We start from the raw sequence: 922,746 nt of genomic DNA on the forward strand, positions 1-922,746 counted from the left end.
ACAACTAGCAGAGTGGATGGCGCAAGCAGGTCTAACGACTTGGGAAGACAGTGTTGGTAATCAATGGGGACGCAAAGTATCCCCTAACCCAACAATGCCAACTCTATTAATCGGTTCACACAGTGATACAGTAGCCAATGCTGGTAAATATGACGGTAACCTAGGTGTATTACTGGCACTTGAGGCAATGTATCAGCTACAAGGTGAAACATTACCCTTCCATGTTGATATTGTTGCCTTTGCCGATGAGGAAGGTACTCGCTTTAATACCACCTTAATTGGCTCAAGTGCTGTCGCTGGATGTTTTCAACCTGATTGGTTGGCGATTGAGGATGCACAAGGCATTAGCATGGCACAAGCGATGCGCGATTTTGGTTTAGATCCAACCCTAGCAGGTAAAGATCAAAAAAATACAGAAGATACATTAGCGTATCTAGAAGTGCATATTGAACAAGGTCCTGTATTAGAAGATCAAGACTTACCTGTAGGTGTTGTGACCGGCATTGCTGGTGCCAAGCGTTACCAATTTAAGCTGAAAGGAATGGCAGGACACGCAGGTACAGTTCCTCTGGCACTACGTAAAGATGCAATGTCTGGTGCTGCTCAAATGATCTGTCATATTGAACAATTTGCCTTTGAAAACCAAATTGTAGCGACCGTGGGTCGCTGTGAAGTATTTCCTGCAGCAGTGAACGTTATTGCTGGCGAAGTGCACTTCACAGTGGATATTCGTAGTCAATCTCAAGCTACCTTAGAGCGTTGTTGTGAGCAACTATTAAAAGACCTAGCCCATATATCTGAACAGCGTCAATTACAGTTAAGCCATGAAAAACTCTACGAAGCGGAAGCAGTGTTATGTGATGACTTATTGCAAAAGCAATGGGGAGAAATAGTGAAGCTTCGCACGCAAAAAGCACCGTGTTTTCTTGCTAGTGGTGCAGGTCATGATGCGATGGTAATGACTAATATTACCAACATTGCTATGTTATTTGTGCGCTGTGAAAAAGGTATTAGCCATAATCCAAGAGAGCAAGTGATTGAATCCGATGTTGCAGTCGCTTTGGACTGTTTAACAGATATGATCAAAAAACTTGCGGGATAACAAGCAGAGCCCATTATAAAAAAGGCGCTTAAATATTTTATTTAAGCGCCTTTTATTTAGTATAAAAATGAACATAGCTTATTCAGGGCAAGGATGATTTTCAATCCAGTGTTGTGCTATTTCATCACGGCGTGCAATCCACACATCATCATGGGATTGAACATAATCTAAGAATTTTTTCAGTGCCAGAAAACGACCCGGTTTGCCAATTACTCGGCAATGTAAACCTATCGACATCATTTTTGGTTTCTCATTACCTTCTGCGTATAAACAGTCAAAGCTATCTTTCAAATATTGAAAGAACTCCTCCCCATGGCTAAAGCCGTAAGGTGATGAGAAACGCATATCATTATTATCAAGTGTATATGGGATCACTAAATGAGGGCGTGTTGTTTTCGCACCTTCAGAGCTAGGTACCTGCATCCAAAATGGTAAATCATCACCGTAATAATCAGAGTCGTAAAGCAGCCCTTGTTGCTCTGCTACTAACCCACGAGTGTTTGGTGAGTCACGTCCTGTATACCAACCTAATGGACGCTGACCGGTCAAATTTTCAATAATATCTAAGGCTTGTGTCATATGCTCACGCTCTTCTTCGATAGGCATATGTTGGTAATGAATCCATTTCAAACCATGACAGGCAATCTCATGGCCATCTTCCATAATTGCTTGGGTTACATCAGGATTACGTTGTAATGCAGTAGCAATACCAAAGATAGTTAACGGTAAGTCACGTGCTTTAAATTCATTTAAAATTCGCCATACGCCTGCTCTTGAACCATATTCATATAAAGACTCCATGCTCATATGGCGTTCAGGATAAGCTTCTGCACCGGCGATTTCAGATAGAAACGTTTCCGAATGAGTATCACCATGTAACACGCAGTTTTCGCCACCCTCTTCAAAATTTAAAACAAACTGCACTGCAATTTTTGCTTTATTTGGCCAATTTGCATCGGGCACATCATGTCTACCGTAGCCTCTATAATCGCGAGGATTATCTTTACTCATCTTAACGCTCCTTTGTTTTTATTTTATTACTATTCCAATGTTCATAACGACCACCAAAAGTCTTCTTTAAAGGTGAACCATACTGCCCTATCTTGCAGGTTTTTAAACCTAGTTGATGTAATGACTCCGCCAATTTAACTGCAGCGCAAACACCATCAATAATCGGGACCTTAAGATCTGCCGATAATTTATCGGTTAAATCAGACATGCCAGCACACCCTAAAACTAATGCTTCAGCGCCGTCTTCCAATAATGCTTTTTCACATTCAGCTTTTAACTCACGATAAACATCATCTCCAATATTTTCAAGGTCTAATACTGCAATATCTGTGGCTCTAACACCACTACAAAGATGTTGATAACCATAACGATTAAGCAAGTGTTCACTAGCAGGTAAAGTTCTCGTCATAGTCGTCACGACACCAAACCGATAAGCGACTAAACTAGCGAGTTGAAAAGCAGCTCCCGCTATACCAATCACAGGTACAGAGGCAACTTCTCTGGCAGCATCTAATGCAGGATCGCCAAAACAGGCAATAATGTGAGCATCAACTTTATTATCCTCCCCCTGTTTAATCACATCTAACAAAGCGGCTGAAGCAATCACTTCATCAAAAGCACTTTCAATGCTTTCAGGGCCATGCTTAGGCATAGATGCAATAATTTCAGTACTTGAAAGGGCAGCTCCACGTGCAGAAGCAGCTATTTTTTCAGTCATACCGGAACAGGTATTTGGGTTAATTAAGTTGATTCGCATTGATCACTCCGTATTAGCAAACAGTTGTTGAAAATTAATTTTTTGGCCATCGCTAACACCCAATTTCAAAGAAGACTTAATATGGATTAAATGATGTTTCATCCAATCTTGAGCCTTTTCATCTTGTTTGTTATCCATTAAATCAATTAGCTCTAAATGATCGCCACAATCACAACTTACACTATGACGAGAACCAAAAACTGCAATGATTAATGATGAGCGATAACAAAGCTGCTGGATAAAATCAGCCATGACAGAGTTATCTGATAATGCAGCTAACTCATAATGAAATTGTGCAGTTAATTGAATTAAAGCGGCTTGATCTTCATTTGCTTCAGCTTGCCTCTCTTCTTTGAGCATCGCGCGAAAATATTTGGAATTAGCTTTAGACCAATATTTCATTATTTCAGGGATTAATAACGGTTCTAGCATGATGCGACTATCTAAGATCTCTTGCGCTTCTTGTTCACTAGGACGATTTACATGTGCTCCTTTATTAGGCTCAATGGTGACAATCCGTTCTAAGGCCAAACGTTGCAGTACTTTTCGAATACTAGTGCGGCTTCGACCAAAGGCTTCTGATAACTTATCTTCAGGTAATCTTGCCCCAGGTGGAAGTTGGTGCTCAACAATCGACTTCAATATTTTTTTATAGATGGCTTCATCATTCAACATATTATTCACTACTAATCCCTCTTATTTATTGTATACAACAAAACATAAGTAAATGTATACAACTTTATTTATTTCCTTACTTAATCTTATCCTTCAAAGAGAGGATTTCAAGTGAGATAACGCACCAAAATGATCACAATTGTTTAAAAACAGTGCATAAAAGGCACTATCTCACTGAGTTAAAATCGATGAAAGTGCTTAAGAGACTGTATTCTCTGAATATTTCAATATTGGATCAGTAATTGCTAATCAACATTGTATACAATTAATAAAACATTGGAGGTTAGCATGTCAGATAAATTAGAAACTAGTCCACGCCTTAGCAATGAGGACCTATTACCAGAGAAACAACAAAAGTGGGGCTGGTATAGTATCTTTGCTTTTTGGATGTCAGATGTACATAGTGTCGGAGGGTATGTATTCGCAGCGAGTTTATTCGCGCTGGGATTAAATGGTATCCAAGTATTTATCAGCTTATTGGTAGGTATTTCTATCGTTTTATTATTTGCCAACTTGATGGGCAAACCAGGGCAAAAATGTGGAGCGCCTTTCCCTGTGGTGGCACGTATGTCATTTGGTGTGTTTGGTGCGAATATTCCAGCGGTTATTCGTGGTTTGATTGCGGTGGTTTGGTACGGCATTCAAACTTACTTAGCTTCTAGTGCATTTATTATTTTGATTCTGTACTTTTTCCCTAGTGCAGAAAGCTTAGCGAACAGTGAATTTTTAGGGTTATCTTACTTAGGTTGGGTTGGCTTTAGCTCAATGTGGATCTTACAAGCAATTATCTTTATGTTCGGTATGGATATGATACGTAAGGTGATTGATTGGTCTGGACCAGCTATCTATATCGCTATGTTTGCATTATGTATTTACTTAGTTAACTTAGCCGGTTGGGACAATATTAGCTTTAACCTAAGCTCACAAGAATTAGTTGGCTGGGATGCTATTATTCAAATGTTTATTGCGGCCTGTTTGGTAGCTGGTTACTTTGCAGGACCAACATTAAACTTTAGTGACTTCTCTCGTTACTGCACCAGCTATAAGCAATTAAAACTCGGCAACATCTTAGGTTTACCGGTTAACTTTATTATCTTCTCTCTATTTAGTGTATTGATTGTATCTGCCTCTATCCCAGTGTTTGGCGAAATGATCACTGACCCAGTTGAAACAGTAAAACGATTAGACTCAGGCATGATTACAATACTTGGCGCATTAACGTTTATTTTTGCGACTGTGGGAATCAACATTGTGGCTAACTTTGTTGCCCCTGCTTTTGACTTTTCTAATGTGGCACCGCAAAAAATTAGCTTTAAAGCAGGTGGTTTTATTGCCGCCTTTGGTTCAGTACTGTTAACACCTTGGAACCTGTTTAATAACCCTGAAGTTATTCATTATACCGTTGATGTATTAGCCGCGATGATCGGGCCATTATACGGCATCATTATTGTTGATTATTACTTTATTAAAAAAGGTCATATTCATATTGATTCGTTATACACAGAATCACCAAAAGGCATTTACTGGTATCAAAACGGCATTAATATGAAAAGTGTTTACGCGTTAATCATCGCAGGTTTACTAGCTATCTATGCGACCTTCTTCATCGATGGTTTAGCTAACTATGCAATCTTTATTGGTGGATTCACTGCTGCCATTACATACCGAGTATTGATGGCTAAAGAGCGAGAAAAAATGGTTGATGTACAAGCTAATTTAGCCGAACAATCATAATCAAGCTTTACACGATGTTATTAGGGCAGTTGAACTTTACCGTTTAAATTTTGTTCACTACAGGGCGTTTTGACCGAGGTGGACAAAGTTTAGCCTAGTAATCTCAGCAAATGTTATCCAACAAAGAGCATAACCTCTTGTGGCGAACCCGAAGGGCAACATTTGCTGACTATTTCTGCTGCACTTTCGCTTATTTATGTGGAACAACCACAGCTCACAAACCCAGCCTTGTAGAAAAACCAGCAACTCGTTGCAAAAAATAAACTTGAAAGATCAATAGCCCCTTGATAACAAGCAGTGTTTGCCACGACTTTAAAAGTGACAAACACTGCTTATATCACTTACTCATCCGTTATAATAGTCGGCACAACGGACATACCAACACGTAATTGATTCTCTTGTTTTTGTGCATTATCAATTTCAATTCTAACCGCAATTCTCTGTACAATTTTAGTAAAATTGCCAGTGGCGTTATGCGCAGAAACAGATGAATAGCTCACACCACTTGCAGGAGCAATGCTCGCTACATGACCAGTAAACGCTTTACCCGGTAATGCATCAACGGCTAACTCAACTGATTGCCCTACTTTCACCTTAGCAAGCTGTGTTTCACGGTAATTTGCATGTACGTAAACTTTGTCCAGTGGTACCACAACCAACAGTGGGTTACCTGGATTTACATAATTACCGACACGTGCTGATTTTTTTCCAACAACACCATCAATAGGCGCTTTTATTTCGGTGTAAGATAATTTCAAATTAGCTGCATCTAGCATAGATTCAGCCTGCAATAGCGTTGCTTTTGCACGTTCAATTTGTGCTTTTAAAATCGCAATTTTCTGCTTGCTAGCAATCAATGCAGCTTGATTTTTACCTAAGCTAGCTTTTTGTATATAAAATTGTGATTCAGCTTGTTGTAAATCTTGTACCGTTCCAGAGCCATCTGATGCGAGATTACGGTAACGTTTAAAATTCCTTTCTGCTAATACCAATTGTGCTTTGTTAGCATCTACTTCTGCTTCAGCTTCGGCTACTAAAGAAGCTTGTTGGATAAGTGTTGCTTGCAATATTTCAATGCTGGCTTGAGCGCTCGCCACTTGTGCTTTGGCGCTATTCACCGCAACAATAAAGTCACCTTTATCCATGCTGATTAATAGGTCGCCCTTTTTAACGGTTTGATGTTCTTCTACCATCACTTTTTCAACGGTTGCAGCAACTTGTGGTGCAACCACAGTAAAGTCAGCTTGGACATAGGCATCATCTGTTGATTGATTCGCCGCGGCAGATTCTGGTTGGTTTAAGTGTATAACAGTGGTCACAATCACGATCACCACAATAACAATAGAGAGCGCTTTGATTAATTTAGCTAGTTTCATAGTTGATTACTCAATAAAATAAATAGTTAAGGTTGATTAGTATTAGGTGCTGGTACATAAACCATCATTAAGGCCAATGGAATAAGCAACAATGCCAAGATACCAAGTACTAAATAGGCATCTGCAATGGATAAAATAAGTGATTGTTTTGCAACCACGCTAGGTAATAAAGCGCTTGGTAACGCATTAGGTAGAGAATGTTCAACTAGCGCTGCATGCTCCAATAACATTTCACTGTGGAAGCGACTACGTAGCGTTAATAGTTGCCCTACTGATGCACTACCGATCAATGAACCAAACACTCTGAATGTATTGATTACACCTGAGAAATAAGGCCCTTCACTTGGGTCTAACACACTGGTCATCAAAAATAAAATAGACACAACCGCCATAGGTTGACCAATCGCTTGTAGCATTTGCGCGACAATAAACTGATCACCATTCCATATTTCATTGATTGAAATAGCAGAAAAACAGGCCAGTGCAATAAACAACAAGCCCACAGACAGCACTTTTCTCGCATCAATCCACTTTTGATAAAGTAATAACGCGACCAAAGAGCCTAATATTAATTGCGGTAACGCAATCATTAATCCAATAGGTGCTATTTGCATCGTTCGATAGCCTTGTATTGCACCTAAATAGCTTGCAGGTAACATTGATCCCGACATCAATACCACCAATAAAAAAGTTAAAATAAGCGAACCGATACTTAAGTTACGACGCGCTAATAGTTGCGGCTGAATAAACGGCGTTTTATGTGTAAACTCAGTAAAAAGATACAGCGCCATAAACACCACACCGAGCAATAATGCACTAGTAATAAGTGGCGAGTTAAACCAATCCAGACGCCCACCCTGTTCCAGTGCAAGTGAAATTGATAACAAGGCACTCACGCCTAAGATCATGCCTAACCAATTACCTTGTTTAAAACGAGCGAACTTTATCTCTTCCTTTGGTAATCCCCAGCCCACTAAAGACCCAGCAATAATGCACAAAGGAATAACTTGCCAATAAACCCAACGCCAGTCGGATAAACCATCGGTCCAATAACCGGTTATCCAGATAGCCAAATTAGGAGCAAAGGTAGCGGTCATTGCATATAGCGCTAACCCATGTAAACGAATACTCAGCGGTAAAAACTTAAGTGCAGCCATCATCAAAATCGGAATCAATGCACCACTGCTCACGCCTTGGATAAAACGCAAACCAATTAATAGGTCAAGGTTTTGAATAAAAGGTAAAATTACAGCAATCACTGCGCACAGTGACACCATTGATAGATGAAAGCGTCGCACCGAAAAAGTGATTGCAAACCATGCTGCAAATGGCATCGCTATTAATTCACCCATGGTATAAGCGGTTGAAATCCAAGAAGCATCATCAACACTTGCTCCCATCACGCCACGGAGATCAACTAATGCTAATGACCCTACGCGGTTATTTAATCCAGACATCATGGCTGCAATAAAAATACCGCTTAATCCAGCGAGGGCTTGTTTTGATAACAAGCTTTGTTTTTTAGGAGCAACTGAAATAGTGTCGGCGATCACTGCACTGCTCATTGCGCCTCCTCATGCGATGCTAACGTGTTAATTTTGTTCACACTATTATCCCAGCCACCGCCAAGTGATTTATATAAATTCACTATCGCTAGCGCACCATTTGTTGTGCTGTTATTTAAACGATTTTGACTATCCAACACTTTTGCTTGTTCACTAAATACACTCAAGCTATCTGCTGTACCTTGTTGGTAGTTACGATTAACGACATATAGAGCTTGTTTCGTAAAGTCATCAGCAATTGATAGTTTATGATGATGGCTTTGTTGCGCTAACCAAGCATCAATGGCGTTATCCACTTCATGCCAAGCTGTTAATACCACTTTACGATAAAGTAACGCTGCATTTTTTTGCTTTTCCTTGGTTAACTCCAATTGCAAGGTAAGTCGACCCCCTTGAAATAAAGGTAAATACACTTTAGGCCCAATAGAAAAAGCACGAGAATCCCAACTTCCAAGGTCATCCCCATCAAAAGCTTCTACACCTAAGCTACCAGTTAGCGAAATACTTGGATAAAAATTTGCTTTAGCAGCACCAATCGATGCGACGGCGCTATGCAGATTTGCCTCTGCTTGTAAAATATCAGGTCGCTGCTGTGCGATATCTGAAGGGATACTCGTGAACATCCCCTTAGGAAGATGCATCGTTTGCTTGGGGGTTTTTAACAGTGACTCTAAAGCTCTAGGCTGTTTACCCAACAATAAAGCCAAGGCATTCATTTGTGCATGAATACGTTTCTGTATATCAGGCACTGCCGCTTTACTATGCTCTAATTGAGCTAAAGCATAAATCGTCTCAATATGCGTGCCTACGCCATTTTTTTCACGACTACTTAATAATTCCACTACGTGGTCAGCGAGCGCTTGTTTTTTCAATGCAATATCTAATGTAGCTTGCATATTACGTAATAAAAAATAAGTACGAGCAACTTCTGCCGTTAAACTCACTCGAGCCGCTTCACGCTGGTAAATAGTCGCTTCTAACTGTGCCATAGCTCGCTCACTTAAACGTTGATTTTTCCCCCATAAATCAAGCTCCCAACTTGCATCAAAACCTGCCATAAAGAAATTATCAGCCTCTGTTGGAGCACCTAGAGCTGCCCATTTACCATTCGCACTATTCCCCTCATGGGCATAACTTGCATTGGCAGAGAGAACTGGTAGTTTATCGGCATCTGTAATACCTAACTTAGCTCGACTCTGAGCGATCCTGTTACTCGCTATTTGTAAATCTAAATTACCAACTTGTGCTTGCTCTTCTAGCTGCATCAAGATCGGGTCATTAAACAATTCCCACCATTTTGATGAAAAAACCTTCAAGTCACTGGCATTTTGGGGTTTATCCACTTCGTAACTGTCTCTAGCCGTTATTTCATCAAAACCTTGAGTTGGCTTTTCAAAATTAGGGCCAACAGTACATGCTGACAGGAGCGTAATGGCGAAACTAACGCTGACCGTATTGAGTAAATAATTAAAATATTTACGTTTAATTATCATTTTAACTTTCCTATCTAATAACCAATGCACTTGCTTAGTGGTGTTTTATGACTTCAATATTGTTATCACTGACGACAGCTATTAAAATCAAACTGTACCGCTCGGTGCAATCGATAAATATAAAAAAGCGAAACATATTCAATCAGAGCTTTTCTTCTTGATACTCAAGATATACAAATAGATAACATGTATAATTTGAGAAATATCAATATAGCCAAATTGAACTGTACCGCTCGGTATGATATATTGTCATATAGCACTTACTATTGTCAAGAGAGTAACTCAATGAAAGATCTTATTTTAAACAACGATCATCTTCCTAGACTCGATCTAAACCTCACTCCAAAGGCACAAACCGTCCTAGATGCTGCGACTAAAATATTTTTAACCCATGGTTTTAATGGTGCAACGACAGATATGATTCAGCGCGCTGCAAATGTATCTAAATCGACGGTATACGCACATTTTTCTAATAAAGAACGATTATTTTTAGCAGTCGTCCAAAGTGAATGTGCTTCTTTTACACAATCAATGCACAGCATTAAATTTACCCCAGGCAATCTAGTTGAAAGTTTACGAGAGTTAGGTCATGCCTACTTAAACGTTGCTTTATCAGACTCTGCACTGGCACTTTATAGAGTGGTGATTGCCGAAGCCCCACGTTTTCCTGCATTGGGTCATATGTTCTATAATTCAGGCCCGCATGTTGTTAAAAGTAACGTGATTAAATGCTTTCAAATTGCCCTTGATGCACAAGAAATCGATTTACAAGGTGATGATATTAATGAAGTCGCAGAAGTATTTGTGGCAATGTTACGCAGTGAATTACATTTACAGTGTTTAACTCATCCAGATCAGCCGCTACAAAGTAAAACAGTGGACCATTGGGTTAACATCGCAATCAACACTTTTATCCGTAGTTATGGAGCTAAATAATAAATTTATTCTCTGCCCTGTTTGTTAGAATAAGTAGGCTGTTTTACATGGCAACTTATTCTAATGATCAATCAACTTGTATGCAGAGCCTCGCAAATGTCCCCTCCCCCACATGATCATTTAAAGTGCAACAATTGCACCAATACAGAATAAAGATTCTCGAACTACTCCTTTAAAAAATTCTATAAATAAAATAAACAACTGTTTTAAATATGTTTTTTTAATTTTATTTGAAATGGCACGATCGTTGCAAAAATACTATGAATAGTCACAATCGTTGCAAACATTCAATAAGGAAGTCCCATGAGTGAAGAGTCTGAGTTAATTTATAAACTCGATGATAACCCTTCAAATAAGGAATCATTTTTTGCCGCTATACAACATGTATTAGCTAGTTTTATCGGTATTATTACTCCAACTTTAATTATTGGTGGTGTGCTAGGATTAGGTGATGAAATCCCTTACCTTATTTCGATGGCATTGATGGTGTCTGGTGTTGGTACGATTATTCAAGCTAAGCGACCGATGGGTATCGGTGCAGGAATGATTTGTGTTCAAGGGACTAGCTTCGCATTTTTAAGTTCAGTATTAGCTGCAGGCTTTATTGCTAAAGCTAATGGTGGTGGTCCTGATCAAATTCTTTCTCTGATTTTTGGCGTATGTGTTTTAGGTGCCTTTGTAGAAATTGCCGTTAGTCAATTTTTAGATAAACTAAAGCGAGTAATCACTCCGGTTGTGACAGGTACAGTTATTACCGTTATTGGTATAAGTTTAATTAAAGTAGGCTTCACTGACTTAGCCGGCGGTCAGTGGTTACTAACCAATAAACCAGAGTTATTTGCTAGTTTTGATAACCTATTTTTAGGTGGTCTAGTAATGGCATCAATCATTATCGCTCATAAATACGGTAATCAATGGGTACGATTATCATCGATTATTATAGGTATGATCATCGGCATGATTGCTGCAATATTAATGGGTAAAGTGAATTTCAGCGCCATTAATCAAGTCGAATCCATCATCAGCTTACCTGTTCCGTTCAAGTATGGCTTCTCTTTTGATATTGCTGCATTTATCCCAATTGCGCTAATCTATTTAATTACAGCCATTGAAACATCAGGTGATATCACTGCAAACTGCATGGTGTCAAAACAGCCAATTGCTGGTAAGTCATACATAAAACGTATTCAACAAGGTATTTTAGGCGATGGTGTTAATTCACTGATAGCTGGGTTATTTAATACCTTCCCAAATACCACTTTCAGTCAAAATAATGGGGTAATTCAGTTAACAGGCATCGCAAGTCGATACATAGGCGTATGGATTGGTGGTATCTTAATCGTAATGGGATTATTCCCACACATTGGTGCTCTATTCCGCGCAGTACCAAATTCAGTATTAGGTGGCGCGACAATTATTATGTTTGCAACTGTTGCTACAGCAGGTGTAAAAATCTTAACTCATGTTGAATTAAACAGAAAAAATATGCTCACATTAGCCGTTTCATTTGGTATGGGTTTAGGGGTGTTATTAGTACCAGAGGTAGTGAACACAGTATCTGCAAATATTGGCGGTGATTTAGGTGCTATCGTTAAAAGCATATTTGGCTCACCAATCACTGCAAGTGGTTTAAGTGTGATTGTATTAACCCTATTTTTAGGAGAATACCCTGAAGAATACAACCCAATTATTCAAGATTTCCCTCTTGATGATGAGCATTCAGGTAAAGCTAAGAGCTAGCATTTTATCATCAAGTGTTTTATAGCTTTAATTCACTTGATGCTAAAAACAGTGTTAAGTAATGAAACTGACATGGCGCTTTCCTAAATATGAAAACCTAGGAAAGCGCCTCATCTATTTAGGTAATCACAATAAGTTCAGTGAATTACATAAATAACTGTAATGTTATCGATACTTTATATATCACTAAGAATATTTAAGTAGATAACAGTTTTCAGACAAAAATAACTATATATTTTACAACCAATCAAAATTAAGGACAATTTATGAAGAAGATATTAACAACCACAGCTGCTGCAGTATCAATTGCACTATGTTCATTTGTAGCACAAGCTGCTGATTTCAAACCGGCTGTTGCTTATGATTCAACAGGTAAGTTTGATAAATCTTTCGGACAAGCAGTTGCGGAAAACGGTGTAATTAAATTCATGGAGCAATCGGATACTAAAGTTCGTGAATTAGTACCTTCAAGTGATGCACAGCGTGAACAAGGTCTTGAGCGTCTTGCACGTAAAGGTTTTAGCCCTATTCTTGTTGTTGGTTTCTTATATGCAACACCACTACAAAAAATTGCAGCAAAATACCCTGATAGCCAATTTGTGATCATCGATGCAGTGGTTGACTTACCAAATGTAAAATCAATCTTATTTAAAGAGCATGAAGGTTCTTTCCTTGTCGGTGCAATGGCCGCAATGAAGTCTGAAACCAATAAAGTAGGTTTCGTTGGCGGTATGGATATTTCATTGATCCGTAAATTTGCTTGTGGTTATGAGCAAGGTGCTAAATACGTTAACAAAGACGCAGAAGTTTTCCAAAATATGACGGGTTCAACTAACGCAGCATGGTCAGATCCTGCTCGTGGTGCTGAACTAGCTAAAAGCCAATTCAGTAAAGGTGCTGATGTAGTATTTGCTGCGGCAGGTGGTACAGGAGTAGGTGTTTACCAAGCTGCAGCTGACGAAGGTAAATATGCAATTGGCGTAGATTCAAATCAAAACTACATTCACCCAGGTGTGATGTTAACGTCTATGGTTAAACGTGTTGGTGTTGCAACAGTAGATGCGTTCAAAGCTGCTGAAGCAGGTACATTTACAGCCGGCATCCAAAGCCTTGGCTTAAAAGAGAATGGTGTAGATTGGGCATTAGACGAATATAACCGTGATTTAGTGACACCTGAAATGGAAGGTAAAATTGCTGGAATTAAAGCTAAGATTATTTCTGGTGAAATCAAAGTACACGATTACATGATTGATAATACTTGTAACTACTAATATCTCCCCTGAGAAAATTAATGCTCCCTTGTTGTAACAAGTAAGGGAGTATTTTTACCGATCTTTATCAATGGACAGAATAGAGAAACTTAATTTATGTCTCAACCCCACAATCAAGAGCACATTGCTTTAGAGCTTTGTGGCATCGATAAAAAATTCGGTGCAGTACACGCTAATTGCAATATCGATCTAAAAGTACCTGCAGGGACTATCCATGGCATAATTGGAGAGAATGGCGCAGGTAAATCAACCCTAATGAACATCATTTATGGGTTTTATGTTGCAGACGCTGGCGATATTAAAATATCAGGCACAGTGCGTAAATTAACCAGCTCTAAAGAAGCAATTAGTTACGGCATTGGCATGGTTCATCAACACTTCATGTTAGTTGATAATTTTAGTGTATTAGAAAATGTTATTTTAGGCGCAGAAGAAGGCGGCCTGTTAGAACCTAGCTTACGAAAAGCTCGAAAAGAATTAGAGCGTTTAGCTAAAGAGTATCAGCTAAATGTCCCACTCGATGCATTAATTGAAGACCTTCCAGTTGGTTTACAGCAACGAGTTGAAATTTTAAAAGCGCTTTACCGCGGTGCAAAAATTCTTATATTAGATGAACCTACTGGTGTGTTAACACCACAAGAAACAGATCATCTGTTTAAAATCTTTGATGCATTACGCAATCAAGGTGTAACGATCCTATTAATCACTCATAAGTTACGTGAAATTCTAGCGGCAACCGATAATGTATCTGTAATGCGTCAAGGTGAAATGGTTGCTCACCGTAAAACAGCCGACACAGATAAAGAAGAGTTAGCTGAATTAATGGTCGGTCGCAAGGTTCGTCTAAAAGTAGAAAAAACTGAGGCAGACTCACAACAAGAACTACTCTCTACCTCCAACCTAACTTACACCGATGAACTAGGTGTTGACCGTTTAAAAAATGTGTCTATCTCTATTAAAGCAGGTGAAGTAGTTGGTATTGCTGGTGTTTCTGGCAATGGCCAATCGGAATTAATGAGTGCTCTTGCCGGTTTAATCAAACCTAATTCAGGGCAGATTAATATTGGTGATACCTGTATTGATGCGCGACACCCAAGCTCAGCAGCACAGGTGCGAGATCTAGGCGTTGGACATATCCCAGAAGACCGTTTAGTGATGGGACTGATCAAATCTTTTAGTGCAGAAGAATCAGCTATTTTAGGCTATCAAAACTCTGCAACTTATAATGGGGTATTGCTAAACAAACCTAAAGTGATCAACCAAGAGTGTGCTCGTTTAATGGAAGAATGGGATGTACGTCCACGTGATCCAAAATTACGTAGCTCTTTATTCTCTGGCGGTAATCAACAAAAATTAATCATCGCCCGTGAAGTAGATAAAGACCCTAATATTTTATTAATTGGTCAACCTACACGTGGTGTTGATATCGGTGCCATTGAGTTAATTCATAAACGTATTATTGAATTACGCGATCAGGGTAAAGGGATCTTATTAGTTTCCGTTGAACTCGATGAAATCATGGCCTTATCGGACCGCATTATTGTAATGTTTGATGGCAACATCGTGGGAGAAGTCAGCGCACAACAAGCCAATGAAAAAATCCTCGGTATGATGATGGCAAATATCATGCCTGACGAACTGCAATCAAATACAGTAACAACTTCTGGAGAGCAATTATGAATGACTCAAAGATTCCAGCATGGGTAAGCATTATTGTTCTTCCATTAATCAATATTCTGTTTGCCTTTGCTTTTTCTGCCATTATATTTTTGGCCGTTGATGTAAACCCCATTGAAGCCGCACAAACCATGATCAATGGAGCCTTCGGTTATCAAGAAGGGATTGGTTATACCTTTTATTACGCTACCAACTTTATTTTCACCGGTTTAGCAGTGGCTGTTGCCTTCTCTGCAGGCCTATTTAATATTGGCGGTGAAGGACAAGCTTATATTGGCGGGCTCGGGGTAGGCTTAGTTTGCTTAGGTTTAGATCATACTTTACCGTTTTGGGCGCTATTACCGATCACCATGTTTGCCAGTATGGCCTTTGGTGCATTATGGGCGTTAATCCCAGCTTACCTTCAAGCCTACCGTGGCAGTCATATTGTAATCACGACCATTATGTTTAACTTTATTGCTTCATCATTGATGGTGTACTTAATGGTAAACGTGTTGAATCAAAAAGGGCAAATGGCACCTGTATCACGTGTATTTGAAGACTCTGCTGGTTTACCGGGTTTTCACACCATTGCCGGATGGTTTGGTTATGGTTTTGCTGAATCCCCAATGAACTTAAGCTTTTTAATTGCCCTACTTTGCTGTGTTTTAGTGTGGCTATTACTTTGGAGAACACGTTGGGGTTATGCCATTCGCGCAATGGGTTCAAGCCCTTCTGCTGCTGAATACGGCGGTATTAACCGTAAGCGTTTGATCATTATTGTCATGCTTATTTCTGGTGCTTTATCAGGCTTATTAAGCTTAAATGAAGTACAAGGTTACGCACAACAACTCAAATTAGGCTTTGTAGCAGGTTATGGTTTCACTGGTATCGCAGTGTGTTTGATTGGCCGAAATCATCCTTTTGGTATTGTGTTAGCGAGTATTTTATTCGGGATTTTATACCAAGGTGGCGCAGAACTATCTTTTGACTTCCCAAATATTGACCGAGAGATGATCCAAGTAGTACAGGCATTAGTTGTACTCTTTAGTGGCGCGCTGTCATTAATGTTAGTTAAACCAACTGAGCGATTATTTGTTTATTTAGATGAAAAGAAAAAGTCTAACAACACTAGCGCTGCGGAGGCTTAAATTATGTATGAAAATATTATTTTAATACTCGATGCGACATTAAGGGTATCAGCTCCACTCATTTTAGCCGCATTAGCCGGTTTATTTTCAGAACGTTCTGGTATTGTGAATATCGCACTAGAAGGTAAGATCTTATCATCTGCTTTTGCTGCGGCAGCCACTACCTCAGTCACTGGCTCTATTATGCTGGGGTTATTAGCTGCGATGTTTACGTCTACTTTACTCTCATTGTTACATGGTTTTGCATGTATCACACATAGAGGAGATCAGATTGTATCGGGTGTGGCGATTAATATGCTAGCGGCAGGTTTAACTGTCACTTTAGGTCGTTACTGGTTTGGTTTAGGCGGACAAACCCCACCTTTATCAAATGATGAACGCTTTACGTCAATCACTTTACCTGGTGCTGACGCCGTGGCTGACATTCCTGTCATTGGCTTACTGTACAGTGAGTTAATTTCTGGTCATAACATTCTGGTTTACTTGGCATTATTATTAGTGCCTGTGTGTTGGTGGATTATCTTTAAAACACGCTTTGGGTTACGTTTACGTGCCGCGGGAGAGAATCCACATGCCGTTGATACGGCGGGTATTTCAGTTGCTTGGTTACGTTATCGTGCATTAATTTGTGCAGGTATTTTAACGGGGATAGCAGGAGCCTACCTATCGACTGCACATAGTGCTGGTTTTGTACCAAACATGAGTGCGGGTAAAGGTTATATCGCATTAGCAGCACTTATTTTTGGTAAGTGGAAACCTGTTCCTGTCTTGTTTGGTTGTTTACTGTTTGGTTTCTTAGATGCAATGGCTATTCGCCTGCAAGGTGCTGAACTACCATTTATTGGTGAAGTACCTGTGCAAGCAATTGAAATACTGCCTTATGTATTAACTGTATTATTACTTGCAGGATTTATTGGTCGCGCCGTTGGTCCGAAATCAATCGGTGTGCCTTACGTTAAATCACGCTAAGTATTAGCCTGTAACGTAACGCGAAAAGAAAAAGGCCTGAGACGAAGTTAATTCATCTCAGGCCTTTTTACGTTAAAGCTGTTAATTAATTTGTTAAGCTAACTTGCCACTCAGCTAACGCTTTAATATGGTCAGGACCAATACCACAACAACCACCAATGATATTTGCACCTAGTGCATACCACTGTTTTGCATAAGCTAAGTAATCAAGGGGAGATAAGTCACGATAAGCTTGTACCGCTTCGTTGGCTTTATGATCTTTAGGAATAGGCGTGAAGCTATTAGCAAATACACCAATATCTAAATCTGTTTTACCTGTAGCTTGTAAAGCTTGCTGAGTATCTTTAAGCGCTTGCTCAATTACCTCTGGAATAGAACAGTTAAAGAAAATACCAGTAATATCTTCTGCTAGTAATACTTCAATAGCTTCAGTGACTAATTCACCAGATCTTAGTTTCGCCTCACCAGTTAAATCATCACTTAATGTAAAAGAAAAATGGCAAGGTTTAGTCGTACTAGCCAATACCTTTAACATTACTTTCGCTTCAGCAATACTAGAGATAGTTTCACCTAACCATGCGTCTACATGTTGGTCTTGGGCGATAAACAAGGTATTTAAAATATCAAAGGCATTATCTGCATCAAATAAATCTGGGCGATATGAGCCAAAAGCAGGCGGTAATGAACCTACCACTTGTACATTATGTTGAGCTGTAGTGGCTACTTCTTTAGCTATGATAGCGGCTTGTGCTGCTAATTTAGCCCCCTGTTCTGCAAACAAATCGTCACCTAAATGAAATGGTACACAAGCATAGCTGTTAACTGTAATTAACTCTGCACCAGCATCAACAAAGCTTTGATGTGTTTGAGTGACATAATGTGGTGCTTCAATTAAAGCCTGTGCACTCCACAAAGGTTGTGAAAACGGAGCACCAATACGCTTAAGTTCACGCCCCATACCACCATCTAAAATCGTTAATTCTTTCATTATGGACTTCTATACGTCTAAATAAGATATGCGTATTTAACCATAGTTTTCAAAAATTCATAATGAAACTTGATCAGGATAAGTATGAATAAAATTCAACTTAATATTTAAATTGTTGAGAGGATTAATATTAGGGCTAATATTAGGATTGAAACAAAATTAAAGCAGGGAAAGAAGCCACTTTATGCGAATAAAATGGCTTGAATGGCGATTAACTACCGCGGTACGTTGAATAACTATAAGGCGACAATAATAAAGGGATATGATGGTGACGCTCATCCTGTAATCTAAAGCAAATTTCAGCACTAGGATAAAAGGCAGAGAGTGATTGTTGCTCCCAATAGCTTTCTAACTCAAAACAGATTTTATAGGTCGCAAATAACGATTCAATCTCTTTATCTTCATACCACTCTGTTTGTTCCCACCCATCGATTCTACCATCGCTATTGGTCACTGCAGAGGATAATAACTGCCAGTTATCACCATCTAAAACTAATAGTTTAATCGTCACGCCAACAGCAGGTTTACCCAATGATGAATCTAAAATATGCGTAGTTATTGGATTATGGTTCATAATAATTTCTCCAAGCGGATAGCTGTGATTTTAGCTTGCTCTCGACCGGCGATTTGCACTTCGGTTTCACGGGTATTATCTATTCTGGCTTTGATTAGAGCTAACATTTCAACAGCACTTTTACCCGATGCACACACAATAAAGATGAAGCCAAATTTATCTAGATAGGCTTTATTTAATGCCACCATCTCCTCTAATACTGCACTTTCTGCTACCGACATCCCAGCTTGCTCATTGCTTGCAGTGCCTGATGTATTAGCATATTTCTTGTGGAGTGTATTCAGATCTCCAATTTGTGGATGACCTTGAAATGCAATTAAATAATCCTGCTCGTTTAATTCAGTAAATGCTTTTTCTGAGGCTGCAAGTAACGCAGCTTTATCTGCAAATGGTGTTGCTTGGATCATCTTCTTAATCCAATTTGGCGCACAGCAACAACTTTCAAAGATATCGAAGCCTTTATCCGCACTGGCATTATTGATTTTGTCTAAACTCATTATTTTTCCTTTTTTACGATTTACTTTTATCATCGCAACAGTAAATCGATCTGATAAAGCACCTTGGTAGTGCAATAAATGGGACAATACGTGATTATCAATAAGTTAATTATTCATCTTATTCTATAGGTGAATATTAAAGTATTCATAAACTACTGTTTATTAATACTTTAATCACCCAATATGCATTACTACTTGCTTGATAAGTTTTCTATATTTCACTACTGAGTGGTTATCAAGCTAATATCATACCAAAACTGACCATTTGGATTGTTTTTATTGGCAGCGGTTATCCAGTTTTCGTTTTTTTATTCTGTAATGCACTGAGATGAACTAGATTGTCTTGTAACTCTTTCCACTGTTTGCCTTTTTGTTTAGGTTTATCACCTTGTAAGCTTTGGTATAAAGCAACTAATTGCCCAGCGATAGACACTGCAACTTCCATAGGTAACTTCCCGCTCACTTCACTTAAGCCAACCGGACAAGTCATGCTGTCAATTTGTTGATCAGAGAACCCTCTTTGCATTAAACGATATTGGAATTTTTTGGCTTTAGTCTCTGAGCCTATCACCCCCAACCACAATGATTGATTTCGTTTCAAAACAGCTTGGCAGAGTTCAAAATCTAATTGATGGTTATGGGTCAAAATTAAGGTTGCAGTATTCTTCGCTGCGCTTGTTACCTGTGCAACGGGTTCATCATCAACCACTTTCTGTACACTGCTTGGGATATGTTCAGGAAACAATTCAGCTCGGCTATCTATCCAACGGATCTGTATTGGCAGCTGTGCTAAAATAGGCATTAAGGCATGGGCAACATGACCTGCTCCGTACACGTCTAGATGTAGTTTATCACTGGCAAAAACCTCAAATAAAACCAAAACTTGACCACCACAACATTGACCTAAACTTGCACCAAGTTGAAAATTCTCCACTTCCTGGCAGCTTTCGCCACGTGCAATTAACGTACGAGCATGCTCAATGGCTTTAAATTCAAGATGTCCACCACCAATGGTTGCGTAGATATTGTTGTCGCTAATCACCATTTTAGTACCACTCGCTCGTGGTGTTGATCCAGCTGCACTTAATAATGTAACAATCACATAAGTTGCTGAGCTTGCTTCCAATTCAGTGGCTGCTTGCAACCAACTGTGAGCATGTAGCCCTTGTGTAGACTGATTAAGCATGGCTTATCTCTGTAGTTTTCGTTTGTGCTGCCGTTTTATTCCATTGCTGCGCTGCTTGAACAGCATTCAACACCGCCTCTGGTGTTGCAGGTGGATTTAAACTAGGCGCAAATTGATAATCAGTAATGCTAGCTAGTGCGTTACGAATTGCACTCCATACACTAATGCCTAACATAAATGGCGGTTCACCGACGGCTTTAGATTTAAACACTGTCGTAGCAGGATTCTGAGAATTATATAACTTCACATTAAACTCTGCTGGCGTATCACCTATCGCCGGAATTTTATAGGTTGCAGGCGCGTTACTAGCTAATGCTCCTTGATCATTCCAGCTTAGATCTTCAGTGGTTAACCACCCCATTCCTTGAATAAAGGCCCCTTCGATTTGGCCAATATCCAGAGCTGGATTAATAGAACTACCCACATCATGTAAAATATCAGTGCGTGTCACTGTATTTTCACCAGTTAAAATATCAATTTCCACTTCGCTTAACGCTAAACCATAGGCGTAATAAAAGAAAGGGTGTCCTTCTGCTTTTTCACGATCATAATAAATTTCAGGCGTTGCGTAATAACCCGTAGTGGAAAGCGAAATACGATTCAGATAAGCTAAATTAATCAATTCAGAAAAGCTAATTCGCCCCTTTTCATGCACTAATTGATTATCTATCAACTGCATTTGTTCAAGGCTCACATCAAAATGCTGACTAGCAAACTCAAATAAACGTTGTTTGATGGTATTCGCTGCATTCAGAGCAGCCATACCGTTTAAGTCGGTACCACTTGATGCGGCGGTTGGTGAGGTATTTGGTACTTTATCGGTACGCGTTGCATTCACTAAAATATGTTGCATATCAATGGAGAAAGCTTGTGCGACGATTTGTGCAATTTTAGTATTAAGCCCTTGGCCCATCTCTGTACCACCATGGTTAACATGCACAGAGCCATCGGAATAGATCACTAACAATGCCCCCGCTTGATTCAAGTGCTGCACGGTGAAAGAGATACCAAATTTAACCGGTGTTAATGACAATCCCTTTTTGATGATTGGAGAAGTTTTATTGAAAGTAGTAATCGCTTCTTTACGCGCCCAGTAATCCCCCTCTTCCTCCATTTTCGCAATCATATCCTTTAGAATAAATTGATCTACTTTTTGTTTATAAGGGGTTAAATCACGACCTGGTTTATATAAATTAAGTTTACGGATCTCTAGGGGATCTTTTTTCAAATAGTAAGCAATATCGTCCACCAGCTGTTCAGCCATAATCATTCCCTGCGGGCCACCAAAGCCTCGGAATGCAGTATGACTAACGGTATTGGTTTTACAACGATTACCATTGATATGTGCATTAGGATAATAATAAGCGTTATCTGCATGGAATAAGGCTCGGTCAACGATGGCATCGGACAAATCAGGAGAGTATCCACAATAACCATTAATATTAATATCTACGCCTTCAATTAAGCCCTGTTGATCAAAACCAACTTGATAGGTGTTATAGAATGGATGACGTTTACCTGTACTTTTAAAATCATCACTTCGTGCTAAACGAATTTTAACTGTTTTTCCAGTATGGTAAGCCGCTAAAGCAGCCAAACATGTCCAGGGTGCAGCCTGTGTTTCTTTACCACCAAATCCGCCGCCCATACGACGCATCTCTACCGTCACATAGTTGAATGGTTGTTTGAGTACTTTTGCAACTAAATGCTGTACTTCACTAGGGTGCTGGCTTGAACATTGAATAAACATACCGCCTTCTTCAGTGGGTGTCGCAATACTCACCTGCCCTTCCAAATAGAAATGTTCTTGGCCACCAATATCTAAATCACCAGAAATTTTATGTTCTGCATTATCAATAGCTTGCTTAGCATCACCTCGGTTTAAAGCATGGGGTGGACGCACCCAATGTTGCTCTTTTATCGCTTGTTTAATATCTAGCATAGGTACACTAGTTTGATATTCAATCACCACTTTACGTGCGGCGATTCTTGCAGCTTTATAACTTGTCGCGACAACTAATAAAATAGGCTGACCATGATATTCAATCACCTCATCGGTTAATAAAATATCACCCGAAAAAACCGGGCCAATATCATTTGTACCTGGAATATCTTTGCTGCTAAAGATATCAACAACACCTTGCACTGCAAAAGCTGGCGCAGTATCAATAGACATAATGTTTCCATGTGCAATAGTCGATACAACAGGGTAAGCATGTAAAGTATTTACTTCTTCGGCTTTATCATCAACATACACCGCTTTACCAATCACTTGTTTGATCGCACTTTCATGAATAAAAGATTGGCCGATGGCATTACCTTTCAGCCCTGTTGGTTTGTCTGTTTTAAAGTGACGCATGGTTAATCCTTGTCTTAATAGCGGGTACTGTCGCGTTCAGGTCGACACTGTTTGGGCTTAATATCATGTTGCTAGCACTTTGATACCAAATCCGGTCAAACAAGTTCTTACTGACTTGTAATCGGTAAGCTGATGTTGCTCTTACATCTGATAAAGGCTGAAAGTCCTCTTCCATTTTTTGTGCCGCTGCTTGCAAGTTTTCTAAACTAAAAGCTTTACCATTTAATGCGCCTGCAATATTAGGAGCTAAAGCTGGTGTAGAAGCCATACCGCCCATTGCACACTTCACCGCATGCATAGTGTGATCTGTTAATTGATAACTTAATACTAAACATACCGCTGAAATATCATCTTCAATACGTTTAGATATTTTATGACAGCTGAGTTGTTGGTTAGGTAGGCGCTGAGGTACATGAATCGCCACAATTACTTCATCATCAGCTAATTGTGTCTGACGATAATCAACGAAGAACTCAGCCAAAGGGATAACACGAGTACCGCTGATGCTTTGTAACTCGATACTTGCATCCAGCGCAATCAATAAAGGAGCAGGATCACCAATCGGTGACGCGTTGGCAATACTGCCACCTAATGAGCCCGCATTTCTAATTTGCAATGAGCCGATACGTTCAAATAGTTCATGTGCTTCTGGGTAGACTTTGCAAAAGCTATCTACAAATTCGCTATAAGGTAAAGCTGCACCAATGTGTATGCCTGTTTCATCTTGAGTAAATTGCATTAATTCAGGGCAATAACGTACTGATATCAGTTGTTCGCTGTAAGCTAAATGTTGACTAAATTCGACGGATAAATCCGTTGCACCTGCCACAAACTTAGCTTCAGGATGCGCTGCTTTTAATTCGCAGAGTTGAGTTAAGTTTTGTGGTAAATAAAAGTATTGCTGGCCATGTTCAATCGCCGGGATAGCATTTAATGCCAGATCTTTTTCTAAAGAGAGAGTCAATGCACTGACTTGTTGACTAAAACGATGATCTTTATCACTGATGTTTTGCGTGGATTCCGCTGTATAACTAAAACACTTTTCAGCAGCAGCTAAAATAGGTTGATACCCTGTACAACGGCATAGATTCCCACCCAAGGCTTGAATCACGGCTGCTTTGCCTGGGTAGCTTGAATAGTTCATATACAGGGCAAACAAACTCATAATAAAGCCTGGTGTACAAAAACCACATTGTGAACCATGACACTCTACCATTGCTCTTTGTACTGGATGCAACTCTTCCAAACTTGGGTTTGCTTTAGCGGTCAATGCTTCCACTGTAATTAAATGCTTACCGTGTAAATTTCCAACTAACATTAAACAAGCATTAATGCTTTTATAGTGCCATTGGCCATCAATCAGATCCCCAATCACTACAGTACAAGCACCGCAATCACCAGAGGCACAGCCTTCTTTACTGCCTACTTTCCCCATATTGGTGCGTAACCAGTCCAAAATGCTCAAATTTGGCGCAAACTGTGTCAATTGAACCATTTCATTGTTAACTAAAAACTGAATCACGTAAACCTCTCTTAATGTTGCAATCCTTTGTATATCAAGACTTAAAAAGTTAATAATATGTTATCAACTATTATTCAATCCTGTTTTGACCATATGGTCAAGTCACACTATTGCATACTGTGTACCAAGATTACCTTTCAATATAAAAATAATAATTACACGGGTTTATTAAAATACAATGACCTCTTTTAATATAGCCTTTTATAACGATTCTATTAAATTTATAGCGGTGAAGGTGCCAAGGTAAGCTGAAGTTGAATAGTAAGTTAAGCTTATAGCCAAGACTTTATTATGGCTCCCTTGCAAACATTCTCAAGAACAGGGCGCAGAATGTCATACACATCAACAATGAGATCAAATACACCAGCATAATTATCTGTTAACCTATAGATAATAGACACTAAGCTTTACTATATAATTATCAAGAAATTAGACAAATTTAGTCCACTTTCTTATTCGTATAAATTGCTAAAAGAGTATGCTTCATTTATGAAAAAAGTAATGAAAAAAAGCCAGTCACCTCGTGGTTCATTAGCCGACATACGTCAAGATAATGAACAACAAATTTTAGATGCCGCAGAGCATGTATTTGCGGAACGTGGTTATCGCGGGACGACAGTAGCGGGCATTGCAGAAGCAGTTAATTTGCCCAAAGCCAACGTACTTTATTACTTTAAAACCAAAGAAGGTTTATACAAAGAGGTCATTAACCGCCTATTAGTATTATGGATGAAACACATGAATGAAATGAGTGCAGATCAACATCCAGGTGAAGCGCTTCCTAAATACATAGTGAATAAAATAACCCAGTCTCGACAACATCCCAACGCTTCACGTATCTTTGCCGCAGAAGTACTGCATGGAGCACACTACCTACGTGAACCATTACAAAACGAATTAAGGGATCAGTTTGAACAAACCTGTGATGTATTTCGAGCATGGCAAGAAAAAGGCTGGCTAGATCCGATAGATCCTGAGCATATGTTATTTATGTTGTGGTCAAGCACTCAGGCCTATGCCGATCACGGTTTGCAAATCAGCATTTTGATGAAAAAAGAGCAACTATCAGACGAAGATTTTGCGAAAGGCATTGAGCTAGTGACTCATATCATTCTAAAAGGGTGTGGAGTGAAGCTTTAACGCTTTCAATGAAGCACAATGCCAGTAATCTTATTCATTACAGGCATTGTGCTTTACTCACTCCATCATAAAACAGCTTCAATTATTTGAGTGTTAACTCCTTCATCATCAACCACTAACTGCTGTCCATCTAATCCAATAACTAACTCTCCGGACTCATTAACTTTTATAGGCACCGTAGATTTCAAACAGCTTACCGCGACATTATGCTCACTCGCGGGAGGGAACTCCCACTGCATATGATAAATATCAGTAGTCGCATCTGACTCTATTCCCCCAGAAACAGGGATATCTTCTTCGTAACCAAAGTCCAAGGTGGCAGCAACATTAATATTACTTTGCACTTTACAATGATAAGGTTGAGGCAATTCAGGGGAACATAATTCAACCGCACCTTCTGTTAATGATGCATTTAAATGGCTATGTAAACGCCACTGCAATGGTTTTGCATCAAATAACTGAATAACATCCCACACAATGATTCCTTTACCTTTGATTAAAATAAAGGTGCGTATAAAAGACTTTGCATCAAGATATGTACAACTAAGGTCTGCTTTATAACAAACCCAAGCATCACCTTCTTGCTGATAAGTTACTCTCGCTGCTGCACTCTCATCATCAATGATTTGTCCTACACCATCAATTAATGGCAAATTATGGGCGCGAGTTGTTTGTGTCCATTCACTATGATGGCTGCTTCCAAAACAATAACCATAGCTTCCCGTAGGAGTTAATACGCCTAAACGATTATCCATCAGAGCAAGGTTTCCCTGGTCTGCGTGACGATGAGAGCTATTTCCAAAAGGACTGGCTCTAAACAATAAATCAACCTGTTCATAACTAGCAATACCAAAGCCTGCATGCTGATAAAAATGACTGGCGGTGGTTCGAGCAGGCTTTGCTTTAACCTGAGATTGACGCTCATATTCGAGCTGCTTCACTGTGCTCACTACATCCAATAAGTGCAAACTATAACAATTGATTTTTGATTCTAAATATTCACTCGTTTGAATCGCTTTTTGATCACCAAAACGATGTGCATAAATACGTAAAGGGTTCTGAGCAAAAAAACCAGGCCACTCAACACTATTTCGTTTACACCAAAAACCATCACCAAAAGGATGAATCGATTGTTCCGTTGCCACAAAGTCCATTGCAAAGTCGCAATAGTTTTTATAGAAAGGATGCTCGTAAAATGAAAAGTCACTCAACCGTTCAACCGATAAAAAGAAAGCATGGTGCCATTTACTGTAAGAAGATGAATAAAATGGTCCTTCTGCCCAACTGCCATCCTGACCACCATAGAAAGGAAAAATTCCGCGATAAATCATTAAAGAGTAATTTAACCACCGCTCGCAAACATCTCGGTCAAACTCTTTATGCAATACCAGCGCAGCCACACCTAAATACCCCGGTAAACGAGACGTATGAGAGTGGCCTGGAAATTGATGGAATTGATCAGCACTTAAACGCTCTTCCATTTGATAAGCAATACGAATCAGCATAGGTCGAACAAATGACTTTTCAGGCTCAGTCATTAATGGTGACAACCAGTGATAAGCTAAAAATAGATTACGCGATAAAGATAATCCTACTTCATCGCCCCACGTTAAGGGTCTAACTAAAGAAGCAGGACCTTCTGGGCTCCATTGCGCGAAGCTCAATAACAATTCAACTGCGTGTTGACCACTCTCTTCTTCTTGCCATATTTTATAAAGCAAAGTGAGTGCGATTAAGTCTCTATCAATCCATTCACGAACGTTAGCAATGGCAGTCCTTTTACCTGCTTCCTTACCACGCTTATAATGATCAGGGTAACTTATATCATCAGCATGAGCAGCTAATTTAGCCGTTGCCTGGAGTTTAGGATAAGCCTGTTGCGCGGCTGTTTTTACGCTATCAATATCTTCATCAAAATACATCATAAATTGGTTTTTATCAGCACATAATGCAAATAATTGCTCAGCCGTAGGCGCGATATAATCAGCAGTCTGTTCTTCAATATCAAAATGAAACCACTGTGACTTAAACCCTATGGCATCAGTTAAACGCCAACGATACTTACCAACCTCCAAAGCAAAAGATAACTGTAATGGCGATTGGATCGCTTGCCACTGCCAAGCTTGATCAGTCGTACAGCAAATCAGTTCTAGGTCATAGTGCTGTTGAATATCTGCTTGCGGCCAGTTAAAACTAGGTGGATTAGTTAACGCAGGTTGTTGATCTTCAGGTGAGAAAAATAGCTGAAAGTCATGATGTCGTTTTAGCTCTAACATGTTACTTCTCCTGTTTAAACCAAGTGTATTGACCCGTTTCTTTATCTATTTTTCCTAACTGTACCGCCGGTGTTCCACCTACAATGGCGTAATCTTCAACATCGTTTGTCACCACGGAATTTGCACATACCAGACTACAACGCCCAATGGTTACGCCAGGTGTAATAACCACTCCCGAAGTCAACCAGACGCCATCTTTAATAATCACTTTACCTTCGCTTAAATCACTACGCCCGCTAAAAAAATCATCCTCGACAGAATAAACATGATTAGAAGCAACAATGCTGGCATGTGGGCCTATCAACACATTTTCCCCGATACTCACATCACCATTAACGTAACTATATAAACCAACATAAGAGCGAGCACCGATTTGATTATCACCAATTCTCACCACAGCTCCCGGTGCAATTCGTACTCGTTCGTTAACAAAGCCTAGAATTTTCGCTCTGCTATTATCATCTTCAAAATTATTACTTTGCGTTGTATATAGAGTAAATTTACGAAACTCTTCCTCGCTTAATTCACCACCAAATTTTTCTTGTACAGACATATTTCTAACCTTAGGAAGTGAATCGATAAATTCACTTCCATAATGACAATTTAAAGAAAATTAATTAACAGCTGCTTTTGAATTAACTGAATCAACTGGCACATCGCGCACTGATTTAACTAATAACAAACCAATTATTCCAACAATCGCAGCAACCGCGACGAACAATAAACGTCCCCATAAAGGATTTGGCACTAGCGTTAATAATAAAAGTGGTACACAAGCAGTTAATAATAAACGACCTAACATTGAATGTTGTTTGTTATCCATCGTGATACTTAATGCTGTATCTTCAACAACCACTTCTCTATCAACGTTTGAGAAAAACTGCTCGACTTCAGCCGTACGCTCTGCTGATAACCCTTTATAGAAGAACTGCGACAATACAAAGAAAGGTAAAGTAATTAGCATATGACCCGATACACCTAAGGTTACCGATTTCATTTCAGCAAACTCACGAGTAGATAGTGGTGTCTCTAACCCTAAAACAGATTCCACAAGCTCAGGTGTAATACCGAAGGCAATAATGCCAGAGACACACATACCTACTAAGATAGTTCCCCAACCTGCCCAGTCTGGCGTTTTACGAATAAAGAAACACATAATAGAAGGGATCAACACAGGGAAGCCAACTAATGTGCCCACCAGCATCATCAAATCAAATAACCCAAATTCACGTAACGACGTTAAGAATAAACCAGTGAGAATAACAATTATGCCAAACATAGCTGTAAAGAACTGACTCGCACGCATCAAGGTTTTTTCATTTGGGTTTTTACAGAAGTACGGTTCGTATACACTTTTCACCAAGATTCCTGCATTGCGATTTAACGCCGAATCCATCGATGACATCGTTGCCGCAAACATCGCCGCTAACATTAACCCCACCATACCAACTGGCATTTCACGTTTTACAAAAATATAATAGGTCGCGTCAGATACATTTTTACCTAGTTCATCGAGTCCCCACGTTGTAACATCAGGGTAATTGCCCGCAACAAACCATGCAGGTAAGAACCATACCAATGGCCCAAAGATCATCAGACCACAAGCAAGTAAAGCGGCTTTTCGTGCATTTTTAGTGTCTTTTGCACTGATATAGCGGTAAGAGTCAACCATATTGTTAGTACTAAAAAACTGCTTAACAAAAATACAGACAAACCAACCAACGAATAAATAAGTGTAGCTATAACCATCTCCCATTAATGCTTGCTCTGGTAAACCTACTTCTAATAAATTCCCTACACCACCAGACTTCCAAACGGCCACTGCAGCTGCAATAAACGACATCACAGTGATAATCACCATTTGTAAAAAATCAGAAGCAATGACCGCCCAACTACCGCCGACCAGAGACATAAATAACACCACTAACCCAGCACCAATAATAGTTTGCTCTAATGGCACACCTAACACTGCGCTAGTAAATACCGCCAAACCATTCAACCAAATAGCCGCCTGTAATACACTTAGCGGGATATTTGCCCAGGTAAAGACTTGTTCATTGAATTTGCCCAAACGCATTCTTGCCCCCTGTAAAGGACTGATCACACGCATTTGTCGTGCTTTAGCGGCAAAGAATAAATAATTACAAAAGTAACCTAACGCATTAGCAAAAAATACAATCGCCACCGACATACCACTGTTTAAAGCTTTTCCCATTAATCCAGTAAAGGTCATTGCACTTAGTGCCATCATGAATGCAGTTGCCCCGACCATCCACCAAAGCATACGACCACCACCTCGAAAGTACTCAGAAGTATTATCGGCAGCAGATCGGAACATCCAACCAATACCAAGTAAAAAGACGAAATAAACCAACACAACAATGACATCGATATCCATTTTAAAAATCCTATTCGGTGGAGGGAAAGCTTCCCTATTAAAGCGATGAACAATTCAATTTAATGGCACTTTGATAAACGCCACACAAATAAATATACGTGCCGTTGGTAGGGGTGAGAAATACTGATAATGTATAGCATTAATACAAATTTGTAATAAAAGGAAAGGGTTAGTGGAAATTAAAGCATTAAAAACCTTCATCGCCGTTGCCGCTTTAAAAAACTTTTCAGCAGCCGCAAAGCAGCTCTATACGGTACAACCTAACATTAGCCGACAAATATCAGATCTAGAAAAAGAGCTAGGTGTTAAGCTTTTTACGCGTAGTACACGCGAAGTAAATTTAACTGAAACAGGAAAAATCCTGTTGCCAGAAGCCATTGAAATTGTTGCAAACAATACACGCGTCACAGAATTGGTCAGAGCAGCACAAGATAAACAACAAAGTTTACGTATTGGTTACCTTGCTTCTGCTTGCTCTACTTTTTTCCCACAACTTGTCAGTCAATTTTCAAAGTTATATCCACACATTAAAATATCAATTCAAGAAATGACATCTAAGGAGCAATTAAACGCTTTATTAGAAAACAAGATTGATGTTAGCTTTTCAAGACCTCAACCTTTGTTAGATAAAGAACGCTTTTATTGTGCAGAAATTTATACAGATCCTTTGGTTGCTGCGATTCCTGATGGACATCCACTACTAAAAACAGATGAAATCACCTTTCAAGACTTAAAAAACGAAAACTTCATATTATTCAAACCTGAAGAAGCCATGGATTTACACCATCACATTGTCTCAAATTGTGAGAAAAATGGCTTTTACCCTAATATAACCTCTCATCATGGCAATATACGTAGCTTAATGACAGTAGTCTCAGCTGGACTGGGGATTTCATTTGTACCAACATGCGTTAAACACTTAGGGTTAAATGATTGTCAGTTTATTACCATGCAAGAATTGGATATGACATTAACACTAAACTTGTATCATCCTGCAGCTAATTGCCCAGCACATGTCAGTCAATTTGTTGATTTTTGTGCTTCTAAAAACATCTCTCTCGGGCATCACATTAATTAGCAGACAATTGTTTTATATTATATTTTATATGTTATTTTTTCATTTATTATTAGGTAGTTAGGGTTTGATCACCTATTTTTTTAAATACTGGAAACCACTCTTTCAAGTAACCGATCTCACATAAATAAAAATAGAATGCGCTATTTCCGCGCACTACTTTCAAAATGTTTAGGTAGTCACATAAAATAATACAATAGCACTATAGAGTACCTACACCATTAATAAATATAGGTTTAGGGGTAAGATATGAAAAAGATATACTTAGGATTAACTATCGCGGCACTATTAACGGGTTGTGCAAATACAGCACAAACAACGTCAGCCGCATCAACTAAGGCCGATGCAGTAGTGGCAGTTACATCTGGAGAAAACCTGATTATCGACCCACAATTAACTGAATTTAGAAGCAACAGTGGTAAAAGTGATGTGTGGAAAAAAGAGGCGGATAAAAACGCGGGTTTAGGCGATGCAGGTAGCTCCAAAGATACCGCATTTGATGAAGAAGGTTCATCTCGTCTTCGCTTTGTTTCTGCAACAGATGACTTTACAGCACAACCAGGCTTAACTCAGCAAGTTAACGGTTTACAGCCTAATACAGATTATCAGCTATCACTGTATTACAATGATAAAAAAGGCGATGACTCTATCAGTGAATTAGTCTTTGGCGTTAATGGAATGACAGGCAAATCGCTCGCAAGTAAAACAACCCATGTTTCAGAACTTGCTAATGCCCCGCAAGGCGCAGTAAAAAAACGCTTCAAACAAACAGTACTTAACTTTAATTCCGGCGCAAATGTCTCAGTGACAATCTATGCAAAACTGCATATTACTGATCCATCACAAATCGATCCATCGGGTGATATTGGTAAACAGACAGAAGTCCGTATTGATGAGTTTAAACTGATTAAACGTTAATTTAGATTTCTATACTAGAAATTGAAGGTAATGAGTAAACTATTCGGGGATATACACCCGAATAGTTTTTTATTATCAACCATTATTCGCGACAGCAATTGAGTGTTTATTTTTCTACAAACAAACTTTCGTGATCCCCTTCTGCCAATAAAATGCCAGCTCTGAGACCTACTTTAACGGAAGGGTTTGGAAATAGTATCCATCCAAACTCATGAGTAACTTGATACTTAATCTCACCATCATCTGCAATAATTGTCCCTTCTGTATAACGAGTGAAGTTATTGACATTGTCATCTACTGTAATAAATTTAAACTGATCACTTAATTTAGTCAGCTCTTGGTCAACAATATAAATAACAGGCTCACCGAGACTAGAGTTATCTATCTTTTTTCCACTGATCAGTTTAATTAAGACTTCATTTATCTGGTAAAAATTAGTTAGGTCATTACTTCCAAATGGAGTCGCTTTCCCCAACTCCAACGTGCAGCTAAGAGCTTGGCAACAATGACTAGTAAAAGAGCTAAAAGTACCACTAGGGGTAGGATTAACAACAATAGCCTCTAATCCCATTCCTACTAACCAATCAAAGTATTCACTATTTTTTTTAGTAAGTCGTTGGGGTAACAAACCAAATTTTTCATGAACAGATCCTCTAATTGCAGTGTGGAGATCAAAATGAAAATGTTGCTTTGCTTTAGTTTGCGGGGCAAAAAAATGCAATACGTGCTGCTCCAAGTTAGCCGCACGAAGACTCTCATCGGTATCAGCATAAGCTGTATAGCGCCCATTAAACATCCGATTAAGGTCAGCATCTACATAACGTTTACCTTCTTCAATCGCTTTAATATTGCCAAATACCACTAGAAGCTCCACAGCTAAGGGGCGTGCCCCATTGAGCAATGCACATACGATTTGCGCAACAATTTCAATGGGAGCAGTCTCATTACCATGGATACCTGTAGAAATAAGCACTTGCTTATCTACGCTAGAGTCAGTGTCAAGAGGAGTGATATGTAACACCCCTTCATCCAACCAGTGCCAACTTAAACGTTGATTACTGCCCTTTAAAGCTAACGGATAGTCAGAACAACCACTTAAAGCTAATACTTGATTCATGATAACCTCTATAATTGAAAAGGATAAATACTACCAAGATCAAGTATTTGAGTTAGTTCATCTAATGCTCTTCGGTTCTCTATCAGTAAGTTAGGATCAGCAAGATCCTCTTCACTTAAACGATCTCTATAATGCTTTTCAATCCAACGGGTTAATCTTGAATATAGGTTATCATCCATTAAAGCACCTTGATTACACGCCTTGAGCTCATTATTTTTAAGCGCAACACGTAATCGTAAACAAGCAGGTCCACCGCCATTACGCATGCTTTCTCTTAAATCAAATACTTTAACTTCATTAATTGGACAACCACTTGTAATTAGTTCATTTAGATAAGCCCAAACTCTTGGATTATTTTGTACTTCTTGTGGAACAATAATCACCATGCTTCCATCGGATTTAGTGAGTAATTGGCTATTAAATAAATAAGTGCTCACTGCATCAGCAACAGATACCTTCGCAGCAGGTACACAAATAGGAACAAACTGCGTACCACTGAGTGCTAGTTTTTCTCTCAACTCTGTGAATGCAACTTGCTGGTTTATAAAAGCTAACTCATGATAAAACAGCACAGGTCCATTACTTACAGAAATGACATCATTATGAAATACCCCTTGGTCAATTACATCGGGATTCTGCTGAATAAAAACATAGTTTGACGGATCAAGTTGATGTAATCGCGTAATCGCATCGCTCGCTTCAAAAGTCTGTCTAGCAGGGAATTTATGTGGCTCTATTTCACCACCGAATGCTTTGCGACCATATACAAAAAGCTCAACACCAGCACGACCATACTCACTACAAAGGCGATTATGGTTAGCCGCACCTTCATCCCCTAGAATAGCTTGTTGAGGAAGTGCGGCATGATGACTAAAGTGCGTATCGCTATTAAAAATAGCTTTTAATGCACGACCTGTGGTATCAGCTTCAATACTGCGGTGAAACTTATTATTTAAGTTTGCGACAGTAAAATGTACCTTTCCATCTTGGGTATCTGCAGAAGGTGAAACAGTCGCAGCATTAGCTACCCACATTGAAGAAGCAGAGCTGACAGCTGACAATACTCTAGGTGCTCGCTTTGCAGCTTGTGTAATAATCTGAGTATCATCACCAGTAAAACCCAAAGCACGTAAAGTAGGAATACAAGGTCTTTCCTGTGGAGGTAAAACGCCTTGCTTAAATCCCATATCAGCTAGCGTTTTCATCTTTAATAGGCCTTGCAAAGCCGCTGATTTAGGGTTGGCTAATTGTTTTTTATTATTGGTAGAGGCAACATTACCAAAAGACAATCCCGCATAGTGGTGTGTTAACCCAACCAAACCATCAAAATTTACTTCATATGAAGACATGAGCTTTCCTTAAAATTGTAAACCAGGAGATAGCGATTTAGGCATCTCAATCGATTCAGATTCCACTGAGGCCATTGGCCAAGAACAATAATCAGCTGCGTAATAAGCACTTGGTCTATGATTTCCAGAAGCCCCGATTCCACCAAATGGCGCATTACTTGAAGCGCCAGTTAAAGGTTTATTCCAATTCACAATACCAGCACGCCCTTCAAGTAAAACCTGCTCATAATCATCACGACTGCTAGAAACTAACCCTAGAGATAATCCATAGCGCGTCTTATTTGCTATCGCAATCGCATCACTTAATTCACGATAACGAGACACAATTAACAATGGGCCAAAATACTCTTCATCAGGTAATGCTGTTAGGTCTTCAACTTCAATAATCGCAGGAGAAAGCAGCGCAATATCAGGTTGCAAACGTGTCATTTCTAACAGCACTTTCGCACCATTGTGGCTAAGCTCTTGTTGTGCATTTAGCAATATTTCTGCTGCTTGATTAGAAATAACAGAGCCCATAAAAGGAGCTGGCTCTTGATTATATTGACCAACTTTTATTTGTTTACTGACTGCAACTAAGCGCTCAATAAATTTATCCCCAAGCTCCCCTGACTTAACAAGAAGACGTCGAGCACACGTACAACGCTGACCGGCAGTAATAAATGCAGATTGAATCGTCAAGTTCACAGCAGCATCAAGATCATCCATAGACTCAATGATCAAAGCGTTATTCCCCCCCATCTCTAAAGCCAGTATTTTTTCTGGCTGTCCAGCTAATTGACGGTGTAGGTGGTAACCAGTGTTTGCACTTCCGGTGAAAAGTAAACCATCAATATCAGGATGTGCTGACAACGCAATACCCGTCGATTTTCCACCTTGTATAAGGTTTAAAACACCAGCGGGTAAACCCGCTTTATCCCATATTTCTAACGTTTTTTGAGCAGTAAAAGGAGTTAATTCACTTGGTTTGAAAACAACACAGTTACCGGCCAATAAAGCAGGGATAATATGCCCGTTAGGAAGGTGCCCAGGAAAATTATAAGGGCCATAAACAGCCAATACACCGTGTGGACGGTGGCGCAAGACTGCCTGTCCATCAGGCAACTCTGTCGTTTTTTCACCGGTACGTTCATGAAACGCAGTAATAGATATCTGCATTTTATTAATCATGGCTTGCACTTCTGTTAACGCTTCCCACAAAGGCTTGCCCGTTTCTTGAGCGATAATATCAGCCAACTCCTGTTTCGCTTCCGTTAGTTGAGTACAAAAAGTATTGAGTGTACTAATACGCGTTACTAAGGGAGTTTGAGACCATGATTTAAAAGCCTTCCGCGCAGCATTTACTGCTTGTTCAACGTCTTCAGGTGTGGCTTCATGAGCAGACCAAATTAACTCATTTGTTGCTGGGTTTGTTTTATTAAATAACGAGCCAGAACCAGTCATCCATTGGCCATTGATATATAAACTAGGCTGCAACATTTTGCGCCTCCTTCAAATTTTTATTTACTGCAGGGAATAAAGGAGCAGCGGATACACTGTCACCAGACGATAAATGCAAAGCCTTCGCTTGCACTTCTGTGATAATAAGATGAGAATCTGAAAAAATAGGGGTAATGAGCATCGCACGGAATTCACTAAAGCGTTGATTAGAGACCATATAAGGAACACTGACCTCACAAGTACTTTGATCAGCAGACGCTTCAGATACGATCTTAATCGGCCAAACACCAAGCGTCTTAACAATACGCAAATCATTTACATAGGTTTCTAAGGTTGGGCCAGCATCAAATATGTCGACGTACCCACCATAACGCATCCCTTCACTTTCTAATATTTTCCGAGCAGGGATAGTATTTTTATGTGTTTTTCCAATAACCTCCTGTGCCTCTGGTGTTAAGAAGTTAACGTATAAAGGGTGTGTAGGCATAAGCTCTGCAATAAATGACTTTTTCCCAATGCCAGTTAAATAATCAGCATAAGAAAAATCAATCGTGAAAAAATGACGTCCTAAACTTTCCCAAAATGGTGATACACCTTTCTCATCAGAGACTCCTCTCATCTCTGCGATGAGTTTCTCCGAAAAGTGCTCTTTAAACTGCGCAATAAATAATAAACGCGCCTTAGATAGTAAATGCCCGTTTTTACTATGGCGATACTCAGGATCTAAAAACAGAGTACATAACTCACTGTAACCAGTGTGATTATTACTGAGTGTAAGCGTCTCCATCTGGTTATAAATACCTAGTTCTTTCGATGCATTGGTTAACGTACCAACATGGTAATTATACCAAGGTTCAATAAGGCCAAGTGCCGTTTCTATGCCGCTTACCCCTACCACTTTATTAAGCTCAGTATCTTCTAAAACAAATAAGTAACCTTGCTCTGCTTTTGTTGCACCACCCTCTCGGGTTTTTAACATTCTTTCTATACGTTGTTCAATTAACTGATTATTTTCAGGCAAAGAAGTAAAGCCAATACCCGTTTTCCCGGCTAACTCATAAATAGCAGTTTGATCTTCTCGCGTGACCGGCCGAATTATCATCATGTTACGCATCCTTATCTACTTTTATACTAAAAATCCATATCAAATAGCTTAACCACTATGGTTAAGCTTCTAGATAACGTTTAATGGCAACTTCTAAACGTGCAAGCCCTCGTTGCATTTCTTCATCGGAAATATTAAGAGCAGGTGCAAAACGCAATACATTTGGTCCAGCAATAAGTACAAGTACCCCCTCTTCTGCTGCAATATTGGTAATAGCTTTCGCTTTTCCTTGGTGTGCTTCTGTTAATTCACAACCAATTAATAGCCCAGCACTACGTAATGACTTAAAAACAGAAAAACGTGCATTTATTGCTTCTAATTGTTGAATAAAAAAGTCATGCTTACGACCAACCTCAGCTAGGAATTTAGGCTCAGCAATGATTGAGAGTACTTTGCCTGCCACAGCGCTTGCTAAAGGATTGCCTCCGTAAGTTGTTCCATGAGAGCCAGGCGAAAATGCCCCTGCAAATTTATCTGTAGTTAAAATAGCACCAATAGGAAAACCACCTCCTAACGCTTTTGCGGTAGACAGTAGGTCCGGCGTAACACCATATTGCATGTAAGAGTAAAGTGCCCCCGTACGACCTACACCTGTTTGGATTTCATCAAAGATAAGCATTGCATTATGTTTATCGCACAGCACTCTCAACCCTTTTAAAAACTCAGTAGTTGCAGGTATAACACCACCTTCACCTTGGATAGGCTCTACGATAACAGCACAAGTATTCTCATTAATTAACTCAGCAACCGCTTCAAGATCATTAAATGGAGCATGCTTAATGCCCTTTGGTAGAGGAGCAAAGTCTTCCGAATATTTAGGTTGGCCGCCTGCAGAAACAGTAAATAAGGTACGGCCGTGAAATGACTTTTCAAAAGAGATAACTTCATTTTTTTGCTTACCAAAATTATCATTAGCGAACTTTCTTGCTAGTTTTAATGCCGCTTCATTTGCTTCAGCACCAGAGTTACAAAAGAAAACTTTATCTGCAAAAGTATGCTTAACTAACTGCTTAGCTAGAGCAAGCACAGGCTCATTAGTGTAGCCATTCCCCATATGACATAGTTTTTCTGCTTGGCTAACCAAAGCTTCTTTAACAGCTGGGTGGCTGTGACCAAGGGCATTAACTGCAATTCCACCAACAAAATCGATATAGTCTTTATCTTGCTGATCAAACACAGTTGAACCTTTCCCTCTTACCGGAATAAATGGAGCGGGTGCATAAGTTGGAATTAAATATTTGTCAAAGTCACTTCTGGATTCACTAATGCTATTCATAATTTCCTCGTTAAATTTACTTTTGATTAAGTTTATTTACTCACATTTAATCAGATGAAATGGGCTAAAATATCTTGCTATTAACAGTTTTTTAACTGCCGGTTAATAACAAATATTTAGCAATAGAGGTGCCAATACCTTTAACAAAATAGATAAAAAAACTTTATTAGCTATAAACATGAATTGAGAAATATTATTAACAACAACATCAAATAACCAAATATAATTCGGCATTAAATTTAGAGTAAAATAAAATAAAGACTTAACTGAGAGCGAAAACAAAAAAACGCACCAAAACAACTCAATAAGCACCAAATTGGCTCGTGTCGTTTAGTTGAATTAAAGATGAGTAACAAAAAACAATTTGTTAAGAAGTGATATTGAATATGGGTCACTATTACCATGACCTTAATTAAATGGAGGAAATTAGGTAGATAAGCTGCTATTAACCCTATTCATTAATTGACTTATTTAAGCGCAGGGAGAATCAACAAAGCCTGCTATTAACCATGGTCATTACTTATTATTGCTATATTAATAATGGGTATCTTCGTTGCCTATTACGATACAACAACTAAAACCAAACATGCTGTCAGCTTAATGTATCAAGGTTAACTTTAGTAAAGGCTTTATCTTCATTAAGTACTACATGCGTATTAATCGTTGCAACATAATCAGGACTGCTAATTAACTTATCATTAATCTCTAAATAAGATCGCATATCACGACAAATAACTTTTAAAATAAAGTCACATTGACCACTAACTGTATAATATTCAACGATTTCAGGTATTGATTTAACCACTTCAACAAAAGCAAGCATCTCTTGATAAGAATGATTTTTTAAATCAACATTAGCAATGCAAGTCACAAAGCGACATATAGAGTATAGGTTTACTCGAGCATGGAACCCCTCTATTACCCCGTCTTCTTCTAAACGACGAACACGCTGCAAACAAGAACTTGGCGCTAATGCTATCCGGCTTGCTAACTCTTGATTAGTGATACGGGCATGACTCTGTAAGACATCAAGTATTTTATAATCAATTCGATCTAAGTTTTTCATTATTAACGACCTTTATTAAAATGGGTAAAAGTAAAATATCAATTATTGATGCCTTACCATGATATATCCCACCTCTTAATTAGCGTTTTTATACGATGTAACAAAGGTAGATACGAGCAAAGAAGGAATTTAATTCCAAAGCTTTAACACAAGTTCCACTGCTTACTGACTTCAATATTGCACATACATTAGAGGCCGTAGTCTGCATAAAATAGGACTGACGATAAAGGTACTATTAAAGCAGCAATCAATATGCCAAAAAAATCAATCGCAATGAAAAGAATACTTAATTTGCCTTAATAAACAAAAAACAGAATTTAAATTAATACGACAAAAACAAACCGAATATAATTTCAACAAGAGTAATAATAATAAATTTAAAACCTTAAAGAGAGTAATAAAACCTATTAAAATCAACATAAATCACCATTTTGGTGCTGAAAATTAATTCACAAAGAATTTTATTTGGTTTTTCATGCCAATAATATTAAATAAATGATCTAAATTTCTCGGGGGAAAATAGGTTAGTTGAAGCTGTAAATAGAGGCAAATGAACGCGCCCTTTACACAACTTATAAGTTACCTTAACAAGCATAAATAGAGCAATGAATTATCAGGCAGGGATCACGATAGCTTAAATTTAAATTCAACGTTTAAGATTAATGATGGAATAAATAGAAGTGATTAATTTTAAGATGGACTTAGAAACGAAAAAGCCCCGGCAATTGTCGAGGCTTTATCTAAATGTGGCAGGGGTGGAGAGATTCGAACTCCCAACATACGGATTTGGAATCCTTCAACCTGACATGTATTAAAAGTAACTTAGTAAGATCTAAATTAATTTCAACATAGATTTTTATGCATTAAATAAGATCTGTTAAACAGGAAAATTACACATAAGTACCACATAAAATAAATTCAAATGCTTTTTTAAACTAATATATGATTTTAAATCGTCACTATTAACCTAATCGCCCCGCTTTCAATAGAGGGTTTAACCTCAGTTCAAAATATATTTCTAGAGCTGCAACCCAATGTTTATCGTTATTGTTGATCACATTAAATAGATACACACGCGTTCCATTATCGGCCCCATAAGCTCGCATTTTTTCACCTGTATTTTGAACAATATGCTCTAATGCTCGTTTACGAGAGTTATCTAAATGTCTCCCAATACGTAAAACACCATCTTTATCATGAACCCATACATATACACCCGGATGCCATACACAATCATCTTTACAATGCCTAGCTTCTTCAGCAGTCAAATCAAATATTTTAAACTTATCAGATATATCAACGAACTCATCTTTAAACATTTTTATTATATTGTCTCGATTCATTTCAGCTCCATTCATTCTGATAAATGAGTAATACATATATTTATCATAAAGTTTTAAAAATTATATATATTAGAAAAAATTCATGAACCAATTAGACCAAATAACCATTAAGAAGTACATTGGGAAATAATCGTAAATATAAAGATAATTATATCTATTCGTTAATTTGATTACATATATCACTTTCCACCATTAGAAATTTATTTTTTTCTTCGCTAAGACAAATAAGGAGTAGGACATGAGTACATGGAAGCTATCTATAAAACCAGATAATGAACCAGGGTATGATCCATTCAACTTGTGCAAAGACAAATCTTTGTTGGGTGTTGGTTGGTCTGAAGCATATGAAGAAATACAAGCTTCTAACTTAATAGAAATGAAAGAACTTGTCATGAGACGATATAGTCAGTGGCCATATCCAATCAGAAAGTTATTAGAAGAAGTAAAAAAAGGAGATCACGTCTGGCTACATCAAAAAGGAGATTATTATCTATGTAGAGCTGAAGATGAAATTATTTCAGGTTTAAATATAGATATCGATTTTATAAAGTATGATTTAGGGCATGCGAGAAGAGCTGATTGGGTAAAAGTGCCTGAAGTATTTGTTTCAGGAGCAATTCAACGAGGAACAATCGCTCGGAGGATGATTCAGAAAATTAATATTAAACCCGATGAAAAAAAATGTAATGATCTTATATTTGATCAACTAAAAAACAATAAAGATTGGGTTCCGAATATTGATGAATCTTTGCTTGTTATTAAAATGCGCCAACTAAATATGGATGCAATATTCTCAATAATGACTCCCGATGAAGTTGAAGATATGGTTTCAGCGTTCCTACAAAATGAGGGTTGGACATTAGTTAAATCAACATGCTTTAGAAGCAAACCAGTGTTTGAATTTTCCATGGTAAACAAAAGCTCTGAAACATGTTATGTGCAGGTAAAATCAGGTCTTTATCCTGATTCACTACCACCAGAAAGATATATTAAATATGCATCTAAAACTAAAAAAATAGTTTTATTCTCAACAAATAAAAATGCATATCCGGGTAAAACATATGACACCATTACATGCTTAGATCGAAAAGAAATGTTTGATTGGTTGATCAAAAATTCATGGTCAATGACAGAGTCACTAAAAATACGATTATGGATATATCTATGCACTTAGTAGCTATTACAACCAATTTATTGTCATTCAAAAGAAGGAAGTGATGGAAAATAAAATAATAACGAAGGGTAACTTAAAACCATGATTGTAAAATTATCACGCTTTGAAAGAAAAGCACCAAACCACCTATCTTTCCTTGAATTGAGGCAATTAGTAATTGAGTCTAAAAAGTATGACCCAGACTCATTAGCGTTGCTAGAAGCAGCAGTAGCAACAGAGAGCGGTGATCCACAAAAAGCAATAGATCTACTTAGCGAAGCTCATGAAAATTTCCTCCTAACACCATCTTTCCACTTTTACTTTGCTGATTTATATAAATCCATAGGAGATGAGGAGGGGTATATTTCATCAACAGGTCTAGGTCTAGCTTGTTTAGATGGCATCCTATCTACAGGTGATGGAACAGAGGAAAAGCCTTACTTAGTACTAAGGATATCTTGAAGGCGTTAGGGCATAAACCAATAACTCAAAGTATTATAAGAAAAGCCGATAAACACTTTGACGTATTTGAATGCGAAAATGGTCTCAAGTATTGGTTTGATATTTCAGATTTTTTCGGTAAGGAATAAAATAGCACCTTAGAAAGTCGCTAAGATGCATGAATAACTTTATATGAAGAGGGAGTCCAACTTCATGGATTATGCAAGTTCCGGTTGCTTTGACAAAATAGAAGTGACACAGATTTGTTAATACGAAACTAAAAAACAGGAAGAACACAGGAGCAAGTTTAACTCTAACTGCATTAAAAGCAGTCTCCTGTCGGATTCCTTACCTACCAACAAGCAATAATCCGCAGCTAACCTTTGACACCACTAACTCAAAGGATACTGCACCCGTCAACAAAACTACGTAAAACAATAAGGAAAAGTATGCCTAATACAACCAATAAAGAAATCGTCATTATAGAGCGTGGCAACAATCCAACTAATAAAGGCGTTAATGGCAACTCAAATAATGCATTTAAAGGAGCTACTACGGGCGCATTAATAGGTTGTCGCTTCGGACCTGTTGGATTAATTGTAGGAACTGCTATTGGTGGCACGATAGGCTTTTTAATTGATGATTAAGCCACAGTAGCCCATTTAAAGATAACGTACTAAGTTATCTTTTTTCTAATCATGCTGAAAACCACCTCTCAAAAGCGGGCTTTTTGTTGTACATAAGACAAGAGAAGGATAAGAAAAAGAAAAGCTAAGCAATTGACTATGATGGACAAAAAGTTGTGGCGGTTAGGAGAAGCTAGGATCTAAAAAGATTAATGACACCACACAATTTACACCCGAAGAACCGGATTTATACAGGAATATCTATAGGAAAAAGGTCAAAACAAGCAGGATAAAATTTAATATGCAGTAATAAAGCTACCTAACGTTTTGATAACCCTAGAAACAACAAAGCCCCGACAATGTCGAGGCTTCATATAAAATGTGGCAGGGGTGGAGAAATTCGAACTCCCAACATACGGATTTGGAAAACGATGACTATAATTATAGGAAACACACATACAGAAAAAATAAGCTATTTTAAATCAACCACATAAATGACAATTAGTTATTTAATTAATGTAATAAAACAATTGTAACTTAGTCCAAAACTACCCCACACTCTGCACACACAGGCCTATATTCTCGATTAAAAAACCTGCTATCCTAGAGCTTCATTTATTTCATCTAATGTTTTAACATAATAACCACAAGGATCTTTGGGTAACGAACAACGAATTAAAGTATTTTTATTCAATTTATGCCAATTTCGGTATTCATCTAAACTAGCAATTCTACGATAACTATTATCCTTTAGCTGAGAGCAAAACCGACTAAATGAGCAATATATCTGTTCAACACAAGGATCAATTACTTCATTTATTTCTTCCAGCGATTTACCATAAAAAGAACAAGGGTTTATAGGTAACGAATACAAATGAAAAGACTCTTTATTTGATGTATGCCAATCCTGATACTCTACCAAGCTATCAATCCTTTGATAATAATCATCTTTCAAGTAAGAGATAAATTCGCTGAATGAGCAAAATCTGTTATCAACACCGACACCGAGAACTTTATTTATTTCTTCTAGTGTTTTACCATAAAAAGAACAAGGATCTTTTGGTAATGAACAAAGAAATAAAGTATCTATATTTGATTTATGCCACTCCTGATATTCATCTAAACTATAAATATGTCGATATGCATATTCCTTTAAACAAGTAACGAATTTTCCAAAAGCACAATATTGGTCGTCAACACCAGTATCGATATAAAGTCGATATAATTGATTAATTATCAACTCCCATTTAGTATTTAATGCTTCTTCAGGGTCTATCGGTAAATCGAGTAAAGCACACCTAGAATCATTCTTTCTCCCCCATTCATAATACCCCTCCAATGTAAGCAACTCCGTATTCGTTGGACACTCTAAATATAAAAACTCGATGAACTCATTTATTGAGCAACACACCTCCACTTCTGTATTCTCTTCAGTTTCATCCATTGTATCTATAGGCGTATCTTCCTCATCATCTACCAATGGAAAATATAAATAACAATGAATAACATCAGACAATACACGGTTAGATTTCGTTTTTAAGCTCAATATTGGAGAATCTATTTCATCGATAGATTTGATACCAAACCCTAATCCTCTTAATAATTCGTGATATTTCACTTTAGCATTATCGATATAGGCCTTTAAAAATCCTTCAGCCTCTGTACTTTCACGGAAAATATTGTCATTAAGTAATATATTTTTATATCGTCGTAAATAAGCAGCCTTCAACCAAAAATGTCGTTCAAGGTAATCAATATGGGGGACATCAGAAGCTAACCCATTACACTCAGAACAAGATCTAACAAGTGTTTTTCTCAAATGGTCTACATCTGCCGGTAACTTAACATTTAAAGCTGGCACATGATCCCATTCCAACTGCATGTCAATCCCTGCTTTTCTTCCGCAATAATGACAAAATGTAAAATCTTCACCAAAAGACATTGGATAAATTTTATAGTAACCAACATTGTTAACAATCCGATGAGACATTTATAACCTCTAATTTTGTGGTCACAGGGTCTACCCAATAACATAAATAACATTATACGCAGACCTGCGAACGAATATAAGTATGGCAGCATCTCTTATCCCCTATTGGGAACTGTCATATTTAGCTTTATTCCTTATAAAATCCCACATAATGGCATTAAGTAATTACGATATCACTCACTTTTTTTTAAATAAACGAGGTAAATATATATATTGAACTTTAATACTGAGTTTGGTAATTTTGAATCTAGCTTTATCACAGGCACTCAAGTCTGATAATAGTATTTATGCATAAGTCCCATACGGGAAAGTGCAAGGCTGGCAGCCTTTCTATTAGATACAAACCTCAAGGTTGTATGGTGATATTAAATTGGCGGAAGATCAAAATGATCCCCGGGTTCGCATACAGAAAGCCATATCTGGCGTGCAGCATCAATTTTATATTGGATACTATTACGCCCGTAAGAAACTCAACACCTCAAAATGAATCCCTAAAACACTACAAAAGTATTTCCTATGAAACATTAGCAGCTAGTTGGCTACTTAATGATGGATGGGATGTTTTCATGCCTATGACTGACCATGGTCTAAAGACCGACTTTGTAATCTCTGACAACCATTCAAAACAAGCAAGACTACTCGGTCTCCTAGGCACTGCACTTAATATTACTTTCCGCCCCTTATTCTGGTTTATCGTATTCAGTTATCTTTTTTTTTCTAATGAGGCTAAAAAATATCGCTTATAAAACGGCCCGTTGCGCTACAAAAGACCAGAGGAGGACAAGAAAAAGAGTTTCTAAGTAATTGGTTATGTTGGATAAAAAATAGTGTCGGCTAGGACAAGCCAGGATCTAGAAGGGTTAATGACACCACATAATTTACACACGAAGAACCGGATATAAACAGGAATATTTATTGGACTAAAGTCAAAAACGAGGAGTTTACTTAAAGATAAGCGTCGCTAAGCTTTTGATAACCCTAGAAACAACAAAGCCCCGACAATTGTCGAGGCTTTATCTAAATGTGGCAGGGGTGGAGAGATTCGAACTCCCAACATACGGATTTGGAATCCGTCGTTCTGCCGTTGGAACTACACCCCTGCAGACGTTGCGGATAATACCGAAGCTAGCGTTAATGTAAAGTAACTTTTGCTAAAAAGTGATTGATTGTTTACAAAACAGACAAAAATAAATGATTTTAATAAAATAGGCCGTTATCAGACTCAATTTTAATATTCAAAGCGAAAGATCTTACTTTTATGCTGATCAGAATATTGTAATGAATAAGAGACGGATTTGTTTGATAACCAATCGCCTCTGGTGTATTTTCGATACCATTATATCTCTTCATTTGTTTATAAAAGGATCGAACAATGACGCCCGCCATACCTGCAGTTAAACCAACTATCCCAAACTTCTCTTCAGGGCCGTGTGCAAAACGCCCAGGCTATGATTTAGCAAGCTTAAACCAAACAACGTTAGGCCGATCTCATCGTTCTGAAGTAGGGAAGAATGCCTTACAAAAAGTGATTAATGACACTGCAGATATCTTGCAATTACCTGAAGGTTATCGGGTGGGTATTGTGCCGGCTTCAGATACGGGTGCGATGGAAATGATCATGTGGTCAATGCTAGGCCCTCGTGCTGTAGATATTTGTTATTGGGAGTCATTCGGTCAAGGTTGGTTTGCTGATATCACCAAGCAGTTAAAACTAGAAAATGTAAATGAAATTAAAGCGGGCTACGGTCAACTACCTGACATGAGCTTAGTTAAACCAGAAAATGACTGTATCTTTACCTGGAACGGCACAACCTCTGGTGTAAAGGTAGAAAATGCAGACTTTATTAGCGATAACCGTGAAGGTTTAACTATTTGTGATGCAACATCAGCTGTTTTTGCGATGCCTATGCCTTGGGAAAAGTTAGATGTTACTACTTTTAGTTGGCAGAAAGTGTTAGGTGGTGAAGGTGGCCATGGTGTGATTATCTTAAGCCCTCGCGCAGTAGCGCGTTTAGAAAGTTATACACCTTCATGGCCTTTACCAAAAATCTTCCGTTTAACGGCAGGTGGTAAGTTAATAGAAGGTATTTTCTCTGGTGCGACTATTAATACACCGTCAATGTTATGTGTGGCGGATTATCAAGATGCATTAGATTGGGTTCGATTGATTGGTGGTGTTGAAGCTTGTATTAATAAGTCACAACAGAACTTAGCCGTATTAACTGAATTTGTTGGGAACAATGAATGGATTAATTTTTTAGCAGAAAAAGAGAGTATTCGTTCAAATACTAGTGTTTGTTTATCTGTTGATTTATCTACTGAACAACTTAAGCAATTTATCACACTATTATCGTCAGAAAATGTAGCCTTGGATATTGGTGCGTACAAAGATGCGCCTAGTGGCTTACGTATCTGGTGTGGTAGCACAGTAGAGCAAAGTGATTTAGAAGCCTTAATGCCATGGTTAACTTGGGCTTATAAAACAGTGACACAATAGATTTTAATTAAATACAATTTAAAAGCAGCTATCAATCTGACTGGTTGGTAGCTGTTATTACTTGCTTCCTTTATTCCCTCACTCTTATATTATCTACATTATTGATAATGAATATATTTTTGATAACACTCCTGGTTTCAATACATTAAAAATTTATCATCTCCGAGGCAGAACGATCCTATTCTTATCTTGATAGCGTAAGATAGTAAATGAATTGATGTGATAACTATATTTACCCACAACAATCAAAAAACTCCATGCAAACTCTATAGTTTGTACAAGCAATGCTGTAACTTAACGGCTAAGAAAAACAAATTAATACCAATTATATTAAATAACAGATCTAAATTTTGCGCAGAGAAATGGCTTAGTTTAAGGCGTAATGAGACTCAAATAGTTGCTCTATTTGCGAAAATTACAATCAAGAAATAAGTTATTTTAAAAGCAAAGTAGAACAGCTAATTAGTGTAATTGATGTAATAACTGTTTAATTTTCCAGAATAAAAATGAGGTCTCCATGAGCGACAAACAATTTGATTTTGATTACATCTGTATCGGTGGTGGGAGCGGCGGTATCGCTTCTGCAAATCGCGCTTCTATGTACGGTGCAAAAGTGGCGATTATTGAAGCTAAAGATTTAGGCGGTACTTGTGTCAATGTAGGCTGTGTACCTAAAAAAGTGATGTGGCATGGCGCTCAAGTTGCGGAGGCGATTAACCTTTATTCTGAAGATTACGGCTTTGATTTAGACGTGAAAAGCTTTAATTGGGCAAAAATGGTTGAAAACCGCCAAGCTTATATCGGCCGCATTCATGAGTCTTACGATCGTGTGTTAGGTAACAATAAAGTTGAAGTGATCAAAGGTTTTGCAACGTTTGTAGATAAAAACACCGTTGAAGTAGATGGAAAGCACTACACAGCAAAACATATCACTATTGCAACAGGTGGCCGCCCTACTATTCCTAATGTACCAGGTGCAGAATTAGGGATCGATTCAAATGGCTTCTTTGATATTGTTGAACAGCCTAAGCGGGTCGCTATTGTTGGTGCTGGTTATATCGCCGTGGAAATCGCAGGTGTTTTGAGTGCATTGGGCACAGAAACACACTTATTTGTACGTAAAGAATCACCGTTGCGCAGCTTTGATCCATTAATTGTTGAAACATTAGTAGAAGTGATGGCGGAAGAAGGCCCAACTCTTCACACTCATTCAACACCAAAAGAAGTGACCAAAGAAAGTGATGGCAGTATTACTTTGCACCTAGAAAATGGCCAAAGCCACAATGTTGATACTTTAATTTGGGCAATTGGCCGTCACCCAACGACTGACCAAATCAACTTAACAGTAACTGGTGTAGAAACTAACGACGCAGGTTATATCAAGGTAGATGAATACCAAGAAACCAATATTCCGGGCATATACTGTGTTGGCGATATTATGGAAAATGGCGTAGAGCTAACGCCTGTAGCCGTTAAAGCCGGCCGCCAGTTATCAGAACGCTTATTTAACAACAAACCTGAAGCTAAAATGGATTACGATTTGATCCCTACAGTGGTATTCAGCCACCCACCGATTGGCACGATTGGTTTAACTGAGCCAGAAGCGATTGCACAATATGGTGAGAAAAACGTTAAGGTTTATCAATCAGGTTTTACAGCTATGTATACCGCGATTACTCAGCATCGCCAACCATGTAAAATGAAGTTAATTTGCGCAGGTGATAATGAAGTTGTTGTAGGTCTACACGGCATCGGCTTTGCTGTTGATGAAATGATTCAAGGCTTTAGTGTTGCAATGAAAATGGGCGCAACTAAAGCTGACTTTGATAATGTGGTAGCAATTCACCCAACGGGCTCTGAAGAGTTTGTTACTATGCGCTAGGCGTTAGGCGCTATTTCAGTCATTATGAGCGTAGTCATCATACATTTGATATACGCTCTTTTCATTTCTATTTATTTCACCTTTTTTCCAAGTTATTCCTCTCTAGGTAAGGCCAATCACACTAACTTAATTCATCTATTTTTATAGTTAATAATTTATTTCTTCATTACAAGTTCTGTACAGAAAACAATATTTCAAATATTTAATTTATGCACTAGCTGTCAAAGTTGTTACTTTTAATCTATTTAACTTTATAAAAATAATAAGCTAATTCACGTCGTTTATTCAAAATTGAAGCTAATCAAAGCAATCTTTCTATCATTTTAAATAAGCCCTTATCTACTAGTCGTTTATATCCTTAAAAACTTTATCCACCTCACAATTACTCATACAAAACTATAAATATATCGATATTAAACCTTAATTTTAATAAAACGATTAAAATTAAGTGAGCAAGCAGAAAAAAGCTAAGTAAACACATGAATTTAAACACATTTAAATTAAACTAAGTGATTTATATGATATCTATATTTTTTGTCAAAAGAAAATTACCGCTATTTATTTTGCTTTTAAATCGTACTAAAAGTTAAAAAAACACACCATTAAACATACAAATAAACACAAAATCTACTATTTAAAATGATGTACAGATCTACTTTATGAACCTAAATACCCCTCTAATGAGAGCAAGATCATTTTATTTGCATGGAAAAATTGCCCCTTTTAGCAGATTCCAGAACAATAAAAAGGTAAACAAAATCAACTCCAATTATTTTTAGCTTTAAAGGGAAAAGAAAATGAAAAACGGACAAAAAATGAAACTCACTAAAATTGCAGCCGTCACTTTAAGCGCAGCATTAATTTTTGGTTGTGATGATCTTGAATTCAAAGAAAGCACTAGCTCTACAGGTGATACTGATTCTGGTAGTGAAACAGATACAGGTTCAGAAACAACTGATGCAGGACAATATTCAATATTAACGAATGTTGAAGCTGGCTCAAGTGGTCAAATGCGCTACGACGTTGCTGCCGTTGAAGGCGCTGAACTAACTGAAGGGCAAGTTGACGTCAACGTGTTCTATTCGTCATCTGAAACAGAAACTGCTTATATATCATTATTCAATGCAGATACAAATACAGCCGGCCTAGTAGGTGAAGTACAACTAGATGATGGCAACATTAAGATTAGATCTGGAGACTCTACTACTGTAGGAACTTTCACTACAGGTACATGGGTTAACGTTAACGTCACTTGGAGTGTAACAGCGGGTACCTATACAGTTACTGTTGATGGTACAGAAATTGGTACTTATGACTTCCATAATTCAACAGCAACGGGTGTTGATACTGTTGGCTTTAAAATAGGTAATAATGCATTAACTGATTCTGAAGAGTTCTTGGTCGATGACTTCACTATTTACTCAGACGAAGCCGGTACAACAGAAGTCTTCTTTGATGATTATGAAGATTATGTTGTTGATGAATTATTAGATGGCGCAGGTGACCCATACAACGATGAAACGCAACCAGCCATTGTTGGTGGAGAAGCGTCAGATGATACGGATGATAGCGATTCTACAGAAACTGACTCAACTCAAGTTGCAGCTATTGCAGATACTGATACAAGTGATACTGGGGAACTAAGATATAAACTCAGTGATACACTTGCAACAGGACAAGTAAATGTATCAATCTTATATGATGCAGAAGAAGATTTATCTGCGTACGTAACAGTATTCTCTGATGGTGGTACTTCAACTTCAAATCAAATTGCCGACCTAAAATTAGATGATGGAAATATTTCATTAAGAAATATTGAAGGAACATTAACAACATTCACGCCAGGTGAATGGGTAGATGTTCAAATCAATTGGGTAACGGATGGAACTGGAGAAGCTGATGTTACTTTTTCTATTGACGACACTCAAATAGGCGACACATATTCAATCACTTATGATACTGATGAAGAAGCGACTTTTGTTGGTACAGGTGCAGAAGTTGTCTCAGTAAGATATGTAGATAATAGTGGAACGACTGTGTATACACTATATGCAGATGACCTATCTATTACAGATGGAACAAGTGAAGTATTTTCTGATGATTTCGAAGGCTTTGATATAGACGAAGTACTTGATGGTACTGATGATGATTACAACAACAACAGTTCTGAAGCTACTGTAGCTGCACAACCAGAGTAATCAATAACAACATTTCACTTCTGTTATTAGGCCGAACATTTAATTGTTCGGCTTTTTTTATAAAACAACTTCCCCATCAAAAATACCTCCTCAAACTTACCTCCGATAACAATCATTATTACATCAAGTTTCAGTGTCTAGTTATCAGTTTTGGAAGCTGCCTTTAGGAAGAAATTTCATTTGTATTATAATTAGATTTTATTGTTAAACCGAGTCAATACAAAGCGAATTAATAACAGAAAATCTCTATTAACTCTTATGAAAATGGACATCATACAGTGAAATATAAATTAATAAGTAGTGCCATATTATCAGTATTCCTTAGTGCATGTGGTGGTAGCGGCAGTAGTTCTAGTAGCAGTGAAGGTACGGATACAGATTCATCTAGCTCAGATAATTCAAGCTCAACAGGATCATACTCTGGCGTACCTTACGATTATGTACAATATATCCATGCACTTAATAATGCGAAATTGCAGCAAAACAACCCACCAACAAGCAGTTCAACCTCTGAAGTGGTTGATGCAGGTGAATATAATGGTTTTGATAATGATTACTTTTATTTAGACTCAACCACTGGCTGGTTAACCTTTGAAATGACAGGAGATAGCAAACGTTCTGAATTGCGCTTTGTTGAAAATTTTAGAACCAATACTTCTGAAATATCCACATTAAGTGCAGAAATATTGCCTATTTCACCTGAAGAATCTGTTGCATCTAGTGGTGATGGGCAAGAGATGACATTAATGCAGGTGCATAATAAAGGTGAAAATGGTGAAACCGATGACACCGTATTATCTCACCCGCTACTACGTATTGTTTGGGATGGAGAAAGCCGTACAGATGATGATACTGGTGACTCCTACAGCAATGCTTATTGGGCGATCATTAAAACGAATGCTTATGAGTGTAAAGATGACAGCAACCCTAACTATAATGACAACTGTCCTGATTCTTATGACTTTTATTATTTAGCTGATTACGACCAAGATAATGCAACAAAATTTGACATTGAAGCAGGTGACAGCACTTTAATTATCAATGTTGATGGTGATGAAAAAGTTAATATAGATATTACCTACTGGGATGACCTATACAGTTACTTTAAAGCCGGTGTTTATAATCAATATGAAGATGGAACCAGCACGGTTCAATTTAAAAGCCTAACTTATAATGGAACAACACTACCAAGCGCTGATCTAGATTCCTCTTCAGCACCTTCAGATAACTTTGAACTCAATGATTGGAATTTGAGTATCCCAACCGATGATGATAATAGCGGAACGGCAGATACCATTGATGAAGATGATTTAAGCGATGGCTATGAAGATTTTGAGTACTTTTATACTAATACCGACGATGGCGGCATGGTATTTTATGTTGAAGTAGACGGCTATAAAACGTCAACAAACACCTCTTACACACGTACCGAGTTACGCGAAATGTTACGCGAAGGTGATACGAGTATTTCAACAAAAGGGGTTAATGAAAATAACTGGGTATTCTCATCAGCGCCCACCAGCGAACAAGAAAAAGCAGGTGGCGTAGATGGTATTTTGGATGCGACGGTTGCGGTTAACCAGGTATCGACTACCGGTGAAAGCTATCAAATAGGTCGCGTTATTATTGGTCAAATACATGCTAATGATGATGAACCGGTTCGCCTTTATTACCGTAAGTTACCGGACAACGACAAAGGGTCTATTTACTTTGCTCACGAGCCACGTACTGGTGATGAAGTATGGGTTGATATGATTGGTAGTCGTGATAATAACGCCAGTAATCCAAATGATGGCATTGCCTTAGATGAGCCTTTTTTCTATCAAATAAAAGTGGTCGGTAACACATTAACAGTTACCATCATGCGCGATGGCAAAGATGATGTGATTGAAACTTGGGATATGACTGATAGCGGCTACGACGAAACAGGCCAATACATGTATTTCAAAGCGGGTGCCTATAACCAAAATAATTCAGGAGAAGATGACGAAGCTGCACAAGCTACCTTTTACTACCTAAATAACCGTCATTAATTAATAATATCCCCTGATTAACAAGCTATAGTGTTATTTGTCAGGGGTTATTTTTTCCTGAGTACTAAGCATCTCCTCTATAACTCCCCTACCGCATTACAATTTCTACTTTATTGTATGACAACTGATCAATTAACTTTAAACAACAAAACCTAACTGGTCTGTTTAATGCTTTGAATATTGAGCACCACTCAAAAAGCATGCACAGCTAAAAGCATTACTAACAAGGATAAATATAAGCGATTTACATCTCGAAAAATCAGGAATAAATAGATTAACGGATATCGCTCTTCATAAAAAGTAGCCAACAGAAGTGAGCAAAGCGACGATGTTTAGGCGCGGCCTGACCTAAGGGACGAAGGATGAATTAAGCGCCCCTTAATCACATAATAGGCTGAACTATGCCTCCCCCTTTTTAAGAGCCTTTCAGTATGCCAGTTATCGCACACGAGCATCCACTTAGTTGATCAGTACTAAGCAAAACTAGCGTATATGAATAAACGAACAAACCAAAACAAGTAGGCTGAAGCAAGGGCAGCACTCGATCGCTGTCGTACGACCACCAGACACGCAGAGCTCAACCCGATCATAAAATGATACAGCTATACCATACGCCCTCTCTACTACATAAAAGAGTGACCACTGCACGCGGCTTTATTCACCTCATGCTCAGTCGATATCAAAAACAAAATAGTTAAAATAATTCGCCAAAGTCATAACAGAACATAAATTTTACGCAAAAAAAACGGTTAGATAATCTAACCGCTTTTACTATTTGCATTTAATAAACGCTAACCTGATTAATCCATTTCTGGTAATCGGTCTTTATCTGAATCATCATCATCTTCATTTACTTGGCTAACTGCTTTAACAAGTAGTAAACCAACAGCGAATACGATACCACCACATAATACGAAGATTAAACTTTGCATAAATGGGTTTGGTAAGAAGAACATTGCCATAATACCAACACCCGCTGTACCAATTAACATACCTAACATGCGACGTTGCTTGTTATCAAGGTGTGCTTGAGCAGCAGACTTATTATGAAGAGGCGTAGCTAAATTCGTGAAGAATGTATCAACGTCTTTCTCACGCTCTGCCGATAATGGTTTGTAGAAGAACATAGTTGCACAGAAGAAACCACCTGTAATAACAATGTGACCTAATAAACCTAGACCTACTTTCAAGTCTTTCCATTCACGACCAGTTAACGCAGTATCTAAGTTAAACCAGTTTTGGATATCAGTTGCTGAGATAACAAGACCTACATAATAAGACACACATGCACCAACAATTAATGTTGCCCATGCTGCCCAGTCTGGTGTTCTACGGATAAAGAATCCACAGAATGCTGGTACTGTCATAGGGAAGCTGATTAACGCACCTACATACATCATAGTATCAAATAAGCTCAACCCTTTTAGTGAGTTAATGAATAACGCTACTAGGATAATGATTAAACCAAACACTGTTGATGTGATTTTAGAACAAGTTACTAACTCTTTCTCTGTTGCTTTTGGACGTAAAACGACTTGGTAGAAGTTTTTAACAAAAATACCAGAGTTACGGTTTAGACCTGAATCCATTGAAGACATGGTAGCCGCAAACATCGCAGAGATAAGTAAACCAACCATACCAACAGGCATATATTCATCAACAAAGTAAAGGTAAGCATAATCTGCTGCTTTTTTACCTGCATCTGGATACATAGCTGTTAAATCAACACCTGTAGACGCTAAGAACCAACTTGGTAGGAACCAGATTAATGGGCCCATTGTCATAAGAACACAAGCTAATAGCGCAGCTTTACGTGCATTTTTAGAATCTTTTGCCGCCAGGTAACGGTAAGAGTTAAGCATGTTATTGGTAATACTGAACTGCTTAACAAAGATAAAGAATGACCATAATGCAAAAATACTAAAGTAGTTAATTTCAGTACCAACTAGGAAAGTTACTTCACGAGTTTGCTCAAAACCTTCAATGATATTAGAAATACCACCACCTTGATTAAGCGCTACAATCGCACAAGTAATCGTTACCGCCATGATGATAACCATCTGCATAAAGTCAGATGCGATTACCGCCCATGAACCACCCGTTACAGACATTACTAACACAACTATACCAGTTGCCCAGATAGTTGTTTCAATATCGACACCGAAAATACCAGAAGCGATAATAGCAAGACCGTTTAGCCAGATACCTGCGTTAATAACGCTGTTTGGCATACCAGTCCAAGTAAATACTTGTTCATTTTTGCTACCAAAACGTTGGCGAACAGCTTGAATAACTGTTACTACACGTAATTGGCGGAACTTAGGAGCGAAGTAAGCGAAGTTCATGAAGTAACCAAATGCATTGGCCATGAAGATAATCGCAACAGTAAAACCATCGTTATAAGCTTTACCTGCGGCACCAGTAAATGTCCAAGCACTAAATTGGGTCATGAAGGCAGTTGAACCTACCATCCACCAGAGCATGTTACCGCCCCCACGAAAGTAATCACTTGTATTGGTAGTGAATGTTCTAAACATCCACCCAATTGCAATAAGGAATAAGAAATAAACCCCTACTACTAATATATTAAAATCCATATCGAGACCCTTTAGTTATTTATAATTAGCAAAACCATATCCCAGAGAGAAGATTAATTGTATTACAATAATAAAAGTATGTGATTAAAATCATATTAAATAGGTAGGTATCGCAAAGAATATAATCTAGATCAGGTTTCAGTTAAGAAAATGCCGTCATATAATGGCTAAATTAGTTTACTTACTAACCTGAATATTTAGTCACGCCAATAACCCTTATAATAAGTTAACTATTCAAAACTGACACCAATGGGGCCAATCAAAACCTTACTATTACTAGCCTTACTCAATAACGCCAAAATAACAGAGCCAAAATGCCTTAACGTTAAAAAATCAAAAATAATTTCAATTGTTGCTGTGATCCAGCGCAACAAAAAACAGATCTTAACCTTAATTCATCATATTAATTGGTCACAAAAGTGTTACACAGCTCTCTATCCTAACTAAAACCCATACTTGTAAAAAAAACAAAAATAACATTAAACCACTGATAAATATCACATTTATTTTAAATCACTAAAGTAAAGAATTTTAGTACAAAAAAAGTTAGAGCGAACTCACAGAACAATTAGTCAAAAATTATGTATTCTATTTGTATTATGAAATGCCAATTAAAAGACGGTATTTAATAAATATTTTAAGTTTTAATATTTACGGAATCACATGTTTTTTGTTGTTCGTAAAATACATTTTGCACTGTTAATACCTGCAACAATAAAACTAAAAATATAAAAATTTTTATATTCATCAAACTGGAAGATAATCATGAAACTACAAAATAAATTAATTTTTGCTGTTGCAACTACAATGCTCTCTGGCGCAGCATCTGCTGCGACTATCGATTTCCGCACAGAATACAAAGCAGATAACGAAGAACAAGCGAGCCGAGTTAAATTAGGTAACAACTTCAGACCTGTAGAGGATATGAAAGACCTAAAAATGAACCTCAGTATAGAAATGAAGTTTGCTAGTTTCGATAAAACAGACACATTTGATGATACTTACCTAACTGAAACAGAATTAGATATGGGCTTAACTTACCGTATGGGTAAATGGCAAATCAAACCTGGCATGCCAATATCACTAACGGATCGTAAAAGAACCCTTAAACCACAAATACGTGTTGTTTATAAGTCAGACTTTGGTCTGCAGACTGCACTACGTTACCGTCATGAATTCGCTAACTACTCAGATCCAACTGATGGTGATACTAACGTAGAAACAGGTAATAAAGTTAACCGCCCTACTAAATCTAAAGTAACACTTACCGGTTCATACAAAGTGGAATCAATGCCAGATCTTAAGCTTAGTTATGAAGCAAACTACGTGAAATCATGGGATAAAGTAAAACAATTTGATAATAAAGATTGGGAATATGATGCAGGTATAATTGTTGGTTACCAATTTGGTGATTGGCGCCCGTTTGCTGAAATCTGGACTGTAGATGAAGGATCTAGCTCTAGTAAACGCCAAGCTCGTTACCGTGCGGGTATTAAATACAGCTTCTAGTAGCAATAGTCCATTGATACTAAGTTTAAAATGATTAATTGAGTCTGATCATTTAGAGCCACTTACTTGTTAAGTGGCTTTTTCATTTTTAAAATAAAAGACTAATTAGAAAACGATCAAGTACAAAACACTCTATTATCCACTATAAAATAGCCATCACTGATTTAATTTTTACCGTTTTACTTTCCATTAAAGATTATAATGGACGCGTGTAATCAAATTTCATATGTCGAACCGAAGAATCAGCTCCCTCGAAGTGTTGCTTAAGTAGTGCTAAGTACAACTCACCAGTAGCTAATGAATCAACTAGCGCACCATGTGCAGAATACTCAGGTAAATGATGGCGTTCACGTACACTACCAAGACGAAAATCATCAGTGCCATTATTATCTTTGTAAATATGTAGAGACTTTTCCATCTGTAAGGTATCTACCCACAATAACGGTAAAGGCGGTAATTTATAACGCTTCGCCATATAATGATTTAAAAAACGCTTTTCTACTATGCTGCCATGAACGATTAATACTTTGCCAACAGCTTCGGTTAACATTGCATCCAGCACCACATTCCATGCTTCGCCTTTTTCTAGCATTTCAGGAACAATATGATTGATCACTGCAGTTTCAGCTTTGACATTTTTAGCCGTATGAATCAATGTCTCTACTGCTTCAGATAACAACAACTGCTGATTAATTAAAGGCAAGTATCCCACACTTAATAATGAATCCGTTTTAGGGTTAAATCCTGATGTTTCAAAATCTAGTGACAAGTAATCCAATGAATAAATATCATCATCTAGGTCTGGTAATGGCGCTTCTAATAAGACACGTATGTTGTCAGGGACTTGGTGTGTTGACAAATATCGCTCTCGTTCACGTTGTAACTTATTAAGTGGATGAAAATGATTAAAAATACGACGCATAGTTTTTCTCTCTGACCTAAATATCACTGACGATTAAACTTCAATTTCGTATATTCTTGCAGATCTGCAATGATCCTAAAGGCATCTTTTAAATGCTTTCTTTCGAAGCTACCAAAAGCATTAGGATCGATGTGATTATCTGCTACTCGTCCTTCTTTTAACGCTGTAAATTGATGTGATAAACGTACTTGGGTAATAAATTGGAATGCCCCTTGTACATTTTTCAGCATATCTTCGCTTAATAAATTATTTTCATGTGCATGTTCAAAACGCGCCATGGTTTCGGCTTTTTCAGAACCTGACGACAACCCATAAATTCGAGCAAGATCGACCAACAAACTTAAAGCAAACTTTTTAATATTTAAGGTCTTAGAGTTTTCACCACTTTTTTCTAATACTAATGAATTAAAAATACCTAGTGGCGGACTTACTGAGACGGAATCTCGCACCATGGAAGATAAAAATACATGTGAAGATTTAATACTGCTGAAAAGGTGGTCTTGTAACTCTTTATTAAAGCTCTCATTACCATATAACCAGCGAGTTTCTAAAAATACCGTGGCATTTAACAAGCTATCATATTCTGGATTAGCAACCCATTTACTGTACGAGGCTTTCCACACTTTCAGTGGCATACACCACTTAGGATTAACCGCCATAAATTTACCGCTACACAAAGGGTATGCACAGGCGTCAAGGGCATTACATACCCACATTGCTAATCCCTGGAAATAGATGCGATCTGCAGCCGTTGCGTTATCCGCTAAAATAATCGCATTATCTTGGTCTGAGAGCATATGTACTTCATTACGCGCATGCGAACCCGCAACGATCCAAGCAAATTCACAGGGCGGCTTACCAAAATGTTCTTCTGCGATTTGTAATAGACGACGATTATAGGCATCCATAATCAAGGTCATTACATGGCCAATAATATCGCCACTCACTTTACCTTCTACTAACGCCTCAAAGATCGCTTGGCGTTCAGGAGTTAATTTAGATAAGTCAGCAACCGTCTTAGCATATTTTATTTTTTCAATCAGAAAAACTGCTTGAATCCTATTATTTCGGACCAAATGTGTTGTCGTTAATACCCCTAGTACATTATTACCCTCGACCACTGGTAAGCTTCGCACGTTGTTTTGCATCATAATTGATGAGGCTTTTAACACCAGGTCGTTAGGGGCTACAGTTAATGGGTTAGGCGTCATGATCTCTTTAACTGGTCGACAGTAATCTAATCCAGCCACAATAACGCGTTTTGTCATATCGCGGTCGGTAACTAGGCCAACTATTTGGCCGTTTTCAGTAATTACCGCTGTTGGTGAACAAACCGCCATAATTTGCTCCGCGACTTGCCTAATCGGCGTACTAGAGTCAGCAACCACAATTTTATCACTAGCCACTTCGGATACTTTTTTAACAAAGATACCTTTTTCACTATCTGACCACACCACGTCTAACGCAGAGTGTAAACGTACCTGTACATTACTGGCAAAATGCTCGGCAAAATCAGGGTACTCTTCTAAAAGATTTAATAGGTCAGAATGAGGAACCAAGTATAAAAGCGTATTTTCTAATGCGACTGCAGTGTAATCTTCCTGTGACTCTTTTTGTTCTGAAAGAAAGGTAAAGCCAAATAGATCTTCCGAACCTAATTTTGCCCGTAACATACCATTATGCTTGCGTTGCTCCATAGATCCGGTTCTGACGACATATAAATAGCGTAGCTCATGCTCTCCACCAAACTGAATCTGCTCCCCCTTCGCGAGGTAAGTTATTTTTATACAACAAGCAATTTTACGTTGTAATTCTTTAGGTAATTTATCGAAGGGATCAATCGTTGCTAGGAAGTCATGAATGTTCGGTATTAATGTTTGAGGCATAAGTTATCCTTTAAAAAACACTGTCATTTTAAGGCAAAAAGCCACCCTCCTAATAACGGAGAATGGCTATAAAATCATATTAGTTTTGCTAAATACTCGAACACTAAGCATCAAAGTAATTTACACCTATTAATTAAATATAGTTGGAATAAATAACAAAGCTCTCATGAAGAGATCTTAATCATTACTTGGTAAACGGCGTTTACTTTTACTTAATAGTTCAATATTAGCTTGTCTAGCTTTGTCTGCATCACCTGCCATGATCGCCGAATAAATAGCGCGATGTTCATTAATACAAGTGCTGCCTCTGATAGATGAATGTGTAATGAAACTCTTAAACATAGTGCAAAGTACATTCGCAAAAGGCAGATAAAAGCTGTTACCTGTTGAGAGAAAAATCAGACGATGGAACTCCATATCTGCATCTGTCCAGCTCTCTAATTCAAAGTCTTTGGAGATATCATCCATCTGTTGAAAAGTGGCAGACAATAAAATACGTTGTTGTGCAGTCGCATTTTCAGCTGCGAGTGCAGCAGCTTCAGGCTCTAGAGCGTTACGTAATGATAAGAAATCACGATAAACTGCATCGTTATCACCCAAACCAGTCAACCAATCTAATAATTGTGAGTCTAAGAAGTTCCAATTTTCACGGCTAGTTACTCGGGTGCCGACTTTTGGCTTGGATTCTAGCAAGCCCTTGGATGTTAACAATTTAATCGCTTCCCTTAAGGAGGTTCGACTTACTCTAAATTGTTCACATAAAGCCATTTCACCGGGAATAATCTCATTCTGAGCAACTTCCCCAGACAATATTTTGCGAGCAATTTCGCGCGCTACTTGCACATGTAAGCTGCGTTTTACTCCTGCTATTTCGACAAATGCATTCTGCATAAGATTCCTTCCTATAATAAAGTCACTTAATAGTAATACAAATAAACACTGTTTGGTATCAGTGTCATCTATCCTATTTGTCTTCTGTGATTTATATAGGGTAAAAAATTGCTTATTTTGTATTATATGTGAACTAATACTTTTAGTTTTTAAAAGGTTAACTTAGTTAAAATTATTTTCTAATAAATAAAATACAGGTGTTTTTGTTCACAAAATAACCATCTATGGTATAACCTATTAGGATTAGTTTATTATCATGAAGATAATGTAAAAGTAAGGGACAACGATGAAAACAATGACCTGTAGACAACTTGGAGGCGCTTGTGAGCAATCCTTTCAAGGAGATACATTACAAGACCTATTAGAGCAAAATAAGCTTCATATGGTAGAAATGATGATGCAACAAGATGAGCTACATATTGAAGCCAGTCGTAAGGTCAAAGTATTAACCCAGGATGTGGAAGCGAGTAAAGTTTGGTATGCAAATAAACAAAAACTATTTGATGAGTTACCAGAAGATTAACATTCAATCTAAATACTAAAAAGAGAAGCCTAATAAATAATATTAAATGAACATTGCTTATTATTAGGCTTTTTTACATCAATCACTCTCATTAAACAGAGAAAGGGTATTTAATCGCTTCGTGACACTGATACCCAACCACTTCAAAATCATCCATGGTTACCCAAGTTTCTAAGTCTTCTAATGAAGTAATTTTAGGATTAATTTTCAGTTGTGGTGATGGAAAAGGCTCTCTTTTTAATTGTACATCTTGCATCAACGCTAACTGATCTTCATAAATGTGTGCATTAACAATTTTATGGTACGCCTTACCTGCTTTCTTACCGGTTATTTGTGCCATCAATGCTAGAAACGCAAAGACTTGTACTTGGTTAAAATTTAGACCAATTAGCTTTAAACCCCCTAAAAAATGCATATTACGCCTAAGTGAGTGAGTGAAAGCAAAAAAATTGCTATGTGCATTTTTAACTTAGCACATAGCATATTATGATCAATGTAAAATAGCACCACGAAAAACACAAGTTTATGTGCTTAGAAAAACTTGGATCTATATCAGTATAAATTCCCTTCGTGACCGCGTCACAAACTGTTATGGTCTCTTATATTTTTTATTTGGAGAATGACTTAGCTATTTGTTAGAACTTAGTATTATTGAAAAGTAGTTGATATTATATACATGTGCATTTCAAAAGTGAGGTAACTAATGGCTAACGGACAACAAAAAGCAACCGAAAACCTAAGTTCATTTATCATCTGGCAAGCGACTATGACTGATGATGGGTTTAGACAAATTGTTTTCCGTGGCGGTCTTAATCGTGGTGAAATTGCGAAGGCGTGTGGCTTTGGTAAGTCAGCTCTTAATCAAAATCCGCAAATAAAATCAGCCCTTAAAACACTTGAGGATGATTTGCGAGCACGGAATGTATTACCTCAACTTAGTGAAAAAGCGAAAATTACTAAAGCAGAGCCTAAGCAATACGATAAAACAGCTTCTCAACGTATCAGGGAAGCCAAAAGAGTGGCAGAGTTGGAGCAGAAGGTCTTAGAGCTAGCAGCCCGTTTGAAACGCTTTGAAGAGCTTTCAGAAGTGCTTTTAGAAATGGGAATCGATGTATGATAACTAAAATGGATTTCCGTGTTACCAGTGTGTATCAATATGATAAAAAATGGGTTTGTTTTAGTGGTGTTCCACTACAGGCTGGTAGCTTCAAAGCTAAAACTGCAAAATGTATTGTGGTTGTTAAAACCAAGCCTGATATTTTGCCTATGGAACCTGTCACTGGTCAGCATTGGCGTATTACGGGTGTTATGGAATCCCGTAACGCGACACACGGCGATTTTATTATCACTGAGCTACATTTTATCGAACCAGAAAAACTTGAAGTAACCTTGCCACATGATGGTGAAAGTTTTATCCGTTTTATTGCCAAAGAAGCTGCTTTCAAAGGAATTGGAGAGGTCAAGGCGAGAGAACTTTGGTCTACTTTTGGCTCAGGCATATTTCCTGTTTTGGGCGCGAGAAATACTAGTAAACTTAGTGGAATACTTACTGACAAAGCCATTAATAGCTTGTTTGATGGTTATGAAAAGTACGCTAATTTAAGGTATGCCACTTGGTTTGCTGACCGAAAAATATCACCGCAAATTCAGCACAGGTTATTTAAGTTCCATCAAGGAAGTTCCATTGATGCGATTAAAGCGAATCCTTATCTATTGATCACGTTTGGTATGAGTTTTGAACAAGTAGATTGCATTGCACAGGCGAGCTTTGACGTTACACTTGAGGATGAAAGACGCTTAGTAGCTGCCGTCGAGTTTGCTCTTAAAAAATACGCGAGTAAAGGCGGTCATACCGTTGCATATCAAAACAATATTAAACCCGTTGTACAAGGCTTATTGAAAGATACCAAATTGACCAATAAAGCATTGGTTTGTGGTCATTCAAAGCATACTTACATTCTCAATCCCGAAACCGGTAGTTATCATCATACCTCTTTGTTGATCATGGAAAAAGTTGTAGCTAAGCGGTTACTTAAACTGGCTCAACAACCTTCTTATGCTACAAACCAAGCCCTTTTGACGGCTTACGATATAGCAACTCAAGAGTTACCCTTTCCTTTAGCTGAAAAACAAGTAGATGCCGTCCGCTTTTCATTAGATAGGCGAGTGTCATGCATTACAGGTGGCGCAGGTACAGGAAAAACAACTGTATTACGTACTGTATTGAGGGGATATCACGCTCTTGAATATGATATAAAGGCGATTGCACTATCAGGCAGGGCTGCCATGCGTTTACATCAAAGTATCGGTTTTGAAACGTCAACAATAGCCCGATTCTTAAGAGATGATCCTATTGAGGATGATGTTAAGTGTATTGTGGTTATTGATGAAGCAAGTATGGTTGATTTGGGTACGATGTACCGCATAGTGCTTCACACTAATCCAAGCGTAAGGTTTTTGTTTGTCGGTGATCCGAATCAGTTACCACCAATAGGCGCAGGCTTGATCCTTGCTGATATCGTGAAATCAGGTGTGATCACGACTACCGAACTGGATATTGTGCAGCGACAAGATGCGACAACGGGCATTCCAGAGTATTCGCGTCTAGTGTGTCAGGGACAAGTACCTTCTGAGCTATCCATTGGTAATATCCATTTCCATGAAGTTGCGCTTGATTGTGTTACTGAAACCTGTGTCGAATTATATCGCCAAAATCCGAGCGAAAGTAGAGTTATCGCGGCGACCAAGAAAACCACCCTTGAAGTCAATACACAGTGCCAAACACAACTGAATGCAACGAACCCTATTCTTAAATTTATGGAGTATGGCGATCAATTCACAACAGATCTGCGATTAAATGATCCCGTGTTGTTTACTCAAAATAACTATGAAGCAGGTGTGCAGAACGGTAGCCTTGGCAAACTAATATCCATTAAGCAAACAGATAATAGCCTTGGTATTGTGCGGCTTGATGATAATGGTGCAGATATACCATTAACTAAATCGCTTTTAGACTCTCTAGATGCAGGTTATTGCATTACCTTGCATAAGGCGCAAGGATCGCAGTTCAAACGGGTGATTGTTGCCCTTGGGAAAACTAAGATGCAGGACAGAGCATGGATATATACAGCGATCACGCGTTCAGAACTTGAACTTCACATTGTTGGCACAAGAACGCGCTTTGAACAGGCTGTACGTAGTCTTAGCGCCCATCATATCCGTAAGACCTATTTAGCTACGCTTTTAAAAGAGACTCAACTTTCTTATTAAATGCAATATGCTGCTCATGATTATCCGTTACATTACAAACAGTAAGGTTTGTAATTTTTACCACTACCATAAAGTCGTGGATCATTGCACCCAATTTTTTATAAGCGATTGAAATATCATTAACATTACAATGAATTGTTAGCCTTGATTTTCCTTCCGTAACTCCAAATGTAACCATTTATCAATTCAATCTCCATTCTAAATTCTCCAGCTACTTGAAAAGCTTGCACTTTTAGATGTTGGTTCATTATCTGGTTTTTTCATTTTTACTGTCATCGGGAATGGAAAGTCGACACCTAGAAGTAGTGCCTCACCTTGCCCTAACACAGGCAAAAAAGAAGCTGAACGTTGGTCTATTGCCCCAACAGCTTTTTTAACAATGTCTTGATCCAACTGGTTCGTTAACCTATGAACGATCAGCGTACCAATTTGGCTCAGTACATCTTCTGGTATGTCGCGTGGCCTTTGAGTGGCAATTACAGTATTCAAGCCGTATTTACGCCCCTCTTTAGCAATATTACCAAAAGCATCAAGTTCAAATCGATTTGTATCTTCACCAACTTTTTTATTAAGAAATTGATGTGCTTCATCGATAAATACTAATAAAGGTTGCTCATGGTTAATTAAACCTTTTCTTGCGGCTGACAAGAGTTTTCGACCAATAGCATTAACCAATATTTCACGCGAGTTTGCTTCAAAAGGAACCTCAGATAAATCTAAGCGAATTACCTTTTTATTACTTTGAGGAGAACAAAAATTATCAATTAAATTTGGAATTGTTGTAAGCGCCGGAGCAACATCTATCATCCATTTCAAATTAGGATTACTCGCATAAGCTTTAATTCTAGAAATAAGATTAAGACAATGCCCAACATCATTATCAGCACGATTTCCCCAAATAGTTTGATCTGGATTATTTGCATATCCACCATTAGGCCATACACACTCATTTACTATTTGATCTGCAATATTTTTGAAGTTCCAAGGAGTCTTGTGCATTAAGCCATTCATAGCCAATAGCGAATTTTCAAATGGTAATTTAGGTTGACCAGATTTAACTAAAAGCCAATTAGGCGTCATAGTTAATCCATGGTTTGGTTGTTGATAATATTGAGTAACTACTTTCTGACTTTCAATTGCTGCATCTAATTTTGGAGCTTGGCTTTGTGCCGATGGTCTTAAGAAAGCTCGAATATCTGAATCAGTAAATTGCCAATGTGGGAAAGTGACTTTATTTTCTGCGGTTGCACTTGGGTGATCGCCAACATAATAACTCGAGCAAGGTAATGAGCTATATTCACCAGTTGGATCTATTATAATCGCTTTACCACCTGCTTTTTGCACTTGCTCTATAATGTTTGTCATTGAAAAGCTTTTCCCGCCCCCTGTCGCACCTAAAATCGCACAGTGCCGTGAAAAAAGTTTTTCCGGTGTAACATGAATAGTGACCGAGTCATCATGGGGCAAATTAGCTAAAGGAAGATGAATCTGATTAATCAAATCATCCTGTTTACCTTCTGCAAGTAATGATACTAAATATGGGTGTGCAGAATAAATCTGACTGCCTAAGCGAGGGTGTTGTTTTATACCTTTGTAATTCAGGCCATTTGAAGGGTTTAGACTAACTAATATTTGAACTAATCCAATGGGATGATTTTCAGTAGGTTTGTCTGCCAACCCATCCACACTGAGGCGTTCACCACCTTCAATCCAGACTTTAACTAAACGTCCCAATATTGCTGTCTCACCGACATCTATAAAAACAAACTCATTTACTTCTCCGGCGGCAATTCTATTACCAAATGACCAACTAGGCTCACCAGAACCCGCTTTTGACAAGTTAACAATTATTTCAGTCGCAGAGACATTGATGACACTACCGATTCTTCTTGTAGAGTCGTAAGGTGAAAACCATTCTTGTGAGTCCATTTATATCATCACCTTATTTCATTTTTGCAGCTAGATTTTCAAATAACTTGAATAGATCGTCTTCAGGGCTTTTTGATCTTCGTTCTGGTAATAAAGTTGAAAACTGTTCAAAGGTTGAATCTAAAATCGCTATCCTACCATCACCATGATCTATTGCCGACTTCAGCAACTGTCTAATCTCACTATTAAAAGAACCATTTTCATTAAAAGGATCTTTAGTCGCTACCATCAACATAAACTCAGGGTTAGTTCGTAAAGCCATCGTTAAAGCATTATTGATATGTTTATCATTAAAACCAAAACCTAAACAAAGCACACCTGTTCTAGGCTTTTTAACTGCATCTAAAAATGATGTCATCATGTCTAAATATGGTGAGTCATATGAGGTCTGGTACTTGCTGCTGCTGGGATAAATAAAAACAGGAGAGCCAGTTGTACTATCCGCAGATATTTTCCTGATCCTACCATTCACTTTTCGCCAATCAACAGAACCGTGCATTTTGTATAACTGAAAAACATTAGGAAGGTATGCACCTTCACTACTTAATGATTGCGCTCTGTTCACTATGTCATAGTTAAACCACATCGGATTAAAATAGGAAGGATTTGAATATTCAAAACCATCTATGACAACAAACCCTGTATTTGATGCAGCATGTTCAAATGCTAAGTCATAATTAGTCGTGAAGAGTTTTAACCTCTGTTGCTGAGCTCCTCTTCGTCCAACGGCACGAATAAATTTATCATGGCTTATCCATTCGGCGGGTAGGGGGATTAAATCAGTAAAATTAGTTTTATCGAGTATTATTTGCTTGGCTTGCTCTAAGAATTTTGTTACTTGATTTGTTCTCGCATTTGACAAATTCCCAACAGCTAGAGATGAATCACATAGAGATAACAAAAGCTCAATATCAGCCTTAGCACTGCCATTATCTTCTTTAAGTGGTTGCAAATCATCGTACTTTGTCGCCTTAAGTACGAGCTTAAATAACTGCTCATCTGCTAAACGACAATATTCCCACAAGTGCCACATACTAGGTGCTATTGGTGGTTCTACGTTTGGCTTATTAAATGTCAAAGATGTACCCGAACCAGCTAATATTACTAAGTTATCGATATCGAGAATTTTATTAATAAAACGAAAGAATAGTTTTAATTCATCGTTTTCATCTTCATTATTTAAATCAATTTCAAAAGGTTCTCTGCGACCTGAAACATTATCTTTTTTTACGTCTGAAGAAAGAAATTTCACTTTTGATTGAATGTTCATTCTTATCCTTAAGTCTATTCTCACGTTATTAGCTAAAAAATTGAATTACATTTGTGCATAACAAGGACTGAAATTACATACATAATTCACCAATAATAACCCTAAATTTTTAAGATGAAATATGCTTCTAAATCGTCATTAGAAGTTGTTCTTAAGCGGCCTCAACATTTTCATCCTCAGCAATAATTGACTTGATTAATTCAAACATAGGTTTGAAAATTTCAAAGGCATGCTCTTCCAATTGAGGAACATAATCTTGGGCAAATTGGACTTTATTGCTATTAAATACGATTCGCTCCCCGCCACAAGATGTTTGTTCTTTCTTAAAATATATATCTAATAAATCTTCTTTATAGAAAAGTAGCTCCACAGCCATATGAGAGTCAGAACCTTTACCCCAAGGAGTATTATCCTCCTGTAAAACCTGTTTTTTCACAGCGGCAATGTTTGGCACTGGTAATAACATAGCGAACTGGTTAGTCATTACGTTTTTAAACTTCAATTGCCTAGTCAGCCCCTTAAAAGGATCAACCTCGATATCTTTCCCTTTCTTGGATATTCCATTCCAATCATCAAATGCCTCATCAAAATCAAAAAGAGCAAAAAACTTTCTTTCCGGATGATTTTGTCTAAGCTCTTCACGAGACATCAAATTTCTTAGAAACTGTCGGTCAAATGCATTGTGAATACAAAATGGCCTTGGTTCATCTTGATAGAGTTTTTTCCAAGCAATATCTAATATGTACTCATCTGAAATTCCTTCAGTAAACAATACTGGTTGGTCTGAATTCTTAAGGTATGTCGAGATACTCATTATCGTTTCATTTTCATCTAATAATATTTTATCTCCAGACAGAGCTTTAATTGCATCCCCTTTACATATTGTAACAATTTCAGAATCACCATTTTCTGCTTTTTGAATACTATTAAGTGTAGGTTTCGACGACGCCATTAGAGTTGCGGCACTATGACTAGTCATAAGCACTTGATTGGTTGATGCAGCCGGATCAGAAATACTCTCCATTTGTGAAAGAAAATCAAATTGCCATTCTGGGTGTAAAAATGAATCAGGCTCATCTAACAATGTAATACTGTTTTTTGACTTAAAGATCTCTGTTAACGAATAAATATAAACTGACTGGAATTGACCATCACTAAAGAAATCCAAATCAATTTCCGTACCGTCTGTAAGCATCAAATCTGCTTGAATATCATCTAACATTTCGAGTGTCTTCAAGTTATCAAACATACCAAATAAACTTGCTGAATCTAAGCCTGAGAATTCCTCTTGGAACAACGTAATATCAATCTTAAGTTCATAATGCCGCTCTACACCGTTATAGATATCTCTATGTTGAAACTCTCCCCTGATACATTTCTGTAGGCGATCTACGAACTCTTTTGGCAAGGCTTTAAGCCCCCAATAATGGGTTCTCGTATCAAACTCTTCTATTGTTACATCTTTTGCATAAGTTTTTCGTGGCCGTTTAAGCTTAAGAGTAATGGACGTTTGCTCTTCGCGTAATCCAAGCTTCTCGAAAACAAATTTTCTTGCTTGATTATCTGATGGCAAACAAATAATTAAGGATAATAAAAGTTGCTTATACTCTGTTCCAATACCAATGAATATTCGGCTATCGTCAATTTCTACCTTATCAATATTTCTACGATAATTACGTTCATATTTATCTAATAATCCCGAAATATTTGAGTTTTGTCCTGAATAATAAACCAACACATTGTCAGGGAAGTAGTTAATATCACCCCCATCTATATTAGAAGATAATTTTTGTTGGTCGTACTCCCAATAAACATATTGCTCATTAATACTGTAACCTAATTTATACGCAAAACTGGGAGCAAAAGGTTCTGTTCTATTTTTTATTTTGACTTCATATATATGTCGGAATATATCTAATAAAGCCTCAAAAAAGTTAGATTTCCCAGAACCATTTTTACCAACAAAAAGTTCTAAAAATGACGCTGATTCAAAATCTAGATTTAGATTTTTTAAGTTTTTGTATTCACTTATAAAAATAGAATTTAAACGCATTATTAAACAGCCTTTTCAACAATTACATCAGCAAGGTGAAGCCGGGTTTGTTGAGCTTCGCTTATTCGTGATTTTAGTTGTTCACAAATATCCATTAAATCTTTAACCTTGCTTACAATTCGTTTTTGCTCCGAAGTTGGGGAAAGAGGGAAAGCAAAACTTCTAACTTTTTTGCCATTCAATGCAGGTTGTGCTCCTCCATGTCCCCCTCTTCGATGGGATTCATATTTACTCTGCGCCCACAACAACACGTACTCTGGAATCACATATTTTTCATTGAAAACAAATGCAGCAATATTTTGGTTTGTACAAGCATCAATACCAAGTAAAGCTGTTTGTCCTCTAGTTTTACCTTGACCTATGATTGCCATTAGTACACTACGGGAAGGAATAATTGTTGTACTTGAATTATTAAAACCATCCTCAGTAATTTTTTCTGCTGTGTCAGTTATTATATTATTTGCAACTTCACCAGATGATACCCACGGTATATTACCTTTCCAGTACTTTGCTTCATGCCTACTAGGGGTACTACCTAGCCTAATATCGGCAAAATCTTGAACAACAATACTTTGCCATGATAATGGGATATTTTTCAATTCTCCTATGGGAGTTACAGGTGGATGTTTTTTGATTTTCTTGTCTTTAATTAACTGCGTTTTTTCGGCGGCGATGCGTTCCAGTAGTTTTGAAGCTGGCTCATCCTTTGAATCTTGCGGGACAAGTTTGCCCATCACGGCGAGTTGCAGGATGGTTTGTTTCAGCTGGTCGATGCTGTTCTCTGTGGTAAACAGGGTATCGAAGAACTCACTGACACGCGCCCAGTTTTGATTTAGATCGTTAGCATTTTTGCTGTCGGTTAAGGTGGCCAGTAACACCTCCACTAAGGTTTTATGGGCATCAATGCTTGATTCTGTTTGCTGTTCAAGCTGATCACAAAGCACCATCAGTTCATCAACTTTAGCAACGATACGGTGTTGTTCAGCTAGTGGGGGAATGGAGATCACTAGGGGATTAAGTTTTTCCAGTGAAATATTAGCGATATTTGTTGTTTGACTGGCACTTCCTATGAGCGTTTCACGAATATTCGGTGTTCTTAATAAGGTCATTAAAAATGAAGAGTCTATTTCAAAAGGCCTTATGACACTAAGGAAACCCCCAAAGGTGGCCTTAATAGTTGGAATCGAATGTGTATACGAGACTTTGCCAACTAACTCCCTACTATTTGCCATGGACATAACTATGTCACCAAATTCTAGGTTCTGTTCCTCTTGCTTTATGAATGATTTTTTGACATATATCAAATCATCCCAATCAATATTTTTTTGTACATTTGCAGTACGTAAACAAGCAATATTATCACCTGAAGGTGTAAACTCTTTAGCACTTGCAGGAAAAGTAATACCTCGAATTATTTCAACGACTTCGCCTAATCGGCACCACTTCCAACCAATAGGTAAGTTAAATTTGCATTCGTCTTCTGTTATTACTGGTAATTTTTTGGGTTTCTTTATTCTTTTATTTTTAACCAATAGTACTTTTTCGACAGCTATTCGCTCAAGCAAAACTGATGCAGGCTCATCATTAGGATCTTGCGGCACTAACTTACCTCGCACGGCTAATTCTAAAATGAGCTCACGCAGTTTTTTAATGCCATATAGCTCTATTTTTTTGCTTGAGCCACGCCCAGTTGCTGATTTTGTATTGATCGCCGCAGTCCAGGTATTGATATTGTCAGTAATAAGGTTTTCAATCGCCATTATTTAGCCTCATTACTTTCTATTGAACTGTTCGATGATGAAAGCGCATCACTAAGGATATCTTTAAGCTGATTGCGCAGTTCACTGATCTCCGCTTGCTGCTGTTTGTAGTTGGCTAATAACTCCTGCGGATCATGGTTGATCACTTCACCTTGATAAGGGTTTTTAATATCGAGGTTAAAGTTACGCTTAATGATTTCATCAATTGAGACCTTCCACGCCTGATTGTTTTCAACTCGGCTTGCAAAACCATCTTGTTCATTACCCCACCAATCAAGCTCGGTGCTGAACTCTTCAAACTTCATCGGTTTGGTTTTATTATAGTTTTTCACGCCTTCTGGATACGGGTGCTCATAGAACCAAACGTCTTTCGTCGGTGTGCCTTTGGTGAAAAACAGGATATTGGTTTTGATGCCTGTGTAAGGATTAAATACACCGTTTGGTAAACGCACGATAGTATGTAAGTTACACTCTTCGGTCAGCATTTTTTTGATCTTGGTTTTAACACCTTCACCAAATAGCGTGCCATCGGGTAGAACCACGGCTGCACGACCACCGTCTTTGAGTACTTCAATAATTAGCTGTAAGAATAGATCTGCCGTTTCACGGGTTTGCATCTCGCTTGGAAAGTTTTTCTCGATACCATCTTCTTCGGTGCCACCAAAGGGTGGATTAGTAACGATCACATCAAATTCTTGCTCCCAACTGGACAGCGGTTTATTTAATGTATTGCCGTGTTTAACTTGTACGGGAACCTCAATACCATGAAGCATCATATTGGTGGTACATAACAAGTGTGGCAGCTGTTTTTTCTCTACGCCGTGGATTTGCTTCTGTAGTGTTTGGTGATCTTCGGTGGTTTTTACGTAGTTTTCTTTTACATGATCAAAACTACAAGCCAAAAAGCCACCCGTACCACAGGCGGGATCTATAATTGTCTCTCCTAATTTTGGATCGGTGACTTCAACAATAAATTTCGTGATCGCGCGGGGGGTATAAAATTCGCCCGAATTTCCTGCGCTTTGTAAGTCTTTTAATATTTGCTCATAGATATCACCAAACAGATGCCGTTCATTAGAATCTGTAAAGTCTATTTCGTTGAGTTTATTGATCACCTGACGCAATAGCGTACCGTTTTTCATATAGTTAAAGGCATCACTAAATGCAGCCTTGACTACATGACCACGCGGATTAAGCGCAATTGGTGCCGTTATATTTTTCAGACTTGGGAAAAGATCATCATTAACAAAGTCTAATAACTCTTCACCAGTAATACCCTCTGCATCTTGTGCCCAGCTACGCCATAGATATTGCTCTGGGATCGGTGCTTTATAGTTATCTAATTCCAGTTCTAATTCTTCCTCTTGGGCATCAAATACTTTGAGAAATAATAACCAGGACATTTGCCCTAAACGCTGTGCATCACCGTCGACTCCGGCATCTTTACGCATGATATCTTGAATGGATTTGATTGCTGAACTGACTGACATAAACTTCTCTTTAATTATTGTATGATCGTCGAGTATGTTGCTAGTTAACAACACACTAGACGTTTATTTTGTATGTTAAATTACGCGGTTTGCTGTGTCGGCTGGTAAATTTCCGCTTCTAATTCACTGATTGCCTGCTCGTATTGTGATTTACCACCGAAGCCTTTTTTGATAATTTCACTGAGACTGCCAATTTGATTAAAAGGCTGAACTTTAAGCACTTGCATACTTTCAATCTCTTGCACACCAACATCAGCATATTTATTAAGAAGATTATCTAACACGGTTTGTGCTGTGTCAGAATATTTGGTGAAATAATTACGCTTTTTAACGTTGTTTGCTCGTTCCTTGCGAGTTAATGCAGGTTGATCATAGACAACATGACAGATCATATCAAAGGGGTCGAGCTCCATTCCTACTTCTTGGGTCAATGCTTCCCAAATAATCCCTACCTCCTCTAACTCATCGATCACGGTTTGTTTGCGATCTGCCGTATTCCAACGTTTAACAAATTCGTCTAGCGAACTAAACTGACTGCCCATTGTTTTGCGGGTGTAATCTTTAAATGATTCTGTCACTAATTTACCATCGGTGTCGTAATACTGCACACGCTCGGCCATCTTTTTAACGGTCACACCAGAGACATGAAACTTAATAAAACGTTTTTCTTCATCATCATCGGTTATTTCACCCCAATCATCGTTGTTGATTGGTAATTGATCATCCGTTGTCCCATCCGTTTGTGCGTCATAATCTGAGGGAGGATTTTCTGTTATCGTGTTTTCGTCATCGGGATGTTCTGGCGGAGTCTCAATATCACCATCACCCTCGATAATCTCTTTAGGCGCTCGTACCATTATTTGTACAGGCTCGCCATCAAAGGTTTCATCGGCAAACAGTTCAGTTGCTTTTTTAAAATCTAAAATAGTGAACCAGAGTTTATTGTATTTATCATTAATGCGCGTACCTCGACCGATAACCTGTTTAAACTTAGTCATCGATTGAATATTTTGATCAAGCACGATCAGTTTACAGGTTTGAGCATCAACCCCCGTGGTCATTAATTCAGAGGTTGTGGCTATCACCGGATAAGCTTTTTTAGGATTAATAAAGTTATCAAGCTGCGCTTTACCGATTTCATCATCACCCGTGATCTTCATGACGTACTTTTCGTTTTTAGCGATCTGCTCTGGATTTAAATTCACTAAAGCACGGCGCATACGCTCGGCATGATTAATATCGTTACAAAAGATAATCGTTTTTGCCATGGGGTCGGTACGTTTTAGATAACTGGTTACGGTCTCAGCCACTAACTGAGTACGCTCATCAATCACTAAGGTGCGATCAAAATCTTTTTGGTTATAGATGCGATCTTCAATCAGTTCACCATTTTTATCTGTCTGACCTTTTGTTGGTCGCCACCCTTGTAGATCGACATCGATATCAACGCGCACCACTTTATAGGGAGCAAGGAAACCATCTTCAATTCCTTCTTTTAATGAGTAGGTATATACAGGCTCACCAAAGTAATCGATATTAGACACTTCTTCTGTTTCTTTAGGCGTTGCCGTTAAACCAACCTGCGTTGCTGCGCTGAAGTATTCTAAAATTTCGCGCCATGCACTGTCATCAGCCGCACTACCACGGTGGCACTCGTCAATAATGATCAGATCAAAGAAGTCAGGATCGACTTGCTTAAATGCCTTTTGCTCTTCTTCTGGTCCTGTTAGTGCTTGATACAGTGCAAGGTGAATTTCATAGGCGGGATCAACGGTGCGCTTGGTGACTTTGGTTAACGCTTCTCCAAAGGGTTGGAAATCATTAGTTTTGGTTTGATCAACCAGAATGTTGCGGTCAGCTAAAAATAGAATGCGTTTTTTTTGCCGCGATTTCCATAGACGCCAGATAATTTGAAAAGCGGTATAGGTTTTACCTGTCCCCGTTGCCATCACTAATAACATACGTTTCTGACCACGAGATACTGCTTCTATGGTTTTATTAATCGCTTGAAGCTGATAATAACGTGGTGATTTGCCACTGCCATCATCATGATAATCTTGGGTAATGAGTGGTAGCTGCTCCTCCCTAAAACCTCGAAAGACACAATACTTATTCCATAAGTCAGTGGGCGTTGGGAATTGTTCTAAACTAATTTCAGTTTCTAACTGCGCAGGGTTGGTTTTATCATGAAAAATATAACCGTCACCATTGGAAGCAAAGATAAATGGCACCTCAAGCAGACGCGCATAATCTAGCCCTTGTTGCATCCCTTTACCAACATCATGCTTATTGGCTTTGGCTTCAATGACAGCCAGTGGCATATTAGGTTTGTGGTAGAGTACGATATCAGCCGATTTTACGGTTTTTCGCATACCGATTTGACCACGCACAATCACTTGACCATCACGCAGTTTCACCTCTTGGCGGATTTGCGTCATATCATCCCAACCTGCATTTTTTATGCTTGGGAGAATGAATTTTGTAATGATATCTGTTTCAGTGAGGTTTGATTTTTTAATTGTCTTTGTCTGCATGAAATAAAACCACCAAATCGCTTAAGCTTCAATGAGTTGTATTATGCATGATTTTAGATGTCTTTTACATGAAATTGAGCACGCTTTATGATGGGATGTAGGAGGAAGATAGTACTAACTCTGTATTTTCCGCTCAATAAAATCAAAGAGGAGATTCAAACGTTGCAATAATTTGTTCTCTGAACATGCCGAGCATTTCAATCGAATGTTGAAATACGTTTGAGTTTTGATCTGCGAAGGACTTTTCGGAATTATTTAAATCAGTTGATTCATTATTTGCCGGTTCATCCCATTCAAATGGTTGTTCTCTTAATTGCTCTGTTTTTTTACGAGTGGTACCTGACTTGTCAAATTCTTCAATGGAAAAATCTTCATTAATAACAACATTGTAATCAGGTAAATCATCTTTGATACGATTAGCGAATTCAGAAAGTTTTTTTTCGGCAAAGGTGTATAACCATGCTTCTTGATTTTGTGCTTCATTAATTCGTAAGATGCGACCTAATACTTGCCTAAAATACAATTCTGTTTTTATTCGACTCAAATGACAGCAAACCTGTAAACGGGGAATGTCCGTGCCTTCAGATACCATTCCAACACTTACAATCCATTGAGTATTGGAATACCTAAATTGATCAATAATTTCAGATGGTTTAACCTGCTTATAGGTCACCAAAACAGCTGTCTGGTTAAATGTTTCTCGAAGTAGTTTAATAATTTGAACTGCGTGCTCTACGGATGATGCTACGGCTAGCGCTCCTGCATTGGGGTTACAGCTGCGTATTAGCTTTAACTTATCACACCCTCGCTTGAGGATATCTTTCATTACATAATCATTAGTAATAACTGACTGATACGAAACGATTGATTGATTTAATAACTCTTGAAGACCTGTAAATACCTTCTTTTGGTTATCTTCATCTGTAACAGATATTTTTTCGTTATCGATTAATACTAAGGTAGGTATCCGGCAAACACGATCTTGCACCGCATCTTTTAGACCATAGATATAATCACACTGAATTAACCCATCAGGATCGCTGTAGTTCGATAAAACTATTGGTGCATTATCAGATCGCCATGGTGTGCCTGTTAACGCAAGGGTAAACGTTGCTTGCTGTTGAATGTTTTGAATTATTTCTTCACCCCATGCATTTGCATTTTCCAGTGAAGATCCTGAACAATGATGGATTTCATCAAACACGACCAATACGCGATTATTTTTAAGCAATTGCCAAAAATCTTCTTTAAAAAACATTATATTTTGGTAAGTATAAGAGCAACCAATAGCACCTATCACACCATCAAATCGAGCGCCAAACCTTTTAGTAAAAGTGTAAGTGATACTTTGAGATACTGTACTTGAAGGAGAAAAACAAAGAACAAAATCAATTTTATCTTGTTCGTATAGTTTTGCAGCCACTTCAGCCGCCATTACGGTTTTTCCTGCTCCTGGTGTGGCTAAGCATAAAAAATGCTTACTGATTTCTTGATAATGATCCAGTGCTAACTTAATGCTCTCGGCTTGCCATTTTCTTAATTGCATTGTGCTTCCGATTGAATCGCTATGATTGTTTGGATAGCTTTTATTTTTCCTAAAAGTTTTGAGCTTTTATCACGAGCTAGGTGGTACTTCTCACTAAGTTGCTCTTTCATTTCAGGAACAGAGTCTAATAAACGGATGTATTCTTCCGATTCGCCAATAGCGGACATCATGTCAACTTTGTATTCATTTAAGGTTTCTTTCAATTTTTCTATTGCAGAATTTTCTAGAATTTTTTCACTGGGTATTAGTAAAGGTTTTTTATAGGAATCTTTCTTTGGAGGGGAAGATTCCCCAGAAATAAAATTTACTTCATTAAATAAATCAGTTTTTTTGTACATTATTTTGTGTGAGTTTTTTTTACCACTTTTACTTAACACACCACATTTAACCAATCTCAGAATATGTTTATAAACATATTTACGAGCTTCAATCGAGCACAGAGATACCTGTGAATGTTGCAGGTACTTATCTCTAAGATTAATTACTGTAAATTTATCAAATGTTTCATCTTCTAAAATCTTAGTAAGAAGAACATTCATTTTTATATTTTTCATAAGTTTTATCATACCAAATTCAACACGCTCCGATAGCGGAGCAATTCTAGGATTTTTCTCTGTGACAATCAAGTTCTGATAACGGAGCAAAAAATCGATGAATATTGTTGGTAAGAATGTTAGAAAAATCCGAGAAAAAAATGACTGGACTCAAGAACAATTAGCAGCGAGATGTAATTTGTTAGAGTGGAATATAAGCCGAGGAACTTTGGCAAAAATTGAGGCTAAAGTGAGGCGTGTTACTGATGTTGAAGTGGAGTTATTGGCTGAAGCTTTGGGAGCGAATATAGAAGCGTTATTTTATTGCTAATTAAGATAGCGTACTTCGTTTGGTTATTCGTTTAAAAGCGTCGCCAAATAAATATTGCAAAAATATAATAAACGCTAAGTTCAATAGTATTTAAACAGTTTTTGTAACCATTCCATCTAACTCATAGTTAGTCCAACCTTTTTGGTAAATGATTGCGATAAAACAACTCTGCTCTTGGCAAGACCTTTATCAATTTTTTCCTTAAACTATCGACTATTCGCAACGTCATTTCGCCATACCAAAAATTCGCCCCTAATTTAGAGTCGCTTTATTTGAGTTTGCTACAAAAACAATGCTGGTAGCTTTACTAGTACCTCCCCCTGGACATAAATGGCTTAGAGTTAAAACTTAAAAGGATATAGTTCGCATTACAAAAGTATGGCTAAAATGAGATTACCACCACACTAAGTCACTCTTAAAAACTTGCTATCACAAAAAATCACGATTGATAAGGTACTATTATGGTTGATTTAACCATTACTATTTCAGGTTTTTGATCCCCTTCATTACTAAATGAACACATTCATCCACAAACGGCGTCACCATTAGCTGGCGATAATCACTCTCGCTAAGACCTGCATTAGCGAACAATGAGGCAATATCTAAAGCTAGCAGTATATCTTCAACTTTTTGGGAGTCGTAATGCTCGTTGTTTGCTTTAGCTAAGGACTGTAACTCCGAATAACCGTTCTGATTATCTTGAATCCATATTTGAGGGAAGATCAGTAACATCACCCTATATTTTATGTTACTGTGCCTCAAATTATCACTTCCTAACCTTTTATTGACGCATAGTAGAATAAGTTCTAAATGTGATAATATGATTATGAACAGAAAAGACACTTGGTAAATATAATGAATAGTAAACACAGCCAGTACGAAGACTTGTGTAAGCGAGTTATCAATGAAGGAATTTGGATTAAGAACGAAAGAACAGGAAAACGCTGTTTAACTGTTATTAATGCGGATTTAGAATACGATATGGCCGCTAATGAATTTCCTCTAGTAACAACACGAAAAACTTTTTGGAAAAGCGCTATTGCAGAAATGCTTGGCTACTTACGTGGGTATGACAACGCTGCTGACTTCCGAAAAGTAGGAACCAAGACTTGGGACGCTAACGCCAACCTCAATGAAGCCTGGCTTAATAACCCGCACCGTAAAGGTGAAGATGATATGGGCCGTGTATACGGCGTTCAGGGACGTAAATGGTCAAAACCTGATGGTGGTTTTGTCGATCAATATAAAAAGATCATCGAGCATCTAAGTAAAGGCATTGATGACCGAGGTGAAATCCTTAACTTTTACAACCCAGGCGAATTCCACATCGGATGTTTGCGTCCCTGCATGTATAGCCACCACTTTTCACTACTCGGTGATATCCTATATTTAAACAGCACTCAACGCAGTTGTGACGTCCCTCTTGGCTTAGTATTCAACCAAATTCAAGTGGCTTGGCTGCTTCAGATCACAGCTCAGATCACAGGGGTAAAGGCTGGCAAGGCGTTCCATAAGATCGTCAATACTCATATCTATGAAGACCAACTAGAGCTAATGAAAGAGCAGATTAAGAGAGAGCCTTACGCACCACCTAAGCTCATTATCAACCCTAATATCAAGTCACTAGAGGACTTGGAAACGTGGGTGACAATCGATGATTTCGAAGTGGTTGACTACCGACATCACGAACCAATCAAATACCCATTTTCGGTTTAGTTTAGTCACAGTTATGGGGCGTTAAGCTCCATTCTTCACTGATTCCTCATTTAATAAGCTCTCCAATAGTTCAATCCTCTCCTCAAGCAATTTTTTGGCTTTCCGCTCTTTTTCGATAGCTGCTTTATGCCATTCGAGACTTTCATAATCACGTTTAGAGCGTGTTCTTAATTTATTTAACTCTCTTTCTGACTCTGAGTATTTAGTGAACCAATGTAAAATTTCTAGCTTTGACTGATCAAGTAACTCCTGCAAGTTCTTTTCTTGTTGTTTTTTAGTTATTTGGGTGCGCTTTGATTCTTCTTGTCGTTGCTGTTTAATTAGATCAAGCTCAGAACTAACCCAAGCCCTTGAGCTTTCACCACCAAAATTATTACGATGAAGTCCAGTTAACGTAGCCACTTGAGCTTTAGTTGCCTTTAGCTTCTTATCTTGCCTTATAGCATCCAATGCAGACCAGATTTTATCGGTATTTTCATCGTAAACTTCTTGATTTTTTTTATCATATTCAGCCATCAGATCAGTTCCTCGCCCAAATATTCTAAAACCCTTTTCGATTCGTCTATAGCTTCACCAATCTGATCTTGTCTATCTTCGTATCCCTCAGCACCGACCAATTTTAAATTAGAAAGGTATATTTCTCGCCATTTAGGCGCATTTGCTTTGGTTACTATGGCATTGCGACAACGGTTAGGGTTACACCTTAAACTACCAATACATGGCAAGGTCTCATCGAAGTCTTCGACTCCGCCGAAGCAATAACCACTACCCACATTGATGATTGCCAAACCTTGTTCAACCATTGCTTCATATATTTCTTCTTCTGTATAGCCCGCTTCCATGCAACCATTGAAGAATTTTTTGATCTTAGAAAGGTGTTCCTCGGCTTTTCCACCCATGTATTTACCGTGAGGATCAAAGTTGGCTTTAACCGCTTCTAATTCAGCAATATGCCTTAAATTTAACGACTTGCTATCAACAGTTGTTAATTGATTAGCTATCCCCCCATACCCGAGTGTTGTTTGACTAACTTTACCTTTACGTGCGAGCGCATCTGTTATCGATACTACATGTTTGAGTTGGTAAGAAATGACTGGTAAACCGACATCTGCTCGATACATTTGGTGCGCTAAACTGTGCCTGAATACATACCCATTGAGTTTGCTGTTAATATCATCTGGAGATCGTCCCGTGAAAGCCTGAAAACCATTTTTAATAGCCTGAGAAAGGGCTGTCATAGGTGTGTTTATTTCATCTGGCTTTAATGTAAAAATATTTCCAAACACATATGTGTTCTGAAAAACCTTACCACCTATCAACTCAACTACTTTTATTGCATCGATCATGATTGGTATCGCTACCCAACGATCATTAAACAAATTCCAACGATTATCTCGCCCTTTGTGCTCTTCAGAGACTATAGTGTTGTCTTTCAAATCCAGACAGTCATCAATCTTCAAAGCCGAATACACATTTGGTCTTGCTCCCATGAGGGAGCCGATAACCCATAGCGCCGAATAAAACGCTTTATTAATTGCAATTTTGAGAGGTCCGATATAGTTAAATTTTTTCCGATATTTTGTCTCTACCATTGCATTAGTTGGTTCTATACTGGAATCAAATTTTGCTACTTGGTTATCAGGGAAAATAGTGTTGATATCTGCCAGTGAGTATCCTTTACGATGTAAACGATAAGCGCCATAGTCCTCGAATTCTTGTTTTGAGTATGAGAACTCTTCATACTTTGTGGCTAGCGTCTGGTAATGTTTAGCCATAACAGGATCATTCTCTTCTTCACCAACAGCTTTTAAGAAGCTCACTACATTAAATGAAGCTTTCTTGAGAGCTAAATCGAACTCTTTTGTTTCAAGATAGGGGAGCTTCTTTTTTTTCTTATAATTACTCTTCTTAGAATTTTCCTCATACGCTTTTTTTATTGCACCATAATCGGCGTTACATTCGATACCGATTTCATCTTTTGCTTTATGAGTATTTAAGTAGTCAAAAAAAGTTTTATAGCTACTTTGTGTTCTTTTCTCGCTTGATATTTTCAACGTGGTCTTTTTTGCTGCCTCTTCAAAATCCAGCAAGGTGATTCCAGAGAGTTTACTGCACTGCTCTTGCACATACTCTTTGCCAAGTAGTCTCTCCATTTCAGAAAAAACAAAATTCAAAAATACCAGTCCAAGTTGGAATACGGCAATCAAAGTATGAGGCTTTATTTCGTTTTTTCTATGACCAAAATCTTTTGGGGATGCTTTAACTGCTAAAAATAGGCACTTAATTTCGGTTATCACACCGAGCGGTATGTGCTGATATTTGACAAAATCAAGCTGAACGCGTGTTAATGTAACTGAGGCAGCTCGATTTCGAGTATCCCAATCGTAATCCCACAGCATATCGCTAAAAATGCTCTTCTTGGATACTGGCAAAAGAGCAAGTTGCGCGATATATGGTATAACCTCACCACTAACTTTATCATTATTAATATTGTTCAAAATTAACAGATTGGAAAAAACCTCTTGCCAATATTGATTTATTTTCTCCAAGTGATCTATATTTTGTTGTTCCATTGTTAACGCCCCTAGTTATCCAATATAGTAGTTTCAATAAATAACGAGTCTTCTTTCGCTTGTATCAAAATATCTTCTTCAAACTCCGAAGTTTCGGGATTCAAAATATCGTCAAGCAGTGAGATATTTTCTAGCACAACGATATGGTAGGGCGTATTGATAACGGTACTACTTTCTAGTGATGCCAAATAGTCTCTTTGCATCGCAAATAGTTCAGGAAGATGCTTCTCTGTCAGCATCACATTGTCACAAGATATGCACTTATTGTATTGAGAACAGGGTTTTCCCTTAACGTACAAAGATGATTTCTTAATAAAGTCGGGTGGATCAAATATGTTTTTGCAGCCCCCTAAAGGGGTTTTCATGATAATCTGATTTTCATCAAATCTACGCGGTTGTTTCTTACTAGAATCCTGTTCTCTTGCGTGAACAGTGTTACTATAAATGTCTTCTATTGCCTTTCTTGCTTTACCTCTTATGACCCTATCAAGTTCTAATTTATCAATGTAACCTATTGTTGTAAAAATGGAAGAGTGTCCTAACATATATTGAATTTCTCTTATTGATACGCCAGCTTCGATTAACTCACTCACGAGGGTGGGTCTGAATCTGGTTGTAGTGAGCGTCAACGGTTCACCATTATCATCTTTTAGCTGATATTCATCGATCAGTTCAGAGTATAATTGAGGCATAGTGTTTTCGGTTATCGTAGTAACTTTCTTGTGAAATGTTATAAAAAGCCTGTTTGATATTTCATCTGGCGCATATTTTCTTGTCTCCAAAGTCAATTGAGTAACTTCATCAAACACCTTTTCAACAAAGTGCTTCTGGCTTATTGTTAGCCATTGCAGATCAGCATGAAATAAGTCTAGATGTAACATTTTTTCCCCTGTTGAACGCTCTTTCCAGTAGGTTAAGCAGGGCTTGTTAGTAAGTGAATGGTGTTCTTGGTAATCATCCAATTCTAGGTCAAGAATGGAATTTAAATTCATACCCAGAACTTGCGCCATTTTTAATATATACACGCCGATATCACGACTTATCACTTTCCGAGTTAACACCCCCCATTCTTTGTAAAGTTCAACTAGAGAAATCCTTCTTGCAGAAACAAAATTTATAAGTTTATTATGTCCTTTTATACGATCTTTTGCTGCCCTTCCCCTAGAGCCATTGTAGGTGATTATACAGTTACAATCATCTTCAAAAATGACCCTTGCTTGGATCTTTGGATCATCAAGATCGGCATTCTTTCTATCTAATTTTTGGTATGGGGCTAGTTTCTTTTTAGCTAACACCATTTCCTGCTCTAGCATTTCGTGTATTTGCTTTCGTTCATTAGGTGAGTATGGCTTATATATTATAGATTCTCTGACGATTTCAAATCCGTCGGCAGGGTAATAACTGAATTCGAAATTTCGAATTTTTTTCAATTTGTTCAACGTCATTCGCAGCGCCGATAATATTGTGGTTGCAGATGATGTCGATAGCGCAGTTTCAGCAATTTTATCGCCTAAATACTCTTTAAAATCTTTCAGAGACCATGAGTTAAAGCTAGCTCTATAACTGCTATCAGGCGAGCCCCCTTTACTTTCTAAGAAGTCACAATAATGCTTGTATCCGATATAGTAATTCATGATTCCTGATTTTGATGTAGCCTTTAAAGATCCAACTGCAAATGCATGCTGCACATCCTTGCAGCCCCCCTTTTTAGAGCTAAAGTCATCAATGGAAACCAGTTTTTTATACCGCAATTTGATAAATGCCAAAAACTTGCTTTCTTCTTTGTTTAAAGCATTTTCTTTACGTATTGCTTCACGTTCTTTAACTGTTTTGTAACAGGTGCTGATGCCTTTGAGTTCAGCAACCTCCCTTGAGAAACGTTGATATTCAGTTTTTAGTAATGGACGTTTCGTTGCTCCATGTTCGGTTGGAATTACGTTACTGAATGCTTCTTGCTTAATTGTATTTCCAAGCATTGGAAGTGCCTGTTTTTCTTCATACGTTAAGCTATTTTTCCATTGAAGGAACATTCTTCGATTATTAAGATCATGACCGACAGCATGACTACTATCTTTGATTTGACGGTATGGAAGTGATACTTCATAATTCAACAGCAGTTGGTTAAGCTGTTTTCTAAGATCAAGCAAAGCAGGCTTATCAAGACTTTTGGATGAGCACGAAAACTTGTTCATCAAGTATGCTTTAGAAACAAGTCCAAATTCCTCAAAGTACCTGTCAGGATCTCCAGCTACCACCTTTGAGTGTAAGACCATATGAGATGTTAGCTCAATATCCCATAACAAGTCTGGATTAGCTTTACATTCAGAGATAAAGCCACACATCAATGTAGCAACCACCTCTTCATCAACATTGAGTAAAACACCTAATGTTTTTAGCTCTGCAACTATCTTCTCGATATCTTCTTTTAAGTGTTTGCGTACTTCGGGATAGTTTATCGGTGCTTCACTAAATAGAAAACGCAAGTCAATTGTGTTTTTTTGGGTTGGGACAGCCTTCTTTTGTTCATCCGTTAAAGACTGCCAGTAATTGAGGAGAAGCTCTCTGTATGCTTCACAATCAAATAAAATATTTAATGATTTAAGCTCTGTATCTATCTTCTTTACATCTTTTTTTAAGTTTTTGCGTATTGTGTAATAGCTTGTCGGTGCATCACTAAATAGATCTCTAAAATCAATTGTGTTGTTTATAGTTGGGACCACCCTCTTTTGAGCATCCGTCAACGACTGCCACCAATTAATCAGACGTTCTCTGTATGCTTCAACATCGGATAAAATACCTAATGCCTTAAGCTCTGCGTCTATCTTCTTGATGTCTTCTTGTAGGTATTGACGTATCGAAGCATATTTTAAAGGTACTCCATCAAATAGATCACGCAAGTCGATAGTGTTGCTTGCGGTTGGGAGCGTCTTTTTTTGTTCATCCGTCAACGCCCCCCACCAATTAATCAAACGTTCTCTGTATGCTTCAACATCGAATAAAACACCTAATGCCTTAAGCTCTGCATCTATCTTCTTGACATATTCTTTTAGGTTTTTACGTATTGTGTAATAGCTTATCGGAGCATCACTAAAAAAATCACGCAAATCAATGGTGTTATTTACGGTTGGAAGCGTCTTTTTTTGTTCATCCGTCAACGCCCCCCACCAATTGAGCAGGCGCTTTCTACATATTTCAACATTGAAGAAAGCACCTAACGCCTTAAGTTCAGCGTCTATCTTATCAATCTCTTCTTTCAGGTATTGACGTATCGCACCATGCCCTATCGGTGCACCATCAAATAGATCACGTAAGTTGATAGTGTTTTTTACGGTTGGAAGCGCCTTTTTTTGTTCATCCGTCAACGCCCCCCACCAATTGAGCAGGCGATCTTTGTATGCTTTAACATCGAATAAAACATCTAATGCCTTAAGCTCTGCGTCTATCTTATTGATATCTTCTTGCAGGTATTGACGTATCGAACCATAGCTTAAAGGTACTCCACCAAATAGATCACGCAAGTCGATGGTGTTATTTACGGTTGGGAGTCCCTTTTTTTGATCATCTGACAACAACTGCCACCAATTAAGCAAACGTTCTCTGTATGCATCAACATCGAACAAAACACCTAACACCTTAAGCTCTGCTTCTATCTTCTTAACATCTTCTTTTAGGTTTCTGCGTATTGTGTAATAGCTTATCGGCGCATCACTAAAGAGATCACGCAGGTCGATGGTGTTGTTTGCGGTTGGGAGCACCATTTTTTGCTCATCCGTCAATGACTGCCACCAATTCAGTAGACGCCTTCTGTATTCCTCATATTTCATTTCACCATTCCTTTCTTAACTCTGGTTCTATCCGTTAGTTTTCTCATCAACAGATATCTTTTGAGTTCCACACCATTGCGATCTACAAATTTTTCCCACACCCCGACTGGTATTTTTGTATACTTTTGTGTTGTGTCTAAAGATTCATGCCCAAGGCACTGTTGCAACAGTAAAAGCCTGTCCAACTTTGTCTTACCTAGATCCTCAGAATTTAGAATCATAGCGCCAAAACCATGTCGAATTTTGTGTGGTGATAGTAGGGCTTTGATTAACCCAAGTTTTAACGCTCTTTTAGATAGCTTTGTTATTAGTTTACTAACAGCCCTTGCAGTATAAGGATTACCTTCTTCATTTAAGAAGGCAGGAACAGGATTGCTTCCCCACTTTCGCTTGTGTTTTTTATATTCGATGCTTGAGTGATATCTTTGAACTCTATTGATAGTCTCTTTTGAAACAACTGTATTTCGGAATTTAGCTTCCCTTCCTCGCCCTTTGTTGCCCTTAATTTCCATTGCGACATATTCGCTAGGTATTTTGAACGTGTATTCATCTTCGATTATACTTTTCCGAGCTACACTCGATAATTGTGAAATTGTTTCTTGGCATATATCTTCTACTTCTTGTCTACGAACACCTGAGTCGAACATGAATTGAATGAGGCTTTTCTCTCTTTCATGATTAGCAACTCGAATCAAGGCTTCAATATCTGTAAAAAGTGCAGGCTTAATTAGCGACTCTTTAGCCCCAACTGTTAGGCTACCATTCTCATAAGGATTTTCTTGTCTAATGAGTTTATAGCCAGAGGGAGGATTACATAGAAAATCAGAGAAGAATCTGCCAAAAGTAGCGTCTCTGTTTGATATTGTTTTTCCACTTATCGGCTGTTTCTTTGTACCATCCTTGTTGTTATCACTTTTACAATAATTAAAATATTTCTGAATTTCAGTTACATGTACAGTCAACAAACAATCGTCTCGTTTCGAACCAATGTGATACTCATCATACGTAGTCAGATATTTAACTAAATAACGTAAGTTGTTTGCGTAGGTTTTTACGGAGTAATCACTATGATCACTTCTGTAGTGGGTAAGAAAGTCGGAGATGAGTGGCAGCAATTCCATTTTATCATTAAAAACCGCCACACCTTCAGCAACAAGTAGAAGTGCGTTTGGATACTCATCAGAATTTTCATGAGCGACAGAGTTTGATGTATCAATATTCTCACCAGAAGATATTACGACTGATTTATCCATCCCCCCCCCGAACTATGCATTAAATTTACTAAAAGACTTATTTAGCTTCATACTGTGCAAGTTTAACATAGCACAATAAAGTCAAGAAAAAGAAGGGGAAAAGGATAGATTCAATTACGAAGTGTGCATTTTGTGACCAGGGTTATAAAAGCGGCACATCACATGAGCGCTGGTAACTGGTTAAATGCAATGTATCACCCAGTAGTGAGAAAGTATGAGTATGCATACATGGGCGTAAACATCCCATATCAAATTCACCTGGGTTATAAAACGTTAGAATTTCAGCACGATCATCGATACCGTTTTTAAGGTTATCTACAATTTTTTTCAACTGATCTAATGTGGTTCCATCAGGCTTTGCCCAAGCACGACCTTGCACACCATAAACACGCCCCATGTCATCGTCACCTTTACGGTGTGGATTGTTCAACCAAGCATCATTTAAGTTAGCATTCGCATCCCACGTTTTAGTGCCTAATGCACGAAAATCAGCAGCATTATCATAACCACGAATATAACCAAGAAACTCAGCTATCGCAGATTTATAAAAGCTCTTACGCGTGGTGATCATTGGGAATTGATTATTACCAACATCATACTCTAAATCAGCGTTTATTACGGTTAAACAACGTTTCCCAGTTCGCTCATTTTCAATCCAAGTCCCTTGGTCTATGATGCGTTGGCATAACGCTAAATACTGTTTCATTATTTTTTATCCTTTGCTTTTTTAGTGCTGTCATTGACTTCTGGAACAGGATTATTTTTGTATGCATAAACCATTAAAATAGTACCGATAATAATCATAGGCAGTGATAAAATTTGTCCCATGCTCATATTAAAAGTTAATAGGCCTAACTGTGCATCCGGCTCACGGGCAAATTCAATAATAAAGCGGAAAGTACCGTAACCTAATAAGAATAAACCAGCTACTGAACCGGCAGGTTTGGGCTTACGAATAAATAAGAATAAGATAATAAACAGCGCAACGCCTTCTAGTGCAAACTCATATAATTGCGAAGGATGACGCGGTAATGGTCCTGCGTTATAGAACACGACGCCAAATGGAGAATCTGTTACACGTCCCCAAAGCTCTGAATTAATGAAGTTACCAATACGCCCTGCGCCTAAGCCAACTGGCAATAATGGCACGATAAAATCACCTACCGATAAAATTGAACGTTGATGACGTTTAGCATAAATAATAATGGCTGTAACCACCCCTAATACGCCGCCATGGAATGACATACCGCCTTCCCAAATTCTAAATAAATACATCGGATTGTCGATAAAAGTTGGGAACTGATAAAACAATACATAACCAATTCGACCACCTAAGATAACGCCCATAAAACCTGCAAATAACAGATCACTGGCTTGTTCGCGTGTCCATACGCCATTAGATTTATCACATACACGGTTTGCCATCCAAAACGCAAAGGCGAAACCAACAAGATACATTAATCCATACCAACGAATATCAAGTGGCCCAAGACTAATAGCGATCGGATCGATCTGAGGTAATACATAGTGAGATGAGGACATAATTTGCTCTAATTGATAAATTTAGTGGCCGTATCATAGCGTAATTTCAGTGGAAAAATAATCATAGTTTTCTTTCTCAAAAGAAAAACTAGTAGACCTAGATAAATAGTCATCTTGTCAGCTGTTTTTTACTAAATGATAAAAAATAGCAATTACCGAATTAATTTCCCGCTATTTATGCTATTTTCTGCGCCAAATTATGATCTGTATTAATTTCAATAACAGATTACTCACTACAATCCCCTGTAGTTTTGCAGTAACAGCGTTTTCCGAAATAAAGCGTTAAATGATTAATCATGGCATCGATAAGTACATTTATTAATGCATAAAAATAATAAAGTAGGAATATTCAATGAGTTCAAACCCCACTCTTATTCAACGTATGATGAGCGGTAGCTTAGTATTACAAATTGTTGTCGGTATCATTGCAGGTGTTTGCCTTGCGAGCTTTTCACCAAGCACTGCAACATCAGTTTCTTTTCTAGGTGGTTTTTTCGTTAGCGCGTTAAAAGCCGTTGCGCCAATTCTTGTGTTTATCTTAGTTGCTTCGTCTATTGCTAACCAAGCAAAAGGCAGCCACACTAATCTTAAACCAGTTATCCACCTATATTTAATTGGCACTTTGTTAGCCTCTATTACTGCTGTTTTATTTAGTTATGTTTTTCCTACTGAATTAGTACTAATCACCAGTAATGTAACCACCACTCCACCTGAAGGCATTTTGGAAGTTTTGAATACCTTGTTATTTAAAATCGTTGATAATCCAGTTAATGCACTGTTAACAGGTAACTTTATCGGTATTTTAGCTTGGGCTGTTGGTTTAGGCTTGGCATTACAACACGCTAATGAATCGACTAAAAAATTACTGCAAGATCTAGCGCATGGTGTTTCGAAGATTGTACAACTGGTTATTCGTCTCGCGCCTATTGGTATTTTTGGCTTAGTAGCAACAACCTTTGCAGAAACAGGTTTTGATTCACTGATTGGTTACTCTCACCTATTAGCAGTATTAGTGGGTTCAATGTTATTCATTGCCTTAATTGTTAACCCAATTATTGTTTACATCAAATTAGGTTCAAACCCTTATCCACTGATTCTACAATGTCTACGTGAATCTGGTGTAACAGCCTTCTTCACACGTAGTTCTGCGGCTAATATCCCAGTTAATATGGCATTATGTGAGAAATTAAACCTACATAAAGATACTTACTCTGTTTCTATTCCGTTAGGAGCGACCATTAACATGGCAGGTGCAGCGATTACTATTACGGTATTAACACTAGCTGCTGTTCATACGTTAGGAATTGAATTTGATATCTTTACTGCCATCTTATTAAGCGTGGTAGCAGCTGTGTCAGCATGTGGTGCTTCAGGGGTCGCAGGCGGTTCATTATTACTTATCCCACTTGCTTGTAGCTTATTTGGTGTACCGAATGAAGTGGCGATGCAAGTTGTTGCTATCGGCTTTATCATTGGTGTTGTTCAAGACTCTGCAGAAACAGCTTTAAACAGCTCTACTGACGTTATCTTCACGACAGCAGCTTGTCGTGCTGAAGAAGCAAAAGAGTTAGCAGCTAAAAGCTAAAACTAATTCTGAAAATACAACAATAAAAAACCGATCATGTGATCGGTTTTTTCGTTTTTGAATAGTATTAAAAATGACCAACTATTTCTTACCTGCTCGAACAAAACCGCCTAACCCTTTCTCATCCAAGTAGTTAATAAAAGTTTGTTTAATAAAAGCGCCATCATGCCCTTTTAACGCGACTTCCGTACAAACCTCAAGCTCTGAAATGGTAATTTTATTAAGAAGATACTTCACCTTATTAATATTAAAGGCATTCATACTTAGTTTCCGATATCCCAAGCCTAACAGCATTAACAAGCCAATTGGATCACCTGCTAATTCACCACAGATACTGACTTCTATGTTGTTCTTTTTACTTTGCTCTAAAATCAACCGCATCGCTTGTAATACCGCAGGGTGATAACTATCAAATAGATCAGCTACGCGACTATTGTTACGATCCACAGCCAGTAAATATTGAGTTAAATCATTGGTTCCAATTGACAAAAAGTCCACCAGCGGCGCAAGTTGATCAATAATAAAAATAGCCGATGGCACCTCGATCATCACACCGATATCAGGCAACGGAAACTGCTCATGTGATAAAGCTTGTTCCCAACACACCTCTTGCCATGCTTGCTCTATCAAGCGCTTAGATTCTTCAACCTCACCGACCGAGCCAACCATTGGTAACATGATACGTAAATTTTGGGTTTCGATACTCGCACGTAACATGGCACGTATTTGAATCAAAAATATTTCAGGATGATCTAAGGTTAAACGAATACCACGCCAGCCCAAGAAGGGGTTTTCTTCATTAATTGGGAAATAACTTAATTGTTTATCACCACCAATATCTAAGGTACGCATGGTAACAGGCAAGTTTTGGTACTGATCAAATAATGATTTATAGGTGCTAACTTGCTCCTGCTCTGTCGGGAAGGCATTACTCAGCATAAAAGGTAATTCACTACGATATAAACCGATGCCAGAGAAGTTATGTTCAGAGAACACGTCTGGTGTTGAGTTCAAACCAGTGTTTAATAACAGCTCAACTTCGCAACCATCTTTAGTCACTGCTGCTTGATTAGCTTCCAATTCCACTAACGCTTTCATCTCATTCTCTTCATCTAAGAGAATTTGATACTCAGCAACTAATGATGCTTCAGGCTCAATAATAATGGTGCCGGCATAGCCATTGATGATCATGTTTTTCTGACCAATGTTCTTCAAACGCAGTGGTACACCTAATACCGCAGGAATACCTAAAGTGCGCGATAGGATTGCGATATGAGAACTTAAACCACCACGTACAGAAACAATCCCTTTCAGCTTATCAGGCGGTACCATGGCCAACATTGAGATGGTCACCTCTTCGGCAACTAAAATAATTTCGTCCGGAAAGTCGAGCTGCTCGTCATCGCGATTAGAGAGGTGGTATAACAAACGCTGGCCTACATCTCTAATTTCAACAGCCCTTTCTCTTAAGTAAGGATCACTCATGCTCTCAAACTGTTCTATATAAGTCTCAGAAACACGTTTAACAGCACTTTTAGCGGTTAGCTTCTCTTGCCTAATCTGAACTTCTACCGCACTCAGTAACGCTTTATCCTGTAAAAGGTGTCCGTATACATCAAACAGCATAAAAGCATCTTTCGATACTTGCTCCTTTAAGGTGATAGATACCTTGGAAAATTCATCTGCACAGGCTTGCACAGCGTTAGTAAAGGAGATCATTTCGTGTTCAGGATCTTCACTCTGCTCTATGCCCACATCGGTTAACAATAGGTGAGCCTGTAATACATGTGCTTTATTAATAGAAATACCAGAACTCGCAGGACTGCCTTGTAGATGCAAGGATCGGCTTTTAGATTCAGTTTCTTCAGGTAAATCTAGTAAGGTGCCACCTAATACACTGCCAAGGTGCACAGCTAAGGTAACTAAGAAAGATTCTTCAAGTTCATTATATAAACGAGGGGTACGTTGCTGTGCCACCAAAACACCTAACACTTGGCGTTTATGAATAATAGGCACACCTAAAAACGAATTAAACTGCTCTTCATTACTGGAAGGGAGATATTTAAACTGAGGGTGTTCTGAAACGTTCACTAAATTAATTGGCTCACCTTTTTGGTAAACCAAACCAACAATACCTTCATCTAAATTAAAATGCGTTGCGCCCACTACTTGACTATCTAACCCTTCACTGGCCATTAGCGTTAGCTTTTTAGTTTCTTGATTAGTCACAAAAATAGAACAACAATCTAGGATCATCGTACTTTTAGTTTGCTGTACTAATAAGTTCATAGCATCAGAAAGTGTACTGGCCTCACCGAATTGCTCTACAATTTGACGAAGTTGGCTGAACATAAAACGCTCCTATTAGTAAGGTAAGAAGGTATTTATTATTTGTAAGAGCCTCGACGAGGTCGTTTGTTTCGTTTTTTATCTGTTCTATGCATCAGAGAAAATGCAGCATGGGCAAACTCAGTCAATGCTCTTCTATACACATCACGTTTAAATGATACTACTTGACGCACTGGATACCAGTAAGTAACCCATCGCCAATCATCAAATTCAGGGTGTCCGCAAGTATCAAATCCAATTTGCTCTTCTTTTGCAATCAATTGTAATAAAAACCAGCGTTGTTTTTGACCAATACAAATAGGTGCGGGTGATTCCCAGCGTACTAAACGCTTAGGAAGTTTATAACGCAGCCACTGACGACTGCTCGCCACTACTTTGACATGCTCAGGTTTTAAGCCAACTTCTTCATATAACTCTCGATACATCGCTTTTTCAGGGGTTTCGCCCTCTTTTATTCCACCTTGTGGAAATTGCCATGAATGTTGACCGAAGCGTTTAGCCCATAAAACTTGACCATTTTTATTACAAATGATGATACCTACATTAGAACGGTAGCCGTCAGCATCAATCATTAAAAAACTTTCTCAGGTTAAGATCTATTCTTATTTATACACAAGTAAATCAACGACAAAACAAAATAGATGAAATTATAATTATAATTGCATTCTTTCACAGAAACCCCTATCCATCAAACTCATAAACTATAAAAAGGTTAAACGATAGTACCTAGCTCACGTTTACTGAAAATGAATAATATTAATGTATCCACTAAATCTGTGCATAACTATGTGTACAATTAAACACAAATAAAAGAATCAAGAAACACAACAAACCGCAAGATCTTTATATATTTATTTAAAAACCTATTATTACATTTAAAAACAGTATGTTAAATAAAAATCATAAACAATAAAAAGGTATCACTGTAATTAGATCCAGTAAGTTTCATTCACAATCGAATGTGAATATCTTGGTCGTATAAAAAACATACAACCCTTATTAAACAGCACTTTTTTGCTCAAAAAATAAACATAAAAAATAGATTTTTAGAAAATTAAAGCGAAATGTGTTGAATCAAAGTAAAGATCTTATGATCTATTCAGTTATCCACTAAAAATGTGCATAACTCTGTGTAAGTTCATTTTAAAACTATGAATAACCCAACAATAAAAAAACACGTACAATTAATCTGTTTATCTCTTTTAACCTTTCAAGCGAGTTATTATGCAGCCTACACCGACGTCTGAATCTCAATTATTAAATTATTGCGAAGCTATAGCCGGCTTTTCTTTATCTGAATTAGCAGACATAGCAGGGATCATTACCCCAGAAAACCTACGTAAAAACAAAGGCTGGGTAGGACAACTGATAGAGTGGCATTTAGGTGCGTCGGCAGGCAGCAAACCTGAGCAAGATTTCAAACACCTCGGCATTGAACTAAAAACTATCCCTATTGATAGTAATGGCAAAGTACTAGAAACCACCTTTGTATGTAGCACTCCCATTTTAAATACCACTCACCTTACTTGGGAAAACAGCAACATTCGCAATAAACTCAGTAAAGTATTGTGGTTGCCGGTGCAAGGTGAGCGGAAAATTCCATTAGCAGAGCGTTTAGTTGGAAACGGATTTTTATGGACAGCGTCCGCACAGCAAGAACAGTTAATGCGTCAAGACTGGAATGAGCTCATGGAGAAGATAGCACTCGGCAAGATCGAGCAGATCAGTGCAAGAGACGGGCAAGTATTGCAACTACGTCCGAAAGCCGCCAATGGGCAAGTGGTGACAGATGCGTATGGTGAAGAAGGTGAATTAATTAAAGTCAGGCCACGTGGTTTTTATCTTAAAAAGGCATTCACTCAAGATATTATCAATCAACAATTTAATTTAAATGTTTAACCAGAACAAAATTGACTAGAATTTGTACAAATTTTGCAGTAAATTAAATCTCAAAGAGATATAGTTTTAAGGAGTGGATATGAGCATTAAAAAGCAATTCTTAAAAAATAAACCCATTGTTAAAGTGACATTCGAAATCAGTAAAGAGATGGCGAATAATGCAAGCACCATTAACCTATTATCAGAGCATAACGAATGGCAACCTATTGAATTTAAAAAATTCAAAAACGGTAAATTTAAAATAGCTGAGAATATCTCAATGGAAGATCGTGAAGGTTTTCAATTTATCTATCAAGCTACCTCAGAAACAGGTGAACCCTTCACACTATTACCTGATGATGCTTACAGTTATGTGGATAATGGCATGAATGACGGTGGTAAAAATGCAGTAGTCGTTTTTGCGGACTAATGATCTTTTAAAATCATTAATACGTAACTCATTATTATTGTGAATCAGTATGTTTAAGAGCACTGCTTTTGCAGAACAGTGTTGAAGTTCGGCTAGCTTAAATTAAAGCAAACCTCCTCTTTATAAACCTATTTACATAACACTTCGTTATATAACTGTGTACTTCCTTGAACCGTTTTCATGCAATTGCTTATTATCAGGCAAACAGAAAGATCCAGTTTGCAAAGCCTTGTTATGACAATCATAATCAAGTGTAAAAAATAAACGTTAAGCAGCCTATCTCAAATCAAAAGAGATCGATAAAAGTACATTCCGCCACACTACCACTGTAATAATTTACAGTGTAACATAATGGTTATATAACGCTTTCAGATATCAAATACACCAATTCAATGTATTAATGAGTGAGAAATAATGAACAATATTGAAATTCGCGGTGCAAAAACGCATAACTTAAAAAATATTAGCTTATCAATCCCACGTGATAAATTGGTGGTGATCACCGGTCTATCAGGTTCGGGAAAATCCTCATTAGCATTTGATACTTTATATGCAGAAGGTCAGCGTCGTTATGTTGAGTCTCTATCTGCCTATGCACGCCAATTTTTATCATTAATGGAAAAACCGGATGTTGAGCATATTGAAGGTTTATCTCCAGCTATCTCTATCGAACAAAAATCTACCTCGCATAATCCACGTTCGACAGTAGGAACCATCACTGAAATTTACGATTACCTTCGATTACTCTTTGCTCGCATCGGCGATCCTCGTTGTCCAACACACGGCGTAACCTTACACGCACAAACCGTAAGCCAAATGGTCGATACTATTTTAGAGCAACCAGAAGGCACTAAAATGATGCTATTAGCGCCAATTGTAAAAGGGCGTAAAGGAGAACATGTTAAAACCTTTGAAAGCCTAGCTGCACAAGGTTTTTTACGTGCACGAATTGACGGTGATGTTTGTGACCTAAGTGATCCACCTAAACTAGCGTTACATAAAAAACACACTATCGAAGTGGTGGTTGACCGCTTTAAAGTACGTGATGACTTAAAGCAGCGTTTAGCAGAGTCCGTTGAAACTACGTTAGAGCTAAGTAACGGCTCAGCTATTTTGGCACACATGGATGATAGTCAGCCTGAACAACTTTTCTCTGCTAATTTCTCTTGTCCGCATTGTGGTTACAGCATTGCAGAATTAGAGCCGCGTATCTTCTCTTTTAATAGTCCAGCCGGTGCCTGTGAAACTTGTGATGGTTTAGGGGTTGAACAATATTTTGATGAAGCACTAGTGGTCACTGACCCAACACTGAGTTTAGCCGATGGTGCAATCGAAGGATGGAGTAGCAAATCTAACTACTACTACCAGATTCTGCGTGCGGTTGCAGAGCATTATGGATTCTCGCTCACCGCTCCTTTTAAATCATTAAGTAAAAAACACCAGCAATATGTGCTGCAAGGCACTGGAGCAGAAAAAATAGCCTTTACTTACAGTAATGATAAAGGTGACTTAGTATCTCGTTTACATGCTTTTGAAGGAGTTATTCCCAATCGCTCACGTCGCTATAAAGAGACAGAATCCCCAGCGATGCGCGAATATTTAAGCAAATATATGAACCGTCAATCTTGCTCTAGCTGTGGCGGTTCACGTTTAAAAGAGTCATCTCGTCATGTCTTTATTAATGATGTAAATCTCTCTCATGTATCAGCACTTTCTATTGCCGATGCAGAGCAGTTCTTCGAAAATATTAAACTGGTTGGACAAAAAGCCAAAATAGCAGAAAAGATCTTAAAAGAGATTCTAGAGCGACTGAGTTTCTTAGTGAATGTTGGACTTAATTACTTAAGTTTAGAGCGTAGTGCAGAAACATTATCCGGTGGTGAAGCACAGCGTATTCGTTTAGCTAGCCAAATTGGAGCGGGTTTAATGGGGGTAATGTATGTACTAGATGAACCCTCGATTGGTTTACATCAACGCGATAACGAACGTTTATTAAAAACGCTAACGCATTTACGTGACCTAGGTAATACAGTGATCGTTGTAGAACATGACGAAGATGCTATTCGCCAAGCCGATCATATTATCGATATCGGTCCAGGTGCAGGGATTCACGGTGGTGAGATTATTGCTGAAGGCAGTTACAAAAAAATATTAAAGTCGAAAGACTCACTAACCGCAGATTATTTAAGTGGCCGTAAAGAAATTGTCGTGCCAGCGCAACGCACTCCCCTAACCGACAAATGGGTGAAACTAAAAGAAGCCAGTGCAAACAACTTAAAATCAGTCAATTTAGACTTACCATTAGGCGTATTAACCTGTATTACAGGTGTATCGGGTTCAGGTAAATCAACGCTGATCAACGATACCCTCTTTCCGTTAGCACAAACTAAACTGAACAAAGCCACAACCATTCAAGCTGCAGCGCATAAGAGCATTACTGGTTTATCACAACTGGATAAAGTGGTGGATATCAACCAAAGTCCAATTGGTCGAACGCCACGCTCGAATCCAGCAACTTACACGGGTATTTTTACTCCTATCCGTGAGCTGTTTGCCGCTACGCCAGAATCTCGCTCTCGTGGTTACAAGCCAGGCCGTTTTAGTTTTAATGTAAAAGGTGGCCGTTGTGAAGCCTGCCAAGGTGATGGCATGATCAAAGTAGAGATGCACTTCCTACCAGATGTTTACGTACCTTGTGATTCATGTAAAGGACAACGCTATAATCGTGAAACCTTGTCTGTAAAATACAAAGGCAAGAATATTCATGAAACATTGGATATGACAGTAGAAGATGCCTTTAAATTCTTTGAAGCAGTACCGGTTATTGCACGAAAATTACAGACATTAATGGATGTTGGTTTATCCTACATTCGCCTAGGTCAAGCAGCGACGACTTTATCTGGCGGTGAAGCACAACGCGTTAAATTGGCTAAAGAGTTATCCAAGCGTGATACGGGTAAAACCCTATATATCCTAGATGAGCCAACAACCGGATTACACTTCCACGATATCGCCCAATTACTAAAAGTTATCCATACTCTTCGTGATAAAGGCAATACCCTAGTGATTATAGAACATAACCTAGACGTCATTAAAACAGCCGATTGGATCATCGACTTAGGCCCTGAAGGTGGTAATGGAGGTGGTGAAATTATTGCCACAGGCACACCAGAAGATGTAGTAAAAGTAAAAGGCAGTTATACTGGACAGTTCTTAAAACCTATTTTAGAAAAAAGTACCTCTGCATAAGCAGAAATATTGCCTTGTTTTAAAATAATAATAATAAATACGAGAGATAAATGGACTTACAACAAAAGCTAACACGTGCCTTCTTTATCAGTTTTACATTGTTAATGGGGCTAGGCGCGCACTACTTTCAACATAACCAAGGTGGTAGTGGGTTACAATTAGCTGTAAACAACGTTGTTTGGATATTTTTCTCTCTTTTAATTGGCTTAGGCCTTTGGCAGATCACCGCCCAACAAAAAATTATCTACTCCAAGTACACTGCCATTGTATTTATTGCTTTAGGTTTGTTTTTTCTACCCTTAGCGTACCCCAATAATGCCTTAGCAGATCAAAGCTATACCCGGCTATTAGGATTATTCGCAGGTGTGCTGCTATTTCTTAGCCTACAACAATTTAGTTTTACGCGAGAACAAATTATTAAGCTATTACTACTCATTGTATTAGCAGGCTTTATTCAAGCTTGTTATAGCTTGATGCAAGATTACTTGTTACCAGCCCGTAATTACTTTGGTTATAGCGTCGGTTATGGTCGTCCTTATGGCATCTTCCAACAACCTAACGTGCTTGCCAGCTTTATGGCGACTACGCTTATTTTAAGTGGCTACTTGTTACAACAGGTACAGGATAAAAGACTACAAGCATTTTTACTGTTAACTGCATTATTAAATATGTGGGTGATCAGCATTGCCATGTCTCGTACTGGTTATTTAGGCACTCTCATCGGGTTATTGCTACTTTTACCTTGGGCATGGCAAAGTAATAAGAAACGCGTCAGTTTATTTGTACTCGCTGTCATATTAGGGATAGGTTTTGCTTCTTTAAAAGGTGATGCATTAGGTGCGCGTAATGTAGAAGCAATGAAAGAAGGTGGCGCTCGTATTGAAATGTATCAACACGGTTGGCACATGATCAAAGAAAGGCCTTTATTAGGATATGGTTACGGCAGTTTTGAAAAAGAATACCTCTTAAGTCATGCTGAACGTGTTAAAAATGGCGAACTTAACAAGTTTTCTCAAGTATTGACCCATCCTCATAACGATCTTATATTTTGGGCGATTGAAGGAGGGATAGCACCTATTTTAGGTATGTTGCTATTAGTGCTTACCTTCTTTTATCGACTATGCTCATTTAACCTTAGCAAAGCACTCGCGTTACTTGCCTTAGTGGTACCCATTGGCTTACATACACAAACTGAATATCCTTTATACCATTCCGCATTGCATTGGCTGGTATTAATGGTCTTAGTCTTTTATGTGGATTCAGAGTCACAAAAAAATAATGAAAAAAACTTTTCGCCCACCTTCTTTTTACGCGTTGCAGGTACATTAATTCCATTATTTACTGCTATTTTCATGATCACTAATCTATTTGCGATTCATGCAGTTACGCATTTTGAACGTAGCCAAACACGTGACCTTCGAGAGATCATCAATATTGTCAATCCTTTGGTATTTGAAGATAACTTATCTTTTCATCTTTACAACTTCCGTTTAACCAATGCGATTAACACAGGTAATCAAGCTGAAATGGAGAAAGTGATATTAGGTTTAGAAAAAACCATTTACAGCACACCTAAACCGTTTTTCTATCATTTGCTTTATATTGCCTATCAACATCATAACCAACCAGAAAGAGCAGCCGAAGTACTAGCTTATGCACGTTATTTATATCCGGGAGATAGCGGTTTAAAGAATGCAGATAAAGTGAAAGAGAGCGCATCAGAAAGGACCTCTGTCGCAGTAACTACAAGCCAAGCAACCTCTTCTGCTAATATCAGTAGCGAGGCTCAGCCATAATATGAAAGTATTCCGCTCACTATTTGGCTTTATCGCTTTATTACTAAGCGGACTATTCAGCACCAGTCACGCTGACATTTATATGTATACCGATAAAAATGGTAATAAATACTTTTCTGAGCGCAAAGAAAATGAAAACTACACGCTTCTATTACGCAGTGACACGAATAAAAAGCCCACTAGCTTTAGAAACTGGAAAGCGAAAAGCTATACCAACATATCAATTCCACGTGATAAAACCTTACAAAGAAAGTATCACCCCATCATTTTAAAAGCAGCAGAGAAAAACCAATTAGATCCAGCATTCTTACATGCGGTGATCACTGCAGAATCTGCGTATCAACGTAATGCAGTATCTTCCGCTGGGGCACAGGGGCTAATGCAACTAATGCCTGAAACAGCCAAGCGTTTTTCCGTCACCGATGCTTTTGACCCAACACAGAATATCTATGCCGGGGCATTATATTTAAAAATATTATTAAAAGAATTTAAAACAAGAGAGCTTGCTGCCGCAGCTTATAATGCAGGAGAAGGAGCAGTCAGGCGCTATAAACGCCAAATTCCTCCATACCCAGAAACACAGAAATATGTATCTAAGGTATTAACCTTCTACCAATATTATCAACATAATTTATAACTTTAGCTAAAAGGAATATAGTTAATCTTCCTGAAATAGAAAACTTAACCCCTTAATTTATCTTTGTATGAGTAGTTATTAGTAATGTATAAAACCCAACAATTTTTTTCCAATAAATACGTTACTTATGCGATTGGTTTAATCTTAATTTATGCCATCATAGACTTATTTATGCCACTCTCATATACAACGGTTTACAACAGTTTGCTAATTACAGTAGCCGTTTATTCTAGCTGCGTAATTACCCTACCTAGAGTCACTAAGTTTTTATTAGTCGACAAAAGTTTATATGTATTGCCTGTGATGCTATCACTTTACAGTATCGCGATTATTGCTATCGTTTTATTACGTATCGAATACTCTCGCCCTACTCTCATTTATGGATTTGCCGTAGTTCTATTCTGGCTACTGATAAGTGCACGATTTAACCACCAAAGCTCTATTTTAAAACTACAAGCTATCGATAATTTCACTCTTTCATCATTTAATAGCAACCAACATATCGAAATTGAAACTATCAATTCACCTTATAATCTGAAACAAATTAAAGATGGTCTAGTAGTAAATTTACATAAATCACTAACTGCAGAGCAAGAGAAGTTTATTGCTGACTGCAGCATCAATAACAAGGTTGTTTACCACTCAGAAACGATTAAAGAGATGATTGAAGGCAAAGTGCAAACCACTCATCTATCAGAAAATGCGCTCAATGCTTTAAACACTAACCCTAGCTATCGCTTAATCAAACGTTTCATAGAAACAGGGCTAATACTATTAAGCCTCCCAGTATTTTTACCATTAATGTTAATCATCAGCATCGCAATCAAACTAGAGAGTAAAGGTCCGGTTTTCTATACACAAAAGCGAATAGGACAAGGTGGAAAAATATTCAAGATTTACAAACTAAGAAGTATGGAAGTTGGTTGCCCAAAGGCAGACTCTAAATTCGCCACAGAAGAACATGCAAGAGTCACCAATATTGGCCGATTTATCCGTAAAACCCGTATAGATGAAGTACCGCAGTTTTTTAATGTAATAAAAGGTGAGATGGCCTTAATCGGTCCAAGACCAGAGCAAGAAAGCTTTGTAAAAGCCTTTGAAGCAGATATCCCATTTTATGGTTACCGCCACATGGTAAAACCCGGCATTACAGGTTGGGCACAAACAGTGCAAGGTTATACTGCAGACACAGATTCTACCCGAGAGAAGCTCGCACACGATCTCTACTACATCAAACACCTATCATTCTGGCTCGATGTAAACATCTTCTTTAAAACGCTTAAAACCATGCTAACGGGGTTTGGGGCGAAGTGAGTTGTTTAAGACTTTGTTTTTCTATCAACAGTTTAACCTTTGCTAACATATCAGCATCATAGTTAAACAAATTACCATTTACTTGATATTCTTGCTTTAAATAGTAAATAAATTTATCAATTAATTGACGATCTATTTCAACTTGGTTGTTTAAACAAGTTTTTAAATCTTTTCGAAAACTATCAATAGATGAAGCGATACATAATTTAGAAATTTTATAAAAAGCCTCACCTAACACAATAACTTGCTTGTATTGTTGAATAGCTTCAAACCCCACCGTAGAGTTTATAGTAATGATAAACTCACTATCTTTTATTAACTGTGTCGTTGAATTATTTGAAATAATACTCCTAGCATCAAACTTATATTTTTGCCCTTTATCCATAGGATGTTGTTTGAAGACTAATGATAAGTCACTCTGCTCAGCATAAAATGTATGTTCAATATGGTAAATAAAAGCTTGTATACTTTCATACTGACTATGTACCAAAATTTGCGTATCAGTATTCACCTGTAGAGGAATAAAAATATACTTTTTAGGTAATGCAGGAATTAATTTAGCCTTTAACTTCTTTCTTTGTTTTAAAAATAGAAAGGCATAACTAAGTAAGCTATAACCTTGGTTCGCTAGATGGGAATTTAATTTGAAAAGATCACCAAAATAATTAAAACATAAAAAAAGAGCGAATTTCAAATTAACTTTAAAGCTCTTATATCGACCAATTGAATAATCTTTAAAAGGAAGGTTCTTTACAGTAACCTCCTCATAAAAATGAATATTTTTCGAGATACTGCTATAAGCGTTAACACCTTGAAAATCAATGGTTGTAGTATGAGGCCGAAACAAACCACGTTCAGTAATTAAGTAACGTATATCTAATTCATTACAAACCTGAATTGCCAGAGCATGCTGCCAACGTAAGTCGTTATGCATGAGAACAAAATCTATTTTTTTTTCATTAATAAAATAACGTAAAAAGGCAATATATTTAGCCATATAAATAAAATCAGTTTCACTAGGCTCTATTTTTTCGTGCTTTCTAGTTTTTTCCGTAAATAAACTCTTTGTATTTTTAGCAATGTAAAGATCATCTGACGAATATGGGTGATGCTTAATTTTCTCATCAACAATAAATTTATGGGATCCTTTTAAATAGATTAAATTCCCTAAATTAAAAACAAAACTATAAACATCAGATGATAGGCAATGCGCAAGATCGCAATGAAAATTACTGTAAGAAGGTTCGAGGATTAAGATTTTATTCATTGCATTCGCCACTTATATTCCTAAAAACACAAGAAAATTTTGTAAAACGAGTTAATTATTTAAATTTTATATGAAAAATAATCTTCATATAAAAAAGCTTTAACCTCATATAAAACTTATATCCGTAGCTAATGCTTTTACTAGACGTCAAGCTAACTATTAATTTTTTATAGTTATTGATACTGTTTATGTACTGTTCTTTTGTCCTCATATCTGTAATTTGATTTTTTTCATGGACATCATTCCAATACGCGACAGGCGTAAAAATATATTTACACTTAAATTTTGTTATCAATTCGATATGTAGTTGTGTATCTTGAAATTTATCCAAGCTTTCGTCGAATATTATTATATTAAACACATTTCTTTTTATTAAAGAAGAATTAGTATGTAAATACTTAACCGCTTTTAATGTTTTAATGTAACGGTCACTTAAATATTTATGTTTTATTTTTTGATATGGTTGGCTTTTTTTAATGATTTTTCCAAAAACCACATGTAAAGAATCATCTTTTTTAAACTCGTTTAATAGCAATTCAATTTTTTCAGGGAAGTATTCATCATCATCATCGAGGAAACAAATAAAGTCCCCCCTTGCTAATCCTACTCCAATATTTCTAGATTTAGCACCACCTAAATTAAGTTTATTTCTATGATAGTGGATTGGGATATTAGTATTCAATTCGCTTAGATCAGGAGGAGTAGATGAAAAGTCATCAACAATAATGATTTCTATATTGGGATAAGTTTGCACTAGAATACTGTTGATAGCATTCATAAATAACTCACCACGATCTCGAGTTGGTAAAATAACAGAAACTGAATTAAGACCCATTTGTAGCATATTAGTCGTCACTTTTAGAATATAAGGAAAACCTTATTTATTATTTTTATAATGCCTTCCTGAAAAAAATGCCTTACATAAACTTCTCGCATTGATAGTTTGTCTTTGCTTTAAAATAACACGAAAAAAAATAGTAATTAAGTCCTTGGATAAAGTTAAAATACACTTCGAATTTGAATAATAATATCTAAATATTAACCCCCTCTCATAGCTTCTTTCTAAACATCTAAAGCTTTTAACTTCATTACTTTCTTTTTCCAAGCGAGATAGCGAATGAATAAATCCAGGAATAATATTTATCCGACTTGTTAATTTACTATAAAAAATTCGAAGAAAAAACGTAGTATCTACACCATAAAAATAAAACCTTTCATCAAAAACATTCCCATAGTTTTTTTTCATAAAAACCGCAAAGTCTCTGCCAATAACTAAACCACTACCTATTGATATCACTTTACTTTTGCCAGTTATATTTATACCAAAATAGTATGGTTTATTCTGAATTTTAGGGTACACCACCTGATTTTTAAAACTTATAATTGGTAGAGAAATGCAAGTTACTTCAGACTTACACGATGCCAAAATATATGGAGCAGTTAAGTTTGAGTCATCGTCTAAAAAAATATACCTTTTTGCATCATAACAAGATAAAAATCTATTATAAATAACTGCCAAGGATTCATTATGTAATGTTTCTTCAAAAAAAACTTCGTACCCTAAGTTACGATAAAGAGCAACTTCAGTTTTTTTAAAACTTTTAGGACCATTATTCCAGATCACTAATTTCGCATTCAAATAATGAACAACAGAACTAAGTAAAGAATTAAGAGTTTTACTTTCATTTGGTTGATTGTTGTAAAGTAAAACTAAAATAGCAGTTTCAGTCATTTATTGTTACCTATGTTATATTTTAAAGCATAACCAAGTTGTTAAATTAGTTATTCTCCATACATGTATTACCATTAAAAGGTTATTAATAAAAAGGCTTAAAGAGATTGAAATTGCTGCCCCAAAGCTACCGTAATAAGGGATCAATATAGTAAGTAAAAATACATTTATACTTACCGTTATAATAACCGTTCTTAATGCTAAATTTTCATTACCAGTCATATTTAAAACTAAACCACTAGACCCCATTAAAAGTTTCATCGCTTGTCCGATACAAAGAATAATTAAAATAGGATAAGCAGCAAGATATTCATCGCCGAATAATAAACTAATAAAGAAGTCACCGAAAAAAACTAATGCTAAAATAATAGGCAGTGAAACAAGACAACTTAAACGTACACTTTTAGTTAATAACATTTGTGTCGCTTTTAAATTTCCCTCTTTATATAAACGCGCCACATTCGGCATAATAACCATGTTTATCGCAGATAACCCTAAAGATACTAATGTGACACCTTGCATTGCAACTTTAAAATAAGCCACTGATTCAATGTCTCCCCAAAACCCTAAAAAAACACTTGCTAATTCAGTATTGAGCGTTCCGATAAAAGCAATCAACGTAAACGGTAATAAAGCTTTATGCCATGTTTTAATGACATAGTTAGTAGTCGCATTATGTAATGTTACTAACAGTTTCTTTCTAATCAAAAAAGCACTAATGATAAATGCAGAAAAAGCAGATAAAAGAGAAAGGTAAAGCAAGCTGTAGGCAGTAAGTTCACCATAAAAAGAAACACTGCAAGACAAAATAACGAGTGTCATTAATGGAGCAAAAATTTGGGTAGGTAATTGCGCGAAGATAGGTTTTCTAAATCCATTAAACACTGCGCCTTGTTGTGCTAATAGGCCTTTAATTGGAATTAAGAAAATGGCTATCCAAAGCAAGTCAGATAGAGAAGACTCAAAGAAATTAAAATATAAAGCACCACTCATTATTAGCATCACTGTCAAAGAAATACTTAATACATAAATACGAGACCAATTAATAACGCCTTTTAATAATCCCCACTTTTCCTCTAAATGAAAATTCGCAATTTCTCTAACCAATAAGTTGGGTAAGCCTGCAACAGCAGGTAAAGTAGCCATAGCAACAATAGACAAAACAAAGCTATATAAACCAAACTGCTCAGGACCAAGATAACGCGCGTAAATAATGCCTAAGACCATCGCCAAGCAACGACTAATAATCATGACCCCTGCTGTACCAGTAAACTTTCTATAGAGAGAAGTTGGCTCGCTCATTTTTATACATCCGTGCTGACAAAGCGTTTATTACATAAAAAGAAAAATTCCGCTTTAAAGGAGTAAATACGCTTTTAAAAACTAATCGGCTTACGTGGTTTCTTCGCCTTAGGCGCGTTGTTACTTTCCACGGGCTCAAATGAGGCTTGATAGTCTGATTGGGATTCGGCTTGCTGCTCTGTTGCAACAGACTCCTCTACAAACTCATAATCTTGGGTTTCACCGGTTAAGGCGATTTGCAGGTATTGTTCGTTGAAGTAGATTAAATCACCGGCGTAGATTTTTTTTCGCTTTTGCGTTTCTACTTCACCGTTTAATGAGACATATCCTTCTGCGATAGCTTGTTTAGCTTCGCCGCCACCAGAGACTAGGTTAGCGATTTTTAATATTTTATACAGAGCAGTTGGCTCTTCGCGAATTTCGATTAAGGTAGCGTAGATTTCTTGTTCATCGGACATGTTTTATTCTCATTTATAATACCAAGCATACTTATTTCATATCCTTGGTATAATTTATTGGTTGTTATACCTATCGCGCTCATTCACTGATTTATGTCTCTGTGAGCATAACTATTACTTTCCTGTCAGGCTATGGTCCCAATCTTTCCAGACCACTTCATAACCTTGTGCTTTTACTAGATTTGCCATGGTTGCTGGTGAGCGCTCATCGCTTATTTCAAATTGCTCTAGGGCTTTGTCTGCTTGTTCAGCATAACCACCGGGTTGTGTACTTGAACCTGCACTTAGTGATGTAATGCCTAACGGTAACACATGGTTTCTGAAATGTTCAGATTCACGAGTGGATAACGATAACTCAACCTCAGGATTAAACAAACGATAAGCACAAATTAATTGCACGAGTTGCCTATCATCCATCACGGATTTTATTTCCATGCCGCCTTCACAAGGACGCAAACGAGGGAAAGAGATAGTATAACGTGTTTGCCAGTATTTTTTCTCTAGGTAGTTTAAGTGTGCTGCCACATAAAAACAATCTGTTCGCCACTCTTCCAAGCCAATTAAACTGCCTAATCCCATTTTATGGATGCCAGCCTTACCGAGTCTGTCATGCGTGTTGAGACGATAAATGAAATCTGATTTTTTTCCTTTTAGGTGATGCTCCGCATAAGTGATCGGATTATAGGTTTCTTGGTAGACCAATACTGCATTCACGCCATATTCAATCAGTTCACTATATTCATCTTGATCAAGGGGCTGTACTTCTATGGTTATGTTGGCAAAGTACTTTTTAATAATAGGTAAAGCTTGTTTGAAATAATCGATACCTACTTTACGCTCAGATTCTCCGGTCACAATTAAGATATGATCAAAGCCCATTTTTTTAATAGCGATACATTCATTCTCAATCTCTTGCATGTCGAGTGTTTTACGACGCAATGCGTTATGCATAGAGAAGCCACAGTAAGTACAAATATTGCTGCACATATTCGACAAATACAGTGGGATATAAAACTGCTGTGTTTTGCCAAACCGCTGTAAAGTTAACTGTTGAGATTTTTGTGCCATTTGCTCTAAGAAAGGCGCAGCTGCGGGGCTGATTAACGCTTTAAAATCTTCTAAGTCTAAACGTGACTTAGATAATGCGCGCTGTACATCTGATGCTGTTTTAGCATAAATCGACAAACGTACATCATCCCATTGATACTCTTTTATTTTATCGCTGAAATTCACAGGCTCGCCTCTAAGAATGCGGTTAATGGGCTCGATGCAACGGCTTCTGTACTTTGCCCGCCTAACCCTGCTAGATAAGCTTGGCGGCCTGCTTGCACTGCGTTAGCGAAAGCTTGACTCATGGCGATCGGGTTTCCTGCAACCGCAATGGCGGTATTTACTAGTACAGCATCAGCGCCCATCTCCATGGCTAAAGCCGCATGGGAAGGACTACCTAACCCTGCATCAACAATCACAGGTACATTAGCTTGCTCAATAATAATTTCAAGAAATTCAGCTGTTTTGATGCCTTTATTAGAGCCAATAGGCGCGCCTAATGGCATGACTGCAGCACAGCCAGCGGTTTCTAAGTGTTTACATAATACTGGATCTGCATGTACATAAGGCAAGACGATAAAGCCCTTATTTGCCAATGCTTCGGCTGCTTTTAAGGTTTCGATAGGATCTGGTAAGAGATATTTAGGATCTGGATGAATTTCTAATTTCACCCAATTAGTTTGTAAAGCTTCACGAGCTAACTCTGCAGCAAATACCGCTTCTTTGGCATTACGAGCACCAGAGGTATTGGGTAATAAATTCATGCCATTTTTAATTAAAGGTGCAAGAATATCATCATCTTTATGCTGCATATCAACACGTTTTAGTGCCATGGTCACCAGTTCTGATTTTGATGCTTTTAACGCAGCGACCATAGTTTGTTGGTCATTAAATTTACCCGTACCGGTAAACAAACGAGAGTGAAAATGTTTATCACCGATAATCAGTTGATCTTGTTGTTTCATTTCTTCAAATAACATAGTTACCCACCTGCAATGGCTTGAAACAGAGAGATATTATCTCCCTCATTGATATTATATTGCGTCCATTCTGAACGGCTAATCACCTGCATATTGACAGCGACTGCGCTGCCTATTAATGGTTTTTCTAAATGCACTAATAATTGCTCAAGATTCATTGAATTTGGCAATATTAATGCTTGTTCATTCACTTGTATTTTCATTTAGGCTTGTCCGCATACAGGGCATTGAGGGTCTTTATTAATGGCGAAGGTTTGCCAATCTAAGGATTTTCCATCAAACAGTTTTAATTTATTTTTAATGCCGGAAGGTAAACCAACAAAGTATTTAATAGCTTCTAAAGCTTGCAAAGTACCGATAGTGCCAACTACGGGTCCGATAATGCCAGAATTACTGCAATTCAACGTTTGCTCTTCAGAGCTCGGAAATAAACAGTGATAACAAGGAGACTCGGCTTGGCTATGGTCAAAGAACATCAGCTGCCCTTCTAAACGAATAGCTGCCCCTACAATAAGTGGGACTTTAGCCTCAACACAGGCTTTGTTGATCATCTGTCTCGTTGCAATATTATCAGTACAATCTAAAACGAGATCGGCCATGGTTAGTTCCATACTTAACTGCTGTTCAGGCATCTGCTTATTAATGCTACGCACTTTAATATCGGAATTGAGCTGTTGGAGGCGTTGTTTCGTGACTTCTACTTTTGGCTCACCAATATCACTGCTTTGATAGGTTATTTGACGCTGTAAATTACTTACTTCAATCTCGTCAAAGTCATTCAATACTAAATGGCCAATACCCGCTGCGGCTAAATATAGAGCAGCCGGTGAGCCTAATCCACCCATTCCGATAATCAATACTTTTGCTTGTTTTAGTTTATGTTGCCCTGATTCCCCCACTTCCTCCAAAAGTAGATGGCGGCTATAACGAAGTAATTCATTATCACTTAACATTGACACTTCCTTGGCTCATGACTTGATTAAATTGATTAATTACTTGTTGTGGATCGTCGGCTTTGGTTATCGCTGTAACAACTGCAATACTACCCACACCACACTGCCATACTGCCGGTGCTCGCTCTAAATTAATGCCGCCAATAGCCACTGTAGGTGTGTTAGATAATAGCGCTGCATATTTTGCTAAGCGTTCTAAACCTTGTGGATCCGATGGCATATCTTTAGTTTGTGTTGGGAAAATATGGCCTAACGCAATGTAACTTGGTTTAAGCTGCTGTGCGCGTAATAGCTCATAATAACCGTGAGTACTCAGTCCAAGGCGTAAACCTGCATCCGCAATTAGGGGTAAATCCGCAACATCCATATCTTCTTGCCCAAGATGGACACCATAAGCTTGATGTTTGATCGCTAATTGCCAATAGTCATTAATAAATAACCTCGCTTGGTAAGCCTTACCTAAGGCAATCGCATCAATAATCTGTTGTTCGACTTGATCGTCATGTTTATCTTTTATACGTAGCTGTAAAGTTTTTACGCCCATTTTTAATAATCGCTCAATCCATTCTACCGAGTCAACGACAGGGTAAAGACCTAGTTGATTGGTATCGCAAGATGTAAAGCCCGGGCCTGCTTCTAAACGCCCAGGTAAATCTAATTCATAACCGATACTAGACTCTGGTAGCACAATCTCAGGAAAATCTTGATGGTTTGTTGGCCAACCACAATGTGCTACAGCCCCTTCACCAGCACCAAGTGCTTTAGAAGCTTTCAAACCTTGGTTAAGGTAAGCTTTTGCAATCACTAATGCGTCTTCAATAAAGTAATTTAATGCCATCGCGCCTGCTATCGCACTGGCTAACGTGCAACCTGTACCATGGGTATGAACATCCGTTAAACGCGGGCTGGTTAGGGCAATTTCTCTTGTGCCATCGCTCCAATAATCTAAGGCAACGTTATCCACCAGCTCAAAATGACCACCTTTGATTAACACACTGCCACAACCCATATCAATTAGCTTATCTACAGCGGGTTTAAAGGATTCGCCAGAAATTAAAGCATGACCAGATAAAGTTAAGACTTCATTCGCATTAGGCGTTAAAAGATCTATTTGAGGCAATAATTGTGTTTTGATGACCTCATTAATCCCCTCTTCTGCCATTTCATCACCTGTCGACGCAACTGCAACAGGGTCATAAATAACAAACGGCTTACGTGTCCAAGTTTGTTTATATAAAGCTAGCTGTTGAGCAAGAATGTTGACATGCTCAACACTTGCTAATAGGCCAATTTTAATCACTTTAGCGGGCATATCTTCCGCTAAACTAGCTAATTGTTGTGTGAACATTTTTTCAGAAACACTTTCAACAAGCTGCACTGCTTGTGAGTTTTGCGCAGTGACCGCTGATATCACAGAGCAACCATCGGCACCCAGATCATGAAACGTACAAAGATCTGCTTGAATACCAGCTCCAGCGCTAGAGTCCGATCCGGCGATTGTCCACACTATATTATTCATATTTAACCTTTAACTTATCCTAGTTATTCGTGACTAGCCGAAACTAACCATTTATATTTATTGAATATTGTACGAAAATTAGCACGAAGAGGTTTAGTTTAATTCAGTAGAAAGTGCATAACTATTAAGCATCAATTAGCACTTTCTAGGAGAGTTAAGTTAAACCTCTCAGCAACTAAGCTTTATCGAGAACAGGTGGCTGATATATCTCAGCACCACTGTCAGTAAACTCTTTCGCTTTAATTGCCATTCCTTCTTCTGCGGACATGGTAATTGTTTCATCTAATATTTTTATTGAGATTTCACCTGAATCTAACTTAGCTGTAAAATCTCGAACATCTTGGGTGATTTTCATTGAACAGAATTTAGGACCACACATTGAACAAAAATGTGCAACTTTACCTGACTCCTGCGGTAACGTTTCATCATGATATTCACGTGATGTAACAGGGTCTAAACCTAAATTAAATTGATCTTCCCAGCGGAATTCAAAACGCGCTTTAGATAAGGCATTATCACGGATTTGTGCGCCGGGATGACCTTTCGCTAAATCAGCGGCATGCGCTGCAATTTTATAAGTGATCAACCCTACTTTTACATCGTCTTTATTGGGTAAACCTAAATGCTCTTTAGGTGTCACATAACAAAGCATTGCACAGCCATACCAGCCAATTTGGGCGGCACCAATACCAGAAGTAATATGATCGTAACCCGGTGCAATATCTGTAGTGAGCGGGCCTAATGTATAAAAAGGAGCTTCGAAACATTCAGTTAACTGTTTATCCATATTTTCTTTGATCATTTGCATTGGAATATGCCCCGGACCTTCGATGATCACTTGCACATCGTATTCCCATGCTACTTTAGTTAATTCGCCTAGCACTTCTAATTCTGAGAACTGTGCTTCATCATTAGCATCAGCAACAGACCCTGGACGTAAACCATCACCTAGTGATAATGACACATCGTATTGCTGACAAATTTCACAAATTTCACGGAAGTATTCGTAAGCAAAGTTTTCTTTATGGTAAGTCAAACACCACTTAGCCATGATTGAACCTCCGCGTGAAACGATGCCTGTGACGCGCTTAGCCGTCATCGGCACAAAACGTAACAACACGCCAGCATGAATGGTAAAGTAATCCACACCTTGCTCTGCTTGCTCAATTAACGTGTCACGGAAAACTTCCCATGATAAATCTTCAACCACGCCATTTACTTTTTCTAAAGCTTGATAAATCGGCACCGTACCTATTGGCACAGGGGAATTACGTAAAATCCATTCGCGAGTTTCATGAATATTACGCCCTGTTGATAAATCCATTACCGTATCACCGCCCCAAAGCGTCGACCAAACTAACTTCTCCACTTCTTCCTCAATGGATGAAGTTACTGAAGAGTTTCCAATATTAGAGTTTACTTTTACTAAGAAATTACGACCAATAATCATCGGCTCTAATTCTGGATGGTTAATGTTTGATGGAATAATCGCACGCCCTCTCGCCACTTCAGAACGCACAAACTCAGGCGTGATTGATTCTTGTAAGTTAGCACCGTAACTTTGGCCTGCATGTTGTGACAGTAACGCATCGCATTTAATACGCTCACGACCTTGATTTTCACGAATGGCAATGTATTCCATTTCTGGCGTGATAATACCCTGACGAGCATAATGTAATTGCGTCACACATTGACCTTTTTTAGCGCGTAAAGGTTTAGGTAAATGTGTAAAACGTAATTCATTTAATGACTCATCCGCTAAACGCTCTAGCGCAAAGTTAGAAGTCACACTCTCTAATGTTTCCACATCATCACGTGCACTAATCCAAGCTTCACGTAAACGTGGTAGCCCCTTATGCACATCTATTTTAATATTAGGGTCAGTATATGGACCTGACGTATCGTATACAGGAATAGGTTCATTCTTTTCAAAAATTGGGTTTTCTTCAGAGCCGCCTACAAAGGTATCAGTTTGGTGGATTTGACGCATCGCAACTTTAATCGGATGAATTTCACCATCAATAAAGATTTTTTCTGAATTAGGATAAGACTGATTATTCAAACTTTGAATATAGTCCTGCGCAGCTTCACGTGATTCACGACGGGAAAGACCTTTACGATCTGTGGTTTTTAATGTTGAATTTACTTCTTGAGACATAGCATTCTTTACCTAGTTTAATATAAACGGTTTATAAAAGATTGCTTGTCGAATAGATGTGGAAGTTAAAAAATATCCAAGAATGGAAAATATACAGATATCTTCTACTTGTTCCCTTCGTAGGTATTAGCCCAATCAGGTTCCACGGATCCCACGCAACTGCTTTTTAAACACAGTTACTTATGTGGTCTCAGCCTTTGGGAAATTCCCATTAGCACTCCGACAAGATGCATCGAGTATAGAAGAAAAAGCTGTGGAATTAAACAGAAGAAATAATTTATTGAGATGAGATAACTTTATCAACAGCCACAAAAAAGCCCTAATGACTTTCATCATTAGGGCTCGAACTTTCAAAGATTGCTAAGAAATATTATTTCTTAGCAACTTCTTTTTCAGCTTTTACTTTTTCGACTTACTTTGTGTATTGGGCATCAGCTACTGCTGAAGGACAAGGCATGACCTTTTTGAACTCCATAGAGAACTGACCACGGCCTGAAGTCATGTACGTAGTTGAACTGAAGATGATGTGCCCAAACGCTTTTGTTAACTTCTTAAGGCCACAAAAAAGCCCTAATGACTTTCATCATTAGGGCTCGAACTTTCAAAGATTGTTAAGAAATATTATTTCTTAGCAGCTTCTTTTTCAGCTTTTACTTTTTCGACTTACTTTGGGTATTGGGCATCAGCTACTGCTGAAGGACAAGGCATGACCTTTTTGAACTCGATAGAGAACTGACCACGACCTGAAGTCATTGTACGTAGTGAACTGAAGATGATGTGCCCAAACGCTTTTGCTAACTTAACTTTTGCTAACTTCTTAAGGCCACAAAAAAGCCCTAATGACTTTCATCATTAGGGCTCGAACTTTCAAAGATTGTTAAGAAATATTATTTCTTAGCAGCTTCTTTTTCAGCTTTTACTTTTTCGATTACTGCATCAGCTACTGCTGAAGGACAAGGCATGTAGTTTTTGAACTCCATAGAGAACTGACCACGGCCTGAAGTCATTGTACGTAGTGAACCAATGTAACCAAACATTTCTGAAAGAGGTACGTCAGCTTTAATACGAACACCAGAAGCACCAGCTTCTTGACCAGCAATCATACCACGACGACGGCTAAGGTCACCGATAACGTCACCAACGTGATCGTCTGGCGTGAATACGTCAACAGACATAACAGGCTCTAGAAGTTGAGCACCCGCTTTAGGGATAGATTGACGGAATGCACCACGTGCTGCTAATTCAAATGCTACTGCAGATGAATCCACGGCGTGGAAACCACCATCGAATAATTCAACTTCAACATCTAATACAGGGAAACCAGCAAGTACACCGTTATCCATCATGCCTTCGAAACCTTTCTCGATTGCAGGGAAGAATTCTTTAGGTACGTTACCACCAACAACTGTAGATGTGAACGTAAAGCCAGTACCAGCTTCACCAGGCTTGATACGGTAATCAATTTTACCGAACTGACCAGAACCACCAGATTGTTTCTTGTGAGTGTAAGAATCTTCAACTGCTTGTGTGATTGTTTCACGGTAAGCAACTTGAGGTTCACCTACAACTAACTCAACACCGTAAGTACGTTTTAGGATATCTACTTTGATATCTAAGTGAAGTTCACCCATACCAGATAGGATAGTTTCACCTGAATCTTGGTCTGTTTCAACACGGAATGTTGGATCTTCTGCAACCATTTTACCGATAGCGATACCCATTTTCTCAGTAGAACCTTTATCTTTTGGTGTTACAGAGATAGAGATTACTGGTTCTGGGAATACCATTGCTTCAAGAATGATTGGATTTTTTGGATCACATAATGTGTGACCAGTTTGAACGTTAGACTTCATACCAACGATAGCGATGATATCACCCGCTTGTGCTGAAGTAAGTTCGTTACGGTCATCAGCTTGCATTTCACACATACGACCAACACGCTCAGTTTTACCTGTTGCAGCGTTAAGGATTGTGTCACCTTTCTTAAGAGTACCTGAGTAGATACGTACGAAAGTAAGAGAACCAAAACGGTCATCAGTGATTTTGAATGCTAATGCTTTAAATGTTTCGTCAGCAGAAACAGTTGCTACTTCGCCAGTTGGTTCACCTTCTTCATCTGTAAGAGGTTGTGGATCAACATCTGTAGGACAAGGTAAGTAATCAACAACAGCATCAAGGATAAGTTGAACACCTTTGTTTTTAAATGCAGAACCACAGTAAGTAGGGAAGAAGTCCATTGTACGAGTACCAGCACGGATACAACGCTTAACGTCTTCAATAGAAGGTTCAGTACCTTCTTCTAAGTATTCCATTAGTAGGTCTTCGTCTTGCTCTAGCGCAGTTTCGATTAACTTTTCACGGTACTCTTCTACTTTATCAACCATGTCCGCAGGAACATCTTGGATTTCATAGTTTTCTGGAAGACCAGAATCATCCCAAACGTATGCTTTACGGCTTAATAGATCAACAACACCAGAGAAGTCATCTTCAATACCGATCGGTAATACCATAACTAGTGGGTTAGCACCTAATACGTCTTCAGTTTGCTTAACAACACGGTAGAAATCAGCACCCATACGGTCTAATTTGTTTACGAAGATGATACGAGCAACTTTAGAGTCATTCGCGTAGCGCCAGTTAGTTTCTGACTGAGGCTCAACACCACCAGAACCACAGAATACACCGATACCACCATCAAGTACTTTAAGAGAACGATATACTTCAACTGTAAAGTCAACGTGTCCAGGAGTATCGATAACGTTAAAACGGTGATCGTCCCAGAAACAAGTTACAGCAGCAGATTGGATAGTAATACCGCGCTCAGCTTCCTGTTCCATGAAGTCAGTTGTAGATTCGCCGTCATGTACTTCACCAGTTTTGTGGATCTGGCCAGTAAGTTTCAAGATACGTTCTGTAGTTGTGGTTTTACCCGCATCAACGTGCGCGAAAATACCAATGTTTCTGTATTTACTTAAATCTGTCATTTTTTATACTCTGTATGTAAAAAATTGGAGGCTATATTCCCGCGGCATTATACAATCTTTGTAGTTAAACAGAACACAGTATTTAGAAAAAAGCGGAAATATGTTGTTTTTTTCTACTTTATTTTGTCATATTTTCTGAAAAACGCGAAAAAAAACCTAAACACTGTTATTTAAAACAGTATTTAGTCGCAAAATTAAGCAGTTCATGTGATCAGTGCAATAGAAAACAACAACGAAAAAACAAAAGTACTGATTGCCATATTTTTTAACTGTTCATTAAAAATTACACTCTCATTTTCAGAGCCATTCAAAGCAATGGAAATTTGCGTACAACTTTTAATTAATGGGCTAACAATTAATAAAAATAGGAATTGCCAAAATTGACTACTTGGTAAAGTATAAATATACACAGCGCTGCACATCATCGCAGCAATTAGAATTGATAGATGATAAACAAATGCTTTTTTGCGTCCAAATAAAACCACTAAAGTAATTTTATTGGCCGCTTTATCGTTTACTAGATCACGCATATTATTAATATTTAATACTGCCACGCTTAACAGGCCAATACTAACAGCGGGCAGTAGGATAGCGTGCGGTAATGTTAAGGCTTGTAAATAAAAGCTACCTAACACACCTAATAAACCAAAAAATAGAAATACAGCAATATCACCCATGGCACGATATCCATAGGGGATCTTACCCATGGTATAAGTAATTGCCGCGATAATGGCCGCGATACCTAAGCCGATAAAAACCAACCAATGTGAAAGGTCATCACCAAAAGATCGCACCAATAAAAATAAACCAGAAAGAAGACAAGCAAAGGTGACAAATATAAGTGCTTTTTGCATTGCGGTTCTGCTAATAAGTCCGCTTTGCATCATTCTTTGAGGCCCTACTCTTTGTTCATCAGCACCAGTCAATGCATCACCATAATCATTCGCTAGATTGGATAAGACCTGTAATAACAAAGCCGTTAATAAAGATAATAGAAAAATCCCCATATCAAAAACCTGATAGTGCTTAGCAAGTCCACCAGCAACAATAATAGAAGAGGCAGCCAAAGGCAGAGTACGTAAACGGCAGGCTTGAACCCAAACTTGGAATTTGTTCACTAAATAATCCTATATGAATAAAACGCTAAACGATGATATTTATCAATAACAATACAGCGGTGATGGTTAAGATAGTGTTATATAAATGTTGATTAACCAACAATAGTTGTAACGCACTAATGCCTAAATTTAAGCAATTTCAACAACAATTAATACAGGAACTACAATCATTTCGTTTTGATCATGGACAATACCCATTGCAAAACTTAATCATTGTCATTGAGCCCATTCCACTATTAGCGTTACTTAATGGCCAACAAGACACCATACACAATAACGAAGGCTTATACCCTCATATCTATTGGCAAAATAAAGAACACACGCATACGCTGGCTAGCTTTGGTAGTATTGAAACGCTAAATCATATCCCCGATACACTTAACCAACAACTTTATTTAGGTGGGCTAGCCTTCCAACAACAAGGCGAACAATGGAAAGGCTTTCCTGCAACATACTTTATTCGTCCATTAATGGTTTTTCAAATAATAGAGAATCAGTATCAAGTGGTGTTTCATTTCAATGGTAAGAATAGCGTTGATAATAGTATTAAGACAGTCAAAAAACTACAGTTACCGCAACCAACTTCACTCCTTTCACTTACACTGATAAACAGGAAAGATGCGCCCAATCAACAACAATGGTCTGAATTGGTTGGGTTAGCAATAGAATACAAAGCACTGCTTCCTAAAGTGGTGTTATCCAGAGAAACTGAGTTATGTTTTGATTGCAAAATCAACGTTTGGGATATTATGGCCTTATGGCAAGAAGCGAACATTAATAGTTTTCATTATGTATTTAAGCTCTCAGATCAACGCAGCTTTATTAGTTGTTCACCAGAACGCTTATACTCACGAAACCATCAATCTATTTCTACCGAAGCGTTAGCTGGCACAGCCCCCAGGGGGCGCAGCAATGATGAAGATCAACTTTTATTGCAAGGGTTATTACATGACAAAAAAATAGATCGAGAGAATCATATCGTACAAGAGTTTATTGTTGCGAGTTTAAAACAATTAAAAGCACAGGTAGTCAGTTCCCCTGTCCATGTGATGCAATTACAGAATGTGCAACATTTATGTGTTCCGATCAAAGCAAGCCTTCCCAAACAAGTACAAGATAGTCAACTACTACATAAATTACACCCAACACCAGCGGTCGGGGGCATTCCCAAATCATCCGCACTGCAATTTATCAATGATAATGAGCCTTATGTGAGGGGTTGGTATGCTGGAGCAGTTGGCTATATTAGCCGACATAAAAGTGATTTCAGTGTTGCAATCAGAAGTGCTTTGATTGAAAAAAATTGCATTAAGCTATTTGCTGGAGCTGGCATTGTCACAGGATCAATTGCCAGTGACGAGTGGCGAGAACTCGATAATAAAATAGAGACGATTTTAACTATTCTAAATAGTCGATAAGGAATAGATACAGGAGATTTACAGATGGATGCAGACAACTATAATTCGTTTTCATATTATCATGCAAATATTAACTTGTTATGGGCAAGCTTGTTAATAGAAGAACTGACTCGTCACGGCATTAAAGATTTTTGTATTGCACCAGGCTCTAGATCGACCCCTTTAACATTAGCAGTAGCAAATCACGCAAAAACGATACCTCATGTTCATTTTGATGAAAGAGGGTTAGGCTTCTTTGCGCTTGGTCTATGTAAAGCATCCGCTAAACCTGTTGTAATAATTACTACCTCAGGTACCGCAGTTGCAAACTTATACCCAGCAATAATAGAAGCAAGACAAAGCCACTTACCATTAATTGTTCTTTCAGCCGACAGACCACCGGAACTAATTGACTGCGCGGCTAATCAAGCGATAGAACAACAGCATATTTTTGCTCATTACCCAGTTTTTTTTAAACAGATACCTAGTCCGACCACCGAAATTCAACCTAATTATTTATTATCGTCACTAAATCAAGGGGTTGCTTTGCAAGAGATGAATCAAGGTCCTATTCATTTTAATATCAGCTTTACAGAGCCACTTTACCCTAAGCAAGAGTTGATCAATTTTAAGGATTATTTAAGTAGTTTAAAGTATTGGACTGAACAAGTTGATCCATTCATTTATTATTACCAAACAGAATCTATTACTTTATCCAGCCCTATTAATTTACCGAGCCCAAAAACATTAGTTATAGCGGGAAGACTACAGAACAAACAACAAGCTCTAGCCATTGAGCAATTTTGTATTCAACATCAACTGCCACTTTTCGCTGATGTACAGTCTCAACTGCAAAATTCAGAACAGAATATCCTTCACTATGATCTATTATTAATGAATCAAACATTTTCTGATTTGATACAAGAATCTGCGCTGATCATACAATTTTCTGACCAGCTAATTAGCAAACGACTTACTCAATTAATTGATAACAGTACGGCATCGCTTTGGGTCGTATCAGAGCACCAGCAAAGAATTGATCCTACTCACAGTGCTACTCAGCGTTTTATTACTTCGGCCAGTACTTTCGTTTGTTCCGTGGAGCAACAAAGTCACCCAGATCAAGACTGGTTAAGTAAAATAGTTAATATACAGAAAAAGCTCAACACAACATTAACAACCTATACTCATTCGCCAAATCTTAATGAAATTAACAGTATCACTTATCTGCTCAATGATTCATCCAAGCAAATTATGCTTGGTAACAGCCTTGTTATCCGTATTGCAGATATGTTCGCTTGCACAGCTGCACAAATTTATAGTAATCGAGGAGCAAGCGGCATTGATGGTTTAATAGCGACAGCGGTAGGTATTGCTAAACAAAAAAATACAGTAAGTAGCTTAGTCATTGGTGATACTTCATTCCTATATGACTTAAACTCTCTAGCCCTGTTCAAGCAACTAAATAACCCTTTTATCATATTATTATTGAATAATGATGGAGGTGGGATCTTTAATCTATTACCAGTGCCAGCAGCACAGCAACAGCAGTTTTATCAAAATCCGCATGGTCTGACCTTTGCTCAAACTTGCGCACAATTTTCCATCAATTATACAAAACCTAGAACATTTTCTGAATTTAAAGCACACTATCAAACAGCATTAATGAATAACACGCAAAATTGCACTACCCTGATCGAGGTTTGTACCGATAACACACTAACAGCACGACAATTAGACACTATCAAGGAGCAGATAAAAAATGCCATTATATAGTGAACAGCAAGGTTCAACGTCTCACCCTACGTTAGTTTTTTTACATGGATTTTTAGGCAACCGTAACGATTGGCAAAGCACCATCGAAGCACTCAAAGATGATTATCATTGTGTCACTATAGATTTACCAGGCCATGGCCGATCCGCAGGCTGTGTGATTTCACTAGAAAACGGCTTCGAAAACTGCCACCAATTAATACAATTCACCCTCGCAACATTAAATATCCACTCTTTTATATTAATTGGTTACTCCCTAGGCGGACGCATCGCCTTAGATTATGCACGCACGCAGGCAGACCAACGTTTACAGCACCTGGTATTAGAGTCTTGTCATCTAGGCTTAGACAACGAGCAAGAAAAACAACAACGACGACAATTTGATCTAGAGTGGGCATCACACTTTGCAACCAATGCCATCGATGAAAGCTTAATGCAATGGTACTCACAGCCTATTTTTAATGACCTTAATGACATTCAAAAACAATTCATTATTGAGAAACGCAGTCATAACTACGGTGTATTTCTAGCTAATATGTTGTTATCAACCAGTTTAGCGAATCAACAATGTGCCAGTCACTTTTTAAAAAAAACCGATTTACCCATTACTTATTTATATGGTGAAAAAGACACTAAATTTGCGCGGGTCGCCGCATTATTTCCAACACTTAAAAATATTAAAATCCGCTGTTTTACTGGTCTAGGTCATAATACACACCAACAAGACCCCTTAAACTATGCCAATACGATTAAGCAACTCGCTAACTAACCGCTTAATTTCGATAATGACATAAATAATGGGAGCACTATGACTGAATCAGCGCTGTATTCGACAATACAATGGCAAGTAAGCCCTTTAACTTTTGAAGATATCTATTATCACAAAGCAGAAGGCATCGCTAAAATCACCATCAACCGCCCACAAGTACGGAATGCATTTAGACCACAAACCGTCAACGAAATGATGCAAGCATTACAAGATGCACGTTATGACTCGGACATTGGTGTGGTCATTCTTACTGGCCAAGGTGACCTCGCATTCTGCTCTGGTGGAGACCAAAGTGTACGCGGTGATTCAGGTTACAAAGATCAACAAGGAGGCCATCACCTCAATGTATTAGACTTCCAACGCCAAATCCGTACCTGCCCTAAACCTATTATTGCTATGGTGGCAGGTTATGCTGTTGGTGGTGGACACGTATTACATATGATGTGTGACTTAACCATTGCTGCGGATAATGCTCAATTTGGTCAAACGGGTCCGAAAGTCGGTTCCTTTGACGGTGGCTGGGGTGCAAGTTATATGGCTCGCATTGTAGGGCAGAAAAAAGCACGAGAAATTTGGTTTCTTTGTCGTATGTATGATGCACAAGAAGCCGTTGATATGGGATTAGTAAATACCGTCGTACCGCTCATTGAATTAGAAAAAGAAACGGTTAAATGGTGTCGTGAGATATTACAAAATAGTCCAATGGCATTACGCTGTCTAAAAGCAGCCTTGAATGCAGACTGTGACGGGCAAGCAGGCTTACAAGAGTTAGCAGGTAATGCGACAATGCTTTTTTATATGAGTGAAGAAGGACAAGAAGGCAGAAACGCCTTTAATGAAAAACGTAAGCCTGATTTTAGTCAATATTCAAGAAATCCATAACCAAAAGCATGACTTCAAACGACAGTCTAAGCACACAATCTAAAATCACCAAACATCCATTAATATTGACTGCTACAATAAATTAATAATAGCAGTCACATTAATTAAGTGTTCTCTATAAAAGCATTTCATAAAGTCTTAATTTATCGCATCATAGTCGGCTACATAAAACATAAGCATTGATTCAATGTATGGCTTTGATTGAAATAAAGGAAAATCACATGGTACTAGTAGGCAAGCAAGCCCCTGATTTTACAGCGGCTGCAGTATTAGGTAATGGCGACATTGTAGATAAATTTAATCTGAAAGATTTTGCTAACGGTAAAAAAGTAGTGCTTTTCTTCTACCCATTAGACTTCACCTTTGTATGCCCTTCTGAATTGATCGCATTTGATAAACGTTTTGGAGATTTCCAAGCACGTGGTGTTGAAGTAATTGGTGTATCTATCGATTCACAATTTTCTCATCATGCATGGCGTAACACACCTATCAATAATGGCGGAATCGGAGCAGTTCAATATCCGCTTGTAGCAGATATTAAACATGAAATTTGTAAAGCATATGATGTAGAACTAGAAGAAGAAGGTGTCGCATTACGTGGTTCATTCTTAATCGATAATCAAGGCAAAGTGCGCCATCAAGTAGTAAACGACCTACCTTTAGGCCGTAACATAGATGAAATGCTACGCATGGTAGATGCATTGCAATTCCATGAAGAACACGGAGAAGTTTGCCCCGCACAATGGGCGAAAGATAAAGCCGCTATGGAAGCGTCACCTGAGGGTGTTGCTAAATACCTTGCTAGTCATTCTGACGATTTATAACCATCAACAGTAAGTCGATATAACATGGCCTGTGAAAGGCCATTTAACATATAACTACCATTAATATTTATTTTAATGATGAGTAATATGCCGCTAAGTCTTCAATATCTTGATCACTCAATGACGTAGCTTGTGGTACCATCACTGCCGATAAACCACCTTGACGCTGCCCCGCCTTATAAGCGTTCAAGGCAGATACAAGATACCCCTCATGTTGCCCTTGCAAATTAGGGTAAACAGGGACATTAGAAATACCATTAGCCCCATGGCAAGCGGCACAAGTTGCAGACTTTGCTTTCCCCGCTTCAATGTCACCTGCGAAGGTTGATAAAGGAAATGCCATTAATACTAAACCTAGTATTTTGATATTCATATAAGCTCCATTGAGAAATAATCACCGTATAATTCAAAATCCTATGATACCAAGCAAATAGGCAATATGATCTGCATTTTCCCATAAATTATGATTTAACAGCTAAGTCATTCAACACAGAGATTTTATGGGAAACGATATATTCAGAATCATATAATTAGCTATCGACTAATTTAATTCATTTTAATAATATTATTAAAGCGATAATGTAATCTAAAAGTCGATACATCGTTTAATAAAAACAATGAGTAAAGTAATGCGTATACCCTATCAACAACTTGATGAAACCACGTTAAGTAATTTAATTGAACAGTATATTTTGCGAGAAGGGACTGATTATGGCGAAGTAGAGTTTTCATTACAGGAAAAAACACTACAGATTTTAAAGCAAGTCAAGAATGAGGACATTTATATTATGTACTCAGAGTTACATGAAAGTGTTACCTTAGTGAGCAAAGAGGCATTTTCACAGGCCCAAACTGATTAATAATAAAACAGATCAATTGCTAATTTTGTATCGACTAGTCCATAATCTGAATATTAGTTAAAAAAATGCGCTTATTTATGACAAAGATCTAATTAATTACACAACTAATACTCATAAATATTACAGAGTATGAAAAAAAAACGATACAATTCATACATAACTAAAATGAATTAGTGAATAAATAACAAGAAGTAGCGGTTAAGCTATTACTACAGACAAAGGGAAATTTATGATCATTACCAAACCTCAGACCGATCCAACGTTAGAATGGTTTTTATCACACTGCCATACGCATAAATACCCAGCTAAAAGTATGTTAATTCACGCAGGTGAAAAAGCTGATACTTTATATTTTATTGTTAAAGGTTCTGTTGCAGTTGTTATTAAAGACGAAGACGGAAAAGAGATGATTCTATCTTACTTAAACCAAGGTGACTTTATCGGTGAGCTAGGTTTATTTGATAAAGAAGAGAATCCAATTCGTAGTGCTTCAGTTAAAGCTAAATCAGCTTGTGAAGTAGCAGAGATCTCATACAAAAAATTCACACAGCTAATTACAGTAAACCCTGAAATTCTGATGCGTCTTTCTCGTCAAATGGCGAACAGACTGCAAGTGACTAGCCAAAAAGTGGGTAACTTAGCATTCTTAGACGTAACAGGTCGTATCGCAAATACATTACTAGACTTAGCAAAACAACCAGATGCAATGACTCACCCAGACGGCATGCAGATTAAAATCACTCGTCAAGAGATTGGTCAAATAGTAGGTTGTTCACGTGAAACTGTTGGCCGTATTTTAAAAATGCTAGAAGAGCAAGGCTTAATCTCTGCACACGGTAAAACAATCGTAGTATTTGGTACTCGTTAATCAGCTCTACATAATCGATTCTAAATAATATAAAAATAAAAACCGCTTAATTGCGGTTTTTTTATATCTAAAAAACCTCCTAGTTATCCATTACAACAGACAGCAACTAGACTAAATGCCTTATAACACAGCAAAGGTAACAAATATATTCGTTAGAAAGCATCAGAAGACTCTATAGCATTAATAAGAGCCATCAATATGACATACAACTCCTAATGCTAATAATAGGTGTAATTTGATATTACGGAAGCAGAGAGAATTAGACGGCAGCATGATGTTTTAAGCTGAGACCCTGCCTCTCTTTTTCTAAATGTTTGTTTTAAGGGCTACACATTTGATATTGATTAGTTTTGCTCATTGGAGTTAAGACAAACAACACAATTAGCGAGAGCAATTAAGCACAACTTAATAACTGGGGGGAGGCTTTAGCCTGCAGTTTTTATGTTGATTAAACCGGAAAAGTAGTTGTAATCATCGAGTAAAGTTTGATGTAAATAAGCTTAGTAATAAGTGAGCTTTCTGGTTACATGAGCAAAAGAGGTCTGCAGTTTCTTTTTTCAACCTACTTGTTTGAGGCTTCGGCTTTTGATCTACTCAATGCCATGTTGGATCGTTTATTCCTAGCGGCTAATCGTCGAATACAATGATTAACTGCGATTAACCAATCAATACTCGATAAATCCCTAAAAACCAACACAAACAACTGCAGGCTGAAGCCAGCGCCCCTTAAAAGATGTGTCGCAATTGATATATAAATAACGATAAACTCAGATATAGTCGAATTTTAAACATAAAAAAACCCTGTCGATGTTAATCAACAGGGTTCGTTTAATGAGGCGCTTGGCGATGAAAAGTCGTCGCGGATCCACCAGAGCACGCCGAGCTTAGCCCGCTCATAAACCGATACTGGCGTATCATTTGCCCCTAGCTATCACACATAAGGCCAGCCACTCCGTGGCACTTTATTTACCCCATGCTCAAGTCGCTATAAAACCAACAGCCAATAACGAAAAAATCCCTGCTGACATAGTCAACAGGGATTGTTCGAATTAGGCGCTTGGCGATGACCTACTTTCACATGGGGAGACCCCACACTATCATCGGCGCAGCTGCGTTTCACTTCTGAGTTCGGCAAGGGATCAGGTGGTACCACAGCGCTGTGGCCGCCAAGCATAAAATTTAATTAGGAAAGTGATAATCTAATGTTCTTTAGTCGTTCTGTATAATCGTAGCAGTTATGTAAATACGCTATCACAAGCGTTATATTTTAATGTCTTCTTTGACACTCTTGGTTAACAGCAACACTACTTAGGTGTTGTATGGTTAAGCCTCACGGGTAATTAGTACAAGTTAGCTCAATACGTTACCGCACTTACACACCTTGCCTATCAACGTTGTAGTCTCCAACGGCCCTTCAGGGAACTTAAAGTTCCAGTGAGAACTCATCTTGAGGCTCGCTTCCCGCTTAGATGCTTTCAGCGGTTATCGATTCCGAACGTAGCTACCGGGCAATGCTATTGGCATAACAACCCGAACACCAGCGGTTCGTCCACTCCGGTCCTCTCGTACTAGGAGCAGCTCCTCTCAATTCTCAAACGCCCACGGCAGATAGGGACCGAACTGTCTCACGACGTTCTAAACCCAGCTCGCGTACCACTTTAAATGGCGAACAGCCATACCCTTGGGACCGACTTCAGCCCCAGGATGTGATGAGCCGACATCGAGGTGCCAAACACCGCCGTCGATATGAACTCTTGGGCGGTATCAGCCTGTTATCCCCGGAGTACCTTTTATCCGTTGAGCGATGGCCCTTCCATTCAGAACCACCGGATCACTATGACCTACTTTCGTACCTGCTCGACGTGTCTGTCTCGCAGTTAAGCTGGCTTATACCATTGTACTAACCTCACGATGTCCGACCGTGATTAGCCAACCTTCGTACTCCTCCGTTACTCTTTGGGAGGAGACCGCCCCAGTCAAACTACCCACCAAACAGTGTCCCAAACCCCGATTCAGGGGCCATGGTTAGAACTCAAAACATACAAGGGTGGTATTTCAAGGTTGGCTCCACCGCATCTGGCGACGCGGTTTCAAAGCCTCCCACCTATCCTACACATGTAGGCTCTAAGTTCACTGCTAAGCTATAGTAAAGGTTCACGGGGTCTTTCCGTCTAGCCGCGGGTACACAGCATCTTCACTGCGATTTCAACTTCACTGAGTCTCGGGTGGAGACAGCATGGCCATCATTACGCCATTCGTGCAGGTCGGAACTTACCCGACAAGGAATTTCGCTACCTTAGGACCGTTATAGTTACGGCCGCCGTTTACCGGGGCTTCGATCAATAGCTTCGACCTAAGTCTAACCACATCAATTAACCTTCCGGCACCGGGCAGGCGTCACACCCTATACGTCATCTTACGATTTAGCAGAGTGCTGTGTTTTTAATAAACAGTTGCAGCCATCTGGTATCTTCGGCCCCCAACAGCTTAGAGAGCAAGTCTCATCACCGTCAAGGGCGTACCTTCTCCCGAAGTTACGGTACCATTTTGCCTAGTTCCTTCACCCGAGTTCTCTCAAGCGCCTTGGTATTCTCTACCTGACCACCTGTGTCGGTTTGGGGTACGATCCTTATATTTCTGAAGCTTAGAGACTTTTCCTGGAAGTATGGCATCAATGACTTCACTACCTTAGTAGCTCGACATCGAGTCTCAGCGTTAATAGAAATCCGGATTTACCTAAATCTCCCGCCTACACTCTTGAACCTGGACAACCATCGCCAGGCCCACCTAGCCTTCTCCGTCCTCCCATCGCAAAATATAAGGGTACGGGAATATTAACCCGTTTCCCATCGACTACGCCTTTCGGCCTCGCCTTAGGGGTCGACTCACCCTGCCCCGATTAACGTTGGACAGGAACCCTTGGTCTTCCGGCGGGGAGGTTTTTCACCCCCCTTATCGTTACTCATGTCAACATTCGCACTTCTGATACCTCCAGGATGGTTTACACCTTTCCCTTCGACGGCTTACAGAACGCTCCTCTACCACGCGTATAAATACGCGTCCGCAGCTTCGGTGATATGTTTAGCCCCGTTAAATCTTCCGCGCAGGCCGACTCGACTAGTGAGCTATTACGCTTTCTTTAAAAGATGGCTGCTTCTAAGCCAACTTCCTAGCTGTCTAAGCCTTCCCACATCGTTTCCCACTTAACATATACTTTGGGACCTTAGCTGGCGGTCTGGGTTGTTTCCCTTTCCACGACGGACGTTAGCACCCGCCGTGTGTCTCCCATGATTGCACTTGTTGGTATTCGGAGTTTGCAAAGGGTTGGTAAGTCGGGATGACCCCCTAGCCTTAACAGTGCTCTACCCCCAACAGTGATACATGAGGCGCTACCTAAATAGCTTTCGAGGAGAACCAGCTATCTCTTGGTTTGATTGGCCTTTCACCCCCAGCCACAAGTCATCCCCTAATTTTTCAACATTAGTGGGTTCGGTCCTCCAATTGATGTTACTCAATCTTCAACCTGCTCATGGCTAGATCACCAAGTTTCGGGTCTAATCCCAGCAACTATTCGCCCAGTTAAGACTCGGTTTCCCTACGGCTCCCCTAAATGGTTAACCTTGCTACTGAAATTAAGTCGTTGACCCATTATACAAAAGGTACGCAGTCACGGAATAAATCCGCTCCTACTGCTTGTACGTACACGGTTTCAGGTTCTATTTCACTCCCCTCACAGGGGTTCTTTTCGCCTTTCCCTCACGGTACTGGTTCACTATCGGTCAATTAGGAGTATTTAGCCTTGGAGGATGGTCCCCCCATATTCAATCAGGATTTCTCGTGTCCCGACTTACTCGTTTTCACTGTAAAGAAGTTTTTGTGTACGGGACTATCACCCTGTACCGTGGCACTTTCCAGAGCCTTCCACTAACTTTTAAACAGCTTAAGGGCTGTTCCGATTTCGCTCGCCGCTACTTTCGGAATCTCGGTTGATTTCTTTTCCTAAGGGTACTTAGATGTTTCAGTTCCCCTCGTTTGCTTCGCTATGCTATGTATTCACATAACGATGACACTAAGTGCCGGGTTGCCCCATTCGGAAATTCCAGGATATAACGCTTGTTATCAACTCCCCTGGACTTATCGCAGATTACCACGTCCTTCATCGCCTCTAATTGCCTAGGCATCCACCGTGCACGCTTATTCACTTAACCATACAACACCTAAGAAGTGTCATTAAGCAATTTATATGATGTTAAAAACATCCTAAATTGCATAAATACGCAACTGGGTTGCTGTATGTTGTTTCCAAGACGCTTGCGACTCTCATATTTACATATGAAAAACGTTTACGTTTTTCGTGCACCTAACACTCAAAAGAGTGTGTAGATACGTACTCATTACATTTGCATGTAATGTGCATTTTATTTTTGCTTGATTACAATACTAAAACCGAAGTTTTAATATTGAGAACTCGTTTAATTCATCGTAATGAATTAAACATTTCGTTTTATTTATCACACCAATCAACACTAAGTGTCATTGTTTTTGTGCGATAAATAAGAACATTTATCAGCTTTCCTAATTGTTAAAGAGCAGTGTTAAAAAACACTTTATAAATTTTTCTATTTATAGAGTATCTTTCGCTAGATAGTGTTGGTATCCCCAAGGGGATTTGAACCCCTGTTACCGCCGTGAAAGGGCGGTGTCCTAGGCCTCTAGACGATGGGGACCCGGAACTATTTTTGCGCTTTATCATTCTAATCAAACAATCTGTGTGGGCACTCATTATTACTTGCGCCAATGTACCTAAGTACAAAGGATGTGTTTCTTTACGTAAGGAGGTGATCCAGCCCCAGGTTCCCCTAGGGCTACCTTGTTACGACTTCACCCCAGTCATGAACCACACCGTGGTCATCGCCATCCCGAAGGTTAAGCTAATGACTTCTGGTGCAGCCCACTCCCATGGTGTGACGGGCGGTGTGTACAAGGCCCGGGAACGTATTCACCGTGGCATTCTGATCCACGATTACTAGCGATTCCAACTTCACGGAGTCGAGTTGCAGACTCCGATCCGGACTACGACAAACTTTAGGAGATTCGCATACCATCGCTGGTTAGCAGCCCTTTGTATTTGCCATTGTAGCACGTGTGTAGCCCATCCCGTAAGGGCCATGATGACTTGACGTCGTCCCCACCTTCCTCCGGTTTATCACCGGCAGTGTCCCTAGAGTTCCCGGCATAACCCGCTGGCAAATAAGGATAAGGGTTGCGCTCGTTGCGGGACTTAACCCAACATTTCACAACACGAGCTGACGACAGCCATGCAGCACCTGTCTCAGAGTTCCCGAAGGCACTCATCTATCTCTAGGTGATTCTCTGGATGTCAAGGGATGGTAAGGTTCTTCGCGTTGCATCGAATTAAACCACATGCTCCACCGCTTGTGCGGGCCCCCGTCAATTCATTTGAGTTTTAACCTTGCGGCCGTACTCCCCAGGCGGTCTATTTAATGCGTTAGCTTTGAATCCCACGGCATATAGCCACAAAATTCTAATAGACATCGTTTACTGCGTGGACTACCGGGGTATCTAATCCCGTTTGCTCCCCACGCCTTCGCGCCTCAGCGTCAGTCTTTGTCCAGGTGGCCGCCTTCGCCACTGGTATTCCTTCAGATCTCTACGCATTTCACCGCTACACCTGAAATTCTACCACCCTCTACAAAACTCTAGTTAACCAGTTTCAAATGCAGTTCCAAGGTTGAGCCCTGGGATTTCACATCTGACTTAATTAACCGCCTACGCGCGCTTTACGCCCAGTAATTCCGATTAACGCTCGCACCCTCCGTATTACCGCGGCTGCTGGCACGGAGTTAGCCGGTGCTTCTTCTGCGAGTAACGTCACAGCTGCACTCTATTAAAGTACAACCTTTCCTCCTCGCTGAAAGTGCTTTACAACCCGAAAGCCTTCTTCACACACGCGGCATGGCTGCATCAGGCTTGCGCCCATTGTGCAATATTCCCCACTGCTGCCTCCCGTAGGAGTCTGGACCGTGTCTCAGTTCCAGTGTGGCTGGTCATCCTCTAAGACCAACTAGGGATCGTCGCCTTGGTAAGCCATTACCTTACCAACTAGCTAATCCCACTTGGGCTACTCTTATGGCGTGAGGCCCGAAGGTCCCCCACTTTGATCCGGAGATGTTATGCGGTATTAGCAGTCGTTTCCAACTGTTGTCCCCCACCATAAGGCATATTCCCAAGCATTACTCACCCGTCCGCCACTCGTCAGCAAAGTAGCAAGCTACTTTCTGTTACCGTTCGACTTGCATGTGTTAAGCCTGCCGCCAGCGTTCAATCTGAGCCATGATCAAACTCTTCAATTTAAAGTTTAATTTGCAACCTAAGTTGCGACTCAATATTACTGACTAAAACTATGTACCGAAGTACAATGTTATTCTGAATTAATGAATTAATTCGTGTGTCACTTCTATTGATGTTGCCTAACAAGTAGGACTTTGATTTTTTTTGAAATCACATCAACAATAAGTGCTCACACAGATTGTTTGATTAAATTGTTAAAGAGCGTGCCTTTCGGCTAGGCGGCGTATATTACGCGCCTTTCGAACAATGTCAACGTTAATTTTCAACTTTATTTCGAAGCGAACTTCGAAGCGTTTACTGCGTTTATTTTGTTCTCAAACTCGCTGGGTAACTTGCGTTCCGTCCCGTGTCTGTGGGTGCGCATTATAGGGATTAAGATCTCATTGGCAAGCGTTTTATTGCGATTATTTTCAATTAATTTTTATACCTACTTTGACCACAAGTTATCCACAAATTTGCTTTTGTTATCCACACTTTTGTATCGTATAGTGAGGTTTTACTCTTTATATCAAAAGGTATTTTATGTTTCCTACACTTCGCCCATATAGAAATATTCACCCTACTATTGGAAATAATGTTTATATTGATCCATTTTCTTCGATTATTGGTGATGTAATGTTAGCTGATGATGTCAGTATTTGGCCTATGTGTGTTTTACGTGGCGATGTAAATAACATTTCTGTTGGTGCTCGTACTAATATTCAGGATGGATCTGTGCTCCATGTTGCTAGAAAAGGTGAAGCATCTGTAGATGGATACTCTTTAACTATTGGTGAAGACGTTACTGTTGGCCATAAAGCAATGTTGCATGCTTGTACTATTGGCAACCGTGTTTTAATCGGTATGGGTGCGATTATTTTAGATAATGCCAATATTGAAGATGATGTGATCATTGGTGCTGGGGCATTAGTGCCACCTAATAAGTTATTACAATCTGGTTTTCTTTATATAGGCTCACCAGCTAAAGCTGCTCGACAACTTACTGAAGCAGAAATGGCTTTTTTGAAACGTTCAGCAAGCCATTATGTTAATTTAAAAAATGAGTATCTTGAAGGAAGCCTTTAACTCACTTCTTATCTTGTCTATAGATACTCGCTTAACTAGTTTTTATAGGTAATAGTATTTAATCAATGTGTATTTGTACTATTACCCTCCAGCTAAGTACTCCTGTATTGCTCTTATTCTATTTACTTGTTGCACATCTACCTATTAAACAAATGACATGCCTTATTATTTAAAAGCATAAGCCTCTCTTTTTAAATGATTATTATTTCTATAATCACTCCTCTTACCATTCTTTTTATGACCATTTTATGTAATAAAAACTCGCCTCGTTGATTTTTACTCAATCCAACGTTGCTACTGAGAATAAGCAATTCCGCTTATTCGTACATAAAATGGAATCAAACATGATAAATACACACTTAGAGCACATTAGCTCGTTAGTTAAATCACCGTCTACCCCTTATACGCCTTATTGGGGGTTTCAAACCGAGCAAGATCTTTCTCAAGGAGATTGGAGTCAAACTGATATTAGCCAGCACATTAACTTACCTGAATGGCAAACTTACCTACATGATCTACCGAGAGACACTTATGTAGATGCACGTTGGAAAAGAATGTCATGGTTATACTTGGATGAAACCGGAGAAGTGAATACTTTGGATAATTGTCCAATGGCGCAGGGAGGGCAATATAATGATGCAGATACAATGGCTAACAAGTTACGATATTATCCTGCTTTAAAAACAGATTTTTTACAACGTGAAGATGTACAAGATTTTATCAAAGCTTGGGCTGATTTATGGGGTATTAATCCGAAAGAGCCTATCTTAATGCAAATTAACGGAGTCAAAGGCGATCAAGCTTTAGATCCACTTCAGGGACAAGGTATACATCAAGATGGTAGCCAGTTTTTGAGTATATTGGTATTAAGTAGAGAGAATGTAACCGGAGGGTTTAATACTTTATATCATGACAAAGCAGGACAAAAACAGATCACTCACACAACATTAAAGCCAGGTGAGGTTATGCATATACGCGATAACCAAATATTCCACAGTGTTTCATCAGTACAACCACTTAATAATAGCCAACCTTTTGAGCGTTTTATTATTATCATTAACTGTCGTTTTAACGACCCGTTCCAAAATAAAATATTACGTCAGCACTTTCCTGATGTGGTATTAAACCAAGGGTAGAAACCAGTATAAAAAAAGAGTGCAGTCATTAATGGCTGCACTCTTTAGTTTTCTTAAGATTAAACTGACTATTGCTTATATAAAGTAGAGTTCTTAGCTTTTGCTCATCTCTTTTTGTAGCAACATGCTTGTTTTGTAGTTTAACTCTAATGCTTTTTCATCATTAGCATGCTCACTCACAAACATTGCACAATCTTTTAATACTTTTTCAGGCATTGTTTTTTTACTTGCCGGACTAAATCCTTGTTTCATGTAGAAATCAGGCATACGAGTCAGTGCAAATAGGCGTTTAATTTCTAGTTTTTCAGAACGTTTCACTAGTAGATTAACAATAGCACTACCTTGACCACGACCTTCGTAACCAGGTTCGATACCTAATGAACGAATTTCAGCTAATCCGGTGTCATATACATGTACTGAACCACAACCAGTAACTTTCCCGTCCAATTCTGTAACAACAAATTCATCTACTGAATGGGTAAGGTCTGCATTATCTCTTGGTAGATTCTCACCTTTTTCAGCCCAATGATTAACCATTTGCTCGATACGCTCAACATCATCGATACAAGCAGGTCTAATCACTACACTTGAACTATCACGTTCCGCTAAACGTTTCTCAGCTTCAGTTAATGCATGTTCAATTTGTGTAGGCGATACACCGCCTAATGCTACACGTGCCGCTAATGTTGCTTCTAATGTTAATGTTGGATACACATCTTCTTCAATTACATCAGAGAATTGTTTAAATTCAGCCACAGTAAGATCTTCTAACGGGACACCTTTTTCAATGGCAGCAACAACTGCTACACCTACAATATGGTGTGCTTCACGGAAAGGAATACCTTTTGCAACTAGATAATCAGCAAGCTCGGTGGCATTAGAGTAACCGCCCTGTGCTGCTTCTTTGGTACGTTCTTCATTTACTTTAAGGTCTGTTAAGGCCATTGATGCCATTTCTAAACAGTCGCCCCATGTATCGAGCGCATCAAATAAGCCTTCTTTATCTTCTTGCATGTCTTTGTTGTAAGCCAAAGGCAGTGCTTTTAATGTCATTAACATACCAGCTAATGAACCAAATACACGACCTGATTTACCACGGATTAACTCCATTGCATCTGGGTTTTTCTTCTGAGGCATTAATGATGAGCCAGAAGTGACTAAGTCAGACATTTCAATAAAGGCAGACTCACCACTGTTATAGAAGATTAAATCTTCAGCCATACGTGATAAATGCACCATAGATAATGTTGCACAACTCATTAGTTCAACAACATGGTCACGATCTGACACTGAATCTAAACTATTACGCGTTGCTCTTTCAAAGCCTAGTGAGTGAGCTAGTGCAGTACGATCCATCGCATAAGCAGTACCCGCTAGAGCACCACTACCTAATGGACAAGTATCCATACGCTCAACACAACCTTCTAAACGGCTATGATCACGCTCTAACATTTCAAGGTAAGCTAAACACCAGTGAGAAAATGTAACAGGTTGTGCACGTTGAAGATGGGTATAACCCGGTAATATAACACCTTGATGAATACGCGCTAATTCGATTAGTTTTGCTTCAAGTTGTTCTAAGTGAGCAATTAACTCTTTAGCCGTTTTTTTACACCAAAGTTTTAAATCGGTTGCAACTTGGTCATTACGGCTACGGCCTGTATGTAGCTTTTTACCTAAGTCGCCTACTTTATTGATTAATTGACCTTCTACCCAAGAGTGGATGTCTTCTGCATCTGACTGTAATACCTGTTCAGGATTAGTTTGTACTGACTCCAACAGTTCGTTCAAACTAACTTCAATACTTTTTTGCTCTTCAACAGTTAATACATCAACTGATAACAAGGCATTAGACCAGGCAATAGAACCTATAATATCTTGTTCAGCAAGACGGTAATCGAATTTTAATGAATCATTAAATAATTTAAACTTTGTGTCTGCCGCTTGACTGAAACGTCCGCCCCATAGTGCCATTTGTTACTCCATTCTGACTTGGTAGTGAACCAAATCCATTAATTAAGGGATTGGTAATATTACAATGCTATTTATAAAGGCTCTTTTTAAAAGCGCTTATAAATAGAAATTCCTGCCCCGAAAATCGAGGCAGGAATTTTATAACATATTTTGTTTATTTGTTACTGTTTAGCTTACGAATACGGCTAGACAGTGAATATAAACGGATGAAACCTTCAGCATGTTTTTGGTCATAAACATTATCGTCACCAAACGTAGCAAACTCTTCAGAGTATAAGCTGTTTGGTGATTTCTTCTTAACCGCAACTGCTTGCCCTTTGTATAAACGAACAACCACTTCACCATTAGCATCTTTTGCTAATGATTCAGACGCTGCTAATAAAGAGCCACATAATGGAGTGAACCAACGACCGTCATATACTAAGTGAGCAAACTCTTGGCCCACTTGGTCACGCCAGCGACGAGATGGTTTATCATGTACTAATTCATCGATACCACGAAGTGCAGTTACCATAACAGTACCTCCCGGTGTTTCATAACAACCACGAGACTTCATACCGACAGTACGGTTTTCTGTAATATCAATACGACCAACACCGTGTGCTGCTGCTTTTTCGTTTAATAACATTAGTGCGTCATATGGAGATAGCTCAACACCATCAACAGCAGTTACACGTGCATTTTCAACTTTTAATGTTACGTATTCTGGCTCATTTGGCGCATCAAGTGGATCCACTGTTAATGTCCAAACACCTTTACTTGGCTCGTTGTATGGGTCTTCTAACTCTCCACCTTCATGAGAGATGTGCCATGCGTTTGCATCACGGCTATAGATTTTAGTCGCAGAAGCAGTTGTTTTAATATCACGCTCTGCAAGATAATCCAGTAGGTCTTCACGAGATACCATATCCCACTCACGCCATGGTGCAATTACTTTTAGCTCTGGTGCTAAAGCAGCGAAACAGCTTTCGAAACGGATTTGGTCATTGCCTTTACCAGTACAACCATGACAAACTGCGTCAGCACCTACTTTTAATGCAACTTCAACTTGTGCTTTAGCAATGATTGGACGCGCCATTGATGTACCTAGTAAATAAGTACCTTCGTATACTGCGCCAGATGCGATCGTTGGGTAGATATAGTCTTTAACAAACTCTTCCTTTAGATCAACGATATGACATTCAGATGCACCTGAAGCGATTGCTTTCTCATGCAAACCTACTAACTCTTCTTCACCTTGGCCAACATCGGCACAAAACGCAACAATTTCACAATCATCATACGTTTCTTTTAACCATGGAATGATCGCTGATGTATCTAAGCCGCCTGAATAAGCGAGAACTACTTTTTTAACCTGGCTCATTAATTGTTTTCCTTTCTCAATTATTTCTGTTTATTAATTAGGGTAAGCATAATTGCGTTTTGAATATGCATTCTATTTTCAGCTTGATCAAAAATCAATGAAGCTGGGCCGTCCATTACATCTGAAGTGATATCTAAACCACGATGTGCAGGTTGACAGTGTAAAACATGCTTAATACCAGTGTGGTCAAGCAAAGCTTGATTGATCTGATAAGGCATAAATTTAGCTTTAATTTGTTCTAATGGTGTGTCATCACCCATTGATAGCCAAGTATCACCGTAAACCACATCGTAACCTTGAATATCATCGATATTATTAGTCACAGAAATAGTCGCACCAGTTTGTTTAGCAATCTCTTCTGCTTTTTTCATAATTTGTGCATCAGGACTATGACCAAGAGGGCAAACCGCAGTCACGGTTGCACCTAAAATGGCACCTGCAATGAATAAAGAATGAGTAACATTGTTACCATCGCCAATATACGCTAATTTAACCTGACTTAAATCATCATAGTTTTGCGAAATAGTTAAAAAGTCTGCCATCCCTTGACATGGGTGGTATAAATCACAAAGTGAATTAATCACAGGTACTGATGCAAACTCTTCCATTTCTAGCAATGTATTATGGTCAAATACTCGTGCCACAATACAATCAGCCCAACGAGAGATATTTGCAGCAAAGTCTTTAACGTCTTCACGGCTCCCCATTGCACCATTAGTTTGATCTAAATAAACAGCATGGCCGCCTAGTTTATTAACACCGATATCAAACGTAACACGTGTACGTAGTGATTGTTTTTCAAATAAAGTTACAACACTCTTACCTGCAAGAGATTGTGCATATTTACTTGGGTTTGCTTTTAAATCTTTACCCAATGCAATCAGATCCAACGCCTGTTGCTGAGTCATTTCCATTCCGGTTAATAAATTATCCATGATTAATCTCTACTTTATTTAATTACTTTTGTACCCACTGCTTTACCTGCTAGCAATGAGACTAAATTTTCTGGGTTCTTCCAACTTGCTAGCATCACATAACCTAGCTCATCGGCAGCTTGTAATGCAGCTTTGACTTTCACCGCCATGCCATCTTGAATCACATCTTCAGCAATTAATTTATCTGCCAGTTGAGTATTTAATTCAGAGATCACTTGTTTATTAGCATCCCATACGCCATCTACGTCTGATAAAAAGACTAATTCAGCCCCCACCAGCTCACAAATAGCAATAGCAGCTTGGTCTGCATTTACATTGTATAAATTACCATCTTCACCAATTGCAATTGACGAAATAACAGGTAAAAAATCACCTGCTAATAGGCTATTAATTAACGCTGGGTTATTTGGGCTACAAACCCCCACAGCCCCTAAGTCTGGATCCATCTGTTTCACTGAACAGCTAAAACCATCAGCTAATGATAAACCAACCGCAGACAAACCTGCTTGTAATGCTTTTGCCATTAATAGTTTATTTGATGTACCCGCTAATGCACCTGCAACATAAGGAATTTGATCGAATGGTGTAATACGCAAACCATTCTTCTTTTCACTTTTGATGTTCATTTTATTAAGTACATCTTCAACAATAATACCGCCGCCATGCACCAATAATAATGGACGTTGTTGTATTGCTAAATAAGCAGTTAACGCAGAAAAAAGATTCGTTAATGCTTGGTTGTTTTCTAATACTGCTCCGCCTAGCTTAATAAGTAACGGTTTTTGTTGTTGTGTCATCACTAACCGCCTTATAAAATTGAAGTCGTAATATTAAAGCCAAAACGCAGGTTAATACATTGCATCGCTTGCGAAGAAGCACCTTTTAATAAGTTGTCAATTGCACTAAATACTACTAAGTCTTCGCCATCAACCGCCCAACCTAAATCACAGAATGGTGTCCCTACTACGTTTTTAAGTGCAGGTAATGTCCCTTCCATTAAGCGTACAATTGGCTTATCTGCATAGGCACTTTGGTAAGCTTGACTCACTTGCTCTACAGTAACACCTTCATTTAACACAACATTGATACTCGCTAAAATACCACGTTTAAAACTACCAAGGTGCGGCGTAAAGACGACACTAGTCCCTAAATGTTGATCAATTTCAGGTTTATGGCGATGTGTAAACACGCCGTATGGTTGCAAACTAACTTCACAGAAACTACTTACTACACTCGCTTTACGTCCAGCACCACTTACACCACTGGTTGCATTAATAGTTGGCTTGATACCTTGTTTAATTAAGCCAGCTTCAAATAAAGGCTTAAGCGCCGTTAACGAAGCTGTCGTGTAACAGCCTGGTACAGCGATTAAGTCAGTTGTTTTAACTTGCTCGGCATTCCATTCAGCTAAACCATAAACCGCTTTTTCTAATAATTCAGGATATTGGTGTGTGAAACCATAGTATTTTTCGTAAAAGCCTGTTGATTGCACTCGAAAAGCACCAGATAGATCAAATACAACGGTATTTTCAGCTAAAAAAAGAGGCGCTAAGTCGTGGCTGACTTCATGCGCAGTAGCCAGTATAACAATATCAATATTTTCGCAAGCCGCTTTAATGCCACTTACACCCAGTGGTTGTAATGGTAAATCAACACAACCACGTAAATTGCCATATAACTCAGAGATCTTTTTGTCTTTATCCAAGCTACCTTCTGAAACATATAGTCCTGATAACTCAATACTTGGATGACGAGTTAAAAACTGCGCTAATTCAGCACCAGTATAACCACTTGCTCCAACCACGATTGCTTTTAACATAAAGAAAATTCCTGTTTCATTACTGACTTAAGAGATAATAAATAAATGCAAAAGGCACAAAAGTAATCACTACCTTTGGCCGAAAGCGATATTTTAAATCAAAGTGACTATTTATTCAATAAACATGAATAAATATACTATAAATGATAAGTTATTCATGTTTGGTTAAAAAAAACCAGATATTAAAGAACTAAAAAAAACGGAAAAAAATCAATAAGCAACTGATTAAAAACAACTTAATATTAAAAAAATAAATAATTAAGTACTTAAATTGTAAGCAATAAAAGAGTCAATTAAGTCATTTTGATGAGCATTTAAGTAGTTAGTAGCGATTTAAATTGCAAAAAATATTCAAAAAATCGCTCTTTTTTTAAATAACTAAATAATTTATTTATTAGACAGTATAAAAAGAGCTTTAATTTATCAGTGAATCGAGCATAGAATGAATTCAAGCGAGATCGCCATGAAGCGATTTTTGAGCCTTAATTTATTCAGATAATAAACATGCAATGACATGCTTATGAGCAGTCTATTTGATGAGCGAGGCAGTATTTTAATGCGTGTTTAAATGCTTCTCCATTATTGCTAAGTACCAGTGTTTTACAGTTTAACTTCAAGGAATAGTATGTCATTACCCGCATTTACGGACCTATATAAAGGCCTTATAAAACTACCTTCTATTAGCTCAAGCGATAGTTCTTGGGATCAAAGTAACCTTGCCGTGATTAACCAATTAGCAGAATGGTTAGGAGATCTTGGTTTCGCTATTGATATTACAGAAGTCGCTGCAGCGCCAGGTAAATTCAACCTTGTTGCCACCCTAGGCAAAGGGGATGGCGGTTTATTATTAGCAGGACATACTGATACCGTGCCTTATGATGAAGGTAAATGGCAAACCGACCCATTTACCGTCACCGAAAAAGACAATCGTTTTTACGGTTTAGGTACCATTGATATGAAAGGTTTTTTTGCTTTTGTAATTGAAGCATTAAAAACTATGGAGCGTGAAAAATTTACTAAGCCTCTACGTATTCTTGCGACTGCCGACGAAGAAACAACTATGTCCGGTGCACAACAAATATCAGAGCAAAAGCACTTTAAACCTGATTATGCAGTAATTGGTGAGCCAACAGGAATGGTACCCGTCACCATGCATAAAGGGCATATGTCCGAAGGTATTCGCATTACCGGTAGAAGTGGGCATAGTTCAGATCCTGATAAAGGATTAAATGCCATCGATGTCATGCACCTGGTTTTATCAGAACTTAAAAAGGTACAACAGACCTTTAAAGACAAGTATCACAATCCACATTTTGAAGTACCGTATCCAACACTTAACTTTGGAGCGATCACTGGAGGCGATAGCCCCAACCGTATTTGTGGTTGTTGTGAATTACATATCGATATGCGCCCTATTCCAGGTGTTACTACTACAGAATTATTTATCACTGTAAAACAGGCTTTATCTGAAATTGAGAAACGTTACCCCAATAGCGTAGAAGTGTTTCATTTACATGAACCAATTCCTTCTTATGAGTGCCCGATTCACTCAGATCTTATTGATAATGCAGAGATTTATACAGGTAATAAAGCAACCAGCGCGAATTACTGTACCGAAGCGCCATTTATTCAAGCATTAGGTTGTGACACCATAGTATTAGGCCCTGGACATATTGCTCAGGCGCATCAACCTAACGAATATTTAGACCTTTCTTTTGTAAAACCGACCCAAGCGGTCATAGAAAAGCTCATTCAACGCTATTGTGTGTAATGGGTTGTTAATAGGCATTCTGTAATTTAGTTACAGGCATGCCTATTTAATAAATCGAAATAGTACAATGAAAAAGCACCTTGATTGACTAGGCGCTTCATTATGGTATTTTATTTAGTTCCACTACAAAAAATGTAATTTTATTACAATAATAAGGAAGTACGATGACAGAAACATATGCAAACTTACGAGGTAACGTGGGTTTATTAGGACAATTATTAGGTAAGAGTATCAGTGACCATCTTGGTGAACCCTTTCTTGAGAAAATTGAAACTATACGCCAACTGTCTAAATCATCTCGCGCTGGTAATGGGAAAGATGGTGAGCGCTTAATTGAAGTACTGTCTAATTTAAGCGATAACGAATTACTACCTGTCGCACGTGCATTTACTCATTTCTTAAATCTTGCAAATATTGCAGAGCAATTCCATGGCATTTCTCGCCACTGTGATTCAGAAGTTTGTGCACCCGATCCATTACAAACTTTAATTGCTAAACTAAAAAACAGTGACGTTTCAGAAGAGCAAATTGTTAAGTCTGTTTCTGAATTAAAAATGGATATGGTATTAACCGCACATCCAACAGAGATTACACGTCGTACTCTGATCAATAAACATACTGCGATCAACCAATGTTTAAGCCTATTAGAACTTACTGATATTTCAGATAAAGAGCGTGACCAACTATTAGTTCGTCTTGAGCAATTAATTACTCAAGCATGGCACACCAACGATATTCGTAAAAACCGTCCTACTCCGGTTGATGAAGCTAAATGGGGTTTTGCTGTTATTGAAAACAGCTTGTGGGAAGCCGTTCCACAATATGTCCGTGAATTAGATAAAACATTACAAGATGGTTTAGGCATTTCATTGCCACTTGATGCTTCTCCAATCAAATTTACTTCATGGATGGGTGGAGACCGTGACGGTAACCCATTTGTAACCGCGAAAGTAACAAAAGAAGTATTAATCACTAGCCGTTGGGTAGCAGTTAGCTTGTATCTTGAAGATATTCAGCAGTTAACGAAAGAGTTATCGATGGATAACTGTGACCCAGTATTACGTGCCATTGTTGGTGAAGAGGCTGATGAGCCGTACCGCGTTATTTTACGCAAGCTACGTAATGAATTAAAAGAAACTTTAACCGCGCTAAGTGCCACATTACAAGGTCACGATAGTACAGCTAAAGATATCATTGTCAGCACTAAACAACTAAAAGAGCCATTACAACAATGTTATGACTCACTTGTTAATATGGGCATGAAGTCTATTGCTAACGGTTTATTATTAGACATTCTACGTCGCGTAAACTGTTTCGGTGTTAACTTAGTTAAACTAGATATCCGCCAAGATGGTGAACGTCACGGCGATACTTTATCTGAGCTAACACGCTACTTAGGCATTGGTGATTACAATGCTTGGAGCGAAGAAGATAAGCAAGCCTTCTTACTACAAGAATTGAACAGTAAACGTCCACTGATCCCTACAGCTTGGGAGCCTTCAGCAGACGTACAAGAAGTACTAGATACTTGTAAAGTAGTTGCACAAACAGATCCTGAAGCATTAGGTATTTACATTATATCTATGGCACGTGAAGCATCTGACGTACTAGCAGTTCAACTATTATTAAAAGAAGTGGGCTGTCCATTCCGTATTCCGGTTGCTCCATTATTTGAAACACTAGATGATTTAAATAACGCAGCAGATGTAATGAAACGCCTGTATGCAGTTGACTGGTACCGTGGTTACATTGGCGGAGAGCAACATGTGATGATTGGTTACTCTGACTCAGCAAAAGACGCCGGTGTAATGGCAGCTAACTGGGCGCAGTACACATCACAAGAAGCATTGATCAAAATCAGTGAAGATAACGACATTCAACTAGTTCTATTCCACGGACGTGGCGGCACAATCGGTCGAGGTGGTGCTCCAGCACAACAAGCCTTATTATCGCAACCTCCTGGTTCATTGAAAGGTGGTTTACGTGTAACTGAACAGGGCGAGATGATCCGCTTCAAATTCGGTTTACCAAAAGTAGCGATCAACAGTTTAGATATTTACACTGCAGCTATTTTAGAAGCAAACTTACTGCCGCCACCAGCACCAAAACAAGAATGGCGCGATGTTATGCAGCAATTTGCTGAACAATCATGCGAGGAGTATCGTTACTTTGTTCGTGAAGAACCTGACTTTGTACCTTACTTCCGTAGCGTAACGCCTGAGCTAGAGCTAGGTAAATTAGCACTAGGTAGTCGCCCTGCGAAACGTAAAGCGAATGGTGGTGTTGAAAGCCTACGTGCAATCCCATGGATCTTTGCATGGAGTCAAAACCGCTTAATGCTACCAGCTTGGTTAGGCGCAGGGACTTCATTAAAAACGTTACTAGATGAAGGTAAAAAAGAGGTGTTACGTGAAATGTACGTAAACTGGCCTTTCTTCCATACACGTTTAGAAATGTTTGAAATGGTATTCATGAAAGCAGATGAAGAATTAACAAAATTCTACGAAGAGCGTTTAGTTCCAAAAGAGCTATGGCCTTTAGGTGAACGTCTGCGTGAAAATCTTAAACTAACACGTGAAACAGTATTAGAAACAATTCCTGATCATAAGTTAATGCAAGAACAACCATGGATTAAAGAGTCAATTAAATTACGTAATCCGTATGTTGACCCACTAAACATGTTACAAGCTGAGTTATTATCTCGTTCACGTTCATGCGAACAAAACGAAACAATTAACCCAGATATTGACCAAGCATTAATGGTAACCATCGCCGGTATTGCTGCTGGTCTTCGTAATACAGGTTAATCTCTACAAGATTTTTACTATTCCCAGCCCACTTTTGTCGATAGATAAAAGTGGGCTTTTTCTTTTTGGCTACCTTTCTATCAAACACTCCTCAACTGTTTTAGCAAAACTCCATATTTGACACATATTATTGGCCTTCAAGCATGCTAATCTGTTGTTATAGCAATTTCATTAAATACACGACCTAGTGTTGCACCAAAGAAAAATAGAGTCGATCGTTAATGAAATTAATCTCACGAAGCACAAGAGGCATTACTATGATGAAAGTTTACTTACCGTCTACATTAATTGGTTTGACCCTATTTTTGCAGGGCTGTGATAACAGTGAAGCGCATACAACTAATACAATAAGTGCTGCCGAATATAAAGGTTCAGGCTCAGTAACCTTCGGCATAGCGGAAACCACTACACCCAATCTATTTCCTAAAGGTGGTCGAGTGGCAGAAATAGGAACAATCAAAAGCATCAATGACAATACAACTTGGACAGTACCTGCGGCCGTCAACTTTACTAATGATAAAATTCCATTTGCTCCAGATTTATACAACGATTATGGTCAACGATATAACGACGCTAAAGCAGCCTTAGCAGCACTAGATACAAAAGATATAATTGAAATTGATGCTGATGGAGAAATAGTCACTGTTTATATATTTGCTGATAACTATTTTGAAATGTATATCAATGGCGTTGCTGTTGGTAAAGACCCGGTTCCTTTCACTCAATTCAATGCCAATATCATTCAATTTAAAGTGAAAAAGCCTTTTGATGTCGCAGTATTAGCGGTTGATTGGGAAGAAAACTTAGGCACAGGTACGGAGTCTAATCGTGGTGTTTCAGCACACCCTGGTGATGGAGGTTTTGTTGCCGTGTTTAAAAATGCAGATGATCAAACTATCGCCATCACAGATAGTACTTGGAAAGCACAAAACTATTATACCTCTCCAATCACAGACTTGAGCTGCTTAACTGAATCTGGCACTTCTCGTTTATCAACGCAATGTACTATAGAAGGAACTAATGATGCTTCTGTTTTATATGGAGTACATTGGGCAATACCAAAAGGTTGGGAGAAGCAAGGTTACGATGATAGTCAATGGCCTGCTGCAACAACCTTTAGTAATGACACTGTCGGTGTTGATAACAAAAAATCATATACCAACTTTACCGACATTTTTGACAATACAGAGCAAGATGCACAATTTATTTGGTCTACTAATTTAAACTTAGATAATAAAATTTTGTTAAGAAAAACAGTCGCGAAATAAAGCATGTTATTCACCTAAAAAAGATTATAACCGAGGATGCTGACTTCCTTGGTTATAATAATGTTTGCGCCGAGATTGGATATGTTAATATTAGCTTTTTAAGCTAGATTCGGTAATAACATGACAAACGAAATAACAATTAAACAACTTGATGCATTAGGTTTACGCTGCCCAGAGCCAGTAATGGTCATTCGAAAAACGGTACGTAAACTCGCAACAGGCGATATGTTAGAAATCATTGCTGACGATCCAGCAACCACTCGAGATATACCCAGTTTTTGTCGTTTTATGGAACATCAGTTAGTTGAGGCGCAAACCGACACTATCCCCTACCGTTATATCATCAAGAAAGGCTTAAAATAATATTTTTGAAAGAGATACTACTTATTAAATAATTTATAAGTTTTTCTAAGCTTTACCAACCTTACCTAGATACTAGCCAATAAAGATTATTGATCATATAATGATGTTAATTTGAGACGTAAAAACGCCCCCCATATATACAGGTATTAAACATTTTATTGTCTCACCTTAAACAAATGGATTTTGTTTATTGATCATTTAAGTACTCCTTAGGAATAAAGAAGTGGATTTATAACAGGTTAATCGAACCTTAAATAAACGCTCAATATTAAGGTAAGAATATATGGATCTGTTTTGTACTAAGTACTTACGTTTAATGTGGCTTGAGTTCCCACAGTTGATATCGGGCCTTCTTAAATTAACTTATTTATTCTCATACTGCTTATTATTTTTAACCTCTACTCTTTTTTATAATACAAGCTATGCCGCAACCAATAAGCCGCCACCAGTAGAGCACAGTGATTTATCACCAACACAATTATTAAAACAAGCAGAAACTTTCCGGTTTATTGACCAACAGAAAGGTATTAAACTTGCCAACAAAGCATTACAACAAGCCGATATCAATGGTGAGGCATTACTATGTGCTAATGCTCATAATCTACTAGGTGATTTAAACAGAAGAATCAGCGACACCAATCAATCCAAATATCATTTTTTACAAGCAGCAGATATTTATCAAAGTATAGATGCCGAGGAACAACACATTCTTGCATCGGTTGACTATCTTCATACCCTATCCACTGAAGGCCTTCATTATCAAGTTGAAGATAAAATAAATGACACAATCAGCCTTGCTAAAGAGTATGGTCATCCTTATCCCATTGCAATGGCATTGATTGTAAAAGGAAGAAGCCAATATAAGTTAAAACAATATGACGCTTCAATTGAACAATATTCAGAGGCACTAAATTATTTAACTGAATCTGACTATAAAGTACAAAAAGAACGGGCTGAAACCTTTACCAAAATCGCTGAATCTTATAAAAGGTTAAAAGATCGAACCCTCATCGGAACAGCATACAAAAGTGCATTAGATATTTATACAAAGATACAAGATCACAAGTCAATGGCTCGCACATTGAATGCACTATCAGAGGTGGAACGAAATTTAAAAAATTATAAAGTTGCTCTTGATTACTCGTTAAAAAGCATTGACATACAGCGGTCGATCAATGACCAGATTGGCTTAGCAAAAGCCCTTTCCGGTGCAGGTATCATCTATCGATTTATTGGTTTATATGAAAAGTCACTGTCTTTTATGTACCAATCTCACTTAATTTATAAACAACTCAACCATACTAAAGGGTTGGCCAAAACATCCAACCAAATGGGATTAATTTATACTCGTTTGCATGAGTACGAGCAAGCCAAGTCTTTTTACAATTTAACCATTAACCTCCCTGAACACCAAGTTGAAACAAAAACATTAGCCTCGGCTTTGCGGGAATTGGCAGTGATCGACATTGAGTCAGAAGATTACGAAGATGCAAAACAAAAAATTCTACGTGCGCATAAGATTTACCAGGGACAGGGTGATCACTTATATGAATCAATAACGGCGCGTATTATCGCCAACATATATCATGCTCAGAATGATGATGAAGCAGCTATTATTTTTTATAAGCGCTCTTTATCCTTAGCAATGGAGGCTAAAGATACGCTGTATCAGTTAAAAGCACAGATTCCGTTAGCTGAAGTATTAATTGACAGGGACATACAACAAGCTATTGAGTTACTAAAATCTTCCTTAGTACTTGCCACCACAATTAATTCAACAACCCACATGTTACATGTTTATCAAAAATTAAAAAAAGCTGAAAAGGCACAGCATAATTATAAAGCGGCTTTGTCCTATGCAGAGAAAGAACTCGCTTTATCAAAGGTGATTGAAAAACAAAAAAATGATGAAAGTCTAACGTTAGTTAAAGCTAAATTGTATTCACATAAGAAAGAGAGAGAACTCGCCTTATTAAAGGAAAAAACACAACGAGATGCTTTAGAATTAGCCAAAAAAACCAGTGAAGTTGCTCTTTCAGAACAAGCTCAAAAAATAGCCGAATTAGAGCTATCAAAAAACAAGTATGCGAATACCACACTCACTGCGTTATTAATTATCTGTTTACTCACCGTTTTATTTATCTATCGACGTTTTAATTACTCACGTCAACTCAACAAAAAACTAGATCAGTTAGCAACAAGAGACCCTCTGACTAACTGTTATAACCGCCGAGCATTATTTAACCTCATGAATGAAGTCTTTGAAGGATTAACTCCTAACGATGAATATTGTATTGTGCTTGTTGATATTGACCATTTTAAAAAGGTTAACGATATACATGGCCATAACATAGGAGATAAGGTGTTGTGTGATATCGCTGAAGTATTGAAAAATGGTATTCGTAAAGATGATATTACAGTGCGTTATGGTGGCGAGGAATTCTGCCTTACTTTAGCAGGTACACAACCAGAACAAGCAATGAAAATCGTAGAAAAAATACGTGAAAAAATTGAGTTAACAGCATTCAACGATATATATGTCACCTGTAGTTTTGGTGTTGCTTCTGTTCAATTTAATGCAACTACGCCTTCTGAGTTAATCCATCAAGCAGATGTGGCTCTTTATAAGTCAAAATCCTTAGGCCGTAATAAAGTAACCTTATGGAGTTCAAAAATGGCAACTCAATCTTCACCGGATTAACTTTCTCTAGGAAATACTCATTTCATTACAATTTTTGGTTGTATAAAAAAGTGCATATAACTCAATAACAAACCAATTTGGTGCTAAAAAGAAAATTGCTTTATTTGATACTCCTCAAGCTTTTGATTTTGTTAAATTATATTTTATTGAATACTTGGCACAAGTTTTTCATGAGTTATGTGATGGAGTAATCTATAAAAAATAGATAACGCGCCTTTATGCCATTATAAAAATACTCATATTAGCTGTACCTAACCAAAGAACAGCAAGTTAAGTTGTAACTGTAATTGCATCGAAGGCAGAAAAACAACAGCAAATGATACTCGCTAACTATAAATAAGGTTGCCTCTCTCGCTTATTGGAGTCTTATGATAAATGCACTAATACCAGTCACCTCTTTGCTTATGTCCAGTGCATTGTTACTACTTGGGCATGGTTTATTACTTACTCTACTGCCTATTGCCGCTAACTCATTCGGCTTTTCCGATACACAAGTTGCTTTAACAGGATCTGCTTACTTCTTAGGCTTTGTTTCAGGCTGCTTAACCACTCCTTTTATGTTAAAACGCGTGGGTCATATTCGTAGTTTTGCCGTACTAGCCACTTCTTATACTGTGGTCATTTTAATCTTTCCTTTATTACCTGAATTTTATGCTTGGATGATATTGCGATTCTTAATCGGTTTAGTTATTTCAGGTCTATACATGATTATCGAAAGCTGGCTTAACGGTAATGCAACACCGCAAAATAGAGGTTCTATCCTATCTATTTATACCACGCTAAATTTAATCATGGTGATGTGCGGACAGCAGTTATTCAACTTAGGTAACGTACAAGATACGATGTTATTTAGCTTAGCAGCTATATTGATTTCGATTGCTATTATCCCGATTTCATTAACTCGCCACGCTGCACCAACTATGGTTCAGCAGGTTAAACTGAATATGTATAAAGTATGGGAGCACTCTCACATTGCGTTAATTGGCGCAGTTGTCGCAGGGTTAGTCACCGGTGCCTTTTGGTCTTTAGCCCCTATTTATGCGAAAGCTAATAATTTCAATAATATTCAAGTAGGGTTATTTCTATCAGCTACTGTATTGGGAGGAGCATGCTTTCAGCTTCCTTTAGGTAAAATATCCGATAAAATGGACCGTCGAAGTGTACTAATGTACTCCGCATTAATAGGCTCTATCGTCTCCTTGACCTTTTTTTATTTACCGCAACTTGTCCCCTCTTTTGCTGGATGGCCAGCTTTTGTGTCAGCCTTTTTTTGGGGAGGAACTTGCATGACGTTATATGCAATCTGTTTAGCTCACGCTAACGATAATGCAACTTCAGAAGATTTTGTAGAAATCAGTAGTGCAATGTTAATTACTTTAGGGTTATCTTCTGCTATCGGTGCACCATTAGCTTCTCTCAGTATGAGTCAATTGGGAGCAAATGGCCTATATGCTTTTACAGGGTCCTGTCTCATATTATTCTTTATTATTGTTCTATTTAGACGCCGCAGTCATATTTCACCTTCTATCTTAGAAGAAAAAGAAGAGTTTCGTACGGTAACCGATATGGCAGGCCCTACTGCCTATGAAATGGATCCAAGGACAGAGACAGAAGTAGAAACGCTAATAAAAGAAGAAACCATCACTGCATCGGAAAACAATGCTATGAAATAATATAATTTGTGTACTTAACTCGAAAGATTAACCTGAACCCCATGACAAATTAGTTAACTTTGCGTATTAATTAATATTAATAGACAAAGGAAACATAGATGTTAAATGAACCGCAAAAAAACCACTTCAATAAGCTATATCATGGGGAAATGGGGCTAGCTAAAACAATTTGGTTATACGCTGCCATAATCAACTGTTGCTTAATCGGCTTTTTTCTTATTCCCTTCAATGATGTTATTGAAGTGGCTCTTTTGTTCTTTATCTTGGCTTATAACCTAATAGTAATGTCTGGTATTTGGGCTGCCTCAGAAAAATATAAAGGTAAATATCTTTGGATAGCCTTGAGCAAATGCCTATTAATATTAAGTTACTTTGTATGGGCTATTGGCGCCTTTACAGCGATTAACTGGTTTCTGATCCTATAAACTATCTCTGATCATCAATATCAATTCCCCTCTTATAGATAACAATAAATTATTATAATGATAAAATATAATAATTTTAAGTTATTCAAAAGCAAGCGTACTATCTCCTCATCGAAACAAAACATGTAATAAGCAATGCATGTAATAAATGAAATAAAAGTAGGAGAACGTTATGAAAATGAATCACGTTGGTTTAATGGTTGGCGATATGGACAAAGCTGTTGAGTTTTATACTAAAGCGCTAGGTCTTCGCATCGTTATGAATAACACTAAAGTACAAGAAGAACGCGAAACAGCTATTGGCAGAATGTGTGTTGCGGTATTTGGTGAAGGCTTCAAAGGCTTTAATATTGCACACTTAGTAACAACTGATGGTATCGGTGTTGAATTATTTGAGATGAAAGATCGTCAAGAACGCCATGAAGTTGATTTCTCTCGCCTTGGTATTTTCCACTTCTGTCTACAAACAGATGATTTTGAAGGTGCTATTGCACGTACTGAACAATACGGCGGTAAAGTGCGTATGGATATCATGCGTTACCATCCAGAAGATGATAGCAAACCAGCTAAAATGGTTTACTTAGAAGACCCGTTTGGTAACTTATTTGAGTTCTATTCACACACTTACGAAGAAACTTACGCAACTGACTATTCGTAATAAATATCGACCAACAAAGGCTGCTTAATAAAGTGGCCTTTTTACTATTAACCAGCAACCACTATGTAAGTAATACTTAAATTAAAACAATACTGTATTATAAATTCCCGTTAACTTGAATTTATAATAAAAAGATAGAATCTGCCCCTTTTACAGGCTTCTTTTAACATAAAGTCATATTAATCAGCCCCAAAAGTAATCATTTAATTAATCCCCTAAAAATTAATTTTAACAATTATTCAGAAGTCTAATAAGCAATTTTATCAATATGTTTAAACGACAATATAATCAAACTAAAGCACACTAAGTACCTAACGATTCTGAGTGTGCTTAGATTATGGTCGCTAATTTATATTGTTTCTTCCATCTCATCTGTAGATGAAGTTGCTGCATACATATCTGTATCGTCAGAGACAATCAGAGCTCCATCCTCAATTAACCCATTAATGATAGTCACATCTTCACTTCCGTACTCAGTCACAACATCAACATCCTCTAAAACGATATATTGTGTTACTTCATCATTAACCACTTCAATAGTGGTATTCGCAATACCTTCACTATCTGTATCAACAGAGAAGTTTAAGTAGGAATCTAATGTATTACTGGTTGCATCAACGAGTAGATCGCTTAAATCGAGTACGTCTTCTCCATCGATATCAAAATCAGTAATGGTATCGATATTATTATTAGCACTACTATCGAATTCCCAAATATAAGTATCAGATCCTTCACCACCAGTTAATATGTCATTACCTAAACCACCGGTTAACATATCATCGCCATCTCCACCAACTAACGTGTCATCTGCATCTGTTCCAACAAGAATACTATCAACACCATTCACGGTAACAGTGGCAGCGGCAACATCCGTTTTAACACCATCACTTACAGTGTATTCGATATCAAAGGTTTGTGAGTCGCCTTCATTTAGGGTTGCTCCTAATGTTTCACTTGGGGTAAAGACTATCTCTCCATTCACAAGTTCACCTGTACCAACAATGACACCACCTGCAGTCACATCGACTGCATCACCGCCTTCACTCACACTTTGCCCTTGGATCTCAGTAATAGTAATGTCATCATTGTCGCTGTCACTATCATTAGATAGTACATCGATAGCTATTGAGTTATTCTCATCAGTAAAAATACTCCCTTCTGTTAAAGAGGTATCTACTGAAGGTAAATCATCAGTAACATCTACAACTGTATCTGCATCATCGTAATTGATATCAAGAGTAAGTACTTCTGTTGTTTCACTACCATCTGCTTGTGTTCTGGTAAAAGTAATTTCATCTGAAATTGTTCTTGAAAGTGTCATATTTTGTACTACATAGGTACCATTAGATCCTGACGTTGTTAATTCAAAATAATCAACGGGTGTATCAGTCGTAAACGAATAAACATCTGAGTAAGTACCACTTTCTCTGTAAGCAGATTGTGTTTCTGTCGTCCCATCTTCGAAGTAAGCAGTTATGCTTACCTGAGTAGCACTGTTACTAGACTCATCAAAGAAACCACCTAACCCATCAAGCGTAAAACTCACCTCATTGATATTTTCACCTACAACGTCTATAACCAGTGTTTCTCCCCTGCTTAGTCCTGTTCCATCAGCGTTACCAATACCATTGCCTATATGAGTATTACCATTCCAAGCAGTTAATACTTTTGAATCGTTTTCACTTGTTGTTGTTATAGAAGTTGTAATTGTTGCATTGTTAATAACAGCTACTGCTTCTGTCCCTTCCTCATTAACTGTTCCCCAATCACTAACACTAGCCACAAAGCTTTCACTACCGTCATCACCAAATGATCCCACTTGAATATCAACAGAGTTAAGCTTAACTTCCTCTTCATCAGGGATGAATCGAACCTCAGAATCTGAGTCATATTCGTCCCCAATAACCATATCAACCCAAACACCATCTACTGATACTTGCACTGTTCCATATTCTGGCTCTTCATCGAGACGGATTGTTGTTGCATAAGTCATTTCAGTATCATTAACGGCAGTAGGTGCATAATCAACTCCATTAATAGTTATCTCTATATCCTGAGTATTACCATCTGTTGTATTGACGGTAATAATATCAGTTAAGGTCTCACCATTATCAAGAGCTTGTATTTCAGCTTGTGTGTTGTCAGCTTCATACGTCCAATTGCCATCAGAATCGATAGTAACAGTGCCATAGGCACCGATTACTGATTCAGCTTCAAAGGTAGTTGTATCTGCGGTATCCAAGTCCGTTAGAGATAATGTACCATTGGTAGTTAATATACTTTCATCATCATCTTCAGTAACTTCGCCCGTTGCTTGACCAGTCACAACTGATAGATCATCAGTACCATTTATAGTTATTGTAATATCTTGTTCAGCCCCATTTAAGGACACAGTATAAACTTCAGTTAAAGTCTCGCCATCAGCTAAATACTGCACATCGTTATTATCGACTTCATATGACCAATTACCATCTGAATCAATAGTTAACTCTCCGAGTGCACTACTCCCTGCTGTTGAAGTAGCAAAGGTTACTGTTGGTGAAAAACTACTTCTATCTGAATCGTCGACATCAATAAAAGTGATTTTTCCTGAATCTGTTAATACCATATCAGTGCTATCTTCAATCACTTCGCCTTCTGCACTATCACCAACACTACTATCTACTATGATTTCAGTAGGATCTTCCGCACCAATAATGTCAATGGTGATAGTTTCTTGGGTACCATTTAAAGTAACTGTGTATATCTCAGTGATTTTTTCACCTTCATCTAGGTACTGAACCAATGAGTTATCTACGCTATAACTCCAATTACCATCATTTTCTACAGTAACAGAGCCCAATTGACCTAAACTTGAAGTCGAACTTGTAAAGTTGACTTCTGGCTCAAAAGAGGCGCTATCAGAAGAGTCCGCATCACCAAATTCAAAAGTATCACTTGTTGTTAAAAACCCTGGGGTGTCTGTATCATCATCCTCAAAAAGCCTAGCAAACGCATCACTAGAGCCTACTGGTTCAATAGTAGTCGGATCATCAGCTCCATTAATAGTAACTGTAATATCATGTGTAGTACCGTTTAGCGTCACTGTGTAGACTTCTACCAATGACTCACCCTCACCTAAATATTGAACAGCGCTGTTCTCAACCTCATAAGTCCAGTTACCATTTGCATCAATAGAGATTTCACCTAAAGCGGTATCCCCTTCATTCTCAGGAGAGAACTCAACAGTAGGCGCAAAATTTTCACTGTCTTCAGTATCTACATCAGAGAATGTTAATGTACCTGAGTCCGTTAAGGTTTGAGTTGCACTTACTTCTTGATCCTCGGTCACTTCACCATTATCACTATCTGAAGCTCCCACTAAAATTTCAGTCGGATCATCCACTGGGTTAATAGTGACACTAACCGTTTCTTCAGTACCTTCTTCATTGGTATAAGTGAAAGTATCTGTTCCATTGAAGTTAGTATTTGGCGTATAAGTAACAGTGCCATCATTATTCAATACAACCGTACCATTCACGCCATCAGTTACTGAAGTGACAGCAGATACCTCACTATCTTCATCTGTGTCATTCGCTAAGACGTCAATTATGACGGGTGTATCTTCATCAGTAATAGTTGAGTCAGAGTTGGTAATAGTTGGGTCATCAACAATAGTCACACTTGGTTCAACGCTTACTGCATCGCCATCAACCGTGCCGTCGTTTGGCGTTAAGGTAAACGCTGGTAATTCTTCGCCACTATTGACTAAGTCAGCACCGGCTTGGGTTAATACCACCGCGCCATCAATCAGTGCATAATTCACCGTGTCACTTAAGGTCACAGTGACCTCGTCGCCATCTTCATCGAAGGTCTCAAAGGTCGCCACTTCTGCGCCAGCAACGGCGCTGCCGTCGTCTTCGGTGAAGTCATTGCTGGTTAAGATAGTGATTTCTGGTGCATCGTTTACGGTGGTCACACTTGGATCAACGCTTACTGCGTCGCCATCTGTTGTATCATCGTTTGGCGTTAAGGTGAAAGCAGGTAATTCTTGACCACTATTCACTAATGCTGCGCCCGCTTCTGTCAGTACCACTGAGCCGTCTACTAAGGCATAGTTCACCGTGTCGCTTAGCGTAACCGTCACCTCATCGCCATCTTCATCGAAGGTCTCAAAGGTCGCCACTTCTGCGCCAGCAACCGCAATACCATCATCTTCAGTAAAGTCATTGCTGGTTAAGATAGTAATTTCTGGAGCATCATTCACGGTCTCAACACTTGGATCAACGCTTACTGCATCGCCATCAACCGTGCCGTCGTTTGGCGTTAAGGTGAAGGCCGGTAATTCTTGACCACTGTTGACTAAGTCAGCACCGGCTTGGGTTAATACCACTGAGCCGTCTACTAAGGCATAATTCACCGTGTCACTTAAGGTCACAGTGACCTCGTCGCCATCTTCATCGAAGGTCTCAAAGGTCGCCACTTCTGCGCCAGCAACGGCGCTGCCGTCGTCTTCGGTGAAGTCATTGCTGGTTAAGATAGTGATTTCTGGTGCATCGTTTACGGTGGTCACACTTGGATCAACGCTTACTGCGTCGCCATCTGTTGTATCATCGTTTGGCGTTAAGGTGAAAGCAGGTAATTCTTGACCACTATTCACTAATGCTGCGCCCGCTTCTGTCAGTACCACTGAGCCGTCTACTAAGGCATAGTTCACCGTGTCGCTTAGCGTAACCGTCACCTCATCGCCATCTTCATCGAAGGTCTCAAAGGTCGCCACTTCTGCGCCAGCAACCGCAATACCATCATCTTCAGTAAAGTCATTGCTGGTTAAGATAGTAATTTCTGGAGCATCATTCACGGTCTCAACACTTGGATCAACGCTTACTGCATCGCCATCAACCGTGCCGTCGTTTGGCGTTAAGGTGAACGCTGGTAATTCTTCGCCACTATTGACTAAGTCCGCACCGGCTTGGGTTAATACCACCGCGCCATCAATCAGTGCATAATTAACTGTGTCGCTTAGCGTAACCGTCACTTCGTCACCATCTTCATCGAAGGTCTCAAAGGTCGCCACTTCTGCGCCAGCAACCGCGCTGCCGTCGTCTTCGGTAAAGTCATTGCTAGTTAGAATGGTGATTTCTGGTGCATCATTTACGGTGGTCACACCTGGATCAACGCTTACTGCGTCGCCATCAACCGTGCCGTCGTTTGACGTTAAGGTGAACGCTGGTAATTCTTCGCCACTATTGACTAGCGCAGCGCCGGCTTCAGTTAGCACAACCGTACCATCTACTAAGGCATAGTTCACGGTATCGCTTAGCGTAACCGTCACTTCGTCGCCATCTTCATCGAAGGTCTCGAAAGTCGCCACTTCTGCCCCAGCAACCGCGCTACCATCATCTTCGGTAAAGTCATTGCTAGTTAGAATAGTAATTTCAGGTGCATCATTCACGGTGGTCACACTTGGATCAACGCTTACTGCGTCGCCATCAACCGTGCCGTCGTTTGGCGTTAAGGTGAACGCTGGTAATTCTTCGCCACTGTTGACTAGCGCAGCGCCAACTTCAGTGAGCACAACCGTACCATCTACTAAGGCATAGTTCACGGTATCGCTTAGCGTAACCGTCACCTCGTCACCATCTTCATCGAAGGCCTCAAAAGTCGCCACTTCTGCGCCAGCAACCGCACTACCATCATCTTCGGTAAAGTCATTGCTGGTTAAGATAGTAATTTCTGGGGCATCATTTACGGTGGTCACACCTGGATCAACGCTTACTGCGTCGCCATCAACCGTGCCGTCGTTTGGCGTTAAGGTGAACGCTGGTAATTCTTCGCCACTGTTGACTAGCGCAGCGCCGGCTTCAGTTAGGACAACCGTACCATCTACGATTTCGTAGTTCACGGTATCGCTTAGCGTAACCGTCACTTCGTCGCCATCTTCATCGAAGGTCTCGAAAGTCGCCACTTCTGCCCCAGCAACCGCGCTACCATCATCTTCAGTAAAGTCATTGCTAGTTAAGATAGTGATTTCTGGTGCATCATTCACGGTCGCAACACTTGGATCAACGCTTACTGCGTCGCCATCTGTTGTACCGTCGTTTGGAATTAAGGTAAATGCGGGTAACTCTTCGCCGCTGTTGACCAGTGCTGCACCGGCTTCAGTGAGCACAACCGTACCATCTACGATTTCGTAGTTAACGGTATCGCTTAAGGTGACTGTCACCTCATCGCCATCTTCATCGAAGGTCTCAAAGGTCGCCACTTCTACGCCAGCAACCGCGCTACCATCATCTTCAGTAAAGTCATTGCTAGTTAGAATGGTGATTTCTGGTGCATCATTTACGGTGGTCACACCTGGATCAACGCTTACTGCGTCGCCATCAACCGTGCCGTCGTTTGGCGTTAAGGTGAACGCTGGTAATTCTTCGCCACTATTGACTAAGTCCGCACCGGCTTGGGTTAATACCACCGCGCCATCAATCAGTGCATAATTAACTGTGTCGCTTAGCGTAACCGTCACTTCGTCACCATCTTCATCGAAGGTCTCAAAGGTCGCCACTTCTGCGCCAGCAACCGCACTACCATCATCTTCAGTAAAGTCATTGCTGGTTAAGATGGTAATTTCTGGTGCATCATTCACGGTGGTCACACTTGGATCAACGCTTACTGCGTCGCCATCAACCGTGCCGTCGTTTGGCGTTAAGGTAAACGCTGGTAATTCTTCGCCACTATTGACTAAGTCAGCACCGGCTTGGGTTAATACCACCGCGCCATCAATCAGTGCATAATTCACCGTGTCACTTAAGGTCACAGTGACCTCGTCGCCATCTTCATCGAAGGTCTCAAAGGTCGCCACTTCTGCGCCAGCAACCGCACTACCATCATCTTCGGTAAAGTCATTGCTGGTTAAGATAGTAATTTCTGGTGCATCATTCACGGTGGTCACACTTGGATCAACGCTTACTGCGTCGCCATCAACCGTGCCGTCGTTTGGCGTTAAGGTAAACGCTGGTAATTCTTCGCCACTATTGACTAAGTCAGCACCGGCTTGGGTTAATACCACCGCGCCATCAATCAGTGCATAATTCACCGTGTCACTTAAGGTCACAGTGACCTCGTCGCCATCTTCATCGAAGGTCTCAAAGGTCGCCACTTCTGCGCCAGCAACGGCACTACCATCATCTTCAGTAAAGTCATTGCTGGTTAAGATAGTAATTTCTGGTGCATCATTCACGGTGGTCACACCTGGATCAATGCTTACTGCATCACCATCAACCGTGCCGTCGTTTGGCGTTAAGGTGAAGGCCGGTAACTCTTGACCACTGTTGACTAAGTCAGCACCGGCTTGGGTTAATACCACTGAGCCGTCTACTAAGGCATAGTTTACTGTGTCGCTTAGCGTAACCGTGACCTCATCGCCATCTTCATCGAAGGTCTCAAAGGTCGCCACTTCTGCGCCAGCAACCGCACTACCATCATCTTCGGTAAAGTCATTGCTGGTTAAGATGGTAATTTCTGGAGCATCATTCACGGTCTCAACACTTGGATCAACACTTACTGCGTCGCCATCAACCGTGCCGTCGTTTGGCGTTAAGGTGAACGCCGGTAATTCTTCGCCACTGTTGACTAATGCTGCGCCGACTTCAGTCAGTACCACTGAGCCTTCTAGTAAGGCATAGTTTACTGTGTCGCTTAGCGAAACCGTGACCTCATCGCCATCTTCATCGAAGGTCTCAAAGGTCGCCACTTCTGCGCCAGCAACGGCGCTGCCGTCGTCTTCGGTGAAGTCATTGCTAGTTAAGATAGTGATTTCTGGTGCATCATTCACTATCGAAACACCTGGATCAACGCTTACTGCATCGCCATCAACCGTGCCATCGTTTGGCGTTAAGGTGAAGGCCGGTAACTCCTCGCCACTGTTGACTAAGTCAGCGCCGGCTTCAGTGAGCACAACCGTACCATCTACGATTTCGTAGTTCACGGTATCGCTTAAGATGACTGTCACTTCATCGCCATCTTCATCGAAGGTCTCGAAAGTCGCGACTTCTGCCCCAGCAACCGCGCTGCCGTCGTCTTCGGTGAAGTCATTGCTGGTTAGAATGGTAATTTCTGGTGCATCATTCACTGTCGCAACACTTGGATCAACACTTACTGCATCGCCATCTGTTGTACCGTCGTTTGGCGTTAAGGTGAACGCTGGTAATTCTTGACCACTATTCACTAATGCTGCACCGGCTTCAGTGAGGACAACCGTACCATCTACCATTTCGTAGTTAACGGTATCGCTTAAGGTGACTGTCACTTCATCGCCATCTTCATCGAAGATCTCAAAGGTCGCCACTTCTGCGCCAGCAACCGCACTACCATCATCTTCAGTAAAGTCGTTGCTGGTTAGAATGGTAATTTCTGGTGCATCATTCACGGTCGCAACACTTGGATCAACGCTTACTGCGTCGCCATCTGTTGTGCCGTCGTTTGGCGTTAAGGTGAACGCTGGTAACTCTTGACCACTGTTGACTAAGTCAGCACCGGCTTGGGTTAATACCACTGAGCCGTCTACTAAGGCATAGTTTACTGTGTCGCTTAGCGTAACCGTGACCTCATCGCCATCTTCATCGAAGGTCTCGAAAGTCGCCACTTCTGCCCCAGCAACGGCACTACCATCATCTTCGGTAAAGTCATTGCTGGTTAAGATAGTGATTTCTGGTGCATCATTCACGGTGGTCACACCTGGATCAACGCTTACTGCATCACCATCAACCGTGCCGTCGTTTGGCGTTAAGGTGAAGGCCGGTAATTCTTCGCCACTGTTGACTAAGTCAGCGCCGGCTTCAGTGAGGACAACCGTACCATCTACGATTTCGTAGTTCACGATATCGCTTAAGGTGACCGTCACTTCGTCGCCATCTTCATCAAAAGTCTCGAAAGTCGCCACTTCTGCGCCAGCAACCGCGCTACCGTCATCTTCAGTAAAGTCATTGCTGGTTAAGATAGTAATTTCTGGAGCATCATTCACGGTGGCCACACCTGGATCAACACTTACTCCATCGCCATCTGTTGTGCCGTCGTTTGGCGTTAAGGTGAAAGCAGGTAACTCTTGACCACTGTTGACTAAGTCAGCACCGGCTTGGGTTAATACCACTGAGCCGTCTACTAAGGCATAGTTTACTGTGTCGCTTAGCGTAACCGTGACCTCATCGCCATCTTCATCGAAGGTCTCGAAAGTCGCCACTTCTGCCCCAGCAACGGCACTACCATCATCTTCGGTAAAGTCATTGCTGGTTAAGATAGTGATTTCTGGTGCATCATTCACGGTGGTCACACCTGGATCAACGCTTACTGCATCACCATCAACCGTGCCGTCGTTTGGCGTTAAGGTGAAAGCCGGTAATTCTTGACCACTATTGACTAGCGCAGCGCCGGCTTCAGTGAGCACAACCGTACCATCTACGATTTCGTAGTTCACGATATCGCTCAAGGTGACCGTCACTTCATCGCCATCTTCATCGAAGGTCTCGAAAGTCGCCACTTCTGCGCCAGCAACCGCGCTGCCGTCATCTTCGGTAAAGTCATTGCTGGTTAGAATGGTAATTTCCGGTGCATCGTTTACGGTGGTCACACCTGGATCAACGCTTACTGCATCGCCATCTGTTGTGCCATCGTTTGGCGTTAAGGTGAACGCCGGTAATTCTTCGCCACTATTGACTAAGTTAGCACCCGCTTGGGTTAATACCACTGAGCCGTCTACTAAGGCATAGTTTACTGTGTCGCTTAGCGTAACCGTGACTTCATCGCCATCTTCATCGAAGGTCTCAAAGGTCGCCACTTCTGCGCCTGCAACGGCGCTGCCGTCGTCTTCGGTGAAGTCATTGTTAGTTAAGATAGTTATTTCTGGAGCATCATTCACGGTGGTTACACCTGGATCAACACTTACTACGTCGCCATCAACCGTGCCGTCGTTTGGCGTTAAGGTGAACGCCGGTAATTCTTGACCACTGTTGACTAAGTCTGCGCCGGCTTCAGTGAGCACAACCGTACCATCTACTAAAGCATAGTTAATGGTATCGCTTAAGGTGACCGTCACCTCATCGCCATCTTCATCGAAGGTCTCAAAGGTCGCCACTTCTGCGCCAGCAACCGCGCTGCCGTCGTCTTCGGTAAAGTCATTGCTAGTTAGAATGGTGATTTCTGGTGCATCACTTACGGTGGTCACACCTGGATCAACGCTTACTGCATCACCATCAACCGTGCCATCGTTTGGCGTTAAGGTGAAGGCCGGTAATTCTTGACCACTGTTGACTAAGTCAGCGCCCGCTTGGGTTAATACCACCGCGCCATCAATCAGTGCATAATTTACTGTGTCGCTGAGCGTAACCGTGACCTCATCGCCATCTTCATCGAAGGTCTCAAAGGTCGCCACTTCTGCGCCAGCAACCGCACTACCATCATCTTCCGTAAAGTCATTGCTGGTTAAGATAGTGATTTCTGGAGCATCATTCACGGTCGCAACACTTGGATCAACGCTTACTGCGTCGCCATCTGTTGTGCCATCGTTTGGCGTTAAGGTAAATGCGGGTAACTCTTCACCACTGTTGACTAAGTCAGCACCGGCTTCAGTGAGCACAACCGTACCATCTACGATTTCGTAGTTAACGGTATCGCTTAAGGTGACCGTCACTTCGTCGCCATCTTCATCGAAGGTCTCAAAGGTCACGACTTCTGCGCCAGCAACCGCACTACCATCATCTTCGGTAAAGTCATTGCTGGTTAAGATAGTGATTTCTGGTGCATCGTTTACGGTGGTCACACCTGGATCAACGCTTACTGCGTCGCCATCAACCGTGCCGTCGTTTGGCGTTAAGGTGAACGCTGGTAATTCTTCGCCACTGTTGACTAGCGCAGCGCCGGCTTCAGTTAGGACAACCGTACCATCTACGATTTCGTAGTTCACGGTGTCGCTTAGCGTAACCGTCACTTCGTCGCCATCTTCATCAAAAGTCTCGAAAGTCGCCACTTCTGCCCCAGCAACGGCACTGCCATCATCTTCGGTAAAGTCATTGCTGGTTAGAATGGTAATTTCAGGTGCATCATTCACGGTCGTAACACTTGGATCAACGCTTACTGCGTCACCATCAACCGTGCCGTCGTTTGGCGTTAAGGTGAAGGCCGGTAATTCTTCGCCACTGTTCACTAAGTCTGCACCGGCTTCAGTGAGCACAACCGTACCATCTACGATTTCGTAGTTAACGGTATCGCTTAAGGTGACAGTGACCTCGTCGCCATCTTCATCGAAGGTCTCAAAGGTCGCCACTTCTGCACCGGCAACGGCACTACCATCATCTTCAGTAAAGTCATTGCTGGTTAAGATAGTAATTTCTGGTGCATCATTCACGGTGGTCACACCTGGATCAATGCTTACTGCATCACCATCAACCGTGCCGTCGTTTGGCGTTAAGGTGAAAGCAAGTAATTCTTGACCACTATTAACTAATGCTGCGCCGGCTTCAGTGAGCACAACCGTACCATCTACTAAGGCATAGTTTACTGTGTCGCTTAGCGTAACCGTGACCTCATCGCCATCTTCATCGAAGGTCTCAAAGGTCGCCACTTCTGCACCGGCAACGGCACTACCATCATCTTCAGTAAAGTCATTGCTGCTTAAGATAGTAATTTCTGGTGCATCATTCACGGTGGTCACACTTGGATCAATGCTTACTGCATCACCATCAACCGTGCCGTCGTTTGGCGTTAAGGTAAATGCAGGTAACTCTTGACCACTGTTGACTAAGTCAGCACCGGCTTGGGTTAATACCACTGAGCCGTCTACTAAGGCATAGTTTACTGTGTCGCTTAGCGTAACCGTGACCTCATCGCCATCTTCATCGAAGGTCTCAAAGGTCGCCACTTCTGCGCCAGCAACCGCGCTACCATCATCTTCAGTAAAGTCATTGCTGGTTAAGATAGTAATTTCTGGAGCATCATTCACGGTGGTCACACTTGGATCAACGCTTACTGCGTCGCCATCAACCGTGCCGTCGTTTGGAATTAAGGTAAATGCGGGTAACTCTTGACCACTGTTGACTAAGTCAGCACCGGCTTGGGTTAATACCACTGAGCCGTCTACTAAGGCATAGTTTACTGTGCCGCTTAGCGTAACCGTGACCTCATCGCCATCTTCATCGAAGGTCTCAAAGGTCGCCACTTCTGCGCCAGCAACCGCGCTGCCGTCGTCTTCGGTAAAGTCATTGCTAGTTAGAATGGTAATTTCTGGTGCATCATTTACGGTGGTCACACCTGGATCAACGCTTACTGCGTCGCCATCAACCGTGCCGTCGTTTGGCGTTAAGGTGAACGCTGGTAATTCTTCGCCACTGTTGACTAGCGCAGCGCCGGCTTGGGTTAATACCACCGCGCCATCAATCAGTGCATAATTAACTGTGTCGCTTAGCGTAACCGTGACCTCATCGCCATCTTCATCGAAGGTCTCAAAGGTCGCCACTTCTGCGCCAGCAACCGCGCTGCCGTCGTCTTCGGTGAAGTCATTGCTGGTTAGAATGGTGATTTCTGGTGCATCATTTACGGTGGTCACACCTGGATCAACGCTTACTGCGTCGCCATCTGTTGTGCCGTCGTTTGGCGTTAAGGTAAATGCGGGTAATTCTTCGCCACTATTGACTAATGCTGCGCCGGCTTCAGTGAGCACAACCGTACCATCTACGATTTCGTAGTTAACGGTATCGCTCAAGGTGACCGTCACCTCGTCGCCATCTTCATCGAAGGTCTCGAAAGTCGCCACTTCTGCGCCAGCAACCGCACTACCATCATCTTCGGTAAAGTCATTATTGGTTAAGATAGTAATTTCTGGTGCATCATTTACGGTGGCTACACCTGGATCAACGCTTACTGCATCGCCATCAACCGTGCCGTCGTTTGGCGTTAAGGTGAAAGCCGGTAATTCTTGACCACTATTCACTAATGCTGCACCGGCTTCAGTGAGGACAACCGTACCATCTACGATTTCGTAGTTAACGGTATCGCTTAAGGTGACCGTCACTTCATCGCCATCTTCATCGAAGGTCTCAAAGGTCGCGACTTCTGCGCCAGCAACCGTACTACCATCATCTTCGGTAAAGTCATTGCTAGTTAGAATGGTAATTTCTGGTGCATCATTTACGGTGGTCACACCTGGATCAACGCTTACTGCGTCGCCATCAACCGTGCCGTCGTTTGGCGTTAAGGTGAAAGCCGGTAATTCTTCGCCACTGTTGACTAGCGCAGCGCCGGCTTCAGTGAGCACAACCGTACCATCTACGATTGCGTAGTTCACGGTATCGCTTAGCGTAACCGTCACTTCGTCGCCATCTTCATCGAAGGTCTCGAAAGTCGCCACTTCTGCGCCAGCAACTGCGCTACCATCATCTTCGGTAAAGTCATTGCTAGTTAGAATAGTAATTTCAGGTGCATCATTCACGGTGGTCACACTTGGATCAACGCTTACTGCGTCGCCATCTGTTGTACCGTCGTTTGGAATTAAGGTAAATGCGGGTAATTCTTCGCCACTGTTGACTAGCGCAGCGCCGGCTTCAGTTAGGACAACCGTACCATCTACGATTTCGTAGTTAACGGTATCGCTTAAGGTTACCGTAACCTCATCGCCTTCTTCATCACTGGTTTCAAAAGTTGAAACCACAGCGCCTTCTACAGCACTACCGTCATCTTCAGTAAAATCATTTAAATTGGTAATTATTAAGCTAGGGGCATCGTTGACAGTGATTACGTTTGGAGCAACAGATACTGGATCACCATCGGTTAAACCATCACTTGGCGTTAAAGTGTAAGCAGGCAACTCTTCACCGCTGTTGACCATTGCTGCACCAGCTTCAGTTAAAACAACGGTATTATCAACAATCTCATAATTAACCGTATCGCTTAATATAATTGTAACTTCGTCGCCATCATCATCTGCTGTATCAAAAGTTGAAACAACAGCACCTTCTACAGCACTACCGTCATCTTCAGTAAAATCATTAGTATTAGTTATTGTTAAAGTAGGAGGTGTATTGATCGTCTCTGCATTGGAGTTTTCATCGGTATAAATTGTTGATTCTATATCATCATCAAAGCCTGCAGTTTCAAAATCAGTTGTTGCAATAGTTTCTTCACCGTCTCGATCAAAATCCACCAATGTAAAACCACCATCAGACTCTTCACCAGCTGCCGTTTCAATATCTAAATCTAAGACTTCTTCACCAAGTGCAAGTATCGCCTCAAGGTCATTGATGTCAATTTCAGTTTGCTGATTAGACTCAAGCGTATTAGTATTTTCTACTTCAGCTTGTAATATCTCATTGCCGTCTAACTCAGGTAGTAACAGTTCAGATACATCTAATGGCTCCCCAGTCGAATTTAACTGCTCTTCAGTTTGAACTAGCTTCTCCTCAGTTAACTCAACTTCAGAGGCATTATTTATATTTTCTGGACTGTTTTGTTCGGCCATGATGATTTTCCCACTTTAAATTTAATAATTATGTACGGCATGCTGGGCAATAGGATCAATAATAAAACTAAAAATTTACACCTCAAAAGTAATAACAATAGTTAAATATTGGGAAATAGTAAATTTGATTATTAGTTAATCTTTAACTCGAACACAAAAATAGCGTCATTTAGGGTTCTGAGTTTGCTATAGCTATAAGTAGAGCTAATTGGCCTTTGTAAAGAAGCAAAGTAGATTGATATAAATTAGATGAATTACACAACAGTAAATAAGTAATACTTTTTACTGTTGTGTAAACTATTTTTGATTTGTAAGAAAATTTTAAGCCTAAGGCCTTAATTTAATAAAAAGCGATTGAAAAGAAGTTTATTAATATCAAATCACATACTTTTAAGCAATATTAGGACCTAACCAACGCTCTGCAGTTTGCATATCCCAGCCTTTACGTTGAGCATAATCTTCTACTTGATCTGCTTGAATACCCGCAATGGCAAAGTAACGACTTTCAGGGTGAGAGAAAATCCAACCCGATACAGCAGCACCTGGATACATGGCATAGCTTGATGTTAATTGCATGCCAATCTCTTGTTCTACATTCATCAAGTCCCAAATAACGGCTTTTTCACTATGTTCAGGACAAGCTGGATAGCCAGGAGCTGGACGAATTCCTTGATATTTCTCACGAATTAAATCGTCATTATCTAAGGTTTCATCTGCTGCAAAGCCCCAGTACTCTTTACGTGTTTTTTGATGTAAATACTCGGCAAAGGCTTCCGCTAAACGATCACATACTGCTTGTACTAAAATCGCATTATAATCATCATTCTCTGCTTTGTAACGATCCGCAACTTCTCGCTCACCAATTCCTCCCGTTACAGCAAAAGCAGCAATATAATCAGCTACCCCCGTTGATTTAGGTGCAACGTAATCTGCTAATGAATGGTTAACAAAAGGTGCTTTTTTCTCTGTTTGTTGGCGTAATTGATTACTAACTTGCAACACCTTTGAACGTGTTTCATCACTGTAGATTTCAATATCATCACCAACACTGTTAGCCGGAAAAATCCCTACTATGCCTGATGCACTGATCTCGCCAGCCGCTTCTACTGTATCTAACATTTTCAATGCATCAGCAAATAAACGGGTTGCCTCTTCACCAACAACTTCATCCTTAAGGATACGAGGATATTTACCTGCTAATCCCCAAGTCATAAAAAATGGTGTCCAATCTATATATTCACGTAACACATTAATCGACATATTTTTTATAACTTGTACACCTAACTGATTAGGTACTTTTGGTTGGTAATTATCCCAATCTAATTTCGCCGCATTAGCACGTGCTTGTGCCAATCCGATAGGCGCACTGCGCGGACGTTTATTAGCATGTTGCTCACGTACACGTTGATAGTCTTGATTCAATTTCTCAACGAACTCTGGTTTATGTTTTGGGTTTAATAATTTCTGGCAAACTCCCACTGCACGGGAAGCATTAGACACATAAACAACAGGCTCATCGTAGTTTTGTTCTATTTTTACAGCAGTGTGTGCTTTAGAAGTTGTTGCACCACCAATCAATAATGGTAATTTCAGGCCTTGACGTTGCATCTCTTTAGCAACATACACCATCTCATCTAATGAGGGAGTGATAAGGCCTGACAAACCAATTAGATCAGCCTTTTCAGCAATGGCGGTTTTAATGATTTTTTCTGTAGGCACCATTACACCGAGGTCAATGATTTCATAGTTATTACATTGTAAAATAACCCCTACAATATTTTTACCAATATCGTGAACATCGCCTTTTACCGTCGCCATCACCACCTTACCATTGGTCGCTCCAACAGCTTTAGTGGCTTCAATAAATGGATTCAAATAAGCAACAGCTTGTTTCATTACCCGTGCTGATTTAACCACTTGTGGTAAGAACATTTTACCTTCACCGAATAAATCACCTACGATATTCATGCCGTCCATTAACGGCCCTTCAATCACTTCAATTGGCATATCAAAGCCTTGACGAGCTAATTCGGTGTCTTCTTCAATAAATTCAGTAATACCTTTAACAAGAGCATGAGCAATACGTTCATTCACAGGTAGGTTACGCCACTCAAGAGCTTTACTATCATCAACTTTTGCTGCGCCATCACCACGGTATTTTTCAGCAATATCGAGTAGTGCATCAGTGGCATTAGGATTACGATTTAATACGACGTCCTCTACTGCATCTTTTAATTCTTTTGGAATATCATCATAAATTGCTAGTTGAGCTGCGTTAACAATCCCCATGTCCATACCATTTTGGAAACAGTAATATAAGAACACGGCATGAATCGCTTCACGTACTGGATTATTACCGCGGAACGAGAAAGATACATTAGAAACACCACCAGAAATCATCGCATGAGGCAGATTATCTTTAATGTCTTTTACCGCATCGATAAAATCAACTGCGTAATTGTTATGCTCTTCAATACCTGTTGCAACCGCAAAAATATTAGGGTCAAAGATGATATCTTCAGGTGGGAAGCCCACTTGATTAACAAGGATATCGTATGAACGTTTACATATTTCATACTTACGTTCACGCGTATCTGCTTGACCAACTTCGTCAAAAGCCATAACAATCACAGCAAAGCCGTAACGACGGATTAGTTTTGCTTGATGAATAAAGTTATCAACCCCTTCTTTCATACTGATAGAGTTAACAATACCTTTACCTTGTACACACTTAAGCCCCTCTTCTAAAATTTCCCATTTAGAAGAATCGACCATGATTGGTACACGTGAAATATCTGGTTCAGAGGCACATAAATTCAAGAAGCGTTTCATAGCAAATAGGGAATCAAGCATCGCTTCATCCATATTGATATCGATAATATCAGCACCGGCTTCAACCTGATGCAATGCTACCTCAAGGGCCTCATCGTATAATTCATCTTTAATTAAACGCTTAAAACGTGCCGAACCAGTAACGTTGGTTCGTTCACCAACATTTTGGAAAAGAGAATCAGCACGAATCGTTAAGGCTTCTAAACCGCTTAAACGACAAGCGACTTCTATCTCAGGTAACTCGCGTGGTTTAACACCGGCAACAGCATCAGCCATCGCTTTGATATGTGCAGGAGTAGTACCACAACAACCACCTACTAAATTAAGGAACCCACTTTCAGCCCACTCTTTTATGTGAGTAGCCATTTCATCCGCTTCTAAATCATATTCACCAAAAGCATTAGGTAAACCGGCATTAGGGTGGGCAGATACATACGTTTCTGATATGCGTGACATCTCTTGTACATATTGACGAAGTTCATCAGGACCTAATGCACAGTTCAAACCAAAAGTCAGTGGCTCTGCATGGCGTAATGAGTTGTAAAAAGCTTCTGTTGTCTGCCCTGATAAGGTACGACCCGATGCATCGGTAATTGTCCCTGAAATCATAACAGGGAGTTTATACCCCAATTCTTCAAATACCGTCTCCACCGCAAAAACCGCTGCTTTAGCATTTAACGTATCAAAGATAGTTTCAATCAAAATTAAGTCACTTCCACCCTTAATCAATGCTTTTGTTGACTCAATATAAGCAATGACTAACTCATCAAAGGTAACATTACGAAAAGCAGGATCATTTACATCAGGAGAGATAGAACAAGTACGATTAGTTGGGCCTAAAACACCTGCAACAAAACGAGGGCGATCAGGAGTCTCATCGGTTTTCTCATCGGCAACGCGACGAGCAATACGGGCAGCTTCATAGTTGATTTCAGCAGAGATAGATTCCATTTCATAATCGGCCATGGCGATGGTCGTTGCATTAAAGGTATTGGTTTCAAGAATATCCGCACCAGCATCTAAATATTCACGATGAATATTAGCAATCACTTCAGGCTGAGTAAGCACTAATAAATCATTATTACCTTTTAAATCGCAACTCCATTGTTTAAAGCGTTCGCCACGAAAATCAGACTCTTCAAATTTCTGATCCTGGATCATGGTGCCCATACCACCATCTATCAGAAGAATATGCTTTTCTAATTGCGCTTTTATTATCGCACTACGATCACTTACCGACATAGAGTTCCCTGCTGCTTAACTTAGAATAAAAAATGAGAGCAAATAATAGCATAAAAGTTAAGCTCATAATCTTTCAAAGACATTTCTATCTTGAAATATTCTGTTATAAATTATGAATTTTTTGATAGTTGTTGACTGAAAAAAACAAAGAAAATCAATATTAATGAATATTTTTCATGTTGTGGCAGGTATTAATCGATAAATCATAACGAGTAATAAGTAAGGCACATTAATATCCCCCTCACTAATTAACTGAGCAATTTTACTTATCAAAATAACTTATTTAATACGATTGATATAGCTCAGCATCAAAGCAAGGCGGTAAACTTTCTGGAGAAAAATGAAATATAAAATGAATAAAAAAGCGAGCCATTAAGTAGCTCGCTTTTGTGTAATAAAGAACGGTTTAATTGTGACTGTTTAACAATTATGTAGTTAATTGTATTTAAACTAAAGCTCACAATCTATATGTTAAAAGCAAATATTAGTAACGCCCGTTGGCAATGCGCTTAAAAGTTAATGAAGCGCCTAACACTGATACCCGCTTTTAAGTAAACTATAAAAACTAATAATAACCAAACCTCCAGTGTTAATGAGTACAACCGGCATCAATCAAGTCAAATCCAACTTAGTAGCTCTGCGAGCATGTGAGTATTTATATTAATAACTCAATAATAGTTGTCTGTTCATGCACCGGTACGAGTAATAAGAATAAATAGCTGTACCTCCATAATATCTTGATTAATTTATAAAACTTATTTACTAAAAACATTTAGAAAGCCCGTTGTAATAAACAAACCTTCTATATAAAACTATTTTTGCGAACTAATTTTGTAACAACCATTGTTGCTACAGAGTAATTTATCCCTTAATTACCTTACTCATAAATAAGTATAGGAAAGGTTTTCAATTTCGCTAGTTTTTAATAAAAAAATTTAAAAAATTCTCTTTGATGTTAATTTTATAGCACTATCACTAGGTTAAATCAGTAAGATCATAAGGTGTTACCTGATAAACACAATAATTTAACCAATTGCTATATAACAAGTTACCATGACTGCGCCAAATAGCACGAGGAGCTAAACTCGCATCATCCTTAGGATAGTAATTAATTGGTAATTCAGGCTCTAAATCTTCTTCTAAGTCTCTCAAGTACTCGTTATGTAAAGTCGTCGCATCATATTCAGGGTGGCCTGTGATATAGACTTGACGGCAATCCGGACTAGCAGCTAAATACATCCCAGCTTCTTTTTCATCTGCAAATACGGTGAGATCGGTTTTCTCTTGAATTTCGACACTATCAAACTCAGCATAACGTGATAAAGGAGCCCAAAACTCATCATCAAAGCCGCGTACTAAAGGGTGTTGATGGTGATGTGTTTTATGCGGATAAATGCCTGATAACTTATCATCACGTGTTACTTTATCTAGACCATAAAATATTTTTAAAGCTGCTTGTGCTGCCCAACATAAAAACAATGTTGAAGTAACATGATGACGAGACCACTCGACGATTTCAGTGAATTTTTCCCAATAGTAAACATTTTCAAAAGGAATTGTGCCTAGCGGTGCACCAGTGATAATAAAGCCATCCCACTTTTGTTCTTTAATACGTTCAAAGTCACCATAGAACTTATCTAAATGTTTTTGTGGCGTATTACGGCTTGCTCGTGCATCCACACGTAATAACTCAATATCAACTTGCAAAGGAGTATTCGACAGTAAGCGCATCAACTGTGTTTCTGTTTCAATTTTTTTCGGCATTAAATTTAAAATTAATACACGTAGTGGACGGATATTTTGATGACTTGCGCGTGTCTCAGACATCGTAAAGATGTTCTCAGATTTTAAAATGCTCGATGCGGGCAAATCATCTGGAATACGAATTGGCATAATAGCTTCCTCTACAAATAAACGTTTAGATGTCTAGAAGTCTAACACTATAATAAAATTTAGACACCATTAATTCTAATTTCTACTAATCACGTAGAAAGTCTTTCTCTCTTTGGTCATAGAAAACAATAGGTTTAAATAAAAACCAATACCATGCTAAGCAAATCCAGTGAATCAACTCCCTTTATTGAGCGACTATTCTAGTATCTACTTAATGCTTTCGTTAGACTGCTCACATCAATCAATAATATGAAAGGAATGACTATGCTAGAAACTAAAACGCTTATTGCAGATTTAAACAACCCTCAACATGCTAAAGCATACCTTAGTTTGATGTCTCACTATGCTAGCGATCCTATGGGTGGTGGTAAAGATATTAGTGACTATGCTAAACAAAATTTAGTACCTAGCTTAATGAAGCGAACGGATGTGTATATTGTATTGATTTTTGATGGGGATACACCTGCTGCTTTATTAACAGCCATTGAAGGTTTTTCTACTTTTGCTTGTAAACCGTTGTTTAACATACATGATGTAGTAGTTCATTCTGACTACAGAGGCAATGGATTAACTAAGCACTTATTTGAAAGAATTGAAGAGTTAGCTAAATTTCGAGAGTGTTGTAAAATAACGCTAGAGGTATTGAGTGGCAATGAAGTCGCTTGTAAAGCCTATGAAGCATTAGGATTTTCGGATTATCAATTAGACCCAGAATTTGGCAGTGCTTTATTTTGGACAAAGACACTATAAATTTCGATCAGTAACCATTAGTGAATGTTAATGGTTACTGGCTATATAGCAGTTATTTAATCGTTTGATCTTGCTTATAGCTAGCTTGAATGTTTTTAATATCTTCAACCATTAAATCCATATTAACGTGATTAATACCTTGTTCATTACGGGATGCTTTGAAGGTTGCATGAAATTTACCATCTGGATTAATCAGTACTATAGAAGCACTGTGATCTACCAAGTAATATTCTTCTTTTTCACTCTTTTCAACAATACTATAAATCAACCCTAACTGCGTAACAAAAGGCCACAATTGCTTATGTGTACTGGTAACACCAATAAAGTTAGGATTAAAATAACTAACGTAATCAGCTAGTTGCTCTGCTTTATCACGATTAGGATCGACAGATACAAATACAACTTGAGTACGCGTATTTTGATCATTTTGTAAGTTTGGATACACACGATCTAAATCAGCTAAGGTCGAAGGGCAAACATCTGGGCAAAAGGTATAGCCCACAAAAAATAAAGTCCATTTCCCCTTTAAGGATGCATTAGTAAACGCGACTTTACCTGCTTTTTCAAAAGAGAAGTCTGGCAATGCACGGCTAGGTTGATGTATGACTAAAGCTTTATTATGAGTAATAAAAGGTAAACGACTACTGAAGTTTAATGCATTTGCTTGTAGGACACCAAACAACAAACAAAACCCCATCATGATGCACGTTAATACAATAATTAAAGGTTTCATTTATCTCTCTCTATGACTAGATTATATGGTCATTTTTAGTAAAAATGACTGTCCTAATTACATCCAATCTGCAGTTCTAATAACCCCTACAGCGATACCTTCGATATCAAATGATTGATACTCTAAGTCCACTTTAATCGGATCAAACAAGTTATTTTCTGCTTTTAAAGTCACTTGTTTTCCATCACGATAAAAACGTTTTACGGTGACATCTTCTTCAACACGAGCAACAACCACTTGGCCATTATTAATATTTTGCGTTTTATGCACCGCTAATAAATCGCCATCCATAATACCAATATCTTTCATGCTTTCGCCTTGCACGCGCAATAAAAAATCGGCGGCGGGGTGAAACAAAGTAGGGTCAACGTCGTAATGCGTTTCAACATGCTCTTGCGCCAAAATAGGCTCACCAGCTGCTACTTTACCAATTAATGGTAAACCTTCTACTGCGACTTCGTTATCTTTGTGTTCCGTCACAACTCGAATACCACGCGAAGTGCCTGATAGAATTTCTATTGCACCTTTACGTGCCAATGCTTTTAAATGCTCTTCAGCTGCATTCGCACTTTTAAAACCAAGAATCTTTGCCAGTTCCACGCGCGTTGGTGGCATACCTGTCTTCGCTATTTGATCTTTAATTACATCTAAAACTTCGCCTTGGCGTTTAGTTAGCTCTTTCATTAGGATCTCCACGCATTAATAAACTGTAAACATACACAGTGTATATTCATACATGGTTAAATACCAGTTAAGACGTTATTTTTATTCAATAACCTGTGTTAAGGCTTTATAGCTGACCACTGAAAGTCACTGTGGTTGCTCCGCTGGTATTTTTAGGCCCTATCCAATTTAATGATTTAGCCACTGAAGGTGCTAACTTATCAGTACCTTCAATCTCACCGTTTAGTTTATACACCCCGCCCTCACTTAAAGTGATATCTAGCGCGGTTGTTAACTCATCTGATTTTTGACTGACAAAGGCAGTAATGTCGCCATCATCACAACCCAATTCAACAGTTGGAGAGTCAAGATTTACTCTGCCTAACTGGCTATTCACAACAGCATTTTGCCACAAGACATTTCCTTGCAATTGCTGACAATAAGGCTGACCTTGCACAAATTCTTTGATCACGGCGGAAAATTGACCTTCAATTTTAACCGGTAGACGCATTGGAATAAACGTAAGTAATTCTCTAGAGCTTAAATCTAAAATAACATTTGTCGCTTTAATTCCTGCTGAACCATAACTGACAAAACCTTTACCAGACATCGCGTCAGATCCATTATAAAACGAGACATCGCCAGCTAGATTTAACGTGAATAAGTCCATTAAGCTAACGTCCCATTTTACGTTCTCAAAACTCAATTTGCGATTCACTTCTATTTGTTTTGCTTGCCCTTGCCAAATAGTTCCGCTGGCATTTTGGATTTTAATACCATTTAACGGTAACCAATCCACCACCACTGCCGCGGGTAATTTGACTATTAGGGTCATGAGATAAACCAAGACGACCAAGATTGCAATTTTAACTTTCATTGAATGCCTTTAATATATTAATAACTTAATGTTAAACGATTAACTTTCACCAAACCTTGCACTTTATCTTGGCTTAAATCTGCACTGTTAATTTTAACTTGGTGTTGATTTTGTAAGCTGGTTATCCAATCGATGAACTGGTTAAATTCAATTTGATTTATCCATACATCTACTGTGTCATTACGACTTTGAATACGCGTTATATTGATTTGATTACGCTTAGCACTACTATTAACAAGTTGTGACAGTGTTTGTCTTTTAGCAGCATCTTTATTTACAACACCCGCACTAATGACTTTATTCGCATTCACTTTTACCCATTCCAGGCTTTGTTGTGCGTTCTTAAGTTGCGTTTCACTGGCCGCTAAATTATTAGCTAAGGGTTGCCATACAATGAAGTAGATAAAAGCAATAAATAAAATAACCATAGAAACAAAGGTAAGTTGCTGTTCTCTTTGGCTAATGCTTTCCCACCAACCTTTAATTTGTTCCAACATTATTTAACCCTCACAGTCACGGTACCCGCAATACGATCGGCATTATTGCCTAATGTGCCCTGTTCAAAAGCGTAACGTGTTGGTACTTTTGCAGCGAATTGTTCAAAAGCTTCGAAACTGTCGGCACTGATAGTTAAACTCAGCTCTTGATTTCGACTCACGTATTTTAGATTGGAGATTTCAATACTAGGCACCGCTTTTAATGCAGGTAATAATTCATTTAAAATAATCAGTAGTCCAGTCTCTTCTTTATCTACATCCGTGCTAGCCAATAACGTTTTTAAACGTTTTTTAATACGACTATATCGAAGGCGACCTTGATCTGGAAAAGCCTCTTGATAGACATCTTCTACTTGTGATTTTACGATTGAAATCTGTTTTTCAGTCTGCTCTATTTTCACAAATAAATTAATCACTAACACTGCAAACAAGATACCAGCAGCCATTGCCACACCTTTCCATTTATGTAGTTGTAAATGGCTTTCTTTTTGTATCGCAAACTCACCTGTTAATAAGTTGAGGCTATTATGGATAGAGCCTTCAGTTAATAACTGCATTGGTAAAACAGGTGTTGCAGCTATCCACTGTCCAACAGGAATATCAGGTAAGGGACTGTAGCTTTGAATCACTTGCTGAGTATTTTGCTGTAACCGTAACGCTAATACATCACCCAGCATTTCATCTTCACAACTCCAAGCTTGGAAATCGCCTTCACGAATCAACCATTGCTTACCCTGTTGCAAAGCTTGCCATTGTGTTTCGTCAGCTGTTGGTAAGGCTAATGCCTCAGGAATCATACGCTGACAAAATATTTCAGCTGCTTCTAACCAATCCAACCAAAGTTGTAATTTTGTTTTAAAACAGATTGCGACTTCTATTTGATCAACTTTTTTAGATAGCACAGAAAAATGCAATTTATCCACATCACTAGCCAGTTCGTCTTCCAGCATATAAGGTAAAGCTTGCTGCATTTGTCGTGTAAAGCCACCTTTAATGGTTACAGACTTTAAGGTAATGTCCACACTAGGTGCTAAACAGATAACTTTACGTGTTTGTGCTTTTTCAGTTAATAGCGTTAAGGCTTCTGCATTATCTAATTCACCAGAAGCAATAATCTCTTGTTCTTTCTCAGACCATATTAACCAATGAATTGTCTGATTTGCTTCACTTGCTAGGCGAATAATTAATTGTTCACTCACTGAGCCTCTCCAGTACCTACCAGCTCATCCACTCCCGCATATTGGAAGCGAACTTCGGTGGCTTCTTCACTCTCTACATTAAATAATAGCTTCAATACTATTACACGTTGATCAAATTCAGCTGCACCATAAAATTGAAAATAATCACTTGTTACACTTAATTGTGCTTCTTCTTCATCAGAAATAGATTGCCCATCCAATAGGTCTTCCGATAAAAATTCTTCTACCGACTCCCATCCGCTAGTGGGTCTATCATCAATCAACTCTTCAAAATCTTCGACAGTAAAATCTAGGTCTTCTGAAAACAATGAATATAATAAAGCAGCTTTATCCATCCTAACTGTATTTACATTAATCAACTGTTCAGAAGTAGGTAAAGCACACAGATAATCTTTAATATTATCGTAAATCTCAGCCGTTACTCCTTGTACCGAACGCAACTCTGAAATATCCACCATGAGGTTGTTGGCTGTTAAATGAGGCACTTGTAAAGATTCATAATAACGATCTTCAGCCCCTTCAGATTCATCGGCAGTATCATCACTATCAACCCAATCTCGCGCTGACTCAACAATCGTATCAGCGGTGCCTTCTTCGACATCTAACTCTTCTAATAAGCGTTTTAATTGGCTAACCGCTAATGGTTCGTCGTCTTCATCATCGTCTTCTTGAGTCGCCAATGCATTGATATTAAAACAACTTCTAAAATCAACCATATTGCCAGTGATTTGCCCCTCGTCGACCGGAAACACTAAATCCGGTGTAGCCCATGTTTGATCTAAACTAACTATTTCACTGTCTTCAAAATCATCTTCTAAAATCATTCGGCTGAATTCAACCGTTGCTTGCCCGTACCAATAGATTTTTTCTGAGTAGTTAACTCCCTCAGTACGCAATAAGCTTGAGGTCATTCTTCCTGTCATTGTTGAGGCTACCGTGACCATAATAGCTAAAATCATCAAGACGGTAATTAATGCAATGCCCCGCTGCTTATGTGGCTTTAACATCAATCTCCTACCTCACTAGCCGCTAACACAAACACACGTCTTAATTCACCGTAGTGCTTGCTGTTAATAGTAATTTCAATACCGGTTGGTAATGCCGAAGTCGATGACCAAGAGGTAACCCAAGTGTCATCCCAAAATCTGAAGGATAACCCTTCTATATCGTGCAAAATTACTTGCTGTTCAGGCTCTGCTCCAGAAATAGTATCTGGATGTAAATAATATAAGCGCTGTAACTGACCATCTTGTACACGATAACCGACACGCAATACATTAGAGCGTGGTAATAGGTTAAGTGGATTAAACCAGCCTAAGCGATTAAATTCGATCCCTTCATATTCTGAATCTAAAACGTCATCACCAGCGTACAGCACTTGTAAGTCTTCATCATCAGTGCCTTCGATACGCGAGGTTCTTGCAACCATTTGTACAAAATCCCGCTCTATCAGTAACATACCTCGCTGGATCTCTTTTAAATTTTGATCATGCTCTCGACTAATTTCACCGCTGCGTAATACACCTTGTAAAATCTGATAAGCAGCAAAACTGAGCATGGCAAAAATGGCAATGGCGACTAGAATTTCAACTAATGTAAAACCTTGGCTCTTTGCGATACCGCGACCTTGTTTATTGCGCAACATAAGTCCTTATATATCCAAGAGCTTGACCATCTTTTGTATCACTAACTTCTACATCCAATGCTCTAAAACTGTTATTACTCGTTTTCACGCCTTTGTAACGTAAATACCATGTGACACCTGCAAATTCGATCTCTTCTTCTTCCCAGTTCAAACCTGGCCATTCTTCTTCTATTTTTAATTCAGCAAGGCGATTGCTGGCAACCCAAGTCGCAAAGGTCTTTTGTTGTAAATAATCTTGATTGCGCAATGACTCGGATGCTGCTTGCATGACCGCTAACCCTGCAGTAGCTAGAATAACTAACGCTAACATCACTTCCAGCAGTGTCATTCCAGCTTGACCTTGATTAGTTTTTTTAAGGTTAGACTTGATCACTGCCATTACTCTTTTATCACTTCAATAACGCCAGTCATGGACACTTTAACGGTAACATCATGACTATTATCACCAGTATTGAAGAAGATATAACTAAAAGGCGTCACTTCTCCACTTGCCATGATGTAAATCACAGGTTGAAGTACACTTTGCTCTTCTTCGCCAATATTTACTCGATCTGAGTCACTTAAAAATGAATCATCGGTTGCACTATTTTGTACCGCTTCCAATTCCCCCCAAACACTACCTGATAGATCATATTCAGCGAGCATATCATCAGGAAAAGTCACATCACCATGAATACGATCATCAACAATCGGTATCCATTGTTTATTCATGGCATCATAAGAAGTAAAGGTATAACCCTGTTCATTAAACTGAATCCCAAACTCTGTATTTAGAATTAATGCTTGATCTTGAGCGAGCTGCAATAATGTACTAAACCGCTGAGCATGCCACTCAGTACCTTCTGTAGTAGTTCCGCTACTTGGTAACGTCATGACCACGCCAACAGAAATCATGCCTAATAATAACAATACCAGCATGACCTCTAATAGCGTGAAGCCTCTATTAATATGTCGCAGCATGCGCATTTAACAGCTGATACTATTTATCAAGTAAATTCCAGTTACCGATATCATCATCAGTGCCTTCTTCGCCATCTAAACCAACAGATAAAATATCGATTTTACCGTTTTCACCAGGACTGTTTAGCACATAATCATTGCCCCAAGGGTCTTGAGGGAGACGCTTAATATAGCCATCTTCACGATAATTACGTGGCGTTGGTGAAATACTTGGCTCAGAAACTAATGCTTCTAAACCTTGGTCAGTTGTTGGGTAAACACTATTATCTAACTTATACATATCTAAAGCGTTTTCCAAAGCAACAATATCCGATTTCACTTTTTGTATATCTGCTTTATCTTTATTGCCGATTAAATTTGGTACGACCATTGCTGCAAGTACACCTAAGATCACGATAACCACCATGATCTCTAATAGAGTAAAACCTTTTTGTTGCATAGTTGATTTTTTCACTTTTTCGTCCTTTTAATTTTCTAAGAAATGGCTCAGCTAACCTGATACCAAATTATTAAGTGCTAATATAGGCTGTAAAATTGCAGCAACAATAAAGAGCACTACACCCGCCATAGAAATAACCAGTGCAGGTTCAAACAAACCTAATGCTAATGCCACTTGTGCCGAGAATTGTTTATCTTGATTATCTGCTGAACGTTCTAACATATTACCTAACTCACCACTGCGCTCACCACTGGCAATCATATGTAACATCATAGGAGGAAAGAGTTTAGTACTCGCTAATGCACGCCCCAAACTTGTCCCTTCTCTTACTCGTTCAGCTGCCTCCCCTACTTTTAAACGAATATATTGATTAGTTAATACATTACCAGCAATGCTCATCGCTTCAAGTAATGGCACCGCACTACTATTTAAGATGCTTAATGTTCTGGCAAAACGTGCGGTATTAAGTTCATTTACCACTTTACCAACCACAGGGAAATTAAGTAAAGCGTGATCAAATCGTAATTGATTTTTAGCTTTGCGTAAGTATTGTTTAAACAATAAGAAAACAATAATGCACGCTCCAACAAAATATAAGCCATAAGCACTTAACGCATCACTGGTAGCAATTAAAAATTTAGTCGAAGCCGGTAGGTCTGCCCCCATGTGCTGGAATTGCCCAACAACTTGTGGCACAACAGAGGTTAATAGGATAGCCACTACAGAAATAGCAACAAGCGTTAATACAATTGGATAAATCAACGCCTGCATCATTTTGCTTTTCATCTCTTGGCGTTGTTCCTCGTAGTCAGCTAATCTATCTAATACTTTTTCTAAGTGCCCAGATTTCTCACCTGCCGCAACCATTGCACAAAATAAGTTATCAAAGATCATTGGGTAATTACGCATGCTATCAGCTAAGCTATAACCTTCAATAACCCCACCTCGAACTGCCGAAATCATATCTTTAATTTTTGGTTTATCACACTGATCTGCTACTGCTTGTAGTGATTCTTCGATTGGGATAGAGGAAGCAACTAAAGTAGAAAGCTGTCGTGTAATCAATGCGAGGTCAGTGGTGTTTATTTTAGTTTGAATAAAACTTTTACCGGCTTTTTTACGCTTTGCTGCCACGGCTTCTACTTCAAGCGGCATCATGCCTGCATTGCGTAATTGCTGACGTAAAATACGTGCAGAATCAGCTTCTTGCGTGCCTTTTTTCTGTTTACCTTTTGCGTCTATCGCTTTATAAGAAAAAGTAGCCACACTAGTCCTCTCTTGTTACACGTAAAATCTCTTCTAACGTGGTCAATCCAGCTAAAACTTTCTGGATACCATCATCACGAATACTGTCAGATGTTTTACGAATTTCACGTTCGATAGCTTGCTCTCCAGCTCCCGTATGGACTAATTCACGAACAACTTCATTAACTACTAATAATTCATGAATACCAGTACGTCCACGATATCCTGTGTGGTTACATTGCACACAACCGTCTGGGCGGTAAATAATTGCTTGTTCATCTTCAGCTTTACCTAAAATGACTTTTTCAGAGGCTGTCGCTGGATGAGCTATTTTACAATGAGGACATAAACGACGTACTAAACGCTGCGCAAGCACACCTAAAATACTTGATGATAAAAGGAAAGGTTCAACACCCATATCATGTAAACGTGTCACTGCACCTACCGCCGTATTAGTATGTAAAGTAGACAATACTAAGTGACCGGTTAAACTGGCTTGAACGGCTATTTCAGCGGTTTCTAAATCACGAATTTCACCAATCATCACCACATCAGGATCTTGACGTAAAATTGCACGTAAACCACGAGCAAAGGTCATATCTACTTTAGTGTTAACTTGAGTTTGGCCAATGCCGTCGATAGCATATTCGATAGGATCTTCTACCGTTAAGATATTTCTATCTCTCGAATTAATCTCCAACAACCCAGCATAAAGCGTAGTACTTTTACCAGAACCAGTCGGTCCTGTTACCAAAATAATACCATGTGGCTTGTGGATTAAGGCTTGTAATAATTTATGATTGGTAGGGGTCATCCCTAAGGTAGACAAATCCAGTTTCACTGCATTTTTATCTAATAAACGTAATACCACACGTTCACCATGACTGGCTGGCATGGTCGATACACGTACATCGACAGCACGACCACCGATACGCAATGAAATACGGCCATCTTGTGGAATTCGTTTTTCTGCAATATCCAATTTAGCCATCACTTTAATACGTGATACTAATAACGCCGCTAACTTGCGTTGTGGTTTAAGTATTTCACGTAAAACACCATCTATACGGAAACGGATAACCAATGTTTGCTCAAAAGTTTCAATATGAATATCCGATGCTTCTTCTTTAATCGCTTCACCTAACATGGCGTTAATCAACTTAATGATCGGCGCATCATCTTCGGCTTCTAATAAATCATCATCGGCAGGTAATTCTTCAGCGAGTGTGAAGAAATCGTCAGCACCGAGATCTTCCATCAATTGTTGCGCTTCCAATGAAGAAGATTGGTAAGCACGTGCAACTAACCTATCAAAGGTTTCATTATCCACTTGCAGCGTATTAAACGGATGTCCAATAACTCGTCTTGCTTCCACTAATAACTCAACTGAGGGCACCTGTTTAAAGCACAAGGTACTCTTTGGGCCATCATGAGACATAACTAGTTCATGCTTCTTAGAGAAAGTAAACGGCAGCTGTCCCGAAGGGGTAAACTCTACAACCTCCGGTTCCAGTAAATTATCAACGTCACTTACATTGCTCATATTGCTTTGTCCGCTTTTTCTGAATCAATTTCGTAATTACTTTCACGATCTGACTTTAAAAAAGTTCTTGGATCAATTTCAACGGACTCACCCCAATGCGGTAATAGCGGCACATCAGTTTCAGGCATTAACGCAACGCCATCAACACCTTGACTCAACTGTATTTGACGCATTAGACCATATTTACGTTGGCTTAACTGCATCATGGTCTCATCGTCACGAATAATCGTTGCACGTAAGAACACCATTAGGTTACGTTTTTCAGTACTACTTTGGGTAGAACGGAACAACACACCTAGGTATGGAATATCACCTAACCACGGCACTTTATCGACAGTTTCATTAACTTCTTCATCGATTAAACCACCAATAACAATAGTTTCACCTGATTTAGCTAAAACCGTCGTTTTCACTGAACGCGTCGCAAAGACCACATCCACCGATGTTTGACCTTGAATACTTGAAACTTCTTGCTCAATCACCATTTGTACAGAGTCACCTTCATTAATTTGAGGCGTCACTTTCAACTTAATGCCAACCTCTTTACGCTCAATGGTTTGGAATGGATTGTCGTTATCACTACTTGATGTTGAGCCAGTTAATACCGGTACTTCGTCACCAACGATAAAGCTTGCTTCTTGATTATCAAGCGTTGTAATGCTCGGTGTTGCTAAAATATTAGAGGTACTTGTTGAACTTAATGCCTGAATAATTACAGCCCAATCACTATTAACATAACCGGCTACACCACCTGAAATTGAAGATAATGCAGAAGCTAAGTCTTCATAATCATCTTCATCATTATCGATAGCATAAACACCCGTAGCTAAGTCCGTTAATGATGCGCCATTATCGTTAAACTGCGTACCTAAACCGTTGGTGGTTCCCCACTGAACGTTTAAACGAACACCATCACCTTCAGATACTTCGACAATAATTGCCTCAACTAATACTTGCGCACGACGAATATCAAGTTGGTGAATGATGCTACTCAATGAGGACATCAAGGCAGGTTGTGCAGAGATGATGATCGAATTGGTTGGCTCATGAGCTTGAATATTTAAGTTAGAATCGTTATTACCACTACTAGATTTTTTACCAGACGTATCTTCAAGGCCTTTACTAACGCCCGTTAGAACTTGTGCGACCTCTTTTGCATCTGCGTATTTAAGGTAAAAAACACGTGTATTGCCGTTATTTTTAAGTTCGCTATCTAATGATTTAATCAGCTTAATCACACGGCTACGCGTACTTGGTTCACCACTGACAATCACTGAGTTAGTTCTTTCATCAGCGACTAAACGCGGTTTAAGTACACTGGTTGAACTACTTTTAGAGCTCGTTGATGTTTCTTGAATAGAGTTGATCATATTCACCATATCTAAAGCACTGGCAAATTGTAATTTAACAATATCAACTTCTTGGTCGCCGGCTTTATCAACACGATGAATAATTTTCACCAAACGATTTACGACAGCCGCACGGCCTGTAATCATAATGACATTTGATGGGTCATAATGCACAACGTTACCGCCACCAGCACTATCATTTAGCTGACGTAATAAAGGAGCAAGTTCTCTAACAGATACGTTAATCACAGGTACAACACGTGTCACCATCTCATCGCCTTTGTATTCCGTATCATCGTCGATAACAGGAATAGCAGCGACCTTTGCATCTTTAGATTTGATGACTTTAATGATGCCATTGTCCATTTCAACAATCGCAAATCCATACACTTCTAGTACATTTAAGAAGAACTGGTAATATTGACTTTCATTAAGTAGGTCGTAACTACGTACATTAATTTTTCCACGTACTGATGGGTCTAATATGATGGTTTTTTGTAAGTTTTTACCAACAATATTAATAAACTCATTCAAATCAGCGTTTTTAAAACTAGCAGAATACTCAGCGGCTTCTACTACAGCAGACTGTGAAAACAAAACAAAAACACTAGCCCCCAAAAAGCTAACCAGTCTTTTCTTTATTCCTAACATCATTACAACCTCATTGCTTGCTACTTCTGCTTATAATCTAACTATTAATATATTATGACAATTAATAGTTTAGCGACTAAAACTTTTATTTATTATTATGGGATACTAAAATACAATTCATTTAATTCACCATCACGGTCAATTGTTAAACTCATCTCAGTCATAGTTGGAAATTCTTTCATTAAACTCACTGCTTGAGTGATGTCGGTTAAATCGACTCCGTTTAACTCCACCGCTAAATCACCAGCTTTTAATCCTGCTTCTTCAAATAACTCTGGGTTTTTACCCGGGTTGACTCGATACCCTTTAATTTGGTCACCTTCTCGTACTGGAGAGATACGCACGTAATCTAGCAACTTACCAGGATCTTCCACAAGTTCATCTCTATCCAGTGGGATCTCTTTTCTTTTTGAAGAACGGCTACTACGCTTACTGGTATTAGTCGATTTTTTTTCTTTAACTTCTTCCCCTTTCTCCAATTTAGCTAAGCGCTCCTCTTCCTCTTCTAAACCATCTAGGATTAAAGTTTGCTCTTCGCCATTAACACTAATAATAATACGATCATGGTAAATTTCAGTGACAATTGCATCTGTTCCTGGGATTTCAGACTCTATAAAATAACTATCTTGGGAACGTTTATATTCGATGATAACACTGGAAAGTCTAGGGTCAGTGGCGGCAACTATGCCAACGAGGGTGAGTTTTAAACGGGTTTTAGGCGCATCAATTTGTTCTTGTTGATAAGCGATTCTTTCGCCTTGATAACGACCAAATATTGCTTGATCTTGTAATTTTTGAGTGCTTAATCTATTTGTTTCATTAATCTTTCTTTCAGCTGTAGGAGTCCAATTGTGGCTACTTTCAGGCTCTGGATAAACAGCTAGAGTCAATAAGGCAGATTGGTAAGCGATTGAACCACAGATCACTGCCAACAATATTTGGGGTAGTATGGAAATCATAGCCTATCTTCTCATCCTATTACTGAATCATTGAATATCAAAAAACATTGATATCATATTAATGCTAACGAAGCGCTTTATAAAATAACAATTAGCAGAAAATTTCAATATTCATGAGACTTAGGCTGTAAGTTTAAAGCTTAGCTGTCGATAAGATAACACTTTTATGACAATTTTTATGTCACAAGTTTATAACAAATATTATGTCATAGGTTGACCTTGACTTATCAAGTTTTGCCCCCACTTGTTAAGTGATATTAGTCACATTAATTAAGTGTTCTCTTTTAATGATTAAAATAACATCTTGGTTCGATGCAACTTATGCAAATAGAACAGCTATTTAGCATAAAAAATATAAAATATGAGATGATTTTAAAACAGAATACAAACCAGTTACTTAATATAATGAGTATAACAGTGCATTATTAGATAATGATTTAGCATAACATCGACTTTTACTATACTAAAATACGCTTTTTGAGTTAAAAATTTATGACAACATTAACGGTTAGACTAGATAAGTGGTTATGGGCGGCACGTTTTTATAAAACCCGCAGCTTAGCGCGAGATATGGTGCAAGGTGGCAAGGTTCACTATAATGGACAACGATGCAAGGCCAGTAAAACGGTCGAGGTCGGGGCTACATTATCTATTCGCCAAGGCGAACAATTATTCGAAGTGACTGTGGAAGCATTATCCGAACACCGTCAAGGTGCTCCGATAGCACAAACGCTTTATCAAGAAACAGAAAAAAGTGTTGCCAAACGAGAGCAACACCAGATGTTGCGCAAGTTAAGTTTACAAAATGCGCCGCACCCTGATCGAAAACCAAATAAAAAAGAACGCCGTGAATTAATACACGCAAAAACACAACGTAATACAGCTAATTTCGATTAATAGCTGAACAAATACATATTGAGAGAATTTATGACAGACCAACTACAACGCTTCCTATTTGATGACTTCGAAATTCGTGGTGAAATCGCACAGGCACATACCGCTTTTGAAGAATGCGTAAGTAATCACGATTACCCAGTAGAAGTAGCGAATACAATCGGAGAGTTGTTAATAGCAACTAGTCTGCTTACTGCAACATTAAAGTTTAAAGGTAAAATTGCAGTTCAAATTCAGGGCGATGGTCCATTAAGCATGGCAGTTATTAATGCTAACCAAAATTTAGAAGTGCGTGGTACAGCACGTTATCAAGGTGATACTACTGGTTTATCTTTTTCTGAATTAATTGGTAAAGGCAACCTAATGATAACTATCACTCCTGATAATGGCGAACGTTACCAAGGCATTGTGGCTTTAGAAAAAGGGTCATTAGCAGCTTGTTTAGAAGACTACTTTGTCCAGTCTGAACAATTAGCAACTAAAATCAGCCTTTTTGCTGATAGCACTAGTACACCTGTACAAGCGGCCGGTTTATTAATTCAAACTTTACCCGCACACAGTGAAAGCCATGAAGAAGATTTTGCTCACGTATGTGCATTAGCAAACACGATTAAAGCTGAAGAGATCTACACACTACAAAATGATGACCTGTTATTCCGCTTATATCATCAGGAAAAAGTCCGCCTATTTGAAGTACAGCCAATTAGCTTTGTATGTGGTTGTTCAGAAGAGCGTTGTTTATCTTCGTTAGCATCGTTAGATGAAGAAGAGATCAAAGATATTTTAGAAGAACAAGAGAGTATTGATATGCGTTGTGAGTATTGTGCAACAACTTATTCATTCAAAGAGAAAGATTTACAAATTCTTTTCACTTCTACAAATCAAAAGCACTGATTTATCATACAAAAGTGCGAGCTCACAAAGTTGCCATGGAGATTTTTCTGTGGCATTTTTTTGCCTAATAATTAGACGCTGATCCCACTTATCTCTCAATAATTCCCTTACTCTCCAAATGGCTACATTACATTTTTTTAACAAAATTAATACTGGCTATAAAGGGGAAAAAACCATGGCCCAAGCACCACTATCGACTGCAAAACTGAAAGAATACGGCATCACAAATATCTCGGAAATATTTTACAATCCAAGTTATGAAACACTGTTTACGGAAGAAACTGCGGAGTCTTTAAGTGGCTATGAAAAAGGCATTATTACAAGCAATGGAACTGTGGCTGTTGATACGGGCATATTTACCGGACGTTCACCTAAAGACAAGTACATTGTCAAAGACGATACCACTCGTGACACAGTTTGGTGGAGTGACCAGGGGAAGAACGATAATAAAGCTATTGATCAAAGTACTTGGAATGCACTCAAGCAAGTTGTAACAGAGCAACTCTCTAATAAAAAGCTATTTGTGGTAGATGCTTACTGCGGCGCGAATGCTAATTCTCGTTTAAAAGTTCGCTTTATTATGGAAGTAGCGTGGCAAGCGCACTTTGTAAAAAACATGTTTATTCGCCCTACAGAGGAGGAGTTAGTGGATTTTGAACCTGACTTTGTAGTGATGAATGGATCTAAAACTAATAACCCAAATTGGCAACAACAAGGGCTTAACTCTGAAAATTTTGTTGCCTTTAATCTATCTGAGAAAGTGCAAATTATCGGTGGCACTTGGTACGGCGGTGAAATGAAAAAAGGGTTATTCTCAGTAATGAACTACCTTTTACCATTAAACGGTATGGCATCAATGCATTGCTCTGCCAATATTGGAAAAGCAGGAGATACCGCTATTTTCTTCGGCTTATCTGGTACTGGTAAAACGACATTATCAACAGACCCTAAACGCGCCTTAATTGGCGATGATGAACATGGATGGGACGATCAAGGTGTATTTAACTTTGAAGGTGGTTGCTACGCTAAAACGATTCGTTTGAGCGAAGAAGCTGAACCAGATATTTTTGGTGCGATTAAACGCAACGCCTTGTTAGAAAACGTCATGATCGATGCACAGGGTAAAGTGGATTATGATGATGCGAGTAAAACAGAGAATGGACGAGTCTCTTACCCTATTGATCATATAGAAAATATTGTAAAACCGGTTTCTAAAGGTGGTCATGCCCAGAAAGTAATCTTTCTAACCGCTGATGCCTTTGGTGTATTACCGCCAGTTTCTAAATTAACAAAAGCACAAACGCAATACCACTTTCTCTCAGGGTTTACTGCTAAGCTAGCAGGAACAGAGCGTGGTATTACTGAACCAACGCCTACATTCTCAGCTTGCTTTGGTGCGGCTTTTTTAAGTTTACATCCAACGCAATATGCGCAGCAGTTAGTGAAAAGAATGGAAGCTTGCGGCGCTGAGGCTTACTTAGTGAATACTGGGTGGAATGGCTCAGGAAAACGTATATCAATTCAAGATACACGTGGCATTATTGATGCTATTTTAGATGGATCCATTGAAAAAGCAGAAGTTAAAACGATTCCTTTATTTAACTTACAGGTACCTACTAACTTACCTAATGTAGACAGTAGTATCTTAGATCCACGAGATACTTATGCTGATACTGCACAATGGAACGATAAAGCTGAAAAACTAGCTCACCTATTTATCGATAACTTCGCACGTTACACGGATAAAGAGGAAGGTAAAATATTACTGTCAGCAGGGCCTAGATTTACCAACTAATCCACCTTAACTAATAACACACTTATAGTGCTTATTATGAGTGTGTTAACTAGCAGGTAATGCAATACTTCTCCTTTTGATTTGAATATCTCGGAACTATCAACCCACAGTTGCGGTCTACAGCTGCGTGATAAACAATTATATGAAAAGGGAAATTATCATGAAATTTTGGTTAGTATTGTTATGCGGTAGCTTATCGCTCACAGCGTGCGGCAGTAGTAGTAACTCTTCGTCAACAAATACAAATGTGGCCGATACCAGTATTGAGTCCGACTCAAGCACCAGTGATGAGCAAATAAGTTCGTCTGAAGTATCAGAAACAACAGACAGTACAGATTACAGTGCAATGAGCTGTGAAGATGATTTAATTGAAGCATTAACCCTCATTAATCAGCTTCGTGCGGAATCACAAACCTGTGGTTCAACTACCTATCCAGCCGTTGATGCCGTTACTTGGAGTTCAACATTAACTTTAGCTGCAGAAGCACATTCTTCAAACATGGCCAACTATAACTTTTTTAGCCATACCGGTTTAGATGACAGCACTGTAGGAAACCGTGTATCAGCGCAAGGATACGAGTGGAGTTATGTGTCAGAAAATATCGCTGCTGGACAAACCTCAGTACAAGCTGCTGTTGATGGCTGGATGGAAAGTGAAGGGCATTGTATTAATATTATGAGTGAAAATGCACAGGAAATGGGCTTAGCCTGCGCTGTAAACAACGATGCTGATTACCGGTACTATTGGACACAGGTATTAGCTAAACCATTACAATAAAATATGGAAAAGTAAGAAGGTAATTTTAATTGCTACCTCCTTACTTAACCTCAGTTATGGTTAGAAGTTAGTTAGCTTAATAACATTCTTGCCCACATTCCAAATGGGCTAGTGAACCCAGTGGTAACCGCGGTAATTTCACCTTTATCTACCACAATTAAAGTAGGTGTTAAGCTAATCCCCCAAGCTCTACTGATATGACCTTGAGGATCATTTAATACCGTGAAATCATATTCTTTTGCATTGAGGTATTGTTGAACACGCTTTTCACCTCCTGAACTCAAAGCAATACTCACCACTTGCATACCATCACTCACAAAATTAACTGAGGGTGATACAGTAGAGCAAACACTACACCAAGTCGCCCAGAAATAAACAAGTACAGGCTTTTCATGACTCATCGCAATCAAATCAATATTTTCGCCCTCTACACTGGTTGCAACTAATGCGGGCGCTTTGCCTGAGGCTATCGATTGAGCACGCCATAAATCAACACCCCAACCTAATGCTAAAGCTAACAACAGATAAATAGCTCCGGACTTAAGACGACTGCTCCAACCTTTTTTAACTTTTTTTTCAGTCATGTTATTGGCCTTTTGCTTGTTCAATCGCATTCATCACATCATCACTATTTAGAATAGTTGATAACTCGATACCGTTTGGCGCTGCTGGCCCATAAACAATATTAAATGGTACACCGTAACGACCAAAAGATTGTAGATAAGCTGTGACATCATCAGAGCGTACCGTCCAATCACCACTCATGGCTATCACATCCTGTTTTTGTAATTCGCTAGAAACAGGATCTTGTAGTAACACCCCTATTTTATTCGCCTTACAAGTGACACACCATTTGGCTGTTACATCAACAAACACTACATGCCCTTTGGCTACTTCTTGTTTAATCAATTGTGTATCCAAAGGAACCCACTGTGTTTCATCATGAAGCGGGTCAACCCAATGTTTAGTGGTTAAATGGTTTGTTACAAAAGCTAACGAAACCACAGCTAACAAACTTAATACGCTAATAAGAAAAACACGTTTCCCGTGCTTTTTCCAAATTAAAACAGCAAAGATAACTACCATCAATAAAGCAATAACCGCGGTATAAATTACTCCGATAAAGCTACTTAATAGGCTAATTAACCACAAACAGGTGAGTAAAATAAGCAGTGCAAATATCAATTTGACTGTGCCCATCCATTTACCTGGTTTAGGCATTAATGTAGCAATACTTGGGAATACAGCAATCAATAACCAAGGTAAAGCCATGCCTATACCTAAAGCTGTGAATACCGCAAATAACTGCCAAGCTGAAGCACCTAAAGCAAAAGCGACAGCGGTGCCTAAGAATGGTGCGCTACAGGGGGTTGCCAATAAGGTAGCAAACATTCCTTGTAGATAATGTCCTAGATAGCTATGTCCACCTTTCGTTGCTAACCAAGTTTGCATGGACGATGGTAATTGAATTTCAAATAAGCCCAACATATTAGCAGTGAACAAAGCAGTCACAATCACCATAAATCCGATAAAATAAGGGTTTTGGAACTGAATTCCCCACCCTAGTGCTTCGCCAGAAAACTTTAATATTAAAAGGAATAAAGCCAGCAACCAAAATGAACTGATAATACCAATACTAGAAGCGATAAATTGCTTACGTACCTGAGCTCGTTGCGTACCATCAACGCCTAAGACAGAGCTCAACTTCATGCCTAAAACAGGTAAAACACAAGGCATGATATTTAGAATTAAACCACCTAGTAATGCAATAAAGAAGATTGACAGGAGAGACTCTCCTGCACTTGCAATAGGCTGATTACCTAATGTCGTTGCGATCTCCACCGCTACATCAGTATCAACGGCAGTGACATTTACTTGAGCATCACTTAAATCAACCTCGCCTCCCCAGCTAGTAGCTTCAAAAGTCGCTGTTAACTGTTTACCTGCCACTTCAATAACAGGTTTGGAGAAGAAGACATTTTCCAACGTCGCCTCACTACTATCGATAAATAAATCAGGCTGCTGCCAATCTAATTGATGTGATAATTTTACTACCACTTGTTGATTTTTCTGATCCCATGCACTTTTTATCTCAGTAATATTAGCGTTATTTTTTTGTGCTTCAATCGCCGACTGGTCAACTAAAATAGGTACGCTACTCACTGCCTGAGCGTAAGCAAAAGCGACATCATCATTAATTGAGAGTTGTTGTGGGTCGAAGGTTAAATTAATGTCGTAATCGGTTAATACGCAGATAGTCGTACAAGAAGCTAAGGTTAACGTACCTTTTAAACGACTGATTTGGGTAGGATCATCCACAGAAATCTGCATCGGAAAATGAATTTGATCTTTATAGCCAACGGTTTCAACACCTAATACAGGATAACGTTTAGGCGTTGGCCATGACCAATCAACATCTGAAATATTAGATGATTGAACAGACCAATCAAAAGTCGGAGCAACGCCGCCTTCACCAGGCGAGCGCCAATATGTTTTCCAACCAGATGCTAAACTCACATTCAAAATAGCATTCACTGTATTTTGTTCAGCTTGACCTGTTAATTGTAGATTCACTTTAACAGGTAAATGATTAAAGTTGGTGATCCACCCTGTTTCAGGAGCTTGTGCAAATGCACTATTGATCAACCCAAAGAGCAATAAAAATGATAAACCGAACTGTCTTAACGTGGACATGATGACTCCGAAAACAATACAAAATAAAGTGATGAATATGATAAACACAACACCGCAAGCATAGCTGTGACTCAATAAGATTCAAAAGGTTCTAATTACACTGAGTACTTGACCGTCAATCACCTTAATTTATTGCAGCTTATTTAAGTCATTATGAAACAAATTTATCCTGTAACAAAGTCATCCTTATAGTTAAGTTATAACGTATAAAGTGTACAATCGAGATAGAGTAAAAAAGCCAATTAACATTTTTGCCAAATCAACGATCAAATTACAGTATTTTTATCTTAAAACATGGAGTTACCTTTTATGAAAGTCTCTATGTTCAGTTCTCGTAGTTATGATATTCAACATTTTGAACCATTAATTTCAGCGCCCATGAGTATTAATTTTTTTGATACTCAACTTAATGTACAAACTGCTGCGTTAGCCTCTGGTTATGATGCAGTTTGCGCTTTCGTAAATGATGATTTAAGCGAACAAGTATTAATACAGCTGCATGAATTAGGGATCAAGTATATAGCGATGCGTTGTGCTGGTTTTAATAATATCGATCTCCCTTGTGCTAAAAAGCTAGGTTTGACCATCGTCCGAGTTCCCGCTTATTCACCTGAAGCTGTCGCAGAGCACACGATTGCGTTATTGATGACATTAAACCGTCGTACTCATAAAGCCTACCAACGTACGCGTGATGCTAACTTTTCATTAGAAGGTCTAGTAGGATTTAATCTGCACGGTAAAACCGTTGGGATTATTGGTACAGGTAAGATTGGTATTGCGACCATGGCTATCTTTAAAGGCTTTGGTTGTAACATTCTAGCCGCAGACCCATACCCTTCACCTCATGCGAAAGCATTAGGCGCAGAATATGTTGATTTCCCTACCCTATTCCAAAACAGTGATGTGATCAGTTTACATTGCCCATTAACTAGCGATAACAAACACCTATTAAATAAAAACACCTTCGACTTAATGAAAAAAGGTGTGGTTATTGTGAACACTAGTCGAGGTGGTTTATTAAATGCACATGATGCTATTGAAGCACTAAAATCAGGGCGAATTGGTGGATTAGGTCTAGATGTTTATGAAGAAGAAGAGCATCTGTTCTTTAATGATCATTCTAGTGAAATTATTACTGATGATACCTTCCGACGTTTATCAGCTTGTCACAACGTTATCTTTACTGGTCATCAAGCTTTCTTGACTAAAGAAGCATTAACCAGCATTGCTCAAACAACGCTAGATAATTTAAAACAGCTGAAAGATGGCAAGCAGTGTGATAACCAAGTTAGTGAATAATTATCTCACAAGAAAATAACACTCTACTAGAAGCGCTTGAAAAGATATTAAGCGTTTCTAATGTATTGATTTATAACCACATCCTGACCTGTTTACTATAGGTAACAAATTGTTCGCCAAAGATTGTCTTCAAAGCTTTTTCTTCAGGCTTAATAAAGCGCATATTAATAGTGTAAATATAAAAAGGTATTACTATCAAACATAACGGATTCCCTAGCAAACTCGCTTCAGCAAGCAAAAAACCAAATAACCCCACATACATAGGGTTTCGTGAATATTGATAAATTCCCGTTGTCACTAGCTCAGTGGTTTTATATGGAGTAGTTGGATCGACGGTTGTTTTAGCTTTTTTAAACGCCCAACCGGCAGATAAAATGACCAGGATAGAGAGAATAAAAATAAGCACAGCAAGCCAATTGAAAATAGGTAGTTGAATACGAAGCATATTAAATACACAACTAATTAACAGCATCATCAACATAAATAACAGAGTAACAACCGGTGGATATCGTAAAATTCGTAACATAACTTGCCTCTTATCAAAGAATAGAACCAAAATATCTGTAGATTTAGATCTGCCTATTAGCCCAATATGATGGGGATCTCTTAAGGAGATCTTAAAATTATATAATTTACGCGATAAAAGACTTTTTTATATGTTTTTTAGCATACAAATTGTGCAGAACTATCTTTTTTAGTTTAAACTGCGCGACTAAATTAATTCCAGAGGAAAATGATATGTCTGATAAAGTCTTTATCACTGCACAACAATTACTTGAAGACTCATTTCGTCTTGCATCACAAGTTTACGATAGTGGCTTCCGCCCACAATTTATAGTTGGCATTTGGCGTGGCGGTGCACCAATCGGTATTGCAGTTCAAGAATTCTTTGACTACAAAAAAGTAGAAACAGATCATATCGCAGTACGTACATCTTCTTACTATGGTATTGGTAAGCAAAGTAAAACCATCAAAGTACATGGTTTACATTACATCATCGAAAATGCAAATGCAGACGATGGTTTACTGATTGTTGATGATGTATTTGACTCAGGCCGAAGTGTTGTTGCGTTAACTGAAAAGCTAACAGAAGTAATGCGTTTAAATATGCCACGTGACGTGCGTATTGCGACACCTTACTACAAGCCAAAAAACAAAGCAGTAGATATGGTACCTGATTACTACATCCATGAATCAGATGAGTGGTTAGTATTCCCACATGAGGCATCAGGTTTATCAGTAGAAGAGATTACTGAAGGAAAAAGTGACTTTAAAAACATCGCTCACTTATTCACTAAAGAAGACTAATTTCAATACTAAGTATTGTCATCAAAGGAGACCATTGTGTCTCCTTTTTGCTTTTTATTTAGCGCTAAACTGTTTACTAGCCACTAATACATCCGTATAGAGATCCGTAAAGATATTAGCAAACACTTGATAGTGCTCAATCAATACTTTTCCTGTATCAGCAAGCGGTGCCATTCTTAAACTACGTGATGACATCCTTTGTAATGCGTATTCAATATTACTGATTTTTTGATAAGACTCGATCCATTTATCGCGCCATACTAAACCATTAATACGCTCAAACCTTTCTGGTAAAAGTACACTATCTATTGCTGTTTCCTGAGCAATTTTTTGTTCAGCAAGATAACAAAAATCAACCAAACTTAAACGATGAAATTCAGACCAATTTGCGGCGAGACAATGATCCCAAAACATATCCAAAGCAATCGGTGCATAACGACGCAGGTGTATTGGGAAAAGCTGTTTGGCTGTTAATACTTGAGGATGTTTATCAGTAAAACTATCAACAAAGCGATGTAGACGGATCCCTTGTACTATTTGTTTTGGGAATTGAGTATCAGGATTACCTTTCACAAAATCCCCTAAAAAGTTGCCGCTGAAGCTTGTATTGGTAGTGTCTGCAATATGTAAATGAGCAAGATAATTCATAATACTTAATTAACCTCAACGTCGAATAAGGGGCATTTTATGCTACTAGGCTATCAACTTATGATGCGCTATCAAGCTCGATTTAAATCAGCTTCAACAACACTTTGCTCATGACGCTTACTGACCATGATCCCGATAAACACGACAAAAATACTCAGCCATTGCCAATATGTTAATACTTCATTGAGCAATATTGCCGATAATAATAGAGCAAAAACAGGCACTAAATTAGAATAAGCTGCAGCAGTTAATACCGATGAACGCTGTAATCCATAGTTATACATGCCATAGGCCCCTAGTGTCACCGCAGAGCCCAAGTAAACAATATTCATCAGCGCATAAAAATCATGTTGCTGTGGCCATTCCATAAATATAAGAAATGGGGCAAAAAATAATGTGCCAGATAACCCCTGTAAGGCGATTAATGATAAAGCAGAATAACGATTTAACAGATGCTTCATTGCCACTACATAAATAGCAGCACAAACCATTGCTAACGCCTCTAAACTATTCCCTAATAGAGGGTTTGGAGCATGGTCAGTATGAGGCGAAACAACACTCAATAAAATGCCGCCCGTAATACATAAAGAAAAGCCTATAACGATGTTTTTACTGAGCTTCTCTTGTAGTAAAAAGTATGCAAAGAATGCCACTAAAAGTGGTAAACAAGAGACAATCACACCAGCCTGAGAGGCCGATGTATATTGCATAGCATGCCCTTCAAAAAGGTAATATAGACAAGGCTCAGCGAAGGACATAATCAATAACCATTTCCAATCGCCCTGCTGATATTTAAAACGCTTCACCCATCGCCATAAACATAAGCAAATCAACAAAGTAATAAGCATGCGTAGGAAAATCACCAAATTAGGAGGATAAAAATCGATAGCAACTTTTAAGGTAATGAAAGAGCTTCCCCATAAAAAAGTAGCGATTAAAAAACACAATACTGCTGGCATATTTTTTACTCTAAAAATGTGAGTATCCTACCACCAGATTAAGTCTATTGTTATAATAAGTTGCTTAATAGATGAGACTTTTTATTTCTCTATTTCTTGATGATACAAGGTAAAACCGCGTGCTTGATAGTTCGCTAAAGCACTCGGATGGTCTAAGCTGCAAGTATGCACCCAAAGACGTTTAGCTTGACAAGTTTGCCAAGCTTGTTGAATTGCATAACTTAATAAGTAACCACCCAAACCTTTACCAATAAAGGCAGGACTTAAACCAAAGTACTTAATCTCTACTTCTTGTTGTTGGTCAACCTCTAATTCAAAATAACCAGCAATTGCACCTTCATAATAAGCCACCCAAGTTCTCAAATTATCGCGTTCGCTATACGCTTTCCAACTTTCATCTGTCTCTTTTAATTTATCACACCACTGCCATTGCTCTCCCACTAAGGAGTAAAGAAAACGGTTAAATCGATACTCTTTAATTTTAGCTTCGGTAATAGTTAACCCCGCTACGCTCGGTTTCGCATTTAATTCACTTTCTGCTAGCATCTGTAGATAATAAATGGTGGTATCAGTCATTGCTTTATTTATATTCCTTACCTGTTTTTAATTACCCGTGGCTTTTTCATATAATGTTTTAAAGTGTTTAGTACTAAACATAAAACCATCACCACCAGAGTAAGCTTTCACTTTCACTAATGAATGGTCTAAAAACTGCGTTAGTACAAAATCATTGCCAGACTCGGTATCGGCATAAAAAACCATTAATTCACCTTTGCACATCACTGAAAAGCGGACCAACTCTTGATTGACATACATAGGGGTGGATTCTGGTTGCTCACTTTGTCCTGCTGCACAGCCTTGTGGTTGCTTAGCTTGAAAGAAGATGCTTAACTTTTCATAACTGCCTCTGCCTAACAAGGCAACAATAGGTTTTTTATCCACCTCCTTAGTGATAATCACTTTCTGTGGATCATTTACATACCACCCAGGATGACTTTCTATTTTATCTTGTAAAGTCGTTTCATCTAAATACTTAGGCACATTATCAACATAAATATCTACCGAACGAGCAATATTTTTCCAGCGCCCATTAATCGGTAAATAATAATACGCAAGATCAATGGCTTCCCCATTAACCACCACTTCCCATAAGCCTTTATAGTGACTGTCCTGAATTTTACTTGTTTCAATCACTATATTTTCAGGTGTAGTAATACCGCAAGCTTCACAATATTTTTTAAGCACTTGGATATTTTCACTTTCTAATAACTGTAACGCTAATGTCGCTTCTTTTTTGCTCACTCGTTGCGCTTGATCCGCGACAGAAGATAAAGAATAAAACAGTAAACTAGCGATCAATAGTGAAAGTAATTTTCTGATGTTCATTATTTTTCCCTGTGAATAAACAAACTATTTAACTTAAATTCTAAATAATAAAAGCGTCTTTATATTAAAAATCATAAAGTTAAATTATTTATATTATACCGTACGTATCTTTTTGCTTATCAAAAACTGAAGTTATTTAATACTAAGGGTAATGGATAATATTGAAGAAGCGTAATACCCCATTACCTACATTACGATATCCATGTGCTTGATCTGCATTAAATTTAGCACTTTCACCAGTCGCTAGTCTATGCCACTGCGATCCAGAAAAATATTCCATTTCACCACTCTTTACTACAATATGTTCAATAACACCTGTTTGATGGGCCTCTGAGAGCTGTTCATGACCAATAGAAAAACATAACTCAAACATTTCAATTCCAGTCTTTTTATCAAACTCAAAAACAGTATTAATGCTAATCTTTTTATTTTTAGAAAGATCATCGGCCTGGAAGGTTTCTTCATTTTTAGCCCCTAAAAAAGCGGATAAAGGTAAATTAAACCCCGTCGCTATTTTCCATAGTTTGGCGATAGTCGGGCTAGACTCACCACGTTCAATCTGTCCTAACATTGCTTTTGACACCCCACAATACTGGCTCGCGGTATCTAAACTCCAACCTTTTTCTGTGCGAATTTTTTTAAGTTGAATCGCTACTGTTTCATTGATTAAATCTGACATATTTACCTTGTGCGTTATAACAGTCAATGTTAGTTTATGTGCATTGTACGTTAAAACGCACGGAAGGTATTATGAAATCTGTTTGGCATCGGGTCAACTTTATTATTGCAGCAATGAGTGCTGGCTTAGTCGCTGTTATCGTTGGCTTTTCTAGCTCAGTCGCCCTAATCTATCAATTAGTGATTAATCTCGGTGGCGATAGTCAAATGGTGGCTAGTTGGTTTTTAGCACTTGGCATCAGCATGGGACTTTTAAGTATCCTACTATCATATTGTTACCGTATTCCTATTTTAATTGCTTGGTCAACACCGGGCGCAGCCTTAATGGTAGCTAATGTACAAGGTTTTACCCTTAACCAAGCTGCAGGTGGCTTTATTATTGCCGCATTTTTATTATTTATTTTCCCTCTCTTAATGCCCTTAGATAAACTGTTTAAATGGTTGCCCCAACAGTTAGCATCTGCAATGTTAGCAGGCATATTACTAAACTTTGGTTTCTCTGTTTTCACTCAAATGGATCTACAGCCAATTTTAATTATTAGTATGTTTATCAGTTACTTAATAGCTAAACGTTTCGCACCACAGTGGGCTCTATTAATTGTCATCATTGTCTCTGTTATGCTGGCTTGGCATTTACAGCTGATTGAAAGTAAACATATTGATTGGCAATGGAGCGAACTCCATTTCATTCAACCAGATTTTTCATGGTCAGTTATTCTAGGGATCAGCTTACCACTATTTATCGTTACTACAGCGGCACAAAATATCCCAGGAATTGCCATGCTACACAGCTTTGGCTATCAAATACCTATTAAAAAAGTCTTATCTATTACAGGGTTTACTAATTTATTTACCGCAGCATTTGGTGGTTATGCACTAAACCTTGCAGCAATTAGTGCCTCTATTTGTATGTCTGAAGATGTACACGAAAATCCGAAAAAGCGTTATTGGGCCAGTATTTGGGCTGGTATTTTCTACTTAATATTAGGGGTGTTGGCTGCTTATATCATGGCTTGGTTTGCACTTTTACCCTCCTCATTGATCTTAGCACTTGCAGGCATTGCACTATTTGGCACCATTACCCACAGCTTGCAGCAGAGTGTTAATAGTGAATCAAAACATATCAATGAAGCTGCAGTGATCACTTTATTGATCACCGCTTCACCTATTACATTATGGGGTCTCAGCTCAGTAATCTGGGGTGTCATTGGCGGTTTATTAGTTTTATTTATCAGCCAACTTAAAATAAAAGCAAAAGATTAACGACTTGCTTGAATCAACAGGTTACGTGGTGTGACCTGTGCTTGGCAAAAGGTCGAAACCTGCACTTGATAGCCCAGTTCCTGTAAACGCAATGCCCTGTCATAAACTAGCCATAATTCTAATGGCCGACGGAAATATTGCGAGACTAACTCACCACGACGTAACTTTTCAAAACGCTCTCTTCCTTGTATTAAAAACCCAGAAAGGTCTTCAGGCAAATGAAAAGATAAGTTTTTGCATAGCATCACCCATTTAACAAACTCAGCAAAATTTTGCGAAAGCAAAGTTTTAGGAAAGCTAGGTACATTCATATATTGTTGAGTATTACCCATAGTTTTTTGTAAACAGTCGAAACTTAATCGCCACCAAACCTCTTGGTCATTTAATTGTGTTTGTCGAGATCCGGACGTACTTTGTTGAGAAACGGCCAGTTTTAAGTCTTGCTTAGATAACTTAACCTCAGATAATAAGTGACTAGTGTGTAAAGCATGATGAGAATGAGCTTGATAATACTGATCTTCCATTAAATGATAACAGCAAGGACTAATAGTTAGCTTTGCTGTTCCGCATTGCCCTGCAACGTTAATTAAATGGCTATGTAAATCTCCACAGGCATGAAGTGCAACAACATGTTGAGCAGGTTTAAGCAACGAATCAGCTTCACCCAATAATACATTTGCATGATGGAATGTTTGTGGGATGGCATACTGTTTCGCAATATCTCTCCCCTGTATACAAAGGTCAATATTCCATTCCACGGCACTAATAGAGCTATGCTGTTTATAATGAATCAAACGCCCTAAATGCCCTTTACCTGCGCACCACTCCAATACTGGTAATTGATCATCTATGTGTTCAGAAAATTGATCTATTTGTGTCCATTTCCTACCTTTTATTCCCTTTTGAAACCAAAATGGAATATTACTGCTAAGCAATTTAGTCGTAATATCCTCAACTTGGAATAAAGGATCATTGATATCCAATAAGTCAGGAATAAACGCCTTTAAAAAAGGGTGTAATAAACCCGGATTGTTTTGGTATAGCAATAATTCTTCTTGGTTAATCGACTCCAAAAAATCAATGAGCTCGTTATTATCATTAAACGCAGGGTAGCCATCTAATGAGAAAGCACTGTAATGCCAGTAGCCCTTTAATTGTGCTAAATACTTATCTATTTTATCAAACCGATCGCTGAGCATTGCCTATTCCAGTATTTCTCTTTATTTATACCTGCGCATTTTATACTAATTACCGTCCGGTTTGATTAAATTGAGGCTATCACTACGAATAGCCAATCGATGCCATAGTAATAGTAACTTGTTCGATATATCTATAATGGGATATCGATAAAATTTACAATATATCTATATGGAAACAATTACTTACAAATTAGTAAGTAATTATAAAAGCCATACTTAGTTAAGAACGGTTCATGTAATAAAAACAATCACTTAAAAATAAAAAAGAAAACTATTTACATATAACAAAATTAAGTAACTTGGCACCTCAAATACTATTCGAAATACAAAATGTTGAAATACCTTACAAAACAAAAAATATAAATAAAATAAAGATCATTTAAATAATGTAAATAATTGATTTTAAATTGAATTTAATTTATGGAATAAAATATGCTCTATCTTTATTCGTGGGATTATCCATCAATAAAAAGGAGAATAAAATGAATAAAATGAATAAATTTTTAGCATTACTCACTAGCGCAATACTGCTTATGTTAAGTATTGGCTCAGCAAATGCAACAACCATTGAAGGTACCATCAGCTTTGAAGGTAATGCAGCAGTAGATGGTTCATACCCTCTTATTACTGGCATCGTATTTTCGGGTGTAGAAGTAAGTGGACTTGATGAATTAGTGACAGGCAGTTTTGATGGTTTAGAAGATGCTGCAGCAACATTCTATGATTACTCAGCAACCAATAACACACTACCTTATACTTTATGGACCGCAGGAAGCTTTACATTCACAGTAACGGACTTTACGATTGACCTTTTACTAGATGTTAATAATATGTTGATAGGCGCAATTTCAGGAACAGGTTACATTGAAAGCAGTGACCCATCATTAGACCTAACTGCTGGCGCATGGAGTATTACAGGACAGTACATTAACGGTGGAGTTTCTTTCTCTTCAACAGCGGTACCAGCACCAGCTGGAGCAGCATTACTAGGTTTATGCTTATTAGGTTTTGGTTTCGCTCGTCGTAACAAAAAAACTAACTAGTATTTTTAAAAACTAGAATAATTAAAGCCTAATAATCATGCGATTATTAGGCTTTTTAATATTATTGCTCATCCATTTAAATAGTTTTATAGCGTTAATTATTATCTTGCTTGGCTTTATTAGTATCCGTAGAGCAAGACTTAAATTGTTTAGACTCATCATCGCTTGGCAACGGGTCACTACAGCAACTGCCAAAATGTACCGAATCTAACCATGCTTGCTTTTCTTCTTCAGTATTCTTTTTATCAGATTCTGATTTATCTTTTATTTCAGTCATTTACTTCCCTTAATTTCTAAAAACAAGCTTAACCTAATTATTAGATTACATAACAGAACTAAATGTTACGCAAAAAATAGATCTGTTACTTAACATGATGAATATTACAGCCCAATGCTATCTAGAATCTCTAAAAATACCTCTTCTCGGCTACTTGCTGTTAAGTTTGGATATAAACGACATAAACGTATCGCCTGACTAAATTTATTTTTCCCTAACACACTCAATACGCGGGTAAATAGTGCTTCATCTAAGAAAAAGGTTTTCACTACATGTGAGACAGCATCATCTAATGATACATAAATAACACCATCGAATTCAAAACTATCATTTTCACTATCTATAACCAACAATTCATTATTTATAACTAACGGCCAACCTTGATAGTTTATTCTGCCTTGCATCAATTCAAACATGGGCCAAGCACTGCGCTTAAAACCTTCAAAAGCACTGCCCTCTAATTCAGACTCTTCTAACTCTTTCTTGGTCCAATTAGAGCCAATACTTAAAACTTTTTGATGTTTTTTAGTTAATGCTTTTTTAATCGCATCTCGATAATGGTAAATAGAGGTAAAAGCGGATCGCTTAACAATACTTGAGCATTCTTTACAGCTAGGTAAAGTTAAAGGTAAATGATCTAAAATATTAGTTTCATATTCATAGGCTGGAAATTTTACTTTTTTATCACTAGGCTCACCACAAAACCAGCAAGTATGACGATAATTAAAAGGGATCTCGACAGCATAGAAAGTAGCCATAATACGCACCTATAAAAAATAATTCAGGGTACGTTTTGATAAGGTAATAATCAATGGCAGAGTTAGCAATTAAATAGCTTAATTAAAATGCTAGGAATTTAGCAAAATATTTTAGGTTCAGAAATAGGAAAGGGCAGCCGAAGCTGCCCTAATTTAGTCTCACTATCTAGTCCGTGATAGAAGTTGCTCCATGCAAAACATCCTTTTGACTATTGCCATACTAGGCATCCCCTTCCCAAATCCTTTGGGCGCCTTCCTTGTATTACATCCTTATACGATAAACATCCTGCTTATCAATCCAACATCCTGCTGGTTTCTTCCGTGACACATCCTTATTTAATAAACATCCTGCTTATTAACTGCTCCCTATCCTTGGAAGGTGTCCTTGTACATCCTGTAATTCGTCCTTGCTTTTCCTTAACGATAAACTTCCTGCTTATCTAACTTCAATCCTGAAGTGTCCTTTTGTCATCCTGACTAGATAAATATTCCTTATTTACCTAATAACAACATCCTGTTGTTTCCTGCTTTCCGTTTGCTGATTAACATCCTATTAATCGTCTACGTCCTTGTTTGCGGGAGAAATAGTACGACGCATCGAGCTAATAAGACCACTTAGAAAAAAAATAAATTACGAAAGCAATGAACAAAAAACAGGACAAACATTAAATATCAACAACTTAACTAAAAACAATATTGAAATAACACCTAAAAATCTTTATTTAAAGTAAGGATCTAGCACATAAGCAATGGTCGATCTCTCACAAGTATAAAACAGTGAATACAGTGAGGTAGATAAAAGTTCACTAATTTTAGTGATCACAATCACAATTAATAAGTACAAAAAAAGATTAATGAGATCTCTGTCAGCAACATTTATCGTCCATTTTGTATAAAAAACAATCAAACAATCGCTGTAATAATCAACAAGCCATAGTATTTACTACTAATTAGCATTATATTTACATTTCCTTTACACCTCAGGTTATCACTATGTCCGTTTACGCCACTTTATGCTTCCTCGCTGCAGCAGCAATGCTGATCACTCTAATTAATAGTAAATTAGGAAAATGGCAAAGTACCATCGCCATAACAGCAGGATCCCTATTATTATCTCTTACTATTATCATCGCCGGTAAAAATGGCTTTACTCAATTAAGAGAAGTCGCTGTTACTCAATTAACCGAGATAGATTTCGAACACTTCCTATTAGATGGATTATTAGGCTTTCTCTTATTTGCAGGCGGCTTAGGTATTAAGTTAGAAAGTTTAAAAGATCAAAAGTGGGAAATTACAGTACTTGCATTAGGCGCGACTCTCTTTTCCACCTTCTTTGTAGGTTTTGTCCTGTATTACATTTGTCAGTTAATTGGTCTCCCGCTTGACCTTATATACTGTTTATTATTTGGTGCGCTTATTTCTCCGACGGATCCAATCGCGGTTCTTGCCATTGTTAAAAAGTTAAATGCTCCAAAACGTATTTCTACTCAAATAGAAGGCGAGTCACTCTTTAATGATGGTTTTGGTTTAGTTATTTTTGTCACTATCTTCAATATCGCTTTCTCTGGAGAGCCTTTAACGGTAAGCAATGTCTCTATGTTGTTCTTACATGAAGCGATTGGAGGTATTGTGTACGGCTTTGCATTAGGTTTATTGTTCCACTACTTAATTAGTGCAACCAATGACCATGCAATGGAACTGTTATTTACCATTGGTGTACCTACAGCTGGTTATGTATTCGGCGAATTAATTGGTGTTTCAGCACCTTTAGCAATGGTTGTTGCAGGTATCATGATTGGTAACTGGACAAGAAAAACTGGATTTTCAGAAGAGAGTAAAGCGCAACTAGACCATTTCTGGGAATTAGTTGATGAATTCTTAAATGGTCTATTATTCCTGTTGATCGGTTTAAGTATGTTGCAATTTAGCTTCTACCAGGAAGACTGGATTATTATGCTAATTGCTATCCCAGTGGTATTAGTGGCCCGCTACTTAAGCATTCGCCTATCCTATGTTGGCTTTAAACGTTTCCGCAACTATAACCCTTACTCTGTTCGCATTTTAACTTGGGGTGGATTACGAGGTGGTCTAGCACTTGCGATGGCAATGGCTGTTCCAGCAGGTATTTGGGTTGTTCCTGAAAAAAATATTGATGTACGCGAAATCATACTGGTAATGACTTATGGTGTTGTATTGTTCTCAATCTTAATACAAGGTTCTAGTATTGTGCCGCTCATTAATAAAGCAAAAGACTGGCAAAACAAGCATCAATAAACACCTAGACTATCAGCACTATTACTTATTTGAGATAGCTAATAGTGCTTGATTTGACCTTCTATTTTTTTACTTCTTTAACCTTTTAGCTTCCCTTACCTTCAGCGTTTCCCGATAGCAAAAATTAATAAAATCAATGCGAACAAAAACAGATATTACTGGTCTGATAAAAGATTAAGCAAATAACCCGTCAAACCCGAGACACTCTATTAGTGTTATCGGTTTAACCGTTTTAAAATCAGGAAAAGTCATGTCTAAATCTGCTGAAAAAGCAACCTTGTCCATTGGTGTTCGATTGTTTAGTGCATTTCTATTTACCAGCTTATTAATTAGTACCATAGCGGCGTCTTTACATTATTATCATAGCCAAAAGCAGGCTAAAGATGCAGTACTACAAATTTATCAAACAGCTGCAGATCAAATTCGCTATCGCACAGAACAAAATAAACAACAAATATCGGATCAATTAACTGCCTTAACTAGCTCACAAGATCTTACTCGTCATAATAAGCTAACCACCTATAGTATTAATCGATTTGCGCAGATACTCAATCAGCATGAAAGTTACCAATCTATTTCAGTGGGCTTTAAAAACGGCAATTTACAAAAACTAGTTGCATTGAATAAGCCTGAAAGTGCTCAATATATCCAGCAAATAAAAGGAGCAAAATGGTTACTTGTTTCAATTCAAAAAAACAACACAGATACAATTAGAGAAGAGTTTTATTTTGATGCTAATTTTCACTTTTTAAATAAATTTAAAGAAACAACCACTGGAGATATCACTACCAGTGCTTGGTATAAAGCGGCACTATCTGAAATAACAGCCATCACTTCACAAACAGAGAAAACTATCATTTATTCTAGGAAGCTCAATACAGACAGAGCGGTTATCGCGATCGAGAGTAGATTAAATGACTATACTGATATACTAAGTCATATCAACACCCCTTCCCTATTGAGGGAGATGTACCTCTTTACTAATAAAGGGCATTTATTAGCGACCTCTGATACAGATAAATGGAAGAGCCCTGAACGTTCTCCCTACCCTTTATTAATGGAACTCGTTGACTCACAAGTTACTAACGAATTACGCGAAATTGAAGCTGATACACAAACTTATTATGTTTATTTAACAAGCATGATAGGTGCAACAGGTGCCCCTAGCTATTTAGCCCTGTTAGCTCCTAAGCAATCAGTCTTATTGCCAAGTATCAAAACATCCATCGAAATATCATTAATCTGCTTAGTGTTATCAATTCTATTATCATGGAGATTCTCTTCACCTATCGGTAAAGCGTTGAGCAGGTTAATTAATGCTCTAGCAATTGCAAAATCCGAAGAATATAAAAGATTCCAAACTCAACCAACACGATTTTCTGAGTTAAACCATATCAATGCTGCTTTGACAGATATGACAGATCTCATTGCGCAACAAAATATTAAGCATACGGAGCGAGCAGCATTGTTTGCATCACTTAATGCCCAAATAATCGATAATAAAGCGCTCTATAACAACAACCAAATCAGCCGCTCTCCAACATTAACGGAGATGTTAGGTATTGCTGCCAGCGATTCCAATTTACCAGAGTTTTCCTGTTTAACACTTTCAGACCAAACAAAACTTAACTTACTTAAAACAAAAGCTTGGAAAAATTTATATCACGGTTTAACCACAGAAGAGATAGTCAATAAAGGCAGTAAGTTGGCGATACCTTACAATCGAATACACGAAATAAGAATGCGCTTTGAAGTATTGTGGCGAGATGCTGAAATTAACTATTACCAACAGAGTCGCGCTAACCCTGAGCTCAATAAGCCATTAAAAGAAAAGTTAATTAAAGAGCAGTTACAATTAATGCGAGATTTTGAGTTTATAGCGAAAGTGAATCAAGGTCACCATAAGTTAACTTCTCAAGACCAGCTTCGCTTACAACAATTAAGTGAAAAAACATGGTTACGTTATTTTGATAAGAGTATGGGATTATCGGCTATTGAAATGCTGCACATTTCCCCGAAAAAACAAAGATTACCTGCAACTGAAGTGTTATTAAGCCAAGTAACAACAGACTTGGTGGGGGATATGGATATAGAAGGTACTCTAGCAAACGCAGATACAAATATAGCTGAATTGTATAACCTATCGATTGAACAAGGCACTGCAACTGAAGAACAACAGCAACAAGCACAACAACAACTAAACTCCATCAAAACCATGTTAAGTGAACTATCAAATAAAAAATATAGCCACAATGTGATCGACTTGTCCATGTACCACAGCAGCTTACATGCGGTGCCTTATCCGAACGACGCCACACACACGGACTTATCAATCACTGAACATATTATGTTACTCAGCGATATATTTGTTGCTTTAACATCAATTAACAGCTCAATTAAATCTACATTATCCTTGAGTGAGGCGATTGATGTCTTGTATCAAATCACCATAGATAAACATCTAGAACCAGCAACTTTTAAGTTGTTTTTAACCAGTGGGATCTACCAACAATATGCTCAACAATATTTGCATCCCTCGCAAATTGATACAGTAAATATTAATCAATATCTAGACTATTCATACTAGCGTTATTTCAATTATGTTTATTACCGACTTAAATTATGTGGCTAATTACGACTGGAAAATAAAATAATTAACCACCATTTAGTCATCAGGCTAGGTATAATCCAAGTATCGTAAACCTAGCTTATGTTGTAACCCAATAAAATGAATAAAATACAGCTGCATCAGCAACTAATGACACACTTACAAAAGCAATTAAACAACGCACAAGTCGCAGCTAAAAGTGCTCATGAAACAGCAACTAATGAAGAAAATATTGCCGAAAACAAATACGATACGCTGGCATTAGAAGCAGCCTACCTCGCCCATGGGCAGTCACAACGTGCTTTAAAATGCCAAGCAGATATCGATGCTTGTGTTAGTTTACCATTAAGAAGTTCACTGGAAGGTGCAATAGGTTCGTTAGTCGTATTAGTTGACCAACATGAGCAAGCTAAGTATTTATTTATTTGTCCCGTTGCTGGCGGAGTAAAATTACAATGGCAACAACATACTGTATTAGTAGTGACGCCAGAGTCGCCGATTGGCGCAATGTTACTAGGTCAAAAAATTGATGCAGAGGTCAGTATGACGATTAATAATAAAATTCATCACTACGATATTTTACAAATCCTGTAAATAGAATGTGCTTATTCCAACAGCACATCAAGTCACTTGTTACATGACAAAAGCAGACATACGCGGAGAACCGAAATTAACTATATATATTTCAGTGTTTTATAGTTAAATATTATAAAATCCCATCGCTTTTCATATTAATTCCTCTATGCTTATATTTTCATCTAACTGAAGGGATTTAACATGATTGAAGATAAAAGTACCTCACAAGACCGACGACATTTCTTAAAAGTTACATCTGGTTTAGCGGCAGCAGGAATAAGCGCTAGCTTGCTGCCCACCACTGCAAATGCCAAAAACACCCACCAATATCGCTCTTCTCGCAACAATAAATCCATTTGGAGTAAAGTTAAAAAGGAATTTATATTAGATAAAAACACTACTTATATGAATGTTGGAACAACCGGTTCGATGCCAAGCAGTGTTTTAAAAAATTACTATGCAAATAACCTGAGCGTTGCCGAAAACCCATGGGATATGCAGGAAAAGTTTGGCGAATGGCCTTATACCACTGAAATGAGTACAAGCATTGCTGCCGGCATGGGAGCAAACGCAGACGAGATAATTCTTAGCCGAAATACAACTGACGGCATGTGCTCGATTTTAAATGGTCTGCAATTTGAATCAGGCGATGTAATATTAACAACCCACCATGAACACGTTGCAGCAGAGTCTCCATTACATGTTGTTTCAGAGCGTTATGGAGTAGAAGTGATCTACTTAGATATTCCGGTAGATACTGGAGATGAAAGCATCACTGAGCAACAGTTTGTTGACCTCTTTAGCAACGCTGTAAATGAATATTCAGGCCGAGTACGTTTAATTACTTTTTCGCACATCACTTACAAAACCGGTACTCGCCTGCCTGCGAAGCGTATCTGTCAAGAAGTGGCAATACCGAATGAAATTCCAACGTTAATTGATGGTGCTCATGCCATTGGTATGCTGGACCTTGATTTTCATGATATTGGTTGTGACTTTTATGCTGGCTCAGGACATAAATGGCAATGTGGAGCAGGTGCAACGGGTATATTATTTGTTTTAAATAGCGCGGAACGTCTAGATCAGTATTGGTCAGATAGAGATACCTCATTATGGTTTATCAATTCATCATTAGGCCACGCAGATTACCTTGGTACACAATTGCAACTACAATACATTGGTAATGATAACTACCCAGCTAAACAAGCACTGGCAGATGCCTGCGCAATGTGGGATGAAATAGGTAGAGATGTGATTGAAGAGCGCGTTTTAACACTTAGCAAACGTTGTAAACAACAACTTAAATTGGCATTCCCTGATGCAGCTATCTACTCTCCAGATATCGATGAGTTAGCAAGTGCCATTACCACTTTCAACCCTTTTACAGACGTTAGTGATTCAGATACCTTAACTGAATTCAGAGATACATTACGAGAACAAACAGGATTCATTATTCGCACCACTGATTTTAAAATTACACAAAATGATACGACGAATACTTACGCATTAAGAATATCGACCCATCTATTCCACGATGAAGATGACGTAGATAACTTAATAAAAGCGATGAAAAAAGTATTTAACGATATGCTTTAAAAAATTAAGCCACTTAATCGTGGCTTTTAGTACCTATACTTTAGAGGTATAATAAATAAACAGTATATATAATTATTTTACCTCTAAAGGTCTTTTTTATGGCGAACATCAAGTTAAGGTACCTTATCGTATCTCTTCTGCTACTATGCTTTTACAGTAGTTGGAGTTCTGCTCGTGATTTAGCTGAAATCAAAGCGGATGGTGTGTTACGCCATATCGGTATTCCCTATGCTAATTTCATTAATATTTATAAAGAGGGCGAGCATACCCTAGCTAGTGGGTTAGACGTTGAATTAATGCAGGGGTTTGCCAAGCACTTAGGTTTAAAGTATCAATTTATTGAAGCAACCTGGCATAACTCAATGACCTTGCTCACCGGTCGCAATGCAAACTATGTTAATGGTGTAGTGGTAAAAGGCCATATTCAGCATGAAATACAGGGAGATATTCTCGCCACTGGTGCGACTATCTTACCTTGGAGACAAGAAGTCGTTGATTTTTCTATACCTTATTTCCCTTCCGCTGTTTGGTTAATGGCGAGATCTGACTCAGCACTTTCACCAATAACCCCATCCGGCTCAGTCACTGAAGATATTAAAACAGTAAAGTCCTTATTCAAAGGCCATGAAGTATTAGCAATGAAACAGACCTGTTTAGATCCCGAACTTTATGACTTATACAATACAGAGGCTAAAATTATACTACCTGTCACAGAAAGAAAGCTAAATGAGATGATTCCCGCTATATTAAATAACGATGCTGAGCTAACATTACTAGACGTACCAGATATATTAATCGCATTAGAAAAATGGCCAGGTAAGACTAAAGTTATTGGACCAATCTCTGAGAATCAAAAGATGGGTGTGGTTTTCCGAAAAGACTCACCAAATCTCCGAAAAGCATTTAATCTGTACTTTAAAGAGATACAAGACAGTGGCGAATATAATGTATTAGTTAAAAAATATTACCCTTCTGTTTTTCATTTTTACCCTGATTTTTTTAACGTTAAATCACAATAGGGACTTTTATGCCTCGTTGGTTTACTCAAAAAAATACCCTCTTTATTGCAAGTGCTATGCTTGCAGGATACCTTTTACTTATTTTAACAGTGACCAACCTAGGCCAAAATAAACTTGAAGAATCAAGAGATAATGAGTTGCACTTAAGAATCAGTCATTATGGGGAGTTATTGAGTAATTATTTTAAACTAGCCAAACATAATTCAATCCTTGCGGCTGAAGATAAAGTTCTCATGACATTCTTTGCTAATAAAAGCGCAGGTATGTCGATGACTTATGGATTAGGTGCAAGCCTTTTTAATCTTCGAGAGTTAATCGAAAAACAATTGATTTCCCCACAGGACAAACTAACTCCTATATTTTCTCGTGTTACCCTAATTGAGTTAAATAAAGATATTATTGCTGATAGTAATAGTACGACTGCATTTAACTATCAAGGGCTCAATATTTCCGAATTAAAAAAATCCAAACAATCGTTATTTGTGAATGAAATAAACGGTAATTTAGTCATACGCTTATCCACAACCGTTTATTTCCATAATAGTCCTATTGCTTTACTCATTGCTGAATTCAACAGAGAACAAGTCATTTCTTTACTCACTGCTTTAGAATATGAAGGCAGTGGAAGCCATATCACACTTCGTAGTACCCAAGGCAACCTATTTATATGGGACTCCTTAAAAGCAGCTTCTCATGCAGAGATAACACACTCTCATCAACATGAAAATTTAATGCATAGTTTCCATTTAAAAAAAGAAATAATAGGCGCACCTTTTGTTATTGAAGCTTGGTATGAAAATATTAATAACAATGATTTATTTACTTCTAAATGGTTTGTTGTGGTTATCTCTTTATTAGCCATTCCTGTCTTTTTAACGTTGTATTACTTGTTCTATATTGAGCACAAAAACGCTCAACTCCATCATCAAATTAATGATTCACAAAAACGCCGAAAAGAGCTCTCACAATACAATTTAGAACTAGAAAACGAGATAAAAAAACGCCAAGTATCAGAACAAAAACTCGCTTATCAAGCAACCCATGACTCATTAACGGGGCTCCCGAATAGAAGTTATAGTTTAGAAAAACTCAACCATGCGATTGATTATTCACAACGAACACATAAAAAAGTACTACTGATGTACATAGACCTCGATAATTTTAAGCAAATTAATGATACTTTAGGTCATGCTGCAGGTGATAAAATACTGATCGAAACAAGTCAACGCCTACGTTCGGCTTTGCGTAAAACAGACACAGTCGCACGATTAAGCGGTGATGAATTTATGCTGGTGATTAATGACTTAGAGGATCTTGAACAAGCCACTGAGATTGCATTTAAAATTCATCACCTATTTGAACAGCCCTTCCAAATCGATAAACACCTATTTCATACTTCAAGCAGTATCGGACTAGCCATATACCCAGACGATGCTGATGATGCAGAAACACTTTTGAAATGTGCCGATATGGCTCTTTATAAAGTAAAAGGAAATGGTCGTAAAAACTTTAGTTTCTTTGAGTCTAAGATGAATGATGAAGTGAACCGCAAAGTAGCTGTCAACTTACGATTACATGTGGCTATTAAAGAAAATAACTTAGAGATGTACTACCAGCCATTAATTAATCTGAAAACCCAAAAAATAGTCGGTGCAGAAGCATTAATGCGTTGGACTGATAGCGAATTAGGGTTTGTACCACCGGATGAATTTATCGCTATCGCTGAAAAAAATAACTTAATAGAGCAACTTGGCAGTTTTGCTTTAAATACAGCAGTACATCAAGCTGCAAAATGGCAAAGCATCGCGCCGATGCAAATTGCAGTCAACTTTTCCAGTGTACAATTTAGAAACTGTACAAAGTTATTTAATGAGATAAAAGATGTACTAGTTACTTCTCAACTGCCTCCAGAACGCTTAGATGTAGAAGTAACAGAAAGCCTCATTATTAATCAAGAAGGTGAGTTATTTGATATGTTACAAGCTCTGCGTGGCATGGGTGTTGAGCTAAGCATTGATGATTTTGGCACTGGCTATTCAGCCTTAAGTTACCTACAAAAATTTGCCTTTACCAAACTAAAAATAGATCGCGGGTTCATCATGAACCTATCAGAAAACGACTCTGATAAATCACTTGTGATGGCGATTGTTGCAATGGCTAAAGCGTTAAACTTAAAAGTCGTAGGCGAAGGGATCGAAACTGAACAACAAATGCAGTTTCTCAATAAAATAGATTGTGAGTTTGGCCAAGGTTACCTATTTAGCAAACCACTACCAGCCGAGCAGTTCGAAGCACTGCTAAAAGACCCAAGAGCAATACAAAAATTACTTAATGGATAACGATAGGCTACAAGCCGTTATTTTTGCCTACAGCCTATTTTATCTAAAATTAGCCTTCAGCTAGCAACTCTGTTATGACCTGTTTATATGCTTCTACAGGTTGCGCACCAGATAACGCACTTTGACGGTTAAATACAACGGTTGGTACAGCTGAAATACCTAAGCCTTGCCAATACCTCTCATGATCAACCACTTGATCTACGTAACCTTGTGTTGTTAAACGAGCAGATGCTTCCCCGCTATCTAAGCCTATTTTAGCTATTTCAGCTAATAATATTTCACGATTAGAGATATCTTTTTGATCGGTAAATGCAGCACTAAACAGCGCCAATTTAAGCTCTGTTTGCTTACCTTTTTCATAGGCATATTCCAATAAAATATGTGCATCACGTGTATTAACAATTTTCATATCTTCAAAAAAGTTAAAGGTAAAACCAACCTCTGCACCACGTTGAGCGATATTAATACGAGCTTGATTGCTTTCTTCTAATGACGAACCGTATTTTTCAGCAACGTGCTCACGTAAATTTTGTCCTTCTGCAGGCATGTTAGGATTTAGCTCAAAAGGTTGCCATTGCAACTCAATTTGCTTTTCAACACCTAATTCTTCAATGGCTTTTTGTAAATTTTTGTAGCCAATAATACACCACGGACAAACAACATCTGATACGACATCTAATTGAATCTTCTTACTCATCATTACCCCTTTTGCAGTCAATAAACTCAACATACAAGTACTTTACATTCTTTATATTACCACACTATAACCATATAAGAACGATCGTTCAAATTAATCTAAAAATAAATATTTAATCTCCACTCGGGATAGTGAAAGCGTGATCCAATGTTAAATCTATCACTTATTTTTATCTCATTATATGGTGCAGGTCGTTTTTCGTAGTTCAGCAACTCATAACAATAGTTAGTTATTGGTAGGTGATTTTACGCAGAAATCTGAAGAAATAGCGGTATTATTTCCTTTTGATCATTTAAGCTGAAGTTACTTAATAAGCTATAGCTTCACAATGTCAAAACAATCAAATTGAACAACTCGCATATAAAATAGTACAATACTACTTAACAAGCATAAGTTTTGATTGTCTCACTTTCTTTATCAACATAAAATCACCTTTGTAATAATCGAAATATATGCCATCAACCATCTATTTTCATCGATTACATTAGCTCATTATGACAACATAAGAGTTAAGTTAAGGTTTAAAAGTGTCTTCCCAATCCTATGTAAAAAAGAATTTTTCACTTGCTTGGCCTCTCGCCCTAAACGGCCTATTAATGCAATCCATGTTAATGATAGATACCTTATTAGTATCCCCTCTAGGTGAGATCCCATTAGCAGCGATCGGTATTGCAACTACCATTGTAGCCGCAGTATTAGGTATTCAAATGGCATTAGCTAACGGTACACAATTGGTATTAAGTCGAGCGGTGGGAGCAAAAAACCAAAATTCACTCAGTAAAGCTTTCTGGTCAGGTTTTTTCATCAATGCCGCTGTAGCAGTGTTATTTTGGATAATATTAACTATCTTTGATCGCCCTTTAATTGCGCTATTAACTGATAAAATTAATTTGCATCAAGAGATTGCAGATTACCTGAACATATCAAAATATATTATCCTATTTACCGCTGTCACTCAGGTAATGATTGCACTATTTAACGGCCTTGGTAAAACTAAAATCCCCTTTAAAGGCTACCTCATTGAACTCCCAGTGAATGCCATTTTATCTTATCTACTGATTCATGGTTACCATATTTCAGAAGGCCTAAGTTACCATGGTTTAGGGGTTCAGGGCGCGGCTATCGGCAGTGTAATTGCCATTACCATACGTATGGTATACCTAGGTTTATACATGCATCTTGAACCTGATTTTATTTTCTCTCCACCGAAGACCGGCAGTAATATGTTGGTTAATATGCGTGCACATTTTATCGAGATATTCCCTATTGCAGCCAATGTAACTATCTTACTAATTGGCGCAACTATTTATCAATTACTCTACTCACAATTAGCGATTAATGCCTATGTAGCAATTACTTTAGTGATGCCATGGATCCGTGCGGGAACACAATTTATAGCCGCTTGGTCTCATTCATCTGCCATCACCGTGAGCCAAGCTATAGGCTCGAAAAAGATGGATGATTTAGTAAAAAATGTTGATACCAGCATTGATATTGCAGTGATCATATCTATCTTGTGTGCCGCTTTATTTGGTGTAATGAGCCTGTTTATGAGTCAGATCTACCCAAACCTAGATGAAACGACCTATCAAGCTTTGGCAATTATCGCACCGCTTTATATCTTTTTGCCAATAGTACGTGGGTACAACACTGTACACGGCAACATTCTGCGTTCAGTAGGACAAACCACAGCAGTTTTTAAAATTAACTTTACAGGTCAATGGCTTATATCTATTCCTTTGTGTGCTTTTCTTATTTTAGGATTAGATGCTTCTATATTTTGGGCCTTTGCAATACAACCTTTTGAAGAGGTCGTAAAAGCATTACCCTTTAGACAACTAGCGAGAAAATCCCTGAAAGAATTTAATGCAGAAAAAGCACAAAAATTAATGTATGACTAATACCAATTATATTAAATAAGTGCTCTAAATTTTGCGTAGGAAAAATGATTGAGTTCAAAGTGTAATTTAAACCTTTCGACGATTAACTTCGTTAATAGTCTATTGGAGAATTAGCGAAGTTAATTCTTTAATAGTTATTCTATTTGTGAAAATTACAACGAAGAAATAAGTTATCTCAACAAGTAAAATAGATCAGTTAATTAGCATGATTGGTATAAGATTAGAGTGAGATCAAACTCTCAAAATATTAACGGCCTGAGTTAAAATATTTGATCTCATCATAAGATCTGCTTATTGCTATGTGATCAACTAGGCACATCCAAGCAATTGAGCTTTTGTTCATTTTTTAGCTCACTATTATGTGTGACAATATTACATAATGAGGTGATAAAAAATGAAAAACAAACTAATGATTGCTGGATCTATCTTACTGACTCTACCTACTATCGCGTTAGCTGATGTGGCAGGTAATGGTGTATCCTACCCGGTTCCAGCTGATAAATTTGATATGACTAACTGGAAAATAACAATTCCTGCAGATATCAATAAAGATGGTAAAGTTGATGAAATCGAAGGTGTAGCAATGATGAGCTACTCCCATGAAGATTTTTTCTTCTTAGATAAAGATGGCAACATGGTGTTTGAAGTACAAAATAAAGCCGTCACTACTAAAAACTCTAAAAATGCCCGTTCTGAATTACGCCAAATGCCACGTGGTGCAAAATTCGATATTGATACCGCCGCACCATTAAATAATTTTGCTCTTGAAAGTAATACTCACGCTGCAGATTACAGTAAAGTGGGTGGCATATTAGAAGCAACATTGAAAGTAAACCATGTATCAGAGCATGCTAAGTTCCCTGAAAGACCAGCAGCACATTCAGTGGTAGTTGGGCAAATCCATGCTAAAAAATATGATGATCAAATTAAAGCTAAAACAGGCTTTGGTCATGGTAATGAGCCCCTAAAAATCTTCTTCAAAAAATTTCCAGATCATGAATATGGTTCAGTATTTTGGAATTATGAACGTAACCTAGCGAAGAAAGATCCAAACCGTGCAGATATTGCTTACCCAGTATGGGGCAACACTTGGGAAAACCTAGAAGAGCCTGGTGAGTCGGGTATTAAAATGGGTGAAGAGTTTAGTTATGTAGTTGATGTTAAAGGCAACATAATGCATCTGACCTTTACAACAGCTCGTCATAAAGACGTCACTTACAGTATTGACCTAAGTAAGGGTGTAGATGAAAAAGATTCTCCAACAGGCTATGCACAAGATGCTTTCTACTTTAAAGCAGGTGCGTACGGTCAATGTAGTGTTAATGACACGCACCCAATTTGGGGGCCAGGATGTGCTGGTACAGGCGACTTTGCTGTTGATAAAAAGAATGGTGATTACAACAGTGTAACCTTCTCTGCACTTAAACTTAACGGTAAATAAATAAAAGTTAGTACTTACTATCTATTAACTAATCTTTATTATTCGATTGAAGCCAACTTAATATAAGTTGGCTTTTCTTTATTATTTAAGAATGGATCTATTTATCGTTGATAGGCTCTATTGTTTGCACTTGTACCGCATCCAATAACTGCTCTTCAATGGTGTTTTCTTCTGGTTTATCATCAATAGAAGCGGTTAACTCACCTTCATCTAACGAATCTGCCTCTTGTAATATTTCTACCATATCTGATGCAACATCAGGTACTGAATCGATAATTGTACTTGCTACATCTACCGCATACTCTGGTATGTTATCTACCACGTGAGATAAGTAATCACTTACTGCTTCTTCAATGTTATCCGTTGTTTCTGCATCGGACTCTTGCTCATTGTCGTTGTCCACAAGATTGCTGACATATGCCTCAGCAACCGCATTTGATGACTCAGGTAATGCTTCCGATACGGTTAAAGCAATTTCAGCAGAATGCTCAGGAGAAATATCACTTAAACGAGTGTATAAATCTGCAGCTGTTTGTTCCGATGCAGCCGCACTCCTATCCACAGGACGCATCTCATCCAATGAATCAGAAAATTCTGTCATATATTGCTCTGTCATTTCTAATAACACACTTGGATCTTCATCAAACATGTTTTCTGCGGCATGCTCCATGACGCTCAAACCGTTATCAGGCATCGCGTTAGCAATGGCAACAATGATGTCAGCTAACTGGTCAGGGTGATCATTAGTGATCCAATCCACCAGCTCATCGGCTTGTTCAGGTGAAGCCGTGGTCAATGCTTCAGCAATATGAATAGACATCTCGGGGGCAGCGTTGGTTATCGCAGCGTATAATTTAGCAATATTGATCTCTTCGATAGTACTTAATGCAGCAGCTAAATGAGTGGCGTTTTCTGGATCTTTAGCTGCAATAGCAATGGCCATATTAACCGCAATACCAGGATTTTTAGTCGCTAAACTCACTGCAACATCAACTTCAGCACTTTGCTCAAAGGCAGGCTCAACATAATCAGTTCGAGGATCAAGCTCAGACACTACACCAGAAGGCGTTTGCATAACAAAGTTTTCTTGTTCTTCTTGCGGCAACGCGGCACGTTGTTTCATGCGCAATAAAATAAAAGCTAACAAACTAGTTGCCATCACAATGATAAACATAAACAGTGCATCATTACCGAACCACTTCATCGCTTTAGCTGCCAAATAAGGCCCTGTAATACTGCCCAAAGCATAAATGAATAATAGTGATGCCATCGCAGCTAAAATTTGCTCTTTAACCACTTTATCAAAAGTTTCAGACATACTCATAGGATATAAACAAGCTACCACCCCAGTGATCACGGCAATCGCTAATAAACTAAAATAGAAGAGATTCAATGAAATTAAGAGAGGTATTAATATCGCAGCGGCAATAATCGTTAAGATCATACCTAACATAATTTTACGTCGGTCAAAGTTGTCAGAAAGATAAGCGACAGGGAACTGTAATAAAATGGCACCAATAATTGCTGAACCCATAAAAATAGATAAACTAAAACCTTTAATTCCATTAGCATTTGCCACAATAGGCAACATATTTAACAGCGCTGAATAAAACACCCCGCAATAAAAACAACTCACAACACCTAATGGGGACAATTTAATAATGGTCATTAATGACATCGACTCACTATCTTCGATCACTGGCCCTTGTTGTTTGCTAATTACAATTGGCGTGATTGCTAAACTTAATAAAATGCCGGAAATAACAAACAATGTCATGGTATCAATTGGTGCAACATTTAATAAAAATTGTCCTAAAAACTGTGCACTCATAATCACCATTTGATTGATAGAAAGAATACGTCCTCTATTTTTCTCCGTTGCACTAAAGCTTAACCAACTATCTAACGTGGCATTAGTACAAGCCATACAAAATCCGGTGACGACACGCATTACAGCGAGCATAATTGGATCAGGAAATAATCCAGATAACAAAATAGCAACGGAAGTTAGACTACCGCACATAGCGAAAATACGAATATGTCCAACGCGCTGCAGTAGTTTACGGCTGTAATAAGAGCCGATCAAAAACCCCACTGATAACATCGACAATACCAAACCAATATTATCAATACTGATGCCATCATTTTGCATACGTACAGGCAGTAAAATATTGCTTAGCCCATAACCTGTCATTAACAAAAAACAGCTCATTAGCAGTAAAAATAGGGGTTTAATCGTTGTTATCACTGAGTAACTCTCTATTGGTAGTAGTGTTAGATTTACCTAATAAGAATCGAGTCCAACTCATTTAGGGTAAGCAAAAGTCCACCAATTTTGTATTTCATTAGTGAAATAGTGAATATAAAGGAAAAATAATAAACATCAAATCATATTCAGCCTCACCAGAATCAGCATTAATGTAGATCGCCCTAACCACTCTAGTTTACTACTTCCAGCTAAAGTGAAGAACAGCGATAAAAATTATCACTTGAAAAAAACGACATTGAAGAGGATGATCATAAAATAGACAACTATATTAAAACGTTTTATCTATACCATCATCAATGTAATGGCATGTTCATTAATCTTTAATCGTTTCACCAAAATTAAACGACGACATCAAACAATCAATACACGGAGCAGTAGCAAACAATAACCATTGAAGGTCATATATCAACTTACTAGTAAGGAGAACCTTAATATGAGCCAAAGTATCGCAAGTTTTATCACTCAAACCCTAGACCAAGCAGGTGTACAACGAATATGGGGAGTAACTGGCGATTCACTCAATGGAATTAGTGACAGTTTACGAAAAATGGGCAATATCGAATGGCTGGGTACACGTCATGAAGAAGCTGCCGCTTTTGCCGCTGGAGCTGAAGCACATATCTCAGGAAAACTAGCGGTTTGCGCAGGGTCCTGTGGTCCGGGTAATCTACACTTAATTAACGGCTTATTTGATTGCCATCGTAATAAAGTGCCTGTGTTAGCGATTGCGGCACACATTCCTTCATCAGAAATTGGTAGTCAATACTTTCAAGAAACCCACCCGCAAGAGCTATTTAAAGAGTGCAGCGTATTCTGTGAAATGGTATCTAACCCAGAACAGATGCCTTACCTATTAGAAACAGCCATGCGCCAAGCTATTTTACATAATGATGTCAGCGTATTAGTGTTACCTGGTGATGTAGCATTAAAAGCAATGCCTGAAGGTACTTCTGCAAAATGGAATCATCCAAAACCAGCCACTTATATGCCAGATACATCAGATATTAATATCATGGCAGATCAACTCAACAACAGTAAAAATATAACATTATTATGTGGTGCAGGTTGTAAAGATGCACACGACGAAGTAGTTGCCCTAGCTGAAAAACTACAAGCCCCAATAGTACATGCTATGCGCGGTAAAGAGTTCCTTGAATATAATAACCCTTATGATGTTGGCATGACTGGTTTAATTGGTTTCTCATCGGGTTATCATGCGATGGGTGAAGCAGATACATTATTAATGATTGGTACTAGTTTCCCCTATAAAGCTTTTTATCCTAACAACAGCACCATCTTACAAATTGATAATCAGCCCGCTTCATTGGGTCGACATGTACAGGTTGATCACAGCGTATTAGGTGATGCCAAAACTACCGTCAGTGTGTTACTCACAAAGTTGAAAGGTGCTCGAAACAGCCAGCATCTTGAAAAATGCCTCAAACACTACAAATCGTCACGTGCCGATTTAGACTTACTAGCCAATGGTAAAACCTCCCATGGCTTGATTCATCCACAATATTTAACCCGTTTACTCGATGAACAAGCCAATGAAGATGCTATTTTTACCTGTGATGTGGGCACACCAACAGTATGGGCTGCGCGTTACCTCACCATGAACGGCAAACGCCGCATTATAGGATCATTCAATCATGGTTCGATGGCTAACGCATTGTCGCAAGCAATGGGCGCACAGTCACTAGACCGAAACCGTCAAATTATTGCAATGTGCGGAGATGGTGGTTTTTCCATGTTGATGGGTGACTTACTATCACTTAAACAACTGAATCTACCCATTAAAATCATCGTTTATAATAACCGCTCACTAGGCTTTGTGGCGATGGAGATGAAAGCCAGTGGCTACCTCTCTGATGATACTGACTTAGATAATCCAAGTTTTGCCAATATAGCCGAAGCTTGTGGTATCAAAGGTATTCATGTGGATACCCCTGAAAAACTACCACAAGCAATGTCCGATATGATTGCACATAAAGGCCCCGTGGTATTAGAAGTAGAAACCGCCAAGCAAGAACTTGCGATGCCGCCACAAATTAAATTAGAGCAAGCCAAAGGCTTTAGTTTATACATGATGAAAGCCTTAATTAATGGCAAAGGCAATGAAATCATAGAGCTTAGTAAAACCAACTGGACTCGTTAACCTTTGCTATTTCTACTCTAGATAACTAAAACACAAAACTTCTAATAAATAAGTCACCCAACTCATTTATTAGAAGTACTCACCTTATCGAGTTTGCTAATAAGAAAAATGACTTAGTTTAAGCCGTTACCTGGTGCCTTTCGAAGATTAACTTCGTTAATAATCTATCCATGAAACTTACAACGAAGAAATAAATTATTTTAATAAGTAAAATAGATCTGTTAATTAGTATGATTGGTATAAAGCTCCTAACTTGCATTAACGACTTATTATTTAATTACCAATTTTTAATCAGGTATGATGGGTAAAATTAATTTTATTTCGTGTAGCCATGGTGTAATCAAAGAGGTTTTATATTTATATGGAAAGTAAAAAGTCACCACTGTTTATTGTTGGCATTACTCGTTCAGGAACAACTATCTCACATGATATGGTGATGCAAGCTTGTCCTGATGCCGTGGATTTAACATCTGATGATGATTTTGAGTGCCGTAATTTTTGGCAAGCATTTGGATTAACCATAGGTTCTCGAAGAACAGGGACACTTTGTGAATGCGCCACTGAAGACGATATCGACTCGGTTTCAAAAGAAGCAATTCAACACTATGTTTCTTCACGTCATGCACAAGGTGGGATTATTACAAAAAACCCTCATCTACTAAATAAAATTAGTTATGTAGCTAACGTTTTACCAGATGCAAAATTTATTTTAATCGTCCGTGATATTATGGGTGTCGTAGCCAGTGAAAAAGTAGGGTTTAATGATGCCTACCAAGGTGATGAAGACACCCCTCCTTATGTGCATTATTGGCCAGATACCAAGTTACCCTGTTGGAGTTATGTAAAATGTGATGACAAACAGCATCAACTTACTAAACCTAACTTTTTACTTACCGTCAAAGCAATGATTAAAAGAGTGATTGTTAATTTAAAAAACAAATCATTAAATGAGCCTGGAAAGGTGTTACCACACCAAAAATTAAGTGAATTCTTCCAATCTCATCCAGATAAAACACGTTATTACCCTGGTGATGGTTTCCATAGAATTCCAGAGTCTTGGATAACATTGAACCTTAATGCAATAAACCAACTTAAAGCATTAGATAACTCTCGCTGGATGACTATTGTCTATAATGACTTAGTCGATGATACCAAAGGAGTAGTGAGCAAAATGCTCACCTTTGCAGGATACGATGCCCCAGAGTTATGCTCTTTACCAACTCAACTTAATAAATCTTCAGCAGATAAGTGGCGTAAAAACTTATCAATCGAAGAGCAAAATACAGTAAGAGAAACTATCAAAAATAACCACGAAGATTTTGCAAAAATTTGCAACACTGTTGGTGCAAATATGCTTGCAGATTAACTTTATACTAGGTGGCTTCAATCCCCTATTTCTTCTTTTCACACTTTCAATAATGCACAATAAAATTGCATTAAGCGCTTGCTTGGTGCAATTTCATTTAGTGCCCCTCTTGAGTAACAAGATCACAGATACCAAAAAAGTGCACTTGGTACAAAACAAAGGTTAATTTGTACACTTCATGCACAGTTAATTTATCCCCTCAATTCCTTTTTTAGATTGGCATAAATGTTGTAAACATCTCAAAGCATCAACCTCAACAAAAGGAAAAAGACTATGGATAGTAAAAATGATTTCCCACTAAGTGCTGTGCCAGCTGACCAACGTAAAGGGCTATGGTCAATGATGTCAGTATTACTTGGTTTCACCTTTTTTACCGCTACGATGTGGGCGGGAGGTAGCTTAGGAACAGCATTTAATTTTAGTGAAATTTTAGGGATTGTTTTCATCGGCAACCTTTTATTGGGCAGTTACGCAGCAGGCCTGGCATATGTTGCCTTTAAAACCGGTTTAAATACGGTTTTACTGGGACGATATAGCTTTGGACTTCAGGGCAGCAAATTATCTGATTTTGTGCTCGGCTTTACACAAATTGGTTGGTATGCATGGGGCACAGCAACCATTGCTATTATTTTAGTTAAACTACTGGATTTACCTAGTGCATGGTCGACGCCTTTAATGATCCTATTTGGATTTGGTTTCTGTATTAGCGCCTCAATTGGCTATAAAGCGCTGGAAATATTATCTAAAGTATCTGTTCCTCTCATGTTGTTCCTTATCGGACTATGCTTTTATAAAGGTTTAATTGATGTTGGAGGCATTGGTGAATTAATCGCTAAACAGCCCACCGAAAGTATGACAATAGGTGCAGCAATTACAGTAGTATTTGGTACTTTTGTTAGTGGCGGTACACAAGCAACAAACTGGAGTCGCTTTGCAAAATCAGGAAAAATAGCCGTTTTAGCAACTTTAGCAGCTTTCTTTATCGGTAATGGTTTAATGGTTTTTGTGGGTGCATTTGGCGCGCTAGTTTACCAACAATCAGATATCGTTGACGTACTAGTATCACAAGGCTTTATGATAGCGGCAGTTATCATGTTATTTACTAATATTTGGACGACTCAAGATAACACTATCTACAATTTTGCAGCGGCTGGTTGTAACTTACTACGTACAGAAAAACGTAAACTCATTACCATTATCGGTGCTGCAATAGGTACAGTGATGGCGATTATGGGAATGTATAACATGCTGATCCCATTTCTTATCTTACTAGGCACTTTTATCCCACCTATCGGCGCTATCATCATGACCGATTTTTGGGTTCGCTTTCGTGGAAATATGCCAGGGCTCTCAGAAATCAATCTACCACAATATAATATGCAGGGTATATTTGCCTATATTATCGGTTCGGCAGCAGCTTATTTTTCACCATGGGTTGCACCATTAGTAGGTATCGTCGTTGCCTCATTGGCCTACTGTCTTTTATTGTATATAAATTCAACAAAATCAAAAACAGTACAAGGCGCCCACTAGATGATCAAAGCTCAGTCACTTTCACTTATACCAGGACTTGAAGAAATAACGTTACGAGCAGGCGAGCAAGGGGGGGAGAACGTAATTCGTTGGCCCTACGTTGCAGAAAATAACGATATTGGAGACTGGATAAGTGGCGGTGAACTGATTTTTGTTACTGGCTTAAATTGGCAATGGCAAACAGAAGATTTTATTCAGCTAATTAATCTCGGGAAACAAAAACAAGCTAGTGGATTAGTTATTTTAACCAATTCACCTTATATAAAAAGCATACCCGAACAAGTCCTGACATTAGCCAATCAACTCAGCTTCCCTGTCTTTGAACAACCTTACTCGTTACCCATGGTCAAAGTGACTGAACTACTCTCTAATTCCATTATTAAGTCAGACCTTGCACACCAGTCAACACGGGCCTTAATGGAACATTTATTAACAAGCTCTAGCCCAGCTGAAATGACACTTATAAAAGCTGTAGAGTTTGGTATCAATACTACTGGAGCTTTCTCTATTGCAATGGTCGTTCCTAAGCGCCTTGAAAAAGGCGACCTCAGCCACTGTCAATTTTTGTTAAATAAATTTTTATCCGATCATCAAAGTGAATTTCCATTATTAGAATATCATCAAGGTTGGTTATTATCACTTCCGTCACAGCTAGAACAGCAAGAACAAAGCCTCACGAAATGGAAGGCACTATACAAAATACTTAATCAACAAGGGGTTAGTTGTAACATTGGTGTTAGCGAGGGTCAGGGATTACAGCAATTACGCAGAGCAGCACTACAAGCAATACAGACAGCAGACTTTGCACTCTACCAGGAAACTAATCATGTATTCCATTACCAAGATCTAGGTATTCTTCAATTATTTTCTGGGATAGAAGACTATGCGCAATTAAACCTTTTTTGCCAAAACAACTTAGGGGATCTCTATAACCGTTTTGATAAACAATCAGACCTCTTAAAAAATACACTAAGCTGTTATTTTAAAAACCTTGGATCAGCAAGACAAACCGCGGCCGCCCTCAAAATTCATCGCAACACATTAACTCACCGTTTAAAACGCATTGAAATACTGACAGGCAACAACCTTAGTGATGTACAACAACGCCTATGCTTACAAAACGCATTAGCAATGGAAAGGTTAATTTTAACCAAGCCTATTTAAGTAGAATTAAAAATAGTAATTAGGAAAATATATGAAAATAGTTAATGCTCGCTTACGTGGAAAATCAGAACTGTTCACCCTTAGCTGCGAAAAAGGTAAATTCAAAAAAATTGTCCAACAAGCAGACACGGTAACAGATACACAAGCAGATATTGACGCTAAAGGTAACTTGTTATGTGCCCCCTTTGTTGAACCTCATATCCACTTAGATGCAGTATTAACTGCAGGCCAGCCGAATTGGAATATGAGTGGTACGTTATTTGAAGGAATTGAACGTTGGAGTGAACGTAAATCGATGTTGAGTCACGAAGATGTTCAAAAGCGCGTATTAAAATCCGTAGAATTATTACTCGCTAATGGCGTGCAATATATCCGAACTCATGTCGATGTCACAGATCCAGATTTAGTGGCTTTGAAAGCGATTCATGATTTACGAGAAAAATTATCACCTTACCTTGAACTACAAATTGTTGCTTTTCCACAAGAAGGCATAATGTCTTTCCCAAATGGCAAAGTATTAATGGAAAAGTCTTTGCAATACGTTGATGTTATTGGTGGTATTCCTCATTTTGAATACACAAGAGAATACGGTGTAGAGTCTATGAAATGGGTTATCGAACTGGCACAAAAACACAACAAACTAGTCGATGTCCACTGCGATGAAATTGATGATGGTGCATCACGATTTTTAGAAGTATTAGCTACAGAAGCTTTAGAGAAAGGCATTGGTTCAAGAGTTACTGCAAGCCATACTACAGCAATGCACTCTTATAATAATGCTTACTGTAGCAAGCTATTCCGTTTACTTAAAAAATCTAAAATCAACTTTGTATCTTGCCCTACGGAAAGCCTGCACCTTAATGGTAGATTTGACTCTTATCCGAAAATTCGAGGTATTACACGTGTAAAAGAAATTCGTGATGCTGGTATGAATATTTGTTTCGCCGAAGATTCTATACAAGATCCTTGGTACACATTAGGTAACGGTAAACTTTTACGGGTATTAGACTCAGGTATTCATGCGTGCCATATGATGGGTTACGAAGACTTATCAACAGCCTTAGACCTTATTACCGATAATGGAGCTAAAACACTTAATGTCACCGATCGCTATGGTATTGAAATAGATAAGCCAGCTAACTTTATCATTCTTGAAGGTTACGATGACGCTAATGTAATACAACGCCAAGGTGAGGTGTTATGGTCGATTCGAGAAGGTAAGGTATTAACTTGCCGCCAACCAAGTGTCCTTACCCAACAAGTAAAATTAGGCCTTTAAGTTTATTTCTGGAGTATGCATTAATCAACATGCTCCAATACCCTATCCTTGTTATATTCGATAAAACATAATTTCAAGCACTTAAGTAACCGGTTACATTGAAAATACTTATACTGTATTATTTCCTTTCCGGCATAAATAATGCCTATTTTTATTTGATGAAGTAGGACGGTAAATGAGTACGATTCTAGATGTATGTAAGCTCGCAGGTGTATCAAAAGCAACTGTTTCTCGCGTTGTAAATGGCACAGGACAAGTTAAAGAATCAACTCGAGAAAAAGTGTTTTCAGCAATGCAATCTTTAGGTTATAGACCAAACCGATTAGCACAAGCTCTAGCAACCAATAAAACCCATACCATTGGCTTAGTGGTCTCTGATTTTGATGGCATTCATTTCGGGTCATTACTCAAACAAGCCGCAGCCAGTGCTGAATTTGCTAAAAAGCAATTGATTGTTACCGATGGCCATAACGATCCTAATTATGAATATGAGATGATCATGCAATTAGAAGCGCAGTGCGATGCAGTAATACTTTATAGTCGCACCTTAACAGATGATCATATTCAGCGTTTACATCAACAATTAACCATTCCTATTGTTGTTATTAATCGAGACTTACCTGAGCAACTTTTCCATTCTGTTTCCTTTCAACAGGAAGATGCAGTTAAATTAATGATGGGGCATCTATTGGATAATGGACATCGTCAAATAGCTTGTATTACAGGTCATATGATGAACCCAACCGGCGTAGCTCGGCTTAATGGGTACAAACACTCTTTAGCAGAACTCGGTGTCGAGTTTAATGAAAAATTAGTAAGAAATGGTGATTACCATATGAAAAGTGGTTATCAAGCCTGTAAAGAGCTCATTCATGATGGTATTTCGTTTACGGCAATCATTGCTTTTAATGACTGTATGGCACTAGGTGCATTAAGAGCTCTGACTGAAGTAGGCATAAAAGTGCCAGAGCAAATATCTATTATTGGTATAGACGATGATCCTGTATCAGAGTTTTTCACCCCAAGATTGACTACAGTAAAATTACCTATCGCAGATATGACCAAACAAGCCGTAGAGTTAGCCATTACCCTGTGTGATGAAACTAAAGCAACGCATTCTTACCAATATAAGGGGCAGCTCATTGAAAGAGAATCGGTCATGCCTGTTAAGTAGATTTCAATAAATAAAAAAGCCTACTATCTTCACTGATAATAGGCTTAAGAACATAAAAATCGCTGTTTAAATATCTTCTCCACGATGAGCAATCACACTTTTATACCAATAAAATGACGCTTTTTTCTCGCGTTTTAAATCGTTTTTATGATCCACATAAATAAAGCCATATTGTTTTTTATAGCCGTTTAACCAACTTAATAAATCAATAGCAGACCACGCATAATAACCTTTAATGTGTATGCCACGGCTTATTGCCGTTTTCACTGCGCTTAAGTGCTCTTCAATGTAACGGATACGTGGAATATCGCAGACTGCGCCTTCAATAATTGGATCTTCATCACCCAAACCATTTTCAGTAATGTACAATTTTATATCACCATACAGTGTTTTAATCATTGCTAAACCATCGATAAAACCTTCAGATGAGATTTCCCAATTCCATTTTGTATATTTTTTATCAGCCATTTTTACAGAGCGATAAACACCATCATAACTAGGGTTGCCCGGTGATCCTGTTGAGTTTTCACGTGTCATAACATGGTCTTTAACTTCACCTTGAATCTTTTCAATGCGCATTGGCTGATAGTAATTTAGGCCCATAAAGTCATTAAGAGGTGCTGCTTCGGCTATCACTGCTAATTCGACTTCCGTCCAATCAGGTAGGTTACCTTCTGTGGTTAATTGGTTCACAACATATTCAGGATACTTACCTAGTAAAATCGGATCATAGAACCAGTTTAAATTAAATTGGTTAGCATGCTCAGTAGCAGCGATATTTTCCTCACTGTCGTCCACACTAAAAGCAGGGCTGAACACATGGCTTAAACCAATCTCTCCATGCTGATTTAGCTTTTTATATTCAATCACGGTTTTTGCGTGGGTATAAAAGACGTTATGAATGGCTTGAAAGTACTTTTTAGGATCATTGTGAATACCCGGAGGATGCGCTCCCGCTAAATACCCTAAATTACAAAATACAAAGGTTTCATTAAAAGTGATAAAGTTTTTAACACGGTCACCAAACGCTTCGAAACAAATTTGAGCAAATTTAAGATAAGCTTCGCCAGTTTCTCTGTTTAACCATGCGCCTTTTTTCTCTAAAGGTAAGGGTAAATCCCAGTGGTAAAGCGTCACAAAAGGCACAATGCCATATTTTAAACATTCATCAATAATATTATTATAAAAATCAATTCCTTTTTGATTAACTTCACCAGTACCTGTTGGTAAAATTCGCGCCCAAGAGATAGAAAAACGGTACGACTCTAACCCCATTTCAGCCATTAAAGCGATATCTTCTTGGTAGCGGTTATAATGGTCAATAGCTACGTCACCATTCGTGCCTTCAAAGGTTTTCCCTGGTATTTTGGTAAATTCATCCCAATTAGTTGGACCTTTACCATCTTGATCCCATGCCCCTTCAATTTGATAAGAAGCAGTGGCAGCGCCAAATAAAAAATCATGTGCAAACTTCATAATAGATTCCTAGTGATACCAATCACAACCAGCTATTACACTACTTTATTGCTTAAAAACTTACTTAACATAAAGTAGATGTAACAAACTGACTGCTATTGGTATTAAATATTCAGTAAACAGTGAGAAACAATGCAGTTATAAACGCTCACCGTGTCGATTAATCTGCATGACTTACTTATAAGCCATTCTTTTCAATCAATGATTGATACCAATAAAAGCTTTTTTTCTTGCTACGCTTTAAGGCTTTAAGATCAAACTCTTCGCGGTCAACATGAATAAAACCGTAACGTTTTGAACAACCTTGATGCGTACTGATTAAATCAATTGCTGACCAAGGGCTATAACCAAAGACTTCAACACCATCACTAATCGCTAACTGCACTTGCTCAATATGTTGCTGTAAATAGGTAATACGATAATCGTCATTGATCTCACCGTTTGCTTCTACTTTATCGAAAGCCCCTAAACCATTTTCAGTAATGATTAATGGCAATGCGTAACGTTCATAAATTTCACGCATGGTGGTACGAAAGCCCACTGGATCAATTTCCCATCCAAATTCATTTTTCGCTAGATGTTTATTTTCAACGCCTTTATATGCTCCAATCTCTCCAATAGTGATTTGTTGATCACCCGTAGAATTGATATCACTTTCATCACCTGCGCTTTGTGCAACGGTTTGCGAGTTGTAATAATTAAAAGCAATAAAGTCAGGTTTTGCCTTAGCCAGTACTTCCATATCACCAGATGCAATAGTTGGTGTCGCACCTCGATCTTCTAGAAAGCGCCATGCCGTTGAGTTATAACGACCATAAACAGCCATATCCAAATACAACCAATTACGTAAAGCAGAAAAAGTATTCGCTGCTAATATATCTTCAGGCTTACATGAAGCAGGATAGATAACTGAGATATTAGGCGCTGGACCAATTTTAGCTTGTGGCAATAATTGATGACAAAGCGACATAGCTTTTGCCTGAGCCACCAGCATGTGATGGTTTTGTTGATACAGGTCTTTCATCGGATTACTCGCATCAACATGCTTAGTACCTAATGCATCGCCATGCAAAATCATCATGTTTTGTTCGTTAATTGTTAGCCAGTATTTAACACGGTCTCCAAAGGCTTCAAACAAAGTTCTACTGTAAGTTGCAAACGCTTCCACTGTCGCTCGATTCGACCATCCCCCTTTTTCTTGCAGTGCATAAGGCAAATCAAAATGATACATAGTGGCAATAGGCTCAATGCCATTCGCAATTAATTCATCAATTAAATTATTATAAAAATCAATACCTTTTGAGTTTACTTCACCTTCGCCGCTCGGAAATATTCTTGTCCAAGCGATAGAAAACCGATACGCTTTCAAGCCCAACTCTGCGAATAAAGCGATATCTTCTTTATAACGATGGTAATGATCACTGGCGACTTTGAAATCTGTCGTGCCCTCCACAACTCTACCCATATCGATCACAGATGGACCTTTGCCATCTTCGTCCCATGCGCCTTCAACCTGATATGCTGAAGTAGAACCACCCCAGAAAAAATCATTTGGAAAACCGTTAAGATGTTTACTTTGCATGTTCACTCCTCATCATTTAATACTTAACTCTTAATAAATAACTATGCTGTAACCAACGACGTAGACAATCATGTTAGTTTGCGATGAATATCTATAATTTCTTCAATTAATTCACGCGCTAACATCGCCGTCATAATATGGTCCTGTGCATGCACCATGATCAAATTCATTGGTACTTTGCCTTCGCCTTCATCTAAACCGATTAACTCTGTTTGCACTTTATGTGCACGCTTTGATGCCTCTGTAGACTGCGAAAGTAAACTATCAACTTCGTGCCATTCGCCCTTCTTTGCTGACACTAAAGCCTGCATTGCTAAACTTTTTGACTCACCAGCATTGATGATTAACTCCATTACCGTCATTTCTAAATCCATCATAAAACCCCGCGACTTACTAGGGAGCTACAGCAAGTAGCTCCTGACCAATGTAAAATTGAAAATATACGATTAACGCTTATGCGTTTGTTTGACTTTCTGTTGTTTCTTCAGCAATAAGCTGTTTCTCGTAAATTTTGAAGAATGGGTAGTAAAGCACCATATTGATACCGATAAGAATGAACACTAAGATGGCATTATTGATCTGCCAACCTGCTCCCCATGCAGCACCAATTGGCGCAGGTGCAGTCCAAGGTACTAATGAAATAGTTTTACCAATTAAATCCCAACTTGCCGCGCAATAAGCGATAGTCGCATTCACCATAGGGATACAAACAAAGGGAATAAACATAGTTGGATTCATAACAAATGGCGTACCAAATATAATCGGTTCATTAATGTTAAATATGGAAGGTACTAAGCTTAATTTACCAATCGCTTTTAGGTGAGCTGATTTACTACGTAAATACATCAAGACCAAAGCAAATGTTGCACCAGAGCCACCTAAGGTCACAAAGAAAGACCAGAATGATTCAATAAAAATATGTGGTAACTCCATACCAGCCGCTAATGCTTCTTGATTTGCACCTAAGTTAGAAAGGAAGAACGGAGCCATAATACCACCAACAATCGCTGCACCATGAATACCAGCGAACCAAAGAACATGTGCGACTAATACCGCTAATAAAATAGCTGGAAGCGTGTCAGATGCTGATATTAAAGGTTGGAACACAGCCATGATTGCGCCAGGGATAATTAAATTAAATTCATGCTGTACTAATAAGTTAATTGGATAAATGGTCAAAATAATAATTAACGCAGGAATTAATAAATTAAATGATTCACGAATCTTATCTGGCACTTGCTCTGGCATTTTAAAGCCAATGTTTTTTCGGTTAAGAAAATAAGCTAACTCTGTGACTAAAATAGAGATGATAATCGCTGTAAATATCCCAGTACCTCCCAAATATGAGGCTGGCAGTACCCCCTCTTCCATTGGTGCAGAAATTAATAAAAACGTCATTAACGCTAACATACTTATAGATAAACCATCGAGTTTATAAGTTTTTGCTAAGTTGTAAGCGATACAAGTACAGATATAACAGGACATAATGCCCATCGTCATATGGAAAGGTGTCATGATCTCACCAAAGTACTGCTTAGATAACCCTAGCCACCATTGACCAAAACCAAAAGTGGTTTCAGGTGAAAATGGTGGGAAAGCAAATACGAGGAGAAATGAACCTACAATCATAAAAGGCATTGCGCCAATAAATCCATCACGAATAGCACAAATATGCCTTTGCGCAGCGAACTTACCTGCAATCGGCGTCAACGTATTTTCTAAAAACTCAAAAAATTTACTAGACATACTGCGACCCTCTTTAATTAATCAGCGCCAACGCATCAGCTAATATTTTCTCGCCTTTCATCATTCCGTAATCCATTTGATTAATGACCGTAATAGGCTTGCCTACTTGATCAGCCTTAACCTTAAAATCATTCAATTTATATTTGATTTGAGGGCCCAATAAAAAACAGTCATATTCTGCTAAATGTGAATCAAACTCTTCTAAACCAACAGCATCAATTTGTACCTCAATACCTTTATTAGAAGCAGATTCACGCATTTTTTTAACCACCATACTGGTCGACATACCAGCGGCACAGCAAAGTAGAATCTTAGTCATAATATTTCCCTTTTATTGCATTGATAATTTAAAATCCAACAGATCTTGTATTCGAATTTAATGTAACGCATAAATGTAACCGGTTACAGAAAGCGGTTACATTTATGTGATTTAACTCATTTTCCTATCAATAATTAGGCTATTTATTTTTATTTATAATTTTTTTGAAGATGGATCACAGATAAAAAATGAAAACAGAATTGAAAATAAAATGACTATATGAGGATACTGATCTTGGTATTTCTGCAGGTGATCATATTAATACTAACGTTAATAATCAGTTATCTGATGCTCTAGATTTTAGTTGGGCTAGTAACTTTGTAACAACACACTTAACTAAAACGAATGACGATCTCTTAGACAAGCTTGGTTATGGTGTTCACGATCTTTACCTTCAATACTTGCCACTAAATGATGATGCGTTAAAACTCACCCTCTCTGTTAGTAACTTATTTGATAAAGAACACCGAGTTCAATCTACCTTTGGTGAAACCATATACGGTGATGCGGGCAATATGTCACCAGGTCGTGACTTTAGAATTATTCTAGTTTGGGTACTATAAGTTAAAATGACAAAGCCTCATAATATGAGACTTTGTTCAATGTTTGCATACAAGTATTACCCATTAATAGCAGATGAATAACGCCCGTGATTGTAAAATTAAGCAGTTAACAAATTCATTTCATTAACTGTAAAGCTATCAATTTTACCTTCAGCAGCTTGCACATAAGCAGTAAAATGATCAGCAGTACCATGTTTTTTCCATAACGCACGGTTTTGCCATTTTTCAAACATGATAAAATGGTTAGGGTTTTCTTTATCTTGATGAAGATCGTAATTAATACACCCCGTTTCCGTTTTTGTTATTTCAACTAATGTTAATAGTTCAGATCTAACAAATTCTAGGTGCTCAGGCTTTACAACGATATTGGCAATAATAGTTAATGCAGGCATGTTATGTTCCTAATAAAAGATGAATAAGTCATTTAATCAGGTCATAGTAATAGTCAACAAATGAAAGATAAACACGCTCTTCAATGAAATACTATCAAGAAAAAATAGATAATAATCCCACTGAAATATACTTATAATGCCGCAAAATACAGTCGCTCTTTAAGAGATAACATCACTGTAAAAATACCAATCTAAGCCAATAAATTGGTATTTTTCTATGAACAACTTATTAAAGGCTTCTTAACTTCCCAACATTTAAAAGATTTAATGGATCGTTCTTGCGCTTACTGTCTAAAATAGAATGACTGAAACAACCTTTATGCTTACCGTCTTCAAGTGTGTAAACATGTGGATCATTAATGCTCACTCCAAACTGTGTATGTATATCAACGATGTTTTGTAGTTGCTCTGCACTCTGAAAATGAATCAGTGGTAATCCCACAATCGCTAATTCACTATCAGCCATTCTAATCACCTCAAGATGCACTTGAGCTTGAGAGTTACTTGCCTCATCAATTTGAGTTAATTGTTCAACAACATTATCGACATCATAATTAGTTTGAAGATAAGTAAGCGCTTTATTATTTTTTAATGCGAGCAAAGTTGAATGATTCCAGCAGCATTCCATCAATGTAGACTTACTTTGTAACGCTTCTTGAAAGGTTTGGCTCCATTCAATCTTACCCTGCGCATTTTCCATTAATTTCAGCATAGGCCGTTTTGCATTAGATGCAATCACCGCTATTACAACATAATCCGATGCAGCTAACTCTTTTGGTGTTTGCTCAAAATGGCTAGCACTGTAAGCATCAAAAACCGCGATATTGCGTTTATCTATACCAGTACTGTTAGCAACTTGTTTAGAGAATTGAATGGCATCATCAAGCTGTTTAAAGGAAAGTAAATACTCATCCCATACTCTAGCGGGTGCTAATGCTAATTCAATATCTAAAATGATACCATTCGTCCCATAGGTATGATGGAAACTCGTTAACTCATCACCACCCACCTCAAAAATGTCAGGTGTTTCAGAAATGGTCATCACTCTGACAGATAAAATAGTTCCTTCAGCAGCCACCGGCCCATAGTTTATTGAACCAACGCCTCCAAAGCCGCCAGAGAATAACCCACCTATCGACGCCATTTTATAGGTAGAAGGCATACAACGAAGTTCCCAGCCTTGATCTCTTGCAGCGTCTTCGAGAGCCCCTAACTTAATACCAGATTGCACAGAGACAATACCATCATCCGGAGATAACCAATTTATCTGGTTATAATGAGAAGTATCAATTGTCACTCCACCCTGTAAAGGTACTGACTGACCATAATTACCTGTTCCACCGCCTCTTACCGTCATGGGTAATTTCAGTGCAGCACATTGAGCAACAACCTCTTTTAATTCCTTCTCATTTTTAGGACGAACCACTATATCGGCTTTTTTGGTGTTTAATTGCGCAAATAAAATAGGGCTAAACCAATGAAAATCCTTTGATAGTCGCTTTACTTGAATGGGTGACGTTACCCAATCCAATGAAGGCAACCTTGTTTGTAATGTCTGTATTGCTTCACTAACTGCCATAACTTGTTCCTTACTACTGATTAAATTTTCGCTACACTTCGCTTTCATGCCAATGCCCTATCACTAGCTTAGATATCATGGACATTGCAGCAAACAACACCACTCCCGTTAGAGATATCAAGGTAAGAGCAGCAAACATACGAGGAATGTTCAACTGATAACCTGACTGCAGAATTTGATACGCCAAGCCAGTATTTGCACCACCAGTACCTGCCACAAATTCTGCGACAACCGCACCAACTAATGACAAACCACTGGCAATTTGCAGTGCCGCAAAGAAATAGGGCATTGCAGAAGGTACGCGTAAGCGAAATAGAATTTGTAAACGGCTGGCACGACGTAGTTTAAAATAAGCTAATAAATTAGGAGAAACACTGCGTAAACCAAGCGTGGTATTGGAGATAATCGGAAATATTGCCACTAATGTAGAACACACGACTAAGGCTAACGTAGTATTTTGAATCCAAATAATAATCAAAGGTGCAATGGCGACAATAGGCGTCACTTGTAATAGTACGGCGTATGGAAATAGAGCCGTTTCAATGGCTCTATTTTGTACAAACACAAAGGCAACACTCACTCCTACAACAATCGCTAATAAAAAAGATAATAAAGTTACTTTTAACGTATAAAGTAGCGCAGGTCCTAATAACCCCCAATCAGCATATAGCGTCTTAGCCGTCACAAAAGGAGACGGAAAGATATACTCAGGTATGTCTGCGGTCACCACGATAAATTGCCAAGTAAAAATAATCAGCATCGCAATCAAACTAGGAATAATGATCTTTTTGTACCTTGGATTAGCTAGCAAAGGCTGTTTTTCTGTTTTAGCATTCATGAGGTTGCCTCTTCAATGGATGCATTCTCTAAATACTGATGTAATTCCATCGCATATTGAGAAAACTTAGGCTGTAAACGGAACTGTTGAGTACGAGGAAAAGGTTCATCAATTTCAATATTTGCAATCACCCTGCCAGGGCGGGCAGCCATGACTATTACTCTTTGAGATAGGAACACTGCTTCATGAATTGAATGCGTTACAAAAATCACGGTTAGACCATTTTCCTGCCAAAGCCTTAATAGATCACTATCTAACTTAAAGCGAGTTATCTCATCTAGTGCCCCAAAGGGTTCATCCATCAGTAACAAGTCAGGTTTAATCACTAACCCTCGCGCAATGGAAACGCGCATTTGCATACCACCTGATAATTCTTTAGGTAATGAGTCGGCAAACTTTTCAAGCCCTACTAGCTTTAACGCTTGGTCTACTCGTTGCTCTGCTTCTTGCCCTTTAACTCCTTCTAACTCCAAGGCTAAGCTGATGTTTTTACGCACTGAGTGCCATACCATTAAAGAAGCTTCTTGAAACACGAAGGATAAAGTTCGGTCACTTTCATGCAATTTATCGATAGGTTTACGCCATAACAGTAAGCGCCCATCAGAAGGAGACTCCAATCCAGCGACCATTTTTAACAATGTACTTTTACCGCAGCCAGATGGGCCAAGTAAGGTGACAAATTCACCCTGCTTAATTTTCAAATCAACAGGCAACAAAGCTTGTGTACCGTTCGGATAGGTTTTCTCTGTTGAGAGTAACTCCACTGCAGCGGGTAAATTAGAAGATGATATTGGTTCACTATCATCACTCTTTATATTGATTTGACTCATAACACCACCTTCACAGCGTCGATAAACTGCGTCGTAAAGATACTCTCTAAACTAACTTCCGATGCTTTAAATAAACCATTATCAACACCCATTTGCCATGTTTTACGCATTCTATCTTCAGTAATAATACCAATACCCTTAGCCTTAGCATCACCGCCGGTAACGATTTCAGAGCGGTTTAACTCCTTCAACGAGTAACTAAGTTGCTCAGCACTCATATTAGGATTATTTTTAACAATTAATTTGTTACCTTCAGTTGGATCCGTTAGATATTGTTTCCAGCCTTCCATAGTTGCTGATAAGAATGCAGTAATTTGCTCACCATTGTTGGTAATGGCATCTGTACGACAAGCAATCGAGTTACCATAAGGAGGAAAGCCATCTTTACCAATCATAAACACTTTATGATCAGCGCCCGCCTGTTTCATTGCAAAGGGTTCAGAGGTTAAAAATCCTTGCTGTGCAATCTTATTATCCAGTACAAAAGGTTGAATGTTGAAGGTGTAAGGACGTGTCATGGCATCAGTAAAACCATATTGTTTTTTTGCCCAAGGCCACCAGCTTGAATAAGCACTACTCGATATCAATATAGTATTGTCTTTTAAATCAGATAATTTATTAATATTGCTATGGGTAATGATCACAGTAGGATCAAATTGGAAGCTAGTCGCTACTATTTTAATCGGTACACCTTTTTTCACTGCGTTGATCGCCCCGATATCATCCACTAAGGCACACTGAGCTCGCCCTGCGGCCAATAACTGCACGGTATTAACCTGTGGTCCGCCCATTTTGATGCTGACATCTAATCCATTATCTTTATATAAATCAGCTCCTAATGCTTGATAGAAACCGCCATGTTCGGCCTGTGCGTACCAATTGGTGACAAAGTTAAATGGAGTTTGCTCGGCCATTGCACTGGTTGATAAAGCCATTGACGCCGCTAATGCAGTTAGTCCAATAACACGAGTACGTACTGACTGTTGTTTACTTTGGTTCATATCGTTCCCTCTTTATTAACTAAAATAGTGTTTAAGTAATTTTTGAATAGCCGGTTCTCAATGAAAGCTATTTTTGACTATGGACGTAACCATTAAATTGGCTTTTACCCCAAGATTGATACTCTCGTTTTACCCATTGTGCATGATGAATTTCGCTTATAGCTGTAGCCCACTGAGTAGCAAGATCACTTAATAGCTGTTCTCCTTGCTCTAAAGTTGCAGCACTAGGGTCACCAATAACACCAGATGGCCCAAAGTCGATACTTGCCCAAGCAGCCGCAGGGCGACCATTCGTTAATGTTGGGCAAGGAAAAGGCTCTGGGTAATGTGCTTCACTGCGTTCCATATGCACTGAATCAGGTAACAAGGCCATCATGATCGCTGTTTCACCATGTCCAGCATGCATTGATAATTGCTTTTCTTTCTCAGATATAAAGTCATCGTTATGCGGTAAGCTCCAAACATCACGAGCAATCACCATAAAGTCACCATGGCGTAGACGTAATTCACGTGCAGCCATCTCTAATGGTTGCGGTTGACCACCATGTGCATTCACCATCAACAATTTTCTAAACCCTGAACGATAAAGTGATTCACCGAGCTCTTGAACCGTATGTAATAACAACTCTCCAGTAAGCGTTAAGGTGCCAGGGAAGTGCAAATGTTCATCGGACTTGCCGTAAGTGATCGTGGGGATGCCATAAGCAGGAATATCTTGCGGTAATAACGCTAAAGCATGACCAACAACACCCGCTGAGACCGTTGCATCAACAGAGCAAGGAAGGTGAGGACCATGTTGTTCTATTGCCCCAACTGGCAATACGATAACGACATTTTCTTTATCTTCCATCTGATCAATTTCAGGCCAAGTCAAATAAGGAAGAAAACGTTCTGGTGGCGTATAAGCATGTAACATAATAATCTCTCTATAATGATGTTAAAGGTAAGTAAGCAGTTGCTTCCACTTCAATTAAAATATCTTCACTAGGCAGCATCGCACTAACTTCAACGATCGTTGAAATAGGTGGTTCGTCCGGGAAAAATTGATCTCTCACTTGACTAAAAAGTGGGAAATGATCTAAGTTTTTAAAGTATTGAACGAGCTTAAATACATCACTCATTTGTCCACCTTGTTGCTCAATATGCTGCCGAATGCTATTCAGCACATACCAACTCTGAGACAAAATAGCTTGTTGCTTAAAGTCAGCAGAAAACTGGCCAGTACGACCGATCGCATCAGCAACCTCAGCGGGAATATCATCAAAACCTTGTACAATGATTTTTTTCTTAGGGTTTACAGCGATCACACCAGAGAAGAAAATAAAATCCCCCACTCGCTTCGTCGCAGCGTAACGCGCTAATGGTGCACCTTGACCTGCATTTTTTTGATTTGTATTTGGTTTCATGAGATCCCCTTTTGATCGTTAAACAGAGAAGTAGTCGCTTGCTTACTCGCTTTAATAATGCCGCCATCTCGAATAAGTAAACGCATTTCACCACTTGGCCAACTCCAAACATCTTTGCTATCAAACACAATGAAGTCAGCTCTTTTACCTATTAAATTAAAGGTTGGGAGATCGCTGGATAAGTAGTTGGCATCACAAATAGATTGCGACCATCTATCAAAAACATGACTTAATTGCGCCCCATATGTTGCTAACCGTAACGCTTCAACTGGGTCATACTCGCCAAAGCTACAAAAGGCATCTTGCACATTGTCCGTTGCAATCATGGTTGGAATACCGCGGGTTTTCGCTTCCTTAAGAAGCGTTAAACCAAGTAATTTAGGCGTACGTTCAACCTCGGCATCTTGTAATAATAAATTGGTCGTTGGTAAGGAGATTAAGGTAATAGGTTGTTTGCTAAGACGATCCAATAATGAAGTTGCTAATGCCTCTTCACATGAGCTTAATGCGCAGACATGTCCGCACACAATACGCCCACTAAAAGGAACTGTTTCTAAACAATCTAACAAACACATAAGCCCTTGAGGCTGTTCGGCAAGCTCTTCATCAATGTGTAAGTCTAGATCTATGTTTAACTGCGCAGCTCGTTTAATTAAATATTCAAACGCATCGGCATTGAAGTTAACACTGTGTATAAAGCATCCCATTATCCCAAGATCTGTGGATATCACTTTTTGAAGTATGCTGTCAGTAGATGTTTTATCAGCAAGAAGTGTTAAAGGGACAAGTGCTACCTGTTCAAGATGAATTTTATGCTGCCAACTTTTAGCCAACGCTTGTAACACATTCCAAGCCGCTGGCGTTTGCTCGCTATCCCAATCAATATGTGTACGTATATGTGCGACACCATTTGAATAAGCTTGCTGTAAAGCCTTTTCTGCACGCAGCCAAAGGTCATTATGACTCCACTTAGATTTATCTTGGTGCATTGCTTCAATAGCACCTAACAATCCAGGCGTAACATTACCAATACGCTCACGTGTAAATGTTTTATCAAGATGTGCATGAGCTTCAACTAAACTCGGCAAGCATAAAGCTCCATCGATATCGATAAAATCAATCACATCACTCGGTAGTATTGGCGTTAATTTAGAAACAACTCCTGCACTCACTTCAACATGAGCTAGCTGCGGTAATCCATTTGACAATGGCCAATCTGTTGGTAATAGCCATTCAGGTAAACGTAAATTAGTTAACCATTGAGACACAGGTGTTGGTATAGAAGGACGCATAATTATAGCTCCAAGGTTAGGCTTTGAGAGTTGCAACCACCACAGCATAAGGCGATATACTCATCTCGTTCGGTATCTTCTAAGCATTGATCTCGATGAATAGGCTCCCCATCACTCCACGCTACTAAGCAACTTCCACAAATACCCTGCTCACATACGGTATCTACTTTTATTCCAGCTTTATGCAATGCTTCAACCATGCTTTCTCCCGTAGCAACAGGAATACGCTGTTCACTTTGACGTAGATATAATTCAAAACTATCGCTATTCGCAGACACACCTGTAGCTGTAAATCGTTCTTCATGCCATTGTTCGGCTGGTAGTGGTTCACTAGTTGAAGCAAGGCATTGTTCTTTTACGAGCTCCAGAAAACCATTTGGACCACAACAATACACATGAACCTGTTTTGGTAAATTAACTAGCAAGTCAGCAAAATGAAAACTAGCCCGGCCAGCTAACCAGAGTTGTGTAGACCAGGATTGAGATGATAACTGTGAAGAAAAAGGCAACCCTGCTAACCCACTAGCACAGGCGATAAATGTAAAATCTTTATGTTCAGCGGTTAATGTATGCGCCATCGCGATCATCGGTGTTAAACCGATACCCGCGCCAATCAATAGGTGATGTTCCGCTGTATCTGATAGAGAAAAGTAATTCTTCGGTGTACTAATGGAGAATACACCACCAACCTTAGCTACTTGATGAAATGCTTTTGAACCTCCACGTCCCAGCTCTTCTCTTTTAACAGCAATATCGTAATAGGTATGCGCATCGCTAGGGTCGCTACATAAGGAATAAGCTCGAGTGAAGTCATCATTAATATCAACTTCGATATGAGCACCTGCAGAGAAAGCAGGTAAAGACTCTTTATTCAGAGACTCAAAACGATAGCGACATATTGTTTCTGTTAACACTTCAATTTCTGAAATGCGAACTTGTATCTTTTTATCTTCAATCATACACCAACCAATTAATTTGTCCGATTGGACAAATTAATTGCATGTTTGATGCCAACAATTGAATAACACTGTATTAACAATAAAAAGACGAAAAGATAAACAGACAAACATAGGTAAGACTTGGCTTAACAAACAAGCCAATTAAGTAGGGATTTTAATTTATGAAAATAATGTTATTGAGGTGTTAAACCACAACCTAATAAAATAAGATCATTGAGCTCTTGTCGTACTTTTTCCTGCAAGGTAGGATCGTCTAAAGATCCTTCTAAAATGACTTCAGCTTGTAGCGCATAATCAGCGTAGTACTGGGTTAAAGCCCATATATTCATCATTAATAAACGACCATCTAAAGAACGAATTTTTCCTTCTTCTATCCACTCATTAATGACTTCTATATTACTCGACATACGGAGCATTGCATCAGGCCAAAATGTCGATAAGCTTTTACCGCCACTAATGACTTCCACGGTAAAAATACGAGATAATTCTTTATGCTCAAGTGCAAAACTGAGTTTCAAATCTATGTAATGAGAGATGATTTCAGCAGGTGTTGAAGTTTTTTGGGTATCAAACTCAAATAGATCTCCCCATGCTTCAAATAAAGTTCCTAGCACTCGTTGATAAAGCGCTTCTTTACTGCCTATATAATAATGTAATTGTGACTTGGCAAGTCCCGCACGGCGGGCAATAGCTTGAGTTGATGCTCCAATATACCCATGTTGACTAAACTCAGTTATCGCCGCATTAAGGATATTTTTATTTATCTCAATGCGGTTGATTTTGCTCTGCATAATGACTCTCTCAATAAAAAAACATGCACTTAATAAGTGCGTGACAAATAAATTTTGCACCATAACGAAACAATAATAATATCGTTATTTATATATACCCATACTACCTCAAGATGCTTTGTCAGGCGCAAGCTCGGACATCAGAGCAAGACGCATCATGAGGTAATGGTTATTTCCTTTTCGATTGATGCAACACAGCGCTGATTTCCGAGCTTACGCCTCGAAGGGCAAGACAACTTGCGACAATCTGCTTTGTTATAAAATTTCACTGTAGAACAGTAGACTTCAATTTTATGAAGCGCATCTTGAAGTACCATGGGTATAAGTTAATATATAAACATTAAACTAGGTATAAAAACAACAAAGCCTCGAAATGCGAGGCTTTGTTTACTATTTTAAAGACAAAACATTGATATTACTCAATATTTTGTACCTGCTCACGCATTTGTTCTATTAACACTTTACATTCAACGGCTGCAGCGGTGATGTCAGTATTAATTGCTTTAGAGCCTAATGTATTTGCCTCACGGTTGAACTCTTGCATCATAAAGTCTAAACGACGACCTATAGCGCCACCTTTTTTTAGTACGTTACGTGCTTCAGACACATGTGAGTCTAAACGGTCTAATTCTTCGGCAACGTCGGATTTTTGCGCTAAAAGTACTAATTCTTGCTCTACTCGTGTGCCATCTAAATCAACTTTAGCATCTTCAAATTTCTTCAAAATACGTGCTTTCTGCCAAGCATGTACGGCTGGCATAAAGTCACGAACTTTCGCTGCTTGTTCGCTGATATTAGTTAAGCGTTGTTCGATAAATACACCTAGATTTGCACCTTCAGCTGCACGAGAGTCGATGAAGTCATTTAGCGTACTTTCAAAACCAGCCATAAGCTCTGCGCTGACCACATCAATATCCTGCTCTGGCGCTTGCATTACGCCTGGCCATTTTAAGATATCAACAGGATTGATTTGGCCTGTCCCCATTTGTTCAGCAACCCATTGTGCATTATGTATTAGTTGAGTTGCTAATTCTTGGTTCATATTCAGACATGTGCTGCTTGTTGAGTTAGCTTCAAAACGTAAACTACATTCAACTTTACCGCGCTCCAAGCGCTTACGAAATGTATCTTTTAATTTTGTTTCTAAACCACGAAATTGCTCAGGCAAACGAAAATATGTTTCAAGATAACGTTGGTTCACAGAGCGGATCTCCCAAACTGCTGTCCCCCAATCACCTTTTAATTGCTTGCGTGCAAATGCCGTCATACTGTAAATCATACTTTCCCCTCTCAATTTGAATCACGAGTATAACTGACTATTCCCCAAACATGCTACGCCGAGCTGCAATTTGCGATTGATTTTATATAACAAAATCATAATGCGTCATTTAATGTCATATTTTTTAATAGGGACTTAACTTCAATTAAGAAAATAGCAAATTAATCATACCGATTACATTAAATACGCTGTCTAAATTTTGCGCTGAAAAAACAGTTCCATTCAGACGTAAATAACTGTTCCCTTTACGAAATTTACAACAAAGAAATGGGCTGTTTTAACAAGTAAAATTGATAAGCAATTTATTGTGATTGCTATTAAAAGGTTGTTTAGGAATAAAGGTTACAGTGAATGAACTCATTCAAGTTCAGTAGATTAGAAGGTATTTTTATGTTGCTGGTAAAAAGGAGGTATTAATAATGGCTAGGTAATAAACCTAACCATAAATTTCAAATATATAAAAACTAAGGAAGATTATATATTTTCTCTTAACTTTTAATATCGCGAGCTAATGTTTGGCCTTCTTCAATCATCTTAGTAAAGGTGTCTAACAGCCCTTCTGTTTTTAAATTGATTGCTTGAGTCAACGGCTCAGGGAAACGTTTAATAATAATTTCAGGCGGCAGGTTAAGTGACCAAGCAAAACGAGTAAAAACGGAAAGGCGGATCAATACCGCTGCTTGTGATGTGTTTTCATACTCTAACGGATCTAATTGCTGTTCAATGGCATCGACAAATACTGAAGAAAAGCTCCAATGCTTAGCTAAAGCAGCGCCAACTTGTGTGTTATCAAACCCCAGCACTTCTCGTTCAGCATATAAGCGAGGTTGTCCAGCATCAATGGCAATTTTAATCAAACCACACTCAGCAGGTTTAATGGTTTGCAATAAAAGCTCACCAATATTATGCATCATGGCACAAGTAAAAGCAGTATCACTGTTTATACTTGTATGTTTTGCTAAATGCTTAGCAATACTCGCTGTAATAAAGGTCTCTTCCCAAAATTTGTCTTTATCGAAACTAGGTGTATCAGGAAATACATTTGATAAGGTAGCCGCTACGACAATACTTCTGACTTGATTAAAGCCTAGTCGAATAACAGCTTCTTCAATGGACTCGACCTCTTTGCCTCTTCGGTAAACTGCAGAGTTAGCCATACGGATCACCTTCGCGCTAATCGACTGATCTTTTGCTACTTTTGCTGCAATATCTTCCACACGGGTATCTTCGTCAGAAAAAGAATCCATCAATTCCAAAAGAATTAGCGGTAAAACGGGTAGCTTTTTAACATCTTTAAAAAGATCAGCAGTGATTTCCATCAGTGTATTTTGCCTATTGAATAATTAATTCAACAAAATAGTAGTTAATCTAAATAAAATCAAACAAAAAACACCTAATTAGAGATATTTTTATAAAGAGTTATGATAAATCAAAACATAAATTAATCATCATAACTCTGGAGGCAATAATCTAACGATTAATAAGGCGATTATAATCAAATAAACCATACTCAATAGGGTCTTGTTGTAAATAGAGGTCATGTAAATGGTCACTCACCTCCCAAAATTTAGGATTACTTCTACGTATGCCGTAGGTTTCCATCAGAGTTGCGAATTTTTCTTTATTATTCGCCTGTGAAAATAAACGAACAAAATCCTCTTCATCTGTGGCATTCACTTTAAAGATTAATCCAGGATAAGTACCTAAAAAACCTTTAAATATTTCTGAGTTGTCTTTAGCGGTCAGGCGATTAGCGGCTTCATTTAATAAGCTTGAAACATTCTCATGTTCATTATGACGCAATATTGTATAACCGCGATCTTCTCCATTATTATCTTCCACGACTACGAATGAGACTTGCGGTAATGACAGCACCACTGAGTTATCTAAATTATTCAAACGTTTCAATATTATATCTTCCTGTGGTACCCGATACTGCTCGCTTTTAGCGCGTAACATTTCAGGATCGTAGACATAATGTTTAAGTTTGTTTAATAACTCTACTTTAGGAAAATCTGTCTTGAATTGAATACCAGAAGGGCGAGCATTCATTAGGTTTTTATCATTGAGATATTCACTTAACTCTTTTGTTGCATCAATATACCAACTTGTTAATACAGGTTTTCTATATTCGTTAGGAATGAAAGAAATAAAGTTTGCTTCTGATTCAATACGTAAAAAGTCCATGTATAAGCGCGTGGTGAGCTGATGTCCAACATTGCCATATACATCAAAGCCAGCCACCAATAAATAATGAATTCGCTCCAGTATAGGATAATCAATTAACCAAGCTGTTTTTGGTTGTTTGCCTAACGCTCCTTTTACCACAGTGGCACTGTCAATATGACGAAAAACGGTTAAAGCAGCGTTATCGTTACCAGACCATATGTTATCTAGAGTTAAGCCCTCAATATTATCCATTTCACGTTTAATAAAGTCACTCTTTGCTTTAACGTATTGCCTGTTACCTTTGGCGTAAGACAACCATTCTGTTAACGATAAATTATCACTACTCGACTCTGCAGGTAATCTCAAATTATTTGCTTGCTGATAAACAAACTGGTCAACGTCTTTATTACCGCTAGACTCTGGGTCAACAAAGAATACCCAGAATTTATCGTTGATTACATTCACCGCCACTTGGCCTCGACAAACAGGACCTTTGATAAACCCACCAATAGTGAAATATGCTTCCTGTAACATAAACTGATAACGCGAATAGGTAGGGATATCTTTAAATACCAAGAACGGATTAAAGTCACTGTAATCCGGTAATGAGTTAACCTTGAAATCGGCATCATAAAAAAGCTCATCCCAAAGCTTTTCACGTTGCTCGTTGAATACGTAAGGTAAATTAGTTTTGGCTAACGTAATCGCTCTGTCTAAGACTAAGCGATAATAAACACGCTCTACTTTAGGGTCATCATAAGGGCGACGTGTAGCAATCACTTTCACTGGTTGACCGGGCGGAGTAGACGATCGTATCAAGTGGAAAAAACGCGGAGGTGCCTCTGTGCTAATAGGTAGAGCATCAAAGTAAATATGGCCGATAAATAAATGTTCATAAATATAACGCGCAACTAACTGCTCTTTACGCGAGTCGCCGTTGAGCTTTTGCTCCCAATGATCAACCAGTTTTACTGTTTCATCGGATAACGCTAAAGGTTCGGACATAGGCGCACCACGGGAAATCCATTGCTCTAACGTTTTAAACTCATCATGACTTAAGTTAGGTAAGCCGTAGGGCATGCCAGACAAAGGAAAATCTTCTTCATACTCCCCTAGTTCATTAATATCTGGGCATTGGTCTTCTCTGTTTAAGGAATAATTAAACTGTTCTGGTAATACACCTTGCGGTTGAGGGTGACGCTCTTTTTGCAGTAATAGTTTATACATCACACTGCCTTGTAAGTTAGCCAGCATGGTTTGATCACGTTCATTAATAACAGATTTAAAACCTTTATGGCGCCACTCTTCAGTGCTGTCCGCATCAATAAATAAACGTGAAGGTGCTGCACCTAGAATACGTTGGCCATTGTAAACAAGCTCTTTACTTGCACCGCGGTCAATCCCTTCAGGAGAGGATAGTTTTAACTGACAAGGCGCATCATAACAGCCATGACAAACCACACAGCGCTTTTCTAATAACGGCATGACTTGGTCACGAAATTCTTCGGCTAATGTGTCATCAGTGCTTAATTGTCTTGGTCTTGGTTGCTCTTTGCCATAATCTTTATTGAGTTGATCTTCAACATCGGAACAAGCGGTAAGTAGTAAACTGCACAGTAATACAATTAAAACTTTAAAAGTCATGAATAGGCTCTCTAAAATTGCTAGAATATGGGATTAATTTATTAAAATGCATGTTAACTATATATCGAATTTGCTATACAACGGACTGTATAGGAATAGAAAGTAGATCATGATTATTTTTATAATCTATTTAAACACGAGTTAAACAAGACCGCCACCCAATGCGCAGTCTTATGATCAAAAATACAAGGTACATTAGATGAAATTTAGTCCGTGCACAGGTGATTGTACAAGTAACAAAAAAAGTTGCGGTGGATGCGGTAGAAGCCGAGACGAAATCACTGAAACGCAAGTCATTACTAAATTATTAGTAGAGCATTTGGTTAAATATAATTACGACGATCCAGAAAATTTTCTAGAGAATATTACCAAGAAGGCGACTAAGCGTTCTAAGAATGCACAAAAAAAGTAACTAACGCTTTACTCGGAGAGGATACCAAGAAAAGCGGTAAGCAAAAGTCCAAAAAGAAAACACTCAAGCAATTAAAAAAGTTGCAGAAGAAACAAAAAAAGAAACATAAAAAAGATAAAAAGTAACATAAAGAAGAGCATCAATGGCTAAATATACTAAACCAGCAATATCACAAGAAACACAAGATGAAGCACTGGCAATGGCTAAGAAAGTGCAAAAGCCAGGGCAAACTAAGGAGCAAACCAAACTGGTTGCCCAAGGTATTCAAAAAGGCATTGCTGAATATAAAAAATTAGCTAAAAGCAAACAGCGCGAAGCCAACAAGGCAAAAAAGAAAAAAGTGCCCATTGAAGATGCTCAATCCAATACAAATATCCCTCATAAACCTAGCACCTCTATTCTGCCTTGGGTCTTATTGGCCATAAGCTGGATTGGATTTGTCAGTTACCACTTTTTAAATCAATAGGAACAACCATGGTTAAAGTAATTGTAAACGGCGCAAAAGGCCGTATGGGCAGTGAAGCCGTAAAAGCAGTGAATAATGATAGTGAATTAGAACTCGTTGCAGAATGTGACTTTGGCGATGATCTAGCAGCATTAATCAAATCTACCGGGGCACAGGTCGTTGTTGATTTAACTGCGGCGTCTGCAGGTTTTAATAATACACAAACTATTCTTAATGCTGGTGCTTGCCCTGTGATCGGCACCAGTGGTTTCCTTGAGCAACAAGTAGCAGAGTTACAAGCGCTAGCGCAAGAAAAGAAACTAGGAGGCTTGATCGCACCTAACTTCTCTATTGGCGCAGTATTAATGATGAAATTTGCAGTTCAAGCTGCAAAATACTTGCCTGATGTTGAAGTCATTGAAGCGCATAGTCCACAAAAAGAAGAAAGCCCATCGGGTACGGGTATCCGCACAGCCGAGTTAATCTCAGCAGCGCGTACTAAAGCGGCGACACCTTGCAGCGATAAAGAGTTAATCGAAGGTGCACGTGGTGCAGAATTAAATAATGTGAAATTACACTCTATTCGTTTACCGGGCGTTGTAGCACAACAAACCGTGTTTTTTGGAGGGTTGAGTGAGACCTTAAAAATCGAGCATAACTCTCAGCATCGTGAATCATTCATGCCAGGCATTTGTCTAGCATGTAAAGAAGTGGTTAAACGCACTGAACTAGTTTATGGCTTAGAGTATTTGATGGACTAAGGCTTTTTCTATCAATCAAAACAAAACGCCAGCATCTCGCTGGCGTTTTAGGTTATACCGCTGCTGGTTTGCTATGTTGCCCATATACAAAATAAACTAAAACTAATGGCGTACACAGGTAATAAATCACCTGTAACTGATGAAGCGCAGTATCAGTGGCCATGGTAAATACCGCTATAATGCTAAAAAAGACCACTAACATAAACTGAGAATAATAACTTTTACAGATAATGTAACGTGTTGGTTTGTCTTGACGAGCAATATCATAGAATCGTTTATTAAATGCCAGACGGAAAAAGTTACTTAAGAAGGCAGCAAGTAATAAGCCGCTATAAATCAAGATGCTATCCATTTCAATATCCAGCACTCCGCGAATGACCCACGAGGAAGCATAACCTAGTACTGCAATTCGATAGACTTTTTGAGTATCAACTCTATCAATATATTTTTTAATAACAAAAAAAATCAAAGCTAATAAAATACTTAAAGCAATTAAGATAAGCCCTAATTGCATCACGTTCTCTTGGGTTAACATGTAGATAGTTAACATCCAAAAATAACTTTCTAAGAATAAAAATAATCCATCAACCACAAAAATTAAGGATGAACGATGTTGATCCTGAAATTTAACCACTTGCTTTAGGGTAAAGGCAGGTACTTGTTTTAGTTTTTCAAGCTGTGTATTACTATTTAAGCTTTTGTGTACCAATAAAAACCCCAATATCGACAGCACAAAAGAGAGTAATAACAAGCCACTAAAGTATTCCATCCCCAACAGGTAACTACCAATTAACACACCGATTTTTAATGCAAACACCACTAGTATTTGGAAATTACCAAAGGTATTACCGGTGTTTTTATCTTCAGTGATTGCTTGAAATAACAGACGTTGAGTTGACCAATAGAAACACCCTGCCGCACCGTTTATTAAAGCGCCAGCAGTAGCTATCAGCTGCTCATTGCCGCAAATTAATAACATTACAAACAGACTTTGTAAGATAAAAGATAAACTTATTAACTTACCCCAATCATGCTGAGCACGCAGACGATCCCAACAATACAAAGCGACGACAAAGCCAACGGCCGTTAAGGCTATAAACGAGGAAATATCACTGATGGTAAGGCCTTTATCCCACAGAATGACTGCAATAAATAAAGGCATTAACCCTAACAGGAAGGAGTGAAATCCTGTAAAAAGGTAAAAAGTGCGTGTTAAAGCTGACACTTAGAAGGTGTCAGACTGTTTAACTTCTAATGCATCTAACTCGTCAAAGTACTCACTGAGGTCTTCAGCTTCACCGTAACGAGGGTAAGCATGCATTTTCAAGTAGGGGCGTGAGTTTACTTCCAAGAAGATACATTTTTGTTCACGATAATCAAACTCAATCCCTTTTTCTAAGATCACATCAATACCTAAAATATTGGCATCAAACAAATTTAAAACATTTTTAAACAAAGTTTGATTTGCTTCTGGTAATAACTGCTTATCAATTACTTCTACCACGCCACCAGGCGCTAAAGAGATACGATAAAACAGCGTTGCTCGTTGTTCTGCTGGTAAAACAGAGTCAAAGTCTAACCCTTGCTTTGCTAAAAATGCACGTGATTGAGCCGTTTCTTTCAACGCTGAAATAACAGGGTACAGCTTCATTTTTTCGCGGATTGCATTTTCTTTACGCATTAACTCACGAATTGTAGCGACACCATCGCCTTTTACTGAAGGAGCATAACGTTGTAATACAGAAACAATTTTGCCATTAGCAACTACAACTCGATAGTTTTTACCTTCTAAAAACTGCTCAACAACCGTAAATGGCCACCATAGTTTCGCTAAGAAGATAGCTTTCCATAATTCTTTATAGTCTCGAATAGGGAAATGACTGCCGCGTGAAAAACCACTTACGTTAGGTTTAATCACTAAGGGAAAGCCATGTTGCTTAGCAAAACGAATTGCCACAAATGGATTAAAAAAGATCAATCCTTGTGCATGTGGAATATTACCTTGCTTAAATCTATCTCTAGCTTGCTCTTTACTTCTGCAACTACGACGTACTTCTAAGCTATTGTAGTTGCTACAACCGCCCATGAATTTTTTACTGATCCAAGCATAAATTATTTTTTTTATATTCATTAGGAAAGCTCATTTTTTAATTTCGATTTTAATAATCGAGCAGATTGTAGTTTTTGAAAGAAAATTGACTTCACCGGTTGCGAAGCGGGAATATCTTTAGTTACTAAAGCTAATTGTTTCATACTCGCAAAGATAAACTTTAATTTAGACGTTAAAGTCATCTCTTGAATCAATAAGATTAATGGCATAGGCACATACACATTAATTTCAACGATAGAAAACTGCTCATTGAGCAAAGCTTCTAAAGAGTCTGCACGCGCACAGAAGCGGGCAATACGAAACGATCCAATTTGAGAGAATAACATTTCTATTTTTTGTATTTGTTGTGTATTTAGTTCAGGCATACAAGATTTATAATAAGTATCTTTATTATAAATACCGTTTACTGGCATCTCATCATCACTGTGATTACAGGTTTCTGTCACCGATATAATAGCCGATGACTGATCTGACGTTGCGCCCGGAATAAAGAATATTTCAAACTCTCTTTTTCCCTTTGCAGCGGCTTGAATCAAATAACGAGGACCATGAGCAGGGCGATTAGCTCGATGCTGCTGTAACGCTTCAGGCGAGTCTATACGACATACACCTTGCGAGTTTTGTCCCCACTCAGGCTTCAAAAAAACTGGATAGGTTTCCGGATTTTTCGCTGTTTGATCATCACCTTTATCTACAAACTGTAATAAACGCCATTGCTCAGGTATCAACAAATCCATATCTAACTTAGAAAATATATGTAAATCTTGATTAAAATAATTGGCGTTTAGTTGGAAGTACTTCCATGGTGCTACCAAAAATCGGCAACACCAGAGAATATAAGAAAGTACTAACGAAATACGAATTAACAAAAACGTTCCTTACTGGCTTACTTTACTTTTATAGTCACGATAATTAGCAACAAATAAGATTAAACCTAAAATGAGAATAGACACCGCAGCATAGAACAGACTTCCGCCATCACTTTTACCTTCATGTATCACTTCGATACCTAATGGCGTGAATAAATGGAAGAATGTAGCCCCAGCCATCACACCAGAAGCCATTAACCCACCAATGGCGTGTATCAACGAATGACTTGGCGCACACGATAATACACCGACTTTTTTAAGTATCCAAAATACAATAGGTGATAATAACACCAGCGATGTAATTAACTCTACGCTACCAACAGCATATGAACCGTAGTTAGCAAATAGGGAACCAATAGTGTCGCCTAAAAAACCTTGCATCCACGCGCCGATCGTACCGAAAATATGCTGTGTATCTGGGTGTAACGTAAACTTGTAAGGTAGCGATAGTAAAAATACCTTAGCGATCCACACTACAACTGCCCAACTAAAAATAGGTAATATTTTCATGTTATTCCTTGTTTAATTTATTCCAATTAAGATCAGCTTGTTCAATAAACTTATCTTTATCATTAACCCATGTTGCTTGAACAGATTCATCATAGTTCAAGTAAAGTTTGCCTTTATAAACACTCCAGAAAGCAGGCTTTCCAGGTGCTGTATTATCACTTGCCATTGCCCATGCACAGTAGCCGCCGTATTGAGGAGCATATTTCTCAGGATCACCTTTAAATAACGCTAAGTTATCTGCGCTTGAGAAGTACCAATCAGCACCTTGGTATTCTAAGGTATATTTACTGTCGCCTTCGACTGGTTTGTTTTCAGTGAAGTAAGCAACCACATCGTAACCACCAGCCGCTTTATTACTGAAATAGCTGGTGTAAATTGCGTCAGCTGCATTTGCACTTTGTAATAATGCAAATCCCATTAATAACGTCATTTGTAACATTGAAAATAGCTTTTTCATATTCGCCCTGCCCTTATATAAATAAATGTAAACAACTAGACCTTAGTGGTGCTATTTTTATTGCTTTTATTTATTAATATTTTAATAAAATCGCTATATTTCCAATATTGACCACCTAAAATAATACCCATTAAGAGCTACAAGCTTATGATAAGTAAAGACTAAAAATACAAATAGTCAAACGCCAGAAACAAAAAAACCTCATTTAATTACTTAAATGAGGCTTAAATGAGAGATAAAAGTTCAGTTATAAAACAGAGAGTTTATCTTTCATCTCTTGATGTTTGGCTAACATAGTTTCACTTGGTTCATTGCTTAATAAGCTAGTAACAACAATCGCTACGGTTGCAAATACGATACCAGGGACAATTTCATATACGTCAAACCACCCGCCAGTTAACTGTTTCCATACCACTATTGTCACACCACCCACTAGGATACCTGCTAGTGCGCCAGCTCGGTTCATACGAGACCAAAATAGACTCAAAACAATAACTGGACCAAATGCAGCGCCAAACCCAGCCCATGCGTATGATACTAAGCCTAATACTGAGCTATCCGGGCTGAAGGCTAAGAATAAAGCGATTAATGACAAAGCAACAACACCTAAGCGACCCGCAAGCACCACTTTTTCTGAACTAGCTTCTGGATTGATATGTTGCTTATAAAAATCTTCTGCTAATGCTGAAGAAGAAACTAACAACTGTGAATCAGCAGTACTCATAATCGCCGCTAAAATAGCCGCTAATAAAATACCTGCAACCACTGGGTGGAATACACTATTAACCAATAACATAAAGATAGTTTCACTGTCTTCTAACACTCCGCCTAAGTTGTTATCGACAAAGCCAATGCCGACTAAACCAACTAAAATAGCGCCTGCAATAGATAAAGCGGTCCAAACCACTGAAATACGACGAGCTGTCGTTAGGTCTTTATTGCTACTTGCAGCTTGGAAACGCGCTAAAATATGCGGTTGGCCAAAGTAACCTAATCCCCATGCCGCTAAAGAGATAATCCCAATGGCAGTCATCGGTGTACCATCAGTATTACTGAAAGCAGATAACAGCTCTGGATTTTTTAATGCTAAAGAAGATGTTAAATCGCCTAATGAACCATCCATAGCAATTAATGGCACAGCAATCAGTGCAGCAGACATCAACAAACCTTGTACTAAGTCCGTCCAAGATACCGCTAAGAATCCACCAAATAAAGTGTATGAAACTACACAGACAGTACCGATGATCACGGCAATCTTATAATCAAGGTCAAATACTGTTTGGAATAATTTACCGCCAGCCACTAAACCAGCACTGGTATAAAAAAGGAAGAATAGTAAAATGAAGAAAGCAGAAATAGTTTGTAGTAACTTGCTTTTATCTTCAAAACGACGTGCAAAATAGTCAGGTAATGTTAATGAATCATTAGTCACTATAGTGTAAGTACGTAAACGCTTTGAACATATAAGCCAATTTAACCAGCTACCAATAAGCAAACCACCAGCAAGCCAAAATGAACCGTAGCCTGCGACCAGTGCATAACCTGGTAAACCTAATAATAACCAACCACTCATATCCGAAGCACCGGCAGAAATAGCTGTTGGCCATGGACCTAATTGACGTCCTCCTAAAAAGTAATCAGATGAATTGACGGTTTTGCGATAAGCCCAGTATCCAATACCCATCATCATCGCTAAATAAAAAAGAAAAGTTGCGATCACTGCAACATTTTGATCCAACATAAGAAATAACCCTCCTAAACACTACCCTGTGATAAATTAGTATTAACGAGAACAACAATCATTCCTTAATTAGAGTTCTTAACAATACCCTAACAAAATAGTCATTAAATAGTCTGATTTATGGTTTTTTCGCTTATTATTAAAACAATTTGATTGATTTCAAGCCAATTAATGAGATCTAAGTCACACTTAGGAGAAGTGGCTTTTAAAGAAAACTGGATGAAATATAAGCACATTTCATCTATCTAAAATTGGTAAGCCATTCCTGTTGAGACAATAAAGCGATTACTATCATAAAACTCAATATTGGCATCTTCTCTGCTATATCCGAGCATCATAGTCCAATCCCAGCCCTTCCAATTAAAGGGACGTTGATAGCTATATAAAGAAAAAATACTGAAAGTATTAACCTGTTGTGTTGTATCAAAAATAGGATTTTCTTGTTGATGGAAACGCTTACCTGCGCTTAAGGTAGTAATTAATGTGTGTCTATCACTAAATAACATCAGCGCCACTTGAGCAACATATTGATCAAAGCTATTTGCATCACCTTCTGCATTACGATGAGTGTATTGCAAAGTTGGTTTCAGCAATAATCCACGATCAATAGGAAACAAAGTTTCTACTTCGAATTTTTGATATAAACTATCGCGTTGTAATGCCGCTATTTCCTGTGCATCCATTAACTGACTTTGTCCACTCTGTTCATCATCAATGCTACTGCTGGCCACCGCATATTTAAGTGTAAATGGAGAACCAAAGATTCGTTCCACTGCAACCCTTGCCCCACCAACACTAATATCCGTGGTATCGCGGTCACTATTTTCAACAAATGGATCGGACCATGTTTCATTTAAAAAGGACAATTTAGGAAAGAATGCAAAAGTGAACTTAGTATCATCAGAAAACTGATGTAGTACCCCGAGCTCATATTGAAATTTTGCTGTGGAGACTTGATCACGACTATTGCCTAAAAAAAACTGGGTATGACGGCTATTTAAAGTGTACTGTATTCGACCTAATGGATAAGTCAGACTCGATCCTGAGAATTGACCACTATTACTTAAATTGTCAGTGACTTGGTTATCATCGTCAGTATCAAATTGTGATGTACCACCGCTGTATCCTACATTCACACTCAATGTAATATCCCAACCAGCTTCCTTACTTAGCGGCTCAGCAATCACAGCATGATTAGCCAATAAAACCGGTATAGGTAACCACTTGATAATTTGCAACATACTCACTCCTTTGATACACATTACCCCATACTACTTAATTAATGGGACAAGCATTTTTTCTAAACCATTCAATTTTATTTCATAAATTAGTGCAAGTTGCTCACCTAACTTACCTTCAGGGAAACCTTTGCTATTAAACCAGACTAAGTAAGGCTCAGGTAAATGAATTAATTTACTTCCCGCGTACTTACCAAATGGCATAATTTGATTAATTGCATCACTTAATGCCTGTGGGTTATCTAACATATTCATTCCTTTAAGCAGATTTTAATCAATTTCATTAAACAGGATAATTGCAAAGCTACCTGCGTAGCTGTCATATTAAAACCGATATTTAACCGAAAGCAATGTGAATACAACCCTAGCGTACTAAACTCATCACCAATGCGAATATCGATTTTATTTTGTCTCGCTAATGGTTTTAATTGGTTAGTATTAAGCTTAGCAACCTCAATCCATAATACAAAACCGCCTGCAGGGTGACTTATTTTACTACCTTCGGGTAAATTTCCCTGTAGATAAGTCATATACAACAAAGTTTGTTGCTGTAAATGTAAACGCACCTTTTTGAGGTGGTTGATATAATCACCACGGCCTATGAAATCAGAAATAGCAAGTTGTAAAGGTGATGTAACCCCCTGATTCGCAAATAAACGTTGTCGTAAATAAGCATCTAAATACCGTCCAGGTAAACACCAGCCTAGTCGATAACCTGCGGCGATGGTTTTAGATATCGAACCACACCACAGTACATAGCCTTCCCTATCCCAATGTTTTGCAGGTAAAGGGATGACTTGTTGAAAACCCAACTCAAGATAGACATCATCCTCGATAATCGGCACTTTATAACGCGTCGCTAATTCAACTAATTTTTGTTTTTGCAGAGCATTCATAGATGTGCCTTGCGGGTTCATATGAGAAGTACAAAATAAACCAGCTTTTATAGTACCTAATTGCATCTGTTTTTGCAGTTGCTCAAGATCTATCCCTTCTTTAACAGATGGAATTTCAACAACTCGTCGCCCCATTACACCTAATAGTTCCAATAAACCAGAAAAACAGGGAGAACTAATGGCAATGGCATCACCAATACCCGTGGTGATTTCAATAGCAGTGCGTATCGCATCTAAGCAACCATGGGTCACAACACAATCTTTTGCTGAAAAATGAAAGTCGACACTCTTGAAATGCATGCTTAGGTTTTCTCTAAAACTTATCTCTCCTTGGGGGTGAGGGTAATGACTTAACAAATCCCCCTGTAGCTTCATCGCTCTTTTGAAGCTTTGCTGTAATTTAATCACAGGCATTAAGCTAGGGTCATAACGAGCAATCCCTAATGGACATGGATCTACAAATGGATTATTTAGCTTTGGTAATGATGGTTGAGTTGTTGCACTTTGAAAGGAGATTATCGTCGGAGCCTTTGGTTTCTTGTCTATCACTGATTGTTTAGCAACATAATAACCTGATTGTGGTTTTGCTAATAACCAGCCTAGTGACTCTAAATGCTGATAACAATTTAATGCGGTTGTCATACTGACATTATGTAACAATTTAAAGTTACGTAAAGAAGGCATCTTAGTATTAACTGCCAATTGCCCAGATTCAATTTGTTGTATACATTGTGCTGCTAATTCCTTATACCTCATATTCGCTTCCTTAATAAATTGTACCGCTTTAATTTACAATTATTGTATCTGTTCTCTTTTTTAGTTTGTTTGATAATAGACACAAGAGCAAGTAAATCAATAGAGAGCAAATAATGAAAAGAAACGATTTAATATTAGGTGTATTAGTGATGGTAGTCTGGGGGCTAAACTTCTCTGTTATTAAACTAGGTGTTAACGAGATTGATCCCTTATTACTAACTGCATTACGCTTCAGCTTAGCGACTTTACCCGCTATCTTCTTTGTTAAAAAACCAAATGTGTCATGGTTATATTTAATCGTTTATGGATGGTTATTTGCTATTGGTATTTGGGGAATGGCAACCTGGTCAATTCAAGCAGGGTTAAGTGCGGGTATGGCATCGGTTTTATTACAAATGAACGTCGTATTTGGTTTATTCTTAGGCTATTTCCTATTAAAAGAGACACTCTCTATCAATAAAATAATAGGAAGTGCTCTGGCCATAATAGGTTTATTACTCTGCTTAACGGTTACCAATGGTTCGGTTACTCAATCAGGATTAATATTGATCTTATGTGCCGCACTTGCTTGGAGTTTGGCGAGTATCACCGTAAAGAAAGCGGCACCCAAACAGGTATTTGCTTTCAGTTTATGGGCCATGGCATGCGCACCTATTCCATTATTTTTAATGGTTTACTGGCAGTCAGGTAGTTTAGCTTTCAACACCTTATCAACTCAGCTTAATGGACGTGTTATTTTTTCGGTTTTATTTCAAGCCTATCCAGTCACCTTGTTAGGATACTGGATTTGGAATCGTTTATTGATCTCTTACCCATTAACTATGGTGGCGCCTTTAACCCTATTGGTGCCTATCTTTGGTTTACTAGGAGGCGCACTGTTTTATCAAGAACAAATTAGTGCAGTCACACTCGTTGCCAGCCTTTGTGTCATTAGCGGTGTGTTTGTTGGATTTATCTCCTTTAAACCTTTTAAAAAATGGGTATAGGATTTTTCACTACTTTATAGATTGTAAAAAGCAGGTACACTAGCCAACAATTATTGATGGATTGAGTGTGTTATGACTTACCAAGCTGCTATTTTTGATATGGATGGTTTGCTACTGGATACTGAACGTGTCTGTATGCAAGCCTTTGAACAAGCCTGTCAGCAACTATCTTTACCTTTTGTTAAAAGTGCTTACCTCAAAATTATAGGTCGCAATGCAAAAGGCATTGAAGAAGCGATAATGAATCATTACGCACAATATACCGAATATGCTCCATTGCGCAAAGCCTGGATGGATGGTTATTGGCCAATTGTTGAAACACAAGCGATTCCAGTAAAAGAGGGAGTTATTGCTTTATTAGAATGGTTTAAATCTCAGTCTATTCCAGTAGCAGTGGCAACCTCTACACATCAGAAACTCGCCGCAACAAAACTTCGATTAGCCGGTATTGAGCATTATTTTGAACATATTAGTAGTGGGTGCGAAGTCACCAATGGTAAACCACATCCTGAGATATTTCTGTTAGCTGCGCAGCGATTAAAAGTAGCGCCACAAGCTTGCTTAGCTTTTGAAGACTCAAGTAACGGGGTTATTTCTGCTTTAGCCGCAGAGATGAAAGTCTATCAGGTACCAGATTTAGTAGTACCTGATGCCGACATCATTGCATTGGGACATAATATCAAGACATCGCTTAATGATGTACTAGATGATCTCCAAAAAGTCAGTTAAAAGCATTATGAAGCTGGCAGTTGATTAACGAAAATAAGCTGCTCAGTTTCGAAGCCGTATTCTTTAGCTGTCTTAATAAAGTCTTGTTTTACCGCTTCACTTACCTCTGGTGTACGCGATAAAAGCCACAAATATTCATGGTTATAACTACTTATAAAAGCATATTGATAATCAACCTGATCCATTTTAAATACAATATATGAGCCATAAAATGGTCCAAAAAAAGAGACCTTCAAATGTCCAATATTCTCATCGTTTACAAAATAGGCTTTACCAACCGCCTCTTTCCATTGTTGATTATCAGTTGAATAACCTCTATTAACCACTTTTATACCACCATCATCACGCATTGAATAGGTGGCTGTAACTTGTTCTAATCCCTCTTCAAAAGAGTGATTTAAACGTGCGATTTCATACCATGTACCTAAGTATCGTTCACTATCAAAATTTTTAACGGCTTTCATGCCTTCGGGTATACCTGTGCAACTGGTTTGTAATAAAACGGCAACCATCAACAATAAAAATCTCATTTATCTTCCCCTAATCGTCATGATGTAACTTAATACGTATGCTTAAATACATAAGACCACCATTAACTATGGTTGATACTTATTTTTTGATGCTCATGTATTAACGGTTTCTGAATCAATTGCTTAAGTTGATAATAAACTCACCAAAATCCATTCTTATTCAATAACTGTTGATCGCGTAAACGCATATACTCTCTAGGTGTAATGCCACTCCAACGTTTAAAAGCGCGTACAAAATTATTCACATGGGTATAAGATAATTTTTCTGCCAATTCTTGATAATCATAAATATCTTGATTAATAAGGTCACACGCTTGTTGAAATCTCACTTCATCGAAAACTTTACGAAGAGATGTGCCTTGTTCATGAAGCTTCCTTTTTAATGTACGAACACTGGTTCCTAATGAACTCGCAATATTTTCAGCTAGCCAACCTTGACCAAAATAATTCTGCTTTAACAACAGCTTAAAGCTTTGTAAAAAACAATCTGGAATACAATCCAACTTAGATGAATTAGAAAACGTTTTAGATAGATGACGATCTTCTAATAGGTCATGCTCAATAGCAATTGCAGAATAACGCTGTCCTAGCTCTACTTCAGCATCATTAAAGAAGCGAGACTGATCAAGGCCCAACCCTACAGTATCTTGTAATTTTATCTTTTTAGGTTGCCAACCATCACCTGCATAATTTTCGATGACTTTACACAGCAAACTCAACACATGCTGCTCGGCTTGCCACAGTTTATCTTTAACATAAGGATATTGTGGTCGACAAATCCAAACGCATTGCTCACTTTCTTTAAGCCAAAACAGGCTATTATTATTATGCAAACCAATTTTATGAATTAAAAAATGCAAAGCTTGGTACAAGTTATCAGCCTCTAATAATTGCTTAGTAAACTCACCATACTCCGATAAATGACTGTCTTCTGCTAACAAACCACCTAGATGTGACATTCCCTTCATTTCCGCAGCAAGCTCTAAAAAGCGCCAAACTTTAGTTTCTAAAATCAACTGATTTGAATTATCCAATTCTATATGATCTAAGTCCGCTTGCTCTAGTAAGGCTTCCACAGGCAAAGATAATGTACGTACATACTGAACAATAACGCTCAAATGACTTGCTCTAATTAAATGTAAACGTATCGGCATACATATACCTCGCTCTAAACTTTTGTTTTTAATATAAATTGATTAGTTTCAGTATAGACATTAAACACTAACTAACCAGATTTTCTACCCACAAAAGAACATTAATTCATTTTTATTTGATCTTGGAGGAATATTATCAATCTATTTTTAACTTTTATGGATAAGATAAAAGCTTGGTTAGCGAGTTTTGAGAAACTTGTTAAGTTTCAATTATTAATATTTTCTTTAGTTAATTAGATTAAAATAGAGGCAATATAAAAATTGCTTATGCCATTTCTATTCGTATAATGCGTGGCTAATTTACGTTTCGGTCCGTAGAACGAGGGAAAATACATGTCAAATACAGTTGTTTGTGCTTTATATAGGTTTGTTGAACTAGCAAATTACGAAGAGATTCAAACCCCATTACTCAATATATTGAATGCAAACCAAGTTAAAGGCACTTTATTGTTAGCTAGCGAAGGTATCAACGGTACTATTGCAGGAGAACAAGAAGGTATTGATAACGTCCTAAATTGGTTAAAAGCGGATCCGCGTTTAGCTTCATTGACTGTTAAGTTTTCATTTGACGATGAAAACCCATTTTACCGTACCAAGGTGAAACTGAAAAAAGAGATCGTAACCATGGGTGTAGAAGGGATAGACCCAAACCGCACTGTGGGCACCTATGTAAAGCCGAAAGATTGGAACGCATTAATCAGCGATCCTGAAGTATTATTGGTTGATACACGAAACGATTACGAAATTAGCATCGGTACCTTCGAGAATGCAGTGGATCCAAAAACCACTAACTTCCGTGAATTTCCAGAGTATGTTAAGGAAAACCTAGATCCAGAAAAACATAAAAAAGTCGCTATGTTTTGTACTGGTGGTATCCGTTGTGAAAAATCAACAGCTTACTTAAAAGAGCAAGGTTTTGATGAAGTCTATCACTTAGAAGGTGGTGTACTGAAATACCTGGAAGAAGTGCCAGAAGAAGAAACAATGTGGAAAGGTGAATGCTTTGTCTTTGACAATCGCGTATCAGTTAACCACCAGCTAGAAAAAGGTCAGTACGACCAATGTCATGGCTGTCGTTTGCCTATCACTGAAGAAGATAAGAAATCAGAGAAATACATGCAAGGCGTGAGCTGTCACCAATGTCACGACTCCCTTTCTGAAGAGCAAAAGCAACGTTTCCTTGAGCGTGAGAAACAAATTCGTTTATCTAAACAGCGTGGTCAAAACCATATCGGTTCAGAAGCGGTATCTCAACTAGAAGAAAACAGAGCAATCAAACAAGCTCAAAAAATGAAACAACGTGAAAAAGCTTAACTTGGCATACCCGATATCAACAACACAAACGTGTTGTTGATAGATAAACGATACTAACCATAGCCTAAGGCTTAATATCTCATTTATCCGTGCACCATCCCGAGAATCACTAAAAACAGCTATATTTACCCTTTCCTCCTAAAAAAAGTATAAATATCGAACAATTTTGTTGAAGTAAGATAATTTAGCCACTACAGTCTAAGTTCAATTGCGCAGTAACAGCATAATTTTAAATAAATAATGAAAAAAAACTTCATTTTTTTATAAATCTGCCGATAACTATCAAGTATGCCTAGTAAGGCTTAATAACAATAATAACAATTGAGCAGAACAATTTATCTCATAGGATGAGGCTAGCAATAAGGAACTAAGGTCGAAAAGCACTAGTATTTTTTCACTTCCCTTCTTAAGCAATGTGATTTATTCCTCATACAACATGATTGTTCAATTAAAAAGAATCAATTTACTTTGATGCTGTAACAGCATATTTTTTATTTAAAATCGGTGCTAATAATATGCCAGAACAGATTACAAACATTTTTCAATATAGTGAATACAACCTATTTGCGCTTTCAACTTATAATCCCTGGTTGATTATTATCTCATTGTGTATTGCGATATTGTCTTCTTACATGGGTTTTCAAATCGCCCATCAAGCATATAATGCAACGCCAGCACGCAAACGAATTTCCATATTAATCGGTAGTATCGCATTAGGAGGTGGCGTTTGGTCAATGCACTTCATCGGCATGATTGCCTTAGAGTTATGCACTGATATTTCATACAATTTAAATATAACTCTATTGTCATTTATCCCATCATTAGCGGCCTCTTGGGTTGCGTTAACCCTGATCACCAATGACCAGATAAGACTAAAGCAATTAATTATTGGTGGTATATTAGTTGGATCTGGCATTGGGGCAATGCATTATATCGGCATGGCAGCGATGGAAATGGCACCACTACTGAGATATAACTTAGGTATTTTTGTGCTATCTATTGTGGTCGCAGTATTACTCGCAATTATCGCTTTATGGGTGAGTTTTGGCTTAGAAAAAAGTAAAAAGTTGCAATATAACAGAAATACTAAAATGGCTATTTCTAGTGTTGTTATGGGGTTTGCTATTGCAGGAATGCATTATACGGGGATGGCCGCAGCACGATTTGTTCTTCCTCCAGGCATCGAACTATCAGGGCAAAGTAGCGATATATCCCTAATACTCGCATTCGGTATTACCACTGTCACTGTAGTGCTCATAATAATTGTATTAGGTACAAACTTACTGTTTCGTTATAAAGATATCTCCACCAGCGCCACTAATAACGAACGCCGCTTGCTAGCAACCATGAATACCGCATTAGATGGCATTATCACCATCGATGCAAAAGGCACCATCATTAGCATCAATAAAGCCGTATCAAGTTTATTATGTTGGTCTGAAGATGAATTAATTGGTCAAAATGTAAAGATGGTAGTACCAGGTTCAGATCAACAACACCATGACCAATATATTTCAAATTACCTCACCTCTCGACAAGCTAAAATCATTGGAAAAGGACGAGAGGTTTCAGTACTCACCAAGCATGGCGAAAAAATTCCTGTCCATTTAGGTATTGGTCATATTGAATTAGATGACCAGAGCATGTTTGTTGCCTTTATTTCTGACTTACGCCAACGTAAAGCGTTAGAGATGACGCTACGAGAAAAAGAAACCAAAATCCGCTCGTTAATCTCTAATATTCCGGGTATTGCTTACCGTTGTTACGACCAAGCACCTTGGTCAAATTTATTTATCAGTGATGAAGTAGTTAATATGTTAGGGCACCCTGCTGAAGACTTTTTAGGTGATGCTCCTAAATATCATCTCAGTGAATTTATACACCCAGAAGATAAAGAACGAGTTATCAACACTGACCTTCATAATCCAGATGGATATCTATTAGAATTTAGAATGATAGATAAGCACAATAAAGTGAAATGGGTACTTTCCCATGGCCGAGCGCTAAAAATAGAACACAGTGATGGATATTATCTCGATGGCTTTATTATGGATATCAGCGATCGAAAAGTAATGGAATCAGCTTTAATAACAGCAAAAGAGACAGCTGAGCAAGCTGCGGCTACCAGAGCAGCATTTTTAGCTAATATGAGTCATGAAATACGCACTCCAATGAATGCAATTATTGGTTTTAGTGATATTTTACTCGATGAAGCATTAAGCAGTCATCAAAGAAAACAAATCTCAACAATCAACCAATCCGCCCGTTCATTATTACATATTTTAAATGATGTACTTGATAGTGCTAAACTAGATAAAGGTAAGTTCCAATTAGAATATCGTGATTTCTATTTAGTAGAAGAGGTCGATTCAGTTGTTTCTACACTTTGGTTACAAGCGCAACGTAAAGGGTTACTCCTAGAATTACAAATTGATGAGCAAGTACAACAATACTTCCACGGCGTACCTGACCGTATAAGACAAGTGCTCACCAACATTATCGGTAATGCGATCAAGTTTACCGAGCAAGGTGGAGTAACTATCAAAATCAATAGTCCACAACCAGATACCTTACACTTCGCTGTCATAGATACCGGTATGGGTATGACAGACACTCAGTTACAAGCAGTCTTTGAAGCCTTCTCTCAAGCAGACGCATCGATGAGTCGCCGCTTTGGTGGAACAGGGTTAGGTACGACTATTAGTAAGCAATTAGTAGAATTAATGGGTGGAACGATCACAGCAAAAAGTGAGCTTAATAAAGGTTCTACTTTTGAATTTACAGTGCCCATTAAAAAAGCTAAGCAATCCAATGCGAGCAAAAAACAAGAACTACACATCGACCTACCGCAATTAAGTGTATTGATTGTCGATGATATAGAGCAGAATATTGATCTATTAAAACTAGTATTAAAACGTAATAAACACGTTGTATCAGTCGCTATCAATGGTGAACAAGCGCTATTGAAGATGAAGAGTGAGCAATTTGATCTGGTACTAATGGATGTGCAAATGCCCGTAATGGATGGATTAACGGCTGCTAAACTGAGACGTCAATACGAGCAAGAGAATGGTCTACCACGATTACCTATTATTGCCCTTACTGCTGGAGTATTACCGCAAGATAAGAGATCAGCATTAGATTCAGGCATGGATGGCTTTACCAATAAACCAATTAATGTGCCGCAATTGTTGAAAGAGATCACACGAGTATTAACCGGTGGAAAAACTCAACTTGTTGAAAGCACACCAATATCCGAAAAACATTTACGCGTAGACCTAGATAAAGGAGTTCAACTATGGGAGTCAAAAACATCCTTATTTAATGAAGTTACGCGATTTTTAGAACAATCTAAAGAGACTATCGATACCCTCCCTGAGTTAGTCAAATCACATCAATGGACTGCATTAGAAGAAGCTGCTCATAAATATAAAGGTGTAACAGGTAACCTAGCATTGAATAGGTTAATGGAAGCGTTCAAAGGCTTGGAAGAAGTAAGTCATAAACAAGTAGAAGAAAAAGCCCTACACTTTTTAGATCAAATAATAGAAGAATTAGAGGCTATCACTGTATGTGCTGATAGAATGTCTTCAGTAACTCATAAAGCGATTGAAATAAGCCCCAAAACCCCCTCTTACGCTGCATTAATAGACCTATTATTAAAGCTTAAAATCAGTGTGGAAAATAATGAGTTTGATGACCAACTACTTGATTCATTAGAAGAATTACAATCAAATCGGGAAAATGAGATCAATGCTATTATAACAGCCTGTAATGACTTCGAGTTTGAAGTCGCATTAAATCATATAGAAGATTTAATTAAATCAATACAGTCACTTAACTAACTTGTTTGACAGAGTAAAATTAAATGCCAAATAGTAAACCTAAATTATTAGTCGTAGATGATGAGCCTATCAACTTAAAGGTATTAAACAACATACTTAAAGACTTATATAAGCTGATTTTTGCAAAAAGTGGGGCAGAAGCACTACGTTTAATTGAAAAAGAAACACCAGACTTAATTCTACTTGACGTCATGATGCCAGAAATGACTGGGTATGATGTTTGTGAACACTTAAAAAAGCAACCCGCTTATAAGTCTATCCCTATTATTTTTGTCACCGCTTTAAACGATGCGATCGATGAAGCCAAGGGGTTAAACTTAGGTGCGGTGGATTACATATTCAAACCAGTCACTCCCGCTGTTGTTAAAGCCAGAGTGAAAACGCATTTATCATTAGTAGACGTCGAAGAACTGAAGAGAACACGCTTACAAGTTATCCAACGTTTAGGCAAAGCGTCAGAATATAAAGATAATGAAACTGGCATGCATATTCTACGAATGAGCCATTACTCAAAAGTGATTTCACTCGCTTATGGACATTCGATGAAAGAAGCTGATGACCTACTGCATGCAGCACCGATGCATGATATCGGTAAAATAGGCATCCCTGATAGGATTATGTTAAAACCAGGCAAACTAACCGATGAAGAGTTTGAAGAGATGAAAAAGCACCCTGAAATTGGTGCAGAAATTCTTGGGGAATCAGATTCAGATTTAATTGATCTAGCCAAAGTGGTTGCCATGACTCACCATGAAAAATGGGATGGCAGTGGTTACCCCAAACAACTCAAGGGAGAGGAAATTCCTATTGTAGGTCGTATTGTGGCACTCGCAGATGTATTTGATGCGTTAACCAGCAAGCGTCCTTACAAGCATGCCTGGCCTGTGGAAGAGGCTGTTGATTTTATAAAATCGCAAAAAGGTATACATTTTGATCCAGACCTTGTTGATCTTTTTGTACAGGAGCTAGATAAAATACTGGAAATCAAAAATAACTGGCAAGATTAAAGGTTTCCAGTTCCTAAAGCACGAGATAAATAGTCATAAAAAGTTTACCAATATAAAAGACATTGACCATAAAATAAGCCATAATTCGCCCCCACTAATCGGGTCGTTCAAAAAACAACCAACACAGCATTCAATTTAAAAATAGCTTCAGGAAATTAATTATGTCCCATGTCGGCACTCTTTATATCGTCTCAGCGCCAAGCGGAGCAGGAAAGTCTAGTTTAATTCAGGCGTTATTAAGCGATCCATCAAACCAACCTTCTCAGGTGTCGATTTCCCATACTACACGCTCACCTCGTCCAGGTGAGGTCAATGGCGAACATTATCATTTCGTTAGTGAAATAGAATTTAAACAGTTAATCGAAGAAAATGCGTTCTTTGAATGGGCAGAAGTATTTGGTAATTACTACGGTACATCACGTGTTGCTATTGAAGAGTCATTAGCTCAAGGTATCGATGTCATGTTAGATATTGACTGGCAAGGTGCTCGACAAGTGCGAGAAGTAATGCCAAATGCAAAAGGTATTTTCATCTTACCACCCAGTCGTGAAGAGCTAGAATTACGTCTTAATAAACGTGGACAGGATAGCCAAGAAATCATCGCTAAACGTATGCAAGAAGCACAATCTGAAATGTCTCACTATAATGAATATGATTATTTAATCGTCAATGACGATTTTGATACCGCGATACAAGAGTTTTCTGCTATTGTACGGGCATTGCGCAGTGAGCAAGAAAAACAAGCAATAAAGCACGTTAAAACAATCAACGCGTTATTAGAAGTATAATCTCTATACTAAGATGCTGGATCAATTGTTATTTAGCACATATAATAACCGCCCCTTTTTTATGTAATTAACTTTTGGAGTTAACCAATGGCACGAGTAACCGTTGAAGATGCAGTAAATGTAGTAGGCAACCGTTTTGATCTAATCTTAATGGCTTCTCGCCGAGCTCGCCAGCTTGCGACACAAGGTAAAACACCTTTAGTTGAACCAGAGAATGATAAGCCAACAGTAATTGCATTACGTGAAATTGAAGAAAACTTAATCACTAATGAATTAATGGATATTCAAGATCGCCAAGAAAAGCATGAGAAGCAAGCTGCTGAATTAGCTGCTGTTGCTGCAATTGCGGAAGGCCGTGGCTAAACCCCACTTGCCTAATGAATATGGAAGAACGCTGAGCATGAGAATGCTCGGCGTTTTTTTTGTACTGCATTAGTTAATCTGTCATGTGATAATAATCCCCCGTTATAATCACTGATTTACGCTTTACCTTATCAGGCCACCGCGTAGATAATCTTGTTATGATCAGATATACACCGTTCACCTTAAACAATTGAATGGTATTAGGATAACTTAACTTCTCAGGAGAATGTTTTGATCACTTTATTAGCGCCAACGGTCGCAATTCTTGTTGGTTTCGTACTGCTTATTTGGAGTGCCGATAAATTTGTATTAGGCGCCTCTAATACAGCCCGTAGTTTTTCGATATCGCCTTTAATTGTGGGCATAGTCATTGTTGGTTTAGGCACGTCAGCACCAGAAATGTTAGTATCATCGATGGCCGCATTTGAAGGCAATACTGGTTTATCAATTGGTAATGCAATTGGCTCTAACATTACTAATATCGGTTTAATGTTGGGGATTACAGCCCTCTTCTATCCGCTACATATCCACTCTAAACTACTAAAACGTGAAATGCCTGTCCTACTAGCAATCATGCTACTCAGTTATTATCTGCTATTTGATCAACAACTAAGTTTTATTGACGGTGTGATATTGCTAGGCTTAATGATTGCAATGCTAGGTTTTACTATATGGGAAGCAAAAAGTAATGGTAAAGACAGCCTACCTCAAGAAATTTTAGATGAGTTACCAGAAGAAATCAGCAAGACTGAAGCTTTAAAATGGTTGGTTTTTGGTATTATTGTATTAATTGCATCGTCTCGTCTCCTTGTTTGGGGCTCAATCGAAGTAGCAGAGTACTTCCAAGTCAGCGATTTAATCATTGGTTTAACCATTGTTGCAATTGGTACTAGCTTGCCTGAGTTAGCAACCACTATTGCTGCGGCACGTAAGAAAGAATTTGACCTAGCTGTTGGCAATATCATTGGCTCTAATATGTTTAATATTTTAGGTGTAATGGCATTACCAGGTTTAATTAGACCTGGTGGTTTTGACTCTGTTGTTATCAGTCGAGATTACCCTGTTATGTTAGGCTTGACGATCGCACTATTGATATTTTCTATTGCATGGCATAAAGGTAAGCAAAGTATTTTAGGGCGTGTAGAAGGCGGTTTATTATTATTAGGTTACATCGCATATATGGTTTGGTTATATATGGATTTAGCTGGATAAATAATAAATGAGGGTAATTAATTCTCTATTAACTACCCTCAATATTATCGCTTAAGCTTGTTTTGCCGGTAATGTTTTAGCATGCGTTACGTACAATGCCATCCCAGTAAAGATTAAACCACCAACAATATTACCTAATGTAACTGGTAATTGATTCCACGTTAACCAATCCATAATAGTAAATTCAGCGCCTAGCATCATACCTAATGGGAATAAGTACATATTCACCACTGCATGCTCAAACACTAAAGCAAAGAAGATAAAGATAGGGAACCACATCGCTAAGGTTTTACCACCTACAGACTTAGGTGTCATTGAACCAACCACACCTAAACACACCATCCAATTACATAAAATGCCTTTCACAAACACAGTGATCCAACCATCGACGCCATGCTCTGCAAAACCTAATGAGCGAGCAGTAGACGCTTTAATAAATGCCTGACCAACGGCGCCAGGTTCAACACTAAAGTTCATGGTAAAAGTTAATGCCACTAAATAAGCAACGGCGACCGCACCAATCAAATTACCTAAAGCAACTAATAACCAGTTACGTAAAATAGCGCTTTTAGTAATGTTTGCACGCTTATCAAATAACACTAACGGAGCCAATGCAAACATAGCTATTACAATTTTCAGTGCGGCCATTAGCATCACCAATACTGCCCACATCAACACCTAACAATTTTAATTTGGCACTCATATCAGCACCGGTAAATGCATTGTCAGTGCCGAGCAATGTATCTACTGCGACTTTTGCCATGCTATAACCTGGTGCAACTAAACCAAAGAACTGACTATTCCAAGAAGCACATTCACCAATGGCAAAGATATTTGGATCAGAGGTAACGCACTGGTCATTAATACTAATACCACCGCGAGGCTCTGTTTCTAAGTCAGTTTGCTTGGCGAGTTTATCCTGTGGTCTGACACCAGTAGAAAAGACAATAAAGTCCACTTCTAACTCAGTGCCATCAGCAAATTTCATGGTATTACGTGCATTTGTACCACTAGCAACAATTCCTTGGGTATTCTTAACGGTATGAACATTTACACCAATACTTTCGATTTTACTACGCAAAATTTGTCCACCTTGCGCATCTAATTGCTCGGCCATTAAGACGGGAGCAAACTCAATAACATGTGTTTCTACACCTAATGCTTTTAGAGCGCCAGCAGCTTCCAAACCTAATAAACCACCGCCAACTACCGCTCCTTTCTTGCTGTTGCGTGCTACTTTTTCAATGGCGTTTAAATCTTCAATGGTACGGTAAACAAAACAATCTTTACTTTCATTGCCTTTAATAGGTGGTGGCCATGACTAGCTTGTCGTAAAAGACTGCACGACCAGTTTGAGAGTGAATAACTTTTTCATCTCTATTAATCGTTAATGCACGTTCACCAACCAACATTTCAATATTATTTTTTTCATAATATCCTGTTTTAACCAGTGATAACTCGTCGGCAGTATGATGAGAGAAATATGAAGAAAGATGTACTCGATCGTATGCAACTCGAGGTTCTTCACAGAAAGCAACAATATCAAAGTTAGCTAACCCTCCCTTATCGATAAGCTCTTCGATAAAACGGTGGCCAACCTACCATTGCCAATGGTGACTAATTTTTGTTTGCTCATAATGTTTCTCTCACCTAATTAATTTAGGTGAAAGATAAGGTAATAGTGACTTTTAAAATTGACGAATATCAAGGTAGGTTTAAATAACCGGTATAACGCTTACATTTAATTTAAAAACGCGATTAACTACAATTTAATTATGGTTAACTTATGATAAGGAGAATCATTACATAGACAAAAAATCTTTTAATATTAATAAATTAGCAAGAAACATCTAAAATATTAGGATAAATGAATTGATAGCCTAATGTGCGTTTAACTTTTTCATTACTAATTACTTTAGTCGCACTATTTTCAGCAATGATATAGTCAGGTTTAGGCAACCCAAGCGACAAGGCCATCTCAGTATAATAGTCTTTCTTTGTTGGGTGATTGTCTGCACAGCCGTTAAAGATCTCTCCCCAAGCCTGTTGCGTTAGTATCGTTTCAATCAATTTAATACAATCCGCTTGATGAATAAGGTTTACTTTTCCGAAGCCATCTTTAATACTTTTCCCAGAAGCAAAGAATCGACCTGGATGGCGTTTTCGGCCAATCAGACCTGCTAAACGAAGTACTGTACACTCAAAGCCAATGTTATCAGTGAAGCATTTTTCTATCTTTCGTAGGTTTGTTTCAGAGGTTAGTTGATCGCTTTCGCTGCATAAACCAGCATCATTGGGGTAAACAGAAGTAGAGCTAATAAATAACACCTGCTGAATTGGGCTTTTTGCAATCTCTTCAGCAAGTTTTTCAAAGGCAGGTAAAGCTTTACAGGTGATATTAATAATTAGTGTTTGAGCTTGTAGAAAGTCTTTTACATTGCCTTGTAGCGCTTCAATATCAATGATATGAGGCGTAACTCTCGTTTTTTTTAATGTACTAACTTTTGTAGGAGTACGTGTTGATAAACCCACCTCATAACCAGCTTGAGCAAGATGATTTGCCAATGGTTCACCTAACCAACCACTGCCTAAAATACTAACTGTTTTATTATTTATCATGTTTTTTACCTTAGCCATTAGCGATTTCTCTAGCGTTTACTCTTGATGGCTGCTTTGCTGGCGACGCGAGCTAATATTGTTAATGATAATCTGTTTTTCACTATCTGATGCCTGTGACCACTCAGTGATCTCAGTTAGACTACGATAACAAGCGGTGCAAATATCTTGGTTATTTAAACAACAACGTCCAACGCAAGGTGAAGCAAGAGCATTCATCTAATATATTTCCTTTATTATAATCATAAGACCTCTGTAAAATGCTTTATAAGCGTTTAATACACATTAAACAGCAAAGTATACTAATGCAATGGTGCCTACCTCTTTGAACGCTTTTATGCCATCCACAGATCAGTTACAATTTTACCTTGTTCATTAACATAAAGAGATAAAAATGAAAATTATTCGTTGGATATTAGGCCGTATCATTTTACTGCTGAACTTTATATTTTCGCCTAAAAAACTGCAAAGAGATGCAGCATCACAACAGAAAGTGGATCAACAAACTAAAAGCTTACAACTATATCAATTCGCTGCTTGCCCTTTCTGTGTCAAAGTCAGAAGAGTAATGCGTAAAAATGCATTAAACATCGAATTAGTGGATGCACAACAACCAGCCAATAGAGCCCTACTGATTGAACAAGGTGGCAAAGGCACAGTACCTTGTTTACGTATTGAAGAAGATAATAAGATCACTTGGATGTATGAGTCGTCAGATATCGTCGCTTACTTAGAAAAAAGGTTTGCTTAATCCCAGTCGACCTATTGTTATATTTAACGATTATAAAGAGTGGAGATTGATATAAGAACAAGTACATTCAAACAACTGCTTTCTTGAGCGCTATTTGAATGTACTTAAATCAAGCTAAACGTTATGTATTAGCTGAAGTTGAAGCAAAAGCCAAACCTTCACGGTAATACTGATTAGCTTGCTCTTGCATCTCTTGCTCTTCCATTAAAGAAGCAATCAACTGATAATCCGTCACATTAGGTAATGTTTTCAAACTTTCACTAAGATGATCTATCGCCGCTTTAGGGTGACTCTCTTTAAGTTTTAAGTGCGCCAATGCTTGATGAACATAATCCGCATGTGCAGATTTCTTTAACTGCTTTTCAAGAAAAGTAATGATTGGATAATGATCCGTTACTTTTATCTTCTGTAAGTAAGGTAATAATGGCAAAGAAAACTGACGTTGTAGTTTATCTAATAGAAACTCTTGCGCCAATTTACCATGGTCATTATCAATAAAAGCTTCTAATACTGCTTTTTGATAAGACAACTCTTTACGCATCCAACGCGCCACATCTTTATGCCAATAATCATTAAGTAATTGACCACTTTCCGCCGCAAGCTGTTGAAACAATTGTTGATGAGCATGTAGCTCTAACTCTGCCACTTGTTCTGCATTCAACGTCAATAATTTACGTTGGCTATTTAACAGGGTAATTAACTTCTGCCATTCATTCATTGCAGGGTACAAGGTAATGTAATGTTCCAGGATTTGCTTATTCTTAGGAAACTGTTGATTTAAGTTAGTTAGAGTCACTAATGCATTTTCGTATTGCTGCGCATCTAGTTGTAATTCGGCCCAAACTAAACCAACAGCAAGTTTAGATTTAGGGTATTCGCTCGCTAACTGTAAATAATCATCACGTTGGTTAAACTCGCCATTTTTATGTGACGCACGTGCAGCCGCAATATAGGTAAGCGCAGGAGACTCACTTCGAACAGCAGATTTGGAAAGCAGCTTTTGCGCATGCTTAGTATTACCTTCTAATAGTGCCAGCATACCTAACAAACTATTTTTTTGTGCTTTACGTGTTTTACGCTGCCCAAACCAACCACGTGTCACACTGCTCATTGAGAGAATTTTTCTTAATAGCCACTCTAGCGCCAATAGTAAGAAGTAAAAAATAATGGCAATAAAAACAGCATTAATAATAGTCGTTTCATAGGTTGTATAACTATCAAATGAAACTAATATATAGCCTTTATGAGCACTCAATTCAGGTGCAAAGATTAATCCTGTGAGTAAGATAATGACAATTGCTATTAATCCAATCATATCAGCTACTCCGCACTTTCAATGGTAAATGATTTGCTAATACGCTGCTTTAAAATATGTGAAAGTAAAGGTGCGCTCTTGAATTGATCAGGATAATCAATGGAGATAGTTTCTTTGCTGAGTTTTTGAATTGCATTGTAAAATTGCTGCGTGCTTTTATCACCCATATCGTAATAAACGGACACCAATTTTAATGCGCCTTGTAACGCTATGTCGTAAATTTCTTGCTGCTCTCGATACACCGCAAATTCAGCTTTCGATAAGTGATTTCTTAAATTCTCACTTAAATACCAAGCTTGTTCTGGCGATAACAAAGCTTCAACAGGCTTGTCACGGTGAGAAATAACGATAAAGCTTTCAATGAAAGAGTCCCAAGAACGATCTAAATTCGCTTCCCAGTCAGAAATATCGGTAGATACTTCTTGTGTATCGGTTTCTTCTGCTTCAGACATGGTCAGGCCAGCAATCATCAGTGTATCGATACGACGCTCTAAGCTTGATAAAGATAAGATAATGCCATCCACATCACGTGAAGGTAATGCTTCTAACATATTAATATCTTCTAATAATGCACGGCGCAACGGATTAAGACTAGGATCACCCATTTCAACAATACGTTGATCTGCAGTGCTTAATAACGCAATAGTGGCATTTAAATCATGCTCTAACCACAACTTACGGCCTGATAAGTTAATTAGATATTCCACTTCTGCTAAAATCCAATCACTTGGATGACGGATATTCGTTTCAGCTACCGCACGGCGTAAAGATTGAATGTCATCATGATATAGTTTACTTTTATTTTGGCTATCTAAAAGCTGAATATTAAGCTGTTCTACTTGAGTCTTAACACTATCGTTCGATGATTTGGTTTGCTGAAGCTGACTATTTAATCGCGCAGTTTGAGAGTCTAATTTATTACTTAATACTTCAATCTGTTCTTGATAAGCAGTGTTTGCGCCTACATTATTTTTATAAAAGTAGTAACCAAACCCTAAAACAAAAAACAATATAATGAACAGAATGAGAATAACAGCTACTAATAGCTTAGAAGATTTTTTGCGCTTTTTTTTCTCAACTTGCACTTCTGGCTCAGTTGGAATTTCTGGAGTTTCAGTATTAGTATCAGTCATAATTTTCCTATTTTAAAACTAATGGGCTATACAGAGGAGATCAGTTATCATGAAAAAAATCTACTATCTGGTTTGTATGTAAACTTGGTAATAATATAATATTTTCCACGCCTAACAATCTAGCTTGATCAGCAACACGTTGACTTGGAACATAAAAAGTTAACTTACATAACCAACTTGTATATTCCTTTGGCACAAGTACAAATAATTGATTTAAAATTTCCACACTGCTGATAATAGCACCATTTATAGATGCTTGTTGCCAATAATTAACTAAATCTATGCCATCTAGATCGAGTTTTACACGTTTATATGTCTGAAAGAAATCGACCTTAGCACCTCGTTTAATTAAAGTGTTTTCGAGTAAATCTCTTCCGCCTTCACCACGAAGGATTAAAATTCGCTTCCCATCTACATTTTGTAATGTATCTAGCGCTAATAAACCTTCACTGTCAAACCGAGATGAAGGGCAAATAACCTGTTGTTTACAGGCCATTTTCAATCTATTTTTCGTTGATTTACCTACTGCAAAATATTGAGTTTTAGGCCAATCACGGTGAATGCTCTGTTCAGCATATTTAACTGCGTTACCACTTACCGCAATCACTGCATCATATTGTGCAGATAAAAAGGCATCTAATCTATGTGGATCATCTAAACCGACTACAGTCAATAACGGTTGGGCAATAGAGAAACAACCAATCTCAGCTAAAGCATCAACAAGTTGTTGAGCATGAGGAGCAAAACGCGTTATCAGCAATCGGTCAGAACAAATCACTTATATACTTCACTTAAAATTTCTTTAGCACCTGCATCTAATAATTGTTGAGCAAGTGCTTCACCTAATTCATGTGCTTTATCTGCATGACCTGTTATCTCTTTACGTATGATGTTTTTACCATCAATACTACCTACTAAACCACGCAAAAATACTTGCTCACCATCTAATAGAGCGAAGCTACCAATTGGCACTTGGCAGCCACCTTCCAATGCTAAATTCATAGCACGTTCAGCAGTTACTCTGATACGAGTCTGTTGATGATTTAATGGTGCTAATAATGCGATTGTTTCTTGGTCATCTAAGCGGCACTCAATACCAACAGCACCTTGACCAACTGCAGGAAGGCTAATCTCAGGCTCAATAAAGCTGGCGATACGATCGTGCATTTCTAAACGCATTAAACCTGAAGCCGCAAGAATAATTGCATCGTATTCACCATCATCTAATTTGCGTAAACGCGTATTCACATTACCACGTAAGTCTTTAATCACTAAATCAGGGCGTAATGATTTAATTTGGCATTGACGACGTAAACTACATGTCCCGACTACAGCACCTTGAGGTAAGTCAGCAATCTTTTTAAACTGATTAGAAACAAGTGCATCGCGAGGATCTTCGCGTTCACAAATAACACTTAACCCTAAACCTTCAGGAAAATCTACAGGCACATCTTTCATAGAGTGCACTGCAATGTCAGCTCTGTTTTCTAACATAGCTACTTCCAATTCTTTAACAAATAGACCCTTACCACCCACTTTCGCTAAAGGTGTGTCAAGAATGATGTCACCTTTAGTTTTCATCGGTAACAATTCAACGGTTAAATCAGCATGATGTTTAAGTAATTCAGCTTTAACAAAGTTAGCTTGCCACATAGCTAAAGGGCTATGACGTGTTGCAATACGAATAATTTTTTTAGACATAAGCGTCTCTCTAATAACAGGATAATTTATGCTATCAAATACAAACTAATGATCCATATAAATATGACTGAAAAGGGAAAAGAGAAGAAAATATTGATAAAGACACAGCATCGATAAGGTCATGCATAATAATTTAGCGGACTAATATCACAAGTAGACAGCTATTTGTAAGTAGAAATAATCATTTAGATAATAAATGCAAATAGTAGCAACATTAATTAAACAAAGCTTAATATCAGGGCGAAGGGATAATTAACTGACAGGTTAGTGTTACGAGCGAAAAAACTCTGATATTCCTTTTTTAGCCTGCTTGTTTTAGGTTTTGATATTGATGCATTCAATGTCATATAGATTCGCTTTGTTCATAGCTGTTAATCGATGTCTGCGATAACTGTCAGCCTAAAAAAAGGAGTGCAGAGCTTACCCGCTCGTGAGCCCTGCCTATCGGTAAACTCACCCTACTTTCAGCGTAGCTCATCATAAATCAACAGACATGAAAAAAACCCTGTCGATGTTAATCGACAGGGTTCGTTTAATGAGGCGCTTGACGATGAAAAGTCGTCGCAGCGCTTCTCCGCTAGTGGACCATCGCTGTCGCGGATCCACCAGGGCACGCCGAGCTTAGCCCGCTCATAAACCGATACTGGCGTATCATTCGCCCCTAGCTATCACACATAAGGCCAGCCACTCCGTGGCACTTTATTTACCCCATGCTCAAGTCGCTATAAAACCAACAGCCAATAACGAAAAAATCCCTGCTGACATAGTCAACAGGGATTGTTCGAATTAGGCGCTTGGCGATGACCTACTTTCACATGGGGAGACCCCACACTATCATCGGCGCAGCTGCGTTTCACTTCTGAGTTCGGCAAGGGATCAGGTGGTACCACAGCGCTATGGCCGCCAAGCATAAAATTTAATTAGGAAAGTGATAATCTAATGTTCTTTAGTCGTTCTGTATAATCGTAGCAGTTATGTAAATACGCTATCACAAGCGTTATATTTTAATGTCTTCTTTGACTCTCTTGGTTAACAGCAACACTACTTAGGTGTTGTATGGTTAAGCCTCACGGGTAATTAGTACAAGTTAGCTCAATACGTTACCGCACTTACACACCTTGCCTATCAACGTTGTAGTCTCCAACGGCCCTTTAGGGAACTTAAAGTTCCAGTGAGAACTCATCTTGAGGCTCGCTTCCCGCTTAGATGCTTTCAGCGGTTATCGATTCCGAACGTAGCTACCGGGCAATGCTATTGGCATAACAACCCGAACACCAGCGGTTCGTCCACTCCGGTCCTCTCGTACTAGGAGCAGCTCCTCTCAATTCTCAAACGCCCACGGCAGATAGGGACCGAACTGTCTCACGACGTTCTAAACCCAGCTCGCGTACCACTTTAAATGGCGAACAGCCATACCCTTGGGACCGACTTCAGCCCCAGGATGTGATGAGCCGACATCGAGGTGCCAAACACCGCCGTCGATATGAACTCTTGGGCGGTATCAGCCTGTTATCCCCGGAGTACCTTTTATCCGTTGAGCGATGGCCCTTCCATTCAGAACCACCGGATCACTATGACCTACTTTCGTACCTGCTCGACGTGTCTGTCTCGCAGTTAAGCTGGCTTATACCATTGTACTAACCTCACGATGTCCGACCGTGATTAGCCAACCTTCGTACTCCTCCGTTACTCTTTGGGAGGAGACCGCCCCAGTCAAACTACCCACCAAACAGTGTCCCAAACCCCGATTCAGGGGCCATGGTTAGAACTCAAAACATACAAGGGTGGTATTTCAAGGTTGGCTCCACCGCATCTGGCGACGCGGTTTCAAAGCCTCCCACCTATCCTACACATGTAGGCTCTAAGTTCACTGCTAAGCTATAGTAAAGGTTCACGGGGTCTTTCCGTCTAGCCGCGGGTACACAGCATCTTCACTGCGATTTCAACTTCACTGAGTCTCGGGTGGAGACAGCATGGCCATCATTACGCCATTCGTGCAGGTCGGAACTTACCCGACAAGGAATTTCGCTACCTTAGGACCGTTATAGTTACGGCCGCCGTTTACCGGGGCTTCGATCAATAGCTTCGACCTAAGTCTAACCACATCAATTAACCTTCCGGCACCGGGCAGGCGTCACACCCTATACGTCATCTTACGATTTAGCAGAGTGCTGTGTTTTTAATAAACAGTTGCAGCCATCTGGTATCTTCGGCCCCCAACAGCTTAGAGAGCAAGTCTCATCACCGTCAAGGGCGTACCTTCTCCCGAAGTTACGGTACCATTTTGCCTAGTTCCTTCACCCGAGTTCTCTCAAGCGCCTTGGTATTCTCTACCTGACCACCTGTGTCGGTTTGGGGTACGATCCTTATATTTCTGAAGCTTAGAGACTTTTCCTGGAAGTATGGCATCAATGACTTCACTACCTTAGTAGCTCGACATCGAGTCTCAGCGTTAATAGAAATCCGGATTTACCTAAATCTCCCGCCTACACTCTTGAACCTGGACAACCATCGCCAGGCCCACCTAGCCTTCTCCGTCCTCCCATCGCAAAATATAAGGGTACGGGAATATTAACCCGTTTCCCATCGACTACGCCTTTCGGCCTCGCCTTAGGGGTCGACTCACCCTGCCCCGATTAACGTTGGACAGGAACCCTTGGTCTTCCGGCGGGGAGGTTTTTCACCCCCCTTATCGTTACTCATGTCAACATTCGCACTTCTGATACCTCCAGGATGGTTTACACCTTTCCCTTCGACGGCTTACAGAACGCTCCTCTACCACGCGTATAAATACGCGTCCGCAGCTTCGGTGATATGTTTAGCCCCGTTAAATCTTCCGCGCAGGCCGACTCGACTAGTGAGCTATTACGCTTTCTTTAAAAGATGGCTGCTTCTAAGCCAACTTCCTAGCTGTCTAAGCCTTCCCACATCGTTTCCCACTTAACATATACTTTGGGACCTTAGCTGGCGGTCTGGGTTGTTTCCCTTTCCACGACGGACGTTAGCACCCGCCGTGTGTCTCCCATGATTGCACTTGTTGGTATTCGGAGTTTGCAAAGGGTTGGTAAGTCGGGATGACCCCCTAGCCTTAACAGTGCTCTACCCCCAACAGTGATACATGAGGCGCTACCTAAATAGCTTTCGAGGAGAACCAGCTATCTCTTGGTTTGATTGGCCTTTCACCCCCAGCCACAAGTCATCCCCTAATTTTTCAACATTAGTGGGTTCGGTCCTCCAATTGATGTTACTCAATCTTCAACCTGCTCATGGCTAGATCACCAAGTTTCGGGTCTAATCCCAGCAACTATTCGCCCAGTTAAGACTCGGTTTCCCTACGGCTCCCCTAAATGGTTAACCTTGCTACTGAAATTAAGTCGTTGACCCATTATACAAAAGGTACGCAGTCACGGAATAAATCCGCTCCTACTGCTTGTACGTACACGGTTTCAGGTTCTATTTCACTCCCCTCACAGGGGTTCTTTTCGCCTTTCCCTCACGGTACTGGTTCACTATCGGTCAATTAGGAGTATTTAGCCTTGGAGGATGGTCCCCCCATATTCAATCAGGATTTCTCGTGTCCCGACTTACTCGTTTTCACTGTAAAGAAGTTTTTGTGTACGGGACTATCACCCTGTACCGTGGCACTTTCCAGAGCCTTCCACTAACTTTTAAACAGCTTAAGGGCTGTTCCGATTTCGCTCGCCGCTACTTTCGGAATCTCGGTTGATTTCTTTTCCTAAGGGTACTTAGATGTTTCAGTTCCCCTCGTTTGCTTCGCTATGCTATGTATTCACATAACGATGACACTAAGTGCCGGGTTGCCCCATTCGGAAATTCCAGGATATAACGCTTGTTATCAACTCCCCTGGACTTATCGCAGATTACCACGTCCTTCATCGCCTCTAATTGCCTAGGCATCCACCGTGCACGCTTATTCACTTAACCATACAACACCTAAGAAGTGTCATTAAGCAATTTATATGATGTTAAAAACATCCTAAATTGCATAAATACGCAACTGGGTTGCTGTATGTTGTTTCCAAGACGCTTGCGACTCTCATATTTACATATGAAAAACGTTTACGTTTTTCGTGCACCTAACACTCAAAGAGTGTGTAGATACGTACTCATTACATTTGCATGTAATGTGCATTTTATTTTTGCTTGATTACAATACTAAAACCGAGGTTTTAATATTGAGAACTCGTTTAATTCATCGTAATGAATTAAACATTTCGTTTTATTTATCACACCAATCAACACTAAGTGTCATTGTTTTTGTGCGATAAATAAGAACATTTATCAGCTTTCCTAATTGTTAAAGAGCAGTGTTAAAAAACACTTTATAAATTTTTCTATTTATAGAGTATCTTTCGCTAGATAGTGTTGGTATCCCCAAGGGGATTTGAACCCCTGTTACCGCCGTGAAAGGGCGGTGTCCTAGGCCTCTAGACGATGGGGACCCGGAACTATTTTTGCGCTTTATCATTCTAATCAAACAATCTGTGTGGGCACTCATTATTACTTGCGCCAATGTACCTAAGTACAAAGGATGTGTTTCTTTACGTAAGGAGGTGATCCAGCCCCAGGTTCCCCTAGGGCTACCTTGTTACGACTTCACCCCAGTCATGAACCACACCGTGGTCATCGCCATCCCGAAGGTTAAGCTAATGACTTCTGGTGCAGCCCACTCCCATGGTGTGACGGGCGGTGTGTACAAGGCCCGGGAACGTATTCACCGTGGCATTCTGATCCACGATTACTAGCGATTCCAACTTCACGGAGTCGAGTTGCAGACTCCGATCCGGACTACGACAAACTTTAGGAGATTCGCATACCATCGCTGGTTAGCAGCCCTTTGTATTTGCCATTGTAGCACGTGTGTAGCCCATCCCGTAAGGGCCATGATGACTTGACGTCGTCCCCACCTTCCTCCGGTTTATCACCGGCAGTGTCCCTAGAGTTCCCGGCATAACCCGCTGGCAAATAAGGATAAGGGTTGCGCTCGTTGCGGGACTTAACCCAACATTTCACAACACGAGCTGACGACAGCCATGCAGCACCTGTCTCAGAGTTCCCGAAGGCACTCATCTATCTCTAGGTGATTCTCTGGATGTCAAGGGATGGTAAGGTTCTTCGCGTTGCATCGAATTAAACCACATGCTCCACCGCTTGTGCGGGCCCCCGTCAATTCATTTGAGTTTTAACCTTGCGGCCGTACTCCCCAGGCGGTCTATTTAATGCGTTAGCTTTGAATCCCACGGCATATAGCCACAAAATTCTAATAGACATCGTTTACTGCGTGGACTACCGGGGTATCTAATCCCGTTTGCTCCCCACGCCTTCGCGCCTCAGCGTCAGTCTTTGTCCAGGTGGCCGCCTTCGCCACTGGTATTCCTTCAGATCTCTACGCATTTCACCGCTACACCTGAAATTCTACCACCCTCTACAAAACTCTAGTTAACCAGTTTCAAATGCAGTTCCAAGGTTGAGCCCTGGGATTTCACATCTGACTTAATTAACCGCCTACGCGCGCTTTACGCCCAGTAATTCCGATTAACGCTCGCACCCTCCGTATTACCGCGGCTGCTGGCACGGAGTTAGCCGGTGCTTCTTCTGCGAGTAACGTCACAGCTGCACTCTATTAAAGTACAACCTTTCCTCCTCGCTGAAAGTGCTTTACAACCCGAAAGCCTTCTTCACACACGCGGCATGGCTGCATCAGGCTTGCGCCCATTGTGCAATATTCCCCACTGCTGCCTCCCGTAGGAGTCTGGACCGTGTCTCAGTTCCAGTGTGGCTGGTCATCCTCTAAGACCAACTAGGGATCGTCGCCTTGGTAAGCCATTACCTTACCAACTAGCTAATCCCACTTGGGCTACTCTTATGGCGTGAGGCCCGAAGGTCCCCCACTTTGATCCGGAGATGTTATGCGGTATTAGCAGTCGTTTCCAACTGTTGTCCCCCACCATAAGGCATATTCCCAAGCATTACTCACCCGTCCGCCACTCGTCAGCAAAGTAGCAAGCTACTTTCTGTTACCGTTCGACTTGCATGTGTTAAGCCTGCCGCCAGCGTTCAATCTGAGCCATGATCAAACTCTTCAATTTAAAGTTTAATTTGCAACCTAAGTTGCGACTCAATATTACTGACTAAAACTATGTACCGAAGTACAATGTTATTCTGAATTAATGAATTAATTCGTGTGTCACTTCTATTGATGTTGCCTAACAAGTAGGACTTTGATTTTTTTTGAAATCACATCAACAATAAGTGCTCACACAGATTGTTTGATTAAATTGTTAAAGAGCGTGCCTTTCGGCTAGGCGGCGTATATTACGCGCCTTTCGAACAATGTCAACGTTAATTTTCAACTTTATTTCGAAGCGAACTTCGAAGCGTTTACTGCGTTTATTTTGTTCTCAAACTCGCTGGGTAACTTGCGTTCCGTCCCGTGTCTGTGGGTGCGCATTATAGGGATTAAGATCTCATTGGCAAGCGTTTTATTGTGTTTATTTGCAAAAAAGTGTCTGAGTGTTCAATTAAACAACAAAACGAGTGTATTTCATGCAAAAAACTATAATTTATGCTTCATAAGGCGAGATTAATTGAATATTTCTGATCTTAAGATTTTAACTAATTAGTTAATAGAGACTAATAACGCTTGATATATTCATAAATAAGCATGATAAATAATATCTAAACCTATAAAAATATGCCTTTCATACAAATGAAAGGCATTAATAGTTATAAGCCTTAGTTTACTAACCTATTTTATTGGTCCAAAGTTAACTCATAAAAACTAACCTTCGCATAGTCACCGGCATCAATACCATTATTTGTACATTCAGAAGATCCAACATTACATTGGTTATAGTTACCTGCTTTAAAGTACATCCAATCATTTGCATAACCTTCGTCATACTCATTACCTCGATAATGTGGTTTTGATAGATCTATTTGCGCTGTTTTAACTTGTTCATTTGCTTCGCCGATGTTTTTGACAAATGTTAAATGCATAATGTTATTTTCTACATTCACATTATATGAAAAGACTTCACCTAGTTTGATTCCATCTGTTGGATCTGCTGATCCATTACGTAAGTCATAAGCTCCAAATACATTGTGATAGATATCTTTGCGTTTAGAGTAGTTATCTCCCGTTGCATTTATTTCATAACGCCAATACAGAGAACCGTATTGATGATTTGGTAGTTTACGATACACAATTTTTAATGGTTCGTTTTTTGAACCATGAATTTGACCTATTACCGTAGAGAAAGCCCCATTCTTTTCGGCATTACCACTGGTACTCACCCAATCTACTGATAAAGTTGCAGATAACTCACCGCCAATTGAGCCATAAGACGCGGCCTCTGGGTTAACAGCTATTGCAAAATTGTTTTTTGGATCTTTATATGATTTGGCTAACATCGCACGTAATTCACTTCGAGCATTTTTACTGTTAGGTGTTGTCATCGCTTTATTAGGAGTAGCAAAAACCATGGCACCTGTTGTTGCGTCTGTATAAAACCAATCTGGATGTATATATGGATTAGTGGTACTGCCCAATACTTGTGCAGAAATTTCCATTACTTTACCTGCACGGTTAGGCTTATCATCTTCCATTGGAATATTAATTTTCCATTTAGTCAGATCAAAGTTTTGAGATGGTGCTTTGTTAGGATCTAATTGAGCGATTAATGTCGCTGTATGTGCTGTCGCTGGTAAAGGTGTCGTTGCATTCGCAACTTTTCCTGTTTCATAAGTCACTTGGTTATTTGACGTTGGTTCTGTATTTGTACAGCCCACCAGCAAAGCGGCAATAATCGCACTTAAATATACTTTTTTCATTAGAGTACCTGCTTATCTATATTGATAATATTCATGGATAATATCAATCATAATAAGTCTCTGATTACAGGCTTAATATGATTGGTAAATAATTAACAGGGCCAATTTATAATAATATTGTATTATTAATTGTGATCTTCTTGGAAGATATGCGAGACAAGTTGCTAAGCATATAAGTATGAAGTGATTTTTGTTAACTAAGTAGCATTTGCGTCAAACAGGGAAAAACTATCTATTAGTTTAATATTTTTAACAGGCATTAAAAAAGGAGCCTAAGCTCCCTAATGTATTATTGCTCGTTTACCTTAGTAAACTTTATGCCTTGTATAAACAAAGGTAAGCAGTTTGTACAACGACTTTAACGTCAAAGCTTGAATTTGCTTCTACTTCAAATGTTTCACCAGCTTTATAAGTTTTCCATTCAGTTGTATCGACAAGGCGGACTGTGAGGCTACCACTAACTACTGTCATGTATTCATAAGCACTAGTACCGAATGTGTACTCACCAACTTCCATTACACCTACTGTTGCAGGTAATGTTTCACTTTGGAATGCGATTGATTTAACGTTACCATCGAAATATTCATTTGCTTCAAAACTCATTTTAATCCCTTCTTATTTCATTTATTGGTGAATCATTGCGCACAGAGTATGGCGAAGCTACACCTAAAACTCAACCCTCGAATTCAGATTGCAGGGTTTCAATCTGCTCCTGCGCATCCATCCAGAGCATTTCATTTTCTTCTAAAAGGTCTTTTACTTCGCCTTGTTCTTTTAATAAGTCAGTCAGCTTTTTTTTGTTTTCTTGCTCATATAGCTCACTTTCACTCAGCAGTTGTTCAATCTCAGTTAAACGTGCTGAAGCACTGTCCATGGCTTTTTCTGCTGTGTTTAATTGTTTTTTGAAAGGCGTTAGTTTTTTACGAAATTCAGCTTCTAATCTTTTTTGATCTTTTCGGTTAGCACTCACTGACACTGCTTTGTAAGCACTTTGCTCTGCTTGCTTTTCTATGCGTTGCTGGTCAGATAACCATTGATGATAATCATCTAGGTCACCAGAAAACGGTTGCACTTTTTTGTCATGTACTAAGTAAAGGTCATCAATAGTAGTACGTAACAAATGGCGATCATGCGATACAACAACCATTGCTCCTTCAAATGCTTGTAATGCAACGGTTAAAGCGTGGCGCATTTCTAAATCTAAGTGGTTAGTTGGCTCATCGAGTAAAAGTAAGTTAGGTTTTTGCCATACTAACAATGCTAAGACTAAACGTGCTTTTTCCCCACCAGAAAATGGGGCAACAAGATCAAAAGCTTTATCGCCTTGAAAACCAAAGCTACCTAAAAAGTTACGCAGAGGTAACTCTTTTTCATCAGGCGCTAAACGTGCTAAATGTTGCATTGGACTTTCATCTAGATGTAAAAACTCTAATTGATGCTGAGCAAAGTAACCAACCTTTGCATTAGTGTTGATCTCTAATTTCCCTGATTTAGGCTTCATTTGATTAGAAAGCAATTTAATCAAAGTCGATTTACCAGCCCCATTACGTCCAAGTAAACCAATACGGCTACCAGGTACCAAGTTGAGCTCGATTTTATCTAAGATCAACAAATCATCATAACCAGCACTAACTTGGTCTAGCGTTAATAAGGGCATAGGTAATGCTTCAGGTTCCCTAAATGAAAAGCTAAATTGGTTATCTACATGTGCAGGTAAGATCTGCTCCATCTTTTCAAGTGCTTTAATACGACTTTGCGCTTGTTTTGCTTTATTAGCTTTATAACGGAACCGATCAATATAGCTCTGCATATGATCCATTTGCGCCTGTTGCTTTTCATAGGAAGATTGTTGCTGTACTAGTTTTTCAGCACGTTGGCGTTCAAAGCTAGTGTAGTTACCTGTGTATTCGAATAATTTATTTTGTTCAATATGGATAATCTTATCAACAATGCTATCGATAAAGTCCCGATCATGGGAGATTAAGATCAAAGTGCCTTGATATTGATGTAACCATTTTTCTAACCAAATGACCGCATCTAAGTCTAAATGGTTGGTAGGTTCATCGAGTAATAATAGGTCTGAAGGGCAAAGTAGTGCTTGTGCTAAGTTAAGACGCATACGCCATCCGCCCGAAAAGTCGCTAACAGGGCGGCCTTGAGCTTGCTCGCTAAATCCTAGACCAGCTAATAATTCTGCAGCGCGAGATTCAATAGTATAACCACCCGCATTATCTAATAGAATATGCATTTCTGCTATTTTTGTACCGTCATCAACTTCTTCAGCTTGCTTTAATTTAGCCTGTAACGCACGAAACTCATGGTCTCCGTCAATGACATATTGCAATGCATTCATATCTAACGCAGGTGTTTCCTGTGCAACACTTGCTAAACGCCAATGATGTGGAATCGTCAGCTCGCCTGCATCAACTTGATGCTGTTGCTTAAGTAATGTAAAAAAACTAGATTTCCCACAACCGTTGGCCCCTACTAAACCGACTTTCTGTTTTGGGTTAATTGTTGCACTGGCATTTTCCAGTAGAGGTTTTCCGCCGCGGATAAATTCGATATTAGATGCAACAATCATAAATTCAGAGTCTCAATGTCAATCAGATAAAGTTAGAGCAAGATGATAACGAAATTTGTAATGTTCAGCCATAACTACTAGCCTTTACTTGATAATGTGTTGCTTCAAGTTATTTTAGCAAGCTTTGCATCTGCAACTATCATCAGTATATGATGTCGTACTTTTTGTTAATTGTGATTGAACTATGTCAGTATCTAAAAATAGAAAACGCTTCATCGCCGGAGCGGAATGCCCACAATGTAAGACGATTGATAGTATTGCGTTGACATTAGAAAACGCAGTTGAGACATTAACGTGTGTTAGCTGTGGATACACACAAACGCAAACGCCTAACCAGGCTAAATCAGCAACACGTCAATTTGAACAAATAATTGGTGTTTTTGATCCATCTGAACCCGATAAAGAATAAAGAGAGAAAATAATGAAGATTGAAAAGAACTCAGTAGTTGCCATCCACTTTGGAGTAGCTGAAGTTGACGGTAATGCACTAGATAGCACTGAAAACGGAAGTCCTCTTGAGTTTATTCAAGGTGCACAATACTTAGTACCAGGCTTAGAAAAAGAGCTAGAAGGCAAAGAAGCCGGCTATAAGTTTGACGTAAAACTTGAAGCAGAAGATGCTTACGGTCCTTTCCAAGAAGCATTAGTACAAGAAGTACCCCGCTCTTTATTTGAAGGTGTTGATGAAATTGAAGTAGGCATGTCATTCCAAGCTGAAACAGATCAAGGCCCACGTACAGTTGAAGTAACAGCAGTTACTGAAGAAAATGTAAGCATTGATGCAAACCACCCTCTAGCCGGTATGGCACTGCAATTTGTAGGTGAAGTAGTATCAGTTCGTGCAGCAACAGCTGAAGAATTATCTCACGGACATGTTCACAGCCCTAAACCAGAAAGTGATTGTTGTAGCAGCGGTAGTTGTCAAACTCACTAAGCAAATAACACTTATCTGAGTTTATTGAGCGCTATAGTAATATAATTACTATGGCGCTTTTTTATAGAGTGCTATATCTCTTCTAATAACAACTAAACGTTGTAACTCACTGATGGTTGTGGGTAAGGCGACACAGCATTTTTATATTTAGCCTGTATAACCGAAATAACCTCATTAAAGTCAGAAATTCCTTTTAATTCAATATCTAATGCTTCAAGCTCATGAGGAGAAAGCTTTAATTTTGCGGCAAAGAAAAAGTTACGTCGTTGTTGGGAGTGTGTTGATTGCTCTTGCTGCCGAGAACTACCCTGCTTATTATCCTGAATAATCTCTCGAGATTGGTACGCTGTTTCTTCCCGCTCTTGTTCTCCACGTATTTTTGCATAAGCGTGAGCTTGTTCTGTTTTAGGAATTGCTGTTTGTAGAAGATTTTCGCGATGCAGACCTTCTGCAGCCTGAGGAAAAGGAGTTGCTATAACAGGAGGAAGCTGAACATTTACATTAACCATAATGGTTAGCGTTAAACAGACACATCAATGAGTGAGCCAACCATGTCGTCTGCCGTAGTGATCACTTTAGCAGCTGATTGAGCTTGGATTTCCGCTAGCTTCATATTCACTAATTCAGTAGTTACCGGACCCGAAACATAACTATGCGCACTTGCCCCTTCTGGGTTTTGCGAAGTACTTTGATGGCTTGTTGTTTGCTTAGCAATACGATCACTGGATTCAGTTATTTGCAGCGACGCTTTATTTAAGCTATTCACACCTGAAGAAAATGCTGAATTTATTTCCATAAAGACCTCCCACTAAAATATACAATTACCAACCATTATGGTTAATTTTTAAGCAAAAATAAAGTTTATTCACTGTTTTTGAGAGCCAATGAACGATATTAAGACCTGATGAAATAAGATAGGTTCACTAATGAATGGCGCATGTGAAGATTGTTGAAAAATAACCTGTTGATTAATCGACGATAACTCGGCTAATTTTTCTTTATTAACCACAGACACTAAATTATCTTGCTCACCTAAAATGGTTAACGAAGGCATAGTCAATTGACTGAACTCCTGTCTCAGGTCCACTTCATCGAGCAGCACTAATCCACCTAATAAAGCAGATGGCTTAGCTCCTATTTGCTCTGACATTAACTGTTTTATCGTTGCGATATCAGTTTTCACAGTATTACTGCCCATAGCGAGCGTAGACAAAAATCGATTTACTGTTTTTTGCGGCTGCTTCGTCACTCCAAGTTTAAAAGCACTAAACACCGACTTTTCAACCCCTTGCCATTGCCCTTCTTCAACAAACTTAAGTGCAGAACAAACCTGAATTAACTTTTCAACGCGCGCTGGATAATGATATGCGATATGAGTAGCAATTAATCCACCTAAAGACCAACCGCACCAAACAGCTTTTTCTGGTAAGTAAGCCAACAAGGTTTCGGCGATATTCTCTAAGGTATAAGCCTCTAACTCTGGTTCGCCAGCAAATCCTGGCAGGTTAACTAAATGCACACAATAATGATCACTTAATTGCTTAACAACAGGCTCCCAAATAGTACTGTTCACACCCCATCCATGAATCAATACTAAATCTTTACCTGTGCCAAAAGTTTGATAAGCAAAGGGGCCATTCTGTTTCATCTTCTGTTCTATACTCACTCTTACCTCGTTAATTTATAGGTACTTACTATGCTATATTTCCTAACTCGACTTATCAGCGAAAGCCAAGCTTTATTCTCCGCTTGTTTACCCAGTCATTGCCTTATGTGTGGTTTACACAGTGCAGACCAGTTGATTTGTCAGCATTGTAATCAAGCAATATTAACAGAGAGACCTTGTTGTTTACATTGTGGTTATGGTTTGGCACAAACACAAAATGTTTGCGGGGAATGTTTGAAGCACCCCTTTAAATTTAACCGGTTAGTTGCCGTTTCAGGTTATCAAGCGCCTTTTCCAGCGTTAATAAAGAAGCTCAAATACCAGCATCAACTAATATATGGAGATTTATTAGGACTACTATTGGCCAATATAGTTAAACAGAGTTACAGCGAAGACCAACAAAAACAGATTGATTATATACTGCCCGTACCGCTGCATCCTAAAAAGCATCGAATTCGTGGTTTTAACCAAGCTCATTTAATCGCAGATGCACTTTTAAAGCAGCTTCCCCTGCGCGCTAAATTAGTAACTCCCATTGACCGTAATAAAGCAACTACAGCGCAAGAGGGCTTAACCCGTAAACAACGTAACCTAAATCTAAGCAACGCCTTTTCAATGGCTGTTCCTACACTTAATTTACAGGGAAAACATGTTGTTTTGATTGATGATGTAGTAACTACTGGGGCAACTATTAATAGTATTTGTGAGTGTTTACTTAGCGCAGGTGTCAAAAAAGTAGACGTGTGGTGTATTAGTAGAACTGAATTGGGTGATCAAGCTAACTAGCTATATGAATAGATTATCTTTGATAAAATAAGCATCATCGGTTCTATCATATACTTATTATTTTTAGCAATTTTACTGTTTTCATTATTATTATAAGGAATTGTCGTTATAATGCCCAAGTAAATTACTCAAGCATAAAGGTTTAACATGATCGAAATTACTCCAGTTGCACAAGCACACTTTGCAAAATTACTAGCGCCGCAAAAAGAAGGCACTAACATCCGAGTGTTTGTTATCAACCCGGGCACACCAAAAGCAGAGTGTGGTGTATCTTACTGCCCACCAGAAGCAGTTGAAGAGAGCGATACACGTTTAAGCTTTGAAGGTTTTGATGCTTTAGTAGATGAAGTAAGCCTACCTTTCTTAGAAGATGCATTTGTTGATCTAGTAGAAGAAGATACTGGTACACAGTTAACGCTAAAAGCGCCAAATGCTAAAATGCGTAAAGTGAAAGACGATGCACCACTTATTGAACGTGTTGAATACGTTATTCAAGTGCAGATCAACCCACAACTTGCTAGTCACGGCGGTTTTATCAAGTTAATCGAAGTGACTGAAGATCAAGTAGCTATCATCGAATTTGGTGGTGGTTGTAATGGTTGCTCACAAGTAGATTTAACATTAAAAGAAGGCATCGAGAAAGAGCTATTAGAAGAGTTCTCTGGCGAGCTAAATGCAGTGCGTGATGTCACAGAACATGCTCAAGGCGATCACTCTTTCTACAAGTAACCCTGATTAGCTAGCATTAATACGGTTATCTGAAGAATAGATAACCGTATAATAAACGCTTAAGGCAGCTACTAAGCACAACGCAAATAACATCTCCTTCCCCAAAGCAATAAACAATATTAAGCACGTCACACTTGCGATCATAGCTAAATACCTTGCTTTACCTGTTAATAACTTCACGCCAGCAATACCTGCAGCTAAATAAATTAAGATAAATAAACCATTAGCATAAGCAATCAAGTTATCCACCGCTAACTGCATTGAATCTGCAACTAGCAACATACTTAAACAAAGAGCGACTGCAAAGCTTAATCCCCAATAAGCAACCTTATGTGAATTAATGCGTTGAAATGAACTGTGGATCTGTTGTTGTATAGCCATGCTCTGCAATAACCGAGAAAAACCTACAAAATATAAACTAATAGAAATAAAGCAGGTGCAAAAGCCCACTAAATTAACTAATAAATAACCTTTGCTCCCTAAGCTTGCCTCAACAAGATGCACCACAGAGTTTAAGTTCTTCTCTTGATCACCATAAAACCCCATTTTTAAAAGGCTAATACTAATCAAGGCATACACCACTAGAGCAATAGTAATACCGATAAAAATAGTTAATGGGAAATCACGTTCAGGATGCCTAAAATCATCGGCAATATGCGTAATAGCTTCTATTCCTAAAAAGCACCACAAAATAAAAGTTGCCGTTAGTGCGACTTTACTAACACTAAATTCAGCAGTGGGTAAGGGTAAATTTTGTTGTAACTGCACATCTAAAGAGGCGAATAATAACGTACTGACAATTAGTACACTTAATACCGATTGAATAATAGCAGCAGTCTTTAAGCCTAATAAGTTAATTACAAATACTAAACATAAAATACCAATGGCAATCATTAAGCGGTAATCAACTGCATCGCTCAGTAAATGCATTTCAACTAAGGCATTTTGTAAGAAATTTGCCGCTGTAATGGTGATTACTGGCGTGCCTAAAGCAACTACCCAAATAAATAACCAACTCACTAACCGTCCACTTCTTTCTCCAAACGCTTGCTGCACATAATATGCAGTGCCTCCGGCATGGGGATAAAACTTACCAAGCTGCGCAAAGGTAAAGACGATTGGAGCAATTAACACTCCCATAATCGCCCATGCTAATAATGACCAACTACCTGATACTTGTGAGGCAATAGCAGGAATAATAAAAACACCAGACCCCAGTAAAGCTGACACCAACATAGCAACACCTTGCATTACTGATAATTTTTCTGTTTTTGCCATTATTAACTCATCCTAGTTACACATTACATTTTGCGCACCGTTATAACCTAAGTAATAAGAAAGTTAAATAAAATAAAAATCAAAAGATAAAGCACTTAACATTTAAGATCACAAGATAACCTTCGACATTTCTTATGCTTAGCACAATAATTTTGTAAAAAACGTGCTGTTTGTCAAAATAAAGCGAGCATTTAATACACAAATGCAGTAGAATGCGCCTCCCTCGCAAAATGATCCATCTAAAGCGAAGCAAAATATTCAGAGTAACACCTACTCCGCGATTGATTTCGCGAAAAGTTAATGGACCACGTTTAACAATATTAAGTTGTTAGGCTGATGTAGGTATAGGCTGAATTTAACGCACATTCGAGCAATGTGCAGCATTTTATAAACTCAAGAGGCCACTTATGTCAGAGTCAGAAAACCAAGTAGCAGGACCATCTTTCCAAGATTTAAACTTACCAGAGTCAATCGTAAAAGTTGTTACTGAAATGGGTTACGAATCACCATCTCCAATTCAAGCACAAACTATCCCGCACCTATTAAACGGTGAAGACGTATTAGGTCTTGCACAAACGGGTACAGGTAAAACGGCTGCATTCGCATTACCATTATTAGCTAATATTGATGTGTCTAAAAACCATCCACAAGTATTGGTTTTAGCACCAACACGTGAATTAGCAATCCAAGTAGCAGAAGCATTCCAATCGTACTCACGTCATTTACGTGGCTTCCACGTAATGCCTATCTACGGTGGTCAAAGCTACAATATTCAATTCAAACAATTAGCACGTGGACCACAAGTTGTTGTTGGTACACCTGGTCGTATCATGGACCACCTGAAACGTAAGACGCTAGACCTTTCAAACTTGCAAGCATTAGTATTAGATGAAGCAGATGAAATGTTACGTATGGGTTTCATTGATGACGTAGAAACGATCATGAAAGAGATGCCAGAAAAGCGCCAAACTGCTCTTTTCTCAGCAACGATGCCAGATCAAATTAAACGCATTACTAAGCGTTACATGAATAACCCAACAGAAGTTAAGATTAAAGCTAAAACATCAACGGTTTCAAACATTGAACAAAAATGTTGGATCGTACGTGGTGTAAACAAGCTAGATGCATTAACACGTATGTTAGAAACTGAAGAGTTTGATGGTGTAATCATCTTTGCTCGTACTAAAACAGCAACAGTTGAATTGGCAGAACGTTTAGAAGCTCGCGGTTACCGCAGTGCTGCACTAAACGGTGATATGAACCAACAAACACGTGAACGTGCAATTGCCCGCCTTAAATCAGGTAGCCTAGACATTCTAGTAGCGACTGATGTTGCGGCTCGTGGTCTTGATGTTGAGCGTATCAGCCTAGTAGTAAACTACGATATCCCGACTGATACTGAATCTTACGTTCACCGTATTGGTCGTACTGGTCGTGCTGGCCGTACTGGTAAAGCTATCTTATTTGCTGCGCCACGTGAGCGCCGTTTATTGCAAGCAATTGAACGTGCAACTCGCCAACCAATTACTATCATGGACTTACCAACACGTGACGAGGTTACACAAACACGTATTGATAATTTCCAAAAGCAATTGTTCTCTGTATGTGAAAGTGAAGACTTAACATTCTTCCGTACATTGTTCGAACAAATTCAAAATAACACTGAAATCGATGATTTAGATTTAGCTGCTGCATTATTATTAATGGCACAAAAAGAAAAACCATTACAACCAGTAGAAGAAAAATTCGTTGAGCCACGTAGCAATGATCGTGAATTCTCTCGTGGCGATCGCCCTCGTCGTGATCGTAATGATCGTTCTCGTGGTGACCGTCCAGATCGCAACGATCGTTCACGCAACGAAGACAAGCCACGTGGTCGTGGCCGCCCAACTGACGTTGAACTAGAAATGTTCCGTTTAGATGTAGGTCGTGAGCACGGTGTTCAAGTTAAAAACATCGTAGGTGCAATCGCAAATGAAGCCAACATCAACAGCCGTTTCATTGGTGATATCCGTCTAAACAACGATCACTCTACTATTGAATTACCAAAAGGTATGCCAGCTGAAACACTAACGCATTTAAAAAATGTACAAGTGTGTAAACGTCCGCTAAACCTTAAGAAATGCTAATTTAATATAGATTATATAATCTGCTGTTAACGCTTTTAAAACCGATGTAAATATATTTACATCGGTTTTTTTATATCTTTAAAATAAGATAAGCTATTGATTATGATTAGTATTCTTACTAGCCCAATAACGATGGTAAGAATAACGTAATCCAAGGTACATAAGTTATTAGCAATACTATAGTCACATTCGCTAAAATAAACGGTAGTATTGCTTTACTTATTTTCTCCATTGATTCACCAGAAATAATTGAAGACGCAAATAAACAACAACCTACTGGTGGGGTTGCTAAACCCGTAATCAAGTTCACACACATAAAGATTCCTGCATGTAATGGGTCAATACCTAGCATATCAAAGACAGGTAACAATACAGGTGTCACAATCATCAATGCTGGAATAGAATCCATAAACATACCTAAGAAAAATAAAAGCACATTAATTAATAATAAGATTAACCAAGTAGCTTCGATATTTTCCACTAAATACTCAGCAAATATCATGGGTAACTGTTCGTTTGATAAAGCCCAACCAAAAATCCCAGCTGCAGCAATAATAATAGAGACACTACCAGTTTCGACTGTAGACTCACGAATCGCTCCCATTAACCTTTTCCAAGTCAAAGAACGATAAACAAAAATAGCAACAAAGATAGCGTAAAAAACAGCAATGACAGCGGCTTCTGTCGGGCTAACCACTCCCATTAAAATACCACCTAAAATAATGACAGGTAACAACATCGCATAGAAAGCATTACCGACAATATTGAAACCTTCCTTACGACTAATTTTTTCTTCTCTTCTAGGAAGATCATTTTTCTTTCCATAAAGCCAAACAACTAAAATTTGTGCAACACCTACCATTACGCCAGGTATTGCTCCTGCTAAAAACATATCTTTAATAGATACTTGTGCAATAGAACCATAAAGAATAAACATTAAACTAGGAGGGATAATCGGCCCCATTGTTGATGAGGCGGCAGTTACCGCAGCACTAAAACTCTTCTTATAACCAGCTTTAGTCATTGCTGGAATCATGACCGAGCCAATCGCAGTCGTATCTGAAATAGCAGTTCCAGTAATACCTCCGAAAAACATACTGACTACAATATTAACGTAAGCCAAGTTACCTTTTACTCGGCCCACTATTAAATCAGCTAATCGAATAATACGATCGCTAATACCCGACTCTGCCATCACTTTCCCAGCTAAAATAAAAAATGGAATAGCTAATAAAACAAAGGAATCGAAGGAGCGAAATAACCTAACCACCATAATGCTTAATGGAATATCAGCTCCAATAAAGTAAACGAATGTTGATGCAAGTAAGGCAAAAGGAATAGGAACGCGAATAGCCATTAGTACAATAAAGCATAGAATCATTAAAAAAATAAAAGTCATGAAACACTCCGCTTACTAAAAATCGATATTATTTTGCTTAATAGATAAAAGAAAATAAGTAATGAAAAGACGGGAATAGCAAGGTATATGCTACCTACAGGAAGCCAAGGAATTATAGGAGGATTAACGGGCCACATGGTTGCCACATGCTCACCACCAACCACAAAGAAAATAATACAAAGCGCCATCATGATCATACAATGTATAAGATCAAATACCTTACGGGTTGTGGGACCAACACGGTTATAAAGAATATCAATACGGGCATGACCTTGCTGAGTGTAAGCGATAGCACTCCCTACTAAAGCAATAATAATATAGATATATCTTGATATGGTGTTAGACCAAGCAATAGGGGAATCAAAGAGATACCTTAGAAAGATATTCACGCCAAGTAAGATGATTAAAAAACACATGGAAACTAATAAAATACGACCACATAAGTTACTCATTTTATTAGTTATCAATTCAATTTTATTATCTGATACAGCCTCTTTTATATTAGGCATCTTATTTACCTCACTGTTTATACAATACTGTTAACAGTGCAGTCTCACGATAAAGACTGCACCATTTAGTACTCGTTACATAAAACAGATGCTTAATACATAACGGATACAAAACTTATACGTTTATTTAAAGGCTTTAGGCAAACGAGCATTTGGATCAAGGTATTGAATTTCCTCATACCATTTTTTCCATTGCGGCTCTTTTGCAAACCATTTCGTATAAACAGACTCAGAGGCAGCTTTAAATTCATCAGTATCAGGATAAGTGATCGTTTGTTCTTTATCTTTTTTCACTTGTTCAATGAATTTTGCTTCACGAGCATATTGCCACGCGTCTGTAAGCTCAATTGCTTCGTCGGCAATATCCGTTACAATAACTTTTTGCTCATCAGTTAATTTGTCCCATACTTTTGGCGACATAAATAAGATTTTCTGTGTCCACATTTGATTTAAAATTGCATAACTATCAACCACTTCACTCATTTTAAATATATCGTTACAATAAACCCCTAAATCATCTGCCTCTACCATTCCAGTTTGTAAAGAAGTGTATAACTCCCCCCAATCTGTCGGAGTTACAGTGAAACCAAAGGCTTCATAAATATCTATAAACAAAGGATTCTGCATTGCACGTAACTTGACACCTTTTGCATCAGCTAAACTATTGATTGGCTCCTTACTTGCAATTGCAAAGCCATTACAATCAGAATATACCCCTAAGGCTTTCATACCCGTGGCTTTGCTTGCTCCAGCCAAAATTTCTTTTACAACACTAGAACTTCTCGCCACTTTATAGTGCTCTAAGCTTTTGAATAAATAAGGTAATTGTAAAAATTGAATATCTTCATAATAACCAGCAATGTGTCCAGCACTCGTTGCAGCCAAAGCAACAGTACCAGCCTTAGCAAATTCCAACGCCTCTTCTTCAGAGCCAGTTAGCGTGCCAGGATAGATTGAAATTTTTAAATCTCCATCGGTCTTTTCTTCTAATAACGTTTTAAACGTTTCAGCTAATAACTGATCCGCATCATAAACATTATTTTGATGGGCAAATTTAAGTCGCATAGAATCAGCCTGAACAACCGGCGATAGCAATAACATAACGCAAGTGGTTGCTAACGTTACTTTTTTGATCACTTTCTTTTTCAATCTCATTATTTATATCCTTATTTAATGTATGTAGATGTATGTTAAATATTCATAAAATATTATTGGCCATTACTTTGTTAAATTTGGTTATACGATTTTGCTTTCAGTAAATCCTCTAATCGGTTACCTGCAGCTTGATTCTCAAGAATTTCCATTACTTTTTCTGCAACAACACTTCCTCCTTCAATAGGCGGTAAACCTCCTTCATAAATATTGGTAATTAATGTGTATTCATAACGAATTTTTTCATGTTCACTGTAAATAGCGGCGGCTTGTCTTGCTGTTTCATCTTTTAACTTTAAAACGAGATAAGCAGACATACTTTTTGAAGAAAGAGCGTCTCCACCAGGTCGCTCACCAGCTAACAAAATGGCGACATTACAATCCAATACATCCGCAATACACTCCGCTAACTTAACGCGTCCAAAATGCGTGACAATCGGTTTGCCTAAAGAGTAATTTCGGCTTGCTAATCCATCCATTAAAACAGGAATCATATCTGGGACATTGTGATGAACGGCTTCAGCAGATAAACCATCAGTAATAATAATTTGAACGTCATTGCCTTCAGCAGATAATGTGTCTAAATCAGATTGCAAGAGCTTGGCACCCACTTCAGGATTTTTAAGATGTTCGGCATGATCTTTTGCGGTAGAAACAAACTCTCTAAAATCAAAACCAGTAAATAACTCAGGTTTAAGATGTGAGTGAACGGCTTCTCGTCCTACGGATTGATTAATTCGAATAACTTCTTGCACCTTATGTGCAGGACGAGGACCAGCATTTTCAAAGCCAGGTGCATTAGGAGTTGCTTCATGAAGGCGTTGAAACTCTAAATCACTGCTAATGAACAACCTTGGGTTCCCCCAGTTAGGGCCTCGCTCAACACTGCCATTGGTATGTTGTATATAAATGCCCTTTTCTACAGCCCACTGTAAGAATTCAGGAGCAGGATTACGATGATAAATCTCTCTTAACGTTTGATCATCATGACCTGAATTAACAAAGTGAGCCAACATGCGGTCAGTACCTAAATAAATATCCATAAAGAAGTTAGCACCTGCTGCTGTGGCCAATTGAACAGCCATTTGCTGACCTTCTAAATGTGAATTTGAATGTAAGGTATAACTAGGGCTAATACCCATTGGTAAGCCTAACAGTTTCCCCATAAAATGATCTTGAAGGGTTGATACCATCAACTCAAAATCATTAAGGTGAGTTTCAGGACCAATAAAACCTGTAGCGTTATTGACCATAAAGGGATCATATCTTCTGCATAACCCATAACACAGAGCCTCACAAGTCGCCATATCCATTCCGTTATGTTTACGGTATGTCATTTCACTTCCTTGGCCAGTTTCAAAATACATAAACTGCTCTGCAATCTCTTTTAAAGGCCCTTCTTTTTTCATGGTTTCAACGGCTTGATCTAGAAACTCAACAGTGACATCAAATTCACCCGTTAGTGTTTCATCAGTTCCAGCGAAACTTTGGAATAGTATTTCTACTGGTGCACCTTGTTTTAAGGCGGTTAACTGACTCTTAATATGGCCAAGCACACAAATTTGGGTCGGCGCCCCTGTCTCTCGACGTAATTTATCAATGTGCCATAACATGGCAGCTATGTTATCCACAGAACCATCAGAAGGGTTAACCCCAATCAAACAGTCCCCCATTCCCATTGCTAAATCGTTATAAACCATCATTGAAATAGCATCTAAGTTATCTTTAGGGTGATTAGGCTGCAGTCGAAAAGAAAGTGTTTTTGGTGTTCCAATTAAGGTTCTTGCTTTAGTAGGGCGAAATATTTTACCAGGTAGATAAACAAGCTCATGAACGTCCATTAATTTAGTAAGGGCGGAGGCCATAACAGGCGTTAGCGCTAAACCCACAGAGGCTACTCGAGTACCATTGCTAGCTAATAAATGATCTTTTAACTCACCTAAAGTCATGCCAGCGATACTTTGAAATAACTCTATATCAATTTCATAACCCGCTCTCATGACTGAATCAACATGGCCATCATCTGTAGTCAGTGGATTATCGTAAATATGCTTTAATGTTAATGATGCAAGGATAGCGCGTGCAGCCTCTCTGTCCATGGCATTTTTAGGTGCGAGATTAGTCGTTCGATCACCTGCTTTACTAATATCTGCAGCGCCTAATAGACCTTTAAGCCCTTGAAAATAAAATACTTCATTTAATATTTTAAAAGAATACACTTCCTCAGGGCCTGGAACAGGCACATGGATACCTTTAAGTGGAATAATTTTTTTCATTCAATCAACCTTCAGCGCTAATAAATACCATAAAAAGAAACCGGCACGACACCACGATAGGGACTGCCAATGTTGACAAATTGAGCATTACGATCTGGAATTTCATCAATAATCATGAGTTTTGCAGAGGAGTTCCCCCAATCTGTCGCATAATTACCTAACGCCTTACCAAAGTTACCTGGAACAAGAATAACGAGGGGTAAATCAATCGTTAAAGTGGATAAGGCTTGATGTATCTTTTGACCTAGCTCTTTGATTTGCATTAGTGTTGCCGCGATAACAGAATCGTCTTCATCTACAATGGGTAGCATTTGAATACACGCCTTACCACTGCGTTGTGCAACGACCGAAATAGCATTGATTAACTCATCTAAATCACAAGTAATATCAAGACGTGCAACAATGGGCACATCATTTAACGGTAATGCAGATGTATCAGGCAAAAACAAAGTTGCTCCCGATATTTCTGTATTATGTAAAGTAAGTCCATAAACGGTAGCTCTGCCCATATTTTCAGGGCGAACATTAGAGATATGTTTTGAAAAGTAAGGATCAGCGATGATTTTTTTAGCCAAATCAATACCTAAGTCACCATAAAAAGTAGTATCAGGCACAGCCTCTTTTTCAGCTAACTTATAAATCAATTCACCAACGCCACCAGAGAACGTCACTAGTGGCGTTTGAACATCGGAAGAAAACGAGAATGGCGTCTGGCATAAACATTGACCAATGCTAGTTTCAAAAAAAGCAGTCTCGCCTAATGTGAGGGCTTTTAATCCCTGTAAATAGAAATTGAGTATTTGATCGAGTAATGCGATTGGTAGAGCATCACCAATTTCAATACTCGCATTCAAGTATTTTAATATTGCATAACCATATTCTGAAATGCCAGCTACTTGGTAAGTCCCAGGGATAAATTGAAAATGCCTTGCACCAATATAGAAGCACCCAGTGCTTTTAACCTGGCCATTTTGGCCTGCAGCGGGATTAGTTGTGCCTCCACCAATATCAAGATTAATTAAAGTCTCATGTTTATAGTGGCGAGACAGTAAAGCAACACACCCCATAAAGGCCAACCATGATTCAAGATTAGGATCATCAACCGTTGCTATAACAGCTTGCCCGATACGGGCTTTAATCAACTTAGCAATATGCTCAGCATTATTGCGTAATGCCGCAAGCCCAGTAATAATAACGCCACCGGAAAAAATGTTTTCTCCAGCCTCTAACCAAGTATCTAACAACTTAGCAATTACATCAGTATCAATTTCAGTCCCTTTGAAAGGGGTAAATTCTACTTTAGAGCGATAAATAATCTCAGGCGCAGAAAATGCCATACGCCCCGTTACTGAATTCATTCCTACGCCGGCCACTGCGATCATGGCACTGCTCGTCGTAGATCCAAAATCCAAACCGATCATTTTTACTTGTTCTTCTTCGCCTTGAACGTTTCCCATTGGTTTATCACCTTGAACAACTTTTGTGCAACTACAATCAAAAGAGATATTCAAAGCATTAGCATTAACTATACCAACTAAAAAAAGTACTTTTACTAGCTCAATAAAGGGGGGAGTACGCAAAGCAGGCTAACAACAAATTTTCAAAATATAATAATCAGCAGATAAACTCATTTTAAGCTCAGTACTTTAAATACGAAAACACGCATTAACACTGGCTTTTGATTAAGTTTATGAAAATCAAAAGTACTATTTACAGGAGTGTTAAAACTAATATGAACAGTGGAGATATAGGCTTAAATAACGTATTAAATTAACCATAAAAATTGAGTTAAAATGCTCAATTAACTATAAAAATAATCGTTCAAAATGAGATAAGCTTATTGAACAATCGTAAAGGAATGCACTTTAAATGTTCGAAAAAGCACCTTTTTAGGTCGAACTAATACATAATGCTAAATAAAAGACAGGCAAATAGAGTGTAAAAATACAAACAGGCTGATAATTTGCGTTATCAGCCCATACATGAACTACTTATGCTTAACCGGACGTTTCCAACCGTTAATGTTTCGTTGCTTAGTACGTGCAACACATAGCGCATTATCAGGTACATCATTTACTACTGTCGTACCCGCTCCAGTAGTCGCACCATTACCGATAGTTACTGGTGCAACGAGTTGGCAATCACTGCCCACAAACACATCATTGCCAATAATGGTTTGATGCTTATTCGCACCATCATAATTACAGGTGATCACACCTGCACCAACATTAACACCACTGCCTACTTGGCTATCGCCAATGTAGCTTAGATGCCCACACTTAGTGCCTTCACCTAATGACGATTTTTTCACTTCAACAAAGTTACCAATATGTACTTCGTTGGCAATCACGGTATCAGGACGGATCCGCGCAAATGGCCCAATAGACGCATGCTCACCAATGTTTGCACCTTCAATGATAGAGTTTGCTTTAATCTCGGTATGATCAGCAATCGAACAATTAGTTAAAATACAACCAGCACCAATTTTGACGCCATAACCTAAGCTTACTTTACCTTCAATAATAACGTTGATATCAATATCGACGTCTTGACCACAGGTTAACTCTCCACGTAAATCAAAACGACTTGGGTCACGTAACATCACACCACTCAGCAATAATTGATTAGCTTTGTCAGCTTGATATGCACGTTCTAAGTTAGCCAGTTGCAGGCGATTATTCACACCTTCTACCTCAAATGCATTTTCAGGTTGAACGGTTTCAATAGATAACCCTTCTTGATAAGCCATCTGAATAATATCCGTTAAATAAAACTCACCCGCCGCATTGTCATTTGATAAGGCAGGTAACCAGCGATTCAGAGCATCTGCATCTGCAACTAAAATACCAGTGTTAACTTCATTAATCGCTAATTGCTCAGGGTTAGCATCTTTTTGCTCAACAATACCAACAACTTGACCATTATTGCGCTCGATACGACCATAACCAGTTGGGTCATCCATTTTGATAGTTAATAAACCAATACCACCTGTAGGCTGCACCGCGACTAATTTTGCTAGAGTCGTTTCTGATAATAACGGCACATCACCATAAACAATCAGAATTTTCTCACCTGATTGGAAGTGTGGTTGCGCCATTTGCATTGCGTGCCCCGTTCCTAACTGTTCAGTTTGCTCAATCCAATTTAAGCGTGCATCTTGGATATTTTGTTTCATGATGTCGCCACCATGCCCATATATTAGGTGAATATTATCTGCGCCAATTCCTTTTACCGTATCAATAACATGTTGCACCATCGGCTTGTCAGCAATTTTATGAAGTACTTTAGGTAGGAGAGAACACATGCGAGTGCCTTTGCCAGCAGCAAGAATAACAACACTTAACGACATAATAGAAACCTTAATATCAGAATAATAAAAAAGTTTATTTTAACGGAGTTTTAGATAAGAACGTATAATAAATGTAAAAGAGTAAAAAATAACCTGAAGTTCATTTGTTATTTTGTGCACTACATGGCTTTAAAAAGCTTCAAATAACAAAATCGCTCTATCACCCACAGCAAGAAGAGTAAAAGATAGAGCAGATAACGCAGAATGACTTATCACTTATAATATATTTGATAAGAATTTTTGTAATCGAGGATGATTAGCTACTGTACCAAAAATATTCTCAGGAATATCGTCAACCAAAAGTACCCCATCTTCCATAAATAACACCCGATCAGCAACTTCATTAGCAAAGCCCATTTCATGTGTTACCACAATCATAGTCATTCCCTCAGCGGCTAATGACTTCATGACATCCAACACTTCCCCGACCATTTCAGGATCAAGCGCTGACGTTGGTTCATCAAATAACATCATGTCCGGCTTCATTGCTAATGCTCTAGCAATCGCAACACGTTGTTGTTGACCGCCCGATAGCTGCGCAGGATAGACGTCCATTTTTTCAGCTAATCCAACACGTTTTAATAAAGTTTGTGCTTCAGCATCTACTTCACTTTTAGGCAATTTAGACACCTTAAGTGGCGCTAGCATGACATTTTCTTTTACCGTCAGATGTGGAAAAAGATTAAAAGATTGGAATACCATACCGACATTTTCACGCAGCTTATTAATGTTGGTACGCTCATCGTACATATTTACACCATCTACAATGATATCGCCATCGGTAATGGTTTCTAGTTGGTTTAAGGTTCTTAGGAATGTTGATTTACCTGACCCAGATGGCCCGATAATCACCACCACTTCTCCACGTTTAATATTAGTGGTCACCTTTTTTAAAGCATGACAATTATTTGGATAAATTTTGTCGACATTAGCGGTAACCACCATGTCATTACCTTTATATGCATTAACCATTATTTGCTAACCTCTTTTCAATACGTTGTATAGCCCAAGATAAAGTTGATGTTAACAATAGATATAAAGCCGCTACCGTAAACCACACTTCAAAAGTAGCAAAACTACCGCTGACGACTTCACGCCCAGCTTTCGTTAAATCGGTAATGGAAATCACCGACACTAATGAAGAATCTTTAATTAAATTAATCAGTTGGCTAGCCATTGGAGGCAGTGTACGTTTGAAAGCTTGTGGTAATATGACATACATCATGGCCTTCGGATAAGTCATCCCTAACGAGCGCGCGGCTTCCATTTGCCCAGGTGAAATAGATTGAATACCAGAACGTAAAATTTCAGCCACATAAGCACCAGTAAATACTGATAAGGCAACAATCCCGGCAGTAAAGCGCTCTAAATCAAATACTGTACCGAGAAAGAAATAAACAATAAAAATCTGCACTAATAACGGCGTACCGCGAATCACTTCAACGTATAATAGAGATAAATTTTTACTAAAAGGATTATTGGAGATACGCATTAATGCTGCCACTAACCCAATAAACAAAGAGAAAAACAATGAGATAACAGAGATTTCCAGAGTGGTTAACAAACCTTCGATTAACACCCCCATTCTAACGTTTTCTTGACGAGCTAATAGATCGCCTTCAAAAATGATATCCCCATCAGACACTAAAATAGTATCAGCATTATTGATAATTCGATCAGGGGCGCCATTATCATAGGTAATGGTCAAGCTATTGTTATTTATGCTAGCGCTACCATCTCCTTGGGCAATAATATCAACGGGAGAAGTATCAACAATGTAAGGTAATACACGATGCCACTGCCAATTATAATTAATCGTTTGCGATGCTGAATAAATTCCAGCAGCAATACCCAAAATAGTAATAGCAAACAATATATGCCATTTAAGCCTGTGTGGTTGTTCTTTCATAAAGTCACCTGGAAAAAGGGAGGGTAAATCAGCGTTAATCGTGCTGATTTTTATCAACTACTTACTGATAATCTTGTTAACAATGAGACCTACTGTTACCTAACAAGTAAATCTCATTATGCTACAACGACACTTATTTAACTTGGCTTAACCAAGCGTCACTGTTGAACCATTTATCGTAAATACGCTGGTAAGAACCATCACCTTTAGTTTGTTTTAAAAAGTTATTTAAAAAGTTCAGCATGTCAGGATCTCCCTGTTTTACTGCCCAACCTAATGGCTCATAAGTAAACGGTTCAAGAATTGCCGATGTTTTACCTTTAGTTTGTGCTGCATAGATAGAGATGAAAGGCATGTCGTAAACCATTGCATCAGCTTTACCATTTACCACTTCTAAAGCCGCATCTGTTTCTGTTTCAAATGCATTGTATTTTGCATTACGTAGCATCTTTTTAACTGACTCTTCTCCAGAGGTACCTAACTTACTTGCCACAATGTAATCAGCACTATTTAAGTCTTTATAACTTAAGATTTTCCCTTTATGTTTTGGGTTTAATAAAATCGCTTGGCCAACAGTAATATAAGGGTCAGCAAAGTTAACACGCATATTACGTTTAGCAGTGATTGTCATACCCGCCATAATTACATGACACTTATTAGTGAGAAGTGCCGGAATAATACCGTCCCACGCAGTATTAACTGGTACATATTTAACGCCCATTTGCTTAGCCATTAATTTACCTAGGTCTACATCAAAGCCTATGTAGTTACCATTTTTTGCCTTCATTTCAAATGGCATATAACCCGCGTCAAAACAGGCTCTTAATTCTCCAGACTCGCTAATATCATCCAAGGTATTAGCCTGTGCAGTTCCCATAGATAGTGCTAATAAAGATGCAGCAGAAGCAAACGTAAACAATTTATTTTTCATACTTGTAATTCCCTCTAGAGTGTCAATATTGTTCAATAGAATAGGCTTAAGGCCTGTATCGCATTTTGTAATAGGTACTCTTCGATACAGCAACAAGCTTGCCAAAAAAACAAGAGCCCCAAAGAAAGAAATAATCAACTGAATATTGTATTAAAAGGAAATATAATTAGGAAAAAACATCAATAAATAGACATAAATTAGCTTAAATACACAAAGCTTTTCTATATTAAATCGCCCTCTCTTAAAAAACGTTCAAAATATCGAACAATAATGTGGCAGGCGCACTTTAAAGGTGCAGACTTTTTCTTCAATTACATAAGCCACCTATATCTATTCAAGCGTACTTTACTCTTAAAAATAACTACCATCATAAAAACCATCAAGCATGCATTAATTATTGTCAGTCAGAATGATCTTCATTAAACAACAGGGCATATAAACTTATAGCAGTGACCAATTCGATAAATGAACATTACTCCTCATAAGTCGACCTGCTTTGATATGCAATAAAGAAGCAGCTATAAAAATAATTATTACTGTAAAAGACTCCTACTTTTTTGCATAATCATTGAGACCAATGCATTCACCTTCAAACTAATGGGCAACCTCATGAAACAAACAATACTAAAAGAGATGTGTGTTGTAGCAGACATCAATGTAGAAAATGAAATTGAACGTCGCGTTAACTTTATTAAAAGCACCTTAAAAAAAGCCTATTGTAAAACACTGGTACTAGGCATCAGTGGCGGTGTTGATTCAAGTACTGCAGGTCGATTATGCCAACTCGCTATAGACCAACTAAACCAACAAGAAAATACCAGCGATTATCAATTTGTTGCCGTTCGTTTACCTTACGCTGTCCAAAAAGATGAAGATGAAGCACAACTTGCTGTGAGCTTTATTCAACCGACTAGCTGTGTCACAGTCAATGTTCAGTCTGGCGCAGACGGTATTCATGAAACGACAGTAGCCGCATTACAAAATAGCCAAGTAAAACTTACTGATAATGCTAATTTTGACTTTGTTAAGGGCAATGTAAAAGCACGCATGCGCATGATTGCACAATATGAAATAGCAGGGTTAACTAATGGTTTAGTAGTCGGTACAGACCATAGTGCTGAAAATATTACAGGCTTCTACACCAAACATGGTGATGGCGCTTGTGATTTAGCTCCACTATTTGGTTTAAGTAAACGTCAAGTGCGAGCATTAGCAAGGCACTTGGGGGCACCAAGTTTGTTAGTTGAAAAAGCACCAACTGCTGACCTTGAAGAAAACCAACCACAACTTGAAGATGAAGTAGCACTGGGTATGACTTATGATCAAATTGATGATTTCTTAGAAGGTAAAGACGTTGCCCCTGAAATAGAAGAGAAATTAATTGCGATTTACCTTCGTACACAGCATAAACGTCAACCTATCCCAACTATTTACGATTAACTAAGGCACTTTTAGCATAATACGCTAAAAAGACTATTTCCAAGTAACAATGACTTACCTTGATGGTTTAATAAAAATTAAGCAATCAAGGTAATTTTCTTGCTTTTTTTTCCTGCAAACCATCAAATCACTAGCCTTGATAATGCCTCTAATGATAGATTCCCTATTCGATTAATGATTAATCGTTCTATTTGAAACTATTAAATTTAAGGAAATATAGACCATGAAAAAAGTGGGTTTAGTTGGTTGGCGCGGTATGGTTGGATCTGTTCTTATGCAAAGAATGCGTGAAGAGAATGATTTTGCAACGATTGAGCCAGTATTTTTCACCACCTCACAAGTTGGTCTTGCATCTCCTGAAGTTGGTAAACCAACTGACACTTTAAAAGATGCGTCTTCAATTGAAGCGCTGTCTGAAATGGATATTATTATTACCTGTCAAGGTGGTGATTACACTAACTCTGTTTACCCGGCACTACGTGAAAGTGGTTGGGATGGTTACTGGATTGATGCAGCTTCTTCATTACGCATGAAAGATGACAGCATCATCGTATTAGACCCAGTAAACAAAGATGTAATCCAACAAGGTTTAACTGATGGTATTAAAACTTACGTGGGCGGTAACTGTACCGTTTCACTAATGTTATTAGCACTAGGTGGTTTATTTGAAGCAGACCTAATCGACTGGGTTGCACCACAAACTTACCAAGCGGCATCAGGTGCTGGTGCACGTAACATGCGTGAATTAATTAGCCAAATGGGTGCAATTGAAGCATCTGTAGCAGACAAACTTGCTGATCCAGCTTCTGCTATTTTAGAAATTGACCAACAAGTTGCAGACTTTATCCGTAGTGATGCATTACCAACAGAACAATTTGGAGCTCCATTAGCGGGCAGCTTAATCCCATGGATTGACGTGCCTATGCCTTCAGGTCAATCTAAAGAAGAGTGGAAAGCACAAGTTGAAGCGAACAAAATCCTAGGTACTAGCGACAAGCAAACACCTATCGATGGTTTATGTGTGCGTATCGGTGCAATGCGTTGTCATAGCCAAGCAATGACTATCAGATTGAAAAAAGATGTATCGGTTGAAGAGATTGAGAAAATCTTAGCGTCTCACAATGAGTGGGTTAAAGTGATTCCAAATGAACGTGAAGCAACAGTTTCTGAATTATCTCCAGCTAAAGTAACAGGCACATTAAGCATTCCTGTAGGTCGTATCCGCAAACTAGCAATGGGCCCTGAATACATCAGTGCATTTACTGTAGGCGACCAACTACTATGGGGTGCTGCAGAGCCACTTCGTCGTATGCTTAACATCTTACAAGAAGCTTAATCTAGGCTTTCCTACCTAGTTTTATTAAGTAATAAAAAAGGCCTCATTGAGGCCTTTTTTGTATCTGCTGACAGACTCGTCCTGAATAAGCTCGAAATTATTCACCTCGTTTACTACGAGACAGTAAATCCATCGCAGCCACATTCACCGCTTTACCTTGATATAAAACGTAATAAATTTGCTCACAGATGGGCATTTCAATATTTACCCGTTTTGCTAGGTTATATACTTCTTCGGTATTGCGGTAACCTTCAACCACTTGACCAATCTCAACCTGCGCTTCATCAATCCCTTTACCTTGGCCTAGGGCTAAGCCAAAACGACGATTACGTGATTGATTATCGGTACAAGTAAGGACGAGATCACCTAATCCAGCCATTCCCATAAAAGAAGACTCAGAAGCACCTAACGCCACACCTAAACGAGTTAACTCAGCTAAACCACGAGTAATTAAGGCAGTACGTGCATTGGCACCAAAACCCAAACCATCGGCTAAGCCTGCGCCAATCGCAATCACATTTTTAACTGCACCGCCAAGTTGTACCGCAACAAAGTCTTCAGACACATAAGTTCTAAAGTTACTAATATTATGAAATAAATCAGCAATATGTTGAGTAAAATCCCTGTCAGACCCAGCAACAGCAACAGCAGTAGGCAACCCTTTAGCCACTTCCATCGCAAAAGTAGGACCTGAAATAACAGCCAGCGGATAATCATCACCAACGATATCGCGAGCGACCTCTTGCAATAAACGACCTGTCTCAGCTTCTAATCCTTTGGTTGCCCAAGCGATACGATGCTCAGCTCGAAGCAAGGGTTTAACCTGCGACAATACCAAACCAAATACATGGCTAGGCACTACTAATAAAATAGTGTCTGTTGCAGCAATACATTTTGCTAAATCACTTTCAGGGTGCAGCCTACTAGGAAAGGTAACATTAGGCAGAAACGCCTTATTTTCACGATCAGTCTGTAAACGTTCAATATGCTCACTGTTGTGACCCCAAATTAAAGTGTCATGCCCATTACGAGCCAGTGATAAAGCCAATGCAGTACCATAAGAGCCTGCACCTAATACCGAAATAGTCGCTTTCTCAGCCATTAATTACCTACCTAGAATAGTGTCAGCAGTCTGCATTAAGAATTTAATGTTTCAGCTTCTGCTTGCTTACTTGCCATCGCTTGTTGGAATAAAGCATCAAAGTTAACTGGTGCTAAATTCAACTGTGGGAAAGTACCACGAGTAACCATGCTTGATACTGCTTCACGAGCATATGGGAATAAGATATTTGGACAGAATGCATTTAGACAATGTGCTAATTGAGCACCTTCAAGGTCAGATACAGAGAAAATACCTGCTTGTTGTACTTCACATAAGAACGCAACATCTTCTTCGACTTTTGCAGTCGCAGTCAGTGATAATGTTACTTCGTATACACCTTCTTCTAATTTCTTAGCCTGCGTATCGATATCCATTTTAACTTCTGGTGCCCACTCTTTTTTGAAGATTTCTGGTGAATTTGGGCATTCAAATGAGATGTCTTTAACGTAAACACGTTGGATATTGAATTCTACTTGCTTGTCTTCTTGTTCTGGCATGATCTTCCCTTAATCTTTAATTAAATTATATTGTTATTGTTTAAGCTAATAATGCATCAAGCTTATCAGCACGCTCTAATGCATACAGTTCATCACAACCGCCGATTGGATTACCATCAATAATGATTTGTGGCACAGTGGTTCCACCAGTGATTTTAGTCATCTCTGGACGTAAAGAACGGTCAGAAACATCAATCTCTTGATATTCAGCTTGTTTACTATCCAATAATTGCTTTGCACGTTGGCAGTATGGGCAATATGGTGTTGTGTACATTGTAATAGCAGCCATAAGTTCTGTTACCTTTTAGTTGTTGGTAAATTCGCAGCTGTCCAGCCACTCATTCCTGAAAATAGGTTATTTACTTGCTCAAAACCAGCTTTAGCTAGTTTATCGCCGGCACCAGAAGAGCGTGTTCCCGTTGCACATACCACTATAATGGGGGTCTGTTTGTTATTTTCAATAGCAGCAAACTTTCCTTCATTAATTTGTGACACAGTTATGTTTTTAGCATTCACGATATGACCTTTCTTAAACTCGTCTGCATTACGCACGTCAACGACGATTGCGTCTTGCTTGTTGATTAATAAAGTCGCTTGTTGTGGGTTAACATTGTTAATCTTGCTTAATTTATTTTTGACTAAGCTATGAATTAACATAACGGCAATAACTACCCATGCTGCGGATAACATCGGGTTATTACTAATAAAATCAATATACTCTTGCATAAGTTGTTTCTTCTTCTCTGTGGATAAATTCGCATCTGAGTATACCCTGTGAAAAACAGAATATCAGCCTTGAGATTTAGAATAATAAATGAAAACGACTTTTTTAGGGCTATTTCGACTTGCTTTGATCTCACGTCGGGCTTTTTCAGTGACAAGACGCACAAATGTTGTAAAATCAAAGTGGAGATAATTTGGACATTATACCAGGACACAATAAGAGGTTTAAAATGACAATGACTAAAAAACCACTAGTTTTATTAATTCTAGATGGCTGGGGAAATCGCCCGGACACACCTGATAACGCAGTATCTAATGCTAAAACACCAGTACTAGACCAACTATGTAAAGACTACGCAAACGGTCTTATTTCTGCGTCAGGTATGGACGTAGGTTTACCAGAGGGTCAAATGGGTAACTCTGAAGTTGGCCATACTAACATCGGTGCAGGTCGTACTGTTTACCAAAGCTTAACTAAAGTAACCAAAGCAATTCAAGATGGCGACTTCTACGAGAACGCAGTTTTTGTAGCAGCAATTGATAAAGCCGTAGCGGCTGACAAAGCAGTACACATAATGGGTCTAGCATCACCAGGTGGTGTTCACTCACACGATGAGCATATCCTCGCAGCTATCGAACTAGCAGCAAAACGTGGTGCTACTAAGATTTTTGTTCACGCATTCTTAGATGGCCGTGATACACCACCACGTAGCGCGAAAGATACACTGACTAAATACGAAGAAAAATACAAAGAGCTAGGTGTAGGCCGTACCGTTTCTTTAGTAGGTCGTTACTTTGCAATGGACCGTGACAATCGTTGGGATCGTGTTGAAGAAGCGTACAACGTATTAACCGCAGCAAAAGGCGCATACACAGCAGATAGCGCATTAGCAGGCCTTAAAGCCGCTTACGCACGTGATGAGAACGATGAATTCGTAAAAGCGACTGTTATCGGTGAAGCTGCACCAATGAACGAAGGCGATGCAGTATTATTCTTAAACTTCCGTGCTGACCGTGCACGTGAATTAACCTACACATTCACAGATGAAAACTTCAGTGGTTTTGAGCGCGCAGTTGTTCCGAATATCCACTTTGCAACATTGACTGAATACGCTGCAGATATCAAAGCACCTGCGGCTTACCCAAGTGAATCACTAACTAATACACTGGGTGAATGGTTATCGAAGAAAGATAAAACACAACTACGTATTTCTGAAACAGAAAAATACGCACACGTGACTTTCTTCTTTAACGGCGGTGTTGAAGATGAGTTTGAAGGTGAAAAACGTTCACTAATCAGCTCTCCTGCGGTAGCAACTTATGATCTACAACCAGAAATGAGCTCAGCAGAACTAACTGAAAAACTAGTTGGCGCAATTAAGAGCAATGAATATGATGTGATCATTTGTAACTACCCGAATGGCGACATGGTAGGCCACACTGGTGTATTTGAAGCAGCAGTAAAAGCATGTGAAGCAGTTGATACATGTATTGGTGAAGTAGTAAGTGCATTACAAGAAGTGGGCGGTGAATGTCTCATCACAGCTGACCATGGTAATGCAGAGCAAATGATTGACCCTGATACAGGTGGCATCCATACTGCTCATACTAACTTGCCAGTGCCATTTATCTACATGGGCCGTGAAGCGACTATCGCTGAAGGCGGACGTCTATGTGATATCGCACCAACTATGTTATCGCTAATGGGATTAGAAATTCCAACAGAGATGACAGGACAACCAATTATTACTGTTAAGTAAGCTTTGGTTATTGGGTACTCTACCTTTGAGTAGGGTATCCAACTCTCCTTTCTACTAATATCTGCATTTAATTTCATCTAATCTCTATAAATTAATTTCGATTCGCATACAATAAGCCGCCATCTCAATTATTTTTATCTAACTTTATTAACATTTGTAAGTCGTATTCATAATTGATATTTTTAAGAAATTCCCTATTCAAGTTATAAGGCCTAAAATCACAGTGATGTTTAACTTATCTAACGACAGAAAACTAAGTTACTTAGCCTTCATCGCTTTTTTTATCACAGTCCTATTCAGCCAGACAGTTACTGCCGCTAACTTAAATACCATTCAACGCCAAATTAAAGAAAACCAACAAACTAAAGCACAACAAGAAAAACAACAAAAGCAGTTAGAAAATGAATTAGAGAAAAGCGAAAAGGCTGTTGCTAGCATCGCCTTAACCGCAAATCAAACCAAAACAGAAATTGAGCAACAACGCACCGCCTTGGTTAACTTACAAAAAGAGACGAAACAGCTCAACGAAGATAAAGCCATTCAACAATCATTATTACAACAACAATTGGTCAGCGCTTATATGACCGGTGAAAATGACCTAGTAAAACTGATTTTGAATCAAGAGGACTTAAGCAAAGTCGTCCGCGCTAGAAGCTACTACAAGTATCTCAATGATGCTCGCTTGGAAAGCATTGAATCACTGCATGAGACAGAGCAAAAACTACTTAAAAACCAAGAGTCTCAAACAAAAACATTAGCCTCGTTAGAAAAGCTTTACGAGCAACAAAAGCAGAGACAAGCTAGCCTGACAGCAGAAAAAAGTAAACGAGACAAAGCTCTACAAGCATTAAGAAAAGATATTAACTATCAAAGTAACAAAATTGCAAAACTCAATAACTCAGAGAAAGCACTCCGCGCTCGTCTTAAAAAAGCAGCAGAAGAGCGCAAGAGACAACAAATAGCAGCAGCTAAAATAGCGGCTGCAAAAGCTCTTAAAAATAAGAATATTGCCAAGGCGAAGGCACAAGCTGAGGCTGAAGCCGCAACCCAAGCAACAGCAAATAACCAAGCAAATAGACAGACAAAAACCAACTCAAAATTAGCCAGCTTAAAAGGCAAACTGAAATGGCCAATTGAAGGTAAAGTACTACACCGTTTTGGTAGTGCACGTAGTAGCCAAGTGAAGTGGAAAGGTATTGCCATCGCCACTAATGAAGGTGAAAAAGTACGTGCGGTTGCAACAGGCAGAGTATTATTTGCCGGTTACTTTAAAGGTTATGGGATGGTGATAGCATTAGATCACAGTGATAACTACATTACTTTATACGGCTACAACCAGACGCTTTTATACAAAGCAGGCGATGTCGTATTAGAAGGTGATGCGATTGCATTAGCAGGTCACAGTGGTGGCCAAGAGAGAAACACATTGTATTTTGAATTAAGCCATAAAGGCACCGCGGAAGACCCATTACGTTGGTTATCAAGAAGATGATTACGTGCTAACCCTATTAAAAAAACTCAGTAAGTTCGTGCTATATATTGGATTAATCTCCTACTCAACGAGTACCTTAGCAAGTAGTATCGGTAAAATAGCGATCATCATCGATGACATTGGCTATAATCGTCATAATCAAGCTTTCTTGAAATTGCCTAAGGCAATTACTTTTGCGATTCTTCCATTTACTCCCTACTCCACTAAAATCGCAAATTTGGCCCATCAACAAAGTCGTGAAGTACTGCTACATATTCCAATGCAAGCACATAGTCATAATCACCTCCTAGGCAAAGGTGCTTTAATGGAACAAATGACCAAACACAGCTTTCAACACACATTAAGCGGTGCACTAGATGATATTCCCTACGCCATAGGTGTAAACAATCACATGGGCAGTAAGCTCACAGAAGAAACTGTTCCAATGCAATGGACTATGGACCTATTGTCCCAGCACGGATTATTCTTTGTGGATAGCTTGACCAGTGCCAAGAGTGTTGCCGCTAAAACGGCTATTGCAGCAGGTTTACCCGCATTAAAAAGACACATATTTCTCGACAATGTACGCACACCAGAAGCGATGGATAAACAGTTTGATCAAGCCATTAAACATAGCTTAACAACACCCTATACCATTTTAATTGGCCACCCTTATCCGGAAACCCTAAGCTACCTGTCACAACGTTTAGGCGCACCAAATAAAGACTTTCAACTAGTCAAACTCAGCCAGCTGATACCTGAAAAACAGCGTATGATGTTAGACCAGAAAAAAGTACAATATGATCATCAACACTTGCTTTACCCTGAAGTAATACCAATTATATTAAATAAGTGATCTAGATTTTGCGTAGGAAAAATGGCTTAGTGAAAGGCGTAAATTAAACCTTTCGAAGATTAACGCCAGACGTTAACTTCTTTAATGGTTATTCTCTTTACGAAATTTACAACGAAGAAATAAAATTTTTAACAAGCAAAATAGAGCAGTTAATAAGTATGATTGGTATAAACCCCCTAAAAATACAATAAATATATAATAGTGAGCACTGTATGCGATTATCCGTTTTTATTGCTGATACTTTATCAACGCAACTAGTCATCGATTTACAAAAAATTTACGGCAATTACTTGCCAGCCACCTCATTAACCACTGAAGCGATCACCGAGCAATTAAATGACTCAACGTCTCGCTTATTTTTAACTATGTTTAATGAGCGCCATATTGGTGGAGTTAAAGTACAAATTACAGGAACAACAGCCACCCTATCTCAATTACAAATTAGAGATCTGACACGCCGCCGTGGTGTAGGTAAAAACCTATTAACACAAGTTGAAAAACAGCTAAAAGCAGAAGGTGTGGCACAAGTTGAATACGCGTTAACAGAAGTTGATGAATCAGCATTATTAGCAACCCAAGCTTTTCTTGTGAATAGTGATTATCAAGTAAATGATGGGATAGCTATTAAAGCGATCTAAACTTAATTTGTGAGCCTTTAATTAATGCTATTTCAAATACAAAAAAACACACCTAGGTGTGTTTTTTATCAAAATTAAGAAGCTTTTAATTAACGCCCCGCTTCAGGAAAATCACCCAGCATCATACTTAAGATATACTGCATTTGAGTGCCTTTATTTATCGCTTTATCGCGCTCTAATTGAGTAAAGCCTTTAAGTGCAGCTCTCCAATAAATTTTCTTGCCTCGATTATCCAAAGCACTCAACATAAATGCTCCTTTTTTATAGCGAGGGTCTAAGCCTTTTTCCCGCACGGTATCAGGCACCAAGCCAAAACGTTGCTCCACTTGGTTATTGGCAACCACATCATCAGCCGCAAATAAAAAGCCAATCACCATTTCAGCTTGATCAGGGTTATCCACTAATTGATACCCTTTAGTACGCATATACTGTTCTATTTGCTGACGTATATACGGTGTTAACACCAACATAGTCGCTTCTTCTTTGGCTAACACAAAGTTGTAATCATCATCCCAACTGTAAGTCGTAAAGGAAGGAAGCACTTTACTCGGTTTACCGCTACTTACTAAGGTTAGAGGTTCAGGTTCGCTAACCTTTGCCTCTTTAACCACAGGTGTACTAGAACAACCCACTAAAACTAGTTGTACAGCCACTAACAGAAATAATAAACGCTTCTTCATCTTACTTCCTTACTCTTCGTGAACGAATGACGCGGCTTTTTGCATCACTTCAATACCAGAACCTGGAATATGGCCATTTTCACTTAAATGGCGTCGCCACGCACGCGCACCAGGTAAACCTTGAAATAACCCCAACATATGACGAGCAATACGATTTAAATGTACGCCTTGCGCCAACTGCCCTTCAATATAAGGATACATTTTTTCTAAAACTTCAAAACGTGTCAACGGCACTTTATCACAACCAAATAACTGCTGGTCAACCTTACTTAGAATATAAGGGTTAGCATAAACCTCACGCCCTAACATTACACCATCAAGGTGTTGTAGATGAGTTTGACAGTCTTCTAAGGTTTTAATTCCTCCATTAATCGCAATGGTTAACTCTGGAAAATCACGCTTTAATTGGTAAACACGCTCATAATCCAGTGGTGGGATATCACGATTTTGTTTTGGACTTAAGCCGCTCAACCACGCTTTACGTGCATGTACAATAAATGTGTCACAGCCCTGCGCTTTCACTTTTTCAACAAAGTCACATAAAAACTCATAAGAATCTAAATCATCGATACCAATACGGGTTTTAACCGTAACAGGTAAATCACAGGCATCACGCATCGCCTTAACTGCATCTCCGACCAATGCACCTTCTGCCATTAAGCAAGCACCAAAGCGACCATTTTGCACTCGGTCAGAAGGGCAACCGACGTTTAAATTAATCTCATCAAAACCGCGTTCAGCCCCAGCTTTAGCAGCTTGTGCTAAATCTAATGGCGCAGAACCACCTAATTGTAACGCTACTGGATGTTCCGCAGCATCTCTTTGTAAGTAATCGCCCTTACCGTATAAAATCGCCCCCGTAGTCACCATCTCGGTATATAGAAGCGTGTTTTTACTCATTAAACGATGGAAGTAACGGCAGTATTGATCAGTCCAATCAAGCATCGGAGCAATAGAAAAGCGGTTTGTAGGGAAATTTTGCATAAAACACCAAGATTAAAATGAAAGACGATCAATAAGCCAAATCAGAGTGTTATATCATTCACATTAAAGAAGTGATTGCTACTAACCTGCAACTGGCATTAAAAGAATAATTATAACAGAAAACCATTGCTTAAAAACGCCATTTAATCCTTGTGTAAAAGCAGAGGTTTAATACTGAACATTACTATCACAGCCTTTTACCTTTCATCCAAACACAGTCTAGGGACCAAAATCACACTTTTATATGCGTAAAAGTGTATCAAATTACATTTTTCTTCATCTAGGTGGGGCAACAGAATGGGGTTAAAGAGTAATGAAGAGAGCAAGTGGAGATGCCGTCTGTAAAAACTAGATAAAACTTCCTAGTTTTCTATAAACCGAAATCAGTCACCTTGTTATTCAGAGCAATTAGGTTTGAAGCGAATGTAAACATGCGATTATAAGCCATACTAGTACTTAGCTAAACACTCTTTAGTAAAAATAAAAAACGCCCTTGTACTTAGTACAAGGGCGTTTCAATAGACATTAAATAGTTACTCTATTAATGAATAACCACCTTGGTTATTTAACTGGCTTTTCAACTTCAGTTAGCATGCCTTTCATTAAGCTTACACAACCAATCAGTAGGATTACTGTAAACGGTAGTGCTGCAATGATAGTGATAGATTGCAGTGCTTGGATAGATTGTGTACCACCGATCCATAGCATCACCATCGCAATTAAACCTGAAATAATGGCCCATACTATTTTTTGCTTCATTGGCACTTCTAATTTACCACCAGCTGTCATGCTATCAATAACGATAGATCCAGAATCTAGAGTGGTTACGAAGAACACGACAATCAGTACAACAGCAATAACAGATAAGATGTCACCAATCGGGTAAGCATCTAACATGTAGAATAAGCTTAGTGACACATCTGTAATGCCTTGCTCTGCCCCTAGTAAACCGACCTTATCGATAATTTGATCAATGGCTACGCCACCAAATACTGACATCCACAATGTAGTGACAACTGTAGGGATGACGAGTACACAAACCAAGAATTCACGGATAGTACGCCCTTTAGAAATACGTGCTACAAACATACCAAAGAACGGTGCGTATGCTACCCACCATGCCCAATAGAACACAGTCCAACCATGTAACCATGAGGTATCATCACGACCTGACGCTTGGCTTAATGGAACGATATTTTTCACGTAACCAACCACTGCTGTTACTAGTGAATCAAGTACAGTAGTGAAGTTTAATACAGCGATTAAACCTAGGAAGATAAAAGCAATCACCATGTTAATGTTACTTAACAGCTTAACTCCGCCGTCCATCCCACGAGTCACCGATAAAATCGCTAAGCCCATGATCAATACAATAATAAACTGTTGTAGATATAAGCTATTTTCAAAACCAAATACATGGCTGATGCCACTCGCAGCTTGTGAACCACCTAAACCTAACGAGGTTGCTAGACCAAACAAGGTTACTAATACCGTCAGTACATCAATCACATCGCCCATCCAGCCCCATACTCTATCGCCTAAAATAGGGTAGAACACAGAACGCATCGATAGTGGTAAACCTTTGTTATACACAAAATAAGCAAGGCATAATGCCGTCATGCCGTAGATTGCCCAAGCATGTAATCCCCAATGAAACGCCGTTGCGCCTAATGCAAGTTCACGACCTTCAGGCGTGAAAGGTGCAGCATTCAATGGTGTTCCATACCAGTTTGTATAGAAAGCCGTTGGTTCTGCTACCCCCCAGAAAATTAAACCAATGCCCATACCGGCAGCAAATAACATTGCAATCCATGAAGTGGTTGAATAGTCCGTTGTCGCTTTATCTCCACCTAAGCGAATTTTACCTAAAGGGGAGAATGCGATGCCTACTGCAAATAGCAGTAAAATATTTGCTCCCCACATAAATAGGAAGTCGAAATTAGATAAAACAGCGCCTTTAATTGAGTCAATTGCAGCTTTTGCATCTGCTGGCTCTAACATTAATAGGGTAACGATAAAAAGAATTGATAAAGCTACTGAAGCAGTAAAAACGGTGTTGTGGACATCAAAACCCCACTTATTAATATTGTCTTGGCCTACTTGATAATCAGTAGATTCTATACTGTATTTTTTAGATTTAAATTTCATAACTTCTGATATTTAGCTACCCACATTAGTAAATAGAAACATCAGCTCCATATTAAATTAATACTTAAATTAGTTATTACGTACCACAAAGAGTGGTAACCAATCACTGTCGTTTTTTATTTTTAGACTATTATGCTTAATAATAAGCGCGGTATTCTAGCATAAAAAAAAATTCAGAAACCCATTACCATAAGACACTAATTTATATAGATGAATAAGGTTTTAATCTGTAAAACATTTTCATTATGTTTATAAAATAAACCATGATTAATTTAATAGTCAATTTGATAATCAACAACCACTTCACCCCAACTTAACGTGAGGTCAGCGATAATATGGTGCGCACTAAGCACTTTCTTCACAGGTAACTCTGCCATTGGTGCTAAGGCATGATTAAACAACTCTAACGCACCTGGCCCTGACCATGCCTCTTTCACGATAACATCTTGCATATGATACTTAACTAATTGCGTAATCAGCGGCGTGTTATCTACATTAGGAATAATTTTTAATAGGTAACCCGGCTCAGTTTCCATGCTCTGTTTTACTTGTTCAAGATCCATGGCATGCCATTTGTAGGGCATAGTCGCTCTGGCTATTTCACATTTGCCAAAAAATACTCGTCCTAAAACACAGTCTGAATCGCACAATAGCTCTGGTTGTGCATACTTTTTAGGAAAGCCCCAAATTTCACGACCCGCAGCAATGGCCGGGAAGTTATTTAAATACATTTGATGAACATACTGTCCTGGTTGCCCGTTTAAGGTAACAGGAATAATCTGACCAGACTCTGTGAATGAGCCAAACCCTCTAAAGTCTTCCATCTTAATCACTTCAAACTTAACGATCGGTTGGTCGAATTTCAAAGGCTCAGGTACAACGCCATCCAATGCACTGCGGTCGGTTTCATAAGTCACAATAAAGAACTCCCTATTGATACATCGTACTTTATCTGGTCCTACTGTTGGCGCTGTAGCGGGCATCGAGGTAAGTTGTTTAATTTTATCAAAATTCATTGTTTTTTCGGCCTGTCTTAGTATCGAAAATAAAGGTGTATTGTTATGTGTTTAATCTAGGCTGACAAAGGAATTAAAAGACAGGGGTATAACTTTATGGAATGCAAAAAAATACCGCGTTTACAGAGTAAACGCGGTATTAAATTAGGAACACTTAAAGGTTAAGCATTTACTGTTTGTGTGTTGTCTGAATGCGCCTCAGCGGCATCATTGATGTCACGACGTTTACGTTGTAATCTCATGATAATAAACAATAATAATAGCGCTGGTACATAGAACCATTGTTTAGCAGGGCGCACTACTGGCACACCTACATCGACAATAATTTGGTCAAAATCAAAGCCGACTTTTTCAGCAGTACTATCAAAACCAATACCATCAACCATGATTGAACCATCTTCCTGTGGAAGTAGCTCTAAACCATAGTTTTCTAGACGCTCTTGGCCTGTTTCACCTTCACCAACCAGCATTAACATGGTGAGTGTCACTGGGTCACCCACATCATTTTGGCCGTTAACTAATACACGTAACTCAGTCCCCGGATCAACCTCTTCCATCACATTGACTAACTCAGTACCAGCACGCTCATCATAAGGAGGGATCACATAGTCCATCCAGAAACCTGGACGGAATAACGTGAATGCAATAATCAATAGTGCAAATGATTCCCACAGTTTTGATTTAGCGATAAAGTAACCTTGTGTACCTGCGGTAAATATCAACATCGCCATGGTGGCGGTAATAAATATCGCTATCCCTTCTAAGAAGGTCACATCCATTAACAATAAATCGGTGTTAAAGATGAATAGGAATGGCAATAAAGCGGTACGCAATGAGTAGAAGAAGGCAACAAAACCTGTCTTAATTGGATCACCACCCGATACCGCTGCCGCCGCAAAGGATGCTAAGCCTACCGGAGGTGTTACATCAGCCATGATCCCGAAATAAAACACAAACATGTGTACTGCAATCAGTGGCACGATCAACCCATTTTGTTGGCCTAAACTAACAATCACAGGTGCTAATAAAGACGATACAACAATATAGTTTGCGGTAGTCGGTAAGCCCATACCTAGAATAAGGCTGAGAATACCTGTCCAAACTAAGATCAACATGATCTGTCCCATGGACAAGAATTCAACCAAGGCAGCCAGTTTTAAACCAATACCCGTTTGTGATACCGCACCAACAATAATACCGGCAGCAGCTGTTGCGATAGCAATACCGATCATATTTCTTGCACCAGTGATCATACCGTCAATCAACTCACTAAAGCCTTGTTTTACCATACCTGATGTTGATTTTTTACGGAAGAAAGCAAATAGGTGACGTTGTGTTAATAGAATGAAAATCATCAGAGAAGTAGCATAGAATGCAGATAACCCTGGTGATTTACGTTCGATCATCAGGCACCAAATTAATACCACAACAGGCAATAAGAAGTGCAATCCAGACTTCACCGTTGGGCCTGTCTCAGGCAAGCTAAGTACTGGCGAATTAGGATCGTCCATAACTAAATCAGGGTAAGCGGAGCTGATTTTTACCAATACAACATAGGTTATTGCAACTAATGCAGCCACTACCCAGAATAGTAAATCAGGTGCAACAAAAGACTTCAACAAGCTAACTACAAAGAACAAACCAAAGGCACCAATGACTAAGTTACCTAATACAATTGCACCGGTAGAAATAGTGTTAGCTAACTTATCTTCACTGGCCTTTGCTTTGAGCTTTTTAAATACTAGGTACTGAATAGCAATAACCGCTAATACTAAACCTAAACGAGCTTCAGTCGTTGCTAATGCCTCATACAACTCAGATAAGTAAAAAGCACCACCTGCTAATGCAATGATAGGTAACAGTGTCATTGCCCAAGAGATTAATACGTCTTTAGCCGTTTTAACTTCACCTTCACGTGTTAAACCTTTCATATTTAGCTTCATCGCTTCTAAATGCACGATATAAACCAATGCAATATAAGAGATGATAGCCGGTAAAAAAGCGTGTTTTACTACGTCAAAGTAAGGAATATTCACATATTCCACCATTAAGAACGCCGCCGCTCCCATTACTGGTGGCATGATTTGACCATTAACCGATGAAGCAACTTCTACAGCGCCAGCCTTTTCAGAAGAGAAACCAACACGTTTCATCATCGGAATTGTAAAGGTACCTGTGGTTACTACGTTAGCAATCGAAGAACCAGAAATAAGCCCAGTCATACCCGATGCAACTACTGCTGCTTTTGCAGGACCACCACGTAGATGGCCCATTAAAGAGAAAGCAACTTTAATGAAGTAGTTACCTGCACCCGCACGATCTAATAACGCACCAAACAGTACAAATAAGAATACAAGGTCCGTTGATACGCCTAGCGCAATACCAAATACGCCTTCAGAAAATAGCCATTGATGGTCCATAACACCACCAAATGTTGAGCCTTTCCAAGCAATCAACTCAGGTGCATAAGGCCCTAAGAAGGTATAACCTAAGAAAATCATAGCAACCACCATCAATGGTGGACCTAAGGCACGTCTAGTGGCTTCTAGTAAAGTCAGCATTCCCACAATAGCCACACCGATATCCACAGGATTAGGCGCACTTGGGCGGTCGCTTAAGCGAATGCCAAAAATACTATCCACTAACATGGAATCAGCAATAAATGGATACAAAGCACAAAGGCTGGCAATGATCGCTAATCCCCAATCAGCCATTGGTACTTTGCTGCGTGAAGAAGCTTTAAAAGCTGGATAAGCAAGGAAGGCTAAGAAGATAGCAAACCCTAAATGGATTGATCTTGCTTCCCCACTTGAGAATACACCCCAACCAAATAAGAAAGGCAGAGGAGATGCGATCCAAACTTGGAATATAGACCAAGTTAACGCCACACCCGCCATCAATTTAACTATCTTTTGATTGGTTGGATTTCTTCCTCCGGTATCAGTGGAAGCGACGAGATCTTGTAATTCCTCATCATTCATTAGTGTTTTTTCAGTCATCAGAAAATTTCCTATTGATACGCATGACAATGCGATCTTGTGTTACTAGAGATCATTCTAAAAATGCGTAATTGATGCTTTAGATTATCTATATTGATATCCACTATAATCGGTAAAACTACACCGCTTACAGTTGAGATATACCGAAATTACTTATTGAATTGCAATCACTTTTTTAGTTTATTGATAGTAAGTAGTTTTGGTATATCTGCTTTTTTAAAAACAAAAAAGCGGAAGTATAACTACTCCCGCTCTATTTAGCTAAGGGTTAGATTACATCCAACCTTTTTCTTTGTAGTAACGAATCGCGCCTTCATGAAGTGGAGCAGATAGATTTTTAGTGATCATATCGCTTTCTTTCAGGTTAGCAAATGCAGGGTGCATCTTCTTGAAACGTTTAAAGTTTTCAAATACAGCTTTCACCATTTGGTAAACTGTTTCTGAATCTGTTTTAGTTGAGCTAACAAACGTAGCCGCTACACCAAATGTTGCTGTATCAGTGTCAGTACCTTTGTACATGCCTGCTGGAATACTTGTCATTGCGTAGTATGGATTATCAGACGCTAACTTTTGAGCAACGTCATTATCAACAGGTACCAATACTGCATCACAAGAAGTGGTTGCTTCTTTGATTGAACCATTCGGATGACCAGCAACGAACACGATTGCATCGACTTTACCGTCACATAGTGCAGCCGCTTGCTCTGAAGATTTAAGTTCAGACGCAACAGCGAAATCACTCATTTCCCAGCCCATTTTGCTCATCAATACTTCCATCGTACCGCGTTGGCCTGAACCTGGGTTACCTACGTTTACTTTTTTACCCTTTAGATCGTCAAAGCTTTTAATACCTGCATCTGCACGAGCAACAACAGTGAACGGTTCTGCATATACAGAGAATACAGAGCGTAATTCTTTAAATGCACCTGCAGGGAATTGCTCTGGCGCAGTACCGTTGTATGCATGGAACTGCCAATCTGATTGAGCAACACCCATATCAAGGTCGCCAGATTTTAGACCGTTAATGTTAGTTACTGAACCACCTGTTTTGTGAGTACAGTTAATTTCGTGCTCAGCTGTACCACGGTTTACTAGACGACAAATAGCACCACCTACTTGATAATAAACACCCGTTTGACCACCAGTACCAATTACTACGTGTTTAGTTTCTGCAATTGCAGAACTTGCCATGAATGTTGCGCCTACAGCCGCTGCCATTGCTAATTTTTTTAAAAACATATTTAACTTCCTTTTAGATTTATTTCGGTGGTACTTTCCTATATAGACAAGCAAGAATCAAGCCTATAGAGGAAAATATGTGGACTCTCAAGTCCTTACAGAAAGGGCTGTATTAAACTCAAACACATTGCTTATTAAACAACCACTTACATGTTCTTTTTTGGTGCGTTAATTTTATTTTTGCACCATTTTAGAGCTAACTGCCTGCCACTTTTATTTTGGTTTTGCGATGCACCAATCATGTTTATGAATACTTACTTTATAATGGTGATGATTTATGGCCTTTATCGCTTTAAATTCATACAGGTAATACTGAAACAAACTACAAATTACTTGCTTAAATAATGCTGAAAAGCTTAACTATAACCTCAACTAATTAAGGAGAAACTCCGTGCTTAATGAAACCACTTTACCCTCAATAAAAGCATTACGTACTTTTGTGGCGGTGGCCGATAACATGAGTTTTTCAAAAGCAGCACAAGCGCTTTTTGTTAGCCAAGGCGCAGTGAGTAAAAATATCTCCTCCTTAGAAAAACAACTTGGGCAACCGCTATTCAATCGACGTTTAAACGGCATTGAATTAACCAGTGCAGGTGAACAATATCTACCTAAAATCATTGAAGCACTGGAAATTATTCAATATACGACTGAAAGCTTAGTTTTGATCGATCAAGTGGAAGAAGTTTTATCATTAAATGTCACTCCTTCTTTTGCTAGCTTATGGTTAATTCCACATATACAACAATTTTATGATCTCAATAAAAATATTCGCGTCAGAATAAAAACCGGTGATGGCATTATCAAAAAGACCAATGGAGAAAGTGATATCGCCATTCGTTGTTTATCGGTGTCGGCTCATTATGAAAATGCCACACTATTAAGAAGAGAAAAGCTAGTGTTAGTCGCTTCACCTCAATTGTTGGCTAGTAACCCCATTAATACAATACAAGATGTGCAGCACTTTGATGCTATTTTCCATATCACTCGACCACGTTTATGGGAGCAATTTAAGAAACAAAATCAGTTAACCTTTAGCAGTAATTATAGTTGTACTGGCTTTGAACATTTTTACATGTCTTTAGAAGCGGCAAAAGGCGGATTAGGATTAGCACTTTTGCCTGACTTTATGGTGCATAAATCTTTAGTGAGTGGTGAACTCATTAACCCACTTAATATCAGTATGGATACGGATTATGCTTATTATGCTTTTATACCAAGCTACCGACTCTCCTCTCGAAAGATTTATGAGTTTAAACAATGGATCACCGCCAATTTAGGTCAAAATATCGATTTATAATCCCATTAACTTATTATTGAGAGCGCAAAATTTGACGAAAACTATCAGCGTTATGCAAGTCGATATTTAATAAGCTACTCACTACCTTAATATCGATAATTTGTTGTGCATTACTGTCGGCAATCTCACCTTTACTATTGAAATGATTATTTTCAAAACCGACACGAACATCCCCCCCCATCAACATGGCACTGACCAAGCATTGTTGCTCTTCAGGACCAAATGCACAGGTTGCCCAGCGCGTTTTTACTGTTAATAATTGCTCGTTCAGAAAAGGTGCAAGATCAGTAGCTGAAGAACGTAATTGCTTATGATAACGTCCCAACACTAATAAAATATGGTGGTTTTTACTGGGCAGAACCCCTTGTTTGATCAATGAAAAATAGCGTTGTACATCTTCTACCGAGTACAGAATATATTGAGCAATGATGCCACTCTCTTCTACCCAATGAAAAAACTGCTGCGCAACCGACAAATATGAGTCATTGGGAATTAACTCTTTCAGAGCAAAGGAGGCAGCTTCGGGTAGCGTCTCTTTGATTAACAACATTTGTTGTTCTGGTTGATATTGCCCAACCGCTTCAGTGGTTAATTGTACAATAATCGACTCACCAACAGCTTGCTTAACCGCTGTTAAGGTCTTGATATTGTCATTTATCTCTAAAGAATGCAGGCCATTTTTATCACGCGCATGTAGATGCACCATGGCAGCACCGGCATCGCGACAAGCAATGACATCCTGTACAATTTGCTCGACTGTGATAGGTACTGCAGGATGATCTTGCCGCGTTTTACGTGCGCCATTGGGCGCAACAATAATCGCAGCTTTATGCACTTGTTCAATGATCATAATGCCCAACCTTGTGCTGCTTCGATCAGCGCAGCTTTATGCACTTGTTCAATGATCATAATGCCCAACCTTGTGCTGCTTCGATCAGCGCTGCTTTCAATTTACTCACCAACTCATCAAGCTGTTCATCATTAATGATAAATGGCGGAGCTAATAGAATATGGTGCCCTGCACGGCCATTAATGGTACCAGCCATTGGGTAACACATTAACCCGTGTTTCATGGCCAACTTCTTCACTACTTTATTCGCTTCAGTGGTTGCAGGTAATGGCATCTTGCTCTGTTTATCGGCCACCAGCTCAATACCAATAAATAGCCCTCGCCCTCTTATGTCGCCAACATAAGATAAAGACAGCAAAGCTTCTTTTAACTTAGCGCGTAGTTTTTTACCTTGCTCCTGTACTTTATCTAACAAGCTTTCCGACACTATGGTCTGTATTGTTGCTAATGCAGCGGCACAAGCAACAGGATGTGCCATAAACGTATGCCCATGCTGAAAAAATCCACTACCATTGGCAATGGCGTCGTAAATTTTGCTACTGATCACCACACCACCAATAGGCTGATAGCCTGCTCCTAAACCTTTTGCAACGGTCACTAAATCAGGGACAATGTTATCTTGTTCAAAAGCATAAAAGGTACCTGTTCGACCAATACCACACATTACTTCATCAAGTATAAGCAGCACATCGTATTTATCACAAATTTCCCGGATACGTTGAAAGTACCCTTCCGTTGCAGGTAATGCACCAGCTGTCGCCCCCACTACTGGTTCAGCAACAAAAGCCATTACATTCTCAGCACCAAGATTTAATATTTCAGTTTCTAACTCATTTGCAACACGCAAAGAGTAATCTAACTCAGATTCATTGGCTTGTTGGTCACGGTATGCATAACAAGGTGCGATATGTTTTACTTCTGAAAGTAATGGAGTAAATTTCTCTCTGCGCCATTCGTTTCCACCCACGGCTAAAGCACCTAAGGTATTACCATGATAGCTTTGACGTCTAGCAATAAACTGCGTTTTACTCGGCTTACCAATTTCCACAAAATACTGACGAGCCATTTTTAACGCTGACTCAACAGCTTCGGATCCACCACTAACAAAGTAAACATGGTTTAACGGCTCTGGTGCTAAATCGGTTAACAGTTTAGCTAAATCTTCACTTGGTTGATTGGTAAAAAAACCTGTATGAGCAAAAGGAATAGATTCAACCTGTTCAATCATTGCTTGTTTTACTGCAGCATGGCTATGCCCTAAGTTTGAAACCGCAGCCCCTCCACAACCATCTAAATACTGCTTGCCCTGTTGGTCGAATAAGTAAATACCATTACCACCAGTAACGATTGGAAGTTCAGAGTGACAGTGGCGATGCAGAATGTGCGTCATGTAGCTAACCTTTTATAAAATATCAATTAAGAAAGCCTGATAATTATATTTTTTAGGTTGGTTTACAAAGGAATTAAAATCCACGGGTATGAAAAACAGGAATAATGCTTAAGCGAGCTGGGCTCAGCTCCACATGTTAGTCGATAATATGTGTTTTACGTTTTAGACATAAAAATATGATAAAACTGCAATAAAACTACAACAATCGCTTGTAATCATGCTCCCCAATATTTTTGTCTTCACTGTCATTATTTAAATAAGCCCCTACTGGGTAAAAGAATGAATGCAATAGTTATATTTTAAAAAAATGTTATTTGTGACCTCTGATTGATTAACAATTAAACAAGCGATCAGGTCAATAAATAGTCATTTAGAGTTAAAAATACACATTTTTTTAAAAAAATTGATGCATATTTCACAAAGTGAAGGTAATTTAAATAACAGGTTGACTGGATGGTCAACTAAATGGAATGAATATTAACAATATACTTACATTAAATTTACTAGGGAAAGAGCAATGCAACAGCCATATTTTAAGAAACGTTACCTATCACAAATTGTTACCTCTGTTTTAATCGCTGCATCACTCACAGCTTGTAATACCGATAGTAGTGATGATGAGCAAACTACTGATACCACAAATTATACGTTACAACTATTACATATGGCCGATATGGATGGCTCAAACGCGACAGCGCTAGACAACGCTGGTAACTTTGCAAGTAACGTGGATGCATTACGCGACCAATACCCAGATAACACGCTATTTTTAAGCTCAGGCGATAACTATATCCCTGGTGTACGTTATGTAGCAGGTAGTGATGAGTCAATGACCAATGTTGACGGCATCAACGTACCGGGTAATGGTAGAGCTGATATCGCAATGGTTAATGCAATGGGCTTACAAGCTTCAGCTGTAGGTAACCATGACCTAGATGGCGGTACTGAAGAATTTGCGTCAATTATTGCCGTAGATGACTCTTACCCTGGGGCACAATTTCCATACCTAAGCTCAAACATGATTTTTGCTGACGATGAAAATACTGCACCATTAGTCGTTGAAGATGGTTTAATCGCAAGTGAAATTCCTAACAGCTTAGCGTCATATACGATTATCGAAGTGGATGGTGAACAAATCGGTATTGTTGGTGCTACAACACCAACAAATGAAATTATTACCGATACCGGTGATATTACGGTTCTTCCTGCGAGTGACGATACAGCTGATCTTGCGGTATTAATACAAGCAAAAGTGGATGAACTAACCGCACTGGGTATTAACAAAGTTATTCTACTAGCACACATGCAAAGTATCTCTATCGAAGAAGAGCTAGCAACGCTACTAACTGACGTCGATATCATTGTCGCAGGTGGTTCAAATACACTACTTGCCGATAGTACAGACCGTTTATGGGATGGTGATACCGCTGCTGGAGAATACCCTGAGTTATTTGAAGATGCCGACGGTAACGATGTAGCCTTAGTGAATGTTGATGGTGACTACAAATACCTAGGTCGCTTAGTGGTTGAGTTTGATGATAATGGCAACATTATCGTAGATTCAATTGATGAAGATGTTAGTGGTTCATACATTAGTGATGAAACAATGGTGACGTCATTATCTGGTGAAGCAAATACAGATGTTGATAACATTGTTGATGCAGTGAATGACGTGATTATTGAATCTGAAAGTAATATTGTAGGTCATACTGACGTATTCATAAATGGTCTTCGTGCCTCGGTTCGCTCTGAAGAAACTAACCTAGGTAATCTAACCGCTGAAGCTAATCTTTGGTATGCAAACCTCATTGACGGTATCGATACGCAAATTTCTATTAAGAATGGTGGTGGTATTCGTGCCGAGATTGGTTACGCAGCTTACCCTGCAGGTTCAACAAGCGCTGAAGATCTAGAGTATTACCCGCCAGCTGCTTACCCTAACGCAGGTAAAGAAGAAGGTGATATTTCACAATACGATTTACAAACAGCTTTATCATTCAACAATGATTTAACAGTATTAGATCTAACCGCAGCACAGTTAAAAGAGATTGCAGAACATGCTGTATCTGATGTTACTGGTGGTCGTTTTCCACAAATCTCTGGTATGTCTTTAACCTACGATGAAACACAAACTGCACGTGAATTTAGTACGGTTACTGATGATGATGGAGTAACAACCTTAACGCAAACGGTTGAAGGTGAGCGTATTCAAGAGCTAGCTGTTGATACTAACGGTGATGGTGAATATAACTACACTGTGGTTTCTGGTGGTGAGTTAGTAGATGAAGATAGTATGACATTCTCAGTAATGACACTTACTTACATCGCAGAAGGTGGTGATGGTTACCCATTCCCATGTACAGCAGCAGGCGCAGATTGTAGTGAGTTAAATACAGATCTTAGTGACATCATGACAACTGAAGATCCAGGTAACTCAAGCTTTGCAGATACAGGTACAGAGCAAGATGCACTAGCTGAATACTTATTATACCTATATCCAGATGCTGATAATGCATACAACGAAGCTGATAGTATTGCAGATGAAACAGTGACTGATGAACGCATTATTCGTAGTGAATCACTATAAGTAATAGTTAACTAATCACACATTAACAAACCGCCTTGAACAGGCGGTTTTTTTATATCTAAAATTAGCTAATGGCTTTATTCAGATAGGATTTCATCTCTTGAGGGGGCACCATACTGCCGCCAGTGGCCCATATTAAATGCGTTGCATTGGCCATTTTATGCTTATCTAAGTTTAATCTTTGTAAATACTCAATGTTTGCAGACACTATCATCGGACCAATCACACCCGCGACCGCTGAAGGCTCTAGTTGTAAACCTTCTAAACGATCCATCTTTTCTAGGTAGTTATACATAGTTTGATCGGACAAAGTGTAATAGCCATCTATTAACCCCTGCATTGAACGTCCAACAAAACCAGATGCACGCCCTACAGCTAAACCATCGGCAGCGGTTATATTATCAATACCAATATCTTGCACCGAGATTTGATCATGCAACCCAGTATACACTCCTAATAACATACAAGGAGAATGTGTCGGCTCTGCAAAAATACAATGTACATGCTCCCCAAAAGCAACCTTTAACCCAAATGCAACACCGCCCGGCCCACCACCAACACCACAAGGTAGATAAACAAACAATGGGTGGTCTTGATCGACTTTAACTCCCAACTCAATAAACTGTTGCAATAAACGCTGACCTGCAACCGAGTAACCTAAAAACAATGTTTGCGAATTTTCATCGTCGATAAAGAAACAACTAGCATCCTGCTCAGCTTCTTTTCTCCCCTGCGCCACCGCAACACCATAATCTTGCTCATACTCGACAACATTAACACCATGCGCTCGTAACTTGTCTTTTTTCCATTGCCGTGCATCAGCAGACATATGAACAGAAACAGAGAAACCTAACTTAGCACTAATAATGCCAATGGATACCCCTAAATTACCAGTGGAGCCAACAGCAATGCGGTATTGGCTAAAGAACTGCTGAAAGGATTCAGAATACAACTTTCCATAATCATCCCCCTCTTCTAACAACCCTGCTTGTATCGCTAGTTTTTCAGCATGAGTTAAAACTTCATAGATACCACCACGTGCTTTAATAGAGCCTGCAATAGGTAAGTGACTATCCTTCTTCAACATCAATTGTCCAGATAAAGATTGTCCATAATCAAGCTGTAATTGCTTCTTCATCTTTGCGATTTCAACCACTTCAGATTCAATAATGCCGTTGCTTTTTACTGTATCAGGAAAAGCTTGCGTCAAATAAGGTGCAAATCTTGTGAGTCGCTCACTGGCTTCCTGTATATCTTGCTTACCTAGAGCAACTTGCTTTATTCCTTGTTCAACTGAGGTAATTTTAGGGTTGAACCAACTAGTTGGTTGTAATGCTATTAGCATTTTTAATAGAGGATAGTTATCAATTAAGTTATCTATATTCAATTTATTCACTGTGAGCCTTAGACATAACTAATTTAAATGAGCAATTAATGAGGGTTAAAAGCTGTTTTTGCACGCCTTTACTTTTAGATGCTAGACATCAACATCATGACTGATTAATAAAAAGCTGCAATCTAATTAAAGACTAGCGCTTTTTTGTAGCGATGTTGAAGATTTATCTAAATGTGGCAATAGCAGCCGCTAGTATCATTAACAATCAAACTTGAACTATAACCTTTTGCATAATTACCTAATACCGTTTCCACGTAACCATTAGAAGCGCTACATGCTAAACCAGCAGAATAAGGGCCAAAATAAAGTAAATTTCGCTGGTTATTAGTAATTAAAATGGCAGGAGTGGAAGGGACTAATGCCGCTAATTTTTCTGATACAACCACATTAATAACCTTAAAACCTTCAATAGCAGCTCGTTGATTAATTTCACCTTTATGATTATCGCTATATTGAGTGCATGAACAACCTTGGCTAGTGAAGTGAACAATTGTATCGCTTAAATCTCGTCCTTTTAGCTGCTCTATCTCGCTTATTTTCTGCATTAATGAAATGGGATCTGCATCCGTTAGCTTCTGTTGGGGATCAAAGTCAGCTAAACGACCACTAATAAAATAGATAGCTGCAGCAATAGTTAAAACTAACCATATACCGCAGATAATGTAGTGAGTCGCTGTAACCTTACTATTTGAAGCGTGCAATGTTTGACTCTAATAATAAAACAGATTGAGAAATCTTAGCGGCTTCTTGCGCTAAGATTTCCACTTTGGCTGTATCACCTTTACTCAGTAGACTTACTCTTTCGGTACTCTGGGCAATATCGTTAGTTGCCACTGATTGCTCTTCTACTGCCGCAGCCACTGAATCTGCAATATCACTAGATAATGAGGCTAAGTCTGTAGCATGAGCAATCTTATTATTAGCTTTGGCTGCTACTTCAATCACTAACTCTACAGCACTAAGACATTGAGCCATTGATTGTGTCGATGATTGTGAGTGGTTTACTAACTTAGACAAAGTTTCATTTACTCTGGTTGTACTATCTTTTGTGCGATTTGCTAATGCTCTGACCTCATCAGCAACGACAGCAAACCCTCTCCCCTGTTCACCCGCTCGAGCAGCTTCTATTGCTGCATTTAAAGCGAGTAAGTTCGTTTGATCAGCGATACCAGTAATCTCAGACAAGACATTAGCAATCACATCACTTGAATTAGCCAACGCAGTGATTTCTACGCTAGTTTTATTAAGTGAGTCAGTGAGTTCGCTATTTTTAACATTAATCTCTTCGATGTGTTGATTTGCAGCTTGTGCAGATTCAGAGACTTCTTTCATTTGAGTACTTAATTGTGATGCATCCTGTGCAATTGATCCGACCGTCACAGCCATCTCTTCTACAGAAGAAGCAATATTCTCAGTTTCGGCTTGCCTATTAGTAGCAGAAATTTCGAGTTCCGTTTTCGCAGATGTTAAATTGTTTGAGTTAACAATAAATTCATTGGCCTGAGTTTTTACGCTGCTTACTACGTTATCAAGTACTGATAAAAGATCGTTAAATCCGCCTAAAATATTATTGCCACGACTATCTGTGTGTACTTTTAAATCAAGTGATTGATCATTCATGGTTAACAGCTGAGTTACCCTTGCTAGCTCAACCCCTACTCGACTATCATCATATAATACTTTGGCAATATAGCCTGCAATAATAGCTTCAATTACCGCATAAACGGCATGAATGATCACCGTCGAAAAAAACAATCTATCTTGGTCAAAAATGTATATATTGGCACCGTTAACTTGCATAAAGTAAAATGATAAATGATGTACTGCGACTAATAAGGTAGCTGAAATAAAGACTTTCCAATCACTAAAAATAATCAATATTGCCATTAAGATAAAAATCTCAAAATGTACTTCAATCAAGCCATTCATTTGATGAATATGCAAACAAGCAAAAACCATCGCAGCTAAAGCAGAAACGTGCTTAGTTAATGCAGCATCTGGAATACTTTTACATAGCCATAATGGTACCAACATAGCAGGCAAACCTATTAATATAGCCTCTAAGTAAGTCCCATATATAAAAGCCATTGCAATGGATTCAACGAATAATAATATCAAAATTCTTGAAAAAACTTGGTTTACTCTATTTACTTTATTCATTGTTTTACCTTACTTATATCGATCTATTTTTATAATTTTTATTATGGTGAAAAAGAGCGGAACCATACGGGAAAAAATGAGGTATAGATCATTTAAGTGCAAAAAATCACCTTGTTTTGATGAAATTTACCACAAACGAATACCTATTTATAATTACTTTATAATAAGTAAAGGTGAAAATAGAGAGGCTGAGCACAGAAAGGTCAAAAAAACCCACCAAGAGTGGTGGGTTTTTAATATTAAAGCAATATGAGGAACATTAACTAGCTATTAATTCATCTTCAGCTTGTGATAACAGCGCGAACTCTTCTTCTGCTGATTTAGCCACTAAGTTATTTCGACCAATGAATGTGTAATAAAGCATACCAATCACAAATAATACTAGCGTGAAATAGAAGGCTCTTACATCGTAAGCATAAACACCAGTTAATGCGACTAGTGATAATACAAACGAGATGCCTGACGTTACCACACCACCAGGTGTTTTATATGGACGAGCTAAACCAGGTTGGTTGATACGCAATAAAATGTGGCTACCTGACATCATTGCATAGGAAACCGTTGCACCAACAACCGCCATTGAAAGCATTAAGTCACCTTCACCTGTTAACGATAATAAGAATCCTAAAATACCAGGGAAAATAAGTGAGCGGACAGGCACTTTACGTTTACTAGTTAATGATAGACTTTGTGGTAAGTAACCAGCACGAGAAAGTGCAAAGACTAAACGACTATAACCGTAGATAATTGAGAAGAATGAAGCAATCAAACCCGCTAAACCTAATACATTTACCATAGTTGCAATATTTGGGTTACCTGTCATTTTTAACGCATCAACTAACGGTACTGCGCTACCAGCAGTCACTTGTGCACCAGCAGCACCAGCCACTAATACTACGACTAATATTGCAGTGAATAATAAGAAGATCATCGCTGCGATAATCCCTTTCGGTACATCTTTCGCTGGATCTTTTGCTTCTTCAGCAGCTAATGGTACACCTTCCACAGCAAGAAATAACCACATAGCAAACGGTAATGCAGCCCAAACACCGTAATACCCCATTGGTAGGAATTCAGTCCCGCCAATTAATGGTTCAATATCAAATAAGTTATCAACATTGAATTCAGGTAATAACACCACACCAGTGGCAATAATCGCTAATACTGCTAACGCACTGATCACCATCATCACTTTTAACGCTTCACCAGCACCAAAGATATGGATACCGATAAATACTAAATAGAACAATGCGTAAACAATCGGCCCGTCAAAACCTAATAACTCGTTTACCGATGATCCGATAAAAATAACAATTGCAGCAGGTGCAAGTGTATATTCAATCAAAACAGCTAACCCGGTAAGGTAACCACCAGCAGGCCCCATTGCTTGGCGTGCAAAACTATAACCACCACCTGCAGCAGGTATCGCAGCAGACATTTCAGCCAAAGATAACACCAGCGTTAAATACATCACGCCCATTAATACCGCAGCAATAACAAAACCGCCCCATCCCGCTTGCGCTATACCAAAGTTCCACCCAGCAAAGTCCCCTGAGATAACATATGAAATCCCCAGACCAGCAAGCAAAATCCAACCGGCTGCTCCCTTTTTCAATTGCCTTTGAGCTAGGTATTCTTGATTAGTAGACATAGTAGTTCCCTTCTTATAGTAATTAAGTTGTTGTTAATTGATTATTATTTATTTTTATAAGTGATTGTTTTTATTGTCTTTATCGTTTTATGACAAATTGGTTAAACTAAAATGCTGTGTGTGCTCTGTTTCTAACAATGAATCTTCAGATCGATCTTTTAAATTCACTCCCGTTAAAGACAGGCGACGTGATTCATTAAGTAAATAGATACTCTTATGCACAGCAGCCTGATATTTCAGCCCTTCAGGTCGTATATTAGAAATGCAATTACGCATTGAATCTTCCATGCCTCGTTGTGCTCCCCAAGTTAAGTACAACCCCATACTGTCAGGTGAACTTAATCCAGGGCGCTCACCAATCAGCAACACCACTTGTTTAGCATTCAACGCTTCACAGACATCATCTCCCACTGCAACTCTCCCTTGTTGCACCACACAGATAGGAGCAATTTTCAGCTGTTTAGGAAATTCTTCTTGTAAGCGGCTAATGAACAATTCAACAAAGGTTGTGGCATGATGACTAATTGCATAGGAAGAAAGCCCATCAGCAAGCACAAACACTAGGTCATATGCTTCACCATTCAAGGCTTCTAAGCGTTCAATTGAAGGTCTATCTAACTGACGACCTAGATCAGGGCGTTGAAGGTATTCCATACGATCAGTTGCTTTGCTATGTAAGCGTTGTATTGGTAAGTAAGGGCTCAGTACTTGTGATTGTTCAAATTGCTCTGATAATTTATCCACATCAAGCGGTACATGAACGGCATCAATTGCTTGTGCATGAGAAAGTTGAAAACGTAATAGCTCAGAGGTTGGTAAACTAGTACCTGCGCGCCCTAAACCAATACGAGCATCGGTGAATTGACGTAATTTAGCCCAAGGGTCTTGGTGTACGCTATGGGGCTGTTTTACCTGCTCTGTTGAATTAGGTTTGCTCATGACAACTCCTTAATCAGGTTCAGTGGTTTTGCAAAGCTATCTGGCAACGTAGAGCTTAGCTGAGTAGCATTATTTTCAGGCGAGATTTGCATCTTTTTAAGCCACTGATCAAACTCAGGTGCTGGGCGTAAGCCTAATGCTTGGCGGGCATACAAGGCATCATGAAAAGAGGTCGTCTGGTAGTTCAACATAATGTCATCAGAGCCAGGTATGCCCATAATGAAAGAACATTCAGCAACGCCTAATAAGGTCAATAAATTGTCCATATCATTTTGGTCTGCATAAGCATGATTGGTATAACAGATATCACACCCCATCGGTAAACCTAATAGTTTTCCGCAAAAATGGTCTTCCAATCCTGCACGGATAATCTGCTTACCATCGAACAAGTATTCAGGGCCAATAAAACCAACCACTGTATTAACTAATAATGGCTTAAATTTACGCGCAACTGCATAAGCGCGAGTTTCACAGGTTTGCTGATCGACACCATGATGACCATTTGCAGACAACGCACTACCTTGCCCAGTTTCAAAATACATCACGTTATCACCTACAGTGCCGCGCTTGAGTTCTAGTGCTGCTTGATGCGCTTCATCTAACACATTGAGATTAACACCAAAGCCTTGATTGGTTGCTTCAGTGCCACCAATTGATTGGAAAACCAGATCAACAGGTGCACCTAGCTCGATTGCTTCGATAGTATTCGTAACATGCGTTAATACACAGGACTGTGTTGGGATCTCATAATGTTGAATAACATCATCCATTAGCTTCATTAGCTTCACCGCCTGTGAAACACTATCTGTCGCTGGATTAATGCCTAATACAGCATCACCATTACCGTACATCAAACCATCAAAAATAGTCGCTGCAATGCCACTTACATCATCAGTGGGGTGATTAGGTTGTAAACGTGTAGACAGATGACCAGGCAAGCCAATGGTATTTCTAAATTTAGTAATGATATTGCATTTTTTCGCCACCAAAATTAGATCTTGATTACGCATAATTTTACTCACCGCAGCGACCATTTCAGGGGTTAAACCAGCGCGGATACGGGTAAAGTCAATTTCAGTTGTCGTTTCTTGCAATAACCAATTCCGAAAGTCACCTACTGTGAGGTGTGATATTTCAGAAAAAGCCGCAGCATCATGCTCATCGATAATTAATCGGGTTATTTCATCTTTTTCATAAGGGATAAGCGTTTCTTGAAGAAATGTTTTTAATGGTAACTCAGCCAATAACATTTGTGCGACAGCACGCTGCTCTGCAGAAAGCGCTGCTACTCCAGCCAATTGGTCACCAGATCGCATTGGAGAAGCTTTAGCCATTAAATCTGCTAAACTCTCAAATTGATAAAGGTGACTACCAAGCTGATAGCGATAATTAGACATTTCTAGTACCTCAAAATAAAATTAGGCGCGAACTTTGCGCTCAATATAAACAGGTAACTGCGAAGAGTGTTCCAATTAAATAACGCAATTGCGCAACAATAAAAGTTGTTTAAAAACAAATAATTGAAATAATTATGCATCAAATTAATGCACTGTAATAGGAGGCGGTAAAATGGCAAATTCAAAGCAGCACCAAGTTAATACTTCCGTTGCACTAGAGCGGTGCAAATCCTTTACTTTTGATGTTAACCAACAAGCTGAAAGCTTACGACAATGGGAACAACGCTATAATCAGCATAGCAATGGTATATTTAGTGGTTATTTAGATGAGTTGAAGTTACAAGGCATTCATTTTTTTGAAGAGTTTACTAACCGTACCTTACAACAGCAGTGCTGTGTTAAGCATGATAATTTATGGTTAGGATTTTCTTTACAAACACAGCGCCCTAAAATCAATAACAGTGACGTATTAGCAGGGCAAATAATGACTCGCCCTTCAGGGATTGAATTTGAGTTAATTACCCCACCTGATTTCCATATTTATGGGTTGGTGATCAATAAGCATAGCTTAGACACTGAGATGATTGGGGCAGATTACGATCTTTGGCAAAATAAAAGTACACACTTACAAGTATCCAAGCCTACGTCTTATGTTAGTTATGAACTAGCCAAATTAATCAGCTTGTTATTAGGTAATAGCAATTCCCCTATGGGGAGCACTCACTTACTTAAAGATTCAGATCCTTTAAGATTAAATCATTTAACACCTTTGATCTCTTCAAAAGTGGCAGATCTCTTAATGCAAACAGAATATCAGCATCATAATCTCAGCGTGTCTCAGCAAACCACACAACGAGTGATCACTGATATCACTGAGTATATTCAAGAAACAGGTAACTACCCTCTTACCATTACTGAATTATGCCAAATCAGCAATATCAGTCGCCGAGCGTTACAATACTGTTTTGAACAGGGCCTTGGTATCTCCCCCATTCAATACATAAGGGATTGTCGTTTAAACGAGATAAGAAGAATTTTATTAAGTGAAGATAACCAGCATAGTATTACAGACCTTGCGTTGAACTTTGGTTTTTTCCATATCAGTACTTTTAATGCTTATTACAAAGGATTATTTGGAGAAACCCCAACACAAACAATCCAACGTGCAAGCCATTACCACCACCCCGTGATTAGCCAAACACCACCGATAGTATTATAAATAAAGCCTAAGCACTTCATTCTTAAAAAGATAAGTAGGTCAATTAACATTCGAATTGAGTACTTTAATCTGCCAACGCTATGTTATTATAATGACTAATTTTATTGATAGAAGTAGTTATTATGTCTCATCCTTTGCTCGCTCGTGCCATCGAAATTTGTAAATCGAACAATGTACGCTTTACCCCTGTTCGCCAACAAGTATTTACTTTAATGGCAGAGCACCAAGGGGCTATTAGCGCCTACGAATTATTAGAGCAGCTACAAAAAACCGACAGTAAAGCAAAGCCACCCACAATTTATCGTGCACTAGAGTTTTTATTAGAGAACCATTTTATCCATCGAATTGAATCTTTGAATGCTTATTTGATGTGTTGTCACCTAGGTTGCGAACATCCAATGCAGTTATTGATTTGTGATAAATGTAAATGCGTGATTGAATTGAGCGATCCAATTATTGATGACGCATTCTCAAGTAAAGCATCGCAATTTGGATTTAATATCACTAATAAAGTATTAGAAGCGCACGGTGTATGTGAGCGTTGTATCTCATAAAGCAAAAAACCCTCAATATACGGATACATATTGAGGGAAACAGGGAAGACTTTATAAAATCGCTATCTTCATTAATTAGTCATGACAATTTATAATTAGTTCATAAATTATGCAAAGCTAATTTGTTTGTTTAATGAGCTTCATCCCAATTATCACCAACATCAGCATCGGCAATCAGTGGTACATCTAACTTAGCTGCATTAGCCATAATTGTTTGAATCTCTTTTGTATAAGATTCTACAGACTCTTCTTTAATCGCAAAGACTAATTCATCGTGTACTTGCATCAGAATTTGCACGCTGCCTTGTGGCTTCTGTTTTACCCACTCTGCCATGTCGATCATCGCTTTTTTGATGATATCGGCAGCCGTTCCCTGCATCGGTGCATTAATCGCCGCACGTTCAGCTGCTTTCTTTAGCATACCGTTTTTAGCATTGATATTAGGCAACTGTAATCGACGACCAAAAATAGTTTCTACATAAGCTTTTTCATTCGCTAGTAAACGCGTATCTTCCATATAAGTTAATACAGCCGGGTAACGACTGAAGTAACGATCCATGTATTTTTGTGCTTCTTGACGACCAATATTTAATTGCTTAGCTAAACCAAAGGCACTCATACCGTAAATTAAACCAAAGTTAATCGCTTTAGCGCTTCGACGTTGATCAACAGTCACATCATCAAGTGCAACAGAGAAAACTTCAGCGGCCGTTGCTTTATGGATATCTTTACCTGTTGAGAATGCCGTTAATAAACCTGCGTCTTGCGACAAATGCGCCATAATACGTAATTCAATTTGACTGTAATCGGCAGCTACAATTTTATAACCAGGTTGTGCAATAAAGGCTTGGCGAATACGACGACCTTCACTGCTACGAATTGGAATATTTTGTAGGTTTGGATCGCTTGATGATAAACGACCTGTCACCGTGACCGCCTGATGGTATGAAGTATGAAGACGACCTGTCTCTTCGTTAACCATTAGTGGTAACTTATCAGTATATGTTGATTTTAGTTTACTTAATCCACGATGCTCAATAATTAACTTAGGCAAAGGGTAAGTAAGTGCCAACTCTTGCAATACTTCTTCCGCCGTAGAAGGCGCACCTTTTGGTGTTTTCTTAATCACCGGTATATTTAATTCTTCAAACAAAATCGTTTGTAGTTGTTTTGGCGAGCTTAAATTAAACGGTTTACCTGCTTCTTCGTATGCTAGCTCTTCTAACTCTAATAAACGCTTCGCAATTTCATTGCTTTGTACTTTTAATAACTCACTGTCGATTTCAACACCGCCTCTTTCAATATCTGAAAGTACAGTTAATAGCGGCATCTCAATCTCATTCAATACTGTTAATAACTCAGGTGTTTCCTGTAAGCGACTTTGTAATTCGAGGTGAAGACGTAACGTAATATCAGCATCTTCAGCAGCATAAGGAGCTGCTTCTTTAATCGAAATTTGATTAAAGGTAAGTTGTTTTTTACCTTTACCGGCAATATCTTCAAAGCTAATGCATTTATGGCCTAAATATTTTAGTGCTAAGGTATCCATATCATGCTTGCCAGTGCTATCTAACACATAAGATTCCAGCATAGTATCAAAGGCAATGCCACCCAAGGTAATACCATGATTTAGTAATACACTGCGGTCATATTTTAAATTTTGACCTACTTTTTTATATTCATCTGATGACAAAACTGGCTCTAATAAGGCGAGAGTCTCTGTCAAATCTAACTGTGCAGGTGCATCAATATAGTCATGTGCTAATGGCAGGTATGCCGCTTCAATGATTGGATCAGCTTCTTCACCTACATTGGTTTGAATAGCAAAGGATAAACCAACAATCTTAGCTTGCATGTAATCTAGGCTGGTTGTTTCAGTATCAAAGGCGAAGATATCAGCTTGTTTTAATTTCTTAATCCACTGCAATAATTGCCCTTTGGTGTAGATAGTTTTATAGCTATCACGGTCAACCATTGATTTTGCAGCAACAAATGCAGGGTTCACTTGGCTTTCTTGCCCAGAAGAAGCTTTAGCCACTAAATTATCACCAGATAATAAGGATGCTAACCAACGTTTAAATTCTAATTTTCCAAATAGTTTAATCAGTTCATCAGTATCTTGTGGAGTTGGTTTGAAGTCGTCGTAACCCACTTCCAATTCGACATCTAACTTAATTGTCGCTAGTTGATATGATAAACGAGCCATTGCTTCGTTTTCTTGCATCTTTTTAGCCATGGTTTTACTACCACGGAAACCTAATGGTGCCAGTTTATCTAAGTTTTCATAGATGCTATCCATGTTGCCTAGACCTTGTAACATCGCTAAAGCGGTTTTTTCACCAACCCCTGGTACACCAGGTATGTTATCGACTTTATCACCCATTAACGCTAAAAAGTCGATGATCATTTCTGGTGGAATACCAAATTTTTCATTAACACCTGGTACATCAAGTACAGTATTAGTCATTGTGTTAATCAAATAAGTGTTTTCATCAACTAACTGCGCCATGTCCTTATCGCCAGTGCTGATTAAGGTTTTAATGCCTTTTTGGCTAGCCTGTAACGCCAGTGTACCAATGACGTCATCGGCTTCTACGCCGGGTACCGTTAAAATAGGTAAACCCATCGCTTTAATCACAGCATGTAAAGGCTCTATTTGACTACGTAAATCATCTGGCATACTAGGTCTGTTGGCTTTGTACTCAACATACATGTCATCACGAAAGGTTTTTCCTTTAGCATCAAAGACAACCACAATATGTGTTGGGCTAAATTGCTTTAACAAGCTTTGTAGCATGTTCACTACGCCATATACAGCACCAGTAGCTTCACCAGCTGAGTTGGTTAAATGTGGGGGAGAGAAAAATGCACGATATAAATACGAAGAGCCGTCAACCAGCACAAAAGGATTTTCAGGAACTACAGCCATAGATAACTACCAATCAAATAAAACGGGTAGATAGTATACCTATCACACTTAAAAATAGTGACCTCGTTTTTGTATAATCTGAAATTATACTCATTTGATTAAATGTATGAGCTACATTTTTCGCAGAAAAAATAGTTGAATTGATATAAATCACATCTCTATTTACGAAATTTATAATATAGGGTGAGTTGTTTTTAAGTAGAAGAATCGATCAACCTGTGTGTAGAACCGACATTCACCAATAAAAATACATTAATCGCTAAATACAAAAAATAAATAGTAGCCTACGAGGTGGCTAAAAGGTAAGTGGACATTCACTTTCGCTGTATAAACATCTGTGGATAACTCTGTTAATTATTTTATTTAAAATTTGACGTATAACAAAAAATAATTATTAACACTTAAATTTCAAATAGATGCAAATGACAGACACGCAAAAAACGCACATTTAACGTTTTTGTAAATGTGCATAACAAAAAGAATATATACCTAATTCAGTTTAATTTAGTCGCTATTTTAGCTAGTAAAATGACCAACAGGGTTAGCGTACATCTTCAGTACTGTTTCCTGTAATTCCGGTGGAATTGCTTGAATACGCGCTTTAAAAGCTGCTATATCTTGTGCCGACAGGTTATCTACATCTTGTTGCGCTGCAATTAAGTTAGATGGGTGTAGGAAATAGTTTTGGTAGATTTGCTTATCAATCTCTTCAGCCACTTGATCGGCATTTTCGAAGTTACCACTCAAAGGCTGACCAAATGCAACATGTACGTGCCCTTTCTGGCCAACAATACCACTTACAATACTTTCAATATCTTCAAATTGACTTTTATTGTATTGACCTGATTCAGAAAGCTCATATAACTCACGTGCTTTTTGTTGATCGCATGGGTCTAACTCATAAGAAACCGCAACCGGCACAATGTTTAATGACTTAATGTACTCATCAAAAGGTATTTTTTGCTTTTTACCATTAACATAAAACATTTTAATGATCGCAGGATCGGTTTTATCAAAACCATCCTTTGCTCTTCCCTCTTTCTGGGCAATCCAAATGCTACTATCAAATTTTAACGAAGTACTGATGTAATCAGATAAGGTCGATAATGACTTCATCATTTCACGTACCCCCGTCACAGAACGTTTTACGATAAAACTTTTATTCATGCGCATCAGGTCTGATACAAAAGGTTTACTTAATAAGTTATCGCCGATTGCAATACGTACCGTGTGGAAGTTTTCAGTGAACAATGCCCAGTTAACAAAAGACGGGTCCATTGCGATATCACGATGATTAGACACAAACAAATAATTTTGTTCTGGATCTAATTTTTCTAAGCCAGAATAAGTGAATTTAGTGGTCGTAGAATCAATCATGTGTTGCATATAAACACCGACTACTTTTTGCATTTTATCAATGCTGTCTATGCTTCCCCATTTGTATAGGAAATAACGACGTAACAAAGGCTTAAGCACAAATCCTAAACATTTTGATAACTTAGGAAAACGGAAGCTTAATATAGCATCCATAAATTCTTCGCTATTAATGACACGCTTGATAGCTGGTTGTATCTCTTGGTCATTGTAGGGACGAATATCACTAAATTTATCAATGTTAGTTGGCATATTATGATTCTCTAGAAAATGGATGGCGCATTTTACATGCTTTTAGGCATAACAGCGAGGAGATTTAAACGAATATACGGCTATTGTTGCTTGTTTTATAACCTAAATCAGGCCTATTGCACGCTTTGGAAGTTTAGTTTGATCCATCAATACTAATAATATCAGCTTATTACCCCACCTACTTTGTATTAGGTAGGGTAAAATAAAAGATGACTAGATAAAAGCAAAGGCATCGCCGTAGATATTATCGATCACTGCACCGCGTTTAATAAAGTCTTCACGCGCGACTTTAGCCATTTCAAAACGGCCTACAATGTAGATATCAAACTCAGAGAGATCTTCGAATTCATCTAATACGGCTTGGTGTACATAACCATGTTTACCCAGCCAATCTTCTTCAGGCAACTCCACTACAGGATGGAAATGGATATTGTTGTGCTCTTCAGACCAGCTTTTTGCTTGGTCTTCAAAATAGAAATGAGAGTACTCTTTAACCCCCCAGTACAGATAAACAGGGTTTTCTAAATTTGACTCTACAATCTGCTCTAGAATTGATTTCACGTAAGAGAATCCTGTTCCGCCAGCCATTAAAATAATAGGGCGAGTAGACTCTTCACGTAAATAAGCCGCGCCGTTAGCGATTTCGACGTCTAAAGACTCACCAGACTGCATTTTTTCAACAACTTGCATCGCATATTTGTTATCAGGTGTGGCACCAATATGTAGCTCAATCAACTCACTTGATGGTGTGTTTGCAATAGAAAAATGACGTTTGTCACCTTCTCCCATGATCACTGATACATATTGTCCCGCTTTAAAAGAAACAGCTTTCGTAGGGGCTAAAAATATACGGTATAAAAACGCATTTAACTTCTCGATTGAAGCAACATTACAGGTAACTTGTGGCATTCTTTTCTCTTTTATTATTGGCTAACAATATCTAACAGGCCGATGGCTTCATTAAGGTCACATTATGACAAAATATCTAGGTCATTCCAAAGACCATCTATTTTTTCTTTAACGTCTTTATCCATAACGATGGGGACACCCCATTCGCGCGTGGTTTCACCTGGCCATTTATTGGTGGCATCTAAGCCCATTTTTGAGCCTAATCCTGATACAGGGGAAGCAAAGTCCAAATAATCGATCGGTGTATTATCCACTAATGTGGTATCACGACTTGGATCCATACGAGTAGTAATTGCCCAAATCACGTCGTTCCAGTCGCGTACATTAACATCATCGTCACACACAATAATAAATTTAGTATACATAAACTGACGCAAGAACGACCAAATACCCAACATTACACGCTTAGCGTGACCCGGGTAACTCTTCTTCATAGACACAACCGCCATACGGTATGAGCAACCTTCTGGGGGCAAATAAAAGTCTACAATTTCAGGGAACTGTTTTTTAATAATCGGTACGAAAACTTCATTTAATGCTACACCTAAAATAGCCGGTTCATCAGGTGGACGGCCAGTATAAGTGCTATGGTAAATAGGGTCTTTTCGAGTCGTGACATGAGTGACTGTCATCACTTGGAAATCATCGACTTCATTGTAATAGCCAGTATGATCTCCGTAAGGCCCTTCAGGTGCTTCTTCACCCGGCATTAAATAACCTTCTAAGATGATTTCAGCGGTAGCCGGTACATCTAAATCATTGCTTAACCCCGTTGCTACTTTAGTTCTTGAACCACGTAATAAACCAGCAAATGCATATTCAGATAATGTGTCTGGTACCGGTGTCACTGCGCCAAGAATCGTTGCTGGATCGGCCCCCAATGCAACGCTTACAGGGAATGGTTTACCTGGATTTGCTTCTTGCCACTCACGGTAATCAATCGCGCCACCACGGTGCGATAACCAACGCATAATAATTTTATTTTTAGCGATTAATTGCTGACGGTATATGCCTAGGTTTTGGCGTTTTTTGTAAGGACCACGAGTAATAGTCAGCCCCCACGTAATCAAGGGAGCTACATCTCCAGGCCAACACTTCATGATCGGTAGTTTGGTTAAATCAACGTCATCACCTTCCATCACTACTTCCTGACACGCAGGTGATTTAACGCGTTTAGTAGGCATATTAAGAACTTGTTTGAAGATTGGTAGCTTTTCCCACATCGCCTTCACGCCTTTAGGTGGATCAGGTTCTTTTAAATAGGCTAACCACTCCCCCACTTCACGTAGTTCACTCACCTTTTCTTTACCCATCGCTAAGGCAACTCGTTCAGGTGTACCAAATAAATTGGTTAACACTGGAGTCTCGTGACCTTTCGGGTTTTCAAATAATAAAGCAGGTCCGCCAGCACGCAATGTGCGATCAGAGATTTCAGTCATCTCTAAATTAGGGTCAATCTCTTGGCTAATGCGTTTTAATAGCCCTTTTTCTTCTAGTTGATTTAAAAAATCACGCAAATCATCAAACTTCATTTTACCTACTTAACCTCCATTCTGGATAATGAAAGCATCTCTATATTTAAAAGCATAAAGTTATATTATTTATACAGTGCTGTAAGTTTTGCTTATCCAGACTGAGGTCACTATACCAATCATTCTGATTAAGTATTTAATTTTACTTATAAAATAACTTATCTCTAAACCAAAATATGCTTCATGTAATATCTTATTATTACGTGGGAAAAAATACTTTAGTTCAACTATTTAAGATAAAAAAAACGCTACCTAAGTAGCGTTGTTGTTTTATTTTATCGCCTAAAACTATTTAGCTTTTTGATTCTTCATTGCTTCAAAGAAGTCATCATTTGTTTTACTTAAACCCAGCTTATCAATCATGAATTCAGTGGCGCCGATTTCACCCATTGGATGAACAATCTTACGTAAAATCCACATACGCTGTAGTTCATCAGCTTTTGTTAGCAACTCTTCACGACGCGTGCCTGAACGAGTAATATCAATCGCAGGGTAAACACGCTTTTCAGCTAATTTACGATTTAAGTGGATCTCTGAGTTACCTGTACCTTTAAATTCTTCATAGATAACTTCATCCATTTTAGAACCAGTATCGATAAGTGCTGTTGCTAAGATTGTTAAACTACCACCCTCTTCAACATTACGTGCAGCACCAAAGAAACGCTTAGGACGATGTAATGCATTCGCATCAACACCACCGGTTAGTACTTTACCTGAACTTGGAATAACAGTGTTATAAGCACGTGCTAAACGGGTAATCGAGTCCAGTAAGATGATCACATCTTTTTTGTGCTCAACTAAACGTTTTGCTTTCTCAATGACCATTTCGGCTACTTGAACGTGACGATTAGCAGGTTCATCAAACGTAGAGGCAACCACTTCACCGCGCACTAGACGACGCATTTCTGTTACTTCTTCCGGGCGCTCATCGATTAACAGTACGATAAGTTCTGCTTCAGGGTGGTTAATTGAAATACTTTGCGCAATGTTTTGTAATAACATTGTTTTACCGGCTTTTGGTGGTGCAACGATTAGACCACGTTGACCTTTACCGATAGGAGAGACTAAATCAAGAATACGTGCTGTAATATCTTCAGTACTACCACTACCGTTTTCTAAACGTAAACGCTCATCAGGGTGAATTGGCGTTAAGTTTTCAAATAAGATTTTATTACGAGAGTTTTCAGGTTTGTTAAAGTTTACTTGCATAATTTTTAATAATGCAAAGTAACGCTCTCCTTCTTTAGGTGGTCTGATTTTACCTTCTACACTATCACCCGTACGTAAATTAAAACGACGGATTTGACTAGGTGAAATGTAAATATCATCAGGGCCAGCTAAATAAGAGCTGTCTGAGCTACGCAAAAAGCCAAAACCATCTTGTAGAATCTCTAAAACACCAGCACCGAAAATATCAGCACCACTTTTAGCATGGGCTTTCAATATTGCGAAGATAATATCTTGTTTTCTTAGACGGGCTAAATTTTCAAGCCCCATGGTACTTCCAAGCTCAACAAGCTCAGATACGGGAGTATTTTTTAATTCGGTTAGATTCATAATTGTTTTTGATGTTTTTTAAATTTGGGATAAAGGGTAGATAACGTGTTTGGATAGCGTAAATTCTGAATTGCTCATAATTTGAGCGTAAAGGTAACATTAATAATTGAAGCTGTCCAGAATGAAGATGAAGTGTTCTGCACTTAACCTTCATTCTGATTATAAATGATTAAACGTTAGCGTCTAAAAATTCAGTAAGTTGTGATTTTGAAAGTGCGCCGACTTTAGTCGCAGCAACTTTACCATCTTTAAATAGTAATAAAGTTGGAATACCACGGATACCAAATTTTGGTGGTGTATCGCTGTTTTGGTCGATGTTTAGTTTACCAACAGTCACTTTACCTGCGTATTCAACCGCTACTTCACTTAAGATCGGTGCGATCATTTTACAAGGTCCACACCACTCTGCCCAAAAGTCTACTAATACAGGACCAGATGCATTAACTACGTCAGCATCAAAACTTGCATCACTTAACGTTACGATATTTTCGCTCATTTTTCTCTCCAGAAAGGAATTTATTAATAGAAAGCTACTATAACATGCTCACCACTAAAATATATTTTTTGATATTTGAATCGATCTCAATATTTATTGCAAGTATAAACTGCTATGCTCTGCAAATGAATAAAACACACCTAACTCAAACAAAATTTTCAGACTTGCCTCTAGAGCCAAGTCTACTTTCAGGTTTAACCGCTAAAGGGTTCGAATACTGTACACCTATTCAAGCGCTGTCACTGCCAATTACCTTACAAGGTAAAGATATTGCAGGACAAGCTCAAACAGGTACCGGTAAAACCTTGGCGTTTCTACCTGCCGTATTCCATCACCTATTGGTTAACAAAGCACCTGAAAACCGCCGTAAGAACCAACCTAGGGCTATTATTTTAGCACCTACTCGAGAGCTTGCGATTCAGATTCATAAAGATGCAATGTCATTAGCAGACTCAACATCTTTACGCCTTGGTTTAGCTTATGGGGGCGAAAAAGTTGAAATTCAACAGAATAAACTAGAAAAAGGCGTTGATATTTTAATTGGTACTTGTGGTCGTATCATTGATTTCGCAAAACAAGGCGTTATCAATCTAGAATCGATTCAAGCTGTTGTCCTAGATGAGGCTGATCGTATGTTCGATTTAGGCTTTATTAAAGATATACGTTACCTATTCCGCCGCATGCCAGCGGCAGATCAACGACTTAATCTATTATTCTCTGCGACCTTATCTCATAAAGTACAAGAGCTTGCTTTTGAACATATGAACAACCCTGAACATGTGCAAATTGAACCTGAAGTAATGACTTCAGCCAATATCACAGAAGAACTTTTTTACCCATCAAATGAAGATAAAATGTTGTTATTACTTAGTTTGATGGAAGATGAATGGCCAGAAAAAGCGATTGTATTTGCTAACACTAAACATGCTTGTGAAAAAGTATGGGGTTATCTTGCTGGTGATGGTCACCGCGCAGGATTATTAACCGGTGATGTGCCACAAAAGAAACGTGAACAAATCTTGCAGCAGTTTACTGAAGGTCAAATCGACATATTAATTGCTACTGATGTTGCTGCACGCGGATTGCATATTCCAAAAGTATCTCATGTATTCAATTTTGATCTACCTGATGACTGTGAAGATTACGTTCATCGTATCGGTCGAACCGGTCGAGCAGGCGAAAAAGGGTTAGCAATTAGCTTAGCTTGTGAAAAATATGTATTTAATTTGCCTTCTATTGAAGAATATATTAAACATACTATTCCAGTGAGCGAATACGACAAAGATTCCCTATTAGACTCTTTACCAGTTATGAAAGTCACTAAATATAAAGTACATTCGAATAACAACCGTAAAGATAACTACCATAGGTCGCATAAAAAATAATATGACAGCAGCACGTTACACCATTATTGATTTAGGCTCTAACAGCTTCCATATGCTCACGGTCAGTAAGCAAGGAAATGGTTTTAACGTTGTTTCAAAACATAAGCAAAAAGTACGTTTAGCTGCTGGTTTAAATGGCGATAAACAACTTGATCAAACAACAATGCAAAGAGGATGGGCTTGCCTAGAAAACTTTAGATTGTTGTTAGACCAAATCAAGCCAGTTACTGTGCTGATCACAGCCACTGCAGCCCTAAGAATTGCGGTTAATAGTGAAGAATTTATTAAAGTAGCTGAAAAAATTCTTGGTCACCCTATTAATCTAATTTCTGGCGTACAAGAAGCTAAAACGATCTTTAAGGGCGTTTCCTACACGGAACAAACTGACAAAAAACTATTAGTAATAGATATTGGTGGAGCTAGTACTGAATTGGTATTAGGGCAAGGTAATCATGTTCATATTGCTAATAGCTTGAATATTGGCTGTGTCACCTGGTTAAGTCATTATTTCGCAGATCAGCAACTCAATAAATACAATTTCAACAACGCCATCAATGCAGCTCGACAAGTTATCTCAACAGTTAAAACTCAATACAGTGCATTTGATTGGGAGTTAACCTTAGGTGCTTCGGGTACCATTCAAGCAGTTAATGAAGTGAATCAAGCACAACAACTCAGCGATTCACTATCCTTTGAATTATTACAACAAATTAAACAACAGTGCATTGCCTGTAAAACCATAGAGCAACTTGATATTGTAGGCTTAGAAGCCTCTAGAGCGCCTGTTTTTGCCAGTGGATTAGCAATACTAATAGCACTCTTCGAATCATTGAACATTCAACAGATGCAACTGTCTAATGGTGCATTAAGGGAAGGTTTAATTAGCATGATGTTTAATAATCAAAGCGAATTTAATTAATTCAGACAAAACCTTTTCGATACCAGATAAATCAGCACTTAACCGTTGTATTATGTAAGGGTATGAAAATGAAACAGCTCAAGCTCACTACTTTATTAACACTGATCATGCTAATCAGCGCTTGTAGTACCTATAGCGTTGACACCACTCGTACCACTTTTTATCAAGAGCAATTTTCAACCACAGGCAATATCTATATCACTTCTGCTCAAGGTCTCCCAACAAACTCCCTAGAACTTATTAGCTATAAGCAAAAATTAGCAGATAAATTAAATAATGTAGGTTATGAGGTGGTTATAGACAAAGCGCAAGCAGACTATATTGCCACTTTTGATTATGGTATTGATGAAGGCGATACGTATTTTGTTACCGTACCCGTTATTCGTACTCATTCAAGGTTAATGCACCGAGGCAAGTTTGCTCGCTTACACCACAAAGATCGCCATAAAAAGATTAATAACGCTACAAGCAATATTATAACCACCTACAACCGTGTACTGGCATTAGATATCAGTAGTACGCAAGCAGATACTAGAATATATGAATCTCAAGTTAGAAGTATAGGTGAGTGTGAAATCATGGCTGGTGTATTTGACCAGTTATTAGAGGCGATGTTTACTGACTTTCCTGGCGAAAACGGGAAAATAAGAAAAGCTGACATTCCATATCAAGGGCAATGTGATGAATAACCCCTACATGCCCCCTAGAGCACCACTCTACATTTAAAGCTGTTTTCAGAGCTGATGATGAAATTTATAACAGTAAAAGATGTTGTTACTAACCATAACCAACGAACATAAAACTTACCAAAACGTCTAAATATGTAAAAAACGCTCTCTTTCACAAGAAAATAAACGCCCTAATCATCATCTATAACGAAAGTAATATTTTCTTTAATGAAAAGTTAATCATTGATATAATATTTAACTTACCCATAAAAAAATTAATCATACAATATGACTAAAATACATCTATTTAATTGATAAATAAGAAATATAAAGAGAAATAATTTCATAAAAAATGTTACAGCCTTTTTACCCTCCCAAACAAAAAACATGATCTAACCAACCAAAAAAAGCTCGATTTAAAACAAAATGCGAGCGAACGCTCAGAATAAATCTATTTTTGTAGTAAAAATGTTAATGATAAGTATCTTTGTGCACATTAAAACGCAGATCGTTAATTATCAAATAACAAAAGGAATGCAAAATGAGTAAACAACATTCATTAATGGGGCAGTGTCTCGCTGAGTTTATTGGCACCGCAATATTAATCTTTTTTGGTGTTGGTTGTGTAGCCGCATTAGTATTAGCTGGCGCAAACTTTGGTCAATGGGAAATTAGTATTATGTGGGGAATGGGGGTTGCTATCGCGATCTACTGTACTGCTGGTGTTTCTGGCGCGCATATTAACCCAGCTGTTACCATTGCACTTGCGTTATTTCATGGGTTTAACAAACAAAAAGTATTGCCGTACATTATATCGCAGTTACTCGGTGCATTCTGCTCTGCTGCTTTAGTGTACGCATTATATAGTAACCTATTTAGTGATTATGAGATCGCTCATAACTTTGTAAGAAGTAGTCAGGAAGCCCTATCCACCGCAGGAATTTTTTCTACCTACCCGCATCCATCAATTTCTTTAGTCACGGCATTTTTTGTTGAGTTTGTTATAACAACAGTTCTTATTTTCGCGATTTTAGCATTGGGAGATGAAAATAATGGTGCACCTCGTGGCCCATTAAACCCAGTATTAATCGGTGTATTAATTGCCGTTATTGGTGGTTCATTAGGCCCTCTAACTGGTTTTGCTATGAATCCTGCTCGAGATTTTGGTCCTAAATTATTTGCTTATTTAGCAGGTTGGGACTTTGCACTAACAGGTGCAAGAGAGATTCCATACTTCATCGTACCAATTGTTGCACCTATTTTAGGAGCCTGCTTTGGTGCATGGGTTTACCCGAAAGTTATTTCACCATACCTGCCAGAAGAAGGCTTTGGTTGCACTATTCCAAATGAGTGTGATTAAAAAATACAAATATGCCAATTTCAGTAACGGCACATGTTCAGATTAAATAGTAAAAAGGAAAATATAATGACAGACAAACAATATATCGTTGCTTTAGACCAAGGTACTACCAGCTCTCGTGCAGTAATTCTTGATCACGAAGCGAATATCATTAGTGTTTCTCAACGTGAATTTACACAAATTTACCCCCATTCTGGCTGGGTTGAGCATGACCCTATGGAGATTTATGCGACACAAAGCTCTGTATTAACCGAATCTTTAGCAAAAGCGAGTATTCGTAGTGACCAAGTAGCAGCTATCGGTATTACTAATCAACGTGAAACCACTATTGTTTGGAATAAAGAAACGGGCAAGCCGGTTTATAACGCCATTGTTTGGCAGTGTCGCCGTACAGCAAGCATTTGTGAGGAGCTGAAAGAGCGCGAAGGCTTAGAAGACTATGTCCGCGAAAATACAGGTTTAATGCTAGACCCATATTTTTCAGGCACTAAAGTAAAATGGATCTTAGACAACGTCGAAGGTGCACGTGAAGATGCTGAAGCAGGTAAGTTATTATTTGGCACCGTAGATACCTGGTTGATCTGGAAAATGACGCAAGGACGCGTACATGTTACGGATTACACTAACGCTTCTCGTACCATGTTATTTAATATCAACACACTACAATGGGATGAAAAACTGCTTGCAGAACTAGGTATTCCAGCATCTATGATGGCTGAGGTAAAAAGTTCTTCTGAGGTTTACGGTAAAACTAATATTGGTGGTGTTGGCGGTACGCGTATTCCTATTGCAGGTATAGCAGGTGATCAACAAGCTGCATTATACGGGCATATGTGTGTAGAAAAGGGCCAAGCCAAAAATACCTATGGAACAGGCTGCTTCCTATTAATGAATACAGGTAAAGAGAAAATAACCTCAACACATGGCCTGCTCACTACTTTGGCTTGTGGTCCGAAAGGTGAAGCAACTTACGCATTAGAAGGTGCAGTATTCATGGGGGGAGCATCAATTCAATGGTTACGCGATGAGATGAAAATACTCTCTGATGCTAAAGACTCTGAATACTTTGCGACTAAGGTTGGATCGTCAAATGGGGTATATGTTGTTCCAGCCTTTACTGGTTTAGGTGCGCCATATTGGAACCCTTATGCGCGCGGTACAATCGTTGGTTTAACACGTGGTACTAATGCAAATCATATTATACGTGCAACATTAGAGAGTATTGCTTACCAAACTCGTGACGTATTAGATGCGATGCAAGCAGATGCAAATATGGAACTAGCTTCACTACGTGTTGATGGTGGTGCAGTAGCCAATAATTTCTTAATGCAATTCCAATCAGATGTACTGAATACGACAGTGGAACGCCCAGCAGTTACTGAAGTAACGGCTCTCGGTGCCGCATACTTGGCTGGTATTGCAGTGGGTTATTGGAGCAGTCTAGATGAACTACAAAACAAAGCTGTTATTGAACACTCTTTTGAACCCGTTGCCGTACAAGAAAAACGTGAACAGCGTTACAATGGCTGGAAGCGCGCAGTAAAATGTGCCACGGTATGGGCAGATCTTCATAATGAAGATAACGAAGATACACCTTAATCAATTCAAACAATAACCTCCATTAAAGAGCGCCTCGAGCGCTCTTTTGTTATCAATACTTCAACATTATTGTCTATTTGTCTCTCATTCGAACGTAAAACACTCATTACACTTGCTATTCCTAATGTGCACACAGTAAACTGTTTTTTATAAATTTAGCCATGAGCGCAGGAGTGAGGTTCAATGAAACAGACAACAAGACATCAAGAGATCGTTAATTTAGTACAAAAGAATGGCTATGTAAGTACTGAAAGTCTTGTTGAACACTTTAATGTCAGCCCACAAACCATTCGTCGAGATCTCAATGAACTCGCCGATGAAAATAAAATCCGCAGACACCATGGTGGAGCAACAACACAACAAAGCTCAGTCAATACTTCTTACAACGACCGAAAAGAACGTCAATCCCATGTTAAAGATGCCATCGCCCAAGCATTAGTAAAATATATCCCAGATGGTGCAACTCTGTTTATAGATATCGGAACCACACCTGAATATATAGCGAAAGAACTGGTTAAAAACCATAAAGGCTTACGCATTGTTACGAATAATATCAACGTCGCGAGTATTTTAATGACCAACGATGATTTTAAAGTAATTCTAGCCGGTGGCGAAGTACGCAATAGAGATGGCGGTATTGTCGGAGAAGCTACGTTAGACTTTATCAAACAGTTCCGTTTGGACTTTGGCATTATCGGTATTAGTGGTATTGATTATGATGGTTCATTATTAGACTTTGATTATCATGAAGTACGTGTGAAACAAGCGATCATTGAAAATAGCCGTAGTGTATTCCTTGCTGTTGACCATACTAAATTTGGCCGCAACGCCATGGTTAACTTAGGTAATATAAGTGAATTAGACATGTTAATCACAGACTTAACGCCACCTAATGAAATTATTAGCATATTAAAAGAACATAACATTCCATTAGAGGTTATTAATAGCCAAAGCACTGAACAAGCTGATTAATGATGATTATTCACGTAACGATAACTTTTTAAAATATTTAATCGTCTAAGACTCATATATCTCACTTGATGCAGATGAAACTAAAGTAAGTTTATCTGCACATACAAGAAAATGACGAAACAAACTAGTCGTTGATTTAAGTTCAGTGCAGCAAGCGAAAGTCACAGGGCAATATTACCCCCCATTTATATTTACCCCACACACATTATCCAAAAGCTTCAGTTCATATTACATAATGTATGAATAACTATCTTATGCTCAGGATTCTCTTGCACAGGCACATCATAAGTCTTTGCGCTGTTGGCGACGTCACACCGTAACTCAGATAATTTACCTTTTAAAGTTAATGAATTCTGGTTGCCATTATAAAATAGCTTAGCTAACCATAGCGTAAATTCGTTTTCTCCTGGCTTGCCCAAGTAAATATGTTGCATCAGTGAGTCATTACCAAACATACTTGATGGTGTTGAAGTTCGAATGGTAGAAGCAGGAAAGGTAAATTTTCCGTGCTGATCAGTTACTGTTTGATCTAAGTGGCGACCATCATAATATAGCTCTCTATAAACAGTTTTACCGACAACTACTTTACCAGTATCTAACAATTGACCTTGTATAGGGGGCGATAATAAAAAAGTTTCCCGACTAAAAAAACCAAAAATATCCGTACACGCAGAAACACTAAAAACCAATAATAAAATGCTAATAACACTGAATAAACTCTGTTTTATTAAAGTCATAATATTTCCGATTAGATGAAAAAGAGAGTCATTGGTATAATATTTCTACCATAAAAAATGCCGCGCAATGCGGCATTTTTAAAACGGCTAAAAGTACAAAGCGAACTGTTTAACAAAACTTCCAAATCAAAAAGGCTAAAGCAAATCCCACCAAATAGATCATACCTAACCAAGTCAGCCCTTGTAAGAATTTCCCATGTTGAATACTAGGCTCAGATTTCACTAATCTAAAGTTAAGCCAAGCAAACACTGGAGTAGTAATAAAGGCTAACGTCATCGCAAAGGTCAACATAGGCGCTAATGCAGATTTAAAGAATAATACGATAGTCATACCAGCTAGAGATTGTATTAGTAACCAGATATTTAAACTGTGCTTAGACTGTTTAAAGCCTAGTAGCTTATGCGATTCATTCAAAGTACGTGAATAACCATCTAATACCGTAATCGTCGTACCAAACAAACATAAGAAGGCAATCATTGATACTAAAGGACGAGACCATTCCCCAATGGTTAATGCGTACATATCAATCAAGCGCTGTGCAAAGGCCACACCACCAAGCACTGTACCGCTGGTCTGTCCATACTGTACTAACACACCTAAACCAAAGAATACTAACGCCAATACTGCAGTTAGCCAATAACCAACATTAAAATCTAACAAGCCTTGCTGCTTAGTAATCACCTGTTGTTTTTGTTTTGCTTTTAACCAAAGAGAACTCAATGCAGAAACTTCAATCGGTGCAGGCATCCACCCCATTAATGCGACCATAAAACCTAACATAGCAAGCTTATAAGGTGATGGCCCTTCGTAATCAGCGGGTGTCATTGGGCCATTATTAAAAGCGACAATAAAAGCAGCTACCGTCGTAATCGTTAATACGACCATGATCACTTTAGCAACATTATCTAATGCTTTAAAATGACCAAATAATAGAATCATTAAACACACACCTAGTATTAACCAACATAATAAGGTCACTGACACATTAACCGGTAAAGCGTAATGCAGTAGGCTCGCTGTTAGTAATAATACCCCCGCCGTACTCACAACGGCAGCAAGAACATTCAAAGCAGCAAAACAATAAAAGTACCAAGGCCCTTTATTTTTATAACCTTCGATTAAGTTATTACCCGTCGCTAATGTATATTCAACTCCGAAACGGAAAAAAGGGTATTTCAGCACATTAACAGCAACAACTAACCACAGTAATTGCCAGCCAAAAATAGCACCTGCTTGTGTAGATGCAACAAGGTGTGAACCACCAATTGAAGCAGTGGCCATTAATATTCCGGGGCCAAACGCATTTAAGCGCGATTTTATACTTGGTACGACATCATTCATTTATTTAAACTCGAATTAGGATATTTTTGTGGTCGGTTAACATACATAATTAATGGTCAATAAAAAAGCAAAAAGAGTGACTTTCGAAGGATTAATAGACTTTTAATCACCAAATCACTATTACTTTAAAAAAACTGATATTTCAAAGGCTAAAGTGCACTTATAAAAGTGACTAAGAGGTTGGATTATTTTTTATCACATCTGACTCACGGATAATAATGGAGGCCTCAAACCAATTTTGAATGGTGAAGTTTTGAACCTCCAGTTGATTCAATATCAACTTACTCATTTGTTCGCCAACTCCATGAGTATCATAATCAAGCGTGGTAATTGAGGGTTTGGTATATTGGCTATGTTCGTAATTGCCATAACCAGCAATCGCAATATCCACACCGGGCTGGTACCCCTGCTTTTCGCAAGCAACCATCGCGCCGAATGCCATTGCATCATCAGCGCATAGTATGCAAGTTGGAGGTGTGGCTAAGGCCATTAATTGTTCCGTCATCTCAATGGCATCTCGTTCAGTAAGTTCACCATGCAATAAATAGTGTTTATCAACCGTCAGAGCGGCTTCTTGCATCGCTTTTAAATACCCCTGTTGACGAGCCGTCGCCAACGTAAACTGCAGCGGAGCATTAAGAAAAGCAATACGTTGATGCCCAGCCTTAATTTGACGTTTTGTTAATTGGTAAAAGGCATGTTGGTTACCCACATCAACAAATTGGTCATCTTGATAACCAGGCTCATAACCTAAACAAACATAGGGAAAACCATGCACCTTTAACAAGGTAATACGTGGATCGTTGTGGCGAGTTCTCACAACAAACAAACCATCCACTAAACCACTAGTAATAAAGTCTACATAGACTTTCTGTTCGTCTTGAGTCGGAGAAATAGTCGTCACAATCAATTGATACCCCTGCTTTATCAATAGCTCAGAGGCACTAGCTAACACTTTTGAAAAAGCCGATGACACAAACATTCGTGCATTCGCAGGTAAAATAATACCAATATTCTTAGAGCGACCAGAGGCTAATCGTTGAGCTGTGGGGTTGGCTTTGTAACCGAGTATTTTAGCCGCTTCTAGTACCTTTAAGCGGGTATCAAAGTTAACGTCCTTATAACCATTTAGCGCTCTTGAAACCGTTGACTTAGAGAGCCCTAAATAATCTGCTAATTGCTTAATAGACATTTCTTACCCATACCTATAAGCGCAGATCAGTTTCATTATCAAACAACAAAACACGAGATAGTTCAACAATCAAATCAACATAGTCACCACGTTGAAAGTCTGAACGTAAATCCAACCTTGCTTTCACCGCACCACCAGCGAGGTTAAATAATATTTCTTTATCAAAGCCCATAGGTTCTATTAAATCAATTTGTAGCTGATTAAAATTAAAGGTGCCATCTGTTTCAGGAAATAACCGGCTATCGTTAAAGAAATCAGGTCGAATACCTACTTTCACCGGCAATCCTTGCTCATTAATAACCCCTTGCAAAGCGACATTGGACAATTGCTTTCTAGGTAAACGGTAATTATCTATCTGTAAATGATCATTAAATAACCTCCCCTCAATAATATTCATAGAAGGAGAACCAATAAATTGTGCAACAAACACATTAGCAGGATTTAAATACACCTCCATTGGCGTGCCGGCTTGGGCAATATAACCATCATGCAATACCACCACTTTATCCGCTAAGGTCATCGCCTCTACTTGATCATGAGTTACATAGACACTCGTGCGTCCGAATTTATTATGTATTTTGCCTATTTCTGTACGCATATGACTACGCAGTTTCGAATCTAAATTCGACAAAGGTTCATCAAACAGAAATAGATCAGCTTCACGGATAATCGCTCGCCCCATGGCAACACGTTGACGCTGACCACCAGATAAGTCAGCAGGTTTACGCTCTAGCAGTTCTTCGAGTTGTAACATCTCAGAGACTTCTGTTAAGCGTCGCTCAATATCATCGTTTTCCACCTTTAATCGACGCAGTGCAAAGATAATATTCTCTTTCACTGATTTATGTGGGTATAAAGCATAGTTTTGAAAAACCATCGCAATATTACGGTGTTGTGGCTCAATATCGTTCACCACTCTATCTCCAATGACAATATCGCCAGAAGTGGCTTGCTCTAAACCAGCAATCATCCTCAATGTAGTTGACTTACCACAGCCCGATGGGCCAACTAACACCACAAACTCACCATCCTCAATACTTAAATCAATGCCTTTAACTACAGCAGTATCACCGAAGCTTTTTACAATATTCTTTAATTTAATCGCAGCCATAATTACCCTTTAACCCCGCCATCTGTTTTGCCGCCTTTCATAAAGCGAGATGCGAATAGAAAACAAATTACAATCGGAGCCAGCGTCAACATAGAGGCCGCCATAATACGATCCCAAATTGCATTTTTTGATACAAACAGCTCTTGCAGAGCCAGTGGTAAAGTGTGAAATTCTGGATATTGTTTTAAAAATACTGAAGCAAATAAATATTCATTCCAACCAATGATAAAACAATAAATAAATACCGTAGCCAACATAGGCAAGGATAACGGTAACACCACCTTAATGATCGCTTCTTTACGAGAGCAACCATCCATCATCGCAGCCTCTTCAAGTGCAAAGGGAATGCCACGGAAATAGTTACCCAACATATACATACCCACAGGAAGTGTTTGTACAATGTAAATAAGAAACAAACAAAAAGCACTCCCCCACAAAGAAGAAGCAAGCCCAACATTCATCGCCATTTGATAAAGTGGCACCATCAACAACACGCCACCCACCATATACACAAATAACACCGAGCGCTGTATTACGACTTGCCCCTTGAAACGTAATCGACTAATTGAATAAGCCCCCATCACAGAAAAAACTAAAGAGAAACTAGCCGCACCAACGGAAAATATCACGCTATTTAACATGTACTTCCCAAAGGGGAATAGGTTATCATTAGCTGTATATTTAGCGGCAATCTCCTGCTTTTTCTCTGCTGATAACTTAGGGTTGTTGAGTATCTTTTGAATCGCCGCCGGTATTTCTACCTCCTCTACTTCAGTTAATCCTAATAACTCCTTATAAGCATCCCAATTAATACTTTGTGGAATCAACGAAGGGTTTCCCCAATCATATTGATGCTTTAATGAAGTCGACAAAATTTGTGCAAAAGGCAATAAGCTAAAGCTCACTAACAAAACGATAGCTAAAGCAAATCCAATGCGTCCTTTAATAGTTTTTTTTCCCAACATAATTGTTACCACTTCATTATTTTTTTAATATAGAACCAAATAAAGATGGACAGCACACCTAACTGAATAACAGATGTCGCTGCGGCTAACCCTTGATCAATAACGCCAGTAAAAGCTTGGTAATAAGTAAAGATAGGTAGGGTTTCTACATTCGGGGCCAATAGGTAAACGTCTTCAAAACGATTTAAATTCCAAATTAAGCGCAACAACACCACTGTCGCTAAAACAAAATAAAGCTCAGGTAAAGTCACATGAAAAAAGCGCCCCACTGGACCATACCCATCAATGGCAGCGGCTTCATATTGATCTCGTGAAATGGACACCAACTTAGATAAAATAAGTAAGTAAGCAATCGGAGCATGTTTCCAAATATCAAATAACACCACCACCCACAACGCAGAATCTGGGTCACCAATTAAATTACTCCGCTCACTCCACAAGCCTAACAGATCAACCAACAGATAATTAACGACACCAGAGATAGGATCAAACAAAAACTGCCAACCAAATACGACTGAGATAACAGGCGCTACATAGGGCAACATAATCGCCGCATTTACTAAACCTCTGCCCATAAAAGGATCACGCAGCAATAATGCCATTGCTAGCCCGAGTAATGTGGTGCCCACTACAGTTCCCAATAGATACAAGCTAGTGGTAGCAATGGCACTATAATAATCAGCATTAGATAACAGCTTTATATAATTTTCCAAGCCAACAAAGGTTTTAGATCCATTTAATTGCACATCGAAAAAGCTTAAATACACGTTGTACATCAATGGGTATAAAATGAGCAATCCCAAAATCACAATCGTTGGTGCCACTAATTTCCAACCAAACCTGGCTTCAGCACGCTCTAATGGTGTCATCATCTCTCCTTACCCGTGTCATCAGGTACCGTGCACTTACTGTTGACAATAATCACACGGTAAATGAATTAAATGCGCACTGTTACTTAGCGATCACCATTTGCATCTGTTTTTCAGCCCAGTCTAAGACACTTTGTGTTGGTTCATTTTCTATCGCAGCACGGTAAATCATGCGAGGAATAATCTGTTTTGCAAAAATTTCACCGGATTTAGGAAAGGTCTTACCATCGACGACTGAGAAATTTTTAATGCTATCAAAGCCAGCTACAATCTCTTTAATGGATTGCTTACCGTACTGTGCAAAAATGCCTTTAGGATCATTGAGGAACTCATCGGTTTCAGCGATATCGCGCAGCATAGGTAAATGCCCACCTACGGCCATATGTGAGTAAGCAACGACTTGGTCTTTTTCATTCATATATTGAATAAAGGCTTTAGTCGCTTTAACCTCTTCTTGGTTATCGTTTTTCATCATGGTGAAGCCAACTAAGGTGCCAAATGACGACGGCGATGTATTTGTAATCGTGGTCGCTAAACGAGTATTTTTTGCTAAATTAGGGTCAAAGGCTGCGCCTTTTAAGTCTTTAAAGTTCTCAGAACTCAATGAACTCGCTGCCGCTTCCGCTAGGGCAATATCATCTAATATATAAGAAGAATAAAAGAACATCGCTAACTTACCTTGCAGATAATAGTCACGTGCGCGCCAACTTTGTGGGCCAGGGGGATTGTATTGAGCTAAGTTTGTATAAAAACCTAATACTTCTTTTTGCGCTTCAGAATTAAAAATCAATTCGCCATCTTTATTAAACTGACCTGCATCATTGGATAAAGCAAATTGCGTATAACACTGCTCAGCATAGTTATCTGCCTTAGTACCAATTAAAATGCCATATTGATTTTCGCTGGGTTTATAGAAGTACTTTGCTGCCGCTTCAATGGCTTCCCAAGTTGTCGGTGGAGCAAGCCCCGCTTCTTTAAACCAATCAGCACGATACCAAATTCCCTGTACCCAACCACTGTAGGGAACCGACACATACTCGTTCAATGCAGCACTTTCTACTAACTTTAATGCACCCGCATAAAAACGTTGTTTACCTAATGTTTGAATTAACTCAGTGCTCGACTTTGCATCTACAATGCCCTCTTCTGCAAATGCTAAAGACAAATCAGAGCCCACCTCAATCATATCAGGCAAGGTATCGGAAGCTGCCGCTGCCGCAATCTGTTTAGGCATATCGTTTTCATCAACCGCAATTACCTTCACATCAATACCAGGATTTAATGCCTCAAAGACATCAGCCATGATCTCGATAGTTTGAAGACGGTCTGATTGTGTTTGTGTAGTCCAATACTCCACTGTTGTTGCACTGGCTAAATTACAAAAGGGTAAGCTTGCAGCAACAAGTCCGATGCTTAATCTATTGATTTTCATTGTTCTTTCCTCATTTGATAATAACGTTAAAAGCTGTTTAATCGCGTCGGAGTCAACTCAAAAAATCACTTTTATTTGAGTAATTTTATTTATTTAATTCAGTCTACCTCAAATGCCATTGGTTATTATTTGAACTAAGTCTCGTTATCTAGCATGATCAAAACCGGTTTTGATCATTGTGCGGTTGGTCACTATTTGTTCAAATCAATGTAATATTGTGATGTCAGGTAGGAATCGAAATTGAATACAGCTCAGCTTAAATCTACTTCACTCGATTTATTAAAAATTAATAGCAGCATTTTTAATAAAGAATTATTAAATACATAGGCATACATTTAAAAGAAACAGAAAATTTTACTTTATCAATTGATACTGTAATATCAAACCACCCCTAAATGAGTAAAAACAACATGAAACCAAGTAACATTTTTAAGCATTATGTCGATAACTAATTTGTTAAATAATAAGATCAGCTTAAAAGCATTTAACATTGTTGCTTTCATTAGCCTTTTTATCATTGTGTTCTCAGGCCTTTACTATCAGTATATGGCGGCCAATCAAAGCACCTCAGAAAATTTTATAAATGACAATTACAACCAATCATTAGAAATAAAAGAAAAGTTCAGAACCATATTCGATAAATTAGAATATGAATTCATCCAAGCTGAAGCTGAAAATATTAAAAAGCTTGACCAACTATCTGAGATAGTTGCAAATCAAAAATCGAATTTTGATCTACAAAAAACAGTGACAGAGCTAAATAAGAATGTGACGTTTGGGCGATATGATGTTGCAATCATTAATCAAGATTACATCATTGAACAAGCTTCAATTAAACAAGAGATTGGCTTAGATTTAGGGCAATTTAAAGATGTAAAAACACTCTTCAACAGCCTATTCGATAACAAAATTAAGCTTAATATTTCTTCCCCAAAAATAGACCTTAACGCTAAGTTAAAAAGGTATTTACTGAAGCTATCTGAGGATCAAAAATATATACTTCAAGTTGGCTTTTCTCTAGATTACATAGATGAAATACACACACAATTACATTACTTAAACACTGAAAGCAGCGCCATTAAATTATATTTAGCTACCGAATTTTTTATACAACAAATCAATGCTCAACCTGCAGATGTAAATTCCAAAAATGAAGAATTTAAAAATTTGACTGCTTCCACAAAAGCATTTTTATTAGACCTGAATAATGCGCTAAACAATCCTGAAATAGAAGACCTGGCAAACCAAGATAGAAAACAGGTGAACCTGAATAAATCTTTGGCAAAAATAGTACCTCTAAATGAACAACTAATGAGCTTTGTAGATGAAGCACAAAATACAATTAATTTTTACTCTGCAACAGGAGCTCTATTCGGAGAAGAAAGTGCGACATTATTGTTTATTAAAACAACATTCTCTTTAGCCCCATTAAATAATAGCCTAAGGAATAACCTCAACACTTTTTTATTCATCAGTGTTTTAGTTTTGTTAGTACTAATATTCTTTGAGTTATTTAAAAAGAGAGAAATAACATCAAAATTATCATCAATAAGCCACATGATAAAAAATAACAAGATGATAGACAATAAAACATCTCGAATTAAAGATATCAGTATTTTAATAAAAAGTTACAACGAAATGCTCGCAAGATTAAATCAACAAATAGCCGTAAACAAAGAGCTGTCTTATATTGATACTTTGACAGGGGTAAAAAATAGAAGAGCTTACGATGAAAAAATACAAGAACTTATTTCATTATATCAAAGATATGATACTACTTTTTCTATCGGTCTATTTGATGCAGATAACTTTAAGCAGATAAATGATAATCACGGGCATAGCTATGGTGACATCGTGTTAAAAGATATTGCTAAACAGTTGCAAACTAACAAAAGAGAAGGTGATTTAGTGTTCAGAATAGGCGGTGAAGAGTTTATTGTGATCCTGCCAAATACTAACCTACTGAACAGTCAAAATGTGCTTGATAAAATGCGAACAGAGATTAGAAAAAATCTAACTTATCAAGAAGAAATGAAGATCACTGTAAGTATTGGTTTAACTGAAGTAACCAAACAAGATGATAAATACTCACTATTTAAGAGGGTCGATAAATTCTTATATATTGCCAAGAAGAGAGGTAAAAACCAAGTCTCTCATGACCACAATAGCCCAAACAATTAAAACTACACAATCGGGCTAGTTACTATTAATCATTGCTCAGTGTAACAAGCGGTGCTCGCGCCGCATTTAACGCTGCTAGAGCAGCAATCACAGCAGCAACGTAAAAGCTAGTTTGAAAGGCCGCCACAACTGGTTCATGAGGCCCATTACGCAGAGTTTCAATACTGGTATTATGGTCAAATCCAGGCAATAACGTATAGATCAATACACCGAATAATGCAGTACCTGTCGCCGCACCTAAATTACGACTTAACGAAGCTAACGCTGTCACCGTGCCGACATTACTTTTACCTGCCACGGTCTGAATCACTAACTGTGTTGTAGGCATCACTGTCCCAAAACCAATACCACAAAGCATCCCCAGGAAACCGATTAAGACAGGCTCTGGTGGTAAACTACCTAATGCAATAAAACCTAATGAAGACAGCGACATACCAATTACAGGTATCCATTTAGGCACGCCCGTTTTAGACATAATGCGACCACTACATAATGCCCCAAATATTTGCCCCCCGGTTAACGGTAATAATAATAAACCTGAAGTGGCTGCATTGGTTTTTAAGCCCAACTGTAAATAAATTGGTAAAAAGAAAATTAGCGCAAACATGCACGAAGCAAATAATAATGAGCTGATTAAAGGAATATAAATGGCTCGATCCACCAGCAAATGATTAGGTAAAAATGGCGTTGCATGGCGGCATTGATTACGATAAAAAATGCCTCCTAGAACCACAAAGATCAACCAATAAAGCGCACTAGTTAACGAAATCCATTGGAAGTCTTGCCCCCCTACCGAAGCCCAATATAAAAACACGGTACACAATAGCGGAAACACCGTTAACCCAACCCAATCGATAGGTTTATTTCTATGCTCTAGAATAGGTTTAGGAGTAAGGCAAAGTAAACGCCAAGCGGCGATCATCGCTAAGGGGATATTTGCCCAAAACAGCCAGTGCCAAGTATAGTGAGTCACTACTAACCCACCAATGACAGGTCCACCAATACTGGCACAAGCAAACATAGAGGCAAAGTAGCCTTGATATTTTGCACGTTGCCTTGGTGGAATAAGCTCTGCAATCAACGCTTGTGAAAGGCTCATTAAACCACCACCACCTAAACCTTGGATAACTCGTCCCATTATCAGCTCAGGCATATCAGTGGCTAATGCACCTACTACCGAGCCAATACAAAAAATACCTAATGCCCAAACCAACACATTACGACGACCATATCGATCACCCAACCAACCGTAAATAGGCACAGAGGCAACCGTTGCCAATAAATAACCAATAGCAATCCATGATGACAAATGTAACTGACCAAGATCAGCGACAATACTAGGTGTAGCGGTGGCAAGAATAGTTTGATCAACAGCCGCCAAAAACATCGGTAGGAAGACCGCAGAAAAGAAGATCAGGAAAGCCTGGCGGGTAAGTGCTGTGCTCATAGGTTAACTAATGGATAAGGTTGAGATAAGAACAACATGGCGATGACTCATAGTTGATAAAATAATAAGTAAATGATGGCAGAATCTCAAAACACATCAACCTATTTATTTTTAATATAAACAGTTCTTTTGATAACTTGAATTGATTTTATAAGTAAGTAAAGCATAGCAATGCTCTGCAAAAGCATTGCTAGTTTAATAAATAGAAACTAACCTTCAGTTGTTTTTAAAAAATTAACAGCACGATCTGGGAAGTCGGTAAATACTCCATCTACATTCGCTTTATAGAAAAAGATATTTAAAAAATCTTCAAAATCTTTTGCGTATTCAGGGACATGACCTTCATCTATTCTGAACGTATAAGGATGCACTTTCATGCCCGCTTCATGTGCATTTTCAACTAAAGGAGTAAAAATAAGTTCTCCCTGTGTAGAATCAGGAGAAACCACCATTGGGTACCAAGGCCCTACACCATCAGCATATTGAGCAATCAGTTTCATTCCACCAGACTGATACATCCAATCGTAGTTATAGTCTTGAGCTTTACCGTCGATATATTCCTTGGTTTCTCCCCAACTTGTTTCTGCCATTAGCTGAATAAGTTTAATATCCATATTTCGTTGAGGTAATAACTCATTTTTAATACGCTTCAATTCATTAACGTCGAAAGACTGCAAATAAGCTAAATCAGATTTTTTAGTGTAACCATATTGCTTAAATACATCTAACACAGCACTACTGATGTCCTTCCCTTCATGGCGATGGAACCAAGGAGCTTTAACTTCAACATAGATACCTACATCGTGGCCAGTACTAGTATTAAGCCCTTGAATCATTTCTATTTCATCTTGTAGCGTGTGCACTTTAAAGTGAGATTGCCAAAGCGGGAAACGTTTTGGATAAATAGCTGTTTTCTTACCTTCTTTAATAGTAAAAGCTTCAGTCATATCCAATTGTTTAATTTCTGCTAAAGTAAAGTCGATCGCATAGTAGCGCCCATCTTCACGCTTGCGGTTTGGAAAAATATCAGCAACGTTAGTGACTCGATCTAAGTAATGATCATGTAATACCACCAGCGCATCATCTTTGGTCATAACAACGTCTTGCTCAATGTAATCTGCCCCCATAGCGTAAGCCATTGACTTAGCTGACATGGAATGCTCAGGCAAATAACCACTTGCACCTCGGTGAGCTACGACTATTTTTTCTGCGTATGCACTATTAGCTAAGGGTATTGCAATTAAAGCCGTCACTAACCATTTTTTTAAGTTTCGTAATTGAATCATGATGTTGTTGTTCCTTGTCTTAAAACCAATAAAAAATAAACCCGTATTACATTAACAATGTAAAACGGGTTTACGTTACCTGACAGAAGTACTAATCATACCTTATCACTTAATGAACGAGCTCAACTCGTTTCACTTAAGCATTTGCACTTTCTTGAGCATGTTGGCGTTGTTTATGAATTTTATTTTCCCCAATCATCGCCAAAATAAGGAAAAATATAGAGAATGCACAAGCTAGAGTGATCACTAAGAAGCCACCATCCCAACCAAAGTGGTCAACTGTATATCCTAATAATGCATTAGCAGCTACCGCACCACCAAGGTATCCGAATAACCCTGTTAGGCCTGCAGCAGTACCCGCCGCTTTTTTAGGTGCAAGTTCCAATGCATATAAACCAATTAACATAACCGGCCCATAAATTAAGAAGCCAATAGCAACCAATGCAATCATATCAACCGTTGGATTACCAGCAGGGTTAAACCAGTACACAAAGACCGCAATACTCACCAGTACCATAAATAAAATACCAGCAGGCGCTCGACGGCCCTTGAATAATTTATCAGAGATCACACCACATAATAAAGTGCCTGGGATACCTGCCCACTCATATAAGAAATAAGCCCAAGAAGATTTATCAACAGAGAACTCTTTTACTTCACTTAAATATACTGGCGCCCAATCCAAAACACCATATCGAATTAAATACACGAAGGCATTCGCAATAGCGATAAACCATAATAATTTATTGTTAAATACGTATTTGAAAAAGATCTCTTTCGCTGTCATCTCTTTTTCAAAAGAATCATCATAATTATCTGGGTAATCATTTTTATATTCTTCGATTGCAGGCAAGCCACAAGATTGGGGAGTGTCTTTCATCATCAAGAAAGTAAAGAAAGCAACTAACAAAGCAAAGAAAGCAGGCACATAAAAAGCAGCTTTCCAATCATCATTAAACGCCCATAACCCTAATAAGAATAGAGGACCAATTAATCCTCCACCAACATTATGTGCGACATTCCAAACAGATACGATACCGCCACGCTCTTTGTGCGACCACCAATGGACCATGGTTCTACCACAGGCAGGCCACCCCATTCCTTGAAACCAACCATTTAGAAAAAGCAGTATAAACATTGCTGTAATGCTGCCTGTTGCCCATGGCATAAAGCCAAAACACAACATTACCAGGGCAGACATCACCAAACCAGCAGTCATGAAATAGCGAGGGTTAGAACGATCGGAAATATTCCCCATCAAAAACTTTGACAAGCCATAAGCAATAGATACGGAAGCAAGCACAACCCCAAGGTCACCACGGCTATAACCATATTCTTCAATTAAAAACGGCATTGCTAAGCTAAAGTTTTTACGTACTAAGTAATAACCAGCATAGCCAATAAAAATACTTAAAAATAATTGCCAGCGTAATCGTTTGTATAGAGGATCAATTTCATTTTGAGGTCGTTGCTCTATATGAGCTAATGGCCGAAAGAGTTTGAACATAAATAATTCCTTGGGTTAATAGCAAAAAACACTCTTGCTAGCTTTAGTTATTTCCGCCTAAACATGACAATTTTATTGCAGTCAGACAATCGGGAGCATATTCGCTCAAACGAACAAAAACTTCCGATAAATAGATCACAAACGAACAAAAAAATGATCCAAATCAATAAAAACTTCATTAAAAGCACGAAAAGGAACATAAAAGAAGAAATAAAAACATTGTCGCTCAAAAAACACTCAAAAGAGCAACACTGTTAACAATAAAGAAAAGCAGGAGGTAATAGGAAGGCAATGAAAAAAGTATTAAAGAAGCAAATAACATTAATAGCGATGAGAGAGCATTACAGACAAGAAAAGTTGAGAAGTAAGTGGCCATACTTACTTCTCAATGCTTTGAAGCAGTTATATCTTTTTTGCTCTTAACTATCATCTTTTACATCTAACAAAAGTTTAGAGAACTCAGCAAAACCGTAACCACCAGGCTCTGACATTACAACTTTGGGATGGTGTTTAAGCTTACTCCAGTAATTTTTAACATTAGCAACTCCAACACTTTTTGATAAACTGGCAAACATAAGCTCATCATTTAATGAATCCCCGATATAACAGGCTTCCTTTATTATCTGTGCGTTAGATAGCCCTTTTTCTTGTAAAAAACTAAATGACGTCGCTTTTTTTGAATGCTCTCCATACCAACTATTAATATGAATAGAACTTGCCGTAGCATTTGCTCCTAAAGCTCTGATTTTATAAATAACTTCCGTAATAACATCAGGAGAAACAGGTTGTCGATTTTGTCCAATATCAATGGCAACTTCACATAGACGATAAGATTGATCTAAGGTTAAATTTAACTCTGGATAATCAGCCAAAATTTCCATTATTTGTTGTTTTAATATGGATTGCTTTTCAACAATAACAGACATTGATTCGCTTGAATTAACGGTCAAAAATCCATTTTTTTTCTCCATAATAAATGCTCCGTTTTCACCAATCACTGCGTCAACTGGCCAAAGTTGTGCGATATGATCACACCATCCTGCACATGCACCAGTCACAGCAACGACGTTCAAACCAGCCTGTTGCAATGCAGACAAAGCGATTAATGTTTCTGGTGGTAACTGACCATGCCAAGTTAATGTATCGTCAACATCAGTCAGTACCCATTGCACGTCTTTCCATTCATTAGTTAAAGTATTTTTTGGTAATTTCATCATATCTCTTAATATCTATGGGCCTTATCTGTTTGTATTTAATGATTAAGTAAATACAAACAGATGATCAACTTATAGCAAGTTAGGTAAAAACATCACTAAACCTTCTGAATAAGTTAACAGCAATAATACAACTAATAATGCGAATAGAAGTGGCAACACCTCTCGAACAAAATCCAACAGTTTTACTTTCAGTATCGAACAAACCGTAAACATCATCGAACCGAACGGTGGGGTTACTCCACCAATCATAATATTAACAATCACGATAATGCCGAAGTGAACGGGATTAACCCCAAGGTTCAGTACAGCAGGTAAGAGTAATGGCGTTAAAATGATCATTGCCGCCCCACCTTCAATGAACATACCAACAATTAATAACAATAAGTTGATTAGCATTAATAGAACGAGCTTGTTGTCAGTAACTAAAATTAGCGCAGAAGCTACATTCTGGGGAATCTGCTCCAAAGTCATGTAGTAGCCAAAAATCAGCGCTCCGATGATAATAAACATGACACTACTGGTACCTTGAATTGTCTCTTTGAAAATGGCAGGGAAATGGCTAATTTTTAATTCACGATAAACAAACAGCCCAATAATGGCACACAATAAAACAGCAATCGCACCAGCTTCAGTCGGTGTAAATAACCCAAAACGCATCCCTAAAATAATGCCAAATGGGATTAATAAAGCAGGAACAGCTTTACCTAAATAATGCAGACGTTCTTTAGTGGGTGCCGCTTCAGTTCTTGACGGTGCGTAGTTACGTCTCCTAGCAATGATTGCAATCGTCACCATTAAAGATAACGCCATCATAAAGGCAGGTACATAACCAGCGATAAACATTTCATGCACCGAAACATTAGCTAATAACGCGTAAATAATAAGATTAATACCCGGTGGGATCACAGGGCTAATACTTGATGAAGCTGCGGTTATTGCAGCCGTAAACGGTAAGTCATAGCCACGTTTGGTCATTTCAGGGGCAAGTATTTTAGATTGCATTGCGGCATCTGCATTAGCTGAACCAGAAATTCCGCCCATTAACGTACTTAATGCAACGTTCACATGCGCAAGCCCACCAGTTTTATGGCCAATTAATGAATCTGCAAATGACAGCAAACTTCGACTTATCCCTGAATAATTCATGACAGAGCCCACCATAATAAAGAAGGGTATCGCCAATAATGGAAAAGATGAGGCAGACGAAATAAAACGCTGCATGACTAAGCTAACTGGGATCGAGGTATTAATAAATAAAAAATAAACCAACGAAGAAGCGATTAATGAAAATGCGATGGGTACGTTTAGTAAAAACAAAACGAACAACATAATAATTGGAAGATAGATTTCCACGGTGTACCTATATAGTATTGGGTTGCTTTTTAAACAGCTGTTTTAAATCACTTCGGATGAAATTTACGGTATGAATCGTCATCAAAGAGAAACACAGAAACAACACACCGTTAATCGTAAAGTAAGACATGCCCATCACAGGGGAAACTTTATTTGATAGCATCATGTAATCGAAACTTAAGTAAGCAAGAATCGAATTAATTGCTAACAAGAATGATAAAACGACAAGATTAAATGGGACTTTTGCTTTTTCAGGTAATAATGCGATAACAACATCAACCCCCATATGTAACTTATGTTTGTAACACGAGCTAATACCAAAATAGACTGACCAAATAAAACAGATAACGGCCAGTTCTTCGCTCCATGGCACAACAAAACCAAACCCGTAACGAAGGAATACATTAATAATTACCATCAAAATGGTAATGGATATTGCAATCGATGCGAATATCTCTTCAAAATTTTTAATTAAGAAGCCCATGACTTCTCCTACTTATTAACTAATTGATATAATAATTGTTCTACCAGACACACTTGCCTCAGTATAAAAGGCAATAAAAGAGCCAACTTATACCTTCAAAATACGACAGTTAAAGACTCATTATTGAAGCAATCGCGAATGGTGTGGTGAAATTTTAGTCATATTTATTTAACGTTAAAAAAATAACTGCTTTATTGAAATCACAATAAAGCAGTTACCTAATAGTACTTTTTAAAACGGATATATTACTTACTCAGCAGCACGAATTTTTTCAAGTTCCGCACCAATTCGGCTACGAATATCATCGCTCCATGCTGGGAATTGGTTATAAACATCAGCGGTTAATTTACTGAATTCAGCACTATCGACTTCGTTAAATTTAACGCCTAGATCTTGTAGCTTTTGAGTGTATTCAGTATCTAACTTAACTAATTCAGTGGTGTTTGAAATCGCCCCCGCCGCTAGCTCTTCATTAATAATTTGCTGTTGTTCAGGTGTAAATTTATCCCAAACTTTAGGTGAGATATAAATACCTACTGTGCCTAAGAAATGTTTAGTTAATGACATGTTTTTAGCGACTTCATACATTTTAGTTGAGTACATAGTCAAAATTGAACCTTCAAGGCCATCAACAACACCTTGTTGAACACCTGCGTAGGTTTCAGGGAAAGGTAATGATGCAGGCGCAGCGCCCATCGACGTTAATGTGCTAATGAATAACTGACTACCAGGAACACGAATACGCATACCTGCCATATCTGCAGAGTTTTTAATTTCTTTATTCGTAATCATATGACGGAAGCCAAACATGTAATCAGCGTTTAAAACTTTAATCCCTTTCTTTTCAACTTCAGCAGTTAAATCAGCGACTAACTGAGTATCCATCATTGCTAGGTATTCATCGTAAGAGTTATATAGCATTGGGCCAGCTAATGCAGCGAAGTCAGGAACATAATCTCCAAGGTAACTTAAATCTTCAACAGCAATCCAATCCGCACCATTAACAACTTGCTCAAGGTTATCTTTATATACTGGTAATTGGCCACCAGGATAAACTTTGATGTTCACACCACCTTCTGTACGCTCACGAATTTTATCAGTCACTTTAATTAGCTCTTGCGTTAACAATTCGTTTTGAGTAAATACCAAACTCATATTGATATCGATTGGCTCAACTGTTTTTGCAGCCTCTGCGCCTTTCGTTGTATCTGCAGGTTTTTCGCCACAACCAACAAGCAGTGCAACAGCTGTTAATACGGTTCCGATTACCTTTATCATAAATAGTACCTTTGTTTGTAAAGTTAGCTTTAATAAATAAGTTCGTTTATTAGAACAAAAAAATAGTGAAATAAGCTGTATGTTCTTTTTGTTGAACCATACAAATTATTCATATGAACATTATTAGAATCATATGAAAATCATTATCGTGCAAATAGTAGGTTACAAAAATGTAGACCAGAACGTACTAATACCAATGAATTGTTAAATTTATATGACAATCCATTATATTTTTAGGTCTTTTATATTTTCTAAAATACATTATCATTAACAAAGTAATTAACGTTCAAATGAACATCACAGGTAAATTTATGATTGCAGGTCATCGTGGTGCAGCTTCATTAGCACCAGAAAATACATTATCAGGTTTTAAAAAAGCACTGCAATCTGGTGCTAAATGGATTGAGTTAGACACACAACTTAGCGCAGATAAAACGCCAGTCATCTTCCATGACGAAACAGTGGATCGTTGTACAAACGGTGATGGTTTAGTGGCTGATTTCACATTGAGTCAATTACAAGCATTGGATGCCGGAAGTTGGTTTTCAGAAGCATTTATTGGTGAGCAAATTATATCGCTTGAACATACTTTGTTATTCTTTATGGAGAATGACTTGAGTATGAACCTGGAGATTAAAATTCACCACTCACACCAAGTGGAGCCGCTGGTAGATGAGATTGCAAAAGTTTTAGCGAAGGTAAACTTTCCGAATGAAAAACTTATTTTGTCTAGCTTTTCTGAATTAGCGCTCACACACTGTCATCAAGTTATGCCAGAAATTCGTTTAGGTTACATTACCGAACATGATCCATTAATTACATTGGAAAAACTAAAACCACTTAACCTATATAGCGTACATCTTGATCATAAAATATTAGAACAAACGATGGCAAAAAAAATCACAGATTCAGGACTGAAACTAATTATTTGGACGCTTAATGATGTAACACAAGCTGATAAATTTAGATCTTGGGGCGTAGACCTCATTATTACCGATAAGCCAGATGTATTTATTAACGCATGATAAAACTTAACGCTCGCCAACAAAATATTCTATTGCGTTTACGTAAAAAGGAAGATGTTCAGATAGAAACGCTGTCTGAGCATTTTCAAGTGACCACGCAAACTATCCGCAGGGACGTTAATCAACTTTGTAAAGCAGGGTATGCTCGACGTATTCATGGTGGTGTAGGCCTACCAGCACAATTGACTAATAGCAGTTATCAATATCGCAGTGATATACAATTTGATGTAAAAGATAAAATAGCCAAAAGAGTTGCTAATGCTATTCCTGATGGCTCAACCATTATGATGGGAATAGGCACAACCGTGACACGTATTGCCTATTATTTAAAAACCAAACACAGAGTGATCACTAATAACCTACAGGTTGTTCGAATTCTAGAAATGAATCCAGATATTGAAGTTTACATAGCAGGTGGGCTATTTAGATCGCAGCAACAAGATGTTGTTGGTAATAATGTCACAACATTTTTCAATAATTTTGAAGCAGATATTGGCATATTAGGCTGTGCAGGAGTTACTAGTAGTCACTCAGCAATGGAACATGAAACCGATGAAGCAGAAATATCAAGATGCATTGTAAAAAACTCACGACAAACATGGTTAGTAGCCGATGCAACTAAATGGACGATTTCCGCCTCGGTGAAAGTCGCTGCACTATCTGAATTTGATCAGATTTATAGTAATCATACTGACCTTCCATCAGAGCTTTCATTAGTATCTATAAAATAAAGTTTTTTACCTGATATAGAAGCAGTTAACATCAAAGCACTTGCCATGACATATCGTTAGTAAGTAAGAGTAACATTAAAAGTGAAATAGAATTGGTATTGTAAATCGAAGAAAAAGCTAGAAGCGTTCTTAATAGATTGTTGAAAGGTGCCGTGTAGCTATCAATGTTATTTATTGATATCAATTTAACCATTATAATTACTCTAACGATCAAACGAGCATAAGGAAAGTGATACAAACATTTTTTCCTAGGTAGACACCGCTTATTTGATACTGTTTCTAGGTACAAATAATCAATAAGCGACGTTACCTATTATATGCAATTAAAATTGGTTTAATTACGGAATTCATCTATTTTTTGTTGCGCATCACCACCGAACAAACGCTTACTTACTGCTTCCAACCCTTCTGCATTATCTAAGAGCTCTTTGCGAATAACTAATGTTGCTTTTGAGCGTCGACGAAGTAAATCATCAAGGTTAACAATCATTTCATTATCAGCAACCCAGTCAATCTCAGCCCATGTGAACTCCGTATGTTCAAGCGCAAGGTTGGCTTTAGTGGGATCCTGCTTAATTGCTTCTAATAAAACAAATGCATCCTCGCCATAACGACGCCAGAAACGGCTAGATAAGGGCTCAAGCGCACCTTTTGGTGTTAGCTTATCAATATTGAATTGCTTAATCTCACTCATAAACTTGTCTTTAACCTGCTCAGCAGGCTCGCCATACCAAAGCGCATTAGATCTATTCATTGGAATCGATAAATCTTCGACAATATCAGCAATTTCATCACCTACATTAATACAATCAGTCAATTTACCACCAAAAATACTAATATGCTTATCTGTCTTATTAACATCAATGGCATGTTTACGTGATAGTGCAACCCAATCAGCAACGCCCTCTTCAGCTTCAATAGCTAATGGTCTAACACCACATCTTTCAGCAATAATGTCATCTTTAGTTAATGGTTTTTCTAAATCTAATAAAGCATTCGCATTATCAAGAATGAATTGACGATCTTCATCAGTCACTGATGTTTGATGGCTTTCAACCTGGTTATCTGTTGTACCAATACAAGTTTTAGAGCCCATTGGTAACACAAAGAACAAACGCCCATCACTGGCAAAAAAAGCTAATACGCGATGCTCTTTCGAAATACGATCAACTGTTAAATGTACACCCTTAGAAAATAAGTGATGGTGCGATGTTTTCTGTTTAGTGCCTTTATTAACTTGGTCAACTAATGGACCACAAGCGTTTATTAGGGTTTTCGCTTTAATAGTAAATGTTTGATCGCTGCTTTTATCTTTTGCTTGTATAACCCATCGATTATTTTCACGCACAGCGTTAACTGACTCTACATAGTTTGCAACAATCGCTGACTTTTTTGCAGCAGCAGTAATAAAGTTAAATACAAAGCGCGAATCGTTATCTTTTAAGAAAGCATCTGAGTATTCGAAACCCGCTTGTGCACCAGTAACTTTAATACTTGGTTCAAGTTGTTTAATCGTATTACGAGTCAGGTATTTAGGCGCCATAGTGAATAAACGACCGAATAACCAATAAGCTAACGTGCCCATAAACACAAACCACACAGGGAAACGAAAACCTTTTTGAATAGTGGTTAAGAAGCGAACCTCAGTTACTGATGAAGGGTAATGTTTCATTAAATTATTACGGCTTTTACAGAGTTTATTAACTAACCGATATTCATGGCTTTCTAAGTATTTAATACCGCCCCATGCGAGATTCGAAGAATTAGAGCTCGTTGCTCCTGCAAAATCTCCTTTATCGATTAGTCCAACTTTAACCCCCTTAGCAGCCAAAGATGCAGCAGCAACAGCACCATTGATGCCACCACCTAAAATAAGGACATCTAACTCTTCTTCAGCTAGTTGTTTAATATTGTTCGTTCTATTGAGGCTCATTTCGTAATCCTTTGAAAAAATGTTCGATAACGCACTTAATGTTCAGATTAGAGCATAAATATCTTTCAATTAACAGCGTAATTAACAATTTAATACTCCTATTGAGCATTAATGAATAAAAAATAGATTTAAGTTCAATAATTGACATTGGATGACGTATTTTCGAATGATCTACACCGTATTAGTGTATGCGCTATCAAATACACCTATCTTCAATGGAAAGACTGTCCCCTTGAACATAATCGGCATAAGCAGCAATTAAATAAAACTTTCTTTAAATTAATTAAGTAAACATCCATTTTTGACAATTCGCCCACTCAAAATAGTTTTCAACAAAACTAATTTAACTTATCGATATCTGATTACATTTTATTGACAAATAGCCCTAAAACCCCAATAAACACAACAATTCAGGCTAAAACTTGTTAAGTGTTGAATATAACTGACCCAATATTAAGCAAGCAATGATCCTGTCAGGCTTACAAATATCACTTGATAGTTAGCACTCTAATCATTAGTATATTAATTGACTGTTCAATCAATCTATTATTTAGAGATTTGTTTTGTATTAAAAAGGAACTGAGTAATGGCAAGACCACCAATGAAAGAAGTTCGACAACAAGAACTTATTGATGCCACATTAATTTCAGTTGAACGCTATGGATTACAACATACAACGATTAATACCATCAGCGCTATTGCAGGCATGTCTTCAGGCATCATCAGTCATTACTTTGGTGGGAAACAAGGATTAATCGAAGCCACGCTTAGGTATTTAATCGATCAATTAAAACAAGCTTTATTAACTAAAATAAACAATCAACCCTTATCTGCGGAAGCCCGCTTACAGGTTGTTGTTGATGCAAATTTTACTGAATTACAGCGCTCTAATGCAGCAACCAAAACTTGGTTAAGCTTTTGGTCTCAAGCAATGCATGACCCAGGATTAGCCAGATTACAACACATCAATAACAAGCGTTTGTACAGTAATTTGCTTTACCCCTTTAAAAAATTATTGCCCAAAAATGAGGCAATCGATGCCGCAAAACAAACTGCTGCAATCATTGACGGTTTTTGGTTACGAAGCGCATTAAGTGCTTCTCCAGAAGAAGAATTCAAACAAGCTCAAACTTTATCTAAAGCCTTTATCAATACTGTGCTTAAACAGTACGGAGAGAAATAATGTCATCATTAAACGTTTATCAAAATTATATTCATGGTCAATATATCGCTAACGACAGCGGTGAAACTTTTGAAGTGATTAACCCAGCAACTGGCGAAGTCAGTTACCTTGTTGAAACTGCAACTGAAGCAGTACAAAAAGCTGCAATTGAAAGTGCTAAAAAAGGCTTCGCTGTTTGGTCTGCAATGACACCAATGGAACGTAGCCGCATTTTGCTTAAAGCGGTTGCTTTATTACGAGAGCGTAATGATGAGCTAGCTGAAGGTGAAGTACTAGATACAGGTAAACCATGGCAAGAAGCATCTGAGGTTGACGTTGTCACGGGTGCAGATTCAATTGAATTTTTTGCCGGCCTTGCGCCAAGTATTGAAGGTAACCAACAGCCTGTTGGTGATGACTTTTACTATACCCGCCGTGAACCACTTGGCATTTGTGCAGGCATTGGTGCTTGGAACTATCCAATACAAATCGCATGTTGGAAAGCTGCACCTGCTTTAGCCTGCGGTAATGCAATGATTTTTAAACCATCAGAAGAAACGCCTCGTGGTGCAATGCGTCTAGCGGAAATTTTTACTGAAGCTGGTGTGCCTGATGGTGTCTTCAATGTTGTTCAAGGCGATGGTCGTGTTGGTGCATGGTTAACTAATGATCCAGATATTGCGAAAGTCTCTTTCACAGGTGAAGTCGGTACTGGTAAGAAAGTCATGAGTTCAGCTGCGACTTCATTAAAAGAAGTGACCATGGAACTAGGCGGTAAATCGCCTTTAATCATCTTTAATGATGCAGATATCGATAATGCTGTTTCTGCAGCAATGTTAGGTAACTTCTATACCCAAGGTGAAATTTGCACTAATGGTACGCGTGTTTTTGTTCAAAAAGATATCTATCCCGAGTTTATTAAACGTCTAAAGTCTCGCATTGAACAAAATATTATCTGTGGCGATCCAATGAACCCTGATACTAACTTTGGCGCTTTAATTTCTAAAGATCATCAGCAAAAAGTATTGGATTACATTGAAATAGGTAAAAAAGAGGGAGCAACCTTATTAACTGGCGGGAACGCATTACAACCAAGTAACGCTCCTAATGGTTTTTTTGTTGCCCCCACAGTATTCACTGATTGTGATGATCAGATGACGATTGTAAAAGAAGAAATTTTTGGCCCTGTTATGTCCGTATTAACTTTCTCAGAAGAAGAGGAAGTGGTTGAACGTGCCAATGACACACATTTAGGGTTGGCCGCAGCCGTATTCACACAAGACATCACTCGCGCTCATCGTGTAATACATCAAATACAAGCAGGAATTTGTTGGATCAATGCTTACGGGGCTTCACCTTCTGAAATGCCAGTAGGTGGCTACAAAATGTCTGGTATCGGTCGAGAGAACGGTAGTGAAACACTCAAAGCATATACTCAAATTAAAGCTGTCTACGTTGGTATGCAAACATTAGAAAGCCCATTTTAAGGAATATGATGACTTCAAATTTAAATAATAAAGCAGATTATGATTATATTATCGTTGGTGCAGGTAGCGCAGGTTGTGTATTAGCAAACCGTCTCTCAGAAGATACTAACAACAAAGTTTTGTTGTTAGAGACTGGTGGCAGCGATAAAAGTATATTCATTCAAATGCCAACAGCACTATCCATCCCAATGAATACCAAAAAGTATGCATGGCAATTTGAAACACAACCTGAACCATTTTTAAATAATCGTCGTATGCATTGTCCTCGCGGTAAGGTACTAGGAGGTTCATCATCAATCAACGGTATGGTTTATGTACGTGGACATGCCCGTGACTTTGATGAATGGCAGCAAGCAGGTGCTAATAATTGGGATTATGCACATTGTTTACCTTACTTTAAAAAAGCAGAAACATGGGCGTTTGGCGGTAATGAATACCGAGGTAATAATGGTCCTCTTGCTGTTAACAATGGTAACAACATGCAAAACCCTCTATATCAAGCTTTTGTTAATGCGGGTGTTGATGCAGGCTACTTAGCAACTGAAGATTATAATGCAGAGCAGCAAGAAGGCTTCGGCCCTATGCACATGACTGTTAAAAACGGTGTTCGTTGGTCTACTGCAAATGCTTATTTACGTCCAGCCATGAAGCGCAGCAATCTAACCGTTGTTACACACGCTTTGGTGCACAAAGTACTGTTAGAAAATAAAAAAGCAGTGGGTGTACGTTATCAAGTTAAAGATAAAGTCATTGATGTTTTATCTAACAAAGAAGTATTACTAAGCGCAGGCTCTATTGGTTCCCCTCATTTATTACAATTATCGGGTATTGGTAGGGCTGAAACACTTAAAGCAGCGGGTATTGAGCAACATCATGAATTACCTGGTGTCGGTGAAAATTTGCAGGATCACCTTGAATTTTACTTTCAATTCAAATGCCTTAAACCAATTTCACTAAACGGTAAACTTGATCCATTGAATAAATTATTGATAGGTACGCGGTGGATCCTCAATAAGTCTGGATTAGGTGCAACTAACCATTTTGAATCGTGTGGATTTATTCGCTCTAAAAAAAGCATAGAGTGGCCAGATCTACAATATCACTTTCTCCCAGCAGCAATGCGTTATGACGGGAAAGAAGCTTTTGCTGGGCATGGTTTCCAAGTACATATTGGACATAACAAACCAAAAAGTCGCGGTTCAGTAAAAGTTGTCTCAAATGACCCTATGACAGCTCCTGAAATTCAATTTAATTACTTAGCGCATCAAGATGATATTGAAGGCTTCAGAGCTTGTGTTCGATTAACACGTGAAATCATTAATCAACCAGCTTTAGATGAGTATCGAGGTGAAGAAATTCAACCAGGTTTAGCGATACAAACAGACCAAGAGATTGATGAGTTTGTAAGAAGCTCTGTAGAAAGTGCTTACCATCCTTCTTGTTCGTGCAAAATGGGTGAAGATGATATGGCAGTAGTTAACTCAGAAACGAAAGTGCACGGTATTGATGCGCTACGCGTTGTTGATTCATCTATCTTTCCTACCATTCCTAATGGCAACTTAAACTCACCCACTATCATGGTTGCGGAGCGAGCGGCAGATATTATTTTAGGAAACAAAATGCTGGCTCCTAACCTATCAAATGTCGCTATTGCTGACGATTGGCAAAACACTCAACGCTTCGCTGCACCGAAACGACAAAACTAATTAATGACAAATACTTGTCATAAGCATAATGGTGCATTGCTCTCAGGAGTTTTGTGCCGTTAAAAATAGGTAATCAGCCAGCCTCATCAACACAAAATGGCTTTATAAACTACGTTATTTTTCAGGGTTTAAATATCGTTTACTACACGATACTTAAGGTTTGAGGGCAAGATTGTCTTAAAAATAATGGCGTAGTGTTTTAAAACATAAAACAAGGAATTATATATGTTTATCAACACCAACCATTGGGAGGCCAAATAATGACTCTTTGGCTATCTACTGGTATTTTATTCGTATTTGCAGCAATTGCTTTTATCCTATATCGCTGGGGTAATATGCAATGTATCGGTGTAACACCAGTACGCAAATTCACTTTCATCGCGATCTTATTTACATCAGGTTTAGATGTTGGTCTGATCATGTTCCCGCTTACCGAGTTTGCTGGTTATGCTGATTTAGCAACGAGCCCTGAATATGGCTTTACCAACCCTTTGTCTATTGAATTTGGTTTCTGGGCTTTCTTAATTTGGGCATTTTACTTTGTAACCTGTTTTTACTTTTGTGTAATTGAACCAAGAGTGAAGTTCTTCGAAGTACCGCTGATTAAATTTATCAACAATGTAGTAATTATCGGAACCTGTGCTTTTACTGCTTATTTACTATTGACCAACCTACCTTGGTATTTACCAGGCATAGGTGATGGTGAAACGATTGTCGGTAGCTTCTATTTAATCGTATTCCTAGCAATTGCAACAGCCGTTTATTCAAGTACAAGTATTCGTTACGTTCGAATCTTGAGTTTAGGTAGTAGTTGGTTATTTTTTGCGTTGATTATTATAATGTGGGCTGGGGCGTTCTTATCTGATAATTCAAGTGTCGGTGAATTCTTTACGACGTTTGGCTTGTTAGGTGACTATTTTGCAAACTTGCACCATTTTGTATTACCGCTAAATGATTACCATGAGTTTTATCTTTACTGGTGGTTCGCTTGGAGCATCATGATTGGTCAATTCACTTCCCGTTTTGTTAGTGGCATGAAAACATACCAAGTATTAGGTGCGATGATGATCTTCCCATCAATCCCAATTGCCATTTGGTTTACTGTTCTTTACTACTACAGTGCAAATAGTATCTCTACGGCAGGTTTCTACAACCTTGCTATGGTAATTGTTGGCATAACGTTTGTGATTAACTCATTAGATTCACTAGTACGCCTATACACAGATAACTTAAACTTAACGGTACAACGTTTTGGTAAAGTACCTTATATTATTGGTAACATTGTTTTATTAAGTGGTTTAACACTATTGTTCAAACTAAACTTCTTACAAATTCAGTGGGTTGGTGCGCTAGCTATCGGATTAATATTAGGTTGTTTTGGTTACATGCTATTAACTCATTACCGTAAAGTAGCCAATATTGAACGTTCCCCTAAAGAGAACAAAATCGACTTTACCAAAATAGAATTAATGGATTAAACAAGACAGCTAATAAGAGTATATGAAGTAGATGTAGTCTTTAATATCCTCAACTTAAGCTATTCGATAAAAAGCAGAATAACGGTCCCCCGTTATTCTGCTTTTTTATGATTTTAAACATGAGACGTATGATTTTTTTTGTTATCCTACGCAAAAAATTGAGGTGAGAATTATGGAAAAACAAGAACAACTATTAATTTCGTTACGCCGAGTGATCAGGGCGATCAGTATACACTCACGTCAATTAAACAAAGAATCAGGCTTAACAGGCCCACAATTGTTAGTTATGCAAAAAATTGATCAACTCGATGCACCTCTAGCAAAACAAATTGCTCAAGAGATAACATTGAGTGCTGCAACTGTCACCACAATTCTTGATAGACTTGAAAAGCGAAACTTTATTATTAGAACGCGCAGCAAAACAGATAAACGCAAGGTCCACTTATCATTAAGTGAAGCAGGTAAAGAAGTCCTAAGTTCATCGCCAAAACCGTTACAAGAACATTTTATAAAACGTTATAAGAACCTTGATGAATGGGAGCAAAGCCAACTGCTTTCTGCTGTAGAACGCATTGCCTCAATGATGGACGCCACTGAATTAGATGCTGCACCAGTATTATTAGTTGGCAAGATACAAGACACAGAGACCTAACCCCTACATTTAAAAAATGTAGGGTTGTAATGACTTCTACATATTTTTCTCATAATAAGATTGTATTTAATAACTCATTAATGCTGACCTCTATAACCTTCTATTCCTATACTTAGTTAAATAAAATAGACGGATTTTTTACTAAATAAATTTGTCATATAAAAGTTCAGACAGATAAAACGATACGCTTGCCGTAAGATATGATTAAGTGCTGACATTGGCACGATTAATATCACTTATTAGTCAGACTCTAACATAACAATAATAAAATGAGGTTTAACATGAAAAAGTACCTATACGCTGCATGGACAGGTTTTGTAGGTGGTAACGTATCAAGCTTTGTAAAATGGGGAACAGAAAACCCTATGCCACCAAGAACGCCAGACAGAGCAATTCCTCCAGCAGAAATGTTAAGTGACTTAGGTTTTAACATTCAAAATATGACTTACACTTATTCTGAGCATGTTGTTAACTGGGGTATTGCAGGTGTTCATCACCTATTCTCTATCTTTTTTGCAATGCTTTACTGTGTACTTGCAGAACGTTGTCCCAAAATAACGTTATGGCAGGGGGTTGGGTTTGGTATCTTATTAACAATCCTTTTCCACGGCATTACCTTACCTGTGTTTGGTTGGGCACCTGCAATATGGGATCTACCGATAAATGAACTTGTTTCTGAAACATTAGGACATATTTTATGGATGTGGGTGATTGAAGTTTTCCGTCAATATATGATGAAAAAGGCATAGTACTTACACTAAATACCGTTTACACCAAGACCAGTCACTTATGTTACTGGTCTTTTTATATAACTCTTTTACTTCACCAGCCTCAAACTTTAGCCACTGCCAGTTCGACCTGTTTATTTATAATCTTGGCGACAGTAATACAATCTTCGATAGTAAAAGTAAGTGGAATGCGAATATCAATTAACGTAGATAAAATGCGCTCTGTCGTCTCTAGGCTAGTTTTATCATTAAGGTAATGCCAACTATCATATTTACTGGTGTAACCATTTGGCTCGCTGTCTCCAAACCATTTTATAGAAACCCCTTGCGCTTCACATTCCTTAATAAGTAATGGAAAACGAGCAGAAGATAAAGAAGGTATAAAAAACTGTATAGAACTAGCCACAAACTTCTCTTTGGTATTTCTCGCTATTAACACAATATTATTGCTCGCTTTAAAAATATCACTCATTGCATAATATCTATCATTCCAAGCCCTACACTTTTTATCGAGCAGCTCAAGTTGTGGTAGTAATACCGCAGCTCTTAGGTTATCCATACGCCCACTATAATTAGGAGTTGTATACTTAACGGCATCAAAGGCCTGTTTATCTGGTGCTGCGTAGTGTTTATCATAAAGCATATAAGAACCTGAGTAGATAATAGCTTTTGTAATAACGTCGCTGTGAGGCGTAATTAATAACCCGCCTTCACCTGAATTCATATGTTTATAGGTTTGTGTACTAAAACATGCAACATCACCAAAACTTCCACTCATCCTATCGTTCCATTTAGCTCCCATAGTATGAGCACAATCTTCTATTAGTAATAAATTGAAGTTTTTACAGATTTCCATCACTCGATCCATATCTGAAATATGTCCGCGCATATGAGAAAGCAATAAGTATTTAGCGCCGCTTAAGCGCGCTTTATTTTCTAAATCATCCAAATCAATACAAAGTTGATCGTCAATATCGACTAAAACAGGAATACCGCCGGCATTATCTATCGCACCGGGAACAGGAGCTAAAGTAAAAGCATTACAAAGGACTTTGTCACCTTCTTTAATACCCAATGCTTTTAAAGCAATATGCAAAGCATAACCACAGGAAGCACAAGCTAAGCAATTATCAACACCCATATATTCACTGAATGCTAACTCAAGTTGATCAGTTAAACTCTTTTCACCAGGATTAACGTTATAACGATGTAACCTGCCTGACTTCATTATCTCTATTGCCGCTTTTATTCCTTCATCAGGAATCGCTTCCTGTTGAGTAAAAGATTTAGTAAAAGTCACTATAAAGCTCTCCATTCATCCATAAAATGTATTTATCACCATGAATATTGACAGTAACACATCAAACTCATTACTCATTAGCACCAATAGCTGCAATTAATAGAGCCACTGAAAAATCAGAAACAACAATACAAATTTATTAAAAAAGGGATATAAAATGATAAATAAAGGGGGAATAGCAAAAGAAATATATTATTGGGAGTATAAACAAAAGTTTAAAAATGTAAGGATTTTAATATGAGGTAAACCATAAATGGTGCTGATAGGCGGATTTGAACCGCCGACCTCACCCTTACCAAGGGTGCGCTCTACCAACTGAGCCATATCAGCAAAAGAGGATCTGATAATGACCTACTTTCACATGGGGAGGCCCCACACTATCATCGGCGCAACTGCGTTTCACTTCTGAGTTCGGCAAGGGATCAGGTGGTACCACAGCGCTATTATTATCAGAAAAAAGCGTTTATTTATAACGTATTATAAATATTAAAACCCCAGCCATTGAGACTGGGGTTTTGAATTAGGCGCTTGGCGATGACCTACTTTCACATGGGGAGACCCCACACTATCATCGGCGCAGCTGCGTTTCACTTCTGAGTTCGGCAAGGGATCAGGTGGTACCACAGCGCTATGGCCGCCAAGCATAAAATTTAATTAGGAAAGTGACAGTCTAATGTTCTTTAGTCGTTCTGTATAATCGTAGCAGTTATGTAAATACGCTATCACAAGCGTTATATTTTAACGTCTTCTTTGACACTCTTGGTTAACAGCAACACTACTTAGGTGTTGTATGGTTAAGCCTCACGGGTAATTAGTACAAGTTAGCTCAATACGTTACCGCACTTACACACCTTGCCTATCAACGTTGTAGTCTCCAACGGCCCTTTAGGGAACTTAAAGTTCCAGTGAGAACTCATCTTGAGGCTCGCTTCCCGCTTAGATGCTTTCAGCGGTTATCGATTCCGAACGTAGCTACCGGGCAATGCTATTGGCATAACAACCCGAACACCAGCGGTTCGTCCACTCCGGTCCTCTCGTACTAGGAGCAGCTCCTCTCAATTCTCAAACGCCCACGGCAGATAGGGACCGAACTGTCTCACGACGTTCTAAACCCAGCTCGCGTACCACTTTAAATGGCGAACAGCCATACCCTTGGGACCGACTTCAGCCCCAGGATGTGATGAGCCGACATCGAGGTGCCAAACACCGCCGTCGATATGAACTCTTGGGCGGTATCAGCCTGTTATCCCCGGAGTACCTTTTATCCGTTGAGCGATGGCCCTTCCATTCAGAACCACCGGATCACTATGACCTACTTTCGTACCTGCTCGACGTGTCTGTCTCGCAGTTAAGCTGGCTTATACCATTGTACTAACCTCACGATGTCCGACCGTGATTAGCCAACCTTCGTACTCCTCCGTTACTCTTTGGGAGGAGACCGCCCCAGTCAAACTACCCACCAAACAGTGTCCCAAACCCCGATTCAGGGGCCATGGTTAGAACTCAAAACATACAAGGGTGGTATTTCAAGGTTGGCTCCACCGCATCTGGCGACGCGGTTTCAAAGCCTCCCACCTATCCTACACATGTAGGCTCTAAGTTCACTGCTAAGCTATAGTAAAGGTTCACGGGGTCTTTCCGTCTAGCCGCGGGTACACAGCATCTTCACTGCGATTTCAACTTCACTGAGTCTCGGGTGGAGACAGCATGGCCATCATTACGCCATTCGTGCAGGTCGGAACTTACCCGACAAGGAATTTCGCTACCTTAGGACCGTTATAGTTACGGCCGCCGTTTACCGGGGCTTCGATCAATAGCTTCGACCTAAGTCTAACCACATCAATTAACCTTCCGGCACCGGGCAGGCGTCACACCCTATACGTCATCTTACGATTTAGCAGAGTGCTGTGTTTTTAATAAACAGTTGCAGCCATCTGGTATCTTCGGCCCCCAACAGCTTAGAGAGCAAGTCTCATCACCGTCAAGGGCGTACCTTCTCCCGAAGTTACGGTACCATTTTGCCTAGTTCCTTCACCCGAGTTCTCTCAAGCGCCTTGGTATTCTCTACCTGACCACCTGTGTCGGTTTGGGGTACGATCCTTATATTTCTGAAGCTTAGAGACTTTTCCTGGAAGTATGGCATCAATGACTTCACTACCTTAGTAGCTCGACATCGAGTCTCAGCGTTAATAGAAATCCGGATTTACCTAAATCTCCCGCCTACACTCTTGAACCTGGACAACCATCGCCAGGCCCACCTAGCCTTCTCCGTCCTCCCATCGCAAAATATAAGGGTACGGGAATATTAACCCGTTTCCCATCGACTACGCCTTTCGGCCTCGCCTTAGGGGTCGACTCACCCTGCCCCGATTAACGTTGGACAGGAACCCTTGGTCTTCCGGCGGGGAGGTTTTTCACCCCCCTTATCGTTACTCATGTCAACATTCGCACTTCTGATACCTCCAGGATGGTTTACACCTTTCCCTTCGACGGCTTACAGAACGCTCCTCTACCACGCGTATAAATACGCGTCCGCAGCTTCGGTGATATGTTTAGCCCCGTTAAATCTTCCGCGCAGGCCGACTCGACTAGTGAGCTATTACGCTTTCTTTAAAAGATGGCTGCTTCTAAGCCAACTTCCTAGCTGTCTAAGCCTTCCCACATCGTTTCCCACTTAACATATACTTTGGGACCTTAGCTGGCGGTCTGGGTTGTTTCCCTTTCCACGACGGACGTTAGCACCCGCCGTGTGTCTCCCATGATTGCACTTGTTGGTATTCGGAGTTTGCAAAGGGTTGGTAAGTCGGGATGACCCCCTAGCCTTAACAGTGCTCTACCCCCAACAGTGATACATGAGGCGCTACCTAAATAGCTTTCGAGGAGAACCAGCTATCTCTTGGTTTGATTGGCCTTTCACCCCCAGCCACAAGTCATCCCCTAATTTTTCAACATTAGTGGGTTCGGTCCTCCAATTGATGTTACTCAATCTTCAACCTGCTCATGGCTAGATCACCAAGTTTCGGGTCTAATCCCAGCAACTATTCGCCCAGTTAAGACTCGGTTTCCCTACGGCTCCCCTAAATGGTTAACCTTGCTACTGAAATTAAGTCGTTGACCCATTATACAAAAGGTACGCAGTCACGGAATAAATCCGCTCCTACTGCTTGTACGTACACGGTTTCAGGTTCTATTTCACTCCCCTCACAGGGGTTCTTTTCGCCTTTCCCTCACGGTACTGGTTCACTATCGGTCAATTAGGAGTATTTAGCCTTGGAGGATGGTCCCCCCATATTCAATCAGGATTTCTCGTGTCCCGACTTACTCGTTTTCACTGTAAAGAAGTTTTTGTGTACGGGACTATCACCCTGTACCGTGGCACTTTCCAGAGCCTTCCACTAACTTTTAAACAGCTTAAGGGCTGTTCCGATTTCGCTCGCCGCTACTTTCGGAATCTCGGTTGATTTCTTTTCCTAAGGGTACTTAGATGTTTCAGTTCCCCTCGTTTGCTTCGCTATGCTATGTATTCACATAACGATGACACTAAGTGCCGGGTTGCCCCATTCGGAAATTCCAGGATATAACGCTTGTTATCAACTCCCCTGGACTTATCGCAGATTACCACGTCCTTCATCGCCTCTAATTGCCTAGGCATCCACCGTGCACGCTTATTCACTTAACCATACAACACCTAAGAAGTGTCATTAAGCAATTTATATGATGTTAAAAACATCCTAAATTGCATAAATACGCAACTGGGTTGCTGTATGTTGTTTCCAAGACGCTTGCGACTCTCATATTTACATATGAAAAACGTTTACGTTTTTCGTGCACCTAACACTCAAAGAGTGTGTAGATACGTACTCATTACATTTGCATGTAATGTGCATTTTATTTTTGCTTGATTACAATACTAAAACCGAGGTTTTAATATTGAGAACTCGTTTAATTCATCGTAATGAATTAAACATTTCGTTTTATTTATCACACCAATCAACACTAAGTGTCATTGTTTTTGTGCGATAAATAAGAACATTTATCAGCTTTCCTAATTGTTAAAGAGCAGTGTTAAAAAACACTTTATAAATTTTTCTATTTATAGAGTATCTTTCGCTAGATAGTGTTGGTATCCCCAAGGGGATTTGAACCCCTGTTACCGCCGTGAAAGGGCGGTGTCCTAGGCCTCTAGACGATGGGGACCCGGAACTATTTTTGCGCTTTATCATTCTAATCAAACAATCTGTGTGGGCACTCATTATTACTTGCGCCAATGTACCTAAGTACAAAGGATGTGTTTCTTTACGTAAGGAGGTGATCCAGCCCCAGGTTCCCCTAGGGCTACCTTGTTACGACTTCACCCCAGTCATGAACCACACCGTGGTCATCGCCATCCCGAAGGTTAAGCTAATGACTTCTGGTGCAGCCCACTCCCATGGTGTGACGGGCGGTGTGTACAAGGCCCGGGAACGTATTCACCGTGGCATTCTGATCCACGATTACTAGCGATTCCAACTTCACGGAGTCGAGTTGCAGACTCCGATCCGGACTACGACAAACTTTAGGAGATTCGCATACCATCGCTGGTTAGCAGCCCTTTGTATTTGCCATTGTAGCACGTGTGTAGCCCATCCCGTAAGGGCCATGATGACTTGACGTCGTCCCCACCTTCCTCCGGTTTATCACCGGCAGTGTCCCTAGAGTTCCCGGCATAACCCGCTGGCAAATAAGGATAAGGGTTGCGCTCGTTGCGGGACTTAACCCAACATTTCACAACACGAGCTGACGACAGCCATGCAGCACCTGTCTCAGAGTTCCCGAAGGCACTCATCTATCTCTAGGTGATTCTCTGGATGTCAAGGGATGGTAAGGTTCTTCGCGTTGCATCGAATTAAACCACATGCTCCACCGCTTGTGCGGGCCCCCGTCAATTCATTTGAGTTTTAACCTTGCGGCCGTACTCCCCAGGCGGTCTATTTAATGCGTTAGCTTTGAATCCCACGGCATATAGCCACAAAATTCTAATAGACATCGTTTACTGCGTGGACTACCGGGGTATCTAATCCCGTTTGCTCCCCACGCCTTCGCGCCTCAGCGTCAGTCTTTGTCCAGGTGGCCGCCTTCGCCACTGGTATTCCTTCAGATCTCTACGCATTTCACCGCTACACCTGAAATTCTACCACCCTCTACAAAACTCTAGTTAACCAGTTTCAAATGCAGTTCCAAGGTTGAGCCCTGGGATTTCACATCTGACTTAATTAACCGCCTACGCGCGCTTTACGCCCAGTAATTCCGATTAACGCTCGCACCCTCCGTATTACCGCGGCTGCTGGCACGGAGTTAGCCGGTGCTTCTTCTGCGAGTAACGTCACAGCTGCACTCTATTAAAGTACAACCTTTCCTCCTCGCTGAAAGTGCTTTACAACCCGAAAGCCTTCTTCACACACGCGGCATGGCTGCATCAGGCTTGCGCCCATTGTGCAATATTCCCCACTGCTGCCTCCCGTAGGAGTCTGGACCGTGTCTCAGTTCCAGTGTGGCTGGTCATCCTCTAAGACCAACTAGGGATCGTCGCCTTGGTAAGCCATTACCTTACCAACTAGCTAATCCCACTTGGGCTACTCTTATGGCGTGAGGCCCGAAGGTCCCCCACTTTGATCCGGAGATGTTATGCGGTATTAGCAGTCGTTTCCAACTGTTGTCCCCCACCATAAGGCATATTCCCAAGCATTACTCACCCGTCCGCCACTCGTCAGCAAAGTAGCAAGCTACTTTCTGTTACCGTTCGACTTGCATGTGTTAAGCCTGCCGCCAGCGTTCAATCTGAGCCATGATCAAACTCTTCAATTTAAAGTTTAATTTGCAACCTAAGTTGCGACTCAATATTACTGACTAAAACTATGTACCTAAGTACAATGTTATTCTGAATTAATGAATTAATTCGTGTGTCACTTCTATTGATGTTGCCTAACAAGTAGGACTTTGATTTTTTTTGAAATCACATCAACAATAAGTGCTCACACAGATTGTTTGATTAAATTGTTAAAGAGCGTGCCTTTCGGCTAGGCGGCGTATATTACGCGCCTTTCGAACAATGTCAACGTTAATTTTCAACTTTATTTCGAAGCGAACTTCGAAGCGTTTACTGCGTTTATTTTGTTCTCAAACTCGCTGGGTAACTTGCGTTCCGTCCCGTGTCTGTGGGTGCGCATTATAGGGATCTTCGAAAGGTAAGCAAGCGTTTATTGCTGTTTTTTTTGATTATTTTACTGACCGCTTAATTAACAAACAAACAGCTCAAAATAACACGCTTTTGTGCTGTTATTTTGTACTTATCATCTTGTTTAAGCTATTCGCTGGATAAAGGATCGCAGAAAGTAATTTAGCAATCACGCTACCAATAAGTAATGCAGATAAAGAAAATATGATAATAAGGGGTTCATTATCAGTTAATAGATTAGTTATTATGCAAGTGGTAACAAATAAGATAAGCGGAATGATGTAAACAACTAAAGAACTTTGCACAATATCTTTGTTATCGACTAATAATTCAATTTGCTTATTAACCTCCATACCTTCTTTATAAGGCATGGAAATTTGATGAGATTTATCACTAAGGCCTTTCGCTACTACACCAACACCACAATTATCATTACTGCTACAAGATTTGCATGCGGATTTAGAGATGCACTCTACAATCACACTCTTCTCACCATTTACTTCGGTAATTTCAATAATACGGCCAGTTTCTTTTAACATTAATTCACCGGTTTGATAGAAGCCGCTATTTTTTCTGCGGTGACTAATGGGATTTCGCCAATAATATTGACTTCTACACTATCAATTTGTTTTGTATAAATAAGTGTTGCACCACGTTGTATAATATTTTTCTGATCGGCCAACAATGCTTTTTTACTTGATATATATACTGAAACGCTGACTATTCCATCATTAAGCATAAGATAAGAGACAGGATCAGTATCATGCATCATTAGTTTATGTTGATCGTCTTTAATTACTTTAAAACCTGTAGGTAACCAATCGACATTCCAATCAGCTATTTCCGTAGTGGTGTTATGCGGTAAGTTTAATATATCAGGTGTGGCTTGGGTACTTAATTGCTTTATCCATGGACTGACTGTTTCACTAATACTCATCGAAACAACCATGGTTTGTTCTAATATTACATTAGACTTGTTAATTATGTCTAAACGCAACGGTAAATAACTATCTAGATCTAACCACACTATATAGCTATAACGGTAATTATCTTTACTGATCATACGGATCGCGATGGCTTTTTTACCGGCAATTCTATCTTTACCTAGGATAATGTATTCGTAACTTCTATTACCACTTTTAAAATCAAAGTTAGCGATATCGGCAAATACACTTTGGTCTTGATGGCTTAGTAAGCTGTAAGGTTGGTTTCCTTGCTGATAGAAGCTAATTTTTCCATCAAATTGTAACGACTCCCGCATTGCACCATTTAAGTAAGTAAAATAGGTAATACGTTTGCCATCAATAATGCCATGAACAAGCTGTTTAGGCTGTATTTGGTTCTGTGCTGTATTTAAATAAAGCAGCGTATAATTCAAATTATTATAAGCTTGCTTCATATTATTTAAATAAGTTAAAGCGGACGGTAAATCTGTTGGCTCTGTTTTTACTACTTGAGATTGTGTTTGTTCAGAGCTCGCCATTAGTTGCGGTGACACTATTAATGATGCTAGTGAAACTAACGCAACTAAAAATAATCGATGTTTCATCGCTAACCTTAAGGTTTTGTTTGCAACTGTAACTGATGGTCCTTCATTAACGCTTCTAAACGTTCATTACGTTCTTTAATATCATTTTCTGTTTGTGCAGGTGTTGCTTGTAAACTTACCGGTGCAGCTGCTCCACCAAACGGTACTGTATTCAGTACAGGTGTTGAACTTGCATCAGTTGCATTGTCTTGGTTTACAATTAAGCTACTTACTACCACTACACCAGCTACAGATGCAGCAATTGCATATTGTCCAAAACGTTTCATAAACGGAACAACATTAGTATCTTGTTTTTCAGGTGTTGTTAATGGGACAACATTATCATCTTGCATTTCGCCAGCAATCGCTGCCATTACACTATCAGTCACATCAACTCGTAAATCTAAGCCATCGCTTTCTTCACGGAGAACGTCACCAATTAGTTGGTATCTTGAGAATTGTTGTTGTAATTCAACATCCCCAAGTACTGCGTCGATGATCTCTTGGTCATCAAACTCATTATCAATGAGCGATGATAGATCTTGTGAATATTCTTTCATCATCAATTCCAATTAATTTTCTAATAAGGGTTTGAGTTGTTTGTCAATTGCTTCACGAGCCCTAAAGATACGTGAACGGACGGTACCAATTGGACAATTTTCAATTTGTGCAATTTCGTCATAGCTCATTCCTTCAAGTTCGCGCAAAGTAATCGCAGACTTCAACTCATCTGGTAAACCACCAATCACTTTTAAGATGACTTGCTTAACTTCCTGAGAGTGTAAAATTGACTCAGGATTATCTTCATCTTTTAAAGCGCCACTACCGTCATAACTATCAGCTTCTTCAGCATCAATGTCAGATGCAGGCGGACGACGGCTTTGACTGGTTAAGTAATTTTTTGCAGTATTAACCGTAATGCGAAATAGCCAAGTATAAAAAGCACTATCACCTCTAAAGTTGGGTAATGATTTATATACTTTTATAAACACTTCTTGCGACACATCAGGAATATCACCTGAGCTGCGCACATAACGTGTTAATATATTAGCCACACGCGTCTGGTACTTACGTACTAATAATGCAAATGCTTGTTGCTCACCATTTTGTATACGTTGTATTAACTGTAAATCTAATTCACGCTCATTCATTGAGCTTTTCTACCTATATTTATAGTGAGCTATCAATTCTCACAGATATGACTTTTATAAAAAAAGAAAGTTCCAAATTAATTCAAAACAATGATGTTTTTGGATAAACTCTCTAGTTACTCGAAATGTTAGTTACATTATTTTACCCAAAACAGAGCATATAATGCCATGGCAGAGAATAAAACAACACCTGAACATCAATACACTTGTGACGTACTAATCATTGGAGCAGGTGCCGCGGGCTTATCACTAGCCTTAAAAATTGCAGATCACAGCAATGTAAGAGTATTAAGTAAAGGTAGCTTGTCTGAAGGATCAACCTATTATGCGCAGGGTGGAGTTGCTGCAGTATTCTCTGATGATGATAGTACTGACTCACATTTTAAAGATACGCTAATAGCCGGTGCCGGTTTATGTGATGAAGATGCGGTCAACTTTACCGTGACTAACGCCAAAGAAAGCATGCAATGGTTAATTGATACGGGTGTTGATTTCGATACCGAAACCAATGATCAATCAGAAACGCAATATCATTTAACTCGTGAAGGTGGGCATTCACATCGTCGCATATTGCATGCAGCTGATGCCACAGGAAGAGAGATTGAAGAGTCTTTATTAAGCGCTGTTAAAAAACACCCTAACATCACCTTAATGGAAGGCTATAATGCTATTGATTTAATTACAACTCGTAAATTAAATCTGCCTGCCAACCGTGTACTAGGTGCTTATGTTTGGAATAGAAAAGCGGAGCAAGTGGAAACGGTTAACGCACACTTTGTAACGCTCGCGACAGGTGGTGCAAGTAAAGTTTATCAATATACTAGTAACCCTGATGTATCTAGTGGCGATGGTGTTGCATTAGCTTGGCGTAGTGGTTGCCGTGTAGCCAATATGGAGTTTAATCAATTTCATCCAACCTGTTTATACCATGCAGACGCAAAGAACTTTTTATTAACTGAAGCGTTGCGTGGTGAAGGGGCTTTATTACTACGCCCTGATGGCACAAGATTTATGCCTGACTTTGATGATAGAGGTGAATTAGCGCCACGTGATATCGTCGCACGAGCGATTGATTATGAGATGAAACGCTTAGGTGTGGATTGTATGTACCTCGATATCAGCCATAAACCAAAAGACTTTATCATTAAACATTTCCCTACTATATATCAACGTTGTTTATCATTAGGTTTAGATATTGCTGAGCAGCCAATGCCAATTGTTCCTGCTGCACATTATACCTGTGGAGGTGTAATGATCGATCATCATGGTCAAACCGATATTGACGGTTTATATGCCATTGGTGAAGTGACTTATACCGGATTACATGGGGCGAATCGATTAGCATCAAACTCGTTATTAGAATGTATTGTTTACGCACACGCTTGTGCAAAAGATATCATTAACCGCATCCCTTTTTATAAACAAAGAAAGTTTGCCAAAATTCCTGATTGGGATGATAGCCAAGTTGAAAACTCTGACGAGCAAGTTGTGATCCAACATAACTGGCACGAGTTACGTTTATTTATGTGGGATTATGTTGGGATTGTTCGTACTGATAAACGTTTACAACGCGCCTTAAGCCGAGTTGAATTATTACAACACGAGATCACTGAGTATTACAGTAACTTTAAAGTAGGTAATAACCTATTAGAGTTAAGAAACTTAGTACAAGTCGCTGAATTGATAATAAAAAGTGCAATACAAAGAAAAGAAAGTCGTGGTTTACATTATAACCTAGACCACCCTAATCTTGGTGAAAACCCTAAACCTACGATTTTAAATCCTAATAAGGACTAATCGGTGTGAGCAGTGTTAATTAATCGGGCAAGTAACCGGTACTCTTCCTCTGCCACACTATCATAAAACACGATAAACCATTTTCTAGGATTATCGTGTTTTACTTCGACTAGCAAAGCATCCACCTGCTCTACGCATAAAAATATAACCCAATCATTATAAAAAGAACGCTTATTAATCGCACCAACTAACCGCGAAGGTTTACTTATTTCAATATTGCCACCATCAGCAACTAAGCAAGTAAAAGGATGCTGTACTGATGAGTGAACAAAATAAACTGAGCTAACAATATAAAGTAATAAGAAGATTGCACTTAGCCAGCCAATCCCCCATAACAGCAATAATATAATGGCACTGAACAGTAATAAGGTTATCGCCAAGACTTTGGCGATAAGTGACGGAGTGGTTGTTAACTTATACTTTAACGCGCTTGAGGATGACATTGACAATTTCAGCAAGCTGCAGATCTGGGCATTGCTCATGACCCATAAACCAAGCGAATAATTCAGGGTCTTCACAGGTTAATAGACGTTGGAAATACAACTTATGTTGATCGCTTAAATCAGTATATGCTTCTTTCGCAAAAGGCATTAACAACACATCGAGTTCTAACATACCACGACGACAAGCCCATATTAAACGGGAAAGAGGAACCTCTTTTAGCATGACTAAACCTTCCTTTTTAAATGAAAACGTTAAGTTATCGATCAACTTATCCGTATAAAATTTGAAACAAGCCAGTAGCTTATTATAAGCGACTATATTAGTCAGTTATTTATTCTGATAAATATCCAGTGTATGACATCAATAGCATAATTTATCAGTTGTAAAATAGACTATTGGCGATAACATTATATAAAAACACATTCGTCCATAAATGAGGCCAAACATGCTAACACTTAGCCAACTTGAGAATATCAGTCAATTACCCGATCTTGTTCTCTGCCCACTCGATAGCTGGGACTTAATCAGCATAACAGGTGAAGACCGTGTTACGTTTTTACAAGGACAACTTACTTGTGACTTAACCCAGTTAGCACCAGGTGAGCAAACATTAGCAGCGCATTGTAACCCTCAAGGTAAAGCATGGACTATCGCACGAGTCATTATACTGGCAGATCGTATTCTACTCACTCAACCTAACTCTGTATCTGCAATACAATTACCAGAACTTAAAAAGTATGCCGCTTTCTCTAAAGTAACTATTGAGAAAGAAACAGAATATAAAATATTAGGTTTAGCCGGTCGCAAGTCAGCAGAGTATATTGCAGAAGAGGTTGATACCGCAGCAACTCATGATACCAGTCGCTTATTAGAAACAGATACAGTGCTAATTAAACAACCCTACCCTTCATTACGTTACCTTGCAGTGATGAAAAACGATGTGGCGGATGCATTAGTAAAAGACTTAGCAGGTAAAGCAGAAATCTTTGACGATAGCTTATGGAATGCTATGAACATCGCAGCGGGTGTTGGTTTTTTAACAGCGGAAACGGCAGCACAGTTTATTCCTCAAATGCTAAATTTACAGGCGTTAAACGGCATTAGTTTTACTAAAGGGTGCTACATTGGTCAAGAAACCGTAGCACGAGCGAAATACCGTGGAGCCAATAAGCGCGCTATGTTTATTTTGACAGGCCGCTCAACTGAATGCCCTGCCGCAGGTCAAACGGTGGAAGTACTATTAAACAATAACTGGAAAAGAGTCGGTACTGTTGTCTCTGCTAGCCAATATGGTGATGGTCATATTGAGGCCTTAGCTGTATTACCAAAAGACACCAATCAAGAAGATATATTCCAAATTAAAGAGTTAGACGGGTCAACACTTTATTACGCACCGCTACCCTACCAAATAGTAGAAGACTAAATTAACTTGCCCTTAATTTTATTAAGGGCTTGTCCATTACTAGATTGAGCCAATTTACACTATATTTACCAATAACAAGAATTAATGCTATGATGCTCACACTTTTTATAAGGTTGAATTAACACTAATACCTGTACTGATGGAACACAGCTTGAGCCAAGAAATCATTCAATTACGCGATAAATCCGATGAGTTTTCTCGTCTACGCGTTAGATCTGCTCTCGCATTAATGAAAAAAGATGAAGCAAATGTGTTTCAAATTTGTCCATTATTATTCCATTACAATGCGCCTAGCTTACCGGGTTACATCAAAGGCGACGTCCCCGCTGGTATTAGCCAGTTTAATCCAACGAAAGAACATCAAGCACTTGCGCAGCAATTATTTTCAGTAGTTCCTGATTATCCAGTAGAACAAGCTGAGATCATTGGCCTTTATGCTATGGGCAGTACTTCATCTATCGGGCAATGCTCTGAAAGTGATTTTGATATTTGGATCTGTTACGAGCATTCCTTAGATCCAGACCGTGTTGCTTTACTTAATAAAAAGTCATGGGAAATAACCTATTGGGCTGAAAGCTTAGGAGTAGAGTTAAACTTCTTCCTAATCCCTGATAACAAGTTCAGAGTAACAAACAAAGCCTCAATGAGTAATGAGTCCTGCGGTACATCGCAACATATGCTGTTGTTAGATGAATTTTACCGAACGTCATTGCGTGTTGCTGGCCGTCGTATTCTATGGCGACAAATTCCACATGAGCATGAACATGATTATGATAATTATGTAAAAAACTTATATGATACCGGCCAAATAAACCCTGATGACTGGCTAGACCTTGGCGGCTTACATTGCGTGCCGGCAGAGGAGTTGTTTGGCGCTACATTATGGCAACTTTATAAGGGGATCGATAATCCTTACAAAGCAACCTTAAAAACTATCTTGATGGAAGCTTATTCATGGGAATACCCTAATACAGAGCTGATATCCACTTCTTATAAAAAAAGCTTCCAAGAGCAAGATTTCTACGATGAACATCTTGACCCTTATTGTTTGATGCTTGATAAAGTAAGCAATTATTTAATTAGCATTAATGATCTACAACGCTTAGAGCTCGTACGTGTTTGTTTCTATTTTAAAACAGAAGAGATGCTCTCTAAGCAATGTGATAATGAACATAATGCTTGGCGCCGCACTATTTTAAATAAACTAGTCAAGCAATGGGGTTGGACTGCAAATCAAATTATCGATCTAGACAATCGTAATAATTGGAAGATACGTGAAGTAAAACAGGCTAATCACCTATTACTTGATGCACTGATGCTGAGCTACAGTAATTTGATCAAATTTGCTCGAGTGAATGATATTAGTGAATCTATTAGTGCTGAAGATATCGGTATTTTGTCTCGAAAACTTTATGCAGCACATGAAACACTACCTGGTAAAGTAGATATTATTAACCCTAATATTTCACCTAATTTGATTGAGCATGATCTCAGCCTAATTCAGATTCCAGAACATCGCAAAAATAAGGCTGGTTGGTACTTATTTAATAGTACACTCGATCCATTTGAATTAGCATCTACACCAAACCTTGGGTATTCGCCTTATTTATCTAAGCTAGTAGCTTGGAGTTATGTGAATGGATTATATGATGAAGACACTACATTACATTTATATAATCAAGGGTCAGATCTCGTTGATAAAAACCTGAATCAATTTGCTAAAGATTTATATGCTGTATTTCCAATTTATGTCCCTAAAGCAAGTGATAAAGCACTGAGTGAACCTTGTGCCATTAAACATTTATCCATTTTTTTAAATGTTGAAAAAGATCCAACACGACACTGGCAAGATACAGAAGAGAGTGAATTAAACCAGATCGATAATGTAATGGCCTATGGCGAGCATAAAGAGAGCCTAATTGGCAGTATCGATTTTATCTACCGTAATTCATGGAATGAAGTGCGTACTTTACACTTTAATAGTCAGTTCTCAGTAGTGGAAGCTTTAAATACTATCTTGTCAAAAATGCATCAAGATGCTTCACCTCCTCAACAGATTGATCTGTTTTGCTATAGTCGCCATTTTAGTGAACAAATTTGCCAATCATTCGGTAGTAAACTGAATGAGTTTATTCAGTTACGTTTGCACACCGTACACACTCGTTCTGTACAAACATTGTGGACTGGCGGTAGAAAATTTGGATTTTACTTTGAACGTAAAGGGGTTTCATTGCAGCATTTAGAAAGTGCAGTGGACATTTATAGTCATATCTCTAATAAAAAATTATCTGCAAGCTCATTGAATTTAAAAACCACACATTATGACCAAACAGCTGATGTAATTGAATCGCACATTAGTGAAGGCTTAATACAATTCTTCTTTGAAAATTACCATAATGGTTTTAACGTTTATATTGCCAATGCAGAAAATGATGTAGAAACATTTTTAAACTTTGCAGGTTCAAAAAATGAATTTGTACAAAATGTTAATCGTTTTTATACTTCTAATAATCACTTATCTAATACAGAAGCGGAACAGATTAATTTCAACTTGCCGCAGTTTTATGATATTACACTAAATGAAGATAAAACCTTATCGCTTAACCCCTTCAAAAGCAGCACTTTAGTGGCTTCTGCACAGGACTTAATTTCTGCATTAACTCCTGCTAACGAACAATAAACGCTTTCGTTAAGTATTTTCCTACTCGACTATCTTCTTTTAAATTATGGACTTCTAGCCCTCTTTACGTATAGATTGCCATGTTTAATTTATCGAGGTAAAATAAAGCATATTTTTTAAAAGGTTATTGCTATGTCAACACAATGGAACGGTGAATATATTAGTCCTTATGCCGAACACGGGAAAAAAAGTGAACAGGTAAAAAAAGTGACTGTGTCGATACCAACTAAGGTATTGAAAATATTGACAGATGAACGTACTCGTCGTCAGGTAAATAACTTACGCCACGCAACCAACAGTGAGTTGTTGTGCGAAGCTTTTTTGCACGCTTATACCGGTCAGCCTTTACCTGAAGATGAAGAACTTGATAAAAGTCAAAATGTAAATATTTCAGAGACTTTAAGCAAGTCAACTAAATAAATTCATCAATAAAAAACCTCAATAAGCGATGCTCATTGAGGTTTCAACTAAGCTAATTTGACGATCGCAATTATTTTAATGCAGCCACCGCTTCTTTCACTAATTCACCAATCTTTTCCCATTCACGGTTATCAATCAGATCAGCAGGTACCATCCACGTACCACCACATGCTAATACCGCATTAATATCTAAGTAGTCGTTGATGTTCGCTGGCGATACGCCACCTGTTGGCATGAAGCTAACTGGATAAACCGCAGTTAATGATTTTAACATTGCCACGCCACCCGATGGTCCAGCAGGGAAAAACTTTAACGTCGTTAATCCCATTTCCATTGCTTGTTCAACTAATGATGGATTGTTAACACCTGGAATAATTGGCATGTTACGTTGTTGACAGTATTTAACCGTTGTTGGGTTAAAACCTGGGCTAACGATAAAATCAACACCAGCATCGATCGCTAAATCAACTGTTTCACTATTTAGTACTGTACCAGCACCAATTAACATTTCAGGAAACGCTTCACGTAAATTTTTAATTGATTGTGCAGCAGCTGGAGTACGGAATGTAATTTCTGCACAAGGCATGCCATTTTCAACTAATACTTTACCTAATGGCACAGCATCATTAGCATCTTTAATGGCAATAACAGGAATCACTTTGAGTGATTGTAATTTTTCATTTAATGTTGTCATTTTACTATCCTAAATATGAATGATTAATCTACAAATGGGGCAATGTATTTCATATCAATAATTGCACCTTTATGCTGTATCACAGTACTTGCTACTTGGTGTGCTTTTTCAGCAGCAATAACAGTTGTTCCACCTAAAGTTCGTTTTGACAAATAACCAGCGGCAAAAGAATCTCCGGCTGCAGTAGTATCGATAACATTTTCAGGATCTACTTTTTGCGCTGCAACACTAATTGAATCATCTGCAGTAATGATCAAACATTCGCCGCCACCTTGTTTAATCACTATTTCTTGAACACCTAATGCACGTGTACGCTCGATACATTGCTCAACTTTTGTATCACCAAATAATGCTTGTTCATCATCAAATGTTAGTAAGCCAGTATGAGTAACAGCTAGAATACGTTTAAATCCTTCAGCAGCCTCTTCAGCCGAATCCCATAACTTAGGTCGATAGTTATTATCGAAATAAACTTTACCACCAGCCGCTTTATAACGAGCCAAAAGATCATAAAGCTTTTCACGACTAGCAGGGGGCAATATCGCTAAGCTAATGCCTGAAAGGTAAATAACATCTTGTTTCAATAACGATTCAATATATTCATAACTTGCTGTCTCAAGCCAATATTTAGCCGCCGCAGCATCACGCCAATATAAAAAACTACGCTCACCTGTTTCATCTGTTTCAACCATATATAAACCAGGTTGTCTCGTTTCAGAACGTTGTACAAATTGTGTATCAATGCCTTCTTTGTTCCAAGCATCAATCATTTCTTGGCTTATGTTGTCTTCACCTAAGGCAGTAACGTAACTAACATTTACATCTTTACCTGATGTTAAACGTGACAAATATACAGCTGTATTTAGAGTGTCTCCGCCAAAGCTTCTACGTAAAACGCCATTTACTTCCTGTAATTCAATCATACATTCGCCGATCAAAGCGATATTGAAATTAGCCATTTGCTACCTCTATTATAAAAAATGGATTCATTGTCTTTTGTACTTAACTATCTCAATCTGTTGCAGCGAATAGCGTACGCTTGATGCACTCGATATAAAGCGCGGTATTAAGATCAACAGCAGCATCAACACGCAAAAATGTCGGCAATGCATTTGCATCTTATTAATACAACTTATAAGTTAAAAATTGTACATCACACAACCCGATTTGTAATACAAAAAGACACTATGTGTGATCCAGATCATCCACCTACATCACAATCAAAATAATTATCTAATATAAATATTAAGACGAAGTGAGCTAAATTCAGCCAACCCGCTTAGGTGCTTATTGTAGAGAGGTAATAAAAAGTAAGCTAAATCAATAGTTGAAGAAGCTAAATTATAAAAGGTTCTGGCTTTATAAGAGTTATTTAAAATATAAAAATAGAGAGCTCATCCTTAAAAATTAAAAAATAAAAGTGATTTTAAGGTTTATTTGTATTACTTTATTAAGCAATTTTTATCCACTTTATATGTAGCGAGGTCATAATGCTCTCCACTGTTAACGCCGTTCTGATGAATCAACAAGAAATTGAAGCCATTCAACAACAGCTAGGAAAAACAAGTTTAATGGGCCGTAGCCTAGATGCTTTAATTCAAGATACCGATAATTACCTAAAGCTACCGATAGACGTTCCAGGACATAGCCCTGCAGGTGGTTATGCACATAATAAGCACCAACAGAACTATAAATATATCGAACAAGCTGGACGGTTATTTCTCATTACCGGCGATGAAAAGTATGCCCAGTTTGCAGCGGCATTGTTAACTCAATATGCAGAGAAGTATTTAGTGCTAGGGTTTCAAGAACAGCGTAATACTAACCCTCCAGGGCGTTTATTTCACCAAATGCTCAACGAGCATGTTTGGTTATTATATTCGAGCCTAGGTTATAGCTGTATTAAGCATTGGTTAACGGAAGCACAACGTCAGTATATTGTGGAACAATTATTTGAACCTATGCTAGAAGTAGCTACGGTTAAGTATAACTTTGACTTTGACCGCATTCATAACCATGGTGTCTGGGCTGTTGCTGCAACAGCCGCGTGTGGTGCAGCAATAGGACAAGAAAAGTATATCGACTTAGCGTTACATGGTTTAGCTGGCGATGATATCCAAGGTGGTTTTCTAGCGCAATTAAGCAATCTATTTGCTCCTTCAGGTTATTACATTGAAGGGCCTTATTATCACCGTTACGCAATTCGCCCTTTATGTTTACTTGCAGAATTAACTCAGCGTTTCCGCCCTGAGCTAGATATCTTTAATTTTAAAGGTCAGGTGATCGGTAAAACTATCCAATCTCTATTATCAACGGCTTACCCTAATGGCGTCTTTCCCTCATTAAATGATGCATCGAAAAGTATGGACATTAAAGATGAAGGTGTGGTGATTGCCGTCAGCTTATATGCAAAGCATTATCCGGAAGACACTAATCTATATGGTATTGCTAACATTCAGGAGCAGATTTGGATCAGTGGATGTGGTGTTGCCTTATCACAAGCTTACCAAGCACAAGCGTCGGTTGAAGTACCTTGTTTACCGAGTGTTGAGTTGAATGAAGGTCCTGATGGAGATAAAGGTGCACAGGGCTTTATCCGAATGCAAAATTCACAAGGAGATATCAGCCAATTAGTGATGAATTATGGCCAACATGGTATGGGCCATGGACATTTTGATACCTTGGGTATGACCTACTTTAACAATAATCAGGAAGTATTACGTGATTATGGTTTTGGTCGCTGGGTTAATATCGAGCCTAAATTCGGAGGTCGATATCTTGATGAAAACAAATCATACGCGCGTCAAACTATCGCACACAATCTAGTATCCGTTGATGCAGGTTGTCAGAATGACTTTGATGTTGAGCTTGCTGATAGTAAACATGGCGAACCACACTTCTTTATCGGTGAAGGCAAAGTACAAGCAATGAGCGCTTTTGCTGAAGACTTTTATCCAGGTGTTGAACAACAACGTTCACTAATATTAATTGAACATGAGCAATTAACACAGCCATTATTAATCGATTTGTTCCGTTTAAGCAGCCATACAGCACATCAATATGATTATTCACTACAATACCAAGGCCAAATCATTCGCACTAACGTTGAACACAAACAACATGCCACACTCAACCCAATGGGTGATGACGCAGGTTATCAGCACCTATGGAATGTAAGTGAAGGCAAAGGTCAAGACACTAATTTAGTGAGTTGGTTACAAGGTAGTAGCTATTACACTTGGTTAAGTGCAAGTTCAGCTGACGACACGCTCTTCTTTACGCGCACAGGGGCTAATGATCCTGACTTCAATTTACGCAGTGAAACGAGTTTGATTCTACGTCGTAATGCAAAAAATAGCTTATTCGCTAATGTCATCGAAACACACGGTTACTTTAATGAAGCTATAGAAGCAAGTTTAGATGCACGTGGAAAAATACACACCATTAATATTATTGGCTTCAATGAACAAGCCTCTGTGATTGAAGTATTAGGTGACGATATCGCATTAATCGTGATGATCAACAACGCCAAAGACGCAACAGCAGCAAGTGAAACAACTATCGAATTTAATCATCAAACGTACAGCTGGAAAGGTTTCTTAGTTGTAGAAAGTAAGAGGTCTTAATCATGAGTTATCAACCCCTTTTAATGAGCTATGAACAAGCAGCCGAATTACGTCAATATGTCGATAGCGACTCGTTAATCGGCCTTTCTATTAGTGAAGAAATTGACGCACTTGAAGCTTACATGCCAATCGGTATTGAGATCCCAGGCCACGGCGAAGCTGGCGGTTATGAACACAACCGTCATAAACAAAACTATATCCATTTAGACCTAGCTGGTCGTTTATATCTGATTACTGAAGATAAACGTTACCTTGATTACGCAACCACTATGTTAATTGAGTATGCAAAGGTTTATAAATATCGTGAATTAAATATTAGCCGAGATTCAAATAAACCGGGCCGTCTATTTCATCAAACGCTCAATGAAAATATGTGGATGTTATACTCATCCTGCGCTTACTCTTGTATTCGCCATCAATTAACTGAACAGCAACAACAGTTGATTGAAAATGATTTGTTCAAAGTAATGCTTGAGATGTTTGTTGAAACTTATGCTGAGAATTTTGACATTATCCATAATCACGGTTTATGGTCGGTGGCTAGTGCTGGTATTTGTGCATATGCCATTAACGACCAAGCAACGGTAGATAAAGCTATTTATGGTTTAAAAGGAGATAGTGTTTCTGGTGGCTTTATTGCGCAATTAACGCAGCTTTTTTCACCTGATGGTTACTACATGGAAGGTCCTTATTACCATCGTTTTTCGCTGCGCCCTATTTTCCTATTTGCTGAAACCATTGAACGTCGCCAACCAGAGATAGGCATCTATCAATTAAAAGATGAAGTGATTAAAACGACTGCCTATGCGGTAATGTCAACGGCTTTCCCAAATGGTACCTTACCTGCATTGAATGACTCATCTCGTACCATGGATATCAAGGATCTCGGTATTTTACTGGCGACCAATATCTGTTTCGATCGTTACGAGCAAAATGAAACATTATTAGCCATGGCTAAGCATCAGGGTAAAGTTTGGGTGCATAATACCGGCGCAACATTATCTAATGCTCTGCAAGATAACGCTGAAGTCCCTAACTTTAACTGGGGTAGTTTAAGTCTAAGTGATGGGGCTGAAGGTGAGTGTGGTGGCGTGACTATTTTACGTCACCGAGATACACAAGCTGATGATAGCATGGCACTACTTTGGTATGGACAACACGGTAGTGATGCGAAATTACACTCAGCTTTAGACCATGGTCACTTTGATGGCTTACACCTTAGCTTATTCAACAATAACCAAGAATTTATTAATGATTACGGTTACGGTCGCTGGGTAAATATCGAACCTAAATTTGGGGGGCGTTATATCCCTGAAAATACCAGTTATTGTAAGCAAACCATTGCACATAATACGGTAGTCGTTGACCAAACAAGTCAAAACCAAGGCACAACGGCGATAGCTCAACAACATTTTGGTGAACAACATTTTACGTTATTAGATGATCAAAAACTTCAAGCAATGAGTGCTTATGCTCGTGATTATTACCCAGGTATTGATCAACAGCGTACGGTGATCATGGCTGAACTAGAAGGCTTTGAAAAACCATTGATTATTGATCTATTCCGCCTAATCAGTGAGGAGGAACATAGCTACGATTATCCAGTTCATTACCAAGGACAAATCATTCGTAATGACTTTGACTATGAAGCGAACAAAAGCCTTAACACCTTAGGTGATGCATTTGGTTATCAGCACTTATGGAATCTTGGGCAAGGTAAAATAGAGAAATCTTCGTTAACAACATGGTTAATGGGTAATACTTATTATTCATTAATTAGTAGCGCTAATGAAAACAGCGAATTTATCTTTGCGCGAACCGGCGCTAATGATCCTGATTTCAACTTACGTAATGAACCGCTATTTATTCTTCGTCAGAAAGCCGCTAACCATTTATTTGCTAATGTCTATGAAACACACGGTTATTTCAACGAAGCTATTGAAGCAAGCTTAAATGCTCGTGGATTAGTGGAGTCTGTAGAAGTGCTTCACAGTGATAACAAAGCATCAGTAGTCATGATTCACTTAAGTGATCAGAAGCAACTAAAAGTGTGTGTTAACAATCAAGTTGGTGTTAACGCTGAAACAATAACAAGCATTACCATCAATGGTGAACAGATCACCTGGACTGGAGCAGTCTCTATTATTTAAGAAATAGTAGTAAACAAAAAACCGCGTTAAGAATTAACTTAGCGCGGCTTTTTAGCAAAAGTCTACCTTTACTATTAGTTACTAGTTGGTAAACGGTGGTTGGTTGTGCTTAACAGGCGTTTATTTGCTTCACGGGCTTTTTCAGCATCCCCAGCCATAATAGCCGAATAAATTGCTCTATGTTCACCGATACAAGTCCCACCCTTTTCGGACGAATGACTAATGAAGCTTTTAAACATAGTACATAGCACATTAGCAAAAGGCAGATAAAAGCTATTTCCCGTTGAAAGAAAGACGAGACGATGGAATTCCATGTCCACTTCCATCCATTGTGCAGCATCAAAGTTTTTAGACACGTAATCCATTTGTTGGAAAGTAGCAGATAACAAAATACGCTGTTGAGCTGTTGCATTCTGTGCAGCTAAAGCCGCCGCTTCTGGTTCAATCGCTTTACGTAATGCAAGAAACTCTTGATATACGAATGCATTATCACCTAAATCAATAACCCAATCTAATAATTGAGCATCTAAGAAATTCCAGTTATCACGACTTTTAACACGCGTTCCAACTTTAGGCTTAGATTCTAATAGACCTTTTGAAGTTAATAATTTAATCGCTTCACGCAAGGCAGTGCGGCTTACACTAAACTGCTCACATAATACCATTTCACTAGGAATAATCTCATTCTGAGCAACTTCACCAGATAATATTTTTCTCGCAATTTCACGTGCCACTTGGACATGTAAACTACGCTTGGAACCAGAAATTTGTATGAATGGGTTATGCATAATGTCTCTTCATGTATATAAATCAATCGTTATTATATGATAATTACAAGGGCTTAGATACAAACAACTAACAGCTCAATTAACAATCACTTATCTCTCTGATTTTAAATTATAAAATATTTTTTTATAGAGAGCTAGGGAGGCTTTTTTGAATTCAAAACCGGTTTTAATAAGATAGCGATCATATAAAAACAAAAAAACCAGCACAAAGGCTGGCTTTAAAAGATACAAAGTTAATATCTATTTATCCATGTGGACATCCATTTGTGGATATGGAATTTCTATACCTGCTTCATCAAGAGCATTTTTAATAGACTCCATTAACTGAAAACGTATTGGCCAATAGTCAGTACCGTTAACCCATGGGCGAACGACTAAATTAACACTTGAGTCCGCTAGTTCTGAAACAGCAATAGTTGGAGCTGGTGTTGGTAAAATACCTTTAGTGTCATTCAATACCGATTCTAATACCGCTTTAGTCTGAGCGAGATCAGCGTTATAACTTACACCAATCACTAAATCGATACGTCGTGTTGGTTTACGAGAATAGTTAATAATATTACCGCCTAGAATGGCAGAGTTAGGTACAACAACAAACTTATTGTCTGGGCTAGTGAGAGTGGTTGAGAAAATTTGTACTGATTCAACTACACCCGCTGTACCCGCCGCTTCAATATACTCACCCGCTTTAAATGGACGTAATGCAATAATTAAGATCCCTGATGCAAAGTTAGAAAGCGACCCTTGTAATGCTAAACCAACAGCTAAACCTGCGGCACCTATAATCGCAACAAATGAAGTGGTCTCAATCCCTAACTTACTGAGTGATGCGATGATAACAAAGGCAACAATCACGTAACGCACCATGCGTGTTACAAAATCTACGATGGTGCTATCAAAACCACGCTTACCTAATATTTTATGCAAAGTACCAGCAATAAAGCGCGCGGCCATCATCCCTATAATGAGGGTACAGACAGCAAAAAAAATATTTAAAGCATAACCAATAATCAGATCTTGATTATCAGCAAACCAAGTTACGCTATTGTTGAGTATATCTACATTTTTCTCGATAGCTTCGGCAACAGCATTTACCGCTCCACTTTCTTCTGACATTATATTGCTCCTTAACTTAGCTTTGTGTTAGCTGTTTATAAAAAAACTGCCACTGGTTTTTAAAGTGTTGTGTAGGTTTTTGTTTAAATTGAGAACGTACAAATTGACTCATTCGCCCTTCTACATAAGACAATAATAGGTTCGCTAATATCCCTTCATCTGTAGTGAACTTTTGTCCATCAGAGGTTGGCCTCTCACGCAATGTTTGTTTTAACTGTGTTTCTAACTTAGAAAAAACATGTTCTATACGTAATTGTAGCCGTTCATTTTCTCCTACTAAGGCATCACCACTTAAAATACGTGTGATACCAGGATTTCTTTCAGAAAAGCCTAATAAGAAATGAACAATATGTTCAATACGTACAAAAGTATCTTTCTGCTGTTCTTTGATCAAATTGATCTGAGTGAACACCGTGGTTTCTGTGAAGTCGATTAACCCTTCAAACATACGAGCTTTACTTGGAAAGTGGCGATATAAAGCGGCTTCCGATACACCTACTTCTGCAGCCAATTTCGCAGTAGTTATACGCTGCCCTGGCTTTCCTTCTAACATAATCGCTAAAGCACTTAAAATATCATCCTTTCTATTGGCTTTTTTATTATTATTTTTTGCAACCATCTTAATAACTTCCTTTGTTATCGTTGTTGTTTTCCTGAGTCCCCAAAACTGGTCTCCAGTTGTTATACCCATTGCATTAATAAGTGCCCTATGTACTTCACTTATTCCTACGAAAGGTATTAATTTAATATAAATAGCTATAAAAATTAAATAGGTATCCCCTGCTGCTAGCTAACTAGCGGCCAGATCTTACCTTTAATTTATGTCATGCGTATGATCTTAAGAGCGCTGTTGATACTCTTTCGAAATGATTGTAAGTAGTTGTTTTGCAACTTCTTTTTTACTGGTTAAACCAATATCAAAGCGTTTATTTTTAGCAAACACCGTTAACGCATTATTATCGCTATTAAAACCTTGTGTCCCAACAGAAACATCGTTTGCCGCTATTAGATCAAGATTTTTACGTTCAAGCTTACCTTTTGCATAGGCTTCAACATCACTCGTTTCAGCGGCAAAGCCAACACAGAAAGGTCGATCCGCAGCACTCGCTACATCTGCAATAATATCTGGGTTTTTTACTAAAGTTAATGTGATTGAATCGGTATCTGTTTGTTTCTTCATCTTTTCAGTATGAATATGTTCAGTACGATAATCAGCCACAGCAGCACAAGCAATAAAGATATCGGTCGACGCTAATGAAGCTAACGCAGCTTGGTGCATATCCATTGCACTTTTAACATCAATGCGGTTTATAGCCGTTGGTAATGTTAAATTAACTGGTCCAGCAATCACGGTAACAGTTGCGCCCATACTATGTGCTGCATTGGCTAACGAAAACCCCATTTTACCTGAGCTATGATTACTAATATAACGTACAGGATCAATAGCTTCTTGTGTAGGACCAGCGGTAATGACTATATTTACACCAGCTAAGCTTCGATCTTTAGGCGCAAAAAATTCACAACAGCATGTAACTAATTCAGGCACCTCCAATAAACGGCCAGGGCCGATATCTCCACAAGCTTGTATACCTTGCCCTGGCCCCCAAATGAAAACACCACGTTCAGCTAAAACACTTAAATTATCTTGTGTTGCTGGTGCTAAATACATTTGTTGATTCATGGCAGGTGCTATCGCAATGGGAGACGGCGTCGCTAAGCACAAAGTAGTCAATAGCTCATCTGCCATACCTGAACGCAAACGAGCAATGGCATTGGCTGTTGCTGGTGCAATTAAAATTAAATCAGCCCACTTAGCTAATTCAATATGTCCCATCCCCGCCTCTGCTTGCGGATCTAATAGATCATCATAAATAACATGCCCAGAGACGGCTTGCATGGTTAAAGGCGTAATAAACTGTTTTGCAGAAGCTGTCATTACAATACGAACTTCAGCACCTTGATCCATTAAACGGCGTGTTAATTCTGCACTTTTGTATGCAGCAATACCGCCACAAACACCCAATAATATCTTTTTCCCTGCAAGGGGCAATATTGATGACATAAGGTTCTCGGAAAATTAAATTAAAAAAACTAACAATACCATAAAAATGTTACGCAATATGCACAAGTTAAACTAGATTTAATACTCTATATTTTATTTAAGGAGGTCTGCTTTGGCATCAATAAAGGAATGGCCAAAACAAGAAAGGCCACGAGAAAAACTGATCCAGCAAGGTCCTGGTAGCCTAACCGATAGTGAATTATTGGCTATTTTCTTACGCACTGGATGTCAAGGTGTTGATGTGGTGACCCTATCTCGACAGCTATTAACCGATTTCGGCTCCTTACGATCGCTTTTTTCTGCCTGTGAAAGTGAATTTTGTACTCACAGAGGCTTAGGACAAGCAAAATATGTGCAACTACAAGCGGTTTTAGAAATGTCTCGTCGTTACCTACAAGAGCCATTAATGAAGGGCGACCCATTAACTAGTGCGGCACAAACACAACAATTTTTAAGTGCAAAAATGCGTGATTATCCTTATGAAGTGTTTGCAGGATTATTATTAGATAGCCAACATCGCGTTATTCGCTTCCACGAATTTTTCTTCGGCACAATAAATAGTGCCAATGTTCACCCAAGAGTTATCGTGCAAAAAGTATTACAGGAAAATGCCGCGGCAATTATTCTTGTGCATAACCATCCTTCAGGTGATCCAACAGCCAGTCAATCTGATAAAAATATTACTGAAAAACTTGTGAATACACTGCAATTAATTGATGTTAAAATATTAGACCATTTCATCATTGGTGATGGAAAATACACCTCATTTGCCGAAAAAGGGTGGATTTAGGGCATTTATTTTCACATTTGTTGATCTTTTAATCTTAATGATGTATAAAATGCGCCCTCGACGCCTTTGGCGACGGCTAAAAAAGGTGTTCGACTATTTTGCTCGAGTAAAACTAATATTTTTGGAGAATTTCGACATGTCTAGAGTATGTCAAGTTACAGGCAAGCGTCCAGCTGTTGGTAACAATGTATCACACGCAAAGAACCGTACACGACGTCGTTTCTTACCTAACCTACAAACACACCGTTTTTGGGTTGAGAGTGAGAACCGTTTTGTTAAATTACGCCTATCTACTAAAGGTATGCGCATCATCGACAAAAAAGGTATTGATTCAGTTTTAACTGATATCCGTGCTAATGGCGTTAAAGTTTAAGGAGCTTAAAAATGCGTGATAAAATTCGTTTAAATTCAAGCGCTGGTACTGGTCATTTTTATACTACTGATAAGAATAAAAAGAACATGCCTGAAAAGTTTGAGATCAAAAAGTTTGATCCTGTAGTACGTAAACACGTTATCTACAAAGAAGGCAAAATCAAGTAATTTTGATTTAACCTTGAAAAAACCCAGTTTATACTGGGTTTTTTTATACCTAAAGAAAAAGGAATGTTTATGCGCTTATCCAAAAAAGGTTGGAATAATGTACTTATCTTTGGCGTATTACTTATTATCTTCATCTTTAACTTTCGTCAACAACTGCACTTTTCAAATTCGACGCCACAGCGTCCAGTTATCTCACCAGACCTAACCATTGTTGAAATACAAACACCAGATTTCGTAATGACACGAACAGGCCGAGAATGGAAAAGAGAGCCTAGTATTAACCTTTCTAATGAAAACCTGCAAAGTATTGTCGATAACTGGCAAACTCTTCCGTTAGCAGTCTTAGATATCCAATCCTTGCCCTCTTCCGACTTTATCTTAAAATTTTTTGTTATCGAACAACAGCAACCTATTCTTGTGCAACTACATCAGCTGCAGGATGGTCAATATATTTTACAAGTTAATGAAGATACTTTTTTAGCTTTACCCATTGATAAACTAACTTCATTAATTGGCAGATAATCATTCCACCAGCCCACCTTTGCTAAAAAACACGGTTAACTAATTAAGCCTAGTAAGCTATTGTTGTCATGATTACTTCTTAAATAAATGATGAGAGAAACATGCCAGAGTTACCAGAGGTAGAAACTAGCCGTCGTGGCATTAGCCCGCATATCGTCAAGCAAACGGTTAAAAAAATAACCCTACGTCACCATCAATTACGTTGGCCAATACCAAAAGAGCTGCCGTCATTATTAGAAAAGCAAACGCTGTTAGCCATTGATCGCCGCGCTAAATATCTATTATTACGATTTGAAGCGGGTACCTTATTAATTCATTTGGGTATGTCCGGCAATTTACGTATTTGTAAATTAGGAACCGTCCCACAAAAACATGACCATGTAGACTTTGAGTTCGATCACTGCCTGTTACGCTACACTGACCCAAGACGCTTCGGAGCTATTCTATGGTTAGGAGAGCAACCTGAAGAAAGCCCATTATTAAGCATATTAGGTCCAGAGCCTCTTTCTGATGAATTTACCGCGGCATTATTATATGAACTCGGTAAAAGTAGAAAACTACCCGTTAAGCAGTTCATTATGGAACAAAAGGTGGTAACGGGTGTGGGTAATATTTACGCCACGGAAGCATTATTTAAAGCAGGCATCAGCCCCATTCGAGCGGCAAATAATATTAGTTTAAAACGTTATCAAGTCTTAGTTGAAGCAATTAAAGAGATACTAACCGAAGCGATTAAGCAAGGTGGGACAACACTTAAAGACTTTGTGGGGGGCGATGGTAAACCCGGTTACTTTCAACAAACCTTGCATGTTTATGGTAAAACAGGTGAATTATGCCCAAGCTGTGAGACACCATTAACCTCGGTTAAGTTAGCGGCACGTAATAGTGTGTACTGCGCCAACTGCCAACGGTGATTAGCATTATTCCCAATAAAAAAGCCTAGGATTATTCATCACTAGGCTTTTATTACGTTATGCATTAATCATTAAATAGCGATACTAGTTTTGATAAACTATTTCGCCCGTTGGTTGATATTCTTCAACCTTAAGCGGCGAGTGTGATTCTAAGTATTCTTTTAATACTTCAGCATCAACAAAACCTGTATTTACAAAGCCAGGATGCTCAGTAATATTAGGATATCCATCACCACCAGCGGCATTAAAGCTTGGAATAGAGAAACGATATTGTTCTGTTAAATCAAGACTTTTGCCGTTAATTTTAACGTGACTAACTGCTGTTTCCCCAACTGTCATACTAATACCGTAAAATTGAGCATAAGCACCTGTATCTACTGGTTTAGTAGCAACAACATTAAGGTAATCAAGCACCTCTTTCCCACTCATATCAACATACGTTAATTGGTTACCAAAAGGTTGTACCTTCAACACATCTTTATAAGTAATCGTACCAGCTTCTATTGAATCACGAACCCCACCAGAGTTAACTACACCGAAGTCTGCTTTAGCTCGCTCTTTTTGTGCTTTAGCGACTAATCGACCTAAGTTAGTTTGTTGGAAACGAACCATATTACGATCCCCTTCTAACTTAGCATCACTCTCTGCGACTTTATTACCTAGTTCAGCTTGACCGTTTTCTTGAAAAGGCGTTAAGAAGGCTAATAAACTAGGGTCCTGCTCTATTTTGTCTTCTACCAGTACACGCTTTGACTCACCGTTTATTTTCACTTTTTTAACTAAGTTAACTGGAATAAGACGATAATTAACCAGTGTTAACACACCATTTTTAAATTGGTAATCGGCACGTCCAACGTATTTACCCCATTCATGAGCTTGCATAATGTAGGTACCGTTTTGTTTATCTGGCACACAATCATCACCAGGTTTAAACTCTGTATCAACTACGTTAGGGCCTTCCATACAAACAGGCTCCTGCGAATGCCCACCAACGATCATATCTAAGGCACCTTCCGGCAGAGCACGAGCAAGTGTCACATCACCTGGTGCATTCACACCGTAAAATGCGTTTTGATAGTGACCCATGTGTGTCACAGCAAAAATAAGGTCTGGATGTTCATTTTTCTCTACTTCAGCAATCACTTTTCTCGCTTCAGTGGTCGGGTCTTTAAAATCAATCCCTGTAACATATTCAGGGTTACCCACTTTGGCTGTATCTTCTGTTGTTAAACCTATCACTGCCGTTTTTACTCCACCTAGATCAAACATTTGATAAGGTTGAAATAAACGAGTATTAGTTTTTTTATCGTAGATATTTGCTGATAATAATGGGAAGTTAGCCCACTCTTCCTGCTGCTTTAAGATCGCCATAGGATTATCAAACTCATGATTACCAATAGCCATCGCATCATAACCAATTAAACTCATGCCTTTAAAATCTGGCTCTGCATTTTGTAAATCAGACTCAGGTACACCAGTATTGATGTCGCCACCTGATAATAACAAGACACTACCACCAGCCCCTTCAACTTCACTTCTAATACCGTCGATTAAGGTCTTACGTGCAGCCATGCCATACTCACCATAACGGTTTTGCCAAAAACGACCATGATGGTCATTAGTATGAAGCACTGTGATGTTGTAAACTTTATCCTGTTCCCAGGTTTTATCGGCAACGCTGCTGCAACCTAACAAAGAAAAGCTAAGTGCGGTAAGTAAAAGTGTTTTTGTCATTGTTCTCATTATTATTCCTATGGCATGACTTTAAAATAGAGTGTTATTTTCATTGTTTTTTATTAAAAGCTTGTTGGACACATTTCGGTGCTAATAAGCTAATGTCGCCTTGGTGTTTAAACACCTCCTTAACGATGGTTGAAGAAATAAAAGCAGTACGAGCATGAGCGGGTAATAAAATAGTTTCTAATTGAGGGTATAAAGTGAAATTAACTTGTGAGAGCTGAATTTCGTAATCGGCATCAGTACCACCACGAATACCTCGAATAAGCGCTTCGGCTTGATGTTGTTTAGCAAATTCAGCTAATAACCCACTGAATGGGACAATTTCAATCCCCTCAATATGTTGTGTTGCTTCTTTTAACAAAGCACAACGCTCTTCTAGATTAAAAAAAGGATTTTTACTGTCATTCATCGCTACAGCAACAATCACTTTTTTAGCTAAACAACTGGCTCTTGAAATAAGATCAAGGTGTCCATTGGTAACGGGATCAAAAGACCCTGGAAAAACAACTGTTTTCATTGGTGCCCCTCTTATTCTAATTCAATTAATGTTTCGGAGAACTGTGCTTCATGATCTACTTGCCAGTAAAAGGTAAACCAAGGCTCAGTTCCGGTTTCTCTAAAGCGCGCTTTAGGAAATTCAATGGAGACACTATTATCATCTAGCTTATAAATAGAGGTATCAACCTCTACATCACTACTTAGCCAAATACATACTAATGCGATAAAAGGGTATAAAACAAATAACTTGAACATAGTTTTGTTCTCTTAAAATGAAACACGCAGTTTCGTTAGATTGTTGGTCCATCAACACTAATAAAAATGAAATAAGCCGCAACGAAGGCTTTAATCATCAATCTCAGCACTGTATTTATCAAATTTTTGCAACAAGGGGTCAGCTAATTCGATAAATTCCTCATCGGTCATTTACTTCTCCTTTGCTTTTTAACCATGAAATGCGATTATAGAGGGCTAAAAATATTTGACTAGGATAAGGTATGAAAAATCTTTATTTATCGTTAATAGTCCTGTGTTTTTCAAGTTTATTAGTTGGTTGTGGTATGAAAGGGCCTCTTTATCAAGAAGCACCGCAACAACAAGAAACGGAAACACAACAAAATAACGTGACAGAAACAACAACAAATGCCTTAAATAATTCACAATAAGTATGCTCAAAGGCAGTGATAACAAACTGAACAAAAAAGGATTTAACATTGGATCATTTTAATTACCATAGCGATGGCCGTTTATTAGTTGAAGATACTGCAATTGAAGATATCATCAAGAAATCTGGAACGCCTGCATACGTTTATTCTCGCGCGACTATTGAACGTCACTGGAATGCCTTTGATCAAGCCGCGGGCGATCACCCTCACCTAATCTGTTACGCAGTAAAAGCAAACTCAAACTTAGGTGTATTAAACCTAATGGCACGCTTAGGCTCAGGTTTTGATATTGTATCTGTTGGTGAATTGCTACGTGTCATTCAAGCCGGTGGAGATCCTAAAAAAGTAGTTTTCTCTGGTGTAGGTAAAACCGAAATTGAAATATCTACAGCACTACAAGCAGGTATTTACTGTTTCAATGTAGAATCTATTTCAGAGCTATACCGTATTAATGAAGTCGCTGGATGTTTAAAAACAAAAGCACCAATCTCTATTCGCATCAATCCTAATATTGATGCAGGTACACACCCATATATTTCTACTGGGTTAAAAGAAAACAAATTCGGTATCGAAATAGAGCAAGCGTTAACGGTATTTGGCCTAGCTAATGAATTACCATTTTTAGAAGTGAAAGGTGTCGATTGTCATATCGGCTCGCAATTAACTGAGATTGAACCCTTCATTGAAGCGTTAGATAAACTACTAATGCTAATTGACGACTTAGCAACACAAGGTATCAACATTAAGCATTTAGATTTAGGCGGCGGCTTAGGTGTTCCATACAATGGTGAAACACCGCCAGAACCAGCACAATACATGCAAGCATTAATTGCACGTATGAATGGTCGCCAATTAAAACTGATCTTCGAACCTGGTCGTGCAATCATGGCCAATGCAGGTATTTTGGTCACTAAAGTTGAATTCTTAAAGCTCAACGATTATAAAAACTTTGCCATTGTTGATGCAGCAATGAATGATTTAATTCGCCCAGCACTCTACAGTGCATGGCAAAATATCATTCCAATTAATAGTAAACTGGATGATCCAGAAAAACGTCCAACACGTGTTTACGACATCGTGGGCCCGATATGTGAAACAGGTGACTTCTTAGGTAAAGAACGTTCACTTGCTATTGCTGAAGGTGATTACTTAGCGATTCGCAGTGCAGGCGCTTACGGTTCAACGATGAGTTCAAACTATAACTCTCGTTGTCGCCCTGCTGAGATCATGGTGGATGGTGATAAAGCCTTTGTTGTACGCCAACGTGAAAGACATATCGACTTATGGCGCGGTGAGCACGTTTTACCTTAGTTAAAAATTGAGCCAATACATTAGGGAAGGAAACTTCCCTATTATGAAGGTAAAAAATGAATATTGAGTTTTCTAAAATGCATGGCTTGGGTAATGATTTTATGGTCATTAACAATGTTACGCAAAATGTATTTTTGTCTAAAGAAACGATCGCTAAGCTAGCAGACCGTAACTTTGGTATTGGTTTTGACCAATTATTAATGGTTGAGCCACCTTATGATCCTGACCTAGACTTCCATTATCGCATATTCAATGCCGATGGCAGCGAAGTTGAGCAATGTGGTAACGGCGCACGCTGTTTTGCACGCTTTGTAAAGTTAAAAGGCTTAACCCAAAAACGTGTCATTAACGTGAGTACAGCAAAAGGGAAAATTCAGCTCAAAATAGAGCAAGATGGCAACATCATTGTGGATATGGGTAAACCTGTTTTAGAACCCGCTAAAGTCCCTTTTGAAGCACAGAAAGAAGAAAAAACCTACATTCTGCGTGTTGCTGACCACACCGTATTATGTGGCGTTGTTTCTATGGGCAATCCACACTGCGTAGTATTAGTTGATGATATTGATAACGCGCCGGTGGAAACCTTAGGGCCATTACTAGAAGTACATGAACGATTCCCTAATAAAGTTAATGTAGGCTTTATGCAAGTCGTTGACCGTGGTTTTGCTAAATTACGAGTTTGGGAGCGTGGTGTAGGTGAAACCCTCGCCTGTGGTACAGGTGCGTGTGCTGCAGCCGTAGTAGGTCAATTACAAAATAAGTTAGATACACATTGCCGAATCGAGTTACCAGGAGGCGAATTACGCTTTTTCTGGCAACCTGGTCAAAGCGTGCGTATGAGCGGTCCTGCAGATTTTGTATTTGATGGACAAATTCAAATATAGAGCTTGCTCAAGTGCAGTAGCAATACTGCATTTTTCTTTAACCTAGGGTTTACTATGAATCCATTATTACCTGACGTACAACGCTTTTTAACTCACATTGCTAGCCAACGCGGATTGAGCCCGGTCACCATAAATAACTATCAACGCCACCTTAATGAATTTATAGATATTTTAACCGAACAACAGATTAAAAGCTGGCAAGTATTAGATACTCACCAAGTACGCCTATTAGCCAAACAACTACATCAAAATGGCATAAAAGCACGTTCGATCGCGACCAAACTATCAGCCTTACGCTCTTTTCTTGAATATATGGTAAAGAATAGTCAATTGACTTTTAATCCTGCAAAAGGAGTCTCCGCACCTAAATTAGATAAACCTTTACCTAAAAATATTAGCGTTGATGATATGGATCAGCTATTAGATATTGATGGAGATGATCCGCTCACCCTTCGCGATCATTGTATGATGGAACTGATGTATTCATCAGGTTTACGCTTAAGTGAATTAGTGAATATTAATTTGGGTGATATTAAACTATCAGCTAAAGAGATCATGGTAACAGGTAAAGGCAGTAAACAACGTTTATTGCCAATCACCAAAACGGCAATCGAAACCATGAGACTATGGTTAAAAGTCAGACCGGACTTTGCTGAACCGGGTGAAAAAGCGCTATTTTTATCGAAACAAAAAAAGCGTATTTCTACTCGTAGTGTGCAGATGCGTATGGAAAAGTGGGGACTAGAGCAATCATTACCTAGTCATGTCAACCCACATAAGTTACGCCATTCCTTTGCGACACACATGTTAGAATCGAGCGGTAATTTAAGAGCAGTACAAACCTTATTAGGTCATGCTGATCTAGCCACCACTCAAATCTATACACACTTAGACTTTCAACATTTAGCAGAAGTGTATGATAAAGCACACCCGCGTGCTAAACGTAAAAAGTAAGATGGGATAACCGATGATATTTTATAAAACACTCCGTCCATTTAAAGCGATTAGTTTCGACCTTGATGATACTTTATATGACAATGAACCGGTCATCAGAAAGGCAGAGCAACAATTTTTAGTGTTTCTTAACAACACCTATGAAAAGTTAGCTGAGTTAGATGAAAGAAGATGGAATTTATATAAGGCATTAATAGTTAAAGAAGATCCCAGCTTAAAACACGATGTCACTGCATCTCGAAAAGCAGCCATTCAACGCGTAATGATAGTGCATGGTATTGCTCCTGTTGATGCGATTGCTTGGTCAGAAACTGCATTACAAACCTTCATTGCATTGCGCAGTGAGGTTGATGTGCCTAATGAAAGCATCGAACTATTACAGCAACTTGCTAAACATTATCCTGTTATTGCGATCACCAATGGTAATGTTGATGTTGAAAAAATAGGATTACAGGATAAATTCCAATTTGTTTTAAAAGCAGGTAATGGTATTAAAAGTAAACCTGATATTGCCTTGTTTCAACAGGCAGCGGATCAACTAGATATTCAAATCAGCGATCTATTACATGTTGGTGATCACCTGAATAGTGATGTATTTGGTGCACAACAGCATGATGCTCAAGCAGTTTGGTTTAATCCTAAAGGTTCTGCGCTTAAAGGGGCAAAACTACTGCCCACTATCGAGATAGCCGATCTCCAAGCCCTCCTCAACTTGCTATAAATAAATACACCACATGCGCCGCGACATAGATCATTCACATTTAATCTATGTTTCGGTATAGTTCTTATCTACTGAATAAATAAACAGGCTTTTCTATGGACGTATCTTACCTAATCGATGGTTTAAATGATCATCAACGCGCAGCGGTTTCTGCACCAGAACAAAACATGCTGGTATTAGCAGGTGCTGGCAGTGGTAAAACACGTGTATTAACGCATAGAATCGCGTGGTTAATGCAAGTAAACCATATTCCGACTTACGGCATTTTGGCAGTAACCTTTACCAATAAAGCAGCAAAAGAGATGCGCGGACGTATCGCTGATATTTGCCCACAACAGATCGGCAGCATGTGGATTGGCACCTTCCACGGTATAGCGCATCGATTATTACGCTTGCACTATCAAGAAGCGAAATTACCAGAGCAGTTTCAAATTATAGATAGTGACGATCAACAAAAGATGATCAAACGCATTATCAAAAGCCTAGGGTTAGATGAAAAATACTACCCACCTAAAGAATTACAGTGGTACATCAACGATAAAAAAGATGAAGGTCTACGAGCTAAACATATCGATCCAGGTTTTAGTTTACAAGAAAAGCAACGTTTACAGGTCTATCAAGCCTATGAAGCCGCTTGTGATCTAGCTGGGTTAGTAGATTTTGCTGAGCTGTTATTGCGAGCGCATGAATTATTGTTACATAACTCAGCTCTATTATTACATTATCAACAACGCTTTCAGCATGTATTGGTAGACGAATTCCAAGACACCAATAAACTGCAATATGCTTGGTTAACGCTATTAACAGATAATGGCAATTATTTAACCATTGTAGGTGATGATGATCAGTCTATTTATGGTTGGCGTGGCGCAGACATTGAGAATATTCAACGTTTCTTAAAAGAAAAAAACTCACCGGTTACAATACGTTTAGAACAAAACTACCGTTCTACTGGGAATATTCTTAAAGCCTCTAACCAATTGATCCAAAATAACAGCGATCGACTAGGTAAAGAGTTATGGACCAGCGGTGAGGATGGTGAACCCATCTCCATCTATAGTGCGTTTAATGACTATGATGAAGTACGTTATGTTACTAGCCAATTACAAACATGGAAAAATGCCGGTAATAAATTAAGTGAATGCGCGATTTTATATCGCAGTAATGCGCAATCTCGCTTATTTGAAGAACAGTTAATGGCGCAGCAGATCCCTTACCACATCTATGGTGGGCAACGTTTCTTCGACCGGTTAGAAATTAAAGACAGTATTGCTTACTTACGTTTAATGAATAACCATCAAGATGATGCAGCCTTCGAACGTATTGTTAATAAGCCAAAACGAAAAATAGGCAACACCAGCTTAGATAAAATACGTATTTGTGCCCGAGAGCAAGGCTATACGCTATGGCAAGCAAGTCAGTATTTAATTGAAAATAACTTACTCAGTGCCGCTGCAAAATCATCATTAAATAGTTTCTTAACCTTAATAAATCGTTTTAAAGAAGAAACGTCAGAACTACCGCTTTTCCAAATTGTGGATCACGTAACTCAACATTCGGGTTTGGTCGCCATGTTTGAAGCTGAAAAGGGGGAAAAATCACGCAGTCGAATTGAAAACTTACAAGAGCTAGTTTCTGCGACTAAAGCTTTTGTGATCCCTGAAGAAGAGCAAGAGATGGAAGAACTTACCGCCTTCCTTGCATATGCAGCATTAGAATCAGGTGACAATCAAGCAGATGAGTTTGAAGATGCAGTGCAATTAATGACAATGCACGCAGCCAAAGGTTTAGAGTTTCCACAAGTGTTTATTGTAGGTGTTGAAGAAGGAATGTTCCCGGGACAACAGTCTGCAACCGATGAAACTCGTATGGCTGAAGAACGCCGCCTTTGTTACGTTGGCTTAACGCGCGCTATGGTTAAATTGACCTTATGTCATGCTGAAAGCAGACGTTTATACGGACAAGAGAAGTTTCATGCCCCATCACGTTTCATTAGTGAGCTACCTGATGAAAATGTAGATTACGTACGACTAAAAACTCAAGTACGTCGAGCAGAGCCTAAAGTTCGACAACCTAAACTAGCTATAACACAAGATATTCAAGGCTTTAAATTAGGTCAACAAGTGAGACATGCTAAGTTTGGCGAAGGCACTATCACCGCACAAGAAGGCAGCGGGGAAAATAGCCGTTTACAAGTACACTTTATGGGTGTCGGCAGTAAATGGTTAATGACAACGTACGCACGTTTAGAAGTTATTTAATTTCTAACTGATTTCATACTAATCATATCCAAATTAATAAGGCTTTCTTCAATTTAAAAAGCCTTATTAAACACATCAATATTTACTAACAAACCATAGACCAATTATATTAAGTAACTGACCTAAATGCCGTCTAGGAAAAATAACTTGGTTTAAAGCGTAAACAGCTCTCTTTATGAAATTTACAACGAAAAAATAAGTCATTTTAACAAATGAAATAGATCAGTTAATTAGTATGATTGATATTAACCACATCACATATCCAATATAACTTCTCGCTTAATACTTAAAACTCGCTATGATGAATGAGTTCTGTTTGTTTTTTGAACAGAACAAGGAGTAATATTCAGGAGGTTATTATGCGCGTAAAACTGATCAAAGATTTTTTGCTGTATATTGAAGATTGCCATAAAGCATTAGCCGAGCTCTACCAAAGGTTAAGCCTTGAAGCCAATGATGAAAAAGTAAAACTTTTACTAGAGTATATGAGGAATAAAGAACAACTCTCATATTGCCACCTCCATCAATATGTTCAACAGGCCCCATTAAGTCTATTAAATGCTTGGTTAGAAGATATATTCGACCAAAGCTTCCCACAACGCTGCAAAGAACTTAAGTTTCAACCTGAGTTAGCCCTAGAAGATGTTGTCACATTAGCAATCCAATTAGATATACAACTCATTGAAGCAATGCAAGCAGCCACTATCAATAGCAGTACCTCTGAAGCGGAAATAGCGTTAGAAGGTTTAACCTCTAAAGAGGAAGAGATGCTGTATCAAGTAGTGATGGCCAGCCATGAATTTGAATATCTCTAAAAGCGCTACAAATTTAATCATTATTTTAACTTTTAAGGCGTTGAACTGAATTAACTTCCTAGTCTTCACCTTAGATAAACGGTAGAATCTCACTACTTTATTTGTCCGAATCAATTAGTGAGTTATACATGAAAGCATTAATCCAAAACCTACTTGAACAAGCTGTCGCTTCTTTACAAGCTCAACAACTTATCCCTGCAGATGTTCAACCTCGTATCACTATTGATCGTACTAAAGACAAATCACACGGTGACTTTGCTAACAACCTCGCATTGATGTTGGCAAAACCAGCAAAACAAAACCCTCGTGCATTAGCAGAACTGATCGTGAAAAACCTACCGACTTCTGAGCTAGTAATTAAAACTGAAATTGCTGGTCCTGGTTTCATTAACTTTTTTATCAATCCTAACTATCTTGAAAAGCAAATAGATAGCGCTTTTGCTGATTCACGTTTAAATGTAGAACTAACTTCTGCACCGCAAACAGTGGTCATTGATTACTCTTCACCTAATCTAGCAAAAGAGATGCATGTTGGTCATTTACGTTCAACAATCATCGGTGACTCAGTAACCCGAACTTTAGAATACCAAGGTCATAAAGTGGTACGTCAAAATCACGTAGGTGACTGGGGTACGCAGTTTGGTATGTTACTCGCTTATATGGAAGAGTTACGAGCGAAAGGGGAAGAGATCAATAAAAACCTAGCAAACTTAGAAGTGTTCTACCGTGCTGCTAAAGGTCGTTTTGACGAATCAGAAGATTTTGCTAATCGTGCTCGTGATCTAGTAGTTGCACTACAAAGTGGCGATGCTGAATGTTTGGCGCTATGGAAAGAGTTTAAAGAGATCAGTATATCTCACTGTCAAGAAGCTTACGAGCGCATGGGCGTAAGCTTAGGTTTAGATGATGTTCGTGGCGAAAGCGCTTATAACGATGACCTTGCTCGAGTGGTAGAAGATTTAGATAGCAAAGGTTTATTACAAGAAAGCCAAGGTGCAAAATGTGTTTTCCTAGATAACTTTAAAAATAAAGAAGGCGAACCATTACCTGTTATCATCAAGAAGAAAGATGGTGGTTTCTTATATGCAACGTCTGACCTAGCCGCTATCCGTTACCGTCAATCTGAATTAAATGCTGATCGTGTATTATATTTTGTAGATGCTCGCCAAGGTTTACACTTCCAACAAGTATTTGAAGTTGCTCGTTTAGCAGAATTTGTAAAAGCTGGTACCTCACTTGAACATATGCCTTTTGGTACGGTAATGGGCGAAGATGGCAAACCCTTCAAAACTCGTGCAGGTTCAACGCCTAAATTAGCTGATTTATTAACGGAAGCAGAAGAACGTGCTTACGAGTTAGTAAAAGAGAAAAATCAAGATATGGCTGAACAAGAGTTACGTCATATTGCGTCTGTAGTTGGTATATCATCTGTTAAATATGCCGATCTTTCTAAAAACCGTACTAGCGATTACACCTTTAGTTTCGATAGCATGTTGAGCTTTGAGGGCAATACGGCACCTTACTTACTGTATGCTTATACGCGTATAGCAAGTATATTCAATAAAGCGGGGATCGCTATTGATAGCATTACTGCAGATGTCACTTTCTCTGAAGAAAAAGAGAAAGACTTGGCTAATAAATTAATGCAATTTAATGAAATAATTAATCAAGTGGGCAAACAAGGTATGCCACATTACCTATGTGCTTATTTATTTGAGTTAGCTGGTTTATTCTCAAGTTTTTACGAAGCTTGTCCGATTTTAATCGCCGAAAACGAAACACAAAAACAAAGCCGTTTAAAACTAGCAGGTTTAACAGCAAAAACCTTACAACAAGGTCTAGCCCTATTAGGTATTAACACATTGGAACGCATGTAAAAATGCCAAGAGTCACACGTAGAAAACCCGCTAAACGGGGCGCAACCAAAAGAGGCAATACGCGTAAGCAAACTAAACAAGGGTTTCCTTATATTGCCTGCTTTATTGCGATTTTATTGATCGCCTTTATTAGCTACTTTGTATTTGCTGTTGATAAGCCACCAGCTGTAAAAAAACAAGTGGCTAAAAGTACGGCAAAAACAGAAGAAACCTTACCTGAAATGCCGCAACCTAAGTGGGACTATGTCGATATTTTAAAAACCAAAGAAGTGAAGGTTGATATTCCGGTAGAAGAAAAACCCACACGACCTTATCAGATGCAATGTGGATCATTCAGACACCAAGGTGATGCTGAATCTCTGAAAGCTAAAATTGCCTTCCAAGGTTTAAATAGCATAGTTAAAAAAACCGGTAACTGGTACCGCGTTATTTTGGGGCCATACGAGCGTAAACGCCTGGCTGAAAAACAACGTCACCAATTACAGCGTGCAAAAATTAATGGCTGCCAAATCTGGTTTTGGCGTTAAACCTTAATAAGGAGAGCTAAGGCTCTCCTTTTCTTTATATCTTTCCCTTGAATTCAATAAAATCTGCCCCACCTTATAAATATCAAGCCTATAAAAATGGCATCTTCATTTATTCAATAAACAACAAAAGGTATCAATATGACTACTATTGTTTCTGTACGTCGCGGTAATCAAGTGGTTATCGGTGGTGATGGTCAGGTATCACTTGGTAACACTGTAATGAAAGGTAATGCGCGTAAAGTACACCGCCTGTACAACAATCAAGTCATTGCTGGCTTTGCTGGCGGTACTGCGGACGCCTTCACTCTATTAGAGCGCTTTGAAGCAAAACTACAAGCTCACCAAGGTAACTTAGAACGCGCAGCGGTAGAACTCGCAAAAGATTGGCGCACCGATAGAATGCTCAGGAAATTAGAAGCGCTACTGGCAGTAGCCGATAAAAAGCATTCCTATATCATCACAGGTAATGGTGATGTGGTTAGACCAGAAAATGACTTAATTGCCATTGGCTCCGGTGGTAACTTTGCACAATCAGCTGCAATGGCCTTACTAGAAAATACAGACTTATCAGCACAAGATATTGTTGAAAAGTCATTAACAATTGCCGGTAACATTTGTGTATTTACCAATTCAAACCAAACTATCGAATGTATTGATACTGATACCGACGTAGCCACTACAAAATAGGATTTATGATGACTAACAATATGACTCCACAACAAATCGCACAGGAATTGGATCGCCACATTATTGGACAAAGTAAAGCAAAACGTGCAGTGGCTATTGCATTACGTAATCGCTGGCGCCGTATGCAACTAAGTGAAGATATTCGTCATGAAGTGACGCCTAAAAACATTTTGATGATCGGTCCAACTGGTGTTGGTAAAACAGAAATTGCTCGCCGTTTAGCAAAACTAGCTAATGCGCCTTTTATTAAAGTAGAAGCAACCAAATTTACTGAAGTCGGTTACGTCGGTAAAGAAGTTGAAAGTATCGTTAAAGATCTTGTTGAAGCAGCAATTAAAATCACTAAAGAACAAGAGTTAGCAAAAGTGACAGCTAAAGCTGAAGACTTAGCTGAAGATCGTATCTTGGATATTCTTATTCCGCCTGCTAAAACCGCAACAGAGTGGGATGTGAACAGCTCTGAAGTGGCTGAAGAAGGCCCAGCAAGACAATCTTTCCGTAAGAAATTACGTGAAGGTAAGTTAGATGACAAAGAAGTAGAAATTGATGTACCTGCACCACAAATTGGTGTTGAAATCATGGCTCCTCCTGGTATGGAAGAGATGACTAACCAGCTACAAGGTATGTTCCAAAACCTAGGTAGTAAAGGTGAATCTAAAAAACGCATGATGAAAATTAAAGATGCATTAAAAGCCTTAGTTGAATCTGAAGCATCAAAACTACTTAACCAAGAAGATCTAAAAGAGAAAGCAATCTACGCTGCAGAAAACAATGGCATCATCTTCATTGATGAGATCGACAAAATCTGTAAACGCGGTGAGTCGTCAGGCCCTGATGTATCACGTGAAGGCGTACAGCGTGACTTACTACCATTAATTGAAGGTTCAACAGTACAAACGAAACATGGCATGGTAAAGACGGACCATATGTTGTTTATTGCTTCAGGTGCATTCCAAGTAGCAAAACCTTCTGACTTAATCCCAGAGTTACAAGGTCGCTTACCAATTCGAGTTGAATTAGAAGCACTACGTGAACAAGACTTAGCCCGTATATTAACTGAGCCAAAAGCATCACTAAGTGAACAATACCAAGCATTACTTGCAACGGAAGGTGTAAGCATTAACTTTACTGAGTGCGGAATTAACAAAATTGCGAAATCTGCATGGCAAGTAAATGAAACCACTGAAAACATCGGTGCACGTCGTTTACATACCTTAATGGAACATATTATGGATGAGCTTTCATATGAAGCCACAGAGCGCTCAGGTGAGTCGATTACGATTGATGAAGCCTATGTAGCTAATATGCTTGATGAAGTGGTTCAGGATGAAGATTTAACACGTTATATCCTATAAAGGATAAATAACTTTTCATTGTGAATAAAGTAATAAAAAAAGCCCCTAATAATTGAATTATTAGGGGCTTTTTACTAGCAGATAATAAATACTGTCATCTTAGTTTAAAAAGGGCTTTCTTTATTTAACGTTTCACAAAGTGAGATAATCCCCAGCGCTAAAGATGATTTAATCACCTGCTGCTGTCTCTCTAATTGCATTTTATAAAATGTTAAATCTACATCGTCTTGAACGGCTTTCACTGAATCAAAAATACCCACATTCATATTCTTAAATAAATGTAACGATTTAATCGCATCAGCAATAGGTGCATCAGTAAAATGGTAATCGGCACTGTCGTTATTCAGTAAGTTTTTCAACTTAATAAGGCTCTCTATATCTTGATAGACAAGATGAGGAATAGCACCTAAACCAAATAACAATTTTAAACGAACCGATAATTCACCTAGAGGCCCAGAATTTTTCAATAAAGGTCCAACAACCGATTGCACTGCAAAATCATCTTTTAAAAAAATACGTTCAATTAATGCTTGTATAAGCTGTTCAAAAATATCAACAGTAGAGATAAAAAAACCACGCGCTGTAGCACTTTCATTTAAACATTCTAGTATTTCATTTTCTTGTAGTTGTTTCGACATAAGCTCAGCTAATTAGGGTTATGTGAAGCTAGCGCCCCACATAACTGTTTTATTAAGCCATTGCTAGAAATAGCTTCTCAATCTTGATTGCTTCAGCACTATCTTCAGCTAAACCTGTGTATTTAGACAATGTAGCTAAGAATCCAATCTCTTGTAATGATGCTTGTAGCTCAATTGCTTGTGGATCATCGCTGTTTGTATATTTAAATGCAGCAGCAATACCTTTTAGCAACATATCATTCGCTGTAGCGTATTCAATTGTACCTAATAGTGGTTTAACTAGACGATCGTTCTCACCTAGCTTACGGATTGGTTGACGACCTACACGGTCAATTTCATCATGTAAATAAGGGTTAGCAAAACGACCAATGATTTTTTCAATGTAAGCATTGTGTGCTTCACGCTCAAAACCGTAACGATTGATCAATACTTCACCACTCTCTTGCATCGCTTGTTTAACTTGAGCGCAGATAGCTTCATCATCAATTGCATCTTTTACCGTTGCGTAATCAGCCAATGCACCTAGGTAAGCAGTCATGATGTGACCAGTATTTAACGTAAATAATTTACGCTCAATAAATGCCATTAGGTTGTCAGTTTTTTGCATACCTTCAATAACAGGTACTTCACCACGGAATTGTTGTTCATCAACAATCCATTCACTGAAGCTTTCTACTGTTACTTCTAATGGGTCATCTGATTCTGAAGGTGGCACAATACGGTCTACCGCTGAATCAACAAAACCAACTAAACGTTCTGCTTGTGCATGGTATTTTTCATCTAAATGTTTAAATACTTCTGCTTTTAAGAAACTAGTACCACGGATCATGTTTTCACAAGCAATGATATTTAAGAATGCTTCATTGTTTGCTTCAAAACGCATTGCTAAGCCTTGTGCTAACTTGCTTGCAATAATAACTAGTACGTTTGGACCTACCGCTGTTGTGATAAGATCTGTTTCGCTAATTAAGCCTACTAGGTCATCACTAGTAGAATTAATAGCATTTACACCTGAAACAACTTCTGTTTTACATTCTGCGCCTACTACTTTCACATTGTATGTATTCAATGAGTTTAGTAAATTGATCACTTTCTCATCAACATCTGCAAACGTTACTTTGATTCCTGCATCTGCTAATAATTTGCCAATAAAGCCACGACCAATATTACCCGCGCCAAAATGAATTGATTTCATTGTTTTTTCCTTCTTTTTAAGAATATTTAACGAAAAAACGCCGGTAAAGACCAGCGTTTTAATTTAAGCCAGAGCTGACTAACTTAATATACTTAATACTTTTTGAACATCATTACTATTGATCAATGTTTCGATAGCTTCTTCATCATCTAATGCATTAGTGATGGTTGTGATAACACTAATGTGCTCATCATTTTTAGCTGCGATACCGATAACTAGTTTAGCGATGTCATCTTCGTCATCACCGAACAGTACACCTTCAGAGTATTGACATACAACGATACCTGTTTTGATTACGCTTTCTTTAGCTTCAATTGTACCGTGTGGAACCGCAATTGATTCACCTAGGTAAGTTGTTACTAATTTTTCACGCTCAAACATACCTTCAATGTAAGCTGGCTCTGCATAACCTAGTTTAACTAGTTGCTCACCGGCGAACTGGATAGCTTGTTCTTTGTTTTCTGCTTTAAGGCCAAGGTGGATGTTTTCAGCCGTTAGCTCAAACACAGGCTTTTCAGCAGATGCTTCTTCAACAACTGGCGCAGCAGGTGCTGCAGCAGGCGTACCAGATGAAGCAACGATTTCAGATACTAATCCATCGTATAACGTGCTGTCTAAGAAGTTAGTTAATGATAAATGCTTAGCTTGACCAGCATGCTTAATTGCACGTGGAGTTAAGTCTTTATGTGTAATAACGATATCAACATCACCTGGAAGGTTGTTAATTGCACAGTTAGTTACACTAATATCTAGACCTGCAGATTTAACTTTCTTAGCTAATAAGCTTGCGCCCATTGCACTAGAACCCATACCTGCATCACAAGCAACAATGATTTTGTTTACTTTACCCATGTCAACTTCAGCACCACCTTGTGCAGCAGCTGCTGGAGCATTTTTCATGCTTTTCATTTGGTTAGAAGCTTCAGCAAGTTTATCACCTTCATCTTCACCTAAATCTTTTTGTGTTTTCATTAATACTGAAGCAACAATGAAAGATACTGATGCAGATGCAACTACTGATAACACAACACCAATTAGAGATGCTTTAGGTGTTAATAGTAAGATTGCGAAGATAGAACCTGGAGATGCTGGAGATAAAAGACCCGCATTAAATAGTGTTAGCGTGAATACACCAGTCATACCACCTGCGATAACAGCAAGGATTAGACGAGGATTCATTAACACGTATGGGAAGTAAATCTCATGGATACCACCGAAGAAGTGAATAATTGACGCACCACTTGCAGTTTGTTTAGCAGTACCTTTACCAAATACCATGTAAGCAAGTAATAGACCTAAACCTGGACCAGGGTTTGCTTCGATAAGGAAGAAGATTGATTGACCTAGTTCTGTAGACTGCTGAATACCTAACGGAGAGAAAATACCGTGGTTAATAGCATTGTTTAAGAATAGGATTTTAGCTGGCTCAACGAAGATTGAAGTAAGTGGTAATAGACCCGCTTCAACTAAGAAGTTAACACCTGCAGCTAGCCCTTCAGAAAGTACGTTTACTGCTGGACCAATCAAGTAGTAAGAGATGATCGCTAAGATCATACCGATAATACCTGAAGAGAAGTTGTTTACTAGCATTTCAAAACCGCTTTTCACTTTACCGTGAACCGCTTTATCGAATTTGCTAATTGCATAACCACCTAGAGGACCAACAATCATCGCACCTAGGAACATTGGAATTTCAGTACCAACGATAACACCCATTGTAGTGATGGCACCAACAACAGCACCACGATCACCACCGATTAATTTACCACCTGTATAACCAATTAATAAAGGAAGTAAGAATTTAATCATCGGTCCTACTAATTGAGATAATTGCTCATTAGGGAACCAACCTGTTGGAATAAAGAGTGCAGTAATAAAACCCCACGCGATAAACGCACCAATGTTTGGCATAACCATATTTGATAGGAACCTACCAAAGTTCTGTACTCTGATTTTAGCTTCGGATGATATCATTTCATTTCCCCGTTCATTTTGTTATTAATAATGTTAATTAACAGTCGATTAAAAACTGCCGTATTTAGGTTTGATACAATTAATTTAGCACATAAAAAGAAATATAGAATAGCCACTCAATTGCTGTGAAGATGATCACTAAAAGCACGGCAACCGCCCGACTTTTGATACATAAGTCACTTAAATTGGATGTACTATTGTTACAAATTGTAAATATAAAAATTCACGCACTAAAAACAGTGATATTAATCACATTTAGCATGCGGGGAAAATATCACAAAAGAGACGTATGTCTCGTTAAATTATGCAATAAATGAGATAACAATTAATTAGAGTGATATAGATCTCTTTATTTTAACTAAATTATCGCCGTTGTAATTTTATTACATAATGTTACGTTAGTAAAAAGCCACTAATAACCACTATTAATCAAGTGAATAATATTTTTTGATAACCTATTACTGCCCTTTTACTCACTGCCTCTATTACATTTTTGTGACAATAAAATATATACAAAAAATTGAATACTGGAGAACTAAATAACTCAGATGTTACTTAGTTTCCAAATAAATAATGGTTGGGTAAAAACAAACCGTCTAATAACCGATATAAAAAGTACGCTTTAACCAATTAATAATGACCTAACCTTGGCAGATATAAACTCAGAAATAATCACTGTCGCTAATATAACAACAATAATTAACGTTACTTGTGGCCAAGCTAAAACGTTTAGAGAAGAAGATAAAAATAAACCGATACCACCTGCCCCCACTAAACCTAAAATAGTGGATTCACGGATATTAATATCCCATCGGAAGATAATTACCCCTAAAAAAGCAGGTAACACCTGTGGAATAATAGCGTAATTTATCACTTGAAAGTGAGAGGCACCGGTAGACTCAATCGCTTCTACACTTGTCGTATTAATTTCTTCAATACTTTCATAAAAAAGTTTAGCAATAAACCCCACTGATCTTAGTCCTATCGCCAATACCCCGGCTAGGATCCCAGGACCTAATATGTTAACCAGTAACAACGCCCATATTAATGAGTTAATAGAGCGCGATGCTGCAATAACAAACAAAGCAATAGGACGCACAAAAAGAACTGAAGGCGTAGTATTTCTTGCTGCTAAAAATGCAACCGGTAAAGCAATAATCAAACCTAATAACGTACCTAAGGTAGCAATGTTAATCGTATCCCATAGCGCTTTGTAGAGTTTGTTAATGTATAACCAATCAGGCGGAAACATACGGTTAATAAGGTCTGCACCTTGCACTGGCGCATCATATACAAATTCCCAAATAGTTTCTTCTGTCATAATTGCCCAGCAATAAGCTGTTAATAATGCCAACACAAAACAACTTCCCCATACCATCCAGTTTTTATGGCGAATATTTGTTTTCCATAGTGAATGTTGTGTTAACTGATCCATTTTCTAATCCACCCCGATAGATACTCACAGATCATCACGATAATGATGATTAATAAAAGAATGGCGCCTGCGGAATCATATTCATAACGATCAATTGCCGTATTTAATGTTGCTCCGATCCCACCTGCTCCGACTATCCCTATTACAGCAGATTCTCGGAAGTTAATATCCAAACGATAAAATGATAAACCAATCATACGTGGCATAATTTGTGGCCAAATGCCGACATGGATGCTTTGTAACCAAGAAGCTCCTGTCGACCTGACCGCTTCTAACTGTTTACGATCTATTCCTTCAATTTCTTCGGCCAATAATTTTCCTAAAAAGCCAATGGTGGCATAGGTTAAAGTTAAAAAGCCTGCAAATGCACCAAAGCCAAATAGAGCAACTAAGAAAATTGCGACAATAACTTCCTGCATTGAACGAGAAATAGCAATAAAAGCACGACAAAACAAATAAATAGGTTTAATTGAAATATTACGTGCAGCACCAATACCAAAGGGAATCGATAATAAAATCCCTGCAACTGTTGAGGTAACAGTGATAGTTAAACTCTCTAATATCCCCGCATAAATATCAGTTGATCGTGTTGTAAAATCAGGATGTAAAAAAGCAGATAAGAAGTGGGAACCTCTTTCTAAACCTTCATAAATACGAATCCAGTTTATTTCTATACTGCCAATGCCAACCACTAAATAAACAAAGAAAAATACCCAAAGTGACAAACGCCAAAATCTATTGGCAACAATATAATGTGGCCTTTCCCAATGACGCATTACTCGTCCCCTTTGTCTTGATCGTTACCTGCTGGTTGCCAATCTTCATTACCGTAGATGCGTGTTAATACATCTTCATTTAACTCGCTAGCTAAACCATCAAAAACTATTTCACCACCTTGCAAACCAATAATACGGTCAACAAATTGCATTGCTAAAGGTACATCATGAATATTAATAATCGCAGGTAAGCCTTTTTCACGACAAATAGACTGTATCAAACGCATTATTTGACGTGAGGTTTTAGGATCTAAACTTGCTGTTGGTTCATCCACTAATAATAAACGAGGATCTTGCGCTAATGCTCGTGCAATACCTACTCGTTGACGCTGGCCTCCCGATAATTCATCGGCACGTTTATTGGCATGATCAATCAAGCCAACACGCTGTAAATAATCAAAGGCATTATCAATATCTTGTTGCGGATAACGACGAGTGAAAGATTGCCAAAAAGATAAATACCCAAGACGACCTGAAAGCACGTTTTCCATAACACTTAATCTTTCAACTAATGCGTATTCTTGGAAAATCATACCAATATAACGTCTTTGTTCACGAATCTGCCGAGGAGATGCATTACTCAAGTTAATGCCGCCTAAAGAGATATCACCAGAGGAAGGTTTTATTAACCGGTTAATGCATCTAATTAAGGTCGATTTCCCTGCGCCACTGGGACCGATAAGGCCTACAATCTGCCCCTCTGGAATAACTAGGTTAATATTTTTTAATACCAGAGGGCCTTTTTTGTATTGTTTTTTTAAGTGTTGAATTTTAAGCACAAAATTTCCTATTGGCAGGTATATGACACACCATTTGCAGTATCAATTTTACGAATAACTTCCCACTCGCTTTTAAAAGTAATAGGTAAGAATTGACCTTCTTTACTAAACTCTTTTTGCAGCTTGCTTCCTTCCCAATTGAAAGTGAAAAAAGCTTCCTTAATTTTTGCTTGTAACTCAGGAGTTAAGTTATTTGCAACGCCATAACCTGTAGTTGGGAAAGTCTGAGATTTATAAATTGATTTAATTTGCGACTCATTTACAACATCACGTGAGATCATGCGTTTTAACACTGAATTGGCTACTGCAGCAGCTGGATAATCTTTGTGCGCAACCCCTAAAATAGAGTTATCGTGCTTGCCAGAGAAAACAGGCTCAAAATCTCGTTCAGCAACCAAGTCAAAGTCTGCTTTTAATATTGCTGAAGGAGCTTTAAAGCCAGAGTTAGAAGTCTGAGATGTAAATGCTAACTTTTTACCTTTTATATCACTCGGCGAATCAATACCGGAATTAGGGTATGTAATAATTTCCATTTCATAACCAAAAGAACCATCTTTTGCAGCCATCATAGTAAATGGACGGAAACCAGCACAAGCCACAGCTAATGGATTTGATCCAGTATTAAATCCTGCTACATGCAAACGGCCCGCTCGCATCGCTTCAATTTGTGCAGCATTAGATTGAACAGGGAAGAACTTAACTTTTTTGCCAGTTACTTTTTCCATATGTTCTAAAAAACCAGACCAAACATCTGCATAAACTGCTGGGTCTTCAACCGGTGTATAAGCAAAAATTAACGTGCTTGGATCTTTTAATTTAGATTTATCGGTAGGGATATCAGCTACTAAGTCATTATCGTTATCGACGTAACGACTATCTAAAGAAAAGGCAGCAGAAGCAGTATTAATAGTTAATACCGAAGCAGCCACTAAAGTAAGTACACGTTTCATATAAAAGCTCCTAACATAAATGATTAAAATAAATATAAACAACTGATTTAAAAGTATTAATTAAATTATTATTAAACTAATTTTATAAATTTATGAAGATATTACGGCGCTTCTGTGACATTTATATTAACAACCTTAAAAGTCTATGGTGATTCCAATATAAAGGAGGGTTTAATATGCAAATGGTAGGTTAGCTTGAAATGTTAGCGTTTATGTATATAAAAAATAGGCAGGGAATATGTCACTGCCTAATTCTGTTGATAGGGTACTTCGCAGGGTATTAAGTTGATTTTTGTAATTTAAGTTCTGATGGTGCTACCGGTGTATTGTCCGCAGGCACACGTATTGATTCTGTCCATGCTTCTGGCATATCTAAAGCACCAACAGCTTTTACCATACACCTAATACTCTTACCAACATCATCAGATGTAATTTCATACTCATTACTCGCGGTATAAGTTAATGGATAAGCATTTGCAAACCAGTAGTAGCGTATATCTGTAATACCCTCTACATTTGCCTGGCAAGTAATCGTACTTCCCTCCGTTTGCTCTCCCGTAATAGTAGGCCTGCTAGTAAAGATGTCTGGGAGTTCCATAATGTTGCTGGTTTTTTGCAGTACTTCTATAGAATCAATAGTAAAGTCTTCACGATCTGAGCTTGGTTCTCCATCCCATGAATTAAGAGCATAATCTAATTGTAGATCTAGTCTTTCTAGGTAGGTTGGAGGAGTTTCAACTCTGCCTACTTCAACCCATTTATCATTACCATCACTGTCTTTTATAGTCACGTTGATATAGGTCATATCATCATCTATCACAAACTCCCAGGTATGGTACTCACCATCCCAAAACTTCATACCACCTTCAATTTTGCTTTTGGCTTCAGTCAATTGACCGCTATATGCTTTATAACTTGTATAACTTTCAGCATTTTTAGCAAAGATATTATCTACAGCAGCATAGTGATAATGGGAAGCGAGTCCATTTAGCCAAGCGCCATTTTTTCCATCAAACTCAAACCAGTCAACTTCAATTCTATTGGCCGTTCGCCAGAATAGAAAATCGGGATCATACGACCAAAAAGCAGGAAACAATCCGCCAGCTAAGTCAGCTTGTGCAACTTCAGGAAACATACTGCGAATACGAAATATTTTAGGCCCTTTCCAGGTATACCCATAACCAAGATCATTAACACTATAAAATGCAGCTGCTTTCCATCTATCATTTACTTTTAATAAAGAAAGCGACTGCTTTTGCTCAGACTCATCGTATTCATAAACATTTGTCGTATCACTAGGAGCAATTAATGTCGCTGAAGAACCAACTGCAGTATTAAAACCAGGAGCAGACCAAAGGTCTGATTCACCACTATAACTAGCTTTTACACGGTCATTTCTAAAATCATCATAAAAAACACGCTCAAATCCCTCTACTTCAACTGGAGAACCACCTCCATTCACTTTGACGTCAGTGCTATTAATACTTGTTCCCCATTCACTCCATTGATCATTGTCGTGAACATAACGATAAGGAAAATCTTCTTGATCCATCACGGGATTACTCGTTTTGTAAACATGGTCATTAGGTAAGATAATGCCATTATCACTGCTATCTAGCCTGTATGCAGCCCAGCCAGTCATTTTTCTTACCATTGCTTCAGTCGGTTCAGTTAAACCAAAAGCTAATGTATCGTAGGCCCAAGCCATATTGCCATCACTATCGTCCCCTATATAAGACGAAGTATCATTTCCAATTTCAGCATTAGCATAACGTTCAGGCTGAGGTGATTCAGTAGAAAGGTTAACGCCATTTACAGAAGCAAACATTTGACCATAACGAATACCTGTCACTACAACATTCCAAGTTTCTCCATCAGCAACTACTGCTGTTTTGGTTGTCATTATTCGTTTATCCTGGCCATTTTCATTACGCCCAACGAACTGAATATTTAACCCTGTGCTTTTGTTGTACCAAATTTTAGGAGAAGATTTGTTTGAAGCATTACCTCGATTAATATCAACCATCACAGTGGTATCATCATCACCCGAATCGGCATCTATACGAAAAGTAAAAATAGTCCAACGATAAGCCCATCTAGCTTCTCGTTGACCACTCATTGTTAAAAATTGACCAGAATTTTCTTTAAACTCAATACCATTATTATTAGAAAATTTTTCAGGTGCTAAACTAGATGTTGATTGAGTTGCATTACGAATGCTATTACCTCTAGCGTCATGGGTACTTACTTTTCCAATATCCACATCATCTTGAAAGTACGCCGTCATAATCCACTCAGGGAAAAGATTTAACGCCCAAGTCACTTTCTCCTCATTATCAGCAACATCATCTTTTGCAATTCGCATTGATAAAGGTAAACGTCCCTCAGTTTGCTCTAAAATTGAAACAGCACCGTCACCATCTAAATCATAATTAGCAATTAATTCCGGATACTTTACTTGTAAATAATCTAATAAAGCTTTCCGTTCTTGATCATCATATAACCCATTATTATCTGTATCAAAATTCACATTCGTATCAGCAAAACTAAATGCAGATAATATTAAATAAAAACTAAGAGTTAATTTGATGAGAATGTTCATTGTCATATTTCCAATATAAAGGATTTAATATAAAAGCTAATCAATACAATATTTATAAACACAGACTAGTACCTATTACTTTTAATATCTACTCATTTAGTAATGTAAAATATACAAATAAGCTTAAATATAAAATCAACATCTACTAAATATTTGTAAAACCATGTAGTTAATAACTTAAATAATAGAAAAACATATTTAAAGTTTTTAGGAAATTAGCGATGATAAAAAAGTAACAGTAGCGATTACTTAGAGTGGATACTAGATAGTTCAATGAAACTATAGACTAGCATTATAAGTAGGTAATTCGACAAGCCACTTTTTATAGCCATGAATAGTATCAAGCATACTTATTGTGGGCAGACTGTTTAAATTAAAGGCTACCTAATGTCATGGTCGTATGCTCTCTACAAATGATTTTTTAATAAGACTGCCTGAGTATCTCTAAATACAAGTATTAATAACAATCAATGAAGTAAATAAAACTAAAACGTATTTTATTAATTGCTAGGTAGGTTTTTAGATATAAAAAAACCTGTCGATGTTAATCAACAGGGGTTGTTTAATGAGGCGCTTGGCGATGAAAAGTCGTCGCAGCGCTCCTCCGATCGTGGGCCATCGCTGTCGCGGATCCACCAGGGCACGCGGAGCTTAGCCCGCTCATAAACCGATACTGGCGTATCATTCGCCCCTAGCTATCACACATAAGGCCAGCCACTACGTGGCACTTTATTTACCCCATGCTCAAGTCGCTATAAAACCAACAGCTAATAACGAAAAAATCCCTGCTGACATAGTCAACAGGGATTGTTCGAATTAGGCGCTTGGCGATGACCTACTTTCACATGGGGAGACCCCACACTATCATCGGCGCAGCTGCGTTTCACTTCTGAGTTCGGCAAGGGATCAGGTGGTACCACAGCGCTATGGCCGCCAAGCATAAAATTTAATTAGGAAAGTGACAGTCTAATGTTCTTTAGTCGTTCTGTATAATCGTAGCAGTTATGTAAATACGCTATCACAAGCGTTATATTTTAACGTCTTCTTTGACAATCTTGGTTAACAGCAACACTACTTAGGTGTTGTATGGTTAAGCCTCACGGGTAATTAGTACAAGTTAGCTCAATACGTTACCGCACTTACACACCTTGCCTATCAACGTTGTAGTCTCCAACGGCCCTTTAGGGAACTTAAAGTTCCAGTGAGAACTCATCTTGAGGCTCGCTTCCCGCTTAGATGCTTTCAGCGGTTATCGATTCCGAACGTAGCTACCGGGCAATGCTATTGGCATAACAACCCGAACACCAGCGGTTCGTCCACTCCGGTCCTCTCGTACTAGGAGCAGCTCCTCTCAATTCTCAAACGCCCACGGCAGATAGGGACCGAACTGTCTCACGACGTTCTAAACCCAGCTCGCGTACCACTTTAAATGGCGAACAGCCATACCCTTGGGACCGACTTCAGCCCCAGGATGTGATGAGCCGACATCGAGGTGCCAAACACCGCCGTCGATATGAACTCTTGGGCGGTATCAGCCTGTTATCCCCGGAGTACCTTTTATCCGTTGAGCGATGGCCCTTCCATTCAGAACCACCGGATCACTATGACCTACTTTCGTACCTGCTCGACGTGTCTGTCTCGCAGTTAAGCTGGCTTATACCATTGTACTAACCTCACGATGTCCGACCGTGATTAGCCAACCTTCGTACTCCTCCGTTACTCTTTGGGAGGAGACCGCCCCAGTCAAACTACCCACCAAACAGTGTCCCAAACCCCGATTCAGGGGCCATGGTTAGAACTCAAAACATACAAGGGTGGTATTTCAAGGTTGGCTCCACCGCATCTGGCGACGCGGTTTCAAAGCCTCCCACCTATCCTACACATGTAGGCTCTAAGTTCACTGCTAAGCTATAGTAAAGGTTCACGGGGTCTTTCCGTCTAGCCGCGGGTACACAGCATCTTCACTGCGATTTCAACTTCACTGAGTCTCGGGTGGAGACAGCATGGCCATCATTACGCCATTCGTGCAGGTCGGAACTTACCCGACAAGGAATTTCGCTACCTTAGGACCGTTATAGTTACGGCCGCCGTTTACCGGGGCTTCGATCAATAGCTTCGACCTAAGTCTAACCACATCAATTAACCTTCCGGCACCGGGCAGGCGTCACACCCTATACGTCATCTTACGATTTAGCAGAGTGCTGTGTTTTTAATAAACAGTTGCAGCCATCTGGTATCTTCGGCCCCCAACAGCTTAGAGAGCAAGTCTCATCACCGTCAAGGGCGTACCTTCTCCCGAAGTTACGGTACCATTTTGCCTAGTTCCTTCACCCGAGTTCTCTCAAGCGCCTTGGTATTCTCTACCTGACCACCTGTGTCGGTTTGGGGTACGATCCTTATATTTCTGAAGCTTAGAGACTTTTCCTGGAAGTATGGCATCAATGACTTCACTACCTTGGTAGCTCGACATCGAGTCTCAGCGTTAATAGAAATCCGGATTTACCTAAATCTCCCGCCTACACTCTTGAACCTGGACAACCATCGCCAGGCCCACCTAGCCTTCTCCGTCCTCCCATCGCAAAATATAAGGGTACGGGAATATTAACCCGTTTCCCATCGACTACGCCTTTCGGCCTCGCCTTAGGGGTCGACTCACCCTGCCCCGATTAACGTTGGACAGGAACCCTTGGTCTTCCGGCGGGGAGGTTTTTCACCCCCCTTATCGTTACTCATGTCAACATTCGCACTTCTGATACCTCCAGGATGGTTTACACCTTTCCCTTCGACGGCTTACAGAACGCTCCTCTACCACGCGTATAAATACGCGTCCGCAGCTTCGGTGATATGTTTAGCCCCGTTAAATCTTCCGCGCAGGCCGACTCGACTAGTGAGCTATTACGCTTTCTTTAAAAGATGGCTGCTTCTAAGCCAACTTCCTAGCTGTCTAAGCCTTCCCACATCGTTTCCCACTTAACATATACTTTGGGACCTTAGCTGGCGGTCTGGGTTGTTTCCCTTTCCACGACGGACGTTAGCACCCGCCGTGTGTCTCCCATGATTGCACTTGTTGGTATTCGGAGTTTGCAAAGGGTTGGTAAGTCGGGATGACCCCCTAGCCTTAACAGTGCTCTACCCCCAACAGTGATACATGAGGCGCTACCTAAATAGCTTTCGAGGAGAACCAGCTATCTCTTGGTTTGATTGGCCTTTCACCCCCAGCCACAAGTCATCCCCTAATTTTTCAACATTAGTGGGTTCGGTCCTCCAATTGATGTTACTCAATCTTCAACCTGCTCATGGCTAGATCACCAAGTTTCGGGTCTAATCCCAGCAACTATTCGCCCAGTTAAGACTCGGTTTCCCTACGGCTCCCCTAAATGGTTAACCTTGCTACTGAAATTAAGTCGTTGACCCATTATACAAAAGGTACGCAGTCACGGAATAAATCCGCTCCTACTGCTTGTACGTACACGGTTTCAGGTTCTATTTCACTCCCCTCACAGGGGTTCTTTTCGCCTTTCCCTCACGGTACTGGTTCACTATCGGTCAATTAGGAGTATTTAGCCTTGGAGGATGGTCCCCCCATATTCAATCAGGATTTCTCGTGTCCCGACTTACTCGTTTTCACTGTAAAGAAGTTTTTGTGTACGGGACTATCACCCTGTACCGTGGCACTTTCCAGAGCCTTCCACTAACTTTTAAACAGCTTAAGGGCTGTTCCGATTTCGCTCGCCGCTACTTTCGGAATCTCGGTTGATTTCTTTTCCTAAGGGTACTTAGATGTTTCAGTTCCCCTCGTTTGCTTCGCTATGCTATGTATTCACATAACGATGACACTAAGTGCCGGGTTGCCCCATTCGGAAATTCCAGGATATAACGCTTGTTATCAACTCCCCTGGACTTATCGCAGATTACCACGTCCTTCATCGCCTCTAATTGCCTAGGCATCCACCGTGCACGCTTATTCACTTAACCATACAACACCTAAGAAGTGTCATTAAGCAATTTATATGATGTTAAAAACATCCTAAATTGCATAAATACGCAACTGGGTTGCTGTATGTTGTTTCCAAGACGCTTGCGACTCTCATATTTACATATGAAAAACGTTTACGTTTTTCGTGCACCTAACACTCAGAAGAGTGTGTAGATACGTACTCATTACATTTGCATGTAATGTGCATTTTATTTTTGCTTGATTACAACATTAAAACCGAGGTTTTAATATTGAGAACTCGTTTAATTCATCGTAATGAATTAAACATTTCGTTTTATTTATCACACCAATCAACACCGAAGTGTTATTGTTTTTGTGCGATAAATAAGAACATTTATCAGCTTTCCTAATTGTTAAAGAGCAGACTTTTTCGTTAAAAAAAGCCTTAGATAAATAGTGTAACTTATCTAAGGCTTCTATCATGTTGGTCACATCAAACTTGAAACAAGATGAAGTGGTGGAGCTATGCGGGATCGAACCGCAGACCTCCTGCGTGCAAGGCAGGCGCTCTCCCAGCTGAGCTATAGCCCCAACATGGTATGTATAAATAGAAATCCAATTTCAATACAAGAAATTGGTGGGTCTGGGCAGATTCGAACTGCCGACCTCACCCTTATCAGGGGTGCGCTCTAACCAACTGAGCTACAGACCCATCTAGAGTCTATCTATACGTCTCTTTACTTTCTAATCAAACAATCTGTGTGGGCACTCATTATTACTTGCGCCAATGTACCTAAGTACAAAGGATGTGTTTCTTTACGTAAGGAGGTGATCCAGCCCCAGGTTCCCCTAGGGCTACCTTGTTACGACTTCACCCCAGTCATGAACCACACCGTGGTCATCGCCATCCCGAAGGTTAAGCTAATGACTTCTGGTGCAGCCCACTCCCATGGTGTGACGGGCGGTGTGTACAAGGCCCGGGAACGTATTCACCGTGGCATTCTGATCCACGATTACTAGCGATTCCAACTTCACGGAGTCGAGTTGCAGACTCCGATCCGGACTACGACAAACTTTAGGAGATTCGCATACCATCGCTGGTTAGCAGCCCTTTGTATTTGCCATTGTAGCACGTGTGTAGCCCATCCCGTAAGGGCCATGATGACTTGACGTCGTCCCCACCTTCCTCCGGTTTATCACCGGCAGTGTCCCTAGAGTTCCCGGCATAACCCGCTGGCAAATAAGGATAAGGGTTGCGCTCGTTGCGGGACTTAACCCAACATTTCACAACACGAGCTGACGACAGCCATGCAGCACCTGTCTCAGAGTTCCCGAAGGCACTCATCTATCTCTAGGTGATTCTCTGGATGTCAAGGGATGGTAAGGTTCTTCGCGTTGCATCGAATTAAACCACATGCTCCACCGCTTGTGCGGGCCCCCGTCAATTCATTTGAGTTTTAACCTTGCGGCCGTACTCCCCAGGCGGTCTATTTAATGCGTTAGCTTTGAATCCCACGGCATATAGCCACAAAATTCTAATAGACATCGTTTACTGCGTGGACTACCGGGGTATCTAATCCCGTTTGCTCCCCACGCCTTCGCGCCTCAGCGTCAGTCTTTGTCCAGGTGGCCGCCTTCGCCACTGGTATTCCTTCAGATCTCTACGCATTTCACCGCTACACCTGAAATTCTACCACCCTCTACAAAACTCTAGTTAACCAGTTTCAAATGCAGTTCCAAGGTTGAGCCCTGGGATTTCACATCTGACTTAATTAACCGCCTACGCGCGCTTTACGCCCAGTAATTCCGATTAACGCTCGCACCCTCCGTATTACCGCGGCTGCTGGCACGGAGTTAGCCGGTGCTTCTTCTGCGAGTAACGTCACAGCTGCACTCTATTAAAGTACAACCTTTCCTCCTCGCTGAAAGTGCTTTACAACCCGAAAGCCTTCTTCACACACGCGGCATGGCTGCATCAGGCTTGCGCCCATTGTGCAATATTCCCCACTGCTGCCTCCCGTAGGAGTCTGGACCGTGTCTCAGTTCCAGTGTGGCTGGTCATCCTCTAAGACCAACTAGGGATCGTCGCCTTGGTAAGCCATTACCTTACCAACTAGCTAATCCCACTTGGGCTACTCTTATGGCGTGAGGCCCGAAGGTCCCCCACTTTGATCCGGAGATGTTATGCGGTATTAGCAGTCGTTTCCAACTGTTGTCCCCCACCATAAGGCATATTCCCAAGCATTACTCACCCGTCCGCCACTCGTCAGCAAAGTAGCAAGCTACTTTCTGTTACCGTTCGACTTGCATGTGTTAAGCCTGCCGCCAGCGTTCAATCTGAGCCATGATCAAACTCTTCAATTTAAAGTTTAATTTGCAACCTAAGTTGCGACTCAATATTACTGACTAAAACTATGTACCTAAGTACAATGTTATTCTGAATTAATGAATTAATTCGTGTGTCACTTCTATTGATGTTGCCTAACAAGTAGGACTTTGATTTTTTTGAAATCACATCAACAATAAGTGCTCACACAGATTGTTTGATTAAATTGTTAAAGAGCGTGCCTTTCGGCTAGGCGGCGTATATTACGCGCCTTTCGAACAATGTCAACGTCTTATTTAATTTTCTTTTTAACTTAGTTAAGAAGAAGTTAACGCGTTTATTTTGTTCTCAAACTCGCTGGGTAACTTGCGTTCCGTCCCGTGTCTGTGGGGTCGCATTATAGGGATTAAGATCACATTGGCAAGCGTTTATTAACGTTTTTTTTGAATTTAAGTTTGAATGATTATTTAGCGAACAACTTGGGGGATTTTCATACTAATTTATCCATTTTTATGGTCTTTAACTGGTTATAATGATGCCTTTCATAATTGGGTTCATTTTTGTTTATATAGTGGAGACTTACATAATGAGTAATATCGATATATTAGTAGGAAGTACGTTAGGCGCTACTGAGTATGTTGCAGAGGCAACGCAACCTATTTTGGAAAAGGCTGGATTTACCACAGAAATACACTTTATACCTAATATAGAAGTATTAGATGTTACTTCTGAACAATTATGGTTAATTTGCATTTCTACACATGGTGCAGGAGATTATCCAGATAACTTTAAAGTGTTTGCAAACCAAATAGACCAATTAGATAAACAGGCGCTTACTAATATACGTTTTGGTTTAGTTGGTGTTGGTGATTCGAATTACGATACTTATTGTTATGCAGCAAAAAAATTGGATCTATTATTAATAGCAAAAGGAGCATCGCGTATTGGAGAGTTATTCACCATTGATGTAGTTGAATCTCCTATTCCAGAAGATAAGGTCATAGACTGGATCCCAACTTGGATAAAAGATCTTAATAATTCTGCAAATTAATTTGTAAGTTACCCACAAGCTTCTGTGCATAATCCATTTATAACTCTTGAATTAGTTTTGTGTAATCGCTTTATAATAATGTGTATAAAAAGGCCTGTGTATAAAGGCTTTTTCTATACTCAGGTTGATCGCATTAAGATCCCTTATTATGCACACGATCGGATCTCTTTTAAGATCCTGATCTTTAATCAGATATAAGTGTTTTACACAGATCTTGCTTTGCTTAATAAGTGTAGTAATAAAAGATCTTTAAAGATCTATATATAATACTAATACTATTCTTTTGCTATTAAATCCGCTCTTCGCTTTCCTTTATTTTTTAAAAGAGTAAAATCCTGCTTTAAATTTTATATAGCTGTATTTGGAATATTATGATTTACCATGAACATTTTGACGTTATCGTAGTTGGCGGTGGCCATGCAGGCACAGAAGCTGCTGCTGCACCTGCTAGAATGGGATTAAAAACCCTATTATTAACTCACAATATTGAAACGTTAGGTCAGATGTCATGTAACCCTGCCATCGGTGGTATCGGTAAAGGACATCTCGTAAAAGAGATTGATGCTTTAGGTGGCTTAATGGCTTCGGCTATCGATAAGGGTGGTATTCAATTTAGAACACTTAATTCAAGTAAGGGACCTGCTGTTCGTGCTACAAGAGCACAAGCGGATCGTCTTCTGTACAAAGCAGCTATTCGTGAAAAATTAGAGAACCAAGAAAACCTCAAGATTTTCCAACAAGAAGTGGAAGATCTAATTATTGAAAATGATCGCGTTACTGGTGTAATCACTAAAATGGGTGTGCGTTTTTCAGCTAAAACTGTTGTTTTGACTGTGGGTACATTCTTAAATGGTTTGATTCATATTGGTATGAAGAATTATAGCGGTGGTCGAGCGGGTGATCCTGCTTCAGTTACTTTATCTGATCGTTTAAAAGAAATGCCTTTACGTATGGGACGTCTTAAAACTGGTACACCTGCTCGTATTGATGCTCGTAGCATCGATTTTTCTGAACTAGAAGTGCAACATGGTGATAATCCTACTCCTGTATTCTCTTTCCTAGGGAGTCGTGAAGAACACCCACGTCAAATACCATGTTATATCACCCATACCAATGAGAAAACACATGATATTATTCGTGAGAATCTTGATCGCAGCCCTATGTACTCAGGTGTTATTGAAGGTGTTGGACCACGTTATTGCCCTTCTATCGAAGATAAAATTATGCGTTTCGCAGATAAAAACTCTCATCAAATATTTGTTGAGCCTGAAGGGTTAACAACACATGAAGTTTATCCGAACGGTATTTCTACAAGCTTGCCTTTTGACGTTCAACTTAAGTTTATTCAATCGATGAAAGGTTTTGAAAACGCGTTTGTTACTCGTCCAGGTTACGCTATTGAATATGATTATTTTGATCCTCGAGATCTAAAATCAACCTTAGAAAGCAAATATATCAATGGTTTATTCTTTGCAGGTCAGATTAACGGTACAACCGGTTATGAAGAAGCTGGTGCGCAAGGTTTATTAGCCGGTATGAATGCAGGCTTACAAGTACAAGATAAAGAAGCTTGGGCACCCCGTCGTGATCAAGCATACATAGGGGTTTTAGTTGATGACCTATCTACTTTAGGCACTAAAGAACCTTACCGTATGTTCACTAGTCGTGCTGAATATCGTTTATTGTTACGTGAAGATAATGCCGATACTCGTTTAACTGAAAAAGGCCGTGAATTAGGCCTCGTTGATGACGTCCGTTGGAAAGCTTTCAGTGAAAAGCAAGAATCGGTAGAAAAAGAGTTACAACGTTTAAAAACGCATTGGGTAAACCCAGGTTCAACCAATGCAGAGCAAATTAATTCACTTTTGAAGACTCCAATGCAACGTGAAAGCACGTTAGAAGCAATGATACGTCGTCCTGAAGTGGATTATGAAACATTAATGAAAGTAGAAGGCCTTGGTCCTGCTATCGAAGATCCAATTGCAGCAGAGCAAGTTGAGATTAAGATCAAATATCAAGGTTATATTGATCGCCAGCTAGATGAAATTGCTAAGCTGAAGCGCCATGAAGATACGGTATTACCACGTGATCTTGATTATTCAGAGATCAAAGGCTTATCAAATGAAGTTACAGCTAAGTTGAATGATATTAAACCTGAAAGTATTGGCCAGGCATCTCGAGTTTCAGGCATAACGCCTGCGGCTATTTCAATTTTGCTTATTCATCTGAAAAAGAGCGGCGTGCGTCGTAAGGCTGTCTAATGAGTTTACGTACTGAATTAGATGCTTTATTGGCACAAACAAGTTTAAATATCAGTGAACAACAAACAACACAATTAGTGCAACTAGTAGAACTATTAGCAAAGTGGAATAAAGCTTATAACCTGACTTCGGTGCGCGATCCTTCACAAATGTTAGTGAAACATATTATGGACAGCATTGTCGTATCTCCGCATCTATCGGGTAATAGTTTTATTGATGTTGGAACGGGTCCTGGTTTACCGGGTCTACCTCTGGCGATTTTAAATCCAGATAAACAGTTTGTGTTATTAGATAGTTTAGGTAAAAGATTACGTTTTATAAGACAAGCTATATTAAGCTTAGGCTTGAAAAATGTGGAAATAGTACAAAGTCGTGTTGAAGAATTTCAACCAGAGCAAGGGTTTGACTGTGTGTTAAGTCGTGCTTTTGCTTCATTAGAAGATATGTTGTCTTGGTGTCATCATTTACCCAATGAAAATGGGCATTTTTTAGCACTAAAAGGACAATATCCTGAATCTGAGATCACTCATTTAGATTCTAAATTTGAATTTATAGAGTCAGTTACCTTACAAGTCCCACAATTAGATGGTGAACGCTGTTTAGTAAAAGTTAAGCGTGTATCGTAGTGACTATAATTTTTTAGGTAGGTATTTGTGGGTAAAATAATAGCAATTGCAAATCAAAAAGGTGGCGTAGGTAAAACAACTACGTGCGTCAATTTAGCTGCTTCAATGGCGGCGACGAAACGTAAAGTATTAATTATTGATCTTGACCCGCAAGGCAATGCAACCATGGGTAGTGGTATCGATAAATATGAAGTTGCCCATACTGCCTATGATCTATTGATCGACGAACTACCGCTTGCTGATGTTGTAGAAACTGAAACCAGTGGTGGTTTTCACTTAGTTGCTGCAAATAGTGATGTAACAGCTGCTGAAGTTAAGTTAATGACTTTTTTCGCTCGTGAAACACGGTTAAGAACTGCTTTAGAAGGCGCTAGAGACGTTTATGATTATATTTTCATAGACTGCCCTCCTTCGTTAAATATGTTAACTGTTAATGCGATGACAGCAGCCGATTCAGTATTAGTGCCTATGCAGTGCGAGTACTACGCTCTAGAAGGCCTAACTGCGCTTATTGATACGATCAGCAAATTAACAGCCGTGGTTAATGCGGATCTTAAGGTTGAAGGGATCTTACGTACTATGTACGATCCACGTAATCGCTTATCAAGTGATGTATCAGATCAGCTTAAAAAGCATTTTGGCGACAAAGTTTACAGAACAATTATCCCACGTAATATTCGTTTAGCTGAAGCACCAAGTTTTAGTAAGCCTGTTATGTTTTATGATAAAAGCTCAACAGGAGCAAGAGCTTACCTATCTTTAGCTGGGGAAATATTGAGACGAGAAGAGCAATCTATTAGTACAGAGCAGGAAGTCATTGAAGATGCTAAGTAAAAAAAGAGGGTTAGGTAAAGGGTTAGATTCTTTGTTGAGTAGCAGTACTGTTACGCGTAATAAACAAGTTTCACACGATATCCATGCTGAAAAGACACAGCAACTGGTGAGTAATGAGCAAGGCGCTTTACAGGATCTTGATATTAATCAGTTGCAAGTGGGAAAATATCAACCTCGTCGAGATATGGCTTCTGATGCTTTGCAAGAATTAGCAAATTCTATTCATGCTCAAGGCATTATTCAACCCTTAGTAGTTCGTGAGACCGGTCATCAAAAATATGAGATTATAGCAGGTGAACGTCGTTGGCGTGCTGCTAAAATTGTCGGCTTATCGTCTATTCCTTGTTTGATTAAAAACGTTGAAGATGATGCAGCAATCGCGATTGCTCTTATCGAAAACATTCAACGTGAAAACCTTAATGCCATGGAAGAAGCTATCGCATTAAAACGTATTGTTGATGAGTTTGAATTAACCCATCAAGAAGTCGCGAAAGCAGTCGGTAAATCACGCACTGCAGTGAGCAATTTGTTACGTCTAAATCACCTTAATCAAGATGTGCAATTATTGCTAGAGCATGGTGACTTAGAAATGGGCCACGCTAGAGCATTATTAGCTTGTGAAGGTGAGTTACAATCAGAGCTTGCAAAAAGTGTGGTAAGCAAAGCATTGAGCGTACGTGATACTGAAAAATTAGTAAAACAAGCGCAAGCGCCAGAGAAAGTGAAAACTCCCCCTTCAGTTTGTCCAAAAACTGAGTCATTAGTTACAACTTTAGAAAATAAATTCGGCCTCAAAGTTACTGCTAAAAATAGTCAAAATGGTCGAGGGAAATTGGTTATAGATTACACTTCTATTACTGACTTAGATGCATTGATCACATTAATTGAAAAAAGTTAATCGATCTTAGCCATTATTAATCTGAATCAAATTCGAATTAAGCCATTTACTAGTAATATAACCAAATAAACTAGCAGACCTGTTGTCTTCTAATTCAATGGTTATATTGCATTGAATGGCTTTGTCGGTATAATTTGCGCAGGTTTTAGCTTGTAGGAAAAGTCTGGTTGAATAAATCATTTTTCTATACTTCAAGTTAGCTAGTAAAGGGAAATCAAAGTGGTTGATAAACTAGCAAAAAAAAGTCAGGTTTCTGGATTGAAATTGGTGGCTTTTCAATTTTTATTAGTGCTATTTTTTGCATTGATTTCAACAGTGTTTTTTTCGAATAAAGCTGGGTATTCAGCATTATTTGGAGGGATCACTTTTTTACTTCCTAATCTCATTTTTGTACTGTTAGCATTCGCTCATGCGGGGGCTAGGCAGGCTAAAAAGGTGCTTAGGGGGGTTTACGCAGGGGAGGCTATAAAACTCTTTTTAACTGTGTTGTTACTCGTGGTGTTTTTGAAATATGGAGCGTTATCATTGACTGCTTATTATATCTCTTTCTCATTATTAGTAGTGTCGCAGTGGTTAGCGCCTTTCTTTTTTTATAACAACGATGGGATAAAACATGGCTGGTCAAGGTGAAGCTCTAACATCATCAAGTTATATTCAACATCATTTAACAAACCTTACGTGGAGTGTTGATGGTGGTTGGAATGCACATGATGCTGGTTTTTGGACTTTTCACGTCGATTCTCTACTGGTTGCAGTAGGCCTCGGTGTATTATTTCTTTGGTTGTTTCGTAGTGTTGCAAAACGTTCGACTGTTGGTGTACCTGGTAAGTTACAGTGTTTCATCGAAATGGTTATCGATTTTGTAGATGAGAATGTAAAGGATACTTTTCATGGCAAGAATGCCCTGATAGCACCCTTAGCATTGACTATTTTTGTCTGGGTTTTCTTAATGAACCTGATGGATTTAGTCCCTGTTGATTTACTGCCTCACGCTGCGCAAACCATCGGGATACCTTATCTTAAAGTTGTACCTACAACTGATTTAAACGTTACACTTGGTATGTCATTAAGTGTGTTCGCTTTAATCATTTATTACACTGTCAAAGTTAAAGGTGTAGGCGGTTTTGTTAAAGAACTAACTATGCAACCATTTAACCATTGGGCATTTATTCCAGTAAACTTCCTTCTTGAAGCTGTAACGCTATTAGCGAAACCTGTTTCATTAGGTCTACGTTTATTCGGAAACTTATATGCTGGTGAGTTAATCTTTATATTGATAGCTTTATTGGGTTACTGGCAATTACCACTGTACTTCCCGTGGGCCGTATTCCATATTTTAATTATTGTTCTACAAGCCTTCATCTTTATGATGTTGACGATTGTATATCTCAGCATGGCGCATGAAGATCATTAATTATTTGGGTATAACATTAATATTTACTTTTTAAGTAATTACTTTTAAACATTAAAACAATTTATTTTATTTTTGGAGAATTTTTCATGGAAACAGTATTAGGTTTTACTGCAATCGCTGTAGCACTTCTAATTGGTTTAGGCGCTGCTGGTACAGCTATCGGTTTTGGTATCTTAGGTGGTAAATTCCTAGAAGGTGCTGCACGTCAACCTGAAATGGCACCTATGTTACAAGTTAAAATGTTCATCGTTGCTGGTCTTATCGATGCAATCGCGATGATCGGTGTTGGTATTGCATTATTCTTCACTTTTGCAAACCCATTTGTAGCTCAACTAGCGGGCTAATAACGGATCCTAATTAACTTAATTAACTAAGGAGCTGTTATGAATATAAATGCAACCCTAATTGGCCAAGCAATCGCATTTGCGATATTTGTTTGGTTCTGCATGAAGTACGTGTGGCCACCACTTTTAGATGCGATTGAAGCGCGTCAAAAGAAAATTGCGGATGGTTTAACTCAAGCTGAACGTGCAGGAAAAGATCTAGAACTTGCGCAAGCTAAAGCAGCTGAAAAGCTGAAAGAAGCTAAAGCACAAGCAGCAGAAATAATTGATCAAGCTAATAAGCGTCGTACACAAATTGTTGAAGAAGCTAAAAGCGAAGGTGAAGCTGAGCGCAGTAAAATTATTGCTCAAGGTGAAGCTGAAGTAGAAGCTGAGCGTAACCGTGCTCGTGAAGAGTTACGTCAACAAGTTGCTACGTTAGCGATAGCTGGTGCTGAGAAAATCATTAAGCGTTCTATCGATAAAGAAGCGAACAGCGATATTATTGATAAATTAGTTGCTGAACTATAAGGAGCTAGCTTATGTCTGAATTGACTACTGTAGCTCGTCCTTATTCAAGAGCCGCTTTTGAATTTGCTGTGAGTAATAACAACATTGAAGCTTGGTCTGCAATGCTGTTTTTTGCCTCTGAAGTTGCACAAAATGCAACCATGGCAAATGTATTAACACGCGATAAAGCACCACAAGAGTTAGCTGAACTGTTTATTAATGTTTGTGGCGACCAACTCGATGAGAATGGTCAAAACTTTATTAAAGTATTAGCTGAAAATGGACGTTTGAGTGTTTTGCCTCGCGTTGCACAACTTTTTGCTGATTTAGAAACAGAGTATAAAAAAGAGGTCGACGCTGATGTCGTTTCTGCTTATGCCCTTTCTAAAGAACAACAAAAAGAATTAAGTGTTTCGCTAGAAAAACGTCTCGCACGAAAAGTAAACCTAAATTGTAGTATTGATAAGTCATTAATTGCCGGAATGGTAATTACTGCTGGAGATTTAGTGATTGATAGCACAGCTAGCGGTCAACTAACTCGTTTATCACATACTTTACAATCTTAATGGGAAGTTAGCATGCAACTGAATTCCACTGAAATTAGCGATCTTATCAAGCAACGAATTGGACAATTCGAAGCGGTAAGCGAAGCGCGAAATGAAGGTACAATCGTTTCTGTAAGCGATGGTATTATTCGCATCAACGGCCTTGCTGAATGTATGCAAGGTGAGATGATCGAACTGCCAAATGGTAGCTTTGCTATGGCACTTAACCTTGAGCGTGACTCGGTAGGTGCGGTAGTAATGGGACCTTACCGTAACCTTAAAGAAGGTGAAAAGGTAAAATCAACTGGTCGTATTCTTGAAGTACCAGTAGGTAAAGGTCTTCTTGGTCGTGTTGTAAACACAATGGGTGAGCCAATTGATGGGAAAGGACCAATCGAAAACGATGGTTACTCTCCAATTGAAGTAATTGCACCAGGTGTAATCGATCGTAAATCAGTTGATCAACCAGTTCAAACTGGTTGGAAATCAATCGATTCAATGATTCCAATCGGTCGTGGTCAACGTGAACTTATCATTGGTGACCGTCAAGTAGGTAAAACTGCTATTGCAATCGATGCAATCATTAACCAAAAATCAACAGGTTTATACTCAATCTACGTAGCAATTGGCCAAAAAGCGTCAACTATCGCTAACGTAGTACGTAAACTTGAAGAGCATGGCGCATTAGAAAATACTATCGTTGTTGTTGCATCTGCTTCTGAAGCTGCTGCACTACAATACCTAGCACCATATGCTGGTTGTTCAATGGGTGAATACTTCCGCGATCGCGGTGAAGATGCACTGATTGTATATGATGACCTTTCTAAGCAAGCTGTTGCTTACCGTCAAATTTCACTACTGCTTAAACGTCCACCTGGTCGTGAAGCATACCCTGGTGACGTTTTCTACCTTCACTCACGTCTACTTGAGCGTGCTTCTCGTGTAAGCGAGCACTACGTTGAAACATTTACTAAAGGCGCAGTGAAAGGTAAAACTGGTTCATTAACAGCATTACCAATCATTGAGACACAAGCGGGCGATGTATCTGCATTCGTACCGACTAACGTAATCTCTATTACTGATGGTCAGATCTTCTTAACAACTGAACTATTTAATAATGGTGTTCGTCCAGCTGTTGATCCAGGTATCTCTGTATCGCGTGTTGGTGGTTCTGCTCAGTGTAAAGTGATTAAGAAACTTTCTGGTGGTATCCGTACTGCACTAGCGCAATACCGTGAATTAGCGGCGTTTGCACAGTTCGCATCTGACTTAGATGAAGCAACTCGTAAACAGCTTGACCATGGTAAAAAAGTAACTGAATTAATGAAGCAGAAACAATATGCTCCAATGTCAGTTGTTGAACAAGCGTTGTCATTATTTGCTGCAGAGAAAGGCTTCTTAAATGATGTCGATGTTGAAAAAGTATTAGACTTTGAAGCATCTTTAATCTCTTACGCTAAAAATGAGCATGCTGAGTTCTATGCTCAAATTAATGAAACTGGCGCTTACAGCAAAGAAATCGAAGGGCAATTCAAGGCTATCTTGGAATCTTTCGTTGCGACGCAAACCTGGTAATTAATTAACAACAACTGTTGTTAATTAAGCATTAATTAGGAGTAAGAAATGGCCGGCGATAAAGAAATTAGAAATAAGATCGCGAGTGTTAAAAACACTCAAAAGATCACTGGTGCGATGGAAATGGTAGCTGCATCTAAGATGCGTCGTGCGCAACAGCGCATGGAAAGCAGTCTTTCTTATGCATCTACTATGCGCAAAGTGATCGGTCATATCGCACTAGGTAACTTGGAATACCACCACCCTTATCTTCAAGAACGTGAAGTTAAGCGTGTTGGTTACATTGTCATTTCAAGTGATCGTGGTTTATGTGGCGGTTTAAACATTAATTTGTTTAAACCGGTTATCCAAGAAATGAAAAAACACAGCGAAGCTGGTGTTGAAGTTGATTTAGCCGTTATCGGCTCTAAAGCAGCTAGTTTCTTTGGTGGCTTAGGCGCTAATATTGTTGCACAAGCAACAAGCTTAGGTGATGCACCAACCGTTGATGATTTAATCGGTTCGGTAAAAATCATGTTAGACGCTTACGACGCAGGAAAACTTGATCGCTTGTATATAGTGAACAATAAATTCGTTAGTACCATGGTACAAGAACCTACTGTCAGTCAATTATTACCTCTGCCTAAAGCAGAAAACGATGATGAAGTAGCTGCCCATCACTGGGATTACATTTACGAAGGTGACGCTAAAGATATTTTAGACTCGTTATTAGTTCGTTATGTTGAATCTCAAGTGTATCAAGCGGTAGTTGAAAACTTAGCGTGTGAACAAGTTTCACGTATGGTTGCAATGAAAGCTGCAACAGATAACGCAAGTGACTTGATTGATGATTTACAACTTGTTGCCAATAAAGCACGTCAAGCTGCAATTACTCAGGAGCTTTCTGAGATTTGTGGTGGTGCGGCTGCGGTATAATTTTAAAATAAAGATTTTAGAGGATCAGAAATGAGTTCAGGTAAAATCGTACAGATTATCGGTGCTGTTGTGGATGTTGAATTCCCACAAGATAGCGTACCGAATATATACAGTGCACTGATCGTGACTGAAAAGAACCTTACAATGGAAGTACAGCAACAAATTGGCGGCGGCGTAGTACGTTGTATCGCAATGGGTGCTTCAGAAGGTTTAAGTCGTGGTTTAGAAGTTACTGATACTAAACATGCAATCACAGTACCTGTTGGTACGGCTACATTAGGCCGTATTATGAATGTATTGGGTGAGCCAATTGATGAATGTGGTCCAGTTGTATCTGAAGAGCAATATGAGATTCACCGTGCAGCACCTTCTTATGAAGAGCAGTCGGCATCAGCTGAAACACTAGAAGTTGGTATTAAAGTTATCGACTTAATCTGCCCATTCGCAAAAGGTGGTAAAATCGGCCTATTCGGTGGTGCTGGTGTTGGTAAAACAGTAAACATGATGGAACTTATCAATAACATCGCACTTAAACATTCAGGTTTGTCTGTTTTTGCTGGTGTTGGTGAGCGTACTCGTGAAGGTAACGATTTCTACCATGAGATGCAGGAAGCAGGCGTTGTAAACGTTGAAAAACCTGAAGAATCAAAAGTAGCAATGGTTTACGGTCAAATGAATGAGCCACCAGGAAACCGTTTACGTGTTGCCCTAACTGGTCTTACTATGGCTGAGCGTTTCCGTGATGAAGGTAAAGACGTACTATTATTTGTTGATAACATCTACCGTTATACTCTAGCGGGAACAGAAGTATCTGCACTATTAGGCCGTATGCCATCAGCCGTTGGTTACCAACCAACTCTTGCTGAAGAGATGGGTGTATTACAAGAGCGTATTACATCGACTAAAGTAGGTTCGATTACATCTATCCAAGCGGTATACGTACCTGCCGATGATTTAACGGATCCATCTCCAGCAACAACCTTTGCTCACTTAGACGCAACTGTTGTACTTAACCGTAATATCGCATCTATGGGTCTTTACCCTGCGATTGACCCGTTAGATTCGACTTCTCGTCAACTTGATCCATTAGTTGTTGGTCAAGAACATTACGATATTGCTCGTGGTGTTCAAGGTATTTTACAGCGTTATAAAGAGCTGAAAGATATCATTGCTATTCTAGGTATGGATGAGCTTTCTGAAGAAGATAAGCAAATCGTATCTCGTGCACGTAAAGTTGAGAAATTCTTAACTCAGCCTTACCACGTAGCAGAAGTATTTACAGGTGACCCTGGTATTTATGTACCACTTAAAGACACATTAGCTGGCTTTAAAGGTCTAATTGCTGGTGAATACGACGACATTCCTGAGCAAGCGTTCCTATACGTAGGTGCAATTGAAGAAGCTGTCGAAAACGCTAAAAAAATGTAATAGCTGGAGGTAACTATGGCTAAGGCAATGACCACACATTTAGATGTTGTAAGTGCAGAAAAATCACTCTTTTCAGGGTTGGTTGCTCACTTATCAGTATCTGGTCAAGAAGGTGAACTAGGCATTATGCATGGTCACACACCATTATTGACACCGATTAAGCCAGGAATGGTTCAATTAGTGAAACAAGATGGTGGCGAAGAAGTCATTTATATCTCAGGTGGTTTTCTTGAAGTACAGCCTGGTGGCGTTACTGTTTTAGCTGATACTGCAATTCGTGGTCAAGATCTTGACCAAGCGAAAGCAGAAGAAGCTAAACGTGCTGCTGAAGCGCAAATGTCTAACCCTAATAAGGATATCGACTTTGCATTAGTAACGGCTCAACTTGCGCAAGCAGTTGCTCAGTTACGTGCTATTAAGTTAACACGTAAGTAGATATTTACACTTTCATTAAAAAGGCGGCCTATGGGTCGCCTTTTTTTTGCTTATTTTGGGGCTAAATAAATGTAAGTTATTTATTTTAAGACAGAAAACTTAGGTAATTTTATCTAATCAAACTTAGTTTTTTTAAAATAGAGATTGAATTGAGGTTTTAAAATAAGTAGTGAGGGATATGTAAAAAAAGATTAATTATTAGAGTAGAAAAAGAAGCAGTAACTTATAAAATTAAAGCGCACTCCAGGAGTTACGCTTTATTTTTAATATCAGAAAGATATTAAATATTATTCACCACATGCACCGATAGCAGCAGGAATAGATAGTTGTGGAACTAGTAGGTAGTCCATAGAACAATCTTTAGCACTGTTGTAAGTAGTACCAGTACAACCAGCAAGAAGAACAACGGCAACAGCAGCAACGGCGAATTTAGCGATAGATTTCATAATGAGTCCTTATATTATATATGTATATTAACAATCAATGTATTGTCAACTGGACGCAAGATATCACAAAAAAAACCTCTATTAAATAATTAATTTATTTTTATTAATTATTTAATTGATTGATATTTTTTGTTTTTTCTTCCAATCAATTAATTCCAATTTTCCCTTTTCAGATAGGGTATATAGACCACGTTGTATTTTATCAAACCAAGCATAATGATTATTATATAGAAATTGTGTTGCTTGTGGTTCATCAATAGCTTTATTGATTGAAGCACCTGAGGTTGGTGGTGATTGTAATAAGTATTCAGCGATTCGAATGGCACGTTGTCTATAGGCTGTTAGTCCTGCCGCGCTATTAGTTGAACCGCCCTTTTGAGTATCACCTTGACGTAAATTAAACTCTTTTAACAGGGCTTTTTGTTTACGTTTATTCTTTTTTGGAGTGTAGTCTTTAGGATCATTGATCACTTCTACATATTGTTGTGTTTTTTGTATATCTACGACAATTAAGCCCAATCCTAAACGAGCAATTAATTTTTTAAGTTGTTTCTGTTTATTTTTATAAATAGTGGCTTGTTTAGGAATTGCAATATAGACGTTATCAGCAAGTGTAAAACGCTCTACAGCTTGTAATAAAAGAGTAATGTTAAGTGTTAATTTTAATTCAATAATTAACACCTCTTGGTCTTTGATTGCCACGATATCGCAGTTTTTTACTTCCCCTTTCACCTGATAGCCTAAATTGCTTAAAAAATGCTTTATAGGTAAATACAGGTCAGATTCTTGTAGTTTTATAGGCATATGTATTCATTAATAGCTGATGGTGTTACTAGGGAATAGATAAAATATAACATATTCATTTGTCTGTTTTACTGATATTAACCTGTAAATCTCCAAGGTGTTTATAGTAGATATTTTATGCTGCTGATTATTTTAAGTATTGACTTGCCAAGTTAAGCGATGTAATTGATTGTCATTGGTATAATTGTCGCCAAATGGGTATAATAAATTTCATTTTTTCTAATTAACTCGAAGCCTAAATCATGCAAAAATTCGATACAAAAACATTCCAAGGGCTAATTCTTGCTTTGCAAGACTTCTGGGCTCGTCAAGGTTGTGCCATTGTACAACCACTCGATATGGAAGTTGGGGCTGGCACATTCCATCCTCAAACATTCTTACGTTCAATTGGTCCTGAGCCAATGAGCAGTGCTTATGTTCAACCATGTCGTCGTCCTACCGATGGCCGTTACGGTGAAAACCCTAATCGCTTACAACACTATTACCAATTCCAAGTTGTATTAAAGCCATCGCCTAAAAATATCCAAGAACTATATTTACAGTCGCTAGAAGAGATCGGTATCGATACATCGATTCATGATATTCGCTTTGTAGAAGATAACTGGGAATCGCCGACACTAGGTGCGTGGGGTTTAGGTTGGGAAATATGGTTAAATGGTATGGAAGTGACACAGTTTACTTACTTCCAACAAGTTGGTGGACTTGAATGTTCTCCTGTAACGGGTGAAATTACTTACGGTTTAGAGCGTTTAGCAATGTATATCCAAGGGGTCGATAGTATTTATGATCTTGTTTGGACTGATGGGCCAATGGGTAAAGTTACTTACGGTGATATTTTCCACCAAAATGAAGTTGAACAATCAACTTATAACTTTGAACATGCTGATGTTGATGCACTTTTTGTACAGTTTGATCAATGTGAAAAAGATAGTCAAAAGTTAATTGAAGCTGGTTTACCTTTACCTGCCTACGAGCAAGTAATGAAAGCATCGCATGTATTTAATTTGTTAGATGCGCGCCATGCGATCTCTGTGACAGAACGCCAACGTTATATATTACGTGTTCGTTCACTTTCAAAAGCAGTTGCAGAGGCTTATTACAGTGCACGTGAAACACTTGGTTTCCCACTTTGTAAAAATTTAGATAAATAGAGGCAAGTTTAATGTCACATGAAAATTTATTGATTGAGTTGGGTACAGAAGAGTTACCACCGAAATCACTTCGTAAACTTGCTGAATCATTTGCTAACAATGTTGAAGCAGAATTAGTTAAAGCTGAATTAGCTTTTGATAAAGTTGAATGGTTAGCTTCTCCAAGACGTTTAGCAGTAGTAGTTACTAACTTAGTAGCCGCACAAGCTGATAAAATTGTAGAAAAACGTGGACCAGCAGTTAATGTCGCATTTGATGATTCAGGTATAGCGACTAAAGCCGCGCAAGGTTGGGCTCGTTCAAACGGTATTAGTGTTGAACAAGCTGAGCGCCTAGTGACGGATAAAGGTGAATGGCTATTATTTAAGTCATCAGTTAAAGGCCAAGAAATTAGTCAGCTAATTCCTGAGATCGCGGCGACTGCATTAAGTAAACTACCAATCCCTAAACCAATGCGTTGGGGAAGTGAAAGCACACAGTTTATTCGTCCTGTGCATACAGTGACAATGTTATTTGGTAGCAAGCTAATCCAAGGTGAGTTGTTAGGTGTTGCTTCAGACAGAGTTATCCGAGGACATCGTTTCCTAGGTGAAGCTGAGTTAACGTTAAATCACGCAGACGATTACCAATCATTACTAGACGATTCTGGTAAAGTGATTGTTGATTATGAACGTCGAAAAGCAATCATTCGTGAGCAAGTAGAAGCTGTTGCTGCGCATGAAAACGGTGTTGCGGCTATTGATGAAGAATTATTAGAAGAAGTAACGTCATTAGTTGAATGGCCTGTTACGCTGGTGGGTTCTTTTGAAGAGAAATTCTTAGCCGTTCCTTCTGAAGCGCTTATCTACACAATGAAAGATAACCAAAAGTACTTTCCAGTACTAGATAAAGAAGGTAATTTATTACCTCGCTTCATCTTTGTTTCAAATATTGTTAGTCGTGATCCTAAACAAGTTATTTCAGGTAACGAGAAAGTAGTTCGTCCTCGTTTAGCAGATGCTGAGTTCTTCTTTGAAACAGATAAAAAGAAAACATTAGAAAGCCGTTTAGGCTCTCTATCAACTGTATTATTCCAAAAACAACTGGGTACATTAAAAGAGAAATCTGAGCGTATTAGTGAAGTTGCTGCAAAAGTTGCGGCTAAAATTGATGCTAATACTGAGCATGCACAACGTGCAGGCCTATTATCTAAAGCAGACTTAATGTCTGAGATGGTGATGGAATTCCCTGACGTTCAAGGTGTAATGGGGATGTATTACGCTCGTTTTGATGGTGAACATGAAGATGTTGCTGTTGCATTAAACGAGCAATACTTACCACGTTTTGCTGGTGATAAACTACCAACTTCTTTAGTTGCCTGTGCTGTGTCTTTAGCTGATAAGTTAGATACATTAGTGGGTATCTTTGGTATTGGTCAAGCTCCAAAAGGTGATAAAGACCCGTTTGCTTTACGTCGTGCGGCCATTGGTCTATTACGTATCATTACTGATAAACAGTTAGACTTAGATATCGTTGACCTGGTTGAAATCGCTAAAGTCCAATATGGCGATAAATTAACTAACGACAACGTAGTTAATGATGTTGTTGATTTCTTGTTCGGTCGTTTCCGTGCAACTTATCAAGCTGGTGGATATTCAGTTGAGCTTATTCAATCTGTTTTAGAGCGTCGTCCTACTAAACCTGTAGACTTCGAAAAACGTATTAAAGCAGTAGCTAAGTTCCAAACTTTACCAGAAGCTGCACCTATTGCTGCTGCAAATAAACGTATTAGTAATATTCTTGCTAAAGTAAATGATGAAATTAACAGTGAAGTTGATGCAAATTTACTCCAAGAAGACGCTGAAAAAGCACTTTCTGAAATTTTAGAGGCTCTAGAAAGCAAGCTAAGCCCTTTATTTGAAGAAGGAGACTACGAGTCAGCCTTGTTCGAGTTAGCTAGCTTAAAATCGCCTGTAGACGATTTTTTCGATAGCGTGATGGTAATGGCGGACGATTTGGCAGTAAAAAACAACCGTTTAGCCCTTTTAAACCGTTTACGTAACTTGTTCTTACGAGTTGCTGATGTTTCTGTTTTGTAATTTATCGTAATAATAAAACATTAATCTCAACAAAAAAGCTCAGTTTTTACTGAGCTTTTTTGTTTCACGTGAAACAGGTTTAGACTATTTTGGCTTGTTTAATTTGAACTTTTGATGTGAGTTTTTACCTATTTCATAATGGCCCTCATCATTAAAAACCTTACTTTTCTCCTTTATATTTATGAATATTCGCTCTGCTTATATTGATCAGTAGGATAAAATAAACAGGTAAAAATTTAAGATGAAGCTTTTTTATTGCTTATAAGATCAGTGGTAAAAGTACAAAATCAGGTTTCACGTGAAACAAATTATTTTGAAACTGCATAATTAAAATTTATATTTAGGATTGTTATAAATGCCCTATTCAACTTTTGGAAATAAATTTACACAGCATTCTGGCATCAATGAGCTAATGGACGACTTAAATAAAGGTGTAAAAGGTGGCGATGATATTTTAATGTTAGGTGGCGGAAACCCTGCTAGTATTCCGTCTATTCATCAACGACTCACTGATTTAATGCAGGAGTTATTAGACCAAGGGAAACTAATGGATACCCTTGGGAACTATGATGGACCACAAGGTAAAGATGCATTTATTAATGCATTAGTAGAATTGTTCAATGATCTATACGATTGGGATTTATCTACAGACAATATCATGTTAACAAATGGTAGCCAAAATGCGTTTTTCTACCTATTTAATTTATTAGCGGGTGATTTTTCACAGGGTAAAAAACGTAAAATTTTATTCCCTCTCGCCCCAGAATATATTGGCTATGCCGATGCCAGTGTCTCTGAAGATACTTTTGTCGCTGTTCGACCTAAGATAACAGAACTACCAAACCAACAATTTAAGTACCACGTTGATTTTGATGCATTGAATATAACAGATGATATTGGTGCTATTTGTGTTTCTAGACCAACTAACCCAACGGGCAATGTATTAACTGATGCAGAGATTGAAAAGTTAGATAAGCTAGCTAAACAACATAATATTCCACTGATTATCGATAATGCTTATGGCACTCCTTTTCCAAATATTATCTTTGAAGAGGTAAAACCTCACTTTAACCTTAATACTATTTTATGTTTAAGTTTATCTAAGTTTGGTTTACCAGGTGCACGTTGTGGGATAGTCATTGCTAATTCAGAAGTTATTAAAGCAATGTCTAATTTATCTGGCATTATGGCTTTATCACCAGGTGGTATCGGCCCTGAAATCGCACTACCATTAGTTAAAAGTAAAGAGATTATTGAATTGAGTGATCAGGTTATTAGGCCTTTTTATAAACAAAAATCTGAAGTTGCTATTAAACTATTATCTGAAAAAATACACAGTAAAAATTTCAGAATTCACAAATCAGAAGGTGCATTATTTCTTTGGCTTTGGTTTAAAGATTTACCTATCACTTCACATGAACTATACCAGCGCTTAAAAGAGAGAGGCTTGATTGTTGTTTCAGGTCATTACTTTTTCCCTGGTTTGGATCAAGGTTGGCAACACACCCAAGAATGTCTTCGACTTAATTACGCACAAGATAGCGACGTAGTAGAGCGTGGCATTAATATATTGGCTGATTTAGTCAATGAACTCTATACAGAAAACGTCTAATTTTTATTGAAATGTAAAGTGTGTTTCACGTGAAACACACTTTATTTAATACCTTCCTCTTTATTTTTTCTTACTTTTAACGCTTTAATTGCGTGATTAAATTATTCAATACTTCACTAATATCTTTGATGATGCTGCTGGATTGGTTAATCTCTTGGAGATTATCGCTGACTTGTTGTGCATGTTGTTTAATGGCATTGGTATTTATTACAACTTGCTCAATGGTTGCAGTCTGCTCTTCTGTTGTTGTTGCGATGGTATTATTGAATAGGTAAATATCATTAATTATATTCGATACTGATTTTAGTTGTTCTTGAGCTTCTAAACTATGGTTGGCGCAATCGATGGCTGCATCACTTTGCTGTAGGACAAATTCATTTGCTTGGTTTGCCGTATCAACTAATTGGTTAATGATATGTTGAATCTCTTCCGTTGAACTAGAGGTACGAATTGCTAATGCTCTTACTTCATCTGCAACTACTGCGAACCCCCTCCCTTGTTCACCAGCACGTGCAGCTTCAATGGCTGCATTAAGTGCGAGTAAATTGGTTTGGCTAGAGACGTTATTAATGACTTCTAATACATTATTAATTGAGTAAGTATCTGCCGTTAACTTTTTAACAATTTTACTGAGAGAAAGAATATTGTCAGATAATTGCTTGGTTTTTTGCACTTCACTGGCTAAAACAAAATCTGCTTTATTAACTAATTTAACCGCTTGATCTGTTTGTTTACTGGTATCTACTGCATTTTTTGTAATTTCAGTAAAGGAATCCGATAAAGCAATGATTGAAGTATTTACCAATTCGGTTTGTTGGTGCTGTTGCTGGCTGCTCTGTTGCGCCTGTATTGCTCGCTTTTGCAAAAGGTGACTAGCATTAAGAGCTTGTTCTGATTGCGATTGTAAGGAGGCTGTGAGCTCTTTTAAATAGGTTTGTAACCTAACACTCCTATTATTAACAATATTAAACTCAGAAAAGCGACTATTTACCTTAAGTGCTTGTCCAAAGTCCCCTGATGTTAATGCATCGAAAAAAGGCAGTAATCTGCGGATGAACTGTAATGTTTTAAATTGTAAGTTCGCTGATAATACGATCATTAATGTAAATAACAGCAATGTACATGAGCCGATTAAACGTACTTTTTCGGTTATTGATTGTTTTTGTCGATCAACAATAGTTGAATATTCAGTAAAGGTTTTTATTAAGGTAGATAATTGAACACTTAATTTAGTGCGGCTATCAATGACGGAAGACAACATAGTTCGAGTATTTGATAACTCTTTTGGGTAACGAATGGTTAAGCTTTTCAACTCCCCTATTACCTCTAACGTTAAATCGACAGTTTCCGGTTGATCAAAACTGAACTCATCTACTGTTTCTGTATAAAATAAATTAAGTGTAGGTAGTTCGCTGATGCTTTTTAAATGTTCCATAATAGTATTATTTTGTTCAATCAAATTATGTTTAATCGTATCGCTTTTTTGTTCTATATAACTTTGTCTCAATACCGCTATTTGGTGTAAATTTTGATTTATGTTTAATAACAGTCGGTAATAGTTTTGTCTTATATTTAAATTAACTTCTGATTTATTAATTAAACGGCCTAGATCAGTGATATAACCTTGTCGTTCTATCTCATTATTAATGAGCAGTAGATCGGGTGTTGCTGCTAATTTTCCTGCTTCTCTGGTACCTGCAATTGCCTTTTCTAATTTAACTATCTCTTTGGTTATTGACTCTGATTGTGTTGCGTTAAGCCAGTCAATTGGGGTCGTTTTTAATATTTCTAATTTATTTTCTGCATTTAATAATTTTTGAGTATCCCCATTTCCCAAGTATTGTTCCAATGAGATAGCAATGTCGTTTTCCAATGTGGATTTTATTGCATGATAAGACTGGTTTATTTGATAGGGTTTATCAACCTCTTGCCAAGCCCATATGATAAATCCTGAAATAAATAATAGTAAGGCAGCAATACAGCTACAAATAATTTTCGTAAGTAAGTTAATAGACATAATGCGCTCTTCATAATAGTGACAGGCGCATAGTAGCCATCAAATATGGCAATAATATTTCTTGATATCTATAATTAGGTATTAATTTCTAAAATTTTAATTAAAAAAAATCCAGCTTAAAAGCTGGATTTTTCAGATAATTCATCGATATTTATGTAATTAAATATCTATATTACCTACACGCAATGCATTCTTTTCAATAAACTCACGTCTAGGCTCTACATGGTCACCCATTAATGTAGTAAATAATTGATCTGCACCTACCGCATCTTCAACAGTCACTTGTAGCATGTGACGTGTATTAGGGTCCATGGTCGTTTCCCATAATTGACTTGGATTCATTTCACCTAGTCCTTTATAACGTTGGATATATAAACCACGTTTAGATTCATGCATTAACCAGTTAACTGCTTCAATAAAGTTATCAATTGGTTTAGTACGTTCACCACGTTGAATATAAGCACCTTCTTCCAATAGGTTTTGGATTTCTGTACCTAATGTCACCAATGCCTTGTATTCAACTGAACCAAAGAACTCTTCATCAAAAGTGTAAACAGTGTCAACACCATGTTTACGTACAGTGAAGATAATCTTGTTAGATATTTCATTATCTGATTTAGCAATCTCTGCTTTGTAGATCGTCCCTTCTAACTCTTCACGGTTTAACACTTCAACAATTTCTTCAACCCAAGGAGTTACTACATCTGTCTTAGCTAAGCCTCCAGCGGTTAATTCTGGACGATAAATTAATTTATCAAGGACAACGTTAGGGTAACGACGAGATAGTCTTACAATCGTATCCTGAGCGTTACGGTAGCGATCGATCATACCTTGTAACGCAACACCAGAAATACCTGGAGATTCATTATTCACATGTAAAGATGCACCATCCATAGCTAATGAGGTTAAGTAAGCTTGTAATGCTGGATCATCTTTAATGTAAGTTTCCTGCTTACCTCTTTTCACTTTGTATAAAGGAGGCTGAGCAATGTAGATGAAACCATTTTCGATCAGTTCAGGCATTTGGCGATAGAAGAAAGTTAACAACAGTGTACGGATGTGAGAACCATCCACGTCGGCATCGGTCATGATAATGATACGATGGTAACGCGTTTTCTCAGGGTTATATTCATCACGTCCAATACCACAACCAAGTGCGGTGATCAGTGTTGCTACTTCCTGTGAAGATAACATCTTATCAAAACGCGCTTTTTCAACGTTTAGGATTTTACCTTTAAGTGGCAAGATAGCTTGGTTTTTACGAGATCGGCCTTGTTTCGCACTTCCGCCAGCCGAGTCCCCTTCCACTATGTATAGTTCAGAAAGCGCTGGGTCTTTCTCTTGGCAATCTGCTAGTTTACCTGGCAAACCTGCTAAATCTAATGCACCTTTACGACGCGTCATATCACGGGCTTTACGCGCCGCTTCACGTGCTCTTGCTGCATCAACAATTTTGTTAACAATGATTTTAGCTTCGGTAGGATTCTCTAATAAGAAATCCTGTAGGCGTTCATTCATTGCACCTTCAACAATCGGACGTACTTCTGATGACACTAAACGGTCTTTTGTTTGTGAAGAGAATTTTGGATCAGGTACTTTTACTGAAATAACCGCCGTTAAACCTTCTCGAGAGTCTCCACCTTCAGTTGTCGTTTTGTTTTTATTATTTTTGACTTTAGCCAATTCTTTTTCAATATAAGAGTTTAAAGTACGGGTTAGAGCACCACGGAAACCTGTTAAGTGGGAGCCACCATCACGTTGTGGAATATTGTTTGTGAAACAATAGATGTTTTCTTGGAAACCATCATTCCACTGCATTGCAACTTCAACTGCTGTGCCATCTTCATGTTCTGTATTAAAATGAAATACTTTATTATGAATAGGTGTTTTGTTTTGATTTAAGTATTCAACAAATGCTTGTATACCACCTTCATAATGAAAGTGGTCAGATTTATCGTCTTCACGTTTGTCAATTAACTTTATTGAAACACCTGAGTTTAAGAAAGATAGTTCACGTAGACGTTTTGCTAAAATGTCGTAATTAAACGTCGTTTTAGAGAAAGTAGATGGGCTTGGCCAAAAACGAATTTCTGTTCCTGTTTGGTCAGTATCACCAATAACCGCTACTGGTGCATCTGGTTCACCAAGTGAGTATGATTGTTGATGAATGTGTCCACTACGTTTAATAGTTAAACGTAACTTATCTGATAAGGCATTTACTACTGAAACACCAACACCGTGTAAACCACCTGATACTTTATAAGAGTTATCATCAAATTTACCACCTGCGTGCAGAACAGTCATAATAACTTCTGCTGCCGATACACCTTCTTCTTCATGAATATCTACTGGGATACCACGGCCATCATCTCGTACTGATACACTACCATCGCTATGAATAGTACAAATAATATCGTTACAGTGACCTGCCAAAGCTTCATCGATTGAGTTATCTAAAACTTCGAAAACCATGTGGTGTAGACCGGTACCATCATCGGTATCACCGATATACATGCCAGGGCGTTTTCGAACGGCATCTAACCCTTTTAGTACTTTAATACTTGACGAATCATAACTATTCTCAGCCATAAAACTTTCACCTTTCTACTGTAATTTTCCCCTGTTTCACGTGAAACAGGTTGCATTCTGTAAATAAATCATCAATTCCATTTTCACTAATGGCACTGATAAATACTTGAGCACTAGACTCTTTAATATGTTTTGCTAATACCACTTGTTTGTTTTTATCTAGCTCTGAACTAAAGTCATCTATTAAAAAAACACATTGCTTATGATCCACTGCGTTTAAAAATAAACCTTGTGCTAATCGTAATGCGTAAACAAGTAACTTTAATTGTCCTCTTGATAACACATCATCAACAGGTAAGCTTTTGATTTTTAATTTTAAGTCGGCTTTTTGTGGACCAATACTCGTATAACCTAATTGCTTATCTCGATGAAAATTATCGGATAAATATTCAGCTAACGATTTGTTATTTTTATCCCATCCACAAAAGAATTTACTTTCGATAGTAAACTCAGGCAAAAAATCTTTAATAGTTTGTGTTATTAAAGGCTGTAATTTTGCAAAATAATCAGCCCTCTGAGCGCTTATCTGCTCACTCAAGACACAAAGTTCATTATCCCATACTTGAAGCTCTTTGTAAGCGTTACATTGCTTTAAAGCGGCATTCCTTTGTTTTAAAAGTCGCTTTATGCGAGCCCAGTTACTGTAAAACATCGGATCATGGTAAAAAACACCCCAATCTAAGTAGGCGCGACGATTCTTAGGGCTACCAGACAATAAAGTATAACTTTCTGGAGTGATTAATTGCATCGGAATATATTGGGTTAGAGATGCTAATTTCTTGACTATTTGACCATCAATTTTAAGAGTAGTTTCACCGCCTTTGGACTTTTGTAGTCCAATCGGAAATACACGATCTTGATGATTAATTTCACTGTAAATTGTGAAATGAGTTTGTTCGTATTGAATGACTCTATTTGTAAGATGGGTGCGAAAAGAACGCCCTAGTCCAAGAAAGTAAATTGCTTCTAATAGAGAAGATTTACCACTGCCATTATCACCAATGATCAGGTTTACTTTTGCATCAAAAGTAAGAGAAGCAGTCTCGATATTACGGAACTGATTAATGATTAATTTCTGTAACGACATTAATCAGTTTCCTGAGTGAAGTAGTATGCGGTAATTGTTATCGCCATTTTGTCGATATCATCAGTAGATAAGATATTAGACTGCTATAAACGCATTGGCATTAAGACATATAGTGAGTCATCACTATCAAGTGACTCAATTAACGCACTGTGGTCTGAAGTGCTAAATGTTATTTTAACTTGTTCACTTTTTAACGTGTTTAGTACATCTAATACATAGCTTACATTAAAGCCTATCTCTAATTCTGCCGATTGGTAATCAACATCAATATACTCTTCAGCTTCTTCTCGCTCAGGGTTATTAGCGGTAATTTTTAAAAGGTTTTCAGACAAGGTTAAACGTACGCCACGGAATTTCTCATTAGATAAAATAGCAGCTCGACTAAAAGCTTGTTTAAGTGTTTCACGACTAGAAATAAGTTCTTTATCACCATTACGTGGAATAACTCGACGGTAATCAGGGAAGCGCCCGTCCACTAACTTGGTGGTAAACACAAAACCATCAATCACTGCACGTAAGTTATTTTTGCCCAATTGAATTGTGACATTTGCTTGGTCTTTATCAAGTAGCTTAACTAACTCTAATACCCCTTTACGAGGCACAATTACAGATTGCTCTTCAATGGCTTGATCAATGTTAATGGCACATGAAGCTAAACGATGACCATCGGTTGATACACTGCGTAAAGTATTGCCTGATACTTCAAAAAACATACCATTTAGATAGTAACGAACATCTTGACTCGCCATTGCAAACTGAGTGAACTCAATTAGCTTTTTAAATTCGTTTTGTGGCACAGTTAATTCAATCAGACTCTGCCAAGATTCAATATTCGGGAAATCGATTGAAGGCAAAGTTGATAGTAAGTACCTACTACGCCCTGATCTTACAGTAACGCGTTCATTTTTCACTTCAAAAGTGACTTCGCAAGGGTCTGCTAAACCACGGCATATATCCAATAGTTTACGTGCTGGTACGGTAATAGCACCCTCTTCAGAAGCTTGCTCTAATGGTATTTGAGCCATTAATTCAACTTCTAAATCAGTACCTGTTAAGTTTAAAAAGTTATCTTTTACTTCAATCAGGATATTACCCATGATCGGTAAAGCTGGGCGACCACCTGCAACCGAGCCAACCACAAGTTGTAATGGTCTTAATAATATTTCACGGGAAATAGTAAACTTCATGAGATAAGCCTTTTTTACATCGATAAGGTGCGAATAAGTATTTTATAGTCTTCTTGAATATCGTTATTTTCACGACGTAGTTCTTCAACTTTACGACAAGCGTGTAATACCGTTGTGTGGTCACGACCACCAAAAGCTTCACCTATTTCAGGTAAGCTATGTTGTGTTAACTCTTTAGCAAGTGCCATAGCAATTTGACGTGGGCGCGCAACGGTTCGTGTACGTCGTTTTGAAGACATATCTGAAATTTTAATACGGTAATGTTCAGCGACTACTTTTTGAATATTATCTACAGTCGTTTGCTTAGTGTGCACCGCTAACATATCACGTAATGCATCCTGTACCAGTGAGATAGTGATATCTTGACCGGTAAACTGAGCTTTAGCTGAGATGTTGGCAATCGCACCTTCTAATACACGAACATCAGTAATGGTTAAACGCTTAGCAATAAAGAAGGCTACATCATCAGGCAATGTTAAACCACGTTCTTCTGCTTTACTGATCAAGATAGCAACACGCGTCTCTAATTCAGGTGGATCGATTGGAATAGATAAACCCCAACCAAAACGAGTACGTAATCGTTCATCGATACCTTCAATCTCTTTTGGAAAGCGGTCACTGGTTAAAATAACCTGCTGGTGGCCATCTAACATAGAGTTGAATGTTTGGAATAATACTTCCTGTGAGCGTTCTTTACCTGCGAAGAAGTGAATATCATCTATTAATAGTGCATCAAGAGATGCGTAATACTCTTTAAACTGTTCAATGGTATTGTTACGAATTGCATTGATCATATCTTGTACAAACCGTTCAGAACGAATATACACTACTTTGCTTTCAGGGTTTTCTGAAACAATGGCATTACCTACAGCATGTAATAAATGCGTTTTACCTAAACCTGGATGTGCATATAAAAAGAGTGGGTTGTAAACACCGCCTGGATTTTCTGCAATCTGTTGGGTAGTAGCAATAGCAAAATTATTCGATTTACCTTCAACAAAGTTATCAAAGGTATATTTTTTAATTAAATTACTTTTATGGGCGATATTTAAAGATTTTGATTCGCCTTCCCAAGGTTGGTTTGTATTTTGTACCGGTGCTGCTTTTGATACTGTTGGATTATTCGTTGCAGCATTTGCTGTGCCGACTAATAAACGTATTTTAATGCTGAGATTAGGATCGACTTCATGTGCCAAGGTTTGCAATTTAGTTTCAATGATATCCATGTACTTTTCACGTACCCATTCACTAGTATATTTATTTGGCGAGTATAATGACAAAGTATGATTGTCGTATTCTGCCTGTAAAGGGCGTAACCAAGTACTAAAGTCTCCAGCTGATAGCTCGTCTTTTAATTGTGCTAAACATTCTTGCCAAATAGCCAGGGACATTGTGGAACTCCAGTAGATTCATTAGGGCGGATAATTCTACCGATAAGATCGTCATGATGCCATAAGATCAAGCAACAAAAAGAAAAAAAAGATCCTTGAAATTTATCTCATTCAGTGGTTAAAGCATCCACAAGGTTCTAACTAGGTAACATCAAGGGCACAGAACTTTATCCACAACATACTTATTTAACTATTTACAAATCTTAATTTATAAGATCGCGGAAGATCCTTGCTTATTAGTGTCGCTTATATATAATCGCGCCACCCTAACTTTTGAGTTTGGCTCGTAGTGTTTATTTATTTCTTTATTATTTAATTCTAAAGAAAATGAATTTAATCTACCAGAAAGAAGCATCTCTGATTGACTTTTAGTCGATCAATCAATAGAATTCGCTCTCTTTTTAATCGGCTGACGCTTTCGATTAATATTGGTTAATGACTTTCCGAAGTGATTAAGCACTACTAGATTGAAAAAATTAGCTACTGTACAGTACTTAACAATAAGTGGAAAAGAGCATGAAACGTACTTTTCAACCAAGCAACACAAAGCGTAAGCGTTCACACGGTTTTAGAACTCGTATGGCGACTAAGAACGGTCGTGCCGTATTAGCTCGTCGTCGTGCTAAAGGCCGCGCTAGCTTAAGCGCATAATTTACCAGACGTGGTGAATTATTCGTTTTCTCGGGAGTTACGTCTGTTAACTCCCGAAGATTTTCAACCTGTATTTAAAAATGCTATTCCAGCAGTATCTCCGCATTTAACTCTTCTTGCTAGAAAAAATACCTTTGAACATCCTCGTATTGGTATGGCTATTCCTAAAAAGCACATTAAACATGCTGTAGGTCGTAATCGTATCCGTCGCATAGTAAGAGATCATTTCCGTCTTCAACAACATGAGCTTCCTAACATCGATATTGTCGTTGTTGCTAAAGCTGGTATTGCTGATTTATCAAATCAAGAGCTTCATAAGGTATTAGATAAGTTATGGCGAAAATTAGTGCAGCGTTGCAATGGATAGCAATTAAATTCATTCGTGGTTATCAGCTAGTTATAAGTCCCATTCTTGGACCTCGTTGTCGTTTTACGCCAAGTTGTTCACATTATGCGATAGCTGCCATAAAGAGTCATGGTATGATAAAAGGATGTTGGCTAGCCGCTCGTCGTCTTGTAAAATGCCATCCCTTTAATGAAGGAGGATATGATCCTGTACCTCCTTGTTGCGCAACTAAAAATAAACCTAAACCTTAGAGATCGAATACGTTATGGAATCACAACGCAATTTACTTTTCCTCGCACTATTGTTTGTTAGCTTTTTGCTGTATCAAGCATGGGTTACCGAGCAAAACCCTCAGCCAGTTGCTGCAGCGCAAACGACTGAACAAAGCACTTCACAATCATCAGTACCATCGACTAGTAATCATAGCGCTGATATTCCAGCTTCTTCTGAAGACCATTCTTCTGTTGCAGCACAAGTACCAACACAAGCGCCGACTAATGCAATTACTGTATTAGAAAATGACCAACTACGTTTAGAAATAACCTTAGTAGGCGGTGATGTTGTTGTTGCAGACCTAATTGAACATGATGACGAGTTAGATTCTGGTGTTCCATTTCGTTTATTAGAAAATGCAAACGGCTTTACCTATATTGCACAAAGTGGATTGATTGGTAAACAAGGCCCAGATGCAAACCCTAAAGGTCGCCCTTACTACAGTACAAATAGTAAAGAAAACGTTTTAGCGGATGGTGAAGATTCTGTATCTACTGCGTTACGTTATGTAGACCAAGCCGGTAACGTATTTACTAAAACGTTTACTTTAAAACGTGGTGAATACAACGTAACAGTTGATTACACAATTGAAAATAAATCAGCGAGTGATGTAAATGTTCAATTATACGGTCAATTAAAAGAATCGTTAAAAGAGCACTCTACTAACTTAATGATGCCTGTTTATCGTGGTGGTGCATTCTCAACAGATGATACTAAATACAGTAAATACACATTTGACGATATGGTTGAGCGTAACTTAAGTGAGACGACTCAAGGTGGTTGGGTAGCGATGCTACAACACTACTTCGTTTCTGCTTGGGTACCTAATGCTAATGATAATAATGTGTTATACACTAATGTTATTCAAAACAAAGATGCAGCTATTGGTTTTAAATCACCAATCAAAACGATTGCACCTAACAGTACTGAAAAATTCTCTACTAACTTATGGATTGGTCCTAAGTTGCAAGATGAAATGTCACAAGTGGGCGAAAGCTTAGACCTAACTGTTGATTACGGTTGGTTATGGTGGCTTGCACAACCATTATTCAAACTGTTGTTATTCTTCCAAGGTATTGTGGGTAACTGGGGTGTTGCAATCATCTTAATTACATTCACAGTGAAAGGCCTTTTATACCCACTGACAAAAGCACAATACACGTCAATGGCTAAAATGCGTTTATTACAACCTAAAATTCAAGCGTTACGTGAGCGTTACGGAGAAGATCGCCAGAAAGTATCAAAAGCAATGATGGAAATGTACAAAGAAGAGAAAGTGAACCCATTAGGTGGTTGTTTCCCTATCTTGTTACAGATGCCTATATTCATCGCTTTATACTGGTCATTAATGGAGGCGGTTGAACTACGCCATGCACCATTTATGTTCTGGATCCAAGATTTATCGGTACAAGACCCATACTACATTTTACCTATCTTAATGGGTGTGAGTATGTTCTTTATTCAGAAAATGTCTCCAGCAACAGTTCAAGACCCAATGCAGCAGAAGATTATGAAGTTTATGCCAGTGGTATTTACCTTCTTCTTCTTATGGTTCCCAGCTGGTCTAGTACTTTACTGGTTAATGAGTAATATCGTGACACTAGTACAACAAACCGTTATTTATCGTCAATTCGAAAAAAACGGCTTAAGTGCTAAGAAATAATTCTATTATTTAGTAATTGATAAAAGGCGACTATAATAGTCGCCTTTTTTATTGGCTTCACTTTTTAAGTTAGGAACAGAACATGATAAAAGCTACTGATACTATTGTTGCTCAAGCAACTGCGCCAGGGCGTGGTGGTGTAGGCATTGTGCGCGTTTCTGGTCCTGATGCAGAAGCCGTAGCAGAGATTATTTTAGGTAAAAAGCCGAAAGTACGTTATGCCGAGTACTTACCTTTCTATGACCAAGATAAACAAGTTTTAGATCAAGGAATTGCGTTACTCTTTAAAGGACCTAACTCCTTTACTGGGGAAGATGTACTTGAACTACAAGGCCATGGTGGTCCAGTGGTGATGGATATGTTGATCAAAGCTATTCTAACTATCAAAAACCTTCGTAGTGCAAACCCTGGTGAGTTCTCTGAGCGTGCATTTATGAATGACAAGCTCGATTTAGCGCAAGCAGAGGCAATTGCTGATTTAATTGAAGCAAGTTCTGAGCAAGCCGCTAAAAGTGCACTGCATTCGTTACAGGGTGAATTTTCTCATAAAATTAATGATCTTGTTGAAAGTCTAATCTATTTACGTATCTACGTTGAAGCTTCTATTGATTTCCCTGAAGAAGAAGTGGACTTTTTAAGTGATGGTAAAATTGCCAAAGACTTATATCAGATTATTGATAACCTAAATGCGGTAAAAGAACAGGCAAAACAAGGTGCTATTTTACGTGATGGTATGAAAGTCGTTATTGCTGGCCGCCCTAATGCCGGAAAATCTAGTCTACTTAATACATTAGTAGGTAAAGAAAGTGCGATTGTAACCGATATAGCAGGTACAACACGCGATGTAATGCGTGAACATATCCATATTGATGGTATGCCTTTGCATATTATTGATACAGCTGGCTTACGTGAAGGTGCCGATGAGGTTGAACGTATTGGTATTGAACGTGCTTGGACAGAAATAAAAAATGCTGATCGTATTTTATTTATGTTAGATGCAACGACAACTAATGCAGAAGATCCGCATGAGATTTGGCCTGACTTTATCGAAAAATTACCTGCAGATGTTGGTTTAACTGTGGTACGTAATAAGGCAGATTTAACTGGTGAATCATTGCAAATGACTGAGCATGATAACCACCCTGTTTACCGTATTTCAGCGAAAACAGGCTTAGGTGTTGATCAATTAAAACAACATTTAAAAGATATTATGGGTTATCAAGGTAATACTGAAGGTGGTTTTATGGCTCGTCGTCGTCACTTGCAAGCGATTGATCAAGCTGAGAAACATCTTTTAGAAGGTAAGATTCAATTAGAAGAATATAAAGCCGGTGAGTTACTTGCCGAAGAATTACGTCTCACGCAGCAACACTTAAGCGAAATCACTGGAGAGTTCACCTCTGATGACTTATTAGGACGTATATTTTCTAGCTTCTGTATTGGTAAATAAAATTACCATTTTCCATGATATATGAAGCCGCTGTATTGCGGCTTTTTTATTTCCACCCTTCTATTATAACTCCTACAAAGAAATTGAACTTTTTTAAAATGTAATATATCCGCAATATTTTTGTCATATTCAATCCCTAGACTGCTTCTCCGTAAACAGCAATAAGCTGCAAAACAAAAAATTATATTCCTTAAATATTATTTGAAATCTAAACACGGATGAATCATGAAAAAAACACTATTAGCAACAGCAATTTTGGCGGGTCTTGTTTCTGCAACGGCTCAATCTGCAACTGTATATGATCAAGACGGTACTACACTTAAAATTGGTGGTCGTGCTGAAGTACGTGCTGAGTTTAAAGATACTGGTGATGGTTCTGTTGAAGATAAAAGCCGTGCTCGCATTAACTTTGGCGGCAAAACTCAAATTACTGACAACCTAACAGGTTTTGGTTTCATGGAATACCAAATCGAACCTGGTGAAACAGTTGATAACCGTTACTTATTTGCTGGCTTTGGTACATCAATTGGTGATTTCTCTTACGGTCGCCAAGATACTGCTAACGTACAAGTTTCTGATATGACAGATATTGCTTCTGTTCATTCAGGTTACCAACAAGTATTTGATGCTTCATCTGATAAAGAAAACACAACTTTCTTATATTCAGGTACATTTGCTGATTCAGTAACAGTGCAAGCTAACTTCACAGGTTCTGATGAAGATGATCAAGATTCTGTTGCTATCTCTGCTCTTTACTCTAGTGACTTCGGTTTAGACCTAGGTATCGCACATACAGATGCACAAACAGATGAAACACAAACAACTATCGCAGCAGCTTACTCTGTAGGTGATTTCTATGGTGCTGCTTCATACGCAACGGGTGATGCATTTAATGAGGCAGATGAAATTTCTGATATGACGTCAATCGAAATTGCACTGCAATACAAGTTTACTAAGCAATTCCGTATGATTGGTATTATTGCTCAACAAGAGATTGATGATGTAGATACTGCTGATTTCTACGCAGTTGAAGGTCAGTACCGTTTCAACAAATCAATCCGTACATACGTAACTTACCAATTTAACCAAATTGATGATGCAGAAGATTCTTTAGTAGCGGGTATCCGTTACAACTTCTAATCAACTAATAAGTTAGATTTAAAATAAAATCCCGGGCATTGCCTGGGATTTTTTGTTTGTACTGCTCACCTTTTAGCAGTTATTCAACAGCTCCCACCCGCTAATAGTTGTATTTTTATACCATTAACCAATTTAGAATAATAAATATCTTACCGTATGTTTTTATCTTGTGAGAGATCGACCATTGCTAAGAGAGGTTATTGCATTATTTAAAACAAGTTTAATACTCTTTTAATCAATAAATATTATACTAAGTCATTGTTATTAAGTTGTTTGTTGTTTTTTTGTTCTGTGATGCAATATAAAATTTCTTCTCTTATGCCATTATTATTTAGAAAAAGGTCGTATTCTTTGTCTCGCAAAGGGGAAACGCTTTACAGGATGTAAACAATGACTCGATGTATTGCTAGGATGGCAATTAGGACCTCTCAGGATGAGAGTTTATAAAACAGGATGTTTTATAATTAGGGAAAGCAGGACACTTCAGGATGAAGTTATTAGTGACTACTAGGATTGTGGTTATTAAGCCAGGATGGCAAAGAAGGACACCTCCTAAGGAAAGGGAGATGACGGGTAAACAGGATGTTTATCTCATAAGGATGTAACAAGGAACGAGCCCAAAGGATTTGGGAAGTGGACGCCTAGTATGGCATTAGTCAAAGGGATGTAACGCAGGGAGCATCAACTATCATGGATCAGATAGATTAGACTAAAATAAGGGCAGCTTCGGCTGCCCTTTCCTATTTCTGCAATATTAAAAAATACTTATCTGAATAAACTTCAATTATAAATACTGTCCCATACTTCTATTATTAGCCTTGTAATTGATGCTTTAAGCTCTCTTCTAATAAATCATATTGGAAAGTAAACCCTGCATCTAATAGTTTAGTTGGTCGAACATTGGTACTTGAAAGCAATAACGCTTCGCCCATTTCAGCAAACAGTAATTTAACCATAAGTGCAGGTAAAGGTAAGATACAAGGTCGGTTTAAAATATTGGCTAATATCACTGAAAAGTTTCGGTTAGTGACCGGATGAGGAGAAACTAAGTTAACTGGGCCTGATAATTCCACATTACGCATAATAAATAAAATAGCATTAACCTGATCGGTTAAGTCTATCCAACTCATTATTTGTTCACCTTTACCGATTTTACCGCCAATACCCATTTTAAAAGCAGGCAACATTTTAGCTAATGCTCCCTCTTGTTTGTTTAATACAATTCCTGTTCGTAAGTTAACGACTCTAGTGCTATTAGTCTTTACTCGGTGGCTAGTTTGTTCCCATTGAGCCGCTAATTGGCTTACAAATTCATCACCTTGTGGTGAACCTTCATCGACTGGTTGCTGACCACTATTCCCATAAAAGCCAATGGCGGAAGCGCAAATGAACAGACTCGGAGGCGTATCGCTGTTATTAATAAAATCAACGATGAGTTGTGTTGACTGGATACGACTATCAGTTATTTTCTGTTTTACTTTTTCAGTCCAACGTCGATTAGCGATGTTTTCACCTGCTAAATGAATAATGATGTCCGGTTGAGGTGCTGAATTGAGGTGTATTTGCTGTTGGTCGATCAACCAATAAGGTTCCGTGTCGCTTACGGTTCGTTGCAAAGTATAGACTTGATAACCCTGAGAAGTTAATAAAGGGGTCAAAGCGCGACCAACTAAACCTGATGCACCAGTGATCAATACTTTTTGTTTTGTTTCAGCTTGTTGAGTCATTAATGCCCCTTAATGTTATTAGGATTAGATACGAGACTAATGGTAAAATGGATCTTTATGTTCTAGATGGCCACTATTTATGCTGTTAATGATTGATAACTATGATTCCTTTACTTATAACTTAGTTCAGTACTTCGGAGAACTAAAGCAACAAGTAATAATAAAGCGAAATGATCAAATTAACTTAAAAGAAATTGCAGATTTAAACCCCGACCATATCGTTATTTCACCGGGCCCTTGCACTCCCAATGAAGCGGGTGTGTCATTAGCAACGATAGAGCGTTTTGCTGGTGAGATACCAATATTAGGTGTTTGTCTTGGCCATCAAAGCATTGCCCAAGTATTTGGTGCAAAAGTAATTAGAGCAAATAAAGTAATGCACGGTAAGAACTCATTAATAGATCACGATAATCGCGGTGTTTTTGCTGGTTTAGCTAACCCATTGAACGTAACGCGTTATCATAGTTTGATTGTGAAGGAAGATACATTACCTGATTGCTTTGATATTTCAGCCAGAGTGATAGAAAGCCAAGAAATAATGGCGATTCGTCATAAACATATGGCGTTAGAAGGGGTACAATTTCACCCTGAAAGTATTCGCTCAGAACAAGGACTCTCGCTCCTGAATAATTTTATTGAGCAATCTATTGGATTGTCAAAATAAGTGCGTATATTAAGCTGTTATAACCCCTATTTTATGACTGTTTCAAATTGTTAAAGGAATTCTTTATGTCAAACACTCACATCACCCGTCCGTTATTCGATCAAGTTATGGTGCCAAACTATGCTCCGTTAGAAATGATCCCTGTACGCGGTGAAGGCTCTCGAGTGTGGGACCAACAAGATAACGAATACCTTGATTTAACAGGTGGTATCGCTGTTAATGCGCTAGGTCACGCGCACCCTGAATTAGTCACAGCACTAACAGAGCAAGCTCAAAAATTATGGCATGTTAGTAATATTTATACTAATGAGCCAGCGTTGAGCTTGGCGCAAAAATTAGTGGATAATACGTTTGCTGAAAAAGTGTTTTTTGCCAACTCAGGTGCAGAAGCGAATGAAGCAGCGTTAAAGCTTGCGCGTCGAGTTGCTTTTGATCAAGCAGGCACTGATAAAACAGAAATTATCGCATTTTATCAAGGTTTTCATGGACGTACATTCTTTACTGTTACCGCTGGTGGACAATCGGCTTACTCTGATGGTTTTGGCCCTAAACCTGCGGATATAACGCACCTTGAATATAATGACTTAGCAGCACTCGAAAAAGCAATTTCAGATAAGACCTGTGCAGTGATTCTAGAACCTTTACAAGGCGAAGGTGGTGTTTTGCCTATTTCACCTGATTTTGCACAAGGTGTTCGTGCTTTATGTGATAAACACAATGCATTAATGATCTTTGATGAAGTGCAAACAGGTATGGGTAGAACAGGTGAATTGTTTGCTTATATGGCGTTGGGGGTCACGCCAGATATTGTGACTTCTGCAAAAGCATTAGGGGCAGGTTTTCCAATTGCAGCCATGCTAACCAAAAGCAACCTAGCAGCGCACTTTAAAGTAGGCACACATGGAACTACATTTGGTGGTAACCCTTTAGCTTGTGCTGTTGCAGGTAAAGCATTCGATTTAATAAATACACCAGAAATGTTGGATGGTGTTAAGCGTAAAGAGCAGTTAATTCGTCAGCATTTACAAGAAATTAACCAAGAATTCTCAGTATTTAAAGAGGTTCGTGGTGCTGGACTGCTATTAGGTGCTGTATTAAATGAACAATATCAAGACCAAGCAAAAACCTTCTTTCTAGGAGCTGCTGAACAAGGTCTATTAATCTTAGTTGCAGGTGCTAACGTATTACGTTTTGCACCTGCTTTGAATATTTCAGATGAGCTTATCGAACAAGCGATGCTGAAACTAAAACAAGCTGTAAAAATTATCGTTAATAAAGATGCATAAGAGCAAGGTTTGTTATTAATTTTTTAATAACACTTTGTTTTAATTAGATTTAAAAATTGGGAGCTCATAAAATGAGACGCGAATTAGCAATAGAATTTTCTCGAGTAACAGAAGCCGCTGCACTTGCTGGCTACAAATGGTTAGGTCGAGGTGATAAAAACACAGCAGATGGTGCTGCGGTTGAAGCAATGCGCTTGATTTTCAACCAAATTGATATCGATGGCGAAATTGTGATTGGTGAAGGCGAAATTGACGAAGCGCCAATGCTGTATATTGGTGAGCATGTAGGAACAGGATCTGGCGATGCTGTGGATATTGCTGTTGATCCAATCGAAGGTACACGCATGACCGCAATGGGCCAGTCAAATGCATTAGCTGTATTAGCAGTAGGCGAAAAAGGTAGCTTCTTACGAGCACCTGATATGTACATGGAAAAATTAATTGTTGGTCCAAATGCTAAAGATGCTATCGACTTAGAACGTTCTCTTGAGCAAAATCTGAAAGCAATCGCATTTGCATTAGGTAAATCTCTTTCTGAGTTGACTGTTGCTACATTAGCTAAACCACGACATGACCGTATCATTAAAGATATGCAAGGCATGGGCATTCGTGTATTTGCTATTCCAGATGGTGATGTTGCTATCTCTGTTTTGGCTTGTATGCCTGATAACCAAGTAGATGTTTTGTACTGTATTGGTGGTGCACCAGAAGGGGTTATTTCGGCTGCTGTTGTACGAGCATTAGATGGCAACATGCAAGCTCGTTTAATTCCTCGTCCAATGGTTAAAGAGCCATCAGAAGAGAATATTAAAATTGGTAAAGAAGAAGTAGCGCGTTGTGAAGCTGCTGGTATCGAAGTAAACAAAGTCTTAAAATTAGAAGACTTAGTGAAAAACGATAATGTTATCTTCTCTGCAACGGGTATTACTAAAGGTGACTTAGTAGAAGGCGTATCAATTGACGGTCGTCTAGCAACGACTGAAACGTTATTAGTACGTGGTAAGTCGCGTACTGTGCGTCGTATTAAGTCTACGCACTACCTAGACCGTAAAGATCCAAACTTAAAAGATATTATTCTTTAAGTTCATTAGACATTAAAAAGGCGCAATTAGCGTCTTTTTTATTGTCTTTTATTTACGCAATTGCACCTGGCTGACCTGGTGGTTGGTTGATTTTTTCAGAATTAAATTAGCTCTATCGCGTGTTGGACGTATATTTTCCTCTAAATTCACACCGTTAATCTCATCCCAAATTTTCGATGCAATGCCTACTGCTTCCCGTTTACTCATTTTCGAATAACTATGGAAATAAGCGTTAGGATCAGTGAAAGCCCCCTCTCGAAATTTTAAGAAACGCTGTATATACCAAGTTTTTAATAGATCGGTTTCAGCATCAACAAAAATAGAAAAGTCGACAAAATCAGAAACAAACGTACGATGTGATTGATCACCCTCAGTTGAGGCTGCTGTTTGTAGTACATTTAGCCCTTCTAAAATAACGATATCAGGCTGTTCAACATGCAAAGATTGATCAGTCATAATGTCATAAGTTAAATGTGAATAAACCGGTGCTGTTACTTTCTCTTGTCCAGATTTTATTGCCGAAACAAAATCAATTAAAGCTTTAATATCAAAGCTTTCTGGGAAACCTTTCTTATGCATTAAATTACGTGCAACTAACTCTTTATTAGGGCGTAAAAAGCCATCTGTTGTCACTAAGGCCACTTTTGGGTGTTCTGGCCAGCGTGATAACAACGCTTGTAGAATACGTGCAGAAGTACTTTTACCAACCGCTACACTGCCGGCAATTCCAATAATATAAGGGACTTTTTCATTATGTGAGTTAAGGAATTTATCTCGGACCGTATGGCGATATTGCCGCGCACCTACGTACAAGTTAAGTAAACGCGACAAGGGTAGATAGATATCAATGACTTCTTGCATGGATAAAGATTCATTAATCCCCTGTAATTGTTTGATATCCTCTTCTGACAAAGTGAGCTTTACATTGTCGCGTAGGTCAGCCCATTCATCGCGCTCAAACTGTATGTATGCACTATGGCGGTTTTCTGGGTTAAACGCTGAATGGCTATTCATTGTCGAGCTGAGCTTCTTCTAGATAAATTGATCTGCTGTTACCAATAGGGTCATCTGCATAGAGGTGGTATTGTCCAGCTGGTTTAATTAACAATTCAAATAGATTAACTAAGGCTTCCTGTGATTCTTCAATATTAACTTGTTCATGTAGGCGTTTACGTGCTGTTTCAAAATTACTTTTCACCCAACAACTGTAATCGTATAAATCTAGATAAGCTTCTTGTAACAGATATACCCCCTCGATCAGGATTATATCGATATCATTAAAGTGGTAATCAACGGTACGAGGTGATTCTGCATCATCTAAGTTAACTGATGTCTTAATGCTACCAAATAGTTTAAGTGGAAGAATTAACTCTTCAAACATCTCATCAAAACGGTATGCATTTAGGTAATATTCTTCTGGACTGTTCATTATATTGAAGCGAACATCCTTACTGGCTTCCCAATCATCGGTGTGAATTACCGCGACATTCAGGCCATCTAATCTTAAAGCTGCTGCAATTTTTTCGGTTAGTTCACGTTTGCCACTGCCCTCAATTCCACTGATAGCAACAATCTGAGCCTTAGTAGACTCTTTGTTGTTGTGCAGTTCTTTAATAGCACTTTTCATTTGTGCTGAATTATTAAACATGGTTTTCAACGGTCATCTCCCCTTTTTGACGCCGCTATTATGCCATAAAAATGAAAAAAGCCACTAATGTGGCTTTTTATTTTAAATTGGGGTGTTTAAAACTAAGTTTTTAGTCTGTTTTTTTAGTTAAAAATTTAACTAATTCAACGAATTCTTGAGTACTTTTAACTGAACCTGTATTTACTTTGTATTTACCGTTAACAATTAGAGTTGGTACACCACGCACTTTAAATGTTTCAGTATTACGTTTCATTTGTGCTGCCATACCGTTTACAGGGAAGCTAGCTAAAGCACCTTTTGCTTCTTTTTCTGAGATGCCTGCCTTAGCAAAGATATCAAGGATATCTTGTTCGTTATTGATCGCTTTACGTTGTACGTGGATTTGATCAAAGATAATGCTAGTTACTTCTTCTTTCACATCTAACAGATCTGCAGCAGCATAAGCTTTAGTGACTTCGTCTGCCATTGCTCCACCTAAGAAATTAACGTGGCTTTTCTTAACAGCTACATCAGCAGGTAACTCTTTTTCAAGGTTTTTCATTAGCGGTTCAAACTTGAAACAGTGTGGGCAATAGAAAGAGAAAAACTCTAATACTTCAGGTTTATCAGTCGCTGTTTGTTTAATAACGTCATAGTGAGTACCTTCTTCAAAGTCTGCAGCTTGAACACTTAACGGCAGTAAAAACAAACCGATTAATAGAGCAAAAACCTTTTTCATTATGTGATCCTTTATTATCATTGTTGTGATTTTATGATGTAAAAATTAATAGTGTGGCTGAAGCATGATAGGTGCTTCATCTAATAATACTAACTGTTGTTGTAACGATTGTAACCACTCTTTCCAATATTGTTCTGTTATAAACCATGGAAAGTTACGAGAAAACGCCGGATCTTCCCATCGATTATGAATCCATGCAGTGTAATTAATCATGCGTAGAGTACGTAGGACTTCAATGTAAGCTAATTGTTCCGTTTCAAACTCATATTCTTCTTGGTAACCTTCTAAAATCATAGAAATTTGTAATAACTGCTCATTTCGATCGCCATGTAATAACATCCACACGTCTTGTACCGCAGGACCCATTTTACAATCATCGAAATCTACCCAGTACGGTTGCCCTTCTTTTAGTAAGATATTACTGGCGTGCGCATCACCGTGTATAGCGATCATCGTCAGCTTAGGTAGTTTTTTTGTGGTGATTTTATAGTGTAAATCTTGCAATGTTTGAAATACGTCTGCATGAATACTTGTAGGTATAAATTGACAGTTTCTTAATGCTTCAATGGCGGTTTTTATGGTGCTGTCGATAGATAACGAAGGACGCTGGGTAAATTGATGCTGAGCGCCTACTTTATGTAATTTACCCAACGCTATGCCTACTTCATACAAACTATCTACATCATCCACGGCGAGTGAACGTGCAGATAAATTTTCAAATAATGCAAAGAAATAACCAGCAAAATTATGCAATGTACTGCCATCAATCTCTAAAGGTGCTGATAACTGCAGGCCTGCTTCACTGAGTTTTTTAGAAAATACATGGTCTTCTAGTAATTGTTGTTCATTCCAACGTTCTGGACGATAAAACTTTACCACATAACGCTGTTGTTGCTCATCGGTGAAAGAAAAAACTCTATTTTCATAAGAGTTGAGTGCTAACAAGCCTGTCTCAGGGTAAATACCAATACTCGCGAGTGCATCTAGTTGGCATTCAGGGGTTAATTTTTGATAGGTTTGGCTTGTATTTGACATTATATTTCTCCAATAAAAAAGGCGCAGCCAATGTATTAGCGCGCCCCTATAAAATATTTATTTTTTTATACGTAAAATGTTAATACGGTCTATATAAGATAACAAATTCATGAGTGATTGATATAGCTGAGCTTAAATAATTTACTTAAGTTTCGAGTGGTTTTGATAAGATACTTGATACTTTTTGGGAGAAAATTAAAGTACTCAAATATTGAGTACTTTATATAAGAAAGAAAATACTACAGTGTTTCAGTACAACCTTTGGCAGTCATTACAGGTGTTGCTATCTCTTTAGCTGTGTCGTAGCTTGTTTGCATTTTTTCTGTTGCCGTTGCAGTACTGATGCCTGCAGTTGTTAATAGGCTAGAGCTGCTTTCTAGGCTAGTCATTTTTGCTTCATAATCCACAAACGTTTGTTTGATCTCAGCGCAAGCTAAGCTTGGAAAATTAGTGTCTAGTAGGTTATTGGTTAAACTAGTTACTGTGCTTGTTGTATCTGTTGTGCTGCTATCAGTTGTTTCTGTATTGGTAGTTTGACAACCAGCAAGTAATACACCACCTAATAAAATTAACGCTGTTTTTTTCATTTTGACCCCATTTGTAATTGATAGATAAACCAGTGTATTTTTTTATGCAAAAACAATCAATCCGTAACACCTATCAAGTTGATAATGAATATCATTTGCGATTGCAATATTGAACTGCTATCTTTAGTTTACTTATTAAACTAATTGGATAGGCGGGTTGTATGTTAAGAACTTTATTTGTTGTGTTGATGCTTATTTTTCAGGCTCAAGCAGGGTATGCAGCATCGAATGACAAATTTAAAGTGGTGACCACTTTTACTGTTATAGCTGATATGGCAAAAAATGTTGCCGGTGATGCCGCCATTGTAGAGTCAATTACTAAAGCTAATGCGGAAATCCATAATTATCAAGCTACACCGGGTGATTTACGTCGTGCGCAGGGCGCAGATATGATCCTTTATAACGGGTTAAATCTAGAGCTATGGTTTGATAAATTTTTTAATAACTTAAAAAATGTGCCAAAAGTGATTGTTTCTGATGGTATTGAACCGATGGGTATTACACAAGGGGCTTATTCTGGCAAACCGAATCCACATGCTTGGATGTCAGCTCCTAATGCATTGATTTATGTTGATAATATTCGAGCAGCATTCGTTGAGCACGATCCAAGTCACGCAGCAACTTACAATGCTAACGCTAAGCAATATAGTGAGCAGATTATTGCTGCGGTTGCACCTTTCAAAGCCCAAATTTCAGCAGTACCAGAGCAACAACGCTGGTTGGTGACCAGTGAAGGCGCATTCAGTTACCTAGCGCGAGATTATGGTTTAAAAGAGCTATACCTATGGCCAATGAACTCAGATGCTCAAGGCACACCACAACAAGTTAAAGAGGTCATTGATACGATGCGTTTAAATAATATTAATGCAGTGTTTAGTGAAAGTACGGTCTCCGCTAAACCAGCCCAGCAGGTAGCAAGAGAAACGGGGGCGTTATACGCGGGTGTCCTTTATGTTGATTCATTGAGTAATACAGATGGTCCTGTCCCTACTTATATTGACTTGTTAACGACGACATTAAGTCGGATTGCAGCGGGAGTAAACCAAGATGCTAAATAAACAAACAACAGCAAACAATATAAAAGTAAATGATATTACAGTAACTTACAGAAATGGCTTTACCGCTATTCATGATGCCAGTTTTACTTTACCTAAAGGCTCTATCACTGCGTTAGTGGGTATCAACGGCAGCGGTAAATCGACTATCTTTAAGTCTATTATGGGCTTAGTGAATTTAAAAACTGGTTCAGTAAATATCTTAGGTTTATCAGTCAAACAAGCACTAAAGAGCAACATTGTTGCTTATGTCCCCCAATCAGAAGAGATCGATTGGGATTTCCCTATCTTAGTGGAAGATGTGGTGATGATGGGGCGTTACGGGCATATGAATATGTTGCGTATGAGTTCAGCTAAAGACCGTGAAATGGTTGATCAAGCTTTACGTCGTGTGAACATGCAAGACTACCGTCACCGTCAAATTGGCGAGTTATCCGGTGGCCAGAAAAAGCGTATATTCTTAGCACGCGCATTAGCACAAGAGAGCCAGGTCATTTTATTAGATGAACCTTTCACAGGTGTTGATGTAAAAACAGAAGAGCACATTATGCAATTGCTAAAAGTATTGCGAGAGGAGGGTAAAGTCATTTTAGTATCAACGCATAACTTAGGTAGCATTCCTGAATTTTGCGATAGAACGGTCTTTATTAATCGTACTGTGTTGGATGAGGGACCAACTGAGAAGGTCTTCACACCAGATAATATACAAAAAGCCTTTGGCGGTGCGCTTCGTCACTTTGTGTTAAGTGGTGATCTGTTACATACCGATGATGATAAACGCCAAGTTACCGTGATCAGTGATGATGAACGCCCAGTTGTTCTATACGGAGAGCAACATACTAATACCGTGCTGAATCAGCTATAGGAGGGGGGGATGTTGGAATATTTATTAGAACCTTTTAGTTACGATTACATGGTAAATGCGATTTTGGTGAGTGCATTAGTCGGTGGTGTTTGTGCTTTTTTATCTGTGTACTTAATGCTGAAAGGTTGGTCGTTGATCGGTGATGCTTTATCACACTCTATCGTTCCAGGGGTTGCGGGTGCCTACATGTTAGGGTTGCCATTTGCAGTTGGGGCGTTTTTTTCAGGTGGTTTAGCAGCAACAGTGATGTTGTTTCTAAACCAAGCCTCTAGATTAAAAGAAGATGCCATTATAGGCATTATTTTTACCTCATTTTTTGGTTTGGGATTGTTCATGGTCTCTTTGAGTCCAACATCAGTGAATATACAAACCATCGTCATGGGCAATATTTTGGCAATCACACCTTATGATACCTTGCAGTTAGTCATCATCAGCATGGTCACTCTAGCGGTATTAACCGTGAAATGGCGTGATTTTATGGTGCTGTTTTTCGATGAACAGCATGCAAGAAGTATTGGCTTGAATGCCAATGCGTTAAAAATTATCTTTTTTACCTTATTAAGTGCATCAACAGTAGCCGCGCTGCAAACAGTAGGAGCCTTTCTAGTGATTGCGATGGTCGTGATCCCAGGTGCTACGGCTTATCTGCTTAGTGATAAATTCAGTAATGTCATTTTTATCAGTATTAGTATCGGTACGTTAAGTTCATTAATTGGGGCATACCTAAGCTATTTCATCAATGGAGCGACTGGCGGCATTATTGTTTTATTGCAAACCTTTATCTTCTTATCTGCTTTCTTTTTCTCGCCTAAGTATGGCTTGATTAGTAATAGAAAAAAGCAGCAATCATTAACCGTTAAGCAAGGATAATTACATGACAGCATTATTTGAAAACTTAACGTCTCCTTTTGCCTTTGATTTTATGCAACAAGCGTTTGTAATGGTGCTGGTTTTAGCGGTACCAACTGCGATATTGTCATGCTTTTTAATCTTAAAAGGGTGGTCATTGATGGGTGATGCAATTTCTCATTCAGTGTTACCAGGTATTGTGATCGCTTATGTGTTGGCTATCCCTTTTGCCATCGGTGCTTTTGTCGCAGGTATCGGGTGTGCTGTTTTTACTGGTTACATTAAAGAACATAGCCGTTTGAAAGAAGATACGGTAATGGGAATCGTTTTCTCAGCGATGTTCGCTTTAGGCTTGCTATTAATCACTAAAATAGAGACAGATGTTCACCTTGACCAAATATTGTATGGCGATCTATTAGGTAGTAGCTGGAGCGGCATTATGGAAGTGGCGATCGTGAGCTTAGTAGTGTGTACTTTCTTGTTTGTACAAGGTAAAAACTTATTATTATATGTATTTGATAAACAGCATGCACAGGCAATAGGGTTGTCCGTTAGATTTCTACACTATGCGTTGTTATCAGTGTTGTCGATTACGATTGTATTTGCGTTAAAATCGGTAGGTATGATTCTAGTGATTGCTATGTTAATAACACCTGGGGCGATAGCTTTTTTAATGACACGTAACTTTTACAAGATGTTGGTGATTAGTGTTGGAGTTTCTTGTAGCTGCGCAATATTAGGGATCTACTTGAGTTTCTTTATCGACAGTGCACCCGCACCAACTATTATTATGTTGTTGGCAACATTATTTATTGGCGTGTTTAGTTACAGCAGTTTAAAAGTTAAAAAATTAACTCAACATACTGTTAAACATGAGAAGAAACACTCGGCTAAAGGCGCATGGTTAGGTTATCCGTGTCGTCTTCGAAACCACTGTTAACAAACAAAAGCAGGGTATCTATAGTTCGCTAATAGGTACTTTGCTTAAATTGATGATTGCTTAAATCATAAATAAAGCCAGCACTCGCGAGCCGCTCTTTTAACAGTGCTTTATCCATTTCGTAAGTTGCACACAAGTCATCCAATGTTTTTTGCTCATTTCTCAATTTCATATTAACAATGCTTAATAACATATTAACATCCATCTTTTTGTAGTTCTCTAACATTGCGCTCTCCCTGTCTAGTGATTGCCCCAACTACATTAAATTAGTTAATATTGTTTAATGCACTCGGTATTATAGTAAACCTCTTGCCTTCAATAATGCACTTTGAAAATCATCTTCGCAATCTTTTGCAATCCCTGGAATCATTTCATCTTTATCAGTTTGGTCCATTTTTAGGTGATAAATAATTACTTCATCAGTTAATGTATCGATTGGTCCATCAAAACCTGATTCAGTGGCAATGTGCTTTAACAGCGTTAATAAATCTAGATCTTGGTGTTTTAACCAATATGGTTTTATTAACTCTAATATCTCGTTAATACGGTGACTCTGCATAATTAAAACCCTTTATTAAATGGTTAACAATGGTTGAGCTCTATACTCCCATCATCATTAAAAGCTTCCTGATTAATCAATGCTTCGGCGAGATCTTCAATATCAAATCGCGCCGCTTCAAACAGTGCTAATGCAGCTCTCTCATTAGCAGTTGCTGGTGGCGTATTCGGCTGATCAAGTGCGTTTAATGTTATCCAAGAGATGACACAATGAATTAAGCGTCCTTGGCATTGAGCGTGAAACTCCACTTGTTGCAAATCATGGTTATAGTATTCGTTATCAGAAAATAGAATGTTTTGATTCATATTAAGTTAACCAGCTAAATTATGACGTAATTCATTTAAAACTTGCTTTGCACCTGGTTTTACACCGCGCCAAATCGCAAAGCTTTCTGCCGCTTGTCCTACTAACATGCCTAACCCATCAATAGTGAGTCGTGCTCCATTGTCTTTTGCCCAAGCATTAAATGCGGTTACTTGTGCATTATAAGTCATGTCATAAATTGCCGTTTCAGGGGTAATTAAGCTGCTAGAAATAGCTGGTAAACTGCCATGTAAACCTGCAGAAGTTGAATTAATAATAAGATCAAAGGGGCCACTTAATTGATCGAAAGGCTGTGCATTAATATTGCCCAATTGTTCAAAAATAGATACCAAGTTTTGTGCCTTTTCAAAGGTTCGGTTAGCGACCGTTAACTGTGCAGGGCTTTCAGCTAGAAGAGAGCTACATACACCGCGAGCCGCTCCACCAGCTCCTAGCAACAAGATGCGTGCTCCAGTGAGATCAACATGATTGTTTTTTAAATCTAAGACCAAACCTGCACCATCAGTATTATCACCAATAATTAAACCGTCATCGGTTTTCTTTAGGGTATTCACTGCACCAGCTAAACGTGCGCGATCTGTTAAAGATTGTGCAAACTGAAAGGCTTCTTCCTTGAAAGGAGCTGTAATATTACAGCCTTTTGCATCGCTATTGAAAAAGGCTTGTACGGAAGCAGTAAACCCATCAACAGGCGCTTCAATAATACCGTAGGTCATTTGTTGTTGTGTTTGATTGGCAAATAATGTGTGAATAAAAGGCGATTTGCTATGTTTAATAGGGTTGCCAAAAACAGCGTACTGATCCATGTGAGCTCCAATTTCAATAAATTTAGTCTGAGTTTAATTTAACATGTCTGCTTTGTTCAGTGTATCGACACAAGATATTTTTATTTACTGAAGATGACCTATAACGATAATTTTGGTTGTATATAGTCGATAAAAGCAGAAATACGGCGCGCAATGGCCGACGATTTATAATATACGGCATTGATTTGCTCACGGTCGTGACTCACCTGTTTTTGATCTGCTAGTAAAGGGATTAACAGACCTGCTTCGATATCTTTTTGCACCATAAAAGCAGATAAGCAAGCAATGCCATTACCTGCAATAGCTAACTGTCGAACACTTTCACCATTACTTGATGTGATGCTTGGCTGAATACCATTAAAGCCTTTAAGTGGCCATTGGTTAAGTACTTTTGCACCAGATAACCCAAGCAGTTGATGATCTGCTAACTGGGCCGTGGTTTGCGGAACCCCATGAGTCGAAAGGTAACTTGGGGCTGCCACAATGTTTAATAAGCTTCTTCCTAATGGTCGAGCATGTAAGGTTGAATCTACTAAACGACCAATACGAATTGCCACATCGGTTTTCTTTTCTAACAGATCCACTATGCCTTCGTTACTGGTTAATTCTAGTTGGATATCAGGGTATACCTCTGAGAAACCTTTAATAAGTGGAATTAACTGATGAAAAATAAATGGGCTGGCGGCATCGACTCGTAACCGACCTTTGGGTAATTCACCACGTGATACTAAGTCTTCTTCAGCCTGTTGAAGTTGTAATAAACCTTGTCGTACTGATTGAATAAATTGCTGACCTTCATCGGTTAACTCTAAACGCCGTGTGGTGCGATTTAAAATAGAAACACCCAATTGTTTTTCTATCTTGCTGACGGATCGCGACACGCGCGCTACTTGAATATCCAGTCTATCAGCCGCGGCAGAAAATCCTCCGTTATCAATAACGGCAAGTAAAATGGTTAAGTCATCGGATCGGGTTTGCATAGCGATACTCTCATGGGAACACTTTTGTAGTTATAGCAAAAGTAATTTGTAATGGACACTGTTTATGTCAATAAATAGCTTGTTCATAATGCGGCCTCAATGATTAATGACTGATCTTAATTTTGTTTAATTTGCTCCACACTGATCTTGATGAGTGAGCTGATTGATTGAAAAGAGATCGCTAACAAGAGAGAACAACAATGCCATTAGCTTTATTTGCATTAACCCTAAGCGCCTTTGCGATTGGGACAACAGAGTTTGTTATCGTAGGGTTAATCCCAACGATGGCGATGGATTTAAATGTATCGTTACCTTCTGCAGGGCTATTAGTCAGCTTGTATGCATTAGGTGTTGCGGTTGGTGCGCCAGTATTAACTGCATTAACAGGGAAGTGGAATAGGAAATATGTGCTGTTATCGGTAATGGCATTATTTGTAATGGGTAATCTACTTGCTTGGCAAGCTCCAGGGTATAACAGCCTTGTTATGGCGCGAATTATGACAGGATTAGCACATGGTGTGTTTTTCTCTATTGGGTCAACCATTGCGACTGGTCTTGTTTCAAAGGAAAAAGCCGCCAGTGCTATTGCTATTATGTTTACTGGGTTAACCGTTGCATTAGTCACAGGTGTGCCATTAGGTACATATATTGGTCAACATTTTGGTTGGCAAGCAACCTTCTTAACAGTTGCTTTATTAGGTCTGCTAGCATTAATTGGTAGTGCGCTACTTGTTCCTAACAACTTAAAGCAAGCAACAGCGACTAAACTTTCTACGCAGTTAAAGGTACTTACTCAACCACGTTTATTGTTGGTATATGCGATTACTGCGTTGGGTTATGGTGGTACATTCATTGCCTTTACTTTTCTCGCACCAATCTTGGAGCAAGTCTCTGGTTTTGATGCCAGTGCGGTAAGCTTAATTATGTTGGTGTACGGTGTCTCTGTTGCCTTCGGTAATATTATGGGCGGTAAAATGGCAGATAAAATGGGGCCAATTAAAGCATTAACTATTATTTTCTTTGGCCTAGCGAGTGTGTTGATCATCTTTAACTTCACTGCGTTCAATCCCATTACAGCAGTGTTAACTATCTTAGTATGGGGTGCATTTGCTTTTGGTAATGTCCCTGGCTTGCAAGTTTATGTGGTTAAGTTAGCTGAAAAATATGCTCCCGATGCCGTTGATGTTGCTTCAGGATTAAATATTGCTGCTTTCAATGTGGGGATTGCTTTAGGTGCATGGGGTGGCGGTATTATCGTGGATAACGCTGGGCTAATGCATACGCCCTGGGTTGGTGCTGTGATTGTTGTCATCGCTTTATTGTTAACCCGTTTAAGTGGTGTGTTAGATAATAAGGCTAAGTCGTCAAATACAAGCTCAATACAGTCGAATATGGCTTAATTTCATCAAAGTCGATAGAGGCGAACCCAGCTTATCAACATAAGCTGGGTTTTTGTTTTGTTGCTGGAGACGGTTTGCTAGAATAGCCTTTCATTATCTGGCATTCATTTTTGCTAAATAGCTACTTTCCTTTACTGAGTTTTTGATTATGCCAATAACTGCTTTATTAACCGCTGCCTTAGCGAAACGTGAATTTCTTATTAATAACCTTTCTGTTGAGCAACAACCTAAAACAGACTGTTTTCGTGTTTTTCATGGCACAGTAGAAGGGGTAAATGGGCTTAATATCGATCGCTACGGTGATGCCTGGTTAATTCAAACCTTTCATGAAACCTTAACTGAAGAACAGTTAACAGATATTAAAACGGTATTGTTAAGCGTTGCTGATTTACCTCTGATTTATAACGATAGGTCTAATAAAAATTCTCGTATTATTAATGAATTAGATGAAAAAGCTGACGTTTTTGCGCAAAGTGATCAAGTGATCTCTGAAAACGGCGTGTTGTTTACCAGTAAATTGCGTCATGAAGGGCAAGATCCGCTGTTATTTTTAGATATGCGTGTTGGCCGTGAATTCATGAAAAAGCACAGTCATAAAAAGAGTGTGTTAAACCTATTCTCTTACACTTGTGGAATCGGCACTGCAGCGGCAGTAGGTGGTGCAAAGCGAGTTGTGAATGTAGATTTTTCTTCCTTTGCGCTAGCTGCAGGACGTAAAAATGCGCAACTCAATGACGTAGAATCAGTTTGTCAGTTTATTCAAAGTGATGCTTTCCCTGCACTACGCCAGTTAGCTGGACTTAAGGTGACGAGTCGTAATAATAAAAAGCTACCAAGCTACCCTAAAATGTCTGCTTCACAGTTTGATTTAGTCTTTTTAGATCCACCTCGTTTTGCTAAAAGTGCTTTTGGTACGGTTGATTTAGTTAATGATTACCAAAGTTTATTTAAACCTGCAGTACTAACGACTAAAACGGGCGGTACGATTATTTGTTGTAATAATGTAGCTAAAGTTGACAAGCAAGCCTGGTTTAAAAGCTTAGTGCGTTGTGTTGAAAAGCAGGGAAGAGAAGTAACAGCAGTAGAATGGTTAGACTGTCATGCTGATTTTCCTTCTTTTGATGATAATCATCCATTAAAAATCGTAGCGTTAACGCTTTAGCAGACATAAAAAAGCCGAGTTTAAAACTCGGCTTATATTCCTACATTCGCTTATATTAATTTTCTAATAAACGCTGTGCAGTCGCTTTTACACCAGGATAATCTTGCTCAGGTAGTATTTCAGCCAACTGCAGTAACTTATCTGCTAATGCAGCATCCGATTCCGCTGACACATTGATATGTCCCATTTTACGACCTGCGCGTTGTGCTTTGCCATACCAGTGGCTTTTAACATCACTGATACTCAGTACTTGTTCGCTGATATCCGCTTGCCCTAACACGTTGATCATCACACTGACTTTTTGTAGCTGAGTATCACCTAATGGTAAACCAGCAACGGCACGCATGTGGTTTTCAAATTGGCTACAAGCTGTGCCTTGTTGAGTCCAGTGACCTGAGTTATGTACACGTGGTGCAATCTCATTAACCATTAACTGACCGTCAACATCAAAGAATTCGATGGCCAATACACCCACGTAATTCATTTCTGTAGACAGTTTGTTAAATGCATCAATAGCTTGTTGTTGAATGTTAAGTTCAATCTTAGTGGCTAATGATAGCGTTAATACGCCATTAGTATGTTGATTTTCAGTCACAGGGTAGATCGCAATATTGCCCGCTTTATCACGTGCACCAATCACTGATACTTCACGGTTAAAAGGGATCATTTTCTCTGCGATGATACTATGCGGGAAATTTTCAGTTCCTGCTGCAATAAACTCAGCCATTTCAGACCAAATAGCATCTAACTGATCAACCGACTTTAAGCGCCATTGGCCTTTACCATCATAGCCCGCTTGACAGGTTTTAATCACTAATGGTAAGCCAAGTAACGATACAGAATCTACTAAGTGTTGCTTTTCTGTGATCAGCTTGTAAGGAGCGGAAGGGACGCCTGTTTTGTCAAGCAGTGCTTTTTCAATACTACGGTCACCACCAGCTTTGATTGCTGCTTTACCCGGAAAGAACTTACCGCTGTCATTACATAGAGCAAGTACGTCATCAGGTATATGCTCAAATTCACAGGTGATCACATCAACTAACGCGATAGCTTGTTCAAGAGATTGTTCATATGACTGTAATGTTAGTGGATGAAGCACTTGTTTTGAGCCAACATCATAAGCACGTACGTTTAAGTTTAACGGTGCTGCTTCTAAGCTCATCATACGTGCAAGTTGTCCTGCACCTAATACTAGAATATTCATATTAAACCGCTGGGTCTGGATTAGCTAATACTGTGTCTGTTTGCTTCTGACGGAACTCATCAACTTTAGCAAGCAGTTCTGGTTGTTGGCATGCAAGAATTTGAGTCGCTAATAATCCCGCATTGGCTGCGCCAGCTTCACCAATAGCCAGTGTACCAACGGCAACGCCTTTAGGCATTTGGCAAATTGATAATAACGAGTCAATGCCTTTAAGTGCTTTAGACTGAACTGGAACACCTAATACAGGTAAGCTAGTAAAAGCAGCAGCCATTCCCGGTAAGTGCGCAGCACCACCAGCCCCGGCAATAATTACTTTAATGCCACGCTCAGCAGCACTAGAAGCGTAATCAGCTAGTAGTTGTGGAGTACGATGTGCAGAAACAACACGAGTTTCATATTCAACACCAAAAGAATCCAACATGTTTGCCGCGTGTTCCATGGTCGGCCAGTCAGACTTAGAGCCCATGATAATACCAACTTTCATACATACTCCTGTAATAGGGAATTATTTATAATGCGCGCGATTATATACCCGTTAGCCTACAAGATGCAAAGTTCGACTAGTTAATTAGAAGGGGGAGTTTTGAGATAAAAATATTAAAAACCTCGACATATAATCGTGAAGGTTTTGGTTCATAGAGTCATGGGTCTTGAAGTGACTTAACGTAGACGCTTACCTGTCACTGCATCATGAATTTGTGAGGGATTCTCTAAACCTGATACGGGTTGATTAACTACATAATTCAGTAATGGGTGGTTAGCAAACATCTGCTCCACTTGCTCTCCTGTAATACAAGATTTTTCACCTGATAAATTGGCGCTGGTGGAGATAATTGGCTTGCCAAATTCGTTACATATCGCTTGTACAACAGGGTGTTGAGTAACACGTACAGCTATACTGTCGAAATCACCGCTGACTAACTTAGACAGTGAAGCTTGTACAGGTACAACCCACGTAAAAGGACCTGGCCAAGTCGCCTTAATTTTATCCAGTTGCTCGGAGCTAAGTGATGAAAAGTCAGCATAGTTTTCTAACTGCTCTATATTAGCGGCAATTAAGATTAAACCTTTATGGGCAGGGCGTTGTTTTAAGTCGAGAATTTTTTGAATGGCAAGGTCGCTATCTGGATCACAACCTAATCCAAACACGGATTCTGTTGGATAAGCAATGACACCTTCTGCTGTTAAAGCTGAAAGCGCTTGAGAAAGCTGGTTTTTATTGATTGTCATTAACAGTCCTACTTATTACTGGCTTAAGCCGTTTTAATATCAAACAGCCAATAATTATATAGGCTTACTACGATAACCACACCCTTTTTTAGGACAAAGCATACGGGTAGCGGTAGCGGTTTTTCGTTCAACTAATATTGGCCACTTACACTCAGGGCAGAACTCATTAACTGGTTTGTCATTCACAGCATATTTGCAATCGGGGTAGTTATCGCAAGCATAAAAAGTTTTCCCAAAACGCGATTGTCGGGCAACTAGATGACCTTTTTTGCAGCTTGGGCAAGCAACGTCAGCTTGCGTTTTTTCAGGTTGAGTTGTTTGTTCGGATAGTTGCGCGGTGTGTTCGCAGGTCGGGTAGTCACTACACCCAATAAATAAACCAAAGCGACCTTGTTTTAAAACCAATTCATTTTGGCATAAAGGGCAACTTGTACCTGTGAGCACTTTCTTTATATCACTTTTTTCGTGCAAGGGGCGTAAGTAGTCACACTCAGGGTAGGCGCTACAACCTAAGAAGGGGCCTTGTTTACCATTTCTGATATGCAATGCTGAACCACACTTTGGGCATGGTTCAGTGACTTTTTTATGGTGTGTCGTCAGGCTGCTCATTTAATGAATCAGCCCCTCTTCAAAGTCCATTACCATTGATTCTAATTGTAGGAATGCATCGTCACTTACTGGATCATTAAATAATACCATCAGAATTAACCACTTAACGTCTTCAAGAATTAATTCACCGCTATCTAATGCCATGATGCAGTCGATCACCATTTCACGGGTATGAGTGGTGAGGATTTTGGCTTCTTCTAAGTAATTAATGTAATTACGACAAGTCAGCGAAATTTGACGCTGTTCTTGCTTGTTATAAATACGGTGAGAGGTTGCTTTTTCAGCGGTCGCGCGGCTTTGAGGCTCTTGATTATGCATGTTAGCTAGATTGTCTAACCAAGCTAATGCCTTGGTTATATCAGACTTTTGAAAGCCTTCTTGCATTAATTCATCGGTCACCTCTTGCGTATCAAGCTCCATCGTTTGGTCAACTTGGATATAACTTTCAAAGAGATACATGATAATTTCGAACATAGCTAGCCTTTTAACTTAGTATAACCTTGCGGTTGGACGGTAATTATACCATTTATCTCTAATTCTATTAACTGATTTTGTAAGCTCACCACATCTAATCCACTTCGTGCTAGCAAAGTCTCAAAACTGGTTAGGTTATAATCGATTAATGCCACTAAAGGTGACTGCTTACTTACTGCTGGTGGTACTGTATTACTGGTTATTTTTGGCAACTGTAAAGCCGGAAACTCATTAATAATATCATTACACTCTAAGACTAATTTTGCTCCTTGTTGGATTAATTTTAAGCAGCCGTAAGCTTGTGGATTATCTATTGAACCTGGTAATGCAAAAACTTCTCTGTTTTGTTCATTAGCATAACGTGCTGTGATTAACGAACCACTTTTTACTGAGGCTTCAATCACTAATGTTCCTAAGCTTAACCCTGAAATAATGCGATTTCGTCGAGGAAAGTTACTTGGATAAGCAGGGGTATCAGGCCAAAACTCCGACACTAATAAACCTTGTTCACTAACTTGTTGAGCGAGCTCAAAATGTCGTTTAGGGTAAATGTTATTTAAACCAGTACCTAAAACAGCAATGGTTGAGCCTAGACCTTTTAAGGCGCCTTTATGTGCCATACCATCAACACCAATGGCTAACCCACTGGTAACTGTTAAGCCAATGTTAGACAATTGCTGTGCAAGATCGTGTGCTTTCTCCTGCCCATAGGGGGTACAGCTTCTGCTACCCACAATAGCGATTTGTGGCGCATTAAGCAGTGCGATATTCCCTTTAACAAATAACAACAAAGGGCCACTACTAATTTGCTTCAATAGTGCGGGGTAGTTTGGATCGTCATAACTAATAATATATTGATTAAGTAAAGGCTGATGCCAAGATAAACATTGTTCAATATGCGCTTGGTTAGGATGTAAAAAGGCATTAATTTGCGCTTCATTTAACTTAAGCTTAGCTAATTGTGTCGCATCGAGTTGAAACAGTGATTGGATAGAATAATGTGCAAGTAACGAAAATATTTTACGTTTTTGTATTGCTGGAATAGCATCAAGTGCTATCCAGCAATAAAGAGGATTATTGGTTATATCATCTTCAAATAATGAACCTTGAATAGTAACCTACCTTAATAAAAAGGCTTAAAACGCTAGCCCTTCAATTTTATATGTCGAGCCTATAACATCAGTACCACGCATTAAAATCGCAATACTTAGTTTTTCATAGACTTTAAATACCATTAATTCACCCACACGTTCTGCTGGTAGGGTTAAATCAGGATCACCGATTTGGTCAAAGGCATCACCATCATCTTGATAAATAATGTCATCATTTACCAGAATGGCTTGTCCTGAGCGTAAAATAGAGAACATTGAACCGATCTCTACGTCATCTCGTGACCCTTTATCAATCACCACAACATCCCATTTACCAATTGCTGATGGCCCATTTAACGATGATAAAATGTGACCTTTTAATGATTTACTTACTGGCTTAGGAATGAAATAAGCTGGTAATGTTTCATATTCAGGAATCGGCAAGATTAGGTCACCTTGGCGCGCTTCTCTAGAGCTTCTAATCAAGCTTAGTGGAGTTACCTTATCTGTTTTATCAACATTAGGGCTTTGTGACACTTGCGCTTGACCGATAAAGAGTAGTTCAGAGCCTAAATTTTCGCTATATTTTCCCTTGAAGTTATCGCCTAAACGGTAGATTCCATACAATTTATTCTCATCATATTGGCCTTGACCGTAAAAAATATCACCTTCAAAGAAACGTGGCGAACCAACTGCATCGCCTAATACTTTAGGTGAATCCTCTACTAACTCAGGCGCAATAACATGGTCTTTTGTTAAAAAGGCTGACAATCTATTCAGTGGAATGATAGGAATAGCTTGGTCTTTATCTTGAATGCGTGGTGTTGGAGAAAGCTTTTTAAGGCGTTTACGGGATAGTCGTGGTTCACCATCAACCCAGATAAGATTTAATACATCACCAGGGTAAATAAGGTGTGGATTTTCAATTTGGTTGTTGTTTTCCCATAGACGAGGCCATAACCAGGGACTATTTAAAAACAGTGCTGAGATGTCCCATAGTGTATCTCCTTTTTTCACTGTATATGTTTCTGGATGATCTGCTTTTAGTTTCAGCGTGTCAGCAAGCGCCGTCATTGATAACACAACACCAATGAGGAGCGATGCAATAAGTTTTAATTTCATAACAATCCTTGCTCTGTGATTAATAAAACTGTTTTTTATAATAGGAAATGACTAGAATTAACTTTTTAACATTAATTATGAGAGCGATAATACCATGGCTTTACTCGAAGTATTACATTTTCCAGATGATCGTTTAAGAACGGTTGCTAAACCTGTCGAAGAGATCACCCCTGAAATCAAGCAATTCGCTGCAGATATGATTGAAACCATGTATGACGAAGATGGTGTCGGCCTTGCTGCAACGCAAGTAAATGTACATCAACGTATTGTGGTTATTGATGTCTCTGCTGAACGCAATCAACCACTAGTATTGATCAACCCAACTATTTTAGAAAGTGATGGTGTTGAAATTTCTGAAGAAGGTTGTCTATCTGTACCAGAAACTAATGCTGAAGTGCAACGTGCTGAATTTGTTACTTTAGAATATCAAGATTTAGATGGTGAAACACAAGTTGTTAAAGCTGACGGTTTATTTGCGGTATGTATTCAACATGAATTAGATCATTTAAAAGGTAAACTATTCATTGATTATCTTTCACCGTTTAAGCAAAAGCGCGTTAAAGCAAAATTAGAAAAATTAAAACGTCAGCAGAAAAAATTCTCATAATTATTCATTCAACGGTTTAAGGTTATTTTGTGGAAAAACTAAAACTCATTTTTGCAGGCACCCCTGATTTTGCTGCTAACCATTTGCAAGCATTGATTGATGCTAAGTTTGATATAGTCGGAGTATATAGTCAGCCTGACCGCCCAGCTGGGCGTGGCAAAAAACTCACGGCTAGCGCTGTTAAAGAAGTGGCTTTAGCGAATGATATTGCAGTTTATCAACCAGAAAACTTTAAACAAGCTGAGAGTGTTGAGCAATTAGCTTCATTAAATGCAGATTTAATGATCGTCGTCGCTTATGGTTTAATTTTACCAACTAGCGTGTTAACTACACCTCGCTTAGGTTGTTTAAACGTACACGGCTCATTATTGCCAAGATGGCGAGGGGCTGCACCTTTCCAACGCGCCATTTGGGCAGGCGATAAAGAAACAGGTGTGACCATCATGCAAATGGACGAAGGTTTAGATACTGGTGACATGCTGAAAAAAGTCAGCTGCCCGATTGATGCCCATGAAACTAGTGCCTCTTTATATGCAAAAGTCGCAGAGCAAGCACCGTCAGTATTGATTGATACTATTAAACAGTTACAAGCTGGTGAATTAGTTGCTGAAAAGCAAGACGAAAGCGCTGCGACCTACGCTAAAAAATTAAGTAAAGCAGAAGCTCAAATCAATTGGCAAGATGAAGCGCAATTTATCGATCGCTGTATTCGTGCCTTCAATCCTTGGCCTATTAGCCACTTTCAATGGTCAGGACAAGTAATAAAAGTACACCAAGCTAAACTTATTGACGCTGAGACAACTGCATCAGCTGGCTCGGTAATAAAAGTCGATAAACAAGGTATTCAAGTTGCGACGGGCAAAGGTGTTTTAAATTTAGAAGTTATCCAATTAGCAGGCAAAAAAGCGATGCCTGTCGCGGATGTTTTAAACTCTCGTCATGATCTGTTTAGTACATCAAGCAACTTACTCGAACAAGGTTAATAATAATGAATGTACGTGCGATTGCCGCTAAAGTATTAAATCAAGTGGTAGAAAAGGGGCAATCGTTATCACAAGCATTGCCAGCCATACAACAAGAACTCACACCTAAAGATAAAGCGCTAGTACAAATGCTCTGTTACGGTGTACTACGTACTTTGCCTCGCTTAGATTTCTTTTGTCGCTCATTAATGAAAAAACCATTAACGGGTAAACAACGTGATTTGCACTTTTTAATTTTAGTAGGAATGTATCAATTACTGTATACCCGTATTCCAAGCCATGCGGCAGTAGGTGAAACAGTAAATGGTGCAAAAGCACTAAAGAAACCAGCCTTAAAAGGGATGATTAATGGCGTATTAAGAAGCTTTTTACGTGAACAAGAAGCCTTGATTGAGCAAGCAGATCAACAACCTGCTTTATTATATTGTCACCCAAGCTGGTTAGTTAAACGCCTGCAGGCTGCCTATGGTGAAGAAAAAGCCGCCGAGATAATGACTGAAAACAACCAACAAGCACCGATGTGGTTACGTGTTAATGCGCGTTTTCATGATCGTGAGCAATACCTTGCACTATTAACAGCGCAAGATAAGCAAGCTGAAGGTACTGATAACAATGACAATGCGCTTTGTTTAGAAAGTGCTTGTGATGTTTATCAATTACCTGGCTTTGAAGATGGCTGGGTGTCTGTGCAAGATGGGGCGGCACAGTTAGCGGCACATTATTTAGAAGCGCAACCAAATGAGCTGATTTTAGATGCATGTTCAGCACCGGGAGGTAAAACTGTTCACACATTAGAGCTACAACCTGAGCTTAAACAGATGGTTGCCGTGGACTTTGATGAGAAACGTTTATTGCGCGTGCAGGAAAACCTTGATCGATTAAACCTACAAGCAACCGTGATCCATGGTGATGCCTCTAAGCCAGACGAATGGTGGTCAGGTGAACAGTTTGACCGTATATTATGCGATGCACCTTGTAGTGCAACAGGTGTGATCCGTCGTCACCCAGATATCCGTTGGTTACGTCGTGATAGTGATATCAATGACCTAGTATCATTGCAACAAGATATTCTGCAGGCATTATGGAAAAACCTGAAACCAGGTGGGGTATTATTATATGCAACATGCTCAATTTTACCCGATGAAAATGATTTACAAATCGAACGTTTTTTAGCATCCACTAGTGATGCCTCATTGATTCCTTTATCAAGTAAGGTCAATGACACGGTTTGTCAGCGTCAAATTTTGCCAAATGAGCAAAAAATGGATGGTTTCTATTACGCGAAACTACAAAAAGCGTTATAAAACGATATCAACGACAATAGTCTATCGATAACTAGTGAGACGAAATGAAAATTATTATTTTAGGTGCAGGACAAGTAGGCGCTTCTTTAGCTGAAAATTTAGTTGGCGAAAATAACGATATCACAGTGGTTGATGAAAACCATGAAGCCTTACAAGAGTTACAAGACCGTTTTGATTTACGTGTAATACAAGGTAGTGCGTCGTGTCCTACTACGTTAGGCAATGCTGGAGCAGTGGATGCTGATATGTTGATCGCTGTGACCAATAGCGATGAAATCAACATGGTTGCCTGTCAAATTGCGTTTACCTTATTTAACGTGCCTAAAAAAATAGCCCGTATTCGCTCACAAACCGTGGTGATGCATGAACAAGAGTTATTTAATAAAGATGCCTTTCCAATTGACCACATTATAGCACCTGAGAAGTTAGTAAGTGATTACATTGCTCAGTTGATTGAGTATCCAGGGGCTCTGCAAGTAGCTAACTTTGCTAATGGTAAAGTAGGTTTAGTTGCTATTCGTGCTTATTACGGTGGTTCGCTGGTGGGTAATGCTATTTCAGCATTAAAAGAGCATATGCCTAATATCGAAGCACGTGTCGCTGCCATTTTTAGACGTGGTAAAGCGATTCGTCCACAGGGCACTACGATTATTGAAGCTGATGATGAAGTGTTCTTTATCACCGCCAGCCCAAATATTCGCGCGATCATGGGGGAGATGCAGAAACTAGAGCATCCTTATAAGCGTATTATGATTGTTGGCGGTGGGTATATTGGTGAAAGCCTTGCGAAACGTTTGGAAAAAGAAAATTCGGTCAAACTGATTGAAAAAAACTTCCGACGTGCAGAGCACTTATCTGAAACCTTATCTAATACCATTGTTTTCTGTGGTGATTCATCAGATCAAGACCTGTTATTAGAAGAGCATATCGATCAAACAGATTTGTTTATTACTGTGACCAATGACGATGAAGCGAATATCATGTCTGCGATGCTAGCGAAGCGTCTTGGTGCTCGTAAAGCTATGGTACTGATTCAACGTACTGCCTATGTTGACTTGATCCAAGGTAATATTTTGGATATTGCTATTTCCCCACAACAAGCGACGTTATCCGCGCTGTTAACCCATGTACGTAAAGCCGATTTAAAACACGTTTATTCATTACGCGAAGGCTTAGCTGAAGCCATTGAAATTGTTGCTCGTGGCGATAATATGACATCAAAAGTAGTGGGCAAAGAGATTTCACAATTAAAACTACCAAAAGGAACCAGTGTTGGTGCGATTGTACGTGAAGAACAAGTATTAATTGCCCATGATGATACCGTGATAGAAACTGATGACCACGTGATCCTATTCCTAGTGAATAAGAAGTACATCAGTGATATCGAAAAACTATTCCAACCTAGTCCGTTCTTCCTGTAAGCAGTAAACAATGACTTATCGTCCACTGTTTTTTATTACTGGGCTAGTACTGTCAAAAATGGCAGTGTTTATGTACTTCCCGATGATATTGGCTTTTTACACCGCTACCTTTGGTGGTATGGAATTTTTATTATCGATAGTGATCACTCACCTTGCTTCAATCGTTTTCTTATATTTTGGTGGTGAGAAACAACGTTCTCATCTAGGTGTCAGGGAGATGTTCCTACTCACCACGGGAGTATGGATTCTGGCGAGCTTATTTGCCGCGTTACCCTTTGTATTTATAGAGCATATTAGTTATAGCGATGCCTTTTTTGAGACCATGTCTGGTATCACTACTACTGGTAGTACCGTATTACATGGCTTAGATTCCATGCATCATAGTATTCTACTTTGGCGTTCAATTTTACAATGGTTAGGTGGCGTTGGTTTTATCGTGATGGGGGTTGCGATTTTACCTTTCTTAAATGTGGGTGGTATGCGCTTATTCCAAACGGAATCTTCAGATTGGTCTGAAAAGTCTGCATCTAAAACGCGCCAGGTTGCCTTGGATATTTTAATGGTTTATATCACCCTAACCATCGCTTGTTATATTGGTTATCGTTTATCTGGAATGGAAAATTTTGATGCGGTTAACCATGCCATGACCACTATCTCTACGGGGGGTTACTCAACCTCCGATAGTTCTATGGGGCACTTCTCTCATTTTGCTCATTGGAATGCTATTGTTTTCATGTTTTTAGGCGGCATACCTTTTCTCTTAATGATTAAAAGTATGCAGCAAAAGTCTTTAACACCATTGTGGCAAGATGCGCAAATACAAGGTTTTGCTAAGTTAATTATTGCTTGTACCTTAAGCTTAACAGTCTACCTTGTTAATTCTGGGCAGTTTATGTGGTTAGATGCCTTGCGTTTAAGTATGTTTAATGTGGTCTCTGTCATTACGACAACAGGCTTTGGTTTAGATGACTTCTTAACTTGGGGGGACTTTAGTGTTGTGGTGTTTGCTGGGTTATTATTTTCAGGGGCATGTTCAGGCTCAACATCTGGTGGCATTAAAATTTTTCGTTTTCAAATAGCCTTTAGTTTATTACAACGTCAACTGATGCTACTAATGCATCCACATGCGTTATTCCCTCAAAAATACAATAATCGTAAAGTCAGTGATGAGATTTTACGTTCTTTAGTCGCGTTTATTCTCGCTTATATGGCGACGATTGCTGTATCCACGTTATTGTTAACCGCATTTGGCTCAGAGGCTATGATTTCTCTAACTGCTTCTATAACTGCAGTATCAAATGTTGGACCTGGGTTAGTGCCTGCAATCGGCCCATCAGGTAATTTTGCTGACTTTCCTAATGCATCGAAATGGGTGTTATCGATTGGAATGTTAATGGGACGCTTAGAGATTTTGACCGTTGCCGTGATGCTGACACGACACTTCTGGCGTCGTTAAATTTTTGGATTCCTTCAACTTATATATGCTTCAACATTACGCGTTCGCTGCAAAGGTAAATGATGATTAATCAAAAACATTTAAATACATTTATAACACTAGCGGAAACTCGCCATTTCACTCAAACGGCAGAGCGTTTATTCATGACGCAGCCTGGTGTGACGCAACATATTAAAAAACTTGAGAAGCACTTTAATACTTTGTTGTTAGAGCGTTATGGTAAACAGTTTGAGTTAACCTTAGCGGGTGAGAAACTTTATCAAACTGCATTAACCATGCGTGAGCTAGAAGCGCAGTTAAACGAACAAATTAACCATGATGAAATGACCAAAGGGATATGCTCAATAGCCTGTTCTGGCGCATTAGCTAACCTGTTGTATCCTCACTTTGTTCAACAACAGACTATTCATCCTGAGTTGAGTGTATTTGTTGAAGCTGCACCCAATAAGAACATCATTGCTGATTTGCTAAGTAACAAAGTTGATCTAGGCATTGTGACCATAGAAAGCTCTCATGAACAACTCAAGCAAACCTTAGTGGGAGTTGAAGAGCTACAGCTGGTGTTGCCGGCAAGTGTGAAGCTTGAAGGTGCATTTAGTTTTGAGGATTTGAACCAAATTGGCTTTATCAACCACCCAGACGGACTGCACTTTGCTGAAAAGGTGTTATCGGTTAATTTTAAAGCAGATTATAAAGGTCCAAACAGCTTAACGATTAAAGGTTATGTTAATCAACTGCAACAGATTCTATTACCGGTAGCGAAAGGGGTTGGTTATACCGTCTTAGCAAAAAGCACCGTTGAGCAATTTCAGCAACAATCATTATTGCAAGTCTTACCATTACAGCATGTTATTCAAGATTCGCTGTATTTAACGCAGAAGCGTTACCGTCAGTTACCTGCGCGTTATCAATGGTTTGAAGATACAATCAAAACGTTGTTAAGTGATTGAATTATTGTCGCTATTGGTACGGTTAGCCGGGTCACTTAACTGGTTATTGTCGGCGGTTAACTTATCCGCAATAGGGCGCTTAATAGGTACTCCAAGTCCCTTTAATTGCTCTGCTTGTTGAATCACATTACCACGACCATCACTTAGCTGTTTTAAAGCACTTTGGTAAGTTTTTTGAGCTTTATCTATCTGTGAGCCAACTTCTAAAAAGTTATCACTGAACAGGCGTAATTTATCGTATAGCTTGCTTGCTTGTTGTGCTATCAATTGGCCATTTTTTTCTTGGCGTTCAAAGCGCCATAGATTCTCGATAGTGCGTAGGGCAATCATCAAGTTGCTTGGACTAGCCAGTAAGATGTTATTATCCAATGCCAATTGCACTAAACTTGGATCATGCTCCAAAGCCACAATAAAAGCAGGTTCAACGGCCACAAACAGTAATACATAATCTAAAGTATTCGCGCCAATTAAATCTTGGTAATCTTTTTTCCCTAAGCCTTTAATATGTTGTCTTATCGATAAACAATGTGCGTCAATCGCTTGTTTTTGCTCGCCAACATCTTGGCTATTAAAATAACGTTCATAAGCCACTAAAGACACTTTAGAGTCGATAATGATATTGCGGTTTTGTGGTAAGTTAACAATCACGTCAGGTAAAAAACGTTGGCCTTTACTGTCTTTTAAATTGACCTGAGTTTGGTATTCATGGCCTTCACGTAACCCCGAATTTTCTAAAATACGCTGTAGAACGACTTCACCCCAATTACCTTGCTGTTTGTTATCACCTTTTAAGGCATTCGTTAAGTTTTGTGTTTCTTGATGCATCAAACTATTCAAATTCGCGAGTTGATCGATTTCTCGTTTTAAATTAAAGCGCTCTTTACTTTCATTGATGTAACAATCGCTGACTTGTTTTTTAAAGCCTTCTAACTGCGTGCTTAATGGGTCCAGCAGCTGTTTAATTGATTGTTCATTTAATTGTTTAAACTGTGTCGATTTATCGTTAAAGATACGTTGTGATAACACTTCAAATTGTTGGCTTAACTTCGCTTCAGTTGCCTGTTGATCGCGCAAACGTTGTTCACCTGCTTGTAAGCGAATGTCCGATTCTCTGACTCGTGTTGTTAGTTTATTAGCCTGCATTTGTAAGCTTTCATTATGTAATGATAAATCGCGCACTTTATCTTCAAGTATTTGGTTTTGCTGCTCTTGCTGCGCTAAATGCTGCTCGGTGAGCTTTAAGGTGAGATGTTGTTCTGCCAGTTGGTTTTTAACATTTGTTAGTCTATTGAATACCAATAACAGTAATACGACAAAAATAATGCTTAATATAGCTAATACTGCAAAACTATTGTCGGTCAATAACGCCACAGACATACTAGTATTCCATTTTTTTCAAAGCACTGATCACATGAGGGTTAAGCCTGTTCCAACACAGTAAGAAAGTTAAATAAATACCGATAATGCCCCATTTATGTAAATTCTTACCTTGGTCTAAATCAGAAAAAACAAAAGGTCCATAATAGGTATCTACTATCTCTACATAAATCGCCATAATAATTGGCAAAATCAATACTGTTAATAACTTCCAAACAAGAGATAAGGCTTTGGTGAGTGGATGATTGAGCATGAGACTTCCAACTGAGAATAAATGAACTGTAACTTTAAACAGTAATTTTATAGAAGTGAATAGATAAGTGTAAAAATAGCGATGTTTAAGCGATATCAATAACAAGCATACACGCATAATCTTGCGCTTTTTTACTGGTTATTTTTGTTTTCACGCATATTTGTTTGTGTTTTCTTTTTTATTTGCATGTTTTAGCTGTTTTTATGATGATCTTTTATAATAAATACACTAAAGTATGCGTTAATTAATTTTTAACTAATCATCTGGGGAAGTATATGTGCGGTATCGTTGGTGCAATTGCGCAAAGAGAAGTATCTGAAATCCTAATCGAAGGCCTAAAAAAATTAGAGTATCGTGGTTACGACTCTGCGGGTGTTGCCGTCGTAGATAGCGAAGGTAAACTAACTCGTGTACGCCGTTTAGGTAAAGTACAAGCATTAGCTGATGCAGTTGATGAAATGCAGGCTATGGGCGGTACTGGTATTGCACATACTCGTTGGGCAACACACGGCGAACCTTCAGAGGCGAATGCACATCCACATGTTTCTGCGAATATTTCTATTGTACATAACGGTATTATTGAAAATCATGAACCGCTGCGCACACTATTACAAGAACGTGGTTACATCTTCAACTCTCAAACTGATACAGAAGTGATTGCACATTTAGTGGAGTGGGAACTAAGAAGCTCATCATCACTTCGTGAAGCGGTACAAAAGACCGTTCCGCAATTAGAAGGTGCTTATGGCATGGTTGCGCTAGATAGTCGTGACCCATCGCGTTTAGTGGTTGCTCGCTCAGGTAGCCCATTAGTTATTGGACACGGTATCGGTGAAAACTTCCTAGCATCTGATCAGTTAGCACTATTAAATGTGACACGCCGTTTCACTTATCTTGAAGAAGGTGATGTAGCAGAAATTACCCGTCGTGAAGTGTCTATCTTTGATTTAAAAGGTAATGCCATTGAACGTGAAATGGTTGAGTCTAACGTTGAACACGATGCTGGTAGTAAAGGTAAATATCGTCACTTCATGCAAAAAGAAATCTTTGAGCAGCCAAGCGCGCTAATTAGTGCATTGGAAGGTCGTATTAATGATGACAGCATTGTTGTTGAAAGCATTGGCAATGGTGCAAAAGAGATACTAGCAAAAGTACAGCATGTGCAAATTATCGCTTGTGGTACATCATACAATTCAGGTATGGCTGCACGTTACTGGTTTGAGTCTGTTGCTGGCGTTAGTTGTGATGTCGAAATCGCATCAGAATTCCGTTACCGCGACTTTGTTGTTAGACCAAACAGCTTACTATTAACACTTTCTCAATCGGGTGAAACCGCAGATACATTAGCGGCATTACGTTTGGCAAAAGAGAAAGGTTACATGTCAGCAATGTCTATTTGTAATGTATCTGGTTCTTCACTAGTACGTGAGTCAGACTTAGCCTTTATGACGCGAGCGGGCACTGAGATAGGCGTAGCATCAACTAAAGCCTTTACTACACAATTGGCGGCGATGCTTATTTTAGTAACAGCCATTGGTAAAGAGCAGGGCACAGTCGATGCTCAAAAAGAAGCGGATATCGTACGTGCTTTACATTCATTGCCTACACAAGTTGAAAAAGCCTTAGCATTTGATAAAGAGATAGAAGCTTTAGCGTCTGACTTTGCTGATAAACACCATACATTATTCCTAGGGCGTGGAGAATACTATCCGATTGCTATGGAAGCGGCGTTAAAACTGAAAGAGATCTCTTATATTCACGCAGAAGCTTATGCAGCAGGTGAGTTAAAACATGGGCCATTGGCACTTGTTGATGCAGATATGCCAGTTGTTGTTGTTGCACCGAATAACGACTTATTAGAGAAACTAAAATCTAATGTTGAGGAAGTACGTGCACGTGGCGGTTTACTCTACGTATTTGCCGATGAAAACTCTGGTTTTGAAGCGTGTGACGGAATGAAAATTATTTCACTGCCACATGTTGATCCAATCATTGCGCCGATTTTCCATACAGTACCAATGCAGTTGTTGTCATACCACATTGCGTTAATCAAAGGCACTGATGTAGACCAACCACGTAACCTAGCGAAGGCTGTTACGGTTGAATAGGCGTAAAATATATTTTTCCTTGTTCAGTGCAAAAAGCTTTTTTATCTAATGACGCTACCCTTGGGAGCTGGCTGTTACTAGAGTCATTTGAGAGTGGCTTATCCGTTGCAGTCCTTGAAGGGTGAAATGGACGATTGTTAATCGATTTAATTAGTTATATTTTATTTGAAACTATGCTACATGGAGTAAATATCTTTGATATTATCACTTTATAATATAATGGTGTTTAATGTGATGTTTTTTGAAATGAAAATTATTTTTAATAAAAAGGCTTTTTATGAAGGCGGTTGATTTCTTCTGTGGTGGTGGGGGAATGAGCTGTGGAATGCTTCAGGCTGGCATTGAAGTATTAGGTGGTATTGATTACGAGATTGCTTGTAAAGGTACATATGAGAAAAATATCATCGGAGCTAAATTCATACACGCAGATGTTTTTGAATTAAAAGAAGAAACTATCCAAAATAATTTAGGGTTAGAAAAGAATGATGACAGTTTAATTTTAATAGGATGTAGTCCTTGTCAATTTTGGAGCATTATAAATACAGATAAGAAGAAATCTGAAAAATCTAAAAGTTTATTAGTTGAATTCGAACGCTTTGTTAAATTTTTAAATCCGGGCTATGTTGTTGTGGAAAATGTACCTGGTGTATTGAAACGCAAAGAAGAAAGTGGGCTGGATAAATTTATAACTTGGTTAGAAGTAAATGGTTTTAAAGTCCATTTCGAAATTCATAACACTTATGATTTTGGTGTTCCACAAAATAGAAAAAGATTTACATTAGTTGCTAATCGAGTTAATGATAAACAAGTATTCCCCAAAAAAGTAAAAGATAGAAAAACTGTAGCCGATGTACTTGGCGTAAAGAATGGGTTTAAAAAAATAGAGGCTGGAACTGTAGATGAAACAGAGTTTTTGCATACTGTTTCTAATATTGCTCCGATTACCTTGAAAAGATTGTTAAAAGTTAAAAAAAATGGCGGTAACCGTCTAGACTTCGCTGATGATCCTGAGCTTCAGCTCCCATGTTTTGTAGGTAAAGATAAATCTTTTATGGATACTTTTGGTAGGTTGTCTTGGGACAAACCAGCCAACACAATAACAACTAAGTTTTACAGTGTATCAAATGGGCGATTTGCACATCCAGAAGAAAATAGAGCTTTATCATTAAGGGAAGGAGCAACCTTGCAGTCTTTTCCTAAAAATTACAAGTTTTTTGGTAGTAGTGTGGCTGCTATTGCTAGACAAATAGGGAATGCAGTTCCTCCAGAATATGCAAGGCAAATTGGATTAGCAATAATAGAAAATTATCATGGCAAATTTCAAAACTAGAGCGAGAACATTAGACTTATTAGGTCGTCAACAAATAGCTGGTATTCCAACAGCAATCAATGAGTTGTTAAAAAATGCTCATGATGCTTATGCCGATAAAGTGGATATTGATTACTTTAGGTTAAAAGGTCTTTTCGTATTACGTGATGACGGTATCGGAATGACTAGAAATGATTTTGAAACTAGGTGGTTAACACTAGGAACAGAGTCTAAAACAAATCATCGAAGATTTTCCCCTCCCCCGATAGACAGTTCAAAAACCCTTAGAATACCTATGGGTGAAAAAGGTATTGGAAGATTAGCTATTGCTTCAATTGGTAAGCAAGTTCTTATTGTGACGAAAGCAAAAGGTCACCCTCAAATAACAGCAGCGTTAATTAATTGGCAAATCTTTGAACTTCCAGGACTTAACTTAGAAGATATCGTTGTTCCAGTGAAATCGTTCAGTTCACTACCAGACATGAATGACATTGTTTCGATGAAAAATGAATTAATAAGTTCTATTGATAAACTGTTAGTACAAGATGATATTAGCCAAGAAGAGTATAAAGATATTTTATTAACAGTTGATTCTTTTGATGTCTCACCTAAGGATCTAAATAAACAATTAGTAAGAAGTGAACCTTTTGATGAACTAGATTCCGGAGGAACTTGTTTTTATGTCTCTTCTGTCGAAGATGTTTTAAAATTTGATCTTGATGGCAATTCAAATGCTAAAGATGCCACTAAGATTGAAAAGATGCTAATGGGTTTTCATAATACAATGACTCCCGAACATCCTGAACCTCTTTTAGATATTGTATTTCGAGATTATAGAAGTGAAGATGGTACTTATACTGATGTTATTGATAAAGAGCACTTTTTTACAATTGAAGACTTTAAATTAGCTGATCATCATATACATGGTTATTTTGATGAGTTTGGTCAGTTTAAAGGCTCGATTAAGATATACAGAGAAAAAACGTTTGAACACATCATTAATTGGCGAGGTAATAATCTTAATAAAACAAGTTGTGGCTCGTTTGAGGTTAATCTCGCGTATATTCAAGGTACAAAGAAGGATTCTATTATTGATTTAGAAAATCATTCTAGATTGATAGCTAAAACTGATAAGTTTGGTGGTTTATATGTGTATAAAGATAATATTAGAATATTGCCGTATGGTGATTCTGACTATGATTTTTTAGAGTTCGAAAAAAGAAGAAGTAAACATGCAGCCCAAGCTTTTTTTTCTTATAGAAGAATGTTTGGTGTCATAAACCTATCTCAAACTAATAACTATAAGTTAAAAGAAAAAGCTGGACGAGAAGGGTTTATTGAAGATCATGCCTATAGGCATTTAAGAGATATACTTAAAAATTTCTTTATTCAACTTGCAGCTGATTTTTTTAGAGAAGGGAGTTCAGCAGGCCCTAAAGCAGAAGTTTGGGCACAAAAAAGAGGTGAATTATTTGCTTCTCATCAAGCATTAGAAAAAAGAAATAAACAGGCTAAAGTTCGTAAGGGAAAGTTTGAAAAAGCTCTTGATAAATTTTTTACTGATAACCAGTCTGGACTTATCCTGCAGGAAGTCGAAACTCTTTTTACAGAAGCTGAGCAGTCTTTTAATACTATATATTCTATTAAAGATCATGATCTTGCAAGCCAAAAAATATTAGATTTAGAGTCTGAGGTCAGACAAAAGATAAATGATTATCGTAAATCAATTCTTGTATCCACTCCAAAAGGTTTTTTAGTTAGAGGGGAGTTAAAGACTGATTATGAAACATATATTGAGGAGATGGATCAATTAGAAAGTGGATTATTTTCTAAAACTTTTAGTAAGTTAGATAGGCTTGTTGAGAGTACTGTATCTGAATTGGAAATATCGGTTAGCAAGAGAAAACGCCTTGAGCAAGCTGTTGATTATATTTCTAAAGAAGCGAAACAAATCAATACTGAAAAGAAAAAAAATGCTACTGACTCTGTAGGTGAAATTAATAAACGAGTTAAAGAGCTCACAACTGAGCTAATGATAGACCTTGATGATCAAATAAGAACGGTTAAAGATAAATTTAAAACTATTTCTGTAGAAAATGAAGCTGATATTGATCTAGTTGCTAAGAGGAATGAGTTATCAGAACAAATAACCTCAATTAGTGAGCGAAACACTAATATACTGGACACTATTATTCGGCAATTAGAGGGTATTTATTGGGTAAAAGACGATAATAATAATTACATAACTAATGAACAAATTACTAGTGCATTAGGTGAGGAATTAGAAACTTTACGAGAGAAGGTTTCTACTGATGTTGAATTGAGTCAATTAGGGTTAGCAGTAAGTGTCATTCATCATGAGTTTAATAGTACAGTTAGGTCTGTTCGTTCAAGTCTTAAAGATTTAAAAGCTTGGTCAGATGTAAATGAACACCTCGAAGGTGTTTACAATAATATTAAGATAAGTTTTGAACATTTGGATGGTTATTTAAACTTATTTACCCCTTTAAATCGAAGACTCTCGCGTAAAACTGAAGACATAAAGCTACTTGAAGTTAAAACTTTCTTGATTGATTTATTTAAAAGCCGTTTAGCTCGTCATGAAATATCTTTTAAGCACACCAAAGGTTTTGCTCGCAATCATATCAGAGGCTTTAGATCTTCCTTTTATCCTGTTTTTGTTAATGTTATGGATAACGCTATTCATTGGTTAAATGAAAGTGGCAATGAGGAAAAAACAATAAGACTACATGCTGATGATGATGGTTCTGTTTATATATCTAACAACGGCATTGAAATACCTATACAAGATAAAAAGAAAATTTTTGAATTAGGGTTCAGCCGCAAAGAAAATGGTAGGGGGATGGGATTACATATAAGTAATGAGGTGCTCGAAGCTGCTGGTTATACCCTTAGTTTAGTTGAACCTAGATCTGATTCAAATGTAACATTTAAAATAGCTAAAGTGGTACAGGATGACTGATAATTTTCAAAGCCTATCAAATGAGATAGCAAAGGACTTTCTACAAAGTGTAGTTTTTATAGATGATAAAGCATATTCCGCGGTAGATGGCGCTGATACTCAACATGACTTTGATGCCAAGACAATTACTAGAGGTTTTGCTAGTAATCATAAAATTTGCTCAGTTTTTCAACCAGAGAAAGAAGCTGATATTCAGCTTTTTTCTGATATTGCTGCTAAAGCTGATGTGACAGTTTTAGATTGGCAGATTATTATACAGAACTCTACCGAGTTATCTGCGACAGAAAGCGATGAAGATGATGATGATGACGATATAAGAGGCTCTTACACTAAATGTATTATCAGAAACTTATTAGGCTCCCCAAGTAAGCTAAATAGTCTAAAATTAATATTGGTATACACTGGCGAAACAGACCTAAATAATATAGCTACAGAAATATTAAGTTATTTAACTACTCAAGAAATTAGCGGTTTTAGTCTTTCTGGAGATGATGATTGTTGCGTTGTATCAGGTAGCTGTAAAATTCTGGTTAGGGCTAAGTCTAATGGTGGTAATGGGCGAGGAACACATAATCCTGCTCTACGAGACAAAGAAGTAACATATCAGCAGTTACCAGAGTTCATTAATAATGAATTTGCCAAAATGACTAATGGGCTTTTATCAAATTTTACTTTAAAAGCTTTGACTGTGATTAGGAAAAATTTCTTTCAGGTATTAAATATTTTTTCAAAAAAATTAGATGCTGCGTATTTAACTCATAAATCATTATTACCAAACATTAATGATGCTAATGAACTTCTAGTTGAATTATTAGGAGACACATTCACTTCAATTTTAAGAGTTGAAAATCTTAGCAGTAGTATCAATACGGAGGTAATTGAGCTTTGGATTGAACAATATATCGAAGAAGAAGAAAGAGCTAAGTTAGATAATTCTGGTAAACCTACAGCGGAAAACTTTAGTAGAGATAAAGATATTTTAAAATCTTTACTGGTTTCATCAGAGGATGTTAAACAAAAAATCATTAATGCTTTGATATCTAAAGGAATTAGTGCAAATAGTGCTAAAAATAACTATAAGAAATATGCTTTTAGTTTATTTCATGAAAGCGGTGAAGACGAAAGTTTAAATAGAGATTTTGCATTACTTTGCCAACATAAAGATCTTATTAAATATGACAATCATACCCCAGTATTAACCCTTGGTACTGTTGTCAAAAGTAATAATGAGGAAGGTTCATATTACGTTTGTATTCAGCAGCGTTGCGACTCCGTGAGGGTTGATGAGCAACAGGCAAGAAGATTTCTATTTTTATCATTGTCCATTGTAAATCAAGATAGTAAGTTTGATTTTATAACACCTGGTGGTGATAAGTTAAAGCTTGGTAAATCAATTTACGATATGCGAACCGTTAAATTTTCTGGTTCTTCCGAAGGGACTGTCAAAGCTGAAGACGAAAGTGAAAAAATGTATTTTGTTCCTTTTTACTACTCAGAAGAATTAACAGAAAAATTTGAGTTTATTTTTGAATTAAAAGATCTATATGCCCAACGGATAGTTGTTCAATATAGTTCAAGTTTATCGCGTGTTGGTTTAGATGAGCCAGAGTGGATAAGACTGAGTTAGATAATTATTTAGCTTAATATAAAAAAACCGACGAAAGTCGGTTTTTTGTTTTCTATCATCACTTAACAGTTAATAGCGTGAAATGTCATTACAGCAACGATTATCGAATGATCATTTGCTCGCGCTCTGGACCGACAGAGACCATGCTTACTGGTACGCCCATCAGTTCTTCAATGCGAGTTACGTAGTTTTGTGCTGCGGTCGGTAGGCTTTCAAAGGTGCGGCAGCCGCTGATATCTTCATTCCAGCTTTGCATTTGTTCATAAACAGGTGTTAATGATGCTGTTTGTGGCCAAATTGGGTTTTCTGGGTGTTGCCCTTCATAGGCAACACAGATTTTTAAATCAGCCATGCCTGATAAACAGTCGATTTTTGTTAAAGCAATTTCAGTTGCTGCTTGTAACTCAACACCATTGCGTGTTGCTACTGCATCAAAGAATCCCATATCACGTGGGCGACCTGTTACTGCACCGTATTCATTAGCACTTTCACGGAAGTTATCTTGATGCTCCATGGCTGTTACTAATGTGCCTGTACCTACTGATGAGCTAAATGATTTTGCGACGGCAACAACACGTTCAGGGTATAGCGCAGGTAAACCGCTACCGATACCCGCATAAGCGGCCGTCACATTCGATGATGTTGTCCAAGGGTATTCACCGTAGACTAAGTCTCTGCCCGCACCTAGTTGCGCTTCAAATACTAGGTTAGCCTTTTCTTTTTGTAACGCTTTTAGTGGCTCTGTGACGTTGCAAATGAATTGACGCCAAGGCGCAGTCACTTCTAATAGCCAGTTAGTCATCTCTTCTGCTGTTTGATTAAACTCATGATCAGGGTACAGCGCTTTTAATTGAGGTAATTTCCAATCTAGTAGGAATTGAATACGTTGTTGTAGTACTTCAGGTTGTTTTAACCAACCCACTAGAATGCCTTTTTTCATCACGCGGTCACCGTAAGCGGGTGCGATACCTTGTCTTGTTGAACCGTAGGCTGCATCACCAAGACGTTGCTCTTCTAGCGTGTCTTCTAAAGCGTGTAACGGTAAACATAGTGTTGCGCGGTCTGAGATAGATAGTTTTACATCAATATTTGCTTGTTTAACTTCATTGATTTCTTCAGTTAATGCAGAAGGGCTGATCACCATGCCAGGGCCAAGTACCGCTAAGCAATTTGGGTTAAAGATGCCACTTGGTAACTGGTGTAATTTGAAGGTACCGAAGTCATTTACCACGGTATGGCCAGCGTTATTACCGCCTTGGAAACGAATACTTGCGCTTGCATCTTCTGCTAAAAAGTCAACGATACGGCCTTTACCTTCGTCGCCCCAGTTTGCGCCTACAACCACTATTGATGTCATGCTTTACCCCTTGAATGATGAAAAGGGTATGCTACATAATCAATGTTAATATGATAAATTAATAATAGTTATTACTTTAATAAGTAACTCATATAATTTGTTGTGTGTTAAGTTGAATGAGGACGTGATCTTATGCTTGATATTAATTGGTTAAAAACCTTTGTAACTTTAGCGGAGTTACAACACTTTGGTAAATCAGCTATCGCGCTACATATGACACAACCTAATGTTAGTTTGCATTTAAAACAGTTAGAGAAAGTGACACGCACTAAGTTGATAGAACGTAGCCCATTTCGGTTAACACAAGCCGGACAGCGTTTATTGAAAAGCAGTCAAAAAACCTTGCAGGAATTGAAGGTTTGCCAAGCAGATATTAATGCCTTGAATGAGCTTCACCAAGGAACATTGACCATTGCTGCTAGTGATATTATTTCTAGAGCTTTGCTGATTGAACCTTTTCAGTTATTTAAACAAGCGTATCCAAATATCGATCTGGCTTTATTTAATACGACTTCTTCACAGGCTTCATCATTAGTGAAAAGCGCAGATGCTGAATTAGGCTTTGTGATCGAGCAAAAAGAAAGTTTACCTTTACATTTTAGTGAGTTAAAAGCGGTACATTGGTGCGCTGTTGGACATCAATTAGCTTTAGTACAAGGCGAGGTGGTACAAAAAGATAGCGCTGACCTGCCGACTTTAATTTTACTAGGTCATGATACAAGAACTCGTGATTTGATTGATCATGCTTTGCCTTCTTTAAATATACCGCGTTATCGGATCATGGAAGTGGGGAGTGTCGATGCTCAATTAGACTGGGCTGAAGCAGGATTTGGTACGGCGATTGTACCTGATTTCTCATTAGACAGCAGACCTCATTTAAAATCGGAAGTGGTGACTTTAGCCGACTTCCCTTGCACCAGTTTGGGGTACGTGGTGCGTAAAAACCAAATTTTATCAAAAGCAGTTAAGCATCTTTTAAGGTTGGTGGGTGATAAGATCACAACTTAATGCTGCTATCTCATCATGCTAATAGTATTGTTGTAAGTGTGGCATATGGCGCGTCATTTTCTTCAATTTACATTTTAAACTAAGCCATTTTTGTGATTAACCATTTAGCGCCTTTACTTAATGATGGAGTCAAACAGTGTGTGGCTTATTGGCTTCTTTATGGCAGCTTATAATAAACACAGTTTCTACCTAAGGCTTTGGCTTTATACAAAGCCTTATCAGCAGCATTGATTAGTTTATCTAAATCCCATTTATTAAATGTATCTGTATGTACTACACCAATGCTTACAGTGAAACTAATATGGTGACCTGCAAATTGGTTTTTGCTGGCTTCGATACTGCTGCGTAACTGCTCTGCTAAATCAATTAATTGCTTATGTTCAATACCTGCACAGGCGACTAAAAACTCTTCTCCTCCCATGCGAATTAGCTGATGCTCACTTGAAAGTGTCTCTACAATAATTTTCACCATTTTTTGTAAACCTAGGTCACCAACATGGTGCCCATAGTTATCATTGATCAGTTTAAACTTGTCGACATCAATGGCTAATAAGCCGCCTTTAAATGAAGCTTGTTCAAATAAAGTAGGTAATTGGATATCTAAGGCTCGTCGATTATTACAACCTGTTAGCGGGTCGGTATTAACCATGTTTTCTAATTGCTCAGACTGTTCTTTAAGTTTGGTTTGATTAATTATCAACTGTTGATTCATTACCGTAACATCGGTGATATCGTAAATGGTGCCTACTAAATAAACGTCTCCACTGGCCATCGTAAGGCGGCTTTTTCGAGTGATCACTTCACGTTGATCTCCGTTACTATCAAACACCGATTCATAGGCTTCATCTATTTCACCGGTTTCGAGTACACGCAAATCGCCGCCATTACATTGCGCAACTTGTCGATCAACAAATACTTCCTTATCTAGTTGTCCTAACACATCTACTCGATTAACCTGGAATAATGCTTCAAAGGCTTTGTTTATGAAAATATATCGAAGGTGGCTATCTTTGATTAGTACCGGGGTAGGTAAAATCTCCATTACTTCTTTAAATAAAGTAAAATCAGTAACTTGATGCATTGAAAGGCCCCTAGACTGGATATCGATGTAGCTGGAGAGTTTAAAATAATGGCAATTATTACAATGTAGCTACAATTACCGTTAAATCAAAAAATATAACTTTAGTGTTATATTCTTGACTATGTGCTAAGTCTTATCAAGAGGCATGTAACGAAATTATAAATTAAGTTAACTTTCTAAGCGGTTTCTCCCTCTTTTTTTAGCTTTATAAAGCATATTGTCTGCTTGGTGAATTAATATTCTTTCATGGGCTCCAAAGCTTGGGTAGATGGTTGATAAGCCAATACTAGCGGTTAAATAAGGTTGAGTAGTAGAACTTGGGTTAGCTATGTCTAGGTGGGCTATCTCTTCTAAAAGACTGATCAGTAATGCTTGTGCTTCTGTTATTGAAGTATTACCTAAAACAATAGCAAACTCTTCGCCACCATAACGAGCACAGATATCACTTGAACGATTAACAAATTGTTTAAGTAACTGTCCTATCTTTATTAAGCATTGGTCACCATGTTGATGCCCATAGGTATCGTTGAGTAATTTAAAATGATCTAAGTCGATGATTGCTAGGCTAATTGGTAACTCTAACCTTAGGCATCTTCGCCATTCCGCATTTAAAAACTCATCAAAATAACGGCGGTTGGCAATATTCGTTAAGCCATCCATTCTAGCTAAGTTTCTTACTTTTTCTTCGGCAGTTTACGTTCACTGATATTATGATGGGAAATAACAAAATAGGGAACTTGTTCAAATACAAGGGGGGTTACTCGCATCATAAACCAACGGTTTTGTTTTGGACTATGGCATGGATACTCGAAATAGAAGCTTTCAATAGTTTGGTCAATAACACTTCTAATACCTTGTGCTACCTGAGCTCCATAGTCATCGTGAACTTCACTGGCTTTATCGCAAGCTTCAATATAATTAACACCTAGCCACGTTTCTTTAATCAAGCAACCATTTTGAGCAGCAAACGCCGTCCAGCTTTTATTCACATATTGGATCGTACCTGTACTATCAATTACCGTAATATGGTCTGCTATTGAATCCAGTATTAAGCTTAGAAATCCTTTAATATCTTTCATGCGGTTACTCGCTATTTTGTATCTTTCATCCTGAAAAATACCCACTAACTTTATTGTTTACACTTAATTACACCATTGACGCTCACAGGGAACTCCGTCATGGTTCCCATCCATTTTAGTATTAGGGCAGTGCTCAATAAAGAACGTTGCTTCTTCACATGAATGCATTTCACTGCAATACTGACGACCATCACATGAATATTGCTGTTTATGGCTCTTAAAATTACTTAATTTTACAGGTTTATTTAGCTGTTCAATATCTGCATTGGTGATAACAGGGACGTTGTATTTTTGATAAATTTGGTTTGCTGCGATACCAATCAATATTAATATTAATAGTTTTTTCATCTTTTCAAAGTACCTTCATTTTTATGAAAAATGTAGATTACCTTTGGCATTAAAAGATGCAATTATATTTTTTGTTTTATTTTGATGTAACTATAATTAAGATCTGTAAATAATCAATTGGTGGTATCTTTTTTGTTTGGGGTGTATCACGCAAATGAGTTATAAAATATCCAGCTATTGCTCTTTTCCATCTTGGATTAACATTATAAGTACATAACTTGTAGGTAGTAGACTAAAGTAATTTTTACTGGGTATATGTTTTAAATATATCAATATCTCTGGCAATTGAAGGCGCTTGGAATAGGTAGCCTTGTGCAAAATCACATTGTTGACGGCGGAGGATTTCTAGTGATTTTGAGGTTTCTACGCCTTCTGCGACAATTTTCATATCTAGTTGTTTGCCCATGGCAATAATAGTAGAAGCGATGGTGTCATAGTTAGTTACGAAGCTTTTATCGATTTTTAATATGTCAAAAGGCAGGTTTCTTAGGTTACTAAGGCATGAGTAACCTGTTCCAAAATCATCCATTAATAGTCTCACACCCATCTCAGACAGCTCATTTAATGTTTTTAAGAAGTGTTCATTCTCAGTGATGATCATGCTTTCTGTTATTTCAAGGTCAAGACAGTGATATGGGATCTCAAATTCTGTGATCACATTTTGCACGAGTTGAGAAAAGTTAGGATCAAATAGTTGATAAGGAGAGACGTTAACCGCCATATTGAGGTTTTTAGCGCCACTATCTCGCCATATTTTATTTTGTTTACAGGCTATTCTGAGGACCCATTCACCTATCTCTACCATTTGTCCTGAATACTCTGCGATGGGAACAAAAACGTCTGGTGATATAACGGTTTCTTGGTCTAGTTGCCAACGTAATAGTGCTTCTGTTCCTTCAGTGGCAAAGGTGTTTAAGTCAACAACAGGTTGGTACATGACCTGTAGTTGGCCTTTGTCTAGTGCATAGCGTAATTTTGATTCATGGGATAGTCGGCGAGTGTGTTTTTGACTAAAGCTGTTTTTGTAAAAGAGGTATTGATTTTTACCTTCTTTTTTCGCTTCATACATGGCGGTATCAGCATATTTTATTAGATTTTCTGCTGTATTGGCATTTGTAGGGTAGATTGAAATACCTACGCTACCAGTTACGTATAGTTCTGTATTTCCTAAAAAAACTGGCTTTGAGATAGCCTTTACCAACGATTCTGCTACGCGCTTTATATCTTCAGCATTGGTGAAATGGCTTAGAGCGACAAATTCATCGCCACCAAACCTAAAGACAGAGTCATGAACTTGCATTGCTTCAGATAAACGGTCACTGATTGTAATGAGTAACTTGTCACCTTGAGCATGACCTCGGGTATCATTGATATCTTTAAATCGATCAAGATCAATAAAGAAGACGGCTAGTCTTTTTTGGCCAGCTAAAGCAATGTATTGATTTATTTTTAGATCTAACGCATTACGGTTTGGTAATTTGGTTAGTGCATCTCTATTGGCTTGTAAACGATTTCGTTCTTCACTGACCATTAGTTCATTACTGGTTTTTTGCATTCTTTTTACTATCTTTAAAATTGCTTTAGCAATAGCGAATGCTATTAAGAAAAAAGCGATAGATAGTGTGATAACCGCTGTTTGAGAGGACTTTGTAATAAATGAAGTGAGTTTATCAACGGGTTTTATAAACTCAACGGAGTTAATTCTAAACTGCGTGTAGCTATCATTTAATTGTTTTTTTATTGTATTGTGATTGATTATACGTTCTTCGAATAGCACGATATTTTTTAATAGCTCATCAGCCACATCGATATCGTTTTGGCATATTGTGACAATACTTTGCGTATTGGTTAGCTCCATTAGCAAAAGATCTAATCGTCCAGGTATTGCTACACAGGTCGTTGGTTGAGCTTTAATGTTGTTAACAACTTCTTTGAGTACAGTTGTATCTGGAATACCATTTTTACTCTTGTTAATTAGCTCATTAAGCTCTAGAACGTAATTGAAGTGCAGGCTATTGAGCTGGTGAAAGCGTGATACTTCTGAGACTTTTAAAGTACTAATACCCACGATTGTAGAAAAAAGAGTGATAAGAAGCATTAAAATAGTGAGTTGTTTATTTATTGTCATTATTAGCTTCTTTATCCATTGCGTGTTGTCATTCTAATTGATTGTTATCGTTGGCATTATTTAGGATATGCTATTGACTATATAAGCTAATCAATAGCTATTCACCAATATATATCTCTTTGAGTATAAACAGTTCGTTCTTCCATTCAAGTTTCAATACACTATTTATTACTATCTTTTTGATAATTAATATATTTCATTATTGATCCTTAACTAATCAAATGCGTATTAATTTTTAATTAATTTAAATATACCTGAAATTATTTTTAGCTTCGGTAGGTCTTGTTATGGGAATGGTGTTTATTACGTGAGAGATTTATGAAAAAACTAATAGGGTTGATACTGTCAACATCGATACTTGGTTTTACGCCTTTAGCAAATGCTGATAAAGCAGTATTAGCAGGTGGTTGTTTCTGGTGTATGGAGTCAGATTTTGAAAAGTTACCTGGTGTTACCGATGTCGTATCGGGATTCACTGGAGGAACAGTAGAAAACCCTACTTATAATGGTAATCATCGAGGCCACTATGAAGCGGTGGAGATCACTTATGACCCAGAAAAAGTGAGTTATCAAGATATCTTGGATCATTATTGGGTAAACATTGACCCGTTCGATGACAGAGGTCAATTTTGCGATAAAGGACATAGTTATTTAAGTGCGATTTTTGTTGCTAATGAACAAGAGCGACAGTTAGCTGAAAAGTCTAAACAAGCGGTGATTGATGAATTTGCAGATCAACAAGTAGTTACACCGATTCTTGATGCTAGTACCTTCTATCCTATTAAGGGCAATGAAAGTTACCATCAAGATTTTTATAAAAACAATCCAATCCGCTATAAAGCTTATCGCTGGAACTGTGGTCGAGACCAACGTTTACAAGAAATTTGGGGTGAAAGAGCGACTCATAGCTAGAGCTCTATATATATAACGCAAGTGACTATTTAGCTGCTTGCTACTGTTTATAACGCAAGTGACTATTTAGCTGCTTGCTACTGTTTACAAGGCAAGTGACTATTTAGCTGCTTGCTACTGTTTACAAGGCAAGTGACTATTTAGCTGCTTGCTACTGTTTATAACGCAAGTGACTATTTAGCTGCTTGCTACTGTTTATAACGCAAGTGACTATTTAGCTGCTTGCTACTGTTTATAACGCAAGTGACTATTTAGCTGCTTGCTACTGTTTATAACGCAAGTGACTATTTAGCTGCTTGCTACTGTTTATAACGCAAGTGACTATTTAGCTGCTTGCTACTGTTTATAACGCAAGTGACTATTTAGCTGCTTGCTATTGTTTATAACGCAAGTGACTATTTAGCTGCTTGCTACTGTTTATAAGGCAGATAACTACAGCCTAGTTATCTGCCAATATTATTACCTCTTGAAAATCTTCCTTATTTATTTCAATAATAACCTTCATATTTTTTGTTACTTGTTTCTCGCTGCTTTGGTTATGCGTTTATGACATTAGTAACGAATAATTTATTCTTAAAATTACACTTGTAGATTTAGCGCTTCTCTGTATTATTCTATTTGGATGTCTATACGGCTATATGATTTTAAGGGAGTGGAATATGTTTAACAAAAAATTAGTAAAGTTATTTTATGTCTTACCATTAATCTTTGGATTAACAGCATGTGGTGAAACGGAAAAAAGTGAAGTGATTAAAGTTGGCGCAACAGTAGGCCCCCATGCCGAAGTGGTAGAAGCGGTAGCTGAAGAAGCTGCGAAACAAGGCTTACAAGTTGAAGTGGTTATTTTCTCTGATTACATTACACCGAATGCAGCACTAGCTGATGGCAGTCTTGATTTAAACAGCTACCAGCATTTACCTTTCCTGAATAACTTTAATAAAAACAGTGAACAAAAAATCGTGTCGATCGGCCATTCTATTTTAATGCGTATGGGTATCTATTCGAATAAATATAAATCAGTGGCAGATTTACCAGATAATGCTCGTATTTCTATACCTAATGACCCAACGAATGGTGGACGTGCATTATTATTATTAGCTGACGCTAATTTGATTACTTTAAAACCTGATGCGGGTGCAAAAACGACAGTTTACGATATTGTTGAAAACCCAAAAAACTTTGAGTTTGTCGAAGTTGAAGCGGCTCAACTACCACGTACACTAGATGATGTTGATGCTTCTGTCATTACCATGAACTATGTGATGTCAGCTGGATTAAGCCCACAAGAACAAGGTATTTACTTGGAAGCCAAAGATGCTGAGTTTGCGGTAATGAATATTGCTGCTCGTGCACAGGATAAAGATAATGCAACTTACAAAAAATTCGTTGAAATCTTCCAGTCTGAAGCAACACGCCAGTTCTTAGAAAAAACCTATAAAGGGACTATTGAAGCTGCTTTTTAAATTCTGATTTATTGACGCTATTGTTTGTATATAGGCAGTAGCGTTTTTCTATCGGTTCTCCACAATATTTTCCATCTGATTATTCTAATCATTTAAACACCTCTTTTGTTCCTTTCCGATAGAGAGTAATCTAGGCTTTATCTTCCATAAGATGGATGAAATTTCATATATATTAATAAAATAAGGCTCCTATGATAAAAGGCTGGATACAAATTATTATTGGCGTAATGCTTTGGGCTGCAGCCATCTCTGTGGGAATTACCTGGATTGGTTTCTGTTTTGGTACTGTCATTATTGGTATTTTATTGCTGTTTTTTGCACCGCGTATTTTGATTTTTCCGACCTTATTTATTGGTACGTTTGCTAATGGTTTTTTATTGGTTGGTTTAGCCACTATTAAGCGTACTAACCGTGATAAGGATATTATTGATGTTGAGGCGGAATGGGTGAAAACTGACGAAGATGATGATCATGTGATACAAGCTAAATTAGAAGATAAACGAGATCAGGGTTAAGGCTAAGCTATTTAAACGAAGGTTGATAAATGGATATTATCAGAAGCAAGCAGTTCACTGCATACCGTGCTTGGGGTGCTAAAGATATTGCCAATATGAATGGTATTACTACGCGCTTACATTGGACAGACCAAGCTTATAAATGGCATGTTAATGATGGCGAAGAGGTTTTTGTCGTGCTCGACGGTGTTGTTGAGATGCATTATAAAGAGCAAGGCATCGAGCAATCCGTACTATTAGAAAGCGGGGATATATTTTACGCAAGTATAGGCACTGAACATGTCGCTTCTCCTATTGGTGAAGCAAGAATTTTAGTCGTAGAAAGTGAAGGCAGTGTTTAACTGTTTTGGTTAATGTTCACTCATTAATAAGTTAACGCACTCTTCTCGAGTAACTCCATTTAAAAAGCATTGTTTAATTTTCTGCTCTTGTTGAGTACTTAGCATGAAGGGGCTTTTTTGGCTACTTTCACTAATATCTCGAATGATACGACGACGGTAAATCGCTAAACGATTACGGTGAAATAAAAAGCTAGAAAGTGCAAATACGACGACACCACAAACAATATAAAATATGAGCATTGGTTTCTCCTGTATCTTTTTATAATGCTCATACTCTCTTACATTACCTATTTATTCAAGGATCAAACATGTCACTGACAAGTGTTTTACGTTTAGTTTTATTAGCGTCCATCTGGGGTGGTTCGTTTTTGTTCATGCGTTTAACGGCAAATAGCTTAGGCGCCGCATATCTTATTGAAGGTAGGGTATTAGCCGCTGCATTGTGTTTATTATTGATCAGTTATTATTTACGTAGAACATTAGCTTTTATGTCGAATGTTAAACACTTTTTTATTGTTGGGGCGTTTAATACGGCTTTTCCTTTTTTGATGTTTGCTTATGCAGCACAAACATTAAATGCCTCAACACTGGCGATTCTGAATTCTACTGCACCTTTATTTGGAGCGGTGATTGCGAGTATTTGGCAAAAAGAGCGTATTAAATTAAAAGCGAGTATTGGTTTGTTATTGGGGATAATTGGTGTGACTGTGTTAGTTGGTCATCAAGCCTTAACATTAGGCGAGCAAGGTGTATGGGCTATTTTAGCCTGTTTAGCAGCTGCGATGATGTATGGATTTTCGGCTAATTACACTAAAGTTGCACCGGTTGTTGCTCCTTTTGAAAATGCTCATGGCAGCATGTGGGCTGCGGTGATTGTAGTCTTGCCTCTATTACCTTTGATCCCAATGCGTGACCCAATCACCTTGCCAATTAGTCTATCTGTATTGACCTTAGGTATCGTCTGTACTGGACTTGCTTATTTATTATACTTTAGATTAGTCAAAGATGATGGGCCTGCTTCTGCTTTATCGGTGACCTTTTTAGTGCCATTGTTTGGTATTTTATGGGGATCGTTATTTTTAGGTGAACAGATTGGCCTTAATACATTATTAGGAGCTTTATTAGTCGTTGCGGGAACAATATTAGTGACGGGGTTTTCTTTTAAAAAAGCACTTAACTCTACAGTAAAAGTCTAAAGTAATTGCATAACGCTTTTGAATAAGCGTTATGCAATGCATGTTATGCATGTTATGCAGGTTTAAAGGTGAGTTTATATTCTCCTAAACCTTTGTAAGTAATGCCCATTGTATTGATTGGCACTTCAATTGCGCCGGCGTAAGAGCCTGTAATAATTGCTTGTCCTTTTTTGAAGCTAACACCACGCTCACGCATAAAATTGATTAACCAGTAAACCGGTTTGTGTGCGGAAAGGTTAGGGTGCTTTCCTTCATATTCCGTTATAGTGGTTTTACCGTCTTCGCCTATTGTTTCAAAAGTAATATCAATCGTCCCTGCTTGATATGCTTGTTCTTTACTGATCTCTGGACCAACAAAAATTCCTTGGTTGAATAAGCAGTCTGCTAAATTATCAAAGAAAACACGATTATCATCAGGCAGGTAACGACGCTGCATTAACTCTAAAGCCATGTGACATGAGGCAATTGCACCGTCAATTTCAGTTTCAGAGTAAGCGTTATCACGAGCAGGTAGGTCTTGCCCTAATACAAACGCAATTTCTGGTTCGATAAGGGTTTTACCTGGTTCAGTTGACTCTACTAAGCAGGTATCACCTTGTTGTACTGTACCTTCTAAAACAGGCGCAACAACCATTTGTTCTGGGTTAAGAGGTACTAAACATTTCCATCCACCAATTCCTTTACCACTTTCTTGTACAGTAGCAAATTGAATTGCTAGTGCATCGTCTAAGTTGGTAGGACGAATTGCTTCTGCAAGCAGATCACCTTGTATGTTGGTTTTACGTCTTGCTAATAGTTCTTGTGCAGCTGCTATACAAGCTTCTAGGGTTAATGCTTTAGTCATATTCAGTCTCTTTATCAGGTTATTGAAAGTGAGTTGTTGAGCACATAATAACGACAATGAAGTGAAAAAGTTAGTATTTGTATGACTTTTTAAAAAGTTTGCTAGGAAGCGCAGATTTATCTGAATAAGAGAGAAGTTGTTATGGGAAAGTAAAGCCTATTAACTAAGTTAGTTAATAGGCTAAGTACACTATTTTTCGTCGTCAATTAAGAGTTGTGTTGCTTGGATATTATGTTGTTGTAAAAACCCTAGCAACTTAACCATATATTGTACATCTGATGTTTTGTCAGCAGCGATGATCCATTCGGTATCTGGTTTCTCTTGTACCGTTTTAATTAAATGATCCTGAAAAGCTGCCCAATCAGGTAAGGTTTCCCCATCGATTGCCCAACGCGGCTCTGCTGCCAAGATATTAATAGTAACGGCTTTGTTATCTACAACCTGTACAGCACTTGTATCTGTTGTTGGTAAGTCAACCTGTAGCGATTGTAGTTTGATATTGGCAGAGAGCATTAAAAACACCATCACGATAAAAATAATATCTAATAACGGTGTTAAATCTACCTGTACTGATTCAGATTCATTTTTAGCTTGGCTGCGTATCACGATCGTACTTCCTGGCTAGTCGATTTAGGCTTAGGTGCACGTTTTTGATCTGGGAAGTCCACACCTTGCAACCATAAATTACAGAAGTTAAGCGTAAACTCTAGGCGGTAAGTGACTTTATCTGCCCATAATCCTAATAGTTGTGCACCGCAAATTGCAGGTAGAGCAACTAGTAGACCAGCTGCCGTGGTACGCATAGCAATGCCTAATCCATCAGCTAGGTCATTAGGGGTTACTGAACCTGTTGTTAATGCAATCGCTTTAAACATTTCGATTAAACCTAGCACTGTACCGAGTAACCCTAAAAGAGGGCTGATCATACCGATGAGCGCTAACATTTTTAAACCGCTACGTAGCTCTTGGCGTTTATCTTGTACCCAAATACTTGCGGTATCTTCTCGTAATTGTTGGCTAAAGTGTTGATGAGCAAATAACATCGACATGCCACGTTTTGCTAAGTTTTTTTCAGTTTTTAAGCGAATACTTAGAGATTGTAATTTTTCAGGTTGTTTAGGATCATGGTGCTCTAATATCTTAATAATCTCTTTTTTACTCAGAGAACCAGAGCTAATTAATTTCAAAAGTCGTTCACTGATGATCATTAAGGTGAGTACAGAGCAAATGATAAGAGGCCAAGTCATTAAGCCTAGTTGTTCTTGTAAAATAGTAAATAAGGTCATGATTAATCCAGTTGGAAGCTAATAGGTATGTAGATACGGTGTGCAATACGTTTGCCGTTAACAATATGAGGAGAGAACTCCCAGTTTTTGATGGCTTTTAAGGCTGCTACATCAAGTACTTTTGCACCCGATGAGTCTTTTAATAATAATTTAGTCTGCTTGCCTTTTTCATCTAACCACACTTCATAGGTAACAGTACCTTCTATTCCTCTGCGTTTTGCCATGCGAGGGTACTTAGGTGGTGTAGGTGTACTTAAAAAGCGACTTTTTTGTATTAACTGCGGCTTGCTTTGTAGTTCATTACTTTGTTGTGCCACTTTTTCTTTAGTGATTTCGATTTTATCTTTGATCACTGGAGCCGGAGGAGCTGGTGTCGATTTCACCACTTCTTTGGGTGGTTCTGTAATTTTTTTCGGCTCTTCTTTAGAAATTGGTTTCTTTTTAACTACCTTTTGTACTGGCTTAGGCGTTTCTTTTTTGATCTCTTTAGGTTTGGTTTTTTGCTTAACAATACGCTTTTTCTCAGTCGGTTTGACTGGTTTAGCTGCTACAGGTTTAGGTGTTGGTTTGACGACTTCTTTTGCTTCCACAACTGGTGGTGTTGGCGGCTCGACTTTTTTAGGTTCAACTTTGGCTGGTTTAGTAAAGCTAATGCTGACACTTTGCGTTTGTTGAGCAAGTGGAATGGCCATTGCAGGTTGTTCAAGCAAAGGTGCAAAAATAAGGAAATGGATCGCTACTGATAACAATGCTGCACAGAAATAACGATACATAAAAAAACACTCCAAGAATAGATAATTAGCGTAACGATACCTATTATCAACTAAAATTATTTTGATATCAATTATCATTCACAAAAAGTTCAGTTGTAGTGAAGTCATGAGTGTTAATTTGTTGCTTAAATATTGTTTTTGTTTCAGGGGAAACATTTCTAGTTTACAGATAGGCTTAGCTGTTAAACTACAGCAATTATGCCCTTTTAGATTGCTTGGAAATTGTTATGTCCTCTGTTGTACTTAATACCCTCGAAGATTTTTACCATTTATTATCACAAAGCCTTGAGAATAATCAGCTGGTGAAGTTGTTATTAAGTAAATATAGAGGGGCGGATAAAAGCTTAAATCGTATTAATATCCGACCAATTACCTTACAAAGTGAGTCGGTATTGAGTTTTGTTTATGAACATCAAACGAATCACATTACTAAAAATCATTCTCACTCAGTGGGACTCAATGAAATCAAACAGTTAATTGGCGAAGACTTTAAAAGTGCCTATCTGACATTAGCAAATGTTGAAGTACAAATTGAGTTTAGTAAGAAAGGTAAACTTAAAATATCTCAGCATAAAGCAAAACAAACACATGCAGTGGCAGCGACTCATAATAGACAAAAGAATCGTTTTGTAGATATTCAGCGTCCTTTTTTGACTGCTCTTAAAGTAACAGATAAACAGCAAAAGCTAATTCCTGCTATGTCTAATAAATGGAAGCAGATTAATAAGTTTATCGAGATATTTAGCCAGGCATTGGAAGTGTCACCTCATGATAAAAGCACTCCTTTAAATGTTGTTGATTTTGGTTCAGGGAAGGGATATTTAACTTTTGCTATTCATGATTACCTTCGTCATACCTTAGAAAATAATGCGCAAGTGACGGGGGTTGAGTTACGACAGGCATTAGCTGATTTATGTAATGAAGCAGCACAGAGCTTAGACCACCAAGGGTTAGACTTTGTATGTGGAGATGTTAAGACACATGCACCTAAGCATACCGATGTAATGATTGCATTGCATGCTTGTGATGTGGCCACTGATTATGCTATCCACTATGGCATTAGAGCAAATGCGAGTATTATTATGTGCTCTCCTTGCTGCCATAAACAAATACGTCCTCAGATGCAAAGCCCTGAATTATTTCAACCAATGTTGCAATATGGTGTTCATTTAGGACAACAAGCTGAAATGATCACAGATTCACTGCGTGCTTTGTTGTTAGAAGCAAATGGTTATACAACTAAAGTGTTTGAGTTTATTAGTTTAGAGCATACTAATAAGAACAAGATGATTCTGGCGGTGAAAAAACCGCAGCATAATGAAAAAGAACAACAGAAACTGTTACAACAAATTGCAGATATTAAAGATTATTATGGTATTTCAGATCATTGTTTAGAAACGTTATTAGCTGAAAGTGCTGATTAATCGATTTAAGCATTAGAAGGGCAGCGTGATGCTACCTTTCTAATGTTGAGTGATGTTATTAAAAGGTATGGCGTTGTTTATCTAAGTTAACAATTTTTGCGCTATCTTTATGTTCATCTATCAAGATACCTTCCTCTTTAAGTAAGGCTATTTTTTTAGCCGTCCCGAGGGCAAACTTTCCTATTGCGCCATTGCTATTAACAACTCGATGACAGGGCACTACGATTGGTGTTGGATTATTGGCCATGGCATTACCTACCGCTTGATAGGCTTTGCCACCAAGGTGATGAGCAATATCTGCGTAGGTCACTACTTTGCCACGAGGAATTTGCATTAATAACGAATAACATTTTTCATTAAATGATTTATTTGAATCCATTGATCTCTTGCTCCGTTAAAAAGCGCGATTCTCCTAGTGCTAAGCCTGCATCTAGTTGTACGCAACCAATTTGTTCTCGATGTAGCTTTGTTACAAAGTTACCTACCGCAGAAAACATTCGTTTTACTTGATGATATTTACCTTCACTAATGGTTAATAACACTTCAGTTTCACTAATCAGCTCAAGTTTGGCGGGTAAACAAGGTTGCGGCTCGCTTTTTAGCTGTATTCCTTGAGCAAACAGATCAACGGTACTTTGATCAACGGGCTCTTGTAAGTGAACACGATAACGTTTTTCGCATTTTTTACGTGGGCTGGTTACTTGGTGTGACCATTGACCATCATCGGTGATCAGGACTAATCCAGTAGTATCTGCATCTAATCTACCGGCAATAAATACATTCTGTTTTTTCTCAATATCAATTAAGTTTAATAAGCTCGGCATCTGTTCATCAACATTAGAGCTGATGTAACCAGGTGGTTTATTTAACATCAGGTAACGAAAACCACGAGTGGTGAGTACTTGTCCTTTCATTTCGATGACATCATCGGCTGCCACTTTGTAAGCACCGCTTCGTAAAGTGCCTGATTGGTTATTGATCATGCCTTTACGGATTACGTTTTTTGCTTCACTTCGTGTCAGTTCTGTTGATTCACAGATAAATTTATCAAGTCTCATTAGTATGTGTTGTCTCTTGGTTGTGAGTAAGTAAATCGCAGATACAGTCTTTTATAAATGCTTGTGCTTGTTTTTGTCCAGTGAACCCATATTCCTTCACTATAGTTGACCAACTATGGTTTTGAATGATTTTTGCAATCACAACAGCTTGCTGTTGTTGGGTTAATACTGTTAATGAACAATGGTAAAGCAGTTCAATAAGTAGGTATTCTACATTTTCGTAGCTGCGATTGGCATTTATATAAGCAAATAATGCATTGATCAGCATACGTGGTGGATTATGAGTAATAAGTTGTGGCCACAGTACTTGGATAATACTTGGATCTAGATGTTGCAATTGTCTACTGAACTGTACTTTTACTTGTCGAATAAAAGCGGTGCGGATTGATTGGTGCAATATTTTACCGGATTCGCTAATAGGTAAGTTCACCATAAATGAATGCTGTCCGCTGCTTTTATCTCGTTTAGTACCAATGCGTAATACTTGTAGATTTTGTTGCAACCAAAAGGATAAGAGTTTCTCACTAGCAGCAAAACTTGCACAAAGGTGATCAAACTGTTGCTGTATTGCCCAATTTGTTACCCAATCAATTAATTGACTACCTAAGGTTTTATCTTGTAAGTGAGGTTGCACGGCAATCCGTTGTATTCTGGCATAACTGTGCATGCCTGCTTCTGGAAAGCCACTATGAAAAGTTAATGATTGTGCAATAAGATGGCCTTTAGGGCGACGGTGTCCTTGATAGATTTGTTGACAGGCGATTTGGTCGAAATTACCTTCGTGATTAATAACAGCCACAGCGAGCAGTTTTTGCTTTTGTTGCATGATGATGATTGATAAATCTCGGTCATTCAACAAGCTGCTTAAGTCTGAAGGTTTAGTTTGATAATGAGCATTCACTAATAGCAAGAATATCTGTTTAATCAATCCTGGTGATTGTAATAACTCGGATTGATTGATTAAGCGTATGTTAGGTTTATCTATTATGTCTTGTTTATCGCCATTTGACTGATCTGCAAAACATAAGGTTGATAATGTAAAGGCTTCAACTGGGTCATTATCTGCCCAGCGAATTGCCTGTGATAAATGTTGCTTTCGCCAGTCTGGTGCGATCACATCGAGTTGTTGTTGGAAGCGTAAAGCAAAACCACGTCCAGAACCTTCATAGCCAAATTGAGTGCTAGAGAAAACTACTCTCGCGTAGCGTTGTGCAAAAGTAACTAATAATTTTAGCGGGATAGCTGCAGCTTCATCGATAATCAGTAAGTCACATTTAGGTTGTTCACTATGTAAGGTATCAGGTGCAATAAATTGTAAGCGGCTAATATCTGTTGCTACTTGTAGTGTTGTTTGGGCGTGCTTATATAAGGTGGTGACAGATTGTTTACTTGGTGCGGACACAATGATGTGTTTAACACCCTGATTAATAAGTGAGGCTGCTGCGATACCTAGTGCGGCCGATTTTCCGCGTCCTCGGTTAGCTGTTAAGACTAAAGGTCTGCGTCTGTGGCCTGTTTGTGTTTTGATGATGCTTTGTATTGCTTGTTGCTGCTCGTCTAAATGCAGTTGCATAGGTTTAGTTACACTAGTAGGCACAGAGGAAGGCGTTAAAAAAGGCTGACTGCAATCATTCTCTTTTATACAGGGGAATGAATGCCTCTTAAGTGCGACTTGTATATAGTTGAAGAAGTTATCCTGTTTTGTTGAGCTATCAGGTAAAAGCAAGATAATTACGCCGCCACCACGAACAGAACCTTCTGCGGCTGCAAACATATTGGCATCAAAGCCTGGTTGCATATTGAGGATTAATAAGTCGACATCTTGACCTAATAGCTGTGCATAGGGTGTGGTTGTAATAGAAGAGGGACCTTCTCCACACCATTGATACTGGTTTGTTTGTTGTTTAATGATTTGTAGCATCTGGGTAAAGCACCAAGACTGGCTGCCTTGTAAACTAAATAATTGTCTATGATGTGTGTGTTCAGCTAATTGTTTAAGGTAATGATATAAATGCAGGTGAGCAGACACAGGAGATCCTAATCGGTTAAAAAATAGTAGTTAAGTATAAAATGTAACATAAAAAACGTTAACTCAGTCTAGTAACGAAGGGATCTATTGGTTAAAAGTACCAGTGAGATCCTTTTGCATGTTTTTTACACAAAATAGTAAGAAGTACTTGCCATAGTCTACAGATAGTGTAATATACGCCCACTTGCCAATAAGGCAGGTGGGTTTTTAAGCCCATAGCCAGATAAGAATATTGGTTATCGAAAAATGTCTCCCGATTGGGGAGCTACTAGTTTGAATATACACTTGAGATCTATCTAGGATAGGTTGTCAGGTGTATATTTGTATGTTGTATTTTTAACTAGGAGTTTTGGTCCATGCAGAACCAAAGAATCCGTATCCGCCTTAAAGCTTTTGATCACAAGTTGATCGATCAATCAACGGCGGAGATCGTTGAAACTGCAAAGCGCACAGGTGCTCAGGTACGTGGTCCTATTCCACTACCTACTCGTAAAGAGCGTTTCACAGTACTGACATCACCGCATGTAAACAAAGATGCACGTGATCAGTATGAGATTCGTACTCACAAGCGCTTGATTGATATCGTAGAACCAACTGAAAAGACTGTTGACGCACTAATGAAGCTAGATTTAGCTGCTGGCGTTGATGTTCAAATCAGCTTGGGTTAGAAAGGAGTTATCGTAATGACAATCGGTCTAGTAGGTCGTAAAGTTGGTATGACTCGCATCTTTACTGAAGATGGTGTTTCTATCCCAGTTACAGTTCTTGAATGTTCACCAAATCGTGTTACTCAAGTTAAAACACTTGATACTGATGGCTACCAAGCTATTCAAGTAACAGCTGGCTCTAAAAAAGCAAGCCGTGTAAACAAGCCAGAAGCTGGTCACTTTGCGAAAGCAGGTGTAGAAGCTGGCCGTGGTCTTTGGGAGTTTACTCTTGATGACAACGAAGGTGCAGATATCAAAGTCGGTGCTGAGCTAAGCGTTGAGCTATTCAACGAAATTAATAAAGTAGATGTTACTGGTCAATCTAAAGGTAAAGGCTTCCAAGGCGGCGTTAAGCGTTGGAATTTCTCTATGCAAGATGCGACTCACGGTAACTCTATAAGCCACCGTGCTCCAGGTTCAATTGGCCAATGTCAAACACCTGGACGCGTATTTAAAGGCAAGAAAATGGCTGGTCACATGGGTGCTGAGCGTGTTACGACTCAAAACCTTGAAGTTGTTCGCGTAGACATTGAACGCAACTTACTGCTCGTTAAAGGTGCAGTAGCTGGTGCGAAAAATGGCAACGTATTCATCAAACCTGCTGTTAAAGCATAGCCGAGGAGTTAGTAATGGAATTGGTATTGAAAGATGCACAAAGTGCTCTTGAAGTTTCTGACACTACCTTTGGACGTGAATACAACGAAGCCCTTGTACATCAGGTAGTCGTTGCATATGCAGCTGGTGCTCGTCAAGGTACTCGCGCTCAGAAAACCCGTAGTGAAGTTCGCGGTGGTGGTAAGAAGCCATGGCGTCAAAAGGGTACTGGTCGCGCACGTGCAGGTACAATCCGCAGCCCAATTTGGGTTGGTGGTGGTGTAACTTTCGCAGCTCGTCCACAGGACCATAGCCAGAAAGTTAACAAAAAAATGTACCGCGGTGCAGTAAGAAGTATTCTTTCTGAGTTAGTTCGTCAGGATCGTCTAATCGTTGTCGAGAAATTTACTGTTGAGGCTCCTAAAACTAAAGAGCTTGCAGCTAAATTAAAAGACCTGGATCTTAAAGATGTGTTAATCATCACTGAAGAATTAGATGAAAATCTATTCTTAGCAGCGCGTAACTTGTACAAAGTTGACGTTCGTGATGTTCAAGGCATTGACCCAGTTAGCCTTATCGCGTTTGATAAAGTTTTAGTAACTGCTGATGCAGTGAAAAAGATTGAGGAGAGCCTAGCATGATCAGTGAAGCACGTTTACTGCAAGTTATTCTAGCTCCGCATATCTCTGAGAAGGGAACTTTGTCTGCTGAAAACCATAACACTATGGTATTCAAAGTTGCAGGTACTGCGACTAAAGCAGAAGTCAAAGCGGCAGTTCAGAAGTTATTTGATGTTGAAGTTACTGGTGTTCGCACACTAAACGTGAAGGGTAAAACCAAGCGTACAGGTCAACGTATGGGTCGCCGTAGCGACTGGAAAAAAGCATACGTTACTCTGGCTGAAGGTGCAGATATTAGTTTCGATGGCGCTGAGTAGAGGAATTATAGATGGCTATTGTAAAATGTAAGCCTACGTCTCCAGGTCGTCGCCACTTAGTTAAAGTGGTAAACAACGATCTGCATAAAGGCAAGCCATACGCACCACTTTTAGAGTCAAAATCTAAATCTGGTGGTCGTAATAATGGCGGTCGTATTACGGTTAGACATATTGGTGGTGGTCATAAACATCATTACCGTATCGTTGACTTTAAACGTAATAAAGATGGTATCCCAGCAAAAGTTGAGCGTTTGGAATATGATCCAAACCGTAGTGCGAACATTGCACTAGTGCTTTATGCTGATGGTGAACGTCGTTACATCCTTGCCCCTAAAGGCATGGTTGCTGGTGATGTTATCCAATCTGGTGAAGATGCGGCGATTAAAGCGGGTAACTGCTTACCAATGCGTAACATCCCAGTAGGTACAACAGTACACGCTGTAGAAATGAAACCTGCTAAAGGTGCACAAATTGCACGTTCAGCTGGTTCTTACAGCCAAATTATAGCTCGTGATGGTGCTTACGTTACTCTACGTTTACGTAGTGGTGAAATGCGTAAAATCCCTGCTGAGTGTCGTGCAACAATCGGTGAAGTTGGTAATGCAGAACATATGCTACGTCAACTAGGTAAAGCTGGTGCTACGCGTTGGCGTGGTGTTCGTCCTACCGTACGTGGTGTTGTAATGAACCCAGTAGATCACCCACATGGTGGTGGTGAAGGTAAAACAAGTGGTGGTCGTCATCCTGTTTCTCCTTGGGGTGTTCCAACTAAGGGTTACAAAACTCGTAAGAACAAGAAAACTGATCAGTATATTGTTCGTCGTCGTAATAAGAAATAAGCAGAGGTATCGCCATGCCACGTTCTCTCAAGAAGGGTCCTTTCATTGACCTACACTTGCTGAAGAAGGTAGAGAAAGCGGTTGATAGCAACGAGAAAAAGCCTATTAAGACTTGGTCTCGTCGCTCAATGATCATTCCAGATATGATTGGTCTAACTATCGCTGTCCATAACGGGCGTCAACACGTGCCAGTATTTGTAACTGATGAAATGATCGGTCACAAACTGGGTGAATTTGCACCAACGCGTACTTACCGTGGCCATGCTGCGGATAAGAAAGCGAAGAAATAGAGGTTATTATGGAAGCTTTAGCTAAACATTTATATGCTCGTTCTTCAGCACAGAAAGCGCGCCTGGTAGCAGACCAAGTACGTGGTCTTCCAGTAGAAAAAGCACTAGAACTTTTATCATACAGCCCTAAGAAAGCTGCTGTATTGGTTAAAAAAGTTGTAGATTCTGCAATTGCAAACGCTGAGCATAATGAAGGCGCTGATGTTGATGAGCTAGTTATCACAAAAATTTGTGTAGACGAAGGTCCAACAATGAAGCGTATCATGCCGCGTGCGAAAGGCCGTGCCGATCGCATTATGAAGCGTTCTTGCCATATCACAGTAGTGGTATCAGACAGGGGTTAAACAATGGGACAGAAAGTTCATCCTAACGGTATTCGCCTAGGTATCACTAAAGCATTTAGCTCTACTTGGTATGCAGGCAAAAACGATTTTGCAGATAACTTATACAGTGATTTTCAAATCCGTAAATTCTTAACAGAGAAATTGAAAAATGCTTCTTTGTCTAAAATTACTATTGAACGTCCAGCGAAAAGCGTACGTGTGACTATTCACACAGCTCGTCCTGGTGTTGTAATTGGTAAGAAAGGCGAAGATGTTGAATTGCTACGCACAGCTATTGCTAAAATGGCCGGCGTTCCAGCTCAAATCAATATCTCAGAAGTTCGTAAACCTGAACTTGACGCAAAACTAGTAGCAGATTCAATCTCTTCTCAGTTAGAGCGTCGTGTTATGTTCCGTCGCGCTATGAAGCGTGCGGTACAAAATGCTATGCGTCTAGGCGCTAAAGGTATCAAAGTTCAAGTTAGTGGTCGTCTTGGTGGTGCAGAAATCGCTCGTGACGAATGGTATCGTGAAGGTCGTGTACCTCTACATACTCTTCGTGCCGATATTGATTACTCAACATCAGAAGCATTGACTGTTTACGGTATCATTGGCGTTAAGGTTTGGATCTTTAAAGGTGAAATTCTTGGTGGTTTACCACTTCAACAAGAAGAACAGCCAGCTAAACCAAAACGCAAAGGTCGCGGTAAGTAGGAGAAATACGCTATGATGCAACCAAAACGTATGAAGTTCCGTAAAATGATGAAAGGCCGCAACCGTGGTCTTTCTAAAGGTGCGGAAGTCAGCTTTGGCGAATTTGGACTAAAAGCAACTGGTCGTGGTCGAATTACTGCTCGTCAAATCGAAGCAGCACGTCGTGCAATGACTCGTCATGTTAAACGTCAAGGTAAAATCTGGATCCGTGTGTTTCCTGATAAGCCGATTACCAGCAAGCCATTAGAGGTTCGTCAAGGTAAAGGTAAAGGTAACGTGGAATATTGGGTTGCTCAAACTCAACCAGGTAAAGTTCTTTATGAAATGGAAGGTGTTCCAGAAGCATTGGCTCGTGAAGCATTTGCTCTTGCAGCAGCTAAATTGCCAGTGGCAACAACTTTCGTAACTCGTAAGGTGATGTAATGAAAGCTAACGAACTTAAAGAAAAAAGCGTTGAAGAGCTTAATGCTGAACTTCTAAACTTATTACGTGAGCAATTTAACTTACGTATGCAGTTAAACACAGGTCAGTTAGAAAAGCCGCACTCAATTAAACAAGTGCGTCGTGACATCGCCCGTGTTAAGACTGTATTAAATCAGAAGGCAGGTGCGTAATGAGCGATAAAAACACTCGTACTCTTCAAGGTAAAGTAATCAGTGCAAAGATGGAAAAATCTATCGTTGTAGCTATTGAACGTAAAGTGAAGCATCCGTTATACGGTAAATTCATGAAGCGTACTACTAAGCTTCAAGCACATGATGAAACAAACCAATGTAATGAAGGCGACTACGTAGAAATTACTGAATGTCGTCCTCTATCTAAGAATAAATCTTGGACATTGGCTAAAATCGTAAGCAAAGCATAAGTAACTGTTTTCAGTTAATTAAGTTTGTTTACATAAGCGAAACGGTACTCATTTGATGAGTGCCGTTTTTTTAGACTATCTTTCTAAGAAAGTTGGTGGTATGATGCCGCTCCCTGAAAAAAGGGAACACGACTCATTAGAGAGTATCAATAGTAAATAGCGGAGCACTATAATGATCCAAATGCAAAGTGTGCTAGATGTCGCCGACAATAGTGGCGCTCGACGCGTAATGTGTATTAAGGTCCTTGGTGGCTCGCATCGCCGTTATGCAGCAATCGGTGACATCATCAAAGTTTCTGTGAAGGAAGCAATTCCTCGCGGTAAAATTAAAAAAGGTGATGTTCATTCAGCTGTGGTAGTGCGTACCAGAAAAGGTGTACGTCGTCCCGATGGTTCTGTTATTCGTTTTGATCGCAACGCTGCGGTTATCTTGAATGCAAACAACCAGCCAGTCGGTACACGTATCTTTGGCCCTGTAACCCGTGAACTTCGAAATGAAAATTTCATGAAGATTGTTTCACTGGCGCCAGAAGTACTGTAAGGAACCGAAAATGGCAGCAAAAATTAAACGTGACGATGAAGTAATTGTTATTGCCGGTAAAGATAAAGGTAAAACTGGGAAAGTTTCTCAAGTTTTAGCTAACGGTAAAGTAATTATTGAAGGTGTAAATGTTCAGAAGAAACACCAAAAGCCAAACCCTCAAGCGGGTGTGACTGGTGGTATCATTGAACAAAATGCACCAATTGAAGTATCAAATGTTGCGATCTACAACTCGGCAACGAGTAAAGCAGATCGTGTTGGTTTTAGATTAGAAGACGGCAAAAAAGTTCGTTTCTTCAAGTCTAATAATGAACTTGTGAAGTAACTGGAGTTTACGATGGCGAAACTGCATGATTTCTATAAAGACAACGTGGTGTCTGATTTGCAAAAGCAATTCGACTATACGTCTGTCATGCAAGTCCCTCGAATAGAGAAAATCACCCTAAATATGGGTGTTGGTGAAGCACTGGCTGATAAAAAAGTCCTAGAGCACGCTGCGTCAGATATGGCAGCAATCTCAGGTCAAAAGCCAATGATCACTAAAGCACGCCGCTCTGTGGCAGGCTTCAAAATTCGTGAAGGCTACCCGATTGGTTGTAAAGTAACACTACGTGGAGAGCGTATGTGGGATTTCTTTGAGCGTTTGGTAACAATCGCTATCCCGCGTGTACGTGATTTCCGTGGCCTAAATGCTAAGTCATTTGATGGTCGTGGTAACTACTCTATGGGTGTACGTGAGCAAATCATTTTCCCTGAAATCGATTACGATAAAGTTGATAAAGTACGTGGTTTAGATATCACAATTACTACTTCAGCTAAGTCTGACGAAGAAGCACGCGCACTTTTGTCTGCGTTCAACTTCCCATTCCGTAAGTAAGGAGTTAGAAAATGGCTAAACAATCAATGAAAGCGCGTGAAGTAAAACGTGAGAAGTTAGTTGCTAAGTTCGCTGAAAAGCGTGCAGCATTAAAAGCAACTATTAACAATGTAAATACATCTGACGAAGATCGTTGGAATGCAGTGTTAGAGCTTCAATCGCTACCTCGTGATTCAAGTTCAGTACGTCAACGTAACCGTTGTAACGTTACTGGTCGTCCACATGGTTATCTTCGTAAATTTGGCATGAGCCGTATTAAGGTTCGTGAGCATATGATGCGCGGAGAAATCCCTGGCCTGAAAAAAGCCAGCTGGTAATCAAACTAATCACGGAGTAAATAGTTATGAGCATGCAAGATCCTATTTCGGATATGCTAACGCGTATTCGTAACGGTCAAGCAGCAAGCAAAGTATCTGTTAAGATGCCTTCTTCTAAGCAAAAAGTTGCAATTGCAACTGTGCTTAAAGCTGAAGGTTACATTTCAGATTTCGCTGTTGCTGGTGACACAAAGCCTGAACTAGAAGTTACTTTAAAGTACTTCGAAGGCAAAAAAGTAATCGATACTATTAAACGAGTAAGCCGTCCAGGTCTTCGTATCTATAAAGGTGCAAACGATCTTCCTAAGGTTATGGCTGGTTTAGGTATTGCGATTGTTTCAACTTCTCAAGGTGTAATGACTGACCGAGCTGCGCGTAATGCAAGCATCGGCGGTGAGATCATCTGTTACGTATCTTAAGGAGTAATCTATGTCTCGTATAGCTAAGGCACCGATTACTGTTCCTGCTGGCGTAGAAGTTAAAGTAAACGGTCAAGAGATCACTGTAAAAGGTGGTAAAAGCGAACTAGTTCGTACTCTTAATGATGCTGTTGTTGTTAAATTAGAAGATGGCGTACTAACATTTGCACCTGTTGAAGGTGTAGCTGGCGCATGGGCACAAGCAGGTACTGCACGTGCTAACGTTAACAACATGGTTGTAGGTGTAACTGAAGGCTTTAAGAAGACTCTTCTTCTTCAAGGTGTTGGTTACCGTGCACAAGTTAAAGGTCAAGAAATCAACCTAACTTTAGGTTTTTCACACCCTGTTGTTTACACTTTACCTAAATCGGTATCTGCAACGGCTACTAGCCAAACAGAAATCGTATTAGAAAGTGCTGACAAACAAGTTGTAGGCCAAGTAGCTGCAGAGATTCGTGCATTCCGTCCACCAGAGCCTTATAAAGGTAAAGGTGTTCGTTACGCTGATGAAAATGTGCGTCGTAAAGAAGCGAAGAAAAAGTAAGGTAAGACTATGGATAAGAAAGCATCTCGTCTTCGTCGTGCTACCCGCACACGTAAGAAATTGCAAGATCTTGGTGCAACTCGTCTTGTGATCAACCGTACACCTCGCCATACTTACGCGCAGGTAATTACAGCAGACGCACAAGTCGTAGCAAGCGCTTCTACATTAGAAAAAGAAGTGATTGCCCAAGTTAACAACGGTGGTAATAAAGAAGCAGCTCAACTAATTGGTAAATTAGTTGCAGAACGTGCGGTAGAGAAAGGAATTACTAAAATTTCTTTTGACCGTAGCGGTTTCCAATACCATGGTCGTGTTGCAGCACTAGCTGACGCAGCTCGTGAAGCTGGTCTACAGTTCTAAGGGTAAAGATTATGTCAAAAGTAGAATCTCAAACCGGTGATCTGAACGAAAAGCTAATCGCAGTAAACCGTGTTTCAAAAGTAGTTAAAGGTGGTCGCATCTTTAGCTTTACAGCACTAACAGTTGTTGGTGATGGTAATGGTCGTGTTGGTTTCGGCTATGGTAAAGCACGTGAAGTTCCAGCAGCTATTCAAAAAGCTATGGAAAAAGCACGTCGCAATATCAGCGAAATCCAATTAAAAGGTAACACTCTGCAGCATCCTGTTAAGGGCCGTCATTCTGGTTCTAAGGTATACATGCAACCAGCATCTGAAGGTACTGGTATCATCGCAGGTGGTGCAATGCGTGCCGTGTTAGAAGTTGTTGGTGTACAAAACGTACTATCAAAAGCTTACGGCTCAACTAACCCAATTAACGTTGTCCGCGCTACGATGGATGCACTAGAGAGCATGAACTCTCCTGAGCAAATCGCAGCTAAGCGTGGCTTAAACGTTAGTGATATTCTGGGGTAATTCAGCATGGCTACTAAAACGATTAAAGTAACTCAAACCAAAAGTGCAATTGGCCGTTTACCAAAGCACCGTGCAACATTAACAGGCTTAGGTCTGCGTCGCATCGGTCATACTGTTGAGTTGGAAGATACTCCAGCAGTACGTGGTATGGTTAATAAAGTTTACTACATGGTTAAGGTTGAGGGGTAATAATGAAACTTAATACTCTATCTCCAGCAGCTGGTTCAAAACCTGCTGCTAAACGTGTAGGCCGTGGTATCGGTTCTGGACTAGGTAAGACAGGTGGCCGCGGTCACAAAGGTCAAAAATCTCGTTCAGGCGGTACAGTACGTCCTGGTTTTGAAGGTGGTCAAATGCCTTTGAAACAACGTTTACCAAAATTTGGTTTCACATCTCGTAAATCTCTTGTTACCGGTGAAGTTCGTTTGAACGAAATCGCACAAGTAGAAGGCGATATCGTGACACTAGAAACGTTGAAACAGGCAGGTCTACTTGTAAACACTGTTAAGTTTGCAAAAGTAGTTCTATCTGGTGAAATCTCTCGCTCAGTTACAGTACAAGGCCTTGGTGTTACTAAAGGTGCTCGTGCTGCAATCGAAGCGGCGGGCGGAAAAATCGAGGAATAATAGGCAATGGCTAAGAAACCAGGGTTAGATCCGAAAGCGGCACAAGGAAGCAATTTAAGCGAACTTAAAACTCGTTTATTATTTGTTTTAGGCGCTATTTTAGTGTTCCGTGCAGGCTCTTTTGTTCCAATTCCTGGTATTGACGCCGCTGTCCTAGCTGATTTATTCGAACAGCAAAAGGGTACCATCATTGAAATGTTTAACATGTTCTCTGGTGGTGCGCTTGAGCGTGCTTCTATCTTTGCATTGGGTATAATGCCGTATATTTCTGCGTCTATTATTATCCAATTGCTTACGGTAGTTCATCCTCCTTTAGCTGAGTTAAAGAAAGAGGGTGAGTCTGGTCGTCGTAAGATTAACCAGTATACACGCTACGGTACTTTGGTTTTAGGTACGTTCCAAGCAATTGGTATCGCAACCGGTTTGCCAACTATGATGCCGGGACTTGTTGAAAATGCAGGTCTTAGTTTCTATGTAACGGCAGTTGTAAGTTTAGTAACAGGAACTATGTTCCTTATGTGGCTAGGCGAGCAAATCACTGAGCGCGGTATTGGTAATGGTATTTCTATCATTATCTTTGTAGGTATTATTGCTGGGTTGCCATCGGCAATCGGGCAAACTGCTGAGCAAGCACGTCAAGGTGAAATTCATCTTCTAGTGTTACTAGCATTAATTGTTATCGTTTTTGCAACTACTGCGTTTGTAGTATTTGTAGAACGTGGTCAACGTCGAATCGTCGTTAACTACGCAAAACGTCAACAAGGCCGTAAGGTTTTTGCTGCGCAAAGCACTCACTTGCCATTAAAATTAAATATGGCTGGTGTAATCCCTGCAATTTTTGCCTCGAGTGTTATCTTATTTCCTGGTACTATTGCCCAGTGGTTTGGTCAGACTGAAGGTTTAAGTTGGTTATCGGATGTTTCTTTGGCGTTACAGCCAGGACAACCGTTGCATATGATGTTATATGCAGCTGCTATTATCTTCTTTTGCTTCTTTTATACTGCACTTACGTTCAATCCACGTGAGACAGCAGATAATCTGAAGAAAAGCGGTGCCTTTATCCCAGGAATCCGTCCAGGAGAACAAACATCACGTTACATTGATAAAGTGATGACGCGTCTAACATTAGCTGGTGCGTTGTATATTACTTTTATCTGTTTGATTCCCGAGTTTATGATGGTGGCGATGAATACGCAGTTCTACTTCGGTGGTACTTCGTTATTAATTATCGTTGTTGTTATCATGGACTTTATGGCACAGGTGCAGACTCATTTGATGTCTAATCAATATGATTCTGTCTTGAAAAAAGCTAACTTGAAAGACTACGGTAAATAACCAAGTCTGATAGTTATAATCACGGAGTGTTGCAATGAAAGTTCGTGCATCCGTTAAAAAAATCTGTCGTAACTGCAAAGTTATCAAACGCCACGGTGTGGTGCGAGTTATCTGCGTAGAGCCAAAGCATAAACAACGCCAAGGCTAATCCTAGATAGATTTAGGATATATCAGCAGCTTAGATGAATTTTTCATCTAAGCTGTGTTTTGTTTGCTAATTTATCATTTGTCGAGTATCCTACCGGGCTTTTCACAAATGAATCGTTAACTTTAAGGAGTGCATAGTGGCCCGTATCGCTGGCATTAACGTTCCTGATCATAAGCATGCAGTTATCGCATTAACTGCTATTTTTGGCATCGGCAAGACTCGTTCACAAATTATTTGTGCTGAGTCAGGCGTAGCTGAAACTACTAAGCTTAAAGATCTGGATGAAACACAAATCGAAGCTCTTCGTACAGAAGTAGCTAAATTCGCCGTTGAAGGTGATTTACGTCGTGAAGTATCTATGAGCATCAAGCGTCTTATGGACCTTGGTTGTTACCGTGGACTTCGTCACCGTCGCAGCTTACCTCTACGTGGACAGCGTTCTAAAACGAATGCTCGTACTCGTAAAGGTCCGCGTAAAGCAATTAAGAAATAGGGTAAGAGATAATGGCTAAAACACCAACTCGTGCTCGCAAGCGCGTTAAAAAGCAAGTTGCTGATGGTATGGCTCACATCCATGCTTCTTTCAACAACACAATCGTAACTATTACAGACCGTCAAGGTAATGCTCTTTCTTGGGCTACTGCAGGTGGTTCTGGTTTCCGTGGTTCTCGTAAATCTACTCCGTTCGCTGCACAGGTTGCTGCTGAGCGTGCTGCTGAAGCAGCTAAAGAGTACGGTCTTAAAAACGTTGAAGTTTTTGTAAATGGACCAGGACCTGGTCGTGAATCTTCGATTCGCGCACTAAACGCGGCGGGTTTCCGTGTAACTAATATTACTGACGTTACACCGATCCCTCATAATGGTTGTCGTCCACCAAAGAAACGTCGCGTTTAATCGCAGCTTTCTAAGGTAATTGGAGAAAGAACAATGGCAAGATATTTAGGTCCTAAGCTTAAGCTTAGCCGTCGTGAAGGAACTGATTTATTCTTAAAATCAGGTGTCCGCGCGATCGATTCTAAGTGTAAGATCGAAAATGCACCAGGTGTACACGGTGCACGTAAACCACGTCTATCAGACTACGGTTTACAATTACGTGAAAAGCAAAAAGTACGTCGTATGTACGGTGTATTAGAAAAGCAATTCCGTAACTACTATAAAGAAGCTGCTCGTTTACAGGGCAACACTGGCGAAAACTTACTTCAACTTCTTGAAGGTCGTTTAGACAATGTTGTATACCGCATGGGCTTTGGCGCAACACGTGCTGAATCACGTCAACTAGTTAGCCATAAAGCTATTCTAGTGAACGGTAAAGTTGTAAATATCCCTTCATTCAACGTTAAACCTAGCGACGTTATCGCGATCCGTGAGAAAGCTAAAAAGCAATCACGTATTGGCGCTGCATTAGAAATCGCTGGTCAACGTGAAGCCCTAGCTTGGGTAGAAGTTGATACAACGAAGATGGAAGGCGAATTTAAGCGTCAACCTGAACGTTCAGATTTATCTGCTGAGATTAACGAACAGTTAATCATCGAGCTTTACTCTAAGTAAAGTTAACTGTTAAGAGAGGGCACAAATGCAGGGTTCTGTAATTGATTTTCTAAAACCAAGATTAGTTGATATCGAACAAGTTTCAACAACTAGAGCAAAAGTGGTTCTTGAGCCACTAGAGCGTGGCTTTGGCCATACTTTGGGTAATGCTCTTCGTCGTATTTTGTTATCATCTATGCCGGGAACGGCGGTAACAGAAGTTGAAATTGATGGTGTACAACATGAGTACAGCACAAAAGAAGGCGTTCAAGAAGACATCCTAGAGATTCTTCTTAACCTTAAAGGTCTAGCTGTAAAGCTTGAAGGTAAAAATGAAGTTTTAGTTAGTTTAACTAAATCTGGCGCTGGTCCTGTTACTGCAGGCGACATCATTCATGATGGTGATGTAGAGATAGTCAACCCAGAACATGTGATCTGTAATTTAACAGGCAATGCTGAAATCAGCATGCGTATTAAAATTGAATCAGGTCGCGGTTATGTTCCAGCTTCATCTCGTATTCATAGCGAAGAAGATGAGCGTCCAATTGGTCGTCTATTAGTCGATGCGACTTTCAGTCCTGTTGAGCGTATTGCTTACAGTGTTGAATCAGCTCGTGTTGAACAACGTACCGATTTAGACAAGCTTGTTATCGATATGGAAACAGATGGTACTTTAGAGCCAGAAGAGGCAATTCGTCGCGCAGCTACAATTTTAGCTGAGCAATTAGACGCATTTGTTGATCTGCGCACTACTTATGAAGCACCAGTAGCTGAAGCTAAACCTGAGTTTGATCCAATTCTTTTACGCCCAGTAGATGATTTAGAACTAACTGTTCGTTCTGCTAACTGTTTGAAAGCAGAGTCGATTCACTATATCGGTGATCTAGTACAACGTACTGAAGTTGAACTTCTAAAAACGCCTAACTTAGGTAAGAAGTCTCTAACTGAAATCAAAGATGTGCTTGCATCACGTGGACTGTCTCTAGGCATGCGCTTAGAAAACTGGCCACCAGCAAGTCTAATCGAAGATTAGTATTAAACCGATTCACGAATAAATAAGGATTAGGTTATGCGCCATCGTCAAAGTGGACGTCAACTTAACCGAAACAGCAGCCACCGTCAGGCTATGTTTCGTAATATGGCAATCTCTATTGCTACGCACGAAGTTATTAAAACTACAGTGCCAAAAGCAAAAGAATTGCGTCGTGTAATTGAGCCATTAATTACATTAGCTAAAACGGATAGCGTTGCTAACCGTCGTCTAGCATTTGCTCGTCTTCGTGATGATGCAGTAGTGGCAAAATTATTTAATGAACTAGGTCCTCGCTACGCGACTCGTCCTGGTGGTTACACTAGTATCATTAAATGTGGTTTCCGTACTGGCGATAAAGCTCCAATGGCTTACATCCAGTTTGTAGACCGTCCAGTTGTAGCGGACGAAGAAGCGTAAGCTTCTTTATAGTTGCAATAAAAAAGCCGAACTTATGTTCGGCTTTTTTGTGTCTGAAATTCAAACTACCTTATATTAGTAAGATAGTTTGTTGTACTTAAAGGTACTCGTCTAATCGCGCCTGCACGGCTTTATTAATTACTTCCGCTAACTTATCAAAGCAAGCTTGTCGTGCACTGTTATTGCGACTTAACAGTACGATTTTACGTGATGGTACTGGTGGTTCAAACGGGATATATTTTACACCAGCCTGATAACGATTTAACGGTATTGCCAGTTGAGGCAGCAAAGTAACACCGTTGTCTGCACTGATCATATGACGTAATGTTTCTAAACTCGTTGCTTTAAAGCTATTATCTTCAATCGCACCTGCAGCAAAACAGAATCCTAACGCTTGATCGCGTAAACAATGCCCATCGGCTAACATTAATACATGTTCACCGCTTAGCTCTTGTAAATTAATATGGCGTTGATTAGACCATGCATGTTTATCAGATAATGCGAGTTCTAGTGGCTCATCGTAAAGTACTAGTTGTTTAAATTGTTCCATATCTGGCATTAACGCTAACATTAAACAATCTAATTCACCTTCTTCTAACTGTTTGATCAGAGTCTGGGTTTGATTCTCATGTAGATATAACTCTAAATCAGGGAATGCTTCTTTCATTACTGGAACAATTAATGGGAGTAAGTAAGGAGCAACAGTTGGGATCAGACCAATATGTAATGTGCCTCGCATCGGCTCATTATGGCTCTTTGCAATCTCTTTTAATGACTTGGCTTCCAATAGAATTGTTTTCGCTTTCGCTACGATATCTAGGCCAGCAGGTGTGAAGATAACCTTTCTTGAAGATCGTTCCATTAATTGAACATTAAGCTCTTCTTCTAATTTTTTAATTTGACCACTTAATGTTGGTTGACTGACAAAACATCTATCAGCGGCTTTTCTAAAATGTTTTAATTCTTCTAAAGCAATCAGGTACTCGAGATCTCTGAAATTCATAACATTAACCTTACACAATATATAATACTTTTATCGTACCATATCCAACTACTCGTGTTACTGGATTATTTACCGGTCCAAGTAAATACAAATACATCTTGTTCTTTATGATTTTTATTCTTGGCATGTTTCCTGCTTTTCTATAGCTGTGCAACAATTTATTGGCAGGAGCTATTATGAAACACTTTTTACAACGCATGACAGAGCAACAAGGGATCACCACGACTATGATGTGGATGTGTGTGAGTTGTGCTGTTTTATTGGTTATCCCTAGTTCATTATTTTCTCTCAATAACTCAGATCTATTACCCGCTTCATATGCACCTTACATATGGGTGTTAACCCTATTAACTGGCTGTTATCTATTGACTCGATTGTTATCATTTTCATTCTCTGGGTTAAAAGAGTATTACATGAACCAGCGTTTAATAGTGCGTAGAAACAAGATGATCCGTCAGTTAGACTTTGAAGAAAAAGCCTTATTACGAGAGTTTATTATTCAACGTAAAACCGTATTGGCTTTGCCACTAACGGAACCTGCGGTGAGCAATTTATTAGCTTCTGGTGTACTAGCGCCAGCTTTTGAAACACAAGAAATTAAGGGAAGCAGTCGTATTATCAAACTGTCTATTGCCATTGAAGCAAGAGAGCACTTAACCCACAAGGTGATAGGATTACCTGTTGGAAAATTGACAGAGACTGAAGCGGAAGTATTAAAAGCAGCTCGTCCCCAATATGCTCGTAATAACTATATATCGCTGAAGTAAATCCTCTCTTTATCCTCGCTTTAAAGCAGTGTTTTGAAAACGCTTTTTTGACACTGCTTTAGCCGAGCTCAAACTTTCTATATAATAAACTCTTTTATAACTTCTTTGTGTGAGAGAGTATGACTCCTGAACGTTTTGCCCGTATTACTTCCATGTTAAACTGCCGTCAACCTGACCTAACCGTTTTTATGGAACAGGTGCACATGCAACATAACTTAGCTGCTATCGTTCGTACAGCCGACGCTATGGGTATTAATAATGTGCATGCTACGTGGGATATAGATTCAACACGTATTTCGCGAAATGTTGCGTCAGGTAGTCAGAAATGGGTTAATGTACATTCTCATGATACGGTACAAGATGCGGTCGCTGTCATGCGCGAACAAGGGATGCAAATAATTGCGACTAATTTATCGGATACTGCCATTGATTTCCGAGAAGTTGATTACACGAAACCAACAGCTATTTTAATGGGCCAAGAGAAGTATGGTATTAGTGATGAGGCATTAGCCTTAGCTGACCAAGATGTAATTATTCCAATGGTTGGCATGTGTCAATCATTGAATGTATCGGTCGCATCTGCATTGATTATGTATGAAGCACAACGTCAGCGTGAAATAGCTGGTATGTATGATCAAGTTTGCCGATTACCTAAAGAAGAGCAACACCGTATTTTATTTGAAGGTGGTCATCCAATTTACCGTCAATTGTGTCGTGAAAAAAGCTTACCTTATCCGCCACTTGATGAAGAGGGCCAAATTGCCGCTTCTGAAGACTGGTGGAATGCTATTCGCGGACGTAAATAATTAAAGGGAGCGGTTAATGAGCTTATACCAAGACCGTTTATTGACGGAAGGCATACGTATCATTGAAAAAAGTACTCCATCAGACCAATTTCATGCCGATTACGCTGAGCTAAGCTTTGAACAAGCTTTAACTAAACGTACTAAATTAGCTGAGTTACGTTATCAAATTGCGCCTGTTTTAAAGCACTTTCAACAACTGTTTACTGTATTTTGCGGATTGTTGAGTATTCTGTTTTTTATTTTAGGTGCATCTAGCGTGTCACAGCTTTTAGTTAATCAAAGTAATTCACAGATTAACTTTTTTTGGGCTATCGTATTGTTTCTTGCTCCTAATCTATTATCACTTATCATATGGCTGTTTGTATTTTTCAAACCTGGTGCATTGAGTTCATCTTGGTTAGCAAACGTAAGCCTGTCACTTATTTCATTATTAGATAAGTTACTGCATAAAGCTCATGATCAACACCCTTATTATACGTCGCTGTTTCGTTATTATTTTGAGCATCAATTCGGTGCTTATTTTGGACGTGCTCGTTTATCTTTAGTGAGCCACTTATGGTGGACTTGTTATTTATTGGGCGCCACCTTATCTCTGTTATTGGTATTAGCGACACATCAAGTGGACTTTATTTGGCAAACCACTATTTTAAGTGAAAGTGTGTTTACTCAAATTACGCAACTATTAACGACTCCGCCTCATTTTTTAGGGATCACTGTACCGAATGCCAATGATGTGGCACAGGCAAGTATTGGTGCGATCAACTCTCTAAGTTCTGCTCAACAAAGCAGAGTGAGTTGGGCTAATTTATTAATTTTTAGCTTAACGGTTTACGCATTGTTGCCTCGCGTTATGTTGATGCTGTTTTTTAAACACCGAGTGAAATCTAAAAAGAGGCAGTTTCAGGTTAACTTCTCTTTACCTTATTATGTGCAATTAAAAGGGCAATTACAGCCAGTCAGTAACCGTTCTTTTATTAGCGACCCTGATTCAGAGGGCCGTGATAGTGTTGACTTGGCCGATCGTCATGACTTGGTAAGAAATAGTCGCTTTCCAACTGATGCTTTACCACTCGCCATTGAGTTAAATAGCGCTTTATTAACTAAGGTTCGTGGACAGATTGATCCCATTTATTCTGTTTCATTAATCAACGTCATCGATGGACAGACTCAACAGCAAGCAATCTCTTTGATTAGTGATTCTAACGTCAATGATTTAGCTTTGTATGTAGATATAAAGCGTGTACCTGATCGAGGCTGGTTAAGCTTTGTGAAGAAGTGTAATACAGATCCTTCAATGATGATTTATTTGGTTATTTTAGGAGAGGTTATTCTACTAGAAGATGAGAGAGCTTCGCTCCGGTTTAAGGATTGGATTGAAATGGCTGCACAGGCAGGTATTGATGCAAGTCGTATCACCTACAAGCAAATCAATGAGGTTGAAAGTGAATAAACAATTATTATCAGTTGCAGTAGTAGGTCATGCGAATACGGGTAAAACTTCTTTAATTCGCACCTTGTTACGTGACGCTAGCTTCGGTGAGATTGCTGATAAAGCGGGCACTACACGCCACGTTGAAGGCGCTGAAATCCGTGTTGATAACAATCAAAACTTAGTGATTTATGACACACCTGGATTAGAAGATTCGATTAATTTGTTGCAAGTGATTGATGGGCAATCACACCAAAATGATGGTGTGGATCGCTTACTCTCTTTTATTCAACATGAAGTTAACTTCCCTGAATTAAGCCAAGAGCTTAAAGTATTAAAGGCATTGTTAAGCAACGATATTATTTTTTATGTGGTAGATGTACGTGAGCCTATTTTAGGAAAATACCGCGATGAATTAAAAATATTAAGTTATGCGGCTAAACCTATTATCCCAGTATTAAATTTTATCGACTCACCGGGAGCAGATGTTGCAGCATGGCAAGCACAATTGGCACGTTTAAACCTACATGCATTTGTGAGCTTTGATAGCGTAGTATTTCGTTTTTCTGATGAATTAAAAATCTATCAAAAGATGCAGACCTTATTGGCCCACAGAGAACAGCAACTTGCGCAGCTTATTGAGCAACGTAAACAGCAATGGCAAGAAAGAGAGGTTGCTGCACAACAACTTATTGCACAGTTGTTAGTAGAAGCAGCAGCTTGTCGTTTCAAAGCAGATAATAATGAACAAAGCATTGAAGTATATAGTGAAAAATTGCAATCACGTATTCGTCAGTTGGAAAGGCAAACACTAACGCAATTATTAGCACTTTATCAGTTTAAACAAGATGATATTGACCAGCATGATTTGCCGATTCAAGAGGGACAATGGGAGTTAGACCTTTTTTCTTCTGATAATTTACAAGAGTTTGGTGTTAAAGCGACCAGTAACTTTGTAAAGGGAGCGGGGGTTGGTGTCGCTGTTGATTTGGTTGCCGCTGGTATGACTTTAGGTGCTGCTGCTTTAGCGGGTGGTGTTGCTGGCGTGTTATGGGGGGTGAAGCAACGTTACTATGATGAAATTCAAGCCAAGGTTACCGGCCATCGTTATCTATGTGCCGATGACTTAACATTACAAGTGTTATGGGCAAGACAGTTGAGTTTGTTACTTGCACTACAACAACGTGGTCACGCTAGCATGACTAAAGTTTCATTAGCTACTGTTCAGTCAGATAAAATAGAGCTGCCTAAAAAGTGGGGAAAATGGTTACGTAGAGCACGGCAGCACCCACAATGGTTGGCCTCTAATAATAGTGACCAACCTCTGTTAGCAGATAAAAAACAGCTTATCATCGAGCAGATCACCACCGCTTTAGCGGCGATCAGTGAAGGCAAAGTAGCTGATTAAACGATACAAGCTTAGAGCAAGTCTGAAATAGAAATACCTAAACCAACGGTATTAGTATATTCATTATATTCAATCAAGCTGTTGCCATACCCAGAGGTTACTTGTAAGTAACCTTTTACTTTCCCATAGAGTGGGAAGCTCCATGCTGCTTCAACTGTGCCTTTACTAAAGCCACTTTCTATATTGTTTTGGCTAGTGAATGAATACACATGTTCATTATGTTTATAGGCAATAATCACCTTACCATGACCGTAATAATCTAATAGATCGGGGTTATCATCATCTGAGCTTGCTTCTTCTAGTCGATACCAAGGGTTGATCGAGATAACTAGGTTTTGGCGATCAAAGATAAGATTACTCTCAATGCGATTCCAACTACGCGAGCTTGGTTCTGACTTGCCATTAGATTGATGCACAAAGCCAATGCTTGCGGCTTTAAAACGCCAACTAGAGCCTAAATTTTTATCGGCATCCCAGATTAAAAAAGCTTCTGGCTCATAGTTTGTTTCACGGAAGGGGGATGATGAGGCAGTATTATAAGCTTGCCATAATGACCGTTGTGTATAAGCCACATAACCTGAGATAGGCAAATCACCTATATTATGAAATAAAGGCATTTTGAAACTAATTTGAAACTTCACCTCTAAGCGTCGATACGTATTACCATCATTCTGATATATATCATAATCTTGGATTTTATCGTTAAAAGATAAGGGTAATAAATAGTTAGGTTTATGCGGTATAATTGAAAAATTAACCAGTTCACTAATTGCCTCATCTTCTAATCGCTCATCGATGGCATTTGTTTCTGGTAACAAGGTAACATCATCTTCAATAGGCTCTACGAGTGGCTCTGTTTCAGCCAATGCAAAAACATTCCATGTTGTTATGAAGATAAAAAAAATAAAACGCATACTTATTCCCTTAAATAAAAGATGCATACCACAAAGTTTATGTATTACATTATCGTTAATGTTGGTTCAGTCTAAACTATTATAAGTTTACGTATAGATTATTAAGCTTATAAGTTGCTAGGATTCAAAATGAAATTAAATAAAATTCCTCTATCAGCACTAAAGGGTGTTGGTGCAAAAGTAGCTGAAAGATTGAGTAAAATAGGCTTAAACTCAGTTGAGGATATGTTATTTCATTTACCTTTACATTATCAAGATCGCACTCGAATTTACCCTATTAAAGCGATCAAAGATGGGATGCAAGTGAGTGTGCAAGGTGAGGTAGTCAGTTGCCAAGTTCAGTTTGGGAAACGTCGTATCTTAAAGTGTAAAATAAGCGATGGTGAAGGCATTGCCACACTTAATTTTTTTCACTTTAACGCAGGGCAAAAAAACAGTTTTAAAGAAGGGCAATGGATCCAGTGTTTTGGAGAGTTTAAGCGAGGTTATCAAGGGTTAGAGGTCACTCATCCCGATTATTCCTTGGTGAGTGAAAATACTACTGTTTCCATGGCAGAAGCATTAACACCGATTTATCCAACAACCGAAGGGTTAAAGCAAAATAGCTTACGCCAATTAACTGAACAAGCGTTGCAGCACCTACAACAAAACCAAGTTGAAGAGTTAATTCCTACCGCCTTATTAACCCATCCAATTAGTCTATTTGATGCGCTAATGACGATCCATAGACCACCTCCATCGGCGAGCATTGAACAATTAGAAGATCGTTCTCATCCTGCTCAACAACGATTAATTATTGAGGAATTATTAGCTCAACAAATTAGTATGTTGGTGCTGCGCAGCCAAGCGCAACAGCATCAAGCGCCAGCATTGAGCGCCACAGGTGCATTATCGAATAAATTACTTGCCAATTTACCTTTTACACCGACCGGTGCTCAGCAACGAGTTAATCATGAAATTCAGCAAGATCTGATAAAAAGTGTGCCGATGATGCGCTTAGTACAAGGTGATGTTGGGTCAGGTAAAACGTTAGTGGCTGCATTAGCGGCATTAACCGCCATTGAAGCCGGTTATCAAGTTGCATTAATGGCACCTACTGAATTATTAGCTGAACAACATTTACTGAACTTCCAAGGTTGGTTTGAACCATTGGATATTAGAGTTGGTATGCTGTCAGGTAAAATGAAGGTAAAAGAGAAACGTGACCAAACTGAGAATATTACGCTAGGGTTATCACAAATGGTGGTGGGCACACACGCTTTATTTTCCGATAATGTAAAGTTTCATAACCTAGCACTAATCATAGTCGATGAGCAACATCGTTTTGGTGTTGATCAGCGCTTATCACTACGTGAAAAGGGGATTAATAATGGCTTGGTACCTCATCAATTAACCATGACGGCAACGCCGATCCCTCGTACTTTAGCAATGACCGCCTATGCGGATTTAAGTGTCTCTGTGATTGATGAGCTACCACCAGGAAGAACGCCTATTCAAACCGTTGCGCTTGCTGATTCCAGACGTGATGAGATTATTCAGCGAGTTTATCAAGCCTGTAAAAATGAGGGACGCCAAGCTTATTGGGTATGTACGCTGATTGAAGAGTCTGAGGCGCTGGAATGTCAGGCTGCTGAAGATACTGCAAATGAATTACAGCTAGCCTTAACTGACTTACACATTGGTTTAGTACATGGGCGAATGAAGGCTGCTGAAAAACAGTATGTGATGGATGCATTTAAAGCGGGTGAACTTGATCTGTTGGTGGCAACCACTGTTATTGAGGTTGGTGTAGATGTACCTAATTCCAGCTTAATGATCATTGAAAATCCAGAACGCCTTGGTTTAGCACAGTTACATCAATTACGAGGCCGTGTAGGGCGTGGAGAGGTGGCTAGCCATTGTGTGTTGCTGTATAAATATCCTTTGTCTAAAACAGCCTTAAAGCGCCTTAATGTACTGAGAGAAAGCAATGATGGTTTTTATATCGCAGAGCAAGATTTAGCGATTCGAGGCCCCGGTGAAGTATTAGGCACAAAACAAACGGGTGTCGCGGATATGAAGATTGCCGATCTGTTAAGAGATCAGCTATTAATTCCACAAGTACAGCAGTTGGCATTAACTATCATTCAGTCTCACCCTGAATACATTAAACCGCTGGTGGAACGTTGGTTAGGTGATAAACCGGTTTATGCTCAAGTGTAAATTGGAGGGAGAGATTAGTAAAAAAACACCTAGCTTAGGGTTAATAAACTAGGTGTTAATATTTCTAAAGCTTAATCAGATAAATTAAGTTCTTTTAGTTTACGAGTCAGAGTATTTCTTCCCCAGCCTAGTAATTTAGCAGCTTCATGCTTTTTACCTTGAGTATGTTTTAATGCACTTTGTAGCATTATTTTTTCAAACTCAGGTAATAGTTGCCCTAAAATATTACTTTCACCATTTTTTAGTTGTGCATCAGCCCATTTCTTTAAGCTTTCTTGCCAAATAACTGGCTCGCCTTCTTGTTGAGGTACTTCCTGCTCACTTAACTCTGGAGGTAGGTCACTAATATGCACTTCCTGACCACTAGCCATCACCGTTAACCATCGACATATGTTTTCTAATTGACGAACATTACCCGGCCAAGGCAAGTCACTTAAATAGTTAATCGTTGCTTTTGTCAGTTGCTTACTTTCTACAGTTAGCTCGTTGGCTATGTTTTGTAAAAAGTGGTTGGCTAATAAAGCAATATCTTCACGACGCTCTTTTAACGCAGGTAACTGTAAGCGGATAACATTTAAACGGTGGAAGAGATCTTCTCGAAAATCGCCACTTTGTACTTTTTTCTCAAGGTTTTGATGAGTTGCTGCAATAATACGTACATCTACTTTAATAGCTTGATGCCCACCAACACGATAAAACTGTCCATCGGCTAATACACGCAATAGACGTGTTTGCACATCCAATGGCATATCTCCAATTTCATCTAAGAATAGTGTGCCACCATCAGCCTGTTCGAAACGACCTTGGCGATTAGCTGCAGCACCTGTAAAAGCACCTTTTTCATGTCCAAATAATTCAGCTTCGATCAGCTCTTTTGGGATCGCTGCCATATTTAAGGCGATGAAGGTTTCATTCTTTCGAGGGCTATGTTTATGTAAAGCTTGTGCAACCAACTCTTTACCAGTGCCTGATTGACCGTTAATTAATACACTCATACTTGAACGAGATAAACGTCCAATTACACGGAAAACTTCTTGCATCGCTGGCGCTTCACCAATGATTTCTGGTGTAGCAATAGGCTGTGTATTAGGCTTTCTTTGCTGTTTCAGCTCTTTACTATGGTTAAGCGCACGTTTGATTAGATCTGTTGCTTCATGGATATCAAAGGGTTTAGGTAAGTACTCAAAGGCACCACTTTGATAAGCATTTACAGCACTGTCTAAGTCTGAATGTGCGGTCATAATAATGATCGGTATCAGCGGGTAACGTTGATGTATTTTTTGCATCAACTCTAAGCCATCTATGCCAGGCATACGCACGTCAGAAATAATAATCTCTGGTTGTTCAATCAGCAGTTGTTGCCATAAACATTCTGCATCAGGGAAGCTAGCATGTTCAATATTTTCTGCTTTTAATGTGCGTTCTAATACCCAGCGAATGGCGTGGTCATCATCTACAATCCAAGCGGCCATTATAGCTCCTTATTTTTTATTATTATATTTAACGTTAAATTGGTAAAAACACAGAGAATTCTGTTTTGCCTTTACTACTTTTAAATTCAATTCGTCCATGATGTTGCTTGATTAATTCTTGGGCAATGGATAACCCTAAACCTGTGCCGTCTTTACGTCCAGTGACCATCGGATAAAAAAGAGTGCTACGGAGGTGCATTGGAATACCAGGCCCTGTATCTGTTATTTTTATCTCTGTCGCTAAACGCTGTGGTAAACCATTAATGGTTACTTGATGCGCAGTGCGTGTACGTAAAGTAATGGAATGATTTTCTGGCAGGTCCTGCAATGCTTGTACCGCGTTTTGCACTATATTCAAAAATGCTTGCTGTAGTTGATCGGGTTGCATTTCAAAATCTGGAATACTCGGATCGTAATCAATATTCAGAGTAATATTATCTGGGACATTGAAGCTCACTAGTTTACGTACTTTTTCTAATACCGAATGAATATTATGGATACTTTTAGCGCCCGGTTTTTGTGGGCCTAGTAATCTGTTTACTAGTGCACTGAGTCGATCTGCTTGCTCAATGATGATTTGCGTGAATTCTTTAAGATCTGGGTTAGGCAGCTCTGCTTCTAATAATTGTGCTGCACCACGTAAACCCCCTAATGGGTTCTTAATTTCATGTGCTAAACCACGTACTAGCTCTTGCGCTGCTTTTTGTTGATGCTCTTGATAATGTACTTGGCTAATGCGTTTCTGTTGTTCGATACAACGCATTTCTATCAGTATGTATGGTGTGGCTTTAGTGTCAATATAACTCGCACTTAAATCGATAAGTAGCGGGCTGCCATCAATTAACAGTGTTGTTTCGTTTTCAGTAAATGAAGATTCTTCTAATAATAGGTTTTCTATCGACTCCGGTGAAAAGTGAAATTGCTCGGCGATAGCTTTTAAGGTCTGACCATATAATCGCTGTTTACTTTGCGATAGCAATTGCTCACTAGCTGGATTTGCATAGATCAGAGTTAATGAAGAATCTAAAGCTACAAATGCTGTTTTTGCTTCTTCAAGAAAGGTAGAGATAAGATCGAGACTAGGTTCTTTTTGCATATATTGGCAATCTACTTAATGGATATACGTTGTAAATGAATCGTAACAATTTGTGTTTTTGCTAGTACTTTTCCATCTTCATCAAGTAAGTGTGCTTGTACTTGGTGTGTGCCTCGGTCGACATTGAGTGCTCTGATGGTTGGTGACATTTGTGGAGATCCTAATGCTTGTCCATCTAAATATAATTGTAGCAACTGTGTGCTTTCTTTTTCTGGTGTTGTTTTGACATTAATTTCCAATGTGCCTTCATTGCTGCGAATAGCAGTATCATCTTGTGGATAAACAATTTCGGCCTGGTATTGAACTGCTGCTTTTTTATCTTTACCTGTTTCTTGTTTATTTTTTTTGGCAGGATTTACTGTGCGAGTATCAATAGGGTCTTGATTGGAAACAAGGTTTTTATTTTCAACTGTTATTTGTGGTGTTCCTGGAGGAGCGGTATCTGCAAAATGTGTTTTGCCTTGGCTGTCCACCCAACGGTATATTTTTGTTTCAGCAAAGGAAAGCGTGGAATAGGTGCAAAGTAATAATGTTAAAAATGTAGTTAATTTCATAATCTAAACCTTAATAGTAAATACTTGATTGTCGAATAGCTAAAGGATTAAGACAATAAAAAAATTTACTGTAAACGAGGTTATTCTATAAATGTTAACCTTTGCTCATATAATGAGGTTATTCAATGTAACAGTGGTCTGCATTTTCTATTGATAATTTTGCTTAGTTTTTATATGAAAACGTTAAAATAAAAGGAGTGAGCAACAGCCCACTCCTGATTCGGCTTTGTTACTATTATTTAATAAATAACATTTCAGAGTATTTAGGCAATGGCCATAACTCATCAGCAACAAGTAGCTCAAGTGCATCAGCGTGCTCACGTGCTTCACCCATAAGAGGACAAAGAACGTCTGCACTATGGCGCATATGTGCTTCTGCATCAGCAAAATCATGCTTAGCAACTTCAGTATCAATCTTAGTGATTGCAGCTAATAGACCATTTACATGTTCAGCAACTTGCTTAGTAATGCTTGAATCTAATTCAATACCTAAGTCTTGTGTTGATGTAGCAGCTAGGCTTAGCTCTGATAAGTAAGCAATTGCTGCTGGGTAGATTTTAGTTTTAGCAATATCACTTACTAATTTAGCTTCAACTTCAATCGCTAGATTGTATTGTTCAGCATAAACTTCGTAACGGCTTTCTAGTTCAACCGGTGTTAGTACACCCGTGTTTTGGAATAGATCAATCACTTCTTGTGATTTGAATGCAGGTAAAGCATCTGCCGTTGTTGGGATATTTTTAAGACCACGTTCTTCAACTGCGGCTTTATGCCATTCCTCTGAGTAACCGTCACCACCGAATACAGCGTTGCCGTGTAGTTCCATTAACTCTTTCAGTACAGTAATAACTGCGGCTGTTTGATCTTCAGTTTTTAAAGCAGCTTCTAGTTTTTCTGCAATCCAGTTTAATGAATCAGCAAGCATTGTGTTCATTGCAACTAATGGGCCTGATACAGATTGCTCAGAACCTACAGCACGGAACTCAAAACGGTTACCTGTGAATGCAAATGGAGACGTACGGTTACGGTCACCTGGATCACGGTCAAAGTTAAGAATTTGCGAAAGACCTAGGTCCATCTCGCCGCCTTGAGTACAAGTTGTTAATTTACCTGTTTTGATTTCATCAAATACTTTTTCTAACTGGTCACCTAGGTAAACAGAAAGGATTGCTGGTGGCGCTTCATTAGCACCTAAACGATGGTCATTACCAGCAGAAGCGATAACTGCACGTAATAATGGACCGTATTTGTGTACACCACGAATTACCGCACCACAGAATAATAGGAACTGTAGGTTTTTATGTGGTGTTTTACCTGGATCAAGTAAGTTACCTTGTGTGCTGTTACCAACAGACCAGTTAACATGTTTACCTGAACCATTTACGCCTGCGAATGGTTTTTCATGCAATAGACATAGGAAGCCGTGCTCTTTAGCCGTTTGCTTCATCATTGTCATTAACAATTGTTGTTGGTCTGCACCTACGTTTGCTGCACCGTAGTAAGGAGCAATTTCAAATTGCCCTGGAGCAACTTCGTTATGGTGAGTTTTAGCTGGGATACCTAGCTTGTATAGTTTGTCTTCAAAATCTTGCATGAACACTTGAACACGTGCAGGAATTGCACCGAAGTAGTGATCATCAAATTGTTGACCTTTAGCTGGTGCTGCACCAAATAAAGTACGGCCAGCTAATAGTAAGTCTGGACGTGCATTAGCAAAGTTTTCATCAACTAAGAAGTACTCTTGCTCTGGACCACAGCTTGAGTTTAATGTAGCAACTTCTGTCTCGCCCATTAATTTAAGTACTTTTTGTGCTGCTGTATCCATTGCTGAATTAGAGCGTAATAGCGGGATTTTTTTATCTAGTGCTTCACCAGTCCAAGACATGAATACACTTGGAATCATTAATGTTGCGCCATTCGCTGTTTGTTGGATATAAGCAGGGCTTGTTGGATCCCATGCAGTATAACCACGTGCAGCGTTAGTCATACGTAGGCTACCGTTAGGGAAAGAAGAACCATCTGGTTCACCTTTAATTAATAGGCTACCTGTAAATTCGTTAATTGCATTACCTTCAGAGTTAGTCAGGATGAATGCATCATGTTTTTCAGCAGTAATGTTAGTCATTGGGTAGAAAACATGAGAGAAGAACTTAGCACCTTTAGATAGCGCCCAGTCTTTCATTGCTGCAGCAATAATATCAGCTGTTGCTTTATCTAAAGCGACACCTGTTTGAACTGTTTTCTTGATCGCTTTAAATGCATTTTTTGATACCGCTTCTTCCATCTTAGCTAGATTAAAAACATCAGTAGCCCAGATTTGATTTAGTGGCTCAGTTTGAGCGACCTCTTTTGGTGCACGGTTAGTAATTTGTTCAATTGCTTGTAGGCGGACTTGGTTTCCACTCATGTAATGCTCCTTGCTGATATTAATAGCGCTATTGTTATTTGTGATAACTATTATTAGATACTAAAATATGAAGTTATGACAACTAGATAACAAGAATTTAGCAAGAAGTAAGCCAGTTTTGTTTTTACAGGGATATTTGTAGATGAAAACAAAAAAGGACCGCAAGAAGCAGTCCTTTTAAATTTAAAAAGAGAGAAGGATTATACGCTGTAGTATAGGTCAAACTCTTTTGGATGTGTTGCTTGTGAAACAGCTTCACATTCAGCAGTTTTTAGCTCAATAAATGCATCAATTGCTTCGTTTGAGAACACGCCGCCTTCCGTCAAGAAGTCACGGTCAGCATCTAGTGCTGCTAGTGCTTCTTCGAAAGAAACCGCTACTTGCGGGATTGCATCAGCTTCTTCTTTTGGTAGGTCGTATAAATCTTTATCTAAAGAGTCGCCAGGGTGGATTTTGTTTTTAATACCGTCAAGGCCAGCCATTAACATCGCAGAAAAACCTAGGTAAGGGTTCATTGTTGGGTCTGGGAAACGTACTTCAATACGTGCTGCACGTGCTGTTGGTACGATTGGAATACGGATAGATGCAGAACGGTTACCTGCTGAGTAAGCTAACATTACTGGTGCTTCAAAGCCTGGGATAAGACGTTTGTAAGAGTTAGTTGATGCATTAGTAAATGCATTAATTGCTTTCGCATGCTTAATGATACCGCCAATGTAGTAAAGCGCTAATTCGGATAAGCCGCCGTAACCATCTCCAGAGAATAAGTTAACGCCATCTTTACCTAATGATTGGTGACAGTGGTTACCAGAACCGTTATCGCCAACTAATGGCTTAGGCATAAACGTTGCTGTTTGGCCGTATGCGTGTGCCACGTTATGTACAACGTACTTGTAGATTTGAATCTCATCGGCTTTTTCAACCATAGTGTTAAAGCGACAAGCGATCTCATTCTGACCCGCCGTTGCTACTTCATGGTGGTGAGCTTCAACTACTAAGCCCATCTCTTCCATGATTAAACACATAGCTGAACGTGTATTTTGTGAAGAATCAACAGGTGCTACAGGGAAGTAACCACCTTTGATGCCCGGGCGGTGACCTGTGTTACCGTCTTCATAAGATGTACCTGAGTTCCATGCTGCTTCTTTTGCATCGATTGAGTAGAAAGCACCAGCAATACTGTTACCGTATTTCACGTCATCAAATAGGAAAAATTCTGGTTCTGGGCCAAATAATACTGTGTCTGCAATACCTGTAGAGCGCATGTATGCTTCAGCACGCTTAGCAACTGAACGAGGGTCGCGGTCGTAGCCTTGCATGGTTTTTGGTTCTAATACGTCACAACGTAAATTAAGTGTTACATCGTCTGTAAATGGGTCTAGTACCGCTGTTGAAGGTACTGGCATTAGCACCATGTCAGAGTCTTGAATGCCTTTCCAACCTGCAATTGAAGAACCATCAAACATCTTACCTTCTTCGAAGAAGTCTTCCGTTACTTGATGGTGTGGGATCGATACGTGTTGCTCTTTACCATGAGTATCAGTAAAGCGTAAATCAACGAATTTTACATCTTGCTCTTGGATTAAAGCTAAAACGTCTTGGATTGTTTGTACAGACATGTTGTAGAACCTCATTTGACATCGGAAATGTTATGAATTGAAAATTATATTTCTTGATAAAGAAATAAGAATTTATCGACTTTCTAAACTTATATATATCATGTTGCTTAAAATATGCCAACTCGATTGTCCCCATCAAGCTTGACGGTTGGCACCATAAAAAAGGGTGATTTAGCGCTTTTTTGAACTTATTTGGTGCGTTTGTGCACTTATTTGGTGCATTGGTGTTTTAGTGTGATAATTACGCTGCTTTATTTCGGTGTTTTATCCATTTTAACTATCTGTGACAGACTTAAAACTTTCTATTTTTGAAATTATGTTTACAATGTGCGCACATTTGGCTAGAACACTTCCTGTGCTTTTATTGCCTAATTCTTTTTATACCAATTAAATAAAAGTAGATCCGTCTACTTTTATCTAATTGGTATTTTTAATAGTAAGTTATTTTTGAGGCGCATCATGTCGTTAGATAAATTAAGAAATATTGCCATCATTGCTCACGTTGACCATGGTAAAACAACATTGGTTGATAAACTGTTAGAGCAGTCTGGTACATTAGATTCACGCGGTGGTTCTGAAGAACGTGTAATGGACTCTAACGATCTTGAAAAAGAACGTGGTATTACCATCCTTGCAAAAAACACTGCAATTGTATGGAATGATTACCATATCAATATCGTAGATACACCTGGACATGCTGATTTCGGTGGTGAAGTAGAGCGTATTCTATCTATGGTAGATAGTGTTTGTCTTATTGTTGATGCGGTTGATGGTCCAATGCCACAAACTCGCTTCGTAACACAAAAAGCATTCGCACATGGCCTTAAGCCAATTGTTGTTATTAACAAAATTGATAAGCCTGGTGCACGTCCTGAGTGGGTAATGGATCAAGTATTTGATTTGTTCGATAACTTGGGTGCAACTGATGACCAGTTAGACTTTCAAGTTGTTTATGCTTCTGCATTAAACGGTTGGGCAAGTATTGAGATGGACGAGCAAAAAGATGACATGGAAGATTTATTCCAAACTATCGTTGATACTGTTGCGCCACCTGAAGCGGATCGCGAAGGCGATTTCCAAATGCAAATTTCTCAACTTGATTACAACTCTTACGTTGGTGTAATCGGTGTTGGCCGTATTACACGTGGTAACGTTAAAGTTAATCAACAAGTTACTATTGTTGGTGCTGACGGTAAAGAACGTAAAGGTAAAGTTGGCCAAGTATTAGGTTACTTAGGTCTTGAGCGTCATGATGTTGAAGTCGCAGAAGCGGGTGACATTATTGCAATCAGTGGTTTAGGCGAGCTTAAAATTTCTGACACTATCTGTGCTCAAACAAACGTTGAAGCATTACCACCGTTAACAGTTGATGAACCAACGGTAACAATGACATTCCAAGTAAATACATCTCCATTCTGTGGTAAAGAAGGTAAATACGTTACTTCACGTAATATCTTAGATCGTCTACACAAAGAGCTAGTACATAACGTAGCACTTAAAGTAGAAGAAACAGAAGATCCTGATAAATTTAAAGTATCAGGACGTGGTGAACTACATTTAGGTATCTTAATCGAGAACATGCGTCGTGAAGGTTATGAGCTAGCAGTATCTCGTCCTGAAGTTATCGAAAAGGTGATTGACGGCCAGTTACATGAGCCAATGGAAACATTGACAATTGACTGTGAAGAAGAGCATCAAGGTTCTATCATGGAACAATTAGGTATCCGTAAAGCGGAACTAACTAATATGATTCCAGATGGTAAAGGACGTGTTCGTTTAGACTTTATGATTCCAAGTCGTGGTTTAATCGGTTTCCAAACTGAGTTTATGACAATCACTTCTGGTTCTGGTCTTCTATACCATAGCTTTGATCACTACGGTCCTCATAAAGGCGGTACTATTGGTCAACGTCAAAATGGTGTATTGATCTCAAATCAAGCAGGTAAAGCGGTTACTTACTCATTATTCTTCTTACAAGATCGTGGTCGCCTATTCTTAGGTCACGGTACTGAAGTATATGAAGGTCAAATTATCGGTATTCATAACCGTGCTAACGATTTAACAGTAAACTGTGTGAAAGGTAAGCAACTTACTAACGTACGTGCATCAGGAACAGATGAAGCACAAACGTTGTCACCAGAAATCAAACTAACACTTGAGCAAGCGTTAGAGTTTATTGATGTTGATGAATTAGTAGAAGTAACACCTGAAAGCATTCGTATTCGTAAGAAACTACTTACAGAGAACGAACGTAAACGTGCTGCTCGTCCAGCTAAAGGTTAATTCGTTTACATAAACGCTTAACTTGTTACTATGAGGCCTTACGATTGTAAGGCCTTTTTTTTATGTTAAATTTAGTGCTAGCCATTTAATGGCTAACATTCATTGATGATGCTGAGGAGTATTATGTTTCAACTAGACCAGCAAATATTAATAGGAAAAATGAAAGCGCTCTATGGCTATGGCATTTTTCTCTTCAAACGCAGTAAAGAAGATAATATCAAAGTACCCGCAGGCCACCTTGCTTACGTGACTTTATTGTCGATCGTCCCTTGTCTTGCTGTGGTTTTTTATATGCTCTCGGCTTTTCCCATGTTTTCTGAGTTAAACAGCATTATCGAAGATCTGATCTATAACAGTTTTGTGCCCACAGCAGGTGATGCCGTTAAAGAGCACATGACTGGTTTTATTGAAAACACCAAACAGATGAGTATGGTCGGGATAGCTTCATTGGTAGTAATTGCTCTGCTATTGATCTCAACGATCGATCAAACCTTGAATCGTATTTGGCGTTGTAATAGAAAACGCTCAACTATTCACGCATTTACCATCTACTGGACTATTTTGAGCTTAGGCCCAATTATTATCGGTGGTAGCATTGCATTAAGTTCTTACCTCTTTTCTATTGTGCAAACTGATGGTTTCTTGTCAGTAGGGCAGCAGCTGCTAAGTTTTATGCCTTTTCTGTTCTCATGGTTAGCTTTTGCAGGGGTTTATACTTTAGTACCACATCAACGTGTCACACTTCGTTGTGCTGTTATTGGCGGTTTTGTTGCTGCGTTAATGTTTAATTTAGCGACTGACTTATTCAGCTTATACATTACCAACTTCCCATCTCAACAAATTATTTATGGCGCTTTAGCGGTTATCCCTATTATGTTTGTTTGGATCTACTTTAGTTGGTTAATTGTATTAATAGGTGCGGAGGTGACATCTACCTTAGATGAGTTCTTTTATCCTGAAGAAACCGAGCTCGATGAGCTTGAGGAAGCCTCATGATAGCCATGATACAACGTGTTAATAATGCATCTGTATCTGTTGATAATGCTGTAGTAGGGCAGATTGATGGTGGTTTATTGGTATTATTAGGCGTGGAGAAGGGTGATACAGAGAGTCAGGCTAAACGTTTGGCTGAAAAAGTATTAGCTTACCGTATTTTTGCCGATGATAATGACAAAATGAACCTCAATGTCAAACAAGCTAATGGTGACTTGTTAGTTATTTCTCAATTCACCTTGGTCGCTGAGACTAAAAAAGGGAATCGTCCTGGTTTTAGCAATAGCGCAGATCCTGCTGAAGCGAAACGCCTGTATGAGTATTTCAGTAAGCAATGTGAGCAGCTAGGTTGCCATGTTGAAAATGGGATTTTTGCGGCAGATATGCAAGTGACTTCAACTAATGATGGACCTACGACATTTTGGTTGCAGGTTTAATTCGCTGAAAGTGAATGCTTGGCTAGTGATAAACCCATAGCATTAAAGATTAGAATACTATGGGTAAATTCGATAGGAGTGTGATTTTATTTAAAACCAACGTGTGATTTCTGGTGTTGATGAGCTAGAGCCTGAGCTGCCTATATTCGTACTGGTGATTTGTTCATCAAAGTGAACGCCTGCACCGCCAGTTACCTTTAGATAATCACTACGTAAAGAGCCATAGATATCACCACTTGCTGTAACTTTGATTGCCGCATCGGGTGCATAAGCGGTTAAAAACATATCCGTTGAGCCAGACAAGGTAACACCATAATCACTATTATCGCCGTCAGAGTCATACCCTGAGTATAGAATAAATGAATTTTCACCATCACTATTTACTGCCGAAGTAGCTGTATTACCATCACTATCTAAAGCATATACACCACCATCAGCTGTTGTTGTAAAAGTACCTTCGGTGATAATGGTTAGCGTTGCGCCATCTTCCACATAAATTTTATCTTCAATAGAGGTATCCCCACTTAAATAGATAGTGACATTATTACCGCTTTCGATAGTGATTGTATTACCACTTTGAAAGCTATCAATGCTCATCACATAGACTTCTGTTGCTTCACCTAAAAAGTCGATAGTTGCTGTTTCTGTATCAAAGCTATCTGTGGTGCCACTGCTTTTGTTATATGACTCTAGTCCTGTATCGGTAAATACATAGTCAGTGTAAGGCCAATAGGAAAAAGAGTAAGCGGTTGGAGAGACACTTCCTAAACTACCTACACCATCCGTTGTGTTGGCAAATTCACTGGCTAAATCTAATATGTCGCAGGTTTCAGTACCAACGTCACTAACTTGGTTTGTATCATAATAGGTTGCATTACTAACACTGCCATAACTAGGATAATTTAATTCACCACTATATGAAATCGGGTTATCAAAACTGTTTCGTATGGTGACATCGCCGTTGGCGCTAATACTATCCATTGTTGTTGAAGAGTAGGAGTTGGTGACATTACCGGTCGCCTGTGCGTTTCCATCAATAGATCCTGAGCTGCCTAAATCAATATTACCTGATACATGTGCATCACCTGAAATAGAAGCTGATCCCGACATGGTTAAGTCGCCATTAATCGACACACTTCCATCAATAGGTGAGCTGCCACTTAAAGTTAAGCCACTAGCATCTTCGTTTAATACTGAAACATCACCATTATTACCTGGATTACTGGAGTCATAAGCACCTTCGCTTGAATCATAGCTATCAATGGTGCCACTGCCTCCTAATGTTGCGCCATCACAGGTAGTAATTGCGCCAGTAAAGACTGAGTTTCCTGAAGAGGAAGTTAATGAAAATGATCCGCGCATTGCATATGTGCCATCGTAGTGAAAACCTGAGCTATTTATTTCTCTGATATCACTATCTAACCAAGCATCAATATTGTGGTAATAACCACCAGAACTATTTTGTGCACTGTTCAATTGAGTCATCATATCATCGGTCGATAGGCTACTGTCTGTGCTGAGCATATTGTAAGCTTCAGCAAGCCCATTTTCAGCTTGTAACCGGGCATTAAGTTCTTTGGTATAATTACCCGCCATACGCTCTTGATTGAGGTTTTCTTGGATGGTGTCGAACACAATTAAGCTACCGAGAAATGAGATCACTAATACGGTAATTAATGCAAAACCTTGGTTCTCTTTAGGTTGAGTGTTAGTGGTGTTCATGTTCATTCCCTAAACTATTCATTCAAGCCTAAAATGGCTTGGCGTTGTGCAAACATCATTTGTATTGAATCAGTTTCATCAGCTGGTGTAATAGTGATAGTTAGTAAATTATCGGTAGTTGCAAAGCTTAATGTATCAATATTAGTACCAATAGCAGTAAAGCTTTTGCTGGCATCATCTAAACCCGCTGTTGTATATTCTGCACACATTAATTGTCCATCAGTCAGGCGATAGCTTTCATAATATTGGCTACTCATGCCATTACCTAAACAGCTGGTATAAGTTTCGCCTGTATCTAAATTGTCTAGATTAAAAGTTAAATCTAATTGCTTGTAAGTATTACCATCACTACCAGTATAGGATTTATCATCCATTTCATCTGCTCGGTGTATTGCTCGGCTAAAAATTGAATTACTAAAACGCAGTACTTCTTGTGTGTTTTCTAATTGCTGCGAGTAAGTTGAGGTTTCTTTTAAGCTTGAGAATACCGTTGCTATGCCTAATACAATCAACAATGACAAAGCCATTGCAATCATTAATTCAGTTAAACTAAATCCAGTTTCTTTTGTCTTATATAGTGGTTTCATTTTATTCACCTATGGACAGATATCTGGAAAAACAGCTTGCACGGATACTTCATCTTCTACATCAGTTAAACGCTGATCACCCCAGTCTATGGTGATTTTTAATGTATTGGTAATATCAAAGGTAGTTGGATCAAAAGTACGAGTAAATCCATCTGCTAAGGTTAAATCATCGAGCGCTTCAGAGCCATCTTTTAACTCACAAAGTGAATTCCAAATCTGTTCTACTGTATTGCTTGCCTCAATACTTGCTCGCGTATACTGGCTACTGCTTCGTGCATATTGCAGGCTTTTATTTTGTGTATAAGCCAAGCCTAAAACGGATAAAGCAGCAATTAGGATGGCAATCAGTAGTTCAATTAAAGTAAAGCCGCTCTGTTTGCTTTTTTGTTTACCATTATGTGTGACACGACTAAAGGAATCTTGCATTAATTACAGTCTCCACTATCTGTGCTGATCTGAGTTTGGCCACTGCTATAAATGGATAAACAACGATATTCATCTTCCCAAGTAAAAGCGAGTTGCTCATTTTCTGCAAAACCCGTTTTTTGTACGGCAATGGATACTTCACTAGCACTACCAGCGGAGGGAACAATAGAGACTTGATCTGTAGCTAGGGTAATGGTTTTAATGGTGCTATCCGCTCCCGACACCTGATTTGTTAATGTCCAAGTTAAACGGTTGTTTGATGAAGTTAAGGTCACTTCTTCATTACGTTTTAATGCTTCAGAGCGTGTTAATTGGTAAATACTTTGCACTTGGTTAACCGCAACGGAAATACTATTATCACGGATTAAAGCGGTCCAACTGGGAATGGCGATTATGGATAAAATAATAACAATCGCGACGGTGACCATAAGTTCAATCAGTGTGAAACCATGTTGTTTGGTCATTATCATTTCCAGCATCCAGAAGTGCTTGGCGTTTTGTTACCAAGATAATCAAAGGTTAAAGTGCCACAACTATCACTAGATTGGCTAGTGCTTGAAATAGGCACCGCTGAGATGGTGTACTCATCATCCTCTAATTCACTAAAGCTTACCGTATAATAGTCAGTACTGAAGTCACTAGCCGTTGCGCTTGAACCTGAATAATCGCCATTACGAGAGTAGTAACGTTCTAATTGTTGACTTAACTCAACCATTGATTGTTGTACTTCGTAACGATAACTTTTTTGCACTGCTGTGACATATGAAGCAAACCCAATTTGCGCTAAAATAGCGACAACGGCTATAACGATTAATAATTCAATAAGTGTAAAGCCAGTTTGCTTTTTTGCATATTGATACTTGCTTTTTGGGGGCCAAAATCTTGTCATAAAAAGTAACATTATATGTATACCATTGGTTGGGTAAGGCGTGCTTATACAGTATATCGGTAGCATCTTATTATAGTTTAATAATAATACAAATAATAAGCGTGTAAACAGAAAATAATAATTATTGGGTAGTTGAGTTCTTAAAACTCTTATTCATCGTGAGAAGACTTTTATTTTGCTTTAACTTGTTGCATAGTCCACTGTCTCAACCATTTGCTTCCATAATATAATTAAAAGAGCTCATTAAATGATGCCAGTTAAGCCTATTTGTCTACTATTTTATTGCCTGTCTTTAACGCTTTCTGCTTCCGTTTATGCGGCTACTAATTCCTCTCCTGAGTCTACTATGAAAAATATTGAAGTGATTAACAACTCCATTATCCAAAGCCCTAATGATAAGCGCGAATATCAAGTGATCCGTTTAGCGAACCAATTGGAGGTTCTGCTTATTTCCGACCCTGATTTAAAAAATAGTGCTGCTTCTTTATCTGTGCCAATCGGTAGTATGCATAACCCAGATTCACAGCTTGGTTTAGCACATTATTTAGAGCATATGCTATTCCTAGGTTCTAAGCGTTATCCTGTGATTAATGAATATAGTAAATTCATGAGTCAAAATGGTGGGTATACTAATGCTTATACTGCACAAGATGTGACTGTATACGGATTTGAAGTGAATGATAGTGCATTTGGTGAAGCCTTAGATAGGTTGGGTGATGTAATGAGTGAGCCTCTTTTAGATGAGCAGTATGCCGAAAAAGAGCGCCATACAGTGAATGCTGAAAATGAGACCTATGTTGATAATGATATGCGTAAATTATATGCCCTTCAGCGTTATTCACTAAACCCAGAACATCCCATGGCACGTTTCAGCACTGGTAATTTAGAGACATTAGTAGATAAACCTAATAGTAACTTGCAAGAAGAATTAACTGCTTTTTTTAGAGCGCATTACTCAGCAAATAACATGAAGGTCGCTTTGATTAGCCCTCGCCCAATCAAAGACATGCAAACTATTGCTGCAAAATTTTTAACACAAATTCCTAATAATAATGCCACCACTCCAGAGATCATGACTCCATTAGTCACTGATCAACAATTAGCTTTAGAAATACAGATGAAACCAACGGTTGATCTGAAATTGCTGCAAGTGAATTTTTTAATCCCAAGCGTGAAAGATGAATATATGTATCAACCGGGTGGTTATATTAGTCGTTTATTAGGATCTGATCATAAAGGAGGCTTATCTGATTATCTGCAAAAACAAGGTTTAGCTGAATCAGTTTCTGCGGGGTTTTATGCTGCACAAAGCGAACAGTATTCTCAGTTTAGTATGACCTTTAAACTCACTAGTAAAGGTTTAACTCAGCAAGATACGGTACTGGCGAGCCTATTTGCTTACATTCAGTTGATTAAAGATAAAGGCATTAATCAGTTACAATATTCAGAGCAGAAAAAAAGTTTAGATAACTATTTCCAGTTCTTACCGAAACAAGCCAGTTTTCAATATGTGATGTCATTATCTGCAAATATGCAGAAATATCCTTTACAGGATCTATTGTCCTATTCATTTCGTTTAGATGGTTTTAAACCTAAATTAATAGCTCAACTAATAACATATTTAACACCCGAGAATAGCCGTGTATTTGTTGTCTCCCCAGATGCATCTGTGAATAAAAATATTCCCTTTTATAAAGGACAGTATGCGCAGCATAAAATAAAATCATCTCGCCTACAGCAATGGTTGAGGTCTGCTCAGAATATTCAATTGCAAATGACTCTGCCTGTGCGTAATGAATGGTTACCTGAAGATCTGTCTTTAGTTCAAGAGGAGAAAAGTAAGCAGGCTATTTCTCTGGTTAAAGAGTCTGGATTATCGGTTTGGATCAAACAAAGCCAATTAAACCAGCCTAAAGGAGCTTATAAGTTACAATTGAATAATGATTTGAATGATCGAAGTCCTGCTGCACGTATCAAAATAAATCTATTGTTAGATGTATTACAAAAACAATTAGCAGAGTTAAGTTTTGTTACCCAAGAAGCCGGGCTTGGGTTTTCTATTAGCAGTAACGACGGACTATTGATCAGTACCAGTGGCTATAGTGACAAGCAGGGAGAGTTATTACTGACGTTGTTGAGTTATTTAGACAGCATGGAAATTGATCAACAATCGTTAACCTTAGCTAAACAAGAGCTAATACGCAGGCTCAAGAATCAATCTAAAATGAAAGCGATGGACTTAGGGTTAGATGGCTTTAGAAAAGTGGTGCGTTCTCCCTCTTGGTCAAATGAAACATTACTAAAAGCGGTTGAGCCCGTGACTGCGGATGACCTAAAACAACTAATTAAACAAATACTATCCCAATCAAGTGTAAGACTATTGGCCCTAGGTAACTTTTCTGCTGTTGATGTATTGCAATTAACTGCGCAATTAAAAGTGAAGGTGAAGATTCAACCGAATGCATTTTATACCGTCCAGCGATTACATGCCGATCCAGAACAAGGTGCGTTAAATTTTGTTCGTCAATCAGAATTAGAAGATGATGCATTAGCTAGTGTGTATCTGATGGCCGACCAAGATCCTACCTCACAAGCAAAAGCAGAATTATTGAATAAGTTATTAAAACCTGCTTTTTACGATCAAATTCGTACCCAAGAGCAATTAACTTACTCTCCTTTCACAGCCAGTATTGAAGTCGATAAGAGCGTTGGTTTTGGTTTGTTCACACAAAGTCCAACCATTGGAAGCGCGGCTTTATATGGGCGTTTTCAAGCATTTTTAGAGAGTTTTAAAACGGTATTAGCGAATACCACTGAAAGTGAGTTTGAAGAGATAAAGAAAGCGCATATTGCTAACTATTTAGCAAAACCAAGCAATCTAAGTACAGAATTTTCTTATCTGATTGGTGAGTGGATGAGTAACAAAGATAAAATCGATACAAAATCACAGCATATCGAACTGTTACAATCTGTAACCTTAAAACAAGTACAGGAATATTATACCCGCTTATTTTTTGATAAAAGCGCCGCTCAACAAATAATTGTTCAAGTCAAAGGCAAAAAGTTTAGTGAGGAAGCTCCTCTATCACTAACGCCTGAAGTCGCTATTTCAAGTGTTGAACAGTTAAATACTGCACCAAAATAAATATTACTTTTCATTAATAATGTGTGAACTTTTATAAGTGATTAGGCTCACACTTAATGTACACAGGTAAGGAACTCGCTGAAAATTCATTTAATGACTCTCTATTCAAGCCCTTAGGCGAAAGCCTATAAGGGCTTTTGTTTATGGTGAGAATATGAAATAGATGGAGAGTTATCTGAAGCAAGCTCGATATGAGGATAACTTTTAGATCATCTGTATTATTTGAATAGGGTGGTGAGGGCGACCAATTACATGAAATTAAGTCAGTTTTTACTGAGGTAAAAAATTGATCTATTAATTACTGTAATGGGTATAAGTACAGAGTAAATTTATAACAATAAAAACGAAAGGACGAACAGTATGAAAAAAATACTATTTACAACGGCTATTGCATTAGCATTACCATTAAGTGCTTATGCCGCTGATGAAAAAAGCGAATTTGTTGAAGGTGACGCAACGATTGGTGGTGAAGCCGAGTTAGGAGCAACAGTCACAACAGGTAACACTGATACCTCTTCATTTAAAGCTGCTTTAGAGATAAAACAAGAACTGTCTGATTGGGAAAATACTTACTCTTTTGATGGTACCTACAAAAAAGATGAAGATGAAGTAACAGCAAAACGTTATTACTTCGAAGTGCAAGGTGACTATCAAATTGATGATTTAAGTTATCTATTTGCTAATACTAACTATGAGATCGACCCGTTCTCAGGTTATGACTACTCATCTAGTACATCTGCTGGTTATGGTTACCGTTTTATTGATACGAAACGCATGTCATTAACTGCTGAAGCAGGTCCTGGTTATGTTTACCAAAAATATGATGATGATTCAGCGGAAACTGAAGGCGAAGATTACGATGCAAGCGCTGTTGCGCATATCGTTGTTGATTTCCAAACTAAAATTGGTGATTCTGCTAAGTTTCAACAAAAGTTTGTTGCGGATTGGGGGAGTAAGCTGGATGGCCGTTCAGAAACATCGATCTCAGCTAATCTAGTAGGTTCATTAGCCATGAAATTTGCTGTTGTGGTTCGTTATGATAATAAACCACTTGAAGATGTTAAAAGCACTGACACTGAAACGACTATGACGCTCTTATACGGATTCTAATACAAAGACTAATAGCTCGCTTTATTTTCTCAGTTAGCTTACTTAGTGCAAGCGGAACAGTTAATAAAAAAATAAAATAAACTCATGATAAGACAATTAATAAACCTCTAATTTTTGGTTGTTTTATCGTGATTTTAAACTTGTTATACCTCTCTTAAATACTTCTTGTTTCACTTTTTATATCCATAATTACCTGATAAATATGATAATTTGGCCCATATTGATGTGCGAGATGTTACTCAAGTCACATTAGCTTCGTTGTATTTTATTTTTATTTTTTAATTGTTATGTTACTTAATGACATTTGTTAGAATCCTTTGATCTAAAATAAAAGGTTAATATTCATGCGGCTGTCTTTGCCCCCTGCTTTAATAACAATGATTAATATTGTATTTATGACACTGGCTTTTGCTCATAATGCTTTTGCACAGCTAGAGAAAGTGGATGTAGAATTTACTGATCAAGAGAAGCAATATATTAAAGATCATCCAATTATTAAAGTTCACACTGCAGCTTCATGGCACCCTTTTAATTATATCGAAAATGGCAAAGCATCGGGTTATAACAATGATTTGATTCGACTGGTTGCAGAAAGAGCAGGTTTAAACATTGAATTTGTTGTTGGTTATGAGTGGAGTGAATATTTAGAAAAACTCAAAAACAAAGAGATAGATGTTATCTCTAATATGAAAATTACCCCCGAAAGACAAAAATTTACTACCTTCACCCATTATCAAACCTTAAGTTCAGTAGATGGTTTACTTACCCGTTCTGGTGAAGTTTTTTTAAATGATTTAAGCGATATACAATCAATTGCTGTGATAAAAGACTTTTACTATGAAGAGCTTCTCCGTAAATATTATCCTGATATTCATTTAATGGTTACCAATACAACAGAAGAAGCTATTCAGTTGTTGGTAGAAGAGAAAGTGAATGGTGTCTTAGACTCTTATGACGCTATTAATTATTATGTAGAACGCTCTTTACTTCAAAATTTAGTCAACACTGCATTAATAGACCATAAAATTTTTCATTATTTGCCAAAGTTTATGGGGGTGCAGAAGGGTAATTTAATATTACGTGACATTCTCGATAAAGGTTTGTTGTCGCTGAATAAACAAGACATCGATAAATTGCATCAAAAGTGGAAATCACAAATCAGCTTTGGTAAATCTTCTTACGCAGTAAACTATCAAGACCGCCTGCCTATTTTATCTTCTAGACAACAAAACTATTTAGACAAGCATGGTGCATTAATTATGTGTGTCGACCCAGATTGGCTTCCAATAGAAGCGATTCGTCATGGTAAACATATCGGTATTTCCGCAGAGTTTGTACGCTTATTTGCACAGCGCATTAGCAGCCCGATTGAACTATTAGAAACCTCAACCTGGGCTGAAACATTGCAGGCATTAAAAGATGGGACCTGTGACTTTACGCCGACGATTAAAAATACGCCCAGTCGTAAGGAGTTTTTATCTTTTACGCCAGATTATGTGACTTTCCCATTAGCATTAATAACAGAAGAAGATAACCATCCCTATAAATTGCAGCAAGTACTGCATAAACCGTTGGGGATGTTAAAAGATGGTTCATATCGTGAGCTGTTAAGTGAAAGGTACTCGGATACTCAATTTCATGAATTTCGCACTTTAAAAGAGGGGTTAGATGCAGTTAGTGATGGTGATATTTATGGCTTTATTGATGTCTTACCTGTAATGGTTAATCAGATTCAACATGGTTATCCTAATTTAAAAATAGTGGACCAATTTGAAAGTGATTACTCATTTGCACTCGCAGTTGAAAAAGGTAATTTACCTCTATTAAGTATTTTTAATAAAGTTATTGAATCGATTAGCCTACAAAAGAAACAAGAAATTTTAAATAAATGGTTACCTGCATTATATGAAAGAAAAACCAGTGTGCAGGGGTATTTAATTGCTGTTATCGGAATGTCTCTTATTATTTTCTTGTTATTACTACTATTGTTTTCTAATAAAATGAAGTATGTAAAGTTACAGAAAAAAAATACCCATCTAGAAAAATTAGCTATGCGTGATTATTTAACGAGCTTACCAAATCAGGCTTATTTTAATGAGTTTTTTAAAAAAGAGTGGGTGAGAAGTAGGCGTTCAGGCGAAAATATCTCGTTATTGTTAATTGATGTTGATAATACAAAGTTGATTAATGAACAGCATGGTCGCAGTGCAGGGGACCAATGCTTAATTGAGCTAGCTCAACGGTTAAATAATGTTATTCAACGTCCAGCGGATCTGCTAGCGAGACTTGAACAGGATACCTTTGCTGTTCTATTGCCAGATACTTCCGAGGAAGGCGTTAAAGCACTTACGGCGGAAATCTTTTACATGGTCAACAGCTGGAGTTTCTCGTTTAAAGGGATGAGTCAACCTGATTCGATTACAGTGAGTATTGGTGCTGCTTGCATGGTATCTAATGGCGACTACTTAGAAGATGAGTTGAGTCGCCGTGCTGAGCAAGCTTTATATCAAGCTCAAGATAAAGGAAAAGGGAAACTAGTCATTTACAAAAAATAGCGATCAATAGCAAGCATTCTACATAAGCTCTTTATGAGTAGTAAGGGGTGTTTTGATGCAATCACTTCTCTGTGAGTCTCTTCTATTGCTTGTTCTTTAAGGTGTTTTGCACCTGCTGAGATAATCGGTATAATCTGCGCTTATTTACTCATAAGGCCCGCTTTTTATGCGTCCTAGCCACCGTTCTCCCGAACAACATCGCGACATTACCATCACTCGACATTATACCGATCATGCCGAAGGCTCTGTATTAATAGAAGTTGGTAAAACTAAAGTGTTATGTAATGCCAGTGTTGCTAACTCTGTACCTCGCTTTTTAAGAGGCAAAGGAAAAGGTTGGATAACAGCTGAATATGCGATGCTACCACGTGCCACCCATGCGCGTAATCAACGCGAAGTGATAAAAGGCAAACAAGATGGCCGCACCTTAGAGATTCAACGTTTGATTGCTCGTTCTTTACGTGCAGCAGTCAATCTAAAAGCATTAGGTGAATATACCATTACTGTCGATTGCGATGTTATCCAAGCAGACGGAGGAACACGTACCGCAGCTATTACCGGAGCCTGTATTGCCTTGGCTGATGCACTGAATTGGATGGTTGCTAAGGGCAAACTAAAGAAAAGTCCATTAAAACAGATGATCGCCGCTATTTCTGTCGGCATTTACCAAGATACTGCAATCTGTGATTTAGACTACGCGGAAGACTCAAAAGCACAAACCGATATGAATATTGTGATGACAGAGCAAGGCGGTATGATTGAAATTCAAGGAACGGCTGAACAAGGCGAGTTTAGCCACCCACAATTACTAGCAATGTTGGCATTAGCCAATAGCAGTATTACCCAGTTAATTATCGAGCAGAAAAAAGCATTGGAGATGGAGTAAAAAATGAAAGCTTATCAAAAAGAGTTTATTGAGTTTGCAATTGAAAAACAGGTGTTGAAGTTTGGTGAATTCACCCTAAAATCTGGGCGTATTAGTCCTTATTTCTTTAATGCTGGCCTGTTTAATACTGGCAGAGACTTAGCTCGATTAGGTCGTTTTTATGCAGCTGCATTACAGGACTCAGGTATCGACTATGATTTACTATTTGGCCCTGCTTATAAAGGTATTCCAATTGCTACAACTACAGCGGTAGCATTGTCTAATGATTATGATCTTGATGTTCCTTACTGCTTCAACCGCAAAGAAGCAAAAACGCACGGTGAGGGTGGCAGCTTGGTTGGATCTGATTTAGAAGGCAAAATTATGCTGGTGGATGATGTGATCACTGCAGGTACTGCGATTCGAGAATCAATGGACATTATTAATGCGCATCAAGCACAGCTAGCTGGTGTCTTAATCGCTTTAGATCGCCAAGAGAAAGGTAAAGCTGAGTTATCAGCGATTCAAGAAGTGGAACGTGACTACGATGCAAAAGTGATTTCAATTGTTAAATTAGCGGATGTGGTAACTTACCTTGAAACATTACCAGAGATGCAACAACACCTTGAGTCTGTTAAGGCTTACCGTGCACAATACGGTATCTAATCTTAAACGAATCATGTGTTTAATCTAAGTGTGATTAGTTACTGGTTTGATTTAACGAATGACTAGATATAAAAAAGGCGAAGCAGTGATGCTTCGCCTTTTTACGTTTTATTCAAATAGCTTTATCAGCTTCTCATTTATGATTCAGCTTTGCTATTTACCATTGGCACTTTATCTTCATCAAATTCAGGGCTTGCTTTATGTTTGCTTGCAATGAATGAATAGATAACTGGCAGAATGAACAGGGTAAATAAAGTACCGATTGATAGACCTGCTACGATTACAATACCAATACCAAAACGACTGACCGCACCTGCACCTGATGCAAATAACAGTGGAATCAAACCAGCTACCATGGCTGCTGTGGTCATTAAAATTGGACGTAAACGAACCGTCGCAGCTTTTTTCACAGCAGCGATACGATCTAATCCGTGATGTAGCTGTTCTTCTTTTGCTACTTCTGCAATTAAAATACCATGCTTAGTGATCAGGCCGACTAAGGTAATCAATCCGACTTGTGTGTAGATGTTCATGGTTGCAGCACCCCAGGCAAGTACCATCAACGCACCACTAATTGCCAGTGGAACCGTCATGATAATGACTAGTGGATCACGCATACTTTCAAATTGACTAGCGAGCACTAGGAAGATGATAAATAGCGCCAAGATAAAGGTGATATACAATGCCCCACCTTCCGTTACAAACTGGCGAGCTTCACCTAAGTAATCATGAGTATAACCTTGTGGTAATTTCGTCTCCGATAATCCTTCGAAGAAAGTAATCGCCGTGCCCATAGTCACTCCTGGGGATAATACAGCCCCCACAGTTGCACTATTAAGCTGATTAAAGTGAGGTAATGAACGTGGCTCTGCAATCACATCAATTGTAATTAACTCGCTTAACGGTACCATATCGCCATTTTTAGCTGGGACATAAAAATCGCCTAATTTTTCTGGCGCTAATCGATATTTCCGCTCTACTTGTGCAATTACTTCATAACTACGCCCGATTAAGTTAATACGATTTAAATAGCCGTCACTTAATAATGTCCCTAGTGTTATCCCGATATCTTGCATAGTTACCCCGTAGGCACCTGCTTTGTCGCGGTCTATTTTGATATTCATTGTTGCTGAATCAAAGGCTAAATCTAGCTCTGAATAAACAAAGTTAGGGTTCGCTTGGGTTTCAGCTAAGACATCTGTAGCAATGCTCACTAAGCTTTGGAACGGATTAGATGTAGTGATTACAAACTGCACCGGTAAACCACCAGAAGATCCTGGTAATTCAGGTCGTTGGAAGGTTACTGTTGCAACAGAAGGGATCTTTCCAAAGGCGGGGGTTAAGGTTGCAGATAATTCAGCAGGGCCTTTTTCACGCTGACTCCAAGGCTTCATGATTGCAATACCAAATGCCTGGTTAGCATTCGGGATACCAGACATGGCCAAGCTACTTTCTACTTCTGGTTGTCTAGAAATCTCATCAGTCACTAAACGCATACTATTTTCAATGAAATCGAGATTTGCATTAGAAGGGGCTTTAGAGAGCATCATTAATACCCCTTTATCCTCCTTCGGTGCTAATTCCGATGGAATGAATTTAAATAAGTAAGGTAGTGAAATAAATACTAATATTGCAAAGATGATAATAGCAGGACGGCGAGTCATAATCACATCAAGTGTATTACCATATTTATTGGTTAATCCTGTTAATACTTTATCAACACCACGTTCAAATCGATTTGGTTGATGATTAATGGTTAACATCTTGCTACACATCATTGGGGATAATGTTAAGGCAACAATGCCCGATACAAATACCGCGCCGGCGAGTGTTAAAGCAAACTCGGTAAATAATGAACCGGTAATACCACCCATTAACGCGATAGGAGCGTATACGGCTGCAAGTGTGATGGTCATTGATATTACTGGGACTGCAATTTCACGTGTGCCTATAATCGCTGCACGGAAAGGGTCTTCACCGGCTTTAATATGTCGATCGATATTTTCTACAACAACAATCGCATCATCTACTACCAACCCGATTGCCAATACCATCGCCAGTAGTGTCATCAAGTTGATGGTAAAACCAAACATCTGCATTACTACAGCCACACCAATCAGTGATAGTGGAATAGTAATTATTGGAATTAAAACCGCACGCCATGAACCTAAGAATAGGATCATCACAATGAGTACAATTAAACCTGCCTCAGCGATGGTTTTAACCACTTCCTCAATGGACTCTTCGATAGCAATAGTCGAGTCGTATAGCACTTCCATATTGATTGAACTTGGATTACTTTTTTCCAAGCTTGGTAGCATATCTCTTACATCGGCTGTGATATCTAAAGGATTAGCCGTAGGTGTTGAGTCAATCGCAACCACAACTGCATCATTACCATTTGCCATTGCACGGTAAGCATCATGGCTTTTTTCTAATGAAACACGAGCAATATCTTGTAAATGTATTGTTCTGCCATCATCACGAGTTGCAATAATTAGCTTCTCAAGCTCTTCAGCACTCGTTACCTGTGTTTTTGCATTACCATTAAACAAGGTGTAATAGCCCATTGCTTGGCCAGTAGCAGATTGAATATTATTTGCCTGTAGAATGCTAATGACTTCCGAGGTACTTAATCCAAATGCAGCCATGCGCTCGGGATCTAACCAAATACGCATTGCAAACTCAGTACCACCATAAAGGTTAACTTTTGCTACCCCATTAATACTGAATAGCTGTGGCTTAATTACACGCTGAAGATAATCGGTAATTTGACTAGAATTTAATTGATCACTAGAAAAAGCAATATAGATAACAGAAGTAGTAGAGCCTGTACTTACATCGATCGTTGGATCTTCGGCTTCACTAGGTAGTTGTGAGCTAACTCCATTAACCTTGGCGAGAATATCAGCTACCGCACCGCTTGGGTCAGTATTCAAGTTCATATTAACGGTAATAACCGAACTACCTAAGGTACTTTGCGAGCTGATATAATCAATGTTATCAGCTTGTGCAATCGCTTGTTCAATAGGCTGTGTAATAAAGCCTTGAATCAAGTCAGCATTGGCACCGTAATAACTGGTGGTAACCGTTACTACGGTATTGGTCATATTGGGGTACTCTCGTACCTGCATTTTGCTCAGCGCTTGTACGCCTAGCAGTACAATGAGCAAGCTCAGAGATATTGCTAAAACAGGGCGTTTTATAAAAATATCGGTAAACTTCATTCAATCACCTATAGAGCTGGAAGAACAGAGGGAGTATCAAGCGCATCAGATTCAACAACATTAACATGTGAGCCATTGCTCAAACGTATTTGCCCGCTAGTGACGATTCGGTCACCTGCTTTAATGCCTGACAATACGTGTATTTTGTCCTCTTTAGTTTTACCTAAAGTGACAATCTGCTGTTTTACTTCTAAGTAACTACTACCATCATCCGCTTCTTTTTCTGTGATTACATAAACTGTTTCACCATATAAAGTGTAGTTAACAGCAGTAACGGGTATCACTATTTGAGCTTCAAGGGTTGGTAAAATCACATTGGCTTTAGCGAACATACCTGAACGTAATATTTGTTGGTCATTAGGGATAGAGGCTTGTACTTGGACGAGGCCACTTTGTGAATTTACGGCAGGCTCAATAGCAGAAATTTTACCGGTAAAGGCTGTATCTGGCTGAGCATCAATGAAGATATTCATCGCCTGACCAATGTGTAACTTATTCAAATCGTTTTGCGCAACGGTAAAGCGCATTTGCATGCGGCTAATGTCTTCTAGTTGTACAATATCAGAGCCACTTGCTAAGTATTGACCTAAGAATACATTACGTAGCCCGGCGATACCTGAAAATGGGGCGCGAATAGTACGTAAGCTAATAGTGGCTTCATAACCCTCTATCTCACCCTGTAACGCAAGGAACTCTGCTTCTGCATCATCCACATCACCTTGTGAAATAGAGCCTTTTTTAAGTAGCGAGTTTAGGCGTTTGTAATTACGTTCGATCGCAGGTAAACGGGCTTTGGCTGTTTTTAGATTTGCTTTTTCTACTTCACTGTCTAAGTATAAAATAGGCTCATCTTTCTTCATCTGTTGTCCAGAAGTAAAGTTGATCTTTGCTACTTTACCTGCCACTTCATTAGCAATGGTTACACCTTGAATCGGCTCAATAAAACCAATTGCACGTAAATGTGGTGTCCAATCTTCCAATTGTGCTGTTGTAGCAGTAACTGAAAAAACAGGAATAGGGCGAGAAGCAAGGTACTCTTTAATCTTTTGCGCTTTAAACATGTTAAACCCAATGACACTGCCAAACACGACAATTGCCAAGATAATTGCCGAAGCGATCCATTTTTTCATTATGTTAGTCCTGTTGATTAAGGTGTTGATTTTGGATGATATTCCAAGATACATTTTTAACTTGATCTTGCTGTTCTTGATCAAGTGTGACTCTGCCTCTTATAACTTGTTTTGCTAAAGCAACTGCTGTTTCAATACTGGCCGCTATTAATGCGAATAACTGCCAATTGATAAAACGTCCTGAGTCGATCCCTTCTTGATAGAAATCAATGAGTAATTTAAAGGTTTCATTCTCAAACAGTGTTAACTCTGTCTGGTCAATATTAGGTACATAGTGCAGCATCTCTAATAAGGTTAAGCGTTTTGGATTTTCAATGACAAAGTTAAATATATTTTGCCAAACGAGATCATATTTTTGTTTATCAGATAGGTTTGCATCCCAGCCTTCGAAAACCTCTTGTGCAGACTCAGTACAAATGAATTTTTGTAATTCGTTGAGTAAGACTTCCTTATTCTCAAAGTAGCGATAAATCGTGCCAATAGACACTTCTGCTTGCTCAGCTAAATTCTGCATTGAGAAAGCGTAAAAACCACGTTCGGTTAGTACTGTTTCTGTCGCTCTTAAAATTTTAATTTTTTTTTGCATTATCTTATTCAAAAAATGAATGAATGTTCATTATCGTTTAATGACATCGTTTTGCAATATTAAAGTGGAAAAATATTTTGTGACCATTATGGACTATTTTAAATTATTTTTATAAAAAATTTGTATATTTATTAGTGTTAATGAGTATAGTTTTTTTGCTGTACTGACTTTTTATATAAAGATCCGTAAAATCTAATGGCTCTTTTTTAACTTAGGACAGCTCATGAAATTAAATCCAGGTCAGGATGCCGCCGTCAAAATGATTTCCGGACCTTGTCTCGTACTTGCCGGTGCAGGTAGTGGTAAAACCCGAGTGATCACTAACAAAATTGCTTATTTAGTACAACACTGTGATTACCATGCTAAAAATATCGTTGCCGTTACTTTTACTAATAAAGCGGCACGCGAGATGAAAGAGCGTGTAAGTGAAACATTAGGTCGTAAAGAGTCGCGTGGATTAATGGTCTCAACCTTCCACTCTTTAGGCTTAGAGATTATTAAACGAGAAGTTAAAACGCTCGGAATGAAAGCGGGATTTACGCTATTTGATGATCAAGATACTTTAGCATTATTGAAAGAGTTAACAGAGAAACAGTTAAAAGAAGATATCGATTTGATTAAGGCTTTGGTAACGCAGATTTCCAACTGGAAAAATGCGTTGATTTTACCAGCACAAGCGATCAAACAAGCGAAGGGTGAGCGAGATGTTATTTTTGCGCATTGTTATGACTTATACCAACGCCAATTAAAAGCGTATAACGCATTAGATTTCGATGATCTGATTGTTTTACCTACCTTATTATTAAAGTTCAAAGAAGAAGTACGCCTACGTTGGCAAAAGAAGATTCGTTACTTGCTGGTGGATGAATATCAAGATACCAATACTAGTCAATATGAACTGATTAAATCCTTAGTGGGTGAACGTGCACGTTTTACTGTGGTAGGTGATGATGATCAGTCGATCTACTCATGGCGAGGTGCAAGACCAGAAAACTTAGTTTTGTTACAACGAGATTTCCCACAATTAAAAGTGATTAAGTTAGAGCAAAATTATCGTTCTAGTCAACGCGTTTTAAAAGCGGCGAATGTGTTAATTGCTAATAATCCTCATGAGTTTGATAAACGTTTGTTCAGTGAATTAGCTTACGGTGAATCCATTAAAGTGTTATTTGCTAAAAATGAGCAGCACGAAGCAGAACGAGTAGTAATGGAGTTGTCTGGTCATAAATTCATGAATGGTGCTAATTTTAAAGATTACGCTGTGTTATATCGAGGCAATCATCAAAGTCGATTACTTGAAAAAGTAATGATGGAAAACCGCATTCCATACAAAATTAGCGGTGGTACCTCTTTCTTCGCGCGTAGTGAAGTAAAAGATATCATGGCGTATTTGAAATTATTGGTGAATCATGATGATGAGAATGCATTTATACGTATTGTGAATAAGCCGCCGAGAGGAATAGGTGCAGTAAGCCGTGAAAAGCTTGGTAATTATGCAAATTTACGTCATATAAGTATGTTTGCTGCAAGTTTTGAAATAGGTTTAGAGCAAACCTTAAATGGTAAAGGATTACAATCAGTTCAAGCTTTCACACGTTGGCTAGTTGAATTAAACGACCGTTTAAAACGTGAAGATGACATCGAAGTTGTACGTGATTTAATCCGTGATATTGGCTATGAAGACTGGTTATATGAAAGTAGCCCGAGCCCGAAAGCCGCAGAGATGCAAATGAAAAACGTATCTACGCTATTTAAGTGGGTAACTGAAATGTTAAAAGGCGATGATCTCGATGAAGAGATGACACTAGAGCAAGTCGTCGCGCGCTTAACCTTACGTGATATGTTGTCACGTAATGAAAATGAAGAAGAGTTAGATCAAGTACAATTAATGACATTACACGCGTCTAAAGGTCTAGAGTTTCCTTATGTGTACATGATTGGGATGGAAGAAGGATTATTACCACATCAAGTGAGTATTGATGAAGATAACGTGGAAGAAGAGCGTCGTTTAGCCTATGTTGGCATTACTCGAGCACAAAAAGAACTAACTTTCACCCTTGCTAAAGAACGCAGTCAATACGGGGAAACCGTTAAACCGGTTCCGAGTCGCTTCTTAAATGAGCTGCCACAGGAAGATGTAGAGTGGGAAAGTGGGCCTAAAAAACGCACTGAAGAACAGAAACAGCAGTTAGCAGATAAAGGTATTGCCAGCTTAAAAGCATTGTTTGATTGATTTAAATACTCGCTGGTGTCGAGTTTTTCTACTAATTAGTAACAGAGGTTGATAGGCCTAGAAAGGATTCACAACTTGTTTGCGGCAAATAGGTTTTTGCTCGCAACTTTAATACTAAACTTAGACTATTAGGAGTCACACATGTTAGACAACATCGAAGGTCAACACGTACCCAATGTTACTTTCCCAACTCGTCAGGGTGATGAGTGGGTTAATATCACTACTGACCAGTTATTTAAAAATAAAACGGTAGTAGTATTTGCATTACCTGGTGCATTTACACCAACTTGCTCTTCAACACATCTTCCACGTTATAATGAATTAGCTGCTGTTTTAAAAGAAAACGGTGTTGATGAAGTGGTATGTTTAAGCGTTAATGATACGTTTGTGATGAATGCATGGCTTGCAGATCAAGAAGCAGATCACATTACAGTAGTACCTGATGGCAGTGGCGAGTTCACTGAAGGCATGGGGATGTTAGTGAATAAAAATGACATCGGTTTTGGTAAGCGTAGCTGGCGTTACAGCATGCTAGTGAAAGATGGCGTGATTGATAAAATGTTTATCGAGCCAAATCAACCGGGAGACCCGTTTGAAGTGTCTGACGCTGATACGATGTTAAATTACATCAACCCAAATGCAAAAGCCCCTTCAGCTGTTGCGTTATTAACTAAACCAGGTTGCCCTTTCTGCGAAAAAGCAAAAGCCGCTTTAAAAGACAATAGTATTAAGTTTGAAGAGATTGTATTAGGCAAAGATGCAACTAGCGTAGCGCTAAAAGCAATGTCTGGCCAAACAACGGTACCGCAAATATTTGTTGACGGTAAGCACCTGGGTGATAGTGACGCAGCAGTCGCTTACGCAAATAGCTAAACTGTTCCTCGATCATTATTGATTATAAGCGTATGTTTTTATTATTAAGGCATGCGCTTTTTTTTATCCTGTTTTTCTTTAAGCCTCTTTTTGAAGAACGGCGATGATTTAAATTATCATTATTTACCTTAGTCAAAAGTGGAGAACACTATGAAGCAAGTTAATGTTCAAGTTGCCGTTATTGGCGCTGGATCTGCGGGTTTGTCAGCCTATCGAGCGGCGAAACAAAAAACAGATTCAGTGGTGCTCATTGAAGGCGATGCATATGGTACTACCTGTGCCCGTGTCGGTTGTATGCCAAGTAAGTTATTAATTGCTGCTGCAGAGGTTGCTCATAATGCGGCTCACACTGAACCCTTTGGTATTGTTATTGATGGGCAAATAAATATTGATGGCAAAAAAGTAATGCAACGGGTGCGCGACGAACGTGATCGGTTTGTAGGATTGGTGGTGGGTGCTATTGATGAGATAGATCCACATGATAAGTTAATAGGTCATGTTAAGTTTGTAACAGAAACACAATTACAACTTGATGAACACACCACTGTGAATGCACAGCGCGTGGTTATTGCTACCGGATCTCGCCCTACTTATCCAAGTGCTTGGAATGACCTTGGGGATAAGTTAATTGTGAATGATGATGTATTTGATTGGCAAGATTTACCAAGCTCAGTGGCTGTATTTGGGCCTGGCGTGATTGGTTTAGAATTAGGGCAAGCATTACACCGACTAGGTGTTGAAGTGTTGATGTTTGGCATGGGAGGAAAAGTAGGCCCCTTTACTGACTCTGACATTATGGCGTACGCTGAAAAAACTTTTAGTGATGAATTTTATTTAGATGCGGATGCAAAAATTAGTAATATGCAACTAAATGGAGAATTAGTTGAAATAACATATATTGATAAGCAGGGAAAAGAGAAAATTAAGCACGTTGATTATGTACTTGCTGCAACGGGACGTCGCCCTAATGTGGATAACCTAGGGTTAGATAAAATAGCAATAGATGTCGATGATCGAGGTGTGCCGGTTGCTGACCCTCATACAATGCAAACGTCCATACCCTCAATTTTTATTGCTGGTGATGCCAGTAACCAAGTTCCTTTATTACATGAAGCGGCAGACCAAGGCAAAATAGCGGGTAGCAATGCCGGTATTTATCCAAATATTGTTGCTGGTTTACGTCGTTCTTCGATTGCTGCAGTATTTACCGATCCACAATTAGCAATGGTAGGGTTAAGTTATCAACAGGTAACAGAGAAACTGGGAGGATGTGGTTGTTTTGAAACGGGAAGCGTCTCCTTTGAAAATCAAGGTCGTAGTCGTGTTATACTTAAAAATAAAGGTTTATTACACCTTTATGGCGAACAAGGAACTGGACGCTTTTTAGGAGCGGAAATAATCGGCCCTGAAGCAGAGCACCTTGCTCACTTACTCGCCTGGGCTCATCAAAATCAAATGACTATATCTCAAATGTTAGCAATGCCTTTTTATCATCCGGTGATAGAAGAAGGGGTGCGAACCGCCTTGCGAGACCTTAATGCAAAACTGAAACTGGGATCTGCGATGATCAGCGAATGTATGGAGTGTGGACCTGGTTGCTAAACTGTAAAAAGTGAGATTAAGTGTTGCTGTATCGATAGAGTTTCATATAGCGACACTTAATAATGATGATGTTGTATAACTTAAAGGTAAGCTAAAAATAAGCCTACAAAAATTAGGATACCCACGTAGTTATTATCTAAAAATGCTTTAAAGCAGTTAGCGCGCTGTCTATTTTTAATATGTATTTGCTGTTGTACAAATAAGCCAGCCACTACAATAAGAGCAACATAATAAAAGCTATTTAAGCTTTCTAATATGCCTACTGTGAATAACAGCAATAAAGTTATTAACTGAAAACCTGCAATGATAACTTTATCGAATCGGCCAAATAAAATAGCTGTAGATTTTATGCCTATTTTCAAATCATCTTCTTTATCCACCATGCCATACATAGTGTCATAAGCGACCGTCCAAGTTAGGTTAGCGATGAATAATAACCAAACAACATTATCAATTTGATCTGCTTGTGCTGCATACGCCATGGGAATTGACCAGCTAAAAGCTAAGCCTAATACAAACTGAGGTAAATTAGTAAACCGCTTCATGAATGGGTAGATAAAGGCTAACAGTAAACCAATAAATGATAATTGAATCGTTAATGTATTCTGTGTCAGTACTAATAAAAAAGCAACTAAGGCTAATATTATAAATAAGTATATTGCTTCTTTACTGGTAGCCCGTCCAGAAGGTAATGGGCGATTTTTAGTGCGTTCTACAAAGCCATCTACTTTACGGTCGGCAAAATCATTAATCACACAACCCGCACTGCGCATAACAAAGACACCTAAACAAAATACAATTAAGGTACCCAGGTTTGGTAACCCCTCCGCTGCAATCCATAGCGCCCATAAAGTGGGCCAGAGCAATAATAATGTCCCAATGGGTTTATCTGCTCGCATTAGTTGAATAAAAGCTTGGCGTTTAGGGGCGTTTATATATGAGATCATTGATAAATTTCCGAGGCAGGAAGAAACACTTCGCTAACTAATAAGGGTTTGTTTTCTATATAAAAAATAGAACGTCTTGCCCAAAGTGAATGGTCACAGTTTTGCGCTAATGTTTGGCATAGTTGATGTATTAAAGAGCCTGATTTAAATTCGGCTATTTCTATTGTGCCACGTTTTAAAGATGTGTTTTGAAAGAGGAAACGACCTAGTGATTCACTGCCAATATGAGCTAATGCTTGTTGGCTATCTGACAAAGTATCTGAAGGTATTTCTGTTTGTGCAAAAACATGAGCCTGTTGATCACAGTACAAAAACACTTCTCGTACCAATATTTTTCGAGCATTTGAAAAATGTGGAGAGAGTGGTGTAATTTCTGCATTGGTAGTGATTTGTTGGCGAACTTGAACCTTAAATGTTTGGCAATATTGTTCAAGTTTTTTAGTTAATGAACTCTCATCTAATAACCATGAAAGTACTTGCTGCGAGCAATTATTGACTGACTGGGCTTCTTGCCAAGTGGTCGATGAAGCAATATTAAGCAGTTGGTTAAACATACAAGCCTTTCATTGAATAGTATTAATCACACTCATTAGTAGGCTCTTTGATGTTAATAAAAGAATAGAGGCTACCTAACTCAGTAAATTGCTGAAGGTGACGGATAAATACTGATTATAACAATACTGTTTGGTTTATTAACTTAACTTAATAAAAAATTATGATTTATTCTCAAGGGCATGCAGAAAATATCATGATATTTTTTATTATTGCTACTTTTTTATCCACAATAATCAGCTGTGACTGCTATCATATACCGCAAAAAATATTATTATAGTTTTTAGGAATTTAGAATGTTTAAAAAAGTATTATTTTGCGTTTTATCTTTGGTGTTATTGTCGCCATTAAATTTTGTTGTGGCTGAAGAAGAATCGACTCAACTCACATCAGACTACCAGTATTTTGCATTAGACCCTGACATCATCACTAATTATATTAAGCCTGGCAAACGACTTGGCTATATCAGAGTTGGCATTGATCTTATGGTCAAGTCGACTAAAGCTTTTCAGGAAGTGGAACTTCATGAACCTCTAATTCGAGATCGTATTATCACGGTATTAGGCGAACAAAATGAGCAACAAATTCGTTCTATCAGTGAGCGTAAAGCGATTAGGTTACGTTGTTTAAATGAAATTAATGATGCTATTTTTGAAATCACAGGTGATAGACCAGTAGAAGATCTACTTTTTACTAAATACTTAGATCAATAATCACCTGTGGGCTGTTGTTAAAGTTTCAATCTATGGCAAACAAAAGCTAATATTAGTCCTGCTAATAAACCAACTAGGTGCGCATAGTTGGCTAGGTTAGTAGGCAAAATATCAAGAAAACCAAGTACTAGCCAACCTAATAAAATAGCGAACATACCATTTGGAAGTTGTACTCTGCTGGTTTTGTCTAATTGTCCAAATAACCAACAATATCCAACCAATGCATAAACGACACCACTTAACCCTCCAAAGTACGGACCGACTAAGAAAAATTGAGAGACGTTCGAGGCAACGGCTGAAAATAAAAATAATAGTATGAGGCGCTGTTTACCATGTTGTTTTTCTACTAAGCCACCTAATTGCCACCACCACAGTAAATTAAATACAATATGTAGCAGGCTAAAATGCAATAAAGCAGGTGTGATAAAGCGCCAGCTCTGAAGATAATCAAAAGGTTGCTGTTGATAAAATCCTAAGAATGAATTCAAAGGATTAAAGACACCGAACGCAATTAGTGCATAAATAACGCAGCAAATAACAAATAAGCTATGCGTTAATATGCCTGCCTGGCGTTTAAAGTTACTGAATAAATCAGCATTAGCATAAGATAGTTGATCTGGTGCACTTTTTAAGTTGCCTGATTCCCAACTTGCTGAGAGATATTTACTTTGAGTTGGGTTAGCTAAGAACTCAGCCAATGCTTTTTCTGCGAGCGTTAATTGTTGTTCTTGTTCAAGTAATATTTCATAAGAAAATTCAGAATGTTGAATTATATTACTGATTTTTTGGCTATTTAAATAATCTGACAATGCTTGGGCTAAGCGAAGATGTTCAAAACGGTGTAAGGATATCATAGCGTTTCCTATAATTTTTTATGAGTGTAGCAAAAAATATATTGATAGAACTGTTAATAATATTGATGGTGTAACTTGCTATTCATATCAACTGAACTAATTTAATTAGAACTGTCTGATAGTTGTACCGATAGTATTAACCATATGAATAAGATTGTACGGAATAAAATAGGTTCGTTTAGGTGTTAATTGATCTAATCAATTAAGCTTATCGAAAAATTAATTATTGGAGTAGTACAAGTCATCATATTAACTAATGTTATTGGTGTTAGATGGTATTGAACTGGATTAATTACTAATCCATGATATCAAAGGACTAGTACTATATAGGTATATGAAAAATATAGCGATATAGACTATTGGCAGTTTATAGTTTATTGATTAAAATGACATAAATTGTATTAGCCAAGACACATTATAATAACAAGGAAAATAATATGAATATCAAATTTGTTCGCACTGCCGCACTGGCTGCTTCACTATTTTTAGTACCAACAAGCTTCCAAGCTGCATTTGCTGCTGACTTTGGGAGTATTGCTACTTCAAGTCTCGAAAAAGTAAATTCTGCAACAAGCAGTGCAGAAGAAAAAGTAAGCTCAGCAACGACTAGCGCAGAAGATAAAGTAAGTTCTGTTAGTTCAAGCGCTAATAGCTCAAAAATCGATATCAACAGTGCATCGGTAGAAGAGTTAACCTCTGTTTCTGGTATCGGTACGTCAATTGCTGAAAAAATCGTTGAATACCGTGAGCAATATGGTGACTTCACTGACTTAGCGGATTTAACTAATATCAGTGGTATAGGTAGTGCTACTTTAGCTAAGATCTTACCTTACTTAAGCCTATAATTGGGCCTAAAAGGTGACTTGAAAAACCACTATCATTAGTGGTTTTTTTGTTTTTAACCTTAATATTATTGGGAATTACTAATGACAATCTTAGTAACAGGCGGCGCAGGTTATATCGGTTCTCATACCGTTGTTGAATTATTGAATAAAGGTCAGCAGGTTATTATTGTTGATAATTTAGTTAATGCTTCATTGGAATCTTTAAATCGAGTTGAAAAGATAACTGGTAAAACGCCTTTGTTCTATGAAGGTGATATTTTAAATAAATCTTTTTTAGATAGTGTTTTCGTCGAACATGATATTGATTGCGTTATTCACTTTGCTGGATTAAAAGCAGTGGGCGAGTCGGTTGCTAAACCTATTTCTTATTACCAAAATAATGTTCAAGGCACCTTGACCTTATTAGATGCGATGAAAGAGGCGGGTGTATTTAAGCTAGTTTTTAGTTCTTCAGCTACTGTATACGGGGATCCTGCAAGTTTACCAATACGTGAAGACTTTCCTGTCGGCGGTACAACCAACCCTTATGGTACCTCTAAGTTAATGGTAGAGATGGTGTTGGCTGATGTAGCGAAATCAGATCCACGTTGGGCTTTTGTTATTTTGCGTTACTTTAACCCAGTTGGAGCTCATTTATCTGGTTTAATTGGAGAAGACCCTAATGGTATCCCAAACAACTTATTACCATATATTTCACAAGTAGGTGTTGGAAAGTTAAGCCAATTAGCAATATTTGGCGATGATTATGATACTCACGATGGCACTGGTGTACGTGATTATATCCATGTTGTTGATTTAGCCATTGGTCATTTAAAAGCCCTCACACGCATTAAAAGTGAAACGGGTGTCTTTATTTATAATTTAGGTACGGGGAATGGTTATTCTGTATTAGATATGGTCAAGGCCTTTGAAGCTGCCAGCGGTAAAGCGATTCCATATCAAGTATCTCCTAGAAGGGAAGGCGACATAGCTGCTTGTTATGCTGCACCGGAAAAAGCTTTATCAGATTTAGGTTGGCAAGCAGAACGTGATTTAGATGCGATGATGCAAGATACATGGCGCTGGCAATCTGCTAACCCTAATGGTTATAAATAATAGCCATGTTTATTGCGGGTGATTGAGTTATCGTAGTACTAGATATAACTGCGATAACTGGTTTAAGGGGCGTATAAATGAACTCTGTTTTTACCTTCACTTTTTGCTTGAAACAAACCTTGTTCAGCATAATCGACTAATTTGCTACTTTTTAATTCATTTCGGTAAGTGACTGCACCAATACTAACCGTAATATTAATTATTTCATCCTCATATTGAACGCAAAGTAACTCGGTACTTTTACGAATCATTTCTGCCACCTGTTGGGCAACCTCATCATTACTATTATTAAGTAATATAATAAATTCTTCGCCTTCCCAGCGAGCCACTAGATCGGTTTTTCGAATACAGTCTTTTAATTTATTAGCGAGTCTTTTGAGGACTGCATCTCCAGCTGTTTGATTATATAGTTCGTTAATTTGTTTAAAGTTATCTATATTGATCAGCAATATAGAAAATGAGCCTTTTTTCGTATGCTGTGTAAGTAACTTATCTGACAGTAAATCATTGAAATAGCGGCGTGTATAGACATTGGTTAATTCATCTTTTTCTGATAACTGCTTTAATTTTATTGAATGGTCACTATTTTGTGTGATCCAACGGTGAATACCATAAGAGACAAGAATAAAACCACACAGCTGAACGATATCTTTAAAGAACACGGCTAATAACCAAGGCTGACTGAAAATCTCGTTTAGGGTGTTAGTTAAAGTTGCGGTAAACAGAAAAAAGAATCCACTCACTAAGAACTTATGAACGGCCAAGTTATATTTCACTTTATTTAAATTGACTAATAAAACGAATAGCGTGATAGAAATAATGGTGTGAAAGAAAAGATTATAGAGATTGATTTGGTTGGCAATAGGAAAGATCCAAGCTTGTAATGAAATATAAGCAAGAACAAAAGAGTAAAATGAATGTAGTGTACTTTTTTTGGTCAATGGCTGTTCTCTATTGGCTAAATGATAATCATATCAGCTAATGTTGATGATAAATAAATATTTTAGTTAACTTACTATAATTGTTTTTTTTAGTAAATAAATGAACTTGATTATTACCGAATATTTGAATTATGTGATTAATGCTTTATTTCTGTGGACTATCTCTCTATCATTAAGGATCCGTTTTTTAGATGGTTTTTTCCGATGCCTAAAGTGACTCAGCAAGATATTTCAACAAGTTTTGGTCGTAACATTATTGACCGAGGTACCCAGTATTTTAAAGAAAGTCGTGTATTAGCTTGCGACTTCGATGAATCCACTAACTCGCTGGTGGGACTCGTCAGAGGGAGTAGCGACACTCCCTATAATACCAAAGCATCTATCAAGCCTTCCAATAAAGGCGGGTATATCATTCACAGCACCTGCTCTTGTAAAGTAGGGTGGAATTGTAAACACGCTGTCGCGCTATTATTAGCTTATCAGGCAGATACCCCTGATTATAACGTCGAAAACAGTTATCAAACTTGGTATGAGATGCTAAGTAGTAAAGCTGCTGTACCAGAAAAAATAAGAGCATCTGCCTACCAAGGTCACTTCCGTTTTTCTTTCGACAAAAAAGTGTTAAACCATGAACATCGTTACATCAAACTCGAATACGGGACGGTGCGCTTCCTTAAAAGTGAAAATACCTATGTATTCAGTGAAAAAGATTTAGTGTCTGTTGCAGATAACGAAAGTTGGATGGAAAGCTTTAAATGGGTAGAAGATGTTGATGTTGAGATCCTACGTTTATTGCTAACTAAAGAGGGGCGTCCGACTAAACTAGGTAAAACTTATATTAAGACTGAGTTGGATCTATTAGCCCTACAAAAAATATTAGCCACTGGACGTTGTTTTTGGGAAACCTTAGATCAAAAAATAACATCTGCAGACCCTCGTGCTTTAAATTTAGATTGGGAAAGTGCTGAAGATGACCTGAAACAATTAACAGTAAACCTCGCTGACTGTGAAGAATGGTTATTAATTCCTACGCCAACACCTTATTTTTACGACTTAACTCGTCATCAAGCAGGGCAAATAACCACGCAGTTCAATCGTGATTGGTTGTTATCATTATTACAGACTCCACCATTAGGTGAAGAACAGAGAGCGCATTTTACGCAGGAAGTCTCATTAGGCTTTGCACAGGATGTACTACCTAATCCACAACACTATGATATTCAGCAAATTGACGAGCCGTTGCAGGTTATCTTTAAGTTGGATGTACAGACGATTAAAAGTCAGTCTTTATTTTTGGGACGTTTGTATTTCAAATATGGGGAGTTAATTTTAACGCCAAGTATTTTGGAAGATAAACAACGTAACCAGTATATGCACAAAGGCCAAATAGTTAGCATTAATCGCGATATTGAAGCGGAAACTGCTGCACTTAATGAGTTTAACGAGTTGTGCTTGCTTGATGTTTATATGTACGACCCTAAATACAAAGTAACTAAAGATTTACAAGGTATTTTGCCACCTGAATTAGGAGGCACTCAAGAGTTCCAATGGCTATCACTACTAACTGCACATAAAGCACGTTTAGAAGTATTGGGGTGGCAGTTTGATATTGCTAAAGATTTAGCATTACAAAGTCAGCAGGTAGATAGCATTGATATTGATATTGATGAAAAAGGTAACTGGTTTGATCTAGGTGTTTCTATTGAAGTCGATGGAAAACGCATTGAGTTATTACCATTATTGCTAGAATGGTTACGAAGCAATGAAGATTGGCAACAAAATAGCTACGATATCCTCTTAGCACAAGGTAATGGTCGCCCATTACGTGTTAAACGAGAGTCGATTCAACCTATCTTATCTATCTTACAAGAGTTAGGTGAAGTCAATGAAAGCAAAATTAATTTACCACAAAACCAAGCTGCATTATTAGCCCAGTTACCTGAAATTAATCGTTGGATTGGCGGTGAACATGTTCAAGCATTAGCAGAAAAACTCGCTAACTTTAGTGGTATTCAAGATATTGATGCGCCAAATCGATTAGCGGCAGATCTTCGTGATTATCAGAAAGAGGGTTTAAATTGGTTAATGTTCTTAAATGAATATGGGTTCTCTGGCGTATTAGCCGATGACATGGGGTTAGGGAAAACAGTACAAACACTCGCTTATTTATTGTATAAAAAGCAGCATCAACTGTTATCGCAACCTGCAATGGTTATTTGTCCAACGTCGTTAGTGGGCAACTGGTTGAATGAAGCTACCAAGTTTACGCCAGACCTCAAAGTATTAGTATTACACGGCGTTAACCGTCATCAGTTCTTTAAAGAAATTAATGATTATGATTTGGTGATCACGACTTACCCATTGATTGCACGTGATTTTAAAGAATTTACTGATTATTCATTTTCGGATTTGATTTTAGATGAAGCTCAAACCATCAAAAACCCGTTAGCAAAAATGACTAAAAGTATTAAATTGATCGATGCTAAACAACGTTTATGTTTGACCGGTACACCAATGGAAAACCATCTAGGTGAACTATGGTCACTATTTGATTTCCTAATGCCAGGTTTTCTTGGTTCATACAGCACATTTAATCGTGTTTATCGTAAAGGTATTGAAGGTGAAGGTAACCATCAAATTCAACAATGGTTGATTCAAAAAACTAAACCATTTTTACTACGTCGTACTAAAGATGATGTAGCCAAAGAGTTACCTGCGAAAACTGAAATTATCCATACTATTGGCCTACAAAACGATCAACGTACTCTGTATGAAAGCATTCGTATTACGATGGAAGCAAAAGTGCGAGACTTATTACGTGAGAAAGGTATGGCTAGAAGCCGCATTGAATTTTTAGATGCATTATTAAAATTACGCCAAGCTTGTTGTGACCCTCGTTTGGTGAAATTAGAGCATGCACAAGATATTAAGAGTTCAGCGAAGTTAGATTTTTTAATGGAGCTACTACCGGAAATGGTCGAAGAGGGACGTCGTATCTTAATCTTCTCACAATTTGCGCAAATGCTTGGTTTAATTGGTGATGCGTTACAGGAAGCAGGCATTGATTTTGTAAAACTCACCGGTCAAACTCGCAACCGAACTGAAGTCATTGAAAAATTCCAAGTGGGCGATGTACCTGTTTTCTTAATCTCTCTAAAAGCAGGTGGTGTAGGCCTTAACTTAACTGCTGCAGATACTGTGATTCATTACGACCCATGGTGGAATCCTGCGGTAGAGAACCAAGCCACTGACCGAGCTTATCGTATTGGCCAAGATAAACCGGTATTTGTGTATAAACTAATTTGTGAACAAACCGTTGAAGAGCGCGTATTAGCATTACAATCACGTAAACAGAAATTAGCTGATAGCGTTTACGGTAAAGAGCAAGAAGAAAATTTTGCACCTGATAACAGCGATGCGCTATTAAAACTGTTTGAACGTTACTAAATGTCTATAGAACAGGACTTATTAGCCCCAATTAAGGCGTTTTTATACGTAGAGACACCACAAGCTTGGATAGATAAAGCTAAGCTTGTGGAGAATCAATCAGCTTTACTCGTTGATCATATGATTTGCGAGCTAAAAGCGGCACAGACAGCCATGTTATTAATTCGTCGTTACGCTGTAGACAAAGACAGTGGCGATGCTTTAATGGCATGGTTAACGCCTTACAATGATTATGTTTACCGCAAACAAGGGGATTGGAAGGCATTATCTAATAATAGTTTGTCTAAAAACATCGTTGCTAAAGTTGGGACTGTTTATGGACAAGACTTGACCGATAAAATGGTTTTGTTGATCAAAGAAGAGCTACATCATTTTTATCAGGTCGTTGAGATTATGCAAGCTCGAGATATTCATTTTGATTTTGTTGGCTCTAGTCGTTATGCAAAAGAGTTACTAAGCCATGTCACCACACATGAACCAAACACTCTAATTGATAAATTAATTTGTAGTGCTTATATTGAGGCGCGATCTTGTGAGCGCTTTGCTAAAATAGCTGAGCATCTTGACCCAATTTTAAATAAATTTTATGTCTCTTTATTGCGTTCAGAAGCAAGGCATTATCAAGATTATTTAACGTTAGCTGAGCAGGTTGCCGGTCAGGATATCTCTGATCGAATAGCTTACTTTGGGCAGTTAGAAGGTCGACTGATCAGTGAACCTGATACAGATTTTAAATTTCATAGTGGATGCCCAATCTAACTATATCCCCCTGAATTCGATTAAAGGACTGTAATTCACATTACAGTCCTTACAGATTAATGTTCTATACTGATATCAGTCTTGGGAATACAACTACAAGCTAACACATAACCGTCTTCTATCTCTTCTTTAAACAGACCTTGGTTATTCAGTACTTTTACTTCACCTGATAGTAATTTAGTTTTACAGCGCCCACATTTACCACCACGGCAGGAAAAAGGAATATTAATACCAGCGGCTTCAGCTTGTTCTAATAATAAACCGTTATCGTTACCTGCCACTTTGATATCTGATTTTGAAAAATATATCTGAATGGCTTTATGGCTTAGTTTTTCTTCGCCTAACATGGAGGTGTATTGTGGAGGTTGTTGGGTTTCTAGTACTTGAACACTATCACCAGCGCAGATCACTCCTTCGTTAAGTGGGATTAAATTCTGCCCAAAATCAATATCACCATCATGGAAGCGGAAACCAGCCAGTGTCTTCAAAGGTTGTTCTAAGTCTGGCACACCGGTTAAAGGATCTACATTAGTAAAGTTACAGCGTGAACAAGGTTTACTGACTTCAAACTCAACTTCGCCAATTTTAATGCGTAACCAGGTATCTTCAATAAAAGCCGATTCTCCCTTAACAATAAGATTAGGACGGAAGTGCAGGGCTGTTACTGGCTTATTTAAATGAGTATTAAGCTCATCTACAGATGCTTGATTGATTAACAAAAGCGGATAACCATCAGCAAAGGAAACTTGAGTGGTGCGGTTTTTAACACAGCGAGTGGTATTTTCTGAAAAATAAACCAGTTGGCAATCTTGCTTTAAGTAAGTTGAAAACCACTGATCATAATCAGGGTGGCAATGTTGAGCTTGCATATTATCAGCCCAAACCTCTACTTTTTGCATCTGCTCAGTGAAATGCTCTGGTTGAATATAAATACTGGGTTGCTTTGGTGCGCTCACTAACAACCCTTTTTTAGAAAATTCTATAGTAACCTGTGTCAATTGTGGGTGAGTACGACCAGTAATAAACTTGCCATCAAGATCTACTAACATATAACGCCTATCGTTAGTTAAGCCTTTTTCCTCAACAAATGTTTGAGGTAACTGAATACCTTTAGTGGACTTAATTGGATAAATATAGAGATCTGTTAAGCTTTGCATGCTCACTCCTTAAGTAGTTCGTTCTCGTAGGTAACCTGCATAATCAGGAATGCGTGTCGCGTAGACTTTATCGATATGATACGAATCCATAATAAAGTCGGCAGTGGCGATATTAGTTGCAATAGGAATATTCCATACTGCCGCTAAACGCAATAATGCTTTTACATCAGTATCATGAGGTACTGCATTCATTGGGTCCCAGAAAAAGATTAATAGGTCTAGGTTGCCTTCGGCTATTTTTGCACCTAGTTGTTGATCACCACCCATTGGACCAGATAATAAACATTGAATTGGCAAGCCAGTCTTTTTTTGTAATAAAACACCAGTGGTGCCTGTTGCATAAAGATCATGTTTTGTTAACTGATCTTTGCGTTTGTCAGCCCAGTTAATCAGTAGATCTTTCATGTGGTCGTGTGCAACTAACGCAATTTTTTTAGACTGCGATATGTCACGCGTAATATATTCCATAGTATTACCTTTTGATAAAAATTATGCAGAGTAGTGCTTATCACCAAACATCATTTTATACATTAGCCAAATTGCCAATATGAGTGTGATAGTAATAGACAGGAAGTTAGATCCTAGCTCTGGGTATAAGGCACCAGTAAAAGCGGCATAAGAGAAAATGCCAATAAAAAATGCAGCCCAAGCAGGGCGAATACTGGTTTCATTATTCGCTTCATGGATATATAAACGATAAAAGTGACTGATAGAGAAAAACAAAGTAACAAATGGAAAAAGAGAAAAAGTCACTTGTGAGATTGTTAAAATAGAGAAACAGGCGTTGGCCGATAAACCTATTAAAAAAGTATAAATTAACCATTTAACCGATATGTTGCTCTCTTGCATTTTATCACTCCTAGAATTTGGCTATCTGAAATCTAAAAATAGCATGAACCCATGCCTATTTCTTGTTTTTTATAACGATGGTGAGAGCTTAGCACCTGATCTTGAAGTTGTTCTAAAAATTTTACCCTACGCGCGAATTGTTGTAAGAATGTGTGACAAATGCTATCAAATTGTTAATATAACTTTTATTTCCTATTTGAGGTTGTCTAATGTCTACACCAAAAAGTCCAAAAGCCGCTACTGTAAATTATGATTATGATGCAATTGTTATTGGTACTGGCCCCGGCGGTGAAGGCTCTGCAATGAAGCTAGCAAAGGCGGGTAAACGTGTAGCTGTTGTTGAAAAATATAGAGATATTGGCGGTGGTTGTACTCATTGGGGAACCATACCTTCGAAAGCATTGCGACATAGTGTTACGCAATTGATTGAATTAAAAAATAACGCGTTATTTACTAATAACTACCCACAAAAGCATGTTTTTACCTTTGCCGATGTACTTCGCCATACTCAGCAAGTGATTGGTCAGCAAGTTAAGATGCGCAGTAGCTTTTATAATCGTAATAACTGTACATTACATTTTGGCGAAGCATCTTTTGTTGATAACCACTCCATCAAAGTTAAAAATCTAGATGGTTCTGTGGAAATCATTACTGCACAAGATATCATTATTGCTACTGGATCTAGGCCTTATCACCCTACTGATATTAATTTTGAAGCCGCCAATATTTATGATAGTGACACTATTTTGTCATTGGATTATCAGCCTAAAAATATTGTTATTTATGGTGCGGGTGTTATTGGTTGTGAATACGCTTCTATTTTTAGAGGCTTAAGTGTTAAAACTGATTTAATTAATACTCGAGATAGGTTGCTATCTTTTTTAGATGCCGAGATGTCCGATGCTTTGTCTTATCACTTTAGAAATTCAGGCATTATTCTTCGTCACGATGAAGAGTATAAAAAAGTAGAAGCTACAGCAGAAGGTGTGGTTATTCACTTTAAGTCTGGTAAAAAAATGAAAGCAGATTGTTTACTCTATGCAAATGGTCGTACCGGTAATACTGACTTATTAAACCTTGAAGCAGTTGGTTTAACACCCGATGGGCGAGGTCAATTAGCGATTAACGAGCATTATCAAACCGCTGTGGATAACATCTATGCTGTTGGTGATGTAATTGGTTATCCAAGTTTAGCTAGTGCCGCTTATGATCAAGGACGTATTGCCGCCAACTTAATCATTACACGTGAAGGTAATAAAAAGCTAATTAAAGACATCCCAACGGGTATTTTTACTATTCCTGAGATCAGTTCAGTGGGTAAAACGGAACAAATGTTGACTCAACAAAAAGTCCCTTATGAAGTTGGTCGAGCGCAATTTAAGGATTTAGCACGTTCACAAATTCTTGGCTCTGACGTGGGTAGTTTGAAGATCTTATTTCATCGTGAAAGCAAAGAAATTTTAGGTATTCATTGCTTTGGCGAAAGAGCGGCGGAAATCATTCACATTGGACAGGCCATCATGGAGCAAGAAGGGGCAGGTAACACCATTGAATACTTTGTACGTACTACATTCAACTATCCAACCATGGCTGAGGCATACCGAGTGGCAGCTTTAAATGGTTTAAATAGATTATTTTAAGGTCAGTTTTGTAGGTGAATATGTGGGCAGTTTAGATGATGCTGCCCATTAAATTTATCGATAGTTTTTCATAACCCATAATAGAGCACTGATACAACGTGCTTCTTGAAAGTCATCTCTATTCAATAACTCATCTACTTTACTAATTGGCCATTTGATCACTTCTAATGGCTCAGGCTCGTCACCGACTAAGCGTTCTGAGTATAAATTTTTAGCCATAAATAAGGTCATTTCACTGCTAAAGTAACTCGGTGCCATCACCACTTTTCTTAACTCAGTAAACTCCTTTGCACCATAACCCACTTCTTCTTTAAGTTCTCTATTAGCTGCTTCCATAGGTGTTTCACCTGGGTCAATGAGACCTTTTGGAAAGCCTAATTCATAGCTATGAGTACCAGCAGCGTACTCACGAATTAAGAGAATAGTGTCTTCGTCATAAAAAGGAACCACTAATACAGCACCTTGTGTGCTACTTTTCATGCGTTCAAATTCCCGCTGTTCACCGTTACTGAATTTAAGTTGTAATGTTTCAATTTTAAAAAAACGACTGCATGCGGCAACACTCTTACTTAATATAGTTGGTAAAATTGGTGATGAATTACTCATAGCTGCCTCGTAATGTTAAATAAGTAGTGTTGATACATAACGTACCATTGAATGCCGTGACTATTAATCAAAATAGTAAAAAGCTTACAACTATACATTGTAAGCTTTTCAGTTACTGTTAACGGTCGCTATTTAAAATAGCTCATCATCATAGATAGTCCCGCCTGTTTGCGAGTCTGAACTCCCATAAATAGGTTCTGGTACATAATCTGTTGGGATATGATCTGCTCTGAAGAACTCAAATAACGTTGATTCATCTGTTGCTGTGGATAATAACCCAGTAGCCGCATCGATTCGCACTGTTGAAATAGAGGCTGGACGCTCAGGTTTATACTCAGGTTTATCTTTCATTACCTTACTCATGAACATGTTCCATGCTGGTGATGCCGTTCTACCACCGAATTCCCCGCCTGCTACCTGGTTCCTGCCTAGATTATTATTGTAAGCTGCGCGACCTAGTTCTCGATTAAAGTCATCAAAACCTACCCAGGAAGTGGCTACCATGTTACCTACAAAACCAGAGAACCAAGCATCTTTTGAGTCATTAGTGGTACCTGTTTTACCGCCCATGTCTTGTCTACCGATTGCACGTGCTGCTCGCCAACCAGTACCATTCCAGTTAGTTTTATTTTTCCTATTACCGCCACCCCATACAGCCGTACGTAATAGCTCTCGAACTAAAAATGCAGTATCAGGAGAAATTGCTGATTCAGCTATTTGTGAGCGGCTTACAGGAGAGATTGCGCAGACTTCTGCATTATGGTCATTAACTGTTTTAGTCGCTAATGGATTAGCCGCGATTGCTGAAGCTTGTGCTTGATATTCTTCAGCACATTTTGGACAAGCAATTTTAGGTTCTGCTTGATATAAAACAGTACCGTATGCATCTTCAATGCGTTCAATAATATAAGGTTCTACTTTGTAACCGCCGTTAGCAATAATGGCGTAACCAGTTGCTAAATCGATAGGTGTCATTGATGCTGAACCTAAAGCAATCGAGTTACTTCTTGGCATATCATTTTCATTAAAACCAAATTTAGTCAGTTGGTCAATGACAGTGGTTAACCCTAAATCTTCAACTAAACGTACTGAGACAACATTTTTAGATTGTCCTAGTGCTTGGCGTAAGCGAATTGGCCCTGCATAGACTGCAGGAGAATTTTTGGGACGCCATGCTGCACTGCCACTCCATTGGTTAATCGGGGTATCATTAACCAAAGTTGCTAAGGTATAACCATTATCTAAAGCGGCTGAATAAATGAATGGTTTAATGTTAGAGCCTACTTGACGCTTTGCTTGTGTTGCACGATTAAACTTACTTTGCACAAAGCTATACCCACCAACTAATGAGGTAATGGCACCATCCTGTGGGTTTAAAGATACAAATGCAGAGCTAACCGCTGGGTATTGTGATAATTGTAGTTGTTTTGTTACTTTATTATCTTTAGTCACGTCAATTTGACGTACCCAGATCTGTTCACCTACTTTAACAATGTCGGCCGCTTTTTTCGGTGGCAAACCTTGTCTTGAATCGCTTATGAAAGATCGAGCCCAGCTTAATCCATCCCATTCAATGGTTGATTTTTGTTCTGCTTGACCTTTGATTAGTACTTCAATACTTTTGTCTTTTACTGCCATTACAACAGCGGGTTGTAACTTACCGAAGTTAGTTTCTTGAGCTAATGTCTTAGCAATCTTTTCTGTAGACCAAGCTGTTTCACCTTCTTCCCACAATACTTTTGTTGGACCACGGTAACCGTGTCGCATATCGTAGTTATGGGAGTTTTCAATAACAGCTTCATTTGCTGCTTGTTGTGCTTCCCTGGTAATAGTGGTGTAAACATTAAAGCCTTCGTTATAGCTTCTATCTTTGCCATACAGTTCAATCAGTTTATTACGTGCTATTTCTGCGACATAATGTGCTGATAATGTGATTTCTGCACCATGATAGCGACTCAACACCACCTCATTACGTGCATCTTCATATTCTTTTTGCGAAATATACCCTTCATCTAACATCCGCATTAACACAAGATTGCGTCGTTCTGTTGCATTTTCTACTGAATAGATAGGGTTTAAACGAGATGGGGCTTTAGGTAAGCCGGCTAGTACGGCCATTTCAGATAATGTTAAATCAGATACGTTTTTGCCGAAGTAAACTTGTGCTGCTGCGCCAACACCAAAAGAGCGATGTCCTAATGCAATCTTATTAAGATACAGCATTAATATTTCATCTTTTGTTAAAATCTGCTCTATCTGTATTGCGATAAATATTTCACGAACTTTACGAAGAATTGTCTTTTCATTGCTTAAAAAGAAGTTTCGTGCAACCTGTTGGGTGATCGTACTTGCTCCTTGTTTCGCACTACCTGACATGATGTAAACACTCGCTGCACGCAATATTCCGATTGGATCCATACCTACATGTTGGTAAAAACGACTATCTTCTGTTGCAATAAATGCATTTACTAGTTGATCTGGAATTTCTTTGCGTAATAATGGGATACGTCGCTTTTCACCAAATTGAGAAATGAGCTCTCCATCTTTACTTAATACTTTCATTGGTACTTGTAGAGGTATATCTTGGATACTAGTAACATCAGGTAGGTCAGACTTAAGTTGATAATAAATGACAAATACTGCGGCTACGCCAATAAAAGTCAATATAATAGCAACTAAAAAAAGTCTCTTGAGCCATTTCATCATATTTAAATAATTCCATCGGTATCGTGACTAAGTCACTTTTATGTTAGATATATAGGGTATGTAGTATATAGTGATAAATTATGAGTTAAAGAGCGAACTGTGACTTATCGGCTTGGAAGTTATCGAAATTAAACTTATTATCATCATACACTAATTTAAAAAATTATTTATTATAGCTATAGGTAGCAAGGAAATTATGTTTTTTGGATTGAAAAAATTAGGTTCTCGCAGCGTTATTGGCATTGATTTTGGGTCAAGTTCAATAAAAGCCATTGCGATCTCAAAAGGACAAGGAACGTATCGCGTTGACGGTATCGCTGAGGCGCCAGTAGCAAAAGGGTTGATCGTTGATAATCGCTTTGAAGAAGTGGATAAAATCACCGCTATTCTTAAACAAATTCGCCACAGCTTCCCTTCTAGTCTTAAAAATGTTGCGATTGCAGTCACTGGATCTGATGTCATTACTAAAGTCATGAAAATGAACGCTTCATTAGATGAACTAGACTTAGAATCTCGTGTTGAAATTGAAGTCGAGAATAGCATCCCTTTCCCATTGGATGAGATATTTATTGATTTTGAAGTGATGGGGCCTAGCGAAAATGATAAATCATTAAATGACATTTTAGTGAGTGCTGCTCGGAAAGAGCGAGTTTTGTCCCAAGCTCAATGTGTTGATAATAGTGGATTAAAAACAACGATTGTAGATATTGCCAGCCATGCTTTAGCACGGTCAGCAGAGGTGATTATGACCTCTGATGATTACAATCGAGGCGTTGCAGTAGTTGATATTGGTGCCTCGCAAATGATGCTGAATATCTTATATCAGGGGAATGTCATTTTTACCCGTAGTAAAAGTCACGGTGGAGGGCTTTGTAGTCAAATGCTCTCGGAGCGTTATGGCATGCCAATTCAAGAAGCTGAACAAGCTAAAATTAATGAGGACCTTCCTGTTGATGCCGAAGTCGATGTGATTACTCCTTTTGTTAATATGACTGTTAATCACTTACGCTTTGACTTACGCATGTTTACTAATGCACCTAATAATGTTGATGTGCAGAAGCTTATTCTGACAGGCGGTGGTGTGTTGATGAAGCCTTTAGCAAAACAATTGCAAGAAGAGCTTGAATTTGAAGTAGAAATTGCCGACCCATCGCTGGCACTTGAATGTAAAAGCGAAGAAGAAAATAAATTATTAAAAGAATCTGGGGCTAAATATATGATGGCTCTCGGGTTAGCATTAAGAGGCGTTTCATAATGTCGAATATTAACTTACTGCCATGGCGCGAGAATTATAAAAAGCAGAAGAAAACAGCCTTCTTTATTATATTGGCTATTAGTGCCTTGGTGGCATTAGGTTTATCTTATGCTGGAAAAATGTATGTAGACTCCTTAATTAATGCACAAAATGAAAGGAATCAATATTTACAAACAGAGACTATCATTCTAGATCGTCGTATTGCTGAAATCAGTGATATTAAAAAACAAAAAGCTGAATTGGTTCGACGTATTAATTTAATTCAACAGCTTGAAGAGCAGCGAAATACGATTACAAGGTTTTTTAATACGTTACCTGAAGTAACTCCTCCAGGTGTTTATACAAACTCTATCACCTTTGATAAAGGAAAAGCAGATGTTAGAGGGTTATCTGATTCAACAGGACAAGTAAGTAATATGCTAAGAAATGTTGATAGTTCAGGTTGGTTAGGTGACGCTGCGCTACCTTCCATTGTGAGTGGGCCAACAGAGCCTATCAAGTTATATAATTTTTCGATGAACTTTATTGTTCTACCTGAAGATGAAGACGGGAAATAATCATGCATATTAATGATATGGATTTCGATAATGTAGGCAGTTGGCCTAAATTGCATAAAACAGTGGTGATTGCGATTGTTTGTATTTTGTTGATTGGTGGTTTTTATTATTATGTTATTGAAGATCAGCTTAAGCAATTAGATAAAGTCGAAGCAAAAGAGTTAGCACTTAAAAATGAATTTAAAGTCAAAGCTGCATTATCTTCAAACCTTGAAGCATATCGAGAACAAATGACTGAAATTGAGGTAATATTAGCTGGATTAGTGAATAAATTACCAACCAAAAAAGAACTTGCTAGTTTATTAGATGATATTGGTTTTATTGGTGCAAATAACGGGTTGCAATTTAAAAGCCTTAACTGGGGTGTAAAAAAACAATTAGAGTTAGCAGAGGAAGTTCCAATAAGTATTAAAGTGGTAGGTACCTATGAGCAATTAGGTAAGTTTTCTGCAGACATCGCAGCTTTACCCCGTATTGTGATATTAGATAATTTACGATTAAAGCATAATGATGAAAATACCTTAATGCTTGATATTGTTGCAAAAACTTACCAATACAAAGGACATAAATAATGAAAAATTTATTACCTTTACCTCTGGTTTTTTTACTTTTTTCTTGTTCTGAGGCAAACCTCGAAGACTTGAATCAGTTTGTTGTTGATACGAAATCTAAAGTTTATCCTGTGAAAAATGAAGTGCCTACACTGAAAAAAATCGACACTCTTAACTTTACACAGGCAGATGGAAGGAATCCTTTTTCTCAACCTAAGCTTGAAGTCATTGCAGAAGTAAAGGATACTCCTAAAAGTTGCCCTCAACCAAATTTTGAACGTAAAAAACAGGCGCTTGAGATGTATTCATTAGGGCAAATGCAAATGCGTGGCACCTTACTTAAGGACGATCAATTATGGGCGTTAGTACAAATATCTGGTAGTGAAGTACATCGTGTTAAGCCAGGAAATTATTTAGGGTTAAATTACGGAAAAGTACTAAAAATAAATAAAGAACAAATTGATCTGTTGGAGCTCGCACCAGATAAAAATGGTTGTTGGGAAGAACGGCTTACACAGATTAAATTAGTCTCAAAATAAAGTTAATCAGGGATGAAACGGAAATCATGAAATTATTAAATATAAAGCAAATTGCGCTGTTGAGTATTAGTAGCCTTTTGCTCATTTTATCTCCTTTTGCAGTTGCCGAGTCGCAATTGGTTAAATTAAACGTTAATCCTCTTTCAGAAGGGAAGTTTGAATTAAAGTTTGAATTTAATGAAGCCATCAGCAGTTATACTGATAAATTAAATTATCGCCCAAATAAACTGGTTATTGATGTCGCGGACGCGAGCTCTTTGCTTGAGTTAAACCCTATTACCATTGATAAAAATGGTGTTAAAACCGTTGAAGCTGAACGTATGAGCGAAGGGTTACGTTTAACTATCAATATTGAAGAGCTAATGCCTTATTATGTTGCGGAGCAAGGTAAGAATTTAGTAGTCCGTTTCGGGGATACTCAACAAAAATCTGCTGCTACAGAATCTGAATCAGCGATTGCAGCTGCAATCATGCAAGAATCTGGTGATCAAACTGCACAAAATACATTAAGTGAAGCGGCTGAAAAAGCACGTAAAGCAGCATTAATTGAACGTCCTAAAGGCTATGTTAATACCATCGCAGATATCGATTTTAAACGCGGATCTGAAGGCCAAGGTAAATTATTTGTTTATCTAGATAACTCTAGCGTTGCTGTCGATATTAAACGCCGCGACCAACAGCTTATTGTAGAATTTCAAAGTACATTTATTCCTGATGATTTCTTATACATCATGGATGTGGTCGATTTTGCCACGACTGTGAATAAAATTGAGACCTTTCGTGAAGATGGTACAACGCGTTTTGTTTTCAACATCAAAGACGAATACAACTATCGCTACGATCAACTAGATACCTTATTCATGATTGAAGTGTCTAAGAAACCTGAAGATGAAGCTGATGCGCCATATGAAGGTAAGGCTATCTCGCTTAACTTCCAAGATATTCCTGTACGTACAGTGTTACAGTTAATTGCTGATTTTAATGGTTTTAACTTAGTTATTACTGACTCTGTAAGCGGTAATATTACATTGCGTTTAGATGATGTTCCATGGGAACAGGCATTAGATATTATCCTAAAAGTACGTGGTTTAGGTAAGCGTATGGATGGTAACGTATTAATGGTTGCTCCTGCATCCGAACTAGCAGCTTCTGAGCGTCAGCAATTAGAGTCTAACAATGAGGTTGCTGCGTTAGCTCCATTATATTCAGAGTTTATTCAAATTAATTACGCAAAAGCTGAAACTATCGCTGCATTATTATCTGGTCAGAGTGCAAGCTTACTTTCTGAACGCGGTAATGTAACAGTAGATACGCGAACTAATATTCTATTGATTAAAGATACTGCTGCGGTGATTGATTCTGTTAAAGAAATTATCGAAGTATTAGATGTTGCTGTTCGCCAAGTCGTTATTGAAGCGCGTATGGTTACTGTTAGTGATTCTGTTGCAGAAGACTTAGGGGTAAGTTGGGGGCTAGATACAGACTCTGCAAGTTCTGATTCAAGATTGAATACGCTAGATGTAAATCTACCAGTTGCTTCATCAGCGGGTACATTAGGCTTCCAAATCGCAACGTTAGCTAATGGTAATATTCTAGATTTAGAGTTATCAGCGTTAGAGCAAGAGAGTAAAGCGGAGATTATTGCGAGTCCTCGTATTACAACGCTTAACCAACAAACTGCTTATATTGAGCAAGGTACCGAAATTCCATATGTTGAATCTTCTTCATCAGGTGCAACGACGGTGAGCTTTGAAAAAGCAGTATTAAGCTTACAAGTAACACCACAGATAACGCCGGATAACAAATTGATCTTAGATTTAGTTATCACACAGGACTCTGTTGGTGAAACGGTAACAACTAGTGATGGTGAGTCAGTATCTATTGATACACAAGAGATACAAACTCAAGTGTTAGTTGATAATGGTGAAACCCTTGTTTTAGGTGGTATCTACCAACAACAAATCTCAGATACGATCAGTAAGGTGCCAGTCTTAGGTGACATTCCTTATTTAGGTTACTTTTTTAGAAACTCGGTTACTGACAATACAAAATCAGAGCTACTCATTTTTGTTACACCACGTATTGTGATGCAAACAAAATACTAAGTTAGATTTTTCTTAAGTTATTCAAAAAGCCTGAAGTTTATCTTCGGGCTTCTTTTTTTATGGCTTGCAATATATTGTTAACAATTGCGATAATAAGGCACTTCTCTTTAATTTTTAAGGGGCTTCCCAATAATCAACCACTTGAGTAAAAATTCAACATGGCAGAACAGCGTAATATATTTTTAATTGGCCCAATGGGGGCTGGTAAAAGCACAATTGGCCGTCAACTAGCACAAATGCTGCACTTAGACTTCCTTGATTCAGATAGTGAAATTGAACGCAAAACAGGCGCTGATATCGCTTGGGTGTTTGATGTCGAAGGCGAAGAAGGTTTTAGAAACCGTGAACAAGAGATGTTAGACGAGCTGACTAAAAAACATGGTATTGTTTTAGCAACAGGTGGTGGTGCCGTTATTCGTCAAGAAAACAGAACGCACTTATCTGCTCGTGGTATTGTTGTTTATTTAAAAACAAGCGTACAAAAGCAATTAGCAAGAACATTAAAAGACAAACGTCGACCACTTCTACAAACAGATGATCCACAATCAGTATTAGAAACACTTGCTGAAAAACGTAATGCACTTTACGAAGAAGCTGCGGATTACACTATTGAAACTGATGAGCAAAGTGCCAAAGTTGTTGCTAGTCAAATTATAGCTTTATTGGATTTTTAATGGAAAAGTTACTCGTTGATCTAGGTGATCGTAGTTACCCTATCTCGATAGGTTCACACCTCCTATCAGATACTGGCTTGTTAAGCAGTGCGATAAAAGGTAAAAAAGTCATGATTGTGACTAATGATGTTGTTGCTCCGCTCTATTTAGAAGCTTGTAAAAATACATTAAAAGACTATCAAATAGATGACGTAATTTTACCGGATGGCGAGCAACATAAAAACCTAAGCACTTTTGAAATCATTTTAAGTGAATTATTAGCCAAAAAACATGCTCGTGATACTACTATTATTGCACTAGGTGGTGGTGTGATTGGAGACATGGCAGGCTTTGCTGCTGCATGTTATCAACGTGGTATTGCCTTTGTACAAATACCAACCACGTTATTATCTCAAGTTGATTCTTCTGTTGGTGGTAAAACTGCAGTGAATCATCCTCTAGGTAAAAATATGATTGGTGCATTTTATCAACCACAGGCTGTTGTGATTGATATTGAGTGCTTAAAAACCTTACCTGCACGTGAGTTTGCAGCAGGTATGGCAGAAGTCATTAAGTACGGCATTATATACGATCAAGAGTTTTTCCAATGGCTTGAACAAAATATCGAAGCGATTAAATCGTTAGACCCAACGTCTATTATTTATATGTTGAAACGTTGTTGTGCAATTAAAGCCGAAGTGGTTGCATTAGATGAGAAAGAGCATGGTATCCGTGCATTATTAAATCTAGGACATACCTTTGGTCATGCCATTGAAGCTGAGCAAGGTTATGGTAATTGGTTACACGGTGAAGCCGTCGCTGCGGGTATGGTATTAGCCGCTGAAACATCTTTTGTTTTAGGCTTAATTGAGCACGATGATGTCGATCGTATTATCGATTTAATTGAAGCTTTTGATCTACCGTTAGCAGCACCAGAAAACATGCAATACAAGCATTTTGCTGAGCATATGCAGTTAGATAAAAAAGTGTTGGATGGGAAACTGCGTTTAGTATTACCAACGTCTATTGGTACCAGTGCATTATTTGATAATGTGAGTGAGATTGTGCTTCGCGATGTAATAGAATCTTAATCTATTATGGTCGAAAGAACGCTTATTTCGCTTCCTTCACAGTTGCAGCTTTTAGAGCGGCTGCAACACCATATCTATTTATCTTCATCTCTTATTTTTATCACCGGAGAAACCGGATCTGGTAAAACGACACTGACTGAAAACTTATCTAATACTTTACCTCCCGACTTAAAACAGGTTTATCTGTCTTTATCTAATGTCGCTACTGTTCCGGTATTAAGACAAAAAGTGATTGAGCAGTTATTTGACCGTGCTTTATTTAATGCCCAGGACAAACTAGTTGATTCAGTAGAGCGTTTACAAGAAGAGTTTAGTCAACCGCAAAATCGGTTGTTGATTCTTGATAATGCACATCTATTACCAACGGATTTTTTGATTGAGTTATGTGAATTATTAGCGTCCTTTGAATTAACTGAAGAGACGACGGTTAATGTCATGTTATTAGTGGATCCTGCATCAACTAAGCACTTTTTAAGTTATTTAGATTCACATCTAGTTGAAAGATTAAGTCATCGAGTTAATCGTTTAGAGCTAGTCTTGCCTGCTTTAACAATCCAAGAGGCAACGGCATTGTTAGTGCATAATTTCCAACAAATGGGCTATGAGGCTAAATTACAACATCAAGATGCGTTAAATCATCAATTACATCTCTGTGCAGGCAACCCGAAAAAGATTATTTTATTAGCAGAAGAGCTTAGTCAGGGAGGCTTTAAACAAGATAAACATGCTTGGGCTAAAACATGGCTACCAGCTGCGTTATTAATGCTGTCATTGGTTGCTATTGTCTCGGCACTTGGAGTCTATTTGTATCCTAAGTTTATTCCGGTGCAACAGCCCCAGAACGATGTACCTGAGGTAGCGGAACAAGTTCTCCCTGAATTTGAAACGGAATCAAATCTTCAATCAAGCTCAATTTCTGAGCCACTGGCTGGTGGGTGGTCTAGCTTTGACTTAGATATTGATGATAATGAAAGTCTGGTGGGCTTATCCGATGAAACAGAACAGCGGGTGGTTATCTCTAATGATCAATTAATAGAGTTATCTGTACTTGTTGAACAGCCGAATAATGAAATGGAAGAAGCGCCTCAAGCAATGCAGGAACATGCTATACCACCATTATTGAAATCAAATACTCAAGTTGAGGCTGCAGAAAGTAGTGTTGCGGAACAACTGCAAGCGCAGATAAAAGAAAAATCTGAAATCACTAAACAAGCAGTGATAGAGAATACTGAAGAGGTTGAAAATGTGACAACACAGAATCAGCCTCAACCTGAAATAACGCGATCAACAGATAGTTTACTGACAGCTCCCAGGGTTTTATTGAGTAAAAAACCTAGCAACTTAACAATACAAATTTCGGCTATGTCGACGCGATCTTATTTAGCAGATTTTAAGCGGAAGTTTGGTTCAACAGAAAATGTATTTACCTATCAAACTATCCGTAACAATAAACCTTTGTTTGTTGTCGTTTATGGTGAATACACATCAAAAGCATCTGCAAACTTGGCAATTAAAAACTTGCCAAGAGCATTTGCAGGTATGCCTACTTGGATAAAGTCATGGCAAGCAGTACACAATGATTTGCGGTTAAATAATGAATAAAAAAAATAGAGCCTTTTTAAAATGGGCTGGTGGGAAGTTTACCTTAACTGAACAAATTAATGCACGCTTACCAAAAGCTAATAGATTAATAGAACCCTTTGTTGGTGCTGGCTCAGTGTTTTTAAACAGCGATTTCGATGAGTATGTACTGAATGATATTAATCCTGATTTAATTGAAATGTATAAAATTATCAAGCGTAAACCTAAACAGTTTATCCGAGATGCTAAAGTATATTTTCAAGCAAAATATAATCAGGAAGAGGTTTATTACCAATTACGTGAAAAATTTAATAAAAGTGATGACGTTTATCTTCGTTCATTATTGTTCTTATACATGAATCGTCACGGCTACAATGGCTTATGCCGTTATAATAAAAGTGGTGGGTTTAACGTGCCTTTTGGACGCTATAAACAACCATACTTTCCTGAAAGCGAACTGCTGTTTTTTGCTGAAAAAGCGAAAAAAGCCACTTTTACTTGTAAACCATATCAAAAACTATTTTTGTATTTGCGTGATAGCGATGTGTTGTATTGTGATCCACCATACGTGCCTTTAAGTAAAAGTGCTTCTTTTACTAGTTACGCAACGCAAGGTTTTAGTTTGGATGATCAAGCTCAATTAGCTAAGTTGGCGCGTGAAAGTAAAGCAGCAGTGTTATTAAGCAATCACGATACAACGTTAACTCAGGAGTTATACCGTGATGCTGAGTGCGATAAAATATTTGTATCTCGTACTATCAGTAGCAAGTCGACTGACCGTAAACCTGTCGCCGAGTTATTTGCTTTTTTTCCAGCTAAAACGAAATCAAACGCAAACATCGCAAATAAAAATTAGTGTGTTAGTCCCTGCTTAGGTAGAATAACGCACTCATACTTTAGCTTATTTCTATTTAGGAACAGACCATTATGACAGACTATTTAATCGCACCTTCAATCCTTTCTGCAGACTTTGCTCGTTTGGGTGATGATGTTAAAAAAGTATTAGCTGATGGCGCTGATGTGGTGCATTTTGACGTAATGGATAACCACTACGTACCTAACCTAACAATTGGTCCAATGGTGTGTAAAGCGCTTCGTGACTATGGTATCACTGCACCTATTGATGTTCACTTAATGGTTGAACCAGTAGATAGTATGATAGTTCAGTTTGCAGAAGCAGGAGCTTCTATTATCACTTTCCACCCTGAAGCATCTAAACATGTGGATCGTTCATTACAACTTATCAAGTCTTACGGTTGCAAAGCAGGTCTAGTATTAAATCCTGCCACTTCTTTAGAAGAACTAACACATGTCATGGATAAATTAGATGTCGTGCTATTAATGTCTGTAAATCCTGGTTTTGGTGGACAATCATTTATTCCTCATACACTAGAAAAATTACGTCAAGTACGTAAATTAATCGATGCAAGTGGTCGTGATATCCGCTTAGAAGTTGATGGTGGCGTTAAAACAGATAATATCAAAGAGATTGCAGAAGCGGGTGCAGATATGTTTGTTGCAGGTTCAGCTATCTTTAATCAACCTGATTACAAAGCAGTCATTGATGAAATGCGTGAGCAACTGGCTGAAGTAAAATAAATTACTGATTATGACTCAACTTACTGATATTAAATTAATCTGTTTTGATCTTGATGGGACACTAGTTAATAGTGTTCCTGACCTGCGTTTATCCTTAAATGCTATGTTAGAAGAGTTATCTTTACCTCATGTTAATGATCTAGTGGTAAAAACTTGGGTAGGGGATGGTATTCCTAAAATGGTTGAACGTTGCTTACAGCATGTCAACGGTAATGATTTTTCTCAGGACGTACTCGCTAATGCAGTGAGTATTTTCGAGGGATATTATCAGCAATTTTTAAATACGGAGTCTGGCTTATACCCAGCGGTAAAAAGCACCTTATTTAAACTGCAAGACAAAGGTTATAAGATTGCACTCATTACTAATAAAGCTGAAAAATTCTTACCTGATTTACTTGCCTACTTTGGTATTAACCGATGTTTTGATCTCCTACTTGGTGGCGATACATTAGCGCGTAATAAGCCAGATCCTATGCAAGTTGAATATGCTTGTGAGCACTTCAATATTGGTGCTTCAGAGACGGTTATGATTGGTGATTCACGTAATGACATTTTAGCCGGACAGAATGCCAAGGTATCTACCATCGCCTTAACTTATGGTTACAACTTTGGCGAGCCGATTGCACAGATTAACCCAGATTATATTGTTAATCATTTCGATGAATTATTAACATTGCTGTAAGAGCAATGAAGGAAAGTAAAAATGACTAAACCCGTTGTATTAAGTGGATGCCAGCCATCAGGCGGCTTAACGATTGGTAACTACATGGGTGCGTTACGCCAATGGGTAGTGATGCAAGAAACCAATGATTGTCTATTCTGTTTGGTTGACCTACATGCTATTACGGTTCGTCAAGACCCTAAAGCATTACGTAACGCGATCTATGATGGCTTAGCAATGTATCAAGCAGTGGGTATTGACCCACAAAAAAGTACCATGTTTATTCAATCGCAAGTACCTGAACATGCTGAATTATCTTGGATTTTAAACTGTCATACACAAATGGGTGAGTTAAATCGTATGACGCAGTTTAAAGATAAGTCGCAAAAAAATGTTACTAATATCAATGCTGGTCTATACAGCTACCCGGTATTAATGGCTGCAGATATCTTATTGTATGGTCCAAAACATGTACCAGTGGGCAGCGACCAAAAACAACACCTTGAGCTAGCTCGTGATATTGCGACTCGTTTTAATAATGCTTATGGCGATACTTTTGTGGTACCTGAGCCAGCTATTCCTGAGCACGGTGCCCGTATCATGAGTCTACAAGATCCGACTAAGAAAATGTCTAAGTCTGATGATAATGAAAAGAACTTTATCGCATTATTAGAAGATCCGAAAAAAATAGCGAAAAAAATTAAAAGTGCCGCGACTGATTCTGATGAACAAGCTCGAATCTACTTTGATACTGCTGAAAAACCAGGGGTATCTAATCTATTAACTTTATTGTCATGTTCAACAAACCGTTCAATTGATAGTTTGATTCCTGAATATGAAGATAAAATGTATGGTCACTTGAAATCAGATACTGCAGATGCTGTTGTTACTTTATTAGAGCCTATACAAGCTCGTTTTAAAGAGTTACGTGCAGATGAGCAAGCATTACAAGCAATGGCTCGAGTGGGGGCAGAAAAAGCTCGTGAACGTGCTGCAGCGACTTTAGCTAAGGTTTACGATCGTATTGGTTTTTTGCCTAAATAGTTGTTTAGTGAAAATATAATTAATAAAAAGGGCTGATAACATGAGATGTTATCAGCCCTTTTTATAGTAGGTAGTTTGGATATTAGCTTTCGCCTAAACCTTTACCTGCATCTTTTTTATTAATTAACTCAATCATATAGCCATCAGGGTCTTTAACAAATGCAATCACTGTTGAACCACCTTTTACTGGCCCTGGCTCACGAGTAATAATACCGCCTAAGCTTTTGATTTTTTCACAAGTTTCGTAAATGTCATCGGTTTCAATGGCAATATGCCCGTAAGCATTACCCATATCGTAGCTGTCAGTACCCCAGTTATAAGTTAACTCGATCACTGTCGTATCCACTTCATCGCCATAACCAAGAAAAGCCAGTGTATATTTATACTCAGTGTTTTCTGATTGACGTAATAGTTTCATATCTAATACTTGTTGATAAAAATCGATCGATTTTTGTAAATCGGTAACACGTAACATAGTGTGTAATAAACGCATAAGTCTTTCCTTTCATTAAAATAATTAAATGATCAATTTCTCGCTTCTTATCGATTATTTAGATCCTATCATAAATGGTCTTAATGATAGGTTAATCTTGGTATTCATTATTGCTTCCAGTTAACTATTTTTTTCTCTTTGCCTATTAACAAACGACGAATGTTACTGATATGTCGCAATATGATTAAGCACGATAGCATTAACACAGGTAAGGTAAATTCTGGCTTGATGAGATGAACATAAACAGGAGCTGCAATGGCGGTGATAATCGCGGCTAAAGAAGCATAGCCACTGATTGCGACTGTTAATAACCAAGTGATCACAACTAATCCAGTCATATCCATACCTAAAGGCAATAATGTACCAAGTCCGGTTGCAACGGCTTTCCCTCCTTTAAAGTTAAAGTAGGGCGGGAATATATGACCTAAACAGGTAGCAATACCAATAAAGCCAATAGCAAATGGTGGAATGCCAACAAAGTAAGCAAGATAAACAGGGATTGTGCCTTTCAACAGGTCAAAGATAAGTACCAGGCTTGCTGCTTGCGCATGATGCATACGTAGCATATTGGTTGCACCAGGATTTTTTGAACCATGTGTTCTAGGATCTGGCCAGCCTTTATACTTACACAGTAAAATGGCGCCGTTTACTGCACCAAGAAAATAGGCCGATATGCTAAAAATAAGTGTTGCCAGTATAATCATGGTACTTATTTCATCCTATTAAGGTAAAATGCGAGTCAATTATATATTGTCTACAAAGAAAGTCAGTGGCAAGAGCAATTATAATTTTCAGGTTAACATCTGAGTCTACTCGCTAACCGCAACAAAAAAAAGTGTAGTGGCATCAAAATAAAATACAATGATGGGATAGAAATATGGATATCGTTTTTATAAAACAGCTGCAAGTGATCAGTACAATTGGTGTGTATGGTTGGGAAAAGGGTGTACAACAAAAACTCTATTTTGATTTAGAGATGGCACATGATAATAAACCTGCAGCAGCTAATGACGATATTAAGCTAGCATTAAATTATTTTAGTGTTTCAGAGCGTGTTAGCCAATTTGCTCAACAAAACCAGTTTGAATTGATTGAAACCATGGCGGAACGAGTAGCGGCATTAATAATGGAAGAGTTTGCAGTTCCTTGGATTAAGTTAACGTTACACAAACCAGGCGCACTACCTAAAGCGCAAAGCTTAGGGGTACAAATCGAGCGTGGTGCTAAGTAATGGCTCATATTTTCATTGGGGTGGGGTCAAGCATCAATCGACGTGAAAATATTCGTTTAGGGATACAAGCATTACAACAAGCATTTGGTGAGCTGAGGTTATCCAAAGTGTATGAAAGCGAAGCGGTGGGGTTTAAAGGAAGCCACTTTTATAATTTAGTGGTGGAACTATCCAGTGATTTATCCATCGAACAGCTGATAAAACAGTTAAAAGCGATAGAAATACAATTAGGCAGACCATTAAAAGCATTAAAATATGCACCAAGAACATTAGATCTGGACCTACTATTATACGACGATGTCATTGATAATAGTCGTGATCTCCCTCGTGCAGAAATTACTTTAAATGCATTTGTATTAAAACCGTTGGCAGAGTTAGCACCTACATTATTGCATCCTGTTTTGCAGCTTAGTTACCATACTTTATGGTCACAATACCCAGCTGATAAACAGAAATTATGGAAGGTGGATCCACCTGTTATCATCGAATCACTATCATCATAGTAACCAAAAGAGATAAATATGAGTTTTTTAGAAGTTATCGTTCTAGCCTTGATTCAAGGTTTAACTGAGTTTTTACCTATTTCAAGTTCTGCACACTTATTGCTACCTTCTGTTTTATTAGGGTGGCAAGACCAAGGTCTAGCATTTGATCTCGTATTGAACATTGGTACCTTAGCTGCAGTTGTGCTTTATTTCCATAAAGACCTACGCAATATGTCATTGGCCTGGTGTAACTCGATCAAACATAAACAAACGACACCAGATAGCAAATTAGCTTGGTGGATTATTTGGGCGACTATTCCTGCTGCATTGATTGGTTTTTTTGGTAAAGATTATATCGAATTATATCTACGCAGCGGTTATGTAGTTGCCGCTACAACAGTGTTTTTTGGCCTGTTATTATGGTGGGCAGATGCTAAAGCGGTACAGGTTAAAACTGAGTATCAAACAGGGTTAAAAGGGGCAATCTTTTTAGGTTGTGCACAAGCTTTGGCCCTAATTCCTGGTACGTCTCGTTCAGGTATTACTATTACAGCAGGTTTGATGCTAGGACTGACACGTAATGCCGCAGCACGATTTTCATTTTTGATGTCGGTACCAATTATCTCTATGGCATCTGGATACGATTTGCTTAAATTTATCTTATCGGATCAATATGTAGATTGGGGCGCTTTAATGCTGGGCGCTGGTGTTTCTTTTATCAGTGCCATTTTATGTATTCACTTTTTCTTAATACTATTGAATAAAGTAGGCATGTTACCTTTTGTTATATATCGTTTGATACTAGGTGTGGCATTGTTTTACGTGCTGAGTTAACTCATTGCAAACGGCCTTGTGGACGTTTGCAGTTTTCAATCAATATAACCTTAAGCGAATATTTACGTTGGTTTGGGGTTATTATTTTTAAAGTCCTGTACCAAGTCAATTCTTTGTTGTTGTAGTTTATTTCTGATCTCTTGGCCTTGAAATCCCTGCTTAATAATCGCTTGGATATCCGCTGTTAAGGCTTGTTGAAAAGCTTGCCACATATAATCGGCAGTAGGGTAAGGTAATAATTCAAAGCCTGTTCTGCCTTTGGAGTCAGCCACACAACACTGCAACATTTGTTGGAAACGTTGTGGCTTACGCCATGCATCACACTTATCCATAATGCCCACCATAGTGCTTGCGCGTAACTCAAAAGCGCTGTGGATATTAGTATGGTGCTCGCTCACTAAGAGTGCTAAATCTCGACATTCATTAGGTACTTTCAAGCGTTTACAGAACTTCTTAATGACTGCTAATCCCTTGATACCATGCCCCTTATGACTAGGCCATTCACTTTCAGGGGTTAAGGCTTTACCTAAATCGTGTACTAAACAAGCAAAGCGAAAAGCAACGGAATCAGATAATAAACAAGCTTGCTCTACAACCATTAACGTATGAATACCGGTATCTATTTCTGGGTGCCAACGTTTTGGAGCTGGTACGCCATATAAATTATCGATTTCAGGAAATAGGGTTGCTAATGCGCCACAGTCTCGCAACACTTGAAAGTATACTTGCGGACTATCGGTACGTAATGCTTTTTCTGTCTCTATCCAAACACGCTCTGGAGTTAAGCTTTGCAATTCACCACTTGCCGCTATGTCAGACATGAGCAGCATGGTTTCTGGGGCAATACTAAAACCTAATTGGGCAAAACGTGCGGCAAAACGTGCAACACGTAATACTCGAAGTGGATCTTCGCTAAAAGCGGGGCTGATATGGCGTAATACTTTATCAGCTAAATCTTGTTGACCTCTATAGGGGTCTATTAACTCACCATCCGTAGCTTGAGCTATGGCATTGATGGTTAGGTCTCGGCGTGCTAAATCATCCTCTAAGGTGACATCTTCACCGGCATAACAAGTAAAGCCGGTGTAGCCAATTCCCTGCTTACGCTCAGTTCGCGCTAATGCGTATTCTTCAGCTGTTGTGGGATGTAAAAATACAGGGAAGTCTTTACCTACTTGAGTAAAACCTTTTGCTAACATATTGTCTGGCGTGCTATTTGTGACAACAAAATCTCGATCCTTTACTTCGATATCTAATAACTTGTCTCTTACTGCACCACCGACCAAAAACACCTGCATTATCTATCCCCTTAATCACCAATACTCTTATTATAACCAAACTATTAAAAGATGCAGAAGCTTGTGCGTCCCATTAATAATGATTGTCACGGATATATGTTTTAATATGGTGTTAACATAGTAATAATTAGCTTATTTATTTCGGTTTTTATGAACACGGATCCACTCGAGCGTAAGGTTTAAAATGTATCAAGAATTCTTTTCTTTGAAAGAGCAACCCTTCTCCATTTCCCCCGATCCTGATTTTCTATTTTTAAGTGATCGACACAAAGAGGCATTAGCACATTTAATGTATGGCCTGCAGGGGAACGGTGGTTTTGTTTTACTCACAGGTGAGGTTGGAACTGGCAAAACCACGGTTTGCCGTGCATTATTACAGGATATGTCAGAGCAAACTGATATCGCTTTTGTACTGAACCCTGCACAAACTGAAGTAGAGCTTCTAGCAACTATTTGCGACCAGTTTAAGATTGACTATGATGAGCAACGAGCGAGCTTAAAAAGCCTATTTGATGCAATCAGTGGTTGGATGTTACATAACCTAGAAAAAGGGCGCAGTGCAATTGTTTTAATTGATGAAGCACAGCATTTGAGTTTTGCCGTATTAGAACAATTACGTTTGTTAACCAATATTGAATCAAATAATAAAAAACCGTTACAGGTGATTCTTATTGGCCAAACAGAGCTACAACAAAAACTAAAAGAAAACCAATTACGTCAGCTTGCTCAGCGCATTACCGCGCGTTATCACTTATTGCCATTGACGCTACAAGAAACAGAGTATTACATTCAACATCGCCTTAATGTTGCAGGTGCCAGCTACCCTATTTTTGAGACTAAGCTATTAAAGAGGATCTTTAAATACAGCCGAGGTATTCCTCGTTTAATCAATCTTATATGCGACCGTAGTTTACTCTGTGCGTTTAGTCAGAACACACCAAAAGTAACAGCAAGTATGGTTGATTTAGCAGTCAAAGAGATTGACCTAAGCTTAGAGCCCGACAGTACCAAAAATTTATTTAAATATGGCTGGCGAGTGTTATTTCTGGTGACACTTATTGGGATTACCGTTTATCAGGCTCCGAAAATTTGGCATCATTTAATGCAGCCTGAACAAGCCTTTGAAACAGTAAGTGAATTACATTTAAGTGTCATTCCTGTTGAACAACAAGTGCAAGAACAAGCGGTGTTTGATTCGCCAGTATTAACTGCGCCGCCAGTACCAATACAGGATAACTTATCTTGGTTTGATAATTACCCTGCACTGGATTTATCTAAAGGTGAGTTCGCAACTGCATTGCAAACTTTATACGCGGTGTGGGGTTATCAAGTTGAGTTGAGTAGGGCTAATTGTGAGCAAGCGAGTAGAGCTTCATTATTATGTTTATCAACCAATACCTCTTTGGATAGGCTAACCACGTTAAACTATCCTGCTGTGATTGAATTAGCTTCCGATGAAGATATTATCTACGCCGTTTTATATCGTTTTGAAGATCAATTTGAGTTATTAATTGGTACTCAAAAAATAAAGGTAGATCGTGATTGGTTAAGTGAATACTGGAGCGGTGAATTAACGTTATTATGGCAACCACCATTTGATATAACAAAGCCATTAAAATTTGGTGAAAAAAGTGGTCGAGTAATGTGGCTTGCGGCGCAACTTAATCGTTTATATGGCTTGCCAGATACACAGAAAGATCGCTTTGACTGGAAGTTGAAAGAGCAAGTTATTGAGTTTCAGGAAGATAATGGTTTAGTTGCAGATGGCATTGCTGGGCAACAAACATTAATGCTACTCGCACAGCAGTTAGACCCTAAAATTCCGTCATTATTATAGAGGCATTATGTCGACCATTTTAAAAGCATTAGAAAAGAGTAAAGCGCAAGGTGTCACATCACCAGTTGAACCTATTGCCAATAACGGTTGGAAGGTCATGGTAGTATCCGGATTACTTTTAATCGCTATATTATTAGGGGTAGTTATCTTTTTATTGTTACGCCCTGCCTCACAAACTTCGGAGCCAACTGCGACACCTGTCGCTGAAGTATTAGCATCAGAGCCTGTTGTTTTAACAAAAAATATAGGGCCTCTTGAGCAGTCAGAGAGCCGAGTCAGTGAAGTACAGTTTAAAACAATCCCTTTGCCAATTAGGCAAGCTCCTGCACCTTCTTGGGATACAGCTGCAGCAGTGACGACTATCGAACAAGATCCTGCATTGCCTGAGCCAATCAATGAGGATGGGGTCACTGCACAGGATAAGTTAGATGCAATTAATGCAAGGCAACAAGATCAAACAGTTTTATCGGATATTGATTTAGATAATGTGCCTGACTCACTGAAACAGCGCTTTGCTTTAGCTGTTGAAGAAGAAAAAAATGGCGTATTAAGAGATCAAGTTATTGAACAAGGACCCGAAGAAGTCGTTGCATCGGAGATCCATGAAATGCCAATTCGTTTTCAGGAGCAAATCCCAACCATGCGTTATGATTCACACGTGTATTCTAGTGATGAAGCAGACCGTTGGATCCGAATCAATGGTGTCGATATGCGAGTAGGAGATTTTGTGGGGGATATTGAGCTGGTGGATATACTGCCCCAACAGAGCGTTTTCCGTTTAGGTGGGCAAAGCTTCACTATTGAGTCTTTACAGGATTGGAAAGGTTAATAGCGACATTAATTTCAGGGTTATTGGATGGTGTTTAAGCAATAAGAAACGCACCGAAGTGCGTTTCTTATTAGGGATAAAAGTTTTTTACCAGTTATCCGTACGTTTCTTACGACGTGGTAAAAATGGGATAATCAAACCAACTAACATACCAAAGAATAAAACACTTCCTCCGTACATCAACCATTCCATTTTAACGCGCTCATCTTTTGTGTCTTGTAGTAAATCTAACTCCATATTACGCTCTTTTAAATCAGCAATGGTGTCACGAAGTGCTCTTTTCTCACTGTCTAATTGCGCAATTAAGCTATCTTTATCGATGATTGCTTGCGTTTGTTCTGCATTAGCCGCTTCATTTTCACTATTAATCGTATTGAGCTTATCCTGGCTCTCTTGATATTTCTTTTGTAGTGCAGGTAGTAATGATTTTGCTGGCTGTTGAGTTTGAATTTCTGATGCTTTTACCCAACCAACACGACCTGTAGAGGTTCTTACCTGTGAGAATTTAGTCTTTTCGTTATACTGTAATGTATCTACCGCAGTACCTACTTCAATCGTACCAATAATACGATATTGTAAACTTGGACCAGAGTGCATGTAGATAGAAAGTTCGTCACTTACGTATTGTGTTGCCGCAAAGCTGCTGATCGGGAAGAGTAAACACAGCAAAAATAATTTGATTAATTTCAAAAGAAAAACCCTTAACAAATAAATTGAGCAATCATTCTAAAAGCAATTGCCGCTCAGTAAAAGCAAAAAGAGAGCCTAAGCTCTCTTTTTCGTTTAGAAGTATTAATTACTAAGAAAAAATACTTTTTAATAGGTAGAAGAACAAGATAGATAATCCAGCCCCAATAGGTAGTGTTACCACCCAAGAGATAACTATGTTACGTACTACACCTAAATTTAATGCCGCAATACCACGAGCCATACCTACACCTAATACCGCACCTACTAATGTTTGTGTTGTAGAAATAGGTAAACCAGTGCCTGATGCGATAACAACGGTTGAAGCTGCTGCTAATTCAGCGGCAAAACCACGGCTTGGTGTTAAATGAGTAATGCCATTACCAATAGTCGCCATTACGCGCTTACCGAATATAGCAAGACCTAATACGATACCTAGACCACCTAGCGGTAAGATCCACCAAGCAAGTTGTGCTTTAGCTGTAATTTCACCATCATGTTCAACGATATTAACTACTGCAGCTAATGGACCAATTGCATTTGCTACATCATTCGAACCGTGTGCAAAGGCCATCGCACAAGCTGTTACTATCATCAAGATAGCAAAGATTTTTTCTACGTTAGCAAAATGCATCTCTTTATCAGCTTTAGGGTCTATTTTAACTCGGTTAATAAATACTTTACCGATAATGGCTACGATCACACCAATTGCTATTGCTAAGATAACAGCTTCAAATGTTGTGAAGTGTAAGCCGATATGTTTAAGACCTTTCGTAATTGTCACTAGTGACAATACAAAACCAGCTAAAAACATATACAAAGGTACGTAACGTTTAGCATTGGTTATCGGGTCTTTGGTATTAAATATTAGCTTTTGAGAGCTCATAAATATCAAGTAGGCAATAATACCCGAGATAAGAGGGGTGATAATCCAGCTACCCACGATCCCAACAACTTTACTCCAAGTAACACTATCTACGCCAACACCCACTGCTGAAAAGCCAACAATCGCACCAACGATCGAGTGAGTCGTTGAGACAGGCCAACCGTAGAAAGATGCGATAATTAGCCATAAACCTGCTGCTAATAATGCTGCTGTCATACCATAAACGAGTAATTCAGGTTGATCGATAAAGTAAGCTGCATCAATAATACCCTTACGTATTGTTGATGTTACTTCTCCACCTGCTAAATAAGCACCAGAAAACTCAAAGATCATCGCGATGATAATCGCTTGTTTAATGGTTAATGCTTTTGATCCTACAGAGGTGCCCATAGCATTTGCCACGTCATTTGCACCAATACCCCAAGCCATCAAAAAGCCGACTGTACCGGCAAGCAAAATTAGCATACTGCCGTATGTGTTTAAAATATCCATGATTTAGTCCTTAACGCTACGATCTTACTAGGATCAGCTCTAGTTGAGTGCCGATCAGTTCAGAATGGTCAGCTAGACTGCCTACCCACTCTAAAATTTTATACAAAAACATTACATCTACTGGTTTGTAGTTATCTTCAATGGCTAACAAATTGCGGCGAAGTTTGATTTGTAATGAGTCTGTATCATCTTCAATCGTTTCAAGTACTTCAATCATCTTAGTAACGATGTCCACTTCACGACCTTTAAAGCCGGTTTCAAGTAGTTCATCTAATTCATTAATCGCATTTTTTGCTTGTTGGATCGCATCCAAACTACGTTGTATATACGCCATGAAATCAACAAAGATTTCACTTGGTATTTGTAGTTGGCGTCCGTATACGCGTCCTGCGATATCTTTTGCGGTATTAGCAATTTTATCTTGGCGATTAACTAGCTCAATTAAATCAGCTCGGTCAATCGGCATGAACAGACCTTTAGGTAGCGTTAAACGTAATTCACGCTTAAGCTCATCGGCGTCTTGTTCAAACTGAGATATTTGTTGACGTACTTGTTCCGCTTTTACCCAATCATTGTTTGAGCTTGCTTCAAAGAATGGCAACAATAATTCGCTACATACTGCGACTTTGTCCATGTGTAATTGGATTGGTTTAATTGGAGATTTTGCAAATACTCCAAATATCGAATTAACTGGCATGATTCACCTTCGAGTTTTATGGCATTATTGCCACTTTCTAGTTCTATTGACTTCTATTAAGCGGCGCATGTTAACTTTCTTTTGCACACAATAGAACATCAATTTAGTATTATTCAGTAAAATTTACGATTTAAAATGATCCAAACCACCAAAATAAGGGTAATTTCGGTAAACATTATGGAAACAGAAATAGAAATTAAGTTTTTTTTCAATGCACACTTTGCCGATGAATTATTGCATAAAATCAGCCAATACACGGTAATTTCCCATAAAAATCAAATGTTATACAACGTTTATTTTGAAACACCTACACGTGCGTTAAGATCAATGGACATGGGCTTGCGAGTTAGGCGTATTGATGGTCAGTGCACACAAACCATTAAAACATCAGGTCGTGTTATTGGTGGTTTGCATCAACGACCTGAATATAATGAAGCGATAGACGGTTTAGAGCCACAATTAGCGCTATTTAATAAGAAAATTTGGCCTGAAGGTTGTGATATTGAACAGTTACAAACTCAACTATCACCCTTGTTTAGTACTGATTTTAGACGTTTACATTGGTTATTAGAGATGGCTGATGGCACTTTGATCGAAGTCGCTTATGACTGCGGTAAAATAACAGCGACGCAAGAAGAAGCTGATATTTGTGAAATTGAGCTGGAGTTAGTGAAAGGTGATGAAGCGCAATTATTTGTATTAGGCAAAGATATTGCCTCATTGCCACAAGTTCGTTTAGGTAATGTGAGTAAAGCGCAACGTGGCTATATGTTGAATGAAGGTGCGAGTTTTGCTGTCAAGCCTATCGACTTTTCTGATTTACAGCCGGAAATGGATTTAAAAGAAGCCTTGTCTGTGAATTTTCAACATGGCCTAAAACACCTTCAATACCATGAAAATTGCTATCTTGAAGGCGGAGACTTTAATGCGTTGGTTGAATTACAAAAAAGTATTATGTTTTTGCATCAAAATATTCACTTGTTCCATGATGCTGGTACTTCCTTTAAAGGTTATAGCTGGGTAGAGGACTTACAATGGTTAGCAAGAAGCTTCTCATGGGTGGATGAGCGCTTGGTATTTCAAAAGCTATTAGAAAATAAAGCCTATTACATTCGTAAGTTACCGAAACTAAAGCAACTTCAAAAGAATCTACGTTTAGCAGAGCAAGCTTTACCGAGTGAAGAAGATATCTTCAACATGTTGCATAGTTCGCGCTATTGCCATTTTGTATTAGGGTTAACTGAGTGGTTAATTAAACTAGAAAAGACGGCTCAGAAAGAGCAAAACTCAGACTCCCTATTATCTTTCTCAGATAAAGTATTAACCGAGGGGTGGTCTAAATTAAAAGCTGAATTATCTGCAGAGCCAATATTAACGATTGAAAACCTATTACAGCATCAAGGGTTATTAGCGACGAACTTAATGACTGGGTTTAGTTTTGGTAATCTATTTGATGCACAGCGTAGTGTTGAGTATTGCTATCCATGGTTAGATATTTACCAAGGAATGCAGGAGCTTTCAATGTTAGACGCTATCTATGAACAGGCGCTCGAAGAGGAAGATAATGAAATTAGAAATGAATACTTAAAGTGGGTGAAACGTAAACAGTATTCATTGTTAAGTGCCATCGAGCAATCTAAACAATATGCGGTTGCGAATGAAATGTACTGGTTAGAGTCTGAGCACTAAATTTTCTCCGTAACAGGGAGAAGTGAGCCTTATAATAGTGAGTGGATCACAATCCCTTTATATTTACTCCTAATTGGATAATTTTTTCGGTAGATTAAGCTAATGTTTTGAATCTAAAGGCCGATAACCTATTCATGGTTATCTTCCTTTACTTTATGGCAATCAGATTAACTTAATATGATTGCCATTATTTACTTACATTTGAGCGATTTTATGGAAAAAATACAATTAAACGGTTTAGAAAAACAACTCGTTAATACTTCTGCATTAAGTAAAGGTATTCTTTTATTTGTATTGGGTGCAGTCGTTGCGCTGATACTTAGTCAATTTTTTTCGTTTAGCCTGATCCCTGTTTTTATTCTGTTATTTTTATTAAGTCTTTTTGTTGTTTGGCAGGACTACTGCAATCAAAAGCAGTTATCGGTATTACAGAGCTATCTTCAAGATCCGGACTTATCTCAACCAGAACAATTAAAAGGCGTTTTTTCACAATTGTATTTTTTTGCCAGTAACCAAGCTGCTGGCGCTAACCAACAAAGTGAAGCAGATAAAAATACCCTAGGAAAATTGCATGAAGTCACTGAGCAATTTGGCTCATGCATGGAAATGATCAACGATTCTATTGCCGAAGAGTTTGATCAAATAGAGTCATTAGCAACTGCGATGAATCAGATGACAGCTGCGGTACGTGAAGTTGAAGATAATGCTGAAAGTGCTTCTGCTTCTACATTAGAAGCCTCAATGGTTGCAGAGGAAGGGCGTCAAGCAGTTGATGCAACCATTGCCTCGATTAATTCTCTTTCTCGTAATATCGATGATTCAGCAACGGCAGTGAATAATGTTGAATCAAAAGTAGAAAGTATCGGTAGTGTTGTTGATACTATTCGTAGCATTTCAGACCAAACTAACTTACTGGCTTTAAATGCTGCAATTGAAGCGGCTCGTGCTGGTGAAGCAGGCCGAGGCTTTGCGGTTGTTGCCGATGAGGTGCGTAATCTAGCGAAACGTACTCAAGATGCAACTGTTGAGATTCAAGCGATGATTGAACTATTACAGCAAAGTGCACAGCAGGCAGTAGGATTAATGGACAGTAGTGTGAAAGAAGCGGAAGTTGGAGTAACTGAAGTAACGAAAGCTGGCATTAAGTTATCGAATATTGTAGGTAAAGTAAGCCACATCTCAGACTTAAACTACCAAATCGCATCAGCGGCTAAAGAGCAAGCTACTGTTGCCGATGACATTAATACCAATCTCGTTCAGGTGAAAGAGATAGTCGAAGGTTCTGTAGTGGTGCTGCAAGAAGTGACTGAAATGACTGATGAAATTTTAGGTTACACGGTGTTATTAGTGAAAAAATAGCGATTAGGTGTGAAAATAAGCACAATTTAACTGTGCTTGTTTTCAAGTTTATTGTAATGCATTGGTTGATTTCAATATCTATTCTGATATTGCTTACCTATTTATTCTGCTTGCTCAAAATATTCACTACCAGAGGCAAATTGTGTTAACTCTTCAACGACACACTTTTTGATATCTAACTGGTTTTCAGCAGGGATATTATAACGTAAGCCCAACTGTACATAATCATCGGCGCTTAAGCTTACGGTTAAACGAGGACGTTTTGGCTTTTTATGTGTTGGCAGTTCTAATAAATCTCGGATCTTTTCTGAAGGGCTAATCCCTTCATCTAAGGCACTACGGCGAATGCTATATTGCAATTTGCTATCCATATCAAAAGCAATTTGTACTGCTTTGACTACTTTAGCCGATTGCTGCCATTTTTTAGGTAATTCACCGTTTGGCATGCTTACTCTCCTTTGATCCATAATTCTGCAATATCATTGGCAGGTCGAAAACTAGATAAATAAACGTCAGTATCACCATTTTCAAAAATGAAAATATCAATGCCTCGTAACTCTTTATTACCTTCAAGTGAAAAATATTGAAACTCTCTACCGTGGTTTTGATCAGTAAATTGTGGTGGTTGAGTATCACGATAGTCTGCTTGATGGATATAACCCGAGGTTTCAAAATCTTGTTGGATATATTCAGAGGCTAACATGTCACCGTAATTATGTTGTTCAGTAAGAGGCGTTAACCTGGCTTTACCAGGCGCTTCAAAAATCTCAGAAAATGCATCTAAATCAAATAAAGCCTCAACCTCTGCACGACTTAATAGCAAACTACATTTGATTAAGTTTTTAGGGTTCTTGGGAAAGCTTAAGTAAACCAATTTATCACTTGCACCTTGGCTAGTTAATTGAACATAGTGCTCATGTTGAAATTCAACAGTCGTGATATCAGTGACTTGTAATTGTTGTTTGCGCATTGCTTCCGGTAACGCAAAGCTATCACCAAAACAAAATATATCACCTTGTAATAATTGCTTAGGCTCATTAAGAATACGAGTAGGTGCTACGGGTTTCTTTTTAAATAGTGAAGATAGAAAGCTCATGGTGCTCCTTAAACAAGCAAGATTGGTACTATATACTATTTTATATGGCAAAAAACACGACGAGCAAGTGCAGGTCGTGTTTTGGATAGGGCTAAACTACAAAGCCCTTATTTTTTCTTTAAACGATCCAACACTGATTGTGCACTGGTTTGCTGTGCGCCAATGCCGGCATCTTGTAGTTTGCTTTTTAATGTTTGTTCTGGTGTTTCAGCCTCTAATTGCTCAGCTGCTTTTAGTTTATCATCAAACATAGCTTGTTTTTTCTTAATTCTTTCTAATGAATCTTTAGCATTCAATAGTTTAGAATTACTTGCTGAAAAGTTATCGGTAATCGCTGATGTTGCTTTTTGCACACTTTCAGTGGTCTTTACCATGGTTAACTGGCGTTTATATTCAGTTAATTGACGTTCACTTTTCTTGATCAGTTCTTTCAAACGATCTGCGCTACTTAAAAAGCTTTCGTTTGCTTGTTGTTGGTCAGCTGCACTGCTTTCTAATTCAGCTATTTTTTCTGCTACTTCAATCGCTAAGGCTTCATTACCTTGATTAAGCGCTTGCATTGCATAACCTTCGTGCTCTTTGATACTTGCTTGTAGTTGCGCTAATTCACGCGCTGCTTGCATCTGTTTTGCCATCACTTCAGTTAAGTCACGTTTTGCGATAGTGATATGTTTTTCAGAATCACGGATCTCTTGTTCAAAAATGCGTGTTGCGTTAGCGTCAACAATTGCTTCACCGGCTTCAGTTGCGCCACCACGTACTGCTGTAATAATCTTTTTAAATATGCTCATTATTCACTCCAAATTATTTTAAGTAACTATCCATTTCACTAATTACTTCAAGGCTATTATCGCTTAAAGTGACTAGTTCAAGCTCAATATCTTCAAGGCTTGAGTTAATAGATAGCGCGCCAAAAACAACATATTTGTTTTCGACTTTAGCAAAAGCTGATAATGGCATTGGAATGTTCATCTCTAACATTGCTTCCATCATATTCGCTTTCAGTTCAGTTTTAATCTCATCTTCACCCCACAAGTAGGCGATGCATAAAATTTGGTTATCACTAATAGAAACAAAAATAGGGATCTCTTCGCGACCAATGATTTCTACCTGTAGCACATCTATTTCGCCATTGATTGGTGTACAGTCAAAATTAAAGCCCGTTTCGGTATCGTCTGCTAACTTATTTAAATGGGTAGCAATAGTATGAATATTCATCGTGTTCCTTAACCATGTTTGACATTAAATGTCTTGTGACTATTAATTTAGTAGTCTTGTCATTATATGTCAATGGATTTATGTTTTTATTTATGCAAGTTGATCGTTCAACCTGCTGCGATAATGAACAAAGTCTTAATTGTGCATAATGATTATTAATAAGTCCGCTCTGTGACCAATATTATAATAATGCGGTGTTTAAATTAGTTTTCAATGATTAAATGTTGAAAACTACTGATCGGTTTCACAACAACTGTTAAGTTAATGAATGGTTTAACCTTTCTTTTAGGTACTTTATGTCTTTATTAATAGAAATCGCAGATAAACATTTTCTACAACTCAGTGAACGTTTGGACTTATCTTTTCTAAATGAACAACAGAAGCAGCAAGTATATGATTTATGTGCCTTGAGTGACTTTGTTGCTGAGTCATTAATAAAGCAGCCTAACTTGCTTGAAATACTTTTTGCCAGTGAGTTACTGCAGAGTGAAGATAGAAATACGTTAATACAAAGTGAGTTGCAAGCACAATTAGAGACAGTGCAAACCGAGCTTGAATTACATCAAACTTTACGATTATTTAGACGCAAGCATATGGTGGTGATTGCATGGCGAGAACTGTTAAACATAAGTTCGCTTCAAGAAAGCTTAGCGCAGACCTCCTTCCTTGCTGATCAACTGATACAACAAAGTACAGATTGGTTATATGAACGTCAGTGCAAAGAGCAAGGCACTCCAATTGGTGAATCTGGTGAACAGCAACGCTTATATATTTTTGCGATGGGTAAATTAGGTGGTCAAGAACTTAACTTTTCTTCTGATATTGACCTCATATTTGCTTATCCTGAAAAAGGTCATACTCAAGGTGGACGTAGACAGGTTGAAAACTCAGTTTTCTTCACAAAATTAGGTCAGCGTTTAATTGCTGCACTTCATCAAATCACTGTCGATGGTTTTGTCTATCGAGTGGATATGCGTTTACGTCCCTTTGGTGAATCCGGCCCCCTGGTGTCTAGCTTTAATTCTTTAGAAGACTATTACCAAACTCATGGTCGAGAGTGGGAACGTTATGCCATGGTAAAAGCGCGAGTATTGGGTAAAGAGGGACCTGATAAAGTTGCCTTAATAGCGATGTTGCGGCCTTTTGTATTTAGGCGTTATATTGACTTCAGTGCAATAGATTCTTTACGAAAAATGAAAGCAATGATCAGTGCTGAAGTGCGAAGAAAGGGCTTAAAAGATAACATTAAATTAGGAATGGGTGGGATTCGTGAAATTGAATTTGTGGTACAGGCTTTTCAATTAATTCATGGCGGTCGCAATATCGAATTACAGTGTAAAGGCTTAGAGCAAGCTTTGCAGGTGATTGCTGACTTAGAGATATTGCCACAACAACGAGTTGATTGTTTGCTAGCATCTTATCGATTCCTACGCACGGTGGAAAATGTTCTCCAACAAATAGGTGATCAACAAACTCAAACACTGCCAGATAATGAGTTAGATCGATTACGTTTAGTCACAGTATTAAAATTTGCAGATTGGCAAGGTTTTTATGCACACTTAACGCGAGTCATGGAGAAGGTAAATAATGAGTTTAATTGGGTGGTGGGTGAGTCTGAAGAGCAACACCATGAAGCAGAGCAAGCCTTTGTTGAAATTTGGGAGTTAGCACTTGCTAGCGAAGAGATGGAGCCTCTCTTATCTGACAGTGTTACCTGTGAGCAGGTCACAACAATACAAATAACCCATTTCGCTAAGATGATTGTTTCGCTTAAGCAAGATATGAGTCGTCGTCCAATCGGGCCAAGAGGACAAGAGACGATTGATAAGTTATTGCCGAGAATCATTGCTTTGATATGTGAGTATCCTCAACCAGATCAATTGTTTGATCGTATCCATCACCTACTCATCAAGATCATGCGTCGAACCGCTTATTTAGAATTATTAAATGAGAATGAAGGTGCATTAAAGCAATTATTGAAGCTATGTTCGGAGAGTTATCGTGTCTCTGAACAATTGGCTCGTCATCCTATTTTGTTAGATGAGCTATTAGACCCTGCAAAGCTTTACCATCCTACAGGTTTAGATAACTATCGTAGTGAGTTACAGCAGTTTATGTTACGTATTCCCGAAGAGGATATGGAGCAACAGATGGAAGCATTACGTCAGTTTAAACAGATGCAATTTTTGCATATTGCCACTGCGGATATTGCCAAAGGTATTAAATTACCGCAGGTTAGTGATCATCTGACTGCCTTGAGCGAAGCAATTTTGGACTATGTGGTACAGATAGCGTGGACGCAGATTACTGATAAATTTGGTTTTCCTAGTAATGTTGTAGGGACTGACCGTAAAGGCTTTGCTGTCATTGCTTACGGAAAAATGGGTGGGTTTGAGTTAGGTTATGGTTCCGATCTTGATGTGGTGTTTTTACATGATACGCATATTGCTGGTGAGACCAGTGGCAGTCGTCCTATTGATAATCGTTTATTCTACTTTCGTTTAGCACAACGCATTATCCACTTGTTTAGCTCGCGAACTAACTCTGGAATATTGTATGAAATTGATATGCGGTTACGCCCCTCCGGTAATGCAGGGCCATTAGTAGCCGGATTAGGTGGTTTCAAACGCTATCTAGTAGAAGAAGCATGGACATGGGAGCATCAAGCCTTAGTTCGCACTCGTCCAGTTTTTATTGATCAAGATATGCTAGAAGAGTTTAAGGCTATTCGTTGCCAAGTATTAAGTCAGGAACGAGATAAAGATAAATTGAGTAACGATGTTGTTGCGATGCGCAATAAAATGCGTACTCATTTAAATAGAGCAACTGCAGGGCAGTTTGACTTGAAACAATCGCCAGGAGGCATGGTTGATATTGAGTTTATTGCGCAATATCTCGTATTAGCATATGCACATCAACATCCAGAGTTGCTCACACAATGGTCGGATAACTTACGTATTTTTAATGCCTGCCGAGAGGCTGGATTATTAACTGAAAAGCAAACGACACAATTGAGTAATGCCTATTGTCATATTCGAGATACAGCACACCGTTTAACGTTAGGTAAAGAAGCTCGTATCACAGTGGTGGATCAATTTGCTGAAGAAAGAGAATGGGTAGTGGCAATTTGGAAACAGCTTTTTAATCAGTAATAAGAAAGTTTTGAAAATTCTGAGTAAAGCTAACTATTGTCGTTAGCTTTACTCATTATAGAAAGACTATTTATAAAACGAGGCTTCGCCTTCAGGGCGGGTTTTAAAACGACGATGTAACCACATATATTGGTCGTCACACTCCTTCACCATTTTTTCAATCTCTTGATTGGTACGAGTCGTATCAGCAATAACATCATTACTTGGGAAATCCACAAGCGGAGGATTAAAGATAAGCTCATAGCCTTCAGTGCCAGGTAAACGTTTTAAAAATAAAGGAATTACTACGCTGTTTTTAACGCGAGCTAAGGTACTGGTGCCAGAAACCGTATTCGCTTTCTCCACATTAAAAAACGGTGCGAAGACACTGCTTTTATGTCTGCCGTAGTCATGGTCTGGTGCATACCATAATGATTGGCCAGTTTTTAATACACGTAGCATCGCTTTGAAGTCTTTACGATCTAACATCGCTTTATGTTCACGACTACGACCTCGGTAAAACCAATAATCTAAAACTTGATTGCTGTTTTTTCTATAAACTGGATAGCACGGGTGTATTAATCCCAATGCTCGCGCTCCCATTTCTAAGGTTAAGAAATGGGCCCCTAAAAAGATAATACCTTGGTCTTGTCGCATTGCGTGTTCAAGGTTATCTAAACCTCGTACACTTAATAGACCACGCACACGCCAAGTAGGCCAAAACCATGCCATGCCCATTTCAAACAAAGCAATACCAGTATTCTCAAAATTGGTTTTAACCTTGGCGTCAACCTCCTCTTCACTTAATTCTGGAAAGCATAGTTCAAGATTACGACGAGCGGTATGGAAACGTTGCTTCGCAAAGGGAATTGAAATACGGCCTACCAATCTACCGAGTTTAAGTAGAGTGGAATAAGGAAGCAATGAGGATAAAAATAAAGCACAAATGCCTAACCAAGATAGCCAATATCGAGGGTGAATAAAACTCAGTTTTAGTGTATATGCTTCCATAAATTGCTCTCTATTTTCAGGAGGATTTATTCTACCGATTATTACTTCAAATGACTATTTTGTAGCTGAATATTTTAAGTGAGTTAGTATATACTCTATTTTATTTTTGATTATTTTAGGTCTAAAATGTTGAGAGCAAAGCGTTTTTACTTTTTTGATTTTATCTTTTTTAGCATAATGATGGCGTTAATTATTGCCATTTTTATTGTGATGTCAGACGATGAAAGCCAAAGACAGCAACGTAAATTAGTAGAAAGAACTGTATATAACAGTTTTATGTCGACACTTGCTCAAACCAAATCCAACGCAACATTACTGTTTGAATTGCAATATGGAAATCAGGCTATTGCAATGCTTTTAGATCAAGCGAATCAAGCAAAAGAGTCGCCCGAAAAATTACAAGAAGTAACCGAACAGCTATATCAGAGCCTGCAACCTCAGTTTAAAATCAGCCGTAAAAAATTTCCTTTCCAGCAAATATATCTGACTAACAGTCAATTGTTACTTCATTTGGATCAACAAGGGGCTTCTGATGTTCAGCTTGCTAATAATAAAATTGGTTTGGAAAAAGTCATTAAAAAACATAAACCTTTTTCTGGATTGTCCTTAAAGAATGGGCGTTATGTATATCGATATTTCTTCCCTGTTTTCAATGCTTCTAATGAATTTATTGCGGTTGTTGAGTTATCCCTTCCCTTGGCAAAAATACAAAACTCTTTAGCTGATGGGAGCGAGGTTACGTCTCAATATATGTGGGCAAAAAGACCTTTATTAGCGGTAACACGAAAAAATAATATTTATCGGAACACGCCTCTATCGAAGAGTTTTTTAATTAGCCTTAATCGAGGCAATGAAGATACAGATAAAGCGACCTTATCCGATGAAGACTTAACAGAATTAAAAAGTAAATTAACTGCTGAGCAGAGTGCAAAGTTATTACAGCTCAAACGTTTCTCTTTTAATACGAAGATTAATGGGCGTGATGGCGTGGTTATGTTTATGCCTATTAGCAATATATATGGTTACCACGTTGGGGGGCTAGTGACCTTTATGCCGACGATGAAACTCTATATCTCTAGTGCAGAATTTAATGTTATTACATTTATTTTAGCCTTGTTGTTAGTTGTTATCTTTTTATATGCACTGAAAAAATCAGCCCACTTATATCAAATAAAAGTGTCATTTCAGCGATTTTTAGATGCCATGCCATTTCCTATTTATCTTAAAAACAATAACAATCAATATTGTGGTGCCAATAAAGCTTTTTGTGAATTTTTTGCACTAAGTAAAAGGAAACTATTTAATCGAGATGCTAGTTATGATCATGATTTTGAAGCTTTTAAGGTCCCAATGTCTGATGTCGAAGAAGCTGGTGGGTATCTTGAAGTTGAATCTGAACAAGTTAAAGGTGATGAAGATTTAACTTATAAAATGTACTGTTTTTCAATGGCTGAACAGGGGATGCCTAAGCAAGGTTTTGTTGGCTATATTAATGATGTCAGTAATTATAAGTCTCTTAATAAAAAGCTAAAATCCTCTTTATTTGATCAATCCCAGTTTATGGATATTCTGCCGTTTGGCGTGAGGATATTTAATTTAGAAGGGCATGTAACTTACGTTAATAAAGCATTGAGGATGATTAATGGCGGGGTTACTAATGAATTCTTAAGCAGTGATTGTGAAGCGGTATTTAGTTGTATGGAGTGTCATACGAGTGTTTGTGCGCTACATAAAAGTCGTATATTAAAGGCTCCACAACGTATCGAAACTATCAAACATAATGATCAAGGCGAAGCATTTACTTATGAAGTCAGTTACCACCCTTATTATACAGTAGATAAAAAGATTCAAGGTGTTGTGGAGTTAACTAACGATATCACCATTAACAAGTCACTATTAGATAAGAATCATGAATTAGTACTAAGTGATGAGTTGACCGGAGTATTAAATTACCGTGGTTTAATCAATGCTGGCGAGAACTATTTCCGTCTTGCAGCACGAGCGAAGAAACCCTTTTTTGTATTGTATCTAAATATTATAGGGCTTAATAAAATAAGCGCAGAGCATGGTACTGCTGCAAGTGAAAAGTTAATTACGTGTTTTGCTGAACTATTAAAAGATACATTCCGTGAAACAGATATTATTGCGCGCATCGGTAATGACGAGTTTGTTGTTTTAATGAATGATAGTGAATACGAGGTGATTGACTCAGGGAAGTTTGCACGTTTAGATGAGGCAATTAAAAGATTTAATGTAGAGGCTGATTTAGCCTATCGTTTAGTATGTGACACTGGCATTGTTGAATATAAATCAGCGATTCATGATGACTTATCTGCCTTGATTAAAGAAGCTGAGCAAGTGGTTTATGAGCAAGGCATTAGGCGTGGTTTAGGCAATTAATCCTCGTTTTAATAAACTGTCTTTAAAGTGTTGTTGAGTAACTTTCAGCGTGTTCGCACCTTTTAGTGTTGGCCAAGGTAGATAATGTAGTGGAAGTTTGAAACTTGTTAGCTGTTGGCTAAGGTAGTGCTCTAATTGCTTACAATATTGCCTAAAGTAAGTTGAGTCTATCTCAGTAAATGCAACAAAAAGGGCAAGGCGTTGCCCATATTGTGGATCTTGAATTGGGTAGATATAGGCGTTTTCTACATTATTATGTTGTAAGCAAAGTATTTCTATCTCTTCGGGCTGTATATTTTCTCCACCACTAATAAATTGCCTGTCTTTTCTTCCCGAAATAATTAATTGATTACCTTGTAATTGCCCACAATCACCGCAACTTAACCATTTTTGTGGGGGGATTGTGAGCAATTTATTTTCCTCAAAATAGCCAATAAAGCGTGTTTTTCCACGCAAGAATATCTCATTGTTTTCTATTTTTACCTGTCGATAGGGCAGTATTGTCAATTGGTTATTCTTATTTGACGTCGCTACTTGAGAAGCCATTTCAGTACAGCCATAACTGAGGTGATAAGTAAATGAGCGTATTGCTAATGCGCTTAATAATGTCTCTGAGAAAGCACTGCCACCCAATAAGAGGTGTTTAATCTTGGTCTTTTGTGGAGAAAACCTAGCGTCTTTTAATAAGCGTATTAATTGAGTAGACACTAAGGAAAGGTGAGTTATCTTTCTGTCATATATGAGGTCATAACTGAGTGGTTGATGGCTTAACTCAAGGGTAGCGCCTGCGATAATAGTTCGTATTACTGTAGCGTAACCACTAACATGAAAAAGTGGTAGCGATAGTAAATTATGATCTTTGTTTTGCAGTGGGATTAAGCTTTGTGAGCCTAATGCACTGAAAAAGTGATTCTGGTAATGGTGCACAATCGCTTTTGGAAAACCACTACTGCCTGAGGTGAAAATAATATTGCAGGGCTGAAGGGAATCAATACTTAACGCCGTTGATTGCTTGCTAGGTAAAGGGGAAAAAGCGAAATTGATAGTTATTGTTTTTAATCCCTCGTGGCAAGAATCATCTTCTACCCAGCAATAAGGGCTGTTTAGTACTGTTAATCTCTGTTGTATTTCTGTATCAGTAAAGCGGGGGTTTAAAGGGCAGAATAACCAGCCTGTGCGTAAGCATAATAGTTGTAACAATAGTAATTGCAGACCGTTACTTGCAATGCAAATGAGTCTATTAGCTTCAGATTTATCTGTTTTTGTTTGGTATGAAACTAATGTTGTTTGTTGCTCTAGTTGTTCAGCCAGTAGGGTCAATTGATTATCTAGTTGTTGGTAAGTTAACGGTTGTTGATCATCTTGTATTGCTATTTGCTGCCCTTGATTGATCGCATGATAACGAACTGGACATTGATCGATTAAAGTTACCATAAGCGTTTCGCCTTTTTTAAGTAAGCCTCAAGTTGAGCCCTTGTACTTATTATTCGATGCTGAATGTCTTCAGTAAACGCTTGTTGTGTGTCTAAGCCTAACGCAATATTAAGCTGTGTTTGTTGTTGCCAGTGTTGTGCTAAAGCTCGCAGTTGGTTAAGGGCAATAGGGGACTCAAAGCATGCACTGATAGTCACTTGCAGATTATATTGCTGTGCATGAATCAGTAGATCATTGATACGATCAGGATCGCCAATTAAAGTTGGCTTAAGTACCAATGCTTTAATGCTACTATCAATAGGTAAGGTTACGGCAGTTAAGAGACTCTCATCTAACCCTAAACGACTCTCATATCGTTGGGCGACTCTTATATTATCTGCCATTGACTGAGTTGGCTCTTCTATATAATCAATATGTTGCGCGTTAATATTTTTTAGAAAAAAAACATAGGTTTGTTTATCCCATTGCTGATTTGCATCCAATCTAAAACGTATCTTAGGGTTCACTTTGATTAACGCTTTGATCAGTTGAACCTCTTTTTGCACTGTTAGCCTACCGACTTTTAATTTAGCTACATTGGGATTATTCAATACTTTATATCGCTGGATAATGTCAGCAGGCTTACCTTGGAATAGGGCAATACTTTGTTGATCAAGGCTGGGAAGAGTTTGCCATGGAATTTGTTGTAATAAACAGTGTATTGCAAATTGCACACTAGGCAGTGTTTGTAGGGTCTCTATTTGCTGTTTGGTGATTGTTGAGTTGTGCAATAGTGCTAATAAGTAGTCTTCACAATCCTCCAATGTTTCATGACTAAAGCCAGGTAAAGGCGCAATTTCACCGATTGAATAATCACCAGCGGCTGTTTGTTTCACTAACCATAAACCCTGTCGTTGTGTGAGTTGGTGGCCGTTAAAGTTGATTGGCTTTTGCAGAGGCAATGAAAAGCGATACAAGCTTAAGCACTTATTTGTGTTTTTAAATAATGTCTTAAGCTTGTTGGTATACATTGTGAACCCCTTGATCTTTTTAACAGTTATACACTGCTTAAGATTAGGAGATCTTGATAAGGATCACTCTTCGCCGTGGTAGGCAGTCCCTGTGTAATCATCAAAACGAGAGTAACGTCCTTGGAAGGTTAAGCGAACCTTACCGATTGGACCGTTACGCTGTTTACCTATAATGATCTCTGCAATGCCCTTATGTTCACTGTCTTCGTGATAAACCTCATCACGGTAAATAAACATGATTAAATCGGCATCCTGCTCAATTGCGCCTGATTCTCGTAAATCTGAGTTAATCGGGCGTTTATCTGCACGTTGCTCTAGACCACGGTTTAGCTGAGATAGTGCGATAACCGGACAGCGCAGTTCTTTGGCTAATGCTTTCAAAGAGCGAGATATCTCAGAGATCTCTAAAGTACGGTTTTCACTTAATGAAGGAACGCGCATTAATTGCAGGTAATCGACCATGATCATACTGACACCGCCATGGTCACGAGCAATACGTCGTGCTCGTGAGCGCAGCTCGGTAGGGGTTAAGCCTGAACTATCATCAATAAACATTTTACCTCTATCCAATAAGATAGACATAGTTGAAGACAGTGATGCCCAGTCGTTCTCATCAAGTTGACCAGTACGGATTTTACCTTGGTCGATACGACCCAATGATGCCAACATACGGTTCATGATCTGATCCGCAGGCATCTCTAATGAGAAGATAATCGTTGGTTTGTCGGCATTGAGGGCCGCATGCTCTGCTAAGTTCATAGCAAAGGTTGTTTTACCCATAGATGGACGGGCAGCAACTATGATTAAGTCACCGGGTTGGAAACCTGTAGTCATTTGGTCTAAATCGTTATAACCCGATGATAAACCAGTAATACCATCGCGTGGGTTTTTGCATAAATCATCAATTTTAGCGACCGTCTCTTTCAAGATGTCTTTGATCGCCTGTGGACCTTCATTTTTATTATTACGCGCTTCTGCTATTTGGAATACTTTGGTTTCAGCAAAGTCTAATAATTCTGAGCTATCGCGACCTTCTGTATCATAACCGGCTTCGGCAATATCATTAGCTACTCCGATTAACTCTCGGACAATGGCACGTTCACGTACAATATCCGCATAATTATTAATATTCGCGGCACTAGGTGTATTCTGTAATAGCTCAGCTAAGTAGGCGATGCCACCTATCCCTTCTAAGTCCTGTGTGTTTTCAAGTTTTTCAGACAGTGTCACGATATCAACAGGGATATCATCACTACTAAGTTTCTCAATGGTTGAAAATATTAGGCGATGAGCACGAGTATAAAAATCACGATCAACCACTCGCTCAGAAACATCAGACCAAGTATCGTTATCTAATAATAAGCCACCGATAACCGCTTGCTCAGCCTCAAAAGAGTGAGGAACCGTTTTGATCGGTGAGTTCATGGTGTTATTTTTTTGTTTGGTAAAAGCTGGCTTGTCCGCCATATTAAAATCCTAACGAGTGAAGTTGATTAAAAAAACAGAATTTCTATCCAGATGTATGCGGTTAAGATCACGCTGACCAACACTGCTGCTGAACCCATGTCTTTAGCTCTGCCTGCTAGTTCATGGAACTCACTACCAATTCTATCCACTACTGCTTCAATAGCAGAATTGACCATTTCAAACATTAACATGAGTATGATTGGCAGTATGAGTAAAATACGTTCTACTTGAGTTACATCTATAAAAAACGCAGTTGGAATTAATATGCAAGTTAGCCATATCTCTTGTCGAAAAGCTGCTTCATGTTTATATGCACTTTTTAAACCGTTAGTAGAATAACCCAGTGCTAAACAGATGCGCTTTAATCCAGTGTTTTTTTGCATTGATAAATGAGCTCATTGGCATAAATTCAAGAAAGGTACTTTAACAAATAGACGGCCTTTGGTCATCATTTAGCTGTGTATTGCTGTGATTGATTTGTCAAAATAGCAGAACTGTTTTATCTATTTATACGCATCATTTGGGTATGTTAAACTACAATGCTTAAAGACAAAGGATACAAGGATAGTATGTGTTAGCAACAGGGACTTTGGGGTCACGGATAACGAATCGGTTTTGGGTTAAAAATACAGTGGTACCACGCGATCCATTGTCAACCTTTGCAATCGACTCTGACCGGCCAATTATTTATGTGTTAGCGCAAAATTGCCCTAGTGATTTGCTTGCGTTACAAAAGGGCTGTCAACAAGCTGCTTTGCCTGACCCTTTTCAATCAATTAATATTGCTGGAGAAAAATTTTCTTCGATGATATTTTTGCATGAGCAGTATTGGTTTAAAAAAGCAGAGTTAAAGCAACAGCAAGCAACGCATATTAATCAGTACCAGCGGTTATCCAACTTACTCCATCAACATCGTGAATTAGATGTGCAATTAATCCCTGTGACTTTTTTCTGGGGAAGAAATCCTGGAAGTCAGGTCGCACAACATAGTTCACCTCATTTTAGTGATCTGAATCGTTTACAAAAAGCCTCCCGAGTTCTGCGCTTTGGCCGAGAACTGTTGATACAATTTAATTCTCCTATTTCTGCTCACGTTTTATTAAAAAAAAATGCAGAACTCAAGGTTGAAAAATACGTTCATAGGTTAGCAAAAGTCGGGTTACATTCTTTTAATAGATTGCAGCGTTGCGGTATTGGCCTTGCTATTCCTGCTCGACAAAAAATTATTAAACAGCTGCTTGAAAGTGAACAATTGCAGCAAGAAATTAATCAATATTGTGCAGAAACAGGCTTGTCAGAAACACAGGTGACAGAGCAATGTCAGTCTTATTTACAAGAAATAAGCAGCCAATTTTCATATCGATTTATACGTTTTTTTCGCACTATTTTAGGTCGAGTTTGGAACGGGATTTATCAAGGTATTGAGGTGAACAACGCCCAAACAGTGAGAGATGCGACGCAAAGTGGTGCTGAAATAGTGTATATGCCTTGTCACCGTAGCCACATGGATTACCTGTTACTTTCTTATCTATTATATGAAGAAGGTCTAATGCCTCCGCATATCGCAGCCGGAGTGAATCTTAACTTTTTTCCTGCTGGTGGTATTTTTAGGCGTTCTGGTGCATTTTTTATACGTCGTAGCTTTAAGGGGGACCCTTTGTATAGCAAGGTATTTAAAGCTTATTTTTCTATGTTATTTAAGCAAGGTTATCCTATAGAGTTTTTCACTGAAGGTGGGCGTAGTCGGACAGGGCGGTTATTACCTCCGAAAATTGGCCTATTGACCATGAGTGTCGATACTTTTTTAGCACAAACTAATCGCAATGTTGTATTAGTGCCGATATATATAGGATATGACCATATCATGGAAGTGAGTACTTACATGAAAGAGTTGTCAGGCAAGCAGAAAAAGCAAGAAAACCTATGGCAAGTATTGGGGATAATAAAAAAATTAGGTAATTTTGGTCGTGCTTTTGTGAATTTTGGAGAGCCGATTAGTTTGAAGAACTATTTTGATCAACAAACACCTCAATGGCGAGAAAATAGGTTAGCGAAAGAAGATATAATTGAGCATGTGAACCACATTGCAGGCCAAGTGATGCAAGGTATTAACCAAGCAACTGCTGTTAATGCTTTACCCTTATGTGCAGCAATTTTGTTAGCCAGTACACATCATCAGTTAAGTAAACAGCGTTTACTTAACTTGATAGCATTGCATCAGCAGTTGTTTGGGTTATCGTTAAAAAATACGTTAATGACGTATCCAACACAAGCGCCTGAAATCGTTTATCAACAGGCATTGGCGATCAATAAATTTTCTGAGCTTGATAACGTAATCAGTGCAAATAGTCGTCAAAGTGCACAATTAACCTATTACCGTAATACCATAGTGCATTTGTTTGCTTTGCCTGCTTTACTTAGTTTTTGTTTAATACAATTAAATAAGCACTCTCAATATACAAAGGGAATAAAGCGCATACAAAGAACCTCGCTTGAACAAATGATGAAGCTGCTGTTACCCTTTGTTGAAGCTGAATATTTTTTAGTACCTTCAGTACAACGCATAGCGGAACGGGTTAGATTGTTATTATTTGAACTACAAACTGTGAATATAGTGAGGGTGGATGGCGACTTTATTGAAATAAGTCACCTATCATTCATAAAAGTGCTGAGCGCTCACTTAAATGAGACGCGATTGCGCTATCATTGTGTGTTATCACAATTAATCTTAGATTTTCAACAGAGTGATGAAGATTTGATTACCGCGAGTAAAAGAGTATTAACCACAAAAAGTATTGAACCATTTGATCAAAAAGTGATTGAGGTGTTTATTAAACAGCTTGATAGACAACGTTTTACAATCGACGCTGCACAGCAGTTGTTAGATTGTTTATCCGACCAATAGGGAAAAGTATGTTATTAGATGGAAAAGCATTGGTGGCGTCGTTACGTGCGGAAGTTAATGAAGTCGACTGTGTAACAGTGTATGAGCATTTACAAAATAATACACCGTTACTGTTTATTGATATCAGAGAGCCTAATGAAACTGCAGCGGGATATCCAGTTGGCAGTGAGTTAATACCGCGTGGTGTACTAGAGATGCAGTTAACTGGCTTACCTGCTTACCAGCACTTAATTGAAGGTTTAGCATCGGCGGCGCAGCTTCCTATCTATTTATTATGTCGTTCTGGAGCTCGAAGTGTATTAGCCGCTGCTTCATTGCAGAATATGGGGTATGAAAATGTATATTCTGTTGCTGGTGGAGTTATTGAATGGCAACGACAAGGGTTATTGATTCAAAGTGAATAAGCCGTATTTAATTCTAAAAGAAGCGGTTTTCTTTCAAGAAGAGATTAAAAAAAGCCGCTTTCTGACGTTTTTACAGCCAGCTAAAGGCAAAGCAGCGGCCATGCAGTTTCTTGCGGATATTAAAGCGGAACATAAAGATGCTCGTCATCACTGTTGGGCTTTTATTGGTGGTAGCCCTAAAGACAGTGTAAACATGGGGTGTAGTGATGATGGTGAGCCAAAAGGTACTGCGGGAAAACCGATGTTAGCTGTTCTACAAGGTAGTCATGTTGGAGAGATGGTTGCGGTTGTTGTTAGGTACTCTGGCGGCATTAAGTTGGGGACAGGAGGGTTAGTTCGTGCTTATAGTAACGGTTTGCAACAGTTATGCCCAACTATGCCAACAATGGAAAAGCGTTTTTTTGAGCAATTTCAGTTACAATGCAACTATGCGCAAATGGCAACGTTAGAACATATACTGTCAGCGCATTCAGGACGTCTTATTGAAGTCGATTATCAACAGACTGTTCAAGCATTGATAGAAGTTGATAGGGAACAGGTCAGTTTGTTTAAACAAAAATTACAATCATTGATGCAGGGACAAGTCATTGCAAAAAAAATTAATCGTTCTGTTAATGAATTGGGTTAACTAATGGCTATCCGTTCAATTATCAGAATCGTAGCCATGCTAATAGGGTTATTTAGTTTAACCATGCTACCTCCGGTTTTTATTGCTTATATCTATCAAGATGGTGGTGGTAATGACTTTTTAGCGGCATTTTTTGTGACGTTACTAATTGGCTTTGCATTCTGGTTACCGAATCGACGTTATAAAAGTGAATTAAAAGCCCGTGAAGGCTTTTTAATTGTGGTGTTGTTTTGGGCAACCCTAGGCAGTGTCGGTGCGATTCCTTTCCTGATGAGCTCCAGTGTGGATATGAATTTGGCCACTGCCTTTTTTGAATCTTTCTCTGGGCTTACTACCACTGGCGCAACCACTATTGCGGAACTCAATGATTTACCTAAGTCGATTCTTTTCTACCGACAAATGCTGCAATGGTTTGGTGGCATGGGGATTATTGTATTAGCCGTTGCTGTTTTACCGATGTTAGGTATAGGTGGTATGCAGCTATATCGTGCAGAGACCCCAGGGCCAGTTAAAGACTCTAAAATGACACCGCGTATTGCAGAAACCGCAAAGGCACTTTGGTACGTTTATTTATGTTTAACCGTAGCTTGTATGTTGGCTTTTTGGCTTGCTGGCATGACGCTGTTTGATGCATTAGGACATAGCTTTTCTACTGTGTCGATTGGTGGGTTTTCTACTTATGACGCTAGTATGGGGCACTTTGATAGCGATGTGATCAATATGATCACTGTGGTGTTCTTACTTATTTCCGGTATTAACTATGCGTTACATTTTACCGCTTTTTCTGCGAAGGAATTTAGCTTAAAAGTATATCGAAAAGACCCTGAAGTACGTGCCTTTATTTTTATTCAATTGTTCCTTACTGGGATCTGTTTCTGGGTATTAATGGGTAATGATATTTATAGCACCATTGAAACTACTTTCTCACACGCGTTATTTCAAGCCGTCTCTATTTCAACGACAGCAGGTTTCACAACGACCTCCTTTTCAGACTGGCCATTGTTTTTACCGGTATTATTGATCTTTTCTAGTTTTATCGGGGGATGTGCAGGTTCAACGGGCGGTGGATTAAAAGTGATCCGCGTATTGTTATTAAACCTACAAGGGCAGCGTGAGCTAAAACGTCTTGTGCATCCTAAAGCTGTTTATAAAATTAAGTTAGGCAATAAAGCCTTGCCCGACCGTGTTGTAGAGGCAGTATGGGGCTTTTTCTCAACCTATGCGTTGGTGTTTATTATTTGTATGTTAGCCTTGTTAATGACTGGTATGGATGAGTTAAGTGCTTTCTCCTCAGTTGCAGCCATGTTAAATAACTTAGGCCCTGGTTTAGGTGATGTGGCGTTACACTTTAATGATGTGAGTGATGCGTCTAAGTGGATTATGATGATTGCCATGCTGTTCGGTCGATTAGAGGTATTTACCTTGTTGGTTCTCTTTACCCCTGTTTTTTGGAAAAATTAAATGATGTCTACAACACAAGTACCTGCAAACACCTTAATTCTCTACTCTTCAGTAGATGGGCAAACATTAAAAATCATCAATCGTATTAAACAATCTATTGAAGGTGAAGTAACCGTTATTAACGTTGATGATAAGCTGGAAATTGATTTTACTCTATATAACAAAGTGTTAGTGGGCGCATCTATTCGCTACGGTAATTTTAGAAAGAATATGATTAACTTTGTAAATCAGCATAAGCAACAGTTAGAGGCGTTGCAGAATGCCTTTTTTGTGGTGTGTTTAACTGCGCGTAAACCTGAAAAAGCGGTACCTGAAAACAACGCTTATATGAAAAAATTTGAACAGTTATCAGCGTGGCAGCCTCAACACAAAGCGGTGTTCGCCGGTGCTTTATTGTATTCTCGTTATAATTGGTGGCAGACATTATTGATTCAACTGATCATGAAAATGACCGGTGGAAGCACTGACAAAACACAGGATATGGAGTTAACGGATTGGCAAAAAGTAGAACAGTTTGGTGAGCACTTTAATCGTCTGTAAAGAGGAAATTTAAGCTGAAATATTTATGCCACTGATTTACAATGTTCGCCCTTTTACCCGCTTCGATGATCAATAGGTTGCTATATTTTGAGTCAGAATATGACTAGTCCCGCACAGAATGTCTTGTTAGATGTCTTCGGCTACAGCCAATTTAGAGATGGTCAAGAAACGGTTATCAATGAATTGATAGCAGGGCGTGACGCGTTAGTCGTGATGCCAACGGGCGGCGGTAAAAGTTTATGTTTTCAAATCCCAGCATTAGTGCGAGAAGGGATATGCATTGTTATCTCGCCATTAATCTCTTTAATGAAAGATCAAGTTGATACCTTACAAGCTTGTGGTGTCGCTGCCGCCTATTTAAACTCAACGCTTTCTTATCAAGAACAAAATGAGATTATCAACGCCTTATATCAAGGTCGTTTAAAGTTATTGTATGTTGCCCCTGAGCGTTTATTACGCCAAGACTTTATTGCGCGATTACAACATCTACCGATTAACTTATTTGCGGTGGACGAAGCACATTGTATCTCCTCTTGGGGCCACGATTTTAGACCTGAATATGCACAATTAGGTCATCTTAAAGAATATTTTCCTAATATCCCTTTAGTGGCTTTAACGGCGACCGCTGACCATGCAACACAGCAGGATATTTTACAGCGTTTACAATTGCAGGATCCATTAATTGAAATCCGTAGTTTTGATCGCCCTAACATCGAATACTTGTTGATTGAAAAATATCGTCCATTAACGCAACTGTTTAATTATTTAGATCAGCATAAAGATGAAAGCGGTATTATTTATTGTACTAGCCGTAAACGTACAGAAGAGATTGCGGGTAAACTGGCGGCAAAAGGGCTTAACTCTCGTTGCTATCATGCAGGGCTACCTCTAGAAGAGCGGCAGCATGTACAAGACCTATTCATTAAAGATGAAGTAGAGATTGTAGTGGCAACCGTGGCTTTTGGTATGGGTATCGATAAGCCTAATGTGCGTTTTGTTGTGCATTACGAGATCCCGAAAAATATTGAATCTTATTATCAAGAAACTGGGCGTGCTGGGCGAGATGGCCTACCTGCACAAGCTATGTTGTTTTATGATCCTGCCGATCCTGCACGTATTCGTAGTTTATTAGAAAAGAATCCTAATCAAGAGCAGTTACGCATTGAATTACATAAACTCAATACAATGGTGGCCTTTGCAGAAGCACAAACTTGCCGTCGTCGAGTCGTATTAAACTATTTTGGTGAGTATAGCCCTAAAGCCTGTGGTAACTGTGATATCTGTTTAGATCCACCGCAAAGCTATGATGCGACTGTGGATGCGCAAAAGATTTTATCTTGTGTTTATCGCACTGGGCAGCATTTTGGTATCACACATGTGGTTGAGGTCTTGCGTGGTGCACAAACAGCACGTGTTAAGAGCCTAGGGCATGATCAGTTATCGACTTTTGGTATTGGTAAAGATAAGACTACGGAGCATTGGTTTAGTATAGCTAGACAGCTGATTCATTGTGGTTTATTGATGCAGAACTTAACACGGGGGTCTGCTTTGCAATTGACAGAAGCCGCTCGTACCGTATTAAAATCTGAACAAGCTTTAATGTTAGCGGTACCGCGATTACAACTAGTAAAAACCACTGCGAAGCAAAAACGCCGTAGTATTTCTGCGAATGCAGATAGTAAGCTCTTTGCTAAGTTACGTCATTTACGGAAGCAGATAGCGGACCAAGAAAATCTGCCTCCATATGTTATTTTCAGTGATGTATCACTCTCAGAAATGAGCGAAATGATGCCAACCAATGACTCACAATTCCTGTCAATCACTGGCGTAGGTCATATTAAACTAGATAAATATGGCGAAGAATTCTTATCTGAAATTAAGCAGTATGTGGATACTCTATAACATTTCTTTATTTAAGAGCTGTGTCGTTGATGCCAAGACTCGATTAATTAACCGGGCTTAAAGGTGGAGCAACTCTAATAATTTTGTCCAATTAATTTTAGGGGCTGCCATTTTTTCGGATAATACAGGTTGCCATTGATTTTCGTCTTTGGCCAAACTAAATGCAAAGGGATAATAAAGTGTTAGCCCTACGCGTAGATCAGTCGCAATCAATTGACCTTCCTGTTTAGTAAACTGCAAAAAACCGCTGCTAAACCATTCTAAGCGCTCTAACTCAGTTGAGTTAAAGCCGTTTAATAGCTCCCGTCCAGTATCAAAAGGTTGCCATGATAGTGGCTGTTGATTAAAGGCGTGGGTGAAACTGACATAATATCTATCTTCTTGATAACTCAGAACTCGCCATAATAAGGTATTAAAAGGTGTGGGAGAAATAAATATCTCACCCGTCTGTGCTATTGGGTCATGTTGTAATTGCGTGTGGATTTGTACACGCTGTGCTTGGCCTTGAATAAGGTATAAGCAGCTTACTCCTAACATAACGGCATTGATTTTTTGCCACCTCACTGAGCCTCGTTTAACCCATAACCCAATGACGCCAAATAACAGAGGTAGGGTATAAAGAGGATCAATAATAAAGATGCTTGACCAAGAGATAGGTGGCATATTGATTGGCCATAATAGCTGGGTGCCATACGTAGTTAAAGCATCGAGTAAAGGATGGGTAATTAAAGGCAGAAAGATAACTAAGAATAAGGCTTTTTTATGAGAGCTTAATGTAGGTTTCAGGAGTAAAACTAAATAATAAATAACGATGCTTAATGCACTTAATACTAATAAAGAGTGGCTGAATCCGCGATGAAAAGTAAAGTCTTGAATAGCTGTTTGGTAATTTAATAATACATCTAAATCTGGAAGAGTGCCTAAAATGGCTCCTGTGACTAACGCTTTACGGCCAAAAGACTTTGTACCTACAATACCAGCAACACTAGCACCTAATGCTATTTGAGTGATTGAATCCATGTTTACTCTTTTAGTAACAGCTAAAATGCTAGTGTAATGCAATCGTAATTAAGCACAAATCAAGTTGACATAAAATCCATGATATTGCCTTTGGTTTTTATTTATTTAGCCTTGCTTTATGTTTGCTTCAACGTTCATTTAAAGTCATTTAGGCGCGTTAAAATAGCACTAAAAACAGCCGAAGGAATACTTCTCTCAATCTCATTTAAACTATTTTTTTTAAAGGTTTCACTGAGAAAGGCGCATAAATAGGTCAATGGTGCGTGAGCAAAAAGTTTAGGGTTCGATAGATAATCATGACCTCTGTGCATCATCCAAGCTGCATTATCTTCTTGATCCATAAAGTGACCACGTAAAATCACATCTTGTAATTTTTCTAACAGTTGACAGTAATCAAAATAGCCATTTTCAAAATCACCTTTATAGGACGCAATAAGGTTAATTGTGGCTTGCTTAGGTAAATTATTAAGTTGGTGTATATTACTCATTTCGAACCTCTCATTACGTTATTGTGCGTATTAAAAAAGCTGAAAAAATATCAGATAACAGCTAAAAATTAGCATATTTTTATGACGTAATTGTTATTGGAGGTTGCAGTTTTATGGAAACAAAAGTGGTGTTATTGGATTAGTGTGAGTGAGATCACTACTTTGAAATAAACAAGCACGATAGCTAAACCGTGAAGCTAATAAGTTATATTTAATGTCATTGGTATAAGTCGATTGTAAGCAAGCTAACAATCGACTTCATTAGATTATTATTTAGCTAATTGGTAAGTGAGTGAATGTTTGTTATTACCGATAATTAAAGAGTCATTATCAACCATGACATTTGACCAGTCACTAAGGACGCTAGTCACATCCATTTCAACACCATTTTTCAGTTCACCACACATTTTTCGTGTATTAGCCATTTTGCTAATGCGTAATTGGTTATCGCTGAATTCGGCTGTACCAACAAAGTTATTACAGCCTAGATTACCTGTGCTTTTATTAGCAGGATCAATCATTAATGTGCTATTGATTACAGTAGCCAATTGAATATTATCAATATGTGTTAATTTCCAATTGTGTTGTAGCTGCTCTATTTTTACTTCTTGCGGTATTATTTGTGTTTCTGCAGTACAAGCACCCAAAACTACACTGCTTAGAATAAGTGTAATCGCTTTAACAGTTTTCATAATATTTAATCCATTTAATATGTAGATATTGTTTATTTATTATTCTTATTATTAACAATATAAATGATACTTCTTATCATGTGAAGTAATTGATTTCGATACCATTTTTTTTGGTTATTTTTTATTGTTTCGTTTAACGCTTTTGACGCCGCTTAGCTTCTTAATTTGACGCATGATACGTGATAAATGTATGCGATTAATCACGGTTAAAGTGACGTTAATGGAATAAATTTGATTGGTCACCGCAGTGGTTTGTAAATCTATAACGTTAGCGTTACTTTTTGCTATCACATTAAACATTTTAGCTAAGCCAGCTTTATGATTTGCCATTTGAATAACCAGATCACTGGAATATTCATATTGGTTCATAAACTTCATGTCCCATTCGACAGCAATATACTTATCAAGTTCATTTTCAAATCCATTTACATTATGACAATTTGTAACATGGACCACCAAACCTTTTCCGCTACTGGTATGAGCTACAATCGGGTCACCTGGTAATGGTTTACAGCAATTTGCATAAGACAACATAATATCTTCTGCACCTTTAATAGCACTTTGGCGAATATTTTGTTTATGTTGTGATTCCGTTAGCTCACCTGCATTACCACGTAAACGTCTGGCAATGATTAAACTGAGTAATTTTCCGCTACCAATCTCATGTAATAGGTGATTAAAGCCATCGAGGTGATGATCTGCAATCACTTTGTCGATGTTCTCTTGAGGAATATCTGTTAAGTTGGTGGCATTCAATGCTTGCTTTAATAAGCGTCGACCTAATGGGATAGTGGTCGTTTGAGGTAACTGTTTAAGATAGTTACGAATACTGTTTCTAGCTCTATGTGTCGCTGCAAAGTTTAACCATTCAGGGCTTGGGCTAGCCTCTTTACCTGTAATTATTTCAATGGTTTGACCACTTTCTAGTTTTTGGCTTAACACTGAATATTCATTATCTACTTTGGCACCAATACAGTGATGGCCAATATTGGTATGCACTGCGTAAGCAAAATCTACTGCAGTCGCAAAAGCAGGTAATACGATAATTTTACCCTGAGGGGTTAGTACGTGAATATCGTTTTTACCCAATTCTTGTTTAATATTTTCTAACAAGACAATAGAGTTGGTGCTGTTATCTTCTTGTTCTGTTAGGCCTTGGAACCAGTTACGTGTTTGTAATTGTGCTGCGATATTAGTGGTCTTTTTACCTTCTTTGTAGCTCCAATGTGCCGCAATACCATGTTTTGCTACCGCATCCATATCTTCAGTACGAATTTGGATCTCGATATTCACACCTTGATGGGTGATTAACGTGGTATGTAGAGACTGGTAACTATTGGTTTTTGGTAAGGCAATATAATCTTCAAAGAATTCTAATTTTGGCTGATACAGATGATGTATCTGACCTAATACGCGATAACAAGTATCTAAGTCTTTTACAATAATTCTAAAAGCATATACGTCCATAACATCGTGGAATTGACAGCCTTTTTTGCGCATTTTTTTATACAGGCTATATAGATGCTTTTCACGACCAATCACTTGTGCATCGATAGACATTGAGGTTAATTGCTCAGATATCTCATCACAAATACTTTCGATGAAGTCTTGGCGATTACCGCGAGCTTTAGCAATGGCTTCTTTTAATACATGGTAACGAGCCGAGTTTTGTGCTTTAAAGGCAAGTTCTTCAAGTTCATTTTTTAAATGATGTAAGCCTAGGCGATTTGCAATTGGCGTAAAGATTTCAAAGGTTTCTTGAGCAATGCGTTGTCGTTTATCAAGGCGTAAAGAATCTAGGGTTCGCATATTATGTACGCGGTCAGCAAGCTTGATTAACATCACTCGAAAGTCTTTAGACATCGCAATTAACATCTTACGAATGTTTTGTGCCTGTGCTTGTTCACGATTCTCAAAATTAAACTTATCTAACTTCGTCACACCCTCTACAAGTTGTGCCACATCTGCATTAAATGCTTCTGCTAACTCTTCATGTGTAGTATCTGTGTCTTCTAATACGTCATGCATTAAGGCAGCTGAAATCGCTTCATAATCGAGTTTCATACCTGCAAGAATTTCAGCCACTGCAACAGGGTGGGTAATATAAGGTTCACCACTTGCTCTTTTCACACCATCATGTGCCGCATATGCATAATGATACGCGCGTTCGACAAAGGCAACATGCTCTTCTGTCATATAGGTTTGAATAGATGCTTTTAGTGTTTGGAACATGAATATTACTTTCCTTATTTTAACGTTACTTTAGTAGCATAATCGCAGTTTAGTGAGTTTCAAAGTATTTAATGCCATAAAGCAACAAATAGCGGCTAATCCGCTTCTGACCATTGTTTTAAACGACTTATCTCTTGTGGCCATAAACTTTCATCAGTGGTTTCTAAGACCAGTGGGATCTCATCAAAGCGTTTGTCTTTCATTATAAATTCAAAACAATCCCAACCAATTTCACCTTCCCCTAAAGGAGCGTGTCGATCAACACGGCTAGCAAAAGGTACTTTGCTGTCATTGATGTGCATGGCGCGTAAATACTCAAACCCCACTACATCTGAGTATTCTTTAAAGGTTGCTTCTGTTGCAGCCATGCCCCGTAAATCGTAACCTGCAGTAAAAGTATGGCAGGTATCAATACAAACGCCCACACGTTGTTTATCGTCGACTTGCTCAATAATCTTCGCGAGGTGCTCAAAACGATAACCTAAGTTAGTGCCTTGACCGGCTGTGTTTTCAATAATCGCTGAAACCGAACTAGTTTGCTGTAATGCAATATTGATTGATTCGGCAATGCGTTTTAAACAATCATCTTCAGATAGTTTTTTAAGGTGACTACCTGGATGAAAGTTTAATAAGGTTAACCCTAATTGTTCACAACGTTGCATCTCATCTAAGAATGCATTGCGAGATTTTTCTAGAGCTTCTGCTTCAGGGTGACCTAAATTAATTAAATATGAGTCATGAGGTAAAATATTTTGGCTTTGAATTTTATAACGTAAGCAAGCCGCTTTGAATTTACGGATTGTATTGTCGTCAAGTGGTTTAGCATCCCAACGTCGTTGATTTTTAGTAAATAAAGCGAAAGCTGTTGCCCCGATATCATAGGCATTTTTAGGCGCGTTAAATACGCCGCCAGAGGCACTAACATGTGCGCCAATATATTTCATTCATTAAGCTCTTAAATTCAAGTGGATAACCAGTATATCTAATGGTTACTGTAGGTCAAACAGTAAACGACTTAAGAGGTTATTTATTATAAGAGGGCGTTGAGATAGGGTGTAAAAAGTTTGCTTGGTGTCGGTAGAGTCTGTTTTAATTAGGGAGTTCTGCTGGATTATTATTGAATAGTGGTTGTGCTGATCATACTGCGGGGAGAGATGGAATAGTGCCCTCACTATTATTAGTTGAAGGTGTTGGTTGTGTTTGATCCCCTGTTTGCTGTTTTGGAGTGGGTGTTTTCTCTGAACTTTTAGTTTTGTTAAGTTCACTGCCGATACTATTAAAATTATCGATAGGCTCAATAAAGGTGTTTTTTAATAGCCCTTGTGTACCATTGTTATGTGGTACAGCTGAGTCTTTTTCTTCTGCCCCTACTGAAAATATTACCAGGGTAAATAAGAGACTGATAAAGTAATGCATAATGTTTGCTCAATAGATAAATAGTGGGTAAATATTAATCAAACTCATCTTGATTAACAAGAGATAGGGGAATTGAGTGGCTTGTAATCGTTGTATGAGTAGTGTTTTTAAAGATAAAATTGGCCGTTGCAACCAATGTATGGCGATTAACTTAGTGTTATTGATTGGCTTGTCCGGTATTTATTTATTGGCAAATGTAGAGCAATGGTTAGCGGTCCAACGGGTGGCTTTTCTAATGTTTCTTATGCTTACCGCTATTTTAATGGGATTACATTTAATCGCTTGGTGTTATTACCGCTTAACCGGTACATAGTCAATATACCTTGATTGCCAGACCAGGGTTTAGGGTAAATAAATACAGCCTAAAATCGCATCTCTACTGGCCCCAGTCACAGCTTTCAATGGGACTTTTCTTTCTAACATTCTTTGCTCAGCTAGCCAGGCAAAGGCAACGGCTTCTACATACATTGGGTTAATCGCTAAAGCATCAGTAGTATGTACTTGGTGATTTACCAATAATGCACTTAAACGTCCCATTAATAACGGGTTTAAGGCTCCGCCACCACAGACGTAAACCGTACCACCTTTACTTTGTAGTTTTATTTGATCGACAATTGTGAGTGCAGTGAATTCCAGTAGGGTACGTTGTACATCTTGTACTTGGTAGTTTTGCTTAGCTATTTGCTCAGTTAACCAAGAGAGATTAAATTTTTCTCGTCCCGTACTTTTGGGGGCAGCTAATGCAAAATAGGGATCGGCTAATAACAAATTCAATAATGACTGATTAACTATACCACTACTGGCAAACCAAGCATTTTTATCATAGGTTTGTTGGTGATGTAGATTAATCCAAGCATCCATTAACATATTACCAGGACCTGTATCATAACCAAAAGCATGTTCAGTGCCATTCAATACACTGATGTTAGCAATGCCGCCTATGTTTAAAATAATCCGTTGTTCACCGCTTTTTGCAAACAAGGCTTGGTGAAAGGCTGGCACTAAAGGTGCTCCTTGACCACCGTAAGCCATATCCATTCTTCTAAAATCAGCAATACAGGGGATTTGTGTTTGTGCTGCGATCACATTTGCGTCACCAATTTGTTGGGTAAAAGCGATCTTAGTATCAGGGGAATGGTAAATGGTTTGTCCATGACTACCAATAGCGCTGACAGAGGTGGCTTGAATATTTTCATTTTTCAGAAGGCTATTTACTGCTTGTGCACAGGCAACTGCAAATTGATGGTCTACTTCACCTAACTGATGCAGACTAGCGTGTTTTTCATTGCATATTGAAAGTAATTGCTGACGCAGCTCAGGTGCTAATTCGATTGCAGTACCGGCAATTTGTATAAAGCCTTCTTCGTTCCGTTCACATAGTGCAACATCAATTGCATCTAAGCTAGTGCCCGACATTAACCCTAAATATAAACCTGGTACATTACTCATTAACTAAATAACTCGAGAAAATTGTTGTTGGCGTGCTTGTTGACGCAAGTAAACATCAAAACACATGCAAATATTACGGATCAAAAGCTTACCTGTTGCTGAAACTTGAATGTGATGTTTATCCATAGTGATCAGTTGATCCTCTAAAAAAGGCGTTAATAATTGCATGTCATGCGAAAAATAATGATCAAATTGTATCGTAAATTGTTGTTCGATGGTGGTTTTGTTTAGACTAAAGTTACAGATTAATTGTTTGATCACCTCACGACGGATCAAGTCATCTTTTGTTAATTGAATACCACGCCATTGAGCATGACCTAGTTCTTCAACTTGTTGATAATATGCCTTGAGTTTTTTTTGGTTCTGGGAGTAACAATCGCCTATTTGGCTGATTGCTGAGACGCCCATTCCTAATAAATCAGCCTCTTGCTGTGTGGTGTAACCTTGAAAGTTACGGTGTAAATTACCTTGTTGTTGAGCTAGTGCAAGCTCGTCGTCTGGTTTAGCAAAATGGTCCATGCCGATAAATTGATAACCCGAGTTAGTTAATAATTCGATAGTTTGCTGCAACATAACTAGCTTTTCTGCCGGTTTTGGCATCTCATCTTCATTAATTTTACGTTGAGCTGCAAATAAACTGGGCATATGTGCGTAATTAAATACAGATAAACGAGCGGGATCTAAAGCGAGCACTTTATGTAGAGTATAAGCAAAACTTTGTTGGTTCTGTAGCGGTAGTCCATAAATCATATCGAGGTTAATGGATTGAAAACCTTGTTGTTTCGCACGCGCTAATAACTGCTCAATAAAAATCTCATCTTGTTCGCGATTCACCGCTTTTTGCACCGCTTTATTAAAGTCTTGAATCCCTAAACTCAGACGATTAAAACCCTCTTTTGCTAAATGATCTATGGTGCTTAATTCAATCTCTCTTGGATCAACCTCAATGCTTAACTCTGCATTTTTGGCAAAATTAAAATGTGTTCGTAGCAATGTCATTAAGCGAGTTATTTGCGCGGGTAATAAAAAAGTAGGTGTACCACCACCCCAGTGTAACTGGGTGACTACTCGATTTTTCATTCGGCTAGCTTGGTGAGCAATCTCTGTTGCTAAGTAATCTAAGTACTTATCTGCTTTTTCTTGGTGGCGAGTAATAATCTTATTGCAGCCACAAAAATAACAGAGCTTGTGACAAAAAGGGATGTGGATATATAAGGATAAAGGGCGTTCAGGGTATTGCTGTGTTGCTGCTGATAAATCGCTCTGATTAAAGCTTTCGTTAAACTCTAAGGCTGTTGGATATGAAGTGTAGCGTGGGCCACTATAATTGTATTTTTCAATTAGGGCTTGATCCCAAATCAGCTGTTGCATCTATCACTCTCTATTATGCTTTGGTTATGAGTGAGGGTAGAATAACAGCTAAATAGCACGTTTTTATTGAGCTGCATCAGTTGCTTAGCTAATAAAAAGTGCTATTGATTTAGACTAAATAATTTCAATTCTGGATAAGAAAAGCGAGTCAACACCGCTATTTATACGGATTTCTGCGTTAAATTATTTAATTATCTGATTTTATATAATGTTTCGCTTCCATTACTCAGAACTGAGGTTAAATAGTAAATTCTGCGAGTAGTGCGCTTTCTTTGATGATCGCCTCTTCCATTTCGGCTTCAAAAAGCTCGCGTCTCACGTCTAATATTTTAATCTCTTTTACCGGACGCGCCTTACGCTCTTCATGGGTTGGCATATCTTTAACTTTTTCAAACATTGCAGTCAAAGCAGGGTAGTCACCTGCAATATCAACTGGTTTTTCAAGTTGTAAGGTTTCTAATAATACCGTTAAACGTATTGCAGCTTCCGATACATTACATTGCTTTTGCATGGTCGCTTTAGCAATAAAACGAATACTTTCTACGATATTATCATTTCGCTCTTGGATTTTTTGTTGCTTAAACTCAGCCTGGGCTTGTTCTGCTTTTAATGCTCGCGCTTTATGGGTTTTAATTTTGTTAAGCAACATGCCTGCATAAAAAGCCAACGCTAAAATAACGACAACAGCGACAATTGCTAATATCATACTTGTATTCATATTAAGGTTAACCTATCTAAACTCGTCTAATGCAGAGCTTGCATCTTCAAATTGTTGCAATAAATCTTCTTCGCCTTCATCGTCCACCCAACCTAACTCTTTCATTAGTTCTTGGTGGCGTTTTAGTTGCTGATCAACCCAAGCTTGATCTTCTTTCGATAAAGCGTGGTCAGTTTCAGCTTGCTCTAAAAGATCATTCAAACGGTCATCATTTTCGATATTTGCTAACTCTTTCTCTGGTGAAATTTTAACTGGCGCCTTTTGTGGAGCCGGTGTGCTTTTAACCACTTTTACTTTTGGTTGCATATCGATTTTAGGCTTAACCGCTTCTTGCGGTTTGTCGTTAAGCGTAAGTGCAACTGGTTTCTTGCTGCCAACACGCTTGTCATTTTTTGCTTGGCGTTGGCTTTGTTGTGCACCTTGTTTGCTTTCAACTGCATTACGATTGCCGGCTTTATTACCTTTTAATTTTTCTTTACGTTTCTTTTCACGTGCTTCTTTTGCTTGTGTTGACGTTTCTTTTCTACGGCCATCAAATTTAGCGTCACTGTTACCCGCTGTACGGCTTTTTTTAGAACGAGACATGTTTATAGTTACCTTTAAATATCAGTTTTATCTTAATGCCATTAGTACATTTCATAACATTAAGAACAGTGGTGTTTACACACCAAAATTGGGGATGTTAATGATGCGCAGAATAACAGGTTTGTAGGGTGCTTAGCAATCAAGCAACCTTAATCAATGGCTATTTATTAGGTCTTAAATCTATGTGCTGTAGAATTATATTTAATAAGTCATTTTCATGAGCTAAACAACGCGTCTGAGACTTTCTATTGAGTGTAGGCTAAGCATAAGATTTTTATCACCTTTCGGTTAACTAGGAAACATGACTTAACTTATTCTGAAGAGATCTTATTACCTGGAATTTGAGCGCAATAAATTTTCATCATCGCTCTATTTAATTCCTAAAGTTTGTTGAATTAGCCGTGCTATAATGCGCACAAATAAAAACCGTCATAAGATAGTTTTTCAAGAATATAATAAATTGCTATATAAAACAGATGAGGCATATCGTGGAGTTTCCAAAAATACATTTTCAAAAAGCGCACTTTTTAATTAGTGCACCAGATATTCGTCATTTAGATAAGCATTTACCTGTTGAGAGTGGTATTGAAGTTGCTTTTGCGGGACGTTCTAACGCTGGAAAGTCAAGTGCTTTGAATCGTCTTACTCGTCAAAAAAGCTTAGCAAGAACCAGTAAAACACCTGGTCGAACGCAGTTAATCAATGTGTTTGAAGTGGAAGAAGGTAAACGCTTAATTGATTTACCTGGTTATGGTTTTGCGAAAGTACCATTAGAGATGAAACTGAAATGGCAAAAGTCGCTAGGTGAATACCTACAAGAGCGTGAGTCACTAAAAGGATTAGTGGTACTAATGGATGTTCGCCACCCTTTTAAAGATCTAGACCAACAGTTAATTTTTTGGGCTATCGATGCCAATATTCCTGTGTTAGCGCTATTAACTAAAGCTGATAAGTTGAAACAGGGTGCTCGTAAAGCGACATTACTAAAAATGCGTGAAGAAGCAAAAAACTTTGAAGGCGATGTACAGGTAGAACTGTTTTCATCATTAAAAGGGTTAGGTGTTGATGTATTAGAGCGTAAAATTGCGCAATGGTATGGTGAACATGATTTGCTTGAAGTTGAACAAGAAACAGTAGAAACACCAATACAAGAAAACGACGAAAACTAGCCATTTAATCCCTGTTGTAGTGGCTACGACAGGGATTTATACCTCTTTATTATCCGTTCATACTGGCACGATAGGGAATAGACATAACAAAGCGTGCTCCCTCTGCTTCAGCGATATATTCAATATTTCCTTTAAATAATTGACTGACGATATTGTAAACAATATGTGTACCTAAACCGCTGCCACCAGAGCCTTTTTGAGAAGTTACAAAGGGGTCAAACACACGTTGTGCAATATCTTCAGCAATGCCTCTTCCGGTATCTCGGTAATCAATAATTAATGTTTTATCCTGTAATGCAATATTGATGAAAATATTGCGTTCGCCTGGCCAATCGTGAAAACCATGAATAATAGAGTTGATGATGAGGTTCGAGTAAATTTGTACAAAGCTGCCAGGGAAACTATACATAGAGAGTGCCTCTGGGCAATCAATATGCACCTGCGTTTTACTTTGTTTTATTTTGTGTTTTAAAGAGATTGCGACTTGTTCAACATTTTCTTTCAGGTTAAATGAATAACAAGATTCTGATGATTGATCTACTGCAACTTGTTTAAAACTGCTGATCAGTTCAGCTGCTCGTTTTAGGTTACTATGTAGTTGCTTACTTGATTCTTGAGATTGTTCTACAAAACGGTTTAAATAAGATCGAGAAATTTCATCTTCATGAAGGTGCTCATTCAAGGCTGTAATCTCTTCTTGTAAAGCGGAGGCTGTGGTCACACTCATACCAATAGGCGTGTTAATCTCATGTGCAACGCCAGCCACTAAACTGCCTAGCGAAGCCATTTTTTTAGACTCCACTAAGGTTTGTTGGGTACGTTTTAGTTGCTCAACAGTCTGTACCATTTGCGCATTACTTGCGGTTAATGCTGCGGTTCGTTTATTGACTTTATCTTCTAATTGATCGTTAAGTTGCAGTATTTGCTGTTCAACTTGTTTTTGCTGAGTAATATCGTGACCAAAGCCAATTAGATACTTAATATCCATGCCTTCATAGAAAGCTGAGAAGGTCCAGAGTAGGGTGTTTACTTCCCCCATCTGGTCGTGCATCTCTATTTCAATCCCATCTAAAGGCTCATTTTCAGATAGCTTTTCTTGTAACTCAGGTTGGCGCTCTGCTAACACAAAAATGTCTAACCAATTTTTCTGGTTTAACTCTTCTTGAGAGTAACCAGTTAGTATAACCGCTGCTGGGTTAATGGTGGCTATTTTGAAATCTGCATCTAAGCAACAGATGATAGTACTAGAGGAGTTAATTATAGTGGCTGAGAAATCTCGCTCTTGTTGCAATTCATTAATGGCTATCTCTTTATCAGTTAATTCTGCCACGATCCGTCTTTGCATCTTATTCAGTAGGTAAACCAATTCATCTAACTCATCATTGGAAGTTGATAGGTTGGCTTTTCGTCCATCCAGTACCAAGTTTTTATTGTGAGAGGAAAGCTTGATATGACGTGTGTACAAAGCGATTTTATTGATATGTCGAATCACAGTGTAATAGATAATGAGTAGAATACTGAGGGCAACAACCATGATCTTAAGTGTTTGGTTAACTAAGATGGATAGCGCATTATCAAGTAATTGCTGGTAAACCTGATCTAAAGAGGCCGCGACAAATAAAGTGCCTACCACTTGTCTTTGGTGTACTAAATCAAACTTTGCACTTATGTCATACTTCTCTTGAAATATACCTTGATGAGAAATAGCTACTTCAGTATTACCTACCACTTCATAGACTTTAACGTATTGCATATAAGGCAAGTTTATAATGCCTTTGCTTTGGGCTTCGATTTGTTCTTTATCAAAGTTCCAAAGGCTATTTGCTAAGGGCTCTACAAAGCTAGATTCAACTTGAGCTATATTGGCATTAATTTTGGCTAAGTTATTTTGATAATCGAATAATAGCTGTAATAGGGTAATAATCACAGCCAGCGCAAAGCTGCATACTAAAACGTAAGAAAACAGACGAATCGACAAACTATTTTTCATTCTAAAAGATTGTAAATTAATTAATGATTGCATTTTATTTCTTAACATTTATATGAACCTACTACCCAAATCGTTGTAGGTAAGACTACCATTTAGACCTCGCCTTTAAAATATTTATGAGTCGCTAAGTCATTATATTAGATAAGTTTTAGTTATTTGCCCGAAATATATGTTTGCTTACGGTGCTGATACCTTGAATTTTACGATTCTTAGCCTCATATTATTAGTTCCTTCTCAGATAAGATGAATGCTATGACTACAATAAAAGATTCAAGTTTATTAAAAACAGATGGCCTTCCTTTGTTTAGCCAATTAAAAATCGCTGAAATTGAGCCGATTGTTAAACAAACTATTGCCGATAATAAAGCCTTAATTGAACAAAAATTAGCTGAGCTAGATACCTACACTTGGGATAACTTTGTTGCCGTATTAGATGAAGCAGATGACCATCTTGGCAAGCTTTGGTCCCCAATTTCGCACATGAACTCAGTGGTCAGTAACGATGAATTACGTACAGCACATGATGCTTGCCTTGGTTTGTTTTCAGAATATGGCACTTACGTTGGCCAACACCAAGGTTTATATGAGGCATACCTCAGCATTGCTAACAGTAGTGATTTCTCAGAATTAACAGGCGCACAACAAAAAGTCATTGAAAATGAACTACGCGACTTTAAATTAGCGGGTATTGCACTAAGTGAAGAAAAACAAAAACGCTACGGTGAAATTAAACAACAACTTTCGCAGTTACAATCAACCTTTAGCAATAATGTTATGGATGCGACATTAGCGTGGAGTAAATTAGTGACAGATCTTGATCTGTTAGCTGGTTTACCAAAAACAGCGATTGCAGCGGCACAACAAGCGGCGCAAGAAAAAGAGCAAGAAGGGTACTTATTTACTTTAGATTTCCCAAGCTACTTAGCGGTAATGTCTTATGCTGAAAATCGTGAACTACGTGAAGAGATGTACACGGCTTTTGCGACACGTGCTTCAGATCAAGGACCAAATGCCAATGAGTTTGATAACAGCGATATCATTGAGCAAATTTTAGCATTACGCCATGAACTAGCACAGTTACTTGATTTTAATGATTACGGCGAATACAGCTTAGCAACTAAAATGGCTGACGAACCCGAACAAGTGATTGATTTCTTAACTCAACTTGCTGAAAAGTCAACAAAGCAAGCAGAACAAGAACGAGATGAAGTATTAGCCTTTGCTCGACAAAAAGATGGTTTAGAAACGTTAGAGTCTTGGGACTTAAGCTATTATGCAGAGCTGTTAAAACAGCAACGCTACCAAATCTCTGATGAACAGCTACGCCCTTACTTCCCAGAAAGCCGAGTAGTATCGGGTTTATTTGACGTTGTAAATCGCCTATTTGATTTAAACATTAAAGAGTCAAAAGACGTCGATGTGTGGCATCAGGATGTGCGTTTTTTTGAAATCTATAACCGTCAAAAAGAGCTAGTAGGTAGTTTCTATCTTGACTTATATGCTCGCGCGCACAAACGTGGTGGAGCATGGATGAATACATGTCGAGGTCGCCGCCGTAAGGTTGATGGTAGTTTACAATTACCAGTGGCGTACTTAACTTGTAACTTTAATAAACCAGTGGGTGAACAAGAAGCGTTGTTTACGCATGATGAAGTAGTAACACTGTTCCATGAGTTTGGTCACGGTCTTCACCATATGTTAACCAAGGTTGAAGCCTCTGGTGTAGCTGGGATTAATGGTGTTGCATGGGATGCTGTTGAGCTACCAAGTCAGTTTTTAGAGAACTGGTGTTGGGAACCAGAAGCATTAGCGTTAATTTCCGGACATGTTGATACGGGTGATACTTTACCATCTGATTTATTGAAAAAGATGTTACAGGCTAAAAATTACAATAGTGCATTACAAATGGTTCGTCAGCTTGAATTTTCACTGTTTGATTTCTTGTTACATCATCAGTATCAGGCTGGTCATACTGGCCAAGCACAAGTGGTCTTAAGTGAAGTGAGAGCTAAAGTTGCAGTGATTAATGCACCGTCATTTAATCGCTTCCAACATAGTTTTAGCCATATTTTCGCTGGTGGTTATGCTGCTGGTTATTACAGTTACAAATGGGCTGAAGTATTATCTGCAGATGCGTTCTCACGTTTTGAAGAAAATGGTATCTTTGATGCAGAGACAGGGCGTTCTTTCTTAAATAACATTCTTGAGAAAGGGGGGAGTGAAGCACCAATGACCTTGTTTAAAAACTTTATGGGACGTGAGCCATCAATTGATGCGTTATTACGTCATTCAGGTATTCAGTAAGCTGGACGAACAGTTCTAGCTGCAATTAAAAAGGGCTTGTCGTTATAATACGACAAGCCCTTTTTGTTTTAATCAGCTGTAGCGATTACCTAGTAGTATGGTTATTACCACTCAATGCCAGCTTGTGCTTTTACGCCATCTTTAAAAGCATGTTTTTCAGCAAGGATCATACTGTAAGTATCAACCGCATCGATTAATTCTTGTTTTGGACCTCGACCGGTTAATACTACATTCATGTCACGAGGACGATTTTTAAGTGCATCTAGTGTTGGTTGTAGTTCAAGGTACTGATATTTAAACATGTAAGTGATTTCATCTAGAATCACCAACTGGTATGAATCATCAGCAAGCAATTCTTCCGCTTTTTTCCATGCTTTCTCTGCACTGGCAATATCATTCTGACGGTTTTGAGTTTCCCAAGTGAAGCCATCACCCATAGTGTACCAATCAACATTGTCATGACTGTTAAAAAACTTTTCTTCGCCTGTCGACATCGCACCTTTTAGGAACTGGACTACTGCAACTTTATGGCCATGTCCTAGTGAGCGCGCTAACATACCAAAAGCAGAGCTACTTTTACCTTTACCTGGGCCGGCTAATAAAATACTGACACCACGCTCTTCTTTAGCAGCAGCGATCTTTTGATCTTGTTTTTCTTTCACTGCTTTCATTTTCTTTAAATGTTTTTCTTCTGAGATTTGGTCAGTAGCCATGTTGTGTTCCTTATCAATAATATAAAGCCTACAAGGGCAGACTTTTAATAGTGGAGTTGCGTGATGCATTTACTCCGCTTTAGTGCTTTCATTAATATAATGTAATCAATAATACCTGAAATGGTTGAGGTCAGTGAAACTGCTCTTTAACAGTCATCAGAGACTTCGGCTCTTTGCAGATAATATCGCTAATAATTAACGACATTGTAAAGCTCATACCCGCAATAAACCAGCATCCGCTTTGTTATTACTTACGCTCTTTAATCCTTTTAGGTTTGATTTAAGTTGTTACTCATGAATATTTTTGTCTGATGGAATCCTGAAAGTTATCGCAACGCCTGTCTGAAGCAATACTAGAAGGGGTCATAAAAGCCCCTAGAGATAGGTTCTATCATCAAACTTATTTACGTAAATCGGTTAACACTGCAGTTTGATTTAATTTATTTTAGTCAAATCTACCTCTATATGTGCTCTGACTATTGTAATCTATAATGTTTTACATAAATAATGAGGTAAATCTCACTCTCTTTTCTATTGATTTGAGCGTGTCTTAATTATCCGCTTTTTTGATGAGGTTATAATGAGAAAATTATTCATTATAAGTATATTAATCGTAGGTTGTCTGTTATTGGGTAGCACTTACTTTGTTGGCGTTCAAATAGAAAAAACATTAAAGGAGCAAATTGCTCAACTTGATAGCCCTGATGTGGATGTTCAGTTACTTGATTATCACAAGTCGTTCTTTCATACTCACGCAGATTTTAAAGTGTTAGTTTCTCTGCCAGAGCGCGCGCCGTTAGAGATTATAATGGCATCTGATATTACTCATTACCCTTATAAAGCTCGTTCTGTGAATACAATGCAATTATCTGATCAAGCGTTGCAGAATAAGTTGAACACTTTCTTCCAAACCGAAGATTGGTTTAGTTCTACAGAAGAAATTAATGTGTTTGGTAAAGTACAAGGCAAACTATCTCTACCTAAAGGTCTTTATGAAACGTCACAAGAGACGTTAAATACAGGGCCATTAACATTAACTTATGATTACGACTTAAAAAACCAACAAAGTGATATGAAGTTGAACTGGGGTGGTTTTAATGGTGTGGTAGAAAGCGATCATTTTGCGGCAAAGGATATCTCTATTGTCGCTTCTTTTATCAAATTAGAGGCTGCGAATCTCGTCGATTATCAATACAAAGCTGATATTGGAGAGTTTGATTTTCAACGTGCGGATAAACAGCTGACCTTACAACAGGCTAGTTTAAGTGGCGCGAGTACAACCGCCGATGACCGATTAACACTGAATAGCCAAAATACATGGAAAGTGAAAAGTTTACACAATGGACCACAAACGTTTACTGATACTGAGCTCTCTTTAGCGCTTAATAAATTGAATATTGCAGCATTGAACGAGTTGAAGATGAATATCGATGATCCTGAGGTTATGCACAAAGCCTTAAGTTACTTAGTGAGTTTAGGTGTAAATGTTGATTTGGATAAGCTCCATTCAAAAACGCCTTGGGGGCAAGTGAGTGCTAACTTGAAAATGGATGTTCAACCGAATGTTGCGTTACAAACTGTTACTAATAATCCACTGATGTTAATTGATTACAGTAATGGAACTTTAAATCTCAGCTTACCGCAATCGTTACTTGGGGAGTCTGTTTTTACAGGCCTTTTACAAATGGCTTTAAACAATGGCATCTTGGCTCAAGACGCAGATAAATTAAGTTTACAGGCAACTTTAGATAGAGGGGAGTTGATAGTAAACGATCGAGTCATACCTATGTAGTTCGGTCAGTTTTATAGGCATTAAAACTGCGAATAACCACTACACAAAGTGATTATTCGTTAATGACCCTTAACGTAAGTAAGGATTGTTTTTTTGCTCTTGGCCAATGGTTGTGGTTGGGCCATGACCTGGGTAAACCAAAGTATCCTGTGGCAGTGTTAACAATTTCTGTTTAATACCTGAGATCAATTGTTGATGATTGCCACGCGGGAAGTCTGAACGCCCTACTGCGCCATTGAATAAAATATCTCCAACAATAACTTGTTTGCTTTTGCCGTCAAATAAAGCGATATGACCCGGTGTATGGCCAGGGATATGTAAAATATCGAGTTTAATATTCCCTACCTTCAACGCTTCACCTTCTTCCAGCCACTTTGTTGGTTCAAAACTAGTGGTGTGTGGAAAACCAAACATTGTACTTTGTGTTTCGAGTTGCTGTAGCCAGAAAGCATCTTCTTTCTCAGGCCCAAGTACTGGAATATCGAGTTTTTCTAACAGTGCTTCTGTGCCACCTACGTGATCTAAATGTCCGTGTGTTAAGATAATTTTATCCACAGTCACATTATAATTTTTCACCGCACTTAAAATACGTTCACTTTCTCCGCCGGGGTCAATAATCGCTGCTTTTTTGGTTTCTTCACAAATGATTAAACTGCAGTTTTGCTGGTAAGGGGTAACGGGAATAACCACGACTTTCATTGCAAATCCTTATACTTAATTATATCGAATATGAGGGATATTTTACCTGCTTGAAATGAAGAACACATAATTAAATTGTTGCTAATGGACTTGTAAATAATCACAGGTGGTCTTTTTCAAAGAAATGACCGTAATCTTTGTGTGTTTTTCTTTTATTGAAAACATCGTACTATCGACTACCTATAAGAGAGAGGAAATCGCATGAGCAAATTTGAAAAGCCATCACAGGATGCATTAAAAACCCAATTAAATGAAATGCAATACCAAGTGACTCAATTGGAAGGTACTGAACCGCCTTTTAACAATATCTACTGGGATCACCGAGAAGAAGGTATCTACGTGGATATCGTGTCCGGCGAACCTTTATTTAGCTCTTTAGATAAGTTTGATGCACATTGTGGTTGGCCAAGTTTTACTCAGCCGATTGAAAATACCGAACTAACCGAAAAAGTTGATACTAAACTGTTTTCTCAACGTACTGAGGTGAGAAGTGCACAGGCCGACTCACACTTAGGGCATGTATTTGACGATGGCCCTGCGCCAACGGGATTACGTTATTGTATTAATTCAGCATCATTACGCTTTGTAAAAAAAGAGGAAATGGCAGAACAAGGTTATGAGCATTTATTAAACTTATTTTCTTAACGCGTGGAGTTGCTTACTTTGTAGCTCATTGATAGTAAAGGGGTACGATTATTGTAACGAGAATACTGCTCGGCTAGTTTGGTAGGTAGCAACTCCGCTGACAGTAATTGAAACCCTAACTGCTGATAAAACCTCTGTAGATGTGGATAAGGAAAACAATAAACGGTTTCCGTTTGTAACCTTAAAATATATTGGATTAATTGGCTGGCCAACCCTTGATGACGATAAGCAGGGTCGCAGGCAACACCAGTTAATAACTTATTACCATCTACTTCTTTTAACCTTGCTGCACAAATTATTTGGTTTGTCTTTAATACAAACACCCGTTCGCTTTTGTTCGCTGCTCCTTTCTTGTATACCTGCTTATAAAATTGGTTTACTAAAGGGATTTGTAGCTTATCCAGTTCGCCACATTGTAATGTCTTAACATCCATCGAAAATCCTGTTTATTTGTTTCAAATGCTTGATAAGGTATTATGAATAAAAGTACGCGCAGTTAAATTAATACCATAAAGGATTATCATGATTGAAAAAAACAGCTCACTCAAGGCCTTTAATAGCTTTTCAATTGATGCTCAGGCGCATCTGCTCTTCCATTTTACCGCTTTATCTCAGCTTTCTGAGCTACTAGAATTAATTAAAAAAACAAGAGAAGAGAGCCGACCTATTTTGGTATTAGGTGGTGGAAGTAACACGCTATTCTGTGATGACTTTGATGGGTTAGTGATTAAAGTTGAGTTAATGGGCATTAAGCACACAGAAACATCTGAACATCACTTATTAGCAGTCGCCGCAGGTGAAGACTGGCATCAGCTTGTTGAACAGACGGTAGAACAAGGCATCAATGGTTTAGAAAATTTGGCATTAATTCCGGGGGTAGTTGGTGCTGCACCTGTACAAAACATTGGTGCTTATGGTGTTGAACTAAAAGATTTTTGTGAACAAGTGGATTATATCGATTTAGTGGATGGCAGTATTCATTCTTTAACTAATGAACAATGTAAGTTTGCCTATCGAGACAGTATCTTCAAAGGTGAGTTAAAAGATCGTGTATTAATTACCTCAGTTTCATTGAAACTCCCTAAGCAATGGCAAGCACATTGCCAATACGGGCTGCTACAAGGTTTAAATGAAACCGAAGAGTCAGTAAGTGCACTGCAAATATTTGATAGTGTTTGTCGTATCCGTACTGAGAAACTGCCTGATCCTAAAGTGTTAGGCAATGCAGGTAGTTTCTTTAAAAATCCCATTGTCAGTGAATATTTAAGTGATCAATTATTATCTCATCATTCAGATATGCCACATTACCCTCAGCAAGATGGTAATGTGAAATTAGCGGCAGGATGGTTAATTGATCAGTGTGGTTTAAAAGGTCATAAGATTGGTGGTGCAGCGGTTCATCTACAACAAGCTTTAGTCTTGATTAATGAAGATGGAAGAGCTACTGCTGATGATGTTATTCAATTAGCTTGGTTTGTCAGAGAGCAAGTATTACAAAAATTTGCAGTATTATTAGAGCATGAGGTGCGATTTATTGGCGCACAGGGTGAAACCAACTTATTACAGGTTACAGGCAATGTCTGAATTAAATGAAAAAGGCAATAAACTACTGGCTTTGTTAGCTGATGGCGAGTTTCACTCTGGTGAAAAAATAGGTGAGTTATTAGGTGTATCAAGAACGTCTGTTAATAACTACATCAAAGCATTGCAAGAGATTGGGTTAGATATCTACAAAGTTACCGGTAAAGGTTATTGCAGTGCAACACCGCTAGCTTTGTTAAACCAACAAGCGATTCGTGACATTAGTGGTGTGACTCATGTTCATGTGGAGCAAATTTTACCGTCTACTAATGAATATCTATTGGATAAAATTCCAAATTTAGTAAATGGACAAACGTGTATTACTGAGTGTCAAACTGCTGGACGTGGCAGACGTGGTAGGCAGTGGGTTTCACCGTTTGCATCGCATCTCTATTTTTCTATTTATTGGCGTTTAGAAGCTGGTATCGAAAAAGCCTCTGGTTTAAGCCTGCTGGTGGGGATTGCAGTGGTTAATGCCCTAGAGAAGCTTGGTATTCATGGTGTGGGTTTAAAATGGCCTAATGATCTCTATTACCAAGGGAAAAAACTTGCTGGTATATTGATTGAGTTAAACGCGCAAGCTTCGGAGGTATGCCATTGTGTGATTGGGATTGGTATTAATATTAGGATGCCTGCACATCAAGCCGGTGCCATTGACCAACCCTGGACCGATCTTAATACTATTAACTCCCAACCCGTGGATCGTAATCAGCTGTCTGGGTTATTGATTACTGAATTACAAACTTTGTTAGCTGATTATGAAGAAAAAGGGCTCGCACCATTTTTAGCGCGTTGGTTTGAACTAGATTGTTTCTTGAATCAGGACGTTAATTTGATTATGGCTGACAAAATCCAAAAAGGAATTTGTCGAGGAATCAACGAGCAGGGGGCATTGCTGTTAGAGGTTGATCAACAAGTCACTCCATACATCGGTGGTGAAATATCACTACGTTTGGCGAATAATTAGGCTAAATTAACAAAATTGATTTGTTTTTGAGCAAACAAACAAAAAACTGTGTTTTTTTGCTAATAAACACTTGCAAGGCAAGCTCAAGTTCTTTAATATTCGCGGCACTTAGACAGCGCCGACTTAGCTCAGTAGGTAGAGCAACTGACTTGTAATCAGTAGGTCACCAGTTCGACTCCGGTAGTCGGCACCATCTAAGTCCTGGAGGGGTTCCCGAGTGGCCAAAGGGAACAGATTGTAAATCTGTCGCGAAAGCTTCGGTGGTTCGAATCCACCTCCCTCCACCATATTTTATCTCACTTGTCACAGTGAGTAAGTAAAGAACAATGCAATAGCATTGTTTTTTGCTATGTAGCTAACGCTACCGATGCAATATTTGCGGGCATCGTATAATGGCTATTACCTCAGCCTTCCAAGCTGATGATGCGGGTTCGATTCCCGCTGCCCGCTCCAACTACTTCTACTTTAAAACCAAGCACTTGTGCTTGGTTTTTTTGTTTCTGCTGTTTTAAAAATGAAATTTGTGGCCGCTTTGTGGCCAATTTGTGACAGCAAGTTTTAAACCTCTTCTTTTTGAGCTTCACTCTCTGATTCAAAAATCTCACCAACAGATACATTTAAATACTCACAAAGTTTATCTACAACTTCTAATTCGACTCTTGTTGCTGTTTCATTATATAAGCGAGTAATTGTTCCTCGATTAATACCAGTATCTCTTGCTACATCTGCAATTTTTAGTCTTTTACTTCCCATTATTGTGGATAAATGACACTTCAAAATGACCTCCAATGTTTAAAAATGTTCTATAGCGAGTTAAAAAGTCTTGCAAAGACAAATTTTAATGCTATATTTTAATCTCCTAGAGAGCATTGTGCTCTTTAAGATGTAATTTTGAATATTAGGAGATTGTACGATGGATATTACCTATATGACAACATCTGAGTTATCACAACGTATTAAATATGATCAACGCACTATTCGAGAACAATTAAAGGATTCAGTTCTTTTTGAAGGAGTGCACTACATTCGCCCATTCGGTGGAAGAAAGATTTTATATATGTGGGAACGAATTGAAGAAGAAATGTTACATGGTATTTCAATTAACTCATTAACAGCGGGGATGTAATTATGGGGAATATTAGCGCACGAAGTGGAAAACTAGTTGTAGAATTTCGAAATCAAGGTATCAGATGTAGAGAGCAAACAAAGTTGTTAGATACTTCTGTAAATCGTAAACGTATGCAGAAATTATTAAAAATAATCGAAGCTGAAATCGTACTTGGCACTTTTGATTTTTGTAAGTATTTTCCAGATTCAAAACGAGCTACAAAATTTGAAGAGCATAAACAACGCAAGCAAACAGCATCCCATCATTTTAACAGTGCTGATGCACCAACAGTAAAAGAATTTTCCGATATTTGGTTTGAAGAAAAGGCAATTGAATGGCGTAAAAGTCATAAAGAGTCGATTCAGGGAATATTAGAGTCACATATTCTACCTGCTTTTGGAAAGATGAAAATCAGCGTCATCAAAAAACAAGATATCTTAACTTTTCGATCTGCTCTCGCCAAAGTTCAGGGTCGAAAAGGAAAAGTATTATCTCCATCGCGTATCAATCATATTATGACACCTTTAAGAATGCTGCTCAATGAAGCCGCTGACCGCTATGAGTTTACGTCACCTTGGAAAAATATAAAAGCGTTAAAGGTACCGCGTACTGAAGTAGATCCATTTTCACTTGATGAAGTTGAAGCCTTAATTGATACCGCACCTGATAGCTTTAAGCCTTATTACATTACGCGGTTTTTCACCGGATTAAGAACAGGTGAAATAGATGGCCTGAAATGGAGTAACGTGGATTTAATTAATAAGCAAATTTACATCACGCAAAGTTTGGTTAAAGGAATAATAAGCGATGTAAAAACTGATGGTTCAAATCGAGTTGTCAAATTAACGGATAGGGTCGTTGAAGCATTATATAAACAGTTGAAGATAACCAAACACTGTAAATCCTTTGTATTTTGCAAACCAGATGGAGAACCACACAACTATCAATCTATTAGTCGTAGTATTTGGGAGCCAATGTTACAACGATTAAAGCTTAAATACAGGAACCCATATCAAACAAGACATACCTATGCCACTTTGCTACTTGCAGCTGGTGAGTCCCCTGAGTGGATTGCACAGCAGATGGGACATACCACTACAACTATGCTTTTCCGTGTTTATTCACGTTATGTACCCAACTTAACCAGGCAAGACGGTAGTGCTTTTGAACGTTATATTGATACACAAGGAGAGGGTAATGCTTAGTATTCAAGATCATCCAATAGTACAGCAGCTCGATAGCCAAATATCACAAGGTGAAGCTTACTTATTAAGCTTGCAAGTAAAGCGTGTAACACTAACTAAATCGTTATTAAGATCGACCTATGAAGTTGCTCAAATTATTTGTCGTAATTTATACATAACACAAAATAAAAGAGAAGTGGCTTTGTTATGTGGCTACGAGTATTTAACCAATATTCAAATGGTGGAACAGTGGTTGCTTGAGCAATTAGTAGAGCTAAATCAATCTTATTTCTCTTGTCCTGTTAGTGAATTACAGAATCGTTTATTAATGAAGTTGAATAGTTTAAAGCAAGATTATTTTTTAAGTTAATTTTAAGTAAAATAAAAAGTCAGCGGTTACAAAAAGTGACGGCTGGCTTTTCTGCCCACCCGTACCCGTAATCACATGTTATGTTTCGGTTGATAGACATTAATTCAAAGTACTGACTATGTTTTTTTAATACTGTTTGAATCGAGCTTTAAGTTGTTGCGGTAAATACATCTTTTAACATTGAGGTGCTCACTTCCTCTTGGGGCTTCAAGTAACCAAATAGCTGAATATTCAACATTGATTTGATCCTTTGATTACAATCAAAGCTAACACAATTAAGCCTTCTACTTTTGAATCACTTTATGTATCGCTAACACTTTAGCTTTTATCGCACAAAGGAGCATATAGCGAGATAGAAATTTTGCTCTATTTATTTGTTGAATTATCCAATTCACGCTTACCTATCTCTCAAGAAAGCACATATGCAATAAGACCATTACAAATTGTAAAGTATTTTTCTATGTTTATAATTTATGAAAAATATTATCAAATGGACTGACTGTTCCAGCGTGCCTTTCTCCAATCACGTGTGTGTATATTTCAGTTGTTCTTAAATCCGAATGCCCCAGCAACGTTTGCACTGTTCTTATATCAGTCCCATTAAGTAATAAGGCCGTTGCAAAACTATGTCGAAATGTATGTGCTGATACTTTTTTATTGATCTTTGCTTTTATGACCGCTTGTCGCAAATGGCGAGTTAATGTTGATGGATGAATATGATGGCGACAAATATATCCATCGATAGGATGTTCGCAACGAGTAGAGGAAGGGAATAAGAAAATCTTTCATTGCTGCTTTATATTTTCTATGTAATGACGCTGGTACTGAAGTTAAACCAAATCCATCAAGTAAATCTTGTTTGTGTATAGCTTCAACCTGGTTTATTTGGTGAGTAATAATTTCATTAAGCTCTTTAGGTAATATTGTTAATCTATCTTGTTGTCCTTTCCCTCTAAAAATAAATATCGTTTGGTTTGAAAAATCGATATCTTTTACACGTAACCTTAACACTTCATTTAAACGTAAACCTGAGCCATAAAGGATAGAAGCAATTAGCCTATAAGGCATTTTTAAGTGGCTAATAATAGCTGTTACTTCATTTGGAGAAAGAACAGTTGGAATGTTTTTAGGACGCTTAGCGTATGAAAAATTAAACCGTCAAATTGTTGTTCTAACATGTGCTTGTACATAAATACTAACGCGCATAAAGCTTGATTTTGAGTCGCTGCGCTAACACTTCTATTAACGGCTAAATAAGTTAAGAAATGATTTATTTCCGCTGCGCCCATTTCTTTAGGATGCCTTTATCATTAAAAATGATAAAAAATTTTACCCAATATAAATAACTTTTTTCTGTTTGTAGACTATATCGAACAAGTAAGGTTGAGCCTCAATGATGTTAATAAAGATTACGGTGTTACTTTTGTTAAAATAGCTAACAGATTTGGTGAGCAATCACCTTTGTGTGCCAAAAATGCCTAACAAGTGACTATGGTGTCAAACCCTAATTTATATTCATTTCAGGATCCCACATGACACCATCTCTAACCATTGAATTTAGTTTGATTATCATTTTACGAATACAATCGATAATAGTTGTTTTCTTTGGTTTTCCCGCCGCTAATAAACGCTGAAATGCCCTTTTAAAAGCGGGAGAAAGATGCATTGTTGACACCATTGCCATCTAAATCACTATTTGTCTTTTATGGCGGCCTTCTCGATTATTCCGTTGACCTTTATAATGCACACTTTATATATTAAATAGTGAAACACCAATTAATGATGCAGCTTATTTATTGGTTAAATACCCGAACTCGAGCATGTCACTTAATAAATTAAAAACAACGACATTTTTAATACCTAGCATACTTTGAATTATTTTATTTTTAGTTTTGTATTCATTGTACTTTTCAATCGCCTTAGATAATTTTTTAGAAGCAAGTAGAAATATTCTCTGTAAATTAATTCATCTAATTATGAATATAAACCACATCGATATTACTTTTTGACATCTCCATAATTCATCAGTTAACAATAAACGAGGAATTTTAAAGTGTATTTATGTTAGCAATTTAGAATATAGTTATTGCAATAAAGGTTTTAAAAAGAAGTATGTATAAAAATATTATGATTCTCTGTCTATTAAAAATGTAGTGTTTAAAAAATATTTTGGTGTTCCGTTTAGTTCCTACAAAAATAATATTATTGTTGTTTGTGCTAATTTATAAATTCTTAATCCGTTACCATTGTCAATGATGGATATTGTATGGTTTGAAAAGGTATATATACATGTCACTAAATAAAATTCAGAAAGAGCTTAAAGAAGCAATTGAGGGCTTGATAGACGCAGCTTGTAACTATCGGCTTGACGAATTTGAAACATTGTATGATCCAGAATTGATGATTGTTATGCTTCAGCCAGATGGTATTACTTTAAATTTCGATTATCAGAAAAACATGGAATTCTTTCGTAATTTAAGAGATTCTGGTGCACCACCAATCGATAAAACAGCGGAATACAACTATATTGACGGACGTGATCAGTCTGGTTATGTCATTGTTACAAGGCAGATGGACTTGGGGTATGGCCCAAAGAAAATTATTTTTAATCTCATGCTTGATAAATCCAGTGGTTCATGGAAGTTATACCGTGAACATGCTGTCGTAGTATATTAATCTTAACAAGATAGTTGGTCTCCTCGTACCCGTCGGCCCAAGTTTGAGCTACTACAACTTGAGAGAATTCAATGTTATGAGAAATAGTATTATAGGCGTTGATTTAGCACTAAAAGCTATTCAACTTCGTGTATAGACAAATAACAAGGTGCCATCTAACGGTCTTCCGCCGACTTTATAGACATTTTAATTTTCAATTAAGTATCTTTATTCATACTAGTCTGGAAACACATGGCCAAGGTGGTTATACAATCGCTTTCAATTGTAAAACACCTCAATATAATTGAACAAGACTGCTCGTGCGGTATTTCACATTAAAGGATTAGTGTTTATCTCCTTCCTTTCTTGTGTCTACTTTCAATTTATTCATTGGCTTTGGTGTTTTTGTTAACATAGTTTTTGCCTAACTTTTGTTGGTAGAGATAATCAGTAGATTAGTAAATGATTCAAAGTTCGTTTTAGTGGCTAAGTTACGGTGGTGTTTTTAAATACTCAATTCCATCAATTAATTTTTAGTGTTGTTGATAACTAAAATATTTAACTATCAACAACTAACAATGCATTAAAGAAGGGCATAAAACAGTGGCTGTTTTCGTTCCTCAATATTTTAGCCAACAATTTTTTGCCTCTTAACGGGGCGTTATGTTTAATATAATCATTCGAATAAGGTAGATAATATGGAATTTACAATTTGGCTTTCTTATGTTGCAATGATTTCTGCTCTTATAGCTTTTCCCGGACCTTCATCATTGTTAATTACAATGCATGGCTATCAATACGGCTTTAAAAAAAGCAACTATACAATCATAGCTAATTTGCTCGGTTCATTAGTTTTAATGGTTTTATCAGCTCTTGGCTTAGGTGTTTTAATTTCAACATCTGAAACCTTATTCTCTTTGGTTAAATATCTTGGTGCGGTTTATTTAATTTATATTGGAGTTAAAACTTGGCGTAATTCAAAAGTAACAACAAACAATAAAAACACAAATAATTTAAACCATGAATCAAACATTTCCATTTTCAAACAAGGTTTCTTTACAGGTATCAGTAACCCGAAAGACCTAGTCTTTTTTGCAGCTTTATTTCCTGTTTTTATTAACTCTCAACAACCAATTATTGGTCAGTTTTTTATTCTTATGTTTACTTGGTTGATAATTGATTACATCATTAAAATTATCTACTCACTAACAGGGAAAAGAATAAACAAAAAGTTTTCTAATAGTACGTTTGTGACTATATTCAATCGAATCACTGGTGGTATGTTTATTGTTGCAGGCATTGCATTAGCAGGGGCAAACAATAAATAATCACACAACAAGTTGCTGCATTGGAAAAACTACTCGCTGGCGTTCGCATTTTTCGACTGTGCAAAGCGTTATGAGTTTAGTCAATTTATCACTCGGAGTTTAATAAATGGAATTAACTATTGGTAATGTTTCAACATGGTCATTAAGAGTTTGGATATGTAGTCAATTAGCACAATTAGATGTCGCAATTAACGTAATTGACTTAACCAAGCCAGATTATAAATCAGAGATTTTAAAGTACTCAGCAACTGGTTTAGTCCCGTCCTTAAATGAAGGTACTTTTGTGATTCATGATTCGCTGTCAATTTCTGAATTTTTTAATGAATGTTCTGAAGGTGCTCTTTATCCGAGCCAAAGCTCTGAAAGAGCTTTGGCTCGGAGTTTGTGTGCTGAGTTACACTCCGGTTTTATGTGGCTAAGATCACAATGCCCATTTTCACTAGAGCAAGTTACACCATTATTAGAGTTTAATACCGACATTGAAAATGAGTTAATTCGCATTGAACAGATTTTCGAAACAGCACATTTACCATTTATGTTCAACTCTGCGGGTATAGTCGATGCGTTTTATTCTATTCTTGCCTTTAGGCTAAAAGCATATGGTATCCAGCTTCAAGGTAAAGCCGGAGAGTACCAAGAAAGTCTCTTAAATTGGATAAACTTAAAGCAAGCTATAGAACTCGCCCAAAGCTGGAGAAATGCATAACAAGTCATTAAAGCAGGACAAAAAATAGTTGGTTTTTACTCGTGACTCGCTTATTTTAACCAACTATTTTATGCCTTTTAATGATGATGAGTTGGGCATACTTGGGAAATCCAGTGAAATGGAAGCTCAAAGTGTACTCATTGAAATTAAAAAGTAATAGTAAAGACCAAGTTGAAGATTGGATTAATTTTATTAACCAAAACAAAAAAGAGGCGCTATCTACTCTCAAAAACGAACATGTTGTCTTAGAAACATTTTTCAACTTGAATTAAATGGTAAGGATTATTTAATTTGCTACATGAGAACGCAGTCGATGGCATATGCAGTAAAAGCTGTTAAAAGTTCTGGAACAATAGTAGATGACTATCATCAAAACTTTAAAAAAGAAACTTTGTCAAAAGTTATACTTGCTAATGTGAGCCTCGATTTATCTCTGATAGATTAAGGAATAGAGTATGCCTAACAAGTCGTTTACAAGGACAAAAAACAGTTGGCTTTTACTCCTCCGTTGCTTATTTTAGCCAACTATTTTATTGCCTCTTAACGAGGGTTTAGCTGACCACCATAATAAGGAGAAAAATTTGAGTAATACAGAATATCCAATTAAAGGTTCATGCCAATGTGGCGGAGTTCAGTATGAGTTATTGGAGCCGCCTTTGTTCGTTGCTGCATGTCACTGTAAAGAGTGTCAAAAATTATCCACTAGTGCTTTTAGTATAACTGCTATGATTAATGTGGATAGCGTCAAGTTTCAAGGAGAAATGAAGAGTTGGAGTCGGGTTGCGGATAGTGGTAATACCAGTGGTGCGATGTTTTGCCCTAGATGTGGGAATAGAATCTACCACTTTGATCCCAATGAGCCTAGTAAGCTAAAACTTAAGCCTAGTAATTTATCAGACACCAGTATTATTAACCCTACTATTCATGTTTGGGTAAGCGAGAAACAAGATTGGTATCAGATTCCTGATGGAGTCAAAGTTTTTGATAGACAGCCATGAAGCAGCAGCTAACAATACGCTGCAATGTTTGCCGGTGAGCTTTGCGTTGAGGCTGTAGAGTTTCCCCCCAAGAGCGTGTTTTTATCTTTTTCCGATTAAGTCTGGCTGTAAAAAAAACAACCTTTATTGAGTTGGGCGAGTGTGACCTAATAGTTATTATTCGTTTATAGATAAACACTATGGGTAACTACAAACCTGACTTATCTTGCAAAAGTATATTAATTCAGGTTGATTTCATACAGCAAATTATCCCCGGCACTTTTGAATACGCACTTTCACACATCGTCGATAAACACATTGATTTAAGCTTATTTGATAAATGGTATGACAACGACAAAGGTGGTGCCGCAGCTTATCCACCATCAGTGATGTTAAAGATAGTTCTGTTTGGTTATTCAGGTGAGGTAGTTAGTAGCCGCTTTAAAAAATTTGTAACTATATAGTTAAATCTTACCATTGGTTTCCCTCTGGTCTCTTGTTACTATATAGCATTGCCAATTATTTTAGTCATACTACGTGCAATTATATGGTGAGCAGGCTTAACAGGAAGCATATATAGACGTCCTACCCAACTTTTAATATGTACTATAGTAGATACTGTCACTTGTACTTTACCATTTAATGGCTCTAAATTTTTATGAATAGATACTATTACTTTAAGGTGTTTATCGTTATCTCCCAGTAATGCTTCATGTTCATTTTTATCTATTAAGGTAAAAATACCGACGCGCTCTCCAATTTTATATTCAGAACTCGGTTTACAAAGATCTATATCAGAGAGCTTCCCCAAATTCTTAAGCCCAAATAGCCTAGCTATGTGGTTTCTTAATACCATCAAAAAATCAACCCATCTTGGAGTTGTGCTTAAAACTCTAAGAAACTGATCTAATGGGTCCAGTTCTGGTAATATCGAATTAATTTTCCAAGCATCATAAAAATAAGCATCACTTGTTGTATTTGCTACATTGCTATTTGCAGGTACTGATACCTGGAGTGGGATATTCATATACAGGCTTTATCTAGTTAGTACTGTTTTCACAATTGTAAGGCCTACTAAACCTAAAATAGCACCAGTTGCTTTGTCTATATAGTAAGCAATTTTTGAAAATTTGCGCCTTGCTTTTTTACCTGATAAAACAAACACAATTGCAGAGTCCCAAAAAAATACTAATGATGTCATCCAAATACCAAGTAGAATCTTAAATGTAAGGCTTACATCTTTGGTTAATACAACTGTAAATAAGCTCAAATAAAATAGGACATTTTTAGGGTTTAAAATTCCAGACATAAAACCAACAATAAATTCCTTAAAGAATGTAGTTTCATTATCCAATCCATCACTTACTTGCTCTGATAAATCTTCATAATCACTTTTTTTTGTACGTAGAGCTTGGATTGCTAAATATAATAGGAAGAGCCCTCCAGAAACTTTTAATCCGATCATAATAAATACTGAGTTAGCTAATAACGAGCCAACTCCAATTAAGCATAATGCAATATATAATGCGTTTGCAATTGAAATTCCTAGTGCGACACCAACAGCTTTTTTTCTATCATATTTTAAGGCACTTTTTACTAGAATAACAAAGTCGGGGCCAGGGCTAATAAGGGCTAAAAAATGAGCAAAAGCAACAGTTGCAAAGATTCCAATTAAACTTATTTCCATCATATTGATGTTATTCCTTAAAATTAATTTTTCCGGTAAAGTAACTTAAAGTAAGCTTGATAATTCATTATTTATCAAATTAAGTTCTATTTTCTGGAACTGCCATTTTTTCTGCTTTATGAGAAGCTTTCAAAAGCGCTTCATAAATGGCTCGGTCTACATGCTGTGCTTTTAATTCATTAACACCTTGTTCTGTTGTTCCATTTGGAGTCATAACATCCTGAGCTAAAGTAGCAGGTAATTTATCAGATTTCTGTAACATCTTACCGCTACCTTCTAAAGTTTTGGCAACTAGTCTTTTAGATTCAAAATAACTAAAACCTAATTCTTGAGAAGCTTTAATCATAGCTTCTGCAATAACCATTATATATGCAGGGGCTCCTCCGCTAATACCAGTTGCTGAGTCAATTAGACTCTCTTCATTTACAAAAAATAATTCACCTAAGTACTGGGCTGATTCAATAAATGAGGAGTAATTAAAGTCAGATATACCATTGAAGTATATTGGAGTTATACCATCTCCGTTTTCACATGGTGTATTTGGCATACATCTAACAATTGCTGAGTGGGGCGAATGCCTAATAATTTCTTCACAAGACACGCCTGCCATCATCGAAATGATTAAAGACGGGGAGCTATCTTCTAAATAAATATTTGGTAGATCTTGAGGTCTGACCCCTAAAAAAAGAATATCAATATCGGTAGGTAGATATTCTTGGATATTATGAGCGCCCAAACCCCTAGCGTGTTCGAGTTTTTCTCTATCTTTATCAACGACTGTCACATTCCATGATTTTAAAAAATATGGTGCTGTAGCTTTGAATACTGAAAACCCCATATTACCCACGCCTAAATAGACACAATTTTTATTATTCATTTGCATTTTCCGTTTTTATCTTAGATGTATTTTCATTTATATGAAGTAAAGTCATGAATATGATGTGTCATTACTTACAATACCTTAATAACAACCATAATCCGTTCAGCCGATTAACTTATATTGTGAGACCATCTTATTTTTTAGTTATGACTGAGATATAGTTATGATTAATAATGCAAAAAAATCAGTTGCATTAAATTTTCAAATACGACTGAATTCTCTTATTTAAAGTTTAAATATCTCTACTCGTTTATTCAGTGCAGCTGCAATATCTAATAGCCCTTGTGCTGCTTCTGTATTTTTATCTGACGTACTCAGCGTGACTTTCGCAATGTCATTAATATCAACAATGCTTTCATTAATCTCACCTGCAACAAGTGTTTGCTCTTCTGCAGCTGTTGCAATTTGATTGTTCATGTCTTGAATAATAGAAACTGAGTTACGTATTTCTTCTAGTGCATTATTTGCTTCTTGTGATTTTTTAGCTGTTGTATTAGCGTTATTAACATTAATGTGCATCAGCTCTACAGAGTTTTTAGATTCGTTTTGCAAACTATTAATCATATTCTGTATTTCAGAAGTGCTTTCTTGTGTCCTATTCGCTAAGCTTCTGACCTCATCAGCAACGACAGAGAAGCCTCGTCCAAACTCCCCTGCACGGGCTGCTTCAATAGCTGCATTTAAAGCCAAAAGGTTCGTTTGCTCTGAAATTGCGCGTATCACTTCAATAATTTTTCCTATATTGTCAATTTCACCTTCCAAGTTATTCATTACATGTTGCACATTGTTAATCCCCTCTACTAAGGTTTCAATATTGGTATTCATATCATTCACCACGCCAATCCCTTGGTTTGAATGAGTGTTTGCTTGGTCTGCAGCAGAAGAAGCTTGTAATGCATTACGCGCGACTTCATCAACGGTCACGGTCATTTGATTCATTGCTGTTGAAGTTTGCTCTAACTGCATCATTTGTGATTCAGAGCTGCTATTCACGCTTTTAGCAGATTCAGAGATAGTTTCAGAAGAAGCTGTTAACTGTGTTGTTGAGGTGTTAATGCCTTCGATAATTTCTTTTAAACTATCAATCATTATGAGTAATGCTTTGTAAATACCTGTTTCATTACCAGTTGAAACTGGAATTTTTTGTAAATCCCCCTGTGCAATTCTTTGTACAATACCTTCTATTTCAATGGGCTCACCACCAATTGGGCGGTAAATTATTTTCATTACAATCAGGTAGACAAGACAAAGTGAAACAAGAATAAAGATGAAGGCCATTAATAAACTTGTTTTTAAATTTGCATTAGATGCTTGGTTTATACTATCCCATGTGTTCCATGACCAGGTTACCCAACCAAACTCTGCAGATTGTTGTGATGTCACAGAATAAGATTTCCCGTCAAGTTGGTAATTGTGATAACTGGTGATATCGTTTTGATATTTTTTATAAGATGGACGTATATCATATAAATTTTTACCTATCATCGCTTTATCTTTAGCAGCCATGATATAGCCATCTTCACGGCTAACAAAAAGTTGGTTTTTGGGGTTTAGTTTATTAATGAAATTTGTTATTTGAGTAATGTTAATGTTCAAGCATAAAACACCTACTATTTCACCATTTCTTCTAATAGGAACTGCTAATGACATTACATCAGGGCCAAGAGTACTTTTATAGGGTGTAGTGATAACTCTTTTTTCTCCTGACATAGGCCGTAAAAACCACTCCCTTTTTTTCTCACGAGCGTTAAAATTTGGGTTAAGACCTTTATAACCATAAGCATAGGTTTTTGCATTTTTAGTTGTAATAAAAGCATCTAAAACACCTAATTTATTAGTTAATGAATCCAGCATAAGTAAAGTTTTATCGATATCTAATAATCCGCTCTTATCTATTTCAATAGTATCTGTAGTTACCTCTAACGTATCAAAATAACGATTCATTTTTTCATCGAGAGCTTTGGATATTAAAAAAGCTTGCTCTTTAGTATAAGCCCCATTGTGGTAATTGGATGCGGATTTAAAATTTAAATAGCCAACGATTGATACGGTTAAAATAGAAAAGGCTAACAAGACGCCTATTAATAATAATATTTTTGCTCTTGCAGTCATCATATTCCTTAACATTTATTCTTATGTTGATTATCAAACTAATATGTAAGTTTTTTAAATTAAAAAAACTGTTCGGGGTATTAATAATCTTTTTGTAGGTACTTATTTTTGAAACCTTTAATGGTATAAGTCTATTCTAAATTGCTAACATAAATGGACTCTAAAATTCCCTTTTTACTGCCAAATGATGAATTATGCTGATATCAAGCAATGTAGATGTGGTTTATATTCAACATAAGATGAATTAATTTACAGGGAGTTTTATGAATGTAAAAAACGTAAAAGCAGGTCGACCTAAACAACTTGATTCCTACCATGTATCAGCAAGACATAATTTAGTTGAAGCTGCTAAAGTCTGTTTTTCAGAGCGCGGTTATGACAGTGTTTCAACTCGAAAAATAGCTAAAAAAGCCAATGTTGATGCGGCAATGATCCGTTATTATTTTGGTTCAAAAGAGGGGTTGTTTGAGGCGGTAATACAAGAAACACTTGCCCCCATCTTCGAGCAACTTGGACAAGATCTGACGCATTCTTCTCAACATAATCCATTAATGCTTATGCAGACTTATTATAAAATTATGGCGACAGCGCCCTTGTTGCCAAAACTGATGCTGCATGTGCTTAATCAAAAAGATAACCCTAAGACGTTCACTATTTTAAGCAAAGTGTTTGATGATTTGTTGAAGCAGACTGAAAGTTGGATAAATACATTTGATGAACAAGGGGATTTGAATCCAAACCTTGATCTTAAGTTAATTCCTTTAAGCTTTATTAGCTTAATGGTGTTTCCTTTATTGGCGCCTGTATCAATACAAAAAGAATTAGGTATTGAATTAAATGAAGACTGGTTAATGCATTTGGCTGGACATAATCAGGTATTTTTAGAGCAAGGTCTGTTTAAATTCTCAGGCTCTAAAGTTAGCGATGTTGAGGGAGAAAAATCGTGATCAAAAAAGATATATCTTTACTTTTATTAATTACGTCATTTTTTTTAACTGGATGTGGAACTCAGGATGTCAATTATGCAATGGGAACGGTTGAGCGCGATCGCATTAAGCTTTCAGCTCCTGCGTCAGAAAAAATTGTTTATATCAATGTTCATGAGGGTGAGATTGTTCATATAGGTGATGTATTGATACAACTTGATGCTAGCCGAGCCAATGCGATGCTTAGTGAGCGACGTGCGGAGCTGGCTCAAGTTATTTCGGTATTAGATGCACTGAATAAGGGAACCCGTATTGAACAATTGAATGCCGCTAAAGCTGTGTTGGAGGAGACAGAAGCTGACAGTCAAGAAGCTGAGAGACAGTATAAACGTATTAGTAAATTGTTCAAAGACAAGGCTGTAGGTATTGCTGAGATGGATGTCGTAAAGACACAAAGAAACACTAGTAAAGCTAAGAAACAACAAGCTTATGAGCAATGGTTAGAATTGAAAAATGGTGCTCGCCAAGAAGATTTAGATCAAGCAGAAGCTCGGGTCCGTGCAGCAAAAGCAGCTTTATTGTGGCAACAAAAAGCAGTCGATGAATTAACTATTACCTCTCCAGTTGACGGCATTGTTGATAGCCTACCTTGGCATGAAGGTGATTTTGCCAACGCAGGAGCCGAGTTAGTTAATGTATTAGCCAATGCAAAACCCTTTGCTAGAGTGTATTTGCCAGCATCGGCTTTAACTAAAATAAAGGCAGGCGGTGCCATTAAAGTCTATGCCGATGGTATTAAAAAAACAGTTGAAGGTAAGGTTCGTAATATTCGTTCTCAACCAGCTTATAGTCCCTTTTATGCGCTCAATGAACGAGATAGATCGCGATTAATGTATTTGACTGATATTGACTTAGTGAATGAGAGTGATTTGCCAACTGGTTTAGCCGTCGAGGTACATTTGCCATGAATATAAATAGTGAGCAAGCAATAAACGGAGTTGAATATGCTATTCAGGCAAAGGGGTTAAGCAAGCATTTTGGCAGTAAAGTGGTGGTTAATAAACTTGATTTAAATATCCCCAAAGGTTGTATTTATGGTTTTTTAGGCCCTAATGGGTGTGGTAAATCAACCAGCATTCGCTTACTCACTGGTTTATTAACGGCTACAGAGGGTAATGTCACTATTTTAGGTGAGCCACTACTAGGCCACGAAGAGTCACTTAAAAATCGTATTGGTTACATGACCCAAAAGTTTTCTTTATATGACAACTTAACGGTACAAGAAAACATTAACTTTATTGCCGCTATTTATGGCTTTTCAGGAAAGCGTAAACAAAATAGAGTGACAGAACTACTCGCGCTCTATGACTTAGAACAGCAAGCGAAACAATTCGCTGGTTCTATGAGTGGTGGGCAAAAGCAACGCTTAGCGTTGGCGTGTGCAATATTGCACTCTCCTGAATTGTTATTTCTTGACGAGCCCACTTCAGCCGTTGACCCAGAAAATAGACGTGAATTTTGGGAACGATTGTTTGATTTAAGTGATGCTGGAACCACTATTTTAGTATCCACACACTACATGGATGAAGCTGAGCGTTGCCATGCATTGGCTATTTTAGAACAAGGGAATAAGCGTGCAGATGGTTCTCCTCAAGCATTAATGGATGCTATTCCAGCCCATGTAGTTGAAATAAGTGACGATCATTTAAGACAATTAAAGCAGATACTTACAGCAAACTCAAATGTGTTATCAGCGGCACAAGTGGGAAATCAACTCAGAGTGTTAGTAAAACACAGTGTACTAGAGCCTTTAGATTTCATCGCAAAAATAAGTGATAATCGAGAAGCCTTAATCGTGCGTCCAAGTCTTGAAGATGTGTTCGTTGCTAATACCGGGGGTCGACATGTGGAATAGAATTTACGCTATTTTTATTAAAGAGTTAAAGCAGCTTTCCCGGGATCGTATGAGCTTTGGGATGATTATCATGATCCCTTTAGTGCAGCTCATGTTATTTGGTTATGCCATCAATACTGACGCAAGGCATATCCCTGTTGGGTTGGTGGATTTCAGCCAAACTTCTCAAAGTAGATCCATTGAACAAGCTATCTCAGCGACACAATCCGTTAATTTTGTATCGCAGTATTACTCTATTAAAGATGCAGAATTAGCTATTATCAAAGGTAAGATAAAAGCGTTCTTGTATTTACCTAGTGATATGACTAGACGCTTATTTGATCATCCTCTTTATAATAGTCAGCAAACTTACTCGGTAATGACTAAACCTGTTGGACAGTGGGTAGTTGATGGCTCTGATACTGTCATCGCATCTACTATTAGGGCGCTGCGAAACATGCCTTTGGATGAAATAGCGGGGCGTTCTTTTTCGCAAAAAACGCCTAGCTTTGCAGTCGTACAGTATTTCAATCCAGAGCAAAGAACAGTCGTTAATATTGTTCCCGGTTTAGTCGCAGTAATTTTAACGATGACCATGATTTTATTTACTTCATCTGCATTGGTACGTGAACGAGAACAGGGCAATATGGAGTTTTTAATTACAACACCAGTGCGTTCTATTGAGCTAATGGTTGGAAAAATATTGCCTTATGTCTTGGTTGGTTTAGCACAAGTTGCGATTATTCTTGGTGTCGGCTATTGGATTTTCTCGGTCAATATTCATGGTGGTATGGGGTCTTTACTCGCTGGTTCTATTCTTTTTATTGCAGCCAGTTTAACTTTAGGGCTAGTGATCTCAACCATTGCCCAAACACAACTTCAAGCGATGCAAATGACCATCTTTATTTTACTTCCCTCGATATTACTCTCAGGGTTTATGTTTCCTTATCAGGCGATGCCATCTGCTGCACAATGGATTGCTGAAGCATTACCAGCAACACATTTTATGCGCATGATTAGAGCCATTGTATTAAGAGATGCCAACATCTTTTTGTTAAGCAAAGATGCAATCTGGTTAGGTTTGTTTATTCTAGGCGGGCTCATTATTGCTTCTTTACGTTTTAATAAAAAATTAGGGTAAAGACCATTAGACAGTTCATTGATGGCAGTTTTTTTTCTATCGAAGCTGCTTAATTATGACAGGGTGAAATAGATATTTAATCGTTAATATTTTTAAAACGAACCTTCATTTAAAAAACAAATTCAGCTCTGAATTAATCTCAACAACCTAACCATTCAGAAAATCAGAATTATCAATCCTGATAATCTTGATTTTAAAAATTAATAAGTGAATTTATACTAACTGAATCAATTGATAATTATTGTATCTAAAAAATTAAAAATTAAGGAGTAAACAATGAGTGTAACGAATAAAATAATAGGTTTAATGTTGTTAATGATGACTATACACTCAGTTAGTGCTAATTCAATCACACGAAAAGATAAATTTTTTCAACCAATCAACATTGGAGAAAAATTTACATTTGTTAAATCTCAGACAGTTGAGATAGCGGCAGGTATTTCTGCTCCTATTCATGCTCATCCAGTACCGACTTTTGGCGTGATAAATAAAGGAATGATTGTCTTTCAAGAGCAAGGAAAATCGCAAGTGATCTTAAAAGAAGGGGATACTTTTTTTGAACCTCAGAACGTCAATATTATGAAATTTAATAACGAAAGTAATCAACCCGCTGTTTTCACTGTATTTTATATTGTGGAAACTGATAAAGCACCTACCATTAAAATGGACATGGTAATATCAGAATAATAAACAAAGATATTAACTATTCATTTTCAAATGATAATTTGACAGCCATTGCCCCTAATATAAAAAGTAAATTAATAGATAAATAAAATTTTATTTATTTAGGAGTGATAATACGGTTGCCCTGTATTTAAAGCTTCTCATAAAGCGGAAGTATGTCTTGTTAAAACAATGTATATTAATGCGTTTTTTTGCGTTAGTGTTTATAAGAAATCTCTCAAAGGGTGCCCAAATTGGCGCTCTTTTTAGTGAGTTATAGCAACCTATCTTTCAAGGTAATGTTGAAGTTGTTGTTTTAATTCATCGTATAGCTGTTGTTGTACTTCTTTAAGCTGATATTGGTTTCGATCAAGGCACATTCTAAGGCTCCCTAATTTAGGCAAGCTGTTTACTTTGCTAATGCTATTAGGTTGGTCAAAAGAGGACCGCACTGTTACACCTAATCCTGCCTCAACCGCACGCCATAAGTTGCTTAAGCTTCTACCCACAAAATTAATTTTCCATGGAATACCATGATGATCTAATGCCTCTATGGCTTGTTGTCTAATACCACAGGCACCGTCTAACATAACTAATGGCAAAGGTTTATTTGACAGTATTACCTCTCGTAAATGGGGATCTACTGGTCCATACCAATGCAATGGTAATTCTGCTAAGGATTCACTGTAGGGGGCGCTTTTTTCGCCTTCCCATCCTAATGAAAAGTCTAATTCACCAGTTTGTATTCCTTCGTTTAGTTCTTTGTGGCGCCCAACGAATGATTGTAACTGTAATTGAGGGTGAGATCGTGAAAAGGCGGCTAGTAGTTTTAATAACAACACTTCACTGAAATCTTCTTGTAAGCCAAAGGCGACTTTTCCCTCTAGCGTATTTCCTTTTAGCCTTTGCAGTGCTTCATCATTTAATTGCAGCATACGTCGAGCGTAAGCCAATATGATTTCACCTGACTCTGTTGGCTGGAGGTGCCGGCCAACTTTAGTGACTAAAGCACTATTACATTGTTGTTCCAGCTTTTTGAGTTGCGCGCTGGCAGCAGAAGGCGAACGATTAAGTCGCTCAGAGGCAAGTGCAAAACTACCTAACTCAACCCCTAATACAAAACACCTAAGCGCATCTAAATCTAAATTACGCATAATTAATGATCCATTAATTTAAAACTATTCATTCTAATAGTTTTAAATTTTTATATGGAAACGTCAACTTATAATATTGTTATAAGTGGAGTTATCTAAAGGAAAAGTATGACCTCTAAAGAACAAGAGTTATTGGCGAAGTTGATTCTCATTACCCCTCAGTTTCATGGCCTGACTGTTAAAGCAATGAGGAAGGACACTGAAAAAGAGCATATTCATATTTTTCTGAGTATTCTTCAGCAATATTTAGTTTTAAATGTTGTTTATTTGAAATGAAAAAGCTCTATTTTAATCGATAAACTATAGAGGGTAGGAAAGAAACTTCAATACAGATCCATGGGTATTTTATATCAGGAGAGAGTGTAAATTAAAATATAATTTACACCGAGAACAATTACAATTTTCACTTAGAATATTTATCATGATCTAATAATTCTTCTCTATGTTCATTCATCCAAGAAGCAAGGGAATCAAGTGTTGGCTTTAAGGTTTTCCCCAATTCTGTAATTTGATATTCAACACGCAGTGGCATTTCCGAGAATATTTTTCTAGTAACTATACCTAGTGCTTCAAATGAGCGTAATTGCTTAGTTAATTCTTTTTGTGTAATAGTGCCCATTGCCCTTTGTAATACTCCGAAACGTACTGCATCGTTAGTAATAATTAATCTATACAACACTGGAATAGCCCACTTCCCAGATATAATATTTACAAAATCAACCATCGGACATTGAGAAGGTAGTATTTTTTTTTTCATTTTATTAGTATCCATTTGGTACCTACTATTTTTATTATACTAACAGCGTCATAATGCTTTTTCCATCTTAAATTAATATGTTAAGGAATAATTATGACAAAAAGGCTCTTAGATAAATATACGCTTATTACTGGTGGCACAGCAGGAATTGGCTTGGAAACAGCCAAGCAATTTGAAAGTGAAGGAGCAAAGGTCATTGTAACTGGGCGCAATGAAGAAGGGTTAGATAAAGCTAGAGTTATATTAGGTAGTGAGGCTATTTTTATAAAAAATGATAGTTCTAATGTAAGTCAACAAAGGGACTTGGCAAATAAACTTATTGAAAAGTTACCAAAGCTTGACGTGATTTATATAAATGCAGGTGATGTCACACACAAAAAAATAGAGGACTGGGACGAAATGTCTTTTGACCAAGTCATGGATACTAATTTTAAAGGTCCATTTTTTTTGATTCAATATTTACTGCCGCTATTGTCAGATTCAGCTTCAATTATTCTGTGTGGTAGTGTTTCAGCTCAAATTGGACTAGCTCAAAGTAGTATTTATGCAGCTAGTAAAGCGGGTCTCATCTCTTTATCTAGAACATTATCTGGAGAACTCAAAAATCGTGGTATCCGTGTAAATAGCATTAGCCCAGGACCAACGTACACAGAGGCATTTGATAAATTTGGTCTACCTGTGGAAGAGAAGGATGCATTAATAGATGAAGTAAAGGCATTAGTTCCTTTAAATAGAATGGGCACACCATTAGAAATTGCTAAAGCTATCGTTTTTATGGCTTCTGATGAGTCATCATTCATGTTAGGTTCGGAATTGTTAATCGATGGTGGCGTGGGAAATTTATAATTATAAACAGGTGAACTGTCTTTAAAATTAATAATTTTCATTAAGTTAATTGTTGTGAGTGAATACAATGGGTATGTATTTAACCTGAGATGTGGATAAGCAATATTGAATTTATACTTCCATTGTTCCTAAATCGGGCGTTGATAACTTACATATGTAGCTTTTTCAAACAATAAGCCACGGCCCTGGATTAACTTCCATCAATAAACTATTTCTTAGTATAAGTACTAGAGGCTAATGATTTGAGTAACCTCATTAAAATGCCTTTTCTTGGTAAAGGAGGAAGCGACGATAAATCGCATTTCATAAGCCCAAGTATTTGGGCAAATCACGTTACGGAGAAATTACAAGTAAGTAATACAGAATACCTTCTTCTTCACAGCACGAAGTTTAAAAAAAGACTAATAGTGCTCGAAGAACACTCTATCTAAAATGCTTTTGAAGTAATTCAGACACTATAACAACTCTTGCCATGTACTGTTGACGTTTGTGGACAATGATATGTAGCTCACTCGCGGAGTATTTATTCAGATCGATATTTAAAGGTTTAAGGTTTTTTAGTGGTAGGTTGTTAGCTAATTCATCGGGGAGAATTAATGCTCCTAAACCTGCACTGCATGCAGCAATTTGAACATTGTAATCATTAGAACTAAATACAGGTTTAAAATTTGGGATTTCTTGCTTGAGGAGTTGATTAGAGATTAAGTGATTTTGGTCATCTGACCAACAAATCCAATTTAAATCATGAATGGAAACATTATCACTCAGGCTTTTAGCAAGGTCTTTGGCTACATATACTTTCATCCGACTATAAAAAGAAGCAAGACAGATTAAATCTTGATCTTTAGGTAACGCAGTACGGACCGATATCTCAGCCTCTCCAAGAGCTAAATTTAATGTATTAATATTGCTAAGGACTTCCAATTGAATACCTGGATAATCTGTGTGCAGTTTATGTGCTACTTGAGGGAGTACTGCAAAGCAAACACTTGGTGGTGCGGTGATGCGTACACGTCCTTCAATTTTCTCAGGTATTTGCGTCTGTGTGAGGATTTCAGTCGACCAAATAGCCATTTGTTTTGCAGACGGTAATAACTTGGCTCCCAATGAAGTTAGTTCACAACCATAACTATTACGGAAAAATAAGGTTTCTCCAAGTTGCTCTTCAAAATCTGCTATACGCCTACTTAAAGTAGGCTGCCCTAATTTCAAACTGCGTGCAGCAGAACTAAAGCTGCCTGCCTCCGCTACAGCTAAAAAAAATCTAAGGTCTTGCCAATTTAATTCCGCTCTATTCATATTTGGATACACCAATCGATTTTTAGCTGATTTACATAATTTGGTAAACAGATAATTATAACAGTCTGTTTTTTATCGAAGTCAGATAAATTATATCAACAACCTAGGAGTAAATTAAGATGAGTTTTACTATTAATAAAAAGTTTTATATAACCTGTGCGGTAGGCTTTGTCAGCTTATCACTAATATCTTTTATAATTTGGATTAGTCAGGCAACTCAAACACGACATCCAGTTGTCAGCTCAGTGTTAGGCAAGCAAAGCGACAAACAAGAACTTATCAATAGCCTAGTATCAGGAAGTACGGTATCACTGAAAAAAATTAAATCTGCAAACTGGGTTGTTCCTTTAAGTGGTTTAATCAATCTTGACTCACCGGAAGCAAAACAAGCCGGTTTAGAAGACCATCAAGAAGAGATTGAAATTTATGCCTTTCACATTAATCACCCTTTGTATGGTGACTTTTTGATTGATACTGGTGTCAGTAACCAATTCTTTAATGACCCACAGTCTCTAGGTTTTCCAAGTTGGTTGGAACCAAAATTAAACTTAGATAAAATGGAATTGCTAACAGCTATGGATAATTATTTAGAAGAAGAGAATCTTAAATTGAAAGGAGTGTTTTTATCACATTTACATTTTGATCATATTAGTGGTATATCAGCTATAGATAAACAAGTTCCAGTTTATGTTGGACGTGGGGAAACTAAGGAGAAATACTTTTTGTACGCTGCATTTAGAGGCGCGGTAGACACTATGCTTGAAGGTAGGCCTCCATTACAAGAATGGACTGCAGAGTATGTGGATATATTTGGTGACGGTAGCTTGTTCGCTATTCATACTCCTGGTCACACTGCTGGCTCAACAGCATACTTTGTCAATACAACAGAAGGGCCTTTATTGCTTACGGGTGATGCGACTCATACTGCTTGGGGTTGGAATCACGGCGTTGAACCTGGTGGTTTTTCAACTGATCGAGAAGGTAGTCATGACAGCTTACATAAACTCATACAATTAGTTAATGAGAACCCTGAAATTAAAGTACAACCAGGACACCAAAGCTTATAAATCTTGATAGTTCTAGACTCAATTTACGACTGTCAGAATTGAGTCTAGAACCTATTTTTATCGAAGTCGCTATAAATATCAACTATCGAAGCCTTGGAAACGATTAAGCTAAAAACGATATAGACATGCGCAGCATTTAACATTAGTTCCAATCCAGCTGGGTTAGGTTGTTAGTAGATATATCGAAAAATGATGGTATTACATTGAGTACGATATCGTACTCCTAAATTAACGAACACTTGGCCATACCTAACTTGCTTCAGTGTCAATTCAATATGAGTAAACCTAATGAAATTTGGTGCGGTGATATCAGTTATATTGGATAGGAAACCATTGGGCATGCCTAGTTATCGTAATAGATTTATATGCTCGTAAACAAGTTGCTGGGGTAGATATTCTCTTTATCGCTAGATAGTAAGTTAACAGCTAAGGTGTTTGAGATGGTTTCTAAGTCAATCCTTTAGGAATAACTAAATCTCGTATTTAATTACTTAATGCTGTTCTATTATGTACAGCCTCCATGACGACAATACAGGGCGATAAATTAGATAAATATTCAAACGTCTTTTTTCCGTGTTAACTGTTTTTTCTTTAATATCTTGCCCGATTCATCCATCCAAATAAAATAAAAGCTGGCTTTGTGATATCTAACCCGATGATTATAGTATTCATGTGACCCTCTCTATTTTTCTGTATAACCTGAATTATGGATAAGGATTGAACTAAATGCTCACCTAGTGATCAGAGCTTTCGACCAAAAATGATTTGAAAGCAAAAAAGGAGCGAAGATGAGTAACTTAGAAGATTTACTTTATGACGAATCGTAATTCAGTATAAGTAGTTTCAGAGGCGTTACGTTAACGCCTTATTTTTCAGACACGCTTCGGGGCACAAAGTGGCTTAGAATTTGTGTGTGTTTACAAAATATAACGTCAGCTGTTCCGACACAGCAGACGTTAACCTTGAATATAATTTAGATAGAATAGAGTACGACTTCTAAGCTATATTGCCCCAAATCTGTTAGACGTTTCTTAAATTGTTGCCTACCTTAATTAGCATCAACACTTACCATATTTGACTCTTCAGAACTAATTTTTCTTCTAGATAATTAAGGAATACCTTGAGTTTTTCTGGAATGAAAGAGCGCTGAGGATAAACTGCGTATATCCCGTGCTCAGGTAGTTTGTATTGTTCCAATGTGGTTACTAATGCACCGCTATTCAACTCTTGTTCGACAAGAAATAGTGGCATTTGGCAGAGACCAATGTCATCGAGCATCAACAACTTGAGTACATCACTGTTATTTACCTGAATATTACCATCTGGCTTGATCCGCTCAGAACCATTGGGGCCATCAAACACCCATTCAAGACCCGACCTATAATAGGAATAGTACAAACAATTGTGCTGTTTTAGATCATTTAATTCTTGAGGCTTACCATGTTTTTTAAAATAACTAGGGGATCCGCAGAGTACACTACGACAACGAGATAGCTTACGTGCCACAAGATTTGAATCAGATAATTCACCGATTCTTAATACCATATCTAATCCATCTTGAACTAGATCTACGACTTTATCATCCATTGATAAACTAAGCTTTATATTAGGAAAACGAATTAAAAACTCACTTAACAAAGGTGCAATATGAAGTTGTCCAAACACCATGGGAACACTCACTTTGAGATGCCCAGAGGGAGTTCCTTGAAGACTGCTAATAGCATCCTCACCTTCATTGACTAAATTTTTAGCTCTATGGATATAGCTGTAATATTGTTCACCCGCCTCTGTCAAACTTAATTTACGAGTTGTTCGCTGAATCAGTTTTACACTCAGATGTGCCTCTAACGAACTAATTTGCTTACTCACGGCTGATTTGGTTACCCCAAGTTTGCGGCTTGCTTGAGAAAAACTGCCCAGTTCGACTACGGCAGTGAACACCGGAATAGTTGAAAATGTATCCATTTTTACTGTTTACCTGTGGGAAACAAAGAGTTCACAATATAGTGGATTATCAAGCTAATAGAAACTCTATATATTACATAACAACATTAAATCATTTGGAAATAGCATGAAGACACAACCAATCAATCTCTCTATGGCACTTGCAGGCGGGGTAATGCTTGCCAGTATGATTGCAGTTAATAGTAAACTAGCCACTTTTAGCTCACCTTTGCTTGCGTCCTGGGTTGCACACGGAGTTGGTACAATAGTTTCCCTTGTGGTGTTAATGCTAGCCAGTGCTTTCGTTAAAGGAAAAATATCTTCGCATTCCAAGTCAAAAACTCCCATTTGGGCTTATTTGGGAGGCATACCAGGCGCTTTTACCGTAATTTTGGCTGCTATCACGGTCAATAGCCCACTAGGTTTGTCCGGTTCAATCGTATTAATTATGGCAGGTCAAGTCTTGTTTGGATTTATATGCGATACCTTAGGCTTGTTTGGTTTAGATAAACGTTCAATGAACCTTAATGATGCTATTGCATTAATACTAATGGCGGTAGGTTGTTTAGTAACATTGTTCGGAAGGGGATATTAATGACAATGGTAATTATGATTGCTCTATTCAACGGATGCTGTATTAGTTTTTGTAGAATACTTAATGGAAGACTAAGTCAGGATACCAGCCCGTTCTACGCATCTCTTTGGAATCATGCTATAGGGTTTATTTTCCTAAGTATAATTGTATATTTTACATCAATAGTTCCGCTTGAAAGAATTATGGATGCTCCTGCCGCAAGCTGGACTGGCGGTATTTTAGGCGCTTTATTTGTCGCTATAAATAGTTATGTACTGTCAAGAATTGGGGCAACGCTGACCGCATTGCTCGTTATTGGAGGTCAATTACTTACAGGGGTTGTTTGGGATATTATCAATAATGGTGGGGAACTATCACAGTTGTTTGGCATTTTATGTATATTAGCTGGTGTTTTGGTCGTAAAACGTAATCAACGCAAAGACATAAAAGAGATTGAAGCACCTAAGTAAACTTACTGGTTGTGTTAATTAGTAAGCACAGGAGTATTGCTACACTCAAAAAAGTGGTAAATTGCAAGTGTAAATGGTTACCATTCTTTACGACCTTTTCAACTTAGTGCGCTATCTTGCTTCGTGGTTCCAATCGGTAGAAAAGTACTTTTTTAAAGACCGCTTTAGGCTCACAGCGGACTTTTAAATTATGATCAATGATATCCATTTCTAAGTCGCTTTGGGGGCGTTTGCGACTTAGCTTCCTAGCTCGTAAAGGGGCACTTAATGAGTTAGGAAATGTAATAAAAAACTCTAAAAAGCCTGGCGATGTTTCCAAATTCATTTCAACTTACTAATTATTTGTGACGTGTTAAAATAAATTGAAGCTAATGCTTTTACTAATGGGAGAGTTAAATTATGAATGTAGAAACAATAAGTTTTTTGAAAAAAAACGCCGCAAATCTACCTTTAGAAGAGCCATTGACGATTACAAAAAATGGTAAGCCAGTTTATGTTATTGAATCTGTTCAAGATAGAGATAAACGTGAAGAAGCAATTGCCTTACTAAACCTAGTTAGCTTCGCAAAAAGTGATATGCAAGCAGGCCGTGTAATGTCATCAAGCTCTTTTAAAGAGCGATTGGTGCAACGTAAGTCTCCTTTTATGATGAAGAATAATTCAGTATAAGTAGTTTCGGAGCGTTACGTTAACGCCTTATTTTTCAGGCTCGCTTCGGCGTACTTAGAGCCTTAGGTAATTATTTTTAGATGCAACCTTAATGGAATACTCAGACTAAGAGTATAATGTATATTATTTTGTTTCAATGGCGATCAAATGGACACTCAAAAAATTATTGATATTGCGCGTCAACTTCAAGAAGCACTCCCGTTTGACTGTGGCGGTATTACATCAAAAGAACAATACGAAGAAGCTATAGCCCTAACTGATAAATTGATAGACTCTCATGATGACAATAATTCAATCCTATATGAAGTATTGTGGCCAGCAATCTCTAGGTATGAAGATTCAGCTCTTGAATTTACTGACCTAAACAAGAGTTTAATTAAATTGGATGACGATGAATCAGAACGATATGCTAAAGTTTTAATCTCGGCAGTTCAATTCTTTGAAAATGAGAAAGAGGCTTTGATATGGTTAAAAACGCCAATAAAGGCTTTAGGAGGCAGGTTACCTATTGATATGCTATCAAATGATAAAGATACTGAGATCGTTTTGAATGTTATTGGCAGACTTGAGCATGGTATTTTCACCTAAACGGTTCAGTTTACTCTGCTGTAATACAAACGACTACCTCAACTTTTTTTGACTATAAAAAGTTATGATGACTTACTTACTCAGATTCCTATCTTACTTCAATTAGCTTTCTACGGTGCACAAACCTCCTTAGAACTTTTACTCTATTTTTTTGTTGATAAGCACTTCATTTACACAAGCCTCTTCCCGAATCCAAGCGTAGTCGTTACCCTCGAAACTTCCCAATACCGAGCAAAATGAATATTTCTAGATAAATGGCTAGATATGATAGAAATACAAAATTTCTTAAGTACGTAACTCTGAAATCAACAAGATCGACTTCGTTTTAATCTTAATTTTGCAAAACCTTTATGCTTTCATTAATGACCTGAAGCTGTCCGTTAGCATGCATTTCTTTAAGGGTTGCCGTCAAAGCGGGTACAAGGTACTCGTTACGTTTGTGCACATAATGATACATAATAGTTATATGAATGGGTGGTTCAAGTCTCACCATATTTAGCTCTCCTAATTCATCAAATAAGCTTCCGCTAAAGTTCCAAGAACCACTGCATCACTGCGTTCAAGGTAGAGATGACGGGGATTGTCAACTTAACAACCGACCAACCAATTATGCGATAATCTGCTGATGAAAAATTCAAACATCTACGCCGGTTATCGTTATCCTGCACAAATTATTATCCATGCAGTTTGGCTTTATCATCGCTTTACACTTAGCTTTCGAGATATCGAAGAATTGCTTGCAGCTAGAGGCATTGTTGTTACTTATGAGACGATCCGGCAGTGATGTAAAAAATACAGCGCTATCTATTGTAACTAGATCAAAAAGAACGGTGGTCAACTTGGTGATACTTGGTATCTGGATGAGGATTTCATCAAAATAAATGGCGTCTACATTACCTTTGGCGAACGGTGAACAAGATGGTGATGAGGTTTATATATTAGTCCAAAAGCGCAAAGAAAAAGGGGCTGTAACGCTTTTTTTAAACGCTTATTGAAAGGTGGAGGCGCCACACCAATCATGATTGGTGACAGATAAACTAGCAAGTTACTCTGCTGCAAAAAAAGAAATAATGCCAAGTGTAGATCATTCAACCGTTCAGTATGAAAATAATGGATGTGAATTATCTTATCAACCTACTCGGCAACAGGAAACGCAGATGCGACGCTTCAGATCACAGGGTAAGCTCAGCGTTTTTTGAGTTGCAATGGCGTGGAGAATAATTTATTTCGCTTTGGTCGTCATTTAATGCAAGCAAAACATTATCGAGCATTTCGAGATCGCTCTTTTTCTGAATGGATGCAGGTGAGTTGCGTTCAAAATTTAGATTAGGGCTAATTTTATAGTCTTTAGTCATCCTGATTACATAAGTTGGCAATACCTTCCTAAAATATATTTATCTACAAATTAATTCGTTGTGATAAATGAAATTTCATTTTTATCAATTATTTTTCTAAAAAAATTAATATTCCTGTCCATATTAAATTGAAAATTAACTTTTAAATCAATTGTTTATTTGTTTTTATATTGATTTTATTAATTAAGGGTTCAAAAAAAATACCCTTAAAACGTAATGTTTTTTTATTTTCACCTTAATAGAACTTTATAAATTTAAAAAAAGGTGAAATATGAAAAGAATCAAAATTAGCGGTTTAGGGCTTCAACTACATCCCAAAGTTGGAGATTTGGTAACAGGCGATGTAGTTGACCTAAATGCAGATTGCAGTATCAATGAACTGAGTGAAACACAATTATCAATATTGCTAGAAAATATTGTATTAAATGTTTTGCCATTGGAAGGCAGTGTATACCAATTACTATCCCCTAACGTGGTGTACAACATTTTGTCTAGGCATCCCGCTGCAAAAAATATGTACGTCAATGTATTAGTGCATTCACCAAAAAATAAACTAGAGCTTTTAGAGTTAATTTTAACCTTAAATTTAGTTCTACCATCGTTATCATTAATTTCGTCATCTCACATATCTAAAACAATCCATGCTCGCTATCAAAAACTGAAATTGATGGGGTGTCAGCCTATTTCTATAGCGAAATTATCACGCCTAGCCAATAAAAAACGATCAACTTTTAGGAGATAAATATGAAGAATATGCGTAATAAAATTATTGAAAAAACGAACAGATTAAAATCTTCTGGAGCTCCCTTTCCTCCTGTACATGCTCATATGCAAAAATTATTGTATTTCTATGAAAGTCGGCTTTCTAATCGTCAGCTCATGGTTTTACTCTTAATTTGGTTGAAGCATGATTTTAAATCGGTCCAAGAATTGAAAAAATTTCCTAAATTTTACCGTTTAAAATCCTCACAAGCAGCATCCAAAAACGCAGTTCGAATAATTCGTGATGGTGGTGTTTCATGGGTTGAATATTCGATTGAAGGAGCTTCTGATAATTATGTTTGGATGCCTGTTCCTAAGATTTTTAAAAATCTATTTTGGAGAGTATTGCAGCAACATAATAATTATGAAAAGCCGATTTTGAATACTATTGAAATTGCTGATTTATATCATTTTTGGATGAAGGCGATATATCGAACGCCTAGTAATTCTAATGTAAAAATGGCTCAAAAAACGGTTTGGTCAAATTATATCTCCAGTTATTGCCATGCTGATCCAATACTATCTAGTAATGCGATAGAATTTTATTTTTCGATGCTGCATCACTCATCTGCAACCGCCTATCAGAGTGAGAGTATAGAATCAGTGCGTTATCAGATTTTTCAATCTATTAATAATGCCGTTCTTAGGTTGGTGCAAGAAGCTGAAAAATGGGAAGTATTATCTCGATTCATACGACAAATCGATCAGAGAGATATTCTTCCGAATAAGAATGAAAAATTACCTCCATATTTAATTGAAACACGAGGAATGATCAGTGAAATTCAGATCGAGTACTATGAACATCATCGCGAGATAACTACACAATCTAATGTGAAAATAGGTACAACGAGTGGAGTGAGTAGGGCTAGTGTTATAAATTTATTTTCGCTATTAAATAATAAAATTACTTCGGCTAAAAATAGAGTTATCCGTCGCGGAGAATTCATTAATTATTACAATTTAGTATCCTACTCTTTGGCATTGCAGTTCATCACGCTCTCGAGTATTAGACCCACTCATGCAATTTCCCCATTGCTCTCATCATTCTATTCAGATCGTTTTTGTATTTATGATAAGGGTCAAGCTCGAAATATTTTGTTGTGTGGGTTTCTACAAGAGCAGATATCTAGGTATCAAAATCTCCAAAAGCGTCTTTTAGATTCAACGTCATTGTTCGAGTCGTCTCCATATATGATTTTTCTCATCAATGAGAAAAATGAGCCAGTTCAATTAACCGCGAGGAATCTCCGGCGGTTTTTGAGTGAGCATTGGGTCGGGCATGTCCCATATCAATTACGGAAGATTTTTTCTCAAACATTGATGGAGTTGCACATGCCCAATCACCTCATCTCTAGAGTTATGGGGCATAGTCGATTGGGAGAACATGATGGCGCTGTGACTATTTTTCCATATGAAGAACGTGAAATTTTAACATTTTTAAATCGTCTTCCTACCATTTTTAAAATGGAGTTGTTTTAGTCATGATTAGTCCAATTGAGGTTACAAACTGGTTAACTAATCAGGATAGAAATACAGTACTTAGTGAATCAATTAGTTGGGTGCTGGAGCATTGGTTAGAGCTGCATAATGCCAACGAACCAAAATTAATATCTGAAATGTTGGTTGATATAAAGAAATCGATCGGAAAGATATCAACGGGAAAACGTAGAGCCTATCGTAGAGCTCTCGAGGTGATTGTTGAGTATTTGTCTGAGCATTTACGTTGGTCTATACCTCTTGCTGAAAAACGTAAAATTCAGGATGCTTCAAATCTTAGGTATCAATTAATCTCTGCTGAATCTGCTAATGCTCAAAAATTGTTAAATGGCTATGAAACTCTTCTTGAAGAGAAAGCCAAAACAGCGTTTGTTTTTCAGGTGGAGTTTTTAGCGATTTCTCTATTATTAGATACAGCCCCCATACCATTGCCATCAATATTCTATCTACTGAGTCATCCAGCTACTGTTGAGGAAATTAATGGTGTAGCGACAATTTCCTACCCAATTAATCTTGGTGAAATAGGTCAAAGTTCCCACTCTGCGCGTTATAAATTAGGTGCATTATCATATCGATTGCTAACAAATTATTTTAAATCTAATAAATCAATATCTAACGTCAACGTACTACGTAAAAAAATAAAAAAGTTATTAGCTTCTGAACCTTTTTATATTGAGATCTCTTCAGATAGTCAACTGAACAGAATCGTTGCATGTCATTGGCAAAAAATCCTGCCTCAATTTTTTCTAGATGATTTCATGAATCCTACTCATCAGTTTGCACTGTCTCCTGAACGTTACAAGTCTCTGGTTCAGTGTAAAACAACAATGAAATTTCCAAATCAAAAAACACTTTTTGATTCTTATATTTCATTGAATATTAATGTTAGTGGGAAGGTACGTTTCCCGCATAAAAATTTGTTAAAACGATATAAAAAAATAGGTAAAAAAGCTTTATTAGCGGAGGTGAAAAAAGCGGGGCCTATAACCTGGCAGGAACATAATATCTTACCACAATTATATTACCTATATGTTGTTGAACTTATTACATACGGAGGTGCAAAAAAAGATAATTTAGCCATTTCATCTATTGAAACCTACACCAACGGTGAAAATTATTTAACCAAATACCCACTAAGTTTAGAACAGGCAATGAATGAGGAACCCCTAAACAGCTGGGCTAAATCATTTTATCAAAATGTGGATTCTGAATCGGTTAGGCAACATTTATTGTATTTTCTCCGTTTTATGGCGGAGCAAGAGATCACTGATTCGTTAAATGTCGGTGCATTCAAATCTATTTATTTACCTAAAATAACTGATGCTAATTTAGTTTCTGCTACTGAACTACGTGAAATCATGCTGATGTTATTCAAAGGGGATGCTGAGTCAAAAATGCAGAAGCTATTTACTCTGGTAGTGATTAGCCTCAGCTTTCATGCTTCTCTCCGACGAGGAGAGATTCTCCGTTTAAGGATTAGGGATATAGAACCTTGTGAACATAAAGGGGCACTGTTCCGGGTTATTGTAACTAATACTGTAGAAGGGAAAACTAAGAATAGAAAAACGAGAGTCGTACACGTAAACCTTCCTATTGAAGAGGCGCAACTTCTTCGTTGTGTTTTAAAAATCAAACAGAGCGAAAACTGTAATTCGCCATTAATTGGGTTTTCTGGTGAGTTGGTATCATCTCGTGAACGCCAATATATTTTACCAATCACACGTGCAATTAAAATGATTTGTGGTTCTAAATGTCGTTTTCATCATCTGCGACATGGCGGTGTTTTTGTCCTGACTAACCAAGCATTATTGCTTTTTACTGAAATTGGAAAAAAACATAATTGTCCCTATCTGAATAGGTTGTTACATCCTGAATTTATTAAAAAACGATTTTCATATTGGTTAGAAAATCGATCAATTAAATTAATTAACTCAGCTGTAGCATTTGATGAGGTAGCTGGAATGATTGGCCATAGTTTATTTGATACAACTCGCAGCAGTTATCTACATGGCCACGAATGGCTAATTGATTACTTTAAGCCTCAAGCTATTTGCTATTCAAAAAAACAACTTCGTTTTTTATTTGATTTACCCGCTCATTCAAATGATATTTCTCGTCGAGTTAAAATCTTGTTAGATAAAGATATATCGAATAGTCAAACTCTCTTTCATAGCTCTGCTACGTTACTCACGAATCGAGTTGCTGAAATGACCGTTAGAGGTGGTTCTGGGCTTTCTTGGTTACATAAAAACCCACCTATTATTGATAGTTTTAACTGGGTTCGTGGGTGGCTAAATGAGCTGGATAAATCGACGAAAACTTTTGATGTTATCACCCGCCATAGTATTAAAAAATCAATTACCCAATCACTCATAACTTGGTCGGAATTATCTAAAATTAAGCTTTTGGTCTATAGAAATACCCCCCGTATAGACTACGACAAACCGACGCAAAAACTTATCAAAAATTTTCTCTCTAATTTAGATATTGAAAGCAGCAGCTTTGAAATGTTTTTAACTAATAAGTCGCTAATTCATTATAAAAAATTGTTTGGTTTACCTGAATTTTCGATTTTTCAGCGGCAAATAATTTTATTTAAAAATGAACACACCGCTAGTAATCATAAACGAGAGTTTATCGAAAAAAATCTATTATTTGGCCGCTCTAAATTAGTTGTTGAGTCTATAAGTTCGGGCAAAAGCAGGGTGGAGGTGAGTCTAGCATTAAAAAACTTTCCCATTAAAAAATTACTAAACATTTATTGCACAATTTATTTATAACCTAAGAGGAAAGTACCCATGTTTACAAAACTAAAATTAAACAATGAAAAAATTAATGAGCTCAATTCATTACTGAAAATAGCGGATAAAAAATCGAAAGATTTTAGGCAAATTGTTTTTGAACTAGATCCAAAAAATAAAATATTGAAATTAGTTGCAGGTAATTCATTACAAATGAGCAGTCTCACATTAACTAAAATTAATATTGAATCAAATGATACAGAAAAATGTTTTTTTTCATTTGATGCGGATATTATGATTGAGGCTCTTTTTGGAGTAGTTGATAATTTCGATATTTATTTGAAAAAAGATTGTCTAGAAACTATAGAAATGTCATTCCCAGGGCTGCCGCGATTTCGAAGGGGCTATTCTGATCAACCGAATCAAGATTTCTTAAATTACCTGTCTAATAGTTATGAATTAACAGATAAAAAATATAATAGGACAGCACTACTAGATCTTGTCCAATTGGTAAATGAAAAATTCAGTCCATTTGAATCTGTATTATTAAAATCAGATGAAAATAATACAGATTCGGTCAAGGTTTTACGCGATGGAGAAGTCTTTGAACAAAATTTAGGGACTAATTCTCATCTAGATGTGGAATTGTTTTTAGATAAAAATACGATCAATGCAGTTGTGGGAGCCTGTCAAAATAGTAGTGATGACGAAATAGGGATAGAAATAGAGAATGATAGAATAACTCTACAATCTAATGACAGAAAAACCTCTATATCTTTACCTGATTATAGTGATCTTTTATCAAAAGTTGAAATACAAAAAGAAGTTGTTTTTAGTGCTGTTTTAGATGCTTATAAATTGAAACTGGAGTTATCAAATTACATTAAAATTAACAATATCAAGCAACAGGAGCAAAGTTTTTTGTTTTTTGATAGTGGAAAGCTTTTGGTTTGTGCCATAACTGAAAAATTAGAATGTGCGGATCTGCTTGAGTTAATTGATGTGTCAACTAACCAAAAAACGCTGGTTTTGATGGTTAATTTACACTTATTTAAAGCATTAAAAGTCAAAGATGTTACTGATTTTCATCAGCTAAAAATTTCTATCACAAGAGTAAATGGGGAATATTTTTTTTCATTTTTTAACCGTTCTGATTTTAGGCACCCATTTTTTTCCGTGCCTTGTATTTCGGTACCAGAACGAGTCGATGAGGTTAATAGGTTATCTCAAAAATTACAAATTCAGATTGCTGATCAAAATAAAAGTTCGGTTAAAAATCAGCAAATTGATTTGGTTGGCTATGATGAATTACTCGATCTCTGATTATTGTGTCTAAATAATTAAAAGCGAGTTCAATGGTGATAACTATTGAAAATAAAAGAAGGGTGTAGCCAAAATTTACTTGGCTACACCCTTCTTTAGATTACGTCCCTGATAATCATCAGTATTAATGCTATAGCTACTTAATACCTTATTTTGATGGGCTAACTCTATTGAAGGGCTCTTGTTTTATTTATCCTCTACAAAGGATATTGTTGCACTTATCCTCTAGAGAGGATATTGTTCTTCTTATTCCCTTTAGAGGATATTTATAAGCTTACCCCTATAAGGGGTATTCCTGCATTTATCTTTTTGTCAGATATATTTTTTAGGGAAGGTTCTTATTATGTACCTTTCTATGTTTGAATAAATAGCAAGGAACTTTGATATGATATATAGCCCTAAGCAACTCGCTGATTTGATGCTTTTAATAAGGCAAAAAAATAACTGGACTCAAAAAGAACTAGCAAAAAGAGTCGGTATAAAACAAGCAACTATTTCAAACTTCGAAAACACGCCAGACAAAACAACTCTTTCAACCTTTTTTAAGCTGCTTCAAGCTATGAATTTAACGTTAAGAATTGAAGATGTTACTCAAGAAAAATATAACAATAACGATGAGGACTGGTAATGCAAGAGTTAATCGCATATATGAATGGCGAGCTTGTAGGTAGTTTAAAAAAATTATCTAATGGTGCTCACTCATTTCAATATGGAAAAAGTTGGGTAAACAATAGCAAAGCCCGGCCATTATCATTATCGTTAAAGTTGCAATTACCACCTATCAATTCAGATGCCGTAATTAATTATTTTGATAATCTTTTACCTGATAGTCCTTTAGTTCGAGAAAGAATTGTCACCAGGTATCAAACGACATCGAAACAACCTTTCGATCTTCTCAAAGAAATAGGTAAAGATAGTGTTGGGGCTGTAATGCTATTACCTCCTGAACAGTCCTACAGAAGCGAACCCCTTAATTATGAAGTATTAGATGAGAAAAGGTTAGAAGAAGTGCTCTCTGCTTACAAGTCTGAGTTTCCTTTAGGGATGATCGCTGGGGAAGAAGATTTTAGGATATCAGTTGCTGGCGTACAAGAGAAAACTGCTCTGCTTTTGTTAGATGGAAAATGGTGCATACCTAAAGGTAATACGCCGACAACACATATAATAAAACTACCTATTGGTGAGATAGAGCAAGCAAATGCAACGTTGGATTTAAAGGATAGTGTGGAGAATGAATACCTTTGTATTGAACTAGCTAGAGAGCTTGGTTTTGAAGTCCCAAATGTAGAAATAATAAAAACTAAAAATATCAAGGCACTCGCTATTGAACGGTTTGATAGACGTTGGAGTAAAGATAGAACGAAGATATTACGTTTACCCCAAGAAGATATTTGTCAGGTATTTGGAAAACCCTCGTCGATTAAATATGAATCTAATGGGGGGCCTGGAATAGCTGAAGTAATGAAACTATTAATGGGCTCGAGTAATGCACTTGAAGATCAATATAACTTTATGAGATTTCAAGTATTTCAATGGATCATAGGAGCTACAGATGGGCATGCTAAAAACTTTTCTATTTTTATAGGGAGAGGTGGAAGTTATAAGCTAACTCCATTTTATGACATATTATCTGCTTACCCTATCCTTGGGGGGCGTGGGTTAAATATAAGACAACTAAAACTTTCAATGGGTTTAAAAGCAACAAAAGGTAAGAAATATGAGATAAATAAAATTTTACCTCGCCACTTTATTGATACTGCTAAAGCTGTAAAGTTTAACCAAGTCAAAATGGAAGCTATTTTGATAGATCTAAAAGAACAGTTACCAGAAGCTATTCTTCGACTGAAAGAAAAGCTTCCTGAAGATTTCCCCAAACATGTTTCAGAACTTATTTTTGAAAATTCGATTAAAATTCTAAGTAAGATTTAATCTTATACTTAAACTTTGTATCTTATTTTGATTACATTTTTTTATTTATTGTAATTAAATTAGGTTACGTTTTGCTTAAAAATAAGCTCTGGAATATAAAATATTTTCTGATTTAGATAGTTTATCAACGTATTAAAAATACAAAATTGTTGAATTTTTTCAACAAAGAAGCTCAGTGATTTTGTATTTTAAATTTAATTTTTGCTCATTTGATGTGACCATTTTTTTAAAATTAAATTTTAAATGGTTAAATTTGGCATTAAACGGTGTCGTTATTTCTGAAAGTAAGTACTTGTAATTAAATGTTTTTCTTTTTTTTCAGTAAGTTGTAAAAATATTCTTGTAAGCCTTCCAAGCTGATGATGCGGGTTCGATTCCCGCTGCCCGCTCCAAGTATTTATACTTTAAAACCAAGCTCTTATGCTTGTTTTTTTGTTTCTGGCATCTATTGAAAATCACCGAGGGACCAAAAGTCGCCCTCTTGTAGCCCAAGCCTATCTTTATCCTTTATAAATTATTTTTATCTTGCTCACTGTAAACTTCAAGTAACTCTCCCACAGTGCAATCTAAATAATTGCATAGTAGTTCTAGCGTTTCAAAATCAATGCGATTATTTGTATCATGGCATACTCTCGTTGCAGTACTTCTATCAACTCCGACACCTCTAAATATATCAGCCAACTCGGCAACAAGAACAACAGATGCGTAAGTTTAGATCGCAAGGCTAAACCCAACGTTTTTGAGTTGTCTTGGGATGGTCAAATAACCTGTTTCGTTTTGGCCGTCATTTAATACAAGCAAAACATTATTGGGTGTTTCGAGAACGCTCCTCCTCTGAATGGAGGCGAGTTAGAGGTGGCCCAAATTTAGATTCAGGCTGAATTAATCAGCCTTTAGTCATTCTGGTTACATAAGTTGACAGTACCCGAATGGGTTATGGAAGCTCGAAACCTATCAAGAATATTGTGTGATGGATTTCGAGCCTGTTGATGGCTAAATAACGTTTATAATCAATTAAAGCAGTGATCTCATTACATATTGAAGTATTCCACCATGACGGAAGTATTCAAATTCATTCGGGGTATCAATACGGATATCTGCTTCAAAAGAAAACGCGTCTCCATTTTCTTTGGTTACATTAACGGTGACTTGTTTTTGTTCTGCTGTAATCGCTTCAATTGAAAAAGATTCGGTACCATCCAAATCATACTTTTCAGCCCCTTCACCTTTTTTAAATTGTAACGGTAATATACCCATACCGATCAGATTTGAGCGATGGATGCGTTCATAGGTTTCTGCAATGGTCGCTTTTACGCCTAATAATAAAGGTCCTTTTGCTGCCCAGTCGCGAGAACTCCCTGTTCCGTACTCTTTACCTGCAATCACGACTGTAGATACATTATTGGCCGTGTATTGTTGTGCCGCCTCAAATACAGTCATCTGCTTGCCTTCAGGTTGATAAGTTGTAAATCCGCCTTCTGTGCCGGGGGCAAGTTGGTTTTTTAACCTGACGTTAGCAAATGTACCTCGCATCATTACTTCATGATTACCGCGTCTTGAACCGTACGAGTTAAAGTCTTTTGCTTGTACTTGGTTTTCAACAAGGTATTTGGCCGCTGGCGTTTCTTTTCCGATAGAGCCGGCAGGTGAGATATGGTCGGTTGTCACACTGTCACCTAGTTTTAATAAACAACGTGCATTTTCAATCGCTTTTATTGGTTCAGGTTGCACATTCATGTTGTCAAAAAAGCTTGGTTTTTTAACATAGGTACTTGTCGGCCAGTTATAAATATCACTATCAACGGTTTCGAGGTTTTTCCAACTATCGCCACCATCGTAAACTGAACCATATTTATCCGAGAACATTTGTTTGTTGACCACGCGAGTCACAATGTCTTGTATCTCTTGCTGACTTGGCCAAATATCTTTCAAATAAACAGGCTTCCCTTCATGACTAATGCCTAATGCTTCATTAGCAATATCCATTTTCATATTGCCAGCTAACGCATAAGCAACAACAAGTGGTGGTGACGCTAAGTAATTGGCTTTCACATCTGAATGGATGCGACCTTCAAAGTTTCTATTTCCAGATAATACCGAAGTAACGGTTAAATCATTTTCTTTGATCGCATTACTTATTGGCTCTGCTAACGGCCCTGAATTACCAATACAGGTGGTACAACCATAACCTACTAAATTGAAACCCAGTTTATCCAGCTCTGTTGATAAACCTGCATTATTTAAATATTCAGTTACCACTTGTGAGCCAGGTGCAAAACTGGTTTTTACCCAAGGCTTGACGGCTAACCCTAATGCATTGGCTTTTTTAGCGAGTAAGGCGGCAGCCACCAGTACCGATGGATTCGATGTGTTAGTACAACTAGTGATGGCCGCGATGACCACTGCGCCTTCATGGAGCTCTACATCTTGTCCTTTTAGGTGATAAGAGGCAGATGTTTTGGGCGCTACCGCTGTTGAACCAATATTTTTAGCGCCACCTTCATCATCAAAACGTTTGTTTTGTTGTTCCGCAGGAATGATTGATAACTCTTTTTGTTGTTTAATCCAGTCTTCAAAAGCTGATGCTGCTTGGTCTAAATTAATTCTATCTTGTGGGCGCTTAGGGCCAGCAATAGCAGGAACTACCTTCTCTAAATCGAGACTAACTTGGGCATGGTATTCAGTATTTTTCTGAGACTCGCTTCCCCACATACCTTGCGCTTTTGCATAGGCTTCTATGATATCGATTTGTTCTTGGCTTCTTCCCGTTAGCTCGAGGTATTTTGATGTTTGTTCGTCAATTGGGAATAAACCACAGGTTGCACCATATTCAGGTGACATATTAGCAATCGTTGCGCGATCAGCCACGGTTAAGTGTTGTATGCCTGAGCCAAAGAATTCAACAAACTTACCGACTACGCCATGTGCTCTTAATTTTTCGGTGACGGCTAATACTAAATCTGTTGCTGTTGCACCCGCTGGTAATTTCCCGGTCAATTCCATTCCTACCACTTCTGGAATTAACATGGTGACAGGTTGACCTAGCATCGCTGCTTCTGCTTCTATACCGCCAACGCCCCAGCCTAGTACTCCTAGTCCATTTATCATGGTGGAGTGTGAGTCGGTTCCCACTAAGGTATCTGGATAGAGCAGGGGAGTATCATGTTGATCATCAACAAAGGTGACTCTTGCGAGGAACTCTAAATTAACTTGATGTACTATACCTTTGCCTGGAGGGACAACTTTAAAGTTATCAAATGCACTTTGTCCCCATTTTAAAAACTGATAACGCTCTTTATTTCGTGCTATTTCAATTTCAGTATTTTTTTCAAAGGAGTCTGCTTTACCAAACTCATCTACCATGATCGAATGGTCTATGACTAAGTCTACTGGTTTTAAGGGATTGATTTTATTGGCATCGCCACCGAGTTCAAGCATCGCATTACGCATTGCCGCTAAATCAACAACAGCAGGGACACCAGTAAAGTCTTGTAAAATTACACGTGATGGGACAAATGCAATCTCTGTATCAAGTGCAGCTTTAGTATCCCACTGGGATAAGGTTTTAATATCATCCTCTTGCACATACAGTTGCTCACTGTGGCGGAGTAAATTTTCTAATAAAATTTTTGCAGTTAAAGGAAGTCGATTAATATCAATATCTAAGCTTGATAAGTCGAAATAGTTATAATCTCTACCATTAATCGTCAAGTTTGATAAGTATTTGTTTGATGATGTCACTTTACTCTCCTTATTACGCTTAAAATGCTTTAATTGTAAAATTCAATCTAGTTGTGATTGGATGATGTTTGATTACTTATTGAAACCTCTTATCTGCCTATAATTTAACAATGTAATAAAAATACTACAGCCAATGGCATTACCCAATAAAGTTAATAAGATAACGGGTGTTATTGTGATTAATGTAATATTGGCTGACATGAGGTTATCCAATAAACAATCTAACAGAACCGGCAATAAAATGGTGAAGCCCACCTATGCCGATAAGTAATGTAGCAATATAAATGCACAGGATCTGGCTGAAAGTTGAGTGGGTAGAAAGCATTCTTTATGCGCCAATTGCCATTAACCATCCAGCCTCGCAGAGTACTTATGAGTAAGCTGCCTGTTGCCTTTTTACTTTGATACCAGTCATTTGAATGACTAATCCATCACTTTTTACGTTAGTTACACAGATATTATGAGCAATCACTGTGCCAGGATAATAAAAAGCGCGGTATACCATGATGGGAAAAGGGAAATATTATAATTATCAAGGGAATAGAAGGTGTTCGCTCACTTACATAAATCAGGAAATGATATAAAACTGAATACAATGGGTATTGCTCGTGTAAGCTTTACTTGAATGATTATAAATTTTACACATTTAATCGTTTTTTAATTTATTCACTTGGCTGTCAATCCAAGTACTCACATAGCATTTCCAACTATAACACTGCTAATTTCCATTACTATCTGATATTAAAGATCTCTGATTTCGCTTCTTCAGAGTACAATTAGCATAAGTAAAGCATCAAAAAACGTCACGGTAGGAAAGATTATGAGGGTTGTAGCTTAAACATAAAAATAGAAGTGTATAATAATCAATTATTTAATGCTATTTGACATAATAAGGCATTGATTTTTACCCCATTAATCACTATCGTTGTTTGAAAATACCAACCACTTAGCTAACGGAGCTTCGCTTAAATGCATTATTTCTGGGTGCCATTTTTACCCATGTTCGGGATACTTGTTCCCTTACTTACCAATAAACTTAATCGTAGCGCATGCACGCTGGCTACTGCGTTGTTGCCTGCTCTTGCACTTTGCTTAATTTTCCTCGATTTACCAGCGGTATTTGCAGGGGAGTCTTTTAGTAAAAGCGTAGAGTGGATCCCTCAATTAGGTTTATCGTTGTCATTTCGGCTGGATGGTTTAGCTGCATTATTCAGTATATTGATCTTGGGGATTGGTTTACTGGTGATCTTATATGCGCGTTACTATTTATCTGAAAAAGATAATATGGGGCGTTTTTACAGTTATTTAATTATGTTTATGACGGCAATGCTTGGCATTGTTATGTCGAACAATATGCTACAACTCTGGTTTTTTTGGGAGTTGACTAGTATTAGCTCATTCTTGCTAATTGGTTTTTGGTCACACAATAGCGATGCCCGTAAAGGCGCTAGAATGGCGCTTACTATTACAGGAGCGGGTGGTTTAGCGTTATTGGCCGGAATTATTCTATTAGGTCAAGTGGTCGGCAGTTACGAATTAGATGTCGTTCTTAACAGTGCTGAGTTGGTAAAACAAAGTCCATATTATATTGCTATTTTAAGTTTATTTTTAATTGGTGCATTTACAAAGTCTGCCCAATTTCCATTCCACTTTTGGTTGCCTCACGCAATGTCAGCACCGACGCCAGTTAGTGCTTACTTGCATTCAGCGACTATGGTAAAAGCAGGAATATTCTTATTAGCACGTTTCTATCCGGTATTGGCTGGTACAGAAACGTGGTTTGTTGTGGTTTCTTTGACAGGTTTGTTTACGCTATTATTGGGTGCTTATACCGCATTATTTAAACATGATTTAAAAGGGCTATTAGCTTACTCAACCATTAGTCACCTTGGTTTGATTGTACTGCTTCTCGGTTTAAATACTGAATTAGCCGCAATTGCTGCGATATTTCATATTATGAATCATGCTGTTTTTAAAGCGTCATTATTTATGGCTGCAGGCATTATTGATCATGAATCCGGCTCGCGAGATATGCGTAAAATTAATGGGTTATGGAAGTACATGCCTATTACCGCTACCTTAGCAATGGTGGCATCGGCTTCGATGGCTGGCGTGCCGTTGCTCAATGGTTTTTTATCTAAAGAAATGTTCTTTGCTGAGACGTTAGAACAAAGTATTTTAGGGGCGATGTCTTGGTTAATCCCTGTCTTAGCAACGATTGCTGGCGCTTTCTCTGTTGCTTATTCTCTGCGTTTTATACATGATGTATTTTTTAATGGTGAACCGAAAGGGTTAACTAAAACGCCTCATGAACCTCCACGTTATATGCGTGTGCCAGTGGAAATCTTAGTGGCAATATGTTTGTTGGTAGGTATCTTCCCTAACTACACTATTGGACCTTTGCTTCAAAGTACTTCATTAGTGGTGCTTAATCATCCCTTACCTGAATATAGCCTTTCTATTTGGCATGGGTTTAACCTTCCTTTGTTAATGAGTGCATTAGCTATTATTGGTGGTGTGGCGATTTATTTGAACCGCAAACATTTGTTTAAATTTGCAGGCATGTTCCCGGATGTTGACGCAAAATTGGTATTTGAAGATTGTATTCAGGCCTGTGTAAAATGGTCACAAAAAATAACCACTAAAATGGAGACGGGCTCTCTACAGCGCTATGCTTTTTGCCTGTGTTTCTTCGCGTTATTATTGATTGCTCCTCCTCTATTTGACTTAGAGACGACGAAGGGAAGTTTAGCTGGTACACCTATAAACGGTGCTGTGATAGTGGCTGCCATTTTGATCGTTGCTGGGTCGCTAGCCACTATCATCTGGAGTCATTATCGTCTTATTGCTTTATTAATGTTGTCGTTAGTGGGATTAGTGGTATCGATAACCTTTGCTTACTTCTCTGCACCCGATTTAGCCCTTACGCAGCTTTCGGTAGAAATCGTAACGGTGATTTTATTATTGCTTGCACTGTACTTTTTCCCACAACAAACTCCAACCAGTAAAAGTCGACCTAGTCACTTTGTGCGTGATTTAGCCGTTGCATCATTTATCGGTTGTATTATTGGCGCCATTTGTTTTGCGTTAATGACCCATCCTTTGGATAGTATTTCCGCGTATTTCTTAGAAAATGCAAAAATCGGCGGTGGCGGAACCAATGTGGTGAACGTTATTCTGGTTGACTTCCGTGGCTTTGATACCTTTGGTGAGATAACAGTATTAGGTATTGCTGCATTAGGCATTCATAAGTTGATCGCGCGTATGCGTTTATCAATGCGCACTAAAGATTACGCAGGGCGTTTATGGGCTAAAGAGAAATACCCTGTACTATTATCGGTTGTATCACAAAGTTTATTACCGCTATTTTTACTTATCTCTGCTTATATATTTATGCGCGGACACAACTTACCAGGCGGTGGTTTTATTGCCGGTTTGATTACATCTATTGCATTAATTCAACAATACCTTGCACACGGTGTGGATTGGATGGCTAAAAGAGTAAGTGTAAGTTATCACTATATGATCGCGATTGGTTTAACCATTGCCGGACTAACTGGTTTAGGTAGTTGGGCTTTTGGTCGACCATTTTTAACTTCTTGGTTTGAGTATGTATCCTTGCCTTGGATAGGTAAGTTCGAACTTGCTAGTGCATTGGTGTTTGATATTGGTGTTTATTTCACCGTGATCGGTGCGACATTACTTATATTAGCAAGCTTAGGTAAGTTAACCACGACAGAACGACTTACAGTAGGAGAAAGATAATGGAATTAGTCTATGCAATTTGTGTTGGCTTTATGAGTGCCTGCGGTATCTTTTTGATGCTACGTGGGCATACTTTTACTTTAGTTATTGGGCTTACTTTATTGTCTTATGCAGTTAATTTATTCCTATTCGCTAGTGGTGGTTTAACGATAGGTGCACCAGCTGTACTAAACAGCAGTGAGAATTATGCAGATCCACTACCGCAGGCGTTAGTACTTACGGCTATTGTTATTGGCTTTGCGATGACTGCTTTTGCTGTAATTTTAGCGATGCGCGGACGAGCAGACCTAGGCAGTGACCATGTAGATGGTATAGAGCCTTTTGATCCTTTAGCTGAGGAAAAATCCTAATGAGTTTGTTTGACCATTTAGCTATCTTTCCGGTACTGATCCCTTTTATTGTGGCTGTTGCTCTGCTTTTTCCAGGGCTAAATAATTCTTTAAATAAACAACGTGTAGTGAGTATCACTGCTAATGTATTAATGGTTGTCGTTGCCTTTTCATTGCTATTTAAGGTTCAAGGCGAAGGTATCCAAGTGTATGCGCTTGGTGATTGGTCTGCGCCTTTTGGCATTGTATTAGTTGCAGATCTATTCTCGGTATTAATGGTGTGTTTAAGTGCTATTTTAGGCTTAGCAGTCACGCTATATGCGAGTGCTGGTGAAGATAAAACAGGTGCCTTCTTTCATTCCCTTATTATGTTCCAATTAATGGGGATTAACGGTGCATTTTTAACGGGTGATGCATTTAACTTATTTGTATTTTTCGAAGTGTTATTAATCGCTTCATATTCACTGATGATACACGGTGGTGGTAAGCAAAAAACACAAGCTAATATCCATTATGTATTTCTTAACTTAATTGGTTCATCGTTATTTTTGTTTGCACTGGGCACCTTGTACGGCACGTTAGGGACACTTAATTTTGCTGATATGGCAGATAAAATTCCGTTGCTTTCAGACAATGAGCTACTGATTGCTAAGTCTGGCGCTTTATTATTACTAGCTGTATTTGGATTGAAAGCAGCGATGCTCCCTTTGCATTTTTGGTTACCCAAAGCTTACTCCTCTACAAGCACTTCAGTGGCCGCATTATTTGCCATTATGACTAAAGTGGGTATTTATAGTATTTGGCGAGTGCATGGAGTGATATTTGGTGATCAAGCAGGTGAACTAGCTAATATCGCCTTACCATGGTTGTGGCCAATTGCTTTATTAACTATTGCTGTTGCTAGTATTGCGGTATTAGCCAGTAAAAGTTTGAAAGTGCTTTGTAGTAACTTGGTCATTGTATCTGTGGGTACGTTATTGGTGACCATTAGTTTGAATACGGTACAGGCCACTTCAGCTGGAATTTATTACTTAATACACAGTACCGTCGCTTGTGCTGCTATGTTCTTGTTAGCTGGCTTAATTCAACAACAACGTGGCCAAGCGGAAGATCGTTTTGTTGCTGCTAGAGCAATGTCGCAAGCTGGCATTTTAGGCTTTATCTTTGCATTATTAGCGATCGCTTTAATTGGCATGCCACCGTTATCAGGTTTTGTTGGTAAAGCGTTAATTTTGCAATCAGTTACTAAAGCAAGCCAAGCAATGTGGGTTTTCCCACTGGTACTTGTGGGAGGGTTGATAGCAATGATTGCTTTAGCACGCGCTGGTACGTCTTTGTTCTGGCAAACTACTGGTGAAAATACTAGCGCACTTAAAAGTCATCCTATGCAATATATTGCTATTGGCTTATTAGTCGGAATACTGCCTTTGATGGTTATTTTTGGTGGAACTGTAAATGATTATACGCAATTGGCTGCAGAGCAACTTAAAGCTGGTTTAAGTTTACAACAACTTAATGAGGTCGCTAAATAATGGACAAAGTACGTAAATTTGTTTGGTTTCCTACGCCTTACCACAGCATATTACTATGGCTAGTGTGGCAAATATTACATGATTTTAGTCGTGGACATATGGTATTAGGTGCTGTGTTTGCGATTGTTATTCCTTGGATTGTAGCTCCTCTGAGTGAAGAAGCAGCAGTAGCAAAAAAACCTATTAAGGCGTTGACGTATACGTTTCGCTTGCTGATTGATATTGCTGTCTCTAATTACGATGTAGCGAAGCGCGTATTACAAAGTAATCGTCATTTAAAGCCAGCTTTCATTGTTGTCCCTTTAGATATTAAAGAACCTGTGCCACTGACTATTTTTACAAGTAGTGTTTCATTAACACCAGGAACTGTGAGTGTTGAGTTATCTGAGGATAGGAAGTGGTTATACGTGCATGTATTACACCTTGAAGATGAGCAGGCATTAATTAAGCTTATCAAAGATCGTTATGAAGCACCTTTAAAGGAGATTTTCGGATGTTAAGTGTCGCTATACTGATTGCTTGTGGATTAATTTCTTGCGCTTTAGCGTTAAATGCGTGGCGTTTAATCATTGGCCCCACTACACCAGACAGAATCATCGCCGTTGATACCATGTACATTAATAGTATTGCGCTGATCATCTTGTTAGGGCTTCATCAAGGCTCTGCCATTTATTATGAAAGTGCATTATTAATTGCGCTGCTTGGTTTTGTAAGTACTTCTGCTTTTTGTAAGTACTTACTACGTGGCGATATTATCGAATAAGGAAAAGAGATGACTGTATTGTTAGAAGTAGTGGTGAGTGTTTTATTAGTGTTCGGTAGTATGGTAATGCTAATCGGCTCTATTGGCTTAGCAAAACTCCCTGATTATTTTACTCGCTTACACGCTCCTACGAAAGCCAGTACCTTAGGGGTTGCCTGTATATTAGTGGCATCGATGATATTTTTCAGCGTGCAACTTGGCCACGTAAGCTTAAAAGAAGTATTGATCAGTATGTTTTTATTGATCACAGCTCCCGTTGCTGCACATATGCTAGGGAAAGCAGGCTTACATTACAAAGTAAAAATGACTGATACTACTCAGAACCAACATTTAGCTAAAAAAGCCTACTTACAACAACATCCAGAGGATAAGTAGCTCGTTTTTCTTTAAGAATACAATTGTAAGTAACGTATTATCGATCATCTCGAGACGGATTTTTGTAATAGATGCAGGTTAGCTTTATTAATTTTTCTGTTTTCCTGTAATAACTGGATAATCCCCATAAACTATTTATTTATCATTTTAAGGGGATTATTTAATACTATTAAGGAATTGCTCTGTTTTCATATAACTTTCAAGAGCCTTTGAAAACTGCTTAATAGTTTTTATTTTGCTAGGTTTAGGGTTTCTGTTAAATACATGATAACAAGCATACTCCGGCGGCTCAGTAGAAAGCTCTGAGATTTTAACAGGATGAATCTTTTCGAACTTTCTAGCTATCCATACCGGCACTATTGCCCACTTTTCCTTCAGATCAAACATAGTGAACAGCAACGATACGGTATCAACACTAGAATACTCACTTTGATCATGTTCCCACCAAAAGTTATGCCATATTTCATATTCAGGTATGTAAGAAAAGAGTATTTCATCCGAGGTTTTTAAATCATGAGGATGCACTTCTTCCGGATATTTTGAAGATATTGATGAAATAACCACACCTCTAGACTTAAATAGAGGAGTGGCAATGGCATTCGGGTATTTTAATGAATTGAGTGTGAATCCGATGTCAATCTCATTACTTTCAATTAAATCGTAAATTGTTTTGCTCCAATGTGAGCTGACATTAAGAGAAATAGCATTATTACTATCGATAATATCTTTATAAAGACTTGAAAAAACGCACGTATTTAAGCTATCAATACTTGCTAATTTTAAATTCATCTTAGATTCTTGAAGTGTCCAAAGCTTAGTTTCGTTACTTAGGATTTTCCAGCGAGTGGCGATTTCAATAAATTCCTCCCCTTTTAAGGTTAGGCTGACAAACTTTTCTCCTCGTGATCTAATCAATAATTCACACCCCAAAGCTTCCTCTAAAGAACGAATTCGGTGGCTGACAGCCGACTGTGAAATAAAAAGGCTCTTAGCTGCTATAGATAGATTTTTTGTTTCAGTAATCATCAAAAAAGTTTCAATCTGCTCAATATTCATTATTTATCTCAAATAGTTAAATATTAATAATATGAATATATAAATGCAATTTAATTCATTATTTTAATATTTAAAAAGTTGATAGATTTAAATGCGTACAAAAATTGTCTATCTAATAGGCTACTAGCAGGGAAAATATCGGCTTAATTAGCGTTTTAAAAGCGTGAAGGAAAATCATAATGAAAAGCAATATAGAGCAAGGTGAGTTTTTTAGTGACTCACTTTTAAAAGAAATTAAAGAAAAATTTTATCATGTAGATATCGATCCAATACAAAATAAAAAAAGAATATTTTTCGATAATTCTGGTGGTGCTTTTCGACTTAAATCCGCAAGTAATAAATTTAAACAATTAGATGAGTTACCGGACTGTCCTGAACATGGTAATAAAACTGCGACATGGCTGATGGATATACAAAAGGAAGGTTATAGATCAATTAAAACTATGCTCAATTTTGACACCGGTAGTATTGTAACGTCGTACACAGCGTCAATGGTTATGTTCGATATGGTTAGACTAGTGATGGAGAACATTCCTGGTGGTAACGTGGTAACTACTATGTTGGAACATCCTTCTGCTTATGATGCGATGGTCTTTTTTGCTGAACAAAATGGGAAGGAACTCAGAGTTGCTAAAACCAACCCTTTAACTGGTGGTGTTGATGTTGAAGAAATAACAAGGCTGATTGACGAAGATACTTGTTTATTAACATTTATGTATGCATCAAATGTTTCTGGTGCCTTGTTAGATGAACAAAAAATTGTTGAACAGGCGAGAAAAATCAAGCCGGATCTCTATATCGTTGCTGATGCCGTTCAACATGCTCCACATGGCGTTATTGATGTTACTAAAGTACCTGTTGATGGCATTAATTTTGCTCCATATAAATTTTTTGGTCCGCGCGGTTTTGGCGTGGGCTATGTGTCAGAAAGACTCTCGAAAATTCCTCACAATAAGTTGATTGCTAAGCCACAAGGTTGTTGGCAGCTTGGTAGTCCTGCACCTGCACATTTTGCTGCACTCACCGAGGTGGTTAATTATGTTTGCTGGATAGGTGAGAAGTTTAATACTTCAAATAATAGAAGGGCACTTTTTGTTGAAGGGATGGAACGAATAAAACTGCATGAAAGAGCCCTTATGAATGCAATGTTAGAAGGGACAGAAAATACAGAAGGCCTTAGACATATAGCAGGTGCTCATGTCTATTTAGACTACAAAGACTTAACCAAGAAAGACTTCATTATGGCAATTGGTTTTGACAATATCGAGTATAAAAAGGCAGTAGATATGTATGAAGAATTAGGCATTATTGCTTTTGAACGTCTTTTATCAAGCCCTTACTCATCAAGAATGCTGGAATCATTTGATTTAAAAGGTGCTATCCGCGTATCACCAATCCACTGTCACAACCTGCAAGATATAGAAGAGTTTTTAACAGCTACCAAAGCGATCAGCAATAGCTGATATTTGTTTAGGCAATATTCTATAACCTCTTGGTTCTAAGTTATTCGTTGTAAATAGTTAACTGATAATACCAAAGAGGTTTGGGATTTATTCTAGAGAAAATTCTAGAAATTTTAACAAGAAAAATGCATTAATTTTGAACATCTATTTTAAGGATAAAATGTTATGTCTAGAAAAAGTAAACTTGCAAAACTATTTATACCATCTGTTATTGGTTTAGCGGCTTCATTTAGTACTGCGGTTGTCAGTGCTGAGCAAACATATGTAAAAATAGGCACGGGAGGACAAACAGGTGTTTATTATGTTGCTGGTCAGTCTATATGTCGTCTAGTTAATAAAGGGACAGATGATCATGGTATTAAGTGTACTGCACCGTCAACAGGTGGTTCTGTTGCTAATATTAATGCTGTTCGTCAAGGTCAGTTAGATTTCGGTGTCGCACAATCAGATTGGCAGTCATATGCTTTATCGGGCACTAAGCATACTTCCTTTATTGAGCAAGGAAAATTTGAAGATTTACGTGCTCTATTTGGGCTTTATAGTGAACCATTCACTGTTGTTGCTCGCGCAGATTCAGGTGTAGAAACTTTTGATGATCTCGTTGGAAAACGTGTCAACCTTAGTAATCCAGGATCTGGTACTCGCGGTACAATGGAAATTATTATGGCAGAGAAAGGTTGGACGCAAGACACGTTCAAACTGGCTGCTGAGTTAAAAGTATCAGAGCAATCGCAAGCTTTATGTGACAATAAACTTGATGTGATCTTAGTGAATGTCGGGCATCCTTCTGGGGTTATTAAAGAAGCAACGACTTCTTGTGATACGAAAATAATACCTGTAACGGGCCCTGCTATAGACAAGCTTATTGCCGATAATGATTTTTACGCACCAGCGATTATTAAAGGGGGCCTTTATAACGGTAATGATACTGATGTAAAAACCTTTGGTAATGCAGCCACTATGGTGACCTCTGCAAAAGTTGATGACGAAGTTGTTTATCAAATGGTGAAAGCTGTATTTGATAACTTCAAAAACTTTAAGCGCTTACACCCCGCCTTTGCAAACCTAGATCCAAAAACAATGATCACTGACGGTTTATCTGCTCCATTACATGCTGGTGCTGTTCGTTATTATAAAGAACGTGGTTGGATGTAGTCTAACTATTTCATTAAGAGGTGCTTTTTGCATCTCTTTTTTATTTTAACTTTTCAGGAGCTTATATGATTAGTCCACCTAAACAGCCGACAGAAATGGATGATAAAGCACTTCAAGATATGGTCGCTGCAAATGATACTGGTGCACGTATTCCAAAGGGGTGGCAAGGAGCGGTATTACTTGGGACAGCACTAATATGGTCATTGTTTCAATTATGGATAGCATCCCCCCTCCCTTTTTATGATTGGCCAATTATTGGTAGCTTTGGTATTTTTAATGATACTGAAGTACGTGCAATCCATTTAGGGTTTGCGATTTTTTTAGCCTTTACTGCATTTCCTGCCACCTCTAAATCCTCGCAATATCGAGTACCTTTAAGTGATATGGTATTTAGTCTTATTGCTGCTTTTTGTGCTTCTTATCTATTCACATTTTACGACCAACTTGTAACACGACCTGGCTTACCTAATACACAAGACTTAGTTGTGTCTGTTATTGGTATTGTACTTTTGCTTGAAGCAACTCGACGGACACTTGGACCACCGTTGATGATTGTAGCTATTATCTTTTTAACTTATTCCGTAGCTGGTCCTTACATGCCTGAAATTATTGCTCACAAAGGCGTAACATTAAAAGAGCTTGTTAACCACCAGTGGCTAACTACTGAAGGTGTTTTTGGTATTGCTGTTGGGGTATCGTCTAATTTTGTTTTCTTATTTGTTTTATTTGGTGCTTTATTAGATAAAGCAGGCGCGGGTAATTATTTTATCCAAGTTGCCTTTTCTCTATTAGGTCATATGCGCGGAGGTCCTGCAAAAGCGGCTGTTGTTGCTTCTGGTCTCACAGGATTAATTTCCGGATCTTCTATTGCCAATGTAGTAACAACAGGAACATTTACGATTCCAATGATGAAACGTGTTGGCTTTTCTTCTGAAAAAGCGGGCGCGGTTGAAGTTGCTTCGTCCGTCAATGGCCAAATTATGCCACCAGTGATGGGAGCTGCTGCATTTTTGATGGTTGAGTATGTTGGTATCAGTTATGTTGAAGTGATTACGCATGCCTTTTTACCAGCATTAATATCTTATATTGCATTAGTTTACATTGTACATTTGGAAGCGCTTAAATTAGATATGCAGGGGTTACCACGTCGTAGTGCAGTTAAACCTTGGCATCTGCGTGTAATGGGCGTATTGACTGGATTTATGGTAACCGCTGTTATTGCTGCCGCTGTTTACTTCGGTATCGGTTGGATAAAACCGGCTTTTGGTGATTATGCTGGAATAATTATTGCCGTTTTGTTGAGTATTACTTATCTTTATTTACTACGCATTGCTTCTTCAGTTCCAGATTTAGTCATGGATAATCCTGATACGCAGATGCTGGAATTGCCTGAAGTTGCACCAACGGTTAAATCTGGATTACATTTCCTACTACCCGTTGTAGTACTGGTTTGGTGTTTGATGGTTGAGCGATTATCTCCTGGGTTATCAGCATTTTGGGCTACCATGCTAATGCTGTTTATTTTGATCACACAACGACCTATTATGGCTTTCTTTCGCCAACAACAAGATACTACTTCTCAATTACGTAGAGGTGGAGCAGAGCTGGTAGATGGCCTTATTGTTGGTGCGCGTAATATGATAGGGATTGGTATTGCGACGGCAACTGCAGGGATTATCGTGGGAGCGGTTTCGCAGACTGGGGTTGGTTCAGTATTAGCAGATCTCGTTGAAATATTGTCAATGGGTAACTTGTTATTAATGCTCATTTTGACTGCTGTTTTAAGCTTAATTTTAGGGATGGGCTTACCAACAACGGCTAACTATATTGTGGTTTCGTCATTATTAGCACCAGTGGTGGTTTTATTAGGTCAAGAATCTGGTTTGATCGTTCCACTCATAGCGGTTCATTTGTTTGTCTTTTATTTCGGTATTATGGCTGATGTGACGCCACCTGTTGGATTGGCATCTTTTGCAGCTGCTGCTGTTTCAAGAGGTAATCCTATTAAGACTGGTTTTGTCGCTTTTAATTACAGTTTACGTACTGCTGCATTACCTTTTCTATTTATTTTTAATACTGACTTATTATTAATAGATGTTACTTGGCTAGAAGGTGTGTTTGTTTTTATTGCAGCAACTATAGCTATCCTTATTTTTACTGCTGCAACTCAAGGATTTTTCCTTACTAAGAGCCGCTGGTACGAATCTTTATTGTTGTTATTGATTGCATTTTCATTATTTCGTCCAGGTTTTTGGATGGATATGATTGTTGCACCTTACCACCAATTAGCAGCCACTGAATTAGTGCAGCCAAAGTCTACTATTGAATCTGGTGCTGCAGTGCGTTTTTGGGTTGATGGAGTTGATGGTGTTGGTAATGAACGAACATTTCTTGTCACTATGACCTTAGGTCAAGGAGCTGATATTTCAGAGCGTTTAGCTGAAGTTGGCATTGAGCTAATCAATAAGGATGGAAAAATAATTGTCGATTATGTTGGTTATGATAGCCCAGCGGAACAAGCTGGTTTAACCTTTGATCAAGTGATTACCTTAGTAGAGACGCCGCAAGTTCAACCTATTAAACAACTTATTTATATTCCTACGTTTGCATTACTTGCTTTGGTAATGATTATTCAGCGCCGCCGTAAATGGTCATTAATACACAGTTAACTTAATAGATAACCTGACCTGCCAATGGTCAGGTTATTCATTTTCTAAAAAGGGTAAAAGTCATACTCATTAGTGTTATAGATTACTTAAGAGGTTTTATGCCAATCTACCAATAATTTAACGAGTTGTTCGCTAGCGCTGTTTTTCTTTTCACTCTCTCGGGTGAGCGCAGACCATGCTAGATCAAGCCCTTTTTGTCCAAGCTGAACACTACTAATTCGTTGCGATTCAATTGCTGCATTAACAGCCCACTTAGAGAGTATACTTACCCCTAAACCAGCACTAATTAGCTCGATGATTGCATCTGTCATTTCAACCACTTCGACTTGGTGTGGGATAACACCTGACGGTCGAATAAAGCGTTCATATTCAAAGCCTGGTAAGACCGTTTGGCTATAGGTGTAGTATTGAATATCTCTGAGGTCTTCGGGATTAATAAAAGCTTGGTGGCTAAGAGAATGAGCATAGGGAGTCACTAAGACAAGTTCATCCATAAAAAGAGGTGTGTTAAAAATACCGGGCGTGGCCAAGTAACCAGGTGCAATTACAATATCGACAGAGCTATGCTGTAAGCTTGAAATCGGATTTTGTGTAGCAGACGCGACTAATCTTAACTTGAGGTGACCTGCTTTCTGATTAACAAATTTAATAAAATCAGGTATCCAGTAATAACTGGAGTAAGAGGCAACGCCTAAACGAACTATTTGTTTTTCTAGGTGTGCATTTTGCTCAAAATCCGCTTCAGCACGTTCTAAGATTGGTAAGGTTTGTAATGCAACTTTTGTGATTAAACTACCAGCTGGCGTTAATTTTAAGCGCCGTCCTTCTTTTTCAAATAATTTTCCATCAATACGACGTTCTGCCTCAGCGATTCGATGGCTCAAGGCTGATTGACTAATACCGAGCGCATCTGCTGCTTGAGCGATACTGCCTAATTCAGAGAGTGCTTTAAGCATTTGCCAGTGTCTAATTTCTAGTTTCATAAAGAGGCCAAATTATTAAGTTAATACATGAATATAATGCATGTATAAACATTATAATTCACTTATATATTAATGTAGTTTCGAGTATTGTCTAGCTCATCAAATACGCATATAAACGAATATAGTCTGTTTACAGTCTTAAAAAAGAATGGAATACGATGAGACAAGCAAGGGGAGTTAAATTACAAATGAGCGGAGCAGTGATGGTTTTACTCGCGGCTATAGGGTTTGGTTTTAATCCACTTTTTGCCCAAATTCTATTTACTCAAGGTATGTCAGTAGAAGTTGTTACTCTTTGTCGTTTTATATTACCTGGCGTTGTTTTGTCATTCTATCTGCGAGTACCTTCAGTATTATGGCCAGAAGTTGGCCGTATGCTTATTATTGGTTTTGCTAATGCTTTAGGAGTATTGGCTTACTTCTATGCTTTGCAGAATTTAACTGCAGCTAGCGCTATATTGATATACTACACTTATCCATTTTTCTCCCTATTGATTGGTGTTCTGATCTTCAAACGATCGTTAAGCGTCAATGCTCTATTGTCTGCAGCCTTAGTATTAATAGCTGCTTCATTGGTAATAGAACCTTCGGAGCTATCTATGGAGTCAAAGTGGGCATTATTGGGCTGTTTTTTAGCTCCTATGGTTTTTGCTTTTCAAATACAATACTTAGCTAAACCTAAGCAGAATTTAATGGCGCTTAGTCGAGTAGCTTGGAGCACGCTAGGTCACTTAATTGTTCTCATTCCACTGGTGATGTATACCTCTCCTAAGGTGATCCTCCCTCATGAGATAAATGCTTGGTGGGCTTTATTAGGTTTAGCATTTATTGCCGCAGCCTTACCTCAATACTTGTTTGTGATAGGGGCCGTTAAAACCAAGCCTGAAGTTATTGCTGTGTTAGGGGCAGTTGAATTAATCGTTGCAATGCTTTCTTGTGCTGTATTTCTCGATCAACCCCTAACTAGGCTTGATATAACTGCGATGCTATTAGTTATTATTGCACTTGGAATACGACAGCCTAAAAAGGCTGTAATAACGTTTGAATCTGAGCAAAAATCCCGAGAATATATTGAGTTAGTTTAAACCCATTTAAGAGATAGTTCCGTTACCAATCAAAGTGTTTTAACCAGTGTTGTTTACTCGTTACCAAAACAGCCGTAAAAAGATAATACCGTTGAAATCGCTAATATTTTTAGTTTATTTTTCAGGTGTTAAGCTGTGGATTAATAGTAAAGTTGACACTTTACTGCCGAATAATTTGTTGAACTTATTTTGTTTATCACTCTTTTCCTAAAAGTAAATCTAATGCTACTTACCTCATTTCTTTTCAATATTTTTAAACATTTAGGTTACCGTTTTATTTAATAAATAAAATATATCTACCAGTAGCAATTATCCTTCTAATAATGTTATGTTATAACGTATCTATTTTGGTTTGAATATTATTAACAAATAGTATTTAAACTGGGCAAATGAAGTGAAGGATAATCTATGAGTCTTAATACAGTTGTTAAAGGTGATGTGGTTGAGTCTCTATTACCATTACCAATCGATAAGCAATCAAGTGTATTAACTGATATCTACCAACCAGAAAACAATATCGCGATCTGGCAACGCACATTACCAATAGAGATGACAACTTCTATTCATGAAATGTTACAAGTCAGTAAACCATTGGCGCTCGTTAAATACGTGACACCTGATGATGTAGCAGAATGGATCAGATATAAACTTGATGGCTATGCTTGTGCAAATGCTTTGAGTGACGATATTGCATTAATTGTCGATATGTTCTGCTGTTTATTTGAGACCAAAGAAGCTGGGTTGCGGCTGACGACATTAGATAAAGCGATGTGTCCGAAATTTCATGTTGATCAAATACCATGTCGTTTAGTGAGTACTTATGCTGGCACAGCAACAGAGTGGTTAGAGAATCATCACGTAGATCGCAGCCAATTAGGCACAGGCAATAAGGCAAGTCATTCTGATAATGATTTTACGATGCAACGTATGCAGTCAGGTGATGTTGCTTTATTAAAGGGGAGTGGTTGGGAGGGCAATGAAAATATGGGGTTAGTGCATCGCTCACCTGCTTTAAAGTTAAATGAAAAACGATTATTACTCACTTTGGATATAGTGTGATCTCATGAGTGAATTTGATGCCATCATTGATTATGTAGAGCAAAGCTGTAAAACACGCGGTAAAAAACTAACGCCAAAGCGTAAATTAGTTTTACAGACACTGCTGCATGCTAACAAAGCACTTTCTGCCTATGAATTGTTAGATTATTGCCAAACTCATTTCAAGCAGGCTATGCAGGTTATGACAATTTATCGTACTTTAGACTTTCTTGAACAAGAACTCTTTGTGCATAAGTTAACAGTATCTAACCAATATGTCGTTTGTTGGCACATTCTTTGCGAAGATGAGCATGGTACTCCGCAGTTTTTGATCTGTGCAAAATGTAACAAAATCAATGAACAAATAATTGATCCTCAAATGATGATAGGGCTTAAATCAAACGCCCAGCAAGAAGGTTTTACTGTGGTTAATTCACAGATTGAAATCAACGATATATGCGATCAATGTGTTGAATAAAGTGCTTCAGACCTGCCTTTAAACTATTTCTTATATTATTTCCTCAAAGGAGTGTGAAAACTTATGTCTGCGACATTAATTAAAAATGCCCACGTGGTTAATGAAGGCTCTATTACCTACACAGATGTACGTATTGTTGACCAACGTATTGAGCGTATCGCGGTTAATATAGAAGCAAAATCAGGTGACCAAATTATTAATGCTGAGGGCGCTTTCTTATTGCCTGGGATGATTGATGACCAAGTGCATTTCCGTGAACCAGGTTTAACTCATAAAGGAACGATTGCTAGTGAGTCACGAGCTGCGGTTGCTGGTGGTATTACTAGTTATATGGAGATGCCTAATGTTAACCCTGCAACAACTACCATAGCGGCATTGGAGCGTAAGTTTGATATTGCAGAACAAAGCTCATTGGCTAATTATTCATTTTATCTAGGAGCAACTGAAGATAACCTAGAGCAAATCAAGTTATTAGACCCTCGCAAACATTGTGGTGTAAAAGTATTTATGGGCGCTTCAACGGGAGATTTATTAGTTGAAGATCCACAAGCGTTAGAAGCTATTTTCCGTGATGCACCGGTGCTGATTGTGACGCACTGTGAAAGTGGTGCTGTTATTAAAGCAAACCAAGAAAAATTATTAAGTAGTAAAACGCAATTTGCTATAGATGATCACCCTGTATTACGAGATGAGCATGCCTGTTATGCTTCTTCTTCATATGCAGTTGAATTAGCGAAAAAATATAATAGCCAACTGCATGTATTACATATTACCAGTGCAAAAGAGCTCGCATTGTTTGAAGCTGGGGCGATTGATAACAAATCTATTACAGCAGAGGCCTGTGTACATCACCTTTGGTTTAGCGAGAAAGATTACGCTGTATTGGGCAACCAAATAAAATGTAACCCAGCCATTAAAACAGAGCATGATCGCAATAGTTTATTAGCAGCATTAAAGACAGGGCAGATTGATATTATTGCCACTGATCATGCGCCGCATACTTGGCAAGAAAAACAAGTCCCTTATGAACAAGCACCAGCGGGTTTGCCTTTAGTTCAACATGCTTTGTTGAGTTTATTTGATCAAGTGAAACAGGGGAAAATGACCCTACCGCAGATTGTTGAAAAAACAGCACATAATCCAGCTATTCGTTATCGTATTCAAGATCGTGGCTATATTCGTGAAGGTTATTATGCTGATTTAGTATTAGTTGATAGTAAAGCTGGTACTTTAGTGACTAATGAAAATAGTTTGTATCACTGTGCTTGGTCACCTTTTGCTGGGCACCGTTTTTCTGCTCAGATTGAGAAAACGTGGGTGAATGGTTGTTTAGTCTATGCCGACCAACAAGTGATTGAGCACTCCTCTGCTGCGATGCGTTTAGCATTTGCAGGTTAGTGAGATTGGTATTAGGCTTCTAGTTAAGCTAAATCAGTATGTTAAGGAAAATTTTTAATGAACGACAGCGTAGTAATATCGATACAGTACAGGGGTCAATAATGAGCTCTACTAAACAACCCATTTTAGGAGTACCAACTAATATTATTACGGGGTTTCTTGGGGTGGGGAAAACCTCTGCTATTCTCAATCTTATTAAAAATAAGCCTCGAAATGAACGCTGGGCTGTCTTAGTGAATGAGTTTGGTGAAATTGGTGTTGATGGTAGTTTAATGCAGGGCGAATACAGTGAAATGCAACAAGTTTATATTCGAGAAGTGCCTGGTGGTTGCATGTGTTGCGCTGCCGGTCTACCGATGCAAACTGCGCTTAATCAATTATTATTAAAAGCAAAACCAGATCGTTTATTGATTGAGCCCACTGGATTGGGACATCCTAAGGAAGTTTTACAGGTGCTTTCTACCGCGTATTATCGCGATATTTTACAACTTCAGCATAATATCACTCTAGTTGATGCCCGTAATTTATCAGATACTCGGTATACTGAGCATGAGACGTTTAACCAACAAATTGCAATTGCTGATGTTGTCGTGGGTAATAAGCAGGATCTTTATCAAGTAGGTGATGCTGATAGGTTGCAAGATTACGTAGTAAAAATAGCGGGACCGAGTACAAAAGTTGTTTTTTCTGAACATGGCTCATTCTGTTTAACTGAGTTGGACAGTGCGATATTTGTTGAGCAATCTTTGCCTGGTCACCATCATACTAATAACAAACCGCTTGCATCAGAAGCGGCTATGCCGAACAGTGGTGTCATTAAAGCAGTTAATAAAGGTGAAGGTTTTTGCAGTATTGGCTGGCGTTTCGCTGCGACAAAAATATTTGATCACAAACAGTTGTTGTCATTATTTTCTACGTTGAAAGTGGAACGTATGAAAGCGGTGTTAATTACTGACAAGGGTATTTTGGGTTACAACCTTACTGGCGATGGATTAACTGAAACACCATTAGAGGAATGCCGGGAAAGTCGTATTGAGCTAATTGCTGAACAATTCGATGAATTATTTGAAAAGCAGTTACTTAACTGTATCCGTTAGTGATTCTTTCGAAAAATTACCTATAGATTATTATTACTAATAAGTACTTCATCGTTATTTAAATAAGAAACTTCAGACATTTGGTTGAAGTTTCTTTGTATCTCTCATCTTATCTTTTTTGTTTTATTTTTATTTATAGCAAGCTAATTTGCTTAGTGATCATCTCACTTAGTTGATTTAAGCCTTGTGTAAGGGCGAACACTAGTTGATCGTAGCCTGATTCTTGTAATGGCATGTTGATTTGAAAGTTGTCACTTTTTATTAAGTTGCCTTGCCCGTCAATCAGTAACCATTCACCACTTAATTCAGCGTCACCAGTGAAGACACCATTAAATTTAGAGAAATGAATTTGCAGGCTAGGTTGGTTCGTTAACTGTATTGATGCATTGCGCTCTATTGGCCAAAATGTACCTTGATTAGTACGTAAATTAGTCACCATTCGTTGATTAATTTGTTCGGATATTTGATGTGCCCAACGATTATGCTTTGCTAATACAATTTTAGTATCTGACACTCTATAGACTAAACTAGCTTGGTCTAGGTAGGTATCTAAGTTAGTGCTTACTAGTAGCATAGGTAAGCTATTATTTGCTATTGCCGCTGTAGTATTTTCAGGTAATAAAAAAAGTGAGTTTTGTTGCTCTACATTAGAGCTACAACCAGCGATAAATATAACAAGTATTAATAACCACTTTTTCATTAGTTTGCTCTCTTAGTTGGCATTGGGTCTGTCACTTGGTCTTCACCAAAAATGAGTGAGTTTGGCTTATCGTTAATTTGCTTTAAGACGGGTTGTAGCTCAAGCATGACTTTTTCAACTTTGTCGAGCGTTTGCTGCAAGTCGTTATACATGACAGAGTTAGGGCTGAAACCCGCTAGTGTTTGTTGCAGTTGTTGTAAGCTAGTCTGTACATCTGCTGGTATTGCTTGCACCTCTTTTTGTGAGATTATCTCATTGAGTTTATCGAAGGTGTTGTTAGCAGACGTTAAGGTCTGATTTAAAGAATCCATTGTTTTAGTCATTGACCCTGCTACTTCATTTAAAGGAATATCATTAAACTTATCCATGAATGATGATATTTGTTGCTGAATCATGGCCAGTCCTCCTTTTTTGGTGGGGAAAACGTCGTATTCACCTACTTTAGTTATCTTGAAATCGGGATTTGGCGTGTCGAATTCTGTATCAATAAAGAGCGCTCCTGTTAATAAATTGCCACTTTTCAATTGGCCTTTAAGACCACTTTTAAAGTGTTTCTCAATGGTTTCTCGAAAATTACTCAAAGACAAGTTACGATCAGCATTAAATAATCTACCAAGCTCAATTTTGATTAATACTTGGATCTTCACCGATGAAGTATCGCCTTGAGGTACCATCATGTCGTAAGGGGCTTGTAATACTGTTCCTATGCGAATGCCGCGATATTCAACAGGCGCGCCAACCGTTAAGCCTCGAATCGTTTCATCAAACTCCATAATGAATTTCACATACTGTTTATAAAGCCCGTTCTGTACTTGTTCATAGTTATCAAAGAGAGGCAATTTTACCACATCACTAGCAAAGGGAGTGCCCGCTCTTTCGCCTGAAGGAATACCAAAAGTAACGCCACCAGAGACCAAGCTTTGTAATGAATCCACTTGTACTTTAATGCCATCCGCATTGAGTTGTACATCAACGCCTGAAGTTAACCAAAACTGTGAGCCAGAAAGCAATAGATCATCATAGGGTTCAAATATAAATAGCTGATATAAGGCTTTTTTAGTTTTTAAATCAAAAGAGGTCTTTTCTACCCGGCCAACAGTGAACCCTTGATAAGAAACGGGATCGCCGACGCTGAGTTTCCCTGCACTATTATGGCTTAAGATGACTCGTTTTCCTTTACTACCTAAAGGGGCTACAGGAGGAAGGTCTAATGCTTCAAAAGTGAGCTTTTTAGTTTTAGAGTCACCAGGCTGTATTTGGATATAAGCACCAGACAAAATGGTCTCTAAACCAGAAATACCCTCGCTACCTACTCGTGGTTTAACCACCCAAAATTGGGTTTTATCATTGAGCATTCTTTCACTATCTTTACTCATTTGTGCCGTTATCTCGATGTGGTCGTAATTCTCACTAAGTGTTACAGCAGTGACCATACCAACTTTCACATTTAAAGATCTAATTTCGGTTTTTCCTACTTTAATCCCTTCTGCTGTTGGCATGATGATGGTGATTTCTGTACCTTTGTTATTTACATATTGAAATAACATCCATGCACCAATAAGCAGGGCCAATATTGGAATGATCCATATTGCAGATATCTTTTTCTGTTTTTTTATTGTTGCTTGTACTGGAGTCTCATCGCTCATTATTGGTTATCTCTTTTAATCATTTATTGGTTGAGTATATAGCGCTGCTTTATTGACGCTTTTTGGCGTTATATTGTTGGTGTTACGCCACAACATACGAGAATCAAATTTCATTGCTGAGAGCATAGTGAATATCACAACTGCTGCAAATGAAAGGGCTGCTGGACCAGGGTAAATAGACATCAGCTTTTGTAATTGAACTAGTGCCACTAATATTGCTACTACAAAAATATCAATCATTGACCAACGTCCAATAAATTCAGTTATTCGATATATTTTTAATTTTTTAATTGCATCGCTCTCAGGTAAGTTGTTCAGCGTTTTCGCTGTAATAAATAACCATGCTAATGCAAATATTTTAATTAATGGGATAAACACACTAGCAATAAAGATGATTGCCGCCACTGGATATGAGCCTAATTGCCATAGAAGAATAACCCCTTCTATAATTGTCGATGGGCTAGTTGATCCTAGACTAACGGTATACATCATCGGGTATAAGTTGGCCGGGAAATAAAAGATGATGGCTGTGATTAATAAAGCCCATACTTTTTGTAGATTAGCATCCATATCAAAATGATGAAGTGGTGTGTCGCATCTTATACAAGTCTGTTTCTGAGTTTGGTCATTAGGGTTGATTTGATGACAAATATGGCAGCTGAGATGCGTATTAGAATGGTGAGTATCACCCAGATAATTTTGTTTAACCGGTTTACCGGGAATAAGTTGTTGCCAAAGCCAGCTCTTATCAACAATCGCCACACATTTAACGACTAAAACGGCGTAAATACAGAAAGTAAAAAATGAGTATCCAAGGCTGATTTCAGCAAGTGAGGCTATTTTAACCAAGCTGACTAAAACACCAAGTAGAAATACATCAACCATTAACCATGGCTCAATCATAAATAGCAATTTACACAGGTTCTTAATCACCTTTCTAGGCTTATGGCTCATTGTAGTTGGTGGTTGCTTCGTTGCCTTAAAATAAAGGTATAACATCAAACTGATATATAAGCCTGGTAAGATAATCACCGTACTTAATAATAAAAAGGCTAGAAGTGTATTTTGATATTCACCCAGCATCTGGGCCGCTTGTAGCAAGTGAATCTCTTGGGTTAACCCTTGTACTGAGAAGGACATAAAAGGAAAAGAGATACTTAATGTCAACATAACTAAGCAAGCAGAAGCGAAAGCTACCGCTTTTTGATGAGGAAATGCAATTTTTTGTATCAGCAGGTGTTCACATCTAGGACAATGTGCTTTTTGATTCTCGTGTAATTCAGGAATAGCGACAACTAACCCGCATTCTTCACAGGAGATCATTAAGTTCGTATCTGTCGAGCTTATTGCAGTAGTCACGTAATTAATATCTTCGCTATTATGAATAAAGAACTGAATAATGCTGGTGGATTATATAATAAGCATTATGAAAAGAGCTATTTTTGATAATAGCAGATGTTTTTTTGTACATCTATGCGAAGCCAAAAGTAATCTAAAGGCATTTATAGAGTTTAACGGTTACTTAACCAGTTGATCGAAACTAGTTATGTCTCAAGCTGTGAAAGAAGAAGTAGAATGAGCATGACTCATTTGAAATGATCAATATTGAATTAATAAAAACAATAACTTATTTGTTAAGTATTAAAACTCTCCTATATTTATTTAAGTAAATATCATTACTTCGTTTAAAAAAGACAGAATAGAGGTAATATCACTATAAACTAACCATATAGATATACTAAATTGGTTGATATTCAATCTATTCTTTGTGGTAGGTAATCTCACAAACTACTTAACTTTACATTTTAGGACCCATAATGGCTATTTCGATCGGATTTAAACAACGAATAATATTGGCATCGACACTTTTGTTAGGTGCGTCTTTATTAGTTTCAAATTGGGTGTCGTATAGTACGACTCGGGCAGAAAGTGTAGCTGAAGTAGAAAGAAATTCTTACGCAGTTTTAAAGAAGGTTAAAGAAGATATCAACGCGTGGTTGCAAAGTAGTGAGGTAGTGATCACGAGTGCAAAAAAATTATTAAATAGTAATGATACAGCTAAAAAAGAAGAAATTGCTAAGTTACTGGTAGCTTCAACTCCTTTAGATGCGGTTAACTTTGCTGACCAACAAGGCCTTACCGTAGGCAATGCAGGTGTTATTGATAATTATGATGCGACTCAAGAAGAGTGGTATCAAGATGCAAAAAGAGCAAATAAGTTAATTATTACTGATATTTACTTTGATAAAGGTATCTCTGATAAATATATGTTTAGCTTTTTAGACGTTGAAAATAACGGGGTAATTGGTGGAGATATATTTTTAGCAGCGGTTGACCATTTTATCAAAGATATTGACTTTAAAGGTGCTGAAATTAGTATTTATGATGCAGATGGAGGTTTAATTAGCACTTCTGGAAATGGTAAGTTTGGCGATCGAATGGTTGATAAAGCATTGGAGCGACAAGTACTAACGACTGATAATGGTAAATTCTTTTATCAAAAAGGGAGTCATCAGCAGCAAGCAGTTTTTTCTGATTTAACATTACTTGGCGGTAAAAAATGGCATATTGTCATGGATATTGATGAGTCGATTGTCTATCAATTTTTAGATGATCAACTTAGCTCGGCGATTATCACTGCTGCGATATTAATATTAGTGACGATTATTTTACTGTGGCTAACTTTAGCCAAGGTTTATAAACCAATTATTTCATTAAAAGAAAGAATTGGTAGTCTAGCTCAGGGAGAAGGCGATCTTACACAACGTTTAGACGTTAAAGGAAATGATGATCTTGCGCAAATAGCAATGGATGTGAATTCCTTTATTAGCCAACTGCAATCTATGTTAATTGATGTGCTAACTTCCTCTGCTGAAATATCAGAAGAAATCAAACAACTTAAACAAGCATCGCTCGCGAATACACAGTCGTTGAAAATGCATTCTGATGAAACAAATCAAGTGGTAGCTGCGATTACCGAAATGAGTGCTTCAGCTAATGCGGTGGCTGACAACGCAAGACAAACAGCTTTAAGTACACAGAAAACAAGCGATGAAGCATTAGTATCAAAAGAACTTGTTCAAACATCTTCTGAAAGTGTAAGGATGCTTGTTACTGAGGTTGATACAGCTTCAGAGCGCATTAATACTATGAACGAAAATACACAGGAGATTGTATCGGTATTAAGTGTTATTGGTGCTATTGCCGATCAAACTAACTTACTTGCTCTAAATGCAGCGATTGAAGCTGCGCGTGCAGGTGAGCAAGGTCGAGGATTTGCCGTGGTTGCTGATGAAGTTCGCTCGTTAGCAGCAAGAACCCAAACCAGTACCGCTGAAATTAATGAAATACTGTTAAAATTAACAAGTGATGCTGGGCTGTCAGTTAAAGCAATGGAAGTGACAAGAGAGAGCTGTCAAAGCACGACTGATAATACGATACGCGTGGGGAGTGGCTTAGATGCAATGGTGGGATCTATTATAGAAGTAAATGAGTTAAGCTCACAAATTGCTACTGCTGCCTCAGAACAAAGTACGGTTGCAGATGAAATCAGTCGCAATATGTCATCAATCCAAAATATGGTGAATGATTTAACCGAAAATGGCCAGTTAACAACAAACAGTACAGAAAATTTAGTAACTGCAAATCAACAACTTGCTGCATTAGTGAGTCGCTTTAAACTAAATTAATCTCAATGCTGGATAAAAAAGTGAGTTAATACAGATCCCTTTTATAAAAATCATAAAAGGGATTTTTGCTATTCACCAACGGTCAAAGCATTTTAACTGTTCTCTTTATAGTCTTTAGCAACCCTTAGCATGTTCATTTTTATTATATTGTCTACTTTTCCCTCGCAATTTGGTAATTTATGTCTAAATGAATTGATGAGAATATTTATGCATAAAGACCAACTGACTTTTAATAATATGATCACCTATGGTATTGCTGATTTAATTCTATCTATTGGCGATCCAGCTTTTTTTGACAAGTTAACCTACTTGTTAAAATCTGCAGCGAGCTTTGATGATTATGTTATTTTAATTTACCACCCTACAGAGTCGCCGACAGTCTTAAATTCTTCCTTTGCAACTGATGAAATGGCGGTGTGGGATCGTTATCTAGCAGGAGCTTACTTATTGAGCCCATTTTATAATTATGGGGTTAATCAGGGAAAAGAAGGTTTTGTTACGTTAGATGAAATTGTGCCCGATGATTTTTATCAAAGTGCATATTATGAGGATTATTTTCGTCAATCTAAATTGGTGGATGAGACCTGTTTTGCCGTACAAGGCGCAGACGATAATGTATACCTGTTGTCTTTAGGGAGAACTAAAACCTTATCTAAATTCAGTGACCGTATGTTAGTAAGGTTAAGAGAGTTATATCCTATTTTTAGCTCTGCAGTGAAAATGCATGATAAGACACAACATTTACCAGACCGTCATTCTCATGTTCAAATAAAGGAATATATTGAACAGTTTGGTATGGATGTATTGACTCCTAGAGAGCATGAAGTCACGTTATTATTGATTCGGGGCTACTCCAGTAAAGAAGCAGCACGTTTGCTTAATATCTCCTCTGAAACCGAAAGAGTACACCGTAAAAATATCTATACCAAGCTGCAAGTAAACTCTCAGCATGAGCTATTAGCCAAGATATTTGACGATATTGTAAACCTCACTCCAAATTAATTTTTGCTTTAAGTATGTCTATACCGCAATTGGGTAATAGCGCTCAGTAGTTTCTCTCTCTATGATAATTTTAACGATTATCAAGGTAGCAGATACTGATGGCACAAATACAAATTAAACCAGAAAGATTACTTTCATTTATCACTGAAATGGCAAATATTGGTGGTACACCTAATGGCGGGTGTAACCGCCAAGCGCTTACCGAAGAAGATCGCATCGGTCGTACTTTATTTCTTAACTGGTGTAGTGAGATTGGTGGTGTTGCTCGACTTGATAGCATGGGTAATATCTTTGTTCATTTCAAAGGAACAGATACCACAAAACTCCCTGTATTAATGGGCTCGCATTTAGATACTCAACCTTCTGGTGGTAAGTTTGATGGTGTTTATGGTGTGCTTGCTGCATTAGAAGTGATGTCTTCGTTACATGATCAAAACATAACTTTGACACACCCTGTTGAAATTGTGGTGTGGAGTAACGAAGAAGGATCTCGATTTAGTCCTGCTATGTCAGGCTCTGGTGTTTTTGCTGGTAAATTATCACAATCGACACTTTATCAATCTGTTGATGACCAAGGCGTTAGTTATCAACAAGCTCTTATTACCACAGAGCAGCTTGGTGAGTTGCCATGCCAATCTTTTCCCTTTGCTGCAGCATTAGAGCTCCATATCGAACAAGGTCCTATTCTAGAAGCTGAGCAAAAAAGCATTGGTATTGTGACTGGTGTGCAAGGGATGAACTGGTATCAAGTTACTATTTCTGGTGAAACTACCCATGCAGGGCCTACACCAATGTCAATGCGTAAAGATCCAGTGCAAGGGTTGCATGCCATGTTACCCAGTTTATACGCTAAAGTCGCAGAGTATGGCGAACAAGCTAGGATCACCATAGGTAAAATTACCACTATCCCATCCTCTCCAAACACTGTCCCGGAACAGGTTATTTTTACACTTGATTTAAGACATCCAGAGCAAAGCATACTAGATAAAATGTCAGAAGAGGTGTTAAGTCTTTGCCAGCAGGTTCCTTCTCTCTTAGGTTCACAAGTTGATGTGTTATGGCAATCTCCTGCGGTTGTATTCGATGCTCGCTGTATTGATGTAGTAACACAAGCAGCTGAGCAGTTGTCTTTAACTGCAATGCCGATAGTTTCTGGTGCAGGCCATGATTCAGTTTATTTATCTACCGTTGGACCTACTGGAATGATTTTTGTGCCATGTAAAGATGGCATTTCCCATAACGAAAAAGAGCATGTTGAACCTGAGCATTTAATCGCTGGTGGTAATGTTCTATTGCATAGCTTGATGCAATTAGCACAATAAAAGGAAGGATAAAATGGATAATTTATTAAGTCGCCGTCAAGTCAATGGCGGAACAACTGCGTTAACTGATTGGGGAATTACTTCTGAAACAGGACGCTTAAAAGAAGTACTAGTTGGGGCCATTGACCATTTTGAATGGCGTTCAGGTAACTCAACATCTCGACGTCACATGGAGGCAGGCGAGCGTTATGATTTAAATGTCGCCAAAGCACAATATAACGAAATGCTTGATGTTTACCGTGAAACTGGGGTGAATGTGCATTTTTTAAATGCTAAATCAGAGCAGCCGTATTCTATTTATGCTCGAGACTCATCTGTGATGACGCCATGGGGACCGATTATTAGTCAAATGTACAGTCCTTGGAGGCAGAGTGAGTGGTTAACGGTTTTAGAGTTTTATACCAAGAAAAATATCCCTATTTTTGATGTTGTGACTGCTGGGAATTTTGAAGGTGGTGACTTTATGTTGATTGAACCCGGTGTAGTGCTTTGTGGCTATTCAGGAGAGCGCACTAATGAGGCTGGGATGAATCAGGTAAAAGGCTGGTTTGAGAAAGAGGGGTGGGAATTCCAAGGAATTAAATTTGATCCTCACTTTTTACATATGGATGTTCAGTGCGTCATGGTTGCTGAGAAATTAGCGGCAGTATGTACTGCTGTTGCGCCAGATAGCTTATTGAAATGGTTAAAAAGTAAAAACATCGACATTATTGATATTCCCTACAAAGAGGCGATGGAGCTAGGTTGTAATATCGTGTCGTTAGGTGATGAAAGAGTGTTAATTCCATCGGATAGTTTGACCTTAAGAGATCAATGTAATGCGCGTGGATTAAGCGTTTTTGATCCTGATATTTCGATGATTACTAAAGGTGGCGGTGGTGTACATTGCATGTGCCAAGCTTTGAAAAGAGATTAAAAAAATAAACATTAATATTGGATAGGTGAAAAGATGGATCTCGCATTATATCGAACATTATGGGGTGTGACAGAGCCGATCACTGATTTAGCTGATAAGTTACGTGAAGCTGGATTTGATGGTGTCGAAGGTAGGATCCCTAACGATCCTGATACCAGAGAAGCATTTAAACAAGCGTTAACAACAACGGGTTTAGATTATATCGCGATTATTTTTACTGGTGGTGATGTTATTCCTGATCAAAGTAAAACAGTGGATGACCACTTACAAGTGTTAGCTGAGCAGTTAGAGTATGCGAAAGAGCTTGGTGCTCAATTTGTTAATGTATTAGCGGGAAATGACCGTTGGCCAATGGTAACTCAAGTTGAGTTTTTTAATAAAGCGGTCGCGATAGCAAAACAAGCTGGTATTACTTGTAGCTTCGAAACACATAGAGGGACTTCTCTTTATAGCCCTTGGGTAACGCTTGAGTTAATGACAAAAGTGCCTGATATGTTATTCACTATGGATATTAGCCATTGGATTCTAGTATGTGAACGTTTACTAGATAGACCAGAAGATGACTTGTCAGCTTTCTTAAATCGTGTCTTTCATTTACAAGCTAGAGTAGGGTATGACCAAGGGGCGCAAGTTCCCCATCCTGCTGCACCAGAATATCAAACAGCGTTAGCATTTCATCAAAACCTATGGCAACAGGTTTGGAAAAATCATCAAGCACAAGGCCGTAAAATCACCACAATGACTACTGAGTTTGGCCCTGATGGCTATTTACACCACCTGCCTTTTACTGATGTGCCTGTCGCTGATTTATGGTCGTTGAATGATTGGATAGCCAAGGAAGAAAGAGCACATTTTTCTCGCTTTAAACGATCATTGTAAATAAAGCATATAACTAATTAACGGATTTGAAGGGCTTAATATGAACACTCAAAAAAATACATTCACCAGCATTCCCGTGATCGATGTCTCTGGATTATTTAGTGATGATAAAAAGCAGCGTGAAGTAGTTGCACAAGAAATGGGTAAAGCTGCTGCCGAAGTTGGCTTTTTATATGTTACTGGTCATGGTATCCCGAAAGATAAAATTGCCAATTTACGTCAGGCTGCGAAACATTTTTTTAGCCAACCATTTGATACAAAAATGCAACATTATATTGGTGATTCTAAAACGCATAAAGGTTTTGTTCCGGAAGGAGAAGAAATTTACGGTACCGGTAAACCCGATAACAAAGAAGCCTACGATGTTGGTTTTCCAGCACCTAAAAACAACCCTTACGTATTGAATAACACACCATTAATTGGTGAAAATGAATGGCCAGCGTTAGCTAATTTTCGTGAGCCTATTTTAGATTATTACAGCACTCTGTTTGCGTTAGGTAGAAAACTCTTTTCTGGTTTTGCTTTAGCGTTAGGGTTAGCAGAAAACTACTTTGACAGTATGGTGACTTGTCCACCAGCTAAGTTACGTTTAATACATTATCCATATGATGAAAATGTAGTAGATCGTCCAGGTATTGGTGCACACACGGATTATGAATGTTTCACCATGTTATTAGCAGATCAACCTGGGTTGGAAGTATTAAATGATGATGGAGTCTGGGTAGATGCTCCTCCCGTAACTGTAGAGGGTGAAGAGGCGTTTGTGATTAATATTGGCGATATGTTAGAGGTGTTAACCGCTGGTCGATTTGTTGCAACTTCACACCGAGTAAGAAAAGTCGCACACGAACGTTATTCATTTCCGCTGTTTTTTGCTTGTGACTACGACACACTTGTTAAGCCGTTACCGCAATTTGATGATGGTGAAAGTGAATATAAAGAGCTCAGTATTGGTGAACATATGTATAGCCAAGCGTTACAAACTTACCGTTATTTACGAGAGAAAGTAGCAAAGGGGGAGTTGTCATTGCCAGAGCGAGCAACAGGCGTAGCCACCTTTGGACATTTAAAGAAACAGAAAGCATAGCAATATCAAACTTAATTAAAACTAATTTTTTAACAAGGAGAATACTTATGGAAAAGGCAAAAAAATTACTTACAACAACACTGATTGCAGCGGCAATAGCGACAAGTTCAGCTAGTGCAATGGCGGCATCAACTCTCTCTGAAGGTAAGTTAACAGTTGGCATGGAGATCACTTATCCACCATTTGAATCCTATGAAGGGGACAAAGTGGTTGGATTTGACCCAGAGTTAACGGCGTTACTTACCAATAAAATGGGAGTGGGTTATGAATTCAGTGATAATAAGTTTACTGGGCTAATTCTCGGCTTAAGTGCGAATAAGTTCGATGCCGTTATTTCAGGTATGTATATCATTCCAGATCGCCTTAAAAAAGCGGATGCTATTCCCTATGCGAAAACTGGTGCTTCAATTATGGTGCCTAAAGGTAGTGATATTCAACCTAAAACCGGTGAAGATTTATGTGGTGTTAAAGTGGGCCTCCAACAAGGAACTACTTGGGTTAAGACTTTAAATGATTTATCCACTTCATATTGCGTAGAAAATGGTCTTAAACCTATCATCGTTCAAGAATTTCCTACTGCACCTGAAGTAACGCAAGCAATGATGTCTAAAAATGTACAAGCGCAATTGGAAATTGCTGGTGCGGCAACCATGTTTGTAGAGCGCACTAAAGGACGTGTTCAAATTAGCTCAGATACGCTTGTTTTCCCTCAGACTTTAGGTATTTACATCAAAAAAGGTAATGAAGAGTTAAAAGCAGAACTAGAAAAAGCGATGGCTGAGATTAAAGCCGATGGGTCGTACGAACAGTTGATTATCAAATATGAATTAACTCCTGTCACTGAGTGATCAGAAAGCGTTATGGTCAAGCACCATAACGCTTTTCTATTATATTTTTTAGTATTGGCTAGAAGCAGTGTACTTCTAGAGGAGTTATTATGAGTTTAGATTGGCAGTATTTTTTCTCTCTGTTTACCATGTCTGCTTTCTACGAAGCCTGTGTTGTGGTGATTGTATTAAGTATTTTAGCTTGGGTAATTGGTGCGGTATTAGGTTTCATCATCGCCTGTGGTAAGTTATCTGAAAAACGGTGGTTATCGGTACCCACATCGTTGTTTATTTGGTTTTTCCGCAGTGTGCCTTTACTAGTTGTTTTGGTGTTTGTTTATAACATGCCGCAACTTTTTCCATCTACAGGTGCGTTCTTAGGTGTGCCTTTCTTTGCTGGTTTGGTGAGTTTAGTGGTGACCGAAGCGGCTTATATGGCTGAAATCCATCGTAGTGGTTTGCTGTCTGTGGCAAAAGGTCAAAAAGAGGCGGGGCACGCATTAAGTATCAGTTTCTTGGGGATTCAACGCATTATCATTATTCCTCAAGCGATTCGTGTGTCGATGCCAGCGATGATTAATGAATTTGTTACTATTATTAAACTCAGCTCATTGGTGTCTGCCATTTCATTGTCGGAGCTATTACAAGTAGGGCAGCGTCTTTATTCTCAAAATTTTCTTGTATTGGAAACGCTATTAGCCGTTGCTGTCTATTATGTGGGGATTGTGACTATTTTTGGTTCTGTTTTACATTGGGCAGAGAAAAAAATGGATATTCCATCTCGTGCACCAGAGACATTATCGGATCAGGAGTGTGATGTATTACGTCAACAGGCGATAGCGATAAAAAGTGAACAAATCGACCCCAATCAACAGGGGATGCCTCATGCTCTGTCGTTGCGTGAAATTGAAAAGTCCTATGGTCATCATCAGGTACTAAAAGGGATTAATTTAGCTGTTAAATCTGGCGAGGTAATTAGTATTATTGGCCCTTCAGGGTCAGGTAAAACAACCTTGATTAGAACCATCAATGATCTTGAAAAAATTGATAATGGTGAAATCGTTTTATTTGGTGAAGACTTTATTAAACCTAAACAAGAAAGTATTAAACACGATGTGTACCAAGGCATTAAACGTATTGGTATGGTGTTTCAGTCCTTTAACTTGTTTCCTCATAAAACCGTGTTACAAAACATTATGATTGCGCCTCATTATCACCAGAAAAATAGCTCAGTTGCAGAAACTAAAGCACAGGCACTGTTTTTATTAGACCGCGTTGGTTTATTAGCGCATGCGGATAAATATCCCCATCAATTATCTGGAGGGCAACAGCAGCGAGTTGCAATTGCACGCGCGTTAGCTATGTCGCCTGATATTATGCTGTTTGATGAGCCGACTTCTGCGTTAGATCCTGAGATGGTTGGAGAAGTATTGAAAGTGATTCAAGATTTAGCTAAAGAGGGGATGACAATGATTATTGTGACTCATGAAATGGAGTTTGCCCTATCGGTATCAGATCGAGTGATTATGATGGAAGAGGGCATAGTGCAAGTAGATGCTAGTCCTAATGAGATTATCAATAATCCAGAGCAGACAGAAGATTTTAAACGTATTAAAGAATTTATGGGGAAGGTTGCCTAATGGACGAGCAAGAACAAAAGTTACGCCTTGATTTAGCCGCAGCTTATCGGTTAGCCGCTATGTTTGGATGGGAAGATACTTTATATACACACTTCTCTGTGCGCTTACCTGGAGAGGGTGAACCGCGGTTTTTAATTAACCCTTTTGGTTTGATGTTTGATGAAATCACTGCCAGTAATTTAATCGTGGTTGATGCTCAAGGTCATATTGTGAGTGGCGATGCAAAATATAACCCTGCTGGTTTTACTATTCATAGTGCTGTACATAATGCTCGTGATGATGCCCATTGTGTCATTCACACCCATACTTTAGCTGGCATGGCGGTCGCAGCTTGTGAAAAAGGTTTACTGAATCTTAATCAAATCAGTGCAGAGTTTCATGAACAAGTCGGGTATCACGATTATGAAGGCGTGGCATTTAACTTAGCAGAAAGAGAGCGAATCCAAGCATCTCTCGGTGACAATATGGCACTGATTTTAAAAAGTCATGGTTTATTAAGTGTCGGTGAAACCGTTGCAGATGCCTTTCAAATTATGTTCTATTTGAATAAAGCCTGTGAAATTCAATTAGCAGTAGGGCAAATGTCGAGCTTATCTTCTATTGAAACTATTCCCGATAAGCTCGCAAGTTATGTGTCAGGTCAATTTCAAAAAGTGGCGTATGAGAGACAAATAGTGTGGGATGCATGGTTAAGAAAACTTGACCAACTTGATCCATCATATAAGGAGTGAGAATGAAACCTGTTGTACTGAGCATGATTGATAATGAAGAGTTAACTGAGCAACTGTTGGTCTGTGCTAAAAAAAATCATCCCGAAGTGGAATGGGTGTTGCCGGATAACCCTTTAGCAATACAAGCAAAAGTAGCCGCTTGTTGGCACCCACCTGCAACAATATTAACAGACTTCCCCAATTTACAATGTTTACATTCAGTGGGAGCTGGTGTGGATAATTTAGGGGAGTTACTCAATTCATCGGTAAAAGTAAACCGTATTATCGACGATGGACAAAAGATTGGGATGTTTGAGTATGTGTTATGGGGCGTTTTATATTACCAACGAGATATGGACCGATATAATCAAGATAAGAAGCTAAAACAGTGGAACCCTCTGCCTCAGCGTACCATGCAAAGTATCAAAATCGGTATTTTAGGTTTGGGCGAGTTAGGTGGTTATGTCGGTGAAAAGCTGGCAGCTATGGGCTATCAAGTTTACGGTTGGTCGAGAACAGAAAAACAAATTGATGGCATAACAAGCTACCATGGACAATCCATGCTACCGACACTATTGGAAGATCTGGATATACTAGTAAATCTATTGCCTTTAAATTCACAAACAAAAGGGATCCTTAATCTGGATTTACTTTCAAAGTTACCGAGTAAAGCCGCATTAATCCATTGTGGGCGAGGTGCTCATTTAGTGGAGAAAGATCTAGAGACATTATTGAATAATAACCAGCTTCGTGGTGCTCTTTTAGATGTCTTTTCAACAGAGCCCTTACCAAAAGACAGTAATCTGATGGCCATGGATAAAGTATTTGTTACTCCTCATATTGCTTCTACTGCAAGCAATGAAAGTATTGCCTCTCAAGTAGTACAATCAACTTTAGATTTATGAGTTAAGTGTTATGACTAATAAGGCTGGTACTTTTTCTGAAACTACGAATAACTAATCGCACTTTAAGTAGGTAATAGAATAAATCTATCACCTACTGCTTTAATAGTATTTTTTGTTTTAAAAACAGTCTGTTTAAGTTGTTTTAAATGACGTAAGTGATTCATTTATTTTGTTCTTTTCACATTCTATTACAACATCTTCCCATGTTTGAGGCATCGTAAAATAGAAGCCTTGTACCATTACATCAGGTAGTAGTTGAGCATGTTTAATATCTGCCTCTGTTTCAATACCCTCTACAATTACTTCAAGCTCATATACTTTTGCAAGCTCGTAAATGATATCCAGCGTTGGTTTTTTACCTATTGGGGTGTTGCTTAAACTTTGTACAAAAGATCGATCTATTTTTAAGGTATCTAATGGGTAATTCACTAACTGATTAAAAGAGGTATAACCCGTGCCAAAATCATCTATGGCAATACTCATTCCTAAAGATTTTAGTTGTTTAAGACTTGTAATAGCTTGGTAATCTTCTGGCATTAAACAGGTTTCTGTTATTTCGAGTTCTATCTGTTTAACGTCTAGATCATATTTATCGATTAGTGCTTTTAATCGAATATAAAAATCATCGTTACGTAATGATTTGGATGAAACATTGATGGCAAAGAAACCTGCAAAATCAGTTTTGTTTGTTAGCTCTTGAAGTTTAATGAAAGCATGTTCCGCTACCCATAAATCAATCATTAAAATTAAATCGGTTTGTTCCGCAATGGGAATAAATATATCTGGTCCGACACCAATGTTAGTTAACGTTGGACATCTTAATAAGACCTCATAGCCTTTAAGTTCGAAACTTGCTGCACAATAAGCGGGCATAAAGACGAGCTGTAATTCATTATTCTGTATTGCATCAGTTAGTTTATTGCCAATTTTTATTTCATTATTTATCTTATTTTCAAGTTCAGCTGTATATAATTTGTAATTATTTTTGCCTACACTTTTTGCTAAATACATTGCGCTGTCAGCTTGATTGAGGAGTACTTCTCCACTTTCAGTTTTGTCTTTTGTATAGGCAATACCCACGCTTGCATGAATAGTAAATTTATTGGAGCCGATATTAAAACTGTCATCAAAAATATGACAAATTTGTTTACCGATTTTTTGTATTTCAGAAATAGATGTCATGTTACTCAGTAAAATCACGAACTCATCTCCTCCAAGCCTTGCGATACTCATTATTTGTTGATTCGTGTTGATATTGCCACTCATCCTCAGCATATTTTTTAATCTTTGGCTAAATGTGATTAATAATAGATCGCCAGTATCGTGTCCACAGGTGTCATTTACATACTTGAAGTTATCCAAATCTATAAAAAATAGTGCAATGTAATGTGTATTTTTAATCTCAGGGAGAGAATATAAAGTTTCATTAAAGCTTGCTCTATTTGCAAGCCCTGTAAGCGGGTCGTTATTAGCAAGGTTATTTATTTTTATAATCAAAGAAATGTAACTTTCATTTAAGTCTGACACTTCGTCATCGGTCGATAATGGCTTTAACTCGACGGTCAAAGAGGCTTCAACTTCTTTGATACTTTTAGCCAATGCGGTAATGGGAAAAATAATTTGCTTATCAATAAGCTTAACAACTACAAAGTAACTTAACCCAATCAGTATTAAGCTGACCAAAATAAGTTTAATGAGGAATGCGTTTAAATCTTTTGCAAAATAACTCTCATCTAGTGTTATCTCTATAGTAAACAGTTCAGTTTCGATCTTGGCTTGGTATGCATCGTGATTCATAGACTGAAACGGAACAAGGTTAGCGGATATTTTATCTATTATTGTATTTTTACTTAGCGTTATTTTGGATGTGATGAATCCGTGATTAGCTTTGATCAGATCCTCTATTGCGACTCTGATTAAACCTCTACCAAGTTGAGTTTGAGTAATATAGAGATCGTCATGAGGATCATAATGTTGTTTTGATGTTAGTTGATAAGGAGAAAAAACTTGAATTATATTAAATAACCTATGTTTAGTATTATCAATAAAGTAATAATACTGGGATATTTTTTGATTTGGGTTATTTTTAATTTTATCCAAAATAGTTTGGGTCTGCTCTTGCAAAATAGGAGCTGCAAAAGGATCTTGAGTATTAATGTGTATGATGAGCTTTTCATTTTTATCATAAATAATAAAGTCATTTACAATATGTGAGGGATTGCTTTTTTTGTTTGTCTTATCAATAAACTGTTCTAAAAATTGGCTTATGTAAGGGGCTGTTAATTTAATACCAAGTTCATTCTGTGTGAAGATAAGTGATGCTTCTTTGCTGTCAATTTTATGTTGAAGATAGCTTTGCGCGTAAGCTAATTCGTACTCTGATTTCATAACCGTATTTTTAAGGTATTCATTAAGAGAGTAAATTTTATTGTCGATCAGTTGTGTTTTATAAATACCATAGTAGATACTCGTGACGGCCGCAGAAACGAGTACTATTACAGGTAAAATAATGTATCTTAATTTCTTTCCAAGTTTCACTGTATAGTTACTCTTGGATATTTAATATAGATACCATACGGTTACGTATCACAAGGTCTTCATCAGATATTATTTTATAATATTCACTTCTATTAATGACCTCTGCGTTAGGCGATATTTCACTGTCGTTCTTATAATCATCATCTGCGATTAATTTTGCTGCTTCATTAGTCGTTGAAAACCACATTTCAGATGCATTTTTATAGGCAACGGTAGGTTCATTAATAAAAGAAAGGAAAGTTTTAGTGGCTTCTGTTATTGGTTTTCCTCCTGGTGCTGCTAGGCAATCGATAAAAAGTAGAGTGCCTTCTTTAGGCACAACATATGTCCAGTCATTTTGTCCTGTTGCTTGTTTAAGGTTAAAAATATCACCGGAGTAAATAACTGAAAGCGTCAATTTAGATGCACTTTTTTGCTCATCAACATAACTGAGGGGGTATCCGTATCCAAGTAAGTATTGTGATTGTGCTTTGAGTAAAGCATATGCAGATTTTAATTCATTTTTATTATTAGAGAATGGGCCAAACCCTTGAGCAAGTAAAGCAACCGCGACCGTATCTAGATCATCTTTCAGCATCATGGTTGTTCCAATATGTTCATCGGCCGGAGTTATAATATCATTCCATGAATCAACCTTTTTCTTGGCAATAGAAGAGCGATAGGCAATACCCATCGTTCCAGTGGAATAAGGAACTCCATATTGACCGCATGACTCTCTTGATTTCAAGCTATTATTTTGCAGGTTATCTATTTCAAGAGTTGGTAGTACAGCTAAAACACCTGTTTCTCCATATCTCTTGGCAGTTGCATTATCGACGAGTACTAAATCGTAACGAATGCCTTGTCCATTCATTAAAAGTGCATTTCGGTCAACTTCACTATCGAAAAAGTATTGTTTTACAGTGTGCCCAGTTTTCTGAGTAAACTCATTAATAATTTCTTCTGAAATGAAGTGCTCCCATATAAAAACTTTAATTTCTTGCGCATTGAGCGGTAAAGAAAATGTTAAAGCAAGCAATGTTTTTAATACATTCTTCATATTTATTCCTAATTTTTACTTATAAAAGTAGCACTTTGGGGGTATTTATCCAGTTTTTTAAACGAAAAATTACTTAAAATAAGCAGTAAATCCTAAATCTAAATAGCATTAAGGTATTGGGGTAAAGAATAAATATTTAGATATATTTATAATGAAAATTGTTATGGAAATAGGGCGTGATAAAAAATGTGTAAGCAGTAAAGGCAAAAGGAGGGATTATTTGAAGCAGCTTATTTAAGTTACTTGTGCATCCATTTTAACACTTTTCCTGTGATATCTATGTAGCTCTCTAAAAATAATCTATCTATTGTCTAAAATTTTTCTTCTTATTCTGTGCTAAAGGTTGCTCCGCTGATAGGCTTATTGATTTTAAATACTTACTCATCTTATTATAGAACTTGCCGATATATAAAATATGTTATTAGTAAGTGGTTTATTTTACGATAAAGACCAGCTATCAAACTTAAGTTTTTAATACTTAAAATGTTTTCGTGAAGGGCAATGACGACTACTAAATATTACGTAACGACTTATTTTAATTTACACATTAAATATTCTAGTAAATGAAATATTTAGTTATCAAATCAATTAACAATAATAAAAAAACTAATATCAGTTAAGTCTGTTATGGTTAATTATTTTAAGCTTAAGGAAGTAACATGACGGTTTCTGTTTTAATTTGCGATGATTCGAATATTGCTAGAAAACAATTAAAAAAAGCACTTCCTGAACAATGGAAAGAAAGTGCGCTATTGGTTAATAATGGTGAAGAAGCACTTGAAGCATTGCAAATGGGGAATTTTGATCTATTATTTTTAGATTTAACGATGCCCGTGATGGATGGTTTTCAGGTTTTAGAAAATATTAAAGCACAAGGCTTAAAAGTAAAAACAATTGTTGTTTCTGCTGATTTACAGATTGAGGCAAGAAATAAAGTAGCTGAGGATGGCGCAATTGATTTTATTAGGAAGCCTGTTTCCGAATCGGCATTAATAGGTGTTTTAAATACACATGGATTATTATGATTGAAAGCCTAAACTTCAATGAAGATCAACGCGATTACCTACAAGAAATCTGCAATATAGGTATGGGGCAGGCTGGCGAGTCGTTATCGATGTTGTTTGAGCAATATGTAACACTGTCGGTTCCAGCGATTGAAATTATTAAGGCGACAGAGCTTAATTCTGTATTACGCCGCTTAATTCCTGCGGAAACGATCTCTGTTGTTAGCCAAGGCTTTTATACTCATGTAACTAACCCTAAGTTTTGTGGTGAATCCTTAACGATTTTCAGTGATACCAGTTTTGATAATCTCGCTCAATTGCTTGCCTTTGACGAAGAAATGACACCCGAGTTTGAACAGGAAATTTTGCTAGAAATCTCCAATATTATCAATGGAGCTTGTTTAAGCGGTATTGCAGAGCAGCTCTCTGAGCGTTTTTTTAATACGCCACCTTCTATTATCGGCCAGTCTATGCCTGTTGATAACTTATTATCTCAACAAGAGATTCGATGGGATCATGCTCTATCAATAAAAATAGAATATAAAGTTGAAAAACACTCCTTTAAGTGTGATTTATTATTGTTGTTACCTGATAGCTCTATTAAATATTTACAAAGTATTTTAGATAAACTATTGGATGAGTTTTAAATCTGATGACGAATAAATTTGCTTACACTCATAATATTATTGATTGTCTTGATAATGGCATTTTCGTTGTTGATAAGAACTTTACTATCCAACTGTGGAATAAATTTATGGAGGTGCACAGTGACTTCACTGAAAGTGAAATCATTGGTAGAAATTTTTTTGAGTGTTTTCAAAACCTTCCTCAAAAATGGCTTGAAAGAAAGATAAACAGCGTTTTCCTACTTAATCATGAGTCTTATACTTCATGGGAACAAAGACCATATTTATTGCAGTTTTCTCATGGTAGATCGGTGACGGGTCACTTAGGGTTTATGTATCAAAATTGTAACTTTGCACCCATCTGTAATCAGGATGATGAGGTTGAATATGTTTGTATATCTATTAAAGATATGACAGATATCGCTATCTCTACTATGCAATTAAAGGAAGCTTGTGCAGAATTAGAGCGTATTAGTAGTATCGATGGGCTAACTCAATTATTCAATCGAGCACATTGGGAAAGAGCATTTGCAAATGAAGTGGAAAGAATAGATAGATACGGCGGTAAGGTTTCATTAATTATTTTTGATATGGACAATTTCAAAAGTATCAATGATCGCAATGGCCATTTATTTGGTGACCAAGTGTTGAAGGAAGTGGCTAAACGCTGCAAAAGTGTGCTGCGTTCGGTAGATGTTATTGGACGTTATGGTGGAGAAGAATTCGTGGTTTTCTTACCTGAAACTAACATTCAAGAAACGGCTTTAGTCGCTGAAAAGCTAAGAAAAAATATATGTGATACACCTGTACGTTACGAGGGGGTTGCGTTATCTATCTCTATTAGTGCTGGTTTTACTACTTCAGGAAGCGAGTATAATGATTTTGAAAAGTTACTTCATCAAGCTGATATTGCCTTGTATCAAGCAAAGGCAAAAGGTAGAAATCAATGCGTAAATTATTTAAATCTGCCAGCAGAAGCGTTTGAAAAATAATTGAATTGCAATGTATTACAAGGTTGATAAGTAAAATGGGAAACTAGTTGTTAGTATTCACTGATAACATAATCTAAGCCTTTTGTTTTAGCTTGATACATTGCCTTGTCTGCAAAGGACAATAACCCTTCAGCATCACAATCCACCTCTTTACTTAGAAATGCAATACCAATACTGACGCCTAAAGATAAAATTTGTCCTTCATGGTGGATAGGTTTTTCAACAGCGACTTTTATTTTTTCTGCTACTTTGACTAAAGAATTAGTATTAGTGTGATCTTCAATAATAAAAATAAATTCATCTCCACCAACACGGTAAGCACTATCACGCTGACGAAGAGAAGTAAGTATACGTGCTCCAATTGTTTTCAATGCCGTATCACCTGCCGCATGTCCAAAGTTATCATTAATATATTTAAAACGATCTAGATCTGCCATTAATACCGCAAAGTGGTGGCCTCTTTTTTTAGCATTTTCAAATCGAGTACTCAATAGCTCTTCTAGCTTCGTACGATTATGAAATCCAGTTAATGGATCGGTTCTCGCAAGGCTATATAAACGTTTGTTTGCTTTATTAAGTGATTTTGTTCTGGACTCAACACGTTCTTCTAATTCATTAGTAAGCTTTTGTAATTTTAAATTTGAATCCGCTAATGAATTTTGACTGTTAGATAACCGACTCATCATTGCGTTAAAGGTGATTGCCACAGTGCTTAATTCATCTCTTCTTCGCAGTAGATCCCAGTGAGTTCCTTGTTGAGAGTCTAAGTCTATATTTCTAATATGGTTGATTAATGAATTAATAGGTTTGCCTAAATTATTACGTAAAAAATGGATCATTAAAATAACCCCTGTAAAAATGATCAAAGACGCATACATAAGCATTTTTATGAGAAATTCGGTGAGTTTAGACTCAAGTAGGTGTTGGTCTATTGTTGCTATTATGTAATGTTGTTGCTGAGTAACAGGCGGTAGGGATTTTTTGATTAAATACTGGTTATCTTGTGAAATGAAGTGGTTGGGTTTTGATATGGTAGTCTGTTGGTTGTTCAGAGGGGTTGATTCAAAGAGAACTTTTCCATTTTCATCAATTAATGCCGCGTAGATGAGGCCTTCTGTATTATCTACCAATTTTTGGCATAGTGCTTCATAACCAAAAAATTCATTAGGTAATAAACCAAGCTGCAGTAAACGTTCTGTTTTATAGATGAGCTCTTGTACGGCAATATCACCTCGCTGAATAAATAAATTTTTGTTGGTATTATAAACTTCTATCGTAAATACAAATAAAATGATTGAGGTAATGAGAGTTAGGCTCACGGTAAACAAGATTGCTATTTTACTGGTGAGTGAAATGGGCATTATTCGCTCCAATCGTACTGTTTCTTAGTTTTTACACTGAGTAAAAGTTGCACATCGATGTTTATTCCTAGTGTTTTTGCACGTGCAAGGCTGATCATTGGTTCACCTTTTTCACTTGAGCTAATAGGAATATCGCTTGGGGAAACCCCATCAACTAATATTTTTCTAGCCATTCCCCCAGCAATGTACCCTTGTTGATAAGCGGAGATCGCTACAGCTGCTAGCGTACCTAAGTCAACACGAGACTCCCAAAATGAGAAGTCTGGGAGTTGGCTATTCTCTGCTGTCCATTTTAAAATTTCTTTGAAATCAATGTCCTTGTTATTTTCGTCTTTAATATTAAAAACACCTAGTAAAGCAACCGCATCCACCTTAGTTTGTAATGACATCATCATGTCTTTGTAATCACTAAATGTGTTAGCAAGGTACCATTGTGTAACTTCAATATCTGGATTTGCTTTTAGCTTCTCTTTTATGCGTTTAACAACCCCTGCCCACATTGGATCAGAGTCAATGATCACTGCAATGCGTTTTATATTTTTGTTAAACGATCTGAGTAAGTTTACTGCGGGAATAAAGTGTTCATATTCCATAACTCCAGTGACATTGTTGGAATTTGAAAAATGGTAGAGCGAAGGATCTCGATTAACGGCACTGAATACGATGGGTAAGGTAGTATTCACATAATCCTGAGCAAAGTACTTTTGTGCATTATCATCATTGCTATAAAGTAAGTCAGGTTGCCATTGAGTGACTAAGTCTTTTGCTATAGTTACTTTTTGTTGGATAAGGATAGGGTCACTAGCTCGTTTAGTGTCTAATTCAACAATCTTATACTCTACATTATTAAGTGCTAGGCCATCTTTAAAGCCTTGTAGCTGATCTATATTCCACTCCCATGACATATGGTAACTAGGGACATGTAAAATACGTAATGGTTGGTTTTCATCAGCCAGTAGGCGAGTCGTAAGACTTGAAAAGATAATATAAAAAACGATAGCAAATCGAAAAAACATATTCATGACCCTCTTAAAAAATTGGAGCGAGCATTTATTCGATAGTATTTTTTGGTGGCTAACATTGTTGATTATAATCTGAATAGGTCAAATTAACTAAAAAAAACATTACCACTATCTCAATATAAGAAATAATACAGATTTACAGATAATTGTTAAATTAAATTATATTTAAATCACATAACTATTTAAAAGTGAGTATTTAGTTGTATTTACTAATTGTGTTCTAGTAAGCATCATCAGCAATTGGCGAAAGTGAACAGAGATAGAGATGTTCCTCGCTATGTATTGTAAATAAATGAAGATGTTTTAGTTCAAAGCATTTTAAATAAGTATCGATATTATAGCGATATGCTGATCGCCCAAATGGCTAAAATAGTTACAGTGATAAAGATCATTGCTTTGGTTTTGTGCTTTTTAATCAACTTCTCTGCCTGGTTCCCTGCATAGTAAACTATGATTGCTAATCCAAAGTAACGTATCGATCGTGCAATGGTGGCGGCCATTAAAAATAATAACAGTGAATATGTAGTTGCCCCAGCGGCGAGCATGGCAATTTGAAAAGGGATGGGAATAATACCTAAGGTCATAACAAACCAAAAACCTTGGGCTTGCATTTTTTGCCTTACCATTTCAAATTGCTCTGGTGTTGATAGCGTATTGATTACCCAGTCTCCAACGGCATCAAATAAATAATAGCCTAATGTGTAACCAAAGAGTGCGCCAATCAAACACCCGATTGTTGCCATTAATGCGATAATCCATAATCTCTCTCTACGAGCTTGCATTAAAGGAACTAAGATTGCTTCTAGTGGAATAGGGACGATCACTGATTCTAAAAACGAAGCGATGGTGATCCCAGTAAGCATATGTTTTGAATCGATAAACTGGCGAGTTCTTTGTTTTAAATTAATCTTGGTTGGCATAAGACTCTCTTAGTCGGTATTAATATAACTGAGCTTATCTCTTAAATTCAGAGATCTATAAGTTTATATCAAGTTTTATGCCAATGACTAAGTTGTTATTAATTAAGTGAAAATAAGCTATTAACTATTGTTTATAGTGTAATTTTTACAGAGTTAATACTTGATCTACTGTATTTTTACAGACAGGACTATTTTACTTTGGATCGTAGATAAGCTCGCTTAATAGCGGAAAGTGATCAGAACCAACAGAAGGCATTCTCTCTATTTTACTTAAAGTGAAGTGCTCGCTATGGAAGATATGATCTAATGGCCAACGTAAAAATGGGTAGTCAGCATGAAATGTATTAAACATTCCCCTGCCTATTCTTGGATCTTTTAAGCCGCTTATTTGTCTAAATGCTTTGGTGGTTGGTGACCAAGCTACGTCATTTAAATCTCCGGTCACTATTGTTGCTTCTGTTTTTTTCGCTATCTGTTTTGCTATTACCAGCAACTCTTTATCCCTAGGTGTAGAAGTATCATTTTCAGTAGGGCTAGGTGGAGCTGGATGAAGAAAATGACACTTAATCTTAGTGTCTTCATTGAGAATTAAATAACAATGAATAGAAGGAATATCTTTTTCAATTAGCTCTAATACTTGGATATCCTCTAGAGCATATTTACTGTAGAGGTGCATTCCATATAGGTTATCGAGAGGGTGATTTACTCTATAAGGGTAATCCTTGTGAATTGATGCTAATTGAGTCTCCCACCAAAGGTCTGTTTCCAGTGTTACTAGCACGTCTGGTTGGTGATGATTAACGAGATCAATTAATTTGTTTACTTGTCGGTTTGGCATTAACACATTACTGGTCATTATTTTAATTGATGGTTGGCCTTGAATTCCTGAGCTTTTAGGGACTTGCTTAGTACACAATCTTGTATAAGGAAAGATCCACATTAATTGATAGCTAGTTAATAATGCGTTGGTGATAAGTAAGGCTAAACATAGGACTGGCGAATCGATAAAACTGCTAGCAAATATTAATACAAGCGTAATCACTGCTATCTGTACTCTTGGAAATTCCCAAACTCTTGATATCCAGTGATTTGAGGGAGAAAAAGGTGCGAAAGTAACAAACATCATGATACTTGTTATTAGCAATATAGTGATTTCGAACATTTGTAATTCCTAGTGATGGTGTCGGCTTTCTTTTCATAACAATTGCATTAAATAAGTGATCTAAACTTTGCTCTATATAGTTAAACAGAGTCAAAGATAAATACAAGAGATTCATATAATTAGATAGATAAATATGCTATTTAATTTTTGTTTTTTTATGGGGGAAATTCGGCTTACATAGCCTGAAGGGACTCTGAACGGAAATAACTTATAGCTACTATTTTTTTAATTAGTAACAGCTGTCGCAATGATATAAATCAATTCCCATCTTAAATATATCTTTAAAAATGCAAACTAGATCTCTTTTGTACATCACAAAACCATCCTAATTGGTGAAGTTAACTATACTTTTTGAGTAGTTTTTGTATTTAATTATTCATTTTATGTATAATGATTGTGAATTTTAGATCAAATAAAGTTTCTGTTAGAGTTAGTTCTTACTGGTGAGGGATGTCTATGAAGGAAAATAATAAGCCATTAATATATCTTTTTTTATGCTTATTTCTGTTGGTCGGTTGTACTTCTGACCAGCATTATCTGGTTGGTCCTACTAAAGACGTTGAGGCTTCAACTAACTCCGATGAATTAGATAAAGTTCAGGTTTTATTCTACTTTGAAAGTGATGATTCTGATAAAAAACAATCAGTTTTAGTTCATTCAGAAACACGCTTATTGGGTGCGTTATTGGATAAATTATATTTTTATTCGGCTTTTTGTGTTGGTGAGGAAGTACTTCGTTTTGAAAAAAGAGAGAAAGGCTTTCATGCTCAAGATACGATCACTAATACTCATTATGGAAGTTTTAAAATAGAAAAAGATCAACCTCTTTATTTAGGGGTTGTTGTGAATCAAGATGGGACTATTGCTACCAATATTACAACTAAAAAAGATGCTGAAAAAGTCGTTGGAAAAATTGTAAATAGGACATTTTTAGTTAATCGAAAAGTTGAAGCGTGTCACCCTCCAATAGTTGAAGCGACTCCTCCCAAGCAAGATGTGAAATTAAAAAATATTGAGTTATCTGCTGATGCATTATTCGCTTTTGATAGTGCGACTTTAAATAAACAGTTAGTAAAAAAGAATATGAGCCACATATTAGAGCAAGTAAATCGTTCTGATATTTCTGTTACCCGCATAGTGGTGAGTGGACATAGTGATCGCTTAGGTGAGGCTGGTTACAACCAAAGGCTTTCTGAAGAAAGAGCTCAGGCTGTTGTTAATTATTTGATTTCCGAAGAAGTCAGAGCTCCAATCGAATCGATCGGCTATGGAAGCCGACAACCCATTACAGATTCTGAATGTTCAAGCCAATTATCTCAAAAATCATTAATTGACTGCTTACAACCCGATAGACGTGTGAGTGTTGAGTTATGGGGTAATTATCAAGATGAATCTACTTTAAGTGCAACAAAATAAACACTGTTTCAATTTTATTAACAGGGTTTTAGGAGGACAAAATGTTTAATGATATTAATATTTTAACACAGGGTACTGAAGGTCAATTAGAAGCTAATATCGTCACCAATGATAGCCTAAGTCCCACTGTCCTCAAAGCACAAGACGGAGTAGCTTATGAGTTACGCGCGGTTGATTCCCAATTAGCACCTCAACAAGTGTTAGTTTCCAGAAATGGATCTGATCTAGAGCTACGTTTTGATGAGTTTGCGACGGTAGATACTCCTGTTGATGCGATCATTGAAGGGTATTACGATCTCCCACAGCCTCCTGCTTTAACAGGGATTTCTGAAACAGGGATTTATTATGATTATGTCCCTCAGACAGGCCTAGAAGATGCCTTGTCATGGAATCTAAGTGATGGTTTTAGTACTTATCAAAGCCTTGGTTACACGCAGGTTGCATCTAATGCTGTTCCTTGGCTTTCAGTTGCTGCTGTTGGTGCTTCTACTGCTGGAGTTGCCGTTGCTGCAACTGCTGTAGCATCTTCAAGCAGTGATGAATCTTCAGCAGAGCCCGACCCATCAATTACAGTAAGCCAGCTTAGTTTAGATACTAAACGTCCAGGGTTTAAGGGGTCAGTAAAAGATCCTAATGCAGAAGTTATATTAACGATTGAAGGCATTGACTATGTCGCTACTAATAATGGTGATGGCACTTGGCAATTAGATGAAAATACCGTTGAACCTCTAGATGAAGGGGAGACGACTTTATCGGTGACTATGATTGATGAACAAGGCAATGCCGACACTATAACAGACACTATTATTGTTGATATGATCCCTGTAGAAGTGACAATAGATAGTTTAGTTACCAATAACACCCTACCAACGCTAACAGGTTCTATTAATGATGCTACAGCAGATATTGTAGTAACACTTAATGGTGTTGATTATGATGCGGTAAATAATGGCGATGGGACTTGGACTTTAGATGGTGACCTTCTTTCTGAATTAGCAGAAGGTGAAGTTGAAGTGAGTGTGTCTGCGAGTGATGAGGCAGGCCATAGCGACAGCGCAACAACAACCATTGAGATTGATACCACCGCACCAGTGGTCAGCGTCGATTCAATTATTACCAATGATACTACTCCAGAATTAACAGGGGCTGTAAATGATCCTACAGCTTCTATTGAAGTTATAGTTGATGGTGTTCAGTATGAAGCGACTAATAATACTGATGGCACTTGGACATTAGCGGATAACACCTTACCTGCATTGGATGATGGTGAAATCGTTATTACGGCTACTGCCACTGATACAGCAGGCAATACAGCAACCAATACCGGTACGGTTGAAGTGGATACGACTGGCTTAAACGTGAGTATTGATGCGTTAGTGACTAACGAGACGTCACCTGCGTTAAGCGGCAGTATTGATGACCCAACTGCGATCGTGATTGTGACGGTCAATGCGGTTGAGTACACCGCAGTGAATAACGAAAATGGAACCTGGAGTTTAGCAGCTGATACTTTACCTGACTTAACCGAAGGGGATGTTGAAGTAAGTGTGTCTGCGAGTGATGAGGTTGGCCATAGCGATAGTTCAACAACAACCATTGAGATTGATACCACCGCACCAGTGGTGAGCGTCGATTCAATTATTACCAATGATACAACTCCTGCGATCACCGGTACGATTGATGATCCAACGGCCGCGGTTGTGGTGACGGTCAATGATATTGAATATACAGCAACCAACAATGCTAATGGTACGTGGACATTAGCGGATAATACTTTACCTGCACTGGATGATGGTGAAATCGTTATTACGGCTACCGCCACTGATACTGCAGGCAATACAGCAACCAATACCGGCACGGTCGAAGTGGATACGACTGGCTTAAACGTGAGTATTGATGCGTTAGTGACTAACGAGACGTCACCTGCGTTAAGCGGTAGCATTGACGACCCAACTGCGATCGTGATTGTGACGGTCAATGCGGTTGATTACACCGCAGTGAATAACGAAAATGGGATCTGGAGTTTAGCGGCTGATACTTTACCTGACTTAACCGAAGGTGAGGTTGAAGTGAGTGTATCTGCGAGTGATGAAGCCGGCCATAGCGATAGCGCAACAACAACCATTGAGATTGATACCACCGCACCAGTGGTGAGCGTCGATTCAATTATTACTACCGATAACACACCGATGTTAACGGGGAGTGTTGACGACAGCACTGCAGTGGTCGTGGTGATGGTTAATGATATTGAATATACAGCAACCAACAATGCTAATGGTACGTGGACATTAGCGGATAATACCTTACCTGCACTGAATGATGGTGAAACCATTATTACGGCTACGGCCACTGATACAGCAGGTAATACAGCAACCAATACCGGCACGGTCGAAGTGGATACGACTGGCTTAAACGTGAGTATTGATGCGTTAGTGACTAACGAGACGTCACCTGCGTTAAGCGGCAGTATTGATGACCCAACTGCGACTGTGATTGTGACGGTCAATGCGGTTGAATACACCGCAGTGAATAACGAAAATGGAACCTGGAGTTTAGCGGCTGATACTTTACCTGACTTAACCGAAGGGGATGTTGAAGTAAGTGTGTCTGCGAGTGATGAAGCCGGCCATAGCGATAGCGCAACAACAACCATTGAGATTGATACCACCGCACCAGTGGTCAGCGTCGATTCAATTATTACCAATGATACAACTCCTGCGATCACCGGTACGATTGATGATCCAACGGCCGCGGTCGTGGTGACGGTCAATGATATTGAATATACAGCAACCAACAATGCTAATGGTACGTGGACATTAGCGGATAACACCTTACCTGCACTGGATGATGGTGAAATCGTTATTACGGCTACGGCCACTGATACAGCAGGTAATACAGCAACCAATACCGGCACGGTCGAAGTAGATACGACTGGCTTAAATGTGAGTATTGATGCGTTAGTGACTAACGAGACGTCACCTGCGTTAAGCGGCAGTATTGATGACCCAACTGCGATCGTGATTGTGACGGTCAATGCGGTTGAGTACACCGCAGTGAATAATGAAAATGGAACCTGGAGTTTAGCAGCTGATACTTTACCTGACTTAACCGAAGGGGATGTTGAAGTAAGTGTGTCTGCGAGTGATGAAGCCGGCCATAGCGACAGCGCAACAACAACCATTGAGATTGATACCACCGCACCAGTGGTGAGCGTCGATTCAATTATCACCAATGATACAACTCCTGCGATCACCGGTACGATTGATGATCCCACGGCAGATGTTGTGGTTACTATCACAGTCGATGGTGAAGAATATACAGCAACCAACAATGCTAATGGTACGTGGACATTAGCAGATAATACTTTACCTGCACTGGATGATGGTGAAACCATTATTACCGTCACTGCTTCAGATGCGGCAGGTAATAGCGCGACAAACACTGGCACGGTTGAAGTGGATACGACTGGCTTAAATGTGAGTATTGATGCGTTAGTGGCTAACGAAACGTCACCTGCGTTAAGCGGCAGTATTGACGACCCAACTGCGACCGTGATTGTGACGGTCAATGCGGTTGAGTACACCGCAGTGAATAATGAAAATGGGACCTGGAGTTTAGCAGCTGATACTTTACCTGACTTAACCGAAGGGGATGTTGAAGTAAGTGTGTCTGCGAGTGATGAAGCCGGCCATAGCGACAGCGCAACAACAACCATTGAGATTGATACCACCGCACCAGTGGTGAGCGTCGATTCAATTATTACCAATGATACAACTCCTGCGATCACCGGTACGATTGATGATCCAACGGCCGCGGTTGTGGTGACGGTCAATGATATTGAATATACAGCAACCAACAATGCTAATGGTACGTGGACATTAGCGGATAATACTTTACCTGCACTGAATGATGGTGAAACCATTATTACCGTCACCGCTTCAGATGCGGCAGGTAATAGCGCGACAAACACCGGTACGGTTGAAGTAGATACGACTGGCTTAAACGTGAGTATTGATGCGTTAGTGACTAACGAGACGTCACCTGCGTTAAGCGGCAGTATTGATGACCCAACTGCGATCGTGATTGTGACGGTCAATGCGGTTGAGTACACCGCAGTGAATAATGAAAATGGAACCTGGAGTTTAGCAGCTGATACTTTACCTGACTTAACCGAAGGTGAGGTTGAAGTGAGTGTATCTGCGAGTGATGAAGCCGGCCATAGCGATAGCGCAACAACAACCATTGAGATTGATACCACCGCACCAGTGGTGAGCGTCGATTCAATTATCACCAATGATACAACTCCTGCGATCACCGGTACGATTGATGATCCCACGGCAGATGTTGTGGTTACTATCACAGTCGATGGTGAAGAATATACAGCAACCAACAATGCTAATGGTACGTGGACATTAGCGGATAATACTTTACCTGCACTGGATGATGGTGAAATCGTTATTACGGCTACTGCCACTGATACAGCAGGCAATACAGCAACCAATACCGGTACGGTTGAAGTGGATACGACTGGCTTAAACGTGAGTATTGATGCGTTAGTGACTAACGAGACGTCACCTGCGTTAAGCGGCAGTATTGATGACCCAACTGCGACTGTGATTGTGACGGTCAATGCGGTTGAGTACACCGCAGTGAATAACGAAAATGGAACCTGGAGTTTAGCGGCTGATACTTTACCTGACTTAACCGAAGGGGATGTTGAAGTAAGTGTATCTGCGAGTGATGAGGCCGGCCATAGCGACAGTGCAACAACAACCATTGAGATTGATACCACCGCACCAGTGGTCAGCGTCGATTCAATTAATACCAATGATACTACTCCAGAATTAACAGGGACTGTAAATGATCCTACAGCTTCTATTGAAGTTATAGTTGATGGTGTTCAGTATGACGCGACTAATAATACTGATGGCACTTGGACATTAGCGGATAACACCTTACCTGCATTGGATGATGGTGAAATCGTTATTACGGCTACTGCCACTGATACAGCAGGCAATACAGCAACCAATACCGGTACGGTTGAAGTGGATACGACTGGCTTAAACGTGAGTATTGATGCGTTAGTGACTAACGAGACGTCACCTGCGTTAAGCGGCAGTATTGATGACCCAACAGCCACTGTGATTGTGACGGTCAATGCGGTTGAGTACACCGCAGTGAATAACGGTGATAACACCTGGAGTTTAGCGGCTGATACTTTACCTGACTTAGCAGAAGGAGAAATTGAGATTGTTGTTGTTGCTGAAGATAATTCAGGAAATAGTGATACTAATATAAAAGTAATAGAAATTGATACTACGAGCCCAGTAGTCAGTGTTGATTCAACGATTACTACTGATAACACGCCGATGTTAACAGGTAGTGTTGACGACAGCACTGCAGTGGTCGTGGTGACGGTCAATGGCATTGAATATACAGCAACCAACAATACTAATGGTACGTGGACATTAGCGGATAACACCTTACCTGCATTGGATGATGGTGAAACCATTATTACCGTCACCGCTTCAGATGCGGCAGGTAATAGCGCGACAAACACCGGTACGGTTGAAGTGGATACGACTGGCTTAAACGTGAGTATTGATGCGTTAGTGACTAACGAGACGTCACCTGCGTTAAGCGGCAGTATTGACGACCCAACAGCCACCGTGATTGTGACAGTCAATGCGATTGATTACACCGCAGTGAATAACGAAAATGGGACCTGGAGTTTAGCGGCTGATACTTTACCTGACTTAACCGAAGGGGATGTTGAAGTAGGTGTGTCTGCGAGTGATGAAGCCGGCCATAGCGATAGCGCAACAACAACCATTGAGATTGATACCACCGCACCAGTGGTCAGCGTCGATTCAATTATTACCAATGATACAACTCCTGCGATCACCGGTACGATTGATGATCCAACGGCCGCGGTCGTGGTGATGGTTAATGATATTGAATATACAGCAACCAACAATGCTAATGGTACGTGGACATTAGCGGATAATACCTTACCTGCACTGAATGATGGTGAAACCATTATTACGGCTACGGCCACTGATACAGCAGGTAATACAGCAACCAATACCGGCACGGTCGAAGTGGATACGACTGGCTTAAACGTGAGTATTGATGCGTTAGTGACTAACGAGACGTCACCTGCGTTAAGCGGCAGTATTGATGACCCAACTGCGATCGTGATTGTGACGGTCAATGCGGTTGAATACACCGCAGTGAATAATGAAAATGGAACCTGGAGTTTAGCAGCTGATACTTTACCTGACTTAACCGAAGGTGAGGTTGAAGTGAGTGTATCTGCGAGTGATGAAGCCGGCCATAGCGATAGCGCAACAACAACCATTGAGATTGATACCACCGCACCAGTGGTGAGCGTCGATTCAATTATTACCAATGATACAACTCCTGCGATCACCGGCACGATTGATGATCCCACGGCAGATGTTGTGGTTACTATTACAGTCGATGGTGAAGAATATACAGCAACCAACAATGCTAATGGTACGTGGACATTAGCGGATAATACTTTACCTGCACTGAATGATGGTGAAACCATTATTACCGTCACCGCTTCAGATGCGGCAGGTAATAGCGCGACAAACACCGGTACGGTTGAAGTAGATACGACTGGCTTAAACGTGGGTATTGATGCGTTAGTGACTAACGAGACGTCACCTGCGTTAAGCGGCAGTATTGATGACCCAACTGCGACTGTGATTGTGACGGTCAATGCGGTTGAATACACCGCAGTGAATAACGAAAATGGAACCTGGAGTTTAGCGGCCGATACTTTACCTGACTTAACCGAAGGTGAGGTTGAAGTGAGTGTGTCTGCGAGTGATGAGGTTGGCCATAGCGACAGTGCAACAACAACCATTGAGATTGATACGACTGCACCAGTGGTCAGCGTCGATTCAATTATTACCAATGATACAACTCCTGCGATCACCGGTACGATTGATGATCCCACGGCAGATGTTGTGGTTACTATCACAGTCGATGGTGAAGAATATACAGCAACCAACAATGCTAATGGTACGTGGACATTAGCGGATAATACTTTACCTGCACTGGATGATGGTGAAACCATTATTACCGTCACTGCTTCAGATGCGGCAGGTAATAGCGCGACAAACACCGGTACGGTTGAAGTAGATACGACTGGCTTAAACGTGAGTATTGATGCGTTAGTGACTAACGAGACGTCACCTGCGTTAAGCGGCAGTATTGATGACCCAACTGCGACTGTGATTGTGACGGTCAATGCGGTTGAATACACCGCAGTGAATAACGAAAATGGAACCTGGAGTTTAGCGGCTGATACTTTACCTGACTTAACCGAAGGTGAGGTTGAAGTGAGTGTATCTGCGAGTGATGAAGCCGGCCATAGCGATAGCGCAACAACAACCATTGAGATTGATACCACCGCACCAGTGGTGAGCGTCGATTCAATTATTACTACCGATAACACACCGATGTTAACGGGGAGTGTTGACGACAGCACTGCAGTGGTCGTGGTGATGGTTAATGATATTGAATATACAGCAACCAACAATGCTAATGGTACGTGGACATTAGCGGATAATACCTTACCTGCACTGAATGATGGTGAAACCATTATTACGGCTACGGCCACTGATACAGCAGGTAATACAGCAACCAATACCGGCACGGTCGAAGTGGATACGACTGGCTTAAACGTGAGTATTGATGCGTTAGTGACTAACGAGACGTCACCTGCGTTAAGCGGCAGTATTGACGACCCAACAGCCACCGTGATTGTGACAGTCAATGCGATTGATTACACCGCAGTGAATAACGAAAATGGGACCTGGAGTTTAGCGGCTGATACTTTACCTGACTTAACCGAAGGGGATGTTGAAGTAGGTGTGTCTGCGAGTGATGAAGCCGGCCATAGCGATAGCGCAACAACAACCATTGAGATTGATACCACCGCACCAGTGGTCAGCGTCGATTCAATTATTACCAATGATACAACTCCTGCGATCACCGGTACGATTGATGATCCAACGGCCGCGGTCGTGGTGACGGTCAATGATATTGAATATACAGCAACCAACAATGCTAATGGTACGTGGACATTAGCGGATAACACCTTACCTGCACTGGATGATGGTGAAATCGTTATTACGGCTACGGCCACTGATACAGCAGGTAATACAGCAACCAATACCGGCACGGTCGAAGTGGATACGACTGGCTTAAATGTGAGTATTGATGCGTTAGTGACTAACGATACGTCACCTGCGTTAAGCGGCAGTATTGACGACCCAACTGCGACCGTGATTGTGACGGTCAATGCGGTTGATTACACCGCAGTGAATAACGAAAATGGGACCTGGAGTTTAGCGGCTGATACTTTACCTGACTTAACCGAAGGGGATGTTGAAGTAAGTGTGTCTGCGAGTGATGAGGCCGGCCATAGCGACAGCGCAACAACAACCATTGAAATTGATACCACCGCACCAGTGGTCAGCGTCGATTCAATTATTACCAATGATACAACTCCTGCGATCACCGGTACGATTGATGATCCAACGGCCGCGGTCGTGGTGACGGTCAATGATATTGAATATACAGCAACCAACAATGCTAATGGTACGTGGACATTAGCGGATAACACCTTACCTGCACTGGATGATGGTGAAATCGTTATTACGGCTACGGCCACTGATACAGCAGGTAATACAGCAACCAATACCGGCACGGTCGAAGTGGATACGACTGGCTTAAATGTGAGTATTGATGCGTTAGTGACTAACGAGACGTCACCTGCGTTAAGCGGCAGTATTGACGACCCAACTGCGACCGTGATTGTGACGGTCAATGCGGTTGATTACACCGCAGTGAATAACGAAAATGGGACCTGGAGTTTAGCGGCTGATACTTTACCTGACTTAACCGAAGGGGATGTTGAAGTAAGTGTGTCTGCGAGTGATGAGGCCGGCCATAGCGACAGCGCAACAACAACCATTGAAATTGATACCACCGCACCAGTGGTGAGCGTCGATTCAATTATTACCAATGATACAACTCCTGCGATCACCGGTACGATTGATGATCCCACGGCAGATGTTGTGGTTACTATCACAGTCGATGGTGAAGAATATACAGCAACCAACAATGCTAATGGTACGTGGACATTAGCAGATAATACCTTACCTGCACTGAATGACGGTGAAACCATTATTACTGTCACTGCTTCAGATGCGGCAGGTAATAGCGCGACAAACACTGGCACGGTTGAAGTGGATACGACTGGCTTAAACGTGGGTATTGATGCGTTAGTGACTAACGAGACGTCACCTGCGTTAAGCGGCAGTATTGACGACCCAACAGCCACCGTGATTGTGACAGTCAATGCGGTTGAGTACACCGCAGTGAATAACGAAAATGGGACCTGGAGTTTAGCGGCTGATACTTTACCTGACTTAACCGAAGGTGAGGTTGAAGTAAGTGTGTCTGCGAGTGATGAAGCCGGCCATAGCGATAGCGCAACAACAACCATTGAGATTGATACCACCGCACCAGTGGTCAGCGTCGATTCAATTATTACTACCGATAACACACCGATGTTAACGGGGAGTGTTGACGATGCGATAGCAGTGGTTGTGGTGACGGTTAATGATATTGAATATACAGCAACCAACAATGCTAATGGTACGTGGACATTAGCAGATAATACTTTACCTGCACTGGATGATGGTGAAACCATTATTACCGTCACTGCTTCAGATGCGGCAGGTAATAGCGCGACAAACACTGGCACGGTTGAAGTGGATACGACTGGCTTAAACGTGAGTATTGATGCGTTAGTGACTAACGAGACGTCACCTGCGTTAAGCGGTAGCATTGACGACCCAACAGCGACCGTGATTGTGACAGTCAATGCGGTTGAGTACACCGCAGTGAATAATGAAAATGGGACCTGGAGTTTAGCGGCCGATACTTTACCTGACTTAACGGAAGGTGAGGTTGAAGTGAGTGTGTCTGCGAGTGATGAGGCCGGCCATAGCGACAGCGCAACGACAACCATTGAGATTGATACCACCGCACCAGTGGTGAGCGTCGATTCAATTATTACCAATGATAAAACTCCTGCGATCACCGGTACGATTGATGATCCCACGGCAGATGTTGTGGTTACTATCACAGTCGATGGTGAAGAATATACAGCAACCAACAATGCTAATGGTACGTGGACATTAGCGGATAACACCTTACCTGCACTGGATGATGGTGAAACCATTATTACCGTCACTGCTTCAGATGCGGCGGATAATAGCGCGACAAACACTGGCACGGTTGAAGTGGATACGACTGGCTTAAACGTGAGTATTGATGCGTTAGTGACTAACGAGACGTCACCTGCGTTAAGCGGCAGTATTGACGACCCAACTGCGACCGTGATTGTGACGGTTAATGCGGTTGAGTATACCGCAGTGAATAACGAAAATGGGACCTGGAGTTTAGCGGCCGATACTTTACCTGACTTAACCGAAGGTGATGTTGAAGTGAGTGTGTCTGCGAGTGATGAGGCCGGCCATAGCGACAGTGCAACAACAACCATTGAGATTGATACCACCGCACCAGTGGTGAGCGTCGATTCAATTATTACTACCGATAACACACCGATGTTAACGGGTAGTGTTGACGATGCGATAGCAGTGGTTGTAGTGACGGTTAATGATATTGAATATACAGCAACCAACAATACTAATGGCACGTGGACATTAGCGGATAACGAATTAGCAGCACTGACTGAGGGTGACATCGCAGTAAGTGTGGTGGCAACGGATACGGCGAATAACAGCAGTGACGCTGCAACCGGCACCATCACTTTAGACTTAACGGCGCCAACAGTCGCGGTGACGTCAATCACTACAAACGATACAACGCCTGCGTTAAGTGGCACGGTAAATGATAATGATGCCACGGTTGTTGTGACCGTGAATGGCATTGAATTCGATGCCACTAACAATGGTAATGGCACGTGGACGTTAGCGGATAATGAATTAGTCGCATTAACCGAAGGTGAAATTGCGGTGAGTGTGGTGGCAACGGATACGGCGAATAACAGCAGTGACGCTGCAACCGGCACCATCACTTTAGACTTAACGGCGCCAACAGTCGCGGTGACGTCAATCACTACAAACGATACAACGCCTGCGTTAACCGGCACAGTAAATGATAATGATGCAACGGTTGTAGTGACGGTCAATGATATTGAATACGATGCTACTAATAATGGCAACGGCACGTGGACGTTAGCGGATAATGAATTAGCGGCATTAACCGAAGGTGAAATTGCGGTGAGTGTGGTGGCAACAGATACGGCGAATAACAGCAGTGACGCTGCAACCGGCACCATCACTTTAGACTTAACGGCGCCAACAGTCGCGGTGACGTCAATCACTACAAACGATACAACGCCTGCGTTAAGTGGCACAGTAAATGATAATGATGCAACGGTTGTTGTGACCGTGAATGGTATTGAATACGATGCCACTAACAATGGTAATGGCACGTGGACGTTAGCGGATAATGAATTAGTCGCATTAACCGAAGGTGAAATTGCGGTGAGTGTGGTGGCAACAGATACGGCGAACAACAGCAGTGACGCTACAACCGGCACCATCACTTTAGACTTAACGGCGCCAACAGTCGCGGTGACGTCAATCACTACAAACGATACAACGCCTGCGTTAAGTGGCACGGTAAATGATAATGATGCTACGGTTGTTGTGACCGTGAATGGTATTGAATACGATGCCACTAACAATGGTAATGGCACGTGGACGTTAGCGGATAATGAATTAGTCGCATTAACCGAAGGTGAAATTGCGGTGAGTGTGGTGGCAACAGATACGGCGAACAACAGCAGTGACGTTGCAACTGGCACAATTACCGTTGATTTAACAGCACCAACGGTAGCGGTGACGTCAATCACTACAAACGATACAACTCCTGCGATCACCGGTACGATTGATGATCCAACGGCCGCGGTTGTGGTGACGGTCAATGATATTGAATATACAGCAACGAACAATGGTAATGGCACGTGGACATTAGCTGATAATGAATTAGCCGCATTAACCGAAGGTGAAATTGCGGTGAGTGTGGTGGCAACAGATACGGCGAATAACAGCAGTGACGTTGCAACTGGCACAATTACCGTTGATTTAATAGCGCCAACGGTAGCGGTGACGTCAATCACTACAAACGATACAACTCCTGCGATCACCGGTACGATTGATGATCCAACGGCCGCGGTTGTGGTGACGGTCAATGATATTGAATATACAGCAACGAACAATGGTAATGGCACGTGGACGTTAGCGGATAACGAATTAGCAGCACTGACTGAGGGTGACATCGCAGTAAGTGTGGTGGCAACGGATACGGCGAACAACAGCAGTGACGTTGCAACCGGCACAATTACCATTGATTTAACAGCGCCTACTGTAGACGATCTATTATTAACGATAGATGAATCAAATCTTGCGACTACAGTTTCTGTTTCAGGTTCTTTAACCATTTCTGAGGAGCTAAGTAACCTTACATTAATAGCACCTACAGATGTTTATACATCACAAGGAGAAGCCGTTACTTGGACCTTAACAACAGGTGCGCAAAATACGCAGATATTAACAGGTAGCACTAGTTCTGGTGATGTAGCAATACTCTCATTAGATAGTGATGGTAATTATAATTTCGACTTAGTTGCTCCACTTGATCATATAGCCCAAGGAAGTGATGAATTAACTGTCGCATTTGGTGTTGAGGCGACAGATCTCGTTGGTAATATTGGTGAAACAGCGCAGTTAGTTGTCAATGTTATAGATGATATTGCTAGTGTAATCGCATATCAACAGGAGGTCGTTGATACGGTTAATACTTTATATAGTGGCGATATTGTGGTTAACGCTGGTGCGGATGGCGTTGAGGTATCAACTATCACAATAGATGGATATACCTTTAGTTACGATACTGACAGTAACTTAATTACCACTTATGGTAGCTCTGATATTGTGAATGCTTTTGAGGAAACAGACTATGATACTGACACTCAAATATTAACTATAGATACTATTAAAGGTGAAACTATCACCGTTGATTTAGCCTCAGGTGAATACAGCTATACCACAACAGGAGTTGCAGACGTTGAAGCTACCGTTGAATCTAGCCCTGAAGTCGCATTAGGTGCAGATAATTCTTTATTAGGATTAGTAGGCGTTGATGCTTTGAATCTTATTGATTTCAGCTCGAGCCAAGCGTTTTCTGCAATTGATGCTAATAATGATATAACACAGGTTGTTATCTCTACTGAAAGTATAAGTGTTAACTTAGGTTATGCTGGTTTCAAGTATTCAATTGATATGGCTAAAGAGTTTGGTCTGAAAATCGTTACAGATGATTTAGGCTTTTTAATTGGGACTACTGCCTCAATTATCATTACATCTTTAGATGATTCAACCATTACTAATCAACAATTGAATGAGTTTCTTGGAAGTGTGTATTGGAAGGAAGTTGGTGTTTCACTTGGTGTATTACCTACTTTAACAATTACAGCTACTGACTCAGAAGGCAATGCTGTCAGTTCTACGAACTCGGACCTCGCTTCTCTTGGACTTTTATCAACAGGTGATAGTCCTGATTACTTGTTTGAAGGCGATGATAATGCAAATACAAATACAAGCTTAACTGGCAGCGAACGTATTTATGGTTACGGTGGCAATGACACTTTAAATGGTGGCGAAGGTGCAGATCTATTACGTGGTGGTGCTGGTAACGATATATTAGATGGTGGAACAGGTAACGATATCCTTATTGGTGGAATAGGTAATGATACCTTAACTGGCGGTACAGGAAATGATGTGTTCCGTTGGGAAACCGTTGATGTAGCTAGTGTTGATACTATTACCGACTTTGAAATGGGACCTGTTGCGGGTGGTGCTGATATTATTGACCTTGCTGAATTATTAAATGGCGAAGGTAAAATAGGTACCTCAGGTGCAGGTAATTTATCTAACTTCTTACACTTTGAATTTGATGGAACAGATACAACACTTTATATCAGTGCAGATGGTGACTTCCAAGGTGGTTATACAACAGCAGAGATTGATCAAAGCATCATATTTAGTGGAGTAGATATCACAGAAGGGCTTTCTACTGACCAAGATATTATTGAAAACTTACTTGCGAATGGCAATTTATTAGTTGATGACCTCGCCTTAGGAGACGATGTTCTAGGTGGGACTACAACTATCGATATTGACTTAGTTGATGGTGATGGTGATATTTCCCAAGCAACCGTTGATTTTGAAAGCTCGGGTGCTGCTCCAGAGGTTATTTCAAATGTTGATAATACTGCACCAATCGTGTGTGCTTCGAATACTTCTTTATTAGGGTTAGTAGCAGTCCAAGCGTTAGACATTATTAACTTAGATAACCAAGCCCTTACTGCAATAGATATTGATGGTAACTTGACTAGTGTGGAAGTGAATTACCAAGCCTTGTTAGATGTCAGCTTAACAGAGCTAACATTAGCTGCATCAAACGAAATGGCTGCCGAGTTAGGGCTACAAATAGAAGTCAGTAATAACTCTGGTTTATTAGGGCTTGTTACAGCTTCTTCGACGCTCACTATTACCGCAGTAGATGGCGGCACAATAGATAATCAATCAATTAATGAATTACTAGCAACAGTTCAATTTTATGATAATGAAGGGCTATTAGGCGGAGCGCTTGAATTAAATGTACAAGCTGATGTGTTAAATAACTTAACGATCACGGCAACTGATTCAGAAGGTGCAAGTAGTAGTGGCTCATTAGGTGACCTCGTAAGTGCTGATGCTCTTAACGATATCCTATTTGATATTGATACGGTTAAAGAAGGTGATAGCGGTCAAAACGAAATGGACTATGGCTATAGTTCAAGCGGCCTTCGTTTATATGGTTACGGTGATAATGACGTATTGATAGGCGGCAGTGGTAATGACCTTATCCGTGGAGGATCTGGTGATGATAATTTAATCGGTGGTGCTGGTAACGATATGCTTATCGATGGTAGCGGTAGCGATACTTTCAGTGGTGGTGATGGAGATGATTTAATCTCTATTTCAGGTGGTCAGTTTGAAAGTATTGATGGCGGTGAAGGTAGTGATACTTTAATGCTTGATGATGGACTAGATTTAGACTTGAGCGATGCCAACATCGGTGCTATCACTAATATCGAAACGATTGACTTAAGTGAAGGCGAAACTGGTAATGTGTTAAAACTCACTGAAGAAACGGTGAAAGCATTAACGGATGAGGAAGATACGTTAACCATTAATGGTGATGCTAATGATTCTGTTGATATGGAAGGTGCTACATTTGCCGGAAGTTCGGTAGTGAATGGAGTTGCTTATAACGAGTATCACTTAGGTACTACAACCTTGTATGTTGACGAAGAGATAGGGACAACTATTTAATATGCCCATTAAACGTTACTTTATAGTTATGCTGCTTTTATGTGCTAAGGGCAGCAGTGTTTATGCTTTAGATGAATATAATCAAAGTACTAATCAGTTTTCTTTAGTGCAGTTAGTGAATATAGGGTTAGCAAATAACCCTAAAATCAAAGTAGAAGAGGCGAAAATCCAAAGTGCTATTACGCAAATAAAAGTGGAAGAGGGGGGCTATTGGCCCTCTTTAGATTTATCGGTTGGACCAGAGCACGGGTTATATGGAGAGCTAGGTTACGATGTGACTCTTTCACAAACCTTGTATGACTGGGGGAAAGTAGCGAGTAATATCGATTCAGCCACAGCGAAGAAAGTAAAACAAGTACATGCTTTATTAAGTGCTCGATCGGAAGTTGCATTAGAGGTCATTGAGGTTTGCTATGAGATCTACACTGCGCGGGAAAAATTAAACGTATTACAGCAGTATCAAAGTGAGCTACATAGTATTTATTTGTTAGCTAAAGAACGAGATAATTATCAATTTAGCGACAGCTCAGAATTAAGTAAAGTATTTAAATATCAAGCTTATGTTGATGAGCAATTTGCAACTATTCAGGGCGAACTTAAAGCGGCAGAACGGCTTTATATATTACTTCTTAGACAACCTCCTAGCACCCTACCTCAATTTACTGAGTCATTCGACATATTTGAACAATTGAATACTCAAGATAAATTAGAGGAAAATATTGTTCAATCTCCTGATTATATGCAAGCTCAGCAAGATATTTATATTGCTGAATTTGATGCTAAAAGTGCCAGTGCGGGCTTGAAGCCTAATGTGGTGTTGGAAGCAAGTACGATAAAAAGAGATGTAAATGGTGTACTTACTAAAGACTCTTCTATTGGCATTAATGTAAAAATGCAAATTAACCAAGGTCTATCTGCCTATTATCAAGCGCAATCTGAACTACAATTAGTAGAAGCTGCAAAATGGGAGTTACAGTCAGTACATCGTGATTTAGCACGAGAGTTTGGTTCTGATAGTGAAAGTAGAATTGCGTTACGACAAAGAGTCGAAGCGTTAAAATATCAAGTTAAAGAATCTTCGCATTTAGTCAAAGTTTATTTAGACCAATTCAGTGCAGGTTTAAGAACTATTGAAGATCTATTGACCAATGAAGCGGAGACATTCCAATTAAAAACGCAGTTAATTAGTGCTTCATCAGAATATCAAATGTTGCCTTATCGTACCGCTTCAAAACTAGGCATGTTGAATAAGCTATTATTGCTGCAAGGTGAGAGAGAAAGATACTAATGGAAAAAGGAACAGAACAACAACAAGAAAAAACGCTTCCTCATTCTTCTCGTCGATTCCAATTTACAAAAGTACAAAAAGATCCTTTAAGAAAAGGCCTTGTTTTGTTTTGTGGATTATTTGACCGAAAAGTAACCTCTTCTGAGTTAGCTGATGGTTATCCACTGCATGAAGGAAAGTTGGCATTAGATTATGTTCCGCGTTCCCTTGCTCGTATAGGCTTGTCTGCACGTGTTGTGGATATTGAACTTGAAGATATCTTTGAACGTTTATTGCCAGCGTTATTATTAACTGAGTCTGGTACTACGGTTATTCTTTCAGAGTTAGATCTTAAACAAGGTACAGCAAAAGTTTTATTGCCAGAGACTGGAGGCGGTATTAATGATCTCAGCCTTGATGAACTCAAAGATATTTATACAGGTACTGCTATTCTTGCTAAACCTAAGTTTAGAAAAGATGATCGTGCTGGAAACTATGCAAAAGAAGCAAATGAACACTGGTTTAAAGGGCCATTATCTCGTTGTTGGCCTGCCTATGCAGAAGTCGCAGTTGCTTCTTTTGTCGCAAATTTATTAGCTGTAGCAACTTCATTATTTGCTTTACAAGTTTACGATAGAGTCGTACCGAATAGTGCATTTGATACGCTTTTTGTTCTCTCCTCTGGAGTTATCCTCGCCATTATTCTGGATTTTGTTATTAGAGTGATACGTGCGCATTTATTAGATGCCACAGGGAAGCGTCTGGATATAAAACTATCCTCTCTATTGTTTGAACGAGTGATGCAGATTCGTTTATCTGCTAAACCTGGATCTACTGGTGCTTTCAGCAGCCAGATTAGAGAGTTTGAAAGTGTTCGTGAATTCTTTACCTCTTCAACAGCAGCGACTATCAGTGATTTTCCTTTTATTATTATCTTCTTAAGTGTGATTGCTTACATTGGTGGTTCTGTAGTCTGGGTACCTGTGATCGGTATTTTATTAATGTTACTACCTAGTTTATTGATGCAAAAAAAGTTAGCTAAATTATCTCGTGCAAACCTTAGAGAAGGCGCGATTAAACACGGTTTAATGTTAGAAGTAATAGACAATTTAGAAACAGTAAAGACGACGCGAGCAGAAGGGAGGAATTTAAAGTTATGGGAAGAGTTGTCAGCGCAACTAGCCGATGAAAATGTGCTACTTAAAAGAATTCATTCCTTTTTAACTTTAGGTGCTTCGATGACTCAACAGCTTTGTTATGTTGGCGTGCTAATTATTGGTGTTTTCGAAATCAATAATGGCAATCTAACGATAGGTGGTTTGATTGCTTGTACCATGTTGGTTTCTCGTACTATTGCGCCTGTAAATCAAATGGCCGGTGTATTGGTTCGTTGGCAACATGTAAAAGTTGCCCTTGAAGGCCTAGATGAACTAATGAATGCACCTATTGAACGTACTGTGGATCGTAAGTTTGTACGTAAACCTGATTTAAAGGGCGAGTATCACGTAGATAATATTAAGTTTCGTTATTCTCAAGAAGATGCATTGACTCTAGATATTCAAGACTTAAAAATTACAGCTGGTAGTCGAGTTATGCTATTGGGTTGTAATGGTGCCGGCAAGTCGACGTTATTGCGAATATTAGCAGGGTTAAGCGATCCAAGTGATGGTCGAGTATTAATGGATAATGTCAATTTAGGACAAATAGACCCTAGTGATCGACGTCAAGGGATAGGTTATCTGCCACAAGATATCGCATTATTTCATGGTACTTTACGAGATAATCTATTGCTCGATGGTGAAAGCCATAGCGACAATGAATTATTCGAAGCGTTGGATGCAATCGGTTTAGGTACTGCAGCCAGAGAGCACCCTTTAGGTCTAGATTTGCCTATTTTAGGGAATGGCAGTGTGTCGGGTGGACAGCGACAAGCAATTGGATTAGCGCGTATTATATTACAAGATCCACGCATTGTTTTAATGGATGAGCCGACTGCTGCATTTGACCAAAATAGTGAAGAAAAAGTATTGGTTTTTCTTAACCAATGGCTGAAAGGACGGACACTTATTATGTCCACACATAAAAGAAGGATGTTATCGATTGGGCAAAGAGGAGTGGTTCTGCATAAAGGGAAAGTGATCATGGATGGTTCATTAAAAGAAATTCTTTCTACTAATAAACAGGGCAAGTCTAATGTCTAAACAGCATAAGCAATCACGATTATTAAGGTCTTTAAATGACCCAGAGTATACGGTTATGCACCCTGCGGCAAAACCAGGCTTATGGTTAAGTATCTTAACGGTGATTTTATTCGTGGTATGGGCAAGTTTTGCAGAAATAGATGAAGTAACACGAGGTGAGGGGCGCATTATCCCTTCGAGCCGTTTACAAATGATCCAAAGCTTAGAGGGGGGAATTATTGAAGCTCTGCTAGTGGATGAAGGCGATATGGTAGAGGCTGGGCAAGTGTTAGTCAGCTTAGATCAAACAAGATTTTACGCAGCTTACATGGAAGGGCTTAGCCAAGCTGTTGCCTTGAAAGCAGCGATTGCTCGATTAGACTCAGAAGTAAAAAATCAAAATACGATCACTTTCCCCGATGGATTCGATTTAGATACACCTGAAGCGAAATCTGAAATAGCACTGTTTAAAGCTCGTCGAGATAGAAAACAGCAAACAATTGCATCTTTGCAACGTGAAATTGATATATCCAACAAAGAGTATTCTGTACTGAAACCATTAGTAAAACGTAAAGCTGTCAGTAAGATGGAATTATTGAAAGTTGATAAAACCATCGAAGAGTTAAAAGGGAAGGTGGCTAGTGTAAATAATAGTTATATGCAGGACGCTTATACAGAGCTTACCGAGAAAAAAGGCTATTTAAATGCGTTAATGGAAACATTAGTACAGAAGGAAGATCAATTAAAACGTACTCAAATTGTGTCGCCAGTACGTGGACAAATTAACGATATTTTAGTCACAACAAGAGGTGGTGTCATTCAACCTGGTGAACCGATCATGAAGGTGTTACCTGTTGATGACCAGCTATTAATTGAAGCACGTATTAAACCTAAAGATGTTGCATTTTTAGCACCAGGTATGAAAGCAAAAGTGAAAATTACCGCCTATGACTATACTATTTATGGTGATTTAGAAGGTACATTGGAACAAATCAGTGCGGATACATTTGAAGAAGATACGGCAAAAGGTAAAGAATATTATTACCAAGTTTTAATACATACAGATAAAAATTATCTTGAACGTAATGGTGAAAAATTGCCAATTAGGCCAGGTATGATAACTCAAGTGGATATACTTGGCGCTAAGCGAACTGTACTTAGCTATTTATTAAAACCATTAATTAAAGCATCGCTTTATTAATGTATTTACACCGCTGATTGTTAAGCGGTGTGGATATCCATTTATTGTCGCCTATTTTGTAATAGTGAGCTTATTTGCTTCTGCTTTCCCTAACTTAGGAAGCAGGTGTAATTTGTTATGTATCGCGTGATGGATGAATGATAGCTTGGTTCTTACCGCCTGCGTTAAAATAAAAGGGTAAGCATCTGCCAATCCCATACTTCGATTCAAAGAGTTCAGCATCACCGAGAACTCTACCCAACTATCGAGAATCTGCGTAATGTCTTTTTGTCCCATAAAGTAAGAAGCATCTTGCGGTAGATTCAAAGCCTCAAACTCTTCAGTATCATGCCCCGATGTAGAGCCACTAATAGAGAAATTTTGTGCAGTCTCCAAGGTATCAATAATATGCATATAATGAGCCCATGTTTCTGCCCAATCTTCATAGGGATGCATAGTCGCATATTCACTGATAAAAGTGTCACGCCAATTCTCTGGTGCACCCTGTTTATAATGTTTGTCGAGCGCCTCTTGATAATCTAATTCATCATCTCCAAAGTATCGCTTACATAGAGTATGTTTTTCAGGTGTTTGAGCTATTAATTGATCAAAATAATAATGGCCTAATTCATGGCGGAAATGGCCTAGTAGCGTCCGGTATCGTTCTCCCATAGCATGTTTGGTTTGCGAACGAGCAACATCATCAGCTTCCGCTAAATTAATAGTAATATGTCCACAGTCATGACCAGTAAAGACGGTTTCTTGACCAGCTAATGGGCTAGAAAAATGATCATTTACATTACGATCTGCGATGAAATCAAAGCTCAGCCCCGTTACCGGATCTTCTGCTAGATTACGTAAAGGCACAGGTAAAGCATTTAGCGTATAAAGTGCTCGTCGTTTTGCTGTTTCCATTTTATGCCACAATGGAATGTGCTCTATGATAGTTAAATCTGGTACCGTTTCATTAAATCGGCAAGCAAAACACAATACCTCATCACTGTCAGCAATTGGGCTGAAAGTGCTTAGATTCACCATGCCATTACAGGCATTAAATTGGATGTGGTTATCACATTTCTTATATTTTACCTGTGGAGTACCCTGTTTATAAAAGAGTCCTGTTTTTGGCTCTATTTCATAGGGTTCAACTTGATCAAATTGATCATCAATTCCAACTGTTTTTCCACAGGCAAGGCAGTGGCTACTTTCAAAAAATAGAATCGGCTGCTCACTACAATTACATTTAAATGTTTTCATCTTTTTACCGTATAAAGTGCTAACAAAGCAGTATTTAGCTTTTGTTTAATAGTTCTGTTTTCTTTTTAGTGAACTCATCTTCAGTTAACACTCCCATATCTCTCAATTCCGACAATTTAGTAATAATTTCAATCATCTGATTAGCAGCGTTAAACTGCTCATTAGGCATTTCTGCCGTTGTTGTCGGTGCTTCAGTTGACTGCGTTACTGAATGATTTTCTTGTGCAAAATTGGTATTGCCTGAAGCGGGTAATGATTGGCCTGAAATTAAAGGCAAACTACTGATATGAATATTGCCCCATTGGCTACTAAAAGTAAGTGAATCGTTGCTTCCCTGTTGCTGGCTAACACCGCCGATATTATGGTCAAGTGTATCGTAAATAGAGATTTGACCATTTAACTCAACCGCTAACCTATTAGGAAATACAGCATAACGAATATTGTTTTGCGCTCCACTACTGAAGGGTTGTCCTAAATCTGTTGGCCACCATTGATTACTACCTGGTGTACCAGCAGGGACAACAGGGAATATTTGATTATTAGTCAAAACATTAGCCAACTCGTTACATAAATTATCAACGGTCATTTTTAAACCGCTATTAAACATATCACCTACCATGGTCATTCCCCCACGCATCCATTGTCCTGACCCACCTAATTCCGGGCAGTTAAATTGTGCCATGGAGCAGCCGCCATTATTTACCGCAACGAGCATATGTACGATGGCATCTTGGCTTAAGCCATAACGAGAAGAGAGTTCGTTGACGAAGTGTTCACCAATATCTGTTAGCTTTTGCATAAGGCTGTATCCCATTTGGTAGTGTTAAGTGTGGTTGTTAAGGTGAATAAATCGTTATGGTGTTGTTGAGTTTTTTCGCAGTTATTTTAATGTTAAATAAATGCTCAAAATATGCTCTATCATAGCATTATTGTTAACCTACAGAGCAGCTTTATTATGAACTATTTTTTAAATCTAGCAGGCTGGTGTAATGCTCTGATAATGAGGGATATTATTCATGCGCCGGCAAATAAAAATATGAACTATGTTGTTCTTATTCTAAATTTTAGTTCTATTTTAGTGCATTTATTGCACCAGTCGGCACGTCTTAAATTATTATCCTAGTGTAGTCTTTGTTTATGAAACCCATTAATTTAGGATTGAAGGCCCTTAATTAAGGCTAATGACTTATTTCCATTATATTTCATGCAAGTGGAATAAATATTGCAAAAAATAAATCAACACCCAGTAACATTTTCGTGCTATTTATATAGCTGCATATCATTAAAGGGGAATTAGTCGATGACAATCACTGTTGGTATTTCGCATCATACTGAATATAAATATGACCGCTTAGTAAACATGGGGCCGCATATATTTCGTTTACGTCCAGCCCCACATAGCCGCACAAAAATTAAAAGTTATTCATTAAAAATTACACCGGAAGACCATTATATCAATTGGCAGCAAGATCCTTTTGGTAACTATCAAGCCAGGGTGGTATTCAATGAACCCACCACCGAGTTTAGTTTTACCGTAGACTTAGTTGCAGAAATGACGGTTATTAACCCCTTTGACTTCTTTCTAGAAGAATATGCAGAAGAATTTCCTTTCGTTTACGATAAAATATCCAAATCTGAATTAGCTCCTTATCTAAAAAAACGTAAAGCTAGCCCCAAGCTTCTCGAGCTAATCGCCTCTTTAACACCCAAAGAACCTATTCGCAGTGTTGATTTCTTAGTGGCGGTAAATCAAGCTATTTATGAGCTGGTCGGTTATGGTATTCGTCTTGAACCTGGCGTACAAACGGCAAATGAAACCCTAACTAAAAAAACTGGGTCATGTCGTGATTCCGCATGGCTATTGGTGCAGTTATTTCGCCATTTAGGGTTAGCTGCTCGTTTTGTATCAGGTTATCTAGTACAGCTTACCTCAGATCAGAAATCACTTGATGGGCCTAGTGGCCCCGAAGAAGATTTTACTGATTTACATGCTTGGACTGAGGTTTATATTCCAGGAGCGGGTTGGATTGGTTTAGATCCTACTTCTGGCTTATTTGCCGGCGAAGGACATATCCCCTTAGCTTGTACGCCTGAGACAAGTTCTGCTGCCCCAGTGACAGGTGGTATTGATGACTGTAAATCAGAGTTCAGTTTTTATAATAAAGTAACGCGTGTTCATGAAGACCCTCGCGTGACCAAGCCTTATTCTGAAGCGCAGTGGTCGGCGATTAATCGTTTAGGCCAGCATGTTGATGATATTTATGATGATCAAGGTATTCATCTTACTATGGGGGGCGAGCCAACCTTTATATCGATCGATGATATGGAGCATCCTCAGTGGAATACGGAAGCCGACGGTAAAGAAAAAAGAGTCTTGGCACAAAACCTATTCGTGGAGATGAATAAAGTCTTCACTAAAGGTGGTTTTACCCATTATGGTCAAGGTAAGTGGTATCCAGGTGAACCTTTACCACGCTGGCAATATGCTTGTTATTGGCGCAAAGATGGAGTGGCTCTGTGGAAGGATACTAGTTTATTAGCTGATCCTAATAAAGATTATGAGTTAGACCATACCGACAGCCAAAAATTTGCTGAAAAACTCAGTGAGGCATTAGGCTTAAGCAAAGAAGCATTAACCACTGCCTATGAGGATATTATTTATCACATGTGGCAAGAGGGCTCGTTACCTTCAGAGCCTGGACCAAAAGATGCTAAATTATTACATGCCATGAGCCGCAAAGGTTTTTTAGAAAAGATGGAAAAAGGCATAGATAAACCAGTAGGTTATGTCTTACCTTTACAATGGAATGATGGTAAAAACTGCTGGCAATCCTGTGCATGGGAATTTAAACGTGGACACTGTTTCTTGTTACCGGGTGAATCACCATTAGGTTATCGCTTACCTTTAGACAGCTTGGCGTGGACAGATAATATTATTGATCGAGACCCTTTTGATATTCCGGATACTTTTGCTAAACCTAAAAAATTGAAAAAAGGGTTTATTGGCAAAGAGATGATCAAAACAGCGATGGTACTAGAGGTGAGAGATGGGCGTTTATATATCTTTATGCCGCCAACTAGCCATTTTGAACATTACCTAAGTTTATTAAACTCGATTGAAAGTGTGGCAAAAGAAATTTCGATGCCAGTAGTGATTGAAGGATATAGCCCACCTAAAGATAGCCGCGTAGAAAAATATGCTGTGACGCCTGATCCTGGTGTTATTGAGGTGAATATTCACCCATCTAGATCTTGGGAGCAGCTGGTAGATAGAACCACTATACTTTATGAGCTAGCTAAACAGGCGCGTTTAGGCACAGATAAGTTTATGGCCGATGGTCGTCATACCGGAACTGGTGGTGGTAACCATGTAACCTTAGGCGGTGAAACACCAGATCAAAGTCCATTCTTACGTCGCCCAGATATTTTGCGTAGCTTTATCACTTATTGGCAGCATCACCCTGGGTTATCTTACCTATTTTCTGGTTTATTTATTGGCCCAACCAGCCAAGCGCCACGTGTAGATGAAGCTCGTGATGAAGTGCTTTATGAGTTAGAGATTGCTTTTTCACACATGCCAGAAGGTGAAGTACCAGAGCCGTGGCTAGTGGATAGGTTGTTACGTAATTTATTGGTGGATTTAACGGGTAATACGCATCGTGCAGAGTTCTGTATTGATAAGTTGTATTCTCCTGACTCAGCAACAGGTCGTTTAGGAATTGTAGAGTTTAGGGGCTTTGAAATGCCGCCGCACGAACAAATGAGCCTAGTACAAATGTTGTTATTACGTACACTATTGGCTTGGTTCTGGAAAAAACCGTACCACAAACCTTTAGTACGCTGGGGAACAGAGTTACATGATAAGTTCTTACTTCCTCAATATGTAGAGAATGATTTAGCAGAAGTGACTCGTGATTTACAACAAGCAGGTTTTGCTTTCCAATTAGGTTGGTTAAATCCGTTCTTTGAATTCAGGTTCCCTGTATGCGGTACGCGTGAACTTGATAATGTGACCTTAGAGTTAAGAACAGCCATCGAACCTTGGCATGTATTAGGTGAGGAAGCGAGTGCATCTGGAACTGCACGTTACGTAGACTCTTCATTAGAAAGGGTACAAATCAAAGTACAAGGAACGATCAGTGATCGTTATGTAGTGACTTGTAATGGTCGTCGTGTGCCGTTAAAAGCTGTGAAAGGTAAAGCAAAAGACGAGATGGTGGCAGGTATTCGTTATCGTGCATGGCAACCACCGACAGCATTGCATCCTACCATTGGTGTACATGCTCCTTTAACTTTTGACTTGATCGATACTTGGGAAGGTCGTTCACTGGGTGGGTTTGTATATCATGTAAGTCATGCTGGTGGTCGTAATCCAGAAACATTACCGGTTAATGCATTTGAAGCTGAAGGGCGTCGAGTGGCGAGATTTTGGGAGCATGGCCATACGCCATCGTTATTGATGTCAGACCAACCTAGCTGGATACCATCTGCTGCGACCCATACTTTTCATGCTGCCGAATCAGTGACTGAGTTTGTAGTTCCAGCAGAAGAAAGTACTAACCAAGATTACCCACATACCTTGGATTTACGTCGTCAACCAGCCTTTAAATAAGTCTGGATAAAAGTAGTATTCCACTTTGAAATTTATTAAAGTGGAATGCCTTTTTTCTTGCCTGAATAGATCATTACTAACTAATGATGTCTTAAAAATGGAGCATTTTCAGCATGTACATTAATAACAGCAGTATGCCGGAATTGCCAGAATGGTTGTCCCTCTATCTAAATAAATCACATGATCATGATGAGCTTGTTAACCATAGTGGTTTACTACCTAAACATTGGGATACATTATTCAATCGTCTATCTAGCTTAAGTGCGGAAGAGGTCACTGGACGTGCCATTGAAATCAGTCAGTTATTACAAAATGGCAATATTAAACATGAAAGCAATCATCAATGGCACTTTGATCCTTTACCTTTTATGTTTTCCAAGCAAGATTGGCAGTCACTAGAAGCAGGTATTAAACAAAGAGTGACGCTGTTAAATAAAATTCAACAAGATATTTATGGTGAGCAAAAACTATTAATGGATGGTTCGCTTGAAGCCAAATATTTGTTTCAAGATAAACGGTATTTGCGTGAAGGTTTCAGCCTTCCCGGCAATGAATTAAAGTTATTTTTTACCGCAATTGATGTTTATCGTACGCCAAGCGGTGGTTTTAAAGTTTTAGCTGACCATTGTCAGTGTCCATTAGGCTTAGGTTTGTTATTAAAAAGCCGAGTCATTGCCCGTCGAGTGATGGCTGAAGAGTTTGCTGAATGTAATGTTCAGCAGATAAAACAATTTTTAGCAGCATTCCAAGATACGATTAATGAATACACTCGTTATATGGACGATCCTAGAATAGTTATCTTGACGCAAGGTATCGATGATCCTAATTACAATGAACACGCCTTCTTATCCACTTATTTTGGTTACACCTTAGTACAAAGTGCAGACTTAACCGTGAGAAACGCAGAGGTGTGTTTAAAGTCATTACAAGGGTTAGGGAAAATTAATGTGATTTTACGTTGGTTGCCTGATCATAGTATTGATTCCCTAGAACAAACAGAATACTCATTACATGGTATTCCTGGCTTATTACAAGCAGTGCGTGAAGGGTCTGTCAAAGTATTAAATCCGTTTGGTAGTGGCATCCTATCATCTCCTGCAGTACAAGCTAATCTAGCCGTTTTATCTGAAAAATTATTAGCGCAGCCTTTGTTGCTCGGTCAAGCCAGTTATTATGCGGTGGATCAAGTTGAAGAAGTTGAGTGGAGAGGGTTAGAGTTATTAAGTTATCAAGATAGCACGTTTAAATTAGACGGTGCCGCCAACATAGAGCAAATTAAAAAACTGATTAACACACAACCTGAAAACTATTATTTCCAAGATAAACCCACGTTTAGTAGTGCGCCTTTTTGGAGTGGCGGACAACTGATTGCTAAACCTGTGGTATTCCGTTGTTATGCTTTAAATACCGAGCATGGGGTGGAAGTATTACCTTCTGCACTATGTTTTTCTAATGAAGTTAGCCATTACCCAAGCCTATCTGGATGGATCAAAGATACTTGGATTAATGCCAATGATGAGAATACAGTTGCTGACCCAATTGCTTCTATACCCGTTCGAAAACGCATGGATGTGACCCTATTAGAAGGCGTGATATCAAGCCGTACTGCAGAACATCTATTTTGGTTGGGTCGCTATTTAGAAAGAGCTGAAAGTACTGTTCGAGTATTACGTATTTTTATCGATCGTTATACTGAGTTAGCTATCTATCCAGACGCAATGCGGCATTCCATGGTTACTCGATTGTTCAGTGCAATACACTCCCAACATATTGTTTATCCTTATATTGAGCAAGAGCCTGTATTGCAAACATTAAATAACGAAAGTGCTAAAACCATGGCCTTTCAATTATTAGCTGGTGAGCAATGTGCAGGAAGTATTGTTAATACTCTTAAGTATTTAGCGAATGCAGCAGTACAAATTCAAGAGCTATTGTCCTATGACAGTCGCCGTATTATTGATGAAATCAATGAACAGGTAAAAGCTCTGTCGTCAGTTAACATTAATACAAGCTCACGTACCTTACAAACCAGTTTAGATAAAGTGATTGGTTCAATAATGGCTTTCAATGGCTCGATTGCGGACTGTATGCCAAATAGTAACGGTTGGTTTTTATTAGAGATTGGGCGCCGTATTGAGCGTAGTTTGCAAATTACCTCATTAAGCGCAGCCCTATTAACCGAAGAGCTAGAAGAACCAGTTGAAATTGCTTTACTGGAATCGGTGTTAACGTGTCAGGTCAGCTTAGTGACCCACAAGCGTCGTTATCGTATGCATCAAAGTATTGGCACAGGACTTGAACTCTTATTATTAGATGCAGAATACCCGCGCTCGCTGTTATTTCAATTAGAACAGATTAATACGCTTTGTAAGCATTTGCCGACAAAAAGGCGACCGGGTGTGATTGCGGCTCATGAAAAAGCAATTGTATTGTCAAAAACCACCTGTTACGTCACCGAAAAAGATTATTTACAAGTGAGTACGGAAGGCAAGCGTGAACAATTAATAGAGTTCAATCATCACATTCGTAGCAACTTAAATACCTTTTGTGATGTATTACTATTACAATACTTTTCTCATACACAAACTGCCAATAAATTAAATTGGACTAACATTGAGCAAGCTCAATCGTGAAATATAAAATAAAACACACCACCACCTATCAATACGCTGATTTTGTAAGCTTATGTCAAAACCAAGCGCGTTTAACGCCGAAAACAAATCGAGCGCAGATATGTCATAGCAGTCATATACAAATAGATCCTCCAAGTAGTTATTTAAAAGAGTATACGGACTATTTTAATAATAGAGTCACTGTGTTTGAAATTACTACTCAACATAAAGTATTAGCTGTCACTATGGTTAGTGAAGTGGAGTTATTGGTACCAGAAAATATTGACCTTAAGCGTATCGATATGCCTTGGGTAAAAGCCAGAGATATACTTGCAACGCCTAATACAAGCGAGTTATTAAAAGTATCTGAATTTATTTTACCTTCGCAACTTACCCAATTAGAAAAGGGTATTCGTGACTATGCTCTAGTCTCTTTTACCGAAAAGGCAAGCCTGATAGAAGCATGTAAAGATTTAATGGCACGAATTTTTCATGAGTTTCAGTATGACCCTGGTTTTACTACGATTAGTACGCCTTTAAGTGTTGTTTTTGCACAAAAAAGGGGCGTTTGCCAAGATTTTGCACACTTTGCGCTAGCTTGCTTACGTAGCATTGGATTAGCGGGAAGATATGTAAGTGGTTATATAGAAACACTGCCACCAGAAGGTGAAGAGAAATTAGAGGGAGCCGATGCAACACATGCTTGGTTTGCCATTTTTGTTCCTGGCTATGGTTGGTTGGATTTTGATCCTACAAATGATGTGTTACCTAGAGATCAGCATATTACCTTAGCTGTTGGACGAGATTTCTCAGATGTTACTCCTTTAAAGGGCGTGGTATTTGGTGGAGGCTCTCAGGCATTAGATGTTGCGGTGGATATGATTCGATTAGGGTAATTAGACAACGTCATTATTAAACATGAGTTAATGAAAAGGCGAAAGTGTATGGAAATTGATTGGAAAGCGTATCAAACGAATGGTTTTTTTGATGAATTAATTGACGCCAAAGGGAATGTTAGAACACATGGAAAACAACTGGCAGAGTTCTTTTCAAAACTGTCTGGTGATGAATTAAAAAAAGCCCGAGCTGTCGCTGATTTAGCTATTAAAGAGATGGGTATTACTTTCACTGTTTATAACGAAGGTAATATGATCGACAGGGCTTGGCCCTTTGATATTATTCCTCGTACTATCGGTAAAAAAGAGTGGCAGGGTATAGAAGTTGGCTTAAAACAACGTGTTGAAGCGTTAAACCTATTTATTGATGATTTATACCATGACCAAAAAATAATAAAAGACGGTGTTTTCCCCAAAGGTTTATTAGAAAAGTCTGTTAACTTTCGTCAGCAATGTGTGGGTATTACGCCCCCTAACAAAATATGGGCACATATTTGCGGTTCTGACTTAGTGCGGGATGGCAAAGGGACTATGTATGTCCTAGAGGATAATTTACGGGTTCCTTCAGGTGTCTCCTATATGCTTGAAAACCGCTCAGTAATGAAACGTGTCTTCCCCGAACTATTTGAACAAGTCCCTATTTTACCCGTCGATGATTACCCCTCCCAACTATTTGATATGTTAGCTGCAATGTCACCTCGCCCAGATGACAAACCTGAAGTGGTGGTGTTAACTCCAGGCGTATTTAATTCAGCGTATTTTGAGCATTGTTACTTGGCGCAAGAGATGGGGTGTGAGTTAGTAGAAGGTCGCGACCTAGTGGTTGAAAAAGATGATTGTGTTTACATGCGAACAATTACTGGATTACAACGTGTAGATGTTATTTATCGCCGTATTGATGATCTCTTTTTAGATCCTGAAGCATTTTTGCCTGATTCTCAATTAGGTGTTCCTGGTTTAATGAGAGCATGGTCCAAGGGAAATGTTGCTCTAGTAAATGCGCCGGGAGCAGGTGTAGCAGATGATAAAGTCGTGTATGCCTACGTACCTGAAATCATTAAATATTATTTAGGTGAAGATGCAAAAATAGCCAATGTTCCTACCTTTAAATGTCTTGATCCTAAAGAGTGTGAGCATGTGATTAAGAACATCGATAAATTAGTGATTAAACCGGCTAATGAGTCGGGTGGTTATGGCTTACTGATTGGCCCTAAGTCAACTAAAAAAGAGCAACAAGAAACCATTGCGCAAATTAAAGCGGATCCTCGTAACTGGGTCGCTCAACCAACCTTAGATTTATCCACTGTCCCTACTTTAGATGGCATAACTCCTGACGGTCGTCATGCTGATTTAAGACCCTTTATTTTGTCTTCTGGCAAAGATACTCAAATTACAACAGGTGGTTTAACACGCGTTGCAATGACTAAAGGCTCATTGGTGGTAAATTCATCACAAGGTGGTGGTAGTAAGGATACTTGGATTGTAGACGAGGAGGCTAAATAATATGTTATCAAGAGTCGGTGAAACTTTATATTGGGTATCTCGCTATATTGAACGCGCAGAAAATGTCGCTCGCTTAATCAATGTTAATAATATGTTGATGATGGATTTACCAAAAGGGGTGAGTACAGGCTGGGAGCCTTTAGTAGATATCATTGGAGCACGAAAAGCTTACTTAGAAACGCATACAGACTTCTCTGAGCAAAAAGCGTTGCGTTATCTATTGGTAGGTAAGGATAATTTCTCCTCTATCTTAAATTCGATTATATCAGCTCGTGAGAGCGCACGTACTATTCGAGATGTTATTCCAAGAGATGTATGGGAAGAGATAAATTCTCTCTATTATTACGTAAAGGATAATCAAAATGAGGGGTTAAGCAAACGAGGTCGATTTACTTATTTAAAAACCATTATTGATGCTGCCCATCAAATTTTTGGTACTTTAGATGCCACTATCAATCATGACCTTGGGTATACTTTTATCCGTATTGGATTGATGATTGAACGTGCTGATATGACATCACGTATTTTAGATATTCGTTCAGAAACCTTAATCACTAGTACAGAAGCAAAACCTTACGAGAATATACAATGGATAAGCCTATTACGCTCACTTAGCGCTTATCAGATGTACCGTCAAGAGATGAGCGTGCGAGTACAGCGTTCTGATGTTATTGAATTTATCATGCACAGTGAGGTGTTCCCTCGCTCGATATTGTTCTGTTTACAAGAGTTAAAAGTATTAATCCAACCTTTACCGAATGCATCGGAGATTAATCAATCCATCGACCATGCGATTGATGAGTTAAAAAGCGAAGACGTACGTGAGTTGGAAAAAGGTTATCTACATGACTATATTGATAACATTCAAGTTGAATTAGCAGCTATTCATAATGGTTTAGCTGAGCTTTATTTCTTGAAGCCTGCAGAGTAACTACCTCCACATCAATAAGTTTGGTGAAGTGTTACGTGATATGACGTTCGCTTCATCTTTTTAAGCTTTTTTCACTATGGCCATTATTCACTTTTTAGATGAGTAAATTTTACAGGGTTATTTCAGGTTACTGTAAAAACTACATTACTCATTAACTATAATTACATGAGCCAAAACAATTAATATTACTTAAAATCAATATCTTATGTTTTTATTGATTAGTTGGCATGACTTTCGCAACAGTTATATTGAACAATCGAGAATAGGGGAATATAAACCCTCTATTATTTTTAACATGATAGAAAGCGACATATTCTATTATTAAGGAGATTGAAAAATGGCTACTACAACTACCAAAGCAAAAACTCAAGAGACTCAAAACAAAGTAGAAGATGCTTATCATTCAGCTGAAGAAGCTGCGACTGAAGCTGTTCACTCTTTAAAAAATAAAGCACAAGAATCATTAGCGGAAGGTTCAGAAAAAATTAAAACGACAACAGCTCAGGTTGAAAACGTTATTAAAGAGCGTCCGCTGTTAAGTGTTGGTTGCGCATTCTTAGCAGGTTGGGCTATATCTAAATTAATTAAGTAATTTAATAATCGGAGATTTTATGACAAACAACACCGAACCAGTTTGCGATGAAAATAAGATCTCTGATGATGCTAAGCCAGATAACTTATTAGATACTGAAAAAATTAATCAAAAAATCGACGAAGTAAGTAGTTTATTTAATAAGTTATCAGACACAATAGATACACTTGGTAAATGGTCTGAATCGACGATACAAGTGTTCTTTATGGAGCTGCTACGTAGCGTTAATGCTAGTAAGCAGTTCTTGCTCTGCCAAGTCCTATTTATTCCTTTATTAATCCTGTTTGTTTTTAGTACATGTATTGCTGTTGGTATCGTTTTTTATAGTTTAACAGGCCTGCTATTGATTGGAGTAGGTACATTTTTATTATCAATGATCGCCGTACTTGGTGCATTAGCTTATTGGCAAAAACGTTTAATGAAAATGATTGGATTTAAAGAAACAATTGCACAAATAAAGGAGGGGGTAGATGTCGTCTCTAAAGCGTCTAAATCACTCGATTAAATTAAAAAGATTAGAGGGTAAGGATAATATAAGACAGGTTGATTTATCCTTAAAGCTACTTTTAAATGACGTAAATAAACATACCCAAAAACACCCACTAGTCGTGACTATCGGTGGTGTATTGACTGGTTTTATCTTAAGCAAATATAGACGAAAAATAAAAACCTTTTATCCACTTGCCTCATTAGGCTTTAACTATATTAAACGCAATAATCAGTAAAAAATTCAATAGAAAAGCAATGTAAATACAGGTCTTTTTTGCCTGCCAGTACTCTCAATGGAGTTAAAACCTTGAACGATGGAATAGAAAAAACATCCACAGAAGCCACACCTAATACTACTGAACAGCCTATTTACGTTAATGAAAGCGCAGACTTAAGTAAATTATACTCAATGGGGTTTGGTTTTATATTTTTCATCGTGCTGATGGTTAGTATCTATTTTGCTAAATCTATTCTGTTGCCGATTATCGCGAGTACTTTTATCGCTTTATTGTGTAGCCCAGTAGTTAATTACTTAGTTAAAATTGGTTTACCAAGATTAATTGGTGTATTGGCGGTTATTTTTGTGATTGTGGGGCTAATATTTGGTGGGTTAAGTCTATTGAGCGGACCCGCACAAGAATGGTGGGTTAAACTACCGACTTTGGTAAAAGATGTTTCTCAAGAGATCAGTACTGCAGCCAATAATACCAGCTTTAATAGTGCGGCTAATCAGGCCATTGTGAATGACAGTAATGTTGGTGAATTTAAAAGTGATACCATGGTGTCTTTAGTGAAAAGTATTGCCATGGCAACACCCACTATGCTTACTCAATTTATGATGGCTTTGTTCATGGCTTATTTTATGCTGAGTTATGGCCGATCGTTGTTTACTGGTTTATTAATGCAATTTGATAGTTTTGAGAATAAACGCAAAACTGTTGAGCTAGTTAGAACTATTCAGCATGATTTATCTCGGTATATAGGGACCGTCACACTCATCAACATATTATTAGGTGTGGTGGTTGGTATTGTATTTTCAATACTAGGCGTGGATGACCCATTTTTATGGGGAGCTTTAGCCGGCATTATGAATTTTGCCCCTTATTTAGGGCCGCTGATTTCGATGATCTGTTTTGCCGTTGTGACTTATGTTCAGTTTGACTCCATGAGCTATGCCTTTATCGTTATTTCAATATATCTGTTTATTAATATGCTAGAAAGTCAGTTTGTGACTCCTACTTTATTAGGTAAAAGCTTTAATCTTAATCCATTAATTATTTTTATGTGGCTGATTTTATGGGGATGGTTATGGGGTAGTATGGGGATGCTAATTGGGGTTCCGTTATTGGTTTGTGTTAGTACAGTATTAGAAAGGTTGGACATATTTGGCCGCATTCATCTTATTTTAAAAGAGAGATAATATGCTTAAATATTATCTCTCAATCTTTTTATACTGCAGATTCAAATTATAAGAGCTATTAAAGGTTATGTTTTAACATTTTACTGTTATTACATAACCAAGAGCTTAAGGAACTTCATATTTATCTAGCTTATTATATAAGGTCTTAACACTGATCCCTAAATCTTGAGCTGTTTTAGTTTTATTGCCTGCATTGTTATTCAATGTATTTACTATTGCCGTTTTTTCTATTTCAGTTAAAGGAATTCCAATTGGAACCAATCTTTCAACGGCATTTTGCGTTTCTAAAGAAGGCGTTTCTGAAATAATATGCTCCGCTTTAATCACTTCATCGGCGAGAATAAAAGCTCTTTCAATGGTATGTTTTAATTCTCGAACATTACCAGGCCAATCATAATTCGCAATTTTTTCTATGGCAGAATCTAAAATGGTTTTTGCTTTTGTTTCTTGCGCATTTTGATGAGCAATAAAGTGTTTTGCTAAGCCAACAATATCCGAACCTCGATCTTTTAAAGGAGGTACTGTAATTGGAAAGTGTGCAAGGCGAAAATATAGATCTTCACGTAATGTATGTTCTTCAATCGCTGTTTGCGGATCGCGGTTTGTCGCTGCAATAATTCGTACATCAGATAAATGAGCGGTTTGTCCACCAACACGACGGTATTCACCTGTTTCCAATACACGTAATAATTTAACTTGATGCTCAATAGGCATTTCAGTGACTTCATCAAGAAATAAAGTACCACCTTGTGCTTGTTTAAATACACCTTGGTGCGGCTTATCAGCACCTGTAAAAGCACCTTTATCATGACCAAATAATTCACTATCAATAAGGTCGGGGCTAATAGCTCCACAGTTAATAGCAACAAAAGGTTGATTACTTCGCTCACTCGCTTGGTGAATAGTTTGTGCGACTAATTCTTTACCTGAGCCACTTTCACCAATGATTAAAACGGACGCCTCGGTTTTGGCAACACGTCTAATAATACGATAAAGCTTGTGCATTGGACTAGAGGAGCCAATTAATTGGCCAAACTGGTCTAAATCGCTAGTGGCTACTTTTTGTCCCACCGGGCTTTTTAACAGATGTGATTGTCTTACATCTTGTAATGTTTCTGACAATATATCTAGATCTAAGGGCATACGGTAATGAAAAATAGCCCCCAATTGCATTAATTTATCTAGGTTTATATTGGGTAAGCCAGAACTTATTAGGATAAGATCCATTTCATTTAGTATTTCAAGCTCAGATAAAGCTTGGTAATCGGCTTCACTAAATTCATTAACGCCTATCACAGCAACAGCAGGGCAGGTTTTTTTTAGTTGTGATATCCAATCCTGGTGTGTTGGCAATTTGATAACATCGAATTGATTTAATTCGTTATTATTTAATATAGATTGGCGTAATGATTCGTTCTGTACGCTTAGTAATAAGCTTAATTTATTCATTAATTTGATCTCACGATAACGAATCAACTCTTGATAGGGGATTCTTATCATCGCGATGCAAAGTAAATTTGTCAAATTTTATAATGATTTCATTTTTCACAGAGGCGTGAAAGTTGTGTCATTGTATTAGTTAAATAAAGGCGTTAATGTTTGAAGAGAGCTCGAAAAAGTAGAGCAGGTATAAATAACCTGCTCAATAAAAAGGGAAAATGTGGGGGATTAAGATTTTACGACGGCTTTTACTTTTAAAGATGAAGGTAAAATACTGAAAGAAATATGTGAAGCAGAATATTGTTCACCATCTACAACGTAGTTTATTTCATGTTTAGCAAAAATATCGATATGGTTACCTGAGCGATATTCAAATTCAGTAGACTTATCTTGCATGCCTAAACTTGAAAATGCTAAGTCAGATAACGCCAGTACTCTTTCCGAAATACTATTTCTATAATCCAAATAAGTGACATGTAATTTGCCATCATCTGGTTCAGGTACATCGCCACCATGTGCTAATACCGTACTGAACGGGGCGATGTTAGCAACAACTAAACTTTGTACATCTACCTCTGTTAATGGTTGGTCATCTATTTTAATCGTTAATTTTTGCGGGTTATCAGAGGCAATAGCATTAAAAAATCCGCTTAAATAAGCCATTTGACCATATTGGTTTTTATTTTCACGATTCGCCGATTCAATCATCTGCTGCTCGAAACCTATGCCCATTACTAACAACATCAATTTATCATTACAACGTGCTGTATCAATCGTACGAACTTGATCTGATAAAATTGCCTTACAGGCACTTTCGACGGGAGAAAATTTAGCTTCAAGCCCGTACAGTACATGGCATAGCGCATTAGCAGTACCAAAAGGTACAATACCTAATACAATATCTGTCTCTATAATTTGCTCAGCAACCTCTGTTACTGTGCCATCTCCACCACAAACAATGATCTGTTTAGCATTTTCTTTGACGGCTTGTTTTGCTAAGGCTGTCGCCGTTGTTTGTCGGCTGGTTTCTACAATATTTAAACAGTATTTTTTGGTGAGTTCTCTGATCAACTGTTGTTGATGTTGTTGCCATTTTCCAGATCCAGATACCGGGTTAACTATCATCCAAGTCGGTGTTGGTAACAGTAGCTTTTGTTTTTGATGTATCGAGGTGAGTACTTTGTATTGCCGTTTATTTAAATTAGCCGATGAACGAATAGAGTGAATATCCGCTAAAGCCTGGTCGACAGTTAACTCTGGGTCTTGACTTAATAGGTAAGCTGCCATCACAAATACTGAGCGGCCGCGGCCTAATGCGCAGTGGATCACAACGGATCGTGACTGTGAACGCTGTGCATCAATCCAACAAAGTGCATGTCGTAATTTGTTTAATGATGGTGCTTTATGGTCTAAAACAGGCAGTGTTAAATATTGAAAATGTTTATCCGTCATAGCGCTTTCAAGTCCAGCGAATTCAGCCGTTAAATCTAAAATACAATCAATATTCTGGGATTTTAAATAATCGAGATCAGAGGGAAGCAAGCGTCTTGAAAGATATAGGTCATCACTTATTTTTTGGATGGCAGGGACTGAGTCATATTTTCTTGCCCAAGCGTTATAACCTCGAATTCCCAACATAAAAGGGATAAAGGCCCATTGTATCCAGTAGACAATTTTTCCATCACTATTTTTTCTAAAAACAGAAGGGATATTAAAAAGATATGCGAAGCTAACAATGGCTAAAGATAGGGCTACCCATGTAAATAATAATTTCAATACTAACCAAGGTGTAAACCAGGCTAGTGCTGCGCTTAGTAAAACGCCGAGTAAATAATATTTAGTAATAAACATGGGCTCCCTCACTGATATCTAGGTTATAGATATTAATTATCATAGGTTAGATAATGAAAATTGTGACCATAAAAGGATGACTAGCTAACCATCTCTTTGTGGTATTGGGCCGCTAAATTGAGTTTTTGATCTTCAGTAAAGACCTTACCTGCCATTTGGAAAAAACGATGTTCTTCTTCTTCTAAATGATGCAGTACTTTATGTTGTAACGATTGCATAATGGTTAACCAAGCTGGTGAATTAAACTCTGTATTGTCCAATCGCTCAATAATTTTATCGATGGAATGATGTTCGGCAATGCCATGTCGAGATAACTCAACGGTTTTATCTTTTTGAATTAAAGGGGCATAAAAATAACGCTCTTCAGCAATAGCATGTTGCTGTAATTCCTCTTTTAAATCTGCATAAAAAATTTGACGAGTTGCAGAGTCACCTTTTGTGCTAGTTAATGCATCCATTAATAGGCGTTGTTTTTCGTGGCTTTCGCGTAGTTCTTCAAAAATATTACTCATTGTTTATTCCTTGTGCGTATATGAATGGGAATAGTGGGCTCAATGTAAAAAGTAGGCGTACGTTAGTACGCCACTAATGAGTAACAGTTATTAACAATCTTTATCTTCTGTATTCAGTGAATCTTTTACATCTTCACATGTATCTTCAATACTATTTTGTACATCTGTTACAGCATCATCTACTTTTTCACCTGTTTTTTCAGCAGGCCCTTCACTACATGCACTCAATAGCATGAATGCGGCACCGATTGCGGCGAATGATCTATATGTGTTTGAATTATTCATTGTGTCTCCTATTTCTTCGGACTAATTAAGTTAAAAACGACTGATACAACAAACAGTATTGCGAATAGATAAAATATAATTTTAGCAATACTCGCAGCTGCACCTGCAATACCGCCAAAACCCAGTACAGCTGAGATTAAAGCGATTATTAGGAATATAAATACCCAGCGAATCATGTTGTAGCTCCTAGTTATATAAGGTTGTTGGTTAACTTATGGTTAATGGAAAGTTAATAAATGGTTAAGAAATATGAGTCTATTGAGTGACTTCAAGTTTATCGATAACTGATGTTACGTCGTCGGTATTACGAGCTAGGTTCATTGCTAAATCATGCTCTGCATCTGTTTTTACATTACCTGCTAACAACACCACATTGTCAGTCGTTGTTACTTCAATATCCATGGCACTGATATCATCAGCCATTAATAAGCGTGTTTTCACGACAGTAGTGATTTTGGTATCAGTTAATGCTGATAGTGCTTTATCATCGATATCTGCATCAGCATCTTCATTTAAAATGGTTAAGTTATTATCAACACTTTTAACACCTTCTAATCCAGTTACTAATTCGCCAGCTAACGCTTTTTCAATGCCGCTATTAACATCACCTGTTAATGTCACTACACCGCCTTCTACTTCGGTATCTATATCAAAAGAGTTGAGATTGGTATTAAGTAGTAAAGTGGTTTCAGCTTTACCATCTATCCATGCATCAAGTGATTCATCTTTCCAATCTTGTTGGCCTGCTAATGCAAGTGTTGATGAAGTAAGTAGTACAGTCGAAAGTGCAATAGTTGTCATGCGCTTCATATTTTGTCTCCTTTAATTGATGTGTATTGATAACATAGCGAATACTGTGCCAGTTTTTTATCTAGTTGTTTTTAAAGGTTTTTTGTTTTTTTATGGGACTGTTGAAGCGGTTAGGTATGAACTATTTACAGGGTCAGATGTAATAGTTATCAGGTTTAATTGAAATGAAAAAAGTTCAATATAAATTATTGTTTTTTATATAAATGAAGACAACAATATCATGCATATTCCTAGGAATGATATTGTTGTTAAAAGTGAGTTACTGTTGATATAACTGTTCAAAGTTTGGAATCGATTGTTCCCAAATTGGTACTTCTTTACCAATGTGTTCACGAACGGCATCAAAGAATAAACGTGTTCTTACGGGTAAATCACGATGGGGATAAACAGCATACATTGGGTGATAGTTTTCTAATATTAAATCAGGTAATAACGGCACTAGTAAGCCATCCTTAATTTCATTATTGATCATAAAGGCAGGGGTAACTGAATAAGCACTACCCGATAATACTTTCATCAACAGTGTTTCAGGATCGTTACTACGAAAAATACTGTTAATTTTTTGTTCCTTAGAAAGTCCATCTTTATCAATATATTTAATATCTCTGACACGAATGGTTGCATTCGCAAAGCTGGCTGCGGGTAAAGGTAACAAATCTTCAATTTTTTCTGGTTTACCATAATGCTGAATAAACTCCGGTGCAGCTAGAATAAGTAAACGATTACGTGCTAATGGACGAGAAATTAGCGAAGAGTCTTTAGGTTTACCGATACGAAAGGCCAAATCAAAGCCTTCTGCAATAATATCCACTACGCGATCGTCTAAACGTAATTCAACTTCAACCTGTGGAAAGCGTTTTTGAAAGTCATTAATAACAGGTTGTAAATAACGTCTGCCAATAATAGATGAGCTAGTAATTTTTAAGATGCCTCGTGGCTCTTGGTGAAAGTTTTCAGCTAGACGTAGTGTTTCACCTAATAGTTCACGTATTTCTACTGCTTTTTTGGTCATTTCAGCTCCAGCTGCAGTTAGCGAGAAAGAGCGGGTTGAACGATTTAATAAACGTACTCCTAATTCATCCTCTAAACGACTGATCTGTTTGGATATTACGGAGCGGTCTATGTTTCTGATTTCCGCTGCTTTGGCAAACGATCCTTGTTCTACTACTTCGAGAAAAATTAAAAGGCGACTGGTAATATCCATTTTGAACTCCTACATGTTTATTGTTGCTATTTTGGCACTAATGAATTTAAAAAACGATGCTTTTTGTGCACTAATTTATTCCGTATTATGCGTCCATCAGAAAAGGAGCATCGTTATGCGCAAATATTTCATTACAGCAATGATCGCTGTTACAACTCTTACACTCATTGGCTGTGGTGAAGCACCTAGTCAAGCCGCAACTAAACAACCTTTACAACCAATTGATGTAGCTGAAGTCTTAGTTAAACCAGTTCAAAAATGGCACACCTATACGACACGTTTAGAAGCACCTGAACAGGTCTCTTTAATGCCACGTGTATCTGGTGTGATAGAGCAAGTTTCTTTTCATGAAGGTGACCATGTTGAGCAAGGGGATCTGTTGTTTAAAATCGATGCTCGACCATTTGCAGCAGTGGTTGCAGGTTTAAAAGCACAAGTACAGAGTTCTGAAGCATCATTACAACAAGTGCGTAGTGAAGCAAAACGTGCATCACGTTTGATTGAAAAGAAAGCTATTTCCACTGAATTAGCAGAATCAAGAGCATCTGCTTTAACACAAGGGGAGGCGCAACTGGCTGCATTAAAAGCACAATTAGTTGCTGCTCAGCTTGATTTAGACTTTGCCACTATTCGTTCTCCTATCGACGGTATTATTTCACGTACCAACGTGACTAAAGGTAATAATATTCTTGCTGGGCAAACGGTTTTAACATCAATCGTTTCTAATAAAAGCATGTATGGTTACTTTGATGTGGATGAGCGTACTTGGAATCGTTCATTTAATGATGTGACTGCGGCAAGCCAACAAAAAGTAGTGATGCAAAAAGTTGGACAAGAAGACTTCCCATATTCTGGTTATATCAATTTTATCGATAACCGCATTAATGCAGCCACGGGTACATTGCGTGTACGTGCTGTATTTGAAGCACAAGATGATAGTTTACGTGCGGGGTCATTTGCACGTATCAGATTAGCTGCAAACAATATTACCGACCAAATTGTTATTCCAGATAGAGCGATTGGCACTGATTTGAATAACCGTTTTGTATTAACGGTAGGTGAAGATAACGTACTGCAATATAAACTAGTAGAAGTGGGGGATCGTTATGGCCATTTACGCGTGATCACATCAGGCCTTACGGCAACCGATAAAATTGCTGTTAACGGTCCTGCACGTGTGGGGCCAGGTATGCCAATTGATCCTAACCTAGTTAACATCGATACTAAGGATGTGACTTTTACTCTGTCTGCATCAACTAAGCATTTGACCGCAAGTACTAAGGAACTGTAATGAAGTTTTCTCATTTCTTTATTCAGCGCCCTATCTTTGCGGCGATGTTATCGCTAGTTATTTTAATTGCTGGTGGGATTTCATTATTCCAATTACCAGTGAGTGAGTATCCTGAAGTTGTACCACCAACGGTTGTTGTATCTGCAAGTTATCCTGGTGCAAACCCTACTGTTATCGCTGAAACCGTGGCAACGCCATTAGAGCAAGAAATCAATGGTACAGAGAATATGTTGTACATGTTCTCACAGGCAACCAGTGATGGTGCAATGACACTAACAGTGACCTTTGCTTTGGGTACAGATTTAGACCGTGCACAAGTACAAGTTCAAAACCGTGTGAATAGTGCTTTGCCACGTTTACCTGAAGAAGTTCAACGTTTAGGTGTTGTTGCTGAAAAATCTTCTCCAGATTTGACAATGGTTGTGCACCTTTATTCACCAGAAAATACATTAGATACCGCATACTTATCGAACTATGCTGACCTTAATATTAAAGATGAAATTGCACGTTTACCGGGGGTAGGTGACGTGCGTTTATTTGGTGGTGGTCAATATGCTATGCGTGTGTGGTTGAATCCAGATGCATTAGCAGCAAGAAGCTTAACTGCAAGTGATGTAGTTAATGCATTAAGTGCACAGAATCAACAGGTTGCCGCAGGTAGCTTAGGCGCGCAACCAGTCCCTACAGATAGCCAGTTCCAAATATTATTAAATGTGAAAGGGCGTTTAAATAATATTGATGAATTTCGTGAAGTGGTTATTAAAGTTGGTGAAGAAGGTCAGTTAACACGCTTATCAGATGTTGCTCGTGTTGAATTAGGCCAAGATAGCTACTCTTTACGAGCAGAGTTAGACAACCAACCAGCACTCGCAATGCCAGTATTTCAACGTCCAGGTTCAAATGCCATTGAGTTATCGAACCAAGTACGTGAAACCATGGCTCGTTTGTCTGAAGATTTTCCAAATGGTGTTGAATACGACATCGTATACGATCCAACTGTGTTTGTACGTGGCTCTATTGATGCAGTTATTAGTACGTTATTAGAAGCGATTGTACTTGTTGTATTAGTCGTTATTGTGTTTCTACAAACATGGCGTGCATCTATCATTCCATTAATCGCTGTACCTATTTCTTTAATTGGTACCTTTGCTGTTATGCAGTGGTTAGGCGTGTCGATTAACACCTTGTCATTATTTGGTCTTGTACTGGCCATTGGTATTGTTGTCGATGATGCGATTGTTGTCGTTGAGAATGTAGAGAGAAATATCGAGAAAGGCTTATCTCCACTTGAAGCAACCCGTGTTGCTATGAGTGAAGTAACAGGGCCGATTATTGCGATTGCTTTAGTATTGTCTGCCGTATTTATTCCAACTGCTTTTATCAGCGGTTTATCAGGACAATTCTATAAACAGTTCGCTTTAACGATCACTATTTCAACAATCATTTCAGCCTTTAACTCATTAACGTTATCGCCAGCATTATCGGCACTATTACTGAAATCACACGATAGCAAGCCAGACTGGTTTACTCGTGTGTTAAATAAATTATTTGGACGTTTTCTGTTTAAACCGTTTAATCGAATTTTTGATAAAGGCGCAACTGGTTACGAAAAAATAGTCAAAAAACTGATCCGTTTAAGTGTGATTGTTATGGTTGCTTATGTCGCGTTAGTTGGGGGCACTGTTAAATTATTTGATGTAGTGCCGGGTGGATTTATCCCACAGCAAGACAAACAATATTTAGTTGCGATTGCCCAATTACCAGATGCGGCGAGCTTAGATCGTACACAAGATGTATTATCGGAAATGCAAAAAATCGCCTTAGAAGTGCCGGGTGTTGCACATACCGTTGCTTTCCCTGGTCTATCAGTAAATGGTTTTACCAACAGTCCAAATAGCGGGATTGTATTTACAACGCTGGAAGGCTTTGATAAACGTACTGATCCAAGTGAATCAGCAATGGCAATCGCGGCACAATTAAATCAACGTTTTGCCTCTATTGATGAAGCTTTTGTAGGGGTCTTCCCACCTCCACCAATTCAAGGTTTAGGCACAACTGGCGGCTTTAAACTACAAATTGAAGATAGATCAAATCAAGGCTTTGATGCGTTGTTTGGTAGTTTACAAGCGGTGATTGCTGAAGCACGTAAAAACCCTGCATTAGTTGGGCTTTACTCAAGTTTCCGTATTCAAGTACCACAGATGGATATTAACGTTGACCGTGAGCAAGCACTAATACAAGGAATACCACTGGATGAAGTGTTTAACGCATTACAGATCTACTTAGGCTCTGTGTATGTGAATGACTTCAATCTATTTGGCCGAACTTATCAAGTGAATGCGCAGGCTGATGCTCAATATCGTCAAGATCCTGAACAGATTCTTAACCTGCAAGTACGCAATAATACAGGACAAATGGTGCCACTGGGCTCTGTGTTAACTGTTGTGCCGAGTATTGGACCTGACCGCGTCATGCATTACAACGGTTACCCAAGTGCTGAGCTAAATGGTAGTCCTGCACCAGGTTATAGTTCTGACCAAGCGCAAGCTGCCATTGAGAAAGTATTAGCAGATACGTTACCAAAAGGCATTGAATATGAATGGACTGAAGTAACTTATCAGCAAGTACTTGCTGGTAATACCATGGTCTATGTATTCCCGCTGGTGGTCTTATTGGTCTTCATGGTGTTAGCTGCGCAATATGAAAGCTTACGTTTACCATTAGCGATTATATTGATTGTGCCTATGACTATTTTTTCTGCCTTGTTAGGTGTGTGGTTAGTGGGTTCAGACAATAATATTTTCACCCAAATCGCCTTGATTGTTTTAGTGGCATTAGCGTCTAAAAATGCCATCCTAATGGTCGAGTTTGCAAAAGATCAAAATGATAATGGGTTATCTCATATCGAAGCGATTTTAGCAGCTTGTCGCATGCGTTTACGTCCGATATTGATGACGTCAATTGCCTTTACCGCTGGGGTTGTCCCATTGGTATTAGCGACTGGTGCGGGGTCTGAAATGCGCCACGCTATGGGGAATGCAGTATTCTCTGGGATGATTGGGGTAACCGTATTTGGTTTGTTACTAACACCAGTGTTTTATATGCTAGTCAGTAAAACCAAAAAAGAGGCTAATGACTCTGTAAAGCAAGTTGAGTCCCTAGATAAATAATCTACTCCTTATCTTGATATCTCCTTCTGTGAACTTGCTAACGTCACAGAGGGAGAATTCAATCAAAATAGCTGTACAATATTCTTATTATTCACATAGACATGGTTGTCATACTTAGAGGTAGACATGCCTAATTTCGACACATCAACGCAACAAACTATTCCTAATACAATGCAGGCTCTAGCGATAAATGAGGCAAGTGATCTATTTACGTTATCAGAAATGAACTTCCCCGTTCCGCAATGTGAACCTGACGAGATCTTAGTAAAAATCGAATACGTAGGTCTAAATCAAATAGATGGGATGTTTGCTAAACAAGGTTTTGCACCATGGCAATACCCACATATTTTGGGGCTGGATGCGGTTGGTGTGGTAGTGAAAGCGGCAAAAGGAATATATCCAAATGTCGGTGAGCGAGTGATGTGGCATGCCAATATTGCACAACAAGGTGTATTAAGTGAATATGCTAAAGTCCCTAACTATGCAGTCTCAGTTGTGCCAGATAATATTTCAGCACAGCAGGCAGCGACCTTACCTTGTGCTGGTATGTTAGCTTTGATCTGTTTAGATAAATTACATTTAAAAGAAGGTGAAAACATCTTAATTGAAGCAGGGGCTGGCGCTATTGGCCAGTTCGCCATTCAGTTTGCTAAACAACGCGGTGCAGATGTTTTTACAACTGCTTCTAAATGTAATCATAAGCTGGTTAAGCAATTGGGCGCTGACTTTGTATTTGATTATCAAGATAAAAAACTGCGTGAAAAAATCTGTAAAGAACTTGGGCCAATAGGGTTTGATGCGGTATTGGATTCCGTAGGTGGTGACGCGACAAATCGTAATATTGAATTGATGCGGTTTTGTGGACGTATTGCCTGTTTGAAGCCATTACCAGTGCTTGACCATGGATTAATGTTCTTAAAAGCCCCTACTATTAGCATTGTCTCACTAGGTGGAGCATGGTTAGCTAAAAGTCTATGCGCACAACAAAAAATGAGCTTTCTATGTAAGTTGTTATTAGAAAATTTAGCAGAAAATAAGATTCAATTACCGCACATTTCTGAGGTTGAATTTGATCAAAGATCAGTAACAGAAGCCTTACATCGTCAGCTTAATGGCGGCTTTACAGGTAAGCAGATCGTCAAGTTTTAATCGCTTTTTCTATTGTTGACACTCCCTTCCTAGCTCTGTGTTAACAGAGCTTAACTATGCTCTATGCTGTCGATGCTGATCATTACTGCATCGGGGCGCCAATATTCAAACTCACAGTCGATGATTTTCCCCTGTTGATTATAATTTACTCGGCATATTTTTAGCACTTGTTGCCCTGCGCTAATATTTAAAGCTTTTGCTACATGGGCAGGCGCAGCCGCGGGAATAACATCAAAACGTGAACGACTGGTAGTGAATTGGTATTTATCTTGATATAACTGGGTTAATGATTGAGTCAGGTTTTCTTCAATGATTCCAGGGAAAAAATGGCTAATTAAGCAGTTCTCAACAAACAACACTACTCTGCCATCGATATAACGTAACCGTTCTATCACATGAATTTCAGTTAATTCCTTTAATTCTAATACTTTGGCGTAATCACTAGGTGCCATAATAGTGCTGATATTAATTAATTGTGTTTCAGCAATACGATCTTGTTCATTGATCATTTGATTAAAGTGGCAGCGTGATAATGGGTTGTAACGAATACGCGGTGGTGAAACAAACCAACCTCTCCGATCTTCTCGATAAATAAGCCCTTCGGTTTCTAATGCGCCTAATGCATCTTTAACGCTGATCCGCGTAGTAGAAAATAGTTCGCTTAACTCGCGTTCCGAAGGTAATTTTTGCAGGGGTAATAACGCTCGACCAAAAATTTGTTCACGTAAAACATCTTTCATTTTAGGATTGTCAGCGTTTTTTTTCATAATTGAACTAGTCCAGTTTGTTTTGCTATTTGTTTGTTTACTATACATTAATATTAGTAAACTTGGTGTTTAAAGGGTGAATTTCAAAAATAGTTCACAATAAATTGCAAAAAAAGTTTTAACTTACTGTAAAAAAAATGTAATGTTTCTCTTGTAGTATGAAAAATGAACTCACTGAACTAGTCCAGAGGATGGAAGTAAAATGAATACATTTAAAGTTACAACAACACTAATCGCACTATCTTTATCACAATCACTTTATGCCGCTGAATCAGCTAACATCGATTCTCTCGTGGCAGCCGCTCAAAAGGAAGGTCAAGTTTACAGCGTCGGTATGCCTGATAGCTGGGCAAACTGGAAAGACACTTGGGCAGATTTAAAAACACAATATGGTATCGAACATCAAGATACTGATATGAGCTCCGCACAAGAAATTGCTAAATTCGATGCAGAAAAATCTAATGCAACTGCTGATATCGGTGATGTTGGTTTTGCATTTGCACGTGTTGCAGTGAAAAAAGGGGTGACTCAGCCATATAAACCAAGCACATGGGATGATGTACCAAATTGGGCAAAAGATGAAGATGGCCATTGGGCATTAGCTTATACTGGCACTATCTCATTTATCTCTAATAACAACTTAGTAAAAGATGCTCCCAAAACATGGGCGGATTTATTAACGGGTTCTTATAAAGTGACTGTCGGTGATGTCGGGGTCGCTTCACAAGCCAATAATGCAGTGTTAGCCGCTGCGATCGCAAATGGTGGGGATGAAGGAAACTTAGATCCTGCTATTGAATTCTTTGGCAAGCTAGCAAAACAAGGGCGTTTATCATATACCAACCCAAGTGTTGCCAACTTGGAAAAAGGTGAAATTGAAGTGGCTATTTTATGGGACTTTAATGCACTTAACTACCGTGACCAAATTGACCGCTCTCGCTTTACAGTAAGCATTCCACAAGACGGTTCAATTATCTCTGGTTACACAACTATTATCAATAAATGGGCTAAAAACCCGAATGCTGCAAAATTAGCGCGTGAACATATCTTCAGTGATGCTGGTCAAATTAACTTAGCCGATGGTTATGCTCGTCCAATTCGTACTAGCGTGACATTACCTGATGAAATCCAAGCGAAATTGATTCCAAATGAGCAGTACAAATCAGTTCATCCAATCAAAGACTTTGCTGCATGGGAAAAATCTGCACGCAAACTACCTCGTCAATGGCAAGAAGGTGTGTTAATTCACCAAAACTAAAAAAGGGGCTCAAATGAACGATAAGGTTATTCTTGTTGTTCTTGACGGCTTAAACCTAAAAGTAGCCCAAGATTGTTTGGGCTACTTAAATGGTTTAGTGGAGTACAAGAAAGCAACTCAATACTCGCTGTACAGCGAACTACCATCACTTTCTCGCCCGTTATACGAATGTATATTAACTGGCGTGACACCGATTGAAAGTGGCATTGTGCATAATAATGTAACGCGTCGATCTCTGTTTGAATCTGTGTTTAGTTTGGCTCAAGCACAAGGTAAAACAACGGCAGCAGCAGCCTATCATTGGGTCAGTGAGCTATATAATCGATCACCCTATGATGCAATTCGAGACCGTCATACACATAATGAAAGTCTACAAATTCAACATGGTGTTTTTTATCATTGGGATCATTATCCCGATCAAGCATTGATGTTAGATGCCGAGTATTTACGCCAAGAGTTTGACCCTGATTTTTTGTTAGTGCATTCCATGAATATCGATGATGCAGGTCATAAATTTGGGTTAGATTCTCCAGAATATAGAAACAGTGCTCGCCATGCAGATATTCTTTTATCTGACTTCTTACCTACTTGGATTGAAGAAGGTTACCAAATTTTGATCACCAGTGACCATGGTATGAATAATGATAAATCACATGGTGGCACTCTAGTGGAAGAGCGTGAAGTACCTCTCTATTTAATAGGAGATCGCTTTAGCCATCTTGATGTTGCTATTAAACAAACTGAGCTTTGTGGATTGGTCTGTGAGTTATTAGAGTTAGAGCACCAGAAAGCATTTAGCGAAGATGCGTTGGCTTAATTGAAGGATCGTTTATGAGCATTACAAAGCCCACGCAACAAGGGACTTTTACATTGAGTAAATACAAACCAGTATTATGGTTACTGCCTTTTATTGCTTTCTTTTATCTATTTCAGATCGCCCCTATGATCTGGGTATTAATCAATAGTTTTATCTACGATGGCGAATGGACCATTGAAAACTATAGTGAGATATTTGATTCTGCTTTTATTTTACAGGGTTTTAGTAACAGCCTTTGGATCTCTTTTTGGTCGAGTTTTATTGGTTTAATTTTAGCTGCGATATTAGTGTCATCATTACGCCATCTCAATAGCAGAATACGTGATGCGATTGTCGCTTTTACTAATATGAGCAGTAACTTCTCAGGCGTGCCATTGGCTTTTGCCTTTATTATTATTTTAGGCACTAATGGTGCTGTCACCCTATTATTACGACAGTGGGGATTGCTAGGAGACTTTGATTTATATAGTAAATCTGGTTTGTTAGCACTTTATATCTATTTTCAAATCCCATTAGGTGCATTACTACTTTATCCTGCTTTTGATGCGTTGAAAAAAGATGCCTATGAAGCGTCACAGCTATTAGGGGCAAGTTCTCGTCAATATTGGATGAAAATAGGCTTACCCATTCTTTCACCTGCTTTGTTAGGTACTTTTATTATCTTATTTGCCAATGCCATTGGTGCCTACGCCAGTGTTTATGCGTTAACAAATGGTAACTACAACATGGTGACTATTCGTATTGCGAGTTTGGTGTCAGGGGATCTGTTTTTAGAGCCAAATTTAGCAGCGGCTATTTCGGCCTTATTAATGTTATTACTCGCGGTGATCACAGCGGTTAATCAATGGTTAATTGCAAGGAGTTACCATGGATAACAATAATTTATTTTTCCATAAAAGTGTTGTTTATGGACTATCGGGACTACTGTTTATTCCCATTTTAGCGACCTTAATTTATTCCTTTTCCTCTAGTTGGGGCGCGACTATGTTGCCCGATGGTTTTACCTTTAAATGGTATACGCAGTTACTAACTGACCCACGTTTCTTAGAAGCGTTTGGGCGCTCACTATTTATCTGTATTTCATCGTTGATTTTAGCCATGCTGCTAGTGTTGCCTATGATTTTTGTGGTGTTTTACTATTACCCTGCACTAGATAAGGTGATGAATATTTTAATTTTATTACCTTTTGCGGTGCCACCAGTGGTTTCTTCAGTAGGGTTATTACAGCTGTATGCAGATAGTTCGGTACAATTGGTTGGTACGCCGTGGATCTTAATCGGTACCTATTTCACTATTGCCTTGCCATTTATGTATCGAGCTATCTCTAATAGCTTTACCTCAATTAACTTAAGGGATTTAGTGGATGCTGCACATTTATTAGGAGCGAGTACCACAAAAGCGTATTTGTTGATTATCTTACCTAATTTGAAGAAAGGCTTATTAGCTTCGACATTCTTATCTTTCTCATTTTTATTAGGTGAGTTTGTGTTCGCGAATATTCTGGTTGGAACACGTTACGAAACCTTACAAATCTACCTCTATAACATGCGCCAAACCAGTGGCCATTTTACCTCGGCTTTAGTGATGACCTATTTTGCTTTTATTTTTGTGTGCACTTGGCTAGCCACCCGTTTCAGTAAAGGGAATGAATAATGAGTTATGTAAAAGTTAGCCAATTGGCTAAACACTTTGGTGATGTTACTGTCTTTGAAGAGATTGATTTCACTATTGAAAAAGGTGAGTTTATTACCTTATTAGGGCCAAGCGGCTGTGGTAAATCGACTTTGCTACGTAGTTTAGCGGGCTTAAATCAGGTTGATGCTGGTGAAATTTGGGTTGATCAAGAAAATATTACTGATACTGCACCGCAATCCCGAGAAATAGGCATGGTGTTTCAGTCTTATGCGTTATTTCCGAATATGACAGTATTAGACAATGTTGCCTTTGGCCTAAAAATGAAAGGAATTAATAAAGCTAAAGCACGTGCTGAAGCAAAAAGCATGATTGAGCTTGTTGAATTAGACGGTAAAGAGCAGTTTTATCCTCGTGAACTATCTGGTGGGCAAAGACAACGTGTTGCCCTCGCTCGAGCCTTGGTAGTGAAGCCTCGTATTTTGTTATTGGATGAGCCACTATCTGCGTTGGACGCAAAAATCCGTAAAAGCCTACGCCTGCAAATATTAAAAATTCAAAGAGAGTTAAACCTCACCACAGTGTTTGTTACCCATGATCAAGAAGAAGCAATGTTATTATCAGACCGCATCTTTTTGATGAATGAAGGGGCGATAGTACAACAAGGCAAACCCGAGGATATTTACACTAAACCGGTTAATGAATTTGTTGCTTCTTTTATGGGGCATTACAACTTGATTGAGGCTGAAACAGCGAATCAGTGGTTTAATCTTGATAGTCAACAGAAGGTCGCGATTCGCCCTGAGTCTATTTATATCAGAGAAGCGGGGCGCCAATATGGCGATCATATCTCAGTAGCTAAACAAGGCACTGTATTATCCCATCAGTTATTAGGTAATGTCATTCGTTACAGCATTGAAGTAGAGCAGAAAGCCTTAACGGTTGATCTGCTTAATCGTTCTTCAGAGCGATTAATGGCAGCTGGTAGTTCCCTCGAACTGATGTTTAACTTAAATGAAATACAACCGGTGAGAGCATAATATGAGTAAACCACTACATATCTTTGATATGGATGAAACTCTAGTGAACGGAGATTGCGCTAGTCTCTGGAGTGCATTCCTAGTGAAAAAAGGTGTTGTAACTGAGCCTGATTATATAGAAAACGATAAAGCCTTGATGGAACAGTATGCTAAAGGCGAGCTAGATATGGAGGAGTATATTGTTTATACCCTAGCGCCTATCACTCATATCCCACAGGATGAGATAGATAGTTTAGTCGATGAATTTGTTTGCTCTGATATCTTACCTTTAGTTTTCCCAGAGGCACTAGCCTTAGTTAAATCCTTAAAAGAGAATGGAATTAATTGCCTAGTGATTTCAGCGACAGTGACTTTTATTGTGAAAAAAGTGGCACAAGCGATTGGGATAGAGGATGCGTTAGGGATTGAGCTTGTGAGTAAAGATGGCTGCTATTTGAATCAAGTCACCGGTATCGCAACCTATCGCGAAGGGAAAATATTACGCTTACAGGCATGGCTAACAGAGCAGGCTAATACCTTTGATGAAATACACTTTTATAGTGATTCAATTAATGATTTACCATTATGTGAATATGCCGATTACGCGTATTTAGTGAACCCTTGTGAACGCTTATCCGCAGAAGCACTTAAACATCCTGAATGGCAGATCTTTGAGTGGGGTAAATAATCAGTACGTTAATCTTACTCAATGACTAAGTAAAAAGGAGCTAATTATTAGCTCCTTTTTTGTTGTTAATTAGCAGCTTTAAGCTGTTATTTAATGTCTTTTCGGTAACAAAATACTACCAATAAATAAGATACAACCGGCGACCACGATAGTAGGGCCTGATGGTGTGTCGTATTGGAATGATCCTAATAAGCCTAAACCGACACTTACAGCTCCAATTAGCATGGCAATTAGTGCCATACTCTCAGGTGTATTAGCAAAGCGTCTAGCGGTTGCTGCTGGAATAATGAGTAGTGCAGTTACTAGTAACATCCCAACCACTTTCATCATAATCGCTACAATTAATGCGATTAAGCCTAAGAATAACCAGTTGATTCGATCAACAGGAATACCTTCCACACGTGCTAAATCTTCATGAATGGTTATCGATAAAAGTGGTTTCCAGATCCAAATTAAACCAAGCAATGCTACCCCGCCTGCACCATAGATCCAAAACAGATCACTGTAGCCAATCGCTAAAATATCACCGAACAGATAACTGACTAAATCGATTCTGACATTGTCCATAAAAGCCAATGCCACTAATCCGAGAGACAATGCGCCATGAGAAAATATTCCCAGTAATGTATCACTGGCTAGTTGCCGTTGATATTGGCTAACAAACAGCAAAATCGCTAACATTTGGCAAATAAGGAAAATACCTAAAGTTAGATTGATATGTAATAGGAAGCCTAAGGCAACACCAAGTAAAGCAGAGTGTGCCAATGTGTCACCAAAATAAGCTAAGCGTCGCCACACTACAAAAGAGCCAAAAGGACCTGCAACTAGTGCGACACCTAATCCGCCTAACAGCGCTCTTAATAAAAAATCATCCATTGTGATTATGTTCCTCATCACCACAGCATTCATGATGGTCATGATCATGCTGATGTTCTTTGTCATGTACGTAAATTGCTAAATGTCGAGCTGCGTATGGCCCAAACAGTGCAGTATAAGCAGGGTCATTCACCACTACTTCTGGGGTACCGCTACAACAAATATGTTTATTTAAACAGAATACTCGGTCCGTAGAAGCCATTACTAAATGTAGGTCATGGGATACCATCAAAATAGCGCAACCTCGTTCAGTACGTACACGACTGATCAAATCATATAATTCAACTTGGCCATGCACATCAACACCTTGAACCGGTTCATCCAATACTAAAATATCTGGGTCACGCATTAATGCTCTGGCCATTAATACGCGCTGTAACTCACCGCCTGATAGGTTTTGTAATGGAGAGTCGATGACATGTTCTGCCCCCACATCATTTAATAAACTTTCGAATGAATGTTTATTGTGAGCTTTAGCTAAGGCTAAAAATCGTCTCACAGTGATTGGAAAGGTTGGGTCAATATGTAGTTTTTGAGGTACATAGCCAATGGTGACGTTCGACGCAACACTCACTGAACCAGACGTTGGCTTTTGTAAACCTAGTGCAACACGTAATAAAGTGGTTTTACCTGCACCGTTAGGCCCAACGACGGTAACGATTTCGCCTCGGTGCAATTCTAAGTCGACGGACTCAAGTAAAGAACGTTCACCTATTGTTAAATTAACATTGGTTAACGTGAGGAGCGGTTGGCTCGTATCCTGTTTTTTTGAGGTTAGCATGTTTTGCAAAATACCATTGTTTAAAGTGTTCCTGATCGGTGTTTTGTCATGATCTAAACAGAGTATGTTTAAGTAGATAGTTGACAATAAAAAATGTTATATTATAACATTAACCATATCAACTATATTAAAGGACTAAACATGAAAAAACTATTATTTATTTGTCTATCTATATTTGTACTGCCATTGCAGACATTGATGGCAGATGAAACGCCTAAAGTGGTTGTTAGTATTAAACCACTTCATTCATTAGTGAGTGCCGTGATGGAAGGCGTGGCAACACCTACCTTGTTAGTCAAAAAAGGTTCTCCGCATGCTTATTCTCTGCGTCCTTCAGAAGCAAGAGCACTCGCAAATGCAGATCTTGTGGTTTGGATTGGTCATGAGATGGAAAGCTTTCTTGAAAAACCATTAGAGACTGTTGCAGATAATGCAATGCAATTAGAATTAGCTGAAGTACTGGAATCATCATTATTAAAGACACGTGATGGTGCTGAGTGGGATGAACATGAGCATCACGATGAACATGGTGATGTTCATGAAGGCCACGATAAAGATCACGAAGGTCATGAAGAGTACGCAGTACATGATGACCACGATGAAGATCACGAAGGTCATGAAGAGCACGCAGCACATGATGACCATGATGAAGATCACGAAGGCCATGAAGAGCATGCTGCACATGATGATCACGAAGGACATGAAGATCATGCTGACCACGAAGAGCATCATCATGGAGTAAACGATATGCACCTTTGGTTAGATCCTAAAATGGCTCAGAGAGTGGTTATTGAGACAGCTAAAGCATTAATTGCAATCGATCCTGCACATGCAGCTCAATACCAAGAAAATGCAACTAAATTAGAAGAAAAACTAGTGTTGTTAGATCAACAGTTAGTACAAAAATTAGCACCAGTTAAAACCGTTCCTTACCTAGCTTTCCACTCTGCATATCAGTACTTTGAAGTTGCTTATGATTTGAATGCAGTAGGTTCTGTAACGATTGATCCAGATAGAAAGCCTGGCGCTAAAGGTATTAGTGAAATCCGTGAACGCGTAAAAAGAACCGGGGCACGAGCTGTATTTAGTGAGCCACAATTTGAATCAAGCCTAGTAGAAACGATTATCGAAGGCTCTGGTGCTAAAACAGGCGTTTTAGATCCATTGGGTTCTGATATTGAGCAAGGTCCAGAAGCTTATTTCATCTTATTGAACAACTTAGCGAACAATTTAGTAACAGGTTTAAAATAAACTAACTATTTAAATCCCTTCAATTAAAAGGCCTAGTATTTCAATTTACTAGGCCTTTTTCTTATTGAGCGACTGCTAACTGACTAGGAGCTGCTGGATATTTTATTTTTATCCATGTCATAATCATTCCTAGAATTGCAATAGGGACGACAGGGTCAATCCAAGTACCACCTTGACCGAATATTAAGTTTAATATCATTATGATACTGGCACCAATTGCCCAAGCCACGGTTGAGGATACTGACCAAATTCTTAATTGATCTGCTAACTCAGTGATACCAAGCGTACGGTTAATAATATGAAAGTATGAATCATTTAAATGTGAGAACCCGACTGGCCCAACAGCACAAGCTAATGCAACAAATACTGGGTCTAAGCCTAAAGTTTCCACTAATGGTAAAGTCATTGTTGCTGCTACCATCATTGAAGCTGTCGCAGAACCTTGAATTAACCGTAGCATTGATGCGATAGCTAACGGCACTAATAATGGTGGAATACCGCTACTTGCGATAGCATCTGCAACTTGTGGACCTGCACCTGATGATTTAAGTACTGCACCCATTGCACCACCACAACCAGTTACAATTAAAATTAAACCTGTTGTTGATAATGCATCGTCCATTGAACCAACCATATCTTTACGCTCAATATTTCGAGTTAAGCCGTACAGTGCCATTAATACACCTAAACCAACAGCAACGACTGGATTACCTATAAGTTGAATAGTTAAGTGGAAAAATGAACTTCCTTCACCGAACAAAGTATCAATAAGGATCAGGGCGATGGGGATTAAGATTGGGCCGAATGATAGAAAGTTACTTGGTAATGTACTTTCGTCAGTTGCTTTTACTTTTTCAAGGTTAGCCCATTCAGCCGCATTAGTGATCCATAATTCACCATTAGGTACACGGTAATATTCATTACCCACACGACGAATGTAGATCATTGAGAGTAACATCATAGGCACAGATACCAATAGCCCCCACATCATGTACTCGCCAAGGTTAACTCCTAAAATACCAGCCACAGCAACAGGGCCTGGTGTTGGCGGCACTAGAGCGTGAGTAATCAATAAACCTAATGCTAACGTTACACCAAGTCCCACAGCTGATTTCCCTGTATCACGTGAAATAGCACGAACTAACGAGTGTAAAATGATATATGCCGAGTCACAAAAAACCGGAATCGCAACAAGTACACCTGTAAATCCAAGTGCTAAGTCTTCACGCCCCTTACCACATAATTTTACGAATGTTTTGGCCATGCGAACAGCTGCGCCAGAACGTTCAAAACAGGCTCCCATAATCACACCAAATGCGATGATTAGTCCGATGCCGCCTAAGACGCCACCAAACCCAGATTTAATTGCTGCAATTAAGTCAGAAGGTACCATACCTGCAAACAGACCCATGATAATACTAGCGATGATCATTGCTAACGCTACAGGGATACGTGTTTTTACAATCATTAACATCATGGCAATGATGCCAACAATAATTCCAATCAATGCTCCATCCATGAGGAACTCCTTTTATTTACATAAGTAGGTTAAAAAGTTAATTAAATAAACTATTTAATGGTGGCTTTAAGTTGAATGTTTACAAGTAGGGGGTAACCCAATGTAAGCCTTCTTCAGTTTGTGTTTTGGGGTTATATTCGCAGCCAATCCAACCATGGTAACCAGATGCATCTAATGCATTGAATAAATATGGATAATTTATTTCACCACTGAGGGGTTCATTTCTGGATGGAACAGAAGCGATTTGAATATGGCCAGTTACATCTGCAAGATCTTGAATAAGTGTGGTTAAATCACCATCCATTATTTGCGCATGGTAAAGGTCCAGTTGAAGTTTTACGTTTGCTCTGTCGACTTGCTTTATCAGCTCTGCAGCTTTTCTTTGATGAGCAATAAAGTAATTGGGCACATCACGTGAATTTAATGGTTCAATCATTAATTCAATATCAAACTTGGCAAAGGCATCAGCGGCAAATCTAATGTTGTTAATAAACGTGACAGTATGTTCTTCAATACTAAAATTGGGGTCGATAATGCCAGACATCGCATGTACTTTTTTACACTTTAATGCTGTTGCGTAATGTAGCGCTGTTTCAACGCTGTCGCGAAACTCTTGCTCTCTGCCTGGTCGAGCTGCTAAGCCTCTTTCACCAGCATCCCAGTCACCAGGAGGCATATTAAATAAAGCTTGTTCAAGGTTGTATTGTTGTAACTTTTGGGCAACGATATCCGCTCTAAAGGCGTAAGGAAATAAAAACTCTACTGCCTTAAAGCCGGCGTTGTGAGCTCGTTCAAATCGGTCTAAAAATTCGACTTCAGTGAAAAGCATGGTGAGGTTTGCTGCAAATTTAGGCATTACTTTCCTCTCCCTTTTAAGTCTTCTATTTCAACATCGGTTAAATAACGTGTTGGTTTGTCAGCTAATAAAAGCGCTAATTTTGCAGTCTCTTCTAGCTCTTCAGCATTATCTACCGCATCTAAAAAATCAGTGCCTGTGATAATAGGGCCGTGATTCGCTAATAAAAAGGCACGGTACTTCCCTGCTAATTTTGATAGTTCCTGTGCAATTTCTGGCGCACCTGGGCGGTAATAAGGGATCACAGGCAACTCACCAATTCGCATCACATAATAAGGAGTAAATGCTTTAATCGCATTGCTGTAATCTAACCCTTCTAAACAAGAAAGAGCGGTTAAATAAGTAGAATGTAAATGTACAATTGCATTACATTCAGGGTCTTTTTCATAGATAGCTAAGTGAAAAGCAACTTCCTTAGAAGGGCGTTTACCGGAAATATGTGCACCCGTTTTATCTACAACAGATAACTCATCAGCGATTAATCGACCAAAAGATGAACCCGTAGGTGTTGCTAAAAATTGACCATTTGGCAACTTAATAGATAAATTACCTGCGCCGCCAGTTGCATAGCCTCGTTCAAACATAGAGCGAGCAAGATCAACCATTTGTTGTCTTAATTGAGCTTCATTCATTGAAAATACTCCTGCGCTTTAGTGAAAAAAGTAGGATCGCCAAAGTTACCTGATTTTAATGCGAGAGAAAGGTTGTCGTTGATTGCTTTAACCCAAGGTACTCCAGGCGTTATTTGTGGACCGATATGAAAACCGTCTACTTGTAAACTTTGAGTAACAACACCGGATGTTTCCCCTCCCGCTACAATGAAGTTACATATCCCAGCCGCTTTTAATTGAATCGCTAGATCATTAAAGAAGTTTTCTACTGCAAGACTCGATGCTTCTGCGCCGTATTGCTGTTGAATTTTGTGTAATGCATCTGTATCTGCTGTTGCATAAACAAGTGGCGCGAGTGAACCTGTTGAGTGACTTAATACCCATTCACAAACTTGTTTACTATAATCTTGATTATTCAAGCAATCTTCGACGTTTATTGCAAAATGTGGAGCTTTACTTTTGTAATGATCGACCTGTTGATTAGTCATCACTGAGCAAGACCCAGAAAATACAACCGTAGGTAATTTTGAAGGGTAGCCAGCTTGTTTTGCTTGAGTTTGATCCTGTAAATGTGCAGACCAATTTTTAGCAATACCCGCTGCTAAGCCTGATCCACCAGTGATTAGTTTAAGTTGATGAACGGCTTTACCAATTTCATTTAAATGGTTTGTATTAAACGTATCCATCACAGCATAACGTTTACCTTCTGTTTTAAGTTGCTGAAGTTTATTAACAATATTCTCAACACCTTGCTCGATATCAAGGTAATCCACCAAACCTGTTTTACCTGCTGCTTGTGCATTCATTAATTGCATTAGGTTAGAGTTAGTCATAGGCGTTACAGGATGATTACGCATGCCAGACTCACTGAGTAACTGGTCAAATACAAATAGATGACCGTTGAATACAGTGCGTCCATTAACTGGAAGTGCTGGACAAATAACCGTAAAATCTTCATTTAACTGTTCAAGTAAAGCATCCGTTACTGGGCCTATATTGCCTTTTTCAGTACTATCGAATGTTGAACAATATTTAAAATAAAACTGTTGGCAGTTCTGTTGTTGGAGCCAAGTTAACGCAGCAAGAGAATCTTTGATTGCTTGTTCTGTTGGGCATGAACGGGATTTTAAACTAATTACGACCGCATCAGCATCAATGTGCATTTCCTGATTTGGGATCCCATTAACTTGGATGGTACGCATGCCATTTTCGACTAGGAAACCAGCAATGTCTGTCGCACCGGTAAAATCGTCTGCAATTACACCAAGTAACATATTATTTCTCCACGCCAGGTAATGTGATGCCATCAAATACTTTGATCACGGCACTATCATCTTCTTGTCCAAAACCAGCATTACTTGCGGAAATGAACATATTTAATGCGGTACTTGATAGTGGTAATGGAAATTGCAGCTCTTTAGCGGTATCAGCCACTAAATTAAGGTCTTTAACAAAAATATCGACCATCGATTTTGGAGAGTAATCACCATCTACAACATGTTTCATTCTGTTTTCAAACATCCAAGAGTTACCAGCTGCATTGGTCACTACGTCATACATTAGGTCTAAAGGAATATTTGCGCGTGCCGCTAAAGCCATCGCTTCAGCGCCTACTGCGATATGCACACCCGCTAATAATTGATGGATAATTTTTACCGTCGCACCAAGGCCTATTTGTTCACCTATGTTATAAACTTTGGCTGCTGTTGCATCGAGTACTGGTTTTAGCCTTGAAAAGGCCTCTGATGATCCTGATGCCATGATTGTCATGTCACCTGTTGCTGCTTTTGCTGCTCCACCTGAAACAGGCGCATCTAACATGATGAGGTCGTGAGCGTTAAGTTGTTGTTCGATTCTTTTGGCATCTTCTGCAGAAATAGTTGCAGATACCATTACTACGGTTTGTGGCTTTAAACTAGCCGCTAAGCCGGTTTCAAATAAGACTGTGTTAACTTGTTTAGCGTTAACAACTAGTACTAATACGGCATCTAATTGTTGAGAAAAGTCTAATGCATTGGTTGAAACGGCTTTTGCACCTGCATCGCTCAATGTTGCTAGGGCTGTTTCATTTAAATCAATACCGTAAACATCTAAGCCGGCATTAATACAAGATTTTGCTGCACCCATACCCATTGAGCCAAGTCCAATGATTCCAATTGATTTCACTTCATTTGACATGTTATCTCCGTTAAATAGTTGTTAATTTATGTTTATGGAAAGGAGTATATATACTCAAGTTAATAAATAATGCGTCTTAAATCACATTAATTAACGTAATTTAACATTATTTAACATTTGTTGTTGTTTTTATCTTGCCTGTCACTGTAAATGTTATTTTTGAACACTTTTAAAGCAAATTGAATGGAAATTAGTAAATGTTCACACATAACTTCACATTTATTAACAACTTAATGTTTATCTGTTACTCTTTATCATCCCATAGGTGAATAAGTAGAGATGTTATGATTCCAGCTGAAAGACAACGAAAAATTCTGTTTATGTTAAGAAGTCAGCAAGTAGTAAGTATTGTTGAACTAGCTGATTTACTTGATGTTTCACATATGACTGTACGTCGAGATATAGAAAAATTAGAAAAGCAGGGACGTGTAAACTCTGTTTCTGGTGGGGTACAACTCACTGAAGTGCTGCATAGTGAGTTATCACGTGATATGAAAATAATGCAGTTTTCTCATCAAAAAGAGCAAATAGGCAAACTTGCTGTGGATTTGATCACTCCTAACTCGACTGTGTATTTAGATGCAGGCACCACCTCTTTGGAAGTGGCGCATCAATTGAGTAATAGAGGAGATTTAGTGATCATTACTAATGACTTTTCAATAGCTACCTTGTTGATGGCTCACTCTTCTCATGAGATTTATCATACTGGCGGTAAAGCAGATCGTGATAACCAATCTACCGTAGGGCCTAAAGTTGCTGATTTTTTATTGGATATGAATATAGATATTGCATTTATATCCACCTCATCTTGGAGTTTAAGAGGGTTATCAACGCCTAATGAAAATAAAATTATCGTTAAACGTGCTATTGCTAAAGTATCAAAGAAGGTTTGTTTGATTTCAGATGCGTCGAAGTATGGCAAAATCGCAACATTCCATGCCTTGGATATTGAGAAAATAGACTTGGTGATCACTGATGCTAATTTATCTGATAACGCAACATCAGACTTGCAAGAGAAAGGTGTTGAGGTTATCCGCTCTGAGGACGAGTGTATCAATCTAAATAAATCGAATTGATACACTCGTTTCATTTAAACAATTCCACTATTACGCTCTGACCAAGTACTTAGAAAACTTTTTAAGTTATCTGATTTAGGTGCTGTGAATAAGATTTTTGGTGGGCCCTGTTCTTCGATGAAGCCTTTAGCTAAAAACACTACTTTATCTGAGACTTGTGCAGCAAACCCCATCTCATGCGTTACGATAACCATGGTCATGCCATCATTTGCTAAAGACTTCATCACTTTCAATACTTCACCGACTAATTCAGGGTCTAGTGCTGAAGTCGGTTCATCAAAAAGCATTATTTTGGGGTCTGTGCCCAATGAGCGTGCTATGGCAACACGTTGTTGTTGCCCTCCTGATAGTTGTCCTGGATAGGCATCAATTTTATGTGCCATATCCACTTTTTCTAACACAGCTATTGCCTTCTCTCGTGCAGCTTGTTTGCCCAGTTTATGCACTCGTAATAAGGGCGACATAACATTATCTAACACACTCATGTGTGGCCACAAATTAAATTGTTGGAATACCATACACACTTCTGATAAATCGTTTTGTGTGATGTGATTAGGTGCTAATTGTAAGTTGCCTTGGGCATCTGAACCATACCCTAATAATTTGCCATTAATTTGCACTTCACCACTGTCGTATTTTTCAAGAAAGTTCATACACCTTAACATAGTACTTTTGCCTGATCCTGACCCGCCAATAATACAAACGACTTGCCCGTAATCAATCTCTAGGTTAATGCCTTTTAAGACTTGGTTTTCACCGTAATGCTTTTTTAAATCAATTAACTTGATTGCTTTATGTGGTTGTTTTTCCATAACTCCTCCAGAGTCTCTAATTAGCTTCGCACTAGGTGAACAGTGGCTCGGTTTTCGCACCATTGACCTATTTTGGCAACCAAGAAAGTAATCGCCCAATAAGCTACCGCTAAAAATAGGTAAGGCTCAATAACACTAAATGTCTGTGTTGACATAGTGACAGCCGCGGTGGTCAGCTCTGGTACGGTGATAATAGAAAGAATCGCTGATTCTTTAATTAAAATAATTGTTTGATTAATGCCAGGAGGAATAATCAACCCTAACATTTGTGGTAATTGAATTGAGACTAAAGTTTGTCGACGTGAGTAACCTAAATCATAGGCTGCTTCAATATGACCTTTGGGGACACTGGCAAAACCAGAACGATATATCTCAGCAAAGTAAGCTGAGCCATATAATCCCAATCCTAAAATACCCACTTGTTCGGCACTCAGTTCAATGCCAACAAATGGACCGCCGTAATACATTAGATAAACTTGTACCAATAAAGGCGTACCACGGAAAATGGTTAAATAAGTGGTGTATAACAAGTCTATAAAAGGAACTGCTAACCGACTGATAAGGTGCAGTATTAACCCTCCAACTAAGGCAATAATGACACCCACAGAACAAACATAAAGAGTGTATATCAACCCTTTTAACAGTATTGGCCAGTAGGTTATAAAGAGGCTTAAATCCATTTTAATATCTCCTAATATGGCGTTAATCGAGCTTCGAGATAGCGGCCGAGCACACTAATACAAGAAGTCAGTAATAAGTACAGCAATCCTGCACTCACAAAGAACTCAATGGGACGATAGGTGGTAGATGAATAAGTTTGAGTGATACGCATTAAGTCAGTAACAGCAATGGTTGAAATTAATGCTGAATTTTTAATGATATCTATCGTCTCATTGGTTAAAGAGGGCAGAGTATTTCTTAATACCTGTGGTAGCTCGATATAGCGAAAACATTGCCAAGCACTATAACCATAACTCCAAGCTGTCTCTTTTTGACCATTCGGGATCACTTGAAAGCCACCACGTAATATTTCAGCTTGAAAGGCCGCTGTATTTAACGAAAGTGCAATGATCGCTGCTGCGATAGGCGGTATATTGATGCCCCAATAGGGCAAAAAATAAAAAACAATAGCTAATTGAACGAGTAAGGGGGCACCACGCACGGCACTAATATAAAAACGACAGCAGTATTGAATAACAGAGTGGGAAGATAATCTCCCCAAACACAGCACAATACCTAACACAAAACCGATTAGAATAGATAAAAGAGAGATCCAAGCTGTTGTCCATAAACCATTTAATAATGAGTCGCTATATTTTAAAACAACGCTGAAATCGAACATATCAATCTCCTAAAGGCTGACGTTTAGCAAGTGATTCCGCGGCCACACATAATATTTCATACATCATAGTGGCACCGACTAATGCTGTTGCCCCTGAAGGATCGAAGGGAGGAGCCACTTCAACCACGTCTCCGCCTATAATGTTTAAACCAGATAAACCACGAATCATTTGCAATGCTTCAAAAGTGGTAAAACCACCCACTTCAGGTGTACCTGTGCCTACAGCAAAAGCTGGATCTAAACCATCGACATCAAAGGTGACATAGGCTGGTGTATCACCTACTAATTTGTGTACTTCTGCTAAAATTCCTTCAACGCCTAACTTATAAAACTCATCCATATAGATAACGCGCATACCACTGTCATGGCTAAACTTCCAAATATCTTTATGATTTACTGAACCTCTAATACCAATTTGAATAGTTTTTTTAGGATCAATTAAACCTTCTTCAGCAGCGACTCTGAAAGGAGAGCCATGGTGAAATTTTGACCCTAAATAATGACCGCCCGTATCACAGTGAGCATCAAAATGAACCAATGCAACCGGGCCATCTTTAGCTAGTGCTCTGAGAATGGGGAGCGATATGGAATGATCACCGCCTGCAGAAATAGGCAGGATACCAGCACCGACAATATCGTTAAAAAAGGCTTCGATAGAACGATGGCTTTTTTCCAGTTCAAAAGGACTCTCTGGCAATGCATCACCTACATCTGCGACTTTACATAGCGTAAAAGGATCAATTCCCGTACTTTGGTTGACCGAGCGCATTAAGCTAGATTGATTACGAATCTCTCTGGGGCCATGGCGTGTTCCAGTTCGGTTGGTTACACCACCGTCAAAAGGCACACCAATCAAGCCTATTTCCACATTATTTAATTGTGGTTGATAAGGACAGCGCATAAAGGTGGCAATACCGCTATAACGAGGTAATTGTTGGGGATCTTGAGTCATATTTCTTCCTAAATAATCACGTTATTTTTGATGTGTTAGTTAATAAAATGGAGATAAAGGGTTAGTTACCCTTATTTATATTAGTGTTGGGGAGTAGGTAGCTCGCCAACTGGTAAGTCCATAGTGAAACCAAACCACTTTTGTTGTAATTCAGCTAACTTTCCACTTTTTTGTAACTTCTCGATGCCATCACTAAAAAATTGTACTAAAGAAGTTGAATCTGCATCCTTTCTGCCTACCCACCCATAGTAAGTTTCTGGGCCAAAAGCAGGTTGTACAATTTCAAATATATCAGGACGTTGTTTTACGATTGGTGCTAGGTTGGGTAAAGCTTGTGGCACAATATCAATGCGTCTTGATGCTAATGCTGCATAGGCTTCGTTGTAATCAGTAAAGTGTTTAATAGATTTGTAACCTTCTCCTTGCGGTAGCAATACTTCTTTTTCGAAGTTTTCAATCACTGTAAGTTGTGAAGATCCTGCTTGTGTACCGATACGCATACCACCCATATCTTCGGGTTTGGTAATGCGGTCATCGCCTTTACGTTTTAGAATAGCGATAGCGGCTGTAGAAATTGGGTAAGAGAAGGCATATTTATCCATACGCTTTTGGGTAATAGTGAGTGAAGTGGCAACAAAGTCATAACGTTTAGCACTTAACCCAGCCAAAATACCTTGAAAGGGCAAATCTAATTGGGTTAATTTAACTCCTGGTAAATCTTTTAATATCTCATCAAGAATGTCTTTTCCATAACCAACAATTTTACCATCTTCTAACATCTCAAATGGTGCGTAGCGGGCTTCAGTCGCAATGACTATCTCACCTTTTTGCTTAATATCATCAAGTAAGTCCGCTTGTGCTATTTGAGTGAAAGTAGCACACAGTAAACTCGCAGTGAGTAATGTTTTCTTTAACGGTAGTAGTAGAGTTTTCATAACGATTATCCTTGATCATTAAGTGAATTAAGAGCTAAGTGAGCGAACAGCTTGAGTATTATATTGCTTGAATAATGAGCTATCTGACAAACGATGATTTCTAATCACTATCCATAAGTATTTGTAATGCTATATTTTGGTGCGAATGATGCGCGCAAGAGGCGCTAAGGGAATGTTCTTCAAAAAACAAAGTGTTTAAAGCCTCCCGTGCCTAGTGTTATTTAAAGTCTTTAGCACCACCGCTTGAATTTGATTTTTATTATTCTTATGCATTGCTTTTTATGGCTTGGCGTAAAATTTGCTTTTACTATGTTGTCTGTCTGGATTTATGGAAAATGTGTAATAAGGGATTAACTTGGGGACTCGTTTACCGCCATTGGAAGCATTACGCTATTTTGAGTGTGCTGCCCGCCATTTAAATTTTACTGCTGCAGCGAAAGAGTTATGTGTTTCTCAAAGTGCGGTAAGCCAAAAAATAATATTACTGGAAGCGCATCTACAGTATAAGGTTTTTGACCGAAAACCACGGCAACTACATTTAACTGAAAATGGCGAAGAGTTATTTAAATCAATGCATCAGGCGTTAAATCAGATACGTGACACAGTCAATCATATTGAGTCTCATAAACAGGTCAGGCAGTTAGAAGTATACTCTATGCCTGCGTTTGCTAGCCGTTGGCTAATGCCTTGTATTCATGAGTTTTATGATGCTCATCCTAATATTGATTTGAATCTTGCTGCTAATTTTGCTGAGCCTATATATCGTAATGAAGAGGTGGATATTGGTATTTGCCATGGTAAATGCGATCAAACAGATATGCAGCAAGAGCTACTATTTAGAGATTATATTTACCCCGTTGCTAGTCCTGAATTATTAAAAAAGATCACGTTAAATACACCGGAAGATTTAAATAAAACCACTTTATTACATGATTCATTACCGAATGCTAAGTTTGGCACCTCTTGGTCGCGTTGGTTGTCAGAGCTAAATATTGAAGGGGTTAGTTGTAATAGTGGTTATAGTTTTAATCAAGTGGATTTGATTGTACAAGCTGCGTTAAATGGACAAGGTGTTGCATTAGGCCGTCATGCCTTAGTGGCGAAAGAGATTGAGAATGGTCGACTTGTGCCGTTATTTGGCCACTCAGTAGAGGATGGAGGTATTTATGTTATGTATCTGAAAAAGTTAGCAGATAGGCCGCAAGTCTCTGATTTTATAAGCTGGATAAAAGGGCAATCTGCCGCTTTTGAGCAACAGTTTAATGTTAATAAACTATTGCACCGTTCACGCTAGTGTCGTTTTCGGATGGTGTTAACATATACTTCTAGCTCTTCAATGTTTAATGGCTTTGATATGTAATAACCTTGAAAAAGATCACAACCATATTTAGATAAGATTTTTGCATGCTCTAATGTTTCAATTCCTTCTGCTAATACTCGCATATTCAAGTTTTTACCCATACTGATAATACTTTTTACCATCGCCTTATCCACGTTATTTTCAGTGATATGGTCTACGAAGCTTTTATCTATTTTTAGTTCATCAATTGGCGCTTCACGGAGCATGCTTAATGAAGAGTAGCCGGTACCAAAGTCATCAAGAGCAAGAGAGATTTGGTGTTGTTTCATTTTTTCAAATACTGGTAATAATACGTCCACGCTTTCTATAAACAGGCTTTCTGTGATTTCGATGGTTAACGGTAAGCTTTTATCTCCAAAGTCTTCGATACTTTGTGTTAATACATCAAAGAAGTTGAGCTGAATAAACTGCTTAACCGATACATTAATTGCTAATGAAAAACGTGTGTTTAATTTTTTTTGTAATGCAGTTATTTCATACATGGATTTATTTAAAATATATTGGCCAAGCTTAGGCATTAAACCTGTTTGCTCAGCAATTGGGATGAATACTTCTGGAGGGATAAAGCCAAGATCGCTACTTTGCCAACGCACTAATGCTTCGACACCACATAGTTTAGATTGGCTGTTTAATTGTGGCTGATAAGCAAGACTAATTTCATTATTTTCAATTGCATGGTGTAAGGCTTGTTCTATTTTTGCTTGCTTCAATAACTGTTGATGCACCTCTTGCGAGAAGAATATATATTGGTTTTTGGTACTTTTTGCCATCGCCATGCTGTTTTCGGCATAACTAATTAAGGTATCTAAACTTTTAGCATCATTAGGGTAACGAGTAATACCAATAGAGCTAGTAATATAAAAGGAGTTATTATTAATAGAGTAGGGTTTGGCCATATTACGTAAAAGTAGCTTGGCAAAGCCTCGGATCACATCTTCGTTATTATTTTCTAATAGTAAAACAAATTCATCACCACTGTAGCGTACTAAATTACCTGGGATAGTTCTCAGGCTCTCTTGTATTTTACGGCTCACCTCTTGCAATAAAATATCGCCATATTTGTGACCAAATGAATCATTTATATTTTTGAAGTTATCTAGGTCAATATATAAAAGTGAAAAGGGTTGTTGATGTCTTTTGAGTCGCCCCACTAACCTTCCTAATACCGTTCGATTAAAGCAGCCGGTTAAATCATCATGTTCGGTGATATAAGTGAGCGCGGTTAATTTACTTTTTTCAGTGTTTAATATCCATTTAAAGAGTAAGAAAGTGAGGGAGAGGAATAATAGATATAGCGCAAAATAATAGATGGCCGTATATAACAAAGGCTGGTTGATATCGCTCAATGGACGACTAGTATGCACCCAAAATTTATATTTACTGTCATAGCTTAAACTATGTAGTAGTGGAATATCACTGGGGGACATCATCACTTGTGCGACGGCATTATTCGCTCTTAATTTGTTAAAGCTGAGATTCTGTGCCTTTAGTGCCGTTTCCGTTTCTGTAATTTGCTCTTCAGTGAGTGGGTGGGCAAAGGTTGCATTGTATCTTTCTGGTGGCATTCCGGTATGTAAGAATTGATAAAAATTATGGTCGAGAGTCAACATGATGCTATTGCCAAAAGCTTGCGCATGTGACCATTTATTCTTTAAGTTATCTAAGATAATCGCTGATGCAATAAACCCTCTTACTTCACCGTTATTGTCCAGTAAGGTTTTGCGGATTGGAATAATCCATTTGTTAGTCACTGGCGATAGGATGGCACTGCTTATCATCAACCTGTCTTTTTCTAAGCTGCCGTGGAAACCATTATCGAAATAATCACTGGAGCGTGTTTTATATAAGCTGTCGGGGAGATTGTCGCTTTTAGCTAATAAGGTGCCATCAAGGTTAAAGATAACAAAGCCAATTAATAGTTCTGATTTTTGTAAAATCCGTTCTAGAATAAATTGATTAAAATGCTCGTCTTCAGTGAAGTCTTCATTGATCAAATCGAGCATAGTTTCATAGTGAGTAAGGATCCCATGAATATCTGATTTAACGATTTTAGTGACGTAGAATTGCTCATCTTGCCTTTTAGACAGTAGTTCATCATAACGCGCATTAATACTGGTGATCAGCAATAAACTACTGATAGCAATCAAGCAGTAATAGATTAACCAGGTGTTTTTATTTAACGAAAACATTTTCAATACAAGTACTCTTGTTTATCTTAATTTTATTGATAACAGAATAAAACTAAGAGAATAAATTCGTTTATATTGTTTTATACCGATTCCATCATTTAGCTGAGTGTTTTCCGCGTAAATTTATTAATCATAATCAATGAAATAGTTATTAGGCTAACGTAAATAGCCTGTTTTGTAAGATCAAATTATTAGTCTATTTCACATTATTAACAATAAAAAATAAGGTTTAATGAGCGATTGATTAAAAAAAGCGTGATATATAATGATGCAAATCAAACCATTACCCTTGATTAAAAAGGTAAATTACACTGCAATGTTATTTGTGATCGATGTAACAAACAGTTTGGTTTATAATGCGCTCGGTATTAAAGGAAAGCTCGATGATATTACACTGTAGAAGGGTGTAAATACTGAGCCTATAAACATGTAGACAGAAATAAGAATTCTATAGTTTTTAAAAATGAGAGGACACATCATGTCAGTAAAAAAAATGGTTGATCTAGATTTAGCCGGTAAACGAGTATTTATCCGTCAAGATCTTAATGTTCCAATTAAGGATGGCAAAGTTACATCTGATGCGCGTATTCGTGCTTCTATTCCAACAATTAAATTAGCACTAGAAAAAGGTGCTAAGTTGATGATCACGTCGCACTTAGGTCGTCCTACTGAAGGCGCTTCTGCAGAAGAAAATGCAGCGTTCTCTCTACAACCTGTTGTTGATTACTTAAATGAAGCTCTAGATGTACCTGTTCGCCTAGCAACTGACTACCTAAACGGTTTAGAAGTAAATGCTGGTGAAGTAGTAGTACTTGAAAACGTTCGCTTTAACAAAGGTGAAAAGAAAAACGACGAAACATTATCTAAGCAGTTAGCAGCATTATGTGATGTTTACGTAATGGATGCATTTGGTACAGCTCACCGTGCTCAATCTTCTACTAACGGTGCTGGTCTATTTGCTCCTGTAGCATGTGCTGGCCCACTTTTAGCTGCTGAATTAGAAGCACTAGGCAAAGCGATGGATAATCCAGCTCGCCCACTAGTTGCTATTGTTGGTGGTTCTAAAGTATCTACTAAATTAACTGTATTAGAGTCTCTATCTAAAATTGCTGACCAACTAGTTGTTGGTGGTGGTATTGCTAATACATTTATCGCAGCACAAGGTCACAATGTTGGTAAATCATTATATGAAGCAGATTTAGTTGATACAGCTAAAAAGCTAATGGTTGACTGTGCAATTCCTGTTGCAACTGATGTTGCATGTGCAAAAGCATTTGATGAAAATGCTGAAGCTGAAATTAAAAACGTTGCAGATGTACAAGATGACGACATGATCTTCGATCTAGGTCCTGAATCAACAGCAGCATTAGCAACTATCCTAAAAGAAGCAAAAACAATTCTTTGGAATGGTCCTGTTGGCGTATTTGAGTTTAAAAACTTTGAAGCAGGTACTGCAGGTATCTCTAAAGCAATCGCTGAATCAGACGCATTCTCTGTTGCTGGTGGCGGTGACACACTTGCTGCGATTGATAAATTTAATATCACAGCAGATGTATCTTACATCTCAACGGGTGGCGGTGCTTTCCTTGAGTTTGTTGAAGGTAAAGAGTTACCAGCTGTAGCAATGTTAGAGCTACGTGCCAACGATTAATCAAATGTTTATAGTGAGATCTTGATCTCGCTTTTTAATGCGTATTCTTTGTGCCATAATTGCCACATTAATACGCAGAATTAAACTTATTCAAATTACAAACAATAGATAGGATATATCTCATGACTAAGATTTTAGACGTTGTACAACCTGGTGTTATCACTGGTGATGATGTTCAAAAAGTTTTTGCAGTAGCAAAAGAACATAAATTTGCACTACCAGCGGTAAACGTTGTTGGTTCTGACTCAATCAATGCTGTACTTGAAGCTGCTGCTAAAGTTAAAGCACCAGTTGTAATCCAGTTCTCTAACGGCGGTGCTGTATTTAACGCTGGTAAAGGTCTTAAACTTGAAGGTCAAGAAGCTGCAATCTTAGGTGCTGTTTCTGGTGCTAAGCACGTTCACGCAATGGCTGCTGCTTACGGTGTTCCAGTTATTTTACATACTGACCATGCTGCTAAAAAATTACTACCATGGATTGACGGACTACTAGACGCTTCTGAAGCTCACTTCGCAGAAACTGGTAAGCCACTATTCTCTTCACACATGATCGATCTTTCTGAAGAGCCACTAGAAGAAAACATTGAAATCTGTGCTAAATACCTAGCTCGTATGGAAAAAATGGGTATGACGCTAGAAATCGAATTAGGTTGTACTGGTGGTGAAGAAGACGGTGTTGATAACTCTGATATGGATGAGTCTTTACTTTACACTCAACCATCTGAAGTTGATTACGCATACGTTGAACTATCAAAAATCAGCCCACGTTTTACTATCGCTGCTTCTTTCGGTAACGTACACGGTGTATACAAGCCAGGTAACGTTAAACTGACTCCAACAATCCTACGTGATTCACAAGCATACGTTTCTGAAAAGCACGGCATTGCTGCTGACGCACTAAACTTCGTATTCCACGGTGGTTCTGGTTCTTCTGAAGCAGAAATCCAAGAGTCTATCGGTTACGGTGTTATCAAAATGAACATCGATACAGATACACAGTGGGCATGTTGGGATGGCGTTCGTGTTTACGAAGCTGCTAACCGCGATTTCTTACAAGGTCAAATTGGTAACCCAACTGGTCCTGACGCACCTAACAAAAAATACTACGATCCACGTGTTTGGTTACGTGCAGGTCAAGCATCAATGGTAACTCGTCTAGAGAAAGCATTTGCTGACCTTAACGCTGTAGACGTACTATAATTTTACTGACTTTTCAGTAGAATAAAGAGCCAGCTTAATCGCTGGCTTTTTTATACCCAAAATTTAATCTCTCATTAAGTTTTTGATGCTTCATAGATTGGGGCTATCGTTGCTGCCAATGCAGCATTAAAGTCTGCATCAGGTTGCCCGTTATAAAGATTATCGGTTAATACACGAGAGAAGCTCGCTATCACACCTTTATTCTCCGTTAAACGACGGTTAGCTTCTACGATAGGGTAACCACCTGATAACGCCACTACTTTGACTACATTCGGGTGACTGATACAACTATCATAAAAGTTTGCAGACTCAGGTAATGAGATTTTCAGCATGACTAATTCATTAGCATCAAGTAAATCTAGCTGTTTTAATAATTGCTCTTTTAATAAGGCTTCAGCGGCTGCTTTTTCTGGGCTATTAATATCAACTTCTGGCTCGATTATGGGCACTAATCCTGCGGCACAGATTTGTTTAGCGACTTTAAATTGTTGTTCAACCAATGCTTCTATTCCTTCTGCATTAGCGAGTTTAATAACAGAACGCATTTTTGTACCAAACACATCTTTTGCTTTAGCTTTTTTTAATAACTCATCTAATCCAGGGATTGGTTTCATTAATTGCACGCCATTTGCTTCTGCTTCTAGCCCTTTGTCGACTTTAAGAAATGGCACTATGTTTTTTTCTTCCCATAAATATAATGATGAGGCTTTGCCTTCAATGTCACGATCTAATGTATTTTCAAATAAGATAGACCCTAATACTCGGTCACCTGTAAAAGAAGGGCTGGTGATAATGCGAGAGCGCATGGCATGGACCAAATCAAACATTTCTTGCTCACTAGTATACGCATCTTCATTTATGCCGTAAGTCTTAAGTGCAGTGGGCGTACTGCCCCCACTTTGATCAAGCGCGGCGATAAAGCCTAACTCTTCTTTAAATCTATTAAGCTGTTTTTCAAATATTTTCATAATTATCTCCAACAAGTTGAATAGTACATATCAACATACATTCCTTGCGTGTTAATACAAGTAATTCTCACTAACTTAATTTTTTGGTGGATAATTGACAATGATAAAATAATTTAAAATCAGCAAGTTAAATTACTGGATTAAGATTGAGTAATTAAAATATTTTCTTTTCTATTTTTGTAAAAAAAAGATGAACTTTCACGGTCTCAATGGGTCGATTAATTATTACTATATTCCTTTATTCTTAATTCGAGAGTCCCATGAAAAAATCAAATCTTGCGTTGTTGATCTGCCTACTTACCCCTTTTTCTTGGGCTAACGCTAATAGTTTACCTGCTCAGCCTCATATCTCCGTATCAGGTCAAGCAAAGTTAGAAGTGAAGCCTGATACCGTTAACATTAAGTTTCAGTCTATTGCTGTAGAAAATGATAGTGATAACGCTAAGCAAGTTGTTGATAAACAAGTTGATAATATATTAATTGCTTTAAAAGAGGGAGGGTTCTCTCAAGCGCTATTAAAACGTGCTGATATTCAAATTCGTCCTGAATTTGAATACATCGAAAAGCAGCGAACACAAATTGGCGTGAAAGCTATTCGTAACCTTAGTTATCAGTTAGATGATGTCACTAAAGTAAATCAGTTTTTACAGGTGTTAGTGAAAAGTGATATCTCTAATATTGGGCAAATTAACTACGCTTTAAAAGACCCAAAACAATGGCAAGAAAAAGCACGTAACTTAGCGGTGCAAGACTCAATTGATAAAGCTAAAGGGTTAGCGAATAACTATCAAGCAACGCTAGGGGATATCTTCTCTATCAACTACCAAGCTAGTAGTGCTCGTCCTGTTTTGATGCGAGCAATGGAAAGTGACCAAATACCTTCAAGTTACCAAAATAATCAAATTACTATTACAGACAGTGTTGATGCCGTGTTTTTATTAGAGCCTTAACAAGTAATGAGTTTTAACTGTTTATTGTCAGACTGGAAGTGAACTCGTTTAAGGCTGAGTGGTAAAAAAAGCGTCACCAAGTAAGCGATAAAAGGGGCGCTTTGTGTTTCAGATAAACTGGTTTCAATACTCAAATAGGTACTTAGCTTTTCTGGCGTTAAGTGTATAGTTAGGTAATCTTGCTGGCTAATTGCATTTAATGAATAACCTTTAGGTTTAAAGCTGAAATGATCAATCATAAAATCATTAAAAAATTCCGACAACCTTAACTTCTTCAAAATAGACGTTTTATCTATATGCTGGCTTTGTAAATTCTCTGCAAACTCGCCACGTAAGCCATGTAGCATATAAATACCCTGGGTGGAGATAGTTTGTGTTGATATTTCGCCAAACACAAAGAGATCACCTTGATAATCTTCCCTCCAGTGCAACTGCTGACCATTAAATTGCTTTTCTAGCAATAACCTATCTTGCTGAAAGTTTGTTGGCTGTAATTGCGGTTTAAGCGCTTGATGGCGTTGAAAGATAAGTGTCTTTATTTTCTCTTTACTCAATTGTTGCTGAATAAATAAAGCTGCTTTGACTAATTGCGTATTACCGCAGGTGATGAGTAGTAGTTTATCTTCCCATACAAACAAACTGGATTCAGATAATAGAAAGGCTGTAAGCTGTGTATTGTTGATACTAGAGATTATTTCAGCACCGGCATAAGAGACTAAATCATGCCAAAAACTTTGCTCAAACGTTAGAAGGTTGAGATCTTTAGTGCAAATGAATAATCGTTTTTCAGTACCTTCGTAAAACACTCAATAAACCTTATAACCAAAATAAATGATGAGCTTACCTGTTAGTTTGCCGTAAGGCTAAAATTTTATGTCGATATTTCAAAGAGAATGGTTATACCTAGCTGGTTAATTAACGGTTCTATTCAGGTGTAGGAAAAGTGAATGAAAGAAGCGTACTAGTTGCAGTAGCTAGTTATTCTAATGACAAAACCAAAATTTTTTTTAGCAAGCATCAATGAATAAATCATTATCGAAATTGCTATTTACAAGGAAAGCAAAATCAAAGAAAGCAGGATAAATCCAGCGCCAAGGTCAAAACATTGAATTTGGGTTATCAGTTATCTTAAGTAAGGAAACAAAAAACACAACTAAAAAATAGTTGTGGTTTGAACGGAGGTGCTTCGTCTCGCTGGTTTTTAAACAAAGTGTTAACCAAGGACATTTCGAGCAGATACAAAAAAGCCACAACTAAATGAGTAGTTGTGGCTTAAATGATGGTGCTTCGTCTCGGAATTGAACCAAGGACACGAGGATTTTCAATCCTCTGCTCTACCGACTGAGCTAACGAAGCAAAATTTTTATTTATTAACTATTTTAATAAATTTTAACATCTTACGATGCCTTGTAAATGGTGCCGACTACCGGAGTCGAACTGGTGACCTACTGATTACAAGTCAGTTGCTCTACCTACTGAGCTAAGTCGGCACATAAACCGTTCTGAGCTTTCGCTCTTTTTACTGATTGAAATTAATCTTTTCAGTAAAAACTAAATAATGGTGCTTCGTCTCGGAATTGAACCAAGGACACGAGGATTTTCAATCCTCTGCTCTACCGACTGAGCTAACGAAGCATACTGTTCTTTTTGCTTTTTAACTCTGTCTGAATCTAATCAACTGAGCTAACTAAGCAGGAACGAGGCGTATTAAATAGACTTTAGTGTGTATCGTCAACCTATTTTTACAGTTTTATTAACATTTTAGTGTGTTTGCTCGTGCTTTGAACGTTAAGTGCTCTAATTGTGAACACTCAACCTTGTTGGATTAATCTTTAGGTGTAAAGCCTTCGATCTCCACATCTTTTTCTTCAAACAAAAATCCTAGCATTGCTTCTTGGATCAGAGCACGATCTTCCGCTTGCATTAGATTTAATTTTTTCTCATTAATTAGCATAGTTTGCTTATGTTGCCATATAGCCCATGCCTCTTGACTGATATTGTCGTAAATACGTTTGCCAACTTCACCTGGAATTAATTGATACGCTAAACCAGGCGCTTCTTTTTTCAAATAGGTACAGAATACAGTACGAGACATCATTTATTCCTTGTGCGTTATTTTATTAACGGTATTTAATATTTTTTTAGTTGCTGCCGCTAATCCCACTTTTTGTGGATGTTGTAAGTTATACCAAAGTTGGCCAGTTTGTTCCATGACTTGCTGACTTTCTTGCTTACCAAACTCCACTAGTATTGGCGAAATATCAAAGTGATAATGACTAAATGTATGACGGAAAGTCGGTAACTCAGTGGCATTGTATTCGGTAATACCGATATCAGATAAACTGGCTAATGCCGACTCATTATCGGTGAATTCAGGGAAACACCATAATCCACCCCAAATGCCGGTTGGTGGACGTTGTATTAATTGAATACCTTGTTGCTTGTCTTTTAACACCAACATCACAGCCGTTCTTACTGGAATCTTCTTTTTGGCTTTTGGTGTTGGGTAATCAGTCATGCAATTATCTGCTAACGCTAAACAATCGTCAGATACAGGACACTCTTCACATTTAGGTTTGCTGCGTGTGCAAATCATTGCCCCCATATCCATCATGGCTTGGTTGAAAATGTTAGTGTTTTTCTTGGGAGTCACTTTATCTGCTAATGCCCAAAGTTGATTTTCAACTTTCTTTTCACCAGTCCAACCTTCAATTTTTTGATGGCGCGTTAAGACACGCTTTACGTTACCATCAAGAATAGGGAAGTGTTTATTCAAGGTCAGTGATAACACCGCACCTGCAGTCGAACGGCCAATGCCCGGTAGCGCTAATACATCATCAAACTGTTCAGGGAATTCACCATTGAACTGATCTCTGACGATTTGTGCTGCCTTATGTAAGTTACGAGCACGGGCGTAATAACCTAATCCAGTCCAGTGATGTAATACTTCATCAATAGGTGCATTCGCCAAATAGGAAATAGAAGGAAATGAGCGCATAAATTTAGTAAAATAGGGGATTACAGTCGCTACTTGCGTCTGTTGTAACATAACTTCACTGACCCAAGTCTTATATAAACTCTTATCTATTTGCCAAGGTAAGGTTTTACGGCCATGTTGTTGGTGCCAATCATTGATTCTTTGGCTAAAATGCAACTCACTCACTAGAAACTCTTCAATAATAAAAAAGAGCGCTAGTCTAGCAGAGTTGCACAATTAATATAACATTGCATAATGCACGGCTAATTAGACCAAGACCAAAAACTGAAAGGTAAGAAAATGACAGAGCATGACCAGTCTGCGACAGATAATGGAACAGAAGAAAACAACATTGAAAACACGAAAGAAAAGTATATTCGTAAAATTCGTTCTTTTGTTAAACGTGAAGGGCGCATGACTAAACGTCAACAAACTGCTATTGATGACTTATGGCCAACTATGGGTGTAGATTACCAAGAAAAACAGATCGACTTTACAGCGCTATTTGGTAATGCCAACCCTGTTGTTTTAGAAATCGGTTTTGGTATGGGTAAGTCATTGATTGAAATGGCTAAAAATGCACCAGAGAAAAACTTTTTAGGTATTGAAGTGCATGGTCCTGGTGTTGGTGCATGTTTAGCTGATGCCGGTGAAGCAGGCGTGACTAATTTACGCGTAATGAACCATGATGCCGTTGAAGTATTAGAGTTTATGATCCCTGATCAAAGCTTATCTACTTTCCAATTATACTTCCCAGATCCTTGGCATAAAGCGCGTCATCATAAACGTCGTATCGTGCAACCTGCCTTCATTGAAAACATGCGTCCTAAATTAGCGATTGGTGGTGTTATCCACATGGCGACAGATTGGGAAAACTACGCAGAGCACATGTTAGAAGTTTTACAAGCTGCGACAGATTTTAAAAATATCAGTACTGAAGGTGATTATGCTCCACGTCCAGATTGGCGTCCACTGACTAAATTTGAATCTCGTGGTCATCGTTTAGGCCATGGGGTATGGGATTTATTGTTTGAGCGTATTAGCTAAATAACATCTTAGAGTGATTTAAAGCTTAGCGATAAGTTGACAAAGAAAGCGAGTATTGTTCATTATCAATACTCGCTTTTTTTATTGATATTTTTAGGTGGTTAGACTGTTCATGAATAACAATATTGAAAACCCGTTAATTTGGCCGTTGTTAACCTTAATTGAAGCCGCTGAAGAAAACTGTCAGATTCACCACCTAGCCACAGAGCTGCAAAAAAATGGATTACTGGAAGAACTAGATAAGGACCCCAATAAAGACTTATTTAAAAGAAACTTCTTGTTGATGAATGCCTTATATCAACTACAAACAATGCTATTGCCTTTACAATGGCTACAAGTTGAAGCGATGAACATTCAACTATTTGAGCATCCACCTACTAACATTGAGGTGGCTCTTGAACAGACATCTGCATTACGCAGTTACTATTTAGATTGGCAGTATTTTGAAACAGACTCAGATGAAATAGAAGTGATGCTGACAGGCTTTTGGGATCGTTATCATCAGACCATTAGCCCTGCGATAAATACGATTGATAAAGCGAATGCGTTACATGTCTTCGAGTTAGATACACAAGCCTCACCACAACAGATACGCCAACAATGGCGACGACTAGCACTGAAACTGCACCCAGATAGACCAACAGGGGATAAAGATAAATTCCTGAAAGCTTGCGAAGCGTGGCAAGTGTTAAAAGCATAGCCGACCAGTAATTATTTTATCTTTTGGGAACACATTATAGAGCTGGACATTATAGCCTGAAGGTAATGACTTCATCATTCATTTCAATTTACATATTTTTATAGAAAAATGTATATCCCTTTTTAACTAAAAACTATTCGTAAAATTTTTCTAAATTAAGTTTTTCAACTGATTGATTTTTATGTGTTATTGCTTATTTGTAATGCATTGTAATGGTTATTTAACGGTTTTTTCTTAAAGGATAAGTGGGTAATTACCAATATATAGCTATAATTAGGTATTTACAGTTTAATAAGTGAGCTTGTTAAACTGTTTTTAGAACCGTAAATGCTTGTTCTTATTAGCAATGCTATTTTGTAAATACAAAGTAAGTTGTGAAATTAATAAATTAACGAGATAACCTGCATTTTACAGGCTAATATTGCCTTTAAACATTACATGGACAGAGCGAACACAACTATGACGTTAACCACTAAAATTTCAGCATTTGTAATGAGTATCACCAGCTTAACCCTAGGCTTATCAACACCATCATTTGCCGCTGATGAATATGAGAGTTATTCATTACGATTTTCCACAGAAGTAGAGGGCACGGTCGATAGTGATACTCTTTCATTAACACCAACCACTTATATTGTTGGTGGCGATGATGCGCAACGAGAGTACCCTTGGATGGTGGCTTTATATAGTTCAGGTAACTTTATTTGTGGCGGCGTACTAATTAGTTCTAATTGGGTTGCAACAGCTGCGCATTGTGTTTACGACACTGATGATAGTGATGGCAATGCCACTGCTTTGGATGCTGCGGATTTTAGCGCAATCATCGGCGGCACAACACATTACTCAACAACCAATGCAGCAGAGGGAAGTGGTGTCTCTGCTTATGAATTTAGTGATGTAATAATTCAACCTAACTACGATGATGATAGTATTGATTATGATATTGCATTACTAAAACTAGACTCTGCTTATTATCAACCTGGTCCGGCATTACCGTTAGCGAGTCAATTTAGTGCTATAGAAGAAGGCGATATATTGACCGTAATAGGTTACGGAAAAATGTCAGGGGATGAGGATGCTACTCCAGAAGAATTTATCCCAACAACGCTTCAAGAAGCAGAATTACCGTTTATCCCTACTAATCAATGTCAGTGGGCAAGTTCAATGACTGATAATATGTTTTGTGCAGGTTATACAGCTGATGACGATATAGATATTGATAGCTGCTCTGGAGATAGTGGTGGCCCTGTATTTGCTGACCTTGATGGGCAGTTAACTTTAGTCGGATTAGTTAGTTGGGGAGCTACGTCTTGTTCTGACTCTCCCGCTGTTTACACTAACGTGAGTAATTTACGAACTTGGATTCTAGAGAATATTGACGGTATACAGGTAGTCGAAGAGGGAGTAGCAATCTACGATGCTGATAGTGAGACCTATGCTTCTGGTTTATTGAGTGTTTATCAATATGGTGACGATTTAGAAACTTACTCGGATATTGGTGAATTAACTTTCAATGACGATAGCTACAGCGATACCATTACTCTTAGCGATGCCTGCAGTGATACTTTCTTATATTCTACTGAAGAGTATATTTCAAGTTGTGAAATCGAGTTCGATTTGAATGATGCTATCACTACCGATAGTGTATTTACCGCAGAATTATTAGTTAATGATGATAGTGACGCGGATGTAGCTGATACTGTGGATGAAGTAGCAGATGATTCATCGGACACCACTGAAGATGAAACAGAGACTTCTGATGAGGTGATCGTTACTTCATCGGATACAACAGAAACGACAACAAGTTCAAGCAGCTCTAGTGGTGGTAGCCTTGGTTTTATCGCACTGTCTGTACTTACTTTAATCGCTATTAGACGTCGATATACTGCCTCTTTAGTTAATTAGTTTTAGACTTAGCTAAGAAGCTAATAAAAAAAGCCATCACCTTGTTGATGGCTTTTTTGTCTCAAATTTATCTGTTATTTACTTAACTTTATTTATTGTGAGTTAGTGAATACTTGTAAAAGTAGCAATCAAAACGTCACTTTTTAGTAATCTATTTGTAATACATTATTTATAGCATCCCTGTTATCAATTATGACACAGGGAAAGTTTTACTATGGAAAATGTACAAGCAGTGCTGCCTAACAGAGGCGAATCAGAAAACTCTAATAATTATGTGCAATGGATAACCGTTGCATTTTTAGTCTATTTACTTATTTGTGCCGTTGGCATCATTGGCAGTGGGTTTAAAATGTCAGTGGGTGCCCATGCAAAGGAATTATTTGCTTTTGCGAGTAACCCTTTTGCTGGCTTAGTGGTTGGTATTGTTGCGACCGCTTTAATTCAATCTTCTTCAACGGTGACTTCTATTATAGTGGGCTTAGTAGCAGGTGGTTTACCTGTTGAACTTGCTGTGCCTATGGTGATGGGAGCAAACGTTGGAACCTCTATTACTAATACGATTGTTTCACTTGGTCATGTTCGTGCGAAAGAAGAGTTTAAGCGTGCATTTTCTGCTGCAACAGTTCATGACTTCTTTAATTTATTATCAGTGGTTATTTTCTTGCCACTAGAGATCGCTTTTGGCTTTTTAGAGCAAATGGGCGGCTGGTTAGCAAGCTTGTTTTATGGTGCAGGTGATACCTCAATTAAAGGCTTTAACTTTGTTAAAGCAGCCACTGCTCCAGTTGTTGATTCATTTAAAAGTGTAGGTAGTTCATTAGGTGATCAAGTTGGTGGTGTGTCGTTAATTATTGTCGGAATTTTATTAATTTTTGTGGCAATTACTTTAGTTGGTAAGTTACTTAAAAAGCTAATGGTAGGTAAAGCAAAGGGCATTATGCATACTGCTATTGGACGTGGTCCGATTTCAGGTATTACGTCTGGCACATTGGTCACTATTTTAGTGCAGTCATCTTCGACAACTACCTCATTAATGATTCCTCTCGCTGGTTCAGGTGCCTTTAAATTAAAAGATATTTATCCATTCACTCTGGGGGCGAACATTGGTACCTGTGTTACCGCGGTATTAGCTGCTACTGCCGTTACTGGTAATGCTCAAGCGGCTTTGCAAATTGCCTTTATTCATTTGGTATATAACATTTTAGGGGTGTTGGTCATTTACGGTATTCCAGCACTACGTAATTTACCAGTTAAAGCCGCTGAAGCATTAGGTCAAACAGCAGCAGAAAACAAGTTTGCAGCTTTGGGTTATATCCTAGGTGTGTTCTTTGTTGTCCCTGCGGTGTGTTTAACAGTGACTAGTATTGTTTAATCTATTTTAGTTATTGGCGATTAAGAAAAAGTATTATTGAGGAAAGTCAGATGAGTAATTTACAAGTGTTAACCACTGAAAGATTAAATAAATTGATTAATGAAACACAAGCAACATTAATTGAATTAAAAGCGGAAGTGGAACGTCGTGAGCTTTTAAAGCAAGAACATGAAATTAATGATTTAGACCATCATATGATGAGTGCAGAATTAAATCTGACGGGCATTAAAAATTTCATCAGTTATTTATTAGAGCAGTCTAAAAAGAAACCTTAATAGCAATGAGTTGTGTATATTAAAAAGCGAACCATTTGGTTCGCTTTTTACGTTTATTAACCTTTAGTTTATTGTGCTTTTAAATCGATGTTATAAACGGCAAATCCTAAGCTATCTGGTTCAATTCGTTTGGTTAATGTACGCAGTGCATTGTCAGCGATGAAGCGATCCGCTAGCGCACTGTCTTGTGTTTCAAAGCGAATATCTAAGGTTGTATCCGTTTTAATATCAAGAAAGTCCCAGTTATTATCTGCAGATGGATCAACTGCGCCATTGTTGTTGGTTTCTGCGCTAATGTAAGCAGATAGTACATCACGATTAGTATCAGGTTGTTCCATGACGACATACTCAGCGCCTGTACCTGCAAATTTACCACCGAATGCTCGGTAGTTATTGGTGGCAATAATAAAGTCTTGTTTCATTAATGCATTGCCCGTTAACGTTTTACCTTGGTCATCTGTATAGGCTAGATCAACGATACGTTGAGCATCAGGGTTAATGACAGAACAATCACCATTAAATTTACTTGGTTGGGTTACATCGACTTTATAGTTGACGCCATCAATCACATCAAAGTTATAAGTACGGTGATCCTGCCAATTAATCAGATATTGTGGCTCAGTTGAAGTGCTATCAATTTGATTAAACTGATTCACACTGCATTCCAACCAATCTTTTAATTGTTCACCTGTTATTTTTAATGCAACTACCGTATTTGGGTAAAGATATAAATCCGCCGCATTTTTGTAGGTCAAATTACCCTTAGGCACTTCCACGTATGCATCAACATCTGATGCCGTGCTATGGCGCCCACCGGCTTTAAAGGGAGCCGCTGCGGACAAAATAGGTAGCCCCTTTAAGGCACTATTATCTGAAGCTGCTACTTGATCTTTCATGTAGCGCAATTGTGCATCAGAGACTATTTGCACTGTTGGGTCATCTTGCACTAAGGTCAAAAAGCTATACATATTACTGTTCGCTTTACCGATAGGTGCATTTACGAAGTCTAAAGTGCCTTTATGGTCTTCAGCAACGGCATCATAAATTCTTTTATCTGCTTCTACTAACGCAACTTTACTACCTTGTTTGTTACGTTTAAATATTTGGCGAGACTCAGATTTAGCATCATTAATAATCCAATGATTATCATGGTAGGTTAAGTCAAAGTCTATTACGCCTAAGTTATCGCCCCATCGGCCTGGCATCACCGCAGGAATGCCGTTAATTAAGCCTTTTTCAATATTAACATTAGGGATCTCTGCAAACTGTTGGCTAGGAAAAACTGAATGACTATGACCAAACATAATCGCATCAATTCCTGCGACAGTGGTCAGTGCATAGGTTGCGTTTTCTGCATGAACATCATTTGGGTTTTCACTGGATCCTATGCCTGAGTGGGGTATCGCAATAATAATATCAGCACCTGCTGCTTTCATTGCAGGAATAAATTTTTGTGCTGTTTCTACAATGCCTTTTACTGTGACTTTGCCGTTTAGGTTTTGTTTGTCCCATTGCAGAATTTGTGGAGGTACAAAGCCGATATAACCAATATTAATAGTGCGTTTTACACCTTCATTATCAATGATATCAGTTGTTTTAATTAGGTAAGGTGTAAATAGGTTATCGCCTTCTTTTTTATCTTCCCAACAGTCTGACTGGCAATATACATTGGCATTAATGTAAGGGAAGTTCGCACCGTTTATCGCTTTTTCAAGGAAGCGTAAACCATAATTAAATTCATGATTACCTATATTACCGACTTCATAATCTAATAGGTTCATTGCTTTATAGCTAGGGTGGAGAGTGAACTCGCGTCCTTGTTTAAATTCGCTAGCAATATAATCACCCATTGGGCTACCTTGTAGTAAATCACCATTATCGACTAATAAAGTATTCTCAACTTCGTTTCGTGCCATATTAATCAAGCTAGCCGTTCTAGCTAGACCAATGGTGATATCTTGTTTACTTTTATAGTAATCATAATCCATCACATTGGCATGAATGTCTGAGGTTTCAAGAACACGTAATGTTGCTGAATAACTGTCATTGTTGTCATTACAGCCTGTGATAATCAAAGTTGATGAGATAAGCGTTGCGAGGAGCGTTTTTTTCACAGAATATTCCTTTTCAATTTAATGCAGGGGTAAGAAAGCATAAAGTAAATTATTTATCTTACTGTGCTATTAAATGCCCATCAATCTGAAATTGAAAGACATTTTTTCTAGAGGTTAATAAGCAACACACATTGGAGTATTAGCAATCGGGTCGGGAACCACTTTAGCGGCGAGGGAGAAGACATCCTGTAATAATTGCTCTGTAAATACGACTTCTGGTTCGCCTTCCACAACGACTTCGCCTTGCTTCATGACTACTAAGTGATCGCAGTAACGACAGGCTTGGTTAAGGTCGTGTAGTACGACAATCACGGTTTTCCCCTTGGCTTTCATCGCTTGCATTAATTTCATCAACTCAATTTGATGTGATAAATCTAAATAAGTAGTGGGCTCATCTAACATGACCACTTCGGTATCTTGTGCGAGCACCATGGCAATCCAAGCTCGTTGTCTCTGACCGCCTGAAAGTGAGCTAGCTGTCTGAGTTGCAAACTCACTGACTTGGGTTTCGAACATCGCTTGCGCTACGATTTGTTTATCTAGGCTACTTAACTTTCCCCAGTGAGAAATATAAGGAGAGCGGCCATATTCCACTAAGCGCTGTACAGTGACACCTTCTGGCGTGGTCAGTATTTGTGGTAATAATGACAGTTGTTGTGCTAATTGTTTGTCAGCAAACGTTTGTAAAGGTTGGTTGTTGAGTAACACTTGTCCTGCATTGGCTTTATTAATACGTGCTAATGCTTTTAAAAGCGTAGATTTTCCACAGCCATTGGGACCGATTAAGGCGGTAATTTTTCCCTTGGGCAAGGTTAAATTAAGATCTTTGATAATAGTTTTGTCACCATAGGATACTGTGAGATTTTCCGTTGATATCATTACCAAGCCTTATAACGTTGTAATAAAAAAATGAAATAGGGAGCGCCAATTAATGATGTTAATACACCAGCAGGTAGTTCCAATGGTGGCTGTAAACCTCTTGCTAATGTATCTGCAATAATTAACATCAAAGCACCTAATAAAGCAGAGGCAGGGATCAGGTATTTATGATCATGCCCAAACAACATACGCGCAAGATGGGGAGCCAATAATCCAATAAAAGCAATCGTTCCTGCTACTGCAACACTAATGCTGGCTAAGATCACTGCCGTTAATAATGCAATTAATTGTAATCTAGATGGACGAATACCTAAGGACGTTGCACAGTCTTCACCGAGTCCCATTACATCTAATCGCCATGCTAACCAGAAGGCAAAAGGCAGAACAATGGCAAGTGTCGCCCAAATAATAGGTACTTGCGTCCAGTTTCTTCCCCATAAACTACCCGTTAACCAGACCATCGCAGTATTCATCTCAACAGGGTTAACGATAATTAAAAAATCGATGCCACTGGATAAGAAAGTACTAATGGCAATACCGATTAACGCTAGTCTGATCGGTGTTGGCTTAGTTTTATAGGCGATCAATAAAATAATTGCTGCGGCGATTAAGCCACCTGATAAAGCGGTTAATAATAATAGATAAACCGGTGCCGCAGCATAAAAGACCAATAAGGCGGTAGCGGCTAATCCTGCACCTGCACTAATTCCCATTAAATCAGGGGAAGCTAAAGGGTTACGAATAACACCTTGAATCAGAGAACCAGATAAACCTAACCCTGCACCAACACCAATTGCCAATAATAGTCGAGGTAAACGGTATTGATTAACAATGAAATCATATTCGCCACTATGCAGTAGAGTGTCTATGATTTGTTGTCCAGAAAGTGTTGAAGCACCAATAAACAAACTGCCAACACTAATCAGTAATAAAATAAGCAACAGTGAAGTGAGCGTTAAACGACTCATAGGGCTTTATTCCTAATACTGAGAAATACGAAGAAAGGCGCACCAATTAATGCCGTGATCACACCAACTGGTGTTTCAGCGGGAAAGGCAATGCCACGTGATAAAGCATCTGCCCAAACTATTAAACAACTGCCTAATAATGCACTAACAGGTAACAATAAAAGATAGTTATTGCACACTAATCGTCTTGCAATATGCGGCACGATTAACCCCACAAAACCAATTGGTCCAACGACAGAAACGCTGGAAGCGGTTAACAAAATAATTGCGATACAAGATAAAAAGCGAGTGAAGGCGATATTAATGCCCAAACTCGTCGCTACCTCATTACCTAGTGCAAGTAGGTTAAGATTTTTAGCGACATAAATAGCAATGGCTAAACCAACTAGACTGCTTGGCCATAACAACTGCCATTGTTGCCAATCCATACTTGCTAAAGAACCGGATAACCAGGTGATCACGCTATACGCTCTATCATCGGCTAAGATGATTGCTGCGCGAGTGATCCCAATTAATAAAGCATTAATCGCGATCCCGGCCAAAATTAATTTTAATGGGTTACTACGAGCAGAGAAAAAACCGCCTAGAAAAATCACTAACGCACCGCTGATCAAACCGCCAACTGATGCTGATACTAAACTCGATACCTCTCCTAAAACATTAATACCAATACTGGCTAGTGCCATAAAGCAAGCTGCGCCAGAGTTAATGCCTAATATAGAGGGAGAAGCAAGAGGGTTGCGTGTTAAGCCCTGCATCAGCACTCCGGCTACCGCTAAATTGCTACCAATTAATATCGCAACTAATAATCTTGGGATACGCGTGGTTGCTAATATTTGCTGCTCAATACTCTGACTATCGAAATTAAATAAATAAGCTGAGATATGTGACAGGTCAAGCGGGAAGCTAGACCAAGCAATAAGAGAACAAGCAAAGCTAAATAAGAGCAAAGTAAATGCGCAAACAAAGAGCAAAATATATCGAATAGAGAGGGGCATAATATTTTGAAATACCTAAGTGAAGGAAGAAGCTACCTTGTTTATTCGCTTAGGCCTTACAACAAAAGTCATATCACCTGTTAGATGTCGAAGATTCTATTTTAAAGAGTAATAACAATCAATATCAAATAAAAGGATTAACTTAGTCAAAACGACTTTTTGCTCTTGTTAATGATATAGATTATCAATATTATTCGCATATAGATTCAAACACCACTGGAATGAGTGAGTTGAACCAAAAAATTGTATGCAGAAGGCCTTAAACGGATTTTCTATCACCTAAACTACAAAATGAGCAATCGACAATGAAATTTGTTATTAATCCTGTGACGCACAGTCTCGCCCTAATTTTGGGATTAACCTCTTACGTATCCGCTGAAGAAACGACTACAGAACTTGAAACAATGGTCGTTGTTGGTAAACAAAACTCTTATTTAAACCCAGAAGTAAGCACTGCCACTAAGAGTAATGTAGACCCTAAAGATACACCGCTGACGGTCAATGTTATCAACCAACAGTTTTTACAGGATATCCGTGCGGAATCATTGTCTGATGCTTACGGTTATACAACTGGGTTAAGTCAATCAGGTACAAATGCCGATAGTTTTAGCTTACGTGGTATTGATACTGACCTTAATAACATTCAAGTGAATGGTTTACCGGGTTTAGCTTCTCGTTTTGGCTCTCCAACAACGGCTAATGTTGAACGTGTAGAAATTTTAAAAGGCCCTGCTTCTATCATGTACGGGCAAGTGCAACCGGGTGGTTTGATGAACATCATCACTAAAAAACCACAAGAGGAAGCATCATTTAGTTTTGATATTTCAGGTAATAGCTATAGTACTGGCGTCAGTGAATTTGGTGATGACAATAGCTTTACAGGATCGATAGATGCAACAGGCCCGTTAACGGATGATAAAAAATGGTTATATCGTTTTATAGTAAGTGCTGAAGATAATAATTCATATCGTGATGATGTTGATTCTCAAAACTATTACTTTTTCCCAACGCTAACTTACCGCCCTGATACAGAAACAGAAGTGACATTTGGTTTAGAGTTACAAACTGAACAACGTGTTCCAGATGATGGTTTAGTCGTGTTAGATAACGATATCAATCAAATTGCTAAAATAGATACACATTATCAATCTGCTGATGATAATGGTGAAGATAAAGGTTTGGTGGCTTTTGCTACTTTTAATACCATGGTCACTGATGACTTTGATATTACAGTTGATTGGCGAAGTGTGTGGCATGAAGATACTCGTGAATACTACAGAACAACTTCAGTTGATAATACTACTGATACTGTTAGCTTAGTTGACCGTGAGAATGATAATAAACGTCAATATCACTTTATTGATACTAGAACCACTGGCAGTTTGTGGTGGGGTGACGTTGAGCACCAGTTATTAGCTGGCTTAAGTTTTGGCTATGAACAAAAAGATTTTGATCGTTTAACTTATGATGATGCTCGTACTGTAGATTTCTCTAATCCAACAGATTTAACTGGGCATGAAGGCGATTCGAGTGTTAACCATCGTATTACAGACTACATGAACTACGCAGCTTATCTACAAGATACAATTTATTTAAATGAGACTTGGACATTAATGACTGGTATTCGATATGCCCGTCAAGATGCTGATTTTGAAAGAGTAGATAGAGGGACAACTGATTCAAGCTCGAGTGATGCTTTTGTTTCTCAAGCTGGTGTGGTTTATCACTTATCTGAAGCAACTTCATTATATGCTAGTTACGGTGAAAGCTTTAACCCAAATAGTATCGAAGACACTGATGCTAACGGTGACCATTTCGACCCTGAAAAAGGTCGTCAATATGAAGTGGGTACCAAGACTGATCTATTTAATAACAAAGCAAACTTATCTATCGCTTACTTTGATATTAAAAAAACCAATGTGGTTGAAGAGAACCTAACAACCGGTGAAGATGAGTTGTTAGGTGGCGTTAAGAGCACGGGTGTTGAAGTAGAGCTGTTAATGATGCCGATAGAGAACTGGCAGGTGAAACTAGGTTACGCTTACGTTGATGCTAGAGTGTCAGATAACCCTGATGATAATATTGAAGGCAACCGTACTGCTGCGAGTGCTCTGCATGATGCTTATGTGTGGACTAAGTATAACTTCCCGTACAAAATTGCTGACGGTATCGTAGGGACTACATTAGGGGCAAATTACGAGGGTTCTCGTTACACTGATGAAGACTCAACAGACCGCGTTAAACTACCAGGTTATACAACTGTTGATATTGGTCTTCATTATGAAATTGAGCATTACCGCGCATCATTAAATATTGAAAACTTATTTAATGAAATCTATTACTACGGTGGTTCTGGTGATACTAATATTTACGCCGGTGATCCACGTAATCTCACCTTCAGCTTATCAGGTAAATTCTAACTGTGTTTAAGTTTGTTTATCAGCGCCTTCTCGGCGCTTTAATACTGCTTTGTACTGCATTGTCAGTACAGGCAAGCATTGAAGTAGAGCATGAGCTGGGTACGTTAACTTTACAACAAGCGCCTAAACGTATCGTGGTATTAGAGTATTCATTTATTGATGCACTTGCTTCAATTGGTATTTCACCTGTTGGTGTTGCAGATGATCTAGACCCACAAAGAATCATTCCTGCTGTACGTGAGTTACTTGATCCATGGACTTCGGTCGGCATGCGTTCTCAGCCTAGCCTAGAGGTGATTGCACGCCTTAAACCTGATTTGATTATTGGTGATATATACCGTCATCGTGTCAGTTATGAAGATCTTTCTCAAATAGCCCCTACCATGTTGCTAAAAAGCCGTGGAGAAAGTTACTTAGATGCACTTGAAGCCGCTAAAGTGATTGGTAAAGCGGTTGGTAAAGAGTCAGAAATGTTAGCGCGTATTAGCCAACATAAACAGTTAATGAATAGTTATCGTGAACGCTTTAAGAGTGACGAAACGATTCAATTTACGACAGTTAATGAACGTGGCATGTGGATGCATGGACCGCTGTCTTTTACTGGTAGCTTGTTTAGTTATCTTGGTTTGAAATCAGCATTACCTGATTTGCAGGATAATCATTTAATACAAGCTAACTTAGAAGTGTTGTTACGTGTTAATCCAGACTGGTTATTCTATGTAAGGAGCAAGCCCGTCACAGTGTTGGAAAGCTGGGAAAATAATCCATTATTTAAATTACTTAAAATAAGTAAAACAGGACAAATGGTGCAGGTGTCTTCAGCACTTTGGTCTCTCAACCGTGGCATGCTAGCCGCAGAAGGCATTGCCAAAGAATTGGATGAAGCCTTAAATAACTAACCGTTTAACTCAACCAAAAAACTAAACTATTTTGCCGCACAAAATAGTTTAGTTTTATCCTCTTCATGTGAGCGATTTACTTTGTTCATAACTCATCTAACTTAATTAACTTCTTTTATTTATATCGTTTTTCTAGCTTTGATCTAGGTCATTAGAATAGTAAAAAGGTCTGTAATCTTGCAGTAATGTGCTGGTGGTATCAGGTTCACTTTATCTTTAGTACTAATATTATAAAGCGATATCTTGATGAAGGAGGTTACCCATGAGTTACCGTCATATTTTAGTTACTGTAGATTTTGAAGAAGACAACCAATTAGTTATCGATAAAGGCATTAACTTGGCTAAATCACTCGATGCTAAGCTTTCACTGGTTCATGTTAATCAACTATTGGGAGAGTATGGTTTTACAGGTTTAATGGATTTAAGCCTCGCAGGATTAGCCGCCTACCCGGACTTGGAAGAACTTACCCAACAATTAAAGACACTAGCCTCTGAACTTGATTATGATATTGCCCACACGTATGTGGTTAATGGCGATATCAGTCATAGCTTAGAAACGCCTGTGAAAGAGGCGGGTATTGATTTAATTATTTGCGGGCACCACCATGATTTTTGGAGCAGGGTTAGTCCAACAGTCGGAGGGCTTGTTAATACGTCTTCTGTGGATTTATTGATTGTGGCACTGATTGATAAATAAAGCGTTTTAAAAGGAATAAAAAAAGGGAACCTTATGCAGATAGGTTCCCTTTTATTGAGCTAATAGTTAAGTATAGTTGATCTTAATATCGGTATTAGCTACCGATTACACCGCCATCATCTTTAGTGATCATCACAATAGTTGAACGTGGTTTGCTGTCACCACCTGCCGGGAAGTGGCCTGTTGGATGCTGAATACCTACAAACATAGTTTTTTGGTCTTCAGAGAAAGTTAAACCAGTCACTTCAGAGCCTATTGGGCCTGTTAAGAAACGACGTACTTCACCAGTTTCAGGGTCACCACATAACATTTGATTGTTACCTTGCCCTGCAAAGTCACCTTTGTTTGAGAAATCACCATCAGTTTGGATCCATAAACGACCTGCTTTATCAAAACCAAGGCCGTCAGGGCTGTTAAACATATTGTCTTTATTAATGTTTGCGCTACCCGCGTATAAATCGCCTTGGTGTACTGTAGGGTTACCAGCAATCAGGTATAAATCCCATTTGAATGAAGCACTTGTATGGTCGGCATTAGTTGGCATCCAGCGAACAATTTGACCATAATGGTTTTCAGCACGTGGATTAACACCATCAACATCTTGACCTTCTTTCACACCACGGTTTTTATTGTTAGTCAGTGTACAGAATACGTGTTTTTTGTCCGGGTGAACGGCAACCCATTCAGGGCGGTCCATAGTTGTTGCACCCACTTGTGTAGCTGCTTTACGTGCAAAAATAAGTATTTCAGCTTGGCTATTAAAGCCATTCTCTTTAGTTAAACCATTTTTACCGTAGGTCAACTCTAACCATTCACCTTCACCTTCTAATTTATCTGCATCCATTTCAAACTTAGCGACGTATAAAGTACCTTCTTCAAGCAGTTGACGGTTTGCACTGTTATTGCCTTCTTGGTATTTATTTTTAGAGATAAATTTATATAAGTGCTCGCCACGCTCATCATCACCTAGGTAAATCACAACATGGCCATCATCGTTGACAACAACCGCTGCATTTTCATGTTTAAAACGGCCTAATGCAGTACGTTTCATTGGCGTTGATGTTGGATCTTTAGGATCGATCTCTACAACCCAACCAAAACGATTTGCTTCTTGTGGGTTTACAGCAAGATCAAAACGCTTGTCTGTTGGATGCCATTGGTATTTGTTACCGTCTGTTTTAATACCGTAACGTTTGAAATTATCATCTAATGCAACTTCTTCTTCAGAGCCAAATAAACCGTTGAAGTTTTCTTCACATGTTAGGTAAGTGCCCCATGGCGTTTCACCATTTGCGCAATTATTGATAGTCCCTAATACTTTAGTACCTGTTGGGTCCGCTTTAGTTTTTAACAAGTCATCGCCAGCAGCTGGACCTGTCATCATCATTTCAGTATTTGCGGTAATGCGGCGGTTCGCTTTACCGTTTTTATCTATTGACCATTTTCCGTCTTTGCGAACTATTTCAACGATGGTATTACCATGAGCTGCTTGTGCTTTTTTCACATCATCAGCAGTCATCGCTTTACCTTGATGGTCGAAAAGGAATTGGTAATTAGTATATTCGTTGTTAATCGCCATAATGGCACGGTCTTTTGAAAGTGGGAAAATACTCATCCCATCAGTATTGTCACCAAACTGCATGGCTTGTGTTTTTGCATCTTGTTTACCGTTGGCATTAAATGCTGGCGCATCTGGGAAAATTGGGTCACCCCATGAGATCAAGTTACTTGTGCTGTAACCTTTTGGTACAACAACATTATCGCTCGTTGATGCCGGAATTTGTGTGAAGTTTAAAAGCTTACTGTCCATGCTTGCAGCAATCGCTTTTGCTACTGGGCTAACGGCTAAAAATGCACCTGCGCCGACTGCTGCTGTGCCCATTAAGAAACGACGACGTGATAAACGTGCGTCAATCATGCTGCTAAAGTCCGTTTCTTTATCTAATAAATCCGTCATGTTTATTACCTTTTTCATTTATTTAAAGGGGGGATAAAAATCGAGCTCTAGACTAAAGCAGTAAGATGACAAATTTATTACCATCATTAAAACCAGTGTTTAATTAAAAGTAAGCAAAGATTAAACCTTGTCACGTGCAGGTTCGTATTAGACTTTTTAAAATTTGATGGAAAGAACAATGGCACTGACAGCAAGTGAAGTATCAAGAGTGATTGAAATGGCGTGGGAAGATAGAACGCCTTTTGAAGCAATTGAAGACCAGTTTGGTTTAAGTGAAAAAGCATTAATTAGCTTTATGCGTGGGCAATTAAAGCCAGGTAGCTTCAGATTATGGCGTGCCAGAGTCAGTGGTAGAAAAACCAAGCATTTAAAACTAAGGTCGCCTGAAGTTAGTCGAGCTTACTGCTCTACACAATACAAACAAAGATAAAACAGTGGTTACCATTTTACCTTTGTATCCATTAATGCATTTTAAATAGTTGTGCTGACTGGCTCTGTAAAAAAGCCTGACCCACTTCAACACCTAATTGATAATCTGCCATTAACGCTTTGTCACTGCTTCCTAAAATACGGCTGGCTAGCTTTGTAGGTGGAGATATCTCAATCACTTGTGCATCTTCAGGTGGTTGCTGGATAAAATTAATGGCTTGGTTATAAGCATTCTCATAGCCAGTAATAATATCTAATACCTTCGGGCATTTATTGGATTTACACACCCAAGACTTTAACTTTCGTGCCCACGGATAACCTACATTGCGATCCGTTGGCGCGGTGCGTAAAACAATAATTTTTTTCGCACCGCGGTTATATGCTTCTTGAATCGGAATAGGTAAAGCCACGCCACCATCTACATAGTGATCAGCTCCAATTGCCACGCCTTTTTTATACAAATAAGGTAGCGCACTGGATGCCTTGAGCATGGTTAACCAGTTGTCTGCCGTAGGTTCAAGAAAAGTAGGGCAGAAGCCATTCATATTTGTCGCCGAAAAAAGTAACTGGCGGTTAACTAATTGGTTTTCTGCGCATTGCATATTGAGCTGATATTCAGGCTCGCTAACACGGTCAAAATACCAATCAAGATCCATTGCATTACGTTTAGTAAAAGAACGTTTTATACTAAAAAACTCAGGATCTCTGGAAAGCTGCATAATCGATCGTTTAGCGTAACCTGATTGACGAGTCATATAAGTTGATAGGTTTTGAGCACCAGCCGAAGTACCAATTAAAATAGAAAAAGGATTAAAGTCCTTCGCTAACCAACTATCTAATACGCCTGCTGTAAAAATACCACGCTGACCACCACCCTCAACAACAAGTGCGGTTTCTTTAACGGGTTGGGTTGCTTCACAGTTAGGTGTATTAGCGAATGATGGTACTGGTATTTGGCTCATTTGATGTCCCTATTAAACTTTTTAGCTAATATACGAGTATTAATTCAATAGGTAAAATCGTTTTAATTTTAATAATTGATAGTTAATTGTTATTTATTATTTTGCTTAGGCATCGCTTGATATTTGTATTGCTTATTAAATGGTTTAACTATCTGATTTTATATAATGTTTCGTTTCCATTAACCTGAACTGAGGGCAAATAGGGGATTAGCTCACATATGAAAGAGTAAGCTGTGGCATAATCAACAATAATCAATGACTAATATGATGATACTTATTAAGATGAAATAAATTTGATTATCGATACGATAACCATTTATTTTTTACCCTAATTAAACAGAAGAAAAAAATGACAGAATCTAAACTTATTCCTTACCGATTGCCCTTTGCTATATTTGTTTTTTTTATTACTTATATGCTACTTACTCAAACCTTTTTAGTGCAGATTCCTTTATTAACCAGCGAGTTAATTCATCATTTGTATGACCCATTTGTTGTTGCTAAGCAAACTGATATGGTCGCGCTTATTTATGGTATTTTTGCGGGAATAATCGGGCATTTTTTATTTGGTAAGCGATGTGAAATTGAACCACAAGTGAATAAAAAAGGTTTATTAAAAGGGTTAGGCGTACTGGTCTTAATTATTGCTGCTTACGGTTATAACTTAGTACAACAGTCTTCGATTGTTTAATACCTCTAGTCTGTTTCCTTAACTGCTTTTTACTATTTGTAATGGGCAGTTAATACTTCTATTTTTCCCCTTTTATTGTGCGTATTCTAAGTGATGATCTTAATCGCTTGGTTATGATCACACTTTATTATAAAAAATAACTTTTCCAATAAAATATAACTTATTGATTGTTAATGCTATTTAACCCCTCTTTTTGAATATTCATCACTTTTCTTGTTATTCGATAGCGTTTATTTTCAAAAAATAGTTTGACTATCTATCGGTAGGTATGTAAATATTCGTGTCGTTAACAACGACACAACGTTACCAAGTGGCTACTGATTGAGACTTAAATAACGTTACTTCATCTTTTTAAAACAGGGATTAAATTATGATTGGATACACTACGATTGGTTCAAAAGACCTAGATAAAGCAGTTTCTTTTTACAATGAACTACTTGAGTTAGTTGGCGGTAAAATTTTATTGGAAATGGATAGAATTAAGTTCTACGGAACAGATGCTGGTGGCGCAATGCTAGCTGTTTGTACTCCTCATGATAACAACCCACAAAGTGCTGGTAACGGTCAACAAGTTGCTATTCCTGGTGGTTCAATTGAAGGTGCACAAGCGCTTTACAATAAAGCCATTGAACTAGGTGCAACAGACGCCGGCGAACCTGGTCAACGTTTTGACTTTTTCTATGGGTCATACGTTTATGACTTGGATGGCAACAAACTTTGTTTCTTCCACATGACCTAAGTAAATTAGTTCATTTTAAGTAAGGACACTTTATATCAATCACGGTAAGGTAATTGATATAAACAGTGTTCTTGCTTTTTTCTTTTTCTAACAGCAAAACCAATCTATCTAAACCATCTTCTCGTCATAACCCCTTTTAAAAATCCTAGCTCAAACGTGACTCTAAACAACGCATGTATTTAAATTTTTAATGTGTTTAATAACAATAAAAATAACAATAAGTTAGATTAAGTGATGTGTTTCTAGGTTATTTTTTTGGGGAGTTGTAATAGCTGTTTTAAAGGAAGGAATGACCACTTAAACAGTGGCCATTTATAGGATTATGCATTTGTTACACGTGCTATTTGTTCTTCAACTTGTGTTAAATGTCCGGTCTTAACCCATATCGTTGCGCCTTGTTCACCCGCTTTAACCTGCAAGTTACTGCCTATTGGGGTACGTAACCAACTGTGTTTATTTAGGGTATCTGTAGACTCTTGTGCTGAGCCTTCAAGTACCAATAACTCTGCGCCGCCTTTTGCTTCAAGCGAGTAGGTCGCATTTGCTTGAAAGTGCAATACACTAACTTCTTCAATATCATCTAAATAAAGCGGAGTGACAGCAACTTGGTTATTATCATGAAGTTGTGTTTTACCCATTTTATTCATCTGTAAACGAACATGTGTACGATCGTTTGCATCGAACTGCCAAAGTTTTACCAACATAGTGCAACCGCCTTTAGAGCTTGGTTGATGGCGAGACTGTGGTGGGTTTCGTATATATGAACCAGCTGGGAATTGTCCATGCTCATCTTCAAAAATACCTTCTAGCACAATAAACTCTTCCCCACCGGTGTGAATGTGTTCACTGAACTCACTGCCTGGCTCATAACGAACGATGGTAGTTGCTCTTGCTACTTCAGCGCCTACTCTATCGAGGGGCTTGCGGTAAACGCCCGCCATAGGTGATGCTACCCACTCTTGAAGCTGGCTGTGTACAACAGCGCGTTGACTAAAATCAGCTGCGATTTTCATATTACCTCCAATTTTCCTATAATAGTTTATCTATCAGTAGATAGTTATATGGTTTAATTGTACATAAGTCAACTTTAAAAGGGATTTCAGCGACTAACTGCCTTACTCAGAATGCATTATTACTTGTAAATAGTGATGCTCTGCTTGATAATTTATATTCAATGATGGGGAATACAAGAATGAGCAAAAAAGAAGCATTATTAAAAGCTGCAGAAGATAAAGTAAGACTAGGTGGCTATAATAATTTCAGTTTCCGAGAGATCGCTAATGAAGTGGGTATAAAAAGTGCCAGTGTCCACTACCATTTCCCTACCAAAGCGGACTTAGGCGCTGAATTAGCTCATCAATATACGAATGCTTTTTTAGGAGCATTAGGCGATGTAGATGAACTTAAAGCTGCGAATAAAGATCCTATTGAAGCTTATACACAACTGTTCAGAAGCGCGTTACTTAATGATGACAAAATGTGTTTGTGTGGTTTGTTAGGCGCTCAAAATGAAAGCTTACCTGAAAAGGTTCGTGCAGAAGTAAAACGTTTTTTTGACCTGAACTTAGCGTGGTTACAAAAGGCCCATATTGCTAATGGAGAAAATGAACCATTACATGCAGCTATCCTTACCGTTAGCACATTAGAAGGTGCAATGATGATCAGCAAGGCATTGAATGACCACAGCTATTTTAAACTAGCGACCCAGTAAAAATATCGTGGGTACACTTAGTTCTCTGTAATGTTAAGTGTATCCAGCGTCATATCCTATTAAGTACTTCCTCACTATTTATTGCTTACTATTTTCATAACCCACTTATTGCCTAAACCAAAATATTCTAATTTCATTGTCTCTTATCCAAAAACCTTTTCCGTGAGTTTTAGGCAGAAGGCGGCACTCATATCAAACTCGCCTTACAGCTAGCTCATTTAATTGAATTTTTAATTTATTGATTTTTAATTACTTTTGGGATTTTACTCCTTCATTTTTATAGATCGCATTAAAAAGTGACTAAATATAGATTGCTATTAGTAACTAATTAATCTTTAATAACCGATAGATACCTATCGGTAGATAGTTTAAATTTAATTTGGATAACTAACAACGAGAATGAACAGCAGTTGATAGTTATAGTTAAATAGCAGAGGTTGATATGAGCACTAATACAGTTGAAAAAACAACACTTCATTTTATTAAGGCAAGTGCTACAGGTACACCCGTGATCAATTATTCTGGCTTTGATGAGCAGCAGGAATATAGTGCACATTATGGCTTTGAAGAAACGGAAGTCATCAATGCAAGATCCGTTTCAACAGAGACTGTTTTTAACTTAGATAACGCTGGCTTTCAGCTTACGAATTTTGAACCCAATGAAGTTGATTTTTTAGAAAGTGAAACGGTTAAAGCTGACTATTATCCGCAAGTAGAAGCTTTGATAAAAGCACAGACGGGCGCAGCGCATGTAGTTGCATTTGATCATACCGTACGCCGTGGCATTAAAGCTTCCAACCGTCATCCTGCCTACCATGTGCATAACGATTACACACATCAAACCGGACCGATAAGAGCACAAACCGTATTGGACGACGCTATCCTAAAACGCTTTGCAGGAAAGCGCATGGTTCAAATAAACCTATGGCGTTCAATTGATGGTGTGATAGAGAAAGATCCCTTAGCATTTTTGGATTTCTCTACGCTAGATAGTAACGATTTAGTGAAGGCTAATATTTCATTTAACGATATGCACTCAACACAAAAGCATCAAGGTGAGATATTCGCACTGAAAAAGAATAAACACCAAAAATGGTATTACTACCCTGAGATGGATGGTAGCGAAGCCGTATTAATTAAAGGCTTTGATAGTGAACCCTCAAGCGCTCGCTTTGCGATGCATACCGCTTTCCCATTAGCTAATCAGGGCGAACACAACAAACCAAGACAAAGCATTGAAACAAGAACCTACGCATTTTTTGATGTTTAAGGGGGATTGATAAAGCTGGATTTCTTTTTCTTCGTCTGCACCCATTCTGACAGCTAGCTATTTATTGGCAGTGTTTTCGTTCTGTCGACGACATCCTTTCTTTTACCAGAGAAGAAAGGATGCAAAACACTGGCTACTGAATTGCTTTTTATCCAACCGCTAATTGCCTTTCTTAACGCACCAGTTCATACAGCAAACGTCCTGTTTGCTGTTGGTGAAAGACATTTATCGCTAGAGAAAGCTCAACGGTAGGGGAGTTGCAGCCACATTGAACATCGTTTTTCTTAGGGTTTTGTGGGAAGCATTTTTAAAAGGCAAAAAACAAGACTTGAACCCATTATTTTTTATGCTTTAATTTTCAATGCATATTAAGCTTTCTATTAAATCTAATTTTTCTATTTCAGATTCATAACCCTGACGAATTTTGGAAATTTTGTTTTTATTTAAAGGCAGGTCTAATACAGATATTAATTGCTCTCTCGATTTACTTTTTTCAATCGCATTTATTAAAAAGAAAATATACTCATGAATTATATTCATTAGAATATAAGCATATTTTTCAGCTTCAGCTAATTGACACCCACTATGAATTGCCATGTTACGTTTGTTTCTTAGTGTTTCTAATTCAAGTTTAAATTTGAATTTATCTTTAAACAAAACTAAAGTTCTAGATATTGTGACATCGTAATTTTCATTTGTAGTGAACGTTAATGTTTCCAATAACGACCATAAAGTTAAAAACGAGCTATTCATATTGGTAGTATCAAGTGCGGAGCAGTATCGATTTAGTACTTTAATGAAAAATAAACTTTCCCCACTATTATCAATGCCTCTAGATAGTGCTTGGTAGAATTTTTTTGACTTGTCATATTTATCAGTAATATCAAATGATTTAATCGCATTACAGTAGTTTGGATCAAACCAATAGAGTTCTGTTGCTTTATCTCCATTTTCTAAATGGAGTGAATGATATGGATACTTAAATATTTTATTTATTGCTGCTGGTTTACTATATGAAGTTCTACTTTGGTTATAATTGAAGTATATATTAATAATGCCTCGCCAGTAGTCTAATTGTTCAAGTGCAAGCTCTGTTGCTGAATGAATACATCTAGCAGTAACCTCTACAGTAACCCATGAATAGGCTTTTTGATTAATTTGTGGATATAAGGATAAAGCTTGCTTGAAATTATAGCTGCTCTTATATTTTTTAGGGAGGTAATTTGAAATTGTTATTAATGAGTTTTGTGTTTTGATTAGCCGCTTGTTTCTTATACCTGTTATGGATATACCAGTGACTAGAAAATATTTTTGTGATGATTGTGCTAAGTACTCTTTCTCTGCTCTTTTAAGCATATTTCCAACATAACCCTCATGAAATTTTTTATCGTCAGCTGATTTCCAAATTGCTTTTTGCACCAACTCTGTTTTTACTACATCAGGAATTTCATGATGAAATTTAGTAAGTTCTTTTAAAAGCATAAGATAGTTGTCAAATCCATTGGAGTTAAAAGAGGATTTGAAGTTTTTGTTACTCACAATCGCATTACATCTTTGATTTTCTTTTAACTTAAGTGCTTCAATGCGAGTAAGTAATTCTTTAGCTGATCTCGAATCAGTCCATTTTGATTTTGCGATACGGTTACTCCTTTAAAAGCATTTAATATTAGTTCCTTATTTTAACTCCCATAAATAAATTATAAATAAAATAATGCCTAATATAACATTGAGCTTCTTTATTTTTTTAGAGTGAATTATTAATGTTAATCTATATAAATGGTATTTGTTATCGTCGGAACAAAAAGGCCATCTATATTTCTATAGACAGCCCACAAGGCTATAACTCACTTCAGTTTTAGACGCTTTGGAAATCCAAAACTACACCTAGTCGTATCTGAACTAAGCTACTTGCTCTGCTTTAATATAATTTACCAAATCATCAATACTGACCACTGGCATATCATGTTGCTGTGCGAATTTAACGACTTCTGGTAAACGTGCCATTGAGCCATCTTCATTGCTTAATTCACAAATAACACCTGCGGGTGCAAACCCTGCTAATGTGGCTAAATCAACTGCTGCTTCGGTATGTCCTCTTCGCACTAATACACCACCTTCAACGGCTTGTAGAGGGAATACGTGACCTGGGCGAGAGAGGTCATCGGCTGTTGCGTTTGGTGCAACGGCGGTTTTAATGGTGGTGACGCGATCTGCTGCAGAAACACCTGTGGTTACACCGTGTTTTGCTTCAATACTCACGGTATAAGCAGTGGTATTTTGACTGGTGTTGTTGCTGACCATTTGTGGAAGTTGTAGCTTTTGCGTGGTTTTGGTTGGCAAACATAAACACACTATGCCACTGCCTTCATGGATCATCATCGCCATTTGTGGCGTTGTTAATGTTTCAGCAGCAAAAATAAAGTCACCTTCATTTTCTCTGTCTTCATCATCAACGACCAATACACCTGAACCGTTTTTGATTGATTGAATGGCATTTGATACACGCGTGTGTGCATCACCGAATAAACTTAATAGAGACTGACTCATGGTATTTTCCTTTGAATAGTTACCAGAATCAGGGCATGAGAGTAACATCACCCAATTATTAGGCGATGCTAAATAGCACTACGTATGTAGTGCTTTGTGTTCTCTTTCATCCGGACTATCACCGTCGGCTCTGGAATTAAACCAGATCTGCTGACCTTTATTACTAGTATTACTAGGTTAAATAATCAATAAAGCGCTCGCGGGCTCACCTAATAGGTTTACCGCCGGTGGGGAATTTCACCCCGCCCTGAGAATTGCTAAATTAAAATTAGCGCACGGATTCTAACCTTTAGGTATTTAGGAAGATAGTTGAATTTGCTTGGATTACGTTAAATGTGTTTGGGCTTTTGGGAGCTAGTTGTTTGATCGGGGCTTAAATAATGATTTGTAAGGTGGATAAAGTATTAAATTGCTGGCTGTTAGCGATGCTGAGAATATGTGTGAAAATTAAAGCCTGATTAATAAGCCTTTATCATCAGGCTTATTAATCAGTTGTTGCTATTAGTTGGCGCTGTTCATTTGCTCAATGAATTTGTTTGAATCAGCAATAGATTGGTTCATATCATTAACGAGTTGTTGAATGTCACGCTTAAGATTGGTGAATTCGCCTTTTATTTCTGACATCGCTTGCGCATTTAAATTATGTTTTAAGTACAGGACGTTGTCGTTTAGAGAAGATAATACTGGTTGCATTTTACTTTCTGAGTTGCGCATTGAGCGCAGCATAGTATTAAATTGACGTTCTGTATTAGTTAGTTTTTGGCTACTTTGGCGTTTTAAAGAGGCGCTCTTGTATTGTTTAAGTTCTTCGCTCCACTCTGCAAACAGTGCATTGGCGACATCTTCTACTTTGTCTATGTTTTCTGAAACTTCATTAGCTGCATCTAAACTGGATTGGTAATCGTCGTTTAATGCGTTGTAGGTGTTTTGCAAGTCGCCGCCTTTGAAGTCAATTAAGGCTGTTACGCGATCAAGTGCAGATTGAAACTCTTCTTGTGACTCTTCTTGCGATTCTTTTGTTTCCTCTACTCGGTCAATAAGAATGTCACGTTTGTGAATGCCCACTTTTTCCATTGTAGAGTAATAAACGGACTCACAGCCTGATAATAGAAAGGTGAGTGCGAGTAATGAAGTATATAAACGCGTCTGTTTTTTCATGTTACTTCCTGTATGTATGCATAGGTGGTGTATTGCGATGCCAATAGACATTCGGATAAGTACCAGTTAATGGTATGAATGATAAGCTCTCACATTATAAACGGCAAGTTAAGCTGTGTAGCGGCTAATAAAGGTTGTGCGATCTGATGGTTCAGCTCCGAAGGTAAGGGCATATTGAGATGCTCAAGTGTACCTATTTAATAAATCAGGACTATGTCTGAGTTTATATTGGGTTGGGTTAACCCCGAAAAACTTTTTAAAGCTACGGCTAAAGTGACTCGTACTTAAGTAACCTGTGGCGAAGCAAACTTGCGTTACTGAGCTGTTTTTCCTTAGCATTTCTGCTGCTTTTTTGAGGCGTAGTTGGAATAGGAAGTCTTGAGGCGTGCATCCGATAGTACGTTTAAACTCAGAAAAAAACTTAGTGCGACTCATGCATGATAGCTTGATCAAAGCTTCAATATTGATCGTTTCTCCTAAGTGTTTATATAAGTAGGCAACCACGGAATTAATGCCATTGTGCTCTGGGTCGTTGAGGCTGTGACAAATGATAAAGTCGCGAGTTTGTTCTCTCAATAATCGCGTAATGAGCTCACTCACCGCGAGATCAACCATAAAACTCCTATCTGGATGGTTCTCTGAAAAGATATTGATCATGCGATTTAATAAGGTTTGAGTCTCCGTATTATGATGCGTGTGCATTAGTTTATTGTCGTATTGCCACTCCTGTTGATAGGTTGATAATGGCGCATTAGCGTTTAGTTTATCGCAAACTTTTTTTACTTTGTTATGGCTAATTTCAATGGCAATACAGGTGGTGGGGGTGGTTAGGCTAGCCATTGGGAAATCAATTTGAATAGGGCGATTAGGTGCCATGATGAATGATTCATGTGGAAAAAACTCTGTTTCAAAGCGTCTATGTAGGCTGTGCATTATTTTTTTGCCTGAAAGCATGCCGCAAAACATGAGTTGATCAGAGGCGAGCTTAACGTTGGTCGCAGGTTCAAATGTGTCATATATGCTCAATTCAGCATCTTCTCCGGCAAAAGATGTTTTGTTCTCTACCAAAACTTGAGGGTTGTTTCTTTGATCTTGAACATGTTGGCTTATCATTTTTGTCACACTCCCTGCCATTTGAAACTGACAGTCAATATTTTTGAATTAACAGTCATGCATATAAAAAATCTACGGATAGGATGAATATCACACAGAGGCATACAAATAACTGAGAGGTGTTTATGATTTATCCAAATCCAGGTTCTGCAGAGTCACAAATTACGTTTAAATCTCATTATGATAATTACATTGATGGGCAATGGGTCGCACCGGCTAATGGGCAATATTTTACTAATAAAACGCCAGTAACTGGTGAAGATGTTTGTGAAGTTGCTCGTTCAGATCAGCAAGATATTGACCTTGCTTTAGATGCTGCGCATAAGGCTAAACAAGCTTGGGCGAGCACTTCTGTCACTGAGCGTTCTAATATTCTACTTAAAATTGCAGACAGAATTGAAGCTAATTCAGAGTTACTTGCGTTAGTTGAAACGTGGGATAACGGTAAATGTATTCGAGAGACGATGGGAGCTGATGTTCCCTTAGCTGTTGATCATTTTAGATATTTTGCTGGTTGTATCAGAGCGCAAGAAGGTTCGTTAGGTGAGATTGATCAGCATACCGTGGCTTATCACTTTCATGAGCCCTTGGGTGTGGTTGGACAAATTATTCCTTGGAACTTTCCGCTATTGATGGCTGCTTGGAAAATACCCCCTGCATTGGCTACTGGTAATTGTATTGTGCTTAAACCTGCCGAACAAACGCCATTATCTATTTTGTTTTTGATGGAGATTATTGGTGATTTATTACCAGCTGGCGTGTTGAATATTGTGAATGGTTTTGGTGAAGAAGCAGGGCAAGCTTTAGCGACTTCTAAACGTATTGCTAAGATTGCCTTTACTGGCTCTAGCCCTATTGGTAAACATATTTTGCAATGTGCGGCAGATAATTTGATCCCTTCTACTGTTGAGCTGGGCGGTAAGTCACCTAATATTTTCTTTGCCGATGTGATGAACCATGAAGATACTTTTATCGATAAATGTTTGGAAGGTGCTGCATTAGCGTTCTTTAATCAAGGGGAAGTATGTACCTGTCCATCTCGTTTGCTGGTGCAAGAGTCAATTGCCGATGAGTTTATCGAGCGTTTGATTGCGCGTACTCAAAAGATTATACAAGGCAATCCATTTGATACTGACAGTCAAATCGGTGCACAAGTTTCTAAAGCGCAATATGACAAGATTTTATCCTATATTGAAATCGGTAAAGATGAGGGCGCAGAAGTGTTAACGGGTGGGGCCATTGAGAAGGTGGATGGGGCACATAATGGTTACTACATTCAACCTACTTTATTAAAAGGCAGTAATCATATGCGTGTTTTCCAAGAAGAAATTTTTGGGCCTGTGATCTGTATTACTACTTTTAAAGATGAAGAAGATGCTTTAAAAATAGCTAATGACAGTGAGTTTGGATTAGGCGCGGGTTTATGGACAAGGGATAGTAATATTGCTTACCGTATGGGGCGCGGTATTCAAGCTGGGCGCGTATGGACAAACTGTTATCATCTCTATCCTGCCCATGCTGCGTTTGGTGGGTATAAACAATCTGGTATTGGACGTGAGAACCATAAAATGATGTTAGAGCACTATCAACAAACGAAAAACATGTTGGTGAGCTACGATATTAATCCGATGGGATTCTTTTAGTTCATTGTGAAAGTGAGCCTGTAAAACAATAAAGCCGCTTATGATAAGCGGCTTTATAACAAATAAACCTTATAAGGAGTGAGTTATAGCTCGATCACTACATCTTCACCGTCGATATTCAGTGTTAATGTTGTATCTGTTAGGTTGTACGAAACTTCTGTTTTAGGACCGTTCAATTTACTTGGTACTAATAGCGTTAGAATGTTGTGCTCTTTCTTCGCTTTAAACTTCGCTTCAACATGACGATGAATTTCAAGATCTTTGTATTCGCTTGGGTCAACTTCACCAAAGCCTTCTACATTTTCAATTGAAAGTAGATCATCTTTGCTGTCATTGATAAATGAAACGTCTAGTTGTGCGTTTTCACCAATGATTTTGAAAGTGTCTGTCGCTGTTTCAGTACTGAATGTTGTATGCAGTAACCAAGTTAGATCTTGCTCTGATTTAAGTGTTGCTAGGTCACGCATTACAAATACTTTACCTTTAGCAAACCAGATTTTACGCTTGTAAGATTCAAGATCTGGGTTGTGGAATTGGTAAGACGTTGATGCATCACCTTCAACAAATAACAGGTCTGATTCTGTATCGAAGTCGGTAATTTTACCGCCAGCTTCCACACAGTAGCGATCTTGATGTTCGCCTTCAAAGTTAGTCGTTGTATTTTCAGCGTACTGACCTTTACCACCAAATAACGGTAAGTTTTTAGAGAAAGTACGACGACGCCATTTGATGTGCATATCTACACCGAAACCACCGTAGTAACCTGTGATGGCTGCTAAGGTATCGCCAAATGCATGTAATGTGTAAGCATTTTGATCACCGTGTGAGTGGCTGATAGAACCGAATGGGCTACATTTGTAAACCATGTGAATATGCTCATCACGGTTTGTCATGTTGCTATGGAAACCAGCCCAACCTGTGATTGGGAAGACTTTAAGCTGTGGTTCGTCTGAAGGTTTAACTTCAGGCATATCGTTCCATAGGTAATCAAAGCGTAAGTCATCGTAACCAAAATCCCACCAACCGAAGTTGTAGAATTTAGTATGTGCTTCCGTGTCACGTGCTTTCAGTTGGTTGTAGTACCAAATGTATTCAGGTTTGTTGTTAACACCTGCAAAATGTTTGATGTTGTAAGCTAATTTCAAACCTGGGAAATCACCAATACTTGATTGGTCACAGAAACTTGCACGTTTGGAGTGAACAGGCATACAGTACATGATGAAGTCACCTGTATTTTTGTAGAACTCTTTATTAAACATGTTGATAGAGGTGTAGCTTTTCAGAAGGTCAAAAGATTCACCTAGGAAGGCCATTTGCGTGTTCCAGTAATCTGGACCTTCAGCCCAAGCACCATCTTCTCCGCCCCATGGTGGGTAATGTACGGCATAGTATTCAATACCGTATTCAATGTATTCACGTGCTTTAGGGTATTCATTGTATAGTGCGATACAGGTTGGGATCACCGCAGATGAAATTGAACGAACACCATGACTATTAAGTGGGTTAGCCAGTAGATCTACTGTTACTTGTAGATGATGCATGATCTCTTCTAAGCGAATGATAAGTGCTTGTTTTACTGTTTCACGTTCTGCATCAGAGAAGTATGCATGTAGCCAATCATAACCCCAAGCCATTGCTGCAATCACACGAAACGCGGCTTCATCATTATAACCACGTGAGGTTACACCTTCTGGATCGTAAGCAGCTAATTGTAATGTCCATGCTTTTGCTTTGGCGATGATTGCTTCATCTTCTAGTACGATACCGGCGATTGATAAGTTACGAGTTGCGTTGAAAGCTTCTTGACAGCTAACGTACATTTGACGCCAGTAAGGACGCCACAATGAAGCTTTACCAACGGTTTCTTCAGGGTAAGCTTTTGGTTCTTCATAAGGTGCTACGTCTAAAAATTTATTTGTTGAGTTATTCATGAAAGCATCAAACTTGCAGTAGCCTGCATTACCTTTCAGGTTAGCTCTAAAAGCAGGTAGATCTTTACTTTGAACCAATAGACGAGGGTGCTCTACACTCAAATTATCCAAAAAAGACAGATCAATATCAGCTTTTTGAACTTGAACTGGCATCACATCAAGAAGATTACCAGCAGATTTGTCGTTTTCTAATTTAATCGCCTTGATCGCATCAAAAGATTTGTTAGACATTTAAACCTCTACTTATGAAATTAATAAATTTATACCAGCCCAGCAATGGTAAGTTACTCAACTGCAAGGAATGTTAATGAAATATCAGGTTATTAAGCTATTCAAGGGAAGTACCTTAAACAAAAATCGACATTAATTGTGTCGATTTGATGCCGTTATTAAACCTTTAATAATGATCAATTTATATCATTTGTATTACTTAATTACAATAAACTGGCGGGCGTACTATTCCAATACGAGCACTAGGTCACAGGATCAAACTTGGTTATTTAAAAATATGATTGAGGCTTAATAGGGGAGGATAAATAGGTTAGGTATTCAGATATAAAAAAACGAACAAAAATGTTCGTTTTTAATAATGTCTAAGTCAATTCACATTGTGTTGATCAGTTTACTGCAGCTTGTCTAGCTTGCCTTCAATTTCTTGAATCTTATTATCAACCACTGACTGTAGGTGTTTTAAGTCTGATAGTACTTGTTGTTTTAGTTCTTTTTCACTACTGACTTGAACACTTAAGCTATCCAGTTCTTTAATAATTTTGTGCAGTGTTGGGTTAATCTCTGATAACTCTGTAGTGCCTTGTATATGTTGTACGTGTTGACCGCCACTCACCGTTTTGATTTGACGTTGAAATTTATATTTACTGCTACGTCCAATTAACATACCACCCGTCTTTCGGAAATATACTTTTAAAATATCCTTATCGCCTTCTTTGCGCAGTGAATAGCGTTTGATATTTTCTGGGTTACGGATCCCGATGTCTCTAAGGTTTGGATACATTACTTCTCCTTAAGTATATTGTCGATTGTCTATAGTTTGAACTATCACGAAAAAAGATCAATTAATTTTATGGTTAATTTGGTGTTTTTTTAGGCTGAATTTTCAATAAAAAGAAGGTTTTGGGAGTTTATAAAAGAGAGGGGGAGTAACAGACCTTAGCACATTCATCCATTTTGATGTTGTAAGGTCTGTTGGGTGTTTATTTTACTTTTTAGGTTCCCAAACACCTGGCTCTATTTTTTTGTCTAGCTCAGGTAGTTTAGTACGATCAAAAGTAGGCACTTTACCGGCACTCAGTTGCTGGTTGTAATCTTTTGCTAACTTAATGACTTCGTTTGAAAGTAATAGTATCGCTACAAGGTTAACAATCGCCATTAGTCCCATAGAAACATCAGCTAAAGACCAGATGACATTGTTACTTTGTGTTGCACCGAAGAGAATCATTGCTAACACTGCAATACGCAAGACGATTAAACCACGTGTATTTTTATGTTGTAAAAATACTAGGTTAGTTTCTGCATAAGAGTAATTTGCAATAATGGAAGTGAATGCAAAAAATAACAGAGCAATAGCAACAAAAGAACCACCCCAGTTACCTACTTGGAAGTCTAAAGCGCGTTGTGTGATTTCTACACCACCCATGCCTGAGAATGAATCTAGGCCACCCGATAAAAGGATGATTGAGGCAGTTGCAGTACAAATAATGATGGTATCAATGAAAACACCTAGCATTTGCACATAACCTTGTGATGCTGGGTGTGGCGGATAAGGAGAGGCTGTCGCTGCTGCATTAGCTGCACTACCCATACCTGCTTCATTAGAGAATAGGCCACGTTGTACGCCCGTCATGATCATTGCACCAAATGCACCGCCTGCTGCTTCTTGCCAACCAAAAGCAGAATCAAAGATCAGACCAATAATTCCTGGTAACTCAGTGACATTAATTACCACAACAAAGGCTGCGATCAATAGGTAGATAAGTGCCATTGCTGGTACTATTCTTTCAGCTACTTTGGCAATGCCTCGAATACCAGTGAAAATAACGGCACCTGATACTAGCGCTAGTATGATACCCACGGTCATTTTGTCGATATTAAATGATTCGTTTAGTGCGGCAGTAATTGAGTTCGCTTGAACTGCATTAAACACTAAACCAAAAGCGATGATTAGAAAAATTGCAAATAAGCTACCCATCCAGCGAGCGTTCAGACCACGCTCCATATAATAAGCTGGACCACCACGGAAATTACCTTCTTCATCGTGCACTTTATAAGCCTGCGCAAGTGTACTCTCTGCAAAGCTGGTTGCCATTCCTAATATCGCAATTAACCACATCCAGAAGATAGCGCCAGGGCCACCCACTGTGATTGCAATAGCAACACCTGCTAAGTTACCTGTACCTACTCGTGCTGCTAAACTGGTGGAAAGAGCTTGAAAAGAAGAGATGCCTTCTTTATCTGATTGACGACTGCCTTTCATGACAGTAAAAGTATGGAAGAAATGACGGAATTGAATGAAGCCTAAACGTATTGTGAAATAAACGCCCGTACCTATCAGTAAATAAACGAGGATTTGCCCCCATAATAGACCATTCAAAGCATTAAGTACTGTTAACATAAAGATACCTTTTAGTAGATTGCGCGGGTCCCTTTAAAATCATTTAAAACGCAATTTGATTATGAACAAGGCCGCGATACTAGCAAATCTTGATCATGATTGCTTAGGTTTATAAAACTGCTTCAAATTCATACAAACACAGGCTATTGTCTATCCTTTGTATGGTGTTTTTATGCTCAATTACCTATTTCAATAACATGCTTGTTGTCGTTTTGGAGTTATTTAGGAATTGATGTCATTGTTTCTCTTTATTAAAATTTTATTCTTGAAATTGTGAATGACCATTTAATAAATTTATTTAATTTTACTATATAATACTATCCTTAAGGATTAGTTTTGCTCTTGATGAGCTATTTTATACATGCATTTTTCAAGGATAATATGCCTCGCTTAAAACATAAATTGAATTTACGAGTTGTTATCATGACGATTACCCTCACTATCATGACTGGTGTTGTGGGGATGTCTGCTATTGCTTCATTAAATGAACTTAAAGATGATTACCAACGTGTTAAAGATGAACACTTCGATAGTTTATTGGAAATTACTCAACTCAAAATTCAAACCAATAAGATACTTGCTGCAACCAGTAATATGTTTCTTGCGGAGAATGAAAAGGATCTTGAATGGGGTGATGCATATGTTGCCGATAAAGCTAACTGGATAGTAAAAATATCAGAAAAGTATTCTAATAACCTTTACTCTTATCAGGAGCTATTATCTCTAACCACTACTCTATCAGATCAGAGTGATGTTATTTCCGCCGCTATGATGAAAAAAATAGCATTATCTGAGCAAGTGTTATCGGATTATAAGAGTATTGAGCAATACCGAAGAGATACACTAAAACAAGGCAAAACTAAAATTGCACTGGCCATTGATGATGTACTGCTATTATTTAATCCATTGCTTAAGGCTTATTCTGAAACAGAACCATCTGCTATTGAAGCCATAATATCACCATTAAAATCAGTCATGTCGACGCAAGACTACGAAGGTTTATCTACTTTATTAGTAGGCCCGTCATCGATCTCTGTGGATTACCAAGCGTATTCCGCACAACTCGCAGTACTGGAAACATTAAAAGAAAAGCATAAAGAACTAACTCAGTCGATCATTACCGTGATGGGAGATAGTGTTTTATCTGCGCAAAAAGCATTTTTAACGAATCTAACTAAAGTAGAAGAGAAAATTTCGGTAAGGGAATCTTTTCTCTACCTTCTATTATTAACCTGTGTTGTGGTTGCTATCATTTTAATCGTATTCCAAACCAACCTTTTACGTAGAATTGGTTTAATTCGACAGGTTATTGATGCCGGTGACAGTAAAGCCCAATATCGTATTGCTGTTAAAGGTGATGATGATATTAGTGAAATAGCTAAGGTGATAAAAGGCTATATACAAACAATTTTAGATAAAGATAATATTATTTCGGATAATAATAAAAAACTACAACACTTAGTGACTCATGATGATTTAACTAATATTTATAATCGTCGCTATTTTGAAATTCACATGGCGCAAGAACATATACGCTACCTACGTTATAAAGAGCCTTATTGCCTAGCGATGTTAAATATAGACTCATTCAAAGGTATTAATGAGAGATTTGGGCATAATCTTGGCGATAAGGTGATACTTGATTTTACGCTGCGAATTGATAACCAGATGCGTCAAACAGATGTATTTGCCCGATTAAGTGGTGAAGATTTCATTCTGTTAATGCCAAGAACGGATCAAAGCAATGCTCTTATTTTAATGGAACGTATTAGAAGTGAAATAAACTTAATGCCAACAGTGGTTAATGAACAAAAAATTGATTTCACAGTGAGCATTGGATTAATGCAAGTACAAGAAGTGGAAGATATTGAAGATGCTTCTCAACAGATACAGTTTGTTAAACAAGCTTTACAAGAAGCAAAAATGACTGGTCGTAATAAAGTGTGTTGCTACCATAGTGAATCTTAATCGAGTTCGTTAGATTAAGTACTCAATGATATGCTCATTAGTATATTTTAAATTAAGATATTAAGAGTGTTAAATAACCAGTAATAGAGCCAATATTAGTGCGTGGATGTGACCCATATATTGAATATATGGGTCTTTAATCATTGTCTAATTAAGGCAATTTAACTCTTGCAACATATGCTTTAATTGCAATTTAGTGGAGTGAGTTAAAGGTAGTAGGGGCTTTCTCGGTCCTCCAATTTCATTACCTTGAAGTGAAAAGCCGGATTTAATCGCTGCTGCTAATCCTGATGTAACAATAAACTCAAGAAATTCATATTGCTCATAAAATAGTTTTTTTGCTTTTTTATTATCGCCTTTCTGAACTGCTTCAAACAACGCTTTAGGTTTACCTCCTATAAGGCAAGGTGCAGCAGTACACCATCCAGTTGCTCCAGCATTAAAGGCTTCTAAAGCCATATGATTACAGCCATTAAAAAATGGAACGCTGCCATTCGATAGCTTATAAATCTTATGCATACGTTGAATATCACCTGTACTTTCTTTAATTACAGATGCATTTTCAATGTCTTTCACCATTTTCAACATAAATTCAGGTGTCATATCTACACCACAAGTTGCAGGGTTGTTATATATCATTATCGGTAAAGGAGTTGCTTTTGAAATACTTTCATAATGAATAAATAATTCATCTTCACTTAATTTATAGTATGAGAATGGCGATACCATGATCATATCAGCACCAATTTTATGTGCATATTTTGCTCGGCTTATTGATTTTTCTGTTGTTAATTCTGCAATTCCAATTACTACTGGAACTTTACCGTTAACATGTTTGACGGTATATTCAGCTACTTTTTCCCATTCTATTTCATCTAAATAAGCGGCTTCGCCTGCACTACCTAAAGCAGCAATAGCATCAACCTTTGAGTCGAGTAAAATATCGATCACGTTGCCTAATTGCTTAAGATTAATAGTTCCATCTTCATCATTAAAAGGTGTCACTGGGTAGCCTATAATTCCTGATAAATTCATTTTTTTTCCTTATATACAATCATGGTGTTTTTTAAGTGCTTGTCTTGCATAATATGCAAAATTAATTTTGTTTCGTTTTTCCGTAGAGACCCAATCATGTGCTTCTTGGGCTAATGCTGGTGGTAAGGGTTTAATCTCTCCTGCAGCCATCGCTAATAATTGAAGCTTTGCTGCGCGTTCAATTAAAATTGCAAGGTTACAGGCCTCTTCAATAGTTTTACCTGTTACCAATTGACCATGATGTGCAAGAAAAAGAGCACGATTACTTCCTAGAGCTTCTGAAATAAGAATCCCTTCTTCATTTCCAACAGGTATACCTGGCCAATTTTTGACGAAAGAGCAATCATTATATAAAGCACAAGTATCCATTTGAGAAATAACCAATGGAACCTCTAACATAGAAAGTGCGGCGATATGTATTGGGTGAGTATGAATAATGCAATTTACTTCTGGGTGTTCTTTATAAACCCATGTATGGAAACGGTTAGCGGGATTTGCCATACCTTCGCCATTTAATGGTTGAAGATCATGATCGACCTCCATTAAATTAGCTGCGGTGACTTCTTCAAAACCTAAGCCAAAACGTTGTGTAAGAAATGTGTTTGGTTTTTCAGAGCGACAAGTGATTTGTCCTACTATTCCTGAGTCATGGCCCTTATCAAATAAAATTCGACAAGTCAGTGCCAGTTTTTCACGATCTGAAAGTATAAAATCTTGAATGATTTTTTTCATTTCTAATTGAGCATTACCCATTAACTCTTTTTTTGTCATTGAAGCTGTTTTCATATAGTACTCCTTGCTCTATTTGCTTTTATTTAATAACAAAGGCAAGATAACAAAGCACTGGACCATAGCTAACATCCAGATATTTAACTTTGAGTGGTCCAGATGGAGAGCGTATGTTAAGACCTTGGGAAACAAAATTTTTTTTAGAATCTAGCTCGGATAAAACATTTCACGCTAAGTTGCTTGAGAAGTTAATTACAGATATTAAAAGTGGGCGCCTTAGCGTTAATAGTATGTTACCTGGGTCAAGGTCTTTAGCGAATCAATTAGGTGTGAACAGGAAAACAGTTCAACAAGTTTACGAAGAGCTTGAGTCTCAAGGTTGGCTAGTTACTAAGCCTAGGTGCGGTACATTTGTTGCCGATATAATTCCAGAACAAGATTTGTCTAAAGAAAATAAACAACTCATTAACAATGCTCATAAAAGTAAGTCAGCTTCTTTATTAGTTGAAAATCTTTATAAAGATGCAATTAGTATCAATAATAACTGTGTTATTAATGATGGAACGCCAGATACTCGCTTAATTCCTTATGAAATACTTGCTAAGGCATATAGAAGAGCCTGTATACATTTGAGTCGCTATTCAAGCCTTGGCTATGAAGACCCTAGAGGTATTAAGGAGCTTAGAGAGTCAATTCAAACAATGTTATCTAAAGATCGATTTATGAATTGTAGCCTAGAGCAAATATGTGTCGTAAGAGGAAGTCAAATGGGGATTTATCTAGCATCAAGAATACTAGACCCTAAAAAAGGAGCAATAATAGTAGAGGAAATGTGCTATTTACCTGCAAAAGCTGCTTTTGAATCAAATGGTTTTAAAATATTGAGCTGTAAACTAGATGACGATGGATTAAATATTTTAGCATTAAAAGAGTTGATAGCAGAACATGAGATTGTTGGTATTTATGTTACTCCTCATCATCAATATCCTACAACAGTAACCTTGCCTATTGATAGGCGATTAGAGTTACTTAATTTATCAAAACAGCATCAGTTTGTGATAATAGAAGATGATTATGATCATGAATTTCATTATGAAAACAAACCAATTCCACCATTAGCAAGCTTACCAAATTCTGAAAACGTTATTCATATAGGCTCGATGTCTAAAGTTTTTGCTCCTGGTTTAAGGCTCGGTTATATTTCAGCAGATCAAACATTCATTGAAAGAGCAGCTCAGGAGATCGTCCTCATTGATAGGCAAGGTAATACAATAACAGAACATGTTTTATCAGAATTAATGAAGTCAGGAGAGGTAAAGAAACATATCCGTAAAACAAAAAAACAATACGAAACAAGGAGAAACTTTGCTGCAAATGAATTTAAAAGAGTTTTTGGGAATAAAGTTTCTTTTAAATTACCAATAGGGGGAATGGCACTTTGGATAAATATAGAAAAAATGATTAAAGATGGAACATTTAATAATTTAACTAATAAAGATGCAACATTAAGCACTCAATACAGTAATTTATCGACTCCTACCCATCTTAGGTTTGGATTTGGTGCAATTACTCCGCAAGAAATTACCAAATCAATAGAAGATTTATCTATAAATTTAAAAGTATAAACTGAATATTAAAGTTACTTATTGATAATGGAAATATTATATGGCAGTTAAATTTAATACTAATCACACTAAGTAACTGATCTATTTTACTTGTTAAAATAACTTATTTCTTCGTTGTAATTTTTGTAAATAGAACAACTATTAAAGAATTAACCTCTTTTCGTTAATTCTCCGATAGACTATTAACGAAGTTAATCGTCGAAAGGCTCAAAGTACGCCTTGAACTAAGTCATTTTTCCTATGCAAAATTTAGATCACTTATTTAATGTAATTGGTATAATATGTCTGAGGGCGTACAAAATTTTGTGTTTAATGTGTAGATTGTTAGCACCAGATATGAGAATTACCTTGCTATTATGGATGCATTAAAAAAGTGGTAAATACCAATTATAACAAAGCTTTAAATTGCTTTATGATTGCATTTTAAGAGTACCTTTAATGTAAAAAAAACGGCTATGCAGAGTGATTTATAGACCCAACAGCGTTATACAAGTGCTTTCAGAAGTAACCTTCTTGTAATACCCTCCACACTAGTTAACTGATCTATTTTACTTGTTAAAATAACTTATTACCTCATTGTAATTTTCGCAAATAGAATCACTATTAAAGAAGTAAGGCTTTTCTGTTGATTCCCCGATCGACTATTAACAAAATTAATAGTCGAAAGGATTAAATTACGCCTTGAACTAAGTCACTTTCTTGCGCAAAATTTAGATAATTTGTTTAATGACATTGTGCTATAAATTACCTTGATTCGGAGATCTTTAATCTCCTTCTACTCTGCGGCGCTAGCATTTTTAAAATCAAGGTTATTTAGATTTCAGTTTCTCTTTGAAAGCATTTAAGGTTTTAAATAACAATTCAATTTTTACCACTAATGCAGGTAATTGCATTTTATATTGCTCATCATCTTCTACTTCCATTGCCTGTAAATCTGCTGCTAGCTCTTCTACATAAGGTAAGAAGGTATTCGCATGCTGTTTAAATGGTGTGTCTTCTGTAAAAATATGTGCAAAAGTTGCATTTTTTTGTTTGCGCAATTCAGTTAACGCTTGGTCTGCATCCACAGCTCTGTGGTAAATAATCTTAATGTTTTCTTGAAGCTGTGCTTGCACGCTTTCTTTGCTCATTATTTTCTCCTGTGCAATTCAATTATTAAAATAATGGTTATTATAACGAATGTATTAGCGTTTTACTTTGTTCACCTGCGATTTCTCTGCTTAATCTAGGCACTAAGTAACCAGGTAGTTCGGCTTGCATCTGTTTATGCAGTTGTTGTGCTTTTTGTTCATTTAAATCGAAGTGTGCAGCTCCTTGTACTTTATCTAATAAGAATAGGTAATAAGGTAATATATTCACTGAGAATAAAGCTTCACTAAGCGCAACTAAGGTTGTGACATCATCGTTAACGTCTTTAAGTAATACACTTTGGTTAAGCAGTTGAATGCCTGCCTGATGACAGCGTTGCATCGCCTCTGCAAAAGGTTTATCAATTTCCTGTGCGTGATTGATATGCAACACCATGACTATTTTCAGGCGGCTCTGTTGTAATCGCGTAGTGAGTGTATCGGTAATACGTGAAGGGATCACAACTGGTAAACGTGTATGAATGCGTAAACGTGTTAATTGCGGCAATGCTTCTAGCTGATCAAGTAACTCTGCAAGTTGTTTGTCTTTGGTCATTAATGGATCACCGCCACTTAAAATAACTTCATTAACCTGTGGGTGTGCTTGGATATAGCTGACGATATTAGTGAGCTGTGATTTATTGACACTGTTATCTGCATAGGGAAAGTGGCGTCTAAAACAGTAACGACAATTCACTGCACAACCGCTTTTTAAAATAATTAACACTCGGCTTTTATATTTGTGCAGTAATCCTTTGTGCTGGTTGTTTTGTTCAACTAAAGGGTCTGTGCTATAACCAGGTATGTGTAATTCTTCATCATGAATAGGCAATACTTGCTTTAATAAAGGATCGTTAATATCGCCTTTTTTCATCTTATTGACGAAAGGCATAGGTACCAACATAGGGAATTGTTTCTTAGCAAGCTCACTTATTCGTGTCGTTTCTTGCTCAATTTCTAATATTTGTAACAGTTGTTGTGGATTTTTGACCGCATTAGCGAGTTCCTTTTGCCATGTTGGCAAGTCAGCGGTATTATTCACGTCAATTATTTTAAGCATTTTTTATCAGTTCAGTTATAGAGGTTGTAATGGCGACATATAGTACCAGTGATTTTAAAGGCGGGCTAAAATTCATGCTCGATAATGAACCATGTGTGATCATGGAAAATGAATATGTTAAACCGGGTAAAGGTCAGGCATTTAGTCGTGTTAAATACCGTAAGCTTATCTCAGGTAAAGTGGTTGATAAAACATTTAAATCAAATGAAACAGTAGAATCTGCTGATGTAATGGATTTTGATTTAGCTTACTTGTACAACGATGGTGAGTTTTTCCACTTTATGGATAACAATACTTTCGAACAAATCGCTGCTGATGCAAACGCAGTCGGTGATATGGACAAGTGGTTAGTAGAACAAAACATTTGTACTATCACTACTTGGAATGATGCACCTATCGCGGTTATGCCACCTAACTTTGTTGAGTTAGAAGTGACTGAAACAGACCCTGGTCTAAAAGGCGACACTGCAGGTACTGGTGGTAAACCAGCAACCTTATCAACAGGTGCTGTTGTACGTGTTCCATTATTCATCCAAATTGGCGAAATCATTAAAGTTGATACGCGTACTGGTGAATATGTAGGTCGTGTTAAAAAATAAAGCTTAATCCATGATTGAGTTTAATAAAACCAGCCAAGCGCTGGTTTTTTTGTATCCGCTTTCTGCTTTTAATGATTTCCGAAAAACGATGCCCATTATATTAAATAAGTATTGTAAATTTTACGTAGGCAAAATAGAGCAGTTAATTAGTATGATTGGTATTAAAGCTTAGGTAAAATAGCGCTTCTTAAAGGAGATATAATGAACTGGTTACCCAATGCTTCACTAGCTCAGCTTACTGCACGAGCTAAGATGTTAAACACGATTAGAGATTTTTTTAGTCGCTTACAAGTGTTAGAAGTAGAAACGCCTTCACTTAGCCAAGCGGCTGTCACTGATGTTCACTTACACTGTTTTAAAACACAATTTGTAGGGCGTAATATTAGCGATAAACCACTGGTGGATGGGGCTGTTCCTTTATATTTACAAACCTCTCCCGAATTTCATATGAAAAGGCTGTTAGCGGCTGGTAGCGGATCTATTTATCAAGTCTCCAAAGTGTATCGTAACGAAGAGTCTGGACGCTACCATAACCCTGAGTTCTCTTTATTAGAGTGGTATCGTGTTGGTTTTAACCATCATCAATTAATGGATGAAATGACGCAGTTATTAATGGCTATTTTGCACTGTGCAGAACCGACGCGATGTACTTATCAAGAGGCTTTTTTAACACATTTACAAGTAGACCCTTTAAGTGTTTCCAATGAGCAACTTAAATCGGCTGGCGCGCACCTTGAATTAGGTGATGTTTTAGACAATGAAGATGATAAAGATACCATTTTACAGTTACTTTTTTGTATCGCTATCGAACCTAAGATTGGCCAAGTATCCCCTTGTTTTGTTTATGACTTCCCAGCTTCTCAAGCGGCCTTAGCACGGATCAATACTCAGGATTCGCGCGTGGCAGATCGTTTTGAGGTTTACTATAAAAGTATTGAGCTAGCGAATGGGTTTTATGAGTTGAACAGTAGTGCTGAGCAATTGAAGCGTTTTGAAGCGGATAATAAATTAAGAGCCAAGATGGGATTAGATGAAATGCCGATCGATAAAAAGTTTGTGGATTGCTTAGATCATTTACCCGATTGTGCTGGCGTTGCCTTAGGTTTAGATAGATTATTAATGTTGGCGACTGAACAAGATCATATTAATGATGTCTTAAGCTTTAGTATCGATAATTCGTAACCAGTTACATCAATCATATTCATTAACGGATCTATTTTACTTGTTAAAATAACTTATTTTTCGTTGTAATCTTCGTAAAGAAAGTAACCCTTTACTTCAAATTACGCCTTAAACTAAGCCATTTTTTCTAGGTAAAACTAGTTCTCTTACTTAATATAATTGGTTTTGATTTCAAAGGAAGATAGATGGCTAAGTTATGGTTAACAGATAAGGGGTACCCTATTTGGGGCTACCTATTACGTATTGTTTATTGGCTATTTGCTATCTACATTTCCAGTGAGTTTTTACAAGCTTATCAAGTATATAGTTGGTTTAAGGTTGGATTAATCGGACTGAGTATTGTATTTGTGATAGGTTACTTATTGTTTACGCGTTTTATTGACCGCTTTATCACAAAGCCAGCAATAGACTGATGTTAAAGTCGTTATATCAATTACGCTAATTAACTGATCTACTTTACTTGTTAAAATAACTTATTCTTCGTTGTAATTTTCGTAAATAGAACAACTATTAAAGAATTAACATCTTTCCGTTAATTCTCCGACAGACTGTTAACCAAGTTAATCGTCGAAAGGATTAAATTACGCCTTGAACTGAGTCACTTTTCCTGCGCAAAATTTAGATCACTTATTTAATGTAATTGGTATTATCTAATTTTCGATGAAAAGTGAGGTGTATATGCCAATTAAAAAAGTGCAGAGTGAATTTGAAAAATTGACCGATATTTTAGCTAACGGTGTGATTGCAGATGAATGTACAGCAGGCGAATTAAAAACAGTCCATGACCAGTTACAACAAGCGATCCTTTCTCGCGACCCAGCGAAATTAATCCAAGATAAAAAAATAACAGAACAGTTAGTTGAATTTGAAGAAACAAATCCAATAGCTGGCAAGTTTGTGAAAGACTTAATTAATGCGTTATCAGGTATGGGGATTTAAAACTAACCTATATCGCTCTTTGATAAATTTTGGATATAAAAAAACCGACGCTAGGTCGGTTTTTTAATATTCTAAATAAAAGACTTATTCTTTAGTAAGAATTAAAGTGCTTTAATTTTAGCAGAAAGACGGCTTTTCTTACGAGCAGCCATGTTTTTGCTGATCAGACCTTTAGTTGCGTAAGCATCTAAAACTGATTGTAATTTAATGAACTCAGCCGCAGCTAGTTCTTTGTTTGCAGCTTCGATTGCAACAACAACTTTCTTGATGAAAGTACGCATCATTGTACGACGGCTTGCATTATGTTTACGGCTTTTTTCAGATAATAAAGCACGTTTTTTAGCAGACTTGATATTAGCCAAGACCTTAACTCCTAAATTCTGTATAACAAGGGATAATCAAAGGTCGTGGAATATGCCTTGTAACACGTATATTGTCAAATGGTTTTTTATTAACCAATAAAATAACTGGTAAGAAACCAGGTGGATGGTTAAACTGTGCGCATTTTATACTCAACCCATTACAGATGCAAATCCAGTGTCGATTGTTTCGTTGATATATCCATTGTTATTGCTATTAAATTTAATGAAAACGTGTATTTTGTGGTTGCGAATATTATCTTTCAGTTTTCTAAGTCTTATGATGGCTTAGTTTTTAGGACATTCAGTGTGAGTAAAAAGTTAATAAAATCAGGCATGATCGTAAGTTCTATGACCTTAGTGTCTCGTGTTTTAGGGTTAGTACGCGATATTGTTATTGCTAATTTAATGGGCGCTGGCGCCGCTGCAGATTTATTTTTCTTTGCTAATAAAATTCCTAACTTTTTACGTCGTTTATTTGCAGAAGGTGCTTTTGCACAAGCTTTTGTTCCTGTATTAACCGAATATGAGAAAACTCAGTCGCGGGACAAAGTAAAAGAGCTCATTTCGGCAGTATCCGGTACTTTAGGGACGATCATCACCATTATCACTATTTTAGGGGTACTGGGTTCCTCTGTGATCACTGCGTTATTTGGTTTTGGTTGGTTCTTAGAGTGGTGGCATGGTGGCGTTGAGGCGTATAAGTTTGAATTAGCCTCAGATATGCTTAAAATTACTTTTCCTTATTTGTGGTTTATTACTTTTACGGCGCTATCCGGTGCTATTTTAAATACCTTAGGAAAATTTGCTGTTGCAGCATTTACACCGGTTTTTTTAAATATCGCGATCATCGGATCTGCTATCTATATTTCACCACAGTTATCGGAACCAGAAATTGGTTTAGCAGTAGGTGTTTTTATTGGTGGTCTAGTGCAGTTTCTATTCCAAATTCCTTTTCTTAAAAAAGAGGGGCTGTTAGTTAAACCTAGTTGGCAATGGCACCATCCTGGCGTGGTAAAAATTCGCACTTTGATGATTCCTGCTTTATTTGGTGTGTCGGTGAGCCAAATTAATCTGCTATTGGATACCTTAATCGCTAGCTTCTTACAAACCGGCTCAATCAGTTGGTTATATTATTCAGATCGTTTATTAGAGTTTCCATTAGGGCTATTTGGTATTGCTATCGCTACCGTTATTTTGCCTAGTTTATCGTCATCTCATGTCAATAAGTCCCCTGAAGCGTTTGCTAAAACCCTTGATTGGGGAATACGCAGTGTTTGCTTTTTAGGTGTTCCTGCTATGTTGGGCTTGATGATCTTGGCTGAGCCAATGTTACGCGTTTTGTTTATGCGCGGTGAATTTGATATTCAAGATGTGAGTATGTCTGCGATGAGTTTGTTCGCTTATGCCACTGGTTTATTAAGCTTCATGTTGGTAAAAGTGTTAGCGCCGGGTTATTACTCTCGCCAAGATACTAGAACTCCAGTTAAGTTTGGGGTTATTGCTATGGTAAGCAATATGTTATTGAATGTTATTTTTGCTATCCCATTTGGTTATGTTGGTTTGGCGATTGCTACTTCGTTATCCGCAACATTGAATGCCGGCTTATTATGGTTTGGTTTGTATAAAAGTGGCGTATACCAACGTCAACCACACAGTATTAGTGTGTTAATTCGCATTGTTTGTTCGGGGGCTGTGATGGTGGCTGCTTTGTTATATGTAACACCTGCACTAAGCCTGTGGGTAGAGTTAAGTTTATTTGATGCGGTTCTACAATTGGTGGGATTAATTATTGGTGGTGCTTTAGTCTATTTAATCAGCAATGTTATTTTAGGTTTACGTTTATACCATTTTAAAGCCAGTTAACTGATTTAATGGTAAATCGTTAAAATGAAAGCTGAATACTTTGTTGCCTTAATATATAATCGGCTCTTTTATATTTTCAACGCTTAGTTTTGCAATCAATTAAGACATTATTTATGGAATTAATACGCGGTATTCATAATTTAAAGCATCAACCTAAAGGTTGTGTGTTAAGCATTGGTAACTTTGATGGTATTCATCTTGGGCACCGTGCTGTTTTATCGCGTTTGCTAAAAGAAGCTGAGCGTTTGCAAGTCCCGTCTACGGTGATGACTTTTGAGCCTCAACCTGCTGAACTATTTGCAGGAAAAAATGCACCTGGTCGTTTGAGTCGTTTACGCGATAAGTTTGTTCAACTTGAAAAATTAAATTTAGATCGTCTACTGTGCGTGTCCTTTACTCATCAATTTGCTAATCTAAGCGCCGATCAATTTATTGAAGAACTATTGATTAAAAAGCTGAATGTAAAATTTTTGGTAATAGGCGATGATTTCCATTTTGGTTATCAACGTTTAGGGGATTTTGCGTTGCTTAAAGAAGCGGGCAAAAAATATGGTTTTGAAGTGGTGGATACTAAAAGTCTATCGCAAGATACCTGCCGCGTAAGCAGTACACGCATCCGTAGTGCATTAGCCAAAGGTGAGTTGCAACAAGCGGAGCAAATGCTGGGTAGAAAATACAGCATTTCAGGGCGTGTTGGCCATGGTAAAAAACTAGGCCGAACTATTGGCGTTCCTACGGCTAATTTGTTTTTAAAACGTCGAGTATCACCTGTTTCAGGTGTCTTTGTTGTGTCAATTTTAGGCATAGACAATAAGGTTTACTCTGGCGTGGCAAACATTGGTTGTCGTCCAACTGTTAATGGTGAAAGGCAACAGTTAGAAGTGCATATATTTGATTTTGAAGGTGACTTATATGGTCGCCAATTAGAAGTGTTACTTGAGAATAAATTGCGTGATGAAACTCGTTTTGAGTCATTCGCAGACTTAAAAATACAAATTGATAAAGATATTCAGCAAGCTAGAGAATGGCATCTGCTTAATTAATAGATCGTTAGATGGAATAAAAACCGATGAGTGATTACAAAAGTACATTAAATTTACCAAAAACAGGCTTCCCGATGCGCGCTAACTTAGCTAATCGCGAGCCAAATATGCTTAAGAATTGGTATAAAGAAGACCTTTACGGCAAGATTCGTACGGCTAAAAAAGGTAAGAAAACATTCATTCTGCATGATGGTCCTCCTTATGCAAACGGTGACATTCATATTGGTCACTCGGTTAATAAAATCTTAAAAGATATTATTATTAAGTCTAAAACATTATCTGATTTTGATGCACCTTACGTACCAGGTTGGGATTGTCATGGTCTACCAATTGAATTAAAAGTAGAGCAGAAGCACGGTAAACCAGGTAAAAAGTTAACACCTGCTGAATTCCGCGTTAAGTGTCGTGAATATGCTGCTCGTCAAGTTGATGGCCAACGTAAAGACTTTAAACGTCTAGGTGTGCTAGGTGAATGGGATAAGCCTTACTTAACCATGAACTTCGAAACGGAAGCAAACATCGTACGTGCATTAGCAAGTATCATTAAAAATAAACATCTGCACAAAGGTTCAAAACCTGTGCATTGGTGTACTGACTGTGGTTCTGCACTAGCGGAAGCGGAAGTTGAGTATGAAGATAAAGTATCAGCAGCTATCGATGTTGCATTTAATGCAGTTGATATCGATGCGGTATTAGCTTGTTTTGATAAACAAGGTGATGACTTAGGACACGGTACTATCTCGCCAGTTATCTGGACAACAACACCTTGGACATTACCTGCAAACCGTGCAATCGCGTTAGCAGCGAAAGTTGAATATTCATTAGTACAAGCAGGCCAACGTCGCTTAATCTTAGCAACTGGCCTAGTGGCTGACTGTATGGCTCGTTACGGTATCGAAGAGTTTACAGTGCTAGCGATTACAACCGGTGCCGCGCTTGAAAAGCAATTATTCCAACATCCATTCTTAGACTTACAGGTGCCTGCTATTGTGGCTGATCATGTCACTATCGATGCGGGTACTGGTTGTGTACATACCGCACCTGGTCACGGTCAAGACGATTACTCTGCTGGTTTAAAATATGATTTAGAAGTTGCTAACCCAGTTAATGATAACGGTGTGTTCCGTGAAGATACTGAGTTCTTTGCTGGCTTACATGTCTTTAAAGCAAATGATGCGGTTTTAGCAGTATTAACAGAGCGCGATGCACTAATTCATCACGTAAACATTAAGCATAGTTACCCACATTGTTGGAGACACAAAACGCCTATTATCTTCCGTGCAACGCCACAATGGTTCATCTCAATGAATCAAGAAGGTTTGCGTGACAGTGCGTTAAAAGAGATTAAAGAAGTTAAATGGATCCCAAGTTGGGGTCAAAGCCGTATTGAGAAAATGATCGAAGGTCGTCCTGATTGGTGTGTTTCGCGTCAACGTACTTGGGGTGTGCCAATCACTTTATTTGTTAATAAAGAGACGGATGAGTTGCATGAAAACTCTGTTGAAATGATGGAACTGATTGCACAAAAAATCGAGAAAGAAGGCATTCAAGCATGGTTTGATTTAGAACCAGAATCTTTATTAGGTTTTGAAGCTGAAAAGTTCCGTAAAGTAACAGATACCCTAGATGTTTGGTTTGACTCTGGTACAACACACGCCGCAGTGGTTGGTGTTCGTGATGAGTTTACCAAAGAAGATGGTACACAAGCGCAAGCTGATATGTACTTAGAGGGTTCTGACCAACACCGTGGTTGGTTCCAATCTTCATTATTAACTAGTACTGCGATTAATGGTGTTGCGCCTTATAAAGAGGTGTTAACCCATGGCTTTGTGGTTGATGGCGACGGCAAAAAAATGTCTAAGTCATTAGGTAATGTGATGTCACCACAAACGGTGATGAATGACCTAGGTGCAGATATCTTGCGTTTATGGGTTGCTTCAACAGATTATACAGGTGAAATTACTGTTTCTGATGAAATCTTAAACCGTAGTGCCGATAGTTACCGTCGTATTCGTAATACGTCTCGCTTTTTATTAGCGAACTTAAACGGTTTTGACCCAAAAACTGACTTAGTGCCTGCCGCTGAAATGGTGGCATTAGACCGTTGGATCGTTGCTAAAACACTAACGATGCAACACGAAGTAATTGAAGCTTACGAAAGCTACAATATGCATGTGGTTTATCAAAAACTAATGCACTTCTGTTCAATTGATTTAGGTAGCTTTTACTTAGATATTATTAAAGATCGTCAATACACAGCGAAAACTGGCAGTAATGCTCATTTAAGTTGTCAAACGGCGCTTTACCATATTGTTGAGTCTTTAGTACGTCTAATGGCACCAATTCTAAGCTTTACAGCAGATGAAATTTGGGGACGTTTACCAGGTGAACGTAATCAATTTGTGTTCACTGAAACATGGTACGACGGCTTATTTGGTTTATCTGATAATGAAGTATTAGATAACGATAAGTGGTCTCAACTTATTTCAGTTCGTGCAGAAGTAAACAAGGTATTAGAGCTGGCTCGTAAAGAAGCGGTTATTGGCGGCGGATTAGAAGCTGAAGTGACACTGTATGCTTCTGATGAAATCAATGCGTTATTATCTACATTAGATGATGAATTACGTTTTGTATTAATTACTTCACAAGCTGTAGTGAAACCTATAGCTGATGCTCCTGCAGATGCTGTTGCTACAGAAGTGGCAGGCTTATCTGTTACAGTACAAAAAAGTGCTGCTGCGAAGTGTGATCGTTGTTGGCATCACCGCGAAGATGTTGGTCAAAGTGAAGAGCATCCTGAACTATGTGGTCGTTGTATCACAAATGTTGATGGTGAAGGTGAGTCTCGTCAATTCGCTTAAGCTTCGTTAAGCTGTAAATTAATCTGATAGCAAGCGCCTTAGTTATGAAAATGATTTAAGGCGTTTTTTTTAGGAAATACTATGACAAACAATGTTTCAGGTTCAGCTGTTAAATCTTCAACAGGTTTAGCATTTCTATGGTTATCTTTGGTTGTGTTAATCATTGACCAACTTACTAAGTATTTAACAATCGAGATGTTAGATCTTTATGAATCTTACGAAGTACTGCCTTTTTTCAATTTTACTTATGCGCGTAACTATGGCGCAGCCTTTAGCTTTTTAGGTGATGCTGGTGGTTGGCAAAAATATTTATTTACGGGGATTGCCTTTGCAGTTTCTGGATATTTGATATATTTATTGAAAACGACTAAAGCCAATTATCGCTGGATGAATAGCGCTTATGCCTTAGTCTTATCTGGTGCTATTGGTAATGTAATTGACCGTTTAATCTTTGGTTATGTAGTTGATTTCCTAGATTTTGATTTAGGCTTTTATCGTTGGCCTGTATTTAATGTTGCTGATATTGCTATCTTTATCGGTGCCGCAATGATTATTATCGACTCTCTGTTTTGGGCTGAGAAACGTGAAAAAGCAAAGGAAGAAGCAAAGAATGACAAATGAAAAAAAAGTAATTGCTGCAGATAGCGAGGTGTTGATGCACTTTTCTATTAAATTAAGTGATGGTTCAGCAGTAGATAGCACTAAAGTGGATAATAAACCTGCTAAGTTTGTCATGGGTGATGGTAGCCTTACTGAGGGATTTGAAGCTTGTTTACTAGGGTTAACTGAAGGTAGCTCAGAAAGTTTTACTTTGGCTCCTGAGTCGGCATTTGGTTTACCAAATCCAGATAATTTCCATTATATTGAATTAAGCAAGTTCTCAGCAGATGTTCCTGCTGAAATAGGTACTATTATTAGCTTCACTCAACCCGATGGAACTGAATTACCGGGTATTATCCGTGAAGTTGTAGCCGATAGTGTTACAGTTGATTTTAACCATCCGTTAGCAGGTCAAACCGTTACCTTTGACGTAGATGTATTAGAAGTTTTATAAAGCAAATATAAGCTAGGTTGTTACACTTTTATCAACCTCATTTGCCCATTATTTTATATTGAGATTGTTATGAAAATTATTTTAGCTAATCCACGTGGTTTTTGTGCCGGTGTGCATCGTGCTATCAATATCGTTGATCGCGCCCTAGAGATTTTCCCTGCACCGGTTTATGTTCGCCATGAAGTGGTACACAATCAATATGTAGTAGATGATTTAAAGTCTCGTGGTGCTGTATTTGTTGAAGAGCTTGATGAAGTACCAGATGATAATATCGTTATTTTTAGTGCGCATGGTGTGGCACAAAGTGTACGTGAAGAAGCAAAACGCCGTGAATTAAAAGTGTTCGATGCCACTTGCCCTCTGGTGACTAAAGTACATATGGAAGTAACACGTGCAAGTCGTCGTAACCAAGAGTGTATTTTGATCGGGCATCAAGGTCATCCTGAAGTGATTGGCACAATGGGACAATATAATAGCGAAGAGGGCGGCATTTACTTAGTTGAATCTACGGAAGATGTGGATAAATTAACGGTAAAAAATCCGGAAAGCTTATGTTATAGCTCGCAAACAACCTTATCTGTTGATGATACGGCACATGTGATTGATGCTTTAAGAATGAAGTTTCCACAGATTGAAGGACCGCGTAAAAATGACATTTGTTATGCAACACAAAATCGTCAAGATGCGGTGAAAGATTTAGCAGATAAAGCGGAATTAGTGTTAGTTGTTGGTTCTCCTAATTCGTCAAACTCAAATCGTTTACGTGAAAAGGCATGTAGCGTAGGTGCAAATGCTTATTTGATAGACAATGAATCAGATATTCAGGAAGAGTGGTTTGAAGGAGTTAACTCTGTGGGTGTGACAGCCGGTGCTTCTGCGCCTGATGTGTTAGTTCAAGCTGTGATTAAAAGGTTGCAAAAACTAGGCGGTGATATCGCTATCGAAAACCCAGGTGTAGAAGAAAATATAATTTTTGAAGTCCCTGCGGAATTGCGTATTAAGCAGGTTGATTAGCCAGCCTTCCAGATTATCTCTTAAGAGGTGTATTGAATTTTTAATACACCTTATATACTTCTCAACTTTAATAAGAAAAATTACCTCTTTATTACCTTCTAAATTTGAATTTGCTCTCATTATCATTATTACTATTCTTTTAGAGTAAAAACTATATTCTTTTTATATAAAATTCATTGTATAAAGAGTAATCTAAGAAAGCATCTTCAAAGAACATATAATTATAACAAAGGATGTTATGAACCTGTTTATTAATTCAAAAGAGCATCAACAAGGATTTACGTTAATCGAGATGCTTATTACTATTGCTGTTGCAGCGATTCTTCTCAGTATTGTGGTTCCCTCTTTCAATAGCATTATTGAGTCGAGCAAAGAGCGCACGACTCGAGACTCTTTAGTAAGTGCAATTTATTCAGCTAAGCAACAAGCCCAAAGTGAACGAGTCAATGTTTATCTATGCAGTAGTAATGACGGTGAAAGTTGTGCAGATACAACGGATTGGGGAAGTGATTGGTTAATTTATCAAGACGATGATAGCAGTGGCGATTTGGATGAAGATGATACAATTATTGCCAATATTAGTTCTAAAACCGATGCAATAACTAGCGAGATTAAAGAAGTTAAGTTTACTCCTACAGGGCATTCACTAGCCAATACATTCAAAATTTGTAGTAATACTGACAATGCGGTGGTGTATAAAATGGTATTAAGTAGGATGGGGCGCATTACATATGAAGAAGCATCAGGAGACTGCTAGGGATGAAAGCTCAAAAAGGATTTACATTAATTGAGGTGTTAATTGCATTAATTATTGTTGCAATAGGTGTGTTAGGACATGCCAAAATGCAAGCTAAGTCAATGAATGTTGCTCAACAAGGTTTTTTTGCTCAAACTGCTAATACTGCTTTATTAGATTTAGCACAACGAATGCGTGCTAACTCAGATCTTGCTGGTAGTTTTGTTTTTAGTAATTTAAGTGATGGTGCTGATATTGTGGCGACCAAGGATTGCTCTGAAAATAGTTGTGATGAAGATGAATTTGCTACTGAAGAGCTTGCTGAGTGGTTTGATCATTTACAAAATAATTTACCATCACCACGTTTTTCTGTCGAAGTAGATTCTTCTGATGCAAATCTCTATAACCTGATGTTAATTTGGGATGCAGCTAAAACCGGTGTTGGCAGTGGTGTTTGTGATACAACAGCATTAAATTCATACCAATGTGGGAGCATGTCAGTATGGGTTCAATGAGAAAATCGAATGCTGGTTTTAGTTTAATTGAGTTAATGATTGCCTTATTGGTGTCGCTATTCATCCTCGCTGGTTTATTTTATTCAGTGATGGGCGATATGCGCTCTTATGAATCAGCAAGAAGCACTCAAGGGCTAGTGACGAAAAGTCGTATGGCTATTCAGACAATAAGGCTGTACATACAACAAGCTGGCTTTAGAGACTCAGCAGCATTAAAGAATGAGACAACATTTAGCTCTGGTACATCTAATGCTGGAGAAACTTGGGAGTATGGGCAAGTTATTCAGGGGATGACTAGTTCGAGTGAAATAGATGATGAAAAAGCTGATTCTGATATTTTAGTGGTACGTTTTTTAGGGGCAGCAGAAGCTGGAATTGTTTCTTGTGTTGGTGATGATTTAGATGAATCAACCAACAATGAAGTGCTTTTATATGTCAATACAAGTAATCAGTTAATGTGCCAAGATAATAATGATGACCCTGTTTTATTAGATGAAAATGTCGAGTTCATGGAGTTGTTGTATGGCACTGAGGACGATTATCGCTATTTTACTGCTTCAGAAGTTTCGGATTGGACCGATATTAATAGAGTGAAGGTGGGATTATTGATCTCTGAAGACGTATCTGCACATGGATTAACAAATGCTAATGCTTACACGATTTTCAATCAAACTATTAGCGCTGCAAACGACACCAACTATAGAAGCGTTGTGATGGAAACTGTGATTATAGGTAATCAAGGAGGGTAATAAGATGCAAAAAACATATAAAAAGCAGTGCGGTACTGCGTTAATTACCTCGTTATTGATGGTCGTAGTAATCGCGATTTTGGGGATCGCAGTGAGTCAACAGGTTATCTCTTTACGAAAAACAACCACGGCTAATTATGATCAAACTTTAAGTTTAAACTCAGCGGAGTCAACTTTATCTGCAGCCTATAGTGTCATGTCAGAGAACTTTCTTGATCCACCAACATTACAAGCATTAGCTGTTGATATTAACACTGGTACTAATTGGTGGAAAAATTCCAATAACTGGAGTGGTGCAACTGCTATTAGCAGTTTAATCTCTGCTGGTTCTGAAACGCCTTCATATTTAATTGAAGATGATGGTACGGGAGGTCTTGCCGTAGGTACTGGTAATTTGACCAAACGTTTTTATCGTGTGACAGTTAAAGCACAGGGGAAGGGGAATTCAGTTGCTTATTTACAAAGCTACTACATCACCTTAGAGTAGAAAAAACATGCGAAAATTGAATAAAAATAAAACAAAAGGTTTTACGCTAATTGAATTACTTATTGCTGTCGCTATTGTTGGCATTTTAGCCTCTATCGCCTATCCTAGTTATAAAGGCGTATTAGAAAAGACTCGAAGACAAGAAGCAATACGTACATTATTAGAAGCATCACAATTAATGGAAAGTTATTACTCCATGAACCTAGATTACAGTGGTGCAATTTCCAGTGATGATGAGGTTACAGACTTTATTGTTAGTGATGACTTTAGTGAATATTATGAATTAACGGGTGCTGCGACAGCATCAACATTTACTTTATCCGCAGCACCTTTATCAACAGGTGCACAAAGTGAAGATGAGTGTGGAACATTAACGATAACACATACTGGTAGCACAGGGGCTGATGCATCAGATTGTTGGTAATGAATAGGGATATTATTGTGGGAAAAAAATTACTAAGGACAGTGTCATTAACAACAGGTTGCTTACTGTCAATAACTGTCAATGCGGCAGATCTTGACCTTGCCACTAAACCACTTTATACAGGAACTTCAGAAGCACCCATGATGATGCTTACTATGGGGCGAGACCATACCTTATTTTATGAGGCTTATAATGATGCGTCTGACCTTGATGGTGATGGAGAGCTTGATACTACCTTTAAGCCAGATTATACCTATGAAGGTTATTTTGATTCTACGGCTTGTTATAAATACAGAAGCGGAAAATCCAGATTTAAACCTAAAGTAATTGAAACAGTTTGCTCAAATAATGATCATTGGAGTGGTAACTTTCTTAATTATTTAACTATGACGCGTATGGATGTGTTACGTAAAGTACTTTACGGCGGAACGCGTAGTACGGATGACGAAGATACAACTGTATTAGAACGTGTATTTATTCCTCAAGATGCACATAGTTGGGCAAAATCTTATACATCAGTAGCAGTGGATGGTTATGATATATCAGATTATACACCTTATTCTATCCCCAACTCAGGTAAGCAGCATTTCTTCGGTACAGTGACTTACACTGGTTTAGGCGAAGACCCTATCTTACGTGTGCGTGAAAATGTTAGCTATTCTAGCGATGACTGGGGAGTCTGGAGTTGGGCATCAACTGAGCGACCTGTTCTTAATGCAAGTGGCGATGATTATGTTGTTAGAGTAGAAGCATGTGTTGATGGTTTTACAGAGGGCACTAATTGTGATTTGTATCCGAGCGGGTATTATAAACCAACTGGGCTATTACACGATTACGGAGAAAGTGACCAAATGCTATTTGGTTTACTAACTGGTAGTTATAATAAGAACCTTTCTGGTGGTGTATTGCGTCAAGCAATTAGTGAATTTTCTGCAGAAGTAGATGATGAAACTGGGCAATACACTTCTACTGAAGATGGTATTGTGGCAACCATTGATAAATTAAGAGTACATGGTTTTAAATATAGTAATAAAACTTATGCTACAAATTGTGGATGGGTCGTTGATGGTGCTATTTCAGACGGACAGTGTGCTTCGTGGGGAAACCCTGCTGGTGAAATGCTTTACGAAGCGATGCGTTACTTCTCAGGTGCGGAATCTGCAAGCCCAAGCTATTCGACATCAGGTGGTTATGATGAAGAAGTTGGTTTAACCAGTCCTGATTGGGATGACCCTTATGATGGCCGTGGTACGTGTGCAAATCCAAATGTGTTATTGATTAGTGACATTAATCCATCCTATGACTCTGACCAGCTTCCTGGTGCATACAGTCAATTTACGAGTTCAAGTAATAATGATGAAACATACGATGGCACTACATTACCAGGTTTCAGTGTTACTTCATTATTGTCTACAATTTCAAATTCAGAAGGAAAAACGTCTGGGCAATTTTTCATTGGGCAATCAGGCTCAGACAACGATGGGGCACCTACTGCAAAAGACATTTCTGGTTTAGGCTCTGTTCGTGGTCTTGCTCCGGCAGAACCAACTAAAAAAGGTAGTTATAGTTCTGCAGCTGTCGCTTATTATGGCCATAATAATGATATTCATCTAACTAAAGACGAAGATCAAAAAGTAACCACTATGGTTGTTGCATTAGCTTCTACTTTACCTGAGATTGAAGTGGATGTTGATGGTGAGATTATTAAAATAGTGCCTTTCGCAAAATCGGTCGGTTGGGGGAATAACATATCTGATGATGAGGGCGATTTTCAACCAACGAATACTATTGTTGACTGGTATATTGAATCGATAACCGATACAACCGGCGTGTTCCGTATCAACTATGAAGATGTTGAACAAGGGGCCGATCATGATATGGATATGATTGTAAAATATTCATATGAAGTGTTAGATGGACTTTGTAAAGAGTACAGCGGTAATCAATGTGTAGAAACAGGTAAAGGTGTACAAATATCCTTAGACTCAACTTATGCCGCTGGTGGTGTTGATCAACATGCTGGTTATATTATTTCTGGTACCACTAATGATGGTATGTACTTAGAAGTTAAAGATGTAAGTGGTGCAGATATTGAATATTATCTAGATACGCCTGATAGTACAGTATTTGAGAGTCGTAAAGAGAGCGGAAGTGAGACTGAATTAGGTTTACAAGCGACTCGTAACTTCTTCCCTAGTGATGATCATGCTGCTGAATTCTTACCTTCACCACTTTGGTATGCTGCAAAATGGGGCGGCTTTAATGACGCAGATGGCGATGGAACCCCTAACCTTGATAGTGAATGGGATACAAGTGGTGCAGATGATGGTGGTGCTGATGGTGATCCGGATAACTACTTCCCCGTAACTAATGCTGGTGAGTTAAAAGATCAATTAGCCGCTGCATTTGATTTAGCTTATGACGGAGTATTGACGGGATCATCGGTTACTTTCTCTTCTAATTTATTAACTAGTGGCTCATTGGCTTACCAATCATCTTTTGAAGAAGAAACATGGAATGGTGATGTTAATGCTTATAAAGTGAATTCTGTTGGAGACTATACAAGTAGTGCGACTTGGAGTGCAGCAACGCAATTGGATGCAATGTCTCCTGATGACCGTCTAATTTATACACGCAGTAATGAAGCGTTATATTTAGGTGGCCAAGGTAATGTATTTGAGTTTAGTACCGATGCGATCAGCGAATCAGTATTAGATAATTTACTGACAAGTATCATATCGGCAGATCTTAGTTCATTAACCAGCGTCTTTACCGATAGCCAATTACTTAGCCTATTGGGTGATACAACAGGCTCGACTACAGAGAAACTCGCTTACCTAACCAATGTCGTTAATTATATTCGCGGTGAGCGAGATAACGAAGTGACAACTACGTTAGATGGCTTTAGAGAGCGCAGTAGCATTATGGGGGATGTTATTAATTCTAGCCCTTATTATGTTTCAACTTCGAAAGGTCATACTGTTGGGACAGAGGTTGTTGCCTTTGCAGCCAATGACGGCATGGTACATATTGTTGATGCTGATGATGGAGAGGAGTTAGTCGCTTATATTCCAAGTGGTGTGTATGACGCTCTTGGTAATATTGTTGATTCTGCTTACATTCATGAATATTCAGTAGACGGTGGCATTAATGCCTACTCTGATGATAATGATATGATTGATATTGATATCGATGGTGTATCAACATCCGTTGCAAGAACTACCTTAGTAGGTCGTTTAGGGCTTGGTTATAAAGGACTTTACGCAATTGATGTTTCTGACATCGGTACCCCTTCAACGGATATGATGAAGTGGGAAATTACCACTGATACTGATGGTTTTGAAGGGTTGGGACTAAGTATTTCTGAGCCAACTATTGTTGAATTAGCAAATGGTACTGCAAGTGTTGTTTTTGCCAATGGTTATAACTCTTCAGATGATGATGGCGCCATTTATATTGCAGATTTGTCTGATGGTAGTTTAATTAAAAAATTAACTGTTGGCGCTCAAACTGACCCAACGGGCGAAGGTAGACCAAATGCACTAGCACAGCCCTTATTGGTTGATAATGACAGTGATGGTATTGCTGATTATATTTATTCAGGTGACTTATTCGGTAATATGTGGGTATTTGATATTTCAAGTTCAGATACATCCGACTGGGGAATTAAGAAAACTAACGGCGCTCCTTTATTCACTGCTGTCAGTCCAACATTAGATGGTGTTGAATATATGTCTCAGCCTATTACTAGTCGTCCATCTGTTGTTCGTCATCCTGATGGTGAAGGTGTATTAGTTGCCTTTGGTACAGGGAAATATGTTGAATCAGACGATACGTCCACTGATGATCAGGCTACACAAAGTTTTTATGTGGTCGAGGATAAACTAGGTAGTACCGTGGTCACTGCATCACGTTCAGCTTCTGGCTTTAGCAATTTACAGAAACAATCAATTACTAAAGAAAGTAGTACTAACCGTCTGTTGTCTAGCAATTCATTAGATTGGGATAATATTAGTGGTTTCTATATTGATTTAGTGAATACTGAGGATGGTAATACTAATAACTATGGTGAACGCCAAGTGGTTGCTAGTACTATCTTAGGTACCAAGGTCAGTTTTGTAACGCTAATACCAGGGACTGACCCTTGTGTTGCGGGTGGTAGTGGTTGGTATATGGAATTAAATCTTTATACCGGACAAACATGGGATACAGGGACTGAAGTTGAAGATGATCCATCTACAACAGTAGATGAATCTGAAGAGATTCCTGAAGATAGTTCAAATACTTATATTGATGGTGTAGCAACAGGTTTAACTTCAGTTGCTTCAGTGACAACTTCAACTGAAACCATCACTAATGAAGATGGAACTACTGAGGAGATAACAGTGTTTGAAAGTGCAGAGGGGTTAACATGTATTACCTTAAGTACTAACGAACAAACTTGTTTTGATGATGATTTAAATATTACTGGACCAATAAGCTGGCGCCAGCTGTATTAAATCATGGTTTTCTTAGCGAACCATTAAAAAGGGGGGACAAATTGAAAAATTTGTCCCCCCTTTTTTAATCATTATTATTTTGGATAAGTAAGTAGTTTTCAAGATTATCAAGTAACTATTATGTTCTAATAATATGGCTTATATTATTATTAATGCCTGAAAAGGCTCCCCAAAAACAGCTTGTATAATTCATTTCAAAATAGATCACATTTTCTACGTATTTAACCCTCACTCTTAGAAAGTTTGTTTTTTATTGAATTATGAATAGTGTAGTATGCTTGTTAATTTCCCTTAGATATTGCATTTAAAATGACAAACTATCCTGAGTGATAGTGTTGAAATTAACCTTAAGAGTTTATTATGAAAAAAATTGAAGCGATTATTAAGCCATTTAAAATGGATGATGTACGTGAAGCACTAGCAGACATCGATATTACAGGTATGACAGTATCAGAAGTAAAAGGCTTTGGTCGTCAAAAAGGCCACACTGAACTATATCGTGGGGCTGAGTATATGGTCGACTTTCTACCAAAAGTAAAAATCGAGTTGGTGGTAAAGAAAGAGTATGTCGAGCGTTGTATTGAAGCGATAATGAAAACAGCTCAAACAGGTAAGATTGGTGACGGTAAAATCTTTGTAACTTCAGTAGAGCGCGTTATTCGTATTCGTACTGGTGAAGAAGATGGTGAAGCTGTTTAATTTTTATCGCAATTAGATCATTATAAATACATTTTTATAATGTAATTGTTTTAAATATTTAGTGAACGGATCAAAAAAGGAGAACTATGTTCTCCTTTTTATTTATATACTAACGAAGGATATTACCAGTCAAATAGTTTCAGGCTTCCACCGCGTTTTACTATCTTATTATCAGGGTAATTTAACGCTAAAATAGCCAATGCATTTTTCTTCGGCTCTTCTAAACCTAACTCTTCGTAAGCTTCTATCATAATCTCTAACGCATCTTTTACTGATTCTGTATCAGGATAGTTATTAAGTACTATTTTACTTCGATTGATGGCAGCAATATAAGCTTCACGTTTGATGTACCATTCAGCAACAGCCACTTCATATCTTGCTACACGGTCTTTTAAGTAAACCATACGTTGACGTGCATCTTTAGCGTATTCACTATCTGGGTAGCTTTTTAAAATACGATTAAAATCTTTAAAAGCACGTTGTGAGTAACTTTGATCTCGGTTGAAACGATCGACACCAAATAGGTTTTGGAAAAATTGTTCATCAACGGTTAGATTGGTTAAACCACGCATGTAATATACATAATCCAAATCTTTATGGGTTGGGTTTAAACGGATAAATTTGTCTATGTTTGCCAGTGCAAGCGCCATGTCACCTTGTTTATAGTAAGCATAAATAAGATCTAATTGTACTTGCTCTGAGTGAGGCCCAAATGGGTAGCGGCTATCTAGGGCTTCTAAAATTTCAGCTGCTTTTTCAAAGTTAGCTGATTCCAATGCATTAGATGCATCTTGATATAATGCCACTGGCGGTTTATCAGCTACTTTGGGTTTAGTATTTTTTTTCGATGAACAGCCCGAAATAAAAATGGCAATAAAAAAACTGGTCGTTATTAGTCTAAGGATTTTATTCATAAGTGTTATAATGTTGGCCAATATTAAAAAGTAACAGTATCAGCTATCGTTGAACGAAATAAAAGTAAAAAAAGACAAAATGTGACAAGATTAGGTTGTTAAACGATATACTTTTTAAAAAATACATTATTACAGCGCAATATTATAAGAAGAGAACATTATGAGCCAAGCAATACACCTAACTGCAGAAGTAACAGATGAACAGTTAGGACTTCGATTAGACCAAGCGGTTGCAGCACTTTTTCCTGACTATTCACGCTCTCGTATCAAAGAGTGGATTTTAGCCGGTTTGGTAAAAATCGATGGCGCGGTCTCATCCACTCCTCGTGAAAAAGTATTTACAGGGCAAGTCATAGACGTTAATGCAGAATTAAAAGATGAAGTTACTTTTGTTGCGCAAAAAATTGAAATCGACATTGTTTATGAAGATGAAGATATTCTAGTGATAAACAAACCAGCTGGGTTAGTTGTTCACCCTGGTGCAGGTAATGCGAGTGGTACATTGTTAAATGCACTGTTATATCATTATCCAAGTATTGCTGAAGTACCACGCGCCGGTATTGTGCATCGTCTAGATAAAGAAACATCGGGATTAATGGTGGTTGCTAAAACCGTACCTGCTCAAACGCATTTAGTTACTAGTTTACAAGCACGCCAAATGACGCGTGAATATGATGCTATTGCAACAGGTTGTTTTACGGCTGGTGGTAAAGTAGATGCACCGATTGGTCGAGATAAAGTACATCGTACTAAAATGGCTGTCAATCATACTGCCGGTAAAGAAGCGATCACGCACTATCGTATTTCAGAAAAATACCGTGCTCATACGCGCTTACGTTTACGCTTAGAAACAGGCCGTACTCACCAAATCCGTGTACACATGATGTCTATTAGCCATGTGTTAGCAGGTGATCCTGTCTACGGAGGCCGACCTCGTCCACCAAAAGGTGCTTCAGAAGAGTTAAGTAATGCACTACGTGGCTTTAGACGTCAAGCGCTACACGCAACTATGCTTCGTTTAGATCACCCTATTACAGGTGAAGAGATGGAGTGGCATGCAGAACCACCAGAAGATTTTAAAGTGTTAGCTGCTGCGTTACGTGCTGATGCCATTGCACATGAAAATCAAACTCAAGACTATTAAGTCCTGCTATGCAATTAATTAAACCTAATTGGGATGCTCCTGCTCATGTACATGCTTACTCTACCACTCGTTTAGGTGGAGTGAGTGAGCAACAGTACACGGGGTTGAACTTAGGTTTACATGTACAAGATGATCCACAAGCGGTTATGACTAACCGCCGATTACTGAGTGAGCAAGCACAGGGTGCTGGCGACTTTTGTTGGTTGAATCAAACCCACAGTAATAGATTAATAAAGGTATTCCCTTCAACTGAGCAAGGTATTGACGCTGATGCGAGTTGGACAACCTCACCACAACGCACATGTGTGGTGATGACTGCGGACTGTTTGCCTGTATTAGTCACTGATAAACAAGGCTCCTTCGTTGCTGCAATACATGCAGGCTGGCGTGGTTTATATGACGGCATCATCGAAAATAGCATCACTGATATTTGTAAAGAACTGGAAATACCTACTCAACAATTACTCGTGTGGTTAGGTCCTTGTATTGGTCCTGATGCTTTTGAGGTTGGTGATGAAGTGCGTTGCTTATTTGTGGAACATAATCCATTAGCTGCACACGCTTTCATTGCAGGCTCTCCTAGCAAATGGTTTGCTGATTTACACGCTTTAGCAAGACTGCGTTTAACCTCTTTTGCTGGCATTAATATTAGCGCCACGCCATTATGCACTTACAGTGACTCAAGTTTATTTTATTCCTACCGCCGAGATGGTCAAACAGGGCGCTTAGCAACATTTATCTATTTAGGTTAACCCTAACGCCTTTTCTTTCCTTGATTAACGTTGTGCTGATTAAATAAGAGGCAATTGGCGCTTGTTAATCGCACAATTTATTTTTAATTTATACCAATCATGCTAATTAATTGATCTATTTTTCTGGTTAAAATAACTTATCTTATTGTTGTTATTTTCATAAATATAACAACTGGTTAACTCACATTACGCCGTGAATGAAATCCTCTTTCCTCCGCAAAATTTGCATTACTTATTTAATATAATTGGAACGACCTTGAATTTATAATCTTTATACCCATTTATAAAGAGTAATCTTTGTTGGGAGAATTAAGATGCGTTTAGATAAATTAACCAGTAAATTTCAATTAGCATTAGCTGATGCTCAGTCTATTGCACTAGGTCGTGACCATCAATATATTGAGGCCACGCATGTTCTGTTAGCCATGTTAAATCAAGACGGTGGAGCAATCCGCGGTATCTTGTCTGATCTTGAAATTAATATAAATCTACTGCGCTCACAACTATCAACTATGCTCGATAAATTACCTAAAGTATCTGGCATCGGTGGGGATGTGCAGCTATCAAGTCAGCTGGGTATTACCTTCAACCTGTGCGATAAATATGCTCAAAAAGCAAAAGATAAATTCATCTCTTCTGAACTGTTTTTAGTGGCAGTGTGCGAAGATAAAGGTGAATTAGGAAAAGTACTCAATGAGTTAGGTCTGACGAAGCAAAAAGTCGAAGAGTCTTTAAAGAAAATTCGTCAAGGTCAGCATGTCGATGATATCGATGGCCCTGAAAAAGTATTAGATAAATATACTATCGACCTTACTGAACGCGCCGCAGCAGGTAAACTAGATCCTGTGATTGGTCGTGATGATGAAGTGCGCCGTATGGTGCAGGTATTACAACGTCGTACTAAAAATAATCCAGTGATCATTGGTGAACCAGGTGTAGGTAAAACCGCAATTGTAGAGGGGCTTGCCCAACGAATTATTAATGGTGAAGTACCTGAAGGTTTAAAAAATAAACGCGTTCTATCATTGGATATGGGGTCGCTAATTGCAGGGGCTAAATATCGAGGTGAGTTTGAAGAGCGCCTAAAAGGTGTATTAGCTGAACTCGCTAAAGAAGAAGGGCAAGTGATCCTATTCATTGATGAGTTACATACCATGGTCGGCGCAGGTAAAGGCGATGGCGCAATGGATGCTAGTAACATGTTGAAACCAGCTTTAGCCCGAGGTGAATTACATTGTGTAGGCGCAACAACCTTAGATGAATATCGTCAGTATATTGAGAAAGATGCGGCATTAGAGCGTCGTTTTCAGAAAGTACAAGTTGATGAACCTACTGTCGAAGATACCATCGCTATTCTACGTGGTTTGAAAGAGCGTTATGAGCTACATCATAAGGTGCAAATAACAGATCCGGCAATTGTTGCGGCGGCGACTTTGTCACATCGTTATATTTCGGACCGCCAATTACCTGATAAAGCTATTGATTTAATTGATGAAGCTGCATCTAGTATCCGTTTACAAATGGATTCTAAGCCGGAGAATTTAGATAAATTAGGCCGTAAAATAATTCAATTAACCGTGGAGCAAAAGTCATTACAAAATGCGACAGATGAAGCAAGTTTGCAACGTTTAAGTGATTTAGACCAAACTCTTAAAAGCAAAGGCAAAGAATATAAAGAACTCGATGAAGTATGGAAAACTGAAAAAGCCGCCTTATCGGGTACTCAAAATATTAAACAAGCCCTAGAACAAGCTCGTTTAGACCTTGAGGTCGCCAGTCGTGCTGCGGATTTAACGCGTATGTCTGAATTGCAATATGGTCGTATTCCTGATTTAGAAAAGCAGTTAGATCTTGCTTCTCAAGCTGAAATGCAAGAAATGACACTGCTAAAACATTCTGTGACTGAGAATGAAATTGCCGATATCTTAGCGCATTGGACTGGGATCCCTGTGTCTAAAATGCTCGAAGGTGAGCGTGATAAATTATTAAAAATGGAAAAACACTTACATTCGCAAGTGGTTGGACAAAATGAAGCGATTGAAGCTGTTTCTAATGCTATTCGCCGAAGCCGTGCTGGACTAAGTGATCCAAATCGCCCGATAGGCTCATTTTTATTCTTAGGTCCAACGGGGGTAGGTAAAACTGAGTCTTGTAAAGCATTAGCAAGTTTCCTCTTTGATAGTGTTGATAATATGGTGCGTATCGATATGTCAGAGTTTATGGAGAAACATGCGGTATCTCGCTTAGTAGGCGCACCTCCTGGTTATGTGGGGTATGACGAAGGTGGGTATTTAACCGAAGCAGTAAGACGTAAACCTTATTCTGTCATTTTATTGGACGAAATAGAGAAAGCGCATCCAGATGTGTTTAATATTTTGTTACAAGTATTAGATGATGGACGTTTGACTGATGGTCAAGGACGTACTGTTGATTTCCGTAATACTGTGATTATTATGACCTCGAATATTGGCTCAGAAGTGATACAAAATGCGTTTCCGCGAGCCGCTTATGATGATGTTAAGAATCAGTTATTAACTATTTTAGGAAATCATTTTAAACCTGAGTTCTTAAATCGTATCGATGAAACAGTGGTATTCCACCCATTAAGTGAAAAACACATTAAATCGATTGCGACGATTCAGCTTCATACGTTACAAACTCGTTTGAAAGCAAAAGGGTACCAGTTGATGTTTAATGATGCGTCTATTGAGTTATTAGTAGAAGCGGGTTATGACCCAGCTTATGGTGCTCGACCATTAAAACGTGCAATACAGCAGCTACTAGAAAATGCTTTAGCACAGAAAATTTTATCCGGTGAGTTAAGTACTAGCCATCCTATTTTAGTGGATGTGAAAGATGGGCAACTGGTATTTGTCGAGCAGTAGTTCGCTCAAAAAAAACGACCATTTAAAAACCTGAGCATTATTGTTCAGGTTTTTTTGTTTTAAAGCCTTAAACTTTAATTCGTTGTAGTAGATCGCCTTCATAAATGGCTTGTTTGGTTAAAGCAAAAGCCGCGAGTGTTAGGTCTGCTGTTAATTCAGTGGGAATCACTGATAGTTGATGGTGAAAATCAGGTAGGGTTTGAGTATCAGTACATTGTTTAATTGTATCGAACACTAAGTTGCCGGATAAAATAATCTTACCTGTGATCACAATCTTTTCCGGACTTAATAGATTCACTAAGATAGCAATACTCTTGCCTAAATAGGTGGCAGCTTGTTGCACTATTGCCTGGCATAAAGGATCTTTATTCGCTGCTGCTAAGTAGATATCGTCAATAGTAAAATCGGAAGTACTGAGCGAAGAAGGGCTACCTGCCGCAATCGCTGTTTTAACTTTGTCAAAGATGGCATTATCACTTACTTCTGTTTCTAAACACCCAATATTGCCGCAATGACATTGTTTACCTAGAGAATTGATTTGAATATGGCCAATCTCTCCAATATTACAACTTTTACCTAACAGTACTTTTCCTTCCATGATGACACCTGAACCAACACCATGATGGACGCTAACTAAGATAGAGTCCTGACACTGTCGAGTGGCACCAAAGTAATGTTCTGCCAATGCTAAGCAACGCGTATGGTTGCCAATAAAGGTTGGGATATTAAAGGCCTGTTCTATCTCTTTAACTAAAGGAGTGTTTTGCAACGGGGAAGTTGAATGGTAAATAACAACCCCTGTTTTAGGGTTAACTAAACCAGAGATGGTCATAGAAATAGCTGATATTTTTTCATTGATTAAGGTCGGTTGAGTTATAAACTTAGCGATTTCAGAAATGAAAAAATCTATCAAAGCCGCGCTATCAGATACCGTTGGCACATTGATTTGTTTACTCAGGAGTTTTTCTCCAGATAACTTATAATGTGCAATAGATAACAGGCTTTTTCCTAGTTTGATTGCAATAACATTAATGTTGTGGGCATTGGGAGCGAGAGAGATAGCACGTCGGCCTCCGGTTGATGCTTGTAAATCGACTTCAGAGATTAAACCGTTTTCCATTAACTGGCGGGTTATTTTAGTCACACTGGCAGGAGCCAGACTACTTACTTTAGCTATTTTTACACGAGAAATAGGGGCATACTGTTCGATAACTTTATAAATAGTTGCACTATTAAGTTGTTTTACCTGATCAAGGTTAACGATAGTGTTTGGTGTGTTTGCCTGATCCCCGACATTCATTCATTCTCTTCCTTTACATATCAATGCATTAAATTGTAAGTTGATGATATCCATTAACAATGGTGGCAGTCACATTAAATTGTTGATCAAATATCGTTAAATTAGCTACCTTGCCGGCCGTTATGGAGCCTAGCTTGTGATCAACTGCAATCGCTTTAGCAGGGTAGTAACTAGCCATTCTAATGGCTTCATCTAACGGAATACCAACATGTTCAACACATTGTTGAATGGACTCGATCATAGTGACTGCTGAACCACCTAAAGTACCATCTTTACCGACACACTTACCATCTTTGTAATACACTTCTGTACCTACAAAATCAAACTGTTCAATATCAGCGCCTGCTGGTGCGGTAGCATCGGTCACTAAGATAAGTTTATCACCCATCAAACGTTTGGAGATGCGTATATTTTCGTAAGCGACATGGAAACCATCAACAATAATACCCGCATACAGTTGGTGATCGTAAATAGCACCAACCATGCCTGGTTCTCTTCCTGTCATAGGAGACATGGCATTAAATAGATGCGTTGCAAAACTAGCACCTTGCTCAATCGCTAAAGTTGCTTGTTGGTAATTCGCATTACTGTGACCAAGTGATACAACAATACCGGCATCACTCAATTGTTTAATAAATTCAAGGGGCATTTTTTCTGGCGCGATAGTAATCTGCGCTACGATATCTGCATTTTTACAAATTAGATCTACCATTTCAGCTTCAGCAGGACGTATCCATTGAGCTGGGTGGATCCCTTTTTTTTCATGGCTGATATAGGGACCTTCTAGATGTAAACCTAATACTTGATTGCTGGTGGTTTGCATATATTGACGCGTCGCAGCCATGGCTTTTTCGATGCCTTGGTCACTATCTGTAATAAACGTTGGTAGAAAGCTTGTTGTGCCAGACTTAAGGTTTGCAGAATGCATTATTGATAGTGTTTGCTCACTTTCAGAGCCATTAAACATCACTCCGCCACAACCATTAAGTTGTAAATCGATAAAACCAGGGCTCAAGTGTTGTCCCTGTAGATCTATTTTCGCTAATGATGATGGCAGGTCTGCAACAGGTACAATCGCGTTAATTAATTGCCCTTCAATAATCACTGCGTGATCAGTTAGAACTGATTCAGGGCTATAAATAATGCCATTAACCAATGCATACATGTTTAACTTCTCCTTTAAAATAGGTTATAGATTACCTAAATTGTCTGCTTCTACTTCGGTGAAATAATTAAGCGTTTTAACCTTGAGTTCAAGGGTGGCATCAGCGTCACACACAACCACTACCTTAGGGTGGAGTTGTAATGCACTCACTGTCCATTGTTGATTCACAGGACCTTCAACGGCGGCATGCAATGCTAACGCTTTAGCGTGACCAGTGACAAGCGTTAAAATCTCTTCTGCATCTAATAAAGTAGCAACACCTATGGTTAATGCTTTTTTAGGTACTTGATTGATATCATTGTCAAAAAAACGGGAGTTAGCTAAACGCGTATTAGTTGTTAAGGTTTTTGCTCGAGTGCGAGAAGCTAATGATGAACCTGGTTCATTGAAGGCAATATGTCCATCATTTCCCATGCCACCCATAAATAAATGAATCTTACCGTATGCTTTTATTTTCTGTTCGTAACGTTGGCATTCTTCACTTAGGTCGTTTACTTGCCCATCGAGTAAATTAATGTTTTCTTTTTGAATATCCACATGGTTAAAAAAGTGATTAAACATAAAGCTATAGTAACTTTCTGGATGTGATCGCGGTAAACCAACATATTCATCCATATTAAAAGTGACAACATGTTTAAAGCTTACTTCTCCAGCTTGATAAAGTGCAATCAATTGTTTGTAAGTGGTTAATGGTGTACCGCCTGTCGGTAAGCCTAAAACAAAAGGGCGATCCTGTGTTGGTTGAAACTGATTAATTTTATCAGCTATATATCGAGCAGACCAAAGTCCAACCTGTGATGCATTTTCAAGCGGGATTAAGCGCATGGTAATCTCCAAATATTAAAAACAATTAATTCTCATCGCGAATAAAGTGGATTGTAATAGCTTGTTGAATATAATGCTAGTGTAAATTTAAGTGATTTGTGTCACATAAACTTTCAAAATACTTTGCGCCCATTTAGAAAAACTTTAGAGTCATAGCTTGTTTTTGATACATATTTAAATTTTTATAGGTTATTTGTTAGTAATTAAAATAAATAATAATAAGTGCGAATTAAGTTGAGTGATCAAGGAGCGTTACAGTGAATATATTAGGATATATGCAAAAAGTCGGAAGAGCGTTAATGGTGCCTGTCGCGGTATTACCTGCGGCTGCTATTTTAATGGGGATTGGTTATTGGATTGATCCTAACGGTTGGGGAGGCGATTCTCCCTTAGCTGCTTTCTTGATTAAAGCAGGTGCTGCGGTTATTGATAACATGGCGTTATTATTTGCTGTTGGTGTTGCCTATGGCATGTCTAAAGACAAAGACGGTGCTGCTGCTTTATCTGGTTTAGTAGGTTGGTTAGTGGTCACTACTTTACTGTCGCCCGGCGCAGTTGAGCAAATTACTGGTGAAGTCGCACATGCTGCCTTTGGGAAAATTGAAAATCAGTTTGTAGGTATTCTTATTGGTATCATTTCAGCTGAGTTATACAATAAATTTTCTGATGTTGAATTACACAATGCGCTCGCGTTTTTCTCTGGTCGTCGTTTAGTACCGATTGTGGTCTCGGTTGTGATGATCATTGTGTCGTTTATCTTAATGGCGATTTGGCCGATTATCTTTTCTGGTTTACAGCATTTCGGTGAAAGTATTTCTGGAATGGGGGATATTGGTGCCGGTATTTACGCTTTCTTTAATCGACTACTTATCCCGGTAGGTTTACATCACGCATTAAACTCAGTGTTTTGGTTTGATGTAGCGGGTATTAATGATATTCCTAATTTCCTAGCTGGTCAGGAAACTATTATACAGTTTGCTGCTGAAGGGAAAACGGCATTAGGGACAGTAGGTATGTATCAAGCTGGTTTCTTCCCTATTATGATGTTTGGTTTACCTGGTGCTGCATTAGCTATTTACACTGCCGCACGTAGTGAGCATAAACAAAAAGTGGCTTCTATCATGTTAGCAGCTGCGTTAGCTTCTTTCTTCACTGGGGTTACTGAGCCTTTAGAGTTCTCTTTTATGTTTGTTGCACCATTATTGTATGTCGTGCATGCAGTACTAACTGGGATATCTGTATTTATTGCCGCTAATATGGAATGGATTGCAGGCTTTGGTTTCTCTGCTGGTCTAGTGGATATGGTGCTTTCTTCGCAAAATCCACTTGCTAAACAGTGGTATATGCTACTGGTACAAGGTGTGGCTTTCTTTGCTATCTATTATTTTGTGTTTTTAGGATTAATCAAATGGTTAAATCTTAAAACTCCGGGGCGTGAAGCAGATGAAGAACTACCAGCAGAAAGTAAATCAAGTGTAGCGAAAGATGGCGATGCATTAGCGAATGATTATATTGCGGCGTTAGGCGGCATAAAAAATATCGAAGTGATTGACGCTTGTATTACTCGCCTAAGGTTAACTTTAAAAGACCGTAATATTATTGAAGATGCTAATTTGAAAAAGTTAGGGGCGATGGGAGTGGTCAAGCTAGGTGAAAAGAACCTACAAGTTATTATTGGCCCTCAAGCAGAAAGTATTGCTAATCGCATGAAATTATTAAAATAGTTAACGTTATTACTTGTCTTGTTGAGGCACGCTTTGCGTGCCTTTTTTGTTTCTGGAAATGGCCCGAAAATAAATAATTATAAGGCCCTTATTTATTGGGGTTGATATAACCACAGGATATCGCGGTGATAGTAGGCATTTTCTATTATTTAACTTGAGGTTAAGCCAAGAATATACGATGATTGTTGTTTTTATGAATCATGTCTTTTAGAGGTTAAAATGTCCGAATTGGAAACACGCCCAAGTAATTTTATACGCACTATTATTGAAAACGATCTTGAGAGTGGTAAACATCAGACAATTCATACACGTTTTCCACCTGAGCCCAATGGATACTTACATATTGGTCATGCAAAATCGATCTGTTTAAACTTTGGTTTAGCATCTGATTACCCTAATGCTGCCTGTAATCTTCGCTTTGACGATACTAACCCTGTTAAAGAAGATGCAGATTATGTTGCCGCAATTGAAAAAGATGTGTCTTGGTTAGGTTTTGAATGGCAAGGTGATGTTCGTTATTCTTCAAACTATTTTGAACAGCTTTTTGATTATGCAGTAGAGTTAATTGAAAATGATAAAGCCTACGTTTGTGAGCTAAACGCTGAGCAGACTCGTGAATACCGTGGTACGTTGACTTCTCCTGGTAAAAACAGCCCATTTCGTGATCGTCCTATCGCTGAAAGTTTAGATCTGTTTAATCGCATGAGAGCAGGTGAGTTTGAAGAAGGCACGATGATGTTACGTGCTAAAATCGACATGGCTTCACCAAATATGAAAATGCGTGACCCAGTTATTTACCGTATTCGCTTTGCACACCATCACCAAACTGGTGACAAATGGTGTATCTACCCAATGTACGATTTCACCCATTGTATTTCTGATGCTATCGAAGGCATTACACACAGTTTATGTACATTAGAGTTTGAAGATCATCGTCCATTGTACGACTGGGTACTTGCTAATATCAGCATTGAATGTAAACCACGTCAGATTGAGTTTTCACGTTTAAACTTACAGTACACATTAACTTCTAAACGTAAATTAAACGCACTAATTGAAGAAAACATCGTAACCGGGTGGGATGACCCTCGTATGCCAACAATTTCTGGTATGCGTCGCCGTGGTTATCCTGCAGCTTCATTACGAGAGTTTGCTAAGCGTATCGGTGTAACCAAGCAAGAAAATACGGTAGAGTTGGCTGCTTTGGAAGCTTGTGTACGTGAGAACTTAGAAGCTAACGGTGCACGTGCTATGGCTGTGATTGATCCCGTTAAAGTAACTATCTCAAACTACGAAGAAGGTAAGTTAGAGCAACTGATTGCACCTGCTCATCCTAAAGATGAAAGTATGGGAACACGAACTATTCCTTTCTCTCGTGAATTGTATATTGATGCCGCGGATTTCCGTGAAGAAGCTAATAAAAAATACAAGCGCTTAGTATTAGGCAAAGAAGTTCGTTTACGTAATGCTTATATGATCAAAGCAGAAGAAGTGGTTAAAGATGAGGAAGGTAATATTACAGAAATTATCTGTTCATATGACCCTACTACATTAGGTAAAAACCCTGAAGATGGACGTAAGCCAAAAGGTGTTATCCATTGGGTAAGTGCTGCTTCTAACCATCCTGCAGAGTTCCGTATTTATGATCGTCTATTTACAGTAGAAAACCCTGCTGCAGCTGAAGATATCCATACAGTATTATATCCAGAATCATTAGTTGTTAAGCATGGCTTTGTTGAAAATAGTCTTGTTGAAGCGCAACCTGAAGTTGCTTATCAGTTTGAACGTGAAGGTTACTTCTGTGCCGATAATAAAGACTCAAGTGCCGAGCATCTTGTCTTTAACCGTACCGTTGCCTTACGAGATTCATGGGCTGGTTAGTGTTTACTCACTTTTTTAATAGGCCTGCTTTAAGCAGGCTTTTTTTATTGTGTTTTTAATACTTTCTAAGAATATCCTGCAGTTTAATATGCTCTAACCCTCCCATTTTATTGAGTTGTGCTAGCAGCAGTTCTGCACAGGCAAGCGCATCAGTTAATGCATTATGGGCTGAATAAATTGGTAAGTAGTAACGTTCTCTGCAGGCATTTAACCTTAACTCTCCGTTTTTTATGAATTGTTTTTTTCGATAAATACGTTGTTTTTCTAGCTGTAAGGTATCAACCGCAAATAGTTGATGGACTGGTATTCCTAGTTTTAACAGAGCGTGCTCTATAAATTGTATGTCCAATAATGCATGGTGTGCGACTAATACTTTATCCTGGCATTGTTGTAACAACCACTCTATTACTTCTGAAGTATCTAAAGCTGTTGTTAAGTCTCTATCATGTACTCCATGAATCGTTGCACTTTGCCCAACACTTCCTTGAATTTTCAATAGCTTGTACTGTGCATATCCAGGTTGTATTTGACCTTTTATAATAGGAATAATACCTATGCTGACCATTTCATCTTTTTTATGATCTAATCCAGTCATTTCAATATCTAATGCTAAAAAATTAATGTCTGAAACAGGTTTGTTTAATTGTGTGAAAAGGTATTGATAATGTCTTTGTAGGTGAGTTGATTTGTTTAACTTATTATTACTAATAAGTCGCTTAAGTTTATTGTTTAACCACCATTTTTGAAACATTAAAATTGCCTTAAGAATTTAAGTTTTATAGTACTTTGGGCTTCATAAATCACTTTAAATGCATCTTTTAGCTGGTGTCTTGCTAAAGAGGAGAGGCTATCGGGTAAAATATAGTTTGATACTGTTTGAGCTTGGTTAAATTGGCGGCCTTGATTAGTGAGACGTTTATGTGCAATAAACTCCCAGGCATCTAATAGGTTCATTGCAATATCTTTATCAATTGCAGACTGCGTTACAAGCCTTTCGATACGTTTACTAGTATTAACCTCGTCAATGCCTACAGAGAGTGCATATATTCTAATAATGTCATTAATTAATGCATTGCCTTTATGTTTAAGATCGATACCTTTTACTTCTCTACCATCACGCTCAATAACAAAACTACGGAAGAAGCCTAATGGTGGTGTTGATTGCAGGGCATTCTGACTAAGTGCAGCAATAAAAATATCATTATTTTTTGTATCTTTTAAAACGCTTGTTTGTAATTGATCGAAGAGACTTATCTCACCATAGATAGGGCGCATATCAAAGAAGATTGATGCATGTAATAACGCGGTTGGGTCTGGGCTTTTTATCCATTTAGAAAATTGTTGTAACCATTGTTGTAGCGTGAGTTGCCATACTGGGTTTTGTGCCATGATGTTACCGGGACAAAAAGGAAAGCCACATTCGTTTAATGCGCAGCATACATATTCTGACAGCTGTTTAAAATATTTGGCTTCTTGTTCAGTGGTTTCTTTTTCTAATATTAGTGCATTATCTTGGTCTGAACCTGCCATTTGATCTTGGCGGCCTTGCGAACCAAAGGATAACCAACAAAAACGCATTGGCTCTGGTCCTAATTGTTTCTGTTTTAATGCAATTAATCGGCGTGTTAAGGCATCGGTGACCGATGTTAATATACGTCCTATTTCACTAGCTTTAGCATCACTGCTGATCAAGTTGTATAATAAGTCTGGTATTTTTTGACTCACCTGAATTAATGATTCTAGGTTGGCTTGGCGTTGTATTTGTCCAATTAAGAGTAAAGGTTGAGAGCTTTGGCTTCTAATTAAATCTGTACTAGTGATGATTGCAATAGGTTTGTTATGACTCATTACAGGTAAGTGATGGATATTGTTTTCACTCATCTTTAACATTGCTTCAAATATTAATGAGTTGCTTTCAATTGTCGTTGGATCTTGGGTCATTGCTGACGCTACTGATAAATTACCTCCTAACCCCTTAGCCAATACTCGGCTGCGTAAATCACGGTCAGTTAAAATACCGCATAGTTGTTTCTGATCCACAACAATTAATGAAGAAACTCGTTTATTTGACATTAGCATAGCTGCTTCATGAATAGTTGCATCTGGGGCAATTGTGGTCAGTTCTTTAGACATAATGTTAGTGATACGCGCAGTGTCAATCGCGTTGCGATCTAGAGAGCTTTGATTGCGTAAACGTTTTGCAAATGCACGATTAAAAAAGCGATCAAACTGATAGCAACTACCACGCAATTGATCAAACATACTTGCGGGGAGGTGATAAACCAAACCGTCTTCTAAAATATGCACTTGATTAACTACTTTCTCGCCAGAAAGCATGCCGCTGAAACCAAAAAATTGCCCTTCACCAATACGGTCAATTAATTCACCTTGCTGTGTACTAACTTCAAAAGCTCCTGTTCGTACAATATAAAGCTGTGGTTGATTGGTATCTACATGCACTAATTTCTGTGCTTTGCTGTAGTAAACAATGGTCAATGTTGAACAACATTGTTTAATGGTTTGTTCTTGCAAAGTATCAAAGGGCGCTAACTTGCGCATGAAGTCAAAAATGGGTTGTAGTTCACTATTATCCATATTTACCTATCTATCTCATGTTAGTGTATTTAGGTTATATTTCCTTTTATTCATCTGTATTAATTGCTTTATTGATGTGCTTTTTTAATAAAAAATGATGCAAAAAAAAAGCGCCGAAGCGCTTTAAATTGAGGTTGTCCTAATGATCTTGTGCTTCACCTGCTCCCTTAGGGAAACGAATAGATTCGACCATATCAACTACGGCTTGCGGAGTTGGAGCTGTCATTTTGCAGACGAGAATAGCCACTGCGAAGTTAACTACCATACCTAGCATACCTATGCCTTCTGGTGATATACCAAATAACCAGTTATCAGACACATTCGCAGATGGGTTAATAAATTTAAAATATACAATGTAAACAGTTGTAAATAATAAACCTGCTAGCATACCTGCGATAGCACCTTCTTTATTCATTTTTCTAGAGAAAATCCCCATAGTAATCGCTGGGAATAAAGAAGAGGCTGCAAGACCAAAGGCGATTGCGACCACCGCAGCTACAAAGCCTGGAGGGTTAATACCAAAGTAACCTGCCATAATAATACCGGCCGCCGATGCTAACCGCGCATACATTAGCTCCTTTTTATCGGAGATATTGGGCATTAAGTTCTTTTTCAGTAAATCATGGGAGACAGAGGTCGAAATAACCAGTAATAAACCTGCTGAGGTTGATAATGCAGCAGCCAGACCACCGGCAGCCATTAACGCAATAACCCATGCAGGTAAGTTTGCCATCTCTGGTGTTGCTAATACGATAATATCGCGGTCAACATTCATCTCATTTGTTTCTGTATTTGAGTAGAACATTTTACCGTCATTATTTTTATCATCCCATTTGATTAAACCTGTTTTCTCCCAGTTTTCAATCCAAATTGGTGCTTCGGCATGCGGTACACCTTGGCTTTCTGGACCATTGATTGACTGAATCATATTTACACGCGAGAAGGAAGCGAGAGCAGGGATAGTGGTGTACATAATTGCGATAAACAATAATGTCCAACCCGCTGAACTACGTGCATCTTTCACTTTTGGTACGGTAAAGAAACGTACAATGACATGTGGTAAGCCAGCGGTACCAAACATTAATGCACCAGTAATAAATAGCACATCAATCATATCTTTAGAGCCTTGGGTATATTGTGAAAACCCCAACTCTGTAGAAAGTCCATCAAGTTTATCAAGCAGATAGATACCTGAGCTATTTCCTGTTGCATCGAGTAATTCAGCACCAAAACCTAGTTGAGGGAAAATATGGCCTGTCATCATGATTGAAAGAAAAACAGCGGGTACCATGAAAGCAAAAATCATCACACAGTATTGTGCGACTTGTGTGTAAGTAATCCCTTTCATTCCACCTAAAACCGCATAGAAAAAAACTACACACATGCCAATATACACGCCAGTATCAACATCTACTTCTAAGAAGCGTGAAAATACAACGCCTACACCACGCATTTGACCTGCGATATAGGTAAAACTAATGAAGATTGCACAGATAACGGCAACAGTACGTGCTGATTGTGAATAGTAACGGTCACCAATGAAATCTGGCACGGTAAATTTACCAAACTTACGAAGGTAAGGAACCATTAATAAAGCAAGTAATACATAACCGCCAGTCCAACCCATTATGTACACACTGCCATCATAACCAACGAAAGAGACAATCCCTGCTAATGATATAAAGGAAGCGGCTGACATCCAATCTGCAGCTGTAGCCATGCCATTTAAAACCGGTGGAACACCTCCGCCTGCGACATAAAATTCTTTGGTTGAGCCTGCTCGTGATTTAATTGCAATACCGATATAAAGGGCAAAAGTAACGCCAACCACGATATAGGTTAATGTTTGAACATCCATCTTGTTACTCCTTGTTATTCGTCAACACCATATTTTTGGTCAAGCGCATTAGATTTTTTTACATATACAAAAATTAAGAGTAAAAAAACGTAGATAGAACCTTGTTGGGCGAACCAAAATCCTAATTTAAATCCCATAAAACTGAATTCATTTAATATATCAACGAATAACACACCACAGCCAAATGAGACAAAAGCCCAAATTGCTAAGAGTTTGAGTACTAGTTTGAGGTTTTCATCCCAATACCCCTTTGCTTTTTCTTCATTTTCAAAACTCACTATTATTCTCCTTAATGTTATTAGTCAGAAGAGATTTCAAGAAAAAGGTTAAATTTTGTATTTAAAATAATCACTTTTAAAGTCAAAAAAATAAACATTCACTTTTAATCACTTAACTGTATTGCTAAAGAAAAAATCTTCTATTTCGTCAAATCGCTGTTAATAGTATGTTAATTTTTTTGTTTATCTATGGAGGGATGAAGAGCTAGATCATGTTTTTTTGAATAAAAAGTGAGCAGTTAATCACAATAGTTATCTATTGAATTATTTTTGTGAGCTAAGATTATTTATTAATAAAAAGTATTTTATTGATTTAATAACTAAATCACTTTTTAAGAAAGGTATAAAAGTTAAGGAATCGTGAATAGTTATGCTGTTTTTGTGATTTTAAATTCTATTTATTAGCTGTTTTTACATTTTGTCAATGGCTTATCATTTACTAGTAATTTAATACTCATTTACATAGCAGCATGACATTATTAGTAGTAAATTATTACTATATAAAAAAATATAATAATGGAATATTTAAGGTGGGTGTACAGTGATGGAATTTAATGCAATGTTAAGTCAATTATCAGAACAAGATGGTTCTGATCTTTATTTGGCCACAGGAGCACCTCCTTCAGCTAAATTTCAAGGTGAGTTAATTCCCTTAAGTGATGTTTCTTTTAAACCAGGTGATGTTAAGGCGATAGCCTACGACATTATGGATCCAGAACAAATTGAAGAGTTTGAACATACCTTAGAAATGAATCTGGCGATTTCTATCGGTGGAATAGGGCGATTTCGAGTTAATATTTTTAAACAGCGAAATGACGTGTCAATCGTCGTGCGAAACATTAAAATTAACATTCCTAAGTTTGCTGACTTAAGATTACCTGAAGTACTAAAAAAAGTGGTGATGGCTAAAAATGGTTTGATACTATTTGTCGGAGCGACTGGTTCAGGTAAATCGACTTCACTAGCAGCCTTAATTGACCATCGCAATGAAAATTCATCCGGCCATATTGTCACTATCGAGGATCCTGTTGAGTTCGTTCATCGTCATAAAAAAAGTATTATTAACCAAAGAGAAGTTGGCGTTGATACGCGTAGCTTTCATGCCGCACTTAAGAATACCCTAAGACAGGCACCAGACGTTATTCTAATTGGTGAAATACGCGATACAGAAACTATGGAGCATGCATTAGCCTTTTCTGAGACTGGGCACCTAGTGCTTTCTACGTTACATGCCAATAATGCTAACCAAGCGATTGACCGTATCATTAACTTCTTTACAGAGGAAAGACGTGCTCAGTTGTTAATGGACCTAGGTAATAATTTAAGAGCCTTTGTTTCGCAACGTTTAATTCCCACAATTGATGGCAAACGTTGTGCTGCGATTGAAGTGATGATGGGAACATTAACCATTCGAGACATGATTAAGCGTGGACATTTCGAAAGCTTAAAAGAGGTAATGGAAAAGTCTAAAGAATTAGGTATGCAAACTTTTGATAGCGCTCTGTTTGATTTGGTGAAAGAAGGTTTAATTAGCGAACAAGAAGCGATTAAAAACTCCGACTCTCCTACCAACTTAGCACTTAAGTTTAAACTTGATAAAGGCAGTTTTGCAGAGCCGGAAGTGAAGCCAAAAAGTAAAAGTAGTTTAAGTTTAGAGCCGAAACAGCTAGGGGACATTAACGACTTAACTTATTCGTAGTATTTCAATTAGACTATAGAGTTATTAAGCGCTTCGGCGCTTTTTTATTGTCTAATGTATTTTTATTCAAGTTATTTTAAATGAATTGATATATGAATTAAGTCATAGATAAATTAATAGAAAAAAATATTGATTAATAAAGCTATTAGAACTGAGCGAAGTATGAAATATAGATAGGGGATTAATTTTTTGAAAGGTAAACGTTTATACACTGTTGGCGGAGTGGACGGGACTCGAACCCGCGACCCCCGGCGTGACAGGCCGGTATTCTAACCAACTGAACTACCACTCCTCCGAGTGTATAACAGTTTTGTCTTTTGACAGTATTAACTGAGGGCATGACAGACCGCTTATTTTAATCAATTTTAATCGTAGTGATAACGATTTAACACACTGTTGGCGGAGTGGACGGGACTCGAACCCGCGACCCCCGGCGTGACAGGCCGGTATTCTAACCAACTGAACTACCACTCCACGAGTGTGTTACAGTTATTTCTTTTCATATAAATGATTGGTGAAATAAACCAATAAGCTTTTATATAATACTGTTGGCGGAGTGGACGGGACTCGAACCCGCGACCCCCGGCGTGACAGGCCGGTATTCTAACCAACTGAACTACCACTCCACTGGAGTATTACAGTTCAAGCTTTTGATAATTATCTAACATCTAATTAAAGATGAGTTGGCGGAGTGGACGGGACTCGAACCCGCGACCCCCGGCGTGACAGGCCGGTATTCTAACCAACTGAACTACCACTCCACGTGATAATCATCAGTTCAACTTTAGATTTTGCTAGAAATAGTCACCAATACGAATTTATATAAAAAGTATTGGCGGAGTGGACGGGACTCGAACCCGCGACCCCCGGCGTGACAGGCCGGTATTCTAACCAACTGAACTAC

The 922,746-nt window shown here is 38.4% G+C and carries 768 protein-coding genes, 18 tRNA genes, 13 rRNA genes, 9 pseudogenes and 2 riboswitches (2 of these 810 cut by a window edge); of the genes and pseudogenes, 396 read left to right on the forward strand and 412 right to left on the reverse strand.

Annotated elements, in window-relative coordinates:
- On the forward strand, positions 1-1,102 hold the 3' portion of the coding sequence (locus tag AC0L3W_RS11955) for an allantoate amidohydrolase (RefSeq protein ID WP_409438795.1). Its footprint begins 131 nt before the window's first position; 1,102 of the gene's 1,233 nt are visible here — the last part of the coding sequence; its start codon lies beyond the left edge, outside the window; the stop codon is at positions 1,100-1,102.
- A 78-nt stretch (positions 1,103-1,180) separates the two neighbouring features.
- Here AC0L3W_RS11955 and puuE read toward each other — a convergent pair whose 3' ends face one another.
- Genes puuE through AC0L3W_RS11970 form a run of 3 tightly spaced genes read right to left on the reverse strand, consistent with a single transcriptional unit; the run spans position 1,181 to position 3,545 of the window.
- The gene (puuE, locus tag AC0L3W_RS11960) at positions 1,181-2,113 is read right to left on the reverse strand and encodes an allantoinase PuuE (RefSeq protein ID WP_409438794.1); all 933 of its coding nucleotides are present in this window, start codon (positions 2,111-2,113) and stop codon (positions 1,181-1,183) included.
- Position 2,114: 1 nt separating this feature from the next.
- Positions 2,115-2,870: an aspartate/glutamate racemase family protein gene (locus tag AC0L3W_RS11965; RefSeq protein ID WP_290039538.1), complete on the reverse strand. Its 756-nt coding sequence runs from the start codon at positions 2,868-2,870 to the stop codon at positions 2,115-2,117.
- A 3-nt stretch (positions 2,871-2,873) separates the two neighbouring features.
- Positions 2,874-3,545 (reverse strand): GntR family transcriptional regulator, encoded by a 672-nt coding sequence (locus AC0L3W_RS11970; RefSeq protein ID WP_409440402.1) that lies wholly within the window; start codon positions 3,543-3,545, stop codon positions 2,874-2,876.
- 288 nt (positions 3,546-3,833) lie between these two features.
- On the opposite strand from AC0L3W_RS11970, the gene AC0L3W_RS11975 reads away from it, so the two are divergent.
- Positions 3,834-5,279, forward strand: a complete 1,446-nt coding sequence (locus AC0L3W_RS11975; RefSeq protein WP_409438793.1) for an NCS1 family nucleobase:cation symporter-1 — start codon at positions 3,834-3,836, stop codon at positions 5,277-5,279.
- A 341-nt stretch (positions 5,280-5,620) separates the two neighbouring features.
- Here AC0L3W_RS11975 and AC0L3W_RS11980 read toward each other — a convergent pair whose 3' ends face one another.
- Genes AC0L3W_RS11980 through AC0L3W_RS11990 form a run of 3 tightly spaced genes read right to left on the reverse strand, consistent with a single transcriptional unit; the run spans position 5,621 to position 9,713 of the window.
- Positions 5,621-6,655 carry an HlyD family secretion protein gene (locus tag AC0L3W_RS11980; protein WP_409438792.1) on the reverse strand — a complete coding sequence of 345 codons (1,035 nt, stop codon included), beginning with the start codon at positions 6,653-6,655 and terminating at the stop codon, positions 5,621-5,623.
- Between the two features lie 26 nt (positions 6,656-6,681).
- Positions 6,682-8,220 carry an MFS transporter gene (locus AC0L3W_RS11985; RefSeq protein WP_409438791.1) on the reverse strand — a complete coding sequence of 513 codons (1,539 nt, stop codon included), beginning with the start codon at positions 8,218-8,220 and terminating at the stop codon, positions 6,682-6,684.
- A complete protein-coding gene (locus tag AC0L3W_RS11990) occupies positions 8,217-9,713 on the reverse strand; it encodes an efflux transporter outer membrane subunit (RefSeq protein ID WP_409438790.1) in 1,497 nt (498 codons plus the stop codon). Before AC0L3W_RS11990 ends, AC0L3W_RS11985 begins: the two co-directional genes overlap by 4 nt.
- A gap of 285 nt (positions 9,714-9,998) precedes the next feature.
- Here AC0L3W_RS11990 and AC0L3W_RS11995 point away from each other — a divergent pair, with 285 nt between their 5' ends.
- The 6 genes from AC0L3W_RS11995 to AC0L3W_RS12020 all read left to right on the forward strand — a co-directional run bounded on the left by AC0L3W_RS11995 (position 9,999) and on the right by AC0L3W_RS12020 (position 17,436).
- Positions 9,999-10,649 carry a TetR/AcrR family transcriptional regulator gene (locus AC0L3W_RS11995; RefSeq protein ID WP_290039544.1) on the forward strand — a complete coding sequence of 217 codons (651 nt, stop codon included), beginning with the start codon at positions 9,999-10,001 and terminating at the stop codon, positions 10,647-10,649.
- Between the two features lie 303 nt (positions 10,650-10,952).
- The gene (locus AC0L3W_RS12000) at positions 10,953-12,389 is read left to right on the forward strand and encodes a uracil-xanthine permease family protein (protein ID WP_290039545.1); all 1,437 of its coding nucleotides are present in this window, start codon (positions 10,953-10,955) and stop codon (positions 12,387-12,389) included.
- 266 nt (positions 12,390-12,655) lie between these two features.
- Entirely contained in the window at positions 12,656-13,660 is a 1,005-nt protein-coding gene (locus AC0L3W_RS12005; RefSeq protein WP_290039547.1) for a BMP family lipoprotein, read from the forward strand.
- A gap of 96 nt (positions 13,661-13,756) precedes the next feature.
- Entirely contained in the window at positions 13,757-15,340 is a 1,584-nt protein-coding gene (locus AC0L3W_RS12010) for an ABC transporter ATP-binding protein (protein WP_409438789.1), read from the forward strand.
- Positions 15,337-16,467 (forward strand): ABC transporter permease, encoded by a 1,131-nt coding sequence (locus AC0L3W_RS12015; RefSeq protein WP_409438788.1) that lies wholly within the window; start codon positions 15,337-15,339, stop codon positions 16,465-16,467. The genes AC0L3W_RS12010 and AC0L3W_RS12015 overlap by 4 nt, the downstream gene beginning before the upstream one ends.
- Before the next feature lie 3 nt (positions 16,468-16,470).
- Positions 16,471-17,436, forward strand: coding sequence for an ABC transporter permease (locus tag AC0L3W_RS12020; RefSeq protein WP_290039552.1), 966 nt, complete (start codon positions 16,471-16,473; stop codon positions 17,434-17,436).
- An 85-nt stretch (positions 17,437-17,521) separates the two neighbouring features.
- Here AC0L3W_RS12020 and AC0L3W_RS12025 read toward each other — a convergent pair whose 3' ends face one another.
- The 6 genes from AC0L3W_RS12025 to xdhA form a co-directional block, all read right to left on the reverse strand.
- Complete coding sequence (locus AC0L3W_RS12025) at positions 17,522-18,424, reverse strand: homocysteine S-methyltransferase family protein (RefSeq protein WP_290039553.1); 903 nt, start codon at positions 18,422-18,424, stop codon at positions 17,522-17,524.
- Between the two features lie 211 nt (positions 18,425-18,635).
- Positions 18,636-18,998 carry a hydroxyisourate hydrolase gene (gene uraH, locus AC0L3W_RS12030; RefSeq protein ID WP_290039554.1) on the reverse strand — a complete coding sequence of 121 codons (363 nt, stop codon included), beginning with the start codon at positions 18,996-18,998 and terminating at the stop codon, positions 18,636-18,638.
- Positions 18,995-19,495 (reverse strand): 2-oxo-4-hydroxy-4-carboxy-5-ureidoimidazoline decarboxylase, encoded by a 501-nt coding sequence (gene uraD, locus AC0L3W_RS12035; protein ID WP_290039555.1) that lies wholly within the window; start codon positions 19,493-19,495, stop codon positions 18,995-18,997. Before uraD ends, uraH begins: the two co-directional genes overlap by 4 nt.
- Before the next feature lie 289 nt (positions 19,496-19,784).
- Complete coding sequence (gene xdhC, locus AC0L3W_RS12040) at positions 19,785-20,681, reverse strand: xanthine dehydrogenase accessory protein XdhC (protein ID WP_290039556.1); 897 nt, start codon at positions 20,679-20,681, stop codon at positions 19,785-19,787.
- Positions 20,674-23,040, reverse strand: coding sequence for a xanthine dehydrogenase molybdopterin binding subunit (gene xdhB, locus AC0L3W_RS12045; RefSeq protein WP_409438787.1), 2,367 nt, complete (start codon positions 23,038-23,040; stop codon positions 20,674-20,676). Before xdhB ends, xdhC begins: the two co-directional genes overlap by 8 nt.
- A complete protein-coding gene (xdhA, locus tag AC0L3W_RS12050) occupies positions 23,027-24,562 on the reverse strand; it encodes a xanthine dehydrogenase small subunit (protein WP_409438786.1) in 1,536 nt (511 codons plus the stop codon). Before xdhA ends, xdhB begins: the two co-directional genes overlap by 14 nt.
- A gap of 489 nt (positions 24,563-25,051) precedes the next feature.
- On the opposite strand from xdhA, the gene AC0L3W_RS12055 reads away from it, so the two are divergent.
- On the forward strand, positions 25,052-25,702 hold the full coding sequence (locus AC0L3W_RS12055) for a TetR/AcrR family transcriptional regulator (protein ID WP_290039559.1): 651 nt from the start codon (positions 25,052-25,054) through the stop codon (positions 25,700-25,702).
- Between the two features lie 65 nt (positions 25,703-25,767).
- On the opposite strand, the gene AC0L3W_RS12060 is transcribed toward AC0L3W_RS12055, so the two are convergent.
- Genes AC0L3W_RS12060 through AC0L3W_RS12070 form a run of 3 tightly spaced genes read right to left on the reverse strand, consistent with a single transcriptional unit; the run spans position 25,768 to position 30,376 of the window.
- The gene (locus AC0L3W_RS12060; protein WP_409438785.1) at positions 25,768-27,978 is read right to left on the reverse strand and encodes a heparinase II/III domain-containing protein; all 2,211 of its coding nucleotides are present in this window, start codon (positions 27,976-27,978) and stop codon (positions 25,768-25,770) included.
- Position 27,979: 1 nt separating this feature from the next.
- The gene (locus tag AC0L3W_RS12065; protein WP_290039561.1) at positions 27,980-28,531 is read right to left on the reverse strand and encodes an acyltransferase; all 552 of its coding nucleotides are present in this window, start codon (positions 28,529-28,531) and stop codon (positions 27,980-27,982) included.
- A 60-nt stretch (positions 28,532-28,591) separates the two neighbouring features.
- A complete protein-coding gene (locus AC0L3W_RS12070) occupies positions 28,592-30,376 on the reverse strand; it encodes a sodium:solute symporter family transporter (protein WP_409438784.1) in 1,785 nt (594 codons plus the stop codon).
- Between the two features lie 172 nt (positions 30,377-30,548).
- Here AC0L3W_RS12070 and AC0L3W_RS12075 point away from each other — a divergent pair, with 172 nt between their 5' ends.
- Together AC0L3W_RS12075 and AC0L3W_RS12080 are read left to right on the forward strand one after the other, a co-directional pair.
- A complete protein-coding gene (locus AC0L3W_RS12075; protein ID WP_409438783.1) occupies positions 30,549-31,454 on the forward strand; it encodes a LysR family transcriptional regulator in 906 nt (301 codons plus the stop codon).
- A 246-nt stretch (positions 31,455-31,700) separates the two neighbouring features.
- Positions 31,701-32,369, forward strand: coding sequence for a hypothetical protein (locus tag AC0L3W_RS12080; protein ID WP_290039564.1), 669 nt, complete (start codon positions 31,701-31,703; stop codon positions 32,367-32,369).
- Between the two features lie 106 nt (positions 32,370-32,475).
- Here AC0L3W_RS12080 and astE read toward each other — a convergent pair whose 3' ends face one another.
- The 7 genes from astE to AC0L3W_RS12115 form a co-directional block, all read right to left on the reverse strand.
- A complete protein-coding gene (gene astE / locus AC0L3W_RS12085) occupies positions 32,476-33,486 on the reverse strand; it encodes a succinylglutamate desuccinylase (protein ID WP_409438782.1) in 1,011 nt (336 codons plus the stop codon).
- A gap of 8 nt (positions 33,487-33,494) precedes the next feature.
- The gene (astB, locus tag AC0L3W_RS12090; RefSeq protein WP_409438781.1) at positions 33,495-34,835 is read right to left on the reverse strand and encodes an N-succinylarginine dihydrolase; all 1,341 of its coding nucleotides are present in this window, start codon (positions 34,833-34,835) and stop codon (positions 33,495-33,497) included.
- A gap of 9 nt (positions 34,836-34,844) precedes the next feature.
- Positions 34,845-36,314, reverse strand: a complete 1,470-nt coding sequence (gene astD / locus AC0L3W_RS12095; RefSeq protein ID WP_409438780.1) for a succinylglutamate-semialdehyde dehydrogenase — start codon at positions 36,312-36,314, stop codon at positions 34,845-34,847.
- A complete protein-coding gene (astA, locus tag AC0L3W_RS12100) occupies positions 36,301-37,380 on the reverse strand; it encodes an arginine N-succinyltransferase (protein ID WP_409438779.1) in 1,080 nt (359 codons plus the stop codon). Before astA ends, astD begins: the two co-directional genes overlap by 14 nt.
- A gap of 61 nt (positions 37,381-37,441) precedes the next feature.
- Positions 37,442-38,647, reverse strand: a complete 1,206-nt coding sequence (locus AC0L3W_RS12105; protein ID WP_409440401.1) for a bifunctional succinylornithine transaminase/acetylornithine transaminase — start codon at positions 38,645-38,647, stop codon at positions 37,442-37,444.
- Between the two features lie 601 nt (positions 38,648-39,248).
- Complete coding sequence (locus AC0L3W_RS12110; protein ID WP_290039570.1) at positions 39,249-39,722, reverse strand: Lrp/AsnC family transcriptional regulator; 474 nt, start codon at positions 39,720-39,722, stop codon at positions 39,249-39,251.
- A gap of 962 nt (positions 39,723-40,684) precedes the next feature.
- A complete protein-coding gene (locus AC0L3W_RS12115; RefSeq protein ID WP_409438778.1) occupies positions 40,685-41,065 on the reverse strand; it encodes a hypothetical protein in 381 nt (126 codons plus the stop codon).
- Between the two features lie 238 nt (positions 41,066-41,303).
- Here AC0L3W_RS12115 and AC0L3W_RS12120 point away from each other — a divergent pair, with 238 nt between their 5' ends.
- The 3 genes from AC0L3W_RS12120 to AC0L3W_RS12130 all read left to right on the forward strand — a co-directional run bounded on the left by AC0L3W_RS12120 (position 41,304) and on the right by AC0L3W_RS12130 (position 43,306).
- Entirely contained in the window at positions 41,304-42,239 is a 936-nt protein-coding gene (locus AC0L3W_RS12120) for a hypothetical protein (RefSeq protein WP_409438777.1), read from the forward strand.
- 81 nt (positions 42,240-42,320) lie between these two features.
- A complete protein-coding gene (locus AC0L3W_RS12125; RefSeq protein WP_409438776.1) occupies positions 42,321-42,680 on the forward strand; it encodes a hypothetical protein in 360 nt (119 codons plus the stop codon).
- Between the two features lie 428 nt (positions 42,681-43,108).
- Entirely contained in the window at positions 43,109-43,306 is a 198-nt protein-coding gene (locus AC0L3W_RS12130; RefSeq protein ID WP_409438775.1) for a hypothetical protein, read from the forward strand.
- A 577-nt stretch (positions 43,307-43,883) separates the two neighbouring features.
- Here the strand turns inward: AC0L3W_RS12130 and AC0L3W_RS12135 are convergent.
- The gene (locus AC0L3W_RS12135) at positions 43,884-45,275 is read right to left on the reverse strand and encodes a hypothetical protein (RefSeq protein ID WP_409438774.1); all 1,392 of its coding nucleotides are present in this window, start codon (positions 45,273-45,275) and stop codon (positions 43,884-43,886) included.
- Positions 45,276-46,299: 1,024 nt separating this feature from the next.
- Positions 46,300-46,375: transfer RNA gene (locus tag AC0L3W_RS12140), tRNA-Trp, on the reverse strand.
- A 272-nt stretch (positions 46,376-46,647) separates the two neighbouring features.
- Here AC0L3W_RS12140 and AC0L3W_RS12145 point away from each other — a divergent pair.
- From AC0L3W_RS12145 to AC0L3W_RS12160, 4 genes are all read left to right on the forward strand, one after another.
- The gene (locus AC0L3W_RS12145; RefSeq protein WP_473573278.1) at positions 46,648-47,772 is read left to right on the forward strand and encodes a phosphoserine transaminase; all 1,125 of its coding nucleotides are present in this window, start codon (positions 46,648-46,650) and stop codon (positions 47,770-47,772) included.
- Between the two features lie 517 nt (positions 47,773-48,289).
- On the forward strand, positions 48,290-49,654 hold the full coding sequence (gene gorA, locus AC0L3W_RS12150) for a glutathione-disulfide reductase (RefSeq protein WP_409438772.1): 1,365 nt from the start codon (positions 48,290-48,292) through the stop codon (positions 49,652-49,654).
- A gap of 797 nt (positions 49,655-50,451) precedes the next feature.
- Positions 50,452-51,852 (forward strand): hypothetical protein, encoded by a 1,401-nt coding sequence (locus tag AC0L3W_RS12155; RefSeq protein ID WP_409438771.1) that lies wholly within the window; start codon positions 50,452-50,454, stop codon positions 51,850-51,852.
- Positions 51,853-52,130: 278 nt separating this feature from the next.
- Positions 52,131-53,885: a polysaccharide lyase family 7 protein gene (locus tag AC0L3W_RS12160; protein WP_409438770.1), complete on the forward strand. Its 1,755-nt coding sequence runs from the start codon at positions 52,131-52,133 to the stop codon at positions 53,883-53,885.
- 800 nt (positions 53,886-54,685) lie between these two features.
- Here AC0L3W_RS12160 and AC0L3W_RS12165 read toward each other — a convergent pair.
- Positions 54,686-56,482 (reverse strand): sodium:solute symporter family transporter, encoded by a 1,797-nt coding sequence (locus tag AC0L3W_RS12165; RefSeq protein ID WP_409438769.1) that lies wholly within the window; start codon positions 56,480-56,482, stop codon positions 54,686-54,688.
- Positions 56,483-57,247: 765 nt separating this feature from the next.
- Here AC0L3W_RS12165 and AC0L3W_RS12170 point away from each other — a divergent pair.
- Positions 57,248-57,991 (forward strand): oligogalacturonate-specific porin KdgM family protein, encoded by a 744-nt coding sequence (locus AC0L3W_RS12170; RefSeq protein ID WP_409438768.1) that lies wholly within the window; start codon positions 57,248-57,250, stop codon positions 57,989-57,991.
- 196 nt (positions 57,992-58,187) lie between these two features.
- On the opposite strand, the gene AC0L3W_RS12175 is transcribed toward AC0L3W_RS12170, so the two are convergent.
- The 3 genes from AC0L3W_RS12175 to AC0L3W_RS12185 form a co-directional block, all read right to left on the reverse strand.
- On the reverse strand, positions 58,188-58,913 hold the full coding sequence (locus AC0L3W_RS12175; RefSeq protein ID WP_290039583.1) for a 3'-5' exonuclease: 726 nt from the start codon (positions 58,911-58,913) through the stop codon (positions 58,188-58,190).
- 23 nt (positions 58,914-58,936) lie between these two features.
- On the reverse strand, positions 58,937-60,799 hold the full coding sequence (locus tag AC0L3W_RS12180) for a putative nucleotidyltransferase substrate binding domain-containing protein (protein WP_290039585.1): 1,863 nt from the start codon (positions 60,797-60,799) through the stop codon (positions 58,937-58,939).
- Positions 60,800-60,976: 177 nt separating this feature from the next.
- The gene (locus AC0L3W_RS12185) at positions 60,977-61,690 is read right to left on the reverse strand and encodes a FadR/GntR family transcriptional regulator (RefSeq protein ID WP_290039587.1); all 714 of its coding nucleotides are present in this window, start codon (positions 61,688-61,690) and stop codon (positions 60,977-60,979) included.
- A gap of 286 nt (positions 61,691-61,976) precedes the next feature.
- On the opposite strand from AC0L3W_RS12185, the gene AC0L3W_RS12190 reads away from it, so the two are divergent.
- A complete protein-coding gene (locus tag AC0L3W_RS12190) occupies positions 61,977-62,213 on the forward strand; it encodes a DUF1059 domain-containing protein (RefSeq protein ID WP_290039589.1) in 237 nt (78 codons plus the stop codon).
- A gap of 91 nt (positions 62,214-62,304) precedes the next feature.
- Here the strand turns inward: AC0L3W_RS12190 and AC0L3W_RS12195 are convergent.
- A pseudogene (locus AC0L3W_RS12195) lies at positions 62,305-62,601 on the reverse strand (thymidylate synthase); the annotation flags it as partial.
- A 315-nt stretch (positions 62,602-62,916) separates the two neighbouring features.
- On the opposite strand from AC0L3W_RS12195, the gene AC0L3W_RS12200 reads away from it, so the two are divergent.
- Positions 62,917-63,330: a VPA1267 family protein gene (locus AC0L3W_RS12200; RefSeq protein WP_409438767.1), complete on the forward strand. Its 414-nt coding sequence runs from the start codon at positions 62,917-62,919 to the stop codon at positions 63,328-63,330.
- Positions 63,327-65,483, forward strand: a complete 2,157-nt coding sequence (locus AC0L3W_RS12205) for an AAA family ATPase (RefSeq protein WP_409438766.1) — start codon at positions 63,327-63,329, stop codon at positions 65,481-65,483. The genes AC0L3W_RS12200 and AC0L3W_RS12205 overlap by 4 nt, the downstream gene beginning before the upstream one ends.
- A gap of 198 nt (positions 65,484-65,681) precedes the next feature.
- Here the strand turns inward: AC0L3W_RS12205 and AC0L3W_RS12210 are convergent, their stop codons facing one another.
- The 8 genes from AC0L3W_RS12210 to AC0L3W_RS12245 form a co-directional block, all read right to left on the reverse strand.
- Positions 65,682-67,412 carry an ATP-binding protein gene (locus AC0L3W_RS12210; RefSeq protein WP_409438765.1) on the reverse strand — a complete coding sequence of 577 codons (1,731 nt, stop codon included), beginning with the start codon at positions 67,410-67,412 and terminating at the stop codon, positions 65,682-65,684.
- A gap of 13 nt (positions 67,413-67,425) precedes the next feature.
- Positions 67,426-68,682: an SIR2 family protein gene (locus tag AC0L3W_RS12215; RefSeq protein WP_409438764.1), complete on the reverse strand. Its 1,257-nt coding sequence runs from the start codon at positions 68,680-68,682 to the stop codon at positions 67,426-67,428.
- Positions 68,683-68,833: 151 nt separating this feature from the next.
- Positions 68,834-70,735: an AAA family ATPase gene (locus tag AC0L3W_RS12220; protein WP_473573298.1), complete on the reverse strand. Its 1,902-nt coding sequence runs from the start codon at positions 70,733-70,735 to the stop codon at positions 68,834-68,836.
- Between the two features lie 2 nt (positions 70,736-70,737).
- Positions 70,738-72,495 (reverse strand): restriction endonuclease subunit S, encoded by a 1,758-nt coding sequence (locus AC0L3W_RS12225; protein ID WP_409438762.1) that lies wholly within the window; start codon positions 72,493-72,495, stop codon positions 70,738-70,740.
- A complete protein-coding gene (locus AC0L3W_RS12230; protein WP_409438761.1) occupies positions 72,495-73,985 on the reverse strand; it encodes an N-6 DNA methylase in 1,491 nt (496 codons plus the stop codon). The genes AC0L3W_RS12225 and AC0L3W_RS12230 overlap by 1 nt, the downstream gene beginning before the upstream one ends.
- Positions 73,986-74,065: 80 nt before the next feature.
- Positions 74,066-76,519 (reverse strand): EcoAI/FtnUII family type I restriction enzme subunit R, encoded by a 2,454-nt coding sequence (gene hsdR / locus AC0L3W_RS12235; protein ID WP_409438760.1) that lies wholly within the window; start codon positions 76,517-76,519, stop codon positions 74,066-74,068.
- Between the two features lie 142 nt (positions 76,520-76,661).
- The gene (locus tag AC0L3W_RS12240) at positions 76,662-78,065 is read right to left on the reverse strand and encodes a DEAD/DEAH box helicase (RefSeq protein WP_409439628.1); all 1,404 of its coding nucleotides are present in this window, start codon (positions 78,063-78,065) and stop codon (positions 76,662-76,664) included.
- Positions 78,056-78,619: a response regulator gene (locus tag AC0L3W_RS12245; RefSeq protein ID WP_409438758.1), complete on the reverse strand. Its 564-nt coding sequence runs from the start codon at positions 78,617-78,619 to the stop codon at positions 78,056-78,058. Before AC0L3W_RS12245 ends, AC0L3W_RS12240 begins: the two co-directional genes overlap by 10 nt.
- 97 nt (positions 78,620-78,716) lie before the next feature.
- Here AC0L3W_RS12245 and AC0L3W_RS12250 point away from each other — a divergent pair, with 97 nt between their 5' ends.
- Entirely contained in the window at positions 78,717-78,929 is a 213-nt protein-coding gene (locus AC0L3W_RS12250) for a helix-turn-helix domain-containing protein (protein ID WP_409438757.1), read from the forward strand.
- Positions 78,930-79,409: 480 nt separating this feature from the next.
- Here AC0L3W_RS12250 and AC0L3W_RS12255 read toward each other — a convergent pair whose 3' ends face one another.
- Positions 79,410-79,691, reverse strand: a complete 282-nt coding sequence (locus AC0L3W_RS12255; protein ID WP_409438756.1) for a hypothetical protein — start codon at positions 79,689-79,691, stop codon at positions 79,410-79,412.
- A 93-nt stretch (positions 79,692-79,784) separates the two neighbouring features.
- On the opposite strand from AC0L3W_RS12255, the gene AC0L3W_RS12260 reads away from it, so the two are divergent.
- Entirely contained in the window at positions 79,785-80,645 is an 861-nt protein-coding gene (locus AC0L3W_RS12260) for a thymidylate synthase (RefSeq protein ID WP_409438755.1), read from the forward strand.
- 21 nt (positions 80,646-80,666) lie between these two features.
- On the opposite strand, the gene AC0L3W_RS12265 is transcribed toward AC0L3W_RS12260, so the two are convergent.
- The 6 genes and pseudogenes from AC0L3W_RS12265 to lgt form a co-directional block, all read right to left on the reverse strand.
- Positions 80,667-81,161, reverse strand: a complete 495-nt coding sequence (locus AC0L3W_RS12265; protein ID WP_409438754.1) for a hypothetical protein — start codon at positions 81,159-81,161, stop codon at positions 80,667-80,669.
- Entirely contained in the window at positions 81,161-83,218 is a 2,058-nt protein-coding gene (locus AC0L3W_RS12270; RefSeq protein ID WP_409438753.1) for a hypothetical protein, read from the reverse strand. Before AC0L3W_RS12270 ends, AC0L3W_RS12265 begins: the two co-directional genes overlap by 1 nt.
- Positions 83,219-83,229: 11 nt before the next feature.
- Entirely contained in the window at positions 83,230-87,042 is a 3,813-nt protein-coding gene (locus AC0L3W_RS12275) for a tyrosine-type recombinase/integrase (protein ID WP_409439629.1), read from the reverse strand.
- Positions 87,039-88,295, reverse strand: a complete 1,257-nt coding sequence (locus tag AC0L3W_RS12280; RefSeq protein WP_409438750.1) for a tyrosine-type recombinase/integrase — start codon at positions 88,293-88,295, stop codon at positions 87,039-87,041. The genes AC0L3W_RS12275 and AC0L3W_RS12280 overlap by 4 nt, the downstream gene beginning before the upstream one ends.
- Positions 88,296-88,443: 148 nt before the next feature.
- Positions 88,444-89,001: pseudogene (locus AC0L3W_RS12285) on the reverse strand (thymidylate synthase); the annotation flags it as partial.
- The gene (gene lgt / locus AC0L3W_RS12290) at positions 89,001-89,837 is read right to left on the reverse strand and encodes a prolipoprotein diacylglyceryl transferase (protein ID WP_290039593.1); all 837 of its coding nucleotides are present in this window, start codon (positions 89,835-89,837) and stop codon (positions 89,001-89,003) included. The pseudogene AC0L3W_RS12285 and the gene lgt, both read right to left, overlap by 1 nt.
- A gap of 352 nt (positions 89,838-90,189) precedes the next feature.
- On the opposite strand from lgt, the gene sstT reads away from it, so the two are divergent.
- Positions 90,190-91,422 carry a serine/threonine transporter SstT gene (sstT, locus tag AC0L3W_RS12295; RefSeq protein WP_290039595.1) on the forward strand — a complete coding sequence of 411 codons (1,233 nt, stop codon included), beginning with the start codon at positions 90,190-90,192 and terminating at the stop codon, positions 91,420-91,422.
- Positions 91,423-91,503: 81 nt separating this feature from the next.
- Here the strand turns inward: sstT and ptsP are convergent, their stop codons facing one another.
- On the reverse strand, positions 91,504-93,774 hold the full coding sequence (ptsP, locus tag AC0L3W_RS12300; protein ID WP_290039597.1) for a phosphoenolpyruvate--protein phosphotransferase: 2,271 nt from the start codon (positions 93,772-93,774) through the stop codon (positions 91,504-91,506).
- A gap of 35 nt (positions 93,775-93,809) precedes the next feature.
- Positions 93,810-94,343: an RNA pyrophosphohydrolase gene (gene rppH, locus AC0L3W_RS12305; protein ID WP_113819281.1), complete on the reverse strand. Its 534-nt coding sequence runs from the start codon at positions 94,341-94,343 to the stop codon at positions 93,810-93,812.
- A 652-nt stretch (positions 94,344-94,995) separates the two neighbouring features.
- Between rppH and mutH the strand changes: the two genes are divergently transcribed.
- From mutH to AC0L3W_RS12335, 6 genes are all read left to right on the forward strand, one after another.
- Positions 94,996-95,670, forward strand: coding sequence for a DNA mismatch repair endonuclease MutH (mutH, locus tag AC0L3W_RS12310; RefSeq protein WP_290039599.1), 675 nt, complete (start codon positions 94,996-94,998; stop codon positions 95,668-95,670).
- A gap of 79 nt (positions 95,671-95,749) precedes the next feature.
- Positions 95,750-96,079, forward strand: coding sequence for a hypothetical protein (locus AC0L3W_RS12315; RefSeq protein ID WP_409438749.1), 330 nt, complete (start codon positions 95,750-95,752; stop codon positions 96,077-96,079).
- A gap of 414 nt (positions 96,080-96,493) precedes the next feature.
- Positions 96,494-99,328 (forward strand): excinuclease ABC subunit UvrA, encoded by a 2,835-nt coding sequence (gene uvrA, locus AC0L3W_RS12320; protein ID WP_290039601.1) that lies wholly within the window; start codon positions 96,494-96,496, stop codon positions 99,326-99,328.
- 50 nt (positions 99,329-99,378) lie between these two features.
- Positions 99,379-101,124, forward strand: coding sequence for a PglL family O-oligosaccharyltransferase (locus AC0L3W_RS12325; RefSeq protein ID WP_409438748.1), 1,746 nt, complete (start codon positions 99,379-99,381; stop codon positions 101,122-101,124).
- 1 nt (position 101,125) lies between these two features.
- Positions 101,126-101,761: a lytic transglycosylase domain-containing protein gene (locus AC0L3W_RS12330; protein ID WP_290039603.1), complete on the forward strand. Its 636-nt coding sequence runs from the start codon at positions 101,126-101,128 to the stop codon at positions 101,759-101,761.
- 171 nt (positions 101,762-101,932) lie between these two features.
- Positions 101,933-103,075, forward strand: coding sequence for a sugar transferase (locus tag AC0L3W_RS12335; protein WP_409438747.1), 1,143 nt, complete (start codon positions 101,933-101,935; stop codon positions 103,073-103,075).
- On the opposite strand, the gene AC0L3W_RS12340 is transcribed toward AC0L3W_RS12335, so the two are convergent.
- From AC0L3W_RS12340 to menA, 13 genes are all read right to left on the reverse strand, one after another.
- Complete coding sequence (locus tag AC0L3W_RS12340) at positions 103,041-104,354, reverse strand: capsular polysaccharide export protein, LipB/KpsS family (RefSeq protein WP_409438746.1); 1,314 nt, start codon at positions 104,352-104,354, stop codon at positions 103,041-103,043. The genes AC0L3W_RS12335 and AC0L3W_RS12340 overlap by 35 nt on opposite strands.
- A gap of 43 nt (positions 104,355-104,397) precedes the next feature.
- Positions 104,398-105,186: a glycosyltransferase family 2 protein gene (locus tag AC0L3W_RS12345; protein ID WP_409438745.1), complete on the reverse strand. Its 789-nt coding sequence runs from the start codon at positions 105,184-105,186 to the stop codon at positions 104,398-104,400.
- Between the two features lie 33 nt (positions 105,187-105,219).
- A complete protein-coding gene (locus AC0L3W_RS12350) occupies positions 105,220-106,074 on the reverse strand; it encodes a hypothetical protein (RefSeq protein ID WP_409440386.1) in 855 nt (284 codons plus the stop codon).
- 15 nt (positions 106,075-106,089) lie between these two features.
- A complete protein-coding gene (locus AC0L3W_RS12355; protein WP_290039609.1) occupies positions 106,090-107,376 on the reverse strand; it encodes a flippase in 1,287 nt (428 codons plus the stop codon).
- Positions 107,377-107,450: 74 nt separating this feature from the next.
- On the reverse strand, positions 107,451-107,834 hold the full coding sequence (locus AC0L3W_RS12360) for an RNA-binding S4 domain-containing protein (RefSeq protein WP_409440385.1): 384 nt from the start codon (positions 107,832-107,834) through the stop codon (positions 107,451-107,453).
- Positions 107,835-107,948: 114 nt separating this feature from the next.
- Entirely contained in the window at positions 107,949-109,067 is a 1,119-nt protein-coding gene (gene thiH / locus AC0L3W_RS12365) for a 2-iminoacetate synthase ThiH (RefSeq protein ID WP_290039611.1), read from the reverse strand.
- Positions 109,064-109,864 (reverse strand): thiazole synthase, encoded by an 801-nt coding sequence (locus AC0L3W_RS12370; RefSeq protein ID WP_290039612.1) that lies wholly within the window; start codon positions 109,862-109,864, stop codon positions 109,064-109,066. The genes thiH and AC0L3W_RS12370 overlap by 4 nt, the downstream gene beginning before the upstream one ends.
- Before the next feature lie 2 nt (positions 109,865-109,866).
- Positions 109,867-110,067 carry a sulfur carrier protein ThiS gene (gene thiS / locus AC0L3W_RS12375; protein ID WP_290039613.1) on the reverse strand — a complete coding sequence of 67 codons (201 nt, stop codon included), beginning with the start codon at positions 110,065-110,067 and terminating at the stop codon, positions 109,867-109,869.
- Positions 110,068-110,817 (reverse strand): HesA/MoeB/ThiF family protein, encoded by a 750-nt coding sequence (locus AC0L3W_RS12380; protein WP_290039614.1) that lies wholly within the window; start codon positions 110,815-110,817, stop codon positions 110,068-110,070.
- Positions 110,807-112,336 (reverse strand): thiamine phosphate synthase, encoded by a 1,530-nt coding sequence (gene thiE, locus AC0L3W_RS12385; protein WP_409440384.1) that lies wholly within the window; start codon positions 112,334-112,336, stop codon positions 110,807-110,809. Before thiE ends, AC0L3W_RS12380 begins: the two co-directional genes overlap by 11 nt.
- A 175-nt stretch (positions 112,337-112,511) precedes the next feature.
- Positions 112,512-114,494 (reverse strand): phosphomethylpyrimidine synthase ThiC, encoded by a 1,983-nt coding sequence (thiC, locus tag AC0L3W_RS12390; protein WP_409440383.1) that lies wholly within the window; start codon positions 114,492-114,494, stop codon positions 112,512-112,514.
- A 95-nt stretch (positions 114,495-114,589) separates the two neighbouring features.
- Positions 114,590-114,726: riboswitch (TPP riboswitch) on the reverse strand.
- A 655-nt stretch (positions 114,727-115,381) separates the two neighbouring features.
- Entirely contained in the window at positions 115,382-117,478 is a 2,097-nt protein-coding gene (gene fusA, locus AC0L3W_RS12395) for an elongation factor G (RefSeq protein ID WP_290039617.1), read from the reverse strand.
- 203 nt (positions 117,479-117,681) lie between these two features.
- Positions 117,682-118,596, reverse strand: coding sequence for a 1,4-dihydroxy-2-naphthoate octaprenyltransferase (menA, locus tag AC0L3W_RS12400; protein WP_409440382.1), 915 nt, complete (start codon positions 118,594-118,596; stop codon positions 117,682-117,684).
- A 119-nt stretch (positions 118,597-118,715) separates the two neighbouring features.
- Between menA and AC0L3W_RS12405 the strand changes: the two genes are divergently transcribed.
- The 5 genes from AC0L3W_RS12405 (at position 118,716) to AC0L3W_RS12425 (ending at position 124,241) form a co-directional block, all read left to right on the forward strand.
- Positions 118,716-120,014, forward strand: coding sequence for an isochorismate synthase (locus AC0L3W_RS12405; RefSeq protein ID WP_409440381.1), 1,299 nt, complete (start codon positions 118,716-118,718; stop codon positions 120,012-120,014).
- A gap of 24 nt (positions 120,015-120,038) precedes the next feature.
- The gene (gene menD, locus AC0L3W_RS12410; RefSeq protein ID WP_409440380.1) at positions 120,039-121,769 is read left to right on the forward strand and encodes a 2-succinyl-5-enolpyruvyl-6-hydroxy-3-cyclohexene-1-carboxylic-acid synthase; all 1,731 of its coding nucleotides are present in this window, start codon (positions 120,039-120,041) and stop codon (positions 121,767-121,769) included.
- Entirely contained in the window at positions 121,756-122,535 is a 780-nt protein-coding gene (menH, locus tag AC0L3W_RS12415; RefSeq protein WP_290039621.1) for a 2-succinyl-6-hydroxy-2,4-cyclohexadiene-1-carboxylate synthase, read from the forward strand. The genes menD and menH overlap by 14 nt, the downstream gene beginning before the upstream one ends.
- 39 nt (positions 122,536-122,574) lie before the next feature.
- Positions 122,575-123,417, forward strand: a complete 843-nt coding sequence (menB, locus tag AC0L3W_RS12420; RefSeq protein WP_290039622.1) for a 1,4-dihydroxy-2-naphthoyl-CoA synthase — start codon at positions 122,575-122,577, stop codon at positions 123,415-123,417.
- 221 nt (positions 123,418-123,638) lie between these two features.
- On the forward strand, positions 123,639-124,241 hold the full coding sequence (locus AC0L3W_RS12425) for a peroxiredoxin (protein WP_290039623.1): 603 nt from the start codon (positions 123,639-123,641) through the stop codon (positions 124,239-124,241).
- 67 nt (positions 124,242-124,308) lie between these two features.
- Here AC0L3W_RS12425 and AC0L3W_RS12430 read toward each other — a convergent pair whose 3' ends face one another.
- Positions 124,309-124,614, reverse strand: coding sequence for a c-type cytochrome (locus AC0L3W_RS12430; protein ID WP_409440379.1), 306 nt, complete (start codon positions 124,612-124,614; stop codon positions 124,309-124,311).
- Between the two features lie 256 nt (positions 124,615-124,870).
- Between AC0L3W_RS12430 and AC0L3W_RS12435 the strand changes: the two genes are divergently transcribed.
- Both AC0L3W_RS12435 and crp read left to right on the forward strand, forming a co-directional pair.
- A complete protein-coding gene (locus AC0L3W_RS12435; protein WP_290039625.1) occupies positions 124,871-125,101 on the forward strand; it encodes a YheU family protein in 231 nt (76 codons plus the stop codon).
- A gap of 229 nt (positions 125,102-125,330) precedes the next feature.
- The gene (gene crp / locus AC0L3W_RS12440; RefSeq protein ID WP_025565472.1) at positions 125,331-125,969 is read left to right on the forward strand and encodes a cAMP-activated global transcriptional regulator CRP; all 639 of its coding nucleotides are present in this window, start codon (positions 125,331-125,333) and stop codon (positions 125,967-125,969) included.
- A 1,055-nt stretch (positions 125,970-127,024) separates the two neighbouring features.
- On the opposite strand, the gene rrf (AC0L3W_RS12445) is transcribed toward crp, so the two are convergent.
- The 4 genes from rrf (AC0L3W_RS12445) to AC0L3W_RS12460 all read right to left on the reverse strand — a co-directional run bounded on the left by rrf (AC0L3W_RS12445) (position 127,025) and on the right by AC0L3W_RS12460 (position 132,343).
- Positions 127,025-127,140 (reverse strand): 5S ribosomal RNA (rrf, locus tag AC0L3W_RS12445).
- A 148-nt stretch (positions 127,141-127,288) separates the two neighbouring features.
- Positions 127,289-130,177 (reverse strand): 23S ribosomal RNA (locus tag AC0L3W_RS12450).
- Positions 130,178-130,620: 443 nt separating this feature from the next.
- Positions 130,621-130,696: transfer RNA gene (locus AC0L3W_RS12455), tRNA-Glu, on the reverse strand.
- 104 nt (positions 130,697-130,800) lie between these two features.
- Positions 130,801-132,343 (reverse strand): 16S ribosomal RNA (locus AC0L3W_RS12460).
- The 16S, 23S and 5S rRNA genes sit together here with 1 tRNA gene alongside, the layout of an rRNA operon.
- 520 nt (positions 132,344-132,863) lie before the next feature.
- Between AC0L3W_RS12460 and AC0L3W_RS12465 the strand changes: the two genes are divergently transcribed.
- Positions 132,864-133,406, forward strand: a complete 543-nt coding sequence (locus tag AC0L3W_RS12465) for a gamma carbonic anhydrase family protein (RefSeq protein ID WP_290041654.1) — start codon at positions 132,864-132,866, stop codon at positions 133,404-133,406.
- A 344-nt stretch (positions 133,407-133,750) separates the two neighbouring features.
- Positions 133,751-134,542 carry a 2OG-Fe dioxygenase family protein gene (locus AC0L3W_RS12470; RefSeq protein WP_290041655.1) on the forward strand — a complete coding sequence of 264 codons (792 nt, stop codon included), beginning with the start codon at positions 133,751-133,753 and terminating at the stop codon, positions 134,540-134,542.
- A 93-nt stretch (positions 134,543-134,635) separates the two neighbouring features.
- Here AC0L3W_RS12470 and argH read toward each other — a convergent pair whose 3' ends face one another.
- The 5 genes from argH to argC all read right to left on the reverse strand — a co-directional run bounded on the left by argH (position 134,636) and on the right by argC (position 140,633).
- Positions 134,636-136,516 carry an argininosuccinate lyase gene (gene argH, locus AC0L3W_RS12475; RefSeq protein WP_290041656.1) on the reverse strand — a complete coding sequence of 627 codons (1,881 nt, stop codon included), beginning with the start codon at positions 136,514-136,516 and terminating at the stop codon, positions 134,636-134,638.
- Positions 136,517-136,670: 154 nt separating this feature from the next.
- On the reverse strand, positions 136,671-137,879 hold the full coding sequence (locus AC0L3W_RS12480) for an argininosuccinate synthase (protein ID WP_290041657.1): 1,209 nt from the start codon (positions 137,877-137,879) through the stop codon (positions 136,671-136,673).
- A 20-nt stretch (positions 137,880-137,899) separates the two neighbouring features.
- Complete coding sequence (locus AC0L3W_RS12485; RefSeq protein ID WP_290041659.1) at positions 137,900-138,814, reverse strand: ornithine carbamoyltransferase; 915 nt, start codon at positions 138,812-138,814, stop codon at positions 137,900-137,902.
- A gap of 14 nt (positions 138,815-138,828) precedes the next feature.
- On the reverse strand, positions 138,829-139,611 hold the full coding sequence (gene argB, locus AC0L3W_RS12490) for an acetylglutamate kinase (protein ID WP_290041662.1): 783 nt from the start codon (positions 139,609-139,611) through the stop codon (positions 138,829-138,831).
- Positions 139,612-139,622: 11 nt separating this feature from the next.
- A complete protein-coding gene (gene argC, locus AC0L3W_RS12495) occupies positions 139,623-140,633 on the reverse strand; it encodes an N-acetyl-gamma-glutamyl-phosphate reductase (protein WP_409440378.1) in 1,011 nt (336 codons plus the stop codon).
- Between the two features lie 625 nt (positions 140,634-141,258).
- On the opposite strand from argC, the gene argE reads away from it, so the two are divergent.
- The 8 genes from argE (at position 141,259) to AC0L3W_RS12535 (ending at position 152,299) form a co-directional block, all read left to right on the forward strand.
- Entirely contained in the window at positions 141,259-142,404 is a 1,146-nt protein-coding gene (gene argE, locus AC0L3W_RS12500; protein WP_290041665.1) for an acetylornithine deacetylase, read from the forward strand.
- Positions 142,405-142,568: 164 nt separating this feature from the next.
- Positions 142,569-145,211 (forward strand): phosphoenolpyruvate carboxylase, encoded by a 2,643-nt coding sequence (gene ppc / locus AC0L3W_RS12505; protein ID WP_290041666.1) that lies wholly within the window; start codon positions 142,569-142,571, stop codon positions 145,209-145,211.
- 257 nt (positions 145,212-145,468) lie between these two features.
- Complete coding sequence (locus AC0L3W_RS12510) at positions 145,469-146,479, forward strand: hypothetical protein (protein ID WP_409440377.1); 1,011 nt, start codon at positions 145,469-145,471, stop codon at positions 146,477-146,479.
- 120 nt (positions 146,480-146,599) lie between these two features.
- Positions 146,600-146,842, forward strand: a complete 243-nt coding sequence (gene tusA, locus AC0L3W_RS12515) for a sulfurtransferase TusA (protein ID WP_290041670.1) — start codon at positions 146,600-146,602, stop codon at positions 146,840-146,842.
- Between the two features lie 283 nt (positions 146,843-147,125).
- Positions 147,126-149,543, forward strand: coding sequence for a tetratricopeptide repeat-containing diguanylate cyclase (locus AC0L3W_RS12520; protein WP_409440376.1), 2,418 nt, complete (start codon positions 147,126-147,128; stop codon positions 149,541-149,543).
- 368 nt (positions 149,544-149,911) lie between these two features.
- Positions 149,912-151,216, forward strand: coding sequence for an MFS transporter (locus AC0L3W_RS12525; protein WP_290041672.1), 1,305 nt, complete (start codon positions 149,912-149,914; stop codon positions 151,214-151,216).
- Positions 151,217-151,314: 98 nt separating this feature from the next.
- Entirely contained in the window at positions 151,315-151,641 is a 327-nt protein-coding gene (locus AC0L3W_RS12530; protein WP_290041673.1) for a hypothetical protein, read from the forward strand.
- Between the two features lie 172 nt (positions 151,642-151,813).
- On the forward strand, positions 151,814-152,299 hold the full coding sequence (locus tag AC0L3W_RS12535) for a VOC family protein (protein ID WP_290041674.1): 486 nt from the start codon (positions 151,814-151,816) through the stop codon (positions 152,297-152,299).
- A 349-nt stretch (positions 152,300-152,648) separates the two neighbouring features.
- Here AC0L3W_RS12535 and AC0L3W_RS12540 read toward each other — a convergent pair whose 3' ends face one another.
- The 3 genes from AC0L3W_RS12540 to metA all read right to left on the reverse strand — a co-directional run bounded on the left by AC0L3W_RS12540 (position 152,649) and on the right by metA (position 172,745).
- Positions 152,649-166,778, reverse strand: a complete 14,130-nt coding sequence (locus tag AC0L3W_RS12540; RefSeq protein ID WP_409440375.1) for a VCBS domain-containing protein — start codon at positions 166,776-166,778, stop codon at positions 152,649-152,651.
- A 390-nt stretch (positions 166,779-167,168) separates the two neighbouring features.
- Positions 167,169-170,852 carry a methionine synthase gene (gene metH / locus AC0L3W_RS12545; protein ID WP_290040771.1) on the reverse strand — a complete coding sequence of 1,228 codons (3,684 nt, stop codon included), beginning with the start codon at positions 170,850-170,852 and terminating at the stop codon, positions 167,169-167,171.
- A 975-nt stretch (positions 170,853-171,827) separates the two neighbouring features.
- The gene (gene metA, locus AC0L3W_RS12550; RefSeq protein ID WP_409440374.1) at positions 171,828-172,745 is read right to left on the reverse strand and encodes a homoserine O-acetyltransferase MetA; all 918 of its coding nucleotides are present in this window, start codon (positions 172,743-172,745) and stop codon (positions 171,828-171,830) included.
- A 264-nt stretch (positions 172,746-173,009) separates the two neighbouring features.
- Between metA and AC0L3W_RS12555 the strand changes: the two genes are divergently transcribed.
- Entirely contained in the window at positions 173,010-173,495 is a 486-nt protein-coding gene (locus AC0L3W_RS12555) for a GNAT family N-acetyltransferase (protein ID WP_290040774.1), read from the forward strand.
- 52 nt (positions 173,496-173,547) lie between these two features.
- On the opposite strand, the gene AC0L3W_RS12560 is transcribed toward AC0L3W_RS12555, so the two are convergent.
- The 14 genes from AC0L3W_RS12560 to gspC all read right to left on the reverse strand — a co-directional run bounded on the left by AC0L3W_RS12560 (position 173,548) and on the right by gspC (position 186,255).
- A complete protein-coding gene (locus AC0L3W_RS12560; protein WP_409440373.1) occupies positions 173,548-174,228 on the reverse strand; it encodes an SCO family protein in 681 nt (226 codons plus the stop codon).
- A gap of 57 nt (positions 174,229-174,285) precedes the next feature.
- Positions 174,286-174,912 carry a transcriptional repressor LexA gene (gene lexA / locus AC0L3W_RS12565; RefSeq protein WP_290040777.1) on the reverse strand — a complete coding sequence of 209 codons (627 nt, stop codon included), beginning with the start codon at positions 174,910-174,912 and terminating at the stop codon, positions 174,286-174,288.
- A 106-nt stretch (positions 174,913-175,018) separates the two neighbouring features.
- Positions 175,019-175,768 (reverse strand): type II secretion system protein N, encoded by a 750-nt coding sequence (locus AC0L3W_RS12570; RefSeq protein ID WP_290040779.1) that lies wholly within the window; start codon positions 175,766-175,768, stop codon positions 175,019-175,021.
- A 17-nt stretch (positions 175,769-175,785) separates the two neighbouring features.
- The gene (gene gspM / locus AC0L3W_RS12575) at positions 175,786-176,265 is read right to left on the reverse strand and encodes a type II secretion system protein GspM (RefSeq protein WP_409440372.1); all 480 of its coding nucleotides are present in this window, start codon (positions 176,263-176,265) and stop codon (positions 175,786-175,788) included.
- Positions 176,265-177,464, reverse strand: coding sequence for a type II secretion system protein GspL (gene gspL, locus AC0L3W_RS12580; protein ID WP_409440371.1), 1,200 nt, complete (start codon positions 177,462-177,464; stop codon positions 176,265-176,267). The genes gspM and gspL overlap by 1 nt, the downstream gene beginning before the upstream one ends.
- Complete coding sequence (gspK, locus tag AC0L3W_RS12585) at positions 177,461-178,471, reverse strand: type II secretion system minor pseudopilin GspK (protein ID WP_290040782.1); 1,011 nt, start codon at positions 178,469-178,471, stop codon at positions 177,461-177,463. The genes gspL and gspK overlap by 4 nt, the downstream gene beginning before the upstream one ends.
- Entirely contained in the window at positions 178,471-179,109 is a 639-nt protein-coding gene (gene gspJ, locus AC0L3W_RS12590; RefSeq protein ID WP_290040783.1) for a type II secretion system minor pseudopilin GspJ, read from the reverse strand. The genes gspK and gspJ overlap by 1 nt, the downstream gene beginning before the upstream one ends.
- A complete protein-coding gene (gene gspI / locus AC0L3W_RS12595) occupies positions 179,096-179,482 on the reverse strand; it encodes a type II secretion system minor pseudopilin GspI (protein ID WP_290040784.1) in 387 nt (128 codons plus the stop codon). Before gspI ends, gspJ begins: the two co-directional genes overlap by 14 nt.
- Before the next feature lie 5 nt (positions 179,483-179,487).
- Positions 179,488-180,075, reverse strand: coding sequence for a type II secretion system minor pseudopilin GspH (gene gspH / locus AC0L3W_RS12600; protein WP_409440370.1), 588 nt, complete (start codon positions 180,073-180,075; stop codon positions 179,488-179,490).
- A gap of 13 nt (positions 180,076-180,088) precedes the next feature.
- Entirely contained in the window at positions 180,089-180,508 is a 420-nt protein-coding gene (gspG, locus tag AC0L3W_RS12605) for a type II secretion system major pseudopilin GspG (RefSeq protein WP_290040933.1), read from the reverse strand.
- Between the two features lie 51 nt (positions 180,509-180,559).
- The gene (gspF, locus tag AC0L3W_RS12610) at positions 180,560-181,774 is read right to left on the reverse strand and encodes a type II secretion system inner membrane protein GspF (protein ID WP_409440369.1); all 1,215 of its coding nucleotides are present in this window, start codon (positions 181,772-181,774) and stop codon (positions 180,560-180,562) included.
- A 1-nt stretch (position 181,775) separates the two neighbouring features.
- A complete protein-coding gene (gene gspE, locus AC0L3W_RS12615) occupies positions 181,776-183,296 on the reverse strand; it encodes a type II secretion system ATPase GspE (protein ID WP_290040790.1) in 1,521 nt (506 codons plus the stop codon).
- On the reverse strand, positions 183,293-185,296 hold the full coding sequence (gene gspD, locus AC0L3W_RS12620) for a type II secretion system secretin GspD (protein ID WP_409440400.1): 2,004 nt from the start codon (positions 185,294-185,296) through the stop codon (positions 183,293-183,295). The genes gspE and gspD overlap by 4 nt, the downstream gene beginning before the upstream one ends.
- Before the next feature lie 95 nt (positions 185,297-185,391).
- Complete coding sequence (gene gspC / locus AC0L3W_RS12625) at positions 185,392-186,255, reverse strand: type II secretion system protein GspC (protein WP_409440368.1); 864 nt, start codon at positions 186,253-186,255, stop codon at positions 185,392-185,394.
- Between the two features lie 492 nt (positions 186,256-186,747).
- Between gspC and hslR the strand changes: the two genes are divergently transcribed.
- From hslR to AC0L3W_RS12645, 4 genes are all read left to right on the forward strand, one after another.
- Positions 186,748-187,152 (forward strand): ribosome-associated heat shock protein Hsp15, encoded by a 405-nt coding sequence (hslR, locus tag AC0L3W_RS12630; protein WP_290040795.1) that lies wholly within the window; start codon positions 186,748-186,750, stop codon positions 187,150-187,152.
- 30 nt (positions 187,153-187,182) lie between these two features.
- Entirely contained in the window at positions 187,183-188,043 is an 861-nt protein-coding gene (gene hslO, locus AC0L3W_RS12635) for an Hsp33 family molecular chaperone HslO (RefSeq protein ID WP_290040797.1), read from the forward strand.
- 175 nt (positions 188,044-188,218) lie between these two features.
- Positions 188,219-189,838, forward strand: coding sequence for a phosphoenolpyruvate carboxykinase (ATP) (gene pckA, locus AC0L3W_RS12640; RefSeq protein WP_290040799.1), 1,620 nt, complete (start codon positions 188,219-188,221; stop codon positions 189,836-189,838).
- 160 nt (positions 189,839-189,998) lie between these two features.
- Positions 189,999-190,616 (forward strand): CAP domain-containing protein, encoded by a 618-nt coding sequence (locus tag AC0L3W_RS12645; RefSeq protein ID WP_409440367.1) that lies wholly within the window; start codon positions 189,999-190,001, stop codon positions 190,614-190,616.
- 71 nt (positions 190,617-190,687) lie between these two features.
- Here AC0L3W_RS12645 and AC0L3W_RS12650 read toward each other — a convergent pair whose 3' ends face one another.
- Together AC0L3W_RS12650 and AC0L3W_RS12655 are read right to left on the reverse strand one after the other, a co-directional pair.
- Complete coding sequence (locus AC0L3W_RS12650; RefSeq protein ID WP_290040802.1) at positions 190,688-191,200, reverse strand: protein disulfide oxidoreductase; 513 nt, start codon at positions 191,198-191,200, stop codon at positions 190,688-190,690.
- 1 nt (position 191,201) lies between these two features.
- A complete protein-coding gene (locus AC0L3W_RS12655) occupies positions 191,202-193,310 on the reverse strand; it encodes a protein-disulfide reductase DsbD family protein (RefSeq protein ID WP_409440366.1) in 2,109 nt (702 codons plus the stop codon).
- A gap of 309 nt (positions 193,311-193,619) precedes the next feature.
- Here AC0L3W_RS12655 and AC0L3W_RS12660 point away from each other — a divergent pair, with 309 nt between their 5' ends.
- Positions 193,620-194,609 (forward strand): 2-hydroxyacid dehydrogenase, encoded by a 990-nt coding sequence (locus tag AC0L3W_RS12660; protein ID WP_409440365.1) that lies wholly within the window; start codon positions 193,620-193,622, stop codon positions 194,607-194,609.
- A 70-nt stretch (positions 194,610-194,679) separates the two neighbouring features.
- On the opposite strand, the gene AC0L3W_RS12665 is transcribed toward AC0L3W_RS12660, so the two are convergent.
- A complete protein-coding gene (locus tag AC0L3W_RS12665; RefSeq protein ID WP_290040808.1) occupies positions 194,680-195,135 on the reverse strand; it encodes a methyltransferase family protein in 456 nt (151 codons plus the stop codon).
- Positions 195,136-195,347: 212 nt separating this feature from the next.
- Between AC0L3W_RS12665 and AC0L3W_RS12670 the strand changes: the two genes are divergently transcribed.
- On the forward strand, positions 195,348-195,917 hold the full coding sequence (locus AC0L3W_RS12670; RefSeq protein ID WP_113820450.1) for a phosphoribosyltransferase: 570 nt from the start codon (positions 195,348-195,350) through the stop codon (positions 195,915-195,917).
- Between the two features lie 54 nt (positions 195,918-195,971).
- Here the strand turns inward: AC0L3W_RS12670 and AC0L3W_RS12675 are convergent, their stop codons facing one another.
- The 5 genes from AC0L3W_RS12675 to AC0L3W_RS12695 form a co-directional block, all read right to left on the reverse strand.
- Entirely contained in the window at positions 195,972-196,565 is a 594-nt protein-coding gene (locus AC0L3W_RS12675; RefSeq protein WP_409440364.1) for an acyl carrier protein phosphodiesterase, read from the reverse strand.
- 71 nt (positions 196,566-196,636) lie between these two features.
- Positions 196,637-197,524: a DMT family transporter gene (locus AC0L3W_RS12680; RefSeq protein ID WP_409440363.1), complete on the reverse strand. Its 888-nt coding sequence runs from the start codon at positions 197,522-197,524 to the stop codon at positions 196,637-196,639.
- A gap of 81 nt (positions 197,525-197,605) precedes the next feature.
- The gene (locus AC0L3W_RS12685) at positions 197,606-198,100 is read right to left on the reverse strand and encodes a GNAT family N-acetyltransferase (protein WP_290040814.1); all 495 of its coding nucleotides are present in this window, start codon (positions 198,098-198,100) and stop codon (positions 197,606-197,608) included.
- A gap of 27 nt (positions 198,101-198,127) precedes the next feature.
- Positions 198,128-198,910: a hypothetical protein gene (locus tag AC0L3W_RS12690; RefSeq protein ID WP_409440362.1), complete on the reverse strand. Its 783-nt coding sequence runs from the start codon at positions 198,908-198,910 to the stop codon at positions 198,128-198,130.
- A 142-nt stretch (positions 198,911-199,052) separates the two neighbouring features.
- Entirely contained in the window at positions 199,053-199,589 is a 537-nt protein-coding gene (locus tag AC0L3W_RS12695; RefSeq protein WP_409440361.1) for a helix-turn-helix domain-containing protein, read from the reverse strand.
- 71 nt (positions 199,590-199,660) lie between these two features.
- Between AC0L3W_RS12695 and AC0L3W_RS12700 the strand changes: the two genes are divergently transcribed.
- Positions 199,661-200,851 carry a benzoate/H(+) symporter BenE family transporter gene (locus AC0L3W_RS12700; RefSeq protein WP_409440360.1) on the forward strand — a complete coding sequence of 397 codons (1,191 nt, stop codon included), beginning with the start codon at positions 199,661-199,663 and terminating at the stop codon, positions 200,849-200,851.
- Here AC0L3W_RS12700 and AC0L3W_RS12705 read toward each other — a convergent pair.
- Entirely contained in the window at positions 200,848-202,050 is a 1,203-nt protein-coding gene (locus AC0L3W_RS12705) for a methyltransferase (RefSeq protein WP_290040822.1), read from the reverse strand. The genes AC0L3W_RS12700 and AC0L3W_RS12705 overlap by 4 nt on opposite strands.
- Positions 202,051-202,532: 482 nt before the next feature.
- Between AC0L3W_RS12705 and AC0L3W_RS12710 the strand changes: the two genes are divergently transcribed.
- Positions 202,533-203,093: a hypothetical protein gene (locus AC0L3W_RS12710; protein WP_409440359.1), complete on the forward strand. Its 561-nt coding sequence runs from the start codon at positions 202,533-202,535 to the stop codon at positions 203,091-203,093.
- Positions 203,094-203,187: 94 nt separating this feature from the next.
- Here the strand turns inward: AC0L3W_RS12710 and AC0L3W_RS12715 are convergent, their stop codons facing one another.
- Positions 203,188-203,370, reverse strand: coding sequence for a hypothetical protein (locus AC0L3W_RS12715; RefSeq protein WP_290040824.1), 183 nt, complete (start codon positions 203,368-203,370; stop codon positions 203,188-203,190).
- Positions 203,371-203,474: 104 nt separating this feature from the next.
- The gene (locus AC0L3W_RS12720) at positions 203,475-204,128 is read right to left on the reverse strand and encodes a hypothetical protein (protein ID WP_290040825.1); all 654 of its coding nucleotides are present in this window, start codon (positions 204,126-204,128) and stop codon (positions 203,475-203,477) included.
- A gap of 993 nt (positions 204,129-205,121) precedes the next feature.
- Between AC0L3W_RS12720 and AC0L3W_RS12725 the strand changes: the two genes are divergently transcribed.
- The 6 genes from AC0L3W_RS12725 to AC0L3W_RS12750 all read left to right on the forward strand — a co-directional run bounded on the left by AC0L3W_RS12725 (position 205,122) and on the right by AC0L3W_RS12750 (position 214,540).
- Positions 205,122-206,402, forward strand: coding sequence for a cation:proton antiporter (locus AC0L3W_RS12725; protein ID WP_290040826.1), 1,281 nt, complete (start codon positions 205,122-205,124; stop codon positions 206,400-206,402).
- 250 nt (positions 206,403-206,652) lie between these two features.
- Positions 206,653-208,989 carry an HD domain-containing phosphohydrolase gene (locus tag AC0L3W_RS12730; protein ID WP_409440358.1) on the forward strand — a complete coding sequence of 779 codons (2,337 nt, stop codon included), beginning with the start codon at positions 206,653-206,655 and terminating at the stop codon, positions 208,987-208,989.
- Positions 208,990-209,130: 141 nt separating this feature from the next.
- Positions 209,131-209,604: a transcription elongation factor gene (locus AC0L3W_RS12735; protein ID WP_290040829.1), complete on the forward strand. Its 474-nt coding sequence runs from the start codon at positions 209,131-209,133 to the stop codon at positions 209,602-209,604.
- Positions 209,605-209,787: 183 nt separating this feature from the next.
- The gene (locus AC0L3W_RS12740; RefSeq protein ID WP_290040830.1) at positions 209,788-211,182 is read left to right on the forward strand and encodes an aminotransferase class V-fold PLP-dependent enzyme; all 1,395 of its coding nucleotides are present in this window, start codon (positions 209,788-209,790) and stop codon (positions 211,180-211,182) included.
- 98 nt (positions 211,183-211,280) lie between these two features.
- Positions 211,281-212,201 (forward strand): transporter substrate-binding domain-containing protein, encoded by a 921-nt coding sequence (locus AC0L3W_RS12745; RefSeq protein WP_409440357.1) that lies wholly within the window; start codon positions 211,281-211,283, stop codon positions 212,199-212,201.
- Positions 212,202-212,209: 8 nt separating this feature from the next.
- Positions 212,210-214,540 carry a putative bifunctional diguanylate cyclase/phosphodiesterase gene (locus tag AC0L3W_RS12750; protein WP_409440356.1) on the forward strand — a complete coding sequence of 777 codons (2,331 nt, stop codon included), beginning with the start codon at positions 212,210-212,212 and terminating at the stop codon, positions 214,538-214,540.
- Between the two features lie 49 nt (positions 214,541-214,589).
- On the opposite strand, the gene AC0L3W_RS12755 is transcribed toward AC0L3W_RS12750, so the two are convergent.
- Positions 214,590-215,270, reverse strand: a complete 681-nt coding sequence (locus AC0L3W_RS12755; RefSeq protein ID WP_409440355.1) for a DsbA family oxidoreductase — start codon at positions 215,268-215,270, stop codon at positions 214,590-214,592.
- 494 nt (positions 215,271-215,764) lie between these two features.
- Between AC0L3W_RS12755 and AC0L3W_RS12760 the strand changes: the two genes are divergently transcribed.
- Together AC0L3W_RS12760 and AC0L3W_RS12765 are read left to right on the forward strand one after the other, a co-directional pair.
- Positions 215,765-217,138 (forward strand): MATE family efflux transporter, encoded by a 1,374-nt coding sequence (locus tag AC0L3W_RS12760; protein ID WP_409440354.1) that lies wholly within the window; start codon positions 215,765-215,767, stop codon positions 217,136-217,138.
- Positions 217,139-217,532: 394 nt separating this feature from the next.
- Positions 217,533-218,579, forward strand: a complete 1,047-nt coding sequence (locus AC0L3W_RS12765; RefSeq protein WP_409440353.1) for a polysaccharide lyase family 7 protein — start codon at positions 217,533-217,535, stop codon at positions 218,577-218,579.
- Between the two features lie 97 nt (positions 218,580-218,676).
- Here AC0L3W_RS12765 and AC0L3W_RS12770 read toward each other — a convergent pair whose 3' ends face one another.
- Positions 218,677-220,827: an MFS transporter gene (locus AC0L3W_RS12770; protein ID WP_409440352.1), complete on the reverse strand. Its 2,151-nt coding sequence runs from the start codon at positions 220,825-220,827 to the stop codon at positions 218,677-218,679.
- 454 nt (positions 220,828-221,281) lie between these two features.
- On the opposite strand from AC0L3W_RS12770, the gene poxB reads away from it, so the two are divergent.
- From poxB to AC0L3W_RS12800, 6 genes are all read left to right on the forward strand, one after another.
- Complete coding sequence (gene poxB / locus AC0L3W_RS12775) at positions 221,282-223,006, forward strand: ubiquinone-dependent pyruvate dehydrogenase (RefSeq protein WP_409440351.1); 1,725 nt, start codon at positions 221,282-221,284, stop codon at positions 223,004-223,006.
- Positions 223,007-223,367: 361 nt separating this feature from the next.
- On the forward strand, positions 223,368-224,372 hold the full coding sequence (locus tag AC0L3W_RS12780; RefSeq protein ID WP_409440350.1) for a sulfotransferase: 1,005 nt from the start codon (positions 223,368-223,370) through the stop codon (positions 224,370-224,372).
- Positions 224,373-224,645: 273 nt separating this feature from the next.
- A complete protein-coding gene (gene codB, locus AC0L3W_RS12785; protein WP_409440349.1) occupies positions 224,646-225,905 on the forward strand; it encodes a cytosine permease in 1,260 nt (419 codons plus the stop codon).
- Positions 225,906-227,069 carry a PucR family transcriptional regulator gene (locus tag AC0L3W_RS12790; protein WP_409440348.1) on the forward strand — a complete coding sequence of 388 codons (1,164 nt, stop codon included), beginning with the start codon at positions 225,906-225,908 and terminating at the stop codon, positions 227,067-227,069. It begins immediately after the preceding gene.
- Positions 227,070-227,100: 31 nt separating this feature from the next.
- Complete coding sequence (gene codA / locus AC0L3W_RS12795) at positions 227,101-228,348, forward strand: cytosine deaminase (protein WP_409440347.1); 1,248 nt, start codon at positions 227,101-227,103, stop codon at positions 228,346-228,348.
- 175 nt (positions 228,349-228,523) lie between these two features.
- Positions 228,524-229,522: a LacI family DNA-binding transcriptional regulator gene (locus AC0L3W_RS12800; protein WP_290040846.1), complete on the forward strand. Its 999-nt coding sequence runs from the start codon at positions 228,524-228,526 to the stop codon at positions 229,520-229,522.
- 66 nt (positions 229,523-229,588) lie between these two features.
- On the opposite strand, the gene AC0L3W_RS12805 is transcribed toward AC0L3W_RS12800, so the two are convergent.
- The 5 genes from AC0L3W_RS12805 to AC0L3W_RS12825 form a co-directional block, all read right to left on the reverse strand.
- Complete coding sequence (locus AC0L3W_RS12805; RefSeq protein ID WP_409440346.1) at positions 229,589-230,998, reverse strand: glycoside hydrolase family 1 protein; 1,410 nt, start codon at positions 230,996-230,998, stop codon at positions 229,589-229,591.
- A 178-nt stretch (positions 230,999-231,176) separates the two neighbouring features.
- Positions 231,177-232,580: a glycoside hydrolase family 1 protein gene (locus AC0L3W_RS12810; RefSeq protein WP_409440345.1), complete on the reverse strand. Its 1,404-nt coding sequence runs from the start codon at positions 232,578-232,580 to the stop codon at positions 231,177-231,179.
- Positions 232,581-232,648: 68 nt separating this feature from the next.
- Positions 232,649-232,957: a PTS lactose/cellobiose transporter subunit IIA gene (locus AC0L3W_RS12815; protein WP_290040851.1), complete on the reverse strand. Its 309-nt coding sequence runs from the start codon at positions 232,955-232,957 to the stop codon at positions 232,649-232,651.
- A gap of 76 nt (positions 232,958-233,033) precedes the next feature.
- Positions 233,034-234,326: a PTS sugar transporter subunit IIC gene (locus tag AC0L3W_RS12820; RefSeq protein ID WP_409440344.1), complete on the reverse strand. Its 1,293-nt coding sequence runs from the start codon at positions 234,324-234,326 to the stop codon at positions 233,034-233,036.
- A 13-nt stretch (positions 234,327-234,339) separates the two neighbouring features.
- On the reverse strand, positions 234,340-234,645 hold the full coding sequence (locus AC0L3W_RS12825; protein WP_290040854.1) for a PTS sugar transporter subunit IIB: 306 nt from the start codon (positions 234,643-234,645) through the stop codon (positions 234,340-234,342).
- 401 nt (positions 234,646-235,046) lie between these two features.
- Between AC0L3W_RS12825 and AC0L3W_RS12830 the strand changes: the two genes are divergently transcribed.
- Positions 235,047-235,208 (forward strand): hypothetical protein, encoded by a 162-nt coding sequence (locus AC0L3W_RS12830; RefSeq protein ID WP_354669235.1) that lies wholly within the window; start codon positions 235,047-235,049, stop codon positions 235,206-235,208.
- Between the two features lie 98 nt (positions 235,209-235,306).
- Here AC0L3W_RS12830 and AC0L3W_RS12835 read toward each other — a convergent pair whose 3' ends face one another.
- The 13 genes from AC0L3W_RS12835 to AC0L3W_RS12895 all read right to left on the reverse strand — a co-directional run bounded on the left by AC0L3W_RS12835 (position 235,307) and on the right by AC0L3W_RS12895 (position 249,388).
- Positions 235,307-235,600, reverse strand: a complete 294-nt coding sequence (locus AC0L3W_RS12835) for a putative quinol monooxygenase (protein WP_290040856.1) — start codon at positions 235,598-235,600, stop codon at positions 235,307-235,309.
- A gap of 229 nt (positions 235,601-235,829) precedes the next feature.
- Complete coding sequence (locus AC0L3W_RS12840) at positions 235,830-237,179, reverse strand: FAD-binding oxidoreductase (protein ID WP_409440343.1); 1,350 nt, start codon at positions 237,177-237,179, stop codon at positions 235,830-235,832.
- Between the two features lie 31 nt (positions 237,180-237,210).
- Positions 237,211-238,017 carry an ABC transporter permease gene (locus AC0L3W_RS12845; RefSeq protein WP_290040860.1) on the reverse strand — a complete coding sequence of 269 codons (807 nt, stop codon included), beginning with the start codon at positions 238,015-238,017 and terminating at the stop codon, positions 237,211-237,213.
- Positions 238,014-238,847, reverse strand: coding sequence for an ABC transporter ATP-binding protein (locus AC0L3W_RS12850; protein ID WP_290040861.1), 834 nt, complete (start codon positions 238,845-238,847; stop codon positions 238,014-238,016). Before AC0L3W_RS12850 ends, AC0L3W_RS12845 begins: the two co-directional genes overlap by 4 nt.
- Positions 238,844-239,848, reverse strand: coding sequence for an ABC transporter substrate-binding protein (locus tag AC0L3W_RS12855; protein WP_290040863.1), 1,005 nt, complete (start codon positions 239,846-239,848; stop codon positions 238,844-238,846). Before AC0L3W_RS12855 ends, AC0L3W_RS12850 begins: the two co-directional genes overlap by 4 nt.
- Positions 239,849-239,915: 67 nt before the next feature.
- On the reverse strand, positions 239,916-240,764 hold the full coding sequence (locus AC0L3W_RS12860; protein ID WP_290040865.1) for a creatininase family protein: 849 nt from the start codon (positions 240,762-240,764) through the stop codon (positions 239,916-239,918).
- 10 nt (positions 240,765-240,774) lie between these two features.
- Positions 240,775-241,254 (reverse strand): RidA family protein, encoded by a 480-nt coding sequence (locus tag AC0L3W_RS12865; protein WP_409440342.1) that lies wholly within the window; start codon positions 241,252-241,254, stop codon positions 240,775-240,777.
- On the reverse strand, positions 241,251-242,546 hold the full coding sequence (locus tag AC0L3W_RS12870; RefSeq protein WP_409440341.1) for an amidohydrolase family protein: 1,296 nt from the start codon (positions 242,544-242,546) through the stop codon (positions 241,251-241,253). Before AC0L3W_RS12870 ends, AC0L3W_RS12865 begins: the two co-directional genes overlap by 4 nt.
- Before the next feature lie 2 nt (positions 242,547-242,548).
- Positions 242,549-243,505 carry a PDR/VanB family oxidoreductase gene (locus tag AC0L3W_RS12875; RefSeq protein WP_409440340.1) on the reverse strand — a complete coding sequence of 319 codons (957 nt, stop codon included), beginning with the start codon at positions 243,503-243,505 and terminating at the stop codon, positions 242,549-242,551.
- 173 nt (positions 243,506-243,678) lie between these two features.
- Entirely contained in the window at positions 243,679-244,296 is a 618-nt protein-coding gene (locus AC0L3W_RS12880) for a TetR family transcriptional regulator C-terminal domain-containing protein (RefSeq protein WP_290040873.1), read from the reverse strand.
- Positions 244,297-244,711: 415 nt separating this feature from the next.
- Complete coding sequence (locus AC0L3W_RS12885) at positions 244,712-245,575, reverse strand: YicC/YloC family endoribonuclease (protein ID WP_290040875.1); 864 nt, start codon at positions 245,573-245,575, stop codon at positions 244,712-244,714.
- Between the two features lie 488 nt (positions 245,576-246,063).
- On the reverse strand, positions 246,064-246,894 hold the full coding sequence (locus AC0L3W_RS12890; RefSeq protein ID WP_409440339.1) for an HDOD domain-containing protein: 831 nt from the start codon (positions 246,892-246,894) through the stop codon (positions 246,064-246,066).
- 151 nt (positions 246,895-247,045) lie between these two features.
- Positions 247,046-249,388 carry a fatty acid cis/trans isomerase gene (locus AC0L3W_RS12895; RefSeq protein ID WP_409440338.1) on the reverse strand — a complete coding sequence of 781 codons (2,343 nt, stop codon included), beginning with the start codon at positions 249,386-249,388 and terminating at the stop codon, positions 247,046-247,048.
- Positions 249,389-249,587: 199 nt separating this feature from the next.
- Here AC0L3W_RS12895 and AC0L3W_RS12900 point away from each other — a divergent pair, with 199 nt between their 5' ends.
- From AC0L3W_RS12900 to dapB, 3 genes are all read left to right on the forward strand, one after another.
- Positions 249,588-249,800 (forward strand): DUF1289 domain-containing protein, encoded by a 213-nt coding sequence (locus AC0L3W_RS12900; RefSeq protein WP_290040881.1) that lies wholly within the window; start codon positions 249,588-249,590, stop codon positions 249,798-249,800.
- A gap of 142 nt (positions 249,801-249,942) precedes the next feature.
- Positions 249,943-250,266, forward strand: a complete 324-nt coding sequence (locus AC0L3W_RS12905) for a DUF2956 domain-containing protein (protein ID WP_290040883.1) — start codon at positions 249,943-249,945, stop codon at positions 250,264-250,266.
- Between the two features lie 8 nt (positions 250,267-250,274).
- Complete coding sequence (dapB, locus tag AC0L3W_RS12910; protein ID WP_290040885.1) at positions 250,275-251,006, forward strand: 4-hydroxy-tetrahydrodipicolinate reductase; 732 nt, start codon at positions 250,275-250,277, stop codon at positions 251,004-251,006.
- Positions 251,007-251,058: 52 nt separating this feature from the next.
- On the opposite strand, the gene AC0L3W_RS12915 is transcribed toward dapB, so the two are convergent.
- From AC0L3W_RS12915 to AC0L3W_RS12955, 9 genes are all read right to left on the reverse strand, one after another.
- Complete coding sequence (locus AC0L3W_RS12915; RefSeq protein ID WP_409440337.1) at positions 251,059-252,168, reverse strand: MFS transporter; 1,110 nt, start codon at positions 252,166-252,168, stop codon at positions 251,059-251,061.
- A 63-nt stretch (positions 252,169-252,231) separates the two neighbouring features.
- Complete coding sequence (locus tag AC0L3W_RS12920; protein ID WP_409440336.1) at positions 252,232-253,137, reverse strand: cyanophycin synthetase; 906 nt, start codon at positions 253,135-253,137, stop codon at positions 252,232-252,234.
- Positions 253,137-253,985 (reverse strand): D-alanine--D-alanine ligase family protein, encoded by an 849-nt coding sequence (locus tag AC0L3W_RS12925; RefSeq protein WP_409440335.1) that lies wholly within the window; start codon positions 253,983-253,985, stop codon positions 253,137-253,139. The genes AC0L3W_RS12920 and AC0L3W_RS12925 overlap by 1 nt, the downstream gene beginning before the upstream one ends.
- 9 nt (positions 253,986-253,994) lie before the next feature.
- Positions 253,995-254,495 carry a hypothetical protein gene (locus AC0L3W_RS12930; protein WP_409440334.1) on the reverse strand — a complete coding sequence of 167 codons (501 nt, stop codon included), beginning with the start codon at positions 254,493-254,495 and terminating at the stop codon, positions 253,995-253,997.
- Position 254,496: 1 nt separating this feature from the next.
- Entirely contained in the window at positions 254,497-254,952 is a 456-nt protein-coding gene (locus AC0L3W_RS12935; protein WP_290040894.1) for a YHS domain-containing (seleno)protein, read from the reverse strand.
- Between the two features lie 247 nt (positions 254,953-255,199).
- Positions 255,200-256,693 (reverse strand): sodium/proline symporter PutP, encoded by a 1,494-nt coding sequence (gene putP, locus AC0L3W_RS12940; RefSeq protein WP_290040895.1) that lies wholly within the window; start codon positions 256,691-256,693, stop codon positions 255,200-255,202.
- Positions 256,694-256,938: 245 nt separating this feature from the next.
- Entirely contained in the window at positions 256,939-257,934 is a 996-nt protein-coding gene (locus AC0L3W_RS12945) for a DUF2860 family protein (protein ID WP_409440333.1), read from the reverse strand.
- A 30-nt stretch (positions 257,935-257,964) separates the two neighbouring features.
- On the reverse strand, positions 257,965-258,180 hold the full coding sequence (locus AC0L3W_RS12950) for a DUF3820 family protein (RefSeq protein ID WP_290040899.1): 216 nt from the start codon (positions 258,178-258,180) through the stop codon (positions 257,965-257,967).
- 2 nt (positions 258,181-258,182) lie between these two features.
- A complete protein-coding gene (locus tag AC0L3W_RS12955) occupies positions 258,183-259,583 on the reverse strand; it encodes an aminotransferase-like domain-containing protein (RefSeq protein ID WP_409440332.1) in 1,401 nt (466 codons plus the stop codon).
- A gap of 113 nt (positions 259,584-259,696) precedes the next feature.
- Between AC0L3W_RS12955 and AC0L3W_RS12960 the strand changes: the two genes are divergently transcribed.
- Both AC0L3W_RS12960 and AC0L3W_RS12965 read left to right on the forward strand, forming a co-directional pair.
- Positions 259,697-260,569, forward strand: a complete 873-nt coding sequence (locus AC0L3W_RS12960; protein ID WP_409440331.1) for an EamA family transporter — start codon at positions 259,697-259,699, stop codon at positions 260,567-260,569.
- 72 nt (positions 260,570-260,641) lie between these two features.
- Positions 260,642-261,298 (forward strand): HAD family hydrolase, encoded by a 657-nt coding sequence (locus AC0L3W_RS12965; RefSeq protein ID WP_290040906.1) that lies wholly within the window; start codon positions 260,642-260,644, stop codon positions 261,296-261,298.
- A gap of 5 nt (positions 261,299-261,303) precedes the next feature.
- On the opposite strand, the gene AC0L3W_RS12970 is transcribed toward AC0L3W_RS12965, so the two are convergent.
- Positions 261,304-261,828 (reverse strand): lipocalin family protein, encoded by a 525-nt coding sequence (locus AC0L3W_RS12970; RefSeq protein WP_290040908.1) that lies wholly within the window; start codon positions 261,826-261,828, stop codon positions 261,304-261,306.
- A 140-nt stretch (positions 261,829-261,968) separates the two neighbouring features.
- Positions 261,969-262,982: an AraC family transcriptional regulator gene (locus AC0L3W_RS12975; RefSeq protein ID WP_290040910.1), complete on the reverse strand. Its 1,014-nt coding sequence runs from the start codon at positions 262,980-262,982 to the stop codon at positions 261,969-261,971.
- A gap of 333 nt (positions 262,983-263,315) precedes the next feature.
- On the opposite strand from AC0L3W_RS12975, the gene trhO reads away from it, so the two are divergent.
- The 6 genes from trhO (at position 263,316) to AC0L3W_RS13005 (ending at position 271,511) form a co-directional block, all read left to right on the forward strand.
- Positions 263,316-264,296, forward strand: coding sequence for an oxygen-dependent tRNA uridine(34) hydroxylase TrhO (trhO, locus tag AC0L3W_RS12980; RefSeq protein ID WP_290040912.1), 981 nt, complete (start codon positions 263,316-263,318; stop codon positions 264,294-264,296).
- A 515-nt stretch (positions 264,297-264,811) separates the two neighbouring features.
- Positions 264,812-268,141 carry an MHYT domain-containing protein gene (locus tag AC0L3W_RS12985; protein ID WP_409440330.1) on the forward strand — a complete coding sequence of 1,110 codons (3,330 nt, stop codon included), beginning with the start codon at positions 264,812-264,814 and terminating at the stop codon, positions 268,139-268,141.
- 23 nt (positions 268,142-268,164) lie between these two features.
- On the forward strand, positions 268,165-269,148 hold the full coding sequence (locus AC0L3W_RS12990; RefSeq protein ID WP_290040915.1) for a response regulator: 984 nt from the start codon (positions 268,165-268,167) through the stop codon (positions 269,146-269,148).
- Positions 269,149-269,309: 161 nt separating this feature from the next.
- Positions 269,310-269,936: a guanylate kinase gene (gmk, locus tag AC0L3W_RS12995; RefSeq protein ID WP_290040916.1), complete on the forward strand. Its 627-nt coding sequence runs from the start codon at positions 269,310-269,312 to the stop codon at positions 269,934-269,936.
- A gap of 87 nt (positions 269,937-270,023) precedes the next feature.
- Positions 270,024-270,299, forward strand: coding sequence for a DNA-directed RNA polymerase subunit omega (rpoZ, locus tag AC0L3W_RS13000; RefSeq protein WP_113819230.1), 276 nt, complete (start codon positions 270,024-270,026; stop codon positions 270,297-270,299).
- A gap of 231 nt (positions 270,300-270,530) precedes the next feature.
- Positions 270,531-271,511, forward strand: coding sequence for a calcium/sodium antiporter (locus AC0L3W_RS13005; protein WP_409440329.1), 981 nt, complete (start codon positions 270,531-270,533; stop codon positions 271,509-271,511).
- 51 nt (positions 271,512-271,562) lie between these two features.
- Here AC0L3W_RS13005 and AC0L3W_RS13010 read toward each other — a convergent pair whose 3' ends face one another.
- The 4 genes and pseudogenes from AC0L3W_RS13010 to AC0L3W_RS13025 all read right to left on the reverse strand — a co-directional run bounded on the left by AC0L3W_RS13010 (position 271,563) and on the right by AC0L3W_RS13025 (position 274,346).
- The gene (locus AC0L3W_RS13010) at positions 271,563-272,183 is read right to left on the reverse strand and encodes a formate/nitrite transporter family protein (RefSeq protein WP_473573446.1); all 621 of its coding nucleotides are present in this window, start codon (positions 272,181-272,183) and stop codon (positions 271,563-271,565) included.
- A pseudogene (locus AC0L3W_RS13015) lies at positions 272,128-273,147 on the reverse strand (FAD-dependent oxidoreductase); the annotation flags it as partial. The gene AC0L3W_RS13010 and the pseudogene AC0L3W_RS13015, both read right to left, overlap by 56 nt.
- A 200-nt stretch (positions 273,148-273,347) precedes the next feature.
- On the reverse strand, positions 273,348-274,130 hold the full coding sequence (locus AC0L3W_RS13020) for an NAD(P)-binding domain-containing protein (RefSeq protein ID WP_409440328.1): 783 nt from the start codon (positions 274,128-274,130) through the stop codon (positions 273,348-273,350).
- Between the two features lie 36 nt (positions 274,131-274,166).
- Entirely contained in the window at positions 274,167-274,346 is a 180-nt protein-coding gene (locus AC0L3W_RS13025) for a DUF1289 domain-containing protein (RefSeq protein ID WP_290040922.1), read from the reverse strand.
- A gap of 175 nt (positions 274,347-274,521) precedes the next feature.
- Here AC0L3W_RS13025 and AC0L3W_RS13030 point away from each other — a divergent pair, with 175 nt between their 5' ends.
- Positions 274,522-274,878: a glutaredoxin family protein gene (locus AC0L3W_RS13030; RefSeq protein ID WP_290040924.1), complete on the forward strand. Its 357-nt coding sequence runs from the start codon at positions 274,522-274,524 to the stop codon at positions 274,876-274,878.
- Positions 274,879-274,999: 121 nt separating this feature from the next.
- Here the strand turns inward: AC0L3W_RS13030 and AC0L3W_RS13035 are convergent, their stop codons facing one another.
- The 11 genes from AC0L3W_RS13035 to AC0L3W_RS13085 form a co-directional block, all read right to left on the reverse strand.
- On the reverse strand, positions 275,000-276,193 hold the full coding sequence (locus AC0L3W_RS13035) for a heme biosynthesis HemY N-terminal domain-containing protein (protein WP_290040926.1): 1,194 nt from the start codon (positions 276,191-276,193) through the stop codon (positions 275,000-275,002).
- A gap of 5 nt (positions 276,194-276,198) precedes the next feature.
- A complete protein-coding gene (locus AC0L3W_RS13040; protein ID WP_290040927.1) occupies positions 276,199-277,326 on the reverse strand; it encodes a uroporphyrinogen-III C-methyltransferase in 1,128 nt (375 codons plus the stop codon).
- 40 nt (positions 277,327-277,366) lie between these two features.
- On the reverse strand, positions 277,367-278,104 hold the full coding sequence (locus AC0L3W_RS13045; RefSeq protein WP_409440327.1) for a uroporphyrinogen-III synthase: 738 nt from the start codon (positions 278,102-278,104) through the stop codon (positions 277,367-277,369).
- On the reverse strand, positions 278,101-279,027 hold the full coding sequence (hemC, locus tag AC0L3W_RS13050) for a hydroxymethylbilane synthase (RefSeq protein ID WP_409440326.1): 927 nt from the start codon (positions 279,025-279,027) through the stop codon (positions 278,101-278,103). Before hemC ends, AC0L3W_RS13045 begins: the two co-directional genes overlap by 4 nt.
- A gap of 792 nt (positions 279,028-279,819) precedes the next feature.
- A 5S ribosomal RNA gene (gene rrf / locus AC0L3W_RS13055) occupies positions 279,820-279,935 on the reverse strand.
- 148 nt (positions 279,936-280,083) lie between these two features.
- A 23S ribosomal RNA gene (locus AC0L3W_RS13060) occupies positions 280,084-282,972 on the reverse strand.
- Between the two features lie 442 nt (positions 282,973-283,414).
- Positions 283,415-283,490, reverse strand: a tRNA-Glu gene (locus AC0L3W_RS13065).
- Positions 283,491-283,594: 104 nt separating this feature from the next.
- Positions 283,595-285,137: ribosomal RNA gene (locus tag AC0L3W_RS13070) — 16S ribosomal RNA — on the reverse strand.
- A gap of 664 nt (positions 285,138-285,801) precedes the next feature.
- Complete coding sequence (locus tag AC0L3W_RS13075) at positions 285,802-286,881, reverse strand: polysaccharide lyase family 7 protein (RefSeq protein ID WP_409440325.1); 1,080 nt, start codon at positions 286,879-286,881, stop codon at positions 285,802-285,804.
- Positions 286,882-287,196: 315 nt separating this feature from the next.
- On the reverse strand, positions 287,197-287,484 hold the full coding sequence (gene ppnP, locus AC0L3W_RS13080) for a pyrimidine/purine nucleoside phosphorylase (protein ID WP_113819433.1): 288 nt from the start codon (positions 287,482-287,484) through the stop codon (positions 287,197-287,199).
- 70 nt (positions 287,485-287,554) lie between these two features.
- A complete protein-coding gene (locus tag AC0L3W_RS13085; protein ID WP_409440324.1) occupies positions 287,555-289,465 on the reverse strand; it encodes an ABC transporter ATP-binding protein in 1,911 nt (636 codons plus the stop codon).
- Between the two features lie 184 nt (positions 289,466-289,649).
- Between AC0L3W_RS13085 and AC0L3W_RS13090 the strand changes: the two genes are divergently transcribed.
- Both AC0L3W_RS13090 and AC0L3W_RS13095 read left to right on the forward strand, forming a co-directional pair.
- Entirely contained in the window at positions 289,650-289,874 is a 225-nt protein-coding gene (locus AC0L3W_RS13090; protein WP_290040941.1) for a YheV family putative zinc ribbon protein, read from the forward strand.
- A gap of 12 nt (positions 289,875-289,886) precedes the next feature.
- Positions 289,887-290,399, forward strand: coding sequence for an FKBP-type peptidyl-prolyl cis-trans isomerase (locus AC0L3W_RS13095; protein ID WP_290040943.1), 513 nt, complete (start codon positions 289,887-289,889; stop codon positions 290,397-290,399).
- A gap of 92 nt (positions 290,400-290,491) precedes the next feature.
- On the opposite strand, the gene AC0L3W_RS13100 is transcribed toward AC0L3W_RS13095, so the two are convergent.
- The 3 genes from AC0L3W_RS13100 to bioH form a co-directional block, all read right to left on the reverse strand.
- Positions 290,492-290,908, reverse strand: coding sequence for a hypothetical protein (locus AC0L3W_RS13100; RefSeq protein WP_290040945.1), 417 nt, complete (start codon positions 290,906-290,908; stop codon positions 290,492-290,494).
- An 11-nt stretch (positions 290,909-290,919) separates the two neighbouring features.
- Entirely contained in the window at positions 290,920-291,195 is a 276-nt protein-coding gene (locus AC0L3W_RS13105; RefSeq protein ID WP_290040947.1) for a hypothetical protein, read from the reverse strand.
- Between the two features lie 69 nt (positions 291,196-291,264).
- Positions 291,265-292,065: a pimeloyl-ACP methyl ester esterase BioH gene (bioH, locus tag AC0L3W_RS13110; RefSeq protein WP_409440323.1), complete on the reverse strand. Its 801-nt coding sequence runs from the start codon at positions 292,063-292,065 to the stop codon at positions 291,265-291,267.
- A 30-nt stretch (positions 292,066-292,095) separates the two neighbouring features.
- Here bioH and AC0L3W_RS13115 point away from each other — a divergent pair, with 30 nt between their 5' ends.
- Both AC0L3W_RS13115 and nfuA read left to right on the forward strand, forming a co-directional pair.
- The gene (locus AC0L3W_RS13115; RefSeq protein ID WP_290040950.1) at positions 292,096-292,851 is read left to right on the forward strand and encodes a ComF family protein; all 756 of its coding nucleotides are present in this window, start codon (positions 292,096-292,098) and stop codon (positions 292,849-292,851) included.
- A gap of 147 nt (positions 292,852-292,998) precedes the next feature.
- The gene (gene nfuA / locus AC0L3W_RS13120) at positions 292,999-293,580 is read left to right on the forward strand and encodes a Fe-S biogenesis protein NfuA (RefSeq protein WP_290040953.1); all 582 of its coding nucleotides are present in this window, start codon (positions 292,999-293,001) and stop codon (positions 293,578-293,580) included.
- A gap of 6 nt (positions 293,581-293,586) precedes the next feature.
- Here the strand turns inward: nfuA and yjeH are convergent, their stop codons facing one another.
- On the reverse strand, positions 293,587-294,858 hold the full coding sequence (gene yjeH, locus AC0L3W_RS13125) for an L-methionine/branched-chain amino acid transporter (protein ID WP_290040955.1): 1,272 nt from the start codon (positions 294,856-294,858) through the stop codon (positions 293,587-293,589).
- Positions 294,859-295,265: 407 nt separating this feature from the next.
- Between yjeH and AC0L3W_RS13130 the strand changes: the two genes are divergently transcribed.
- Positions 295,266-296,987 (forward strand): DEAD/DEAH box helicase, encoded by a 1,722-nt coding sequence (locus AC0L3W_RS13130; RefSeq protein ID WP_290040957.1) that lies wholly within the window; start codon positions 295,266-295,268, stop codon positions 296,985-296,987.
- Positions 296,988-297,105: 118 nt separating this feature from the next.
- Here AC0L3W_RS13130 and AC0L3W_RS13135 read toward each other — a convergent pair whose 3' ends face one another.
- The 9 genes from AC0L3W_RS13135 to AC0L3W_RS13175 form a co-directional block, all read right to left on the reverse strand.
- Complete coding sequence (locus tag AC0L3W_RS13135; protein WP_409440322.1) at positions 297,106-298,386, reverse strand: TRAP transporter large permease; 1,281 nt, start codon at positions 298,384-298,386, stop codon at positions 297,106-297,108.
- Positions 298,383-298,895, reverse strand: coding sequence for a TRAP transporter small permease (locus AC0L3W_RS13140; protein WP_409440321.1), 513 nt, complete (start codon positions 298,893-298,895; stop codon positions 298,383-298,385). Before AC0L3W_RS13140 ends, AC0L3W_RS13135 begins: the two co-directional genes overlap by 4 nt.
- 123 nt (positions 298,896-299,018) lie before the next feature.
- Complete coding sequence (locus AC0L3W_RS13145) at positions 299,019-300,050, reverse strand: TRAP transporter substrate-binding protein (protein WP_409440320.1); 1,032 nt, start codon at positions 300,048-300,050, stop codon at positions 299,019-299,021.
- A gap of 71 nt (positions 300,051-300,121) precedes the next feature.
- Positions 300,122-302,323: an ethanolamine ammonia-lyase subunit EutB gene (gene eutB, locus AC0L3W_RS13150; protein ID WP_409440319.1), complete on the reverse strand. Its 2,202-nt coding sequence runs from the start codon at positions 302,321-302,323 to the stop codon at positions 300,122-300,124.
- Between the two features lie 17 nt (positions 302,324-302,340).
- The gene (locus tag AC0L3W_RS13155; protein WP_409440318.1) at positions 302,341-303,780 is read right to left on the reverse strand and encodes an ethanolamine ammonia-lyase reactivating factor EutA; all 1,440 of its coding nucleotides are present in this window, start codon (positions 303,778-303,780) and stop codon (positions 302,341-302,343) included.
- 530 nt (positions 303,781-304,310) lie between these two features.
- Positions 304,311-305,672, reverse strand: coding sequence for a bifunctional UDP-N-acetylglucosamine diphosphorylase/glucosamine-1-phosphate N-acetyltransferase GlmU (gene glmU, locus AC0L3W_RS13160; protein ID WP_409440317.1), 1,362 nt, complete (start codon positions 305,670-305,672; stop codon positions 304,311-304,313).
- A 216-nt stretch (positions 305,673-305,888) separates the two neighbouring features.
- Entirely contained in the window at positions 305,889-306,617 is a 729-nt protein-coding gene (locus tag AC0L3W_RS13165) for an amino acid ABC transporter ATP-binding protein (RefSeq protein ID WP_290041074.1), read from the reverse strand.
- 19 nt (positions 306,618-306,636) lie between these two features.
- The gene (locus tag AC0L3W_RS13170; protein ID WP_290040961.1) at positions 306,637-307,581 is read right to left on the reverse strand and encodes an amino acid ABC transporter permease; all 945 of its coding nucleotides are present in this window, start codon (positions 307,579-307,581) and stop codon (positions 306,637-306,639) included.
- A 133-nt stretch (positions 307,582-307,714) separates the two neighbouring features.
- A complete protein-coding gene (locus AC0L3W_RS13175; RefSeq protein ID WP_290040962.1) occupies positions 307,715-308,512 on the reverse strand; it encodes a transporter substrate-binding domain-containing protein in 798 nt (265 codons plus the stop codon).
- 609 nt (positions 308,513-309,121) lie between these two features.
- On the opposite strand from AC0L3W_RS13175, the gene nadE reads away from it, so the two are divergent.
- Both nadE and asd read left to right on the forward strand, forming a co-directional pair.
- Positions 309,122-309,952 (forward strand): ammonia-dependent NAD(+) synthetase, encoded by an 831-nt coding sequence (nadE, locus tag AC0L3W_RS13180; RefSeq protein ID WP_290040964.1) that lies wholly within the window; start codon positions 309,122-309,124, stop codon positions 309,950-309,952.
- Between the two features lie 223 nt (positions 309,953-310,175).
- Positions 310,176-311,288: an aspartate-semialdehyde dehydrogenase gene (gene asd, locus AC0L3W_RS13185; protein ID WP_409440316.1), complete on the forward strand. Its 1,113-nt coding sequence runs from the start codon at positions 310,176-310,178 to the stop codon at positions 311,286-311,288.
- A 97-nt stretch (positions 311,289-311,385) separates the two neighbouring features.
- Here asd and gpsA read toward each other — a convergent pair whose 3' ends face one another.
- Genes gpsA through AC0L3W_RS13205 form a run of 4 tightly spaced genes read right to left on the reverse strand, consistent with a single transcriptional unit; the run spans position 311,386 to position 313,613 of the window.
- Complete coding sequence (gene gpsA / locus AC0L3W_RS13190) at positions 311,386-312,390, reverse strand: NAD(P)H-dependent glycerol-3-phosphate dehydrogenase (RefSeq protein WP_290040968.1); 1,005 nt, start codon at positions 312,388-312,390, stop codon at positions 311,386-311,388.
- A gap of 35 nt (positions 312,391-312,425) precedes the next feature.
- Positions 312,426-312,887 (reverse strand): protein-export chaperone SecB, encoded by a 462-nt coding sequence (secB, locus tag AC0L3W_RS13195; RefSeq protein WP_290040970.1) that lies wholly within the window; start codon positions 312,885-312,887, stop codon positions 312,426-312,428.
- Positions 312,888-312,927: 40 nt separating this feature from the next.
- Entirely contained in the window at positions 312,928-313,176 is a 249-nt protein-coding gene (gene grxC, locus AC0L3W_RS13200) for a glutaredoxin 3 (RefSeq protein WP_290040972.1), read from the reverse strand.
- A gap of 8 nt (positions 313,177-313,184) precedes the next feature.
- Positions 313,185-313,613: a rhodanese-like domain-containing protein gene (locus AC0L3W_RS13205; RefSeq protein WP_290040974.1), complete on the reverse strand. Its 429-nt coding sequence runs from the start codon at positions 313,611-313,613 to the stop codon at positions 313,185-313,187.
- Positions 313,614-313,840: 227 nt separating this feature from the next.
- Here AC0L3W_RS13205 and gpmM point away from each other — a divergent pair, with 227 nt between their 5' ends.
- The 4 genes from gpmM (at position 313,841) to panM (ending at position 318,335) form a co-directional block, all read left to right on the forward strand.
- Complete coding sequence (gene gpmM, locus AC0L3W_RS13210; RefSeq protein ID WP_409440315.1) at positions 313,841-315,370, forward strand: 2,3-bisphosphoglycerate-independent phosphoglycerate mutase; 1,530 nt, start codon at positions 313,841-313,843, stop codon at positions 315,368-315,370.
- Positions 315,371-315,596: 226 nt separating this feature from the next.
- Complete coding sequence (locus AC0L3W_RS13215) at positions 315,597-316,862, forward strand: murein hydrolase activator EnvC family protein (RefSeq protein ID WP_290041076.1); 1,266 nt, start codon at positions 315,597-315,599, stop codon at positions 316,860-316,862.
- Between the two features lie 37 nt (positions 316,863-316,899).
- Entirely contained in the window at positions 316,900-317,697 is a 798-nt protein-coding gene (locus tag AC0L3W_RS13220; RefSeq protein WP_290040977.1) for a divergent polysaccharide deacetylase family protein, read from the forward strand.
- Positions 317,698-317,909: 212 nt separating this feature from the next.
- Entirely contained in the window at positions 317,910-318,335 is a 426-nt protein-coding gene (gene panM, locus AC0L3W_RS13225) for an aspartate 1-decarboxylase autocleavage activator PanM (protein ID WP_409440314.1), read from the forward strand.
- An 89-nt stretch (positions 318,336-318,424) separates the two neighbouring features.
- Here the strand turns inward: panM and AC0L3W_RS13230 are convergent, their stop codons facing one another.
- The 6 genes from AC0L3W_RS13230 to AC0L3W_RS13255 all read right to left on the reverse strand — a co-directional run bounded on the left by AC0L3W_RS13230 (position 318,425) and on the right by AC0L3W_RS13255 (position 327,401).
- Complete coding sequence (locus tag AC0L3W_RS13230; protein WP_409440313.1) at positions 318,425-319,015, reverse strand: DUF4136 domain-containing protein; 591 nt, start codon at positions 319,013-319,015, stop codon at positions 318,425-318,427.
- Between the two features lie 9 nt (positions 319,016-319,024).
- On the reverse strand, positions 319,025-319,999 hold the full coding sequence (dusA, locus tag AC0L3W_RS13235) for a tRNA dihydrouridine(20/20a) synthase DusA (RefSeq protein ID WP_290040983.1): 975 nt from the start codon (positions 319,997-319,999) through the stop codon (positions 319,025-319,027).
- A gap of 561 nt (positions 320,000-320,560) precedes the next feature.
- Positions 320,561-322,147: a BCCT family transporter gene (locus AC0L3W_RS13240; RefSeq protein ID WP_290040985.1), complete on the reverse strand. Its 1,587-nt coding sequence runs from the start codon at positions 322,145-322,147 to the stop codon at positions 320,561-320,563.
- Between the two features lie 272 nt (positions 322,148-322,419).
- Entirely contained in the window at positions 322,420-323,163 is a 744-nt protein-coding gene (locus AC0L3W_RS13245; RefSeq protein WP_409440312.1) for an acetoacetate decarboxylase, read from the reverse strand.
- A 161-nt stretch (positions 323,164-323,324) separates the two neighbouring features.
- Positions 323,325-326,162, reverse strand: coding sequence for a TRAP transporter permease (locus AC0L3W_RS13250; RefSeq protein WP_290041006.1), 2,838 nt, complete (start codon positions 326,160-326,162; stop codon positions 323,325-323,327).
- Positions 326,163-326,435: 273 nt separating this feature from the next.
- On the reverse strand, positions 326,436-327,401 hold the full coding sequence (locus AC0L3W_RS13255) for a TAXI family TRAP transporter solute-binding subunit (RefSeq protein WP_290041007.1): 966 nt from the start codon (positions 327,399-327,401) through the stop codon (positions 326,436-326,438).
- A 391-nt stretch (positions 327,402-327,792) separates the two neighbouring features.
- Here AC0L3W_RS13255 and AC0L3W_RS13260 point away from each other — a divergent pair, with 391 nt between their 5' ends.
- Positions 327,793-328,698, forward strand: coding sequence for a LysR substrate-binding domain-containing protein (locus tag AC0L3W_RS13260; protein WP_290041009.1), 906 nt, complete (start codon positions 327,793-327,795; stop codon positions 328,696-328,698).
- Positions 328,699-328,711: 13 nt separating this feature from the next.
- On the opposite strand, the gene AC0L3W_RS13265 is transcribed toward AC0L3W_RS13260, so the two are convergent.
- Together AC0L3W_RS13265 and AC0L3W_RS13270 are read right to left on the reverse strand one after the other, a co-directional pair.
- Positions 328,712-329,548: a beta-keto acid cleavage family enzyme gene (locus AC0L3W_RS13265; protein WP_290041011.1), complete on the reverse strand. Its 837-nt coding sequence runs from the start codon at positions 329,546-329,548 to the stop codon at positions 328,712-328,714.
- 55 nt (positions 329,549-329,603) lie between these two features.
- Positions 329,604-330,938, reverse strand: a complete 1,335-nt coding sequence (locus AC0L3W_RS13270; protein WP_290041013.1) for an aspartate aminotransferase family protein — start codon at positions 330,936-330,938, stop codon at positions 329,604-329,606.
- A gap of 517 nt (positions 330,939-331,455) precedes the next feature.
- Here AC0L3W_RS13270 and AC0L3W_RS13275 point away from each other — a divergent pair.
- A complete protein-coding gene (locus AC0L3W_RS13275; RefSeq protein ID WP_290041015.1) occupies positions 331,456-333,525 on the forward strand; it encodes a bifunctional metallophosphatase/5'-nucleotidase in 2,070 nt (689 codons plus the stop codon).
- A 64-nt stretch (positions 333,526-333,589) separates the two neighbouring features.
- Here the strand turns inward: AC0L3W_RS13275 and AC0L3W_RS13280 are convergent, their stop codons facing one another.
- The 6 genes from AC0L3W_RS13280 to AC0L3W_RS13305 all read right to left on the reverse strand — a co-directional run bounded on the left by AC0L3W_RS13280 (position 333,590) and on the right by AC0L3W_RS13305 (position 341,068).
- Positions 333,590-334,921: a D-serine ammonia-lyase gene (locus tag AC0L3W_RS13280; RefSeq protein WP_409440311.1), complete on the reverse strand. Its 1,332-nt coding sequence runs from the start codon at positions 334,919-334,921 to the stop codon at positions 333,590-333,592.
- 167 nt (positions 334,922-335,088) lie between these two features.
- Positions 335,089-335,622 carry a DUF6436 domain-containing protein gene (locus AC0L3W_RS13285; protein WP_290041019.1) on the reverse strand — a complete coding sequence of 178 codons (534 nt, stop codon included), beginning with the start codon at positions 335,620-335,622 and terminating at the stop codon, positions 335,089-335,091.
- Entirely contained in the window at positions 335,606-337,081 is a 1,476-nt protein-coding gene (locus AC0L3W_RS13290; protein ID WP_409440310.1) for a methyl-accepting chemotaxis protein, read from the reverse strand. Before AC0L3W_RS13290 ends, AC0L3W_RS13285 begins: the two co-directional genes overlap by 17 nt.
- A 259-nt stretch (positions 337,082-337,340) precedes the next feature.
- Positions 337,341-338,732, reverse strand: a complete 1,392-nt coding sequence (gene eat / locus AC0L3W_RS13295; protein WP_409440309.1) for an ethanolamine permease — start codon at positions 338,730-338,732, stop codon at positions 337,341-337,343.
- Positions 338,733-338,819: 87 nt separating this feature from the next.
- Positions 338,820-339,671 carry an ethanolamine ammonia-lyase subunit EutC gene (eutC, locus tag AC0L3W_RS13300; protein ID WP_409440308.1) on the reverse strand — a complete coding sequence of 284 codons (852 nt, stop codon included), beginning with the start codon at positions 339,669-339,671 and terminating at the stop codon, positions 338,820-338,822.
- Positions 339,668-341,068, reverse strand: coding sequence for an ethanolamine ammonia-lyase subunit EutB (locus tag AC0L3W_RS13305; RefSeq protein ID WP_409440307.1), 1,401 nt, complete (start codon positions 341,066-341,068; stop codon positions 339,668-339,670). Before AC0L3W_RS13305 ends, eutC begins: the two co-directional genes overlap by 4 nt.
- A 172-nt stretch (positions 341,069-341,240) precedes the next feature.
- Between AC0L3W_RS13305 and AC0L3W_RS13310 the strand changes: the two genes are divergently transcribed.
- A complete protein-coding gene (locus AC0L3W_RS13310; RefSeq protein ID WP_290041027.1) occupies positions 341,241-342,287 on the forward strand; it encodes a helix-turn-helix domain-containing protein in 1,047 nt (348 codons plus the stop codon).
- A 122-nt stretch (positions 342,288-342,409) separates the two neighbouring features.
- Positions 342,410-342,841, forward strand: a complete 432-nt coding sequence (locus AC0L3W_RS13315) for a transcriptional repressor (RefSeq protein ID WP_290041028.1) — start codon at positions 342,410-342,412, stop codon at positions 342,839-342,841.
- Positions 342,842-342,971: 130 nt separating this feature from the next.
- On the opposite strand, the gene polA is transcribed toward AC0L3W_RS13315, so the two are convergent.
- From polA to trxA, 6 genes are all read right to left on the reverse strand, one after another.
- The gene (polA, locus tag AC0L3W_RS13320) at positions 342,972-345,770 is read right to left on the reverse strand and encodes a DNA polymerase I (RefSeq protein ID WP_409440306.1); all 2,799 of its coding nucleotides are present in this window, start codon (positions 345,768-345,770) and stop codon (positions 342,972-342,974) included.
- 516 nt (positions 345,771-346,286) lie between these two features.
- Positions 346,287-347,396 carry a 1-acyl-sn-glycerol-3-phosphate acyltransferase gene (locus tag AC0L3W_RS13325; RefSeq protein WP_290041031.1) on the reverse strand — a complete coding sequence of 370 codons (1,110 nt, stop codon included), beginning with the start codon at positions 347,394-347,396 and terminating at the stop codon, positions 346,287-346,289.
- Positions 347,397-347,609: 213 nt separating this feature from the next.
- Positions 347,610-348,305 (reverse strand): NAD(P)H-flavin reductase, encoded by a 696-nt coding sequence (fre, locus tag AC0L3W_RS13330; protein WP_290041032.1) that lies wholly within the window; start codon positions 348,303-348,305, stop codon positions 347,610-347,612.
- 62 nt (positions 348,306-348,367) lie between these two features.
- Positions 348,368-349,837, reverse strand: coding sequence for a 4-hydroxy-3-polyprenylbenzoate decarboxylase (ubiD, locus tag AC0L3W_RS13335; RefSeq protein WP_409440305.1), 1,470 nt, complete (start codon positions 349,835-349,837; stop codon positions 348,368-348,370).
- 288 nt (positions 349,838-350,125) lie between these two features.
- Entirely contained in the window at positions 350,126-351,394 is a 1,269-nt protein-coding gene (gene rho / locus AC0L3W_RS13340; RefSeq protein WP_113818768.1) for a transcription termination factor Rho, read from the reverse strand.
- Positions 351,395-351,563: 169 nt separating this feature from the next.
- Positions 351,564-351,890, reverse strand: coding sequence for a thioredoxin TrxA (gene trxA / locus AC0L3W_RS13345; protein WP_290041034.1), 327 nt, complete (start codon positions 351,888-351,890; stop codon positions 351,564-351,566).
- A gap of 125 nt (positions 351,891-352,015) precedes the next feature.
- On the opposite strand from trxA, the gene rhlB reads away from it, so the two are divergent.
- The 6 genes from rhlB to AC0L3W_RS13375 all read left to right on the forward strand — a co-directional run bounded on the left by rhlB (position 352,016) and on the right by AC0L3W_RS13375 (position 358,793).
- A complete protein-coding gene (rhlB, locus tag AC0L3W_RS13350; protein WP_290041035.1) occupies positions 352,016-353,275 on the forward strand; it encodes an ATP-dependent RNA helicase RhlB in 1,260 nt (419 codons plus the stop codon).
- Position 353,276: 1 nt separating this feature from the next.
- Positions 353,277-354,194 (forward strand): Ppx/GppA phosphatase family protein, encoded by a 918-nt coding sequence (locus AC0L3W_RS13355; RefSeq protein WP_409440304.1) that lies wholly within the window; start codon positions 353,277-353,279, stop codon positions 354,192-354,194.
- 68 nt (positions 354,195-354,262) lie between these two features.
- On the forward strand, positions 354,263-354,883 hold the full coding sequence (locus AC0L3W_RS13360) for a DUF4136 domain-containing protein (protein ID WP_290041037.1): 621 nt from the start codon (positions 354,263-354,265) through the stop codon (positions 354,881-354,883).
- Positions 354,884-355,403: 520 nt separating this feature from the next.
- Positions 355,404-356,222: an MIP/aquaporin family protein gene (locus AC0L3W_RS13365; protein WP_290041038.1), complete on the forward strand. Its 819-nt coding sequence runs from the start codon at positions 355,404-355,406 to the stop codon at positions 356,220-356,222.
- A 66-nt stretch (positions 356,223-356,288) separates the two neighbouring features.
- Positions 356,289-357,821, forward strand: a complete 1,533-nt coding sequence (gene glpK, locus AC0L3W_RS13370) for a glycerol kinase GlpK (protein WP_409440303.1) — start codon at positions 356,289-356,291, stop codon at positions 357,819-357,821.
- 183 nt (positions 357,822-358,004) lie between these two features.
- On the forward strand, positions 358,005-358,793 hold the full coding sequence (locus tag AC0L3W_RS13375) for a DeoR/GlpR family transcriptional regulator (RefSeq protein WP_290041041.1): 789 nt from the start codon (positions 358,005-358,007) through the stop codon (positions 358,791-358,793).
- Between the two features lie 218 nt (positions 358,794-359,011).
- On the opposite strand, the gene AC0L3W_RS13380 is transcribed toward AC0L3W_RS13375, so the two are convergent.
- The 7 genes from AC0L3W_RS13380 to AC0L3W_RS13410 form a co-directional block, all read right to left on the reverse strand.
- Positions 359,012-359,530 (reverse strand): DUF6795 domain-containing protein, encoded by a 519-nt coding sequence (locus AC0L3W_RS13380; protein WP_409440302.1) that lies wholly within the window; start codon positions 359,528-359,530, stop codon positions 359,012-359,014.
- Positions 359,531-359,639: 109 nt separating this feature from the next.
- On the reverse strand, positions 359,640-360,812 hold the full coding sequence (locus AC0L3W_RS13385) for an NRAMP family divalent metal transporter (protein ID WP_290041043.1): 1,173 nt from the start codon (positions 360,810-360,812) through the stop codon (positions 359,640-359,642).
- 232 nt (positions 360,813-361,044) lie between these two features.
- On the reverse strand, positions 361,045-362,064 hold the full coding sequence (locus tag AC0L3W_RS13390) for a LacI family DNA-binding transcriptional regulator (protein ID WP_409440301.1): 1,020 nt from the start codon (positions 362,062-362,064) through the stop codon (positions 361,045-361,047).
- A 13-nt stretch (positions 362,065-362,077) separates the two neighbouring features.
- Positions 362,078-363,175, reverse strand: a complete 1,098-nt coding sequence (locus tag AC0L3W_RS13395; protein WP_409440300.1) for an ABC transporter ATP-binding protein — start codon at positions 363,173-363,175, stop codon at positions 362,078-362,080.
- 2 nt (positions 363,176-363,177) lie between these two features.
- Positions 363,178-364,140: a carbohydrate ABC transporter permease gene (locus AC0L3W_RS13400; protein WP_409440299.1), complete on the reverse strand. Its 963-nt coding sequence runs from the start codon at positions 364,138-364,140 to the stop codon at positions 363,178-363,180.
- A 5-nt stretch (positions 364,141-364,145) separates the two neighbouring features.
- A complete protein-coding gene (locus AC0L3W_RS13405) occupies positions 364,146-365,012 on the reverse strand; it encodes a carbohydrate ABC transporter permease (RefSeq protein WP_290041047.1) in 867 nt (288 codons plus the stop codon).
- Positions 365,013-365,091: 79 nt separating this feature from the next.
- The gene (locus AC0L3W_RS13410; protein WP_409440298.1) at positions 365,092-366,441 is read right to left on the reverse strand and encodes an ABC transporter substrate-binding protein; all 1,350 of its coding nucleotides are present in this window, start codon (positions 366,439-366,441) and stop codon (positions 365,092-365,094) included.
- Positions 366,442-366,987: 546 nt separating this feature from the next.
- Here AC0L3W_RS13410 and AC0L3W_RS13415 point away from each other — a divergent pair.
- Positions 366,988-368,622, forward strand: a complete 1,635-nt coding sequence (locus tag AC0L3W_RS13415) for a GGDEF domain-containing protein (RefSeq protein WP_418135295.1) — start codon at positions 366,988-366,990, stop codon at positions 368,620-368,622.
- A 25-nt stretch (positions 368,623-368,647) separates the two neighbouring features.
- Here the strand turns inward: AC0L3W_RS13415 and AC0L3W_RS13420 are convergent, their stop codons facing one another.
- From AC0L3W_RS13420 to AC0L3W_RS13450, 7 genes are all read right to left on the reverse strand, one after another.
- Complete coding sequence (locus tag AC0L3W_RS13420; protein ID WP_290041053.1) at positions 368,648-370,069, reverse strand: MDR family MFS transporter; 1,422 nt, start codon at positions 370,067-370,069, stop codon at positions 368,648-368,650.
- Positions 370,070-370,278: 209 nt separating this feature from the next.
- On the reverse strand, positions 370,279-371,355 hold the full coding sequence (glpQ, locus tag AC0L3W_RS13425) for a glycerophosphodiester phosphodiesterase (protein WP_409440296.1): 1,077 nt from the start codon (positions 371,353-371,355) through the stop codon (positions 370,279-370,281).
- 136 nt (positions 371,356-371,491) lie between these two features.
- On the reverse strand, positions 371,492-372,862 hold the full coding sequence (glpT, locus tag AC0L3W_RS13430) for a glycerol-3-phosphate transporter (RefSeq protein ID WP_409440295.1): 1,371 nt from the start codon (positions 372,860-372,862) through the stop codon (positions 371,492-371,494).
- A 419-nt stretch (positions 372,863-373,281) separates the two neighbouring features.
- Positions 373,282-374,079 (reverse strand): HAD-IIB family hydrolase, encoded by a 798-nt coding sequence (locus tag AC0L3W_RS13435; RefSeq protein ID WP_409440294.1) that lies wholly within the window; start codon positions 374,077-374,079, stop codon positions 373,282-373,284.
- Positions 374,080-374,148: 69 nt separating this feature from the next.
- Complete coding sequence (locus tag AC0L3W_RS13440; protein ID WP_409440293.1) at positions 374,149-375,432, reverse strand: TRAP transporter large permease; 1,284 nt, start codon at positions 375,430-375,432, stop codon at positions 374,149-374,151.
- Between the two features lie 7 nt (positions 375,433-375,439).
- The gene (locus tag AC0L3W_RS13445; RefSeq protein ID WP_290041058.1) at positions 375,440-375,916 is read right to left on the reverse strand and encodes a TRAP transporter small permease; all 477 of its coding nucleotides are present in this window, start codon (positions 375,914-375,916) and stop codon (positions 375,440-375,442) included.
- Positions 375,917-376,165: 249 nt separating this feature from the next.
- Positions 376,166-377,194, reverse strand: a complete 1,029-nt coding sequence (locus AC0L3W_RS13450; RefSeq protein WP_290041059.1) for a C4-dicarboxylate TRAP transporter substrate-binding protein — start codon at positions 377,192-377,194, stop codon at positions 376,166-376,168.
- Between the two features lie 311 nt (positions 377,195-377,505).
- On the opposite strand from AC0L3W_RS13450, the gene AC0L3W_RS13455 reads away from it, so the two are divergent.
- Positions 377,506-378,219, forward strand: coding sequence for a glycerophosphodiester phosphodiesterase family protein (locus AC0L3W_RS13455; protein WP_409440292.1), 714 nt, complete (start codon positions 377,506-377,508; stop codon positions 378,217-378,219).
- Complete coding sequence (locus AC0L3W_RS13460; protein ID WP_409440291.1) at positions 378,216-378,950, forward strand: DeoR/GlpR family DNA-binding transcription regulator; 735 nt, start codon at positions 378,216-378,218, stop codon at positions 378,948-378,950. The genes AC0L3W_RS13455 and AC0L3W_RS13460 overlap by 4 nt, the downstream gene beginning before the upstream one ends.
- Before the next feature lie 334 nt (positions 378,951-379,284).
- Here the strand turns inward: AC0L3W_RS13460 and AC0L3W_RS13465 are convergent, their stop codons facing one another.
- Positions 379,285-380,883 (reverse strand): glycerol-3-phosphate dehydrogenase/oxidase, encoded by a 1,599-nt coding sequence (locus tag AC0L3W_RS13465; RefSeq protein ID WP_409440290.1) that lies wholly within the window; start codon positions 380,881-380,883, stop codon positions 379,285-379,287.
- Positions 380,884-381,469: 586 nt separating this feature from the next.
- Here AC0L3W_RS13465 and betI point away from each other — a divergent pair.
- The 6 genes from betI to AC0L3W_RS13495 all read left to right on the forward strand — a co-directional run bounded on the left by betI (position 381,470) and on the right by AC0L3W_RS13495 (position 388,117).
- Positions 381,470-382,066, forward strand: coding sequence for a transcriptional regulator BetI (gene betI, locus AC0L3W_RS13470; RefSeq protein ID WP_409440289.1), 597 nt, complete (start codon positions 381,470-381,472; stop codon positions 382,064-382,066).
- Positions 382,066-383,532 (forward strand): betaine-aldehyde dehydrogenase, encoded by a 1,467-nt coding sequence (gene betB, locus AC0L3W_RS13475; RefSeq protein WP_290041066.1) that lies wholly within the window; start codon positions 382,066-382,068, stop codon positions 383,530-383,532. Before betI ends, betB begins: the two co-directional genes overlap by 1 nt.
- 8 nt (positions 383,533-383,540) lie before the next feature.
- Positions 383,541-385,238 carry a choline dehydrogenase gene (betA, locus tag AC0L3W_RS13480; protein WP_290041067.1) on the forward strand — a complete coding sequence of 566 codons (1,698 nt, stop codon included), beginning with the start codon at positions 383,541-383,543 and terminating at the stop codon, positions 385,236-385,238.
- Positions 385,239-385,498: 260 nt separating this feature from the next.
- Complete coding sequence (locus AC0L3W_RS13485) at positions 385,499-386,716, forward strand: BCCT family transporter (RefSeq protein ID WP_409440287.1); 1,218 nt, start codon at positions 385,499-385,501, stop codon at positions 386,714-386,716.
- A 172-nt stretch (positions 386,717-386,888) separates the two neighbouring features.
- Positions 386,889-387,368 carry a MarR family winged helix-turn-helix transcriptional regulator gene (locus tag AC0L3W_RS13490; RefSeq protein WP_290041070.1) on the forward strand — a complete coding sequence of 160 codons (480 nt, stop codon included), beginning with the start codon at positions 386,889-386,891 and terminating at the stop codon, positions 387,366-387,368.
- A 281-nt stretch (positions 387,369-387,649) separates the two neighbouring features.
- A complete protein-coding gene (locus tag AC0L3W_RS13495) occupies positions 387,650-388,117 on the forward strand; it encodes a YagU family protein (protein WP_290041072.1) in 468 nt (155 codons plus the stop codon).
- 82 nt (positions 388,118-388,199) lie between these two features.
- Here the strand turns inward: AC0L3W_RS13495 and AC0L3W_RS13500 are convergent, their stop codons facing one another.
- The 11 genes from AC0L3W_RS13500 to rpoE form a co-directional block, all read right to left on the reverse strand.
- Entirely contained in the window at positions 388,200-389,396 is a 1,197-nt protein-coding gene (locus tag AC0L3W_RS13500) for a DegT/DnrJ/EryC1/StrS family aminotransferase (RefSeq protein ID WP_409440286.1), read from the reverse strand.
- Positions 389,397-389,650: 254 nt separating this feature from the next.
- Positions 389,651-389,726, reverse strand: a tRNA-Thr gene (locus AC0L3W_RS13505).
- Positions 389,727-389,734: 8 nt separating this feature from the next.
- Positions 389,735-389,850: ribosomal RNA gene (gene rrf / locus AC0L3W_RS13510) — 5S ribosomal RNA — on the reverse strand.
- 72 nt (positions 389,851-389,922) lie between these two features.
- Positions 389,923-390,038, reverse strand: a 5S ribosomal RNA gene (gene rrf / locus AC0L3W_RS13515).
- Between the two features lie 148 nt (positions 390,039-390,186).
- Positions 390,187-393,075 (reverse strand): 23S ribosomal RNA (locus AC0L3W_RS13520).
- 442 nt (positions 393,076-393,517) lie between these two features.
- Positions 393,518-393,593, reverse strand: a tRNA-Glu gene (locus AC0L3W_RS13525).
- A gap of 104 nt (positions 393,594-393,697) precedes the next feature.
- Positions 393,698-395,240: ribosomal RNA gene (locus AC0L3W_RS13530) — 16S ribosomal RNA — on the reverse strand.
- Positions 395,241-395,711: 471 nt separating this feature from the next.
- Complete coding sequence (locus tag AC0L3W_RS13535; RefSeq protein ID WP_290041456.1) at positions 395,712-396,149, reverse strand: SoxR reducing system RseC family protein; 438 nt, start codon at positions 396,147-396,149, stop codon at positions 395,712-395,714.
- Positions 396,149-397,159, reverse strand: a complete 1,011-nt coding sequence (locus AC0L3W_RS13540) for a MucB/RseB C-terminal domain-containing protein (protein ID WP_409440285.1) — start codon at positions 397,157-397,159, stop codon at positions 396,149-396,151. Before AC0L3W_RS13540 ends, AC0L3W_RS13535 begins: the two co-directional genes overlap by 1 nt.
- 8 nt (positions 397,160-397,167) lie before the next feature.
- Positions 397,168-397,701 (reverse strand): sigma-E factor negative regulatory protein, encoded by a 534-nt coding sequence (locus AC0L3W_RS13545; protein WP_290041460.1) that lies wholly within the window; start codon positions 397,699-397,701, stop codon positions 397,168-397,170.
- Between the two features lie 9 nt (positions 397,702-397,710).
- Positions 397,711-398,289, reverse strand: a complete 579-nt coding sequence (gene rpoE / locus AC0L3W_RS13550) for an RNA polymerase sigma factor RpoE (RefSeq protein ID WP_290041462.1) — start codon at positions 398,287-398,289, stop codon at positions 397,711-397,713.
- Between the two features lie 168 nt (positions 398,290-398,457).
- Between rpoE and nadB the strand changes: the two genes are divergently transcribed.
- Positions 398,458-400,086, forward strand: a complete 1,629-nt coding sequence (gene nadB / locus AC0L3W_RS13555; RefSeq protein ID WP_290041464.1) for an L-aspartate oxidase — start codon at positions 398,458-398,460, stop codon at positions 400,084-400,086.
- Here the strand turns inward: nadB and AC0L3W_RS13560 are convergent.
- Entirely contained in the window at positions 400,083-400,529 is a 447-nt protein-coding gene (locus AC0L3W_RS13560; RefSeq protein ID WP_290041466.1) for a protein YgfX, read from the reverse strand. The two genes, nadB and AC0L3W_RS13560, sit on opposite strands and share 4 nt — an antisense overlap.
- Entirely contained in the window at positions 400,501-400,752 is a 252-nt protein-coding gene (locus AC0L3W_RS13565) for an FAD assembly factor SdhE (RefSeq protein ID WP_409440284.1), read from the reverse strand. The genes AC0L3W_RS13560 and AC0L3W_RS13565 overlap by 29 nt, the downstream gene beginning before the upstream one ends.
- Before the next feature lie 223 nt (positions 400,753-400,975).
- Between AC0L3W_RS13565 and ygfZ the strand changes: the two genes are divergently transcribed.
- The 3 genes from ygfZ to metJ all read left to right on the forward strand — a co-directional run bounded on the left by ygfZ (position 400,976) and on the right by metJ (position 405,053).
- Positions 400,976-401,953 carry a tRNA-modifying protein YgfZ gene (gene ygfZ / locus AC0L3W_RS13570; RefSeq protein ID WP_409440283.1) on the forward strand — a complete coding sequence of 326 codons (978 nt, stop codon included), beginning with the start codon at positions 400,976-400,978 and terminating at the stop codon, positions 401,951-401,953.
- A 151-nt stretch (positions 401,954-402,104) separates the two neighbouring features.
- Entirely contained in the window at positions 402,105-404,633 is a 2,529-nt protein-coding gene (locus AC0L3W_RS13575; RefSeq protein ID WP_290041471.1) for a class I adenylate cyclase, read from the forward strand.
- A 132-nt stretch (positions 404,634-404,765) separates the two neighbouring features.
- On the forward strand, positions 404,766-405,053 hold the full coding sequence (gene metJ / locus AC0L3W_RS13580; protein WP_409440282.1) for a met regulon transcriptional regulator MetJ: 288 nt from the start codon (positions 404,766-404,768) through the stop codon (positions 405,051-405,053).
- A gap of 70 nt (positions 405,054-405,123) precedes the next feature.
- On the opposite strand, the gene AC0L3W_RS13585 is transcribed toward metJ, so the two are convergent.
- Both AC0L3W_RS13585 and kdgK read right to left on the reverse strand, forming a co-directional pair.
- Entirely contained in the window at positions 405,124-405,747 is a 624-nt protein-coding gene (locus AC0L3W_RS13585; RefSeq protein ID WP_409440281.1) for a bifunctional 4-hydroxy-2-oxoglutarate aldolase/2-dehydro-3-deoxy-phosphogluconate aldolase, read from the reverse strand.
- Between the two features lie 23 nt (positions 405,748-405,770).
- Positions 405,771-406,706, reverse strand: a complete 936-nt coding sequence (gene kdgK / locus AC0L3W_RS13590; protein WP_409440280.1) for a 2-dehydro-3-deoxygluconokinase — start codon at positions 406,704-406,706, stop codon at positions 405,771-405,773.
- A gap of 558 nt (positions 406,707-407,264) precedes the next feature.
- Here kdgK and AC0L3W_RS13595 point away from each other — a divergent pair.
- Both AC0L3W_RS13595 and AC0L3W_RS13600 read left to right on the forward strand, forming a co-directional pair.
- Entirely contained in the window at positions 407,265-409,373 is a 2,109-nt protein-coding gene (locus tag AC0L3W_RS13595; RefSeq protein ID WP_409440279.1) for a heparinase II/III domain-containing protein, read from the forward strand.
- A 2-nt stretch (positions 409,374-409,375) separates the two neighbouring features.
- Positions 409,376-411,523 (forward strand): heparinase II/III domain-containing protein, encoded by a 2,148-nt coding sequence (locus tag AC0L3W_RS13600; RefSeq protein ID WP_290041481.1) that lies wholly within the window; start codon positions 409,376-409,378, stop codon positions 411,521-411,523.
- Between the two features lie 74 nt (positions 411,524-411,597).
- Here AC0L3W_RS13600 and AC0L3W_RS13605 read toward each other — a convergent pair whose 3' ends face one another.
- The 4 genes from AC0L3W_RS13605 to coaBC all read right to left on the reverse strand — a co-directional run bounded on the left by AC0L3W_RS13605 (position 411,598) and on the right by coaBC (position 415,489).
- A complete protein-coding gene (locus AC0L3W_RS13605; protein ID WP_290041483.1) occupies positions 411,598-412,311 on the reverse strand; it encodes a FadR/GntR family transcriptional regulator in 714 nt (237 codons plus the stop codon).
- A 240-nt stretch (positions 412,312-412,551) separates the two neighbouring features.
- Positions 412,552-413,427 (reverse strand): mechanosensitive ion channel domain-containing protein, encoded by an 876-nt coding sequence (locus AC0L3W_RS13610; RefSeq protein ID WP_290041484.1) that lies wholly within the window; start codon positions 413,425-413,427, stop codon positions 412,552-412,554.
- Between the two features lie 16 nt (positions 413,428-413,443).
- The gene (gene slmA / locus AC0L3W_RS13615; RefSeq protein WP_113820092.1) at positions 413,444-414,046 is read right to left on the reverse strand and encodes a nucleoid occlusion factor SlmA; all 603 of its coding nucleotides are present in this window, start codon (positions 414,044-414,046) and stop codon (positions 413,444-413,446) included.
- 219 nt (positions 414,047-414,265) lie between these two features.
- Positions 414,266-415,489 carry a bifunctional phosphopantothenoylcysteine decarboxylase/phosphopantothenate--cysteine ligase CoaBC gene (gene coaBC / locus AC0L3W_RS13620; protein WP_409440278.1) on the reverse strand — a complete coding sequence of 408 codons (1,224 nt, stop codon included), beginning with the start codon at positions 415,487-415,489 and terminating at the stop codon, positions 414,266-414,268.
- 112 nt (positions 415,490-415,601) lie between these two features.
- Between coaBC and radC the strand changes: the two genes are divergently transcribed.
- From radC to mutM, 5 genes are all read left to right on the forward strand, one after another.
- Positions 415,602-416,279 carry a RadC family protein gene (radC, locus tag AC0L3W_RS13625; protein WP_409440277.1) on the forward strand — a complete coding sequence of 226 codons (678 nt, stop codon included), beginning with the start codon at positions 415,602-415,604 and terminating at the stop codon, positions 416,277-416,279.
- A gap of 136 nt (positions 416,280-416,415) precedes the next feature.
- Entirely contained in the window at positions 416,416-416,652 is a 237-nt protein-coding gene (gene rpmB, locus AC0L3W_RS13630) for a 50S ribosomal protein L28 (protein WP_113820089.1), read from the forward strand.
- A gap of 11 nt (positions 416,653-416,663) precedes the next feature.
- The gene (gene rpmG, locus AC0L3W_RS13635; RefSeq protein ID WP_025562982.1) at positions 416,664-416,819 is read left to right on the forward strand and encodes a 50S ribosomal protein L33; all 156 of its coding nucleotides are present in this window, start codon (positions 416,664-416,666) and stop codon (positions 416,817-416,819) included.
- 69 nt (positions 416,820-416,888) lie between these two features.
- Entirely contained in the window at positions 416,889-417,341 is a 453-nt protein-coding gene (locus AC0L3W_RS13640; RefSeq protein WP_290041488.1) for a hypothetical protein, read from the forward strand.
- A 101-nt stretch (positions 417,342-417,442) separates the two neighbouring features.
- Positions 417,443-418,255 (forward strand): bifunctional DNA-formamidopyrimidine glycosylase/DNA-(apurinic or apyrimidinic site) lyase, encoded by an 813-nt coding sequence (mutM, locus tag AC0L3W_RS13645; RefSeq protein ID WP_409440276.1) that lies wholly within the window; start codon positions 417,443-417,445, stop codon positions 418,253-418,255.
- Positions 418,256-418,339: 84 nt separating this feature from the next.
- Here the strand turns inward: mutM and ushA are convergent, their stop codons facing one another.
- From ushA to AC0L3W_RS13660, 3 genes are read right to left on the reverse strand one after another with little or no spacing between them, the layout of a single operon-like run.
- Complete coding sequence (gene ushA / locus AC0L3W_RS13650; protein ID WP_409440275.1) at positions 418,340-419,998, reverse strand: bifunctional UDP-sugar hydrolase/5'-nucleotidase UshA; 1,659 nt, start codon at positions 419,996-419,998, stop codon at positions 418,340-418,342.
- A 40-nt stretch (positions 419,999-420,038) separates the two neighbouring features.
- A complete protein-coding gene (coaD, locus tag AC0L3W_RS13655) occupies positions 420,039-420,512 on the reverse strand; it encodes a pantetheine-phosphate adenylyltransferase (RefSeq protein WP_290041494.1) in 474 nt (157 codons plus the stop codon).
- An 11-nt stretch (positions 420,513-420,523) separates the two neighbouring features.
- Complete coding sequence (locus AC0L3W_RS13660; RefSeq protein ID WP_290041496.1) at positions 420,524-420,748, reverse strand: hypothetical protein; 225 nt, start codon at positions 420,746-420,748, stop codon at positions 420,524-420,526.
- Positions 420,749-420,990: 242 nt separating this feature from the next.
- Between AC0L3W_RS13660 and lptM the strand changes: the two genes are divergently transcribed.
- The 11 genes from lptM (at position 420,991) to hslU (ending at position 432,550) form a co-directional block, all read left to right on the forward strand.
- A complete protein-coding gene (lptM, locus tag AC0L3W_RS13665; protein WP_290041498.1) occupies positions 420,991-421,158 on the forward strand; it encodes an LPS translocon maturation chaperone LptM in 168 nt (55 codons plus the stop codon).
- A gap of 48 nt (positions 421,159-421,206) precedes the next feature.
- A complete protein-coding gene (gene lysA, locus AC0L3W_RS13670; RefSeq protein ID WP_290041500.1) occupies positions 421,207-422,469 on the forward strand; it encodes a diaminopimelate decarboxylase in 1,263 nt (420 codons plus the stop codon).
- 56 nt (positions 422,470-422,525) lie between these two features.
- Positions 422,526-423,353: a diaminopimelate epimerase gene (gene dapF / locus AC0L3W_RS13675; RefSeq protein WP_290041502.1), complete on the forward strand. Its 828-nt coding sequence runs from the start codon at positions 422,526-422,528 to the stop codon at positions 423,351-423,353.
- 54 nt (positions 423,354-423,407) lie between these two features.
- Positions 423,408-424,307, forward strand: a complete 900-nt coding sequence (gene xerC / locus AC0L3W_RS13680) for a tyrosine recombinase XerC (RefSeq protein ID WP_409440274.1) — start codon at positions 423,408-423,410, stop codon at positions 424,305-424,307.
- A gap of 13 nt (positions 424,308-424,320) precedes the next feature.
- Positions 424,321-425,028: an HAD-IA family hydrolase gene (locus AC0L3W_RS13685; protein WP_409440273.1), complete on the forward strand. Its 708-nt coding sequence runs from the start codon at positions 424,321-424,323 to the stop codon at positions 425,026-425,028.
- A 95-nt stretch (positions 425,029-425,123) separates the two neighbouring features.
- Complete coding sequence (gene uvrD / locus AC0L3W_RS13690) at positions 425,124-427,289, forward strand: DNA helicase II (RefSeq protein ID WP_409440272.1); 2,166 nt, start codon at positions 425,124-425,126, stop codon at positions 427,287-427,289.
- 359 nt (positions 427,290-427,648) lie between these two features.
- Positions 427,649-428,104 carry a hypothetical protein gene (locus tag AC0L3W_RS13695; RefSeq protein ID WP_409440271.1) on the forward strand — a complete coding sequence of 152 codons (456 nt, stop codon included), beginning with the start codon at positions 427,649-427,651 and terminating at the stop codon, positions 428,102-428,104.
- A 128-nt stretch (positions 428,105-428,232) separates the two neighbouring features.
- Positions 428,233-429,981 carry an arginine--tRNA ligase gene (argS, locus tag AC0L3W_RS13700; protein ID WP_409440270.1) on the forward strand — a complete coding sequence of 583 codons (1,749 nt, stop codon included), beginning with the start codon at positions 428,233-428,235 and terminating at the stop codon, positions 429,979-429,981.
- Between the two features lie 2 nt (positions 429,982-429,983).
- Entirely contained in the window at positions 429,984-430,508 is a 525-nt protein-coding gene (locus AC0L3W_RS13705) for an SPOR domain-containing protein (protein ID WP_290041511.1), read from the forward strand.
- Between the two features lie 138 nt (positions 430,509-430,646).
- Positions 430,647-431,195 (forward strand): ATP-dependent protease subunit HslV, encoded by a 549-nt coding sequence (hslV, locus tag AC0L3W_RS13710; protein WP_290041513.1) that lies wholly within the window; start codon positions 430,647-430,649, stop codon positions 431,193-431,195.
- An 8-nt stretch (positions 431,196-431,203) separates the two neighbouring features.
- The gene (gene hslU / locus AC0L3W_RS13715) at positions 431,204-432,550 is read left to right on the forward strand and encodes an ATP-dependent protease ATPase subunit HslU (protein ID WP_290041527.1); all 1,347 of its coding nucleotides are present in this window, start codon (positions 431,204-431,206) and stop codon (positions 432,548-432,550) included.
- A 104-nt stretch (positions 432,551-432,654) separates the two neighbouring features.
- Here the strand turns inward: hslU and AC0L3W_RS13720 are convergent, their stop codons facing one another.
- The 13 genes from AC0L3W_RS13720 to AC0L3W_RS13780 form a co-directional block, all read right to left on the reverse strand.
- Positions 432,655-433,188, reverse strand: a complete 534-nt coding sequence (locus tag AC0L3W_RS13720; protein ID WP_290041514.1) for an MltR family transcriptional regulator — start codon at positions 433,186-433,188, stop codon at positions 432,655-432,657.
- Positions 433,189-433,240: 52 nt separating this feature from the next.
- Positions 433,241-434,383: a mannitol-1-phosphate 5-dehydrogenase gene (locus tag AC0L3W_RS13725; protein WP_290041515.1), complete on the reverse strand. Its 1,143-nt coding sequence runs from the start codon at positions 434,381-434,383 to the stop codon at positions 433,241-433,243.
- A gap of 78 nt (positions 434,384-434,461) precedes the next feature.
- Positions 434,462-436,357, reverse strand: coding sequence for a PTS mannitol transporter subunit IICBA (locus AC0L3W_RS13730; RefSeq protein WP_290041517.1), 1,896 nt, complete (start codon positions 436,355-436,357; stop codon positions 434,462-434,464).
- Positions 436,358-436,979: 622 nt separating this feature from the next.
- The gene (gene phnE / locus AC0L3W_RS13735; RefSeq protein WP_409440269.1) at positions 436,980-437,792 is read right to left on the reverse strand and encodes a phosphonate ABC transporter, permease protein PhnE; all 813 of its coding nucleotides are present in this window, start codon (positions 437,790-437,792) and stop codon (positions 436,980-436,982) included.
- Positions 437,780-438,568, reverse strand: coding sequence for a phosphonate ABC transporter, permease protein PhnE (gene phnE, locus AC0L3W_RS13740; protein ID WP_290041521.1), 789 nt, complete (start codon positions 438,566-438,568; stop codon positions 437,780-437,782). Before phnE (AC0L3W_RS13740) ends, phnE (AC0L3W_RS13735) begins: the two co-directional genes overlap by 13 nt.
- Positions 438,568-439,347, reverse strand: coding sequence for a phosphonate ABC transporter ATP-binding protein (phnC, locus tag AC0L3W_RS13745; protein ID WP_290041522.1), 780 nt, complete (start codon positions 439,345-439,347; stop codon positions 438,568-438,570). The genes phnE (AC0L3W_RS13740) and phnC overlap by 1 nt, the downstream gene beginning before the upstream one ends.
- A gap of 8 nt (positions 439,348-439,355) precedes the next feature.
- On the reverse strand, positions 439,356-440,297 hold the full coding sequence (gene phnD, locus AC0L3W_RS13750) for a phosphate/phosphite/phosphonate ABC transporter substrate-binding protein (protein WP_290041523.1): 942 nt from the start codon (positions 440,295-440,297) through the stop codon (positions 439,356-439,358).
- Positions 440,298-440,577: 280 nt separating this feature from the next.
- Positions 440,578-442,899 carry an EF-hand domain-containing protein gene (locus AC0L3W_RS13755; protein ID WP_409440268.1) on the reverse strand — a complete coding sequence of 774 codons (2,322 nt, stop codon included), beginning with the start codon at positions 442,897-442,899 and terminating at the stop codon, positions 440,578-440,580.
- Positions 442,900-443,721: 822 nt separating this feature from the next.
- Positions 443,722-443,837, reverse strand: a 5S ribosomal RNA gene (gene rrf / locus AC0L3W_RS13760).
- A gap of 148 nt (positions 443,838-443,985) precedes the next feature.
- Positions 443,986-446,874 (reverse strand): 23S ribosomal RNA (locus AC0L3W_RS13765).
- Between the two features lie 477 nt (positions 446,875-447,351).
- Positions 447,352-447,427 (reverse strand) — tRNA-Ala (locus AC0L3W_RS13770).
- Between the two features lie 44 nt (positions 447,428-447,471).
- Positions 447,472-447,548, reverse strand: a tRNA-Ile gene (locus AC0L3W_RS13775).
- A 109-nt stretch (positions 447,549-447,657) separates the two neighbouring features.
- A 16S ribosomal RNA gene (locus AC0L3W_RS13780) occupies positions 447,658-449,200 on the reverse strand.
- A 548-nt stretch (positions 449,201-449,748) separates the two neighbouring features.
- On the opposite strand from AC0L3W_RS13780, the gene mioC reads away from it, so the two are divergent.
- From mioC to AC0L3W_RS13850, 14 genes are all read left to right on the forward strand, one after another.
- Positions 449,749-450,213: an FMN-binding protein MioC gene (mioC, locus tag AC0L3W_RS13785; RefSeq protein ID WP_290041223.1), complete on the forward strand. Its 465-nt coding sequence runs from the start codon at positions 449,749-449,751 to the stop codon at positions 450,211-450,213.
- Between the two features lie 371 nt (positions 450,214-450,584).
- Positions 450,585-452,474: a tRNA uridine-5-carboxymethylaminomethyl(34) synthesis enzyme MnmG gene (gene mnmG, locus AC0L3W_RS13790; protein WP_290041225.1), complete on the forward strand. Its 1,890-nt coding sequence runs from the start codon at positions 450,585-450,587 to the stop codon at positions 452,472-452,474.
- Entirely contained in the window at positions 452,474-453,100 is a 627-nt protein-coding gene (gene rsmG, locus AC0L3W_RS13795) for a 16S rRNA (guanine(527)-N(7))-methyltransferase RsmG (RefSeq protein ID WP_290041227.1), read from the forward strand. The genes mnmG and rsmG overlap by 1 nt, the downstream gene beginning before the upstream one ends.
- 27 nt (positions 453,101-453,127) lie before the next feature.
- Positions 453,128-453,934: a ParA family protein gene (locus AC0L3W_RS13800; protein WP_409440267.1), complete on the forward strand. Its 807-nt coding sequence runs from the start codon at positions 453,128-453,130 to the stop codon at positions 453,932-453,934.
- Positions 453,924-454,832, forward strand: coding sequence for a ParB/RepB/Spo0J family partition protein (locus AC0L3W_RS13805; protein WP_290041230.1), 909 nt, complete (start codon positions 453,924-453,926; stop codon positions 454,830-454,832). The genes AC0L3W_RS13800 and AC0L3W_RS13805 overlap by 11 nt, the downstream gene beginning before the upstream one ends.
- 219 nt (positions 454,833-455,051) lie before the next feature.
- Positions 455,052-455,462 carry an ATP synthase subunit I gene (locus AC0L3W_RS13810; protein ID WP_409440266.1) on the forward strand — a complete coding sequence of 137 codons (411 nt, stop codon included), beginning with the start codon at positions 455,052-455,054 and terminating at the stop codon, positions 455,460-455,462.
- The gene (atpB, locus tag AC0L3W_RS13815) at positions 455,446-456,246 is read left to right on the forward strand and encodes a F0F1 ATP synthase subunit A (protein WP_290041233.1); all 801 of its coding nucleotides are present in this window, start codon (positions 455,446-455,448) and stop codon (positions 456,244-456,246) included. Before AC0L3W_RS13810 ends, atpB begins: the two co-directional genes overlap by 17 nt.
- An 86-nt stretch (positions 456,247-456,332) precedes the next feature.
- Positions 456,333-456,590 (forward strand): F0F1 ATP synthase subunit C, encoded by a 258-nt coding sequence (atpE, locus tag AC0L3W_RS13820; protein WP_025565310.1) that lies wholly within the window; start codon positions 456,333-456,335, stop codon positions 456,588-456,590.
- 39 nt (positions 456,591-456,629) lie between these two features.
- Positions 456,630-457,100, forward strand: a complete 471-nt coding sequence (atpF, locus tag AC0L3W_RS13825) for a F0F1 ATP synthase subunit B (RefSeq protein ID WP_290041234.1) — start codon at positions 456,630-456,632, stop codon at positions 457,098-457,100.
- Between the two features lie 11 nt (positions 457,101-457,111).
- Positions 457,112-457,645, forward strand: coding sequence for a F0F1 ATP synthase subunit delta (atpH, locus tag AC0L3W_RS13830; protein WP_290041235.1), 534 nt, complete (start codon positions 457,112-457,114; stop codon positions 457,643-457,645).
- A gap of 12 nt (positions 457,646-457,657) precedes the next feature.
- Entirely contained in the window at positions 457,658-459,199 is a 1,542-nt protein-coding gene (atpA, locus tag AC0L3W_RS13835) for a F0F1 ATP synthase subunit alpha (RefSeq protein WP_290041236.1), read from the forward strand.
- A gap of 48 nt (positions 459,200-459,247) precedes the next feature.
- Positions 459,248-460,114, forward strand: a complete 867-nt coding sequence (atpG, locus tag AC0L3W_RS13840) for a F0F1 ATP synthase subunit gamma (protein WP_290041238.1) — start codon at positions 459,248-459,250, stop codon at positions 460,112-460,114.
- Between the two features lie 30 nt (positions 460,115-460,144).
- Complete coding sequence (gene atpD, locus AC0L3W_RS13845; protein WP_290041239.1) at positions 460,145-461,542, forward strand: F0F1 ATP synthase subunit beta; 1,398 nt, start codon at positions 460,145-460,147, stop codon at positions 461,540-461,542.
- A gap of 15 nt (positions 461,543-461,557) precedes the next feature.
- Complete coding sequence (locus tag AC0L3W_RS13850) at positions 461,558-461,977, forward strand: F0F1 ATP synthase subunit epsilon (RefSeq protein WP_290041241.1); 420 nt, start codon at positions 461,558-461,560, stop codon at positions 461,975-461,977.
- A 287-nt stretch (positions 461,978-462,264) separates the two neighbouring features.
- Here AC0L3W_RS13850 and AC0L3W_RS13855 read toward each other — a convergent pair whose 3' ends face one another.
- Together AC0L3W_RS13855 and AC0L3W_RS13860 are read right to left on the reverse strand one after the other, a co-directional pair.
- Positions 462,265-462,423 carry a DUF4223 family protein gene (locus tag AC0L3W_RS13855; RefSeq protein WP_113819609.1) on the reverse strand — a complete coding sequence of 53 codons (159 nt, stop codon included), beginning with the start codon at positions 462,421-462,423 and terminating at the stop codon, positions 462,265-462,267.
- 111 nt (positions 462,424-462,534) lie between these two features.
- The gene (locus AC0L3W_RS13860) at positions 462,535-463,227 is read right to left on the reverse strand and encodes a DUF2161 family putative PD-(D/E)XK-type phosphodiesterase (protein WP_409440265.1); all 693 of its coding nucleotides are present in this window, start codon (positions 463,225-463,227) and stop codon (positions 462,535-462,537) included.
- 242 nt (positions 463,228-463,469) lie between these two features.
- Here AC0L3W_RS13860 and glyQ point away from each other — a divergent pair, with 242 nt between their 5' ends.
- From glyQ to AC0L3W_RS13875, 3 genes are all read left to right on the forward strand, one after another.
- On the forward strand, positions 463,470-464,378 hold the full coding sequence (gene glyQ / locus AC0L3W_RS13865) for a glycine--tRNA ligase subunit alpha (RefSeq protein ID WP_290041245.1): 909 nt from the start codon (positions 463,470-463,472) through the stop codon (positions 464,376-464,378).
- An 11-nt stretch (positions 464,379-464,389) separates the two neighbouring features.
- Complete coding sequence (gene glyS / locus AC0L3W_RS13870) at positions 464,390-466,456, forward strand: glycine--tRNA ligase subunit beta (RefSeq protein ID WP_290041246.1); 2,067 nt, start codon at positions 464,390-464,392, stop codon at positions 466,454-466,456.
- A gap of 355 nt (positions 466,457-466,811) precedes the next feature.
- Positions 466,812-468,068 (forward strand): valine--pyruvate transaminase, encoded by a 1,257-nt coding sequence (locus AC0L3W_RS13875; protein WP_290041247.1) that lies wholly within the window; start codon positions 466,812-466,814, stop codon positions 468,066-468,068.
- Positions 468,069-468,144: 76 nt separating this feature from the next.
- On the opposite strand, the gene AC0L3W_RS13880 is transcribed toward AC0L3W_RS13875, so the two are convergent.
- From AC0L3W_RS13880 to dnaA, 5 genes are all read right to left on the reverse strand, one after another.
- Positions 468,145-470,085, reverse strand: a complete 1,941-nt coding sequence (locus AC0L3W_RS13880; protein WP_409440264.1) for a methyl-accepting chemotaxis protein — start codon at positions 470,083-470,085, stop codon at positions 468,145-468,147.
- A gap of 159 nt (positions 470,086-470,244) precedes the next feature.
- Complete coding sequence (gyrB, locus tag AC0L3W_RS13885; protein WP_290041249.1) at positions 470,245-472,674, reverse strand: DNA topoisomerase (ATP-hydrolyzing) subunit B; 2,430 nt, start codon at positions 472,672-472,674, stop codon at positions 470,245-470,247.
- Positions 472,675-472,681: 7 nt separating this feature from the next.
- Positions 472,682-473,761 carry a DNA replication/repair protein RecF gene (gene recF / locus AC0L3W_RS13890; RefSeq protein WP_290041250.1) on the reverse strand — a complete coding sequence of 360 codons (1,080 nt, stop codon included), beginning with the start codon at positions 473,759-473,761 and terminating at the stop codon, positions 472,682-472,684.
- A gap of 83 nt (positions 473,762-473,844) precedes the next feature.
- Positions 473,845-474,948 carry a DNA polymerase III subunit beta gene (gene dnaN, locus AC0L3W_RS13895; RefSeq protein ID WP_290041251.1) on the reverse strand — a complete coding sequence of 368 codons (1,104 nt, stop codon included), beginning with the start codon at positions 474,946-474,948 and terminating at the stop codon, positions 473,845-473,847.
- A 14-nt stretch (positions 474,949-474,962) separates the two neighbouring features.
- Positions 474,963-476,339: a chromosomal replication initiator protein DnaA gene (gene dnaA, locus AC0L3W_RS13900; RefSeq protein WP_290041252.1), complete on the reverse strand. Its 1,377-nt coding sequence runs from the start codon at positions 476,337-476,339 to the stop codon at positions 474,963-474,965.
- A gap of 516 nt (positions 476,340-476,855) precedes the next feature.
- On the opposite strand from dnaA, the gene rpmH reads away from it, so the two are divergent.
- The 6 genes from rpmH to AC0L3W_RS13930 all read left to right on the forward strand — a co-directional run bounded on the left by rpmH (position 476,856) and on the right by AC0L3W_RS13930 (position 481,862).
- Complete coding sequence (gene rpmH, locus AC0L3W_RS13905) at positions 476,856-476,990, forward strand: 50S ribosomal protein L34 (RefSeq protein ID WP_084605455.1); 135 nt, start codon at positions 476,856-476,858, stop codon at positions 476,988-476,990.
- Between the two features lie 10 nt (positions 476,991-477,000).
- A complete protein-coding gene (rnpA, locus tag AC0L3W_RS13910; protein WP_290041254.1) occupies positions 477,001-477,357 on the forward strand; it encodes a ribonuclease P protein component in 357 nt (118 codons plus the stop codon).
- Positions 477,324-477,587, forward strand: a complete 264-nt coding sequence (yidD, locus tag AC0L3W_RS13915) for a membrane protein insertion efficiency factor YidD (RefSeq protein WP_113819718.1) — start codon at positions 477,324-477,326, stop codon at positions 477,585-477,587. Before rnpA ends, yidD begins: the two co-directional genes overlap by 34 nt.
- A gap of 14 nt (positions 477,588-477,601) precedes the next feature.
- Positions 477,602-479,272 carry a membrane protein insertase YidC gene (yidC, locus tag AC0L3W_RS13920; RefSeq protein ID WP_290041257.1) on the forward strand — a complete coding sequence of 557 codons (1,671 nt, stop codon included), beginning with the start codon at positions 477,602-477,604 and terminating at the stop codon, positions 479,270-479,272.
- 82 nt (positions 479,273-479,354) lie between these two features.
- Complete coding sequence (gene mnmE / locus AC0L3W_RS13925; RefSeq protein ID WP_290041258.1) at positions 479,355-480,722, forward strand: tRNA uridine-5-carboxymethylaminomethyl(34) synthesis GTPase MnmE; 1,368 nt, start codon at positions 479,355-479,357, stop codon at positions 480,720-480,722.
- 225 nt (positions 480,723-480,947) lie between these two features.
- The gene (locus tag AC0L3W_RS13930) at positions 480,948-481,862 is read left to right on the forward strand and encodes a porin (RefSeq protein WP_409440263.1); all 915 of its coding nucleotides are present in this window, start codon (positions 480,948-480,950) and stop codon (positions 481,860-481,862) included.
- Positions 481,863-482,674: 812 nt separating this feature from the next.
- On the opposite strand, the gene AC0L3W_RS13935 is transcribed toward AC0L3W_RS13930, so the two are convergent.
- Positions 482,675-483,589, reverse strand: a complete 915-nt coding sequence (locus AC0L3W_RS13935) for a TIGR01777 family oxidoreductase (protein ID WP_409440262.1) — start codon at positions 483,587-483,589, stop codon at positions 482,675-482,677.
- A gap of 79 nt (positions 483,590-483,668) precedes the next feature.
- Between AC0L3W_RS13935 and AC0L3W_RS13940 the strand changes: the two genes are divergently transcribed.
- The 3 genes from AC0L3W_RS13940 (at position 483,669) to glpX (ending at position 486,621) form a co-directional block, all read left to right on the forward strand.
- Positions 483,669-484,253, forward strand: coding sequence for an anthranilate synthase component II (locus tag AC0L3W_RS13940; RefSeq protein ID WP_290041265.1), 585 nt, complete (start codon positions 483,669-483,671; stop codon positions 484,251-484,253).
- A 65-nt stretch (positions 484,254-484,318) separates the two neighbouring features.
- Positions 484,319-485,539, forward strand: a complete 1,221-nt coding sequence (locus tag AC0L3W_RS13945; protein WP_290041267.1) for an aspartate aminotransferase family protein — start codon at positions 484,319-484,321, stop codon at positions 485,537-485,539.
- 71 nt (positions 485,540-485,610) lie between these two features.
- Complete coding sequence (gene glpX, locus AC0L3W_RS13950) at positions 485,611-486,621, forward strand: class II fructose-bisphosphatase (protein WP_290041269.1); 1,011 nt, start codon at positions 485,611-485,613, stop codon at positions 486,619-486,621.
- Between the two features lie 48 nt (positions 486,622-486,669).
- Here glpX and coaA read toward each other — a convergent pair whose 3' ends face one another.
- The 5 genes from coaA to AC0L3W_RS13975 all read right to left on the reverse strand — a co-directional run bounded on the left by coaA (position 486,670) and on the right by AC0L3W_RS13975 (position 490,609).
- Positions 486,670-487,635 carry a type I pantothenate kinase gene (gene coaA / locus AC0L3W_RS13955; RefSeq protein ID WP_290041271.1) on the reverse strand — a complete coding sequence of 322 codons (966 nt, stop codon included), beginning with the start codon at positions 487,633-487,635 and terminating at the stop codon, positions 486,670-486,672.
- Entirely contained in the window at positions 487,628-488,269 is a 642-nt protein-coding gene (locus AC0L3W_RS13960) for a uridine kinase family protein (RefSeq protein ID WP_290041360.1), read from the reverse strand. Before AC0L3W_RS13960 ends, coaA begins: the two co-directional genes overlap by 8 nt.
- A 109-nt stretch (positions 488,270-488,378) precedes the next feature.
- Positions 488,379-488,987: a thiol:disulfide interchange protein DsbA/DsbL gene (locus AC0L3W_RS13965; protein ID WP_290041272.1), complete on the reverse strand. Its 609-nt coding sequence runs from the start codon at positions 488,985-488,987 to the stop codon at positions 488,379-488,381.
- Positions 488,988-489,032: 45 nt separating this feature from the next.
- Positions 489,033-490,022, reverse strand: coding sequence for a serine/threonine protein kinase (locus tag AC0L3W_RS13970; protein WP_409440261.1), 990 nt, complete (start codon positions 490,020-490,022; stop codon positions 489,033-489,035).
- A gap of 239 nt (positions 490,023-490,261) precedes the next feature.
- Positions 490,262-490,609, reverse strand: coding sequence for a hypothetical protein (locus AC0L3W_RS13975; RefSeq protein ID WP_409440260.1), 348 nt, complete (start codon positions 490,607-490,609; stop codon positions 490,262-490,264).
- Between the two features lie 161 nt (positions 490,610-490,770).
- On the opposite strand from AC0L3W_RS13975, the gene AC0L3W_RS13980 reads away from it, so the two are divergent.
- Genes AC0L3W_RS13980 through AC0L3W_RS13995 form a run of 4 tightly spaced genes read left to right on the forward strand, consistent with a single transcriptional unit; the run spans position 490,771 to position 494,318 of the window.
- Positions 490,771-491,667 carry a metal ABC transporter substrate-binding protein gene (locus AC0L3W_RS13980; protein ID WP_409440259.1) on the forward strand — a complete coding sequence of 299 codons (897 nt, stop codon included), beginning with the start codon at positions 490,771-490,773 and terminating at the stop codon, positions 491,665-491,667.
- Entirely contained in the window at positions 491,657-492,529 is an 873-nt protein-coding gene (locus tag AC0L3W_RS13985; protein ID WP_409440258.1) for a manganese/iron ABC transporter ATP-binding protein, read from the forward strand. The genes AC0L3W_RS13980 and AC0L3W_RS13985 overlap by 11 nt, the downstream gene beginning before the upstream one ends.
- Positions 492,530-492,538: 9 nt before the next feature.
- Positions 492,539-493,399, forward strand: a complete 861-nt coding sequence (locus AC0L3W_RS13990) for a metal ABC transporter permease (protein ID WP_409440257.1) — start codon at positions 492,539-492,541, stop codon at positions 493,397-493,399.
- Positions 493,400-493,403: 4 nt separating this feature from the next.
- A complete protein-coding gene (locus tag AC0L3W_RS13995; RefSeq protein WP_409440256.1) occupies positions 493,404-494,318 on the forward strand; it encodes a metal ABC transporter permease in 915 nt (304 codons plus the stop codon).
- Between the two features lie 28 nt (positions 494,319-494,346).
- On the opposite strand, the gene AC0L3W_RS14000 is transcribed toward AC0L3W_RS13995, so the two are convergent.
- The 5 genes from AC0L3W_RS14000 to AC0L3W_RS14020 all read right to left on the reverse strand — a co-directional run bounded on the left by AC0L3W_RS14000 (position 494,347) and on the right by AC0L3W_RS14020 (position 496,987).
- A complete protein-coding gene (locus tag AC0L3W_RS14000) occupies positions 494,347-494,544 on the reverse strand; it encodes a DUF4250 domain-containing protein (protein WP_290041281.1) in 198 nt (65 codons plus the stop codon).
- 69 nt (positions 494,545-494,613) lie between these two features.
- A complete protein-coding gene (locus AC0L3W_RS14005) occupies positions 494,614-494,877 on the reverse strand; it encodes a YihD family protein (RefSeq protein ID WP_290041282.1) in 264 nt (87 codons plus the stop codon).
- A 23-nt stretch (positions 494,878-494,900) separates the two neighbouring features.
- Complete coding sequence (locus tag AC0L3W_RS14010; RefSeq protein ID WP_409440255.1) at positions 494,901-495,182, reverse strand: DUF1488 family protein; 282 nt, start codon at positions 495,180-495,182, stop codon at positions 494,901-494,903.
- A gap of 6 nt (positions 495,183-495,188) precedes the next feature.
- Positions 495,189-496,007, reverse strand: coding sequence for a shikimate dehydrogenase (gene aroE, locus AC0L3W_RS14015; RefSeq protein WP_290041285.1), 819 nt, complete (start codon positions 496,005-496,007; stop codon positions 495,189-495,191).
- Positions 496,008-496,105: 98 nt separating this feature from the next.
- Positions 496,106-496,987, reverse strand: a complete 882-nt coding sequence (locus AC0L3W_RS14020) for a LysR substrate-binding domain-containing protein (protein ID WP_409440254.1) — start codon at positions 496,985-496,987, stop codon at positions 496,106-496,108.
- A 200-nt stretch (positions 496,988-497,187) separates the two neighbouring features.
- Between AC0L3W_RS14020 and AC0L3W_RS14025 the strand changes: the two genes are divergently transcribed.
- A complete protein-coding gene (locus tag AC0L3W_RS14025; RefSeq protein WP_290041288.1) occupies positions 497,188-498,387 on the forward strand; it encodes an MFS transporter in 1,200 nt (399 codons plus the stop codon).
- A 148-nt stretch (positions 498,388-498,535) separates the two neighbouring features.
- Positions 498,536-499,549, forward strand: coding sequence for a class I SAM-dependent rRNA methyltransferase (locus AC0L3W_RS14030; RefSeq protein ID WP_409440253.1), 1,014 nt, complete (start codon positions 498,536-498,538; stop codon positions 499,547-499,549).
- A 55-nt stretch (positions 499,550-499,604) separates the two neighbouring features.
- Here the strand turns inward: AC0L3W_RS14030 and AC0L3W_RS14035 are convergent, their stop codons facing one another.
- From AC0L3W_RS14035 to AC0L3W_RS14065, 7 genes are all read right to left on the reverse strand, one after another.
- Positions 499,605-500,753, reverse strand: a complete 1,149-nt coding sequence (locus tag AC0L3W_RS14035) for a 5-(carboxyamino)imidazole ribonucleotide synthase (RefSeq protein ID WP_290041290.1) — start codon at positions 500,751-500,753, stop codon at positions 499,605-499,607.
- A gap of 1 nt (position 500,754) precedes the next feature.
- A complete protein-coding gene (gene purE, locus AC0L3W_RS14040; RefSeq protein WP_290041291.1) occupies positions 500,755-501,237 on the reverse strand; it encodes a 5-(carboxyamino)imidazole ribonucleotide mutase in 483 nt (160 codons plus the stop codon).
- 176 nt (positions 501,238-501,413) lie between these two features.
- Positions 501,414-501,983 (reverse strand): L-threonylcarbamoyladenylate synthase type 1 TsaC, encoded by a 570-nt coding sequence (gene tsaC / locus AC0L3W_RS14045; protein ID WP_290041292.1) that lies wholly within the window; start codon positions 501,981-501,983, stop codon positions 501,414-501,416.
- A gap of 54 nt (positions 501,984-502,037) precedes the next feature.
- The gene (locus AC0L3W_RS14050) at positions 502,038-502,592 is read right to left on the reverse strand and encodes a DNA topoisomerase family protein (RefSeq protein WP_409440252.1); all 555 of its coding nucleotides are present in this window, start codon (positions 502,590-502,592) and stop codon (positions 502,038-502,040) included.
- Positions 502,593-503,066: a Smg family protein gene (locus AC0L3W_RS14055; protein WP_290041295.1), complete on the reverse strand. Its 474-nt coding sequence runs from the start codon at positions 503,064-503,066 to the stop codon at positions 502,593-502,595.
- A gap of 2 nt (positions 503,067-503,068) precedes the next feature.
- Positions 503,069-504,178, reverse strand: a complete 1,110-nt coding sequence (gene dprA, locus AC0L3W_RS14060; protein WP_473575091.1) for a DNA-processing protein DprA — start codon at positions 504,176-504,178, stop codon at positions 503,069-503,071.
- Positions 504,179-504,202: 24 nt separating this feature from the next.
- A complete protein-coding gene (locus tag AC0L3W_RS14065; RefSeq protein ID WP_290041298.1) occupies positions 504,203-505,279 on the reverse strand; it encodes a LysM peptidoglycan-binding domain-containing protein in 1,077 nt (358 codons plus the stop codon).
- 94 nt (positions 505,280-505,373) lie between these two features.
- Here AC0L3W_RS14065 and def point away from each other — a divergent pair, with 94 nt between their 5' ends.
- The 6 genes from def to AC0L3W_RS14095 are packed head-to-tail and all read left to right on the forward strand — an operon-like array spanning position 505,374 to position 512,000.
- Positions 505,374-505,886 carry a peptide deformylase gene (gene def / locus AC0L3W_RS14070; protein ID WP_290041300.1) on the forward strand — a complete coding sequence of 171 codons (513 nt, stop codon included), beginning with the start codon at positions 505,374-505,376 and terminating at the stop codon, positions 505,884-505,886.
- Positions 505,887-505,915: 29 nt separating this feature from the next.
- Positions 505,916-506,869, forward strand: coding sequence for a methionyl-tRNA formyltransferase (gene fmt / locus AC0L3W_RS14075; protein WP_409440250.1), 954 nt, complete (start codon positions 505,916-505,918; stop codon positions 506,867-506,869).
- A gap of 5 nt (positions 506,870-506,874) precedes the next feature.
- A complete protein-coding gene (gene rsmB / locus AC0L3W_RS14080) occupies positions 506,875-508,173 on the forward strand; it encodes a 16S rRNA (cytosine(967)-C(5))-methyltransferase RsmB (RefSeq protein ID WP_409440249.1) in 1,299 nt (432 codons plus the stop codon).
- A 44-nt stretch (positions 508,174-508,217) separates the two neighbouring features.
- The gene (gene trkA, locus AC0L3W_RS14085) at positions 508,218-509,594 is read left to right on the forward strand and encodes a Trk system potassium transporter TrkA (RefSeq protein WP_290041304.1); all 1,377 of its coding nucleotides are present in this window, start codon (positions 508,218-508,220) and stop codon (positions 509,592-509,594) included.
- Positions 509,595-509,604: 10 nt separating this feature from the next.
- Complete coding sequence (locus tag AC0L3W_RS14090; RefSeq protein ID WP_290041306.1) at positions 509,605-511,050, forward strand: TrkH family potassium uptake protein; 1,446 nt, start codon at positions 509,605-509,607, stop codon at positions 511,048-511,050.
- A 59-nt stretch (positions 511,051-511,109) separates the two neighbouring features.
- Complete coding sequence (locus AC0L3W_RS14095) at positions 511,110-512,000, forward strand: LysR family transcriptional regulator (protein ID WP_473573620.1); 891 nt, start codon at positions 511,110-511,112, stop codon at positions 511,998-512,000.
- Here AC0L3W_RS14095 and rmuC read toward each other — a convergent pair.
- A complete protein-coding gene (rmuC, locus tag AC0L3W_RS14100; RefSeq protein WP_409440248.1) occupies positions 511,989-513,377 on the reverse strand; it encodes a DNA recombination protein RmuC in 1,389 nt (462 codons plus the stop codon). The genes AC0L3W_RS14095 and rmuC overlap by 12 nt on opposite strands.
- Before the next feature lies 1 nt (position 513,378).
- Positions 513,379-513,630 (reverse strand): hypothetical protein, encoded by a 252-nt coding sequence (locus AC0L3W_RS14105; RefSeq protein ID WP_290041311.1) that lies wholly within the window; start codon positions 513,628-513,630, stop codon positions 513,379-513,381.
- A 275-nt stretch (positions 513,631-513,905) separates the two neighbouring features.
- Here AC0L3W_RS14105 and glmS point away from each other — a divergent pair, with 275 nt between their 5' ends.
- The 4 genes from glmS (at position 513,906) to AC0L3W_RS14125 (ending at position 521,657) form a co-directional block, all read left to right on the forward strand.
- Complete coding sequence (glmS, locus tag AC0L3W_RS14110) at positions 513,906-515,738, forward strand: glutamine--fructose-6-phosphate transaminase (isomerizing) (protein WP_333387462.1); 1,833 nt, start codon at positions 513,906-513,908, stop codon at positions 515,736-515,738.
- Positions 515,739-516,015: 277 nt separating this feature from the next.
- Positions 516,016-517,068, forward strand: coding sequence for a DNA cytosine methyltransferase (locus AC0L3W_RS14115; RefSeq protein WP_409440247.1), 1,053 nt, complete (start codon positions 516,016-516,018; stop codon positions 517,066-517,068).
- Positions 517,049-520,030: an ATP-binding protein gene (locus AC0L3W_RS14120; RefSeq protein WP_473573623.1), complete on the forward strand. Its 2,982-nt coding sequence runs from the start codon at positions 517,049-517,051 to the stop codon at positions 520,028-520,030. Before AC0L3W_RS14115 ends, AC0L3W_RS14120 begins: the two co-directional genes overlap by 20 nt.
- The gene (locus tag AC0L3W_RS14125) at positions 520,023-521,657 is read left to right on the forward strand and encodes a response regulator receiver domain (RefSeq protein ID WP_409440245.1); all 1,635 of its coding nucleotides are present in this window, start codon (positions 520,023-520,025) and stop codon (positions 521,655-521,657) included. Before AC0L3W_RS14120 ends, AC0L3W_RS14125 begins: the two co-directional genes overlap by 8 nt.
- A 100-nt stretch (positions 521,658-521,757) precedes the next feature.
- Here AC0L3W_RS14125 and AC0L3W_RS14130 read toward each other — a convergent pair whose 3' ends face one another.
- Positions 521,758-523,014, reverse strand: coding sequence for an adenylosuccinate synthase (locus AC0L3W_RS14130; protein WP_409440244.1), 1,257 nt, complete (start codon positions 523,012-523,014; stop codon positions 521,758-521,760).
- 132 nt (positions 523,015-523,146) lie between these two features.
- Between AC0L3W_RS14130 and AC0L3W_RS14135 the strand changes: the two genes are divergently transcribed.
- Positions 523,147-524,022: a LysR family transcriptional regulator gene (locus tag AC0L3W_RS14135; RefSeq protein ID WP_409440243.1), complete on the forward strand. Its 876-nt coding sequence runs from the start codon at positions 523,147-523,149 to the stop codon at positions 524,020-524,022.
- Between the two features lie 157 nt (positions 524,023-524,179).
- Here the strand turns inward: AC0L3W_RS14135 and AC0L3W_RS14140 are convergent, their stop codons facing one another.
- The 5 genes from AC0L3W_RS14140 to AC0L3W_RS14160 all read right to left on the reverse strand — a co-directional run bounded on the left by AC0L3W_RS14140 (position 524,180) and on the right by AC0L3W_RS14160 (position 528,658).
- Positions 524,180-525,103 carry a sensor domain-containing diguanylate cyclase gene (locus tag AC0L3W_RS14140; RefSeq protein WP_409440242.1) on the reverse strand — a complete coding sequence of 308 codons (924 nt, stop codon included), beginning with the start codon at positions 525,101-525,103 and terminating at the stop codon, positions 524,180-524,182.
- Positions 525,104-525,271: 168 nt separating this feature from the next.
- Positions 525,272-525,763, reverse strand: a complete 492-nt coding sequence (locus AC0L3W_RS14145; protein ID WP_409440241.1) for a diguanylate cyclase — start codon at positions 525,761-525,763, stop codon at positions 525,272-525,274.
- A 14-nt stretch (positions 525,764-525,777) separates the two neighbouring features.
- Positions 525,778-526,182 (reverse strand): hypothetical protein, encoded by a 405-nt coding sequence (locus AC0L3W_RS14150; protein ID WP_409440240.1) that lies wholly within the window; start codon positions 526,180-526,182, stop codon positions 525,778-525,780.
- Positions 526,183-526,245: 63 nt separating this feature from the next.
- Positions 526,246-526,530, reverse strand: a complete 285-nt coding sequence (locus AC0L3W_RS14155; protein ID WP_290041323.1) for an excalibur calcium-binding domain-containing protein — start codon at positions 526,528-526,530, stop codon at positions 526,246-526,248.
- 244 nt (positions 526,531-526,774) lie between these two features.
- A complete protein-coding gene (locus AC0L3W_RS14160) occupies positions 526,775-528,658 on the reverse strand; it encodes a putative bifunctional diguanylate cyclase/phosphodiesterase (RefSeq protein ID WP_409440239.1) in 1,884 nt (627 codons plus the stop codon).
- A 318-nt stretch (positions 528,659-528,976) separates the two neighbouring features.
- On the opposite strand from AC0L3W_RS14160, the gene msrA reads away from it, so the two are divergent.
- From msrA to AC0L3W_RS14180, 4 genes are all read left to right on the forward strand, one after another.
- Complete coding sequence (gene msrA, locus AC0L3W_RS14165) at positions 528,977-529,570, forward strand: peptide-methionine (S)-S-oxide reductase MsrA (protein ID WP_290041326.1); 594 nt, start codon at positions 528,977-528,979, stop codon at positions 529,568-529,570.
- Positions 529,571-530,229: 659 nt separating this feature from the next.
- Positions 530,230-531,033 (forward strand): MetQ/NlpA family ABC transporter substrate-binding protein, encoded by an 804-nt coding sequence (locus AC0L3W_RS14170; protein WP_290041328.1) that lies wholly within the window; start codon positions 530,230-530,232, stop codon positions 531,031-531,033.
- A 191-nt stretch (positions 531,034-531,224) separates the two neighbouring features.
- Positions 531,225-531,548, forward strand: a complete 324-nt coding sequence (locus tag AC0L3W_RS14175; protein ID WP_290041330.1) for a hypothetical protein — start codon at positions 531,225-531,227, stop codon at positions 531,546-531,548.
- A 29-nt stretch (positions 531,549-531,577) separates the two neighbouring features.
- Positions 531,578-531,889, forward strand: coding sequence for a cupin domain-containing protein (locus tag AC0L3W_RS14180; RefSeq protein ID WP_409440238.1), 312 nt, complete (start codon positions 531,578-531,580; stop codon positions 531,887-531,889).
- Positions 531,890-531,898: 9 nt separating this feature from the next.
- On the opposite strand, the gene AC0L3W_RS14185 is transcribed toward AC0L3W_RS14180, so the two are convergent.
- Positions 531,899-532,129: a hypothetical protein gene (locus AC0L3W_RS14185; RefSeq protein ID WP_290041333.1), complete on the reverse strand. Its 231-nt coding sequence runs from the start codon at positions 532,127-532,129 to the stop codon at positions 531,899-531,901.
- Positions 532,130-532,197: 68 nt separating this feature from the next.
- On the opposite strand from AC0L3W_RS14185, the gene AC0L3W_RS14190 reads away from it, so the two are divergent.
- On the forward strand, positions 532,198-533,085 hold the full coding sequence (locus tag AC0L3W_RS14190; RefSeq protein ID WP_409440237.1) for a DMT family transporter: 888 nt from the start codon (positions 532,198-532,200) through the stop codon (positions 533,083-533,085).
- A 52-nt stretch (positions 533,086-533,137) separates the two neighbouring features.
- Here the strand turns inward: AC0L3W_RS14190 and AC0L3W_RS14195 are convergent, their stop codons facing one another.
- The 4 genes from AC0L3W_RS14195 to AC0L3W_RS14210 all read right to left on the reverse strand — a co-directional run bounded on the left by AC0L3W_RS14195 (position 533,138) and on the right by AC0L3W_RS14210 (position 535,988).
- The gene (locus AC0L3W_RS14195) at positions 533,138-533,929 is read right to left on the reverse strand and encodes a hydratase (RefSeq protein ID WP_409440236.1); all 792 of its coding nucleotides are present in this window, start codon (positions 533,927-533,929) and stop codon (positions 533,138-533,140) included.
- 189 nt (positions 533,930-534,118) lie between these two features.
- The gene (locus tag AC0L3W_RS14200) at positions 534,119-534,535 is read right to left on the reverse strand and encodes an ExbD/TolR family protein (RefSeq protein ID WP_409440235.1); all 417 of its coding nucleotides are present in this window, start codon (positions 534,533-534,535) and stop codon (positions 534,119-534,121) included.
- On the reverse strand, positions 534,532-535,215 hold the full coding sequence (locus AC0L3W_RS14205; protein WP_290041341.1) for a MotA/TolQ/ExbB proton channel family protein: 684 nt from the start codon (positions 535,213-535,215) through the stop codon (positions 534,532-534,534). The genes AC0L3W_RS14200 and AC0L3W_RS14205 overlap by 4 nt, the downstream gene beginning before the upstream one ends.
- A gap of 2 nt (positions 535,216-535,217) precedes the next feature.
- The gene (locus AC0L3W_RS14210; RefSeq protein ID WP_409440234.1) at positions 535,218-535,988 is read right to left on the reverse strand and encodes an energy transducer TonB; all 771 of its coding nucleotides are present in this window, start codon (positions 535,986-535,988) and stop codon (positions 535,218-535,220) included.
- Between the two features lie 227 nt (positions 535,989-536,215).
- Here AC0L3W_RS14210 and AC0L3W_RS14215 point away from each other — a divergent pair, with 227 nt between their 5' ends.
- Positions 536,216-537,412, forward strand: coding sequence for a class I SAM-dependent methyltransferase (locus tag AC0L3W_RS14215; RefSeq protein ID WP_409440233.1), 1,197 nt, complete (start codon positions 536,216-536,218; stop codon positions 537,410-537,412).
- A gap of 58 nt (positions 537,413-537,470) precedes the next feature.
- On the opposite strand, the gene AC0L3W_RS14220 is transcribed toward AC0L3W_RS14215, so the two are convergent.
- The 3 genes from AC0L3W_RS14220 to AC0L3W_RS14230 are packed head-to-tail and all read right to left on the reverse strand — an operon-like array spanning position 537,471 to position 540,499.
- Positions 537,471-537,791: an MGMT family protein gene (locus tag AC0L3W_RS14220; RefSeq protein ID WP_409440232.1), complete on the reverse strand. Its 321-nt coding sequence runs from the start codon at positions 537,789-537,791 to the stop codon at positions 537,471-537,473.
- The gene (locus AC0L3W_RS14225; protein WP_409440231.1) at positions 537,778-538,470 is read right to left on the reverse strand and encodes a pseudouridine synthase; all 693 of its coding nucleotides are present in this window, start codon (positions 538,468-538,470) and stop codon (positions 537,778-537,780) included. Before AC0L3W_RS14225 ends, AC0L3W_RS14220 begins: the two co-directional genes overlap by 14 nt.
- Positions 538,460-540,499 carry a tRNA(Met) cytidine acetyltransferase TmcA domain-containing protein gene (locus AC0L3W_RS14230; protein ID WP_409440230.1) on the reverse strand — a complete coding sequence of 680 codons (2,040 nt, stop codon included), beginning with the start codon at positions 540,497-540,499 and terminating at the stop codon, positions 538,460-538,462. Before AC0L3W_RS14230 ends, AC0L3W_RS14225 begins: the two co-directional genes overlap by 11 nt.
- 356 nt (positions 540,500-540,855) lie before the next feature.
- On the opposite strand from AC0L3W_RS14230, the gene rpsJ reads away from it, so the two are divergent.
- The 28 genes from rpsJ to rplQ all read left to right on the forward strand — a co-directional run bounded on the left by rpsJ (position 540,856) and on the right by rplQ (position 554,424).
- Positions 540,856-541,167 (forward strand): 30S ribosomal protein S10, encoded by a 312-nt coding sequence (rpsJ, locus tag AC0L3W_RS14235; RefSeq protein WP_025563085.1) that lies wholly within the window; start codon positions 540,856-540,858, stop codon positions 541,165-541,167.
- Between the two features lie 15 nt (positions 541,168-541,182).
- Positions 541,183-541,821: a 50S ribosomal protein L3 gene (rplC, locus tag AC0L3W_RS14240; RefSeq protein ID WP_113819674.1), complete on the forward strand. Its 639-nt coding sequence runs from the start codon at positions 541,183-541,185 to the stop codon at positions 541,819-541,821.
- A gap of 14 nt (positions 541,822-541,835) precedes the next feature.
- A complete protein-coding gene (gene rplD, locus AC0L3W_RS14245) occupies positions 541,836-542,441 on the forward strand; it encodes a 50S ribosomal protein L4 (protein WP_028869307.1) in 606 nt (201 codons plus the stop codon).
- On the forward strand, positions 542,438-542,737 hold the full coding sequence (gene rplW / locus AC0L3W_RS14250) for a 50S ribosomal protein L23 (protein ID WP_113819675.1): 300 nt from the start codon (positions 542,438-542,440) through the stop codon (positions 542,735-542,737). The genes rplD and rplW overlap by 4 nt, the downstream gene beginning before the upstream one ends.
- A gap of 11 nt (positions 542,738-542,748) precedes the next feature.
- On the forward strand, positions 542,749-543,576 hold the full coding sequence (gene rplB, locus AC0L3W_RS14255; protein ID WP_113819676.1) for a 50S ribosomal protein L2: 828 nt from the start codon (positions 542,749-542,751) through the stop codon (positions 543,574-543,576).
- A 14-nt stretch (positions 543,577-543,590) separates the two neighbouring features.
- The gene (rpsS, locus tag AC0L3W_RS14260; protein WP_113819677.1) at positions 543,591-543,866 is read left to right on the forward strand and encodes a 30S ribosomal protein S19; all 276 of its coding nucleotides are present in this window, start codon (positions 543,591-543,593) and stop codon (positions 543,864-543,866) included.
- An 8-nt stretch (positions 543,867-543,874) separates the two neighbouring features.
- Positions 543,875-544,210, forward strand: a complete 336-nt coding sequence (rplV, locus tag AC0L3W_RS14265) for a 50S ribosomal protein L22 (RefSeq protein ID WP_113819678.1) — start codon at positions 543,875-543,877, stop codon at positions 544,208-544,210.
- Positions 544,211-544,213: 3 nt separating this feature from the next.
- Positions 544,214-544,903 (forward strand): 30S ribosomal protein S3, encoded by a 690-nt coding sequence (gene rpsC, locus AC0L3W_RS14270; protein WP_113819679.1) that lies wholly within the window; start codon positions 544,214-544,216, stop codon positions 544,901-544,903.
- A gap of 12 nt (positions 544,904-544,915) precedes the next feature.
- Positions 544,916-545,326 carry a 50S ribosomal protein L16 gene (rplP, locus tag AC0L3W_RS14275; RefSeq protein WP_025563077.1) on the forward strand — a complete coding sequence of 137 codons (411 nt, stop codon included), beginning with the start codon at positions 544,916-544,918 and terminating at the stop codon, positions 545,324-545,326.
- The gene (gene rpmC, locus AC0L3W_RS14280; protein ID WP_028869303.1) at positions 545,326-545,517 is read left to right on the forward strand and encodes a 50S ribosomal protein L29; all 192 of its coding nucleotides are present in this window, start codon (positions 545,326-545,328) and stop codon (positions 545,515-545,517) included. Before rplP ends, rpmC begins: the two co-directional genes overlap by 1 nt.
- Complete coding sequence (gene rpsQ, locus AC0L3W_RS14285; protein WP_113819680.1) at positions 545,517-545,768, forward strand: 30S ribosomal protein S17; 252 nt, start codon at positions 545,517-545,519, stop codon at positions 545,766-545,768. The genes rpmC and rpsQ overlap by 1 nt, the downstream gene beginning before the upstream one ends.
- 172 nt (positions 545,769-545,940) lie before the next feature.
- Positions 545,941-546,309, forward strand: coding sequence for a 50S ribosomal protein L14 (rplN, locus tag AC0L3W_RS14290; protein ID WP_025563074.1), 369 nt, complete (start codon positions 545,941-545,943; stop codon positions 546,307-546,309).
- Positions 546,310-546,319: 10 nt separating this feature from the next.
- The gene (rplX, locus tag AC0L3W_RS14295) at positions 546,320-546,634 is read left to right on the forward strand and encodes a 50S ribosomal protein L24 (RefSeq protein WP_113819681.1); all 315 of its coding nucleotides are present in this window, start codon (positions 546,320-546,322) and stop codon (positions 546,632-546,634) included.
- 12 nt (positions 546,635-546,646) lie between these two features.
- The gene (gene rplE, locus AC0L3W_RS14300) at positions 546,647-547,186 is read left to right on the forward strand and encodes a 50S ribosomal protein L5 (RefSeq protein WP_113819682.1); all 540 of its coding nucleotides are present in this window, start codon (positions 546,647-546,649) and stop codon (positions 547,184-547,186) included.
- 11 nt (positions 547,187-547,197) lie between these two features.
- On the forward strand, positions 547,198-547,503 hold the full coding sequence (gene rpsN / locus AC0L3W_RS14305) for a 30S ribosomal protein S14 (RefSeq protein WP_028869300.1): 306 nt from the start codon (positions 547,198-547,200) through the stop codon (positions 547,501-547,503).
- 26 nt (positions 547,504-547,529) lie between these two features.
- Positions 547,530-547,922, forward strand: coding sequence for a 30S ribosomal protein S8 (rpsH, locus tag AC0L3W_RS14310; protein ID WP_113819683.1), 393 nt, complete (start codon positions 547,530-547,532; stop codon positions 547,920-547,922).
- Positions 547,923-547,932: 10 nt separating this feature from the next.
- Complete coding sequence (gene rplF, locus AC0L3W_RS14315) at positions 547,933-548,466, forward strand: 50S ribosomal protein L6 (RefSeq protein ID WP_290041356.1); 534 nt, start codon at positions 547,933-547,935, stop codon at positions 548,464-548,466.
- Between the two features lie 9 nt (positions 548,467-548,475).
- The gene (gene rplR / locus AC0L3W_RS14320) at positions 548,476-548,826 is read left to right on the forward strand and encodes a 50S ribosomal protein L18 (RefSeq protein WP_113819685.1); all 351 of its coding nucleotides are present in this window, start codon (positions 548,476-548,478) and stop codon (positions 548,824-548,826) included.
- Positions 548,827-548,837: 11 nt separating this feature from the next.
- Positions 548,838-549,338, forward strand: a complete 501-nt coding sequence (gene rpsE / locus AC0L3W_RS14325) for a 30S ribosomal protein S5 (RefSeq protein WP_025563067.1) — start codon at positions 548,838-548,840, stop codon at positions 549,336-549,338.
- 6 nt (positions 549,339-549,344) lie between these two features.
- Entirely contained in the window at positions 549,345-549,527 is a 183-nt protein-coding gene (rpmD, locus tag AC0L3W_RS14330) for a 50S ribosomal protein L30 (protein ID WP_113819686.1), read from the forward strand.
- Between the two features lie 2 nt (positions 549,528-549,529).
- Positions 549,530-549,964 carry a 50S ribosomal protein L15 gene (rplO, locus tag AC0L3W_RS14335; RefSeq protein WP_113819687.1) on the forward strand — a complete coding sequence of 145 codons (435 nt, stop codon included), beginning with the start codon at positions 549,530-549,532 and terminating at the stop codon, positions 549,962-549,964.
- A gap of 6 nt (positions 549,965-549,970) precedes the next feature.
- The gene (gene secY / locus AC0L3W_RS14340; protein WP_113819688.1) at positions 549,971-551,299 is read left to right on the forward strand and encodes a preprotein translocase subunit SecY; all 1,329 of its coding nucleotides are present in this window, start codon (positions 549,971-549,973) and stop codon (positions 551,297-551,299) included.
- Positions 551,300-551,333: 34 nt separating this feature from the next.
- A complete protein-coding gene (gene rpmJ, locus AC0L3W_RS14345; RefSeq protein WP_011770886.1) occupies positions 551,334-551,447 on the forward strand; it encodes a 50S ribosomal protein L36 in 114 nt (37 codons plus the stop codon).
- 136 nt (positions 551,448-551,583) lie between these two features.
- Complete coding sequence (rpsM, locus tag AC0L3W_RS14350) at positions 551,584-551,940, forward strand: 30S ribosomal protein S13 (RefSeq protein WP_290041676.1); 357 nt, start codon at positions 551,584-551,586, stop codon at positions 551,938-551,940.
- Positions 551,941-551,951: 11 nt separating this feature from the next.
- A complete protein-coding gene (rpsK, locus tag AC0L3W_RS14355; protein WP_019613697.1) occupies positions 551,952-552,341 on the forward strand; it encodes a 30S ribosomal protein S11 in 390 nt (129 codons plus the stop codon).
- A gap of 33 nt (positions 552,342-552,374) precedes the next feature.
- On the forward strand, positions 552,375-552,995 hold the full coding sequence (gene rpsD / locus AC0L3W_RS14360; protein ID WP_028869289.1) for a 30S ribosomal protein S4: 621 nt from the start codon (positions 552,375-552,377) through the stop codon (positions 552,993-552,995).
- Between the two features lie 25 nt (positions 552,996-553,020).
- Positions 553,021-554,007 carry a DNA-directed RNA polymerase subunit alpha gene (locus AC0L3W_RS14365; RefSeq protein ID WP_113819691.1) on the forward strand — a complete coding sequence of 329 codons (987 nt, stop codon included), beginning with the start codon at positions 553,021-553,023 and terminating at the stop codon, positions 554,005-554,007.
- Positions 554,008-554,043: 36 nt separating this feature from the next.
- Positions 554,044-554,424: a 50S ribosomal protein L17 gene (gene rplQ, locus AC0L3W_RS14370; RefSeq protein WP_028869287.1), complete on the forward strand. Its 381-nt coding sequence runs from the start codon at positions 554,044-554,046 to the stop codon at positions 554,422-554,424.
- 97 nt (positions 554,425-554,521) lie between these two features.
- Here rplQ and oxyR read toward each other — a convergent pair whose 3' ends face one another.
- Positions 554,522-555,427: a DNA-binding transcriptional regulator OxyR gene (gene oxyR, locus AC0L3W_RS14375; RefSeq protein ID WP_290040073.1), complete on the reverse strand. Its 906-nt coding sequence runs from the start codon at positions 555,425-555,427 to the stop codon at positions 554,522-554,524.
- Positions 555,428-555,603: 176 nt separating this feature from the next.
- On the opposite strand from oxyR, the gene AC0L3W_RS14380 reads away from it, so the two are divergent.
- From AC0L3W_RS14380 to AC0L3W_RS14395, 4 genes are all read left to right on the forward strand, one after another.
- Positions 555,604-556,194 (forward strand): superinfection exclusion B family protein, encoded by a 591-nt coding sequence (locus AC0L3W_RS14380; RefSeq protein ID WP_290040074.1) that lies wholly within the window; start codon positions 555,604-555,606, stop codon positions 556,192-556,194.
- A gap of 119 nt (positions 556,195-556,313) precedes the next feature.
- Positions 556,314-557,000, forward strand: a complete 687-nt coding sequence (trmH, locus tag AC0L3W_RS14385) for a tRNA (guanosine(18)-2'-O)-methyltransferase TrmH (RefSeq protein ID WP_409440229.1) — start codon at positions 556,314-556,316, stop codon at positions 556,998-557,000.
- Positions 557,001-557,016: 16 nt separating this feature from the next.
- Positions 557,017-558,450, forward strand: a complete 1,434-nt coding sequence (locus AC0L3W_RS14390) for a DUF2868 domain-containing protein (protein ID WP_409440228.1) — start codon at positions 557,017-557,019, stop codon at positions 558,448-558,450.
- Entirely contained in the window at positions 558,443-559,837 is a 1,395-nt protein-coding gene (locus AC0L3W_RS14395) for a GTPase/DUF3482 domain-containing protein (protein WP_409440227.1), read from the forward strand. Before AC0L3W_RS14390 ends, AC0L3W_RS14395 begins: the two co-directional genes overlap by 8 nt.
- 11 nt (positions 559,838-559,848) lie before the next feature.
- On the opposite strand, the gene AC0L3W_RS14400 is transcribed toward AC0L3W_RS14395, so the two are convergent.
- On the reverse strand, positions 559,849-560,751 hold the full coding sequence (locus AC0L3W_RS14400) for a phospholipase A (protein WP_290040078.1): 903 nt from the start codon (positions 560,749-560,751) through the stop codon (positions 559,849-559,851).
- A gap of 129 nt (positions 560,752-560,880) precedes the next feature.
- Here AC0L3W_RS14400 and recG point away from each other — a divergent pair, with 129 nt between their 5' ends.
- The gene (recG, locus tag AC0L3W_RS14405) at positions 560,881-562,953 is read left to right on the forward strand and encodes an ATP-dependent DNA helicase RecG (RefSeq protein WP_409440226.1); all 2,073 of its coding nucleotides are present in this window, start codon (positions 560,881-560,883) and stop codon (positions 562,951-562,953) included.
- A 71-nt stretch (positions 562,954-563,024) separates the two neighbouring features.
- Here the strand turns inward: recG and glnG are convergent, their stop codons facing one another.
- From glnG to glnA, 5 genes are all read right to left on the reverse strand, one after another.
- Complete coding sequence (gene glnG, locus AC0L3W_RS14410) at positions 563,025-564,425, reverse strand: nitrogen regulation protein NR(I) (RefSeq protein ID WP_290040080.1); 1,401 nt, start codon at positions 564,423-564,425, stop codon at positions 563,025-563,027.
- 34 nt (positions 564,426-564,459) lie between these two features.
- Complete coding sequence (gene glnL, locus AC0L3W_RS14415; protein ID WP_409440225.1) at positions 564,460-565,521, reverse strand: nitrogen regulation protein NR(II); 1,062 nt, start codon at positions 565,519-565,521, stop codon at positions 564,460-564,462.
- Positions 565,522-565,532: 11 nt separating this feature from the next.
- Entirely contained in the window at positions 565,533-566,075 is a 543-nt protein-coding gene (locus AC0L3W_RS14420) for a DUF4124 domain-containing protein (protein ID WP_409440224.1), read from the reverse strand.
- 235 nt (positions 566,076-566,310) lie between these two features.
- A complete protein-coding gene (locus AC0L3W_RS14425; protein ID WP_290040083.1) occupies positions 566,311-568,482 on the reverse strand; it encodes a glutamine synthetase III family protein in 2,172 nt (723 codons plus the stop codon).
- A gap of 200 nt (positions 568,483-568,682) precedes the next feature.
- Positions 568,683-570,101 carry a glutamate--ammonia ligase gene (glnA, locus tag AC0L3W_RS14430; protein WP_290040084.1) on the reverse strand — a complete coding sequence of 473 codons (1,419 nt, stop codon included), beginning with the start codon at positions 570,099-570,101 and terminating at the stop codon, positions 568,683-568,685.
- Positions 570,102-570,560: 459 nt separating this feature from the next.
- Between glnA and typA the strand changes: the two genes are divergently transcribed.
- The 3 genes from typA to dtd all read left to right on the forward strand — a co-directional run bounded on the left by typA (position 570,561) and on the right by dtd (position 573,814).
- Positions 570,561-572,384, forward strand: a complete 1,824-nt coding sequence (gene typA, locus AC0L3W_RS14435) for a translational GTPase TypA (RefSeq protein ID WP_290040085.1) — start codon at positions 570,561-570,563, stop codon at positions 572,382-572,384.
- A gap of 123 nt (positions 572,385-572,507) precedes the next feature.
- Entirely contained in the window at positions 572,508-573,380 is an 873-nt protein-coding gene (locus AC0L3W_RS14440; protein ID WP_290040086.1) for a virulence factor BrkB family protein, read from the forward strand.
- Positions 573,377-573,814 carry a D-aminoacyl-tRNA deacylase gene (gene dtd, locus AC0L3W_RS14445; protein WP_409440223.1) on the forward strand — a complete coding sequence of 146 codons (438 nt, stop codon included), beginning with the start codon at positions 573,377-573,379 and terminating at the stop codon, positions 573,812-573,814. Before AC0L3W_RS14440 ends, dtd begins: the two co-directional genes overlap by 4 nt.
- A 90-nt stretch (positions 573,815-573,904) precedes the next feature.
- On the opposite strand, the gene AC0L3W_RS14450 is transcribed toward dtd, so the two are convergent.
- Genes AC0L3W_RS14450 through AC0L3W_RS14470 form a run of 5 tightly spaced genes read right to left on the reverse strand, consistent with a single transcriptional unit; the run spans position 573,905 to position 577,438 of the window.
- Positions 573,905-575,536: a DUF7305 domain-containing protein gene (locus AC0L3W_RS14450; protein WP_409440222.1), complete on the reverse strand. Its 1,632-nt coding sequence runs from the start codon at positions 575,534-575,536 to the stop codon at positions 573,905-573,907.
- A 14-nt stretch (positions 575,537-575,550) separates the two neighbouring features.
- On the reverse strand, positions 575,551-576,123 hold the full coding sequence (locus AC0L3W_RS14455) for a PilW family protein (RefSeq protein WP_409440221.1): 573 nt from the start codon (positions 576,121-576,123) through the stop codon (positions 575,551-575,553).
- 9 nt (positions 576,124-576,132) lie between these two features.
- Entirely contained in the window at positions 576,133-576,549 is a 417-nt protein-coding gene (locus AC0L3W_RS14460) for a prepilin-type N-terminal cleavage/methylation domain-containing protein (RefSeq protein ID WP_290040090.1), read from the reverse strand.
- The gene (locus AC0L3W_RS14465) at positions 576,549-577,013 is read right to left on the reverse strand and encodes a GspH/FimT family pseudopilin (RefSeq protein WP_290040091.1); all 465 of its coding nucleotides are present in this window, start codon (positions 577,011-577,013) and stop codon (positions 576,549-576,551) included. Before AC0L3W_RS14465 ends, AC0L3W_RS14460 begins: the two co-directional genes overlap by 1 nt.
- Before the next feature lie 2 nt (positions 577,014-577,015).
- On the reverse strand, positions 577,016-577,438 hold the full coding sequence (locus AC0L3W_RS14470) for a type IV pilin protein (protein WP_409440220.1): 423 nt from the start codon (positions 577,436-577,438) through the stop codon (positions 577,016-577,018).
- A 247-nt stretch (positions 577,439-577,685) separates the two neighbouring features.
- On the opposite strand from AC0L3W_RS14470, the gene AC0L3W_RS14475 reads away from it, so the two are divergent.
- The 5 genes from AC0L3W_RS14475 (at position 577,686) to pyrE (ending at position 585,779) form a co-directional block, all read left to right on the forward strand.
- On the forward strand, positions 577,686-580,583 hold the full coding sequence (locus tag AC0L3W_RS14475) for an insulinase family protein (protein WP_409440219.1): 2,898 nt from the start codon (positions 577,686-577,688) through the stop codon (positions 580,581-580,583).
- A gap of 360 nt (positions 580,584-580,943) precedes the next feature.
- On the forward strand, positions 580,944-581,693 hold the full coding sequence (locus AC0L3W_RS14480; RefSeq protein ID WP_290040094.1) for a DUF481 domain-containing protein: 750 nt from the start codon (positions 580,944-580,946) through the stop codon (positions 581,691-581,693).
- Positions 581,694-582,037: 344 nt separating this feature from the next.
- The gene (locus AC0L3W_RS14485) at positions 582,038-584,248 is read left to right on the forward strand and encodes a transporter substrate-binding domain-containing diguanylate cyclase (RefSeq protein ID WP_409440218.1); all 2,211 of its coding nucleotides are present in this window, start codon (positions 582,038-582,040) and stop codon (positions 584,246-584,248) included.
- A gap of 166 nt (positions 584,249-584,414) precedes the next feature.
- Positions 584,415-585,134, forward strand: a complete 720-nt coding sequence (rph, locus tag AC0L3W_RS14490) for a ribonuclease PH (protein ID WP_409440217.1) — start codon at positions 584,415-584,417, stop codon at positions 585,132-585,134.
- A gap of 3 nt (positions 585,135-585,137) precedes the next feature.
- A complete protein-coding gene (pyrE, locus tag AC0L3W_RS14495; RefSeq protein ID WP_290040097.1) occupies positions 585,138-585,779 on the forward strand; it encodes an orotate phosphoribosyltransferase in 642 nt (213 codons plus the stop codon).
- A gap of 137 nt (positions 585,780-585,916) precedes the next feature.
- Here pyrE and AC0L3W_RS14500 read toward each other — a convergent pair whose 3' ends face one another.
- From AC0L3W_RS14500 to AC0L3W_RS14510, 3 genes are read right to left on the reverse strand one after another with little or no spacing between them, the layout of a single operon-like run.
- Positions 585,917-589,006 carry a multidrug efflux RND transporter permease subunit gene (locus AC0L3W_RS14500; protein ID WP_409440216.1) on the reverse strand — a complete coding sequence of 1,030 codons (3,090 nt, stop codon included), beginning with the start codon at positions 589,004-589,006 and terminating at the stop codon, positions 585,917-585,919.
- Between the two features lie 8 nt (positions 589,007-589,014).
- The gene (locus tag AC0L3W_RS14505; RefSeq protein WP_290040099.1) at positions 589,015-590,136 is read right to left on the reverse strand and encodes an efflux RND transporter periplasmic adaptor subunit; all 1,122 of its coding nucleotides are present in this window, start codon (positions 590,134-590,136) and stop codon (positions 589,015-589,017) included.
- A 4-nt stretch (positions 590,137-590,140) separates the two neighbouring features.
- A complete protein-coding gene (locus tag AC0L3W_RS14510; RefSeq protein ID WP_290040100.1) occupies positions 590,141-590,722 on the reverse strand; it encodes a TetR/AcrR family transcriptional regulator in 582 nt (193 codons plus the stop codon).
- Between the two features lie 223 nt (positions 590,723-590,945).
- Here AC0L3W_RS14510 and rep point away from each other — a divergent pair, with 223 nt between their 5' ends.
- The 3 genes from rep to AC0L3W_RS14525 all read left to right on the forward strand — a co-directional run bounded on the left by rep (position 590,946) and on the right by AC0L3W_RS14525 (position 595,430).
- A complete protein-coding gene (gene rep / locus AC0L3W_RS14515) occupies positions 590,946-592,955 on the forward strand; it encodes a DNA helicase Rep (protein WP_409440215.1) in 2,010 nt (669 codons plus the stop codon).
- A 141-nt stretch (positions 592,956-593,096) separates the two neighbouring features.
- On the forward strand, positions 593,097-593,828 hold the full coding sequence (locus AC0L3W_RS14520; protein ID WP_290040102.1) for a glutathione peroxidase: 732 nt from the start codon (positions 593,097-593,099) through the stop codon (positions 593,826-593,828).
- A gap of 150 nt (positions 593,829-593,978) precedes the next feature.
- Positions 593,979-595,430, forward strand: coding sequence for a dihydrolipoyl dehydrogenase (locus tag AC0L3W_RS14525; protein WP_290040103.1), 1,452 nt, complete (start codon positions 593,979-593,981; stop codon positions 595,428-595,430).
- Here AC0L3W_RS14525 and AC0L3W_RS14530 read toward each other — a convergent pair.
- The 3 genes and pseudogenes from AC0L3W_RS14530 to AC0L3W_RS14540 all read right to left on the reverse strand — a co-directional run.
- Positions 595,398-595,466, reverse strand: a pseudogene (locus AC0L3W_RS14530) (hypothetical protein); the annotation flags it as partial. The gene AC0L3W_RS14525 and the pseudogene AC0L3W_RS14530 sit on opposite strands and share 33 nt — an antisense overlap.
- A gap of 44 nt (positions 595,467-595,510) precedes the next feature.
- Positions 595,511-596,377: a 4-hydroxybenzoate octaprenyltransferase gene (gene ubiA / locus AC0L3W_RS14535; protein WP_409440214.1), complete on the reverse strand. Its 867-nt coding sequence runs from the start codon at positions 596,375-596,377 to the stop codon at positions 595,511-595,513.
- A complete protein-coding gene (locus tag AC0L3W_RS14540; RefSeq protein WP_290040105.1) occupies positions 596,374-596,931 on the reverse strand; it encodes a chorismate--pyruvate lyase family protein in 558 nt (185 codons plus the stop codon). Before AC0L3W_RS14540 ends, ubiA begins: the two co-directional genes overlap by 4 nt.
- Before the next feature lie 294 nt (positions 596,932-597,225).
- Here AC0L3W_RS14540 and AC0L3W_RS14545 point away from each other — a divergent pair, with 294 nt between their 5' ends.
- Entirely contained in the window at positions 597,226-597,642 is a 417-nt protein-coding gene (locus tag AC0L3W_RS14545; RefSeq protein WP_290040106.1) for a flagellar basal body-associated FliL family protein, read from the forward strand.
- Between the two features lie 17 nt (positions 597,643-597,659).
- On the opposite strand, the gene glpG is transcribed toward AC0L3W_RS14545, so the two are convergent.
- A complete protein-coding gene (glpG, locus tag AC0L3W_RS14550) occupies positions 597,660-598,496 on the reverse strand; it encodes a rhomboid family intramembrane serine protease GlpG (RefSeq protein ID WP_409440213.1) in 837 nt (278 codons plus the stop codon).
- A gap of 437 nt (positions 598,497-598,933) precedes the next feature.
- Between glpG and AC0L3W_RS14555 the strand changes: the two genes are divergently transcribed.
- A complete protein-coding gene (locus AC0L3W_RS14555) occupies positions 598,934-599,341 on the forward strand; it encodes a ComEA family DNA-binding protein (RefSeq protein WP_409440212.1) in 408 nt (135 codons plus the stop codon).
- An 81-nt stretch (positions 599,342-599,422) separates the two neighbouring features.
- Positions 599,423-600,436 (forward strand): UDP-glucose 4-epimerase GalE, encoded by a 1,014-nt coding sequence (gene galE, locus AC0L3W_RS14560; RefSeq protein WP_409440211.1) that lies wholly within the window; start codon positions 599,423-599,425, stop codon positions 600,434-600,436.
- Positions 600,437-600,498: 62 nt separating this feature from the next.
- Here galE and AC0L3W_RS14565 read toward each other — a convergent pair whose 3' ends face one another.
- Positions 600,499-601,377 carry a GGDEF domain-containing protein gene (locus AC0L3W_RS14565; RefSeq protein WP_290040110.1) on the reverse strand — a complete coding sequence of 293 codons (879 nt, stop codon included), beginning with the start codon at positions 601,375-601,377 and terminating at the stop codon, positions 600,499-600,501.
- A 204-nt stretch (positions 601,378-601,581) separates the two neighbouring features.
- Here AC0L3W_RS14565 and AC0L3W_RS14570 point away from each other — a divergent pair, with 204 nt between their 5' ends.
- Both AC0L3W_RS14570 and miaE read left to right on the forward strand, forming a co-directional pair.
- Positions 601,582-604,824: an SNF2-related protein gene (locus AC0L3W_RS14570; protein ID WP_409440210.1), complete on the forward strand. Its 3,243-nt coding sequence runs from the start codon at positions 601,582-601,584 to the stop codon at positions 604,822-604,824.
- Entirely contained in the window at positions 604,825-605,583 is a 759-nt protein-coding gene (gene miaE / locus AC0L3W_RS14575; RefSeq protein WP_290040112.1) for a tRNA isopentenyl-2-thiomethyl-A-37 hydroxylase MiaE, read from the forward strand.
- A gap of 56 nt (positions 605,584-605,639) precedes the next feature.
- Here miaE and AC0L3W_RS14580 read toward each other — a convergent pair whose 3' ends face one another.
- From AC0L3W_RS14580 to AC0L3W_RS14590, 3 genes are read right to left on the reverse strand one after another with little or no spacing between them, the layout of a single operon-like run.
- Complete coding sequence (locus tag AC0L3W_RS14580; RefSeq protein WP_409440209.1) at positions 605,640-606,740, reverse strand: YcbX family protein; 1,101 nt, start codon at positions 606,738-606,740, stop codon at positions 605,640-605,642.
- Positions 606,741-606,749: 9 nt separating this feature from the next.
- Positions 606,750-607,208, reverse strand: coding sequence for a methylglyoxal synthase (locus AC0L3W_RS14585; RefSeq protein WP_290040114.1), 459 nt, complete (start codon positions 607,206-607,208; stop codon positions 606,750-606,752).
- 21 nt (positions 607,209-607,229) lie between these two features.
- Positions 607,230-607,589 carry a YijD family membrane protein gene (locus AC0L3W_RS14590; RefSeq protein WP_290040115.1) on the reverse strand — a complete coding sequence of 120 codons (360 nt, stop codon included), beginning with the start codon at positions 607,587-607,589 and terminating at the stop codon, positions 607,230-607,232.
- A 209-nt stretch (positions 607,590-607,798) separates the two neighbouring features.
- Between AC0L3W_RS14590 and sthA the strand changes: the two genes are divergently transcribed.
- Positions 607,799-609,229, forward strand: a complete 1,431-nt coding sequence (gene sthA, locus AC0L3W_RS14595) for a Si-specific NAD(P)(+) transhydrogenase (RefSeq protein WP_409440208.1) — start codon at positions 607,799-607,801, stop codon at positions 609,227-609,229.
- A gap of 54 nt (positions 609,230-609,283) precedes the next feature.
- Here sthA and nudE read toward each other — a convergent pair whose 3' ends face one another.
- Together nudE and AC0L3W_RS14605 are read right to left on the reverse strand one after the other, a co-directional pair.
- On the reverse strand, positions 609,284-609,835 hold the full coding sequence (nudE, locus tag AC0L3W_RS14600; RefSeq protein ID WP_290040117.1) for an ADP compounds hydrolase NudE: 552 nt from the start codon (positions 609,833-609,835) through the stop codon (positions 609,284-609,286).
- A gap of 132 nt (positions 609,836-609,967) precedes the next feature.
- Complete coding sequence (locus tag AC0L3W_RS14605) at positions 609,968-612,538, reverse strand: penicillin-binding protein 1A (protein ID WP_409440397.1); 2,571 nt, start codon at positions 612,536-612,538, stop codon at positions 609,968-609,970.
- 199 nt (positions 612,539-612,737) lie between these two features.
- Between AC0L3W_RS14605 and pilM the strand changes: the two genes are divergently transcribed.
- The 12 genes from pilM to trpS all read left to right on the forward strand — a co-directional run bounded on the left by pilM (position 612,738) and on the right by trpS (position 624,177).
- Entirely contained in the window at positions 612,738-613,796 is a 1,059-nt protein-coding gene (gene pilM / locus AC0L3W_RS14610; RefSeq protein ID WP_290040119.1) for a type IV pilus assembly protein PilM, read from the forward strand.
- The gene (locus AC0L3W_RS14615; protein WP_290040120.1) at positions 613,796-614,353 is read left to right on the forward strand and encodes a PilN domain-containing protein; all 558 of its coding nucleotides are present in this window, start codon (positions 613,796-613,798) and stop codon (positions 614,351-614,353) included. Before pilM ends, AC0L3W_RS14615 begins: the two co-directional genes overlap by 1 nt.
- A 2-nt stretch (positions 614,354-614,355) precedes the next feature.
- The gene (locus tag AC0L3W_RS14620) at positions 614,356-614,925 is read left to right on the forward strand and encodes a type IV pilus inner membrane component PilO (protein WP_290040121.1); all 570 of its coding nucleotides are present in this window, start codon (positions 614,356-614,358) and stop codon (positions 614,923-614,925) included.
- Entirely contained in the window at positions 614,925-615,443 is a 519-nt protein-coding gene (locus tag AC0L3W_RS14625) for a pilus assembly protein PilP (RefSeq protein WP_290040122.1), read from the forward strand. The genes AC0L3W_RS14620 and AC0L3W_RS14625 overlap by 1 nt, the downstream gene beginning before the upstream one ends.
- Positions 615,444-615,469: 26 nt before the next feature.
- The gene (locus AC0L3W_RS14630) at positions 615,470-617,548 is read left to right on the forward strand and encodes a type IV pilus secretin PilQ (protein WP_290040123.1); all 2,079 of its coding nucleotides are present in this window, start codon (positions 615,470-615,472) and stop codon (positions 617,546-617,548) included.
- A gap of 158 nt (positions 617,549-617,706) precedes the next feature.
- A complete protein-coding gene (gene aroK / locus AC0L3W_RS14635; protein WP_113819341.1) occupies positions 617,707-618,222 on the forward strand; it encodes a shikimate kinase AroK in 516 nt (171 codons plus the stop codon).
- Positions 618,222-619,292: a 3-dehydroquinate synthase gene (gene aroB, locus AC0L3W_RS14640; protein ID WP_290040124.1), complete on the forward strand. Its 1,071-nt coding sequence runs from the start codon at positions 618,222-618,224 to the stop codon at positions 619,290-619,292. Before aroK ends, aroB begins: the two co-directional genes overlap by 1 nt.
- Positions 619,293-619,298: 6 nt before the next feature.
- On the forward strand, positions 619,299-620,894 hold the full coding sequence (locus AC0L3W_RS14645; RefSeq protein WP_409440207.1) for an AAA family ATPase: 1,596 nt from the start codon (positions 619,299-619,301) through the stop codon (positions 620,892-620,894).
- On the forward strand, positions 620,887-621,729 hold the full coding sequence (locus AC0L3W_RS14650; RefSeq protein ID WP_290040127.1) for a Dam family site-specific DNA-(adenine-N6)-methyltransferase: 843 nt from the start codon (positions 620,887-620,889) through the stop codon (positions 621,727-621,729). The genes AC0L3W_RS14645 and AC0L3W_RS14650 overlap by 8 nt, the downstream gene beginning before the upstream one ends.
- A 71-nt stretch (positions 621,730-621,800) precedes the next feature.
- The gene (gene rpe / locus AC0L3W_RS14655; RefSeq protein ID WP_290040128.1) at positions 621,801-622,472 is read left to right on the forward strand and encodes a ribulose-phosphate 3-epimerase; all 672 of its coding nucleotides are present in this window, start codon (positions 621,801-621,803) and stop codon (positions 622,470-622,472) included.
- A 10-nt stretch (positions 622,473-622,482) separates the two neighbouring features.
- Positions 622,483-623,154 (forward strand): phosphoglycolate phosphatase, encoded by a 672-nt coding sequence (locus tag AC0L3W_RS14660; RefSeq protein WP_290040130.1) that lies wholly within the window; start codon positions 622,483-622,485, stop codon positions 623,152-623,154.
- A 21-nt stretch (positions 623,155-623,175) separates the two neighbouring features.
- Complete coding sequence (gene trpS / locus AC0L3W_RS14665) at positions 623,176-624,177, forward strand: tryptophan--tRNA ligase (RefSeq protein ID WP_290040132.1); 1,002 nt, start codon at positions 623,176-623,178, stop codon at positions 624,175-624,177.
- Between the two features lie 82 nt (positions 624,178-624,259).
- Here trpS and gloA read toward each other — a convergent pair whose 3' ends face one another.
- Both gloA and plsY read right to left on the reverse strand, forming a co-directional pair.
- Entirely contained in the window at positions 624,260-624,670 is a 411-nt protein-coding gene (gloA, locus tag AC0L3W_RS14670) for a lactoylglutathione lyase (protein ID WP_290040134.1), read from the reverse strand.
- A 107-nt stretch (positions 624,671-624,777) separates the two neighbouring features.
- A complete protein-coding gene (gene plsY, locus AC0L3W_RS14675; RefSeq protein WP_290040136.1) occupies positions 624,778-625,374 on the reverse strand; it encodes a glycerol-3-phosphate 1-O-acyltransferase PlsY in 597 nt (198 codons plus the stop codon).
- 173 nt (positions 625,375-625,547) lie between these two features.
- Here plsY and folB point away from each other — a divergent pair, with 173 nt between their 5' ends.
- Genes folB through AC0L3W_RS14690 form a run of 3 tightly spaced genes read left to right on the forward strand, consistent with a single transcriptional unit; the run spans position 625,548 to position 627,220 of the window.
- A complete protein-coding gene (gene folB / locus AC0L3W_RS14680; protein ID WP_290040137.1) occupies positions 625,548-625,901 on the forward strand; it encodes a dihydroneopterin aldolase in 354 nt (117 codons plus the stop codon).
- Entirely contained in the window at positions 625,901-626,404 is a 504-nt protein-coding gene (folK, locus tag AC0L3W_RS14685; RefSeq protein ID WP_409440206.1) for a 2-amino-4-hydroxy-6-hydroxymethyldihydropteridine diphosphokinase, read from the forward strand. The genes folB and folK overlap by 1 nt, the downstream gene beginning before the upstream one ends.
- 18 nt (positions 626,405-626,422) lie before the next feature.
- The gene (locus AC0L3W_RS14690; protein ID WP_409440205.1) at positions 626,423-627,220 is read left to right on the forward strand and encodes an undecaprenyl-diphosphate phosphatase; all 798 of its coding nucleotides are present in this window, start codon (positions 626,423-626,425) and stop codon (positions 627,218-627,220) included.
- A 62-nt stretch (positions 627,221-627,282) separates the two neighbouring features.
- Here the strand turns inward: AC0L3W_RS14690 and AC0L3W_RS14695 are convergent, their stop codons facing one another.
- Positions 627,283-628,518, reverse strand: a complete 1,236-nt coding sequence (locus AC0L3W_RS14695; protein ID WP_409440204.1) for a multifunctional CCA addition/repair protein — start codon at positions 628,516-628,518, stop codon at positions 627,283-627,285.
- A gap of 184 nt (positions 628,519-628,702) precedes the next feature.
- Here AC0L3W_RS14695 and AC0L3W_RS14700 point away from each other — a divergent pair, with 184 nt between their 5' ends.
- Both AC0L3W_RS14700 and AC0L3W_RS14705 read left to right on the forward strand, forming a co-directional pair.
- Positions 628,703-630,355 carry an AAA family ATPase gene (locus AC0L3W_RS14700; RefSeq protein ID WP_409440203.1) on the forward strand — a complete coding sequence of 551 codons (1,653 nt, stop codon included), beginning with the start codon at positions 628,703-628,705 and terminating at the stop codon, positions 630,353-630,355.
- 7 nt (positions 630,356-630,362) lie between these two features.
- Entirely contained in the window at positions 630,363-631,184 is an 822-nt protein-coding gene (locus AC0L3W_RS14705) for a general secretion pathway protein GspB (protein WP_409440202.1), read from the forward strand.
- Positions 631,185-631,271: 87 nt separating this feature from the next.
- Here the strand turns inward: AC0L3W_RS14705 and AC0L3W_RS14710 are convergent, their stop codons facing one another.
- The 3 genes from AC0L3W_RS14710 to AC0L3W_RS14720 all read right to left on the reverse strand — a co-directional run bounded on the left by AC0L3W_RS14710 (position 631,272) and on the right by AC0L3W_RS14720 (position 633,946).
- Positions 631,272-631,874 (reverse strand): TIGR04211 family SH3 domain-containing protein, encoded by a 603-nt coding sequence (locus AC0L3W_RS14710; protein WP_290040147.1) that lies wholly within the window; start codon positions 631,872-631,874, stop codon positions 631,272-631,274.
- Positions 631,875-631,983: 109 nt separating this feature from the next.
- The gene (locus tag AC0L3W_RS14715; protein ID WP_290040149.1) at positions 631,984-633,249 is read right to left on the reverse strand and encodes an inorganic phosphate transporter; all 1,266 of its coding nucleotides are present in this window, start codon (positions 633,247-633,249) and stop codon (positions 631,984-631,986) included.
- Between the two features lie 16 nt (positions 633,250-633,265).
- The gene (locus AC0L3W_RS14720) at positions 633,266-633,946 is read right to left on the reverse strand and encodes a TIGR00153 family protein (protein ID WP_290040150.1); all 681 of its coding nucleotides are present in this window, start codon (positions 633,944-633,946) and stop codon (positions 633,266-633,268) included.
- A gap of 177 nt (positions 633,947-634,123) precedes the next feature.
- Between AC0L3W_RS14720 and AC0L3W_RS14725 the strand changes: the two genes are divergently transcribed.
- The gene (locus AC0L3W_RS14725) at positions 634,124-635,635 is read left to right on the forward strand and encodes a CYTH and CHAD domain-containing protein (protein WP_290040152.1); all 1,512 of its coding nucleotides are present in this window, start codon (positions 634,124-634,126) and stop codon (positions 635,633-635,635) included.
- Positions 635,636-635,848: 213 nt separating this feature from the next.
- Entirely contained in the window at positions 635,849-636,994 is a 1,146-nt protein-coding gene (locus AC0L3W_RS14730) for a methyl-accepting chemotaxis protein (protein WP_409440201.1), read from the forward strand.
- A gap of 101 nt (positions 636,995-637,095) precedes the next feature.
- On the opposite strand, the gene AC0L3W_RS14735 is transcribed toward AC0L3W_RS14730, so the two are convergent.
- The 4 genes from AC0L3W_RS14735 to AC0L3W_RS14750 all read right to left on the reverse strand — a co-directional run bounded on the left by AC0L3W_RS14735 (position 637,096) and on the right by AC0L3W_RS14750 (position 639,308).
- Positions 637,096-637,440, reverse strand: a complete 345-nt coding sequence (locus tag AC0L3W_RS14735; RefSeq protein WP_290040156.1) for a hypothetical protein — start codon at positions 637,438-637,440, stop codon at positions 637,096-637,098.
- Between the two features lie 2 nt (positions 637,441-637,442).
- Positions 637,443-638,090 carry a hypothetical protein gene (locus tag AC0L3W_RS14740; RefSeq protein ID WP_409440200.1) on the reverse strand — a complete coding sequence of 216 codons (648 nt, stop codon included), beginning with the start codon at positions 638,088-638,090 and terminating at the stop codon, positions 637,443-637,445.
- A gap of 107 nt (positions 638,091-638,197) precedes the next feature.
- A complete protein-coding gene (locus AC0L3W_RS14745; RefSeq protein WP_290040159.1) occupies positions 638,198-638,881 on the reverse strand; it encodes a PspA/IM30 family protein in 684 nt (227 codons plus the stop codon).
- 13 nt (positions 638,882-638,894) lie between these two features.
- Positions 638,895-639,308: a YjfI family protein gene (locus tag AC0L3W_RS14750; protein ID WP_290040161.1), complete on the reverse strand. Its 414-nt coding sequence runs from the start codon at positions 639,306-639,308 to the stop codon at positions 638,895-638,897.
- 296 nt (positions 639,309-639,604) lie between these two features.
- Between AC0L3W_RS14750 and glnE the strand changes: the two genes are divergently transcribed.
- On the forward strand, positions 639,605-642,460 hold the full coding sequence (gene glnE, locus AC0L3W_RS14755; RefSeq protein ID WP_409440199.1) for a bifunctional [glutamate--ammonia ligase]-adenylyl-L-tyrosine phosphorylase/[glutamate--ammonia-ligase] adenylyltransferase: 2,856 nt from the start codon (positions 639,605-639,607) through the stop codon (positions 642,458-642,460).
- A 66-nt stretch (positions 642,461-642,526) separates the two neighbouring features.
- Here the strand turns inward: glnE and lpxL are convergent, their stop codons facing one another.
- Positions 642,527-643,450, reverse strand: coding sequence for an LpxL/LpxP family Kdo(2)-lipid IV(A) lauroyl/palmitoleoyl acyltransferase (gene lpxL, locus AC0L3W_RS14760; RefSeq protein WP_290040163.1), 924 nt, complete (start codon positions 643,448-643,450; stop codon positions 642,527-642,529).
- Positions 643,451-643,576: 126 nt separating this feature from the next.
- Between lpxL and AC0L3W_RS14765 the strand changes: the two genes are divergently transcribed.
- On the forward strand, positions 643,577-645,850 hold the full coding sequence (locus tag AC0L3W_RS14765) for a diguanylate cyclase domain-containing protein (protein ID WP_409440198.1): 2,274 nt from the start codon (positions 643,577-643,579) through the stop codon (positions 645,848-645,850).
- Here the strand turns inward: AC0L3W_RS14765 and AC0L3W_RS14770 are convergent.
- The 4 genes from AC0L3W_RS14770 to AC0L3W_RS14785 all read right to left on the reverse strand — a co-directional run bounded on the left by AC0L3W_RS14770 (position 645,839) and on the right by AC0L3W_RS14785 (position 650,144).
- Positions 645,839-647,284 carry an AMP-binding protein gene (locus tag AC0L3W_RS14770; RefSeq protein ID WP_409440197.1) on the reverse strand — a complete coding sequence of 482 codons (1,446 nt, stop codon included), beginning with the start codon at positions 647,282-647,284 and terminating at the stop codon, positions 645,839-645,841. The genes AC0L3W_RS14765 and AC0L3W_RS14770 overlap by 12 nt on opposite strands.
- Positions 647,278-648,294 (reverse strand): o-succinylbenzoate synthase, encoded by a 1,017-nt coding sequence (gene menC, locus AC0L3W_RS14775; RefSeq protein ID WP_409440196.1) that lies wholly within the window; start codon positions 648,292-648,294, stop codon positions 647,278-647,280. Before menC ends, AC0L3W_RS14770 begins: the two co-directional genes overlap by 7 nt.
- Before the next feature lie 63 nt (positions 648,295-648,357).
- On the reverse strand, positions 648,358-649,761 hold the full coding sequence (dnaB, locus tag AC0L3W_RS14780; RefSeq protein ID WP_290040169.1) for a replicative DNA helicase: 1,404 nt from the start codon (positions 649,759-649,761) through the stop codon (positions 648,358-648,360).
- A 26-nt stretch (positions 649,762-649,787) separates the two neighbouring features.
- Positions 649,788-650,144, reverse strand: coding sequence for a diacylglycerol kinase (locus tag AC0L3W_RS14785; RefSeq protein WP_409440195.1), 357 nt, complete (start codon positions 650,142-650,144; stop codon positions 649,788-649,790).
- A 188-nt stretch (positions 650,145-650,332) separates the two neighbouring features.
- Between AC0L3W_RS14785 and plsB the strand changes: the two genes are divergently transcribed.
- The 6 genes from plsB (at position 650,333) to recQ (ending at position 657,601) form a co-directional block, all read left to right on the forward strand.
- Entirely contained in the window at positions 650,333-652,666 is a 2,334-nt protein-coding gene (plsB, locus tag AC0L3W_RS14790) for a glycerol-3-phosphate 1-O-acyltransferase PlsB (RefSeq protein ID WP_409440194.1), read from the forward strand.
- Positions 652,667-652,674: 8 nt separating this feature from the next.
- The gene (locus AC0L3W_RS14795) at positions 652,675-653,070 is read left to right on the forward strand and encodes a rhodanese-like domain-containing protein (RefSeq protein WP_290040174.1); all 396 of its coding nucleotides are present in this window, start codon (positions 652,675-652,677) and stop codon (positions 653,068-653,070) included.
- Positions 653,063-653,698: a YigZ family protein gene (locus AC0L3W_RS14800; protein ID WP_290040175.1), complete on the forward strand. Its 636-nt coding sequence runs from the start codon at positions 653,063-653,065 to the stop codon at positions 653,696-653,698. Before AC0L3W_RS14795 ends, AC0L3W_RS14800 begins: the two co-directional genes overlap by 8 nt.
- A 3-nt stretch (positions 653,699-653,701) precedes the next feature.
- Complete coding sequence (locus tag AC0L3W_RS14805) at positions 653,702-655,159, forward strand: TrkH family potassium uptake protein (protein ID WP_409440193.1); 1,458 nt, start codon at positions 653,702-653,704, stop codon at positions 655,157-655,159.
- A complete protein-coding gene (gene hemG / locus AC0L3W_RS14810; protein WP_409440192.1) occupies positions 655,160-655,699 on the forward strand; it encodes a menaquinone-dependent protoporphyrinogen IX dehydrogenase in 540 nt (179 codons plus the stop codon).
- Between the two features lie 99 nt (positions 655,700-655,798).
- Positions 655,799-657,601 carry a DNA helicase RecQ gene (gene recQ / locus AC0L3W_RS14815; protein ID WP_409440191.1) on the forward strand — a complete coding sequence of 601 codons (1,803 nt, stop codon included), beginning with the start codon at positions 655,799-655,801 and terminating at the stop codon, positions 657,599-657,601.
- 57 nt (positions 657,602-657,658) lie between these two features.
- Here the strand turns inward: recQ and AC0L3W_RS14820 are convergent, their stop codons facing one another.
- From AC0L3W_RS14820 to AC0L3W_RS14845, 6 genes are all read right to left on the reverse strand, one after another.
- Positions 657,659-658,621, reverse strand: a complete 963-nt coding sequence (locus tag AC0L3W_RS14820) for a metal-dependent hydrolase (RefSeq protein WP_409440190.1) — start codon at positions 658,619-658,621, stop codon at positions 657,659-657,661.
- A 134-nt stretch (positions 658,622-658,755) separates the two neighbouring features.
- The gene (locus AC0L3W_RS14825) at positions 658,756-659,109 is read right to left on the reverse strand and encodes a hypothetical protein (RefSeq protein ID WP_290040183.1); all 354 of its coding nucleotides are present in this window, start codon (positions 659,107-659,109) and stop codon (positions 658,756-658,758) included.
- A gap of 269 nt (positions 659,110-659,378) precedes the next feature.
- A complete protein-coding gene (locus AC0L3W_RS14830; protein ID WP_290040185.1) occupies positions 659,379-659,801 on the reverse strand; it encodes an META domain-containing protein in 423 nt (140 codons plus the stop codon).
- A gap of 114 nt (positions 659,802-659,915) precedes the next feature.
- On the reverse strand, positions 659,916-662,039 hold the full coding sequence (locus tag AC0L3W_RS14835) for a RelA/SpoT family protein (RefSeq protein ID WP_290040285.1): 2,124 nt from the start codon (positions 662,037-662,039) through the stop codon (positions 659,916-659,918).
- A gap of 89 nt (positions 662,040-662,128) precedes the next feature.
- On the reverse strand, positions 662,129-662,977 hold the full coding sequence (nfo, locus tag AC0L3W_RS14840; RefSeq protein ID WP_409440189.1) for a deoxyribonuclease IV: 849 nt from the start codon (positions 662,975-662,977) through the stop codon (positions 662,129-662,131).
- 193 nt (positions 662,978-663,170) lie between these two features.
- Positions 663,171-663,449: a hypothetical protein gene (locus tag AC0L3W_RS14845; protein WP_409440188.1), complete on the reverse strand. Its 279-nt coding sequence runs from the start codon at positions 663,447-663,449 to the stop codon at positions 663,171-663,173.
- 76 nt (positions 663,450-663,525) lie between these two features.
- Here AC0L3W_RS14845 and AC0L3W_RS14850 point away from each other — a divergent pair, with 76 nt between their 5' ends.
- Positions 663,526-663,762 carry a DUF3624 family protein gene (locus AC0L3W_RS14850; RefSeq protein WP_290040191.1) on the forward strand — a complete coding sequence of 79 codons (237 nt, stop codon included), beginning with the start codon at positions 663,526-663,528 and terminating at the stop codon, positions 663,760-663,762.
- Between the two features lie 29 nt (positions 663,763-663,791).
- Here AC0L3W_RS14850 and AC0L3W_RS14855 read toward each other — a convergent pair whose 3' ends face one another.
- The 4 genes from AC0L3W_RS14855 to yihI form a co-directional block, all read right to left on the reverse strand.
- Positions 663,792-664,898 carry an anhydro-N-acetylmuramic acid kinase gene (locus AC0L3W_RS14855; protein WP_290040193.1) on the reverse strand — a complete coding sequence of 369 codons (1,107 nt, stop codon included), beginning with the start codon at positions 664,896-664,898 and terminating at the stop codon, positions 663,792-663,794.
- Positions 664,899-664,901: 3 nt separating this feature from the next.
- Entirely contained in the window at positions 664,902-666,269 is a 1,368-nt protein-coding gene (hemN, locus tag AC0L3W_RS14860; protein ID WP_290040195.1) for an oxygen-independent coproporphyrinogen III oxidase, read from the reverse strand.
- Positions 666,270-666,507: 238 nt separating this feature from the next.
- Positions 666,508-666,987 (reverse strand): DUF2489 domain-containing protein, encoded by a 480-nt coding sequence (locus AC0L3W_RS14865; RefSeq protein ID WP_290040197.1) that lies wholly within the window; start codon positions 666,985-666,987, stop codon positions 666,508-666,510.
- Positions 666,988-666,999: 12 nt separating this feature from the next.
- Positions 667,000-667,572 carry a Der GTPase-activating protein YihI gene (gene yihI, locus AC0L3W_RS14870; RefSeq protein ID WP_409440187.1) on the reverse strand — a complete coding sequence of 191 codons (573 nt, stop codon included), beginning with the start codon at positions 667,570-667,572 and terminating at the stop codon, positions 667,000-667,002.
- A gap of 488 nt (positions 667,573-668,060) precedes the next feature.
- Between yihI and yihA the strand changes: the two genes are divergently transcribed.
- Complete coding sequence (gene yihA / locus AC0L3W_RS14875) at positions 668,061-668,741, forward strand: ribosome biogenesis GTP-binding protein YihA/YsxC (protein WP_290040200.1); 681 nt, start codon at positions 668,061-668,063, stop codon at positions 668,739-668,741.
- Between the two features lie 49 nt (positions 668,742-668,790).
- Here yihA and AC0L3W_RS14880 read toward each other — a convergent pair whose 3' ends face one another.
- Positions 668,791-670,779, reverse strand: a complete 1,989-nt coding sequence (locus AC0L3W_RS14880) for an ATP-binding protein (RefSeq protein ID WP_290040202.1) — start codon at positions 670,777-670,779, stop codon at positions 668,791-668,793.
- 204 nt (positions 670,780-670,983) lie between these two features.
- Here AC0L3W_RS14880 and prlC point away from each other — a divergent pair, with 204 nt between their 5' ends.
- On the forward strand, positions 670,984-673,035 hold the full coding sequence (gene prlC, locus AC0L3W_RS14885; protein WP_409440186.1) for an oligopeptidase A: 2,052 nt from the start codon (positions 670,984-670,986) through the stop codon (positions 673,033-673,035).
- 104 nt (positions 673,036-673,139) lie between these two features.
- On the opposite strand, the gene cobO is transcribed toward prlC, so the two are convergent.
- Complete coding sequence (cobO, locus tag AC0L3W_RS14890) at positions 673,140-673,748, reverse strand: cob(I)yrinic acid a,c-diamide adenosyltransferase (RefSeq protein ID WP_290040206.1); 609 nt, start codon at positions 673,746-673,748, stop codon at positions 673,140-673,142.
- 580 nt (positions 673,749-674,328) lie between these two features.
- On the opposite strand from cobO, the gene AC0L3W_RS14895 reads away from it, so the two are divergent.
- Entirely contained in the window at positions 674,329-675,540 is a 1,212-nt protein-coding gene (locus AC0L3W_RS14895; RefSeq protein WP_409440185.1) for a DUF945 family protein, read from the forward strand.
- 69 nt (positions 675,541-675,609) lie between these two features.
- Here AC0L3W_RS14895 and AC0L3W_RS14900 read toward each other — a convergent pair whose 3' ends face one another.
- Positions 675,610-676,239 (reverse strand): MBL fold metallo-hydrolase, encoded by a 630-nt coding sequence (locus AC0L3W_RS14900; protein WP_290040208.1) that lies wholly within the window; start codon positions 676,237-676,239, stop codon positions 675,610-675,612.
- Between the two features lie 201 nt (positions 676,240-676,440).
- On the opposite strand from AC0L3W_RS14900, the gene msrB reads away from it, so the two are divergent.
- Complete coding sequence (gene msrB / locus AC0L3W_RS14905) at positions 676,441-676,884, forward strand: peptide-methionine (R)-S-oxide reductase MsrB (RefSeq protein ID WP_290040209.1); 444 nt, start codon at positions 676,441-676,443, stop codon at positions 676,882-676,884.
- Here the strand turns inward: msrB and AC0L3W_RS14910 are convergent.
- On the reverse strand, positions 676,881-677,318 hold the full coding sequence (locus AC0L3W_RS14910; RefSeq protein ID WP_409440184.1) for a GNAT family N-acetyltransferase: 438 nt from the start codon (positions 677,316-677,318) through the stop codon (positions 676,881-676,883). The genes msrB and AC0L3W_RS14910 overlap by 4 nt on opposite strands.
- An 88-nt stretch (positions 677,319-677,406) precedes the next feature.
- On the opposite strand from AC0L3W_RS14910, the gene murB reads away from it, so the two are divergent.
- The 5 genes from murB to AC0L3W_RS14935 all read left to right on the forward strand — a co-directional run bounded on the left by murB (position 677,407) and on the right by AC0L3W_RS14935 (position 679,885).
- Positions 677,407-678,468, forward strand: a complete 1,062-nt coding sequence (murB, locus tag AC0L3W_RS14915; RefSeq protein ID WP_290040211.1) for a UDP-N-acetylmuramate dehydrogenase — start codon at positions 677,407-677,409, stop codon at positions 678,466-678,468.
- The gene (gene birA, locus AC0L3W_RS14920) at positions 678,461-679,432 is read left to right on the forward strand and encodes a bifunctional biotin--[acetyl-CoA-carboxylase] ligase/biotin operon repressor BirA (protein ID WP_290040213.1); all 972 of its coding nucleotides are present in this window, start codon (positions 678,461-678,463) and stop codon (positions 679,430-679,432) included. Before murB ends, birA begins: the two co-directional genes overlap by 8 nt.
- Before the next feature lie 117 nt (positions 679,433-679,549).
- A tRNA-Thr gene (locus AC0L3W_RS14925) sits at positions 679,550-679,625 on the forward strand.
- Between the two features lie 10 nt (positions 679,626-679,635).
- Positions 679,636-679,719 (forward strand) — tRNA-Tyr (locus AC0L3W_RS14930).
- Positions 679,720-679,810: 91 nt separating this feature from the next.
- Positions 679,811-679,885: transfer RNA gene (locus AC0L3W_RS14935), tRNA-Gly, on the forward strand.
- 105 nt (positions 679,886-679,990) lie between these two features.
- Here AC0L3W_RS14935 and AC0L3W_RS14940 read toward each other — a convergent pair.
- On the reverse strand, positions 679,991-680,209 hold the full coding sequence (locus AC0L3W_RS14940) for a helix-turn-helix domain-containing protein (RefSeq protein ID WP_409440183.1): 219 nt from the start codon (positions 680,207-680,209) through the stop codon (positions 679,991-679,993).
- Positions 680,210-680,345: 136 nt separating this feature from the next.
- On the opposite strand from AC0L3W_RS14940, the gene AC0L3W_RS14945 reads away from it, so the two are divergent.
- The 3 genes from AC0L3W_RS14945 to AC0L3W_RS14955 are packed head-to-tail and all read left to right on the forward strand — an operon-like array spanning position 680,346 to position 682,094.
- Positions 680,346-680,558: a hypothetical protein gene (locus AC0L3W_RS14945; protein WP_409440182.1), complete on the forward strand. Its 213-nt coding sequence runs from the start codon at positions 680,346-680,348 to the stop codon at positions 680,556-680,558.
- 2 nt (positions 680,559-680,560) lie between these two features.
- Positions 680,561-681,745, forward strand: a complete 1,185-nt coding sequence (locus tag AC0L3W_RS14950; protein WP_409440181.1) for an Arm DNA-binding domain-containing protein — start codon at positions 680,561-680,563, stop codon at positions 681,743-681,745.
- On the forward strand, positions 681,738-682,094 hold the full coding sequence (locus AC0L3W_RS14955) for a hypothetical protein (RefSeq protein WP_409440180.1): 357 nt from the start codon (positions 681,738-681,740) through the stop codon (positions 682,092-682,094). The genes AC0L3W_RS14950 and AC0L3W_RS14955 overlap by 8 nt, the downstream gene beginning before the upstream one ends.
- Positions 682,095-682,558: 464 nt before the next feature.
- On the opposite strand, the gene AC0L3W_RS14960 is transcribed toward AC0L3W_RS14955, so the two are convergent.
- From AC0L3W_RS14960 to AC0L3W_RS14970, 3 genes are read right to left on the reverse strand one after another with little or no spacing between them, the layout of a single operon-like run.
- Positions 682,559-682,783: a tyrosine-type recombinase/integrase gene (locus tag AC0L3W_RS14960; RefSeq protein ID WP_409440179.1), complete on the reverse strand. Its 225-nt coding sequence runs from the start codon at positions 682,781-682,783 to the stop codon at positions 682,559-682,561.
- The gene (locus AC0L3W_RS14965) at positions 682,749-683,162 is read right to left on the reverse strand and encodes a tyrosine-type recombinase/integrase (protein WP_409440178.1); all 414 of its coding nucleotides are present in this window, start codon (positions 683,160-683,162) and stop codon (positions 682,749-682,751) included. Before AC0L3W_RS14965 ends, AC0L3W_RS14960 begins: the two co-directional genes overlap by 35 nt.
- A gap of 23 nt (positions 683,163-683,185) precedes the next feature.
- On the reverse strand, positions 683,186-683,383 hold the full coding sequence (locus AC0L3W_RS14970; RefSeq protein WP_409440177.1) for a phage integrase N-terminal SAM-like domain-containing protein: 198 nt from the start codon (positions 683,381-683,383) through the stop codon (positions 683,186-683,188).
- Between the two features lie 1,000 nt (positions 683,384-684,383).
- Here AC0L3W_RS14970 and AC0L3W_RS14975 point away from each other — a divergent pair.
- From AC0L3W_RS14975 to AC0L3W_RS15000, 6 genes and pseudogenes are all read left to right on the forward strand, one after another.
- Positions 684,384-684,770: a hypothetical protein gene (locus AC0L3W_RS14975; RefSeq protein ID WP_409440176.1), complete on the forward strand. Its 387-nt coding sequence runs from the start codon at positions 684,384-684,386 to the stop codon at positions 684,768-684,770.
- Between the two features lie 677 nt (positions 684,771-685,447).
- On the forward strand, positions 685,448-686,077 hold the full coding sequence (locus AC0L3W_RS14980; RefSeq protein ID WP_409440175.1) for a LysE family translocator: 630 nt from the start codon (positions 685,448-685,450) through the stop codon (positions 686,075-686,077).
- Positions 686,078-686,183: 106 nt separating this feature from the next.
- Entirely contained in the window at positions 686,184-686,783 is a 600-nt protein-coding gene (locus tag AC0L3W_RS14985) for a glutathione S-transferase family protein (RefSeq protein ID WP_409440174.1), read from the forward strand.
- An 86-nt stretch (positions 686,784-686,869) separates the two neighbouring features.
- Positions 686,870-687,228 (forward strand): annotated as a pseudogene (locus tag AC0L3W_RS14990) (DUF6176 family protein).
- Between the two features lie 136 nt (positions 687,229-687,364).
- Positions 687,365-687,781, forward strand: coding sequence for a GFA family protein (locus AC0L3W_RS14995; protein WP_409440173.1), 417 nt, complete (start codon positions 687,365-687,367; stop codon positions 687,779-687,781).
- A 179-nt stretch (positions 687,782-687,960) separates the two neighbouring features.
- Positions 687,961-688,200, forward strand: a pseudogene (locus tag AC0L3W_RS15000) (transposase); the annotation flags it as partial.
- Positions 688,201-688,262: 62 nt separating this feature from the next.
- Here AC0L3W_RS15000 and AC0L3W_RS15005 read toward each other — a convergent pair.
- From AC0L3W_RS15005 to AC0L3W_RS15020, 4 genes are all read right to left on the reverse strand, one after another.
- Complete coding sequence (locus tag AC0L3W_RS15005; RefSeq protein ID WP_409440171.1) at positions 688,263-688,787, reverse strand: DUF2867 domain-containing protein; 525 nt, start codon at positions 688,785-688,787, stop codon at positions 688,263-688,265.
- Between the two features lie 9 nt (positions 688,788-688,796).
- Complete coding sequence (locus AC0L3W_RS15010; RefSeq protein ID WP_409440170.1) at positions 688,797-689,450, reverse strand: LysE family transporter; 654 nt, start codon at positions 689,448-689,450, stop codon at positions 688,797-688,799.
- Positions 689,451-689,526: 76 nt separating this feature from the next.
- Positions 689,527-690,324, reverse strand: coding sequence for a pyrroline-5-carboxylate reductase family protein (locus tag AC0L3W_RS15015; RefSeq protein WP_409440169.1), 798 nt, complete (start codon positions 690,322-690,324; stop codon positions 689,527-689,529).
- A gap of 228 nt (positions 690,325-690,552) precedes the next feature.
- A complete protein-coding gene (locus tag AC0L3W_RS15020) occupies positions 690,553-692,442 on the reverse strand; it encodes a methyl-accepting chemotaxis protein (protein WP_409440168.1) in 1,890 nt (629 codons plus the stop codon).
- 260 nt (positions 692,443-692,702) lie between these two features.
- Here AC0L3W_RS15020 and AC0L3W_RS15025 point away from each other — a divergent pair, with 260 nt between their 5' ends.
- From AC0L3W_RS15025 to AC0L3W_RS15045, 5 genes are all read left to right on the forward strand, one after another.
- Positions 692,703-693,386, forward strand: a complete 684-nt coding sequence (locus AC0L3W_RS15025) for a TetR/AcrR family transcriptional regulator (RefSeq protein WP_409440167.1) — start codon at positions 692,703-692,705, stop codon at positions 693,384-693,386.
- Positions 693,383-694,333 carry an HlyD family secretion protein gene (locus tag AC0L3W_RS15030; protein ID WP_409440166.1) on the forward strand — a complete coding sequence of 317 codons (951 nt, stop codon included), beginning with the start codon at positions 693,383-693,385 and terminating at the stop codon, positions 694,331-694,333. Before AC0L3W_RS15025 ends, AC0L3W_RS15030 begins: the two co-directional genes overlap by 4 nt.
- 20 nt (positions 694,334-694,353) lie before the next feature.
- The gene (locus tag AC0L3W_RS15035; RefSeq protein WP_409440396.1) at positions 694,354-695,280 is read left to right on the forward strand and encodes an ABC transporter ATP-binding protein; all 927 of its coding nucleotides are present in this window, start codon (positions 694,354-694,356) and stop codon (positions 695,278-695,280) included.
- Entirely contained in the window at positions 695,270-696,400 is a 1,131-nt protein-coding gene (locus AC0L3W_RS15040; RefSeq protein WP_409440165.1) for an ABC transporter permease, read from the forward strand. The genes AC0L3W_RS15035 and AC0L3W_RS15040 overlap by 11 nt, the downstream gene beginning before the upstream one ends.
- A gap of 276 nt (positions 696,401-696,676) precedes the next feature.
- Positions 696,677-697,087, forward strand: a complete 411-nt coding sequence (locus AC0L3W_RS15045; protein WP_409440164.1) for a cupin domain-containing protein — start codon at positions 696,677-696,679, stop codon at positions 697,085-697,087.
- Positions 697,088-697,347: 260 nt separating this feature from the next.
- Here AC0L3W_RS15045 and AC0L3W_RS15050 read toward each other — a convergent pair whose 3' ends face one another.
- Positions 697,348-698,217 (reverse strand): LysR substrate-binding domain-containing protein, encoded by an 870-nt coding sequence (locus AC0L3W_RS15050; RefSeq protein ID WP_409440163.1) that lies wholly within the window; start codon positions 698,215-698,217, stop codon positions 697,348-697,350.
- Positions 698,218-698,325: 108 nt separating this feature from the next.
- Here AC0L3W_RS15050 and AC0L3W_RS15055 point away from each other — a divergent pair, with 108 nt between their 5' ends.
- Positions 698,326-698,493, forward strand: coding sequence for a hypothetical protein (locus AC0L3W_RS15055; protein ID WP_409440162.1), 168 nt, complete (start codon positions 698,326-698,328; stop codon positions 698,491-698,493).
- 127 nt (positions 698,494-698,620) lie between these two features.
- On the opposite strand, the gene AC0L3W_RS15060 is transcribed toward AC0L3W_RS15055, so the two are convergent.
- Positions 698,621-698,989 (reverse strand): winged helix-turn-helix transcriptional regulator, encoded by a 369-nt coding sequence (locus tag AC0L3W_RS15060; protein ID WP_409440161.1) that lies wholly within the window; start codon positions 698,987-698,989, stop codon positions 698,621-698,623.
- Positions 698,990-699,067: 78 nt separating this feature from the next.
- Here AC0L3W_RS15060 and AC0L3W_RS15065 point away from each other — a divergent pair, with 78 nt between their 5' ends.
- Positions 699,068-699,820: an SDR family oxidoreductase gene (locus AC0L3W_RS15065; protein ID WP_409440160.1), complete on the forward strand. Its 753-nt coding sequence runs from the start codon at positions 699,068-699,070 to the stop codon at positions 699,818-699,820.
- A 423-nt stretch (positions 699,821-700,243) separates the two neighbouring features.
- On the opposite strand, the gene AC0L3W_RS15070 is transcribed toward AC0L3W_RS15065, so the two are convergent.
- The gene (locus tag AC0L3W_RS15070) at positions 700,244-701,119 is read right to left on the reverse strand and encodes a LysR family transcriptional regulator (protein ID WP_409440159.1); all 876 of its coding nucleotides are present in this window, start codon (positions 701,117-701,119) and stop codon (positions 700,244-700,246) included.
- A gap of 119 nt (positions 701,120-701,238) precedes the next feature.
- Between AC0L3W_RS15070 and AC0L3W_RS15075 the strand changes: the two genes are divergently transcribed.
- The gene (locus AC0L3W_RS15075) at positions 701,239-702,186 is read left to right on the forward strand and encodes an MBL fold metallo-hydrolase (RefSeq protein ID WP_409440158.1); all 948 of its coding nucleotides are present in this window, start codon (positions 701,239-701,241) and stop codon (positions 702,184-702,186) included.
- Between the two features lie 1,065 nt (positions 702,187-703,251).
- On the opposite strand, the gene AC0L3W_RS15080 is transcribed toward AC0L3W_RS15075, so the two are convergent.
- The gene (locus tag AC0L3W_RS15080) at positions 703,252-704,151 is read right to left on the reverse strand and encodes a LysR family transcriptional regulator (RefSeq protein WP_409440157.1); all 900 of its coding nucleotides are present in this window, start codon (positions 704,149-704,151) and stop codon (positions 703,252-703,254) included.
- A 106-nt stretch (positions 704,152-704,257) separates the two neighbouring features.
- Here AC0L3W_RS15080 and AC0L3W_RS15085 point away from each other — a divergent pair, with 106 nt between their 5' ends.
- The 11 genes and pseudogenes from AC0L3W_RS15085 (at position 704,258) to AC0L3W_RS15135 (ending at position 716,038) form a co-directional block, all read left to right on the forward strand.
- Positions 704,258-704,725, forward strand: coding sequence for a DMT family transporter (locus AC0L3W_RS15085; protein WP_409440156.1), 468 nt, complete (start codon positions 704,258-704,260; stop codon positions 704,723-704,725).
- Positions 704,725-705,174: a DMT family transporter gene (locus AC0L3W_RS15090; RefSeq protein WP_409440155.1), complete on the forward strand. Its 450-nt coding sequence runs from the start codon at positions 704,725-704,727 to the stop codon at positions 705,172-705,174. Before AC0L3W_RS15085 ends, AC0L3W_RS15090 begins: the two co-directional genes overlap by 1 nt.
- 399 nt (positions 705,175-705,573) lie before the next feature.
- Positions 705,574-705,843: a type II toxin-antitoxin system prevent-host-death family antitoxin gene (locus tag AC0L3W_RS15095; RefSeq protein ID WP_409440154.1), complete on the forward strand. Its 270-nt coding sequence runs from the start codon at positions 705,574-705,576 to the stop codon at positions 705,841-705,843.
- Between the two features lie 147 nt (positions 705,844-705,990).
- Positions 705,991-706,431 carry an antitoxin Xre/MbcA/ParS toxin-binding domain-containing protein gene (locus tag AC0L3W_RS15100; protein WP_409440153.1) on the forward strand — a complete coding sequence of 147 codons (441 nt, stop codon included), beginning with the start codon at positions 705,991-705,993 and terminating at the stop codon, positions 706,429-706,431.
- A 625-nt stretch (positions 706,432-707,056) separates the two neighbouring features.
- A pseudogene (locus tag AC0L3W_RS15105) lies at positions 707,057-707,761 on the forward strand (IS6 family transposase).
- Positions 707,762-708,057: 296 nt separating this feature from the next.
- Positions 708,058-708,528: a hypothetical protein gene (locus tag AC0L3W_RS15110; RefSeq protein ID WP_409440152.1), complete on the forward strand. Its 471-nt coding sequence runs from the start codon at positions 708,058-708,060 to the stop codon at positions 708,526-708,528.
- A 2-nt stretch (positions 708,529-708,530) separates the two neighbouring features.
- Positions 708,531-710,027: a hypothetical protein gene (locus tag AC0L3W_RS15115; protein ID WP_409440151.1), complete on the forward strand. Its 1,497-nt coding sequence runs from the start codon at positions 708,531-708,533 to the stop codon at positions 710,025-710,027.
- 2 nt (positions 710,028-710,029) lie between these two features.
- Complete coding sequence (locus tag AC0L3W_RS15120) at positions 710,030-712,825, forward strand: site-specific integrase (RefSeq protein ID WP_409440150.1); 2,796 nt, start codon at positions 710,030-710,032, stop codon at positions 712,823-712,825.
- Positions 712,826-712,843: 18 nt separating this feature from the next.
- Complete coding sequence (locus AC0L3W_RS15125) at positions 712,844-714,109, forward strand: hypothetical protein (RefSeq protein ID WP_409440149.1); 1,266 nt, start codon at positions 712,844-712,846, stop codon at positions 714,107-714,109.
- A gap of 418 nt (positions 714,110-714,527) precedes the next feature.
- Positions 714,528-714,674: pseudogene (gene hipB, locus AC0L3W_RS15130) on the forward strand (type II toxin-antitoxin system antitoxin HipB); the annotation flags it as partial.
- Between the two features lie 62 nt (positions 714,675-714,736).
- Positions 714,737-716,038 (forward strand): type II toxin-antitoxin system HipA family toxin, encoded by a 1,302-nt coding sequence (locus tag AC0L3W_RS15135; RefSeq protein WP_409440148.1) that lies wholly within the window; start codon positions 714,737-714,739, stop codon positions 716,036-716,038.
- 507 nt (positions 716,039-716,545) lie between these two features.
- Here AC0L3W_RS15135 and AC0L3W_RS15140 read toward each other — a convergent pair.
- Complete coding sequence (locus AC0L3W_RS15140; protein ID WP_354669233.1) at positions 716,546-716,719, reverse strand: helix-turn-helix domain-containing protein; 174 nt, start codon at positions 716,717-716,719, stop codon at positions 716,546-716,548.
- Positions 716,720-717,052: 333 nt separating this feature from the next.
- Complete coding sequence (gene acnA, locus AC0L3W_RS15145) at positions 717,053-719,779, reverse strand: aconitate hydratase AcnA (protein ID WP_409440147.1); 2,727 nt, start codon at positions 719,777-719,779, stop codon at positions 717,053-717,055.
- A gap of 969 nt (positions 719,780-720,748) precedes the next feature.
- Here acnA and AC0L3W_RS15150 point away from each other — a divergent pair.
- Genes AC0L3W_RS15150 through AC0L3W_RS15175 form a run of 6 tightly spaced genes read left to right on the forward strand, consistent with a single transcriptional unit; the run spans position 720,749 to position 726,543 of the window.
- Entirely contained in the window at positions 720,749-723,544 is a 2,796-nt protein-coding gene (locus AC0L3W_RS15150; RefSeq protein WP_290040215.1) for a monovalent cation/H+ antiporter subunit A, read from the forward strand.
- The gene (locus AC0L3W_RS15155) at positions 723,544-723,894 is read left to right on the forward strand and encodes a Na+/H+ antiporter subunit C (protein WP_290040216.1); all 351 of its coding nucleotides are present in this window, start codon (positions 723,544-723,546) and stop codon (positions 723,892-723,894) included. The genes AC0L3W_RS15150 and AC0L3W_RS15155 overlap by 1 nt, the downstream gene beginning before the upstream one ends.
- A complete protein-coding gene (locus tag AC0L3W_RS15160; protein ID WP_290040218.1) occupies positions 723,894-725,405 on the forward strand; it encodes a monovalent cation/H+ antiporter subunit D in 1,512 nt (503 codons plus the stop codon). The genes AC0L3W_RS15155 and AC0L3W_RS15160 overlap by 1 nt, the downstream gene beginning before the upstream one ends.
- On the forward strand, positions 725,405-725,905 hold the full coding sequence (locus tag AC0L3W_RS15165; RefSeq protein ID WP_290040219.1) for a Na+/H+ antiporter subunit E: 501 nt from the start codon (positions 725,405-725,407) through the stop codon (positions 725,903-725,905). The genes AC0L3W_RS15160 and AC0L3W_RS15165 overlap by 1 nt, the downstream gene beginning before the upstream one ends.
- The gene (locus AC0L3W_RS15170) at positions 725,899-726,168 is read left to right on the forward strand and encodes a K+/H+ antiporter subunit F (RefSeq protein ID WP_409440146.1); all 270 of its coding nucleotides are present in this window, start codon (positions 725,899-725,901) and stop codon (positions 726,166-726,168) included. The genes AC0L3W_RS15165 and AC0L3W_RS15170 overlap by 7 nt, the downstream gene beginning before the upstream one ends.
- Positions 726,169-726,177: 9 nt before the next feature.
- Positions 726,178-726,543, forward strand: a complete 366-nt coding sequence (locus AC0L3W_RS15175; RefSeq protein WP_290040222.1) for a Na+/H+ antiporter subunit G — start codon at positions 726,178-726,180, stop codon at positions 726,541-726,543.
- Positions 726,544-726,699: 156 nt separating this feature from the next.
- Here the strand turns inward: AC0L3W_RS15175 and AC0L3W_RS15180 are convergent, their stop codons facing one another.
- Positions 726,700-727,599 carry a LysR family transcriptional regulator gene (locus AC0L3W_RS15180; protein ID WP_409440145.1) on the reverse strand — a complete coding sequence of 300 codons (900 nt, stop codon included), beginning with the start codon at positions 727,597-727,599 and terminating at the stop codon, positions 726,700-726,702.
- A gap of 179 nt (positions 727,600-727,778) precedes the next feature.
- On the opposite strand from AC0L3W_RS15180, the gene AC0L3W_RS15185 reads away from it, so the two are divergent.
- The 3 genes from AC0L3W_RS15185 (at position 727,779) to AC0L3W_RS15195 (ending at position 732,886) form a co-directional block, all read left to right on the forward strand.
- Complete coding sequence (locus AC0L3W_RS15185; RefSeq protein ID WP_290040227.1) at positions 727,779-729,062, forward strand: aminotransferase class V-fold PLP-dependent enzyme; 1,284 nt, start codon at positions 727,779-727,781, stop codon at positions 729,060-729,062.
- A 165-nt stretch (positions 729,063-729,227) separates the two neighbouring features.
- Positions 729,228-730,217 carry a TAXI family TRAP transporter solute-binding subunit gene (locus AC0L3W_RS15190; protein WP_409440144.1) on the forward strand — a complete coding sequence of 330 codons (990 nt, stop codon included), beginning with the start codon at positions 729,228-729,230 and terminating at the stop codon, positions 730,215-730,217.
- Positions 730,218-730,282: 65 nt separating this feature from the next.
- Positions 730,283-732,886, forward strand: a complete 2,604-nt coding sequence (locus tag AC0L3W_RS15195; RefSeq protein ID WP_290040230.1) for a TRAP transporter permease — start codon at positions 730,283-730,285, stop codon at positions 732,884-732,886.
- Between the two features lie 86 nt (positions 732,887-732,972).
- Here the strand turns inward: AC0L3W_RS15195 and AC0L3W_RS15200 are convergent, their stop codons facing one another.
- A complete protein-coding gene (locus AC0L3W_RS15200; RefSeq protein WP_409440143.1) occupies positions 732,973-733,869 on the reverse strand; it encodes a LysR family transcriptional regulator in 897 nt (298 codons plus the stop codon).
- A gap of 158 nt (positions 733,870-734,027) precedes the next feature.
- Here AC0L3W_RS15200 and AC0L3W_RS15205 point away from each other — a divergent pair, with 158 nt between their 5' ends.
- From AC0L3W_RS15205 to AC0L3W_RS15225, 5 genes are all read left to right on the forward strand, one after another.
- The gene (locus AC0L3W_RS15205) at positions 734,028-734,954 is read left to right on the forward strand and encodes a DMT family transporter (RefSeq protein ID WP_409440142.1); all 927 of its coding nucleotides are present in this window, start codon (positions 734,028-734,030) and stop codon (positions 734,952-734,954) included.
- 408 nt (positions 734,955-735,362) lie between these two features.
- Positions 735,363-736,013, forward strand: a complete 651-nt coding sequence (locus AC0L3W_RS15210) for a DUF1826 domain-containing protein (protein ID WP_409440141.1) — start codon at positions 735,363-735,365, stop codon at positions 736,011-736,013.
- 4 nt (positions 736,014-736,017) lie between these two features.
- A complete protein-coding gene (locus AC0L3W_RS15215) occupies positions 736,018-736,470 on the forward strand; it encodes a Fur family transcriptional regulator (protein WP_409440140.1) in 453 nt (150 codons plus the stop codon).
- Positions 736,471-736,533: 63 nt separating this feature from the next.
- The gene (locus AC0L3W_RS15220; protein WP_290040246.1) at positions 736,534-737,868 is read left to right on the forward strand and encodes a dihydroorotase; all 1,335 of its coding nucleotides are present in this window, start codon (positions 736,534-736,536) and stop codon (positions 737,866-737,868) included.
- 101 nt (positions 737,869-737,969) lie between these two features.
- Positions 737,970-738,965 carry a CobW family GTP-binding protein gene (locus tag AC0L3W_RS15225; protein WP_290040248.1) on the forward strand — a complete coding sequence of 332 codons (996 nt, stop codon included), beginning with the start codon at positions 737,970-737,972 and terminating at the stop codon, positions 738,963-738,965.
- A 133-nt stretch (positions 738,966-739,098) separates the two neighbouring features.
- On the opposite strand, the gene AC0L3W_RS15230 is transcribed toward AC0L3W_RS15225, so the two are convergent.
- The 3 genes from AC0L3W_RS15230 to AC0L3W_RS15240 are packed head-to-tail and all read right to left on the reverse strand — an operon-like array spanning position 739,099 to position 742,670.
- Positions 739,099-739,665 (reverse strand): PqiC family protein, encoded by a 567-nt coding sequence (locus AC0L3W_RS15230; protein WP_290040249.1) that lies wholly within the window; start codon positions 739,663-739,665, stop codon positions 739,099-739,101.
- Positions 739,665-741,311, reverse strand: coding sequence for an intermembrane transport protein PqiB (pqiB, locus tag AC0L3W_RS15235; RefSeq protein WP_290040251.1), 1,647 nt, complete (start codon positions 741,309-741,311; stop codon positions 739,665-739,667). Before pqiB ends, AC0L3W_RS15230 begins: the two co-directional genes overlap by 1 nt.
- A gap of 15 nt (positions 741,312-741,326) precedes the next feature.
- Positions 741,327-742,670 carry a PqiA/YebS family transporter subunit gene (locus AC0L3W_RS15240; RefSeq protein ID WP_409440139.1) on the reverse strand — a complete coding sequence of 448 codons (1,344 nt, stop codon included), beginning with the start codon at positions 742,668-742,670 and terminating at the stop codon, positions 741,327-741,329.
- Positions 742,671-743,128: 458 nt separating this feature from the next.
- Here AC0L3W_RS15240 and AC0L3W_RS15245 point away from each other — a divergent pair, with 458 nt between their 5' ends.
- The 11 genes and pseudogenes from AC0L3W_RS15245 to AC0L3W_RS15295 all read left to right on the forward strand — a co-directional run bounded on the left by AC0L3W_RS15245 (position 743,129) and on the right by AC0L3W_RS15295 (position 754,288).
- A complete protein-coding gene (locus AC0L3W_RS15245) occupies positions 743,129-745,000 on the forward strand; it encodes a methyl-accepting chemotaxis protein (RefSeq protein ID WP_409440138.1) in 1,872 nt (623 codons plus the stop codon).
- Positions 745,001-745,207: 207 nt separating this feature from the next.
- Positions 745,208-746,002 carry a helix-turn-helix transcriptional regulator gene (locus AC0L3W_RS15250; RefSeq protein WP_290040255.1) on the forward strand — a complete coding sequence of 265 codons (795 nt, stop codon included), beginning with the start codon at positions 745,208-745,210 and terminating at the stop codon, positions 746,000-746,002.
- A 98-nt stretch (positions 746,003-746,100) separates the two neighbouring features.
- Positions 746,101-747,324 carry a Zn-dependent hydrolase gene (locus AC0L3W_RS15255; RefSeq protein ID WP_409440137.1) on the forward strand — a complete coding sequence of 408 codons (1,224 nt, stop codon included), beginning with the start codon at positions 746,101-746,103 and terminating at the stop codon, positions 747,322-747,324.
- 13 nt (positions 747,325-747,337) lie between these two features.
- Positions 747,338-748,240: a dimethylarginine dimethylaminohydrolase family protein gene (locus AC0L3W_RS15260; protein ID WP_409440136.1), complete on the forward strand. Its 903-nt coding sequence runs from the start codon at positions 747,338-747,340 to the stop codon at positions 748,238-748,240.
- A 33-nt stretch (positions 748,241-748,273) separates the two neighbouring features.
- The gene (locus tag AC0L3W_RS15265; RefSeq protein WP_290040260.1) at positions 748,274-749,119 is read left to right on the forward strand and encodes a sugar phosphate isomerase/epimerase family protein; all 846 of its coding nucleotides are present in this window, start codon (positions 748,274-748,276) and stop codon (positions 749,117-749,119) included.
- Positions 749,120-749,159: 40 nt separating this feature from the next.
- Entirely contained in the window at positions 749,160-750,206 is a 1,047-nt protein-coding gene (locus AC0L3W_RS15270) for an isopenicillin N synthase family dioxygenase (RefSeq protein WP_290040262.1), read from the forward strand.
- Between the two features lie 47 nt (positions 750,207-750,253).
- On the forward strand, positions 750,254-751,054 hold the full coding sequence (locus AC0L3W_RS15275; RefSeq protein ID WP_409440135.1) for a transporter substrate-binding domain-containing protein: 801 nt from the start codon (positions 750,254-750,256) through the stop codon (positions 751,052-751,054).
- A gap of 128 nt (positions 751,055-751,182) precedes the next feature.
- Positions 751,183-751,791 (forward strand): annotated as a pseudogene (locus AC0L3W_RS15280) (amino acid ABC transporter permease); the annotation flags it as partial.
- A 120-nt stretch (positions 751,792-751,911) separates the two neighbouring features.
- Complete coding sequence (locus AC0L3W_RS15285) at positions 751,912-752,673, forward strand: amino acid ABC transporter ATP-binding protein (protein ID WP_354669234.1); 762 nt, start codon at positions 751,912-751,914, stop codon at positions 752,671-752,673.
- The gene (locus AC0L3W_RS15290) at positions 752,673-753,404 is read left to right on the forward strand and encodes a class II aldolase/adducin family protein (RefSeq protein WP_409440134.1); all 732 of its coding nucleotides are present in this window, start codon (positions 752,673-752,675) and stop codon (positions 753,402-753,404) included. The genes AC0L3W_RS15285 and AC0L3W_RS15290 overlap by 1 nt, the downstream gene beginning before the upstream one ends.
- Positions 753,405-753,406: 2 nt before the next feature.
- On the forward strand, positions 753,407-754,288 hold the full coding sequence (locus AC0L3W_RS15295; RefSeq protein ID WP_409440133.1) for an NAD(P)-dependent oxidoreductase: 882 nt from the start codon (positions 753,407-753,409) through the stop codon (positions 754,286-754,288).
- A 132-nt stretch (positions 754,289-754,420) separates the two neighbouring features.
- Here the strand turns inward: AC0L3W_RS15295 and AC0L3W_RS15300 are convergent, their stop codons facing one another.
- Both AC0L3W_RS15300 and AC0L3W_RS15305 read right to left on the reverse strand, forming a co-directional pair.
- Positions 754,421-756,826: a putative bifunctional diguanylate cyclase/phosphodiesterase gene (locus AC0L3W_RS15300; protein ID WP_409440132.1), complete on the reverse strand. Its 2,406-nt coding sequence runs from the start codon at positions 756,824-756,826 to the stop codon at positions 754,421-754,423.
- A 7-nt stretch (positions 756,827-756,833) separates the two neighbouring features.
- A complete protein-coding gene (locus AC0L3W_RS15305; protein ID WP_409440131.1) occupies positions 756,834-757,865 on the reverse strand; it encodes a polyamine ABC transporter substrate-binding protein in 1,032 nt (343 codons plus the stop codon).
- 659 nt (positions 757,866-758,524) lie between these two features.
- Between AC0L3W_RS15305 and AC0L3W_RS15310 the strand changes: the two genes are divergently transcribed.
- Genes AC0L3W_RS15310 through AC0L3W_RS15320 form a run of 3 tightly spaced genes read left to right on the forward strand, consistent with a single transcriptional unit; the run spans position 758,525 to position 760,487 of the window.
- Positions 758,525-758,890: a response regulator gene (locus AC0L3W_RS15310; protein WP_290040272.1), complete on the forward strand. Its 366-nt coding sequence runs from the start codon at positions 758,525-758,527 to the stop codon at positions 758,888-758,890.
- Positions 758,887-759,516 carry a hypothetical protein gene (locus AC0L3W_RS15315; protein WP_409440130.1) on the forward strand — a complete coding sequence of 210 codons (630 nt, stop codon included), beginning with the start codon at positions 758,887-758,889 and terminating at the stop codon, positions 759,514-759,516. The genes AC0L3W_RS15310 and AC0L3W_RS15315 overlap by 4 nt, the downstream gene beginning before the upstream one ends.
- Before the next feature lie 5 nt (positions 759,517-759,521).
- Entirely contained in the window at positions 759,522-760,487 is a 966-nt protein-coding gene (locus tag AC0L3W_RS15320; RefSeq protein WP_290040276.1) for a sensor domain-containing diguanylate cyclase, read from the forward strand.
- Positions 760,488-760,537: 50 nt separating this feature from the next.
- Here AC0L3W_RS15320 and AC0L3W_RS15325 read toward each other — a convergent pair whose 3' ends face one another.
- From AC0L3W_RS15325 to AC0L3W_RS15340, 4 genes are all read right to left on the reverse strand, one after another.
- Positions 760,538-761,848, reverse strand: coding sequence for a diguanylate cyclase (locus AC0L3W_RS15325; protein ID WP_409440129.1), 1,311 nt, complete (start codon positions 761,846-761,848; stop codon positions 760,538-760,540).
- Positions 761,848-762,870 (reverse strand): ABC transporter substrate-binding protein, encoded by a 1,023-nt coding sequence (locus AC0L3W_RS15330; protein WP_290040280.1) that lies wholly within the window; start codon positions 762,868-762,870, stop codon positions 761,848-761,850. Before AC0L3W_RS15330 ends, AC0L3W_RS15325 begins: the two co-directional genes overlap by 1 nt.
- 335 nt (positions 762,871-763,205) lie before the next feature.
- The gene (locus AC0L3W_RS15335) at positions 763,206-763,790 is read right to left on the reverse strand and encodes a YqaA family protein (protein WP_409440128.1); all 585 of its coding nucleotides are present in this window, start codon (positions 763,788-763,790) and stop codon (positions 763,206-763,208) included.
- A 193-nt stretch (positions 763,791-763,983) separates the two neighbouring features.
- Positions 763,984-764,952: an endonuclease/exonuclease/phosphatase family protein gene (locus tag AC0L3W_RS15340; RefSeq protein WP_409440127.1), complete on the reverse strand. Its 969-nt coding sequence runs from the start codon at positions 764,950-764,952 to the stop codon at positions 763,984-763,986.
- 456 nt (positions 764,953-765,408) lie between these two features.
- On the opposite strand from AC0L3W_RS15340, the gene AC0L3W_RS15345 reads away from it, so the two are divergent.
- From AC0L3W_RS15345 to AC0L3W_RS15365, 5 genes are read left to right on the forward strand one after another with little or no spacing between them, the layout of a single operon-like run.
- Positions 765,409-766,368: an OmpA family protein gene (locus AC0L3W_RS15345; protein ID WP_409440126.1), complete on the forward strand. Its 960-nt coding sequence runs from the start codon at positions 765,409-765,411 to the stop codon at positions 766,366-766,368.
- A gap of 41 nt (positions 766,369-766,409) precedes the next feature.
- Positions 766,410-781,883, forward strand: a complete 15,474-nt coding sequence (locus tag AC0L3W_RS15350) for an Ig-like domain-containing protein (protein WP_409440125.1) — start codon at positions 766,410-766,412, stop codon at positions 781,881-781,883.
- Between the two features lies 1 nt (position 781,884).
- Complete coding sequence (locus AC0L3W_RS15355; protein ID WP_409440124.1) at positions 781,885-783,171, forward strand: TolC family protein; 1,287 nt, start codon at positions 781,885-781,887, stop codon at positions 783,169-783,171.
- Complete coding sequence (locus AC0L3W_RS15360) at positions 783,171-785,351, forward strand: type I secretion system permease/ATPase (protein ID WP_409440123.1); 2,181 nt, start codon at positions 783,171-783,173, stop codon at positions 785,349-785,351. The genes AC0L3W_RS15355 and AC0L3W_RS15360 overlap by 1 nt, the downstream gene beginning before the upstream one ends.
- Positions 785,344-786,531: a beta-barrel domain-containing protein gene (locus AC0L3W_RS15365; RefSeq protein WP_290041450.1), complete on the forward strand. Its 1,188-nt coding sequence runs from the start codon at positions 785,344-785,346 to the stop codon at positions 786,529-786,531. The genes AC0L3W_RS15360 and AC0L3W_RS15365 overlap by 8 nt, the downstream gene beginning before the upstream one ends.
- 51 nt (positions 786,532-786,582) lie before the next feature.
- Here AC0L3W_RS15365 and AC0L3W_RS15370 read toward each other — a convergent pair whose 3' ends face one another.
- Both AC0L3W_RS15370 and AC0L3W_RS15375 read right to left on the reverse strand, forming a co-directional pair.
- Complete coding sequence (locus tag AC0L3W_RS15370) at positions 786,583-787,767, reverse strand: zinc-binding metallopeptidase family protein (RefSeq protein WP_290041449.1); 1,185 nt, start codon at positions 787,765-787,767, stop codon at positions 786,583-786,585.
- Between the two features lie 34 nt (positions 787,768-787,801).
- Positions 787,802-788,566, reverse strand: a complete 765-nt coding sequence (locus AC0L3W_RS15375; protein ID WP_409440122.1) for an SHOCT domain-containing protein — start codon at positions 788,564-788,566, stop codon at positions 787,802-787,804.
- A 501-nt stretch (positions 788,567-789,067) separates the two neighbouring features.
- Between AC0L3W_RS15375 and AC0L3W_RS15380 the strand changes: the two genes are divergently transcribed.
- The 9 genes from AC0L3W_RS15380 to AC0L3W_RS15420 all read left to right on the forward strand — a co-directional run bounded on the left by AC0L3W_RS15380 (position 789,068) and on the right by AC0L3W_RS15420 (position 800,822).
- Positions 789,068-792,379: a transglutaminase family protein gene (locus tag AC0L3W_RS15380; protein ID WP_409440121.1), complete on the forward strand. Its 3,312-nt coding sequence runs from the start codon at positions 789,068-789,070 to the stop codon at positions 792,377-792,379.
- Between the two features lie 113 nt (positions 792,380-792,492).
- Positions 792,493-795,012, forward strand: a complete 2,520-nt coding sequence (locus AC0L3W_RS15385) for a circularly permuted type 2 ATP-grasp protein (protein ID WP_409440120.1) — start codon at positions 792,493-792,495, stop codon at positions 795,010-795,012.
- The gene (locus AC0L3W_RS15390) at positions 795,009-795,887 is read left to right on the forward strand and encodes a transglutaminase family protein (RefSeq protein WP_290041444.1); all 879 of its coding nucleotides are present in this window, start codon (positions 795,009-795,011) and stop codon (positions 795,885-795,887) included. The genes AC0L3W_RS15385 and AC0L3W_RS15390 overlap by 4 nt, the downstream gene beginning before the upstream one ends.
- Positions 795,888-795,935: 48 nt before the next feature.
- A complete protein-coding gene (locus AC0L3W_RS15395) occupies positions 795,936-797,390 on the forward strand; it encodes a circularly permuted type 2 ATP-grasp protein (protein WP_290041443.1) in 1,455 nt (484 codons plus the stop codon).
- A gap of 1 nt (position 797,391) precedes the next feature.
- A complete protein-coding gene (locus tag AC0L3W_RS15400; protein WP_290041442.1) occupies positions 797,392-798,321 on the forward strand; it encodes an alpha-E domain-containing protein in 930 nt (309 codons plus the stop codon).
- Between the two features lie 337 nt (positions 798,322-798,658).
- Complete coding sequence (locus tag AC0L3W_RS15405) at positions 798,659-798,913, forward strand: hypothetical protein (RefSeq protein ID WP_290041441.1); 255 nt, start codon at positions 798,659-798,661, stop codon at positions 798,911-798,913.
- Positions 798,914-798,932: 19 nt separating this feature from the next.
- Positions 798,933-799,418 carry a hypothetical protein gene (locus AC0L3W_RS15410; protein WP_409440119.1) on the forward strand — a complete coding sequence of 162 codons (486 nt, stop codon included), beginning with the start codon at positions 798,933-798,935 and terminating at the stop codon, positions 799,416-799,418.
- Positions 799,384-799,638 (forward strand): hypothetical protein, encoded by a 255-nt coding sequence (locus AC0L3W_RS15415; RefSeq protein ID WP_290041437.1) that lies wholly within the window; start codon positions 799,384-799,386, stop codon positions 799,636-799,638. Before AC0L3W_RS15410 ends, AC0L3W_RS15415 begins: the two co-directional genes overlap by 35 nt.
- A 71-nt stretch (positions 799,639-799,709) precedes the next feature.
- Positions 799,710-800,822, forward strand: a complete 1,113-nt coding sequence (locus tag AC0L3W_RS15420; protein WP_290041436.1) for an AI-2E family transporter — start codon at positions 799,710-799,712, stop codon at positions 800,820-800,822.
- 105 nt (positions 800,823-800,927) lie between these two features.
- Here the strand turns inward: AC0L3W_RS15420 and AC0L3W_RS15425 are convergent, their stop codons facing one another.
- From AC0L3W_RS15425 to AC0L3W_RS15455, 7 genes are all read right to left on the reverse strand, one after another.
- Positions 800,928-802,271, reverse strand: coding sequence for a sigma-54 interaction domain-containing protein (locus AC0L3W_RS15425; RefSeq protein ID WP_290041434.1), 1,344 nt, complete (start codon positions 802,269-802,271; stop codon positions 800,928-800,930).
- A gap of 219 nt (positions 802,272-802,490) precedes the next feature.
- Positions 802,491-804,113: a diacylglycerol kinase family protein gene (locus AC0L3W_RS15430; RefSeq protein ID WP_409440118.1), complete on the reverse strand. Its 1,623-nt coding sequence runs from the start codon at positions 804,111-804,113 to the stop codon at positions 802,491-802,493.
- Positions 804,114-804,193: 80 nt separating this feature from the next.
- Entirely contained in the window at positions 804,194-804,625 is a 432-nt protein-coding gene (locus AC0L3W_RS15435; protein WP_290041430.1) for a hemerythrin domain-containing protein, read from the reverse strand.
- Between the two features lie 90 nt (positions 804,626-804,715).
- On the reverse strand, positions 804,716-804,910 hold the full coding sequence (locus tag AC0L3W_RS15440) for a hypothetical protein (protein WP_290041429.1): 195 nt from the start codon (positions 804,908-804,910) through the stop codon (positions 804,716-804,718).
- Positions 804,911-804,918: 8 nt separating this feature from the next.
- Positions 804,919-805,086, reverse strand: a complete 168-nt coding sequence (locus AC0L3W_RS15445; RefSeq protein WP_290041428.1) for a DUF1328 family protein — start codon at positions 805,084-805,086, stop codon at positions 804,919-804,921.
- 79 nt (positions 805,087-805,165) lie between these two features.
- Positions 805,166-805,720, reverse strand: a complete 555-nt coding sequence (locus tag AC0L3W_RS15450; protein WP_290041425.1) for a BON domain-containing protein — start codon at positions 805,718-805,720, stop codon at positions 805,166-805,168.
- Between the two features lie 259 nt (positions 805,721-805,979).
- A complete protein-coding gene (locus AC0L3W_RS15455; RefSeq protein WP_290041424.1) occupies positions 805,980-806,924 on the reverse strand; it encodes a LysR family transcriptional regulator in 945 nt (314 codons plus the stop codon).
- Positions 806,925-807,039: 115 nt separating this feature from the next.
- Between AC0L3W_RS15455 and AC0L3W_RS15460 the strand changes: the two genes are divergently transcribed.
- The 3 genes from AC0L3W_RS15460 (at position 807,040) to AC0L3W_RS15470 (ending at position 812,534) form a co-directional block, all read left to right on the forward strand.
- Entirely contained in the window at positions 807,040-808,215 is a 1,176-nt protein-coding gene (locus AC0L3W_RS15460) for an efflux RND transporter periplasmic adaptor subunit (RefSeq protein WP_290041422.1), read from the forward strand.
- Positions 808,215-811,385, forward strand: coding sequence for an efflux RND transporter permease subunit (locus tag AC0L3W_RS15465; protein WP_409440117.1), 3,171 nt, complete (start codon positions 808,215-808,217; stop codon positions 811,383-811,385). The genes AC0L3W_RS15460 and AC0L3W_RS15465 overlap by 1 nt, the downstream gene beginning before the upstream one ends.
- Before the next feature lie 126 nt (positions 811,386-811,511).
- A complete protein-coding gene (locus tag AC0L3W_RS15470) occupies positions 811,512-812,534 on the forward strand; it encodes a zinc-binding dehydrogenase (RefSeq protein WP_409440116.1) in 1,023 nt (340 codons plus the stop codon).
- A gap of 50 nt (positions 812,535-812,584) precedes the next feature.
- On the opposite strand, the gene AC0L3W_RS15475 is transcribed toward AC0L3W_RS15470, so the two are convergent.
- Positions 812,585-813,301, reverse strand: coding sequence for a UTRA domain-containing protein (locus tag AC0L3W_RS15475; RefSeq protein ID WP_290041419.1), 717 nt, complete (start codon positions 813,299-813,301; stop codon positions 812,585-812,587).
- Positions 813,302-813,503: 202 nt separating this feature from the next.
- Between AC0L3W_RS15475 and AC0L3W_RS15480 the strand changes: the two genes are divergently transcribed.
- Genes AC0L3W_RS15480 through AC0L3W_RS15505 form a run of 6 tightly spaced genes read left to right on the forward strand, consistent with a single transcriptional unit; the run spans position 813,504 to position 818,715 of the window.
- On the forward strand, positions 813,504-814,559 hold the full coding sequence (locus AC0L3W_RS15480) for an ABC transporter substrate-binding protein (protein WP_409440115.1): 1,056 nt from the start codon (positions 813,504-813,506) through the stop codon (positions 814,557-814,559).
- A 13-nt stretch (positions 814,560-814,572) separates the two neighbouring features.
- Entirely contained in the window at positions 814,573-815,376 is an 804-nt protein-coding gene (locus AC0L3W_RS15485; RefSeq protein ID WP_290041417.1) for an alkaline phosphatase family protein, read from the forward strand.
- Between the two features lie 14 nt (positions 815,377-815,390).
- A complete protein-coding gene (locus tag AC0L3W_RS15490) occupies positions 815,391-816,251 on the forward strand; it encodes an ABC transporter permease (RefSeq protein WP_290041415.1) in 861 nt (286 codons plus the stop codon).
- A complete protein-coding gene (locus AC0L3W_RS15495; RefSeq protein ID WP_409440114.1) occupies positions 816,244-817,029 on the forward strand; it encodes an ABC transporter permease in 786 nt (261 codons plus the stop codon). Before AC0L3W_RS15490 ends, AC0L3W_RS15495 begins: the two co-directional genes overlap by 8 nt.
- On the forward strand, positions 817,029-818,048 hold the full coding sequence (locus AC0L3W_RS15500) for an ABC transporter ATP-binding protein (RefSeq protein ID WP_290041412.1): 1,020 nt from the start codon (positions 817,029-817,031) through the stop codon (positions 818,046-818,048). Before AC0L3W_RS15495 ends, AC0L3W_RS15500 begins: the two co-directional genes overlap by 1 nt.
- Before the next feature lies 1 nt (position 818,049).
- Positions 818,050-818,715 carry an HAD family hydrolase gene (locus tag AC0L3W_RS15505; RefSeq protein ID WP_290041410.1) on the forward strand — a complete coding sequence of 222 codons (666 nt, stop codon included), beginning with the start codon at positions 818,050-818,052 and terminating at the stop codon, positions 818,713-818,715.
- Positions 818,716-818,805: 90 nt separating this feature from the next.
- Here the strand turns inward: AC0L3W_RS15505 and AC0L3W_RS15510 are convergent, their stop codons facing one another.
- Together AC0L3W_RS15510 and znuC are read right to left on the reverse strand one after the other, a co-directional pair.
- The gene (locus AC0L3W_RS15510; RefSeq protein ID WP_290041381.1) at positions 818,806-819,591 is read right to left on the reverse strand and encodes an iron chelate uptake ABC transporter family permease subunit; all 786 of its coding nucleotides are present in this window, start codon (positions 819,589-819,591) and stop codon (positions 818,806-818,808) included.
- The gene (znuC, locus tag AC0L3W_RS15515; protein ID WP_290041380.1) at positions 819,584-820,372 is read right to left on the reverse strand and encodes a zinc ABC transporter ATP-binding protein ZnuC; all 789 of its coding nucleotides are present in this window, start codon (positions 820,370-820,372) and stop codon (positions 819,584-819,586) included. Before znuC ends, AC0L3W_RS15510 begins: the two co-directional genes overlap by 8 nt.
- Before the next feature lie 141 nt (positions 820,373-820,513).
- On the opposite strand from znuC, the gene AC0L3W_RS15520 reads away from it, so the two are divergent.
- A complete protein-coding gene (locus AC0L3W_RS15520; RefSeq protein ID WP_409440113.1) occupies positions 820,514-821,623 on the forward strand; it encodes a zinc ABC transporter substrate-binding protein in 1,110 nt (369 codons plus the stop codon).
- A gap of 61 nt (positions 821,624-821,684) precedes the next feature.
- On the opposite strand, the gene AC0L3W_RS15525 is transcribed toward AC0L3W_RS15520, so the two are convergent.
- The 5 genes from AC0L3W_RS15525 to ltnD form a co-directional block, all read right to left on the reverse strand.
- Positions 821,685-823,142: a GntP family permease gene (locus AC0L3W_RS15525; RefSeq protein ID WP_409440112.1), complete on the reverse strand. Its 1,458-nt coding sequence runs from the start codon at positions 823,140-823,142 to the stop codon at positions 821,685-821,687.
- 79 nt (positions 823,143-823,221) lie between these two features.
- Positions 823,222-823,998, reverse strand: coding sequence for a 2-oxo-tetronate isomerase (gene otnI / locus AC0L3W_RS15530; RefSeq protein ID WP_409440111.1), 777 nt, complete (start codon positions 823,996-823,998; stop codon positions 823,222-823,224).
- Positions 823,998-824,630: a 3-oxo-tetronate 4-phosphate decarboxylase gene (gene otnC / locus AC0L3W_RS15535; RefSeq protein WP_409440110.1), complete on the reverse strand. Its 633-nt coding sequence runs from the start codon at positions 824,628-824,630 to the stop codon at positions 823,998-824,000. Before otnC ends, otnI begins: the two co-directional genes overlap by 1 nt.
- The gene (gene otnK, locus AC0L3W_RS15540; protein WP_409440109.1) at positions 824,627-825,883 is read right to left on the reverse strand and encodes a 3-oxo-tetronate kinase; all 1,257 of its coding nucleotides are present in this window, start codon (positions 825,881-825,883) and stop codon (positions 824,627-824,629) included. Before otnK ends, otnC begins: the two co-directional genes overlap by 4 nt.
- Position 825,884: 1 nt before the next feature.
- Positions 825,885-826,787 (reverse strand): L-threonate dehydrogenase, encoded by a 903-nt coding sequence (ltnD, locus tag AC0L3W_RS15545; RefSeq protein WP_409440108.1) that lies wholly within the window; start codon positions 826,785-826,787, stop codon positions 825,885-825,887.
- Between the two features lie 284 nt (positions 826,788-827,071).
- On the opposite strand from ltnD, the gene AC0L3W_RS15550 reads away from it, so the two are divergent.
- The gene (locus AC0L3W_RS15550; RefSeq protein WP_409440107.1) at positions 827,072-827,863 is read left to right on the forward strand and encodes a DeoR family transcriptional regulator; all 792 of its coding nucleotides are present in this window, start codon (positions 827,072-827,074) and stop codon (positions 827,861-827,863) included.
- Between the two features lie 14 nt (positions 827,864-827,877).
- On the opposite strand, the gene AC0L3W_RS15555 is transcribed toward AC0L3W_RS15550, so the two are convergent.
- The 5 genes from AC0L3W_RS15555 to AC0L3W_RS15575 all read right to left on the reverse strand — a co-directional run bounded on the left by AC0L3W_RS15555 (position 827,878) and on the right by AC0L3W_RS15575 (position 831,904).
- Positions 827,878-828,675 (reverse strand): amino acid ABC transporter ATP-binding protein, encoded by a 798-nt coding sequence (locus AC0L3W_RS15555; protein WP_409440106.1) that lies wholly within the window; start codon positions 828,673-828,675, stop codon positions 827,878-827,880.
- A gap of 20 nt (positions 828,676-828,695) precedes the next feature.
- The gene (locus AC0L3W_RS15560) at positions 828,696-829,355 is read right to left on the reverse strand and encodes an amino acid ABC transporter permease (RefSeq protein ID WP_290041377.1); all 660 of its coding nucleotides are present in this window, start codon (positions 829,353-829,355) and stop codon (positions 828,696-828,698) included.
- A gap of 11 nt (positions 829,356-829,366) precedes the next feature.
- Entirely contained in the window at positions 829,367-830,017 is a 651-nt protein-coding gene (locus tag AC0L3W_RS15565) for an amino acid ABC transporter permease (protein ID WP_290041375.1), read from the reverse strand.
- A 1-nt stretch (position 830,018) separates the two neighbouring features.
- Complete coding sequence (gene speB, locus AC0L3W_RS15570; protein WP_290041374.1) at positions 830,019-830,969, reverse strand: agmatinase; 951 nt, start codon at positions 830,967-830,969, stop codon at positions 830,019-830,021.
- An 80-nt stretch (positions 830,970-831,049) separates the two neighbouring features.
- Entirely contained in the window at positions 831,050-831,904 is an 855-nt protein-coding gene (locus AC0L3W_RS15575) for a transporter substrate-binding domain-containing protein (RefSeq protein WP_290041373.1), read from the reverse strand.
- Between the two features lie 355 nt (positions 831,905-832,259).
- Here AC0L3W_RS15575 and AC0L3W_RS15580 point away from each other — a divergent pair, with 355 nt between their 5' ends.
- Positions 832,260-833,198 carry a LysR substrate-binding domain-containing protein gene (locus tag AC0L3W_RS15580; RefSeq protein ID WP_409440105.1) on the forward strand — a complete coding sequence of 313 codons (939 nt, stop codon included), beginning with the start codon at positions 832,260-832,262 and terminating at the stop codon, positions 833,196-833,198.
- Here the strand turns inward: AC0L3W_RS15580 and AC0L3W_RS15585 are convergent.
- Positions 833,195-835,453 carry a bifunctional diguanylate cyclase/phosphodiesterase gene (locus AC0L3W_RS15585; protein WP_409440394.1) on the reverse strand — a complete coding sequence of 753 codons (2,259 nt, stop codon included), beginning with the start codon at positions 835,451-835,453 and terminating at the stop codon, positions 833,195-833,197. The genes AC0L3W_RS15580 and AC0L3W_RS15585 overlap by 4 nt on opposite strands.
- A gap of 478 nt (positions 835,454-835,931) precedes the next feature.
- On the opposite strand from AC0L3W_RS15585, the gene AC0L3W_RS15590 reads away from it, so the two are divergent.
- Entirely contained in the window at positions 835,932-837,104 is a 1,173-nt protein-coding gene (locus AC0L3W_RS15590) for a phosphoglycerate kinase (RefSeq protein ID WP_290041370.1), read from the forward strand.
- Between the two features lie 122 nt (positions 837,105-837,226).
- On the forward strand, positions 837,227-838,303 hold the full coding sequence (gene fbaA / locus AC0L3W_RS15595; protein ID WP_290041368.1) for a class II fructose-bisphosphate aldolase: 1,077 nt from the start codon (positions 837,227-837,229) through the stop codon (positions 838,301-838,303).
- Between the two features lie 74 nt (positions 838,304-838,377).
- On the opposite strand, the gene AC0L3W_RS15600 is transcribed toward fbaA, so the two are convergent.
- Positions 838,378-839,271 carry a fructose bisphosphate aldolase gene (locus AC0L3W_RS15600; protein ID WP_409440104.1) on the reverse strand — a complete coding sequence of 298 codons (894 nt, stop codon included), beginning with the start codon at positions 839,269-839,271 and terminating at the stop codon, positions 838,378-838,380.
- A gap of 260 nt (positions 839,272-839,531) precedes the next feature.
- On the opposite strand from AC0L3W_RS15600, the gene AC0L3W_RS15605 reads away from it, so the two are divergent.
- Positions 839,532-840,221 carry an SIMPL domain-containing protein gene (locus tag AC0L3W_RS15605; protein WP_290041365.1) on the forward strand — a complete coding sequence of 230 codons (690 nt, stop codon included), beginning with the start codon at positions 839,532-839,534 and terminating at the stop codon, positions 840,219-840,221.
- Here AC0L3W_RS15605 and AC0L3W_RS15610 read toward each other — a convergent pair.
- The 6 genes from AC0L3W_RS15610 to mutY all read right to left on the reverse strand — a co-directional run bounded on the left by AC0L3W_RS15610 (position 840,218) and on the right by mutY (position 843,384).
- A complete protein-coding gene (locus AC0L3W_RS15610) occupies positions 840,218-841,027 on the reverse strand; it encodes an S-adenosylmethionine decarboxylase (protein WP_409440103.1) in 810 nt (269 codons plus the stop codon). The genes AC0L3W_RS15605 and AC0L3W_RS15610 overlap by 4 nt on opposite strands.
- Before the next feature lie 474 nt (positions 841,028-841,501).
- Positions 841,502-841,577 (reverse strand) — tRNA-Phe (locus tag AC0L3W_RS15615).
- A gap of 58 nt (positions 841,578-841,635) precedes the next feature.
- Positions 841,636-841,711: transfer RNA gene (locus AC0L3W_RS15620), tRNA-Thr, on the reverse strand.
- Between the two features lie 69 nt (positions 841,712-841,780).
- Positions 841,781-841,856: transfer RNA gene (locus tag AC0L3W_RS15625), tRNA-Phe, on the reverse strand.
- Between the two features lie 190 nt (positions 841,857-842,046).
- Positions 842,047-842,316 (reverse strand): oxidative damage protection protein, encoded by a 270-nt coding sequence (locus tag AC0L3W_RS15630; protein ID WP_113820556.1) that lies wholly within the window; start codon positions 842,314-842,316, stop codon positions 842,047-842,049.
- Between the two features lie 3 nt (positions 842,317-842,319).
- The gene (mutY, locus tag AC0L3W_RS15635) at positions 842,320-843,384 is read right to left on the reverse strand and encodes an A/G-specific adenine glycosylase (protein WP_409440102.1); all 1,065 of its coding nucleotides are present in this window, start codon (positions 843,382-843,384) and stop codon (positions 842,320-842,322) included.
- Between the two features lie 114 nt (positions 843,385-843,498).
- Between mutY and trmB the strand changes: the two genes are divergently transcribed.
- From trmB to AC0L3W_RS15660, 5 genes are all read left to right on the forward strand, one after another.
- Positions 843,499-844,245: a tRNA (guanosine(46)-N7)-methyltransferase TrmB gene (gene trmB, locus AC0L3W_RS15640; protein WP_290038819.1), complete on the forward strand. Its 747-nt coding sequence runs from the start codon at positions 843,499-843,501 to the stop codon at positions 844,243-844,245.
- A 112-nt stretch (positions 844,246-844,357) separates the two neighbouring features.
- Positions 844,358-844,945 (forward strand): DNA-J related domain-containing protein, encoded by a 588-nt coding sequence (locus tag AC0L3W_RS15645; protein ID WP_290038820.1) that lies wholly within the window; start codon positions 844,358-844,360, stop codon positions 844,943-844,945.
- Positions 844,946-845,404: 459 nt separating this feature from the next.
- A complete protein-coding gene (locus AC0L3W_RS15650) occupies positions 845,405-846,850 on the forward strand; it encodes a S1 family peptidase (protein WP_409440101.1) in 1,446 nt (481 codons plus the stop codon).
- Between the two features lie 214 nt (positions 846,851-847,064).
- Entirely contained in the window at positions 847,065-848,222 is a 1,158-nt protein-coding gene (locus AC0L3W_RS15655) for a Na/Pi symporter (protein WP_290038822.1), read from the forward strand.
- A 50-nt stretch (positions 848,223-848,272) separates the two neighbouring features.
- Positions 848,273-848,497: a hypothetical protein gene (locus AC0L3W_RS15660; RefSeq protein WP_409440100.1), complete on the forward strand. Its 225-nt coding sequence runs from the start codon at positions 848,273-848,275 to the stop codon at positions 848,495-848,497.
- A 68-nt stretch (positions 848,498-848,565) separates the two neighbouring features.
- Here AC0L3W_RS15660 and AC0L3W_RS15665 read toward each other — a convergent pair whose 3' ends face one another.
- The 4 genes from AC0L3W_RS15665 to AC0L3W_RS15680 all read right to left on the reverse strand — a co-directional run bounded on the left by AC0L3W_RS15665 (position 848,566) and on the right by AC0L3W_RS15680 (position 853,456).
- The gene (locus tag AC0L3W_RS15665; RefSeq protein WP_409440099.1) at positions 848,566-850,611 is read right to left on the reverse strand and encodes a bifunctional 2',3'-cyclic-nucleotide 2'-phosphodiesterase/3'-nucleotidase; all 2,046 of its coding nucleotides are present in this window, start codon (positions 850,609-850,611) and stop codon (positions 848,566-848,568) included.
- Between the two features lie 114 nt (positions 850,612-850,725).
- Positions 850,726-851,490, reverse strand: coding sequence for a Fe(3+) dicitrate ABC transporter ATP-binding protein FecE (gene fecE, locus AC0L3W_RS15670; RefSeq protein ID WP_409440098.1), 765 nt, complete (start codon positions 851,488-851,490; stop codon positions 850,726-850,728).
- On the reverse strand, positions 851,490-852,458 hold the full coding sequence (locus AC0L3W_RS15675; protein ID WP_290038826.1) for a FecCD family ABC transporter permease: 969 nt from the start codon (positions 852,456-852,458) through the stop codon (positions 851,490-851,492). The genes fecE and AC0L3W_RS15675 overlap by 1 nt, the downstream gene beginning before the upstream one ends.
- The gene (locus AC0L3W_RS15680) at positions 852,455-853,456 is read right to left on the reverse strand and encodes a FecCD family ABC transporter permease (RefSeq protein ID WP_473573821.1); all 1,002 of its coding nucleotides are present in this window, start codon (positions 853,454-853,456) and stop codon (positions 852,455-852,457) included. Before AC0L3W_RS15680 ends, AC0L3W_RS15675 begins: the two co-directional genes overlap by 4 nt.
- A 305-nt stretch (positions 853,457-853,761) precedes the next feature.
- On the opposite strand from AC0L3W_RS15680, the gene AC0L3W_RS15685 reads away from it, so the two are divergent.
- From AC0L3W_RS15685 to AC0L3W_RS15695, 3 genes are all read left to right on the forward strand, one after another.
- Positions 853,762-855,876 carry a TonB-dependent siderophore receptor gene (locus AC0L3W_RS15685; RefSeq protein WP_409440096.1) on the forward strand — a complete coding sequence of 705 codons (2,115 nt, stop codon included), beginning with the start codon at positions 853,762-853,764 and terminating at the stop codon, positions 855,874-855,876.
- Between the two features lie 2 nt (positions 855,877-855,878).
- Positions 855,879-856,775 carry a Fe(3+) dicitrate ABC transporter substrate-binding protein gene (locus AC0L3W_RS15690; RefSeq protein WP_290038829.1) on the forward strand — a complete coding sequence of 299 codons (897 nt, stop codon included), beginning with the start codon at positions 855,879-855,881 and terminating at the stop codon, positions 856,773-856,775.
- Positions 856,776-857,037: 262 nt separating this feature from the next.
- On the forward strand, positions 857,038-857,472 hold the full coding sequence (locus tag AC0L3W_RS15695; protein WP_409440095.1) for a universal stress protein: 435 nt from the start codon (positions 857,038-857,040) through the stop codon (positions 857,470-857,472).
- Between the two features lie 94 nt (positions 857,473-857,566).
- Here AC0L3W_RS15695 and AC0L3W_RS15700 read toward each other — a convergent pair whose 3' ends face one another.
- Positions 857,567-859,429 carry a PhoX family protein gene (locus AC0L3W_RS15700; RefSeq protein ID WP_409440094.1) on the reverse strand — a complete coding sequence of 621 codons (1,863 nt, stop codon included), beginning with the start codon at positions 859,427-859,429 and terminating at the stop codon, positions 857,567-857,569.
- A gap of 178 nt (positions 859,430-859,607) precedes the next feature.
- Here AC0L3W_RS15700 and AC0L3W_RS15705 point away from each other — a divergent pair, with 178 nt between their 5' ends.
- Entirely contained in the window at positions 859,608-859,859 is a 252-nt protein-coding gene (locus AC0L3W_RS15705; protein ID WP_333386644.1) for a TIGR03643 family protein, read from the forward strand.
- Between the two features lie 31 nt (positions 859,860-859,890).
- On the opposite strand, the gene AC0L3W_RS15710 is transcribed toward AC0L3W_RS15705, so the two are convergent.
- Positions 859,891-860,820 (reverse strand): patatin-like phospholipase family protein, encoded by a 930-nt coding sequence (locus AC0L3W_RS15710; protein WP_409440093.1) that lies wholly within the window; start codon positions 860,818-860,820, stop codon positions 859,891-859,893.
- Positions 860,821-861,169: 349 nt separating this feature from the next.
- Between AC0L3W_RS15710 and AC0L3W_RS15715 the strand changes: the two genes are divergently transcribed.
- Together AC0L3W_RS15715 and AC0L3W_RS15720 are read left to right on the forward strand one after the other, a co-directional pair.
- A complete protein-coding gene (locus tag AC0L3W_RS15715) occupies positions 861,170-861,511 on the forward strand; it encodes a hypothetical protein (protein WP_333386638.1) in 342 nt (113 codons plus the stop codon).
- Between the two features lie 370 nt (positions 861,512-861,881).
- A complete protein-coding gene (locus tag AC0L3W_RS15720) occupies positions 861,882-862,250 on the forward strand; it encodes a VOC family protein (RefSeq protein WP_333386635.1) in 369 nt (122 codons plus the stop codon).
- Between the two features lie 320 nt (positions 862,251-862,570).
- Here the strand turns inward: AC0L3W_RS15720 and AC0L3W_RS15725 are convergent, their stop codons facing one another.
- Entirely contained in the window at positions 862,571-863,263 is a 693-nt protein-coding gene (locus AC0L3W_RS15725) for a cupin domain-containing protein (RefSeq protein ID WP_409440092.1), read from the reverse strand.
- 179 nt (positions 863,264-863,442) lie between these two features.
- On the opposite strand from AC0L3W_RS15725, the gene AC0L3W_RS15730 reads away from it, so the two are divergent.
- Together AC0L3W_RS15730 and AC0L3W_RS15735 are read left to right on the forward strand one after the other, a co-directional pair.
- Positions 863,443-863,961, forward strand: a complete 519-nt coding sequence (locus tag AC0L3W_RS15730) for a TetR/AcrR family transcriptional regulator (RefSeq protein WP_409440091.1) — start codon at positions 863,443-863,445, stop codon at positions 863,959-863,961.
- 442 nt (positions 863,962-864,403) lie between these two features.
- Positions 864,404-865,231, forward strand: a complete 828-nt coding sequence (locus AC0L3W_RS15735; protein ID WP_409440090.1) for a CmcJ/NvfI family oxidoreductase — start codon at positions 864,404-864,406, stop codon at positions 865,229-865,231.
- Positions 865,232-865,582: 351 nt separating this feature from the next.
- On the opposite strand, the gene AC0L3W_RS15740 is transcribed toward AC0L3W_RS15735, so the two are convergent.
- From AC0L3W_RS15740 to AC0L3W_RS15755, 4 genes are all read right to left on the reverse strand, one after another.
- On the reverse strand, positions 865,583-866,770 hold the full coding sequence (locus tag AC0L3W_RS15740; RefSeq protein WP_409440089.1) for a hypothetical protein: 1,188 nt from the start codon (positions 866,768-866,770) through the stop codon (positions 865,583-865,585).
- A gap of 360 nt (positions 866,771-867,130) precedes the next feature.
- Positions 867,131-867,778: a 3,4-dihydroxy-2-butanone-4-phosphate synthase gene (gene ribB, locus AC0L3W_RS15745; RefSeq protein WP_409440088.1), complete on the reverse strand. Its 648-nt coding sequence runs from the start codon at positions 867,776-867,778 to the stop codon at positions 867,131-867,133.
- Between the two features lie 94 nt (positions 867,779-867,872).
- Positions 867,873-868,037, reverse strand: a riboswitch (FMN riboswitch).
- A gap of 242 nt (positions 868,038-868,279) precedes the next feature.
- A complete protein-coding gene (locus AC0L3W_RS15750) occupies positions 868,280-868,936 on the reverse strand; it encodes a DUF2959 domain-containing protein (protein WP_409440087.1) in 657 nt (218 codons plus the stop codon).
- 183 nt (positions 868,937-869,119) lie between these two features.
- Positions 869,120-870,049, reverse strand: a complete 930-nt coding sequence (locus AC0L3W_RS15755) for a helix-turn-helix domain-containing protein (RefSeq protein WP_409440086.1) — start codon at positions 870,047-870,049, stop codon at positions 869,120-869,122.
- A 125-nt stretch (positions 870,050-870,174) separates the two neighbouring features.
- On the opposite strand from AC0L3W_RS15755, the gene exaC reads away from it, so the two are divergent.
- The gene (gene exaC, locus AC0L3W_RS15760; RefSeq protein WP_409440085.1) at positions 870,175-871,692 is read left to right on the forward strand and encodes an acetaldehyde dehydrogenase ExaC; all 1,518 of its coding nucleotides are present in this window, start codon (positions 870,175-870,177) and stop codon (positions 871,690-871,692) included.
- A gap of 83 nt (positions 871,693-871,775) precedes the next feature.
- Here the strand turns inward: exaC and AC0L3W_RS15765 are convergent, their stop codons facing one another.
- From AC0L3W_RS15765 to AC0L3W_RS15775, 3 genes are all read right to left on the reverse strand, one after another.
- The gene (locus tag AC0L3W_RS15765; protein WP_409440084.1) at positions 871,776-873,854 is read right to left on the reverse strand and encodes a DUF4962 domain-containing protein; all 2,079 of its coding nucleotides are present in this window, start codon (positions 873,852-873,854) and stop codon (positions 871,776-871,778) included.
- Positions 873,855-874,245: 391 nt separating this feature from the next.
- A complete protein-coding gene (locus AC0L3W_RS15770; protein WP_290038848.1) occupies positions 874,246-874,635 on the reverse strand; it encodes a DUF3461 family protein in 390 nt (129 codons plus the stop codon).
- A gap of 204 nt (positions 874,636-874,839) precedes the next feature.
- Positions 874,840-876,252 (reverse strand): alanine/glycine:cation symporter family protein, encoded by a 1,413-nt coding sequence (locus tag AC0L3W_RS15775; RefSeq protein WP_290038849.1) that lies wholly within the window; start codon positions 876,250-876,252, stop codon positions 874,840-874,842.
- Between the two features lie 381 nt (positions 876,253-876,633).
- On the opposite strand from AC0L3W_RS15775, the gene AC0L3W_RS15780 reads away from it, so the two are divergent.
- Positions 876,634-878,220, forward strand: a complete 1,587-nt coding sequence (locus AC0L3W_RS15780; RefSeq protein WP_409440083.1) for a GGDEF domain-containing protein — start codon at positions 876,634-876,636, stop codon at positions 878,218-878,220.
- A 147-nt stretch (positions 878,221-878,367) separates the two neighbouring features.
- Here AC0L3W_RS15780 and AC0L3W_RS15785 read toward each other — a convergent pair whose 3' ends face one another.
- Both AC0L3W_RS15785 and AC0L3W_RS15790 read right to left on the reverse strand, forming a co-directional pair.
- Positions 878,368-879,255, reverse strand: coding sequence for a dihydrodipicolinate synthase family protein (locus AC0L3W_RS15785; protein WP_409440082.1), 888 nt, complete (start codon positions 879,253-879,255; stop codon positions 878,368-878,370).
- A 9-nt stretch (positions 879,256-879,264) separates the two neighbouring features.
- Positions 879,265-880,041, reverse strand: coding sequence for an aldolase (locus AC0L3W_RS15790; protein ID WP_409440081.1), 777 nt, complete (start codon positions 880,039-880,041; stop codon positions 879,265-879,267).
- A 113-nt stretch (positions 880,042-880,154) separates the two neighbouring features.
- On the opposite strand from AC0L3W_RS15790, the gene pdxR reads away from it, so the two are divergent.
- Complete coding sequence (gene pdxR, locus AC0L3W_RS15795; protein WP_409440080.1) at positions 880,155-881,609, forward strand: MocR-like pyridoxine biosynthesis transcription factor PdxR; 1,455 nt, start codon at positions 880,155-880,157, stop codon at positions 881,607-881,609.
- A gap of 809 nt (positions 881,610-882,418) precedes the next feature.
- Here pdxR and AC0L3W_RS15800 read toward each other — a convergent pair.
- Positions 882,419-882,739, reverse strand: a complete 321-nt coding sequence (locus AC0L3W_RS15800; protein ID WP_409440079.1) for a hypothetical protein — start codon at positions 882,737-882,739, stop codon at positions 882,419-882,421.
- 40 nt (positions 882,740-882,779) lie between these two features.
- Positions 882,780-883,796: an EF-P beta-lysylation protein EpmB gene (gene epmB / locus AC0L3W_RS15805; RefSeq protein WP_409440078.1), complete on the reverse strand. Its 1,017-nt coding sequence runs from the start codon at positions 883,794-883,796 to the stop codon at positions 882,780-882,782.
- A gap of 29 nt (positions 883,797-883,825) precedes the next feature.
- On the opposite strand from epmB, the gene efp reads away from it, so the two are divergent.
- From efp to AC0L3W_RS15825, 4 genes are all read left to right on the forward strand, one after another.
- Entirely contained in the window at positions 883,826-884,395 is a 570-nt protein-coding gene (gene efp / locus AC0L3W_RS15810; RefSeq protein ID WP_113818581.1) for an elongation factor P, read from the forward strand.
- Between the two features lie 201 nt (positions 884,396-884,596).
- Complete coding sequence (epmA, locus tag AC0L3W_RS15815) at positions 884,597-885,577, forward strand: elongation factor P--(R)-beta-lysine ligase (protein WP_409440077.1); 981 nt, start codon at positions 884,597-884,599, stop codon at positions 885,575-885,577.
- A gap of 185 nt (positions 885,578-885,762) precedes the next feature.
- The gene (locus tag AC0L3W_RS15820; RefSeq protein WP_290038854.1) at positions 885,763-885,990 is read left to right on the forward strand and encodes a hypothetical protein; all 228 of its coding nucleotides are present in this window, start codon (positions 885,763-885,765) and stop codon (positions 885,988-885,990) included.
- Between the two features lie 265 nt (positions 885,991-886,255).
- Positions 886,256-886,516: a DUF4404 family protein gene (locus AC0L3W_RS15825; RefSeq protein WP_290038855.1), complete on the forward strand. Its 261-nt coding sequence runs from the start codon at positions 886,256-886,258 to the stop codon at positions 886,514-886,516.
- Positions 886,517-886,617: 101 nt separating this feature from the next.
- On the opposite strand, the gene rpsT is transcribed toward AC0L3W_RS15825, so the two are convergent.
- Positions 886,618-886,878: a 30S ribosomal protein S20 gene (gene rpsT / locus AC0L3W_RS15830; protein ID WP_113818573.1), complete on the reverse strand. Its 261-nt coding sequence runs from the start codon at positions 886,876-886,878 to the stop codon at positions 886,618-886,620.
- A 306-nt stretch (positions 886,879-887,184) separates the two neighbouring features.
- Here rpsT and murJ point away from each other — a divergent pair, with 306 nt between their 5' ends.
- The 13 genes from murJ to glnB all read left to right on the forward strand — a co-directional run bounded on the left by murJ (position 887,185) and on the right by glnB (position 902,822).
- Positions 887,185-888,741, forward strand: a complete 1,557-nt coding sequence (gene murJ / locus AC0L3W_RS15835) for a murein biosynthesis integral membrane protein MurJ (RefSeq protein WP_409440076.1) — start codon at positions 887,185-887,187, stop codon at positions 888,739-888,741.
- A 113-nt stretch (positions 888,742-888,854) separates the two neighbouring features.
- Positions 888,855-889,784, forward strand: coding sequence for a bifunctional riboflavin kinase/FAD synthetase (gene ribF / locus AC0L3W_RS15840; protein WP_290038857.1), 930 nt, complete (start codon positions 888,855-888,857; stop codon positions 889,782-889,784).
- A gap of 26 nt (positions 889,785-889,810) precedes the next feature.
- The gene (gene ileS / locus AC0L3W_RS15845) at positions 889,811-892,645 is read left to right on the forward strand and encodes an isoleucine--tRNA ligase (protein WP_409440075.1); all 2,835 of its coding nucleotides are present in this window, start codon (positions 889,811-889,813) and stop codon (positions 892,643-892,645) included.
- 81 nt (positions 892,646-892,726) lie between these two features.
- Positions 892,727-893,266: a signal peptidase II gene (gene lspA / locus AC0L3W_RS15850; protein ID WP_290038859.1), complete on the forward strand. Its 540-nt coding sequence runs from the start codon at positions 892,727-892,729 to the stop codon at positions 893,264-893,266.
- Positions 893,256-893,699 (forward strand): FKBP-type peptidyl-prolyl cis-trans isomerase, encoded by a 444-nt coding sequence (gene fkpB / locus AC0L3W_RS15855; protein WP_409440074.1) that lies wholly within the window; start codon positions 893,256-893,258, stop codon positions 893,697-893,699. The genes lspA and fkpB overlap by 11 nt, the downstream gene beginning before the upstream one ends.
- A 69-nt stretch (positions 893,700-893,768) precedes the next feature.
- On the forward strand, positions 893,769-894,713 hold the full coding sequence (gene ispH, locus AC0L3W_RS15860; RefSeq protein ID WP_409440073.1) for a 4-hydroxy-3-methylbut-2-enyl diphosphate reductase: 945 nt from the start codon (positions 893,769-893,771) through the stop codon (positions 894,711-894,713).
- Positions 894,714-894,951: 238 nt separating this feature from the next.
- Positions 894,952-895,470, forward strand: coding sequence for a GspH/FimT family pseudopilin (locus AC0L3W_RS15865; RefSeq protein WP_290038862.1), 519 nt, complete (start codon positions 894,952-894,954; stop codon positions 895,468-895,470).
- A gap of 2 nt (positions 895,471-895,472) precedes the next feature.
- On the forward strand, positions 895,473-895,964 hold the full coding sequence (pilV, locus tag AC0L3W_RS15870; RefSeq protein ID WP_409440072.1) for a type IV pilus modification protein PilV: 492 nt from the start codon (positions 895,473-895,475) through the stop codon (positions 895,962-895,964).
- Positions 895,952-896,713: a PilW family protein gene (locus AC0L3W_RS15875; protein WP_290038864.1), complete on the forward strand. Its 762-nt coding sequence runs from the start codon at positions 895,952-895,954 to the stop codon at positions 896,711-896,713. The genes pilV and AC0L3W_RS15875 overlap by 13 nt, the downstream gene beginning before the upstream one ends.
- Before the next feature lie 4 nt (positions 896,714-896,717).
- A complete protein-coding gene (locus AC0L3W_RS15880; RefSeq protein WP_290038865.1) occupies positions 896,718-897,200 on the forward strand; it encodes a pilus assembly PilX family protein in 483 nt (160 codons plus the stop codon).
- A 7-nt stretch (positions 897,201-897,207) separates the two neighbouring features.
- Entirely contained in the window at positions 897,208-897,624 is a 417-nt protein-coding gene (locus AC0L3W_RS15885; protein ID WP_290038866.1) for a type IV pilin protein, read from the forward strand.
- A 17-nt stretch (positions 897,625-897,641) separates the two neighbouring features.
- Positions 897,642-902,123 (forward strand): pilus assembly protein, encoded by a 4,482-nt coding sequence (locus AC0L3W_RS15890; protein ID WP_409440071.1) that lies wholly within the window; start codon positions 897,642-897,644, stop codon positions 902,121-902,123.
- Between the two features lie 360 nt (positions 902,124-902,483).
- Positions 902,484-902,822 (forward strand): nitrogen regulatory protein P-II, encoded by a 339-nt coding sequence (gene glnB, locus AC0L3W_RS15895; RefSeq protein ID WP_113819966.1) that lies wholly within the window; start codon positions 902,484-902,486, stop codon positions 902,820-902,822.
- Positions 902,823-902,944: 122 nt separating this feature from the next.
- Here glnB and AC0L3W_RS15900 read toward each other — a convergent pair whose 3' ends face one another.
- Positions 902,945-903,736 (reverse strand): outer membrane protein assembly factor BamD, encoded by a 792-nt coding sequence (locus tag AC0L3W_RS15900; RefSeq protein ID WP_290038868.1) that lies wholly within the window; start codon positions 903,734-903,736, stop codon positions 902,945-902,947.
- Positions 903,737-903,896: 160 nt separating this feature from the next.
- Between AC0L3W_RS15900 and rluD the strand changes: the two genes are divergently transcribed.
- The 3 genes from rluD to clpB all read left to right on the forward strand — a co-directional run bounded on the left by rluD (position 903,897) and on the right by clpB (position 908,517).
- A complete protein-coding gene (gene rluD / locus AC0L3W_RS15905) occupies positions 903,897-904,880 on the forward strand; it encodes a 23S rRNA pseudouridine(1911/1915/1917) synthase RluD (protein ID WP_290038869.1) in 984 nt (327 codons plus the stop codon).
- Between the two features lie 8 nt (positions 904,881-904,888).
- Entirely contained in the window at positions 904,889-905,632 is a 744-nt protein-coding gene (gene pgeF, locus AC0L3W_RS15910) for a peptidoglycan editing factor PgeF (RefSeq protein ID WP_409440070.1), read from the forward strand.
- Positions 905,633-905,946: 314 nt separating this feature from the next.
- Entirely contained in the window at positions 905,947-908,517 is a 2,571-nt protein-coding gene (gene clpB / locus AC0L3W_RS15915) for an ATP-dependent chaperone ClpB (RefSeq protein ID WP_290038871.1), read from the forward strand.
- A gap of 67 nt (positions 908,518-908,584) precedes the next feature.
- Here the strand turns inward: clpB and AC0L3W_RS15920 are convergent, their stop codons facing one another.
- Genes AC0L3W_RS15920 through nagB form a run of 3 tightly spaced genes read right to left on the reverse strand, consistent with a single transcriptional unit; the run spans position 908,585 to position 911,807 of the window.
- Positions 908,585-909,817 (reverse strand): ROK family protein, encoded by a 1,233-nt coding sequence (locus AC0L3W_RS15920; protein WP_409440069.1) that lies wholly within the window; start codon positions 909,815-909,817, stop codon positions 908,585-908,587.
- Positions 909,818-909,845: 28 nt separating this feature from the next.
- Positions 909,846-910,982, reverse strand: coding sequence for an N-acetylglucosamine-6-phosphate deacetylase (gene nagA / locus AC0L3W_RS15925; RefSeq protein ID WP_409440068.1), 1,137 nt, complete (start codon positions 910,980-910,982; stop codon positions 909,846-909,848).
- A 24-nt stretch (positions 910,983-911,006) separates the two neighbouring features.
- Positions 911,007-911,807: a glucosamine-6-phosphate deaminase gene (gene nagB / locus AC0L3W_RS15930; protein WP_409440067.1), complete on the reverse strand. Its 801-nt coding sequence runs from the start codon at positions 911,805-911,807 to the stop codon at positions 911,007-911,009.
- Between the two features lie 257 nt (positions 911,808-912,064).
- On the opposite strand from nagB, the gene nagE reads away from it, so the two are divergent.
- Both nagE and glnS read left to right on the forward strand, forming a co-directional pair.
- Positions 912,065-913,531: an N-acetylglucosamine-specific PTS transporter subunit IIBC gene (nagE, locus tag AC0L3W_RS15935; RefSeq protein WP_290038875.1), complete on the forward strand. Its 1,467-nt coding sequence runs from the start codon at positions 912,065-912,067 to the stop codon at positions 913,529-913,531.
- Between the two features lie 219 nt (positions 913,532-913,750).
- Positions 913,751-915,412, forward strand: coding sequence for a glutamine--tRNA ligase (glnS, locus tag AC0L3W_RS15940; RefSeq protein WP_290038876.1), 1,662 nt, complete (start codon positions 913,751-913,753; stop codon positions 915,410-915,412).
- Between the two features lie 55 nt (positions 915,413-915,467).
- Here glnS and AC0L3W_RS15945 read toward each other — a convergent pair whose 3' ends face one another.
- The 4 genes from AC0L3W_RS15945 to AC0L3W_RS15960 form a co-directional block, all read right to left on the reverse strand.
- Entirely contained in the window at positions 915,468-916,163 is a 696-nt protein-coding gene (locus AC0L3W_RS15945) for an exonuclease domain-containing protein (protein ID WP_290038877.1), read from the reverse strand.
- Positions 916,163-918,007 (reverse strand): DUF294 nucleotidyltransferase-like domain-containing protein, encoded by a 1,845-nt coding sequence (locus AC0L3W_RS15950; RefSeq protein ID WP_409440066.1) that lies wholly within the window; start codon positions 918,005-918,007, stop codon positions 916,163-916,165. Before AC0L3W_RS15950 ends, AC0L3W_RS15945 begins: the two co-directional genes overlap by 1 nt.
- Positions 918,008-918,146: 139 nt before the next feature.
- The gene (locus tag AC0L3W_RS15955) at positions 918,147-919,865 is read right to left on the reverse strand and encodes a sodium:solute symporter family protein (protein ID WP_290038879.1); all 1,719 of its coding nucleotides are present in this window, start codon (positions 919,863-919,865) and stop codon (positions 918,147-918,149) included.
- Between the two features lie 14 nt (positions 919,866-919,879).
- The gene (locus tag AC0L3W_RS15960) at positions 919,880-920,143 is read right to left on the reverse strand and encodes a DUF4212 domain-containing protein (RefSeq protein ID WP_290038880.1); all 264 of its coding nucleotides are present in this window, start codon (positions 920,141-920,143) and stop codon (positions 919,880-919,882) included.
- Positions 920,144-920,687: 544 nt separating this feature from the next.
- On the opposite strand from AC0L3W_RS15960, the gene AC0L3W_RS15965 reads away from it, so the two are divergent.
- Complete coding sequence (locus tag AC0L3W_RS15965; RefSeq protein ID WP_409440065.1) at positions 920,688-921,842, forward strand: PilT/PilU family type 4a pilus ATPase; 1,155 nt, start codon at positions 920,688-920,690, stop codon at positions 921,840-921,842.
- Positions 921,843-922,057: 215 nt separating this feature from the next.
- Here AC0L3W_RS15965 and AC0L3W_RS15970 read toward each other — a convergent pair.
- The 5 genes from AC0L3W_RS15970 to AC0L3W_RS15990 form a co-directional block, all read right to left on the reverse strand.
- Positions 922,058-922,134 (reverse strand) — tRNA-Asp (locus tag AC0L3W_RS15970).
- Between the two features lie 105 nt (positions 922,135-922,239).
- A tRNA-Asp gene (locus AC0L3W_RS15975) sits at positions 922,240-922,316 on the reverse strand.
- A gap of 75 nt (positions 922,317-922,391) precedes the next feature.
- Positions 922,392-922,468, reverse strand: a tRNA-Asp gene (locus AC0L3W_RS15980).
- Between the two features lie 58 nt (positions 922,469-922,526).
- Positions 922,527-922,603, reverse strand: a tRNA-Asp gene (locus AC0L3W_RS15985).
- Between the two features lie 72 nt (positions 922,604-922,675).
- Positions 922,676-922,746 (reverse strand) — tRNA-Asp (locus AC0L3W_RS15990); it runs 6 nt beyond the window's last position.

It is taken from the genome of Psychromonas sp. KJ10-5, from assembly GCF_055808325.1.

What these genes read in the sequence shown, in the direction of transcription:
- ushA (WP_409440275.1), bottom strand. Translation starts at nt 419,998, where the DNA reads ATGAGAACAATGACAAAAACACTTTTACTTACCGCACTTAGCTTTTCT.
- AC0L3W_RS13255 (WP_290041007.1), bottom strand. Translation starts at nt 327,401, where the DNA reads ATGTTTTTAAAAAAATTAGCAATGGCAGCGGCTGTAGGCGCAACATTC.
- gmk (WP_290040916.1), top strand. Translation starts at nt 269,310, where the DNA reads ATGTCCCATGTCGGCACTCTTTATATCGTCTCAGCGCCAAGCGGAGCA.
- AC0L3W_RS12745 (WP_409440357.1), top strand. Translation starts at nt 211,281, where the DNA reads ATGGCGAACATCAAGTTAAGGTACCTTATCGTATCTCTTCTGCTACTA.
- AC0L3W_RS15485 (WP_290041417.1), top strand. Translation starts at nt 814,573, where the DNA reads ATGAACGATAAGGTTATTCTTGTTGTTCTTGACGGCTTAAACCTAAAA.
- AC0L3W_RS12205 (WP_409438766.1), top strand. Translation starts at nt 63,327, where the DNA reads ATGATAACTAAAATGGATTTCCGTGTTACCAGTGTGTATCAATATGAT.
- AC0L3W_RS15405 (WP_290041441.1), top strand. Translation starts at nt 798,659, where the DNA reads ATGGCTACTACAACTACCAAAGCAAAAACTCAAGAGACTCAAAACAAA.
- AC0L3W_RS14700 (WP_409440203.1), top strand. Translation starts at nt 628,703, where the DNA reads ATGTATCAAGAATTCTTTTCTTTGAAAGAGCAACCCTTCTCCATTTCC.
- rplF (WP_290041356.1), top strand. Translation starts at nt 547,933, where the DNA reads ATGTCTCGTATAGCTAAGGCACCGATTACTGTTCCTGCTGGCGTAGAA.
- AC0L3W_RS15715 (WP_333386638.1), top strand. Translation starts at nt 861,170, where the DNA reads ATGACAGAATCTAAACTTATTCCTTACCGATTGCCCTTTGCTATATTT.
- AC0L3W_RS14130 (WP_409440244.1), bottom strand. Translation starts at nt 523,014, where the DNA reads ATGACATCAATAGTGGTTGTAGGCGCAAACTGGGGCGACGAAGGTAAA.
- AC0L3W_RS14205 (WP_290041341.1), bottom strand. Translation starts at nt 535,215, where the DNA reads ATGACCTTATTTACTATTTTACAAGAACAACTAGGCTTAATGACTTGG.
- AC0L3W_RS14210 (WP_409440234.1), bottom strand. Translation starts at nt 535,988, where the DNA reads ATGTATCGTTATTTCTGTGCAGCATTGTTATCAGTAGCGATCCATTTC.
- AC0L3W_RS13705 (WP_290041511.1), top strand. Translation starts at nt 429,984, where the DNA reads ATGCCAAGAGTCACACGTAGAAAACCCGCTAAACGGGGCGCAACCAAA.
- AC0L3W_RS12200 (WP_409438767.1), top strand. Translation starts at nt 62,917, where the DNA reads ATGGCTAACGGACAACAAAAAGCAACCGAAAACCTAAGTTCATTTATC.
- AC0L3W_RS13395 (WP_409440300.1), bottom strand. Translation starts at nt 363,175, where the DNA reads ATGGCTGCGATTAAATTAAAGAATATTGTAAAAAGCTTCGGTGATACT.
- hslU (WP_290041527.1), top strand. Translation starts at nt 431,204, where the DNA reads ATGACTAACAATATGACTCCACAACAAATCGCACAGGAATTGGATCGC.
- AC0L3W_RS13875 (WP_290041247.1), top strand. Translation starts at nt 466,812, where the DNA reads ATGCCCTATTCAACTTTTGGAAATAAATTTACACAGCATTCTGGCATC.
- betA (WP_290041067.1), top strand. Translation starts at nt 383,541, where the DNA reads ATGACTTCAAATTTAAATAATAAAGCAGATTATGATTATATTATCGTT.
- AC0L3W_RS15110 (WP_409440152.1), top strand. Translation starts at nt 708,058, where the DNA reads ATGAAAAGAATCAAAATTAGCGGTTTAGGGCTTCAACTACATCCCAAA.
- hsdR (WP_409438760.1), bottom strand. Translation starts at nt 76,519, where the DNA reads ATGCAGACAAAGACAATTAAAAAATCAAACCTCACTGAAACAGATATC.
- AC0L3W_RS13385 (WP_290041043.1), bottom strand. Translation starts at nt 360,812, where the DNA reads ATGGCCACTGCTTCAATTGGTGGTTCACACCTTGTTGCATCTACACAA.
- rluD (WP_290038869.1), top strand. Translation starts at nt 903,897, where the DNA reads ATGAGCCAAGCAATACACCTAACTGCAGAAGTAACAGATGAACAGTTA.
- AC0L3W_RS14900 (WP_290040208.1), bottom strand. Translation starts at nt 676,239, where the DNA reads ATGAAAGTCGTGGTTATTCCCGTTACCCCTTACCAGCAAAACTGCAGT.
- AC0L3W_RS15285 (WP_354669234.1), top strand. Translation starts at nt 751,912, where the DNA reads ATGCCTCATGCTCTGTCGTTGCGTGAAATTGAAAAGTCCTATGGTCAT.
- AC0L3W_RS12060 (WP_409438785.1), bottom strand. Translation starts at nt 27,978, where the DNA reads ATGTTAGAGCTAAAACGACATCATGACTTTCAGCTATTTTTCTCACCT.
- AC0L3W_RS15705 (WP_333386644.1), top strand. Translation starts at nt 859,608, where the DNA reads ATGGCACTGACAGCAAGTGAAGTATCAAGAGTGATTGAAATGGCGTGG.
- AC0L3W_RS12325 (WP_409438748.1), top strand. Translation starts at nt 99,379, where the DNA reads ATGGACTTACAACAAAAGCTAACACGTGCCTTCTTTATCAGTTTTACA.
- kdgK (WP_409440280.1), bottom strand. Translation starts at nt 406,706, where the DNA reads ATGGCTAATTTCAATATCGCTTTGATCGGCGAATGTATGATTGAATTA.
- AC0L3W_RS14845 (WP_409440188.1), bottom strand. Translation starts at nt 663,449, where the DNA reads ATGCATTACTTTATCAGTCTCTTATTTACCCTGGTAATATTTTCAGTA.
- AC0L3W_RS13105 (WP_290040947.1), bottom strand. Translation starts at nt 291,195, where the DNA reads ATGGAAATAAATTCAGCATTTTCTTCAGGTGTGAATAGCTTAAATAAA.
- AC0L3W_RS12465 (WP_290041654.1), top strand. Translation starts at nt 132,864, where the DNA reads ATGTTTCCTACACTTCGCCCATATAGAAATATTCACCCTACTATTGGA.
- AC0L3W_RS12670 (WP_113820450.1), top strand. Translation starts at nt 195,348, where the DNA reads ATGTCTGATAAAGTCTTTATCACTGCACAACAATTACTTGAAGACTCA.
- rplE (WP_113819682.1), top strand. Translation starts at nt 546,647, where the DNA reads ATGGCGAAACTGCATGATTTCTATAAAGACAACGTGGTGTCTGATTTG.
- AC0L3W_RS15400 (WP_290041442.1), top strand. Translation starts at nt 797,392, where the DNA reads ATGTTATCAAGAGTCGGTGAAACTTTATATTGGGTATCTCGCTATATT.
- hemG (WP_409440192.1), top strand. Translation starts at nt 655,160, where the DNA reads ATGATGTCTACAACACAAGTACCTGCAAACACCTTAATTCTCTACTCT.
- rpmD (WP_113819686.1), top strand. Translation starts at nt 549,345, where the DNA reads ATGGCTACTAAAACGATTAAAGTAACTCAAACCAAAAGTGCAATTGGC.
- AC0L3W_RS12260 (WP_409438755.1), top strand. Translation starts at nt 79,785, where the DNA reads ATGAATAGTAAACACAGCCAGTACGAAGACTTGTGTAAGCGAGTTATC.
- AC0L3W_RS15425 (WP_290041434.1), bottom strand. Translation starts at nt 802,271, where the DNA reads ATGAATAAATTAAGCTTATTACTAAGCGTACAGAACGAATCATTACGC.
- lexA (WP_290040777.1), bottom strand. Translation starts at nt 174,912, where the DNA reads ATGAAAGAGCTAACTAAACGCCAAGGCGAAGTTTTAGATGTAATTAAA.
- AC0L3W_RS15330 (WP_290040280.1), bottom strand. Translation starts at nt 762,870, where the DNA reads ATGAATATGTTTTTTCGATTTGCTATCGTTTTTTATATTATCTTTTCA.
- AC0L3W_RS13805 (WP_290041230.1), top strand. Translation starts at nt 453,924, where the DNA reads ATGCTAAGTAAAAAAAGAGGGTTAGGTAAAGGGTTAGATTCTTTGTTG.
- AC0L3W_RS12865 (WP_409440342.1), bottom strand. Translation starts at nt 241,254, where the DNA reads ATGAAACCAAATACAAATCAAAAAAATGCAGGTCAAGGTGCACCATTA.
- rpmJ (WP_011770886.1), top strand. Translation starts at nt 551,334, where the DNA reads ATGAAAGTTCGTGCATCCGTTAAAAAAATCTGTCGTAACTGCAAAGTT.
- AC0L3W_RS14185 (WP_290041333.1), bottom strand. Translation starts at nt 532,129, where the DNA reads ATGCTCATATTTTATATTGTTTGTGGTGTCGTCGTATTTGCACTTTCT.
- recQ (WP_409440191.1), top strand. Translation starts at nt 655,799, where the DNA reads ATGACTAGTCCCGCACAGAATGTCTTGTTAGATGTCTTCGGCTACAGC.
- fre (WP_290041032.1), bottom strand. Translation starts at nt 348,305, where the DNA reads ATGCCACAAGTTACCTGTAATGTTGCTTCAATCGAGAAGTTAAATGCG.
- fecE (WP_409440098.1), bottom strand. Translation starts at nt 851,490, where the DNA reads ATGATATCAACGGAAAATCTCACAGTATCCTATGGTGACAAAACTATT.
- AC0L3W_RS12890 (WP_409440339.1), bottom strand. Translation starts at nt 246,894, where the DNA reads ATGGAAATCACTGCTGATCTTTTTAAAGATGTTAAAAAGCTACCCGTT.
- AC0L3W_RS15650 (WP_409440101.1), top strand. Translation starts at nt 845,405, where the DNA reads ATGACGTTAACCACTAAAATTTCAGCATTTGTAATGAGTATCACCAGC.
- AC0L3W_RS12435 (WP_290039625.1), top strand. Translation starts at nt 124,871, where the DNA reads ATGCGTATACCCTATCAACAACTTGATGAAACCACGTTAAGTAATTTA.
- AC0L3W_RS14135 (WP_409440243.1), top strand. Translation starts at nt 523,147, where the DNA reads ATGCTTGATATTAATTGGTTAAAAACCTTTGTAACTTTAGCGGAGTTA.
- AC0L3W_RS12000 (WP_290039545.1), top strand. Translation starts at nt 10,953, where the DNA reads ATGAGTGAAGAGTCTGAGTTAATTTATAAACTCGATGATAACCCTTCA.
- AC0L3W_RS13990 (WP_409440257.1), top strand. Translation starts at nt 492,539, where the DNA reads ATGTTGGAATATTTATTAGAACCTTTTAGTTACGATTACATGGTAAAT.
- rpsQ (WP_113819680.1), top strand. Translation starts at nt 545,517, where the DNA reads ATGAGCGATAAAAACACTCGTACTCTTCAAGGTAAAGTAATCAGTGCA.
- argE (WP_290041665.1), top strand. Translation starts at nt 141,259, where the DNA reads ATGTCATTACCCGCATTTACGGACCTATATAAAGGCCTTATAAAACTA.
- AC0L3W_RS13095 (WP_290040943.1), top strand. Translation starts at nt 289,887, where the DNA reads ATGAAGATTGAAAAGAACTCAGTAGTTGCCATCCACTTTGGAGTAGCT.
- nfuA (WP_290040953.1), top strand. Translation starts at nt 292,999, where the DNA reads ATGATCGAAATTACTCCAGTTGCACAAGCACACTTTGCAAAATTACTA.
- aroE (WP_290041285.1), bottom strand. Translation starts at nt 496,007, where the DNA reads ATGGATCAGTACGCTGTTTTTGGCAACCCTATTAAACATAGCAAATCG.
- aroK (WP_113819341.1), top strand. Translation starts at nt 617,707, where the DNA reads ATGGCAGAACAGCGTAATATATTTTTAATTGGCCCAATGGGGGCTGGT.
- rpmG (WP_025562982.1), top strand. Translation starts at nt 416,664, where the DNA reads ATGCGTGATAAAATTCGTTTAAATTCAAGCGCTGGTACTGGTCATTTT.
- oxyR (WP_290040073.1), bottom strand. Translation starts at nt 555,427, where the DNA reads ATGAATTTCAGAGATCTCGAGTACCTGATTGCTTTAGAAGAATTAAAA.
- AC0L3W_RS13165 (WP_290041074.1), bottom strand. Translation starts at nt 306,617, where the DNA reads ATGGTGGTTACCGCTAATGTCGACAAAATTTATCCAAATAATTGTCAT.
- AC0L3W_RS15645 (WP_290038820.1), top strand. Translation starts at nt 844,358, where the DNA reads ATGAATAACAATATTGAAAACCCGTTAATTTGGCCGTTGTTAACCTTA.
- AC0L3W_RS12850 (WP_290040861.1), bottom strand. Translation starts at nt 238,847, where the DNA reads ATGAGTCAAATCAATATAAAGAGTGATGATAGTGAACCAATATCATCT.
- glnG (WP_290040080.1), bottom strand. Translation starts at nt 564,425, where the DNA reads ATGGCCGCTTGGATTGTAGATGATGACCACGCCATTCGCTGGGTATTA.
- AC0L3W_RS15220 (WP_290040246.1), top strand. Translation starts at nt 736,534, where the DNA reads ATGTCTGCGACATTAATTAAAAATGCCCACGTGGTTAATGAAGGCTCT.
- AC0L3W_RS12155 (WP_409438771.1), top strand. Translation starts at nt 50,452, where the DNA reads ATGAAAAACGGACAAAAAATGAAACTCACTAAAATTGCAGCCGTCACT.
- AC0L3W_RS15005 (WP_409440171.1), bottom strand. Translation starts at nt 688,787, where the DNA reads ATGAATATCCCACTCCAGGTATCAGTACCTGCAAATAGCAATGTAGCA.
- AC0L3W_RS12485 (WP_290041659.1), bottom strand. Translation starts at nt 138,814, where the DNA reads ATGGATAATTTATTAACCGGAATGGAAATGACTCAGCAACAGGCGTTG.
- AC0L3W_RS12655 (WP_409440366.1), bottom strand. Translation starts at nt 193,310, where the DNA reads ATGTCCACGTTAAGACAGTTCGGTTTATCATTTTTATTGCTCTTTGGG.
- AC0L3W_RS13850 (WP_290041241.1), top strand. Translation starts at nt 461,558, where the DNA reads ATGGCTAAGGCAATGACCACACATTTAGATGTTGTAAGTGCAGAAAAA.
- AC0L3W_RS12935 (WP_290040894.1), bottom strand. Translation starts at nt 254,952, where the DNA reads ATGAAAAAGCTATTTTCAATGTTACAAATGACGTTATTAATGGGATTT.
- hemC (WP_409440326.1), bottom strand. Translation starts at nt 279,027, where the DNA reads ATGTCTAAAAAAATTATTCGTATTGCAACACGTCATAGCCCTTTAGCT.
- AC0L3W_RS14455 (WP_409440221.1), bottom strand. Translation starts at nt 576,123, where the DNA reads ATGAAACCACTATATAAGACAAAAGAAACTGGATTTAGTTTAACTGAA.
- AC0L3W_RS15040 (WP_409440165.1), top strand. Translation starts at nt 695,270, where the DNA reads ATGTGGAATAGAATTTACGCTATTTTTATTAAAGAGTTAAAGCAGCTT.
- uvrA (WP_290039601.1), top strand. Translation starts at nt 96,494, where the DNA reads ATGAACAATATTGAAATTCGCGGTGCAAAAACGCATAACTTAAAAAAT.
- AC0L3W_RS15460 (WP_290041422.1), top strand. Translation starts at nt 807,040, where the DNA reads ATGCGCAAATATTTCATTACAGCAATGATCGCTGTTACAACTCTTACA.
- AC0L3W_RS12510 (WP_409440377.1), top strand. Translation starts at nt 145,469, where the DNA reads ATGATGAAAGTTTACTTACCGTCTACATTAATTGGTTTGACCCTATTT.
- AC0L3W_RS14510 (WP_290040100.1), bottom strand. Translation starts at nt 590,722, where the DNA reads ATGCAAAAAAAAATTAAAATTTTAAGAGCGACAGAAACAGTACTAACC.
- AC0L3W_RS13310 (WP_290041027.1), top strand. Translation starts at nt 341,241, where the DNA reads ATGGCAAATTCAAAGCAGCACCAAGTTAATACTTCCGTTGCACTAGAG.
- AC0L3W_RS13695 (WP_409440271.1), top strand. Translation starts at nt 427,649, where the DNA reads ATGCGCGTAAAACTGATCAAAGATTTTTTGCTGTATATTGAAGATTGC.
- AC0L3W_RS14985 (WP_409440174.1), top strand. Translation starts at nt 686,184, where the DNA reads ATGGAATTAACTATTGGTAATGTTTCAACATGGTCATTAAGAGTTTGG.
- rpe (WP_290040128.1), top strand. Translation starts at nt 621,801, where the DNA reads ATGACAGACTATTTAATCGCACCTTCAATCCTTTCTGCAGACTTTGCT.
- AC0L3W_RS15965 (WP_409440065.1), top strand. Translation starts at nt 920,688, where the DNA reads ATGGAATTTAATGCAATGTTAAGTCAATTATCAGAACAAGATGGTTCT.
- argC (WP_409440378.1), bottom strand. Translation starts at nt 140,633, where the DNA reads ATGTTAAAAGCAATCGTGGTTGGAGCAAGTGGTTATACTGGTGCTGAA.
- AC0L3W_RS15365 (WP_290041450.1), top strand. Translation starts at nt 785,344, where the DNA reads ATGTCTAAACAGCATAAGCAATCACGATTATTAAGGTCTTTAAATGAC.
- gspH (WP_409440370.1), bottom strand. Translation starts at nt 180,075, where the DNA reads ATGCGCATGCTGCGACATATTAATAGAGGCTTCACGCTATTAGAGGTC.
- AC0L3W_RS15775 (WP_290038849.1), bottom strand. Translation starts at nt 876,252, where the DNA reads ATGTTAACAGTACTTAATGCTTTGAATGGTCTATTATGGGGGCAAATC.
- AC0L3W_RS15095 (WP_409440154.1), top strand. Translation starts at nt 705,574, where the DNA reads ATGAATGTAGAAACAATAAGTTTTTTGAAAAAAAACGCCGCAAATCTA.
- ppc (WP_290041666.1), top strand. Translation starts at nt 142,569, where the DNA reads ATGACAGAAACATATGCAAACTTACGAGGTAACGTGGGTTTATTAGGA.
- AC0L3W_RS14555 (WP_409440212.1), top strand. Translation starts at nt 598,934, where the DNA reads ATGAATATCAAATTTGTTCGCACTGCCGCACTGGCTGCTTCACTATTT.
- AC0L3W_RS15560 (WP_290041377.1), bottom strand. Translation starts at nt 829,355, where the DNA reads ATGGATTTAAGCCTCTTTATAACCTACTGGCCAATACTGTTAAAAGGG.
- AC0L3W_RS12900 (WP_290040881.1), top strand. Translation starts at nt 249,588, where the DNA reads ATGAAATTTAGTCCGTGCACAGGTGATTGTACAAGTAACAAAAAAAGT.
- AC0L3W_RS13600 (WP_290041481.1), top strand. Translation starts at nt 409,376, where the DNA reads ATGAGTTATCAACCCCTTTTAATGAGCTATGAACAAGCAGCCGAATTA.
- AC0L3W_RS15050 (WP_409440163.1), bottom strand. Translation starts at nt 698,217, where the DNA reads ATGCGTAATTTAGATTTAGATGCGCTTAGGTGTTTTGTATTAGGGGTT.
- AC0L3W_RS14505 (WP_290040099.1), bottom strand. Translation starts at nt 590,136, where the DNA reads ATGAAAAAATGGATCGCTTCGGCAATTATCTTGGCAATTGTCGTGTTT.
- dnaN (WP_290041251.1), bottom strand. Translation starts at nt 474,948, where the DNA reads ATGAAGTTTACTATTTCCCGTGAAATATTATTAAGACCATTACAACTT.
- AC0L3W_RS12895 (WP_409440338.1), bottom strand. Translation starts at nt 249,388, where the DNA reads ATGACTTTTAAAGTTTTAATTGTATTACTGTGCAGTTTACTACTTACC.
- AC0L3W_RS15315 (WP_409440130.1), top strand. Translation starts at nt 758,887, where the DNA reads ATGATTGAAAGCCTAAACTTCAATGAAGATCAACGCGATTACCTACAA.
- AC0L3W_RS15730 (WP_409440091.1), top strand. Translation starts at nt 863,443, where the DNA reads ATGAGCAAAAAAGAAGCATTATTAAAAGCTGCAGAAGATAAAGTAAGA.
- AC0L3W_RS12815 (WP_290040851.1), bottom strand. Translation starts at nt 232,957, where the DNA reads ATGATGGATTTAGAAATGACGGTAATGGAGTTAATCATCAATGCTGGT.
- AC0L3W_RS15015 (WP_409440169.1), bottom strand. Translation starts at nt 690,324, where the DNA reads ATGAATAATAAAAATTGTGTCTATTTAGGCGTGGGTAATATGGGGTTT.
- AC0L3W_RS12250 (WP_409438757.1), top strand. Translation starts at nt 78,717, where the DNA reads ATGAATATTGTTGGTAAGAATGTTAGAAAAATCCGAGAAAAAAATGAC.
- AC0L3W_RS12070 (WP_409438784.1), bottom strand. Translation starts at nt 30,376, where the DNA reads ATGGATATCGATGTCATTGTTGTGTTGGTTTATTTCGTCTTTTTACTT.
- otnK (WP_409440109.1), bottom strand. Translation starts at nt 825,883, where the DNA reads ATGTTACTTGGTGTAATTGCAGACGATTTTACCGGTGCGACAGACATT.
- AC0L3W_RS14830 (WP_290040185.1), bottom strand. Translation starts at nt 659,801, where the DNA reads ATGAAAACTGTTAAAGCGATTACACTTATTCTAAGCAGTGTAGTTTTG.
- AC0L3W_RS14215 (WP_409440233.1), top strand. Translation starts at nt 536,216, where the DNA reads ATGTCCTCTGTTGTACTTAATACCCTCGAAGATTTTTACCATTTATTA.
- trhO (WP_290040912.1), top strand. Translation starts at nt 263,316, where the DNA reads ATGTCAAATACAGTTGTTTGTGCTTTATATAGGTTTGTTGAACTAGCA.
- AC0L3W_RS15955 (WP_290038879.1), bottom strand. Translation starts at nt 919,865, where the DNA reads ATGGATGTTCAAACATTAACCTATATCGTGGTTGGCGTTACTTTTGCC.
- AC0L3W_RS14025 (WP_290041288.1), top strand. Translation starts at nt 497,188, where the DNA reads ATGCCATTAGCTTTATTTGCATTAACCCTAAGCGCCTTTGCGATTGGG.
- AC0L3W_RS15450 (WP_290041425.1), bottom strand. Translation starts at nt 805,720, where the DNA reads ATGAAGCGCATGACAACTATTGCACTTTCGACTGTACTACTTACTTCA.
- gyrB (WP_290041249.1), bottom strand. Translation starts at nt 472,674, where the DNA reads ATGGCTGAGAATAGTTATGATTCGTCAAGTATTAAAGTACTAAAAGGG.
- AC0L3W_RS14540 (WP_290040105.1), bottom strand. Translation starts at nt 596,931, where the DNA reads ATGTTTAACCAACTGCTTAATATTGCTTCATCGACCACTTGGCAAGAA.
- AC0L3W_RS13135 (WP_409440322.1), bottom strand. Translation starts at nt 298,386, where the DNA reads ATGACTTTTATTTTTTTAATGATTCTATGCTTTATTGTACTAATGGCT.
- AC0L3W_RS15180 (WP_409440145.1), bottom strand. Translation starts at nt 727,599, where the DNA reads ATGAATATTGAGCAGATTGAAACTTTTTTGATGATTACTGAAACAAAA.
- pilM (WP_290040119.1), top strand. Translation starts at nt 612,738, where the DNA reads ATGTTTTTTGGATTGAAAAAATTAGGTTCTCGCAGCGTTATTGGCATT.
- AC0L3W_RS12535 (WP_290041674.1), top strand. Translation starts at nt 151,814, where the DNA reads ATGAAAATGAATCACGTTGGTTTAATGGTTGGCGATATGGACAAAGCT.
- AC0L3W_RS15785 (WP_409440082.1), bottom strand. Translation starts at nt 879,255, where the DNA reads ATGAATTTATCAGGAATTATAGGCTACCCAGTGACACCTTTTAATGAT.
- hslO (WP_290040797.1), top strand. Translation starts at nt 187,183, where the DNA reads ATGACAGACCAACTACAACGCTTCCTATTTGATGACTTCGAAATTCGT.
- glyQ (WP_290041245.1), top strand. Translation starts at nt 463,470, where the DNA reads ATGCAAAAATTCGATACAAAAACATTCCAAGGGCTAATTCTTGCTTTG.
- AC0L3W_RS14525 (WP_290040103.1), top strand. Translation starts at nt 593,979, where the DNA reads ATGAAGCAAGTTAATGTTCAAGTTGCCGTTATTGGCGCTGGATCTGCG.
- AC0L3W_RS15945 (WP_290038877.1), bottom strand. Translation starts at nt 916,163, where the DNA reads ATGTTTCAAAAATGGTGGTTAAACAATAAACTTAAGCGACTTATTAGT.
- AC0L3W_RS14220 (WP_409440232.1), bottom strand. Translation starts at nt 537,791, where the DNA reads ATGGATTCAAATAAATCATTTAATGAAAAATGTTATTCGTTATTAATG.
- trkA (WP_290041304.1), top strand. Translation starts at nt 508,218, where the DNA reads ATGAAAATTATTATTTTAGGTGCAGGACAAGTAGGCGCTTCTTTAGCT.
- rsmG (WP_290041227.1), top strand. Translation starts at nt 452,474, where the DNA reads ATGAGTTTACGTACTGAATTAGATGCTTTATTGGCACAAACAAGTTTA.
- plsY (WP_290040136.1), bottom strand. Translation starts at nt 625,374, where the DNA reads ATGATTATACTGGCAACACTTATTTTTAGCATATCGGCCTATTTTCTT.
- gpsA (WP_290040968.1), bottom strand. Translation starts at nt 312,390, where the DNA reads ATGGCTGAGAAAGCGACTATTTCGGTATTAGGTGCAGGCTCTTATGGT.
- AC0L3W_RS14460 (WP_290040090.1), bottom strand. Translation starts at nt 576,549, where the DNA reads ATGCAAGATTCCTTTAGTCGTGTCACACATAATGGTAAACAAAAAAGC.
- AC0L3W_RS13720 (WP_290041514.1), bottom strand. Translation starts at nt 433,188, where the DNA reads ATGTCGAAACAACTACAAGAAAATGAAATACTAGAATGTTTAAATGAA.
- rpmH (WP_084605455.1), top strand. Translation starts at nt 476,856, where the DNA reads ATGAAACGTACTTTTCAACCAAGCAACACAAAGCGTAAGCGTTCACAC.
- menH (WP_290039621.1), top strand. Translation starts at nt 121,756, where the DNA reads ATGCCATTATATAGTGAACAGCAAGGTTCAACGTCTCACCCTACGTTA.
- AC0L3W_RS15655 (WP_290038822.1), top strand. Translation starts at nt 847,065, where the DNA reads ATGGAAAATGTACAAGCAGTGCTGCCTAACAGAGGCGAATCAGAAAAC.
- AC0L3W_RS13090 (WP_290040941.1), top strand. Translation starts at nt 289,650, where the DNA reads ATGTCAGTATCTAAAAATAGAAAACGCTTCATCGCCGGAGCGGAATGC.
- AC0L3W_RS13390 (WP_409440301.1), bottom strand. Translation starts at nt 362,064, where the DNA reads ATGTCTATTAAGCAATTAGCAGATTATTTAGGGCTCTCTAAGTCAACG.
- AC0L3W_RS14155 (WP_290041323.1), bottom strand. Translation starts at nt 526,530, where the DNA reads ATGAAAAAACTATTAATATTAATATTGATTGGTATCGCAGCAAACCAA.
- AC0L3W_RS13265 (WP_290041011.1), bottom strand. Translation starts at nt 329,548, where the DNA reads ATGATCATTGAACAAGTGCATAAAGCTGCGATTATTGTTGCGCCCAAT.
- AC0L3W_RS12055 (WP_290039559.1), top strand. Translation starts at nt 25,052, where the DNA reads ATGAAAAAAGTAATGAAAAAAAGCCAGTCACCTCGTGGTTCATTAGCC.
- AC0L3W_RS15195 (WP_290040230.1), top strand. Translation starts at nt 730,283, where the DNA reads ATGATTAGTCCACCTAAACAGCCGACAGAAATGGATGATAAAGCACTT.
- AC0L3W_RS12080 (WP_290039564.1), top strand. Translation starts at nt 31,701, where the DNA reads ATGAAAAAGATATACTTAGGATTAACTATCGCGGCACTATTAACGGGT.
- gspE (WP_290040790.1), bottom strand. Translation starts at nt 183,296, where the DNA reads ATGAGCAATGTAAGTGACGTTGATAATTTACTGGAACCGGAGGTTGTA.
- rplW (WP_113819675.1), top strand. Translation starts at nt 542,438, where the DNA reads ATGATCAGTGAAGCACGTTTACTGCAAGTTATTCTAGCTCCGCATATC.
- AC0L3W_RS12570 (WP_290040779.1), bottom strand. Translation starts at nt 175,768, where the DNA reads ATGAAAGTTAAAATTGCAATCTTGGTCGTCTTGGTTTATCTCATGACC.
- AC0L3W_RS13960 (WP_290041360.1), bottom strand. Translation starts at nt 488,269, where the DNA reads ATGTTTAATAATTCAGCACAAATGAAAAGTGCTATTAAAGAACTGCAC.
- AC0L3W_RS15010 (WP_409440170.1), bottom strand. Translation starts at nt 689,450, where the DNA reads ATGATGGAAATAAGTTTAATTGGAATCTTTGCAACTGTTGCTTTTGCT.
- AC0L3W_RS14965 (WP_409440178.1), bottom strand. Translation starts at nt 683,162, where the DNA reads ATGCCTTATAGGCTAATTGCTTCTATCCTTTATGGCTCAGGTTTACGT.
- AC0L3W_RS13380 (WP_409440302.1), bottom strand. Translation starts at nt 359,530, where the DNA reads ATGACTTTAATAAAACAGAGTTTATTCAGTGTTATTAGCATTTTATTA.
- AC0L3W_RS15590 (WP_290041370.1), top strand. Translation starts at nt 835,932, where the DNA reads ATGTCAGTAAAAAAAATGGTTGATCTAGATTTAGCCGGTAAACGAGTA.
- galE (WP_409440211.1), top strand. Translation starts at nt 599,423, where the DNA reads ATGACAATCTTAGTAACAGGCGGCGCAGGTTATATCGGTTCTCATACC.
- AC0L3W_RS13030 (WP_290040924.1), top strand. Translation starts at nt 274,522, where the DNA reads ATGAAAATTATTCGTTGGATATTAGGCCGTATCATTTTACTGCTGAAC.
- ubiD (WP_409440305.1), bottom strand. Translation starts at nt 349,837, where the DNA reads ATGAAGTTTGATGATTTGCGTGATTTTTTAAATCAACTAGAAGAAAAA.
- AC0L3W_RS14615 (WP_290040120.1), top strand. Translation starts at nt 613,796, where the DNA reads ATGTCGAATATTAACTTACTGCCATGGCGCGAGAATTATAAAAAGCAG.
- AC0L3W_RS12955 (WP_409440332.1), bottom strand. Translation starts at nt 259,583, where the DNA reads ATGAGGTATAAGGAATTAGCAGCACAATGTATACAACAAATTGAATCT.
- mioC (WP_290041223.1), top strand. Translation starts at nt 449,749, where the DNA reads ATGAGTAATATCGATATATTAGTAGGAAGTACGTTAGGCGCTACTGAG.
- AC0L3W_RS15475 (WP_290041419.1), bottom strand. Translation starts at nt 813,301, where the DNA reads ATGAAAAAAAACGCTGACAATCCTAAAATGAAAGATGTTTTACGTGAA.
- AC0L3W_RS15215 (WP_409440140.1), top strand. Translation starts at nt 736,018, where the DNA reads ATGAGTGAATTTGATGCCATCATTGATTATGTAGAGCAAAGCTGTAAA.
- AC0L3W_RS14120 (WP_473573623.1), top strand. Translation starts at nt 517,049, where the DNA reads ATGGCAAATTTCAAAACTAGAGCGAGAACATTAGACTTATTAGGTCGT.
- AC0L3W_RS14160 (WP_409440239.1), bottom strand. Translation starts at nt 528,658, where the DNA reads ATGACAATAAATAAACAACTCACTATTTTAATGCTTCTTATCACTCTT.
- AC0L3W_RS13360 (WP_290041037.1), top strand. Translation starts at nt 354,263, where the DNA reads ATGAAACAGCTCAAGCTCACTACTTTATTAACACTGATCATGCTAATC.
- AC0L3W_RS12790 (WP_409440348.1), top strand. Translation starts at nt 225,906, where the DNA reads ATGATCAAAGCTCAGTCACTTTCACTTATACCAGGACTTGAAGAAATA.
- AC0L3W_RS14580 (WP_409440209.1), bottom strand. Translation starts at nt 606,740, where the DNA reads ATGCAAAGCTTAACAGATCTCTATATTTATCCAATTAAGTCCACTAAA.
- AC0L3W_RS14625 (WP_290040122.1), top strand. Translation starts at nt 614,925, where the DNA reads ATGAAAAATTTATTACCTTTACCTCTGGTTTTTTTACTTTTTTCTTGT.
- xerC (WP_409440274.1), top strand. Translation starts at nt 423,408, where the DNA reads ATGAATCCATTATTACCTGACGTACAACGCTTTTTAACTCACATTGCT.
- AC0L3W_RS14175 (WP_290041330.1), top strand. Translation starts at nt 531,225, where the DNA reads ATGATAAAAGGCTGGATACAAATTATTATTGGCGTAATGCTTTGGGCT.
- AC0L3W_RS14705 (WP_409440202.1), top strand. Translation starts at nt 630,363, where the DNA reads ATGTCGACCATTTTAAAAGCATTAGAAAAGAGTAAAGCGCAAGGTGTC.
- gspC (WP_409440368.1), bottom strand. Translation starts at nt 186,255, where the DNA reads ATGATTTCCATACTACCCCAAATATTGTTGGCAGTGATCTGTGGTTCA.
- AC0L3W_RS15435 (WP_290041430.1), bottom strand. Translation starts at nt 804,625, where the DNA reads ATGAGTAATATTTTTGAAGAACTACGCGAAAGCCACGAAAAACAACGC.
- AC0L3W_RS12720 (WP_290040825.1), bottom strand. Translation starts at nt 204,128, where the DNA reads ATGGCTACTTTCTATGCTGTCGAGATCCCTTTTAATTATCGTCATACT.
- AC0L3W_RS14740 (WP_409440200.1), bottom strand. Translation starts at nt 638,090, where the DNA reads ATGAGCTTTCTATCTTCACTATTTAAAAAGAAACCCGTAGCACCTACT.
- glpX (WP_290041269.1), top strand. Translation starts at nt 485,611, where the DNA reads ATGAGACGCGAATTAGCAATAGAATTTTCTCGAGTAACAGAAGCCGCT.
- AC0L3W_RS13420 (WP_290041053.1), bottom strand. Translation starts at nt 370,069, where the DNA reads ATGAGCACAGCACTTACCCGCCAGGCTTTCCTGATCTTCTTTTCTGCG.
- fbaA (WP_290041368.1), top strand. Translation starts at nt 837,227, where the DNA reads ATGACTAAGATTTTAGACGTTGTACAACCTGGTGTTATCACTGGTGAT.
- AC0L3W_RS12710 (WP_409440359.1), top strand. Translation starts at nt 202,533, where the DNA reads ATGAATAAAATGAATAAATTTTTAGCATTACTCACTAGCGCAATACTG.
- AC0L3W_RS14090 (WP_290041306.1), top strand. Translation starts at nt 509,605, where the DNA reads ATGACTTATCGTCCACTGTTTTTTATTACTGGGCTAGTACTGTCAAAA.
- codA (WP_409440347.1), top strand. Translation starts at nt 227,101, where the DNA reads ATGAAAATAGTTAATGCTCGCTTACGTGGAAAATCAGAACTGTTCACC.
- rplN (WP_025563074.1), top strand. Translation starts at nt 545,941, where the DNA reads ATGATCCAAATGCAAAGTGTGCTAGATGTCGCCGACAATAGTGGCGCT.
- AC0L3W_RS13400 (WP_409440299.1), bottom strand. Translation starts at nt 364,140, where the DNA reads ATGTTGGGAAAAAAAACTATTAAAGGACGCATTGGATTTGCTTTAGCT.
- AC0L3W_RS14805 (WP_409440193.1), top strand. Translation starts at nt 653,702, where the DNA reads ATGGCTATCCGTTCAATTATCAGAATCGTAGCCATGCTAATAGGGTTA.
- AC0L3W_RS13130 (WP_290040957.1), top strand. Translation starts at nt 295,266, where the DNA reads ATGTCAGAGTCAGAAAACCAAGTAGCAGGACCATCTTTCCAAGATTTA.
- AC0L3W_RS15480 (WP_409440115.1), top strand. Translation starts at nt 813,504, where the DNA reads ATGAATACATTTAAAGTTACAACAACACTAATCGCACTATCTTTATCA.
- codB (WP_409440349.1), top strand. Translation starts at nt 224,646, where the DNA reads ATGGATAGTAAAAATGATTTCCCACTAAGTGCTGTGCCAGCTGACCAA.
- AC0L3W_RS12985 (WP_409440330.1), top strand. Translation starts at nt 264,812, where the DNA reads ATGCCAGAACAGATTACAAACATTTTTCAATATAGTGAATACAACCTA.
- ubiA (WP_409440214.1), bottom strand. Translation starts at nt 596,377, where the DNA reads ATGATCTCATATATAAACGCCCCTAAACGCCAAGCTTTTATTCAACTA.
- AC0L3W_RS12335 (WP_409438747.1), top strand. Translation starts at nt 101,933, where the DNA reads ATGCCACTCTCATATACAACGGTTTACAACAGTTTGCTAATTACAGTA.
- uraH (WP_290039554.1), bottom strand. Translation starts at nt 18,998, where the DNA reads ATGAACCATAATCCAATAACTACGCATATTTTAGATTCATCATTGGGT.
- AC0L3W_RS13410 (WP_409440298.1), bottom strand. Translation starts at nt 366,441, where the DNA reads ATGAAAATCAATAGATTAAGCATCGGACTTGTTGCTGCAAGCTTACCC.
- AC0L3W_RS11965 (WP_290039538.1), bottom strand. Translation starts at nt 2,870, where the DNA reads ATGCGAATCAACTTAATTAACCCAAATACCTGTTCCGGTATGACTGAA.
- AC0L3W_RS14150 (WP_409440240.1), bottom strand. Translation starts at nt 526,182, where the DNA reads ATGAAAGATATTAAAGGATTTCTAAGCTTAATACTGGATTCAATAGCA.
- AC0L3W_RS14955 (WP_409440180.1), top strand. Translation starts at nt 681,738, where the DNA reads ATGCTTAGTATTCAAGATCATCCAATAGTACAGCAGCTCGATAGCCAA.
- AC0L3W_RS15175 (WP_290040222.1), top strand. Translation starts at nt 726,178, where the DNA reads ATGACTGTATTGTTAGAAGTAGTGGTGAGTGTTTTATTAGTGTTCGGT.
- AC0L3W_RS14980 (WP_409440175.1), top strand. Translation starts at nt 685,448, where the DNA reads ATGGAATTTACAATTTGGCTTTCTTATGTTGCAATGATTTCTGCTCTT.
- AC0L3W_RS14970 (WP_409440177.1), bottom strand. Translation starts at nt 683,383, where the DNA reads ATGGGCGCAGCGGAAATAAATCATTTCTTAACTTATTTAGCCGTTAAT.
- AC0L3W_RS15125 (WP_409440149.1), top strand. Translation starts at nt 712,844, where the DNA reads ATGTTTACAAAACTAAAATTAAACAATGAAAAAATTAATGAGCTCAAT.
- AC0L3W_RS13970 (WP_409440261.1), bottom strand. Translation starts at nt 490,022, where the DNA reads ATGTCAAATACAAGCCAAACCTATCAAAAATTAACCCCTGAATGCCAA.
- AC0L3W_RS12345 (WP_409438745.1), bottom strand. Translation starts at nt 105,186, where the DNA reads ATGCTACAAATGGGTCTTAATTCAGTTTCTGTTATTTTACCAACTCGA.
- AC0L3W_RS15685 (WP_409440096.1), top strand. Translation starts at nt 853,762, where the DNA reads ATGAAATTTGTTATTAATCCTGTGACGCACAGTCTCGCCCTAATTTTG.
- atpE (WP_025565310.1), top strand. Translation starts at nt 456,333, where the DNA reads ATGGAAACAGTATTAGGTTTTACTGCAATCGCTGTAGCACTTCTAATT.
- AC0L3W_RS11995 (WP_290039544.1), top strand. Translation starts at nt 9,999, where the DNA reads ATGAAAGATCTTATTTTAAACAACGATCATCTTCCTAGACTCGATCTA.
- AC0L3W_RS15360 (WP_409440123.1), top strand. Translation starts at nt 783,171, where the DNA reads ATGGAAAAAGGAACAGAACAACAACAAGAAAAAACGCTTCCTCATTCT.
- AC0L3W_RS13660 (WP_290041496.1), bottom strand. Translation starts at nt 420,748, where the DNA reads ATGTTCAAGTTATTTGTTTTATACCCTTTTATCGCATTAGTATGTATT.
- AC0L3W_RS14125 (WP_409440245.1), top strand. Translation starts at nt 520,023, where the DNA reads ATGACTGATAATTTTCAAAGCCTATCAAATGAGATAGCAAAGGACTTT.
- cobO (WP_290040206.1), bottom strand. Translation starts at nt 673,748, where the DNA reads ATGGCTACTGACCAAATCTCAGAAGAAAAACATTTAAAGAAAATGAAA.
- AC0L3W_RS15465 (WP_409440117.1), top strand. Translation starts at nt 808,215, where the DNA reads ATGAAGTTTTCTCATTTCTTTATTCAGCGCCCTATCTTTGCGGCGATG.
- AC0L3W_RS12750 (WP_409440356.1), top strand. Translation starts at nt 212,210, where the DNA reads ATGCCTCGTTGGTTTACTCAAAAAAATACCCTCTTTATTGCAAGTGCT.
- AC0L3W_RS15800 (WP_409440079.1), bottom strand. Translation starts at nt 882,739, where the DNA reads ATGAGCAAAGAAAGCGTGCAAGCACAGCTTCAAGAAAACATTAAGATT.
- AC0L3W_RS15065 (WP_409440160.1), top strand. Translation starts at nt 699,068, where the DNA reads ATGACAAAAAGGCTCTTAGATAAATATACGCTTATTACTGGTGGCACA.
- eat (WP_409440309.1), bottom strand. Translation starts at nt 338,732, where the DNA reads ATGTCTACTAATCAAGAATACCTAGCTCAAAGGCAATTGAAAAAGGGA.
- phnE (WP_409440269.1), bottom strand. Translation starts at nt 437,792, where the DNA reads ATGGATCAGTTAACACAACATTCACTATGGAAAACAAATATTCGCCAT.
- phnD (WP_290041523.1), bottom strand. Translation starts at nt 440,297, where the DNA reads ATGAAACGTGTACTTACTTTAGTGGCTGCTTCGGTATTAACTATTAAT.
- pqiB (WP_290040251.1), bottom strand. Translation starts at nt 741,311, where the DNA reads ATGAGCGATGAGACTCCAGTACAAGCAACAATAAAAAAACAGAAAAAG.
- rpmB (WP_113820089.1), top strand. Translation starts at nt 416,416, where the DNA reads ATGTCTAGAGTATGTCAAGTTACAGGCAAGCGTCCAGCTGTTGGTAAC.
- rplP (WP_025563077.1), top strand. Translation starts at nt 544,916, where the DNA reads ATGATGCAACCAAAACGTATGAAGTTCCGTAAAATGATGAAAGGCCGC.
- AC0L3W_RS15510 (WP_290041381.1), bottom strand. Translation starts at nt 819,591, where the DNA reads ATGGATGATTTTTTATTAAGAGCGCTGTTAGGCGGATTAGGTGTCGCA.
- AC0L3W_RS15525 (WP_409440112.1), bottom strand. Translation starts at nt 823,142, where the DNA reads ATGGATGGAGCATTGATTGGAATTATTGTTGGCATCATTGCCATGATG.
- AC0L3W_RS14630 (WP_290040123.1), top strand. Translation starts at nt 615,470, where the DNA reads ATGAAATTATTAAATATAAAGCAAATTGCGCTGTTGAGTATTAGTAGC.
- AC0L3W_RS15205 (WP_409440142.1), top strand. Translation starts at nt 734,028, where the DNA reads ATGAGACAAGCAAGGGGAGTTAAATTACAAATGAGCGGAGCAGTGATG.
- AC0L3W_RS15135 (WP_409440148.1), top strand. Translation starts at nt 714,737, where the DNA reads ATGCAAGAGTTAATCGCATATATGAATGGCGAGCTTGTAGGTAGTTTA.
- AC0L3W_RS14145 (WP_409440241.1), bottom strand. Translation starts at nt 525,763, where the DNA reads ATGGATGGCTTAACGAATATTGCCAACCGCCGTTATTTTGATGAGTTT.
- AC0L3W_RS15820 (WP_290038854.1), top strand. Translation starts at nt 885,763, where the DNA reads ATGGCTAAGTTATGGTTAACAGATAAGGGGTACCCTATTTGGGGCTAC.
- AC0L3W_RS11980 (WP_409438792.1), bottom strand. Translation starts at nt 6,655, where the DNA reads ATGAAACTAGCTAAATTAATCAAAGCGCTCTCTATTGTTATTGTGGTG.
- AC0L3W_RS15070 (WP_409440159.1), bottom strand. Translation starts at nt 701,119, where the DNA reads ATGAATAGAGCGGAATTAAATTGGCAAGACCTTAGATTTTTTTTAGCT.
- menB (WP_290039622.1), top strand. Translation starts at nt 122,575, where the DNA reads ATGACTGAATCAGCGCTGTATTCGACAATACAATGGCAAGTAAGCCCT.
- eutB (WP_409440319.1), bottom strand. Translation starts at nt 302,323, where the DNA reads ATGAAAAAAATTATTCCACTTAAAGGTATCCATGTGCCTGTTCCAGGC.
- AC0L3W_RS13145 (WP_409440320.1), bottom strand. Translation starts at nt 300,050, where the DNA reads ATGAGATTGAAAAAGAAAGTGATCAAAAAAGTAACGTTAGCAACCACT.
- AC0L3W_RS15700 (WP_409440094.1), bottom strand. Translation starts at nt 859,429, where the DNA reads ATGACGGATTTATTAGATAAAGAAACGGACTTTAGCAGCATGATTGAC.
- panM (WP_409440314.1), top strand. Translation starts at nt 317,910, where the DNA reads ATGCGATTATCCGTTTTTATTGCTGATACTTTATCAACGCAACTAGTC.
- AC0L3W_RS15155 (WP_290040216.1), top strand. Translation starts at nt 723,544, where the DNA reads ATGGAATTAGTCTATGCAATTTGTGTTGGCTTTATGAGTGCCTGCGGT.
- AC0L3W_RS15500 (WP_290041412.1), top strand. Translation starts at nt 817,029, where the DNA reads ATGAGTTATGTAAAAGTTAGCCAATTGGCTAAACACTTTGGTGATGTT.
- putP (WP_290040895.1), bottom strand. Translation starts at nt 256,693, where the DNA reads ATGTTGGATCAAAATGTTGCAGTGATCGCAACTTTTCTTTTTTATTTA.
- miaE (WP_290040112.1), top strand. Translation starts at nt 604,825, where the DNA reads ATGTCTATAGAACAGGACTTATTAGCCCCAATTAAGGCGTTTTTATAC.
- xdhC (WP_290039556.1), bottom strand. Translation starts at nt 20,681, where the DNA reads ATGCTTAATCAGTCTACACAAGGGCTACATGCTCACAGTTGGTTGCAA.
- mnmE (WP_290041258.1), top strand. Translation starts at nt 479,355, where the DNA reads ATGATAAAAGCTACTGATACTATTGTTGCTCAAGCAACTGCGCCAGGG.
- AC0L3W_RS15230 (WP_290040249.1), bottom strand. Translation starts at nt 739,665, where the DNA reads ATGAAAAAGTGGTTATTAATACTTGTTATATTTATCGCTGGTTGTAGC.
- AC0L3W_RS15755 (WP_409440086.1), bottom strand. Translation starts at nt 870,049, where the DNA reads ATGATAAGCCAACATGTTCAAGATCAAAGAAACAACCCTCAAGTTTTG.
- AC0L3W_RS13100 (WP_290040945.1), bottom strand. Translation starts at nt 290,908, where the DNA reads ATGGTTAATGTAAATGTTCAGCTTCCTCCTGTTATAGCAACTCCTTTT.
- dnaA (WP_290041252.1), bottom strand. Translation starts at nt 476,339, where the DNA reads ATGTCCCTGGCTATTTGGCAAGAATGTTTAGCACAATTAAAAGACGAG.
- gspG (WP_290040933.1), bottom strand. Translation starts at nt 180,508, where the DNA reads ATGCAACAAAAAGGTTTTACTCTATTAGAGATCATGGTGGTTATCGTG.
- AC0L3W_RS15335 (WP_409440128.1), bottom strand. Translation starts at nt 763,790, where the DNA reads ATGCCAACCAAGATTAATTTAAAACAAAGAACTCGCCAGTTTATCGAT.
- sstT (WP_290039595.1), top strand. Translation starts at nt 90,190, where the DNA reads ATGAGTTCAAACCCCACTCTTATTCAACGTATGATGAGCGGTAGCTTA.
- AC0L3W_RS15325 (WP_409440129.1), bottom strand. Translation starts at nt 761,848, where the DNA reads ATGCCCATTTCACTCACCAGTAAAATAGCAATCTTGTTTACCGTGAGC.
- AC0L3W_RS13975 (WP_409440260.1), bottom strand. Translation starts at nt 490,609, where the DNA reads ATGAAAAAAACAGCGTTAATTTTATTAGGTGGTGTATTACTTGCTGGT.
- xdhB (WP_409438787.1), bottom strand. Translation starts at nt 23,040, where the DNA reads ATGCGTCACTTTAAAACAGACAAACCAACAGGGCTGAAAGGTAATGCC.
- AC0L3W_RS12065 (WP_290039561.1), bottom strand. Translation starts at nt 28,531, where the DNA reads ATGTCTGTACAAGAAAAATTTGGTGGTGAATTAAGCGAGGAAGAGTTT.
- rpmC (WP_028869303.1), top strand. Translation starts at nt 545,326, where the DNA reads ATGAAAGCTAACGAACTTAAAGAAAAAAGCGTTGAAGAGCTTAATGCT.
- ispH (WP_409440073.1), top strand. Translation starts at nt 893,769, where the DNA reads ATGAAAATTATTTTAGCTAATCCACGTGGTTTTTGTGCCGGTGTGCAT.
- AC0L3W_RS15430 (WP_409440118.1), bottom strand. Translation starts at nt 804,113, where the DNA reads ATGTTTATTACTAAATATTATTTACTCGGCGTTTTACTAAGCGCAGCA.
- AC0L3W_RS15225 (WP_290040248.1), top strand. Translation starts at nt 737,970, where the DNA reads ATGAGCTCTACTAAACAACCCATTTTAGGAGTACCAACTAATATTATT.
- argS (WP_409440270.1), top strand. Translation starts at nt 428,233, where the DNA reads ATGAAAGCATTAATCCAAAACCTACTTGAACAAGCTGTCGCTTCTTTA.
- AC0L3W_RS12145 (WP_473573278.1), top strand. Translation starts at nt 46,648, where the DNA reads ATGACGCCCGCCATACCTGCAGTTAAACCAACTATCCCAAACTTCTCT.
- AC0L3W_RS12675 (WP_409440364.1), bottom strand. Translation starts at nt 196,565, where the DNA reads ATGAATTATCTTGCTCATTTACATATTGCAGACACTACCAATACAAGC.
- AC0L3W_RS12705 (WP_290040822.1), bottom strand. Translation starts at nt 202,050, where the DNA reads ATGCTCAGCGATCGGTTTGATAAAATAGATAAGTATTTAGCACAATTA.
- AC0L3W_RS13485 (WP_409440287.1), top strand. Translation starts at nt 385,499, where the DNA reads ATGACTCTTTGGCTATCTACTGGTATTTTATTCGTATTTGCAGCAATT.
- nfo (WP_409440189.1), bottom strand. Translation starts at nt 662,977, where the DNA reads ATGAAATATATTGGCGCACATGTTAGTGCCTCTGGCGGCGTATTTAAC.
- AC0L3W_RS14590 (WP_290040115.1), bottom strand. Translation starts at nt 607,589, where the DNA reads ATGCAAGAGAGCAACATATCGGTTAAATGGTTAATTTATACTTTTTTA.
- glpQ (WP_409440296.1), bottom strand. Translation starts at nt 371,355, where the DNA reads ATGATTCAATTACGAAACTTAAAAAAATGGTTAGTGACGGCTTTAATT.
- recF (WP_290041250.1), bottom strand. Translation starts at nt 473,761, where the DNA reads ATGTCGTTACAGAAATTAATCATTAATCAGTTCCGTAATATCGAGACT.
- AC0L3W_RS15190 (WP_409440144.1), top strand. Translation starts at nt 729,228, where the DNA reads ATGTCTAGAAAAAGTAAACTTGCAAAACTATTTATACCATCTGTTATT.
- AC0L3W_RS12845 (WP_290040860.1), bottom strand. Translation starts at nt 238,017, where the DNA reads ATGAATGCTAAAACAGAAAAACAGCCTTTGCTAGCTAATCCAAGGTAC.
- AC0L3W_RS12330 (WP_290039603.1), top strand. Translation starts at nt 101,126, where the DNA reads ATGAAAGTATTCCGCTCACTATTTGGCTTTATCGCTTTATTACTAAGC.
- AC0L3W_RS12115 (WP_409438778.1), bottom strand. Translation starts at nt 41,065, where the DNA reads ATGAATCGAGACAATATAATAAAAATGTTTAAAGATGAGTTCGTTGAT.
- rho (WP_113818768.1), bottom strand. Translation starts at nt 351,394, where the DNA reads ATGAATCTAACCGAATTAAAAAATACTCCCGTATCTGAGCTTGTTGAG.
- dtd (WP_409440223.1), top strand. Translation starts at nt 573,377, where the DNA reads ATGATAGCCATGATACAACGTGTTAATAATGCATCTGTATCTGTTGAT.
- dapB (WP_290040885.1), top strand. Translation starts at nt 250,275, where the DNA reads ATGGTTAAAGTAATTGTAAACGGCGCAAAAGGCCGTATGGGCAGTGAA.
- asd (WP_409440316.1), top strand. Translation starts at nt 310,176, where the DNA reads ATGAAAAAAGTGGGTTTAGTTGGTTGGCGCGGTATGGTTGGATCTGTT.
- AC0L3W_RS13980 (WP_409440259.1), top strand. Translation starts at nt 490,771, where the DNA reads ATGTTAAGAACTTTATTTGTTGTGTTGATGCTTATTTTTCAGGCTCAA.
- AC0L3W_RS12685 (WP_290040814.1), bottom strand. Translation starts at nt 198,100, where the DNA reads ATGACTGATACCACCATTTATTATCTACAGATGCTAGCAGAAAGTGAA.
- glmS (WP_333387462.1), top strand. Translation starts at nt 513,906, where the DNA reads ATGTGCGGTATCGTTGGTGCAATTGCGCAAAGAGAAGTATCTGAAATC.
- AC0L3W_RS15055 (WP_409440162.1), top strand. Translation starts at nt 698,326, where the DNA reads ATGACCTCTAAAGAACAAGAGTTATTGGCGAAGTTGATTCTCATTACC.
- AC0L3W_RS15380 (WP_409440121.1), top strand. Translation starts at nt 789,068, where the DNA reads ATGACAATCACTGTTGGTATTTCGCATCATACTGAATATAAATATGAC.
- betI (WP_409440289.1), top strand. Translation starts at nt 381,470, where the DNA reads ATGGCAAGACCACCAATGAAAGAAGTTCGACAACAAGAACTTATTGAT.
- lpxL (WP_290040163.1), bottom strand. Translation starts at nt 643,450, where the DNA reads ATGGAAGCATATACACTAAAACTGAGTTTTATTCACCCTCGATATTGG.
- AC0L3W_RS14520 (WP_290040102.1), top strand. Translation starts at nt 593,097, where the DNA reads ATGTTAGACAACATCGAAGGTCAACACGTACCCAATGTTACTTTCCCA.
- metA (WP_409440374.1), bottom strand. Translation starts at nt 172,745, where the DNA reads ATGCCAATTCGTATTCCAGATGATTTGCCCGCATCGAGCATTTTAAAA.
- AC0L3W_RS13275 (WP_290041015.1), top strand. Translation starts at nt 331,456, where the DNA reads ATGCAACAGCCATATTTTAAGAAACGTTACCTATCACAAATTGTTACC.
- AC0L3W_RS14620 (WP_290040121.1), top strand. Translation starts at nt 614,356, where the DNA reads ATGCATATTAATGATATGGATTTCGATAATGTAGGCAGTTGGCCTAAA.
- AC0L3W_RS14000 (WP_290041281.1), bottom strand. Translation starts at nt 494,544, where the DNA reads ATGTTAGAGAACTACAAAAAGATGGATGTTAATATGTTATTAAGCATT.
- glnL (WP_409440225.1), bottom strand. Translation starts at nt 565,521, where the DNA reads ATGCAAAAAGAACCTAGTCTCGATCTTATCTCTACCTTTCTTGAAGAA.
- ileS (WP_409440075.1), top strand. Translation starts at nt 889,811, where the DNA reads ATGAGTGATTACAAAAGTACATTAAATTTACCAAAAACAGGCTTCCCG.
- AC0L3W_RS13540 (WP_409440285.1), bottom strand. Translation starts at nt 397,159, where the DNA reads ATGAAACATCGATTATTTTTAGTTGCGTTAGTTTCACTAGCATCATTA.
- gspK (WP_290040782.1), bottom strand. Translation starts at nt 178,471, where the DNA reads ATGTTAAAGCCACATAAGCAGCGGGGCATTGCATTAATTACCGTCTTG.
- AC0L3W_RS15900 (WP_290038868.1), bottom strand. Translation starts at nt 903,736, where the DNA reads ATGAATAAAATCCTTAGACTAATAACGACCAGTTTTTTTATTGCCATT.
- AC0L3W_RS15305 (WP_409440131.1), bottom strand. Translation starts at nt 757,865, where the DNA reads ATGAAGAATGTATTAAAAACATTGCTTGCTTTAACATTTTCTTTACCG.
- AC0L3W_RS12730 (WP_409440358.1), top strand. Translation starts at nt 206,653, where the DNA reads ATGTCTAAATCTGCTGAAAAAGCAACCTTGTCCATTGGTGTTCGATTG.
- AC0L3W_RS12695 (WP_409440361.1), bottom strand. Translation starts at nt 199,589, where the DNA reads ATGTCAGATTTAATCAATGAAACAGTAGCGATTCAACTTAAAAAAATT.
- AC0L3W_RS15455 (WP_290041424.1), bottom strand. Translation starts at nt 806,924, where the DNA reads ATGGATATTACCAGTCGCCTTTTAATTTTTCTCGAAGTAGTAGAACAA.
- AC0L3W_RS13115 (WP_290040950.1), top strand. Translation starts at nt 292,096, where the DNA reads ATGCTATATTTCCTAACTCGACTTATCAGCGAAAGCCAAGCTTTATTC.
- rplO (WP_113819687.1), top strand. Translation starts at nt 549,530, where the DNA reads ATGAAACTTAATACTCTATCTCCAGCAGCTGGTTCAAAACCTGCTGCT.
- lgt (WP_290039593.1), bottom strand. Translation starts at nt 89,837, where the DNA reads ATGTCCTCATCTCACTATGTATTACCTCAGATCGATCCGATCGCTATT.
- AC0L3W_RS14020 (WP_409440254.1), bottom strand. Translation starts at nt 496,987, where the DNA reads ATGCAAACCCGATCCGATGACTTAACCATTTTACTTGCCGTTATTGAT.
- rplQ (WP_028869287.1), top strand. Translation starts at nt 554,044, where the DNA reads ATGCGCCATCGTCAAAGTGGACGTCAACTTAACCGAAACAGCAGCCAC.
- AC0L3W_RS15735 (WP_409440090.1), top strand. Translation starts at nt 864,404, where the DNA reads ATGAGCACTAATACAGTTGAAAAAACAACACTTCATTTTATTAAGGCA.
- folK (WP_409440206.1), top strand. Translation starts at nt 625,901, where the DNA reads ATGGCTCATATTTTCATTGGGGTGGGGTCAAGCATCAATCGACGTGAA.
- AC0L3W_RS12165 (WP_409438769.1), bottom strand. Translation starts at nt 56,482, where the DNA reads ATGGATTTTAATATATTAGTAGTAGGGGTTTATTTCTTATTCCTTATT.
- AC0L3W_RS13085 (WP_409440324.1), bottom strand. Translation starts at nt 289,465, where the DNA reads ATGATTGTTGCATCTAATATCGAATTTATCCGCGGCGGAAAACCTCTA.
- AC0L3W_RS13245 (WP_409440312.1), bottom strand. Translation starts at nt 323,163, where the DNA reads ATGAATTTTGATAAAATTAAACAACTTACCTCGATGCCCGCTACAGCG.
- AC0L3W_RS15630 (WP_113820556.1), bottom strand. Translation starts at nt 842,316, where the DNA reads ATGTCTCGTACTGTATTCTGTACCTATTTGAAAAAAGAAGCGCCTGGT.
- dapF (WP_290041502.1), top strand. Translation starts at nt 422,526, where the DNA reads ATGAATATTGAGTTTTCTAAAATGCATGGCTTGGGTAATGATTTTATG.
- AC0L3W_RS13945 (WP_290041267.1), top strand. Translation starts at nt 484,319, where the DNA reads ATGTCAAACACTCACATCACCCGTCCGTTATTCGATCAAGTTATGGTG.
- AC0L3W_RS13495 (WP_290041072.1), top strand. Translation starts at nt 387,650, where the DNA reads ATGAAAAAGTACCTATACGCTGCATGGACAGGTTTTGTAGGTGGTAAC.
- rep (WP_409440215.1), top strand. Translation starts at nt 590,946, where the DNA reads ATGAAATTAAATCCAGGTCAGGATGCCGCCGTCAAAATGATTTCCGGA.
- AC0L3W_RS15660 (WP_409440100.1), top strand. Translation starts at nt 848,273, where the DNA reads ATGAGTAATTTACAAGTGTTAACCACTGAAAGATTAAATAAATTGATT.
- AC0L3W_RS13040 (WP_290040927.1), bottom strand. Translation starts at nt 277,326, where the DNA reads ATGACTGATACTAATACTGAAACTCCAGAAATTCCAACTGAGCCAGAA.
- lptM (WP_290041498.1), top strand. Translation starts at nt 420,991, where the DNA reads ATGAAAAATCTTTATTTATCGTTAATAGTCCTGTGTTTTTCAAGTTTA.
- AC0L3W_RS12315 (WP_409438749.1), top strand. Translation starts at nt 95,750, where the DNA reads ATGAGCATTAAAAAGCAATTCTTAAAAAATAAACCCATTGTTAAAGTG.
- AC0L3W_RS14400 (WP_290040078.1), bottom strand. Translation starts at nt 560,751, where the DNA reads ATGCGTTTTATTTTTTTTATCTTCATAACAACATGGAATGTTTTTGCA.
- rppH (WP_113819281.1), bottom strand. Translation starts at nt 94,343, where the DNA reads ATGATTGATGCTGACGGCTACCGTTCTAATGTAGGTATCATCATTTGT.
- AC0L3W_RS12170 (WP_409438768.1), top strand. Translation starts at nt 57,248, where the DNA reads ATGAAACTACAAAATAAATTAATTTTTGCTGTTGCAACTACAATGCTC.
- AC0L3W_RS13545 (WP_290041460.1), bottom strand. Translation starts at nt 397,701, where the DNA reads ATGATGAAAGAATATTCACAAGATCTATCATCGCTCATTGATAATGAG.
- AC0L3W_RS14545 (WP_290040106.1), top strand. Translation starts at nt 597,226, where the DNA reads ATGTTTAAAAAAGTATTATTTTGCGTTTTATCTTTGGTGTTATTGTCG.
- mnmG (WP_290041225.1), top strand. Translation starts at nt 450,585, where the DNA reads ATGATTTACCATGAACATTTTGACGTTATCGTAGTTGGCGGTGGCCAT.
- AC0L3W_RS14735 (WP_290040156.1), bottom strand. Translation starts at nt 637,440, where the DNA reads ATGCCAAACGGTGAATTACCTAAAAAATGGCAGCAATCGGCTAAAGTA.
- AC0L3W_RS14450 (WP_409440222.1), bottom strand. Translation starts at nt 575,536, where the DNA reads ATGAACACCACTAACACTCAACCTAAAGAGAACCAAGGTTTTGCATTA.
- AC0L3W_RS15370 (WP_290041449.1), bottom strand. Translation starts at nt 787,767, where the DNA reads ATGAAAACATTTAAATGTAATTGTAGTGAGCAGCCGATTCTATTTTTT.
- AC0L3W_RS12230 (WP_409438761.1), bottom strand. Translation starts at nt 73,985, where the DNA reads ATGTCAGTCAGTTCAGCAATCAAATCCATTCAAGATATCATGCGTAAA.
- grxC (WP_290040972.1), bottom strand. Translation starts at nt 313,176, where the DNA reads ATGGCTGCTATTACAATGTACACAACACCATATTGCCCATACTGCCAA.
- hslV (WP_290041513.1), top strand. Translation starts at nt 430,647, where the DNA reads ATGACTACTATTGTTTCTGTACGTCGCGGTAATCAAGTGGTTATCGGT.
- AC0L3W_RS15090 (WP_409440155.1), top strand. Translation starts at nt 704,725, where the DNA reads ATGACAATGGTAATTATGATTGCTCTATTCAACGGATGCTGTATTAGT.
- AC0L3W_RS12665 (WP_290040808.1), bottom strand. Translation starts at nt 195,135, where the DNA reads ATGTTACGAATTTTACGATATCCACCGGTTGTTACTCTGTTATTTATG.
- rmuC (WP_409440248.1), bottom strand. Translation starts at nt 513,377, where the DNA reads ATGTCTGTGGCGTTATTGACCGACAATAGTTTTGCAGTATTAGCTATA.
- rplV (WP_113819678.1), top strand. Translation starts at nt 543,875, where the DNA reads ATGGAAGCTTTAGCTAAACATTTATATGCTCGTTCTTCAGCACAGAAA.
- rph (WP_409440217.1), top strand. Translation starts at nt 584,415, where the DNA reads ATGCGTCCTAGCCACCGTTCTCCCGAACAACATCGCGACATTACCATC.
- AC0L3W_RS12240 (WP_409439628.1), bottom strand. Translation starts at nt 78,065, where the DNA reads ATGCAATTAAGAAAATGGCAAGCCGAGAGCATTAAGTTAGCACTGGAT.
- AC0L3W_RS15020 (WP_409440168.1), bottom strand. Translation starts at nt 692,442, where the DNA reads ATGATGACTGCAAGAGCAAAAATATTATTATTAATAGGCGTCTTGTTA.
- AC0L3W_RS15780 (WP_409440083.1), top strand. Translation starts at nt 876,634, where the DNA reads ATGCCTCGCTTAAAACATAAATTGAATTTACGAGTTGTTATCATGACG.
- AC0L3W_RS13610 (WP_290041484.1), bottom strand. Translation starts at nt 413,427, where the DNA reads ATGTCAGAAGAAAGTGGAGCGGTAAATGCTGTTGCCGAAGCTATCGAG.
- AC0L3W_RS12870 (WP_409440341.1), bottom strand. Translation starts at nt 242,546, where the DNA reads ATGCGTCCTTCTATACCAACACCTGTGTCTCAATGGTTAACTAATTTA.
- AC0L3W_RS13205 (WP_290040974.1), bottom strand. Translation starts at nt 313,613, where the DNA reads ATGCAAGAGTATATTGATTTTATTAGTAATAACCCGATGTTATCCGCA.
- AC0L3W_RS14745 (WP_290040159.1), bottom strand. Translation starts at nt 638,881, where the DNA reads ATGAGCATATTTAAAAAGATTATTACAGCAGTACGTGGTGGCGCAACT.
- AC0L3W_RS14910 (WP_409440184.1), bottom strand. Translation starts at nt 677,318, where the DNA reads ATGGATGTTAAGACATTACAATGTGGCGAACTGGATAAGCTACAAATC.
- AC0L3W_RS14715 (WP_290040149.1), bottom strand. Translation starts at nt 633,249, where the DNA reads ATGGATATTTTAAACACATACGGCAGTATGCTAATTTTGCTTGCCGGT.
- menD (WP_409440380.1), top strand. Translation starts at nt 120,039, where the DNA reads ATGGATGCAGACAACTATAATTCGTTTTCATATTATCATGCAAATATT.
- def (WP_290041300.1), top strand. Translation starts at nt 505,374, where the DNA reads ATGGCTTTACTCGAAGTATTACATTTTCCAGATGATCGTTTAAGAACG.
- AC0L3W_RS15725 (WP_409440092.1), bottom strand. Translation starts at nt 863,263, where the DNA reads ATGAAAATCGCAGCTGATTTTAGTCAACGCGCTGTTGTACACAGCCAG.
- AC0L3W_RS13995 (WP_409440256.1), top strand. Translation starts at nt 493,404, where the DNA reads ATGACAGCATTATTTGAAAACTTAACGTCTCCTTTTGCCTTTGATTTT.
- AC0L3W_RS13535 (WP_290041456.1), bottom strand. Translation starts at nt 396,149, where the DNA reads ATGTTAAAAGAAACTGGCCGTATTATTGAAATTACCGAAGTAAATGGT.
- AC0L3W_RS12690 (WP_409440362.1), bottom strand. Translation starts at nt 198,910, where the DNA reads ATGAACATCAGAAAATTACTTTCACTATTGATCGCTAGTTTACTGTTT.
- fusA (WP_290039617.1), bottom strand. Translation starts at nt 117,478, where the DNA reads ATGACAGATTTAAGTAAATACAGAAACATTGGTATTTTCGCGCACGTT.
- AC0L3W_RS13365 (WP_290041038.1), top strand. Translation starts at nt 355,404, where the DNA reads ATGAGTAAACAACATTCATTAATGGGGCAGTGTCTCGCTGAGTTTATT.
- uvrD (WP_409440272.1), top strand. Translation starts at nt 425,124, where the DNA reads ATGGACGTATCTTACCTAATCGATGGTTTAAATGATCATCAACGCGCA.
- AC0L3W_RS15150 (WP_290040215.1), top strand. Translation starts at nt 720,749, where the DNA reads ATGCATTATTTCTGGGTGCCATTTTTACCCATGTTCGGGATACTTGTT.
- coaBC (WP_409440278.1), bottom strand. Translation starts at nt 415,489, where the DNA reads ATGTCATCAATATTGCCCCTTGCAGGGAAAAAGATATTATTGGGTGTT.
- murB (WP_290040211.1), top strand. Translation starts at nt 677,407, where the DNA reads ATGATTGAAAAAAACAGCTCACTCAAGGCCTTTAATAGCTTTTCAATT.
- AC0L3W_RS12025 (WP_290039553.1), bottom strand. Translation starts at nt 18,424, where the DNA reads ATGAAAGAATTAACGATTTTAGATGGTGGTATGGGGCGTGAACTTAAG.
- AC0L3W_RS14180 (WP_409440238.1), top strand. Translation starts at nt 531,578, where the DNA reads ATGGATATTATCAGAAGCAAGCAGTTCACTGCATACCGTGCTTGGGGT.
- folB (WP_290040137.1), top strand. Translation starts at nt 625,548, where the DNA reads ATGGATATCGTTTTTATAAAACAGCTGCAAGTGATCAGTACAATTGGT.
- AC0L3W_RS12840 (WP_409440343.1), bottom strand. Translation starts at nt 237,179, where the DNA reads ATGGCAGTTAGTGAAGCAATACAGACATTACAAACAAGGTTGCCTTCA.
- AC0L3W_RS13010 (WP_473573446.1), bottom strand. Translation starts at nt 272,183, where the DNA reads ATGTGGGCAGTATTGGTGATGCTAATGGCCGCACTGAAAATTGTAATA.
- AC0L3W_RS13450 (WP_290041059.1), bottom strand. Translation starts at nt 377,194, where the DNA reads ATGATAAAGGTAATCGGAACCGTATTAACAGCTGTTGCACTGCTTGTT.
- AC0L3W_RS13640 (WP_290041488.1), top strand. Translation starts at nt 416,889, where the DNA reads ATGCGCTTATCCAAAAAAGGTTGGAATAATGTACTTATCTTTGGCGTA.
- AC0L3W_RS12470 (WP_290041655.1), top strand. Translation starts at nt 133,751, where the DNA reads ATGATAAATACACACTTAGAGCACATTAGCTCGTTAGTTAAATCACCG.
- AC0L3W_RS13315 (WP_290041028.1), top strand. Translation starts at nt 342,410, where the DNA reads ATGTCTCATCCTTTGCTCGCTCGTGCCATCGAAATTTGTAAATCGAAC.
- AC0L3W_RS11990 (WP_409438790.1), bottom strand. Translation starts at nt 9,713, where the DNA reads ATGATAATTAAACGTAAATATTTTAATTATTTACTCAATACGGTCAGC.
- yihI (WP_409440187.1), bottom strand. Translation starts at nt 667,572, where the DNA reads ATGTCTCGTTCTAAAAAAAGCCGTACAGCGGGTAACAGTGACGCTAAA.
- AC0L3W_RS14825 (WP_290040183.1), bottom strand. Translation starts at nt 659,109, where the DNA reads ATGAGTAATATACACCAACTTAATAATTTACCTAAGCAAGCCACAATT.
- rpsN (WP_028869300.1), top strand. Translation starts at nt 547,198, where the DNA reads ATGGCTAAACAATCAATGAAAGCGCGTGAAGTAAAACGTGAGAAGTTA.
- AC0L3W_RS15600 (WP_409440104.1), bottom strand. Translation starts at nt 839,271, where the DNA reads ATGAAAATATTTGAAAAACAGCTTAATAGATTTAAAGAAGAGTTAGGC.
- AC0L3W_RS15345 (WP_409440126.1), top strand. Translation starts at nt 765,409, where the DNA reads ATGAAGGAAAATAATAAGCCATTAATATATCTTTTTTTATGCTTATTT.
- AC0L3W_RS12800 (WP_290040846.1), top strand. Translation starts at nt 228,524, where the DNA reads ATGAGTACGATTCTAGATGTATGTAAGCTCGCAGGTGTATCAAAAGCA.
- AC0L3W_RS13930 (WP_409440263.1), top strand. Translation starts at nt 480,948, where the DNA reads ATGAAAAAAACACTATTAGCAACAGCAATTTTGGCGGGTCTTGTTTCT.
- epmB (WP_409440078.1), bottom strand. Translation starts at nt 883,796, where the DNA reads ATGCTTAAAATAATTGACGTGAATAATACCGCTGACTTGCCAACATGG.
- AC0L3W_RS15585 (WP_409440394.1), bottom strand. Translation starts at nt 835,453, where the DNA reads ATGTTTTCGTTAAATAAAAACACCTGGTTAATCTATTACTGCTTGATT.
- AC0L3W_RS15765 (WP_409440084.1), bottom strand. Translation starts at nt 873,854, where the DNA reads ATGTCTAACAAATCTTTTGATGCGATCAAGGCGATTAAATTAGAAAAC.
- nagB (WP_409440067.1), bottom strand. Translation starts at nt 911,807, where the DNA reads ATGCGCTTAATCCCGCTTGAAAATGCATCACAGGTTGGACTTTGGTCT.
- AC0L3W_RS14190 (WP_409440237.1), top strand. Translation starts at nt 532,198, where the DNA reads ATGTCACTGACAAGTGTTTTACGTTTAGTTTTATTAGCGTCCATCTGG.
- rpsS (WP_113819677.1), top strand. Translation starts at nt 543,591, where the DNA reads ATGCCACGTTCTCTCAAGAAGGGTCCTTTCATTGACCTACACTTGCTG.
- AC0L3W_RS15675 (WP_290038826.1), bottom strand. Translation starts at nt 852,458, where the DNA reads ATGAGTCGTTTAACGCTCACTTCACTGTTGCTTATTTTATTACTGATT.
- AC0L3W_RS12930 (WP_409440334.1), bottom strand. Translation starts at nt 254,495, where the DNA reads ATGAAAATATTACCTATTTTTAGTTGGGCAGTTGTAGTGTGGATCGCT.
- AC0L3W_RS12725 (WP_290040826.1), top strand. Translation starts at nt 205,122, where the DNA reads ATGTCCGTTTACGCCACTTTATGCTTCCTCGCTGCAGCAGCAATGCTG.
- AC0L3W_RS14195 (WP_409440236.1), bottom strand. Translation starts at nt 533,929, where the DNA reads ATGACTAAAGCATTAACCCTAGAAGCTTGTATAGCAGCTGCACAAGAA.
- pyrE (WP_290040097.1), top strand. Translation starts at nt 585,138, where the DNA reads ATGAAAGCTTATCAAAAAGAGTTTATTGAGTTTGCAATTGAAAAACAG.
- AC0L3W_RS11985 (WP_409438791.1), bottom strand. Translation starts at nt 8,220, where the DNA reads ATGAGCAGTGCAGTGATCGCCGACACTATTTCAGTTGCTCCTAAAAAA.
- recG (WP_409440226.1), top strand. Translation starts at nt 560,881, where the DNA reads ATGAAATTAAATAAAATTCCTCTATCAGCACTAAAGGGTGTTGGTGCA.
- atpD (WP_290041239.1), top strand. Translation starts at nt 460,145, where the DNA reads ATGAGTTCAGGTAAAATCGTACAGATTATCGGTGCTGTTGTGGATGTT.
- AC0L3W_RS14030 (WP_409440253.1), top strand. Translation starts at nt 498,536, where the DNA reads ATGCCAATAACTGCTTTATTAACCGCTGCCTTAGCGAAACGTGAATTT.
- AC0L3W_RS14945 (WP_409440182.1), top strand. Translation starts at nt 680,346, where the DNA reads ATGGATATTACCTATATGACAACATCTGAGTTATCACAACGTATTAAA.
- AC0L3W_RS15255 (WP_409440137.1), top strand. Translation starts at nt 746,101, where the DNA reads ATGGCACAAATACAAATTAAACCAGAAAGATTACTTTCATTTATCACT.
- rpsC (WP_113819679.1), top strand. Translation starts at nt 544,214, where the DNA reads ATGGGACAGAAAGTTCATCCTAACGGTATTCGCCTAGGTATCACTAAA.
- AC0L3W_RS14225 (WP_409440231.1), bottom strand. Translation starts at nt 538,470, where the DNA reads ATGAGACTTGATAAATTTATCTGTGAATCAACAGAACTGACACGAAGT.
- AC0L3W_RS14365 (WP_113819691.1), top strand. Translation starts at nt 553,021, where the DNA reads ATGCAGGGTTCTGTAATTGATTTTCTAAAACCAAGATTAGTTGATATC.
- AC0L3W_RS12880 (WP_290040873.1), bottom strand. Translation starts at nt 244,296, where the DNA reads ATGCAGAGCAAAATCAACCGCATTGAGATAAATAAAAATATCCTTAAT.
- typA (WP_290040085.1), top strand. Translation starts at nt 570,561, where the DNA reads ATGTCGTTAGATAAATTAAGAAATATTGCCATCATTGCTCACGTTGAC.
- coaA (WP_290041271.1), bottom strand. Translation starts at nt 487,635, where the DNA reads ATGAATAGCCATTCAGCGTTTAACCCAGAAAACCGCCATAGTGCATAC.
- AC0L3W_RS14440 (WP_290040086.1), top strand. Translation starts at nt 572,508, where the DNA reads ATGTTTCAACTAGACCAGCAAATATTAATAGGAAAAATGAAAGCGCTC.
- AC0L3W_RS14065 (WP_290041298.1), bottom strand. Translation starts at nt 505,279, where the DNA reads ATGAAATTAAAACTTATTGCATCGCTCCTCATTGGTGTTGTGTTATCA.
- rpoE (WP_290041462.1), bottom strand. Translation starts at nt 398,289, where the DNA reads ATGAATGAGCGTGAATTAGATTTACAGTTAATACAACGTATACAAAAT.
- astE (WP_409438782.1), bottom strand. Translation starts at nt 33,486, where the DNA reads ATGAATCAAGTATTAGCTTTAAGTGGTTGTTCTGACTATCCGTTAGCT.
- AC0L3W_RS15790 (WP_409440081.1), bottom strand. Translation starts at nt 880,041, where the DNA reads ATGAAAACAGCTTCAATGACAAAAAAAGAGTTAATGGGTAATGCTCAA.
- AC0L3W_RS14390 (WP_409440228.1), top strand. Translation starts at nt 557,017, where the DNA reads ATGAGCTTATACCAAGACCGTTTATTGACGGAAGGCATACGTATCATT.
- AC0L3W_RS13435 (WP_409440294.1), bottom strand. Translation starts at nt 374,079, where the DNA reads ATGATGAAATTACCAAAAAATACTTTAACTAATGAATGGAAAGACGTG.
- AC0L3W_RS15025 (WP_409440167.1), top strand. Translation starts at nt 692,703, where the DNA reads ATGAATGTAAAAAACGTAAAAGCAGGTCGACCTAAACAACTTGATTCC.
- aroB (WP_290040124.1), top strand. Translation starts at nt 618,222, where the DNA reads ATGGAAAAGTTACTCGTTGATCTAGGTGATCGTAGTTACCCTATCTCG.
- mutM (WP_409440276.1), top strand. Translation starts at nt 417,443, where the DNA reads ATGCCAGAGTTACCAGAGGTAGAAACTAGCCGTCGTGGCATTAGCCCG.
- AC0L3W_RS15720 (WP_333386635.1), top strand. Translation starts at nt 861,882, where the DNA reads ATGATTGGATACACTACGATTGGTTCAAAAGACCTAGATAAAGCAGTT.
- AC0L3W_RS15680 (WP_473573821.1), bottom strand. Translation starts at nt 853,456, where the DNA reads ATGCCCCTCTCTATTCGATATATTTTGCTCTTTGTTTGCGCATTTACT.
- AC0L3W_RS12810 (WP_409440345.1), bottom strand. Translation starts at nt 232,580, where the DNA reads ATGCAAAGTAAACATCTTAACGGTTTTCCAAATGATTTTTTCTGGGGT.
- AC0L3W_RS12275 (WP_409439629.1), bottom strand. Translation starts at nt 87,042, where the DNA reads ATGAAATATGAGGAATACAGAAGGCGTCTACTGAATTGGTGGCAGTCA.
- AC0L3W_RS14605 (WP_409440397.1), bottom strand. Translation starts at nt 612,538, where the DNA reads ATGAAATGGCTCAAGAGACTTTTTTTAGTTGCTATTATATTGACTTTT.
- AC0L3W_RS13355 (WP_409440304.1), top strand. Translation starts at nt 353,277, where the DNA reads ATGACAGCAGCACGTTACACCATTATTGATTTAGGCTCTAACAGCTTC.
- AC0L3W_RS12920 (WP_409440336.1), bottom strand. Translation starts at nt 253,137, where the DNA reads ATGAATATAAAAAAAATAATTTATGCTTGGATCAGTAAAAAATTCATG.
- AC0L3W_RS12990 (WP_290040915.1), top strand. Translation starts at nt 268,165, where the DNA reads ATGCCAAATAGTAAACCTAAATTATTAGTCGTAGATGATGAGCCTATC.
- slmA (WP_113820092.1), bottom strand. Translation starts at nt 414,046, where the DNA reads ATGGTTGCAAAAAATAATAATAAAAAAGCCAATAGAAAGGATGATATT.
- argB (WP_290041662.1), bottom strand. Translation starts at nt 139,611, where the DNA reads ATGACACAACAACAAAAACCGTTACTTATTAAGCTAGGCGGAGCAGTA.
- AC0L3W_RS14420 (WP_409440224.1), bottom strand. Translation starts at nt 566,075, where the DNA reads ATGAAATTAACTACATTTTTAACATTATTACTTTGCACCTATTCCACG.
- ribB (WP_409440088.1), bottom strand. Translation starts at nt 867,778, where the DNA reads ATGAGTCAGTCTCTATTAAGTTTATTCGGTGATGCACACACGCGTGTA.
- AC0L3W_RS13035 (WP_290040926.1), bottom strand. Translation starts at nt 276,193, where the DNA reads ATGATTGGATTAATAGCAATTGTCATTATCTTACTCACAGGATTAATC.
- atpF (WP_290041234.1), top strand. Translation starts at nt 456,630, where the DNA reads ATGAATATAAATGCAACCCTAATTGGCCAAGCAATCGCATTTGCGATA.
- AC0L3W_RS15865 (WP_290038862.1), top strand. Translation starts at nt 894,952, where the DNA reads ATGAACCTGTTTATTAATTCAAAAGAGCATCAACAAGGATTTACGTTA.
- AC0L3W_RS13940 (WP_290041265.1), top strand. Translation starts at nt 483,669, where the DNA reads ATGCTGTTAATGATTGATAACTATGATTCCTTTACTTATAACTTAGTT.
- AC0L3W_RS14470 (WP_409440220.1), bottom strand. Translation starts at nt 577,438, where the DNA reads ATGACAAGATTTTGGCCCCCAAAAAGCAAGTATCAATATGCAAAAAAG.
- AC0L3W_RS14475 (WP_409440219.1), top strand. Translation starts at nt 577,686, where the DNA reads ATGATGCCAGTTAAGCCTATTTGTCTACTATTTTATTGCCTGTCTTTA.
- ribF (WP_290038857.1), top strand. Translation starts at nt 888,855, where the DNA reads ATGGAATTAATACGCGGTATTCATAATTTAAAGCATCAACCTAAAGGT.
- AC0L3W_RS14975 (WP_409440176.1), top strand. Translation starts at nt 684,384, where the DNA reads ATGTCACTAAATAAAATTCAGAAAGAGCTTAAAGAAGCAATTGAGGGC.
- rpsD (WP_028869289.1), top strand. Translation starts at nt 552,375, where the DNA reads ATGGCAAGATATTTAGGTCCTAAGCTTAAGCTTAGCCGTCGTGAAGGA.
- AC0L3W_RS15950 (WP_409440066.1), bottom strand. Translation starts at nt 918,007, where the DNA reads ATGGATAATAGTGAACTACAACCCATTTTTGACTTCATGCGCAAGTTA.
- AC0L3W_RS15340 (WP_409440127.1), bottom strand. Translation starts at nt 764,952, where the DNA reads ATGTTCGAAATCACTATATTGCTAATAACAAGTATCATGATGTTTGTT.
- AC0L3W_RS12735 (WP_290040829.1), top strand. Translation starts at nt 209,131, where the DNA reads ATGAATAAAATACAGCTGCATCAGCAACTAATGACACACTTACAAAAG.
- lspA (WP_290038859.1), top strand. Translation starts at nt 892,727, where the DNA reads ATGACAAACAATGTTTCAGGTTCAGCTGTTAAATCTTCAACAGGTTTA.
- AC0L3W_RS13685 (WP_409440273.1), top strand. Translation starts at nt 424,321, where the DNA reads ATGATATTTTATAAAACACTCCGTCCATTTAAAGCGATTAGTTTCGAC.
- poxB (WP_409440351.1), top strand. Translation starts at nt 221,282, where the DNA reads ATGAGCCAAAGTATCGCAAGTTTTATCACTCAAACCCTAGACCAAGCA.
- AC0L3W_RS15200 (WP_409440143.1), bottom strand. Translation starts at nt 733,869, where the DNA reads ATGAAACTAGAAATTAGACACTGGCAAATGCTTAAAGCACTCTCTGAA.
- AC0L3W_RS12175 (WP_290039583.1), bottom strand. Translation starts at nt 58,913, where the DNA reads ATGCGTCGTATTTTTAATCATTTTCATCCACTTAATAAGTTACAACGT.
- rplX (WP_113819681.1), top strand. Translation starts at nt 546,320, where the DNA reads ATGGCAGCAAAAATTAAACGTGACGATGAAGTAATTGTTATTGCCGGT.
- hemN (WP_290040195.1), bottom strand. Translation starts at nt 666,269, where the DNA reads ATGCAACAGCTGATTTGGGATCAAGCCCTAATTGAAAAATACAATTAT.
- metH (WP_290040771.1), bottom strand. Translation starts at nt 170,852, where the DNA reads ATGTCGGTAAGTGATCGTAGTGCGATAATAAAAGCGCAATTAGAAAAG.
- AC0L3W_RS13595 (WP_409440279.1), top strand. Translation starts at nt 407,265, where the DNA reads ATGAATCAACAAGAAATTGAAGCCATTCAACAACAGCTAGGAAAAACA.
- AC0L3W_RS15250 (WP_290040255.1), top strand. Translation starts at nt 745,208, where the DNA reads ATGCATAAAGACCAACTGACTTTTAATAATATGATCACCTATGGTATT.
- AC0L3W_RS13730 (WP_290041517.1), bottom strand. Translation starts at nt 436,357, where the DNA reads ATGATATCATCCGAAGCTAAAATCAGAGTACAGAACTTTGGTAGGTTC.
- AC0L3W_RS12560 (WP_409440373.1), bottom strand. Translation starts at nt 174,228, where the DNA reads ATGAAACCTTTAATTATTGTATTAACGTGCATCATGATGGGGTTTTGT.
- AC0L3W_RS14115 (WP_409440247.1), top strand. Translation starts at nt 516,016, where the DNA reads ATGAAGGCGGTTGATTTCTTCTGTGGTGGTGGGGGAATGAGCTGTGGA.
- ppnP (WP_113819433.1), bottom strand. Translation starts at nt 287,484, where the DNA reads ATGAGTTTTGAAGCAAATGAATATTTCGATGGTAACGTTAAATCAATC.
- AC0L3W_RS13605 (WP_290041483.1), bottom strand. Translation starts at nt 412,311, where the DNA reads ATGCATAACCCATTCATACAAATTTCTGGTTCCAAGCGTAGTTTACAT.
- AC0L3W_RS14820 (WP_409440190.1), bottom strand. Translation starts at nt 658,621, where the DNA reads ATGGATTCAATCACTCAAATAGCATTAGGTGCTAGTGTTGCTGGTATT.
- ltnD (WP_409440108.1), bottom strand. Translation starts at nt 826,787, where the DNA reads ATGTCAAATGAAGTGAAATCAATTGGAATCATTGGACTTGGCTCAATG.
- AC0L3W_RS12885 (WP_290040875.1), bottom strand. Translation starts at nt 245,575, where the DNA reads ATGATTTACAGTATGACGGCATTTGCACGCAAGCAATTAAAAGGTGAT.
- AC0L3W_RS12010 (WP_409438789.1), top strand. Translation starts at nt 13,757, where the DNA reads ATGTCTCAACCCCACAATCAAGAGCACATTGCTTTAGAGCTTTGTGGC.
- thiS (WP_290039613.1), bottom strand. Translation starts at nt 110,067, where the DNA reads ATGAAAATACAAGTGAATGAACAAGCATTAATATTGCCAAATTCAATG.
- AC0L3W_RS12360 (WP_409440385.1), bottom strand. Translation starts at nt 107,834, where the DNA reads ATGTCCGATGAACAAGAAATCTACGCTACCTTAATCGAAATTCGCGAA.
- AC0L3W_RS12220 (WP_473573298.1), bottom strand. Translation starts at nt 70,735, where the DNA reads ATGCGTTTAAATTCTATTTTTATAAGTGAATACAAAAACTTAAAAAAT.
- AC0L3W_RS12185 (WP_290039587.1), bottom strand. Translation starts at nt 61,690, where the DNA reads ATGCAGAATGCATTTGTCGAAATAGCAGGAGTAAAACGCAGCTTACAT.
- AC0L3W_RS15185 (WP_290040227.1), top strand. Translation starts at nt 727,779, where the DNA reads ATGAAAAGCAATATAGAGCAAGGTGAGTTTTTTAGTGACTCACTTTTA.
- AC0L3W_RS15415 (WP_290041437.1), top strand. Translation starts at nt 799,384, where the DNA reads ATGTCGTCTCTAAAGCGTCTAAATCACTCGATTAAATTAAAAAGATTA.
- AC0L3W_RS14750 (WP_290040161.1), bottom strand. Translation starts at nt 639,308, where the DNA reads ATGAATATTCATACTATTGCTACCCATTTAAATAAGTTAGCAGACGAT.
- AC0L3W_RS15710 (WP_409440093.1), bottom strand. Translation starts at nt 860,820, where the DNA reads ATGAGCCAAATACCAGTACCATCATTCGCTAATACACCTAACTGTGAA.
- AC0L3W_RS15210 (WP_409440141.1), top strand. Translation starts at nt 735,363, where the DNA reads ATGAGTCTTAATACAGTTGTTAAAGGTGATGTGGTTGAGTCTCTATTA.
- thiC (WP_409440383.1), bottom strand. Translation starts at nt 114,494, where the DNA reads ATGTCTCAAGAAGTAAATTCAACATTAAAAACCACAGATCGTAAAGGT.
- prlC (WP_409440186.1), top strand. Translation starts at nt 670,984, where the DNA reads ATGACTACAATAAAAGATTCAAGTTTATTAAAAACAGATGGCCTTCCT.
- AC0L3W_RS14650 (WP_290040127.1), top strand. Translation starts at nt 620,887, where the DNA reads ATGAATAAAAAAAATAGAGCCTTTTTAAAATGGGCTGGTGGGAAGTTT.
- yidD (WP_113819718.1), top strand. Translation starts at nt 477,324, where the DNA reads ATGGCGAAAATTAGTGCAGCGTTGCAATGGATAGCAATTAAATTCATT.
- AC0L3W_RS15875 (WP_290038864.1), top strand. Translation starts at nt 895,952, where the DNA reads ATGGGTTCAATGAGAAAATCGAATGCTGGTTTTAGTTTAATTGAGTTA.
- AC0L3W_RS14895 (WP_409440185.1), top strand. Translation starts at nt 674,329, where the DNA reads ATGAGAAAATTATTCATTATAAGTATATTAATCGTAGGTTGTCTGTTA.
- AC0L3W_RS12700 (WP_409440360.1), top strand. Translation starts at nt 199,661, where the DNA reads ATGAAATCTGTTTGGCATCGGGTCAACTTTATTATTGCAGCAATGAGT.
- AC0L3W_RS15385 (WP_409440120.1), top strand. Translation starts at nt 792,493, where the DNA reads ATGTACATTAATAACAGCAGTATGCCGGAATTGCCAGAATGGTTGTCC.
- nadB (WP_290041464.1), top strand. Translation starts at nt 398,458, where the DNA reads ATGGCAGAGAATAAAACAACACCTGAACATCAATACACTTGTGACGTA.
- AC0L3W_RS13565 (WP_409440284.1), bottom strand. Translation starts at nt 400,752, where the DNA reads ATGCTAAAAGAGGTTCCTCTTTCCCGTTTAATATGGGCTTGTCGTCGT.
- AC0L3W_RS15575 (WP_290041373.1), bottom strand. Translation starts at nt 831,904, where the DNA reads ATGAAAACTCTACTACTACCGTTAAAGAAAACATTACTCACTGCGAGT.
- AC0L3W_RS13075 (WP_409440325.1), bottom strand. Translation starts at nt 286,881, where the DNA reads ATGAAAAAAGTATATTTAAGTGCGATTATTGCCGCTTTGCTGGTGGGC.
- AC0L3W_RS13415 (WP_418135295.1), top strand. Translation starts at nt 366,988, where the DNA reads ATGGCGGCCAATCAAAGCACCTCAGAAAATTTTATAAATGACAATTAC.
- AC0L3W_RS12645 (WP_409440367.1), top strand. Translation starts at nt 189,999, where the DNA reads ATGAAATTTTGGTTAGTATTGTTATGCGGTAGCTTATCGCTCACAGCG.
- AC0L3W_RS12135 (WP_409438774.1), bottom strand. Translation starts at nt 45,275, where the DNA reads ATGTCTCATCGGATTGTTAACAATGTTGGTTACTATAAAATTTATCCA.
- AC0L3W_RS12780 (WP_409440350.1), top strand. Translation starts at nt 223,368, where the DNA reads ATGGAAAGTAAAAAGTCACCACTGTTTATTGTTGGCATTACTCGTTCA.
- atpA (WP_290041236.1), top strand. Translation starts at nt 457,658, where the DNA reads ATGCAACTGAATTCCACTGAAATTAGCGATCTTATCAAGCAACGAATT.
- AC0L3W_RS13215 (WP_290041076.1), top strand. Translation starts at nt 315,597, where the DNA reads ATGTTTAACTTATCTAACGACAGAAAACTAAGTTACTTAGCCTTCATC.
- AC0L3W_RS14765 (WP_409440198.1), top strand. Translation starts at nt 643,577, where the DNA reads ATGTTGAGAGCAAAGCGTTTTTACTTTTTTGATTTTATCTTTTTTAGC.
- AC0L3W_RS12765 (WP_409440353.1), top strand. Translation starts at nt 217,533, where the DNA reads ATGAAAAACAAACTAATGATTGCTGGATCTATCTTACTGACTCTACCT.
- AC0L3W_RS12875 (WP_409440340.1), bottom strand. Translation starts at nt 243,505, where the DNA reads ATGATTGAAGATAAAAAGATACAAGTTCGCATTTCAGAAATTGAAGTG.
- AC0L3W_RS15115 (WP_409440151.1), top strand. Translation starts at nt 708,531, where the DNA reads ATGAAGAATATGCGTAATAAAATTATTGAAAAAACGAACAGATTAAAA.
- AC0L3W_RS15275 (WP_409440135.1), top strand. Translation starts at nt 750,254, where the DNA reads ATGGAAAAGGCAAAAAAATTACTTACAACAACACTGATTGCAGCGGCA.
- AC0L3W_RS15605 (WP_290041365.1), top strand. Translation starts at nt 839,532, where the DNA reads ATGAAAAAATCAAATCTTGCGTTGTTGATCTGCCTACTTACCCCTTTT.
- astD (WP_409438780.1), bottom strand. Translation starts at nt 36,314, where the DNA reads ATGTTGCAGCCTAGTTTATATATCAATGGCCAATGGATGACTGGTTCT.
- AC0L3W_RS15695 (WP_409440095.1), top strand. Translation starts at nt 857,038, where the DNA reads ATGAGTTACCGTCATATTTTAGTTACTGTAGATTTTGAAGAAGACAAC.
- dusA (WP_290040983.1), bottom strand. Translation starts at nt 319,999, where the DNA reads ATGCAAAATTTCCCTACAAACCGCTTTTCTATTGCTCCGATGCTTGAT.
- AC0L3W_RS14645 (WP_409440207.1), top strand. Translation starts at nt 619,299, where the DNA reads ATGGTCGAAAGAACGCTTATTTCGCTTCCTTCACAGTTGCAGCTTTTA.
- AC0L3W_RS12540 (WP_409440375.1), bottom strand. Translation starts at nt 166,778, where the DNA reads ATGGCCGAACAAAACAGTCCAGAAAATATAAATAATGCCTCTGAAGTT.
- tsaC (WP_290041292.1), bottom strand. Translation starts at nt 501,983, where the DNA reads ATGACAATCAATAAAAACCAGCTTTCTCAAGCGCTTTCAGCTTTAACA.
- AC0L3W_RS15885 (WP_290038866.1), top strand. Translation starts at nt 897,208, where the DNA reads ATGCGAAAATTGAATAAAAATAAAACAAAAGGTTTTACGCTAATTGAA.
- AC0L3W_RS15085 (WP_409440156.1), top strand. Translation starts at nt 704,258, where the DNA reads ATGAAGACACAACCAATCAATCTCTCTATGGCACTTGCAGGCGGGGTA.
- AC0L3W_RS14865 (WP_290040197.1), bottom strand. Translation starts at nt 666,987, where the DNA reads ATGAATACAAGTATGATATTAGCAATTGTCGCTGTTGTCGTTATTTTA.
- AC0L3W_RS13445 (WP_290041058.1), bottom strand. Translation starts at nt 375,916, where the DNA reads ATGGGCTTCTTAATTAAAAATTTTGAAGAGATATTCGCATCGATTGCA.
- AC0L3W_RS15080 (WP_409440157.1), bottom strand. Translation starts at nt 704,151, where the DNA reads ATGGATACATTTTCAACTATTCCGGTGTTCACTGCCGTAGTCGAACTG.
- AC0L3W_RS12265 (WP_409438754.1), bottom strand. Translation starts at nt 81,161, where the DNA reads ATGGCTGAATATGATAAAAAAAATCAAGAAGTTTACGATGAAAATACC.
- glnE (WP_409440199.1), top strand. Translation starts at nt 639,605, where the DNA reads ATGTCTTTATTAATAGAAATCGCAGATAAACATTTTCTACAACTCAGT.
- AC0L3W_RS12960 (WP_409440331.1), top strand. Translation starts at nt 259,697, where the DNA reads ATGAAAAGAAACGATTTAATATTAGGTGTATTAGTGATGGTAGTCTGG.
- AC0L3W_RS12755 (WP_409440355.1), bottom strand. Translation starts at nt 215,270, where the DNA reads ATGTTGAGTTTATTGACTGCAAAAGGGGTAATGATGAGTAAGAAGATT.
- AC0L3W_RS15060 (WP_409440161.1), bottom strand. Translation starts at nt 698,989, where the DNA reads ATGGATACTAATAAAATGAAAAAAAAAATACTACCTTCTCAATGTCCG.
- AC0L3W_RS15170 (WP_409440146.1), top strand. Translation starts at nt 725,899, where the DNA reads ATGTTAAGTGTCGCTATACTGATTGCTTGTGGATTAATTTCTTGCGCT.
- AC0L3W_RS15520 (WP_409440113.1), top strand. Translation starts at nt 820,514, where the DNA reads ATGAAAAAACTATTATTTATTTGTCTATCTATATTTGTACTGCCATTG.
- AC0L3W_RS15320 (WP_290040276.1), top strand. Translation starts at nt 759,522, where the DNA reads ATGACGAATAAATTTGCTTACACTCATAATATTATTGATTGTCTTGAT.
- AC0L3W_RS12370 (WP_290039612.1), bottom strand. Translation starts at nt 109,864, where the DNA reads ATGTTATTTGAAGAAATGAAACAACAAGATCAACTGATTATCGGTGAT.
- epmA (WP_409440077.1), top strand. Translation starts at nt 884,597, where the DNA reads ATGAACTGGTTACCCAATGCTTCACTAGCTCAGCTTACTGCACGAGCT.
- AC0L3W_RS15555 (WP_409440106.1), bottom strand. Translation starts at nt 828,675, where the DNA reads ATGGAAAAACAACCACATAAAGCAATCAAGTTAATTGATTTAAAAAAG.
- polA (WP_409440306.1), bottom strand. Translation starts at nt 345,770, where the DNA reads ATGGCTGTAGTTCCTGAAAATCCTTTTGTGCTGGTTGACGGCTCTTCG.
- AC0L3W_RS15750 (WP_409440087.1), bottom strand. Translation starts at nt 868,936, where the DNA reads ATGAAAAAACAGACGCGTTTATATACTTCATTACTCGCACTCACCTTT.
- AC0L3W_RS15770 (WP_290038848.1), bottom strand. Translation starts at nt 874,635, where the DNA reads ATGTATCCAAACCTTAGAGACATCGGGATCCGTAACCCAGAAAATATC.
- AC0L3W_RS12125 (WP_409438776.1), top strand. Translation starts at nt 42,321, where the DNA reads ATGATTGTAAAATTATCACGCTTTGAAAGAAAAGCACCAAACCACCTA.
- glyS (WP_290041246.1), top strand. Translation starts at nt 464,390, where the DNA reads ATGTCACATGAAAATTTATTGATTGAGTTGGGTACAGAAGAGTTACCA.
- AC0L3W_RS12005 (WP_290039547.1), top strand. Translation starts at nt 12,656, where the DNA reads ATGAAGAAGATATTAACAACCACAGCTGCTGCAGTATCAATTGCACTA.
- speB (WP_290041374.1), bottom strand. Translation starts at nt 830,969, where the DNA reads ATGACTCAAGATCCCCAACAATTACCTCGTTATAGCGGTATTGCCACC.
- AC0L3W_RS12405 (WP_409440381.1), top strand. Translation starts at nt 118,716, where the DNA reads ATGCCTAAATTTAAGCAATTTCAACAACAATTAATACAGGAACTACAA.
- AC0L3W_RS13405 (WP_290041047.1), bottom strand. Translation starts at nt 365,012, where the DNA reads ATGATGACACCATTAGAGCGTGCTGAAGCCAGGTTTGGTTGGAAATTA.
- AC0L3W_RS12180 (WP_290039585.1), bottom strand. Translation starts at nt 60,799, where the DNA reads ATGCCTCAAACATTAATACCGAACATTCATGACTTCCTAGCAACGATT.
- AC0L3W_RS12015 (WP_409438788.1), top strand. Translation starts at nt 15,337, where the DNA reads ATGAATGACTCAAAGATTCCAGCATGGGTAAGCATTATTGTTCTTCCA.
- AC0L3W_RS15355 (WP_409440124.1), top strand. Translation starts at nt 781,885, where the DNA reads ATGCCCATTAAACGTTACTTTATAGTTATGCTGCTTTTATGTGCTAAG.
- AC0L3W_RS12130 (WP_409438775.1), top strand. Translation starts at nt 43,109, where the DNA reads ATGCCTAATACAACCAATAAAGAAATCGTCATTATAGAGCGTGGCAAC.
- AC0L3W_RS14730 (WP_409440201.1), top strand. Translation starts at nt 635,849, where the DNA reads ATGGAAAAAATACAATTAAACGGTTTAGAAAAACAACTCGTTAATACT.
- AC0L3W_RS12190 (WP_290039589.1), top strand. Translation starts at nt 61,977, where the DNA reads ATGAAAACAATGACCTGTAGACAACTTGGAGGCGCTTGTGAGCAATCC.
- otnC (WP_409440110.1), bottom strand. Translation starts at nt 824,630, where the DNA reads ATGAATGAAGCTCAATTAAGACAACAAATGGTTGATCTTGCTCGCTCT.
- AC0L3W_RS14785 (WP_409440195.1), bottom strand. Translation starts at nt 650,144, where the DNA reads ATGCAAAAAAACACTGGATTAAAGCGCATCTGTTTAGCACTGGGTTAT.
- AC0L3W_RS13455 (WP_409440292.1), top strand. Translation starts at nt 377,506, where the DNA reads ATGATTGCAGGTCATCGTGGTGCAGCTTCATTAGCACCAGAAAATACA.
- AC0L3W_RS15470 (WP_409440116.1), top strand. Translation starts at nt 811,512, where the DNA reads ATGCCTAATTTCGACACATCAACGCAACAAACTATTCCTAATACAATG.
- AC0L3W_RS15375 (WP_409440122.1), bottom strand. Translation starts at nt 788,566, where the DNA reads ATGCAAAAGCTAACAGATATTGGTGAACACTTCGTCAACGAACTCTCT.
- AC0L3W_RS15245 (WP_409440138.1), top strand. Translation starts at nt 743,129, where the DNA reads ATGGCTATTTCGATCGGATTTAAACAACGAATAATATTGGCATCGACA.
- AC0L3W_RS13025 (WP_290040922.1), bottom strand. Translation starts at nt 274,346, where the DNA reads ATGAATGCTCTTGCTTCACCTTGCGTTGGACGTTGTTGTTTAAATAAC.
- AC0L3W_RS12525 (WP_290041672.1), top strand. Translation starts at nt 149,912, where the DNA reads ATGATAAATGCACTAATACCAGTCACCTCTTTGCTTATGTCCAGTGCA.
- AC0L3W_RS12425 (WP_290039623.1), top strand. Translation starts at nt 123,639, where the DNA reads ATGGTACTAGTAGGCAAGCAAGCCCCTGATTTTACAGCGGCTGCAGTA.
- AC0L3W_RS12480 (WP_290041657.1), bottom strand. Translation starts at nt 137,879, where the DNA reads ATGAGCCAGGTTAAAAAAGTAGTTCTCGCTTATTCAGGCGGCTTAGAT.
- glnS (WP_290038876.1), top strand. Translation starts at nt 913,751, where the DNA reads ATGTCCGAATTGGAAACACGCCCAAGTAATTTTATACGCACTATTATT.
- argH (WP_290041656.1), bottom strand. Translation starts at nt 136,516, where the DNA reads ATGGCACTATGGGGCGGACGTTTCAGTCAAGCGGCAGACACAAAGTTT.
- AC0L3W_RS14770 (WP_409440197.1), bottom strand. Translation starts at nt 647,284, where the DNA reads ATGGTAACTTTAATCGATCAATGTCCAGTTCGTTATCATGCGATCAAT.
- msrB (WP_290040209.1), top strand. Translation starts at nt 676,441, where the DNA reads ATGAGCAAATTTGAAAAGCCATCACAGGATGCATTAAAAACCCAATTA.
- rplC (WP_113819674.1), top strand. Translation starts at nt 541,183, where the DNA reads ATGACAATCGGTCTAGTAGGTCGTAAAGTTGGTATGACTCGCATCTTT.
- rsmB (WP_409440249.1), top strand. Translation starts at nt 506,875, where the DNA reads ATGAATGTACGTGCGATTGCCGCTAAAGTATTAAATCAAGTGGTAGAA.
- AC0L3W_RS15350 (WP_409440125.1), top strand. Translation starts at nt 766,410, where the DNA reads ATGTTTAATGATATTAATATTTTAACACAGGGTACTGAAGGTCAATTA.
- puuE (WP_409438794.1), bottom strand. Translation starts at nt 2,113, where the DNA reads ATGAGTAAAGATAATCCTCGCGATTATAGAGGCTACGGTAGACATGAT.
- AC0L3W_RS13755 (WP_409440268.1), bottom strand. Translation starts at nt 442,899, where the DNA reads ATGAACATTCTCATCAAATTAACTCTTAGTTTTTATTTAATATTATCT.
- AC0L3W_RS14500 (WP_409440216.1), bottom strand. Translation starts at nt 589,006, where the DNA reads ATGAAGTTTACCGATATTTTTATAAAACGCCCTGTTTTAGCAATATCT.
- atpB (WP_290041233.1), top strand. Translation starts at nt 455,446, where the DNA reads ATGGCTGGTCAAGGTGAAGCTCTAACATCATCAAGTTATATTCAACAT.
- rpsE (WP_025563067.1), top strand. Translation starts at nt 548,838, where the DNA reads ATGTCAAAAGTAGAATCTCAAACCGGTGATCTGAACGAAAAGCTAATC.
- AC0L3W_RS14105 (WP_290041311.1), bottom strand. Translation starts at nt 513,630, where the DNA reads ATGCTCAATCATCCACTCACCAAAGCCTTATCTCTTGTTTGGAAGTTA.
- AC0L3W_RS13250 (WP_290041006.1), bottom strand. Translation starts at nt 326,162, where the DNA reads ATGACTGAAAAAACACTAATGAATGATGAGGAATTACAAGATCTCGTC.
- AC0L3W_RS12915 (WP_409440337.1), bottom strand. Translation starts at nt 252,168, where the DNA reads ATGCCTTTATTTATTGCAGTCATTCTGTGGGATAAAGGCCTTACCATC.
- pdxR (WP_409440080.1), top strand. Translation starts at nt 880,155, where the DNA reads ATGTTAAGACCTTGGGAAACAAAATTTTTTTTAGAATCTAGCTCGGAT.
- AC0L3W_RS12380 (WP_290039614.1), bottom strand. Translation starts at nt 110,817, where the DNA reads ATGTTAAGTGATAATGAATTACTTCGTTATAGCCGCCATCTACTTTTG.
- AC0L3W_RS12855 (WP_290040863.1), bottom strand. Translation starts at nt 239,848, where the DNA reads ATGAACCAAAGTAAACAACAGTCAGTACGTACTCGTGTTATTGGACTA.
- glnA (WP_290040084.1), bottom strand. Translation starts at nt 570,101, where the DNA reads ATGTCTGTACAAACAATCCAAGACGTTTTAGCTTTAATCCAAGAGCAA.
- rpsJ (WP_025563085.1), top strand. Translation starts at nt 540,856, where the DNA reads ATGCAGAACCAAAGAATCCGTATCCGCCTTAAAGCTTTTGATCACAAG.
- betB (WP_290041066.1), top strand. Translation starts at nt 382,066, where the DNA reads ATGTCATCATTAAACGTTTATCAAAATTATATTCATGGTCAATATATC.
- AC0L3W_RS14485 (WP_409440218.1), top strand. Translation starts at nt 582,038, where the DNA reads ATGCGGCTGTCTTTGCCCCCTGCTTTAATAACAATGATTAATATTGTA.
- AC0L3W_RS12215 (WP_409438764.1), bottom strand. Translation starts at nt 68,682, where the DNA reads ATGAACATTCAATCAAAAGTGAAATTTCTTTCTTCAGACGTAAAAAAA.
- AC0L3W_RS12860 (WP_290040865.1), bottom strand. Translation starts at nt 240,764, where the DNA reads ATGTTACATGCTTATACGCCACCAGAACGTTTTCTTCCTTATTTGACT.
- AC0L3W_RS14010 (WP_409440255.1), bottom strand. Translation starts at nt 495,182, where the DNA reads ATGAATCAAAACATTCTATTTTCTGATAACGAATACTATAACCATGAT.
- AC0L3W_RS12120 (WP_409438777.1), top strand. Translation starts at nt 41,304, where the DNA reads ATGAGTACATGGAAGCTATCTATAAAACCAGATAATGAACCAGGGTAT.
- yidC (WP_290041257.1), top strand. Translation starts at nt 477,602, where the DNA reads ATGGAATCACAACGCAATTTACTTTTCCTCGCACTATTGTTTGTTAGC.
- AC0L3W_RS15825 (WP_290038855.1), top strand. Translation starts at nt 886,256, where the DNA reads ATGCCAATTAAAAAAGTGCAGAGTGAATTTGAAAAATTGACCGATATT.
- nadE (WP_290040964.1), top strand. Translation starts at nt 309,122, where the DNA reads ATGAAACAAACAATACTAAAAGAGATGTGTGTTGTAGCAGACATCAAT.
- AC0L3W_RS13560 (WP_290041466.1), bottom strand. Translation starts at nt 400,529, where the DNA reads ATGTCATCCTCAAGCGCGTTAAAGTATAAGTTAACAACCACTCCGTCA.
- AC0L3W_RS13935 (WP_409440262.1), bottom strand. Translation starts at nt 483,589, where the DNA reads ATGACTCAACAAGCTGAAACAAAACAAAAAGTATTGATCACTGGTGCA.
- AC0L3W_RS12950 (WP_290040899.1), bottom strand. Translation starts at nt 258,180, where the DNA reads ATGTTAGATAACCCACAGGCATTAAGTGATGCAATTAATCAAATTATG.
- trpS (WP_290040132.1), top strand. Translation starts at nt 623,176, where the DNA reads ATGACTAAACCCGTTGTATTAAGTGGATGCCAGCCATCAGGCGGCTTA.
- AC0L3W_RS15160 (WP_290040218.1), top strand. Translation starts at nt 723,894, where the DNA reads ATGAGTTTGTTTGACCATTTAGCTATCTTTCCGGTACTGATCCCTTTT.
- rpsK (WP_019613697.1), top strand. Translation starts at nt 551,952, where the DNA reads ATGGCTAAAACACCAACTCGTGCTCGCAAGCGCGTTAAAAAGCAAGTT.
- AC0L3W_RS13240 (WP_290040985.1), bottom strand. Translation starts at nt 322,147, where the DNA reads ATGAAATTTAAATCTAAAAAATACAGTATAGAATCTACTGATTATCAA.
- AC0L3W_RS15265 (WP_290040260.1), top strand. Translation starts at nt 748,274, where the DNA reads ATGGATCTCGCATTATATCGAACATTATGGGGTGTGACAGAGCCGATC.
- AC0L3W_RS13860 (WP_409440265.1), bottom strand. Translation starts at nt 463,227, where the DNA reads ATGCCTATAAAACTACAAGAATCTGACCTGTATTTACCTATAAAGCAT.
- AC0L3W_RS12350 (WP_409440386.1), bottom strand. Translation starts at nt 106,074, where the DNA reads ATGACTGAAACTGCTATTTTAGTTTTACTTTACAACAATCAACCAAAT.
- mutH (WP_290039599.1), top strand. Translation starts at nt 94,996, where the DNA reads ATGCAGCCTACACCGACGTCTGAATCTCAATTATTAAATTATTGCGAA.
- AC0L3W_RS13490 (WP_290041070.1), top strand. Translation starts at nt 386,889, where the DNA reads ATGGAAAAACAAGAACAACTATTAATTTCGTTACGCCGAGTGATCAGG.
- coaD (WP_290041494.1), bottom strand. Translation starts at nt 420,512, where the DNA reads ATGAAAACAGTTGTTTTTCCAGGGTCTTTTGATCCCGTTACCAATGGA.
- AC0L3W_RS15295 (WP_409440133.1), top strand. Translation starts at nt 753,407, where the DNA reads ATGAAACCTGTTGTACTGAGCATGATTGATAATGAAGAGTTAACTGAG.
- AC0L3W_RS13290 (WP_409440310.1), bottom strand. Translation starts at nt 337,081, where the DNA reads ATGAATAAAGTAAATAGAGTAAACCAAGTTTTTTCAAGAATTTTGATA.
- AC0L3W_RS12245 (WP_409438758.1), bottom strand. Translation starts at nt 78,619, where the DNA reads ATGAAAAATATAAAAATGAATGTTCTTCTTACTAAGATTTTAGAAGAT.
- AC0L3W_RS13270 (WP_290041013.1), bottom strand. Translation starts at nt 330,938, where the DNA reads ATGACGCACATTCTGCATCGCCACTGTCACTCTGAACTTCCAATCGTT.
- AC0L3W_RS14950 (WP_409440181.1), top strand. Translation starts at nt 680,561, where the DNA reads ATGGGGAATATTAGCGCACGAAGTGGAAAACTAGTTGTAGAATTTCGA.
- AC0L3W_RS14690 (WP_409440205.1), top strand. Translation starts at nt 626,423, where the DNA reads ATGAGTTTTTTAGAAGTTATCGTTCTAGCCTTGATTCAAGGTTTAACT.
- AC0L3W_RS12715 (WP_290040824.1), bottom strand. Translation starts at nt 203,370, where the DNA reads ATGACTGAAATAAAAGATAAATCAGAATCTGATAAAAAGAATACTGAA.
- AC0L3W_RS13855 (WP_113819609.1), bottom strand. Translation starts at nt 462,423, where the DNA reads ATGAAATCTATCGCTAAATTCGCCGTTGCTGCTGTTGCCGTTGTTCTT.
- msrA (WP_290041326.1), top strand. Translation starts at nt 528,977, where the DNA reads ATGAAAAAACTAATAGGGTTGATACTGTCAACATCGATACTTGGTTTT.
- AC0L3W_RS12280 (WP_409438750.1), bottom strand. Translation starts at nt 88,295, where the DNA reads ATGGATAAATCAGTCGTAATATCTTCTGGTGAGAATATTGATACATCA.
- atpH (WP_290041235.1), top strand. Translation starts at nt 457,112, where the DNA reads ATGTCTGAATTGACTACTGTAGCTCGTCCTTATTCAAGAGCCGCTTTT.
- AC0L3W_RS12660 (WP_409440365.1), top strand. Translation starts at nt 193,620, where the DNA reads ATGAAAGTCTCTATGTTCAGTTCTCGTAGTTATGATATTCAACATTTT.
- sthA (WP_409440208.1), top strand. Translation starts at nt 607,799, where the DNA reads ATGTCTACACCAAAAAGTCCAAAAGCCGCTACTGTAAATTATGATTAT.
- ptsP (WP_290039597.1), bottom strand. Translation starts at nt 93,774, where the DNA reads ATGTTCAGCCAACTTCGTCAAATTGTAGAGCAATTCGGTGAGGCCAGT.
- menC (WP_409440196.1), bottom strand. Translation starts at nt 648,294, where the DNA reads ATGTATACCAACAAGCTTAAGACATTATTTAAAAACACAAATAAGTGC.
- secB (WP_290040970.1), bottom strand. Translation starts at nt 312,887, where the DNA reads ATGCCAGAACAAGAAGACAAGCAAGTAGAATTCAATATCCAACGTGTT.
- AC0L3W_RS12520 (WP_409440376.1), top strand. Translation starts at nt 147,126, where the DNA reads ATGGATCTGTTTTGTACTAAGTACTTACGTTTAATGTGGCTTGAGTTC.
- efp (WP_113818581.1), top strand. Translation starts at nt 883,826, where the DNA reads ATGGCGACATATAGTACCAGTGATTTTAAAGGCGGGCTAAAATTCATG.
- phnE (WP_290041521.1), bottom strand. Translation starts at nt 438,568, where the DNA reads ATGCGTCATTGGGAAAGGCCACATTATATTGTTGCCAATAGATTTTGG.
- AC0L3W_RS15260 (WP_409440136.1), top strand. Translation starts at nt 747,338, where the DNA reads ATGGATAATTTATTAAGTCGCCGTCAAGTCAATGGCGGAACAACTGCG.
- AC0L3W_RS15120 (WP_409440150.1), top strand. Translation starts at nt 710,030, where the DNA reads ATGATTAGTCCAATTGAGGTTACAAACTGGTTAACTAATCAGGATAGA.
- AC0L3W_RS15565 (WP_290041375.1), bottom strand. Translation starts at nt 830,017, where the DNA reads ATGTTCGATTTCAGCGTTGTTTTAAAATATAGCGACTCATTATTAAAT.
- pckA (WP_290040799.1), top strand. Translation starts at nt 188,219, where the DNA reads ATGGCCCAAGCACCACTATCGACTGCAAAACTGAAAGAATACGGCATC.
- AC0L3W_RS15880 (WP_290038865.1), top strand. Translation starts at nt 896,718, where the DNA reads ATGCAAAAAACATATAAAAAGCAGTGCGGTACTGCGTTAATTACCTCG.
- uraD (WP_290039555.1), bottom strand. Translation starts at nt 19,495, where the DNA reads ATGAGTTTAGACAAAATCAATAATGCCAGTGCGGATAAAGGCTTCGAT.
- AC0L3W_RS12555 (WP_290040774.1), top strand. Translation starts at nt 173,010, where the DNA reads ATGCTAGAAACTAAAACGCTTATTGCAGATTTAAACAACCCTCAACAT.
- trmH (WP_409440229.1), top strand. Translation starts at nt 556,314, where the DNA reads ATGACTCCTGAACGTTTTGCCCGTATTACTTCCATGTTAAACTGCCGT.
- glnB (WP_113819966.1), top strand. Translation starts at nt 902,484, where the DNA reads ATGAAAAAAATTGAAGCGATTATTAAGCCATTTAAAATGGATGATGTA.
- AC0L3W_RS15045 (WP_409440164.1), top strand. Translation starts at nt 696,677, where the DNA reads ATGAGTGTAACGAATAAAATAATAGGTTTAATGTTGTTAATGATGACT.
- AC0L3W_RS15310 (WP_290040272.1), top strand. Translation starts at nt 758,525, where the DNA reads ATGACGGTTTCTGTTTTAATTTGCGATGATTCGAATATTGCTAGAAAA.
- AC0L3W_RS15445 (WP_290041428.1), bottom strand. Translation starts at nt 805,086, where the DNA reads ATGATTCGCTGGGTATTTATATTCCTAATAATCGCTTTAATCTCAGCT.
- AC0L3W_RS12975 (WP_290040910.1), bottom strand. Translation starts at nt 262,982, where the DNA reads ATGCCGATACGTTTACATTTAATTAGAGCAAGTCATTTGAGCGTTATT.
- glpT (WP_409440295.1), bottom strand. Translation starts at nt 372,862, where the DNA reads ATGTTCAAACTCTTTCGGCCATTAGCTCATATAGAGCAACGACCTCAA.
- nudE (WP_290040117.1), bottom strand. Translation starts at nt 609,835, where the DNA reads ATGAGTAATTCATCACCAATTTTACCAACTATATTAAGTAAGAGTGTT.
- AC0L3W_RS12430 (WP_409440379.1), bottom strand. Translation starts at nt 124,614, where the DNA reads ATGAATATCAAAATACTAGGTTTAGTATTAATGGCATTTCCTTTATCA.
- pgeF (WP_409440070.1), top strand. Translation starts at nt 904,889, where the DNA reads ATGCAATTAATTAAACCTAATTGGGATGCTCCTGCTCATGTACATGCT.
- rpsH (WP_113819683.1), top strand. Translation starts at nt 547,530, where the DNA reads ATGAGCATGCAAGATCCTATTTCGGATATGCTAACGCGTATTCGTAAC.
- AC0L3W_RS12825 (WP_290040854.1), bottom strand. Translation starts at nt 234,645, where the DNA reads ATGACTAAGATTCTACTTTGCTGTGCCGCTGGTATGTCGACCAGTATG.
- AC0L3W_RS15440 (WP_290041429.1), bottom strand. Translation starts at nt 804,910, where the DNA reads ATGAATAATTCAAACACATATAGATCATTCGCCGCAATCGGTGCCGCA.
- rpoZ (WP_113819230.1), top strand. Translation starts at nt 270,024, where the DNA reads ATGGCACGAGTAACCGTTGAAGATGCAGTAAATGTAGTAGGCAACCGT.
- AC0L3W_RS12905 (WP_290040883.1), top strand. Translation starts at nt 249,943, where the DNA reads ATGGCTAAATATACTAAACCAGCAATATCACAAGAAACACAAGATGAA.
- AC0L3W_RS14480 (WP_290040094.1), top strand. Translation starts at nt 580,944, where the DNA reads ATGAAAAAAATACTATTTACAACGGCTATTGCATTAGCATTACCATTA.
- AC0L3W_RS15290 (WP_409440134.1), top strand. Translation starts at nt 752,673, where the DNA reads ATGGACGAGCAAGAACAAAAGTTACGCCTTGATTTAGCCGCAGCTTAT.
- AC0L3W_RS14570 (WP_409440210.1), top strand. Translation starts at nt 601,582, where the DNA reads ATGCCTAAAGTGACTCAGCAAGATATTTCAACAAGTTTTGGTCGTAAC.
- astB (WP_409438781.1), bottom strand. Translation starts at nt 34,835, where the DNA reads ATGTCTTCATATGAAGTAAATTTTGATGGTTTGGTTGGGTTAACACAC.
- AC0L3W_RS15270 (WP_290040262.1), top strand. Translation starts at nt 749,160, where the DNA reads ATGAACACTCAAAAAAATACATTCACCAGCATTCCCGTGATCGATGTC.
- gspD (WP_409440400.1), bottom strand. Translation starts at nt 185,296, where the DNA reads ATGTTAGGAATAAAGAAAAGACTGGTTAGCTTTTTGGGGGCTAGTGTT.
- birA (WP_290040213.1), top strand. Translation starts at nt 678,461, where the DNA reads ATGTCTGAATTAAATGAAAAAGGCAATAAACTACTGGCTTTGTTAGCT.
- AC0L3W_RS15495 (WP_409440114.1), top strand. Translation starts at nt 816,244, where the DNA reads ATGGATAACAATAATTTATTTTTCCATAAAAGTGTTGTTTATGGACTA.
- AC0L3W_RS15490 (WP_290041415.1), top strand. Translation starts at nt 815,391, where the DNA reads ATGAGCATTACAAAGCCCACGCAACAAGGGACTTTTACATTGAGTAAA.
- AC0L3W_RS12965 (WP_290040906.1), top strand. Translation starts at nt 260,642, where the DNA reads ATGACTTACCAAGCTGCTATTTTTGATATGGATGGTTTGCTACTGGAT.
- exaC (WP_409440085.1), top strand. Translation starts at nt 870,175, where the DNA reads ATGATTTATCCAAATCCAGGTTCTGCAGAGTCACAAATTACGTTTAAA.
- AC0L3W_RS15075 (WP_409440158.1), top strand. Translation starts at nt 701,239, where the DNA reads ATGAGTTTTACTATTAATAAAAAGTTTTATATAACCTGTGCGGTAGGC.
- AC0L3W_RS12210 (WP_409438765.1), bottom strand. Translation starts at nt 67,412, where the DNA reads ATGGACTCACAAGAATGGTTTTCACCTTACGACTCTACAAGAAGAATC.
- AC0L3W_RS15410 (WP_409440119.1), top strand. Translation starts at nt 798,933, where the DNA reads ATGACAAACAACACCGAACCAGTTTGCGATGAAAATAAGATCTCTGAT.
- astA (WP_409438779.1), bottom strand. Translation starts at nt 37,380, where the DNA reads ATGATGATAATTCGGCCGGTCACGCGAGAAGATCAAACTGCTATTTAT.
- AC0L3W_RS12270 (WP_409438753.1), bottom strand. Translation starts at nt 83,218, where the DNA reads ATGGAACAACAAAATATAGATCACTTGGAGAAAATAAATCAATATTGG.
- AC0L3W_RS13725 (WP_290041515.1), bottom strand. Translation starts at nt 434,383, where the DNA reads ATGAAATCAATTCATTTTGGCGCGGGTAATATTGGTCGTGGCTTTATT.
- AC0L3W_RS13585 (WP_409440281.1), bottom strand. Translation starts at nt 405,747, where the DNA reads ATGACAACATTAAATGAAAAATTACAATCACTCAAAGTGATTCCTGTT.
- AC0L3W_RS13460 (WP_409440291.1), top strand. Translation starts at nt 378,216, where the DNA reads ATGATAAAACTTAACGCTCGCCAACAAAATATTCTATTGCGTTTACGT.
- AC0L3W_RS13140 (WP_409440321.1), bottom strand. Translation starts at nt 298,895, where the DNA reads ATGCCTAATATAAAAGAGGCTGTATCAGATAATAAAATTGAATTGATA.
- AC0L3W_RS13305 (WP_409440307.1), bottom strand. Translation starts at nt 341,068, where the DNA reads ATGTCTAATTATCGCTATCAGCTTGGTAGTCACCTTTATCAATTTGAG.
- yjeH (WP_290040955.1), bottom strand. Translation starts at nt 294,858, where the DNA reads ATGGCAAAAACAGAAAAATTATCAGTAATGCAAGGTGTTGCTATGTTG.
- gloA (WP_290040134.1), bottom strand. Translation starts at nt 624,670, where the DNA reads ATGCGTTTATTACACACTATGTTACGTGTTACCGATTTACAAAAATCG.
- AC0L3W_RS12820 (WP_409440344.1), bottom strand. Translation starts at nt 234,326, where the DNA reads ATGTCTAGTAAATTTTTTGAGTTTTTAGAAAATACGTTGACGCCGATT.
- AC0L3W_RS14050 (WP_409440252.1), bottom strand. Translation starts at nt 502,592, where the DNA reads ATGAGCAGCCTGACGACACACCATAAAAAAGTCACTGAACCATGCCCA.
- dnaB (WP_290040169.1), bottom strand. Translation starts at nt 649,761, where the DNA reads ATGGCGGACAAGCCAGCTTTTACCAAACAAAAAAATAACACCATGAAC.
- AC0L3W_RS13880 (WP_409440264.1), bottom strand. Translation starts at nt 470,085, where the DNA reads ATGTCTATTAACTTACTTACGAAAATTATTTGTAGCTGTATTGCTGCC.
- tusA (WP_290041670.1), top strand. Translation starts at nt 146,600, where the DNA reads ATGACAAACGAAATAACAATTAAACAACTTGATGCATTAGGTTTACGC.
- AC0L3W_RS15550 (WP_409440107.1), top strand. Translation starts at nt 827,072, where the DNA reads ATGATTCCAGCTGAAAGACAACGAAAAATTCTGTTTATGTTAAGAAGT.
- trmB (WP_290038819.1), top strand. Translation starts at nt 843,499, where the DNA reads ATGACAGAGCATGACCAGTCTGCGACAGATAATGGAACAGAAGAAAAC.
- AC0L3W_RS14170 (WP_290041328.1), top strand. Translation starts at nt 530,230, where the DNA reads ATGTTTAACAAAAAATTAGTAAAGTTATTTTATGTCTTACCATTAATC.
- AC0L3W_RS14795 (WP_290040174.1), top strand. Translation starts at nt 652,675, where the DNA reads ATGTTATTAGATGGAAAAGCATTGGTGGCGTCGTTACGTGCGGAAGTT.
- gspM (WP_409440372.1), bottom strand. Translation starts at nt 176,265, where the DNA reads ATGTTGGAACAAATTAAAGGTTGGTGGGAAAGCATTAGCCAAAGAGAA.
- rhlB (WP_290041035.1), top strand. Translation starts at nt 352,016, where the DNA reads ATGAATAAAACACACCTAACTCAAACAAAATTTTCAGACTTGCCTCTA.
- metJ (WP_409440282.1), top strand. Translation starts at nt 404,766, where the DNA reads ATGTCAACACAATGGAACGGTGAATATATTAGTCCTTATGCCGAACAC.
- AC0L3W_RS13985 (WP_409440258.1), top strand. Translation starts at nt 491,657, where the DNA reads ATGCTAAATAAACAAACAACAGCAAACAATATAAAAGTAAATGATATT.
- glmU (WP_409440317.1), bottom strand. Translation starts at nt 305,672, where the DNA reads ATGTCGTTAAGTGTTGTTATTCTTGCTGCTGGCAAAGGCACTCGCATG.
- AC0L3W_RS12680 (WP_409440363.1), bottom strand. Translation starts at nt 197,524, where the DNA reads ATGCCAGCAGTATTGTGTTTTTTAATCGCTACTTTTTTATGGGGAAGC.
- AC0L3W_RS13170 (WP_290040961.1), bottom strand. Translation starts at nt 307,581, where the DNA reads ATGAAAGAACAACCACACAGGCTTAAATGGCATATATTGTTTGCTATT.
- ygfZ (WP_409440283.1), top strand. Translation starts at nt 400,976, where the DNA reads ATGCTAACACTTAGCCAACTTGAGAATATCAGTCAATTACCCGATCTT.
- AC0L3W_RS14720 (WP_290040150.1), bottom strand. Translation starts at nt 633,946, where the DNA reads ATGCCAGTTAATTCGATATTTGGAGTATTTGCAAAATCTCCAATTAAA.
- trxA (WP_290041034.1), bottom strand. Translation starts at nt 351,890, where the DNA reads ATGAGCGAAAATATCGTAACGTTAAGTGATGCAAGTTTTGATGCTGAC.
- AC0L3W_RS14425 (WP_290040083.1), bottom strand. Translation starts at nt 568,482, where the DNA reads ATGAGTGGAAACCAAGTCCGCCTACAAGCAATTGAACAAATTACTAAC.
- AC0L3W_RS14880 (WP_290040202.1), bottom strand. Translation starts at nt 670,779, where the DNA reads ATGTTAAGAAATAAAATGCAATCATTAATTAATTTACAATCTTTTAGA.
- rplD (WP_028869307.1), top strand. Translation starts at nt 541,836, where the DNA reads ATGGAATTGGTATTGAAAGATGCACAAAGTGCTCTTGAAGTTTCTGAC.
- AC0L3W_RS13155 (WP_409440318.1), bottom strand. Translation starts at nt 303,780, where the DNA reads ATGGGAAACGTTCAAGGCGAAGAAGAACAAGTAAAAATGATCGGTTTG.
- clpB (WP_290038871.1), top strand. Translation starts at nt 905,947, where the DNA reads ATGCGTTTAGATAAATTAACCAGTAAATTTCAATTAGCATTAGCTGAT.
- AC0L3W_RS13230 (WP_409440313.1), bottom strand. Translation starts at nt 319,015, where the DNA reads ATGAAGAAGCGTTTATTATTTCTGTTAGTGGCTGTACAACTAGTTTTA.
- nagA (WP_409440068.1), bottom strand. Translation starts at nt 910,982, where the DNA reads ATGTATGCATTGGTTAATGGCATTATTTATAGCCCTGAATCAGTTCTA.
- AC0L3W_RS12225 (WP_409438762.1), bottom strand. Translation starts at nt 72,495, where the DNA reads ATGGCGATTGAAAACCTTATTACTGACAATATCAATACCTGGACTGCG.
- thiE (WP_409440384.1), bottom strand. Translation starts at nt 112,336, where the DNA reads ATGAATAATATAGTGTGGACAATCGCCGGATCGGACTCTAGCGCTGGA.
- AC0L3W_RS12650 (WP_290040802.1), bottom strand. Translation starts at nt 191,200, where the DNA reads ATGACTGAAAAAAAAGTTAAAAAAGGTTGGAGCAGTCGTCTTAAGTCC.
- AC0L3W_RS14140 (WP_409440242.1), bottom strand. Translation starts at nt 525,103, where the DNA reads ATGCATCAAGTTACTGATTTTACTTTATTTAAAGAAGTAATGGAGATT.
- AC0L3W_RS12805 (WP_409440346.1), bottom strand. Translation starts at nt 230,998, where the DNA reads ATGAAGTTTGCACATGATTTTTTATTTGGCGCTGCCACTGCTTCTTAT.
- gpmM (WP_409440315.1), top strand. Translation starts at nt 313,841, where the DNA reads ATGACAATGACTAAAAAACCACTAGTTTTATTAATTCTAGATGGCTGG.
- AC0L3W_RS12835 (WP_290040856.1), bottom strand. Translation starts at nt 235,600, where the DNA reads ATGCCTGCATTAACTATTATTGCCAATATCGTTGTAAAGCCTGAGCAC.
- otnI (WP_409440111.1), bottom strand. Translation starts at nt 823,998, where the DNA reads ATGCCTAAATTTGCAGCAAACCTCACCATGCTTTTCACTGAAGTCGAA.
- purE (WP_290041291.1), bottom strand. Translation starts at nt 501,237, where the DNA reads ATGAAAGTTGGTATTATCATGGGCTCTAAGTCTGACTGGCCGACCATG.
- AC0L3W_RS14055 (WP_290041295.1), bottom strand. Translation starts at nt 503,066, where the DNA reads ATGTTCGAAATTATCATGTATCTCTTTGAAAGTTATATCCAAGTTGAC.
- glpK (WP_409440303.1), top strand. Translation starts at nt 356,289, where the DNA reads ATGACAGACAAACAATATATCGTTGCTTTAGACCAAGGTACTACCAGC.
- AC0L3W_RS12530 (WP_290041673.1), top strand. Translation starts at nt 151,315, where the DNA reads ATGTTAAATGAACCGCAAAAAAACCACTTCAATAAGCTATATCATGGG.
- AC0L3W_RS15100 (WP_409440153.1), top strand. Translation starts at nt 705,991, where the DNA reads ATGGACACTCAAAAAATTATTGATATTGCGCGTCAACTTCAAGAAGCA.
- AC0L3W_RS12740 (WP_290040830.1), top strand. Translation starts at nt 209,788, where the DNA reads ATGATTGAAGATAAAAGTACCTCACAAGACCGACGACATTTCTTAAAA.
- AC0L3W_RS14095 (WP_473573620.1), top strand. Translation starts at nt 511,110, where the DNA reads ATGATGATTAATCAAAAACATTTAAATACATTTATAACACTAGCGGAA.
- AC0L3W_RS12110 (WP_290039570.1), bottom strand. Translation starts at nt 39,722, where the DNA reads ATGAAAAACTTAGATCGAATTGATTATAAAATACTTGATGTCTTACAG.
- AC0L3W_RS14725 (WP_290040152.1), top strand. Translation starts at nt 634,124, where the DNA reads ATGGAAACAGAAATAGAAATTAAGTTTTTTTTCAATGCACACTTTGCC.
- AC0L3W_RS12970 (WP_290040908.1), bottom strand. Translation starts at nt 261,828, where the DNA reads ATGAGATTTTTATTGTTGATGGTTGCCGTTTTATTACAAACCAGTTGC.
- pilV (WP_409440072.1), top strand. Translation starts at nt 895,473, where the DNA reads ATGAAAGCTCAAAAAGGATTTACATTAATTGAGGTGTTAATTGCATTA.
- AC0L3W_RS13465 (WP_409440290.1), bottom strand. Translation starts at nt 380,883, where the DNA reads ATGAGCCTCAATAGAACGAACAATATTAAACAACTAGCTGAAGAAGAG.
- AC0L3W_RS14035 (WP_290041290.1), bottom strand. Translation starts at nt 500,753, where the DNA reads ATGAATATTCTAGTATTAGGTGCAGGACAACTTGCACGTATGATGAGC.
- AC0L3W_RS15505 (WP_290041410.1), top strand. Translation starts at nt 818,050, where the DNA reads ATGAGTAAACCACTACATATCTTTGATATGGATGAAACTCTAGTGAAC.
- znuC (WP_290041380.1), bottom strand. Translation starts at nt 820,372, where the DNA reads ATGCTAACCTCAAAAAAACAGGATACGAGCCAACCGCTCCTCACGTTA.
- AC0L3W_RS13375 (WP_290041041.1), top strand. Translation starts at nt 358,005, where the DNA reads ATGAAACAGACAACAAGACATCAAGAGATCGTTAATTTAGTACAAAAG.
- AC0L3W_RS13965 (WP_290041272.1), bottom strand. Translation starts at nt 488,987, where the DNA reads ATGAAAAAGGTTTTTGCTCTATTAATCGGTTTGTTTTTACTGCCGTTA.
- AC0L3W_RS14380 (WP_290040074.1), top strand. Translation starts at nt 555,604, where the DNA reads ATGAAACACTTTTTACAACGCATGACAGAGCAACAAGGGATCACCACG.
- atpG (WP_290041238.1), top strand. Translation starts at nt 459,248, where the DNA reads ATGGCCGGCGATAAAGAAATTAGAAATAAGATCGCGAGTGTTAAAAAC.
- AC0L3W_RS14585 (WP_290040114.1), bottom strand. Translation starts at nt 607,208, where the DNA reads ATGGAATATATTACGCGTGACATATCGCAGTCTAAAAAAATTGCGTTA.
- eutC (WP_409440308.1), bottom strand. Translation starts at nt 339,671, where the DNA reads ATGAGCAAACCTAATTCAACAGAGCAGGTAAAACAGCCCCATAGCGTA.
- gspJ (WP_290040783.1), bottom strand. Translation starts at nt 179,109, where the DNA reads ATGTTGCGCAATAAACAAGGTCGCGGTATCGCAAAGAGCCAAGGTTTT.
- hslR (WP_290040795.1), top strand. Translation starts at nt 186,748, where the DNA reads ATGACAACATTAACGGTTAGACTAGATAAGTGGTTATGGGCGGCACGT.
- AC0L3W_RS13325 (WP_290041031.1), bottom strand. Translation starts at nt 347,396, where the DNA reads ATGCCAACTAACATTGATAAATTTAGTGATATTCGTCCCTACAATGAC.
- fkpB (WP_409440074.1), top strand. Translation starts at nt 893,256, where the DNA reads ATGACAAATGAAAAAAAAGTAATTGCTGCAGATAGCGAGGTGTTGATG.
- AC0L3W_RS12020 (WP_290039552.1), top strand. Translation starts at nt 16,471, where the DNA reads ATGTATGAAAATATTATTTTAATACTCGATGCGACATTAAGGGTATCA.
- AC0L3W_RS14465 (WP_290040091.1), bottom strand. Translation starts at nt 577,013, where the DNA reads ATGACCAAACAACATGGTTTCACACTGATTGAACTTATGGTCACCGTC.
- crp (WP_025565472.1), top strand. Translation starts at nt 125,331, where the DNA reads ATGATCATTACCAAACCTCAGACCGATCCAACGTTAGAATGGTTTTTA.
- AC0L3W_RS14695 (WP_409440204.1), bottom strand. Translation starts at nt 628,518, where the DNA reads ATGCAGGTGTTTTTGGTCGGTGGTGCAGTAAGAGACAAGTTATTAGAT.
- AC0L3W_RS12355 (WP_290039609.1), bottom strand. Translation starts at nt 107,376, where the DNA reads ATGAGCGAGCCAACTTCTCTCTATAGAAAGTTTACTGGTACAGCAGGG.
- AC0L3W_RS15395 (WP_290041443.1), top strand. Translation starts at nt 795,936, where the DNA reads ATGGAAATTGATTGGAAAGCGTATCAAACGAATGGTTTTTTTGATGAA.
- rplR (WP_113819685.1), top strand. Translation starts at nt 548,476, where the DNA reads ATGGATAAGAAAGCATCTCGTCTTCGTCGTGCTACCCGCACACGTAAG.
- AC0L3W_RS14005 (WP_290041282.1), bottom strand. Translation starts at nt 494,877, where the DNA reads ATGCAGAGTCACCGTATTAACGAGATATTAGAGTTAATAAAACCATAT.
- AC0L3W_RS11975 (WP_409438793.1), top strand. Translation starts at nt 3,834, where the DNA reads ATGTCAGATAAATTAGAAACTAGTCCACGCCTTAGCAATGAGGACCTA.
- AC0L3W_RS13020 (WP_409440328.1), bottom strand. Translation starts at nt 274,130, where the DNA reads ATGATAAATAATAAAACAGTTAGTATTTTAGGCAGTGGTTGGTTAGGT.
- rplB (WP_113819676.1), top strand. Translation starts at nt 542,749, where the DNA reads ATGGCTATTGTAAAATGTAAGCCTACGTCTCCAGGTCGTCGCCACTTA.
- AC0L3W_RS13175 (WP_290040962.1), bottom strand. Translation starts at nt 308,512, where the DNA reads ATGAAAAATAAATTGTTTACGTTTGCTTCTGCTGCATCTTTATTAGCA.
- AC0L3W_RS11970 (WP_409440402.1), bottom strand. Translation starts at nt 3,545, where the DNA reads ATGTTGAATGATGAAGCCATCTATAAAAAAATATTGAAGTCGATTGTT.
- glpG (WP_409440213.1), bottom strand. Translation starts at nt 598,496, where the DNA reads ATGATATCCTTACACCGTTTTGAACATCTTCGCTTAGCCCAAGCATTG.
- AC0L3W_RS14855 (WP_290040193.1), bottom strand. Translation starts at nt 664,898, where the DNA reads ATGAGTAATGTACCAGGTTTATATTTAGGGTTAATGTCGGGCACTAGC.
- secY (WP_113819688.1), top strand. Translation starts at nt 549,971, where the DNA reads ATGGCTAAGAAACCAGGGTTAGATCCGAAAGCGGCACAAGGAAGCAAT.
- gorA (WP_409438772.1), top strand. Translation starts at nt 48,290, where the DNA reads ATGAGCGACAAACAATTTGATTTTGATTACATCTGTATCGGTGGTGGG.
- AC0L3W_RS12945 (WP_409440333.1), bottom strand. Translation starts at nt 257,934, where the DNA reads ATGTTGCAAATTATCAAGTGGTTACCTATACCGGTTTTATTGGCTAAT.
- AC0L3W_RS15165 (WP_290040219.1), top strand. Translation starts at nt 725,405, where the DNA reads ATGGACAAAGTACGTAAATTTGTTTGGTTTCCTACGCCTTACCACAGC.
- AC0L3W_RS15920 (WP_409440069.1), bottom strand. Translation starts at nt 909,817, where the DNA reads ATGAATGTCGGGGATCAGGCAAACACACCAAACACTATCGTTAACCTT.
- AC0L3W_RS14660 (WP_290040130.1), top strand. Translation starts at nt 622,483, where the DNA reads ATGACTCAACTTACTGATATTAAATTAATCTGTTTTGATCTTGATGGG.